Here is an 898,033-nt window from a genome sequence, read left to right as displayed (position 1 = left end):
TGTCTGCGTGCTCGAAAAAGGTTCCGAGCCCGGCGCGCACATCCTGTCGGGCGCCATCATGGACCCGATCGCGCTGAACGAGCTGATCCCGAACTGGAAGGAACTGGGCGCGCCGCTGAACCAGCCGGTCACCGAGGACAAGTTCCTGTTCCTCGACGCCAACGGTTCCAAGGGCACCCCGCTGCTGCCCGAGTGCTTCCACAACGAAGGCAACTACATCGTCAGCCTGTCGAACTTCGTGCGCTGGCTGGGCCAGCAGGCCGAGTCGCTGGGCGTGGAGATCTTCCCGGGCTTCCCGGCCGCCGAGGTGCTCTACAACGACGACGGCTCGGTCAAGGGCGTGGCCACCGGCAACATGGGCATCAACAAGGAAGGCGAGCCCACCGAGAACTTCCAGCTCGGCATGGAGCTGCATGCCAAGTACACGATCTTTGCCGAAGGCGCGCGCGGCCACCTGGGCAAGCAATTGATCGCCCGCTACAAGCTCGACGCCGGCAAGGACCCGCAGAGCTACGGCATCGGCCTGAAGGAACTGTGGGAAATCGACCCGGCCAAGCACCAGCCCGGCCTGGTGGTCCACACGGCCGGCTGGCCGCTGGACCCGGCCACCTACGGCGGCTCGTTCCTCTACCACATGGAGGACAACAAGGTGGCCGTCGGCTTTGTGGTGGGCCTGGACTACACCAACCCGTGGCTGTCGCCGTTCGAGGAATTCCAGCGTTTCAAGACCCATCCGGAAATCCGCCAGTATTTCGAAGGCGGCAAGCGTATCGGCTACGGCGCGCGCGCCATCACGGCCGGCGGCCTGCTGTCGCTGCCCAAGACGGTGTTCCCGGGCGGCGCGCTGGTCGGCTGCGACGCGGGCTACCTGAACGCATCGCGCATCAAGGGCAGCCACGCCGCGATCAAGACCGGCATGCTGGCCGCCGAGGCGGCCTTCGACGCGCTGCAGGCCGGCCGCCAGCACGACGAGCTGACCGCCTACCCGGCCGCCTTCGAGCAGAGCTGGCTGCACAAGGAACTGCTGCAGGCCAAGAACTTCAAGCAATGGTTCAAGAAGGGCCGCACCACGGCCACGCTGATGACCGGCATCGAGCAGTGGCTGCTGCCGAAGCTGGGCATCCGCAACCCGCCCTGGACCATCCACCGCGAGAAGCCGGACCACGTCTACCTGAAGCCGGCTGCCGAGTGCCAGAAGATCGAGTATCCGAAGCCGGACGGCAAGCTGACGTTCGACCGGCTGTCGTCGGTGTTCATCAGCAACACGAACCACGAGGAAAACCAACCGGCCCACCTGACGCTCAAGGACGCCAGCGTGCCGGTCGACATCAACTGGGAAAAGTACGCCGGCCCCGAGTCACGCTACTGCCCGGCGGGCGTCTACGAGTTCGTGCAGAACGGCGAAGGCAAGGAACGCCTGCAGATCAACGCGCAGAACTGCGTGCACTGCAAGACCTGCGACATCAAGGACCCCACCCAGAACATCGTCTGGGTCACGCCGGAAGGCGGTGGCGGCCCGAACTACGTAGGCATGTAAGCCGCGCGGCGCCCCGCCAGGGTGCGCCCCGACGACAAGACGCCGGCCCTTGCGCCGGCGTTTTTCTTTGGTGATCCAGCGATCCAGCGATCCAGCGATCTGGCGCGCGGGCCAGGCCGGCCGGGCTAGTTGCCCGAGACCGGCATGCAGGTCGACGCCAGCAGTTGCTCGTAGATGAAGCACTGCAGCAGCGTCAGTTCGCGCTCGCCCAGCGCGTCGAATGCCACGCCGAAGGCGGGAAACTCGTCGTCGTCCTGCGCGGGCGCGCTACGCACGGCACCGTCGACCGTGATCTCGGTGTCGAGCGATCCCGTCCGCAACTGGAAGCGCAGCCGCACACGCTGGCCCACCGCGGGCGCCGGCGACGACGTCTGCACCAGCGCGCCGCCCGTGCTCAGGTCCGACAGCAGCCCCAGCCGCGCCAGCCCTTCGCTCATCCGCGCATCGGGGCAGACCGCGGCGTCCAGCGCCAAGTCCTGCGCCACCGATTCGTCGGCGTCCGCGCCTTCCAGGTTCTCGACCAGATAGGCGGCCAGCCGCGTGGGCACCCGCGCCGCGCGCCGCACCGGCATCTGGGCGGTCTGCGCCGGCGCCGACAGCACCAGGTAGCGGAACGGGCTGCGGCAGACGGCCGTGACCGTCGACGTGAAACTGTGGATGGCGTGCCCCGAGAAGCCGCGCAGCAGCAGGTCCTCGCCGGCGTTGATCGCCAGCTCGCGGCCGCCCAGCGTGGGCCACGTCACGAACAGGCCATGTTCGATGAAGCCGATCAGCCGGCTGGCCGCGGCGCGCGTGGTATCGCCGGGCGTCTTGACGTGCAGCAGCGTGCCGACCTGCAGGCCCAGCGGGCCGGCCGCAAGCCGCGACGCCCCATGGGCGTCGGGCTCGTTGCCCGCCTCCGGCATGTCATCGGGCCGGCAGACGGTGCCGTGGCGGAACATCAGCGCCAGGTCGCGCGCGTCGGGGATGATGCTGCCGCTGCCCAGCATCAGGTTGCCCTGCCCGTCGAGCAACGACCAGGGCAACGGCTGACCCACGGGCAGGTCCTGCGGAGTCAAAGGGATCATGGCGGATGGGTCTCCATGAAGCGCCGCCCGGCGCGACGGTAATAGTGGACGGGGCTGCACAGGATCGACAGGGTGCGCAACCGGATGGGTCAGCTATCGACAGTTCCGCGTCAACCTTGACCCCTACCGAGGGGGCATCGGCGCCGCCGTACGCTGACTGTGTGCGTTATGCGCCATGACGCGGCAAATCCGCTTGACCTCAGTCAGATGACAACGCAGAATCGGCAAACCCTGGAATCTGTCAGACAGCCTGACAACCCCACCGATCTGCATGGACCGCCTGTCCCGCCCCGCCACCCTCGCCAGCCGTATCGCCCAGGCGCTGCGCGACGACATCGCCGCCGGCCGATTTGCCACGGGCGAGCGGCTACCCGCCGAGGCCGCGCTGGCCGACACTTTCGACGTGAGCCGCCCCATCGTCCGCGAAGCCATCGCGCTGCTCAAGGCCGACGGCGTGCTGGTCACGCGCAAGGGGTCTGGCGCCTATGTGTCCGAGACGCCGGGCGGCCAGGTCTGGCGGCTGGCCAGCGCCCCGGACGGCGGCCCCACGCTGGCCCAGTTGTTCGAACTGCGCCGCGTGGTGGAAACCGCCTGCGCCGAAATGGCCGCGCTGCGCCGCACCGAGGTCGACGTGGCCGCCATGCGCGACGCCCTGGCCGCGATGCAGCGCCATGCCGATGACTTCCCGAGCGCGGCGGCGGCCGACATCGCGTTCCACCATGCCATTGCCCAGGCCGGCCACAACCCGTGCTTCACCGGCCTGACCGATTTCGTCAGCCAGCAATTGCTGGTTGCCCGCCAGCACGCCTGGGAAAACACCGCCCGCCTGCGGGCCGACGGTGCCACCCCGCGCGCGGCCGACGCCGAGCACACGGCGCTGGTCGATGCCATCGTCCGGGGCGACGCCGTGGCGGCCCGCGCGGCAGCCACCGCGCACCTGGAAGCGGCGGCGGCGCGCATGGGACTGGCCTGACAGCCGACCAGACACCCACAAGACACCCACAAGACAATCAGGAGCAGACAGAGATGGAACAGGTAGATTGCGTCGTGATCGGCGCCGGGGTGGTCGGGCTGGCCGTGGCGCGCGCCATGGCGCAGCAGGGCCGCGAAGTCATCATCCTTGAAGCCGAAAACGCCTTCGGCACGATCACGAGCGCCCGCAACAGCGAAGTCATCCACGCCGGCATCTACTATCCGGCCGGTTCGCTGAAAGCCGAGCTGTGCGTGCGCGGCAAGGCCATGCTCTACGACTACTGCGCCAGCCACCACGTGACCCACCAGCGCTGCGGCAAGCTGATCGTCGCCACCAGCGAGGCCCAGGTGGCCACGCTGGCCGGTATCCGCGCCAAGGCCGAGGCCAACGGCGTGCACGACCTGCGCCTGCTCACCCGGGACGAAGCGCGCGCGCTGGAACCGCAGCTCGAATGCCACGCGGCGCTGCTGTCGCCATCAACCGGCATCATCGACAGCCACGGCCTGATGACCGCGCTGCTGGGCGATGCCGAACAGGCCGGCGCGATGCTGGCCGTGCAGTCGCCGGTGCTGTCCGGCGCGGTCACGCCCGACGGCATCCGGCTCGACATCGGCGGCGCCGAGGGCCCGACCACGCTGCTGGCGCGCACGGTAATCAATTCGGCCGGCCTGACCGCGCCCGATCTGGCGCGCCGGATCGACGGCATCCCGCCTGCCCACATCCCGCCGCAGTTCTACGCCAAGGGCTGCTATTTCACGCTGGCTGGCCGGGCGCCGTTCTCACGGCTGATCTACCCGGTGCCGGAAGCGGCCGGGCTGGGCGTCCACCTGACGCTCGATCTGGGCGGCCAGGCGCGTTTCGGCCCCAACGTACGCTGGATCGACGAGATCGAGTACAGCGTCCCGCCCCACGATGCCGACAGCTTCTACGCCGAAGTGCGCCGCTACTGGCCCGGCCTGGCCGACGGCGCGCTGCAACCGGGCTACGCGGGCATCCGCCCCAAGATCAGCGGCCCGGGCGAGACAGCCGCCGACTTCCGCATCGACGGCCCCCAGACCCATGGCGTGCCAGGGCTGGCAAACCTGTTCGGCATCGAATCGCCCGGCCTGACGTCATCGCTGGCCATCGCGGAACGGGTAGCGGGATTGTTGAAGGACTGACGGTTCTGGCTCCCCTCTCCCGCCATGCGGCAGTCGGGCGCAAACCACATCAATCCGTCCGCGCGCCCTCGCCCCGGAAACTCATCGCCGCACATACCGCCCCGACCAGCGCGGCCGCCGCCGCGAGCCCGAACGTGTGCATCGGCGCCAGCGTCTTCCACGTCCAGCCCATCGCCAGCCCGCCCAGCGTGCCGCCGAGCCCATAGGAAATTCCCGTATACAGCGCCTGCCCCCGGCCCTGCAGCGGCCCGGCGAACCAGCGCTGCAGCCGCTTCAGGCTGGCGCTGTGGTGGGCGCCGAAGGTGGCCGCGTGCAGCGTCTGGACCACGGCCATGAGCCAGACATACTCGGCCAGGTAGCCGGTCACGCCAAAGCGCAGCGCGGCCAGCACGAACGTGCCGGCCAGGGTCGTCCGCAGCGCCAGCGCGCCGAACAGCCGGCCCTGGTAGAAGAAGAACACGATCTCGGCGACCACGCCGATGGTCCACATCGCGCCGATGGCGATCTTGCTATAGCCAAGCTGCGCCAGGTACAGCGAATAGAACACGTAGAGCGCCGCGTGCGCGAACATCATCAGGAACGCCGACGCCAGGAACCACGCCACGTCGGGCCGCCGCAGCAGCGGCAGGGCCGGCGGCGGCTTGACGTGCGCGGTGTCCTCTTCCGCGTCCCGCAGGCCGAAGACCACCAGCGCGAACAGCGCCAGCATGGCGCTGGCCAGCCACGGAAACGCCTGCATCCCGAAGTGCTCGAACAGCGCCCCGCCCAGCAGCACGGCGCCGATGAAGCCCACCGAGCCGAACATGCGCACGCGGCCGTAGCGATGGTCGAAGGCGCCATGCCGCCGCAGCGTGGAGATCGTCAGCGCATCGCCCAGCGGCGACATGGCGCTGGTAATCAGGTTGAGCCCGATCATCATCGCCATCATCGCGCCGTAGCCATGCACGCCCGGCACGGCCAGGAACGCCAGCAGCGACGTGACCGCCGCCAGCCGCAGCAGCCGGACCCGCGTGTGCATGACGTCAGACAGCCAGCCCCACAGGTAGGGCCCGACGATGCGGCTGAGCTGGAAGCAGGCCATCAGCACGCCGATCTGCACCGGCGAGAAGCCCCGGTCGGCGAAGAACAGGCTGACGTACGGCGAAATCACGCCGACGTAGCCGTAGTAGCCGAGATAGAAGAGTCCGAAACGGAGATAGGTGGCCGGGTCGATCGACCCAGGCCGGTAAGCGGTGGTGCTCAGGATTTGACCTGCGCCGGGATGCGCGGGGTGTCGACCTGCACGTCGCCGCACTGGGCGCGGTGGCGCAGCGCGTGGTCCATCAGCACCAGCGCCAGCATCGCCTCGGCAATCGGCGTGGCGCGGATGCCCACGCACGGGTCGTGGCGGCCGAACGTCTCGACGCTGGCCGGCTGCCCGGCCTTGTCGATCGACTCGCGCGCCGTGCGGATGCTCGACGTCGGCTTGATCGCCAGCGACACCGTGACGTCCTGGCCGGTCGAAATACCACCGAGCACGCCGCCCGAGTGATTGGTCCGGAAGCCCTCGGGCGTCAGTTCGTCGCCATGGACCGTGCCGCGCTGGGCCACGCTGTCGAAGCCGGCGCCAATCTCCACGCCCTTGACCGCGTTGATACCCATCATGGCGTGGGCGATGTCGGCGTCGAGCTTGTCGAACAGCGGCTCGCCCAGGCCCACCGGCACGCCGCTGGCCACCACCTCGATCCGCGCGCCCACGGAATCGCCATCCTTGCGCAGCGCGTCCATATACGTTTCGAGCTCGGGCACGATGTCGGCGTTGGCCGCGAAGAACGGGTTCTCGGGTACGTGCTTCCAGTCCGTGAACGGCACCGCGATTTCGCCGAGCTGCGACATGTAGCCGCGAATCTCGGTGCCGTACTGCTCGCGCAGCCATTTCTTCGCAATCGCCGCCGCGGCCACCACGGGGGCGGTCAGGCGCGCCGACGAGCGGCCGCCGCCGCGGTAGTCGCGGATGCCGTACTTGTGCCAGTAGGTGTAGTCGGCGTGCCCCGGCCGGAAGGTTTCGACGATGTTGCCGTAGTCCTTGCTGCGCTGGTCCGTGTTGCGGATCAGCAGGCAGATCGGCGTGCCCGTGGTCTTGCCCTCGAACACCCCGGACAGGATTTCCACCTGGTCCGGCTCCTGCCGCTGCGTCACGTGGCGCGACGTGCCGGGCTTGCGGCGGTCAAGGTCGATCTGGATGTCGGCCTCGGTCAGCGACATGCCCGGCGGGCAGCCATCCACGACCGCGCCGATGGCCGGTCCGTGCGATTCGCCGAACGTGGTGACAGTGAAAAGCAGGCCGAGGGTATTGCCGGACATGATCGAAACCGCACAGGAATTGGGGACGGCCTACATTGTACGGCCATTAGGCCCCGGCGGCCGCCTCCACCGGGGCCGGCGCGCCCGATTCCGCCGCAAACACCCCCTGCCCGACAAAATCGGCATAGAACTGCCGCCGCATCCGCGCCAGATAGGCCTGCAGGTTGGCATGGGACTCGGCCGCCGCCCGGATCGGCGTGTCGAAGACCGGCGTCTGCAGGCTGGCGGCAAAGGCGAACAGCGTGGCGTCCGCGCCGCAGGGGCGCTCGCCCATCAGGTACGGCTTGTCGCCCAGGATGTCGGCGATGGCCTTCACGCCCTGCACCGCCATCGCGGTCATTTCCTCGGCGCTGTGCCGCCCCAGGCCCTGCGACCACAGCATCTGGCGCACCTTGCGCTTCACCAGCGCCTTGACCAGTCCGCGCAGCGGCGCCGGCACCATGCCGAAGAACTGCGCGGGCCCGCGCTCGAAGTTGTCGCCTTCCAGCCAGCGCACCCGCGCCACGGCCCAGTAGAGATTGTCCTCCAGCAGCTTCTCGACCGCCCAGGCCGTGCCGCGCTCGGCGGCCGACAGCCCGGCATCGAAGTCGATGTGGTACGTCTTCTCGATGTGCCAGCGGATCAGCGTGGAATCGGCCACTAGCCGGCCCATGTCGTCCAGGTACGGCAGCTTGCCCTTGGGCGCCCGGCGCAGGTTGCCGCGCCGCGTCTGGTACGGCAGGCCGGCCAGCTTCAGCAGCATCTCGGCCTTGATGACGAACGGGCTGGCATCGGGCAGGCCGAACGCCGGCCCGAACGTGTAGAGCGTGATCATGATTATTTCCAGTCGCCGCGCAGGGCCAGAACCATCTGCTGCAACCCCTCCGGCGTCGCCGCCTCGGGGGGCACGGGTTCCCCGACCACCAGTTCCAGCTTGCTCAGCAGGCCGCGCCGGAACGGCCGCGTCATCGCCGGGGCGCCCTTGCGGGAGAAGAAGCTGCCCCACAGGCCACGCAGCGCCATTGGCACCACCGGCACCGGCGTACGCTGGATGATCTGCGACACGCCCGAGCGGAACGGGTTGATCTCGCCGTCGGCCGTGATCTTGCCCTCGGGGAAGATGCAGACCAGCTCGTCGTCGGCCAGCGCCGCCGCCACCGCGTCGTACGCGCGCGCCAGCAACTCGGGGTTCTCGCGCGCCGGGGCAATCGGAATCGCCTTGGCCTGCCGGAAGAACCACGACAGCCCCGGCACCTTGAAGATGTTGTGGTCCATCACAAACCGCACCGGCCGGGGGCTGGCCGCCATCAGCACCACCGCATCGGCAAAGCTCACGTGGTTGCAGACCAGCAGCGCCGCGCCCTGCTCCGGAATCCGCTTGGCGTTGATCCGGCGCAACCGGTAGATCGTGTGCACGAGCAGCCAGGCGATGAACCGCAGCAGGAACTCGGGCACCAGCGAGTAGATATAGATGGCCACCACCGCGTTGAGCAGCCCCACCACCAGGAAAAGCTGCGGGATCGAGTAGCCGGCCTGGGTCATGAACACGCCCAGCAGCGACGCGCCGATCATGAAGAAGCTGTTCAGGATGTTGTTGGCGGCGATGATCCGGGCGCGGTGCGTGGGCGCGGACCGGCTCTGGATCAGCGCGTAGAGCGGCACGCTGTAGAAGCCGCCGAACATTGCCAGGCAGAACAGGTCGAACAGCACGCGCCAGTGTCCCGGCTGGGCCAGGAAGCCGCCCACGCCGCTCAGCGTCGCCCCGGCCGACTGCCCCTGCGTGGCGAAGTAGAGGTCCACCGCAAACACGGTCATGCCGATCGAGCCGAACGGCACCAGCCCGATTTCCACGTGGCGCCCGGACAGCCGCTCGCACAGCAGCGACCCCGTGCCGATGCCCACCGAGAACACGGCCAGCAGCAGCGTGACCACGTTCTGGTCCCCGCCCAGCACGTCCTTGGCAAAGGTGAAGAACGACGTCAGGAACGTGGCGCCCAGGAACCACAGCCACGAGATGCCCAGCAGGCTCAGGAACACCACGCGGCGCTCGCGGGCCAGCATCAGGTTGCGCCATGTCTCGGTGAACGGATTCCAGTTGATGCGCAGGTCCGGCTGCGGCGCCGGAGACAGCGGCACGCCCTGCGACACCGCCCGCCCCGCCACGGCAATCGCCACGCAGACGATGCCCACGTACAGCGGCCCGACCACCGTGCCGTCGGCGCCGGTCAGCCCGGCCATCTCTCCGCCCACCAGCGTGCCGAGCAGGATCGCCACGAAGGTGCCCATTTCCACGAGTCCGTTGCCCCCCACCAGCTCGGTCTGGTCCAGGTGTTGCGGCAGGTAGGCGAACTTGACCGGCCCGAAGACCGTGGAGTGCAGCCCCATCAGGAACGTGCCCGCGTAGAGCAGCGGGGCGCTGTGCAGGTAGAAGCCGGCCAGCCCGAGCAGCATGATCGCGATTTCGATCGTCTTGACCAGCCGGATCAGCCGCGACTTCTCGATCTTGTCGGCGATCTGGCCGCTGGTGGCGGAAAACAGCACGAACGGCGCGATGAAGATGGCCGAGATCAGGAAGGCCGCGCTATGGGCGTCGACGCCCTCGAACAGCGTGGCGTGGTAGGTGACCAGCGAGGTGAAGGCGACCTTGAAGACGTTGTCGTTCATGGCCCCGAGGAACTGCGTCCAGAAGAACGGGGCGAACCGGCGCAGGCCGAGCAGGCGAAACTGGCTTTCTTGGCTCATCGATGGCAAACAGGAAGTGGACCCCGGTGACCCGCCGGGGCATCAGTTCGCCGCCATCATGCCAGCACCGGGCATCGCCGGCTACGGCAGAAATCTCAAAATTGGGGGATGCCGGACAGGCCGGCTGGCGGTCAGCGCGCCGGCTGCCCGGGCGCCTCGGCGGCCGGCTGGGCCGGCTGCGCCTTCTCCTCGGGCCAGTCGCGGATGTACGCCTTGAGCATCCGGTTCTCGAAGCTCTGCTCCTCCACCACGGCCTTGGCCACGTCGTAGAACGAGATCACGCCCATCAGCGTGCGCTTTTCCAGCACGGGCAGGTAGCGGGTGTGGCGCTCCAGCATCATGCGGCGCACCTCGTTGACGTCGGTCTCGGGGGTGCAGGTCAGCGGCGCGTCGTCCATGACCTTGCGGATGCTGTGCGGGCCCAGCGTGCCGCGGTTGGCGGCCAGCGTCTCGATGACCTCGCGGAACGTCAGCATGCCGACGAGATCGCCGTACTCCATGACCACGAGCGAGCCGATGTCGTGCGCGGCCATGGTCTCGATGGCCTGCTCCAGCGGGGTATCCGGCGTGACGGTGTAGAGCGTGTTGCCCTTGATCTGCAGGATGTCGCTGACTTTCATGATGGTGTCTCCGGGGGTGCCCTGTCTTGCCATGTGCGTGGCGCGGGCCCGATGGCCGATCCTAGCCCAAACCGCCGTCTCAAGTAAAGCGAGCGCGGCCTCCAGGGCGCCACCCGGGCCGCCGTCCCGCCCACCGCCAGACCGCGTCCGGACGCCCCCGGCACGGCCTGCCAGGCGGCCCGCGCGGCGGGAAATACCCGGTGTTGCGCGGGGGGCCCATGGTGCTAGGATGCCGGACGACAGCCACCACTCGCGGCCCGGCGCGCCGGGCCCTTCCCGCCATGTCCACATCGTCTGGCAGCCGCTTCGACACGCTGGCCCTGCACGCCGGCGCCGCGCCGGACCCCGCCACCGGGGCCCGCGCCACACCGATCCACCTGACCACGTCATTTGTCTTCCGGGACAGCGAGCACGCCGCGTCGCTGTTCAACATGGAGCGCGCCGGCCACGTCTACTCGCGCATCAGCAACCCCACCGTGGCCGTGTTCGAGGAGCGCGTGGCCGCGCTGGAAAACGGCGCGGGCGCCATCGGCACCGCCTCGGGCCAGGCCGCGCTGCACCTGGCCGTGGCCACGCTGATGGGGGCCGGCGCCCACATCGTCGCGTCGAGCGCGCTCTACGGCGGCTCGCACAACCTGCTGCACTACACGCTGCGCCGCTTCGGCATCGAGACCACGTTCGTCAACCCGCGCGACATCGACGCCTGGCGCGCCGCCATCCGCCCGGAGACCCGGCTGCTGTTCGGCGAGACGCTCGGCAACCCGGGCCTGGACGTGCTCGACATCGAGACCGTGGCGCAGATCGGCCGGGACCACCGCATCCCGCTGCTGGTCGATTCCACGTTCACCACGCCTTACCTGCTGCGGCCGTTCGACCATGGCGCCGGCCTGCTCTACCACTCGGCCACCAAGTTCCTGGGCGGCCATGGCACCACCATCGGCGGCGTGCTGGCCGAAGGCGGCACGTTCGATTTCGAGGCGTCCGGGCGCTTTCCGGAACTGTCCGAGCCGTACGCGGGCTTCCACAACATGGTGTTCACCGAGGAAAGCACGGTGGCGCCGTTCCTGCTGCGCGCCCGCCGCGAGGGCCTGCGCGACTTTGGCGCCTGCATGAATCCGATGGCGGCCTGGCAGCTGCTGCAGGGCATCGAGACGCTGCCGCTGCGCATGGCGCGCCATGTCGACAACACGCGCCGCGTGGTGCAATTCCTGGCCGGCCATCCGATGGTCGAGTCGGTGGCCTACCCCGAACTGGAATCGCACCCCGACTACGCTTTGGCCAAACGGCTACTGCCGCGCGGCTGCGGCGCGGTGTTCAGCTTCAACCTCAAGGCCGACCGGCAGGCCGGGCAGCGCTTTATCGAAAGCCTGTCGCTGTTCTCGCACCTGGCCAACGTCGGCGACGCCCGCTCGCTGGTCATCCACCCGGCCTCGACCACCCATTTCCGCATGGACGCGGCGGCGCTTCAGGCCGCCGGCATCGGCGAGGGCACGATCCGGCTGTCGATCGGCCTGGAGGATCCGGACGACCTCGTCGACGACCTCAAGCGCGGCCTCAAGGCCGCCGAGAAGGCCATGGCGAAGGGAGGCAAGGCGTCATGAAACTGACCGTTTCCGGCCACGAGGCCTATGCCTACACCGGCGGCAAGCCGTTCGACCCGGCCCTGCCCTGCGCCGTGTTCGTGCACGGCGCGCAGAACGACCACAGCGTCTGGGCGCTGCAGACGCGCTGGTTTGCCAACCACGGGTTCTCGGTGCTGGCCGTCGACCTGCCCGGCCACAACCGCAGCGCCGGCGCGCCGCTGGACACAGTCGAGGCCATGGCCGACTGGATCGTCGCACTGCTGGCGGCAGCCGGGGTGACGGCGCCGGCGCTGGTGTTCGGCCACAGCATGGGGTCGCTGATCGCGCTCGAATGCGCGGCGCGGCATCCGCAGGCGGTGCGCGGCATCGGCCTGCTGGCCACGGCCTATCCGATGAAAGTGTCCGACGCGCTGCTCGACGCCGCGCTGCACCGCGAGGCGGACGCCATTGCCATGGTCAACCAGTGGTCGATCTCCAGCCTGGCCAGCAAGCCGTCGTCGCCCGGCCCGGGCGCGTGGATGCATGGCGGCAGCCAGCGGCTGATGGAGCGCGTGTCGGCCCGCAACCCGGACGCCCACGTCTTCCACACCGACTTCTCGGCCTGCAACGCCTACGCGCATGGCGAGGAAGCGGCCGCCGCCGTGGCCTGCCCGGCGCTGTTCGTGGTGGGCAGCAAGGACATGATGACGTCGCCCAAGGCCGCCCAGGCGCTGGCGGCCCGGATGAAGCAGGCCCGCGTGGTCACGGTGCCGGCGGGCCATGCGCTGATGGGCGAGCGGCCCGACGACGTTCTCGACGCGCTGGCCGCGTTCGCGCGCGCTGCCCGCTGAGCCCAACCCGACTCGCCCCCAAGGAGACTGCCATGGCCCAGACCCACGCCAAGGAATTCGCGCGCTTTGCCGACTTCTACCCGTTCTACCTGAACGAGCACCGCAACCGCACCTGCCGACGGCTGCATTTCGTCGGGTCGACGCTGGCGCTGGCCTGCCTGGTGGCGCTGGTCGTGACCGGAAATTTCTGGTGGCTGCTGGGCGCGCTGGTGTCGGGCTACGCGTTTGCCTGGATCGGCCATTTCGGCTTCGAGAAAAACCGCCCGGCCACGTTCCGGCACCCGTTCTACAGCCTGATGGGCGACTGAGTGATGTACGCGGACATCCTGCGCGGCAAGATCCGCTTCTGAACCGGCGCCGGCCGTCGGCTAGGCGTGGCGCGGCAGGTCGGGCTGGCGCGCCGGCTGGGCGGCGGCGTCGGCAGGGTCGGGCGCCTCGGGCGCCTCGTTGGCGGCCACGCCGGCCGTCTGCTGGCGGAACACCGCTTCGAGCGGCTGGTCGAGCTGGGGGTTGTCCAGGATGCCACGCAGCACTTCCACGCCCCGCATCTGCTGGGCCAGCGCCGTGCGCGGCAGGCGCGCCAGGTTCAGCACCAGCCGGTCGTGCAGCATCCGCAGCGTGACCTGCGCCGGATCGCACAGCAGCGCCCAGTGCGCCTGCCCGCGATCCTGCTGGAGCTTGCCGACCAGGTGCATGGCCTTGAGCTTGGCCAGCAGCCCGGCCAGGTAGTCGGCCTCCACCCGCAGCTTGCGCCCAATCTCCAGTTCGCCCATGCTGCGCGGCACCTCGTCGCGGGCGCGATAGAGCACATAGAGCACGCCCAGCGCATCGAAGAATTCGCTGCCGGCGAACGTGCGGCGCCGCCAGTGGCCCTCGCGGATCACGGGCAGGTTCGACGCGATCGTCGCGCCCAGCAGCGTGACCAGCCAGCTCACGTACATCCAGAGCAGGAACAGCGGCAGCACGGCAAACGTCCCGTAGACGGCCGTGTAGGTGGGGATATGGGTAATGAAATAGCCGAAGGCGCGCTTGGCCACCTCGAACGCCACGGCGGCCACGATGCCGGCGAAGATCGCATCGCGCCAGTCGACGTAGGCGTACGGCACGGCCATGTAGAGGAACGCAAATGCCACGGCGGTCAGCGCCACCGGCACCAGGCTGACCAGCAGCCCGAGCCCGAACGGCAGATTGCCGACGTAGCCCATCGAGATCGATATCAGGTACGAGCTGATCGACAGGCTGCCGCCGATCAGCACCGGCCCCAGCGTCAGCACGGCCCAGAACACCAGCACCCGCTGCGCGAACGGGCGCCGCCGCTTGACGCGCCAGATCGCGTTCAGCGCGTCTTCCACGGTCAGCATCGTCAGCACCGACGTCACCATCAGCCCGCCCAGGCCCAGCGCGGTCAGGCCCCGCGCGCTCTTGGCGAACTGGCCCAGGTAGCGCGACACCGAGTCGCTGATATTGCCGCCCGGGATCAGGTTCTGGAACAGGAACGCCTCGATCTGGCCGCGGAAGTCGCGGAACACCGGGAACGCGGCCAGCAGCGCAAAGGCCACCGTCAGCACCGGCACGACGGACAGGAACGTCGTGAACGTCAGGCTGGCGGCCACCTGCGGCAGGCGGTTCTCGCCGGCGCGGCGCAGCGCGTAGCGGGACAGTGCGCGCACCTTCTGCAGGTTCCATTCCCTGCGCAGGCGGGCAATGCGGGGGGCGGACATGCGGGGACGTTCTCCTCTCGAATCGATGACAGCGGCGGCCGGGCCGCCCACGCGGCACTTCCGGCAGCGCCCCAACTATAATACGCGGATCGTTCCGCGGCGCCCGCACCGCGGGCCCGCCAGCCAGCCGGCGGCCCTGCCGTACACCGTCCGCCGTCCCGCCGCCCGTCCATCCATGACCGACATCCTCGTCCTCTACTACAGCCGCCACGGCGCCACCCGCAGACTGGCCGAACTGATCGCCACCGGCATCGAGAGCGTGCCCGGCGCCCAGGCGCGCCTGCGCACCGTGCCGCCGGTATCCACGGTCTGCGAGGCCACCGCTTCCGACATCCCGCCCGAGGGCGCGCCCTATGCCGAACTGCGCGACCTTGAGGAATGCGCCGGGCTGGCGCTCGGCAGCCCCACCCGCTTCGGCAACATGGCGGCCCCGATGAAGTACTTCCTCGACGGCACCGTCGCGCAGTGGCTGGCGGGCGGGCTGTCCGGCAAGCCGGCCTGCGTGTTCACATCGACGGGCAGCCTGCATGGCGGCCAGGAAACCACGCTGCTGTCGATGATGCTGCCGCTGCTGCACCACGGCATGCTGATCGTCGGCCTGCCCTACTCCGAAGCCGGCCTGATGACGACCACGGCCGGCGGCACGCCGTACGGCCCGAGCCATCACGCGCACGTGGACAACCACGGCCCGGTCACCGACCAGGAAGCCGCGCTGGCCACCGCCATGGGCCGCCGCCTGGCCCAGACCGCCCTGAAGCTCGCCGCATGATGCCGGCCCCTTCCGACGACGCCGCGCTGCACAGCCCGCGCCTCTGGTCCCTGAGCCTGGCCAGCCTGCTGGCGCTGATCGCGCTGTGCATCGCCTGGGAATGGTTCCTGGCGCCGCTGCGGCCCGGCGGCTCGTGGCTGATCGCCAAGTTCGTGCTGCTGCTGCCGGTGCTGCGCGGCGTATGGCGGCGCAACCGCTACACGATGCAGTGGTCGTCGATGCTGATCCTGCTTTATTTCACCGAAGGCATCGTGCGCGCCACCAGCGACCGCGCCCCGTCGTCGTGGCTGGCGTGGGCGGAAGTCGCGCTGACGCTGCTGTTCTTCGTCGCCACGATCCTTTACCTGCGGCCCTACAAGCGCCGCGCCAAGGCCCTCGCCCGATCGGCCCCCTCCCCCTGAGCGCCCATGTCCGCCATGTCCACCGTGCACTCCGACTCGTTCCTCGATCTCTGCCGCGCCGCCGTCGGCCCGTCCAACGTGCTGACCGACGCGGCCGACAAGGCGCCCTACCTGACCGACTGGCGCCGCCGCTACACCGGTGACGCGCTGGCCGTGCTGCGGCCCGGCAACACCGACGAGGTGGCCGCCGTGATGCACGCCTGCCACGCGCACCGCATTGCCGTGGTGCCGCAGGGCGGCAACACGGGCCTGTGCGGCGGCGCCACGCCGGCCGGCGGCGACGCGGCCGCGCGCGGCGTGGTGGTGCTGTCGCTCCAGCGGCTGAACCGCGTGCGGCAGGTGGACCCGCTCAACAACACGATCACGGTGGAGGCCGGCGTGATCCTCCAGCAGTTGCAGGACGTGGCGCGCGAGCATGGCCGGCTGTTCCCGCTGTCGCTGGCGGCCGAGGGCAGCTGCACGATCGGCGGCAACCTGTCGACCAATGCCGGCGGCACCGCCGTGCTGCGCTATGGCAATACCCGCGAGCTGTGCCTGGGCCTGGAGGTGGTGACCGCGCGCGGCGAGGTCTGGAACGGCCTGCGCGGCCTGCGCAAGGACAACACCGGCTACGACCTGCGCGACCTGTTCATCGGCGCCGAAGGCACGCTCGGCATCATCACGGCCGCGGTCATGAAGCTGTTCCCGGCCCCGCGCGCCCGCGTGACGGCGCTGGCCGCCGTGCCAAGCCCGCGCGCCGCGCTGGCGCTGCTGGCCATCGCCCAGTCCCACGCCAGCGCCATGCTGACCGGCTTCGAGCTGATGTCGGCCATGTGCATGGAACTGGTCACGCGGCATTTTCCGCAGCTGCGCTACCCGTTTGCCGAGCACCATCCGCAGGTGGTGCTGCTGGAACTGTCCGACAGCGAGGGCGAGCAGCACGCGCGCGGCATCTTCGAGACGATGATGGAGGCCGCCCTGGACGCCGGCGTGGTCACCGACGCCGTGGTCGCCGAATCCGTCCAGCAGTCGCGCGACTTCTGGAACCTGCGCGAGCACATTCCGCTGGCCCAGGTGGAGGAAGGCAAGAACATCAAGCACGACATCGCCGTGCCGATCTCGCGCGTGGCCGATTTCATCGAGACAACCGACGCACTGGTCCAGGACGCCTTCCCGGGCGCCCGCATGGTCACCTTCGGCCATCTTGGCGACGGCAACCTGCACTACAACGTGTCGCCACCGGCCGGCGTCGACCACGACCAGTTCCTGCAGCACCAGGACGCCATCAACCTGATCGTCCACAACAGCGTCCAGGCCCACGACGGCTCGATCTCGGCCGAGCACGGCCTGGGCCAGCTCAAGGTCGAGGAAAACCGCCGCTACAAGAGCGAAGTGGAACTGGCGATGATGCGCGCCATCAAGCAGGCGCTGGACCCGCAGCACCTGATGAACCCCGGCAAGGTCGTCTAACCGGGCTGGCCGCGCGGCGGCTACTGCCAGCGCGGGCCAGCCGCCTGGGCTGCAGCCTCCTCCGCCGCGTCCACCGCATCGGCTTCGGCCGCCAGCCTGGCCTCGATCTCCGCGATGGACGGCAGACCAGGCGGCAGTTCCGGCATCAACTGGTACTCTGCAACGCCCATCGGCTGGGTCATGCCGCGCAACGCATACTCGGCCACCAGCCGGTTGTTGTCGCGGCACAGCAGCAGGCCGATGGAAGGCTGGTCGTCCGGGAGCTTGACCTGCGCGTCCACGGCGGCCAGGTAGAAGCCGAGCTGGCCGGCGTACTCGGGCCGGAACGGCGTCGCCTTGAGTTCGACGACCACGTAGCTGCGCAGCTTCAGGTGGTAGAACAGCAGGTCGACGTAGAACTCCTCGCCGCCCACGTCCAGCCGGTACTGCCGGCCCACGAACGCGAAGCCGGTGCCCAGCTCCAGCAGCAGCCGCGTCACCTGGTGCGTCAGCGCCGCCTCCACGGCGCGCTCCCGCGCGTCGTTCGCCAGGTTCACGAAGTCGAAGATGTACGGGTCCTTGAAGACGTCCCGCGCCAGGTCCGACCGCGCCGGCGGCATGCACTCGGCGAAGTTGTTGACGGCCTGGCCCTGCCGCTGGTGCAGCCGCAGGTCGATCTGCATCGCCAGCACGTTGCGTGACCACCCGTGCTGGAGCGCCATGCCGGCGTACCACTCGCGCAGCGCGGGGTCCGAAACGCGGTCCAGCAGCGTGCACAGGTGCGGCCATGGCAACTGCGCCGCCGGCTGCTCCGCCATGGCGCCCTCTGGCCAGGCCTGCGCCAGCGCGCGCATGTGCCGCAGGTTGCCCGGCGAGAACCCCTGCATGTCGGGATAGCTCGCCCGCAGGTCGCGGGCCAGTTGCTCGATCAGGCCGGGCCCCAGCCCTTCGCGCTGCTGGCTGACCAGGATCTCGTTGCCGAGATGCCAGTACAGGGCAACCAGTTCCCGGTTCACCGCCAGCAACGCCCGTTGCCGCGCGCCGTCCACGCGCTCCTTCAAGCTGTTCAGCAGCATCTGATACTCCGCGGAAAATGTTGGCACATTGCACATCCGATCCATACAAGGGTTCGATTCCGGAGAACCCATTGTGTGAGGCGGATGCGGCGGAGTCTATGAGACAACGGGACAATCTGACGCGAGCCAGATCAATGCAGCAGCGGGCCGTCCCCTGGTGCCGGTGAGTCGAACAACTGGCCGCAGATGGCTTCGCCCTCCTCGGTCAGCCGGGCCGTGCCGCGGCCGTCTTCCTCCATGGCTGTCTCGACGAGGTCGGCGTCGCCCAGCTGGGTCAGCACGCGGCGCAGCACGCTCATCTGCACGCCGGCGCGCTTGCTGAGCCGGGCCAGCGACAGGTCCTTGTCCGGCTCGGTCAGCCGGTGCTCCCACAGGGCCTGCAGGATGGCGGCCACGGTGGGGTCCAGCCCCCCGCCTTCCGCCTCCCCATCGTCCCCGCCGGGCAGGTCCTCGTCCTCGTCGGGTCCGTCCGCCCGGTCCGCATCGTCCGTCATGTCGTCTCCCTTTCTTGTAATGTCGCCACCAGCTTGCCCAGCGTGATCACCGCCGATTCCACCTCTTCGGACCACGCGCCGCTGTAGTTCAGCCGGATGCAGTTCGTGTACGTGGGCACCGGCGAGAAGATATGCCCCGGCGCCACCGTGATGCGCCGCTCCAGCGCCGCGTGGTACAGCGCCATGGCGTCCACCTCCTCGGGCAGTTCCACCCACAGCACGTAGCCGCCCGCCGGGCGCGACACGCGCGTGCCGGCCGGGAAGAAGCGCCGCACCGCGGCGGCCATGATGTTGGCCTGCTGGGCGTAGGCCTTGCGCACGCGGCGCAGGTGGTAGTCGTAGCCGTCCTTGCGCAGGAATTCGGCAATGGCGAGCTGCGGGATGGTGGACGTGGTCAGCGTGTTCAAGAACTTGAGCCGCTCCACCTTCTGGCGGTAGCGGCCCGGCAGCGCCCAGCCGATCCGGTAGGCATTGGTCAGCGTCTTCGAGAACGACGAGCAGTGCAGCACGATGCCCGCCGTGTCGTACGACTTCAGCGACGTGGGATGGGCGTCGCCGTAGTACAGCTCGCCGTAGACGTCGTTCTCGATCACCGGGATGTCGCGCGCGGTCAGCAGCGCCACCAGCGCCTGCTTGCGCTCGTCGGGCATCTGGAAGCCCAGCGGGTTCTGGAAGTTCGGCATCACCATGCAGGCCGCCACGGGCCGCTCGTCGATCAGCCGCGCCAGCGCCTGCACGTCGATGCCGGCCACCGGGTCGGTCGCCACCTCCACGGCGCGCATGCCCAGCCGTTCGATGGCGTGCAGCATCGCGTAGTAGGTGGGCGATTCCACCGCGATCGTGTCGCCGGGCCGGGCCACGGCCTGCAGGCACAGGTTGATGGCCTCGGTGGCGCCAATCGTCACCACCACCTCGTTGGGATCGACCGTATAGCCGTTTTCCAGGTAGCGGCGCGTGATCTGGCGGATCAGCTCGGGCGATCCGGGCGGCAGGTCGTCCAGCACGCTCCAGGTGTCGTAGCGCTTGCCGATGGTGTTGGCGTACTGGATGATCCGCTGCCACGGGTAGAGCTTGGGGTCCGGATAGGGCGACCCCAGCGGCACCGCGTCGTCGGCGCGGATCGAGCGCAGCGTGGACAGCACCAGCGCGCTCACGTCCACGGCCGACGGCCGCGTGGCCGGGCGCGTGGGCTGCAGGTCGATGGCCGGCTCGCCGGGCCGGGCGCGCACGAAGTAGCCCGACTGCGGGCGGCTTTCCAGGATGCCGCGCGATTCCAGCAGCAGGTAGGCCCGGATCACGGTGGTGATGCTGAGCCGGTGGTGCTGCGCGGCCTGGCGCACGGACGGGATCTTCTCGCCGGGCAGCAGCACGCCCTGCTGCACCAGCGCCTCGATATCGGCCGCGAGCTTTTCGTACAGGGTTGCCAACGGGTCTGTCGCCTTGTCTGGGGGTTATCCGGGAGACAGCCGGACACCCCAGGCGTCAGCCTGCGGCCACCGGCGGCTCCGATGCGATTACGGTTCCAGGCGAAGTGTATTCGACGAAGCCGTCCTGGCGGCAAAAGCTCAGCAGCCGCACGCCGGCCTGTTCCGCGATGCGGATGGCCAGCGACGTGGGCGCCGAGATCGTCGCCAGCATCGGAATCTGCATCCGCGCGGCCTTGCGCACCAGTTCGTAGCTGGCCCGGCTGGACAGGAACACGAAGCCCTCGCCGAACGCCTCGCGCGCGCGGGCCAGGTGGCCGATCAGCTTGTCCAGCGCGTTGTGGCGCCCCACGTCCTCGAACACGGCGCGTAGCTGGCCGTCCGGGCCGCACCACGCGGCGGCATGGACGCCGCCGGTGGCCGCCATCAGATGCTGGCGCGCGCGCAGGTCCGCGGCGGCGCGGCGGATGGCCGCCGCATCGGGTGACACCGGCTGGATGCCGGCCAGCGGCTCGGGCACCAGGTCCAGCAGGGCCAGGCTCTCGATGCCGCAGACGCCGCAGCCGGTGCGGCCGGCCAGCGTGCGGCGGCGCTGCTTGAGCGCCATGAACGCCCGCTGGCTGACTTCCAGCCGGACCTCGATGCCGTCGCAGCCCGGCTCCACCTCGACGTCGTAGATCTCGTGCACGCCGTCGACGATGCCCTCGGTCAGCGAGAACCCCGCCGCGAACGGCTCCAGGTCCAGCGGCGTGGCCATCATCACGGCGTGCGAGATGCCGTTGTAGACCAGCGCCACGGGCACTTCCTCGGCCACCTGGTCGATTTCCAGCGCCACGGCGTCGCCCTGGTGGCGCCGGATCTCGCGCGTGACGTATCCGCGTCCGGCCATGGTGCGCTCCCGCCCGGCGTCAGGCGGCGGCGCGCCGCAGCAGCACCGGGATCGACTTCGACGTCGGCGTGCCGGACCGGTCGCCGATGCTTTCCAGCGGCACCAGCGGGTTGGTCTCGGGATAGTAGGCGCCCAGGCAGCCCGCCGGGATGTCGTAGTCCACCAGCAGGAAGTCCCGCACGTCGCGCGTCACGCCGTCTTCCCAGACGCTCGTGATGTCCACCCGCTCACCTTCGGCAAACCCCAGCCGCGCGCGGTCGGCCGGGTTGATGAACACCACCCGGCGCAGGCCGAACACGCCGCGGTAGCGGTCGTCCAGCCCGTAGATCGTGGTGTTGTACTGGTCGTGCGAGCGCGTGGTCATCATCACCATCAGCGCGTCGCCATGGCGCTCGCGGGCGCGCCGGATCGGCGTGTCCTTGTCGATCGGGTGCACCAGGAACTGCGCCTTGCCCGACGCCGTGCGCCACACGCGGTTGCGCGACGCCGGCGTCAGGTGAAAGCCGCCCGGCCGGGCCACGCGCTCGTTGTAGCGCTCGAAGCCCGGAATCACCTTCTCGATGGCATCACGGATGCGCGCGTAGTCCTGCGCGAACCACAGCCAGTCCACCTTGTTCGACCCCAGCGTGGCGTCGGCCATGCGCGCCACGATCATCGTCTCCGACAACAGGTGCGGCGACGCCGGCTTGTTCATGCCGTACGAGATATGGACCATGCAGACCGAATCCTCCACCGTCACGCCCTGCGGCACGCCGTCCTGCTCGTCGATCTCGGTGCGGCCCAGCGTGGGCAGCAGCAGCGCGTCGCGGCCGATGACCAGGTGGCTGCGGTTGAGCTTGGTGGCGATGTTGACGGTCAGGTCGCACTGGCGCAGTGCCTGCCAGGTGCGCGGCGTGTCGGGCGTGGCGATCGAGAAATTGCCGCCCAGCCCCACGAACACCTTGACCTTGCCAGCCAGCATCGCGTTGATCGCGGCCACCACGTCCTGGCCATGATGGCGCGGCGGCTCGAAGCCGAACGTGGCGCCCAGGCGGTCCAGGAAGGCGTCGTCGGGCTGTTCCTCGATGCCCATCGTGCGGTCGCCCTGCACGTTCGAATGGCCGCGCACCGGCATCAGGCCCGCGCCGGGCTTGCCGATATTGCCGCGCAGCATCATCACGTTGGACAGCAGCTGGATGGTCCGCACCGACTCCTTGTGCTGCGTCAGGCCCATGCCCCAGCACATGATCGTGCGCTCGCTCTTCACGTAGACGTCGGCCAGCGCGTCGATGTCGGCGCGCGTGACGCCGGACTCGGCCACGATGTCGGCCCAGCTCTCGGCGCGCAGGTCGGCCGCGAAGGCGTCGAAGTCGGCCGTGTGCTCGCGGATGAAGTCCACGTCGACCACGCGCTGGCCGCCGGTGGCCACCGCCGCGTCGTCCAGTTCGATCACGCGCTTGCCCAGGCCCTTGAGCAGCGCGAAGTCGCCGGCCAGCCGGGGCCGCACGAACATCGACGCAATGCGGGTGCCGCCGCCGCCCAGCATCTCGGTCACGTGCTGCGGGCTGACAAAGCGCTCCAGGCCGCGCTCCTTGAGCGGGTTGATCGACACGATGGTGGCGCCGCGCCTGGACGCATCGCGCAGCTCGTTGAGCATGCGCGGATGGTTGGTGGCCGGATTCTGGCCCCAGACCATGATGGTGTCGGCCAGCTGGAAGTCGTCGAGCAGCACCGTGGCCTTGCCCACGCCCACCGTCACGAGCAGGCCGCGGCTGGTGGCCTCATGGCACATGTTCGAGCAGTCGGGGAAGTTGTTCGTGCCGTACATCCGCACGAACAGCTGGAACAGGAACGCCGCCTCGTTGCTGGCGCGGCCGGACGTGTAGAACGTGGCCGCGTCGGGGTTGTCCAGCCGGCGCAGGTGGTCCGCGACCAGGCGGAACGCCGCGTCCCATTCCACCGGCACGTACTTGTCGGTGGCCGCGTCGTAGCGCATGGGGTGCGTCAGCCGGCCGTGCTGTTCCAGCTCGTAGTCGGACTGCTGCATCAGCTCGGTCACCGTGTACCGGGCGAAGAACTCGTTGGTGACGCGCTTGCTGGTGGCCTCGGCCGCCACGGCCTTGACGCCGTTCTCGCAGAACTCGAACGTCGAGGCGTGCTGCCGGTCAGGCCAGGCGCAGCCGGGGCAGTCAAAGCCGTCCGGCTGGTTCTGCTTGAACAGCGTCTTGTATTTGCCACCGCCAACCTTTTCCTTGACGAGGTTGATGGCAACTTGCTTGAGCGCTCCCCAGCCGGCGGCCGGGTGCGTATAGGGCGCGATATGGCCCTTTTCGGGCGTGGGCGAACTCATGGGGGCGGCTTCCAGAACTAGTGCCCGAACGCCCGGCCCGGTTTTCCGTGTGCGCGGGCGCTCGCTGCGATGTTGGCAGACTAGGCCCGGAATGTGATCGGAGGGACGTACAGAACGGCTGCGAGAGAAAGAGTACAGTTTGCACCATCGCAATGCACAATGCGGGAACTGTGCTTGTCGAGGGTGTGTGAATGGCCGTGATTGGCACGCCAAACGCATCAATTGGCGCCGCCCGGGCTCCCTCTCCCGCCTGCGGGTGAGGGGCTGGGGGTGAGGGCCAGCGCGTGATGCGCGACGGATCGCAAGTTGAACCGCCGGGCTCTCTCCCCCGACCCCTCTCCCGCGATGCGGGAGAGGGGAGAAAACATGGGGCACGTGGATTGTCCGAGAAGACCAGCGTTCCGGCGGGTTTTCGCTCCCCTCTCCCGCCTGCGGGAGAGGGGCTGGGGGTGAGGGCCAGCGCGTGATGCGCGACGGATCGCAGGTTGAACCGCCGGGCCCTCTCCCCCGACCCCTCTCCCGCGCTGCGGGAGAGGGGAGAAAACATGGGGCACGTGGATTGTCCGAGAAGACCAGCGTTCCGGCAGGTTTTCGCTCCCCTCTCCCGCCTGCGGGAGAGGGGCTGGGGGTGAGGGCCAGCGCGTGATGCGCGACGGATCGCAAGTTGAACCGCCGGGCCCTCTCCCCCGACCCCTCTCCCGCGCTGCGGGAGAGGGGAGAAAACATGGGGCACGTGGATTGTCCGAGAAGACCAGCGTTCCGGCAGGTTTTCGCTCCCCTCTCCCGCCTGCGGGAGAGGGGCTGGGGGTGAGGGCCAGCGCGTGATGCGCGACGGATCGCAAGTTGAACCGCCGGGCCCTCTCCCCCGACCCCTCTCCCGCGTTGCGGGAGAGGGGAGCCAACCAAACGGGGGAAATAACTCAATCCGGCTGCTGCGGCGTTGCCTGGATGATGTCTTCGAGCTGGGCGCTCATCGGGATGCCCAGCCGTTCGCCGGTGGGCAGGCGGTTCAGGAACCACTGCTTGTACAGCCGTTCAAGCTCGCCCGACGTGATCAGGTCGCGCACGGTCTTGTCGACGATGGCGGCGAACTGGGGGTCGCCCCGGCGCAGCATGATGCCGTAGGGGTCGTAGGACAGGAATTCGCTGGTCACCAGGAACTGCCGGCCCGCGTTGTGGCGGGCCAGGAAGCCGTACAGCAGCACGTCGTCGCCGGCGTAGGCATCGGCGCCGCCGTGGCGCAGCACCTCGAAGGCGTCGGCGTGGTCGCGGGCGCGGATCAGGTTGATGCCGAGCTGGAAGCGCCTGGACAGGTCCTCGATGGTGCTGGCATTGGTGGTGCCGGCCGTGGCCACCACGGTCCGGCCCTTGAGGTCCCGGAACGTCCGGATCGGCGAATTGCGCGGCACCATCAGCTTGGTGCCGGCCACGAAGATGACCGGCGAGAACGCCACGGTGCGCAGCCGTTCGGCGTTGCGCGTGGTCGATCCGCACTCCAGGTCCGCCTTGCCGGACGTGATGGCGTCGAAGCGGTTCTCGGACGTCACCGGCACCCACTGCACGGCCACGTCGCGGCTGATCTCGGCCGCGGCCGCCTGGACGATGGCCTGGCAGATGTCGATCGCGTAGCCGATTGGCCGCCTGGCCTGGTTCAGGTACGAGAACGGCAGCGACGACTCCCGATAGCCGATCGTCAGCACGCCAGTGTCCCGCGCCTTCTTGAGCGTGCCGCTCAGCGCCACGGGCTCCTGCGCCGCAGCCAGCGCGGGCGCCAGCGCCAGCAGCACGGCCAGCATTGCGCCGATCCACCCCCTGCCCAGCCGCATCCGTCCGCGCATGGCGTCAGGCCTCCGCCGTGGTGCGTGGCTCCTCGCCCGGTATGTCTTTCTCGGTCTCCGGCACGGGCCCGGCGGCCAGTTGCCCTTCCCACTTGGCCACCACGGCCGCCGCAATCGAGTTGCCGACGGCGTTGGTGGCGGACCGACCCATGTCCAGGAACTGGTCGACCCCCATGATCAGCAGCAGCCCCGCCTCCGGAATGCCGAACTGGTTCAGCGTGGCCGCAATCACCACCAGCGACGCGCGCGGCACGCCGGCCATGCCCTTGGACGTCAGCATCAGCAACAGCAGCATCGTGATCTGCGTGCCCAGCGGCAGGTGGATGTCGTACGCCTGGGCGATGAACAGCACCGCGAACGTGCAGTACATCATCGACCCGTCCAGGTTGAACGAATACCCCAGCGGCAGCACGAAACTGGAGATCTTGCGATTCACGCCAAAGCGGTCCAGCGAATCCAGCAGCTTCGGGTAGGCGGCCTCGGAACTGGCCGTGGAAAACGACAGCAGGAACGGCTCGCGGATCAGCCGGATCAGCTCGAACACGCGCCGGCCCAGGAATGCGAAGCCGGCCAGCGTCAGCAGCCCCCAGAGCACGAACAGCGCCAGGTAGAAGCTGCCCATGAACTTGGCAAAGGTAATCAGGATGCCCAGCCCCTGCGTGGTCACGGTCGACGCGATGGCCGCGAACACGGCCACCGGGGCCAGCCACATCACCGCGCCGGTGATCTTGAGCATGATCTGCGCCAGGTCCTCGATCACGCCGGCCATGCGCTGGCCGCGCTCGCCCAGCGTGGCAATGGCGGTGCCAAAGAAGATCGAGAACACCACGATCTGCAGAATCTCGTTGTTGGCCATCGCCTCGGCCACCGACTTGGGCACCAGGTGCGAGACAAAGTCCTTCAGCGTGAACGCGTTGGTCTTGAGGTTGGTGGCGGCGCCCACGTCGGGCAGCGGCAGGCCGATGTTCACGCCCGGGTGCAGCAGCGTGGCCATGATCAGCCCCAGCGTCAGCGACACCAGCGACGCCGTGATGAACCACGCCAGCGCCTTGACGCCCACGCGGCCCACGGTGCTGGCATCCCCCATGTGGGCGATGCCGATCACGAGCGTGGAAAACACCAGCGGCGCGATGATCATCTTGATCAGCCGCAGGAACACGTCGGTGACGATGGAGATATACCCGGCGATCTCCTTGGCCACCTTGGGGTCCGGAAACGCCGTGTTGCACCCGTAGCCGACCACGGCGCCCAGAATCATCGCGATCAGGATCCAGGTCGTGATACTCGACTTCTTGCTCATGACGTCTCCTTGGGGGGCGGCCGGGCGGGCGTCCTGCGCCGGGGTCTGCACCTAACCATAGGATGCCGGGGCGCCATTGGGCAAACCCCGAAACGCTTTTTGCCGGCCCGCCGCCCCGCCTCGACGCCTACATGCGGATACAAAACCGCTTGTGCCGGCACATAAACGCGATACGCGCGGTCTGCACTATCGTCTGCACGATCAACTTCGATACGGTGCGACGACATGGAACGCAACGCAGCGACGGCAGCCCCGGCTGCCCTGGTATTTGGTGGATCCCGCGGCATTGGCGCCGCCATCGCCCGGCGGCTGGCCCGCGACGGCTTTCGCGTGGCGCTGACCTACGCCACCAGCCCCGGCAAGGCCGCCGAGGTGGTTGCAGCCATCGAGGCCGACGGCGGCCAGGCCGTGGCCATTGCCGCCGACAGCGCCGATCCGGCCGCGATCCGCGCCGCCGTGCGGCAGGCCGTGGCACGCTTTGGCGCGCTGGACGCCGCCGTGGTCAACGCCGGCCTGCTGCGGCTGGGCCGGCTGGAGCAGTTCACCGACACCGACCTCGATGCCATGCTCGACGTCAACATCCGGGGCGTGTTCGTGGCCATCCAGGCGGCGGCCGGCGCCATGCGCGACGGCGGCCGGATCATCACCATCGGCAGCAACACGGCCATCCGCACCGGCTCGGTGGGCGGGGCGGTCTACGCGATGACCAAGGCGGCCGTGGCGTCGCTGGTGCAGAACCTGGCGCTGGAACTTGCGCCGCGCGGCATCACGGTCAACAACATCCAGCCCGGCCCGACCGAGACCGACATGACATCGTCGATGGTCGAGCACCTGATCGCGCGGATCCCGCTCGGCCGGATCGGCCAGCCCGACGAAATTGCCGGCCTGGCGGCGTGGCTGGCCAGCCCGGCATCGGCCTACATGACCGGCGCCAGCCTGACCATCGACGGCGGCTACGTGCTTTGAGCGCCCCGGCCTTCGGCAAAGATGCCCATGCGGTGCTGGATGAACGCCAGCACCTCCTGCGCGGCGGCCGGCAGCGGCCGCCCGGCCTTGACCAGCAGCCGCGCCTGCGTGCCGCGGCACAGCGGGTGGTCCACCGGCACCGTCGCCAGGCTGCCGGCGGCCACCTCGCGGTAGGCGGCAAACTGGCCGATCAGCGTGACAAAGTCGTCGTAGGCCACGAACTGCTTGAGCGCGGACAGCGAGTTGGTCACCAGCGTGGGCCGGATGCGGATGTTCTCGGCAAACTCCAGCATCCGCGCCGCGTGGCCGATGCCGTACGACTCGGGCATCAGCGCCAGCGGATAGGCCATCACGTCATGAAGCGTGGCCGGCCCGCCGCGCAGCGCCAGCGGGTGGTCGTGGCGCGTCAGCAGCACGATGGGCTGCGACGCGCTGGCCCGGTACTCGATGCGCGGGTGCAGCGGCGGGTTGTAGGCCAGCCCGATGTGCGCGCGGCTTTCCGCCACCTCGTTGAGCACGTCGTCCACGGGCAGGATCTCCATGCGGATGTCGACCATCGGGTATTGCGCGCAGAACGGCGCCACCACCTCGTTGACCAGCGCGTCGACGTAGCCCTCGCTCAGCACGATCTGCACCATGCCCTGCTGCAGCCCCTGCAGCGCGTGGAGCTGGTCTTCGAGCTTTTCCTGGTGGGAGCGGTAGCCGCGCCAGAACTCCAGCAGGTGCGCCGCCGCCTCGGTGGGCCGCACGCCGCGCGCCTGGCGCTCGAACAGCGTGGTGCCCAGTTCCTCTTCAAGCAGCCGAATCTGCCGCGTGATGACCGACGGCGACGTGTTCAGGCTTTCCGCCGCGCCCCGGATCGTGCCGTGCGCCAGCACCTCCCGGAAATAGCGCAGCCGCTGCTGGTTGATTTCCCGCATATCCCGCCTCTTTGTTGCGTAAGCGTCACCCAAGCATGGTCGAAAGTGGACTGTTGCCCTGGGAAGAACGAAGTGTGAATTTTGTTGCTGTTGGTGTCAGTCTACGCGGCTGCCACTATCCAAGCCAATCCCACAACCATCACAACGCTCTGGAGACTGGCAAATGTTAGTGATGTCCAACCCCGCCGCCGTCGACGGCACCGCCGCGCTGTACCAGAAGATCAACCTGCGGCTGCTGCCGTTCCTGCTGGTCTGCTACCTGTTCGCCTACCTGGACCGCGTCAACGTCGGCTTTGCCAAGCTGCAGATGCAGGGCGACCTGGGCTTCTCAGACGCCGCCTACGGCGTGGGGGCCGGCATCTTCTTCATCGGCTACGTGCTGTTCGAGATCCCGAGCAACCTGATGCTGCCGCGCGTGGGCGCCCGCAGGACGTTCAGCCGCATCCTGGTGCTCTGGGGCATCACGTCGGCCTGCATGATGTTCGTGCGCGACGTGCCCACGTTCTACGCCATGCGCTTCCTGCTGGGCGTGTTCGAGGCCGGCTTTGCGCCGGGCATGATCTATTACCTGTCCTGCTGGTACGGCCCGCAGCGCATGGCGCGCGCCATCGCCATCGTGTTCCTGGCCGGCCCCATCGGCGGCATCATCGGCGGCCCGCTGTCCGCGTGGCTGATGACCGCGCTGGCCGGCCACGCCGGGCTGGCCGGCTGGCAATGGATGTTCCTGGTCGAAGGGCTGCCCTGCCTGGTGCTGGGCGTGCTGGCCTGGAAGCTCGTGCCCGACCGTCCCGCCGACGCCCACTGGCTGACCAGCGACGAGAAGCGGCTGCTGGAGCAGGAACTGGCCGTGCCGGCCGCGCACAAGCACTCGTTCGGCGCGGTGGCGCGCGACTGGCGCATCTACGTGCTGGCCACCGCCTACTTCTGCGTGATCGCCGCCATCTACGCACTGAGCTTCTGGCTGCCCACGCTGATCAAGGCCCAGGGCGTGACCGACACCGTGCAGCTGGGCTGGTACGCCGCCCTGCCCTACGTGGGCGGCGCCATCGGCATGCTCTACATGGGCCGCCGCTCCGACCGCAAGGGCGAACGCCGCTACCACGCCGCCATCCCCGCGCTGGCCGGTGCCGCGCTGTTGGCCGGGACGACGCTGGCCGACGGCCACCTGGCGGCCACGCTGGTGCTGCTGACGCTGGGCACCACCACGCTGTGGATGACCTACACCGTGTTCTGGGCCATGCCGTCCGAATACATCAAGGGCCCGGCCGCCGCCGGCGGCATCGCGCTGATCAACACCATCGGGCTGTCGGGCGGCTTCTGGGGCCCGGCCATCATCGGCTGGGCCAAGACCGCCACCGGCAGCCTGCATCCCGGCGTGCTGGTCATGGCGGCCATGCCGCTGGCCGCCGCGCTGATCATCCTGGCCATGCGCATGCCGGCCCGCGCGGCGCATGCCTGAGACCGGCCAATAACCACCCGACACCCCCCCACGTCCAACAAGGAGTGAACCATGCTGCTGTACTTTTCCACCTGGTCAGAAGTCGAACAGTATCTGCAACGCAGCCGCACCATCGTCGTGCCGATCGGCTCGAACGAGCAGCACGGCCCCACGGGCCTGCTGGGCACCGACTGGATGTGCCCGGAGATCATCTGCCGCCATGCCGAACAGCAGGCCGACATCCTGGTGGCGCCGACGTTCAACATCGGCATGGCCCAGCACCACCTGGGCTTTGCCGGCACGATCTCGCTGCGCCCGTCGACGTTCATCGCCGCCATCGTGGACTGGACGCGCTCGCTGGCCCGCCACGGCTTCGAGAAGATCCTGTTCCTGAACGGCCACGGCGGCAATATCGCGTCCATCGAGGCCGCGTTCTCCGAGCTCTACGCCGAGTCCAGCTTCGCGGGCCGCCGCGCCGGCTTTGCGATGAAGCTGACCAACTGGTGGGACCTGGAAGGCGTCAACGACCTGGCCAAGGAAATGTTCCCGACCGGCCACGGCGCCCACGCCACGCCGTCCGAGATCGCGGTGACGCAGTACGCCTACGCCCACGCCATCAAGCACGCCGACTACTCGCCGCGCATCGCCCCGTCCGGCCCGATCCGCGAAGCGCTGGACTTCCGCGCCCGCTTTCCCGACGGCCGCATGGGCTCCGATCCGAACCAGGCCACGCCGGAAAAGGGCCGCGCCCTGGTGGAACTGGCAGCCACCAGCCTGGTGAAGGAACTGGCGGCCTTCGGGGCGGAGAAGGTGCCGGGGTGAGCTGTTGCGCTTGAATTGCCAATGGTTGTCTCCCCTCTCCCGCAAGGCGGGAGAGGGGCCGGGGGAGAGGGCATGGCTGTGCAAGCCACGACATGTCGCATTGTGAGCCGCTGACCCTCTCCCCCAACCCCTCTCCCGCGCGCGGGAGAGGGGAGCAAACCTGGCGGGAGCGGTGAGCCAACCCGCCAACTACGCCCCGCCCTACCGCCGCCCCGCCATCGCTTCGAACACCCCATCCCGGATCACCAGCGCGTGCATCAGCGCGGCCGCCAAATGCAGCAGGACCACGGCGAACAGCGTGAGCCCGAGCCATGTGTGCAACGTCCGCAGCAGCGCGAACGCGTTGACGTTGGCGGGCAGCAGCGGCGGCAGGTGGAAGCCGCCGGCCATCGTCACCGGGTAGCCGCCCGCCGACAGCATGGCCCAGCCCACCAGCGGCATTGCCAGCATCAGCGCGTAGAGCACCACGTGCGATGCCTTGGCGACGAACCGTTGCGCGGCGGGCATGTGGGCCGGCAGCGGGGGCGCGCCGCGCCGCAGCCGCACGGCCAGCCGGACGATGACGAGCAGCAGCAGCGCGATGCCCAGCGGCCGGTGCAGCGCCACGAGCGTGTCATGCGCGCGCGACACCGTAAACACCATTCCCACGCCGACGAACAGCATCGCCAGGATCAGCACGGCCATCAGCCAGTGCAGCAGCTTTTGCGTGCCGCTGAATTGAGTCGAAGTTGCCTTCATGCCGGGTTCCTCACTGGATGGCCTTCGGTTCGCGGGCGGCGGTTGCCTCCTCGCGCGTGCGGCGCTGGTACGACACCGCGTAGGCGGCCGAGCGCGCCGCCAGCAGCGGATCGGCCGACGTGGCGATGCCGGCCGGCAGCACGGTCGGGTCGAAGTTGACGTCGCGGCACGGGCCGTCGTCCTGCGCCGTGGCGCGTTCCAGCACCAGCGTGCCGGCGTCGATCTGCGGGCGGTCGTCGGGCCAGACCTGCGTGGCGTCGTCGGTGACATCGCCGGGCGCGCCCAGCGTCAGCACCAGCCGCCAGCGCAGCGGCCCGGCCTGCAGCCGCTGCATCAGGTCCGCCGCCAGGAACGATGCCTGCCCGCGCTCGGCCGCGCTCACCGGCGCGTACGGCAGCTCGGGCTGCACCGCCCAGCGCACGGCCTGCCGCTTGCCGCCGGCATCGACCAGGTAGAACGCATTGACGCTGTAGTACGCGGCATTGGCAAAGCTGGACGAAGGCGGATGCGCCTGGATCCAGCCCTGGAACGCGGCCAGCGCCGGCGCGCCGGCGGCAAACGCCTTGAGCCTGGCGGGATCGGGCTTGTGGGTGGCGGGATCGGGCTGACTGGCCTGCAGCAACTGGTAGAACTGTTCCGGCGTGTGCACCGGAAAGCGCGGTACCGAATTCATGCCGGTGCGCCACTGCTGGCCGTCGGCCTGCGTGAACATCAGCGCCAGGCTGCGGATCGGCACGCTGCCGTCGGGCGCCAGCGGATTGCCGCCGGGCAGCGCAAAGCGCCCGGTCACCGGCGTGCGGCGGGGCGCGAACACGCCCGCGCTGGACACCTGCGCGGCCGCGCCGTTGCTGTCGAAGTAGCCGGCCACGCACACGCCCTTGGCGTGGTTGCGGCGATAGCCCGCGTGCAGGCCGTCGTTACGCTGGAACTGGTCGACGATGGCGCGCGTGGATAGCCGCTGCGGGCCGATCCAGCCGCCCGTGTAGGCAAAGCCGCCCGCCAGTACCAGCACGACGGCGCCGATGGCGCCGAGCCGGCATGGCACGCAGATGGGCTTGCCCGGGTGGGAATGTGGGGTGTTGTCGGTCAAGGGGGGCTCCCGTCGAGTGTGGACTCATCGGGTATACGCCCAAACCGGGGCGTCTATTCCCCCCGCCCGCAAAAAGCCCGGCCGGGACCGGGCGATTCGACAAATGCTTACGGCTTCTCGCGGTGAATCGACAGCGCGCTGAACGACTGCGTTACCGGCATCACTTCCAGGTAGTTGATGTTCACGCGCGCCGGCAGCGTGGCGGCCCAGAACACGGTCTCGGCGATATCGTCGGGCGTCAGCGCGTCGGCGCCTTCGTAGACCTTTTCCACGCGCGACTGGTCGCCACGGAAGCGCACGGCCGAGAACTCGGTGCCGCCCACCAGCCCCGGCGCCACGTCGGTCACGCGCACGCGCGTGCCGGTCAGGTCGGCGCGCAGGTTCAGCGAGAACTGGTGGACGAACGCCTTGGTGGCGCCGTAGACGTTGCCGCCCGGGTAGGCGTAGGCGCCCGCCACCGAGCCGATATTGACCACGTGGCCGCGATTGCGCGCCACCATGCCGGGCAGCACCGCGCGCGTCATGTAGGTCAGGCCCTTGATGTTGGTGTCGACCATGGTGTCCCACTGGTCGACGTCGGCGCGGTGCGCCGGCTCCAGCCCCAGCGCCAGCCCGGCGTTGTTCACCAGCACGTCGACGTCGGCATAGTCGGCCGGCAGGCCGGCCACGGCGGCCTCCACAGCGGCGCGGTCGCGCACGTCCAGCACCAGCGGCAGCACGTTGTCGCGGCCCAGTTCATCGACCAGTGCCTGCAGGCGGTCTTCACGGCGGCCCGCGGCGATGACGCGATGGCCGGCGCCGACAAAGCGGCGGGCGATGGCGGCGCCAAACCCCGCGGTGGCACCGGTGACGAATACGATCATGGTTAGCTCTCCAGCTTCAGACAGGTTCGGCCACGGATACTACACCGTCACCCGGGGCGACGGCAGCGGCGGCCGCGGCAATCCATGGATTTCCCGACTGCCGGCTGTGATGCCAGGGCAGCTCGCGCATCGAAGGCCGGGGGCGCTGGCTTGACGCACTGGCACGCCTGCGCGGCCCGGCTTACAGCGGCTGCCAGCCTCCGCCGGTGGCCACCATCTCCTGCTTCAGTTCCAGCGTCCCGCTGCCGCGCATCACGCGCGCCAGCACGGGAAAGGCGCCCTGCACCATCGCGTCATGCGCCCACGGCGCCGGCTCCAGCGTGTACGTGTAGCGCACGGTCGTGGCCAGCCGGGCCGGCTTGTCGGCCGTGTCGTGGGGCTTGTCCCAGCCGGTGACCCGCGCCACCCGCACGTGGCCGTAGCAGAGGTCGGGCGCGTCGGCGCCGGCCGTGCGGGCGGCCGTGCGCGGATGGGGATTGAGCTGCTGGCGGCCCTTGTCGGTCAGGTCGTACCGCAGCGCCTTGACCACCTCGTCGGTGCCGTCCTGGTGGTGCAGCGTCATCTGGGCCGGCACGTGCGCCACCAGCCCCGCGTGTTCGAGCGCCGGCATCTGGATGCCATCGCGCAGCTGCGTGGCGCCCGGGCCGTCCGGCACGTCGACCGGCCAGGCATGGCGGCCGATGCAGAGGTCGCCGTGCGCCTGCAGGTGCTGGTCCAGCGCGGCGCGGAAGCCGGCCTCGCTGGCCATGTCGGGACGGTCGCAGCCGGCCAGCAGCAGCGTGGTGGTGGCCGCCAGCGCGGCCAGGGTCAGGATCGGTTTCATTGGACTTCGGCGGTGTTGGCGGCGCCCGGCTTGCGGGCGGCGGGGTCGGCCATCGCGTTGGCGACGGTATGCGCATGCGCGCCGCTGGCGTCGGGCCCGGGCGGCGGCACGTAGCCATCGGTGAGCGTCTTCAGGAAGGCAACCAGGTCCTGCATCTCCTGGTCGGTCATCGGCGGCGGGCTGCCGGCACGGCGCTTGTCCAGCGGCATCTGGCCGTCGATATTGGCGCGGTAGCGGGCCGGCAGGTCGTTGAACTTGGCCACCCGGCCCTGCGCATCGCGCGGATACCAGTCCTGCGGCGCGGTGTCGCGCGTGTTGTAGAAGCGCACCACCTCTTCCAGCGACCTGAACACGCCGTTGTGCATGAACACGTGGCGCGTGGCGACGTTGCGCAGCACCGGCGTCTTGAACATGCCGCACGTGGCGGCGGCGCCCTTGTCGCGGCCGGGCCGGTGGTCGGTGCGCAGCGGCCCGCACAGCCCCAGGTCGAAATACCGGGGGTCGGCGTTGGCCGGGATGGCCGGATTGCGCGGCACGCCGATGGCCGAGAACGAGTAGTCGCTGGTCATGTCCTGGCTGCCGTCGTTGCCGCCGCCCAGCAGGTGGCAGGCCATGCAGTTGCCCTTGTTCGGGTCCAGGAACACGCGCAGGCCGCGCACTTCGGCATCGGTCAGCGCGCCGCCCACCTTGTTGTTGCGGTAGCGGTCGAACTTGCTGCTGTACGGGTGGAAGCTGCGGTCTTCCACCTGGAACGCCTGCAGCGCGGCGCCGACCAGCGCGAACGCCTTGTCGGTATCGTCCAGCGCGGCGGGGCCGTAGGCGGCCCGGAACGCGGCGGCGTTGGGGCCGTGGCGCACGGCGTCCACCACGGCGGCCTTGTCGCGGGCGGCCATTTCATTGGCGGCCAGCAGCGGGATGGCGGCCTGCTCGGCGATGGTGTTGGCACGGCCGTCCCAGGTCAGGCCGCCGCCGGGACCGGGCGGGCTGATCATGTCGGGGTTCTCGAACGTGTCCGAGTACGGGTTGGTGTACTCCTTGTACATCAGCGTCGGCACGGCGCGCGTGCCGGGCTGCCTGCCATCGGCGCCGCCAAGCTGCACGGCCAGGTCGTTGGCCGGGGCAAAGGCGTGCTGGGGATCGTGGCAGGTGGCGCACGACATCGTGCCCGACCCGGACAGCGACCGGTCGACGAACAGCACGGCGCCCAACTGCGCGGCGGGCGACAGCGGCGATTGGGGAGATGCCGGCGCGGATGGCGCGGACACGCGCTGCACGGCCGGCGGCGCGGCGGCGGCCCGGGGCGCCTCGGTGGCCGGCTTGCAGGCGGCCAGCGCAAGGCAAAGCATGGCCGCGGCACGGCGCGCGGCAAATCTGGAATGACGCATGGTTCAAGGGGCCGGTGGCAGCCGGCCCGCGGGCAGGGGAAGAAAGGCAACCTCCCGGTTGGGCGGCTGCCGCGACGCCATCAGGACTTGATGGCCCAGATGCTGGTCTGCGAGGCATCCGGCCCCGTGGCCGTGTTGTTGCCCGTGCCCACCGACCCGCTGCCGCTGCCGCCGGCCACGCTGCCGCCCGATTGCAGGTCGCCCGCCTTGACCACGTACTTGTGGTTCATCGGCCGCACCGAGTCGAAGTGCGTGTTGGCGCTGCCCGAGTACTCGGCCAGGTTGGCGAGGTTGTCGGCGATGTACTGCTCGGTGTACTTCGACCGGTTCATGTACGACGTGGCCACGCCCGGATCGGCCAGCCCGAACATGTCCTGCATCGTGCGCACGAACGAGAAGTGGCTGTAGGCGTCGGAGTCCACCACCTGCTTCGGCGCGCCCGGCTGGTTCGTCAGCACCGCGAAGATCGTCGGGCCGTCGCCCTTGTTGCCGCCGTTGTAGCGCGGCACGGCCGAGGTGATGCCCTCGCCCAGCGGCGCGCCGCTGGTGGCGCCGCCGCCCACGTTCCAGCCGCAGCACGACGAGCTGCCGAAGAAGCTCGACCCTTCGTCGAACAGCATGACGATGGCCGTGCGGCGGTTGGTGTTCTTCCAGACCGGCGACGCCTGGATCGCGTCCACCATGTACTTGGCGTACGCGTCGCCGCGCGCGATGTTGGTCGACGCGCACGGGCCCACGCCGTGGATGTCGTCGCACTGGTCGGGCACCACGTAGTTCAGCGCGCCGATGTCGCCGCTCTTGAGGTCGTCCTCGAACTGGTGCGTGTTCCACTTGATGCCGTTGGCCGACGCGTACGACGCGATCGACGCATCCCACTCGCCGCCGCCCATCGAGCGCGCCAGGTTCTTGAAGAAGTCCGGACGGTTGCGCACCTCGTCAAAGTTCACGGCCGGGTGGTGCTTGGTCTTGTACAGGCCGGCCGGCATGGCTTCGGTGACGCCCGACGTGGGGTTCACGCCGGTGATGGCGGCGTTGGCCACGCCGTCCTTGCGCGGGTCCTGGCCGGGGTTCATCGACTCGCTGTAGACGCGCGTGCTCATGCCGGCGTTGTACATGGCCGTGAACATGTTGCGGCGGCCCTTGAGGTTGTGCACCTTCGTGTCGGCGTTGCAGGCGTTCAGCGGCACGAACGTGTCGGTCGGCTGGTTGGCCGTGTCGCCGGCGGGCAGGCAGTTCCACGCATTGTCGTCGGCCACGCCCCAGTCGTCGGCGCTGGCCAGCGAGATGTAGTTCGGCTCGCTGGGGTTGCCGGTGGAGAAGTAGTTGGCCGCCTTGTTGCCTTCGGTGTGCAGGTACTTGTAGAAGTTCGGGTAGGCCGGGTTGTCGATCGTCTGGTTGCTGTGGTTCTCGAAGATCACCACGAACAGGTGGTCGTAGCGCGGGATGCCCTCGGGGTTGAACGCGGCCTCCTGGGCCGACTTCAGCGTGGTCACCGGGTCGGTGGCGCTGTCGCTGACGAAGCCACGGTCCAGGATCTTCGATGCCAGCGCGTAGCGGGTGGCCAGCGTGTTGTCTTCCACCAGCAGCGCGCGTGCCGCGGCGGCGTCGGCCACGGCGGACGGCTGCGCCACGACGTCGTCGGCCTTGACGGTCACGTCGGCGGTGCCGCCGGTCAGGCTCAGGCGGCCGGCGATAGCGGTGCGGGCATCGGCGTAGGTCATCGACTCCGACTCGGTCAGCCGCACCACCTCGGTCGACAGCGGGCTGATGGTCACGCTGGCGCCGTCGGCGGCCTGCGCGGCGGCGCTGCGCAGCACCATCTTGGCGGCCACCTTGGTGGCGCCGGTGGCCGGGTCGTTGTAGGTGGCGTCGGTGTCCACCACGGCCACCAGGCTCGCCGGCGGCGTGGTCAGCGTGAAGCGGCCGCTGGCATCGGTGCGCGCGCTGGCCTCGCCGGCATCGCAGACGCCATTGCCGTTGGCGTCGGCGCAGACCGTGGCGTTGGCGTACGTGACCGGCACGAACGACTGGTCGACGGCGTCGCCCGTGGTGCTCTTGGCGTAGTCGACGCCCGATGCCGACGAGCTGGCAAAGCCGGTGGGGTTCTTGACGGCTGCGCCACCCACCACGCCGCTGACGGTCTGGGTGGGGGTGTTGCCGCCGGTGTTGCCCGTGCCGCCGCTGCCGCCGGTGTTGCCGGTGGTGGTGCCGGAGGAATCGTCACCGCCGCAGGCGGCCAGCAGCGCGGCTGCCGCCAGCGCGGTGAGCAAGGGGACGAAGGTGGAGTGTTTAGGGTGCATGGATGGGGCTCGCCAGGACACGCGCGATCGTTATGGTTGGACGCGCTGGATCTAGTGGGATGCCGCACCGAAGCCGATGCCGTCGCCTTGGGGTGGCGGGTGGGGCCGCCTGCGCCGGACGCCTTCGCGGCCGGGGCCAGCGCGTACGCCCTTCCCGACCAGTGCAGCGGCCCCGATGCTAGGAATCCAATGTGACCGTTTCATGCACGCCGTCGGCCGCCTGGTTACAGGACATTTCAACCACACCGATCCTGATACAAAGTGGATACGTTGTTGCCACGCGCCCGACCGGGGCTGGATACTTGGCGCCGCGCCCGCCTGGCGGCGCCCCGTGTGACAACCGCCCATGCAAGCCCCAGCCACCCCTGCCCCGTCCTCCAACCCGCCCCGCCAGCTTGCCAAGGTCCATTTCTCGCCCGAGCTGCGCGACTGGATCGTCGATGCGCTGCGGCGCGGCGGCCCGCCGGCCGAGATCACCGCCGCGCTGGTCGGGCAGCGCTTTGACCCGGCCGTGGCCGGCCAGCTCGTGCAGGCGTTCGACCGCGTGCTGCGCGACGGGCTGCCGATGCCCGAAGGCTTCGTCACGATCGAGCGGACGCCCCCGGCGCCCGGCGCGGCCCGGCTGCCGCGCACGGCGGTGCTCGATGGCGGGGACCGTGCCGTGCACGTGCTGTCGCGCACGGACCGGCCCGTGGTGGCGGTGCTGGAAGCGGTACTGACGCCGGCCGAATGCGACGCGCTGGTGGCGGCGGCGCGCCCGCGCCTGGCGCCGTCGACGCTGGTGGACCCGCGCACCGGCGAACACGTGGTCAGCCCCGACCGCAGCAGCCAGGGCATGTTCTTCCGGCTGGCGGAGTCGCCGCTGCTGGCGACGATCGATGCGCGCGTCGCCGCGCTGATGCGGATGCCCGTGGAACACGGCGAGGGCCTGCAGGTGCTGCACTACGGCCCCGGCGCCCAGAGCCGCCCGCACTTCGACTTCCTGATGCCGGACAACCCGTCGAACCAGGCGTCCATCGCGCGCAGCGGCCAGCGCGTGAGCACGATGGTGATCTACCTGAACGACGTGCCCGAAGGCGGCGAGACCGTGTTTCCAGAGATCGGCCTGTCGGTGTTGCCGCGCAAGGGCAACGCGCTCTATTTCGAGTATTGCGACGACGGCGGCCAGCTGGACGGCCGCACGCTGCATGCGGCGGCCGCGGTGGTGCGCGGCGAGAAATGGGTGGCGACCAAGTGGATGCGGCAGCGGCGCTTCGTGTCCGCCGCCGACGACGCGCGCGCCGCGTCGATGTAGGGCTGGCACCACGCTGGCCGGCCAGCCGGCCGTGGCCGTGCCGCTTCAGCCGGGCGGCTGCGGCGCCGGGGTGCCGGGCTGCGGCGGCGCGGGTGGACAGGGCCCCGCGCCGCCCTGCCCCGTGTTCCGGAACGTGACCACCAGCCGGCTGTCCTTGGCCATCATCAGCGTGTTGCCGTAGGTCACGGTCGGCATGAACGCGATGTCGGGCGCCACGGCCACGGGCGGCTGCCGGGCCGCGTCCACGGTCAGCACCAGCTCGACGGTGTAGGTATCCACGCCCACGCCGCGCCCCTGCGGCGCCTGCGCAAACTGCTGCTGGAACGCGCACATGTCGCGCGTGATGGCGTCCAGCGCGGCCTGGATCGGCACGTTCTTGCCCGGTGGAATCGGGGCCGTGTTGCAGCCGGCCAGCCACAGCGCGGCCAGGCCGGGGACGACGGTGTGGCGCATGGGCCGGATCATCGGTGCCTCCTGTTCGCACGGCGCGTTCGATGCGAAGCACTCTAGTGCCCAATGCCCCGCCCGCTCCATTGGCCCAAAGGCCAACCCCCGCCGGCGCGCACGGCGCGGCCACGGCCTACAATGTCGCGGCGGCGGCCGGCACGTCACACGGCCCGGCGCCATTCCATCGCCACCAGAGGAGCCTCCATGACGGCTGACAAGACCCTTCTCGACGCCTTTGCGCCCACCGGCGTGCTGCGCGCGTCGATCAACCTCGGCAACCCGGTACTGGCCCACCGCAAGGACGGCGGCGCGGGCGGGGTGTCGGTGGACCTGGCCACGGCGCTGGCCGGGCAACTGGGTGTGCCGCTGGAACTGGTGGTGGTGGAGACGGCCGGCAAGTCGGTGGACGTGGTGACCAGCGGCCAGGCGGACATCGGCTTCTTCGCCATCGATCCCAAGCGCGGCGCCACCATTGCGTTCACGCCGCCGTACGTGCTGATCGAAGGCTACTACCTGGTGCGCGACGCCTCGCCGGTGCGCCACAACGCCGATGTCGACCAGCCCGGCCGGCGCGTGGTGGTCGGCCAGGGCAGCGCCTACGACCTGTACCTGACGCGCGAGCTGCAGCACGCGGAAATCGTGCGCGCGCCGTCGTCGCAGGCGGTGGTGCGGACGTTCCTCGATGGCGGCCTCGACGTGGCCGCCGGCGTCAAGCAGCAGCTCCAGGCCGATACGGCCGGCATGAGCGGCCTGCGCCTGCTGGACGAGCGCTTCATGGTGATCCGCCAGGCGATGGGCGTGAACCGGGCGCGCGGCGAGGCGGCGGCCGCGTACCTGTCGGCATTCGTGGAAGCGATGAAGGCGTCCGGCAAGGTCGCCCAGGCGCTGCAGCGGCACGGCATCGCGGGCGCCAACGTGGCGCCGGCCGGCGAGTGAGCGTGCCCGGCGCGGGCCGTCAGGCCCCGAGGTAGGCCGCCGCGCCCAGCCCGGCGGTGCGTCCGCTGGCCAGGCAGGCCGTCAGCAGGTAGCCGCCGGTGGGGGCCTCCCAGTCCAGCATCTCGCCGGCGCAGAACACGCCGGGCAGCGCGTCCAGCATCAGGCGGTCGTCCATCGCCTCGAAGCGGACGCCGCCGGCCGTGCTGATGACCTCGTCGATCGGCCGCGCGCGCAGCAGTTGCAGCGGCAGCGCCTTGATGGCCGCCGCCAGCGCCACGGGGTCGTGCATCGCTTCCTTGGACAGCACCTCGCGCAGCAGCCGCGCCTTGACGCCCGTGATGCCGAGCCGGCTCTGCAGATGGCTGGACACCGAGCGCGCGCCACGCGGCCGGGCCACTTCGGCGGCCACCTGCGCGGCCGTGCGTCCCGGCGCCAGGTCCAGCGTGATCGTCGCCAGCCCCTGCGCGTCGATCTGGTCGCGGATCGGCGCGGACAGCGCGTAGACCAGGCTGCCTTCGATGCCGGTCTCGCTGATCACGAATTCCCCTTGCCGATGCCAGACGGTGCCATCGGGCGCCGTCACGCCGATCGCCACGGCCTTGACCGGATCGCCCGCATGCTCGCTGCGGAACAGCGGGCTCCACGCCACGTCGAAGCCGCAGTTGGCCGGCCGCAGCGGCGCCACGTCGACGCCGCGCGCCGCCAGCAGCGGCATCCACGCGCCATCGGACCCCAGCCGCGCCCAGCTACCCCCGCCCAGCGCCAGCACCACGGCGCGCGCGGCCACGTGGGTCTCGCCGTCGCGCGTGGCGAAGCGCAGGCCGTGCCAGCCATCGGCGCCCGGCGTGAAGCCGGTCCAGCGGTGCCGCACATGCACGCGCACGCCGGACTCGCGCAGCCGGTGCAGCCACGCGCGCAGCAGCGGCGCGGCCTTCATCTCGGTGGGAAAGACGCGGCCCGAGCTGCCGACGAAGGTGTCGATGCCGAGGTCGTGGACCCAGGCCCGCAGCGCGTCGGCGCCAAAGTCGTCCAGCAGCGGCCCGATGCGGTCCGCGCGGGCGCCGTAGCGGGCCACGAAGGCGTCGGCCGGCTCCGAGTGGGTGATGTTCATGCCGCCCTTGCCGGCCATCAGGAACTTGCGTCCCACCGACGGCATGGCGTCGTAGACGTCCACCGCCACGCCGCGCGCGGCCAGTTGCTCGGCCGCCATGAGCCCGGCCGGCCCGCCGCCGATGACGACGGCGCCAGGCAGGCGGACAGGATCGGAAGAGGCGGCAGCGGACATGGGCAGGCGGACGGGCGATGAAAAAGGCGGACGGCCGCCCGGCAGGCGGCAAGCCGGCGCATTATATGCGCCCGCCGCCCGCCGGGTGCCGGCCAGGCCCTCTGTGCGGCACGGCGGGCGCTGGCACCGGGCCGATGCTTTCGCTGACCGTAATGGTCCGGAACGCACCTTAATTGATACCGGCGGCGCGCTTCCCTATCTTCTAGCCAACGACAAAGCGCGCGCCCGGCCCACCGCGGCGGCCAAGACAACATCCGGAGACACCATGCCCAAGCCATTCCCCCGCCGCGTGCGCCCGCACCACCACGCCCGGTAGCCCCCGGCCGGCGCCCGCCGGCCAGCCCCATCCTTTCCAACTGTCCATCGATGGCGGCAGCCGCAACGGCTGCCCTGCCAGGGAGCAGGCCATGCTGCAGCACATTGTTTCCATTTCGGTCCTCGGGCTGATGTTCGTGATCGCCACCGTCCTGCCGGTCAACATGGGGGCGCTGGCATTCGTCGGCGCCTTCCTGGTCGGCACCCTGCTCGGCGCCATGCCGGCCAAGAGCATCCTGGCGGGATTCCCGGCCGACCTGTTCCTGACGCTGGTGGGCATCACCTACCTGTTCGCGGTGGCGCAGAACAACGGCACCATCGACTGGCTGGTGCGGCAGGCCGTGCGGGCCGTGGGCGGGCGCATCGCCGCCATCCCGTGGATCATGTTCGGCATCGCGGCGGTGCTGACGTCGGTGGGCGCCGTGAGCCCCGCCGCCGTGGCCATCATCGCGCCCATCGCGCTGGGCTTTGCGGCCAAGTACAACATCAACCCGCTGATGATGGGGCTGATGGTCGTGCACGGCGCGCAGGGCGGCGGCTTCTCGCCGATCAGCATCTATGGCGGCATCACGAACAAGATCGTCGAGAAAGCCGGGCTGCCGCTCAACGAGATGGCCACGGCCTTTGCCAGCCTGGGCGTGAACCTGCTGGTGGCGCTGGGCCTGTTCGTGGCGCTGGGCGGCATGCGGCTGCTGCGCGCCCCGGCGCTGCCGCGCACGGTTGCGGCCGGCCCCGGCGTGGCCGCCATCGACCCGCCGTTCCAGGCGCGCGTGGCGACGGCCGGCATGGCAGACCCGCTGGGCCCTTCGGCCACGGCCGCGCGCGCCGAGGCCGAGCAGCCCGGCACGCCGTACCAGTACCTGACCGTGCTGGGCCTGGTGGCGCTGGCCGTGCTGACGCTGTACTTCAAGCTCGATATCGGCTTTGTGTCGCTGTCCATTGCCGTGCTGCTGACACTGGTGTCGCCCAACCTGCAGAAGGCGGCGCTGACGCAGGTGTCGTGGCCCGAGATCATGCTGATCGTGGGCGTCAGCACCTACGTGGGCGTGATGGAGAAGATGGGCACCATCGCCTTTGTCGGCCACAGCGTGGCCGGGCTGGCGTCGCCGCTGATGGCCGCGCTGCTGCTGTGCTTCGTCGGCGCCGTGGTCTCGGCGTTCGCATCGTCCACGGCCGTGTTGGGGTCGCTGATCCCGCTGGCCGTGCCGTTCCTGCAGCAGGGGTCCGATGTCAGCGCCATCGGCTTCATCGCCGCCATGGCCGTCTCGTCGACCATCGTCGACGTCAGCCCGTTCTCCACCAACGGCGCCCTGGTGCTGGCCAACGCGCAGGGCGTGGACCGGCACGCGTTCTTCCGCAAGCTGATGGTCTACGGCGCGCTGGTGACCATCGTGGCGCCAGTGGTGCTCTGGTTCGCGTTCGTGGTGGTCTGAGGCCGGGCTTCACATGCCGGACACATCGGCGCGGCAGTGTATGGCTGAATGCGAGGGGCACCCCGGCCCCCGTTGATTCGGCAACCGCTGGGTACGGCCGGTCCGCATTGGTGTCAACCCTATCTCGCGTCGCGCGTCATATTGGTATGGAATTGTCGAAGACCGCTGCATCCCGACACCCCAAGTCCACCGAGAACGACGTGCACACCTCTGCCGGCTCCATGTCGTCCGACATCTATACGCGCGACGGCACCGCCATCGCCGTGTTCCATGGATCCACCGGGCACGGCCTGCTGGCCTATGGCGGCCAGCCCGGCATGCCGGCCGGTTTTGTCGATATCGGCCCGGACGGGCACGGCACCGAGTACCAGCCATTCGAAGGCACGGTGCGCAAGGTGACCGTGACCGTGGCGCGGACCGCGCAGGCGGTGGAGATCCGGCTGGCGCGTGGCGACGATGGCCACGCACACCATGAAACGCAGCGCTGGACGCTGGGCCGCGACGCGCCAGCGCCAGACGCGCGGGCGCGGCTCGCGGGCGTCTGGCGCGGCACCGTGCATGCGCAGGGCGAGGCCGGCACGATCGACGTCAGCATTGACGAGGCGGGCCGGATCGCCACCCGCGTACCGGGCAACTGCGCCGTGTCCGGCCAGTTGTCCGATGCCGCGGCGGCACGCCAGCCGCGCGCGTACCCGCTCTCGTCTGCCGTCTCGCTGCGCGTCTCCGGCCCCCGCCACTGCCTGCCCGGCGGCAAGGCGTTGACCGGCGAATGCCTCGGCTTTGGCCCGCGCCTGCTGGCCGTCTGCCGTACCGACGCCGGCGGCATGCTGTTCCTCGGCGAGCGCACCGACGCCTGACGCCTGAGCCCGGACACCGGGCCGGCGCGCGGCCGGGTTACGCCTCCGCCGGCACGGACGCCGGCTGGCTGTCGGACGCACTGCGCAGGTGCAGCAGGAACTCGCCGGTCATCATCACCCACAGCCGCAGCATCGACGCCACGTGCGCGCGGCTGACGCCGTCGTACAGCGTCACATCCATCTCCAGCACGATCAGTTCGCCATGCGTCGCCAGCCGGGCAAAACGCTTGCCGCGATGCCAGCCATCGAGCACGTCGCGCGGCATCTCGCCGCCGGCCACGCGCAACGCGCAACTGAGCGTGAAGTCGGCGTACTGGCCGTCCGCCACGGCATTGCCCCAGAGCACCTGGAACCCCACGCCATGGCTGGCGCTGTGCAGATGGACGTGGCCGTCGCGTTCGGCGGTGGTCACCGCGCAGCCGGCGGCGCGGATTGCGTCGGCCAGCGTGTCGGCGTCGATGGCGGACAGCAGGTCCGTGGGACTGGTGGTATCGGTCATGGTCGTCATTGCGTGGAGGCGGGCACGCCCGTGGCGGCCCGCGGATCGAATCGGTTCTCGTGCAGGCGGTCGCCGTAGTCCTGCGCCGCGTTCTCCAGCCGCACGCGCATGCCGGCCGCCAGCGGCTGGCGCAGCGCCACGGCGTCGGCGATGTCAAAACGCTCGTACGCGGCCAGGATCTCCTTGCCCGTGGCCAGCAGGTTCGCGTTGCGGGTGCCGCACGCCTGGAGCTGCGCGTCGCGCTCGCGCAGCGCATCGGCGAGCTTGCCGCGTTCCTGCGTGGTCGCGGTCAGTTGCTGCTGCAACGTGCGCGCGGCCTGCTGCGATGCCTCGCGCTTCTCGTCGGCGGCCCGCGCCTGGGCGGCGGCGCCCTCTTCCACCTGGCGCTGCCGCGCGGCCAGGCCCTGCGCGCGCTGGCGCGCCGCGTCAAGATCGCCGCGCAGCCCGGCCAGTTCCTTGCGCGCGGCATCGCGGTCGGCCTCGGCCCCGCGCAGCGCGGCATGCATCGTCGATTTCTCCGCCTGGAGCTGCTGGTTCTGCGCGTTCAGCGTGCGCAGCTGCGTGCGCAGCCGGTCTTCCAGCGAGCCCTGCGCCTGCGCGAGCGCCGCCACCGGTATCGCGCAGAGCACCGCGCACCATGCCGTCTTCTGGATGGGTCCCATGATGTTCCTCAGAACTTGGCGTTCAATTCCAGCATCAGCACGTTGATGGCCAGCGGATCGCCGTAGACCTCGCGGCCGCTCAGCCAGCGGGCCTGCAGCCAGGCGTGCTTGTCGATGCCATAGGCGGCGCCCAGGAAATAGCCCTTGGCGTTGGTCCCGCCCAGGCGGAAGTCCGGGTCGGTGAAGCCATCCGGCACGGCGTCCGGCGGCAGGTACTTGTAGCCGAGCAGGAAGTTCCACTGGCCCCGCGCGGAGATCGTCTGGTTGCCGAAGATCGCGCGCAGCAGGTAGCCGTTCGGGCCGCTGCGCCACTTGTCCTTGTACTCGGCCACCGGCGTGGCCCCGTCCACGCCCTCGTAGTGGTTGGCCGGGTACGCGCGCGGGTCCTGGAACGCGCGGTCCTTGTCGTACGCCAGGTTGCGCACGTAGCTGGCCTGCAGGCTGAACGGCAGCCTGAAGACCTGGGTGTCCCACTGCGCGGTCAGGTTCAGCGGACGGAAATTCTGCGTCAGGCCAAAGAACTGCGGGTTCGACGTGTCGTCGACGTTGACCGGCACGTTGTTGCGCAGCCCGAACACCGTGTTGCCCTTCTGCATGAAAGCCGGGCGCGTGTTGTCGGTGTCGCAGGAAGGCGCCGACGTCAGGCACGGCGACGAGAACGCCCCGCGCATGCCGGTGAAGTGGTAGTAGGCGATGGCGCCCTTGACGCGGTCCGCGCCCAGCTTGCCCTCGGCGCCGGCCTGCAGCGCGAACAGCCAGCTCGCGTGGCTGTCCTTCTCCGGGCTGTTCTCCGGGAAGTTGTCGGCGCCGTAGTTGACCGGGAATACGCCGCCGGTCACGAACGCCGTGACGCCGCGATTGCCCACCGGCTTGAGCCAGCGGCCGGCGATGCCATCGAAGTTCAGGTCGTTGGCGAACAGCAGGTCCGCGTTGTCGAGCGAATAGAACGGGTTGCCGAAGCGGCCGGCCGTGACGCGGAAGGCTTCGGTGAAGCGGTAGTCCAGGTAGGCCTGGTCCAGCCAGATGCTCTTCTTGGCAAACCCGCCGCCCAGCGTCTGCGTGGTCGACACCGGCCCGTTGCTGCTGCCCGTGCCCAGCCGGATGCCCGCCGTGAGATCGTCCGAGATTGCCGCGGTCACGCCCAGCCGGGCGCGGATGCGGAACAGGTCGTTCTGGTCCTCGGTGGTGTTCAGCAGCGGCGGCAGCACACCGCTGGCGTTGTTCATGTTGACCGGGCCGTTCGCGTTGATGGCCGCGTAGTCCACGGCCGGCGCGTTGCCGCTGCCGTACAGGTTGGCCTGGTAGCGCACGCGCACGTCGCCCGATACCGTGATGCGCGACACCCAGTCCGGGAACGTGTTGGGCTGCGCCCAGTTTTCCGCCCTGGCCTGCGCGATGACTTCCTGCTTGACCTCGTCGCGGATCTCCGCGCGCACGCGGGGCGATACGTACGGCACGCGCACGTCGCCCGGTTGCGCCACCGCCGCACCGGCCACGCCCGCCACGCCACCCGCGGCCAGCGCCGTGCCGCCGCCAGTCGGCGGCTGCGCGGCGGCGCGGGCCTGGGCCAGCAGCGCGTCGCCCTCATCCCTGGTCAGCGTCCCGCGCATCACCAGGATGCGGATCAGGTTCTGCGTGACGTCGCCCGATGGCGCGCCGGCCGCGGCCTGGGCCCACGCCGGCTGGCCGCACATGGCCAGCAGCAGCGCTGCCGCCAGCGGTTGCAGTACAGGCCGGCGCACGCGCATTGCCTGGTTCATTGCTTTCTCCTCATGATCCGAATGTCCATGTCGTCAAGGGCGCCGCGCCTGCATCGCGACGCGCGCCGGAAAGGTCAGTCCCGCGGGCGGCTTCTCGTCGACCTGGCCCACGGCGCGCAACGCCGCCAGCAGGGCCTCGTCGGTCTTCGCATCGCCGCTGGAGCGCACCAGCTCCACGCGGGTGATGCGTCCGCCATCGTCGAGCCACAGGTGCAGCAGCAGTTGCGGATAGGCCAGCCGCGCGGTCGCCGGGTCGCGTTGCACCGCGCGCTGCAGCGCGTAGGCCAGGTACTGGCCGTACGTCGCGTTGCCGGCACGGCCGCCGCCGCTGCCCCCACCGCCCATGCCGCCACCGCTGCCGATCTGGATGCCCCCGGCGCCGGCCTGGGCATCCGCGTTCATCGTCACGCTCTCGGGTGCGTCGTTGGCGGGCTTGGGCGCCTCGGCCGGCTTGGCCGGCTCCATGGGCTTTGGCTCGGGCGCCTGCATGCGCTCCTTCACCTCGGGCGGCTTCTGTTCGGGCGGCGGCGGGGGCGGTGGCGGCGGGGGCGGCAGCGCCACCATCGGCGGCAGGCGCGGTGCCTCGCGGCGCGCGGCGGCCTTGTCCGCCGACCATTGCCAGACCAGCCAGCCAACCAGCGCCACCACGGCCAGTGCCAGCGCGGCCAGGGCGGCCCGGCGTCTGCGGGCGGCTGGGGACGGGTGCGAATCCATGGCCTAGTTGCTCTGCTTGCCGGTCACCAGGCCCACCTGCTGCAGTTCCAGCCGGCGCAGCAGGTCCAGCACTTCCACCACCTTGCGGTACTGCACGCCAGCGTCGCCCTTGACGATCACCGGAAAATCGGGCGTCAGCGCGCGCTGCGAGCGCAGGCGGTCTTCCAGCTCGGGCAGCGTCACGGGCATCGCGTCCAGGTAGACCTGGCCGGAATCCGACACCGTGATGGCCTTGACCTTCTGCTCGGACAGGCTGGCCGATGCGCTGGCCTTGGGCAGGTCCACCTTGATGCCCTGCACGGCGGCCGTGGTCATCAGGATGAAGATGATCAGCAGCACGAACGCCAGGTCCAGCAGCGGCGTGATGTTGATGTCGTCGTAGGGCTTGTCGTCGTCATGCGCGGCGGCCATGGCGGTTCTCCTTGGTCCGTGCGGCTCAGACGTTGCCGCGCCCGTCGGCCGGCGCGGCCGGTGACAGGCCCACGCTGCCGCCGCCGCGCTGCGCCGGCACCAGGCCCGCCTCGGCAAAGCGGCGCATCAGCTCGGCCACGAAGCGATCCATGTGCGCGCCGGCATCGGCGCCGGCCTCGGCCAGCAGCGTCTCGGGCATCGCGTGCAGCTCGGCCAGCCGCGTCACGAACTCGTCGACGAACACGTCCATGTCGGCGCTGACGTTCTTGTTGCGCGTGAGCAGGTAGTTGTAGGAAAACAGCGCCGGGATGGCGACGAACAGGCCCACCACCGTGGCCACCAGCGCGGCGGCAATGCCGGGTGCGATCGCGTTGATGTTGACCTCGCCGGCCAGCGCCACGGCCGCGAACACCAGGATGATGCCGACCACCGTGCCCAGCAGGCCCAGGTACGGGCCGCCCGAGATCGAGATCGTCAGCAGCACCAGCCCGCGGTTCAGCCGCTGGTTCTCGCGCACCCGGGTGGCGTCCATCGATGCGCGGATCGCCTCGATCGTCTCGGTGGTCACGGTCTGCGTGCCCTCCTGCTGGCGCCGGGTGCGCAGTTCGTTCACCGCCACCTGGTACAGGCGGTACAGGCTCGAATCGCGCATCGTGCGCTCCAGCGCCGCGTTGGCCGGTATCGCCTCGGCCAGCGCTTCGAGCCGGTGGCCGATCTTGCGGAACTGCTCCATGAAGGCGTCATTGGCGCGCGACACCCGGCCCACATAGGTTGCCTTGGTATAGGTCACCCACCACGACAGCACCGACATGATCGCCAGCAGGCCGATCACGACCCAGGCATCGACCGGCACGTTTGTCAGGATGAAGCCGATCTCGCCAAAGCCGCCGCCGGCCTGCTTCTCGTCGGGCCCGTAGGCCACCAGCTTCGACTCGCTGCCCTGCATGGCCGCCTCGGCGGCCAGCAGCGCCGTGGGCCGGCGCACGCGCGAGACGCGCAGTTCGTCGACGTCCGCCACCAGGGCGGGCTGGTCGCCGGACGGATCGGCGCCCACCGTGGCCGGGCCGGTCAGCGCCGGCAGCGCCGCCGCCAGCTTCGCGGTTTCCTTGCCGTTGACCAGCAGCGCGATCTCGCCGTTGCCGGCCGCGACGGCCACGTGGGTCCACTGCTGCGCGCCGATGGCCTGCTGCGCGGCGGCCTGCTGCGCCCCCAGCCGCACGTACGGCACGCCATTGGCCAGCCCCACGACCAGTGCATTGCCGGCGTCACGCCGCACGAACAGCGCGCCGCTGGCATTGGCGTCGGTGCGGATCCAGGCGCCCATCGTCAGCGCGCCGCCCGGGCCAACCTTCAGCGATTCGCTGGCAGGCAGCGCCATGCCCTGCTTGCCGTCGAGCTTCGCCGCCTGGCCGATCAGCCCCTCGCCCACCGCCACGCCGCCCTGGGCGTTGTTGTGGTACGCGGTGGCATCGGCCGGTGCCGTGCCCGACGCGCCATCGAAGTGGTAGACGGCCGTGTAGTCGGCATCGAACGGCGACGCGGCGCCACCACCCGGCGTGGCCTTCTGGTTGCCGTAGTACATCCACAGGTCCTGGCGCGCACCGCCGGCCACGGCCGGCACGTCGACCCACACCAGCGCCATGCCGAGCAGCGGGTCGAACTGTTCGACCTGGGCGGCAAGCGGCGTCTTGTCGTCGGCGGCCACGAAGCGCAGGTCGGCGCCCTTCTCGTGCACGCCGTCGAACTGGAAGTTGCCCGCATGCAGCCGCACCAGCACCGGCACGCGCCCGAGCGGTTCGGCGATGTTGGCGCCGTTCGGCGTGGTATCGACCGAAACGGGCTTGCGGTAGGACCATTCCTGTTGCCACCACGCTTGCGCCGCCTGCGGCAGCAGGCCGGCGGCGAGGGCCAGGGAGAGAAGCAGTTTACGCATGACAGGGCTCCGTCGCGCACCTTGCGGGCGCATCAGAAATTGGCGCGGACATTGAAATTGACGGTCAGGGAGCCGGCTTCGGTCCGTTGCGCGTCGCGCAGCGGCCAGCCGAAATCGAGCTTGCCGGTGACCGCGCGGTACATCCGGAAGCTGGTGCCAAAGCCCACGCCCAGCAGCGTGTAGCTGCGGCGCTGTTCGGGCAGCGGGTCTTTCAGGCGCAGCGTGGCGGCGTCCAGGAAGCCGTAGACGCGCCATTCGTCCACGCCGGCCCAGAGCCAGTCCGCGTACGACGGTGATCGCACCTCCAGCGAGCCCAGCACGCCGTTGTCGGACGTGGCCTCGGCCGAGTAATAGCCGCGCACGCTGGTGGCGCCGCCGGCCGCGAACTGCTCGCTCGATACCAGCGGCCCCGACGAGACCTGCGCCGCGCCGCGCGCGTAGAGCTGCGCGCCGCTGCCGAGCGTCTGCGTGTGCGAGCCATCGGCCTTCAGGTACATGAAATCGGGCGACGCGCGGTAGCGCTTGGCGCCAAAGTCCTGCGCGCCGCTGCCGATGCCGGTGCCCATCACCGCGGACAGCGCCAGTGCGCTCTGCGAGCGCTCGCTGAAGCGGTAGCCGTTGAACGACAGCGTCATCGGCACGTAGTGGATCGGCACGTCCGAGCTGCTGCCGCCCAGCGAGACCTTTTCCTTGAGGTCCTTGAAATCGAACCCCAGCCCGACCGAGCCGGTCCAGTCACCGGTCTGCGGCAGCGCGTAGTTGCCCTGCAGCCCCACCGCGTAGCCGTTGCCGAGCACGCTGGTGCCGCCCACCGTTGCCACGTTGCTGTCCGACGTATAGCCGGTGGCCTGCACGCTGAACGGCGAGTTCCGGAACGGCGCCAGGTAGCTGAACGACCAGACCCGCGCCTCGCTGAGCGCCTGCGGGGCGCCAAAGAACGTGACCGACGCCTGGTGGCCGCGCTGCCAGAGGTTGTCGTGGCTCAGCGTGGCCGACGCCCGCAGCGCGTGGGTATCGACGCTGTGGTCGTTGTTCAGCGACACGCTGCCGCCTAGCGGGTTGTGGTCTTCCACCTTCAGTTCGACATCGACCGTCTGCGGCAGCGACCCCGGCCGCACCATCGGCACCACCTGCCGGTTGGGCGTGGTGTTCAGGCTCGTGAGCTGCTGCTGCGCGGCGTTGAAGTCCGGCACGCCGCCTTCGGCCAGCGACGGGACGGCGTCACGCACCATGGCGGGCGAGTAATGCTCGGCACCCACCACGCGCAGCCGGCCCACGCGGGTTTCCACCACCTGCAACACCACCACGCCGCCGGTCACGCGCTGCTCGGGCAGTTCCACCACGACGGACTGGTAGCCGCGGTCCTGATAGCGCTTTTCCAGCGCGGCGCGCGCGGCCTGGACGTCGTCGACGGAACGGTCGGGGCCCAGGAACGGCTCGATCGACGTCTCGATCTCCACGGCATCGAGCACCGTGTTGCCGCGCACCACGTACTCGTTGACGTCGAAGCGGGCCGGCGCGGCCTGCGCGGCGGCGGCGCCGGCGTGCGCCAGCATGATCAGCAGCATCGCCGCACGCGACAGGCGCGAGCGCTCCCCGATCCCGTGTTGCCGGGACATTTCCATACCTGCCCTCTTTGTGGATGCGGGCGCTGTCAGCGCACGGCGGAAATCACGCTGTCCAGCGCGGCCTTGTCGATGGCGTTGGCGCCCTGCGCGCTGACCTGCTGCCGCAGGTACTGCTGGGCGGCGTCGGCCTCGTACTGCTGGCGCATGGTGGCGCGCAGCCGGTCGCGCACCTCGGCCAGCGGACGCAGGCCCGCCTCGCGCACCTCCAGCAGCTTCAGCACATGGAAGCCGTTGGGCGTGCGCACCGGATCGGACACCGCGCCCGGCTTCATGCCAGCCACCGCCGCGCGGATCTCGGGAATCATCTCGGCCTCGGATACCCAGCCGGTGTCGCCGCCGCTGGCGGCCGAGCGCGGCTCCTGCGAGCGGGCCCGGGCCAGCGCGGCAAAGTCGCCACCACGCGCCTGCCGGGCCAGGTCGTCGGCATCCTTGCGCGCCTTGGTCACGGCCGCGTCGTCGCCGGTGGCCGCCACGAAGATCTGCGCGATGTGCCACGCCTTCGGCGCCGTGAATGCCGCCTTGTTGGCGTCGTAGGCGGCCTGCAGCTCAGCGTCGGACGGGTAGCCCTGCGGCGCCTGCGAGATCGATTCCAGATAGCTGCGCACCACCACCTGCTGGCCGGCGTCGCGCGCCATGGCGGCCACGTCAGGCTTCTTCGCCCAGCCCTTGGCCTCGGCTTCGGCCAGCACGGTCTTCTGCGCCAGGCGGCCCTGCACCAGCCGCTCCAGCAGTGCCTTGTCGGCTGCAAGGCGCTGGCGCGCGGGGGCGTCCAGGCCGCGCAGGAACGTTTCCAGCTCGTCCTGGGTCACAGTGGCACTGCCGCTGCGCGCCACCACCTTGTCGGCGCCCATCGCGGACGTTGCCAGCGCGGCACACAGCACGGCGGTGCCGGCGTGGAACGCCACGCCAACGCGAATATGTCTCAACTGCAGCTTGCGCATGGCAAGGAGCCTCCGGTAGCGTTCGCTCAACGACGGTCCTGGCCTTTACCACGGAGCACAGCGTTGAAAAAACTTCTGGGATTTGCAATGGCGGCGATTCTTGCGGCGCACGGTGACGTGGTTGTTGCGGAATCTGGGCAGATTGCCGACGCGCAACACGGCGCTGCGTGCGTCAGCGTCGAAGTCAATGGACAACGCGCGCCAGCGCTCGATTGCCTGAACGAGCGGCTGGCGCGCGGGGTGCAGGCGCAGCGCCCGCCCGACGCCGCGACGCCGGGCGAGCAGGCGGCCGGCCGCCCATCGAACCAGCTCGGCCTGTTCAACTATTCGGCCACGGCCAACCGCATGGGCAACACCTTCGGCACGTCGGCGCAGGCGCAGCGGCCACCCGAACGGGTGACGTTCATGCCCGCCGTGGGGCCCCGCCGATAACGTAACAATGCCCTCCCCTTCGTCGGTGGGGACTGGTGCCACGCAACGCCAGCGCCACCGGACGCCGCCGGCAATTGGGTAATGAAAATGGCAATGAATGTCCAGATCGTGTAACGATTCCGACACGGACCTCACATAGCATCGACTGCGACCTGGCCCCTTGCACGCACCGAGCGCTTTACCGGGAGGCAGTTTGATGAAGCGCTCACGTCTCGCAAGGCGTGCACGGCCAGGGAGCGCGAGGCAGTCCATTTTTCGCGTCTGAGCCGCCATTCCAACCATACGCAGCCAACGCGCCCGCACGCTTGCAGCGGACGCGCTTTGTCACGGCTAGCCAAGCGGCCATTCCATCTTCACGGACCCCCCTTGCTCCTGCCGGTCAGCCCGGCAGTCGCCTGTTTCGTCGCAATAAAAGGGATAAATGCAAATGACGGAAAACCAATGGGTCATGAACGTGACGAAGTTCAGTTCTAACCCGTCGAGGGCCCTTGAGGCCGCGCAGGAACAGCCGGTACTGGTCATCCGGCACCAACGGCCGCACGCCTACCTGGTGTCGGCCGCATGGTGGCGGGAAGTGATGACGCTGCTGGCCGAAAGCAAGGCAAACCTGGCAGACCAGGGCACGCTGCCCGGCGACTTCGGCAGCAACTGAACGGCACGCCCCGCGCCGCCAATCCCCTGGCGGCCGTCCCCTCCCCGGCCCCGGCGGCCAACCCCCGGCACGGGGGGCAATGTCTCAGATTCCTGACATTTCTTTCGCACGCAATTGGAATATTTTGTGGCCCGGCGTTCGCGCCCGCGCCGTGCGTGATGGTTCGATGGCAAAACCTGCCCCTTTGCCGCCACGGTTGTGCCGCAGTGGGCCGATATGTTGGTGGGGTTAGCCGCCCCGACCAACCAGGAGCCCAGCGTGCCCGCATTCCGCTATGAAGCTGTCGATCTGGGGGGGAAGGTGCATCGCGGCGTGCTGGACGCCGAGGGCAGCAAGGCCGCGCGCGGCCAGTTGCGCACGCGGGGGCTGACGCCGCTCAAGGTGCTGCCGCTGGCCACGGCGGCCGGGCAGCAGATGACCCTGTTCTCGCCCCGGCTCGGCGCGCAGGAGCAGGCCCTCTTCACGCGGCAGCTGTCGAGCCTGCTGACCGCCGGGCTGCCGCTCAACGAGGCGCTGGCCGCGCTGGCCGACCAGGCCGAACGCAGCTACATGCGGCAGTTGTTGAGCGCCATCCGGGCCGACGTGGTGGGCGGCCAGTCGCTGTCCAGCGCGCTGCAGCAGCATCCGCGCGACTTCCCGGACATCTACCGCGCGCTGGTGTCCGCCGGCGAGCACAGCGGCAAGCTGCACCTGGTGCTGAACCGGCTGGCCGACTACGTGGAAAGCCGCAACGCGCTCACGCAGAAGATCAAGCTCGCCTTCACGTACCCGGCCGTGGTCACCGTGGTGGCGTTCGGCATCGTCGTGTTCCTGCTGACCTACGTGGTCCCGCAGGTGGTGGGCGTGTTCACCACCACCAGGCAGAAGCTGCCGCTGATCACCGAAATCATGCTGGCCTGCAGCGATTTCGCGCGCGAATGGGGCTGGGCCGCCGCGCTGGGCGTGGTGGCGCTGGGTTGGACCGTGCGGCGCTTCCTCGCGCAGCCCGGGCCGCGCCATCGCTGGCACGTCTGGCTGTTGACCGCCCCGCTGCTGGGCAAGCTCGTGAGCGGCTACAACACCGCGCGCTTTGCCAGCACGCTGGCCATCCTGACCAGCGCCGGCGTGCCGATCCTGCGCGCGCTGCAGGCCGCCGGCGAGACGTTGAACAACGTCGCGCTGCGCGCCACGGTCGAAGACGCCATCTCGCGCGTGCGCGAAGGCACGTCGCTGGCCCGCGCACTGGCCGTGACCAACCGGTTCCCGCCCGTGCTGATCCACCTGATCCGTTCCGGCGAGGCCACCGGCAATCTGCCCGACATGCTGGAGCGCGCCGCGCAGGGCGAAGCCAGCCAGCTTGAGCGGCGCACCATGTTCATCACCGGCCTGCTGGAACCCGCGCTGATCCTGGGCATGGGGCTGATGGTGCTGATGATCGTACTGGCCGTGCTGATGCCGATCCTCGAAATCAACCAGATGGTGCGCTAGATGGGCCGCCTGCGTAACGCCCTGACGTGGACGGCCAGCCCGGCGGGCGCGGCCACGATGCCGACGTCGGCCACCGGGAAAAGCCGCGCCCGGCGTCCGCGCGGGTTCACGCTGCTGGAACTGCTGGTGGTCATCGTGATCGTCGGCGTGGTCAGCGGCATGGTGGCCGTCAACGCCCAGCCCAGTCCCGGCCAGCTACTGGCGCAGCAAGCGCAGCGGCTGATCTGGCTGATGCAGGGCGCGCACGACGAGGCCCGGCTGCGCGGCGCGCCGATTGCCTGGGAAGCCGATGCGCGGTCGTGGCGGTTCCTGATCCGCGACGGCTCGCGCTGGCTGCCGCTGCGCGACGACACGCTCATGCCCGGTTCCTGGGGCACGCCGCTGGCCGCGCTGCAGGTGTCGCAGCCCGGTGCGCCGGTGCAGAGCGGCGGCGCCCGCATCCTGTTCGGGCGCGAGGCCGTGGAGCCGACGCTCGACATCCTGCTGCAACGCGACGGCGCAACGGTACGCATCGTCACCCTCGCGCCGGGCCGCTATGCCGTGCAATGACCGCGCCGGCTTCACGATGATCGAGGTGCTGGTGGCGCTGGTGATCGTCGCCGTGGCACTGGGCGCCTGCATGCGCGCCGCCGGCATGATGGCCGACAGCAGCGACGCGCTGCGCGCCCGCACCGTGGCCGGCTGGAGCGCCGCGAACCGGCTGGCCGAGCTGCGCCTGGCCGCCGCGCCGCCCGCGCCGGGCACGCGCCGTTTCGGCTGCGACCAGGGCCCGGTGGCGCTCGACTGCGAGGAAAGCGTGATGGCCACCAGCGACCCGCGCCTGCTGCTGGTGACCGTAACCGTCTACCGGTCCGGCGACGCCGGCACGCGGCTGGCGCAGCTTGCCCAGGTACTGCCCCGATGAAGCCGCGCGGATTCACGTTGATCGAAATGGTGATCGCCGTGGCGCTGCTGGCCATCGTGGCGCTGATGTCCTATCGCGCGCTGACCGGCATCATCCGCGGCCAGCAGGGTGTGGTCGACACGATGACCGACCTGCGCGAGGCCGACCGCCTGTTCGACCAGCTCGCCATCGACCTGGCCGATGCGGTGCCCGACGCCGACCTCGGCGCCCACGCCATCGCCTTCGACGCCACGCAACTCCGCATCGTGCGCCGCGCGGACGGCAGCGCCGATGGCGAGGGTCCGCCGCGCTGGCAGGCCGTGCGCTACCGCAGCGCCGAGGGCGTACTCTGGCGCGAACTGTCGCCGCCGCTGGCCAGCCGTGCCGAGGCACGCGCCGCCCTGTCGGCCGCGCCGGTCGAGCGGCAGGCGCTGGTCGGCCGCGCCGCCGGCATGCAGGTGCGCGGCTGGCTGTCCGATGGCGCGCGGCGCGGCTGGGCCGCCACCGATGGCGAGCGCAAGCCCCCGGCCGCCCCGCCCGGCACCGCGCCCACGCAGCCGCGCAACGCCGTGGGCGGCATCGAGGTCGTCGTCCTGGCGGGCGCGCCGCCGAGCGCCTACCGGCGCGTCATCGCGGCGGCGCAGCGCTAGGCCGGTGCCGGGGCGGGCGTCATGGCGCCGCGTCGTCCGGCTCGCGCACCCAGAGCACGCGCGTGCGCACCGCCACGCCGATGCCGCTGCGGTACAACAGCGCCTGCACGCGGCGCACGGCGCGCCCGCTGCGTACCGTTCCATGCACGATGAAGTAGTGGCTGCCCGCGTCCAGCATCAGGCCCTGGAGTTCGCCGCCCGCCGGCGTCATCGCCGCCGCCCGCAGCGACAGGTCGCTCACGCCGCGCCAGTAGGCACGATCGCGATCGGCAATCAGCGTGCTGGCCTGCGACACCGTCAGCCCCGGCACGAACGCCGCCAGCAGTTCCGGCCCGGCCGTATTGATGTTCAGCGACGTCGGCTCGGGCAGCGCCACGACGAACGGCGCCAGCCGGGCGACCGCCTGCGGCGTATAGCCCCGCACGGCGCGCAGGTCCGCGGCGCGCAGCAGCGGCAGCGGGCCGTCGGGACGCAGTGTGCGCAGGATGTAGTCCGCCGTCGGCGCCGCCAGGCTGGTGTCGAGCGACAGCGACGCCAGCAACCGCCGGTACGCCTGCACGCCCACGGCGCTCACGCCGGGCGGCTCGGACAGGCTGGCGGCCGTGACCAGCGTCATCAGGTTGAAGCGCCCCTGCGCATCCTCGATCTCGGCGCCTACCTCGATGTCCCCGGCGCCGGACAGCGTGGCATGCGATGCCGCCGCCGCGCCGATCCACGCCGCCAGCGGCGCCGGCGGCCGTGGCTCGGCCCAGCGCTGGCGCAGATGATCAATCGACGACTGCGTGCCGCTTTCCTGCACGACGGCCACCGCCCACGCCGTGATCGCGTCCTGCATGGCCTCGCCCTGCGCCCGCAGCCGGCGCGATTCCACGGCGCGCGTGGACGCCTGCTGCTGCACGAACATCGTCGTCACCAGCGTCACGCACAGCGCCACCACCAGCAGCGCCGTGACCACGGCCGCACCGCGCTGGCGCGGCATCACGATCCCCGTCCGGACAGCCACGCCCAGCACGCCTCGACATCGGCGGCCGGCATCCCGGGGCGCGGCCCGGCCAGGAAGCCCAGGTCCAGCGCTACCTCCTCCAGGTGGAACATGTGGTGCTGCGACGGCACCGTGGCCAGGCGCGGCCGGGCGTAGTACGCCTTGTAGAAGCGCGGCGCGGGGTCGCGCAGCGCCTGCACGTCCGCCACGCTGCCGGCCGATCCGTCGAACCAGAACCGCACGGAACTGCCGCCATGCCGCGTGCCGCGTTCGCCGGGCAGGAAGCCCGCCATCGCCAGTTGCAGGTACGGCACCAGCGCCGGGTGCAGCCCGGCCTGGCGCCAGAGCCCGCCCTGCTTGGCCAGTTCGGCCAGCGACAGGAAGCGCTCGACCGGCATCGATGGCAGCAGGTCGTCACGCCGCATCCGCTGCAGATGCCATTCCCAGCGCGAGACATAGGCGTGGCGCTGGGCCACCGACACGTGGACGTCCGGCGACGGGTCGATCCGCAGCCCGTCGGGCAGGTCGCCGTGCCGCACCAGCGGGCACGGCAGGCGGCAGTTCGCGCCATGGCTGAAGCGCGGGCGAATGCGGGTACTGAGCGCGCCGATCAGCAACAGCGCGCGGTGGCACAGCGGGCAGCGCGGCTGCGGGGCCTCCCCCTGCAGGGCCCGGGCGCCGTACTCGTCGAGATAGGCCTGGACCGAGATCATGCGCGCGTCTACCGGATGCAATGCGAGTTTCATGGGCGTGTGCCTGTCGAAACGTCGATGGGCCACAGCCGCTCCCCTGAGTCGAAGCCGGAATGCAGTTGTTGTGCTCGCGGGCGTCGTGGCCGGCGATGTGTGCCACGTTACAAAGCAGGATTTGCGCGGCCGTGACCGAATCTGCGAATATCGCGAAACACATCCGCCCCGCTCCGGTCATACAGGGGCCGCGCCCCCCGCATCCGGCGCACCCCGCCTTCGTCCGCCGTCCGCCTCATGCTCCGCAGGGCCGGCCGGCGCGCGTCAACATAACGAAATGGCATGAGCCAGTTTCGTCATCTCTTCACAGTGCCATCCGTGGGCTTTCATCGCTGTTGCCAAGAATGCCGTCTGCGGGCATGACGCCACAGCAGCGTCACCCGCGGCTTCACCAGTCATGCATGTCATCCATTCCATGCTTTCCACCCAACAGGGAGTTGCACTGTGAAACTGAAGCACGCACTGATCCAGGCCGCTTGCGCGGCCGCCGCTTTCTCGGCGACCGCCGTCATGGCCCAGACCGTCGTCGGTGGTGGCGCCACGCTGCCCGAATTCCTGTACAAGCAGGAAATCCAGCAGTTCCCGGCCGATTACTCGTACGCCTCCACGGGTAGCGGCGCCGGCAAGACGGCCCTGCTGACGAACAACCCGGCCGCCTTCAACACCGCCACCGGCCGCAACGACACCGTCGTGCACTTTGCCGGCAGCGACTCGGTGCTGTCGTCGACCGAAATCAGCAACTTCAACACCGCCGCCGCCGGCCCGCTGGTGCAAATGCCGTCCGTGGCCACGGCCGTCGGCATTCCGTTCAAGAACGGCCTGGCGAACCTGACGCTGAGCACCGACCAGCTTTGCGGCATCTTCTCGGGCAAGATCAACGACTGGAACGCCATCAACGCAGGCTTCCCGGCCGGCACGGCCATCAAGGTCGTGTATCGCGGCGACAGCAGCGGCACGACGGAAATCCTGACGCGCCACCTGGCTGCGGTCTGCACCACGGGCACCTCGGGCAACTCCAACGTGGCCTTCACGGCCGGCACCACGTTCGCCAACAACTTCCCGGGCGGCGTGCCGAGCAACTTCTCGGCCGCCACGGGCAGCGGCGGCGTGCGCGACGCCGTAGATTCGCTGGGCAACGCCATCGGCTACCTGAGCCCGGACTACATCAATGCCACCCTGGCCCCTTCGTCGACGGTTGCGACCAAGAACCTGCCGGCTGCGCGTCTGACCAACAAGAACAACGGCGTGTCGTACACCCCGACCGCCGCCAACACCACGGCTGGCCTGTCGACGGCCACGCTGGGCGCGAACCTGGCCCTGCCGGCAAGCTGGGCGCCGACCGTGGCGAACCCCGCCTCGGGCTACCCGATCGTCGGTTTCACGTTCCTCGACCACGTTCAGTGCTACGCCGATGCGAACGTCCGGAGCAAGATCCTGGCGTTCCTGGATGCGCACACGAACTACACGTCGGCTCAGGTCAATCGCATCAACGGCAACGGCTTCGCACCGCTGCCGACCGCGATTGTCGACGCCATCCGTGGCAACCTGCTGGCCAACAACAACTCGCTGAACCTGAACATCGGCAACGCCACCGCCTGCGCTGGCAAGGCCGGTCGCTGATGGTCTGACGGCAGGCGCCTCCGCACGGGGGCGCCTGCCAACGGCAAGAACCCCGCGCACCGCAAGGCGTGGCGGGGTTTTTCTTATCGTGTGAACCAGGGCCGGAATCGCGGCCGAAAGGCGGGTCTTTCGCCCCACCCCCGCCCCACCCCCGCCCTCCCCCGCCGTGCGGGAGAGGGCAGCCAGGCGTCAGGCGGCCATGCGCGCGACATGCAGCGCCGGCGCCTGCCACGACACCATCTGCATGACGGTGGTGATCTCGATCATGGCCGGTGCATCGCTGGCCGGCAGCGCCAGCCGGGCGTTGCCGTTCGTCCAGCGCCACGGCGTGGCGCCCTGCGTCTCCAGCGGATAGAACCCCTGCGCGAACGCATCGCCGTCCAGCGGCAGCGGTTGGCCGTTCACACGCACCTCGCTGATGCACACGCCCAGCTCGCGCCCGTCCTGCGCGTCGGCGAACAACTGTGCCAGCACGCCGCTGCGCGAGGCCAGCGCCACCTCGCCGGTGCCGGCCGGGACGACGAACCACTGGCGCTGGCCATGGCCGTGCAGTGACTGCATGCGGGCGCCTTCCACCGTCAGGTGCAGGTCCGCGTCGGTCTCGCGCCGGTAGCCAAGCGCGATGGCGCAGTCCAGCAGCATGTGGCGCACCTCCACCAGTTGCGGGCCCGCCATCACGCACGGGGCGCAGGCGTTCTCCCAGCTTTGCGGATCCAGGCGGCCGTGCAGCGCGGCGTGCTGGCCAGCATTGGCAAAGGCGTTGCGGTTGCCGTCATCGAGGTAGCTTTCGCACGGCAGGTCTTCGGCCAGCAGCACGTCGTGGGCATCGAGTTCGACGTGGTAGTAGTCCACCGTCTGCACGCTTTCCTGCACGATGGTGGCGCCGTTGAGCAGGAAGCCCGCCGGGATCAGCACGCCTTCGACATAGATCGCATGGCCGGGCGACACGACCAGGTCACGCGCCGGGCGGCCGTCGGCAAACGCATGCGCCTTGATGCGGATCGGCAAGACTTCCCAGGGGCGCGGATGGCGGGCGCAGTTCACGTGGCTGTGGCCGATCCACCGTACTTCGCGCGCCTGCCCGGCAGCCGTCAGCACGACGTCTCCTTCCTTCAGCGCTTCGACTGCAATCGTGCCACCCACCGTCGCAAGCCGGGTGCCCGCCGCAAAGCAGGGAGCAGGCGGCTCGAAAGCCGGCTGGCCTGCGTTGTCCAGCACGGTGTTGGCCGGCATGTAGCCCAGCCCGTTTTCCTCATTGACGTACATGTCATCGGTCGTCAGCAGGATGTACTCGCCAAAGTTGTTGACGAGCACGATGGCATCGGCGCTGGTCGCCACCACCCGAACGCCGGTCATCTGCAGGTAGTGTTGCGGCCCGGCCATGGGGCCGTTCAGATAGGTGGTATCGATGCTGAAGTTGTAGGTTCCGTTCCCCGCGTCAGTGATGGTGAGCGTGATGGGCCCCCGCTCGATGCCACCGGCCATCTCGCGCGGAATGTCGGCACTGTAGTCATTGCTCTGGGCCGGCAAGGTCCATGTCCCGTCGCCGTTGTCAACGGGCGGGCTGAACAGGTAGGCGTAGTTTCCCGCCTGAATCTCGACACCGTTGTACTGCATCAAATCGATCGCCACTTCAAACTCCTCGTCCGTTCATGAATGATTGAATCGCGTGCGCGCTATTGCCCGCCCTCCCCGAAACCGAGCACCTGGACCGACACGACCGACGGCATGCGTTCCTTCGCATTGGCCGTCTGCTGGCGGGCCAGGTCTTCGGCCGCCTGGTTCACCGCGCTTGCCGCGGCACTGGCCGACGTCAGCGCACCGACGTTGACGCTGGCCATGGCCGGCAGCCCGGTTGCCTTGCCCTGTACCTGGATGTTTGCCGCGTTCACCACTTGCAGCGCCGCCAGGTTGACGTTGCCCGAGACGCGGATGCCTGCCTCGCCCGCGTCGATGGTGCCCAGCGGCGCAATCAGGTCGATGTCGCCGGGCGCGATCTCCGGAATCGGATTGAGCGTGGCGATGCCGGCGCCGGTGCTGGGCACCGTGGGCGACAGCGTGACATTGCCCACGTCGTCATAGAGGCGCCGCGGCGGCGAGAACACCACCGTCGTCTTGGCCCCGCGCCCGGCGTTGATGTCGCCCGTGGCCGACCACGCCGTGATGTCGCCGCCGAACGTGGTGAAGATGCGCGACAGGCCTAGCAGGATGCTGTCGCGCGAGTACATCCGGATATCGCCGGTGCCCTGCGTCAGCAGGCCCGACGATGCCGGCGGCACCACGCCTTCCACGCCGATCACGGTCCGGCCGCCTGGCGTCAGCGTCTCGACATGGCCGCCGAAGTCCGTGCGGATGCCCGAGCCGCCGAACAGCGTGATGTCGCCGTCGTAGGCAATGGCATTGCCCCGGCCGTCCTGGGCCGGGAACAGCGTGGCGATGGCCTGGCGCCCGCGCAGGTAGCTGCCCGCGCGCCGGCCGGACGCATCCGTGTACTCGCGGCCGCTCGCGCGCAGCTCGTTGAAGTAGACCTCGCGCACGAAGATGCCCTGCTCGGCCGGCGACAGCGCCAGGAAGCGCTCGACCGCCCCGCCGGTGCCGCCCTCGCCGTAGCGGGCCGCCAGCCATGCGGCCAGTTCCTTCTCGTAGGTCCGGGCCACCCTGCCCGCGTTGGCCGGATCGTCAAGCCCGTAGGCGGCGTCGGCCGCGTTGCCGGCCGAGAAATAGCGACGCGCGAACGCGCCGTAGTCCGGGCCGCTGGCGCCCACGCCGGCCATGGCGACGATCGACGCCCCGCCCGAGCGGTTGGCCGGATCGACGTTGACGATGGCGCCCAGGCTTTCGATCGATCCCTTGTCCGCCTGGTACAGGTTGCGCCCGGCGCGCACCTCCAGCAGCCCGGGCCCCGCCACGTTGAAGCTCGACTGCACGATGTCGCGGCCCGCCGACACCACCGAGATGTCGTGCGGTGCGGCGTGGACGAACAGGTTGCCGGTGTACGTGCTGCCCGGCAGTCCGGACCCGGCCACCTGGCCCGGCCGGGTGCCAGCGCCCACGACGTCGCGGCCGGCCTGCACCCACACCGGACGGCTACCGACATACCAGGTGTCGCCGGGCGTCACCGCATTGCCGCCGAAGGACACGATCTGCCCCGTGCGCAGCCCCACCACGTCGCCATCGACGGCATAGAAGCGCAGCGGGTCGCGCGCGCCATCGTCGCCGGGGGCCTTGTAGGTGTTCGGCTGGTACGTGAAGAGCCAGTTGCGGCGGGCATTGACCGAGGCGCCGCCCGACGACGCCACGTTGGTCACGATCCCGACCGTACTGTCGCCGGACCGTGCCTCGAAGGCCGGATGGAACGGCGTCGGCAGCATGGCGGGGTCGGCCCCCGACACGTTGACCGGAAAGTCCCGCGCGCGGATATCGCCGGCCGCCAGCATTTCCAGGGTGCCCAAGCGCGTGGGCGCCAGCAGCAACGCGCGGGTTTCCGAAGCGTCGCTCTTGCCATAGAAGATGCTGCCGCTCGCGGCCTCCACACGCAGGGCGCCCGGATAGAGATAGCCGCCGTCGGTATCGAAGCCGCCCGACAGCGAGGCCGGGCCCCGCTGCATCTGGATGGGCGATACGTTCCCGCCGCTGGACGCCAGCGACAGGCCGCTGCGGTCGGTCCACAGCGAGAACCAGCTGTAGCCGCCGCCCGCAAAGGCCCGGCCCTGCGCCTGGAACGGTGTGGTGCTCGCCAGCCGGGCGCGTCCCGGGTCCAGGGCGCCGGTCAGCACCAGGTCGCCGCGCGTCGTCACGGCGACCTCTCCATCGCCCGGTGCGACGTAGATGCCGCCGCCAATCGTCGGATCGATCAGCCTGGGGGCGGTACCCTGCCAGCGCGGGTCCGAGGGATCCGTGCCGCCCGTCCCGGACACATACCCCACCGACGCCGCCGCCAGCACGGTGTTGCCGCGCAGATTGACCACCGAGCCAGACAGGTCCGGCGCATTCGTCAGGTCGCCAGCACCCTGCGACAGCGTCTGCCCCGGGTTCCAGGCCCCGCCGATGCGGACGTCGAGACGGCCCCCGCCGGTCTGCACGAGCGCGCCGTCGACCACCCGTCCGCTGCCGCCCGATACGATGTTGAGCCCGCTGCTGCGCAGGACCTCGCTGTTCCCGCGGTCGGACAGCACGCCGGCATTGCCGCCGACATCGACCCGCACATTGCCGCCGCCCAGCGCGCCGATGCCGGTAAAGCCGATGACCTGCGCGTTCCTGCCCGGCGCATCGACGCCATACGGTTGCGCATACGTGCCGAAGTTGATCCACCAGGCCGTGCGCTGGCCGATCTCGTCGCCGCCCTGCCGCCACAGCCAGTTGCCGATCAGGTTGCTCGCCACCATGCCGGCAAGCGGACCGGCATTCTGCGTCCCGATCAGGTCGCCCCGCAGGTCGCCCTGCGCGGCAACCCGCACGTCGCCGCCGCGCTGCGGATACCAGGCCTGGTAGTTGCCGTTGCCGACCAGCGCCTCGTAGCCCGCCGCCACCCCCGCGCCCAGCACCGACCCGTTGCTGGCGCCCCGCGCCAGGTTGAACGGGTCGCTGCCATTGGCGCCGATGCCGGCTGCCTGCGTGCCCGCGGTATAGACGCCGTAGGGCGTGGCCTGGAAGACGTCGCCGCCGGCCAGCATGTCCAGGTCGGCGGTGCCGGTACGGACCACGCTGAACACGGGCTGCCTGACCGTGCTCCGGATCGATGTGTAGTGATAGTCCGACAGCCGGATGCTGCCCGCGCCGCCCAGCCCGCTGGCGGCCTGCAGCGTGCGCGTGTCGGCCGAAGCCGTATCCGCGCCGCCCGCCAGCCGCATCGACCACGAGTCCGAACCCGCCGCCAGCATCGGCGCCACCGCCCACAGCCGGCCCTGGCTGCCCGCCACCGTCGGCCGCAGGTCGATGCTGGCCACTGTGCCGGTACCCGCCGCATTGGCGAATTGCAGGTTGATGCCCGGCGGCAGCTTGGTGCCGGAGGGCACCTGCACGTTGGCCGCCAGGCTGGCCGCGCCGGAGAAGATCGACAGCGGCGTGCCGGCGGGCACCGTGAACGCCTGCACCTGCAGCAGCACGGGCAGCACCGTGCCGGCGTCGAGCTGGCTGCCGCGCGTCAGGCTGGTGGCCTGCGCGATCACCGTGCCGGCCGCAAAGCGCACGCTGCCGTCTGGATTGCGCACGGCGGCGCGCAGCGTGGTGCCGGCCGGAATCGTCGCGGCCGCGTTCAGCGCCACGCGCGTGGGCACTTCCACGCCGGCCTTCAACCCCGTGGCCCGCACCGGGATGTCGAAGCCGAGCGCGCCATTGACGTTGGTGAACGATGTCACCACGCCCGACGTGGCGCCGCGCAGCGTCACGGCCACCGGCAGCACCAGCTCGCCGCGCGACGGCTCCACGCCGGCCGCGAGCTTCCAGTTGGCATCGTCGGGCGTGGCAACGGGCGGCGCAAAGCCGTCGGTGATGCTGCCGAAGATGTTCAGGTCGCCGCCCGCGCGCAGCACAAGGGCACCCGGCTCGCCGCTGCCGCGCACGCTGGTGGCGTTGGGGCCGTAGCGGTAGCCGGAAAGGTCCACGTCGCCGCTGACGGTCAGGTTGCCGTTGGCCGTGCGGCTGGCGATCTCCACGCCGGGCCGCAGGTGATAGGCCGCGCCATAGCTGCGCAGGCCGGCCAGCCGCGCCTGCAGGCCGGCGTTGCGCTGGGCGCCATCGATGAACGCCAGGCTGTCCTGGTGCAGCAAATCGAGGTACGCCTGCGTGACGATCTGGTTGGTCCGGCCGTCGAGCGTCGGCACGGGGTCCGCCGGCGCGTTGTCGTAGCGCCAGAAGCCCTGCACCGCGATGCTGGCCGCGCCATCCACGGTGATCGGCCCCGACGCTTCGATGCGCATGTCGTTGGCCGTGGCCGATCCGGCCCGGCCGGCATCGAGCACCAGCCGGCCGCGCGCCACGGCATCGGCCGAGCGCAGGTCGACGTGCGCGCCGGGCGCCAGCGTCAGCGTGCCGCCGGCCGCTGACAGCGCCACGGTGGCGCGGTTCGTCGCGTCGATGGGCTGGCCGTAGCCGTCCACGTCCAGCGTCGTCGCGTGGGCGTCCAGCAGCGCGCCGCCAGCAATCGTCAGGTTGTCGCGCGCGGCCAGCCGGATGCTGCCCGGCGACGTGCCGCTGGCGTCGACCTTGCCGTTCACGGTCAGGCTGCCGCCATCCGCCGACACCGTCACCGCATGGGCGCGCAGTTCGTCGCCAATCACGAGGTCGCCCTGCTTCACCACGAAGCTGCGCGCGCCAAACACGACGCCGTCGTTCAGGCGCCGGTTCAGGCCACCAAAGTCCGCCAGCACGCGCGCGCGGATGTCGATCGCGCCGCTGGCCGCCGGGTCCGCCCCGTTACCGGCGCCACCGTCGATGCGGCCCGCCAGGTCGACGCGCCCGGCACCTTCGCCCAGCGCCGTGACCTGGATGGTGCCGGCCGCCGCGCCCAGCGGCGCGGACACGTCGATGCGCGACCCGGCCGCCTGCGTGACGTTGCCGCTGGCGCTCTCCAGCACCAGGTCGCCGCCCGGCGTGGCGCGGGTCTGGTCGAAGTACGTCTTGTCGCGCCCCGCCAGGTCGATCTGCGCCGCGTCGGTCAGCGTGATGTCGCCGGTGGCCGTCGCCACGAGCTTGCCACTCGGCAGCGCCACGCGCGACGCCAGCGTGACGGTGCCGCCGCGCAGGCCGATCTCCGCGCCGCGCGCGCCGGCGCCGGCCGCCGCGTCCTGCTGGCCGGGCTGCTGCGCCACGGTCAGCGCCCCGCCCGCCACGTACTGCGTGACCGATCCCGCGTCGCCCATCAGCAGCGGGGTGTTCAGGTTCAGGTTGCCGCCGCTGTACTGGTAGCCCTGCCCCGGCACGTAGCTGCCCTGCGCCTGCCACGCGGACAGCGTGTTGCGGTGGTTGGCCGAGATACTGCGGGCCGCTGTCAGGTTGGCGGTGGAGAACCCGAGGATCAGGTGATCGAGATTCAGCCGGGAATCGGGCGCCGCAAAGCTGGCATAGCCCAGCACGATGTCGTCGGCCACGAGGCTCAGCGTGCCGCGTCCCGTGCCCGCGCCGCCGTCCAGCACCGCGCCCGGCCGTGCGCTCGACGGCTGCGTGGTCGTGTTGTAGGCCACGCCGTCGCTCACGCCGCTCCAGATCAGCTTGCCGGCCGTCAGCGTGGCCACGTCGCCCGCCTCGCCCCGGCCGTAGATCGCCGGCGTGGTCAGGATCAGCTCGCCCAGGCGCGATTTGCCGGTGGCGGGGTCGATGGCGCTCACGTCCACCGTGCCGAAGAAGTTGATCGCGCTGCTGGCGCCCAGCCGCAGCGACGCCAGCGCGGGCACGCCGGGCTCGTCGTTGCCGGCCAGCAGGCGGTCCAGCAGCGCCTGGTTGAACTGCAGCCCGGCCGGCAGCACGTTGTCCCGCGCCGCGGCGGCCAGCGCGCCGGCGCTGCCGATATTGATGCTGGACCCGGACAGGCTCAGCTCGCGCGCGCCGAAACGCAGCGCATCGTCCATCGTCAGCGTGCCCGCGCCCTGCAGCATCAGCGCCAGCGACCCTTCGGTGTAGAGGCGCGCCGCGCCGATGCGGATGCCGCCGCTCTGGGCCGAGACACTTTCCGTGCGCAGGTCCAGCCAGTTGTTGGACAGCGCCAGCACGGGCAGCGCATTGACGCCGTTGGCGTGGCCCGCGCGATAGACATAGCCGTCCGCCGATCGGAACGGCGTGGCGGTGCCCATGCCGAGCGTGTCCAGCCGCGCGCCCGACTCGATCGTGATGCCGCCGACGCCGGCGGTGGCGATGATCTCCGGCGCGCGCACGACGCTGCCCTCGCGGACGTTCAGCGCCCGCGTCATTGTGTTGATCGAGAAACTGCCCGGGTTCGCGGCCTCGGCAACGATCGTGCCGCCCAGCACCAGCCGCGGCGCCTGCAGCGCATTCAGGCTGCGGTCCGTGACCGACGCCATGCCGTCGGTCGCCGCCGTGCCCGCCGGACGCACCTCGACCGGGGTCGTGGCCAGCGTGGCGTCGACCGTCACGTAGCCGGGATTCCGCCCCCCGCTGGCGGCGTCGAACACCGCGCGGCCATCGAACGTGAGCGCGTCGCCGGGCGTCGCCGGCACGCCCAGCTTCAGGTTCAGCGCGTGACCATCGGAAGGCAGGGCCGCCAGCGGGTTGCCCAGCGTGCTGGCCTGCTCGCGCGCAAAGTCGGCATAGCCTGTTTCGTTGTACTGCGCGTACTTGCGCACCGTATCGGCCCCCGTGACGATCACGCGCGTGGGCTGGGCGTCGCGCACGGCGCCATTGGCCACGCCCTGCACCGCCGACACCGCGTACGACCCGTTGCGCAGGGACAGCACGCCCTGCTGGGCCAGGCTGGCCGTGCCGCCCAGTTCCACGCGGAACGCGCCGGGCATCAGCGCATAGCTGGCCGGCATCAGCGTATAGGTGCCCGCCGGCAGGCCCGGCACGCCGGACGGCACCGTGATCTGGCGCCCCACGCCGGGAGCGTTGCGCGCGGCAGCATCCACCGGCGCGTAGGCGGCCTGCATGGACGGCACGATCGCATAGACCGCGTTGCCGGCATCGCTGAACGTATTGGCCGGGCTGGCATTGGCCAGCGCCGTGTTCAGCACGTCCACCGATCCGCCGCGCCCGCTCACGAACGCCACGCCGCGCAGGTCGCCGCCGCCCGAGAGGTCGAGCAGCGCGCCCTGTTCCACGTCGATATGCTGCCCGATGACGTTGATGGCGCTGTCGGCCAGCCTGACCTCCTGCGTGGTGCCATCGGCCTTGCGGTACGTGTACGTGATGCCGTCCGTGGTGCCCCCGTACGGCAGGCTCAGGCCGGCGCCGCTGACCGAGGTGATGCTGCCCGGCAGGAACGCCACCGTGTCGGTGACAAACGGCTTGTCGCCGATGGCCTCACTGACGTTGCCCACGCCGATCTGGAGCTTGCCCAGCGGCGCGCGCAGCACGGCGCCCTGCCGCACGTCGGGCGCCTGGATCGTCAGGCTGCCGAACACCGCCAACGGTTGCGCCGGCGCGTCGGCCGTGGTCCGGCCCAGCGCGATGCGCTCGGTGGCGAACAGCGATGCCGTGGCCGAGGACACCGGGTAGATCTGTGCCGCATCCAGCGTCAGCACGCGCGATGCGCGCAGCGCGCCGGCCAGCCGGATATCGCCCTGGCTCGTGAAGTCCACGCTGCCGAAGCCGGCACGCGCCACGGCCATCTGCCTGCCGTTGGCCAGCTGGACGTCGCCCGTCATGCCGGCGAGGTCGATCGTGCCCAGGTCGATCAGGCTGGCCCGCACCGACAGCGACGCGTCGGTCTCTGCCCGCGCGCGCTGGAGCTGTGGCTTCACCACCGGATAGGCCCGGCTGTCCGTGACGGTCGACGCGCGCTGTGCCGCATCCAGCGCCACGTATGGCGCCGACAGCGTCACGTGGGTGTCCGGCACGGCCGCGCCCGCCAGCGACGCCGCGTCGATCCAGCCGGCGCCGACATGCAGGCTCTGCCGCATCGCAAGGTCGACGCTGCCCACGAATCCCACCGCGTCCACCGATACCAGCGACAGGTCGTCGAAGCGCCCGGCCGCAATGCGGTCGACGCTGATCGCGCCGCGCCCCAGCGCGTACGGGGTGGACGCCTGGTCATGCTGGCTGACCAGCAGCTCGCGCGGCACACGCGCGGCGTCGGGCAGCGCCGTGTCGCGGTACAGCGGCGATTGCAGTTCGAGCGTCAGCGCCCCGCCACGCGCGGTGGCGCCGCCGGCCGCCGCGGTCATCCGGCCGTCCAGCGTGAAGCCGCTGAAGCTGCGCACGGCGATGCGGCCGCCACCGCTCGCGGCGTCGTACACGGCCTGGAACATCGGATCGAGCCGGTTCGATACCGCGCCCGCTGCCAGGCTTGCCGACGTGCCCGATGCATCGAGCACTGCGCCGGCGCGCACGATCACGAACGCATCGGACGACACCGGCGCCCGGGTGTCGTCCACCACGCCGCCCTCGCTGCCCAGCACGATGGCGCCGCCATCGGGCACCACGCCGTAGGCGCGGCCATACTGGTCCCGCGCCGTGGCCGCGCGGGCGGCCACATCGAGCCGCGCATGGTCGTCAATCACGATGGCAAGGTCGCCCGGGGACGGATCGGCCTTGCCGCCGCCCGGCACCCGCGTATTGAGCACGGCGATGCTGCCGCCCGGCGCCACCAGCGTGCCATCCACGCGGATGCGGTCCTTGCCGTCCACGCGGATCGCGTGGCCCGCGTCCACCTGCAGCACGCTGCCCGTGCCGATGTCGATCCTGCCGCCCGACAGGTAGCCGCCCGCGTTGTCGTAGTACGCGGCCGAGCGCAGCGTCAGGTCGGCCCCGGCCCGTTGCGTCAGCACGCCCCGGGCGGCATCTTCCAGGTATGCCGGCGGCAGCCAGCGCGCCATCGCACTGGCCGGATCGGTGCCGGTGGGCGCCTGGCGCGCCGCGTCGGTCAGCCGGTAGACCGGTCGCGTGACATCGAGCCGCGTGCCGTCCGCCACGGTCAGCGCGTTGAAGCCGTTGACGTCGTACGCGCCGAAGCCGCTGGCGAACAGCGATGCCGGCAACAGCAGTTCGCCGGGCCCGGCCGCTGCCGCACCGCCGATGCGGACGGTGCCCGCCGACACCGCCAGCGTGCCGCCCGCGCCGGCTGCGTAGCCGCGTACGTCGCCATCCAGATGCAGCGTCGACGCCGGGTCGGGCGTCATGCCCGCCGCGCTGGCGCCGGGCGCGTTGGCGGCCAGCGTGACCGACCCGCCCCTGCCGCCGTGCAGCGATCCATCGGCCAGCACCGCGCCGCCGCCCGATGCGTCGACCACCGCGCCACGCGCCACGGTCACGTCGTGGGTGGAGCCGATGTCGACCGTGCCGCCATCGGCGAACGCCAGCGCCGCCGCGTCCGATCCATCGCGCAGCGCGTTGACCCACTTGCCGCGTACATCCAGCGTCACGTCCGGCCCGATCGTCGCGTACGCCTTGCCGTCGATGCCCAGCGGCGTCTCCGCAAACGTGCCGCTGCGCGCCAGCACGTTGCCCAGCCGGATGCTGCCCGCGCGGGCCGTGACGCTGGCGTTGACGTCGATATGGGGCGCCACCACCTTCAGCGCGCCGCCATCGGCCAGCGTGAGCGCACCGTCCACGCGGAACGTCGCACCCGTATAGACCTCGATGCCGCCGAGCCCGAAGCCCGAGAAGCGCGCGGCGTCCAGCCACGCGGTGCCGGTGCGCCCGGGTGCCAGCGCATCGTCGGCGGTCATGCCGCCGGTGGCCGCGGCGCCGCCGGCCGTGAAACGCACGTCCACGGCCGGCTGCGTGCGCAGCGGCGCGTCGTTCTGGAAGTGGCCAAGCACGAACTGGCCGGCCTGCGCCGCCGTGTTCTGGGCGGCCTTGTAGCCGTCGGTGACGGCCGCATCGCGCCGCGCCACCTGGCGCTCGCCCTGCAGCACGTTGGCGTGGATGTCGCCTTCCAGCACGGCCGTGGGCGCATCGACGACGAGCCTGCCCGCGTCGCGCCCGGTCACGTAACCGCGCTGCCACCGGTACGTCGGCGCCAGCGCGGTGTTGTAGAAGCGGTCGGTCACGCCCCAGCGCGCGTAGTCCACCTGGAAACCGTTGTAGAGCCCTTCGTAGAGCAGGTCGCCCGGCGCCGTGTTGGCGTCGTAGAAGCCGCCATCGCTGCCGCGCACCCAGCTCGTGCGCATGAAGCCGTCGGCGGTCACCACGGTGCCGCCCGCCAGGTTCACGCTCGATCCACGCTGCGTGACCACCTCCTTGCCTGCCAGCCGGACCGAGCCCCCCACGGCCGCCCATTCGCCGATCGTGTGGCCCGTGGTCCCCAGGTAGCCGCCCACTTCGAGCAGCCCGCCCGGCGTGTAGTAGCGGTCGGTGGCGTAGCCGCCGGTGCCGGCCGGCAGCAGCACGAGATCGCGCACGTCGACCCATACGTCCTGGCTGGTCAGCTTGCCGCTGTCGCGGCTGCCCGGCGCGTCGCGCTGCTCGTTGCCCTGCACGCTGACCTTGACGTTGTTGCCATCCATCGCCACCTTGACGGACGGCGCCCCGGCCACGTCCAGCCGCGCACCGTCGGCCACGAAGGCCCGGCCCGCCGCGCTGACCGCGATCTGGCCGCCCGTGGCCAGCGTCAGCGACTGGTTGTCGAACGTGACGTTGCCGCCCGAGACCACCTCCACGCGCGACTGGTCGCGGCGGTCCGGCGCCCGCGACAGGTTGTCGAACGCCGCTGGAATCGCCGTGCCCGCGATGCGCGCCTCGTCCTGGGTCTTCGATTCGGCGATCAGCGCGTCGCGCTGGCTGTCGAGCGCCGTGTCGGTGCTGTCCTCGATCAGCACGGCTGTCACGCTGCCCTTGCCCAGCGTCACGCGGCCCCTGGTATCGGCGGCCGAGTTCAGCAGGTGAATCGTGCCGCGCTGGCTGACCGACGTGGTGGACAGCGCCACGCCGTCCTGCCGGACGTCGTGCCCGGCCAGCGTGATGTCGCCCCGTTCGGCCTGGATCACGCCGCGGTTGACCACCGTCCCCGCCACGCTGTCCGCCGCGCGCAGCACCGCCACCTCGTTGCCGCGCGTGGTGGACACCTGGTTGCTGTCCGAGCTGTAGCCGGGGCGCAGGATGAAGCTGTCGCCAGCGGCCAGTTGCGCCTGGCCGCGCGGCGTGGCGATCGTGCCCTCGTTGCGCACCTCGCCGCCCAGCAGCAGCGCGTACCCGCCGCCCTGCGTGACCGATGCCGGCGCGCGCGTGTTCAGTTGCGCGCCCGCCTCGACGATCAGCTTGCCGCTGGCGTCGGTAAAGCTTGGCGCGAACGTGCTGCCCGCGTTTGTGCTGTACAGGCCGTTGCCGCGAAACTGCGCGTCGCTCATGCGCGCCGCGGCGGCCACGAGGTTGCCCGTATCGACCTGGCTCGATCCAGAGAAGATCACGCCATTGCGGTTCAGCACCATGACCGTGCCGGCGCCGCTGATCTGCCCCTGGATCTGGCTGGGACGCGCCTGCGGGTCGTTGACGCGGTTCAGCACGGCCCAGCTCGCCTGCTGGTCGAAATGCAGCGATGTGTTGCGCCCGACGTTGAACGTCTCCCAGTTCAGGATCGCCCGGTCGCTGGTCTGCCGCACGCCCACCAGCACGCGGCCGGTGGCGGGATCGATGGTCTGCGTGGGGCCGTCGGCGCCGCTCCAGCCGGCCGTGGCCGCGTTGGTATCGACCTTGAGCCCGCCTTCGCCCAGGCCGTCCGGCACGCCGCCGGCCGCGCGCAGCGCCGCCTCGCGCGCCTTGCGCTGGGCCTCGGCCGCCGCCGCGGCGGCCTGCGCCACCTGCCCCAGGTTGGCGATCGACAGGCGCGTCTGCGCGTTGATCTGCTGGATCTGCTGCGGCGTGAGCGTGGCGCCCCATTGCGTCATCGTGCCGATGCGCGCGGCGTCGGCCGCTGCCTGCTGGCCGGCCTGCTGGCGGATCCACGCGCCGTTGAAGGCCGGGCCCGCGGCCGTGGCCTGCGCGGACCACGCGGCCAGCACGACGGCCATCGCCTGCGCCAGCGGACGCGGCACGCCTCGCCATGCGGTGGCGCGCGCGCGGGCGCGGACTTGCGGGGTGGGCTTGAGCAGGGGATTCATCGCCGGGTACGGGGTCGCTTCAAAATCGCGGCAGCTTGCAGACCACCGGTGACGCGTTCGTGAACGGAAATAGGCAGATTTGCCGGAAGCCGCGCGCCGCAAGGGCTGGCGGCACGCGCCTGGGCGCGCGGCCGTGGCGCGCCGGCCACGCCGGCCTGCGTAGATTCTGTCGCAATCGATTCATGCAGGCGCAGCGGGCCGGGTGACGCGCGATCTACGGAGATTTCGCCATATCCGAGACGCGAAGCGTGCCTAGCATCCGACCTCGCCCCAAGGTCGGGGCCCCGCACAACTCACTTCGTCTCCATGTCATCGCGCCCGTTGCCACTGCCTGAAGCACACCACCCAGTCGCCCAGTCCAACGGGCTGCGCCGTGCCCCGGGCGTGCTGACGGCGCCGGACTTCGAGTGGCGCGCCCCCCCGCTCAGCGAGACGCGGCTGGCGCGCGACGCGGGCGCGCCCGGCTGGATCGACACGGCACTCGACGCCATGCCCGAAGCCAACGGCCACGGCGGCCACGCGCTGATCCAGGCCGTGGTCAAGGCGCGCGTGGGCGGCACGTTCTGGGGCACGGACCCCGCCGCGGCGCTGGCCGAAGCGGGGGACCGTCCGCTGGCGCTGCTGCGCCCCGGCAACCTGCGCCAGGCCGCGCAGATGCTGGCGCTGGCGCAGGGCTGGAACCTGCTGCCGTGCCTGGTGATGCCCACCACGGCGCACTGGAAGAGCACGCTGCACGCGCAGTTGCAGGCGCAGGGCGGCATCCTGCTGCACGATCCCGTGGACCCGTGGCCGCTGCTCGACCGCTGCGCGCGCGTGATCGTCGACGGCAACGACACGGTCGGCTTCCTGGCGCTGCTGGCCGGCAAGCCCGTTACCTGCGTGCAGACCGGCTACCTGTCCGGACGCGGGCTCACGCATGACGTGGGACTCACCGAGCGCAAGGCGCCGCGGTCTCTGGCGCAACTGGCCGAGGCGGTGCTGCGCGACGGCACGCGCTACATCGACCCGTTCACCGGCAAGCCGTGCGACTGCGACGCGGTCATCGAGCTGCTGCACTTCTGGCGCGCGTTCTGCCACCAGAACCGCGAGGTGGCCTGCTGCACCGGCATGGCGCTCTGGAAGCGGCGCGACATCACGCGCTTCTTTCACAATGGCGCGCGCCCGGTGCCCTTCTTTGCCGGATCGCGCCGGCCCGCGCAGTTTGCCCGGCGGCAGCGCGGCGCGGTGGCCGTGTGGGCCACGCGCGAGACGCTGGAACTGGCCGTGGAAGCCAGCGAGGCGCGCGTGCCGCTGTATCGCGTGGAAGACGGCTTCATCCGGTCGCGCGGCCTGGGCAGCGACCTGTATCCGCCGATGTCGATCGTGGTGGACCGGCGCGGCATGTACTACGACCCCACCAGCGGCAGCGACCTTGAAGTGCTGCTGGCCGAAACCACGTTCACCCCGGCGCTGCTGCGCCGCGCGCGCAACCTGCGGCGCATGCTGGTCACGCACCGCATCACCAAGTACGGCAGCGGCCATGCCGACGCCCCCCCCTGCCGCCGCTGCCGGCGGGGCGGCGTTGCGTGCTGGTGCCGGGCCAGGTGACCGACGACGCGTCGCTGCGGCTCGGCGGCGCCGGCATCGCCAGTAACCTGGAACTGCTGCGCCGCGTGCGCGCGGTGGAGCCTGACGCCTACATCGTCTTCAAGCCCCACCCCGACGTGGAGGCCGGCCACCGCCCCGGCGTGGTCAGCGACGAGGACGCGCTGCGCCATGCCGATATGGTCGCGCGTGGCACGTCCCTGGCACGCTGGCTCGATGCGGCCGACGCCGTGCACGCGCTGACGTCGCTGGCCGGCTTCGAAGCGCTGCTGCGCGGCCGCGAGGTCATCGTGCACGGCCAGCCGTTCTACGCAGGCTGGGGCCTGACGCGCGACATGGCGCCGATGGCGTGGCGCCGGCGCACGCTGACGCTCGACGAACTGGTGGCCGGCACGCTGCTGCTGTACCCGCGCTACCTCGACCCCGAGACCGGCCTGCCCTGCCCGCCCGAGGTGCTGGTGCAGCGCTTTGCCGAGCGGGGCCGCCGCAAGCACGCGCCCGTGCTGTCGCGCCTGCGCCAGTGGCAGGGCCGGCTGCGGCGCGCCATATGGGCCATGCAGGGGCGCCTGCTGGGGGCGTGGTCGTGACCGCCGGCGCGCCGCGCACCTTCCTGTTCCTGCAGGGGCCGCCCGGGGCGTTCTTCAGCCGGCTGGGCGCCGCGCTGCGGGCCGCGCGGCATGGCGTGCACCGCATCAACTTCCATGGCGGCGACGCGCTGGACTGGCGCGCCGGCCCCGCGCTGGCGTGGCGCGGGCGCGACCATCGCTGGCCGGACTGGCTGGCGGCGCAACTGGCACGGCTGGGCGTGACCGATCTGGTGCTGTTCGGCGACTGCCGTCCGTTGCATCGCGCGGCCATCGGCGTGGCGCACCGCCATGGCGCGCGCGTGCATGTGTTCGAGGAAGGCTACCTGCGTCCGGACTGGATCACGCTGGAGCGCGACGGCGTGAACGGCCATTCCACGCTGCCGCGCGACGCGGCCTGGTATCTGGCCCAGGCACGCGGCCTGCCCGCGCCGCCGCCGCATGCGCCGATCCCCGGCAACTTCGGCGCGCGCGCACGGGCGGCGCTGGGGTACTACCTGGCCGCGTACTGTTCCTGGCCCGCGTATCCGCACTACACCACGCATCGCGGCTGCCATCCGGCGCGCGAACTGGCCGGCTGGGCGCTGCGCCTGACCCGGCGCCGGCGCGCGGCACGGCAGGCGGCACAGGCCACCGCGCGGCTGGCGGGGCAGCCGTACTTCCTGTTTCCGCTGCAGCTCGACTCCGATTTCCAGTTGCGCGTGCATTCGCCGTTCGGCGGGCTGGCCGATGCGCTGGCGCGCGTCATCGACGACTTCGCGCGCCACGCGCCGGCCGGCTGCCTGCTGGCGATCAAGTCGCATCCGCTCGACAATGGCGTGACCGACTGGCACGGCGTGGCAATGCGCCAGGCCCGGCGCGCCGGCATGGATGGGCGGCTGGTCTGGATCGACGGCGGCGACCTCGACCTGCTGGCGCGCCACGCGTGCGGCATGGTCACCGTCAACAGCACCAGCGGCACGCTGGCGCTGGCCGCCGGCGTGCCCGTGCGCGTGCTGGGCACGGCTGTCTACGACCTGCCCGGCCTGACCGACCCGCAGCCGCTGGCCACGTTCTGGCAGGCGCCGTGCGCGCCCGACGCGGCGCTGTTCGATGCGTTCCGCCGCGTGCTGGGCCACCGCTGCCTGCTGCACGGCGGCTTTCACAACGCGGCGGCCATCGGCCTGTTGATCGGACCGGTATGCCGGCGGCTGCTGGGCGCCGCCGAGCCGGCCGATACCGCTGCGCCGGCGCCTGCGGCGCTTGCTGGAGCCGTCGCATGAGCCACCCCGAACTGCTGCTGGACATCACGCGGCTGATGCGCCGCGCGCGCCATGCCACGCCCACCGGCATCGACCGCGTGGAGATGGCCCATGCCGACTATCTGGGCCGCCACGCTGCCGGGCGGCTGGTCTATACCGCCATGCACCCGTGCGGCTGGCACGTGCGCCTGCCCGCCGCGGCCACGCGCCGCTTTCTCGACGACACCGCGCGCCGCTGGCGCGGCGACCCCACGGGCCCGCGCCTGGCGGCATGGCGGCTCTGGGCGGCGCTGTGCCTGTCGTGGCCGCGGCTGCCGCGCCCGTGGCCGTCGGCGCGGCGGGCCGTCTACCTGCTGCTGTCGCACACGAACCTGGAACGTCCCGCCGCCGTGGCGCGCGCGCTGGCGGCGGAACAGGCGCGGCTGGCCTGCCTGGTCCACGACGCGATTCCGCTCACGCATCCCGAATTCGCGCGTGCCGGCATGGCCGACGTGCACCGGCGGCGCATGGAGACCGTCGACGCGCTGGCCGACCTGGTCGTCTGCAACTCGCGGGCGACGCTCCAGGCCATTGCCGGGCGGCTGCCGCGGGACCCGCACGGCGCCCGGCTCATGGTCGCGCCGCTGGGTGTGGCGCCCCCGCGCGCGCCGGGCGCCGACGCCGGGCCATCACCCGGTGCGCCCTGTTTTGTGATGCTCGGCACGATCGAGCCGCGCAAGAACCACATGCTGCTGCTGCAGCTCTGGCAGCGGCTGGTGGCACAGGCCGGGCCGGCGGGGGCGCCGCGCCTGCGGATCGTGGGCCGCAGCGGCTGGGAGAACGCACATATCCTGAACCTGCTGGCACGGTCGCCGGCGCTGCGCGGCGTGGTGACGCTGACCCACGGCATGGCCGATCGCGACGTCGCCACGCTGCTGCGCGGCGCGCGGGCGCTGCTGATGCCGTCGCTGGCTGAAGGCTTTGGCCTGCCCGTGGCCGAGGCGCTGGCACTGGGCGTGCCCGTAATCGCCAGCGACCTGCCCGCCCTGCGCGAAGCTGGCGGCGACGCGCCCGAGTACCTGGACCCGCTGGACGGCCCCGCGTGGCTGCGCGCGATCCACGACTACACCGACGCGGCCGCGCCGCGCCGCCGCGCCCAGCTTGCCCGCATCGCCGCCTGGCGCGCGCCGGGCTGGGACGACCACTGCCGCATGGTGCTCGACGCCATCGACCGGCTGCCGGACACCGCCCGCCCACCGACGGAGGCCAACCTTGCCAACTGATTCGATCGCCTCGCCGCTGCGCCACGGCCTGCGCGTGCAATGCCGCGTGATCGGCGCGCTGATCCTGCGCGAACTGCATACGCGCTACGGCCGCGAGAACATCGGCTACCTGTGGCTGATTGCCGAGCCAATGCTCCTGGCCGGGTCGGTATCGCTGATCCACATCGGCGACAGCCACCATCGCGGCGGCATCCTGCCGGTGCCGTTCGCGCTGGGCGGGTACTGCGCGTTCATCATCTTCCGCTCGATCGTCACGCGGGCCGAGGGCGCGCTGCACGCCAACCAGCCGCTGCTGTACCACCGCATGGTCACCATCTTCGACATGCTGGTGGCGCGCGCGGTGCTGGAGGCCGCATCCAGCGTCGTGGCGCTGCTGTTGCTGCTGGCCGGCGCCTGCGCACTGGGCGTGGCCCAGCCGCCGGCCCGGCCGCTGGTCATGCTGGCAGCGCTGGCGCTGATGACGTGGTTCTCGTTCGGCGTGTCGATGCTGGTCTGCACGGCCACCTACCTCAGCAAGATGGCGCACCGCCTGATCCACCCGGTGGTGTACCTGGCCATGCCCATGTCGGGGGCGTTCTTCCTGCTCAAGTGGATTCCCGACCCGTACCGCACCTGGCTGTCGTGGGTGCCGCTGACGCAGATCTTCGAGCTGCTGCGCGAGGGTCAGTTCCAGAGCTTCGAGAGCCCGTACATCGACCCCTTCTACATCGTGGCGTGGTGCCTGGCGCTGACGCTGGCCGGGCTGGCCAGCCTGCGGGTCCTGCGCCGCCACGTCCACCACTGAACCACGCCACGCCATGACCGCCGATGCATCGACCGCCCCCGCCGCCGAGATACCCGCCCATCCGGCATCCCACGCCCAGGCGCCACGCCTCGCGGCGTTCTGGCACCGACACCGCGTGTTCCTGGCCGTGGTGGTACTCCCGACGCTGCTGGCCGCGCTCTACTACTTCGGCATAGCCGCCAGCCAGTACGAGTCCGAGGCGCGCTTCGTGGTGCGGTCCACGCAGTCGCAGCTGCCGCAGGGCACGGGCGGCCTGGGCCAGATGCTGGGGCTGGCCGGCGTGCTCAACGACGCGCAGGCGCAATCGTTCAGCGTGGGCGATTACCTGGAGTCGCACGACGCCGTGCGCGCGCTCCACGACAAGGTGGATCTCGTGTCGCTGTTCCGCCGCCCGGAAGCAGACGTGGTGTCGCGGCTCTGGTGGGCCGATCCGAGCCCGGAGACGCTGCTGCGCTACTACCGGCGCCAGGTGACCGTGGCTTTCAGCCAGGACACCGGCATCACGACGCTGCGCGTGCATGCGTTCCGCCCGGACGACGCGCGGGCGCTGGCAAGCTGGCTGCTGACGCTGGGCGAGTCGCGCGTCAACGCGTTCAACCAGCGTGCCGTGGAAGACGCGGTGCGCGTGGCCACGGCCGAACTCAGGGAGGCCGAGGCCCAGGTGATCGAAGCCCAGCGCGCGCTGACCACGTTCCGGCTGCAGCAGCGCGACATCGACCCGGAAAAGACCGGCGTGGGCCAGCAGACGCTGGTGGGCCGGCTGGAGGAATCGCTGGCCCAGTCGCGCGCGCAACTGGCCACCGTGCTGGCGGCCGTGGACGCCGGTAGCCCGCAGGCCGTGGCGCTGCGCGACCGCGTGGCCGGCCTGGCACAGCAACTGGCCGCCCAGCAGGCCCGGCTGACCGATGCGCAGGGCACCGCGCCGCGCATGGCCGATTACCAGCGCCTGCTGATGAAGCAGGACTTTGCCGCCAAGCGCTACGCGGGCGTGGCCACCGCGCTGGAAACCGCGCGCGAGAACGCGCTCAAGCAGCAGCTCTACATCGTGCGCGTGGTGGAGCCAAACCTGCCCGTGCGGGCGCTTTACCCGCGCAGCGCACTGATCGTGACCAGCCTGTTCGTCAGCCTGCTGGTGGCCTATGGCATCGGCTGGCTGATCGTGGCCGGCGTGCGCGAGCACGCGGCCTGACCCGGAGACCCGTTGTGAAACTGTTCAAGAAGATGTGGGCCGACCAGGACGGCGGCCAGGCCGCCGCGCTGGTGGCCACCGCCGACGCCGCGCGCGACGCGCGCGACTGGGGCACCGCCGCCGCGCACTATCGCCAGGCCCTGGACGCGCGCCCCGAACTGGCGCCGATCTGGGTGCAGTACGGCCACGCGCTCAAGGAAAGCGGCAACGTCGTGGAAGCGCGCGCCGCCTATCGGCGGGCACTGGGGCTGGCGCCCGACGTGGCCGATACCCATCTGCAGATGGGCCACGCCGCCAAGCTGGCCGGCGCTCTGGAGGAGGCCGCCGCCTGCTACGCGCAGGCGCTGACGCTGGCGCCGGGCCATGACGACGCGCTGCGCGAACTGCACGCGCTGGCGCTGCGCGGCATCCGCGTGGACATGCACGCCCTGCGCGGCACGTGGAACCGTGCACCGGCCATGGTGCCGGCCGACGACCCGGTCGCCGCGCTGTCCGTGATGCTTGACGCCGCACGCGCCGCCGCGACCCACCCGGCCAACCCGACCAACCCGGCCCATGCCGAAGCGGCCCGGCTGGCCCGCGAGCAACTGGCCAGCGCCGTCGAGATCCTGCGCCGGATCGACCGCGACGCGCTGCAGGCGACCCGGCCCGCCGGCCAGGGCGCCGCCATCGTCTTCGACGCCACCGACCTGATCCACCACTTTCGCAGTTCGCGCCTGCCCACCGGCATCCAGCGCGTGCAGCTCGAACTGATCTCCGCCGCCTGCCGCGCCACCGATCCCGCGCATCCCGCGCCGATGGTGTGCTACCTCGGCGACCAGGGCTGGCTGGAAGTGCCCGGCGCGCTGTTCGCGCAACTCTGCCGGATCTGCCTGGGCCACGGCGACGCGCCGCCGGCAGCCTGGCAGCAGACGCTGATGCAACTGGACACGCTGATGCTGGGCAGCGCGCCAATGGCGTTCCCGCGCGGCGCGTGGCTGGTCAGCCTGGGCACGTCGTGGTTTCCGGAGTACCTGCTGCACGTGCGGCTGGCCAGGCAGCGATACGGCATCCGCTACGTGCCGTTCGTCCACGACCTGATCCCCGTGGTCATGCCCGAGCATTGCGTGGACGACCTGGTCGACCGCTTTGCCGCGTGGCTGCTGGGCGCGTTTGCGCACGCCGACCGCTTCCTCGTGAATTCGGAATCGACACGGCGCGACCTGGAAGCCGCCGCCGCGCGGCTGGGCCAGCCGCTGCCGGCGGGCCACGTGGAAGTGGTGCGGCTGGATGCCGACATCCGCAAGCCCGGCCTGCGCGCGCCAGAGGCCGCCAACATGCAGGGCTGGGGCTGGAGCCGGCAGCCGTTCGTGCTGATGCTGTCGACGGTGGAGCCGCGCAAGAACCACCTGGCCGCGTTTCGCGCGTGGTGCAGCCTGATCGACCACCATGGCGCGCGGCACGTACCGCAGCTCGTCTGCGTGGGCGCCCGGGGCTGGAAGAACGAGGCCGCCCTGGCGATGCTCGACAACGATCCCGTGCTGGCGAGCCGCGTGACGATCCTGTCCGGGCTGGCCGACCCGCAGGTGGCGCTGCTGCTGGAGCGCTGCCTGTTCACGCTGTATCCAAGCCTGTACGAAGGCTGGGGGCTGCCCGTGACCGAATCGCTGTGCCACGGCAAGGTGCCGGCGGTGTCCGACGTGGCGTCGCTGCCGGAGGCCGGTGGGCTGCTGGCCGACTACTTCGATCCGCAGTCGCCGGGTGAACTGCTGCGCGTGGTGGAAAAGCTGATCTTCGACGTGCCGTACCGCCGGTCGCGCGAGCAGCGCATCGCGGCGGAGTTCCGGCCGCGCACCTGGCAGCAGTTGGGCGACCAGATCGCGCAGGCCGTGCACCGCTGGCAGGGCGGCATCGGCGATGCGCAGCGCGCCGCGCCGGCCCCGACGCTCGCGGCCGGCCGCTTCTACCCGATGGCCGCGCCGCGGCGGCTGCCGCTGGCCCAGGGCACGGTGGTCACCGAGAGCCTGCGCGCCGGCGACGGCTGGCACGGCGTGGAGGACTGGGGCTGCTGGAGCCGGCCGGGCGACAGCCGGCTGGCACTGCGGCTGGCGGACGACCTGGCCGATGCCAGGGTGCGCGTCTACCTGTGCGTGCGCGGGCTGCCGTCGCGCGCCACGCAGTACCGGCTGGAATGTGGCGACGGACCGCGCAGCGAAGGCCGGCTCGACGCCGGGCGCGAGCGCTGGATTGCCATCGACGTGGATGCCCCGCCGCCTGGCCAGCCGCTGGAACTGTCGCTTCACGCCGACGTGCACGAATCGCTCGGCGAGACCACCCAGGGCGCCGACGCGCGCGTGATCGGGCCGGCCGTGCTGGGGGTGTACGTCTGCGCGGCCGACGATACGGCCGCGCGCCTGCGTCTGGTGGAAGCCGTGACGCTGGGCAGCCTCGACGCGCTGGCGGTACCGGCCGAGACGGACCGCTTTCTGCTGGCGGCGCGCCAGACCTCGCAACTGCTGGCCGGACTCTAGGGGGGCCGTGATGGACGTCATCGACATGCCCGTGGCGCGGACCGCCGACGCCACGGCCGCCGCCACGGCGATCCTGCTGCAGCCCGTGATCCTGGCCGGCGGCGCCGGCACGCGGCTCTGGCCGCTATCGCGGGAGCAGATGCCAAAGCCGCTGATCCCGGGGCTGCTTGGCGATACCACGCTGCTGTGCGCCACGGCCGGGCGGCTTGCCGGCATCGACGCGCCGGGGCTGCAGGCGGCGCCGCAGGTCATGGTGGTCTGCGGCCACGCCCATGCCGAGGCCACGGCGCGCCAGCTGCGCGGCAGCGGCCATCGGCCCCGGCTGCTGCTGGAGCCGTGCCCGCGCAACACCGCGCCCGCGCTGACCGCGGCCGCGCTCGACATCGCCGCCACGCGCCCCGACGCCGTGATCGTGGCGATGCCGGCCGACCATGCCATGGGCGATACCGCCGCGTTCCGGCAGGCCATTGCCACGGCAGCCGGCCATGCCGCAGACGGCGCCGTCGTCACGCTGGGCGTGGTGCCGGATGCGGCGCAGACCGGCTACGGCTACATCGAACTCGGTACCGCGCTGGACGACAGCGGCACGCGGCGGCTGGCGCGCTTTGTCGAGAAGCCGTCGCACAACGTGGCCGCGCGGTACGTCGCCGCCGGCCAGCACTGGTGGAACAGCGGCATCTTCGTGGTGCGCGCCGACGTGTGGCTGGGCCTGGTGGCCCAACTGCATCCACAGACCCTGCTGGCGTGCCGGCAGGCCCACGCCTCGGCAACGCCGCTGCCCGACGGCCTGCTGCTGGACGAGGCCGCGTTTGCCGCCTGCCACGCCGATTCCATCGACTACGCCGTGATGGAGCGCCTGGGCGACACGCCGGCGGCCGTGGTACCGCTGGACGCCGGGTGGTGCGACCTGGGCGCCTGGGACGCCATCTGGCAGCGCATGCCGCGCGACGCCGCCGACAATGCCGTGCGGGGCCAGGTGCTGCTGGAAGGCGCGCACACCACGCTGGCGCACGCGGCCAGCCGGCTGGTGGTCTGCGTCGGCACCCGCAACCTGGCCGTGGTGGAAACCCCTGACGCCGTGCTGGTGGCGGACATGGCCCATGTACAGCACGTCAAGACGGCCGTGGAGAAGATCCGCGCCCAGCGCCGCACCGAGGCCAGCACGCACCGCCGCGTGGAACGCCCCTGGGGCCGCTTCGAGTCGATCGACCAGGGCGAGCGCTTCCAGGTGAAACGCCTTGTCGTCGAACCCGGCGGCCGCCTGTCGCTGCAGATGCACCACCACCGCGCCGAACACTGGATCGTCGTGCGCGGTACGGCGCGCGTGACGCGCGGCGAGGAATCGTTCCTGGTCAGCGAGAACCAGTCGACCTACATCCCGCTGGGCGTGGCGCACCGCCTGGAAAACCCCGGCAAGACCACGCTGGAGATCATCGAGGTGCAGTCGGGCAGCTATCTGGGCGAGGACGACATCGTGCGGTTCGATGACGTGTACGGGCGGGGATAGGCATGCCGGAAGCCAACGCAACCCTACAGGCCGATCTGGCGGAAGCGCAGTCGCTGGCGGAAGCGGGCCGCTTCGACGCTGCGCTGGACGCCTACCGCAGGATCCTCGACACCGAGGAAAGCTGTACGCTGGCGTGGTACCGCAAGGGGCTGCTGCACCGGCACAACGGTGAGACGCGGCTTGCCATGGTGGCATTGCGGCGCTGCATCTCGCTATCCGCGACCGACCCGTGGCCGCGATTCCAGCTGGCGCAGATGCTCTGGTCCACCGGCATCGCCCGGCGGTGGGAAGCGCTGCGGCTGTTCACGTCGGCGTTCGAACTCGATCCTCACTGCGCGGAGTTTCGGCTCAACCTCGGCAACGCGCTGGCATCGATGCAGATGCTGGGACGCGCCGCGCACATCCTCGCCCCGCTGCCCGCGTCGCTGCCAAGCTGGTGGGCCGCGGCGCGCGACAACGCGATCGCGGCCTGGCGCGCGGCCCGCCACGAGGCGCGCCAGAGACTGGCGGCCCGCCGCCACGCCGACGGCGAGCGCTCAACCCTGCCCGACACGCTGCGGCTGGCCGGCCTGCTCGGCCAGATTGGCAAGCACCGTGCCGCCGGGTCCATTGCCCGGACAGTCATGCGCCAGCATCCCCACACCTGGGGGGCATTTGCCATCCACGCCGACGTGCTCGCCCGGGATACCGGGCCGGCCGCGGCGGTCGCTTTCCTCGACAGCATCCGCCGGCTGTTCGGCGGCCAAGCCGCGTTCGAGATCGCGACGGCCCGCCTGCGGTATGAAGTGGGCGAAAACGACGTCGCGTGGCGTCTGCTGACCCCCGCACTGCGGCGCGTATCACAGGAATCCCGCGCGCTGGCAAGCTCGGTACTTCTGGCGTTGAACGAAGGCGAGTTGCTGCTCGAACACTGCCGGGAATGGATGCACGACGCCCCCGACGACACCGCGCCCTTCATGTTCGCCCTGGCGGCCCAGCACGCCAGTGGCCGGCTGCAGACCTTTCGGGAAGGCACGGGCGCGCCGCATGCGGACGGCGGCGTGCCTGCCGCGACGACGCTGGTCCAGTTCTGGGACACCCCCAGCCCGCCCCCGGAAGTCATGGATGCCATGTCGTCCTGGTCGGCCATGAACCCTGGGCTACGCCATATCGTCTTCGACGATGCATCGGCCAGGGCCTACATCCTCGACCGGTACGGCGAGGAGGCGGCGGCAAGCTACGACTGGTGCCACCATCCGGCCATGAAGTCCGATGTGTTCCGCATCGCCTATCTGGCCAGTGACGGGGGCATCTATGTGGACGCCGACGAGTACTGCCGCAGGCCGCTGGCGCCCATCCTGCACGCGCTTGCCTCGGTCGAGCTGGTTGCCGCGCGCTCCGCCGACGTGGCGCCGTACCTCTACAACGCATTCCTCGCAGCGAGGCCCCGCTCGGCCATCGTCGGGCGCGTGCTGGAACAGTTGCTTGCCCAACTGACGCGCGCCCGACGGGCCGGCGTCCGGCTGGATATCTGGCACGCGACGGGCCCCGGCATTCTGACCCGTGCAGTGAGCCATCTGCTCATGAGCGAGCCGGACGCCTGCGCACGCGTGCTGCTGCTGACCAAGGGGCAGTACGAGAGCTTCTCGGAGGAACGCGACACCATGGCCTACAAGCAATCGACCCAGGGCAACTGGCGGCTTTCGGACCGTGCCGCCCCCTGACGCCTTCTATCCTCCCCACGAAAACAGAGCAGGAAACCCTCATGAACCAGGCAAACGAAGCGCAGGCCGTCTTCACCGAGATCTATCACCGGAACCAATGGGGCAGCCCCGAATCCGTCTCGGGGTCCGGCTCCGAAATGACGCGCACTCGCCATCTGCGGACGGAGTTGCCGCATCTGCTTCGGGAGTTCAACATCCGATCGGTGCTGGACATCCCTTGCGGCGACTTCAACTGGATGCGGCACGTCGACCTGGGCGGCGTCCACTACATCGGCGCCGACATCGTGCCGGAACTCGTCGAGCACAACCGGCGGACTTACCGGGGCCCCCGCATACAGTTCGAGCACCTGGACGTGATCGCCTCGCCTTTGCCGAAAGTCGACGCGGTGCTGTGCCGCGATGGCCTGGTGCACTTTCCGCATGCCAGCATCGCGGCGGCGCTGCGCAACATCTGCAGCAGTGGTGCGCTGTATCTGCTGACCACGCACTTTTCGTTCCGCACGCCATCGGCCAACGAAGAGATCGACTTTGGACAGTGGCGCCGCCTGAACTTCGAGCTGGCGCCGTTTCACTGGCCCGCCCCACGCCGGTACATCATCGAGGGCTGCGACGAGCACGACGGGCACTTTGCCGACAAGAGCCTCGCCATCTGGCCGGTCCAGGAGATCCGTAGCCGGCTGCAGTGGCCATGACAAAGGCGGCGGGCCGCGGGCCGGCCCCCTTCCCTCACCGCTTGAAGAACTGATTCCCGGTATAGACCGGCGAGAACAGCAGGTTCAGGATCGACACGAACTTGGTAAGGCCGTTGGATTCGGCGTTGGCGATGTAGACCACGTCCTTGTCGCGCATGGCGAAGCGCTGCGCCAGGAAGTAGCTGGACGGGTTCATCAGGTCGAGCCGGTAGATCACGGGCGCGGTATCGGGCTGGTAGCGGAACACGAAGATCGCGCGCGGGTCGGCCTGCAGGTCGCCGGGGCCGCCCACCTTGGCCACGGCTTCCGCCAGGTTCACGCGCGGGGCGTCGAACGGTACCTGCGATACCTTGCCGGCCGCGCCCATGACCGAGAAGCTGCGCGGCCGGCGTTCGATCATCAGGCGGTCCTGCGGCCGCAGCGGCAGGTTGGCGTCGCTCTCGGGCGACAGGTCGGCCAGCGGCAGTTCCAGCGTGGTCTGTCCGCGTGTCAGGCGCGCGGCGACGTCGGTCATCGGATAGGCCGCGCCGCCGGCCAGCGCCACCATGTCCAGCACACGCTCGCCGCCGGGCGTCAGCGGCACCCGGCCCGGCTTGCGGACCTCGCCCATCACCATCACGCTGTTGGCCAGGTTGTCGCGCACGCTGACCACCACCTGGGGGTCTTGCGACTTGCTCCGCAGCGCGGCGCGGATGGCGTCTTCCAGTTCGCGCGGCGTGCGGCCGGCGGCCCGAATGCGGCCCGCGTAGGGCACCGGAATCGTGCCGTCGGCGGCCACCGTGACCGTCGGCATGGCCTGCCCGGCCGCGGTGGGCTGCGGGACCGCCGTCATGCCGCCGCCCATCGCCCCCAGCGTGGAGGCCGGGCCGAACAGCGTGGTGCCGACTTCGAAGATCGAGATGCCCAGCGTATCGCCGGCCCCGATGCGCTCGAAGACGGTGTCACCGCCGCGCGACACGGGCACATCGACGGGCGCGGCGGGCATGGCGTCGAGCTTGCCGATCAGGTCGGCGTCGACGTCGGCGATGCGATAGCCCAGCGCGTTGGCGGCGCTGGCCTGCGCGTCGAGGATGTCGCGCGCCGTGGGGCCGCTGCTGGGCAGGTAGGCACAGCCGCCCAGCACGGCGGCGCAGGCCAGCGCCACGGCGCGCGGCGCCAGCCAGGCCCGGGGCGCAAGGTGAGCAAGGGAAGCAAGGGAAGCGAGGGAAGCGGACGGTCGTTTCATGGTGAATCGGGAAGGGACAGCACGCGCGCGTACATCGCGCGCAGCCTGGCTTGATAGGGTTCGGGCGCAAACCGCTGCGCCTGGCGCGGGCCCAGGGCAGACAGTTGCGCGCGGAGATCGGCGTCGGCATCGAGCCGCCGGAAGCCGGCCGCGATGTCGGACACGCTGTACGGATCGACCATCAGCGCCGCGTCGCCGGCCACCTCGGGCAGCGACGCCACGTTCGACGTCAGCACCGGCGTGCCCACCGCCATGGCCTCCAGCACCGGCAGGCCAAAGCCTTCGTAGATCGACGGGAAGGCCACGGCGCGCGCCTGGCGCACCAGCGTCATCAGCCACGGACGCGGCAGGTAGTCATAGCGGCGGATGCGTTCACTGACGCCGCGCAGCGGATGCCCGCCGTCACCGTGCAGCAGCCGCGTCTCGGCCGCGCTCTTCCAGGCCCGCGCGCCGACGATGACGAGCGGCGTGTCGACCTGCGCGGCCAGGTAGCCCTCCACGAGCCGGCCAATGTTCTTCTTCGGCTCGATGGCGCCGAAGTACAGGAAGTATCCGCGCGGCGCCAGTTCGAATGCGGTTGCCAGCCGCGCGCCATCGTCGGCATCGGCCAGCGGCACGGGCATGACGGCCTGCCAGGTGTTCGTGATACGCGCTGGGTCGGCGGCGGGAAACATCCGCAGCAGGTCGGCCCGGCTGGCTTCGGACACGGTGCAGACGTGGTCGCCGTCGCGCAGGCACGCGCGCACCAGCCGGTAGTGGTAGCGCTTGTTCTCCAGCGACGTGTACGGCAGGCGCAGCGGCACCAGGTCGTGGATCGTGTAGATGTTGCGCGCGCCTTCGATCCGCACGGGCAGCGGATAGGTCCAGTGCATGATGTCCGGCGGATCGGGCACGCGCAACCGCAGAAACCTGCCGTGGCGCCGGAAATGCCGCGCCGCCGCGTCGAACAGGTCGGGACTCGTGAAGAGCCGGCTGCTGTCGGGCACGCGCGCTTCCAGGCCACGGGCGATGACGCTGTCCGTGCGCGGCACGTGTACCGCCGTGCGCCCCAGGACGTCGGCGCAGGCCGTGCCGATGGCCGCCAGCCGGTTGCGCGACACGCGGCGCGGCCGGTCCAGCGCATCGAAGAACAGCACCTCGCGCAGCGGCGCGGCGGTGCGTGCCCCGACCGCGAGGCCGTAGACCAGGTCCACGTCGTGCCCCATCCGCGCGAGCGACCACGCCAGCGTGCGGGCGTAGGTGGCCACGCCGGAGCCATTGGGCAGCGCCAGATTGAATCCATCCACACCGATGCGCATGGCTGTCCTGTCGATGTGGGAGTCAGGCGACGCCGCGCGCGGTGGCGCCGCAGACATCGGCATAGAGCGCCAGCAGCCGCTGCGCGTAACCGCGCGGGGCAAACGCGGCCACCTGCTCGAAGCCGGCGGCACGCAGGCGGCGGCACAACTGGTCGTCGCGGTCCAGCGCCCGGATGGCGCGGGCCATGGCATGCGTGTCGCGCGGGTCGACGTGCAGCGCGTGGCCGCCCCCCCCCACTTCGCGCAGCGCGCCAGCATTGCTGGTCATCACCGGCGTGCCCAGCGCCATGGCCTCCGCCACGGGCAGGCCAAAGCCCTCGGCCAGCGACGGGAACAGCATCGCGCGCGCCTGGCGGATCAGCGCCATCAGCTCCGCCTGCGGCAGCCAGGGCAGCCGGATCACGCCCGGCGAGCGCGCCAGCATCGACTCGATCTGCGGGATGTCGCGCGCGATGGGGCCGGCCACCACCAGCGCGCGGGACGTCTGCGCGGTGCGATGGGCCGCCACCAGGCGCGGCAGGTTCTTGCGCGCTTCGGGCATGCCGCAGCAGATGAAGTAGCCACCTGGCCGCAGGCCGGCCGGCAGGCCCGGATCGCGCTGCAGCGCCGCGTGCACGGCCTGCGACGTATTGGTGACGAACGCGGGCGGGCAACCGAGTACGTCGATGATCTCGGCGCGCGAGGCGTCGGAGACGGTCACCAGATGGTCCGCCTGCGCGACGATCTCGCGCAGCAGGCGCAGGTGCCGCGCGGCACCGATCGACGTCAGGCGCGGATGCGTGAGCGGGATCAGGTCATGGACGGTGTAGACGTTACGCGCGCCTTCCAGGTACAGCGGCAGCGGATAGGTCCAGTGCATGATGGCCGGCGGCGCGGCGCAGCGCACGCGCATCAGGCGCTGGTGAAGGTTGAAGTAGCTCTGGGCCTCGCGGAACAGACGGCCCCCATCGTGCACGCGATGCTGGGGTTCGGCCAGGCCCGCGTGGCGCTCGAAGACGGCCTCTCGCGTGCCGGTGCGCAGCGCGGCCAGCCATCGCGCGGGCGCGGACTCGCGTGCCGCGCCCCCCGGCGTACGCGCAGGCCGGCCGCCACCGAGCCAGTGCACCGCCACGCCGGCACGCGCCAGGCTCGCGCCGAGCGAGCGCGCATAGGTGGCCACCCCCGTGCCGGCGCCGAGGCTCCACGTGCGGGCATCGATGCCAACACCCAGGTCCACGGGCGGTTGCGCGCAAGGCAATGCAGGAATGACCACGGGCGCGTGGCGTGGCGCCACCGCATCGCGCGCCGGCCGCGATTGATCGGTACGAAGGATCGTGCTCATAATGCGGCACCGAAAACCTCCGCGCACCGCATCGGGCCACGCCAATGATTTCCTTCCAGAACGTCAGCAAGCGCTATCTCGTGGGGCATGTTCCGACCACCGTCCTTCAAAACGTTTCCTTCACCATCGGCCGTGGCACCGCGCTTGGCATCTGCGGTGCCAATGGCGCTGGAAAGTCCACGCTGATGCGCCTGGCCGCGGGCGTGGAGCTGCCCACCAGCGGCCAGGTGCAACGTACGTTCTCCGTGTCGTGGCCGCTGGGCTACAGCAGCGCGTTCCAGAGCAGCCTGACCGGGGCCGACAATGCACGCTTCATCGCGCGCGTGTACGGCAAGCCGATCGACGACACGCTCGCGTTCGTCAACGACTTTGCCGAGCTGGGCCGCTACTTCCGCATGCCGGTGCATGCCTACTCGGCCGGCATGTCGGCGCGGCTGGCGTTCGCGATCTCGCTGGCCGTGGATTTCGACTGCTACCTGATCGACGAGGTGACGGCGGCCGGCGACGCCCGCTTCCGCCAGCGTTGCCACGACGCGCTGCGCGCCCGGCTGGCCAACGCGGCGCTGATCATGGTTTCGCACGACCCGTCCACGCTGACCGATTTCTGTAACACCGGGGCCGTCCTGCACAACGGCACGCTGCGCCGCTTCGACACCATCGACGACGCGCTGTACGCCCACCATGACCTGCAACGGGCGCCAGCCTGAACGGACGGCACGACACGGGCGAAAGCGTGACCTTGCGCGATGACGCACTTGCGTCACGGATTGGGCAGATTTTGAAACGGGGGCGCCATATTCGGGCCGGGCGCGGCAGACCCCGCCCCGACGGGCGCGCGGGTCATTGGGGCAGGCGGGGCGGGCGGGACTGCTAGCGCAGCGGGATGTCGTCGAGGTCGCGCACTTCGCGGAAGCGCTCTCCCGGCGTGGGCACCTGGCCGCCGGCCGTGTCGATGGCGCGGAACGCGGACAGGTCGAGCCCGGTCATCGTCTCCAGTTGCGGCACCGGCACCACGAACTTGCGGATGCCGGCGTCCACGCCCTTGGCCGGGTGCGCGTCGCCGCGGTTGATGTCCAGCACGTCGCGCTGGTCGGCCAGCAGCGCCACGGCCTTGAGCCCGCTGGCGCCGTGCCACGCCACGAGCTTCCAGTAGGCGGACGGGATCTGCACGTCGTCGGCCCAGAGGTCGGTCTCGTCGTTGAAGACCGGTCCCTGCAGCACCGACAGCCGGGCGCCCTCGATGGTCCGCACGCCGCGCTCCAGCACGTATTGCTCGATGCCCTGCCAGAGGTTGTCGCCCTGGTTGAACAGGAAGTGCTGCGGCGTGCAGTTCGGAAAGTGGAAGGTATCGGTCTCGGCACGCGCGGCGAAATCGCCCCAGGTGGCATCGGCGCGGCGGGTCAGGTGTCCCCGGTCGAACAGCGCGCTCCAGGCCGCGTAGAACGTATCGTCGATGACGCCGGCCGGGTCCACGCGCGGGTCGCGGTACCACGCCTCGCGCTCGGGCTCGCGCGGCGCCGGGCTGCGCTTCAGCTCGATGTAGGTCGGGCCGTCGATATTGGTCGCCGTGAACAGGGCCAGCCGGCGCGCGGCATGGACGATGGCGCTGAAATTCTGGTAGTGCAGCAAGCCGGGCGTGGTGCCGTCCAGCAGCGGCAGCGTCCGGGCCTGGATGCCGCGCACAAGCTGGCCGAGATCGATGTCGAGCCCCTTGATGAAGCCGCCGTCGAAGCCGCTGCGATTGGCGTAGTCTCGATCCAGCCGCGCGCGCTCCGGCTGGCCGCTGAGCCGCAGCGCCGGGGTCGGCGCCAGAACCGGCGTCGCGGGCGGCGCGGGCGCCGGGGCGGCGGTATCGGCCAGACGGATGCTGATCTGCAGAGGCACGACCAGCGAGGCGCCGCCATCGGCCGATAACACGGGCGCCGACGTGCCGCGCGCCAGCCGCATCGATTCCGCCTGGCCGCCGGTGCGGACCGGCACCACGGCCGCAGACGGCGGCGGACGGCGTTCCAGTTGCTGCCGCGTGGCGGGCCGCGCCGCGGCGTAGCGGCTCAGCGCATCGACCAGCAGGTCTTTCTGCGGGCCAGCCGCCAGGGTCTCGGTGCGTTGCTTGAGATCGGTGTAGATCGCGCTGATCCGGATACCGACGTTGACCACGGCCTGGCGCGTGCCCGCCGCGTCTTCCTCGTTGTCGCCCTGGCCATAGTGATGCAGCGCGATCACTTCCCAGTCGTCGTTGAACGCGGGCGAGCCCGACGTGCCCGGCAGTGTGTCGGTATCGTAGATCAGGTACTGGTCGCGCCGGTCCAGCAGGAAGTTGTTGCGGATGGCGATGGTCTTCTTGCGCCCGCGCGGGTGCTGGATGATGTTGACGGCCATGCCCTTGCGGTGCTTGTCCTTGGCGTCGCTGAGCGGCACGTAGCCAAAATCGGCCAGCGCGCCGGCGCCCTGCACGCGGTGGCCCACGGCCACGACGGCGTAGTCCAGCTCGGCCTCGGGCGAGAACACCGCCAGCCGGTCGGGGTCTAGCACGAACACGGTGGGCGCCACGGGCTGGCCGGCGCCGTTGATCTCGTCGTCGAACACCAGCTCGGCGGCGCGCGCGTGGTCCACGCTGCGGATCACATGCTGGTTGGTCATGATCAGCGACGGGCTGATCAGGAACGCGGTGGCGCTCTCGGTGGCGCCGTCAAGCTCGATCTGCACACGGCAGACACAACGCCGCGCCGTGGCGCCATCGACCAGGAAGCTGACCGGCTGGAAGTCGTTGGTGCCCGACACCGACTCGGGCATGCCCATCGACACCCCGCTCTTGACCGAGAACGCGCGCCGGCGCACCGGGTCCTGCTCGGCCTGCTCGGGCCGGCCCTCCTTCAGCAACTGGCGCACGCGCCGCCGCTCGGCGGCGGTGGCCTCGACCAGCGCCTTCATCTGACTCGTGGATAGGTCGTTCAGCCAGCGCATCGTGCCTCTCCCGCAGTGGGTGTGGCCGACGAGCTTGGCGCACCGCTGCGACGGTTTTGTGACAGCGACGCCGAATATGTCAATTTCATGACAGAGAGCCGGCCTGCGCCCGGCAAAGGCATGGCTCTTGCAGCCATTCCCGCAGCGCCCTGACGGCGCCCGTCCGCAACGGCCCGGGCGCCCCAGGGCATGTAATTCCCGCGCACCGCTTGTACGAACGGCATGGTCGTTCCCCGGCGGGACGCGCGCTGCACAAGGAAAGGCGACCATGGAGAACGAACTGAAGCTGCCGACCGACCTGGCACAGCGGCCGAACGCCAGCGACCCGACGGCGCGGCCCGACCCGCACACCGACACCCGCTCGGCCACCACGGCGGCCCGGCTGACGCTGAAGCGGCGCGACACCGTGGAATCGGCGTTCTGCAAGATCCTGCACAACTGCCTGGACCAGGTGCACGCCAACGCGCCGCTGGTGGCGGCCGGCGATTCACCGGAAGGCGTGCACCAGATGCGCGTGGGGCTGCGCCGCTTCCGCTCCGCGCTGGACCTGTTCGAGGGCGTGGTGACGCTGCCGGACGGCATGGAGGAGGAAGTGAAGTGGCTGGCCGACGAACTGGGCCGCGCGCGCGACTGGCACGTGCTGGCGAATGCCACGCTGCGCCAGGTGGATGCCGGCGACGACCAGCGCGACGCGCTGCGCGAAACCAGCGCCGCCGCACTGTCGATCGAGCAAGCGCGCCAGGCCGATGCCGCCCAGGCGGTCACCTCGCCCCGCTACGCCGAGTTGATGCAGGCGCTCGACCAGTGGCTCACGACCGCCCCGTGGCGCGACGGCACTGACTCGGCCCGCGCGAAGCAGCTCGATGCCCACGCCATCGACCATGCGGACAAGGTGCTACGCAAGCGCCACCGCAAGCTGGTCCAGCGCGGACGCGGGCTGCACAAGCTCGACGCGCACCGCCGCCACCGCGCCCGGATCGCGGCCAAGAAGCTGCGCTACGCCACCGAGTTCTTCGCCGGCCTGTTCCGGCCGAAGACGCTGAAGCCCTACCGGCGCGTGCTGTCGAAGCTGCAGGACGACCTGGGCTGGGGCAACGACATGGCCGTGGCCGACGGCCTGCTCAGCCACCTGGAACTGCACCACCGCAAGGCCTCCGCTGGCGCCAGCTACGCGCGCGGCTTCCTGGCCGCCCGCGTGCAGGACGACCGCGACAACCAGCGCAAGCTGTGGAAGCGGTTCCGCGCCACCGGGCGGCCCGTGGCGGTCAGGGGTTGATGGCGGGCGCGTAATCGCCCAGCCTGTAGAGGGTCTTGTTGCTGCCTGGCAATCGGCTGTGGGTGAGTTATTCGACCTTGACGTTGGCCTTCCTGACCAGCGCCGCGTAGCGGCTGGCCTCGCTGCGGAAGAACTGGACGGCCGCCTCGGGCGTGGTGGGCTTGACCACGGTGGCCTGCTTCCGGAGCGCCTCGACCACCTCGGGGCTGGCGAACGCGGTGGCAAAGGCGTCGTGCAGGCGCTTGACGTCGGCCGGCTTCATCCCGGCCGGGCCCACCACGGCGAACCAGCCTTCCACGTCGTAGTGCGACAGCCCCTGCTCGGCGATGGTCGGGATGTCCGGCGCCACGGCCGACCGCTCGTCACCGCACAGGCCGATGGCGCGCAGCGTGCCGGCCTTGATGTGCGGCAGCGCGGCGTTCAGCGCCACCACGCCAAAGTCGACCTGGCCGCCGATCAGGTCGGTGATCATCGGGCCGGTGCCCTTGTACGGGATATGGTTGGCGCGCACGCCGGCTTCGCTCAGGAACAGTTCGCCGGCCAGGTGGATGATCGTGCCGTTGCCCGACGACGCCATGTTGTAGCCGTCCGGCCTGGACTTGAGCAGCGCCGTCATCTCCCTGACCGACCGCGCCGGCAGCTTTGGATTGGCCACCAGCACCAGTTGCGTGGCGCCGATCACGCTGATCGGCGTGATGTCCTTGACGGCGTCGAACGGCATCGACTTGAAGACGCTGGGGTTGATGACGTGGTTGTTCGACACCACGCCCAGCGTGTTGCCGTCCGGCGCGGCCTTGACCACGGCGGCCGCGCCGCTGATGCCGCCGGCGCCGGGCAGGTTCTCGATCACCACGGGCTGGCCCAGCGACTTGCCCAGCGCGGGGCCGGCCGCGCGCACGATGGCATCGACGCCGGAGCCGGCGCTGATCGGCAGCACCAGTCGCAGCGGCTTGCCGCCCTGGGCCAGGGCCGGCGGCAGCACCGATACCGTGGCCGCGGCCAGCAGCAGTTTCAGAGCCGACCGCCGGCCGGCCCGCAATGCGGGGGATGGGTACATCGTTGTCTCCGTCATGTTTTTTTGGGGTGAAGCGGTACGGCGGCGGCGGGTCAGCGCTCGCGCAGGCGCCCGAGGATTTCCTCGGTGTGCTCGCCCGGCCTTGGCAGCGGCCGCTGCACGCCGGGACGGCGCCCGCCCATCAGCAGCGGCAGCAGCACGGTGGGCGCCATCGAGCCGTCGTCGGCCTGCATCGGCACCAGCCCGCCGCTGGCCTTCAGGTGCGGGTCGTCGAGCAGCTGGTCGGGCCGGACGATTGGCGCATACGGGATGCCGGCGGCTTCGAGCTGCGGCGACAGTTCGTCGGCGCGGCGGGTGGCAAGGATCGCGCCCAGTTCCTGCAGCAGTTGCGGGCGCACCGCCACGCGCGAGGCGTTGTCGCGGTATTCGGGTCGCTCCAGCAGCGCCGGGTGGCCGAGTACGTGGCAGAGCGTGACGAACTGCTTGTCGCTGACGGCGCCGATGAAAAGCTGGGCGTCGTCGGCCAGCGTGAAGACGTCGTAGACGCTCCAGGCCGACACGCGCGACGGCATCGGCGGCGGCGCCTCGCCGGTCATCGCGAACTGCTGCATGTGCTGCGACGCCAGGAACACGCAGTTCTCGAACAGCGCGCTCTGGATCTCCTGCCCCTGGCCGGTGCGGTCGCGCTCGCGCAGCGCGGCCAGCACGCCGATGGCGCCGAACATGCCGCCCATGATGTCGTTGACCGACGTCCCCGCGCGCAACGGCCGGCCCCTGGGCCCGGTCATGTACGACAGCCCGCCCATCATCTGCACCACCTCGTCCAGCGCCAGCCGCTTTTCGTACGGGCCGGGCAGGAAGCCCTTGTGCGAGACGTAGATCAGGTGGCGATACCGGCTGGACAGCGTGGCGTAGTCGAGCCCGAGTTTTTCCATCAGCCCGGGGCGGAAGTTCTCCAGCAGCACGTCGCTCTGGCCGGCCAGTTCGGCGGCCGCGGCGCGGCCTTCGTCGGTCGTGATGTCCAGGATCACGCTCTTCTTGTTGCGGTTGAAGGCGCGGAAGAAGCCGATGCCCAGCCCGGGCAGGTTGCGCGTCTTGTCGCCGCCGGGCGGCTCCACCTTGATCACTTCGGCGCCAAGGTCGGCCAGGATCATGCCGCACGTCGGCCCCATGACCATGTGCGTGAATTCGACCACGCGGATGCCGGCCAGCGGAAGGGAGTTGTCTTGTTGCATGGTGGTCTCGCGGAAAGGGTCAGGCGGCGGCGCGGGCGGCGGCCGGCGCGAATGTCCGCGGCAGGCCGGCGCGCCAGAGCGTGCCGTGCAGCGTCTCGCCGGGCAGCATCTGCGACACCTCGCGGCGCAGGGCCAGCAGCGCGTCGATGTCGATGCCGGTGTCGATGCCCATGCTGGCGAGCATGTAGGCCAGGTCTTCGGACGCCACGTTGCCGCTGGCGCCGGGCGCGTGCGGGCAGCCGCCGATGCCGGCCAGGCAGGCGTCGAAGCGCGTGACGCCAGTATCCAGCGCGGCCAGCACGTTGGCCAGGCCCAGGCCGCGCGTGTCGTGGAAGTGGCCGCAGTGAAAGCGCTCGCCGCCGATCCGCAGCGCCCGCTCGAACAACGATCGCACCGCGCGCGGATCGGCGTAGCCGACCGTGTCGGCCAGGCTGACGCGGTCGGCCCCGGCATCCAGCAGCGCCTGCATCAGCCGCAGCACCTCGTCGGCGTCGACATGGCCCTGGATCGTGCAGCCGAAAGCCGTGCCCACGCCACCTTCGATCAGCGTCTTCGATCCGGCGGCGTCGCGCGCGGCCCGGATGCGGGCCACCTCGGCCACCACGTCGTCGGGCGTCTTGCGCAGGTTGGCCAGGCTGTGGGCGTGGCTGGCCGACAGCGGCACCAGCATCAGGTCCGCACCGCTGGCGATGGCGCTTTCGGCGCCGCGCAGGTTCGGCACCAGCACCGAGACGAACAGCCCCGGCAGCGTGCGGGCAAACGCGACCAGCTCGGCCGTGTCGGCCAGTTGCGGCAGCAGCCGGGCCGGGACGAACGAGCCCACCTCGATCTCGCGCTGGCCGGCGGCATGGGCGGCCGCGATCCACGCGATTTTCTGCGCGGTCGGCACGATGGTCTGGAGGCTCTGCAGCCCGTCGCGCAGGCCGACTTCGCGGATCACGGCGTGGCGCGGCCATGGCGCCGGCCGGGCTTGGGGATGGGATGTCATGGGTAGGAATGGGCGGAACGGAAGCGATGGAGCCACTATATGACGTGCCAGGATCGCTCTGAAGCGGTAATCCGCCACGTTATCGATTCCATTCTGGAAAGTCTCGGCGCCTGCCGCTACCATGCCGGCACCCCTTCCGGAGGCAAACCCGCCATGCGTGATCTCGACCTCACCTCCCTGCGCCTGTTCGTCGCCGTCTGCGAGACGCGGAACATGGCGCGCGCCGGCGAGCAGGAGCACATCGTCGCGTCGGCCATCAGCAAGCGGCTGGCCCAACTGGAGCAGACCGTGGGCGCCGCGCTGTTCGAGCGGCGGCGGCGCGGCGTGATTCCGACCGCGGCCGGCGAGATCCTGCTGGAGCACGCGCGGGCCATCCTGGCCGCCACCGACCGCGCCGCGCGCGACATGCGCGACCACGGCACCGGCGTGCGCGGCCAGGTGCGGCTGCTGGCAACGGTGTCGTCGATGGCCGAGTCGCTGCCCGACGACATTGCCAGCTTCCTGGTCCAGCCTGCGCACCGCGACATCCGCGTGTCGATCGAGGAAAACCTGAGCAAGGACGTGGTGCGGGCGCTGCGCGAGGGGTCGGCGCCGCTGGGCGTCTGCTGGGACGCCGCCGACCTGGAAGGCTTCGAGACCCGCCCGTACCGCACCGATTCGCTGTCGGCCGTGGTGCATCCGTCCCATCCGCTGGCCGACCGGCCGGGCTGCGCGTTCGCGCAGACGCTGGATTTCGAACACGTCGGCATGCCGGGCCAGACCGCGGTCCATACGATGCTGATGCGCCAGGCCGCGATCCTGGGCAAGCCGATGGCGTACCGCGTGGTGGTGTCGTCGTTCGACGCGTCGCTACGCTGCGTGCGCGCCAACCTGGGGCTGGCCATCGTGCCGCGCGAGGTGGTCGGCACGCTGGAGGCATCGCTGGGCGTACGCGTGGTGCCGCTGACCGACGACTGGGCGCAGCGCCGCTTTGCCATCGTGTTCCGGGCCGCGTCGAGCCTGTCGCCGGCGGCGCGGCTGCTGGTGGAACACCTGGCCGCCGCCGCTCACGCAGCCGCGCCGGTCATCGCCAGGAGGTCGTGAACGCCCGGCACGCTTCATTAAGCATTCTTAAGGAAAGATGCGGACGAGAATCATTATCATTTGGTCCTCTTCTGCCATCGCCCCGGGCCCTTGCGCGACCCGATCCGCCCCTGAATGCGCCTCAAATATCTTGCCGTCGTTGCCGGCACCCTCCTTTCCGCCGCGCCGCAGTTGCGGGCCCAGCCGTCCGGCACCGGCGATCCGCTGCCGACGGTGGTGGTGACCGGCACGCGCAGCGAGAAGACGCTGGACGAGACGCCCGTCCGTACCGAAGTGGTGGACCGCCAGGAGATCGAGCGGACCCACGCGCGCACGCTCAAGGACGCGTTGGAGAACGTGCCCGGGCTGCAACTGCGCGAGATCCACGGCAAGTCCGGCTACGAGGTGACGCTGCAGGGCATGACCAGCGACCAGGTGCTGGTGCTGATCGACGGGCTGCCAATCTCGGCCAGCACCGGCTCCACGGTCGATGTCTCGCAGTACCTGCTGACCGAGGTGGACCGCGTGGAGGTGGTCAAGGGCGCCAGTTCGGCCCAGTACGGCAGTTCGGCGATGGGCGGCGTGATCAACGTCATCACGCGGCCGATCGACAAGGGATTCTCCGGCGCGGTGACAGCCGATGCGGGCAGCTACGGCGGCCAGAACGCCGACGGATCGCCGGGCGCGCTGCATGGCAACGTGCGGCTCGAAGGCGGGACCGAGCAGTTCCGCGCGCGCATCAGCGCCGACGGGCTGGACAACAAGGGCTTTGCCGTCGAGCCAGACGGCTGGACGCGCCGCGGCGACAAGATCCGCCGCGAGCAGTACGCCGGACGGCTGGAATGGCTGCCGAGCCAGGCCGGCCGCGTCTGGTTCGACGCCAGCGCGTACCGCGAAACCGACGAGCAGCGCTACCAGTACTACGTGCCGCCGCGCTACGTGCCGCAGCGCAAGACCGAGGACATCGACCGCAACCGCTATGCGTACGGCGGCCAGTGGCGCTTTGACAATGGCGTGCGGGCGCGGCTGGCGGGCGTGCACGAGACCTACGACAGTACGTCGCGCGAGTATTCGAACGACTTCCGCACGGCCGAGCGCAAATCGGCCCAGCAGACCGACCACGTGTCGGCGCAGTTCGACCTGCCGGCGTGGTACCGCCAGCTCTGGCAGTTTGGCGGCGACTTCCATCGAGAAACGCTCGACCAGTCGGTCAACGGCACGTCGGAGCTGGCCGGCGCCGGCAGCGCGTCGCGCCAGTCGGGCGAGCTCTACCTGCAGAACGACATCCTGCTCAGCGAGACCTGGGAAGTAATTGCCGGCCTGCGCGGCCAGCACGACTCGGACTTCGGCAGCCACTTCGCGCCCAAGGTGGGCGTGCGGGCCAACCTGCTGTCCACCGATACCTGGAAGGGCGTGCTGCGCGCCAACTATGGCCAGGGCTATCGCGTGCCCAACCTGAAGGAGCGGCACTACCTGTTCGACCACAGCTCGCTGGGCTACATCGTGCTGGGCAATCCGGACCTGAAGCCCGAGTCGTCGCACAGCTTCCAGCTTGGCGGGCAACTGAGCTGGCGCGACCGCGTGACGGTGGACGCCAACCTGTTCTACAACCGCGTGACGGACCTCATCCAGACCGACATGACCAATTTCACGATGGTCAACGGCATTGCGGTCTACACGTACCGCAACGTGGCGCGGGCCCGCACGCAGGGCGCCGAGACGTCGCTGCGCTGGCGCGCCAGCAACACGCTGAACCTGACGGCCGCCTACACGTTCACCGACACCGAGGACCTGAACACCGGCGCCGAGCTGACCCGGCGGCCGCGCCACATGGGCCGGCTGGGGGCCGACTGGCGCCTGTTCCCGTCCACCGAGCTGACCACCCGCGCGCGCTTCCAGAGCAGCGAGCTGACCGATGCCGCCACGGGCGCGCGGTCGCCGGGGTGGGGCACGCTGGACCTGGTGCTGAACCAGAAGATCGGCAAGTCGGTGACGGCCTTTGTCGGCGTCAACAACCTCTTCGATCGCCAACGCGATTTTGCGAATGCCAGTGACTTCGGGCCCGTGGCGGGGCGCTTTATCTACCTGGGCGCACGGTTCCGCGTGGACGTCGCCCGCTGACAAGAACATATCGGGGAAGCATTCATCATGAACGACACTCTCGCATTGCACCGCCGCGCGCTGCGCGCGCTCGGCATCGCCTCGCTGGCGCTGGCCCTTGCCGCCTGCGGCGGTGGCGGCGACGACGGCGCCACCACCACCACGCCGGCCACCGGCGGCGGCACCAGCACGGGCGGCACCAACACCGGCGGCGGCACAACCACGCCGCCGGCATCGACATCGGCGTTCACGCAGACGGCCGAGTGGAGCTTCAAGCTGCCGGCGGCCGGTGCGTCGCTGTGCTACGACTTCAACACCAAGGCCGAGACGGCCTGCACGGGCACCGCCTGGGACCTGAAGGTCAAGACCGAGACCGACGGCCGCACGGCCAAGCTGTGGACCAACAGCGGCACCAGCGGCACCGGCAACGGCGGCGCGTTCGGCAGCCCGTTCGACCACACCTGGACCGCGCTGTCAGCCTGGAAGAACGCCACGACCGATCCGGTCAGCGGCGCCCTGCCCGCCACCGTGTTCCTGAAGGATTCGGCCAGCGGCGTGTTCTCCAGCGCCAACGCCATCGGCTCGGCCGTGTTCGAGTACGGCGTGACCGGCGCGGCCACCGACCACTCGCTGTACCCGACGTTCCGCACCTTCGTCATCACCACCAACAGCGCCGTGGCCGACGCCACGGGCGCCACGCCGGCCACGGTGTTCGCCCTGCAGGTCACCGGCTACTACGGCGGCGCCAGCGGCACGACGTCCGGCTATCCGAGCTTCCGCTTCGTCGACCGCAACGCGCCGGGCACCGTCCACACCGCGCAGGTCAATGCATCGGCCGACTGGGTCTACTACGACCTCGTGAACCGCGCCGTGACCACCGCCACCGGCACGTGGCACATCGCGTTCAACCGCTACAACGTCAAGCTGAACGGCGGCGAATCGGGCACGGGCACGGTGGCCGGCTTTGTCGGGCGCACCCCGGCCGGTTTCTACGATGCGTCGAACAAGCCGGTGGCGGCCCGGTTCACCGACACGAACAACCTGACGGCGACGCTGGCCGACCTGGCCGACGCGACGCTGGCCGTACCGGCCACGGCGACGGCCTGGGTCAAGGACGCGACGGCTTCGGTGCTGAACCCGGCCTTCACGGGTAACTTCCCGAACCCGCTGAACTATGGCTGGTTCACGTACTTCCCGACCGCCGCCGCTGCGGCCGCGAACGGGCTGCCGTCGGTGGCGCACGTGATCGCCGCCAATCCCGACGCGGGCGGCCTGATCCGCGGCGGCGAAGGCACCACGTATGCGCGCTTCCATCTGACCAAGATCGCCTACGCGGACCCGACCCTGAACACCAGCCAGCAGACCTGGACGATCAACTTCGACATCCAGCCCTGATCGGGCGCGTCGACCAACACGATGGACATGGAACCGCATCACATCGACACGCTGCGCCAGCGCCACCAGGCGCTGGTGGCAGCCCAACCGAACCTCCGCATCCGGGATCGCGCCCGGCAACTGGGCGTCACCGAAGCCGAACTGGTGGCCGCCGGGTGCGGCGTGACGGCCCGGCAGCTTGGCGGCACGCCGCAGCAACTGGTCCGCGACCTTGGCACGCTGGGGCCGGTCATGGCGCTGTCGCGCAACGACCATGCCGTGCACGAGCGGCACGGCCAGTACCAGGGCATCGAAGCCGACGGCCCCGTCGGCCTGGTGCTCGGGCCGGACATCGACCTGCGCCTGTTCTTCGGTAGCTGGCGGTATTTCTACGCCGTCACCGAGAACGGCCGCGACAGCCTGCAGTTCTTCGACAAGGCCGGCGATGCCGTGCACAAGGTCTACCGCACCGACGCGACCGACGCCGAAGCATGGCTGGCATACGTCGACCGTCACGCGCTGGACGCGCTGGCGCCGGTGACGGTGGAGCCGATCGCGGCCGTCGCCGAGGCGGCTGCCCCGGCCGACCCGGCCGCGCTGCGCACCCACTGGCGCGGGCTGCAGGACACGCACGACTTCTTTGCGATGCTGCGCCAGTTCAAGGTGTCGCGCCTGGGCGCCCTGCGCGCGGCGGGCGACGACCTGGCCCAGCAAGTGGACAACATCGCCGTGGAGACCATGCTGGGCCGGGCCGCCGAAACGGGTCTGCCGATCATGTGCTTCGTGGCCAACCGGGGCATCGTGCAGATCCACAGCGGCCCGGTGCACAAGCTGGTGCGCACCGGCCCGTGGTTCAACGTGCTGGATCCCGCGTTCAACCTGCACGTGAACACCGGCGCGGTGGCGTCGAGCTGGATCGTCAACAAACCGACCGTCGACGGCTGGGTGACGTCGCTGGAACTGTTCGATGCCGACGGCGGGCTGGTGGTGCAGTTCTTCGGCGAGCGCAAGCCGGGCCAGCCGGAACTGCCGGCCTGGCGCGCGCTGCTGCAATCGCTGTGCCCGGTCGCGCTGGCCGCCTGACCCATGTTTCACTTCACCATGACACTGCTGCGCCCCGCGCTGATGTCCCTGCTGTGCGCGGCGGGGCTGACCCAGGCCGCGCCGCCCGCCCGTGTGGTCGGGCTGGGCGGCGCGGTGACCGAGATCGTGTACGCGCTGGACGCGCAGGCGTCGCTGGTGGGCGCCGATGCGTCGAGCATCTACCCGCCGGCGGCGCTGAAGCTGCCCAAGGTTGGCTACTACCGGTCGGTATCGGTCGAAGGGCTGGCCAGCCTCAAGCCGGACCTTGTGCTGGCCGCCGACCACGCCGGCCCGCCGCAGGCGCTGGAGCAGATCCGCAGGCTCGGCACGCGGATCGTGACGCTGCCGTCGGCGTCCACGCTGGCGGCGCTGGACCAGCGCATCCTTGGCACCGCCACGGCGCTGGAGATACCGGAGCGGGGCCGCGCGCTGGTCCACCGGCTGCACGCCGAACTGCGCGACATCCGCCCGGCCGCGCAGCCGGTGCGCGTGCTGATCGTCAGCAGCCATACCGGCAGGATGCAGGGCATGGGCCAGGACACGCCGGGCCACGCGATGCTGATGCTGGCTGGCGGCACCAACGTGCTGGCCAACCAGACCGGCTTCAAGCCGTTCTCGGCCGAGGCCGCCGCGGCGCTGAAGCCGGACGTGATCGTGACCACGGCGATGTCTGTCAATGCGAGCGGCGGCCCCGAGGCATTCCTGGCGCAGCCCGGCCTGAACGCCACGCCTGCCGCGCGCCAGCGCCGCATCGTCGTGATGGACGACCTGTTGCTGCTGGGCTTTGGCCCGCGCCTGCCCGAGGCCCTGCGCCTGCTGCAGGGCGGGCTGGCCGCGCCGCAGCCGGCGGGCCGCTGATGCGCCGGCATCGACCCGCCATCTTCACCGCGCTGTGCGGGATGGTCGTGCTGGCCGCGCTGGGCACGGCGGCCAGCGGCGCGCTGTCGATCCCGCATGACCGGCTGCTGCCACTGCTGTGGTCGCCTGCAGCCCAGGGCGACGACGCGATGTGGCGCAACGTGCTGATCGAAGTGCGGCTGCCGCGCATCGTGCTGGCCGTCACCGTGGGCGCCGCGCTGGCGCTGTCCGGCGCCGTGATGCAGGCGCTGTTTCGCAATCCGCTGGCCGAACCGGGGCTGATCGGGATTTCGCTGGGCGGCGCGGCGGGCGCGGTGGCGGCCATCGTGCTTGGCGCCGACGGCTTGTCCGGCGTCGCGCCGGCCGCGTTCGCCGGCAGCCTGGCGGCGACGATGCTGGCCTACCGGCTTGGCTCGCGCCGCGCCGGCATGGCCAACCTGCTGCTGGCCGGCATCGCCATCAACGCTATCTGCGCGGCCATCGTCGGCTTCTTTACCTATCAGGCCAGCGACGTGCAACTGCGCAACCTGACGTTCTGGAACATGGGCAGCCTGGCGGGCGCCACGTGGCCGATGCTGGCGTGGCTGGTGCCGCTGGTGGCCGCGCTGAGCGCGCTGCTGCTGCGTGACTGGCGGGCGATGAACGCGCTGCTGCTGGGCGAGCGCGAGGCCCAGCACCTGGGCTTCGACCTGAAGCGGCTGCGGCGCCGGCTGATCGTGCTGACCGCGCTGCTGGTGGGCCCCATCGTCGCGGTGACCGGGACGATATCGTTCGTGGGGCTGGTCGTGCCGCATCTGGTGCGCATGCCGCTTGGCGCCGACCATCGCTGGCTGCTGCCGAACACGCTGGCCGGCGGCGCCATCGCCATGACGCTGGCCGACTGGCTGGCGCGCATGGTGGTGGTGCCCGCCGAGCTGCCAATCGGCATCGTGACGAGCCTGGTGGGCGGGCCGTTCCTGCTCTGGATGCTGACGCGGAGGGGCCGCTGATGCTGGTCGCCCGGAATCTGCAGGGCCACCGGGGACGCCGTCAGGTGCTGTCCGGCATCGACCTGCGCTTGCCGCCCGGCGAAGTGCTGGGCGTGCTGGGCGCGAACGGCGCCGGCAAGAGCACGCTGCTTGGGATGCTCGCCGGCGAGATTGCCGCGCCGGGGCATCCGGCCGACATGCTCACGCTGAACGGCCGTCCGCTGGCGGACTGGCGGGCCGATGCGCTGGCCCGCACCCGCGCCGTGCTGCCGCAGTCGCCGGGGCTGCATTTCGATCTGGACGTGACCGAGGTGGTGGCCATGGGCGGCTACCCGTTTCCGGAACTCGATCGGCCTGGGCTGGACGGTTTGATGGCGCGCGCGCTGGCGCTGGCCGACGTCTCGCATCTGGCGCGCCGCGACTACCAGAGCCTGTCCGGCGGCGAGCAACAGCGCGTGCAGTTTGCGCGCACGCTGGTGCAGGTGCTGGCGTGCAAGCCAGCCGACAGCTATCGGGCGCTGCTGCTGGACGAGCCGATTTCTAGCCTGGACCCCCGGCATCAGTTGCGGCTGCTCGACAGCGTCCGCTCGCTCGCGCGGTCCGACGGGCTGGCCGCACTGGTCGTGCTGCATGACGTGAACCTGGCCGCGCGCTGGTGCGACCGCTTGCTGCTGCTGGCCGACGGCCATGCGGCCGCCTGTGGCACGCCGGCCGAGGTGCTGACGGCGGCGAACCTGGCCCACGTCTACGGCCTGCCGGCCACGGTGATGGCGTCGCCGGTGCACGCGGGCGTGCCGTTCGTCGTGTTCGGCTGACGGCGGCGCCCCCGTCAGAGACTTGTCATGACGCCCCGCCTGCCAACCGTCCTGCACGCGCTGGGGGCGCTCAAGCCGGCCGCGCTGGCGCTGCCGGTGATCGTCGCCGGCGCCATGATGTTCGCCGAACTTGGCCATATCGGCCTGACCATCGCCGTCGGGCGCGTGGCGCTGGATCGCGCGCTGGAGCGGTTCCACGTGGACGCCGCCGCGCCGCCGGCGACCGCCGTGGTGGCCCGCCAACTGCGCACGCGGATGGCGGCGGCGTCGCACCAGTATCTCGACGACGGCGACATTCCGACGGTGGCGGTGGAGCGCTTCGCGTCGCTCGATACGATTGGCGCCGCCCCGGCGAACACCCGCCCCGCCGCGCCGGTCTGGCGCGTGACCGTGGAGATCCGGCGCGACTTCCTGACGCCGCTGCCGCGCCTGCTGGGCGTGGGCGGCAACGCGTTCCGCTACCAGTACCAGCGGCTGGTGGAAGACCCGCAGCCGCGGCCGTCGGACATGCAGCGCGGTTAGGAAAATCGGCAGGGCTTGGCGGCTGGCAAGCCGACTGCTACGTCTTCATCGCGCCCTTGACGCTGGCGCGCTCGCTCCAGTGCCGGCGGTCCAGCACCAGCGCCGCCAGCAGGCCGCCGGCTCGGGCGTTGGCGGGATGAGGCCACGCAGCCACCGACCGACGGGGGTCTTGGGGAAGGTCTCGGTCCACCACTGACGCCAGCGCTTGAGCGTGGCCCAACTGATCGCCGGCAGGCCGTCCAGGCAGGCGCCAGTGGCACGGCTCGATCGCAGTACCAGGACAATGGCCAGCCAGACACGCCGGCCGAGAAAGCGCACCGAATCGGGCGTCATGCGTTTGCGGCATCCGGCACAGCACAGGCTCAGGCGCGTATTGCAGTCCGGGTGTGCTGCCGGTGGGCATCCGCGCGGCTTACGCGGATAGTTGGCACTGTGCAGCACAGAGCCGCAATGGCAGCAGCCCCTGTCTCGCGCCACCTTCATCAAGTCTTCGTCGATCCGGCGCAACAGGGCAAAAAACGCTGGCGTTTGTAGCAAGGCATGGCACACTGCTGAGGTCTCCTTCATTGCTCGACACAATAAAGGCGACATCTTCCCTCAGGCGCGTGCATGCACGCTCCCTGAGGGAACCCCTCCAGCGTCCATCACCGTTCTTGCTCAAATCCCCACGCTTTCGGCATCACGAAAGCTGCTTATGCACACCGGGCGTAGTACTCAAGATCGGCTTGAGCCTTAGCCAGGCGCGCTGGCAGCATAGTCTCCAGCTCCTTCTCGCGCATCCGAGCATCCGACTCCGCCTTGACCTTCGCCGCCGTGCGCTCCATCTCCTGCTTGTGCTCGGCGGCGGAACGCTCCATGTCCTGGCGGTGTTCTGTGGCGCTGCGGCTTTGGGTGCGATCATGCTCCCACGTGCGCAACGGCTCGCGCGCGTAGTCGGCGAGCAGCTCGAAGGGGGCCTTCATGAAGTCGACCGCTTTCGAGAGTTTGTCTATTAGATTCATGCCTTGTCCCGTTTTGCCAGCTCGCTTTTGAGCAGGCGCTGATAGAGCGCGTCCTCTTTCGCTAGAGCGTACTGCAGTGCCTTGGCATTCTCCGAGGAGCGGTTGGCGATCTCGAGGATCGCTTCGAGCTGCGCAGAGTGAACGTTGATCAGATCGCGCAACGTCGAGGGCACATCCTGATCCTCCATCCACGGGAGGCGAGCGCGGGCGAGCTCCTGAATCAACCGATCGAAGAATGCGCGTTGCTCCGGGGTCGGGTCGGGGACGAGCTCGAACGCGGTGGCCCAATGCTTGGCAACCCACCGACCCATGTAGTGCTCGATGCAGAGCTTCATGGTCTGCGGGAAATCCTGGTGGGCGAACGCTGGCGCATAAATGTCCGGGTGCTCGCCCAGAAAGTCCTCGACCAGGCGCTCACGGCCGCGTCGCAGGATCGCTTCCGCGACCAGAAGCTTGTCGCGATCCATCGTTAGGCCGTTAGGACTGCGGCGAGTCGATCTTGGTCATCTCGGCGCGCGTGCCCTCGCGCATCTTGCCGATCGTGTCGATGACCTTGTCCTCGGCTAGGCCGCTGCTGAGGTTGAGGCTTGCGGTGTAGCTGTCGACCAACTCCTCGAGCCAGCCCGAGGCCACGTCCCCAGCCACGTCCGCGTCGCGCAGCGTCTGTGCAACCTCGCGGAGCGTCTCAGCAAAGAACTTGGCCCGCTCCTTGCGTAGGTCCTCTTGCAGCGACGCGGCGAACTTGATCTCTTCCTTGTGTTCCTTGAGCAACCCGAGGTAGTGCTTTTCGTATTCGAAGCGCACTTGGAGGGCGCTCTTCAACGATTCCGGAGCGATCGTTTTTTCCACATCCTTCGAAAGCATGTTCGCGAGGGCCATCTTCTGGTCCTCGCTGATTTCCAGCTTCAGGTCGCGGATCGCATTGAGGGTGATTTGCCTGATTTGTTCGGGTGCCATGGCTTTGCTCGGTTTCATTGGCGTTGCGCCAGCGCAGGACCACGTGCGCGCCGGCGGAGAAAATATCGGGATGACAGTGTATCGGTCCCAGCACTCCATTCTTGAGGCAATGCCCCCACCCATTGGTGGGGTGGGATCAGGGCGCGCCGAGCCGGTGGCGTCGGAGGGCGGTGCTGTGTCGCGTCATGACAGAATCAATCCGATGGTAGGCTTCGAGAACTTTGGGCGAAGCCGGCATGGGAGAGATTGGGAGCGGACTTTCGGCAAGCTGCACGGCCTCGAGCACTGCTTCGTGCTCCGCCACGATAGGCGAAAATAAGCGGTCATCAGCTTTCAAATCAACACAGCTTGATTTGCGAATGAGAAGTGGGCCTCACGGTCACGCATTCCCACAGCAAAACCGTTGGAATCGCCCATGTCCGCACCGGGCAATGCGCAGGCCGGCGCTCAGGAAGCATCGGCTTGCATCTCTCGGTCGATCGCCGTCAGCACCCCCAGCGCCGCACCTTCGATGCCCATCGAATTGAGGCCACCTCGCACCTTCCATTCGCGCGGATTAATCCGGATGAATCGTTTTGCCACGCGCTCGCCAAACCGGCGAACGGTGGGAATATCCGTTCCCGCTCCCAATTCAATTACCAGCACGTCCGTGACCTGACGGCGCCAGGCATCGAGCCGCCCGCGAGACGCCTCGGTAGAGGCTTCCAGCCAGCCGTAGTCTTCGAACATCAGGGTATTGGGGCGGGCAACGCTGCCGCACGACGGGCACGTCGGCAGCCCGTTCGTGAGCCGGCAACGGCTTTCATCGATCTCCGGCTCGAACCCATCTGCCGGCCATAGCGCCTCACAGCACGGCGTCAGGCATTGCAACCGGTGAATCGAGCCATGGCACTCGTGGACCTGCTCCGCTTTGAAACCGGCCCGCTGGAAGTGCCCGTCAACATTGCTGGTGAACACCCATGCGCCCTGCGGCATCCGATCAGCCCAGCTTCGAAGTATGTCAAACCCGGCATGAGGCTTCACGCGACGGTACATTGCCAGACGATGACCGTAGAACCCCCACGCCGTGCGCGCAAGCTCCCCCTTGAAACTACTGGGCGAGGCGATGTCGTAGAACGTCATCGCCTCGGCCCGGAGCGCCGGATAGGCGCGCCAGAACCCCTCCTCGCCCCGAAAATCTGGCAGACCGGAATCGACACCCATCCCCGCCCCTGCTGTCACGATCATGGCCTGTGCGGTCCGTACCCACTGGGCTGCGAGCTTGAGCTGGTTCTGATCGATGGGCATTCCGTATTCCTCTCCCCTTACCGGTCATGGCTCCGATACCGTCGGGGGCGTTAGTCGGGTTCGGAAAGCCTGGTTCCCCGCATCTTCGATGTGCTCGCGCGTTACCAACACGGAGCATCGGGGAAGCCACGATGTTAGCCGCCGATCTGAGCATTTCATGCGCAGATCGGCGGCCATCGTTATCATCCGAAGCCGCACGATCTCATCTGACGGCAGCGCCATGCCTAAAGCCATGCGAGACGCCTGCCGTTATTCCGTTCCGACTCGTCGTGCGCACGAAGACCTACGGCCCGGCGCATGCAATAGATCAGCACATGCCCTCACCGACCTACCGCACCTGACCAATGCTCAAGCAAGACTATCTCGAAACCGCGCTCGTCCCGGAGTTTGTTGACTACCTCGCCTCGATTCTCAGCGGCAAGGCGCCGATCGACTTTGAGTATCGCTTTCATAGCGCTCACACGCCGAGCGGGTACCGCGACGGTTTCGGACTCACGGGGACGGCACAAACGCTCGAGGACCTCTTCGACCGATACTATTGGAAGCGCGAGTACTACGCTGCGAACGCGGACAAGCTGCTGGGGTTCCAACGCCAACTGCGGTCTGCGATGGGCGGCGACCTCGTCGGAGTTCACCATGCAGTCGCGCAAATCATGGACTGGGGACTCAACCCGTCCGCGGCCCAGGCCAACAAGGCCTGGGCCGCTCAGCAAGGAGACCGGCTGCCGGCTCTGCTTGAGGCGGGCAAGCGTGCGCTCGAATCCGCCGAGCCCGACTACTCGCTTTTCCAGCAAGTACGCATGAATGCGGGCTTCACCAAGGTCTTCTCGCTGCTGTGCGACGGCATCATCATTTACGACGGCCGGGTGGGCGCCGCATTGTGCTGGCTTGTCCGGCGCTTCCTTAAACACATCGGATATGCTGGGCCTGTACCGAAGGCGCTTGCCTTCCTCTGGGCACCTGGCCGCTCGGCACAGTACCGCAACCCGAGCGGAGACGGATTCGAGTTCGATTGCCTAACCAGCGATGCCCCCGCCTGGGCCCGCGTCAACGTCGAAGCAAGTTGGCTACTCGAACGGGCGCGGGTGGCATCCGGCTCGCCGTGGTGCGCCGGCGCCTCCGGATTGCGAAACATCGAGTGCGCGCTGTTCATGCTCGGCTATTGCCTGCCTGTCGGTGAGGCCAGGTGTCGGCGTGGTCGCACCGGCGCGCCGCGCTGGAACGTTCAGGACGCTGTTCTGCCTCCCAATCACATCCGTTTTGAATACGCACCCGGTTCCTTCGACGTCGACGAACTCGAGCAATGGGTCAGGGCACTGGGACGCGGCTATGTGATCATCGGCGGCCTCAACAGGAATTTCGTCGAGCACGATCGCCCCGAATCGCTGGATTACTGGCTGCGAGTGCGATGCACCCGGCGGAATGTCAGACAAGCCACAACTGCGCTGGTGGAGCGCCTTGTCGCCACGGGGCGATTCCGCCTTGAGGTCAAGCGTTGGCCTGGTGAGAATAGGCAGCGCAAGGGGCTGGTCCTGACGAACCCTTAGCCTTATAGACAATGCAGCACAATGCAGGCCAGACGATGGCCCTGGCCTGCCCGGACGATAGCTCCCTAGTGGATCGTTTGCGACAGCATTTCCAGACTGGCGAGCAACTGTTCCGGCGTCATATCCTCCGACCATTCGCCTGACCGCTCCTGCTCCAGAATCAACGTCGCCAGTTCCGGACTGATCCAGTCATCATCCTCGTCCTGCATCTTCTGTCCTTTTAGAACGATTCCGCGCGCCTCTCCCAGTACCCGGGCTCGTCATGGTGCGCGTTTCGCATGGCCAGAGAAAGCTGCAGCACCCAGAACCGCATCTTCGGCAACCGCAGCGCGCCGCCCGGATGCTCCAGGTATTGCTCCAGCTTTATATAGGCGCCATTGTTCCTGTCGAACGGCGTCGCGATATAGATTGAACCTCGATAGCCTTCCACCATCCATTTGTCACTGGCCATTTCGCCACACTGGCGCCACTCGTACCCATTGGCGTCCAGCCAGGCGACCACCTCCTTGCGCGACGGATTTTCGTCCCATCGCTCTTGCACGCGGACTCCGGCCGGGTCGTCCAGAAACGTCAGGTACAGGACATCGCGCCCCACTTTGCGGGCGATTGCGTCGATATGTTCAATCAGTTGGGGCATGGGAATCTCCGAAACAATCACCGACGAGTACACGCGCTACCGCGATCGGGCCTGGTTTCACTGTGGAATGAAGTGGCCCGGAATGGAGTCGTACTCGCGTTTCCACGCCATCGCGCTGGTGCGACCCAGCCAACCGATGATGAACTGCAATCTGCGCATTTCGTGCGCGGTTAAAGAACCTGCATCAAGCCCTGGCCAAAGAAGACCCTCGCACGGGCAGGAGCAGAGGTCGCCGACTGTCTTGCGCGGATTCCAAACCGCAAATCTGCACGGAAGGCTGGAGCGAATCGAGGGATACGGCGTCAAGCGGCGCGCCGATTCGCGATGCCGAACGGAATGTGGACCATCGGGATGTTGCCTGCCTCCGAGTGCAGGTGGCCAATCTGGTCGTCGAAGTAAATGTGCGGCCGCAGCGCACCCAGGATGCGCGACTTCTCCATGCCTCCGAGCAGGAACGCTTGGTCGGGTATCACGCCCCAGCTCTTCAGCGTGGTCACCATTCGCTCGTGGGCCGGTGCATTGCGGGCCGTAACGATCGCCATGCGGACCATCTTCCTGTATGTGGGATCTTGCGCCAACCGTTCCTCCTCGAGTTGTCGCAGGGCGTCCAATTGCCGGAACAGGTTGGCCAGCAGGCCGGGCTGGTGCGGAATCTCGCGGCGGCTCAGTTCGTGCGCCTGGAACTCGCCTACATCGTTGTTCCGCTTGAACACTGACTCTGATTCATCGTCGGCGATTACCCCGTCAAAGTCGAACGCCACGCGCAGTTCCATGTCTAGTTCGTCGTCGGATACCGTGGAGGGCAGCACCAGCCCGGCCGGGTAGTTCGAGTCGATTGCATCGCGCACATCCGCCTCATTGGCCGTCAGGAACAGCGAGGCGTTGAAGGCAGGGATATAGGGATGCGGGGAACCGCCCGCCATGAATGCCGCTCGCGAGATGTCGAGCCCGTAGTGCTCGATGGAACGAAAGATCCGCAGCCCTGTTTCCGGAGAGTTACGCGACAGCAGCACCACCTCTACCGGCAACTGGTCGGGAAAGGCCTTGTTGATGCCGAGCAGCCGCCTGATAAACGGAAATGCCACCCCCTTGGCGAACGGAGTGTCGAGCTTGCGCTCCTGATGCAGTCGGTAGGCCTCCACCCCTTCCTGCCGATAGATATCGTCAGATTCGCTCAGATCGAACAGCGCACTAGACGCCACACCAATGACCAGCTTGTTTTCAATCGGATACGCCATGCTTCCCTTCATTTGATCCGGACTTCCACCACGCGACCCGACGTCGCCATGACAATCAGGCCGCGCGACGCCCCTGTCATCGTCAAGTACTGGCCCACTTGCGCGCGATAATGGTCGATCGTCTCAGGCGTCGGATTGACATCGCTCTTCCAGTCGACCACCACCTGCGGCTTGCCATCGGGGGAGAAGCCGACCGCATCGGCGATGCCCACTGTGGCCGACTCCCCGGTTTCCGTGACCGTCGCCGACAGCAGCGCATACTCGGGCACCAGCACCGGCCTGATCTCGGCAATCTCTGGCAAGACAAGCGTGCGGCCCACGCAACCGGCAATCTCGGCCGCCGACACCCCGCGCGCCGGATCGTCGTTGGAAACCAGTCCAAGCATGCCGATCAGCACCCCGGCACGTGCCAGCAGGCTGTCCGGATCATCCGCGACCTCCCCGTTCAGCACCTCTTCGAGCAGCTTGTGGATCAGCAGACCGCGTTCGCGACCGCCCTGCACTCGCGCCGAGCTGGCCTCTGCCGCCCCCTCGTCGAGGTTCGGCGTCACGGTGGCAGGCTCGGCCGGCGCCAGCAGCGGGCTGCCGACGCCTTCGTCGCGACTCGGTGCCAGCCAGGTGAGCTTGCGATGTGACTGGACGATGCGCGTGGCCTCTTCCTCGAATTGTGCACGGGTCTGCCGGTTGCCCGCTTCGACCGGGGCGATACCGGGCGCCTCAGGCAGTTCCGCAACGTCAAGGCCCGGCAGCTCCCGCAGCGGGAAACTCGGCAGGGCTATCCACATGTTGTCGCGCATGTCCGCGGCCAAACGCGGCAGCACCAGCAGGTCCCGCGCCCGGGTGGCCGCCACATACCAGAGCCGGATGCGCTCGCGCCCCACTTCCTCCTGCTCGGCCCGACGCGCCTTGTCCAGTCCCACCGGCGACAGGCCAAACACCGGACAGTAGACGCAGCCGCTCTGACGGTCCACCAGCGTGCTCTCTGCAGCACGGGTCTGCGTCATCGTGTTGATCGGCACCACGATTGGCCATTCCAGGCCCTTGGCGGCATGCATCGTGTAGAGTGCCACGGCCTCCTCCTGGGCATCCGGACGCCCTTCCGGCGCGCGCGATTCGTCGTCCCATGCCTCGGTCATGGCAATCGCCAGCGCCCGCAGGCCGCGCACTGCATAGGCGCTCGCCATGTTCAGGTAGAGGTCGACGTTTGCCAGCGCCCGCTCGGCCTGCCCGCGATGGCGCTGCATCAGCAACGGGCGCACGCGCATGACATCCACTGCCTGGGCGAGCAGGTCATGCGGCGTAGTGGTATTGGCCCGGCGGCGCAGCGACTGCAGCTTCTGCAGGATATCGCGCGCGTGCGGATCGACGATGTGCTGCGCGTCGCTGCCGAGGCTGAGGCGCGGGATCGCTTCCGGCGCATCGTCCGGCCGTGGCAGTGCGGCGACGATATCGAGCAGCGTCTCCTCGCTGAGCCCCACCAGCGGCCCCCTGAGCAGCGCCCCGAGCGCCAGCGTGTCGGCGGGATCGGCAAGTACCCGGGTCAACGCGATCAGGTCCTGGATCTCCTGCCGGCGATAGAGGCCTTTGCCCGCCTGCGTGGCCACCGGCACGCCGCGGCGCTCCAGCGCCTCCTCGTAGCGCCACAGCTCGCTGCCCGTGGGCGCGAGCAGGGCGATATCGCCGGGGCGGCACGCACGCGGCGACCCACTCTTGCGGTCGACGAGCATATGGCTGCCGATCAGGCGCGCGCACAGGTCCGCCACCGCCTCGGCTTCCGCGTCGCGCAATTGGTCCGATCCAGCCCCAGCCGGCACCACGTCCAGTGCCACTACGCACGGCGAATCGCTTACGGCGGCGTGAAATGGATGAAGCGCGGTGAAACCGGGCTGCCCGATCTCCGTCGACAGCAGTGCCGCGAAGCGTTCGTTCACGTAGTGCAAGATCGGAGCCTGGGAGCGGAAGTTGGTCGAGATTGCCAGGATGCTGCTGGCATCCTGCGCCGCAAATGCGTCCCGCGCCTGCACATAGGCGGCCACATCCGCACCACGGAAGCGGTAGATAGCCTGCTTCGGGTCTCCCACGAGGAACAGCGCCCCTTCGCGGATACGGTAGCAGCTCCAGTCGGATTGGTCCGCGCCGGCAGGAGGATCGCCACACAGCCGCCAGAAGATCTCCGACTGGAGCGGATCTGTGTCCTGGAACTCGTCGACAAGCACGTGCGCGTAACGCGCGGCGAGCGCCTGCCGGACCGGCTCATGGTCGCGCAGCAGATCTCGCGCGGCGTGGATCAGGTCGTCGAAGTCGAGCAGGCCGGCGTCCCGCTTGTAGGCGCGAAAGCGCTCGGTTACGGGCCCGAGCAGCGCCACCATCTCGGCAAGCACATGGGAGGCCATCTGCTGCGAGAAGTCATCCCAGGTCACGCAGCAAGCCGCGTAGTACGCCGCTGCCTGGTCGCAGAGGTTCTCGGCATCCGGCTTTGACAAACCGGCCAGCTTCGCCGCCGCTTGCCACTTGCCCTTCTTGCGGAACGCAGCAAAGCTTCCAGAGGATGTCAGCAACGCCTCGTCGGCACGCGTGAAGAGCAGCGCCGCCAGCGCGGCCGGACCATCCCGATCGAGCAGCGGCGCGAGTGCCGCAGCCATGCCGCCGAAGCATGCTGAGATCTCGACGGTCTCGGCCTCGGCCGCGTCGCCACACTCGCGCAGAAAGGCCGCGAGCGACTCGCTGGCCTGCAGAAACAGCGCGCCCGTCGCGGCCAGCGGCTTTGGCCGGCTGGCCGTGGCGTGCCGGTTGTGCCGCAGCAGCCCCAGCACCTTGTGCACCAGCGCAATTGTCTGATCGGGATCGCGCAGCGCCAGCTCGGCCAGCAGGCTGTCATCACGCGACAGGGCATCGCGCAACCAGTCGTCCGCGATCTCCTGGAAGGACAGATCGCCCTGGTCACGGTCCATCAGTGTGGCGCCGGGATCGATATCGGCCTCCACGGGATAGGGCTTGATCAGGCGCTGGCAGAAGCCGTGGATCGTCGAACAGGTCATCTCGTCGATCACGTGGTTGGCGGCAGCCAGGTTGGCCTGCTGCGCCAAATCGAGACCGTTCGGTAGCGCGGCGACCATTTCCGCAGGCGGCTGCGCCGGATTGGCCAATAGCGCGGCCACGAACTCGCGCACGCGGATCAACAGCTCGCTCGCGGCCAATTCGGTGAACGTCACGGCGGCAATCCGTTTGGGCGCGACGCCTTTGGCCAGCAGCATCACAATGCGGCCGGCCATCACGGCAGTCTTGCCCGATCCCGCGCCGGCTTCCACCAGCAACGAGCGGTCGTGCGCGGCGATCGCCACGCGGCGGGCTTCATTATCGGCAAGGATCTTTGTCATGGTGGTTGTCATAGGGCGTCCCAGACTTGGACAGCAGCGCCCAGACGCATGGTGGTGGCCTCGGTCTTGCGGCGCAGGTAAGTGGCGGAGGCATTGGCCGGCAGCGCAAAGCGCAGGTCGTCGTAGCTGCCGCCAGCATCTGGGCCGGCCAGCAGCGCGCCCTCCAGCAGGCTGCGCCGCGCGATGCGCAGGTAGCCGGCCAGATCGGCCAGCGTCTGCTCGGGATCGGCCAGTGGCAGGTCCACGCCCTCGCGCGGGAACAGCAGCGAGGCGTAGATCTCGACGTCATTGCCCAACAGTGCCTTTACCGCGAATGCGTATAGGCAGCGCTGCAACTCCTTGCCGCCGCGCAGCCGCGCATCGTCCTCCACCGCGCGGCCGGTCTTGTAGTCGGTCACGGCTGCGCGCCGGCCATCACGCGCGATGTCGATGCGGTCGATATACCCTTTGATGCGGAACCCGGTGCCGGGGATCTCGACGGGCGCCGTGGCGTCCCAGGGCACGGCGTGGCTGCCTGGCTTCGGCTCGACCCCGCCGAACGGCACTTCGCCGTAGGCGAGAGCATTGGCCAGCCGCGCGTCCCGATGCCGCAGCGCCAGCGATGCCAGCGTGCGCGCCTCGTCCAGCGTGCGGCGCCAGATCACTGCCGGCGGAACCGGCGCTTCCACTTCCCACTGCGCTGCTGCCTCCTGAACGGCCGTCGCCACGGCGGCGTCGATGGCTGCCGAACTGGCCGCAGCCAGACTCCCTCCGCCCTCCAGCGCGTGCACGGCTCTATCCAGCACCAAGTGGACCAGGTTACCGAAGCTCAGGGCATCGAGCACGATCGGCTCGCTGCCGCTTTGCGGCGCCCGCCAGCCGAATGCGTACTGCCAGACGAAACTGAGCGGATTGCGCAGCAGCCGGCTCAGCGAACTTGCCGATTGCGTGCGCGCCAGCGCCGCGGCGACTACAGGATGATTGGTGCGGACCAACCCGTCATGCGGTGTCAGCGCCGGCGTGTGCCAGTCGAGCCAACCCTGCATGGCCGACCGCGCCTGGGTTAACCCGGCAAACTCCGCGGGTCGCGAGAGGAGCCGGTCCGTTTCACTGAATGCGTGCGCCACCTCGCCATTGCGCCGCAGATAAATCTCCTCTGGCAGGCCGTGCAGCAGTGGACTCCGCCCGAGAAGCCGCCCTTCCGCATCGCGCCGAGCACGCGACAGCACCACTTCGTCCTGCGTAGTGGCAAGAATGATGGCGAAATCGCGACGATCTATGGCGCCAGGCGGCGTGGGATCGAGTTCCGCCGATGGCACGATATGGTCGGAAAGCAGACGATCCTCGCTCACACCGCGCGGCCAGCGCGATGAGTTCAGGCCAAGCAGCCGCACGTAGCGACGCGGCGCGGCCGCCAGCGACGCCGCGGGCACCCACGCCACGCTGGCGCAGGCTTCCAGCCCGTCGTCCTGCTTCAGCGTCCCCAGTGTCACGTCGACGGCTGCCGCCGGCCCGGCGAGCAATGCCCGCCTCCAGATGGCCAGCGCCCTGCTCTCGAGCAACGCCTCGCCGGCCTCATGCGCTGCCTGCACGCCCTGGCCAAGCAGGGACAGCGCCTTGGCCAGCGTCGGCCCGTGGTCCTGCTCGTCCGGCCAGTCCTGGGTCGCCTGCCGTGCCAGCCAGCGGCTCCAGGCCGCACCGGAAGTCATCGGCGCATCGGCCGGCAGCAGACGCGTCCAGCCCGACGGCAGTCCGCCGAGTAATCCCTTGCCGCCGGCGCACAGGCGGCTAAGCCGCCGCATGCGCACCTGCGAAAGGCCTCGTACGAGGATGTCGGCAAGCGCGGCCGCGGTCTGCCCCTCCCGACTGGCCAGCACCGACACGCCGTGCACGAAGTGGATATCGAGATTGGCATCGGCCCGGAGGGACAGGAAATAGCCGTCATAGTCAGCCGGCGACACCGCGGCGATGGCGATTTCCTCGGGCCGTGCGCGTCCGCTGGCCAGCAGTTCCCGCGCCCAGCGCATGGCCTCAATGGCTTCATGCTGTGCTGTCGCCGCGTTGAAGACGCTGACCGACGGTGTCCGGGCCGGCTCGGTCACGATCTGGGCGGCAGGCAGCGCCAGCCATTCGGGGACGGGGCGGGGCCCGGCGCGCCAACGCAAGTCGAGGCGCGCGGCCAGTGCCAACACCAACGGGCGCCAGCACGGTGCAACATCCGCCATGCCGACGCATTCGATCGTGCCGAATACTCGGGGCGCCAGTTCGATACGCTGCATCGCCGCGCGCAATAAATCGGGCGGGTACAGCATAGCCTTCGGGAGCCTGGCCACGACTGCCGCTTCAAGACGCGCCAGCGAGGTCAGCCGCGGATGGTCCGCCGCGCGCGCCTGCAGATCAATGCCGGCCCGCCAGGCCTTTCGCAATGTGTCCGCAGCCGCGCCGGCCATGCCCGGCAGCATTCGGATCTTGTCGAGTTCGCCGAGATCGATATCGGGTAGTACGGCCTGCAGGGTCGCCAACAGCGTGTCGTCGTCGAGCGGCTGGATGAACCCGCCTGCCAGCCGTGCCGCCACTTGGTCCATGGCGAGGACCTGCACGCCCTGCCGACCATGGCGGGCGGCGTCCAGGCGCAGCGTCTGCGCGGCGAACCGCCCCTGCGTGATGATGGTCTGTCGATGGCCTACTGTCATTGCCTGTTTACTCCTGATCGGCACTGCCCAACATTGTCGCTGACAACGGCAGCAAGGCCGACATGCTGAACGGCTCTACCCAGAGTGCCATCCCCTCGGACGAGGGATGCCTGCACGCTTCTTCGCTGTGGGGGGTCTTCGCGATGATCGACATTGAATCGCACCATCTGAGCATGCAATGCGCAGATCGCTGGCAACAATGCGCTCATGTCGTACTCATCAGGAGGACCACGCATGTACGCGATGTCGCATCTCGCCGCCGCCTCGGGCAGTCACCAGACCACAATCATCCAGCCACGCCGTCAGCAGGTGCTACTGCGTTACTGGGGATTTTCCGAGCAGGAGGCCGCTGGGCTGCTGCCCGACCTGCCTGATTTCGGCGGGCGGCTGAAATGGTCGATCGATGCGAAGGCCGCGTCCCGGCCGGACGTCGTTATTCACCTGGTCGACGCCACGCGTCTGAGCGGTGACTTCGGCGGCGCGCGCTGGAATGCAATGGGCCCCGTGGAAGCCATGCAAAAGGCATTCCGCCGCGGCGCCAGCGAGGTAGCACTGGTCTTGGGCTCGACGCATCATCTGCCCAATCGTCGGCAAGGTTGCTGGATTCTGTCTGGTGCCCGCAGCCTTGCGACATCCCTCGAGATCGTCGCACGCACGATGATCGAACCCCTGCTGGTTGCGCCGGGGGAACGGCCCTGGAGCATCCATGCATTGGCCGCTACGAACTCCTTGTGCGTGTTGTCGAAGGAGACGGGCCCGGATTGCGACACGCTGGCGCACCGCGTATTGGATGCCGTCCGCACGGCCCTGAGCTTCAGCTGTGTCACCCCCGCCCGCGTGGTGGTCGCAGCAGCGGCTCATGTCATGGACGAGGTGGTCTCGCTCAATCCTCTCATGCGTGAACGCATGCGGATGTTCCAGCGCCGCCCGTCTACGTTCGACTTGTCGGCGGAAGTCCTCGTGGCCTACCCATGGCCGACGGAGCTGGCGGACCTCGCTGGCGCTTGACTTAGCTCAGGCCACATCCACCGCGTTCGCTTCGTAGCGACCGATGGCCTGCCGCAGGGCTTCCGCGATCTCGCCCCGCAACGTGGGCGGCGACAGTACTTCGACGCGCGCGCTGCGCTCCATCAGAAGGTTGCGCAGCGCGATGGACAGCGTAACCGTGGCCTTGAGCCGAAACCCGCCGGGCTCGTCGATAATTTTCTGATCGGACGCCAGCCATTGCTCCCGAAACAGGTGTCGATACCCGTCCTCCTCGCGTACGCGAAGCTCGAGCTGGATCTGTCCTTCAGGCATAAACGAGAAAGACTGGTCGTCTCGGACGTATGCGTCCAGGTCGAAATCGGGATCGGGCACGCCGGGCGTGTCCGTGCAGGCCGCCGAGGCAAAACGATCAAGCCGCAACTGGTAGATCTTGAAAGTACGATCACGGCGCTGGCGACTGGCAACCAAGTAAAGGACGGGACCACGCTCCACCAGCCCGAGTGGCACCACCTGGTAGGAGTCTGGTGCGTCGGTATCGAGCCGCGAGTTCTGGTAGGCCACGTCGAGCACCCGCGACGTGTAGAGCGCCTTGCGAATGGCGTTCAGGATGTCACTGTGGACTGGTGGGGACACCAACGGGTAGCCGGCATGAACGCGCACGGTCTTGTTGGCCCATGCGCGGGCATCACCCAGCGAAGGGTCGGTGGGGCTTTCGCTCAGCACCCGCTCGGCGCCGGCGAAGTAAGCTTCCAACCCCTGTATGACATGGCCAGGCAGATGGTTAGGGGCGTGGCGCCGCAACGTAAGCAAGGCGATGGCCAACTCCAGCGGTGGGCGACGCGCCAACTCCGATGGCGCCTGCTTTCCAGTCCGCCACCAGACCCTGTCACGAGAGGTGCCCTGCTTGCCGACCAGCCCCCCGATCTCCAGGTTCTCGAGCGCCCGCTGGATCGTATGACGGCTGGGTGGGTTCAGAGGAAAACGGGCGCGAACGGCCGCAATGATTTGGCCAGAGGCCACCGGCTCTCCCGCCACTGTCGGCATGCAGGCCAGAATCTCCGCATCCAAACGTGGCCAGTTCTTCGAAATCGACATCCAGATTTGCTAGTGGTTTGACGGCAAATTGAAGCCCAATCCTAACGGATAGGGATCATGCGGGAAACCCGTTTAAGCCCCCACTTCTGAGGGATGCAATGCATGAACTCCCTCTCAACAAGGTCAGATGGACGGACGGAAGGGAGAAGGGGGAGGGGTCCGGTATCATCGAGAACCTCAAGACCGCCACTTGAAATCGTTTGTCAACAGCCCTCCAAATGATCGGCCGGCTTGAGTGGGAGAGTCTCTGCGCTCGGCACTACTGCCGCTAGTCTCGCAACGTCGGCAAGGGCGACCACCTTTGTCCCGCTCCAGTCGCCATTCGGCAGCAGCTCGCGAATCGGCGCTTCGGGCCCGTTGTAGGCAACTATCGCGGTGTTCCTCTCAAAGTCTATCCTGAAGAAGAGCAGATAATCAGCGCCACCTTTCCCTGGCGTGAACGCCGGGCCGGAGCGATCCTTGCCAGTCGCCTTGACTTGCACGGTCTTTCCTGTCTTGGTTAGCGCGTCTACTCCTCCCGTACGCTTGTCCGGGAACACGAGGTCGAAATGTTGCAACGCCAAAGCTTCGGCAATGTCCCCAACCAGACGGCCATCCAATGTAAACCGCAAACCAGTGTGCATGTAATGCTTTGCCAAAGCTTGTTGCGCATTCCATAGATCACGAACCGCCTCAGGCAATTGCAGTACGAGTGCTTTTTCGGACATCGTCTTGTATCCCGTCATGACGAACTATTGATCAGGCCCCAGAGGCCAGCCCTCACCACAGACATCCTTGATAGCGATCTACCTCCCCGCCACATTGCAGAGCGGACGGTCTGTGACTCCGCCAGCGCCGATGTGCAAAAAGTCCCGCACGATTGAACCGCCGCCACCGCACACCATACGGTTCCCTTATTCGCCTTGCCACTGTGAACCGCTCCCGCACGACGCGATATAGCGCTCGAAACATCCGAGCATGTCTTGCTCGTGTTTCAGTGCGAGCTTGTCGCTCCACGTTTCGTTCTCATAAATCAGCGCCATCTTCAACGAATCCAGCCTGGATTTATTGTTATTAAGGAAACGTTGACGCTTCTCATTGAATGGCAGGTTGCCGTATTCGGAGTTGATGCTGCGCGAAACGAGCGCCAGGTTGCCAAATCGATCGATCATTTTTTCGGCCCGATTGTCGTCTCGCTTGCTGGGCGTTTGCGGTGAAATATGTTCAATGGAATTTTTCGCGGTCAACCGGAAGCGCTGCCACGCTTCCGAAACTCGTTCCTGCTGGTGCCACAATACGAACTCAAGTTTGTAGAACCAATAGTGCGCGAAGCTCACGCCATCCGACTTGGTCAGCATATCCCTGTATACGAGACGCTGTCGCCGCCATGGATCTTCCATGAACGAGCGTGTGCGGACAACCAGGTGGGCGTCAGCCGCCGAGCAAAGCAGATGATTGTCTAGGTGCTGCAGGAACTGGAAATATGCCTGGGCCGTCGCGTCCGGATACCGAACCATGAACGACAGCAACGGGGTCAGCCAGTAGTGCGTTGTGTTTTCCTGTGAGTAATACAGCATGCTTTGCAGCAATGCGAAACCACGGTGGGAGTCAGCATCTCTCGATCGGTTGATGTAGCTCCGGCGCGCGTTTTTAGTCATCGAGGTGCTGGTCGTCACGCTGCTGATCAGGTGGATGTCGTCATCACCGCGATCCACCCACTTGATTACGTGAAAATCGAATAGCACCCGCACTTGCCACAGTAGGTCGATGAATTCGCGAACGTATTGCGCGCCCGGTTCGGTGCTAAAGAAATGTGCATCGAACAGCGTCAACAGCTCACGGTCCAGGATACGGGGTAAATCCTGCCGCTTGTGCCGGCATAGCCAAATACGCAGTACATGCTGCAGCAACAACGGAAACCCGACGATCGAGCGCACACGCCCCGAGACGACGACGTCTTCGTCGTCGGACGCATCGCCGGCGTCATCCAACTCGGCACCAAGGATGTCCATAAGGTCCAGCGCCTGATGGCCGCCAGTGGAATTCAGATGGCTGGCCGTGGCGGTCCGCACTGCGTTTCCGTCGCTCAGCCGCCCGCCCGCGAATAGCGCGTGGACTTCGTAGGCTGGCAAGCCGGACAGCGCCACTAGGTTTCGTTCGCAATAGTTTTCCATGTCGGCGCAGGCGTCCCAGAGCACCGCGAAGCTCGCACGTTCGTGCTCGTCCAGTGCATCCAGCATGCGCGCCTTAAGGATCTCGTGGTGCTGCAACTGAACCCCGCGGTTGTTGATTACCTCGAACAACTTGTTCAGATCAGTATCACGCGGCACCTCGGTCACCACGAAGTTCACCTTCTCGAACACAAACCGGGTTAGGCCGTCCCAATCGATCACCTGCGTCGTCCCGGCATCGGCTAGCGCCCGGGCGGAAAAAACCTGCTGCATGCACTCGACGGCCTGCCCCATGCGTTCCAGACCGGTCTCCTCCGACTCGACGAACGCGGGATCCTGACCGGCCCACGCGTCAAGCATCTGATTGACCTCCGGTCGAATGGCGAACCGCAGCCTCGGCTCCTTCGTTCGACCGGCCGGCACCGTCAGGAACGGCTCAAGAGCACGCCGCCAAGCGTGACACAGCATCCAGAGCGTCGTGAAACGCTGCTGGCCGTCGATCAGGTCGAACACGCGCGCGGGCTCCGCTCTGTCCGCGTCAAATGCGGACTGCTCCACCATCAGCACGCTGCCGAGGTAGAAGAGCGACTCGCCACGCTCGAATGCGTTGATCAGGTCGTTGAGAAGCGTTTGTACCTGATCTCCGCCCCAGACATATAGCCGCTGATAGATTGGCACGTTGAAGCGCCAATGAGGACGCTCGGCCGTGAGCGTCGCCAGGCTGTACAGCTTGGAATTCAATTGCATCGTCGTCATGCTTACCCCTTCGACAGTTGCCGCGCGACCCAATCGCCCTTCGCCGCGAGGCTGCAACCGAGCGGCTGCCCGTAGTAATCGAGAACCGCCCGCTTATACGCGGCCTGAACGCCACTCTTTTCCGCATCGATCTCTTCGCTGCGGTAACTCTCATATCGCTGGCTTTTCAGGTGGTCGATGACCTGGTCCGGACGAAAGGCGCCCGCAATCACGTCCAGCAGGTTCATCACCGGCGCATCGCGGAAGAATTTCTGCGCCGACTCCTGCCTCACCTGCTGTTTCTCGACCCGCACCGCCCCCAATGCGTGCTCAAGCCAAAGCGAGAATTCATACAGCCGTTCGCTGCCGAACTGGTCCGCATAGAACAACACGGAGAGCAGGAAAATTTCCTCGAGGAACAGCGAGTTCTTTCGCATCAACCCGTGGTACACGTCGCGAAAGCGCAGCACGTCGCGATCGCTGGTCGCGTCCCGCATCAGCCGCCTGAGCATTGCGGCATATTTGTCCGCGTAAAGGAAGAAGCCCAAGCCACGATGAATCGGCTGCCGAATCGCAAAAGGCAAGTCGGCAGCATGCGGACTCAACGATATCTCGGTCAATTGCAACGCTCCGCGACCATCCTCGGCAAGCGTCAGCGACAGGGCCCGCCGGTTGCTGCGGGCCTGATAGAGCGGTACGGTGTTATGTGCGTCGCTCGCGTGCAAGCTTTGCGACTGGAATTCATGCAGCAGAGCGTCGTGATTGCCTTCGAGTGCCCGCCTGCCCGTCCAGCGCCGGGCCCGCCACAGGAGTCGCGTGAACATCGCCTGCACCAATGCCTTTTCATGCGACAACACCGCCTTGCCATTCTGCAATTGCTCCCAACGCCTGGCGCACTGTGTCTGCAGGTTTTCCTGCTGGGCGGTTGTCGCACCGGTGACAGCCCGCAAGTGATACGCCTTCAGCAAATCGGTAGCATGCAGCGGCACGCCGCGATTGTTCTGCGTATCGAAGAACGTGAACGCAAGGTCCACCTGGTCGACCTGTACGACGGTAAACTTTACATGCTCGAACAACGTCGCGTCTGGCCTCTTCGTCGCTTGCCGGAATTGATGTGCCGCCGCACGGATCAAGCGCGCCGACGCGGGCGAATAGCGCAACGCACACTGCGGCGGCAACTTTTTGTGAAGGCAGTAGTAGAGCACGCATAACGCGGTCAACCGCTGCTGACCGTCAATCACGTAGCGCTTCCGCTTCTCGGCGCTCCGGTGGAGCAAGACCGTGCCCATGAAGTATGGGGGCTTGGAAGTCTGAATCCCCTGATAGGCGACCAGGTCATCGATCAGTTGCGCGATCTTGTCGTGGTGCCATACAAAGCCGCGCTGATAAGTATCCACTGCAAGGGGCCAGTCTTTCGAAGTAAACAGTTCGTTGAAACTGAGTACGCTGACATCGACCGGATTATCGCCCGATCCGTTCCTTTCGCCCATCTTCACCATGTTTCCGATGTAATTCCCGCATTGTCCGTTACTCCGGCGTTTGCGTTCCGATAGCGCCTGATTTTCCGGCAGTTCATTGTAGTTTAAGCCTCCTATCCAGCGGTCGAGGTGACTCGCCTATCAAGAACGGTTATTGCATATACGACAACGAAATCAGCATTCGAAACGAAATGCATGAATCCCCTCCAATGGGTGGAGATTAGTATTGCCGGACATCTGCGCATCAGATGAGCAGATGTCCACGCAGAATAGGTGAAGCAGTTGTCAACCCCCGCACTCCACGCGTGCCGGGCATGAAATGCTGAGCGAGTTCGTCGGACGCAGCGATGCAGGACTCATATACGACGATCCAGGCTTCCGGGATGAACAGGATGAGAAGTACTGAAGCTGCTGGATTGATTTGATCCAACTCTAGATCGACATGCCCGATCAACGCCCAGACCGACTATTCAGTGATAGCGTCGGCAAATCCGATTTTGGCACAACGCTGGCCCATTCCTAATGAGGAGAAGACTTACCATGAGCCAATGCAGATATTGCGGTTCCAGCAGCTACGGTGGCGGGTGTGCCTACAGCCCCCACAAGCGGCATGAGCACACCGGTGATGATAGGAAGTGCGAGTTTTGCGGATCGAGCAGCCATGGTAGAGGTTGCCCCTACAGCCCCACAAAGGCGCATAGACATGGCAGCGGCGATAAGAAATGCCGCTGGTGTGGCTCTACGTCCAACGGATCGGGATGCGCCTACAGTCCAAGCCGGACGCATGAGAAGTGACAGTATGCCGAGCCCAGGGGACACATCGCCTGAAAACTGATGGTCATCCTGGGCTTGGACCGCATACCAACGGCCGACATATCAGTGCCGTGCCGGTCCTCGCGAGGCGAATGGATATCGGCGCGGGACGGGGCTATAACCGCTCCAACAATACCGCGGCTGCCTGGTCGGACAGCACGATCACCAACTTCATGGTCGCCCGCGTGGCGCCGACAAAAAGCTTCATGACCGCCTTCTCATCCAGCGCCTCGAAATCGACTTCGGCAAGGACCACAGCCGGCGCCGCCTGTCCCTTAAAGCGATAGACGGATTCCGCCAGGATATCGCCTTGTGAGTATACTGGCTGCCCGTGTGCGTCGTAGCTGCCGGTGAAGGTACGCAGCGTGTGCGGGCCAAGCTGGTCAAAGCCTAACAGGCGCGAGCTTTCTCGGCCGCGGTAGCTGAGTAGCGCCACGTCCGCCTTGCGGAAGCCCGATGCGTGACATAGGCGAATGCCCTCTTTGACGAACTCGCGCATCTCGGCCGCGTCACGGTAGACCAGGAATTCAACCTCATCTGCTGCGATGGGCGCGGCCGCCTCAATTTCCGCCCCCAGAGGCACAATTGACTGCAGAAGCTTGACCACTGGGCGCGGGCTGCGGAAATTGCTGCTGGCGCGCAGCCTCACCCAACCGGGAAGCTCGGCGGGCGGATGGCCATAGATGTTCTGTAGTGGGTCTTCCAGCCACAGCACCCGAGCCTGCGGCTTGGCATGGCGGAGGACGAAATCACACCACTCTGGTGCGAAATCCTGGCCCTCGTCCACGATCACGGTGTCGAACAAGAAATCCGGTGCCACATGCAGGTCCAGAGCAGCGGCCACCAAATTCGCGAATGCGTCCGGCTGCGAAAAGTCCGGCGTCATCCCGGCATACCTGAGCAGCCGATCGCACAGCATGTGAAATGTGCAGACGCTGCCGCCAGCGGGTGCGATGTGCCCGAAATGATCCGCCAGCGGACGATTGAAGCAGACATACAAAGGCCGCCTTCCGCTCGCGATGGCCGCGCGATACTCTGCGAGTGCAAGCTGCGTCTTACCAGAGCCGGCAGTTCCAGTCACGCGCAGACGGAACGGCTCGATATCGAGCTGGCGCGCCCAGTGCGCCAGGCCGCCGGACACGCGTGTGACGAGCGCGCGCGCTTGCCCAACGAGCGCGCTGACATCAGTTTCGAGCTGGATGATGTCGCACAGAAAGCGGTCAATGCGCCCAGCAACGGCGTCGTGCTCCCCGACCGGGAGGATGCGCTGAATCAAGCCGCAGAGCTGGTCACGCCGCCGGGCATCGACAATGCGCTCCGGAGACAAACCCGCGGTCAGGGGCGACTGGACGATATGGTCCGGGCAATATAGTAGGTGCTCAATGAACACCCGCTGCCCGTTGAGCGCACGCATCAGCTTGCCACGCAGCCCGTCGGCCGTGCGGCCCATCTGCACCGGCACCGACTTGATCATTCCACGGTAGTTCTTCGCGAGGCCGTCGGGGGTCTCGAGGAGGAGTCCACTCTTTTGCTCGATCAGCATCAGGTGGCCAGCGCGATTCATGATGACGAAATCAATTTCGCCGTAAATCGCATGTGTGCGCTCCACATTGGTCCAGTGCACGGCGTGGTAGATCGTGTAGCCATCTGGCAAACCGGCGGCCAGCACACTGAGCGTATCGAGCTCCCGCTGAAGCGGGCCTTCTCCTTCCATGGTCTCCCAGCCATCGGGAACAACGCGGGCCATCCGATTTCTCCGTCTCGTGGAACTGCCCGAGGATACCCCAGAAGACGACGCGCGGACGGCACCGTGACCAGCGTTGAATCCCCCAGCCCCGAATGCCACCTGCATGCGACACATTCTGTCGCAGGTCCGCGGACAATTCCCTCATGATCAAGGAGACTCGCAAATTGCTGCGCCGCCGACCCCGCCCTACCCTGACGCCCGAGAACGTGCCTGCCGCCGTCCGACTTTGGCTGATGCGCCTACTCGTGCCGCTTGGCGCGCACCGGGAATTCATCCAGCGCACTGGCTTCGGCAATGATTCCCTGGCACATTTGATCGGCCTCGGCGAATACGTGGATCCCGAAGATTCGGAATTTGACCCGCATCTGGTACGAAGCCGGTTGCGCAAACTCCACCAAGACGCCGAGAGCGCGTACCAGGACGCCGACGGCAACATGCCCGTCTTCTTGGTCAGCAACATTGCCCGCCTGGCAGGCCTGGTAGGACTATCCGAACTGGATTGCAGCATCTTGGCATTCGTGGTGATGCTCAAGAACGAGCGCCTGCTCGACGATACGGCGGACTGGCTGGGGTCGCTGTCGGCCGCGAAGGTTTTCCAGGTGTTGTCCCTCTTGCTCGACTACTCCGAGGCGGAGGTGCGGGACGCCCTGAGCACGCATGGGGTGCTCGCTCAGTCGGGTCTGGTGTCCGTGGACCGCAGCTGCCGCACATCGCTTAGCGGCAAACTGGACCTGCTCTCCGACACTTTCGCCGACCACATTGTCTCGTCCGATGCCGATCCCGTCTGCCTGCTGCGCGACACCGTCGCGCCGGCCGGCCCGGCGCATTTGGGGCTGGACGACTACCGGCACGTGGAGGCCTCCTTGCAGGTGCTACAGCCCTACTTGCGGCGTGCCATGACGGAGGGGCGCAAGGGTGTGAACGTATTCATCTACGGCCCGCCCGGTACCGGCAAGAGTCAGTTGGCTAAGGTGTTAGCACGCGAACTCGGCTCCGAGATCTTCGAAGTTGCCAGTGAGAGCGGGGATGGGGATCCAATCAACGGCGAGCGGCGGCTGCGGGCCTTCCGGGCCGCCCAGAGCTTCTTCAGCCAACGCCGAGCGCTAATCCTATTCGACGAGGTGGAAGACGTCTTTAATGACGGCGATGGTCTGTTTGGGCGCAAGAGCACTGCTCAGACTCGCAAAGCCTGGATCAATCGGACACTGGAGGCCAACCCCGTGCCCACGTTTTGGCTGTCGAACTCCGCACGTGGGCTGGACGGAGCCTTTCTGCGCCGCTTCGACATGATTCTGGAATTGCCCGTGCCTCCGCGCAAACAACGCGCGAGGATCATCGAGAGCGCCTGCGCCGGACTGCTTGACGTTCGCGGCGTGCACCGCGTAGCAGAATCCGAGGTGCTTGCACCGGCCATCGTCACACGCGCGGCATCGGTAGTGCGGGCGATCCAGCAGGAGCTCGGCCCGGAGGGCGCTGCTACTGCCATGGAACTACTTATCGGCAATACCCTGGAAGCCCAGGGGCACAAGCCGATCGCAAAATCGGACCCCGGCCGTTTGCCGGAGACCTATGACCCAGCCTTCGTCCACGCGGACGCTGACCTAACCGTGCTGGCTGCCGGACTGGCCCGGACCCGAGCTGGACGGCTTTGTCTGTACGGGCCGCCGGGAACCGGCAAGACCGCCTATGGCCGCTGGCTGGCCGAGCAACTTGAGGCCCCACTCCATGAAGTTCGGGCTTCCGACCTTATTTCCAAATGGGTAGGTGAAAGCGAGCAGAACATCGCCCGCGCCTTCCGGCAAGCCGCGCAAGATGGGGCAGTTCTCTTAATTGATGAGGTTGACAGCTTCCTGCAGGACCGGCGCAGCGCCCAGCGCAGCTGGGAGGTCAGTCTTGTCAATGAAATGCTGACCCAGCTGGAGTCATTCCCCGGGGTATTTTTGGCATCGACCAACCTGATGGACGACCTGGATCAGGCGGCTCTGAGGCGCTTCGACCTGAAGGTGAAGTTCCACTACCTGAGCCCAATCCAGGCGTGGGAGCTGCTCGGCCGCCAGTGCGAGTTGCTCAGACTCCCGGCTCCCACCGCGGATCTGCAGGCACGGCTAGGCCGGCTCGAGGTGCTGACTCCCGGGGATTTCGCCGCCGTCATGCGCCAGCATGGTTTCCGGCCCTTCATGTCCTCCTCCGATTTCGTCGCCGCGCTCGAGGCTGAATGCGCGATAAAGGGCGAAATAAAGAGCGTAATCGGCTTTCTCTGATTCACATTTGCGTGGAATAATCCCGCAGCCTGCTCGCGAGAAGAAAAATGCGCTCCCTATCGAAGTCGAAGCTGATGGCCTTTCGTCAATGCCCCAAGCGACTGTGGCTGGAGATTCACCGCAGTGACCTGCGCGAGGATTCGGCCGCGACGGAAACCGCCTTCCAAGTCGGGCATCAGGTGGGGGAAGTCGCCCAGCGGCTCTATGATCCGGAGAGGACCGGCATCCTGATCGACGCACAAAAGGATGGCTATGCCCCGGCATTGGCGCGCAGCACCGAGTTGCTCCGCTTCCCGCAGCCCATCTTCGAGGCCGGGTTCGTGGCCGGCGGGGCCTTGGCCTTCGCCGACGTTATGCTCCCGATGCGCAACGGCGCCAAGCCGGCCTGGCGGATGGTAGAGGTCAAGTCCACCACCAGCGTCAAGGACTACCACCGTGACGATGTGGCTGTGCAAGCTTTCGTGGCAAGGAGCGCTGGTGTGCCACTGGCCTCGATCGCGCTGGCCCACATCGACAGTACCTGGACCTATCCGGGCACGGAGGACTATCGCGGGCTGCTGGTGGAGAACGATCTTACGGCGGACGCGTTCAATCGCGGAGAAGAAGTGAAGGGCTGGATCGCCGACGCACAGGCGATCGCCGCTCACCCCGATGAGCCGCCAGTACGCACTGGCAGACACTGCGGTGCGCCTTACGAGTGCGGCTTTCTCGTCTATTGCCAGCGCCAGGAGCCTCAGGCCGAATATCCAGTGCAATGGCTGCCCCGCGTTCGGACCAAGGCACTCAAGGCACTGATCGAGGAAGAAGGCGTCTCCGATCTGCGGGACGTGCCCGACTCGCTGCTCAACGAGCTGCAGTTCCGCGTCAAGACGCACACCTTGTCCGGACAGGCCTTTTTCGATGCCACAGGCGCGGCCGCTGAATTGGCTTGCCATAAGTTACCCGCATACTTTCTCGACTTCGAGACTATCCAGTTCGCGGTGCCAATCTGGAAAGGGACCCGCCCCTATCAGCAATTGCCCTTCCAGTTCAGCGTGCACCGCCTGTCGCGCACAGGCAAGCTGGAACAGCGATCCTTTCTGGATTTGTCGGGAGACGATCCCTCGCTGGCCTTCACCGAGGCGCTGATTGCGAGTTGCGGGGAAAATGGGCCCGTCTTCGTCTACAACGCGGCATTCGAGACCACGCGCATGCGCGAACTCGCACAACGTTTCCCCTGGCTTGAAGCCGCACTGCACGCCATCATCGCGCGCGTGGTAGATCTGCTACCCATTTCCGGGCGTCGCTACTACCATCCCAGCCAACACGGCAGTTGGAGCATTAAGCGGGTTCTTCCGGCGATCGCGCCCGATCTACGCTACGACACACTGGAAGGTGTTCAGGACGGCGGCATGGCCATGCATGCCTACCAGGAAGCCATTCACCATGGCACCACGCGCGCCCGCAAGGACCAGATAGCACAGCAACTCCTTGCCTACTGCGGCCTGGATACCTTCGCCATGGTGCGGCTTTGGCAATTCCTTGCCGGCAGAAGCGATCTGAAGCTGTAATACATGGCAAAGCGACCCGACACCTTGGAAACGGCCCTACTGGCCCTGGAACTCCTGCGCCGCATTCCCCGCAATCGCAAAATCTCCGCGAGCGAGCTGCATGAGCAGTTGAAGAATGCTGGCCACGACAGGGACTTGCGTAGCATCCAGCGCCAACTCGAAATGCTCAGCACGCATTTCGAAATCGAGCGCGATGATCGCAGCAAGCCGTATGGCTATCGCTGGAAGGATCGGGCTAGCGGACTATCGCTGCCGGTACTCAGCGAGCAGGAATCGCTCATGCTGGCGCTGGCGGAACAGCACCTCCGCAATTTGTTGCCAAGCAGTTTGATGAAGTCCATGGAAGGCTTTTTTCAACAGGCGCACACGAATCTCGTGCAACAGCCCACCGGCAAGCGCGAGCGGGAGTGGCTGTCGAAAGTAAGAGTGGTCAGCACGACCCAGCCGCTGCTGGCACCGAAGATCAAGCCTGGCGTGTTCGAGGCAGTCAGCAACGCGCTCTATGCAAACTGCTGGCTAGACGTGGACTACAAGAATGCCGCAGGCAAACGCAAGGACGCCAAGGTGATGCCGCTCGGGCTAGCCCAGCAAGGTTGCAGGCTCTATCTGGTGTGTCGCTACGAGGGATACGAAAACGAGCGCAGCCTCGCTTTGCACCGCATTTCATCTGCCCAGGCAACCACGCTCTCGTTCGAGAGGCCAAAGAACTTCGATTTGCAAAAGTACGACGCAGATGGTCGCTTTGGATTTGGAGAGGGAAAGCGAATTCGCCTTACCTTCCGAATCGACAAGGAAGCTGGCTTGCACCTACTGGAATCGCCCTTGTCAATGGATCAGGAAGTCCGTGAGCTTGGCAGTCAGTTCGAGATTCATGCGACCGTCGTCGAAACCGCACAACTCGAATGGTGGCTTCGCGGATTCGGAAACCAGGTGAGCGATGTGCGGCGCTTGGCGGCTTCGGAAGCCTGAGATGCATAAATTGATCACTCAAGTGGCACGCGCCACGCTGCCGCAAGGTCCGCGCGAAGAGCCAACCTGCCGGCGATTCAACCGGAAATGCCAGTGCAAACAAAATGCAGCTGAAAGAATGGCTGATGCGATAATTGCGCGCTCGACGCGTATGCGATGGACGGGGTTGTGAAATTCTTTCGGGAAAATAAGAGATGTTTGAACGGAATATGGCAATGGCTGGCAAGGCTCTCGCCGCCGTTGCGGTAGTGAAGAGTCTTTGGGTGTTCAGGACCCCCTTCTATCAACGCAAGTACGACCTCATTTGCTTTCGCGGCAATACGGCGATGCTCGCAGCAGCACTAGTTGAATGCCGAAGACTAGTGCGCTTCGATTGTTGCGTTCGGGCAGTTTGACAGTCTGCCATGTCATTGCTCGATCAACTGCCGCGGCTTTCCGCGTACGACCCTGGTGCAGTAGGTGAAGGGGGACTCGACCCGCTTGGGCTTGGTGCAATAGCGGATCGCATCGCGAACGTGTTAGCACCCGGGATCCGCGCCCGGATGGCCCAACCTCGCTTCGTCACGGTCTCCGCCATTGGTGCCATCGCGTACCAGACGCTGCATGAACTGACTGCGGACCAGGGAAAAACTACCGTCGACATCGCCTTTGAATGGCTTGTCGTCGAAGCGATCGTCCGTAATCCTGGAGATGGCCGCACTGAGGGGCTACCCGGCAGCCAAAAGGCCGCGCGTGCAAAGGCGGCGAATGAGCGGCTGAGTCGACGGACCTACCTCAATGGCCCTCGAGTCTTTGGCTTCACCGGTGTCTATCGGCCGTTTTCCCGCGACGTTGGCGTACTGACTTTAGATGATCTCCCCGCTGAGAACTCGGTACGGTTGGTAAGCGCCTGGGAGCGCGACTTCCAATTGCCCGGTTACGGCGATGGCGTCTCTGGCTCTCGTGGCGGGAAACTGCGCAGGGACATCACAGACGCCTGCAAGCGCACGATCGAGAAAGGAGAATGCGCTCTACCGCCGAACGGGCAACTCCTGCGTGAACTCTCAGACTACCTTGCCCCCCGGGAGGCGAGGTCAAATGAGCGGCGCGAATTACGCGAACTCATTACCACGGGCGAGCACGAGATCCGGAACGAGCTCACTGCAAAGCTGGTTGCGAGTCCTCCATCTGCCGACACGACACAGCGGGATTTGGCATTGCAACTGCTGCCGGGGTCAAGCACGCTGACGCGGGAGGCACTTCAGGCAGCCATCGACTACGAAGACGCTGCCACTGCGCTCGACAACACGTTCCGGCGGTTCCTCGCCTATACGACGCAACAGCACGGCTCGGTGATCGCCCCGGCCAATGCACTGCAGACTCCAGGGCTTGCGGAATTGGCTCCAAGGATCGGTGACCTCGTGCAGCGGGCCATCGCCTCGGTGGCGAATCTGAACGATGTGGGACTGAGCAACGACACGGCGCATGGGTTCCGACTATTTGCAAATCGACTCACGCCTCGTGAATTCCTGGACGTGCTGATCGAGCGCCACGAAGAGGTACAAGCCAGCAAGAAGAAGCTCTCTTGGCTCGAGCGGATCGAGGGCGATTGGACCGTCCGCACCCCGTACCGGAATCAGAGCGGAGATCTGAAGGACGAGATATGGGCGCACCCGATGCGTCTGGTGACGCTGGCAAACTTCCTGAGGGAGACCGCATGAAGCCGACACCGCTACTAGATTTCTGGCAGAAGCCCGCGAATGCTGGTGACCCGGTCGCGATGCTGGCCACAACGTTTGCATTCGAGCCGGACTTCTTTGAACAGAATTGCCTCGCCCGCTTCCTTGAGGTTTCCAGCGTGAACGAGGACACCGGGACCATCGACGATATCGTCGCCAGCGTCGAACTCCACGAACTGCTGCAGAACACGCGTGTGACGGTTCTGGCTGACCGCAGTGCGCCAGTTCAGCGCACGTCTTTGCTTTGGGACATGCTGAGCTGCCGGGTTAACGGTGGCCTGCTTCACGCCAAGGTCACGGTACTGCTCTGGGAAAACGCGACGCGGGTGATCCTCGGCTCCGCAAACCTCACTGCGGCTGGCTATCGCCGCCAGATCGAGCTCGGCCTTGCGGCCGATCTTGGGCCCGGATGCTTGTTTCCACCTGACGTTCTAAACGCCATTGCCGATGAGCTGGAGTCGTACCTGCGGCTGGTCCCTGGCTACGACGCCGGCGCAGCGGTATTCACACGTGCGGTAAGCACGCTGAGGCTGTTGCGGCAGCGCATCGCCCAGCAACCGGCGGAGCGGCTGGCTGTGCGCGTTGCCTTTGCCCCGACGAACATGACGGCCGGACCACTCGACCGGCTGAATGCCGTGTGGAGTGGGCCACAGCCGCTTTGCGCCACGCACCTCTCACCGTTCTGGGACTCCAAGGATCCGACGGCCTTGGCCGCCACCCGGAAACTGCTCACTGGGCGTCCCGCGGACGAGCGCTCCCAGCACGTTGCCGTCGTCCTCGGCCCGCGCGGACAGATCTCCTTTTCGCAACATCTCGCCGAAGCTGTCGACTCGGTCCGGCAGCTCAAAGCACTGGACGATGAGATTCGCACGCTTCACGCAAAGTGCTTGCTCATCGAGAGCAAGGAATGGGTCGCCGCACTCGTTGGCAGCTCCAACCATACGAAATCTGGGCTCGGCCTCGCACCGAGTGGTCGCCACCGAGAGATGAACGTCTGGCTCGGGGCGCCCCGGGGTAGCAAGGAGGGCAAGGCACTCCTCAATCTCATCGAGCTCGGCAGGGACATCCCTGCGGACGCTGAGGAGGTCGAGCCGAAGGATGAGGACGTTGCCGAATTGCCAGCGCTGCCAACTTGCTTTGGCCTGTGCAGGGTGACGCATCGCTCGGATGGCTCGGGGTGGGAGCTGCACCTCGGTATCACCGCGAATAGCGAAATGCCGGCAGCCTGGGAGATCAATCTTGCCGCTGGTGATCGACCGCTTCTTACGCGAACGCAGTGGGAGGCGAACAGCAGGCCCGAAACAGAAGTAATCGCGCTGATGCAGGAGGCGCTGCCAATGTATGTCCACGTAAAGTGTGACGGCAATGAATTGCCGTGGGCGGTGGTTGCCGACGACCGGCACGATCTACCGCCAGGGCCAGCGCTGTCAGGCCTCCGTGCGCAACACTTGCTCAATGCGCTCGCGAGCGGCCGCTCACTGGCGCAGACGTTGCGCGAGGAGTTGGAGCGCAAGGAGGCGGAAAAGAAGTCTGGGATCAACTTGGATCCGCTGAAGCGACTCGAGGTCGAAGGGTCATTGTTGCGCAAGGGGCGTGCCTTAGCCGCTTCACTCAGCGCGATGCAGCGCCGTCTCGAACAGCAGGTAATCACTGCCGACACATTGCGCGCACGCCTCGCTAGCCCGCTCGGCCCCGAGTTTGTTGCCACCAAGGTTGCCGAAGCCTACGAAGCTGGCCAGCAGACCAAGGCCGAAGCCATCTTCACCATTGCCGAGATCGCCCTCGCAGTCGGACGCGTAAATTGGGGGCACGTTCTTGAGCACATCGATCACACTGAAGGGCTTTCGCTCGTCAACGAAAGCCTCGGACGACTCGACGCTCTTCGGGCTCAGGTCGGGGAAGAACCTGCCGACCTCGCGTCCTACGCCCGCCGCGCTGTCAAGGAGACTCGTGAATGCCTGGCCATTTGACAAACCGCCTTCGCACGACGACCGAGCCCCGCTTCGAAGAAGACTGGACCCGCCAGCGTCGCACTGCCGCCGACATCCTCCGGAGACTGCAGACTCAGGAGGGAGTAATCCTGGCCGATCAGGTCGGCATGGGAAAGACGTACGTTGCCTTGGCTGTTGCAGTCAGCCGGATCCTATCCACCCCCGATCTAGGGCAAGTCGTGATCTTCGTACCGGCGGCGGTAGCCGATAAGTGGGTGCGGGAGTGGCGAAAATTCAGCGAATCGCTTCTTGAGCCAGGCAGCGGTATTCGCTGTGTCGATCAGCCCATCCGTAGCGGTGAGGAGTTCCTGAAGCAGCTCGATGACCATCCGGAAGACCGCAAACACATCATCGTAGTTACCCATACCGCGCTGACGGCGACGCTGAAGGACAACTTTATCCAACTCGCACTGCTTCACTATGCAACCCGTTATGTGCGAGAGGGCGCTGAACTTCGGCAACGCATCGCGAAGTGGTCTACGGGACGAACCGGACTGATCCGCAACCCCCAGTTCACCCCCGACCGTGTGGCCAAGCTCCTCGATACTGCGCCGTCGAAGTGGCGCGAAACATGGCGGCACCTCACCAGCCAAGTCCTGCCTGACGACCCAGTGCCGAAGGCGCTCGAAGGTGCCGCACGCAATCTCCAATTGCAAGGCCTCCGAGCTGTCATTACTGATGCGTTGCCAATCAATTCATCCGCCGGCATCAGCCAGCGCCTCGAAACGGCACGCAAGGCGCTGACTGATGTCACCCAGGACACATGGAGATGGATGCTCTCGTCCACTGATCTGGACCTGCCGCTACTTATAGTAGACGAGGCGCACCGCCTCAAGAACCCGCGGACTCAGATCAGCCAACTATTCGGGGAACGATCCGGCAACACGGATGCGGGTGCCTTTGCAGGTATCTTTCACAGGATGCTTTTTCTGACGGCGACACCGTTCGAACTCGGCCACTCGGAGCTCATCGAGGTCCTCAGTCGCATGGGATCAGTCCGGACGCTCGAACCTCCGCCTAAGCACACCTTGAAGAAGCGCTTGGATGATCTGGAAGAGGTACTCACAAAGGCGCAAGCCAATGCCATCACCTTCGACGGTGCATGGGGCCGACTGTCACCAGACGAACTGCCCATCTTCGATGCGTGGGAGCCAGAGGCGCCGTCCCCAGCCGGGATCAGTGCTTCCGCCCGCGAAGCATGGGAGCACGCCAATCTCGCCGAACAGGCCCGCCGCAGGATGCATGCGATGCTAAAGCGATGGGTTATTCGCCATGAGCGTCCACACCGGCGAGACTATCACGCCGGCGCCGCTATTATCGCAGACAGCAGCAGTGTATCAGGTGGTCTCAAGATCCCCGAGAGTGCGGCTTTACCGTTCTTGCTCGCCGCGCGTGCACAGTCAGTGGCGCTCGATGCGAAGAAAGCACGCCCACTCTACGCCTACGGCATTGCCTCCTCCTACGAGGCATTCAGACGCCTCGGGTCAGGGCACACAGACGAGGGGCGCGATAGTGACCTAGCGAAGGAAGACCGCGAAAGCGATGGTGCGCTAACACCAAGTCACGGCATGGCGTCCGACGCAGTTGGTTGGTACAGACGCGAAATCGACTTGGCATTGGAAAATGTCGATGTGCGTGACGCGCATCCCAAGGTACGAGCCACAGTCGAGAGAGCCGCGCAACTTTGGCTCGACGGCGAGAAGTGTCTCATCTTCTGCTGGTTTATCAAAACCGGAGAGGCCGTCGAGCGGGCGCTGGCGAAACACGTCGACCGCCTTATTCTTGAGCGGGCATCAGAAGCTCTCGGTACCGGCTCAGCCGAAGAGACCCGAGATGAACTCAACCGGATCTCTGACCGCCTCTTCCGACGCGACACCTCGTCGTACGAGCGCGTTCGGCAACTCCTTGTGGCTGCGCTAACTGAAGCTGCTGGCCGACACGGGGATGTCCTCGACCTCATTGTCGATGCTGCCATTCGACACTTGCGCACGCCCAGCTACCTCGTTCGCTACACGCCGCTCAGTATCAGTATCACTGACGAGGAGGTTTGGGCAGGCATCAACGGGGCCAACCCTCGCGGTATTGTCCTGCTTGATCGATGGCGTCATTTTGCCGAGCGTCTCGCGAGAGCGCGCAACCAGATCGAGGCCACCAACTCGAACGACGAGCGTGACAGCGAATTTGCGCGCGTCAACGCCGCACTGCTCGGCGCACATACCGAGGATGACCAGACCACGCGGCGCGGCGCTAGCCTCCACCCCGTCCGACGAGCGCACGGAGGAACTGAACGTGATGTCCGGGAGCGTCTCATCGCTCTGTTCAACACACCGTTCTCCCCAGACTTGCTCGTCGCAAGCTCAGTCATGGGTGAAGGCATCGACCTTCACCAGGAGTGTCGGTTTGTCATCCATCACGACCTGGACTGGAACCCCAGCGTGCTCGAGCAGCGCACGGGGCGGCTGGATCGCATCGGCGCCTTTGCCGAACGCCAGGGAAAGAATATCGAAGTGTATGAGCCATACCTCGCCGGCACTCACGATGAAAAGATGTTCCGCGTTGTAAAGGATCGCGCACAGTGGTTCGACGTCGTCATGGGGCGGTCCGCCGGTGCAGACGAACACGTCACGGATGCCGAAGAAACCCGATTACCGCTACATCCCAAGATTCGTGAGGCGCTCGCGATGGACCTGCGCAGCCCGGAGCAATAGATTTCATTCCGCGTTTGTACACAGAAAGGCAGAGATAAATGGCTCAACAATATCAAAGCCACGCAGCTGCTTCAGCCATCGGGCGGGAATTCCGCCAAGCCCGAACCGGATGCCAGCCAGTCCGCCAGCCACACATGCCGTCGTGTCCGTGTCATTCCCGAACGAGACGGCAGCCCTGACGACACCCTCGAACGTGGAGGCTTCGAGCGCGCGCCGCGCGGACCAGATTGTGTCGAGCACGTAGCCCGTGCCACGCGGCGCGCCATGCTTCGGGAAAGCGCGCAGGACGTCCAGTTCGCGGAGAAATTCACTACCTTCCCGCATGTCGGGCCATGACTTGTAGACCGCCTCGAGGCGACTGTCTGCGGATGCCCATGGCTCCGCCAGACCGTGCAGGTAGCCCGTGGCGACCAGACAATAGAATGCGCAAGCGATCTGCGAGCGCGGATGGGCGTGCGTGGGCAGCGATTGCAGGTGGGCATCGCGGACGAGTGCCGAGTCAGCCCCTGCATGCAGGAGGGCCAGGGGCAGGCAGCGCATCAGGCTGCCGTTGCCATTATCCATGACCTCAGCCCCGCCCGACTCGCGCGGCGGCACCCCGTCGCGCAGATTGTCCAGCGCGTCGGCAGTCTGGATACCGACGTCGAAGACCCGCCCGTCGACGGCCAGATAGCCATGTTCCAGCCAGCGCAGCAGCCGACCGGCGAACTCGACGAGCGAGAACTTGCCGTGTTCGACCAGGGTGGCCAGCAGGCACAGGGCCTGTGCGCCGTCGTCGGACCAGGTACCGATTGGCACCCCTGTGTGTGCGCGCGGAAATCCGGCCGGCGGCTGCATCTCGATTGCATTGCACGCCGGCAACTGCCGCGCCGAGTGAAACTCGTACGGTACGCCAAGCGCATCGCCCACCAGCAACCCCACCAGACCACCCAGCCTGCCATGGTCGAAATGCTGCTGCGTCAACCCCAAGAATCCTTCATGGCTCATTCGGTATCCTCCTCCACTGTTCTCCCAGACGGCATCCGCCAGGTCGGCGATTGCCACCCTCACACGCATGGCGCGGGCTCGCGCCCGTGCGCCCCGTTCATCGCCTTACTGTTCCCAGGGCAGGCTCAGATCCTCGCGACCGAAATGGCCGTAGGCGGCGGTCGGATAGTAGATGGGGCGCAGCAGGTCCAGGGTTTCGATGATGCCCTGCGGCCGCAGGTCGAATTCGCGCGCAAGCTCGGCGGCGATGTCGCGCCCTGGCTCGGCCTCGGTCCCATACGTCTCGACCAGGAAGCTGACTGGCTCCGCCTCGCCGATCGCATAGGCGATCTGCACCAGGGCGCGCCGCGCCCAGCCGCGCGTCACCACCTGCCTGGCGAGGTAACGCGCCATATAGGCCGCCGAGCGGTCCACCTTGGAGGGGTCCTTGCCCGAGAATGCGCCGCCGCCGTGGGGCGCCGCACCGCCATAGGTGTCGACGATGATCTTGCGGCCGGTCAACCCGGCATCCCCCTTGGGTCCCCCCGTGACGAAACGCCCCGTCGGGTTGATCAGGCAGCGCAGCCCCTTGGCGCGCAAGTGCGCCGGGATCACTGGCTCGATCACATGCTCCAGCACGGCCGCGCGCAGCGCTTCCAGCTCAATGCCCGCGTCATGCTGCGTAGAGAGCACCACGGCCTCGATTTGCGTAGGGCGGCCGTCGACGTAGCGGAAGCTCACCTGCGACTTCGTATCCGGCTGGAGCCAGGGCAAGATGCCCTGCTGCCGCAGTTCGGCCTGGCGCCGCACCAGCCGATGGGCATAGACGATCGGTGCCGGCATCAGCTCGGGCGTCTCGTCTGAGGCATAGCCAAACATCAACCCTTGGTCCCCCGCGCCCAGAACACCGTCGGCGCGATCGACACCCTGGTTGATGTCCTGCGACTGGCCATTGAAACGAATCTGGACTTCGCAGCGCTGCGGGTCGATGCCTGTTTCAGCATTGCGATAGCCGGTCTCACGCAGCACTTCGCGCACCAGGGTCTCGGCCGAGGCACGCACAGCATCGAAGTCATCCCGGCGCCGCGTCTTGAACTCGCCGGCGACAATCACGCACTGGTCCGCCAGCAGCGTCTCGCAAGCGACGCGCGAGTGAGGATCGCGTGCCAGGAAGGCGTCGAGGATACGGTCGGAAATACGGTCGGCGAGCTTGTCCGGGTGACCTGCGGAAACCGATTCCGAGGAAAAAAGGCCGTTGCGAATCGTAAGCGCTCAATTGACGACGTCTGGTATTGAAGGCTGAACGTTGGCAGGCTAGCGTCCGCAAAGACTTTGCGGACGCAAACATGATCCAAGACGAGATTGACCTATTTCCGCTGCAGGCGGTGCGAGTCCGCTCCAATGGGAAGCGCGACTACGAGCCAGCGGCCAAGCGGCGTCTGATTGAGTTCTGTCTTCAATCGGGAGCATCGGTCTCGGGCACGGCGCTCAAGGCCGGTATCAACGCTAACCAGTTGCGCAAATGGATTCGGGACTACCGAGATTCAGTGCAGGCGCGAGGTGCGTTGCCGGCATTCGTGCCGGTTGTCCAGGAGGTTCAGGATTCGCGGCCAATCGAGACACTTGCAAAGGTTGCGGTGCCGCGTCACGAAGCGGCATCAGCGACTGGCGATCCGCCACCGCGGCAAGCGCAACCGCTGGCGCTCTTGAGCGCAAAGCTGCCCAACGGTGTATCACTTGAGCTCGAATGCAGCGAGCGAGACGTTGGGCTCGTAAAGGCAATGATCGAAGCACTGAGTGGAGACCGTTGATGTTTCGGCTCGACGCTGAGCTGCGGGTGTATCTGCATCGCGACGCAGTGGACTTCCGTAAGAACATCAACGGCCTGGCACTGCTGGTCGAGCAGACGCTCGGGCTGGATCCGTTTGCATCGGCTGTATTTGTGTTCCGTAACCAGCGGGCCGATCGCATCAAGATTCTCGGGTGGGATCGCAACGGCTTCTGGCTATTGTTGAAGCGATTGGAGGCGGACCGGTTTGCCTGGCCACGCGAGGCGGCTGTGGCTACGCTGACGGTCGAACAGTTGCACTGGCTGCTCGAGGGAATCGACATCGAGGCGATGCGCCGGCACCCGCACCGAGAATACCATCGCGCTGCGTGAACGCTGTTTGGCGGCAGCGGTCTAACCCGCCATGCCATCCACGCCCGTCACCGTTACCGCCGCCGAGCTGCAACTGTTGCGAGACGCCGAGCGCGAGCTCAAGGCAATACTCGCGGAACGCGAGGCAATCAAGGGCGAACTGCGTGTGATGACGGTCCAGCGAGACCTGCTCTTGGAACAGCTCAAGGCGTTTCAGCGTAAGCTGTTCGCCGCAAAGAGCGAGGCGCGAGGCTCGGAGCAGAAGGACTTGTTCCTCAATGAGGCCGAGGCCTTGGCGACGGCGGCCGCGCAGCCGGCGCAGGAAGAAGAAGGTACGCCCGAGACCGAAGTGGCCGGACACAAACGCAAGAAGCGCGGCCGCAAGCCGCTCGACCCGGCGCTGCCCCGTGTCGAGGTTCGTCACGAACTACCCGAATCGGAACGCGTCTGCCCCCTCGATGGCCAGGCTCTGGTCGAGATTGGCGTCGAGGTCAGCGAACAGCTCGACATCGTGCCGCAGCAGGTCCGCGTGATCCAGCACCAGCGGGTCAAGTACGCCTGCCCATGCTGCGACGGCGGCATCAAGACGACGCCGGCACCGGCGCGCATTATTCCCAAGGGACTCCTTACCGAATCGGCGCTGGCCTGGTGCATCACCTCGAAGTATCAGGATGGCCTGCCGCTGTACCGCCAGGCAGCGCTGCTGCATCGCTTCGGCGGGGACCTCTCTCGCGGCACCCTGGCCGCAAGCATAGTGCGAGTAGGCCAGGCGGTGCAGCCAATCATCAACCTGCTGCGTGACCATCTGCTGGAAGCAGACGTCGTGTACGGTGACGAGACAACGGTACAGGTGCTCAAGGAGCCCGGCAGGCCTGCCCAGAGAAAGAGCTTCCTATGGGCGCAGATGAATGGCACAGGGCCGCCGGTACGGTTGTTTGCCTATAGCCCGACACGCGAGACAAAGCAGGCTACGGCTCTCTATGCCGGCATCAAGCCTGGGGCGGTGTTGATGACCGACGGCTATGCACCATACGACGACGTCGCAAACACCTATCAGTTGGTGCATCTCGGATGCTGGGCACACGCGCGCCGCTACCTGGTCGAGGCGGAGCAAGCCTTGCCCAAGGACAAACGCCCCGACCACCCGGTCACCGGATTCCTGCAGCGCATCGGCAAGCTGTTTGCCATCGAAAGCCACACGCTCAAGATGAAGCCGGAACAACGGCAGCAGGTTCGCGCCGAACAAAGCCAGCCGCTGCTGGCCGAGATCGAAACGATGCTGCTGCAACATCTGCATACCGTGCTGCCGCAAAGCCTGTTCGGCAAGGCGCTGCACTACCTGCATGGGCAGTGGCCAAAGCTCGTGCGCTACATCGAGAACGGAACCTGGCCGATCTCGAACAATCCCTGCGAGAACGCGATTAGGCCATTCGTGATCGGACGGAGAAACTTCCTCTTCTGCGACACCGTGGCCGGTGCCAACGCTAGCGCAAGTCTTTACTCGCTGGTGGAAACCTGCAAGGCCAACGACGTCGATCCGTATCAGTATCTCGTTGCCTTGTTCAAGGCGTTGCCACACGCACAGACCGCCGACGACTACGAGGCTCTGCTGCCCTGGAGGCTCAAGCCCTCAACCGTCTAGCGGATACCGCCGGCGGCCGCAAGGGGCGCCCTTAAAAGACCGCTTACTGCGAATCGTCATGGATCTCTCCTGTTTAGCCGCTTTTGACCAAGCGTCAGGGGGCGGCAAGCTGGAACAAATCCCCCCGGTCCATTTCCCGTACGGGGCGGCGGACCCACCGTTCTTCATTCAGATCTAAATCTGTCCGGACTTATCGCAGCAGGATCAATCGCGGCACGGCATCGGCGCCGGACCAGACGATGGCGTTTTGGCTAAGCTGTGCACCCAATGCCTTGGCGGCGTCCAGGGCCAGGCCGAGCACCAGGAAACTTGCCTCGCCCGGCCAGTCATTGACGGGATGCTGGCCGATGCCATCGATGTGGCGCAGGCCGCGTTGCCGCAGCGCCTCCGCCAGAGCCTGCTGCAGCTCGGCGTTGCGGGCCGGCTCCTGCTCCTCGCTGAAGGGATTGCATGCCGTGATGTAGGCGCTGCAGGCCACGCCGGCAGCCTCGTGCAAGCCCGACAATACGGGGTTGGCCTCGCCCACCTTCAAGGTGGCCGGCGCGCTGCCGTGCACGTGGTAGTGCGTCTCCAGGTAAGCCTGGATGACGTCTTGAGGAATCGCTGAGTCAGAAAACAAAAAACCCTCCGTGAAAGGAGGGTCGACGCTTTACCCGCTTGGTTGCTCCTGCAGGAGCCACATCCGCTTTCGCGATCCACCTTGCCCGGGAAGGCAGGTTGGCATGGGCGTCGACCCAATTCAAAATGCGGGCCAATTAGAGCACACGCTATCCCGGTGCGTCAAGCCATGGTCGAGTCGACAGATTAATGAAGGTGGAAGAGTCAAGTTCGCTGGTGCGCCGCATCACTGCATCGATCGACTACTCGAGTTCGGATCAAGCCGGCCACTTTTCTGTGAAAGTGGCGCAACTCCGGTTTGATCTCATTGGTGCCGACTGCAAGTCGGGAGGACTCGCAACTGAACTACCTGAGTACCGCTTCCACGTAGCGCAACCTGCGCTTTACTTGCATGGGCCCGCGCCAGCCTCGATTCGCTAGGAATCCACCTTAACGATGGAGCACGTTTTGTGGTCATATTGGTAGCGCAAAATGCTGCCGCCGACGATTAGCGGAACGGCCTGCTCGATGATCGACAGCGGCAGCAGGAACCATTCGCGCGGGCGGATCGACTTACCGAGGCGGTCCATGATCTCAATGTCCAGGCGGGCCTGGCCGAAGAAGTGGTGGACCAACCGCTCGAAGGCATTGGCATTGAGATTGATCGCCTCGTAGGTCATTACGGGCTTGACCGGCGCCATCAGGAAGGTGGGGTCGTCCGCAGCCGCGCGGATGCGTGCGTCCAGGGTCCCGGTGGTAAAGCCGATCTTGAAGAGCTGCCCGCTAAGGGCTGCGATCTCCGGCTCGGTAGAGAGGCTCCTGACCACATAGATGAGCCCCGTGACGCGCTCGCCGGGGCCGGCGGGGCGCTCGACGACTTGGGTGTCAGCGGTGCCAAATAGCGGGCCCGCGTGCGGGTCGGAGATCCGCCGCCCGTTGGGGTCCTTGTAGAGCTCAGTCGCGAGCGAGCGCAGCAGGTTGTTACCCTCGGTCCCATTGTCGAAGATCAGGCGCAGGCGCGCGTTGCGCTTGCCGTTGCGCACGTGCGGGTCGCGTACTTCGGCCACGTAGACCATCACCCCATTGAGGATGAAGAAGCTGCCGGCCTCAATGTCCTGCTCGTTGGCAAAGCGTATGCTTTTGCGAACGCCGGAGGACAGCTCAGCGGCCGTCTTGTCGAATAGGGGGCGGAACGCCTCGAAATCCTCGCACTTTGCTCTCTCCGAGACCATCTCTGCCTTGGCCGGCGACGACTTGACGTGGCGCATCTCGAAGAGGCCGCCGTTGGAATCGACGAGCAGGTCGTCGTCGAGGTCGAGGATCTCGTCGAGCGACTTGGGCTCGGGCTTGGCGTTGGCCAGTAGGCCGTGGCGGTCTCTGCCCTCGATTGCGGCATGCAGCCCTGGGTTCTCTTGGTAGGCGCGCAAGCGCGTCTGCAAGGCGCGCTCAGTGACGGTGACCTTGCGCTCCTTGGGCCCCTGCCCCGGCGCATGTCCGTAGCGGTCGACAAAGCTGTTGATCTCCTCAAACTGCTCCCGCGCCCGCGCGGCCTCGTCGTTGGTGGTCGAGAACTTAGGCTTGACGTCGAGAAGGCCAGACCCGTCGTCTTCTGATAGAAGCTCGTCGAGCGTCAGCTTCTTGGTAACCATCACGCGCCTCCGGCGGCAATGCGCTTGCGCTTGGCGTCGCGCAGCCAAGCGAGCGCCTCGGCCATGCGCCGCTCGAGTGGATTGGCCGAGCCCAGACTTGGCTCGGCCCCGCGCTCGACCAGAAAAGCCTTGATGCGGGGGTAGAGCGCGACGGCCTCCTCCTCGCTCATCGCGATCTTGGTCATGGCGATGGCACCGTGGATGGTCCGCAGCACATCCGCCGTCACCGACTTCGAGAGGATCTCGTAGGCGCGCTGAAATGGGTTGATCTGGTCGATCATGTCGATGGTGAGCTCATCGATATTGACCAGGCGCTCTGCCATGCGCACGAAGCGCGTGTCGCCCTTGTCGTCGGGGCCGGGGCCCGTGGGGCCACCTGTCCCCGCTCCACCGATTTCGACCTCCGGGCTCTTGAAGACGCCGTTGGCCACCACGGCCTGGCGTATCTCCTCAAGTTCCTCCGGGGTGAGGTCGGGATATTTCTTCTGGATCACGCGCGGAATGAAGACCTCGCTGACCACCTCGGGGGCGATCTCGTCGGGATTCATGGCGGCGCGCAGGACGGACTCGTCCTGGAAGATCGCGGCGGTCAGGTCGGCCAGGTCTGTCTCGATGATCTGGCGCGATCGCTCGGTCGAGGGCTCGGCAAAGCCCTTGATCTTGATCACGCGAGTGCCCGGGTCGCCGTCGTAGACGATGTCGACCTCCTTGGGCGAGCCGTCGATCTCGTCGCCATCGTCCTTGGTCTTGAACTTGAAGTTCGGGGCCAAAACCTGCTCCATCAGCAGCGAGCACGCGATCGCCTTGAGCATGTTATTGACCGCATCCGCCACGCGATCCTCGGCGGCGTCTGGCTCGGCGATGAGGTTGGTGAACTGGGCGTGAGTCTTGCCCGGCGCGTCGCGCGTAGCCCGGCCGATGATCTGGATCACCTCGGTGAGTGAGCCACGATAGCCGACCGTGAGGGCATGCTCGCACCAGATCCAGTCGAAGCCCTCCTTGGCCATGCCCAGGGCGATGATAATGTCGACGTCGTCGCGGTCCTTGACTTCGCGCAGGGTCGCCATCACGCGCTCGCGCTCGGCGCCGTCATCGACCAGGTCGGCGACCTTGATGATCTCGCCGCTCGGTCGGCGCACCAGGTGGAAGCCCGTGCGCTCGTCGCGCTCGACCACACTGCCGAGGTGGTCAAGGATGCGGTCGACCTCGCCGAGCTTGCCGTCGCGCGTGGCCTCGGCCGAACGCACGCTGGGGATGTGGATGATGGTCTTCTTAGTCGGGTCGAGGATCTCGTGGATGGCGTCGACATATGGGCCGCGGTAGAAGTGGTAGCCGATGCCGAGCGTCTTAAGATCCTTGTAGCCGTTGAGCTGCTCGTAGTACGTGTATGTGACGCGATTGAAGCGCGCCTCGTCCTCCGGCCGCAGGACTGGAGCTGCGTCGCCCCGGAAGTAACTGCCAGTCATAGCGACGATGTGCGCCTTGTCGCGTTCGACAAGGGCGCGAACCAACTCCCCCAGACGGCTGTTCTCATCGGCGGAGGCGTGGTGGAACTCGTCAATCGCCAGCAGGCAGTTGTCGAAGGCGGTCGAGCCGAGCTGCTCGTAGGCAAAGCGCAGCGTCGCGTGGGTGCAGATCAAGACCTTGGCGTCGCCCTCCATAAACTCGGCGAAAGCGCGTGTCTTCTGCGCGCCGCCGACCGAGGTCAGGTTCCATTGGGGATCGACCTCCCAGTCGGCGAAGAATCCGTCTTTGGAGAGCGCAGTCGATTTGAACGAAGAGCCGATCGAGCGCTCCGGCACGGCGACGATGGCCTTGCGCACACTCTGGTTGATGAGCTTGTCGAGGGCGATGAACATCAGCGCGCGCGACTTGCCGGACGCGGGCGGTGCCTTGACCAGCAGATACTGCGAATTGCGCTCATCAAAGGCGCGAGCTTGCATGGCCCGCATGCCCATCCCGTTGGTCGATTGGCTGGCACCCGATTGAGCATAGGTAACCTTGATGAAATCGGTCATATTCAAGCGACTCCCTGGAGGGTTCGCGCCTTGGCTGGCGCGGCACCGCCCTTACGCTTAAGGGCGACATATTGTTTGAACAGATACTCGAGACGTTCGGTGTCGTTACGAAACGGGCGGCCGATGCAGATCCGCTCGAAGGTTGCGTCGAGATCCTTGTGCGCCTTGAGGATGCTCGCCGGCATCGTCTCCGGGTCGTAGAGCCAAGCAATGGTCTTGCCAGCGAACGACTCGCGGGCGGCCATGATCTCCCACGCGTGGTCTTCGAGCTGCTGACGCTGCCCCTCGGAAAGCGTCGGGACCGGGAAAGTGTTGTATCCAAGCGTATTGGCATAGCGAATTCGAGTCTCAAGCTGGCCGCAAACGGTCTCGACCCAAATAGCATGCAGGCGTGTCGAGAGCAGCGCCATCACGTAAACAGGAGCGTCGTAAACTGCATAGCACGCGTTGCTCAGGATCGACGTCTCGCCCGGCGCAAAGCCAATGGTGAAATAGTCGCGGTCCTCCGAGAAGTGGATCGGCACCAAGATGGCGTCGACGCCGAAATTCTGGATCTGGCGGAATCGATGCGGGAACGCCGCATACTCCTGCGTGGTCGGCGCGGGGCTCTGCAGGCGGAAGTCGCGCACTGCGTTGAGTCGCCTCTTGATCGGCGGGATTGACGCGGCGAACTTTGCATTCTCATCGACGATCCAAAGGCAATAGCGTTCGATGCCCTTGATGAACTCTTGAGTGCCGTAGTAGCGGCGGACGAGGCGCCCCGCTTCTGGGTAGGCGCTCACGAGGTGGTCACGCTCTTCTGGGGAAAGGATAAGATTGCCATCATCTGTCGGCATGTTTCCCTTCTCCATGCGCGGCAACCCGTTGATCGGACGCGACTCCTTCTGGACGATGGTGTCGTCCATCTCAATCAGATACGGACTGATGTGCTTGACCGCGCGAGCCATCTCGCCAGCGTAGAGGGTCTTCTTCGCCGCGATTCGAGGGCGGATTCCGACGATGACGCACGTCACGCCCGCCACCTGGGCGGCGTTGTTGCGCCACTTGAACTCCTGGTGCGCAAAGCCAATCTCCATGCCACGTTGGAAGATCAGCGGCCAGAGCATCGCCACCTGTTCGCCTTGGCAAATGGAGTTGGTCGCCACGAAGGCGCAGTTAGCTTGCGTGGATTTGGCGTAGTCAGCAGCCTTCACGTACCAGGCCGCCACGTAATCAAGGTTGCGGTAGCTTTCGGCGATCGGCTCGAAAATCAAGTCCATGTCCGCCTTCTGCGCCTTGTCCTGGTTGGAACTGCCGAGGTAAGGCGGATTGCCCACGACGAAGGTCTCGGTGTCCGTCTTCGGGGGGCACACGCGCAGCCAGTCGCGGCGCAAGGCGTTGTCATGAACGATGTTGCCGCTGTCGCGCAAGGGCAGCGCCGGCGGGGCCGTGCCGAATTGCTCCTTGAACTGTTCGTTCATCTGATACTCGGCGATCCAAAGAGAGAGCTTGGCGGTCTCCGCCGCGAAGTCCGCTATCTCGACGCCGTAGAACTGGCTCAGGTGAACCCCGCTCATTGGAATCGCGCCCTTGCCCAGTTCAGCGAGACGGGCGAAAACGCGGCTCTCGAACTTGCGCAACTCACGGTAAGCGATGATCAGGAAGTTGCCCGATCCGCAAGCCGGGTCGAAGACACGGATACCGTAAATCCGCTTGAGCAGGCGCATGAGCTTGACCTCGCTGTCGCGCGCCAGCTCGAAGTCCTCTTCGAGCGAGAGCAGGAACAGCGGCTGAAGCGCCTTCATGATGTTGGGCACGGATGTGTAGTGCATGCCCAAGTCGCCGCGCATTTCGGGCTCGACGACCGCTTGGATCATCGAACCGAAGATGTCCGGGTTGATCGAGGACCAACGCAGCTCGCCGCAATCACGGAAGAGGCGGCGAGCCCGACGCGAGAACGCCGGAATGGGGACCTCTTCTTGGAAGAGGCCGCCGTTGACATAGGGGAAGCGCCGCGCGAACTCGGGCAGCGAGCCGCGCTTCGTCGGCGCCAAGGCCAGCGCCTGGAAAATCTTTGAGAGCGTGTCGGCAAAATCCGAGCCGTCGTCGATCGAGACGCTCAACGCCGTCCGGGTAAAAAGGCCGTGTTCGAAAATCGACGTGTCCTCCGCAAAGAAGCAGAAGAGCAGCCGGGTCATGAAGAGGTTGAGGCTGTGCGCGCTGGCCTCATCACGCCATTTCGGATTGGCCTCCAAAATAGCGTCATAGAGCTTAGCGACGCGCCCCGTTGCCTTGATGTCGGCTTGGCTTTCCGCGACGCCCGTGTAGCGTTCGATGTTGGCCAAAGGCAGGAAGAAGTCGAATGCATCATTCGCCTTGGCAAACTCGATGTCCAGCAGCGTGTCGAACCTCATGTCACGCGCGAGGAGTTCAACGCCGTCAGTCGCCAAAAGAAACCGCGGCGGATCTTTCGCTTTTTCCGTGGCCGCGATCATCGCGTTGAGCGTCTCGGACGCGTTGCCCTGGAGCGCAGATCGAAACAGCAGCTTGCGCTTCCAATACACCTCATCGTGCGGGACGGCCTGCTTGCCCTGCGATTGGCGCAGTTTGGTGATGGTCGCTTTGGGGGCGTCGTAGACGGCCATGAGGTCGAAGGCAAAGCTCTTGGCGTCAAAAGGCCTCTCGACCAAGTCCTTAAGCGAAGACTCGATTTCCGCGATGTTCATAAGTTTAGGTCTCTTACTCTTCGAGGGAAATTGCCACCACCAATGGAGTGGCGCCACCCATGCTGCAGCGGAGCAATCTTTTGCCACGCAAAGTTGCAAAATTGTAACAAATGGTCACCTCACCTGGGGCACCCTCGTTGGGTTGGCGTTGTAAATGCGCCCAACAGCGGGTGCCCACTTGGTACGCCACGCAGAGCAGCCCAATTTCCTACTGGGACGGTGAATCTCGCCAATGAGGCACACGCGCACGAACTTGAAGGTTTCGCAAATTCAGCAGCTGCTATTTCGCGTGCCCTGAGACCCCAGATTTTTTCAATCACATATCACGACTCTGAGCGCGGCAGGCTAATCGTCTGTCGATCACGCCGGCAGCATGTTTGAATTTTTTGCCAAGCTGCCCGTGAGAGTTCGATGTTTGCCATCTTGGTGAGCTTTTCATCTCGCTCCGTGCCTTCGTTGCTTCACCTCGGATAGCGTCAATAGCCGGAAGCCACCTACTTTCACCCTTACCTTGAGAATTTTCCCAGATGACATCCTGTCCCCAATGCGGCTCAACCAACATCAAAGCCCGCGACGTTGGCAAGAAAGCCGGCGGCGCGATCGGCGCAGCCGCCGGCGCTGCCAGTGGTGCCGCGGCAGTGCTATCCGGCGCAGAAGCAGGCGCAGCGGTCGGCGCGTTCGCCGGCCCTGCTGGCATATTGCTCGGCGGCGTGGCCGGCGCCTTGATGGGCGGGCTGCTTGGCGGCGTCACCGGTTGCGCAGCCGGTGCAGCCGTCGGCGAAGCGCTTGATGAGACCGTGCTTGGCAACGCGCAATGTCTTGACTGCCACCACACGTTCTCCCAAAGGCGTACCTGAGCATCAGACCCGCTGACATTTCCCAGCAAAGCGCTGTCTTTGCATCTTTGCGCTCTTCCGATCGCTTTATACCCCCCCTGCAGCTTTCCCCATTTCCCTACGCAAACCTGCCCGGCATTGGCCGGGCTTTATGCACTTGTCCATTCAAGAAAGGAGTTCACCATGCATCTTGTCCAATCGATGGCCTACGTCAACGCCACCCCGTGGCATGGCCTTGGCAACCAACTCACTCCCAATCAACCTCTCGAGATCTGGGCGGAGCGCGCTGGCATGAACTGGCGTATCGAGGAGTCCGAAGTCCGATTTGTCTCCGGCAACGCGGGACTGGGCGCCATCCACGCCTTCCCCGAACAGAAGGTCCTGTACCGCTCGGACACCAAAATGCCGTTGTCGGTCGTCTCGTCGCGCTATCAAGTTGTGCAGCCGGCCGAGATATTGGAGTTTTACCGCGACCTGACCGAGGTCGGTGGCTTCGAGTTGGAGACCGCCGGCGTACTCAAGGAAGGCCGCAAGCTCTGGGCGCTCGCCAAGACCGGTCAGAGTGCCACGCTCAAGGGCCGCGACAAGGTCAATGGCTACTTGCTGCTGGCCACGGCTTGCGATGGAACGCTGGCGACCACCGCGCAATTCACGTCGGTGCGGGTCGTCTGCAATAACACCCTGTCGATTGCCCTGGGCGACAGCACCGGCGCCGTCAAAGTGCCACACCGCAGCCAGTTTGATGCGCAGGCAGTCAAGCGCCAGCTCGGGATCGCCATCTCGTCCTGGGATGGCTTCATGGCCCGCATGAAGGCGCTCTCCGAATGTCGGGTCAAGGACGACGCCGCCGAAGCGTTCTTCCGGCGCGTACTGACCTATCCCACGGGGAATGTCACCGACCGGCCCACCACCAACCTCAACGACAGCGCGATCAAGACGGTGCAACAGCTCTACGTGGGGCGCGGCAAGGGAGCATTGCTGGCCTCGGCAGACGGTACGGCCTGGGGCTTGGTCAACAGCATCACCGAATATGTGGATCACCACCGCCGCGCGCGCAGCGACGACCACCGGCACGACGCGGCTTGGTTCGGTGCGGGCGCCACGCTCAAGCAGAAGGCGTGGGACGAGGCGATGAAGCTCGTTGCATGAACCTTCTTTCGCCTCTACGGCATAGCCGCCCGATCGGGATGTTCCCGCCGGGCGTTTTTTATTTTGGAGGAACGTATGTCTCAAGCGGTAATGGCCGAGCGCAGCCGGCATCGTCCGGCGCTGCGGCTGGTGGACACCAAAGGATTGAGCCGAGAGGACTGGCTCGCCGTGCGCAAAACCGGCATCGGTGGCTCGGATGCCGCGGCAGCGGTCGGACTCAACCCTTATCAGAGCCAACTGGAATTGTGGCTCGAGAAAACCGGGCGGGATGCGGGCCTGGTAAAGCCCGACCCCATGGACACCACCGAGCCGGTCTACTGGGGCTCACTGCTGGAGCCCATCGTCGCCGCGGCCTATACCCAGCAGACTGGACGGCGGGTGCGCAAGATCAATGCGGTCCTGCGCCATCCCACTGTGCCCTACATGCTTGCCAATCTCGATCGGGAAGTCATCGGCGCACCGGATGTGCAGATCTTAGAGTGCAAGACAGCTGGAGAATTCGGGGCGCGCCTGTGGCGCGAGGGTGTACCGGAGTACGTTCAATTGCAGGTTCAGCACCAGTTGGCGGTGACCGGCAAGCAGGCGGCAGATGTGGCTGTGCTGCTCAGTGGGCAGAAGCTGGAAGTGCATCGGATCGAACGGGACGACGTGCTGATCGGCCAGCTGATCCTGCTGGAATCCAAATTCTGGGGCTGTGTCACCGCCGACACCCCGCCTCCGGCCGATGGCTCGGACTCCGCCGATGCGGCCCTGCGCTGTCTGTACCCGGAGGATAGTGGCCAGACCGTGGATTTCATTGAGGACCGTCCATTGAGCGCGACATTTGCGGATTTGGTGGCCTTGCGCGCCGAGATTGCCTTGCGCGAAGAAGCCGAAGCCCGCCTCAAGCAGACCATCCAGCAGGCCATGGGCGACGCCTCGCGGGCGCAATTCGAATCCGGCGAGGTCACCTTCAAGCGCAGCAAGGATAGCTCCGGCATCGATCTGAAGCGGCTGCTGGCCGACCACCCGCCTCTCCAGACCGCCTATGCCATCACCAAGCCCGGCTCACGCCGATTCCTGATTCACCCTAACGAAGACACCCCATGCTCAAAGGCTTAAGTATCACCCCACCCGTCATTGGTCGGATTTCCATCGGCCGCGTGGTCGAGAAGAACGGTAAGCGTCTGCCCGAGAAGGACGACCAGTTCACCCTGACCAGCCAGGTCCAGGGCCGCGATGGGTGGGTATTGCACCCGCTCGACGAAACGTTGCGCAAGGCCGCCAACAGCAAACTGCGGGCGATTCCCGTGCGCCTACTCTTTAATGACCCGTACCTAAATCTGCGAGCGGAATACTCACTGTTCGATCGCGAGACGGGGCGGCCAGTCTGCGTGGGCAACGGCGAAACCTGTAAGCGGATGGACAACGACGGCTTGGCTACGCTGCCTTGCCCCTCGCCAGACGGCTGCGGCTTCGGCAAGGCTGCCGGCTGCAAGCCCTATGGGCGGCTCAACGTGGTCATCGGCGAAGACGACGAGCTAGGGTCCTTTATCTTCCGGACTACCTCCTACAACTCGATCCGGACTCTGGCTGCGCGCCTGCATTACTTTGGCGCGGTATCGGGTGGGCTGCTGGCCTGCCTGCCACTGGAACTGAAGCTGCGCGGCAAATCGACCACGCAGAGCTATCGGTCTGCCATCTACTACGTCGACCTGGGTGTGCGTGCCGGCAGTACGCTGGAGGACACCATCGCGCAAGCTCGGGAGTTGGATGCTCAGCGCAAAGCGGCCGGCTTCGATCAGGCAGCGCTGGATGAAGCCGCCCGGCTCGGGTTCAGCAATGGCGCGTTCGAGGACAGCCCAGAAGAGGCTGCTGCGGTCGTGGATGAGTTTTACCCCGAAGCCACGCATGGCGGGCCGGAATCGAACGGCGATGGATCGGCCACGGGCGCGGCACCGGCAACGACGCTGCGTGACAAGCTAGACCGGCAAGCAGCGCTGCTCGGAGGCAAGGCAGCATGATGAGCAGTCGCCGCAGTGTCCTGGTGCTGGCGGCGAGTGCGACGGCGACCGCGATCAGCCTGTCCGTGCTGGCTGGATGGCAGCGTGGCGGCTCCCTGCCGGAGCGGTTGGTGTGGGTGACCATCGGTGTGGTGCTGGTTGGCTGCGCACACCTGCTGCCGGCTCTGACCCGGGAGTCGCCCCCAGCGGTACGAGTCGTGGCCACCGCACTGTGGGCGGCCTGCCTGTTCACAACATCGTACGGTCATCTGACATTCTTCCTGCTCGCCCAGCGGCATGCGGGAGAACTGCGCGCGACTGCGCTGCCAGTTACCAAGTCGCAACCTTGCCGCAGTCTTACGGTCGTCATGGCGCAACGGGCCGACGTTACCGGACGACTCGCTGCGGCCAACGCGCAGCGCTGTACCGGCAACTACCCGACGCTGGAAGGCAGGCGCGTCGCGCTGGCCGCGACGCTCGACGCGCTGGAGGCCGAGGCCGACGAAATTCGACGCGGTCAAGTCGCGCAAGACCGGGCAGTGGAGCGGCATGACGCCTTGGTCGCCGATCCGGTCACGACGCGACTGGCGTCGTTACTCGGCACGACTGCTGCGCGTGTCGACTTGCTGTCGGGGTTGACGTTCGCGGCCGTCCTGGAAGGTGTCGCCTGCCTACTATGGACCGTCGCGCTGCGACTAGAGCTACCGTCCGCGGATGTTCCACTGGTCATACCGCCCGTCACCCCCGGTAGTACCCCAGTCGCGCCGAGCCTCAAGCCGGAGCTAGGCAGTCACGAGCCTGTGACTGCAGCCGTCACGCCGCAGTCTTCTCCAACCCCTGCCAGTCATGCCGGCAAAGTGGAGGACCTGACGCGACTGCGCCAAGCCGTCGCGGCCGGTGAACTGCGTCCGACCGTCACCGGCATCCGCCGCCATCTGGGCTGCTCCCAGGCCAAGGCATCGGCGTTGCGCCGCCAGCTTGCATCCCTGGCTAGCATTTCGTAGTCCGCCCGGCGACCCTCCCGACGCTGGACGCCTTTTCCTGGCATGCAAATGACCTCACTCGCGCATCCGGCTCGCCCGGAGGACCGCGTTCGTTCTCATGTTTCACATCCCCTGGAGATAAACCAAGCAACAGACTCACCTCGCGACCGATCGCGCCCTGCCGGCCGAAGCGGCGTGCTCGACGGTAGCCTTTACCCCTCGTTTCGCACCCGGCCACGTGCTGGCCACCCCCGCGGCCCTGGCGGCGCTCGCCCAGGCCAACGTCACTCCTCAGTCCCTGCTGCGGCGCCATTTGTGCGGCGACTGGGGTGATCTCGATGAACTGGACCGCCAGCAGAACAATTTTGCGCTCGCGATGAGTGCGCGGCTGTTGTCGAGTTACGCGCTGCCCGGAGGCGGGAAGATCTGGGTCATCACCGAGGCCGACCGCTCGGTGACAACCGTACTGCTGCCGGAGGACTATTGACATGGCGACGGCCCACCTGCCATCAAGACTGCGCACGCCTGCTCGCGTCATGCTCGGCAGCGTCTTCGTCTCGTTGGGGGCGCTCACTGCGCTGAGCGCCGCTCGCATCCCGCTTGTCCACTTCCTAATTCGCCATGCACGCGGTGATTGGGGCCAGATCAGCGACGAAGATTGGCAACGAAACGAATGCGCGCTGGCAACCGGAGATCACCTGCTGTCCAGCTATTTGCTACCGACCGGACAAAAGATCTGGGTACAGACAACAGGGGACCGGGCCGTGACGTTCGTACTGCTTCCCGTGGAGCAAATGAGCTTACCCCGCTTCTCGAGGCATGCACTGCAAGCCTAGCCCACTTTAGCGACGCGCCAGCCGCGCAGCCAGGCGTTCGACGATCTCCACCACCATGGTTCGGTCGTGATGACTCAGCTTTGAGAGTTGCCGCATTAAGTAATTGGCTTGGTCGCTGGATCGGTTGCTGGCCTCGGTCAGCAGATCAGAAGTCTCGCACTGGAAGATCTCGGCCAATTCGACAAGTCGCCCGATGGTCGGCATGACTACGCCCCGCTCAATGCGCGACACCGCTTCGTTACCGATCCCCAGTTGTTCCGCGACCTGCTCCTGCGTCAAGTTGGCGGCAACGCGTTGCCTCGCAATCGCCCGTCCCACCACGCCGGCCAGCTGATCCATGTCCACCTTGCGCATGCCCTCTCCCATTCAACCGGAATGGTTGGGCATCGCCTCATTGACATGAAGTGCTTTTTGGGTTGAATTTCAACCTATTTAGTCGTTAACAGTTTGGATGAGTTGCCGGTACGGGACCATCAACCTCCTTAGCCAGTCACCAAAAAATGAAGAAAAATCAAATGAATTCAGATATTTACGGGGTTACCCCCAAAAGCAACGAACGAAAAACAAGACTCAAGGCCATTGCCCATGCATTTGGCCTGGGCGTCGGTAGCGCCACGCTTCTGACGCTGGGTGGGTGCGGCGGCGGCGATAGCACCACCAGCCCAGCCGCGACACCCTCCAATCCCCCGGCGCAATCCACCTCGATCACCGGCAAGGCCATCGACGGCTACCTCGTCAACGCCAAAGTCTGTTTCGATGACGGCCAGGGCGGCTGCGATGCGTCGCTACCCACGACGATGACCGATGGAACTGGCAGCTACACGCTTGATGCGCCACGCGATGCGGTGGGCCGGCAGATCAACGTCATCGTGACACCGCAGACCTCGGATCTCTCGAATCCCGGCGTGCCGTTTAACTCGACCTTCACGCTGTCGGCGGTCGTAACTGGCGGGAGCCAGAACATCACGCCACTCACCACCCTGGTCGTCTCGCAGGTGAAGGCCGGCCACACTCAGGCGGAAGCTCTACAGGCAGTCCAAAACCTCACTGGGTCTACCTCGACCGATCCTGGCGCTGATTACATTGCCGTCCGTGACACGAATACGACGGCGATCGCGGCCAGCATGGTCAGTCACATGACTACGCTGAGTGGTCAAGGCCCGATCTCGTGGGCACAAGTGCAGGCCACCATGAACGCCTATGCCGCTAAAGGAAGTATCGATGGCGTCCAACAGGCGGACATCAATGCCCAGCTCGCCAACCTGGCACTCAGTACTGCGGTCGACGCAGCCACTGCATTGGCCGACCCGCTTTACACGGTCAATGGTGACCTCATGCAGCATGTCATCGGGCAGCCACCCACGTTCGGACTCTCGCCAATCCGGGAGAATTTCACGCTCTCGGGTTCTACCCTTTCCGTCGTGCAGGAGGCACAAAGCAACGGTAGCTGGTCGCCCGCAACGCCCATTGGCAGCTATGACGCCTTTTTCAGCAGTTCGTGGATTTCCCTGAGCGGGGGTGTCGGCAATTACGAGATGAAAGCAGATTGAGCTTGCCCCCGCAAAACGAATCCCTTGCTGAGGTTAAACTGAAGCAAGGAGAGATGTGATGACAAGCAAGACAAAGCGGGCGCAGTACACGCTGGAATTCAAGCTGGAAGCGGTACGGCTGGTGAAGAGCGGGCAGAGCATGGCAGTGGTTAGCGCGACCCTGGGCATCAGAGCGCAGACGCTGCATAACTGGGTCAAGGCGGAGCGGGAAGGCAAGCTGACTGGTGCGGGTATGAAGCCGGTCAGCCCGGAGCAGATGGAGCTGGCCCGGCTTCGGGCGGAGGTGGCGCGCTTGAAGATGGAGCGCGATATTTTAAAAAAAGCCGCAGCATACTTTGCGAAGGAGTCGGTGTGAGGTATGCGTTCATCGAGCGAAACCGACGTTACTGGCCGGTCTCGGTCCTGTGTGAGCTGTTAGGGGTCAGCCCCAGCGGCTATCACCAGCGCAAGCAACGCACAGTAAGCACCGACAGGCCAGATAGAGGCCGACTCAGTGACGATGCCTTGTTGGCCCACATCAAGGCGATTCACGCCGGGGTCAAGGGGGAGTACGGCTGGCCGCGCATGTGGAAGGAACTGCTGGCGCGTGGGGTGCGGGTGGGCAAGGAGCGTGTTCGCAAGCTGATGGCGCTGCACGGCATCCGTGCCCGCCACAAGCGCAAGTACATCGCGACAACCAACTCGAACCACGATTTGCCGGTGGCCCCCAATCTGCTGCAACGCGACTTTAGCCCAGCAGCACCCAATCAAGTCTGGACGAGCGACATAACCTATGTGGCGACCGCCGAAGGCTGGCTCTACCTGGTGGTCATCATCGACCTGTTCAGCCGGCAGGTGGTTGGCTGGTCGATGCAACCACACATGAAGGCCGAATTGGTCACGGACGCGCTGCGCATGGCCTGGTTCCGGCGCCGCCCGGAAGCCGGTGTGATTGTGCACACCGACCGGGGAAGCCAGTATTGCAGCCATCTGTTTCAAGACGCCCTGAAGGCGTATGGCATGCGCTCGTCAATGAGCCGCAGGGGCGATTGCTGGGACAACGCGCCGACTGAGAGTCTGTGGGGGTCGTTGAAGGTCGCTCGCCTGCACGGTCGCCAGTTCGCTACCCGCCGCGCCGCAATGGACGAGGTAATTGACTGGCTTGGCTTTTATAATGCCAGCCGACTCCACTCGACGCTGGGCTACGTCAGCCCCATGACGTTCGAGAAAAACTGGTCCGCAGCTCAGCAACACCGGGCTGCCTAATTCCCTCGGTTATGGGATTCGTGGAACAGGGGCAAGGTCAGATGGCACCTGGTCGAATTGGTTGACAGCCAGCCAGACGCATCCGTCGCTTGCGCTGTCTTCGGTGGGTTCGAAACTGATGGGTACCGACCCCAATACCGGCAACACGGTCTCAGTGTCGTACCGAACAATGGATGTGAGTGGTCAGCCGCTGTCGACCGGTCTCCAGATCGATTACCGCAATCCAGTGCGCCGCTCCATGACAGGCACATTCACGCCTGGCACCATGGCCTATCTCGCCACGATCTCTTATAGCAACGACCGTCTGGTCCTGACCAGTCAAGGCTTTGGCCTGCCTTGGATCAATGGTGACACGGACTACACCGCTAATGGCGGCAGCAGCCCTATCCAATACAGCTTGGGTGATCGTGCTCAGGCCTACACGGCCGTGGCTCAGGCGGTTGGTACACAAACCGATATCGGAGGCGGCTGTGTGTTGCTGAACATCATGGCCAATGGCTTAGTAGAAGTAGACAAGAGCAACAATGCGGGCTGCAACTACGCCAACTATCCGCTGCGCCTTCCAGTCGTTGGTAGCTGGTCCAGCTACGATCGGAACCCTTCCGTAATGACGATCAGCCTGCCGAAGTCGATTGGTGCGGCCAACGTCCCGATCAACGACGAGATCAAGAACGTCATCAATGCTGGTGGCGCTCTCGTGGTGGCGCTAAAGGATAGCAAGCTGCTGATGGGCTATATGCAACCGGCCAGCGCGCCGACCACGGTGGCGCAGTTCCGCGCTGACGTGACTGACGTCATCGCGGCATCCATGCGAGCAGCTGCTATCCGGATCGGTCAACAGCAGAACCCTTAGTAGACGCAAGGAATATTCCTAGCAGGAAAGAAGCCGGCGTCCCCTGAGGGATGCCGGCTTCTTATATCCATGGCAGCCCTGGTTTGCCTCCGGGTCCACTGCATTTCCTCAAAATTTTTGCCTTTTCAATTCCTCCATCATGAAAATTTATCGTTATCTGACTATTCTGAGTGTCGCGCCGGTGCTGGTGGTGTCAGCTTGCGGCAAGAATGAGGTCCTGGACTTCCGCAACGCCACGATCGTCAACGGCAAGGTCTATGCGGTCGGCGCAAATGAGCCTTTTTTTGGAGCGCTCACCAACGTCCCGGCTAGCGTGCTCCTGACGCAGCAGCAGGGTTTCCGGCTGACCAGTAAGCTTGCTGGCATCGCGCTTTCTGATGCCCTCTCCGCGGGCGATGACAACGCACGGTCAGTTTTTAGAGAGTCGGGAGCCGGAGCGCTGGCGTATGGGGCATTGTGCAATGCTCGGATTCGCGATGGCCTGCCTGACGGCAAAGCGGTTTGCAAGGAGCCGCAATCTGACATCGTTCGAATGGACATGTCGTTCAACGAGGGCGCGCTGGACGATTCATTGCGGCTCTATGGCGGGCAACGCGACAGCGGTCTGATCATGGACGTGACCTTCCAAAATGGGCAGCCAGATGGCACTCAGCAAGTCTATAGCTGGGCCAATCACAAACTCATTCACACCTTTCCGTGGGACAAGGGCGTCCCTTCCGGCACTGAGGATGGGTTCGACGCCAATACCGGTGCGCGTGTCAAGCGCGCAAAGTTCGTGAACGGCAAGTACGAGGGCGAAGTCCTGCATTACTCGCCCGATGGCAAGCAGCTCACGATCAAGGCGACCTACGCACAAGGCAACCTCAACGGACCGTACAAGGAATGGGACGCAAACGGGACGCTAATAGCTGACAAAACCTATGCTAACGGTATCGAAGTAGGGCCGAATGGGTCGCCCTTGGAGGACTGCGTACAGTCATGGGAAAAGGCAGCGGAGGCTATACGGTCGGCGTATGCAACGAGAGGTCTCGACCGCGGCGCGCCGGCCTTGACTCCTGCAGATCAACGACCAGCATGGGAAGCTGCCTGTCGTGAAGGGCGCCACCCGAATCCGTCAGATGCCGCCAATGCAGAGCAGGTAGCGAGCAAAGCTGAGGCAGATGCCAAGCAATGTGTATCCGTCAAGAGAGCGGCTTACGAAAGCAGTCACGGTGAGCGGGTACTCACGGACGCACAGATCATGGAGATTCGGGATGAATGCTACAGTGCGTCATCTGCGACATTACATTAGCCCTTGGCATCAGATGATGCGGTGAAGTCGATCGTGATTACGGCACGGGAAAACCAGACTTCGATCACCCGGCACGGGGCTAACCTCACGGTAGCGGCCTCAGCAGAGATCGCCGGGCGGTAGAGTGAACCCATTGCAAGGAACGGCGAACCGCTGGAATGCCACTGGCAAGTTGGTCTACGCACTTCAATATCAAGACGGCGAGTTGCTGGGTATGCACCGAGTGCGTGAATGATCGGGCTCAATCCTACTAACGCGCTCCAGTGGTCAATCGGGAGGCTGGACGCAGCGGGATGAGGGGGATGCATGATGCCGATTGGGCAAGCATGTCGTCTGAGTACAGATTCAACAGTCAACGCGGCAGCGTTCCCCTGCATGTCCGCGGACGATACTTGGGCGCTACGCGGTCGGCTGCAACCTGCAGTGCTTGTCAGCACGGTGTTGCGCGCTACCCGTTCTCCATGCGCCTCATGCCCCTCACCTCGCTTTCGGGGTGGGGGGCCAGGTCGTGGCCCATTCTTTTTGGAATTTCGCCGCCTGACCGGGTGTGCTGAGGGTCTCATAACCCTTCTCGGCCATCGACCAATAGATGAGCGAACGGCAGAGTCCGGAAGGCGCCGATCCGCTCAAGGAGCTCGGCCGGCGGCTACCGGGCCAGAAGCCGACCTTGATTTGTCGCCAGTGAATGACCGATCAAGGCTGCGATGCGAACATCTCAAGCTTGGGTCGCAGACACTACGGCTTCCGCGTGGCAATCTGAGACAGCAAGGACAGCCAGGTCATCGAAATATTCAAGCCCATAGCCCCTACGGTTACATCGGATCAATGTGCTGCGCTCTCACTCGTGAGAATGCCTTTTTGCACTGCCCAAGCGCAGATCCGTACCGCTCGCTCTCGTGGCAACACCCGCGACCACCGGTCGATGAGCTCGGGGTAGGAGCGAGCACCCTTTACCACTCGCAGCAAAGGCGCAAGCTCGACTCCATCAGCGAAGACAACCGAGTCCTCGAGGCTTGAATAGACCACAGCTCCTCGTGCCTCGATGTGATCTTCCAGAGCACACGGCATGTTCTTGATGACGACGCCAGTTGCTATGTGAGGAACGCCGAGCAGTACCAGGGCAATCTTTCCCTGATCGACCGGCGTCAGGTCCTTCGAGGTATCCAGAATAACGGACCGCTCAGAGCCCCGCATCTTCCAGAAGGCTCCCTCGGGCCAACGCCAGGCGCTCGCATAGTGCTTGCCCGTCCATGAGAGATGCCTAGTGCAGGTGTCGTTCAGTTTTGCAGAGAGAAATTCCTTTGCGACATCCTGATCGCTGGGGCTCTTGATGACTGTATTGACGGCGAGCGCGGCTTGCAAAGCGAAGCGCATGGACTTCTCCACCCCACTGGATGAGAGCGGGTCCAACCCGAGTGCACTATCGCCCAACTTCCAGTGGCCGTCTTGAAGCCAATCCTCGCAGACGTACGAGCCCGCATCGCAGCCCCCCCTCGAAGACCCCGGCATCTCCAAGTTGCCCCAGATACGCGCTCGACGCGAGCATGGCACTGAGTGCGCGTTGCGGGTCGCCAGGCCAGCGCAGATGCACTTGCCCAGGGTCGCCAAACGCAGTCACATGCAGCGCCTGCCCTGGCTGACGTGCCGCCCATACCCAGCCGTCGTCAAGGGCCTCCACAAGCATTTCGCATTCGATGCCCGCGACAACTTCAAAGCTCGCCGAAATCGCTATAAGCGAAGGACCAAGTTGCTTACGCTTGGCCGCGCGAGGGCGACCAGTCGCCTCAAGGACGTGTTTCGCCAGGACTACTCGTTCAAAGCCATCGTGCGCGTATCGGATCAGTTGCTGCTCTCCGCTCGATTCAATTGCAATCATGCGGGATGAAGGGCGAAACAGCACGCCATGCGCCAGAGCGGCTTCTGCTAGCTCCTTGTCGAAGCGATGGCGTTGTACCAGCAAGCTCGCTTCCCCGGCCTTGGGCTCCCGCGTCACGGCGTCGTGGGTGGCCCATGCTACGCGATGTCTGTGGACTAGCGTGGCGCCGGCATCTGCGAGTACGCCATCGGCTCTCAGGTATCGCAAGATATCCGCCACGCCGGGCGTCAGAGCTTCCACTCTAGAGGGGCGCGGTCGAACTCGGTGAAGCACGAGAACACTGCGGCCCAACTGGCGCAGGCGAATCGCTGCCGTCAAGCCAGCAGGTCCTGCTCCGACCACGGCAACATCGAACTTATCGGTCAAAGCGCTGCTCCCGCGGGTCTTCGAGCACATTGGCTCGACTCTGGAGCCGCCGCAATCTAGCGTACGCCTGGATGGTGTAGTGCAGCCATCCTCTGATGTACTCGCAAGCGCTTCGCCCGCGGGCGAGTACCTCGTGGTGACAGCCACCGCCGCAGAGATACCGCGCCCAGCATTGGTTGCATGGGAGTTGCTGACCGACATGGCGTTCTTGGAGCCAGATCCTGCGGCGCGCCATATCCACCCCGCCCGCGACGGATCCGAAGCCCACGTCTTTGTTACCGACGAAGCGATGACATGCGGCCAGGTCGCCATCAGCGGAGACGCCGAAGTACCCCACGCCTGCACCGCAGGGATATGGACGATGCGTCCCGCGCTCCAACTCCTCGAGGGCGTTGATCATGTTCAAAAATGGATAGCGCAGCCCCCGCAGTTCGTGCTCCTCGTAAGCCAGTCCGCAGTCGATCATCTCGGCAAGCATATGCTTCAACTCAGGGGTGTCCATTTCATTCTTGCCATTGGGCGCATGCAGCAGCGGAGAGAAGCCAACGCTGTGGAAACCGTTGGCAACGAAGTTGTCCAGCACACGCCTCAAGCCGCTGTTGAACGGCGTGACCGTCACGCGAGCGGACACCTGCATGCGCCGCTGCCTTTCAAGCAGCGGTTGAATACGCCGCATGATGAGGTCATAGGACCCTGCCCCGCCAACGAACGGACGAAGGCGGTCGTGTTCTGGCTGCAAGCCATCAAGGCTTACAGTCACCGCGAAGCCATGGTCCTCAAAAAAGTCGGCGTCTTCCTTCGTGAGCAAGGTGCCATTGGTGGTTACTGAAAACCCAATGGTCACCCCGCGTTGGGCTGCCTCGGCTGCAGCGAACAAGGTCGTCTCCTGGAGCACGCTTCGGTTGCGCAGCGGCTCGCCGCCCATGAATGCGAGGTTCACGTGATCGCCGCTGGTTGTTTCCTCAAGCAGCAAGCGAACCGAGTCCAAGCTCGTCGAAATTGGCATGTCCTTCGGAGGCTCACCAAAACCACCCTGCTCCGCGTAGCAGTAGGCGCAACCGAGGTTGCACTTCTGGGCGACTGCGAGCGACAGTGCGCGTACCGGAGGGTCGTCCGCTGGCACGGGGATTGTGGGCCAAGCCTCTACGCCAAGATCATTAAGCAACTCAGCTACCGCCGGGCTGCCGCAGCCCATCGCCTGCCGCATTTCCAAAAGTGTGGCCCCATCAAGCTCGTACAGGCGACTGCCATCAACGACAAACAGCTGACTCTGGTCGCCTTCAGACACTACGTGCACCTCGCGGTGCGACGGTCGAGAGGCCTTCAGTATCTCAAGCGTCAGGTCATTGACAAGGCGTCTGCGCTTGGTGATGTCGAGTTCCATCACTCGACATCGCGCCCGCGGACGACGAATCGCAACTGGCTCTCCCACTCTTTGAAAAGATCATCATAGGTCAGCAGTCGCGGGTCGACTCGATCGTCTGGGATGTAGGTTCCACTTCGCCCCTTGGCCATCCACGTGTCGCCGCTACTCTGTCCAGCAGCGCCAGGATCGATGTTGACGAAATCCGGGCGGCTTGCAGCCCAGTAGTAACAGGCGCACTCGCGGTAATCGTTCTGCCAGGGCGAGCACAAGCCGTGTGTCAACTCGCCGGGCTGGAGCATGTCCGAAGATATTGCTGCTGAGTCACCGACCAGGAAGTTCCGCATTTTTAGCTTCACCACCACGAATGTGTCGTCGTCCTTAGGTAGTGCCTCCTGCTTGCTCTGCTCAGCGGTGAAAATGCATTCGACGATCTGCCCCTGCTTGGCCAATATCCTTGCGACTGAGTTGGACCACTCCATGAAGGCCACCGCGTCAGGGTTCAAGCCAGTGCCAAGGGGGTTATCTCCACTTGCGGGCATCGCAGGGCCATGTGTCACCACAACCGTGTCGAGACCGTCAATCTTCAGCAACCTGTGACCAACCAGGTGTTCGAGCTTCTTGTCTTCCGCCGCAACAACGTAGTTGTTGTTTTCGAGCAGGACAATGCCTTCAAAGGTGCGCCGCCAAAGGTTGCGAAAATCCGTCTCAAGGCCTGGAAAGCAGTTTGAAATCGCAGACCGAGGGAGAACAGAGGCGGGGTTTCCAGTCCCCCGATAGTGCAGTTGGGCCGTCCGATTCGCGGCCTTAAGCTTCTCGCTCATTTTGCTCACCCTCGTGCTTGGCGGGATCAACTCTGAACATCGCTTTGGCAGCCGCGCGCGTGACGATGTCAATCTGGCGCCGCGTAAGCGTCAGCGCGCGAGCATCTGCGCCGCGCATCATCGCCGGCATCTTCCGACGCCCATTGCTCGTGAGATCACCTATCTCTTCGGGACGTCGCAGCACTTCGCCAAACCAAGCTGCTGTGCCCGAACTGAGCGTACTGAAGACACGACGGTGCAACTGTTGCAAGGCCAGGTTGTCTACAATGGCCGCTGCAGCGATTGGCTCGTAGTCGCGATGGTAGTCGTTGGCGTCCTGCGCGGACATCGTGCTCGCAACACGCTGTCGCCCATAGACCGGATTGCCATTCATGACCGTTGTATTGAGAAGACGAATGGTTTCCAATGACCGGCGAACGATGTCCTCTGCCTCGTCGATCGAGATCTCTTCTTCCTCGACCTTGGGGCCCAGCATGATCTGCTCCAGTTCGTCTGAGATGACTCTCACAGGCAAGGTGTCCGGTGCAAAGGTCGGAGGCCCCGCGCAGATGTGGCTGACTGCCACAAGGCAGGCACCATCAGCGCGCTTCAATGTCACACGGACGTAGCCGTCGCACTCGTCATCGAGATAGCCCCAGCTATGCTGGAGACCGTCAGCATCACCGTAGCCGGCATATATCGATCCGGGGTTCGTGGTAACCGGAGAGTCGGAAGGGTCGGCGTACCCTAGCCACTTGCCCTTCTTCGCGTCGTAGATGATTCGGTCCCAGCCTTCCCCGACAACAACCGGATCGGCTTCTGCCTTACCCGTCCCGGTCATCCTCGTCGGACTCGCGCCGTACACTAAACCTTTTGCAGGAGTGAACCGCAGCCTCAGATTCGGTTCCTCCTTGGTGGGGCGAATGACCTGGATATGGCCGAGGGGCAACGTGCGTCCCGCCAGCAGGTTGGGACCAGTCCCTTCGAGGGGCGTTCGAGCGTAGTTTTCTTGTAGTCGAATTGAGGCCGTGATCTTGTCGCCGACATCCTCAGTGCGCCGATAGGCCTTGTTGTTGGCGACTTCCACCTCCCAGGTCACCGCCTCCAGAGAAAGTCCTTCGGCCGCAAGAAGCTCCGGCGTCACAGGCACAAGATCTTCTGGACTGCTGTCCAGAACCGCGAACACCTCGATGAACGGAGCAACAGGATATATCCGCTTCTTGGCGTCTTTGAATCTGACGCTGTCAGGGACATAGGTCCTGACGATTTCTCCGGAATTGACGTCCACCTCAAATGTCGTGGCGGGTACTATCTGTCGATAGTCCAGCGGATCCTCTGGCGACACAACAAGGTCGTACGCGACTAAGGGTTCCTCAGCACTACCAAGGCGGCCGATGGCGAGGGGCGGGAGCAACCGGAGCTCGGTAATCATGCTGCCTCCCTGTGTGCGTGTAGCACTTTGGCAATGATTGCCTTCACCTGGTCGTCGGTATTAAGGGAAGTCCTCAGGAACAGCTTCCCGTTCTCACTGGTCACAGACTCCAACTCTTTCATCAAAGCACCCGCCGCGTTAAGCACGTCCAGATGCGCTTGCCAACGATCGGAAGCAAAGCTGGGCAGTTGAAGCGTGTAGGGCATCTGGAACGGGGGAGCCGCTGAAAGTGCACCACCATCCGCGCTCAGCGGCAGGCGCATCAGGAGATCTGAGATGGCTCGCAGGTTGTACATCTCACCAAAAGCCGCGTTAATTAGCATGCCCCGATTCGCACCATGACTGGTAGCTGCGCTGCCGCGTTCGTGAAAACTGTGCTCCAAGAGTGCGAGCAGCATGCGATACCGAAGGTTATGAAGCTGCGCCCACAACACCGCCTCGGGATACGTAATGGGAGATAGCGTCTCTTCGCCGGTGTATTCGCTGCCGGGCTCGACGTCCTCGCTCCATGAGACATATGGGTTTGTGGCCACGGGTAGCGCGTAGGAAATACCTGCCGGCGCTTTCGACATCTCTTTGTAGACCTGAACAAACCGTGTGAAATGCGAAGGTGCGGCGTCTGCCTCGGTAGCTGGCGCCTCGCCTTGCTCAGCAATCCTCTTGAGAGCCGCTATGGCCTCGGCACGCGACCATAGAGGTTTAATGATGAGGTTGGGCGTTCCGGGCGGGTTTGCGCCGCTTGCGTTTCCCCTCTTTCCAGCCTCGTAGCCACGCCCCCACTCACTAAAGTCGGCTTGATATTCGGTGGTCGCTGGTTGGAAGACGCTGTCTGGCAATGCGTCAGCGTCAGAAATACGGTCAATCAACTCGGCGAAGAGATCTCCAACCCGTCGAGGGTTCGGGACGGTTTCCTTCACGCGTGCCCTAATTTCATCTGCAAGCGGTCCGTGCCAGTCCTTTGGCGCCTCTGCGAATATGTATTTCGCCAGCGAATCCAGGGTCAGCGGTTCCAGGGCAAACGGAAATGGGTAGAAAGGCGTGCTCCAAGGATAGTCTTCTCGTTCGAAGCACATCGGCGAGCCGATCAGTCTCAGCACGTTCTGGACAGTGATGAGATGCCCCATCTCCTCCTTTGCAATGCCCAAAATGATCTCGCGCCAGGTGCGGACTTGGTCGCGCATGGCTTCCGGCACCTGCGGGCCGCCAAGCGTGTACGCGGCGTACAGGTACTGCACCATCAAACCGTGCTCAATCTGCGCGTCCATGTGCAGGAGAAAAGTCACGTAGTCGCGCGGAGAAAACTCGTGCTCGAATGGGCCCGTGGGTCTTGGCGCAGCAGCGGCGCCTGACGCTCCATCTAGGGCAGCCGCAAGAAACTTGACGTCGCTCGCCGTTCGCGACGCAAACGAAGGAAAAGAGCCGATGTGGCGGCGCAAAGAGAATCGCATCCTTCCCCCCTCGCTATTATTGTTGCTCCCCCGTCAACCCCGTCCAGTACCACGTGCATCATCTTGGCCGAGCGCTGCCCGAACACAAGTCAGCGGCTCGAATGGGGTGGCGCTACCGAGGAACCGCGTGCATTTACGGGGGGAGATTAGTACAACCGCAACTTGCAGCAACTCCACCAAAAGTTGGAGTTGATGTGCAAAGAATTTAGTTGAGATGTAAGCGGTCGCGGAGGGAAGCCGAGCAGCAAGACATCGACCTTGGGCCAAAGACTGAACGGAGAACGCGATTGGTTTCGCGCCCTTTACAAGGATTGTGGCCTTGCCGGGCTGTCTTCAGAATTCAACTTCGCGCGCTTCCGCCCCTTCGGCCTAGCCCCGACCTTGGGCGGTTGGCTTGGCCAGAACGTCCGGTGTCCATCTGGTTTGACCATCTTGCCGTAGTAGTCGACCTTCGTGATATAGGGCACGACGTCTTTCTTCAGGAAATCCAATTTATCGTGCTGACCGTACCGAATCGAGCCAATACCACGCCTCTTATACTTCCGAACATTGCAGTTACAGGCACCCCCCCCTTCCTCTTGTAATGACGCCTCGCCAATGAGCGCAGATCAGCTCCGTGATACCACCATCCCGGCGCACGATGTCACCATTCAAGAGAGCTATTACGTGGAAATGGTAGCCCTTATCCAGCCCGTATTCCAGTTTGATGGCAAATACCATGCCCTTGCATGCCCCAGGTGGCAATCGATCTTTGAGATCGCGTTTCAGGAAACGCCGTAATGCGGTGCGGTGCTCTCGCACCTCCTCGTATGACATAGCCTGCTCCCCCGATAGCTCTGGGTCACAGTAATACTGCCCATATCCCAAATCAAAGCGCAAAACGAGCACATGGTGGTTGACGCCCAGACAAGCCTCAATCAAGGACCAGAGCCTGTCCTCGTTTTCCTTGGGCTGACGCTCGATAGCTGCACGCCAGTTCTTGAATTCATCGCTGTTGCCCTCCCGACGAATCTGCTCCACGATCTCATTCGAGTATTTTACGTGGAGGGCTAAAATATCATCAGGAAAGCAATTCCTATCTTCGCCCCGTAGCCAATTTAGCCTCGCTACTGTTGCAAATGGCCCGGCTCCATTAGAGAACGCCACTTCGCGCGTCACCGCGTCGTAGTAGATACCGAAGTAGCGATTAAATTTGCCGATGCCTGGATATTTATCGATGATACGATCAAGGTCCAGCCTAAGACACCTCAGGAAACACTCCCCCCCCTTCGACAGCTTGATGGTTCTTGTATTCGGCCTGTTGGCGCGTATAGTTTTGACTGGCACGAGATCCAACAACCGGCGCTTCGTGCCAATCGCTATCTTCACAAACTTGGTAATGTAATCAACGGCGTGAGCGATGGAATCCTCGTCAGGAATAAGCGTAGGCAACACCCCTTCCTCGGTATCCGCGAATACAAGAGCCTCATATGGCTCTATTACCCACGCCCCTTCATCATCAAAATCATTACTCCCCGACACTTTATCAGCCACCGTTACCCTCCTAAATATCCAGGCCACCACTACGGCGTAAGGACCTAGTGGCCAGCTCAGTTATGCATCCTTTTAGGCGCCCTCTATATCGAGCACCCTGCTCGACGTAGCATTTAGGAGACGTGTATTTTTTTACGTTAACTCGAATTAGGAGTAACGCCATAGGGCCATCCCCGTGAGAGATGGCCCTTGATAATTGAGATCGAGATTGGTACCCAGCGCTTTCCGGCGCTTTCTAGGGCGCTCAGATGAAGCCAATCAAGTCATTACTAATGAATGGCAAACGCTAAATTGAATGGAAAAGATAAATACCAACAACGAATGATCCGGAATGGAGAATTGACAGAATCCACGAAAATGCCGATCTCTTGCAGATCGAAACCGTGCGAACTTTGGATTCTGATTTTTTTTGGCTTCGCCAAGTTAGCGTAATAGGCTTGAAGGGAAAATGACATCAGCAGGCAATTGGCAGAGCTCAAGCGGCTGCAGGACCTAGGCGGCATGCACGAGGCATAAGCGTAGCCCTCGGACGGCGAGACCACGTCTCTCCCGCACTGAGGCTGCCTCTTTTCTGTGCCCTAGCCCGTCTCAGTGATACCTGGACCAACAATGCGGTGATACACTGACCAATAGCGCGGTGAGACACTAACCAATAGCGCGGTGAGACACTAACCAATACGATACTGTGACATTGACCAATTCACGTTTTCCGGGTATCAGGACGTATCAGAACGCTGAGACTAGGGCGCATGAGCCACCCGGCCCTGGGATCGTTGGTGCATATGCACTAAAATTCCCGGCCACTGGCCACGAGTATTACGGAAGTGCGAAAGACCTGCGCAAGCAAATTAACCTGCACTTGAAGAGGCTCGCAAAAGGCGAGCACCACAGCTCCAAGGTCCAGCGATTATTCAATACGGGCGCGCCGATGGTGTTCGCGTACGTCTCGACTGAGACCCTGGAAGAAGCCCGGGCGATTACCCGCGAGCACATCGACGCGCTGCGCGGCACGCGTTTGCTTTGTAACGAGCGTACCTCCCCGCTCCAATCCCGGGCGTCTCGTGCGAAAGCGAAACTCGCTTTTCAAACCGAGGCATACAAAATAAAGGCGGGGAAATCCCGTAAGGCGCTCTGGGAGGATCCGGATTATCGGGAGCGCCTATTAACAAAACGCGCAAGTCCAGAAATCCAGGCCAAACGCGCTGCGCATTTCAGACGTATCTCGATCGACGAGGTGGTTTATCCGGGATTAACTGCGGCTGCTCGCGCCACGGGACTAAGTCGGATGACGCTTGACCGGCGTTGCAAAGATTCGGATTACCCGACATACTTCTACCTTCCGCCCTTAATGAGCAGCGCGCGAAATAGCACGTAGTACTCGAAACCTATGTCATTTCGCATGGATCCGAAGAATTGGCACTGCGCGCATAACAAATCCCAGGGCATAGCTAGCCAGCCTCCTGAGCCGAGAAGATCAGTCAATAACCAAATGGAAACTCATGGCAGGAATTTGTCGGCATGCGATTGACCTCCACCGCTTTGCGCCTCGGACTCGAAAGACTTAGAGGCCGTCCCCGGCTGACTGACGGACCTCTCTCGAATTGAGATATTTCGTTGAGCTGCAAGCCAGCCCACTACCCTATCGAATTTCCCTCGGTATCCTTCAATCCGCAGCGGGAGCAATTCCGAATACAATTCAGACAATGCCATCGGCAGCGTCACCAGCGGCCATGATTTGCTCAAAGGCGTTGAATAACAATGCCAAACTGCGGCTGGGTAGCCTCTCGGGGCGAATGCCGCAGCAATGACCGTTCTGGGAATGATTCTTGAGAATTGTTTGCGCTACTCATTGCCGAGCGCGCGCCACCTGCGCAGCCACCCAAGTCTTGATTGCCTCTTCGTCCCAGCCCACTGCACCGCCGGTCGCTCCCAACGGAAAGGAACAGGGGAAAGTGGGGTCGTAGTGCGCCGAACGCGAGTCCATGCGGTTGTAGATTGAACTACGTCCAAGCCCGGTCAATTCCATAACACGGCGCAACCGCGCAATCTTGCCTATCGGTCGACGCTCAGCGGCTGGAGAAGACTTTGCACGATAGTCCACCGCATCATCGCCTTCTAGGCCAAGCCGCCCACCCGTCTTGCTACCGACAGGCTTCTTCACCATTTTCTGCGTTGTGAGGAAGGGCCCAGTATCCCCTCCTCGAGCTTGTTCTACCTCCGGCATAGCAGCCGAGGGACGTTCGCCCCCCGGCACAGTCCGTCGTTGCGTCGCCCACATCTCCGGCCGCGCACAGTTGCCATCATGCGCGAGACCACACCGTTCTAGGTACGCGATCGCCTGCTCGCGCGGAATAAAGCTGCCCATTGCAAGCACGGGAACCGGGACATACCGGCCGTCGACGGCGGTCACGATACCAACAGCAAATTCGTCCTGTAGCGCTTTCCGGTGGCGTGCCAGCGCCATCGCCTGATCGGCCTTGCGCCGCTCAAGGTCCGCTGCCGTCAGCAGAACCGGCTCCCACGCCGGCCGCTTCTCCACACGACGATAGGCATCCAGAAATGCTGCCACCTCTTCGTCCGACATCGGGTAACGCAGGGGGGGCAACTTCGGAAGCTGGCCCTCAAGCCAGAGCCGCTCACTGTCGGTCAAGGCGAACGGCAACCACATTTCTTCAACTTTGTATTGCCAAGGGTCTACTGGAACGTACGGGACACCGCCCGTGGCTTCGTCCTGTTGGTCGGGAATCGACAACTGCTCGAGTGTGCGCCCCTCCTCGGGAATCAGCTTCGTCTCCGACCCAGCCCCAGGAAACCATCCCTGGCCATCCTGAGATGGAGGCGGTGCATAGCCGTGCTTTGCTCTCGTCCCGACAACGCATTCAATCCCCTCGATTGGTCTCTCGTCGACCGGGCAGATGGCCCGAGCTATCGCCAGACAAAAGCAAGAAAACTCGATCAAGGGATCAGAAGGCAATTCGACGCGGGCTCGCACACGTTCCTCTTGGTATTGGCGGTCAATTCCTGAGAGTATACGAGCGAACGAATTACACCGTCGCTCATACGTGCGGAAGTCCCTGGCCGGCTCAAGCTACGATCAACCAGATGGCAAACAACCTGCTAATAGCGTACTCAGAATACAAACTAGGCCCTCCGCCCCCGCCCTATGCTCGTGCAGATTGTCGTTTGGCATGCCGCTTAAGGCTGGGGCACGTCTCGACATTTTCCAGACCGATAAGGTCAGCGACCCAACCGAACTGATGCTCGCGCACCTGCATCCTGGTACGCGTCAACGCCCGAAGCACCGCATCCCTCAGTGCAGCATCACCAATTGATCTTGCCACGGCATGATGCGCGAGAATATCGAGTGTTGTAACTAGCCTTAGTGAGTCAAAGCGCTCAGTGGCGATGCGCGTTGCCTTTTTTTCATCGATTCCTGCGGAGATCTTCCTTGTCCGCGCCATCGCCAACGTTGCAGCCTCGCCATCCCCCAGCGTCGAGGCCGTATCGCCCGAGACAAGCTCCACAAACAACTCTAGCGCATCCTCATCAAGTTCCTCTACCCGCAGGGAGCCACCTGCAATAAGGTCACTCAACAACGCCTTTTCTGGATGCCCGTTCAATGCTCCCCGTTCGATTTCCACGACGACGTTGTGCGTGACAGTGATCGGGATAGACAGCGCTTGTAAAATAGCGGCCGGCTGGCCGGTGGCTAACAGGTTTATGACAACGCTGGCATCCAACACCAGCTTACGATCGTCCTCGTTAAGACAGCTTGAAAAGGTCATCTACTTCATCCTCTTCAGCTTCTGCCTCGTCAAGAAGCTCGCGCACTTTTGGCCGACCCAGCTTAAGCATTTCTGCCATTTGCCCTTCACTGATCAAATCCTTCTTCCATGCATCGATTGCAAGCAGGAAAAGACGCGACGACTGGGTGTCTTCAGCAGTGTATAAAACCTCCGCCTGCTCGCCAATCACCTGGCGCACCTGTGCATCGGTGATACCCCCATTGTCTTTAAACCACTCCCAAGTGCCCTTTTTGGTTAGCTCCAGTTCTTCGAGCCTCAACACCATCGCTTGCCTGGAGACGCCGAAGTAGTGGGCAAGCAGAATGATGTGACGGCGCGTTAGGTGACTTGACCCCGTGGTCAACTCCTTGAATTTTTCCATTACTGCCCGCGCTGGCGTCAGAAATGCCCTCCCGAATGCATTTGCATAGCGCTCCTCGCGCGAATTCTCGTATTTTTCATCTTGATAGACTTCAGGATGACGTCGAGTCGCGATGAAGTGACCGAGCTCATGCGCACCGGTTTGGTTACGCCGATCTCGCCGGTGGCTGGAGTTGATCAGAATGCAGGCACCAACTTCGTCATCATAAGCAAATAGACCCGAGACTTTTGGATCCAACTTCCGAGAGTACACTCGGAGACCAAGCTGCAGCTCCATCAAAGAAATCAAATCCTGAACCGGCCCTTCGCCAAGGCCAAGCCAGTTACGCAGACTCTGGGCATCCTGTTCGGCCTGGGCCCTTATATCCCCAGGCAAGAGCGTCTTCTCCGCCGGATAATTCCTAAGCCTATGGACCCCAAGCACATTCTCGAGCTCGACTTCTGCTCGCACGAGATCGTTTAGCACTCGTGCAGCCTCAACGATACCCTGGTCCTCGTTCTCTGGCAGAGACCGAAATCGGGGTATCAAATCTACATGAACCGCCTCCCGGCGCAGCAGCGAATTGACAGAGATTCCGTAGTGTCGGCTAAGTACTTGTAGCTCGCTGGGGCGCGCGCTCCTTTGTCCTTTTTCGATAGCAACCAGCGTCGTGCGCCCGATGCCGGCGGCTTTTGCCGCCGCATCTTGCGTCACACTGGCAGACTCCCGCGCTACGCGTAGCCTTTCTCCCAACTCTACGGGGGAAAATTCTTGAGTTGGTTTCGTCATCATGCACTACCTATCCATTTCCGCACGAACGATCCAGACCCCAGATCGCCCTTGAACGCCACCCATTCGGAAGCGTGCTGCTTTAATAATTGATCCATACCACTTGCGACCACGTCGTAGCTTTCGCCCAGTGCGCGTGCAATCGATCCGGCAGCTTGTCTCTTTAACAGCTCATACTCTCCCGAGACTTTCAGCAACGCGAGATGCTCAAAATGAAGGACACCTGCGATGGCGTACTCACGCATTGCCGCAGTAGCAAGACCGAAGTCCGCCGCAGCTCCTTCGCGAAACTCGCCAGCCCGCAAGTTCTCCCAGACGTATGTCTCGTCTTGCTCCGTCAATCCGGCCGCATGGACGCTCAGTCGGCGAAGTATGCACGCCGCACACACACCGCACTGACGATGCTTGCGCATAACCGACGTCTGCCGAGCGCCTTGCCAGCAGGAACGTGTTTCGCTCCATTTCGCGTTCCCACCGCACTGCTCGACAAAGGCGCGGAGAGTCTGCCCCTTAGTTGACCAAAGTCGCGGAAAGCGATATCGAATCTGATGTCCAAGCAGCGCCAGAACAAATTTTTCCATCCGCCGCGTAAAAAGCGGATGGTTTCTGTAGTCGGCATAACCCTGGCCGACCGGGAGCAACGCTGCACCCAGGGCCCCCTGTCCGCTCTCCGGAAGAATCACTGAGGGTGCTCCAAGCAAGTATGCCGCTACAGCAGCCACAACACTGAACTTGAACCCACGACTGCGATTACTGTTCTCCGCGTTGTCCTTGTCGAGCTTGACACTGTAAGGCAGCGCTGCGAAAGGCACGTCCAACCCGCCCTTGCTATCGAGGTCATTCTGCCGGCCTGATCCAACGCGCACGCGGACTAGTCGATGACGCAGGCGCAAGAATTCCAGACCATAGGCGGCGCGCGAATCCATGCCCTCGCTATATGCGATGACAGCTTCTGCCTCGCGTGGCAACTCTATAAGGCTCTGCGCAGGCGGCTTCGCTGCCGAACGCCGAGCACGGAAGGAAAACTGCCAAAGATCGCCAGTCAGGAAATTAAGCGCATCAGCCAGCGTTCGCGAAACCGACTGGTCAGCCCATCGCGCAGGATCGTGTACGGGAACAAAAACGCGGAATTTGCGCCCCCAGTTCACCGTTCCCCGGGCTCGACTGCGATCACAGAACTCCACTGCGGCGGCGACAACGAGCGCATCGTACACGACTGACTGCCAATTTACCGAAGCGAACGTCTGCAAAATTTCGGTGTTGAAGCAGATATGTCGATCCAGTTCGCATGCGACCGCTCCAGATCGGGCCACGTGTCCAGGTTCTACTACGTCAACGACGAGCTCTTTCAGCAAAAGCAGCTCTGAGTCGGCTTTCATAGCGGAACGCCCTCGTCGATTGCGTCCTTCTTGCGCAATACGGGTACCCGTGGATTGGCCAGGATCGAACCCAACTCCTGCGGCTTCAAAGCGGAAATGGCCCCTGCAAGCTTTTCACGCACGTCACTTGCCTTGCGCTCACTTGCCTCTCGAATGTAGTGCTCATCGATCGAACGAGCGTTGGCAAAGCAACGGGCCTTCGCAGCCAAGCCGATGGCCTCGAGGAATCCGGCCATCCCAAACTTTCCTTCGTGGACCAATTGAATGCTCCACTCAACTGCGTTCATGCCAAAGACCGAGCCACCGGCCTTGACTCGCGCGCTTTCGAGTTGCTCGAGAGCGACCTCGGGCAACGCCAAGGAGTTCTCTCGCAGACAGAACACGTTCTTTAATGCCTTAATCAACGCGTGCGAGACCTCGTTTTTCCAATCGCTGACGACGGCGCGCTTCGTTGCTTCCGCAACCTCGTCGGAGTTGTACGCAAGCTCCTCTCCGCGTTTCGCAACCATTTTCCAAACATTGCGCATTGGCAAACTTCTGTATGGTCCGTCGCTCATGTTCAGCCCCTAGCGTTTAGTCAGAATTTACAATATAAATTCAGACATTGTCAAATCACGAACATCCAGCATGAACAGACTGTTATTGACGTGCTTTATAGTCGACTTATGAGCACGCAGAACTTGAACGGCGCCATCGATCACGCAAGCGCCTCACGGGAATCAGTCTCTTCGTATGCCGAGGTTGCGCAACGTGCGCAGACCTGCCGGTCGATACTAGCCACAAAGGGTATTAAGCTGCACAATGCCAGCGCTCTAGGGCAGCTCTTTCGCAACGCCGAAAGGGTCGCTGAGGCGTGGGCGACAGGAAGTCGGGATGGAGACATCCGGCAAGTCCTGAACGCCGCGCATGCCGATCGAATCTCCCAATCGATCATTCTGCTTCAGGACGAGCTTCAGATTCTCGAGCCGCTTAAGCGGATCGCAGGCAGCGACATGAATCTGTCCCTCCGAAATCTTTCCCAGGGGAAGGACGCACTCTGGGAACTCAACCTGCTTGCCTTCCTTCGCCAGCGGCAAGTACAGGCCAACTTGATTGACCCTCCCGACATCGTTGCCGAGCTCGGCTTTGGACCATACGGCATCGCCTGCAAGAAGGTCTATTCAGAGCGAGGGGTGGAAGCCCAAATGCGCAAAGGCGCGAAACGGCTTCTACCGTTTCAAGGGCACGGCCTGATTGCCTTGAACCTCGACGATCTGGCTCCCTCCGAGACCCTACTTCGCTGCGAAAGCAAAGAGACAGCTTCGGCCTACTTGCACCAATTCAATTTGGACTTCGTTGAGCGTCATCGACGAGTTCTTCAACGGTTCGTAATGGACGGAAAATGCGATGGCATCCTGGTCTCGACGACAACACCATCGGACATTGAGCATAGTGAGACCCGACTCAATACGTTCACCCAGACAGCCCTATGGACACTGAACGAGATCAGCTTGGGCGCACGCCTTCGTATTGATACAGTTGGCCAAACGATAACGCAGCGCTAGGCATCGCCACGATTCGCCCGGCAAGGCTTACCCGTGCAAAAGATCTGACCGCCATCTGCAGAGATGGCCTGGGCAAGGAAAGAACGTGCGGCGACGTTTGATGATTCGGGACGGCTGACGCTGGCCCGCAGGGTCGCCAGAAAACGCCCGCACCTTTGAGCATTCGGCGCCCGTCAGACTGGTTGGGCACACCAGAAGCGGTCGACTTCCTAGGGCAAAGCCTCTGATGGGCTGAATGATGGGCTAGAAAAACAAAAACCCCGGAAGACCGCGATCTTCCGGGGTTTCGCCGCCATTTCTGGCGGAGACGGAGGGATTCGAACCCTCGATCCAGGTTTTGGCCCGGATGCTCCCTTAGCAGGGGAGTGCCTTCGACCTCTCGGCCACGTCTCCCAAACTTTTGTTGTGCAAGGGAGGCTGCACAACAGAGCGCGTATTCTAGCGAGGCAGTCCCGACTGGTCAACGAATTTTCGATGAACCGTGACAAAAATCGCGGCAATCGGCGCCGCAATCGTGTCGCGCCGGAACGGCCTTACCAGTCGCGGATCACGCCTGATCCAGCTCGAACACCTTGTGGAGCGCGCGCACGGCCAGCTCCATGTACTTCTCGTCGATCAGCACCGAGATCTTGATTTCCGACGTGGAAATCATCTGGATGTTGATGCCCTCTTCCGACAGCGTGCGGAACATCTTGCTGGCGATGCCGACGTGCGAGCGCATGCCCACGCCCACCACCGACACCTTCGACACCTTCGGATCGCCCGACACGCTGGCCGCGCCGATGTGGGCCTTCACGCCGTCGTTCAGGATCGTCAGCGCGCGCTGGTAGTCGGCGCGCGGCACGGTGAACGTGAAGTCGGTCTTGCCCTCGACGGACTGGTTCTGGATGATCATGTCGACGTCGATGTTGGCGTCGGCGATCGGGCCCAGGATCTGGTAGGCGATGCCCGGCTTGTCCGGCACGCCGAGCACGGTGATCTTGGCCTCGTCACGAGCGAAGGCAATGCCGGAGATGACGGCTGCTTCCATTTCAGAATCTTCCTCAAAAGTAATCAGCGTGCCCGAGTGCATTTCCTGCTCGAGCGGCATCAGGGGATCGGTCAGCGACGACAGCACGCGGGTCTTCACGCGGTACTTGCCGGCGAACTCCACCGAGCGGATCTGCAGCACCTTGGAGCCCAGGCTGGCCATTTCCAGCATTTCCTCGAAGGTGATCTGGTCGAGCCGGCGGGCGTCTTCCACCACGCGCGGGTCGGTCGTGTACACGCCGTCCACGTCGGTGTAGATCAGGCACTCGTCGGCCTCGATGGCGGCCGCGATGGCCACGGCCGAGGTGTCCGAGCCGCCGCGGCCCAGCGTGGTGATGTTGCCGTCGTCGTCGATGCCCTGGAAGCCGGTGATGACCACCACCTTGCCCGCCTCCAGGTCACCCAGGATGCGCTCGTCGTCGATCGATTCGATGCGGGCCTTGGTGTAGGCCGAATCGGTCTTCACCGGCACCTGCCAGCCCGTGTAGCTGACCGCGTCGATGCCCTCGCCATGCAGCGCGATGGCCAGCAGGGCCACGCTGGCCTGCTCGCCCGTGGACGCCAGCATGTCCAGTTCGCGCGGGTCCGGCTGCGCGGAAATTTCCTTGGCCAGGCCCAGCAGGCGATTGGTCTCGCCCGACATGGCCGAAGGCACCACGACTACGCGGTGACCGGCGCGGTGCCACTTGGCCACGCGCTTGGCGACATTCTTGATGCGTTCCGTAGAACCCATCGAAGTGCCGCCGTATTTGTGAACGATGAGAGCCATCTTCTTGTCGACGCCAGCGATTGTGCAAAGCCGATGAAATTACACGATGCGTCGCGTCCCGTAAAGGCCAGCGGGCGAAGAAAGGCCAAAAACGTGGCAAATTTGACGCTGTTTTTATGTGAACTAAATTCACATGGAGAATTCAATCTGTCCCTATTTATGAGGTAAGGTGGAGCCACCCGGCCCGCTTGCCACCGCTTCAGCGTCCGGCAACCGGCGTCGCCAGCCACTCCACGCGCCAGCGCGGCGCCCCCTCCACGGCGGCCGGCCAGCGGCGATGCATGCCCAGGCCGCCGGCCATCACAAGCTGCTGGCCACCCTCGGTCGATGCGCTCCACAGCAGCGGCAGATACAGGCGGCGCCAGGCCGGGATGCCGGCCTCCTGGTACGCCTGCTTCAGCGCCCGCGCCGGGCCGCCGGGCCGCAGGACGATGCGTTCGCCGCCGGCCCTCGCGGCCAGCCGCAGCGGTGCGCGCAGCACGGCTTCAGGCACGCCGAAGGTGTCGTCCCGCGCGAAATGCAGTTCGCCCCGCCATGCTGGCACCACGATGCGGGCTTCGCCGTGCCAGTCGAACGCGAACGGCGCCGGCGTCTCGTCGGGCACGCGTTGGCAGGCCAGCACGCGGCCACGGAACCGGCGCAGCACCAGCCCATCGTGCGCAATGGCGGGCTCTCCGCCGCCATGTTCGATCAACTGCGCGCGCATCGCCGCCAGCCGCGCGGTGCTGGGCGGCTGGGCGCCGAGGTCGCGCAGCCAGTGCCGGAGCACCGCATCGGCGTGCTCGGCCGGCAAGGCGCGCAGGCCGGCGAGGTCGAGTTCAGAAAGGGTATCGGCATCGCGCCCGGCGCAGACCAGCCGCGACAGCGCCTGCTCGGCCAGCGCATCGAGCATGCCGGCGGCCTGGCCGAAATGGGCGGCGGCCTGGGTCACATTCTCGTAAAGCGCGGGGAATGCCTGCAGCAGCCCCGGTAACTGCGCGCGCAGCGCGTTGCGGGCGAACCGTGTGTCGGCATTCGAAGGGTCGTCGATCCAGCGCAGGCCGTGCGCGTGGCAATAGGCATCGATATCGGCACGCGACACGTCGAGCCAGGGCCGCAGCAACTGCACGTCGCCGCGCGCATCGAGCGGCCGGCGCGCCGGCATCCCGGCCATGCCGGCCACGCCGGTGCCCCGGAACAGCCGCAGCAGCACGGTTTCCACCTGGTCGTCGCGATGATGGGCGAACAGCAGCAGCCGGGCGCCCTGCTCACGGCACATCCGCCCCAGGGCGTCATAGCGGGCGCGTCGCGCGGCGGCCTCGATGCCCTCGCCCGCCATCGGCCGAACGGCGACACGGGTACTGGCCGGCGGCACGTCGAGCTCGGCACAGAGCGTCGCGCAGAAGTCGTCCCATGCATCGGCCTGCGGCTGGAGCCCGTGATGGACGTGCAGCGCCACCAGCCGCGCCAGCGGCCACGTAGCGGCCAGCGCCGCGCGCGCGGCATGCAACAGCGCCACGGAATCGCGCCCGCCCGACAGCGCCACGGCCACGGTGGCGGGCGGCGTGCCGGCGGCTTCCGGGGCGCCAGAAACAACAAAGGCCGCACTGGCCTGTAGAGCCTGTGCGACCTTGTCGGTCAGACGCGCGGTCAGGTGCGTCGGGTCTTCGGTGCCCACGTCACTCCTGGGCGCCGGTTTCCTTGAACTTGCCATAGGCCATCAGGCGCTCGTGGCGGCGCGCCTGCAGTTCCTTGACGCTCATGCCCTGGAACTGGCGCAGCGATTCGGCCAGCGACCGCTTGAGCATCGTCGCCATGCCCTTCGGGTCGCGGTGGGCACCGCCAAGCGGCTCGTTGATGATCTTGTCGACCAGGCCCAGCGCCTTCAGGCGGTGCGCGGTCAGGCCCAGCGCCTCGGCGGCTTCCGGGGCCTTCTCGGCCGTCTTCCACAGGATCGACGCGCAGCCTTCCGGCGAAATCACGGCGTACGTGGCGAACTGCAGCATCTGCACGACGTCGCCCACGGCAATCGCCAGCGCGCCGCCCGAGCCGCCCTCGCCGATGATCGTGGCGATCAGGGGCACCTTCAGGCCAGCCATGACGTAGAGGTTGTGGCCGATCGCCTCCGACTGGCCGCGCTCCTCGGCGTCGATGCCCGGGAACGCGCCCGGGGTATCGACGAACGTGAAGATCGGCAGGCCGAACTTGTCGGCCAGTTCCATCAGGCGCTTGGCCTTGCGGTAGCCCTCGGGCTTGGACATGCCGAAGTTGCGCAGCGCGCGTTCCTTCGTGTCGCGGCCCTTCTGGTGGCCGATGACCATGCACGCCTGGCCGTTGAAGCGCGCCAGGCCGCCGACGATCGACAGGTCGTCGGCAAACGCACGGTCGCCGTGCAGTTCATGGAAGTCGGTGAAGATCTCGCGCACATAGTCCAGCGTGTACGGACGCTGCGGGTGGCGCGCGATCTGCGCAACCTGCCACGGGGTCAGGTTGGCATAGATATCCTTGGTCAGCTGCTGGCTCTTGCCGGCCAGCCGCGAAATCTCTTCGGAAATGTCGACAGCCGAGTCGTCCTGCACAAAGCGCAGTTCTTCGATCTTTGCCTCGAGCTCGGCAATCGGCTGCTCGAAATCCAGGAAGGTGGTTTTCATAAAAACGCGGACCTGTCTGTGAAGGGGCGCATTCTACCGGAAAAACTCCAGAAGACTGCGACCCAATATGTTGATTTCTATGCATTTTTGGCAGGCGTCAACCCCGCCGATGCCTCATGCTGCCACTTCCTGCCGCTAATACGTCACTGGCAGGGGGTCCAGGCTGCGCCACATGTACCACGTGGCCACGGTGCGCCAGGGCTCCCAGTTGGCCGCCACCTCGCGCGCCTCGCTGCGGGTGACGGGTTCGCCACTGAAATAGTTGGCCGAGATCGCGTTGATCAGGCCCACGTCATCCAGAGGCAGGACGTTCGGACGCATCAGATTGAACATCAGGAACATCTCGGCCGTCCAGCGCCCGATGCCCCGGATCTGCGTCAGCTCGGCGATCACGGCCTCGTCGTCCATGCCGGCCCAGTCGTTCACGTGGACCGTGCCGGCCTTGAAGTGGCTGGCCAGGTCGGTGATGTACTCGGCCTTGCGCTTGGACAACCCGCACCCGGCCAGTTGCTCGTTGCCCGCGCGCAGGAACTGGGCCGGCGTGACGCGCGGACACAGCGTCACCAGCCGTTCCCACACCGACTGCGCCGCCTTGACCGAGATCTGCTGGCCGACGATGGATCGCGCCAGCGTGATGAACGGGTCACCGCGCGACACCAGGTGGGCGGGCCCGTACGTCGGAATCATCTTGCGCAGGATGCGGTCGCGCTTCATCAGGTCGGCGCAGGCCTCGTCCCAGTAGGCCGGGCGCACGGCGTCGACCACGGTCTCCACCGGCAGCGGCACGGCCTGCGCCTCGGGCAGGTCGACCTTGCGGCCCTTGCCGCCGGTCCTGGTGGCGGCAGCCGCCTTCGGCTCGTCGCGCGCCGGCACCCTGGGCACCTGCCTGGCGGCGGCCTTGCCGGCAGGCTTGGGCGCGACGGTTGCGGATTTCGGCTTGCGCGCGGCAGCGTTCAAGCACGCCTCCACTCGGTGGCACCACCCGGCTTGTCTTCCAGGACCACGCCGGCCTCCAGCAACGCCGCGCGGATGCGATCCGCCTCGGCAAAGTTGCGCTCGGCCTTGGCCGCGCGGCGTGCCGCGATCTGCGCGTCGATCTGTTCGGCGCTGAGCCCGTCCACGCTGGCCCCGCCCTGCAGGAAAGTGTGCGGATCGCGCTCCAGCAGGCCCAGCGTGCCGGCCAGCGCCTTGAGCTGGTGGGCGGCCTGGAGCGAGCCGGACCGGTTCACCTCGCTGGCCAGGTCGAACAGCACCGACATGGCGATCGGCGTGTTGAAGTCGTCGCTCATCGCCTCGGCAAAGCGGCGCGCGTGCGCCTCGTCCCAGTCCACGGCACAGCCGCCCGGCTGCGTTTCCTTGAGCGCCGTGTACAGGCGCGTCAGCGCATGGCGGGCGTCGTCCAGGTGGGCGTCGCTGTAGTTCAGCGGGCTGCGGTAGTGCGCGCGCAGAATGAAGAAGCGCACGACCTCGGGGTCGTACTGCTTGAGCACTTCGCGGATCGTGAAGAAATTGCCAAGCGATTTCGACATCTTCTCGTCATTGATACGCACGAAGCCGTTGTGCATCCACATGTTGACGAACGGCTTGCCGCTGGCGCCTTCGGACTGCGCGATCTCGTTCTCGTGGTGCGGGAACTGCAGGTCGGCGCCGCCGCCGTGGATGTCGAAATGCTCGCCCAGCAACGTGCAGCTCATGGCGGAGCATTCAATATGCCAGCCCGGGCGGCCGCTGCCCCACTTCGAATCCCACTTGCTCTCGGGCGGCTCAGACTCCTTGGCCGACTTCCACAGCACGAAGTCCAGCGGGTCCTGCTTGGCGTCGTTGGCGCTCACGCGCTCGCCGGCGCGCAGGTCCTCCAGCGACTTGCCGGACAGCTTGCCGTAGCCCGGGAACTTGCGCACCGAGAAGTTCACGTCGCCATCGGCCGCCTGGTAGGCCAGGCCGCGGGCTTCGAGCTTGTCGATGATGTTGAGCATCTGCGGCACGAATTCCGTGGCGCGCGGCTCGTAGTCGGGCCGGATCACGCCCAGCGCGGCCGCGTCCTCGTGCATGAACTGGATGAAGCGCGTGGTGAGCTGGCCGATGGTCTCGCCGTTCTCGGCCGCCCGGCGGATGATCTTGTCGTCGATGTCGGTGATGTTCTGCACATACGTCACATCGTAGCCGGCGGCGCGCAGCCAGCGGCGCACCATGTCGAACACCACCATCACCCGCGCGTGGCCCACGTGGCAGTAGTCGTACACGGTCATGCCGCACACGTACATGCGGACCTTGCCGGGTTCGATTGGCACGAAAGGCTGCTTCTCACGCGCGAGCGTGTTGTAGATGTTCAGTTGCTGCATGGAGCTTGTGTGATGAGTGGCAGGGCGGCGTGCGCGGCGGGCGCGCCATGGCGCACGGGCCCCATATCTTACCGGAACCCTGCTGGGCCGGCCGGGGGACGGGTGGCGGCGCCTGGGGCGCGTCGTGCACGCCGTGCCGCTTTGCTAGAATGCCGCGGAGTATAACGGACCGCCCTTACATGAGCTTGCTTCTGCCTTTCCCGATCTCCGCGACGGCCCGCCGTGGCGCCGCCCTTTCCGTCGCGCTTCCCGTCGCGGGTGCGCTGGCGATCGCCGGGGCGCTGCTGGCCCGGCCGGCCGCCGCCCAGAACGGCCCGATGTCGATGCCCGCGGCGACGGTGACCACCGGCGGCGTGGCGTCGGCGGACCCCGGCATGGTGCCCGCGCAGAAGGCCGTCAACGACCAGCGCTACGACGACGCCATCAAGGGCTTCGACAAGGTGCTGGCCAGCAACCCGCGCAACGCCCAGGCCCGCTTCCAGCGCGCGTGGGCCATGGCCAAGGCCGGCCGCGAGGACGAAGCCATCCAGGCCTTCGCCGAGATGGCGCAGGACTTTCCCGAGTTGCCCGAGCCGCACAACAACCTGGCCCTGCTCTATGCCAAGCGCGGCGACCTGAAGCGCGCCGAGGCCGAGTTGCTGCTGGCCATCGATGCCAAGCCCGACTACGCCATCGCCTACAGCAACCTGGGCGACGTCTACCGGCGCCTGGCGGAAAAGGCGTATGGCGATGCGGTACGCCGCAACCCCGCCGACGCCCGCGCCGCCGCCAGCCTGCAGCAGCTTGGCGGCACGCCGGCCCCGGCCAGTGCGCCGGCCGCCGCGCCGCGCGTGCGCAAGGCGCCCGCCAGCGCCCCCGCGGCCCGCTGACCCCGGCACATCGCGGCGGACGGGCCCGCGCCCGGCCGCTGCCGCCCGATCTCCCTTGATTTACCTGCACTGAAAGACGGAGTTCCAGACATGACCCTTTCCCGACGCATCGTCCTGGCCGGCCTGATGGCCGCCGCCACCGCGCTGAGCCCGCTGGCCGCCATGGCCCAGGGCGCCAGCCCGGCCGCCGCCGCTCCCAAGGCCGAGCGTGTGCAGTTCGTCACCAACGCCGGCAAGTTCACGATCGAGGTCTACCCCGACGCCGCGCCCAAGACCGTGGCCAACTTCATGGAATACGTGAAAAGCGGCTTCTACAGCGGCACCATCTTCCACCGCGTGATCAACGGCTTCATGGTGCAGGGCGGCGGCTTTGACCGCGACATGAAGGAAAAGCCCACGCGCGCGCCAATCCCGCTGGAGTCGCAGAACGGCCTCAAGAACAAGGCCGGCACCGTGGCCATGGCGCGCACGTCGAACCCGAACTCGGCCACGGCCCAGTTCTTCGTCAATGTGGTGGATAATCCGAACCTCGACTACCCGCAGCCCGATGGCAACGGATATGCCGTCTTCGGCAAGGTGGTGGAAGGCATGGACACGATCGACAAGATCAAGACCACGCCGACCACGGCCTACGGCGCCATGCGCAACGTGCCGGCCGCCCCGGTCGTGATCGAGTCCGCCACCGTCGTCACCAAGTAACTCCCGGCCCGCCGCCGCGCGGGCCTCACCGTCACCAGACAGAGGTCACCCATGAGCAAGGTACAACTCCAAACGACGCAAGGCGTCATCACCATCGAACTGGACGCCGAGAAGGCCCCCAAGACGGTGGAGAACTTCCTGTCGTACGTGCGCAAGGGCCACTATGACAACACGATCTTCCACCGCGTCATCAAGAACTTCATGATCCAGGGCGGCGGCTTCGAGCCGGGCATGAAGCAAAAGGACACCGACGCGCCGATCGAGAACGAAGCCGGCAACGGCCTGAAGAACGACCGCTACACGGTGGCCATGGCCCGCACCAACGCGCCGCACTCGGCCACGGCGCAGTTCTTCATCAACGTGGTGGACAACGACTTCCTGAACTTCAGCTCGCCCACGCCGCAGGGCTTCGGCTACGCCGTGTTCGGCAAGGTCGTGGAAGGCACCGACGTCGTGGACGCCATCAAGGCCGTGCGCACGGGCAGCTCGGGCTTCCACCAGGACGTGCCGATGGACGACGTGGTGATCCAGAAGGCCACCATCGTCGAATAATCGTTCGACCGCCCTCTTCCTCCCCCACGCGGCATGCCGCTCGTGAACCGACCTTTCCGACCCGCATGACCGCAACCCTGCCCGCGCCGGCAGCCGCACCGATCGAGGTGCCGGCGCCGGCGTGGTTCATTTCCGATCTCCACCTGACGCCGGGCATACCCCGCACGCTGGCTGCCTTCCAGCACGTGCTGGACGACGCCGCGCGGCAGGCCCGCGCGCTGTTCATCCTGGGCGATTTCTTCGAGTTCTGGGTTGGCGACGAGGAGACCGATACGCCGTTCGCGGCCGGCATCGCGGCGGCGCTGCGCCGGCTGGCCGATACGGGCGTGCCGGTCTTCCTGATGCACGGCAACCGCGACTTCCTGATCGGCCAGCGCTTTGCGCGGGCGGCCGGTGCCACGCTGCTGCCGGACCCGACCGTGATTGACTGCGGCGGCGCGCGCGTGGTGCTGAGCCACGGCGACCTGCTCTGCATCGACGATCCGCGCTACAACCGCTTCCGGCACTGGACGCGCAAGGGCTGGGTGCAGCGGCTGTTCCTGGCGTTGCCGCTGAACACGCGGCTGAAGATTGCCCGGCGGCTGCGGGCCGACAGCGAGGCCGGCCGTGCGCGCCAGGCCGACGGTGCGGCGCCGCCGGACTATGGCGATGCGTCGCCGGCGGCCGTCGAGGCGCTGCTGGCATCGAGCGCGGCCCACACGCTGGTCCATGGCCACACCCATCGCCCGGCGCGCCACACGCATGCCGGCGGCGAACGCTGGGTGCTGACCGACTGGGATCTCGACGGCCGGCGCCCGCGCGCGGCCGTCCTGCAACTGGACGCCGACGGCTTCCGCCTGCTGCCGCGGGTGGACTGACCAGAGCCCCCGGCCCTGCCCCGCCGCACGCCGGCGGGCGCTATTTCATCAGCTTGCGCAGTTCGCTGGCGTCGAAGCGATCGTTCGGCGTGTTCTCCAGGTGCTCGCCCAGCCGGTCCAGCGCGGCCAGCACGGCCTCGATCCGGTCATGCTGCTTGGCCGCGTTGTCGATCAGGCTCTTCAGGGCCAGCGACACCGGATCGTCGGCATTCGGCGTGATGCCGTAGGCCGAGAACTCCTGTTTGGCGCCCTGCTGCGTGGCCGGCGCGTCCGGCATGATGATGCGGGCCGGGATGCCCACGGCCGTGGCGCCCGGCGGCACCGGCTTGAGCACCACCGCGTTCGATCCCACGCGCGCGCCGTCGCCCACCTCGAATCCGCCCAGCACCTTGGCGCCGGCGCTGACCACCACGCCCGCGCCCAGCGTCGGGTGGCGCTTCTGGCCCTTGTAGAGCGACGTGCCGCCCAGCGTGACGCCCTGGTAGATCGTGCAGTCGTCGCCAATCTCGGCTGTCTCGCCAATCACCACGCCCATGCCGTGGTCGATGAACACGCGCCGGCCCAGCCGGACGGCGGGATGGATCTCGATGCCGGTCAGCCAGCGCGACCAGTGCGAGATCCAGCGGCCCAGCCAGTGGAATCCGCCGCGCCAGCAGGCGTGGGCCACGCGATGGAACATCACCGCGTGCAGCCCCGGATAGCAGGTCAGCACTTCCAGGCGGCTGCGCGCGGCGGGGTCGCGCCGCATGATGGCATCGATATCTTCCTTCAGGCGAGTGAACATCTTCGTCGTGTCGTGTTGCCGGGCCGTGCGCGCGTCCGCACGGCATGCGGACGGCGCCGGCGCGGTCATGAGCCGGTAGGGCCTGATTCTGGTAGGGGGACGGCCTCGCGGTGGCGAGCAGGGAGTGTAAGAGATTTAAGCGCCTGCCGCCGGGCCCTGAGGCCATCAGGGCTTTTCGGGTCGCGGCGGCTTCAACATCGCGCGGGCTGGCCGGCGCAGGCGCGCGGCGTCTCACGGCCGGGGGCGGGGCCGCGGATGGCGCGCTGCATGTCGGGTGCCGGGACGCGGGTCACGGAATTCAGCCTTCCTTGTTGCCTTCGGTCTGCCTGCCGGCCAGCAGCATGCGCTTGGCGATGCCGCGCAGGATGTTCACTTCCTCGCGCTCCAGCCCGGCCCGGGCAAACATGCGCCGCAGGCGCGGCATCAGCTTGCGGGGGTTGTCGGGGTCCAGGAAGCCGATGGCCACCAGCCCGGCCTGGAAATGGTCGAACATCGATTCGACCTGCTCCGTCGTGGCCGGCTCGCCAGCATAGCCGATATTCGGTGCGCCGTCCGGCACCACGCCGGCCGCCGCGTGGGCGTCCAGCAGCGCCAGCCGCAGCTCGTAGGCCACCAGTTGCACGGCCTGGGCCAGGTTCAGCGACGCATAGGCCGGATTGGCGGGAATATGGGTCACGGCCGAGCAGCGCAGCACCGCTTCGTTGGGCAGCCCGTAGCGCTCGTTGCCGAACACCAGGGCGATCTCCGCGCCGTCGTCGGCCGCCAGCAACGCACTACCCCGGGCCGCGGCGGCGCGCGGCAGCAGGCGCGGCGGGCCGAATTCGCGCTGGCGGGCCGTCATCGCCACCGTGAAGGCCGTGCCGGCCAGCGCCGCCTCGATGTCGTCGACGATCCGCGCGCCGGCCAGCACGTCGTCGGCCCCGCTGGCCATGGCCACGGCGTCCGGATGGGCCAGCACGCCCGGCTCGCGCGGCGACACCAGCACCAGGCTGCCCGGCGCGTCGCCAAAGCCCATCGTCTTCATGGCCCGGGCCACGGACCCGACATTGCCCGGGTGGCTGGTTTCCACCAGCACCACGCGCACACGGGAAAAAATGCCGGACAAGCCACCGGCGACGGCGTCCGCGGGGGCCTGCCCCGCCTGGGAATTCAATGCGTCAGTCATCTGGGATGCCCTGGCCGCGGCGTTTGCCGTGCGCGACTCGTATGGCGGGCCGGGTTCCTATACAATGCAGCCTTCCAATTGCGGCGCGGCGCCCGAAGCTCTGGCGACGCCCCTCGTTCTTCGACAATCCGTTGTGCTGTTCGGCCCTGGCCGGACTGTCCGTGCGCCCCGTCCGCCATGATGATCCTGGCGGCAGGCCGCCATCCGGGCAGGTCCGCGGGCCCCTGGAGAGATTCATGCATCCGATGCTCAATATCGCCGTCAAGGCGGCCCGCAAGGCGGGATCCATCATCAACCGCGCGTCGATCGACGTCGACCTGGTCCGCGTCTCGCGCAAGCAGCACAACGATTTCGTGACCGAAGTCGACCGCGCCGCCGAGGCCGCGATCATCGAGGTCATCCGCACCGCCTACCCCGAGCACGCCATTCTAGCGGAAGAGTCCGGCCAGTCCTGGGCCGAGGGTGAGGAACAGGCCGAATTCACCTGGGTGATCGATCCGCTGGACGGCACCACCAACTTCATCCACGGCTTTCCGCAATACGCGGTCTCGATCGGCCTGCTGCACAAGGGCGCGCCGTCCCAGGCCGTGGTCTACGATCCCACCCGCGACGAACTGTTCACGGCCAGCAAGGGCGCCGGCGCGTTCCTGAACAACCGCCGCATCCGCGTGACCCGCCGCGACAAGCTGGCCGACTGCCTGATCGGCACCGGCTTCCCGTTCCGTGACCTCGAAGGCGTCGAGGAATACCTGGAAATGTTCGCGCTGATGACGCGCAGCTGCGCCGGCCTGCGTCGCCCGGGCGCCGCCGCGCTGGACCTGGCCTACGTGGCCTGCGGCCGCCTGGACGGCTTCTTCGAGCGCGGCCTGAAGCCGTGGGACATGGCCGCGGGCATGCTGCTGATCACCGAGGCCGGCGGCCTGGTGGGCAACTACGCCGGCGAATCGCGCCAGATGGAACAGGGCGAGGTGCTGGCCGGCAACCCCAAGGCGTTCGCCCAGATGGTGCGCCTGCTGTCGCCGTACTCGCTGGACAACGCCAAGCCCGCGCTGAAGCCCATCGAGGGCTGAAACCGGACAGCGCCGGGGCCCGCTGTGGCGCCCCCGCTGCCTTCCCGCCTGCCATCCGTGCTGCCGCCGGCGCCTGTGCCGGCCCCTCCCCGCGCAGCACGGCGGGCCGGCAGCCGACATCCTCGGCCTGGTCCGACCCAGTTTAAGAATCCTCCGCATTACAACGCACCGGCTTCCCGCTAGATTGGCGAGGCAGGCAGTAAAATGCCGCTTTGCGCCCCGGCGCGAACCGATATACCGGCGGCCCGGCCCGTGGGCCGCCCGAGAGGAATGCATGTCCGCAGAAGCCTTTTCCCAACCAGCCGAAACCACGCGCCCCGATGCCGCCCCGGACGCCGCGCCCGTGTCCGCCGAGACCCTGGCCGCCGCGGAAGGCAAGCCCCCGCGCAAGGGCCGCGCCGACAAGGCGGAGCCGGCCGACAAGGCTGACAAGCAGACGCCGATGATGCAGCAGTACCTGCGCATCAAGGCGGACCATCCGGACACGCTGCTGTTCTACCGGATGGGCGACTTCTACGAACTGTTCCACGACGACGCCGAAAAGGCCGCCCGCCTGCTCGACATCACGCTGACGTCGCGCGGGCAGTCCGGCGGCGTGCCGATCCGCATGGCCGGCATCCCGTTCCACTCGGTCGACCAGTACCTGGCGCGGCTGGTCAAGCTGGGCGAATCGGTGGCGATCTGCGAGCAGATTGGCGATCCGGCCACGAGCAAGGGGCCGGTCGAGCGCAAGGTCGTCCGCATCGTCACGCCCGGCACGCTGACCGACGCCGCGCTGCTGCCCGACAAGGTGGACAGCTACCTGATGGCCGTGCACCAGCAGACGCTGCGCCGCGGCGTGGGCAAGGTCGGGCTGGCGTGGCTGAACCTGGCCAGCGGCGAACTGCGGCTGATGGAGTGCGACGCGGCTGCCCGAATGGCATTTCGACCAGGACGCCGGCACCCGTCGCCTGCGCGAGCAGATCGGCGTGGCCAGCCTGGAGCCGTTCGGCTGCGCCGGGCTGGGTGCGGCGCTGGGGGCCGCCGGCGCGCTGCTCAACTACGCCGCCACGACGCAGGGCCAGTCGCTGCGCCACGTGCAGGGCGTGACGGTCGAACGCGAATCGGAGTTCGTCGGGCTCGACACCGCCACGCGGCGCAACCTCGAACTGACCGAGACGCTGCGCGGCGGTGAATCGCCGACGCTGTTTTCGCTGCTCGACACCTGCTCCACGACCATGGGTAGCCGGGCGCTGCGCCACTGGCTGCACCACCCGCTGCGCGACCCGGCGCTGCCGCGTGCGCGCCAGCAGGCCATCGGCGCGCTGATCGCCCAGGACCCGGACGCCGTGCGCGCGGCGCTGCGCAAGCTCTGCGACGTCGAGCGCGTGACGGCGCGGCTGGCGCTGCTGTCGGCCCGGCCGCGCGACCTGTCCGCGCTGCGCGACACGCTCAAGGCGCTGCCGACGGTGCAGGCCAGCGTCAGCGCCGCCCAGGAATCGCCCTTGCTGGCGCAGACGATGGACGAGCTGGACATCCCGGAGGCGTGCCTGTCGCTGCTGGAGCGCGCGGTGGCCGAGGAACCGTCGTCGGTCATCCGCGACGGCGGCGTGATCGCGCGCGGCTACGACGCCGAACTGGACGAACTGCGAGACATTTCGGAAAACTGCGGCCAGTTCCTGATCGAACTGGAAACCCGCGAACGCGAGCGCACGGGCATCAACAACCTGCGCGTCGAGTACAACCGCGTGCACGGCTTCTATATCGAGGTCACCAACGGCCAGGCCGACAAGGTGCCCGACGACTACCGGCGCCGCCAGACGCTCAAGAACGCCGAGCGCTACATCACCCCGGAGCTGAAGGCGTTCGAGGACAAGGCGCTGTCCGCGCAGGACCGCGCGCTGGCACGCGAAAAACAGCTCTACGACGCGCTGCTGCAGGCCCTGCTGCCCCATATCGGCCCCCTGCAGCGCGTGGCCGCCGCGCTGGCCCGGCTGGACGTGCTGGCCACGCTGGCCGAACGGGCGCGCACGCTGGACTGGAGCCAGCCCGAGCGCGTGGCCGAGAACGTCATCGACATCGCGCAGGGCCGCCATCCCGTGGTGGAAGGCCAGTTGGCGGCCGAATCGGTGGCGTTCATCGCCAATGACTGCCAGCTCAACGAGGCGCGCAAGCTGCTGCTGATCACCGGCCCGAACATGGGCGGTAAATCGACGTTCATGCGCCAGACCGCGCTGATCGTGCTGCTGGCCTGCGTGGGCGCCTGGGTGCCGGCGCAGCGCGCGGTGATCGGGCCGATCGATCGCATTTTCACGCGCATTGGCGCGGCCGACGACCTGGCCGGCGGGCGCTCGACGTTCATGGTGGAAATGACCGAGGCGGCCGGCATCCTGCACAACGCCACGCCGTCTAGCCTGGTGCTGATGGACGAGATCGGGCGCGGCACGTCGACCTTCGACGGCCTGGCGCTGGCGTGGGCGATTGCCCGCCACCTGCTGTCCCACAACCGCAGCCACACGCTGTTTGCCACCCACTACTTTGAGCTGACGCAACTGCCGCAGGAATTCCCGCAGGCGGCAAACGTCCACCTGTCCGCCGTGGAACATGGCGACGGCATCGTGTTCCTCCACGCGGTGCAGGACGGTCCGGCCAGCCAGAGCTACGGCCTGCAGGTGGCGCAACTGGCCGGCGTGCCGCAGCCCGTGATCCGCGCCGCGCGCAAGCACCTGGCCTGGCTGGAACAGCAGTCGGCGGACGCCACGCCGACGCCGCAGATGGACCTGTTCGCGGCTCCGGCCACGCCGCTCGACGACGACGAAGCCCCGGAGCTGGCCGAGGCCCTGGCCGCCGAACACGCGGCCGCGCTCGATGCGCTGGCCGAGATCGACCCGGACAGCCTGTCGCCGCGCGACGCGCTGGAGGTGCTGTACCGGCTCAAGGCGCTGGCGGCCCCGACGCGCAACGCATGACACCCACCCTCCGCCCCGCGCGCGCGGCCCGGGCCCTGGCGGCCCTGGCCTGCGGTGCCTGCCTGCTGGCGCCCGTGGCGGTCCACGCGGCGCGCGCCGGCAAGGTCGCGCCACCCGCCGCGGCGGCCGAACCGGTGACGCGCATGGCGCTGATCGCCGACGTGCCGCAGTGGCCGACGGCCGAAGCCGACACGTCCGCACTGTTCGAACAGATGGCGTCGCAGAAGGTGACGCTGATCGTCCACGCCGGCGGCATCAAGGGCGACACCGAATCGTGCGCGGACCCGGTGCTCAGCGCGCGGCTGCGGGTGCTGGACGACGCGCCGGCGCCGCTGCTGTTCGTGCCCGGCGAGACCGACTGGGCCGAATGCCACAAGCCCGTCAACGGCAAGTTCGATGCGGTGGAGCGGCTCAACCGGCTGCGCGAGCTGTACTTTCCGGCCGACACCACGCTGGGCCGCCGCACGCTGCCCGTGGTGCGCCAGTCGGACCAGGCGATGTTCCGCAGCTTCCGCGAAAACGTGCGGCTGATGATCGGCAACGTGCTGGTCGTCGGCCTCAACCTGCCCGGCGACAACAACCACTATCGCAGCGAAGGCGGCCGGAACGGCGAGTTCGAGGACCGGCGCGAAGCCAATCGCCAGTGGCTGGGCCGCGCGTTCTCGATCGCGGGCCAGCGCGACCTGGCGGGCGTGCTGGTGGTGGTGCATGCCGACCCGCAGTTCGGCAACGGCTGGGAAAAGCGCGGCAAGCCGACGCTGCTCGACGGCTTCCTGCGGCGCGGCACGCGCGATGGCTACCTCGAATTCAAGCGCCAGCTACGCGACCTGTCGGCCAAGTACGCCGGCCAGGTGCTGCTGGTGCATGCCAGCGACAGCGGCTTCAGCGTCGACAAGCCGCTGCGCGACACCGCCGGCAAGGTCGTCGGCAACTTCACGCGCGTGGCGCTGCCGATCGGCAACCCGTCGCGCTGGGTGGAACTGACCGTCACGCCCGGCACGAAGTCGGTGTTCCAGGTGGCATTGGAAGACGGGCCGCGGACGAATTGACGAGGCGGCGGACGGGCACCCCGCCGGATTTGACCTGCGTCACGCGCGCAGCAATGAAAAAAGCCGGCGGGAGCCGGCTTTTCTCGTGTTCGCGATGACCTGTCGCGTATCGCTCGACGGGTTCAGTGCAGCGTGCGCGGGCTGTTGCCCTCGCCGCCTTCTTCCTCGTCCTCGTCAACGACCTCGATGCCCGAGGCGCCATGCGCGTGGCCGTGCTCGACTTCCTCGCTCGTGGCCTCGCGGACTTCCGACACCTTGAGCCAGAAGCGCAGCGCCATGCCGGCCAGCGGATGGTTGCCGTCCAGCACCACCTTGTCTTCGGCAACGTCGGTCACCGTGTAGATGATGGAATCTTCGTCGTCGCCGTCCTCGGGCACGCCCTCGAACTGCATGCCCACTTCGAGCGGCTCGGGAAAACGGTCGCGCGGCTCCACCTTCACCAGCTCGGCGTCGTAGTCGCCGAACGCGTCTTCGGGCTCGAGCTGAAGCTCGGTCTGGAAGCCGGCGTCGTGGCCGTCCAGCGCTTCCTCGATCTTGGGGAACGTGCCATCATACCCGCCGTGCAAGTAGACCATGGGCTCATCGGATTCCTCGATGAGATTGCCCTGCGCGTCCGACAGCTTGTACACAACGGACACCACCGTGTTCTTAGCGATTTTCAATTCTTGACTCCATGAGCGATTCCGCATTATACGCGCAGGCCCTGCCTGCGGGCCCCCTTGATCCCGACGCACCGCTCACGCTGCTCGGGGGCATGACGCCCGCGGCCTTCATGCGCGACGTCTGGCACCGCAAACCGTTGCTGATTCGACAGGCCGTGCCCGGAATCGTGCCCCCTGTGTCGCGCGAAGCGCTTTTCGAACTGGCCGACCACGACGACGTGGAGTCACGCCTGGTGTCGTACTTTCGCAACCGCTGGAAGCTCGAACATGGCCCGTTCGCCGAAGACAACCTGCCGTCACGCAAGACTGGCAAGTGGACGCTGCTGGTCCAGGGCGTGAACCTGCACAGCCGGGCCGCGGCCGAGCTGATGAGCCAGTTCCGCTTCGTGCCCGATGCGCGGCTCGACGACGTGATGATCAGCTACGCCACCGACGGCGGCGGCGTGGGTCCGCACTTCGATTCGTATGACGTGTTCCTGCTGCAAGTATCGGGCCGGCGCCGCTGGCGCATTTCGTCGCAGACCAAGCTCGATTTGATCCCGGACATGCCGCTGAAAATCCTGTCGGACTTCAGCGCCGAGCAGGAGTGGGTACTGGAGCCGGGCGACATGCTGTACCTGCCGCCGCAGTACGCGCACGACGGCATCGCCGAGGGCGAATGCATGACCGCCTCCATCGGCTTCCGTGCGCCCGCCTATCGCGAGCTGGCCGGGCACTTCCTCGCGTGGTTGTCGGAGACGGTGGAACACAACGAGGGGCTCGATGGCCGCTACGCCGATGCCGGCGAGGCCGCCACGGCCACCCCGGCGCAGTTGCCGGCCGGGCTTGCCAAGACCGTGGCCGAGCGGCTGCAGTCGCTGAAGTGGAACGCGGGCATGGTGTCCGAGTTCCTGGGGTCGTACCTGTCTGAGCCCAAGCCGTCGGTGCAGTTCGACGAGGTGGCCGAAATCAGCCTGAAGCAGTACACGAAGCTGGCCAAGGCGCATGGCGTGGTCCTTGCTCCGGCTTCCATAGCGCTATACGATCGCACGCACTTCTTCCTGAACGGCGAAGCCTACGAGCCGCCCCCGCCGCTAGCAAAATGGCTGCGCAGGCTGGCTGACCACCGTCAACTGACGGCCACGGAAGTGGCCGCGTGCGCGGCGCTTCCGGATCTCATGGACACGTTCCATGACTGGGCCATGGAGGGCTGGTTGCAGTTTGCGCCGGCACGTGTGTAATTTTGCGTAACAGAATGAACCGGCATATTTTCGCTGTACACAAGGCGGGAAAACGCGGATATAATCGCCCGCTGGCTAGTACTGTGGACCACTGCACTGTCGGCACCCGGGAGAGCCTATATTTGCAGCACAAGAGCGATAATTACCGGTAATTATTCATCGCCTGTTTTCGTTTTATTAAAAGTTAAAGGACGAACAATGAAGAAGTCTCTCCTGATCGCATCCCTGCTGGCTGCTGTTGCCCTGGCCGCTTGCGGCAAGAAGGAAGAAGCTGCCGCTCCGGCCGCTGACACGGCTGCTTCGGCTCCGGCCGCTGCTGCTCCGGCTGCTGACGCATCGGCTCCGGCCGCTGCTCCGGCTGCTGACGCTTCGGCTCCGGCCGCTGACGCATCGGCCCCGGCTGCTGACGCTTCGGCTCCGGCTGCCAAGCAGTAATCGGATCTTTCCGAAAAACAAAAAGCCGACCTTCGGGTCGGCTTTTTGTTTGGGCGATTATCTGACGCCTCCACATTAGCGGCGCCGGCGGCTACGCCGATTATGCCCGCACCGGCTGCCAGCCCAGCCCTTCCTCCTGATCCGCGATCAGAATTTCCTCAGGCAAGACCCCCAGCGCCGCCGCCAGCGCGCCGGCCGCCAGTTCCCGCGTGTTGTTCTGCTTGCTCAGGTGCGCCGCCACCACGCGCGACAGCCCCGTGTGGGCAACCCGCGACAGGATGCTGCCGGCGATATCGTTCGCCAGATGGCCGAAATCGCCGCCGATCCGCCGCTTGAGCGACCACGGATAGGCCGAGTTCTGCAGCATGTCCCGGTCGTGGTTGCATTCCAGCACCAGCGCGTGCACGCCGGCCAGCCGCGCCGTCACATAGGGCGTTTCCATGCCGGCGTCGGTCAGCACGCCCAGCCGCGCGTCGCCATCGGTCAGCACGAACTGCAGCGGCTCGCGCGCATCGTGCGGCACCGTATAGGGATGGATCTGGAGCCCGCCTACGGAGAAGACATGGTCGGCGCAGCAGACGCGCACGTCGGCCTGGTCGGCGCCGCGCATATGGGACGTGGCCAGCCAGGTGCCGTGGCTCGTGTGGACGGGCAGCTTGTGGCGCGCGGCAAACGCGTAGGCCGAGCCCACGTGGTCGCCATGCTCGTGCGTGACCAGCACGGCGTCGAGGTCGTCGGGCGATACGCCCAGCCGCTCCAGCCGCCGCGACGTCTCCTTGATGCCGAAGCCGCAGTCCAGCAGCACGCGCGTCACGGAGACGCCCTCGCCAGCCTCGATCAGCAGCGCGTTACCGTCGCTGCCGCTGCCCAAAAAAGCAAAGCGCATCATCGATGCGCTCGCCGGGGGCGATGCCCGACGGCGGGCGCCGTCGGCATCAAATTGCAACAAAAAACGAACATCAATGCAGCTGTTCGTCCAGCAGCGACAGGATGCGCTTGCTGACTTCGGTGTTTTCCGGCTGGCCGGCGTCGTTCTGCACGGTGACCGTGGTGCCCGTGCCGCTGCCCTTCAGCGAGACGCGATACTTCTTCGCGGTCTTGCCGTCGTTGGCCTTGGTGAACAGCTTCGAGAAAAAGCCGCGATCGTCCACCGCCTGCTTCGGATCGACGTAGCGCACGTAGTACAGGCCCTGGGCGCGGTCGCGGTCTTCCACCGTGAAGTTCACACGGTCCAGCGACAGGCCGACCGAACGCCAGGCGCGATCGAACGGCTCCGGCAGTTGCAGCGCCGGCGTGCCATTGACCTGGCTCAGGAAAGACTTGCCTTCGGCGTCGCCGGAGGCACCCGTGGCAGCAGCCGCACCGATGCCGGTGGCGCTGGCCGACGGTGCCGGTGCCGGCGCGGCGGCGTTGCCCACCGGCGTCGGGTTCTTGGCCATCTGGGTGGCCTGCTCCTTCTGCACGCCCAGGCGCTGGGCCAGGCGCGACAGGAATTCGGCTTCCAGTTCCGGATCGGCCGGACGCGGCGTCCAGACCGTCGTCGACTTGTCCACGCCGGTCAGTTGTTCCTGCGCGCCGCGGTGGCTGATGAACACCTCCAGCTGGCCGTTCTGGGCCCGCTCCACGCGGGTGCGGAACTTGTCGCGCTCGGAGGTCGAGTACAGGCCGTCGAACACCTTGCCGATCGTGTTGCGGATGATGTCCTGCGGAATCTTGGCGCGGTTCTCGGCCCAGTCCGTTTCCATGATGCCGGTCTGCGGCGAGTCCTGCGTCAGCAGGAAGCCGTTTTCCTGCCAGAAGCCGCGCAGCGACTCCCAGAGCTGGTCGGCGCGCATGCCGTTGCTGATCACCAGCCAGCGCTGGTTGCCGTCGCGCTCCATGCGGATGCCCTGCGTGGACGGCAGCACGTTCGTCGCCGGCTCGGCCTCGCGGGTCTTGGTGGCCTGCTGGTAGTTCGACAGCGTCGACGTGCCCGCGGCGTCGGGCACGGTGTAGCGGCGATCGCCTTCGAGCTTCGTCAGGTCCGGCGGAATATCCAGCGAAGCGGTCTTCTTGCCCTGGGACTTGTAGTCGATCTTGTCGGGCTGCATTGCCTCGTTGATGCTGCTGCAGCCGGCAATCAGCGTCAGCGCCAGCATGGGCGCAACCACTGCGACACGGCGAACCTGCGTCGCGCCGCGACGGTTAAGCTTCTGTTTCATTGACACGTAATCCTGGTTTCAAGAATCGGCGAATAGCCGAACGTTCAGCCGGCGAATCTCAGCCCAGCAGGCCGGCCGCTGCCAGCGCGCGGCGCACGGTTTCGTGCTGGCCTTCCGCCAGCGGGGTCAGCGGCAGGCGGATACCGCCACCCATCTTGCCCATCTGCTGGAGCGCCCACTTCACGGGGATCGGATTGGCCTCGACGAACATCGCGCGGTTGAGGTCGATCAGTTCCATGTGCAGGCGGCGGGCCGTGACCACGTCGCCCTTCAGGGCGGCCGCGCACATCTCGTGCATCTTGCGCGGCGCCACGTTGGCGGTCACCGAGATATTGCCCTTGCCGCCAAGCAGGATCAGTGCGACGGCGGTCGGATCGTCGCCGCTGTAGACCGCGAACGACTCGGGCGCGTCCTTGATGAGCTGCGCGGCCCGGTCGATGTTGCCGGTGGCTTCCTTCACGCCCACGATGCCCGGCACCTGTGCCAGCCGCAGGATCGTCTCGTTGCTCATGTCCGCCACGGTACGGCCGGGCACATTGTAGAGCACCACCGGCAGGTCCACGGCTTCCGCGATGGTGCGGAAATGGCGGTACATCCCTTCCTGGGTCGGCTTGTTGTAGTACGGCACGACCTGCAGCGACGCATCGGCACCCACCCGCTTGGCAAAAGCGGTCAGCTCGATCGCCTCGCGCGTGGAATTGCCGCCCGTACCCGCGATGATGTGCACGCGGCCGGCCGACTGCTCCACCGCCACGCGAATCAGCTCGCAGTGTTCCTCGACGTTGACCGTCGGCGACTCGCCCGTGGTACCCACGATCACGATGCCATCGGTGCCTTCCGCCGCATGCCAGTCGATGAGGTTGCGCAGGGCCGGGTAGTCCAGGCTGCCGTCCTCATGCATCGGGGTGACGATGGCCACGATGCTGCCGGTAATCTGTGTCATATCTCAGGGAATTCGGGAAATTCGGACAACCGGGATTGTACCGGAACCGTCAGGGGCTCCGGACCCCCTATCAATGAGGGAAAACGTTAACGGGCGTAACGTGTGGCGGGGCCGTCTCGCTGACAGCGGCGCCGCCCCGCGCGGTGCGCCCCCGGCGCCTCAGCCGGGCAGCCGGTAGCGCGGCGGCGCGCCGTCGGAATGGCCGCCCGGCGCCTCCCGCACGGCACACAGCCGCTGGACGAAGGCGGTGCGGGTCGATTCCAGCGTGCCGTCCTCGTAACCCACCACGCGCAGCCGGCCGCGCACCACATCGAGCAATTCGCCCGGCCGCAGCAGGAAATCGGGCCGCGACGGCTTGCCGACCGTCTCGTTGCCGGCCGCGAAGGTCTCGTAGACCAGCACACCGCCCGGCGCCAACGCGTCCAGCAGGTGCGGCCAGAGCGGGCGATGGAGGTAGTTGGTGACCACCACGGCGTCGAACGGGCCGTCATCGGCCAGCGGCCAGGTGCCCTGCTCCAGGTCCGCCACGCGCCCCTGCACGCCGGCGGGCAGCCCCGCCACGGCGTCGGCATCGCGGTCCACGGCCAGCACCGCAAACCCCTGGCCGGCCAGCCAGGCGGCATGGCGCCCGCTGCCGCAGGCCAGGTCAAGCACCCGGCCGCCGGGCCGGATCAGGTGGGCCCAGCGGGTCAGCCAGGGGGATGGCGCGGCAAGTGGCGGATGCGTCGGGGTCATGCGCGGCGAAGAATCGGGATATGGGAAACGGCGGGCGGCGGGTATGCCGCTACTGGAGGATCATCAGCACCGGCCGCAGCATGAACTCCACCAGCGACAGCAGCGCGGTCATCACCGGCTGCATCCAGATCCGCGTGATGACGCCCGCGGCCACCAGCGCCAGCACGATGAAGATGCCATAGGGCTCGATGCGAGCCACGGCGGCGGCCATCGACTGAGGCAGGAATGCGGTCAGCACGCGGCCGCCATCGAGCGGCGGGATCGGGAACAGGTTGAACGCGGCCACCACGGCATTGACCAGGATGCCAGCCCGCGCCATCTGGGCCCAGAACGGCTCCTGCACCTGGGCCAGCGCCAGCCCCACGGCCACCAGCGCCCACAGAAACGCCTGCGCGATATTGCTGGCCGGGCCGGCCAGCGCCACCCACATGCCGTGCCAGCGCGGGTTGCGCAGGTGGCTGAACACCACCGGCACCGGCTTGGCAAAGCCGAACACGAACTGCCCGGCCGTCAGGAAATACAGCAGCAGCGGCACGGCCACGGTGCCGATCGGGTCGATATGGCGCACCGGGTTCAGGCTCACGCGGCCCAGCAGCCAGGCGGTGTTGTCGCCGAAATACTTGGCCACGTAGCCGTGGGCGGCCTCGTGCAGCGTGATGGCGAACAGCACGGGCAGCGCATATACGGCGAGGGTCTGGACGATCGAGGAATCCATGCGGGCTATTCTATCGGGCCGCCGGCGCGCAAGGCTGTCCGGCATGTCCGCGGGTGTGCGGTATGTATCAAAAATGGCGGGCCGACGGAAACATGGCGCGCCACGGCTGCGGGATCAGGTAATCAGGCGGCGGCCGTCAGGCCGAAGCGCTCGACGTCGCCCCGCCCGGCCCGCACCAGTTCGGGCTCGCCGCTGGTCAGGTCGATCACGGTGGTCGGCTGGGCCGGCGCCGGGCCGCCGCAGATCACCAGGTCGAGCTGCTTTTCCAGCCGGGCGCGGATCTCGGACGGCTCGTTCATCGGCGCCTCGTCCCCGGGCATCTGCAACGTCGCGGAAATCAGCGGCTGGCCCAGCTCGGCCACCAGCGCCAGCGGAATCGCATGTCCGGGCACGCGCACGCCGATGGTCTTGCGGGCCGGATGCGACAGCCGCCGCGGCACTTCCTTGGTGGCTTCCAGGATGAACACGTACGGCCCCGGCGTGGCGCCCTTGATCCAGCGGTACTGGCGGTTATCGACCCGGGCGAAGTTGCCGAGTTCCGACAGGTCGCTGCACATCAGCGTCAGGTGGTGTTTCTCGTCGATGCCGCGCAGCCGGCGCAGCCGCTCCACGGCCGACTTGTCGTCGAGCTGGCAGGCCAGCGCGTAGCTGGAATCGGTGGGCAGCGCGATCAGGCCGCCCTTCTGCAGGATCTGCGCGGCCTGCTTGACCAGCCGCGCCTGGGGGTTGTCGGGATGGATCTCGAAATACTGGGACATGGAAGGCGCGGAAAGTCGGGACGGATCAGCTTACCAGTCGTGCCAGACCGGCGTCACGTCCGACGGCAGCGGGGGCAGCGTGCCGATTTCCACGCGGCCTTCGCCGGGACCGTGGAAATCAGACCCGCGCGAGGCCAGCAGGCCGTAGTGGCGCGCCACGTCGGCATAGCGGCGGAACTGGTCCGGGGTATGGCTGCCGGTCACCACCTCGACGGCCCGGCCGCCGAGCTGCGTGAATTCGTCGAACAGCGCGTCGTGCTGCAGCGGCGTGTAGTTGTAGCGGCCCGGGTGGGCCATCACGGCGATGCCGCCCGCGCCGCGGATCCAGCCCACGGCCTCGGCCAGCGACGACCAGCGGTGCGGCACGAAGCCCGGCCGGCCCTCGGACAGGTACTCGCTGAACACGTCGCCGATGGTCTTGCAGCGGCCTTCGTCCACGAGCCAGCGCGCGAAGTGCGTGCGCGAGATCAGGTCCGGATTGCCGACGTAGCGCAGCGCGCCCTGGTAGGCATCGGGGATGCCCACCTTCGCCAGCGCCTCGCCGATGTCCTGCGCGCGGCGGGCCCGGCCATCGCGGGTGCGTGCCAGGCCATCGATCAGGTCGGCGTTGAACGGGTCGATCTGCAGGCCGACGATGTGGACGGTCTGCCCGGCCCAGGTGACGGAAATCTCGACGCCGGGCACGTAGCGCATGCCCAGCGCCTCGGCGGCGGCGCGCGCCTCGGTCTGGCCACCCACCTCGTCGTGGTCGGTCAGGGCCCAGAACGCCACGCCTCCGGCATGCGCCCGCGCGGCCACCTCGGACGGGGGCAGCATCCCGTCGGACACGGTGGAATGGCAGTGCAGGTCGGCGTTGACGGCGTGGGCATTTTGCATGGCTGCCATTCTACTCCCGGAAGGGTTTTTTAGCCCTGCCGCCAGCGGTGGCGTGTCCGGATTGCGGCAGCCCGCGCGGTATGATGGGGGCCTTGTTGCAACCGCCTCGACCGCCTGTTCCGCCATGTCCTCCACGCCCAGCGCCCACGCCACCCCGACCCCGGAAACCATCCAGACCGACGTGCTGATCGTCGGCGCCGGCCCCGTGGGCCTGTTCGCGGCGTTCCAGGCCGGCGTGCTCGGGCTCAGGTGCGAGCTGATCGACGTGCTGGACCGCGCCGGCGGCCAGTGCACCGAGCTCTATCCCGAAAAGCCGATCTACGACATCCCGGCCGTGCCGGGCTGCCTGGCGCAGGAACTGGTGGACCGGCTGCTCGAACAATGCGCGCCGTTTGCCCAGCCCATGCATTTCGGACAGCGCGCGCAGTCGGTCAGCGACACCACGGGCGCCGACGGCCATCCGCGGCTGCTGGTGACAACCGACGGCGGCAAGCGGTTCGACGTGGCGGCGGTGCTGATCTGCGCCGGCGCCGGGGCCTTCGCGCCGCAGCGCGTGTCGCTGCCCGAGGCGGCGGCGCTGGAAGACCGCCACGTGCACTACGCCGTGCGCGACCTGTCGCGCTTTGCCGGCAAGCGCGTGATCGTGGCCGGCGGCGGCGATTCGGCACTGGACTGGGCGCTGGCCCTGCGCGGCGTGGCCGCGCGCGTCACGCTGCTGCACCGGCGCGAGGGCTTTCGCGCGGCGGACCACACCGTGGCCGCCATGCGCGCGGCCGTGGACGCCGGCGAGATGGATTTCGTCGTCGGCATGCTCGGCAGCCTGCAGACCGACGCGTCGGGCGCGCTGACCGAGGCCGGCATCAAGACCCGCGACGGCGACCACACGGTGCCGGCCGACGAACTCGTCGCGCTGTACGGGCTGGTCTCCGAGCCCGGGCCCATCGCCCACTGGGACCTGGCCATGCGCGCCGGCCGCATCCAGATCGACGACACGACCACCTACGAAACGTCCCGCCGCGGCATCTTCGCGGCCGGCGACATCGCGGTCTATCCGAACAAGCAGAAACTGATTCTCTCCGGCTTCCACGAAGCCGCGCTGGCCCTGCGCAAGGCCTACCACTACGCCTTCCCCGACAAGGCGCTCGTGCACGTGCACACGAGCAACAACGCAGCGCTCAAGGAAAAGCTGACGCACGGGTAAGGGATTGGGTTCAGCTTTCCTCTCCCGCCGTGCGGGGAAGGGAAACAAACCTGGCGAAGATCGTACTTACGCCAGAAATTCCTCGATCAACCTCGCCACCACCGCTGGCTGGTCGTGGTGCAGCATGTGCCCGGCGTCGTCGACGAACACCTCGCGGAAGTCCGGGAAGGCGCGAAAGCGTTCCTTGAACTCCTCGATGCTCTGCTTGTGGGCGATATGGACCAGCGTGGCCGAATCGCGCGCTTCCACGTGCAGCACGGGCGCGGTGACTCGGGCCCAGATCGCCATGATCTCGTCGATGCGGTACAGCGTGGGGTTGGTCATCTTGTGGGCCGCGTCGCCCAGGATTTCCCAGCGGCCCGCGTCGTTGCGGCGCGACCAGTGCGCGGCCAGGAACGCCGCTCGGTCGTCCGGCAGGCGCGGGTTGGTCTTCTGCAACCGCGCCGCCACGGCGGCCTCGCTCTCGTAGGTCTTCAGTTCCGGCGCCGTGCGCAGTTCGTCCAGCCAGCGCGCCAGCCGGCCCGGCGCCTGCTCGGGGCGGGTGCGCGTGAGGCCGAAGCCTTCCAGGTCCACCACGCGCCGCACCCGCTCGGGCCGCACGCCGGCGTAGATGCACACCACGTTGGCGCCCATGCTGTGGCCCACCAGGTCCACCTGCCCGTCGGGCTGGTAGTGGTCCAGCAGCGCCTCCAGGTCGGCCACGTAGTCGGGGAACCAGTACGAGCGGGTGCCCGGGTAGCGCGTGGGATAGTCGGTCTCGCCAAACCCGCGCCAGTCCATCGCAATCACGTGCCAGTCGCGCGTGAAGGCGTCGACCAGGAACTGGAACGACGCGGCCACGTCCATCCAGCCGTGCAGCATGAACAGCTTGGGCGCCCCGGGTTGGCCCCAGTGGCGGACGTGCGTGCGCAGGCCGCGCAGCGTGATAAATTCGGAACGCGAAGTTTCCGTGATGGTCATGGTGTCTACCCTCTGTGCCCGGGTCTTCTGATGCGCGCGCAGCCTTGGCCACGCGGCGGCCCGGATAAAAATAGAACGATCGTTCGCTCGCCGGATTATAGCCAAACGGCTACGAAAGGCGCGCCGGACGATCGAGAACATTGGAGACAACCGCATGACCGCCCTGCCGGCCACGCGCCGTGACGACTATCACGCGCTGCATGACGCGTTCCACTGGAACGTGCCCGAGTTCTTCAACCTGGCCGAAGTCTGCTGCGGCCGCTGGGCGCGCGACCCGGCCACGGCCGACCGCATTGCCGTGTACACCGAGCACGAGGACGGGCGCCGCGCGGCATACCCCTACGCCCATATCCAGGCCGAGGCCAACCGGCTGTCCCGCGCGCTGCGCGAGTTGGGCGTCCAGCGCGGCGACCGCGTGGCCATCGTCATGCCCCAGCGCATCGAGACCGTGATCGCCGGCATGGCCGTGTACCAGCTTGGCGCCATCGCCATGCCGCTGTCGATGCTGTTCGGCCCGGAGGCGCTGTCCTACCGGATCGACCACAGCGAGACGCGCGTGGCCATTGCCGACGAGACGTCGATCGACAACCTGCTGGCCGCCCGCCCCAACTGCCCGACGCTGCAGACCATCATCGGCGTGGGCGACGCCACCGGGCGCGGCGACCTGGACTGGGATGCGCTGCTGGCCGCGCAACTGCCCGCCTTCACGGCCGAGCAGACCAAGGCCGACGAAGCGGCGGTGCTGATCTACACCAGCGGCACCACCGGGCCGCCCAAGGGGGCGCTGATCCCGCACCGCGCGCTGATCGGCAACCTGACCGGCTTTGTCTGCTCGCAGAACTGGTATCCGCAGGACGACGACGTGTTCTGGAGCCCCGCCGACTGGGCCTGGACCGGCGGCCTGTGGGATGCGCTGATGCCGGCGCTCTACTTCGGCCGGCCCATCGTCGGCTACCAGGGCCGGTTTTCGGCCGAGCGCGCGTTCGAGCTGCTGGCGCGCTACGGCGTGACCAACACGTTCCTGTTCCCCACGGCGCTCAAGCAGATGATGAAGGCATGCCCGGCGCCTTCGGAAAAATATGATCTCAAGCTGCGCGCGATCATGAGCGCCGGCGAGGCCGTGGGCGAAACCGTGTTCTCGTGGTGCCGCGACGCGCTCGGCGTGATCGTCAACGAGATGTTCGGCCAGACCGAGATCAACTACATCGTGGGCAACTGCACGGCGCAGTACGACGACGACCGGCTCGGCTGGCCGGCGCGGCCGGGATCGATGGGGCGGCCCTACCCCGGCCACCGCGTGGCCGTGATCGACGAGGACGGCCGGCCCTGCCCGCCCGGCGAGGACGGCGAGGTGGCGGTCTGCGCCACCGACATCCACGGCCATCCGGACCCGGTCTTCTTCCTGGGCTACTGGAAGAACGAGGCCGCCACGGCCGGCAAGTATTCGGAATACGACGGGCTGCGCTGGGGCCGCACGGGCGACCTGGCGCGCATCGACGCCGACGGCTACCTGTGGTACCAGGGCCGCGCCGACGACGTGTTCAAGTCGTCGGGCTACCGCATCGGCCCCAGCGAGATCGAGAACTGCCTGCTCAAGCATCCGGCCGTATCGAACTGCGCCGTGGTGCCGTCGCCGGACCCGGAGCGCGGTGCCATCGTCAAGGCGTTCATCGTGCTGACGCCGGCCGTGGCGCGGTCGTTCGACAACGACGCGGCGCTGGTGGCCGAGCTGCAGCAGCACGTGCGCGGCCAGCTGGCGCCGTACGAGTACCCCAAGGCCATCGAGTTCATCGACCAGTTGCCGATGACCACCACCGGCAAGATCCAGCGCCGCGTGCTGCGGCTGATGGAGCAGGAGCGCGCGCAGCAGGCCGCGCAGCGCGCCGGCTAGCCGGCCGAGGCTTCGAGCCAGGCCAGTTCGGCGTCGTCGAACCCGGCCGCGCGCCGGGCGTCGAGATTGAACGGGCCGCGCAGCTTGGGCGCCTGGTACTGCTCGGCCAGCCGCGCGTAGGTGGCTACCGGCTCCAGCCCGCGCCCGGCGCAGAGCCAGCGGTACCAGCGGTTGCCGATGGCGACGTGGCCCACTTCGTCGCGCAGGATGATGTCGATGATCGCGGCCGCGGCGGCGTCGCCGGCCTCGGCCAGCTTGGCACGCACCGGCGGCGAGGCATCGAGCCCGCGCGCCTCCAGCGTGCGCGGCACCAGCGCCATGCGCGCGAGCACGTCGCCGGACGTCTTGTCGGTCATCTCCCAGAGGCTGTTGTGCGCCGGAAAGTCGCCATAGGTGGCGCCCAGCGTCTGCAGGTGGTCGGCCAGCAGCGTGAAGTGGTACGCCTCCTCGTCGGCCACGCGCAGCCAGTCGCGGTAGTAGTCGTGCGGCATGCCCGCGAAGCGCCAGACGGCGTCCAGCGCGAGGTTGATGGCGTTGAACTCGATGTGGCACAGCGCGTGGATCATGTTCGCGCGGCCCGCCGTGGTGTGGATGGACCGGCGGCGCTCCACGCGCATCGGCGGCACCAGCTCCGGGCGCGCCGGCCGGCCGGGCACGGCACCGGGCGCCGCCACGAGGACTTCATCAGGATCGACTATGGTGTCCTGGCCGGCCTGCAGCCGGGCGTACAGCGCCCGCGCGGCGGCGGCCTTGGCGCGGGCATCGGTCATGCACAGCACGTCCAGCGCCTGCCGGCGTGCGGAATGTGGCGCTTCAGCGATGTCGGCGGGTGCGATCACTGGCATAGGCGTAAAATTCGGGAAGCCGCCATTGTAGAGCTTCGCCGGCACCGGTCCGGCCCCCATCGGGCTCTTTTAATCGGGGCGGCCATCCCCAATTACGCACATTCAGCAGGAGACCCCATGGCGCTTTACCAGCTCGGCGATATCGCCCCGTCCATTCACGAGGATGCCTATGTGGCGGCCGAGGCCACCATCATCGGCAACGTGACGCTCAAGGCGCGTGCCAGTGCCTGGCCGGGCGTGGTGATCCGCGGCGACAACGAGCCGATCGTCGTGGGCGAGGACACCAACATCCAGGAAGGCTCTGTGCTGCACACCGATCCGGGCCGGCCGCTGACGCTGGGCGACAAGGTGTCCGTGGGCCACCAGGCCATGCTGCACGGCTGCACGGTGGGCGAGGGCTCGCTGATCGGCATCCAGGCCGTGGTGCTGAACGGCGCCGTGATCGGCAAGGAATGCCTGGTCGGGGCCGGCGCGGTGATCACCGAGAACAAGGTGTTCCCGGACCGGTCGCTGATCCTGGGCGCGCCCGCCAAGGTGGTGCGCGAACTGACCGACGACGACGTGGCCAACCTGTACCGCAACGCCGAGACGTATGCCCGGCGCCAGGCCGTCTACAAGACACAACTGAAGCGGATCGGCTGACCCCCGCCGACCGCCACTTTCAACCGACAGACCAGAACCGTGACCGCTTCCCAGAATCCCGATACGCTCCAGAAATTCCTGTTCGACGCCGCCCCCGTGCGTGGCGAACTGGTCCGCATGGAGGCCTCGTGGCAAGAGGTATTGAACCGCCACGCCTACCCGCTGCCCGTGCGGCGCGTGCTGGGCGAGATGATGGCGGCCGCGGCGCTGCTGTCGGCCAACCTGAAGTTCAACGGCGCGCTGGTCATGCAGTTGCACGGTGACGGCCCGGTGCGGATGCTGGTGGTGGAATGCCTGTCCGACCTGTCGCTGCGCGCCACGGCCAAGCTGGCCGAGGGCGCCGAGGTGCCCGACGACGCCACGCTCAGGCAGCTTGTGAACGTGCACGGCAAGGGCCGCTTCGCCATCACGCTGGACCCGCAGGACAAGCTGCCGGGCCAGCAGCCGTACCAGGGCATCGTGCCGCTGGCCGACGAGCACGGCCCGCTGGCGACGATGACCGAGGTGCTGGAGCACTACATGAAGGCGTCCGAACAGCTCGACACGCGCCTGTGGCTGGCGTCGAACGACCAGGTAGCGGCCGGCATGCTGCTGCAGAAGCTGCCCGCCTATGGCGGCACGGCCGGCGCGGGCATCGGCGAGACCGGCAGCGCGCTGACCGACGAAGGCCAGCCGCAGGACCTGGACACCTGGGACCGCGCCTGCCAGCTTGGCGCCACGCTCAAGGAAGACGAACTGCTGGCCGAATCGCCCGACACGCTGCTGCGCCGCCTGTTCTGGGAAGAACTGCAGAACGCCGGCCTGCGCGTGTTCGAGCCGATGACGCCGCACTTCGCCTGCTCGTGCTCGCGCGACAAGGTGGCCGGCATGCTGCAGACGCTGGGCCAGGAAGAGATCGAAGGCATCATCGCCGAGCGCGGCGAGGTGGAAATCCACTGCGACTTCTGCGGCCAGCGCTATGCGTTCGACCCGGTGGACGCGGCACAACTGTTCACGTCGCCGGTGGCGACCGGTGCCGGCGACGGGGCGAAGCAGCAGCATTGACCTGGGCGGCGCCGTTTCCGCAATGCGGCAGACCGGCGCCCACCATCGGCCAGGCAGGCGCACCGTACGGAACCACACACCCGGTCCGCCGGGTCCAATGGCATGCTTGGCGATGGCAGGCCCGCTTTTCCGGCCGCCGAACGGAGTCCGACATGACTGCGATCTTTCCTTCCCTGCTGGCCGTGGCCGTCGGCGCGGCCGTGCTGGCCGGCTGCGCGGCGCCGGTGCCGCGCGATGTGAACGGCGTGCCCGCCACGGCGCGCCTGGCGCCGGGGTCCACCCCGCCCGCCCCGCTCAACGACGCCGAGCGCGAGCGGCTGGCCACGCTGAACCAGCAGATCCTGCGCGAGCAGGCCGCCGTGATGGCCAGCGAGCAGCAGGCCGCGGCATGGAGCCGCGCGGCGTACGCCTACCCGAACACGAGCATGAGTCTTTACTACGGTGGATGGGGCGGGGGCGGATGGGGGAGCGGCTGGGGCGCCGGCGTCGGATTCAGCACACCGGGCTACGGCGGCTACGGCTGGGGCGGCTACCCGTACGGCTGGTGGTAACCGGCATACCGGTTTGATGGAGGAGGCGGGGCCGGCAGCGGCCCGCCCGCTTGGTGGCCCTGGTGGCTAGTGGCCGCCGCGACCGGCGACGGAATTCGCGGGCGGCGGCAGCGGCGGCGTGGCGCTGACCTTCGGCGCCGGGGCGACGAACTGGACGAACACCTCGTCGTCCTTGACCATGCCGAGTTCGTAGCGGGCTCGTTCCTCGATGGCGCCGGTGCCGTCCTGCAGGTCCTTCACTTCCCCTTCCAGCTTGGCGTTGCGCAGCTTCAGGCCCTGGTTGTGCGTAGCCTGCTCGGTCACCTGGCGGTTCAGGTCCCAGACGCGCAGCCAGCCGCCCTTGCCCAGCCAGAGCGGGTACTGAATGGCCAGCAACAGCACGAACAGCAGCAGGGAAATCAGGCGCATCGGAGCAAAAGCCGCGAGGGAAAGGGCGTGTCAGGGCGTGTCGGACGTTTCCGATGGGCACCAATGATCCATCAAGCGGCCGAAGATTGCAAAACAAAAGACGCTACAAAGCGCAACAACGGTGCGCCGGCCGTCCGCCATCGGCACAATCGCCACAGCTTCGATGAAAAAAACGCCGCGCCGGCAATCCGGCAGCGGCGTTTTTCATGCGTGCGGGCGGCCAGGCCACCCGCGCGCCGGGGCTTAGCGCAGGTTGTAGAACGCGCTCTTGCCCGGGTACGTGGCGATGTCGCCCAGGTCTTCCTCGATGCGGATCAGCTGGTTGTACTTGGCGATCCGGTCCGAGCGCGACAGCGAGCCAGTCTTGATCTGGCCAGCGTTGGTGCCCACGGCGATGTCGGCGATGGTGCTGTCCTCGGTCTCGCCCGAGCGGTGCGAGATCACGGCGGTGTAGCCGGCGCGCTTGGCCATCTCGATGGCGGCGAACGTCTCGGTCAGCGTGCCGATCTGGTTGATCTTGATCAGGATCGAGTTGCCGATGCCCTTCTCGATGCCTTCCTTCAGGATCTTGGTGTTGGTCACGAACAGGTCGTCACCCACCAGCTGCACACGCTTGCCGAGCTTGTCGGTCAGCGTCTTCCAGCCTTCCCAGTCGCCCTCGGCCATGCCGTCCTCGATCGACACGATCGGGAACTTGTCGCACAGGTTGGCCAGGTAGTCGGCAAACTGCGTCGACGACAGCTTCAGGCCCTCGCCTTCCAGCGCGTAGGCGTCCTCGGCCTCGTGGTAGAACTCGCTCGCGGCGCAGTCCAGCGCCAGCAGCACGTCCTCGCCTGCCTTGTAGCCGGCCTTCTCGATGGCCTGGACGATCGTGTTCAGGCATTCCTCGTTCGACGAGAAGTTCGGCGCGAAGCCGCCTTCGTCGCCCACGGCCGTGGACATGCCCTTGTCGGCCAGGATCTTCTTGAGCGCGTGGAACACCTCGGCGCCGCAACGCAGGGCTTCGCGGAAGCTGGTCTGCGACACGGGCATGATCATGAATTCCTGGATGTCCAGGCTGTTGTTGGCGTGCGCGCCGCCGTTGACGATGTTCATCATCGGCACCGGCATCTGCATGGCGCCCGAACCGCCGAAGTAGCGGTACAGCGGCAGGCCGGCCTCTTCGGCGGCGGCCTTGGCCACGGCCATCGACACGGCCAGCATGGCGTTGGCGCCCAGGCGGCCCTTGTTCTCGGTGCCGTCCAGCTCGATCAGCGTGCGGTCCAGGAACGCCTGCTCGGACGCGTCCAGGCCCATGATGGCTTCGGAGATTTCGGTGTTGATGTGCTCGACGGCCTTCAGCACGCCCTTGCCCAGGTAGCGCGACTTGTCGCCGTCACGCAGTTCGATGGCTTCACGCGAGCCCGTCGATGCGCCCGACGGCACGGCCGCGCGGCCCATCACGCCCGACTCCAGCAGCACGTCGCACTCGACCGTGGGATTGCCGCGCGAGTCCAGCACCTCGCGACCGATGATATCTACGATTGCACTCATATTTCCTCTCAGGACTGTTGAATCTTCGTGAATCTTCTACGTGCAAGATGACGGGTGGAAGTCTCAGGCGCCTTCCACGACGATCATGTTCATCTTTGCCGCGTGCTCGCGGGAGCGGCGCGCCGCCAGGTATTCCTCGCTGTCGTAGAAAGCCTTGGCGGCCTCGTAGCTCTGGAACTTCAGCACGACCACGCGCGTCGGCGCCCAATCCCCCTCCAGCGGCTCGGTCCGGCCGCCGCGCACCAGCACCTCGGCGCCGTGCGCCTGCATGGCGCGCGTGGAAAGCACCTTGTATTGCTCGTACTGCTGGGGGTCGGTCACGTCGACGTACGCGATGATAAGGCCGGCGGCCATACGCTATCTCCGAATCTTTTGTATTGTCTTTCGATACCGGCGCGTCGCCGGAAGCGACACCGCCCGCGGCGGGCGCGGGCGGCGGGTACTGCAGGCTGGGTCAGGCGCAGGCCGGCCAGCCGAAGTTGTCTTCCAGGAAGCCGGCGCGCTTGACCAGGGTGTCCAGGTCCTTCAGCACGGCCAGCAGTTCCTTCATCCGCGACAGCGGCACCGCGTTCGGACCGTCCGACATCGCCTTGCTCGGGTCCGGATGGGTCTCCATGAACAGGCCCGCCACGCCGGTGGCCACGGCCGCCCGCGACAGCACCGGCACGAACTCGCGCTGGCCGCCCGAGCTGGTGCCCTGGCCGCCCGGCAACTGCACCGAGTGGGTCGCGTCGAACACCACCGGGGCGCCGGTCTCGCGCATGATCGCCAGCGAGCGCATGTCCGAGACCAGGTTGTTGTAGCCGAACGAGACCCCGCGCTCGCACGCCATGAACACGTCGTCGGCCAGGCCGGCTTCGCGCGCGGCGTCGCGGGCCTTGTCGATCACGTTCTTCATGTCGTGGGGCGCCAGGAACTGGCCCTTCTTGATGTTCACCGGCCGGCCGCTCTGCGCGCAGGCGCGGATGAAATCGGTCTGGCGGCACAGGAAGGCCGGCGTCTGCAGCACGTCCACCACGGCCGCGACGGGCTTGATCTCGTCGATCTCGTGGATGTCCGTGAGCACCGGCACGCCAATCTCGCGCTTGACCGTGGCCAGGATCTCCAGACCCTTCTCCATGCCCAGGCCGCGGAACGACTTGCCCGACGACCGGTTGGCCTTGTCGAACGACGACTTGTAGATGAACGGGATGCCCAGCTCGGCCGTGATGGCCTTCAACTGGCCGGCCGTGTCGAGTGCCATCTGCTCGGACTCGATGACACAGGGGCCGGCGATCAGGAAGAACGGCTTGTCGAGGCCGACATCGAATCCGCACAGTTTCATGGCTTCTCTCTCCTTCGTCGCGCGGCGTCAGGCGCCCTTACGTTGCTGCGCGGCCAGCGCGGCTTCCACGTACGCCTTGAACAGCGGGTGGCCGTCGCGCGGCGTCGAGGTGAATTCCGGGTGGAACTGGACGCCGACGAACCACGGGTGCATCGACGCCGGCAGCTCCATCATTTCCGGCAGGTTCTCGGTGGGGGTACGCGCCGAGATCACCATGCCGGCCGCTTCCAGCTGCGGCACGTAGTGGTTGTTGACCTCGTAGCGGTGGCGGTGGCGCTCGTTGACCTCCGCGCCGTAGATCTGCGCGGCCTTGGTGCCAGCCTGCACCGGCACGCGCTGGGCGCCCAGGCGCATCGTGCCGCCCAAGTCGGACTCGGCCGAACGCTGCTCGACCTTGCCTTCGCGGTCCACCCACTCGGTGATCAGCGCCACCACGGGGTGCTCGGTCTCCAGGTTGAACTCGGTCGAGTTGGCATCGGCCATGCTCGCCACGTGGCGGGCAAACTCGATCACGGCCAGTTGCATGCCCAGGCAGATGCCCAGGTAAGGCACCTTGTTCTCGCGGGCGTACTGGATTGCGCGGATCTTGCCTTCCGTGCCGCGCTTGCCGAAGCCGCCCGGCACCAGGATGGCGTCCAGCGGCTGCAGCACTTCCAGGTGGCCCGATTCCAGTTCCTCGGAATCGATGTATTCGATATTGACGCGCGTGGCCGTGTGCATGCCCGCGTGGCGCAGGGCCTCGATCAGCGACTTGTACGACTCGGTCAGGTCGACGTACTTGCCGACCATGCCGATCTTGATCTCGTGCTCGGGGTTTTCCTGCGCATTGACCAGCTTCTGCCACATCGACAGGTCGGCCGGCTTCGGGTCCAGGCGCAGTTCCTCGCAGATCAGGCGGTCCAGCCCCTGCTCGTTGAGCATCTGCGGGATCTTGTAGATGCTGTCGGCATCCCACACCGAGATCACGGCGTCCTGCGGAATGTTGGCGAACAGCGAGATCTTGGCGCGCTCGTCGTCCGGGATCGGGCGGTCGGCGCGGCACAGCAGCGCCGTGGGCGAGATACCGATCTCGCGCAGCTTCTGCACCGAGTGCTGGGTCGGCTTGGTCTTCAGCTCGCCCGCGCTGGCGATGAACGGCACCAGCGTCAGGTGCACGAACGCGCAGTGGTTGCGGCCCAGCCGCAGGCTCATCTGGCGCGCGGCCTCCAGGAACGGCAGCGACTCGATGTCACCGACCGTGCCGCCGATTTCCACCAGCGCCACGTCGGCCTTGCCGTCGTGCGAAGCGGCCGCGCCGCGTTCCACGAACGCCTGGATCTCGTTGGTGATGTGGGGAATGACCTGCACGGTCTTGCCCAGGTATTCGCCGCGGCGCTCCTTGCGGATCACCGACTCGTAGATCTGGCCCGTCGTGAAGTTGTTCGACTTGCGCATCTTGGCCGACACGAAGCGTTCGTAGTGGCCAAGGTCCAGGTCGGTTTCAGCGCCATCCTCGGTCACGAACACCTCGCCATGCTGGAAGGGGCTCATCGTGCCGGGGTCGACGTTGATGTAGGGATCGAGCTTGAGGAGGGTGACTTTGAGGCCGCGCGACTCGAGAATGGCCGCGAGCGAAGCAGCAGCGATGCCCTTGCCGAGAGAAGAGACGACGCCACCGGTGACGAAGACGAATTTGGTCATAAACCGAGCTTGCCGGGGAAATCGGGATTATACATGAGAGCCCGAGCGCCGCCGACCCGGAATTTGTGACAACAGGGTGTCCCGGGGGCCCTGCCCGGCCGCCTGCGGCGCATGCGCCGCCCGGCCGCGCCGCGCCGCCCTCAGCGTCCGGCCTGCCCTTCGGCCTGGCGCATTCCGCCAATCAGGTCGCGCACCACGCCGGCCGTCTCCAGCGGGCGTTCCATCGGATAAAGATGGCCGCCTTCGACAAAGCGCAGGCGCTCGCCGACGAGCCTGCGCGTGGCGCCCAGCCCCACCTGCCGCACCTCGCGCGAGCGCGTGCCGGCGACAAAGCCTACCGGCACCGGCACGCCTTGCGCCACGCGGCGGCCCAGGCTGGTCGGCAGCGTGCGGTAGATCCGGTATTCGACGTCGCGGTCGAAGCGCAGGCGCCGTTCGGCGGCGCGGCCGGTAGGCTCGGTGCCGTGTTCGGCATAGTCGCGCAGCACGTCGGGGTCCCAGACCTGGAAGTTGCGCTTGGCCTGGAAGTGAGTCCAGACCGATTCGGCATCGGGCCAGTGCGTGCGGCGCTTTTTCGTCACCGCCGCCGGGCTGGGTTTCTCGTCCAGCCCCAGCACCTGCGACGCCCGCAGCAGCGACGCCCGCCAGCCGGCGATGATCGGCGAATCGAGCATGACCACGCCGCGCACGTGCCGGGGATCGCGCAGTGCCGCCATCAGCGACAGAAAGCCGCCCAGCGAATGGCCGACCAGCCAGACCTTGCGCGGATCGTCGCCGCCGCGACGGGCCTGCGCCATCTCGCGCAGCAGTTCCTCGACGAGGTTCGGCCATTCGCGCGTGACCGGCAGGCGCGGGTCGTGGCCATAGCGCTCGACCGCGCGGATCTCGAATTCGTCTTCGAGCGCGCCGAACAGCTTGCGGTAGGTCGGCACGGGGAACCCGTTGGCATGGGAGAACAGCAGGAGGTCGCGCATGGGGGCGATGGCGTGGGGAAGATAAGGATCGCCGCAGAGTGTAATGCCGCGCCCGCGCCGTTCGGGGCCCCCGACCCGTCCGGCGCGTAGGGGAATCCTTCTACCCGCCGGGCGTCGGCCGCCGGCCGCCCTACCGCTCGCGGCGCGCGCGCACCGGCTGGCCCCAGCGGTCCACGTCGTCGCGGGCCAGCGGAAATTCGGCCGGCTGGGTGGCGTCCCACTCGGGGTTGCTGATTTCGCCAAAGACCTGCCGCAGGCGATGGCCCCAGGTGTCGCGGATCATCCGGAAGTAGGCGTTCTTCTCGTCGATGTTGACAAAGCGCGTCACGCGCAGCGAATCGGCCTCGTAGACCAGCAGGTCCAGCGGCAGGCCCACCGAGATATTCGACTTCAGCGTCGAATCCATCGAGATCAGCGCGCACTTGGCGCCCTCGCCCAGCGGCAGCGACGGCGACACCACGCGGTCGACGATCGGCTTGCCGTACTTGGCCTCGCCAATCTGGAAATAGCAGGTCTCGGGCGTGGCCTCGACGAAGTTGCCCGCCGCGTAGATGTTGAACAGCCGGTGGCGCTCGCCACGGATCTGGCCGCCAAAGATCATGCTGACGTTGAAGTCGATGCCGGCCTCGCGCAGCGCGTGGGCGTCGCGCTTGTGCACCGCGCGCACGGCGTCGCCGACGATGGAGGCGGCCTCGAACATGTCGCGGGCCGTCCAGAGCGACCGCTTCTCGTCGCGCGCCTCGGCCAGCAACTGGCGCACCGACTGGCTGATGGCCAGGTTGCCGGCCGTCATCAGCACCATCACGCGGTCGCCCGGTTCCTCGAAGACGGTCATCTTGCGGGCCGTGGAAATGGCGTCCACGCCGGCGTTAGTGCGGGAATCGGACAGGAATACCAGGCCGGCATCGAGCCGCATGGCTACGCAATACGTCATGAGTATCAATGGTTGGCGACGGCAAGCTTGCATTCTAGCCGGTCGCGGAAATGGGGAAGCCCTGGGGGTCAAGCGTTTGAACGGCGCGCGGACATTCTGCCCGGCGCCCGCCCCCCGGAGCGGGCGGAACAACCGTCAGGAAACGGGCGTGATCGAGATATCGACTTCCAGCGTCTCGCCGGCGCCGCCTTCCAGGATGCCCCGGATCGGTGCGGCCGACGCGTAGTCGCGCCCCACGGCAAGCCGCACATGGCGCGCGTCCGTCACACAACGGTGCGTGACGTCGATGCTGCACCACAGGCCCTGCGCCGCGTCCAGGCAGACGTCGGCCCAGGCGTGGCTGGCCAGTGCCGTGGCGGCCGGGTCGTAGAAGTAACCGCTGACATAGCGCGCCGGGATGCCGAGCGACCGGCAGGCCGCCACCATCACCTGGGCCTGGTCCTGGCAGACGCCGCTGCCTTCGCGGAACGCCTCGGCGGCCGACGTGCCGACATGGGTCGTATTGGCCTGGTAGCGCACCCGGTCGGCAATGCCGCCGGCCAGTGCCACCAGCGCCGGGGCGTCGTGGCCGGCCGCCAGGTACGGCGCGGCGAACGCGCGCATGTCGGCCGGCGCCTCGGTCAGTGGCGTGCCGGCCATGAAGTAGAGCGGCGACACGCGCGACTCGCCAGGCACGGGCACATCGACGAATGCGCGGTGGTCGCCACCTTCGCCCGCCGTCACATCCACCTCGCCTGACGCCGCGATGGCGATCGTATGGGCCGGGCCCGTCATCGTGAAGTTGTGGACGATGTTGCCAAAGCCGTCGCGCGCCTCGGACAGGTTGCCCGGCGCCGAAAGCTGCCACGTCTCGACCGACTGCAGCGGCCCCGAACGCGGCGCCAGCCGCAGCTCATGCACGCTGCGGCGGACCGCTTCGGTGTATCGGTAGACGGTGTTGTGGTGGATCTTGTATTTCACGTTGCGTATCGCGCACATGGCACGCCTTGCCGCCCTGCCGGCCAGCGACGTGGCGTGCCCGGCACCCGGGTCGCGCTCAGGCCGCCAGCAGCGGCACCAGGAAGTCCTGGCTGATGCCGTTGCCGAGGTCACCGATGCGTTCGAGGAAGCTGGTCAGGAAGGCGTGCAGCCCGACGGCAAAGATGTCGTCGATGCGCGCGTATTTGAGGTCGGCGTGGAGTTTACCAGCCTGGCGCTCGGTCTCGGCCGACTGCTGGTTGCGCACCAGCGCCAGGATCGCCACCACCTCGTCCAGGCTGGACACCAGCGAGCGCGGCATGTCCGGCCGCAGGATCAGCAGCTCGGCCACGCGCTGCGGCGTGATGACGGCACGGTAGATCTTGCGGTAGACCTCGAAGCCCGAGACCGACCGCAGCACGGCGGCCCAGTGGTAGAAGTCGTTCTGCTCGCGGTTCGGGTCCAGGTCGCCGTGCTCGCGCGCCGACGCCTGGAACTTGACGTCAAGAATCCGCGCCGTGTTGTCGGCCCGCTCCAGGAACGTGCCCAGCCGCATGAAGTGGAACGCGTCGTCCTTGAGCATCGTGCCGAACTGCACGCCGCGCGCCAGGTGCGAGCGGAACTTGACCCATTCGAAGAAGCGCGACGGGTCGTCGCGCAGCTCGCCATCGGCGATCATGCGCTGGACGTCCAGCCACGTGGTGTTGATGGTCTCCCAGACCTCGGTCGTCAGCGACCCGCGCACCGCCCGCGCGTTCTCGCGCGCCGCGCGCAGGCAGCTCATGATCGACGACGGGTTGGTCATGTCGCGCACCATGAAGTCGATCACGTCGTCGCGGTGCAGCAGCCCGTACTTGTGGTCGTAGGCGCGGGTCAGCTCGGAGATGTCTAGCATCGCCCACCAGCCCTGCTCGGCCACCTCGGCCGACTGCGGCAGCAGCGAGGTCTGGTAGTTGACGTCGAGCATCCGCGCGGTGTTTTCCGCGCGCTCGGTGTAGCGGGCCATCCAGAACAGGTGGTCGGCGGTGCGGCTCAGCATGGCAGGTTCTCCCGGCGGTCGGCGGTCATGGATCAGCGCTCCAGCACCCAGGTGTCCTTGGTGCCGCCGCCCTGCGACGAATTCACCACCAGCGACCCCTCGCGCAGCGCCACGCGCGTCAGGCCGCCGGGCACCATGCGTACCTCCTTGCCCGACAGCACGAACGGCCGCAGGTCGATGTGGCGCGGCGCGATGCCCGATTCCACATAGGTCGGGCACGTGGACAGCGCCAGCGTGGGTTGCGCGATGTACTGCTCGGGGCGGGCCTTCACGACTTCGCGGAACTGGGCGATCTCGGCCTTCGTGGCCGCCGGCCCCACCAGCATGCCGTAGCCGCCCGCGCCGTGCGTTTCCTTGACCACGAGGTCGGCCATGTGGTCCAGCACGTACTGCAGGTCGTCCGGCCGCCGGCACATGTAGGTCGGCACGTTGGACAGGATCGCCTCCTCGCCCAGGTAGAAGCGGATCATGTCCGGCACGTACGGATAGATCGACTTGTCGTCGGCCACGCCGGTGCCGATGGCGTTGCAGATGGTCACGTTGCCGGCCCGGTAGACCGACAGCAGCCCGGCGGCACCAAGCGCCGAGTCCGGCCGGAACACCAGCGGGTCCAGGAAGTCGTCGTCCACGCGGCGGTAGATCACGTCGATACGCTGCGGGCCCTGCGTGGTGCGCATGTACAGGTGGTCATCGTCGACGAACAGGTCGCTGCCTTCCACCAGCTCCACGCCCATCTGCTGGGCCAGGAAGGCGTGCTCGAAGTAGGCGGAGTTGTACATGCCCGGCGTGAGCACGACCACGGTGGGATCGGCGATGTTCTGCGGCGACACGCTGCGCAGCATGTCGAGCAGCAGGTCCGGGTAGTGGGCCACGGGCGCCACGCGGTTGCGCGCGAACAGTTCCGGGAACAACCGCATCATCATCTTGCGGTTTTCCAGCATGTACGACACGCCGGACGGCACGCGCAGGTTGTCCTCCAGCACGTAGAACTCGCCCTCGCCGGCGCGCACCACGTCGATGCCGGCCACATGGGCGTAGATGTCGCGCGGCACGTCGATGCCGAGCATCTCGGGCCGGTACTGGGCGTTGTTGTAGATCTGGTCCGGCGGGATCACGCCCGCGCGGATGATGTCCTGCCCGTGGTAGATGTCGTGGATGAACCGGTTCAGCGCCGCCACGCGCTGGCGCAGGCCGCGCTCCAGCGTGGCCCATTCGCTGGCCGGAAACACGCGCGGGATCACGTCGAACGGAATGGTCCGCTCGGTGCCGCTGTTGGACTCGTCCTTGTCGCCGTAGACCGCGAACGTGATGCCCACCCGGCGAAAGATCAGGTCGGCCTCGGCACGCTTGTTGTCCATCGTGGCCGCCGACTGCCGGCCCAGCCAGTCGGCAAAGCTCCGGTAATGGGGCCGCACCGCGCCCTGCGGCAACGCCTGCCCGGCCTCGATGGCCGGCACCGTGCCGTCCTCCCGCCCTTCCAGCATCTCGTCGAAAAACCGCGCCGCCATGATGGCCGCTCCTTCGTGGATGTGGGCGCCCGCCGCCCGGGCCGTGCCGCCAGCCAGCTACCGGTCCCGTCCCGCACGGCCATACCGCCAGCCGCCCTTGTTATCGATGCCTCGTCGAGTCGACGCTTGAAGCATATCCGTACCGGCCAAACCCGCAAGGGGCACGCATCTGGCAGGGTTGGGGGTACGCGGAACGGTTTAGCAAGATGCGCGCCAGGGGGTGGGGGTGGCAGGTCCTACGGCCTGGCTTGCTCCCCTCTCCCGCACGACACCGAATCCGGCGGGCACTTGGTCAGGATGTCCTGCACCAGCGCCTCGGGCGGGCGGCGGATATCCAGCACCAGCGCGTCGTGCGGTTCTTCGAGCGTGTCGAACTGGCTCTGCAGCAGCGCCGGGTTGAAGAAATGGTCCGAGCGGACCGACAGCCGGCTGCCGATCGTTGCCGCATCGCCCTTCATGAACACGAACGTCACGCCGCCGTCGGGCGGGGTCAGGCGGTCGCGGTAGGCCTGGCGCAGCGCGGAGCAGGTGAACACGTGGGTCCGGCCTTCGGCGCGGGCGGTGTCGATGGCCGCGCGCATGGCGTCCAGCCACGGCCAGCGGTCTTCGTCGGTCAGCGGCACGCCGGCGTGCATCTTGGCCTTGTTGGCCTCGCTGTGGAAGCTGTCGGCGTCATGAAAGCCGCAGTGCAGTTGCTGCGCCAGCAACTGGCCGACCGTGGTCTTGCCGCTGCCGGAAACGCCCATCAGGATATAGATCATGTCTGCTCCATCGAACATGGTGTCGGGTGGTGTTGCCACCCTTGTCGGTAGCCGCCGGCCACGTGCGGCGCGGCACGGCGGTGCCCCGGCACACACTGGCCGGGGAATACGAAGTTTCGGAAGAAAGCCGGCGCCTGACGGCGCCTATTGTGCGACGGCGGCGTCCGTTTGGACAGCCGCGTCGGCCTCGGACAGGTCCAGCGCACTGCCGCCCTCCTCGGCGATGCGGGCGTGGCGTCGGAACAGGCCGAACAACCCGCGACCCATGCTGAAGTCCGCGAACGGGTCGGCCGGTGCCGGCGCGGCCGGACGGGCCGCGAACGCCTGCTGCGCGGCGGCGTCCCCCACCAGTTCGAGCGTCCCGGCCACCGCATCGACGCGGATGATGTCGCCGTCACGCACGCGCGCCAGCGGGCCACCGGCCAGCGCCTCGGGGCCGACGTGGATCACGGCCGGCACCTTGCCGGACGCGCCGGACATGCGCCCGTCGGTCACCAGCGCCACCTTGTGGCCCGCATCCTGCAGCGCGCCCAGCGCCGGCGTCAGCCGATGCAGTTCGGGCATGCCATTGGCATTCGGCCCCTGAAAGCGCACCACGGCCACGACGTCGCGGTTCAGCTCGTCGGCCTCGAAGGCAGCCTGCAGCGCCTCTTGCGAATCGAAGACGCGCGCCGGCGCCTCGACCACGCGGTGTTCGTCGGACACGGCCGAGACCTTGATCACGCCGCGTCCGAGGTTGCCGGCCATCAGCCGTAGTCCGCCCTCGTCCGAGAACGGCGCCGACGCGGGCGCCAGCACGGCGGTATCGCCGCTCGTGGTCGGCCCGTCGCGCCAGCGCAGCTTGCCGTCGGTCATGACCGGTTCCTCGGTGTAGCGGGCCAGCCCGCGCCCGACCACGGTGTTGACGTCCTCGTGCAGCAGCCCGGCGTCCAGCAGTTGCCCGATCACGAAGGCCACGCCGCCGGCCGCGTGGAAGTGGTTCACATCGGCCGACCCGTTGGGATAGACCCGCGCCAGCAGCGGCGTCACGGCCGAGAGCTGGTCGAAGTCGTTCCAGTCGATCAGGATGCCGGCCGCCCGCGCCATGGCGACCAGGTGAATCGTATGGTTGGTCGACCCGCCCGTGGCCAGCAGGCCCACCATGGCGTTGACGATGGCGCGCTCGTCGACGATCTGCGCCAGCGGCGTGTACTCGCGCCCGCGGGCGATCAGCGCCAGCGCCCGCTGTGCCGCCGCCGTGGTCAGCGCATCGCGCAGGCCGCTGTCCGGATGCACGAACGCCGCGCCCGGCATGTGCAGGCCCATGACTTCCATCAGGAACTGGTTGCTGTTGGCGGTACCGTAGAACGTGCAGGTACCCGCGCCGTGGTAGGCCGCGCATTCGGCCTCCAGCAACGCATCCCGGCCCACCTGGCCCGTGGCGTAGAGCTGCCGCACGCGCGCCTTTTCCTTGTTCGACAGGCCCGACGCCATGGGGCCTGCCGGAACGAAGACGACCGGCAGGTGGCCGAACTGGAGCGCGCCCATCAGCAGGCCGGGCACGATCTTGTCGCAGACGCCCAGCATCAGCGCGGCATCGAACGTGTTGTGCGACAGCGCCACGGCGGTACCCATGGCGATGGCGTCGCGCGAGAACAGCGACAGCTCCATGCCGGCATTGCCCTGCGTGATGCCGTCGCACATGGCCGGCACCCCGCCCGCCACCTGCGCCACGGCGCCCACGGCACGGGCGGCCTCGCGGATCACGGCCGGGTAGCGCTCGTAGGGCTGGTGCGCCGACAGCATGTCGTTGTAGGCGGTGACGATGCCGAGGTTCGGCGCATGCTCGACGCGCAGCTTGAGCTTGTCGTCGGCCGGCAGCGCCGCATAGCCATGGGCAAGGTTGGCGCACGACATGCCGCGCAGCGGCCCGAGGTCCTGCTGCGCGCGCGCGCAGCGCGCCAGGTAGGCGGCGCGGCTGGTGCGGCTACGTTCGATGATGCGCTGGGTCACGGCCGAGATTTCGGCGCGGACATTGCCACTGGCGGCTTGGGTCATGGCGGAATGGGTCCTCGTGGGGCGATCCGGACGAGCAGTCAATGCAGGCGGCAGGCCGTCCGAATCTGTAGATTTTCTACATTATAGCCACGGCCGGGAGGCGCCCGGAAGCCTTGCCTCGGCGGCGAAATGGCGTTATACGCGCAAATTTCAGCGGAATCCGGGTAAATCCGGAGGGCGACGTCACGCAACAATGGTTCGATTTCATGATTCAAATGTGTAGAATCTCTACAAAATTCAGGGCTGCATACCGAAGCCGAGAAGCTGAAGCTCGAAGCCCGGTACAACCAGAAGCCCGGTACGACACCCACGCACGACCTCCCGTCCGACCCTCACCATGCGCGACAGAATCCTCGCCGTCTACGACACGCTACGCCCGTCCGAACGCCGGCTGGCCGACTATGTGGCCCGCCACGGCGCCAGCGTCATCCGCCTGACCATGCCGGAACTGGCCGAGCGCGCCGGCGTCTCGCAGCCCACCATCGCCCGCTTCTGCGCCGCGCTGGGCTACGACGGCTTCAAGGAATTCAAGCTCCAGTTCGCCCAGAACGTCGGCGGCGGCACGCCGTTCGTCCACCAGGACGTGGAAGCCAGCGACCGCCCGGCCGACATCGCCGGCAAGGTGTTCGACCGCACCATCGCCACGCTGATGAGCGTGCGCAACGCGCTGTCCGCCGACCAGATCGAGCACGCGATCCGCCTGCTGGCCAGCGCCCGGCGCATCGAGTTCTACGGCTGCGGCAACTCCGGCATCGTCGCGCTCGACATCCAGCACAAATTCTTCCGCCTGGGCATTCCCACCACGGCCTACTCCGATTCGCACGTCTTCAGCATGTCCGCCGCCCTGCTCCGGCCCGGCGACGTGGCCGTGCTCGTGTCCAACAGCGGCCGCACCTGGGACATGCTGGCCGCCGCCACGCTGGCCCGTGGCAGCGGCGCCAGCGTGCTGGCGCTGACCCACAGCGGGTCGCCGCTGGCCCGGCTGGCCGACGTCTGCGTGTTCTCCGACGTCGAGGAGGACAGCGAGGTCTACACGCCGATGACCTCGCGCATCTGCCACCTCGTCCTCGGCGACGTGCTGGCCGCCGGCGTGGCGCTGGAACGCGCGGAGTCTGTCGCCGCCGGCCTGCAGCGCGCCAAGGCCCACCTGCGCGAGCGCCGCATCGCCGGCGCCGAACCGGCCCCGCTGGCCGCGCAGCCCGAGGACACCGACACCCCCGCCACCACACGCGCCCCAAGGAAATCCCCCAAGCCAGCATCCAAGGCGTCCCCGGCCCCGTCCGCCCGGCGCGGCAGGACGCCCGCCAAGGTCGACTAGCCCCTCAACGCGGCGCCGGCGGCCGGTCGCGCCAGTAGCGGCGGACGTGCTGCCGATACGGCACCACCCGCAGCCCGTCGCCGTCCGTGACGATCGTGACTGCGCCGGTCTCGTCGGTCCGGTACCGTGCGATGCCGGCACGCCCGTACCGCTGCCAGACGTCCTCGCGCGGATGCCGGTAGCGGTTCGCAAATCCGAGCTGGAAGACCGCCACCGCCGGCTGGACGGCCCGCAGGAACGCCACATGCGACGACGTGCCGCTGCCATGGTGCGGTACGACCAGCACGTCGGCCCGCACCTGGGCCGGCGGCGCCCGGGCGATGAACCCCAACTCCTCGTTCACGCCGATATCGCCCGTCAGCAGCACGCTGCGGTGGGCCGTTGCCACGCGCAGGACGCAGCTTCTGGCGTTGCTCGACAGCGTCGCGCGCGTCAGGTCTTCCGCCGTGGGATGCATCACGTCGAACCGGACGCCGTCCCACACCCACCCTGCCCCGGCAACGCAAGGCACCCACGGCCGTCCCGGCAAGGTCAGGAGCCGGTGACCGGGCGCAGCGGCGGTCATGCGCGCGCTGACCGGCACCGCGCGCATGACATCGAGCACGCCGCCCGCGTGGTCCGCGTCCTCGTGGCTGACCATCAGCATGTCCAGCCAGCGCACGCCGACGGCACGCAGGTACGGCACGACGACCTGCGCGCCCGCGCTGGCGCCCGATACGTAGGACGGCCCCGCGTCATAGAGCAGCGCATGCCGGCGTGTTTCGACCAGCACGGCGGTGCCCTGCCCGACATCGAGCGCGGTGACCCGCATTTCCCCTTCCGCGATGGCGTCGCGCCCGCCGAGCAACATCGGCAGCATCAGTACCGCACCGGGCCAGCGCGGCAGGGCCCGGCCGCCCGCTTTCGCCCGCAACCGGGGCAGCCGCACCCGGCCCGGTGTCAGCAGCACCACCACACCGGCCAACGCCAGCCCGGTGACCAGCCAGCCCGGCTGTGCGGCTTCCCATACCGCCCATGACGGCGCCGCCAGCCACGCCAGCCCGTCCACCAGCGATGCCAGCAGCGCGTGGGCCACGCCGAGCAGCATCGTCGCCACGTCGGCGGGCAGTACGGCGCTGGCCAGCGCCATCGGCGTCACGAACAGGCTGACAACCGGTATCGCCACGGCATTGGCCAGGCACGAGACCACCGACACCTGCCCGAACAGCAGCAGCGTCAACGGCACGAGCCCGACGGTCACCGCCCACTGCGCCCGCGCGGCCTCGACCAGTGCCCGGACAATCCGCCGCCCGCAGCGCGCGACGAACCCGCCGAAGCCCTGGCCGATGACAGGCGCCCCGCCGCCCCGCGCTTCCTGACCCCCCGCTTCCCGCTCGCCCGACTCCGGCCGCCGCGCATGGAAGAAGATCGCCGCCACGGCGCCAAACGACAGCCAGAAGCCGGGCGACATCACGGCCCAAGGGTCGATGGCCACCGCCACCCCGGCCGCCCACGCCAGCACGACCGACACCGGCGGCGCCCGGCCGCTCCATAGCGCGACGGCCGCCACGATCAGCATCGTGACCGTCCGCAGCGCCGGAATCTGCATGCCGGCCAGCAGGCCATAGCCGAGCGCGGCCAGCACCGTCACCACCAGTCCGGCCTGCTGCGCCGGCCAGCGCAGCGGCAAGGGCCGCCGCAGCACGCCGCCCAGGCCGAACGACCGTCGCCACAGCCCGCGCGCCACCGCGCCGGCCGCCCCGGCGACCATCGTGATATGCAGGCCCGAAATGCTGACCAGATGCGAGATGCCGGTGCGCCGGAACACCTCCCAGTCGGCCTGCGCAATGCCGCGCTGGTCGCCGATCACCAATGCCACCAGCACCGGCCCGTACCGCGCATCGGCCGGCATCGCCGCGCGCAGGTGGTCGCGCACGGCCGCCCGCCACGCCGCGACGCGGACCATCCACGGCAGCGCGCCGTCGTCGCCCCCGGCTGGCTGGCCCTCCCGCACGTAGCCCGTGGCGTCGATCCCTTCGGCGAGCAGCCAGTACGCGTAGTCGAACCCATGCGGATTGGCCAGCCCGCGCGGCGGCCGCAGCCGCACCGTCAGCTGGTAGCGCTGCCCCGGCACCAGCCGTTCCGGTGGATCGCGCCACGTCAGCATGACCGACGACACGCCGGCGCGTTGCGCCCGATCGTCGTCCCAGCGCGCTACGTTGAAGCGGAACCGCGTGCCATGGCCGGCGTCGTCGGGCAGGCCCGCCACCACGCCCTCGGCAACCAGGTCGCGCGCCATCAGGTCCGGCGGCAGCCAGCGGTTCATGCGCAGCTCCGCGCGCCACGCGGCCCAGCCGAAGGCCGCCAGCGCGGCCAGAGCGATGACCAGTGCCCAGCGCGCATGACGCCAACAGGCCGGGCGGGCGCGCACCAGCAGCGCGCCCGCCAGCATGGCCGCCACGGCCCAGCCGATCCACCACGCGCGCGACGCCGGCAGTTCGGCCTGTTGCTGCAGCAGCCAGCAGCCCGCCACCAACGCCAGCAGCACCACGCGCATCGAAACCCTCCGACCGGTTGAACAACGGGCGTAGTTGTACCGCGCCGGCACACGGCAAAACGTGTCCGTCTGCTGCGGCGATGTGTCAACAGGTTAAAACGGAGGGAAAGCGGAGGAAAACGGAGGAAAGACGCGCTCAGCGCGGCGCCATCACGTCGGCAAAGGCGGCCAGCCGTGGCAGGGCCGCCACGGCGTTGCGCCACATGGCATCGGCCAGTTCGCGCTCGGGCAGGCCGCGCAGGTCGGCCATCGCGCGCGCCACGCCGGCCACCTCGCCGGGCGTGTTGCGCGCCTTGTGCTGCTCGCCGAACTGGTCGTCGGACAGCCACGCCGGGGCGATGTCGGGCGCGTCGGTTTCCAGCACGATGGCCTCGATCGGCAGTTCGCCCGCCAGCCGGCGGATCTGCCGCGCCCGCGAGAACGTGACATTGCCGCCAAAGCCGAGCTTCATGCCGTGCTCGACATAGCGGCGCGCCTGCTCGTGGCTGCCGTTGAACGCGTGGGCAATGCCCTGCCGCACGCCCACCCGCCGCAGCCCCGCGTACACCTGGTCCTGCGACTTGCGCACGTGCAGCAGCACCGGCAGGTCGAATTCGCGCGCGATCTTGAGCTGCTCGGTGTAGAGCCAGGTCTGGTGCGCGGCGTCCAGGCCGGGCACGAAGAAATCGAGTCCGATCTCGCCGATGGCGACGAGGCGCGGGTCGTCGATGGCCGCGGCCACGCGGGCGCGCAGCGCATCCAGGTCAGCCTGACCGGCGCCGGGCGTGCACAGCGGATGGATGCCCAGCGCGTAGACGCAGTGCGCGTGGCGCTGGGCCAGCCCGCTCACGGCGTCGAAGTTGGCCACCGCCACGGCCGGCAGCACGATGCCCGAGACGCCCGCCGCCGCGGCGGCCGCGATCACGGCGTCACGGTCGGCGTCGAACTCGGCCGCATCGAGGTGGCAGTGGGTATCGATCCACATGGGCCGGCCGGGTCAGCGCTCCGGATGCAGGTGGCCGTCGCGCAGGCGGAAGACGCGGTCGCAGCGGCCGGCCAAGTCCATGTCGTGGGTGACGATCACGAAGCTGGTGCCCAGCGTGCGCGACAACTCCAGCATCAGGTCGTAGACGCCGCCCGCCGTGTGGTCGTCGAGGTTGCCGGTGGGTTCGTCGGCCAGCACGCAGGCCGGCTGCCCCACCAGCGCGCGCGCGATGGCCACGCGCTGGCGCTCGCCGCCCGACAGCTCGCCGGGCCGGTGCCTGGACCGGCCGCCCAGCCCCACGCGCTCCAGCATGGCCTGGGCGGCGTCGCGGGCGGGTTGCTCGTTGAGGCCGCGGATGCGCATCGGCATCGCCACGTTGTCCAGCGCCGTGAACTCGGGCAGCAGGTGGTGGAACTGGTAGACGAAGCCCAGCGCGCGGTTGCGCACGATGTTGCGTTCCTTCTCGCGCAGCGCCGTGAACGGCTTGCCCAGCAGCGCCACGCGGCCCGCGTCGGGGTTGTCCAGGCCGCCCAGCACATGCAGCAGCGTGGACTTGCCGGAGCCGGACGCCCCGACGATGGCCACCTTCTCGCCGGCATCGATGCGGATGTCCACGCCACGCAGCACGTCCACGTCCAGCCCGCCCTGGCGGAAGCGCTTGGTCAGGCCCTCGGCCACCAGCACCGGCGTGCCGCCGGCCGGCGCCGCCCCGGCGGGCGCGGCGGCCTCCATCTCGCGGATCAGCGTCGTGTCACTCATAGCGCAGCGCCTCCGCCGGGTTCACGCGGGCGGCCCGCCAGCTTGGGTAGAGCGTGGCCAGCGTGGCCAGCACGAAGGAAATGATGCCGATGGTGGCGATGTCGTTCACGCGGGGGTCCGAAGGCAGTTCGCTGATGAAATAGATGTCCTTGGGCAGGAACTGGACGTGCAGCAGGCGTTCCATGAACGGCACGATCACGTCGATGTTGGTGGCGATCAGCGTGCCGCCCAGCACGCCCAGCACCGTGCCGATGAAGCCGATGGCCACGCCCTGGACGATGAAGATCTTCATGATCGAGCGCGGCTGGGCGCCCATCGTGCGCAGGATGGCGATGTCGGCCTGCTTGTCGGTCACGGTCATGACCAGCGTCGACACCAGGTTGAAGGCCGCCACGGCGATGATCAGCGTCAGGATGATGAACATCATGCGTTTCTCGGTCTGCACGGCCGCGAACCAGTTGCGGTTCTGGCGCGACCAGTCGCGCAGGTACAGGTCGCCGCTCATGGTGCCGGCCAGTTCCTGGGCCACCTGCGGGGCGCGCTGCATGTCCTGCAGCTTGAGCCGCACGCCGGACGGGCCGTTCTGGCGGAACAGCACCTCGGCGTCCTCCATGTTGACCAGCGCCAGCGCGCTGTCGAATTCGTAATGCCCGGACGAGAAGATGCCGACCACGGTGAACTGCTTCAGGCGCGGCAGGATGCCGGCCGGCGTGATGGTGCCCTGCGGCGCCACCAGCGTGACCTTGTCGCCCACGCGCACGCCCAGCGCGCTGGCCAGTTCGCTGCCCAGCGCGATGTCGAAGCCGCCCGGCACCAGCGCGTTCATGCTGCCCGCGCGGAACTGGCTGCCGATGTCCGACACCTTCGGCTCCTGCGCCGGGTCCACGCCGCGCAGCAGCACGCCGCGCACGGCGTCGTCGCGGGTCAGCATGGCCTGGGCGGACACGTAGGGCGCGGCGCCCACCACTTCCTTGTTGCGCTCGGCCTCGGCGGCGGTCTTCTGCCAGTCCTGCAGCGGGGCAGCGCCGATGACCTCGATGTGCGACAGCACCGACAGCATGCGGTCGCGCACCTCTTTCTGGAAGCCGTTCATGACCGACAGCACGACGATCAGCGCGGCCACGCCCAGGGCGATGCCTAGCATCGAGATCATCGAGATGAACGAAATGAACGTATTGCGGCTGGCCCGCTTGCTTGCGCGGGTATATCGCCAGCCGATCTGCCACTCGTAGGGGAAGTTCAAGAGGAGAGTCCTGTTGTTCTGGGAATGCGCCGGGCGGCAGTCTACCCTGTCACGGGTGACGGAAAACTGGCGCCAGCCAGCCGGAAGTTTACAATCTCGCGAACCATGATGACGCACCTGACCCTGATTGTGCCCTTTTCCGTCCCGCCTGGCGCCGGCGACGACGCCACGGACGACGTCGTCCCCGGCGCGCTGCTGCGCCAGTTGGAGTTGCCCGCGCTCGGAAAGTTGCTGACGCGCGCCACCCCGGGACCCCGCGAAACGCACGACGACCCGTACCTGCGATCGCTGCCGCAGGAACGCTGGCTGGCCGCCCGCGCCGGGCTGGACACGGCCCGGGTGCCGACTGCGCCCTTTATGCGGCTGGCCGACCGCGCCGCCGCCGGTCTGCCGGCCACGCCCGATGCGTCGGATGCCGCCCCGGCCGGCTGGGCCTGCCTGCAGCCGGTGCACATCCATGCCGCGCGCGACCACCTGGTGCTGCTGCATCCCGACCAGATCGCCATCCGCCCGGACGAGGCCGACGCGCTGCGCGCCGCCATTGCCGACCTGATGGCCGAGACCGACATCCCGCTGGAGGCGCCCCACCCGGCCCGCTGGTACGTGCCGGCCAACGTGTTCGGCGACCTGGAAGCCACCACGCCGGTGCGCGCCACCGGCCGCAACATCGACATCTGGATGCAGGCCGGCCCGCGCGCCCGCGACTGGCGCCGGCTGCAGAACGAGATCCAGATGACCTGGCACGCCCATCCCGTGAACGCGGCCCGCGAGGACGCCGGCGAGCTGCCGGTCAACTCGGTCTGGCTCCATGGCGGCGGCCGGGCCGGCACGGTGCGCAAGCTGGCCGACACGGTGCTGACCGACGACCCGTTCATGGCCGGCCTGGCGCTGGCTGCCGGCAGCCGGACGGGCCCGGCGCCGGCCCGCTTTGCTGCGCTGGACGCCGCCGGCGGCAGCGCGATGGTGATGCTCGACGGCGCCACGCAGGCCCATATCGCATCGGACTGGGGCCTGTGGCTGGACCAGATGCACGCGCTGGATGCCGACTGGTTCCAGCCCGTGCTCGACGCGCTGGCCGCCGGCCAGCTCCAGGCCGTCACGCTGGTGCTGGGCGGGGAAAACCACTTTGCCGAATTCACCGTCACGCGCGCCGACCTGCGCAAGTTCTGGCGCGGCATGGGTGCCCGGGGCGACTGGCGCGCGCTGCTTTCGAACCTGGCCATGGCCGCCTGACCGACTTATCCAGACATGACCCGGATCGCCATTCGCTCCCATTCCCACGAACACGCCGGCGTGCTGGCCGCGGCCGGCCTGCATCCCACGCTGGCCCGCATCCTGTCGGCGCGCGGCGTGCTGCATCCGTCCGAACTGGCCACCGACCTGCCGGAACTGGTGCCGCCGTCGCGGATGAAAGGCATCGGCCACGCGGCCACCTACCTGGCCGACGCCATCGCCGCGGGCCGCAAGCTGCTGATCGTGGCCGACTACGACTGCGACGGCGCCACCGCCTGCGCGGTGGGCGTACGCGGCCTGCGCATGCTGGGCGCGCGCGTGGACTACATCGTGCCGAACCGGTTCGAGTACGGCTACGGGCTGACGCCCGAGATCGTCGAACTGGCGGCCCGGCAGCAGCCCGACGTGATCGTCACGGTCGACAACGGCATCGCCAGCGTCGACGGCGTGGCGGCCGCCAATGCGCGCGGCATCGACGTCGTGGTGACCGATCACCACCTGCCCGGCGCGGTGCTGCCCGACGCGGCCGTGATCGTCAACCCGAACCAGCCCGGCTGCGAATTCCCGAGCAAGAACCTGGCCGGCGTGGGCGTGATGTTCTACGTGCTGCTGGCGCTGCGCGCCGAGCTGCGCCAGCGCGGCGTCTACACGAAGGACACGCAGCCGCCGCTGCAGACGCTGCTGGACCTGGTGGCGCTGGGCACCGTGGCCGACGTGGTCAAGCTGGACACGAACAACCGGATCCTGGTGGCGCAAGGGCTCAAGCGGATGCGCGCGGGGCGCATGCACCCGGGCGTGGCCGCGCTGTTCCGGGCGGCCGGCCGCGAGGCGGCACGCGCCAACACGTTCGACCTGGGCTTCGGGCTAGGCCCGCGGCTCAATGCAGCCGGGCGGCTGGCGGACATGTCGCTGGGCATCGAATGCCTGCTGACCGACGACGCCAACCGCGCGTGGGAAATCGCCCAGGAACTGGACGGGATGAACCGCGAGCGGCGCGACATCGAGGCCGGCATGCAGCAAGAGGCGCTGCAGATCCTGGAACAGCCGCTGGACGGGCTGGACCCGGCGTCGCGCTACACGGTGAGCGTGTTCCACGAGACGTGGCACCAGGGCGTGATCGGCATCGTCGCGTCGCGGCTCAAGGAGAAATACCACCGCCCGACCATCACGTTCGCGCGCGGGGACGACGACCACATCAAGGGCTCCGGCCGCTCGATCCCGGGCTTCCACCTGCGCGACGCGCTGGACCTGGTGTCCAAGCGCCATCCGGGGCTGCTGGTGAAATTCGGCGGCCATGCGATGGCGGCCGGGCTGACCGTCCGCGCCGAGCATTTCGACACGTTCGTGGCGGCCTTCGAGGCCGTCGGCCGCGAATGGCTCAACGACGACCAGCTTGCCCGCGTGATCGAGACCGACGGCGACATCGAGGACGCCTGCTTCAGCCCGGAATTCGTGACGCTGCTGGAGGGCCACGTGTGGGGCCAGGGCTTTCCGCCGCCGACGTTTTCGGGCGAATTCGAGGTGCTGCGCCAGACCGTGCTCAAGGGCAAGCACCTGAAGCTGCAGCTTGGGCGCGGCAGCCAGCGCTTCGACGCGATCTGGTTCAACCACGCCGACGCCCTGGACGGCGCCAGCGCGCTGGTCGCCTACCGGCTCGATAACAACACGTTCAACGGCGTGACGCGCGTGCAGTTGGTGGTGGAACACGCGCAGTAGGGATTACGTCCCCAACCTCAACGAAGGTCGGCCAACCCGCCTACCCCCTCGGCGGCAGATAGCTTGCCGGATTCACCGGCTTGCCGTTGCCGCGCACCTCGAAGTGCAGTTCGCTGGCGCGGCTCATGCTGCCGATGTCCTGGCCGGCTGCCACGCGGTCGTTTTCCTTGACCAGCGGGCGGTCCAGGTTGCCGTAGACGGTCAGCCAGTCGTCGTTGTGCTTGATGATGACCAGCTGGCCGTAGCCGCGCAGCGTGCCCACATGGATGGCCCAGCCCGGCGCGGCGGCGCGTACCTTGCCGCCGGCCGGTACCTCGATGCGCAGGCCCTTTTCGGCCGGGGGCGCGAAACTGCCTGTCACGCGCCCGTCAGCCGGCCATTGCAGCCGGATGGCGCTGGCGGGCGGACGGGACGGGGCCGGCTCGGACGCCGTGCCGCGCGGCGGCGTGGCCGGCGTGGCGGGCCGGTCGTTGGCCTTGGCCGCCGAAATGCCAGCGCCGGCGGGAGGCTTGACCCGGACAAGCTGGCCGACCTCGATCTGGCTGGTATCGGAAATGTTGCTCCAGCGCGCCAGTTCGGACACCGAGCGGTTGTGGCGCCGGGCGATCGAGTACAGCGTGTCGCCGCGCTCGACGCGGTAGTAGCCCTCGGGCGCCGGCTCGCTGGGCGTGGTGCCGCAGGCGGCCAGCGCGGCGGCCAGCGAGAGCGCCGCCAGGCGCCCCAGCAAACGGCGGCGGGCGCCCGGGCGATGCCGGGCGTGGGGATGGACTGCGTGGATTCCTGTCATGCGTACGGGGAAACTCCTGATCGTGGCCGCCATTGTCGCCGAAGTCACACCAAAAATCGGCAACTGCCGGCCACCAATGTCTGGCAACAGACAGTTCGCCTCCCGAACAGTTCAGCGAAAAGGTGCCGCCCATCGTGCAGGCGGCGGCGGAATTGGGCCGCCGATCCGCTATAATTCCGTGTTTTGCAAGCGCAGAATCTAGGAATCTCCATGGAAGCAGAACGCCTCAACGCCATCTCCGGTGCCATCTCCGATCTCCGTTCCCGGACGGAAGATCTACGGGGGTATCTTTGACTACGATGTCAAAGCAAACCGCCTAGACGAAGTCAACGGACTGCTGGAAGACCCGGACGTCTGGAACAACCCCAAGCGCGCCCAGGACCTGGGCAAGGAAAAGAAGGCGCTGGAAGCCGTGGTGCAGACCCTCGGCAAGCTTACCGACGACCTGAGCGGCGCCGACGAGCTGTTCGAGCTGGCGCGCGAGGAAGGTGACGACGACACGCTGGTGTCGATCGAGACCGACGTGCAGGGTTTCGAAGCCATCGTGGCCGACATGGAATTCCGCCGCATGTTCTCGGGCGAGATGGACCAGGCCAACGCGTTCATCGACATCCAGGCCGGCGCGGGCGGTACCGAGGCGTGCGACTGGGCGTCGATGCTGCTGCGCCAGTACCTGAAGTACTGCGAGCGCAAGGGCTTCAAGGCCGAGGTGCTGGAAGAGTCCGAAGGCGACGTGGCCGGCATCAAGAGCGCGACGATCAAGATCGAGGGCGACTACGCGTTCGGCTACCTGCGCACCGAGACCGGCGTGCACCGCCTGGTCCGCAAGTCGCCGTTCGATTCGTCGGGCGGGCGCCACACGTCGTTCTCGTCGGTGTTCGTCTACCCCGAGGTGGATGACTCGTTCGAGGTCGAGGTCAACCCGGCCGACCTGCGCGTGGATACGTACCGCGCGTCGGGCGCCGGCGGCCAGCACATCAACAAGACCGATTCGGCCGTGCGGATCACGCACATCCCGACCGGCATCGTCGTGCAGTGCCAGAACGACCGCTCGCAGCACCGCAACCGTGCCGAGGCCATGTCGATGCTGAAATCGCGGCTCTACGAGCACGAGATGCGCAAGCGCCAGGCCGAGGCCGACAAGCTCGAAGCCGGCAAGACCGACGTGGGCTGGGGCCACCAGATCCGCTCGTACGTGCTGGACCAGAGCCGCATCAAGGACCTGCGCACCAACGTGGAAATGTCCAACACGCAGAAGGTGCTGGACGGCGACCTCGACCCGTTCATCGAGGCCAGCCTGAAACAGGGCCTGTAACGCCGCAAGACCCCGAGCCCCGCCCGCCGGCCCCCAAGCCGGCGGAGCGGTGCGACGACAACCCAGAGTCTCCACCCCCGAAGCCGCTGTCTCATTCGAACAGGTCCTCGCCATGTCCAACGGATCGCCCCGCTCCACCCACCTCTACATCGTCACCGGCGCCTCGCGCGGCTTGGGCGCCGCGCTGGTGCGCGCGCTGCTCAAGCCGGGCAACCGCGTCATCGGCGTGGCCCGCAGCCGCAACACCGACCTGGAACGCGAAGCCGCGGCCAGCGGCGTGCCGGTGGCGTGGCACCTGCAGGACCTGTCGCAGCCCGGCCCGTCGGCCGGCTGGCTGGCGAGCGTGCTGGAGGCCGTGGACGATACCCCGGCCAGCGTGACGCTGATCCTGAACGCCGGCGTGGTCGAGCCGATCGGCCCGATCACGGCGCTGCACGAGAACACGCTGGTGCCGCACCTGCAGACCAACCTGGTCACGCCGATGACGATGACCGGCGCGTTCATCGACGCCACCGCGCGCTTCGACTGCCCGCGCAAGGTACTGGCGATCTCGTCGGGCGCGGCCCGCAACCCGGTGCAGGGCTGGAGCGCCTACTGCGCCGGCAAGGCTGGCCTGGACATGTTCATCCGCTCGGTCAACGCCGAATACGCGGGCCTGCCGGGCGACCGGGCGGTGCGCGCCGTGGCGCTGGCCCCGGGCGTGGTGGACACCGGCATGCAGGAAACCATCCGCGGCGCCGACTTTGCGCAGGTGCAGCGCTTCCGCGACCTGAAGGCCAACGAGCAGCTCGCTTCGCCGGACGACGTCGCGCAGCGCATCGCCGCCTACCTGGACCGCCCCGACTTCGGCCAGACCGAGCTCGACGACATCCGCAACCATTGAACCGACCCATCGCGCGGGGCACACGTCCCGCGCGGCCGAACCTGACATCATGACCGAACCGACCCGCACGCCCGCCGCCGACGCGCCTGCCGTAGACGAGAACAAGATCATCGCCGAGCGGCGCGAGAAGCTGCAGGCCCTGCGCGAGCAAGGCGTGGCCTTCCCGAACGATTTCCGCCCGACGCACCAGGCCGGCGCGCTGCACGCCCAGTACGGCGAGACCGACCAGGCCGCGCTGGAGGCAAGCCCCGTGGAGGTGTCGATCGCCGGGCGCATGATGCTCAAGCGCGTGATGGGCAAGGCCAGCTTTGCCACCGTGCAGGACGGCAGCGGCCAGATCCAGTTCTACATCACGCGCGACAAGGTGGGCGAGGACGTCTACGCGGCGTTCAAGCACTGGGACCTCGGCGACATCATCAGCGCGCGCGGCGAGTTGTTCCGCACCAACAAGGGCGAGCTGTCGGTGCAGGTGCGCGAGCTGCGCCTGCTGTCGAAGAGCCTGCGCCCGCTGCCGGACAAGTTCCACGGCCTGGCCGACCAGGAAATGAAGTACCGCCAGCGCTATGTCGACCTGATCGTCTCGCCGGAGACGCGCGACACGTTCCGCGCCCGCACCAAGGCCATGTCGTCGCTGCGCCGCCACATGGCCGACGCCGGCTTCATGGAAGTGGAAACGCCGATGCTGCACCCGATTCCGGGCGGCGCGGCGGCCAAGCCATTCATCACGCACCACAACGCGCTGGACATGCAGATGTTCCTGCGCATCGCGCCGGAGCTGTACCTGAAGCGGCTGATCGTCGGCGGCTTCGAGCGCGTGTTCGAGATCAACCGCAATTTCCGTAACGAGGGGGTGAGCCCGCGCCACAACCCCGAGTTCACGATGATGGAGTTCTACGCGGCCTACACGGACTACCGCTGGCTGATGGACTTCACCGAGAACCTGATCCGCGAGGCCGCCGTGGACGCCAGCGGCAGCGCCGTGCTGACGTACCAGGGCCGCGAGCTGGACCTGAGCAAGCCGTTCCACCGCCTGACGATCTGCCAGGCCATCCAGAAATACGCGCCTGAGTACACCGACGCGCAACTGGCCGACGCCGCCTTCCTGCGCGCCGAGCTGAAGGACAAGTTCAAGATCAACACCAGCGCGCCCCAGTTCCTGAACGCCGGCCTGGGCACGCTGCAACTGGTGCTGTTCGAGGAAACGGCCGAGTCGCAGCTCTGGGAACCGACCTTCATCGTCGACTACCCGGTCGAGGTCTCGCCGCTGGCGCGCGGGTCCGACACCCAGCCCGGCATCACCGAGCGCTTCGAGCTGTTCATCACGGGCCGCGAGATTGCCAATGGCTTCTCGGAGCTGAACGATCCGGAAGACCAGGCCGAACGCTTCCGCAAGCAGGTGGAGCAGAAGGACGCCGGCGACGAGGAAGCGATGTACTTCGACGCCGACTACATCCGCGCGCTCGAATACGGCATGCCCCCGACCGGCGGCTGCGGCATCGGCATCGACCGCCTGGTCATGCTGCTGACCGACAGCCCGAACATCCGCGACGTCATCCTGTTCCCGCATCTGCGGCGGGAGGATTGAGCGGGGGTGTTTGTCTTTGCTCCCCTCGCCCGCCTGCTACATCCTGCGGGGAGGGGAGCAAACCATCGCGGATTCAGTAACCACCGCCAATTGTTACGCCGCCCTCGTCGGACACCCGCCGACATCCGCCGTAACCCACTGATTCCAAAGCGATTTCCGCGCAACAAACCCTTACAAAATCGAACGGAAATCGTCCCGCTGATCGGAGAAACTTCAAGTATTGGCTGCGTCGCTGCAGCAACCTGGAGATTCGACGATGTCTGGTCCGAACACGCTTCCTTCCCTCCCCCCCTTCGCGGCGGATTCATCCGCTGGTGGCGACGGCGGCGATTGCGGTGGTGATTGCCAGCCTGACGGCCGTGGCAGCCGTGACCGGCGTGCTGCCGGTGGGCAAGGCCACCCCGAACGCCGAGCCGGCGGCATCGCAATATAGCCAGAACTACAGTCAGAACGTGAACCCGCCGGCCGGAACGCAGCCGGCGCCGGGATCGACCACGCGGCCGCCAGCCTATGACGCTGCGCCGCCGCCTCCCGCCGCCCAGCAGGCGCAGGCCGAGCCCCAGCAGGCGCCCAAGCCCAGCCACACGGCGGGCCGCGTGACGGGCGTGCAGGTGGTGGAGGCTGAAAAGCCGACCAGCGGCCTGGGTGCGCTCGGTGGCGCGGTGGTTGGCGGGCTGGTCGGCAACCAGATCGGCAGCGGCAATGGCCGGATCCTTGGCACGGTGGCCGGCGCGGCAGCCGGCGGCTTCGGCGGCAACTACGCCGAGAAGAAACTGAACAAGGACAAGAGCTACCGCGTCAGCGTGAAGATGGACGACGGCACGCGCCGCACGTTCACGTACCAGAACCCGCCGGGGGTGGAGGTGGGCGAGCGCGTCCACCTGGAGCGCGGGGTGCTGGTGCGCGGCTGATCCACCGGCGCGCGCCGGTCAAGCAAAAAAGCACGGCGATCTGCCGTGCTTTTCTTCGGGCTGGCCCGGTGCGGGCCGCAGGGCGGCGGTCAGGCCGCCTCTTCGATCCACGCCTGCTGGATCGCCTCCAGGATCTTCTCGCCGGAGCGTTCGGGCAGGTCGTCAAACCCGTCCAGTTCCAGCACCCACTGGCGCAACTGCGTGAAGCGCACCGTCAGCGGATCGACATCGGGAAACTTGTCATACAGCGCGGCGGCAACGTCGTAGGTATCGGTCCATTTCATCGGATAACTCCTCGCGCGGGCCTTAGTGGCCTTCCTTGGCGTGGTTGATCGTGTATTTCGGGATTTCGACGGTCAGGTCGGTGTCGGCGACCACGGCCTGGCACGACAGCCGCGAGTTCGGCTCCAGCCCCCACGCCTTGTCCAGCAGGTCTTCTTCCTTTTCCTCGGCATCTTCCAGCGAGTTGAACCCCTCGCGCACCACCACGTGGCACGTGGTGCAGGCGCAGGACTTCTCGCAGGCGTGCTCGATCTCGATGCCGTTGGCGAGCAGCGCGTCGCAAATGGTCGTGCCGCTACCGGCTTCGAAAACGGCGCCCTCGGGGCACAACTCTACGTGGGGCAAAACAATGATCTGTGGCATTTCTATCCTTATTCGCAGGCTTGGCGCGTGTGGTGGCGGTCTGGCGTTCAGCCCAGTTCCTGCACCTTCTTCCCGGCCAGCGCGCTCTTGATCGAGCGGTCCATGCGGCGGGCGGCAAACTCGTCGGTACCGTGCGACAACTGCTCCACGGCGGCCTTGATCGCGCGATGGTCGTCGCCGGTGGCAATCTCGGTCACGCGGGCGATCAGCGCGTCCACGGCGCCGCGCTCCTCGGCCGACAGCAGGTCGCCGTCCACCTCCAGCGCGCGCCGCGTGGCTTCCACCAGCCGCTCGGCCTCCACGCGCTCCTCGGCCAGCGCGCGGGTCTTCATGTCGTGCTCGGCCTCGCGGAAGCTGTCCTGCAGCATGCGCGCGATGTCGTCATCGGCCAGCCCGTACGACGGCTTGACCGACACCGACGCCTCCACGCCCGACAGCGTCTCGCGCGCCGACACCGACAGCAGCCCGTCGGCGTCCACCTGGTACGTCACGCGGATGCGAGCGGCGCCGGCCACCATCGGCGGGATGCCGCGCAGCTCGAAGCGCGCCAGCGAGCGGCAGTCGCTGGCCAGTTCGCGCTCGCCCTGCAGCACGTGGATCGCCATCGCGGTCTGGCCGTCCTTGAACGTCGTGAATTCCTGCGCGCGCGCCACCGGGATCGTGCTGTTGCGCGGGATGATCTTCTCGACCAGCCCGCCCATCGTCTCCACGCCCAGCGACAGCGGAATCACGTCGAGCAGCAGCCAGTCCTCGCCCGGCGCGTGGTTGCCGGCCAGCAGGTTGGCCTGCATGGCGGCGCCCAGCGCCACCACCTTGTCCGGGTCCAGGTTGGTCAGCGGCTGCTGGCCGAAATACTCGCCCACGGCCTTGCGGATCGCCGGCATGCGCGTCGCGCCGCCCACCAGCACCACGCCCTTGACGTCCTCGGGCGTCACGCCGGCATCGCGCAGCGCCTTGCGCACCGGCGCCAGCGTTTTCTGCACCAGATGGGCCGTGATGTCGATGAACGTCTGCGCGTCCAGCGGCAGGTGCACGATCTCGCCGGTGGTCAGCACCGCGTCGATGACCGTGCTGTCGCTGGCCGACAGCGCTTCCTTGGCGGCCCGCGCGCGCACCATCAGCAGCCGGGTGTCCTCGGCCGACAGCGGTTGCAGGCCGGCCTGCTCGACGATCCAGCACAGCAGGCGCTGGTCGAAGTCGTCGCCACCCAGCGCGGAATCGCCGCCGGTGGACATCACCTCGAATACGCCCTTGGTCAGCTTGAGCACCGAGATGTCGAACGTGCCGCCGCCCAGGTCGTACACGGCGTAGATGCCTTCGGCCGCGTTGTCCAGCCCGTAGGCGATGGCCGCCGCCGTCGGCTCGTTCAGCAGCCGCAGCACGTCCAGCCCGGCAAGCTGGGCCGCGTCCTTGGTGGCCTGGCGCTGCGCGTCGTCGAAGTACGCGGGCACCGTGATCACGGCGCCGACCAGATCGTCGCCCAGCGAATCCTCGGCGCGCTGGCGCAGCGTGGCCAGGATCTCGGCCGACACCTCGACCGGGCTCTTGATGCCGGCCACGGTCTTCAGTTGCACCATGCCCGGCGCGTCGACAAAGTCGTACGGGCTGTGCTCGATGTTCGAGACGTCGCGCAGCCCGCGGCCCATGAACCGCTTGGCCGACACGATCGTGTTCTTGGGGTCGCGCACCGCTTCGTCCTGCGCCTTGTAGCCGATGTGGGCGCGGCCGTCCGGCAGGTAGCGCACCACCGACGGCAGCAGCGCGCGGCCATCGTCGTCGGGCAGGACTTCGGGAATGCTGTTGCGCACGGCGGCCACCAGGGAATTGGTGGTGCCAAGGTCGATACCGACGGCCAGGCGGCGCTGGTGCGGCGCCGGCGACATGCCGGGTTCGGAAATCTGGAGCAGTGCCATGGGAATCTTCTAATCTTCGAGCCGATCGATCGCCTCGCTGGCGTCGTGCTCGATCTTCTCGATAAACATCAACTGGCGCGCGGCGGCGCCGGCGGACTCGTCGTCGCCGGCATCGAGCAGCGCGCCCAGTGCGGCGTGGCGCTCGCGCTTTTCCTGGCGCAGCTCGCGCAGCAGCGCGTCGAGCCGGTCCACGGCGCGGGCGTCCACCGCGTCCTGCAGCGCCTCGCGCCATTCCATCTGCTGCATCAGAAAGGCCGGGGCCATCGCCGTGTTGCTCTCGGCCTGGATGTCCACGCCGCGCAGGTGCAGCAGGTAGATGGCGCGCTTGAGCGGCTGGCGCAGCGTGCGGTACGCCTCGTTGGCGTGCGCGGCCCACTGCATGGCCACGCGGCGCTCGGCGTCGCCGGCATTGGCAAAGCGGTCCGGATGGGCCTGCGACTGCACCGTGCGATAGGCCGCGTCCAGCGCGGCCTCATCCACTTCATACCGGGCAGGCAGCCCGAACAGCGAGAAAAAATCGTCTTTCAAAGCACGTGGTTCCCAAACAGTCGCAACAAAAAGGAGCGGTCATGCCGCCCCTTGTCGTGTCGCCGCGCCGCGTATCGGTAGCCGATCCGCGGCGAGGCCCGGCCTTCAGACCCGGAACGACTCGCCGCAGCCGCACTCGTCCTTGACGTTCGGGTTGTTGAAGCGGAAGCCCTCGTTCAACCCTTCGCGCGCAAAGTCGAGCTCGGTGCCGTCGATGTACGGCAGGCTCTTCGGATCGACGATCACCTTGATGCCATGGGTCTCGAACACCTGGTCCTCTGGCTGCAGCTCGTCCACGTACTCGAGCTTGTAGGCCAGGCCGGAGCAGCCGGTGGTCTTCACGCCCAGGCGCAGGCCCAGGCCCTTGCCGCGGCGTTCCAGGTAACGGGCGACGTGCTTCGCCGCCTTTTCGGTCATCGTGATCATCTTTGCCTTGCTGTCGAACGCCACGCGCGCATGCTGGAGCGCGCGTGGCCACACCAAACCATCTGACGCGGCAGGCCGCTGTCAGGCAGCCTTCTGCTCGGCGCCGCCGTGCTTCTTCTTGTAGTCCTCGACCGCCGCCTTGATGGCGTCCTCGGCCAGGATCGAGCAGTGGATCTTCACCGGCGGCAGCGCCAGTTCCTCGGCGATCTGGGTGTTCTTGATCTCCAGCGCCTGGTCCACGGTCTTGCCCTTGACCCATTCGGTCACCAGCGACGACGACGCGATGGCCGAGCCGCAGCCGTACGTCTTGAACTTGGCGTCCTCGATCACGCCCGCCTCGTTCACCTTGATCTGCAGCTTCATCACGTCGCCGCAGGCCGGGGCGCCGACCATGCCGGTGCCCACCGCGTCGTCGTTCTTGTCGAACGAACCGACGTTGAGCGGATTTTCATAGTGGTCGAGAACCTTGTTGCTGTAAGACATTTTGGTTACCTCTGACGAATCTTTATGGGGTTCTTGTTGTGACGCGGGTCGCGATCAGTGCGCGGCCCACTGGATCGAATTCAGGTCGACGCCGTCCTTGAACATCTCCCACAGCGGCGACAGGTCGCGCAGCTTGCCGATCTTGCTCTTGAGCAGCTCGACGGTGTAGTCGATTTCCGATTCCGTCGTAAAACGTCCAACCGTGAAGCGGATCGAGCTGTGTGCCAGTTCGTCGTTGCGGCCCAGTGCGCGCAGCACATACGACGGCTCCAGCGACGCCGACGTGCACGCCGAACCCGACGACACGGCCACGTCCTTGATGGCCATGATCAGCGATTCACCTTCGACGAAGTTGAAGCTGACGTTCAGGTTGTGCGGCACGCGGTGTTCCATCGAACCGTTCAGGTACACCTCTTCCATCGACGACAGGCCGTTCCAGAGCCGGTCGCGCAGCATGCGGATGCGCTCGTTCTCGGTCGCCATTTCCTCGCGGGCCAGGCGGAACGCCTCGCCCATGCCGACGATCTGGTGCGTGGCCAGCGTGCCCGAGCGCATGCCGCGCTCGTGGCCGCCGCCGTGCATCTGGGCTTCGATCCGCACGCGCGGCTTGCGGCGCACGTACAGCGCGCCGATACCCTTCGGGCCATAGGTCTTGTGGGCCGAGAACGACATCAGGTCGCACTTGAGCTTGCCCAGGTCGATACCGACCTTGCCGGTGGCTTGCGCGGCGTCGCAGTGGAAGATGATGCCCTTGTCGCGGCAGATCTCGCCGATCTGCTCGACGTCCTGGATCACGCCGATCTCGTTGTTGACCAGCATCACCGACACCAGGATCGTGTCCGGGCGCAGCGCCTGCTTGAACACGTCCATGTCGATCAGGCCGTCGTCCTTGACGTCGAGGTACGTCACCTCGAAGCCCTGGCGCTCCAGCTCGCGCGTGGTGTCCAGCACGGCCTTGTGCTCGGTCTTCACGGTGATGATGTGCTTGCCCTTGCCCGAGTAGAAGTTCGCGGCGCCCTTGATGGCCAGGTTGTCCGACTCGGTTGCCCCCGACGTCCACACGATCTCGCGCGGATCGGCGCCCACCAGCGCGGCCACCTGCTCGCGCGCCTCTTCCACGGCACGCTCGGCGTCCCAGCCGTAGGCGTGGCTGCGCGAGGCCGGATTGCCGAACTGCTCGCGCAGATACGGAATCATCTTGTCCGCCACGCGCGGGTCCACCGGCGTGGTGGCCGAGTAATCCATGTAGATCGGGAAATGTGGGGTGGTGCTCATCTTATGACTGCCTTATAGGGATCGCTAATCGCGTACTGCCTACCGATAGTTTAATGCAGGTGCCGCAACCTTGCTTACGACTGTGCCAGGCTGAACACCGAATTGACCACGCGGGCGCGCGCCGGCTTTTCCTGCTTGTCCGCCTTGGAGCGCGACACCGTCACCGGCTGCTGCGCGGCGTCGTCGCGCATGTCGTGCAGCACGGCGGGCTGGCGGGCGCGTTGCTGGTCAACGAGGTTCTTCAGCGACACGGAATCCAGGTACTCCACCATCTTCTGGTTCAGCGTGGCCCACAGCTCGTGGGTCATGCAGCGGCCCGATCCGTCGTCGCCATTGCAATTGCCCTTCCCGCCGCACTGCGTGGCGTCCAGAGGCTCGTCGACGGCGATGATGATGTCCGCCACCGTCACGTCCTCGGCCTTGCGCGCCAGGCTGTAGCCGCCGCCCGGACCGCGCACGCTTTCCACTATCTCGTGACGGCGCAGCTTGCCAAAAAGCTGCTCCAGGTACGACAGGGAGATCTTCTGACGCTGACTGATGCCTGCCAGGGTGACAGGGCCCTGATCCTGGCGCATGGCCAGGTCGATCATGGCGGTTACCGCAAAACGGCCTTTGGTGGTCAGTCTCATGATGCTCGGGGAGAGGGAATACTTGAGAATTTCGGTCGAGTTTAAGATATCCCGACTAAATCAGTCAAGTTCCCTGTCCAGCAACGCACTATTCCGCCTGCGATAACGATCCGGGCAACCATACTGGCCGAACGGCCATGGAAAGCGCTCAGGCTTGATCGGGGACATGGCAGAAGTGGCGATCAGGTATCGCCAATCGGCGCGCGCCGGCGCCCGCCCGCGGGAATCCCGGCCGTCCGGGCCGGGATTCTACCGCTTCGGCAACTTGCAGCCCATCCCGCCGGGGGCTGCGCTATAGCCGTTCCGCCAGTTGCTTGCCGCGGGCAAAGCCGGCTGCCTCGGCGGCTTCGGGCGCCTTGAAGTGTTCCGATGGCGGGGACGATTCGACCAGCGTGTCGGCGGCCCGGATGTTCGTGCCCTTGCGGCACACCCGCACCGTGTAGTCCCACTCGATCGGCGACCGGGGTTTCACCAGCACCTGGATCTCGTGCGTCTCGAAAACCCTCTTCTTCCATTCACTGCTGTAGGACATCAGCGTGTCTCCTGATGTGCCGGCTGTCCGGAATCAACTCACCTCGCCGGCATCTATGGTTCGCATGGCTTCGGCCTCGGCCAGGGCGATGGCCGCCTCGGGCGTCTCCGCCGCGCCGGTTTCCACTTCGAACGTCGGCCCGCCGGGCTCGCCGAAGGCGTCCGCGATGGTCAGCACCCCGGCAAAGCCGCCGCCGGCCCGCGCAACCGCCCGGGCGACCACCGCATACCCCCCATATTCGAACTGTGTCACCACGGCACACTCCTCAGGTTCGTGATCCGGCGCGCCCCCGTTCGGGCCAACTGCCTAACCACTATAGGATGCCGTGGCGCACCGTGCCCATCGGGGCGCGCCCCGGTTGCGGCGGCCGGCAGCGCTCAGACGTGATCGCCCTCGGCGCCGGCCCCGAACACCTGGGCCCGCAGCTTGGCCAGTTGGTCCCGCACCTGGGCGGCCTTCTCGAATTCGAGGTTCTTGGCGTGGTCCAGCATCTGCTTTTCCAGCCGCTTGATCTCGCGCGCCACCTGCTTCTCGCTCATGTCCTCGTACTTGGCGCGCTCGGCCTGCGCGTTCAGCTCGGCCTTGACGTCGTTGGCATCGTAGACCCCATCGATAATGTCCTTGATCCGCTTGACCACGCCGCGCGGCACGACGCCGTTGGCCTCGTTGAACGCCATCTGCTTGGCGCGGCGGCGCTCGGTCTCGCTGATCGCGATCTTCATCGAATCGGTCATGCGGTCCGCGTAGAGGATGGCGGTGCCGTTGACGTTCCGCGCGGCGCGGCCGATGGTCTGGATCAGCGACCGCTCGGCGCGCAGGAAGCCTTCCTTGTCGGCATCGAGGATGGCCACCAGCGACACCTCCGGAATGTCCAGCCCCTCGCGCAGCAGGTTGATGCCGACCAGCACGTCGAACGTGCCCAGCCGCAGGTCGCGGATGATCTCCACGCGCTCGACCGTGTCGATGTCCGAATGCAGGTAGCGCACCTTGACGCCGTTCTCGGACAGGAACTCGGTCAACTGCTCGGCCATCCGCTTGGTCAGCGTGGTCACCAGCACGCGCTCGTTGACCTTCACCCGCTCGTGGATCTCGCCCAGCAGGTCGTCCACCTGGGTCGTGGCCGGCCGCACCTGGATCACCGGGTCGACCAGGCCCGTCGGCCGCACCACCTGCTCCACCACCTGGCCGGCATGGTCGCGCTCGTAGGCGGCCGGCGTGGCGGTGACGAAGATCGCCTGGCGCATCTTGCGCTCGTATTCGTCGAACTTGAGCGGCCGGTTATCCAGCGCCGACGGCAGCCGGAAGCCGTACTCCACCAGCGTGGTCTTGCGCGCCCGGTCGCCGTTGTACATGCCGTTCAACTGGCCGATCAGCACGTGCGACTCGTCCAGGAACATCAGCGCGTCCGGCGGCAGGTAGTCCACCAGCGTCGGCGGCGGCTCGCCCGGCTGGGCGCCGGACAGGTGGCGCGAATAGTTCTCGATGCCCTTGCAGAAGCCCAGTTCCGACAGCATCTCCAGGTCGAAGCGCGTGCGCTGCTCCAGCCGCTGGGCCTCGACCAGCCGGTTTTCCTTGTAGAAGAAGTCCAGCCGCTCGCGCAGCTCGACCTTGATGTTCTCGATGGCGCGCAGCACGGTCTCGCGCGGCGTGACGTAGTGGCTCGACGGGTAGACCGTGAAGCGCGGAATCTTCTGGCGCACGCGGCCCGTCAGCGGGTCGAAGAACTGCAGCGAATCCACCTCGTCGTCGAACAGCTCCACGCGCACGGCCATCTCGGCATGCTCGGCCGGGAAGATGTCCAGCGTGTCGCCGCGCACGCGGAACGTCCCGCGCTGAAAGTCGCTCTCGTTGCGCGTGTACTGCATGGCGATCAGCCGGGCGATGATGTCGCGCTGGCTCAGCTTGTCGCCGGTGCGCAGCGTCAGAATCATCTGGTGGTATTCGTTCGGGTTGCCGATACCGTAGATGGCCGACACCGTGGCCACGATGATCGTGTCGCGCCGCTCCAGCAGGCTCTTGGTGGCCGACAGCCGCATCTGTTCGATATGCTCGTTGATCGACGAGTCCTTCTCGATGAACAGGTCGCGTTGCGGCACGTACGCCTCAGGCTGGTAGTAGTCGTAGTAGCTGACGAAGTATTCGACCGCGTTGCGCGGGAAGAACTCGCGGAATTCCGAGTACAACTGGGCCGCCAGCGTCTTGTTTGGCGCAAATACGATGGCCGGGCGCCCCATGCGGGCGATCACGTTGGCCATCGTGAACGTCTTGCCCGACCCCGTCACGCCGAGCAGCGTCTGGAACGACAGGCCGTCCTCCACGCCTTCCACAAGCTGGCGGATGGCCTCGGGCTGGTCGCCGGCGGGCGGGAACGGCTGGTAAAGCTGGAACGGCGACCCCGCAAACGTGACGAATTTGTCTTCGTCCAGGGGCGGGGCGACTTCGGCGAGATTCGTCATAAACGTAGGGAAAAACCTGAGGAATGCGGGCGGATTACGCTAGAATCTTGGGGTTGCGCGGATCGGTTCAAGTCCAGTTTGCCTGAGGTTCCTGTCAGGTTTTGTCAGGAGAGGCAGTCATGCGGGAGCCAGTCGCCGCCGCAGCCAGCGCAGTTCGAAGCATTCTACGCCCTCCGTTTTGTTACAAAGCTGACCACGAGATCCCAAATGAGTTTGTTTTCTGCCGTCGAGATGGCCCCGCGCGACCCGATCCTGGGCCTGAATGAAGCGTTCAACGCCGATACCCGCGCCACCAAGGTGAACCTGGGCGTTGGCGTGTACTTCACCGACGAAGGGAAAATTCCGCTGCTGCGCGCCGTGCAGGAAGCCGAAAAGGCCCGCCTGGCCACCGCCACCCCGCGCGGCTACCTGCCGATCGAGGGCATCGCCGCCTATGACCAGGCCGTGCAGACGCTGCTGTTCGGCAAGGACTCGGCACTGATCACCGAAGGCCGCGTCGTGACGGCCCAGGCACTTGGCGGCACCGGCGCGCTGAAGATCGGCGCCGACTTCCTGAAGCGCCTGTACCCGGACGCCACGGTCGCCATCAGCGATCCGAGCTGGGAAAACCACCGCGCGCTGTTCGAGTCGGCCGGTTTCCCGGTGGTCAACTATGCCTATTACGACGCCCCGTCGCACGGCCTGAACTTTGCCGGCATGGTGGCGTCGCTGAAGTCGTACCCGGCCAACACGGTCGTCGTGCTGCACGCATGCTGCCACAACCCGACCGGCGTGGACCTGGACGAGGCCCAGTGGAAGCAGGTGGTGGAACTGGTCAAGGAACGCAACCTGATCCCGTTCCTGGACATGGCCTACCAGGGCTTTGCCGACGGCATCGAGCCGGACGGCGCGGCCGTGCGCCTGTTTGCCGACTCCGGCCTGCCGTTCTTCGTGTCCAGCTCGTTCTCGAAGAGCTTCTCGCTGTACGGCGAGCGCGTGGGCGCCCTGTCGATCGTCACCACGGGCAAGGAAGAAGCCCAGCGCGTGATGTCGCAGATCAAGCGCGTGATCCGCACGAACTACTCGAACCCGCCCACGCACGGCGGCACCGTGGTCGCCACCGTGCTGAACAGCCCGGAACTGCGCGCCATGTGGGAGCAGGAACTGGGCGAGATGCGCGACCGCATCAAGCTGATGCGCAACGCGCTGGTGGACAAGCTGGCCGCCAAGGGTGTGCCGGGCGACTTCTCGTTCGTCAAGGCGCAGCGCGGCATGTTCTCGTACTCGGGCCTGACCTCGGACCAGGTGGATCGCCTGCGCAACGAGCACGGCATCTATGCCGTGGGCACGGGCCGCATCTGCGTGGCCGCGCTGAACAGCCGCAACATCGACGCCGTGGTCAACGCCATCGCCGCCGTGTACTAAAAAGCAACACCTGACGCGCGCGTCGGACCCCAAAGGCGACCTGGAGGCCACTCCGGTCGCCTTTTTCTTTCCTGTCAGCCAGTGTCATCCGGAATTAGCGCCAATGTCCTATTGTCTTCGTCGGCTAAAGAAGTAACTTGAAGACATATGCTGCAGAGCACGATCGTTCGATTGCGGGCATAATCGTTGCGCGACAAGCACTCGCGACAAGAAAGGCTAGACAGGTACCGGCATGCTTTACCAACTGCATGAATTCCAGCGCTCGATGCTGAACCCGCTGACCGCGTGGGCCCAGGCGACCGCCAAGACGTTTACAAACCCCCTCAGCCCCCTTTCCCTGCTGCCGGGCGCCCCCCGCATGGCGGCGGGCTACGAGTTGCTGTACCGGCTCGGCAAGGAGTACGAGAAGCCGTCCTTCGACATCAAGGCCGTGCGCTCCAACGGGCGCGACATCCCGATCGTCGAGCAGGCCGTGCTGGAAAAGCCCTTCTGCAAGCTGATCCGCTTCAAGCGCTACGCGGACGATTCGGAGACCATCAAGCTGCTCAAGGACGAGCCGGTGGTGCTGGTCTGCGCGCCGCTGTCCGGCCACCATGCCACGCTGCTGCGCGACACCGTGCGCACGCTGCTGCAGGACCACAAGGTCTACGTGACCGACTGGGTCGATGCCCGCATGGTGCCGGTGGAAAACGGAAGCTTCCACCTGTCGGACTACATCTACTACATCCAGGAATTCATCCGCCACATCGGCGCCGAGAACCTGCACGTGATCTCGGTGTGCCAGCCGACGGTGCCGGTGCTGGCGGCCATCTCGCTGATGGCGTCGGCCGGCGAGAAGACGCCGCGCACGATGACGATGATGGGCGGCCCGATCGACGCCCGCAAGAGCCCGACGGCCGTCAATTCGCTGGCGACGAACAAGTCGTACGAGTGGTTCGAGAACAACGTCATCTACACGGTGCCGGCCAACTACCCGGGCCACGGCCGCAAGGTGTACCCGGGCTTCCTGCAGCACGCCGGCTTCGTGGCGATGAACCCGGACCGCCACCTGTCGTCGCACTATGACTACTACCTGAGCCTGGTGGAAGGCGACGCCGACGACGCCGAGGCCCACGTGCGCTTCTACGACGAGTACAACGCCGTGCTGGACATGGCCGCCGAGTACTACCTCGACACGATCCGCGAGGTGTTCCAGGAATTCCGGCTGGCCAATGGCACGTGGGAAATCGACGGCGCGCCGGTGCGCCCGCAGGACATCAAGAGCACCGCGCTGCTGACCATCGAGGGCGAGCTCGACGACATCTCGGGCGCCGGCCAGACCGCCGCGGCGCACGACCTGTGCGCAGGCATTCCGAAGGCCAAGAAGCACCACATCACCGCGCCGAAGTGCGGCCATTACGGGATTTTCTCGGGCCGCCGCTGGCGCGAGAACATCTACCCGGAGCTGCGCGACTTCATCCGCAAGGCCGAAAAAGCCTGACCGGCAGGCCCGGCAAAACAAAAACGCCCGCGACGTGGAAGTCGCGGGCGTTTTCGTTTGCGGCGGCGGGTGCCGGTCAGCGGTCGGTCAGCGGTCGGTCAGCGGTTGGTCAGGTACGACAGCAGCATGTCGGTGTGCAGCTCGGCAAAGCGCGCGTGCTCCTCTTCCGACGCCACGTCGCGCCCGATCACGGCGCTGATCGTGTACCGGTTCGACAGCACGTAGTAGCCCAGCGCCGAAATCGTCAGGTAGAACTGCGGCACGTCGATGTTGTCGCGGAACACGCCCTGGTCCTGGCCGCGCCGGATGATGTCGGCCAGCACGTCCACCACGGGGTTGATGAGCTGGTGGAGCTGCGCCGATTTCTTCAGGTGCCGCGCCTCGTGCAGGTTCTCGCTGTTCACCAGCCGGATGAACTCGGGGTGGGCGTAGTACCAGTCCCAGACAAAGCGGGCCAGCGTGCGCACGGCCGCCACGGGGTCCTCGTCGGTGATGTGCAGTTGCTCCTCGGCGGCGCGGAACTCGGCGTACTGTTTTTCCAGCACGGCCAGGAACAGCCCTTCCTTGCTGCCGTAGTAGTAATAGAGCATCCGCTCGTTGGTTTCGGCACGGCGCGCGATCTGGTCGACGCGTGCGCCGGCCAGCCCGCCCTTGGCAAATTCCTCGGTGGCGGCGGCCATGATGCGCCGGCGCGTGCCTTCTGGATCCCGCTTAATTTTTGGCTCGTTCGACATGAATATCTGATCTGTCAGTTGCGCGGATTATGGCACAGCACGCCACCTCGTCCGGGCTCCCCTCCCGAATGGGTGACGCGGCATGATCGCCTTTTCTGCACTGCCGCGAAATCGGGGATAATCCTTGCCGCGCACACGCCCGATAGAGGCATGCCCGACGCCACAGTCGTCCCCCCGAATCCCTTTGCAGTATTGCTGTCGTGACTCGTTCTTCCCCACCTGCCGCCGGCGCCCCCAGCCTGGCGGACCGCCTTGAAGCCCTGCTGCCGCAGACCCAGTGCACCAAGTGCGGGTTCGACGGCTGCCGCCCGTACGCCGAGGCCATGGCCGTGGGCGAGGCGGCCAGCAACCGCTGCCCGCCCGGCGGCGCCCAGGGCATCGTGCGGCTGTCGGCGCTGCTCGATGCGCCGCCCCAGCCGCTGGACCCCGCGCGCGGCGTGGAACAGCCGCGCGCCGTGGCCCGCATCGACGAATCGCGTTGCATCGGCTGCACGCTGTGCATCCAGGCATGCCCGGTCGACGCCATCGTCGGCGCTCCCAAGCAGATGCACACCGTGCTGCCCGACTGGTGCACCGGCTGCGACCTGTGCGTGGCGCCCTGCCCCGTCGACTGCATCGACATGATTCCCGTGACCGGCGCCAGCACCGGCTGGGCCGCGTGGTCGCAGGCCCAGGCCGACGCGGCCCATGCGCGCTACGTCGCACGCAAGGCCCGGCTGGTGCGCGAGCGCGAGGAAAACGACGCGCGGCTGGCCGCCAAGGCCGCTGCCAAGCTCGAAGCGCTGCAGGCCGAAGCCGCCGCCAGCGAAGCCGCCGCCAGCGAAGCCGAGCAGGCCGCCCAGGCGCGCAAGAAGGCGATCATCCAGGCCGCCATCGAGCGCGCGCGCCAGAAAGCCGCCGCCGTGCAGCCGCGCAACACCGACAACGTGTCGCCGGCCGTCCAGGCCCAGATCGACGCTGCCGAAGCCCGTCGCGCCAGGCTTGGCCTGGCTGGCACGCCCGACCGGAACGATACCAGCGATACCGACGATTCCCACCGATGAATCCTGCGAAGCGCCTCGCCATTTTCGAGACCTTGAGGGAGGTCAACCCCAATCCGGAGACGGAGCTCGAATACAGCTCGCCGTTCGAGCTGCTGATCGCGGTGCTGCTGTCCGCGCAGGCCACCGACGTCGGCGTGAACAAGGCCACGCGCAAGCTGTTTCCGGTCGCGCACACGCCGCAGCAGATCCTCGATCTCGGCGAAGCCGGGCTGATCGAGTACATCAAGACCATCGGCCTGTTCAAGACCAAGGCCAGGCACGTGATGAAAACCTGCCGGATCCTCGTGGCGCAGCACGGCGGCAAGGTGCCGCCCGTGCGCGAGGCGCTGGAAGCGCTGCCCGGCGTGGGCCGCAAGACGGCCAATGTGGTGCTGAACGTGGCATTCGGCCAGCCGACCATCGCGGTGGACACACACATCTTCCGCGTGGCCAACCGCACCGGGCTGGCGCCGGGCAAGAACCCCGACGCGGTGGAACAGAAGCTGCTGAAGGTGACGCCGACCGAATTCCTGCACGACGCCCACCACTGGCTGATCCTGCACGGCCGCTACGTCTGCAAGGCGCGCAAGCCCGAGTGCTGGCATTGCGCGATCGAGCCGCTCTGCGAATTCCGGCCCAAGACGCCGGCGCCGAACGTCTAGCGCTGGCCGAGCACCCGCGCCAGTTGCAGCGCGGTCTGCGCGACGGCATCCACGCCGGGCGCATGGCCGTTGCGGATCCAGTACAGCGCCACGTGCACCACGCCGCCCGCCACGCCGGCGGCCAGCATCGGGTCGACCGACGCGCCCGGCGGCGCCAGCGTGCGGGCCAGCAGCGCGCCAAAATCGCATAACGAGACGGCCAGCGCCTCGTCGACGAGCTTGCTGACGCCCCGGATCTCCACCAGGAACACGCGCGCCGAGCGCGGCTCGCACTGCAGCGCGCCAAAGTACGCGCGCAGCATGGCCAGCGCGCGATGCTCGCCGTCGCCGCCGGCCTCGTCCCCGGCGCGCGCCAGCGTCTGCAGCAGCCGGTGGGTGACCGTTTCATACGACGCCAGCAGCAGCGCCTCGGAGTTGGCGAACGATTCGTAGAAGTAGCGCTCGGTCAGCCCGGCCGCCTCGCACACGGCCTTGACCGTGGCGTTCTGGTAGCCGCGCTCGCCGTAGACCTGCACGGCGGCGGCAATGAGCTGCGCGCGCCGCTGGGCGCGGCGCTCATCGGCTTCGGCGCCGCGGTAGCGGCGGGCGGGAGAGAGCTCGGTGGTCATGGCGGCCATTATGACATTCCCTATTGTCAGATGGCGTCTGACAACCTATGTTGTCAGAATACCCACTCGCCCCCGGTACCTGCCATGCGCCCTCCCCCGCCCGAAGACGATGTCCTCGACGTGCTGATCGTCGGCGCCGGCCTGTCCGGCATTGGCGCCGCCCGGCAGTTGCAGCAGCGCTGTCCGGACAAGCGTTTCGCCATCCTGGAGGCGCGCGACGCCATCGGCGGCACCTGGGATCTGTTCCGCTACCCGGGCATCCGGTCGGACTCCGACATGTACACGCTCGGCTACCGCTTCAAGCCCTGGCGCGGCGCCAAGGCCATCGCCGACGGCCCGTCGATCCTGGCCTACATCCGCGAGACCGCCGAGGAGACGGGCATTACCCGCCACATCCGCTTCGGGCACAAGGTTGTCGCGGCGGCCTGGCACAGCGCCGAGGCGTGCTGGACCGTCGATGCCGAGCGCACCGCCGACGGCAGCCGCCAGCGCCTGCGCGCCCGCCTGCTCTACGTCTGCGCCGGCTACTACCGCTACGCCGAGGGCCACCGCCCGAGCTTCCCGGACGAGGCCGCCTTCCGTGGCCAGATGGTCCATCCGCAGTTCTGGGACCCGTCGATCGACTATGCCGGCAAGCGCGTGGTCGTGATCGGCAGCGGCGCCACGGCCGTCACGCTGGTGCCGGCGATGGCCGAGACCGCCGCGCACGTGACAATGCTGCAGCGATCGCCGACCTACATCGTCACCCGCCCCGGCGAGGACGCCATCGCCCGCAAGCTGCGCGACATGCTGCCCGAACGGCTGGCCTACCGCGCCACCCGCTGGAAGAACGTGCTGCTCGGCATGTTCTTCTTCCAGCTCGCGCGGCGCCGCCCGGCCAAGGTCAAGGCGCGGCTGGTGGAGATGGCTGCCGCGCAACTGGCGCCGGGCTTCGACGTCGCCACGCATTTCACGCCGCGCTACAACCCGTGGGACCAGCGCGTCTGCCTGGTGCCCGACGGCGACCTGTTCCGCGAACTCCGCAACGGCCGTGCCTCGGTGGTGACGGACCAGATCGAGCGCTTCACGGCCGACGGCATCGTGCTGCAATCGGGCCAGACGCTGCCGGCCGACGTGGTGGTCGTGGCCACCGGCCTGAAGCTGAACATGCTCGGCGACATCGCCCTGACCGTCGATGGCCAGCCGCGCCGCCCGTCGGAATCGCTCGCGTACAAGGGCATGATGCTTGGCAACGTGCCGAACCTGTTGCTGGCGTTCGGCTATACCAATGCGTCGTGGACGCTCAAGGCCGACCTGACCGCCGAGTACGCCTGCCGGCTGCTGCGCTTCATGGACCGCCGCGGCTACCGCATCGCCATGCCCGCGCCAGACCCAACCGTGCAGGCCGTGCCGTTCCTGGATTTCACGTCGGGCTACGTGCAGCGCGCCGCGTCGGTGCTGCCGCGCCAGGGCCACCGCAAGCCGTGGCGCGTGTATCAGAATTACCTGATGGACATGCTGACGATCCGCCATGGCCGCATCGACGACGGCGTGCTGCGCTTTGCCCGCGCGCCGGCCGCCGCCGTGCCGGCTACCGCCCCCAACGACCCACTCGCCGAGGCCCAACCTTGACCCTCCTGCCGACGCTGATCGCCGCCGTGGCCGTGCTGGCCGCCGCGCTGCTGATCCTGCTTGCCCTGCTCTACCTGTTTACACGCCACACGGTCGGCAAGATCGAGGCGGGGCTGCCGCCCACGGGCCGCTTCGTCGATGTGCCGGGCGCGCGGCTGCATGTCGTCGAACAGGGCCAGGGCCAGCCCGTGCTGCTGGTCCATGGCCTGTCGGGCCAGCTTGCCAACTTCGACTACGGGATGATCGCGCCGCTGGCGCGCGACTTCCGCGTGGTGGCGGTCGATCGGCCCGGCGCCGGCTGGTCCACGCGCGATGCCGGCGCCCCGGCCGACCTGCGCGCGCAGGCCGACACGCTGGCGGCGCTGATCGACCAGCTCGGGCTGCACCAGCCGCTCGTGGTCGGCCATTCGCTCGGCGGCGCCATCGCGCTGGCGCTGGCCGCCTACCACCCCCAGCGCGTGGGCGGCCTGGCGCTGATTGCGCCGCTGACGCACCCGCCCGAGCAGATCTCGCCGGTGTTCAAGGCCATGACGATCCCCAGCCCGGCCCTGCGCAAGCTGATCGCGTGGACGCTGCTGATTCCGATGTCGATCCGCAATCGCGCGCAGGTCATGGACATCGTGTTCGGCCCCGACGCCGTGCCGGCCGACTTTCCCGTGCGCGGCGGCGGCCTGCTGGCGCTGCGGCCGGGCCATTTCCTTGGCGCGTCCGAAGACCTGATCGGCGCCGCGCACAGCCTGCCGCCGCTGGTGGCGCAGTACGCCGACCTGCGTGTGCCGGTGAGCATCCTCTACGGCCGCGATGACCGCATCCTCGACTACCGCAAGAACGGCGAAGCATTTGTCGCCCGCGTGCCCGCCGCACAACTGACGCTGGTGCCGGGCGGGCATATGCTGCCCGTGACGGCCATCGACACCAGCGTGGATTTCGTGCGCACGGCCGCCGCCCGGCTGCGCGAGCCGGCCACCGCCTGACCCATCGCCCTCCCGCCGAAAGGACCCGTCCATGGCTACCTCCACAGGCTCCAACCCGTACCGGCGCGACCTGCCCACCGCGTTCCAGGCCATCCGCAAGCTGCTGGCCGATGGCAACGACACCGAGCAGGTGTTCCGCATCATGCGCGCGCTGAACGGGCCGTCGATGCCGCGCAACTACAGCCGCCTGCTGAGCACGCCCGACGGCCGCCGCATGGCCTACCAGCGCATCGAACTGGCCGAAAAACTATCGGACCCGGCCTATATCGCCAGCTTCGCGCCGGGCACGGTGGGCGCCGCGTACCGTGGCTTCCTGGAAGCCACCGGCTACAGCGCCGACGGACTGGCCAAGGTGTCGAACCTGAACCAGGAGCCGATCGTCGAGGACGCCTACATGTGGTTTGGCCGCCGGACGCGCGACGTGCACGACATCTGGCACGTGCTGACCGGCTACCGTGCCGACGAGAGCCTGGGCGAAGCCGCGCTCGTGGCATTCAGCTACGCGCAGACCGGCGGCAAGGGCTGGGCGTTCATCGCCATCGCCGCCTCGCTGAAAAGCTGGCGCGTGACGCGCAGCCTGGCCTTTGCGCGAGCCGTGCTGGAAGGCTACCGCCGGGGCCGCCGTGCCGGCTGGCTGCTGGGCGAGGACTACGAGAGGCTGCTGCACGAACCGCTGGACGCGGCCCGCGCGCGGCTGGGCATTGCCGATCCGGTGCGCTACCTGGCCTGCAGCCCCATGCAGGCGTGGACGGCCTGAGCAACCAATCCATCGTCCGCAGACGCAAAAAAGGCGACCCGAGGGTCGCCTTTTTCCATGGCGCGAGGGCCGGTCAGACGATGCGGCAGGCTTCGTCGAACGACAGGCGCGGCAGGCGCGGGTGCAGCTTGTCGGCATCGCCGTAGCCCAGGTTCACCAGGAAGTTGACCGACCACTTGCCGTCCGGGAAGAACGCGGCGTTGACCTTGTCGGCATCGAAACCGGCCATCGGGCCGCAGTCCAGGCCCAGCGCGCGGGCGGCCAGGATGAAGTAGGCGCCTTGCAGCGAGCTGTTCATCAGCGCGTCGCGGGCAATCTTCTCGTCGTTGCCGGCGTACCAGGCGCGGGCGTCGGCATGCGGGAACAGCTTCGGAAGCTGGTCGTGGAACGCGTTGTCGAAGGCGATGATGGCCGTCACCGGCGCCGAGCGCGTCTTTTCGACGTTGCCGGCGGACACGCACTCGACCAGGCGGGCCTTCTGCTCGGCCGACTTCACGAACACGATGCGGGCCGGCGAGCCATTGGCGGCCGTCGGGCCGAACTTCATCGCCTCGTAGACCTGCTGCAGCAGGGCATCGTCCACGTGCTTGTCCTGCCACACGTTATGGGTGCGGGCTTCGGTGAACAATTGTGCAATCACGGCCTGATCGACGGGTTTCATTGCGCGGTTTCCGGGTTTTGTGAAGGAAGAAGGCGCGATTGTACCCAAGCAGGGCGTCGCCGTAGACAGCCGGTTTGACGAAGCCGTTCAATTCCGTTCGTCGGCGGGCTCCAGCGGCGGCGTAGCACTGGCCCGCCGTGTGAGCCACAAGACACCCAGCACAATCAGCCCGCCGCCCACGGCCTGCGTCGGCCCGATGTGCTCGCCCAGCAGCAGAGCGGCCAGCACCACGGTCACCACGGGCTCCAGCGTCGACAGCATCGACGCCCGCGCCGCGCCCAGCTTCTGCAACCCGGCGAAAAACGTCAGGATGGCCAGCACCGTCGACACCAGCGCAATGGCCACCAGCGCCAGCCAGCCGCCGGCCGTGGCCGGGAACTGGGGCGGCACGCCGGCGCCGCTGCGCAGGATGCCCACCGTCACGTAGACCAGCGCGGCCGCCGTGCAGATCACCGTGGTCGTGGCGATGGCATTGACGCCGGCCGTCACCCGCGCGCCGACGACGATGTAGACCGAATAGATCACCGCCGCCGCCACGCCCAGCGCGATGCCGATCGGCTCGCCTTCGCCGCCGCCCACCGTCAGCCCCGCGCCGACCGAGCACAGCACCAGCGCGATCACGGCCGGCGTGGTCAGCGCCTCCTTCAGGAAGACCGCCGCCAGCAGCGTCACGAACAGCGGATAGAGATAGAGCAGCAGCGCCACGAGGCTGGCCTGGGCATGGTTCAGCGCGGTAAAGAAGCAGTACGACTGCCCGACGTAGCCGATGCCGCCCATCGCCGCCAGCGCCAGCACCCGGCGCCACGGCGGCAGTCGGATCCCGCGCGCGCGCATCACCAGCGCCATCGCCACCGCCGCCACCACGAACCGGACCGCCAGCAGGCCGTAGACATCGGCGCCGGCCGCATACGCAAAGCGGGCGAAGATGGCCATGGCGCCAAAGGCGCTGGCGGACAGCGCGATCAGCAGCACGCCCGCGAGCTTGTCGCGGGCCTGGCCACGGGTGGCGGCAACAGAGACGGTCATGGTGGCGGCAAGGGATCGAAACCTCGCATTCTACGCACGCGCCGGGCCCGGCCGGCAGCGCCCGGACCGCTGCACTACAATAGCGGCCATCATGTTCAATCCCTCAAGAGAAGAAGTCCGCCGGTTCTTCTGCGAAGCGTGGCAGAAGCGCGTTGCGGGCAGTGTCCTGACGCCGCTGGAGGCGATCGCGGTCGACTGGATCGACCAGCATCCCGAGTACCACGCGCAGCTTGACGACACCGAAGGCGCCCTGGCGCGCGACTACACGCCCGAGGCCGGCCAGACCAACCCGTTCCTGCACCTGGCGATGCACCTGTCGATCTCCGAACAGGTGTCGATCGACCAGCCGCCCGGCATCCGCGCCGCCTACGAGGCGCTGAGCCGCCGGCTCGACTCGCCGCACGCCGCCCAGCACGAGATCATGGAAGCGCTGGGCCAGATGCTCTGGAACGCACAGCGCACCGGCATGCCGCCCGACGGGCAGGCCTACGTCGACGATATCCAGCGCCGCGCCAAAGGCTGATTTGTCCGACGCACACTGACAAGCGGCGCGGGCGGCGCATGCTAATCTCTGCCGGTTGCCATTCCTTGCCACGCCTGCCCGTCTCGTCGGCGCCACCGGACCCCGCTCCGTGGATGCCGCGCGGCGCCGGCGTGCCGATGTCCCATGTCCTACCCTCTCTCCCCGCGCGCGGGCAGCCGCCGCGCCGCCGCGCTGTTGTCCGCGCTGACCGCCACCGCCGCGCTTGGCGCGCTGGCCATGCCGATGACCGCGCAGGCGGCCGTCTCGCTGCTGCAGCCGCCGCGCCAGATCGACGGCACCCGGCCGCTCACGCTGACGCTGCTGGCCACCGGTGACGAAGACCTGCGCCGCTACGCCGTGCCCGATACGCTCGAAGCCACGGTCTCGGGCGACCTTGCCGCGCCGGTGCGCGTCACGCTGCGGCGCGTTGGCAGCGGCCCGGCCATCCTGAACCTGCGGCGCGGCGAGAACCGCACCATCAGCTACACCGCCGAATGGCCCGCCACGCTGCGCGGCCTGGTGCGGATCGACGTCACCGGCATCGACGCCGCGCCGGTCCTGGTCACGCTGAACCGCGCGCCCGTACCGGGCGAGACCCCGGCCCGGCCGCCCGTGGTGGCGGCGGCACCGGCCGATGGCGCCACCGCGCCAGCCCCGGCGGCCAACCCGGCCGCCACGCCGGTCACGCCCATCGTCACCGCCGACGGCGGCGCCCCGCCGCCCGCCCCGGTCGACCTGCGCGACGCCCAGCGGCTGTCGTTCAACGAGCCGATGTACATCATGTTCGGCGGCCACAACGGCGCCAACGCCAAGTTCCAGATCAGCTTCAAGTACCGGATCTTCGAGGGCGAGGACCCCAAGTCAAAGTCGGTGCTGGACAACCTGTACTTCGCCTACACGCAGTTCTCGCTGTGGGACCTGGCCAGCGAATCGCGCCCGTTCAAGGACACGAACTACCGGCCCAGCCTGTACTACTACCTGTCGGACACGGGCGTGAAGAACAGCGTGATCAGCCGGATGTCGATCGCCACCGGCTTCGAGCACGAATCGAACGGCCGCGACGGCGACAACTCGCGCGCCGTCAACACGCTGTTCGTCAAGCCGACGATGTATTTCGGGGACCAGACCGACTTCCACTGGCGCGTGGCGCCCAAGCTGTACGCCTACGTGGGCAAGAGCGACAACGAGGACATCGCCCACTACCGGGGCTACATGGACCTGAACATCGCCTACGGCCGGCCCGATTCGTGGGAGGTGGCCGCCACGCTGCGCAAGGGCACGCGCAAGGGCTATGGCAGCGTCGACACGCAGCTCACCTACCCGCTGGCGCGGCTGCTGCCCGGCACGGCCGGCTACCTGATGGCCGGCTTCTTCTACGGCTACGGCGAGAGCCTGCTGTACTACAACCAGAAGACGCCGTGGCAGTTCCGCGTGGGCTACGCGCTGTCGCGCTGATCAGCCCGCCAGCGGCTTGCCCTCGGCCTTGAGCCGGGCGTTGGCCACCGCCGCCGCGAACTGGCCGTAGCCGTGCCAGCCCGTGGCGCGGCCCAGCCGCTTGCCGCGGTGGAAGAACATGAACACCGGAATGCCGTGCAGGCCGAAGCGGCGGCCCAGTTCGGGATGAGCGTAGACGTTGGTGTGCAGCCAGCGCAGGTTCAGCACGCGCAGCTTGTCCGGATCGGCCAGGATCGCCTTCTTGGCCATCTCGCAGTTGAAGCAGTCCACGCCCCAGAAGAACACGCAGACCAGGTCGTCGCCAGCGGACGCGATGGCCGGGTCGATGGTGGCCGGATCCACGGCCTGCATGGCCAGCGCGTCGAAGGCGCGGTGGTCCAGGTGCGGGGCGTCGCCCTGGGTGTCTGATGCGGTGTGCGATGCGTTGTCCGCCATGGCGGTATCTCCAGAAACGACGACGCCCGGGCAGCCTTGCGGCCCCCGGGCGTCGTACGAACCATTCACATCGTGCCGGTCAGCGCGGCGCCGAGACGGTCACCAGCGCCGGACGCAGCACGCGGTCGGCAATCGTGTAGCCCCGTTGCAGCACCGACACCACGGTGTTCGGCTCCTGCTCGGACGGCACCATCGAGATGGCCTGGTGGCGGTGCGGATCGAACTTCTCGCCCACCGGATTGACCTCGACGATCTTGCCGCGCTCGAAGGCGGCGGCCAGCTGGCGGGCGGTCAGCTCCACGCCCTCGCGCAGCTTCTTCAGGTCGCCGGTGTTGTCGGCCAGCGCGGCCTGCAGGCTGTCCATGACGGGCACGAGGTTGTCGGCAAAATTCTCGATCGCGAACTTGTGGGCCTTGGCCACTTCGTCCTGCGAGCGGCGGCGGATGTTCTCGCCTTCGGCCGTGGCGCGCAGGAACATGTCGTAGTGCTCCTTGGCCTTGGCTTCCAGCTCTGCCACCTGCTGGGTCAGGCGTGCGATCTCGTCAGCACCGGCGGCCGCAGCCTCGGGCGCCGGCGCAGCCGCGGCGGCATTGGCCGCCTGCTGCGGGTTCTGGTCTGGCGTCAGATTCTGTTCTTCCATGTCGATTCGTATCAAATAGCTAAAACCGCGGCCGCTTCAAGGCAACGACGTGGCCACGGGATGGATCGGATGCCAACCGGCAAGTCTAGCCGCAGATGGCGACACGATTCCACTTTTTCAAGGTGTGCGCGTTCAGGGACCCGGAAATACGCCGTTACAAAGGGGCGTTTCATGACATCTGGTGTTTATTGCTTTGCTGCAACGCAAACACTAAGATTCATAGCAGGAAAAATGACAAAAATAACGGGAGCAAGAAGGTGGATCATATTGGTGCATCTTTGGGACGCTTCACCATGCACAAGTTGCCGGTCGTGACGTTATGCCTGATTGCCGCGCTGTCGGCGATGACGGCCTTCATCTGCCTGTCAGAGGCGGTCGCCCCGCGCGATACCGAATATGGCAGCGGCAAGGCCGTGTTCAAGCACTACATCGTCCAGTACGTCCGCTGACCCCTCTTCATCCGCCAGCCGAGGCCAAGGGCTCCGGCTGGCCCGCCGCGTTTCCTTTCCTGCCTGATCAACTTCTGAAGTCGTCGATGCGGCGCCGGTCGCGCTTGGTCGGCCGGCCCTGCAACTGCGCGGCCGGCTCCGGCTGCAGGCGCCGCCGGTCGGCCTCCTGCTGGCGCCGGGCCTGGCTTTCGGGCGTTTCCGCGTAGGTCGTCTGGGCGATCGGCGCCGATCCGCGCGACGCCGGCACGCCCTTGACCACCACCTCCCAGCGCTGCTCGTGGGCGTCCAGCACCACCGTGTCGCCGGGCTTTACCTCGCGCGAATTCTTGACCGGCTGGCCGTTGACCGTCACCCGCCCGCGCTCCACCGCATCGGCCGCCAGCGAGCGCGTCTTGAAGAACCGCGCGCACCACAGCCACTTGTCGATCCGCATCCGCGCATCGGCGTCGAAATCCACTTGCATCGTGCTCTCCTTCCTGCCGCCGTCAGGCCGCCGCGCCGCGCGTCTGCGCCCGGGTCCGCCGTGCCTCCAGTTCATGTGGATGCGGCAGGTCCAGCGGCCAGCCCTGCAGATGCTGCAACGCGATGTCGGCCAGCCCGGCAATCCACGGCTCCGAATCATTCAGGCACGGAATGAAATGGAAATCCTGCCCGCCGGCCACGCGGAATTCGCTCTGGCCTTCCATGGCGATTTCCTCCAGCGTCTCGATGCAGTCGGCCGGAAAGCCGGGGCAGAACACGTCCACCCGCTGCGTGCCGACCTTGCCCAGTTCCACCAGCGTCGGCGCGGTATAGGGCTGCAGCCATTCGGCCTTGCCGAAACGCGACTGGAACGTCACCTGGTACTGGCCCGGCTGCAATCCCAGCGCCTCGCCCAGCAGCCGGCCCGTCTTCAGGCATTCGCAATGGTAGGGATCGCCCAGGTCCAGCAGCCTGCGCGGCAGGCCGTGGAAGGACAGGATCAGCCGGTCGCCGCGCGCAAGGTCGGGCAGGCCGTGCGCCGCCCAGTATTCCCGCACGCGGGCCGCCAGCGCCGCGATGTAGGCCGGGTGATCGTGGAAATGCTTGACCAGCCGCAGCTCCGGCTGGTTGCGCCAGCCGGCCAGCACGCGGAACAGTTCATCGAACGCGGTGGCCGTGGTCGTGCCCGAGAACTGCGGATACAGCGGCAGCACCAGCACGCGCTCGGTGCCCTGCCGGCGCAGCGCCTCCATGACCGAGTCGATCGACGGATTGCCGTAGCGCATGGCGCAGGCCACGGTCACGTCGTGGCCAAGCTTGTGCAGCAGCAACTGCAGCGCGTGGGCCTGGCGCTCGGTGTGCACCAGCAGTGGCGACCCCGTCATATGGGCCTCGCGCAGCCAGATCGACTCGTACTTCATGGCCGATGCCCGCGAGCGGAACGGCAGAATCACGCCGTGCAGAATCGGCAGCCACGCCAGCCGCGGGATTTCCACCACGCGCGGGTCGGACAGGAACGCCTTCAGGTAGCGACCCACCGCCTTGGGCGTGGGGGCGTCGGGGGTGCCGAGGTTGATCAGCAGGATTGCGGTGCGCGGCGGCTGGCCGTGCTGGTATGCCGGTTCAGGCGAAAACGTCATGGAGGTTCCGGGTCGGGTGCCGGGGCGCTGGCAACAAGTCGCATCATACGACGGGGGACGCACGCGGGCGGCCGCGAGGCGCCGCCTCGCAGGGTACAGACCCTGGCGGCGCGTCAGGAGTTCTGGCTCAGGGCGCTGGACAGCAGCCGGGCCGTGATGTCGACGATCGGGATCACCCGTTCGTAGGCCATGCGCGTGGGGCCGATCACGCCGAGCGTGCCGACGATCTGGCCATCCACCTCGTACGGCGCCGTGATCACGGCCATGTCCTCCAGCGGCACGAGCTGGCTTTCGCCGCCGATGAAGATCTGCACGCCCTGCGCGTGGCTGGATACGTCCAGCAGTTGCAGCAGGCTGGTCTTGTGCTCGAAGACATCGAACAGCCGGCGCAGCTTGTCCATGCTGGACGACAGGTCTTCCACCTCCAGCAGCCGCCGCTCGCCCGAGATGAACACCTGCTCGGTGTTGTCCTCGGCCATGGCGCTGCTGCCCGCTTCCACGGCGGCCTGCATCAGCGACGACATGTCGCGCCGCAGCGCCTGCAGCTCGCCGCGCAGGTGGTCGCGCACCGCGTCGAAGCTCATGCCCGCGTAGTGCGTGTTGAAGAAGTTGGCCGCCTCGATCAGCTGGGCCGGCGTGTAGGACAGCTCGGTCTGGATGATGCGGTTCTGGACGTCGCCCTCGGGGCTTACGATGATCAGCAGGATGCGCTTGTCCGACAACCGCATGAATTCCACCTGCCGGAACGCCTGCGCGCGCCGTGGCGTCATCACCACGCCCGCGAACCGCGACAGGTTCGACAGCGTGTGCGCCGCCGCCGTGATCATCCGCTGCGGCCCCAGTTGCTGGCTGGCCATCTGGCCCTGGATCTGGTCCTTGAGCCCGGCCAGCTCGGCGCTGAGCCCGGTCTGGCCCTCCAGCGGCCGCGCCGTGAGCATCGTGTCGACGAACAGCCGGTAGCCGCGCGGCGTGGGGATGCGGCCCGCCGACGTGTGCGGGCTGGCGATGAACCCCATCTCCTCGAGGTCGGACATCACATTGCGAATGGTCGCCGGCGACAGGTCCAGACCCGAGTACTTCGACAGGGTCCGCGAGCCCACCGGCTGCCCTTCGGCGATGTACCGCTCGATCAGGGTCTTGAGAAGGGTTTTCGAACGTTCGTCCATGATGCATCGGATTTTAATCAAAACTGGCCCGTTCGGGCGCCGGCCGCACCGATCCTGCCGATGCTGGCAATGGTCATGCCGGTATGGTCTAATCCCGCCATGTCTGCCCCCTCCAAGCCCAGCGCCACGCGCGCGCCGTTCAAGACCGTCGCCCTGGTGGGCAGGCATTCGACCGCCGGTATCGAAGGCCCGCTGGAGGAACTGGCGTCCTGCATCTCCCGCAACGGCCAGGACGTGGTGTTCGAGCGCGAGACCGCCGCGGCCACCGGCCTGACCGGCTACCCGGTGCTGACGCCCGAGGAAATCGGCCGCGAGGCCGACGTGGCCGTGGTGCTTGGCGGCGACGGCACGCTGCTGGGCCTGGCCCGCCAGCTTGCCGGCCACGACGTGCCGGTGATCGGCGTGAACCACGGCCGGCTGGGCTTCATGACCGACATCCCGCTCGAAGACGTCACCCGCACGCTGCCCGAGATGCTGGCCGGCCGCTACGAGGCCGAGACCCGCATGCTGCTGGAATCGCGCGTGATCCGCGACGATGGGGTGATTTTCTCGGCGTTGGCGTTCAACGACGTGGTCGTCAACCGGTCCGGCATCTCGGGCATGGTCGAACTGGCCGTATCGGTGGACGGCTACTTCATGTACAACCAGCGGTCCGACGGCCTGATCGTCTCCACGCCCACCGGCTCCACCGCCTACGCGCTGGCCGCCGGCGGGCCGATCCTGCATCCCACGCTGTCCGGCCTGGTGCTGGTGCCGATTGCCCCGCACGCGCTGTCCAACCGCCCGATCGTGCTGCCGCACGACGCGGAGGTGACGATCGAGGTGGCCAGCGCGCGCGATGTCAGCGTCAACTTCGACATGCAGTCGCTGGCGTCGCTGCTGCCGGGCGACCGCATCGTGGTGCGCCGCTCGGCCAAGACCGTCAACCTGCTGCATCCGGTGGGCTACAACTACTACGCCACGCTGCGCAAGAAGCTGCACTGGCACGAGTACCCCACCGAAGACAACCGGCTCTGAGCCGCCCGTATCCAATCCCTCCGCCTGACGCCCCGGTCCAAGATGCTGCGCAGCCTGTCCATCCGCGATTTCGTCATCGTCGATACGCTCGACCTCGACTTCACCGGCGGCTTCACCGTCTTCACCGGCGAGACCGGCGCGGGCAAGTCGATCCTGATCGACGCGCTGGCACTGGTGCTGGGCGAGCGCGCCGATGCCGGCGTGGTCCGTGAAGGCGCGGCCCGGGCCGGCATCAGCGCCACGTTCCACACCCATGCCGCGCTCGACGCCTGGCTGGCCGACCGCGAACTGGCCGGCGACGACGACACCGTGCTGCTGCGCCGGACCGTCGACGCGTCGGGCCGCAGCAAGGCGTTCATCAACGGCGCCGCCGCCACGCTGGCCCAGTTGCGCGAGGTGGGCGACCAGCTCGTCGACATCCACGGCCAGCACGCGCACCAGCAATTGCTGCGCCCGGACGCCCAGCGCCAGCTGTTCGACGCCCACGCCGGGCTGACCGAGCAGGCCGGCGCCGTGGCCGAGGCGTGGCGCGCGTGGCGGGCCTGCGTCAAGCAGCGCGAGGCCGTGGAGCACCAGTCGCGCGAGATGCAGCTCGAACGCGAGCGGCTGGAATGGCAGGTGGGCGAACTCGACAAGCTGGCCCCGCAGCCGGGCGAGTGGGACGAGATCCAGTCCGAATACAACCGGCTGTCGCATGCCGCCGGCCTGATCGACGGCAGCCGCGCCGCGCTGGACGCGCTGTCCGAAGCCGACGGCGCCGTGGCGTCGGTGCTGAACGGCGTGGTGCACCGGCTGCAGCAACTGGCCGATGTCGACCCGGCGCTGCGCGACGTGCTGGCGGCGCTGGAACCGGCGCTGGTGCAGGTCGAGGAAGCCGCGCATTCGCTGAACCGCTACGTCGACCGGCTCGAACTTGATCCCGAGCGGCTGCAGGCCGTGGAGGAACGGATGCAGGCGCTGCACGCCACGGCGCGCAAGTACCGCCTGCCGCCCGAGCAGCTGGCCGACGAACTGCTGGCACGCCGGCAGCAGCTCGACGACCTGCAGGCCGCGCAGGACATCAACAAGGTGCTGGCCCGCGAGGCCGCATCGCGCGCCGCCTACCTGACGCTGGCCCAGCACCTGTCGGCCGCGCGCAAGGTGGCCGCCGACGCGCTGTCGGCCGCCGTGACCGACGCCATGCAGGGCCTGTCGATGGCCGGCGGGGCGTTCGCGGTGGCGCTGCACCCGCTGGACGAAGGCCAGAGCCACGGGCTCGAACAGGTGGAATTCCTCGTGGCCGGCCATGCCGGCGTGAGCCCGCGCCCGCTGGCGCGCGTGGCCTCCGGCGGCGAACTGGCGCGGATCAGCCTGGCGATCTCGGTGATCACCAGCGAGGCCGCGCCCACGCCGACGCTGATCTTCGACGAGGTGGATACCGGCATCGGCGGCGCGGTGGCCGAGGTGGTGGGCCGCCGGCTGCAGGAACTGGGCCGGTCGCGCCAGGTGCTGTGCGTGACCCACCTGCCCCAGGTGGCCGCGCAGGCCGGCACGCACCTGCTGGTCAGCAAGGAAAGCAAGGCCGACAAGTCGGGCGCCGTGACGCGCTCCCGCATCCGCGTGCTCGACGTCGAAGGCCGCGTCAGCGAGACGGCGCGGATGCTCGGCGGCGCCACGGTGACTGCCACAACCATGCAACATGCCGAGGAGATGCTGGCCCAGGGGCTGGCCCAGGGCGCCCGCACGGCGGCCCAGGCCGCCAATGCGCCGCGCGACGGCGGCGGCCGCAAGCCGCGCCGCGCGGCGGGCTGACGCCATGCCACGGCGATCCGGAAACAGGAGTTTGAAACCGATGACACATGGCAAGCTGCCATTGCCCCGCCCCCACTGCCTGCGCCGCCTGCAGCCGCTGCACCCGGGCGTGCGCCGCGCCGCCGCCACTGTGCTGGCCGCGGTGGCGCTGACCGCGCTGAGCGCGGTGTCCGGCTGCGCGTCGGAGTCGAAATCGTTCGCGCCGCCGCGCGGCAGCATCACCGACGACCGCGCCATCGGCGACATCCTCGTCCAGTTCGCGCCGCCCGAGGTGACGGTGTCCGAGGATGCCGGCAAGCTGCTGGCCGCCATCCCCGGCCCGGTGCGCTACGTGGTCAAGCGGCCGATGTCGGGCGGCACGTGGCTGGTCACCGCCATCACGGCATCGGCCGACGTGACGCTGGACCAGGCCGTGGCAACGCTGCAGGCCGCGCCGCGCGTGACCTCGGCCACGCCGGACCGCCTGCTGCGGCCCCATCGCGACCGCCCGGTCAGCCGGGACATGCCCAAGCCGTAGACGGCGGGCTGACCTGACCGGAGGCACCAACCCGAGACATTGAGCGCCGAGAGATCGCCCAGACGAAGTCCGATTCACCGTTCGCCGTAGCAACCGCATCACCAGAACTCCACAGGAGCAGAGATGCCGCGCCCCCAGATGAATCCCCGCCACCGGTCCCGGCTGCCCGCGCTGCTGGCCGTCGTCGGCTCGTTGCTGAGCCTGGCCCCCGCCGCGCAGGCGGACACCACGCCCACCGCGCGCCCGGCGCCGGTCTACACCGGCAACTACATCGTGCGCTGGCGCGACGGCGGCCAGTCGCTCGATACCGACGCCAGCGCCACGCGCATGAAGCGGGTGGCATCGAACACGGGCCTGTCGCTGTCGGTCAAGCGGCCGATGGCCGGCACCATGGACCTCGTCACGGTCAAGGATAGCCGCGGCGAGACCCCCGACGCCGTGGCAAAACGGCTGCGCGACGACCCGCGCGTGGCCGACGCCGTGCCCGACCGCTGGCTGCGGCTGCACGACACGGTGCCCAACGACACTGAATTTGCCAACCAGGTCTATATGAATGCGCCCGCCACCGTGGTCGGCGGCGCCAACCTGCCGCGCGCGTGGGACCGCTCGCGCGGCAGCACCGGCATCGTGATCGCCGTGGTCGACACGGGCTACCTGCCGCACCCTGACCTGGCGCCCCGGCTTGTGGCCGGCTACGACTTCATCTCGACGACCACGGTTTCAGCCGATGGCGACGGCCGCGACGATAAGCCCACGGACGATGGCGACTACGTGCCGGCCGGCACGACCTGCCCGGACGGCAGCGGCGCCACCAACAGCACCTGGCATGGCACGCGCGTGGCGAGCGTGCTGGGCGCGGCGACCAACAACGTGTCGGGCATCGCCGGCGTCGACTGGAGCGCGCGGATTCAGCCGGTGCGCGTATCGGGCCGCTGCGGCGCGCTGCTGTCGGACACCGTCGACGGCATGCGCTGGGCCGGCGGCCTGGCCGTGCCGGGCGTGCCGAACAACGCCACGCCAGCGCGTGTAGTCAACGTCAGCCTGGGCGGCGGCACCTGCTCGACCATCGAGCAGCAGGCCGTCAACGACCTGAACGCGGCGGGCGTGATCGTCGTGGCCGCGGCCGGCAACTCGGCCGGCGCGGTCGAGGCCCCGGCCGACTGCTCGGGCGTGATCGCCGTGACGGCCCACGCCAACGACGGCGAGAACGCCAGCTTTGCCAACGTGGGCCCGCAGGTGGCACTGAGCGCGCCGGGCGGCGGCTGCGGCAACTCGAAGGTCATCGTCAACAACAACGTGGCCACCGGCTGCACGGGCGGCCAGTCGTCCATCCGCACGCTGACCAACGCAGGCGCCGCCAGCCCCACCACCTACGGCATCGTCGGCTCGCAGGGCACCAGCTTTGCCGCGCCGATGGTATCGGGCGTGGTGTCGCTGATGCTGTCGCTCAACCCGGCGCTGTCGCCGGCGCAGGTCACGCAGGTGCTCAAGGCCACGGCTCGACCGCATCCGGCCGGCACCTATTGCACAGCGAGCGGCAACACGGGGAAGTGCGGCGCCGGCCTGCTCGACGCCGACCAGGCACTGGCGGCGGCACCGAACCCGGCCACCGCCGGCGCAGCCCCCGGATCGACCGGGTCGTCGGCCGCCGCCGACAGCGGCGGTGACGGCGGCGGCGGCGCATTCGCGCCGTGGAGCGCGGTGCTGCTGCTGGGGATTGGCTTGGCGGGATTTGTGACGCGGCGGCGGGGGTAGTCTGGGGGGCTGCGGCGTGAACACGTCGCGGCTCGACGGCTGGCCCTCACCCCCAACCCCTCTCCCGCAAGCGGGAGAGGGGAGCAAGACCGTGGGATCGGGCAATTCCTCAAGTACAGATTGTTGTCTCCCCCTCTCCCGCATCGCGGGAGAGGGGCCGGGGGTGAGGGCCGGCGCCCCATCCCCTGTCAACGCATCAATCCCGCCGCCCCCGCTGCCCCCACCACTCCTGCAGCAGCCAGCAAGCCAGCCCCGCCACCGCCCCCGCCGCATGGGCGCTGCGCACGACGCCGAAGCCCCATGACGGGTCGAAAACGATGGCCGCGAGCCACGACTGTTCGATCCACACCTTGCCCAGCACGATCACGCACGTAACCACGCCGATCAGCCGTGACCAGCCGGGCACGGGCAGCAGCCGCAGCGCTGTCCACAGCGCCAGGCCGTGGGCGGCGCCGGACAGTCCGCCGTACCAGCCGACCGCCGGCATCCGCAGCAGCGCCACCTGCGCGGCCACGCCGCAGATCAGCAGCACCGTCACCATCTCGCGCACGCGCGTCACGCGGCCGGCCAGCAGCAGCAGCCCGGCCGTCGCGGCCACGTCGGCCAGGTAGTGTTGCCAGCCCAGGTGGACCCACATCGCCGTGACCAGCCGCCACCACTGGTGGTCCAGCCGCACGGCGTCGCGCACGTACAGGCCGTGCGCATGCATCCATGGGACGAACGAAAACAGCGCGGCCATCGCCGCCATGCCGGCCACCGTGGCCAGCATGGCCGGCCAGCCGGGCAGGCGCGCCAGCGGCAGGACGGCGGGCACAGGTTCGGGCGGTCGCTCTGGCGGCACGACGGGTGGCACGACGGGCGGCAACACGGGCACGGCGCGCGTCACCCCTGCCCGAACACGGCGTGCCAGAGCGCGCGCACCGATGCGGCCTGCTCGGCCACGCTGTCCGGCGCCACGCGCGCCTGGTCCTGGCCGTCCAGCCGCAGCTTGTGCTGGCGCGCGCGGAACAGCCGGTAGGCGTCGCCGACGGCCAGCCCCAGCCCGGCGTCGATCAGGTTCAGCACGCCAGCCATCCGCAGCAGCGCGATGTTGCCCGCGTTGCGCGTCAGCTCCGGGTGGGCGCCGCTGTGCAGCAGTACCAGGTACTGCACCGTGAACTCGATGTCGACCATGCCGCCCCGGTCGTGCTTGAGATCGAACAGCGCGGTCGGGTTCGGATGCCCCTCCGCCACCTTGGCCCGCATCTGGGCGATTTCCTCGCGCAGCGCCACGGCGTCGCGCGGCTGGCGCAGGATCTCGTCGCGCAGGTCCTCGAACCGGTTGCCGATCTCGCGGTCGCCGGCGCAGAAGCGCGCGCGTGTGAGCGCCTGGTGCTCCCAGACCCACGCCGTGTTGTCGCCCTCGCGCAGCTGGTAGCGGCGGAACGCGTCGAAGCTGGTCACCAGCAGCCCGGCCGCGCCATTGGGCCGCAGCCGCGTGTCCACGTCGAACAGCATGCCGGCCGCCGTATGGCTCGTGAGCCAGGTGATCAGCCGGCGCGCATAGGCGGCGTAGACGTCGGGCGCCCGCTCGTGGTCGTCGTCGTAGAGAAAGATCAGGTCCAGGTCCGACGCGTAGCCCAGTTCCTTGCCGCCCAGCCGGCCATAGGCGATCACCGCGAAGCGCGGCGTCTCGCAGTGGCGCGTGGCCAGCTGGCGCCAGACCGCCTGCATCGTGACTTCCAGCATCGCGTCCGCCAGGTCCGACAGGCGGTCGGCCACCTGCTCGACGGTCAGCATGCCTTGCAGGTCCTGCAGCAGAATGCGGAAGATCTCGGCATGGTGCTCGCGGCGCAGGATGTCCATCTGCGTCTCGACCTGCCCGTCCGACGCCTGCAGCCGCTCCGCCAGCCGCTGGCGGAAGCCGGGCCAGTCAGGCGCGCTGGCCAGCGCGTCGCTGTCCAGCAGTTCGTCCAGCAGTTGCGGATGGCGCGTCAGGTAGGTGGCCGCCCAGCGCGACGCGTGCAGCGTCTGCGCCACGCGGTCCATGGCCTGCGGATACTCGGACAGCAGCGACAGGTACGACGCGCGCCGGCTGATCGCATCCAGGAAGTCCAGGAAGCGGGCGATGGTGGCGTCGGCGTCGTCCTGGCGCGCGGCCAGGTCCAGCGCGCGGTTGACCAGCTGGTCGAAGCGCCCACGACTGGTTTCCGACAGCGCGCGGTAGCGCAGCGACGTGCCGATGGCGCGCAGGCGGTCGTACAGGCCGGTGCAGTCGGCAAACCCGGCGGCTTGCAGCGCCTGGCACGGCGACGACTGCGGATCGGTCTCGTCCTCGTCGCCGGGGTTGGCCTGCGTGGCGCGCGACGCCATCTCCTCGCGCACCAGCGCCGGCCAGAGCGGCTCGCTTTGCCCCGACTCGCCATCGGCGAACGGATCGGCAAAGGTGGCCTCGAACTGCTGCGCCACCGGCGCCATCAGCGCCGACATCTGCGCGGCCAGCGCGTCCCAGTCGGCGCAGCCCATCATCTCGGCCACGGCCTGGCGCTCGTCGTCGGACGTCGGCAGGTGGTGCGTCTGGGCGTCGTCGCGGTACTGCAGCCGGTGTTCCAGTTGCCGCAGGAAGCGGTAGGCATCGGCCAGTTGCTCGGCCTGGCCGGCTGGCAGCAGGTTGCGCGCCACGGCCACGTCCAGCACTTCCAGCGTGGGCCGCACGCGCAGCGCGGGGTCCTGGCCGCCGCGGATCAGCTGGAATACCTGCGCCATGAACTCGATCTCGCGGATGCCGCCGCGCCCGAGCTTGATATTGAACGAGCGCTGGTTCACGCCGTGCCCGGCCAGCCCGCCGCTGCGCTTGGCCGCTTCCGCGCGGATCTGCGCGTGCAGCGAGCGGATGGCGGCAATCACGCCATAGTCCAGGTAGCGGCGGAACACGAACGGCGTGGTCATGCGGCCCAGCAGCGCGGCGGCGCGCTGGGCGTGCGGCGTGTCGACGGCCGACACCACACGGCCCTTGATCCAGGCGTAGCGCTCCCATTCGCGGCCCTGCACCACCAGGTATTCCTCCAGCATGCCGAAGCTGCAGACCAGCGGGCCGGCATCGCCATTTGGCCGCAGCCGCATGTCCACGCGGAACACGTAGCCGTCGCCGGTGACCTCGGACAGCAGCGTGATCAGCCGCCGGCCCAGCCGGATGAAGTATTCGTGGTTCGACAGGCTGCGCGACCCGCCCTGGGTGTCGCCGTCCTCGTCATACAGAAAGATCAGGTCGATGTCGGACGACACGTTCAGCTCGCGCCCGCCGAGCTTGCCCATGCCCACCACCACCAGTTCCTGCACCTCGCCGCCCTGCGCGCCCGTGGGGCGGCCATAGGTGGCGGCCAGGTCGTCGCCCAGCACGCGCAGGCCGTACTGGATGGCCAGTTCGGCCAGGTCGGTCATCGCGCCGGTGATCTCGGCCAGCGTGGCCAGCCCGCGCAGGTCGCGCTCGATGACCGTGCACATCACCTCGGCGCGCAGCCGGCGCAGCGCCTGGCCGGCGGCGGCCTCGGCGTCGGCCGACGGCGCGTGCAGCGCCTGCAGGCGCGCTTCCATCCAGTCGCGGGTGATGGGGCCCACGGCGGCGTCCGCCACGATGGCCGGCAGCCCGGGCCGCGCGGCCAGCACGCGGCGCGCGTAATGCGAGTACGCCGCCGAGTACAATGTGTGGCCCTCGCAGTCGGCGGGGGTCAGTCCCTGCGCCGTCATCGTGGCAAAGGCCCCGTGGGCCATGTTGCCGAGCGGTCCGGCGGCGCCCGCCGAGGCTGGCAGCGAAGTGGTGCCGGCGCCATCCATCGGGTGCTGCGGGCCGGTCGATGCCGGGGCAGTGCCCGCGGCGGAACTCGTCGGATCAGGGACAGTCATTCCAGTTACGTTGCAATTGGGCAGGCGCCGGGGAACCGCCGTGGCGCTTGCACGCACCACTTTGGAGAGCGGCTAGTATTGTCGGATAATCTGCGCATGTCCAGCCGCTCCACCGCCCCCGACGACGGTTCCACAGCCCCACGCGCGGGCGGTGACCGCGCCGCGTCGGCCGCCGCTTCCGTCGCGCCCCCGGTGGCCGCTTCCCAAGTCCCGCATCCGCACGTCCCCGGCCGTGGCCGCCGGGCGCTGGCGCACGTCCGGCGCTGGCCGCGCGCCGTCTGGGACGGCCTGGGCACGCTGGCGCGGCATCCCGCCTGGCGGCGGCTCTGGCGCATGCTCGCCCGCATCGTCGCGGTGCTGGCCGCGCTGGCCGTCGTCGCCGTCCTGCTGATCCGCTTCGTGCTCTGGCCACAGGCCCATGCCGCGCGGCAGTGGCTGGAACGCCAGGGTTCGGCCGCGCTGTCGGCCCAGCTCACGATCGGCCAGCTCGACACCTACTGGGACGGCTGGCATCCCGCGTTCCGCGCCAGCAACGTGCAGGCCGTGGACGACCAGCGCCGCATGCTGCTGTCGACGGCCACGCTGGAAGGCCGGCTGTCGTGGCAGTCGGTGCCCGCGCTGGCGCTGCAGTTCGCCAGCCTGACCGCCGACCGCGCCGACGTGCTGGTGCGCCGCACGCCGGCCGGCCGGGTGCTGGTGGCCGGCATGCCGATCGAGGCGTCGCAGCAGTCAACCGACAACGACCCATTCCTGAACTGGCTGCTGTCACAGGGCCGCATCGAACTCAAGAGCGGCAACCTGCGCTGGCTCGACGAGAAAGCCGGCCTGCCACAGCTTGAAGTGGCCGACATCCACTTCCTGGCCAGCCGCCACGGCGCCCAGCACACGGTGCGGCTCGATGCCAGCAGCACGTCGCTGGCGCCCCAGCCGCTGGTATTCCAGGCCAGCCTGCGGCACGACTACCTGTACGGCGCCGGCAACTGGCAGCACTGGACCGGCCAGGCCAACTGGGCCTTCAACCAGTTGCAGCTGCCCGTGGTGCAGCGCTACCTGGCCATCTTCGATCGCGTCGACAGCGGCGTGTTCAGCACCGACGGCACCATCGACTTCCGCGGCGGCCACGTGCTGCGCAGCCAGACCCGGCTGCGCGCCAGCGGCGTGGACCTGCGGCTGACCGGCGCGCCGGAGCCGCTGAAGCTGGCCAACGCGCAGGCGCTGCTGCTGCACAAGGGCGACCGCAACGGCAACCATTCGCTGACCATCGACACGCTGCTGTGGCAGGCCGAGCCCCAGGCCGGCCCGCCGTCCGCCACCGATCCGTCGTGGCGCGAAGGCATGCGCAAGGTGACCATGGACTGGGCGCGCGACAACGACGGCCAGCTCCGCAAGTTCGCGCTGCGGGCGCCGACGTTCGACCTGAACACGGTGCGCGCGCTGGCCACGTCGCTGCCGATCGACACGGCCGTGCTGCGCCAGCTACGCGCGCTGCAGCCGGCCGGCCATATCGACAACCTCGACGTGGCATGGGCCCGCGAGCGCGCCGGGCTGCTGGCGCGCGCGCCCGGCACGCCGCACTACACGGTGCAGGGCACGCTGCGCGGCGTATCGGTCAACAGCCAACCGGCCGTGCCGGCCGTGGGCCCCGACGGCAAGCCGCACACCGGCACGCCCGGCTTTACCCGGCTGTCCGGCAATTTCAGCTTCGATGACCGCCAGGGCAGCGCGCGCGTGGACAGCACCGGCGCCACGCTGAGCTTTCCGGGCGTGTTCGACGACCCGCTGGTGCCGTTCGACGAACTGCGCGGCGAGGTGCGCTGGCGCCGCGACAACGGCAAGCTCTTGGTCACCACCGACGGCATCCGCTTTGCCAATGCCGACACGGCCGGCACCGTGCGCGGCAACTGGCGCGAGGGCGGCGACGGCCACAGCGGCATCGCCGACCTGTCCGGCGAGCTGGACCGCGCGCTGGCGCACCGCGTGCCGCGCTACCTGCCGTCGACGATGCCGGCCACGCGCCACTACCTGGAAGGCGCGCTGGTGGGCGGCGAAGCCTACAACGTCAAGTTCCTGGTCAAGGGCGACCTGTACCACTTTCCGTTCCACCCGCCGTTCGCCAAGGCCGGCGACTTCCGCGTGGAAGTGCCGATCCGCAACGTCAGCTACCAGATCGCCCCGCACGAGACCGGCCCCAACGTGGGCGGCGCGGCCAATGGCACCGGCAACGGCAACGGCAATGGCACACCCGGCATGGCGTGGCCCGATTTCACCGACATCTCCGGCACGCTGCTGTTCGAGCGCAGCACGATGTCGTTCCAGGCAAAGCAGGCCGGCGTGCGCGGCATCCCCGGCATCGTGTTGCGCGACGTCAACGGCCAGATCGACGACCTGAGCGACCACGGCCACCTGATGGTCGATGGCGGCGCCACCGGGCCCGTGCAGGGCTTCCTGCGCTACGTCGCGGCCACCCCGGTCAAGGGCTGGACCGGCAACGTCACCGAAGCCGCGCACGCGCCCGGCCAGGGCGAGCTGCGGCTCAAGCTGGACCTGCCGCTGAGCCACGCGGCGGGCGCGAAGGTCAACGGCGAGTTCCGCTTTCCCGGCAACGACGTGACGCTGATGCCCGAGCTGCCCACGCTGTTCGGCGCCACCGGCGCGGTGGCCTTCGACGAGCATGGCTTCCAGCTCCACAACGTGCGGGGCCGCTTTGTCGGCGGCGAGACGCGCATCACGGGCGGCACCCAGCCGGACGGCACGACGCGCGTGGCGATTGGCGGCACGGCCACGGCGCAGGGCCTGCGCGATGCGCTAGGCGCCGGCGCCGGCGCCGGCGGGCTGGGCGCCCGGATCGACGGCACCACGCCCTACACGGCCGTGGTGGGCGTGCGCGACAAGCGCCTGCAGGTGCAGGTGGCGTCCGACCTCAACGGGCTGGCGCTGAACCTGCCCGCCCCGCTGGGCAAGCCGGCCGGGCAGGACCTGCCGCTGCGTTTCGACCTGCGGCCATCGGCCAGCCGGCCCGCGCTGGACGACATGACGATCCAGGCCGGCAACGTCGCCAGCGTGCGCTACGTGCTGCGCCGGGGCGAGACGACCGACGTGGTGTCGGGCGGCATCGGCATCGGCCAGCCCGCGCCGCAGCCGGCCAGCGGCGTGACCGCCGCGATCACGGCCGACAAGCTCGACCTCGACGGCTGGCGCATGGTGCTCGACACGGGTTCGGGCGAGCGCAAGCCTGCCGATACGGTCGACCGCTCGTCGCCGTTCCTGCCCGAGCGCGTGGGCGTGCGCGCGCGGACGCTGGACGCGTTCGGCCGCAGCCTGGACGACGTGTCGATCGACGCCGCCCGCGAGGCCGCCGGCTGGAACCTGCAGATGGCGTCGCGCCAGATCACCGGCAACGGCCAGTGGCGCCGCGACAGCAGCAACCCGACCGGCGCGCTGACGGTGCGGCTGTCGCACCTGGACATCCCCGAGGCCACCGACGACGGCCATGCGGCCGAGGCCATCACGCGCAGCGTCGAGGAAATGCCGGCGCTGGACCTGGTGGTCGACCGCTTCGTGCTGCACGGCCGCGACTTCGGCAAGCTGGCGGTCAAGGCCCACACCAGCCACACCGACAACCAGCCGGTCTGGACGCTGGACAGCCTGAGCATCGAGCAGCCCGGCGCCACGCTGACCGGCAGCGGTAGCTGGCGCCTGCCGCGCCGGCTGCGCGAGGCCGCCGCGCAGGGCAATGTGTCGCCCACGGAAGGCCGCCGCACGCTGCTGAACTTCAAGCTCGACATCCGCAACGCCGGCGACGTGCTGGACCGCTTTGGCCTGCCGCACACCGTGCGCGACGGCAACGGCGCGCTGGAAGGCCGCATCGCGTGGCGCGGGTCGCCCATGTCGATCGACTACCCGACGCTGTCCGGCCGGCTGAACCTGAAGCTGGAAAACGGCCAGATCCTCAGCGTGGAGCCGGGCGCCGCGCGGCTGCTGGGCGTGCTGAGCCTGCAGAGCCTGCTGCGCTTTGCCACGCTGGACTTCCGGTCGCTGTCGAGCAAGGGCCTGGTGTTCGACGACATCAGCGGGTCGGGCACGATCGAGAACGGCGTGGGCAAGATCGACGAGTTCCGCTTCAAGAGCAGCCAGGTGATGGCGTCGATGACCGGCACGGCCGACCTGCTGCGCGAGACGCAGGACGTGCAGGTGGACGTGGTGCCGCGCATCAACGCCACCACCACGTCGGTGGCGGCCGCGTTCATCAACCCGGTGCTCGGCATCGGCACGCTGGCCGCGCAGTTGCTGTTCGCCGACGAGTTCTCGAAGGTGTTCACCCAGCACTACCACGTGAGCGGATCGTGGGCCGACCCCAAGGTCAGCAAAGTGGAGGACAATAAGTCGCGCCCGGCGCCGGTGCAGGACCGCTCCAGCGTGTTCCCGCGCTGATCGCCCCGCCCCCGCGCCCCCGCCCCACCCGCCGAGAAAGGAAGCCACGATGACCGCAGCCCATCCGTTCCGCGTCGCCGCCATCCAGACCGTGACGGGCACGTCGCTCGACGACAACCTCGCGCGCGCCGACGCGCTGATCGCCGATGCCGCGCGCGGCGGCGCCGAGCTGGTGCTGCTGCCCGAGTACTTCTGCATGATGGGCCGGCATGAATCGGACAAGGTGGCCATCCGCGAGCGCGACGGCGACGGGCCCGTGCAGCGCTTTCTGGCCGACGCGGCCCGCCGGCACCGGCTCTGGCTGGTGGGCGGCACGCTGCCGATGTGGTGCGGCGACGACAACCGCGTCTACAACAGTTCGCTGGCATTCGACCCGCACGGCGAGCGTGTGGCCCGCTACGACAAGATCCACCTGTTCGGCTTTACCAAGGGCGAGGAAAACTTCGACGAATCGCGCACCATCCTGGCCGGCAAGACGCCCGTGACGTTCGAGGCGCCCTGCGGCCGCGTGGCGATGTCGGTCTGCTACGACCTGCGCTTTCCCGAGCTGTACCGGGGGCTGGCGCGCGGCGCCAACGGCGTGAGCTTGATTCTGATGCCGGCCGCCTTCACCTACACCACCGGGCAGGCCCACTGGGAAATCCTGCTGCGCGCCCGCGCCATCGAGAACCAGTGTTATGTGCTGGCGGCGGCACAGGGCGGGCGGCACGAGAATGGCCGGCGCACCTGGGGCCATTCGATGCTGGTGGACCCATGGGGCGAGCTGATGGGCGTGCTGCCCGAGGGCGAGGGCGTGGTGTCGGGCCTGGTGGACCCGGCGCGGCTGGCCGAGGTGCGTCAGAACCTGCCGGCGCTGCGGCATCGCGTGCTGTAGCATGCAGGGCATTACCGTTTGCTTTTCGCCATGGCCGCGCGCCGTGGCGCTTCAAGACCAAGGACAATCATGAACGCCGGAGATCTCGGAATTCGCAACCTGGCCACGGCGCAAGAGCTGCTGCTGGCGCCCTACGGCCTGGACGAGGCGGCGCTCCAGCGCGTGCTGGCCGACGTCTTCACGCACAAGGTGGACTACGCCGACCTGTACTTCCAGCACACGCGCAACGAGGCGTGGAGCCTGGAGGAAGGCATCGTCAAGTCGGGCAGCTTCAGCATCGACCAGGGCGTGGGTGTGCGCGCCGTGTCGGGCGACCGCACCGCGTTTGCCTATTCCGACGACATCAGCCTGGCCGCGCTGTCGCAGGCCGCGGCGGCCACCCGCACGATCGGCCGCGCCGGCAGCGGGCGCGTCAAGGTGGCCAGCGCGATGGCGTCGCAGGGCGGGCGCAGCCTGTACGCCCCGAACGATCCGCTGGATTCGATGACGGCCACCGAGAAGGTGGCGCTGCTGGAAAAGATCGAGAAGATGGCCCGCGCCAAGGACCCGCGCGTGGTGCAGGTCATGGCCGGGCTGGCCGGCGAGTACGACGTGGTGCTGGTGGCGCGCAGCGACGGCATCATCGCCGCCGACGTCCGCCCGCTGGTGCGCGTGTCGGTGACGGTCATCGCCGAGCAGAACGGCCGGCGCGAGATTGGCTCGTCGGGCGGCGGCGGCCGCTACGCCTACGGCTACTTCACCGACGACCTGCTGCGCAAGTACGTGGACGAAGCCGTGGCATCGGCGCTGGTCAACCTGGAGGCGCGCCCCGCCCCGGCCGGCGCGATGACCGTGGTGCTGGGCCCGGGCTGGCCCGGCGTGCTGCTGCACGAGGCGGTGGGCCACGGCCTGGAGGGGGATTTCAACCGCAAGGGTTCGTCGGCGTTCGCCGGCCGCATGGGCGAGCGCGTGGCCGCCAAGGGCGTGACCGTGGTGGACGACGGCACGATCGAGAACCGCCGCGGATCGCTGAACCTTGACGACGAGGGCAACCCGACCCAGTGCACGACGCTGATCGAGGACGGCATCCTGACCGGCTACATCCAGGACACGCTCAACGCGCGCCTGATGAAGATGCCGGTCACCGGCAACGCCCGCCGCGAAAGCTACGCCGCGCTGCCGATGCCGCGCATGACCAACACGTACATGCTCAACGGCGACCGCGACCCGCAGGAAATCATCGCCAGCGTCAAGCGCGGCCTCTACGCCGTGAACTTCGGCGGCGGCCAGGTGGACATCACCAACGGCAAGTTCGTGTTCTCGGCCAGCGAGGCGTACATGATCGAGGACGGCAAGATCACGTACCCGGTCAAGGGGGCCACGCTGGTGGGCAACGGCCCGGAATCGCTCAAGGACGTGACGATGATCGGCAACGACATGCGCCTGGACTCGGGCGTGGGCGTCTGCGGCAAGGAAGGCCAGAGCGTACCCGTGGGCGTGGGCCAGCCGACGCTGCGCATCGAAAACATGACGGTCGGCGGCACGGCCTGATGGATGGATCGGCCAATCGACACACGATTGGTTTTCTCCCCTCTCCCGCGCGCGGGAGAGGGGCTGGGGGAGAGGGCAAGCGGTTCAAACTGCCGCCATGGCATCCTGATGCGCCGGGCCTCTCCCCCGACCCCTCTCCCGCCTTGCGGGAGAGGGGAGCCCCCCAGCACTCCCTCCCTACGGCCTCACCTCATACACCAGATTGAACGGCGTCTGCGCCGCGCGGCGAAAGCTGCCGAAGCCCCCCTGCTCGGTCACGCCGCGCATGCGGGCCTCGCCGGCCTGGGCGCCCAGGCACATCGCGCCGTCCTGCGCCCGCGATCCCGGCGTGCAGATGAACGTCGACGCCGAATAGAACACGCGGCCGACGGGATTCAGGTTGTCCTGCAGGCTGTCGTTGGCAAACGGTTCCACGATCATCCAGCAGCCGTCGGGCTTCAGCGTCTCGCGGACGTGGCGCGCCGCGCCCACGGGGTCGCCCATGTCGTGCAGGCAGTCGAACACGGCCACGAGGTCGTAGTCGCGGCCCGGGTAGTCCTTGGCCGATGCCACCTCGAACTGCACGCGGTCGGCCACGCCGGCGCGGCGGGCGGCCTCGGTGGCGTAGCGGATCGACGGCTCGTGGTAGTCGAAGCCGCGGAACGTGGCGTGCGGGAACGCCTGGGCCATGATGATGGTCGACGCGCCGTGGCCGCAGCCGACGTCGGCCACCACGGCCCCGGCCGCGAGCCGGGCCGCCATGCCTTCGAGCGCCGGAATCCATTCGCTGACCAGATGCGCGGCATAGCCGGGCCGGAAGAACCGCTCGGTGCCGTGGAACAGCGCCGGATCGTGCTCGTGCCAGCCCAGGCCGCGGCCGCTGCGGAAGATCTCGATCATGCGCGGGATGGCCCGGAACTGCGCCACCGCAATCTGGAACGCGCCCGGGATGAAGGCCGGGCTGCCTTCCTGGGCCAGCGCGAACGCCTGTTCCTCGGTCAGCGAGAACTGGTCGGTCGCCGGGTCGTACTCCACGTAGCCGCTCGCGGCCTGGGCGGACAGCCACTCGCGCACGTAGCGCCCGTCGGTCCGGGTCTTGGCGGCCAGCGTGTCGCTGGTCATCGGTTTTTCGGCCAGCGCCTTGTACAGGCCCAGCTCGTCACCCACCACCACGGTGGCCGCGTGCATCACGGCCCCGATGTCATGCACGAACTTCTCCATAAAGGCATTCAGCCTTGCTTCATCGACTGACATGATCGGCACCTCCGCCTGCTGATTATTGTTCGCCGCCCCTTCGTACCAGGGCTTGCCTTTGTAATATAGGCAGCCGGAATATCCTGCATCGGCTTAAAACTGTTGCGGTTGCCGCTTGCAAGGCCCCGGGAAAAGCGCTATAAAGATGCTTCGTTGTCGCACGGGCGGCGACCGCGCCCGCAGAATCTGCAGGCAGCGGCGCAATAAAATGCCACGCCACCCCGCGCCGCAGCATTAATTTCACGCCTCGGCGTCAAACCGACACAAGCTCGCTACAGCCAGACCGTTTCCCGCCATGTCCGCCAAGTTTTACTTTTACTTCTTTTGGCATCTCACACCGCTGGCGGATAGAGAGGGACGGCTGTAGGCAGACCCCGAATGCAAGAGAAACCGCCAGCGACCCTGGCGGTTTTTTTATGTCCGCCACGACCGCGACGCACCATCCCAACAGAATCAAGACCTCACAAGACCCGGAGCCATCATGCTGAAGAACACCGACGACCTGCGTATTCGAGAACTCAAGGAACTGCTGCCCCCGGCGCACCTGATCCGCGAGTTCGCCTGCTCGGAAGCCGCGTCCGACGTGATCTATGGCGCCCGCCAGGCCATGCACCGCATCCTGCACGGCATGGATGACCGGCTGATCGTGATCATCGGGCCGTGCTCGATCCACGACACCCGCGCGGCGCTGGAATACGCCAAGCTGCTCAAGGTGCAGCGCGAGCGGTTCGCCGGCGAGCTGGAGGTCGTGATGCGGGTCTATTTCGAAAAGCCGCGCACCACGGTGGGCTGGAAGGGCCTGATCAACGACCCGCACATGGATGGCAGCTTCAAGATCAACGACGGCCTGCGCACGGCCCGCGAACTGCTGCTGAACATCAGCGAGATGGGCGTGCCCACCGGCACCGAGTACCTGGACATGATCAGCCCGCAATACATTGCCGACCTGGTGAGCTGGGGCGCCATCGGGGCGCGCACGACCGAGTCGCAGGTGCACCGCGAGCTGGCGTCGGGGCTGTCCTGCCCGGTCGGCTTCAAGAACGGCACGGACGGCAACGTGAAGATCGCGGTCGACGCCATCAAGGCCGCGTCGCAGCCGCACCATTTCCTCTCGGTGACCAAGGGCGGCCATTCGGCCATCGTGTCGACGGCGGGCAACGAGGACTGCCACATCATCCTGCGCGGCGGCAAGGCGCCGAACTACGACGCCGCGAGCGTGCAGGAAGCCTGCGACGCCATCGCCAAGGCCGGCCTGGCCGCCCGCCTGATGATCGATGCCTCGCACGCCAACAGCAGCAAGAAGCACGAGAACCAGTTGCCGGTGTGCCAGGACATCGGCAACCAGATCGCCGGCGGCGACCAGCGCATCGTCGGCGTCATGGTGGAATCGCACCTCGTGGCCGGCCGCCAGGACCATGTGCAGGGCACGCCCGTGGAGAACCTGACCTACGGCCAGTCCGTGACCGACGCCTGCATCGGCTGGGACGATTCGATCGGGATCCTGGAAACGCTGGCCAACGCGGTCAAGCAGCGCCGGCTCGTGTCGGGCAGCGGCAACTGAGCCTGGCCCCGGACACGAAAACGCCGACCCACGGGTCGGCGTTTTTCATGGGGCTGGCGCGGCCCGCGCGCCGGCCGCCTACTTCTTCAGCACCAGGTCGCCCTTGAGCGAGCCGATATAGGCGGCGATGTCCTTGAGCTCGGCCTTGGTGAACGGGCGCGGCTTGCCGTCCTTGCCGGTCACGGCCGGGTTGCTGTTGACCTGCCCGGCCATGATGGCGTTGGTGCGGCCCACCAGCGGGTTGCCGCTGACCTGGTACGACGTCAGCGCGTGGTACAGGTAGTCCGGATGCTGGCCGGCCAGCTTCGGGTAATCGGGCGAGATCGGCGCGTTCATGTCCTTGCCGTGGCAGGCCACGCAGCCACCCTTCTCGACCAGCGCCTTGCCCGCCGCGATATCGGCGGCCTGCGCGGACAGCGTGGCGGCGCCCAGCACCGCGGCGGCCAGCGCGTACGACACAACGTTCAGCTTCTTCATGGTTTGCGGCCTTCCTACTTGAGCGTGTTGTTCTGGGTACCCGGCTTCTGCTGCGCGTAGTACGCCGCCACGGCGGCGATGTCCTTGTCGGTCAGGCTGGCCGCGATGGCGCGCATGGTCGGATGCTTGCGATCGCCCTTCTTGTAGCCGTTGAGCGCATTCTCGATGTACTTGGCGCTCTGGCCGCCCAGCATCGGTACCTCGTAGGTCTCCGGAAACGAGGCGCGATACCCGGGAATGCCATGGCAGCCGATGCACATGGCAACCTTGTCCTTGGCGGCGTCGACAGTGCCCGTGTCCTGGGCATGCGCGGCCGTTGCGGCAGCGCCCAACACTACCGTCGTGAGGAGCTTTTTCATTGTCGTAGCTGATTGGGAAGTGTTAAACCGCGTGTGACCTGCCCTCGTTTGGGGCGCCAGACGGCCGGGCGGAAATGGGGATATGGAGCGGATCGCCGCTGGGCCGGCCGGGCATTGCCGGTCGGGCCCGGGGCGCAGCCGGGGCGTGTGCTGATGTGCCGCGGTGCTCGAACACCATTCTGCAACCATCTCGCGCTGTTGCCGCCTCCCGATGCTCTGCCATGTCTCTGGTGGCAGAACTGCCGGGCTTGAGGAGGATATTGACTGGGGGCGCGTCAAACCGGCGCATTGTACCGCAGCGTGCACGCGGCGGTCCACGCCACCCGCCTTCGGGTGTGCCCCACTGAACACGAATGCCGATCTGCTCTTATACTGGCCCATTCCGGCCGGATTTCGGGTTGTCGAGGCCCGTTGTCGGCGCGCTCCGGCCCCGCCGGTTGTCGCTTCCCATTGTCATTCGACCGGCCTGCCAGGCAGGCCGGCCGCGTTCCGCCAGGTTGCCCCATGTCCACCACCGCCAACGCCAATCCGTCCCAGCAGGCCAAGTTCGAAGGCAGCGCCCAGTACGTAGCCACCGACGACCTGAAGCTCGCCGTCAACGCCGCGCGCACGCTGCAGCGGCCGCTGCTGATCAAGGGCGAGCCCGGCACCGGCAAGACCATGCTGGCCGAGGAAGTGGCCGCCGCGCTGGGCATGCCGCTGTTGCAGTGGCACATCAAGTCCACCACCAAGGCGCAGCAGGGCCTGTACGAGTACGACGCCGTGTCGCGCCTGCGCGACTCCCAGCTGGGCGACGACCGCGTGCACGACATCCGCAACTACATCGTCAAGGGCGTGCTCTGGCAGGCGTTCGAGGCCGACGCGCCCGTGGTGCTGCTGATCGACGAGATCGACAAGGCCGACATCGAATTCCCGAACGACCTGCTGCGCGAACTGGACCGCATGGAGTTCTACGTCTACGAGACGCGCGAGTTGGTCAAGGCCCGCCACCGCCCGCTCGTGATCATCACGTCGAACAACGAGAAGGAGCTGCCCGACGCCTTCCTGCGCCGCTGCTTCTTCCACTACATCAAGTTCCCGGACGCCGAGACGATGCAGCAGATCGTCGACGTCCACTACCCCGGCATCAAGCGCGAACTGGTGGCCGCGGCGCTGGAAGCGTTCTACGAGATGCGCAACCTGCCGGGCCTGAAGAAGAAGCCGAGCACGTCGGAGCTGATCGACTGGCTCAAGCTGCTGATGGCCGAGGACATCCCGGCCGAAGCGCTGCGCAGCCCGGACCGCAAGGCCGCCATCCCGCCGCTGCACGGCGCGCTGCTCAAGAACGAGCAGGACGTGCACCTGTTCGAGCGGCTGGTGTTCATGAACCGCGCCAACCGCTGAGCGGAGCCGGCACGATGACGAAGTTTGTCCAGCCCGTCACGCTGACCGGGCAACACGCCACGCTGGCGCCGCTGTCGACGGACCACCTGGCCGGCCTGCAGGCCGCCGCCGCCGATGGCGCGCTGCACCGGCTCTGGTACACCAGCGTGCCGACGCCCGAGGCGATGGCCGCCGAGATCGAGCGCCGCCTGGGCCTGCAGGCGCAGGACACGATGCAGCCGTTCACGGTGCTGGACGCCGCCGGCCGCGTGGCCGGCATGACCACGTACATGAACATCGACGGCAAGAACCGCCGCGTCGAGATTGGCTCCACCTGGTACGCGCAGCGCGTGCAGCGCACCGCGCTGAACACCGAATGCAAGCTGATGCTGCTGCGCCACGCGTTCGAGACGCTGGACTGCATCGCCGTGGAATTCCGCACGCACTGGATGAACCACCAGAGCCGCGCGGCCATCGCCCGGCTGGGCGCCAGGCAGGACGGCGTGCTGCGCAACCACCAGCGCATGCCCGACGGGTCGTTCCGCGACACGGTGGTCTTCTCGATCATCGCCAGCGAGTGGCCGGCCGTGCGCGCCCACCTGCAATTCCAGCTCGACCGCCCGCGTTGATCGGAGGCCCGCCATGCTGATCGACTTCTTCTTCTCGCTGCGCCACGCCAAGCTGCCCGTATCGGTCAAGGAATACCTGACGATGCTCGAAGCGCTGCGCGCCCAGGTGATCTCGCCGTCGATCGACGAGTTCTACTACCTGTCGCGCATGACGCTGGTCAAGGACGAGAAACATTTCGACAAGTTCGACCAGACCTTCGCCGCGTACTTCCAGGGCGTGCAGAGCCTGGTGGACGGGAAGAGCGACATCCCGCTGGACTGGCTGCAGAAGACGCTGGAACGCGAGCTGTCGGCCGAGGAGAAGGCGAAGATCGAGGCCATGGGCGGCCTGGACAAGCTCATGGAGCGGCTCAGGCAGCTACTGGACGAGCAGAAGGAAAAGCACGAGGGTGGCAACAAGTGGATCGGCACCGGGGGCACGTCGCCGTTCGGCCACGGCGGCTACAACCCCGAGGGCATCCGCATCGGCGGGCCGTCCAAGGGCAACCGCACCGCGATCAAGGTCTGGGAAAGCCGCGCCTACAAGGACTACGACGACCAGGTGGAACTGGGCACGCGCAACATCAAGGTGGCGCTGCGCCGGCTGCGCCGCTTTGCGCGCGAGGGCGCCGACACCGAGCTGGACCTGGACGACACCATCCACGCCACGGCCGCCAACGCCGGCCTGCTCGACATCAAGCTGCGGCCCGAGCGCCACAACAAGGTCAAGGTGCTGATGCTGATGGACGTGGGCGGCTCGATGGACGACCACATCAAGCGCGTGGAGGAGCTGTTCTCGGCCGCCAAGACCGAGTTCAAGCACCTGGAGTACTACTACTTCCACAACTGCCTGTACGACTACGTCTGGAAGAACAACCGGCGCCGCCACGCGGAGAAGATCGCCACGTGGGACCTGATGCACAAGTACACGCCCGACTACAAGGTGATCTTCGTCGGCGACGCGACGATGAGCCCCTACGAGATCCTGCAGCCGGGCGGATCGGTCGAGTACAACAACCCGGAGGCCGGCGCGGTCTGGCTGAACCGGATGATCGAGCAGTTCCCGCGCTTCGTCTGGCTCAACCCCGAGCCGGAGGGCCTGTGGCAGTACCGCCAGTCGATCACGGTCATCAACCAGATCATGAAGAACCGGATGTATCCGGTAACGCTGGCCGGGCTGGAAGAAGCCATGAAGGTGCTGACCAAGTAGCCGGGCACCGGGCCGCCCGCCCGGTCACGCGACGACGTCCACGCCTTCCATCACCCACTGCCGGAACGTCTGCAGCGCCGGCAGGTGCGCCTTCTGCTCCGGATAGCACAGGTAATACCCCTTGCGGGCCAGCACGCGCGCCGGATGCGCGACGATCAGCGTGCCGGTGGCCAGTTCCTCCTCGATCAGGCAGCGCGGGATCAGCGCGATGCCCAGGCCCGACATGGCCGCCTGCGTGAGCAGCGTGAACTGGTCGAAGCGCGCGCCGGCCCAGGCTTCGCGCGTAGAAATGCCCAGCGCGGCCAGCCAGTCGGGCCACGCCTCGGGCACCGTCGTATGGTGCAGCAGCGGATAGCGCAGCAGCGCCGCTGGCGTTCTGGCCACGCCGTCGGGCTCGTGCACGAGCAGGCCGGGCCGGCAGACCGGCAATACTTCGCGCCCGGTCATGTAGTCGGCCTGCGTGCCGGGCCAGACGCCGTCGCCAAAGCGGATGGCCGCGTCCAGATCGCGCTGGGAAAAGTCGTAGCCCTGCGCGTGCGGCACGAATTCCAGCGTGACCTCGGGATGCCGGGCAAAGAACTGCGGTAGCCGGGGGATCAGCCATTTGGCGCCCAGCGTGGGCATGCTGGCGATATGCAGGATGCCGCCGCGCCCCTGCCGCGCGATCAATTCCACGCTGGCCGACTCGATGGCCGCCAGGCTCGGGCCGATCCGCTCCAGGTAGCGGGCGCCGGCCTCGGTCAGCAGCAGCCGCTGGCGCACCCGCTCGAACAGCTCGACGCCCAGAAACGCCTCCAGGCTCCGTACCTGCTTGCTGACGGCGCCCTGCGTCACATGCAGCTCGCGGGCCGCCACCGTAAAACTGCTATGCCGCGCCGCCGCCTCGAAAGCCACCAGTTCGGTCATCGACGGACATAAGCGCCGCATGATGCACTCCTACTTCAATACCAAATGGAATGAGCCTGGGATTTTAAATCGTTTGCCAGCCGCGTGCTCGGGCGCGCAGAATCGAAAAGCGCTCGACACATGGATTTCCTACGATGCCGATGGGCCCGCCGGCCCGCCGCGTCCCGCGATCCATCTGGTCGCCAGGTCCGCCAGAGACCGCTCTTCCTCTCTTCTTTCAACGGAATCCCTTCGATGCAACGCCGTCCCCTGCTGAAAGTCCTTGCCGCCGCCACCGCCTTCGCGGCCGCCAGCCTGACCCTGCCCGCCTTTGCCGAGGGCTATCCGACCAAGCCGATCACGCTCGTCGTGCCGTTCCCGGCCGGCGGCACCACCGACATCGTCGCGCGCATCGTGGCCGACAAGCTCGGCCAGCAACTGGGCCAGGCCGTGGTCGTGGACAACCGCGGCGGCGCCGGCGGCAGCATCGGCACGGGCTACCTGGCCAAGGCCGCGCCGGACGGCTACACGCTCGGCATCGCCACCGCATCGACGCACGGCATCAACCCCGCCGTCTACCCGCGCCTGCAGTACGACGCCACCAAGGATTTCACGACGATCACGAACCTGGCCTCGGTGCCGAACGTGATGAGCATCAACCCGGCGGTCAAGGCCACCGACATGAAGTCGTTCATCGCGCTGGCCAAGTCCGAGCCGAACAAGCTGGCCTATGGCTCGGCCGGCAACGGCAGCGTGTCGCACATGATGGGCGAGCTGTTCAAGATGAGCAGCAAGACCGAACTGCTGCACGTGCCGTACAAGGGTGTGGGCCCGGCGCTGAACGACGCGCTGGCCGGCCAGGTCCAGATCCTGTTCGACAACCTGCCGTCGTCGCTGCCGTTCATCGAAGGCGGCAAGCTGCGCGCGCTGGCCGTGGCCGCCCCGAAGCGCGTGGCCGCCCTGCCGAACGTGCCTACCTTTGCCGAACTGGGCTTGCCCGAGGTCAATGACGCCGCCTGGTTTGGCCTGATCGCCCCGGCCAAGCTGCCGGCCGACATCCAGGCCAAGCTGAATGCGGCCGCGATCAAGGTGCTGGCCATGCCCGAGGTCAAGGCCAAGCTGGAAAAGCTCGGCGCGACCCCGGTGGGCGACACGCCGCAGCACTTCGCGCAGCAGATCACCGCCGAGGTGGCCAAGAACAAGAAGGTGGCCGCCGCCGCCAAGATCTCGCTCGACTAACCCGATCCACGACTGGCAGTCCGTATGACCGAAGCAGACCGAAAGACCGCGGAAAGCCCGTACTTCCTGCAGATGCCGGAAGGCGAGTGCGGCCCGCTCTTTCTTGATTCCCCGCATAGCTGCACCACGTACCCGGCCGATTTCCGCTTTGCGGCCAACCTGCCCCTGCCGCTGCTGCGGCAGGCGGAAGACACGTTCGTGGACGAGCTCTACGCCGGCGCGCCCGCGCGCGGCATTCCGCTGCTGGCCGCCGGCTTTCCGCGCAGCTACCTCGACGCCAACCGCGGCCTGACGGAAATCGACGAGGCGCTGCTGGACGCGCCGTGGCCGGGCCTGAAGCAGGAAACGTCCAAGACGCGACTGGGCAAGGGCCTGGTCTGGCGCGTGCTGGACACCGGCGAGCCGATCTACGACCGCAAGCTCGGCGTGGCCGAGCTGCAGGCGCGCATCGACACGTACTACCTGCCGTACTACGCCCAGCTGCAGCGGCTGTCGGACGCGGCCGTGGCGCGCCACGGGCATGTGTTCCACATCAATTGCCACTCGATGCCCAGCGAGGCCGCTAAGTTTGCGACCGAGCATCCGGGGCTGCAGCATCCGGACTTCGTCGTGGGCGACCGCGACGGCACCACCTGCGACACCCGGTTCACCGACCGCGTGGAGGCCGTGCTCAAGGAGATGGGCTACGACGTGTGGCGCAACCACCCGTACAAGGGCGTGGAGATCGTGCGCGTGGTGGGCCAGCCGCAGGCCAGCCGCCACAGCCTGCAGCTGGAGGTCAACCGCAAGCTCTACATGGACGAGGTGGGGCTGGCAAAATCGGCCGGCTTCGACAAGCTCCAGCGCGACCTCGACGCGCTGATGGACGACCTGCTGCGCTTCGCGCGCACGTTCTGACCGGCGGTCATCGACGGAACGGGCGCCGCAAGGGCGCCCGCTGCACACTCCGGGACACGCTGCATGCGTGTCTCGGGGTTCCTCTCAGTTGCAACATCCCGGACACTTCTGCTATTGCGCGCGGATAATCGCATCCAATGCGCGCAAGATGTAAGCAATTAGAACGAAGGGTAACAACATTTAGGAACTTCACGGCGGGGGATTCCTCTATCATGGCAATCCTTCACCCACCCTCCTTGCTTGCACGAGCAAAGACGTTCCCGTGATCAGACGAATTTCCGAACTGTTTGGCAGCCAGCTCCGCATGCTGACTGCCGCAGTGGCAGGCGCCATCGCGCTGGCCGGCTGCGCCACCGCGCCGACCGACGACAACGCCACGGCCGCCACGCCGGCCGCTTCGCCCACCGCCACACCCGCCACCGCACCCACCCCGGCATCGGCCGTCAAGCCGCCTCCGATCGTCAACAAGACGCCACCGCCGACCACCACGGTCACCCTGCCCGACAAGGGCCGCGTCAGCCTGGCCGAGTACCGGACCCAGATGCGCCAGCAGTTGATGAAATCGGAAAATGCCGCGGCCGATGTGGCCGACTGCGCCGCCCACGCGAGCTGGGTGGTGCCGCGATCGGCCACCTACGACGCCCTGAAGATCCCCACCGGCGCGCTGTCCGCCGGCCAGGCCATGGAAGAACGCTGGGAAGGCCGCTTCTCGCCCGGCAAGCAGGCCGTGCCGGTCAGCTCCGTGGTCACGTTCAACGCCACCGCGCACAAGCGCCGCGGCGAGGCCCAATGGCAGCCCGTGCGCGTCCGCTGCGGCTACAACGACGGCATGATGCTCGCGTACGAACTGCTGGACAGCAACGGCGACACGATCATCGAACCCGCCGCCGCACCGGCCGTGGCCACGTCGGCCACGCAGAGCAAGAAGAAAGGCAAGAGCAGCGCCAAGTCGACGACATCGAAGTCGAAGGCCAAGTCGACGTCATCGACAAAGAGCTCGGCGTCGTCGAAGACGAAGAAGAAGCAGTAGCTTTGTCGCTCCCCTCTCCCGCACGCAGGAGCGGGGCCGGGGGTGAGGCCAAGCGGCTCAAGTTGCCGACCACAGCAATCTGAAACGCCGGGCCCGCACCCCCAACCCGTCTCCCACCGTGTGGGAGGCGGGAGCAAACCATCCTGAATCTTTCCTAGCCCAGATACTCCAGCACCGCCTGCAGCATTGCCGTGCCCAGCAGCGCGCTGCGCGCGCCGTTCCAGCCCACTTCCGGGTCGGGCAGGTCGGCGTTGTCCTTGAACGGCATTTCCAGCGTCAGCGCCAGGCAGCCGAAGGTGTGGCCGATGTACTTCGAAGCCAGCTTCAGCGCGTCGGCGTTGTACTTGCTGGCCGCGTAGCCGTGCACGTCCTGGAAATCGGGCGAGACGCGCTTGAATGCATCGATGAAGCGCGACTGCTGCGCGCGCTGGGCCTCGGTGAAGCCGGGCAGCATCTCGCTGCCGGCCACGAAGTTGTAGGGCAGCGCCTCGTCCCCGTGGATGTCGAAGAACAGGTCCACGCCGGTCCGTTCGATGGCGCGGCGCACGTGGTAGACCTCGGGGCTGGTCTCCAGGCTCGGCTGCATCCATTCACGATTCAGGTTCGCGCCGGCCGCGTTGGTCCGCAGGTTGCCGCGCGACGACCCGTCCGGGTTCATGTTCGGCACGATGTGGAACACCGCGCGCTCCAGCAGCTTGCGCGCCACCGGGTCGCCGTGCCACGCGCCGGTGCCGGTCAGGCGCTGCAGCACGCCTTCGCAGAACCATTCGGCCATGCTCTCGCCCGGGTGCTGACGCGCAATCATCCAGATGGTCTTCTTGCCCGGCCCGGGCTCGCCCAGCGTCACGCAGGTCAGGTCGCGGCCGTCCACGGTGCTGCCCAGGTGCGACAGCCTGGCCACCGGCGAGCGCTGGCACGACGCCAGCAGCGCCAGGTGACGCTCATCGGAATACGGCTCGAAATAGGCAAGCCAGACGCTGTCGTGCGTTGGCGTGAAGTCGACGGTCATGGTCTGGCCGTCGTACTGGGTCGGCACGCGGAACCAGTGCGCGCGGTCGTACGACGCCACGGCGCGATAGTCGCGCCAGCCGTCCGGGTACGTGCACTCGCCCGCGTTCAGGAACCGCAGCCGGCAGGCCTGCCCGGCCGCGCCCTGCAGCCGGAAGTGGAACCACTGGCGAAAGTCGGCGTGGGAATCGGCGCGGATGCGCAGGCGGATGTCGTCGGCGCGGTCGATCGATTCGACTTCGATCGCGCCGGAATCGAACATTGACGAGATATGGAGTGCCGAGGTCATGGGGATAGGGTCCTGTTTGTCTCGGGTCAGTCTTCCAGGCGGCGGCGGAACACCCAGCGCGCGTCGTCCGAGGCGGCCTTGTCGAAGGCGTAGCCGTCCTCGTTGAAGCGCTTGAGCCGGGTGGCGTCGGTCACGCGGTGCGTGACCGCGTAGCGTGCCATCGTACCGCGCGCCCGCTTGGCATGGAACGAGATGATCTTGTAGCGGCCGCCCTTCCAGTCCTCGAACACGGGCGTGATGACCCGCGCGTCGAGCACCTTCGGACGCACCACCTTGAAATATTCCTCGGACGCCAGGTTCACCAGCGTCGGCGCGCCCTCGTGCTTGAGCGCGGCCATGTCCTTGTTGAGTAGCTGGGTGACGTCGTCGCCCCAGAACGCGTACAGGTCGCGCCCGGCGGCGTTGTCCAGCCGGGTGCCCATTTCCAGCCGGTAGGGCTGCATCCAGTCCATCGGCCGCAGCAGGCCGTACAGCCCGGACAGGATGCGCAGGTGCTTCTGCGCGAACGCCAGGTCGTCGGTGGACAGCGATTTCGCGTCCAGCCCGTCGTAGACGTCGCCGTTGAACGCCAGCACCGCCTGCTTGCTGTTGGCGGCCGTGAACTCGGGCGACCAGTCGGCGTAGCGGGTCACGTTGAGCACGGCGAGCTTGTCGGAGATGTCCATCAGCGACGCCACGTCCTGCGGCGCCAGCTTGCGCAGGCGGTCGATCAGCGTGGCCGAACGGTCGATGAAACGCGGCATCGTGTGGGTCTTGACGCGCGGCGGTGTCTCGTAGTCCAGGGATTTGGCGGGAGACAGGACGATGAGCATGGCAAAATCGCGGGCAGAAACAAAGCTGAGATTGTAGCGAATGCCCACCGAAGCCACCGCCGGCGCCCTGCCCCGCACCCCCGCGCCTGCCCCCGGCGCCACCTCCGACACCCCCGCCGGCGCGCCGCGCGTGGTGCTTGATTCCAACGTCTGGGTGGACCTGCTGGTCTTCCGGGACCCCCACGTCGAGCCGATCCGCGCCGCGCTGGCCGCGGGCGCCATCGCGCCGGTGATCCGGGCCGACTGCCGCGAGGAACTGCGCCGCGTGCTGGCCTATCCGCAGTTTGCGCGGTTCGCGGTCGACATCGACGCGGCGCTGGCCGAGGTAGACCGCCTGGCCACGCTCGAACCGCTACCGCCGGCCGCCGAGGCCGACGCCGTCCGCCTGCCGAAGTGCCGCGACACCGACGACCAGAAGTTCATCGAACTGGCCCACTTCGCGCGCGCCGTGCTGCTGGTGTCGAAGGACAAGGCCGTGCTGAAGCTCAGGAGCCGCCTGCGCCGCACCAGCGGCGTGGACGTGCTGCCGCCGCTGGCCTTTGCCGGCTGGCTCGGCGGCTGGCAGGCCAGCGGGCGGGCGCCCGCAGCCGCCGCCGGAACCCCGCTAGAATGACGCTCTGCCTGCCTGCCCGAGACCTTTTCCGCCTTCGTCCCACATGTCCGAATCGACCCTTGCCCCGCTGAATCCGCCGCTGTCCCGCCTGCCCAACGTGGGCACCACGATCTTCACCGTGATGTCGGCGCTGGCCGCCGAGAAGAACGCCGTGAACCTGGGCCAGGGTTTTCCGGACTTCGACTGCGACCCGCGCATCGTCGACGCCGTGGCCGCCGCCATGCGCGCGGGTCACAACCAGTACCCGCCGATGGCAGGCGTGCCGCGGCTGCGCCAGGCCATCGCCGCCAAGATCGCCACGTTGTACGGCCACCAGTACGACTGGAACACCGAGATCACGGTCACGGCCGGCGCCACGCAGGGCCTGCTGACGTCGATCCTGTGCGCGGTGCACCCCGGCGACGAGGTCATCGTGCTGGAGCCGTGCTACGACAGCTACCTGCCGTCGATCGAGCTGGCCGGCGCCACGGCCGTGCCCGTGCGGCTGGAGGCGCCGCTGTTCCGCATCCCGTTCGACAAGCTGGCCGCCGCGATCACGCCCAGGACGCGCATGATCATGATCAACACGCCGCACAACCCGACCGGCACGATCTGGCGCGCCGAGGACATGCAGCAGCTGGCTGATTTGCTGGCCGGCACCGACATCCTGCTGCTGTCCGACGAGGTCTACGAGCACATGGTCTACGACGGACAGCCGCACGCGTCGGTATCGCGCCACCCCGAGCTGGCGCGCCGCAGCTTCGTCGTGTCGAGCTTCGGCAAGACCTACCACGTGACGGGCTGGAAGGTTGGCTACGTGGCCGCGCCGGCCGCGCTGATGAACGAATTCCGCAAGGTGCACCAGTTCAACGTGTTCACGGTGAACACCCCGGTGCAGCACGGCCTGGCCGACTACATGGCCGATCCGGCGCCGTACCTGGACCTGGCCGCCTTCTACCAGAAGAAGCGCGACTATTTCCGCGCCGGACTGTCCGGCACGCGCTTCAAGCTGCTGCCCTCGGACGGCACGTACTTCCAGTGCGTGGACTATTCGGCCATCTCCGACATGAGCGAGGCCGATTTCTCGATGTGGCTGACGCGCGAAATCGGCGTGGCCGCGATCCCGGTCTCCGCCTTCTACTCGGCCCCGCGCGAGTCCGGCGTGGTGCGATTCTGCTTCGCCAAGAAGGAAGAGACGCTGAAGCTGGCGCTGGAGCGTCTGGCAAAGCTCTGATGGGGATTGCAACAGTGAGGGGTGTGAAGCGCTGAGGCGGTGTGAAGCGCCAAGGGTTGTAGCTCCCCTCTCCCGCCTGCGGGAGAGGGGTTGGGGGTGAGGGCCAGCGGTGCAAACTGCCACCCGTCGGCAAGCAGAACCTCAACGCCCTCACCCCCGGCCCCTCTCCCGCGTCGCGGGAGAGGGGAGCAAACCCGCAGCGGGAAACCGCTTACCGATTCCGACTCAGCATCAGCTCGGTGTTGGCCTTCCGGTCGGCATTGACCTTCTGCACGCTCGGCCGTTCGGCCATCCGCTTCAGGTAGTCCTTCACCGGCAGGCCGGCCAGCAGGTCCTCGCCGTAGATGATCTTGGTGCACGACGACACCAGCGGCAGGTGGCACACGGCGGCACAGTCGGCCAGCGTGAAGGTGTCGCCGGCGACATACGGCGAGAACTTCGCCAGCTTGCCGAACGCGGGGATGAACTTGTCCAGCAGCGCGCGCTGGCGTTCCTTCACGCGGTCGCTGACCTTGCCGCCGAAGAACGCCTCCGGGTACAGCTCGCGGGCGGTCAGCTCCAGGTACAGCTCCATGAACGTGACGAGTTCGCGCACCTTGCCGGCCTGGTACGGGTCCTTCGGCAGCAGCGGGGCCTGGATGTAGGTGGTTTCGATGTACTCGGCAATCGCCTCGGACTCGCACAGCGGGCCGGCATCGGTGATGATGTAGGGCACCTTGCCCAGCGGGGACGCCGCCAGGTCGGTCTCGCCAATCCAGGCCAGCACTTCCTCGAACGGCAGGTTCTTTTCCAGCAGGGCCAGCTTGACCTTGTTGTAGTAGTTGCTGGCGGAAAATCCGCAGAGCTTCAGCATGTGTGTGTCTCTCCAGGTAGGTGGAATCGCCGGTGTCGGCCCCAGGCCGCACCGCCGCCGTCTGCCCCGCCTTGCATGGCCGATCAGCGCACGCCGCATGCGCGGCGCCTCTGTCGCTGAAGGTGCAGAAAACGTACGATCGTGCTAATTTAGCCACAACTTTTTTGGACCGACAATGCGCAATTCCACTATCCAATCGCTCGGCATCGTTGGCACCGGCGCCATGGGCCGCGGCATCGCCCAGATCGCCGCGCAGGCGGGCCTTGCCGTCAGCCTGTTTGATACCAACGCCCAGGCCGTGGCCGCTGCGCGCCAGTACCTGCAGGATACCTTTGCCAAGCTGGCCGACAAGGGCAAGATCAGCGCCGCCGACAGCGAGGCCGCGCTGGCCCGCGTGAAGGCGTGCACCGCGCTGGAAGACCTGGCCGGCTGCGACATGGTCGTGGAAGCCATCGTGGAAAAGCTCGACGTCAAGCGCGACCTCGTGGCCCGGCTAGAGGCGATCCTGCCGGACGACGCGGTGATTGCGTCGAACACGTCGTCGCTGTCGATCACCGCCATCGCCGTGGGCGCCCGCCAGCCGGGCCGCATCGTCGGCTATCACTTCTTCAACCCGGTGCCGCTGATGAAGGTCGTGGAAGTGATCGACGGCCTCTCTGGCGACCCGGCCGTGGGCGACCGCCTGATGGAGCTGTCGCGCCGCATGGGCCATACGCCGGTGCGCTGCAAGGACATGCCGGGCTTCATCGTCAACCATGCCGGCCGCGGCATGAACATCGAGGGCCTGAAGGCCGCGCAGGAAGGCGTGGCCGAATTCGTCGACATCGACAACATCATGCGCGAGCAGGCCGGCTTCCGCATGGGCCCGTTCGAGCTGATGGACCTGACCGGGCTCGACGTGTCGCACCCGGTGATGGAGTCGATCTACAACCAGTTCTACCAGGAAGCGCGCTACCGCCCGTCGCCGATCACGCAGCTGCGCTACACCGGCGGCCTGCTGGGCCGCAAGACCGGCGCGGGCTTCTACGCCTATCCGGACGGCCAGAAGCAGGTGCCGGCCGCCCAGCCCGTGCCCGACGCCCGCCCGGCCAGCGTCTGGGTCAGCCGCGCCAACGCGCGCGGCCACGCGATGACCGTGAAGCTGCTGGGTGCGCTGGGCGCGACGGTCGAAGGCGGCAACGCCCCGTCGGCCGACGCGCTGATCGTGGTGACGCCGCTGGGCCTGGACGCCACCACCGCCGCGCTGGAGGAAGGGCTGGACGCCACGCGCGTGGTCGCCATCGACACGCTGCTGCCGTTCGAAGCCACCAAGCGCCGCACGCTGATGACCACGCCGGCCACCAGCGCCGCCGCCCGCGACGCCGCGCACGGCCTGCTGGCCAGCGACGGCGTGCCGGTGACCGTGATCCGCGACTCCGCCGGCTTCATCGCCCAGCGCATCATCGGCTGCATCGTCAACATCGCCAGCGACATCGCGCAGCAGCGCATTGCCACGCCGACCGACATCGACCTGGCCGTGAACCTGGGCCTGGGCTACCCCAAGGGCCCGCTGGCGCTGGGCGACACGATCGGCCCCGGCGTGATCCTGGAAGTGCTGCGCAACATGAACCGCCTGACCGGCGACATGCGCTACCGCCCGAGCCCGTGGCTGTGGCGCCGCGCGGGCCTGGGCCTGTCGCTGCTGACCGAAGAAGCCTGACCCCCGCACGGGCGCCCCGACGAGACACGGGGCGCCCGTTTCGTATCCCCCCGGCAATCCTTATCAGAACAGAGGCCGCCATGACCGCCCAGCTACTTTCCGAACGCGTCGACGCGACGCTCGTCCTGACCATCTCGAACCCCGAGGCGCGCAACGCGCTGCATCCGGACATCTACGCCGCCTCGCAGGAGGCGCTGGAAGTGGCCGCGCGCGATGACGCGATCCGCACCGTGGTGCTGACCGGCGCCAACGGCGTGTTCTGCGCCGGCGGCAACCTGAACCGGCTGCTCGGCAACCGCTCGCAGCCGCCGGCGGTGCAGGCCGAGAGCATCGAGACGCTGCACCACTGGATCGAATCGTTCCACGCGTTTCCCAAGCCGATCATCGCCGCCGTGGAAGGCCCGGCCGCCGGCGCCGGCTTCTCGCTGGTGCTGGCCTGCGACTTCGTGGTGGCCGCCAGCGACGCCAAGTTCGTGATGGCCTACGTCAAGGTCGGGCTGACGCCGGACGGCGGCGGCTCGTACGAGATTGCCCGCATGCTGCCGCGCCAGCTGGCCAGCGAGATCCTGATGGAAGGCAAACCGGTGGACCCGGCGCGGCTGGCACACTTCGGCATCGTCAACCGCGTGGTCCAGCCGGGCCACGCACTGACCGAGGCGCTGCGGATTGCCGACAACCTGGCCAAGGAATCGCCGAACGCCGTGCGCGGCATGAAATCGCTGATCAACCATGCCGGCACCGCCACGCTGACCGAACACCTGGCCGCCGAGCGCGACAGCTTCGTGGCCGCGCTGCACCACCGCGACGGGGGCGAGGGCATCACGGCCTTCCTGGAAAAGCGCAAGCCTAACTATCGCTGACGCCCGGGCATATCCGGCGGCGACAATTCCGACAACGACGACAAAACACATTGCGGAGAGAGACACACATGAGCAGCAGCAACGTTTCGCATTTCGAAGGCACGCGCCCCGTGGCCGACCAGCAGCGCTTTGACGTCGGCGCGCTGGAGGACTGGATGCGCCAGCACGTGGCCGGCTTTGCCGGGCCGCTGAGCGTCGAGCAGTTCAAGGGCGGCCAGTCCAATCCCACCTTCAAGCTGGTCACGCCGGGCCAGACCTACGTGATGCGCGCCAAGCCGGGCCCCAAGGCCAAGCTGCTGCCGTCGGCCCACGCCATCGAGCGCGAATACCGCGTCATGAAGGCGCTGGCCGGCACCGATGTGCCGGTCGCGCACATGTTCGCGCTCTGCGAGGACGAGGCCATCATCGGCCGCGCCTTCTACATCATGGAATTCGTCAGCGGCCGCGTGCTGTGGGACCAGTCGCTGCCGGACATGACCCCCGCTCAGCGCGGCGCGATCTACGACGAGATGAACCGTGTCATCGCCGCGCTGCACACGGTCGACTACAAGGCCATCGGGCTGGCCGACTACGGCAAGCCCGGTAACTACTTCCAGCGCCAGATCGAGCGCTGGAGCAAGCAGTACAAGCTGTCCGAGACCGAATCGATTCCGGCCATGGACCAGCTCATGGCATGGCTGCCAGATCACATTCCGCAGGAAGACGTTGACCTGACCAGCATCGTCCACGGCGACTACCGGCTCGACAACCTGATGTTCCACCCGACCGAGCCCAAGGTGCTGGCCGTGCTGGACTGGGAGCTGTCCACGCTGGGCCATCCGATGGCCGACTTTGGCTACCACTGCATGAGCTGGCACATCCAGCCCGGCCAGTTCCGCGGCATCGCCGGGCTGGACCACCAGGCGCTCGGCATCCCCGACGAAGCCGCGTACCGCCGTCTGTACGAACAACGCACCGGCCGCCAGATCACCGGCGACTGGAACTTCTACCTGGCCTTCAGCATGTTCCGCATCGCCGGCATCCTGCAGGGCATCATGAAGCGCGTGGTGGACGGCACGGCATCGTCCGCCCAGGCCCTGGACGCCGGCAAGCGCGCCCGCCCGATGGCGGAAATGGGCTGGGAGTACGCGAAGAAGTCGGGGGCGTAGGGCTGAGGTGGTGGGGCGTGACGCCGGCGAGCTGTCGTCGAGGCCACGTTGCGGCGTTGGCGGTCGATTGCCACCGATTCGCTCCCCTCTCCCGCCTGCGGGAGAGGGGTTGGGGGTGAGGGCCAAGCGTTCGCCTGCGAGGAACGCTTGTCAGTGCCGACGGCCGGCCCCTCGCCCCGGCCCCTAACGCGCGCGGCAGAAGGCAGCAAACCCAAGCTCAAGTCATCAGACAACTGAGCACGCCGATCCACATGCCTGCGCCTGCGCCGAGACATTGAACGCCCCACCCCAACGCCCGCCCCCACCCTAATGTCCCAACATTCACCCCCTCCCTTCTACGTGTTTCCCCGATAGACCCGGCCGCGATCCCAGCCTACACTCCCATCCATCGTTGTACGACGACTGATGATAAGTGTTGACTGGAGACACAGCATGACCTCTTCCCGCCGCCAATTCCTTGGCCAGCTTCCGGGCCTTGCGGCTCTCGGTGCCGTGGGCACGTCCGGCATCATTGCCCCGGCCACCTCGTGGGCGCAGGACAAATGGCCGACCAAGCCGATCCGGCTCGTGGTGCCCTACCCCGCCGGCGGATCGTCGGACATCATCGCGCGCCTGATCAGCAAGCAGTTGGGCGAAGCGCTGGGCCAGCCTATCGTGGTGGACAACCGCCCGGGCGCCAACGGCAATATCGGCGCCGCCATGGTGGCGCAGGCCGGGTCCGAGAACCACACGCTGCTGCTGTGCGACGTCGGCGCGCTGGCGATCACCCCGTCGGTCTACACCAAGCTGACGTTCAATCCGGACAAGGACCTCAAGGGCGTGGCGATGCTGGCCTACTCGCCGCACCTGCTGGTCGTGCACCCGTCGGTGCCGGCCAACAACCTCAAGGAACTGGTCGAGCTGTCGCACAAGCAGTCGCTGAACTTTGCCGTGACGGCCATCGGCAGCGCCCCGCACCTGGCCGGCGTGGCCGTGCAGCAGGCCACCAAGGCCGCGTGGCAGTACGTGCCGTACAAGGGCGGCGCGCAGGCGATTGCCGACACGGTCGGGGGTACCGCCCAGGTGCTGATGAACGGCATGCTGGCGACCTATCCGCACGTGCAGTCCGGCAAGCTGAAGCTGCTGGCCGTATCCAAGCGCACGCGCATGGCGCTGGTCGGCCAGACGCCGACGATTGCCGAAAGCGGCGTGCCGAACTTCGAATCGGGCACGTGGCAGGGCGTGATGGCGCCGGCCGGCATGCCCGACGCGCTGGTCCAGCGCATCAACACCGAGCTGGTCAAGATCATCCGCACGCCTGAAATCCGCGCCAACCTGGCCGGCCAGGGGGCGGAAGTGGTGACGATGTCGCCGGCCGAGACCAACAAGTGGTTCCAGGCCGAGGAGAAGCGCTGGGCACAAGTCGTGAAAGCGGCAGGGGTCAAGCTGGACGCCTGAGTCCAGACCAACAACATGCAGCACTGGAACGGGCGCGATCTTCGCGCCCGTTTTTTTATGCCCGCGCGCCGCCGCGATGAGCCACGGTCAGTCGCCCAGCGCCACGCCTTCGCGGCGCGGATCGGCGCCGCCGGCCCAGACGGTCTTGCCGTCCACGGTCTTACGCATGATGGCCTGCGTGCCGCTGGTCATCTCGATCTCGGCCACCTGATGGCCCTGCTGGCGCAGCGCGTCCACCAGCCGCGGCGTCACCAGTCCGCGCTCCACCTCGGTCGGGCCGTTGCGGCTGCCGAAGTTGGCCATGCCCACGGCCTGCTGCACGTCCATGTCCCAGTCGAGCAGGCCGACCAGCGTCTTCGACACGTACTCGATGATCTGCGACCCGCCCGGCGACCCCAGCGCGGCCACCAGCTTGCCGGACTGCCGGTCGAACACCAGCGTCGGCGCCATCGACGAGCGCGGCCGCTTGCCGGCCTGCACGCGGTTGGCCACGGGCTTGCCGTTCTCGGTCGGGGTGAACGAGAAATCGGTAAGCTGGTTGTTGAGCATGAAGCCGCGCACCATGATGTGCGAGCCGAAGTACGACTCGATCGTCGTCGTCATCGACAACGCCCCGCCCCGGTTGTCGACGGCCACGATCTGCGACGTGGAAATGCGCGGCGGCGAGCGGTCCGGCGCGAACGCCACCTTCACGCCGGGCGGCGTGCCGGGCTGGGCCTTGCCCATGCTCTTGTCGCCGATCAGTTGCGCGCGCTCGGCCAGGTAGTTCGGATTGACCATCGCGGCCACGTCCACGGGCACGAAGTCGGCATCGGCCACGTAGAGGCCCCGGTCGGCATAGGCCAGCCGGTCGGCCTCGGCGATGGCATGCACCGCCAGCGGGTTCGGCTCCATCAGCGACGGCAGGTCGACGCGCGACGGCTTCAGGCTGGCCAGCGCATAGCGCGGGTCGCGCTTTTCCAGCGCCTCCAGCGTGCCCAGGATCTGCGCGATGGCAATGCCGCCCGACGACGGCGGCGGCATGCCGCAGACCTTCCACTGCCGGTAGTCGGTGCAGACCGGCACGCGCACCTTGGCCTTGTAGCCCTTGAGGTCGGCCACCGAGAGGCTGCCGGGGTTCGGATGCGCGTTGACCTTGGCGGCGATGTCGCGCGCGATCGGGCCGTTGTAGAACACGTTCGGGCCGTTGCGGGCAATCTCGCGCAGCGTCTGCGCCAGTTGCGGATTGCGGATCAGCGTGCCGACCGGCTTGGCCTTGCCCTGCGCGTCAAGGAAGTACGCGGTCATCTCGGGCGAGCCGCCCATGAACTTGTCCGCCGCGACCTGCGTGTAGAGCCGCTGCGACATCGGAAAGCCCTTCTCGGCCAGCCGGATGGCGGGCTGGAACAGCCGCGCCCACGGCAGCCGGCCATGCTCGCGATGCGCCATTTCCAGCGCGCGCAGCACGCCCGGCACGCCCACCGAGCGTCCGCCGATCTGGCCTTCGGAGAACTCCATCGGCTTGCCGTCGGGCCGCATGAACAGGTTCTCGGTGGCGCCGGCCGGCGCGGTCTCGCGGCCGTCGTACGCCTGCACGCGCTTGCCGTCCCAGTACATGATGAACGCGCCGCCGCCGATGCCGGTGGCCTGCGGCTCCACCAGCGTCAGCACGGCCTGCATGGCCACGGCCGCGTCGATGGCCGAGCCGCCGGCCCGCAGGATCTCGCGCCCGGCCTCGGTGGCCAGCGGATTGGCCGCGGCCGCCATGTGCTTCTGCGCGTAGGTGGTGGTCATGCCGGGCCGGTAGCCCGACGACACCTCGGGTGCGGCCGGCATGGGCGCCTGGGCCGCCGGCGCCGAGGCCGGGCCCTGGGCGGCAGCCGGCTTGCCGGCGTCCTTGTCCGTCGTGCCGCACGCGGCAAGCAGCGCCGTCAGCGCCACGGCCAGCGTGGCGCGCCAGCGCGGCGATTGGAAACCGGAAACCTGGGAAGTTGCTGCAACGTCGTCAGTCATGCGGTGTCTCCTGGGGGAAGGCTTCGGCGATTGTAGCGGCGAACGGGGCGCCCGGACTTGCGAATAGTCTGAAAACGGCACCCCGGGCGGCCACCGCGTCTGGAGCCGCCAGTCCTGCCGCCAGTCCTGCCGCCAATCCCCAGCCAGCCCGGCCGTCACATGGCAAAACGGGAGGCCCATGCCTCCCGTCCTTGCTTTGTGTCGACTTCCGACGACCGCGTCAGCGCGTGGTGAACGACCAGTTCAGGTTCACGCCCTGCCCGTTCAGCGTGCCGCTGACGGTGACGTTGTAGCGCGTGCCGGCGGCCAGCGGCGCGCGCGGCGTGCAGATCGCCAGGCCGCGGGCGGCGCCGGACATGCCCGCGGTGCGCGCGTCCACCTTCTCGCACGGCACGCCGTTGCCGGCCGCGTCGGTGATCGTGAAGGTGTCGGCGTTAAACGCCAGATTGGTGTTCACGGCCTGCACGGTCACCGGATAGCCCATGGTCTGGCCCGCGTAGGCCGGTGCCGGGTTCGGGCTTTCGTTGTTGACCCAGCTTGCCGGCACGTCGGCCTGGCCGTTGTAGGGGTAGGCCACCATCTGGTTGTCGGCGCCGCCCTGGCTGCGATCGGCCAGGTCGATCGTCTGGTAGTAGTACGCCTGCGTGCCGCCGCTGCTGCCGGCGCCCACGCTCTCGGCAAACCCGCTGCCGGCCGAGCCGTAGCTGCCCAGCAGCGCGGCGCGATGGAACGGCGCGTCCACCAGATCCACCACAAGCTGGTCCTTCGGCGTCATCGACAGGCTGGCGCCCGACTGCGACGTCCAGCGGTTGGCGCCGGCCACCACCTCGGCCGTGGCGTTGGTCGGATAGGCGGCCTGGATGCGGTCGTTGGGCGCCGCGCCGGTGTAGCCGGTCTTGCCCGACTGCTCGTCGTGCGTGAGCGTGTTGTTGGCCAGCATGTAGGCCGTGTGGTTCTGCGCGACGGTGTTCAGCGCATCGCGCGCGGTCAGCGGCGCCAGGCCCACCTGCTCGCGGCGATAGTTGGCGTAGCACAGGCCCGCGCTGCGGGCATCGGCCAGCACGCGATAGCCGGACACGCCGGTGCCGCGCGCGGGCAGCAGCGCGACCGATCCGGTGACCGGGGCCGGCGCGCTGCCGGACACGGTGTAGCAGGTCCGGTCGGTGCCGCCGGCCGTGGGCGCGGTGGCCGTGGCGCCCGTGCCCGTCGACGGCTGCGTGCCGGTGCCCGTCGCGGGCTGCGCCGCCGATTGCGCCGGGCTGCCCGACGCCGCCGTGCTGCTGCCGCCATCGCCGCCACCGCAGGCGGCCAGCGTCAGCGCCGCGCCGGCGGCCATGGCGCCGCAGGCCAGCGGGCGCAGCTTCAGAAAGGCAAAGGGCAAGGGTTTCCCTGACATGGAATCGTCTCGGTGCATGGCAATCTAGGAATGGGGAAACTGCCCGCATGGCGGCCGCGCGGGCCGTCACAACGCAAACCAAGGCGCGGCAGCGCCGCGATGGGAGGCGTCCGGGGCAGATGGAACGGGGTGATGGTAGGGAGGCATCCCGGACCCGTCCAGCCTGCGAACATTTTCTTACGGTGTGATCCGGGCGCGCTGCACGTGGCGGCCCGGCGGGCGCTTCAGGCGGACGGAGGCGCCTCGCCGGCCACATCGGCCATGCCGTTGCCCAGCGACGTCATGACCGCCATCAACTGCTCGCGCAGCCAGCGGTTGGCGCCGTCGTTCTCGCCGCCGGCGTGCCAGTACAGGTGCAGCTCCAGCGACGGCACCTTGAACGGCAGCGACAGCAGCCGGTTGGCGTACGGCTCGTTGGCGATGCGCGCGTAGCGCAGCGGCAGCGTGGCCAGCAGATCGGTACAGCTCACCACGCGGCAGGCCGCCGCATAGTGCTGGCAGCGCAGCCGCACGCGGCGCGTCAGGCCTATCCGGTGCAGCGCCTGGTCTTCGAGCCCCGCGCCGCGCCGGCGTGACGACACGTGGACGTGCTCGGCCGCCAGGTAGCGTTCCAGCGTCAGTTCCTTCTTGACCAGCGGGTGGTCGCGCCGGGCCAGCACGACCATCGGATCGGACATGAACGCGACATGGTGGATCGCCGGCGAGACCGGCAGCAGGATGTCGATGGCGGTGTCCAGCGTGCCGGCCAGCAGTTCGGACTCCATCTCGCGCCGGTCGAAGCGGATGGCGGCGATTTCCACGTGCGGCGCCATGGCCGTCACGCGGGCCATCAGCGGCGGCAGCAGCGTGCTTTCCAGCGCGTCGCGCATGCCGATGGTGAAGCGGCGCGTGGTGTTGGCGGGGTCGAAGTGCGGCGTGTCCTGCAGCGTGCGCGCGAACGATTGCAGCGCGCCGCGCACCTCGCCGGCCAGCGAGCGCGCCAGTGGCGTGGGCGCCATGCCCTGCCCGCGCCGCTCGAACAGCGGGTCGTCGAACAGCGTGCGCAGCCGACCCAGCGCGTGGCTTACGGCCGGCTGGGTCAGGTTGAGCTGGCGGGCCGCGGCGGTGATGCTGCCTTCGCTGTAGATGGCGTCGAAGACGACGAACAGATTAAGGTCGATCCGGCTCAGTTGCATGGCACCTTCCTGCACGAACAATGGACTGGCGCGACACCCCGGCGCCGATGTCGCGCATTCTGGCACGGAATGCAGCACATTGATACTGACCAATCCAGAAAATTCATTTTTCTAATTTGAATCGTTCCGCTAGAGTAGCCACAGCCGGCACGCGCGTGCCCACCAAACCCCCGAGGAGACCTCATGCAATTCGAATACTCGCCCAAGGTCAAGGAGATGCAGGCCAGGCTGCTGGCCTTCTTCGACAAGCACATCTATCCGAACGAAAAGCGCTTCTATGCCGAAGTGCAGGCCAACCGCGAGGCCGGCAATGCGTGGGTGCCCACCAAGGTGGTGGAGGAACTGAAGCCGCTGGCACGCGAGGCCGGCCTGTGGAACCTGTTCCTGCCGCGTTCCAAGCGGGCGCCGGAGGGGTTGTCCAACCTCGAATACGCGCCGATGTGCGAGATCATGGGCCGCGTGCCCTGGTCGGCCGAGGTGTTCAACTGCGCCGCGCCGGACACCGGCAACATGGAAACGCTGGAACGCTACGCGTCCGAGGCGCTCAAGGACCAGTGGCTGGAGCCGCTGCTGCGCGGCGAGATCCGCTCGGCCTTCCTGATGACCGAGCCGGCCGTGGCGTCGTCAGATGCCACCAACATCGCCTGCCGCATCGAGCGCGACGGCGACCACTACGTGATCAACGGCACCAAGTGGTGGTCGTCGGGCGCCGGCGACCCGCGCTGCAAGGTCTACATCGTGATGGGCAAGACCGACCCCGAGGCGGGCCGCCACGAGCAGCAGTCGATGATCGTCGTGCCGGCCGACACGCCGGGCATCACGATCAAGCGCTTCCTGCCGGTGTTTGGCTATGACGACGCGCCGCACGGCCACATGGAGATCGAGCTGAAGGACGTGCGCGTGCCGGCCGAGAACATCCTGCTGGGCGAAGGCCGCGGCTTCGAGATCGCGCAGGGCCGCCTGGGCCCGGGCCGCATCCACCACTGCATGCGCAGCATCGGCGTGGCCGAGCGCGCGCTGGAACTGATGTGCAAGCGCAGCCTGGAGCGCGTGGCCTTTGGCAAGCAGATTGCCCGCCATGGCGTCACGCAGGAGCGCATCGCCGAGGCCCGCTGCGATATCGAGATGGCGCGCCTGCTGACGCTGAAGGCCGCCTACATGATGGATACCGTGGGCAACAAGGTGGCCAAGGCCGAGATCGCGATGATCAAGGTGGTGGCGCCCAACGTGGCCCTGCGCGTGATCGACTGGGCCATCCAGGTGCATGGCGCCGCCGGCGTGTCCAGCGACTTCCCGCTGGCCAACTGGTGGGCCCACCAGCGCACGCTGCGCCTGGCCGACGGTCCGGACGAGGTGCACCGCAACGCCATCGCCAAGCTGGAACTGGCCAAGCACATGAACGTCAGCGCCGACAGCATCCAGATGCCGGTCACGCGCGGTTCCTGACCTGTCCCGCCCTGCCCTGACCTGCCGCCCGGGCCGGCGCCCCCACTCCAGGGGGCCCGGCCCGGTGCGTTAGATCTCCCGTCAGCAGGGTTTTTCACTCTGTGCTGTAATGCCTCCGCCAATTCACCATGGAGCGCGTTGCAAAATGATCGACGTCTATTCGTGGGCCACCCCGAACGGCCACAAGGTCCACATCATGCTCGAGGAATGCGGTCTCGAGTACAAGGTGCATCCGATCAACATCGGCGCCGGCGACCAGTTCGGCGACGACTTCCTCAAGATCAGCCCCAACAACAAGATCCCGGCGATCGTCGACAGTGACGGCCCTGACGGCGCGCCGATCTCGCTGTTCGAATCGGGCGCGATCCTGCTCTACCTGGCCGGCAAGACCGGCAAGTTCCTGCCCGACGACGTGCGCGGCAAGTACGACGCGCTGCAATGGCTGATGTTCCAGATGGGCGGCGTGGGCCCGATGCTGGGCCAGGCGCACCATTTCCGCATCTACGCCCCGGAAAAGATCGAATACGCGGTCAACCGCTACACCAACGAGGCCCGGCGCCTGTATGGCGTGATCGACAAGCAGCTGTCCCGCCACGCCTGGCTGGCCGGCGACGGCTACACCATCGCGGACATCGCCACCTTCCCGTGGCTGCGCAGCTGGCAGAACCAGGGCGTGGAGCTGGACGACTACCCGCACCTGAAGCGCTGGTTCAACGAGATTGCCGAGCGCCCGGCCGTCAAGCGCGGCGTGGAGGTGCTGGCCAAGGAGCGCAAGCCGCTGCAATCGGACAAGGAACGCGAGATCCTGTTCGGGGCCACGCAATATCAGCGCCGCTGACCGCCGCCGGCCGTTGCCGGAATGACACATTACCGTCAACCGATGCCGGCCTCGGTTTCGGCCGGCGGGGTGTGACGGAGGTTGGCTGCGGGGTGACAAGGGGGCCGGCTGCACGGCCTTGCGGAACCTGCCAGGCAGGCCGGGTGTGCCCGGCGCCCCGGTATCCGCAATGGACGGCGTGGCGCGGTTTTCCGCCCCGCCGCCCATGCCGGGCGGGGCCGTTTTCGATGCCCCTGTGTTCGACGGACAGGCTGGCATCTGTGCCGCCATCGCGATAGTCAGCGCGCTTAGGATTGCGATCTGGCACCGATAGAACGACGAACTATAAGTTGTCGTTGTGCATAGGTCGAACCCTTAGGCTCGATCGACTTAGCGACTTAGTATCCACACAGCAGCATATGACAGCAGACCCACTCAAGCTGTTCGGGCGGCACCTGACCTGGTTGCGCAAGCAGCGCGGCTGGTCACAGGAAGCGCTGTCGCTGGAAAGCGGCCTGGCCCGATCGTACCTCAGCGGCATCGAACGCGGCACGCGCAATGTTGCGCTATACAACATATGTACCCTCGCGGATACGCTCGGTGTTGCGCCAACCGAGATGCTTGACTTTTCCAAGCATCGTGCCGAGGAGAGCCAGGACGCGCCCCGGTCGCCGTTCGACGCCGAGCAGTCGCCGTCGGTGCAGGCAACGCTGCGGTACATGGCGGAACTGAACGACGTGGACCGCGACGTCGTGGCCGGCGTGGCCCGCGCGCTGGCCCGGCGCCACACGCGCTGAAGCACCACCCCGGCGCCCAGGCCGGGCGCCCTTCGCCAGCCGCGCCGCGCGCGCTCAGACGTTCAGCATGCCCTGCTGCTCGATGAAGGCGATGACCTGGTCCAGCCCCTGCCCCGACTTCACGCTGCCCATCACGAACGGACGCTCGCCGCGCATCTTGCGCGTGTCGCTTTCCATGATTTCCAGCGACGCCCCCACGTACGGCGCCAGGTCGGTCTTGTTGACCACCAGCAGGTCTGACTTGGTGATACCCGGCCCGCCCTTGCGCGGGATCTTCTCGCCGCCGGCCACGTCGATCACGTAGATTGTCAGGTCCGACAGCTCGGGGCTGAACGTGGCGGCGAGGTTGTCGCCGCCCGATTCGATGAACACCACGTCGGCGTCGGGAAACCTCGCCAGCATGCGGTCCACCGCCTCCAGGTTGATCGACGCATCCTCGCGGATCGCCGTGTGCGGGCAGCCGCCCGTCTCCACGCCCATGATCCGCTCGGCCGGCAGCGCGCCCGAGATGGTCAGCAGGCGCTGATCTTCCTTCGTGTAGATGTCGTTGGTGATCGCCACGAGGTCATAGCGGTCGCGCATGGCCTTGCAGAGCATTTCCAGCAGCGTGGTCTTGCCGGAGCCCACCGGGCCGCCCACGCCGACGCGCAGGGGAGGATTCTTCTTGGTACGGGTCATGATCAAAAGCTTCAGGAGTTGGGCCGGCCGCCTACGAGCGGAACAGCCGGGAATACTGGGTCTCGTGCCGGGCCGACAGCAGCCCGAGCATGGGCGAGAACGTGGAGAGCTGCGGCGGCTCGGCATCGGCGCGGCGTACGGCTTCGTCGACGGTCGCGTGCACGGCGCCATGCAGCCCAAGCAGGATGCGCTGGCCGGCCACCTGCCCCAGCGGCACGGCCTTGATCGCGGCGGCCACCTGGTTCTCGGCCCAGTTGAACGCATAGGCCGCCAGGCCGTCGCGCCCGTCGATGCCCAGCGCCACGCAGGCCGCCGTGAACGCCGTGGGCAGGCACAGCGGCGACAGGTCGCGCAGCACGCCGCGCATGGCGTCGTCGCCCCAGCCCATCTGCGCGACGAGCTTCGCCAGCGACCATCCCATCTGCTCGGTCTCGAGCCGCAGCTCGGCCGTCTCGCGCGTGGCATGGAACCAGCTGTTCCAGTGCGCCACCGCGTCGTGATCGCCAGCCCGCCACGCGCGATGCAGCAGCAGCCAGACCGGCGCCTCGCACTGGGCCTGCACGTGCGACAGGTTGTCGTGAATCCACCGCTCCGCCGTGCCGGCATCGGCCACCAGCCCGCAGTCGATGGCCGCCTCCAGCCCCTGCGAATAGCTGAACCCGCCAATCGGCAGCGCCGGCGAGGCCAGGTGCAGCAGGGAGATGAGCTGTGGGAGGGTTGTCATGGGGCGCCCTGGATGCGCCGGCCCTGTCCGCCGGCGGGACGGGGGACCGCACGGTCGGTGACCGGGGACGGCGGTTCTACGAAACCGCGTGCCAGCACGGCCAGGCGGATCGATTCCAGCACGCCGTCGATCTCGTGGTCGATCTGGTTGTTCCAGAAGCGCAGGACCGTGTAGCCCTGCGCCTGCAGCCAGCGGTGGCGGGCCATGTCTGCCGGCGTGCCGTGCTGGCTGCCGTCGGCTTCGATGATGAGGTGGTGCTGCATGCAGACGAAGTCCGCGACGTAGGGTCCCAGTGGCACCTGCCGCTTGAACTTCAGCCCGAGAAACCGGTGAGCCCGGAGGAAGTACCAGAGGCGTTCTTCGGCATTGGTCTGGCGGGTGCGGAGGGACTTTGCGAACGCGTAGCGACTCAGGCGCCGGCCCTCTCCCCCGGCCCCTCTCCCGCCAGCGGGAGAGGGGAGCAAACCGGCAGCCTCGCCAGCGCTGGCGGGGGTAAGCAAACCGGCAGCCTTGCCGGTGCTGGCGGGGGCGTTGTCAGTTCCGTCGGTGGTCTCCCCTCTCCCGCTTGCGGGAGAGGGGTTGGGGGAGAGGGCCAGCCGTTCAACCATTGATCACATCCCGTCAATGCTCATGCCCACAGTGTCCCCCATGCCCATGCGAATGCCCCCGATCATGCCCATGGTGCTCGTGGAACACCGCCTGCGCCGTGGCGTAGTCTTCGGCGAACGTGGCGTCGTGGCCGTGTTTGTGGCCGCCGCCGTAGGCGCCGGCTTCGGGTTCGAAGGGGGCGTTGGCGCGGGATGCCTGGACGCCCAGGCGGGCCAGCATGTCGGCCAGCACGGGGTCGTATTCCAGCCGCAGGTAGTCGCGGCCCACTTCCACGGGGGTGTGGCGGTTGCCCAGGTGGTAGGCGGCGCGCATCAGGGCCTGGGGATCGGTGGCGCTGACTTCGAGCACCGATTCCGCGGCGGCCTGGACTTCCACGAAGGTGCCGTCCTCGGCCACCAGCAGGTCGCCGCCGCGCAGCACGGTGCCGCGCGGCAGGAACAGCGCGGCCTCGGTGCCGTTATCGAGCACCGCGCGCAGGCGGCTCTTGCTGCGGTCGCCGAATGGCAGCACCAGCTTGGGGGCGCGGCGCACCAGTACCGGTGCGATGCCATGCGGCGCGGGCAGGACTTTGTCGATCTTGATCACGGGTCAGAACAGGAAGTAGCGCTGCGCCATCGGCAGCACGGTGGCGGGCTCGCACGTCAGCAACTGGCCGTCGGCCACCACCTGGTACGTCTCGGGATCGACGGTGACGTGGGGCTGCCAGTCATTGTGCACCATGTCGCGCTTGCTGACGGTGCGGCAGCCGCGCACGGCGGCCAGCGTCTTGGCCAGCCCGTAGCGCCCGCCCACGTCGGCCGCCAGCGCGGCCTGCGAGACGAATGTCAGCGACGACCTGGGCAGCGCGCCGCCGGCCGATGCGAACATCGGGCGGTAGTGCACCGGCTGGGGCGTCGGGATCGACGCGTTGGGGTCGCCCATGGCCGCCGCGGCGATCATGCCGCCCTTGAGGATCAGGCTCGGCTTCACGCCGAAGAACGCCGGCTTCCAGAGCACCAGGTCGGCCCACTTGCCCACCTCGATCGACCCCACCTCGTGCGCGATGCCGTGCGTCAGCGCCGGGTTGATCGTGTACTTGGCGATGTAGCGTCGCACGCGGAAGTTGTCGTGCCCGCCGCGCGCGTCGTGCGGGTCGCCCGGCAGCTTGCCGCGCTGCGCCGCCATCTTGTGCGCGGTCTGCCAGGTGCGCAGGATCACCTCGCCCACGCGGCCCATGGCCTGCGAATCGCTGGAGATCATCGAGAACGCACCCAGGTCGTGCAGGATGTCCTCGGCGGCGATGGTCTCGCGCCGGATGCGCGACTCGGCAAAGGCGATGTCCTCGGCGATCGACGGGTCCAGGTGATGGCAGACCATCAGCATGTCCAGGTGCTCGTCCAGCGTGTTCACGGTGTACGGCCGCGTGGGGTTGGTCGACGACGGCAGCACGTTGGCCTCGCCGCAGACCTTGATGATGTCGGGCGCGTGGCCGCCGCCGGCGCCCTCGGTGTGGTACGTGTGGATCGTGCGGCCCTTGAACGCGGCGATGGTGGCCTCGACGAAGCCGCCCTCGTTCAGCGTGTCGGTGTGGATGGCCACCTGGGTGTCGGTGTCGTCGGCCACGGTCAGGCAGGTGTCGATGGCCTGCGGCGTGGTGCCCCAGTCCTCGTGCAGCTTCAGCCCGATGGCGCCGGCCTGCACCTGTTCGGTCAGCGGGCCGGTCTGGCTGGCGTTGCCCTTGCCCAGGAAGCCGATGTTCATCGGGTAGGCGTCGGCGGCCTGCAGCATCCGCTCCATGTACCACGGGCCGGGCGTCACGGTGGTGGCGTAGGTGCCCGTGGCCGGGCCCGTGCCGCCGCCGATCATCGTCGTCACGCCGCTCATCAGCGCCTCTTCGATCTGTTGCGGGCAGATGAAGTGGATGTGGGTGTCGATGCCGCCGGCCGTGACGATCATGCCCTCGCCGGCAATGACCTCGGTGCCGGGGCCCACGACGATGGTCACGCCCGGCTGGATGTCCGGGTTGCCGGCCTTGCCGATGCCGGCGATGCGGCCGTGCTTGAGCCCGATGTCGGCCTTGACGATGCCCCAGTGGTCGACGATCAGCGCGTTGGTGATGACCGTGTCGACGCAGTCCTGCGACATGCGCTGGCTCTGCCCCATGCCGTCGCGGATCACCTTGCCGCCGCCGAACTTGACCTCCTCGCCGTAGATCGTGAAGTCGCGCTCGACCTCGATCACCAGCCCCGTGTCGGCCAGCCGCAGGCGGTCGCCCGTGGTGGGGCCGAACATCTCGGCATACGCCTGCCGCGAAATCTTCACGCTCATCACAGCGCTCCCATGATCTTGCCGTTGAAGCCGTAGACGATGCGGTCGCCGTCCAGCGCCACGAGCTGCACCGTGCGCGACTGGCCGGGCTCGAAGCGCACGGCCGTGCCCGCCGCGATGTCCAGCCGGAAGCCGCGCGCGGCCTCGCGGTCGAACGACAGCGCCGCGTTCGTCTCGTAGAAGTGGAAGTGCGAGCCCACCTGCACCGGGCGGTCGCCCGTGTTGGCCACGGTCACGCTGACCGTCGGCCGGCCCGCGTTCAGTTCGATCTCGCCGTCCAGCGGCATCAGTTCCCCGGGAATCATCGCCTGGCTCCTTGGGATGGGTCAGGCCACCAGCAGGCCGGCGCCGTACAACGCCACGCCCGCCCCGGCCACGCGCGCGATCCAGCCCGCATGGCGGCGCAGGAACGTGCCGGCGCCGATGCCCATCACGTGCAGCGCCATCGTGCTCGCGGCAAAGCCGCCGACGTAGGCCAGCACGGCCGGCAGCGCGGCGGCCGTGGCGGGCAGTTCGGCGCCGTGCGCGTAGCCGTGGAACAGCGCGAAGCCGCCGACGATGGCCATGCCGGCCGGCGCCGACAGCCGGGCGCGCGCGGCCACCAGCAACCCAATCACGAGCAGCGAGGCGGCGATCATCGGCTCCACGGCCGGCAGCGACAGGCCCGCCAGGCCCAGCACCGCGCCCACCAGCATCATCGCCACGAACGCGAACGGCAGGCGCAGCAGCGCGCCCTTCGCATCGCCCTGCCCGAACGCGCCTTGCGGCGGCGCAGCCAGCGCGCTCCAGACGCCCACGGCGGCCATGGCCAGCAGGTGGTCGGCGCCCGTGAACGGGTGGGCCAGCCCGGCGAACAGGCTGGCGCCGACGGTGGCGGCGTCGTGGCCCGGATGGGCCAGGGCCGACGCGGCGGCCAGCGACAGCGCGGCGCCGGTGGCCACGCGCGGCGCCAGCGTACGCAGGCGGCGGCGGACGGTATCGAGGGAATGGGCGGAATGGCGCATCGGGTGGTTCCTCTTGTTGTGCATGTCGGATGGGCGGGGCTGGCGCGGCATGGGCGCGTCAGACGATCGGGTGGTGGACGGTCACGAGCTTGGTGCCGTCCGGGAAGGTGGCCTCGACCTGGATCTCGGGGATCATCTCGGCCACGCCGTCCATGACGTCCTCGCGCGCCAGCACGGTGGTGCCTTCGTGCATCAGCTCGGCCACGGTGCGGCCATCGCGCGCGCCTTCCATGATGGCGGCCGTGATCAGCGCCACGGCCTCGGGGTAGTTGAGCTTGAGCCCGCGCGCGCGGCGGCGTTCGGCCAGCAGCGCGGCGGTGAAGATCAGCAGCTTGTCTTTCTCGCGCGGTGTCAGTTCCATGTGTCGGATCCAGTTCTTCGTGGTTGTTCAGGTGGCCCAGAGCCGCAGCGGGCGGGCCGGCACGCCGTGCAGCGGCTGGCGCAGGGCCTGCCAGCCGTCGATCATCAGGTGGCGCACGGCCTCCATGTCGCGGCCCAGCACGCGCATCAGCAGCATCGGCATCGATGCCGGCCCGGCGGCGGCCAGGCAGGTCACGCCGGCGCGCAGGTCGGGCCGGTACGGCAGCGACGCAGCCAGCGCCTCGGCCAGTTCCTGCGTGGCGCCCTGCCCCACGGCCCAGAGCGTGCCGAGGATGGGCAGGCCGTCCAGGCCGGCCACGGCGCCGCGCAACGGCGACGCGGCGTCGAAATGCGACTGCTCGATCCACAGCGCGCGGCCGGCGCAGGCAATGCGCGTGTCGAGCCACAGCGATCCGCTGGCCCAGCGCTCGCCCGAGGCCAGCCGGCCCAGCACGACGGCGTCCCAGCCGATGGCGCTGCCGCCGGGCGCCACGTCGACGTCGGTGCCGATCCGCGCGCGGGCATCGTCGAACACGATGTTCTCCTGCGGCAGCCAGTCCAGCCGCGCGCCTTCGGCCACGTCGATGCGCACATGCTGCGCGGCGTCGCGGCCGAGCGACTTGTACCACTTGGTGGCGCCCGGCGTGGCCAGCACCGCATGGGCGCCCGGCGCCACGGCGATGTCGATGTCCAGCCGGTCGCCACCAGCCACGCCGGCCGGCGGGTGCAGCACCACGCCGTGGCAGATGTCGCCCTCGGGATAGAGCGGCTTCTGCACGCGCAGCGGGCCTTCGTGGCGGCGCTCGACCATGGCGGTGCGGCCCGCGCGCACGGCAAAGCGCAGGCGCAGGCTGGCGTGCCACGTGGACGGGGTGGCAAGCGACGAAGGGAAATCGGGGTGACGCATCGAAACGGATTCGGCGGGTTCAGGGGGCGCGGGGCGCGGGGGCGTTGGCGGCGATCATAGCGCGCGGCCGCCTCCACCGGAAGGCGGCACGGCGGCCGGCGCAGGCGGCGCGGCGTCAGACGGCGATCAGCTCGCGTACGCCGTCCTGCTCCATCGTCGCGCCCGCGCCCTTGGCCACCACCTCGCCGCGGCTCATCACCACGTAGTGGTCGGCCAGGTGGCGCGCGAACTCGTAGTACTGCTCCACCAGCAGCACGGTCATGCCGTACTCGTCCACCAGCAGCCGAAGCGCCCGGCCGATGTCCTGGATGATCGACGGCTGGATGCCCTCGGTGGGCTCGTCCAGGATCAGCAGGCTGGGCTCGCTCATCAGCGCGCGGCCGATGGCCAGTTGCTGCTGCTGGCCGCCCGACAGGTCGCCGCCGCGCCGCTGGCGCATGGTGCGCAGCACCGGGAACAACTGGTAGATGCGGTCCGGCACGCCGGCCGGCTTGCCGCGGCTGGCGGCGCCGATCAGCAGGTTTTCCTCGACCGTCAGGCGCGGAAAGATCTCGCGCCCCTGCGGCACATAGGCCAGCCCGGCCGATACGCGCTCGTACGGCGCCTTCTTCTCCAGCGCCTTGCCGTCCCAGCGGACCGTGCCGCTGCGCGTGGGCACCACGCCCATCAGGCACTTCAGCAGCGTGCTCTTGCCCACGCCGTTGCGGCCCAGCAGCGTGGTCAGCCGGCCCTGCGGCACGTCGAACGAGACATCGCGCAGGATGTGGCTGCCGCCGTAGAACTGGTTCAGTGCATTGACCTGCAGCATCGTTATCTTCCCAGGTAGGATTCGATCACGCGCTCGTCGCGCTTCACGGCGTCGAGCGTGCCCTCGGCCAGCAGGCTGCCTTCGGCGAGCACGGTGACCTTGCCGGCGTCGCCGGCCAGCGCGGCCACGAATTCCATGTCGTGCTCCACCACCATCATCGAGCAGGTGCCGCGCAGGCTGTTCAGCAGGCCGGCCAACTGCATCGTTTCCTCGTCGGTCATGCCGGCCACCGGCTCGTCGAGCAGCAGCAGCTGCGGCTGCTGCATCAGCAGCATGCCGATCTCCAGCCGCTGCTTCTGCCCGTGCGACAGCAGGCCCGCCGGCCGGTAGGCTTCGTCCTCCAGCCCGGTCAGCGCCAGCGTTTCCTCGATGCGGCGGTGGCCGTCGCCGGTCAGCCGCGCGCGCAGCGACGACCACCAGCGCTTGTCGGCCTTCATCGCCAGTTCCAGGTTTTCCCAGACTTCGTGCTGCTCGAAGACCGTGGGCTTCTGGAACTTGCGCCCGATGCCGGTCTGGGCGATCTTCGGCTCGGTCATGCGCATCAGGTCGATGGTCTGGCCCAGGAACACGCGGCCCGTGACGTTGGCGTTGCGCGGGCCGGTCTTGCCGGTAATCACGTCCATCATCGTCGTCTTGCCGGCGCCGTTGGGGCCGATCACGCAGCGCAGCTCGCCGTGGTCGATCGACAGCGACAGCTTGTTCAGCGCGCGAAAGCCGTCGAACTGCACGGTCAGGTCCTCGATGTAGAGGATCGGGCCGTGCGAGGTGTCGATGACGCCCGGCTCGACGATGCGGCCCAGGCCCGTGGCGTCGCCGCTTTCGGCCTGCTCCACTCCCAGTGCGGCGTTCATGCGTTGCTCCCTTGTTGCGGCGCGGCCACCGGTTCCTCGGCCGCCGCGGCGTCGATCTTCTGCGCGGCGGTGCGCCGGCCGCGCAGGCGGCGCACCAGGCCGACCACGCCGTCGGGCAGGTACAGCGTCACCAGCACGAACATCGCACCGAGCAGGAACAGCCAGTACTCGGCAAAGTAGGCCGTGAACATGGTCTTGGCACCGTTGACCAGGAACGCGCCGACGATCGGGCCAATCAGCGTGCCGCGCCCGCCCACGGCCACCCAGACGGCCATCTCGATCGAGTTGGCCGGCGACATCTCGCCCGGGTTGATGATGCCCACCTGCGGCACGTACAGCGCGCCGGCAATGCCGCACAGCACGGCCGAGAACGTCCAGACGAACAGCTTGTAGCCGAGCGGGTTGTAGCCGGAGAACATCACGCGCATCTCGGCGTCGCGCACGGCCGTGACCACGCGGCCGAGCTTGGACGTGACGATGTAGCGGCATGCGACGAACCCGCCGACCAGCGCCAGGAACGTCAGCACGAACAGCGCGGTGCGCGTCTCGGGCGCGGCCACGGCGTAGCCGGCGATGCGCTTGAAGTCCGTGAAGCCGTTGTTGCCGCCGAAGCCGGTCTCGTTGCGGAAGAACAGCAGCATCGCCGCGTAGGTCATGGCCTGCGTGATGATCGACAGGTAGACGCCCTTGATGCGCGAGCGGAACGCGAAGTACCCGAACAGCCAAGCCAGCACGCCCGGCACCAGCACCACCAGCAGCAGCGCGTACGGCAGGTGCTCGGTGCCCTGCCAGAACCAGGGCAGTTCCTTCCAGTCCAGGAACACCATGAAGTCGGGCAGGTCGCTCTTGTAGACGCCCTCGCGGCCGATGGACCGCATCAGGTACATGCCCATGGCGTAGCCACCCAGCGCGAAGAACAGCCCGTGGCCCAGGCTCAGGATGCCGCAGTAGCCCCAGACCAGGTCCAGCGCGATGGCGGCCAGCGCAAAGCACATGATCTTGCCGACCAGCGTCAGCGCGTAGGCCGACAGGTGCAGCGGATGCCCCTCGGGCAGCAGCAGCGCGCAGACCGGCACGCCGATGCCGACGATGGCGGTCAGCGCCACCAGCAGGGTCCAGACGCGGCCCGAGAACAGCGGCTGGCGCTCGGGCACGGCCAGACGGAACGTCTTGCCGGATTCAGAGGAAAAACTGCGCATGTCAGGCCTCCGCGCTGCGCCCCTTGAGCGCGAAAAGTCCCTGTGGCCGTTTCTGGATGAACAGCACGATCAGCACGAGGACGAAGATCTTGGCCAGCACCGCGCCGTAGAACGGCTCGATGAACTTGTTGATGATGCCCAGGCCGAAGGCGCCGACGATGGTCCCGGCCAGCTGGCCCACGCCGCCGAGCACCACGACCATGAACGAGTCGATGATGTACGCCTGGCCCAGGTCCGGGCCCACATTGCCGATCTGCGACAGCGCGCAGCCGCCCAGCCCGGCAATGCCGGCGCCGAACGCGAACGCGTAGCTGTCCACCTTCCAGGTGCGCACGCCCACGCAGGCGGCCATCGTGCGGTTCTGCGTCGTGGCGCGCACGAACAGGCCCAGCCGCGTGCGGTTCAGCACGGCCCAGGCCACGGCCACTACGCCCAGCGCGAACAGGATGATGACCACGCGGTTGTACGGGATCACGAGCCCGGCCATCGCAGTAAAGCCGCCGCTCATCCACGCCGGGTTGGCCACCTCCACGTTCTGCGCGCCGAAGATGGTGCGCACGGCCTGCATCAGCAGCAGGCTGATACCGAACGTGGCCAGCAGCGTTTCCAGCGGACGGCCGTACAGGTGGCGCAGCACGATGCGCTCGATCGCGAAGCCGACTAGGCCGGCGACCAGGAACGATGCCGGCAGCGCGGCCAGCAGGTACCAGCCGAACGCCTCGGGCGGCGCGTAGGCGCGGAACAGCGTCTGCACCACGTAGGTGGCATAGGCGCCGATCATCAAGAATTCGCCGTGCGCCATGTTGATGACGCCGATCAGGCTGTACGTGATGGCCAGGCCCAGCGCCGCCAGCAGCAGCACGCTGCCCAGGCTCAGGCCCGCGAACAGGTTGCCGACCACCTCGGCGCGGCGCTCGCCGCTGCGCAACTGGTCGATGGCCTGCTGGGCGGCCACGCGCACGCCCTCGTCGGGCTCGCGGTACTTGCCGGCGTCGTCCTTTTCCATCAGCGGCGCCAGCTTCTGGCGCGACTGCGGGTTGCTGTCGCTGGCCAGGATGCGGATGGCCTCGATGCGGTCGCCGCGCGCCGCGTCGGTACCCTCGGCCAGCACCGTGCTGGCCCAGATCACGTCGAGCCGGGCGCGCAGGCCGGCGTCGGCCTCGGCCTTGCGGGCTGCCTCCACCGCCGGGCGCGACGCGCTCTCGGGCTGGTCCAGCAGCGTGGCGATGGCCTGCGTGCGGACGGCGATGTCGGCCGACTGCAGCAGCAGGCTGCTGGCGGCACTGTCGACGATAGCGCGCAGGCTGTTGTTCAGCGTCAGCGATTCCAGCGAATCGGCCGGCACGGTGACCGGCTGGCCGGTGATCGCATCGAGCGTCTTGTCGCCGTCGGTGCGCACCATGCCCACGGACGGCGCGTACTGCAGCGCATCGTCCTGCAGCGCCTTCAGGATCGGCTCGGCCTGGGCGGGCGGCGCCTGCGTGATGCGGGTCAGGGCGGCGGACTTCGCATCGAAGTCGTCTTCGGCCAGCGGCTTCAGGTCCGCCTGGGTCAGCGGCGTGGCGGCCCAGAGCGGGGCGGCGGCCAGCAGCAAGGCGGCAAGCACGGCGCGCAGCCATGCCAGCCATGACGCATGTGGTCGGTGCATTCAGGAGTCTGGTGTAGCGCGATGGATCGCGTCTTTTGTTCGTTCGGATGACCTGCGGGCGCCCCCTCTCCCGCCGGGCGGGAAAGGGGATGCATGACCAAGCCGGGGCCGGCTTAGTTGACCTTGTCGGCCTTGCCTTCGTTGCCGGCGATGAACGGGCTCCACGGCTGGGCGCGGACCGGCTTGGCCGTCTTCCACACCACGTTGAACTGGCCGTCGCCCTTCACCTCGCCGATCATCACGGGCTTGTAGAGGTGGTGGTTGTCACCCATGGTCAGCGTGAAGCCGTCCGGGGCCTTGAAGGTCTGGCCGTACATGGCGGCGCGCACCTTGTCCACGTCGGTGGTGCCGGCCTTCTTGACGGCCTGGGCCCACATGTGGATGCCCACGTAGGTGGCTTCCATCGGGTCGTTGGTCACGCGCTTGTCGCCGCCGGGCAGGTTATTGGCCTTGACCCATGCCGCCCACTGCTTCTTGAACGCATCGTTCTGCGGGTTCTTGACCGACATGAAGTAGTTCCACGCGGCCAGGTGGCCCACCAGCGGCTTGGTGTCGATGCCGCGCAGTTCTTCCTCGCCCACGGAGAACGCCACCACCGGCACGTCCTTGGCCTTCAGGCCGGCGTTGCCCAGTTCCTTGTAGAACGGCACGTTGGAGTCGCCGTTGATCGTGGAGATCACGGCGGTCTTGCCGCCCTGCGAGAACTTCTTGATGTTGGCGACGATGGTCTGGTAGTCGCTGTGGCCGAACGGGGTGTAGACCTCCTCGATGTCCTTGTCGGCCACGCCCTTGCTCTTCAGGAACGCGCGCAGGATCTTGTTGGTGGTGCGCGGGTAGACGTAGTCGGTGCCCAGCAGGAAGAAGCGCTTGGCGCCGCCGCCTTCCTTGCTCATCAGGTATTCCACCGCCGGGATGGCCTGCTGGTTCGGCGCGGCGCCCGTGTAGAACACGTTCTTGGACATTTCCTCGCCCTCGTACTGCACCGGGTAGAACAGCAGCGAGTTCAGTTCCTCGTAGACCGGCAGCACGGACTTGCGCGACACCGACGTCCAGCAGCCGAACGTGACCGCGACCTTGTCCTTGGTGACGAGCTGGCGGGCCTTCTCGGCGAACAGCGGCCAGTTCGAGGCGGGGTCCACCACCACGGGCTCAAGCTTGCGGCCCAGCAGGCCGCCGCTCTTGTTGATCTCGTCGATCGTCATGAGCGCCACGTCCTTCAGCGACGTCTCGGAAATGGCCATCGTGCCGGACAGCGAGTGCAGGATGCCGACCTTGATCGGCTCCTTGGTCTGCGCCATCAGCGGGCTGGTACCGATCATCGCCGCGGCGGCCACCGCCGACAGCTTCAGCATGTCACGTCGTTTCATTGCAGCTCCCAGTTTGTCGTGTTTGGTAGGGACTACGCACCCCGGGTGATGCTTCTGCAACTAGCGTGCCATCGGGCGCATCGCCCGCAAACCGTTGCCAGGCATCGGCGACGCGACAAATCGGCGGAAAGGGAATCGCGACGCACCAGGACAGTGCGCGTGCCGCGCGGGGCAGGCGGCAGGAGGATGCACCGATGCCGTGCATCGATGCGGCACGGTGCAGGACCGTGCGCCGCCGGTGCATGGCGCACCGCGGGCAATAAAAAACGGGACCCGAAGGCCCCGTTTCGTCAGATACCGGCGATGGCGGTTACTTGCTCATCCACGGCATCATGTTCGCGTTCATGTTGTGCATGATCCAGAGCGAACCGGCCAGCACGATGAACAAGATCAGGACCGTGAACAGCAGCGCCATCACGTTCCACTTCTGGCCGTCGGAGCCGTCCAGGTGCAAGAAGTACTTCAGGTGGACGACGATCTGCACGACGGCCATGCCCAGGATGATCCAGAGCGTGGTGGCGCGGTCCATCGAGCCGTCCATCACGATCTTGAACGGGATCACGGTCAGGATCACGGCCAGCACGAAGCCGATGACGTACGACTTGACGCTGCTGTGGCCGTGCGACGCGCCGTGGGCGCTCGTAGCGTGTTGCTGTGCCATTTACATTGCTCCCATCAGGTAGACGACCGTGAACACGCCGATCCAGACCACGTCCAGGAAGTGCCAGAACAGGCTGAGGCAGTTCAGGCGCTTGGCCACCACCGGCGTCAGGCCCTTCTTCGACAACTGGTACATCAGCACCAGCATCCACACCATGCCGCTTGCCACGTGCAGGCCGTGCGTGCCGACCAGCGTGAAGAACGACGACAGGAACGCGCTGCGGCTGGGGCCGGCGCCTTCGTGGATCAGGTGGGCGAACTCGTTGATTTCCATCGCCATGAAGCCCGCGCCAAGCAGGAACGTCACGGCCAGCCAGAACATCACGCGACCACGCTGCTGGTTCTGCATCGACACCATGGCAAAGCCGTAGGTGATCGACGAGAACAGCAGGATGGCGGTTTCCACGAGCACGTAGTTGAGCTCGAACAGCTCCTTGCCCGACGGGCCGCCCGCCACTTCGCCGCGCAGGACGGCGAACGCGGCGAACAGGCACGCGAACAGGATGCAGTCGCTCATCAGGTACAGCCAGAACCCGAAGATCGTGTTCTCGCTGGTGTCGTGATGCGCGTGGTCGTGCGCCTCGTCGTGCGAGTGCGCATGCGCGGGGGCTTGCGCCCCGAAGCGGTCAAGAACTTCTGTCGACATGGTTATCAGCCCTGGGCAGCCACACGCTGCTGGTAGCGGGTTTCGATCTGCTCGACCTCGGCGGCCGGCACGTAGTAGTCGATGTGGTCATCGTTGGCGCGGCGGATGAACGCCACGACCATGCCGACCAGGCCCACGGCGGCCAGCCACCAGATGTGCCAGGTCAGCGCGAAGCCCAGCGCCAGGCTCCAGGCACCCATGTAGAAGCCGGCTGCCGTGTTCTTCGGCATGTGGATCTGCTCGAAGCCGCTGGTCGGCATCTTCTCGCCACGGGCCTTCATGTCGGCAAACGCGTCCAGGTCACGCACCACCGGGGTGTGCGCAAAGTTGTAGAACGCGGGCGGCGACGACGTGGCCCATTCCAGCGTGCGGCCACCCCACGGGTCGCCGGTCACGTCGGCCAGCTTCTTGCGGTCGCGGATCGACACGACGATCTGCAGCACCTGGAAGCCGATGCCCATCGCCACGAACACCACGCCCACCACGGCCAGGTGCAGCCACGGCGTCCATTCCGGGTTGTCGGTATGGTTCAGGCGGCGGGTCATGCCCATCAGGCCCAGCACGTACAGCGGCATGAACGCGAAGTAGAAGCCCACCAGCCAGCACCAGAAGGCGCACTTGCCCAGGCGCTCGTTCAACTTGAAGCCGAACGCCTTCGGCCACCAGTAGGTGACGCCGGCCAGGTAGCCGAACAGCACGCCGCCGATGATCACGTTGTGGAAGTGGGCAATCAGGAACAGCGAGTTGTGCAGCACGAAGTCGGCTGCCGGCACGGCCATCAGCACGCCGGTCATGCCGCCGATCACGAACGTGATCATGAAGCCCAGCGTCCACAGCACCGGCGACGTGAACTGCACGCGGCCACGGTACATCGTGAACAGCCAGTTGAAGATCTTCACGCCCGTCGGGATCGAGATGATCATCGTCGTGATGCCGAAGAACGCGTTGACGTTGGCACCGGAGCCCATCGTGAAGAAGTGGTGCAGCCACACGATGAACGACAGGACCATGATCGCGGCCGTGGCGTAGACCATGCCCTTGTAGCCGAACAGCTTCTTGCCCGAGAACGTCGAGATGATTTCCGAGAAGATGCCGAAGGCCGGCAGGATCAGGATGTACACCTCGGGGTGGCCCCAGATCCAGATCAGGTTCACGTACATCATGGCGTTACCGCCGCCATCGTTCGTGAAGAAGTGCATGTCGAAGTAGCGGTCCAGGCCCAGCAGCGCCAGCGACACGGTCAGCACCGGGAAGGCGGCCACGATCAGCACGTTGGTGCACAGGGCCGTCCAGGTGAACACCGGCATGCGCATCAGCGTCATGCCCGGGGCGCGCATCTTCAGGATCGTCACCAGGAAGTTCACGCCGGTAAGCAGCGTGCCCAACCCTGAAATCTGCAGCGACCAGAGGTAGTAGTCCACCCCCACGCCAGGGCTGTAGTCCAGGCCCGACAGCGGCGGGTAGGCCAGCCAGCCGGTGCGCGCGAACTCGCCAACGCCCAGCGACACGTTCACCAGCATCGCGCCGGCCACGAACAGCCAGAAGCTCAGCGTGTTCAGGAACGGGAATGCCACGTCGCGCGCGCCAATCTGCAGCGGCACCACGAGGTTCATCAAGCCCGTCATCAGCGGCATGGCCACGCAGAAGATCATGATCACGCCGTGGGCCGTGAACACCTGGTCGTAGTGCTCGGGCGGCAGGAAGCCGGTGGCACCGTTGGTGGCCACGGCAAGCTGGGTACGCATCATGATGGCGTCGGCAAAGCCGCGCAGCAGCATGATCAGCGCCACCAGCGAGTACATCACGCCGATGCGCTTGTGGTCGACCGAGGTAATCCACTCGGTCCACAGGTAGTCCCACTTCTTGAAATACGTGATCGCACCGAGCAGCGCCAGCCCGCCAAGGGCCACGCAGCTCAGCGTGATCATGATGATCGGCTCATGAAACGGAATCGCCGACAAACTCAATTTGCCAAACATCATTGCTCCTAGATTTGCGCGCCCACGGCCGGGGTGGCCGGCGTGGTCAGGGACACACGCTCTTCGCCGAGCGTGTTACGCGACGTGCAGACCGGACCGCCATCGAAACCTTCGCGGGCGATTGCACGGCCGTCGTGCCCCATGTACTGATGCAGGATGCCGGTGAACAGGTTGTCCTCGACCTTGCCGAAGTACGTCACCGGTTCTGCCTCGCTCGGCTTGGCCAGGACCTTGTAGTCCGCGGCGGCGAGCTGCTTGCTGGACGCGCGCACCTGCTCCACCCACTTGTCGAACTCGAAGTTCGACATGGCGATGGTCTTGAACTTCATGCCCGAGAAGCCGCCGCCGCTGTAGTTGGCGGACATGCCGTCGTACGTGCCGGCTTCATTGGCGATGAGGTGCAGCTTGGTCTCCATCCCGGCCATGGCGTACACCTGGCTGCCCAGTTGCGGGATGAAGAACGAATTCATGATCGAATCCGACGTGATCTTGAAGTTCACCGGCGTGTTCACCGGCAGCGCCAGCTGATTGACCGTGGCGATCTTCAGTTCGGGATAGATGAACAGCCATTTCCAGTTCATCGCCACGGCTTCCACCTGCACGGGCTTGACGCTGGATTCCAGCGGCTTGTACGGATCGAGGTCGTGGGAAGACTTCCACGTGATGATGCCCAGCGCGATGATGATCAGGCACGGGATCAGCCAGACCACCACTTCGATCTTCGTCGAGTGCGACCAGTCGGGGTCGTAGGTGGCCGACGTGTTGCTGGCGCGGTACTTCCACGCGAACACGAGCGTCAGGATGATGACTGGCACGACGACCAGCAGCATCAGCCAGGTGGCGATCAGGATGATGCCCTTGATGTCCACGCCGACCTGCCCTTTCGGGTTCATCAGCGCAAAGTCGCAGCCGGCCAGCAGGAGCAGGCCAAGGCAAGGCAGGTACCGCATCAGGCGCGGCATTGTTGGTGTCTTCATGTCACGACGGTCTGGTTGCGCCACGCCTGTGCACAAGCGAGGCACTGCCGCCTGCTGCACGGGGCAACGGGCTGGCTGGGCTGGGGAAAACCGGGGACGTGTCCTAAGCTGGCGCGTGCGGAAAATGGGGCGTGCAAGCGCCGGCGGACCATGCGGCCGGGCAACGCCATGAGCGCGGCTGGACAGCAACTGACGACTGCGTGCGCGAAACGCGGGGGGGGCGCCAAGCGTGCGCTGAGGTAACCGACTGCCTACTGCGATCGGTCCCGGTTCGGAGCAGCCACCGGGACAAGCGTTGTGCAACGATGCCTACGCGGTATCCGCCTGCATTTGACCGCCTCGCCAGCGCAGCGAGAACGGTCTCCGAGCGGATATCGCATTACCTAAAACATCGTTGGCCGCGAATGTACCGCAACGCAACATTGCGGGTAAACCCAAACACAACGGAAACACTGTTCTTTTAATCGGACAATGTTTCAGCTGTCGCACAAAGGAAACAGATCACGTCATGAAGCGATGGACGAAGCGAATCTGCTGGACAAAAGAAAGGGGCCGCGTTCTAGCGGCCCCGCTGGCGCTGCGCTGACGGCGCGCTCAGGAGTAGCGGCGGGTGATCGATTCTGCCACGCAGACCGGCCGGTCGCTGCCTTCCCGCTCGACCGTGACCTCCCAGGTGGACTGCGCCCCAACCAGCCCGTTGGGCGCCGGGTCCAGCCGCTCCACCTTGAGCAGTTTCACGCGCGCGCGCAGGCGGCTGCCCACCGGCACCGGGGCGGTGAATCGCACCCGGTTCAGGCCATAGTTGACGCCCATCTTGACGCCTTCCATGTGGATGGCGCTGTGCATGAACTGCGGCAGCAGCGACAGCGTCAGGAAGCCGTGCGCCACCGGGGCGCCGAACGGCGACTCGCGCCGGGCCCGCTCGACGTCCACGTGGATCCACTGGTGGTCGCCGGTCGCCTCGGCGAACAGGTTCACCTGCTGCTGGGTGATCTCGAACCAGTCGCTGACGGCCACTTCCTGGCCCTGGAGGGATTCCAGTTCTTCCAGCGATGCGATGGTGCGCATATGCGTTGTCTCCTGTCGTGCTGTGGTAGGTGCTGCTGTGGTGCTGTGTTCCTGTGGTGCTGTGTTCCTGTCGGCCGGATGCCCTGCTGCCGGCCGGTGCCTTACGCCGGGCGCCGCTTGTACATGCCCATGCCCTTGACCGTGCAGACCACCTCGCCCTTCTGGTTCGTGCCGACCCACTGGGTCATCACCACGCCCCGGTCGGGCTTGGAGCTGGACGGCCGGGCGTCCAGGATCTTCAGCGACGCGGTCAGCGTGTCGCCGGCATAGACCGGCTTGATCCAGCGGACTTCGTCCACGCCGGGCGAGCCCATGCTGGTGGAACGGTCGCCCATCGACTGTACCAGCAGCCGCATGATGATGCCGCAGGTCATCCAGCCGCTGGAGATCAGCCCGCCGTAGATGCTCTGCTCGGCGGCGGCCTTGTCGATGTGGAACGGCTGGGGGTCGTACTGCCTGGCGAACGTGACGATTTCCTCTTCGGTCACGTGGTAGCTGCCGAGCGGGATCTCGCTGCCGACGACGTAGTCTTCGAAATACATCTTGCTGGACATCGGGGGCTCCAAAGCAAAAAACCGCGCTCGGGGTGGCCGGCGCGGTTCGGGTCAATCGATGCGGTCAGGCGGCTTCCTGGAAGCCGGGCTGGCTGGCAAAGCGTCCCAGGTGGTGGTCCACGTCGCCGAAGGTCGTGTTGATCAGCGTCAGCCGCTTGAACATGTGCGCGGCCGGCAGTTCGTCGGTCACGCCCATGCCGCCGTGGATCTGCACCGCCTCCTGGCCGACCGAGCGGGCCGCCTGGCCCACGCGCGCCTTGGCGGCGGACACGTAGCGGCGGCGCTCCTCGTGCGACGCCTCCTCGAAGCGCGCCGCGGCCAGCAGCGTGATCGAGCGCGACTGCTCGGCATGGATGAACATCTCGACCATGCGGTGCTGCAGCGCCTGGAAGCGGGCGATGGGCACGCCAAACTGCTGGCGCGTCTTGGCGTATTCGAGCGTGGCGGCGTTTAGCGTATCCATCACGCCAACGGCCTCGGCGCAGAGCAGCACGGCGGCGTAGTCGGCCGTGGCCTCCAGCACGTCCCAGCCCTTGCCTTCGGCGCCCAGCAGCGTGGCGGGGGCGTCGGTGAACGTCACGTCGGCCGCGCGCAGGTTGTCGATCGTGCGGTAGTCCTTGACGCTGACGCCCGCGCCCTGCGTGTCGACCAGGAACAGCGATATGCCATCGCGGTCAGACTGGCCGCCGGCCGTACGGGCCGACACCACCAGCTTGTCAGCCTGCGCGCCGTGGATCACCACGACCTTGCGGCCGTTGAGCTTGCCGCCCTTGGCCGTCACGGTCACGTTGTTCAGCTCGTAGCGCGCCTGCGGCTCGTTGAACGCCGTGGCCAGCTTCAGTTCGCCGCCGGCCACCTGTTCCAGCAGCGCGTCCTGCCCGCCGGCCAGCTTCAGTGCCTGCATGGCCACCACGGTGGCAAAGTACGGCTCGACCACCAGGCCACGGCCCAGTTGTTCCTGCACCACCATCATGTCGACGGCCGTGCCCGAGAACCCGCCCTGCGCCTCCGGTACCGGCAGTGCCGTCAGGCCCAGTTCCACCAGGGCGCCCCAGGCCTGCTCGCCAAAGCCGGCATCGGTCTTGATGTTCTTCTTGCGCGATTCGAAGTCGTAGCTTTTCTCGACGAAGCGGCGGATGGCATCGGACAGTTGCTTCTGTTCGTCGCTGAGATTGAAGTTCATGTCGCGTGTCTCCTCACAGCCCCAGAATCATCTGGCTGATGATGTTCTTTTGGATTTCGTTGGAACCACCGTAGATCGACGTCTTGCGGTAGTTGAAGTAGTACGCGGCCAGCGGTGCGGCGTCGTCGTAGCCGGTCACGGCGTGCTCGGTCTCGCACTCCAGGTACGGCGTGTCGAACGGCTGCGCGTACGGGCCCACGGCCTCTACCATCAGTTCGGTGAGCATCTGCTGGATCTCGGTGCCCTTGATCTTGAGCATCGATGCCTCGGGGCCGGGGCCCTTGCCGGCCGCCTCGCTCGACACCACGCGCAACACGGTGATCTCCAGCGCCATCAGCTCGATCTCCAGCGCGGCCACCTTGGCGCCGAACACCGGGTCCTCCAGCAGCGGCTTGCCGTTCTTCTGCTGCTGGCGCGCCACGCGCTTCAGGAAGCCCAGCTCGCGCTTGGACGCGCCCACGCGGGCAATGCCGGTCCGCTCGTGGCCCAGCAGGTACTTGGCGTAGGTCCAGCCGCGGTTTTCCTCGCCAACGCGGTTTTCCACCGGCACCTTCACGTTGTCGAAGAAGACCTCGTTCACCTCGTGCTCTTCGTCGAGCATGATGATCGGCCGCACGGTGATGCCCGGCGTCTTCATGTCGATCAGCAGGAACGAGATGCCTTCCTGCTTCTTGGCTTCCGGATCGGTGCGCACCAGGCAGAAGATCATGTCGGCGTGCTGGCCCAGCGTGGTCCACGTCTTCTGGCCGTTCACGATGTAGTGCTTGCCGTCCGTCGTCAGTTCGGCGCGCGTTTTCAGCGACGCCAGGTCGGAACCCGAGCCCGGCTCGGAATAGCCCTGGCACCACCAGTCGGTGCAGTCGAGGATACGCGGCAGGTAGTACGACTTCTGCTCGGCATTGCCGTACTTCATGATCACCGGCGCCACCATGGCCACGCCGAACGGCAGCACGCCGGGCGCGCCGACGCGGGCGTTTTCCTCGTCCCAGATATGGCGCTGCGTGGCGTTCCAGCCCGTGCCGCCGAATTCCACCGGCCAGTGCGGCGCCGACCAGCCCTTGCCGGCCAGCGTCTTGTGCCAGCGCACGAGGTCGTCGCGGTTGGGACGGCGGTGATTGAGAACCTTGTCGCGGATATCCGCCGGCAGGTTGGCTTCGAGCCAGCTACGCACTTCCTGACGGAAGGCGTTGTCGGCCGCCGAGTAGTTGAGATCCATGCCCGTCTCCATTGGTGGTGCCGGCGGGCGCCGGCCGATTGTTTTCCCTGCGCATCGCTGCGCGGAAAAACCGGGCACAGGATGCTTGTTCAGTGGGCCGTCTGCTTCAAGGCGTCCGGCACGATGAGCGGAAAGGTGTCGATGCCCTCTTCGGCCAGCGCCTGCACGTCCTCGGGGGTGGCCGAACCGCGGATGCCGCGTTCGGGCGCCTCCTCGTAATGCATGCGCCGCGCTTCCTCGACGAAGCGCTCGCCCACGTCCTCGGTCTGCGCCAGCACCTGCCGCACGGCCTTCAGGTAGCGCGCCTGCAGCGCCTGCATCAGCTGCTGCGCCTCGGCGTTGCCTGGTTCCGCGCGGGCCTGCATCGGCGCCGGCCTGGCGGTGGCACCCGAAAGATTCAGGCGCGGCGCGCTGGGCAGGCGGCTGACCGCATGGTCGCCACAGACCGGGCATTGGACGAGGTTGCGTGACATCTGCGACTGCGCGTCTTCCGCCGAGGCAAACCAGCCCTCGAATCGATGGTCTTGCGCACAGCGCAGGTCGAGCACCTTCATGATCTTTCCAGCCCGTCGGGCAATGTTAGCCGTGAATCGAAATTTTGTGAACGGTCGTGCTAATTTTTTTCGGACCGTTTTCCACCTGGCAGGATACGCGCAAAACACAATCGCCGTGGCGGCGTAGCCAGGCTGCGCCGGACCGAGGGAAAACCCCGACCGGCGGGGAAGCAAGCTTACAGGATTGGCGTCGGATTTGACGGCGCCCGGCGGATGCTATGGGGCGCGGGGTGCCGGGGGCGGTTGCCCGTCGAGCATCGCGGCGCGTGCCGCGTCCCGGGCATCGGGAAAGTGCCGCGTCCGGATGGCGTCCGACTGGCGGCGGACTTCGTCGGCATCGAGCCCACCGTGGCTGGCAACCGCGGCCACGTCGGCGCGGTAGCTCGCGTACTTGGCGGCCCATGCGGCATCGGCGCGACGCTGGGCGTCGAACCGTTGCACGGCGTCCTCGCCGACATTGGCGCGCAGGAATTCGCGCAATGCCTCGGGGCTCGCCCCCTTGGCGCGAAGGTCCTGCAACTGCTGGGTCAGCGCCTGCGCCCGGGGCACCGGTGCCGGCTCCGGGGCGCCCTGCCCCGACCGTAGCCGGGCGAGCAACTGTTGCTCGCGATCTTCCTCGTCGCCGTACCAGAGCCGCGCAACATTGGCACCCAGATGCTCCCGCCGCAGATCGGATCGCTTGCGCAGGAATTCCGCGATGCGCGGCAGCTCGGCGGTATCGGCCAGGTTGGCATTGCGGGCAAATCCATACGTCCGCAGCATGGCGTCGTGAGCGTCCATGTAGGACACGAAACGTCTGGCCAGGTCCAGCGCCTCGTTGCGCGCGACCGGTGCGGCGGCGCCCAGCGTCTTGTTGATGTGGGCAGTCAACAGGGCAATCTGGCGCTCCCGGTTGGCCCTGGGCGCGCTGGCCAGGAAGTATTCGAACAGGTCCCGGGTCTGGCGCGTGACGCGCAACCGTCCCTTCGCATCGGTGTGGAGCCCATCCGGGGCAACGGTGTCATCGCGCGCCGCTTCGGCACCGGGATCGGGGACGTTGCCGGCCGCCTCGATCCTTGCCGGCACCCCGACACCGGCGCCTGTCGAGGGTGCGGCGTCGCCACGCGTGATCTCATCGGCACGGTAGAACGCCGCGATGGCGATGGCTGCGGCAAGCCCTACCGCACCGGCCGCCCATCTCAGCCCGGACCGATTCACAGGCCGGCCAGCTTCAGGCGGTTGGCGTGCTGCCGGATCACGGCCACGGGATCCGCCGACCAGAGCCCCCGCAGCCCGAGGATCTGGTTCACTTCATCGAAGTGGTTCCAGTCGTAGATGCCGAGCTCCTTGCCGAACCGGGCGCTGCACACCGAGACGAACCCGTCGTGGCTGCCGCCATTGCGCGACTCGATCAGCAGGCCCACCGGCACGAACACGAGGTCCGACGGGTCCAACACGTTGGTGGCGGACGCATTGCCGGTCCAGGAATACAGCAACTGGGTCTCGCCGTTGCGAACGTCCACCTCGGCGGTGGGCCCGGTGCAATCTGCGGGCAGGCCGGCGCTGGGATACATGGCGTTGTAGGCGGCGGAGCCCTCGGTCGACAGTTGCTGCTGCAACGCTGCCGCATCCTGCGGTAGCGGCTGACCCGACGTCACCCCAATGGCGTATCCCATCAGGTTCAATGCCGCGATGAGCGCCAGTTGGACAGGCACGGGCTGCTCGCCCGTGAAGTCGAACAGTTCCATGCCCTTGTGCGGCGTGCCAATGGTCGTCACGGAGGCCACGTTTTCTGGCAGTACCGTGGCCGCATAGCGCGAACTCAGCCCACCCATGCTGTGGCCGATGAGGTTGAACCGGCTGGGGCCGTTGACCACCATGAAATCCTGCATCCACTGGACGAGCTGCCCGCCGCGCCGGTCAGGCCCTTCGCCGTTCACGGCACTGAGGTGCACCACGAAGACTTCCGCGCCGTGGCTGCGCAGGTCGTCCGGAATGCCGTAGAAGTAGTCGGCCAGCCCGAGATACTGCGAAGTGCCGAGCCCGCCGTGGACCAGGATGATCGGCGCGTCGGTTTGCGCGTAGTCGGAGGGCTGGGCACGTGCCGATGCCGGCACCACCAGAACGAGCATGGCAACGGCAAGCGCGACCAGCCGGGCAATCTGGGAAACGGTCCGGATCAGCATAGGGGGCTCCTTGGATGCGCCGCGCCGACGGCGGCGGCGCGCACCGGTCTGCAGGCATTGCACCCGCAGGCCATCCCTATGCTAGGAACATAAAATTCCTGTTTCAACGTGACACTGCCCGGACAGCAACTGTCACGACCGAAGCCGGCAACCAGTCAGTCGGCCGCGCGCTTCGCCGGGAACGGCGGCTCGGACTGCTCGCCCGGCTGCCATGTGCCCGAGACGATCTTTTCGAGCCAGAACGCGCCGATGATCGTCTTGACGTCGGTGATGCGGCCCTGGCGCACCCAGTCGATCACCTGCCCCACCGGCGTGATAAAGGTTTCCAGGAATTCGCCGTCATCGAGCTTCGACGCGCCGGCCGTCAGGTCGCGGGCCAGGAACAGGTCGATGAACTCGGTCGAGTAGGAAATCACGGGATGGATGCGCGTCAGGTAGTCCCATCGCTTGGCGGTGTAACCGGTCTCCTCCAGCAGCTCGCGCTCGCCGCAGCGCTGCGCGCCCTCTTGCGGATCGAGCTTGCCGGCCGGGAATTCGAGCATGACCTCGCCCACCGGATAGCGGAACTGGCGCTCCATCAGCACGGTGCCGTCGTCGAACAGCGGAATCATCATGACCGCGCCCGGGTGCAGCACGTACTCGCGCCCGGTCTGCTTGCCGTCGGGCAGCCGCACGATGTCCTGCTTGAGCGTAAGGAACTTGCCGCGGTGGAGGGTCGCCGAGGCAACCGGCGTTTCGCGGAGATGAGTGTCCGCGTCGTCGGACGCGGGTACGGAAGTCTTGTCGGTCATGAACGCTCCGGGGGTGGCACGGGCCGGAGCAGGCAAGCCCTCAGGCCGTGCGATGTTTGACCAGGTATTGCCAGGTGAAGCCCGGGAAGGCGAACACCAGCATCATGCAGGCCGTGATGGCGTAGAACTGCCAGCCCTGCGGGAACACGTTGCCAAGGCCCGATTCCACCGCAAAGCCGGCGGCGCCAGCCACCGCGTACCAGACGACGAGTTCCACCAGGCGCAGCCACAGCGGCTTGCGGGCCCACCTGAGCCCCACCGCCGCGAACAGGCGCTGGTTGACGAACGGCAGGTTGGCACATACCAGTGCCAGCAGAATGACAAACCAACCGCCCGCCGAGGAACTCATCGCGCCACCTTGTTACGTTACGACGCCAGCGTCGCGCGGATGGCCTGGTAGCACAGGTTCATCAGCGCGGCCGGGAAGATACCCAGCAGGATCACCGCCAGGCCGTTCAGGCTCAGCACCGAGCGCAGGCCCGCTGACGCTTCCAGCGGCTCTTCGCCAGCCGGGGCATCGAAGTACATCAGCTTGACGATGCGCAGGTAGTAGAACGCGCCGATCAGCGAGAACACCACGGCCAGGATGGCCAGCCAGCTCATGCCGGCCTTCACCACGGCCGACAGCACGGCCAGCTTGGCGTAGAAGCCGACGGTCGGCGGGATGCCGGCCATCGAGAACATCATCACCAGCATCAGGAAGGCGAACCACGGATGGCGGCGCGACATGCCCTTCAGGTCGTCCAGCGTCTCGGCTTCGAAGCCCTTGCGCGTGCGGATCAGGATCAGGCCGAACGTGCCGAGCGTGGTCAGCATGTACGTGATCGAGTAGAACATCGACGCGCTGTACGCATTGGCGGCACCATCGGCCTTGCTGGCCACCACGCCGGACAGCATGCCCAGCAGGATGAAGCCCATGTGCGAGATCGTCGAGTACGCCAGCATCCGCTTCAGGTTGGTCTGGACGATGGCGGTCAGGTTGCCGATCACCAGCGACACGATCGACAGGCCCACCAGCATCACCTGCCAGTCCGACGCCAGCGGCAGCAGCCCTTCCACCAGCAGGCGCATGATCAGCGCGAATGCGGCAACCTTCGGGCCGGCTGCGATCAGCAGCGTCACCGCGGTCGGCGAACCCTGGTAGATGTCCGGGATCCACATGTGGAACGGAGCGGCGCCCAGCTTGAACGACACGCCGGCCACGATGAACACCACGCCAAAGGCCAGCATCGTCGTGTTGACGCGGCCCGACTCCACCACGCGGAAGACTTCGCCCAGGTTCAGCGAACCGGTGGCGCCGTACATCATCGACATGCCGTACAGCAGGAAGCCCGACGCCAGCGCGCCCAGCACGAAGTACTTGATGGCCGATTCCGACGTCACGCGCGAATCGCGGCGCAGCGCCACCAGCGCGTACGACGACAGCGACAGCAGTTCCAGGCCCAGGTACAGGGTCAGGAAGTTGTTGCCGGTGATCATCACAAGCTGGCCGCCCAGCGTGAACAGCGCGAGCATGTAGAACTCGCCCGCGTTCATGTCCCGGTTGCCCAGGTAGGTGCGCGTGTAGATCAGCGTCAGGAACATGCCCAGCGCGCAGAACGCCGACAGCACGTTGGCCATCGGGTCGATGACCACCAGGTTGGCGAACGCGTAGTGCGTCTGGCCGTTGGCCGCATCGATCGCGAACCAGACGGTCAGGACCAGCGTGGTCAGCAGCGAGAGCGGGTAGGCCACGCTGGTGCGGCCCTTGCCGCGCGCGAGGTCGATCCAGTTGATCGCCGCAATGGCGATCGCCAGGAAGATGATTGGCGCCACCGGGGCCAGGCTAGAGGACGATTGCATGATATTTCTCTCCCCCGCTTACAGCTTGGACTGTGCCACGTGGGACAGCAGGTTCACCACCGAGGCGTGCATCACGTCGGTGAAGGGTTTCGGGTACAGGCCCATGTACAGCGTCAGGATGGCCAGCAGGCCGAACATCAGGAATTCCCGCTTGTTCAGGTCCACCAGTTCGCGCACGTGCTGGTGCACGATCTCGCCGAAGATCACGCGCTTGACCATCCACAGCGAGTAAGCCGCGCCCAGGATCAGGGCGGTGGCGGCCAGCAGGCCGATCCAGAAGTTGAACTTGACCGACGCCAGGATGACCATGAACTCGCCGACGAAGCCCGACGTGGCCGGCAGGCCGCAGTTGGCCATGGCGAAGAACACCGAGAACGCGGCGAACTTCGGCATCACGTTCACCACGCCGCCGTAGTCGGCAATCTGGCGCGAGTGCACACGGTCGTACAGCACGCCGATGCCCAGGAACATCGCGCCCGACACGAAGCCGTGCGAGATCATCTGGATGATGCCGCCCTCGACGCCGAGGTCATTGAAGATGAAGAAGCCCAGCGTGACGAAACCCATGTGGGCGATCGACGAATACGCCACCAGCTTCTTCATGTCGGACTGCACCAGCGCCACGAGGCCGATGTAGATCACCGCGACCAGCGAGATCGTGATGATGAACGGAGCCATGTAGTGGCTGGCGTCCGGCGCGATCGGCAGCGAGAAACGCAGGAAACCGTAGGCGCCCAGCTTCAGCATGATCGCGGCCAGCACCACAGAGCCGCCGGTCGGCGCTTCCACGTGGGCGTCCGGCAGCCAGGTGTGCACCGGCCACATCGGCACCTTCACGGCGAACGCCATGAAGAACGCCACAAAGATCGCGATCTGCTCTTCGAACGTCAGCTTGGCCTGGTGCCACGACTGGATGTCGAAGGTACCGGTCTTGTTGTACAGGTACAGCAGCGCAACCAGCGTCAGCAGCGAGCCCAGCAGCGTGTAGAGGAAGAACTTGAACGCGGCGTACACGCGGTTCGGGCCGCCCCAGACGCCGATGATGATGTACATCGGGATCAGCGTGGCCTCGAAGAACACGTAGAACAGCATGCCGTCCAGCGCGCAGAACACGCCGACCATCAGGCCCGACAGGATCAGGAACGCCGCCATGTACTCGGCCACGCGCTCGGTGATCACTTCCCAGGCCGAGATCACGACGATCACGGTGATGAACGCGGTCAGCACCACGAACCACATCGAGATGCCATCGACGCCCAGGTGGTAGGCGATGTTGAAGCGCTCGATCCACGGCGCCTGTACGACGAACTGCATGGCAGCCGTCGACGTATCGAAATGGAAGACCAGCGGCAGCGTCACGACGAAGCTGGCGATGGCGCCGAACAGCGACATCCAGCGCACGAAGCCCTTGCTGTTGTCGGAGCCGAACATCAATACCAGCAGGCCGAAGAAGATAGGCAGCCAGATTGCGAGAGACAGAACCATTTGTTTGTTTTCCTTACTCGGTGCCTATCACTTGGTGCCTATCACGCCAGTGATCGTCAGCGTCAAAAGCACCAGCATGCCGATGATCATCGCGAAAGCGTAATGGTAGATGTAGCCGGACTGCAGGTAGCGGCTGGCCGCGGCGAACGACGCCACCACGCGGGCCGAACCGTTGACGAACAGGCCGTCGATGAAGCTCTGGTCGCCGCCCTTCCACAGGCCCGTACCCAGCATGCGCGCACCGCGGGCGAACACCGCCTGGTTGATCGCATCCATGTAGTACTTGTTGTCCAGCAGCTTGTAGAGGCCCGAGAAGCGTTGCTTGATGGCTTCGGGGATGTCCGGGCGCTTCATGTAGAAGAACCACGACAGCACCACGCCCGCGATGGCCAGCCACAGCACCGGCGTCGTCAGCGAGTGGATCGCCATCGGCACCCAGCCGTGGAACGCTTGCTTCAGCTCTTCCATGGCGTGGTGGTTCTCGCCGACGAAGATCACGTCCTTGAAGGCCAGGCCATGCTTGAAGAAGTCGCCAAACAGCATCGGCTCGATGGCGATGGCGCCGATCACGACCGACGGGATCGCCAGCAGCACCAGCGGCAGCGTCACCACCCACGGCGACTCGTGCGGCTTCTGGCCCGGCGCCAGGCCGTGATGATGCTCGTCGTGGCCGTCTTCCTCTTCGTGATGGTCGTCATGGTGGTCGTGCGCATGGGCCTTGCCGAAGCGCTCTTCACCGTGGAACACCAGGAAGTACATGCGGAACGAATAGAACGCGGTCACGAACACGCCGGCCAGTACCGCGAAGTACGCGAAGCCCGAACCGGCCAGGTGCGACTCGGCCACGGCCTCGATGATCGAGTCCTTCGAATAGAAGCCCGAGAAGAACGGCGTGCCGATCAGCGCCAGCGAACCCACCAGCGACGTGATCCACGTGATCGGCATGTACTTGCGCAGGCCGCCCATGTTGCGGATGTCCTGGTCGTGGTGCATGCCGATGATGACCGAGCCGGCACCCAGGAACAGCAGCGCCTTGAAGAACGCGTGCGTCATCAGGTGGAACACGGCCACCGAGTAGGCCGAAGCGCCCAGCGCCACGGTCATGTAGCCGAGCTGCGACAGCGTGGAATAGGCCACCACGCGCTTGATGTCGTTCTGGATGATGCCCAGGAAGCCCATGAACAGCGCGGTGATCGCGCCGATGACCAGCACGAACGACAGCGCGGTGTCCGACAGCTCGAACAGCGGCGACATGCGCGACACCATGAAGATGCCGGCGGTCACCATCGTGGCCGCGTGGATCAGCGCCGAGATCGGGGTCGGGCCTTCCATCGAGTCAGGCAGCCACACGTGCAGCGGGAACTGCGCCGACTTGCCCATCGCGCCGATGAACAGGCAGATGCACGCCACGGTGATCATCAGCCAGTCGGTGCCCGGGAAGATCACGGTTGCCAGTTGCTCGCGCTGCGCGAACACGTCGGTGTAGTTCATGCTGCCGCTGTAGGCCAGCAGCAGGCCGATACCGAGGATGAAGCCGAAGTCGCCGACGCGGTTGACCAGGAACGCCTTCAGGTTCGCGAAGATCGCGGTCGGGCGCGTGTACCAGAAGCCGATCAGCAGGTACGACACCAGGCCCACGGCTTCCCAGCCGAAGAACAGCTGCAGGAAGTTGTTGCTCATCACCAGCATCAGCATCGAGAAGGTGAAAAGCGAGATGTAGGCGAAGAAGCGGTTGTAGCCGGGGTCCCCTTCCATGTAGCCGACGGTGTAGATATGCACCATCAGCGACACGAAGGTCACCACGACCATCATCATCGCGGTCAGCGAATCGACCAGGAAGCCGACTTCCATCTTCAGCGAGCCGATGGCCATCCACTCGTACACGGTGCCGTTGTAGCCGGCGCCGTGCATCACGTCGAGCAGCACCATCACCGACAGGACGAACGACACGGCCACGCCGAGAATCGTCGCCGAATGGGCCACGATCCGGCCGCCGCGCGACTCCGAGGAAAACGTGCCGAAGAACTTGGTACCGAACAGACCGGCTATCGCGGCACCGGCGAGCGGTGCCAGCGCGATGGCCAGCAGCAGGTTGGGGTTGAGCGTGGTTGCCATAGGACGCTTATTGGTGTGCGGTCGGGATGCAGTCTTGGTTCATGTCGTGAGCGGTCATGTCAGCCCTTGAGGGTATCCATGTCGTCCACGTTGATCGTGTCCAGGTTACGGAACAGCACGACCAGGATTGCCAGACCGATTGCCGACTCGGCGGCGGCCACCGTAAGGATGAAGAAAACGAAAACCTGTCCGGCCAGGTCGCCCATGTAGTGCGAGAAGGCGACGAAATTGATGTTCACCGCAAGCAGCATCAGTTCCAGCGCCATCAGCAGCACGATGACGTTCTTGCGGTTCAGGAAGATGCCGACGATGCTGATCGCGAACAGGATGGCACCGAGGACGAGAAAATGGGCGAGAGACAACACAGCGGGTTCTCCGGGCTTAGTTCTTGTTGGCGGAGGCTGCGTCCGCTTGGGCCCGGCCCTCGGCCGGCATCTTCACCATGCGCACGCGCTCGTCGCGGCGCACGCGAAGCTGGGCGCCCACGTCCTGGGCCTTGACGTCCTTGCGGCGGCGCAGCGTCAGCGCCACGGCGGCGATGATCGCCACCAGCAGGATCACGCCCGCCACTTCGAAGGCGTACACGTAGTCCGTGTAGATCAGCTTGCCCAGAGCATGGGTGTTCGAGTAGTTGGGGTCCTGCGCGCCCGGCGGCAGCACCGCGTTGGTCGTGCCAATGAAGTTGCGCACGAGCACGATGGCCATTTCGGCGATGATCAGCGCACCGACGATCGACGCCATTGGCACGTAGGTCCAGAAGTCGCGGCGCAGGTGCTCGATGTCGATGTCGATCATCATCACCACGAACAGGAACAGCACCATCACGGCGCCCACGTAGACCAGCACCAGCAGGATGGCGAGGAACTCGGCCTTCAGGATCATCCAGATCGCCGCGGCGGTGAAGAACGCCAGGACGAGGAACAGTGCGGAGTGCACCGGGTTCTTTGCCGTGATGACTTTCAGTGCGGAAAGCACCAGCACCAGGGCAAAGGCATAGAAGATGGCTGTCGTGAGTTCCATGGTCCCTATCGGATCCTCTTTGAGCCGCGCTGCCGCAGGCTGCCCGGGGGCGGCCCGCCGCTGGCGCGGCATCCTTCTCTTGGTTGCGTGCCCCTGAGGGGCCACTTCAAATTCGTTGCCGGAAGCGCTGCACCGTGTGCCCCGCTTCCGTCCAGCTTGCTGCGCTCAGCGGTACTTCGCGTCGGCAGCCTTGGCCGCGGCAATCTGCGGCTCGTAGCGGTCGCCCACGGCCAGCAGCATGTCCTTGGTGAAGTACAGGTCGCCGCGCTTTTCGCCGTGGTATTCGAAGATGTGCGTCTCGACGATGGCGTCCACCGGGCAGGCTTCCTCGCAGAAGCCGCAGAAGATGCACTTGGTCAGGTCGATGTCGTAGCGCGTGGTGCGGCGCGTGCCGTCGTTACGCACGTCGGACTCGATCGTGATGGCCAGCGCCGGGCACACCGCCTCGCACAGCTTGCAGGCGATGCAGCGCTCTTCCCCGTTGGGGTAGCGGCGCAGCGCGTGCAGGCCGCGGAAACGCGGCGACATCGGCGTCTTCTCTTCGGGGAACTGGACGGTCACTTTCCGGGCGAAGAGATAACGGCCGGTCAGTGCCATGCCCTTGAAGAGTTCCTTCAGGAGCAGGCTGTTGAAGAAGTCCTTGATGGCGAGCAGCATGACGATTGCTTCCTAAGTATTTCCGCGCGGCGCGCCCTGCCCGTTCGGGCGGCGCGCCATCGCCTGGCCTCTCAGTGCCAGATGTTCCACGGCGACTTGATCCAGATCGCCACAATGATCAGCCACGCCACGGTCAGCGGAATGAAGATCTTCCAGCCCAGACGCATGATCTGGTCATAGCGGTAACGCGGGAACGAGGCGCGGATCCAGATGAACACCGACAGCAGCAGGAAAACCTTGATCACCAGCCAGAAGAAGCCCGGGATCGCGTTCGTGATGAAGCTGGAGAACGGCGGCGCCCAGCCTCCCAGGAACAGCAACGAGGTCATCGTCGAGATGATGATCATGTTGATGTACTCGGCCAGGAAGAACAGCGCGAACGTCATGCCCGAGTATTCGATCATGTGGCCGGCCACGATTTCCGATTCGCCTTCCACCACGTCGAACGGGTGGCGGTTCGTTTCCGCCACGCCCGAGATGAAGTACACGGCGAACATCGGCAGCAGCGGCAGCCAGTTCCACGACAGGATGTTGATGCCCTTGTCCGCGAAGTAGCCGACGTTCTGGCCGTTCACGATCGCCGACAGGTTCAGGCTGCCCGCCACCATCAGCACGGTGACCAGCGCGAAGCCCATGGCGATTTCGTACGACACCATCTGCGCGGCGGCACGCATGGCGCCGATGAACGCGTACTTCGAGTTCGAAGCCCAGCCTGCCAGGATCACGCCGTAGACGCCCACCGAGCTGATGGCCATCACGTACAGCAGGCCGGCGTTCACGTCCGCCATCACCACTTCGGGCTGGAACGGGATCACGGCCCACACGGCCACGGCCGGCATCAGCACCATCAGCGGCGCCACCAGGTACATGCCCTTGTTCACCTGCGACGGGAACATGACTTCCTTGAGCAGCAGCTTCAGCACGTCGGCAATCGGCTGCAGCAGGCCCAGCGGACCCACGCGGTTCGGGCCGATACGGACGTGCATCCAGCCGATCAGCTTGCGCTCCCACAGGATCAGGTAGGCCACGCACAGCAGCACCGGCACCACAATGACCACGGCACGGACCAGGATCCAGATCAGCGTCCAAGCGCTGCCGAAGATGGCCTGGCCTTGCGAGGTAATGAGATCGATCATGTTGCTATCTCGCTCTTCTTATACGGTGGCCGTCGCGGCGGCGTTCTGGCCGGCCGACAGGTCGATGGCTTTCTCAACGGTGACGTTGCCGAACAGCGGGCCCAGCGTCGCGGCGGCCACGGTGGCGGCAGGCACGCGCACGGCGTTGGCCGGCAGCGTCTTTTCCAGCGCCGCGGGCAGCACCACGCTGGCACCGTCCTGCGTCACGCGCACCGGATCGCCCGCCTGCACGCCGAGCTTGTCGAACAGCTCGGGCGACAGGCCCACCGTCATCGCGCGGCGCGCGGCGGCGGTCAGCTGCAGCGAATCGGCACGGCGCACGATCGGGTCGGCGTGATAGATCGGCACGTCGGCGATGCGCTCGATACCGCCGGCGGCAGCGGCCGTCACGCGGATCGGGGCATCGGTGGCGTTGTTCAGCTGCTCCGGCGCCAGCTTGACCAGCGCGGCATCGCGCACGGACTCGGCGGTGTCGAAGTCGAAGCCCGGCACGTCGAGCAGGTTGCCCAGCACGCGCAGCACCTTCCAGCCCGGACGCGATTCGCCCAGCGCACGGACCACGCCGTTGAAGCTCTGGGCACGGCCCTCGGCGTTCACGAACGTACCGGCGGTCTCGGTGAACGGCGTGATCGGCAGGATCACGTCGGCATACTGCATGGCCGCTTCCGAACGGAACGGCGACAGCACCACCACCGTACCGGCCTGCTGCAGCGCGGCCAGGGCCTTGCGCGCATCGGCGGTATCGAATTCGACTTCGGCGTTCAGCACGATGTAGGCCCGGCGCGGCGTGTCGAACATGGCCTGCGCGTTGGCGCCGCCTTGCTGCGGCAGCGCGCCGGCGATGTAGCCGCCGACCGTGTTGGCGGCTTCGGTCAGGAAGCCCAGCGTGGCGCCCGTTTCCGTGGCGATCCACTGTGCCAGCGCGTGCAGCGCCGAGAATTGCGGGTGGCGCACGGCCTCGTTGCCCAGGAACACGGCACGGCGCTCGCCCGACACCAGCGCGTCGGCCACGGCCTTGGCGGCATCGCCACCATCGAAGCCATCGGTGCCGGCCGGGGCGGCAACGCCCTTGGCGGCGGCCACGGCACGCGCCACACCGGCCAGTGCGGCGGTCCAGCCCGACGGGGCCACGTCGATACGGGCAGCCACCGGCATCAGCAGGTCTTCACCACCGGTGCCGATCACGGCCACGCGGGCACCCTTCTTGACAGCCTGGCGCAGGCGCGAAGCCAGCAGCGGCTGATCCTTGCGTAGCGAGGCACCGATCACCAGCGCCCGTTGCAGCGTGGTCACGTCGGCAATCGGCATGCCCAGCCACGGCGCACCCTTGAGGGCCGCCGAGAAATCGGTCTGGCGCAGGCGGAAGTCGACGTTGTCGCTGCCCAGGCCACGCACCAGGTTGCCCAGCAGGAACAGTTCTTCCAGCGTGCTGTGCGGGCTGGCGATGGCGGCGATCTGGTCGGCGCCATGCTCGCGCTTGATGCCGGCCAGGCCGTTCGCCACGTATTCCAGCGCGGTCTGCCAGTCGGTTTCGATCCACTGGCCGCCCTGCTTGAGCATCGGACGGGTCACGCGGTCGGCACTGTTCACGCCTTCGTACGAGAAGCGGTCCTTGTCCGAGATCCAGCACTCGTTGACGTCCTCGTTTTCCAGCGGCACCACGCGCATCACGCGCTGGTTCTTGGTCTGGACCACGATATTGGCGCCCACGCCGTCGTGCGGCGACACCGACTTACGGCGCGCCAGTTCCCACGTACGGGCCGAATAGCGGAACGGCTTGCTGGTCAGCGCGCCAACCGGGCACAGGTCGATCATGTTGCCGGACAGCTCCGAATCCACGGTCTGGCCGACGAACGTCGTGATTTCCGAGTGCTCGCCGCGGTTCAGCATGCCCAGCTCCATCACGCCGGCCACTTCCTGGCCAAAGCGCACGCAGCGGGTGCAGTGGATGCAGCGCGTCATCTCCTCCATGGAGATCAGCGGGCCCACGTTCTTGTGGAACACCACGCGCTTTTCTTCCTTGTAGCGCGACTCCGATGCACCGTAGCCCACCGCCAGATCCTGCAGCTGGCATTCGCCGCCCTGATCGCAGATCGGGCAGTCGAGCGGGTGGTTGATCAGCAGGAATTCCATCACGGACTTCTGGGCCTTGACGGCCTTTTCAGAGTTCGTGAAGACCTTCATGCCGGGCGTCACCGGGGTGGCGCAGGCGGGCAGCGCCTTGGGCGCCTTTTCCACTTCGACCAGGCACATGCGGCAGTTCGCCGCGATGGACAGTTTGCGGTGGTAGCAGAAGTGCGGGATGTAAGTGCCCAGCTTGCGGGCTGCTTCCATGACGAGGATGCCTTCCGCAACCTCCACCTTCTTGCCGTCGATCTCGAGTTCAACCATGTTCTGCCACGCTTCAGGAATGGGCCGGGACCATGCACTGCTTGTGTTCGACGTGATACTCGAACTCCTTCCAGTAGTGCTTGAGCATGCCGCGTACCGGCATCGCCGCGGCATCGCCGAGCGCGCAAATCGTGCGACCCATGATGTTTTCCGCGACGTTATTGAGCAGGTCCAGGTCTTCCTGGCGGCCTTCTCCGTGTTCAATACGATTCACCATGCGATAGAGCCAGCCGGTGCCTTCGCGGCACGGCGTGCACTGGCCGCACGATTCCTCAAAGTAGAAATACGACAGGCGCAGCAGCGACCGCACCATGCAGCGCGTCTCGTCCATGACGATCACGGCGCCCGAGCCCAGCATCGAGCCGGCCTTGGCGATCGAGTCGTAGTCCATGGTCGACGCCATCATCAGGTCCGCCGGCACCACCGGGGCCGACGAGCCGCCGGGGATCACCGCCTTGAGCGCCTTGCCGCCGCGCATGCCGCCCGCCAGCTCCAGCAGCGTGGAGAACGGCGTGCCCAGCGGGATTTCGTAGTTGCCCGGACGCTCGACGTCGCCCGATACCGAGAAGATCTTGGTGCCGCCGTTGTTCGGCTTGCCCATCTTCAGGTATTCCTCCGGGCCCACGGCCAGCAGGAACGGCACCGCGGCGAACGTCTCGGTGTTGTTGATCGTGGTCGGCTTGCCGTACAGGCCAAAGCTGGCCGGGAAAGGCGGCTTGAAGCGCGGCTGGCCCTTCTTGCCTTCCAGCGACTCCAGCAGCGCGGTTTCCTCGCCGCAAATGTAGGCGCCGTAGCCATGGTGCGCGTGGAGCTGGAAGCTGAAGCCCGAACCCAGGATGTTGTCACCCAGGAAACCGGCGCGGCGCGCTTCCTCCAGGGCTTCCTCGAAGATCTTGTACTCGTTCCAGATTTCGCCGTGGATGTAGTTGTACCCCACGGTGATGCCCATCGCGTACGCCCCGATGGCCATGCCTTCGATCAGCGCATGGGGGTTGTAGCGGATGATGTCGCGGTCCTTGAACGTGCCCGGCTCGCCTTCGTCCGTATTGCAGACCAGGTACTTCTGGCCCGGGAACGAACGCGGCATGAAGCTCCACTTCAGGCCGGTGGGAAAGCCCGCACCGCCGCGGCCACGCAGGCCCGACGCCTTGACGTCGGCAATCACCTGCTCGGGCGTTACCTTCTGCTCGAGGATGCGGCGCAGTTGCTGGTAGCCACCGCGCGCGACGTAGTCCTCGAGGTGCCAGTTCTTGCCGTCCAGGCCGGCCAGGATCAGCGGCTTGATGTGACGGTCGTGCAGAGAGGTCATGTTACTTGTCCCCCTTGGCGGCGGCTTCGGCCTTGAGCTCGTCGACCAGGGCGTCGAGCTTCTGGTCGCTCATGAAGCTGCACATGCGGGTGTTGTTGACGATCATCACCGGTGCATCGCCGCAGGCGCCCATGCACTCGCCTTCCTTCAGCGTGAAGCAGCCGTCGGCGGTGGTCTCGTTGTAGTCGATCCCGAGCTTGCGCTTCAGGTATTCACCGGCCCGCTCGCCGCCGGACAGCGCGCACGGCAGGTTGGTGCAGACGGTGAGCTTGTACTTGCCCACCGGCTTGGTGTCATACATGTTGTAGAACGTGGCCACCTCTTCCACCCACACGGGCGGCATTTCCAGGTAGCTGGCGACGAACTGCATGACTTCGGGGGAAACCCAGCCCACCTCGCCCTGTGCCACGGCGAGGGCCGCCATCACGGCCGACTGCTTCTGGTCGGCCGGATACTTCGCGATCGCGCGATCGATTTCCTTGAGAGCTTCTGCTGATAGCATGGTCATTGCAGTAATACGGCGGAGCCGTCGCGACTGTCGCGCGGCTCCACTGGTTTGCAGCCGTCGCTGCCATGTTCCGCCGGCCCGGAATGCTCCAGCGCATTCCTTGCCGGTCCGTCGCAGGCATCGCCTGCCGCCACCGTTACCGCCGGGGCCGGCCGAACACGCCCGGAAACGTCGTCCGGACAACGGCCTGTGACGGGATACCGCGTGCCTGCCGGTATCCCTTAGCGGTCGATCTCGCCGAACACGATGTCCTGCGTACCGATGATCGTGACCGCGTCCGCAATCATGTGGCCGCGGGCCATTTCGTCCAGCGCGGCCAGGTGGGCATACCCCGGGGCGCGGATCTTCAGGCGATACGGCTTGTTCGCCCCGTCCGAGATCGCGTAGATGCCGAACTCGCCCTTCGGGTGCTCCACCGCGGCATACGCCTCGCCCGGCGGCACGTGGATGCCTTCGGTGAAGAGCTTGAAGTGGTGGATCAGCTCTTCCATGTTCGACTTCATGTCCACGCGCGACGGCGGTGCCACCTTGTGGTTCTCGGTGATCACCGGGCCCGGGTTGCGGCGCAGCCAGTCGATGCACTGCTTGATGATGCGGTTCGACTGGCGCATTTCCTCCACCCGCACCAGGTAGCGCGAGTAGCAGTCGCCGGCCGTGCCCACCGGGATATCGAAGTCGAGCTGGTCGTACACCTCGTAGGGCTGCTTCTTGCGCAGGTCCCACTCGATGCCCGAGCCACGCAGCATCGGGCCGGTGAAGCCAAGCTGCAGGGCACGCTCCGGCGTGACCACGCCGATGTCCACAAGGCGCTGCTTCCAGATACGGTTATCGGTCAGCAGCGTCTCATATTCATCCACGTACGTCGGAAAACGGTTCGTGAAGTCCTCGATGAAGTCCAGCAGCGAGCCCGAACGGGCCTCGTTCATGACCTTGATGGCGCGCTCGTTGTGGATCTTCGACGCGCGATACTGCGGCATCGTGTCCGGCAGGTCGCGGTAGACGCCGCCCGGACGGTAGTACGCCGCGTGCATGCGCGCGCCGGACACCGCCTCGTACATGTCGAACATGTCCTCGCGCTCGCGGAACGCGTACAGGAACACGGCCATCGCCCCCACGTCCAGCGCGTGGGCGCCGATCCACATCAGGTGGTTCAGCAGGCGGGTGATCTCGTCGAACATCACGCGGATGTACTGCGCGCGGATCGGCACCTCGATGCCCAGCAGCCGCTCGATCGCCATCACGTAGGCGTGTTCGTTGGACATCATCGACACGTAGTCGAGACGGTCCATGTAGGGAACGCTCTGGATCCAGCTCTTCTGCTCGGCCAGCTTCTCGGTGGCGCGGTGCAGTAGGCCGATGTGGGGATCGGCACGCTGGATGACTTCGCCGTCCAGCTCCAGCACCAGGCGCAGCACGCCGTGGGCTGCCGGGTGTTGGGGACCGAAGTTGAGGGTGTAGTTCTTGATATCTGCCATGACGCCGTTCTCAGTGCTTCGTGCCGCCGTAGTTTTCCTCGCGAATCACGCGCGGCGTGATTTCGCGCGGCTCGATCGTCACCGGCTGGTAGATGACCCGCTTCTGCTCGGGGTCGTAGCGCATTTCCACGTAGCCTGACACCGGGAAGTCCTTGCGGAACGGATGGCCGACGAAACCGTAGTCGGTCAGGATGCGGCGCAGGTCCGGGTGGCCTTCGAACACGATGCCGTAGAAGTCGAACGCCTCGCGCTCGAACCAGTTCACCGAGTTCCAGACGTCGATCAGCGACGGCACGACCGGCATGTCGTCGTCCGGCGCGAACACGCGCAGGCGCAGGCGCCAGTTGTGCTTGATCGACAGCAGCTGGGTGACGGCGGCAAAGCGGGGACCATCCCAGGTGCCTTCGGCATAGTCGGAATAGTCGACGCCGCAGAGGTCCAGCGCTTGCTCGAAATGCAGTGAGGGGTCGTCGCGCAGCAGGCGCGCGGCGTCCAGGTAGTCGGCGGCCTTGACGATCAGCGTCAGTTCGCCGGTCGCCTCGATCAGGCTCTGCACGCGCTTGCCCAGTACTTTCTCGAGGGTGGCCTTGAGGGTGTCGAGGTTCGCCATGTCAGCCCTTGCGCGCAATGGTGTTGGTACGCTTGATCTTGTTCTGGAGCTGGATCACGCCGTAGATCAGCGCTTCCGCCGTCGGCGGGCAGCCCGGAACATAGATGTCGACCGGCACGATGCGGTCGCAGCCACGCACCACCGAATACGAGTAGTGGTAGTAGCCGCCGCCGTTGGCGCACGAGCCCATCGAGATCACCCAGCGCGGCTCGGCCATTTGGTCGTAGACCTTGCGCAGCGCGGGGGCCATCTTGTTGCACAGCGTGCCGGCCACGATCATCACGTCGGACTGACGCGGCGACGGGCGGAAGATCACGCCGAAGCGGTCCATGTCGTAACGCGCGGCGCCGGCGTGCATCATTTCCACGGCACAGCAGGCCAGACCGAACGTCATGGGCCAGAGGGAACCCGTGCGGGTCCAGTTGATCAGCTTGTCAGCGGTCGTCGTGACAAAGCCTTCGTTGAGAACGCCTTCGATTGCCATTTCACATCACTCCCAATCGAGCGCGCCCTTTTTCCAGATGTAGACGAAGCCCACGATGAATTCCAGCAGAAACACGCCCATGGCGATGAATCCCGGCCAGCCGATGTCCTTGAGGGCAACGCCCCACGGAAACAGGAAGGCAGTTTCGAGATCGAACAGGATAAACAGGATGGCGATGAGGTAGTAGCGCACGTCGAACTTCATGCGCGCGTCCTCGAATGCTTCGAAGCCGCACTCGTACGGCGACAGCTTCGCTGCGTCAGGCTTGTTGGGACCGAGAATCCTGCCGATCGACATCAGTGCCACACCGAGCACGATGCCAAACAGGATGAAGATGAGGACGGGGAAGTAGGCTTCGAGAGTCAAGGTACGGCCAGCCTTATCTGGAATGTTGTCAACAGCACCAGCTAGCGGCGACCTGTTGCCCACCCCAGGCGCCATCCCGTCTTAGCTACGGCGCCGCCTTGCGGACTGCCGGAGAGCCATGCTGCAGCCCATGCATGACAGGGATGCGTCAATGACTTCCGATCAATTGTTTGGTGCCGACGGCGAGACTCGAACTCGCACAGCTTTCGCCACTACCCCCTCAAGATAGCGTGTCTACCAATTTCACCACGTCGGCTGGGGGAGAAACAATATTGCCTTGCGCCGGGTTTTCAGGCCCTACGAAGCTTGGCGGAAGAAGTCTTTCCTCCCGCTTTTGCCCCGCGCTGGGGAATCGTTTCAAGCCCTGCATTCTAACTCATGATTCCCGAATTGTTCAATGCACAACTGCAAATTAACTCAGGAATCCGCGAACACACTGTTCGATTATTGCGCCGATCTGGCGGGTTACTTCGGCACTGCCGGGGCAGCCGGCGCAGAAGCGGCAGACGCTGCCGCGGCCGATGCTGCGGGGGCCGAAGCCGGCACCGTCTGCGGCTGCTGGGCCGCGCCCATGACGCCCACCGAAGCCAGGGGCTTGTAGTTGCCCAGCAACGTCAGGCCCAGCGTCGAGGCAAAGAACAGCGCCGCCAGCACAGCCGTCGTGCGGGACAGGAAGTTCGCCGAGCCCGAGGCACCGAACAGGCTGCCCGATGCGCCGAAGCCGAACGCCGCGCCGACGTCAGCGCCCTTGCCATGCTGCAGCAGGACGAGGCCGATCACGCCCAGCGCGGACAGGACCTGCACAATGACCAACAGAGTCTTGAAAATTGCCATTTCGTTAGATTCGTTTCGTACTTGCCTGATCAGACAGTCGCATCCGGCATTCAGGCGTTGCCGATCGCGAGGAAATCATCCGCCTTCAGCGAGGCGCCGCCAATCAGCCCCCCGTCGATATCGGACATCGAAAACAGTTCAGCCGCATTGTCCGGCTTGACGCTGCCGCCGTACAGGATGGCCACGCGCCCGGCAACGCCGGCGTCCTTGCGGGCCACCTGCGCGCGCAGCGCGGCGTGCACGGCCTGGGCCTGCTCGCTGGTCGCGGTCTTGCCGGTGCCGATGGCCCAGACGGGCTCATAGGCCAGGACAATGCGACCCAGTTGTTCAATAGACAGCGCATCGAGCACGGCCTGGAGCTGGCGACCCACCACGGCCTCGGTCTGGCCCGCCTCGCGCTCGGCCAGCGTCTCGCCGACGCAGACCACCGGCACGATGCTCGATTCCAGCGCCCGCAGCGCCTTGGCGGCCACGGTGGCATCCGTCTCGCCATGATAGGTACGGCGCTCGGAGTGTCCCACCAGCACGTAGGCGCAGCCGAATTCGGCCAGCATCGGTGCGGCGACCTCGCCGGTGAACGCACCGCGCGTCTCGGCCGAAGTGTCCTGGGCGCCCCAGGCGACCTGGGAACCGGTGAGCAGCGACTGGCACTGGGCAAGATAGGGGAACGGCGCGCAGACAGCCAGTTTCGCCTTGGCCGGCGCTGCCTTGATGGCGTCGAGCAGGCCGGCGTTCGCCGCCAGACTGCCATGCATCTTCCAGTTGCCGATGACCAGCTTTTGTCTCACAAGGGTCCCCTCTCGATCAAACCGGCTATTGTAGCGTGGTCAAGGGGGTGCCGCCAGCGCGTGACGGTCAATTGCGGACAGCCAGTGGCCGGCGGCCCACAATTGCATCGCTGCCGATGCAGTCGGGGCCGCCCGCGCGCGGCTTACCAGGTCAGCACGATCTTGCCGGTGTGCTCGCTCGATTCCATCAGACGGTGCGCGTCCGCGGCCTGCGCGGCCGGGAACACCTTGTAGATCACGGGCTTGATCTTGCCCGACGCCAGCAGCGGCCAGACATTCTGGTGCAGCGCCTGGGCGATGGCGCCCTTGAACGACGCCGGGCGCGGACGCAGCGTCGACCCGGTGATGGTGATGCGCCGGCGCAGGATGTCGCCCAGCGGGATCTCGGCCTTGGCGCCGCCCAGCAGCGCGATGATGACGATCCGGCCGTCGTCGGCGATGCAAGACAGTTCGCGCGCCAGGTACGAGCCGGCCACCATGTCCAGGATCACGTCCACGCCCTTGCCGTCGGTCAGCGCCTTCACCTCGGCCGCGAAATCCTGCGTCTTGTAGTTGATCGCCCGGTCGGCGCCCAGTTCTTCGCACGCCTTGCACTTGTCGTCGCTGCCGGCCGTCACGAAAACCTTGAAGCCCATCGCCTTGGCGATCTGGATCGCCGTGGTGCCGATGCCGCTCGACCCGCCCTGGATCAGCAGCGTCTCCGCCGCCCCGCGCGGACCCTTGCCGAGCTGGCCGCGGTCGAACACATTGCTCCAGACGGTGAAAAACGTCTCGGGCAGCGCCGCCGCCTCGATGTCGCTCAGGCCCTCGGGCACCGGCAGGCATTGCTCGATCGGCGCGGTGCACAGTTCCGCGTACCCACCGCCCTGGACCAGCGCACAAACCCGATCGCCCACCTTGAGGCCAAAGCGGTTGGCCGCGTTCGACAGGTCGCCGCCCACCACCACGCCGGCCACTTCCAGGCCGGGCAGGTCCGAAGCACCCGGCGGCACGGGATAGTTGCCCGTGCGCTGGAACACGTCGGGACGGTTGATGCCCGCCGCCGCGACACGAATCAGGATCTCACCGGCCTTCGGTTCCGGATCGGGACGCTGGGTCTCCTGCAGGACTTCAGGGCCGCCGTATTCACGGATCTCGATGGCTTTCATGATGACTCCTCATTAATGGGGGGACGCCGCGCGCCAGTGTGCTGCGCGCAGGGGGATCGAAGACTGTCCGGCAGTGTAAACAAAAAAGCGGCTGGACATTGCCAGCCGCTTTTACCGTTACTGCCTGTAGGGGCTACAGCTTACTGCTGCTGCTCCGGCGAGGCCGACGCGGGGGCATCGCCCTGCTGGACGATCGGGCTGATGCTGCCGCCCTCTTCGGCCAGCGCCGCCTTCAGCGACAGGCGCAGGCGACCCTTCTCGTCAGCCTGGATCAGCTTCACGCGCACCTGCTGGCCTTCCTTCAGCCAGTCCTTGATGTCCTTCACGCGCTCGTTGACGATCTCCGAGATATGGAGCAGACCGTCCTTGCCCGGCAGGATGTTCACGATGGCGCCAAAGTCCAGCAGCTTCAGCACGGTCCCGGCGTAGATCTTGCCCACTTCGGCTTCCGCGGTGATGCCCTCGATGCGGCGCTTGGCCTCGGCCATGCCGTCGGTCGACGTCGACGCGATCGTGATCGTGCCGTCTTCCTGGATGTCGATGGTCGTGCCCGTTTCCTTGGTCAGCGCCTGGATGGTCGAGCCGCCCTTGCCGATCACTTCGCGGATCTTGTCCGGATGGATCTTCATCGTGATCATGCGCGGTGCGTGCGCCGACAGCTCGGTGCGGGCATGGCCCATCGCTTCCTGCATCTTGCCCAGGATGTGCATGCGGCCTTCGCGGGCCTGCGCCAGCGCCACCTGCATGATTTCCTTGGTGATGCCCTGCACCTTGATGTCCATCTGCAGCGCCGTGATACCCGTGTCGGTACCGGCCACCTTGAAGTCCATGTCGCCCAGGTGATCCTCGTCGCCCAGGATGTCGGTCAGCACGGCAAACTTGTTGCCTTCCAGGATCAGGCCCATGGCCACGCCGGCCACGTGCGCCTTGACCGGAACGCCGGCGTCCATCAGTGCCAGGCAGCCGCCGCAGACCGAAGCCATCGACGACGAACCGTTCGACTCGGTGATTTCCGAGACCAGGCGGATCGTGTAGGCGAACTCGTCTTCCTTCGGCAGCACCGGGATCAGCGCGCGCTTGGCCAGGCGGCCGTGGCCGATTTCACGGCGCTTCGGGCTGCCCACGCGGCCCGTCTCGCCGGTGGCGAACGGGGGCATGTTGTAGTGGAGCATGAAGCGGTCGCGGTACTCGCCGGCCAGTGCGTCGATGATCTGCTCGTCGCTCTTGGTGCCCAGCGTGGCCACGGCCAGCGCCTGGGTCTCGCCACGCGTGAACAGCGACGAACCGTGGGCGCGCGGCAGCACCGACGAGCGGATCTCGATCGGGCGCACCGTGCGCGTGTCGCGGCCGTCGATACGCGGCTCGCCGGCCAGGATCTGGCCACGCACGATCTTGGCTTCCAGGTCGAACAGGACGTTGCCCACTTCCACCTTGTCGGCTTCCACGCCGGCTTCGGCCAGCTTGTCTTGCACCGTGGCGTAGACTTCCTTCAGCTTGGCGCTGCGGGCCGACTTCTGGCGCAGTTGATACGTTTCCTGCAGCAGCGGCAGGCCGATCTCGCTGACCTTGGCGATCAGCGCCTCGTTCCTGGCGGCCGGCGCCCAGTCCCATTCCGGCTTGCCGCCTTCACGGACCAGGTCGTGGATCGCGTTGATGGCGATCTGCATCTGCTCGTGGCCGTAGACCACGGCGCCCAGCATCACTTCTTCCGACAGCTGGTTGGCTTCCGATTCCACCATCAGCACGGCACGCTCGGTACCGGCGACCACGAGGTCCAGGTCCGACGCGGCGATCTGCGAACGGGTCGGGTTCAGCAGGTACTGGCCGTCCTTGTAACCCACGCGGGCGGCGCCCACCGGGCCGCTGAACGGGATGCCCGACACGGCCAGCGCGGCCGACGAGGCGATCAGGGCCGGGATGTCGGCCGGCACTTCCGGGTTGATCGACAGCACGTGGATCACCACCTGCACGTCGTTGTAGAAGCCTTCCGGGAAGAGCGGACGCAGCGGACGGTCGATCAGGCGCGACGTCAGCGTCTCGTTTTCCGACGGACGGCCTTCGCGCTTGAAGAAGCCGCCGGGGATCTTGCCGGCGGCGTAGGTCTTCTCGATGTAGTCGACGGTCAGCGGGAAGAAGTCCTGGCCAGCCTTCGGGCTCTTGGCCGCCACCACGGTGGCCAGCACCACGGTGTCTTCCACGTCGACGATCACGGCGCCGGATGCCTGGCGCGCGATTTCGCCGGTTTCCATGCGGACCGTGTGCTGGCCCCACTGGAATTCCTTGACGATCTTGTTGAACATGGTCATGAGCGTTCCTTGATTCATGCTTGCCCGCCGTTAACAGATTCGGCGGGCGGACGCCTGCGCTCGCAGCGGCAGGCGAACTGCCGGATGGTTCCCGGTCCGCAGTCGCAGGGAAGTGCTATGCCATTCCATCGCGCCACCGCCCGGTGCTCCCGGGCGATGCGAGGCGACAGGCGCGCCACGCGATGGAATGACACAAAACCCCGTTTCCTAGGCCGGCTCCGGTGTGTCAGAGCTACAGAAAGAGCGAGGTAACTTACCCCGTCACGCGGCGTGGCGCAACGGCGCCCGGGCCAGTTGCCCGGAACAAGTGTGAAACAGACATCACATCAACGGCTGGATCCGGCAACCGAACGCCGGACCAGAAAAGCAAAATGCCTGCCCCAGCAGTGCTGGCGCAGGCATCGCGGCCTCACGGGAAGTCGTGCCCGAACAACGCTTGCAGGACTCGTGCTGCCATCCGCAGACCTTACTTGCGCAGGCCCAGGGCTTCGATCAGGGCACGGTAACGATCGGCGTCGCTGGCCTTGAGGTAGTCCAGCAGGCGGCGACGACGGCTCACCATGCGCAGCAGACCGCGGCGGCTGTGGTGATCCTTCATGTTGGCCTTGAAGTGCGGGGTCAGTTCGTTGATGCGGGTGGTCAGCAGAGCGACCTGGACTTCGGGGCTACCCGTGTCGTTGGCACCGCGGGCGAACTTCTGGATGACTTCGGACTTGTTGATATTGGCAACTGCCATGATGATTTCCTTTCACTTGCGATCGCTGCAGCGCGGAATGCGCCGCCTGCGTCGTGCCTTGTCTTGGCATCTGCCGCCCATGGCCGGGGGCCAACGGACGACAGCCGCGCATTATAGCCGAATTCCTTCCCGCGGCGAAATCCGCGCGCCGGCCGCGCTCAATTGCGCGGCGGGCGCTCCATCCGGCACGTGGTGGGCAGCGTGGTCTGGGCGGTCTTGAGCTTCTTCACGGTGCGGAACCCGTAGCCCGACCCTTCGTTGTCGAAGCGCACCTCCCCGCCCTGCCGGGCCATCACCGACACGTACAGCGGCTGCAGGACCTGGTGGTCGTCGGCGCGCACCGTGGCCTCGTGGAAGCCGTTGGTGAACCGCATGTCCTCCAGCGCGTAGGCCACGGCGGCAGCCTCGGTGGATCCCGCCTGCTCGATGGCGCGCGCCAGCATCTCGACCATCATCTGCATGCGCAGGTGCACGTAGTCGTCGCGCGGATCGGGGTAGCGCGTGCGAAACGCCTGGTAGAACGCGTCGGACGCCGCGCCGCCCACGTTCGGGTGCCATTCGGCCACGGCCAGCACCCGGCCCACGCCGGCATCGCCCATCGCCGCCGGGGCGCCCAGGCCGTTGCCGTAGAACGTATAGAACCGGGCCTTCAGGCCGCCCTCGCGGGCCGCCTTGACCATCAGCGTCAGGTCGTTGCCCCAGTTGCCCGTGACCACGGCGTCGGCGCCGCTGGCCTTGATCTTGGCCACATAGGGCGCGAAATCCTTGATCTTGCCGATCGGATGGAATTCGTCGCCGACGATCTGGATGTCCGGCCGCTTGGCCGCCAGCATCTCGCGTGCCGAACGCGCCACCTGGTGGCCGAAGCTGTAGTCCTGGTCGATCAGGTAGACCTTGCGCACGCCGTGCTCGGCGCGGATGGCCTCGGTCAGCGCCTGCATCCGCATGTCGGCGCTGGCGTCGAACCGGAAATGCCAGAAACTACAATTCTCGTTGGTCAGCGTCGGATCGACGGCCGAGTAGTTCAGGAACAGCACGCGGGCGTCCGGCTGGCGCTGGTTCTGGCGGTTGATCGCCGCCACCAGCGCGCTGGCCACGGCCGAGCTGTTGCCCTGCAGGACGAACGGGATGCGCTTGTCCACCACGCTGCGGAACTGGATCAGGCTTTCGTCGACGTTGCCCTTGCTGTCGAACGTCACCAGTTCCAGCGGATGCGCGCCATCCGGCAGCTTGACGCCGCCGCGCGCGTTGACCCGCTCCACCGCGATCCGCAGGTTGCGCACCACGGCCTCGCCCGCGTTGGCGAACGGACCGGACAGCCCGTCGATCATGCCCAGCCGGATCGGCGCGCCCGACGGCTGCTGCGCCATGGCGCCCGTCGCCGCGCAGCACAGCGCGACAGCCAGCCAGCGCCGCACGCGGTGCATTCGGATCCCACCCATTGCCACTCCAGTCATTCCAGTCGCTGCGAAAGCCGCGATGGTACACACAGACCGCCGGCCACCGCTACACTGGCGATCAACGCACTTTCGCTGCCGTTCACCGAGAAAATGATGCTTTCCCCGAAATACCGTGCCGGCCGCTGGATGGCCGCGGCGCTGCTGGCCGCCGCCGCGCTCGCCGGCTGTGCCAGCCTGGGCCCGGCGCTGGCGCCGGTCAGCACCGGCCTGAAGCTGGTGGGCCAGCCGCAGAGCGCCGTGGAGGCCACCTTCGGCAGGCCCACCGACGTCTACCGGCTGGACGACGGCACCACGCGCTGGTTCTATTCCAAGCAGCCGCTGGGCGAATATTCCTACGCCGCCGATTTCGACCGCGACGGCCGCCTGACCAATTTCCGCCAGATGCTGACCACGACCGAGCTGTACAAGTCGCAGGTCAACGTCTGGACCAAGAAGGACGTGCTCGAACATTTCGGCGCACCGCGCGAGCCCATCGAGTACTACCCCCGCCTGCGCCAGGAAGCCTGGAGCTACCGCTTCCTGCACGAGGACCAGTGGTACTCGATGTTCAACTTCATGTTCGACGATGCCGGCGTGCTGCGCCGGACGCTGATCACGCCCGACCCGCTGCGCGACCGTCCCGACCGGCGGTAAACGACAAACCGCCCGGCCATGCGGGATACGCAACGGGCCGGGCGGTCCATGACGGCTGGCGCTTCGTGGGCGCCGGCCGTCGCATCGCAGGATTCAGGTCAGGTAAGGGTCAGATCTGCGGATTGATCTTCTGCACGGCCTTGTCGTGCAGCTTGTTCAGCGCGGCCAGGTAGGCCTTGGCCGAGGCGGCCACGATGTCCGGGTCGGTGCCCACACCGTTGACGATGCGGCCGGCCTTCGACAGCCGCACGGTCACTTCGCCCTGGGCCTGGGTGCCGGCCGTGATCGCGTTGACCGAGTACAGCACCAGTTCGGCGCCGCTCGACACGCGGCCCTCGATGGCATGGAGCGTGGCGTCGACCGGGCCATTGCCCTCGGCCTCGCCCACCTGCTCGGTGCCATCGGCGTTGAACACCACGCGGGCGTGCGGGCGCTCGCCGGTTTCCGAACGCTGCGACAGCGACACGAAGCGGTAGTGTTCGTTGGCGTGCTCCTGCTCCTCGTCGGACACGATGGCCATGATGTCCTCGTCGAAGATCTCGGCCTTCTGGTCGGCCAGCTCCTTGAAGCGGGCGAACGCGGCGTTGATCTCGGCCTCGCTCTCCAGCTCGATGCCCAGCTCCTGCAGGCGCTGCTTGAACGCGTTGCGGCCCGAGAGCTTGCCCAGCACGATCTTGTTGGCCGTCCAGCCCACGTCTTCCGCACGCATGATCTCGTAGGTGTCGCGCGCCTTGAGCACGCCGTCCTGGTGGATGCCCGAGGCATGCGCGAAGGCGTTGGCGCCCACCACGGCCTTGTTCGGCTGCACCACGAAGCCGGTCACCTGCGACACGAGCTTCGAGGCCGGCACGATCTGCGTGGTGTCGATGCCGACGTCCATGTTGAAGTAGTCGCGGCGCGTCTTCACGGCCATCACCACCTCTTCCAGGCTCGTGTTGCCGGCCCGCTCGCCCAGGCCGTTGATCGTGCATTCGATCTGGCGCGCGCCACCCAGCTTCACGGCGGCCAGCGAGTTCGCCACGGCCATGCCCAGGTCGTTATGGCAGTGGACGGACCAGACGGCCTTGTCCGAGTTCGGAATGCGCTCGCGCACCGAGCGGATCAGCTCGGCATAGCCTTCCGGCACGGCGTAGCCGACGGTGTCCGGCAGGTTGATCGTCGTCGCGCCTTCGGCAATCACGCCTTCCAGCACGCGGCACAGGAAGTCCATGTCCGAACGGCTGCCGTCTTCTGGCGAAAATTCGATGTCGTCGGTGAACTGCCGCGCAAAGCGCACGGCCAGGCGGGCCTGTTCGTAGACCTGGTCCGGCGTCATGCGGAGCTTCTTCTCCATGTGCAGCGCCGAGGTGGCGATGAACGTATGGATCCGGAACGAGTTGGCCGGCTTCAGGGCCTCGGCGGCGCGGGCGATGTCCTTGTCGTTGGCGCGGGCCAGCGAGCAGATCGTCGAATCCTTGACGACCTGGGCGATCGAGCGGATGGCCTCGAAATCGCCGTTGGAGCTGGCCGCAAAGCCGGCCTCGATCACATCGACCTTCAGGCGTTCCAGCTGACGCGCGATGCGAATCTTCTCTTCGCGGGTCATGGACGCACCGGGCGACTGCTCGCCGTCGCGCAAGGTGGTGTCGAAAATGATGAGTTTGTCAGACATTTGTGGAGCTCCTGGGCTGTGCCTTATGTGCTGTACCGCTGGCCCGCCTTCACCACGCCGGGCATTCGGATCGGAATGCAAAACGCCCCGGCGTGCATGGATGCAGGCCGGGGCGTTGAAAAATCCTTGTGATTTCCGCGCTAGGGGCGAACCGTCGATCCCTTTAGCGCGCGCGCGTCCCGACCCGATGGCCTAGTAGGCCACCTAGGGTGGTGCGGGCGATTAGGATCTGGCGCGAAATCATGTCGGCGACTATAGCCGGTTTGCCAGCGGCGCGCAACCGGCGGCAACCCGGTTATTTCGGCGGGATGCGCAGCTTCTGACCCGGGTAGATCTTGTCCGGGTGCGTCAGCATCGGCTTGTTGGCCTCGAAGATCTTGTTGTACTCGGCGCCATTGCCGTACGCCGCCTGGGAAATCGCCCACAGCGTGTCGCCTTTGACCACGGTATGCCACTGCGACGCGTCGGTCTCCACGTTGACCGACATCTTGTCCTCCACCGACGCCACGCCCTCGACGTTGCCGCAGCACAGGATGATCTTCTCGCGCGTGGCCTGGTCCGGGGCCACGCCGAACACGGTCACCTTGCCCTGCGAGCCATCCACCGTCACCGTCAGCCCGGTGGCGGAGAGCCCCATCTGGGCGATGTACGCCTCGATCGCGTCGCCGGCCGCCCGGTTGGCCGCCTCGGCCTTGTCGGCCGCGCCGGGATTGGCCGTGGCCGCATCCTGGGCCGCCTTGGCCTCGCCCTTGCCGAACAGCTTCTCTCCCGCTTCCTTGATGAAGTCGAACATGCCCATGTCATTCTCCTTGGGGTGGGTGTAACGGACTACAACGCGCGCAAAACAAAGGGCGCCACGAGGGCGCCCTTCCACAAGACGAGATCAATGGCCGTTGCCATCGCCGCTGCCGCCACCGGCTGGCCGCGACTTGCCGACGCTGCCCCGCTGCCCGTGGATGGACCGCCAGGCCCACAGCACGTAGCCGGAGATCGCATAGGCGACGAACAGCCCGAACAGCGCCACGGGCGGATCGGACGACACGATGACGAACAGCACCAGGACCAGCACCATCATGCCGAACGGCACCCGGTAGCGCACATCGAGCGCCTTGCCGCTGTAGAACGGTGCGTTGGACACCATCGACAGCCCCGCATAGAGCGTGATCGCGAACGCCACCCACGGCATCCACAACTCCTTGACCGGCAGCTTGTTGTCGATGGCCAGCCAGACAAAGCCGGCCACCAGCGCGGCCGCGGCCGGGCTCGGCAGGCCCTGGAAGAACCGCTTGTCGATCACGCCGATGTTGGCGTTGAAGCGCGCCAGCCGCAGGGCCGCGCACGTGCAGTAGACGAACGCCGCGATCCAGCCCCATTTGCCCAGGTCGTGCAGGATCCACTCGTACATGACCAGCGCCGGCGCCACGCCGAACGACGTCATGTCCGAGAGCGAATCGTACTGCTCGCCGAAGGCGCTCTGGGTGTTGGTGATGCGGGCCACGCGGCCGTCCATGCCATCGAGCACCATGGCCGCGAAGATGGCGATGGCCGCCACGTCGAAGCGCATGTTCATGGCCTGCACGATCGCGAAAAAGCCCGCGAACAGTGCCGCCGTGGTGAACGCGTTCGGCAGCAGGTAAATGCCGCGGCGGCGCGGACGCACGTACTCGATGTCGTGCTCGTCGGCATCGTCGTAGCCGGCGTCGTTGCGAAGCTGGTTGTGGCGGAACGGGCGCAGATGCGTCACATTGCCGCTGCTCACGCGCTTGTTGCGTCGGTTGAAGGCACCCATGCCAGGTCTCCTGTCGCTGACCGGTCCGGCGTCAGGGCTGCACGTCCAGCTCGGCGAGCACGGTCGACGAGGCCGACACCTTCTCGCCGATCGTCACGCGCGGACGGGCATCCACGGGCAGGTACACGTCCACGCGCGAGCCGAAGCGGATGAAACCGTAGCGCTGGCCGCGCGACAGCGTGTCGCCCACCTTGGTGTAGCAGAGAATGCGGCGCGCCACCAGGCCGGCCACCTGCACCAGCGTCACCAGCTGGCCATCGGCCGCGCGGCGGACCACCACGGCGTTGCGTTCGTTCTCCAGCGACGCCTTGTCCAGGTCCGCGTTGACGAACTTGCCCGGGAAGTATTCGAGCTTCTCTACCTTGCCGTCCAGCGACGAGCGGTTCGAGTGCACGTTGAACACGTTCATGAACACGCTGATCTTGAGCGCCTCGCGGCCGGCATAGGGGTCCTGCGTCTTCTCGACCACGACGATGCGGCCGTCGGCGGGCGCCAGGATGGCGTTGGGCGCCGCCGGGATCGGGCGCGGCGGGTCGCGGAAGAACTGCAGCACGAAAATCGTGATGATCCACAGCGGCAACGCCCACCAGAAACCCGCGCTGACATGCACCAGCAGCGAGATGATGAAAGCGCCGGCCAGGAACGGCCAGCCTTCACGGGCGATCAGCGGATGAGGATAGTTCATGCAAGCGTTGTTCTGTTGGTCGCGTAAGGTCGACAAACCCGGCGCACGATGCTGCACATGCAGGCCATGCGGGGCCGTCGAAGCGAAATATAAGAAAAAATCAGGCCTGCGCCTGAAAAAGTCCGACAAGGATAACAAAAAGCCGCCCAGTCGCCGCCGAAATGTCCCGTGCATTGCATAAGACCGGCGGCCGACTGGGCGGCCGTGGCAATCGCGGCAGGCCCGGCCGGTTGGCCAGGCGCGCCGCCGCTGCCCGTACTGCTTAGTTCTTCGACTGGTCGACCAGCTTGTTCTTGGCGATCCACGGCATCATCGCGCGCAGCTTCGCACCCACTTCCTCGATCTGGTGCTCGGCCGTCAGGCGGCGGCGCGAGATCAGCGTCGGGGCGCCGGCCTTGTTCTCCAGCAGGAAGCTCTTGGCGTACTCGCCGGTCTGGATGTCGGTCAGGCATTGCTTCATGGCCTTCTTCGTCTCTTCCGTCACGACGCGCGGGCCGGTGACGTATTCGCCATACTCGGCGTTGTTCGAGATCGAGTAGTTCATGTTGGCGATGCCGCCTTCATAGATCAGGTCGACGATCAGCTTCAGTTCGTGCAGGCACTCGAAGTAGGCCATTTCCGGCGCGTAGCCGGCTTCCACCAGCGTCTCGAAGCCGGCCTTGATCAGCTCGACGGTACCGCCGCACAGCACGGCCTGCTCGCCGAACAGGTCGGTCTCGGTTTCCTCGCGGAAGTTGGTCTCGATGATGCCGGCGCGGCCGCCGCCGTTGGCGGTGGCGTACGACAGGGCGATGTCACGGGCGGCGCCGGACTTGTTCTGGTGCACGGCGATGAGGTGCGGCACGCCGCCGCCCTGCGAGTACGTCGAGCGCACGGTGTGGCCCGGGGCCTTCGGGGCGATCATGATCACGTCCAGGTCGGCACGCGGGATCACGGCGCCGTAGTGCACGTTGAAGCCGTGGGCAAAGGCCAGCGCGGCGCCTTCCTTGATGTTGGCGTGCACTTCGTTCTTGTACACGTCGGCGATCTGCTCGTCCGGCAGCAGGATCATGACCACGTCGGCGCCCTTCACGGACTCCGCCACTTCCTTGACCTGCAGGCCGGCGTTGACGGCCTTGTTCCACGACGCGCCGCTCTTGCGCAGGCCCACCGTCACGTTCACGCCCGAATCCTTCAGGTTCAGCGCGTGGGCGTGGCCTTGCGAGCCGTAACCGATGATGGTGACATTCTTGCCCTTGATGAGGGAGAGGTCGGCGTCCTTGTCGTAAAACACTTTCATGATGGTTCCTTCAATTTCTCAGATCTTCGTATTTGGGGTGGCGGCGCAGCGACCCACGGGTGCGTGCGGGCGCCGCGCTGCTTCGGGATACTGCTGTCGGCTTGTGGCCGTGCTCTGTTGCCGGGGGCGCCGGTCAGACCTTCAGGATGCGCTCGCCGCGGCCGATGCCGGAGCCGCCCGTGCGGACGGTTTCCAGGATCGCGGTGCGGTCGATGGCATCGAGGAACGCATCCAGCTTGCCGCCGTTGCCGGTCAGCTCGATGGTGTACGTCTTTTCGGTCACGTCGATGATGCGGCCACGAAAGATGTCGGCCGTGCGCTTCATTTCCTCGCGCTCCTTGCCGACCGCGCGGACCTTGACCAGCATCAGCTCGCGCTCGATGTGCGCGCCTTCGGTCAGGTCCACCACCTTGACCACCTCCACCAGCCGGTTCAGGTGCTTCGTGATCTGTTCGATCACGTCGTCCGAGCCGGTGGTGACGATGGTCATCCGCGACAGCGACGCATCCTCGGTGGGGGCCACCGTGAGCGTCTCGATGTTGTAGCCACGGGCCGAGAACAGGCCCACCACGCGCGACAGCGCGCCAGGTTCGTTTTCCAGCAGGACCGAGATGATATGACGCATTACAGGTCCTCCACGCCGAGCAGCATTTCGGAGATGCCCTTGCCGGCCTGCACCATCGGCCACACGTTTTCCGTGGGGTCAGTCTGGAAGTCCAGGAACACGGTACGGTCCTTCAGGCGGAACGCCTCGCGCAGCGCCGGCTCGACGTCGGACGTCTTCTCGACGCGCATGCCCACGTGGCCATACGACTCCGCCAGCTTCACGAAGTCGGGCAGCGCGGTCATGTAGGAGTGCGAGTAGCGGTTGTCGTACTCGATCTCCTGCCACTGGCGCACCATGCCCAGGTAGCCGTTGTTCAGCGAGCAGATCTTGACCGGGGTGTCGTACTGCAGGCAGGTCGACAGCTCCTGGATGCACATCTGGATCGAGCCTTCGCCCGTGATCGTGACGACTTCCTTGTCCGGGAACGCCTTCTTGATGCCCATCGCGTACGGCAGGCCCACGCCCATCGTGCCCAGGCCGCCGGAGTTGATCCAGCGGCGCGGCTCGTCGAACTTGTAGAACTGCGCGGCCCACATCTGGTGCTGGCCGACGTCGGAGCAGACGAACGCGTCGCCCTTGGTCAGTTCCCAGATCTTTTCCACCACGTACTGCGGCTTGATGATCTCGGAGTTGCGGTCGTACTTCAGGCAGTCCACCGAGCGCCATTGCTCGATCTGGTCCCACCACTTCGCCAGCGCCTCGCGCTTGGGCTTGACGTCGCTGGCCTTGATCTGGGCGATCAGTTCCTGCAGCACATCCTTGACGTTGCCGACGATGGGAATGTCCACCTTGACGCGCTTCGAGATCGACGACGGGTCGATGTCGATGTGGATGATCTTGCGCGCCTGGGCCGTGAAGTGCGCCGGGTTGCCGATCACGCGGTCGTCGAAGCGGGCGCCGATGGCGATCAGCACGTCGCAGTTCTGCATGGCCATGTTGGCTTCATACGTGCCGTGCATGCCGAGCATGCCGACGAACTGCTTGTGCGTGCCCGGGAACGCGCCCAGGCCCATCAGCGTGTTGGTCACCGGGTGGCCGGTCAGCGCCGCCAGCTCGCGCAGCTCGTCGCTGGCATTGGCCAGCACCACGCCGCCGCCCGAGTAGATGTACGGGCGCTCGGCGCCCTGCAACAGCGCCACGGCCTTGCGGATCTGGCCCGAGTGGCCCTTGTTGACCGGGTTGTACGACCGCATGTCCACCGCCTTCGGGTACTCGAAGCGGCAGGCATTGCGCGACACGTCCTTCGGGATGTCCACCACCACCGGGCCGGGACGCCCCGTGGCGGCGATGAAGAACGCCTTCTTGATCGTCGCGGCCAGGTCGCGCACGTCCTTCACCAGGAAGTTGTGCTTGACGATGGGGCGCGTGATGCCGACGGTATCGCACTCCTGGAATGCGTCCTGGCCAATGGCGTGGGTCGGCACGTTGCCGGTGATCACCACCATCGGGATCGAGTCCAGGTAGGCCGTGGCGATGCCGGTCACGGCATTGGTCACGCCGGGGCCCGAGGTCACCAGGGCGACGCCGACCTTGCCGGTCGCGCGGGCATAGCCATCGGCGGCATGCACGGCGGCCTGCTCGTGGCGCACCAGGATGTGTTCGAATTTCTTTTGCTTGTGGAGCTCGTCGTAGATATAGAGCACTGCGCCGCCGGGGTAGCCCCAGACGTACTCGACGCCTTCTTCGGCAAGTGCATTGACGAGGATTTCCGCTCCGATCATTTCGCGAGCGGAGGATGAATTGCTGTCTGCGTGGGAGAATTCCGCGCTGGGCATGTTCATTTCAGTCCTTTGCAATTTTCGGCAAAAAATTGTTTGGATGCTCTCTGCCGGGCTTGTGGCTCGGGTTCAAGCGGTGCGCGTCTGCATGAGGAGACCGCCTCATAAGCGGTCTGATGAGACAACCACTGATGTCGTGAACCGCCGATGATACTGCAATGCACCAGTGCGGTAAATGAATCGCCGGAACTTTTTGCACGGCCGCACCCTGTGGGGGCAGCGGCGCTACAACGCCGGGGCGGCGGCCCGGGCCCATGTCTGCATTTGCATACAGGAGTGGCAGGAAGCGGCCGTTTTTTGCTAGCATCGCAGACATTTCCCGGCTGCCGCAGGACTGAGGCGGCACATTTGGCCTGCCCCACCACGCCCATACGCTGTTTTTGCCTGCATGGCCACCGACAAGGAACTCTCAGACTTTCTCGCCAGCGTCGAACGCCGCGCCTTCAAGCAGGCCGTTTTCGCCGTCCGTGACGACGAAGCGGCGCTGGACATCGTGCAGGACGCCATGATCAAGCTGGCGGAAAAGTACGGCGACAAGGGCCCGACGGAATTGCCGCCGCTGTTCCAGCGCATCCTGCAGAATACGATCCACGACTGGTTCCGCCGCCAGAAGGTGCGCAACACCTGGGTGACGCTGTTCTCGAACCTGCGCGACGAGCGCGACGGCGACGACAGCGACCTGCTGGACACGCTGGAGGCCGAATCGGGCACCGAAATGGCCGAAAGCAGCGCCGACAAGGTGGAGCGCGCCCAGGTCATGGCGATCATCGAACAGGAAATCCAGCGCCTGCCCACGCGTCAACGCCAGGCTTTCCTGATGCGTTACTGGGAAGATATGGACGTGGCCGAAACGGCAGCCGTGATGGGCTGTTCGGAAGGCAGCGTCAAGACGCACTGTTCCCGTGCCACGCATACGCTGGCGCAAGCCTTGCGCGCGCGGGGGGTCCGACTATGAGCAGAAACGAACGAGAAATCCAGGAACGGCGCTTTGCACGCGAGGTCCGCGTGGCACTCGATGCCTCGGCCGACGCGTTGCCGCGCGACATCGCCGAACGGCTGGCCGCCGCGCGCCGCATGGCGCTGGCCGCGAAGAAAGCCGAAGCAACCGCTCACGTCCCGCGCCTGGCGATGCCGGGCGCACCGGGCGGGTACGGCCACGACCTCGACGACGCGGACGACACGCCGCTGCACCGCGCCGGTGCGTGGCTGCGCAAGCTGGCGCTGGTCTGGACGCTCGTCGCGCTGGTCACGGGACTGGTCGGCATCTACCACTGGCAGCAGCAGAAGCGCGTCGAGGAACTGGCCGACGTGGACGCCGCGATGCTGCTGGACGACCTGCCGCCCACGGCCTACGCCGACCAGGGCTTCCACGTGTTCCTGAAGCGCGACCGCGACAATCCCTAGCATGGCGCGCGCATCTTCCCGTACCGACGTGATCCGTCGCCGGCTGGCCGCTTCCTGCGCCGCCGGCGCAACCTTTGCTGCACTTTTGTTCGGCACCGTGGCCCATGAGGCGCTCGCGCAAGGCCAGCACGATGCCGCCAGCCAGGCAGCCGCCCGGCCGATCATCAACGCCCGGCCGATGTGGAACGAGCTGTCGGCCACGCATCGCCAGATCCTGGCGCCGCTGCAGCCGCTGTGGGACACGATCCCGGAACTGAACCGCCGCAAGTGGCAGCGCATCGCCGATCTGTATCCGAAGCTCAAGCCCGAGGAACAGCAGCGGCTGCAGGAGCGCATGGCCGAGTGGGTCAAGATGACGCCCCAGCAGCGCCGCCTGGCGCGCGAGAACTACCAGATCACGCGCCAGCTGCCACCCGAGAAGAAGGCCGAGGCGTGGGACCGCTACCAGCAACTGCCTGAAGAGCAGAAGAAAAAGCTGGCCGCCGCCGAGAAAGTCCGCCGCCCCGGCGCCGTGAGCGCCCTGCCGTCGGGCAAGCGCCCGCCGGCCGATACCAGCCGCCAGATCCATCACTCGGGCAAGCACCCGGCCAGCGCCCCGGATGCCACGCCGGCGTCCTCGCCCGCCACCCAGGCCATCGCCGGCGCCTCCGCCGCCACCCCGGCGCCGATCGCCTCCGCCCCGGCCGCCTCGCCCGCGGCCGCCGCCACACCGGCCCCCGCCACACTGTCCCCGCCCGTCACGGGCGAAGCAGCCACGGATTTCAATCCGTCGGAGACGCAGCGGTAACAGGACGAGCCCCGGCCCGATGGCCGGCGTGCCCGGCGCGGCAAACCCGGCGACCATGTGCCGGGCATTTGGCATAATGGCCGCTCCCCCGACCAGCCCCGCGCCATGTCTGCCGCCACGCCCGCCGCTTCCGATCTGTCTGCTGCCGTTCCTGCTGCCGCGCCCACGCTGCGGCGCCGCCTGCTCTGCATGTTGTACGAAGGCGTGTTGCTGTTTGGCGTGCTGATGGCGGCCAGTGCGGTGCACGTGCTGGCGCGGCCGCTGCTGCGCAAGGTCGGGCTCGATCATCCCTATGCCGACCAGGCGTGGATGTTTGTCGTGCTGGGTATCTATTTCACGTGGTTCTGGCAGCGCACCGGGCAGACGCTGGCGATGCAGACCTGGCGCATCCGGCTGGTCAACGCGGCCGGGCAACCGCCACGCTGGCCACAGGCGGTGCTGCGCTATGTGCTGGCGTGGCTCTGGCTGCCGCCTGCCGCCGCCGTGGGTCATGCGATGGGGCTGACGCGGTGGCCGTTCCTGGGCGTGCTGGCGATCGCGCTGCTGCTCTGGATGTCGCTGGCGTGGCTGGATCCGCGCCGCCAGTTCCTGCATGACCGCCTGGCCGGCACCCGGCTGACCGACCTGCGCCCGCCGCGCCCATGAGCCTGTCGGCGGCCGCCCTGCGGCGCGTGGCCGTGGTCGTGCAGGCGTCTTCTGTCGCAGCGGTGGCGGCATGGCTGGCGCTGGCGCACGGCTGGTCATGGGCCGCCGCGCTGGCCGGTGGACTGGCTGCCGTGCTGGTCGGCTTCGGCATCAGCATCGCGATGGCCTTTGGCGCCACGCTGGCCGGGGTCGGCGTGCCGCGCCACGACCGCCCGTCTGTACCTGCCGATGTCCCCTCGCCCCGCCCACTCGGTGTCGGCGCCGCCCTGCGTGGCTTTCTGGCCGAATACCGCGCCGTGTTCCGGATGTTCAACTGGCTGCAGCCGTTCCGCTCGCGGCTGCGGTTCGCCGCGCCGGCGCAGCCGCTGGCCGATGCCCCGCCTGTCCTGCTGGTCCATGGCTACGGCTGCAACCACGCGATCTGGCTCGACATGGCGCCAGCGCTGGCGGACGCCGGCTATCGGTGCGAAGCGCTCGACCTGATGCCGGTGCTGGGCGACATCGACGACTACGCGCCGCAGTTGCTGGCCCGGATGCGCGATATCCAGGCGCGCACCGGCCGCGCGCCGCTGCTGGTCTGCCACAGCATGGGCGGGCTCGCCGCGCGCGCCGCGCAGGTGCTGGCCGCCCGCGCGGCGGAGCCGCCGCCCTGCGCGGGCATCGTCACGCTTGGCAGCCCGCACCATGGCTGCGCGCTGGCGCGGTTCGGCGGCGGGCGCAATGCCCGGCAGATGCGGTGGCGCAGTCCGTGGCTGGCGGCGCTGGCCGGGCTCGAAACGCCGCAGATGCGCGCGCGCATCGTCTCGGTCTTCAGCTGGCATGACTCGATTGCCGGGCCGCCCGGCACGGCGTGCCTGGATGGTGCCGGCCACATCGCGCTGGATGGCATCGGCCATGTCTCGCTGCTGCGCGACCCGCGCGCCGTGGCGGCCACGCTGGAGGCGCTGGCGATGCTGCGCCGGACGCCGGCAGCGGCCACGCCCGCCCCGCTGCGCTAACCCGCCGCCAGTGGCGCGCAAGCTTCATGTGACATTCATGTTTCCGTCACGGCTCCGTCATGCGGCGCTGGCCCAATGCAGCCATCGCCGATACCGGGGCCGCCATGGTTCAAGCCATCCGATTTGCACGCGGACGTCTGTCGAGGGTCGCGCAGCGCCTGCGCGGCAAGCCTGACACCACGCTTTCCATGACCGCCGCGTTTGCGGCCTTCATGCCCCCGCCCGCCGATCTGTCCGCCGCCCGCCACGCGCCCCTGCGCGACGCCGCCGATGCCGGCACCCGTCCCGCCGTCCCCGCCGAACCGTCCGCGCACCGCTACCGGGCGATCTGGCTGTCCGACATCCACCTGGGCACGCCGGGCTGCCAGGCCACCTACCTGCTCGACTTCCTGAAGCACAACGATTCCGACGTGCTCTACCTGGTCGGCGACATCATCGACGGCTGGCAGCTCCGCCGCGGCTGGTACTGGCCGCAGAGCCACAACGACGTGGTGCAGAAGCTGCTGCGCAAGGCGCGCAAGGGCACCGAGGTGATCTACATCCCCGGCAACCACGACGAAGGCGCGCGCCAGTTCGACGGCCTGGCCTTCGGCGACGTGACCGTGCGCGAGGACGCCGTGCACGTGACCGCCACCGGCAAGCGGCTCTGGGTGGTGCATGGCGACCTGTTCGACGGCGTGGTCCAGCATGCGAAATGGCTGGCCTACCTGGGCGACTCGGCCTACACGATGATCCTGGCGCTGAACCGGCATTTCAACCGCATCCGCGCCCGGTTGGGCTTCGACTACTGGTCGCTGTCGCAGTACCTGAAGCACCAGGTCAAGAACGCGGTCAGCTACATCAACTCGTTCGAGCACGCCATGGTCGACGAGGCGCGCCGCCGTGGCTGCGACGGCGTGGTCTGCGGCCACATCCACAAGGCCGAGATCCGCGAGGTGGACGGCCAGCTCTACTGCAACGACGGCGACTGGGTCGAAAGCCTGTCGGCGCTGGTGGAGACGATGGAGGGCGAGCTGAAGATCGTCTACTGGACGACGCTGATCGACCCGCCCGTCCCGGCCACCCGCCGGCGCCGCCGCACGGCCGAAATCGCCGCCTGACCCGACCGAGCCGGCCCCCGGGGCGCGGCCGGCCGCGGCCCGGCCCCGCGTTGGGCCCGCCCCTTCTCCGCGCCGGCTGCCGGCCCGGACCGCCATACCACTACGGCACTGCCGCCCCAAGGAGCTTCAATGAGAGTCATGATCGTTACCGACGCATGGGAACCGCAGGTCAACGGCGTGGTACGCACGCTGAAGTCGACCCGCCGCGAGCTCGAAGCCATGGGTCACACGGTGGATCTGCTCACGCCGCTGGAATTCCGCACGGTGCCGTGCCCGACCTATCCCGAGATCCGCCTGTCGATCCTGCCGTCGGCCAAGGTACGCCGGCGCATCGACGGTTTCCGCCCGGAGGCCCTGCACATCGCCACCGAAGGCCCGCTGGGCCTGGCCGCGCGCGCCTATGCCATCCGCCACCGCCTGCCGTTCACCACGGCCTACCACACGCGGTTTCCGGAGTACGTGCAGGCCCGCTTCGGTATTCCGCTGGCCTGGACCTACCGCTTCCTGCGCTGGTTCCACGGCCCGGCGCGCGCCGTGATGGCCCCGACGCCGGTCGTGCTCAAGGACCTGCAGGACTACGGCATCACGCACGGCGTGCTCTGGACGCGCGGCGTGGACCTGGACGTCTTTACCGCGCAGCGGGCCAACGTTTTAAACACCGCCCATCCGATCTTCCTGTACGTGGGCCGCGTGGCCGTGGAAAAGAACGTCGAGGCGTTCCTGCAGCTTGACCTGCCCGGCTCAAAATGGATCGTGGGCGACGGCCCGGCGCTGGCCGGGCTCAAGCAGCGCTATCCGACGGCCAACTACCTGGGCGTGCTGAAACAGCCAGATCTGGCAAAGGTGTATGCTTCGGCAGACGTTTTCGTGTTTCCGAGCAAGACCGACACGTTCGGCCTGGTCCTGCTGGAAGCGCTGGCCAGCGGCCTGCCCGTGGCGGCGTATCCGGTGACGGGTCCGATCGACGTACTAGGCGACAGCCCGGCCGGCGTGATGCACGAAGACCTGCGCGAAGCCTGCCTGGAAGCGCTGCGCATCGACCGCGCCACCGCGCGCCAGCACGCCGAGAAGTTCTCGTGGCGCGCCGCTTCCGAACAGTTCCTTGCGCATCTGCGTCCGCTGCCTGGCGCGGCGGGCGGATCCGACAACCCGGCATCTACCGTCGCACCCGATCATGGCCAAGCCCCAACCCACGCTACCGCCCGATCCGTCGCTGCACCGGCCGACCGCCACCCGGGTGGCGGCTGAAGTGGAATCCGAATACTCGATCGCCAACAATCCCCACAAGGGCAACCGCGGGCTGACGCGCGCTTGGCACGCGGCCATCAATTCGCTGTCGGGGCTGCGCTACGCGGTGCTCGAAGAGAGCGCGTTCCGCCAGGAACTGACGCTGGTGGTCATCCTCACGCCGTGCGCGTTCCTGCTGCCGGTGACGATCGTGGAACGCGTGCTGCTGCTGGGCACGCTGCTGCTGGTGCTGATCGTGGAGCTGCTCAATTCGAGCGTCGAGGCGGCGATCGACCGGATCTCGCTGGAACGCCACAGCCTGTCCAAGCGCGCCAAGGACTTCGGCAGCGCCGCCGTGATGCTGGCGCTGATCCTGTGCGGCGGCACATGGATCGCCATCGGCGGCCCGCCGGTGGTGCGGTGGATCGGGGGGTGGTGGGGATAAGGGAACGGCTGGGGTGCTCCCCTCTCCCGCCGGCGGGAGAAGGGAGAAAACCTTCGGCCAAGTCAAACGTTCAGGTCTTCTCCCGCCCGGCCTGCCACTTGTCCACACGCACGCGCGGTGCGGCGGCCAGTTGGGCGAGCAGGTCGGCGGGCGACGTCGAGACGTGGAGCATGTCGGCGTGCGCCTGCTTCAGAAAGCCCTCGCCCACGGCGTGGTTCAGGAACGCGAGCATGCCGTCGTAGAAGCCCGCCACGTTCAGCAGCCCCACGGGCTTGTCGTGGTAGCCAAGCTGGGCCCATGTGAACGTCTCGAACAGTTCCTCGAAGGTCCCCACGCCGCCGGGCATGGCGATGAACGCGTCGGCGCGGTCCGCCATCATCTGCTTGCGCTCGTGCATGTTGCGCACGACGTGGAGCTCGGTCAGGCCGCGATGGCCCACTTCCTTCTGCATCAGCGCGTCCGGAATGATGCCGATGGCCTTGCCGCCCGCAGCCATCACGCTGTCCGCCACGACACCCATCAGCCCCACCTTGCCACCGCCGTAGACCAGCGCCAGACCGCGTTCGGCCATGGCCTGGCCCAGCGCCTGCGCCATCGCCGCATACTCGGGCCGGAAGCCGGGGCTGGACCCGCAATAGACGCAGACCGATTTCACTTGCGCTCCTTTTCGGCGCGGGCGGCGTCGGCGGCGGCCTTCTGGGCCGCGTACTCGCGCGCCAGCTGGTCGAACGCCTCGCGCGCCTTGCCGCGCAGGTACGGCGCCAGGATCGAGAAAATGTGATAGCTGGACCCGTGCAGGTAGCCGCGGATCTGCTCGGGATCGTTGTACTGGCGCGGGTGCTGCACGAACTGGAACGACAGCCAGTAGGTAGCGATCACGACGATGTTGGTGCAGACCGCGTCCACCTGCTCGGGCGTGGCCTCCATGTCGCCGTCCTCCTGGAACTGGCGGCAGATCTCCATCGCAAAGCGCTTCTTCTGGTCGACGATGCGCTTGAAGTTGGTCTCCAGCATCCGGTTGCGCGCCAGCAGGTCGTTGATGTCGCGGTACAGGAAGCGGTAGTTCCACAGGAACTCCGACATGTACTGCAGGTAGCCCCAGCTCTCGCCCAGCGTGGCCTTGTGGTCCTCCGGCATCTTCAGGCGGCGCTCCATCTCCTGCTCGAAGCGCACGAAGATGGAATTGATGATGTCGTCCTTGTTGCGGAAGTGGTAGTAGAGGTTGCCAGGGCTGATTTCCATGGCCTCCGCGATGGTCGTCGTGGTGACGTTCGGCTCGCCCAGCTCGTTGAACAGGCGCAGCGACACATCGAGGATGCGGTCTCGGGTACGGCGCGGACCGGCTTGCGGTTTGGCTTCCATGGGATATCGGAAAGACTTTCGATCGGCAGGATTGGGATTATAAGCACACCGGGCGGCCCGCCCCCGCCGGGCGGCGTGCACGGCAAAGGACGGTCGCCCGGCCGTGCCCGGCGGCTAGAACCGCGATCCCGGCTGCTCCAGGAAGGCCAGTTCCTCGGCGGTGCCGGCGCGGCCCAGCACGGCGTTGCGATGCGGGAACCGGCCGAAGCGCGCGACGATATCGCGGTGCTTGATCGCCCACTCGACCACGTCGACCTGGCCGCCGGTCTCGTCGCGCAGCGCTTCGAACGCGCGCACGGAGACGTCCTGCTCGGCCAGCGACTCGGCGTGTTCGAATGGCAGGTAGCAGAACATCCGATGCCACGGCGTGGGGAGCTGGCGGTCCCAGCCGTCGGCCAGCATGCGCCGGGCCAGCGCCAGCGCCTGGCCGTCGGTGGCAAAGCTGCGGGCGTCGCCGCGGAACATGTTGCGCGGGAACTGGTCCAGCAGCACCACGCGCGCGCAGGCGCCGGCCGGGGTGACCGACCAGTCGTCCGCCGTGCCGTCGTGGGCGGCCTGCCAGGCCGGCAGGAAACGCTCGCGGATGTCGGCGTCGAAGGCGTCGGACTTGGTGAACCACTCGCGCCGCGACGTATTCCACGCGGGCGATCCCGGCAGCCCGAACCAGAAGTCGAGCACCGCGCGCGCGGCGGGGGGCACGGTGTCGCGGGGGTCAGCGCTGGACATTGCGCATCCAGTCGGCGGTCTGGAACAGCGCCTGCATCAGGCGCATCTGCACGTCCTCGGGCAGGCCCACGTCCTGCATCGCCAGCGCCATGCAGCGCATCCACTGGTCGCGCTCGCTGGTGCCGATCTCGAACGGCAGGTGGCGGGCGCGCAGGCGCGGGTGGCCAAAGCGCTCGATAAAGTAGTTCGGGCCGCCCAGCCAGCCGCAGAGGAACCAGAACAGCTTGTCGCGCGAGCCGTCCAGCGATGCCGGGTGCAGCGCGCGCAGCCCCGCAAACTCGGCCTCCAGGTCCATCAGGTCGTAGAAACGGTCGACCAGCTCGCGCACGCGCGCCTCGCCGCCGATCAGCTCGTAGGCGGTGATCTCCTCGCGCTTCTCGCCGGGCTCTTCGATATTCGTCACCATCTTCAGTTCACATCCCGCAGCGTGGCCAGCGCCGGCTGCCGCAGCACTTCGCGCAGGCCCAGCCAGCCGCCGGCAAAAGCGCACAGCATGCCAGAAACCACGCCCACCGGCACGATCCAGCCGTTGAAGCGGTACGGAAAGTCGAACACGAACTGCGACAGCCCCCAGCCCACGGCAATGGCGCCCAGGCTGGCCAGGAAGCCGGCCAGCCCGCCCACCACCAGGAACTCGGCGTACTGCGTCTGCCGGACCAGCGCCGCCGGGGCGCCCAGCGCCTTGAGCAGGCCCGCGTCGCGCTTGCGCTCGTCGCGCGCGCCGGACAGCGCCGCGTACAGCACGGTCACGCCGGCCAGCAGCGTGAAGACGAACAGGAACTCCACGGCGGCAATCACCTGGTCCAGCACGTTCTGGATCTGGCGCAGGATCAGGTCGGTATTGACCACGGTGATGTTCGGGAACGTGGCCGTCAGCCGGTTGCCGAGCGCCGCCTGCTCGGGCGGCAGGTGGAACGACGTGATGTACGTCTCCGGCAGCCCCTGCATCTTGGCCACGGGCAGGATGACGAAGAAGTTGACACGCATCGAGCCCCATTCGAGCTTGCGCAGCGACGTCACCGGCGCCTCGACGATCTGCCCGGCCACGTCGAAGCGCAGCGTATCGCCCAGCCGGATATGCAGGGTCTTGGCGATGCCCTCCTCCACCGACGCGCCGCCGTCCCACTTGCCGGCCACCACCTCGTTGCCGTCCGGCACCGTATCCATGTACGACAGGTTGAACTCGCGCTCGACCAGGTTGCGAGCGCGGCCATCGGGGTAGTCGGTGGCCTGCACCGGCCGGTCGCCGATCTGGATCAGCCGGCCGCGCACCATCGGGAACAGCAGGTCGTCGACCCCGCTCCGGGCCAGCATCTGGCGCAGCGGCTCGCGCTGGTCGGGCTGGATGTTGATGATGAACCGGTTGGGCGCGTCGGCCGGCGTGGCGTTGCGCCAGGAATCGATCAGGTCATTGCGCGTCATGCCCAGCAGCAGCAGCGCCATCAGCCCCACGGCCAGTGCCACGGTCTGCAGCACGGTCACGCCGCGGCGCCGTTCCAGCACCGCCAGCGCAAAGCGCCAGCCCACGCTGCCCCGCGCGCGGCCGCGCATGGTGCGCGACAGCGCCATCAGCAACGCCAGCGCCAGCAGCGCGAACACCACGCCGGCGCCCACGAAGCCGCCCGCCGTGGTCAGGCCCAGCTTCAGGTCGCGCGCGGCCACCATCAGCAGCGCCACGAACGCGCCCAGGCCCAGCGCGTAGGCCGTCCAGGCCGATACCGGCGGCAGCCCGATGTCCCGCCGCAGCACGCGCAGCGGCGCGATCCGCGTCAGCGCCAGCAGCGGGGGCAGCGCAAAGCCCACCAGCAGCACCAGCCCGGCCGCCACGCCCACCAGCGCCGGCACGGCCGACGGATGCGGCAGCGACACCTGCAGGATGCCGCCCAGCGACGCCAGCAGCCCGTAGTGCGCCGCGTAGCCCAGCGCCACGCCCACCAGCGCGCCGGCCAGCCCCAGCATCACGAACTCGATGCCGAACGCGGCCAGGATCTGCCCGCGCGACAGCCCCAGGCACTTGTAGACCGCCGTGGCGTCGGTGTGGCGCTGCATGTAGCGCCGCGCGGACATGGCAATGGCCACCGCGGCGATCATCGACGACAGCACCGCCACCAGCGACAGGAATCGCTCGGCCCGGTCCAGCGTGGCGCGCATCTGCGGCTGGCCCGATTCCAGCGATTCCACGCGCGTATTGCGCAGGTGGCGCCGCTCGATCTCGGCCGTTGCCCACTTGCGGTACGCCTCGCCGGGCGCGTCGGGGCCGGCCACCAGCAGGCGGTAGGTCACGCGGCTGCCCCAGCCGATCAGCCTGGTGGCCTCCAGGTCGGCCATCGGCAGCAGCACGCGCGGCGCGAAGTTCATGAAGCCGGCGCCGCGATCGAGTTCCTGCGTGATGATCCGGTCGATGCGGAACGTCTTGCTGCCCAGTTGCAGGCCGTCGCCGACGCGCAGGCCCAGCGCGATCAGCAGCGCCTCGTCCACCCAGACCGTGCCGGGCGCCGGGATGCCCTCGGCGTTGGCTTCGGGCCCGCCGGGCGCCTGCGCCACCTTGAGCCGGCCGCGCAGCGGGTAGCCGTCAGAGGCGGCCTTCAGCGCGGCCAGCTGGCTCGGCGCGTCGCCCTGCGCCGGGGCGCCCTGGGCACGCGCCGTGGCCATGCTCGGGAAGGTCACCGTCTGCGCCACCTGCAGGCCGTCGCGCCGGGCGCGGTCGGCAAAGGCGGCATCGAACGGCTGGTCGGAGATCAGCAACACATCGGCGGCGATCATCTGCCGCGCGTCGCGCTCCAGCCCCAGCCGCATGCGGTCGGCCAGAAAGCCCACGCTGGTCAGCGCGGCCACGGCCAGCACCAGTGCAAACAGCAGCAGCGTCAGTTCGCCGGCCAGCCAGTCGCGGCGGGCCATGCGCATGGCCTGGCGCCAGGCCGAGAATCGATGGGGGTGGGCTTCGGTTGGGGAGGCAGTCGACATGTCCGGCTGGCGGGTTGGCAGGCAGTTTGGGGGTGGCAATCAGGGACGATGGGGCGGATGGTCGGGCTTGCCGCGCAGGCTGGCGTGCAGCCGCCGCGCGCCGCGCCAGAGCCGGGGCACGAGCCAGGCGGCGACGATCAGGAACAGTACCAGCAGCACCAGGAACACGACCGGCAGGAAGAACGCCAGCAGCAGGCCGCCCATCGTGCCGACATCCTCGGTGAATGAGGCCACCCAGTTCGAGAAAGGTTCGGGCGACACGTTGATCAGCGCCCGCGTGCCGGCCTTGGCCGCGTGGGCGGTGCCGGCCAGCGTGCCGCCGATCAGGCCGGCGGCCACGGTCCACTGGGGGTCCATGTGGCCAAAGGCGGCGGCCGCCAGGATGGCGCCGGCGGGAATCCGGATGAAGGTCTGGATGCCGTCCCAGGCGGTGTCGAAGCCGGGCACCTTGTCGGCCACGAATTCGGCCATGGTCAGCGCGGCGGCCACCCCGATCACCCACCAGGACGACAGCACCTGCAGCCCGGACGGCAGGTCGAGCCAGCCCAGGCGGGCCAGCACGCCGGCCGTCAGCACGGCCAGGTAGAGGCGCAGGCCGCTGGCCCAGGACATGCCGGCGGCCAGCGCGGCGGTTTCCAGCATGGCAGCTCCCTCGCGTTACGGCGCGTTCAACGTCCGGTGAGTGTAACGCCAGCGGCCGGTGCGGGCGCGGGCCGGACGGCGCCGATATCGAAGTGGATCATGCGCCATACCGGGCGCAGCCTCAGGTAGCCGGCGCCGACTCCAGGCGGGGTAGCTGCGGCAGGTCCGACGCCACCTCGGCAATCATCCGGCGCAGCCACATCACGTCCGGCGCGGCGTGGCAGCGCTCGTGCCAGAGCTGGTAGAAGCGCATGCGCGGGAACGTGACCGGCGACGGCACCATGCGGATCGGCAGGTACTGCGCGTAGTGGGCGGCAAACTGGCGGCCCGTGGTGAACACCATGTCGGTCTTCATCAGCACGTACGGCACCAGCCCGAAATACGGCAGCGTGACCTGGATATTGCGCTTGTAGCCCTGCTCGGCCAGCGCCTGGTCGATCATGCTGCGCTGCATCGACGCATACGGCGCCGGCGCCAGGTGCGGCATTTCCAGGTAGTGGCGCAGCGTCAGGCCGTGGCGCGCCAGCGGGTGCTGGGCGCCGAGCATGCAGACCACCTCGTCGTCGAACAGCGGCGAGATGTGCAGGTGCTCGGGCGGTGACAGCCAGTTGCCGACCACGATATCCAGATGGCCCTGCTCCAGCGCGTCCAGAAAGTCGGTCGACTGGGTCATCGGATGCACGAACAGCTTGGCGCCCGGCGCCAGCCGGCGCACGCGCTCGACGATGTTGGGCAGGAAGAAGGCGTCCAGGTAGTCCGGCGCGCCCAGGTGGAACGTGCGCGTGGTAGTGGCCGGGTCGAACTGCTGCGGCGGCCGGGCGATGCGGTCCATCGCCGCCAGGCTCTGCTCGGCCAGCAGCAGCAGTTCCCGGCCGCGCTCGGTCGGCACCATGCCGCTCTTGCCGCGCACCAGGATGGCGTCGCCGGTGATCTCGCGCAGCCGCTTGAGCGTATTGCTGATGGCCGGCTGCGACTGGCCAAGCCGGACGGCGGTGCGGGTCACGCTCTGCTCGGTGAGCAGGGTGTGCAGTACCCGCAGCAAATAGGTATCGAGATGGTCGCGTCCGTGCATGGCAGGTGCCGCCCCGCTCTTCTGGGTGGCGTGGGTGGCGTGGGGGAAGGGAACGGCGCATAGTGTAAGACAGCCACCCCTGATACGGTCAAATACGGCGCCGCGTGCCGATGCACTACGGGAAGACCCGGAGATGCCCCGCCAGGCCGCCCCGGGGCAGGGATGGCGGCGCCGCGCCGGCCATTGGCGCGCGCCTTGATGGGGCATATCACCTGGGCCAAATATTGCAGGAAAAGACCCGGTGCTATGTTTCCGCCATCCCCGAAAGAGAGAAGATCATGGAGACGCAAACGATCCGCTTCTACCACCGCGGCCAGGTGCAGGAAGTGTCCGACGCCCCGGTGACCCGCACCGTGCTGCAGTACCTGCGCGAGGACGTGCGCTGCACCGGCACCAAGGAAGGCTGCGCCGAAGGCGACTGCGGCGCCTGCACGGTCGTGCTGGGCGAGCTCAAGCCGGACGGCGACGTCGAGTTCAAGGCCGTCAACGCCTGCATCCAGTTCCTGCCCACGCTGGACGGCAAGGCGCTCGTCACGGTGGAAGACCTGCGCCAGGCCGACGGCACGCTGCACCCGGTGCAGGAGGCGATGGTCGAATGCCACGGCTCGCAATGCGGCTTCTGCACGCCGGGCTTCGTGATGTCGCTCTGGGCGCTGTACCAGCAGCACACCCCGGGCGCCGCGCCGCCGGCCCGCCAGGAAATCTGCGACGCGCTGACCGGCAACCTGTGCCGCTGCACCGGCTACCGGCCCATCGTCGACGCCGGCCAGCGCATGATGGCCCTGCCCGCCCCGGCCGCCAGCCGCCTGAACCCGAAGCAGATTGCCGACACGCTGCGCAGCCTCAGGCGCGGCGAGACATTCCACTACAGCGCGCGCGGCCAGCATTTCTACGCGCCGCGCACGTCGGCCGAATTTGGCGCGATCAAGGCGGCCGAGCCCGGCATCCGCATCCTGGCCGGCAGCACCGACGTCGGCCTGTGGGTTACCAAGCAGTTCCGCGAGCTGGGCAACCTGCTCTACGTCGGCCAGGTGGAAGACCTGAACACCGTGGCCGAGCGCGACGGCTACGTCGAGATCGGCGCGGCCGTGACGCTGGAAAAGGCGTACGCCGCGCTCAATGCCGCCCATCCCGAGCTGGAGGAGCTGTGGAAGCGCTTTGCCTCGCTGCCGATCCGCAACGCGGGCACGCTGGGTGGCAACGTGGCCAACGGGTCCCCCATCGGCGATTCGATGCCGGCGCTGATCGCGCTGGGTACCGAGGTGGTGCTGCAGCACGGCGACGTGCGCCGCACGCTGCCGCTGGAGGACCTGTACCTGGCCTACCAGAAGACGGCCATGGCCGAGGGCGAGTTCGTCGCCGGGCTGCGCGTGCCGGTGAAGGGGCCGGGCCATTTCCGGACCTACAAGCTGTCCAAGCGTTTCGACGAGGACATCTCGGCCGTCTGCGCCGCCTTTGGCATCAGCGTCGATGACGGCATGGTGACCCACGCCCGCATCGCGTTCGGCGGCATGGCCGCCACGCCCCGGCGGGCCGCGCAGGCCGAGGCCGCGCTGGTCGGCCAGCCGTGGACCGAGGCCACCGCGCGGGCCGCGATGGCCGCGCTGGGCCAGGACTACACGCCGCTGACCGACATGCGCGCCACCGCCGCCTATCGCGCGCGCGGCGCCGCCAACCTGCTCTACCGCTTCTGGCTGGAAACCCGCGATGGCGCGCTGCCCGCCGCCATGGTCAATGTCCGCGCCCTCGGCGCCGGCGAAACGGTCAGCGCGTAAGGAACGCCCGCCATGAACAAGCAAACCGAACCCTTCCTGCTCGACGCCAGCGTGGCCGCGGAGTCCACGCCCCAGGTGGGCATCTCGCGCCCGCACGAATCGGCCCACCTGCACGTAGCCGGCACCGCCACCTATACCGACGACATTCCCGAACTGGCCGGCACGCTCCACGCGGCGCTGGGCATGAGCGCCAAGGCCCATGCGCGGCTGAAGTCCGTGGGGCTCGACCGCGTGCGCAAGGCGCCCGGCGTGGTGGCCGTGCTGACCGTCGACGACATCCCGGGCGTCAACGACTGCGGCCCGATCATCCACGACGACCCGATCCTGGCCAGGGACGTGGTGCAGTTCGTCGGCCAGCCGATCTTCGTGGTCGTGGCCACGTCGCACGACGCCGCACGCCGCGCCGCCCGCCTGGCCGACATCGACTACGAGGACCTGCCTCCGGTGCTGACGCCCGAGGCGGCCCATGCCGCCGGCAGCTACGTGCTGCCGCCGATGCACCTGACGCGCGGCGAGCCCGCCCGGCAACTGGCGGCGGCCACCCATCGCGACAGCGGCCACATCCGCCTGGGCGGCCAGGAACAGTTCTACCTGGAAGGCCAGATCGCCTATGCCGCCCCGCGCGAGAACGACGGCATGCACGTCTGGTGCTCGACCCAGCACCCGACCGAGATGCAGCACGCCGTGGCGCACATGCTGGGCTGGCACGCCCACCAGGTGCTGGTGGAATGCCGCCGCATGGGCGGGGGCTTCGGCGGCAAGGAATCGCAGTCGGCCATGTTCGCCTGCTGCGCGGCGCTGGCCGCCTGGAAGCTGCTGTGCCCGGTCAAGCTGCGTCCGGACCGCGACGACGACATGATGATCACCGGCAAGCGCCACGACTTCACGTTCGACTTCGATGTCGGCCACGACGACGAGGGCCGGCTGGAGGCCGTGCGCGTGGAGATGGTGTCGCGCGCGGGTTTCTCCGCCGACCTGTCCGGCCCGGTCATGACCCGCGCCATCTGCCACTTCGACAACGCCTACTGGCTGCCGCACGTGCAGATCGACGGCTACTGCGGCAAGACCAACACGCAGAGCAACACGGCGTTCCGGGGCTTTGGCGGCCCGCAGGGCGCGTTCGCGGTGGAGTACATCCTGGACAACGTGGCGCGCAACATCGGCAAGGATTCGCTGGACGTGCGCCGCGCCAACTTCTACGGCAAGGGCGAGCGCAACGTCACGCCGTACGGCCAGACCGTGGAGGACAACGTCATCCACGAGCTGATCGACGAACTGGTGGCGTCGTCGGGCTACCAGGCCCGCCGCGCGGCCACCCGCGCGTTCAACGCAAAGAGCCCGGTGCTGAAAAAGGGCATCGCGATCACGCCGGTCAAGTTCGGCATCTCGTTCAACGTGGCGCACTACAACCAGGCCGGCGCGCTGGTGCACGTCTACAACGACGGGTCGGTGCTGGTGAACCACGGCGGCACCGAGATGGGCCAGGGGCTGAACACCAAGGTGGCGATGGTGGTGGCGCACGAGCTGGGCATCCGCATGGAGCGCGTGCGCGTGACGGCCACCGATACCAGCAAGGTGGCCAACACGTCGGCCACGGCCGCGTCCACCGGCGCCGACCTGAACGGCAAGGCCGCCCAGGACGCCGCGCGCCAGATCCGCGAGCGGCTGGCCGACTTTGCCGCGCGCAAGGCCGGCGTGACGCCCGCCGACATCCGCTTCAACGACGACCTGGTGATTGCCGGCGAGCTGCGGCTGCCGTTCAACGAACTGGTGCGCGAGGCCTACATCGCCCGCGTGCAGCTCTGGTCGGACGGCTTCTACACCACGCCCAAGCTGTACTGGGACCAGAAGGCGCTGCACGGCCGGCCGTTCTACTACTACGCCTACGGCGCCGCGTGCTCGGAGGTGATCGTCGACACGCTGACCGGCGAATGGAAGCTGCTGCGCGCCGACGCGCTGCACGACGCCGGCAAGTCGCTGAACCCGGCCATCGACATCGGCCAGGTGGAAGGCGCGTTCGTGCAGGGCATGGGCTGGCTGACCACCGAGGAACTGTGGTGGAACCCGAACGGCAAGCTGATGACCCACGCGCCGTCGACCTACAAGATCCCGACGATCAACGACGTGCCCGAGGGCTTTCACGTGCGGCTGTTCCAGAACGCCAACGTCGAGGACAGCATCCACCGCTCGAAGGCCGTGGGCGAGCCGCCGCTGTTGCTGCCGTTCTCGGTGTTCTTCGCCATCCGCGACGCCGTCGCGGCCGTGGGCGACTACCGGGTCAACCCGCCGCTGCGCGCCCCGGCCACCAGCGAAGCCATCCTGGACGCCGTGGAGGCCGTGCAGGCCGCCGCCGGCGTGCCGGCCTGACGCGACGGAGACCTACCATGCAGGACGCCCCGCTCAAGCCGTTCCGCTTTGCCGACGCCGCCCGCTGGGTGCGCGCCGGCGTACCCGTGGCGATGGTCACCATCGTCGACGTCAAGGGCTCCGCGCCGCGCGAGGCCGGCATCCGCATGCTGGTCACGGCCGACGACCTGGTCGGCACCATCGGCGGCGGCCATCTCGAATGGCGCGGCATGGACATCGCCCGCGCGATGCTGGCCAACCGCCACGTGCGCGGCAACCCGCCGCGGCGCATCGAGCGCATCGCGCTGGGGCCGGCGCTGGGCCAGTGCTGCGGCGGCGTGGTCAAGCTGGCGTTCGAAGTACTGGACGAGGCCGACCTGCAGTGGCTGGACGCCGTGCAGGCCGCGTTCCGGGCCGGCCGGGCAATCGAGCGCGTGGTGCCGCCCGCCGGCCCGGTCGGCTTTGCGCCGAGCCGCGCCCAGTTGGCCACGGCGGCGCTGCAGGGCGACGGGACGTGGATCGACACGCTGGTGCCCGACGCCATGCACGTGGTGCTGTTTGGCGCGGGCCACGTCGGCCATGCGCTGGTAAAAGTGCTGTCCACGCTGCCCTGTCACGTGCACTGGGTGGACGAGCGCGACACGCTGTTCCCGGCCGGGCTGCCCGACACCATCGAGGCCGAGCCGACCGACACGCCCGAGGCCGTGGTCGACCAGGCGCCGCCGGGCGCGTACTTCATCGTCATGACCCACAGCCACGCGCTGGACCAGCAGCTCTGCGAGCGCATCTTCCGCCGCACGGATTTCGCCTATTTCGGGCTGATCGGTTCGCGGACCAAGCGGGCCAGGTTCGAGCACCGGATGGTGGAGCACGGCGTGGACCCGGCGCGGCTGCCGGAAATGACCTGCCCGATGGGTGTGGCGGGCATTACGGACAAGGCTCCGGCTATGATTGCGGTTGCCATCGTCGCCCAGCTACTGCAGGTGCGCGAGCAGCGCATTGCGGCGCTGCGCGCCCAGCGGCTGGAGACGGTGCTTCCGTAACAGCACAGCCGCCCGTGCGGCTGTCAGCATAGAAAAGAGGCCCCATGACCATCGATGCCGCGCTGGCGGACAAAATCCGCCGAACTCCCAAGGCCGAACTGCACGTGCATATCGAAGGCACGCTCGAACCCGAGCTGATCTTCCGGCTGGCCCAGCGCAACAACGTCAGCCTGGCCTACCCCGACGTGGAGGCGCTGCGCGCCGCCTATGCGTTCAGCGACCTGCAGTCGTTCCTGGACATCTACTACGCCGGCGCCAGCGTGCTGCTGACCGAGGAAGACTTCTTCGACATGACAATGGCCTACGTGCAGCGCGCCGTGGCCGACAACGTCCGCCATGCCGAGATCTTCTTCGACCCGCAGACCCACACCGAGCGCGGCGTGCCGATCGGCACCGTGATCGACGGCATCTCGGACGCGCTGGCACAGGCGCGCACCGAGTACGATTTTTCGAGCAGCCTGATCCTCTGCTTCCTGCGCCACCTGTCCGAGGAAGACGCGTTCGCCACGCTGGAGGCCGCGCTGCCCTACCGCGACCGCTTTGTCGGCGTGGGACTGGATTCGTCGGAGCGCGGCAACCCGCCCGAGAAGTTCGCGCGGGTGTTTGCCCGCGCCAAGGCGCTGGGCCTGCGCCTGGTGGCCCACGCGGGCGAGGAAGGCCCGGCGCAGTACGTGACCGACGCGCTGGACATCCTCAAGGTGGAGCGGATCGACCACGGCGTGCGGGCCATCGACGACGCGGCGCTGGTTGCGCGGCTGGCGCGAGAGCGCGTGGCGCTGACGGTCTGCCCGCTGTCGAACCAGAAGCTCAAGGTGTATCCAGACCTGCGCGACCACTCTCTGAAGCATCTGCTGGACGCGGGCGTGGCCGTGACGCTGCATTCGGACGACCCGGCCTACTTTGGCGGCTACATGAACGCCAACTGGGAAGCCACGTTCGACGCGCTGCCGCTGGACGCCGCCGACGCCCACAAGCTGGCGCGCAACAGTTTTGAAGCGGCCTTCCTGCCGGAGAAGCAGAAGGCCGAATTCCTGGCGGAGGTCGACCATTTCTGGTCGGCGCCGCCGATGTCCCCGCCCGCGGCGGCCCATGTGAGTTCCACGGGCTGACGCGGACGCCTATCCCAGAATGCCGGATGCCGCGCCCGCTGCCTGCCAAGGCACGGGCGGGGCGCCGGCCGCCCCGAGACAAGACGATGACGACTTCCCCCGCCCCCCCGCACCAACGGTGCCGTCACCCGCGCCATCCGCGGCCGCATCCTCCATTTCCTGCGCGATCCGCAGTTCCACGAGGACGCTTATCAGTATTGGGAAGACGGCCTGATGATCGTGACCGCCGGGCGCGTGGCCGCCGTGGGCCCGTACGCCACGCTGGCGCACGAGGTGCCGGCCGGCGCCGAGCTGGTCGACCATCGCGGCAAGCTGATCGTCCCGGGCTTCATCGACACGCACGTGCACTACCCGCAGACCGACATCATCGCGTCGCCGTCGCCGGGCCTGCTGCACTGGCTGGACACCTACACGTTCCCCGAGGAGCGCCGCTTCAGCGACGCCACCTACGCGCGCGGCGTGGCCGACTTCTTCACCGACGAACTGCTGCGCAACGGCACGACCACGGCGATGGTCTGGAGCACCGTGCACGCGCAGTCGGCCGACGCGCTGTTCGCGGCCAGCCAGGCGCGCAACCTGCGGATGATCACCGGCAAGGTGCTGATGGACCGCAACTGTCCCGATTTCCTGCAGGACACGGCCGCATCCGGCGCGCGCGAATCGGCCGACCTGATCTCGAAGTGGCACGGCAAGGACCGGCTGGCCTACGCCATCACGCCGCGCTTCGCGCCCACGTCCACCGAAGCCCAGCTTGCCGCCTGCGGCGAGCTGGCGCGCGCGCATGACGACGTCTTCATCCAGACGCACGTGGCCGAGAACCGCGACGAGGTGAAATGGGTGGCCGAGCTGTTCCCGGACGCGCGCAGCTACCTGGACGTCTACGACCGCTACGGCCTGCTGCGCCCGGGCGCGTTCTACGGCCACGCGATCTACCTGGACCCCGAGGACCGCCGCCGCCTGGCCGACAGCGGCGCGGCCGTGGCCCACTGCCCCACGTCGAACCTGTTCCTGGGCAGCGGGTTCTACGACTTCCACCAGTCCGACGCCAACCGCCTGAACGTGACGCTGGCCACCGACGTGGGCGGCGGCACGTCGTTCTCGATGTTCCGCACGATGAACGCCGCCCACAAGGTGGCGCGCATGGGCGGCTACCACCTGACGGCGCTGCGCATGTTCTACCTGGCCACGCGCGCGGCGGCCGAGGCGCTGGGCTGGCAGGACCGCATCGGCAGTTTCGAGGTGGGCTGCGAGGCCGATTTCGTGGTGCTGGACCCCGATGCCACGCCGCTGATCGCGCGCCGCAGCAGCCGCTCGGAGACGCTGGAAGAGCAACTGTTCGCGTTCGCGATGCTGGGCGACGACCGCGTCATCGACAGCGTGTACGTGATGGGCGAAGCCGCGCAGCCGGTGGCTGCCTGAGCACGCCGCCGGCGCGCCGCCCCGCCGATCAAGCGGCTCCGGCTTCGCATGGGACGCCGAAGCCCCTTTCAGACCCAATGTCTTGATCAGCATCAACACAATCGTCATCCAAGCCTTATAGCCTGTCGCATTCGTGCGCCCACGCAAATGGGCGCCCCCTGCATTCCGACTCGCTGAAGCCTTGATGACTGCCAGATCCCAGACCCTTTCCCCGACGGACGGCGGCGCGCCGCCTCCCGCCGCCGCCCCGTCCACCGCCTCCCAGCGTCGCCCGCATGCCGGCGACGTGCCACTGCCCGAGCCCATCGCGTTCGAGGCCCCGTTCCCCAACCGCAAGACCATCCGAAGCTGGCTGATCCCGCTGGGACGCCGCAGCACGTCGCGCGCGCTGCTGCTGTTCGCGTTCGACTACGCGCTGTTCTTCGCGGTGCTGGCCGGCGTGGTGCTGCTGTCGGCATGGTGGGCCAAGGTGGGCCTCGGCGTGCTGGCCGGGCTGATCATCGCGCGGCTGTTCATCATCGGTCACGACGCCTGCCACCAGAGCCTGACCGACCACCGCGGCCTGAACAAGTGGCTGGGCCGGCTGACCTTCCTGCCGTCGCTGACGCCGTACAGCCTGTGGGAAGTGGGCCACAACGTGGTGCACCACGGCTATACCAACCTCAAGGGCTTCGACTTCGTCTGGGCGCCCTACTCGCTCGACGAATTCCGCGCGCTGCCGCGCCGCCGCCGCGTGATGGAGCGCATCTACCGCAACGGCTTCGGCGCCGGCCTGTACTACCTGATCGAGATCTGGTGGTTCAAGCTGTTCTTCCCGAGCAAGCGCCAGATGGCCACGCGCCGCGCGATCTTCCTTTGGGACTGCACGCTGGTGGCCGCCTTCGGCGCGCTGTGGATCGGCGCGCTGGCATGGCTGGCCGTCGCCACGGGGCAGTCGGTGCTGCTGATGGTCGGCACCGGCTTCGTGCTGCCGTTCCTGGTCTGGAACACGACGGTTGGCTTCGTGCTCTACGTCCACCACACCCATACCAGCGTGGCGTGGTACGACACCAAGGCGATGTGGGCCAAGGCCCAGCCGTTCGTCTCGACGACCGTGCACCTGCGCTTCGGCATGGGCATCGGCGCGGCGCTGCACCACATCATGGAACACACGGCGCACCACGTGGACATGAGCGTGCCGCTGTACCGGCTGAAGCGCGCGCAGGCCCTGCTGGAGCACGCGCTGCCGGGGCGGATCATCATCGAGAAGTTCTCGTGGCGCTGGTACTTCCGTACCGCGCGGCACTGCAAGCTCTACGACTTCAAGGCCCTGTGCTGGACCGATTTCCGCGGTCGCCAGACCAGCGAGAACGCCCCCGTGCCTGCCTGAGAACCCTTCTCAATTCGATCGTAGTTCCGCCAGATCGTTGGACATTCGCCGACGGTCTGGCTACAATGCGGGCTCCATTGGGGAGTAGCCGCCCTGATCCCACCGCGCCGCGCAATGCGGCACCCGGAGGACAGGGGCGTACGTCAACAGACTTGACCGCGAAGCGGTTATGGCGTGCGCAGCCTTGGACCTTGTGTCCAGCGCCTGGCGAGACCGATGACCATACCTTTCTGGCCGGGCCGGGAAAGGTGTGTGTCATTGGCATCTCGCAAGATGCGCAGGCGGCCCGGTTTTACACCAATAACAATGGAATCATTCCTCGTCTCCACAGGTATCGTCGCGCTCGCCGAAATGGGCGACAAGACGCAGTTGCTGTCCCTCGTGCTGGCCGCGCGGTATCGCAAGCCCCTTCCCATCATCCTCGGCATCCTGATCGCCACGCTGGTCAACCACGGCTTTGCCGGCGCCCTTGGTGGCTGGATCACCCAGGTCCTGGGCGCCAACCTGCTGCGCTGGATCCTCGGTCTTGGCTTTATTGCGATGGCCGCGTGGATGCTGATTCCCGACAAGCTCGACGAGGCCGAGGAAGCGAAGCCGGTCAAGGGCGCGCTGGGCATCCTGGGCACCACGATCGTGGCCTTCTTCTTTGCCGAGATGGGCGACAAGACGCAGATCGCCACCGTGGCGCTGGCGGCCCGCTTCCATGGCGAGGTGCTGGCGGTGGTGGCAGGCACGACGTTCGGCATGATGCTGGCCAATGCACCGGCCGTGATGCTGGGCGAGAAGTTCGCGAACCGGATGCCGATTGCCCTGGTCCACAAGATCGCCGCCGCGATCTTCCTGGTGCTGGGACTGCTGGCGCTGTTCAACGTCGGACGCTGATAAAAAAACGGGGCCGAAGCCCCGTTCAAACCCTCGCCGGTCCGGTACAGCCGGCTGCCGACTGCGCAGCCTCCGGACCGTCGATCACCGATGCCCGGTCGTAATCAGTTGGTCGTCTTGGCGCCGCCCTCGAACCACTGGCCCAGCAGCGCGCGTTCGTCGTCCGTGATCTGCGTGACGTTGCCCAGCGGCATCGCCTTCTGCTGCACGGCCTGCTGGTAGATGAGCTGGGCGTGCGACTTGATGTCGTCCACGGTATCGAGCTTGATGCCCTTGGCGGCCGTCGGCATCATCTTCGGCTGCGCGGCATGGCACTGCACGCAGCGCGAGTTCATGATCTCCTGCACCTTGACGAAGCTCACCGCGTTGGCGGCGCCTTCGCCCTGCGCCACCTGCGGGCGCGGCTGCGGCGCGATCAGGAACGCCACCAGCCCCAGGCACGCCACGCCGGCGGCCGGCCACGCGATGTTGATCTTGCCCTTGTGCTTGAGGATGAAGAACTGGCGGATCAGCACGCCGGCCAGCATGACCAGGATCAGCACCACCCAGTTGTTCTTGGCCGCGTAGGTCATGCTGTAGTGGTTCGACAGCATCGCGAACAGCACCGGCAGCGTGAAGTACGTGTTGTGCACGCTGCGCTGCTTGCCGCGCTTGCCGTGGATTGGGTCCACCGGCTGGCCGGCCTTGAGCGCCGCCACCACCTTGCGCTGCCCCGGGATGATCCAGAACAGCACGTTCGCGCTCATGATCGTGGCGATCATCGCGCCGGTCAGCAGGAACGCCGCGCGGCCCGAGAAGATATGGCACGCCACGTAGGCGGCCACGCCCACGTAGATCGCCACCAGGATGCCCACCGTCCGGTCGCTCTTGCCGAAGATCCGGCAGATGGCGTCATAGACCACCCAGCCCACGATCAGGTACGACACCGCGAAGCCCACGGCCGCGCCGGGCGACATGTCGTAGACGTTCTTGTCGATCAGGAAGGTGCTGGCGTTGAACAGGTACAGCACCACCAGCAGCGCGAAGCCGCTCATCCACGTGGAGTACGACTCCCAGTAGAACCAGTGCAGGTTCTCGGGCAGCGACTTCGGCGCGGTCAGGTACTTCTGGGGGTTGTAGAACCCGCCGCCGTGCACGGCCCAGAGTTCGCCATCGACGCCCTTGTCCTTGAGCCCGGCGTCCGTGGGGCGCGTCAGGCTGTTGTCGAGCCAGACGAAGTAGAACGACGAGCCGATCCAGGCAATCGCCGTGATGACGTGCAGCCAGCGCAAGAGCAGATTGGCCCAGTCGAGAATGTAGCCTTCCATGACTTGTCTCCTTGTTCCCGTCCGCCTTGTCTCAGCTGCCGCGGTAGGTCGAGTACGACCACGGCGACACCAGCAGCGGCACGTGGTAGTGCGCGGCCGTGTCGGCAATGCCGAAGCGCAGCGTCACCACGTCGAGGAAGGCCGGTTCGGGCAGCTTGACGCCCTGGGCACGGAAGTAGTCACCGGCACCGAAGTCGAGTTCGTAGACGCCCGGTTGCAGGTCGGCGCCTTCCAGCAGCGGCTGGTCGGCACGGCCATCGTGGTTGGTCCGAATCGACTTCAGGGTCTCGCGACGATTGTCGACAATTTTATGCAGGGTAACCGACATGCCGGCACCGGGCGTCCCGGCGGCAGTGTCGAGAACGTGAGTGGTCAAGCGTCCCATCCTGTTCTTCCTTTGGAATGTGGGTTGTGAGGGGCGCCGCTGCCTTCACTAGCACCATTTGTGGGAAATGGTGCCCGCTCGGTACGTGTTTCAACGCATCCCGGCGCTGGATTGGTGCGAGGCGACAATGCGCCTGCCCTATCCGTTAGACAACTCGGTAATTACCCGTAGTTGTCGAAAACCTGGGTCGGTTTTGTTGACAATGGTGCTTGCATATCCAAATAATTGTCAACAATTTTTAGATCGGCGCAGCCAAATGATCGATATCAAAACGCTTGATGTTGGTCTGTGAACGGCTCGCTACGATCGCTGACCATCGCCTCCCCTGCATTGCGAGTGTCCAGGATGTCCAAGAATCTCAAGCTGATCGCCGCCGACGCGCTGCCCGCGTCCCTAGACAACAAGCCCGCCCGCAAGGGGTCGGTGGAAGAGCGCATGTATCACGAGATCTACGACGCGATCATGGAGCACCGCCTGCCGCCGCGCACCAAGCTCACCGAGCATTCGCTGTGCGAGATCTATGCCACCGCGCGCCACACCGTGCGCAAGGTGCTGTCCCGGCTGGCCGCCGACGGCATGGTCGACCTGGAGCCCAACCGAGGCGCCTTCATCGCCAGCCCGTCGACCGACGAGGCGCACGACATGTTCGAGCTGCGCCAGATGCTGGAGCGCGCCGTGCTGGAAAAACTGGCCGCCATGCCGAACGTGCGCGCGGTGATCGCGCCGCTGCGCAAGATGGTGGCCGACGAGCGCCAGGCGTTTCTCACGCACGAGCGGCCTACCTGGATCCGCCTGTCCGCCGAATTCCATACCGCGCTGGCCGACCTGTCCGGCAACGCGCTGCTGGTGACGATGATGCGGCGGCTGGTGTCGCGCACCACGCTGATGATCGCCAGCGTGGAGGCCCCCGGCCACAACGCGTGCTCGTTCGACGAGCACGACGACATTCTTGACGCACTGGAACAGGGCGACGCCGCCCTGGCGCAGTCGCGCATGGCGCACCACCTTGGCGCCTGCGCTGACCGCGTGCAGCCGGACGAGCCCGGCAACTTCGATCTTCGCAGCGTGCTGGGCCGCTCCACCTAGCACGGTGTTCCCGCCGCCGGGCAACAGCACACCCCTGTTGCCGATGCAGGCCCACCCGCTGCCCGCCGCATCCACGCCCGCCAGAGGCGCGGCAGGCAGCCGGACAAGAACCGCCAACAATCGCCCGTCACAAGAGGCATCGACAAAAGCGGTCACGGGCAAAACCCGGCGCGCGTTCCCATCGAAACCAATCGGAGAGGAGACACATCCATGAATTCCGCAAGCACCACGGTCCCCACGGACCAGACAAACGAGCGGCTGCCCTCCGGGCGGTTGCTGGCGCTGGGCCTGCAGCACGTGCTGGTGATGTATGCCGGTACTGTTGCCGTTCCGCTCATCGTCGGCGGGGCGCTCAAGCTGCCGAAGGACCAGCTCGCGTTCCTGATCAATGCCGACCTCTTCGCGGCCGGCCTGGCCACGCTGATCCAGGCCATCGGCTTCTGGAAGTTCGGCATCCGCATGCCCGTGATGATGGGCGTGACGTTCGCGTCGGTGGCGCCGATGATCGCCATCGGCACCGACCCCAACGTGGGCCTGCTGGGCATCTATGGCGCGGTGATTGCGTCCGGGCTCTTCGGCATCCTGATCGCGCCGATGATGGGGCGCATGCTGGGGCTGTTCCCGCCCGTGGTGACCGGCACCGTGATCACGCTGATCGGGGTGTCGCTGATGCGCGTGGGCATCAACTGGGCCGGCGGCGGCCAGCCCACCACGCGGGCGGTCATCGACGGCGTGGTCAAGGACGTGCCGAACCTGGCCTACGGCGACCTGGGCAACCTGGCCATCGCCGGCCTGACGCTGCTGGTGATCCTGCTGCTGACGCGCTACGGGCGCGGCCTGGTGGCCAACTGCGCGGTGCTGCTGGGCATCATCATCGGCACGTTCGTGGCAATGGCGTTCGGCAAGGTGTCGTTCGAGGGCCTGCACGAAGCCAGCTTCGTGGCCGTCATCACGCCGCTGCACTTCGGCATGCCGACGTTCCAGCTCACCGCGATCCTGTCGATGTGCATCGTGATGCTGATCACGCTGGTCGAGTCCACCGGCATGTTCCTGGCGCTGTCCGACATCACCGGCCGCCGGCTGAGCCCGAAGGACCTGACCGCCGGCCTGCGCGCCGACGGCCTGGGCACGGTCATCGGCGGCGTGTTCAACACGTTCCCGTACACGTCGTTCTCGCAGAACGTGGGGCTGGTCACCGTGACCGGCGTGCGCTCGCGCTACGTGGCGGCCGCCGGCGGCCTGATCCTGATCGCGTTCGGCCTGTTCCCGAAGATGGCCCACGTGGTGGCGTCGGTGCCGCAGTTCGTGCTGGGCGGCGCCGGCATCGTGATGTTCGGCATGGTCGCGGCCACCGGCATCCGCATCCTGGGCAGCTGCGATTTCAACCGCAACCGCCACAACCTGTTCATCGTGGCGATCTCCATCGGCTTCGGCATGATCCCCACGCTGGCGCCCACGCTGTTCCAGTACCTGCCCAAGTGGACCGACCCGTTCACGCACAGCGGCATCGTGCTGGGCACCATCGTGGCCGTGGTGCTGAACCTGTTCTTCAACGGCATGCAGTCGGCCGAGGAAGCCATGCGCAACGCCGCCGCGAACAGCCATGGCACGGAGTAACCCCGCCGACCATTGACCCCTGACAATCGCACGCGACAATCGGGCGCGGACAATCCGCTGCGTTCCGCTCCGCCTGCCGCGTACGTTGCCGCCTGCACCGGGCGGCCTCTGGCACGCGCTTTGCGTCATGCAGCGCGCTCCGGGACCGACCCCTGCAGGCCGCAGATTTCTCTCCTGAAGCAGACACAACAGATGACACACGATAACTATCCACGCGATCTCATCGGCTACGGCGCCCGCCCGCCGCACGCCCGCTGGCCGGGCGGCGCGCGTATCGCGCTGCAGTTCGTGCTCAATTACGAGGAAGGCGGCGAGAACTGCGTGCTGCACGGCGACGCCGCGTCCGAGCAGTTCCTGTCCGAGATCGTCGGTGCCGCGGCCTACCCCGCCCGGCACATGAGCATGGAAGGCATCTACGAATACGGGTCGCGCGCGGGCGTCTGGCGCATCCTGCGCGAGTTCGAGCAGCGCAAGCTGCCGCTGACGATCTTCGGCGTGTCGATGGCGCTGCAGCGCCATCCGGAACTGACGCGCGCCTTCGTCGAGCTGGGCCACGAGATCGCCTGCCACGGCTGGCGCTGGATCCACTACCAGGGCATCGACGAGGCCACCGAGCGCGAGCACATGCGCATCGGCATGCAGATCATCAAGGACCTGACCGGCGAGATGCCGCTGGGCTGGTACACGGGCCGCGACAGCCCCAACACGCGCCGGCTGGTGGTGGAGCACGGCGACCTGCTGTACGACTCGGACTACTACGGCGACGACCTGCCCTTCTGGACCGAGGTGGAAGTCGCCGGCGGCGAGAAGAAGCCCCACCTGGTGGTGCCCTACACGCTGGACTCCAACGACATGCGCTTTGCCACGCCGCAGGGCTTCAACACGGGCGAGCAGTTCTTCCAGTACCTGAAGGACGCGTTCGACGTGCTGTACGCCGAGGGCGACCCCAGCGGGCTGGACCAGCCCAAGATGCTGTCGATCGGCATGCACTGCCGCCTGCTGGGCCGGCCGGGCCGGTTTCGCGCGCTGCAGCGGTTCCTGGACTACGTCCAGTCGCACGACAAGGTCTGGATCACGCGGCGCGTGGACATCGCCCGCCACTGGATCGACACCCACCCGTACCGGAGCCAGGCATGAGCCAGATGCACTACACGATTACCCAGCTGAACGCGATGCCCGAGCCCGAGTTCGTCAAGGTGCTGGGCGGCATCTACGAACACTCGCCCTGGTTCGCCGAGGCCGCGGCCCGGCAGCGTCCGTTCGCCAACACGGCGGAACTGGCCGGCGCGCTGCGCGCCGCGGTGGATGCAGCGGGCCAGGACGCCCAGCTCAAGCTGGTGCGCGCCCACCCGGAGCTGGCGGGCAAGGCGGCCGTGCGCGGCGAGCTGACGGCCGAATCGACGCGCGAGCAGGCCGGCGCCGGGCTGGACCAGTGCACGCCGGAGGAATTCCAGCACCTGCAGGACCTGAACGCGGCCTACAACCGCAAGTTCGGCTTCCCGTTCATCCTGGCCGTGCGCGGCTACGACCGCCACGGGATCATCGACGCTTTTGCAAGGCGCCTCGACAACGAGCCCTCGGTCGAGTTGCAAACTTGCATCAACCAGATCCACCGCATTGCGCAGTTCCGCCTGAACGACTTAGTATCCGCCTGAAAAAAAATCCACGGCAGTCAAGAGAGAGAAATTCAGGAACGTTCGGCGACCCGCGTCGCCGTCCAACAAAGTCCCGGCCGCGCCGGTCCCCACTGCACCGTCAGACTTCCGTGCGCGGCCAAGGGACAAAGCAGAAGAAGCCCAGTCAAGGGTTCCGGCACACAACGAAAACGTTCTGAGCAGCATCACAACCACGGAGGTCTTACATGACAAAGCAGTACAAGCCGGCCATCAAGCTGGCGGCAATCGCGGCCACCCTCTTCTCCGGCGCGGCCCTGGCCCAGTCCAGCGTCACGCTGTACGGCCAGGCCGACATGTTCGTCGGCGGCATCAAGAGCCCGGGCACGGGCGAGCGCGCCTACGTGGCCAACTCGGGCGGCATGCAGACGTCGTACTGGGGCATCAAGGGTACCGAGGACCTGGGCATGGGCACCAAGGCCATCTTCGACCTGAACGGCTTCTTCCGTACCGATTCGGGCAGCTCGGGCCGCTTCAACGGCGACTCGCTGTTCAGCCGCAACGCCTACGTCGGCCTGCAGAACGACCGCTACGGCGCGCTGAAGCTGGGCCGCAACACCACGCCGTACTTTGTCTCGACGATCCTGTTCAACCCGCTGATCGACTCGTACGTCTTCAGCCCGATGATCTTCCACACGTACTTCGGCACGCCGGGTACGGGCCTCTACGATCCGGGCATCATCGGCGATTCGGGCTGGAACAACTCGATCGTCTACTCCACGCCCACGTTCGGCGGCCTGACCGCCAACCTGATCTACGGCGCGGGCGAGGCGGCGGGCAGCAACAGCAAGAACAAGTGGGGCGGCAACATGACCTACTTCTCGGGCAACCTGGCTGCCACCGTGGCGTTCCAGCAGGTCAAGTTCGACGTGGCGCCGTTCGACCCGCAGAACCCGGCCCTGGCCAACCTGGACAAGCAGTCGGCCGTGCAGGCCGGCCTGTCGTACGACTTCAAGTTCGTGAAGGCCTTCCTGCAGGGCCAGTACATCAAGACGGACTTCACGACCAGCGCCACCGGCGACATCAAGCACATCGACGGCCAGGCCGGCGTCTCGGTGCCGGTGGGCGCGGGCAACGTGCTGGCGTCGTACACGTTCGGCCGCGTGCTGAACGAAGTCACCAGCATCAAGCGCAACACGTTCGCGGTGGCCTACGACTACAACCTGTCGAAGCGCACCGACGTCTACGCGGCCTACTTCTACGACAAGGTCACGGGCGTGGAACACGGCGACAGCTTCGGCGTGGGCGTGCGCCACAAGTTCTGACGCCTGCCGCCAGTCTCGGCGCCGTCACAAAAGCCTGCCCGCGCGGCAGGCTTTTTCTTGCGCGCAACCCGGCCCGATCCGCCACAATGCTGCGCCGCAGCGCAAATTCGCGCGACTGCAGCAGGATCGGAAGCCCCTGCTTCATAGGCCGATTCAATTGGCTACCGCCCCCTCTTCTACCTAGATTGGTCTTCCGGACTGTGTGCCGGACCACGTAAACCAGGACGAGTGAGGTGACGCATGCGGCGCTATGTGAAATCCCGATCGGAACTGATGGCCATCCTGAGCCAGTGCCTGGACAACAACCCGGAATGCGGCGAGGTGGAGCTGCACGCCATGCGCGTGCATCAGCCCGACCATACCGGTTGCAACTGGAGCGCTGAGGTCGATTTTCGCCAGGACACCTTCGACGATCTGGCACAGCAGATGGCCGCGGCCCGCTCGATCATCGTGGTGATGCGGGAGCAGTACAACGTGCTGCAATAGCGGCAATGCACCGGCTAGGGCGCACGACCCGTGCGTACTGACCCGCCGACGCGCTGACACCCCGGCAGACGTGCCAGCGCACCGACAAAAAAACCGGGCCGCGAGGATTGCCCCTCGCGGCCCGGTTTCCTTTTGCGACCATCAGACCTGCACGCCGTGCAGATCAGGCCCGGCGCGGCCTTAGCGGATCGCGCCCGCCTCGGCCACGGCCACGGCCGTCATGTTGACGATGCGGCGCGTGGTGGCCTGCGGATTCAGGATGTGCACCGGCTTGGCCGCGCCCAGCAGGATCGGGCCCACGGTCACGCCCTGGCCGCCCGTCATCTTGAGCAGGTTGAACGCGATGTTGGCCGCGTCCAGCGTGGGCATGACCAGCAGGTTGGCGCTGCCCACGAGCTTGGTGTTGGGCAGGAAGTGGCGGCGCACGTCCTCGTCCAGCGCGGCGTCGCCCTGCATCTCGCCTTCCACTTCCAGCTCCGGCGCCACGCGCGCCAGGATGGCCGCTGCCTCGCGCATCTTGCGCGCCGACGGACGCGTCGACGAGCCGAACATCGAGTGCGACATCATCGCCAGCTTCGGATGCAGGCCGAAGCGCGCAATCTCCTTGGCGGCAAGCTGCGCGATGGCGGCCAGTTCCTCGGCGCTCGGGTCGTCGTTCACGAACGTGTCGGTGATGAACAGCGTGTGCTTTTCCAGCATCAGCGCGTTCATGGCGGCGAACACCTTGGCGTCCGGCGCCAGGCCGATCACGTCGCGCACGTGCTCCAGATGCGCCTCGAAACGGCCCACTGTGCCGCACAGCAGCGCGTCGGCATCGCCCATGTGCATCAGCATCGTGCCGATCAGCGTGTTCGAGCGGCGCAGCGCCACCTTGGCCATGTCCGGCGTCACGCCGTCGCGGCCGCGCAGCGCGTGGTATTCCTCGTGATAGGCGCGGTAGCGCGGATCGTCTTCCGGATTGATCAGCTCGAAGTCGACACCGGGACGCAGGCGCAGGCCGGCCTTCTCGATGCGCATCTGGATCACGTGCGGGCGGCCGATCAGGATCGGACGCGCCAGGCCCTCGTCGACCACGCCCTGCACGGCGCGCAGCACGCGCTCTTCCTCGCCCTCGGCATAGGCCACGCGCTTGGGCGCGGCCTTGGCGCCCGAGAACACCGGCTTCATGATCAGGCCGGTGTGGTAGACGTAGCTCGACAGTTGCTGGCGGTAGGCTTCCAGGTCCTTGATCGGACGCGTGGCCACGCCGGACTCCTCGGCGGCCTTGGCCACGGCCGGCGCGATCTTCTCGATCAGGCGCTGGTCGAACGGCGTCGGGATGATGTAGTCGGGGCCGAACTTCAGCTCGCGGCCACCGTAGGCGGCGGCCACGGCATCGTTCAGCTCGGCCTCGGCCAGCTCGGCGATGGCCTTCACGCAGGCCAGCTTCATTTCCTCGGTGATCTTCGTCGCGCCGCAATCGAGCGCGCCACGGAAGATGTACGGGAAGCACAGCACGTTGTTCACCTGGTTCGGATAGTCCGAACGGCCGGTGGCGATGATGCAGTCCGGGCGCGCGGCCTTGGCCACTTCCGGGCGGATTTCCGGCTCCGGGTTGGCCAGCGCCAGGATGATCGGCCGGTCGGCCATGGTCTTCACCATGTCGCCGGTCAGCACGCCCGCCGTGGAGCAGCCCAGGAAAACGTCGGCGCCCTTGACGATATCGGCCAGCGTGCGGTCCGACGTGTCCTGCGCGTAGCGGGCCTTGTTGGCTTCCATGTTGGCGTCGCGGCCCTGGAAGATCACGCCCTTCGAATCGACCACGTAGACGTTCTCGCGCTTCACGCCCAGGCTGACCATGGTGTCCAGGCAGGCAATGGCGGCGGCGCCGGCGCCCGAGACGGCCAGCTTGACCTTGCCGATTTCCTTGCCCACGACCTTCAGGCCGTTCAGCAGCGCGGCGGCCGAGATGATCGCCGTGCCGTGCTGGTCATCGTGGAAGACCGGAATGTTCATGCGCTCGCGCAGTTGCTTCTCGATGTAGAAGCACTCGGGCGCCTTGATGTCCTCCAGGTTCACGCCACCCAGCGTGGGCTCCAGCGCGGCCACGATCTCGACGATCTTGTCCGGGTCGCGGGCATCCAGCTCGATGTCGAACACGTCGATGCCGGCAAACTTCTTGAACAGGCAGCCCTTGCCTTCCATCACCGGCTTGCCGGCCAGCGGGCCGATGTCGCCCAGGCCCAGCACGGCGGTACCGTTGGTGATGACCGCCACGAGGTTGCCGCGCGAGGTGTACTCGGCGGCCATCGACGGGTCCTTGTGGATTTCCTCGCAGGCATACGCCACGCCCGGCGAATAGGCCAGCGACAGGTCGCGCTGGTTGGACAGCGCCTTCGTGGCCGTTACCTGGATCTTCCCCTTGGTCGGGCTGCGGTGGTATTCCAGCGCGGCCAGGCGCAGTTGCGCTTCGGGGCTGTTGGGGGCGTGTTGCGGTGCATCACCGCTGGTCTTGCTGCTCATTCTGCTTGTCCGGAAGAGAAGGCCAAAAAAATCGAGCAGCCATTCTAGCCCAGCCATTCCGCGCTGGCGGGGCTTTGCAGCGGTCCGGCGCGTGTTTTTGCCGTGCGGCGTTGAAAAACACCTTTTACCGCACGGCAGGGTTCAGGTCCGTCTCACCGGTGGACCAAACCGGTGGACGAATGTCGACGAATGCATGCGGGCCGAATGCTGCGGCGCGCCCGCGCTGGCTGCCCTGCCGGCCGGCTTATTTCGCTTCCTTCTCCACCTCCAGCGTCACGCGCCGCGGGCGGCCGCTGTCGCCCGGAAAGCCGGCAAACGCGCTGCGGATCATGTACGGCATCACGGCGGTCAGATTGCCGCCCTCGGTGGTGTTGCGGGCCGTCACCTGGTACACGCGCTTGCCGCTGGCGGCGTCCTTGAAGAACACGCGCAGGTTCGAGAACGTCACCGGCACGTCGCGCACCACGGTCTGCGGCGGCCAGTAGCCGGGCCCCCAGCCGTAAGGGCCCCACGGGCGGTAGTAGCCATACGGGCCCCAGTAGGGACCCCACGGGCCGTACCACGGGTCGGGATAGACCGTCTCGGCCACGCGGACAAAGCCGGGCGCTGCGTCATAGTCCATCGTCACCAGGTAGCGCGCCTGCCGGGCCGGCACCTGTTCGAAGCCGATGCCGCCCAGCGTCTGCGCCAGCCACGCTTCGTAGGTCTGCCGGTCGAGCTGGCCTTCCTGCTGCGGGGTGCGCTCGAAGGCGTAGGTATGCGGCGGGTCGTTGTTCCAGCCGGCATCGCGGAACGCCGTCACCTCGGTGGTGACGGTGCTGGCGCAGCCCGACAGCCACAAGGCGCCCAGCGCCACCAGCAACCCCATCCCGCCCCGTCTTCCCATGCTTGCCACGGCTTGCCACATCGCGATACCTCTTCTTATTGGTCCGGTCACGTTTCCTGAGACAGGGACGGACGCGCCAAATTCCCTGGGCCACTGCCGGCCCGACGCAGGCCGCATGCCCCTTGGCTACAATGGGGGCTTCAGGGCCCGGCTCCGGCCGCCACGGCCCGCCGCCCCCGGTCACCCGACGACAGGATCTCCCCATGCTGCGTACCGACACGCCCGTTACCGTCTATCGCAAGGACTATACTCCGCCCGCGTTTGCCATCGACCACGTCGACCTCGTGCTCGACCTCGATCCGCAGCGCACCATCGTCACCAGCACGCTGAAGCTGCAGCGCACCGGCGCCGCCGACGCGCCGCTGACACTGGCGGGCGAGGCGCTGGAACTGCTGGGCGTGCGGCTCGACGGGCAGCCGTTCACGGCCTACCGCGCCGACGCCGGCACGCTGACGCTGACCGGCCTGCCCGCGCAGGGCACGCTGGAGATCACCGTCGCCATCGACCCGTCGGCTAATACCACGCTGTCCGGCCTGTACGTCTCCAACGGCAACTTCTTCACCCAGTGCGAGGCCGAGGGCTTTCGCCGCATCACGTACTTCCTGGATCGCCCGGACGTGATGACCACCTACCGCGTGACGCTGCGCGCCGACCGCGCGGCTTACCCCGTGCTGCTGTCCAACGGCAACCTGCTGTCGCAGCGCGACCTGCCCGACGGCCGCCACGAGGCGGTCTGGGAAGACCCGTTCCGCAAGCCGTCGTACCTGTTCGCGCTGGTGGCGGGCAAGCTGGAGCGGATCGAGGAGACGATCGTCTCGGCCTCGGGCAAGGAAAAGCTGCTGCAGGTCTGGGTGGAGCCGCAGGACCTTGACAAGACCCGCCACGCGATGGATTCGCTGATCCACTCGATCCGCTGGGACGAGCGCCGCTTCGGGCTGGAACTGGACCTGGACCGCTTCATGATCGTTGCCGTGGGCGACTTCAACATGGGCGCGATGGAGAACAAGGGCCTCAACATCTTCAATACCAAGTACGTGCTGGCCAACGCGCAGACGGCCACCGACGTCGACTTTGCCAATATCGAGTCGGTCGTGGCGCACGAGTACTTCCACAACTGGACCGGCAACCGCGTGACCTGCCGCGACTGGTTCCAGTTGTCGCTCAAGGAGGGCCTGACCGTCTTCCGCGACCAGGAGTTCTCGGCCGACATGATGGGGTCCGAATCGGGCCGCGCCGTCAAGCGCATCGAGGACGTCCGCGTGCTGCGCCAGGTGCAGTTTCCCGAGGACGCCGGCCCGATGGCCCACCCGGTGCGCCCGGACAGCTACGAGGAAATCAACAACTTCTACACGGTCACGGTCTACGAGAAAGGCGCCGAGGTGGTGCGGATGTACCAGACCCTGCTGGGCCGCGACGGCTTCCGCAAGGGCATGGACCTGTACTTCCAGCGCCACGACGGCCAGGCCGTGACCTGCGACGACTTCCGCGCGGCCATGGCCGACGCCAACGGCCGCGACCTGAAGCAGTTCGGCCTGTGGTACAGCCAGGCCGGCACGCCGGTGGTGACGGCCCGGACCCAGTGGGATGCCGCCGCCGGCGCGCTCACGCTGACGCTGACGCAGCGCTGCCCGAAGGTCGGCATCGAGACCCGCGCCGGCAGCCCGGACAAGCAGCCGTTCCACATCCCGTTCGCGCTGGGCCTGATCGACGCCGAGGGCAACGACCTGCCGCTGCAGCTCGACGGCGAGCCGCAGCCGGCCGGCACCACGCGCGTGCTCGATTTCACGCAGGCCGAGCAGACTTTCCGCTTCGTCGGCCTGCCCAAGGGCGGCCGCGCGCCGCTGCCGTCGCTGCTGCGCAATTTCTCGGCGCCGGTCATCGTCGACTACGAATACAGCGATGCCGAGCTGACGTTCCTGCTGGCCCACGACAGCGACGCCTTCAACCGCTGGGAAGCCGGCCAGCGGCTGGCCACGAGCGCGCTGCTGCAACTGGTGGCCGACGTCCAGGCCCGGCGCGAACTGAAGCTCGACACCGGGCTGGTGGCCGCCTTCCGCACCGTGCTGACCGATGGCACGCTGAATCCGGCGTTCCGCGAACAGGCGCTGATGCTGCCGGCCGAGGCGTACCTGGCCGAGCGCATGGGCGTGGCCGACCCGGCCGCCATCCACCGCGCCCGGCTGTTCCTGCGCGAGGGTCTGGCCCGCGCGCTCAAGGCCGAATGGCTGGCCGCCTATCACGCCAACGCCACGCCGGGCACCTACAACCCCGACGCCGAATCCATGGCCAGGCGCGCGCTGCGCAACCTGGCGCTGGGCTACCTGGCCGACACCGGCGACGCCGACATGCAGGCGCTGGCCGACCAGCACTACCAGCAGAGCGACAACATGACGGACCGCTTCGCGGCGCTGTCGGCGCTGGTCAACAGCTTCGCGCCGGGCCGCGAGCACGCGCTGGCGGACTTCTACAGCCGCTTCGAGGGCGACGCGCTGGTGATCGACAAGTGGTTCTCGCTCCAGGGCATGCAGCGTGGCGACGTGGGCCCGCACGCCGGCAAGCGCACCATCGACACCGTGCGCGCGCTGATGGCGCACCCGGCGTTCAACCTGCGCAACCCGAACCGCGCCCGCTCGCTGATCTTCAGCTTCTGCTCGGGCAACCCGGCCCAGTTCCATGCCGAGGACGGCTCCGGCTACGCGTTCTGGGCCGAGCAGGTGCTGGCGCTGGACGCGATCAACCCGCAGGTGGCCGCGCGGCTGGCCCGGGTGATGGACCGCTGGCAGAAGTACGAGATCCCGCTGCGCGACCGCATGCGCGCGGCGCTGGAGCAGGTGGCGGCCGCGCCCACGCTGTCGCGCGACGTGCGCGAGATCGTCGGCAAGGCGCTGGCGAGCTGACCGTCCCCTTCGGTGCGCCGCCGCACCAGGACATGGGCCGATTAAGGCGCGCGGCGGGCCAAAACGGCCTGTCCGCAGCGCTGGCCCTGTAGAATGGCGGCCATCCAAGGAGAACCCACCATGACACGCATCAGCCTCACCCGCTATCTGGTCGAGGAGCAGCGCAAGCACAACACGATCCAGCCCGAGCTACGGCTGCTGATCGAGGTGGTTGCCCGCGCCTGCAAGGCCATTTCCAACGCCGTCAGCAAGGGCGCCCTCGCGGGCGTGCTGGGGTCGGCCGGCACCGGCAACGTCCAGGGCGAGACGCAGCAGAAGCTCGACGTGATCGCCAACGAGGTGCTGCTGGACGCCAACGAATGGGGCGGCCACCTGGCGGCCATGGCGTCCGAGGAAATGGACTCGTTCTACGAGATCCCGAACCGCTATCCGAAGGGCGAGTACCTGCTGCTGTTCGATCCGCTGGACGGCTCGTCGAACATCGACGTCAACGTGTCGATCGGCACGATCTTCTCGGTGCTGCACATGCACAAGCCGGGCGAGACCGTGACCGAGAGCGATTTCCTGCAGCCCGGCACGCACCAGGTGGCCGCCGGGTACGCGGTGTACGGCCCGCAGACCACGCTGGTGCTGACCGTGGGCAACGGCGTGCACATGTTCACGCTGGACCGCGAGGCCGGCAGCTTCGTGCTGACGCAGTCGGACGTGAAGATCCCGGAGGACACCAAGGAATTCGCGATCAACATGTCCAACATGCGCCACTGGGCCCCGCCGGTGCGCCAGTACATCGACGAATGCCTGGCGGGCGAAGACGGCCCCCGCGGCAAGAACTTCAACATGCGCTGGATTGCGTCGATGGTGGCGGACGTGCACCGCATCCTCACGCGCGGCGGCATCTTCATGTACCCGTGGGACAAGCGCGAGCCCGAGAAGCCGGGCAAGCTGCGCCTGATGTACGAAGCCAACCCGATGGCGTTCCTGGTCGAGCAAGCCGGCGGCGCGGCCACCAATGGCCAGGAGCGCATCCTGGACGTGACGCCGACCAAGCTGCACCAGCGCGTATCGGTGATCCTGGGCTCGAAGAACGAGGTGGACCGCGTGACGCGCTACCACCGCGAGGCCGACAAGGGCTGACCGGCGACCATCCCGGCAGCACGACACAGGGCGCTTCGGCGCCCTGTTTTCATTGGCGGGTCAGGCCCGTCAGGCGGCCAGCAGCCACTGCATCCGCCAGCGCGCGGTGTCACCCGGCGCCAGCGTGCGCAACCCCGTGCCTTCCCAGCCGCGCGCCGCCAGGTTGACGGCATCGGCCACGTGCGACACCGGCTCCAGGCAGAAGAACGCGCAGCCGGCCGGCGCGTGCAGCACCAGGTGGTCCAGCCCCTCGCCGGCGCGGATCGTCAGCGTGGCGCCGTCCGGCCGCTTGACCGTCGCCGTACGCTTCCAGCCGCCGTAGTAGCGGCTGAAATCGCCCTCGGGCAGGTCGCGCTCGCGCAGGAAGCGCTCGCCATCGGCCACGGCCGTGCGCCCCGTGGCCACGCCGCCCGCATCGGACGGCCAGACGTACGCGGCATCGAACTGCACGCGCAGCCCTGGCACCCGCGCCAGGAACGGATGAAAGCCGCCACCCACGGGCATGTCGGAGTCGCCATCGTTGCGGATGGCCAGCTCGGCGTCGAGCCCCGTGGCCGACAGCCGCAGCGTCTGCCACGCCGTGAGCGCCCACGGCCAGCCGCCATCGCGCCCGGCATGGGCCAGCGTCATGACGAGCTGGTCGGCGCCGGCTTCAGCCACGGTCCACGGCCGCGCGTGGCCAAGGCCGTGCATCGCATGGGCCTGCCCCGGATGGGCCGGCACCACGATGTCGCGCCCCTGCCAGCGAAAGCGCCCCTCGCGGATCCGGTTCGAGAACGGCAGCAGCGGATAGCTGCCCGCCTTGGGCCACTGATGCGCATCGAACCCCTGCGTGGCATCGAGCGGCGCCAGCCAGTCGATCACCGTGCCATCGGCCCGGGCCGTACGCAGAGTAGCCATGCGGCCGCCGAGGAACGGGGCGATGGTGAGGGTGTGGGGGGCGGCGGTGAGGGTGTGGGTGGGGCCTGGAACGAGGTTGGGCATGGTCGTGTGGTGAATCGCGGCGCGGCTTACCCAATATCGGATCGAACGTCGACGGGTTGCTCCCCTCTCCCTCCGGGAGAGGGGTTGGGGGAGAGGGCGTGGCGGTTCCATCCACGACATGTCGCGATCTGATCCGCTGGCCCTCTCCCCCCGCCCCTCTCCCGCAAGCGGGAGAGGGGAGACAACAATGGGAACGCGTACGTTCCTACTTCAGCAACGTCTCCGGCAGCCACAGCGAGAACGCCGGCACGTATGTCACCAGCAGCAGCGCCGCCAGCAGCGCGCCGTAGAACGGCCAGATCGTGCGCATGACCTGCCCCACCGAGACGCCGCCGATGGCGCAGCCGACGAACTGGGTGGTGCCCACGGGCGGGGTGTTCAGGCCCAGCGCGCAGTTGATCAGCATCAGCATGCCGAACTGAACCGGACTCATGCCGTAGTGCATGCAGATCGGCAGGAAGATCGGCGTGCAGATCAGGATCGTGGCGGCCATGTCCAGGAAGGTGCCGAGGATGAACAGCATCACGTTCACCATCAGGAAGATCACCCACGGGCTGGTGGACACCGAGCTCAGGAACTGCCCGGTCAGCTCGGCCACGCCATAGAGGCTGATCATGTAGCCGAACGTCGCCGAGATGCCGATCAGCAGCAGCACCACGCCGGTCGTCTTGACCGCCTTGGCCGCGGCCTTGATGAACTGCTCGCGGGTCAGCGAGCGGTACAGGAACACGGTCAGCGTCAGCGCGTACAGCACGGCCACGGCGGCCGACTCGGTGGCCGTGAACACGCCCGACAGGATGCCGGCCAGGATCAGCACCACCACGAACAGCCCGGGAAGCGCGGCGGCCAGCGAATGGCCCACGATCTGCCAGCCCGGGAACGTGCCCGACGGGTAGCCGCGGCTGCGCGCCACGAAGTACGCGGCGGCCAGGTTGCAGATCGTCAGGATCAGCGCCGGCAGCACGCCCGCCAGGATCAGCGCGGCGATGGACACCTTGCCGCCCGCCGCCAGCGTGTAGATGATCATGTTGTGGCTGGTCGGCATCAGCGCGCCCACCAGCGCCGCGTGGGTGGTCACGTTGACCGCGTAGTCGGCGTGGTAGCCCTCGCGCTTCATCATCGGGATCATCACCGCGCCCATTGCCGACACATCCGCCACGGGCGACCCCGACACGCCGCCGAACAGCGTGCACGCCACCACGTTGGACATGCCCAGCCCGCCGCGCACATGGCCGGCCATCGACTTGGCAAAGTTGACGATGCGGTCCGCGATGCCGCCGTACAGCATCAGTTCGCCCGCGAAGATGAAGAACGGGATGGCCAGGAACGAGAACGCGTTCATGCCCGACGTCATCTGCTGGAACACCACGGCCAGCGGCAGGCCCTCGTAGAGGATCGTGGCCACGGCCGACAGCCCGATGGCGAACGCGACCGGCACCCCGAGGATCAGGAAGCCGAAGAAGCAGACGGTGAGGATGATCAGTGCCATGCCGGCTCCACTTCCGTGCCTTTCAGCACTGCAATGATGTGTTCGATCGAGAACAGCACGATCAGCACGCCGGCGATGACCGGCGGCAGGTAGCGCCAACCTTCGGAAATGCCCAGCGTGGGCAGCTTGTAGTCGGCCACGGACATCGCCAGGATCGCGCAGTTCCAGGCCATGACCGCGCCGAACGTGCCGACCAGCGTGTGGATCAGCAGTTCAAGCTTGATGCGCAGGCGCTCGGGCAGCAGCACCAGCAGCGACTCCAGGCCGATGTGGCCCGCGTCGCGCACGCCCACCGCCGTGCCCAGCATGGTCACGTACAGCACCAGCAGCATCGCGATGGACTCGGCCCAGGTGGGCGTGTCGTTGAGCACGTAGCGCCCGAAGACCTGGTAGAGCACCGCGATCACGAGCAGCACCAGGCCGAAGACGCCCAGGCCCAGGCAGGCCCGGGCCAGCGCGGCACAGAAGCGGGTATAGGGATGGGCGTGCGCGGCCACCGCCGGGTCGGCGGGGCCATGCGCGCCCTCCGCCGGCGCGGCCGGCGTGGGGGATGGCGAAAGCATGATGGATTCCCTGCTGCGGGTACGTCGGTTACTTCGTCTCTTGCGCGCGGCGCACGAGGTCCTTCATCTGCGCGCTGGTGATGAAGCGGTCGTACACGGGCTTCATCGCGGCCTGGAACGACGCCTTGTCCACCTGGATGATCTGCACGCCCGACGCCTCCACCAGCTTGCGCGACTTTTGCTCGCGCTCATCCCACAGCTTGCGCATGTACGGCACCGAATCCTTGGCGGCCTGGCGCACCATCGCCTGGTCTTCCTTCGACAGGCGGTCCCACGCAACCTTCGAGAACAGCAGCATTTCCGGGGCCATCGAGTGCTCGGTCAGCGAGTAGTACTTGGCCACCTCGAACTGGCGCGAGCTCTCGTAGCTGGGCCAGTTGTTCTCGGCGCCGTCGACCAGGCCGGTCTTCAGCGCGGTGTAGACCTCGCCCCAGGGCATCGGCGTGGCGTTGGCGTGCATGGCTTCCAGCAGCGACACCCAGAGGTCCGACTGCTGCACGCGGATCTTCATGCCCTTGGCGTCGGCCAGCGACTTGATGGGGCGCTTGGTGGTGTACATCGAGCGCGAGCCGCTGTCGTACCAGGCCAGGCCGATGAAGCCGTTCTTCTCGCACGACTTCAGGATGTCGTCGCCCACCGGGCCGTCCAGCACGTGCCGCATGTGCTCGGTGGAGCGGAACAGGAAGGGCATCGTCGGGACGATGGTCGCCTCGCAGATGTTGTTCATCGCGGCCGAGTTCACGCGCACCATCGACAGCGCGCCGATCTTGGTCTGCTCGATGGCGTCCTTCTCGCTGCCCAGCGAGCCCTGCGCGAACACCTTGACCGACATCTTGCCGTTGGAGCGCTGCTTGAGCAGGTCGCCCAGGTGGCGCACGGCCTGGACGGTCGGGTAGTCGTCGGGATGGATGTCGGCCGAGCGGAATTCCACGGCGTGCACGGCCGTGGGCAGCGCCACGGCGGCGAGCAGCGCGGCCATCAGGGTACCCAGGCGGGTACGCGGGGAGCGGTGTTGGAACATGTGTATTGCCTCCAGAGTTATTCGTTATCAGTCGACACAGGTTCGGCCCCCTGGCCCGGCGCGGGCCCGGAGGGCGCGATGCGAAATCGGGTCAGTCGCGCAGCACGGGCTCCGCGGTGCCGCGCACGCCGGGGCGCAGCGCCACCACGGCGCCGGACAGCGGGTCGCTGTCGTCGGTGCGGATCGACGTGACGTAGAGCGTGTCCAGCCCGCTGCCACCGAACGCGCACATGGCCGGCTTGGCGAACGGCACGGCCAGGCTGCGGTCCAGGCGGCCATCCGGCGTGAAGCGGTGCACCTGGCCGGCGTCGTTGCCGCAGATCCAGTAGCCGCCGTCCTGGTCCACCGCGGCGCCGTCGGGGCGGCCCGGGTAGCGGTTCATGTCGATGAACACGCGCCCGTTGGCCGGCGTGCCGGTATCGACGTCGTAGTCGAAGGCCCAGACCGCCTGCCGCGCCGGGTGCGAATCGGACAGGTACATCGTGCGCCCGTCGGGGCTGAAGGCCAGGCCGTTGGGCGTGATCAGGTCCTCGCGGACAACGTCCAGCGCGCCGCTGCGGGCGTCGTAGCGGTAGAGCTTGCCGTCGGTGGCGGCCAGCGACATGTCCATCACCATCGTGCCGGCCCAGAAGCGGCCCTGGCGGTCGCAGCGGCCATCGTTGAAGCGCATGCCGCCGCGCGCGTGCTGCACGGCCGCCACGGGCTGCGGCGTCGGCGCCGGTTGTCCCGCCACCAGCTTGCCAATGCGGAACAGGCCGGTCTCCATCGCCAGCAGCCAGCCGCCGTCGGCCGTCATCGCCATGCAGCCCGCCATCTCGGGGATGGCCCAGTGCCTGGTGTCGCCGCTGGCCGGATCAAAGCGCCACAGCGTGCGATTGGGGATATCGGTCCAGTACAGCGCCGCCTCGCCCGCGTGCCAGACGGGGCTTTCGCCCACGCCGCAGCGCATGTCGCCGATCCGTTCGTAGGTGCCGGCCATGGCGCTCAGTCCCCGAACGGGCCGGCCTTGACGAAGGCCCCGCCCTGGTACCAGCCGGCCGGGTCGTCGGCCGGCAGCGGCGGCACCGATTCCACCTTGGCGCGGAACTGCTCGGACGACTCCACGGGCCTGAAGCCCAGGCGGGCCGCCTTGCTGTTGTCCCACCAGCTGTCGCGGTTGGCCGATGCGCCGTAGACGATCAGGAAGCCCACCTTCGGCACGAAGATGGCGCGCTTGACGAGCTGTTCCAGGTCGTCGTAGCCGAGCCACGTGACCAGCATGCGGCGGTCCTTCGCTTCGGGGAACGACGAGCCGATGCGCAGCGCGACGGTGTCGATGCCGTAGCGGTCGCTGTAGAAGCTGGCCAGCTGCTCGCCGAACGCCTTGCTGACGCCGTAGTAGCCGTCGGGCCGCGCCGGCGTATCGGCGTCCAGCACTTCGCCCTGCCGGTAGTAGCCGATGACGTGGTTCGAACTGGCGAACACGATCCGGCGCACGCCCTGGCGGCGGGCCGCCTCGTACAGGTTGTAGGTGCCCTGGATGTTGGCCGGCAGGATTTCCTCGAACGGCCGCTCCACCGATACGCCGCCCAGATGCACGACCGCGTCGACCCCTTCCAGCAGCGCGTGCACGGCCTTCGCATCGGACAGGTCGCACGGCACGACTTCTTCCTGCTCCCGGGCCTGGCCGAGGTTGGCGATATCGGACACGCGCACCACGTCGGCATAGCGCTTCAGCCGGTCACGCAGGACCTTGCCCAGATTGCCGGCGGCACCGGTCAGGAGAATGCGATGGCAACGGGTGGTGACGCCGTCGAGCGGGTCTTGGGAGGAGGTCTGAGACATGGTGTCGGGCTACAGCGGCGCGCGATCGGAAAATCGGCACACCAATGACTGGAAAGGGAGTAATTGATCTGTTGTCATACAACGCCACTGGAATCTAATCGTCTCCCCTTCTCCGGTCAAGGTGCGATTCCCTAAGTAAATTCCCTAGAAGTTTTAAGATGCAGACATCCAGACTTGGATTTCCGGCGCGTGGTTTTTCCTCACTCAAATGAGTGAGTTAGCAGGATTCCGACTGCCCAGGCCCTGCTGCGCAATGGCGCTGCAGGCCGCGCCGGGAGTCGATTTTCCATTGCTTTTAAATAACTTACGTGAAACTGACAAACGTTTGCTGCAATGCAAGCTAAGCATTTGCCTAATTCTGCAAACCCGCGTTTGAGGGTTCGCGATAATGTCGATGGAATATCGGCTCTAGTGTTGTGGATCCACCCAATGTCTCGTCGTATGTCTTGCTACGTTATTTTTCTGTAAGGTACGATGTCATAGGACATCGGATCTGTTTGCCTGCCTTTCCCAGGCCAGCCGCGCCGCATGTCCCGGCGCCGTGGAGACATCCTCGCGCGCCACCCATGCCCGCCGGTGACACATGCCCTGCCGCTTTCCAGAAGGCGGCACCCGAGGTCGACACAACAGACGCAGCACGGCATGCAGCACCGGTCTACCGCAGCAAATAACGAAACCAGAGCCAGGATGGAGACCAACATCATGAAGCGAGCCCTTGCGCCCTTCGTCACCACGGCCGCGCTGGCGGCCATCGGCGCCGCGGCACCGGCCCACGCCCAGTCGAATGTCACGCTGTACGGCATCGTCGACACCACGATCCGCTATACGACCAACGAAAGCGCCGCCGGCAACGGCAAGCTCCAGATGAGCGACGGCGTGCTGACCGGCAGCCGCTGGGGCCTGTACGGCGTGGAAGACCTGGGGCGCGGCTACCAGGCGCTGTTCGTGCTCGAATCGGGCTTCTCGCCCGACGCCGGCCAGAGCCTGCAGGGCAACCGGCTGTTCGGCCGCAAGGCGTACGTCGGGCTGCAGGGCGAATTCGGCACCGTCACGCTGGGCCGCCAGTTCACGGTGATCCACGAGGTCATCGCCAGCTACGACGCGATGGCGCTGGCCAACCTGTCCATCGTCGGCTTCCAGGGCGGCAACTACACGGGCGGCGTGCGCCAGGACAACATGATCAAGTACGCCGGCAAGTTCGGCGGCTTCACCATCGCGGCCCAGCACGCGTTCGGCGAGCAGCCGGGCAGCGTGGCGCGGTCGTCGTCGACGGGCGGCAGCCTGACCTACGCCGCAGGCCCGTTCATGGTCGCGGGCGGCTACCAGATCATGAAGGACAGCACGAGCTACTACGGCGTGACCGTCCCCACCAGCGACCAGAAGGTCTGGACGCTGGGCGGCACCTACACGGCCGGCCCCGCGACGATCTACCTCGGCTACACCAACAGCAACGTCGACAACGCCGGCTACAAGAACCAGGCCGGCTACCTGGGCGGCAAGTACCAGTTCAACCCGGCGTGGTCGCTGATCGCCATCGGCACGTACGACCACCTGAAGCACGGCGGCGATTCGGGCAACCGCTTCACCGGCGCGCTGATGCTGGACTACGCGTTCAGCAAGCGCACCGACGTCTACCTGGAAGCCGACTACACGACGCTGACCGACGCCTGGCGCACGCTCGGCGCGCAGCCGACCTTCCAGACGCCGTTCTACGGCCACGGCAGCCGCGTGGGCGTGATGGCCGGCCTGCGCCACAAGTTCTGACGCGGCACCACGCGGTCAATCGGAAACAGGGGGCGGCTTCGCCCCCTTTTCCATCCAAGCCCGCCGCGCGGCACGTGCGATCCTTACGCCTGTTGCTGCAGCGGACACATCGCCGCCAGCCACACCCGCAGCACCCGCCAGCCAGCCCGGCGCCGCCAGATCCGGTAAAAAATCTGCGCGAGGGGCTTCACAAAACTGGAAGGCGCTGATAGTATTGCGGGCTCTATCCGATTCGTTGCAGACGCCGCAAAACACCGCAGCAGCACGGATCACCGCGGTAAATCGCGACGATGGAACAGGTTTCGCAAGTCAAGGTTTCGCCGGTGTAGCTCAGTTGGTAGAGCAGCGCATTCGTAATGCGAAGGTCGTAGGTTCGACTCCTATCTCCGGCACCATTCACTTGAAGTAGGAAGGGCAACCCAGGCGGGTTGCCCTTTTTGCTTTGGGGCTTCGCAACCGGGCCGGCTGAAGTACGACGTCGAGCTGCACGCCGACGCCGCCGAGCCCCCCTCTCAAGACATCGCGCCCGGCCGATGGTGCAGTTGCCACGCGTCGGCGGCCACGCGGCGCAGCGGCACGAGGCTGTCGCTGCCGACCATCTGCATCACGGCCATCTCGATGCGTTCGATCGTCGCGGTCTTGGGCAGGCAATCCACCACGCCGCGCGACTCCAGCGCGGCCGGCACGCGCAGCCACATGTTGTCGGACAGCAGCAGGATGCGCGCGTTGGGCAGCGCCTCGGTCAGGCGCCGCAGCAGGTACCAGTTGTCGTTGACGTCCCCGGCCATGCCGTAGACCACCACGGCCGGCGCGTGGCTGGGCGCGAGTGCGACGATGTCGGCCGGGTCGATGGCATGGACAGCGCCGATGCCCGGCATGCGTTCCAGCAGGCGCTGCATGCCCAGGCGGACCAGCGGCTGGTCGTCGATCACGATGGCGGTCATGGTCTATCTCCCCGTATCTTGTATGGATGCAGGGATTCTGCAAGCGTCATGCCAGACGGTTTGTGGCCGCTGTGGAGGGTCGTGGCGCGAGCCATGGCGAACCCGCCAGCGCCCGCGGCCCCTTGGCCCGCCGGGGCTGGCCGGCCTTGGCCGACCGCGCCGGCGCACTGCCGGCCATGCCGGGCGGACCGCACGCGATGTTACGGCCGGCGTAACGTGTCACGGGGCACCGTAACGTGAGACCGTCGGATCGGCAGACCATCGAGGCTGGACCGGGCCGGCCCGCCGTTGTCAGGTCACCGTGATCCGGTCGTCGATCACGCGCACCTGCCCGCCCGTCTTGTCCTCCATGACCTTGAGCACCTTGTGCCCTACCTGCAGCGTCACGCCGCCATGGATGCGGCGGCCCACCGCGATCACGGCATCGTCGGACGGCTTGATCTGCTCGGCCAGCCGCGCGATCTCGGCGTCCAGTTCGAACAGGTCCTTGTTGATCTTGAACATCGTGGCGCGCGCCTTCTCGCGGACGTCGCCCTGGGCGCGCTCGGGATGCTTGGCGAAGAACGCCACCAGCTGCTGCAGCTTGGCCTGGTCGTCCAGCACCCTGCGCCGCCGCGCCTCCAGCTCGGCCTTCTGCTCGTCGGCAAACGGGTTCAGGCCCACCTGCACGGCCGTGGCGCTGCCGGCCGGCGCGCCCAGCGTGGCCACGCTCACCGACTGCAGCGCGCGCGTGCGGCCGCCGCTGATGCTGCCCTGCCCGGTCGGCGTGCCCACCACCACGCGCTCCCCGGCCGAGACGTCGCTCTGCCGGATGCCGCTTTCCACCACCACCTCGGTGGCGGCCTCGACGATGGCGTTCTGGATATAGCGCGCATGCACCGCACCCTTGGTGCGGACGCTGGCAATCTCGTTGGGGTCGCCGCCATGCGCGGTCTCGGCCCTGCCGATGATGCCGCCCTTGACGATGACGTCGCCGCCGGCCTCCACGTGGGCCGCCTCGATCGTGCCCTGCACCACCACGTCGCCGGTCACGCGGACCGACATGCCGGTGAGGATGTCGCCCGACACGCGCAGCGAGCCATCGAAATTGACATTGCCCGAATGCAGGTCCACCGCGTCCACGTCGACCACGGGGCTGACGATCACGCCATTGGGCAGCACGCGCGGCGACCCGGCGATGACGGCCAGCAGCAGGTTGGGGTCGTTCGGGTCCGGGGCCACGCCGGTCAGGTCCGGCGCGTAGGGGGTGTCGATGACCGGCTCGGCGGCGATCGGCTTGCCCAGCAGGTCCATGCCGTCCTTGCCGGGCCGGGCCGGCGTGCGGCGCATCAGCGCGGTGCCGGGATTCACCAGCAGCAGGCTGCCGAGGTCGCGCAGGTCCACCCGCTCGTCCTCGTTTTCCGCCTGCGCGGGCCGGCGCTGCTGCACGAGGCTGTCGAACCGGGCGGGCTCGCCCTGCACCGGCGCCACGCCGCGGGCAATCTCGCGGCCCTCGCAGCCGCCCGCTTCCAGCGCCACGCGGATGGCGGCCGAATCGAGCAGCGCCACCACGCCCATCGACGCCGCGGCGGCCGCGATGTCGGCTTCCTCGATCGGACGGCCGCCCTCGGGCGGCATCAGCGTCAGCAGCAGTTGCAGCTTGTCGCCGGTCATTTCCAGTTCGAAGGCACCGTCCAGCACATTGCCGATCACCGCGTCGATCTCGCGATCGGTGAGCTGGCACTGGGTCAGGAAGCCGGTCACGGCGCCCTGGTCCAGCCGGGCGCCTAGCCAGCCGTGCTCGGCCAGCGACGCCTCCAGCGCCGTCCGGTCCGGCGGCCGCCGCCCCGTTTCCGGCGTAAAGCAAGCCCTTACCTGATCTCCCGGCTGGTTGAGTTCCAGCCGTAATCCCACGTCCGCGTTCATGGCTCCCCGCTTTCTGGTTGCAGCGTGGTGCCCGCCGGCCGGGGTTTATGCCCCGCGCGTCCTTCCGCCAGGACGTCCGTACTTGCGCCAACCCTGCTTGTCGTATCCAGTGGTCAACGGCAGAAATGCGAGTGAGCTTTAGCCCACAAAAGTAGGGGACCGGCGTTTTCGGTAAACTGACGCCCTTTCCGAAGCGCCCGGGATCCCAGAATCCCCAAAATCCCCAGATGTCCAGCCCATACGAAGTCCGTCCCGGCCAGTCCGTCGAACTGCTCAAGGAACTCCATATCCTGACGCGCGACGGCAAGATGAACCAGGACAGCCGCCGCAAGCTCAAGCAGGTCTACCACCTGTTCCAGTTCATCGAGCCGCTGCTGCGCGAGGTGAAGGACGCGAAGGGGTCCGTGGCGCTGGTGGACCATGGCGCCGGCAAGTCCTACCTGGGCTTCATCCTCTACGACCTGTTCTTCAAGGACCTGCACGACGATTCGCACATCTTCGGCATCGAGACCCGCGAGGAACTGGTGGCCAGCTCCCAGGCGCTGGCCAGCCGGCTGGGCTTTCCGGGGATGTCGTTCCTGAACCTGTCGGTGGCGGATTCGATCACCTCGCCGGCGCTGCCCGCCACCGTGGACGTGGTCACCGCGCTGCATGCCTGCAATACGGCCACCGACGACGCCATCCGCTTCGCGCTGGCCAAGCACGCCCAGCACATCGTGCTGGTGCCGTGCTGCCAGGCCGAGGTGGCCAGCGTGCTGCGCAAGCACAAGGGCCGGCTGCTGGCCGGCAATCCGATGACGGAAATCTGGCGCCACCCGCTGCATACGCGCGAGTTCGGCAGCCAGCTGACCAACGTGCTGCGCTGCCTGCAGCTCGAAGCGCATGGCTACCAGGTCAGCGTGACCGAGCTGGTCGGCTGGGAACATTCGATGAAGAACGAGCTGATCATCGCGCAGTACAAGGACCTGCCGCGCCGGCGTCCGGCCGAGCGCCTGAAGCAGGTGCTGGAATCGGTCGGCATCGAGGAACTGGGCGAGCGCTTCTTCACGCCCGCCTGACCCCGCGCCGCCCGCCGCACCGGGCGGGGCGGCTACAGGTCGCTCTTGCCCGCCATCCACCTGAGCCAGCCGGCGTGGCCAAGCTGGCGCAGCGTTTCCATGTTGCGCTCGTAGATGTCCTCGGCCTCGGGAAAGGCTTCGGCCGCCCGCGCGATGCTGTCCTCGCGCAGCAGGTGCAGGATCGGGTACGGCGCGCGGTTCGTGTAGTTCTCGATGTCGTCGGGCCCGGTGCCGTCGAACTGGTACTGCGGGTGGAAGCTGGCAATCTGCAGCGTGCCTTCCAGCTTCAGGCTGCCGAGCAGCCGGTCCGCGAAATACAGGAAGTCGTTGTAGGCCAGGAAATCGGCCAGGCCATGCGGCACGATCAGCAGCGTGGTGTCCACCTGCGCCGGATCGGCCGCGGCCAGCAGGCGCAGTTCGCGCTCCAGGTCGTCGAACACGTCCGCGTCGTCGGATGCCTGGCTGACCACGTACCGCACCTGGTCCTTCACGTACACGCTCTTGGCGAACGGGCACAGGTTCAGGCCGATCACTGCACGCGCCAGCCAGTGCCGCACGGCCGCGATGACCTCGCCGTCTTCGGGCCGCTGGCCGCCCTGCCCGGTCGCGCTCATTGGCCGCTGGCGATCTGCAGCGCGACGGCTTCCGCCACCTCGATGCCGTCGATCGCCGCCGAATAGATGCCGCCTGCGTAGCCGGCGCCCTCGCCGGCCGGGTACAGGCCGCGCACGTTGATGCTCTGGTAGTCGTCGCGATTGCGCTCGATGCGCAGCGGCGACGACGTGCGCGTTTCCACGCCCGTCAGCACCGCGTCGTGCATCGCAAACCCGGCGATCTTGCGGTCGATCTGGGGCAGTGCCTCGCGGATCGCGTCGATCACGTAGTCAGGCAGCGACGTGCTCAGGTCCGTCGGCGTCACGCCGGGCTTGTAGGACGGCTCCACGCTGCCCAGCGATGTCGACGGCCGCCCCGCCAGGAAATCGCCAACCAGCTGGCCCGGCGCGCGATAGTCGCCGCCACCCAGCACGAACGCGCGCTCTTCCCACTTGCGCTGGAACGCGATGCCCGCCAGCGGGCCGCCCGGGTAGTCCTGCTCGGGCGTGATGCCCACCACGATGCCCGCATTGGCGTTGCGCTCGGCGCGGTAGTACTGGCTCATGCCGTTGGTCACCAGCCGCCCCGGCTCGGACGCGGCCGCCACCACCGTGCCGCCCGGACACATGCAGAAGCTGTAGACCGCCCGGCCGTTGCTGGCGTGGTGCACCACCTTGTAGTCGGCCGCGCCCAGCAGCTTGTTGCCGGCGAACTTGCCAAAGCGGCTGCGGTTGATCAGGCCCTGCGGATGCTCGATCCGGAACCCCAGCGAGAACGGCTTGGCTTCCATGAACACGCCGCGCCCGTGCAGCATCTCGAACGTGTCGCGCGCGCTGTGGCCCACGGCAAGGATCACGTGGTCGCACGGCAGGTAGTCGCCGGTGGACAGCTTCAGGCCGCGCACCTGGCCGCCGTCGATGTCGATATCGTCCACGCGGGTCTCGAAGCGGATCTCGGCCCCCAGCGCCAGCATCTCGGCGCGCATCTTCTCGACCATGCTCACGAGCCGGAACGTGCCGATGTGCGGCCGCGCCTTGAACAGGATGTCCTCGGGCGCGCCCGCGCGCACGAACTCGTCCAGCACCTTGCGCCCGTAGTGCTTCGGGTCCTTGATCTGGCTGTACAGCTTGCCGTCCGAGAACGTGCCCGCGCCGCCTTCGCCAAACTGCACGTTCGACTCCGGATTCAGCACGCTCTTGCGCCAGAGCCCGAACGTGTCCTTGGTACGTTCGCGCACTTCCTTGCCGCGTTCCAGGATGATCGGGCGGAAGCCCATCTGCGCCAGCAGCAGGCCGGCCAGCAGCCCGCACGGCCCCAGGCCGATCACCACGGGGCGGGTCTTCGGGCCGCTCTCGGAGGCACGCGCCACGAAGCGGTACGTCATGTCCGGCGTCACGCTCCAGTTCGGCTTGCGCTCCATGCGCTGGCGCGCGGCGGCCTCGTCGCGGACTTCGATGTCGATGATGTAGGTGAGCTTGATGTCGTCGCGCTTGCGGGCGTCGTGCGCGCGGCGGAAGACCTTGAATCCGACGAGGCCGTCGCCCTTGACCCCGATCTGGGCCAGGTGGCTGCGCACGGCAGCCTCTAGATCGCCCTCGGTATGGTCGAGCGGCAGTTTGACTTCACTGAGACGTAGCATGGGGTACCGATTCTTCTGCGGCCTGGATGTCTGGTGGCCGGGAGTCGCCCAGCAGGAGGCCAGAACGGCCGAAGCGGGATTTTATCAGCCGCCACAGCCCTGGGCGCGCCGCCGGCACCATGATGCGCAGCCGCGACGGCCCCTGCGCGACGATGCGGTGCCAGCCGGCCGCGTCGATCACGCAGACGCCCCCGGCGCGCAGGTCGCATGGCCACTGGAAGACCTGCCCGCCCAGCCAGCGCGGCGCATCGGACACGGCCACGCGGCCCGACACGACGTGCACCACGGCGCCGCTGCCCAGGTGCAGATTGAGGCACTGGTCGGCTGACAGGCTGACGTCCTGGACGTCTCCGGGAAAGTGATGCAGGCGGTTCATGGCGGCACTCCTTGGGCGATGGAAAATCGTGCCTCCAGCGTATCGGCCGGCCTGTTTCGCCAACAGGCACAAGGGCTCGCCGCCGCAACCGGAACAGATGCGAAACCCTGGCGCTGTTACGATACAGCGGCCGCCCATCTGTATCTGTTCCGGATCTCGCCCGCGCGCGAAGATTGCGCCATGTCCGCCACCATGCCCGACCCGCTCCACACCGCCGCCGCCCCGCTCTACCAGCGGCTGGCCGGCCACTATCGACAGGCCATCACGTCGGGCACGCTGACGCCGGGCGACCGCATGCCGTCGGTGCGCGCGCTGATGGGGCTGCACGACGTGAGTCTGTCCACGGCGCTGCAGGCGTGCCGCGAACTGGAGGCCGCCGGCCTGCTGGAAGCTCGCCCGCGCTCCGGCTACTTCGTCTGCGCGCCGGCCCGGCCCGCGCTGGCGCCCATCGAGGAACCGGCGCCGGGGCTGCCCGATCCCGCGCAGTACGTGGGCATCCACCAGCGGATCTCCGCGATCCTGGCGCGCAGCAAGCACCATCGGATCAACCTGGGCGGCGCCTGCGGGGCGCCGGAGCTGTATCCGACCGATGCGCTGCGCAACGCGGCCCAGCGCGCGCTGCGCAAGTATCCCGAGCTGTTCGGCACCTCGGTCGACGCCGACGGCCATCCGGCCTTCCGTGCCGCGCTGGCCCGGCATGCGCTGCGGTCGCACATCAACGTCTCGCCCGAGGAAATCGTCGTCACCCACGGCGCCACCGAGGCACTGACGCTGGCGCTGCGCGCCGTGGCCGGCCCGGGCGACGTGATCGCGGTGGAATCGCCCACCTATTACGGTCTGTTGCAGATCCTGGAGAGCCTGGGCATGCGCGCGCTGGAAATCCCATGCAGCCCGCAGACCGGCATCTCGCTGGAGGCGCTGGAGCTGGCCGCGCAGACCTACGCCAACATCAAGGCCGTCTGCGTGGTGCCGAACCTGCAGAACCCGCTGGGCTGCGTGATGCCCGACGCGCACAAGCAGCGGCTGGTGGCGTGGTGCGCGGCGCGGGGCATCGCCATGATCGAGGACGACTGCTGCTCGGCCACCATCGACGACGACACGCCGCTGCCGGCCGCCAAGTCGTGGGACACCACCGGCAGCGTGATCCATTGCGCGTCGCTGCACAAGGTGCTGGCGCCCGGCATGCGGCTGGGCTGGATCACCGCCGGCCGCTGGCAGGCGCGCGTGGAAATGCTGAAGTTCGGGCTGTCGCGCCCGAACGAGATGCTGACCCAGATTGCCGTGGCCGAGTACATGGGCACCGGCGCCTTCGACCGCCACCTGCGACGCCTGCGCACGCAGCTACGCGTGCAGCGCGAATGGGTGGCGCAGAAGGTGGCGGCCACGTTCCCGGCCGGCACGCGGCTGACGCTGCCGCGCGGCGGGCTGCACCTCTGGGTGGAAATGCCGGGCAACGTGTCGTCCGAAACCGTGTTCGAACAGGTGCTGGGCGACGGCATCCGCGTGATGCCCGGCGCGATGTTCTCGAACTCGAACCGCTTCAACCATTTCCTGCGGCTCAACTGCGGCAACCTCCGCACGCCCGCGCTGGAACAGGCGCTTGATACCGTGGCCGCCGCAGCGCGCCGCCTGGCGGGCTAAGGCCCGCGCGGGCGCATCGTTTTTCCCTTATTTTTCCCAAATCGGCACGGCGCTCGCCTATCCTATTGGCCTATTGCGCGGTACGCCATCCGTCACAAAAACAGGGAGAACGACTTTGGGGCACGCACCCGCGGCATCGCCGCTCGTCAACGACTATCAGACGCTGTTCCAGCTGGCGCCGGTGTCGCTGTGGCTGGAGGACTTCAGCGCGGTGCGCCTGGCGTTCGAACAGCTGCGGGCCGACGGGGTGACCGACCTGCGCCGCCATCTGCGCGACCACCCGGCCGAGGTGGCACGCTGCTCGGCGCTGATCCGCGTGCTCGACGTCAACCAGCGCACGCTGGACCTGTTCCGCGCGCGGGACGTCGACCATCTGGTCGGCAACCTCGACAGCGTGTTCCGCGACGACATGTTCGACCAGCACGTGGAGGAACTGGGCCAGCTCTGGGACGGCGGCCGGCACTTCACCAGCCAGACCGTCAACTACACGCTCGACGGCGAGCGGCTGGACATCCGGCTCGACGCCAGCATCATGCCGGGCCACGAGGACGACTGGTCGCGCGTGCTGCTGTCTATCGAGGACATCACCGCGCGCATGCGCACCGAGCGCGAACTGCGCCGCGCGCAGCAGTACGCGGTGGGATTGTTCGAACATTCGCCGGTGTCGCTGTGGGTGGAAGACTTCAGCGCCGTGAAGATGCTGCTGGACGAGGTGCGCGCCGCCGGCATCACCGATTTCCGCACGTTCCTGAACGTCCATCCAGACTTTGTGTCGCGCTGCATGCAGGAGATTCGCGTGCTCGACGTCAACCAGCAGACGCTGACGATGTTCGGCGCGCCGAGCAAGGAGATCCTGCTGTCGCGCCTGGGCGACGTCTTTCGCGACGACATGCGCATCCACTTCGCCGAACAACTCGTGGACCTGTGGCACGAGAAGCTGTGGCAGCAGCGCGAAGTCATCAACTACGCGCTGGACGGCCGCTCGGTCGACGTCTTCATGCAGTGGTCGGTGTTCCCGGGGCGCGAGGCCGACTGGGACCAGGTGCTGGTGTCGCTGACCGACATCACGGCCCGCAAGAAGGCCGAAGCGTACGTGGAATTCCTGGGCAAGCACGACGTGCTGACCAAGCTCTACAACCGCGCCTACTACGAGGATGAACTGGCCCGGCTGGGCCGCAAGGGCCCGTGGCCCGTGAGCGTGGTGGCGCTGGACCTGAACGGCCTGAAGGTCATCAACGACCAGTTCGGCCACGGCGACGGCGACGCGCTGCTGCGCCGCACCGGCGAAGTCCTGAAGAAGGCCGTGGGCGAACAGGCCTGCGTCGCCCGCATCGGCGGCGACGAGTTCATGGTCCTGCTACCGGGCCGCGACGAACGCGGCGCCGCCACCGTCGTCGAGCAGATCGAGGAAGTGGTCGGCCTGAACAACCAGTTCTACCCGGGTGCCCGCCTGTCGTTCTCGATCGGCGCCGCCACGTGCACCCAGGGCGACCGCCTGACCGACACGGTCAAGCTGGCCGACCATCGGATGTACGCGGCCAAGCGGGCGCATTACGAGGCGCTGGGGAATGAGAGGCGACGGGGGGAGCAGGTGTAGGGTTGGCGAGCCGTCTTAGCCCGCTGCGGATACACCGTTGAGGCGGCGCCAAGACCAGTCGCATCTGGCGTCGGGCTGCGGCTCATATTGTTGAGCTTGGAGGAAGTCCACCGTCTAACTACGATGGACAGCCCGGAGGACTAAAAAGCAAAAAGCCGGCACTCGGCCGGCTTTCCGCTACACAGGACTGCAAACGATCAGAGAAACACAATCAGCGCCACGCCGCCGATGATCAGCCCGAACTTGGTCACGTAGTACACGCTCTTGTTCCACGCCTTGAAGCGGCGGCGGTACTGGCCGCCGAGCCAGACGAAGCGGAACAGCTTGTTGATGGCGCCGGTCTGGTCGTTGTCGTCGTTGGGCGAGCTGGCGGCCGTCATGACCTTGCGGCCCATCCAGTGGTTGAAGGCGGCGGCCCAGCGATAGCGCATCGGGCGTTCGATGTCGCAGAACAGGATCAGGCGGTCGGTCTCGCTGCGGTTTTCGGCCCAGTGCAGATAGGTCTCGTCGAAGACCACGCCCTGGCCGTCGCGCCAGCTATGGCGCTCGCCGTCCACCTCGATGAAACAGCGGTCGTCGTTCGGCGTGGACAGGCCCAGGTGGTAGCGCAGCGAACCGGCAAACGGATCGCGGTGCGGGTTCAGCTTGCCGCCGGGCGGCAGTTCCGCGAACATCGCCGCCTTGACCGACGGCATGTCGCGCAGCAGCGCCACGGTGTTGGGACACAGCACTTCGGCCGACGGGTGCTGCGCTTCGTACCATTTCAGGTAGAAACGCTTCCAGCCGTATTTGAAGAACGAGTTGAAACCGGCGTCGTCGTTCTTGTCGGCAGCCTTGATCTTGCGCATGGCGATCAGCGCCAGGCCCTCGTCGCGGATCTGCGGCCACGCGGCGCGCAGTTTTTCCAGTTCAGGAAAGCGGTCGACCGGGATGTATGGCGTGCGGGGCACGCCGGAGAACATGTACATGAAGCAATTGACCGGGGCGACCAGTGCCGAGTGGTCCAGCATCTGGCGCATCAAGGGCAGCCTCACTTTGCCGCGGAAGTGCACATACAGGATGGCACCCAGGTAGGCCGCGACGATTATCCATTTGATCACCCGAAATCCCTCCAGGACAAACACCGCCCCGAAAGTGACCGGTACTCTCTTCGAGTGATGGGGGCGGAAAACGCGATATTTTAGCTAATCGGCGATGCCCATGCATCGTGTGATGCATGGGGCGCTTATTAGCGATACGCGTCAGGCGCCGCCGCGGGATTGGCGTGCAATGCGGTCGATCAGGACCCGCGCATCTTCCGGTTTGCCTTGGAGGGTCAGCAGCCGGGCGTTGAGGACGATGTTTTCGAGCACCAGCTTGGCGGTGGAAGCCCACAGCGTGGCAAGCAGCGCCTCCTTCGACATGCCCGAGGTTTCAAGCTCGGTCGAACGCTCGGCGATCAGCTTGCAGGCCAGGGCGCGGAGCTTGTCGTCGTCGAACGGCAGATTCGCATAGTCGATGGGATCGGCCTTCTCCACTTCCACCATCAGTTGCAGCAGCATGTCTTCGGTCATCGGCGCTCCCCAAGGTTGCATCCCATACGCGGAAATCTGCGGCTATGCTGGCACGATGTGCGGCATATGAAACCACGCTAAGGCAAGTGCAACAGCTTGTCAATTTGGGGTCGCACATAGGGCGTGGCGACCCGCGTTGCGTCGTCAAATTGCGGGGGCATCACATCCCGGATTCTCAACGGAAAATCAGACGCGAGCCTACAAAACGGTCACAACTATCCGTGTAAGCTGTGGTCTCAGTTTTGCAATGCCATCGAGAAGAGCAGATCAATGACTAAAGGATTTCTTGCCGCCATGCGTCAGTACGTATGGTTCAGGGGGGTGAAGCACCATGTCGTCCAGGGCGTCGAAGCGCTGGGCGAACTGCTGAAGTCCCCGTCTGTCGCCGCGCGTGCCGTGGCGGCGATCGTGTCCGAGACCGAACACGGTGTGCAGGTGTGGGTGTCCTATTTCGGCAAGCCGATGGACCCGCATACCAACTACGTCCTGTGGCCGACCCGCGCGCTGAAACCGGCGCGGCGCGGCGTAGCCGCCCTGCCCCAACTGCCCGGGCAGCGATAACCGTTTCGCCAGTCCTTTCTCACTTTCACAGTGTTCTTATCGTTCGACAAGGAGCCACCATGCCCGAACCGCAACATGATGAAGCACTGGTCAACAGCTTTCTGGAACGCGTGTCGGCCCTGTCCGTCAGCGCCTTCGATGGCGCCGACGTCAACCAGGAACTGACGCAGCTGATGAACGAGGCCGCGCGGGCTTGCGGCAACGGTGGCAATCTGGAAGTGCTGGCGTCGCGCTTGAAAGCGCGCGCCGAGGCCGCCGAGAAAGAGGAACAGCCGCAGGTGCGTGACACCTTCACGCGGGCCGCGTCGCTGATCAAGGGCTGAGGCGTAGTTCGTCGCGTAGTTCTTGGAACCCGCAACTCTGCCGAAGCACCCAAACAAAAAGGGCCGCACGAATGATCGTGCGGCCCTTCTTACGTATCTGGTTGCGGGGGCAGGATTTGAACCTGCGACCTTCGGGTTATGAGCCCGACGAGCTGCCAGACTGCTCCACCCCGCGTCTGAAGAAAGAGATTATGCCGCAGTCTGGCGCACGTGGCAAGCACTTCTTGCACCATTCCGGAGAATGGCCGCTATGCGCAGCGCCGCTTCCTCTGCATGGCATCGCGGTCGAGATTCTTGACCACGTCCGCGACGTAGCGATTCACGTGATCCAGCGCCTCCAGCTTGGTGTCGAACGGCTGGCGCGGAAACGGGTTGTGGCGCGACATCAGAACGGCGCCGTCCTCGCGTCGGAGGATTTCAATCATGATGGCCCACTTGTCCTTGGGCAGGACGACCACTTCGTAGACGATCTTGATACCGTCGTACTCGGGCATGGCGTACTCCTTGTTCTGCTGCAGGCGCGCACGACGGCGCGCACAACACCAGCCTAGGAGCGGGATGCCGATCCAAAAATGATCCTGGTCAAGTGGGGAACGATCAGGCCGGAAGCGGCCTGTGATATGCCATTGCGCGTCAAGCCATTGCGCGTCCCGCAATGAACCAATACGGCGACGCGCAAGGGCATGCCGTGTCAGCGCGCCGGCCCGACGAGCTTGTCGATCAACGCGTAAGCCGCCGCGAATGCCGCCACTTCAGCCGCATGGCGCGTGGCAAAGACATGGATGCCACTGCCCACGCGCTCGGTATCGCCGGCGTCGGACGGGTCCATGCCCTCCTGCGCCACGCGCACCTCGTAGCCCCAGGTCTGGGTATCGCCCACGCTGCCGGCAGTCGTGTCGTGGTGCGAGGTCACGAGTACGTAGGCATCCATCCCGCGATAGCCTTCGGTGCGCCAGTCTTCCTGCTCCATGAGTTGCCTCCGTCGATCAGGTTGCCGATGCAGGTTGGAACAGGCCGGGCCGCCCGCGTTCCGCACCCCCATGCAAACAGGATAGACACCGACAGCGCAACCAGACCAGGCGTACGACACTAGGCGCAGAACAGGAAGGAAAGGCAGAAGGAAGGCGGAAGCGCGAATGCAAAAAGGGCTTCCATTTCTGGAAGCCCTTTTCACGTATTAGGTTGGCGCGGCTGGCAGGATTCGAACCCACGACCCCTTGGTTCGTAGCCAAGTACTCTATCCAACTGAGCTACAGCCGCAACCGAGAAAAGAGATTATATAGAAGTTTTCAGTTTTGTGAAGCCCCCGCGCGCATTTTTTTCGGCCAGCGCGATGGCGGGGCGCAACTTCCTATAATTGAAGCCTCATGAAGTGATCCGGAACATGAACAAGGCTTTTGTCAAAGAGTCGTCCAACGATGACGACGACGACCTTCCCGAAGGCGCCACGCCGCTCCCCGCTGGAACCAAGAACTACATCACCGCCACTGGCTACCAGCGCCTGCGCGACGAGCTGATGCACCTGATCGACGTGGAGCGGCCCGATATCGTGCAGATCGTGTCGTGGGCGGCGTCCAATGGCGACCGCTCGGAGAATGGCGACTACCTCTACGGCAAGAAGCGCCTGCGCGAGATCGACCGCCGCATCCGCTTCCTGACCCGCCGGCTGGACAAGGCCGAGGTCGTCGACCCCTCGCTGCAGGGCGACAACGACCAGATCTTCTTCGGCGCCACGGTCACCTACGCCAACCAGGCCGGCGAGGAAACCACGATCACGATCGTCGGCATGGACGAGGTGGACCTCGACAGCAACCACGTGAGCTGGATTTCGCCGATCGCCAAGGCGCTGATCAAGGCGCGGGAAGGCGACACCGTGCCGCTGCGCACGCCGGCCGGCGTGGAACAGATCGACATCCTGGAAGTCCGGTATCCGCCGAAGGGGTCGGCGGCGCCCTAGCCGTCGTTGCGGTCGCGGAAGATCCGGATCACGTCCGGATTGCGCCGCAGCGCCCGCATGACATTGGCCAGGTGCAGGCGGTTCTGTACCTGGATCACGAACTGCATGTAAGTGGCTTCCTGATGGCCGGCCTGTTGCTGCTGCTCCATCGCCACGTGCGCCACGTTGGCGTCGGCGGCGGTCAGGTCGGCCGCCACGCGCGCCACGATACCCTTGACGTTGCGCACCATGACCTTGATCGACACGTCGAACGCCCGCGTCGTCTTCTTGGCCCACATGACCTCGATCCAGTGCTCGGGGTCCTTGCTGTGCAGGCGCTTGGCCACCTTGCAATCCTGCACGTGGATTTGCAGCCCTTCGCCCTTGCCCAGGTAGCCGACGATCGAATCGCCCGGGATCGGCCGGCAGCACGCCGAGAAGATCATCGACATGCCCTCGTCGCCGGTGATCGGCACGGCCGGCGCTTCCTCTCCGGCGAACGTCTGCACCGCGGCCAGCAGCGCGCTGTCCACGTCGCCGGACAGCTCCTGCAGCAGGATCTCCATGCGGCGCGCCACCACGGCCGGCACGCGCCGGCCCAGCGCCAGGTCCGCGAAGATGTCTTCCTTGAGCTTGTTGCCCGTCCACTGGATCATCCGCTCCCACACCGACTGCGGCACCGCCTTCAGTTCGATGCCGAGCTGGCGCGCGGCCTGGTCCAGCAGGCGCTCGCCGAGCTGGATGGCCTCGTCGAGCTTGGTGGTCTTGAGGTAGTGGCGGATCGCCGCGCGCGCCTTGCCCGTGCGCACGAACGCCAGCCACGCGGGATTCGGCTTCGAGTACGGCGCCGTCACCACCTCGACGATGTCGCCGCTCTTCAGCTCGGTCCGCAGCGGCAGCAGTTCGTTGTTGATCTTGACCGCCACGCACTGGTTGCCCAGGTCGCTGTGCACGGCATAGGCAAAGTCGAGCGCCGTGGCGCCGCGCGGCAGCGCGCGGATATGGCCCTTGGGCGTGAACACGTAGACGGCGTCCGGGAACAGGTCGATCTTGACGTGCTCCAGGAATTCCTGCGAATCGCCGGTCTGGCTCTGGATGTCCAGCAGCGACTGCAGCCACTGGTGCGCCTGCTGCTGGATATCGTTGGCATGGTCGGCCTGGTGCTTGTACATCCAGTGCGCCGCCACGCCGGCCTCGGCAATCTGGTGCATGCCGCGCGTGCGGATCTGGAACTCCACCGGCGTGCCGAACGGGCCCACCAGCGTCGTGTGCAGCGACTGGTAGCCGTTGATCTTCGGGATCGCGATGTAGTCCTTGAACTTGCCCGGCATCGGCTTGTACAGGCTGTGCAGCGCGCCCATCGCCATGTAGCAGTGCATCTGCGTTTCCACCACCACGCGGAAACCGTAGACGTCCAGCACCTGCGAGAACGACAACTGCTTGTCGTGCATCTTGCGATAGATGCTGTACAGCGTCTTCTCGCGGCCGGACAGCTCGGCCACGATGCCGGCGTCGGCCAGCGCCGCCTGCGCCGCCTCCAGGATGCGCCGCACCACCTCGCGCCGGTTGCCGCGCGCGGCCTTGACGGCCTTTTCCAGCGTGGCGTACCGGAACGGCGAGCCCACCTTGAACGACAGGTCCTGCAGCTCGCGGTAAATCGTGTTGAGACCCAGCCGGTGCGCGATCGGCGCGTAGATCTCCATGGTTTCCAGCGCGATCCGGCGCCGCTTCTCGGGCGGCACGAAATCGAGCGTGCGCATGTTGTGCGTGCGATCGGCCAGCTTGACCAGAATCACCCGCACGTCGCGCGCCATCGCCAGCAGCATCTTGCGGAAGCTTTCCGCCTGCGCCTGCTCGCGGCTCTGGAATTCGAGCTTGTCCAGCTTGGTCAGGCCATCGACGAGTTCGGCAACCTTGGGCCCGAATTTCTCGGCCAGCTCGCTCTTCGTGATGCCCTGGTCCTCCATCACGTCGTGCAGCAGCGCCGCCATGATGGACTGCACGTCGAGCTTCCAGTCCGCGCACAGCTCGGCCACCGCCACCGGGTGAGTGATGTAAGGCTCACCGCTCTGGCGGTACTGGCCCAGGTGGGCTTCGTCCGAGAACTGGAATGCCTCGCGCACCAGCGTCTGGTCGGCCGGCTTCAGGTAGGCCAGCTTCTCCATCAGCCGCGCAATCGAGATGACCTGCTGCCGCGGCGGCACCGCAGGCTGCGACGTCGGCCCGAAAAAGTGGCGATAGGACTGCGCCAGCACGGCGTCGATGAACAGGTCGCCGCCCGGCGTGGCCGGCACGGTACCGGCCACCGGCTCGGCTACCAGCTCGTTGGCCAGCGCCGCGCGGCCCTTGGCCTGCTGGATCGGCGGCACGACGGCCCGCTCGCCGACGACGTTGTCGCCGAGCGGGTCGGGAAGATTGGGAGCACCGGTACGGGCGGTCAAGGGAAGCGGTCCGGGACGCCTACGCCCGGCCGGCGCGACAGGCACCGGCGGCAGGGATGTGGAAACCGGCACGACGCCCGGCAGTGGTGCACCGGGCGCCACAGACGAAGCTGCCGCACCAACCGGTGCGGCAGTCGCCACAGCGCCAGGCAGCTTGGCCGCCGTCGGTGCGCGCGACGCCCCGGTCCCGGGGTTGCCCGGGGGAGCGACGGCGGGATCGGACGGCGACGAAGGCATGGCGGCGGCCCCTGGAATTCAACTGGATGCGCGGCTGGTTGCGTACGCACGCGAAGCATGAATGAACCACGGGCCGCCTGGGAAATCAGGTCGGAACCTTCTTCAGCATCTCGATGCCGACCTGCCCCGACGCAATCTCGCGCAGCGCCACCACGGTGGGCTTGTCCTTGGCCTCGACCTTGGGCGTGTGGCCCTGCACGAGCTGGCGTGCACGGTAGGTCGCGGCGAGGGCGAGCTCGAAGCGGTTCGGGATGTGTTTCAGACAATCTTCGACGGTAATACGCGCCATATCAAATCCACCTTGGGATAAAACCTGTTCGACAGGCCGGTATTTTACAGCACGTCGCCAGAACCTTCCGGCGACGCCCTGCGCTTCAGTGAATGCCGAGCTCGATGAACAGCTCGGCGTGACGCGCCTTTTGCGACGAAAAGCGCAAACGGGTCGCGTGAACGACGTTCTGGAGCTGCCGCAGCGCGTCCTCGAACACCTCGTTGATGATCACGTAGTCCGACTCCGACGCATGGGCCATTTCGCTACCCGCGGCCAGTAGCCGGCGCACGATCACGTTCTGCTCGTCCTGGCCGCGCTTCTTGAGCCGTTCCTCCAGCGCCGTCAGCGACGGCGGCAGGATGAAGATCTCAACCGCGTTCGAAAAGCGCTTGTGCACCTGCTGGGCGCCCTGCCAGTCGATCTCCAGCAGCACGTCGTTGCCCTGGGCCATCTGCTGCTCGATCCAGACGCGCGACGTGGCGTAGTAGTTGCCGTGCACCTCGGCCCATTCCAGGAACTCGCCGCGGTCGCGGGCGGCCCGGAACTCGTCGACCGTGGTGAAGTGGTACTCGCGCCCGTTCTGCTCGCCCGGACGCGGCTTGCGCGTGGTGTGCGAGATCGACAGGCGGATGGACTGGTCCTGCGCCAGCAGCGCGTTGACCAGCGTGGACTTGCCGGCCCCGGACGGTGCCACCACCATGAACAGGTTGCCGGGATAGGCGGTATCGATGGCGGTGTGGGTCGTTTCGCTCATGATCTTATTCGAGGTTTTGAATCTGTTCGCGCATCTGCTCGATCAGGAGCTTGAGCTCCATCGACGCATCGGCGAGTTCCTTGGCGGCGGCCTTCGAGCCCAGCGTGTTGGCCTCGCGGTTGAGCTCTTGCATCATGAAGTCCAGGCGCTTGCCCACCTGGCCGCCCTTCTTCAGGATATGCCGCGTTTCGTTCAGGTGGGCCTGCAGCCGCGACAGTTCCTCGGCAATGTCGATGCGGATGCCGTAGACGGTGGCTTCCTGGCGGATGCGCTCTGCCACTTCCTCGCGGCTCATCGACGGCATGCCGTTGGGCGCGGCCAGGTTGAATGCCTCCTGCAGGCGCTCGGTCAGCTTTTCCTGGTGATGGGCGATCAGCTGCGGGATCATCGGCGTCAGGCGCTCGACGATGGCCAGCATGGCGTCGATGCGCTCCTCCAGCGTGGCCTTGAGCGCGGCACCCTCGCGGCTGCGCGCTTCCAGCAGTTGCTTTAGCGCCTCGCGGGCGGCGCCGGTCACGGCCTCGCGCAGCGCTTCCTGCGACAGCTCGGGCTCCACCAGCACGCCGGGCCAGCGCAGCAGCTCGCCCATGCGCATGGTGCCGGCGCTGGGGAAGGTGGCGCCCACGGTCGACTCCAGCGCGCGGATCTGGTCCAGCAGCGACTGGTTCAGCGCCAGCGTGGCGCCGCCGGTGTCGGTGCGCTGCAGGTTGATGCGGCATTCGAGCTTGCCGCGCGACAGCTCGCCCATCAGCATTTCGCGCAGCGCCGGCTCGAACGCGCGGCACTCTTCGGGCGCGCGGAACAACAGGTCGAGAAAACGCGAATTGACAGTCCGGAACTCCACGGAAACCGATGCCGTGCGGCCGCTGGGTTCGCCCTGGGCGTTGGTCAGCGGTGCCTGGCGGGTGGCCAGGCCATAGCCTGTCATGCTGTGGATCATCGTCGTTAATCTCGCGAAAGAGTCGAAAATTGAAGAATTGGTACGGGGCGCGGGGCCGGGGTCCGTCGGCGGCACCGCGGCGGCGGCAAAAACGCCAGCAAAATCAAGGGAAAACCGGCAGCCGGGGGGCGCGGAGTTTTGGCAACAGTCCCTGCCAAGGATTTCTTTACAAGTGACCGATTAGACCGGAGAATCCGGGAGCAAATGAGGTCCCGAATCCTATGACAGAGTCCAAGGGCGCCAACCCACCCAAGAGCGCGCCGCTCCCGATCGGCACGCTGCTTGCCAACTACCGTATTGTAAAGAAGTTGGCCAGCGGGGGGTTCAGTTTCGTCTACCTTGCCACGGACGAGACCGGCGCCCCGGTTGCCATCAAGGAATACCTGCCGTCGTCGCTGGCGCGCCGCAGCCCGGGCGAGCTGATTCCCGTCGTGCCCGAAGAAAACGCCGCCTCGTTCCGGCTAGGCCTGAAGTATTTCTTCGAGGAAGGCCGGTCGCTGGCGCGCATTTCGCACCCGAGCGTGGTCCGCGTGGTGAATTTCTTCCGCGAGAACGCCACGGTCTACATGGTCATGAACTACGAGCTGGGCAAGACGCTGCAGGAACACATCCTGCAGGCCCGGCAGCAGGGCAAGGCCAAGGTGCTGCGCGAGCGCTTCATCCGCAAGGTGTTCCACGACCTGATGAGCGGCCTGCGCGAGGTGCACATTCACAAGCTGCTGCACCTGGACATCAAGCCCGGCAACATCTACCTGCGCGAGGACGAATCGCCGATCCTGCTCGACTTCGGCGCCGCCCGGCAGATCCTGACGATGGAAAACGCGCGCTTCCAGCCCATGTACACGCCGGGCTTCGCGGCGCCGGAGCTGTACGGCAAGCATTCCGACCTGGGCCCCTGGACCGACATCTACAGCCTGGGCGCCACGCTCTACGCCTGCATGGCCGGCATGCCGCCGCAGGAGGCCAATCAGCGCGAGAAGGACGACCGCATGGCCGATTCCTTCGCGCGGCTGCGCGCCACGTACACGAACGGCCTGGTCGACCTGGTCGAATGGTGCCTGCGGCTGACGCCGTCCGAGCGCCCGCAGAGCGTGTTCCGGCTGCAGAAAGAGCTGCGCGACCAGAGCAACGCCCTGGGCGAGCAGTCGGCCGCGGCCGCCGCCAGCAGCACGCCGGCCGGCCCGGTGACCGAGCGCATGAACGCCACCAGCCGCTTCATGACGTTGCTGCGCCGCCGCGAGGACAAGAGCCCGGACAAGCCCGACGCCGCCAATCCCGTGCACGCCGCGCAAGCCGGCCGAAGCGGCAACTAACGCACGAACCCGACACGAATTCCCGCAATGCGATTCTCCGTCTACCAGGAAAGCCGTAAGGGCGGCCGCCGGATCAACCAGGACCGCATGGGCTACTGCTTTACCCGCGACGCCCTGCTCATGGTCCTGGCCGACGGCCTGGGCGGCCATGCCTTTGGCGAAGTGGCCGCGCAACAGGCGCTGCAGACGCTGGCCCGCCAGTTCCAGACCCAGGCCCGCCCGGCCATCCGCAATCCTGCCGATTTCCTGCAGGACACGGTCATGCTGGCGCACCGCGAGATCCACCGGTACGCCGAGGCCAACAAGCTGGCCGACGTGCCGCGCACCACGGTGGTCTGCTGCCTGATCCAGAACGGCCAGATCCACTGGGCGCACGCCGGCGACTCGCGCTTCTACCTGATGCGCAAGGGCGCGCTGCTCACCCGCACGCGCGACCACTCGAAGATCGAGAACCTGCTGCAGCAGGAGCGCGTGCTGCCGATGGAGGTGGCCAACCATCCGGAACGCAACAAGCTCTACAACTGCCTGGGGTCGCCCAACCTGCCGCTGATCGACATCGGCGGCCCGGTGCGGCTGGAGCCGGGCGACGTGGCGCTGCTGTGCTCGGACGGGCTCTGGGGCGCGCTGGAGGAAAAGGTCATCGTCGACAAGGTGACGCACCTGTCGGTCGTCCACGCGATTCCCGACCTGATCGAGCAGTCGCTGGCCAACGCCGGCGAAGGTGCCGACAACACCACAGCGATCGCGATGATGTGGGAAGCCGACGCCACCGTGACCAACGAGGAGGCGGTGCTGACCGACACGCTGCCGCTGAACGCGTTCACCACGTCGATCCTGGAGCGCACGGGCTCGGACACCGACCTGCTGTCCGAGGAAGAGATCGAACGCTCGATTGCCGAGATCCGCGCGGCCATCGACAAGACCTCGAACCTGATGCGCTGACCGGCGTCCGGGGCCGCGGCCGGCGCACGACCGGCCCGGCGGCGTTAGAATCGCGGTCTCATCCGATTCCGACGAAAGATCCCCATGCGACCCAGCGGACGCGCGGCCGACGCGCTGCGACCCATCAGCCTGACCCGCCACTACACGCGCCACGCCGAAGGCGCGGTGCTGAGTGCCTTTGGCGACACCAAGGTGCTGTGCACGGCCAGCGTGCTGGCGAAGGTGCCGCCGCACAAGAAAGGCAGCGGCGAAGGCTGGGTCACGGCCGAATACGGCATGCTGCCGCGCGCCACGCACACGCGCTCCGACCGCGAGGCGGCGCGGGGCAAGCAGACCGGCCGCACGCAGGAAATCCAGCGCCTGATCGGCCGGGCCATGCGCTCGGTCTTCGACCTCTCCGCGCTGGGCGAATACACGATCCACCTCGATTGCGACGTGCTGCAGGCCGACGGCGGCACCCGCACGGCCGCCATCACCGGCGCCTTCGTGGCCGCGCACGATGCCATCGGCACCATGCTGCGCGACGGCCTGATCGCCGCCAGCCCGATCCGCGACTTCGTGGCGGCCGTGTCGGTGGGCATGGTCGACGGCGTGCCCGTGCTGGACCTGGACTACGCCGAGGACAGCAACTGCGACACCGACATGAACGTGGTGATGACCGGCAGCGGCGGCTTCGTGGAAGTCCAGGGCACCGCCGAGGGCGCCCCGTTCAGCCGCGCCGACCTGGACGCCATGACGCGCCTGGCCGAAGCCGGCATCGCCGAGCTGGTGCGCCACCAGAAGCAGGCGCTCGGCGTCTGACGCGCAGGAGGGATTGACGATGCAACGCCTGGTCCTGGCCTCCAACAACGCCGGCAAGGTGCGCGAATTCGGCGCGCTGCTGTCCCCGCTCGGCTTCGACGTCGTGCCGCAGGGCGAGCTGGGCATCCCCGAGGCCGAGGAGCCGTTTGCCACCTTCGTGGAGAACGCGCTGGCCAAGGCCCGCCACGCCAGCCGGCTCGCCGGCATGCCCGCGCTGGCCGACGACTCGGGCATCTGCGTCGACGCCCTGGACGGCGCGCCGGGCGTCTATTCGGCCCGGTATGCGCAGATGGTCGGCAAGCCCAAGACCGACGCCGCCAACAACGCGCACCTGATCTCGCAACTGGCCGGCAAACTGAACCGCCACGCGCACTACTACTGCGTGCTGGTGCTGGTGCGCCATGCCGACGACCCGCGTCCGATCATCGCCGAGGGCACGTGGGCCGGCGAGGTCGTGGATGCCCCGCGCGGCACGGGCGGCTTCGGCTACGACCCCCATTTCCTGCTGCCCAAGATCGGCAAGACGGCGGCGGAGCTGACGGCCGAGGAAAAGAACGGCATCAGCCATCGCGCGCTGGCGCTGCAGGGCCTGGTGGCCCGGCTGCAGGCCGCGAGTCTCAAGGTCGGCGCGTAGCGCCCAAGGTTTCTGCATGATCCCCATCATTCCCGCCGGCAGCGGCAAGCCGGCCGAGCCGGCGTCGACCGGTAACCCGCAACTCTGGCTCAAGCCGGGCCAGATCGCCCTGCCCGGTTCGCCGCCGCTGTCGCTCTACGTCCATATCCCGTGGTGCGTGCGCAAGTGCCCGTATTGCGATTTCAACTCGCACGCGGCGCCCGGCGGGCAGGACAGCCACGACATCCCCGAAGACCGCTACCTGGATGCGCTGCGCGCGGACCTGGAACAGTCGCTGCCGCTGGTCTGGGGCCGGCCAGTACACACGGTGTTCCTGGGCGGCGGCACGCCGAGCCTGCTGTCGGCGGCCGGCATGGACCGGCTGCTGTCGGATATCCGCGCGCTGCTGCCGCTGGACGCCGACGCCGAGATCACGATGGAAGCCAACCCCGGCACCTTCGAGGCCGAACGATTTGCCAGCTACCGCGCCAGCGGCATCAACCGGCTGTCGATCGGCATCCAGAGCTTCAACGACGCCCACCTGCAGGCGCTGGGCCGCATCCACGGCGAGAAGGAAGCGCGCGCGGCGATCGACATCGCGCTGCGGCACTTCGACAACGTCAATCTGGACCTGATGTACGCGCTGCCGGGCCAGACCATCGACGAGTGCGTGCGCGACCTGGAGTCGGCGCTGTCGTACGGCACCGCGCACCTGTCGCTCTACCACCTGACGCTCGAACCGAACACGCTGTTCGCCAAATTCCCGCCGGCGCTGCCCGACGAGGACCTGGCCTACGAGATGCAGGACATCATCGAGGCCCGCACGGCCCAGGCCGGCTACCGCCACTATGAGACGTCGGCCTACGCCCGGCCGCATCGCGAGGCGCGGCACAACCTTAATTACTGGCGTTTCGGCGATTATCTGGGTATCGGTGCCGGGGCGCACGGCAAGCTGTCGTTTCCGAACCGCATCCTGCGCCAGATGCGGCACAAGCATCCGGCCACGTACATGGATCAGGCCATGGCCGGCAACGCCGTGCAGGAGGCGCGCGAGGTTGGCGCCGATGAACTGCCATTCGAGTTCATGCTCAACGCGCTGCGGCTGACCGATGGCGTGCCGGCATCGAGCTTCCACGACTACACCGGCCTGCCGCTGCATGCCATCGGCAAGATGCTGGCCGCCGCCGAGCAGAAAGGGCTGCTGGAAGCCGACCCGACGACCATCAAGCCGACCGAACTGGGCCGGCGCTTCCTCAACGACCTCCAGGAAATGTTCCTGAAGGATTGACGACGGGCCGCCGCGACAAAGCAAAAAGCAAAACGCCACACGCGAATCACGTGTGGCGTTTTTGCTTTCCCGGTCGTCAGTCGACCGGGGTTGGTCAGTACGGCGTCGCCATGTCGTTGGCCACGCGGGCGCGGTCACCCACGCGCAGGTTGCCGATATTGCTCTGCGTCACGGTGGCCACGCGGCCATCGTCGAGCCGCACGTTGACGCGGTACACGGTCGACGTATTGCTGCCGGTCCGCTTCTCGATCTGGTTGCCTGCCACGGCACCGCCCACGGCGCCGACGATCGTCGCGGCCGTCTGGCCACGCCCGCCGCCAATCTGGTGGCCCAGCAGGCCGCCAGCCGCACCGCCGATCACGGTGCCCAGGATGCCCGAGCTGCCCTGCGTGGTCTGGATCGGCTCGATCGACTCGACGCGGCCCGTGAACACCGAGCCGGCCGGTGCCTGGTAGGTCGAGTTATTGGGTTGCTGATAGCCGGTCGGCGGCGGCGCGGTGTTGTAGTTGCCGTAACCGCCGTAGCCCGGTTGCGCGCAGCCGGCCAGTCCGGCCGCCAGCGCCAGTGCGCCGAGCCCGCCAAGGGCCAGCCACGGCCTTGCTTGATCCTTGCGTTGTTCCTGCATCGAATTCTCCTCAATTGCCTGTTTGAAAGCGCCAGCGTGCTGCGCGATGGCGGCACGCCGTCCCTTCTAGGAACCTTACCGCGCCCACATGGTTCCGCGCTGTCCGACAAACACCGACAAATGCGTCCGACGAGTCAGCATCCGCAGCCGGCCGGACCCGTCCCACTGCATCAGGAACATCACACTGTGGCCTGCCGCGTCCCTGTATAATGCGCGGCCGGGCAGCATGGATGACAACGCCAGCCTGTCCGGCACATCCCGAAGGAAGCGTGGCCGAGTGGTTTAAGGCAGCAGTCTTGAAAACTGCCGATGGGGTGACCCATCCGTGAGTTCGAATCTCACCGCTTCCGCCAGACAAAAAAATGCCGCAACACCGCTCCGGAACCGGAGGCCGTGTTGCGGCATTTTTGCTATCCGGCCGCCGGAACGCGGCGGCCAGGCCAGGGGTCAGTCCGCCTGGTACTTCGGCGAACGCGGCCCGTAGAGGATGCCGTTCGGCGTGCCGGCCGACAGCAGGCGGTAGCTCGCCGTGCCAGCCACCGGGTAGGCGGCATCGGTCATGTGGTTCACGGCCTGGTTGATGGCCGCGGTAATCAGCATGCCGATCAGGCCGCCGCCGCTGTTGCCGCTGTCGTTGGCCGCGACGGCGGTGCCGCTCCACAGTTCGTCGCCGGTCTTCAGGTCCACCAGCTTGGCGTTCGCGGCCACGCGCGTCACGCTGCTGAGCACCTGGTAGCGCGAGCCGTAGTCGGTCACGGTCACGTACAGGGCGGCGTCGGCGCCAAAGATCTCGCGCAGCTTCTTGACCGGAACGGCGTGGATGTCGCCGGGCACGGTCAGGCCGTTCTGGCGGAAGGTCTCATCGACCAGCGCCACCGGCATCACGTAGTAGCCCGATTCCGCCAGCGGAAAGGTGGCCTGCGACAGCATCGCGTAGGTCGCCTTGATGTCCGGCGACTCGTTCAGCGGCGGCAGCACGACGATCGACCGCGGCTTGGCGGCCTTGAACGCGGCGTAGTCCACCTGCTTCTGCGGCACGGCGCAGCCGGCGAACAGCATCACGGCGCCCAGGGTGGCGACATAGGTCAGGATACGGCGGATCATTTGGCGCTCCCGGCGGTCGATTCGGTCTTGGCGGCCGCCGTGGTGTCGGCCTTGGCCTGCGGCGTGGCGCCGGCGGTTACGTCCGGGCGCGCGTCGGTCTTGACGTTACGCATCAGGAAGTCCATGTACGGCGTGGACTCCGGGAACAGCGTCTTCTCGGTCTGGAATTCCTTGACCATCTGGTCGCCCTTGCCCACGTTCAGGTAGAGCATGCCCAGTTGGGCGTGGTAGCCCGGCGGCACACTGCCGCCCTTGGCCTTGATCTTCTCCAGCCCGCTTTCCAGCGCGGTGATCTGCGCCTCCTTGGACTCGCCCTTGAAGTACTCGTAGACCTGGGCCTGGTAGCCCTCCCACTGGTACATCGGCTGCGGACCCGCACAGCCGGCCAGCAGGCCGGCCGCCGACAGAAACGCCGCGTTGCGCAGCGTAACCCATTGCATCATGGTTTTTCTCGCTTTTTTATGATGAAAGATGGAGCCGAATTACTGCACCGGCTTCCAGGCACCGCTTTCGATCGCGCTGACCAGGTTGTTCACGGCCTCGCGCATGGCCAGGTCCATCACCTTGCCGTTCAGCGTCGAGTCGTAGCTGGCCGTGCCGCCAAAGCCGATGACCTCGCGGTTCGACAGCTTGTACTCGCCGGCGCCCTGCGTGGCGTAGACCACTTCGGAGGTGGTGATGTTGACCACGTTCAGGTTGACCTTGGCGTACGCCACCTGCTCGCGGCCGCGACCGAGGATGCCGAAAAGCTGCACGTCGCCCACTTCCTTGCGGCCGAACTCGGTGATGTCGCCGGTGACCACGAAGTCCGCGCCCTTGAGCTTCTGCGCCTGGTTCTTGATGGCGGCTTCACGCTTGATCTCGTCGAGATTCTCGCGTTCCAGCACGTTGAAGCGGTTGGTCTGCTGCAGGTGCGTCACCAGGCTGGTCTTGGCCTGGCCGCTCAGGCGGTCGATGCCGTCCGAGAACACGCCGCGCATGTAGTTGGAACGGTTGTCGAACTTGCCCACCGCGATCGGCGTGCGCACGCCGTGGTACGGCCGGCTGGCGCTTTCCACCTTCTGCACCGGCAGCGTGGTCGACGATTCGGTCGCGCAGCCGGCCAGACCCATGGCAGCAACGGCGCCGATCAGGCAGCAGCTCTTGAGACTCTTCAATTCATTCTCCAGACAAAAGACAAAACGGGTACGTTTATCACGCCGTGACCCAGCTCGGATTGATCCAGTTCAACCCTCTACGGTATCGGCGGCCGCAAGTCTGTCTGAAGACTCAATTAAGGGGGGCCCCACGCTGGTGGGGTCAATGGGAAACGCCGGGGGGGAGAAAAAAAGGCCGGCCCGGCCGAGGCGGCCGGGCGGAGATTGATGCAGTCCGAAACTTACTCGGCCGTGATCTTGCCCTGCTCGATCACGGTCTTCCAGCGCTTCAGTTCCTGGTTTTCGAACTCGGCGAACTGCTCGGGCGTGTTGGCGACCACTTCGAAGCCCTGCTCGTTGAGCTTCTTCTGCATGCCGGCGTCCTTGAGCGCGCCGACGATGGCGCCATGCAAGCGGGTCTTCACATCGGCCGGCAGGCCCTTGGGCGCGGCCACGCCCTGCCACGAGTAGACCTCGACGTCCTTGACGCCGCCCTCGGCCATGGTGGGCACGTTGGGCAGCACGGCCGAGCGCTTGTCAGACGTCACGGCCAGCGCCTTGAGCTTGCCCGTGCGGATGTGCTGCAGCACCGCGTTGACGTTCTGGAACGACACGTCGACCTGCCCGGCCAGCAGGTCCGAGATGGCCGGCGCGCCGCCCTTGTACGGCACGTGCAGGCCCTCGGTGCCGCTCTTCTGCCAGAACAGCGCGGCCGTCAGGTGGTCCGACGACCCCGCGCCCGAGCTGGCGAACGTGACCTTGCCCGGATTCTTCTTCATGTAGGCCACCAGTTCCGGCAGCGACTTGACCGGGAAGTTCGGGTTGGCCACCAGCACGTTCGGCGCCCGCACCGCCACGGTCAGCAGGTCGAAGTCCTTGGCCGGGTCGTACTGCAGGTTCTTCTGCAGGAACGGGTTGACCGCGAACACGCCGATCGATGCCACCAGCATCGTGTAGCCATCAGCCGGCGCGCGCTTGACGTAGGTGGCGCCGATGGCCCCGGTGGCGCCCGGCTTGTTGTCGATCACGAACGGCTGGCCGAGTTTCTCGTTGAGCGGCGCGGCCAGGTAGCGGGCGATGGTGTCGGTCGAGCCGCCGGCCGGGAACGGCACGACGACCGAGACCGGCTTCTGCGGCCACGCCGCGGTGGACGCCATGGCGGCGCCGCAGACGGTCACGCCGGCGGCCAGTGCCAGGGCCACGCCGGCCAGGCGGCGCAGCAGCGCGTTGTGGCGGGACGCGCGCGGGGCGGCGGGGGCGAAGGTGCGGGCCGCCTGCGTGGCGGCCGTGGAAGTACGGATCATGGGCTGTCTCCTGCTTGGGTTTTTAAAGCTTTTACGACGGTGCTCAGCGCACCATGCACGGCATCTTGTTGTTGAACTTCCAGTTCGGGATCAGGAACTGCATGGCGATGGCGTCGTCGCGCGCGCCCAGGCCCTTTTCCTGGTAGAGCCGATTGGCCCGCGCCAGCGCGTCCATGTCCAGCTCCACGCCCAGGCCCGGCGTCTTCGGCACCTGCACCAGCCCGCCCTCGATCTTCAGCGGGTTGCGCGTCAGGTGCTCGCCGTCCTGCCAGATCCAGTGCGTGTCGATGGCCGTGACGCGGCCCGGCGCGGCGGCGGCCACGTGCGTGAACATCGCCAGCGAGATATCGAAATGGTTGTTCGAATGCGAGCCCCACGTCAGGCCCCATTCCGAGCACATCTGCGCCACGCGCACCGACCCTTGCATGGTCCAGAAGTGCGGGTCGGCCAGCGGGATGTCGACCGATTGCAGGCGCACCGCGTGGCCCATCTGCCGCCAGTCGGTGGCGACCATGTTGGTGGCCGTCGGCAGGCCGGTGGCGGTGCGGAATTCGGCCATGATCTCGCGGCCCGAGTAGCCGTCCTCGGCACCGCAGGGGTCCTCGGCGTAGGCCAGAATGCCGTGCTTGTCGCGGCACAGGCGGATCGCGTCCTTCAGCAGCCAGCCGCCGTTCGGGTCCAGGGTGACGCGCGCCTTCGGAAAACGCTCGTGCAGCGCGATGATCGCTTCCATCTCCTCGTCGCCGCGCAGCACGCCGCCCTTGAGCTTGAAGTCGTTGAAGCCGTAGCGCTCATAGGCCGCCTCGGCCAGCCGCACCACGCCCTGGGCATCCATCGCCACTTCATTGCGGATGCGGAACCATTCGTTGTCCGCGCCGGGCTCGGTGCGGTAGTCGAGCGTGGTCTTGCTGCGGTCGCCAACGTAGAACAGGTAGCCCAGCATTTCCACGGCATCGCGCTGCTGGCCTTCGCCCAGCAGCGCCGCCACGGGCACCTGCAGGTGCTGGCCCAGCAGGTCCAGCAGCGCCGCTTCCAGCGCGGTCACGGCGTGGATGGTGATACGCAGGTCAAACGTCTGCAGGCCGCGCCCGCCGGCGTCGCGGCTGGCAAACTGCTCGCGCACGCGGTTCAGGATCGACAGGTACTGGCCGATGCCCTGCCCCACCACCAGCGGGCGGGCGTCTTCCAGCGTCTGGCGGATGCCCTCGCCGCCGGGCACCTCGCCCACGCCGGTGTTGCCGGCGCTGTCCTTGAGGATGACGATGTTGCGGGTGAAGTACGGGCCATGTGCGCCCGACAGGTTCATCAGCATGCTGTCGTGGCCCGCCACGGGCACGACGGTCAGTTCGGTCACGACGGGCGTCGCGCCCACGGGTTGGGTGTTGGCGTTCATGTGGATGGTCTCCGAGTCCTGTTGACGAGGCCGCCGGGATCGCGCTCCCCATGTCGTGGAAATGCGCCCTGCTGTCTTCTGCTCATACGCTAATATATTAGCTGACCGATTCGAACGCGCTGTCGCGCTGCCACAACGATCCCACGGCTGCAAGATCCTGTGCGTTATCGGTCGTCGTATGACTTATGACGCAGTATAATGAGCGCGTACCTGCGCGGTCAACAATGCCGCCGTCAGGGTCATCCCCACATTGTTCCTACCCCTGCACGCCCATGTCCAACGTTACGATGACTTCGCCCGCTCCCCTGCGCCGCCGTGGCCGCACGCTTGCCGAAGAAGTGGTCGGCAACCTGACCGACAGCATCCAGCAGGGCCAGATCAAGCCGGGCGACAAGCTGCCCACCGAGTCCGAAATCATGGCCACGCTGGGCGTGAGCCGTACCGTGGTGCGTGAGGCGCTGTCGCGGCTGCAGGCCAGCGGGCTGGTGGAAACGCGCCACGGCATCGGCACGTTCGTGCTGAACCGGCCGCCCGAGACGCAGTCGCCGTTCCGCATCGACCCGTCGGCGATGGTCACCGCCATGGACGTACTGGCGATGCTCGAATTCCGCGTCAGCCTGGAAGCCGAGGCGGCCAGCCTGGCGGCCACGCGCCGCAGCGACGACCAGCTACGCGCCATGCGCCGCGCGCTGGACGACATGAAGCGTAACGCGGCCGAGGGCAACGACGCGGTGGCGTCCGATTTCGAGTTCCATCTGTCGATCGCCCGCGCCACGGGCAACCGCTACTTCACGGACATCATGGGTCACCTGGGCACGATGGTGATCCCGCGCAGCCGGCTGCAGGTGAGCCAGCCAGAGCGCGAGCAGTACCTGGAGCGCGTCAGCTTCGAGCACGAGAGCATCTTCGACGCGATCGAGCGGCGCGACCCGGAAGCCGCCAAGGCGGCCATGCGGATGCACCTGACCAACAGCCGCGAGCGCCTGCGCAAGGCGTCCGCGATGGCGGCGTCGCCGGCCTGACGGCCTTGCGTCGCCCGCCGGATCACGTGACGGGCGATGCGGTTGCGGCCTGGCCGTCGATGTCATATGATGTCTTACGACGAGTTTTCCGCCCCTGCCGGGGTGCGCCACGCCATGGCGCCCGCCCCGGCTGCCGACGCCTTGCGTGACGGCGATCCGGCCCTCCTTTCCACCTTCCCGCAGGACCCAAGATCATGACGATGACTGGCGAAATGCTGATCGGCGCCACCGCCGTTCGCGGCACCGAAGACACCTTTTACGGCATCAACCCGGCCACCGGCGACAAGCTGGAGCCGGCCTACCAGACCGGCACGACGGCCGACGTGGACCGTGCCTGCGCGCTGGCCGAAGCCGCGTTCGACACCTATCGCGCCACCACGCCCGAGCAGCGCGCGACGTTCCTGGAATCGATCGCCGCCGGCCTGGAAGCGCTGGGTGACGAATTGATCCAGCGCGCCCATCTGGAAACCGCGCTGCCGATCGCCCGCCTGCAGGGCGAGCGCGGCCGCACCGCCGGCCAGCTGCGCCTGTTCGCGCGCGTGCTGCGCGATGGCCGCTGGCAAGGCGCCACGCTGGACAGCGCGCTGCCCGAGCGCACCCCGCCGCGGCCGGACCTGCGCATGCAGCGCATCGCCGTGGGGCCCGTGGCCGTGTTCGGCGCCAGCAACTTCCCGCTGGCGTTCTCGGTGGCCGGTGGCGATACCGCGTCGGCCCTGGCCGCCGGCTGCCCGGTTGTCGCCAAGGCCCACCCGGCCCATCCGGGTACGTCGGAACTGGTCGGCCGCGTGATCCAGAAGGCCGTGGCGGACGCCGGCCTGCCGGAAGGCGTGTTCTCGATGGTCCAGGGCGTCGGCAATGCCATCGGCACGGCGCTGGTGGCCCATCCGGCCATCCAGGCCGTCGGCTTCACCGGCTCGCGCGCGGGCGGCCTGGCCCTGATGAACGTGGCGAACAGCCGCCCGGTGCCGATTCCCGTCTACGCCGAAATGAGCAGCATCAACCCGGTCTACCTGCTGCCCGAGGCGCTGAACGCGCGCGGCGAGCAGATCGCCCGCGAGCTGATCGATTCGCTGGTGCTGGGCGTGGGCCAGTTCTGCACCAACCCCGGCCTGCTGCTGGCCATCGAAGGCCCGGCGCTCGATAAATTCCGCGCCACGGCCCACACCGCGCTGACCGGCAAGCCGGCCGGCACGATGCTGACGCCGGGCATCCACGCCGCGTTCGAGCGGGGCGTGGCCCAGTTGTCGGAAATCTCGGGCCTGACCCGCGCCGCCTGCGGCGTGGACGCCACGGGCCCGAACCAGGCCCGCCCGGTGTTCTTCGAAACGTCGGCCGACAAGTTCGTGGCCGACCACCGCATGCACGCCGAAGTGTTCGGCCCGTCGACGGTGCTGGTGGTCTGCAAGGACGCCGACGCGCTGGTCGAAGTCACGCGCCTGCTGGAAGGCCAGCTCACCGCCACCGTGCAGGCCGACGCCGGCGACCACGCCGTGGCCGCCAAGCTGCTGCCCGCGCTGGAGCGCAAGGTCGGCCGCATCCTGTTCAACGGCTTCCCGACCGGCGTGGAAGTCTGCTTCGCAATGGTCCACGGCGGCCCGTTCCCGGCCACGTCCGACACCCGCACGACATCGGTGGGCACCACGGCGCTGGATCGTTTCCTGCGTCCGGTCTGCTACCAGAACCTGCCGGCCGACCTGCTGCCCGAGGCGCTCAAGGACGGCAACCCGCTGAAGCTCTGGCGCCTGAAGGACGGCGAGCTGGGCCACGCTTGACCGTGGGATTGCTGGGATGAAAAAACGGCCACTGATGTGGCCGTTTTTGTTTGCGGGGTGAAGTCCGGGGGCGACATTACATCGCAAGATGATGCAATCGGCGTCGGCGGGAGGTTTGCTCCCCTCTCCCGCGGGCGGGAGAGGGGAGCAAAATCTACCTCAAGCGGCCTCGCGCTCCTTCGCCGGCGTCGGTGCCGCTGCCGGGCCGATCGTTGCCAGCGGCGAACTGGCCGGGGGCTGGATCACCGGTGCCGTGCCGCGCGAGCGGCCCGAGCTCAGGTAGTCGGCGATCGACTCCTGCGTGACTTCGCCCAGGTAGATACCGTCCCCGTCGATCACGGGCAGCCAGCTCGTGTTGTGCTGGTACATGCGCGACAGCACGATGCGCAGGTGTTCGTCGAACGCGGCCGTGGTGGTGAACTGGCGCATCACGTCGGCGCAGTTGCCGCCGCGGGCCAGCGCCGCGCGCACGTCGCGGCGCGTGACGTAGCCGATGGCACGCTGGTCCTGCACCACGGGCAGGTGGCGCACGTCGGCGTCGTCCATCACGCCGAACGCGTCGGCCAGCGTCATGTCCGGGCGGGCCGTCGGCGGCATCGTGGCCGCGTCGCCGGCGCGCACCAGCAGCAGGCGCTTGAGCGTGTTGTCGTGGCCGACAAAGGCCTGGACGAAGTCGTCGGCCGGGTGGGCCAGCAACGCGTCCGGGTGGTCGAACTGCACCAGCCGGCCGCCGCGGAACACCGCCACCTTGTCGCCCAGCTTGATCGCCTCGTCGATGTCGTGCGACACCATGATCACGGTCTTGCCAAGCTGGCGCTGCATCTGGAAGAACTCGTTCTGGATGCTCTCGCGGTTGATCGGGTCCACCGCGCCGAACGGCTCGTCCATCAGCAGCACGGGCGCGTCGGCCGCCAGCGCGCGGATCACGCCAATGCGCTGCTGCTGGCCGCCCGACAGCTCACGCGGGTAGCGCTTGAGCATCTTGTCCGGGTCCAGCTGCACCATGCGGACCAGCTCGCGCGCGCGTTCGCGGCACTGCTTCTTGTCCCACCCCAGCAGCCGGGGCACGACCATGATGTTTTCCTCGATGGTCATGTTCGGGAACAGGCCGATCTGCTGGATCACGTAGCCGATCTTGCGCCGCAGCGTCACGCCGTCGAGGCCGGCCGTGTCCTCGCCGTCGATGCGCACGGTGCCGCTGGTCGGCTGGATCAGCCGGTTGATCATCTTGAGCGTGGTGGTCTTGCCGCAGCCCGACGGGCCCAGGAACACGCAGATTTCCCCGCGCGGCACGGTCATGCTGACCTCGTTCACGGCACGCACTTCGGTGCCATCCTTCTGCGGGAAAGCCTTGGTGAGTTTGTCGAGTTCGATCATAGTCGGATTCCTTTCGGTGTCAGCGCGCGTTGCAGGGCCTGCAGCGCCACGTCGGCCAGGATGGCGAGCAGGCTGACCAGCACAGCGCCCACGGCCAGCTTGCTCATGTTGCTCTGGCTGATCGCCTGCAGGATCAGCACGCCCAGGCCGCCGGCGCCGATGATGGCGGCAATGGTGGCCACGCCGATGTTCATGACCACGGCGGTACGCACCCCGCCCAGGATCACGGGCACGGCCAGCGGCAGGTCCACCAGCCGCATGCGCTGCCAGGTGGTCAGGCCGATGCCGCGCCCGGCCTCCTGGATGCCGGGGTCGACGTTGGTCAGCGCGGTGTACGTGTTGCGCATGATCGGCAGCAGCGAGTACAGGAACACGGCGGTCACGGCCGGCACGTAGCCCAGCGCGTGGCCGAAGCGCGCGAAGATCGGAATCATCAGCCCGAACAGCGCGATGGACGGCAGCGTCAGCACCACCGTGGCCAGCGCCAGCAGCGGCGTGGCCAGGAAGCGGTGGCGCGTGATCAGGATGCCCAGCGGCACGCCGATGACGATGGCCATGCCCACGGCCGAGCCCACGAGCGCAAGATGCTCGCCGGTCAGCCGCAGCAGCGTCGGCCAGCTATGGTGAAGGTAGGTCAGCAGATCCATGCGTGGCTCCTCAGATCAGCCCGTGGCTACGCAGGAAGTCGCCGGCCACCTTGTCCACGGGTTGCTGGTCGATGTCGACCTTGTAGTTCATGTCGGTCATCGCCGCGTTGTCGAGCTTGGCGGCCAGCGCGTTGAGCAGGCCGGCCAGTTCCGGATGGGCGTCCAGCACGGCCTTGCGCACCACGGGCGCCGCGTTGTAAGGCGGGAAGTAGTGCAGGTCGTCTTCCAGCAGCACGAGGTTGAAGCCCTTGACGCGGCCGTCGGTCGTGTAGACCAGGCCCAGGTCCACCTGGTTGTTCCTGAGCGCCGTGTAGACCAGGCCCGGATCGAGCTGGATCACGTCCTTGCGCGTGAACGGCAGCTTGTAGGCCGCCTTCAGCGGCTCCAGGCCGTCCGGGCGGGCGGCGAACTCCATGTCCACGGCCAGCGGGTGCTTCACGTCCTCGCCGTCGGCGCGCATCTTCGCGGCATAGGCAGACAGCGTGCGGATATCGCCGGCGCGCTCCTTCGGCATCGCGAACGCGTAGGTGTTGTTGACCTGCGAGGCGTCGAGCCAGACCAGGCCCCGGGCCGCGTCCAGCGTCTTGACACGGCGGTAGCTCTCGGGCCCGTCGAGCTTTTCCTCGACCTTGTTGAACACGATCAGCGCCGTGCCGGTGTAGTCCCACACCACGTCTAGCTGGCCCGATTCCAGCGCCTGGCGCATCAGCGTGCTGCCCAGGCCCGACGTCAGCGTCGCGCCCAGGCCCTTGGCCTTCAGGTACTGGGTCGTCATCGACGACAGGATCAACTGCTCGGTGAAGTTCTTGCCGCCCACGCGGATCGGGGCGCCGGCGTCCTGCGCGCGCGCCGGGGCCGTCGACAGCAGCAGCGCCGCCAGCACGATGCCCACGGCGGCCCAGAGCCAGAAAACGCGGCCGTCGGCCATGCGGTTTTTCGATTTCGGTTCCATGAAACGCCTCATTGCGCCAGCCCGCGCCGGCGCAGGTAGACGTGGCCGGCAGTGGCGAACAGCGCGTCCAGCGCCAGAGCCAGCAGCGCGGTGGCGGCGGCGCCCAGCAGCAGCAACGGCTGGTTGTTCAGGTAGATGCCCGGGAAGATCAGTTCGCCCAGGCTGTTCGCGCCGATCAGGAACGACAGCGGCACGGTGCCCACGTTGATGACCAGGCTGATGCGCACTCCGGCCAGGATCACGGGCAGCGCGTTGGGCAGCTCCACGCGCACCAGCCGCTGGCACGGCGTCATGCCGATGCCGCGCGCCGCTTCCTTGAGCGCCGGCGACACGGTGCGCAGCCCTTCGTACGTATTGCGCACGATCGGCAGCAGCGACGCCAGCCACAGCGCCAGGATGGCTGGCCGCTCGCCGATGCCCAGCACGGCCAGTGCCAGCGCCAGCACCGCCAGCGACGGCACGGTGTTGCCGATGTTGAACACCTGCATGAGCTTGTCGGCCCAGCGGCGCATGCACGGGCGGCTCAGCGCGATGCCGGCCGGCACGCCGGTCAGCAGCGCCAGCGTCATCGAGATTGCCACCAGGCGCAGATGGTCGGCCACGTCGTAGAGCAGGCGCTCGCGGTACTGGTAGATGACGTCGATGCCGATCCACGCCACCAGTCCGGCCAGCGCAACGGCAACGACGCCACCCCAGGCCATGGCCTGGATGGTTCGCTTTGACATATATCCCCTTCCAACCCCGGCCTGCGGAAAACCATGAAAATGCCTGGTTCGCCACATCCCGGATGCGGAAAACAATAGGGCCGGCCATGAATGTCGATGGGGGTGCACGCCGGCGCCCGGTTTCAGATTGCATTGCCGCCATGACCGGCACGATTGCCGGCGGACGGACTTGTGGTTGTGGCGCCGGCCGAGTGGCTGGCGAAACAACCGGTTGATGGGACTCAGGCGCTGGGCCGGAATCCGCAGGAGCGGCGCAACCCGCAAGGGTTGGCCAGTGGCGGCGACTGATGTCGTGTCAAAACGCGCTTTCGGTATGGCGCCGCCGGTCAATCGGCCGTTGCCAGACAACGGTTCGCGGGGTTCGGAGAGCAGGCCGAGCCACCGCAACTATTGGCAACGGATGACAAAGAGACCGCTATTCTACACAACTTCCGGCATCCCGTCATCTTCACCGTTTCCGGGTCCGCAACGACCGGCTTCGGTCAGAATCTTCGGGCGATGTCGGCGTTGCGCTGGCGGCGCAGATGTCGATTTATTGTCCCAACGCGAAAACAATGTGTTGCCGCCCTGCCCTCTACCGCTTTGGCGCCAAACCCTTAAATTGGCGAGGTAGCCAGACGGCGCGACAACAGGGTTCGCGGCCGTCCAACCGGAGATTTCGATGACTCCCCGCATTCCGACCGTTCCGGCCACCGCCACGGAAACCGTGCAGCGCTCGCGCGCCGTGGATCGCGTGGTACGCGGCATTGCCACGTCCGACGGCGCCGGCGTCAAGCTGACCCGCGTGCTGACCCACAACCTGCAGCGGCGCCTGGACCCGTTCCTGATGCTCGACGCGTTCGGCACCGACAACAAGGACGACTACATCGGCGGCTTCCCCGATCACCCGCATCGCGGCTTCGAGACCATCACCTACATGCTGGCCGGCCGCATGCGCCATCGCGACAGCGCCGGCCACGAGGGGCTGCTGGAAAACGGCGGCGCGCAGTGGATGGTGGCCGGCTCGGGCGTGGTGCATTCGGAATTGCCCGAGCAGGAGGATGGCCGGATGGAAGGCTTCCAGCTCTGGCTGAACCTGCCGGCGGCCGACAAGATGACCACTCCGTGGTACCGCGACCTGCCGGCGGCGGCAATCCCGACCGTGGCGCTGCCGTCGGGCGGCACCGTGCGGGTGCTGGCCGGCGCGTCGCACGGGGTGGCCGGCGCCGTGACGCGGCCGGTCACCGAGCCGCTGTACCTGGACGTCCACCTGCCGGCGGGCCAGTCGTTCGCCCAGGCGCTGCCGGCCGGGCACAACGCGTTCGTCTACGTCTATCGCGGCACGGTCAAGGTGGGCGACGCGGTGCTGGATGCCCAGCGCATGGGCGTGCTCGACAACGCCGGCCAGGCCGACGGCGTGGTGGTCTCGGCCGACGAGGACGCCCGCTTCCTGCTGATCGCGGGTCAGCCGTTGAACGAGCCCATCGCGCAGTACGGCCCGTTCGTGATGAACACGCAGGAGCAGATCTACCAGACGCTGGCCGACTTCCGCGACGGCCGCTTCGCCGCGATACCTGCCAGCGCGGGCTGAACCGCGCCCTGACCGGCGTCAACCCTGACCGCCGCCCTGCCCTGACCGGCAGCGCGGCGGTTTTGCTTTGCCGGTGTGGCCGGCACGCGACTTGCAACCCTCCCGGAACCGTTATGGGGCATGGCGGCGCGGCCAAATCGGTCCGCCGTGGCCCCATGCACTTATATAATCCACCCCAAATTCCGGGCATCACGCAATCATGATGATGACAACCTGCCGCACGGCGATGCTGCGCCACGCGCCGCCGCGCATCACGTGCCTGAACAGAACGTTGCTGCCACAACAATCCGAGCCGCTTCAGTGACATCACAACTCCCTCCCAGGCTGGCGCTTGCGCATATCACCAAGCGCTATCCCGGCGTGACCGCCAATGACGACGTCAGCCTGACCGTCGCCCCCGGCGAGATCCACGCCGTCCTCGGCGAAAACGGCGCCGGCAAATCCACCTTGATGAAGATCATCTTCGGCGCGGTCCGACCCGACGCCGGCGAGATGCACTTCAACGGGGCGCCGGTATCGATCGCCAGCCCGCACGACGCCCGCAACCTGGGCATCGCGATGGTGTTCCAGCATTTCTCGCTGTTCGACACGCTGACCGTGGCCGAGAACATCGCGCTGGGCCTGCCGCCGCGGGACGCCGGCAACCTGCGCCAGCTATCCGAGCGCATCCGCGCCACGGCCGAGCGCTACGGCCTGCCGCTGGAGCCGCAGCGCCACGTCCACACGCTGTCCGTGGGCGAGCGCCAGCGCGTGGAGATCGTCCGCGCACTGCTGGCCGCGCCGCAACTGCTGATCCTGGACGAGCCCACGTCGGTGCTGACGCCGCAGGCCGTGGAGACGCTGTTCGTGACGCTGCGCCAGTTGGCCGCCGAAGGCACGAGCATCCTCTACATCAGCCACAAGCTCGACGAGATCCGCGCGCTGTGCCACCACGCCACCGTGATGCGGATGGGCCGCGTGACCGGCACCTGCGACCCGCGCCAGCAGAGCGCGGCCGAGCTGTCGCGGATGATGATCGGCGGCGAGCCGCCGCGCGAGGCCCGCGTGCAGACCGTCCGGGGGCCGGTGAAGTTGTCGGTGCGCGACCTGTCGATCCCGCGCGCGCACCAGTTCGCCACCGAGCTGCAGCGCGTGGCGCTGGACGTCCACGCGGGCGAGATCGTCGGCATCGCCGGCGTGTCCGGCAACGGCCAGCAGGAATTGCTGGCCGCGCTGTCGGGCGAGGACCCGCGCGCCAGCGGCACCGCCATCCAGCTCGAAGGCCGGCCGGTGGGCCGGCTCGACGCACGCGGCCGGCGCCGCGCCGGGCTGGCGTTCGTGCCCGAGGAACGGCTGGGGCGCGGCGCCGTGCCCGCCATGAGCCTGTCCAGCAACGTGCTGCTGTCGCACCAGGCGCCGCCGTACGTGCGCGCCGGCATGGTGTCGCCCACGGCGGCCGAGGGGCTGGCGGCCGGCATCATCAACCGCTTCCGCGTCAAGGCCAGCGGCCCGGCCGCGCTGGCGCGCAGCCTGTCGGGCGGCAACCTGCAGAAGTTCATCGTCGGCCGCGAGATCGAGGCCGGCCCCAAGGTGCTGATCGTGGCGCAGCCGACGTGGGGCGTCGACGTTGGCGCCGCCGCGCAGATCCACAACGAGATCCTGGCGCTCAAGGCCACCGGCTGCGCGATCCTCGTGGTGTCGGAGGAACTCGACGAACTGTTCGCCATCTGCGACCGCCTGCACGTGATCGCCAAGGGCCATCTGTCGCCGTCGATCCCGGTCGAATCGGCCACGCGCGAGCAGGTGGGCCTGTGGATGAGCGGCCTGTGGGACGGCGGCCCGGCCAGCCGGCATGATGACGCCACCGCGGAGGTGCCCGGCCATGCCTAAGCTGACTTCCCCGGTCGTGATGGCCCCGCGCGGCGTGCCGTCGCGGCCCATGGCCTACGCGTCGCCCGTGTTCGCCATCGTGCTGACGCTGCTGTTCGGCGCGCTGCTGTTCCTGGCGCTGGGCAAGGACCCCGTGGCGGGGCTCAAGGTGTTCCTTGTCGATCCGCTCAAGGACCAGCGCGCCATTGGCGAGGTGCTGCTCAAGACCGTGCCGCTGGTGCTGTGCGCGCTGGGGCTTTCGGTGTGCTATCGCGCCAACGTCTGGAACATCGGCGCCGACGGGCAGCTGATCGTCGGCGGCATCTTTGCCGGCGCCACGGTGCTCTGGTTCGACACGCCGGGCACCACCGCCAGCGGCTTCACGGTGCTGGTGCTGGCGTCGCTGGCCGGCTGCGTCGGCGGCATGGCGTGGGCGTCGCTGACGGCGCTGCTCAAGGACCGCTTCAACGCCAACGAGATCCTGGTGTCGCTGATGCTGACCTATATCGCCCAACAGTTGCTGCTGTGGGTGGTCAACGGCCCGCTCAAGGACCCCAACGGGATGAACTTCCCGCAATCCAAGGTGTTCGCATCGGCATTCCTGCTGCCCAACCTGCTGCCCGGGTCGCGGCTGCACGTCGGCTTTGCCGTGATGCTGGTGCTGGTGGCCATCATGACGGTGTTCGTGTTCCGCAGCTTTGCCGGCTACCGGCTGCAGGTGGGCGGCACCGCGCCGCTGGCCGCGCGCTATGCCGGGTTCTCGTCGCGCAGCGCGCTGTGGACGGCGCTGCTGATCTCGGGCGCCTTCGCCGGCCTGGCCGGCGCGTTCGAGGTAGCCGGCCCGATCGGCCAGTTGCTGCCGTCGATCTCGCCCGGCTATGGCTTCACCGCGATCATCGTCGCGTTCGTGGGCCGGCTGCATCCGGTGGGCGCCGTGTTCGGCGGCATCGTGATGTCGCTGTTCTATATCGGCGGCGAGATGGCGCAGTCGCGCCTGGGCCTGCCGTCGGCGCTGGGCTGGGTGTTCCAGGGCATGCTGCTGTTCTTCCTGCTGGCCTGCGACACGCTGATCGACAACCGCCTGCGCTGGCGCGCGCGCACCGCCTGACCGGAGCCCAACAGAACATGGAACAACTCGCTCCCCTGATCGCCACCGCGATCAACGCCGGCACCCCGCTGCTGCTGGCCGCGCTGGGCCTGCTCGTCAACGAGCGCGCCGGCGTGCTGAACCTGGGCGCCGAAGGCATGATGCTGGTGGCCGCGGCCTTCGGCTTCATGGTCGGCTACCAGACGCAATCGCCGCTGCTGGGCTTCGTGGCCGGCGCCGGTGCCGGCATGCTGATGGCCACGCTGTTTGCGTGGCTGGCGCTGGTGCTGGCTACCAACCAGGTGGCCACCGGGCTGGCGCTGTCGATCTTCGGCACCGGCCTGTCGGCGTTCATGGCCCAGCGCTTCGTGGGCTACGCGATGCCGGCCAAGTCCAGCGCCATTCCGGTGCTGGGCGACCTGCCGTTCGTCGGGCCGGCCTTCTTCCAGCATCACTGGATGGTCTATTTCAGCCTGCTGCTGTGCCTGGCGATCATGGCGTTCCTGTTCCGCACGCGGGCCGGGCTGACGCTGCGCGCCATTGGCGAATCGCCCGAGTCGGCGCACGCGCTGGGCTACCCGGTGCGCTGGATCCGCTTCGGCGCGCTGCTGTTCGGCGGCGCCTGCTGCGGGCTGGCCGGGGCCTACCTGTCGCTGGTCTATACGCCGATGTGGGTCGAGAACCTGGTGGCCGGCAGGGGCTGGATCGCGCTGGCGCTGACCACCTTCGCCACGTGGCGACCGGGCCGCGTGCTGATCGGCGCGTGGCTGTTCGGCGGCGTGACGATCCTGCAGTTCTACCTGCAGGGCGTGGGCGTGTCGGTGCCGTCGCAGTTCCTGTCGATGCTGCCGTACGCGGCCACCATCGTCGTGCTGGCGCTGATCTCGCGCAACCCGGCGTGGATCCGGCTGAACATGCCCGCGAGCCTGGGCAAGCCGTTCCGGCCCGGCAGCGCCTGAGCGCCGCCTACCAGTTACCACGCAGTATCCAGAAGTCAAACCACATCACAAAAGACGTCTTATCAAGGAGAGATCGATGATCGTGACACGCAGGACCACGCTGGCGGCCCTGGCCGCCACCGCCGTGCTGGCCCTGGCCGGCTGCGGCAAGAAGGACGCCGACAAGCCCGCCGAGACCGGCGCCGCCTCGGCCCCGGCCGCCGCTGCCAGCGAGCCGCTGAAGGTGGCGTTCGTCTACATCGGCCCGGTGGGCGATGCCGGCTGGACCTACGCCCATGACACGGGCCGCAAGGCCGTGGAAGCCAAGTTCGGCGACAAGGTCAAGACCACGTACGTCGAGAACGTGCCCGAGTCCGCCGCCGACGCCGAGCGCGTGTTCCGCGACCTCGCCAGCCAGGGCAACAAGCTGATTTTCGGCACCACGTTCGGCTACATGGAATCGATGCTGAAGGTGGCCAAGGAATTCCCGGACGTGAAGTTCGAGCACGCCACGGGCTTCAAGACCGCCGACAACCTGGCCCAGTACGACGTGCGCACCTATGAAGGCGCGTACCTGGCCGGCGTGGTGGCCGGCAAGATGAGCAAGAGCGGCAAGATGGGCGTGGTGGCATCGGTGCCGATTCCCGAGGTGATCCGCAACATCGACTCGTTCACGCTGGGCGCCCGCTCGGTCAACCCCAAGGCCACGGTCAAGGTGGTGTGGGTCAACAAGTGGTTCGATCCGGGCAAGGAACGCGAGGCCGCCACGACGCTGATCGGCCAGGGCGTGGACATGCTGATGCAGAACACCGACTCCGCCGCCGTGGTGCAGACCGCGCAGGAAAAAGGCGTCTACGCGTTCGGCTGGGACAGCGACATGAGCAAGTTCGGCGACAAGGCCCACCTGGCGGCGTCGGTGATCTCGTGGGGCGTCTACTACAACAAGGTGGTGGAGGACGTGCTGAACAAGCAGTGGAAGAACAGCACGATCTGGTGGGGCCTGAAGGAAGGCATGATCGACCTGAAGAGCTTCAACGCCGCCGTGCCTGACGACGTCAAGGCGCTGGTCGAGGAACGCAAGAAGGGCATCGTCGACGGCAGCGCCCCGATCTGGAAGGGTCCGATCAAGGACAACGCCGGCAAGGAACAGGTAGCCGCGGGCCAGGTGGCCGACGACGCCTTCCTGCACAACGTGAAGTTCTACGTCGAAGGCGTGGAAGGCAACGTGCCGGGCTGAAGCCGGCGTGGCGCGCAGGCCGCCCTGCCGCCGCCCCCTCCCGCCGGCACCCCGCCGCGCGGGAGCGGGGAAAACCCCGGCCGGCGGGCCGGGAACTTGAATCGGCCCGTACCGGCCCAAGCTTCTTGTTCATGCCCACTGCACGTGTGACCAAGGAGGCCCATCATGTGGAAGCGATTCTCTGCCCTCTGGACGCTGGTGCGGCGCGATGGCCGTCTGTTCTGGTACGCGCTGCGCCACCCCGATGCGCCGCCCTGGCTCAAACCCGCGGCGTTCGGCCTGCTGTTCTACGCGCTCTCGCCGATCGACCTCGTGCCTGACATCGTGGCCGGGCTCGGCATCGTCGACGACATGGTGATCATCCCCCTCGCGGTGCACTTCATCCTGAAGCGGTTGCCACCTCACATCCTGCGGCAGGCCCAGGTCCGGGCCACGGCCACCACGGTGCGGCCACGCTGACGGCGCCCCAAACAAAAAACCGCTGCCCAGGCAGCGGTTTTTTCTTGTGCGAAGCGGACGGCCAGCGCCTATTGCGGGTCGAAGCAGTGACGCGCCAGTTCCACGACCAGCAGTTCGGCCGTGGCCAGGTTCGTCGCGCACGGCACATTGTGCACGTCACAGGCACGTACCAGCGCGTTGATGTCCGGTTCGTGCGGCTGCGGCGTCATCGGGTCGCGCAGGAATATGACGGCCGTGATCTCGCCCACGGCCAGTTGCGCGCCGATCTGCAGGTCACCGCCCCACGGACCAGACAGCATCCGCGTCACATCGAGCCCGGTCTCGGCGGCAATCCGGCCACCCGTGGTGCCGGTGGCGACCAGGTCGCACCGCGCCAGGAAGTCGCGGTGCCGGCCGGCAAAGGCGACGATGTCGTCCTTCTTGTGATCATGCGCGATCAGCGCGATCCGTGGCCGCCGCGCCGCCTTGGCTTCCGGCTTTGCCATCAGAACGTCCCCGGATAGGCGCCGCCGTCCAGCAGCACGTTCTGGCCCGTCATGTATGCGGCCTGCTTGCTGCACAGGAACGCGCAGGTGGCGCCAAACTCGGCCGGCTCGCCGAAGCGGCGCGACGGGTTGGCGGCGGCGCGGCGCTTGGCCATTTCCTCGATGCTGATGCCGGCCTTCTGCGCGCCGCCTTCCATCGTCTTCTTCAGGCGGTCGGTGTCGAACGGCCCCGGCAGCAGGTTGTTCACGGTCACGCCATGCTGCGCCACCTCGCGCGCCAGGCCGGCCACGAAGCCGGTCAGGCCCGAGCGGGCGCCGTTGGACAGGCCCAGCACGTCGATCGGCGCCTTCACGGCCCCGCTGGTGATGTTGACGATGCGGCCCCAGCGGCGCGCGATCATGCCGTCGATGGTCGACTTGATCAGCTCGATCGGGGTCAGCATGTTGGCGTCCAGCGCGGCGATCCACTCGTCACGGCCCCAGTCGCGGAAGTTGCCCGGCGGCGGGCCGCCCGCGTTGTTCACCAGGATGTCCAGGTCGCCCAGCTTGGCCACGGCGTCCAGCGCCAGCTTGCGGCCTTCAGGCGTGGTGATGTCGGTGGCCACGGCGATCACGCGGCGCCCGTGGCGCGCACGCAGGTCGGCGGCGGCCTTTTCCAGCGCCTCGGCGCCCCGCGCCACGATCACCACGTCCACGCCCTCGGCTGCCAGCGCGTCCGCACACGCCAGACCCAGACCCTTGCTGGCGCCACACACCAGCGCATGCTTGCCGCGCAGTCCAAAATCCATGGTCTCTCCCTCCTTGGTTGATCCGGTTCGAATCGGTTATCAGCGCTTGCGGCCCGACAGCAGGTACATGCCGCCCAGCACCAGTGCGCTGCCGGCCAGCTGCACGCCGCTCACGGGTTCGCCGAGCAGCCAGTACGCCAGCGCCAGCGTGGACACCGGGCCGATCATGCCGGCCTGCGACGCCATCGGCGCGCCAATGCGTGCCACGGCCACCATCGTCAGCGACACCGGCAGCACCGTGCACAGCACCGCGTTGACCACCGACAGCCACAGCACCGGCGCCGGCTGCTGCACGATCCCGGCCAGCGGCCGGCCCAGCACGACGTACTGGATCACGCAGCACAGCGTCGACACGCACATCGCATACGCCACCAGCCGCAGCGACCCCACGCGCTTGACCAGCTCGCCGCTCAGAATCAGGTACACACCATACGACAACGCGCTGCCCAGCACCAGCGCGCCGCCCAGCCACACCTGGGCGCCGCTGACGTCCAGGTCGTGCGCGAACACCAGCACGATGCCGGCATAGGCCAGCGCCAGCGACATCCACTGGCGGGCATGGATCTGCCGGCGGAACCCCAGCGCGGTAAACAGCAGCACGAACGACGGCGTAAGGAAGAGGATCAGCCGCTCCAGCCCGGCCGTGATGTATTGCAGGCCCAGGAAATCGAGGAAGCTCGACAGGTAGTAGCCGATGAAGCCCAGGAACACCACCCGGGCGCGGTCGCCCCAGGACAGCGCCGGCAGCTTGCGGGCCTGCCACCAGCCGATGGCCATGAACAGCGGCACCGCGAACAGCATGCGCAGCGTGATGACCATCACGGCGTCCACGTTGTAGCGGTACATCAGCTTGGCGACGATGGCCTTGGCGGAAAACAGCACGGCGCCGATGGCGGCGGTGGCCAGCCCGACGCGCTGCGCGGCGGACACTTCGGCGGACGGGGACAGAGACTTCTGGGAGGCGGACACGGGGACGCTGGAATGGGGCGGCGGCCGGCGTGGCCGGCGCGCGCAACCCGGCGATTGTATGCCAAAAGGCGCCGGCGTTCCCGGCCCGGCGGCGTTGCCCGCTTTCCCGGGCCGGGCGGGCCGCGCAGGGCTGGCGGGGGCGCGCGGCCGCGCGCATCCTTTACAATCGCGCTGCATCGGGCCCGTCCGCCGCCGTTCCGCCTGGCGGCCGGGCCCTCACCGTATTCGCCGAGCCCGCCATGAAACAGGATTCCCGCTTTCCCAACCTCTTTATCCTCGATCACCCGCTGATCCAGCACAAGCTTTCGCATATGCGCGACAAGGAAACGTCCACGCGCACGTTCCGCGAGCTGCTGCGCGAGATCACGCTGCTGATGGGCTACGAGATCACCCGCAACCTGCCGCTGACCACGCGCCGCATCGACACCCCGCTGGTGGCGCTGGACGCGCCGGTCATCGCCGGCAAGAAGCTGACCATCGTGCCGGTGCTGCGCGCCGGCGTGGGCATGAGCGACGGCCTGGTGGAGCTGATTCCGTCGGCCCGCATCGGCCATATCGGCGTGTACCGCGACGAGCAGCACCGCCCGGTGGAATACCTGGTGCGCCTGCCGGACCTGGAAGACCGCTCGTTCATCCTGTGCGACCCGATGGTGGCCACCGGCTACTCGGCCGCCCATGCGGTGGACGTGCTCAAACGCCGCGGCGTGCCCGACGAAGCCATCACGTTCGTGGCGCTGGTGGCCGCGCCCGAGGGCGTCGAGGTCTTCCAGAAGGCGCATCCGGGCGTGAAGCTGTTCGTGGCGTCGCTGGACAGCCATCTGGACGAGCACGCCTACATCGTGCCGGGCCTGGGCGACGCGGGCGACCGCCTGTTCGGCACGAAGAACTGATCCGGCGTCGGACGGGCCCGGGCGCTTGATGCGCCTCAAAGTCTGTGCGGGTCGACTCTCTCACACTGGAAACAGCCGTTCGCGGCCTTTCAAGAGAAGGAGTCACCCACATGGAAGCCCTGAAAATCCTGATGACCACTTCGACCGGGCTGGCCAGCCTGGCCGTCATCGCCTTCATCATCGGCATGGCCGCGTTCTTTGCCTGCCTGTTCGCCCGCAAGGCCCGCGAGGACGCCGAAGCGGCCCGGCGCGGATCGGACTAGCGCCGGCACTGGCCCGGAAGAAAGAAAGCGCCCGCGCAGGTTTTGCGCGGGCGCTTTCTTTCTGGATGATGACCGGCAGCCGCCGCTACTTGCGCTTGCCGCCGCCAAGCAGGCTGCCCAGCACGCCGCGGATCAGTTCCCGGCCCACCTGCGAGCCCACCGTGCGCGCGGCCGACTTGGCCACCGATTCCAGGATCGAATCGCCGCGGCCGGTCTTGCCGGTGCCGCGCGTCAGCGATCCCCAGACTTCTCCCACCCAGCCGCCGCCTTCGTCGGCCTGGCCCGCCTCGGCCGGTTTCGGCGCCTTGGCATCCACCGGCGCGCCCTTGGCAGCCGCGCCGGCGTCGGCGCGCAGCTTCTCGTAGGCCGACTCGCGGTCGATCGTCTTCTCGTAGGTGCCGGCCACCAGGGACCCGGCAATCAGCGCGCGGCGCTCGTCGTCGGTGGCCGGGCCGATGCGGCTGCCCGGCGCCAGCACCCAGGCCCGCTCGGTCACGCCGGGCGTGCCCTTGGCATCGAGGCACGACACCAGCGCCTCGCCCACGCCAAGTTCGCCGATGGCCTTTTCCAGATCGAGCCCGGGATTGGCCCGCATCGTCGTGGCCGCCACCTTGACCGCCTTCTGGTCGCGCGGCGTGAAGGCGCGCAGCGCGTGCTGCACGCGGTTGCCAAGCTGGCCGAGCACCGTGTCCGGGATATCGACCGGGTTCTGCGTGACAAAGTACACGCCCACGCCCTTCGAGCGCACCAGCCGCACCACCTGCTCGATCTTGTCCAGCAGCGCCTTGGGGGCGTCGTTGAACAGCAGGTGGGCCTCGTCGAAGAAGAACACCAGCTTGGGCTTGTCCAGGTCGCCCGCCTCGGGCAGCTTTTCGAACAGCTCGGACAGCATCCACAGCAGGAACGTGGCATACAGGCGCGGCGCGTTCATCAGCTTGTCGGCCGCCAGGATGTTGATCACGCCCTGGCCTTTCTCGGTCTGGATGAAGTCCTCCAGGTTCAGCATCGGCTCGCCGAAGAACCGGTCGGCGCCCTGCGATTCCAGCGCCACCAGCCCGCGCTGAATGGCCCCGACCGAGGCCGACGAGATATTGCCGTACTCGGTGGTGAACTGGCTGGCGTTCTCGCCCACGTACTGGAGCATCGCCCGCAGGTCCTTGGCGTCCAGCAGCAGCAGGCCGTTGGCGTCTGCAATCCGGAACACCAGGTTCAGCACGCCCTGCTGGGTGTCGTTCAGCTCCAGCATGCGCGCCAGCAGCAGCGGCCCCATGTGCGACACCGTGGCGCGCACCGGATGGCCCTTTTCGCCGAAGACGTCCCACAGCGTGGTCGGGCAGGCGCCCCACACCGGCTCGGGCAGGCCGTGTTCCGCCAGGCGGGCCTTGAGCTTTTCCGATGCCTGCCCCGGCTGGGAAATGCCGGTCAGATCACCTTTGACATCGGCCATGAACACCGGCACGCCCAGCCGCGAGAACCCCTGGGCCAGCGTCTGCAGCGTGACGGTCTTGCCGGTGCCCGTGGCGCCCGTGATCAGGCCGTGGCGGTTGCCCATCTCGGGCAGCAGCACCAGTTCGCGGTCGGCATTCTTGGCGATGAGGATGGGGTCGGCCATGGCGGTCTCGTCGGTCGGCGTGGATGGGCGGGATCCGGGCAGGATCGGAATCGGGAAACACCGGCGCCGGCATGGCGGGCAGCGCACGCATGGCGCTGCGGTTCGACAGGGGCGCGTGATAAAATCCTGCGCTGATTATAGCCAGCAGATTGGCACATCAATCACATGGCGTGGCCGCCGAACCCGCAGGATTCCGGCTCCCGCCGGCGCAATGCCGCCGGGCTTGCCACGCCGCACGATACGTATTCCGCTTCGGAGAGAATCATGGCCGGTCATTCCAAATGGGCCAACATCAAACACAAGAAAGCCGCCGCGGACGCCAAGCGCGGCAAGATCTGGACCCGCCTGATCAAGGAAATCACCGTCGCGGCCAAGCTGGGCGGCGGTGACATCGACTCGAACCCGCGCCTGCGCCTGGCCATGGAAAAGGCCATGGACGCGAACATGCCCAAGGACAACATCCAGCGCGCGATCCAGCGCGGCGTGGGTGGCCTGGAAGCCGCGAACTACGAGGAAATCCGCTACGAGGGCTACGGCCTGGCCGGCGCGGCGATCATCGTCGACTGCCTGACCGACAACCGCACGCGCACCGTGGCCGAGGTGCGCCACGCGTTCTCCAAGCATGGCGGCAACATGGGCACCGAAGGCTCCGTGGCGTTCATGTTCACGCACTGCGGCCAGTTCCTGTTCGCGCCGGAAACGCCCGAGGACAAGCTGATGGACGCCGCGCTGGAAGCCGGCGCCGACGACGTGGTGACCAACGACGACGGCTCGATCGAGGTCACCTGCCCGCCCAACGACTTTGGCGCGGTCAAGGCCGCGCTGGAAGCGGCCGGCTTCAAGGCCGAGGTGGCCGACGTGGTGATGAAGCCGCAGAACGACGTCAGCTTCACCGGCGACGACGCGGTCAAGATGCAGAAGCTGCTGGACGCGCTGGAAAACCTGGACGACGCACAGGAAGTCTTCACCAACGCGGTGATCGAGGATTAACCTCCGCCGCGCCCCCCACGGCGGCAGCCAGGCCCTACGTCGGGCTGCCGCTTTTCGCATGCGTTTCTTTTCTGGCAGTGGATCATGAAAGTTTTGGTTGTCGGTTCCGGTGGGCGTGAGCACGCACTGGCCTGGAAGTTGGCCCAGTCGCCCAAGGTGCAGGTCGTCTACGTGGCGCCGGGCAACGGTGGCACGGCGCTCGACAAGCGCCTGCAGAACGTGCCGCTGACCGATCCGGAAGTGCTGGCCGCCTTCGTGGAGCGCGAGGGCGTGGCCTTCACCGTGGTCGGCCCCGAGGCCCCGCTGGCCGCCGGCATCGTCGACGTGTTCCGGGCGCGCGGCCTGCGCATCTTCGGCCCGACCCGGGCTGCCGCGCAGCTGGAATCGTCCAAGGACTTCGCCAAGGCGTTCATGCACCGCCACGGCATTCCCACCGCCTACTACCAGACGTTCTCGGACGCCGCCGGCGCCCACGCCTACATCGACGCCCAGGGCGCGCCGATCGTGATCAAGGCCGACGGCCTGGCCGCGGGCAAGGGCGTGGTCGTGGCGATGACGCTGGAAGAAGCGCACGCCGCCGTGGACATGATGCTGGCCGACAACAAGCTCGGCGATGCCGGCGCCCGCGTGGTGATCGAGGAATTCCTGGAAGGCGAGGAAGCCAGCTTCATCGTCATGGTCGACGGCAAGAACGTGCTGGCCCTGGCCACGAGCCAGGACCACAAGCGCCTGCTGGACGGCGACGCCGGCCCCAACACGGGCGGCATGGGTGCCTATTCGCCGGCCCCGGTGGTCACGCCGGCGCTGCACGCCCGCGCGCTGCGCGAGATCATCCTGCCGACCGTGCGCGGCATGGAAAAGGACGGCATCCCGTTCACGGGCTTCCTCTACGCGGGCCTGATGATCGACAAGGACGGCAACCCGAAGACGCTGGAGTTCAACTGCCGCATGGGCGATCCGGAAACGCAGCCGATCATGGCGCGCCTGAAGACCGACCTCGTGGACGTGATGGAAGCCGCCGTTGACGGCCGGCTGGACCAGGTGGAGCTGGACTGGGACCGCCGCACCGCGCTGGGCGTGGTGATGGCCGCCTACGACTACCCCGAGAACCCGCGCCGCGGCGACGTCATCACCGGCATCCCGCCCGAGACCGAGGACGCCGTGACGTTCCACGCGGGCACCACGCTGCAGGACGGCACGCTGCTGACGTCCGGCGGCCGCGTGCTGTGCGTGGTGGGCCTGGCCGATACGGTCAAGGCCGCGCAGAAGAACGCCTATGCGGCCGTGGAGCAGATCCGCTTCGACGGCATGCAGTTCCGCACCGACATCGGCTACCGCGCCATCCGGCGCTAGGCGGCCAAGGGGCCCCGGACCGCTCCCCGCGCCGGGGGGCGGGTCCAGCCGCTACAATCATGACACCGCGATGACGGCCGGCTCGCCCGGCCGTCTTGCCACCGGCTCCATCCTGACCCGCCCACCATGATCGATTCCCAGGCAGTCCGCGACTATCTGCTCGGCCTGCAAGACCGCATCACCGACGCCATCGCCGCCATCGACGGCCAGGCGTTCCAGACCGATAGCTGGGAGAAACCGCCCACCGAGCGCCTGCGCGGCAACGGCCGGACGCGGATCCTGGAGGACGGCGCGGTGATGGAGCGCGCCGGCGTGGGGTTCTCGCACGTGCGCGGCGACACGCTGCCGCCGTCGGCCAGCGCCAACCGGCCCGAGCTGGCCGGGCGCAGCTTCGAGGCCATGGGGGTGTCGCTGGTCTTCCATCCGCGCAACCCGTACGTGCCCACCGTCCACATGAACGTGCGCTGCTTCATCGCCGTGAAGCCGGACGCCGAGCCGGTCTGGTGGTTCGGCGGCGGCATGGACCTGACGCCGTACTACGGCCACGCCGACGACTGCGCGCACTTCCACCGCACCTGCCAGACCGCGCTGGCGCCGTTTGGCGACGACCTGTACCCGCGCTTCAAGCAATGGTGCGACGAGTATTTCTTCCTCAAGCACCGGGGCGAGGCGCGCGGCATCGGCGGCATCTTCTTCGACGACTTCTCGGCGCCGGGCTTCGACGCCAGCTTTGCGATGATGCAGTCGGTCGGCGACGCGTTCCTGGACGCCTACCTGCCGATCCTGACCGCCCGCAAGGACACACCCTATGGCCAGCGCGAGCGCGACTTCCAGGCGTACCGGCGCGGCCGCTACGTCGAGTTCAACCTGGTCTTCGACCGCGGCACGCTGTTCGGCCTGCAGACCGGCGGCCGGGCCGAATCGATCCTGATGTCGATGCCGCCGCAGGCCAGCTGGCGCTACGACTGGCAACCCGCACCCGGCACGCCCGAAGCGGCGCTCTACACCGATTTCCTGCCGGCGCGCGCGTGGGCCTGAGACTGATGACCGACGCGAATCCCGCCCCCGCCCGCCCTGACCGCACGCGCCCCTACCGCCTGGGTATCCTCGGCGGCACCTTCGACCCCCCGCACCGTGGCCACGCGGCGCTGGCCCAGCTCTGCATCGACCACCTGGACCTCGACGAACTGGTCTGGATCCCGACCGGCCATTCCTGGCAGAAAGGCGACCGCGTGACGCCGGCCGCCGACCGCTTCGCGATGACCGAACTGGCCGCCGCGTCGCTGGAGCCGGGACGGGCCAAGGTACGCGTGAGCCGCATGGAAGTGGACCGCGACGGCCCCAGCTATACGATCGACACGGTGCGCCAGCTGCGCGCCGAATACGGCCCCGACGCCTCGCTGGCATGGCTGATGGGTGCCGACCAGTTGCTGCGCCTGCACACCTGGCACGGCTGGGAGGCGCTGTTCGAGCACGTGCACCTGTGCATCGCCACGCGCCCGGGCTTCCACCTGGACGAACTGGAGGGCCCGGTGCTGGCCGCGATGCAGCAGCGTCTGGCGGACACGCACCTGATACAATGCACGCCCTCCGGACATATGTGGATCGACCAGACGCTGGCCGTCGACCTGTCGTCCACCGGCCTGCGCGAGCACCTGGCCGACGGCCTGTTGCCGGACCAGACGGATGACCGACTGCCGGCCGGCGTGGCACACTACATTGCGCGTCACGGGTTGTATCAGCACCCCTGAGCCGACGCGCCCCCCCCCCCTACCGAATGAAGCTGAACAAGAAAGACACCATGGATATTCGTAAACTGCAGCGCGCGATCGTCGACGGGCTCGAGGATGTGAAGGCGCAGGACATCAAGGTGTTCGACACCACTCACCTGACCGAGCTGTTCGACCGGGTGGTGATCGCCAGCGGCAATTCGAACCGCCAGACCAAGGCGCTGGCGGCGTCGGTACGGGACATGGTCAAGGACGCCGGCGGCCATATCGTGGCCGTCGAGGGCCTGGAGACCGGCGAATGGGTGCTGGTGGACTGCGGCGACGCGGTCGTCCACATCCTGCAGCCGCAGCTCCGCCAGTACTACAACCTTGAGGAAATCTGGGGCGACAAGCCGGTCCGCGTGAAGCTGGCCGCCGCCAAGGGCCTGGCCAAGGCCAGCGAGCCGCTGGACGACGACGAGGACGCCGAGCCGGCACCGCGCGCGCGCCGCGCCTCGAACCTGCGCCCGGCGCTGGCCCGCCTGCCGGAAGGCATGAAGGAGCCGTCGCCGCCGATGGGCCACGAGGATACCGATCCGGACGCGCTGGCCACCATGGGCGCGCGCGCCCGCAAGACCAGCAGCAGCGGCACCACCCGGACGACGACCGCCCGCAAGACGGCCACCGGCGCCGCCGCCAAGACCCCGGCCCGCAAGTCGGCCACCGGCACGGGCGCGAAGGCCCCGGCCCGCAAGACCGCCGCTGGCACGACCGCCAAGGCACCGGCCCGCAAGACCGCCGCGGCCAAGACCCCGGCGCGTACCGCCGCCGGGACCGGCACCAGGACCGCCGCCAAGCCGGCGACCAAGACCGCCACCAAGACCGCCGCCAAGTCGGCCCCTGCCAAGAAGGCCGCCCCGCGCAAGCGCTCGGCCTGATCGCCGGGCCGCTGATCGCCGGGCATCCCCGCCATGCAGCTCGTGATCGTGGCCGTCGGCCACAAGATGCCCGCCTGGATCGAGGCCGGCTTTGCCGAGTACGCCAAGCGCATGCCGCCCGAGCTGCGCATCGAACTACGCGAGGTCAAGCCCGAGGCCCGCTCGTCGAGCAATAACGCCGCCACGGTCATGCAGCGAGAGGCGGCACGCATCGAGGCGGTGCTCGGCTCGCTGTCGAAGCAGCTTCGGATCGTCGCGCTTGACGAACGCGGCAAGGACTGGACGACCGTGCAGTTGTCCGAGCAACTGACCGGCTGGCAGCGCGAAGGCGGCGACGTCGCCTTCCTGATCGGCGGCGCCGACGGCCTGGACCCCGCCCTCAAGGCCCGCGCCCAGACGCTGGTCCGGCTGTCCAGCCTGACCCTGCCCCACGGCATGGTGCGCGTACTGCTGGCCGAACAGCTTTATCGGGCGTGGTCGGTCACGCAGAATCATCCGTACCATCGGGCCTAGTGCTCGCACCCCTGCTCCCGTGACCTCCCATCTCTACCTTGCCTCCCAATCCCCGCGCCGCCGTGAGTTGCTGACCCAGCTTGGCGTGCAGTACGAACTGCTGCTGGCCGATGCCGGCGAGGATGCCGAGGCGCTGGAGGCCGTGCTGCCGGGCGAATCGCCCGACGCCTACGTGCAGCGGGTCTGCGCGCTGAAGGCCGATGCCGCACTGCAGCGACGCCTGCGCCGGGGCCTGCCCGATGCGCCGGTGCTGACGTCCGACACCACGGTCTGCCTGGGCGGCGACATCCTCGGCAAGCCGGCCGACGCCGACGACGCCGCGCGGATGCTGGCCGCGCTGTCCGGCACCACGCACCGGGTACTGACCGCCGTGACCGTGGTCTCGGCGCTGGGCCAGCGCCACGCGCTGTCGATCTCGCACGTCACTTTCCGCCCGATGGCGACCGACGAGATCGCGCGCTACGTCGCCAGCGGCGAGCCGTCCGGCAAGGCCGGCGCGTACGGCATCCAGGGCCGCGCGGCCGAGTTCGTGGCCCGTATCGACGGGAGCTATTCGGGTATCATGGGCCTGCCCTTGTTCGAGACGGCGGCACTGCTGCGCGAGGCCGGTCTGCGTTTCTGACCCGCCCTGTCGCGCCGTCCCACGCGAAGGGCCCAGGGGTCAGATGCCCGGTCACGCCGGGCGACAACGACAAGCGCCGGCAAACCGGCGGCATCCACCGCTATGACCGAAGACATCCTCGTCAATATCACGCCGCAGGAAACCCGCGTGGCCATCGTGCAGCAGGCGGCCGTGCAGGAACTCCATGTCGAACGCACGCTCACGCGCGGGCTGGTCGGCAACATCTATCTGGGCAAGGTCGTGCGCGTGCTGCCGGGCATGCAGTCGGCGTTCATCGACGTCGGGCTGGAGCGTGCCGCCTTCCTGCACGTGGCCGACATCTGGCACCCGCGCGACGGCAACGAGAAGAACAACCACGTCGCCATCGAAAAGACGCTGTTCGAGGGCCAGGCGCTGATGGTGCAGGTCATCAAGGACCCCATCGGCACCAAGGGCGCGCGGCTGTCCACGCAGGTCAGCATTGCCGGCCGCACGCTGGTGTACCTGCCGCAGGACCCGCACATCGGCATCTCGCAGCGCATCGAGGGCGAGGTGGACCGCGAGGCGCTGCGCACCCGCGTGCAGGGCCTGGTGCCGGCCGACGAGCGCGGCGGCTTCATCGTGCGCACCATCGCCGAGGAAGCCAGCAACGAGGAACTGAGCAACGACATCGCCTACCTGCGCAAGATCTGGGCGACGATCCGCCAGCATGCCACCACGCTGCCGGCGCCCAACCTGCTCTACCAGGACCTGAACCTGGCCCAGCGCGTGCTGCGCGACTTCATCAACGACGCCACGGGCGTGATCCAGGTGGACTCGCGCGAGAACTTCGTGAAGCTCGTGGAGTTTGCCCAGGAATACACGCCGGCGGTGCTGCCCCGGCTGTCGCACTACACCGGCGAGCGGCCCATCTTCGACCTGTTCAACATCGACGCCGAGATCGAGAAGGCGCTGTCGCGGCGGGTGGACCTGAAGTCGGGCGGCTACCTGATGATCGACCAGACCGAGGCGATGACGACGATCGATGTCAACACCGGCGGCTACGTGGGCGCGCGCAACTTCGACGACACGATCTTCAAGACCAACCTGGAAGCCGCGCACACCATCGCCCGGCAGCTCCGCCTGCGCAACCTGGGCGGCATCATCATCATCGACTTCATCGACATGGAGAACGCCGAGCACCGCGACGCGGTGCTCTCCGAGCTTAAGCGCGCGCTGTCCCGCGACCGCACGCGCATCACGGTGAACGGCTTCTCGCAGCTCGGGCTGGTGGAGATGACGCGCAAGCGCACGCGCGAGTCGCTGGCGCACGTGCTGTGCGAGCAGTGCCCGGTCTGCACCGGCAAGGGCCAGGTCAAGACCGCCCGCACGGTCTGCTACGACATCCTGCGCGAGATCATGCGCGAGTCGCGCCAGTTCAACCCGCGCGAGTTCCGCATCCTGGCGTCCCAGGAGGTCATCGACCTGTTCCTGGAGGAAGAAAGCCAGCACCTGGCGATGCTCGGGGACTTCATCGGCAAGCCGATATCCCTGCAGGTGGAATCGACGTTCCATCAGGAACAGTACGACATCATCCTGATGTGACGCCCCGGGCCTCCCGGCCCGGGCATCGGAAAACCTCTGCCTGAAGTCATCGTTCTGTCATCCACCCTCGCCAGAATGCGCAAGTCATTCAAGCAAGGGAGTCGACATGACGCATGCCATCGAAGTCCGCGGCCTGAGCAAATCGTTCCGGGCGGACCGCAAGGCGCTTGACGACGTCACGCTGCACATCGCCCCCGGCGAGATGGTTGCCCTGCTGGGCGCCTCGGGTTCGGGCAAGTCGACGCTGCTGCGCCACGTGGCCGGCTTTGTCGCCGGCGACGCCGGGTCGGGAGAGATCCTGGTCAACGGCCGCGCGGTGCAGCGCAACGGGCGCCTGGCGCGCGATGTCCGCAAGGTGCGCGCGGAAATCGGATTTGTTTTCCAGCAGTTCAACCTCGTCGGCCGCCTGCCGGTCATCACCAACGTGCTGGTCGGCATGCTGACCCGCGTGCCCGCGTGGCGCAGCCTGATCCGCTGGTTCAAGGCCGATGAAGTGCAGGCCGGGCTCGATGCCTTGGCCCAGGTTGGTATAGACGACTATGCGTTTCAGCGGGCCTCGACGCTGTCTGGCGGCCAGCAGCAGCGCGCGGCCATCGCCCGCACGCTGGTGCAGAACGCGCGCGTGATCCTGGCCGACGAGCCGATCGCGTCGCTGGATCCGGAATCGTCGCGCCGGGTGATGTCGCTGCTGGCGCAGATCAACCGCACGCGCAAGGTGGCCGTGGTTGTGTCGCTGCACCAGGTGGACGTGGCGATGCGCTACTGCCCGCGCGTGGTGGCGCTGCGCCACGGCAAGGTGGTCTACGACGGCCCGTCGGCCGCGCTGACGCCGAAGATGCTGCGCGACCTGTACGGCACCGAGGCCGACGAGCTGCTGCACGACAGCCTGCCCGACACCCCGGCCCCGGCCGACGGCATGCCCGCGCCGGCCATGGTCCGGATGGACCTGGCCACCGCCTGAGGCGCCGCCCCGCTTCCCCAACCGCCTTTCCCATCAGTCTTCCCTCTCAGTCTTTCCAACCGGAGTTTTCGATGCTTCGCAGAACCTTCCTCGCCGTGGTGGCGTCGGGTGTCGTGGCGCTGCCCGCCTTCGCCCAGGACGCCAAGACCCTGAACATCGGCTTCATCTCGACGGAGTCGTCGTCGAACCTCAAGGGCGCCTGGCAGCCCGTGATCGACGACCTGAGCAAGGCGCTGGGCGTGCCGGTCAAGCCGTTCTTTGCCTCCGACTACGCCGGCATCATCGAGGCCATGCGCTTCAACAAGGTGCAGATCGGCTGGTTCGGCAACAAGGCGGCCATGGAAGCCGTGGACCGCGCCAACGGCGAGGTGTTCGCGTCGGTGATCGACAAGGACGGCAACCCGGGCTACTGGTCGCTGCTGATCGTGCGCAAGGACAGCGACCTGAAGTCGGTGGAAGACGTGATCAAGCGCGGCAAGGACCTGTCCTACGGCGCCGGCGACCCGAACTCGACGTCGGGCACGGCCGTTCCGGGCTACTACCTGTGGGCCGCCAACAAGGTCGAGCCGAAGACGCTGTTCAAGGCCGTGCGCATCAGCAACCACGAGACCAACCTGCTGTCGGTGCTGAACAAGCAGGTGGACGTGGCCGTGAACAACACCGAGAACTTCGAGCGCTACCGCATCAACACGGGCAAGAACGCCTACGACGAGGTGCGCGTGCTGTGGAAGTCGCCGCTGATCCCGGCCGATCCGATGGTCTACCGCAAGGACCTGTCGCCCGAGCTGAAGAAGAAGATCCAGACCTTCTTCGTCAACTACGGCAAGGGCGCCGACGCCGCCCGCGAGAAGCAGATCCTGGCCACGCTGACGTACCAGGGCTTCCGCCCGTCCAGCGACGCGCAACTTGTGCCGATCCGCCAGATCGAGCTGGCCAAGGAAAAGGCCAAGATCGAGACCGACACCACGCTGGCCGCCGCCGACAAGGAAAAGAAGCTGGCCGACGTGACGCGCCGCCTGGCCGACCTGGACAAGGCCGCCGCCACCACGCAGCAGTAAGTTGCTCCCCCAAGGCCGGGGCGTCCACGTGGATGCCCCCGGCCTGCCCCGTTCCAAGCCTCTACACCCCGGATTCCCATGACCGCCACCGCCAAGCCTGGCCTGCCCCCTTCGCCCCACAGCGCCGTCCGGCCGCCGCGCACGTCCCTTTCCGTGATGCTGTTCTGGGCGATCGTGCTGGCCATGCTCGCCATGTCGTGGCAAGGCGCCGACATGCGCCCGCTGGACCTGCTGCGCGATTCCGGCAACATGGCCAAGTTCGCCGCCGATTTCTTCCCGCCCAACTTCCGCGACTGGCGCACCTACCTGGACGAGATGCTGGTGACCGTGCAGATCGCGCTGTGGGGCACCGCGCTGGCCGTCATCATGGCCGTGCCGCTGGGCCTGCTGTGCTCGGCCAACATCGTGCCGGTCTGGGTCTACCAGCCGGCGCGCCGCGTGATGGACGCCTGCCGCGCCATCAACGAGATGGTCTTCGCGATGCTGTTCATCGTGGCCGTCGGCCTGGGCCCGTTCGCGGGCGTGCTGGCGATCTGGATCCACACCACGGGCGTGCTGGCCAAGCTGTTTGCCGAAGCCGTGGAAGCCATCGACCCGCGCCCCGTGGAGGGCGTGCGCGCCACCGGCGCCGGCCCGATCGAGGAAATCGTCTACGGCGTGATCCCGCAGGTGCTGCCGCTGTGGCTGTCGTTCGCGCTCTACCGCTTCGAGTCGAACGTGCGCTCGGCGTCGGTGGTCGGCATCGTCGGCGCCGGCGGCATCGGCACCGTGCTCTGGGAGATCATCCGCAGCTTCCAGTACGCCCAGACCTGTGCCGTGATGATCATCATCATCCTGTTCGTGGTGGCCATCGACGTGATCTCGGCCCGCATCCGCAAGGTGCTGGTATGACCGCGCTGACCCTGCCCCGCATTGCCACGTTGTTCGAGGCGCACGGCACCGCGTGGTACGGCGGCGAGGCCATCAGCCAGACCGCCCACGCGCTCCAGTGCGCCCAGCTAGCCGAGCAGGCCGGCGAGCCCGAGCCGCTGGTCGTTGCCGCGCTGCTGCACGACGTGGGCCACCTGATGCTGGCCGAAAGCAGCACCACCGACATGCGCCACCAGGAAGCCGCCGCCGACGCGCTGGCGGCCCTGTTCGGCCCCGATGTCACCGAGCCGATCCGCCTGCACGTGGCCGCCAAGCGCTACCTGTGCGCGGTGGACCCGGGGTATCGCCAGACGCTGTCGCCGGCGTCGGTCCACAGCCTGCAGCTCCAGGGCGGCGTCTACGACGACGCGCAGGCGCAGGCGTTCGCGGCGCAGCCGCACGCGCTGGAGGCGGTCAGGCTGCGCCGCTATGACGATCTGGCGAAGGTGGTGGATCTGGCAACGCCGCCGCTGGGGCGCTACCTGGAGATGGCGGGGCGGTGGGTGCGGAGCGCCGCCCGTTCTTGAGTCGCCTGCCCTCACCGGGCATCACAGAATCCGCCGGTTTGCTCCCCTCTCTCGCTTGCAAGAGAGGGGCCGCGGGTGAGGGCCGGCCTGTCGCCAGCCCCAGTTCCTTCACCCCGCCACCAGCCTCGCAAACCGCTCCACCGAATCGCTCAACGCCCCGCTGTTGTCGATCTCGACCACCCGGCAGCCATCCGGCACCGCGAACGGCTGCGTGGCGCGTGCCAGGCGCCCGGCGATGGCGTCTTCCGATTCGCGTCCGCGCTGGCGCAGCCGGGCGGCCAGCACCTCGGGCCTGACGCGCACGTGTACCGCGCAGAGCTTCGGGTAGCGCGCCGCCGCGTCGGGCAGGTACTCGCGCGAGCCGTTGACGATGACCTTGAGCCCGCGCGCCAGCCACTGTTCGATCTCCACGCCCACGCCGTAGCGCAGCCCGTGGCTTTGCCAGTGCATCGCCAGGCAGCCCAGGTCGATGCGGCGATGGAATTCGTCGGCCGTCAGCGCCACGGACGCCTCGTTGGCGTCGGCCGCGCGCGTGATGTAGCGGTGGGCAATCACCACGGGCTCGGACGGCGCCAGCCGGTCGCGCAGCGCGCGCAGCAGCGAGTCCTTGCCGCTGCCCGACGGCCCCATCACATAGAACAGGCCGTGGCCGTCGGTGGGGGCGGGCGGCGTCATGCGGGCAGGTACGCCGCGCCAGCCCCGTCCCGGGTGCTGCCGTCGAAGCGATAGTGGCGCGCCGCGACAAAGTCGGCGCCGGGCGCGGGCTGGACGTAGACGCTGATGGCGTCCACCTGCAGCGGCTGCTCCAGCAGCGTGCCGCCGGCCTGCGACAGCAGCGCGAAGGCCGCGGCCTCGTCGGCCGGGTCGAGCATGCCGGTCAGCGTGATGTGGAACGTGAAGGTGTCGAACACGTAGGGGTAGCCCCACGCGTCCAGGTGCGCGCGCTGCGCCGGGGTCAGCCTGGCCGGGTCGCGGCGGGCGATCTCGGCGGCGGTGGGCGGCGCGCGGAAGCGGTCGAAATCGCGCACGCAGGCGTCGGCCAGCGCGTGCATTTGCCGCCCGCCCGGCCCGTCGGCGTCGTCCAGGCACCACGCCAGGAAGCCGCGCAGCGCGCGCAGCGTCAGCGGGGCCTGGAACGGCTGGCGCGTGGCCGCGAACGTGCGCGCGGCGGCGTCCAGCATCGCCGGATCGGTGCCGTCGGCCAGCCGGAACGGCGGCTTCAGCGTGGCGTGCAGCGCGTAGTGCGCCGGCGCCTCGACCCACTGCGCGGGCCGCCCGGCCATGACCGGCGACAGCGCCGCGCCGGTATCGGCATCCCTGCCCAGCCACTGCGCGCCGAACGTGCGGAACGGCTCGGCCGGAGCCAGGTAGATCGCGTAGCGATGCGCGGCAGCAGCGGCGGGCATCATGCGGCCAGGCTGCCCTGGTCGGCCAGGTCGATCAGCGGCAGCGCCACCGTGGTGTGGCGCAGTTCGCCGTTGACGATGGTGCCGCACACGCGCGGCAGGCCAGGCAGGCTGTCGTCGACGAGGATCGCGTCGGCACGCATGCCGGGCATCAGCAGGCCGCGGTCGCGCAGGCCCGCCGCGCGCGCCGGATTGCGCGACACAAGGTGCCACGCGTCGGGCAGGCCGCAGATGCCAAGCTGCACGAGCCGGAACGCGGCCTGCAGCGGCGCCGGGTAGTAGTAGTCCGACGCCAGCACCGTGCACAGGCCGGCCGCGATCATCTCTGTGGCGTTCGGCGCGCCGGTGTGGCTCTTGCCGCGCAGCACGTTGGGAGCGCCGAACACGGTCTCGTCGCCGATCTGGCGCGCCAGCGTGGCCACGTCCACCGTCAGCGGAAACTCGGCAATCGCGCAGCCCTGGCGATGGTAGTGCTGGCGCGTGGCCGCGTCGGGGTCGTCGTGCGACGCCACGGGCAGGTTCGCGGCCCGCGCGGCAGCCACCAGCCGGGCCACGGCGGCCGGCACGTCCTGCGCGTGGCGGCTGGCCGTGCGCAGGCGGTTGCGGAATGTCTCGATGTCGCACTCGGCGCGCTCGGCGTACTGGGCGAGCTTGCGCTCGTCGTTCATCCGGCGGGCCATGGTCGGCAGGTGGTCGTTGATCGCCAGCAGGTCGACGCGGCCATCGGCAATCCATTGCAGCGCGGTGTCCACGCCGGCAAGGTGATAAGCCTCGAAGCGCAGGTGCACCTTGTGCGACGCGCCCAGCACGGGCTGCAGTTGCGCCAGCGCCTCGAACATGCGCAGCGCGTAGGCTTCGCCACGCAGCCCGCCCTCCCAGGACAGCGTGACGCCGTGGAATTCGGTCGTGATGCCGTGGGCCAGCAACTGGCGGTCTACGTCGAGCAGCGCCGTGCCATACGGAAAGCTCACGCCGGGGCGCGGCATCACCGAGCGCTCGAACGCATCGCCGTGGACGTCGACGATGCCGGGCAGCACCAGCAGGTCGCCGGCATCGACGCACGGGCCGCTGTCGCCGGCCTGCGGCGCGATGCTGCCGTGGTCAAAGCCCAGCGTGGCCGGGCCGATGGCGCCGGCGCCGAGCACACGGCGGCCGGTCAAGCCGCGCAGCGGGGGCGAATAGGTAGAAGTTGTGGTTTGCATGAGGGAGATTCCGTGATCGGCCCTTGAGGTGCGGCGTAAGGTAGCGCCGCCAGATGACACACAGATGTCTAGACCAATATGTGACCTTCCAGCTTGACCCTGCCGCAGGCTAGACTGTGCTGCAGCGGCCCGCAGCAAATCTGTCAGTCGTTGTCGGACACCGTAAGCTGCACCCAGTCGCCGGCAAAGCGCGTCAGGCTGTACTGCACCGGCACGCCGTCGATGTCGACGTTGAGCGCCTCTACCTGCAGCACCGGCCGCGTCTTGGGCTGGTTCAGCAGCCGCGCCACCGGGGCGCTGGGCATGGCCGCCGTGATGCGCGACCACTTGCGCGTGTAGTCGGCAATGCCAAAGCCGGCCAGCGCGCGCGAGATCGACCCGGTGTCGCGCACGGCCTCCGCCATGCCGGGAAAGCGCCTGGGATCGAAATAATGCTCGGACACGTCGATGGTCCGCGCCTCGGCCTTGCCCACCATCTGCACGTGCAGGATGTCGGCATTGCGCGCCAGCCCCAGATGCTTGGCAATCTCCGGCGCGCGCAGCGTCTGGCTGTCCACCAGTTCCAGGTGCCCGCGCATGCCCTGCGCGGCCAGGTTCTGCGAGAACCGCGTGCGCCGGCCAATCGCGTAGTCGATCGCGTGTTCCTGCACGAACGTGCCGCGGCCCTGCTCGATGCGCACCAGCCCGCTCAGCTCCAGCTCGCCCATCGCGCGGCGGATGGTGTGGCGGTTCACGGCAAAGCGCGTGGCCAGTTCCGGCTCCGGCGGCAGTTGCTCGCCAGGCCCATAGAGTTTGTTGCGGATGTCCTCCGCCAGCGCCTCGCCAATCTGGCGCCAGACCGCCACGCCGGAACCGCGTTCCACTTCCCGATCAGACATCGTTCGTCCTGCCCTGTGTCATCAAGCCTTAATGGTTGCCGTGCGATTGTGCCTCAGACCCGGCGCCCGCGCGGCGTGCCCGAGCAAATCCCCGACCCGTCATGAAACGTTCACGTGCCTGTGGTCTAGTATCGCCGTGTTGTGTTAGTTTACATCTAAACGTATAGACGTATAGGGGTGATCATGCAGAATGAAACCGCCGGCCCGGCCGATGCGGCGAATACAGCGCGCGCCGCATGGCTGCGGGTGCTGGCGCTGGCCCAGTCCGATGCACTGGACGCCGCCTGCGCCCGGCTGTTCGCGGCCGCGCCCGCACCCGGCTACCGCCTGCTGCGCAAGCCGGAATCGGGCATGGCCATGGTGCGCGCCCGGGCCGGCGGCACCGGCGCCCAGTTCAACCTTGGCGAGATGTCCGTCACGCGCTGCGCCGTGGTGCTGGACACCCCGGACGCCCCGGACGCCCAGCCGGCCACCGCGGGCATTGCCTACGTGCAGGGCCGCGGCCAGCGCCATGCCGAACAGGCCGCCCTGCTCGACGCCCTGCTGCAGCGGCCCGACTGGCACCAGCGCGTGCAGGACGCCGTGATCGCCCCGCTGGCCCAGGCCATGGCCGACCGCGCTGCGCGGCAGGCCGCCACGGCGGCGCAAACCCGCGTCGAATTCTTCACGATGGCCCGCGGAGACGACTGATGCCCCCCACCGATAGCCCGATGACCGCCACGCCCCACGCCAGCGCCACGCCGTCGCTGCTGCCCGGCTTCGACAACCCGGTGGACGACGCGCAGGCCGTGTTCCGCGCCACGCTCGACGCGTTCGCGCATCCCGGCCGGCTGCAGGCCCTGCCCGCCGCCAGCGGCCAGCCCGACGGCCTGTCGCCCACGCTGACCGCCCTGCTGCTGACGCTGGCCGATCCCGACACGCCGGTCTGGCTGCCCGCCAGCGTGCCCGCAGCCGCCCGCGCGTTCCTGCGCTTCCACTGCGGCTGCCCGCTGGTCGATGCCGTGGCCAACGCCACGTTCGTCTGCGTGCCGGCCGGCCACGCCATGCCCGCGCTGGCCGACTGCGCGCAGGGCCTGCCCGACTATCCCGACCGCTCGGCCACGCTGCTCGTCGAGGTGGCGTCGCTGCACGACGGCGACGCGCTGACGCTGCGCGGCCCCGGCATCGAGACCACCCAGCCGCTGCGCGTGCGCGGCCTGCCCGACGACTTCCGCGCGGCCTGGCGTGCCAACAACGCCCGCTTTCCGCTCGGCGTGGACCTGCTGCTGGCCAGCGGGCCGCACTTCTGCGCCATGACGCGCACCACGCACGTGGAGGACTGACATGTACGTTGCCGTCAAGGGTGGCGAGCGCGCCATCCTCAATTCCTACCGGATGCTGGACACCTATCGCCGCGGCGACCCGTCCGTGCCCGACGTCACGCTGGCGCAGATCCGCGAGCAAATGCCGCTGGCCGTGGCCCGCGTGATGGCCGAGGGCTCGCTGTACGACCCGCACCTGGCCGCGCTGGCGCTGAAGCAGGCGGCCGGCGACCAGATCGAGGCCATCTTCCTGCTGCGCGCGTACCGCACCACGCTGGCGCGCTTTGGCTACACCGCGCCGCTGGACACCGGCACCATGCAGTTGCAGCGCCGCATCTCGTCGACGTTCAAGGACGTGCCCGGCGGACAGGTGCTGGGACCCACCTACGACTACACCCAGCGGCTGCTCGACTTCACGCTGGAAGCGGGCCGCGAGCCGGAGCCGCTGCCACCGTCGCCCGCGCCGCTGGCGGCCAGCATGCCGCGCGTGACCGGCCTGCTCGAAGCCGAATCGCTGGTCGAGGCCGACACGATCCCCGACGGCGACCCCGCCCCGCCCGACCTGACGCGCGAGCCGCTGTCCTTCCCGGCCGGGCGCCCGGCGCGGCTGCAGAACCTGGCCCGCGCAGACGAGGGCTTCCTGCTGTCGATGGGCTACTCCACGCAGCGTGGCTACGGCAACTCGCACCCGTTCGCGGCCGAGATCCGCTACGGAAGCTGCGAGGTCGAGATGTTCATCGAGGAGCTGGGCTTCGCGGTGACCGTGGGCGAGGTGGAGCTGACCGAGTGCCAGATGGTGAGCCAGTTCGCCGACAACGCCGACGAGGCGCCGCGCCTGACGCGCGGCTACGGGCTGGTGTTCGGCTACAACGAGCGCAAGGCCATGTCGATGGCGCTGGTGGACCGCGCGATGCGGGCCGCCGAACTGGGCGAGGCCGCCGACAACCCCGCCAACGACATCGAGTTCATGCTGTACCACAGCGACAACGTCGAGGCGTCGGGCTTCGTCCAGCACCTGAAGCTGCCGCACTACGTCGACTTCCAGGCCAACCTGGAACTGCTGCGCCGGCTGCGCGCCGCGCAGGGCGAGCCGGCGGCCCAGGCATCCCAGGCTGATCCTGGCGCCCCATCGCAACCGCAACCGTCGCCATCGCAAGAGGAGTCGCTGGCATGACCGCCGCCCACGCTACCCCCGTCACCGCCCCCGTGGCGCGCGACGACCACTACAACTTCGGCTACCTGGACGAATCGACCAAGCGCATGCTGCGCCGCGCGCTGCTCAAGGCCGTGGCCATTCCCGGCTACCAGGTGCCGTTCGGCAGCCGCGAGATGCCGCTGCCCTACGGCTGGGGCACCGGCGGCATCCAGGTGACCGCCGCCATCATCGGCCCGCAGGACGTGCTCAAGGTGATCGACCAGGGCTCCGACGACACCACGAACGCCATCAACATCCGCCGCTTCTTCGGCCGCGTGACCGGCGTGCAGACCACCGAGCGCACCGCCGAGGCGACGATCATCCAGACCCGCCACCGCATTCCCGAGACGAAGCTGCGCGCGGGCCAGACCATGGTCTACCAGGTGCCCATCCCCGAGCCGTTGCGCTGGCTGGAACCGAGCGAGACCGAAACACGCACGATGCACGCGCTGGCCGAGTATGGGTCCATGCACGTCAAGCTCTACGAGGACATCGCCCACCATGGCCATATCGCCACGACGTACGACTACCCGGTCATCGTCAACCAGCGCTACATGATGCGCCCGTCGCCGATCCCCAAGTTCGACAACCCCAAGCTGGACCGCAGCCCGGCGCTGATGCTGTTCGGCGCCGGCCGCGAGAAGCGCGTGTACGCGGTGCCGCCGTACACGTCGGTCAAGAGCCTGGACTTCGTGGACCACCCGTTCACCGTCGAGAAGTGGTCGAGCTGCTGCGCGCAGTGCGGCGCCACCGACAGCTACCTGGACGAGATCATCACCGACGATGCCGGCACGCGCATGTTCGTGTGCTCGGACACCGAGTACTGCGCCGACCGCCAGGCCGCGCAGGCCGTGCAGACCGCCGCCGGAGGCCAGCCATGAACGCCACACCGCTGCTGTCCGTCCGCAGCCTGACCCACACGTGGGACGGCACGCACGGCTGCCATGACGTCAGTTTCGACCTGTATCCCGGCGAGGTGCTCTGCGTGGTTGGCGAATCGGGCTCCGGCAAGAGCACGCTGCTGCAGGCACTGTCGATGCAGGTGCGCGCCCAGCGCGGCAGCGTGCACTACGACATGCGCGAGACCGGGCTGACCGACCTCGCGTCGCTGTCCAGCGCGCGCATGCGGCTGCTGGCCCGCACCGACTGGGGCTTCGTGCGCCAGCACGCCCGCGACGGCCTGCGCATGCAGGTCAGCGCCGGCGCCAACATCGCCGAGCGGCTGATGGCCGTGGGCCACCGCCACTATGGCGACCTGCGCGAGATTGCCGGCGCGTGGCTGGAGAAGATGGAAATCGACCTGGCCCGGCTGGACGACGTGCCGGGCACGTTCTCGGGCGGCATGCAGCAGCGGCTGCAGATTGCGCGCAACCTGGTCACCCATCCGCGCCTGGTCTTCATGGACGAGCCCACCGCGTCGCTGGACGTGTCGGTGCAGGCCCGCCTGCTGGACCTGATGCGCCGCCTGGTGACCGACCTGGGCCTGGCCGCCGTTCTGGTCACCCACGACCTGGCCGTGGCGCGGCTGCTGGCCCACCGCACGCTCGTGATGCAGGGCGGCCGCGTGGTGGAACAGGGCCTGACCGACCAGATTCTCGACGACCCGCAGCACCCGTACACCCAGCTGCTGGTTTCCTCCATCCTGCAGGGCTGACCATGATGCAAGCAGATACCGCCAAGCTGGTCGAGGTGCGCGGCCTCGGCAAGATGTTCACGTTGCACAACCAGGGCGGCATCCGGCTGCCCGTGCTGCAGGCGATCGACTTCGACGCGTCGCGCGGCGAATGCCTGGTGCTGTCCGGCCGCTCGGGCACCGGCAAGAGCACGCTGCTGCGCTGCCTCTACGGCAACTACCTGGCCACCGAAGGCACGATCCGGCTGCGCGACACCAGCGCGCCCGGCGAGCCGTGGGTGGCCCTGACCGGCGCGCCCGAGCAGCAGGTGCTGCGGCTGCGGCGCGACGTGATCGGCTACGTCTCGCAGTTCCTGCGCGCCATCCCGCGCGTGTCCGCGCTGGACGTGGTGGCCGATCCGCTGCAGCAGCGCGGCGCCAGCCACGAGGAAGCGCGCGCCCGCGCGGCCGTGCTGCTGGAACGGCTGAACCTGCCGCGCCGGCTCTGGGACCTGCCGCCCGCCACGTTCTCGGGCGGCGAGCAGCAGCGCGTGAACATCGCGCGCGGGCTGATCGGCGGGCACCCGGTGCTACTGCTGGACGAACCGACCGCCTCGCTCGACGCCGACAACCGCGCCGTGGTCATCGCCCTGATCCGCGAAGCACTGGCCGAGGGCCGCGCGCTGATCGGCATCTTCCACGACGAGGCCGTGCGCGACGCCGTGGCCACGCGCGCGCTGCCGCTGCAACCCGTGGTGGCCGCCAACGCATGAAGGCCTGGACGCCCTGAAGCCCGCCGCCGAGCCCCGCCTCGACATATCGCCCCCAACCCCCGACTCCGAACCGGACATGTCCTCCACCTACCTGACGCACGCCACGCTGGTCCTGCCCGACCGCGTGCTGCATGACAGCGCCCTGCTGATCGCCGATGGCCAGATCGCCGCCATCGAACCGGCCGCGGCCCCCGCCGGCGCGCAAGTGATCGACCTGCGCGGCCACACCGTGATGCCGGGCCTGATCGACGTCCACTGCGACGCCATCGAAAAGGAAGTGGAACCGCGCGCCAACGTGCTGTTCCCGCTCGACTTTGCCGTGGCGCAGGTGGACCGCCGCAACGCCGCGGCCGGCATCACCACGCCGTACCACGCGCTGTCGTTCGCCAGCAACCAGTTCGGCGTGCGCAACAACGACACGGCCGCTACGCTGGTGCGCACCGTGGCCGCCTACAACCGGCACGGGCTGGTCGACAACCGCATCCACTGCCGCTACGAGGTGACCGACGCGGCGGCCGTGCCGGTGCTGGAGGCGCTGATGGCCGAAGGCGTGGTGGACCTGCTGTCGGTCATGGACCACTCGCCCGGCCAGGGCCAGTTCAAGACGCTCGACGCCTATCTGTCGTACATGATGGGCAACCACGGCATGAGCCGCGACGAGGCCGCCGACGCGGCCGCGCGCAAGACCGCCGAGCTGGACGGCGCCACCGAGCGCGTGAACCGCCTGGTGGCGCAGGCCCACGCGCTGGGCATCCCGACGGCCAGCCATGACGACGATTCGCCGCAGCGCATTGCCGCCATGCAGGCGCTGGGCGTGCGCATGAGCGAGTTTCCGATCAACCTGGAGACGGCGCGCGCCGCGTCGGCGCATCGGCTGCCGACCATCCTGGGCGCGCCCAACGTGCTGCGCGGCAAGAGCCAGAGCGGGTCGATGCGGGCCATCGACGCCATCCAGGCCGGCGTGGGCAACATCCTCTGCTCGGACTACCAGCCGTCGACGCTCATTGCCGCCGCGTTTGCCGCGTCGCGGCTGGCCGGGCTGCCGCTGAACGACGCGCTGGCGCTGGTCACCGCCAATCCGGCCGACGCCTGCCTGCTGGCCGACCGCGGCCGGCTGCTGCCGGGCCAGCGCGCCGACGTGATCGCCGTGGCCAGCGTGGCCGATCAGCCGCTGGTCACGCACACGTGGTCGGCCGGGCGGCTGGTGTTCGCGGCCGGCTATCCGGCCGTCCAGCACGCCGCGCCGCGCGAAGGCGCGCTGCAGGCGGTGGCCTGAGCGCCGGCCGGGCGGGACGTGGGCCGCACGTCGCTCGAACGCGCGTTTGCGCCGCGAGCGTGGCCCGCGGGCCCGGCCGCGCCATGCAAAAGGCCGCGCATCGGCACCGGTGCGCGGCCACATCCATTGACTATAGGCGCTGGACCTTACCGGCGCACGCTAGGGCTAGTCCCCATCACATAGCGCTGGCCTTTGCCCGGCGATCCCCTACATTGAAAGCGGCGGAGGCCAGAGGGGATCGGACATGAAGTCAATACGCATGACAGTGCCAGCGATGCTGGCACTTTTTTTGTTCGCGGGCTGCGCGGACCTGCTGCCGCAGAAGGTGGACCGCTCGCCGCCGCTGGCCGGCCCCAACGTGAACACCGACACCACCTACCCGCCCGCGCCCGAGACCCGCGCCACGCCCATCGCCGCGCGCGAGATCAACATGGCCGGCGTCTGCCGGCGCACCGAGGAGGACGGCTTTCGCGAGGACGCCGTGGTCCGCGTGGCGCACAACGCGGTGCAGTCGCTGAGCTGGAAGCTCTGGGTGTCGCGCAAGGGGTCGTGCCGCTTTGACCTGGAGCAGTTCAAGCAGGTCCAGCAGACGCCGCACATCGAACTGCACGCCGTGGATGGCAGCGGCTGCAAGCTCATGGTCTGGCAGGACCCGCGCCGCATCACGCTGGCCCACGCGCGCTGCGAGAAGTACTGCACGCCCGGCATCTACGAGCAGGCGTGGCCGGTACTGTTCGACCCCAAGAGCGGAAGCTGCGCGCAGATCCGCTGAGCCCCGCCCGCCGCTACTTGCCCTTCGGCACGCGCCCGAGCAGGTAGAACGCGTCGTTGGGCCGCATGCCGATGGTGTTGGCCATGCGGTTCGACAGCCCGAAGAACGCCGTGATCGCGGCGATGTCCCAGGCATCCTCGTCGTCAAAGCCGTGCGCGCGCAGCGCCGCGAAGTCGGCCTCGTCGACCGTGTGCGACGCCTGGCAGACCTTCATCGCGAAATCGAGCATCGCGCGCTGGCGCGGCGCAATGTCGGCCTTGCGGTAGTTGACCGCCACCTGGTCCGCCACGAGCGGCTTCTTCTCGTAGATCCGCAGGATCGCGCCGTGGGCCACCACGCAGTAGAGGCATTGGTTGGCGCCCGACGTCGCCACGACGATCATCTCCCGGTCGCCCTTGGTCAGGTTGCCGGTCTCCTTGAGCATCAGCGCGTCGTGATAGGCGAAGAACGCGCGGCACTCGTCCGGCCGGTGGGCCAGCGCCAGGAACACGTTCGGGACAAAACCGGCCTTTTCCTGCACTTCCAGCACGCGCTGGCGCAGGTCGTCGGGTAGATCGGCAATGGCGGGGACGGGGTAGCGGCTGATGGGGGGCTGGGCGGTGGGCTGGGCGGGGATTTGTGCGGCCTCGGTCATGTCTGTCTCCTGTCGGGTGTCGGGTCCCCGTATCGGTACATGCGATACATGCGGTACAGCCCGGCCATGGCACCCCGCCATGGCCGTCGGATGCTGGCAGCTTACTCCGCCGCGGTGGCGAACTGGATCCGGTGCAGCCCGGCGTACAGGCCGCCCTTGGCCAGCAGCTCGCCATGGCTGCCGGATTCGGCCACGCGGCCCTGCTCCAGCACCACAATGCGGTCGGCGTTCTCGATGGTCGACAGCCGGTGGGCAATGACCAGCGTCGTGCGGCCCTGCATCAGCGTTTCCAGCGCGGCCTGGACCTGGCGCTCCGACTCGGAATCGAGCGCCGAGGTGGCTTCGTCCAGGATCAGGATCGGCGCGTCCTTGTAGATGGCACGGGCGATGGCCAGGCGCTGCCGCTGCCCGCCGGACAGCTTCATGCCGTTGTCGCCGATATTCGTCTCCAGGCCTTCCGGCAGGCCACGGACCACATCGGTCAGGTAGGCCGCCGCCAGCGCCCGCTCCACGCGCGCCAGATCGATTTGCTCGCGCGGATGTACGCCATACGCCACATTTGCGGCGATTGTATCGTTGAACAGCAGCACGTCCTGGCTGACGAATGCAATCTGGCGGCGCAGGTCGGCCAGGCCGAACTGGTCGACCGGCTTGCCGTCCAGCACGATGCGGCCTTCGGTGGGATCAAAGAAGCGCGGCAGCAGGTTGACCAGCGTGGTCTTGCCGCTACCCGACGGCCCGACCAGCGCCACCACCTCGCCCGGCGCGGCGTGGAAGCTGACGCGGTTCAGCGCGGGCCGGCCGGCATCGCCATAGCGGAAGCCGACGTTGTCGAACACGAGGTCGCCCTGCGCGCGCGCCAGCGGCAGGCCGCCGGTCTGGGCCTCGACCGGCTCGTCGATCAGGCCGAAGATCATTTCGGCGGCGGTCAGGCCGCGCTGCAGCGGCTGGTTCAGATCGGTCAGGTGCTTGAGCGGCGAGATCAGCAGCAGCATCGCCATGACAAAGCCGGTGAATCCACCGATCGTGGTCTGGTTGCCCTGCGCCTGCACCATAGCGATGGTCAGGATCACGGACAGCGCCAGCGACGCCAGGAACGCCGTCACCGGCTGGTTCAGCCCGCCCGCCACCGCCATGCGCATCGAATAGCCGCGCAGCCGCTCGGCCATCGTCGCAAAGCGCGCGGTCTCGTACGCCTCGCCGCCGTGCAGCTTGACGACCTTGTAGCCGCCGGCCGCCTCCTCCACCACGTACGCGGCCGTATTGGTCAGCGCCTGGTGCTCGCGGTTCAGCCGGCGCAGGCGGCGGTTCACCTTCGACATCACGAAGCCGATGGTCGGCAGCAGCACGGCCACCACCAGCGTCAGGCGCCAGTTCGTGTAGAACAGGTAGACCAGCAGCGCCAGCACGGTCAGCGAGTCGCGCACCAGCGTGATCAGCACGCCGGTCAGGATCTGCATGACCTGGTTGACCTCGAAGATCACGGCGTTGATCAGCGACGCGGCGGTATTGCGGTGGTAGAACAGCGCGGGGGCGTGGAGCATGCGGTCGAACATCTGCATCCGCATCTTCAGCAGCACGCGGTTCGAGATCAGCGACAGCAGGTAGCCGGACGCGAACTGCGCCACGCCGCGCACCAGCGCCACGCCCACCAGCAGCGCCGGCACGTGCCAGAGCTTGCCGGCGTAGCTGCCGCCGAAACCCTTGTCCAGCAGGTCGTTGACGACCTTGGGGATGATCCCCTCGCTGGCGGCGACCAGCGCCATGGCCAGGATGGCCAGCACGAAGTTGCGCGTCTCGGGCTTCAGGTACGCCCAGACGCGCTTGAGGGTTTCGGTTTCCTGGGGCGTTTGCTTTTTACTGTCGTTCACGTTGGCTCCACCTGCCGACCGGAGACCGCGCCGACTGCCGCTAGAATGGCGGGCGAATCCGGTCTGCGCGATGCGTCGCAAGCATGTCTATGAAAATCTCTGCCGTACTGATTACAAAGAACGAGGCCCACAACATCCGGGCGTGCCTCGAGAGTGTCTCCTGGTGCGACCGCGCGATTATAGTGGACTCCGGCAGCACGGACGGCACGCTGGAGATCGCCCGCGCCATGGGTGCCGAGGTCCACGAAACGGCCGGCTGGCCCGGCTTCGGCCCCCAGAAGAACCTGGCCCTGGACAAGGTGCGCAGCGAGTGGGTGCTGTCGATCGACGCCGACGAGCGCGTCACGCCCGCGCTGCGCGACGAGATCCTGGCCGCCATCGACTCCGGCCGCGCCGACGCCTACGACATGCCGCGCCTGTCGCGCTTCTGCGGCCGCTTCATGCGCCACAGCGGCTGGTACCCGGACCGCCTGACCCGGGTCTTCCGCACCGGCCGCGCCCGCTTCACCGACGACATCGTCCACGAGAACGTGGTCACCGACGGCCCCATCGGCCACCTGAAAACCCCGCTGCTGCACTACACGTACGACGATTTCTCGCAGGTGCTGCGCAAGATCGACCAGTACTCGACGCTGGGCGCCCAGCAGGCGTTCCAGCGCGGCAAGCGCGCCACGGTACTGAGCGCCTGGACCCACGGTAGCTGGGCGTTCCTGCGCACGTGGCTGCTGCGCCGGGGCTTTCTGGACGGCCCCCAGGGGCTGGCCGTCGCGCTGATGAACGGCCAGGCCAGCTACTACAAATACATCAAGCTTTGGCTGCTGCAGCAGCAGGCGCTGAACCCGTCCGCTGCGTCAGCCGATCCACCAGCGCGCTGAACGCCGCCGCCGTGGGGCCGAAGCCCATCTGCTCGACGTGCCGGGCGGCATGGGCCAGCAGCGCCTCGCGCAGCGCGGCATCGTGCAGGCCCCGCTCGATGGCCGCCGCCATCGCGGGTACGTCGCCCACCGGGACGAGCAGGCCGGCGCGGCCGTCGTCCAGCATCTCGCGCGGGCCCACCGGACAGTCGCTGCTGACCACGACCTGACCCACCGTCAGCGCCTCGATCAGCACGTTGCCGAGCCCTTCCATCTTGGAGCTGAAGGCCATCAGTCGGGCATTGCGCATCCAGGCAAACGGATTGGCCTGGAATCCGACGAACTTCACGCGCGCCGCGACGCCAAGCTCGCTTGCCAACGCTTCCAGCGCCGGGCGGGACGGGCCTTCCCCGACGATGACCAGGTCCTCGTCGATGCCCCGATCCGCCAGCAACGCATAGGCCCGCAGCAGCGTGGCAAAGTCCTTCTGGCTCTCTTCGAGCCGGGCCACGGACACGATGTACGGCTGCGTCGGCAAGCCCTCGGGCGTCTGCCTGGACATCGCGCGGATGCGTTCCAGGTCGAACGCGTTGTACAGCTTGACGAAGCGGTCCGCCGCCTCCGGAATCAGGCGCCGCGCATCGGCCGCCATGGTTTCGTTGAGCATGACCACCGCGTCATAGTCTTCCCGGCACTGGTGCCGCAGCTTGCGCAGCTTGCGGCCGTGCCCCGTCGCCAGATGCGCCACGCTGAAGTGCTGGTAGCCGATCATCGGCACTGGCAGCGGGCCGGTGATGCGCGACAGCGACATGTCGTAGTCGACCACGGCGTCATAGCCGCCCTGCGCCAGGATCCGCATGAAGCGGCGCCGGACGATGGGCTTGCGCACCGGCGGCAGCAGCGCCTCTTCGTAGAGCTTGCCCAGCAGCCCAAGCTTGCGCTGCTTCTTTAGCTGGCGGCAATGCGACAGCCACGGCGCTTCGGCCAGCACATGGACCTTGACGCTGGCCGGCAGGCGGGCGCGGAAATGGGACGCCAGTTCGGGCGACGGATAGGTCACCGTCAGGCCAAGCTCGAACCGGTCCTGCAGCGACGTGAGCAGCGACACCAGCGACGTCTCGATGCCGCCATGCAGGAAGTGCGTGACGTGGAACAGGATGGCGGGCTTGCTTGCCGTGCCCGCGGACTGGTCGACCATCCCCTCAGCCATAAAGCATCCGCACGCTGTCGCCGAGCGCTCCGCGCAGGCTGGCCAGCGCCTCCTCGGACGGCGTGATCTGCCACTGGTCGCCCAGCATCGCCTCGCAGCGGGCCGTGCGGTTGACGTAGCTGACGCGCACCGGCACGCCCGGCTGCTGCGCCCCATTGGCCAGGAACGGCGTCAGCAGCTCGCGCAGCCGTTCCGTGGAAGCGTTGCCGTTGAAGCCCAGGCACACGGCCTCCGCATACCGCGCCCGCGCCGCCACCATGTCCATGACCGATTCGGCCGTGAAGCGGACGCCGCCCGTGAACGTGTCGTGGCGGGCGTTGCCCTGGGCGATGATCAGCTCGTCCTCGCGGAACATGTGGCGGTTGGCGTCGTACAGCTCGCTGAAGACCGTCATCTCGATCTGGGCGGTGCCGTCGTCGATCATGACGATGATCAGCTTGCCCCGCTGCGTCATCTGCGTGCGGATGCCCATGATCACGCCGGCAATCACCTTGCCGCGGACGTCGCGGCCGTAGCCGCCGCCGTTGCCCTGCACTTCCTTTTCCAGCGCGGCCAGCGTGCCCTTGACGAACCTGCGTACTTCGTCGCGCGAGGCGTCGAACAGGTGGCCAGAGAAGTAGTAGCCCAGCGCCTGCTTTTCTTCCTGCAGCGTGCGCTTGGCCGTCCAGCGCGGTTCGTCGACCAGCAACGGCCGGTGGGCTTCGCCCGCGTCGTCCATCAGGTCGAACAGCGACACCTGGTTGGCGGACTCGGCCTTCTGCTCGGCCGCTTCCATGGCGATCGACACCGATGCCAGCAACTGCGCGCGGTTGTCGTTGAGGCTGTCGAACGCGCCGGCGCGGATCAGCGCCTCGATGGTCCGGCGGTTGACCTGTCGACGGTCGACGCGCTCGCAGAAGTCGAACAGGTCCGCAAACGGCTTCTCCTCGCGCGCGCGCAGGATGTCCTCGATGGCGCCCTGGCCCGAGCCCTTGATGCCGCCCAGGCCATAGCGGATGGTTTTGGCATCGGTCGGCGCGAAGCGGTACTCGCTGGCATTGACGTCCGGCGGCAGCACCGCGATGCCGTTCAGGCGGCAATCCTCGTAGAGGATCTTGACCTTGTCGGTGTCGTCCATGGCCAGCGACATGTTGGCTGCCAGGAATTCCGCCGGATGGTGCGCCTTGAGCCAGGCCGTGTAGTAGGCCAGCAGCGCGTAGGCGGCCGCGTGCGACTTGTTGAAGCCGTAGCCCGCGAACTTCTCCATCAGGTCGAAGATGTCGTCGGCCTGCTGGGCGCTCAGGCCGTTCTTGTCGGCGCCCTCGCGGAACAGCTCGCGGTGCTTGGCCATTTCCTCGGGCTTCTTCTTGCCCATGGCGCGGCGCAGCAGGTCGGCGCCCCCGAGCGAGTAGCCGCCGATGATCTGCGCCATCTGCATCACCTGCTCCTGGTAGACCATGATGCCGTAGGTCTCCTTGAGCACCGGCTCCACGCGCGGATCGGGATACTCGACCTTCTCCCGGCCGTGCTTGCGTGCGCAGAAGCTGGGGATCAGGTCCATCGGGCCCGGCCGGTAGAGCGCCACCAGCGCGATGATGTCCTCGAAGCGGTCGGGCTTGGCGTCCTTGAGCATGCCCTGCATGCCGCGGCTTTCAAGCTGGAACACGGCGACCGTGTTGGCCGTCTTGAGGATGTCGAACGCGGGGCCGTCGTCGAGCGGGATCTGGCTGCAGTTCCAGTCGGCCTTGCTTGGGTCCAGGCGCCGGATGTAGCGCTCGGCCCAGTCCAGGATCGTCAGCGTGGTCAGGCCCAGAAAGTCGAACTTGACCAGGCCGGCCGCTTCCACGTCGTCCTTGTCGTACTGGCTGACGACGCCGCTCATGCCGTCGGTGCCCTGCGTGTAGAGCGGGCAGAAATCGGTCAGCCGGCCCGGGGCGATCAGCACCCCGCCGGCGTGCATGCCGACGTTTCGCGTCATGCCCTCCACCCGCTGCGCCAGTTCCAGCAACTGGCGGACTTCTTCCTCGTTGCGCTCGCGCTCGGCCAGCGCCGGTTCTTCCTTCTTCGCTTCCTCCAGCGTCACGAGCTTGCCGGGCTTGAACGGAATCAGCTTGGCGACGCTGTCGACAAAGCCGTAGCCCAGGTCCAGCACGCGGCCCACGTCGCGCACGGCGGCCTTGGCGGCCATCGTGCCGAACGTGGCAATCTGCGACACGGCGTCCTTGCCGTACTTCTCCTTGACGTACGTGATTACGCGGTCACGGCCGTGCTGGCAGAAGTCGATGTCGAAGTCGGGCATCGACACCCGCTCCGGGTTCAGGAAGCGCTCGAACAGCAGCGCGTACTTGAGCGGGTCGAGGTCGGTAATGCCCAGCGCGTAGGCCACCAGCGAGCCGGCGCCCGAGCCCCGGCCCGGGCCCACCGGCACGCCGTTGTTCTTGGCCCAGTTGATGAAGTCCGCCACGATCAGGAAGTAGCCGGGGAAGCCCATCTTGATAATGGTGCCGGTCTCGAATTCCAGCCGGGCGTAATACTCGGGCCGCTTGCGCTCGCGCTCCGCGTCGTCGGGGAACAGCACGGCCAGCCGCTTTTCCAGGCCGTCCTTGGCCATGAAGACCAGGTAGTCGTCCAGCGACATGCCGTCGGGCGTCGGGAACAGCGGCAGCCGTGGCTTGCCCAGTTCCAGCGTCAGGTTGCAGCGCTTGGCGATTTCCACCGAATTCTGCAGCGCGCTCGGGATGTCGGCGAACAGCGCGCACATCTCGTCCTGCGTCTTGAAATACTGGTCGGTCGTGAAGCGGCGGGTGCGGCGCGGGTTGGCGAGCAGCTCGCCCTCGGCGATGCAGACGCGCGCCTCGTGCGCCGTGAAATCGTCGGGCGACATGAACTGCACCGGATGCGTCGCCACCACGGGCAACTGCATGGCGGCCGCCAACGGCACGGCCTGCTGGATGTAGGCGTCGGTGCCGGGATGCCCGGCCCGTTGCAGTTCGATATAGAAGCGGCCCGGGAACACGCTGGCCCAATGGGCCGCCGCGCGCCGCGCGCCGTCTTCGTTGCCGTTGGCCAGCGCCTGGCCGATATCGCCGCCCATGGCGCCGGACAGCGCGATCATGCCCGTGGCCAGCGGCAGCCCTTCCTCGCCCGGTTCCTGGAACCAGCCCGGCTCGAACTCGGCGCGGCCGCGATACTGGTTACCCAGCCAGGCGCGGGACAGCAGCGTGCAGAGGTTCAGGTAGCCGATGCGGTCCTGGACCAGCAACTGCATGCGCGCGGGCTTGTCGCGGTCGTCGGCGTTGGTCAGCCAGACGTCGGCGCCGACGATCGGCTTGACGCCGCCGCCGCGGGCTTCCTTGTAGAAGCGGATCAGGCCGAACGCGTTGGCCAGGTCGGTCAGCGCAAGCGCGCCCATGCCGTCCTTGGCGGCGGCCTTGACGGCGTCTTCCAGGCGGACGATGCCGTCCACGACCGAATATTCGGAATGCAGGCGAAGGTGTACGAAGCGAGGTGCAGACATAGGGCGCCATTGTACCGGCTCGCCCCCGGTGGAAACCTGAGAGTTTTCGCAAAATGGGGGGCTGCGGGGCTTGCGGCGCGCGGTGTGCGGCGTGCGCGCGACGCCCGCGCCGCCGCTTCGGGACGGGTATCGGCGGGGCCGATCAGCGGCTATAATATCGCCTTTCCAATCAGGCAGTTACCGGCGCGTCCAGCGCCGGCAAGGCAGCGTCGCTCCATGCAGATCGTCAACATTTCGGCTTACAAGTTCGTCACGCTCGACGATATCGAGACCCTGCGCCCCGCCATGCGCGAGCGCTGCGAGGCGGCCGGCCTGAAAGGCACGATCCTGCTCGCGCCGGAGGGCATCAACATGTTCCTGGCCGGCACCCGCGCGCAGATCGACGGCTTCATGGCGTGGCTGCACGCCGACGCGCGGTTTGCGGACATCGCGCCCAAGGAGAGCCTGTCCGAGAACCAGCCGTTCAAGCGCATGCTGGTGCGCGCCAAGAAGGAAATCATCACGATGAAGATGCCGCTGATCCGCCCCGAGGCGGGTCGGGCGCCGGCGGTGCGGCCGGTGGACCTCAAGCGCTGGCTGGACCAGGGTCATGACGACGAAGGGCGGCCCGTGGTGATGCTGGACACGCGCAATGACTTTGAAGTGGCGGTGGGGACCTTCGACGGGGCCGTCGAGTACAACCTGTCGAAATTCAGCGAATTCCCGCCCGCGGTGGCCGAGCACAAGGCGGCGCTGGCAGGCAAGACCGTGGTGTCGTTCTGTACGGGCGGCATCCGCTGCGAAAAGGCCGCCATCCACATGCAGGAAGTGGGGATCGAGCGCGTCTACCAGCTCGAAGGCGGCATCCTGAAGTATTTCGAGGAGGTCGGCGGCAGCCACTACCGCGGCGACTGCTTCGTGTTCGACTACCGGACCGCGCTGAATCCGAACCTGGAACCGGCTGGCCCGGTGCAGTGCTTCGCCTGCCGTGCCGTGGTGACGCCCGAAGAGCAGCAGGGTCCGGCCTACGTGGTGGGCAAGAGCTGCCCGCATTGCGCGGACGCGACCGCCGCCGCGTGAAGCCGTGCGCCAGCCTCAGGCCGCCAGCAGGTGGTATAGGTTGCGCAGCATCCCGGCCGTCGCGCCCCAGATGAAGCGGTGGCCGCCGCCTTCGCGCGGATAGGGCATCGCATAGAACTGACGCTCGCCGCCTTCCCATCGGAACAGCCGGCGCTCGTGGCGCGACGGGTCCATCAGGAACGCCAGCGGCACCTCGAAGATATCGGCCACCTCGCCGGCATCGGCCTGCAACGTGAAGCCGGAACGGACCAGGCCGACGATCGGGCTGACGTGGTAGCCGGTGCCGGTAATGTAGTCCGGCAGCGATCCCAGCACCTCGATGAAGTCGCGCTGCAGGCCGATTTCTTCCTCAGTCTCGCGCAGCGCGGTGGCGATGCGGTCGGCATCGTAGGTTTCCTGGCGCCCGCCCGGAAAGCTGATCTGACCCGCGTGTGACGAAAGATTCGCATTGCGCTCGGTCAGCAGCACGGTCAGGCCGTCGCGGCGCTCAACCAGCGGCACCAGCACCGCGGCTTCGCGCAAGCCGCGCGTCTTGTCGTAGATCCGCGACTCGTCGGTCAGCTCTGGCTCCCAGGCCGGCGGGGAGAGCAGCCGGTGCCGGATGAAATCGGGTTGCATGCGCGGCGCGGTGAGCGGCGCGCGGCGACTGTCGGTCTCGATAACGGGCAGTGCCTCGGGGTCGAATTTGGGGCGCATAACGGCGTCAAGTATGACAGAACGGCAATTGTTGCATCGCAGCATCAGGTGGTGCCGCGCGGCGTTTCAATGCAAAAAGGACACCCGAGGGTGTCCTTCGCAATGCCGGAGCGGCGCCGGTTTCCCGGCACCCGCTGGAACAGCTTACTCGGCGGCGGCGGCCGTCTTGGCCTTCGTCACCAGCTTTTCCTTGATACGTGCCGACTTGCCCGAACGCTCGCGCAGGTAGTACAGCTTCGCGCGACGGACGTCACCGCGACGCTTGACTTCGATGCCGGCGATCAGCGGCGAGTACAGCTGGAACGTACGTTCCACGCCTTCACCCGACGAGATCTTGCGCACGATGAAGGAGCTGTTCAGACCACGGTTACGCTTGGCGATCACCACGCCTTCGTAAGCCTGCACGCGCTTGCGGTTACCTTCCACCACGTTCACGTTGACGATCACGGTGTCGCCAGGTGCGAATGCGGGGATGGTCTTGTTCGCGGTCAGACGCGCGATCTCGTCCTTCTCGATTTGCTCGATGAGATTCATCGTTTTCTCCATAACCATCGTACCGGCGTTATATACCCGTAACCGGGCCCCGGCAGAGGATGGGGTTTTCACTTGGCAGGAGCGAACTCCTGCCCTGCTTTCGCCGCCAGGGTCGACAGGTACTTCTCGTCGGCCTTGGACAACAATCCTTGCTCGCGCGCGGCCTCGATCAGGTCGGGACGCTTGCGGGCGGTATTGGCCAGCGCCTGCTGGCGCCGCCACTTCTCGATCTCGGCGTGATGGCCCCCGAGCAACACATCGGGCACCCGCACGCCTTCGTATTCTTCCGGCCGCGTGTAGTGCGGACAGTCGAGCAGGCCATTGACAAAGCTGTCCTGCACCGCCGACTGCGCATCGCCCAGCACGCCGGGCAGATGCCGCACCACCGCGTCGATCAGCGCCATGGCCGGCAGTTCGCCGCCCGACAGCACGAAATCGCCGAGGCTGATTTCCTCGTCCACGCGACGGTCGATCAACCGCTGGTCGATCGCCTCGTAGCGCCCGCACAGCAGCACCAGCCCGGGCCGCTGCGCCAGCTCCATGACCTTGGCGTGCGTGAGCGTGGCGCCCTGGGGCGACATCAGCACCACGTGCGGCCGTGCCACGCCCGCGTCCGACTGCGCCGCACCGGCGGCATCGATCGCATCCTCAAGCGGCTTGGCCAGCATCACCATGCCGGGGCCGCCACCGTAGGGCCGATCGTCGATCGTCCGGTAGTTGTCGACCGTGAAGTCACGGGGATTCCAGGCGCGCAACGCGTAGCGCTGCTGCTTGGCTGCCCGGCTGGTAATGCCCCAGTCGGTCAGCGCACGAAACATCTCGGGAAACAGCGTGATTACATCGAACTGCATCAGCGCCTCCCTCGACGGCAATTCAGGTACTTCAGTAGTCCAGCCCCCAGTCGACCACGATGCGCCGGGCCGACGTATCGACCGTGCGCAGGAACGCATCGACAAACGGGATCAGCCGCTCGGCGGCCTTGCCGTCCGGCAGCTGGTAGGCCACCTGGAGAATCTGGTGCGCGCCATTGTCGATCAGGCCGGTCACGTCGCCGAGCGTTTCGCCCTGCTCGTTGACCACGGCGCAACCGATCAGGTCCACCCAGTAGAACTCACCTTCTTCCGGCGCGGGAAAATCCGCACGCCGGATCCAGACGCGGCGACCCTTGAGCATTTCTGCCACATTGCGATCCGAAACGCCGGTGGCTTGCGCCACCACGGTACCGCTGTGCTCCCGCGACTGGGAAATCTTGACGCTAACGGCGTCCGCCGCTTCGGCGGATGCAGTCACCACGCCGGCCGGCGGCGCGCGCAGCAGCCACCAGCGCCGGGCATGAAGCAATGCGGAGGCGTCGTCCGCATGCGGCTGGACCTTGATCCAGCCCCGGATGCCGTAGGCCGCGCCCACGTAGCCAACCTCGACGAGATCGTCGGGCAGGCTGTCCGTGAACAGCAGCGATGCGGGCAGCCTGGCCTGCTTGCCCGCCGCACCACCTTGCGTGGTGGCGTTCGACAGGTTCAGCGGCTTGCGGCCGGTGGCGGTGCCAGTCACGTGTGCCGGGCGTATTCTTGATGCATCAGTGCGCACCGGTAACGGCGCGCCTGTACAACGATCAGGCTGCAGCCTTGGTGGCGGCTTGCTTGACCAGGCGGGCAACGGTCGGCGACAGTTGGGCGCCAACGCCTTGCCAGTAGGCCAGACGGTCCTGCACCACGCGCAGGCCTTCTTCCTTGTCGGAAGCCAGCGGGTTGTAGAAGCCAACGCGCTCGATGAAACGGCCATCGCGACGGTTGCGCGAATCGGTAGCAACGATATTGAAGAACGGGCGCTTCTTGCTGCCGCCGCGAGCCAGACGGATTACGACCATGTTAATTCCTCGAAAAAACGGGGTGTGCGAACACGAAACGCAAGAGTATAGCCCACTTCCCGAGTCCAAACAAACACTTAGGGCTTTCCAGCACGCGGGCGGCCCGCGCAGGCGATGCCGACGCAACACCGGGCCGGGCATGCCGTGGCGAAAACCGCGAACCGGGTCAGCGTCATATGGATGAATCGGCACTTTCCGAAATGGCGAAACACTAGCCGATGCCACCTTCATTCCAACGATGCGACGCACATCGGCAGCATCCGAGAACACCTTCTAATCCCCGCCAAACCCACAGTATCGCGGCACTGCGGCCGACCCGCCAAAGCTGCCAAAAATGACGAAACACTCCGTTACACCGGTAACGGGTTTCGCATAGGTCGCCAGACCCTCCGTGCGTACCATGAACCCACGCCTGACTCATCACCTGCTACAGGACATTGGGATTGCACATGCTTACCCGCCCCCACCTGCGCCATCTGGTGGCTGGTACCGTGGCCGTCATCGGCCTGGTTGGCACCATCGCCACCAGCCACGCTCAAGTTGCCTTCTGGCAGCGCGCCTTCGCCGAACACCCGGTGCGGATGGGCCGTGCGGGCCCCGGCTGGGACATCGCGAGTGTACGCGCCGAAAACCGCGACCACGTGCAGGCACAGATCGACCGGATGGAACAGCGCGCGCGCAATGACGACCGCCTCAGCGGCCGTCCGCCCGGACCCGGCCACGCCGGCGACGACCGTGGCGGCCGGCAGTCCGGCGGCGTCGACCGCAACAACCCCGGCGACACGGCGATGCGCGGCACCGAGATGCGCCCCGCCAATGTCGGCCCCGGCTGGCAGGCGCGCGGACGCGACGGCGGCCGCTGACCGCGGCGAGCCCGCCTCACACCACCCCAACGGCCGGAACTTCCGGCCGTTTTCCATTGTCACTTCAGAGTGCGTGCCACAAAACGCCGCACAGGCTGCCGCCCGGCGATGTCCGGGGCCGTCCAGCGTGCCGCTGTTGCGCAGACGGCAATCGAACTGACCTGCCTCTGCCCGGCACCCACTGCCCGGGCCCCGGAGGCCGGGCGCGGCCTCCACAAGAACGACTTGTCGAGGTTCATCATGTCTCCCCTGCTTCACGACCTGGCCCGACACGCGGGCCAGTTGTCGTTGTCGATACTGTTCATGCTGTTGCTGACCGTCATCCTGTACAGCGAGACGCACGTCTCGGCGCTGGTCTCCGGCGCGCTGGCGTGGATGTGGCCGTCCTGACGCCCGCCTGACGCTACAATGGGCGCCGATGCCGCCGGCATCGCCTGGAATCCCCTGGAATCCCCTTCGCACCGCCCTGCCCCACGATGCCAGCCGCCAGCCCGTCCGCCCCCATTTCCCGTGATCCCAGCCGCGCACCCGGCACGCCGCGTGGCAAGTCCAAGCTGGCCACCGTTGCGCTGGCCTTCCTGCTGGGCAGCCTTGGCGCCCATCGTTTCTACCTGAAGGGTGCGCGCGACCTGGCGGGCTGGGCGCATCTGCTGGCCACCACGGCTGGCGCGCTCGGCGTGGCGTCGCTGATCCTGGGCGTAGGCAGCACGCCGCTGAACTGGACGTTCGCGGTAGCGGGCGGCGCGTCGGTCATCGGCGCGTTTCTGACGGCCATCGTGTTCGGCCTGCGGCCGGACGACAAATGGGACCAGCGCTACAACGCCCATGGGCAGCCCACGCGCTCGGGCTGGCCGGTGGTCATCCTCGTGATCCTGTCGCTGATGATCGGCACCGGCCTGCTGATGGCGGGGCTGGCCATCAGCTTCCAGACCTTCTTCGAGTCGCAGGTGGAAGCCGCCAAGGCCCTGTCACAGGAATAGCGGCACCCGCGCATCACACCGTCGTGACAACTTCGTAACGATCGCGCCGTGCGCGCGTGGATCGCCCATACTGCTTAGGTTCAGGTTCGACGCCGGCTCCCGGCGTCACGAATAGGAGGGCAGATGGAACATCCAAGCTACGAAGAGGGACGCCTCGCGGCGATCGCTGTCCGGCTGGCCATGTCGTCTGGCTTGCCGCCAGTCAATGCCAAGGCCGCGCTGGAACTGGCCTGCCGCATGATCGACGACAATCTCAACACGCCCGCTGCGGGCCGCAAGGAAGCTCAGAAGAGCGAGCCCTGCCTGTCACCCCCGTCGCATGGCCGGATCGGCCTGGGTGGTGGCGTGAACCGCGAGCTATCGAGTTCGAAACGGTTATAGCGAAACCCGAGACGATCGGCGGCCTTGTAGAAGCGCTGCCGGATCAGATCGGCCCAGATTCCCGTGCCGCGCATGCGCGAGGCGAAATCGGCGTCATAGTCCTTGCCGCCACGCATCTCGCGCACGCGGTTCATGACCCGCTCGGCACGGCCCGGGAAATGCGCCTGCAGCCACTCCTGGAACAGCGGGCGCACTTCCCACGGCAATCTCAGCACGATGTAGTTCGCATAGACGGCGCCAGCCTCGCGCGCCGCTTCCAGAATCCTTTCCAGATCCGGTTCCGTGATGAACGGGATGACCGGCGCCACGCTCACGCCCACCGGGATGCCCGCGTCGGTCAGCTCGCGGATCGTGCGCAGCCGCCGCGCCGGCGTGGCGGCCCGGGGCTCCAGCGTGCGGGCCAGGTCGGCGTCGAGCGTGGTGATCGTGACGGCCGCCACGGCCAGCCGCTGCGCCGCCATGGGGGCCAGCAGGTCGATATCGCGCTCGATCAGCGACGACTTGGTGATCAGCGCCACCGGGTGACGGGTTTCATGCAGCACTTCTAGAATGCCGCGCGTGATGCGCTGCGTGCGTTCGATGGGCTGGTAGGCGTCGGTGTTGACACCCAGCGCAATGGTTTCGCAGCGATACGATGGTCGCGACAGCGTCTCGCGCAGCCGCTCGGCGGCATTGGCCTTGGCGTAGAGTTTTGTCTCGAAATCGAGACCCGGCGACAGGTCCAGGTAGGCATGCGTCGGCCGCGCAAAGCAGTAGATGCAGCCGTGCTCGCAGCCGCGATAGGGATTCAGCGAAACATCGAACGGGATGTCGGGCGACGCGTTGCGCGTCAGGATCGACCTGGCCTGCTCCAGGCTGACCTGCGTGACGATCCGGGGCGGTGCCGACGCTGCCGGCTCGGCCGATTCCGCAGCCAGGTCGGCCCCGGCGGGCCGCCAGCCATCATCGAACTCGTCGCGCGCATCGCGTGCAAAGCGACCCTGGAGGTTGCTGACCGCGCCCCGACCCTTGGTGGGAAGCGCGGCCGGGGGGCGATTGGGGGGCATGGAATTTCGTCGCGAACCGAACCGGATACTGTATGAATATACAGTATCGCCACGCATCCCCCAACCGCTTTGTCAGGCCGTGGCGGCGGCGCCGCTTTCCTTGCCGTCCACCGCAATCGCCAGTGTCTCCTTGATCTCTTCCATCACGACATAGCTTTTCGACTGCGCCGCGCCGGGCAGTTGCAGCAGGATGTCGCCCAGCAGCCGCCGGTACTCGCCGATTTCACGGATGCGCGCCTTGATCAGGTAGTCGAAGTCGCCCGACACCAGATGGCATTCCAGCACCTCGGGAATCCGCAGCACCTCGCGCCGGAACTGCTCGAACATGTTCCCCGACTTGTTGTTCAGCGAGATCTCGACGAAGACCAGCAGGGCGCTGCCCAGCGCCGCGGGGTTCAGCCGCGCGTAGTAGCCCATGATCACGCCGTCGCGCTCCAGCCGTTTCACACGCTCGATGCATGGCGTGATGGTCAATCCGACCTGCTCGGCCAGGTCCTTCATCGAGATGCGGCCGTCGGCCTGCAGCATCGCCAGGATCTTGCGATCCAGCCGGTCCAGCGCGCGCACGGGCGGGCGGGTCGTTCTCATGATTTTTTCCTGTTTTCCCGAAAATTTCACGAACTATGCCTACTTCGAAGTCAATAGTATAGAAGCGAATTCTTCATCAGCCCCCTTTGGCAGTACGGAGCCCCCGAAAATGCGCGTTCTTGTTCTTGGCAGTGGCGTGATTGGCGTCACGAGTGCGTGGTATCTGGCCCGGGCCGGTCACGAAGTGACCGTCGTGGACCGGGAAAGCGGGCCCGCGCTGGGCACCAGCTTTGCCAATGCCGGCCAGATCTCGCCGGGCTACGCGTCGCCGTGGGCGGCGCCGGGCGTGCCGCTCAAGGCCATCAAGTGGATGTTCCAGGAACACGCGCCGCTGTCGATCAAACCCGATGGCACGCTGTTCCAGCTCCAGTGGATGTGGCAGATGCTGCAGAACTGCACGGCCGACCGCTATGCGGTGAACAAGGAGCGCATGGTGCGGCTGGCCGAGTACAGCCGCGACTGCATCCGCGCGCTGCGTGCCGAGACGGGCATCGCCTACGAGGGCCGCCAGCAGGGCACGCTGCAGGTCTTTCGTACCCAGGCCCAGCTCGACGCCGCCGCGCGCGACATCGCCGTGCTGGAAGACGCCGGTGTGCCTTACGAATTGCTTTCGCGCGACGATCTCGGCGCGAGCGAACCGGCGCTCGCCGCTGCCGGCCAGAAGCTGGCTGGCGGCCTGCGCCTGCCGAACGATGAAACCGGGGATTGCCAGCTGTTTACCGAGCGGCTGGCAGCCATGGCCGTGTCGATCGGCGTGCAGTTCCTCTACGACCGGTCGATCGACGGCCTGCTGACGACCGGCGATGCCGTGACCGGCGCGCTGGTCGACGGCAAGCCGATGACGGCCGATGCCGTGGTGGTGGCGCTGGGCAGTTGGTCCACGCCGTTCGTGAAGCCGGTGCTGCGCGGGCTGTCGAACCTGCCGGTCTATCCGCTCAAGGGCTTCTCGATCACAGTGCCACTGGTGGACGCGGCCAGGAGCCCGGTGTCGACCGTGCTCGACGAGACCTACAAGGTTGCCATCACGCGTTTCGACGACCGCATCCGCGTGGGCGGCATGGCGCAGATCGTCGGCTACGACCGCTCGCTGGACCCGAACAAGCGCCGCACGCTGGAGCACGTGGTCAACGACCTGTTCCCCGGCGCCGGCGACGTCAGCCGCGCCACGTTCTGGACCGGCCTGCGTCCGATGACGCCCGACGGCACGCCGGTGGTCGGCCCGGCCGGCATCCGCGGCCTGTGGCTCAACACCGGCCACGGCACGCTGGGCTGGACGATGGCCTGCGGCTCGGGCCAGTTGCTGTCCGACCTGGTCTCCGGCACCCGCCCGGCCATCCGCGCCGACGACCTCTCGGTGGACCGCTACCGCAAGACGCCGCCCGCGCGGCACGTGCCGCGGCCGGCCACGGCGTAATGAAAAAGGCGACCTCCGGGTCGCCTTTTTGCTGGAGCTGTCTGTCCGCCAGCTTGCTCAGAACTGTTCGGCCGACATCGCCTTGACCGGCTCGGCCCCGTCGACGATGGCCGCGCGCAGCCCCGACGCCTGCGACAGGATGTGCTGGCCGAAGAAATGCGCGGTGGCGATCTTGGCGTCGTGGAAGGCCGGGTCTTCGGCGCGTCTGGCGTCGGCCGCCAGCATCGCGCGCGCCAGTTGCCAGCCCGACAGCACGATGCCGCAGAGCTTCAGGTACGGCACGCTGCCCGCGAACACCGCATTCGGATTGCCCTTGGCGTTATCGACCACGAACTGGACCACCGCCTCCAGCGCCTCGCGGCCCTGCCTGAGCTGGGCCTGCACGGCCAGGAACGGTGCGCCGCCATGCTCGCCCAGCCGGTTCTCGGTCTCGGCGATGCTCGCGCAGATCGCGCGCGCCACGGCACCGCCGTCGCGCACGGTCTTGCGGCCGACCAGATCGTTGGCCTGGATGGCCGTCGTGCCTTCGTAGATCGGCAGGATACGGGCGTCGCGGTAGTGCTGCGCGGCGCCGGTTTCCTCGATGAACCCCATGCCGCCGTGCACCTGCACCCCCAGGCTGGTGACGTCGATCGACAGCTCCGTGCTCCAGCCCTTGACCACCGGCACCAGGAACTCGTACAGCGCCATGTTCTGGCGGCGTACGAACTCGTCCGGATGCTGGTGCGCCACGTCGCTGGCCGCAGCCGCCACGTAGGCCACGCTGCGCGCGCCTTCGATCAGCGCGCGCATCGTCATCAGCATGCGCTTGACGTCGGGATGGTGAATGATCGTCACGCCTTCGCGCGCCGAGCCATCGACCGGACGGCTCTGCACCCGCTCGCGCGCGTAGGCCACGGCCTGCTGGTAGGCGCGTTCGGAGACGGCGATGCCCTGCATGCCGACCGAGAAGCGCGCCGCGTTCATCATGATGAACATGTATTCCAGGCCGCGGTTTTCCTCGCCGACCAGCGTGCCGATGGCGCCGCCGTGGTCGCCAAACTGCAGCACTGCCGTGGGGCTGGCCTTGATGCCGAGCTTGTGCTCGATCGACACGCACTCCACGTCGTTGCGCGCGCCCAGCGACCCGTCCGCGTTCACCAGGAACTTCGGCACGATGAACAGCGAGATGCCCTTGACCCCTTCGGGCGCGTCGGGCGTGCGGGCCAGCACCAGGTGGACGATGTTGTCCGCCATGTCGTGCTCGCCGTAGGTAATGAAGATTTTCGTGCCGAACACCTTGTACGTGCCGTCGCCCTGCGGCTCGGCGCGCGTGCGCACCGCGGCCAGGTCCGACCCGGCCTGCGGCTCGGTCAGGTTCATCGTGCCGGTCCATTCGCCCGAGATCAGCCGGGGCAGGAACAGCGACTTCTGCGCGTCGGTGCCGGCCGTCAGCAGCGCCTCGATGGCGCCGTCGGTCAGCAGCGGGCACAGCGCGAACGACAGGTTCGCCGTGTTCAGCATTTCGTTGCACGGCGTGGCGACGAGCTTGGGCAGGCCCTGCCCGCCGAAGTCCGCCGGATGCAGCACGCCCTGCCAGCCACCTTCGCCAAACTGGCGGAACGCGTCGCGAAAGCCCGGCGTGGTCGTGACAACACCGTCCTTCCAGCTACTCGGCTGGATGTCGCCAGCGCGGTTCAGCGGCGCCACCACCTGTTCGTTGAACTTGGCGGCCTCCTCCAGCACAGCCTGCGCCGTGTCCGGCGTGGCGTCCTCGTAGCCCGGCAACTGGCTGATCTGTGCCAGCCCGGCCAGTTCGTTCATGACGAACAGCATGTCCTTGAGCGGTGCGCGGTAGGTCATCGTATGTCTCCACGATCTCGTAAAAAAGCCGCTCGCGGGATAACCCGGAACGGCTTCGACATTCTTGCTGCTTGTGGCCGGTTCAATGCGTTGTCGAACCGGCCGTTCGGGCCTGTCAGCCCAGCGCGGCCACCAGTTCCGGCACCACGGTGTTCAGGTCGCCCACCAGGCCGTAGTCCGCCACCGAGAAGATCGGGGCTTCGGCGTCCTTGTTGATCGCGACGATCACCTTGGAGTCCTTCATGCCGGCCAGATGCTGGATCGCGCCCGAGATACCGACGGCGATGTACAGCTGCGGGGCGACGATCTTGCCGGTCTGGCCCACCTGGTAGTCGTTCGGGACGAAGCCGGCATCGACTGCGGCACGCGAGGCACCCAGCGCCGCGCCGAGCTTGTCGGCCAGCGGGGTCAGCACCTTGGTGTAGTTCTCGCCCGAACCCACGCCACGGCCACCCGAGACGATGATCTTGGCGGCGGTCAGTTCCGGACGGTCGCTCTTGGTCACTTCACGCGACACGAATTGCGAGATGCCCGCGTCGGCAACGGCCGGCAGCGTGTCCAGCGTGGCCGAGCCACCTTCCGCCGCGGCCGGGTCGAACGCCGTGCCACGCACGGTGATCACCTTGATCTTGTCTTCCGACTTGACCGTGGCAATCGCGTTGCCGGCGTAGATCGGACGCTCGAACGTGTCGGGCGAATCGACCTTGGTGATGTCCGACAGCTGCGCCACGTCCAGCTTGGCGGCCACGCGCGGCAGGATGTTCTTGCCCGAGGCCGTGGCCGGGGCAACGATGTGCGAGTAGTCGCTGGCAATGGCCAGGATCTGTTCGCCCACGTTCTCGGCAAGGCCGTCGGCAAAGTGCGGTGCGTCGGCCAGCAGGACCTTCGCCACGCCCGCAATCTTCGCGGCGGCGTCGGCGGCGGCCTTGGCGTTGGAACCGGCCACCAGCACGTGGACGTCGCCGCCGCACTGGGCGGCTGCCGTCACGGCGTTCAGCGTGGCGGCCTTGATCGATTGGTTGTCGTGTTCAGCAATGACAAGTGCAGTCATGTTCTCTCTCCCCGCGCTCAGATAACCTTGGCTTCCGACTTCAGCTTTTGCACCAGCGTGGCCACATCAGGGACCATCACGCCAGCACTGCGCTTGGCCGGCTCCACGACCTTCACGGTCTGCAGGCGCGGCTTGACGTCGACGCCGAGATCTTCCGGCTTCACGGTTTCCAGCGGCTTCTTCTTGGCCTTCATGATGTTCGGCAGCGTCACGTAGCGCGGCTCGTTCAGGCGCAGGTCCGTGGTCACCACGGCCGGCAGCTTCACCGACACGGTTTCCAGGCCGCCATCCACCTCGCGCGTCACCGACGCCTTGCCATCGGCCACCACCACCTTCGAGGCGAAGGTGGCTTGCGGCAGGCCGGCCAGCGCGGCCACCATCTGGCCGGTCTGGTTGGAGTCGTCGTCGATGGCCTGCTTGCCCAGGATCACCAGGCTCGGCTGTTCCTTGTCGATCAGTGCCTTGAGCACCTTGGCCACGGCCAGGGGCTGCAGGTCTTCACCGGATTCCACCAGGATGCCGCGGTCGGCGCCAATGGCCATCGCGGTACGCAGGGTTTCCTGGCACTGGGCCACGCCGCACGACACGGCAACCACCTCGGTGACGACGCCAGCTTCCTTCAGGCGCACGGCCTCTTCCACGGCGATTTCGTCGAACGGGTTCATGCTCATCTTGACGTTGGCCAGGTCGACGCCCGTGCCATCCGACTTCACGCGGACCTTGACGTTGTAGTCCACCACCCGCTTGACTGCGACGAGTACTTTCATGCGCTCACTCCACTGATAGCTGATAGTTCCAAAGTTTGAATCGCTCGCCATTATAACCACCGGGGTGGCGCAGCTTTAGTTTTTCGAACGATCGTACTATTTTATCGACAAAGAATTGCCGGGCATAGCCGGCAACTCGCAGAATCTTTAGATATTGTGCCGCAGGATGCCCCGGCGGCCCAGTGTCTGGATGAAAACCCCTAGAAATTACCAGGCGGTGATCACAGATTCCTTAAAAGTGCTTTGCACGTACTGTTTGATCTCGGGCGAGTGGTACGCCTTGACCAGCTTGGCCACCCACGGCTTGTCCTTGTCGGCCGCGCGGATCGCGATCAGGTTGGCGTACGGACCCTTCGGACCCTCCATGGCGATGGCATCGCGCGTGGGCGACAGGCCGGCCGACTCGGCGTAGTTGCCGTTGATGGCGGCGGCGTCCAGGTCGTCGAGCGAGCGCGGCAGCTGGGCGGCGTCCAGTTCGACGATCTTGATCTTCTTCGGGTTCTCGACGATATCCAGCGGCGTGGCCTTCAGGCCGGCATCGGCACGCAGCTTGATCACACCCTTCGACTGCAGCAGCAGCAGGCCGCGGCCGCCGTTGGTCGGATCGTTCGGCACGCCCACGCGGGCGCCCTGCTTCAACTGGTCCAGCGACTTGATCTTCTTCGAGTAGACGCCCATCGGGAACGTCACGGTAAAGCCCGCGTGCGTGAACTTGTAGCCGCGGTCCTTGATCTGGGCTTCCAGGTACGGCAGGTGCTGGTAGCTGTTGGCGTCGAGGTCGCCAGCGGCCAGCGCGGCGTTCGGCTGGATGTAGTCGCTGAACTCCACCACCTGGATGTTCAGGCCGTCCTTGGCCGCCACCTTCTTCACCTGCTCCATGATCTGCGCGTGCGGGCCACCGGTCACGCCCACCTTGATCGGCTTGTCCTGCGCGAGCACGCCAGCCGACACCACCACACCCAGCGCCAGCACGGCGCCCTTCAGCACGTTACGACGTTGCATTTCGATTTACCCCAAGTTTCCCTGTCAAGAACTAGTATTTCAACGATGGCTGATCCGACGGACCAGCCAGTCGCCGAAGCTCTGTACCGCCTGCACGAACACGATCAGGATCAGCACGACGGCGACCATGATCTCGGTGATGTAGCGCTGGTAGCCGTAGCGGATGCCCAGGTCGCCCAGCCCGCCGCCGCCAATCGCGCCGGCCATGGCCGAATAGCCAACCAGGCTCACGAAAGTGATGGTCAGCCCGGCCACGATGCCGGGCATGGCCTCGGGCAGCAGCACCTTCCAGACGATCTGCCGGGTGGTGGCGCCCATCGACTGCGCCGCCTCGACCAAACCCTTGTCGACCTCGCGCAGCGCCGCTTCCACGAGTCGCGCGATGAACGGGATGGCCGCGATCGTCAGCGGCACGATGGCCGCCGTGGTGCCAATGGACGACCCGACGATGAAGCGCGTGAACGGAATGACCACCACCAGCAGGATGATGAACGGGATCGAGCGTACCGCGTTGACCACCACGCCGATGGTCCGGTTGAACAGCGGGTGCGACAGCACGCCGCCCCGGTTGGTCAGGTGCAGCAGCACGCCCAGCGGCACGCCCAGCAGCCCGCCGACCACGCCGGAGATGCACACCATCAGCAGCGTCTCGTAGAACGACGTCAGGAACAGGTCGAGCATTTCAGACCACATGGTCGATCTCCTCCACGACGACGCCTTGCGCCTGCAGATAGTCCATGGCCGCGCGCACGCTGGCCGGGTCGCCCGTGGCCATGATCGCCAGCGAGCCGAACGCCTGGCCCTGGATCTCGTCGATATGGCCATGCAGGATGTTGAAGTCCAGCCGGTGCTGGCGGATTGCCTGCGCCAGCACCGGCTGGTCGACGTTCTCGCCCGTGAAGGCCAGCCGGTAGACGTGGTCGCGGCCGTTGCCGAGCCGGCTTTCCACGCGCTTGAGCACGCTGGCCGGCAGTTCCTGGGCAATCACGTCGCCGATCATGGCGCGCGTCACCTCGTGCTGCGGACGCAGGAAAACGTCGATCACGCGGCCCGTCTCCACCACCTGGCCAGCCTCCAGCACGGCCACGCGGTCGCAGACCTGTTTGATCACTTCCATCTGGTGCGTGATCATGACGATGGTCAGGCCCAGTTCCTTGTTGATGCGCTTGAGCAGTTCCAGGATCGAGCGCGTGGTCTCGGGGTCCAGCGCCGAGGTGGCTTCGTCCGACAGCAGCACCTTCGGCTTGCTGGCCAGCGCCCGGGCGATCCCCACCCGCTGCTTCTGGCCGCCGCTGATCTGCGCGGGATGGCGGTCGCGCAACGCCGACAGGCCGACCAGTTCCAGCAGCGGCTCGACGGTCGCCGCGATCTCCTGCTTCGACTTGCCCGCCAGCTCCAGCGGCAGCGCCACGTTGTCATAGACCGTACGCGACGACAGCAGGTTGAAATGCTGGAAGATCATGCCGATCTCGCGGCGCGCCTCGCGCAGCGCGCCGTTGCCCAGCGCGGTGAGATCCTGGCCGTCGACGACCACGCGGCCGCTGGTGGGCCGGTTCAGCAGGTTGATGGCACGCACCAGCGTGCTCTTGCCGGCGCCGCTTCGGCCGATGATGCCGAAGATCTCGCCGGCGGCGATGGTGAGGCTGACGTCGCGCAGCGCATGCACCTCCCCCGACCCGCCGGGGAACCGCTGCGAGAGTCCTTGCAGTTCGATCATGGAACGAGAAAAGAAAACGGCAACAGCGCGGGGGTCTCCTGCGTTGTTGCCGCACTTATTTTTATGAAGCCCGCATTTTATGCGATCCGCTTCATACCGCAAACGAGATTTTTCTGAAAGCCTTATGCGCTGGCGTCATATAGACGGCCCGGAAGCGCCTTTTTAGTCATATTGCGGCAGGCTTACGCCTCCATCAGCACCTTCAGATGGGCGAACACGCTGCGGGCCAGCGCGCTGAGGTTGTAGCCGCCCTCCAGGCAACTGACGATGCGGCCCTGGGCGTGGGTCTTGGCCACCTGCACCAGTTGCTCGGTGATCCACGTGTAGTCCTGCTCCACGAGCCCCATCTGCCCCAGGTCGTCCTCGCGGTGGGCGTCAAAGCCGGCCGAGATGAACAGCATCTCGGGCTTGAATTCGTGCAGGCGCGGCAGCCAGATCGTTTCCACCACCTCCCGGACGGCCATGCCGTTCGTGTACGCCGGCAGCGGGATGTTCGACATGTTCGTCGCCACGTGCTCGGTGCCGCTGTACGGGTAGAACGGGTGCTGGAAGAAGCTGCACATCAGCACCTGCGGATCGTCGCGGAACGCCGCCTCGGTGCCGTTGCCGTGGTGGACGTCGAAATCGATCACGGCCACGCGCCGCAGCCCGTGCACGGCCAGCGCGTGCCGGGCGGCAATCGCCACGTTGTTGAAGAAGCAGAAGCCCATCGCATGGTCGGGCTCGGCGTGGTGGCCGGGCGGGCGCACGCAGCAGAACGCGTTCTCCACCTGGCCCGCCATCACGGCGTCGGTGGCCGCCACGGCCGCGCCGGCCGCGTGCGTGGCGGCGGTCAGCGTGTGGCGGTTCATGGAGGTGTCGGGATCGATCGCGAAATAGCCGGTCGACGGGCTGTTGGCGGCCAGGCTGGCAACGTAGTCGGGCCGGTGCACGCGCTCGATCTGCGCTTCGGTGGCGGCCGGGGCATCGCGCCGGTCGAGCAGGCCGTCCATCCCGTGCGAAATCAGGTGGTCCTCGATGGCCTGCAGCCGTTCAGGGCATTCGGGATGGAAGAACCCCATCTCGTGCAACTGGAACGACGGATGCGTGTAGTAACCCGTTGGCATTTTCGATTTGGGTCAAGTTTGTCTCCAGCCGTTACGTTAGCACAGGACGTGCCCGGCTTCCGCCGGCGGAACTTCGTAACCAAATGCCCTGCAACGGGGCGTCGCGTGTATCGCATCCGCTATACTCGGTGCGACTTGCAAAGGACATCATGACCGACCAACAGCGCTCCCTGCGCCGCCCGCTGCTGGGCGCCGCACTCACCGCTGCCGCATTGGGCCTGTGCGGCGTTTCTCCCGGGCTCGTGGCCGCCGGACGCCGCCGCGTCAGTGTCCGGGAAGAAGAAATCGAACCGGGCCGCTATCAGAACCACCCCCAGGCACGCGCGTTCATCGACGAGATGGTGGCGCGCAACGGCTTGCCCCGCGCCGAGCTGGAATCGTATTTCAGCCAGGCCGTGTACTCGGCAACCGTGTCGCGCCTGATCATGCCGCCGACCACGCCGGGCAAGAAAAGCTGGCGCGCCTACCGGTCGCGGTTCATCGAGCCGATCCGCATCAACGCCGGCGTCCGCTTCTGGCAACAGAACCGCGAGACGCTGCGCCGCGCCGAAGCCGAGTTTGGCGTGCCGGCGTCGGTCATCGTCGGGATCATCGGCGTGGAAACGATCTACGGCCGCGACATGGGCACGTTCCGCGTGATCGACTCGCTGTCGACGCTGGCGTTCGACTACCCCGACACGCCCAACCGCGACGCCCGCACCAAACTGTTCCGCAACCAGCTGGCCGACTACCTGCTCTGGTGCCGCGACACGAAGACCGACGTGTTCTCGGTGCTCGGCTCGTACGCCGGGGCCGTGGGCATCCCGCAGTTCATGCCGACGAGCCTGCGCGAATACGCCGTGGACTACGACGGCGACAGCCACGTGGACCTGCGCAACAGCCCCACCGACGCCATCGGCAGCGTCGGCCGCTTTCTGCAGTTGCACGGCTGGGAACAGAACCGGCCCGTGGTGTGGCGCATCGGCGCCGATGCCGGCAGCCTGGGCGTGGCGACGGCCGCCGCCGATGGCGAACCGTGGCCCACGCGGACGCTGAACCAGTTGACCAAGGCCGGGCTGCGCGTGGACGAGCCGATCGACCTGCAGCGCGAGGCGGAAACCGGCGTACTGGTGGTGGACCTGCCCACTCCGGATCAGCCGACCGAGTACATGATCGGCCTGCGCAATTTTTACGTCCTCACGCGCTACAACCGCAGCTTCTTTTACGCGCTGGCGGTCTACCAGCTGGGCGAGGCGGTGAAGGCGGCCATGGCCTGACCGGCCGCGCCGCGGTCAGCAACAAAAAAGCCCCGCAGGCTTCCGCCGCGGGGCTTTTTCATGGGCGCCGGCGTGGCCGGCGTGACTGGCGTAGTGACGGTCAGGCCGGGAACACACCCGTCGACAGGTAGCGGTCGCCACGGTCGCAGACCACGAAGACGATCGTCGCGTTTTCCACTTCCTCGGCGATCCGCAGCGCCACGCACAGCGCGCCGGCGGCCGAGATGCCGCAGAAGATGCCCTCTTCGCGCGCCATGCGGCGGGCCATGTGCTCGGCGTCGGCCTGCGTGACCGGTTCCTGGCGGTCGATGAACTTCGGATCGTAGATCTTCGGCAGGTACGCTTCGGGCCACTTGCGGATGCCCGGGATGCGCGAGCCTTCGGCCGGCTGGGCGCCGATGATCTGGATGGCCGGGTTCTTTTCCTTGAGGTAGCGCGACACGCCCGTGATCGTGCCGGTGGTGCCCATCGCCGAGACAAAGTGGGTGATCCGGCCCTCGGTGTCCTGCCACAGTTCGGGGCCCGTGGTCTCGTAGTGCGCCAGCGGGTTGTCCGGGTTGGCGAACTGGTCCAGGATCACGCCCTTGCCTTCGCGCTCCATGGCGTCGGCCAGGTCGCGCGCGTACTCCATGCCGCCCTTGACCGGCGTGAGGATGATCTCGGCGCCGTACGCCGCCATGCTCTGGCGACGCTCCAGGCTCAGGTCCTCGGGCATGATCAGCACCATGCGATACCCGCGGATGGCGGCGGCCATGGCCAGCGCGATGCCGGTATTGCCCGACGTGGCCTCGATCAGCGTGTCGCCCGGCTTGATGCGGCCCCGTTCCTCGGCGCGGCGGATCATCGACAGCGCGGGCCGGTCCTTGACCGAGCCGGCCGGGTTGTTGCCTTCGAGCTTGCCGAGAATCACGTTGCCGCGTGCTTCGATGGCGGCGCCCGGAATGCGCTGCAGTCGTACCAGCGGCGTGTTGCCGATGGTGTCTTCAATCGTCTTGTAGGCCATGGGGGAGGAGCGGATCAGTCGCGGGTGAGTCGGTTTTTTCGTGGCTCATTGTAATGCACCGACCTTACCCGCAACGGCCGGCGGGCCATTCCGGCCCGCCGCTGGCGCGGCGCCTAGTGCGCCAGGCCCTGGTCCTCTGGGTGCCGGCTGCCCAGCAGGTGGTACAGCAGAATGGCGCCGAACGTGGCGGTGCCGATGCCACCCAGCGTCATGCCGCCAAACTTCAGCGTCAAGTCCCCGGCGGCCACGGTCAGCGTGGCGCCCACCGTGATCAGGTTGCGCGAACTGGAGAAGTCCACGTGGTTCTGCACCCAGATGCGGCCGGCCGTGGCCGAGATCAGGCCGAACACGACGATCGTCAGGCCGCCGATCACCGGACCCGGGATCGTCAGGATCAGCGCGCCGAACTTCGGGGAGAAGCCGAGCAGGATCGCAACGGCCGCCGCGACGACGAAGATCAGCGTCGAGTAGATCCGCGTCACGGCCATCACGCCCATGTTCTCGGCGTAGGTGGTCACGCCCGTGCCGCCGCCGGACGCCGACAGCATCGTGGCCACGCCATCGCCGATAAAGGCCCGGCCGATGTACGGGTCGAGATTGCGGCCCGTCATCACGCCGATGGCCTTGATGTGGCCCAGGTTCTCGGCCACGAGCACGATGGCCACGGGGGCAATCAGCAGCATGGCGCTGGGTTCGAACACCGGCGCGGTGAACGCGGGCATACCGAACCAGCTTGCCGCCGCCACGCCCGAGAAGTCGATGGCCTTGCCCATGCCCATCACGTTGGTGGCCACAAAGTAGGCAAGGTAGCCAGCCAGGCCGCCCAGCAGCACCGGCAGGCGTCCGAGCATGCCGGGAGCGCGCACCGCAATCAGCCCCACGGCCAGCACCGTCAGCAGGCCCACCCAGGTGTCCAGCGGCGCGCCGCTGACCGCCTTGACCGCCACGGGCGCCAGGTTCAGGCCGATGGCCGCGACGATGGCACCGGTCACCACCGGCGGCATCAGCCTTTCCACCCAGGCGTAGCCGATCATCTGCACGACCAGCCCGATGACCGTATAGAGCGCCCCGGCGGCGATGATGCCGCCCAGCGCCACCGGAATGTTCGCGTTCGGGCCGCTACCGCCGTAGCCCGTGGCCGCGATGACCACCGCGATGAACGCGAAGCTGGAACCCAGGTAACTGGGCACGCGGCCGCGCACGCAGAAGAAGAACAGCAGCGTGCCGATGCCCGAGAACAGGATGGCGATATTGGGCGGGAAGCCCATCAGGATCGGCGCGATGGCCGTCGAGCCGAACATCGCCACCACGTGCTGGATGCCCGCGAGCAGCGTCTGCCCGGCCGGCAGCCGCTCGTCGGGCGCGATCACGCCCGTTGTCTTGAGGCGCCATTTCGGCAGGAATCCGCCGTCGTCCGTACTGTCCTGGCCATTCGCCATGTTGTGCTCTCCCTGTCAGCCGTCTTTGTTTCAGTCGTTGAATGCTTGTGGTTGCGCGGTGCCCGGGCACCCGCTGCAACGGCGATGCGCATGATACCCCGCACCCCGCATGGTGCAAATCGGCAGCGTTCCGGCACGCCGTGCCGGTCAAGCACAACGCATACCAGCGGCCGTCTGTTGACGCGGGGTGCGGGGCTGGGGCTAGCGCGCGGCTTTCGGGGCGGGCTTGGCGTCCTTGCGGGCTGCCGCGGCGGCCGGGGCCGGCTTGCCAAAGGTCAGCCCGGCCTCCTGCAGGTTGGCGGCCGATTTCGGCCCCACGCCCGCCACGCGGTCGGCCAGGTCGGCGGCGTCCTTGTACGCGCCGTTGCGCTCGCGCTCTTCCAGGATGCGTTTGGCGGTGGCCGGGCCGATGCCCTTCACGGAAGTCAGCGCGGCCTCGTCCGCGCCGTTGACGTCGACGTTGGCGAACGCCGGCGCCGCGCCGAGCATGGCCAGCGCGCAGGCCACTGCCAGGCCGCCGCGGCGCCAGGCGGACAGCGCGGCGCGGGACAGGTCGGACAGATTGAACAGGGCGGACAGGGAACGGCCGGACCGGCGGTCCGTCGTGGATGACTCGATCATTCGGAAAACTCCTTCCTTGTGGTTGAACGCCCGCGCCGGGTGGCGGCGGGAGTCGTCAGGATAGGAGTCCGAAAGCGCGTAAGAAGCGGCTGGACACACAAGTTCACATCATCGGCGCGGTTGTGTGTCCGACTGCGACATTACTGTTGCAATGCCGGATTTCTACGAGATTTAAAGCGGTGCGACGTCGCGCTGGCGCGACAGCCGATCAGCTCCGTTCCATCAGCCACTTGCAGTAGCGGCCCACGCCTTCCTGCACGGTCAGGAACGGCGCCTCATAGCCCGCCGCGCGCAGGCGCGACACGTCGGACTGCGTGAAGCACTGGTATTTGCCGCGCAGCGCGTCGGGGAACTTGATGTACTCGACCAGCCCCTCCTGCACCATTTCCTCCAGCGACAGCGGCGGCTTGTCCTCGGCCTCGCGCAGCGCGTTGACCACCGAGACGGCGATGTCGTTGAACGGCTGCGAGCGGCCGGTGCCAAGGTTGAAGATGCCGGACTTTTCCGGATGATCGAGGAAGTACAGGTTGACCTTGACCACGTCCTCCACGGACACGAAGTCGCGGCTCTGCGTGCCCGGCGCGTAGCCGTTGTACTCGCCGAACAGCTTGACCGTGCCCTCGGCGCGGAACTGGTTGAAGTGGTGGAACGCCACCGACGCCATGCGGCCCTTGTGGTACTCGCGCGGGCCGTACACGTTGAAGTAGCGGAAGCCGACGATCTGCGAGTGCGGATGCGACGACGCCATCCGGCGCCGCACCACCTGGTCGAACAGGAACTTCGAGTAGCCGTAGACGTTCAGCGGCTTTTCGTACTCGCGATCCTCCCGGAACATCGTAGAAGCGCCATACGTGGCGGCCGACGACGCGTACAGGAACTGCGTGCCCTGCTCCAGGCAGGCTTCCATCAGCGCCAGCGTGTACCGGTAGTTGTTCTCCATCATGTAGCGGCCGTCGGTCTCCATCGTGTCGGAGCAGGCACCCTCGTGGAACACCGCGCGCACGTTGCCAAAATCGCCCCGCTTGAACCGCTCGACGAACTCGCCCTTGTCCAGGTAGTCGGCAATCTCGCAGTCCACGAGGTTGCTGAATTTCTCGGCGCGCGTCAGGTTGTCCACGGCGACGATGTTCGTCTCGCCGCGGTCGTTCAGGCCCTTGACGATGTTGCTGCCGATAAAGCCGGCAGCGCCGGTCACGATGATGGTCATGGCGAATTCTGGTCGGGGGGCGCGCCTCAGGAGGCGCCAAACAGTTCGGGATAGGTCACAACGGCGGTGCCCAGCTTGCCGACGACGATGCTGCCGGCACGGTTGGCATGCTGGACGGCTTCCTTGAGCGGCACGCCGGCGCCGAGCATGGTGGCCAGGGTGGCAATTACTGTGTCGCCAGCCCCTGATACATCATAGACTTCGCGCGCCTGGGCGGACACGTGCAGGACCTCGGCCTCGGTGTAGAGCGTCATGCCCTCTTCGGACCGTGTGAGCAGCAGCGCCTCAAGATGCAGGTCGCGGCGCAGGTTCTGGGCGCGGATGGTCAGGTCGGCCTCGGTCTTCCAGGCGCCCACCACGGCGCGCATCTCGGCACGGTTCGGCGTGATCAGCGTGGCGCCGCGGTAGCGCGAGTAGTCGTCGCCCTTCGGATCGATCAGCACCATGCGGCCGGCGGCGCGGCCGGCCTCGACCATGCGCGCCACGTGGGTCAGGCCGCCCTTGCCGTAGTCGGACAGCACCAGCACCTGGTAGTCGCCGATCAGCGTCTGGTAGCGGTCCTGTACCGAAGCCAGCACTTCGCTGGCCGGCGCGTTCTCGAAATCCACGCGCAGCAGTTGCTGCTGGTGCGCCACCACCCGCAGCTTGATCGTGGTGTTCAGCGTCGGATCGCGGTGCAGGTATGGCTCCACCTGGCTGGCGGCCAGCAGCGATTCCAGCGTACGGCCGGGCTCGTCGTCGCCAACCACGCCCAGCATGCCGACCTTGGCGCCCAGCGCGGCCGCGTTGCGGGCCACGTTGGCCGCGCCGCCCAGCCGCTCGTCGCTGCGCTTGATCTGCACCACCGGCACGGGGGCTTCCGGCGAAATACGATTGACGTCGCCGAACCAGTAGCGGTCCAGCATCATGTCGCCCACCACCAGCACTTGCGATTGCCGGATCTGGTCCTGCGGAATGATGGTCTTGCTCATGAACTCTCCTTGCGGCGATGCCGTGCCCGCCTGGGGCGCGGCGGCCGGTCTGGATACACGGATGGTTGGGAAAATCAGTGCGTCGCGTTGGAACGCCCGATCGCGTGGTATTCGATGCCGGCCTGCGCCATGGCATCGGGTTCATAAAGATTGCGGCCGTCGATGATGACGGGCGTCTTGAGCATAGCGCGGATCTGCGAGAAATCGGGGCTGCGGAAGACCTTCCACTCGGTAACGATGACCAGCGCGTCGGCGCCGGCCAGCACGTCCATCTGGGCGGGGCAGAACGTCACGCGGTCCATCGCGCCGGGAATGCCGGCCAGGTCCATCCCGATCACGCGGCGGGCCTCTTCCATTGCCACGGGGTCGTGCACGCGCAGCGACGCCCCGCGCGACACCAACTCGCGCGCCAGCACGCGCGACGGCGCCTCGCGCATGTCGTCGGTATTGGGCTTGAACGCCAGGCCCCAGACGCCGAACGTCTTGCCTGTCAGATTCTCGCCAAATCGCTTGACCACCTTGCGGCCCAGCACCTGCTTCTGGTCGTCGTTGACCGATTCCACGGCCTCGAGCACGCGCATCGGCTTGCCGTAGGCGCTGGCGGTACGCATCAGCGCCTGCACGTCCTTGGGAAAGCACGATCCGCCGTAGCCCGCGCCAGCGTACAGGAAGCTGTAGCCGATGCGCGGGTCTGAGCCGATGCCCAGCCGTACCAGTTCGATATCGGCGCCCACCTCGTCGGCCAGGTTGGCCAACTCGTTCATGAACGAGATGCGGGTGGCCAGCATCGAATTGGCCGCGTACTTCGTGAACTCGGCCGAGCGGACATCCATATAGAACGTGCGCTCGTGGTTGCGGTTGAACGGCGAGTACAACTGGCGCATGATGGCCTGCGCGTGGCGGCCGGCCACGTCGGCGGCGCAGCCCAGCACGATGCGGTCCGGGCGCATGAAGTCCTCGACGGCGGCGCCTTCCTTCAGGAACTCGGGGTTCGAGACCACCGAGTACTGCAGGTCCTCCAGCCCGCGCGCGGCCAGTTCCTCGCGGATCACCGCCGCCACGCGGTCGCCGGTGCCCACGGGCACGGTCGACTTGTCCACCACCACCTTGAAGCCGGTCATGTGACGGCCGATGTTGCGGGCGGCGGCCAGCACGTACTGCAGGTCGGCCGAGCCGTCCTCGTCCGGCGGCGTGCCCACGGCGATGAACTGCACGTCGGCGTGCTCGACGCTGGCGGCCACGTCGGTCGAGAACGTCAGCCGGCCCGCCGCGCGGTTGCGGTCGATCAGTTCCTTGAGCCCGGGCTCGTAGATTGGCACGCCGCCGCTGTTCAGCAGCGCAATCTTCTTTTCATCGACATCGAGGCAGAACACGGCGTTGCCCAGTTCCGCCAGGCAGGCGCCGGTCACCAGGCCAACATAGCCGCTGCCGATAATCGTAACTTTCATTGCGGAAGCTCCACGGAATTCGAATTCGCTTGAGATGACTTAGCCAAGCGCTTCGGAGCGGCGCGGCGCATACGTTTCCCAGCGGTTGCAGCCAGGGCATTGCCAGTAGAACAGCCGGGCCCGGAAGCCGCATTCGCGGCAGGTATAGCGGGCCAGGTTACGCGTGCGAAGTTGCAGAAGATCGCGGATGGCGGCGGTTTCTTTCGCCTGGTCGTCGAGCGTGCCGGCATCGCCCGGGGCAGCCTCGCCGGCCGTGGCCGTCTGCAGCGCCTCGGTTTCGGCGGCCTGGGCCTCGAAGTACCGGGTCAGCGCCAGCAGCGTGGGCTGGCGGCGCAACTGCTCGCGCATCAGCGCGGCGGCGGCCACCGGGCCGTTCACTTCCAGTTCGGTCCGATAGGCGGTATCGAGCAGTTCGGGCGCCAGGTTGCTCTTGAGCAGTTCGCGCAGCCATTGCACGGCCTTGCCCTGCTCGCCCAGCGTGGCGTAGGCCTTGACGATGCGGTCGGCCACCAGCGGCAGGTAGGCCGCGTCCTGCGTCTCGATGCCCAGCCAGTGCTGCAGCGCGCCGGGCAGGTCGCCGGCGGCGGCGGCCACGTCGCCAAGCAGGATCGGCGCCCGGACGTTGGCCGGATTCTCCTGCCGGGCGCGGCCGAGCCATTCGATGGCATCTTCGGGACGCTTCTTTTGCAGCGCGTCCTGCGCCAGTTCGCAGCAGAACTGGGCGATCTGCACGCGGTAGTCTTTCTGGTCCAGGGTCCGGAGTTCGCGGGCGGCGTCAATCGCCTTGGCCCACTCTTTCTCGACCTCGTAGAGCTCCAGCAGCACGCGCTTGGCCGACGCGGCATACGGGCCCGACATCAGCCGGCGCAGCGATTCCTCGGCGCGGTCCAGCAGGCCGGCGCGCAGGAAGTCCTGGCCCAGCTCGTAAAGTGCGTGCTCGCGTTCGGGCTCGGGCAGGTCCGGGCGGTTGGCCAGGTTCTGATGGACGCGGATCGCGCGCTCGGTTTCGCCGCGGCGGCGGAACAGCGCGCCCAGCGCAAAGTGCAGCTCGGTGGTTTCGGGGTCCAGCCGCGCCACTTCCACGAAGGCGTCGATTGCCTTGTCGGGTTGTTCGTTCAGCAGGAAATTGAGGCCCTTGAAATAGGAGCGGGGCAAGGCGCCCTGCTCGCTCATGAGCTGCCGCAGGTCGAACCGGGCAGCCATCCAGCCAAGGCCAAAGACAAGTGGCAGCGCCAGCAGCCACCAGGTTTCAAACATCATGGGTCAGACTTTCGGACCGACTACGTTATAAGGTACGCCCGGCTTGGCCTCGGGCGGCACGGCATCCACGGGGGCTGCCGCGGCCCGCACCTCGCCCAGCGCGCGGCGCAGGCGGGCTGCCTCCATGCGCTGCCGCATCAGCCCCGGCGCCACCGAGGCCAGCGCGGCCACGATGCCGAGCCCAAAGGCCGCCAGCAGGATCAGGATCAGCGGGGCATGCCAGACGGCGCCGAAGAACAGTTGCAGATCGGCGTCGCCAGTGTTGCGCAGCGCCAGCACGAACAGCAGCACGAACAGGACGATACGGAAGATCCAGGTGACGAGTTTCATGCGAGGAAGGTCATCGGAACGTGAGTGCTTACCCGGTCACGCGGGGGCGCGTCGGGCGTTGCCCGGCCAAGATTCCCGGCATTGTAGCGGAATCACTTCTCGGAAACGGTAACGATTGGTCGCATCGCTGCGCCGGCTCCCGCGCACCCGGGCGCCCGCGCGCGGAAACGCCCAAAGAAAAAGCGCTCCCGGGGGAGCGCTTTCCTGAAGACTTGCCAGTGATGCAAGAGCCGCGTTACGAGCGAACCAGATTGAGCTGGCCATCCTCGTGCAGCCCGGCCGAAGCCGACTGCGAGGGCGCCAGCGACTGCCCGGCCTTGCCGTGCGACACCTGGCCATTGACGGCCACGATGCCGGACGGCGGCGATGCCGGACGGTCCACCCGCTCGCGCAATTCCTTGCCCGCCTTGAAGTGCGGCACCCGTTTTTCAGGGACCAGCACCCGTTCGCCGGACTTGGGGTTGCGCCCCACGCGAGGGGGCCGCCGGTTCAGACCAAAGCTGCCGAACCCGCGGATCTCGATGCGATGGCCATCGGCCAGGGCTTCGGACATCGCGTCGAGGATCGTTTTCACCGAGATGTCCGCATCCCGCAGCAGCAACTGCGGAAAGCGGGCAGCCAGTTTTTCGACGAGCTCGGACTTGGTCATGGGCGGTCTCGCTTGAGTGCGCGGCGCTCTATATTACTGGTTGTCCTGGCCCAGCTTGGCCTTCAGCAGTGCACCGAGGTTGGTCGTGCCAGCCGCGCCGGTGTCAGCCTGGAACTTCTGCATCGCTTCCTGCTGCTCTGCGGAGTCCTTGGCCTTGATCGACAGGTTGATGTTGCGCGACTTGCGGTCGACGTTCACCACCAGGGCGGTGATCTGCTCGCCTTCCTTCAGCACGTTGCGGGCGTCTTCCACGCGGTCCGCGGAGATTTCCGAGGCACGCAGGTAGCCTTCCACGTCGTCAGCCAGCTGCACCACGGCGCCCTTGGCGTCAACGGCCTTGATCGTACCGTTGACGAGCGAGCCCTTGTCGTTGGCCGAGATGAAGTTGTTGAACGGATCGCCCGACAGTTGCTTGATGCCCAGCGAGATGCGTTCCTTGTCGACGTCGATGCCCAGGACGACAGCTTCCACTTCGTCGCCCTTCTTGTACTTGCGCACGGCTTCTTCGCCCGACTCTTGCCACGACAGGTCCGACAGGTGCACCAGGCCGTCGATGCCGCCCGGCAGGCCGATGAACACGCCGAAATCGGTGATCGACTTGATCTGGCCCGACAGCTTGTCGCCCTTCTTGTGGTTGCGGCTGAAATCGTCCCACGGGTTGGCCTTGCACTGCTTCATGCCCAGGCTGATACGACGCTTGTCTTCGTCGATATCCAGGACCATGACCTCGACTTCGTCGCCCAGTTGGACAACCTTCGACGGGGCCACGTTCTTGTTGGTCCAGTCCATTTCCGACACGTGGACCAGGCCTTCGATACCCGCTTCGATCTCGACGAACGCGCCGTAGTCGGTCAGGTTCGTGACCTTGCCGAACAGGCGGGTGCCTTGCGGGTAGCGGCGCGAGATGCCCACCCACGGATCTTCGCCCAGTTGCTTCACGCCCAGCGAGACGCGGTTCTTTTCCTGGTCGAACTTCAGGATCTTGGCGGTGATTTCCTGGCCAACCGACAGCACTTCGCTCGGGTGGCGGACACGGCGCCATGCCAGGTCGGTGATGTGCAGCAGGCCGTCGATACCACCCAGGTCCACGAACGCGCCGTAGTCGGTGATGTTCTTGACGATACCGTTGACGATCGCGCCTTCCTTCAGCGTTTCCATCAGCTTCTGGCGCTCTTCGCCCAGCGTGGCTTCCACCACGGCACGGCGCGACAGCACGACGTTGTTGCGCTTGCGGTCGAGCTTGATGACCTTGAATTCGAGGGTCTTGCCTTCGTACGGCGTGGTGTCCTTGATCGGACGCACGTCGACGAGCGAACCGGGCAGGAAGGCGCGGATGCCATTGACCATGACGGTCAGGCCGCCCTTGACCTTGCCGGTCACGGTACCCGAGATGATCTCGCCGTCTTCCAGCGCCTTCTCGAGGTTCAGCCACGATGCCAGGCGCTTGGCCTTGTCACGGGACAGGATGGTGTCGCCATAGCCGTTCTCGAGCGCGTCGATGGCCACGGAGACGTAGTCGCCGGCCTGCACTTCGAGTTCGCCCTGGTCGTTCAGGAACTCCTCCACCGGCACAAAGGCTTCGGACTTGAGGCCGGCGTTGACGACCACGAAATTGTGGTCGATGCGCACGACTTCAGCGGAAATCACTTCGCCAGCCTTCATGTTGGAGCGGGCGATCGATTCCTCGAACAGTGCGGCAAAGGATTCGTTGGTTTGCAGGTCGGACATAAACGTAGGTTTGCAATCCGCAGTACGTTGGCCGGCGCGACGGTCGCGCACAGTCTGCCTCACGCAGCGGGGTCAGGTTGATCACCCGAACCGGACGGGTTGGGTTCCGGCACGGGCCCAGGCGGTGCCTCGTGGTTTGAATCACCGCACCGCGGCGAACCACTCCAGCACCTGCGCCACCGCCTCGTCCACCGTCATTTCGGAGGTGTCCAGGCGTTGCGCGTCTTCCGCGGGACGCAGTGGCGCGGCGGCACGGGAACGATCCCGCGCGTCGCGCGCCTCGAGGTCACGCAAAAGGTCTTCGATATTAGCAGAAATTCCCTTATCAATCAATTGTTTATAGCGCCTCCGCGCGCGCGCCTCGACACTCGCGGTCAGGAACACCTTCAGGCGGGCCTCCGGGAAGATCACGGTGCCCATGTCGCGCCCGTCGGCCACCAGCCCAGGCAGCTTGCGAAAGCCGCGCTGAAGTGCGGTCAGCGCATCACGCACCGGCTGGTGCACGGCCAGCGCCGAGGCCCGGTTGCCGATGGCCTCCTGGCGGATCAGCTGGCTGACCTCCTCGCCTTCCAGCCAGACGCGGTCCGGGCCGAACTTCACGTCCAGCCGCAGGGCGATGCGGGCCAGGGTGTCGACGTCGGCGACGTCCACGCCGGCGCGGTCACTGGCCAGGGCCACCAGGCGATAGAGCGCGCCGCTGTCGAGCAGATGGAAGCCCAGCGCGTCCGCCACCTTGTGGGCGACGGTGCCCTTGCCCGATGCGGTTGGCCCATCTATCGTGATGACATCGATGATAGTCATTCTTAATTGATATGCTAGAAACTATTGATTTTCGTTCTTAATTGAGAATCGTTATCATTCGATCCATGGTTGCGTGGCAGCAACGCTCCCGGTCCCCACAAGACGCTGCGCAACCATTCCGACTTTCATGCGAGGCAAACGATCATGGCCAAGACCCTGACCTTCGGCATCATGCACCTGGGCATCGCGTTCAGCGTGACCTACGCGCTGACCGGCAGCCTGGCCATCAGCGGTGCCATCACGTTCATCGAGCCGGCCGTCAACACGGTGGCGCACTATTTCTTCGACCGATACTGGGAACGCAGGGCGCGCCGCGCGGACGGCGGCACGCCGCGCCATGCGTCCGCCGCGCTGGCCCGCCACCGGCTGGCTGCCGCCTGACACCCGCCATTGAACCGGAGCGAGCGCTTACCGCGCTACCCCGGCAAATACCGAGAAGTACTCCGGGAACGTCTTTGCCACGCAGCCCGGATCGTTGATCCGCACCGGCAGCGGGCCGAACGCGGCCAGCGAGAAGCACATGGCCATCCGGTGATCATCATAGGTGCCGATGCCGTCGGCCGGCGTCCGCCATGCGTCGACAGATGCCGGCGGCGTCACCTTCAGGTAGTCGGCGCCCTCTTCCACCCCGGCCCCGAGCTTGCGCAACTCGGCGGCCATGGCGGCGATGCGGTCGGTTTCCTTCACGCGCCAGCTTGCGATGTTGGTCAGCGTGGTCGGGCCTTCGGCGAACAGCGCCGCCACCGCCAGCGTCATCGCCGCATCGGGAATGTGGTTGCAATCGAGTTCGATGCCGTTGAGGCGGCCGTCGTCACGCTCGGTGCCGCGCACCTCGATCCAGTTGTCGCCGGCCATCACGTTGGCGCCCATCCGGTTCAGCGCGTCGGCAAACCGCACGTCGCCCTGGATGCTCGACAGCCCCACGCCCTCCACCCGCACCGGCCCGCCGCCGATGGCACCGGCGGCCAGGAAGTACGACGCGGTGGACGCGTCGCCCTCGACGTAGATCTCGCCCGGCGACCGGTATTGCGCCCGGGCCGGCAGCACAAAGCGCTCCCAGCCGTGGCGCTCCACCTCGATGCCGAAGCGCGCCAGCAGGTTCAGCGTGATGTCGATGTACGGCTTGGAAATCAGCTCGCCCACCACCTCGATCTCGATGCGCCCGGACGGCGCCGCCGCCATCGGCAGCGTCATCAGCAGCGCGGTCAGGAACTGGCTGGACACATCGCCGCGCACGCGGATCGGCGCGTCGATCTGGATGTCGGCCGGGCGAATGCGCAGCGGCGGATAGCCGGGCGTGCCAAGGTAGTCGATCGCCGCGCCCACCTGCAGCAGGCCGTCGACGAGATCGCCGATGGGCCGCTCGTGCATGCGCGGCACGCCGCTCACCGCGTAGGTGCCGCCCTGCAGCGCCAGCGCGGCGGTCAGCGGGCGGATCGCGGTGCCCGCGTTGCCCATGAACAGGTCGGCCGCCTTGTTCGCAAAATTCCCACCCACGCCGGTCACGATGCAGTCGCCACCCTCGCGGCGCCAGGCCACGCCCAGCACCTTGAGCGCGTCGAGCATCACGCGCGTGTCGTCCGAATCCAACAGGTCGCGCACGCGCGTTTCGCCCTGTGCCAGCGCGGCCAGCAGCAGCACGCGGTTGGAGATGCTCTTGGAGCCGGGCAGGCGGACCGTGCCCGATGCGCGGGTCAGGGGGCCGAGGGTCAGATGTTCCATGGTCTTGGCTGCTTGAGCCGCCGCCCTGGGGCGACGCGCTTCACGGTTCGATGTTATGGGCGCCGGCACTGGCCACGCCCCACTTCTGGCGCGTCTCGCTGGCGCGCTGGAACACCCGCTCCAGCGCGGCACCGTCGCCGGACTTGATCTGCGCCTTCAGGTGGGCCAGCATCGCCTCGTACGTGCCGATCTCGCGCAGCAGCGCCTCCCTGTTGGCCAGGCAGATATCGCGCCACATCTCGGGCGACGACGCGGCAATGCGCGTGAAATCGCGGAACCCACCGCCGGCAAAGCCCAGCTTCAGCGCGGCGTCCTCGGCATTGGCGACCTGCGCCACCAGCGCGAACGACAGCACGTGCGGCAGGTGGCTGACCGATGCGAACACGGCGTCGTGCTGCACGGCGGACATCACGTGCACATCGGCGCCGGCCGCTTCCCACATGGCCCGCACCGCGGCCACATCAGCGCGGCTGTTTTCCTGCAGCGGGCACATCACCACCTTCTTTTCGCGGTAGAGGTCGTTCAGCGCCGCCTCCACGCCATGCTGCTCGCGCCCGGCGATGGGATGGGCCGGCACGAACTGGGCCACCTTGTCGCCCAGCGCGGTCTTGGCGGCCATGATCACGTCGGACTTGGTGCTGCCGGCATCGGTCACGATGGTGCCCGGCTGCAGGTGCGGCTCCAGCGCGTGCAGCAGCGCGAAGTTCTGGGCCACGGGCGCGCACAGCACGATCAGGCTGGCGCCGCGCGCGGCCTCGGCCAGCGACGTGGCCGCTTCGTCGATCACGCCCAGCGCCAGCGCCTTGTCCAGCGACGCGCCGGAGCGGCCCACGCCCACCACGGTGCCCACCACGCCGGCACGCTTGAGCGACAACGCCAGCGATCCGCCAATCAGGCCGACGCCAACAATCACAACACGGGAAAAATGCAGAGCGGTCACGGCTTCCGGTCGCCTCGAATTCACTTCAGCGCCTGTTCGAGCGCGGCGATGCACGCGGCGCTCTCGTCAGGCAGTCCAATGGTTATGCGCAGCCACTGCGGCAGGCCATAGTTGGCCACGGGCCGCACGATCACGCCCTGTTTCAGCATGGCCAGGTTGACCCGCGCCCCGGCGCCGTCGTCGGTGCCCACGCGCACCATGACGAAGTTGCCGGACGACTTCACGTATTCCAGCCCCATGCGCTCGAACGCCGCCACCAGCTGCGCCTTGCCGGCGCGGTTCAGCTCGGCGCTCTCACGCAGGAAGCCGGCGTCGCCCAGCGCCGCCACGGCCGCGGCCTGCGCCAGGCTGTTCACGTTGAACGGCTGGCGCACGCGGTTCAGCAGGTCGGTCAGCGGCGGCTGCGCCACGCCATAGCCCACGCGCAGACCGGCCAGCCCGTACGCCTTCGAGAACGTGCGCGACACCATCAGGTTCGGATACTGCCGCACCCACGCCAACGACTCGTACTGCTGGTCCGGGTCGAGGTACTCGTTGTACGCCTCGTCGAGCACGACCACCACGTGGGGTGGCACTTTCGCCAGAAACGCCGCGATCTGGTCGGCCGTGACGAAGGTCCCGGTCGGATTGTTCGGATTGGCGATGAAGACGAGCTTGGTGTCCGGCGCTATCGCCGCGGCCATCGCGTCCAGGTCATGGCCGTAGTCGCGCGACTTGACCTCGATGGCCCGCGCGCCCACTTCCTGGGTCGCCAGCGCGTAGACGGCGAACGAATACTCGGCATAGACGATCGACTCACCGGCCCGCACCAGCGCGTGCGCGGCCAGTTCCAGGATGTCGTTGCTGCCGTTGCCCAGGGTCAGCCACTCGGCCGGGACATCGTACTTTTCCGAAAGCGCGGCCTTCAGCGCGAAGCCGTTGCTGTCCGGGTAGCGTCCCAGGTCGCCGGCGGCGGCCGCGATGGCCTTCTGCGCCGATGCCGGCATCCCGAGCGGATTCTCGTTCGAGGCCAGCTTGACGATGCGCGCCTCGTCGAGCCCGAATTCGCGCGCGACTTCCGAAATTGGCTTTCCTGCGATGTACGGCGAAATCTTGCGGACGTAGGTCGGCCCGAAGTAGTCCGCCACGTGGGCGTTGTCCTGCTGTGCCATGGTGTCTCCTTGCTGCCGGGCTTACTTGCTGGACGGGTAGGACCCGAGCACCTTCAGGTACGCGGCGTTGGCGCGCAGCGTCTGGATCGCGCGCGCCACGGCCGGCTCGTGCTGGTGGCCCTCCACGTCGACGTAGAAGTAGTACTCCCAGGCACCGCTGCGGGCCGGGCGCGATTCGAAGCGGCACATCGACACGCCGTTCTCGGCCAGCGGGGCCAGCAACTGGTAGACCGCGCCGGCCTTGTTCGGCACCGACAGGATCATCGACGTCTGGTCGCTGCCCGACGGCTCCGTCTCATAGCGGCCGATCACGGCAAAGCGCGTGCGGTTGTGCGGATCGTCCTGGATATTGGCGCGGACGATGTGCAGGTGGTAGCGGTTGGCGGCGGTCTCGCCGGCGATGGCGGCTACGGTGGGGTCCAGGCTCGCCATGCGGGCCGCTTCGGCGTTGCTGGACACCGCCTGGCGCTCCAGGTGCGGGTAGTTGGCCGTGAGCCAGTGCTGGCACTGCGCCAGCGCCTGCGCATGGGCGCGCACCACGGTCACGCCCTGCATGTCCGGCGACGACGCCATCAGGTTGTGATGCACCTTCAGCGCAATCTCGCCGCTGATCTTCAGCGACGTCTGCAGGAACAGGTCCAGCGTGCGCGACACGGCGCCCTCGGTGGAATTCTCCACGGGCACCACGCCATATTCGACCGTGCCGGCTTCCACGGCGCGGAAGACCTCGTCGATGCTCGGCACCGGCACCCCGTGGACCTCATGCCCGAAGTGGGCATACAGCGCCTGCTCGGAAAACGTGCCGGCCGGGCCCAGGAACGCGATCTCCAGCGGCTTCTCCAGGCCGCGGCAGGCCGACATCACCTCGCGCCAGATCGACGCGACGCTCTCGCCCAGCAGCGGGCCCGGATTGGCGCCCTGCACCTTGCGGATCACCTGCAGCTCGCGCTCGGGGCGGAACACCGGCGCGCCGTACTTCTTCTTGACCTCGCCCACGTCCAGCGCAAGCTGGGCGCGGCGGTTCAGCAGCGCCAGCAGTTCGCGGTCCACGGCGTCGATCTGGTCGCGCAGCGGCGCCAGGTCTGCCGAGAGGGCCTGCTCCTGCGGGCTCGGGGCGGCGTTGTCGGTGTCCGGGGCCTGCGCGCCGGACTTGTCTTGCTCTGTCATAGGCCTATGGGCCGCGCATGGCACGGCCTCGGAAAGTCTGGGCTGTTGCCGGACCCGCGTGGCGCGCGCCCGGCAGAAAGCACCGCCATCAGGCGGCGGTGCGCTCGAATTCGCGCATGAATTCAATCAGCGCGGTCACACCTTCGAGTGGCATCGCGTTGTAGATGCTGGCGCGCATGCCGCCCACGGACTTGTGGCCCTTGAGCTGTACCAGGCCGTTCGCGCGCGCCTGGGTCAGGAACGCTTCGTTGCGCGATTCGTCGCGCAGGAAGAACGGTACGTTCATGCGCGAGCGGCTGCCGGGATCGATTTCGTTGCGGTAGAAGTCGCTCTGGTCCAGGAAGTCGTACAGCGCGCGCGCCTTGGCGATGTTGCGCTGCTCGATCGCGGCCACGCCGCCCTGGGCCTTGAGCCACTGGAACACCAGCCCCGCCACGTAGATCGCGTAGGTGGGTGGGGTGTTGTACATCGAGTCGTGCTCGTCCACCAGGCGCCAGTTGAACGCCGACGGGCAGAGCGGGTGGGCAAAGCCGATCAGGTCTTCGCGCACGATGACGATCGTCACGCCGGCCGGACCGATGTTCTTCTGCGCGCCGCCGTAGACCACCTGCACGCGCGACCAGTCGATCGGGCGCGAAAGGATGTGGCTCGACGCGTCGGCCACGACGATGCGGCCCTTGTCATGGGTGCCGGTCTGGCCGATGTCCGGAATCTCCTGGAACTCCACGCCGACGATGGTCTCGTTCGTGCACAGGTGCACGTAGGCCGCGTCGTCGGACAGCTTCCAGGTGCTGGCATCGGGAATCTTGTGCCACTTCTGGTCCTTGCTGGACGCGGCGATGTTGACTTCGCCATAGCGGCGCGCTTCCTGCTCGGTCTTGACCGACCACGTGCCGGTGACCACGAAATCGGTCTTCGGCCGCGACGCATCGACGCGATTCGCCAGGTTCAGCGGCACGATGCCGTTCTCGCCGATGGCGCCACCCTGCAGGAACAGGATGCGGAAATTCTTCGGCACGTGCAGCAGTTCGCGCAGGTCCGCCAGCGCCTGCTGGTGGATGCTTTCGAATTCCTTGCTGCGGTGACTCATCTCCATCACCGACACCCCGGTGCCCCGCCACGACAGCATTTCCGCGGCGGCCTGCTGCAGGACTTCGGTCGGCAGCGCGGCCGGGCCCGGCGAGAAATTGAAGACGCGCTCGGCCAGCGATCGTTGCAGGCCGTCGAGGGCGGGATTCTGGGGATCGTTCATGGAGGGGGAAAAGAAAAATGGCTGCCGGATTGCACCAGGCAGCCATTATCGCCCAAAACCCGCGCCCCTTGGACACCAGGGCGTCCGGCGCGGACCCGGGCGGGTCGGCCTCTCCGTGCCAGGGCCCGGAGAGGCCAGCCGTCGATCACTTCGCGGCGGCGGCGATTTCCTTCTCGGCGGCGTCGCGCATCGACTTGCCAACCTGCGGACCGTACTTCTGCATCATCGAGCCCCAGATTTCCTGCGTGGCCTTGCCCTGGTTCTGCATGAACTTCTGGCCCGTCGGCGACTTCAGGAACGTGGTCAGGTCCTTGATTTCCTGCGTCGTGTAGTACTTGCCGAAGGCATCGTAGTGCGCCTTGATCGCGTCCTGGCGGAAGCCGTCGGTGTTGAACGCGGTGCCCGCGCCGTCCACCATGCGCTGCACGGCGCCGTTCTTCTTGAGCTTCTCGACGGCGGCCTGCTTCTTCTTGTCGTCCATCGTCTTGTTCTCGACCAGGACCTGCTCCAGCACCAGCGGCGCTTCCTGCTTGGCGCCCTGCTGCCAGTTCTCGGCCTGACCCTTGACGGCCTGGTCGGCCTGCATGACGGACAGCAGCTCCTTGATGGCCGCGGTCTTGTCCTTGTCTTCCTGAGCGTGCGCACCTTGCGCCAGCATCATCATCGGAGCGAAAGCAGCCAGAACAGCGATACGTCGATAGGTTTTGAGCATCATGACTCCCTGGTAAATACGTCCGGTTTAGTCCGAACGGCCGTCTGGCGAGTTCCGGCCGTCGTCCCGTTGTTGCAACAATTTACGAATTGGCGTCCGCGTCGGTGGCGCCCGCGCCGGTATCGCTGCCCGTGGCGGCGTCACTCGCGGCGTCCTGGGCCAGCTCGTCGTCCTCGCCGTTGCCGTTGCTGTCGGCATCGCTCTCGACGATGCGCTGCAGCCCCGACAGCTTGGTGCCTTCGTCCACGTTGATCAGCGTCACGCCCTGGGTGGCGCGGCCCATCTCGCGGATTTCCGCCACGCGGGTGCGGATCAGCACGCCGCCCGTGGTGATCAGCATGATCTCGTCCTCGGGCGACACCAGGGCGGCGGCCACCACGCGGCCGTTGCGCTCGCTCGTCTGGATCGCAATCATGCCCTTGGTGCCGCGGCCATGTCGAGTGTATTCCGAGATCGGCGTGCGCTTGCCGTAGCCATTCTCGGTGGCGGTCAGCACGCTGCCGATGGCCGGCACGCCGTCGGCAGTTTCAGCATCGGCAGTCTCTGCCGGCGCCACGAGCATGGCGATGACGGCCTGCCCTTCGTCGAGGTTCATGCCGCGCACGCCGCGGGCTTGACGGCCCATCGGACGCACGTCGTTCTCGTCGAACCGCACGGCCTTGCCGGCGTCCGAGAACAGCATCACGTCATGCTGGCCGTCGGTGATGGCGGCACCGATCAGGAAGTCGCCCTCGTCCAGGTCCACGGCGATGATGCCGGCCTTGCGCGGGTTCGAGAAATCGGTCAGCACCGTCTTCTTGACCGTGCCGCGCGCGGTGGCCATGAACACGAAATGCTCGGCGTCGAACTGGCGCACCGGCAGGATCACATTGATCTTCTCGCCGTCGGCCAGCGGGAACATGTTGACGATCGGCCGGCCGCGCGAGTTGCGCGAGCCCTGCGGCACCTCGTAGACCTTCAGCCAGTACAGCCGGCCGCGGTTCGAGAAGCACAGGATGTAGTCGTGGGTGTTGGCCACGAACAGCGTGTCGATCCAGTCGTCTTCCTTGGTCGCCGTGGCCAGCTTGCCGCGGCCGCCACGCTTCTGCGCACGGTACTCGGAAATCGGCTGGCTCTTCATGTAGCCCGAGTGGGACAGCGTGACCACCATGTCCTGCGGGGTGATCAGGTCCTCCATGTCGAGCTCGGTGGCGTTCAGTTCGATCTGCGAGCGGCGGGCGTCGCCAAACTCGGCGCGGATGGCGCCCAGTTCCTCGGTGATGATCGTCGTGATGCGCTCCGGGCGCGCCAGGATGTCCAGCAGGTCCGCGATCAGGCCCATGACCTCGCGGTACTCCTGCACGATCTTGTCCTGCTCCAGCCCCGTGAGGCGCTGGAGTCGCATTTGCAGGATTTCCTGCGCCTGCCCGTCCGACAGCCGGTACAGGCCATCCGGCTGCATGCCGAACACCGCCGGCAGGCCATCGGGACGGTAAGACGCACGGCCGCCCGCGGTGTCGCTTTCGGCACGCGACAGCATCTCGCGGACCAGGCCCGAATCCCACGGCTTGGCCATCAGTTCCTGCTTGGCCAGCGGCGGCGTCGGCGCGGCCTTGATGATCGCGATGAACTCGTCGATGTTGGCCAGCGCCACGGCCAGGCCTTCCAGCACGTGGCCGCGCTCGCGGGCCTTGCGCAGTTCGAACACCGTGCGGCGCGTCACCACTTCGCGGCGATGCGACAGGAAGGCGTCCAGCATCTGCTTCAGGTTCAGCAGGCGCGGCTGGCCGTCGACCAGCGCCACCATGTTCATGCCGAACGTGTCCTGCAGCTGGGTGTTCTTATATAGGTTGTTCAGCACAACCTCGGGCACCTCGTTGCGCTTCAGCTCGATCACCACGCGCATACCTGACTTGTCAGATTCGTCGCGGATGTCCGAGATGCCCTCGATCTTCTTCTCAGTGACCAGCTCCGCGATCCGCTCCAGCAGCGTCCGCTTGTTCACCTGGTACGGCAGTTCGTCGACGATGATCGCCTGGCGCTGGCCGCGGTCGATATCCTCGAAGTGCGTGCGCGCGCGCATGACCACCCGGCCGCGGCCGGTGCGGTAGCCCTCGCGCACACCCTGGATGCCATAGATAATGCCGGCGGTCGGAAAATCGGGCGCCGGCACCAGTTCGATCAGCTCGTCGACCGTCGCCTCGGGATTACCAAGCAGATGCAGGCAGGCGTCGACGACTTCATTGAGGTTATGCGGCGGGATATTCGTGGCCATACCCACGGCAATACCCGACGAACCATTGATCAGCAAATTCGGAATACGCGCCGGCAAAATACCCGGCTCTTTCTCCGAACCGTCATAGTTCGGTTCGAAATCGACAGTTTCCTTGTCGATATCGTGAAGCATTTCATGGGCGATCTTCGCCAGGCGGATTTCGGTATAACGCATCGCCGCGGCGTTATCCCCGTCCACCGAGCCGAAGTTACCCTGGCCGTCGACCAGCATATAACGCAGCGAGAAGTTCTGCGCCATGCGGACGATGGTGACGTACACGGCCGTATCGCCGTGCGGGTGGTACTTACCAATCACATCACCGACGATACGGGCCGATTTCTTGTAGGCCCGGTTCCAGTCGTTGTTCAGCTCATGCATCGCAAAGAGCACGCGCCGGTGCACCGGCTTCAGGCCGTCCCGGACATCGGGCAGCGCGCGCCCCACGATCACGCTCATCGCGTAATCGAGGTATGAACGGCGCATTTCCTCTTCCAGCGAGACCGGAAGAGTTTCTTTGGCGAATTGATCCATTGCGGCGTGGTTTATGCGGCGGGTTTAAGCAAATAGCCCGGCATCCGGCGGCGCGGGAAGGCCCCTGCCGGCGACGGGCGAACATGGCATTCTAACACGCGCGGAACCCCTCTCCGCCCCCGTCCGAACCGCCCCCCTGCGGGGCCCGCCCGACGCGCGGCGCGCCACCCCCCGACGCCCTGCAACCCATACAGGACAAGGGTTTGCAGGCACCGCAAGAGCGATGTTGCACAAACACCACAGGCCCAAAACCACGTGGTTGAATCGAATATATTTACTTCTTAGGAAACGAGCCTTGTGGCACAATTCCCCAGCGAAGAGCCAGACATTGTTCGAAGTGGAGCATCCACCACATCGAGAATGTTATACTCCGAAGAATGTATGACTTGTTTTCGTCCATTTGCTCGCAGTAACCCTGCGGTGATCTCATCCTGAGAGGAGAAATATGAAAAAATTTGCCAAGCTCGCGCTCGTTGCAGCTACCGCAGTAATGGCTGCATCCGCTCAAGCCCAGTCCGTCCCCTACGAAAAGAAGGCCGTGAACGATAACTGGGGCAACGGTACGAGCGAGTACGTGTGGAAGAATGGCACGAACGAGCTCTGCTGGCGCGACAGCTCCTGGACCCCGGCAACGGCAAACGCCCTGTGCGATGGCGCACTGGCTCCGGCCGCTGCACCGGCTCCGGCACCGACTCCGGTTGCTCCGCCGGTTGTCTCGAGCGAGAAGGTCACTTTCGCAGCTGACACCCTGTTCGACTTCGACAAGGCTGTTCTGAAGCCCGAAGGCAAGGCCAAGCTGGACGACCTGGTCTCGAAGCTGCAAGGCATCACGCTGGAAGTCATCATCGCCGTTGGCCACACCGACTCGTTCGGTTCGGACAAGTACAACGATCGCCTGTCGATCCGTCGTGCTGAATCGGTCAAGGCTTACCTGGTGAGCAAGGGCGTCGAAGCCAACCGTGTGTACACCGAAGGCAAGGGCAAGCGCCAGCTGAAGGTCGATCCGAAGTCGTGCAAGGGCAACCGCACCGCGCAGATCGCCTGCCAGCAGCCGAACCGCCGCGTGGAAGTCGAAGTGGTCGGCACCCGCAGCGCACGTTAATCGGATCCTCTCCGATGCAGAAAAGCCCAGCGCAAGCTGGGCTTTTTTTTCGCCCGTCACCAGCCGCCGGGCGGGCGGCCGCATTCGGCGCGGGCCGGTTTTTTTGGTACAGTTGCCGCAGCCTTCTCATACGACCCGCCGCGAAGACCGGCGCATACGATGTCGCTTTCCACCTCCCTGACCTCTCCCGCCCCTACGGGCCGCAACGCCGATCCCAAAGAGATCGACAAGTTCAGCGAACTGGCGCACCGCTGGTGGGACCCGAACAGCGAATTCAAGCCGCTGCACGACCTGAACCCGCTGCGGCTGGGTTGGATCGACGGCATCGCGCGGCTGGCCGGCAAGCAGGTGATTGACGTCGGCTGCGGCGGCGGCATCCTGTCCGAAAGCATGGCGCGCCTGGGCGCGACGGTGCGGGGCATCGACCTGTCCACCAAGGCGCTGAAGGTGGCCGACCTGCACAGCCTGGAATCGGGCGTGGCCGTCACCTACGAGGAAATCGCCGTGGAAGACCTGGCCGCGCGCGCGCCGGCCAGCGTGGACGTGGTGACCTGCATGGAAATGCTCGAGCACGTGCCGGACCCGCAGTCGATCGTCCGCGCCTGCACGACGCTGGTCAAACCCGGCGGCTACGTGTTCTTCTCGACGATCAACCGCAACCTGAAGGCGTACCTGCTGGCCATCGTCGGCGCGGAATACATGCTCAACATGCTGCCGCGCGGCACGCATGACTACGACAAGTTCATCACGCCTTCCGAAATGGCCCGCTTTGCCCGCAACGCGCGGCTGGACCTGGTCGAGATGCGCGGCATGACCTACAACCCTTTGACGCAGATCTATTCGCTGAGCCGCGACACCGACGTCAACTACATGATGGCGTTCCGGAAGGTGGCTTGACGATGGCGAAGTTCGACGCGGTTTTCTTTGACCTCGATGGCACGCTGGCCGACACGGCCCCCGACCTGGCAGCAGCCGCCAACCGGCTCGTCGTCGAGCACGGCATGGCGCCGGTTGCCTACGAGAAGCTGCGCCCCGTGGCATCGCACGGCGCCCGCGGGCTGATTGGCGCGGCGTTCGGCAAGCGGCCCGAGGACCCCGAATTCCCGGCCCTGCGCGATACGTTCCTGAACTACTACGAGGCCGATATCGCCGTGCATACGCGGCTGTTCGACGGCATGGACGACGTGCTGGCGAAGCTGGAGGCGGCCGGCGTGCCATGGGGCATCGTCACGAACAAGATCGCCCGGTTCACGGTGCCGCTGGTCGCCGCCATCGGCCTGGCGCCGCGCGCCGCCGCGGTGGTCAGCGGCGACACCACGCCGCACGCCAAGCCCCACCCTGCGCCGCTGCTCCATGCGGCCGAACTGAGCGGCGTGGCGCCCGGGCGCTGCCTGTACGTCGGCGACGACCTGCGCGACATCCAGGCCGGCAAGGCCGCCGGCATGGCCACGGTATCGGCGGCCTACGGCTACTGCGGCGACGCCGAGCCGCCCGATACCTGGGGCGCCGACTACCTGATCCATCACCCCTCGGAACTGCTTGCATTGCTGGCCTGAGCCCCCAGTTCAGGTCAGGGAACCCCGGCGCGCCAGCGGCGTCGAAACCGGGTACAATCCGTTTTCTTTCGCGTTTGACTACGCACTTGGGGCCGACCTGGTTTCGACGTGGGTTGCAAAGCAGTGGAGGGCATACCGAGGACCCGTCACCTCGTTAATCAATGGGAATGCAATAACTGCTAACGACGAACGTTACGCACTGGCAGCCTAAGGGCCGCCGTCCTCGCACTGGCTCGCTGACGGGCTAGGGTTCGCAAGAACCAGCGAGGTCATTTACGTCAGATAAGCCCCGTCGGTGTCACGACTGCGGGGACGAAAACCAAGTGACTCGCCGTAACAGAGCGTGTTCGTCCGCGATGGTGCGGTTAAATCAAATGACAGAACTAAGTATGTAGAACTCTCTGTGGAGGGCTTGCGGACGCGGGTTCGATTCCCGCCGGCTCCACCAACAAATACCTCGCAGGCATTCGTAAATGTCCGCTAACCCGCGATGGCTCAAGGCCTCGCGGGTTTTTTCTTTTCGCCGTCGTTTATAATCGTTCGCGAGAATTCGGGGGTACTTGGGGGTATGCTTAGGGGTATCTGAGGTACCCCCGCCCTTCGATACCCCCAACCGCGGACGAGGCAACATGCCACTGACAGACGTCGAAGTTCGGAAGACCCAGCCTACCGAGAAGCAGTTTCGCCTTGCGGACGGTGGGGGGATGTACTTGGAAGTCAAACCAAGCGGGGCCAAATACTGGCGCCTCAAGTACCGGTTCGCCGGCAAAGAGAAGGTCCTCGCCCTTGGCGTCTACCCGACTGTTTCCCTGAAAGACGCCCGAGCAAAGAGAGACGCGGCTAAAAAGTTGCTTGCCGACGGAGTGGATCCCGGCGCGGCAAAGCAGGCCGAAAAACGAACGCTGCGACTTAACGCCGAGAATTCTTTTGAGGCGATCGCTAGGGAATGGCACGCTAAGTTTTCGCCCGACCTCTCGGAGTCGCATGCCAAGCGAAACCTCCGACGCCTGGAGGGCCACGTGTTTCCCTGGGCCGGCGGCCGCCCTATCATCGATATCGAGCCACCAGAAATTCTGGACATCCTGCAGCGCATCGAACGCAAGGGCACGATTGAAACAGCTCACCGCGTACGCGTCCTGATTGGGCAAGTCATGCGCTATGCAGTGGCCACAGGTCGAGCTCGCAGGGACGTCACGGCAGATCTACGCGGCGCTCTCCCCCCGCCGAAGGTAAAACACCATGCCGCGGTCACCGATCCCAAACAGATCGGCGCCCTCCTCCGCGCGATCGAGGCATATGAAGGCACCGCAGTCGTAACGGCTGCGCTGCGCCTGGCACCTCTTCTCTTTCAGCGCCCAGGAGAACTTCGCCAAGCCGAGTGGGTGGAGTTTGACCTTGAGGCTGCCCTGTGGACGGTCCCCGCATCTCGCATGAAGCGTAAGAGAGCCGGCAAGGAATTTGGCCCGGACCACCTGGTGCCGCTATCAACCCAGGCCATTGCCATCCTGCGCGACCTGCATGCATTGACCGGTCGCGGCAAATACGCTTTGCCGAGCCTGCGAGGACCGCAGCGCCCAATGAGTGATATGGCTCTCAGCGCCGCGTTCAAGCGCATGGGGTTCGACTCGGACACTGCCCTGCCCCACGGATGGCGGGCTACTGCACGAACCTTGGCTGTAGAAGTCCTTGGCGTGCCAGCGGAGATCGTCGAGCTGCAGCTTTCCCATGAGGTGCGCGACAGCTTGGGCCGCGCTTACAACCGCACGCAGTGGATCGATCAGCGGCGCCAGCTCATGCAGCGCTGGGCTGACTATTTGGACTGCCTAAAGGCAGGCACAGCGGCGTAGGATCAGCGCGCCTCGCGCACCCGGCGAGGGCGTTCACGGCAAACCTGGCAACTGGACACGAAGGTTGGGTCATGGAAAGAGCAATTCTGGCCACGACCGGCGCTCTGGCGATGGGCGGAGATAGAGGATCAACTACTGGCTCCATGGTCGGCAGCTAGATTGCGCCATCAACGTGCTGGGCATGCCGACCTGCGAGCGCGCTGTCGCAGCCCCGAGAAAGCCGAAGCACTCGCCTCTGTCCGAAGCCGCACCAAGGCCGGCACCCGCTGCGCAGGCCTAGGCGTGGCAGCCAATCGAGCGCCCAAGGATGGCACCGCCGTGCTGGCGGTCCTGCTGGACTCTGACATCCCCTACACCGCCCCTCTTCGACGCTGAATGCGGCAACCGCCGTCATTGCGGGGACAACTAGCGGACTGCGTAACCTGGACGCTTTGCCGCAGGGAAGTCATTGATGCCGGCACTCAGCGCATAGCGCGCGGCGGAGATGACCGCGATCGCCGCAGATGGTGCGGAAAATGGCCGGTACGACCGGGCTATTGCCCGCGCCGTCGCCGCTCACGGACGCGAATGGCCGAGCGGCTGACGTCCGGAGTCATATTCTACGAGGGCGAGCGGATCACGAAGGCCGAGTTCATGGCGGAGGTCGGCCAATGATCCGCCGCGAGTAGAACAGCTTCGGTTTCTGCTGCGGCCTGGGCGGCGGCGCCAAGGGCTTCAAGAAGACCGTCTCCCGCGTCGGCAACATGATCGGCACGTGGAAGTGCATCGGCGGCATCGACAACGACCCGCCGCCGCGCGCGACTTCGAGACGCTGGTGGGCGTTCCGTGCACGGGTCATGGACCTGTTCACCCGGGAGCAGTACACCGCCTTCCACGGCGCCGAGCCGCCGGCGGGCTGGCGCGAGGCCACGCCCAACGACATCGTGCGTGCAGCGGGCCACCAGCACCCGCACTGCGTGTTCATCAGCAGCCCGTGCAAGGGCGCATCCGGCCTGCTGTCCGAGACGTTGAGCCGCACCCCCAAGTACCAGGCCCTCAACTAGCTGACGCTGCGCTGCGTCTGGCTGATGTGTGAGGCCTGGAAGGATGACCCGGTCGAGCTGATCGTCTTCGAGAACGTGCCACGGCTGGCCACGCGCGGCCGGCACCTTCTAGACCAGATCGGCCAGATCCTGCCGCACTACGGCTACGCCGTGAACGAGACGACGCACGACTGCGGCGTCATCGGCGGGCTGGCGCAAAGCCGGAAGCGCTTCTTGCTGGTCGCGCGGCACATCGCAAAGGTGCCGGCCTTCCTGTACGAGCCGCCCGTGCGGCGCCTGCAGGGCGCCGGCACCGTGCTGGGGCCGGATGCCCCTGCCTGGCGACGCCGCCGGTGGGCCGATGCATCGCGTCCCGGCCCTGCAGCGGAAGACGTGGGTGCGGCTGGCCTTCGTCGAGGCCGGCAGCGACTGGCGCAGCCTGAACAAGCTGGCCGTGCAGGACGGGCACCTGCGTGACTATCTGATCCTGCCCGATCGCCGCGGTGGCCATCTGGGCGTGGTGGACTGGCACGAGCCGGCCGGTACCGTGGCCGGCGAGTCCCTGCCGATGAACGGCGCGTTCTCGGTCGCTGACCCACGCGGCCCGGCCGAAGCCGCCCAGTACCAGCAATACGGCGTGCCGCGCTGGGGGGAGCCGTCCGGCGCCATCATCGGCGTGAAGTCGCCCGGCCAAGGCACCTTCAGCGTGGCGGACCCGCGGCACGCCGGCCCGGCCAAGCACAACAATGAATACCGGATCGTGCCATGGTCCGACGCGGCCGGCGCCGTCACCAGCGCCCACGGCACCGGCCAATGCGTTGCCGACCCGCGCCGCGACGGCCCAACGTTCGGCAAGTACGCGATGACGCCCTGGAACGAGGCGACCGGCACGGTGATCGCCGGCAGTACCACGGGTCAGGGGGCCTTCGCTGTGGCGGATCCGCGCCCGGGCATGCGTCGCGAGCGCGGCGACAACTACCTGACGGGCGGCCACTACGGCGTGGTCGGCTGGGATCAGCCCAGCGGAGCGGTGTCGGCAGCTGCTGGCCACGACAACGGCCGATGGTCGGTGGCCGACCCGCGGTTGCCGGCCGCCAACGAGAAGGTCGTGGCGATCATCCGGGCGCTCGACGGCACGTGGCACCACCCGTTCACCACGTTGGAATTGGCCGCGCTGCAGTCGCTAATCGAGCCGGAGGATTACCTGGAGTTGGACGGCCTGAGCGATGAGGCCTGGCGCGAGCGCCTCGGCAATGCCGTGCCGCCGGAGGCGGCCGTGGCCATTGCGGAGGTGATGGGCACCACGTTGATGCTTGCCGAGACGGGCGAGACGTTCATGCTGTCGTCGACGCCGGTGTGGGTGCGGCCGGTGGCCATTGCGCTGACTGTGGCACAGCAGTCGGAGTCCGCTTGATGTCAGCAAACGTTCTTCACCTCCCTGGCGATCTTGCCTCGAATCTCATCGACGGCTTCATGCATCTTTTTCAGCGCCTTGAAGAAGGCATCGAACTGCGCAGCGTCCATGCTGCTATGAAGCTTCAACGCCGCTTCGACCTGTTCCCTCAGTTGACGAGTCAGCGAGCCCAGCATGATGACAAACGTCACGAGGTTTGCCGTGTTCAGCTCGTGCAAGGGGATTGTCGATACGGCCCCATCAATCTGCGTGAGGATCTGTTGATCGAAGTGCTTTTTGCCTTGAGCAATGTCGCATACGGCTTGGCGATCTGGGATTTCTTCGATGACGTGCGCAACCGTGTCTTGGGCGGCTTCTGCGATTTTCTGAACCGCCTCCCCAAGCGTCTTGCGGGAATGCTGACGGTCTGCCCTCTGCAGCCTGACGCTCGTGTGCCCTGCCCACCAGATGGCAATCACCGATGCCACCGCCTGGACCCAGCCGGCCAATGCCGGATGAGCTTCGACCCACTTCAGGATGCAATCCATGCGTGAACTCCCGATTTTGTTTTCCGGCGCCATGGTACGTGCCATTCTCGACGGCCGGAAGACGCAGACGCGTCGCGTCATGAACGAGCGCCACCGCTACCATTTCATCAAAGACTGCGGCGATCTGGCGCTATGCCCGTACGGACAGCCCGGTGACCGCCTGTGGGTACGCGAGACGTGGGCCCAGCCTGCCGTCCTGGACCCGGGCCCCACCGTCTACCGCGCCGACTACCCCGGATGCGTGCCGCCCGGCTTCGAGAACATCCCGCCCGCGGACGCTATCACGTGGAAGCCGAGCATTCACATGCCGCGCAATCTCGCGCGCATCCTCCTGGAGATCACCGGCGTACGCGTCGAGCGGCTGAACAACTGCAGCGAAGCCGATGCGATCGCCGAGGGCGTCGAGAAAACGCCGCACGGTTTCTCGAGTCTTTACGGGCAGGCGGACGCAGATGGCACGTTCTCTCCTAGCGCCTCGTACCCCGCAGTGGGACAGCATCAACGGTGCGGGCGCATGGGATAAGGACCCGTGGGTCTGGGTCGTCGAGTTTCGGAGGGTGCCGCATGGTGATGTGCCCATGCTGGCCGACTCGACCGAGAAATTGCTGGTGATGGCACACCTGCAGTACGCAACCACTCCTGCAGTTTTTCCTGACTCCTGCAGATTTCTCTTGCACCTGCAGAGATTTGTAGTTATCGTTGCGTCGAACAGGAGATTGATATGTCCGATGCACATAAGATTTTTGAAACTTACGCGAAGGTGGTCGAGGAAGGCTTCAAGCTTGATAAGAAGCCCCGGTATCGTTCCTACTCGGTTTCTACCCTGCGAGGCGGAGTCGGCAAGTCAACTTTGTCGTTCAACTTGGCATACGAAATGTCGAGGGAAGTTTCGGTTCTAGTGGGCGATCTGTGTCCCCAACGAAATCTCACCGAAAGCTTGATGCGCGGCGTGGAGCAGGAGGTTACCGTCTTTCAGGCTTTGCAGCCAAAGATCCTTGGTGAGGCTTTCGGTAGCCATCTTAGCGATATTTCGTATCGCATCAGCAAGTATTGCGACGCTTTCAAAGGGGGACGCCCGGCATATTTTGTCCCCGGCGACCCTGAAATGTTCGCGTTCCCGAGCACGCTGTATCAACAACTGCAAATCGCAAATGCCCGCAACAATGCGAACGCAGTTCGCAGCCTACTCCACGCACTGAGCACGGTCTTAGAAGAGGAGCGTCAGGATAAAAATTGCGACACGATTCTCCTGGACACTAGCCCCTTCTATGCTGGCGGAACGCATCTCGCATGGTGCGCATCTGAGGCGATCATAATTCCGGTACGTGTTGACGAGCACTCGATCGAGTCTCTGTCGTTGACTCTGGATATGCTGTCGAATCCGGGCAAAGATTTTATGATGTGGAACGAGCGCGCTGGCGGCCTCGCATCCCCACGCGTTGCTGCCATCGTGATGACGATGGCAGGCGCTCGCAGCGCAACGAAGTCTGTGCTGGATGGCGCATCTCAGATGTATATTCAGCGCGCAATGAAGCTGGCAGAGAAACACGCAAAGCTCTTCGACGGGGATCCGAGCGATTCATTTGCAATCACGGACGATTTCGTTTCAGCCGGCCGGATCAGCGGCGCACAGAGTATCCCCATTTCCCAACTGAAAGTGGGCAAATTCCACACTGTTGAAGGAAAGCGCCTCCAGGTCAATCAGTCGGTAATCCGCTACCAACATGAACTGGCGTACCTGACGTCCATCATCTGAAAAGGAAAACGGTCCAAAGGTGCTTCCAACACCGATGGACCGCTGGCGAAGGGGGGTTCGAGAGTGGCCTCTTCCCAATTCGCGCACTGGACAAGCACTTTCAGTGTAGCACAGCAGCTTCTCCATGCTGTGTCGCGGGTTTTTCACAACTGCCCTCGTCTCACTGGAGAAACGCTATGCAAACCAGCGATTCCGAACAGGTTATCTACCGGATGACCATTACCGTTAAGGGCCGAGTCATCCGCCGCCCCGACGGCAAGCCGTTCCGTATCGTGCTGCGAAACAAACAGCCGAAACAGTAACGTCGATTCCACGCCTCTCGATTGAGAGGCGTGCTTCCAACACATTCTTCCATGAGGGAAAAATGAAAAACGGAAACGGCAGAACGGTCTTTCGCCGCGACGATGGATCATGGGCGAACAAGCGCAATGACGCCAGTCGCCCCGGGAGCGTTCACGAAACTCAACGCGCTGCGGAGCAATCAGCGCGGAAAATGCTCTCGAATCAGGGTGGTGGAGAACTGACGACCAAGGGGGAGAACGGTCGCATCAGGAGCAAGGACACTATTGCCCCTGGCAACGACCCTCGAAGCATCAAGGACAAGGAACACTAGCCCCCCCACTAGGTTCTATCACCCTACCTCCACCCCGCCATGTGCGGGGTTTTCTGCGTCCAAACGCGAAAAGTTCATGGAGCAAGCGTTACCACGGCATCGTAGGAACGCTCGCAGGCCATCCCCGCTACCTTGAGCTGGTCGGCGTAGTCATCCTGAATTCCCGAATTGGGGCCCGTCGAGCACCCCGAGGGTCGTTGACCCGTTCGGGGGATTCACACTGGAGTCGGCCCGTGACATTCTCTGGCTGCCGAGCGATCGGCAACCTTTGCATTCAGCCACGACCCACCCCGGCCGTGGCTTTTTTTCGGCCCCTGCCTACAAATCGGAAGCATGCCGCCGATAACAAGGGCTCGCTGCTGAAAGAGCCCACAGCGTTCACGCGGCAAGGCGGCGCCCCGCACGCCTCGCCGTTCTTTTCGGCTACCGAGGCCACGCCTCGACTGTCTTCCGGTGCTTGGCCGCGCATTCGCCCATCGCCTTCAGCACGTCCCCCATCACCCATTCCTGCCAGGCGTCATAGTCGGCGGCCGCCGGCGCGTCCGGGATCCGGCACGGCGCGGCCAGCGCACTATCGAGCGGCGGCGGCTTGCTTGGCCGCGTCGACGGCGTCGGACAGCTTGCGCACCCGGAAATCGTCAGGGCGGCAATCCACAGGCAGAGGCTTCTTCGCATTTCGAAATTCCTTCACGGCCTGATCGACCTTGACGGCCAGCGTGGCCTGGCTGGCGTTGAACTCGTCGGCCTTGGACCGGATGGTTTGGCTGGCCGCGCCCAGGTCCTCGATCGCCTTGTTGGCGCCAGCGAGGTCGGCCTGAGCGCTGGCCGTCTTCATCCGGTCGATCTCGGCGTCCTTGCGCCAGCCGTTGGCCACCCAGCCGGCGGAGAAGATGGCTGCGGCCACCAGCGCGGCGCCGATCGCGCGCCAAGGCAACGTCTTGAGCAGCATCAGCACGCTCTGCCCTCCGGAAAAGCGACCATCGGAACCGTCTGGCCGGCCAGCTCATGCGTGCAGTCGGACAGAAACTGGATGTGGCCATCGGTCACGAAGGTGTGGCAGATGCCACAGGCAAAGTCGCGCGGCTCGTCCGGGTTCTCCTGGTAGTAGGTGCACCAGCACGAACCGTTCTCGTGGCCCGGCACGTAGTGACCGCTGCGCACCAGCACGCTGGGCGTGAACGTCGGGCGCTCTGCATTGCCGTTCCAGCCCCAGCGCGGGCCGGCGCCCTCACCGTGGAGGATGGAATGGGTGTCCTTACAGCCAGGGCACCAGAAAGAAAGCATGCCCGGCGCGGTCTCCCGCAGGACTTGGGACAAGTTGGTCATGGCGTTGCCGCGCAGCGCGCGTAGAGATCCGCCGTCACGCGGATGTGTTCGAGCATGTCGGCGCGCGTGGCGCCGGGCTTCAGGGTGGGCAGGGTGTCGCAGTGGCGCGACTGATGCGCCGGCGCGGCAGGCAGCTCGGCCGCGGCGCAGCCGGCCAGCAACAGGCAGAGCAACAGGATCCTCATTTCCGGGCCTCCCTCACCTTCCGGTTCGCCGCCTCGATGTCGCGGTTCACGTCCTGCCGCTCCGCCTCGGTGAGGGGGCGCGGAGCGGTGGACGCCGGCGCGGTAGCCGGTCGGACCGCGCGCTTCACGGATTTCGCTGCTTCCTCCGACGCCTCCGCCGCCTTGGCGGCCGCGCCGGCGGCCGCGGCAACGTTAGGTGTCAGCACCTCCAGCGTCTTGGAGTAGACGCCCTGCAGCCGCCCGATCTCAGCCTGATGGTCGTCCCGCTGCTGCGCCATCAGGTCGCGGAACTGCCACTGGCAGAGCGCGTACCCTGCCCCCATCCCGCCGCCGACCATCAGGATCATCACGGTGAACGCCTCGAGCAGATGCCCGAGCCGCACCAGCAGCGCCCGGTAGCGCGCCAGCAAATCACGTAGCCTTGCCATCGAACCTCTCCCGCATCATCTGGATCTGCATCTCGAGCGCGGAAATCTTCGCCTCCAGCCTGCCGATCGCCTGATAGGCATCGTTGCGTTCCTTGTAGGCGAGGTCGGCCCGCTGCTCGGCCAAGGTCACCCGTTCATTGGCGCGGTCAAGCTGCGCCTCGAGCCGCGCGATGATGTCGATGTGCGCCTGGCTCTGGACCCCCTCGATCCGGTCCTTTCGCCAGGCGCCGCGGATGAACCACAGCGCCCCCACGATCGCGGCCACCACGAAGCCCAGCGCCCCGCCCGTGCCCCCCGGCACAGTCATCACAGATAGGTCCATCACGGCTCCGTTGTGCGTGCTGCTCTGCGGGCAGTTCACGGTTGGTCGGTCGGCTGCTGTTCGTCCGGTTTGATGGACTGCTGGGCGACGTAGCGCAGCGCGCCGATCAGCACGGCCAGCGCCAGCGTGATCTGCGCAAACAGCTTGGGCTCCAGCACCGCCTGCAGGGACGGCAGCACCAGCTGCGCGGCCGACAGCATGGCCAGCAGCGCCGACAGCAGCACGGTGGTGCTCTTCCACAACTTGTTCCAGTTCTCGACGATCTGCATCACACGACTCCCAGTGCGCGCTTGGCGCGTTCCCAACGCTGCTGCCGGTCGGCCAGGCCGTTGGTGCCGCCGTTGATCCGGCGGGTGAGCGTTACAAAGTCGCCGGCGTCCGCCAGCGCATTCAGGTTCTTGCGCTGCCAGAACCAGCATGCGGAGCGCGCGGCGAGCGCATCGCCCTGCAACAGCGTCGGGTCCGCCTCGAGATCCACGCCCAGCGCCGCGCCGCACGCTCTGTAGTTGGCGCGGCCGGTGACCTGGATCAGCCCACGGCCCATGAAACGCTTGCCATCGCCCGGCTGCGTGTTGCCGAGGTCGGCGCGGCCTTCGTATCGCAGCTGCGCGGGCGTCGGCCCCCACAACTCGCGCGTGTAGATGAAGCCGCCCGACTCGTGGCCGATCTGGGCGAGCCAGGCCGCCTGCCGCGCGGGCGAGTCGATCCCGTACTCGCCCCACGCGGCGGTGACATGGGGGTGCCAGCGATCGGCCATTGCCTGCGTCAGGCCGGCGGCCAGCCTGAAGGTCTGCTTGTCCATGACCTCTCCAGAAACGAAAAAGCCACCCGAAGGTGGCTGTGGTGTTCAGCGCGCCGCGACGCGGAGCGGAAACGTTCGTCGATCGGTCCGGCCGGCCGACGTGGTGACCTGGCAGGACACGTCGTGGAACGTTTCCACCGTACCGCCGCCGAGCCAGAAGACCACCTTGCCGCCGTCGACCTGCGTCTGCTTCCCGGCCGGGTTGACCGTCATACCCGGCGCCGCAATGACCGGCGTGCCGGCAATCGTCTCGCCCTGGGCGAGCCAGGCCGACCAGTCGACCTCGTAATCGAGGACGGCCGCCGGGTCCTTCGGGGGAAATGCGTTCGTCATGCTGGAATCTCCAGAACTCTCGTTTCAGGATCCACGCGCACCACGCGTGGCTCTGCGGAAACCGCAACGGATGTCTCCGCCCGCGACGCGACGCCGCGTCGGCGCTCAACTGCCAGAACGATCGCCCGCTGCTCAGGCGCAACGACGACGCGCGCGGGCGCGACCGGGCCGGCGGCCGCTGCTACCACCAGGCCAGCACCCTGCATCGCCACAGGGCCCAGGGCAGCCGAAAGCGTGCCGCCGAACGTCTGCCGTCCCAGTATTGCCGCCACCGTCGCGCCCAGCGCGGCGGCCAGCGTGCCGGCGATGCCATCTGCCACCATGCCGGTCAGGTCCGCATGCACTGGCGCCAGCCCGGCGGCCACGCTGCCGGAGACTGTCTGCGACCCGCCGACGGCCGCCACCGGCCCGCCGACTGTCGACGCCAATACTCCCGAGAAGGTCTGACGCCCGCTCCAGGACGCAGAGGCAGCCTCCAGAGTGGCCGCGATGGCGCCGCCCGCCGAATCCAGCGCCAGGCCGTCGAGCGAGGCCGTCACCGCTCCCAGATGGGCGGCGACTGCCCCGGTAAGCAGCTGCGCACCGACAAGGGCGCCGGCGGCGCCGGCCAGCGACACCGCTATGGCACCCGAAACCGTTTGAGCGCCCGCCATCGCGGCGGTGCTGCCCGCGAGTGGCGCGGCCAGCGAACCCGACAGGGACTGGTTGCTGCTGATCGACCCCGAAGCCCCGCCGAGCTGGCCGGCGAGCGTCCCGCTGAAGGTCTGGACCCCGGCGACGGCAGGCGCTACGCCTCCGAGGGGCCGCGCCAGGCTGCCCACAAACGTCTGGGTACCGCCCGCGGCGAGCGTGGCGGCGGCCGGGGCACCCGCGATCGCGCCTACGAACTGCAAATTGCCCGATAGCGCCGCGGTCGCCCCGCCAACCGTGGCCGCGAGGGTGCCGGTGTTGCCGGCCGCCGTGTAGGTGATCCGGATCTGGCCAGCACCCCCGATGCCGCCGAGATTGCTGCCGCTGGCGCCTCCAGCCCCGCCGCCACCTCCGCCGGGCAGCCCGCCGGCGCCGCCGGTTTCGGGCGACCCATTGCCGCCGCCCGCCCCGCCCCCGCCGCCGGTTACGTTGGCCGTGCCGGCCGCGCCGGCGTTGGCGCTGGCCGCGCCGCCAGCACCCCCGGAACCGTTGTTGCCGGCTCCCCCGGCCCCGCCGGCGGCCACCGTGGCGTTTGCCCCCGCAATGCCGGCTCCGGCGGGGCCTGCCGCGCCGCCGCCGCCGGCGCCAGAGCCGAATGGGCTCCCGGCGCCAGACCCGCCAGCGCCGCCCGCGAACTTGGTGGTGCCGACGCCGGCCGTCGTCCCGCCCGCTCCGCCCACGCCGTTGCTGGCGCCCGTGCCGCCCGAACCGCCCTTCGCGCTGCAGCTCGCGCCAGCGAGCGTCGTGCCGTTGAGCCAGCTGTCGCCGCCGGCACCGCCGTTACCATCCGCCGCGGCACCAGCGGTACCGGCCGCGCCGATGCGGATCGAAACCGACGCCCCGGCCGTGAGCGTCAGATTCGTGATCCTGGAGTAAGCGCCGCCACCGCCGCCGCCCGCCGCGTGGGCGCTCGATGCGTTGGCTCCACCGCCGCCGCCGCCGGCGCCCCAGACCTCGACCGTGTTCGCCGCCGAGTTCCAGTCGGACGGTACGGTCCAGGTTGTGCCTGTCGTGAGGACTATGGTTGGCACAGCCGTCCTCCCGGTTCAGATCAGGGGTTCGCTTCGGTCAGCGTCGCCCCGGTGATGGCCACGGCCGCGCCGGCGGAGATCACGTTGGAGTTCATGTTCAGGTCCGCCCCGCTGGTCCCCACGTCCATGTCCATCACGAACGTGTTGTCGGACTTGACCAGGCGCGCCCACGTTGCCGTACCGCTGGCGTCGGCCGAGGTGTCGCTCGTGATCGCATTGAGCGTCAGCACGCCCCCGGATGCCGCCGGCGCCAGCGTCGCGCCGCAGGTCAGCTCCGCCAGCAGCGTCGTCGCGGCGCCGCCGGTCGCCGGCCGCGTGCCGCTGTACAGCCGCAGCTTGGCGTTTGCGCCGGCTGCCGTGGTAATTGCATCGAGGCGCGCGTTGCGCAGCGCGGCGGACATGCCGATGGTCATGATCTGGCTCCAGAAAGGAAAATGGCCGCCCTGTGGCGGCCGTGGTCAGGCGGCAGCGCGCGGCTACGCCGGCTTCACCGGCCAGTTGATGGCGCGCGGGAATCCTGCCTGCGACGTGACGGCCCGCAGCGCCTTCCGGTATTGGCTGAGCGCCTTCAGCCGGGCCTCGTCCTCCGAGGTCAGCTCGTCCAGCACGAAGCCGTCCATCAGCGGTGCGATCAGCTGGTCGGCCTCGGCCAGCCGCGAATCGCGCTCCGCGGTGGCGGCCGCCACGAGCTGCGAGGTCTCCAGCGCCTCGTCCAGCGCCCATTCATCGCTCAGCCATACGTGCGCCGGCGACGGCCGCGGCTCGTCCGTCAGGAAGGGCGGCAGGTCTCCCAGCCCGTTGTACTCGGCCCCGAGGTAGAACGCCGATCCGTCAAGGGTCCGGTACAGGGGCACGGCGCGATAGTCGGGCGCCAAGGTCCAGGCCCCGTTCGGCCAGTTCTGCGGCGGCACGCCGTTCGCGTCCCGGTAGACGGCCACCCTGCCCTGCGGTGCTTCCGGCGGCGGCTCGGGCGTGGCGTAGCCCGGAATGATCGGATCATTTGCGTCGAGGGGGTTCTCGTCGGCAATTCCGGTACTGAGCAGTTCGCCGGTGATAGGCTGATAGTTGAAAATTTCCATGGAGCGGTCCTCAGATTTTGATGCAGGCGAGCAACGCGACGTTCCGCGGCCGTGTCTCCGAGCCGCCGTAGAAACTGGTGGAATAAGTGTTGCCGGTCACGAGACTGCCATTTGCGCCGGGGGCGAACTGAATAGCCGTCCCGCCGTACAAGTGGTTGTGACTCTCGACGGAAAAGCCCTGCCCGGAGCCAAAGGCACGACCCGAATCGACCCCACGCGAGTCGTCCCAGCCGCGGATAAACTCCGCGCGGAGATCGGGGACGTTGAACGTCGTCGATCCGTCACCGGCACCAAAGGTCGTTCCAATCTCGCTGAAAAGCTCACCGAACGTAGTGCGGGAGATCGCCGCTCCATTGCACTTCAGAAAGCCGCTCGGAGCCACGCTCTTTGTGTGGAACATGATCATCCCGGCCTTGGTCAAGCCGAAGTAGGGATCCATCCGCGCCAAACTGATCCAAATGGTGTTGTCAGCGCTTCGCATCTTCAGTACGCCCGTGGTTGCATCAGCCCATAGCTGATACGGAAAGGGCGTCGTGGGCTGAGATGGCCCCGAATTCGTGCTTGCCAAGGCCTTCAATGCATCGTTCAGATCGGCGCGGAAGGACGCCCCGGCTTGATTCGCGATTTCCATGTCGTGTTGTGACATGCTTTTCTCTCCGAGTTAGTACGCAACAGCATCCCAGTCGAAACGTCTCGACACGGGCGTGCTGGATGCGTTGAAGAAGGTGATGGTGAAGCTGGTGGCCGTCTTGCTCGGGGCCGGGATCGTGAAGTAATCGCCCTGAGCCATGTTCTGGGCAGTAATGCCGAGCACCGGAGGCACGCGGAATGGCTTGTCGAACGTGATGACAGTGGCTCCTACTGACGAAACGACGTCCCTTCCCGATTCGCGCCGGTCCGGCATATCGACGCCGACCGTCAGCCCGGTCACCACGATGTTGTGCGTGGACGACCCGCTCTCGAGTTCGACTTTCCACTGGAAGGCCCGCGCCTCGTAGTCGCCCATCGAGAACCGCTGCCACGCAGTCCACGTCGGCGTGCCCGCCGGGTCATCGTTCGTCGTGCGCACAAACAGCATCACCGCGGTGTCGTTGATACGCCCACCGTCGATTGATTCCCAACTGTCGATCAGGTCATACCGGAAGTCGATCAGGTCTCCCGTATCGAACGACAACGCGTCGATGGTCGCGGTCAACCGCGATTTCTCGACTGAGCCCAGATCGAACGTGTTGGCGAACTGGTAGCTGCCGTTCGCCACGATGCCGCCTAGCGAATCGATCAGCCCCCATCCACCGGTACCGACCACTGTATCGATGGGGCCAAGGCTGTCGACGACACCTTGATCGTCCCAGACGCCAGTCGCATCGGACAAGCCTTGAGAGTCAATCAGCCCGCTACCAATCAGTTTGATGCCATTGAGGGCAGGATCCCGCACGACGTTCGACTTGGCTCCAGCGAACGCAGGGTGCTCAGCGACAGTCGCAACAATATTCAGCGTAGCCAGCGACGGCGCCGTGGTGATCACCATGGCCGCCTGGGGTGACTCGTGTCCGGTCGAATCGATCCATTTCGCCAGGTAGACGCCCTCCAGGAGCGGCAACTGCGCCGAGTTCGCGGCACCCGACACGAAGCCTCCGATGTCGATGGCGCTGGCCCAGCTCGGCTGGATGGTGTCGGTCGTATGCCGGATGCGTGCCTGTCCGCCGTTACGCACGTCGAGGTCGGTGGCCGCATCCCACGTCAGGTTGGCGAAACCGTTCAGCACGGTCAGTGACAAACCGGTCAAGTTCTTCGGGGGCGCCAGCTTGCCGACGACCATGTGAACCGCGGAATACGTCCACTGCGGGCTGCGCACGCCCAGCGCCGAGACGAACCTCGCGCGAACCTGGTAGAGCTTCCCGTCGTCCACCGGAGACACATACAGCATCGTCGTGTCGGCGGAGATCAGTGGCAACGTCAACCAGTCCGCCTGGTCGGCACGCTTGTACTGCATCTCCGTCCGCCCGGTCTGTCGTACCGACAGCTCGCGCGGCTGCGGCCAGGTGACGAAGATGCGAGACGTCACCACGCCGCTGGCCGAAAGCACCAGGTGAGCCTCGCCCGAATCCAGGTTGATCGGCCCGACGTTCTCCACGACGTATGGACTGGGCAGATTGGTGTCCGGCGCCGGGTCATACGTGGTCGCGTTCCCTGCGTTCCAGTCGTAGACCGCTGCCGCTTCCTCGTTCAGCACCAGATCGACGCCACCGTCCTCGCTGAGCTTCCACGACATGACCCGAAAGACCTTCTCGCTCCACCCGAACTTCGCCAGCGACAGCTTGACGGTGCTGTACGCCGACAGCCGGAAAGCGCTCAGCTTCGCCGGGAACTCGACGACGATCCCCTGCCTCGATCGCTCCAGGATGATCTTGGCCAGGCGCTGCGCCATCGTGGCGTCGGTCGTGAACGGCAGCTCGATGTCCCGTTCGATGACCTCGCCGTCCTGCGCGGCATACAGCGGATTGCTCACCGGCGGAAAGTCACTCGGCTGCCAGTTCTTCGCGGGATCGATGAACGTGCCCTTCACCACGTTGAACAGATCCTTGCGTGACGTCCGTGGCCTGACCTTCACTGGGCCGCGAAGGTCCGACTCGGTGAGGGTGATGGTCGGGATGTCGTAGGCCCCCGCGAACATCCGGAAGATGCCGCCGGCGATGACTACAGTCCCGCCGCCGGCCGACACCATCTCCGCCAGGTTGTCGCGCGGCGACTTGTCGGTCATCACGACGCCGTTGCACCGGTACCGCAGCTGCGTGCCGCCGTTGGCCAGTTGGACGGCCTCGTCGCAGATGTTGCCCGCCGCCCCGAACGCCTCCATGTCGATGTCGCGCGGATCGCAGCCGAACCCCCGCTCGTCGGTGAGATAGTCGTAGACGCACATGGCCCAGTTGTCGGTCCAGTATCGCGTCCCATAGAAGGGGTTGTAGAGCACCTTTCCGCGCACCATGGCCTTGATGTTGGGAAGGCCGTTCGGGAAGATGTCCGAGTCAAACTCGAGACGCACATAGATGTACGTCACGCCCTGAAGCCGGTGATCCCACGTCCATCCGGGTACCTCCGCCACCATATCGGCATCGGCGGTCTGATCTGGCGAGCCAAGGTGTCGCTTCACACGCACGTAGGCGTGGGTGTTCTGGATCTCGTACGTAACCTTGAGCTCATACGTGTACGGCAGCAGGCCGTTCACCGTGACGGTCGGCAGTCCTGGAGTCCACGAGACGTCCGTCACCGTGTAGGTGTTTCCATCGGGGCTCTGGAGGTTCGGCGCCACGTTGGCCACGATCGAAGGCAGGCTGTACAGGTTGCCGTCCGGTACCGAGAAGGTCATCGACGTGGCGCCCTCCGGCACTGCCACCGTCATCGCCGAAGACGTGCCCCAAATCTTCAGGAACTTGCCGGTCGTGGGGTAGACATTGCTCTCCGGGATGCCGGCCGGGTCCTCGCCCAGGTAGATCTCCTCGATGCCGTCGCACTGGTGGTCAGCCAGGGCGATCACCAGGTGCATGAACTGGTTCTTCTTGTCGCCATCGGTGCTCGCCGCGTAAATGAGCGGACCTGAGGTCATGGCGCGGCCATAGATCAGGTTGCGGGGCTGGACGTTGGAGCGCACAACCTGCGTGCGACCTTGGGCCTCTGTTGAGAAGCCGTTGCTCGATCTCGGCTTGAAGACCGCCCCCATTAGCGAGCCAATCGCGAATGAGATAGCCAATGAAACCACTGCGTACGTCACCCCGTATGCAATCGTGGCTGCGGCCACGGCCGCGACACCGGCTGCGACACCACCTGCAGTCGCGAAAGCTGCTGAGGCAACTGCTGCTGCCGCTGCTGCTGGCATGCGCGTCTCCTAAATCTTCCAGGCGGCCTTCGCCGCGCCAATCGGGTGGAATTCGATACCGTGCTCGCCCTGCGCGGCAATCACGTTCCCGGCGTGCAGAGCAAGGGCTTCACCGGCCGGTGTGTCGATCAGCACGACGTCGCCGCGTCCGGCCATCGCGGTCACCACGGGGGGGCCGAAGGCAAGAGCTGCCAACCCACGCACGCCGCCGTTGTCTCGCATCAGCCGGCGGGCAGCCTTCTCGCTGGTGTAGAGACCACGCCAGCGGGCGGCCGGATCGTGCCCGGTAAGTGCCTCGACCCCGTCGCATACGAAGAGGCAGCAGTCTGCCTCGCCCCATGAAAAAGCCCGCTCCAGGTGGGCTTCGATGAACGCGGCAAGCCGCGTCGGCCAATCCTCGAACCGCTGCATCACCTGCCCCACGAGAGATTCTTCTCCACCATCTGTGCAACAAACTCGAAGCCGCGATCGCCCGGGTACCGGCTCTGCTGATCCTCGTTGTTGTAACGCCTTACCTTGGCGCGCTCCCACGACACCATCCGAGACTCAACCGCCACGGTGATGGTCGCCGTGTCGCCGACCTCGATGTCCGGGACGTCCATCCGGCCGCTGAACACGCGAACCGGATCGCTCAGCAGTTGCATGTCCTCTCGCAGCGGAGCCAGCCACACCTGGCACGGTTTCCCTTGGTACTGTTCCGCCAGAGTGATCTCGATGACGTCCGTTGGCACCCCGGACAACGTCAACCGCAGGCCGATCGCTTCCAGACTCGCCTGCTCCTGGATGGCGTCGATGGAGCCAAGCATGCCGAGGCCCAGCCATGTCAGGCCGTTCCACTGCATGTCGTAACCGGCGCTGCAAACGCACAGCGCCGCCGACGGAAAGTCCATCTTCACGAAGTAGACGTATGGCACGTGCCAGGCCGTGACCGCACTGGCAGTGATCGCATCCATGCTGCGATTCATAGGAACACCTCGACGGCGCTAATCACTACCGCGTCGGAGATACGGCCAGGCAAGACCGAGATCGAGTACTCATCGCTTGCCAGCATCATCGTGGCGCGCGGCCGGTCCGTTGTGATCGGCGCAAGGTTCCCCGGCTGCTTGCGGAACGGCGGCGAAACCGGGATCGTGGCAAGGCCGATCGCATTGGTCGCCACATCGGCCGTCACAATCTTCAGCTCGCCGCCGGCAGCGATGTAGTCCCCTGCCCGCAGGACAACCGCGTTCGGGGCCCAATTGAACGAAGGGAGCATGCGGAAGTCCGTCAGGTTCCCGTTGACCATCGGGCTATACAGCGAGTTACCCGGCCGCTGGTGCGGCCACACGGTGAACCTGCCCGCCATCCCTCCAAGCGACGCCAGGAACGCCTCCAGCAAGCCACGCTCGAAATCGTTCTTCGGTGGGAACTCCCACGACGCCTTCCACCGCGCGCCGGGCCGCTCGACGGTCTGCACCGAGCGGTTCAGCGGCGACGTGAACGCCTCCGTATTCGACTGAAGGCCCCACGTCGACTTCGCCGGCACAAGGCTCAATGGCCAATCGATCGTTGGCATCCGCTATCTCCTTGCCATTTGCTGCAGGTCGCCGCCGCGTGCCAGGTTAGACCGTACCTCGGCCACAGCAGCGTCCTTGGCTGCCTTCATGGCCTGCACAATCGACGCTTGATCGGACCTGCTATCAACGTTGATGTGCTGGATGATCGTCACGTTGCCACCACCCGCAGCGCCCGCGCTAAGCGCGCTGTTGGGCACGATGCTCCCCGACGCCGGCGGAACGAACAGTTCGGGCCCCACCTCGCCGACGATGTACGGCTGCCCGGCACTCACCGGGCCGCCGGCCGCGCGCAACTCGATCCCCTGCACCGACGACATGTCGACCGGCGACGTGCTCGAGATGCCAGCCGTTCCGGTATCCGCGCCCGCCGCGCCGCCGGCCGCCCCCATGATGAGGCCACCCAGCTGCGTGAAGAGCCCCGACAGCGCCGCGCGCGCCTGGATGCGAATCAGGTCCGCGATCACCGCCTGCGCGAAATCGCCGAAGTTGAACTTGCCGGTAGTGGCGAACGCCACGATGCCGTCCTCCATCCGCTTGAACGCGTTGGTGGCGGCGTTGCTCGCCTGCGCCATGGCATTGCGCGACGAATCCGCATAATTGGCCATGGCCTCGGTCGCGCCGTTGACCCAGTCCGCCTGCTTCTCCTTCAGCGTCGCGTAGTAGGTGTCGTAGTCCTGAAGCGACTTGTCGAGGCCGTCGCGGATGTCCTGCTGCGCCTTCAGGTACGCCTCGGAACCGCGCGCGGCCTCCGGCGTTGCCTTTTCCAGCTGCAACTGCAGGTTCTGGTACTGGGTGTAGATCGACTTGACCTGCTCCGCCTGCCGCTGCGCATCGCTGCCCCGACCCATGGCATCGAGCTGGCGCTGGTACTGCTCAGCCTGCGACTTCTGGTAGTTGCCGATCTGCGCGTTCACCGCGGCGGACCGGTCTTCCAGCTTGGCGATCTCTTCCTTGTACTTCAGCGCCCGCTCGTGCTCTACGTTCTGGGCGAGCTGCGCCTTGATGGCGTCCTGGTTGGCCAGCAGGCTCTTCTGGTCCGCCGTCAGGATGTCCTTGCCCTTCAGGTCGGCGATCTTCTGCAGGAATTCGGCCTGCTGCTTCTCAGCGCCGGTCAGCTTCTCGGACGAGTCCAGCGCCGCGCGCGCGGCGGCATCCTGGTCGCGCAGCTGCTGCAGAAACCGGGTGGCTGCGTCGTCCTGGTACGCCTTTTCCTTCTTCGGCTTGGCGACCTTCGGGTCCTTGTACTTGGAGTTGATGCCGGCTACCAGGTTGGCATAGTCCTCGTCCGAGAACTTGCCGCCCGCCGCCAGAATGTCCTGGCGGTCCTTCTGCAGCTTCTCCAGCTCCTTCTGGCGCCGCTGGGCGTTCGACATGACCGTGTCGGCCATCTTGTCGATGCGCTGCTGTGCGGCAATGGCCGCCTCCTGCCGACGCGCGTTGGCCGCCGAGGTTTCAGCGGCGCGCTGCTCCATCCGCTGCTGCTCCTGCAGCAGCGCGACCTGCTGGTCGATCTGGGCGACACGGCCAGACGCCAGCGGGTTGTGCTGGATACCGCCGCGCTCACCCATCAGCGTGTCGATGCGGTCCTGCAGCGTCGGCCCGGTCGATAGACCCTTCTTCGTCTCTTCCCAGAATCGGGAGACCGTCTGCGTCAGGTCGCGCCACGCCTGGCCCGCCACGGAAAGGTTCTTCACCGAGGCGTTGGCCACCTGCGCCGTCGCAGCCTCGATCACAGCCTGAATCGCGGCGTGCTTGTCGCCCGCCTCCTGCAGCGCCGTGATGTGCTGATAGGTCGCCACGTCCATGAAGTGCATGGACTGGTTGTGCTCTGCCGCCCACTTCGCAGGATCCTCGGCCAGCTTCGCGTAATCCTTGCTGACGTTCTCCAGGGATTCGCCGCTCAGCTGCGAAGTCCGGATGATGACGTTACCGAGGCCCTCGATCTCGCTGGCGGTGTAGCGCCCACTCTTCGAGAGGTCCATCAGCACTTCTCGTGCATCGCCGAACGACGAGTTGGCGTCGACGGAGACCTGTTGCGCAAGCGCCTGGAACGACGAGGCCGTCTGGCCGGCATAGTTGCCCGTCAGCACCAGGGTGTTGTTGAACTCCTTGGCTTCCTTGTTCCCCGCGTAGAAGGCATAGCCGAGCGCGGCTGCCGCCGCGGCGGTCAGCGTGAACGGATTGACCAGGCCGGCGACATACGTGCCGAGCGCCCGCACGGCCGGCACAATCCCGCCGAACATGTCCTTCAGCTGTCCGCCCTGTTGGGTTAGGATCAGCAGCGGGCTCTGGCCGCCGGCCAGCTGCGTGACGATGTCGGTCATTTGCGCTGGCACTGATCGCATTGCTGCGTTCATGGCAGCCGCAGACATTCCTACGCGATCCTTGCCTGATTCGATCTGCGCGATGTACTTCTCGGCTGCCTCGGAGACGCCCAACTCAGCAGCGCGCAGGCGCATGAGTTCTTCGCGAGTCTTTCCCGCTTCACTCGCCTGCCGCTGAAGTTGCGTCAGCCACTTTTCAGCGGTCCGGGAGGACTTGTTGAACGCGGAAAGTGCCTCGTCGCCTTGCGCCTTGAGAGCCTGACGAGCTGCATCGACGGCCGCGACCGAGTTCGTCAACCGCTGGCGAATGGTGTCTTGGCTGCTCGCAAAGTCCACAGCGCTCTTCCGCGCTTTCTCTATCGCAGAGATGTAACCATCCGCATCCGCTGTGACACGAACGACTGTTTCATCGGCCATTCGTCAACTCCTTCACCTTCTCGTGGATCACCGATTGCACGGCCTTCACAGCGTCCCGCTTTCTAGCCTCATAGCCGGGCCGAAGGAACGGCTTCGCTGCCATCTTCGATGTGCCATGCTCGAGAAAGCGCCCATAGAACGCCTCTTTACTCCAAGTCACCAGATACGTCGCCCGCAAGCCATCCGCCGATCGTTCCTTGTCGTACGCGATCAGGATGTTGTCCCGCAGGAAGCCTGCTGGATGCTTGCCACTCTTTCCTTCGTATATTCCGAGATCGACAGGCGCACGAAGCTTGACCTCCGCGTGAATAACGCGGGCGCCAGCTACTGCAGCCTGTCGGAGAACCGACTCGCTTGCTACTGCCTCGAGCGATCTCAAAGCAGATGTCAAGCCTTCCGGATTCTCGATGCGCAGATGTGATGCCATCACGTCCTCGGGGGAAACATCGTTCGTGAGATCAGGTCCGACTGCGCGTCAGCGTCGTCGAGCAGGATCGGCTCAGCAGCGCGTCGTTCGCGCGAATACTCGTTCCAAGGGGTGAAGTCGAGTTCGGAGAATGGCTCCGGATGGCGCTTTCTATCCCGGTGAACATTTCCGATGACTGAAGCTATTGCGCCCGCCCGGAGATCGTCGTAGTGACCGCCTCGCTGGTCGAGCTGATAGGACGCCATGTACTCGACAAACTCCGCGCTGGTGACACGCTGCTGAAGCTCTCTTACTGGGATACCGAAGTCGATGCTGAGGCGGATCCAGAATCGCCGCTCTGGGCGGCTCCGGAGTTTTTTACCTCATCCTCCACCGCGTCAGCGCCGATCTTGTTCAGGCGCATAGCCACGTCCACGACGCGGTCAATGGCCGCCTTGCTACGTTGCCTCAGCGGCTCCACGTCTTCCGGACCGAACACCAAAGCCCCGCTGTCGTCGACAACGCACGAGACCAACAAGCGCGCCTGGAACAGGCTCACAGGCGTCTTCTTCTCCCCACCCTCCGCCTGTAGCTCCATGAACCGATCCCGCGCTGTGCCGGTCATTACCGAAACACGCACGGTCCCACCCCACTCGGGGACCTCGACGTCTTCAGTCTTGAGGTCCACCGCTTCGAGAATCGCTGCCTTCGATAGGAGTGCCATGTTATGCGTCCACCACGTCGCCAGTGATGCGCAGCGTCACGCCCGAGGTCTTCAGCACCTGGTCGACGCCGCCTTCGAGCGGGCTGTTCTTGACGTAGGCGTTGAACGTCTTCGTCTTCAAGTTCGGCAGCGTCAGCTTGAACGAACGCTGGGCCCCCGCGCGCTTCGCAGCATCGACAGCCTGCTGGCCCGCATCGTTGAAGTCGCGGTTCACGTCGAAGCTGAAGGTGCCCCAGTCCTGCAGGCCCAGCATGAATTCCTTGGCCGTCGAGTCGAGGTCGGTGACGTCCAGTTCGCTGGCCTGGCCGTCGAAGCCGTTGAACGAGATCAGGTTCTCGATCTTCGTCCAGTTCAGCGGCGTGGCCGAGCCGGCGGCCGTGATCGTTTTGCCCCCCGTGTTGATGTCCACGGCGAACGTGTTGGTGGTGACGTTCTTGATCGCCACGGTTTGGCCGTTCAGCGTCGCGGCATCGGCGCCAGTCAGGCCGGCCAGGGTCACGACGTCACCGTTGGTCAGGCCGTGGGCAGCGGACGTCAGAATCGTCGGAAAGCCCAACGCGATGGCGGTGAGCGTCTTTGCCGAGCCTGCGGTGCTGGAGATTTCCAGTTTCGAGCCCTGCGCGGAAATTGCGGTAGATGGCATGTTGACCTCTTCGGAATGAAAAAGCCCGCGCAGGGCGGGCGAGGGAAAATCGGTTGTGGGGACTGCTCAGGGTCGATACCAGATGCTGAAGTCGAGCCGGCTACCGTACAGCTTGGTGTCTTCCTCGTATTGGCTGACGGCCGCGCCAATCGGCAGGCCACCGGCAGCCACCAGCGCCGTACGGGCGGCGCGCATGGTGTCCACCGTATCTGCGCGCTTGAGAGACCACACCGTGATCTGCACGCGCTGGTTCTCCAGGTCGGCGGGCCCGTCCAGCCCGTTCACGTCCTGCCCGCCGACGGCCTGGTAGGTGACGTATGGCCCCGCCGTTCCGGTGGGCGCCACGTCGGGGAATACCTTCAGATCGACGATGGTCTTCAGCGCCTCCACGACCACCTTTTCAGCGGAGTTAGCCATCTGCCGCCCCTGTCTCGCACACCAGATCCACGAACTGGCGCTTCACGCGGTCCGGCAGGATCGCCTTGATCCCGTACGCCGTGCCGTCGGCACACAGGACGCGCATGGCCGTGGTCACGCCGTCGGCCGCCAGCCACGGAATGCGAACGCTGGCCTGCACGATCGATGCCGGCGCATCGGCGCGGATGGCCTCGATGCCGGACCTGTGCAGGATGTTGGCCCACACCGGCCGCACGGTCACCCAACCTACCGTCGGCTGGCCCAGATCGTCCTGGCCGTCCGCCGGCCGCTGGATCTCGACGCGCTCGCTGCGCTGGCCGGCCCTCATACGCCCAGCCCCACACGGTACGGCTGCAGCAGATCGCGCGCGCCCCGCGGCAACTCGTCGACCGTTGCGCCGACCACCACGTCCTCGCGGTTGCTGTACAGGTGGCCGACCGTCAGCAGGACGGCCGCCTGGACCTCGGCGTTGGCCACCATCGGATCGTCGCCGGCCGTGCCGGCCAGCACCGCGGCGTCCAAGGTTGACTGGTCCGGGTAGACCTTCCGGTTCAGGAACGACACCGCAGCGCCTTCACCGGCGGCCAGGTACAGGCCGATCAGCTGATCCTCGTCCGGCCACGTGACCCGCAGGTGCGACTTCACCATGTCGAGAGCGAGGATCGGCATGTCAGGCTCCCTTCGACTTGCCCTTGGGCTTCGTCTCGGCGGCCGGCTTCTCGTCCGCAGCCGAGACAGGCTCGACTCGGGGCTCGGCCGCCGGCTCGCTGTCCGGCTGGACGACCGGCGCGCCACCAGGCGCCTTCACCAACTCGCGCACCTTGGCTTCATCGTCATCGGTGAACAGTCCCTTGAAGTGCGACCGCATGGCACCGACCACGTAGTCCGGATCGTCGTTTTCACCCGGCAGGCTGGCCAGCGCCTTGTCGAGTTCGGCGCGCGCCACGGTCGAGCGGTATTCGTCCTCTTTCACCAGCACGGCAGCGCCCGTGTCGATGAAATGCTGCGCGCGGCTGCTGTCCAACTGGACGACCGCGCCAGCGCGCGGATCCGGCGCCTTGAACTTGATCTTCATGATGATCTCCAGGAGGTGACAGAAGCCCGCCGAAGCGGGCCCGGCTGAGCGGCTGGCGCCGATCAGGTCACGTTGCCGAAGTCGCCGTAAATGAAGGCCTCCGGCCGGTACACGGCCAGCGCCAGGCGCTCTTCGGCCAGGATGGTGACCAGGTTCTTCACGAAGTCGTCTTCGTTCTCGGTGGCCACCTCGACGCGGGCTTCCCAGCGATCGAACACCTGCGCGCCGAGCTTGAACGCCCCGGTCAGAAACTTGTCGACCGAGATTGCCTGCGTGGCCACCACCGGCTGCCCCCAGAGCGTCGGCTGCGCCACACCCTGCGGGTTGCCGATGATGTAGCGGCCCGTCGTGTCCTTCAGCAACTCGATTCGCGCCCAGTCGCTCGGGTGCATCACAATGCCCGTGGCCGGGAACTCGGCGAGCGCGGCTTGCAACATGGCAAGACGGATGTTGTCGATGTTCGTCTCGGTACCGGCCGGGTCGAACGGCGCCACGAACGCAGAGGCCTGCGGGATGATGCCCAGGAGGTTCTGGCCCGTGCCATCGCCATTCAGCAACTGCTGTTCTTCCTTGAACGCGAGGCCGTAGCGCAGGCGTCCATCGATGTAGCTCGCGAGTTGCGAGGCATCGCTCAGGATCTGGCGGGACGCCTTCACGAAGTGCGCGATGACCTTGGCCGAGGTGGTCACCATGTCGAACTTCAGGGTCGACTCGGGTTTCTTGGCCGTCTCGGCGACCATCCCTGCGTTGTTCGTGAGCCCCGTTTCCTTCACGTATTCGAGCACCTGACCGTCCATACGGCCCGGGGTGATCAGGTCGCGCACGGTCATGCGACGATCAGGCGGAGCAATGACGCCCGGCAGGCGCGTCGCCGTCACCAGATCACCGGCTGAGCCGTCCGCATCCGTGGTCAGCGTCGTGATCGCGGCATGGAAAGTCATGTCGACGCGGCCGCGCGGCGTGGTCTTGCCAGCAAAGGCCTTGAAATCGTCGCTGTTCACGAAACGCTGACCGAACGATTCGTGTTGCACGTCGCCGCCAGCACCGTTCGCCTCGAGCTTGGCCAGCGCTTGCTGAGTGGCCTGCAGATTGGCCTGCAGTTCACCTTGCGTCACCAGCAGCTTGTCGACCTCGGCTTTTGTTTCCTCCGACAGCTTGCCGGCGGCCTTGGCCTCGGCCAGCGCCTTTTCGCCGGCCGCCTTCACGTCGCCGCTGATCTTGTCGAGGGATGCCTTGATCTCCTTGACGTCATCGTCGCCGAACGCAAGCACCATGCCGGTGCGCTTCATGTAGCGAAACAGGACGCCGTAGGCCGTCTCGCCGAGCGCCATCAGAATGGCGGTGGCGGTCTTCTTCAGGTGAATCGGTTTCATGGATTGTCCTCGTGGGATGGTGTGAAAGATCGATCTACAGGGAGAACGCGTGCAGCGTTTCCAGGAACGACTTCGCTGCTACAGCAGGCGGATCACCCGCGCTGCGTCCGGTGGGATCACCCGCACCGCCGCCGGCAGGATCACCCTGACCGGACTTGAATTCGCTGATGAGGCGCATGGCCTCGGACTTCGGCATGCCGCTCGACCGCAGCGCGGCCTCGATGCGGCGGATGGCCGAAGCATTGGCCTTGCCCTCCCCCTTCTTGACCTGGTCGGACGGCAGGAAGTCGTCCGCGAATCCGTCGTCGATGGCGGCCTGCCCGCCGATCCACGTCTCGGCGTCCATGAGCTTGGCCATGGCCTTGATGTCCTGGCCGGTGCGCGCCGCGTAGATGCTGGCCATCGCATCATCGAAGGGCTGCAGCGTGGCCGCCACCTCGATCAGGTCATTCCGGTTGCCGATGGCCATCACCCAGGCGTTGTGGATCATCAGGAAACCAGCGCGCGCAATCTGCACCTTATCGCCGGCCATCGTGATGATCGACGCAGCCGACGCGGCAAGCCCGAGCACCTTCACCGTGACCTCGCCGTCGTGCTCGCGCAGCAGGTTGTAGATGGCCAGGCCCTCGAACATGTCGCCGCCAGGGGAATTGACGTTGACCGTCACCGGACCGGCGCCCATGCCGCGCAGCGCGCCAGCAATGCGCTTGGCGGTCACGCCGTCGCCGGACCAGTAGTCGTAGCCGATGACGTCGTAGACGCTGATCGTGCGCTCGGCGTCGTCGTCAGAGGCGGCGCGCACGTTGGCATGCCAGCGGTCGAGCGCGCGCGGTTGCAGCTGGCTCGAAATTCCGGCGCAGGGGCGCCCCTCCGGCGCACCCGGAAGCGTCTTCTTGCTCATGGGATTAGTCCCTCTTCTGGTCGTCTTGGAGGCCGAGGAAGGCGCGGAACGCCGCCCTCGCGTTGTTGGCGCCGCTGGCATCGGCGGTGCCGAGCCCGTCGAGCGTGGTCATGGCCGACTGGACGGTCAGCACCGCGGCGTTTCCGCCCATCGGCTCGCGGTCTTCGAGCTCGCGCACCTCGTCGCGCGTCAGGATGCCGTTGTTCACCATCGCGGCGTAGAAAGCAGCGCGCGCGGCACTATCCGCACGCAGCAACCCTTCGACGGAGAACTTCGGGTAGTAGCGCGCACGCTCGCCGGGACGGAGCAGGTCCTTGCTGATCGCCTGCTCGATCCTCTTCAGCCAAGGTGCCAGCGTGAACGTCAGGAAACCGATCATCTGCTGTTCGATGCCGGTGCCCCAGCTGGTGGATTTCTCTGTATGCCCCACCATCCACGGCGGCACGCGGAACCACCGGCAGATCGCCTCCACCGAGTAGCCGCGCGACTCCAGCAGCTGCGCGTCGGATGGCTTGATGCCAATGGTTCCGACATCCGTCCCGCCCTCCAGCAACGGCGTCTCGCCGCGTTCGACCGAGCCCTGCAGATTGGCCTTGAACTCCGCGCGCTGCTTGGGGTTCAAGAACGCCGCCATCTTGTAGTAGACGGTCTGGAGCAGCCCCGACTTGAACGTCTGAGCGGCGGCCTTGTCCGCCGCCATCGCGTTGCCAAACACCTTGGCACCGTAGGCGATCACCGAGACGCCATTGATGCCGTCGAGCGTGAAGCCCGGAATGGTCCAGATTCGGGACTCAGGGATCTCCCGCAGCGTGCCGTTGGGACGCGGATACGTAAATTTCCTGCGGCCGGTGTTGTAGTCCCGCGTGCAGGTGAGCTTGTCCGGGTCCAGGTACGACAGGCCGACCAGCTGTTCGCCCACGTAAAGCTTCTCCGCCCGCCCGGCGCCGCGCAGCAGCATCGCCGCCACCATGGCCTCCCAGAACACCGATGCTGTCGAATCCGCGTTCGGCTGGTCGTGGATGACGAAGTGCAGCGGATGCTGCGGCGCCACGCGTTTGCCGGCGGAGGTCCGCTCGTACATCGCCAGCGGCAAGGTCGCAATCGTCTCGGAGATCAGCCGGACGCAGCTCCACACCGCATCCAGCTGCATCACAGCCTTGGGCGTGACTTCGACGCCTGCCTCAATCGCCGCGGTGCGCGTGTACAGCTCCGGATCGGTCAGATCGAACGAGCGGACGAAGCCGTCGATGGCCGCGCGGACGCCGTGCGCAACACGTGTGAGGTTGAATTTCATTATGCGTGGCCCGCCACAATCGGATTCGACAGCCAGTCGTCCAGACCGCCCATCGATTCAGGGTTTAGCGACAGCAGCGCGACGGCGTTGAACAGCGCCATCAGCGGGTCGATCTTGGCCGTGCCGCTGGCCTGTTTGGTAATCAGAATCGCGTTGCCGCGCTGCTCCACCTTGGCGTTGCCGACGCACCAGTTCATCAGGTCCGTGCCGCCATGCCACAGCGTGCCTTCGGCGAGCTTGCGCTCCGCGGTCTTGATCGTGCCGTTGAGCTTGTAGCCCTGCGTGATGCCGACGATCATGTCCTCGCCTTTTGCGTTCTTCTCCGGGATGCCGGCTGCGGACAGTGCGTCCAGCACTGCGCCGATGCCGCTCGGGTCGACGCCGATCTTGTCCAGCAGCCCGGCTTCGTAGATTTTCAGGACGTCCTGCGCCAGTTCCTCGACGTCATCGCCAATCGCGTCGACGATCACCAGATCGCCGGCCGCAGCCAGGTCTAGCAGCTTGGCGGCCTCGGACTTTCGGCGCTCCAGCACGATCGGATGCGCCCAGGCCTTGCACCACGCGAGCCAGTCCCCCGTTTCTCGGCATCGGCCCACGGCAGCCAGCCCGAGCAAGTCGTCCAAGCCGCCGCCGTCCACGCCCACGTCGATCACTTCGCATCGGCGCAGCAACGCAGGCAGGGTGCAGCGCTTCGGCGCCGCCTGGTTCTCCCACTGCTCGGCGCCGGCCCAGCTGTCAGACCGCAGCGCCAGACCGATCTCGACGTTCAAGTGCTGCGACGCCCACGCGCGCAGCTCTTCCTCGCCGGTGTTGCGGGCGGTCTCGAACTCTTCCTGCAACCGAGCTACCGTGATGGACTTGCCGTTGTTCGGCGTAACCATGGGCCAGTTCGCCGGGTTCTGCCACTGCGACGGGTCCTTCTGCATCGCCGGGGGGAACTCGTACAGCACCGGCAGCATGGCGCCGCGCTGGCGGCCGTCCCGAATCGCCCGGGCTTTCATCAGCTCGGCCTTGAAGACGCCCACCGGCGCTTCTTCGCTCTGCGTGGTGATGAACGCCATGAACGCCTCCGGAAACGGAAGCATCCCGCCGCGCAGCTGCCGGATGGCGCTGGCGGCCTTGCTCATCTTGGCCACCACGTGCAATTCGTCGATCAGAACCGCCACCGGCTTCTGGCCAGTCAGCGCGGACGGGTCGAACGACATGATCTCGAGCTCGGCCTTCGTCTCCCGGTGGACGATCTTCTTCAGGTGCTCGCGCACGTGCAGCTTCTTCTGCAGCACCGGGTCGAGTTCGATCGCACCGTGCGCCGCGTCGAACGCCAGGGTCGCGACGTCCTGCACGGGCGCCGTCATGATCATGGACGCGTGCGGCCGGCGGTTCAGCAGCAGCGCCGTCAGCATCAGCAGCGCGCCGTTCGTCGTCTTGCTGTTCTTCTTTGGCACCAGCAGGAACAGTTCGCGGATGCGCCGCGCCTGCGTGATCGGGTCAAGCGAGCCGAACAGCGCCCTGGTGGGGTCGCGGAACCAGTCGCCCGTGGCGTCTGCCAGCGTCGGCGTGCCCGGCACGTCCGCGAGCCGCAGCTTGTTCAGCACAGCCACCGCCCGATCGCCCTCCGCCTGGTTGAGCGGGAGATCCGGCACCAGCGGCCGGCCGGTGCGCAGGCGGTCTTCCCAGTCGGGACAGGACAGATCCCACGTCATTGCAGCGCCGCCGAGCCCGGCAGCAGGTCCTGCCAGTCGGTACCGGCCTGGGCCGTCAGCGCTTCAGCCTGCGCCTGCTCCTTCTTGCCCTTGGCCGGGGCCTTCGGCTTCGGCGCGCCCGCTTCGTCAGGCGGCAGCGGCGTCGCAGCGGCGCGCGGCATGGGCATCGCGGTGTACGCCTTCTGCGCGGCCACGTTGCCCTTCTTCGCAGCGGCGTGCATTGCCACCAGGACTTCGAGCCGCTTGGCGTACGCGCCGTGCGACAGCTCCGCCTCGAAATGCTTCTCCAGCGTGTTGCGGGAAATGCCCAAGCCGATGGCGATTTCCTCGTGCGACATGCCTGCGCCGGCGGCAATAGCGACCTTCCGCCGCGTCGCCACGGTCGGTTTGTATGTCGGTCTCGCCATATTTCGAATTCTGCGCAATAACCCGGCCGGGCTGAAATTCCGGCCGGAGGAAAAAAACCTCTGCGTGGGGGAACGGGCGGTCTAGGCCCGGCGAACCCGCCAGACTTCCGCCCCACCCTCCCTTTTGGCCTTCCGCATGGCTCAAACACCACATTCCGGGCCGCTTGGCCGAACCCACGAGTCGACCGGGCGTGACGCATGCCCCAATCGCACCAACGCGGTGCGCTAGAACCCTCGCCCTGCTTTCGGTTCTTGTTCTTATGTCGTTAAAGCGCGGAGTGGAGCCGGACAAGGACCGTGCCAGCTACGGCTCTGTGCCTGCCGTGACAGAGATTGCGACAGGCGGATGGCCATTCCCGAAGACGGACAGCCGAATCGGCACGCCGGCCAGGATGTTGGCGATGTCCTGCTCGGTTGGCTGGTACCACGAGAGCCAGACGCCCTGCTGCTGGTCATGGTGCACGGGCAAGCCAAGGCACTCGCCATGCACTGCCGGGTCCCAGTCCACTGGGGCGCCCAGCATGGCGTTGGTGTGGCTGGTCTTCAGGGGCGGCATCATGGTGCGTTCTCCTGCCCTGCGGGTGCGCCTATCTGCACCACATACTCTGGGCGTGGCATCCGTCGGCGGGCCGGGCCGCATCGCGCACGCTCGGAACACAGCGCTTCTTCGGGGGCGATACCCCGCGCAAGCCGTCCCATGATCGTCCAGCGCGCCAAGCCGAGGTGCCTTGACCAGTCGGACACGCACATCGTCATACCATGCGCGGTCAGCAGTCGACCGTTCGCCTTCTTGGCCTGCCGCATCTTGGGCAGACCGCGGGCGATGTTGCACCTCATGCAAGATGGAACGAGATTGCCTGGACGATTGTCCAGTTGCTGCTCATTCAGGTGATCGACATGCAGGCATGTCCAATCGACACCCGCGCCACACCAGTGGCATTGATGCGGACCAGCGCCAATCGCGTCGTAGAGCACGCGCCGGTGCTGATAGACACGGCCTTCAGCATCAGCAAGCGGGTGGGAAGCTCTGCGCTCCATGACATACCCGTTCGTGTGCACCCGGCCATCGCCGAGCGCTGTATGATTTCTTCCAGCCAAAGCCAACTCCTTACAGTTGGTGGAAAGCAAGAAGCCCCGGCAGCGCGCTAACGCTGTCGGGGCTTCGTCATTTCTGTGGGCTCAGCGCCCTAGAGTCTCTTGCCGCTGCTTGTCTCTGCTGTGGTGGGTCTGACAAAGCACTTGCCAGTTCGCCTTATCCCAGAACAGCGTCTGATCGCCCCGGTGCGGCCGAATGTGGTCGACCACGTTGCCATAGGGCAGCGGGATACCGCGCGCCGCACAGTCCACGATCACCTCGGCCACCGCCTCGGCCGCGATCCGCCGCTCCCGCAGGCAGTACACACAGAACGGATGCTCGCGCAGGAAGGCCGCCCGTGCCTGCTGCCACCGGTAGCCGTAGCCCCGCTGGGCGCTGGTCAGCGCGCTGGTGCGCCACGAGCCTGGCTGCATGGTGGGCGTGCGGGTGCTGGCCTGCGCCACCCTGGCGCCCAGGGTTGGTAGGCGCCCGCGCTTGGTCATTACCAGAGCCCCATGACGTAGGTCCCGGCGGCAACAGCACACACCGCGCCGATGCCGATCCAGCTGGCAGCCGCAGGAATGATTGCAGTCTGGCCTCGAAGGGGTTGGGGCTGAGGAATGACGGGGCGGCCGAGTTGCGCATCAATCCCGGCGACTGCAGCATCCTTCGCCCGCCGCATCGCTTGAGCAATGGCAACGGCATCGGTGCCGGGCGCCAGGTTGATGTGCTGGACCACCGTGACAGCACCGCCGGGATCCTCATCAACGAACGCTTCCGCCGGGTCACCCGCCGTGACGGCGCTGGCCGGCACGAGCTTGTACTCGGCCAGCAACGGACGAGCGTCGAAGGCTTCCACGCCGTCGGCTTGAGGCATGTAGGTGCACTGGACGGTGACGGCCTGACCCACTTCGCACCGGAGCACGAACGACCTGGTGTGCTTCGGCAGACCAAGCGCGTCCATCAGCGCCAGCACGAAGGGGTTGCCCTGGGCGGACATGACTTTCGATGGCATGGGAATGATCCGACGTGGAAAACGGCGCCTTGGGGTGTCGAGACCGACTCGGTGAATTCGATACACTGCGGGATCTAGTCCATGGATATGCTCCAAATGCCCAAATCCCGTAAGCGTTCTAGGCCTTCGCCAAAACGAAACAATCGGAATAAGCCCGCGGCGATGATCGGCCAGGCAAACAAGTCAGACTACTTTGTCCGGAATGGAGATGGTCAACCGGTCACGGACCGCTCCAGCATCTTTCCAATAATTGCCCAACTGAGCGACTCGGAAATTCGGTTTATTGGAACGGGTTTTTTCATCACTATGAATGGCGTTTTTGTGACGGCTGGTCACGTGGCCAAAGAGATAGCGGACCTCAAATGCCCCGCAGCGGTCATTCAATTCACCGCTGGGGGTACCTTTGTTGAACGGCCCATTCATAAGTTCTATGTGCACAACGGTGCCGATATCGCCGTCGGAGTGACATATCAGATGGCCAACGATAGTGGCGAAGCGTTGACAAACACGGTCCTGACACTCTCCGACCGGATGCCATCAATAGGAGAGCGGCTCCACACCTATGCGTACCCCAACAGCACCATCGAACTTCGAACAGAGGATGGTGGCAAGCACAAGGCCTTTTTCAATCCCGCATTTTATGCAGGTGAAGTCGAAGAAATTTATCCTAATGGCCGGGATAGCTCGATGATGCCCGGGCCGTGCTTCCAGACGTCGATTCATCTCCACGGTGGATCGAGCGGCGGTCCGGTCTTTGATGTCAGCGGGAAAGTCGTGGGGATTAATTCGAGCAGCCTTAATATTGCGACGGACGTGTCCTTTATCTCCTGCTCGCAACAAATACTGGACCTGGTACTTGATGACGTTGTTCTTCCACCGAATCCACCGCAGCGGCTTTCCATCCGCGAACTTGCCCGTCTCAACCACGTGGTCGTGAAATGAAAAAGCCCCGCCGGGAGTGATCCGGGCGGGTCTATACCTTCAGCTTTCGTACAGCCCTGGCTGACTCTGCCGGATTTCCTGAATCGTGCGCTCTCCCCAATACCGCCGAGGATTGCCGCACATCCAACAGCTGCACCGCGTGGCGGTATGCAGCAGCAAACCAACATCCCGTTCGCCCCGCGCAGCGTTGCGGTAGCGCCGTCGCTTCGCCTTCAGTCGCGCCGCCTGGGCGCGCCGATACGCTCGTCCCTTTTCCATCTCGATTCCTTTTCGTAGGCCGGATGTGCGAAAGCCCGCTCGCGGCGGGCTTTGGACGTGACTCTGCAATTTGGGAAAATTCTAGGGTCGCTGTCACACCCTGTCAAGCTGCACTTTCTTCCGGCTCGACCAGGCCGGTGCGCTCGAAGTACGGTGCCAACCTGCCGACTGCAACGCGCTCCAGCTCCGTCAGATGCGCCCGCACCTTCCGGTAAGCCCGCGCATAGGTCATGCGGCTTCCGCCAAACGCCGCCTCCATATCCCGGAAGCTAATGGCCAGCTTTTCGCCATCGGCATACACCCGGGCAGTCAGCATGTCGCGTGCCAGACCGCTGACCGTACACAGGGTAGCGGGCAGCCAGCTGGACAGGTGCTGTATGGACTCGACTCGCTCGCGCGAATAGAAGAACCGCTTTCCCCGCGACTCGCCCTCACGGATGTCCTCGAATTCGACCGGGATGAACCGGGCGCGCACCGCCCATTGCTCCGGGGCCGGAAGTTTGGAGTTCACCGCAGAGATCACCGCCGAGCACTGGGCGCGTACCTCGTCGCTGGACAAGCCGCTAAAGTTGACAGTGCTCTCGTTGGGCGTGCCGCGCAACTGGTTGAGCCATGCCGCCTGAACACCAGTCAGGTGATCCTGACTCTCCATCGCCTGGATCAGCGCCTTGCGAAACGGCGCCGGCTGCCGCGGCTCAAGAGTCGCGACCATGTAGGCCATCGCCAGCGCCTGCCGCGTATCCATGAAAACTGCTTCCATCACTCCCCCGTCCAAATAAATGCGATGGCGTGGCAATTGCTACAGCCATCGCTTCCGCTTGCGCGTTCCGCTCAACGTCGATAGCTTTGCCAGTCGAACAGCACCATCTTTCCGCCACCCTCCCGAAGTCGATCTATGACGCGCTCACCGAGGAACTGCACCAGCGAGTCCTTGGCAAGATTGCTCACCACAACAGTGGGTCGGAAATGTTCATAGCGGCCGTTGATGATCTCGAACAAGATCAGCTTCTCCGTGTCGCTACCGAACTGGACGCCGACCTCGTCGAGAATCAGTAGGTCAGGCGATACGAAGTCAGCGATGACCTCCGCTTCTGAGCGCTCAGCGTCGCGGCGATAGGTATCTTTCACTGCGCGCACCGCGGCCATGACAGACGTGTAGATCGCGGGGCGGTCACGGGCAAGGACCGCGTGCGCTATGCCAACGGCCAAGTGCGTTTTTCCAGTACCGACGCCGCCGCAGAGGATAAGGCTCGCACCGGACTCGAGCGCTTCGTCGAAGCCGTTCGCATACTCCGTGATTGCCGCAAGCGCGCGCTTCGCCGTATCGCACGTCGGTCGGTAGTTCGATAGCCGCCGATCGGCAAACCGCGGCGGCAGGTTCGCCACCTCGAGCAGCTTTGCTGCACGTGATGCCCGCCGAGCGAACTCACGCTCTGCGGCTTCGCGCTCGCGCTCGGTTCGTTCAACTTCCTCGGCTTGCAGCTGACATTGCTTGCAACCTGTCCAGATGCCGAACCGCAGCAGGCGTCGGGACTCGTATTCGCCGTGCTGTGCGCAGAGGGACGTCTTGGTCTCAGAAACTTCCATCGGCGCCAACCCCCGCGTGGTAGTCCTGGGATTCGAGGTTGCCGTGTCGGCTCGCCGGCTTTGCATGTTGCCCTTTCAGTTCGAAGAGCCCCGTGTAGCCGCGCTCGATGCTCTGGTCGATGACGGCGGTGGGGTCATGCCCGGCTTCGCGGAGTTTCGTCAACGTGCGCAGCGACAAGCTGCGAGCGTCCCCGGTCCACGCCTTTGCGCTCTTCCGCTTCCGGAAGGCTTCCCAACGTTCCCACGAATCCGGCGGCAGCCAAGGCGGCAAGCTCGCAAGTGCGGCCTTGGGATTGGCCTTCGCCTGCGCTCCCTTGAGCTCGGCGTCCGCGCATAGCCTTGCGGCTGGTTGCCGATCCCCCTCCCCTGCGCCAGCAGGGGGTAGGGGGTTAAGGTTTCTATCTCCTTCTCCTTCTCCTTCTCCTTCTCCTTCTCTATTGCGATCGCGCCCCGATTCTGGGGGCGATGCATTTGAAGATCGGGGGGCGATAGTTTTTTCGTCGGGGGGGGATTCGGGGGGCGACTCGCGTTGCGATCCCACCACGACATTGCGAACCTGCGTTTTGCGGAGGATTTCGGATTGGGGGTCGATCGCCTGAAGACGTCGCACGGCATCCACGATCTGCCCCTTAACGGCGTCGGTATCAACTTCTATGCCCCAGCGCTTGGCATTGCCAGACGCGCCAGCCAGGCTGCTCAGCAGCTTGCCGATCCAGCCTTCGAGCGCTTTCTCGGCGACGGTGGGGTGATACAGCCGGCCGTCAGCGCACGCCACCCAATTGCGCAGTACGTGAGCCTTGACCCTCTTCCAGGTCCTGCACTGCGAGAGATGGGCCAGCATGCGATCGTTGTTAGGCAGGCTGGCGGCAGGAACCTGATGCCAACTCTCCGCCCACAGGGCGAGCGCCGCGGCACGCTCGTCGCCCGTGCCGAGGATCCACGTTTCAGAGGTGAGCAGCCGCCTCACTTCAAGTGGCATGAATGGGTACTCGCGCAGGTCGCAGTCGACCGGCGTCAAGGGTTCAGGGAGTTCAGCCATGACCCACCTCATCGAGTGGGATACCCGCGGTGGCCGCAACGGCGCGCACAAGCGTCTCTGCGTCACCGGCGGACATGCCGAACTGCTGCACTGCCATTTCGACAAAAGCGTGAAGGGAGGGCGGAGAACCATGCAGATTGCAGTCAGCCGGTGTCAAAGCGCTCTGGGCGGACAACGATGGGGATGCATTGCCCCATATATCCGGCCGAAGTTCGGAGAGCGTGAATGGCCCGCCAACGTCAATCAGCCGCCGACACAAAGCAGGACCAGGCAATCGCTCGCCGCGCGAGCACAGATACAGATAGTTGCTTGACGTACCTGCCGCCCGTGCGAGCGCCTCGCGGTCCGCAGGTTTGGTCGTTTTGAAGTAGGTTCTTAGGTCCATGCGTGCAATCTATAGCATTTTGCCTAATCTTTCAATCATAACGATTGATATGAGGTATCTGCTACACTTCATCAAAATGATTGCAACGAGAAGCCTAAGTCATGCAAACCATCAACGAGATCCGCAAAGAAAACCTCCGCCTTCTGATGACGGCTCACGCCCTTAACGCGTCTGGCATCGCACGCTGGCTCGAAGTCACCCCGCAGTCCGTCAGTCAAGTACTCACCGGCACAAGGAACATCGGCGATCGCCTCGCCAGGAAGATCGAAAAACAGTTCGGTAAGGCGGAGGGGTGGCTGGATCGCGAGCACAGTCTCTACGGAGATGCCCCTGAGCTTCTAATTGCCAGTAAGCCAAGATCTGAGCCGAACGAGCCAGCGCAGAGTGTGCCCCCGGAATTCCTGCTGATACCGCAACTGAGCCTTACACCGGGGAAAGGCGAGTTGCAGCAGCCTTGGCACGTGGATGAAAGCGCCCCTAGAGAAGCTATACGAAGGTCATGGGCTGAGCGGCGCGGCTTGCTTCGCACCAGTTTGGCCAGCTTCACGGCTGAGGGAAGCGGAATGTTTCCACGGATTGCAGATGGAGACACACTGGTCGTAGACCTGCAGGACACGCAAGTCTCAAGCGGAAAGATCTATGCGCTAATGATCGGTGACGAACTCACCGTGAAACGGCTATTTCATATCCCAGGAGGAGGCCTGCGAGTCGCCGCCGATCACACTGACAAGACGCGATTCCCAGACTGGGATCTCACCGCCGAACAGACTGCAGCTGTCCAGATTGTGGGCAGAGTGGCAATCGTGATCGGGATAGTTTGAAAGCATTTTGCTTGACTACTGCTGAGCGAGGAATTACAGTCAAAACGCTTTCAATCGTGTGCCACCGCTGAGGCTCGCAGCCTTTCGCTGAAACGCACGTTCAGAAAAGCAAAAGGGCCACATCAGTTGCACCTGATGCGGCCCTCGGAGCGCCGACGTTGCACCGCCGGCATCTCAAACTCTCAGCACTGGACTTGCAACATGCTAAAAGACACTTCCCCTACGGAAGTGGTGGGCACCCCCACCGCTCAAACTGTAGCAAAGCAACACTCCAATTTCAATGATCGCCGCAATAGCGACACCATTGGAAACGCCCCCCGTCCTGCAGGCGACAACGATGTCCTCGAGCATTGCGCCGGCCGTCTGTCCTGCGCGCACGAGCTCGCAGAGCGGCTCCGACCGATCCTGCTTGCCATCGAGCGCCTGGCTGACACGGACCACACGATCGCCGGACTAGCGAGCATTGGTAGCGAAACGCTCGAAGCTCTAGTAGCTGACATCTGCGGCACTCGCGATGACCTCAATGAGCAGGTCCGCATCGCTCAGCGCAGCGCCTTCTGCGACTTCGTCGAGCGGAGCACGTCATGATCGAGTGCAACGTAGTCCCGACCGACATCGGCGCAATCGGCGGGAAGATCAACACCGTCTCGTGCATGCTCGGCATCCTTCTGTGGGCCGCAGAGAAGTGCGAAAACTCCCACGATTTTGAGCAGTTCCACTGCCTTGCCCTTGATCTCGGTCCGCGCATTGGAGCCACGCTCGATCGAGCTGTTAAGGAAGCCGGACTCTCGCATACCGGTCTATTCGACACGACGGAGGTCCACCATGACTGAGCTCTCGACAACCTACAGCTTCTTCTCGGACGAAGCTTTCGAGACTGTCAGCAGCGGCAGACTTGCTCCCGTCTATGTCTCGGAGATGATGAAGGCACTGGACACCGTGCGTAGTGTGGCGGCCGGCACGGCGCTCGTTCTGCGCATGGGCATCAACATCGATGTAGCGAGCGGCAGCGACGAAGCGCCGGCACTAAACAGATGCGACATCAGCATCCTGAAGACCCTTTGCCTGGTCACCCAGGAAATGATCGAGGAACGAGCCATGAAGTTGATCGATGACATCAACCTTGCTGCGTCGAAACCGGAGGCATCGCGATGAAATGGGTATCAGAGGTGATGTTCTACGGCGTCAGCGCTGCGTTTGAAGGCGGCACCACTGAAGTGAGGACCGTCTTCGCATCGGAGAAGCCGGCTTCAGTGGCCAGCACGAAGGCCGCACAACTTCATGCACTGCTGACGCGCTGCCACGGCGAAGGATTCGATTCCTTCAATCGCAGCGACGACAGCATCAAGGAAAGCCTAATGTGGCTTGCGTCGGATCTCGCCAACCAGGTGCGCACGCTGTGCGAATTGGCCACGGAGGTGTCAAACCATGACTGATCAACCACGCCGTCTCATCAAGCTGCCGGAGGTGTGCTCGGCTGTCGCTCTCCGACCGACGGCGATCTACCAACGCATCAAAGACGGCACCTTCCCGGCGCCCATTAAACTCGGCCGGACGAGTGGATGGATCGAGGCCGAGGTCCAGGAATGGATCTCCGCGCAGATTGCAGCATCGCGCGACGCGACGTAGCCTACTGATCGGCTGAACCAGCTCACGGCGAGCGCAATGCCGTCTGCGCCGTGAGCCATGCATTTATGTCTTCCTCAAGCCAGGCCACTCGGCCAGGCATCAGATCAAAAGGCTTCGGGAAATTTCCCTTGGCGATCAAGGCGTAGATGGTGGACTGCGAAAGTGACACCTTCTCGACGACCTGCTTGATCTTGATCGCTTTCGGGCCCGGGGCGCGGCTGACAGCCTTACTGACTTGCAAGCCACGCACCATGCCGACAGCACGGGCCGACAGCGCCATGTCGAGACCAAGTTGTTGCAATCGCCTGGTCACGGGGTTTAAGCCGTCAGCAACAGCCCGGGCCCACTCGGCCCACGCTGTCAGGGCTGCATGATCGGCACCCCCATCCCCAGCGGATATCACCACCGACTCGACGTAGGCACGGATGTCGACTGCCTCACGCCATGCTGCCGCTTCCCTGTACAGATCTTCCAGGAACGCATCGTCAACCGCTCGCGTACGTTGCCCCTCCGCCTCCGACCGCAGTCGTTCAGACTCGACACCCTTTGTCGCGGCAACCTTCTCTGCTCGCGTGGCCCGCGTTTTCTCTGCATTGATTTCGCGCTGCTCTGCATCGGCCAACGTGGCGTCGATCTTCTCAACCAAGCTCGGTAGCAGTTCCTCCACCTGCGCCTCCTCGGTGTCCTTCACAAGATGAAAGCCACCATAGCTATTGGCGACAGAAACCTTAAGCCGCCCCGTGGCCGCCCAGCCTTTCGGTGCGTACTGTGGCCAAATCGGCGAACGCGCCGCCTGCTCGGATATCTGCAGTCCTAGGACCCGCCCAGCACGAGCCACAACCGTGGCCTTGCCCTCAACACGTACCTGAATCCGTTGTTTGCCGAGTAGCCGTATAAGGGTGTCCAGAAGTTTGAGCGCTCGCTCTCGCGCCGCAGTACTGACAGCGACGTCCGCCACCCCGCGACCAGGGCGGATGATTCCGCCGTTGCGAATGAAGTCTCGTGGGTAGTCCCATATTAACTGCACTACTGGCTCTCCGCGGCTTGCACGCTCTTGCCGGTCAATCACATCTTGTCGATAGACGGCAATCTGCTTGTCGAGCTGCTGCAGCGCTCGACGCGTCTTCCCGACCAACGGATGTTCGCTTGACATGGAGTACCTCCGCCTTTAGACCTGGGCCCCGAGGTGATTGGCTGCTCGGCTCCGCCCTTGAAAGCAAAGTGTGCTCCACGGGACGAAAGCAGCGGCGCTCGGCGCGACTGTGAGCTCGGTGAAACGCAGATTGCGACCAGACTCGTCGCATAGCTAAAATGGGTGGATAGCAGTGGAATTCGTAAAGCGAGCGAGCGGTCAGGTGGATTCTCCGGCAGTCAGTTGTATCTGTTCCGCGGTCACGCTTGATGCCCATTGGCGAAGCGACGCCGGAGCCAGCGCGCCAGCCACGAGCGCCCGCCACTCGGATATGACTTTTCTCCAGAGAGCTTCTTCCTCCGGCAGCCCGGCAACCATCCGGTCAACTTCCGACAGATAGTGCTCTCGGCCTTCCTCGATCAACTCGTCGACTGTGTTTCTGGCGACAGTGCGAAGGTGTTCGGCGAAGGTCTCCCACCAGGCATGGTCTGCGCGCTTCTCCAGTTCGGGCCCAAAGTGAGCCACCACGGTCAGGACCTTGGAGGCCGGTATGCTGGGATCGATGTCCCCGCCGCTCAGCAGCCAGTTTGTGATCTCGGTGGGCCTGGGAATGCCCGAATTACCCGGCATCCCCGCATAGACCTTCAACGGCACGAGAGTGGCCAACAAGACGTGTGAAACATCCTGCGGGAGCCCGGAAATCCAATTGGCGAGCAAGGAAGCTGGGGAAAGCGAAGGGGACATATGAACTCCTTGGCGGGCTGGCAAACGAACGTAGGGGTACATTTGGGGGTATCAATCTGCCAATGGACATTAAATTCATTGCTGATGAAGGCTCCGGCGTCTAAACAAAGGTTGACGCCGGCTCCACCAAACACACGCTGAACAAACGGGCCCTTGCGGCCCGTTTTTCTTTGGTCGATGCGCGGCCGGCGGCGCCGGTCAGTGCACCGCCGCGCCGTCCATCGGCATGCTCTGCAGCCGGGCGGCGTAGTAGCGGTCTACCGGCAGGCTCACGCCCAGGTGGCCGTACAGGTGCCGCGCGTTGTCGACCGAGCCGATCATGCCCGGCATCCACAGCCGCTGCAGGCGCGCGTGCGGCTCGCCCGAGTGGGTGGCAAATGCATCAACGCCGTATTCCTGGATTGCCTTGAACAGCACCAGGCCCACCAGGTACATGTCGCCCGTATCGAGGGCGATTTCCGCCTGCGCGGTCCAGCGCGCGGCGCGATCTTCGATTTTGTCCGCTTCGGCAAAGCGTTCCGTCATGGTCGGCATGAACGCATCGCCGGGCGGGAGAAAGGTAAAGCTCATCAGACGGCTCCTGACCCCGTGTCTGAACAATGACGGCATTTTTCGCCGAAAACTGTAGAAATCGGAACCGATCCCTGCAGCTTCCGGCGAAAAAACAACACTTAGCGAATCACACGCCACAATGCCGGCGTCACGGCAGGGCTCCATCCTGCACCGCGCCACGCCGTATGGCGTTGCAGGCAGACGTAGCGCCGGCCCTGATAGGTCACGGCCTGACCGATTTCATAGGTTGGGCCTTCGCGCCACGTGTCCAGCGCGCGGCCGTCGACCTGGCCCGTGGCCGCCTGTCCGCCACCGCCCGACCGGCCGCTGGCGCTGGGCGCTTCCTTGTCGATCTCGAAGCGGTAACCCGGGTAGGACTTGCCCAGATACACACGGTTCGCCGTGGCCGACTGCAGCGGCACGATGTTCGAGACCCCGTTGCGCGCCTGCAGTTCGCCGATGCGGAAGATCTGCGACTCCGCGTTCACCTTCTGGGCTAGCTGATAGGCCCAGGTGCGTGCCCGGGCATTGCTCGCGGTGATGGTGAGCACATGCTTGCCAGCGTCGCGGCCGGCGCTGTCGAGCGCGCGGAACGTCAACTTGGTACCGGCCACGAGGTCGCCCATCGCGGCCAGCGGGCCTTGGTCTTCCCAGCCGATCTCGCGCACCGGCAGGCCGTCGCCCGGGAACCGCACGTCGGCACAGGCGTAGAACGCTTCCGGGCTGTCGCTACGCTGCCAGATGCTGTAGATCACGTGGCTGCCTTTCTTGCCCTTGGGGAGCTGCACGTTCATCCGGTAGCGGCCGCCCTCCTCGGTGGCCTGCGCGCCGGTGACCGTCGCAAATTCCTCAAGATCCTGCCAGCGCAGCGGCACGCCCGGGTCCCAGTCGTCGCGGGTGATGTAGTACTTGAAGTACTGGGTGGCGTGGCGGGCCGTGGCGCGCCAGACGAACGTGTAGTCGCCGGACGCCGTCGGGACGATGGACGTCTGCGGCCAGTCCAGCCGGGCGAGGTCCAGCCCGCGGAAGCTGGCCGATCCGCCCGAGCACAGCTCGCCATCGGCGACGAATGCCTTGTGGTTGCCGGCGGCGCTGCCCTGCCGGACGCCGTTCCAGTCGTAGAACTGCTGCGCGCCGCCCACGGCCCGGGCGGCCTGGCAGGCGCCGGACTTGGGCTGTTCGGCGCCTTCGCTGTAGCAGGTCAGCACGCGGCTGGCCGGGAGTTCCATCGTGCCGTGCGCGAATGCGGTCAGCGGCGTGGCCATCGCGGCGGCTGTCGCCAGCCCCGCCAATACGGCTCTGTTGAATTGCATGGTGTTTTCCTTGGTTCTGCGGGTCGGGATGCCGTGCAGAAGACGGCCGCGCGATTTGAACCGCTCGCCCATGCGCGAGGAATCGGATTTTTCTGAAACCGCCCGGTGCCATGCGGGCGGTCAATCCGATGACAATCCGAATCCATCGCGGCGTGCTGGTGACTGGGCGCTACAATAGGCCCGTCGTTCTCACCTTCCCGCCTTCATGTCCGAACACCCCCGCTTCACCGTCAACCGGTCCATGGTCATGCTGCTGCCCGAGCAGCCGTTCCTGGACTGGATCCAGGCCGTGGATCCCGAACCCGTGCCGACGCTGACGCTCGACGACGTGCGGGACGATGCCAGCGTCTTCCTGCTGCCCGACGAGGTGGCCGACACGTCCGAGAACGCCCTGCGCTGGGTCGAGAAGCGCTGGCAGTACTTCTTCGAATTCATGCTCGGCGAGTGGTTCGACGACTCGGTGTGGCCCGAGACCCTGACGCTCGACATGTTCCGCGAATGGTTCACCATCCGCTTCCATTCGATGGTCTGGGACATGGCGCCCGAATCGTCGATCGAGTACGAGGACTGGGACGGCGAGGACGACGACGACGCCCCGTCCGTCCTGCACTGAGCGCCCGCACGCTCCAGAAAAAACGGCACGCCCAGGCGTGCCGTTTTCGTTGGCCAGGCTGCCCTGGCTGATGCGGTCGTCCGACCGGCGGTCAGAGAAACCGGTCCAGGATCTTGCGGCTGGGCTTGTCCAGCGCAAGCTGGTCGCGGATCAGGTAGTGGATGCCGTGGCTGTCCGAGATCAGCAGGCAGGTACCGGTGAGCCGGCGGATGTCCTCCTCGCCGCGCAACACGAGGTCGGTCTGGCCGCGGTCCGTCTGCACGGTCCACGTGCTCGGCGTCGCATAGGTCGACACGCCCAGAATCTTCTGAATCTCGGGCATGAACTCGCGCGATGCCAGTTCTTCCTCGATCAGCTGGCGCGTCGGGCCCGGCAAGGCGTCGAGCCGGGGAATCCAGGCCAGTTCGTGGCCGTCGGTGCTCATCATGCCGACGCCGTCGTCGGCCGCCGAGATCGGGAAGGCGCGCACCGGCACCACGCCCTCGTGCGGCGTGCCATCGGCCGTGGTCAGCACCAGCTTGCCGAGGCGGTTGCGGGTCAGGGTGAAATCGGGCGTCTGCATAGCCGTTTGCTCAAATGATCGATTACTGGGCACTGACCGGCTCCGCCGTCTCGGCGCGCTCGCCCGTGCCGGGCTCGTCCGCTTCCGCGTCGACGTTGCGCGCCTGCGCCTGATACAGCTTGTAGTAGGCGCCTTCACGCGCCAGCAGTTCGTCGTGGCTGCCCACTTCGACGATCTGGCCGCGGTCCATCACCACCAGCCGGTCGGCCTTGCGCAGCGTGGACAGCCGGTGCGCGATGGCAATCGTGGTGCGGCCCTGTACGAGGTTGTCCAGCGCCTTCTGGATTTCCTTCTCCGTGGTGGTGTCCACCGACGACGTCGCCTCGTCCATGATCAGGATGCGCGGGTCGATCAGCAGCGCCCGGGCGATCGAGATACGCTGGCGCTCGCCGCCGGACAGCGCCTGGCCGCGTTCGCCGACCAGCGAGTCATAGCCATGCGGCAGCCGCAGGATGAATTCATGGGCATGCGCCGCGCGGGCCGCCGCGATGATTTCCTCGCGCGTGGCGTCCGGCTTGCCGTAGGCGATGTTGTCCGCGATGGTGCCGAAGAACAGGAACGGCTCCTGCAGCACCAGCCCGATATTGCGACGGAACTCGGACACCGGCAGCGAGCGGATATCAACGCCGTCCACCCGGATCGCCCCCTCGGAAACGTCGTAGAAGCGGCAGATCAGGTTGACCAGCGTGCTCTTGCCCGATCCGCTGTGGCCCACCAGCCCGATCATCTCGCCGGGCGCAATTGTCAGGTCCAGGCCGCGAATCACGGCGCGGTTGCCATAGCGGAAGCCAAGGTCGCGCATTTCGATGGCGCCTCGTACATTCTCCAGATGCACGGGCTTCTGCGGCTCGGGCACGCTGGACACATGGTCGAGGATGTCGAAGATCCGCTTGGCGCCGGCCGCCGCCTTCTGCGTGACCGACACGATGCGGCTCATCGAGTCCAGCCGCGTGTAGAAGCGGCTGATATAGGTCAGGAACGCCACCAGCACGCCCACCGTGATCGCATTGTGGCTGACCTGCCAGATACCGAAAATCCACACCACCAGCAGGCCCACCTCGGTCAGCAGCGTGACGGTGGGCGTGAACAGCGACCACACCGCGTTGACACGGTCGTTGATGGCCAGATTGTGGCGATTGGCCTCGCGGAACCGCACGACCTCGCGCTTTTCCTGCGCGAACGCCTTGACGACGCGGATGCCCGGGATGGTGTCGGCCAGCACGTTGGTGATTTCGGACCAGATGCGGTCGATCTTCTCGAAGCCGTGGCGCAGGCGGTCGCGCACCAGATGGATCATCCACGCGATGAACGGCAGCGGCACCAGGGTGACCAGCGCCAGCCACGGGTTGATGGAGATCAGGATGATGGATGTCATCGCAATCATCAGCACGTCGGTGGCGAAATCGAGCAGGTGCAACGACAGGAACACGCTGATGCGGTCGCTCTCGGAGCCGATCCGCGCCATCAGGTCGCCCGTGCGCTTGCCGCCGAAGTATTCGAGCGACAGCTTCAGCAGGTGCTCGTAGGTGGTGGTGCGCAGGTCGGCGCTGATGCGCTCGGACACGCGCGCCAGCAGGTAGGTGCGGGCCCACCCCAGCGCCCAGGCCACCAGCGAGGCGCCGAGCAGGCCGGCCAGGTACAGCTTGACGAGGTCGTAGTCGATCGGCAGGCCGTTCTGATAAGGGATCAGAACCTTGTCCATCAGCGGCATGGTCAGGTACGGCGGCACCAGCGTGGCGGCCGTGCCCAGCAACAGCAGCATGAAGCCGCCGGCCAGTTGCCAGCGGTACGGGCGGGCAAAGCGCCACAGCCGCAGCAGCGCCCACGTCGACGGCGGGGTCTCCAGCTCGCGGCTGCATTGCGGGCACTGTTCCTCGCCCGGCGGAATCGGCGCCTTGCAGGTGGGACAGACATCGGCATCGGGCACGGCGGCATGGCCCGTGGCGAGCGTGTCGCGGCGCGCGTCGAACTGGTCGGCCAGCCGCAATGCGTCGGGATTGTAACCAAGCGTGTAGCGCCAGCTTGCCAGCCGGATCGGGCCGTCGGCCAGCTCCAGCGTGCCCACGCCGGCGTGGTCGCCATGGGTCAGGGTCAGGCCGGGGCCGATTTCCCAGCTTCGCAGGTCTTTTTCACCCGGGGCGCGAGAGATCAGACGGCGATCCGTCACAACCAGCCACCCTTGGGTAAAATGCAGCCTTGCGTCCAGGTCCAGCATCAGCCCGGCCAGGACGGTTTCCCCGGGCAGCAGGCCGGCGCCGAGTTCGGCAGCCCAGGGACCATGCGGGCCGGGGTGGGTGGAAGCAGACGGGGAGGACTGGGTCATTGTTGGCGCAAAAAGCGATAAAAGCGCGTCCGCAAGCCCAAAAATGGATCAAATACGGACATAACTTGAAACAATTTAAGCGGTCAGCCAGGCTGGCGGCCCGCAATTTTGCCCGCAAGTATACATAACGCAAACAAGCGGGCGTCTTGGTGCGCTGCACAATGCGTTACCAGTCTCAAAAGGGATAACCGAGGGTCAACCCTGAGGCTACAGTAACGTTATTGAAAGGTTAGGCTTCCATTTCTCGGGCACTCGCCCACTGCCTCAAGCAAATGCAATGAAAAAGAAGGACATTGAAATTTTCGATGTCATGTCGCTGCGCGGCCCGAATATGTGGACATATCGGCCGGTGCTGGAGGCATGGGTCGACATCGGCGAACTGGAGGACTTTCCGTCCAACAAGATTCCCGGTTTCTACGAACGCCTGTCGGCCTGGCTGCCCACGCTGATCGAGCACCGCTGCAGCCCTGGCGTGCGCGGCGGCTTCCTGATGCGGCTGAAGGAAGGCACCTGGCCGGGCCACATCCTGGAACACGTCACGCTCGAACTGCAAAACCTGGCCGGCATGCCCGGCGGGTTCGGCAAGGCGCGCGAGACCCCGGTACGCGGCGTCTACAAGGTCATTGTGCGGGCCTGGCATGAAGAGGTCACGCGCGCGGCGCTGTTCACCGCGCGCGACCTGGTCATGGCCGCCATCGAGGACCGGCCGTTCGACGTCCCCGCGGCCGTGGACCACCTGCGCCGCCTGGTCGACGAACACTGCCTGGGCCCCAGCACGGCCTGCATCGTCGACGCCGCCGACGACCGCGACATCCCGTCGATCCGCCTGTCCGACGGCAACCTGGTGCAGCTTGGCTACGGCGCGCGCCAGCGCCGCATCTGGACGGCCGAGACCGACCGCACGAGCGCCATCGCCGAATCGATCTCGCGCGACAAGGACCTGACCAAGACGCTGCTGGAATCGTGCGGCGTGCCGGTGCCGGAAGGCCGCATGGTCGAAAGCCCCGAGGACGCCTGGGACGCCGCCGAAAGCATCGGCGTGCCCGTGGTGGTCAAGCCCTACGACGGCAACCACGGCCGCGGCGTATTCACGAACCTGATGACGCGCGAGGAAGTGGAAACCGCCTACGGCGTGGCCATCGAGGAAGGCAACGGCGTGATCGTCGAGCGCTTCGTGCCCGGCAACGAGCACCGCCTGCTGATCGTCGGCGGCCGCATGGTCGCCTGCGCGATGGGCGAGACCGCGTCGGTCGTGGGTGACGGCCGCCAGACCATCGACGAGCTGATCGAATCGCAGATCAACTCCGATCCGCGCCGTGGCAGTACCGAGGACCACCCGCTGAACCGCGTGCGGCTGGATTCGGCCGCGCGGCTGGAACTGAAGCGCCAGGGCTATGCCGATGGCAGCGCCGTGCCGCCCGAGGGCCGCACCGTGCTGATCCAGCGCAATGGCAACGTGGCATTCGACGTGACCGACCGCGTGCACCCCAGCGTGGCCGCGCATGCGGCGCTGGCCGCCCGCATCGTCGGGCTGGACATCGCCGGCGTGGACCTGGTGGCCGAGGACATCTCGCGTCCGCTGGCCGACCAGCGCGGCGCCATCGTCGAGGTCAACGCCGGCCCCGGCCTGCTGATGCACATCAAGCCCGCCGACGGCGAGCCGCGCCCCGTGGGCCGCGCCATCGTCGACCACCTGTTCCCGTCGCGCAACGGCGTGGACGATGACGGCCGCATCCCCGTGGTGGGCATCACCGGCACCAACGGCAAGACCGTGGTGGCCAAGCTCGTGGCGCGGCTGCTGCAGCTATCGGGCAAGCACACCGGCCTGGCCTGCAGCGACGGCCTGTTCCTGGACCGCCGCCAGGTGGAGAAAGGCGACCTGGGCGAGCGCGCGAGCTGGGAAGCCGGTCATCGCATCCTGATGAACCGCGCGGTGGAAGCCGCGGTGTTCGAGAACGACAGCGGCATGATCCTGTCGCAGGGCCTGCCCTACGACCGCTGCCAGGTGGGCGTGGTGACCAACTTCGGCCAGCCCGACCACCTGGGCGACTACTACGTCGAGGACGCGGACCGCATGTACAGCGTGCTGCGTACCCAGGTGGACGTGGTGCTGAAGACCGGCGCCGCCGTGCTGAACGCCGCCGACGCGCGCCTGGTCGAGATGGCCGAGCTGTGCGATGGCGACGTGATCTTCTTCGGCCTGTCCGCCGACCTGCCCGCCATCGTCGCCCATCGCGCCGCCGGCAAGCGCGCCGTGTTCGTGCGCGAAGGCAAGGTGGTCATGGCCACCGGCGGCAGCGAGACCGCGCTGACCGACGTGTCGGCCATTCCGCTGACCTACGCCGGCCGCGTCGCGTTCCAGATCGACAACGTGCTGGCCGCCGTGGCCACGGGCTGGGCGCTCGGCATCTCCAACGACCTCATCCGCGCCGGCATCGTCACGTTCGACGTGGGCCAGGTGGACGTGCCGGGCCGCTTCACGATGTTCGAGCGCCAGGGCGCCATGGTGATCGTCGACGACGCCCACAACGCCCCGGCGCTGGAAGCACTGGCCGCCGCGCTGGACCGCTTTCCGGCCGAGCGCCGCATGCTGGTGTTCGGCGCCGGCGTGCAGCGCCGCGACGAGGACCTGGTGCAGCAGGGCAAGGTCATCGGCAAGTCGTTCGATCGTGTGTTCCTGTGCGAGGACCATAGCGTGCGCCGCGACCTGCCCGACGCCGAGGCCCGCGCGCTGGTCAAGAAGGGCCTCTACGAAGGCCGCCGCGTGACCAAGATCATCGACGAAGGCGCGCGCCGCGCCGCGGTGGAAGCCGCGCTGTCGCAGCTTGTGGCGGGCGACCTGCTGGTCCTGCAGTGCGACGAGGGCTCCCCGGAGTCCACCGTCGAGCAGGTGCACCAGTGGATGGGCCGCAGCGGACGCCGCGCCTGATCCCGGCCCGAAGAATAACGGACAAACGATTCTATGGAAGTCTCTCGTATCCGGGCTCTGCGTGGCCCGAATCTCTGGTGCCGGCATACCGCCATCGAAGCCATCGTGGCCTGTTCGGACCAATCGCACCTGCTGGCCGAACTGCCCGGCTTCGAGGATCGCCTGCGGGCGCGCTTTCCGGCCATTCCGCCGATGCGCCCCGACGACGAAGCCGGCTCGCCCTCGATGGCCCACGCGCTGGAAGCCGCCGCGCTGGGCCTGCAGGCCGCCGCCGGCTGCCCGGTAACGTTCAGCCACGCCGCGCCGACGCTGGAACCGGGCACCTACCAGGTGGTGGTGCAGTACAGCGAGGAAGAAGTGGGCCGGCTGGCCTTCGAGCTGGCCGAGCAGCTTTGCCTGGCCGCGCGCGACGACAAGCCGTTCGACCTGGACGATGCGCTGCACCGCCTGCGCGAGCTGGACGAGGACGTGCGCCTGGGCCCCAGCACCGGCTCTATCGTCTACGCCGCCGTGGCGCGCGGCATCCCGTACCGGCGCCTGACGCAGGGCTCGATGGTCCAGTTTGGCTGGGGCAGCAAGCAGCGCCGCATCCAGGCCGCCGAGACCGACATGACCAGCGCGGTCTCGGAATCGATCGCGCAGGACAAGGAACTGACCAAGAGCCTGCTGCACGCGGCCGGCGTGCCGGTGCCACTGGGCCGGTCGGTGACCAGCGCAGAGGAAGCCTGGGCCGCCGCGCAGGAAATCAACGGCCCGGTGGTGGTCAAGCCGCGCGACGGCAACCAGGGCAAGGGCGTGGCGGTGCGCATCCGCACCCGAGAGGAAGTGATGACGGCCTATGAAGTGGCGGCCGACATCTCGTCGGACGTGCTGGTCGAGCGCTACATCCCCGGCCACGACTTCCGGCTGCTGGTCGTCGGCAAGCACCTGGTGGCCGCGGCCCGCCGCGACCCGCCGCAGGTGATTGGCGATGGTACGCACACGGTGCGCCAGCTCGTGGAGGAAGTGAACCGCGACCCGCGCCGGGGCGAGGGCCATGCCACGTCGCTGACCAAGATCCGCTTCGACGACATCGCGCTGGCCACGCTGGCCAAGCAGGGCCTGTCCGCCGACGCCGTGCCGGCCAAGGGCGTGCGCGTGGTGCTGCGGAACAACGCCAACCTGTCGACGGGCGGCAGCGCCACCGACGTGACCGACGACGTCCACCCGGACATCGCCGCGCGCGCCGTGGCGGCGGCCCAGATGGTGGGGCTGGACATCTGCGGCGTGGACGCCGTGTGCGAGACGATGCTCAAGCCGTTCGAGGAACAGGCCGGCGGCATCGTCGAGGTGAACGCCGCGCCGGGGCTGCGCATGCACCTGCAGCCGTCGTACGGCAAGGGCCGCGCCGTGGGCGAGGCCATCATCTCGACCATGTTTGCCGATGGCGACGATGGCCGCATCCCCGTGGTGGCCGTCTCGGGCACCAACGGCAAGACCACGACCGTGCGGCTGATCACCCATATCCTGGCCTCCAACGGCCTGCGCATGGGCATGACCGGCACCGACGGCGTGTACATCCAGGGCCAGCGCATCGACACCGGCGACTGCAGCGGCCCGCGCAGCGCCCGCAACGTGCTGCTGCATCCCGACGTGGACGCCGCCGTGTTCGAGACGGCCCGTGGCGGCCTGCTGCGCGAGGGCCTGGCCTTCGACCGCTGCGACGTGGCCGTGGTGACCAACGTGGGCGAAGGCGACCACCTGGGCCTGTCGTTCATCAGCACCGTCGAGGACCTGGCCGTGCTGAAGAGCGTGATCGTCCAGAACGTGGCGCCGCACGGCATGGCCGTGCTGAACGCCGCCGACCCGATGGTCGCCCGCATGGCCGACGCCTGCCCGGGGTCAGTCACGTTCTTCGCCCATGACGCCGGCCTGCCGACGATGGCGCTGCACCGCGCCCAGGGCAAGCGCGTGGTGTTCGTGGAAGGCGCCGAGATCGTGGCCACCGAAGGCGAGACCAGCGTGCGGTTTGCGCTGGCCGACATTCCGCTCACGCGCAATGGCTCGATCGGCTTCCAGGTGGAAAACGCGATGTCGTCGATCGCCGCCGCCTGGGCACTGGGCATCGACTGGAACGTGATCCGCCGCGCGCTGGCCACGTTCGTGAGCGACGCCGCCACGGCGCCGGGCCGCTTCAACGTGTTCGACTACAAGGGCGCCACGCTGATTGCCGACTACGGCCACAACCCCGACGCGATCCAGGCGCTGTGCAACGCCGTGCAGACCATGCGCTCGAACAAGCGCGTGGTGGTGATCAGCGGCGCCGGCGACCGCCGCGACGAGGACATCCGCAAGCAGACGCAGATCCTGGGCGGCGTGTTCGACGAGGTCGTGCTGTACCAGGACCAGTGCCAGCGCGGCCGCGAGGACGGCGAAGTGCTGGCGCTGCTGCGCGAGGGGCTGGTGGGCGCGCAACGCACCCGCCACACCGAGGAAATCCGCGGCGAGTACCTGGCCATCGACACGGCCCTGTCCCGCCTGCAGCCCGGCGACCTGTGCCTGATCCTGATCGACCAGGTGGAAGACGCGCTGGACCACATCGCCAGGCGCATCGCGGAAACGTCGCAGGCCTGAGGACGTTCGCTACCTCTGGTCTACGCCCCTCTCCCGCCCGCGGGAGAGGGGCCGTGGAAGCGCGCCAGCGCACCAAATCGCGCGCCAAACCCCGCATCCCCCCGGTATCACCCCCTCCCCCACACCCCCCGCCAAGCGCATAATAGGCGCCACCTTCCACGCAGGGAGACGCCTCCATGACCACCCCGCAGACCATCGTCGTCACCTATATCGCCGCCACGCCGGAACAGGTCTGGCAGGCGCTGACCGATCCGGCCCAGAGCGTGCGCTACTTCTTTGGGCGCCGCGTGGAATCGGACTGGCAGCCGGGCAGCCCGTTCGTGCTGCGGATGGAGGACGGCAAGGTGGATTCGCAGGGCGTGGTGCTGGCCGCCGAGCCGCCCTACCGGCTGTCGGTGACGTGGCGTGTGGAATGGCTGGAGGCGTTCCGCCAGCTACCCGAGGTCGTGGTCACATGGCAGGTCGACGCGCTGGGCGACGAGGCGGTGCGGCTGACGGTCAGCGAGCTGCATCAGGAGCCCGTGGACGCGCAGATCCTGCAAGGCGGCCGCAACGGCTGGCCGCTGATCCTGGCCGGGCTCAAGACGCTGCTCGAAACGGGCCGCCCGCTCAACGTCGAGGCGCCCAAGCCGCCGCCCGCGCCCCAGCCCGCTCAGTGACGCGACGGCAGCGACAGGCGCCGCTCCATCACGTGCTGCACGGCCGATAGCGCCGTGCTCAGGATCCAGTAGATCGCGGCGGCCGCCAGGTACAGCGGCAGCGGCTGGTAGGTCGCGGCGATGATTTCCTGCGAGGTCCGCAGCAGTTCCGTCACCGTGATCACCGACACCAGCGACGTGTCCTTGATCAGGCTGATCAGGCTGTTCGACAGGCTCGGCACCGCCAGCCGCAGCGCCTGCGGACCCACCACGAGGCGCAGCGTCTGCACGGGCGTCATCCCCAGGCTGTAGGCGGCCAGCCACTGGCCGCGCGCCACGCCCAGGATGGCGCCGCGCATGCTTTCCGACAGATACGCCCCCACGTTGAGGCTCAGCGTCAGCACGCCGGCCGGCGTGGGCTCCAGCGCGATGCCGATGCCCGGCAGCCCGTAGTAGACGACGAAGATCTGCACCAGCAGCGGCGTGCCACGCATGATGCTGACGTACACCCAGGCAATCCCTTTCAGAATCCTCTGATGGCCAATGCCCATCAGCGCGACCACCATACCGATCGGGAGACCGAACGCCATCGACAGCACGGCAAACTTCAGCGTGAGCAGCGTGCCCTGCAGCAAGACGGGCAGCGAATCGATGACGAGTTGGAGCGCGGACATGGGGCGGTTCGAATTCGACTGGGCGTGGAATGCCGCGATCATACGTGATCGGGAGCGCGGGCGGCGACGCGGAGATAGCGCGGGGACGGGCGCAGGAAGGGGGTGATGGGCAGGCTGTGGGAAAAACATTGGCCGGGACGCGCCCGGCCATCGGGCCAGACGCGGCCGGACGACGGTCCGGCGGCCCTGGCCAGGGAGGAAACGACGCGCCAGACGCCCCAGAGGCGCCGGACGCGCTTGAGCGTGTTACTTGGCCGGCTTGGTCACGTCCGAGCCGAACCACTTGTTCGACAGCTTGGCCAGCGTGCCGTCGCGGCGCAGGTCGTCCAGCGCCTTGTCGATCGCGGCGGCGAACTTGGGGTTGTCCTTGCGGAACGGGATGGCGACCTCGCTGTTGGCGCCCGGCAGCACCGCGCCCGGGCGCAGCGGCAGGTTGGCCTGCTTGATCAGGTAGTTGACCATCAGGCGGTCGTTCAGCGCCGCGTCCACGCGCTGGGCGGCCAGGTCGCGCAGGTACTCGGGGGCACCCGGGTAGGTCTTGACGTCGATGCCGGGCACCGACTTGGCGAGGTCGTTGTAGTTGCTGCCCAGGCTGACGCCGAGCTTGTGGCCCTTCAGCGCGTCCAGCGACGCGAATTCGCGCTTGTCGTCCTTGCGCTGGATAAGCTGGGCGGCCGAGTAGACGTACGGCGTCGAGAAGTCCAGCACCTGCTTGCGCTGCGGGGTGACCGACACCTGGTTGACGATGATGTCGAACTTGCCGGCCTGCAGCCCGGCGATGATCGCGCTCCATTCGGTGGTCACGAACTCGGGCTTCACGCCGAGCTTGCCGGCCACGGCGCGGGCCACGTCGACGTCAAAGCCGTCCAGCTCGTTGTTGGCGCCGCGATAGCCGAACGGCGGGTAGGTTCCTTCGAGCCCGACCTTGAGCACGCCGGCCTGCTTGACAGTGTCCAGCAGGTCAGCGGCATGGGCGGCCGTGGCGGCCATGCCGGTGGCGCCGGCCACCAGTGCGGTAGCCAGCAGGGACTTGAACCAACCCGATCGAATCGTTCGCATATCTTCTCCAGTGGAATGCGGTGGCGTTGCCGGTGCCCCTTTTGAGGGATTGCCGGCGGCTCTAGGAGCCTATAACGGGCTCAAAGGTACCGCAAATACTATCGAGGGCGAAATAACGATTGGATATGGTTATATAACTGGTTCTGCACTGCAGCCGCCGCCCGCTGGCAGGCGGAGGACGGCCGCAGGCTCAGGGACAGCGGCTTACTGGAACGCCTTGTCGTTCGGCTCGGCGAACAGTTGCTTCATTTCCGGCGACAGCGCGTAGTTCATGTTGATATTGCGCGGCGGAATCGGCTGCAGGAACCACTTGGTGTACAGCTTCTCGGCCCGGCCGCTCTTCTGGATGTCGGCCACCACGCCGTCCACGAGTTGCTTGAACGACGGATCGTCCTTGCGGAACATGCAGGCATAGTTCTCGGTCTGCAGCGGCGTGCCCGCCACCACCCAGTCGCCGGCGTTCTTGGCCTTGGTGCGCTCGCCGTACAGCAGCGGCTCGTCCATCACGAACGCGGCGGCGCGGCCCGATTCCAGGATCAGGAACGCCTGGCCATGGTCCTTGGCGCTGGTCAGGTTCATGTTCCAGCCCTCGCCGTTCATCTTCACCAGCAGGCGCTCGCCGGTGGTGCCGGCCGTGGTGACCACGTTCTTGCCTTTGAGCTGCGGGAAGTCCGTCACGCCCGAGTCCTTCTTGGTTAGCATGCGGATGCCGTAGATGAACAGGCTGTTGGAGAACGCCACCTGCTTCTGGCGCTCGGTGTTGTTGGTGGTGCTGCCGCACTCGATGTCGAGCGTGCCGTTCTGCATCAGCGGGATGCGGTTCTGCGACGTGATCGGCGTCATCTTGACCTGCAGGTTCGGCATGTTCAGCGTCGACTTCACCTTGTCGACGATGGCCAGCAGGTAGTCGTGGGAATAGCCCATGACCTGGTTGCCGTCCGAGTACGAGAACGGGATCGACGATTCGCGGTAGCCCAGCGAAATCACGCCGCTGTCCTTGATCTTCTTGAGCGTGTCGCCATCGGCGGCGTGGGCGCCGGCGGCCGCGCCAGCCAGCAGGGCTGCGGCGGCCAGGCGATGGAGGGGGGTTGAACGGACAGACAGTGACTTCATGGTTCGCTCCTTCAAGGGGCTTGGTTTAATAGATATTGATATCGAGGCAATCTCACTACCCAACGTACTGCGCACTTCCAGCACAACCCGTATTGCGCCGGCCCGGTCAGGCCGACACTGCACTGAAATCTTCCGTCCCGATGGCCGGCGTGCGGCCCGCCAGCCGGTCGGCCAGCAGGCCCGCGCTGCCCATGGCCAACGTGAACCCCAGCGCGCCGTGGCCCAGGTTCAGCCAGAGCCCCGGCAGCCGCGACGGGCCGATCATCGGCAGCCCGGTCGGCGTGGCGGGGCGCAGGCCGGCCCAGGGCTGCAGCGCGTCCAGACCGGCGCCGTTCGTCACGTTGCCGAACACGGCCCGCGTCTGCGTGACCAGCGTCTGGGCGCGCTCGCGGTCCACCACGGCCCCGCCGCGCACGATGTCGGCCATGCCCGCCACGCGCAGCGTGTTGCCGATGCGGGCGTAGACGATCTTGTTCGCGAAGTCCGTCACGCTGATGTGCGGCGCCCGCGCCCCGTCGGCAATCGGCACCGTGATGCTGTAGCCCTTGAGCGGCCACAGCATCGGCCGGATGCCGGCGGGCCGCAGCAACGGCACGCTGCCGATGCCGCCGGAGACGATCACCACGTCGGCCGCGACATCGCCCTGGTCGGTGCGCAGGCCGGTCACGCGCTCGCCCTGCCGCCTCAGCGCCGTCACCCGAGTGCCGAACCGCAGCGTCACGGCCCGGTTGCCTTGCAACAGGTGGGCCAGCGACACGCAGAAGCGATGGCAATCGCCCACTTCCTCGCTTGGCGTGTAGATCGCGCCGGCGATGTCGTCGCGGATGCCGGCCAGCGCCGGCTCCAGCGCCACCGTCGCGTCGCGGTCCAGCGCCTGCTGCTCGCAGCCCAGGCTCGCCTGGTAGTCCAGCAAGCGGCATGCCGAGTCGTAGGCCGCCGCGTCGCGGTGCACCACCAGCTTGCCGCGCCGCGCGAAATCAAAGCCGCCGCCCTCCTCGCGCGCCTCGGGGCGGTTCATGAAAGCCTGCATCAGGTCCCGCGAATAGAACGCCAGCCGCAGCAGCTTGCGCGTGGTGGCTTCGCTCGTCGTGGCATTGCACGCCAGCATGAACGCCATCAGCCAGCGCCACTGCCCGGCGTCCATCGACGGGCGGAAGCGCATCGGCGAGTCGCGGTCCAGCAGCCAGCCCGGCACCTTCGACAGCACACCCGGCCCGGCCAGCGGCGCCACGTAGCTGTAGCTGAGCTGCCCGCCGTTGGCGAAACTGGTTTCCTCCCCCGGGCCGTCGTGACGCTCCACCACCGTCACCTCATGGCCGTCGTTGGCCAACCGCCACGCGGTAGTCATGCCGACCACGCCGGCGCCCACGATCGCTACCCGCATCTGACTTGCCTTGCCTTCCCCTTTCGACGATGGGCCAGAGCGTAGAGCACCGGGCGCGGCTTGCCCAATGCCAATACGTGCCAGAATATGTCCCCAGGCTATGGGCGCCGCCACCCGGGTCTACCCGTAGTGCAGAGCACCATTTTTTCGCCCCGTCCCCGCCCCCTTCTGCACCACAACGATGCGCCTGCGCCAGATCGAGGTTTTCCGTGCCGTCATGCTGACCGGCACCGTCAGCGAGGCCGCCCGCCTGCTCCACGTCTCCCAGCCGGTGGTGACGCGCGTGCTGCAGCACGCCGAGGCGTCGCTCGGCTTTCGCCTGTTCGACCGCCAGCGCGGCAGGCTGCAGCCCACGCCCGAGGCGCAGGCGCTCTATGGCGATGTCGAAAGGCTATATGGCGAGATCGAGCGCGTGCGGCGCGTGTCCGAAAGCCTGCGCCACAAGGGCGCGGGACGGCTGCGCGTGGCCGCCACGCCCAGCCTGGCCAACCCGCTGCTGGTGCCCGCGGTGCGCCGCTTCTGCGCGCGCCATCCCGAGACGCAGGTGCAGGTGCTGACGCACCACACCAACGAGATCATGGCGGCGCTGCTGGCCAACCAGATCGACGTCGGATTCGCGTTTTCGCCGCCGCGCCACGAGGCAATCACCAGTGCGCCGGTGGCCGCCGGCCGGATGCTGCTGGCCGTGCCGCGCACCCAGCCGCTGCCCTCGGGCGGCCGGCGCGGCACGGTGGCCATCCGCAAAGTTCTGGAGCGGCCGTTCATTGGCTATGACGACGACAGCTCGCTGGGGCTGCTGGTGCGCCAGACGCTGGCGCGCCACGCGCTGGAGCCGCAGTCGACGCTGGAGGTGCAGACCTACTCGCTGGCGCTGGCGCTGGTCGATGCCGGGCTGGGCCTGACGCTGCTGGACCAGTACACGGCGCTCAGCGCCAACCCGGCGCACGTGGCGCTGCACGACCTGCAGCCGGAACTGGCGTTCGAGATCCACATGCTGCGGGCCAGCCATCGCGGGGCGTCGAGCCTGGTCGACGACATGCAGGCCCAGTTCGCCGCCGCCGCGGCGGCGCTGGCCGCCACGCTTGGCGACCGCCTGGAGGTGCCGGCCGTGCAGTTCGAGCCGGCGCCGCGCTGATCCGCCCGGCGGCAGGCCCGGCGTTGCGCAGACAATTGACAGCCCACCACGCTGTGCACCATCATCGACACGCCCCGACCGGCGCGTGAGCTTCTTTATGTTCGTCCTGACCCTAGTTCTCCTGGTGCTGGCGAGCGCGTTCTTCTCGATCTCCGAGATCGCCCTGACCGCGGCCCGGCGCACCAAGCTCCAAGTCCTCTCCGAACGCGGCGACCGCCGCGCCACCAAGGTATTGCTGCTCAAGGAAGAGCCCGGCAATTTCTTCACCGTCGTCCAGATCGGCGTGAACAGCGTGGCGATCCTGGCCGGTATCCTCGGCGAGAAACACGTCTCCGACCTGCTGTTCGACGCCCTGCTGCCCTGGCTGAGCCCCGACGTGGCCCAGCGGACGGCCAACATCGGCTCGTTCCTGGTCGTGACGCTGCTGTTCATCCAGTTCGCCGACCTGATTCCCAAGCGGGTGGCGATGACCTTCCCGGAAGCGTGCGCGGTCAACGTGATCGGTCCGATGCTGACGCTGCTGAAGGTCTTCAAGCCGGTGGTGTGGGTGTTCAACGCGGCGGCCGACGCGATGCTGAAGCTGCTGGGCATCCCGACCAAGCCCGTGGACCAGATCACCACCGAGGACATTGCCGCGATGGTCGACGCCGGCGCCGAGGCCGGCGTGCTGCACAAGCACGAGCTGCACCTGATCGAGAACGTGTTCGAACTGGATTCCAAGCCGATCACCGCGATCATGGCACCGCGCGACGACGTGGTGTTCCTGACGCTCGACGAGTCCGCCGACAGCGTGCGGCGCAAGCTGGTCAACCAGCCCCACGCGCAGTACCCGGTCTGCGGCAAGACCATCGACGACGTGCTGGGCTACATGGATTCGAAAGACATCCTGCAGTTGCTGCTGGCCAACGAGAATGCGTCGGTGCTGGGCGACATCGGCAAGCACTACGACAAGAACGTGCTGGTGATTCCGGACACGCTGACGCTGTCGGAGTCACTGACACGCTTCCGCGAGATGCACGAGAGCTTTGCGGTGGTGATGAACGAGTACGGGCTGGTGGTGGGCATCGTCACGCTGGACGACATCGTCGGGGCGCTGATGGGCGACATCCTGTACTCGGCCGAGGACGAGCAGATCGTGCGGCGCGACGCCACGTCGTGGCTGGTCGACGGCCTGACGCCGCTGGTGGACCTGAAGAAGGCGCTGGAACTGGACACGATCCCCGGCGACGACTACGTCGACACGGCCGCCGGGCTGGTCATCTACGCACTGAAGCGGATTCCGAAGAAATCGGAGTCGATCACCGTGGCAGGCTTTCGCTTCGAGGTGCTGGACATCGACCACCACAAGATCGACCAGTTGCTGGTGTCGCGCCTGGAGCCGGCCGGCACGGGAACGGCAGGTGGGGCGTGAGCCTTTGAATCCGTAAGCCCGCCAGCCGGGCGACGCCCAAAACAAAACCGACGCCTGTTTTCACAGTGCGTCGGTTCGAGTTTTACTACGCTGATTTTTTATCCGCCGGTGGTCGAATCAATCGGCAGCTTTTTGTTTTGGCGGAGAGGGTGCCTTTCGAACCTCTTCCGTCCATTCTGAACCCTTCCGCTTAGCTTCTTCCTCTGCGAGTACGGCGAACGCCTCGCCCGGGTCAATACCCGCTTCCCGCGCCATCTTCCACGCCGTGTAGAAGTCCGGAAGGCGGTCCTTCGTGTACCGGTCCAGCGTCGGCTGCGGGATGCCCCAGTCCTTGGCTGCACGGTTGACACTCCGTCCCTTTAGTGCACGCGCTATCAACTCTTGGTAGCTCATTTGGAACTCCTATTGCTACTGCTACTCCGTTTGCAGTAGTCTTTGCGCTACTTCAAACGGAGTAACTACAGATGTGGTTACAGTCGAAGTGTAGGGCGTAAACAACGGTCCGTAAACCGGACCCTCGGTAACCAAATCCCGCCGGACGTCCCATTCCCGGCACAACGGAGAAAGAAATGTCGCAAAAGCACCTGGTCCACATCCACGCTGTGACTGTCCGTGAGGGTGTCGCACGCAAGACGGGTAACCACTACCACATCGAAGAAGGCGCGTGCATCGCTACCGCTGAGTACTGGGACGGGAATGGCGAGCTCAAAAAAGACACTACGGCTGGCCTCCTCAATCTTCCCGATCATCTGCGTGGTCTGGCGCCAGGCGCTTACGAGCCCGTGTTCTCGTTCTCGAATTTCGAAGGCAAAGTGGTCGTTCGGATCGTAGATCTGCAGCCAGCGGGTTCGAGGCGAGCCGCTCCGCTCCCCGACAAGAAGGCAGCGTAGTTCTGATCAAGCCCGGTCTTCCGGGCTCTGTATCGTGCGCGCAGAAATTAGCAAGGGGGGGGTCATGACCTGTAGCGCCGGGGAGTTGGAGTTCCTGATTCAGGAGTTAGACGGTCGCATCGACTAACAGGAAATCAGAGATAGCTACTAGTTTTTCGTGCGTAGGGGTTCCGAACAAACCGCTGCGCTTCTTCAACCCTAACTGCTAAGGGGGTCATATGTTCAAGAAGACTATCGCAGCAAAAACGCTGGTTCTCGGTGCGTTCGCAACATGCGCAACGTCGGTGATGGCCGCAGTCCCGAAGGAGGTCACGGACGCGCTGGCAGCTTCAAAAGCTGACGCGGTGGTGGTTGCCGCCGCCGCGCTTGTCATCATCGTGGCCATCGTCGGCTTCAAGTACATGCGACGCGCGCTGTGACACATGAAAGGCGCGCTGGTAGGCGGGCGGTGCTTCGCTAGCCAGGAATCTGCGGCCGATGTGTTCTATAGCTCGGCTGCCCCTTCACAGACTCCAGGTGCTATCACGTATCTCTCGGAGTTTGTGAAGGTGTCGGGAAGCTGGAGGCTTCGGCGCTATCAGGTGGATGCAAACGGCAAAGTCGCCGTGCTATCCGACGCGACGCTGCCGGCCAAGAGCTTCCCGCCTTGCGATCCGGCTGAGTCCTTCAAAGACGGCATGGCAGTCGGGTGGGGCGTTGTTGCGGCGATGCTGCTCGCATGGTGTGTTGTCGTGACTCGGAGAGGTCTGTGATGCTTGCTATCGATTTCTGGCTTTGGGCCGGATTCTTACTGCCGGTGATGCCGGCAGTAGTCATTTTTAAGGTGCTGTAATGCTGAGCCGCATAGTCGTTTCGACATGCGCGGCGCTCCTGGGGTGGTTCTGCGCATGGGTTGGGGAAGTGCACGCGGCGAATGTCCCGCTAAGAACAGGCGCGGGTGTAGCACGATCCGCTGCATCCAGTACGTCCTATGTGACGACAGCCGGCGCTGCCTGGTCTGGAGCGGCATTCAACTCCGGCATGACAACGACGATTGGCGGGCGCATGGTGACAGTCCCTGCGAAGTGGCGCCTCTCCGCCAATGCTGGGCAGATCGCGTTGAACGCAATCAGAGTGAATCCCGCTGGAGCTGCTGCGTCTGCGGCGTTGTCGATTCTGATCGGATGACCTTGCCCCTGTTCCACGAATCCCATAACCGAGGGAATTAGGCAGCCCGGTGTTGCTGAGCTGCGGACCAGTTTTTCTCGAACGTCATGGGGCTGACGTAGCCCAGCGTCGAGTGGAGTCGGCTGGCATTATAAAAGCCAAGCCAGTCAATTACCTCGTCCATTGCGGCGCGGCGGGTAGCGAACTGGCGACCGTGCAGGCGAGCGACCTTCAACGACCCCCACAGACTCTCAGTCGGCGCGTTGTCCCAGCAATCGCCCCTGCGGCTCATTGACGAGCGCATGCCATACGCCTTCAGGGCGTCTTGAAACAGATGGCTGCAATACTGGCTTCCCCGGTCGGTGTGCACAATCACACCGGCTTCCGGGCGGCGCCGGAACCAGGCCATGCGCAGCGCGTCCGTGACCAATTCGGCCTTCATGTGTGGTTGCATCGACCAGCCAACCACCTGCCGGCTGAACAGGTCGATGATGACCACCAGGTAGAGCCAGCCTTCGGCGGTCGCCACATAGGTTATGTCGCTCGTCCAGACTTGATTGGGTGCTGCTGGGCTAAAGTCGCGTTGCAGCAGATTGGGGGCCACCGGCAAATCGTGGTTCGAGTTGGTTGTCGCGATGTACTTGCGCTTGTGGCGGGCACGGATGCCGTGCAGCGCCATCAGCTTGCGAACACGCTCCTTGCCCACCCGCACCCCACGCGCCAGCAGTTCCTTCCACATGCGCGGCCAGCCGTACTCCCCCTTGACCCCGGCGTGAATCGCCTTGATGTGGGCCAACAAGGCATCGTCACTGAGTCGGCCTCTATCTGGCCTGTCGGTGCTTACTGTGCGTTGCTTGCGCTGGTGATAGCCGCTGGGGCTGACCCCTAACAGCTCACACAGGACCGAGACCGGCCAGTAACGTCGGTTTCGCTCGATGAACGCATACCTCACACCGACTCCTTCGCAAAGTATGCTGCGGCTTTTTTTAAAATATCGCGCTCCATCTTCAAGCGCGCCACCTCCGCCCGAAGCCGGGCCAGCTCCATCTGCTCCGGGCTGACCGGCTTCATACCCGCACCAGTCAGCTTGCCTTCCCGCTCCGCCTTGACCCAGTTATGCAGCGTCTGCGCTCTGATGCCCAGGGTCGCGCTAACCACTGCCATGCTCTGCCCGCTCTTCACCAGCCGTACCGCTTCCAGCTTGAATTCCAGCGTGTACTGCGCCCGCTTTGTCTTGCTTGTCATCACATCTCTCCTTGCTTCAGTTTAACCTCAGCAAGGGATTCGTTTTGCGGGGGCAAGCTCAGGATACGGCATTGAGAAATGCGCGGACGGCACCATTGAATGGTGCCGTACTGCGCCTGTCGATAATCCTGCCGATATGCCGTATCCCGCCTCGGGATCATGGTTCGCGCCGGGAAACTATCCGTTGGTCTACTTCGGGACTCCTGAAGAAGCCTGCATGAAAACGCCTGGGCCGGAGCGAGGGCAAGTGTTTGTTGGACTTATCCCGAGTTCCAACTACTTCTACTGCTCATTCAAAATGCCCGATGGGTCGGAGCCCGCTTACGGCGGCACGTGGGGGCCTGTCATTCAGACGAGCGGTTGCCTCTCTGGTCATACAGCGCGAAACGGAATTTGCTATCCCCCGGGCTGGAAGGATGGGGACCAACAGCCCGCAACTGATAGCGATTGGTCAAAGGTCCAGCCCGACGCTCTGACGGGCAATGACAACGTCCTGAACGGGCTGGGCCGTGACGGCGTGCCCCTCGATGTTCAGCCGCAGTTTTCTCCAGATCCGCAAATTGTCCCCTTGTCAGACCCGTACGTGGACCCGGTTACGGGCAAGCGTATGCAGGACATTGCAACGGTACAGCCGAATCCGGATGGCAAGACTGCAACTGTCCAGGTAGCAAAGCGAGAAGTGGATACAAACGGGAATCCCGTGAAGGACGATTCCGGTGCTGATGCGGCTCCGCAAAAGCAAGAAGATCCCTGCGTGGGAAATGAGGACCGATTGGGTTGCATGCCAGCGGGCGATATCCCTGCCCCCCAGGAGCTTCCACTAGATGAAAGGACGATACGTATCGCACCAGATTCAGGTTGGGGTGCCGACTCGATGGCGTGCCCTGCTGACGTCGTGGTGGCGTTGCGGAGTAACGGCGGATCGCCGCTCTCGTTCTCCTTCAAGCCTGTATGCGATGGCGCGGATATGCTGCGTCCGCTGGTGATTGGGTTCGCATGGATATCCGCTGTGCTCATTGCCCTGGGCGGGACGCGGAGGGGCGAATAATGGGTGGATTCGCTGGTCTTCTGATGGCTTTAGCCGGACCGCTAGCGCGTCAGGTTCTTATATCGCTAGGTATTGGTCTGATTACGTACGTTGGTGTCGATGCGGCTGTAGCAGGTGCCTTGTCCGCTGCCAAAGCAACGCTGGGGCAATTGTCGGCTTCGGTTGCTGCCGTTCTCGCAAGAGCTGGAATGTTCACCGCGCTATCAATTCTTGCCGGGGGCCTCACCGCAAGAGTGTCGATGCTGGCTCTCAAACGCATGGGACGTGTGACATGAGCGCGACGCACCCGATCACTTTGATCACCGCAACGCCAGGCGGTGGCAAGACGGCTCTTGCGGTCATGCTGATAAAAGAGGCTGCCGACAAAGGGCGCCCAGTTTTTCAGTTGGGGATACCTGAGCTGAAGCTTCCCTACATTCCTACACCGCCAGTAAAGGATTGGACGGAACTGCGCGTCGATCCTGACGACCCCGACAAGAACGAACTGCCCTACTTCACGTTTCCTGAGAACTCGTTGATCGTGCTCGATGAGGCGCAACGAATCTTTCGTGTGCGTACACCGGCCTCAAAGATTCCCGATCATGTGGCTGCGTTCGAAACCGTGCGGCATACCGGTGTCACCTTCCTACTGATGACGCAAAATCCAACGTTCATCGACACGCATATCCGCAAGCTGGTCGGTCGACACATCCATCTGCGCGATGTTGGACTGTTGGGACGTTGGTACTACGAATGGCCGGAATGTGCTGATCCCGAACGGTTTGCTACAGCGCCGATCAAGAAGAAATGGACTTTGCCGAGAGAGTCCTTCGGGCTATACAAGTCATCAAGCTTGCACATCAAACGCAAGTACAGCGTTCCACCAGCACTGGTATTGGTCGTAGCCTGCGTACTGCTCGCGCTTTTCCTCGGCTGGCGCGTCTATGAAAGATTGTCTACCAGCGAGCGAAGGGACGTTTCGCAGGAAATGAATGCGGCCGATAAGCGGACATCTAACGACGATCTGGCTCCCGCTCGGACTCCCTCGGCTCATGGCGTGCAGAGCATTGACGGCGCTGAGTATTTGGCCGCGTTCGTTCCCGCTGCGCCAGGTCATCCCGAATCGGCACCTGCGTATGCTCAAGTCCGCCAGGTGAAGACGATGCCGATAATCGTCGGTGGTGCGTGTAGCAAGACGCGCTGCCGATGTTACAACCAGCAAGGCAAGGATGCCGGACTGGACGACATGCAGTGCCGACAGTGGGTCAGAAATCCGCCGTTTGATCCCTATCGCGATGCCGCAGCCGTGCCGGCCAAACCGGTGCTACCAGCAGAACTCGTGTCGGCTCAGTCTGCGGACCTTGGGTCTTAGCGGTTCTGCTTTGACTTGAGGCGCTCGGCAATCGGCAGCAGTCCCCGCAAGATGGCGCCGTCATAGTCCATGACGCGGGCCACCAGCTGACGGATGGTGCGGCAAACGAATTGCTTGCCATCGGGGCGAGTCCATACGAAGTGTGTAGCGTTGCGAATGAGCTTGCGGATTGGCAGTTTGAGCGCGAGCTGGACGAACGGCTGGAACGCGATCTTGCTGCGAGCCACGCGGCGGCGACACGGAAGCGCGAACCACAACGGAGCGTTGCACATTCCACCAGTGAGCGAGAGAGTGAGTTGGTTCATGGTTTCTGCCTTTCAGGTCATCGGGCCGCTAGATTCTGAGTCCCGGCGTCTTCGCCTCCGGGAAGCTTGCCGAAGCGGCTTCGGCATCAGTCCGCTGAGTTCGTCGTCCCGCGAACATGAGAGGCCGCTCCCTTCGGAACGTGGAATAAATGGAGGGGACCCATTTCCGGCTTTATCGGAAATGGGGGGCGAGCCGTTTATGCCGCGAAAGTCCGAAGGGAGTGGACTATGTTCGGAGAAGGGACGACGGACTCGGCGGACTGATGACGCTCTCCAGGCTGACCGGAGGGGCCGCGCGGCGAGCGCCCCTTGCGCGAAGCGCTCTACTTAGTTTGTTGCCTTGGGAGTCGCAACCGCATGCCGTGTCGCGGCATCGTGGCGCTCAGCGTCCCTACGCAGATCTATCTGCGCTGGTGAGCCGCTCGCGCCGATGCGCCGCCCCCCCGGGGCACGGGGCGAGCGAAGCGAGCCATAGACTTGTATCACTAACACTTACCAACGGAGCCTCAATCCTGCGCGACTTCGAGGGCGCCTGAGGGACAGCAGAAAAGGAAAACCCCGGCAGGGACGGCAATCCCCCCGGGGCAGGGCACAAGCAGTCAGGCTAAGGACATTGCTCATGCTGGACACAATTATAGATAGCAGCTATGACGCCTCGCAACCCGATTTCGTTGCGAAGCAAATTGATTTCCATCGCCGCATGGCCTGGGAAGAAGTCGAGCGGGACGAGTGGGCGCAACGCCCCAACGTGCAGACGCAGACGATTGTTCGGGCTGTGCACTTTCCGGATGGGCAATCTGAGGTAGTTGGCTACCAGGTCAACGTTCATAAGCACTTGGCCGATGTGCGCGATCTTCCCAGGGCTGCACGGGGGAAATCCTCGGATCGAGAGAAGAGTATTGAGGTGGCGTGCCAGCGTGCGCGGAAGATGGTCAGACTGAAGCTGAAAGCCATCCGTGCAGACCATCTGCTTACGCTGAACTATCGCGAGAACATGCAGGACCTGGAGCGCGCGCAGAAGGACCTGCAGAAGTTTGTAAGGCGAGTGGCGGCGCTCACGAGCAACGCGATACGTGGCTTTAAATATGTGCTCGTGATCGAGTACCAGAAACGTGGAGCCATACACTTCCATATCGGTGTGCACGGCAGACAGAACGTCAAAATGCTGCGCGCTATCTGGTATGAAATCGTCGGGCGTGCCCAGGGACAGATCGATGTTCAGGGGCCGGAGTCGAAGGGCGGATACCGCGTCAAGGGTGTCCATCAGCTTGCGCAGTACTTGTGCAAGTACATCACGAAAGAGGCGGAAGGCTCAACGCTCAACAAAAAACGATATTGGTGCTCCAAAGGCATTGAGGTGCCGGAGCGCGAGACTGTTGATGTACGTTGGTCCGACTCGGTTGACTGTGCATTCCGGGATGTTTTCGAGTCGCTATGCGGAACGCACAACCTGCAGGGAATGAAAGTCTATTTTTCGCACGGTCGCGACTGCTTCTGGATCGCTACGGCTGATCGATGGTACAAGCCGACTATTGATCTGTAGGCCGTTCCCCGAAGCGGCATAGCCTGAGATAAGCGGCGAGCTTGCCCGGCGTTTCCGCAAGCGCGTGGAACAGACTTGAGTGTGGTTGCGAAGCTATTGCGCACTCAACTGTTGCGCAAGCGTTAGCGGCCTAAGACAACGGGCGCTGTAAGTAGCGAGCTAAAATCGCGACACTAACAACATAGCCTCCGGGGGTCGCGTATGAAGCCTTTGTTTGGTGTCGCTCTGCTGTTCATTGTGTTGGTAGCAGTCTTGGGTGCGTTGAAAAGGACCAAAGGCGGGAGGACCGCCCAGGGATTTCGATTCGCACCCAAGTCTCCGTTTCTGCGGAGCGACGAGATCCACTTGCTCCAACGCTTGAGCGTTGCGCTCAAAGACGCTCATGTGTTTCCACAGGTAGCGATGTCTGCATTTGTTCAACACAAGGGGAGGACGAAGGCGGCGCGTAATCTGTTTTCGCAGAAGTATGTCGATTACCTGGTCTGTGAGCGAACGTCGATGCGCCCCCTCTACGTGATCGAGCTAGACGGGGCGTCCCATCGGAGTGCAGAGGCAAAGAAGCGTGATGCGCAGAAGAATGAGGTTCTTGCCTCGGCGGGCATACCGATTAAGCGGTACACATCGAAGGACGTCGATTTCGTCGTGATACTGCAAGACTATCGCTCTGTCGTTTCGCCTACGCCGCCTCAAAAAGCTTCGGCTGCACTCGTTCGTGATGTCGCTTGATGGCTCGTTTGATGCTGGATATGTGCGTGCCGTACATTGCTGCTAAGGCGGTCTTGGTGTGACCGCCAGCGAACCACAGTCGTAATGCTTCTGCTTCATCGCTCTCGCTCATTGCGGTAGGTCTCCCCATTTTCACGCCGCGTCGAGCTGCAGCAGCCATGCCTACGCGTGTGCGCTCTCGGATCAGCTCCCGCTCGAATTCGGCGAAGGCCCCTACGATCTGGAAGATCATCCGTCCCGCCGGTGACCTGGTGTCGATGTGCTCGGTGAGGCTTCGAAACTGTGCGCCAGCTGCTTCGATGCGCTCGATGATGATGAGGAGGTCTTTCAGCGATCGCGCGATGCGGTCGAGCTTGTAGACCACTACGGTGTCGCCCTTCCCTATGGTGCTCAACATTTCTTCCAGCACCGGCCTCTTAGAGGCACTGCCTCCTGATCGCTTCTCGGAAAAAATAAAACCGACGCCTGCTGCTCGCAGTGCGTCGGCTTGTGCGTGTGTTTCTTGCTCTTGCGTGCTGACCCTTGCGTATCCGACTAGCATGCTGCTTCTGACAGTTCCGATATGTGAAGCAGTTTCCTCGCGATAGGCCTGAAAAGTCTTTGTCGAATCTCAGCGACTGATGCCGATGCAGCGATCATCCGGAGTGCCAAAAAAACAAAACCGACGCATGCTTGCGCAGGCGTCGGCTTGAGTTGTACTGCAACATCTTTTTGTCTGCCAGCGGTCGAATACGTCAGCAGCTTCTTGTATGGCGGAGAGGGTGGGATTCGAACCCACGGTACCGTTGCCGGTACGCCTGATTTCGAGTCAGGTACATTCGACCACTCTGCCACCTCTCCGGTAACTGGGTCGTTGCGTAAGCAGCGAAACCAAGATTATAGGGACACTGCCACGCCGAGCGCAAGCCCCTTTTCGGAAAATTTTTATGCTTCCGGTTCCAGGCGCTCGATGCCGCCCATGTACGGCTGCAGCGCCTTGGGCACGGTCACGGAGCCGTCGGCATTCTGGTAGTTCTCCAGGATCGCCACCAGCGTCCGGCCCACGGCCAGGCCCGAGCCGTTCAGCGTATGCACCAGTTCCGGCTTGCCCTGCCCGGCCCGCGCGCGGGCCTGCATGCGGCGCGCCTGGAAATCGCCCATGTTCGAGCACGAGCTGATCTCGCGGTACGTGTTCTGGGCCGGGATCCACACCTCGATGTCGTAGGTCTTGGTGCTGCCAAAGCCCATGTCGCCCGTGCACAGCACGACGGTGCGGAACGGCAGCTCCAGCTTTTTCAGGATGGCCTCGGCGTGGCCGGTCATCTGCTCCAGCGCGTCCATCGACTGCTCGGCCGGCACCACCTGCACCATCTCGACCTTGTCGAACTGGTGCTGGCGGATCATGCCGCGCGTGTCCTTGCCGTACGAGCCGGCTTCCGAGCGGAAGCACGGCGTATGGGCCACGAAGCGCAGCGGCAGCTTCTCGGCCGCGACAATCGCGTCGCGCACCATGTTCGTCAGCGGCACCTCGGCGGTCGGGATCAGGTAGAAGTTTTCGATCGTGTCCTGGCCGTCGTCGCCACCCACCTTGCGCGGCACCTTGAACAGGTCGTCCTCGAACTTCGGCAACTGGCCAGTGCCCCGCATCGACGCGGCATTGACGATGTATGGCACGTACATCTCGGTGTAGCCGTGCTCCAGCGTGTGCGTATCGACCATGAGCTGCACCAGCGCGCGGTGCATCCGCGCCACGCCGCCGCGCAGGAACGCAAAGCGCGACCCGGTGACCTTGGACGCCGTCTCGAAGTCCAGCCCCAGTCGGGCGCCGACGTCGACATGGTCCTTGACCTCGAAATCGAACGCCCGCGGCGTGCCCACACGGCGCACCTCGACGTTCTGGGTCTCGTCCTTGCCCACTGGCACGCTCTCGTGCGGCAGGTTCGGGATCGACATCATCGCGTCGCCAAGCTGGCCCTGGATCTGCGCCAGCCGCTCCGCCGACGCCTTCAGCGTATCGCCAATCCCGGCCACCTCGGCCATCGGCGCCGAAGCGTCCTCGCCCTTGCCCTTGAGCATGCCGATCTGCTTGCTGAGCGCATTGCGGCGCGCCTGCAGGTCCTCGGTCTGCGTCTGCAGTTGCTTGCGTTCGGCCTCCAGGGCCTGGAACGTGGCCACGTCGAGTTGAAAGCCGCGCGTAGCCAGGCGCTGGGCCACGGCGTCGATGTCTTTGCGGAACAGCTGGATGTCGAGCATGTTGCTTGGGAGTCGTGTGCAGTACCGGCGACATGCCGGCGAACGCGACATTTTACTGCACCGGCATGACCCCACGGGACCGAATCTGGCGGGATTTCGGGGTCTTGTTCCGGGGAGATCGGCCTTCGTCAGCCGCCGGCGGGTCGGGGAGGCACTTCGGCATTGTCCCCCGCGGGTTCCGGGTCTTCCTGCTGCACAACGAATAGCCAGTCCGCCCAATCCTCATCCGACATATACGAACGCGTCCGTCCCCGCCACGTCTCCAGGAATTGCCGCTTCTCGACCGGACTCAGGCTTTTCCAGTACGGATCCCAGACATAAGCAACCCAGAATTCGGGATTGCCTTGGGTATAGGGAACCGGCCCCACGTCATACCAGACCACCCAGGGCGGAGGCGGACCGAGTTTCGCCACGGCCAGTGCCTTGATCAACGAAAAGTCATTGGTCAGCAGGCGAATATTCCTGCCGCCGAACTCATCGTCATGCGCGAAGAAGGTATGGGCGCCGTCCCTCTCGTAGCGATAGGGCAAGATCTCCGTCCGCCCCTGCCTGATCAGATTGACACAACGGGGAAAGGCGTCGATCTCGATATGCAGTGTCACGAGGAAAGCTTCGAGCCCGTGGCTGCGCAGCAATTCCACCATCGGATAATCGACAAAGGAATTACCGACGGGCTGCCGGAATAGGCCCTTCAGGGTGTCCACCGGAACCCCGAACACGCGAGAAAGCGCCTCCAGCCGCCCTTTCTCGTAGTCCGACAGAAACCGAGCCTCCCGCCTTTCCCTCGCGATTTTCTCGATGGCACGCATCAACGAGAACATGGACCGGAATAGAGAAACGCGACAGTTATCACGGCAGCGCCAGCCCCGCCAGTCGGCAGGGACTTTGTTATTCATCCGGTTGCGTTGGATTAAAAATCGGCTCGGGCAGCACCTTATTTCCCCCCCGCCTCCTCGTCCCACTTCCGCAGCAAGGCGAGTTTCTCCCCGATCTTGAGCTCCAGCCCACGGGGCACCGGTTGATACCAGTTCGGCGCGGTCATGCCGTCCGGGAGATAGGTTTCCCCGGCGGCGTAGGCATTGGGCTCGTCATGCGCATATCGGTAGGCATGGCCATAGCCCAGTTCCTTCATGAGCTTGGTCGGTGCGTTCCGGAGATGGACTGGAACCGCCCGGCTCTTGTCCTGCTTGACGAACGCGCGCGCCTGGTTATAGGCGTTATAACCAGCGTTGCTCTTGGGGGCGACGGCCAGATAGATCACCGCCTGACCCAGCGCCAGTTCGCCCTCCGGGCTGCCCAGCCGCTCGTAGGTCAGGGCTGCGTCGTTGGCGATCTGCATGGCTCGCGGATCGGCGAGGCCGATATCCTCCCAGGCCATGCGGACGATGCGCCGGGCCAGATACCGGGGGTCGGCGCCTCCGTCCAGCATGCGCGTCAACCAGTAGAGGGCGGCGTCCGGATGCGACCCCCGCACCGACTTGTGCAACGCGCTGATCTGGTCATAAAACGCGTCGCCGCCCTTGTCGAAGCGGCGCAGGTTCTCGGACAGCGCGCTGCCCAGCAGGGCCGTGTCGATGGTTGCCACGCCGGCATTGCGGGCGGCGCGCACCACGATCTCGATGTTGTTGAGCAGCTTGCGGCCGTCGCCGTCGGCCGAGCCGACGATCAGGCCCAGGGCCTCGTCGTCCCACTGCACGCCGCCCAGTTCCTCGCTGGCGCGCAGCACGAGCTGCCGCAGTTCGGCCTCGTCCAGGCTCTTGAGCACGTACACCGCCGCGCGCGACAGGAGCGCGCCGTTGACCTCGAACGACGGGTTCTCCGTGGTGGCGCCGATGAACACGAACAGCCCGCTTTCCACGTGCGGCAGGAAGGCGTCCTGCTGGCTCTTGTTGAACCGGTGCACCTCGTCCACGAACACCAGCGTGCGGCGGCCATGGGCGCGGTACTGCTCGGCGCGCTCCACGGCCTCGCGGATGTCCTTGACGCCCGACAGCACGGCCGACAGCGCGATGAACTCGGCATCGAACGCGCTGGCCATCAGCCGGGCCAGCGTGGTCTTGCCCACGCCGGGCGGGCCCCAGAGGATCATCGAATGGGGTTCGCCCGATTCGAATGCCACGCGCAGCGGCTTGCCGGCGCCCAGCAGGTGCTGCTGGCCGATAACTTCGTCGATATTGCGCGGGCGCAGGCGCTCCGCCAGCGGTTGCCGGGAACGTTCGGGAGGGTCGGAGAACAACGAATCCGCCACGGTCTGGAGCCTTTCAGTCTGGTTGCGGCCGCCGCAGCGGCGCGGAACGCCACAGTGTAGACCATTGGCCGGCGGTCACTTTTTTTGGCGAGCGGCCCTAAAGCCGGCTCCGGTTGCGCCGATAACGTCCAATGGCCCGCGTTTCATGCCCGCGGGAAGCGTCGACGCCGGCACCACGACCGGCGGCCCACTTCAGAACCATTGTTTGCGAATTTCGGGGATTTGTATGCTGCGATACCGCATGCTGATGTTCAAGCTGAACCGGCTGGCGAGCAAGAACAAGCTCAACGGCGTGGAGGAAATCTCGCTGGCCGGGCAGTTTGCCGAACTGATTGCATCGCAGGAGGAGGCCGACCAGGTCATCACCGACCTGTTCGAGCACGAGAACCCGCACGTGCGCCGTATCGGCCTGGCCGCCATCCGCCGCACGCGCCGCTACGGCGGCCGGCTACTCCAGCCCGCGCTGCTGCGCCGGATGATGGACGTGGAAGGCTGGATCCGCCACGACGCCGTCTGGATCGTCCAGGAGGCGGACCTCGACGGCGCCGAAGTGCGCGCCGCGCTGCGCCGCATTGCCGCCAACGTGCGGCTGCCGCAGGACGCCGTGCGCGCCAAGCAGAACCCGGCCGACGGCATGCTCCACGCCGCCGTGCGCGCCCGCCAGTATCTGGACGTGCTGATCGCCCGCTCGGCCGCGGCCCACAACGCCGCGCTGGCCGCCGGTGGCGGGCTGGCCGGCGCCACCGACGGCAAGCCGTACGCGCAGGATTCCGTCGGCCATATCCGGGCCGTCCATCGGCAACTCCAGCGCAAGCTGGCCGGGCGCAAGCTCAAGAGCAGCACCAAGCTGAAGTTCCGCAAGGTGGAGCCGCGCTATGCGGAGAACGACAACCGGCGCTTCCTGCTCTGAGCCGGCGCTCGATACGTCACATAAAGTGACGCGCGCCGCACTGCACCCTGCAACGCTTTGCGGTGCGATATGAATTCTTTCGGAATCGGGGCAACCGGGCGGCCGGCGCGCCGTACCATGGCTGACGGCCGGCGCTGGTGCCGGCCTGCTACCAGAGGAGCGTCACTGCCATGGCCATCACGACCCGGATGCGGAAGAAGAAGCAGTACAAGAAAGCCGTGCTGAAACTGCGCACCGCCATCAAGCGCGGCGATGCGGAAGCGATCCGCATCCGGCGCGAGAAGTTGCAGGCGCTACCCAAGCCGCGCCAGCGCTACGCGCGCGAGTCGCTGGCGTCGTCTTAACGCCACGGGCCGGGCCTGCGGGCCCGGCATGACTCAGCCCTTGGCGCGATCGGTCAGCGTCTGCATCGCATCGGCCGGCAACGGGCCGTGACAGCTGCGGTCGCCATTGGGCTGGCCCACAATCAGCCAGACCTTGTCCGGCGTGGCCTTGGGATGCAGGATCCAGGCCGGGCCGCGCGTCGTGTTGCTGGCCGGCAGGTCTTCTAGCACGCCGTTGTGTGGCGATTGCAGCAGCGTCGCGCACTCGTTCTGCGCCAGCCGGGTTGCCTTCAGGAAGTCGGTGTTGCCCAGCACCTCGGGCAGCGCCGTGTCGGAGCCACGCAGGAACGCGTCGACATCGAAGCGGGCCGCGTGGTTGTGCGCGCAGGCGGACAGCACCAGCGCGGCAGCCGGCGCCCCGCCCGGCGCGGCGGCACGGCGCAGCGCGCGCAGCGCGCGCAGGGTGGGCATGGCGGAAATGGCGGAAATACGGTGGAAAGCGGGGGCGTCTTTCATGGCGTGGGCGTCGGTGTCTTATTGCTTCATCACGTCGGCGCCCTTGGGCACCGTGAAGCGGAAAGCGTCCGCCGGCAGCGACGGGTTCTTCTGGATCCCCGTGAACGTCAGCAGCGTCGTGTTGCCAAACGCGTCGCGCAGCTCCATGGCCTCCAGGTTACCGCCCTTGAAGCCGATGCCGATGCGCTCGAACTGCGTGTCCTTCGACTTGGGCGTCAGTTCCAGCCATTCCACGCCATCGCGCGTGGCGCCGTTCTTCACGTCGAAGTTCTTCGACAGGTCGTTGCTGCCGAACAGGATGGCCGCCGGGCTGGAACCCAGCGCGTTGTCCAGCTTGCGCTCGGTCACCTGGTTCAGGTCCTTGTCGTAGATGTACAGCGTCTGGCCGTCGGCCTGGAGCAACTGGTCGTAGGGCTTGACGTAGCGCCACGTGAACTTGCCAGGCCGCGAGAACGCGAACGTGCCGCTGGACGTGCCGGCCACCTTGGCGTCCCCGCCCTGCCCCTTGATCTGCTTCTGCGTGAATTCGCCGCGCGCGGTCTTCACGCTGGTCACGAAGGTCTGCAACTGGTCGGTGGCGGCGGCGTGCGCGGCCGGCACGGCGGCCAGCAGCGCCAGCGACGCGCACAGCGGCGCGAGAATGCGATGTCGCATGGAATCGATCCTTGTTTTTGGCGAATATCTGATTAGAGCCGACGGCCTGCCGCCAATTCCGCGACAGGCTGTGACCGGCGTAACGGTATATTACCCGTCACTTCCGGCCGCGCGCGAGGGGGTCGCGCGCGTCAGTCGTCGGCCGTGGCGCTGCTGCCGGCCGGCACCAGGATGTCGCGGTTGCCGTTGCCCGACATCGCCGAGACCAGCCCGGCCTTTTCCATGTCCTCCAGCAGCCGCGCCGCGCGGTTGTAGCCGATTCGCAGGTGCCGCTGCACCAGCGAGATCGACGCCCGGCGGTTCTTGACCACCACCTCCACGGCCTGGTCGTAGAGCGGATCGGCCTCGCCGCCGCCCCCGCCGATGCCGGCACCGCCGCCCAGGCTGTCGCCGGCGCCGTCGCCATCCACCAGCCCGCCTTCGAGGATGCCCTCGATGTAGTTGGCCTCGCCGCCCTCCTTGAGCTTCTCGACCACCCGGTGCACCTCGTCGTCAGACACGAACGCGCCATGCACGCGCACCGGCAGCCCGGTGCCGGGCGCCAGGTAGAGCATGTCGCCCATGCCCAGCAGCGCCTCGGCGCCCTGCTGGTCCAGGATCGTGCGGGAATCGATCTTGCTGCTCACCTGGAACGCAATCCGCGTCGGCACGTTGGCCTTGATCAGGCCCGTGATGACGTCGACCGACGGCCGCTGCGTGGCCAGCACCAGGTGCAGGCCGGCGGCACGCGCCTTCTGCGCGATCCGGGCGATCAGTTCCTCGACCTTCTTGCCCACCACCATCATCAGGTCGGCCAGTTCGTCGATCACGATCACGATCGTCGGCAGCTTTTCCAGCGGCTCGGGCGCGTCGGGCGTCAGGCTGAACGGGTTCGGGATCTTTTCCTCGCGGGCGGCGGCCTCGTCGATCTTCTTGTTGTAGCCGGCCAGGTTGCGCACGCCCAGCTTGCTCATGAGCTTGTAGCGCCGCTCCATCTCGCCCACGGCCCAGTTCAGCGCGTTGCCCGCCTGGCGCATGTCCGTCACCACCGGGCACAGCAGGTGCGGGATGCCCTCGTAGACGCTCATTTCCAGCATCTTCGGGTCGATCAGGATCAGCCGTACCTGATCCGCCTTGGCCTTGTAGAGCAGCGACAGGATCATCGCGTTGATGCCCACCGACTTGCCCGAGCCCGTGGTGCCGGCCACCATGCAGTGCGGCATCTTGGCCAGGTCGGCCACCATCGGCTTGCCGGCGATGTCCTTGCCCAGCGCCATGGTCAGGCTGGACGCGCTCTCGTTGTAGACGTGCGAGCCCAGGATCTCGCCCAGCCGCACCGTCTGGCGCTTCGGGTTCGGCAGCTCCAGGCCCATGTAGTTCTTGCCGGGGATGGTCTCCACCACCCGGATCGACACCAGCGACAGGCTGCGCGCCAGGTCGCGCGCCAGGTTCACCACCTGGCTGCCCTTGACGCCGGTGGCCGGCTCGATCTCGTAGCGCGTGATCACGGGGCCCGGGTAGGCGGCCACCACCTTGACCTCGACGCCGAAGTCCTTGAGCTTCTTCTCGATCAGGCGCGACGTGTATTCGAGCGTCTCGGCGCTGACCGTTTCCTGGTGGGCCGGCACGGGGTCCAGCAGCGACAGCGGGGGCAGGTCGGAATCCTGGATATCGGCAAACAGCGGCTGCTGCTTCTCGCGCTCCACGCGCTCGTGCTTGGGCACGGCCTGCGGGCGCACGATCTGCACCGGCGCGGCTTCTTCCTGCTTCACGCGCTGGACCTCGACGGTCTCGGTGCGCTCCACCTTGGCCGCCGCGCCGATGATGCGATCCTGCTTCTTCTCGCGGCGGGCCTTGAAGCCCATGAACAGCGTCTCGACGAAGCCGCCGACATGCTCGGCCACCGACAGCCACGAGAAATGGAAGAACAGCGACAGGCCGATGGCGAACATCAGCAGCAACAGCAGCGTGGCGCCCGAGAACCCAAGCGCCACCTGGAGCCAGCCGCCGAGCAGGTCGCCCAGCACGCCGCCCGGCGCCCGGGGCAGCGCGGCGCGCAGCGGGTACATCCGCACCGCTTCCAGCCCCATGCTGGACACCAGCGTCAGCGCAAAGCCGATCCAGCTCACCGCGGTGCTGTGCTGGGGGTCCGGCACGCGCTCGGGCAGCTCGGCGGTCAGCACGCGCCAGCCGCGCCAGCAGCGGCGCATCAGCAGCACGCTCCACCAGTACGCGGAAAAGCCGAAGACGAAGAACAGCACGTCCGCCACCCAGGCGCCCACGCGGCCGCCAAGATTATGGATATCGGACACCTGGCTGGCATGCGACCAGCCCGGGTCGGCCTTGCTGTAGCTGGCCAGCACGCACAGGAAGCCGAGCGTCACGGCAAGCAGCAGGAACCAGCGTACCTCGCCAAGCAGCTTGCCGATGCGCGATGGAAGTGCCGAGGGGTCGGTCCGGGTAGTCGTGGTTGCGCGAGCCATGCGTCAGGGTCTGTACGATCGTGCGGAGTGGACGATGGCGGCCATTTTAACCTCGCCGGCCCCTATCGCCTCCATTGGAATTTGCAACAGTCGGCAAACGCCGCGCCACATATAATGGCGGTTTCGCATGACGCCGGCACGAATACCGCGCCGGGTCATTTGCTGCCTACAGGAACGCATCATGTCTGCAAAACACGCAAAAGTGCTGATTCTCGGGTCCGGCCCGGCCGGCTACACCGCCGCCGTCTACGCCGCGCGCGCCAACCTGAACCCGGTGCTGATCACCGGGCTGGCCCAGGGCGGCCAGCTCATGACCACGACCGACGTGGAGAACTGGCCCGCCGATCCTAACGGCGTGCAGGGCCCGGACTTGATGCAGCGTTTCCTGGCGCATGCCGAGCGGTTCAACACCGAAATCATCTTCGATCACATCCACACGGCCAAGCTGACCGAAAAGCCGATCCGGCTGGTGGGCGACGCGGGCGAGTACACCTGCGACGCGCTGATCATCGCCACCGGCGCCTCGGCCCAGTACCTGGGCCTGCCGTCGGAGGAGAGCTTCATGGGCCGCGGCGTGTCGGCCTGCGCTACTTGCGACGGCTTCTTCTACAAGAACCAGGAAGTGGCCGTGATCGGCGGCGGCAACACGGCCGTGGAAGAAGCGTTGTACCTGTCGCACATCGCCAGCAAGGTCACCGTGATCCACCGCCGCGACAAGTTCCGCGCCGAGCCGATCCTGGTGGACCGCCTGCTCCAGCGCGTCAAGGAAGGCCGCGTGGAACTGCGCTACGACCATACGCTGGACGAGGTGCTGGGCGACCAGTCGGGCGTGACCGGCCTGCGCATCCGCAGCACCAAGGACACGGCACAGACCGAGGACCTGAAGGTCTCCGGCGTGTTCGTGGCCATCGGCCACAAACCGAACACGGACCTGTTCGTCGGCCAACTGGAGATGAACAACGGCTATATCGTCACCAAGAGCGGCCTGACGGGCGACGCCACGGCCACCAATATCCCGGGCGTGTTCGCCGCCGGCGACGTGCAGGACCACGTCTACCGCCAGGCCATCACCAGCGCCGGCACGGGCTGCATGGCCGCGCTGGACGCCCAGCGCTACGTGGAAGCGTTGCAGTAAGCCTGTCGACCACTGCCGGCCGGCACTGTTGCCGGCCCGGTACGCCGTACCCATCGGGGACGCCCGCCTTGACCAGCGGCCGTCCCCGATTTCCTTATAATCAAGCCGAGCGTTTTTTGAGGTTTTTGCCATGCCGCACGGCGCCAAGCCCCCTTCCAAGCGATTCGGCCTGCACGACCTGGCCACGCTGCGTGACGACCTGAAGGCCGACGCCGAGCGCCGCGAGGCTGAGCGCGTGGCCGCCGAGGCCGCCGCCCGGCGTGCCGAGGAAGAAGCCAACGTGTTCCGCGCCAGCATCGGCACGGTCAGCACCCTGCGCGACCGCAACCGCGTGCAGCCCCCGGCCAAGCGCCCGGCACCCGTCGCCATCCAGACCCAGCTCAACGACAAGGCTGTGCTGGAGGCATCGCTGTCCGACGAATTCGACGTCGAGAACCTGCTCGACATCGACGAGACCATGTCGTTCCGCCGGCCTGGCATTGGCGAGGATGTGATCAAGAAACTGCGCCGCGGCGAATGGGTGCCGCAGGACAAGGTGGACCTGCACGGCCTGCGCAGCGACGAGGCCCGCGAGGCGCTGGCCACCTTCCTGCGCCGGTCGGTGCGCAACGGGGTGCGCTGCGTGCGGGTGATCCACGGCAAGGGCATCGGCTCGCCCGACAAGTTGCCCGTGCTCAAGGGCAAGGTCCGCAGCTGGCTGGTACAGAAAGAGGAAGTGATTGCCTTCGTCCAGGCCCGCGAGTCGCAAGGCGGCGCGGGCGCCCTGATGGTGCTGCTGCGCCAGCCCAAACCTTGAACCCATGCACCTGCCGTTCGATCTGCTGATGGGGCGGCTGCCCCTGATCCTCCATGTCATGGAGATCACCGGGGTCCTTGCCTTTGCCGTGTCGGGCGTGGTGGACGCGCGCAAGCAACGGCTGGACGCGGTGGGCACGTTCATCGTCGCCTTTGCCACCGCGTTTGGCGGCGGCACCGTCCGCGACGTGCTGCTGGACCGCCGCCCGTTCTACTGGGTCGAGCACGAGTACTACGTGCTGCTGATCTTTGCGATGTCGATCGGCGCGGCCATCGTGTTCCGCGTGGTCAGCACGGTCGCCTCGGACCGCGCCATGCTGGTGGCCGACGCCATCGGCCTGGGCCTGTTCTCCGTCACCGGCACCTCGCTGGCGCTGGTCGCGCAGATGACGCCCACCGTGGCGGTCATGATGGGCATCATCTCGGCCGTGTTCGGCGGCGTGCTGCGCGACGTGCTCTGCAACGAGCTGCCGATGATCCTGCGCGACCGCTCGCCCTACGCCACCTGCTCGTTCGTCGGCTGCTGGGTCTACGTGGGCCTGACGTGGCTGCGCGCCGACCAGGAAGTAGCCCTGCTGTCCGGCGCCCTGGTCACGATGGGCATGCGGCTGCTGTCGGTGCAGTTTGGATGGAAGTTGCCAAGCTGAGTCCGGATGGCGGCCGGCGTAAAAACAAGAAAACCGGCCCGCAGGCCGGTTTTTTCTCTGAAGCCACCACTTACACCGCCGCTTCGTCCTGCTCGCCGGTGCGGATGCGGATGACGCGTTCGATCTCGGTGACGAAGATCTTGCCGTCGCCGATCTTGCCCGTGTGGGCGGCCTTGACGATGGCGTCGAGCACGGTGTCGAGCTGGTTCTCGGCCACCACAACCTCGATCTTGATCTTCGGCAGGAAGTCGACCACGTACTCGGCGCCGCGGTACAGCTCGGTGTGACCCTTCTGGCGGCCAAACCCCTTTACCTCGGTCACCGTCAGACCGGTCACGCCCACGTCGGCCAGTGCTTCGCGCACTTCGTCGAGCTTGAACGGTTTGATGATGGCGGTAATCTGCTTCATGGCTGGCCTCTGTCTCTAAAGGTGTCGGAAGATGTCAGATTCTAGCCCGAAACACCACATGCCAGTCAGCCGGCCTCGTCCGGAATGCGGTCCAGGTCGCGCATCCAGACCGCCGATTCGCCGTCGCTGGGCGCCCGCCAGTCGCCGCGCGGCGACAGCGATCCGCCCGATCCCACCTTTGGTGCGTTGGGGATGCACGACCGCTTGAACTGGCTGGTGCGGAAGAACCGGTCGACAAAGATCCCGAGGATGCGCTTGATTTCCGGCAGTTGGTAGCTGTTGCGGGCCACATGGGGCCCGTTGGGCCACGTGCCGCGCGCCACGTCGCCCCAGGCGTGCAGCGCCAGGAACGCCACCTTGGACGGCGTGTAGCCGTAGCGCAGCGTGTAGTACAGGTTGAAATCCTGCAGCTCGTACGGGCCGATGATCTGCTCGGTCTTCTGCCCGGGGGCCTCGTCCTGCCCATCCTCGGCCGTGCCGGCCGGCACCAGTTCGGGGCTGATATCGGTGTCCAGCACCGCCAGCAGCACATCCTTGCCGGTGTCCAGCACCTGGCCCGTGTCGGCCACCCAGCGCACCAGATGGCTGATCAGCGTCTTGGGCACGCTGGCGTTGACGTTGTAGTGGGACATATGGTCGCCCACGCCGTACGTGCACCAGCCCAGCGCCAGTTCGCTGAGGTCGCCGGTGCCGATCACGATGGCGCCGTTGTGGTTGGCCAGCCGGAACAGATGGTTCGTGCGCTCGCCGGCCTGCACGTTCTCGAACGTCACGTCGTAGACCGGCTCGCCGCGCGCGTAGGGGTGGTCCAGGTCCTTGAGCATCGCCAGGCAGCTCGGCCGGATGTCGATCTCGCGCGCCGTGCACCCCACCACCTCCATCAGCTCGCGCGCCTGCTTCAGCGTGCGGTCGCTGGTGGCAAAGCCCGGCATCGTGTAGGCCAGGATGTTGGCGCGCGGCAGGCCCAGGCGGTCCATCGCCTTGGCGCAGACCAGCAGCGCGTGGGTGGAATCGAGCCCGCCCGACACGCCGATCACCACCTTCTGGATCCGGCTCGACGACAGCCGCTGCACCAGCGCCTGGACCTGGATGTTGTAGACCTCCATGCAACGCTCGTCGCGGCGGCGCGGGTCGGCCGGCACGTACGGGAAGCGCTCGACCTTGCGCTCCAGCGGCAGGTCCTGCCCGGTCGGCAGCTCCATGCGGAACGCGACCACGTCGAACTTTTCCACCTCGTCCTTGTGGCGGCGGACCGACTGGCCGAACGACGTCTGGTGCATGCGCTCGCGCGACAGGCGCTCCAGGTCCACGTCGGCGAACAGCAGGTGCGACGTATCGGCAAACCGCTCCGATTCGCCCAGCAGCTCGCCGTTCTCGTAGATCAGCGCCTGGCCGTCCCAGGCCAGGTCGGTCGTCGACTCGCCCTTGCCTGCCGACGTGTACAGGTAGGCCGCCAGGCACCGCGCAGACTGCTGCGAGACAAGCTGGTGCCGGTATCCCGACTTGCCGATGACGATGTTCGACGCCGACAGGTTCACCAGCACCGTGGCCCCGGCCAGCGCCGCGAACGACGACGGCGGGATCGGCACCCACACGTCCTCGCAGATTTCCGCATGGAAGCGGAAGAACGGAATGTTCTCGATGTCGAACAGCAGGTTGGCCCCGAACGGCACCTCGGCGCCCAGCAGCGACACCGTGTCGACGGCCGCGCAGTCGCCGCTGCTGAACTGGCGGGCTTCGTAGAATTCCCAATAGTTCGGCAGGTAGGACTTCGGCACCACGCCCTGCACCACGCCGTTGGCCACCACTACGGCGCAGTTGAACAACTGGTGCTCCACCAGCACCGGCATGCCGACCAGGATCGCGGCCCGGATACCCGTGGATGCCTCCACAATCCGCTGCAGCGCCAGCTCGCACTCGCGCAGCAGCGCGCGCTGGTGGAACAGGTCGTCGCAGGTATAGGCCGGCAGGCCCAGTTCGGGAAAGACCACCAGCACCGCGCCGCGATCGGCGGCCTGGCGGGCCAGTTCGATGGTCTGCGTGGCGTTGTAGGCGGGATCGGCCACGCGGCACTCGGGCACGCCAACGGCCACGCGCGCAAAGCCGTGGGAATAGAGATTGTGAAAGGGGTGCGTCATGTCGGGGGCCGCGGGGGCGGCAGTGGACATCGGGAAACGGATAGGCGCATTCTACGACGCCCCGCCGCGACCCGGCGTCCGCGTCACGCTGACAACGCCAGCATCACAATGCCAATTCCGGTAGACTCGCCCGGCACCCAAGCCAACCCGTTTATGAGCGATCCGCGCCCCCCATACCGCACGGACATCGTGCTGGACCTTGCCGACATCGACGCCGCCGACTGGGATGCCCTGCTGGCCGCCCAGCCCGAGCCCACCCCGTTCCTGCGCCACGCCTTCCTGCACGCGCTGCACGCCAGCGGCAGCGCCACCGAAGACACGGGCTGGATGCCCCGCTTCCTGACGCTCTGGGTGCCCGACGGCCACGGCCCCGGCCGCGACCGGCTGGCGGCGGCCATGCCGCTCTACGCCAAGACCCACTCCTACGGCGAATACGTGTTCGACTGGGCCTGGGCCGACGCCTATCGGCAGCACGGGCTCGATTACTACCCGAAGTGGCTCGCGGCCGTGCCGTTCACGCCGGTGCGCGGCACGCGGCTGCTGGCCGAGGACGATGCCGCGCGCGCCGTGCTGCTGCGCGTGGCGCTGGCGCTGGCGGCCGAGAGCGAGCTGTCGTCGCTGCACATCCTGTTTCCGTCCGATCACGAGGCAGACCTGATGCAGGCGGCCGGCATGATGATGCGGCACGGCGTGCAGTTCCACTGGACCAACCCCGGCTACGCCAGCTTCGACGCGTTCCTGGCCACGCTGTCCCAGAAGAAGCGCAAGAACATCCGCGCCGAACGCCGCCGCGTGGCCGAGGGCGGCATCACGTTCCGCCAGCTCAAGGGCCCGGCTATCGACGACGACGCCTGGAAGTTCTTCAACCGCTGCTACCGGCAGACGTACCGCGAGCATCATTCGTCGCCGTACCTGAATCTGGACTTCTTCCGCCGCATCGGCCAGGCGATGCCCGACAACCTGCTGCTGGTGGTGGCCACGCGCGACGGCCGGGACATCGCCAGCTCGCTGCTGGTCTACGACGCCACCCCCGGCGTCAGCACGCTCTACGGCCGCCACTGGGGCGCGCTGGAGCACCACCCCTGCCTGCATTTCGAGACGGCCTACTACCAGCCGCTGGAGTTCTGCATCGCCGAGGGCATTGCCACGTTCGAAGGCGGCGCCCAGGGCGAGCACAAGATGGCGCGCGGCTTTCTGCCCGTGGCCACGCGCTCGGCGCACTGGCTCGCCCACCCGTCCTTTGCCGATGCCGTGGAGCGCTTTCTGGAGCGCGAGCGCCACGGCATGGACGCCTATCTCGACGAACTCAACGACCGCAACCCGTTCGCCCGCACAGCGGAATAACCCGGCTCAGCGCCGTGGCAGGATCCGGCGCAGCGTGTTGTCGCCCAGCATGTAGTGGTGGAACAGCGCCGCCATGGCGTGTAGGCCGATTACCAGGTAGAACGCCTTGCCGACCATCTCGTGGATGCCGGCCAGCACGTCGCGCAGCGCCGGGTCCGGCCCGATCAGCGGCGGCACGCCGAAATGGAGCCCCGGCAGCGTCACCACGCGCCCGGCGGCATTCGACATCAGCAGGCCCAGGATCGGCTGGGCGAACAGGAACAGGTACAGCAGCCCGTGCACGGCCGCGCCGGCAAGCTGGCCGGCACGCGGGCCGGGCTCGGGCGGCGGCGCGCCCATGATCAGGCGCCACAGCACCCGGGGAATCGCCAGCAGCAGCACCAGCACGCCCGACCACTTGTGCAGCTCCATGACGATCATCCGCGCCGCCGTGCCGCGCTCGGCAAAGCCGCGCAGCTCGATCGTGGCGTAGGCCACGGCGACCAGCACGAACATCAGCCAGTGGAACAGGATGGCGGTGGATTCGTAGCGGGCAAAGGCGGCCGGCGCCTGCCCGGCCGCCGGCAGGACGGCGGCGCGCGGTGGAACGGACATCGGAACTCCAGGTGGGTGGGGAACGGCGCACAGCTTACCGGCGGCGCCCGCCGGCCGGCCTTGCCGGAGATCATTGGCGCCAATAAAAAACCCCGCCGGGCGGCGGGGCTTGCGGGTCCGCGGCAGCGGCGCGATTACTTCTTGAAGTTCGCCACGCCGTCGGTGATTTCCTTGTGGGCTTCCTCGATGCCGGCCCAGCCCTCCACCTTGACCCACTTGCCTGCTTCGAGTGCCTTGTAGTTCTCAAAGAAGTGCTTGATCTGGTCCAGCAGATTCTGCGGCACGTCGGACAGGCCCTTCATGTGCGCGGTGGCCGGGCACAGCTTGTCCACGGGCACGGCCACCAGCTTGGCGTCCACGCCCGACTCGTCGGTCATCTTCAGCATGCCGAGCGCACGGCAGCGCACCACGGCGCCGGCCAGGATCGGGAACGGCGTCAGCACCAGCACGTCCACCGGGTCGCCGTCGCCCGACAGCGTCTGCGGGATGAAGCCGTAGTTGGCCGGATAGCGCATGCCGGTGCCGATGAAACGGTCGACGAACAGCAGGCCGGTTTCCTTGTCGGCCTCGTACTTCACCGGATCGCTCTGGGCGGAGATCTCGATGATGACGTTGAAATCGTTGGGCAGATCCTTGCCCGGGGAGACGAGGTTGAAGCTCATGCGAGTTCTCCGAATACCTGTAGGAATGGGATGGCCGGCATTATAGCGGGTCGGCCCTGACCCCGGCCTGACAAACGGCGTGGCGCCGTGTGCCGTGCAATGCCTTGCGCGCGCGGCGGGCTGGGCGATAATGCGGCATTCCCGATTTCAGCATTTGCTCCATAACCGGAGCCGTGGAGACCCGCATGCATGCCCAGCACTTCGTGGCCAACCGCCTGATCGCGCCGGATTCCGGCCTGCGCATCAAGGTGTTCGATCCGTCCAGCGGCGAGCCGTTCGCCGAGATCGCCCGCGGCAATGCCACCGACGTCAGCGTGGCCGTGCGCGCCGCGCGCCAGGCCTTCGAGGGCGAATGGGGCGCCATGGCCCCCGCCAGCCGCGTGCGCCTGCTGAATCGCTTGGCGCTCAAGCTGATCGAGCACGAGGACGAGCTGGCCGCGCTGGAAGCGCGCGACACCGGCAAGCCGCTGCGCCAGGCCCGCGCCGACGCACGCGCCGTGGCCCGCTATTTCGAGTTCTACGCCGGCGCGGCCGACAAGCTGCACGGCGAGACCATCCCCTACCAGACCGGCTACACCGTGCTGACCGTGCGCGAGCCGCACGGCGTGACCGGCCACATCATCCCCTGGAACTACCCGCTGCAGATCTTCGGCCGCAGCGTGGGCGCGGCGCTGGCCACCGGCAACGCCTGCGTGGTCAAGCCGGCCGAGGACGCCTGCCTGTCGATCCTGCGCGTGGCCGAGCTGGCCGCCGAGGTGGGGCTGCCCGAAGGCGCCCTGAACATCGTCACCGGCTATGGCCACGAGGCCGGCGCCGCGCTGGCACGGCACCCCGGCATCAACCACGTGTCGTTCACGGGCTCGCCGCAGACCGGCAAGCTCGTGGCGCAGTTGGCCGCCGAGAACCACGTGCCCGTGACGCTGGAACTGGGCGGCAAGTCGCCGCAGGTGGTCTTTGCCGATGCCGACCTGGACGCGCTGCTGCCGGTCATCGTCAACGGCATCGTCCAGAACGCGGGCCAGACCTGCTCGGCCGGCAGCCGGCTGCTGGTGGAGCGCCCGGTCTACGAGGCGCTGCTGGACCGCCTGTCGGGCGTGTTCGAGGCGCTGCGCGTGGGCCCGTCGGAACTCGATCTCGAATGTGGCCCGCTGATCAGCCGCAAGCAGCAGCAGCGCGTCTGGGACTTCGTGTCCGACGCCCAGCACGCCGGCATCGCGGTGATGGCGCAGGGCCAGATCGTCGGCGAGGCGCCGGAGTCCGGCTACTACCAGGTGCCGATGCTGTTCCGCGACGTGCCGCCCCAGCACCGGCTGGCGCAGGAAGAAGTCTTCGGCCCGCTGCTGGCCGCCATGCCGTTCGACGACGAGGACGAGGCCGTGCGCCTGGCCAACGGCACGCCGTACGGCCTGGTGGCGGGCGTGTGGACGCGCGACGGGGGCCGCCAGATGCGGCTGGCGCGCAAGCTGCGCGCGGGCCAGGTGTTCATCAACAACTACGGCGCCGGCGGCGGCGTAGAGCTGCCGTTCGGCGGCACCGGCCAGTCGGGTCATGGCCGCGAGAAGGGCTTCGAGGCCCTGTACGGATTCACCACTCTGAAAACCATCGCCATTCAACATGGGTAGCATCAACTTTCTCTCGGTCGCCTTCGCGATCTTCTTTTTCTGGATGGCGTGGCATGTGCGGCACAAGCGCGCGACCAACCCGTCGGGCATGCCCCGGCTGCAGGTGTTCAAGCGCAAGTGGGGCGACACCGTGGGCGACCGCGTGCACTGGTGCCTGTACGTGGCGCTGCCGTTCCTGCTCGGGATCATGATGGTTGCCAACGCGCTGCAGAACAAGGGCCCCTTCCACTGACAAGCAGTTCCGACGTTCCGCCCGCAGCGCGGCAACGAGACCGCGCCGGGCCTCACCAACAGGAGACAGGCAATGACCAGGCTGGCTGGCAAGGTAGCGGTAGTCACGGGCGGCGGCTCGGGCTTTGGCGAAGGCATCGCGCAGACGTTTGCGCGCGAGGGCGCCGCCGTGATGGTGGCGGACCTGAACGCTGACGCCGCCGAGCGCGTGGCGGCGGCCATCCGCGACGCGGGCGGCAAGGCGGCGGCGGTGCGCGCCGACGTGTCGCGCGGCGACGACGTGGCGGCCATGCGCGACGCCACGCTGGCCGCGTTCGGCGACGTCCACTGCGTGGTCAACAACGCCGGCACCACCCATCGCAACAAGCCCATCCTCGACATCACCGAGGACGAGTTTGACCGCGTCTACGCGGTCAACGTCAAGAGCATCTACTGGGCGGCCCACCACTTCATCCCGCACTTCCGCCAGCGCGGCGGCGGCAACTTCGTCAACATCGCGTCCACCGCCGGCATCCGGCCCCGCCCGGGGCTGGTCTGGTACAACGGCAGCAAGGGCGCGGTCATCGTCGCCAGCAAGGCCATGGCGGCCGAGCTGGGCCCGGACAACATCCGCGTCAACTGCGTGAACCCGGTGATCGGCGCCACGGGGCTGCTGGAGCAGTTCATGGGCGTGCCCGACACACCCGAGAACCGCGCCCGCTTCCTGGCGACCATCCCGATGGGCCGCATGTCCACGCCTCAGGACGTGGCCAACGCCTGCCTGTACCTGGCGTCCGACGAGGCCGCGTTCATCACCGGCACCTGCATCGAGGTGGACGGCGGACGCTGCGTCTGACCCGCCCTGGCGCGTGCCCCCGGGCGTGCGCCCCCCCCTGCAGTACCACAACGACAACCATCCCAATGAGGAGACACCGATGACTTCCACCGCGGTCAACGCCGGCGCACGCGACGCCGGCTTCGAGGACGCCGTCTACCGCAAGGTCAGTTGGCGCCTGGTGCCGTTCCTGCTGCTGTGCTACGTCGTGGCCTACCTGGACCGCGTGAACGTGGGCTTTGCCAAGCTGCAGATGCTCAACGACCTGCAGTTCAGCGAGACCGTCTACGGCCTGGGCGCCGGCATCTTCTTTATCGGCTACTTCCTGTTCGAGGTGCCGAGCAACGTCATCCTGCACAAGGTGGGCGCCCGCATCTGGATCGCCCGCATCATGATCACCTGGGGCCTGATCTCGGCGGCGATGATGTTCGTCACCACGCCGACCATGTTCTACGTGCTGCGCTTCCTGCTGGGCATTGCGGAAGCCGGCTTCTTCCCGGGCATCATCCTGTACCTGACCTACTGGTACCCGGCCAGCCGGCGCGGGCGCACCACCACGTTCTTCATGACGGCCATCGCGCTGTCGGGGGTGATCGGCGGGCCGCTGTCGGGCTGGATCATGCAGTCGTTCGACGGCCACAACGGCTGGGCCGGCTGGCAGTGGATGTTCCTGATCGAAGGCATTCCGTCGATCCTCGTCGGCATCTGGGTGCTGCTGTACCTGGACGACCGCATCGCCCACGCCAAATGGCTGACCCCCGACGAACGCGCGCTGCTGGCGCGCAACATCGAGGCCGAGGACCAGCACAAGGAAGACCCGCCCGTGCGGCAGGTGCTGTCCAGCCCGCGCGTCTGGCTGATGAGCGCGATCTACTTCAGCTTCGTCATGGGGCTGTACGGCGTGAGCTTCTGGCTGCCGACGATCATCAAGCAGACCGGCGTCAAGGGCACGCTGGAGGTGGGGATGCTGACGGCCATCCCCTACGGCTGCGCCGTGATCGGCATGATCCTGTTCGCCCACAGCGCCGACCGCCGCGGCGAGCGCCGCTGGCACATCGCCGTGCCCGCGCTGCTGGGCGCGCTGGGCCTGGTGTTGTCCGTGCAGTGGCACGCCGACACGACGCTGGCAATGATCGCGCTGACGCTGGCCACCATCGGCATCCTGACCACGCTGCCACTGTTCTGGAGCCTGCCCACCGCCTTCCTGGCCGGCACGGGCGCGGCCGCCGGCATCGCGCTGATCAACTCGCTGGGCAACCTGGCGGGATTCATCAGCCCCTACGCGGTCGGCTGGCTCAAGGACCTGACCCAGAGCACCGACTCGGGCATGTACCTGCTGGCAGCCTGCATGGTGGTGGGCGCGGCGCTGGCACTGTCGGTGCCAGCGAAGATGGTGAGTCGGCAGGGCTAGCGGGAGAGGGGAGCGAAAACCTGTCGGTGCGCTGGCCCTTTGGGACCATCCACATGCCCCATGTTTCTCCCCTCTCCCGCAGCGCGGGAGAGGGGAGCGAAAACCTGCCGGAACGCTGGCCCTTTGGACCATCCACATGCCCCATGTTTTCTCCCCTCTCCCGCAACGCGGAGAGGGGTCGGGGAAGGGCCCGGCGGTTCAACCTGCGACCCGTCGCGCATCACGCGCCTGCCCTCACCCCCAGCCCCTCTCCCGCAGGCGGGAGAGGGGAGCAAAACCTACCGGTGCGCTGGCCCTCTGGGACCATCCACATGCCCCATGTTTTTCTCCCCTCTCCCGCAGTCCGGGAGAGGGGTCGGGGGAGAGGGCCCGGCGGTTCAATTTGCGATCCGTCGCGCATCACGCGCTGGCCCTCACCCCCCAGCCCCTCTCCCGCAGGCGGGAGAGGGAGCAAGCCTGCCGGAACGCTGGTCTTCTCCGGACTATCCACGTGCCCCATGTTTTCTCCCCTCTCCCGCAGCGCGGGAGAGGGGGTCGGGGTGAGGGCCCGGCGGTTCAACTTGCGATCCGTCGCGCATCACGCGCCTGCCCTCACCCCCAGCCCCTCTCCCGCAGGCGGGAGGGGGAGCAAAACCTGCCGGAACGCTGGTCTTCTCGGACCATCCACATGCCCCATGTTTTCTCCCCTCTCCCGCAACGCGGGAGAGGGGAGCGAAAGCCGGGGTCTACCCCTCCCCCAGCATCTGCGCCACTGATCCGGCGGTGCCGGCGGCTTTATCGCCGATCAGTTGCTGCAGTGTGCGCAGCAGTTCGTCCTCGTTGAATGGCTTGCCCAGGTACACGTTGACGCCGATCTCGGCGGCGTAGCGGCGGTGTTTTTCCGCTGTGCGCGACGTGATCATGACCAGCGGCATGCGGCTGGTGCGGGCGTCGGCGCGGACGTTGCGGGTCAGGTCGAAGCCGTCCATGTTCGGCATCTCGATGTCGACCAGCATCGCGTCGGGCATCACTTCCTGCAGTTGCCGCAGCGCGTCCACGCCGTCGCGGGCCAGCACCACCTGGTAGCCGGCGCGGGTCAGCAGGCGCTGGCTGGCCTTGCGCACCGTCAGCGAGTCGTCCACCACCATCACGGTCGGCTGCGTCATCAGGCCGGGCACCGGCACCGGCGCGCCGGCGTCGACGAACTCGGCCACCGCGCCCACCTGTCCGGCCGGCTGCGGGGCCGGCAGCGCCGGTGCGGCCGTGCCGCGCTCGCGCACCCAGCGCTGCGCCAGCACCACGGGGTTGTAGATCAGCACGATTTCCCCGTCGCCCAGCGTGGTAGCGCCGGCAATGCCTTCCAGGCGGGCCAGGTGCGGGCCGATGTGCTTGACCACCACTTCGCGGTTGCCCTGCACCTCGTCCACGTGCACGGCCACGCGCTCGGCGCCCGAGCGCACCACCACCACCGGCGAATACTTGCGGCCCGACGCCATCCCGGCCGTTTCCTCCAGCAGCGCGCCGAAGTAGTAGAACGGCACCTCGGCGCCCGCCGCCGCGAAGCGGCCCGAGTTGTACGCCTCCAGCAGCGGCTTCTCGCGCAGCTGGTGGACCTGGTCGATCATGCCGCTCGGCATGGCGAACAGGCGCCCGCCCAGCGATACCAGCAGCACCTGCGTGATGGCCGTGGTCAGCGGCAGGTGCACCGTGAAGCTGGTGCCCCGGCCCGGCTCGGTCGACAGGGTGATCCGGCCGCCCAGCGCCACGGTCTCGGCGCGCACCACGTCCATGCCCACGCCGCGCCCGGCCAGTTCCGACACCGCGTCCGCCGTCGAGAAGCCCGGCGCGAAGATCATCTCGGTCAGCCGTGCGTCGCTGGCGTCCTCATCGGGCGCCATCAACTGGCGCGCCACGGCGCGTTCGCGGATGCGCTGCAGGTTCAGCCCGCCGCCGTCGTCAAAGAACGTCAGCACCACCTCGTTGCCTTCCTGCTGCACTTCCAGCGTCAGCGCGCCCGTGGCCGACTTGCCCGCCGCGCGCCGCACGTCCGCCGGCTCGATGCCGTGCACCACGGCGTTGCGGATCAGGTGCTCGATCGGGCCGGCCATGCGGTCCAGCACCGAGCGGTCGATTTCCACCGTGCCGCCCTTGATCAGCAGCCGCACTTCCTTGCCGGTCTCGGTGGCCGACTGGCGCGCCACGCGGTACAGCCGCTCGGCCAGCGCGTCGAACTGCACCATGCGCGCCTGCATCAGCCCGCGCTGCAGCCCGCGCGTCAGCCGCGCCTGCGCCGCGAGGTCGCCCGACGCGCGGTCGAAGCCGCGCTGCAGGTTCTGCTCGACGGTCGCCACGTCGTTGACCGACTCCGCCATCATCCGCGTCAGTTCCTGAAAGCGCGTGAAGCGGTCGAATTCCAGCGGATCGAATTCCTGGTTGTGCTGCTGGTCGGCAATGCGCGACGCCATCTGCGTCTCGGCCTGGATCTCGATCTCGCGCAGCTGCATGCGCAGACGCGCGACGTTGTCGTTCAGTTCGCCCAGGTAGCTGCGCAGCGCGTCCAGCTCGCTGTCCAGCCGCGCGCGCGTGGCGCTGACTTCGCCCGCGTCGTTGATCAGCGTGTCCAGCGTGCGGGCCTGCACGCGCACCAGCGCGCGCTGGCGCTCGGCGTCGGTCGGCAGCGCGGCGGGGGCGGCCGGCATCAGCGGCGCCGACGGCACCAGCGCCTGGCCCGGTGTGTCCGGCGTCGCCAGCGCGGCGGTGCCGGGTGCTGCCGCATCGCGCGGCAACGCCGGGGCGGCCGGGGCGGCCACCAGCCCGTTAACGACGTCCGCGTCGTCCAGCGGCAGCAGGCCACCGTTCTGCAGCGCGTCCACGTGCGCCAGGATGCGGTCGTACCAGGCGTACAGCCGGCCGAACAGCTCTGGCGTCACGCGCTGGCCGCGCACGCTCGATTCCAGCAGCGTTTCCATCTCGTGCGCCGCCTGGCCCAGCGCCATCGCGCCGGCCATCCGCGCACTGCCCTTGAGCGTGTGCAGCCCGCGCAGGATCAGGCCGCCGTGCTGCGCCTCGTCGGGCGCCGCCTCCCACGTCCGCACCAGCTTGCCGATATCGGGCAGCGCGCCGTGTGCCTCTTCCAGAAAAATCTCGACCAGCGCCGGATCGAGCGACGATGCGTCGGTCGACACGGCCTCCGGCACGTCTTCCGGATCGGGCGCGCCGGGCACGACGTGCGCCACGGCGATGCCATCGTGGCGAGCAGGCGTCGGCAGCGAGATGACCACCGCGTCGTGCACCGGCGTGACCGGCGTCAGCACCGGGCCGGCCGGCGCCGACACCGGCGGCAGCGACGTGATCGGCGTCAGCTTCACGGGCGGCAGCGCCGCCGGCGGCGGCTGCACGCCATCGTCGATGTCGGGCAGCGGCTCGGCCGCCTGGGCCTGGGTGCCGAAGAGCTGCGACACCGAGCCTTCCTGGCCCGCCGACTGCCCGGCCGGCACCACGGCGCGCGGACGCACCAGCGCCCGTTCGCCAAACGCGTTCAGTTCGCGGCACAGCGCTGCGTCGCCATCGGGCCAGATGCCGGCGGCAAACTGGTGCAGCATCGCGCGCAGCCGGTCCACGGCCTGGTCCAGCAGCTTGAAATCGGCCGGATGCATGACCACCGGATGGCGGCCGAGCAGCAACAGCAAATGTTCCAGCGCCTCGGCAATCTCGCGCACCGGCTCCAGCCCCACCGTCGACGCGCTGCCCTGCAGCGTGTGCGCCACGCGCAGCGCCAGTTCGCTCGGGCACGGATGGTTCTCGTGCTTCCACTCCGACAGGTCGGTGGCAAACTGCCGCAGCAGGTCGTCGGCCTCCTGCAGGTAGACGTTGTAGAGCGCCAGCCCGATGCGGACCGGGCCGATCACCTTGTAGCCCTCGTCCTCGTCGGCCAGCCCGCCGGCCAGCCGGAACGGCAGCACGTTGCTTTCGTCGTCCGGGGCGGCGTCGGCTTCGGCCACGGGTGCCGCCACGGCTTCCACCGCTTCCGGCGCCGCCGCCTGCGCCAGCAGCGCGTCGAGCGGATCGACCTCGGTCGCCGCTACCACCCCGCCCGGATCGCGCACCGCCTGGGCGGCGGCCATCAGCGGCGCGATGTCGCGCAGCGTCGACGGGTCGTCGCGCAGCGCCAGCGCCCATTCGCGCAGCAGGTCGTGCGCCTGCCCCAGCAGCGCCGGCAGTTCCGGCACCGGCGCGCGGCCCTCGGCGATCCACAGGTTCATCACCTGTTCCACGGCCCAGGCGGCCTCGCCGTAGCGGTTCAGGCCGACCATGCGGCTCGACCCCTTGAGCGTGTGGAACCCGCGCCGCATGCGGCTCAGCACGTCGGCGTCGGCCAGCGCGTCCAGCCCGCCGGACAGGTCGGTGGCGATATTGCCGAGCACTTCCTCGGCCTCGGACAGGAAGATGTCGAGCAGTTCGGCGTCGATGGCGGCGGCATCGGCCGGCATCGGCGCGGCGGACGGCACGGTGGCCGGCATGGCCACCGGCATCGGCTCGGCCAGCGCCACGACCATGCGCTCGGCGGCGGATTCGCTACCAGCCAGCCACGCGTGCAGCTGCGTGGTGGCCTCGCTGGCCTGCCGGCGCAGCCCGGCGTCGTCGTCGATGGCGGCCTGGTCCGACACAGCCTGCAGCGCGGCGCGCAGCCGCTGGATCTCGGGCGAATCGGCGGTGGCGGCCACGCGGATGGCGTCCATCGCGGCGCTGCGCGCCAGGCCCAGCGCGCCTTGCGGCGCCGCGTCGTGGCGGCCGGCGTCGGTCGCGTACGGGTCTTCGCTGGCCACGTCGCGCGCCTTGCGGCCGAATTCGAGCAGGTCTGCAAACGCATGCACGGCGCCCAGTTCGGCGGCGATATCGGACAGGTGCGCGATGCGCGCGCCATGGTCGGCCGTCTCGCGCAGCACGCCCAGCCGCGCCAGCACCGCGCGGACGGCGGCCAGTGCCGCGTCGGTCTCGCGCTCCAGGCCCTCGGGCAGCGCGGGGCTGCCGTGTACCCGTTCGATGGTGGCCAGCAGCGCGCCAAACGCCTGCGCGGCATCGTCCAGCGCGGCGCCGGCATCGGCCCGCGCCGCGTTGCGGTCATAGGTGTCCAGCCACGATTCGCCGCTATCCAGGTGCGCGCGGAGCTGCGTGACGGCCTCGGCGCGCTGCGCCTGGGCGCCCGCCGACTGGACCATTTCGGCCAGCCAGCCCGGCGCGGCGGCGTCGGGGTCCGCCACGGCGGCGGCCAGCGTCTCGCATCGCCCGGCAAACGCTGCCGCCGAGGCATGGCCCGAGCGGCCGTGCACGCGCCACGGCATGGCCAGCGCGCGCGACAGGAACAGCGCCACGCCGCCCCGGCCCAGCGCGTCACTGGGCGGCCGCTGGCCCGCGTAGGCCGCGGCGGCGGTCAGGCACTGCTGCAAGGCGGGCTGCGCCAGCGGCATCGCCGCCTCGGCCAGCGACGCCAGCGCCAGTTCCCAGCCGGCCTGGTCGTCGGCGGCTGCCCGCTCGATGGCGGTGGCGGCGTGCTGGAGGTTGCGGGTATCGATCGGATCGAGCCAGCCGTAGTAGCGCTGGCGATAGTCGGCGCGCGCGACGATGTGCGCGGCATCCACGCGGTAAGCCTGCAGCGTGCGCGCGATATCCACGCGCAGCACCTGCACGGCGGCCTGCGTGGCCGGCGGCAGCGTCGCGTCGGCATCGGCGGTCAGCCCGGTGCTGACCAGCAAAAAGACGGCGTCGTTCAGCAGCGCCTGCGGCACGCGCACCTGCCCTTGCAGGTACTGGCGCACCAGCAGGTGGGCGCGCGCGGCAAAGCGCTTGGCCAGCAGGTCGGACGGCAGCAGCCCGTGCGCCAGCGCGCGGAACACCATGGCCAGCGTGTGCCAGATGCCGCGGTCGGGCGTGTCGGCGGTGCGGCGCGCGTCCTGCTCGTGGTTGCGGACTTCGTCCAGCGCCACCTGCAGCGGCAGCCATGCCTCGCGCAGCAGCGACGCATCGGTGCACGGCGTGGGCAGGCGCAGCGCCTTCAGCAGCGCGGCCTCGAAGCGCTGGCGCGCGCGCGTGACGGCCGTGGCCGAGCGCGTCGGCAGCACGATGCCGGGCAGCATCTGCAGCTCGTCGAGCCACAGGTCGGCCGGGTGTACGCGCTCCTCCTTCATCAGCGCCAGCGCGGCGGCATAGGGCTGGAACAGGCGCAGCGGGTCTTCGGCGTCGCCGGCCATCAGGTCGTCGACATATTCGGCCAGCGCCTGCACGCCGGTGCGGAACACGGCCAGCGCGGGCGCGTCGGCGGCGACGGTGCCGGCGTCGATGGCCTCCAGCAGCCGGCGCAGTGCCTGGCAGTAGGCGTCCACGCCGCGCAGCCCGACGATGTGCACGGCCCCGGCGGCCTGGTGCAGGTGCTGCCCCGCCAGGCGCAGCGACGTGGTGTCGCGCGCGCCCAGCGCCTCCGGGGTCTGGCGGATTTCGTCGACGTAGTGGCCCAGTTCGGCCGCGGCGTCGTCCAGCGCGGTGCGCAGGCTCGGCGCCAGCCAGGCCAGCACGGACAGGTCGCGCTGCGGCGCGGCCGGTACGTCGGGCGCGGCCGCTTCCGGCGTGGCATGCGTGGGCGGCGCGGCCGGATCGGCCTCGTCGCTGGTGAGGATGGAATTCAGGGACATGACCAGTTCCGGTGCAGCCGTCAACGTCGGGCCGGGCGTCAGGCGATCTTGAATCGCGACACCGAGTTACGCAGTTCCTCGGTCAGCGCGGTCAGCTGGCGCACCGACGTGGCCGTCTGGCGCGTACCGGCCGTGGTCTGCGCGGTGACCTGCAGGATGCCTTCGATGTGGTGCGCCACGTTGGTGGCCAGCCCCGCCTCGTGCGACGTCGTCTGCGCGATCTGCTCGATCAGTTCGGCAAGCTGGCGCGACACGCGGCCGATCTCGACCAGTGCCGTACCGGCGTTGTCCGACAGCCGCGCGCCTTCCACCACGCCCGCCGTGCTCTGCTCCATGGCGTGCACGGCGTCCTGGGTATCGGTCTGGATCGTGCGGATCAGCGCGCCGATCTGCTTGGTGGCCTCGCCCGAGCGTTCGGCCAGGCGCTGCACTTCTTCCGCCACCACCGAGAAGCCCCGGCCCGCCTCGCCAGCCGACGCGGCCTGGATGGCGGCGTTCAGTGCCAGCACGTTGGTCTGCTCGGTAATGTCCGAGATCAGCTCGACGATTTCGCCAATCTCCTGCGACGACTCGCCCAGCCGCTTGATCCGCTTGGACGTTTCCTGGATCTGGTCGCGGATGTCGTTCATGCCCGCGATGGCGTTCTGCACGGCCTGCTGGCCCTGCTCGGCCGCCGCCAGCGACGCGCGCGCCACGTTGGCCGACTCCGCCGCACCGCGCGACACCTGGGTGATGCGGTCTGCCATCTCCACCACCGACTCACCGGTCTGGCGGATCTGGCGCGACTGCTCCTCGGTGGTCGACGCCAGTTGCACCGACGTGTCCTGCACCTGCGACGACGCCTGCTGCACCTGCCCGGCGGTCTGCTGCACGCGGCCCACCAGTTCCTTCAGTTCTTCCACGGTGTAGTTCACCGAGTCGGCGATGGCGCCGGTGATGTCCTCGGTCACGGTGGCCTGGCGCGTCAGGTCGCCATCGGCGATGTCCTGCAGCTCGTTCATCAACTGCAGAATGGCCTTCTGGGTGGCGTCGTTGTTGCGCTTTTCCTCCAGCCGGCGCGCCTCGGCCTCGCGCTCGCGCGCCTCGGCTTCCAGCGCCCGCACGCGGGAATCGCGCAGGTACAGCGCCGCCAGCCCGGCCAGGCACAGCAGCGTGGCGATGGCCGACACGACCATGGCGCCGAACGTCCACGGGCGGTAGCGCGCGCCGTCGGCGTACATGCCCTGTAGCTGCTCCAGCTCGCCGCGCAGCGCCTCGTTGTCGTTGAAGATCTGCTGCTGGGCGCGCTTGGCGGCGATCAGGCCGGGCAGGTTCTGCAGGATCGTCTGCGTGGTCTTCTGCACCGCCTCGAAGCGCTGCGACAGCTGCTGCAGGTAGCTGCGCGTCTCGGCGTCGGACGCCGGCGCCAGGCGCAGCGCCTCGGAACCGTTGGTCAGGCCGTCCAGCGTCTCGCGGAAGGTGTTGGTGTCCTTGCCCAGCAGGAACGCGGTCTCGGGGTTCACGCCCTCGCCGGACAGGAACTCGTTCAGGTTCTTGCCCAGCCGCTGCGTCAGCATCACCAGCTGCGCGGACGCCGCCACCTCGCGGGTGTTCGATCCCGCCTGCAGCTTGATCGCCGCCACCTGTTCGGCCGCTTCGAGCAGTTCCGGGTTCGACGCGTTGAAGATCTGCAGCGTCTGGCCGATGGTGGTCAGAATGGGCTGCTGGGCCAGCACGTCGGCCGCGCTCTTCTCCGACCGCTTCCACGACGCGAACGCCTTTTCCAGCAGCGGCTGCGCGGCGCCCGTGGTGGCGCGCACGTGCATCTCGTCGCTGCCGTTCTGCAGCGCCAGCATGTCGGCGGTGAGCTGTTCCTTGGACTGCCGGAGCTGCGTGAACGCCTGCGCGTTGCCCAGCAGCGCCACCGGCACCGCCTTGCCCAGGCGCTGCGAGTGCATCAGCATGCTGCCGGCGATCTCGATCTGCGCCGCGCCGTTGTTGGCCTGCCGGTTATCCAGGTAGACCGAGACCAGCAGCGCCAGCAGCGACACCACCACGCCGCCGGTCAGCGCCCGCTGCTGCGCCGCGAACGGCATGCGCGCGAGCCAGCCCGTCATGCGTTCCGCCGGCGCCCGGGCGGGACCGTTGCCCGCGCCGCGTCCGAAGAGCGACGCGCGCGGCGCGGCCGCATCGGCCGTGGCGCCGGCCGTGGCGGGGCGACGGCCCAGGCTGATCTTCTTGATACCCATAGCAACCCTCTGTTCGTTTCGTTGTTCTGTATGGTTGGCGTGGCGCCGCTCAGGCGCCGCCGCGGCCGGCCTGCAGGAATGCCGGGGCGTCCAGCAACTGGCGGATGTCCAGCACCTGCCAGTCGCGCCCCTCCCGGTCCGCAAAGCCGGCGCCGCGCCAGCCCTCGGGCTCGGCGCCGCCGGCCGGCGTCAGGTCCACCGCGTGGCGCAGACCCACCACGCGCGTGGCGATGATCCCGCACGCCCGTTCCACCTGGCGCGACAGCACCACGATCTTGCTGCCCGGCTGCACCGGCGTCGGGCCGTCGCCGCAGAACATGCCGAAGTCGATCACGCCGATCAGGTTGCCGCGCGCGTTGACCAGGCCGCGGTACCACGGCTGCGTCAGCGGCACGGCGGCGGGCGGGCGCATCTCCAGCACCTCGCCCGTTTCCATCAGCGGCAGCAGCCAGCCGCGCTGGCCCACCAGCACCCCCAGGTAACTGTCGACGGCGGGCAGGTTGCGCGCCTCGCGCAGGCGACGGGCCAGCATGGCCTGGTAGTCATGCAGGCGGGTCTGGCGGGCTCGGATGTCTTGGCGCGGCGCGTTCATGTTCGGATACCAGTGAAACGTGAAACCTGTGATGTCAGCCTCTGCGGGCCGTGCGCGGGCGCCGCCGGCGTGTTGCCGCCCGCGGCGTCCACGGCGCGCCCCGTGGCGCGGCGCCCGGCGCTCAATGCGCCAGCGCGGCGATCTTCGACAGCAGTTCCTCGCCGTCCACCGGCTTGACGATGTAGTCCGAGGCGCCCTGGCGGATGCCCCAGATGCGGTCCGTCTCCAGGCCCTTGCTGGTGCACATGATCACGGGGATGTCCTTGAAGCGGTCGTCGCGCTTGATGGCGCGGGTGGCCTGGTAGCCGTTCTGGCCCGGCATCACCACGTCCATCAGGATCAGGTCGAAGGCTTCGGCGTCGAGCCGGGCCATGGCCTGCTCGCTGTTGCCGGCCACGGAGACCTTGAAGCCCTTCTTGCCGAGCAGGTCGGACATGAACAGGGCTTCGGTGGGCGAATCGTCGACGATTAGGATTTTGCTGATGGTCATTGTGTGGTTCCTGGATACTTCGGCGGCCCGGTCAGGCCGCCACGGCCGCGCCGGCCTCGTGCGCGCAGCCGGCCATGCAGGCGTGCACCGCCTGCAGCAGCGCTTCGCGCGAGAACGGCTTGGCCAGATGGTCATGGGCGCCGACGAGCTTGCCGCGCGACCGGTCGAACACGCCGTCGCGGGACGACAGCATGATCACGGGGATGGCGTGGAAGCGCGGGCTTTTCTTGATCAGGGAACAGGTCTGGTAGCCGTCGAGCCGCGGCATGAGGATGTCGCAGAAGATCACGTCGGGATGGAGGTCGCCCACCTTGGCAAGCGCCTCGAAGCCGTCCTCGGCCAGCATGACCTGGAATCCGGCCTGCGCGAGGAAGATCTCCGCCGTGCGGCGGATGGTGCTGGAGTCGTCGATCACGAGCACCTTCACCGCGGCCGTGGCCGCCGTGGATGCCCCGCTGGCACCGGCGTGGCCGCCGGCGTTGACCCCATCGACAGACGTGTCTTGTTCTGTTTGAGTGACCCGCATCTTGTTCCCGCGACCCACGTCCTGCGTGACACAACAGGCGTCGGCATTCACTTGAGAACTTCCGCACGGCGCCGCGCATGGCGGACCGGCGGCCCCCGATTTCCTATTCCCAGTCAAAAAAATCCCGGCTACCCAAGCCGGCGGCGGCGCGCTTCTGTTTGCACGCCTGCCGTTCTACTGCCTACTGCCAGTGCCGCGGCACCCCGTCTTCGGCGCGCCTGCCTTGGGCGGCGCGGCCGGACGGATGTTCAGTTTTGCCGCAGAGTGTGACAACTCGTGGGGGGGCCGTCAATCCGCAGACCCCGGCGCCACCGGCCGGTCTGTCGCTTTGGCGCGACGGGCGGCCGTTTTCCGAGGATGGACTCAGATCGCCACCATCTCGAAATCTTCCTTGCGTGCCCCGCATTCCGGGCAGGTCCAGTTGATGGGCACGTCCTCCCATTTGGTACCCGGGGCGATGCCGTCTTCCGGCGCGCCGGTGGCCTCGTCGTAGATCCAGCCACAAATCAGGCACATCCAAGTCTTGTATTCCATATGCAGGCTCTTGCCAGTCTCCATTAAAATCCAGCGCATGATGGTACCCAATCGGCGCCGATGACGCCACCCATGGGCCGGCACGAACGGCCCAATATCGCCGCGTTCGTGCAATTTGGCGTGCAGATGCCGTCCGAACGGCACGCTTTCGGTCGCGATTGCCCGGTTTTCCGGCAACCGTGGCCGCCCGGGCCCCGCCAGCGCCCCCGCACCGGACGCCTGTCTCCTCCCCGACCCTCTTTTTGGCCAGATTCCCATGTCCCGTAACCAGCAGCTCTTCGACCGCGCCCAGCAGACCATTCCCGGCGGCGTCAACTCGCCCGTGCGCGCCTTCCGTTCCGTCGGCGGCACGCCGCGCTTCATCACCCGGGCCGAGGGCGCGTACATGTGGGACGCCGACGGCCAGCAGTACATCGACTACATCGGCTCCTGGGGCCCGATGATCGTCGGCCACGCCCACCCGGACGTGGTACGCGCCGTGCAGGAAACCGCCGCGCACAGCTTTTCGTTCGGCGCCCCGACCGAGGCCGAGATCGTGATGGCCGAGGAAATCTGCAAGCTCGTGCCGTCGATCGAGCAGGTGCGGCTGGTGTCGTCGGGTACCGAGGCCACCATGAGCGCGCTGCGGCTGGCGCGCGGCTTCACGGGCCGGGACCTGATCATCAAGTTCGAGGGCTGCTACCACGGCCACGCCGACAGCCTGCTGGTCAAGGCCGGCTCGGGCCTGCTCACCTTTGCCGATACCACGCAGAACGCGCCGTCGTCGGCCGGCGTGCCCGCCGACGTCACGCGCCACACGATGGTGCTGGAGTACAACAACGTCGCCCAGCTCGAAGAAGCGTTCGCGCGCCACAAGGGCGAGATCGCGGCGGTCATCGTCGAGGTCGTGGCCGGCAACATGAACCTGGTGCGCGCCAGCCAGGCGTTCCTGCAGACCATGCGCAACCTGTGCAGCGAGCACGGCAGCGTGCTGATCTTTGACGAAGTGATGACCGGCTTCCGCGTGGCGCTGGGCGGCGCGCAGGCGCACTACGGCATCCGCCCGGACATGACCTGCCTGGGCAAGGTGATTGGCGGCGGCATGCCGGCGGCGGCGTTCGGCGGCCGGCGCGACATCATGGCCAAGCTGGCGCCGCTGGGCGGCGTCTACCAGGCTGGCACGCTGTCCGGCAACCCGCTGGCCGTGGCCGCCGGCCTGGCCACGCTGAAGCTGATCCAGGCGCCGGGCTTCTACGACCGGCTGGCCGCCCAGACCCGCAAGCTGGCCGACGGCCTGACCGCCGCCGCCCGCGCGGCCGGCGTGCCGTTCTGCGCCGACGCCATCGGCGGCATGTTCGGCCTGTACTTCACCCACGACGTGCCGGCCAGCTTTGCCGAGGTCACCCAGGCCGACGTCGGCCGCTTCAACCGCTTCTTCCACGCCATGCTGGCCGAAGGCGTCTACCTGGCCCCGTCGGCATTCGAGGCCGGCTTTGTCTCGGCCTGCCACGACGACGCGATCATCGACCAGACGATCCGGGCAGCCGAGACGGCATTCCGCGCCGGGTGACGGTTGCGCCCTCCCCGCGCGTTCCTAATATGCGCGAGGGAGGGCCCGCCGCGCCGGCCGCCCCCGGGCCGGTCAACCCGCCCGCACTTTGCCCGGCAGGCGGACGACGCTGCGCTACACTCCAGCCTTGTGATGCCGGAGACCGAGGAGCCCCTTGATGCGCACCATTCCTACCCCCGCCCTGTTCCGCTGGTTCGTGCTCGCCCTGCTGGCCAGCCTGCTTTCCGCCTGCGGCTACAACGACTTCCAGAAAAAGGACGAGGCCGTCAAGGCGGCCTGGGGCGAGGTGGTCAACCAGTACCAGCGCCGCGCGGACCTGATTCCGAACCTGGTGGCGACGGTCAAGGGCTACGCCAGCCACGAGCGCGAGACGCTGGAGGCGGTGACCAAGGCCCGGGCGCAGGCCACCAGCATCCAGGTCACGCCCGAGACGCTCAACGATCCGGAGGCGTTCGCGCGCTTCCAGCAGGCGCAGGGCCAGTTGACCAGCGCGCTGTCGCGGCTGCTGGCGGTGGCCGAAAACTATCCGAACCTCAAGGCCGACGCGGCGTTCCGTGACCTCCAGTCGCAACTGGAAGGCACCGAGAACCGCATCACGGTGGCCCGCCAGCGCTACATCGCGGCGGTGCAGGACTACAACGTGCTGGCGCGCAGCTTTCCGACCAACCTGACCGCGATGGTGTTCAAGTACCCGGTCAAGCCGTCGTTCACGGTGGAGAACGAGAAGGCGATCTCCACGCCGCCGGCCGTGAAGTTCTGATCGACCGGCCGCACGGGGACGCCACCATGCGCAGGCTCGCCACGCTCTGGTTCCTGGCCATCGCCCTGGCGCTGCCGGCGTGGGCGGCCGATGGCTTCGTGGCCGTGCCGCCGCTCAACGCGCGCGTGACCGACCTGACCGGCACGCTGAGCGCCGACCAGCGCAACGCGCTGGAAAACGTGCTGGCCGACTACGAGCAGCAGCGCGGCAGCCAGATCTTCGTGCTGATGGTGCCCACCACGGAGCCCGAGACCATCGACGCCTACAGCATCCGAGTGGCCGACGCCTGGCGCGCCGGCCGCAAGGGCGTGGACGACGGCGTGATCGTGCTGATCGCCAAGGACAACCCGCCAGGGCTGCGCAAGATGCGGCTGGAGGTGGGGCGCGGGGTGCAGGGGTCGCTGACCGACGCCATGTCGGCCCGCATCCTGCGCGACGTCATGGCGCCGCACTTTCGCCAGAACGACTTCTACGGCGGGCTGGCGGCCGGCATCTCGGCCATCCAGGCAACCATCGACAAGGAAGGACTGGCCGCGCCCGACCGGCGGCGCCAGGGCAATGTGGCGATGGACGACTGGCTGCCCGTGCTGTTGCCGCTGGCGATCATCGTGTTCTTCTTCCTGTCGGCAATGATGCGGCGCGGCGGACGGCCGCATGTCGTGACCACGCGGCGCGGCTGGCCCACGGGGACGGCGGGCGGGCTCGGCGGCATGACCGGCTACGAGATCGGGCGACGCTGGGGCGGCGGTGGCGGCTTTGGCGGCGGCGGTTTCGGGGGCGGTGGCGGTGGCGGATTCGGCGGCGGCGGCGGGGGTGGCTTCGACGGCGGCGGCGCCTCGGGCAACTGGTAAGGGGGACAGCAATGCACAAACCGAAGCCTGCCCGACCGGCCCTGAACCATGCGATCCAGCGCGCGCTGCGCCACCTGGGCACCGGCCCCAGCCTGGCGCGCCGGGCGTTTCCCGACGCCGCGCGCCACCAGATCCAGGTGGCCGTGCACAAGGGCGAGCAGCATCACCGGGGCGAGGTGCGCGTGGTTATCGAAGCCAGCCTGCCGCTGGGCTTGGCGTGGCGCGGCGTGACCCCGCGCGAGCGCGCCCGCGCGCTGTTCGGCGCGCTGGAGGTCTGGAACACCGAGGACCATTCCGGCGTACTGCTCTATATCAACCTGGCCGACCACGCCGTGGAGCTGCTGGCCGACCGGGGCATCGACGCCTGCGTCAGCCCGCAAGCATGGCAGGCGCTGTGCGAGCAACTGACCCACGGGCTGAAGAAGGACCTGTCGGTCAAACCCGTGCTCGACGCCATCGCGCAGATCCACGGCCTGCTGACCGAGCACTTTCCGGCCGAAGCGGGCCGCAATCCGAACGAACTCGACGACCGGCCGATCATCCTGTGACGCGGCGTGGCCGCGCACCCGCTCAGCGCCCCGCCGGCTCCGGCTCCCGCTTCTCCATCAGGTACCAGACCGCAGCCAGCACCTGCACCACGACCAGCGCGCCCCAGACCCACAGATGGGCCGCCACGGGGTAGTGGCCGTCCACGGCCGGGAAGAAGTCGAGCACGAAGCCGATGCCGATCTGGAACAGGAACGTGGCCAGGAACACGGTCAGCGTCATGGCCGTGGTGGCGCGGCCAATCAGCGCGTCCGGGAACCGGCGGGCCAGCAGCGCGTAGGTCAGGATGCCGCTGGAGCCGAACACGCCGTAGGCCGCCCACAGCACGCCCAGCGGCACGAACGGCAGGTGGGCCATCAGCAGGAGCTGGACGACGATGAACGCCATCATGCCGAACCCGGCGAAGGCGTAGAGGCTGATGCCGCGCCGCTCCAAATGGCGGGCGGCCCAGCCGGCGCCCACGCAGCCGGCCATCATCGCGATACCGATCACCGACACGAGCCGCGCGCCTTCGCCGGCGGACAGGCCCTGCACGTCGCGCATGAAGGCGCTGACCCACAGCGTCTGCACGGCCAGGAAGATGCCCTGGTTCAGCAGCGTCAGCGGCACCACGCGCCAGAAGCGCTCGCTGCTCAGGATCAGCCGCGTGCCGCGCAACTGCTCGGCAAAGCTTTCCTTGCCGGCGCGCCGCGCGTCGGGCACGCCAAACCAGAGCAGCACGGCCATGCCGAACGAGATGGCGGCCAGCCCGGCGCTGACCGTGCGCCAGTCCGTCCACGACAGCAGCCACGACAGCGGCGCCCCCACCACCACCGCGCCCAGCCCGCCGATGGCCATCACCAGCCCGTTCAGCAGCGGCATGCGCGACAGCGGAAACCACATCGACAGGGCCTGGATGGCGGCGCCCAGGCAGACCGAGACGCCCACGCCGATCATCGCGCGCCCGGCGGCCAGCCCGATCATGCCCGGCGCCCACGCAAAGATCAGCGATCCGGCCACGGCCAGCATCAGCAGCGCCGCCTCGGTCCGGCGCGGGCCAAAGCGGTCCAGCAGGATGCCGGCCGGCAGTTGCGCGCAGGCAAACCCCAGGAAGTAGAAGCTCGTGAGCAGGCCCAGGTCGCCGGCGGTCAGGCCCAGTTCGCGCGTCAGGTACGGCGCAAAGCCCAGGTTGACGCCACGGAAGATGTACGAGACCAGGAAGCCGAGCGAGAAAAACGCCAGCACGCGCCAGCGGGCGGGCGAGGCATGGGGCGAAGCGGGGCGCAGCGCATCGGCGGCGGGGGCCCGCCCGGTATCGGCAGTGGAAGAGTTCATGCCTGCCATTGTGATCACCACCATGGTGCAAGGCCAGTGAAAGATACCCGCGTCAATTGTGAGTAGAATTTGACGACTTTCCGCCCCCGCCATGGTCACCAACCGCCCCCCTCACCTGCCCCCGCTCCAGGCCCTGCGCGCCCTCGAAGCCGCCGCGCGGCACCGCAGCTTCTCGCGCGCCGCCGAGGAACTGGCGCTCACGCACAGCGCCATCAGCCACCATATCCGCGGGCTGGAAGACAACCTCGGCACCAAGCTGTTCCGGCGCACGGGGCTGACCATGACGCCGACCAGCGCCGGCGCCCGGCTGGCCGAACAGGTGCGTGGCGCACTGGACCAGCTCGAAGCAGCGCTGCGCGAGGCCAGCGACGTGGCCGGCGACGTGGCCAGCCCGCCCGTCGTCCGGCTCCAGGTCAGCGTCATGGCCGACCTGGCCAATGCATGGCTGATCCAGCGGCTGCCGAGCCTGCACGCGCAGGCGCCGGAACTGGACCTGCACCTGCGGCTGCATGCCGAAATCTCGCCGCCCGACCCCTATTCGGTCGACGTCGGCATCTGGCACCAGCGCGTGGACCTGCCCGGCTTTGAATGCCACAACCTCATCGAGGACCACGTGATCGCCGTGGCCAGCCCGGCATTGCTGGCGCGCTACCCCGGTTTCACGGTGGCGGACCTGCCCCGGCTGCCGATGCTCCGCTTTGCGCTGCGGCCCTGGCGCGACTGGCTGCTGCTGGCCGGCCTGCCGCCGGTGGAGCCCGAGCGCGGGCCGATCTTCCAGGACGCCGGGCTGATGCTGCAGTCGGCCGTGGCCGGGCTGGGCGTGGCCACGGCGCGCGCGCAACTGGCGCACGACTATCTGGCCAGCGGCCAGCTTGTGCAGATCGGCACGACGCGCATTCCGTCGAGCCTGCACTACTGGGTCACGTGGCGCGAAGGCAACCCGCGCGAGAAAGCCATCGTGCGCTTTCATGCCTGGCTGCGCGAGCAGGTGGAAGAATCTGCATGGCCGTCTCCCGGCTGAAACACTTCTCGTTTCGACGCTCCGTTGTGTGGCCCAACGTACGCTTCATACACGTAACAACATCGATAACATTCCGCCAGAGGTTTCAGAAACGAAACACTTTGGCCGCAGGCCGTCCACGCGGCCATGACGACCCCAGCCTCGTACTTCAGGACGAGGGCCAGGTGCCCCAGACGATCCTTTCCGCGCTGGCGTCGGCCGAACGGATGAGCCACGGATCGTACAGAGTGCGCGCCGGCACCCCTCGCCCGCGAGCCGGCGCGTTTTGCGCCACATAGCCGTTCGGCGTAGCCCCACCACCCCTGCGCGCTGTCTACACCGCCTACCTTCGATTACATGGCGTATCAGGCGCTTCATGATTGATACGTTTTTGGTCGCCAAGCCAGTCTTCGCGCTTTCCCGCAGCGTGCGCCGCTTACAAGACTTCCGTGTGCGTTTGAAGCGTCGCTGTCCGCACCTTCCGTTGTAATTCCTTAATGTTCGCGAAATTTGTGAAGTATCCGGCCTGCACAGTTTTCGAAACATCCGGTTACAACGTCTCGCAAACGACGCAGCGGCCAACACCCACTCCTTTGTAAATCAACGACTTGCGTCCAGTGGCACGCTCGTCGCTCCATGTCTCGCAACCACGGCAGGTTCGCAGGCTTCGCAACAGACGATGCCAGGACCACAGACCAACACAGTGGGACGGGGGGCCGAAAGGTCCGAAACAGGGAGCGAACAGGGCCGGCACGCTGCAGTGCCGCCCGGGTGGGCAAGGCCGATCAACAGGCCGGACCGCCGCAGGTTTTGCAGCAATTCAGGCGCGAGACGATCCCTGGAGAGCAGTAAGGATCGGCTCGCGGCGCCCTCCCCCAGGATGCCGGTGCCGCGTCAGGCGGCCAGGCAACAGGGTGACCGGGCCGCGCCGGATGTTTCCGGCGCGGCCCGGACTGAGCCAGGTGGAATCGTACGGACGCCACGTCAGTGATGGCCTTGCGGTTTGGCCTCGGCCGGCAGTATCGGCCGAAACCTTGTGCCCGATCTCCAGCGGGCGCTTTTTTCCACAAACCATGACGTCAAAGGAGAAGGACATGACCTCCATGTTCGAAGGTTTCAAGCGTTTTGTTCGTGAAGAAGACGGCGCAGCGGGCGTGGAGTATGCCCTTCTGCTGGCCTTCGTGGCGCTGGTGATGGTCACGTACGGCACGACCGTCAAGACCGCCGTCGGCACCATCTGGAACTCGATCGCGACGGCCCTTTCCGCCGCCTGATCGACATGCTGCAAGCGGACCGGCGACGTTGCGCCAGCGGCGCCGGTTCGATTGCAGCGCAACACCACTCGAATTCGGACGGCTGCGCCGGGCCACGCGCCCCGCGCAACCGGCGCCCACCGCCACCGGACACTGCCATGACCACCACGATTACCGCGCTCGCCAACCTGAGCCTGGCCGCCATGGTCACAGTGGCCGCCATCGGCGACGCCCGCACGCGCCGCATCCCGAACTGGCTGGTTGCCAGCGGGATGGTCCTGGCCCTGGCGGCGCAGATCGCCACGCTGGGCCCGCGCGACGGCAGCCTGCAATGGCTGGCCGGGCTGGCCACCGGCATGGGCATCTTTCTGGCCGTGTACCTGCTGGGCGGCATGGGTGCGGGCGACGTGAAGCTGATGGGTGCGGTGGGTGCGTTCATGGGGCCGCTGGGCGGCGCGCACGTGGCCGTGGTCAGCTTTCTGGTGGGTGGCGTGCTGGCCCTGGCGGCGATGGCGCTCCATCGCGAGTCGCGCCGCACGCTTGCCAGCCTGTCGGGCCTGCTGCTGGCGCTGCCGTTCGGGCGGCTGGCCGCGGCGGCGGCACGGCGCGGCCCGGCAGCGGATGACGCCACCGCGCAACAGGACAAGGCCGAAGGCGCCGAGCACGCCGCGCCGGCATCGCAGACATCAACGGGCAAGGCGGCCAGGTTGCCGTATGCCGTCGCCATCGCGGCCGGCACCTTGCTCGTGAAATGGGAAGTGCTCTGACGGCGGCGGCGTCACCTTCGCCACGCCGGTCAGACGGGGTCCGCGCAGCCACGTGCTGCGCCTGAGAAAGCAGGCAGTTCGAAGCAAACGGCCGAAACCGCCCGCAGGGGCTGGCGAACGGTCAGGAACGGGGGAGACGGCCATGCACGCAAGCAGCCGCACACACGCGCAACCGGGCACACGGCCCAGCGCCGCGCCACATCGCCACAGCAGCACGCCCGCGCACGGCGTGCACCACGCAACCCGTACCCGCCGGCGCACCGGTGGCGACGTCCGGCACGCCGGCGGCGCCGCGCGCCCCGTGGCCTGCCCCATCGTGCGGGCGCGCCGGCCGTACCTCTTCTGATCGCGGAGACCGAGATGAAAAACCTGCGCATCCTCTTCATGTTGCTGGTGGCAACGATTGCGGGCCTGACGGCCGTGGTGCTGGCGTCGCGCTGGCTCATGCAGCAAGGCACCAGCGGCATCACCAAGGTGGCCGTGGCCAGTGCCGACATCGACCTGGGCCAGCAGCTCACGCCCGACGCCATCAAGCTCGTGGACTGGCCGTCCGCCAGCCTGCCGCCGGGCGTGGCCAGCGACGTCCAGTCGCTCGATGGCCGCGTCACCAAGGCCAGCCTGGCGCGCGGCGAGCCGATCCTGGACTCCAAGCTGACGCCGGTGGGCACCAAGGGCGGTCTGTCGGCGGTGATTGCCAGCGGCAAGCGCGCGATCACGGTGCGCGTGAACGACGTGGTGGGCGTGGCCGGCTTTGCGCTGCCGGGCAGCTTCGTCGACATCATCGTCAACACGCAGCGCGACAAGGACGGCAAGCCCGGCACCGCCGCGGCGGACCGCAACGACCAGTCGATCTCGAAGATCGTGCTGGAGAAGATTCTGGTGCTGGCCGTGGCGCAGGAGGTGAACCGCGACGAGACCAAGCCCAAGGTGGTGAACGCCGTGACGCTGGAGGTCTCGCCCGAGGAAGCCGAGAAGATCGACCTGGCACGCAGCGTGGGCACGCTCTCGCTGGTGCTGCGCAACCAGGTGGACCCGCGCCCGGTGGACACCGCCGGCGCCACCAAGGATTCGCTGCTCAAGGTACCCGTGATCGCCGCCGCCGCGCCGGTGGTCAAGACCGTGCAGGTGGTGAGGCAAGTGGCCCAGCGCCAGGCGCCCGCCGACTGCATCGGCGTCATCAGCGGCAACCAGCAACGGCAAGAGTGCTTCTGACACATCGGTGCCCGCCAGCCGGCAAGAAGCAGGCCGCAAGGTAACTGCTCCAGCAGGCGGGCCAACCATCCGGGGGAACATCATGGAACGTCATCAACAGCCACGCGGCGCCGCGCGCCGCACCAGCAGCCTTGCCACGCAGCTCCGGGCACCGGCCCTCACGCTCGCGGTCATGGCCGCGCTCTGGAGCAGCCACGCCAACAGCCAGGCCGGCGTGGAAGCGGCCATCGCCACGTCGGGCGCCGCCACCCAGGCCCGCCCGCTGCAACTGGCCGGTCCGGTCCAGCCCGGCGGCGCAGCGGGTGCCGCCGCGCAGCGCGACGCGCAGATCCAGACCCAGACCGTGCGCGGGCCCAACTGCACCGGCACCGTGCGCGAACGCCGCGAGGTGGCCGTGCCGGTGGGCAAGTCGACGATGATCGACATGCCCGAGCCCGTGCGCAGCCGCACGCTGGGCAACCCGAACGTGGCCCAGGCGATGCTGGTGTCGCCGCAGACGCTCTATGTGCTGGGCCAGGAAGTGGGCTCGACCAACATGATCGTGCAGGGCCGCAGCGGCTCCTGCAGCGTGATCGACCTGACGGTCGGCGCCGATCCGGGCGGACTGCAGTCGGCGCTGCGCGAGCTGGTGCCGGAGGCGCGCCGCGTGCGCGTGTCGTCGGCGGCCGACAGCCTCGTGCTGACCGGCAGCGTGGCCGACGCCGTGCAGGCGCAGAAGATCCTCGACATCGCCAACGCGTTCGTGATCCGCCAGACGCGCGGCCCGGCGCAGGCCGCCAATGGCCAGGCCACCCAGGCCCCGCAGCAGCAGCAGACCAGCATGACGCAGCTCACCAACCCGGCCACGGCCGGCATGCCGGTGCGCAGCCCGCGCATCATCAACATGATGGTGGTGGAGGCGCCGCAGCAGGTGATGCTGGAGGTCAAGGTGGCCGAGGTGTCCAAGACGCTGATCGACCAGATGGGCTCCGCCGTGAACCTGCAGGGCGCGTTCGGCAGCTGGAGCTTCGGCCTGCTGGCCAACTTCCTGTCGTCGGGCGCCAGCGACCTGCTCAGCTTCAGCAAGGCCGACAACCTGCCGCTGAAGTTCGCGCTCGACGCCCAGCGCGGCGACGGCCTGGTCAAGATCCTGGCCGAGCCGAACCTGATGGCCATCAGCGGCCAGGAGGCCAGCTTCCTGGCCGGCGGCAAGGTGTTCATCCCGGTGCCGCAGAGCTTTGGCGGCAACACCACGACGATCATCCTGCAGGAGGAAACGTTCGGCGTCGGCCTGCGCTTCACGCCGACGGTGATGGAGAACGGCCGCATCAACCTCAAGGTGGCGCCCGAGGTGTCCGAGCTGTCGCCCACCGGGGTGGCGCTGACCGCGCCGAACGTGTCCGGCGCGACGATCCTGCCGCTGATCAACACGCGCCGCGCGTCCACCACGCTGCAGGTCTACGACGGCCAGAGCTTCGCCATCGGCGGCTTGATCAAGAACAACATCACGGGCAGCCTCAAGGCGCTGCCGGGCGTGGGCGAACTGCCGGTGGTGGGCGCGCTGATGCGCAGCACCAACTTCCAGCAGGACCGCACCGAGCTGCTGTTCGTGGTGACGCCGCGCCTGGTCAAGCCGCTGCCGGCCACCTATCCGCTGCCCACCGACAGCTTCGGCACGGTCAATCGCGGCGAGGTCTACGCCACCGGCAACATGGAAGGCCGCCCGCAGCCGCCGGCGCCGATGCCCGGCGTACAGCCGGCCGCGATGCCGAATGCCGCGCCCGCCACGGCCCCGGCCGCCCCGGCCGCGCCGATGCCCGTGCCCGGCAGCGCCCCGGCGCCCGTGACCGCCATCCCGGTACCGGCCGCGACCGCGCTGGCCGCCGCGGATGCCCCGGCCCCGGCCCAACAGTAAGCCCCGTCGCCCGGATCAAGGAGCCCATCATGTCCCAAGCCTTCGTGCCGGCGCCGCTGCGCCGCCCCCTCCTCCTCGCCGCCGTGCTGGCCATGGCGGCCGGCCTCACCGGCTGCATGTCGACGTCACCGGTCTACGACCAGCACTTCGGCGAATCGGTGCGCATCGTGCGGGCGATGCAGACGCTGAACCCCGACGCGCCGAACAACGCCGACCCCGGCATCAACGTCAACGCCCGGGCGTCCACGGCCGCGATGGACCGCTTCAACGGCCTGTACCAGGCGCCGCCGTCGGACGGCAATGCCTTCCGCATCGGCGTGGGTGCCGCGCAGGGCGGCGGCCTGTCCAACATGGGCCGCTAGCGCGCCGCCCCCAAACGTCAGCCTTCAGGAGCCGGCCATGGCCAAGATCGTCGCAGTCTCCGCCGATGACTCGCAACTGCAGCACGTTGCCGGGTTGATCGCCCAAAGCGCCAGCCACGTGGTGCAGCGCACGCTGGCCGCGCCCGGCGTGGCGCTGTCACAGCCGGGCCTGACGCTCGGCACCGACCTGCTGATCGTGGCCGCGCCCGACTTCAGCGCCGACGACATCGCGCAGCTTCGCCGCCTGCGCACCGAGGCGCCGGACACGCTCTGCATGCTGCTGACCGGCAACCCGTCGGCGGACCTGCTGATGCGCGCGATGCGGGCCGGCGTGCAGTGCGTGCTGCCGTGGCCGCCCGACGCGGCCGAGTTCCGCGACGAGCTGCAGCGCTGCACCAGCCACGCGCTCAGCGGTGGGCGCGCCGAGGGCCAGGTGCTGTCGTTCGTGTCGTGCAAGGGCGGCAGCGGCACCACGTTCCTGGCGGCCAACACGGCGCACATGCTGGCCACCCAGCACCGCAAGCACGTGCTGCTGCTGGACCTGAACCAGCAGTACGGCGACGCCGCGTTCGTGCTGACCGACCAGACGCCGCCCGCCACGCTGACCGACGTGTGCCGCCAGATCGACCGGCTCGACGCCGCGCTGCTCGATGCCTGCGTGACCCACGTGGGCCCCGGCTTCGACGTGGTGCCGGCCGCCGGCGACCCGGTCAAGGCCGGCGAGATCAAGGCCGCGCAGATCGAGCGGCTGCTTGACGTGGCGCGCCAGCAGTACGACGTGGTGGTGCTCGACGTGGGGCAGGACATCAACCCGATGTCGCTCGTCGTTCTGGACCACAGCAACCTGATCTACCCGGTGCTGCAGCCCAGCCTGTCGCACCTGCGCGCGGGGCGCCGGCTGCTGGACCTGTGCCATTCGCTCGGCTACCACACCGACCGCCTGCGCCTGGTGCTGAACCGGCAGGACAAGCACGCGCCGATCGACCCGCGCACGATGGAGAACGCCTTCGGCATGCGGTTCGCGCACCTGCTGCCCAACGACACGGCGCCCGTGCGCGAGGCCAGCAGCCAGGGGCTGCCGCTGCTGCAGGTGGCGCCCAAGGGCGCGCTGACGCGCGCGCTGCTGGCGCTGGCGGCCGACATCTATCCCGGGGCCGCGCCGCAGCGCGACGGCCTGTTGCGCAAGCTGTTCGGCCACGGCACGCAGGTGCCGGCCGCGGCGCGCGCCTGACCCGCACGCACGGAGACCATCATGTCCTTGCGAGAACAACTCTTCCAGCAGGCCGGCGAGGCCATGCCGCAGCGCGTGGCGCGTGCCAACGGCAACGGCGCGGTCAGCCCGGCCTACCAGCAACTGGCCATGGAGATCCACCAGACCATCGTCGACCGCGTGGAACTGAGCCGCCTGCAGCAGATGACGCCCGAGCAGGTGCGGCGCGAACTGGCCCAGGTGGTCGAGCGCATCGTCGACGAAGGCAACCATCCGCTCAACGAGGCCGAACGGCGCCGGCTGGTGTCCGACGTCCAGGACGAGATGCTGGGCTACGGCCCGCTGGAACCGCTGCTGGCCGACCCGACGATCTCCGACATCCTGGTCAACACGGCCCGGCGCGTCTACGTGGAGCGGCGCGGCAAGCTGGAGCTGACCGACATCACGTTCCTCGACGACGCCCACCTGCTGCGCGTGATCGAGAAGATGGTGTCGCGCATGGGCCGGCGCATCGACGAGTCGAGCCCGATGGTGGACGCCCGGCTGCCCGACGGCTCGCGCATCAACGCGATCATCCCGCCGTCGGCCATCGACGGCCCGCTGCTGTCGATCCGCCGCTTCGCGGTCAATCCGCTGCAGGTGAAGGACCTGGTGGAGCTGTCGACGCTGACCCCGCAGATGGCCCAGCTGCTGGAGGCCATGGTGCAGGCCAAGCTCAACGTGCTGATCTCCGGCGGCACGGGCAGCGGCAAGACCACGCTGCTGAACATCCTGTCCGGCTACATCCCGGCCGACGAGCGCATCGTGACCATCGAGGACGCCGCCGAGCTGCAGCTGCGCCAGGCCCACGTGCTGCGGCTGGAAACCCGGCCGCCCAACATCGAGGGCCGTGGCGAGATCACGCAGCGCGCGCTGGTCAAGAACGCGCTGCGGATGCGCCCGGACCGCATCATCCTGGGCGAAGTGCGCGGCGCCGAGGCGCTGGACATGCTCCACGCGATGAACACGGGCCACGAGGGCTCGCTGGCGACGATCCACGCCAACACGCCGCGCGACGCGCTGACGCGGCTGGAAAACATGATCAGCACGGCCGGGCTGAACCTGCCGATCCGCACCATGCGCCAGCAGATCACGTCGGCGCTGTCGGTGGTGGTGCAGGTGACGCGCCTGACCGACGGCCGGCGCAAGCTGGTCAGCGTCAGCGAGATCACCGGCATGGAGGGCGAGGTCGTCAACATGCAGGAAATCTTCACGTTCCGCCGCAAGGGCGTGGACCGCGACGGCCGCATCCGGGGCCACTTCTGCGCCACGGGCGTGCGCCCGAAGTTCTGCGAGCGCCTGCAGGCGTTCGGCATCCACCTGCCCGAGACGCTGTTCGATCCCTCGGCGATGCACGAGGTCTAGCGCGGCGGGGCCGGCACAAGAACAAGGAATCGGGGATACGGGGATACCGAGATACGGGGGAGCACATCATGAACGGGACGATGATCGGATTCGCGGTGTCGGTGTTCCTGGCCTGCGTGCTGGGCGCCGCCGGCGCGTGGCAGTGGTGGCACCAGACGCGCAGCCAGCGCGCGCGGCGCTTCAGCCATCGCGTGGAGGCGGCCATGCTCAACAGCGCCAGCCACGCGGCGGATGCCAGCATCCTCAAGCAGCGGGTGCTCAGCGATTCCCCGGAGATGGCGCAGCTGCTGCGCCGGCTGCCGCGCGTGGACAAGCTCGACCTGATGCTGCTGCAGTCGGGCCTGAACTGGTCTGTGGGCCGCCTGCTGGCGCTCTGCGCGATGGCCGGGCTGCTGGCCGTGGCGGGGCTGGTGCCGTTCCACCCGCCGTGGTTCGCGCTGGTGCCGCTGACCGCGTGCGCGGCGGCGCTGCCGCTGCTGTACCTGCTGCGCCGCCGCGCCCGGCGGCTGGCCACGCTGGAGGCCCAGCTACCCGAGGCGGCGGACCTGCTGGCGCGCGCGCTGCGGGCCGGCCACTCGCTGCCCAGCGCGCTGGACATGGCCGGGCAGGAGCTGCCCACGCCCATCGGCACGGAACTGGCGCTGGTGTTCGGCGAGATCAACTACGGCATCCCGCTGGCCGACGCGCTGGCCGGGCTGAACGACCGCGTGCCGCTGGAAGACCTGCGCTACCTGGTCATCGCGATCCTGATCCAGCGCGAATCGGGCGGCAACCTGGCCGAGATCCTGGACAACGTCGGCAGCCTGATCCGCAAGCGGCTGCAGCTCATGGACAAGATCCGCGTGCTGTCGGCCGAAGGGCGGCTTGGCGGCTGGATCCTGACCGCGCTGCCGGTCATCGTCGGCGGCATCGTGTACCAGATCAACCCGGACCTGATGGCCACGCTCTGGACCGACCCGGCCGGCATCAAGATGCTCTGGTACGCCGTGGCGATGACGTGCGTGGGCATCGTCTGGATGCGCCAGATCGTGCGCATCCACGTCTGACGCCCTTCACCCCAAGCGAGGCCCATCATGCCTACATCCACGATCCTCCTGCTGGCCGCCACGTTCGTCATCGTGTTCGGCGTGTCCTGCGTGGCGATGGTGCTGCTGCGGCCCGGCGCCGTGGACCGGCGCGTCAGCCAGATCCGCCGCGAAACCCCGGGCGTGGCCGAGCCCGACGACGCCCGCGCATGGCTGCGCCAGGTGGAGCGGCTGGCCAAGCCGCTCGCGCGGCTGTCGGTGCCGCGCGAGGGCTGGGAAAACTCCGCGCTGCGCACGCGCTTCATCCACGCCGGCTGGCGCCAGGCCGAAGCCATCCCGCTCTACTTCGCGATCAAGACCGTGCTCGCGTTCGGGCTGCCGCTGGCGCTCTGGCTCGCGCTGTCCGGCCAGCTCGACGCCGAGGCCCACGCCCGGCTGCCGGTGCTGCTGTTCCTGGTGGCGCTGACCGGCTTCTACCTGCCCGACGTGGTGCTGCGCCAGAAGGTGAAGCGCCGCCAGCGCGAGATCTTCGAATCGTTCCCGGACAGCCTGGACCTGATCATGGTCTGCGTGGAAGCGGGCCTGGGGCTGGACGCCGCGATCCTGCGCGTGGTGGAGGAAATGCGCAACGCGCGCCCGGCCATGGCCGAGGAATACGAACTGCTGACGCTGGAACTGCGCGCCGGGCTGCCGCGCGAGAAAGCCATGCGCAACCTGGCCGCCCGCACCGGCGTGGACGACGTGAGCATGCTGGTGGCGATGCTGATCCAGTCGGACCGCTTTGGCACCAGCGTGGCCGATTCGCTGCGCGTGCATTCGGACATGCTCCGCACCAAGCGCCACATGCTGGCCGAGGAGCGCGCGGCCAAGATCGGCACCAAGATCCTGTTCCCGCTGATCTTCTGCATCTTCCCGTCGCTGTTCGTGGTGCTGCTGGGCCCGGCGGCCATCCAGGTCGTGGCGGCGCTGCAGAGCGTGGCCAACAACTAGCCCTTCCGAGGAGACCATCATGCGCGCACGTCCTGCCCCTTCCCGCTGCCGCCGCCCGCGCCGCGCGGCCGGCACCGCCGCGGTGGAGTTCGCCCTTGTCTTCCCGCTGCTGATGTTCATCGTGTTCGGCGTGATCGAGTTCGGCACCGCCCTCTACGACAAGGCCGTGATTACCAACGCCAGCCGCGAGGCCGCGCGCGCCGGCGTGGTGCTGAAGTCCCCGCCCATGACCAGCACGCAGATCAAGGCCGTGGCCGCCAGCTACTGCCAGAACAAGCTGGTCACCTACGGCGCGGCGGCCACGTGCACCTACCCCGGCACGGTCACCGCCTGCGCCACGAGCGGCAACCCGCTGACGGTGCAGGTTTCCTACACGTTCAACGGCCTGCTGCTGGGGGCGATCATCCGCCCGTTCACGGGGCCGCTGACGATCAACGCGTCCACGACGATGCTGTGCGAATAGCCCGGAGGCATGCCATGAGACTTCACCGCCCCGATCCCCGCCGCCAGCGCGGCGCCGTCGGCATCATGATGCCGATGCTGATGATCTCGATCCTGTCCGTCGGCGCCGTCGCCATCGACGTGGCCCAGCTTGTGGTGGCGCGCAACGAGATCCAGAACGCCGCCGACGCCGCCGCGCTGGCCGGCGCCGCGGGCCTGTACCCGGCCAACCCCACGCCGCAGTGGTCGGCCGGCGTCACCAAGGGCACCAACGCGATCTCGCTGAACAAGGTGGGCGGCACCACCCTGGCCAACGGCACGGTACAGGCCGGCTACTGGAACCTGACCGGCACGCCGGCCGGGCTGCAGGCGCAGACCATCACGCCCGGCAGCAACGACGTGGCCGCCGTGCAGGTGACGATCACGCGCGGCCCCGGCAACAACGGCGGCCCGGTCACGATGCTGCTGGCGCAGGTCTTTGGCGGCACCGCGGCCAGCACGTCGGCCACGGCCGTGGCGGTCATCGCCGCGCCGGGCACGGTCAACAACGGCGGGCTGTTCCCGGTGGCGCTGAGCCAGTGCCTGTACGACTACTACTGGGACAAGGCGACCAACCTGCCGAAGATCGACCCGGCCACCGGCAAGGCGTACGTGTTCCGCATCGGGTCGGCATACCACTACGGCGTGTGCGAATCGGGCCAGTGGACGACGTTCACGTCGACCGACAACAGCGCCACGGCCACGCGCGACCTGATCGAGGGCGGCAACCCGGCGCCGGTGTCGATCGGGGACCAGATCTGGATGCAGGACGGCACCAAGACGTCGAACTACGGCTATGTTGGCGTCGGCCAGGACTACGTGATGCCGGTGACCTCGAACCTGTCGCCGGGGCAGCTGGGGCCGGTCACGGCATTCGCCGGCTTCCACATCACGGCCTCGGTGGGCGGCAGCGGCAAGTACATCGAGGGCTACTTCATCCCCAACGTCAAGGTGACGGCCGGCGGCGGGGGCGTGGGGCCGTACTACGGGGCCTACGTTCCACCAAGGCTGGCCAGGTAACCCCCGTTTGGAGCCAATGGCCGATCCAGGCGCTCCCCAGGGGCGCGTACGCTCGCCAAGGCGTGATTGGCCCCTCGCGGCACGTTTCCATGACGGGTCGGCGAGGTCCCCCTTGGCTCCTTTTAGCGGCCCGGTCTTGACCGGGCCGTCTTTTTTTCGAAGAATCGACCGCAGTCCATCCCACCCCACGGGGGCCCAATGAAGCTGCGCATCCTCAGCGACATCCACCTGGAACACAACACGCCCGACGCGGTGCCCGGCTGCGACGCCGACGTCGTCATCCTGGCCGGCGACATCGCCAACGGGCGCGACGGCATCGACTGGGCCGCCCGCACGTTCGACGTGCCCGTGCTGTACGTGCCCGGCAACCACGAGTACTACGAAAGCGCGTTCGACCCGGTCGACCGGCTGATGGCCGAGGGCGCCGCGGCGTCTGGCAACGTGACGCTGCTCAACGGCGCGGTGGCCGAGTTCAGCGGCGCGCAGGGCGGGCCGGTGCGCGTGATCGGCACCACGTGGTGGACCGACTACGCGCTGTACGGCGAGAACCGCATCGACGAGGCCATGGCGGCCTGCGCGAAGGTCATGGTCGACCACCGGCTGATCGCCACCGCCGGCGACGACGGCCAGCCGCGCCCGTTCACCCCCCGCCGACGCGCTGGCCCGCCATCGCGCCGCCACCGCGTGGCTGGCCGAGGAACTGGCCCGCCCGTTCGACGGCAAGACCGTGATCGTCACCCACCACGGCCCCGACCTGGGTAGCCTCGACGCGCGCTACGCCCACGACATCGTGTCCGCCGGCTTCCTGTCACGCCGCCCGGACCTCGTGGCCCAGGCCGACCTCTGGGTCCACGGCCACACCCACACGAGCTTCGACTACTGGATCGACGACACCCGCGTGGTCTGCAACCCGCGCGGCTACATCTCGCGCCGCCGCAGCCAGCCGGAGAACCCGGTGTTCGACTGGGGGAAGGTGGCGGTGGTTTGACGTGCATTTCCTGCTCCCCTCTCCCGCCGAACGGGAGCGGGGAGCCAACCAGCAGGCAAATAATCTCCGCCAAAAACCAAAAACCCCCAAGGGCTCGCACCCTTGGGGGTTTCCTGACAGTCAGGCCGTCGGGCCTGGCAGTCCGGCGCGATTTACATCATGCCGTCCATGCCGCCCATGCCGCCCATGCCGCCCGGCATTGCCGGAGCCGACTCTTCCTTCGGCGTTTCGGCCACGGCGCAGTCGGTCGTCAGCATCAGCGACGCCACCGAAGCGGCGTTCTGCAGCGCGGTGCGGGTCACCTTGGTCGGGTCCAGCACGCCCATTTCCACCAGGTCGCCGTACTCGCCCGAAGCAGCGTTGTAACCGTAGTTACCCTTGCCTTCGATGACCTTGGCCACCACGACCGAAGCCTCTTCACCGGCGTTCAGCACGATCTGGCGCAGCGGCTCTTCCATGGCGCGCAGCACGATCTTGATACCGGCGTTCTGGTCGGCGTTGTCGCCTTGCAGACCCGAGATGGCGGCGCGGGCGCGCAGCAGGGCCACACCACCGCCGGGGACGATACCCTCTTCCACGGCAGCGCGGGTGGCGTGCAGCGCGTCTTCCACGCGTGCCTTCTTTTCCTTCATTTCGACTTCGGTGGCAGCGCCAACCTTGATCACGGCAACACCGCCGGCCAGCTTGGCCACGCGCTCTTGCAGCTTCTCGCGGTCGTAGTCCGAGGTGGCTTCCTCGATCTGGGCGCGGATCTGCTTGACGCGGCCTTCAATCGCCGAAGCGTCGCCGGCGCCGTCGATGATGATGGTGTTTTCCTTGCCGATCTCGATGCGCTTGGCCTGGCCCAGGTCCTGCAGCGTGGCCTTTTCCAGCGTCAGGCCCACTTCCTCGGCGATCACCGTGCCGCCCGTCAGGATGGCGATGTCTTCCAGCATGGCCTTGCGGCGGTCGCCGAAGCCCGGAGCCTTGACGGCGGCGGTCTTCAGGATGCCACGGATGTTGTTCACCACCAGCGTGGCCAGGGCTTCGCCTTCCACGTCTTCAGCGATGATCAGCAGCGGGCGGCCGGCCTTGGCCACTTGCTCCAGCACCGGCAGCAGGTCGCGGATGTTGCTGACCTTCTTGTCGAACAGCAGGACGAACGGGTTGTCCAGGGCAACAACCTGCTTTTCCGGGTTGTTGATGAAGTACGGCGACAGGTAGCCGCGGTCGAACTGCATGCCTTCCACGACTTCCAGCTCGTCGGCCAGCGACTTGCCGTCTTCCACGGTGATCACGCCTTCCTTGCCGACCTTGTCCATGGCTTCGGCAATGCGCTCGCCGATCGAGGCGTCGCTGTTGGCCGAGATGGCGCCAACCTGGGCGATTTCCTTGCTGGTCGTGGTCGGCTTGCTCAGCTTCTTCAGCTCTTCCACGGCCGAGGCCACGGCCTTGTCGATACCGCGCTTCAGGTCCATCGGGTTCATGCCGGCGGCCACGAACTTCATGCCTTCGCGGACGATCGACTGGGCCAGCACGGTTGCGGTGGTGGTACCGTCACCGGCGTTGTCGCTGGTCTTGGAAGCCACTTCCTTGACCATCTGGGCGCCCATGTTCTGCAGCTTGTCCTTCAGCTCGATTTCCTTGGCCACGGACACGCCGTCCTTGGTCACGGTCGGGCCGCCGAAGCTGCGCTCCAGCACCACGTTGCGGCCCTTCGGGCCCAGGGTCACCTTGACTGCGTTGGCGAGGATGTTCACGCCTTCGACCATCTTGGCACGTGCGGCGTCGCCGAACACTACGTCTTTTGCTGCCATGTTCTCAATCTCCGAATCTGGGATGACCGTCCCGCGGTCATGGTGGGGACGGTCAGGGAATCTGGTGTGTTGCGGTCAGGCGGGTCGTCTTACTTGTTGACGACGGCCATGATGTCTTCTTCGCGCATGACCAGCAGTTCCTGGCCATCCACCTTCACGCCCTGGCCGGCATACTTGCCGAACAGCACGCGGTCACCCACCTTCACGTCGAGGGCAATGTTGTTGCCCTTGTCATCCTTCTTGCCCGGGCCGATGGCGAGCACTTCGCCTTGGTCCGGCTTTTCGGCTGCATTGTCGGGAATCACGATGCCGGACGCGGTCTTGGTTTCGTTGTCCAGACGCTTCACGATCACACGGTCGTGCAGAGGACGCAGGTTCATACGGACTCCTAGATACAAAAAGTGAGTTTCTAATCACAAATGGCCGTTGTCGGCAACGGCCAGGGGTTGGTACCGCAGGGGATGCTAACAGGTTGTTAGCACTCTCCCCCAGCGAGTGCTAATTATAGGGACGGGGTATTTCGATTTCAAGACGAGGGCTGAATGGGGGTTTTCCCGAAGGGCGATGGCGGGAGCCCTGGGCCGGCAAGGGGAAAGGGGCGGCTAGTTCAGGCCGCTGCGGTCCACGTAGTCCAGCGCCTCGCGCACGGCCCGGCGGGCCTTGAGCACGTAGCAGACCTCACGGTCGCGGATGGCCAGCGCCAGCACCTCGGCCTGCACCATTTCCTGGAAATGATGGGCCGCGCGGCGCAGCGTGACGCCCGATGCCTTGGCCAGCACCACGGCCGGCAGGCCGTCGTCGCCTGCCTCCAGCAGCGCGCGGCAGATGGCGGCACGGGCCGGCACCGTCAGCAGTGCGAGGGTCAGGGTGCTTTCCTGCGTTTCCATGGTGTCCGCCTGATAGAGATGGGGCTGGCCGATCATGCCAGCGGCCATCGTACGCTGAAACGGCCGTGCGCTGCCGCACGACCCGGCGCGAGAAAACCCTAGCATCGCACGGCGCGGCACGCGGCATAGAATCTGCGAGTCGGCCGGACCCCCCGGCCCCACGGAGGGACCCCGCATGCGCTCCCCGTTCGACACCCGGGTGCTGCCCCATCTGGATGCCGCCTATAACTATGCGCGCTGGCTGTGCGGCAGCGACGCCGACGCCGCGCGCGTCACCGAGGCCGCCGTGCTGGCCGCCCGGCCCCTGGCCGACAGCCTGCCACCGGGCGATGCCCGCGCCTGGCTGCTGGCGATCGTGCGCCGCACCTGGTCGCAGGACGCCCCGGCATCGCCCGACACCCTGCCCGCCCCGCCCGACCGCCGCGCCACGTGGCCGGCGGGCGACATCGCCGGCATCGACGCCGCGCTGGCCCGGTTGCCCGTCGGCTATCGGGAAGTGCTGGTGCTGCGCGACGTGGAGGCGCTGCATTACCGCGACATCGCCCAGATCGCCGGCATCGCCCCGGCCACGGTCATGACCCGGCTGGAGGCCGCCCGGCAAATGCTGGCAACCACGGTGGCCATGCTCGGCAAGGAGGCAGCATGAACTGCAAGGAAGCGATGACCCTGCTGGAAGCCACGGCCGACGGCGAAGTGGGCGGCGCGGACAGCGTCCGGCTGGAGCGGCACCTGGAGGATTGCGACACCTGCCTGGCCGCGCTGGGCCAGCTGCAGGCCGTCCACACCGCGGTCCGGCGCGGCGCGACGTACTACACGGCGCCGGCAGCGCTGCGGGAGCGGATCACGGGGATGGTTGGGGAGGGGTGAAGGGCGCGCGACTTGCGGCCCTGCTGCCATGCCCTAGCGCTGTCAGACCGACACCCGCCACGGGTTGCTCCCCTCTCCCGCCCGGCGGGAGAGGGGCCGGGGGTGAGGGCGTTGAGGTTCAAGCTGCGACATGTCGCAATTTGCACCGCCGGCCCTCACCCCTAACCCCTCTCCCGCGCGCGGGAGAGGGGAATCTCACGGTGCCGCTCAACCCACCACAAACGGCAACTGCCGCTGGCGCTTGCCCGTCAGGCGGAACAGCGCGTTGGCCACGGCCGGGGCGATGGTTGGCGTGCCCGGTTCGCCCAGCCCGGTGGGGTTGTCGTTGGACGGCACGAAGAACACGTCGACGACCGGTGCGTCTGGCATGCGCGGCGGCGGGTAGTCGGGGAAGTTGCTGTTCTTGACCACGCCGTTTTCCATCTCGATGGCAAAGCCCGGCCGGGTCATCGACAGCCCGAACACGCAGCCGCCCTGGATCTGCGCCTCGGCGGTCAGCGGGTTGACCACGCGGTTGGCGTGCACGCCGGCCGTCACGCGGTGCACGCGCGGCTCGCCCTTCACCACCGACACGTCCACCACGTACGCCACCACCGAGCCGAACGACTCGTGCACGGCCACGCCCCAGGCATGGCCCCTGGGCAGCTTCTTCCTGCCGTAGCCCGACTTGTCGACGGCCAGTTGCAGCGCGGCGCGGTGGCGCGCGTGCTTCTTCTCGTCGAGCCGTGCCAGGCGCCAGGCCACCGGGTCCTGCTTTGCCGCCACCGCCATCTCGTCGGCCAGCGTCTCCTTGACGAACGCGGTGTGCGTATTGCCGACCGAGCGCCACCAGAGCACCGGCACGTCCACCTTGGGATGGTGCACGTGCAGTTGCAGCGGCAGGTCGTAGTCGTTCTCGACGATGCCTTCGGTCATCGTGGCGTCCACGCCGTTCTTGACCATCATCGGCTCGAACGGCGTGCCGCTGATGATCGACTGGCCGACGATGGTGTGCTGCCAGCCCACCACCTTGCCCTGGGCGTCCACGCCGATGCGCGCGCGATGCACGTGCAGCGGACGGTAGTAGCCGCCCTTGATGTCGTCCTCGCGGCTCCAGATCACCTTGAGCGGCCCGGTATGGCCCTTGGCCACCCAGGCGCGCAGCACGTTGGCCGCTTCCACCAGGTAGTCGGCGGTGGGCACCGCGCGGCGGCCAAACCCGCCGCCCGCCATCATCGTGTTCAGCGTGACCTTCTCCGGCGCCAGCTGCAGCGTGCGCGCGATGGCGGCCTGGTCGATGGTCTGGAATTGCGAGCCCACCCACACCTTGACGGCCGACACCTTGCCGCCCGACACCTCGGGCTGCAGCGTGCAGTTCAGCGGCTCCATCGGCGCGTGGGCCAGGTACGGCACGCGGTACTCGGCCTCGATCACCTTTGCCGCGCCCGACAGCGCCGTGTCGATGCTGCCGCCTTCGAGCGGCCGGGCGACGATGCCGGGCTGGGCAGCCAGTTTGCTGTACTGGTCGAACAGCGCGGCCGTGCTGACCGTGGAACCGGTGTCTTCCCAGACGATCTCCAGCGCCTCGCGCGCGGTCTTGGCCGGCCAGTAGCCGTTGGCCACCACGGCCACGCCGGAGCCGCCGCGATCCACGTCCACCTGCATCACCTCGGCCACGCCCTTCACCTGGCGGGCCTTGTCGGCATTGAACGACTTGACCTTGCCGCCAAAGCGCGGCGGACGGGCCACCACGGCCACGGCCATGCCCTTCAGCTGGACGTCCATGCCGAACACCGGGTCGCCGTGCAGCTTCGACGCGGCGTCCAGCCGCGGCGTGGGCTTGCCGACGATGCGGAACTGGGCCGGGTCCTTGAGCCGCACCTGCGCCGGCACGGGCTGGCTCATCGCCGCCTGCGCCAGTTCGCCATAGGTGGCGCGGTGGCTGCCCGACGTGACCACGCCCATCGACGCGCTGCAGCTTGCCGGATCCACTTCCCACTGGCGCGCCGCCGCCGCGATCAGCATGGCACGCGCCCGCGCGCCCAGTTCGCGGTACTGCTCGAACGAATGGTTCAGCGCCGTGGAGCCGCCGGTCATCTGGATGCCGAACGCCGGGTCCTTGTACGCGTCGCCGGCCGGCGCCAGGATCGCGCGCACGTTCTTCCAGTCGACGTCCAGCTCCTCGGCCAGCGCCATCGGCAGCGCCGTCTGCACGCCCTGGCCGAATTCCAGCCGGTTCACGGCGATGGTCACCGTGTTGTCCGGCGCGATGGTCAGGAACGCCTGCGGCGGCGACGCCGGCCGGGCGGCCTGCTGTGCCTGCGCGGCGTCCACGCCGGCAATGCCCAGCGCAAACCCGCCGCCGGCCAGGCCGGACAGCTTCAGGAACCCGCGCCGGCTCAGTGTGCCCGGTGCGTCCGCTTGTGCCACGGGCGCGCCGCTGCCGCCCGCCAGGGCCTCGATGCCTCGAATTCGCATGACAGCCCCCTCAAGCCTTGACGGCGATGGTGCGCGCGGCATCGTGGATGGCCGCGCGGATCCGTTGATAGGTGCCGCAGCGGCAGACGTTGCCGGCCATGGCCTGGTCGATGTCGGCATCGGTCGGCCGCGGCTTGCTGCGCAGCAGCCCCACGGCGCTCATGACCTGCCCGTTCTGGCAGTAGCCGCACTGCGCCACGTCATGCTTGAGCCAGGCCGCGAGCACAGCCTTGCCGACCTTGTCGTTGCCCATGTTCTCGATCGTGTCGATCTTGCTGCCGGCCGTGGCCGAGATCGGCATCACGCAGCTCCGCGTAGCGGTGCCGTTGATGTGGACGGTGCAGGCGCCGCACGCGGCCATGCCGCAGCCGAACTTGGTACCGGTCATGCCGAGGTTGTCGCGCAAGGCCCACAGCAGTGGCGTGGACGGATCGGCGTCCACCTCCACGGTCTTGCCGTTGAGGGTGAGGGTGGTCATGTTGGGGGACTCCTTGGGTGCTTGGCCCATTGATTGTTCGCGTGTCGCGCCGGGCTGATGGCGGCAAACGGTCCCTGGCCACCCGGCGAACCCGGGGAGCATAGTAGAAATCTGAAAACTTTGCGCAGCCGCGCTCACACGGGCCGCGCGCACCAGGAGGGGGATTATTTCTGGGTGAGGAACAGATAGAGCGCCTGCAGGTCGGTGTCGTTCATCTTGGCGAAAGCGCTGAACGGCATCACGCGGCTGACGTCGGTGCCATCGGGCCGCTTGCCGGTGCGCATCATGGTCACGAACTGGCCGGCCTGCGGGTACGCCTTCATGGCGCCGCCCGGCTGCAGGTTGGCCGCCGACGGCCAGTCCGGCGGCGCGCCGGGGATATGGCCGCCGCGCAGGTCCGCGCCGTGGCAGCCCTTGCACGAATTGGCCACGTAGGCGCCGTATTGGGTGGTCACCGCCGCGGCCACCGGCGCGGCCGGCGGCAGGGTGTGGTCGATCTTCTGCGCCGCGTCCTGAATCACGCCCGCGCCGTACATGCCCTGCAGGTACCACGGGAAATGCACCTCGCCGCGCCGGCCCGGGCCGGGCGGCAGGCTCTGGACATAGGCCACCAGCGCGGCAAAGTCGTCGTTGGACAGCCGGTTGTAGTCCTCGCTGGGCATCACCAGCAGCGGCCGGCCCGACGGCGCCACGCCGTGCCGGATGGCGCGGTCCCAGTCAGCCGGCTGGTAGGCCGCCATGTCCGGATTGGCGCGGGTCAGGTCCGGGGCGAACACCCGGAAACCGTTGGCCTCGTCGAACACCTGCTTGCCCGTGCCCCGCGCGCCGTGGCAGTCGGCGCAGCCGCGCGACTCATAGAGATAGCGGCCATGGGCGATGGCGCCCGCGTCGGTCGGTATCGGCACCGGCTGCACCGCCACGTCCACCTTGCGCACGAGCTTGCGCCCGCCCCACCAGTACGTACTGCCCACGGCCAGCACCACGAAGATGATGAAGGCGGCCAGCGCCGAGCTGGCAATGCGGAAGAATCGCCTGACGTCCATGAGTGCCCTCCGGGGAGCGTCGAACCAGGATGCGCAAACCGCGCCGCCCGATTGAATCGGCCCGGCGCCCTGCCTTCCGTGCGCGATCGTACAGAACCTGGGGCCGCCCGGCCACTTCCAGCGCGGCCCACCGCGTTCCCATACCAGATTGCCGCGCCCGGCGCCAGCCCCAACAGAGCCATGCAGTCGCCCCTATCTCCCCGGTCGGATTCCGCCTGGCGCGACTAAAGTGCCACCCACGCTGGGCACGGTGCGGCCATCGCATCCGCGCCGGCATGGCATTCGGCGCCCCACGCGCCAAGGGAATCCCGAAACAGATGACGCCTGACACGGCCGCACCCGTCCTACCCTCCCCGCCCCCCGGCTACCGGCCGCGGGCGCCCGCTGCTGCTGGCGGCGGCGGGTTACTTCGTCCTGGCCCTGGTCGGCCTGTGGCTGGCCCGCATCCCCGGTCACGCCGCCGCCGTGTGGACGGCCAACGCGTTCGGCCTGGGCCTGCTGCTGCACCGCCCCCGCCGCGAGGCCCCCGCGCTGCTGGGGGGTCATGCTGGCCGCCAACATCGCGGCGGACATGCTGGGCGCCGGCCACCCGCCGGGCGCCGCGCTGCTGCTGTCCATCGCCAACCTTGCCGAGCTGGCCGGTTCGGCGCTGCTGGTGCGCAGCATGGTCGGCCACCATGCGATGGCGCGCTCGGGCCAGCTGGCCACGTTCGCGCTGACGCTGGGCATCGCGTCCACGGTGGGCCCGGCGCTGAGCGGCCTGCTGGGCGCCTGGGTGATCTCGGCGCAGTACGGCACGGCGTTCCCCAAGGTCTGGTGGAACTGGTGGAACGCGGGCGCCATCGGCATGGTGCTGCTGTTGCCGCTGATGGTGTCGATCTCGCGCGAGCGCGTGCGCGCCACCCGCCAGCGGCCGATGCTGGCGCGGCTGACCGGGCTCTACACGCTGTGCGTGGCCATTGGCGCCGGCGCGCTGCAGGCCGGGCACGACCCGTTCGTGGTGATGTCGCTGCCGCTGGTGATCGTCGCGCTGGCCAGCAACCCGTTTGCCACGGCGCTGCTGACGCTGCTGGCCGCCGTGGCCGCCGAATGCATCGGGCTGGTGTCGGGCATGGAATTCCTGGCGTCGCGGTCGGTGCCGCTGTCGGGCGCGCTGGTGATGGTCTTTCCGGTCTGCATCGCGTTCATGACCGAACAGAACCGCAAGGGCCGGCTGGAACTGCGCAGCAGCGAGCGGCGCTTCCGGCAGGCGCTGGAGCACTCGGCCATCGGCATGGCGCTGGTGGGCATGGACGGCCGCTGGCTCGTGGTCAACCACGCGCTGACCGACCAGCTTGGCTACACCGCCGACGAACTGCGCGACCTGCCGTTCCAGCTCATGACCCACCCCGACGACCTGGCCGCCGACCTGCGCAAGGTGGAGCAGCTGCTGGCCGGCGAGATCGATTCGTACCGGATGGAAAAGCGCTACCGGCACAAGGACGGCCACTACCGCTGGACGCTGCTGGCCGTGTCGCTGGACCGCGACGACGACACGGGCCGCCCCAACCACTTCATCGCCCAGGTGGAAGACATCCACGCCCGCAAGCTGGCGCAGGAACAGCTCGAACAGCTCACGCGCCGCACCCAGCTTGCCGTGGAGGCAGGTGGCGTGGGCATCTGGGAATGGGATTTCTCGCAGGCGGCCATCACCTGGGACACCCGTATGCACGCGCTGCACGGCACCCCGCCGGAACTGGGCCCGCCCACGCTGGCGCAGTGGATCGCGATGGTCCACCCCGAGGACGTGAGCCGCGTGAGCACCGAGATGCGCCAGGCCATCCGCGGCGTGCGGCGCTTTGACACCGAATACCGCGTGGTGCGGCCCACGGGCGAGATCCGCCACGTGCGCGCCATGGCCACCATCTCGCGCCACGAGGACGACACCACGCGCGCGCTGGTGGGCACCAACTGGGACATCACCGAGCAGCGCAGCCTGCACCGCGCGCTGTTCGAGGAAAAGGAACGGCTGCACATCACGCTGCGCTCCATCGGCGACGCCGTGATCTGCACGGACCGCGTCATGCGCGTGACGTTCATGAACCCGATCGCCGAGCAGCTGACCGGCTGGAGCATGGACGCCGCGATGGGCCAGCCGCTGGAACAGGTGTTCCGCATCGTCGACGAGGACACCGACCTGACCATCCCGAGCCCGGTGGAGCAGTGCCTGGAAACGCTGCGCCCGGCCTACCTGCAGGAAGGCGCCGTGCTGCAGAGCCTGACCGGCGAGCGCCACGACGTGCAGGATTCGGCCGCGCCGGTGCTGGCCAACGACGGCAGCGTGCTGGGCGCGGTGCTGGTGTTCCAGGACATCACCACGTCGCGCGCGCTGCAGCGCGAACTGGCCCACTCGGCCACGCACGACGCGCTGACCGGCCTGCCCAACCGCGCCTGGTTCGAGAAGCGGCTGCGCGAGTCGTGCGAGCAGGCGCGCGCGCAGGGCCATCGCGCGGCGCTCTGCTTCATCGACCTGGACCGCTTCAAGATCGTCAACGACACGGCCGGCCACGGCGCCGGCGACGTGCTGCTGCGCGAGCTGGGCTACGTGATCCGCCACCAGGTACGGCCCGACGACCTGCTGGCGCGGCTGGGCGGCGACGAATTCGCGCTGCTGCTCAAGGACTGCAGCGTCGACCACGCCGAGCAGGTCTGCCAGAAGGTCATCGACGCCGTGCGCGAGCGCCGCTTTCCGTGGGACGGCCGCGTCTACGACGTGGGCGCCAGCATCGGCATCGCGGCCATCGACGCCGACGTGCCGCCCGTGAGTGAACTGATGAGCCGCGCCGACGTGGCCTGCTACGCCGCCAAGGCGGCCGGCCGCAACCGCGTGTCGGTCTATCGCCGCGACGAGAGCGACGCCCGGCGCCACCACCGCGAGCTGGAAGTGGCCGCCGGCATCCACTCGGCGCTGGAAGCCAACCGCTTCCGGCTCTACGCGCAGGAAATCCGCTCGCTGCGCCCGGGCCAGGACGACTCGCGCCACGTGGAGATCCTGGTGCGCATGGTCGACGAGCAGGGCACGCTGATCATGCCCGGCGCGTTCATCCCGGCCGCCGAGCGCTACGACCTGATGGGCCACATCGACCGCTGGGTGATCCGCAACGTGCTGCAGCAGTACGGCACCCGGCTGGCCGGCGTGCCGGGGCTGTCGGTGTCGATCAACCTGTCGGCCAACTCGCTGGGCGAGCCGTTCCTGCTGCCGTTCCTGCACGCCGCGCTGGAAGACTCGGCGCTGCCGGCCAGCCGCATCCGCCTGGAAATCACCGAGACGGCGCTGATCAACAACATGACCGCCGCCGCCCGCGTGGTGGCCGACATGCGCAGCGCCGGCTGCACCGTGGCGCTGGACGACTTCGGCTCCGGGCTGTCGTCGTTCTCGTACCTGAAGCAGTTTCCGGTCGACTACCTCAAGATCGACGGCAGCTTCATCCGCAACCTGGCCCGCAACGCCGTGGACCGCGAGATCGTCAGCTCGATCAACGACATCGGCCACCGCCTGGGCGTGCGCACCGTGGCCGAATGGGTGGAAGACGAAGGCACGCTGCACACGCTGCGCGCCATCGGCGTGGACTACGCCCAGGGCTACGCCATCGGCAAGCCGATGCCGCTGGAGGCATTCCTGGATACCTGCGAGAGCGCGGAGGCGTAGTTCGTCGGCCCGCCGGGGGTTGCTCCGCTCTGCCGCAACGCGGGAGGCGGAGCAAACCGACGGAAGCCCAAGCGCCTGCCCCATCTCCCCGCCCTCCCCGCCCGTTCGGATTCCCGAACACCCCTTCCCCGCCCCGGTTCGGCTTCCCGAACACCCCGTCCGCCGCACCCCAGAAAATCCCTTTGTATTCACGGCCTTACACCTGTATCCAGGCGCGAACAGGCTGGCACGGGACGTGCACACATGGCGCCGCCCCATGGGCAAGGCCGCCGGGACGTTGCCATAAGTGACGCCCGGTGCGCGTACAGGACAAAGGAGGAAGAACCCACGATGACAAAACGACTGCCAACCCTGATCTTCGTAGCGATGCTGCTTGGCGTGCTGGCCGGCACGGCCGCGCACAACATGGCGCCAGACGCGGCCGCCGCGAAGGCGATTGCCGACAAGCTGTCGATCCTGACCGACGTGTTCCTGCGGATGATCAAGATGATCATCGGCCCGCTGGTGTTCGCCACGCTGGTGTCCGGCATTGCCAGCATGGGCGACGGCAAGACCGTTGGCCGGATCGGCCTGAAGGCGATGGCGTGGTTCATGGCGGCGTCCATCACGTCGCTGCTGCTGGGCCTGGCGATGGCCAACCTGCTGGCCCCGGGCCACGGCATGAACCTGCCGCTGCCGGCCGCCGACGCCGCGTCGAACCTGAAGACCGGCGCGCTGAACCTGCGCGACTTCGTGGCGCACATGTTCCCGAAGAGCTTCGTCGAGGCCATGGCCACCAACGAGGTGCTGCAGATCGTGGTGTTCTCGCTGTTCTTCGGCTTTGCGCTGGGCACGCTCAAGGACGGCGTGGGCAAGCCCGTGCTGGCCGGCATCGACGGCCTGGGCCACATCATGCTCAAGGTGACCAACTACGTGATGGCGTTCGCCCCGGTGGGCGTGTTCGGCGCCGTGGCGGCCGTGATCACGTCGCAGGGCCTGGGCGTGCTGGTGGTCTACGCCAAGCTGCTGGGCAGCGTGTATGCCGCGCTGGCGCTGCTGTGGATCGCGCTGATCGCCGGGGGCTACTACTTCCTGGGCCGCGACATCTTCAAGCTGATCCGCCAGCTGCGCGCGCCGCTGATGATCGGCTTTGCCACGGCCAGCAGCGAATCGGCCTACCCGAAGGTGATCGACCAGTTGAGCCGCTTTGGCGTCAAGAGCCGCATCACCAATTTCGTGCTGCCGCTGGGCTACTCGTTCAACCTGGACGGGTCGATCATGTACACGTCGTTCGCCGCGCTGTTCGTGGCGCAGGTGTACGGCATCGAGCTGTCGCTGTCGCAGCAGATCACGATGCTGCTGGTGCTGCTGGTGACCAGCAAGGGCATTGCCGGCGTGCCGCGCGCATCGCTGGTGGTGGTGGCCGCCGTGCTGCCGATGTTCGGCCTGCCCGAGGCCGGCATCCTGCTGGTGCTGGGCATCGACCACGTCCTGGACATGGGCCGCACCGTGACCAATGTCCTGGGCAATGCCATTGCCACGACCGTTGTCGCCAAAAGCGAGAACGCGATTGGCGCGCCGGAGCTGGCGGACGAGGATGACACCTCGGCCGCCGATACCGGCCTGACACCCGTTCAGGCCATGGCCAGCAAGTAAGCTGACCCAGGCGTGCCAGGGGCCCGGCTGCCGATCAGGCTGCCGGGCCTTTTTGCGTCTGGCGCGCGCGGACGGGGCCGCGCACCGCACCACCCGAACGGGGGAGCCGCCGGGCCCGGTTTGGGGTGGCCGCAGGCGCGGCTGTGGTAAAACGTCGCCTTGCCGATGGCGTCGGCGGCCCGCGATGGCAATTTCGACCACGCGAACTGCCTGATACGCCACCTCGCAGCCTCCGCATTCCCGAATCCGCATGATTTTGTCCCCCTCCGACGGTCTCCAGGCGTCTCCGGCCACGTCCGCGTGGCGCCGCGCCGCGCCCCTCATCGCCCTGCTGATGCTGGCCGTGCTGGTGGCGGTGGCCGGCTGGCTGGGCTACCGCTACACCTACGACGCCGCGCTGGCCCGCCAGGCCGAGCGCGGCCAGGTGCAGATGCGCCTGTACGCGCAGGCGCTGGAGAGCGAACTGGCGCGCTACGACTACGTGCCGAGCCTGCTGTCGCTGGACGCCCGCATCGACGCCCTGCTGCGCCAGCCGGCGTCCGCCACGCGCGTGGCCGATGCCAACGCCTACCTGGCCGCGCTGAACGGCCGCGCCGGCACGCGGGTCATCTACCTGCTCGACGCCCGCGGCAAGGTGCTGGCCACCAGCAACTACCAGCGCCCGGACAGCTACCTGGGCGAGGACCTGAGCTTCCGGCCCTACTTCCGCGCCGCCATCGAGGGCCAGCTTGGCCGCTTCTACGGCGTGGGCACCACGCGCAGCGAATCGGGCTACTACCTGTCGGCGCCGCTGGGCGACCGCGACCGCCCGGTGGGCGTGGCCGTGGTCAAGATCGGCCTGGAGCCGCTGGAAAACCGCTGGCAGGGCAACGACAGCCAGATGCTGCTGGCCGACGAGAACGGCGTGGTGATCCTGGCGTCCGACCCGTCGTGGAAGCTGGCCGCGCTGCGGCCGCTCAGCAGCGACCAGCGCAGCCGGCTGGACCGCAGCCTGCAGTACAACCGCGCGCCGCTGCCGCAACTGGCGCTGACCACCGTGCGGCCGCTGGCCAACGGCCCCGCGCAGGGCGGCGACGCACTGGTGCGGCTGCGCCAGGGTCCGCCGATGCTGGCCCAGCACCTGGCGCTGCCGGGCACCGACTGGGACCTGACGCTGCTGACCAATACGTCGCAGGCGCGCGTGGCGGCGCTGAACAGTGCCGCGCTGGCCGGCGTGCTCACCGCCTTCGTGCTGCTGCTGGGCGCCGCGTGGAACGTGCGGCGCCGGATCATCGGCGAACGGCTGGCCGCGCGCGCCGCGCTGGAGGCCGCCAACAGCGAACTGGAACGCAAGGTGGCCGAGCGCACCGCCGATCTTTCCGCCACCAACCAGCAACTGCAGGCCGAAGTGGCCGAACGCATCCGCACGGAGGCCAACCTGCGCCAGGCGCAGGACGGGCTGCTGCAGGCCGGCAAGCTCGCCGCGGTGGGCCAGATGTCGGCCGGCATCGCGCACGAACTGAACCAGCCGCTGGCCGCGCTGCGCACGCTGTCCGGCAACGCGGGCAAGTTCATCGCGCACGGCGACTACGCCACCGCGCAGGGCAACCTTGAACGGATCATCAGCCTGGTCGAGCGCATGGGCCGCATTACCGGCGCGCTGAAGTCGTTCGCGCGCAATCCGGCGCCGGCGCAGCGCCAGTCGGCCCGGCTGGTGGAGGCCGTGGACAACGCGCTGTTCCTGCTGGAAACGCGCGTGGCGGCCGTGGCGCCGCGCATCGAGCGCGACATCGACCCGCACCTGGCCGTGGCCTGCGACCCGAACCGGCTGGAGCAGGTGCTGGTGAACCTGATCGGCAACGCGCTGGACGCGATGAAGGACAGCGCCAGCCCGGCGCTGTGGCTGCATGCGTATGCGTCGGGCGGCATGGTCCACCTGACCGTGCGCGACAACGGCCCGGGACTGTCCGAGGCGGCGTTCGCCAAACTGTTCGAGCCGTTCTTCACGACCAAGCCGGCTGGCGAGGGGCTGGGGCTGGGGCTGACGCTGTCGGCCGGCATCCTGAGCGAGAACGGCGGCGCGCTGACCGCCAGCAATCATCCCGACGGCGGCGCCTGCTTCACGGTGGCGCTGCCGCACGCACGCGAGGAGCGCCGCCATGTCGGCTGAACCGATCGACACGCTGGACGCCGCCGGCACGCCGGCCCCGCTGACGGTGCTGATCGTCGAGGACGACGCCGACGTGCGGCTGGGCTGCGAACAGGCGCTGCGGCTCGAAGGCATCGCCACGCTCGCCGTTGCCAGCGCCGAGGCCGCGCTGCGCGCGGTGCAGGCCGGCTTTGCGGGCATCGTGGTCAGCGACATCCACCTGCCCGGCGCCGATGGCATGGCGCTCTTGCGCGAGCTGGGCACGCGCGACGCGGCGCTGCCCGTGATCATGATCACCGGCCATGGCGACGTCACGCTGGCGGTGCAGGCGATGAAGCAGGGCGCCTACGATTTCCTGGAGAAGCCGTTCTCGCCCGAGCGGCTGGTGGCCACGTGCCGCCGCGCGCTGGACAAGCGCCGGCTGGCGCTGGAAGTGGCGGAACTGCGTGCCCGCCTGGCGGGGCGCGAGGGGCTGGCGGCGCGGCTGATCGGCCATTCGCCGGCCATCGAGCGGCTGCGCCAGATGATTGCCGGCATTGGCGACACCGCCGCCAACGTGCTAATCCACGGCGAGACCGGCACCGGCAAGGAACTGGTGGCGCGCTGCCTGCACGAGGCCAGCGGCCGGCGCGCGCGGCATTTCGTGCCGATCAACTGCGGCGGCCTGCCCGAGCAGTTGTTCGAATCGGAAATCTTCGGCCACGAGGCCGGCGCGTTCACGGGCGCGGCCAAGCGCCGCATCGGCAAGATCGAGCATGCGGAAGGCGGCACGCTGTTCCTGGACGAGATCGAGAGCATGCCGATGCCGATGCAGATCAAGCTGCTGCGCGTGCTGCAGGAGCGCGTGGTGGAGCGGCTGGGGTCCAACCAGCCGGTGCCGGTCAACACGCGCGTGGTGGCGGCCACCAAGGCCGACCTGCGCGCGCTGGCCGACGCGGGCCAGTTCCGCGCCGACCTGTACTACCGGCTCAACGTGGTCACGCTGGAGCTGCCGCCGCTGCGCGAGCGCCGCGAGGACGTGCCGCTGCTGTTCGAACACTTCGTGGCGCAGGCCGCGCTGCGGTTCGAGCGCGAGGCGCTGCCGGCCTCGTCCGCGGAAATGGCGTCGCTAGTGGCCTACCCGTGGCCCGGCAACGTGCGCGAGCTGCGCAACGTGGCCGAGCGCCACGTGCTGGGGCTGGGGTGCGATCCCGCCAACGGCGTCACGGCACCGGCCGCGCTGCCCCTGGCGCAGGCCGTGGAGCAGTTCGAGCGCGCGCTGGTGGCCGATGCGCTGCGCCGCCACGCCGGCAGCCTCACGCGCGCGGCCGAGGCACTGGGCGTGGCCAAGACCACGCTGTTCGACAAGGTGCGCAAGTACGGCCTGGCGGCGGGGTGATCGGCGGGGTGATGATGGGCACGCGGCACGTGTGCAAGTGCAATACCCCGCATGCAAATGTGTCAAATGTATATGACGCGGGAACCGGCACGCGAGGCGCAGGGTCTGTGATCGGGTACAAGACGCGGGCGGCATTCATGTCGGGCGTCATGGAACAAGTCGGACAGAGGGCGCCCGTTGTCTACCGAATCGCATCGATGTTCGTTAAACAACAAAAGTGTGACGCCAATCATTGCTTTCCCTCTGGCAACGAATCATCTTGAAGCCATACTATTGGCATTCGGCAAGCGGGGAGTGTGTGGGAGGCCCGCCCAGCCGGATGCAGCAAGCGGGCACGGCAACCTGAAGCCGTTGCTACGTCAACGCACAACAAAGCAACAAAGACCGGCCGGGGAGCGGGTCGCAAGCATCAGGGTCAGGAAAAACAGCAGCCCGGTCAATGACCGACGTGGCGTGTCCGAGGACGCCCGTGCAGTACGCCAGTCGTGCTGTGCTGCTGAACGACACTACGGGTGATTGGATGAAACTGGATCCAGAACTGGCTGAAAAGCCATACTACAGCACGCGAACCGCGGCAAAACTGCTCAACGTATCGCTCGGCACCGTGCAGAAAATGGTGGAACGCGGCGAACTTGGCGCGTGGAAGACCAATGGCGGCCACCGTCGCATCCACAAGGAGACCGTGCACCGGCTGCTGGCTGACCGCGCCATCCCGGACACCGCCGTCGAGCACAACCTCGACCTCGTGGTCTTCCATCCCAACCATACCGAGGCGCAGCGCATCAGCGCGCAACTGGGCAAGTGGTCCCTGCCGCTGAAGACGCAGGTGCTGGAAGACGTGGTGGACACCGTCATCACGTCGGTCGACGCCCGCCCCCGCGTGGTGCTTTACTACGTGGAGGAACTCAACGACGCCGAATCGGCGACGATCGAGAAGCTGCAGAACTTCTTTGCCCGCCAGCGCGTGATCTTTGCGGTGATTACCAACCGCCAGGCCTACGACGGCGTGGCCGATGCCCTGCAGCAGTGGGGGATCATGGTGTTCCTGAAGACGCCGTCGCTGGAGGAGATCAAGGGCTTCCTGCGCGCCCAGTTGATGATGGGACGCGGCGGCGCTTAATGTTTCGTTAATGTCTGATATTGAAACGGCCCGGCACTTGTCCGGGCCGTTTTGTTTTTGGGGCGAGGCATCAGGTCGGGGCCGCCTCGACCTGCACCACCGCCTCGGCGGGTGACCCCATCATCCACCCATACAGGTCACGCGGGTCGGGCGGCATGGCCACCAGCTCGACGTCGCGGCCGGCGTGGTGCGCCTGTGCGGCCGCGTGCAGCCAGCGCAGCGCCGCGTAGTCTTCCAGCGCAAAGCCGACCGAATCGAACACCGTCACCTCGTCGGCGCTGGCGCGGCCCGGCGCCCGGCCGGCCAGCACTTCCCAGAGTTCGCTGACCGGGGCCTCGGGCCATTGCTGGATCTCGCCCTCGATGCGCGACTGCGGCGCGTACTCGACCACGATGCGCGCCTGCCGCAGGATATCGACGTGCAGTTCGGTCTTGCCCGGGCAGTCGCCGCCTACCGCGTTCAGGTGCATGCCGGGCCGGACCATGTCCGGCGTGAGGATCGTGGCGCGCGTCTTGTCGGCCGTGACCGTGGTGACGATGTCGGCCCCGGCCAGCGCCTCGCGCACCGACCGCGCCGGCACGATGGCCAGCCCGGGCACGTCCGCAAGGTTGTGCATGAGCCGCGCGGTGGCGGCCGGGTCGATGTCGAACGCGTGGATCGTGGTGATGCCGGCCATCGCATGAAACGCCAGCGCCTGGAATTCGGCCTGGGCGCCGTTGCCGATCAGCGCCATGGTGTGCGCCCCGCCGCGCGCCATCGCCTGCGCGGCCAGCGCCGACGTGGCCGCCGTGCGCAGCGCCGTGGCCAGCGTCAGGTCGGCCAGCAGCAGCGGAAAGCCGGTGCGCACCTCGGCCAGCATCCCGCAGGCCATGACCGTCGGCAGCGCCAGCCGCGCGTTGCGGGGATGGCCGTTGACGTACTTGAACGCGAAGTGGTGGCCGTCGCTGACGGGCATCAGCTCGATCACCCCCACGGGCGAATGGCTGGCCAGCCGCGCCGATTTTTCGAAGTCGGCCCAGCGCAGGAAGTCCTCGCAGACGCAATCGGCCACGGCCACGATGGCCTGCCGCACGCCGATGCCGCGCACCAGCCCGGCCACGTCGCCCGCATCCAGGAAGCGCGTGCGGCGCGCGCCGGGCGAGGCGTGCTTCACGGCGGCGTTCGTCGAAGTCATGGCGCCCCTCCCCTCAGGCTGCCGCGGCGCGCCGCACGGGCGTGCTGGCGCGGTCCAGCCGCAGCGTCATGCAATAGGCGCCGCCGCCCGACATCATGTACGGCGACAGGTCCACCTCATGCAGCCGATAGCCGCGCCGGCCCAGTTCATGGCGTAAATGCGATGTGGTGCGCGTCATCACCACGTGGTCGTCCAGATTGACCGCGTTGACGCTGAAGTGGCGCAGGTCGTCCTCGGTGGCCTCGATGCGCTGCGCCACCGGCACGCGGGCACGCAACGCACCGAGCGCGGCGTCGGTGAATGCCGGCGGGTAGTACAGCACCTCGCCGCCGGACAGCGGGCAGAAGCAGACATCGAGGTGATAGCTCTGCTCGGTGGCCAGTTCCAGCGCCACCACTTCCTGGCCAAACTGGCGCGCCATCGCGCTGGCCGCCTCGTGCGACGAGCGCGGGCCGAAGCCGGCCCAGAAATGGCCGCGCCGCGCATCCCAGATACAGTCGCCCGCGCCTTCCTGGTAGCAGCCCTCGGGCAGCCGTTCCACCGTATCGATCAGGCCGCGTTCGCGGAGTTGCGCGAAGATCGCCGCGAACGGCTGTTCCTCGCCGCGCCGCTGCGGATGCCGAAAGCGCGCCAGCACGGCCTTGCCGTCGAGCACCACGGCCGCGTTGGCCGGGAACACCATGTCGGGCTGGCCCGGCGCGCCGTCGGCCACTTCGACGGCAAACCCGGCGCGGTCCAGCGCGTCGCGCAGCGCATCGAACGCGGCCAGCGCGCGGCGGTGCATGCCGCTCGGGTCGCGGGCCCATGCCGCGGGGTCCATCCACGGATTGATGGCGTACGAAACGTCGTAGAACGTAGGGGCAACCAGCAGGATGGTCGGACGGTCGAGCACGGCAATCTCCTTGTCAGTGGCGCCCGGCGTGTCGGGCGTCCCTGATGTGGATTGTGGGTCGCGTGCGCGTCAGCGAACAGTCAACAAACGGACAAATTGCTATGGACGCCTAACAATTCGCCAGACTTCGCTGGCGAAATGCAACGCCGGCCGTACCGCACCAGGGAGCGCGCCATGGATGCCACCGATCGACAACTGCTGGGACTGCTGCGCGACAACGCGCGCACGCCGGTCACGGCGCTGGCCAAGGCGCTGCGCGTGTCGCGCGCCACGGTGCAGAACCGCATCGAGAAACTGGAGAAGGAAGGCCAGATCGTCGGCTACACGGTGCGGCTCAAGCCCGAGGCCGAGCCGCATCGCATCCGCGCGTGGATGACGGTGGCCGTGGAAGGCAACAAGGCGCGCCAGGTGCTGCAGGCATTGCGCGGCGACCCGAACGTGCAGACGCTGCACACGACCAACGGCCGCTGGGACATCATCGCCGAGCTGCGCGCCGATACGCTGGAGCAGTTCGACCGGACGCTCGACCGCATCCGGCTGGTCGATGGCATTTCCGCCACCGAGACCAGCATCCTGCTGTCGAGCTACAAGCTCTGACCGGCGACGGCCTGCGGCCGGCCGCGCAGCCGCTCGCGGTGCGTTTCCTCGTGCAGCGCGTGTTCGCTGGGCGACAGCAGGTCGCGCAGCGAGACGATGCCGACCGGCCGCATCGATTCCAGGCTGTCGACCACGGGCAGGCGCGCCACGCTCAGCGCCGCCATGCGCCCGGCCGCGGCCCGGCCGGTCTGTGATGCCAGCAGCACCGGCGGCGTGCGGGGGTCGCCATCGCCCTGCCCGGCCACAAGGTCGCCGCAGCGCAGCCCGGTGTCGTGACCGGCACAAGCTGCCTCGATGGCGCTGCGATGCAGCATCCCCACCACGCGGCCCTGCGCCACCACCGGATAGGCGCGATGCGCGGCATGCGGGCCGAAATGGCGGGCCAGCGCATCGGCCACCGGCAGGTCGGCGTCCAGCGTCACCACATCGCGCGTCATCAGGTCTTCCACGTGCGTCCGTTCCAGCGGATCGACGCCATACTCGCGGTAGATGTGCAGCCCGCGCCGTGCGATCTTCTCGGTCATGATGCCGCGCTTCATCGTCAGCACCGAGAACCCGTAGGCCACGGCCGTGGTCAGCAGCAGCGGCAGCAGCGCCTCGCTGTCGTGGGTCAGGCCGAACGCGAACACGATGGCCGTCAGCGGCGCGCCCAGCACGCTGCCCAGCACGCCGGCCATGCAGACCAGCGCCCACAGCGCCGGCGATCCGCCCGGCAGCAGCGGGGCCAGCACCACGCCCAGCCCGGCGCCGAGCATCAGCAGCGGCGCCAGCACGCCACCCGACGTGCCCGAGCCCAGCGCGGCAATCCAGATCACCGCCTTGACCGCCAGCAGCGCCACGGCCACCTCCAGCGCCAGCCGGTTGTTGAGCAGGTCGCCGATCACGTCGTAGCCCACGCCCAGCGCGCGCGGCTCGAAGTACCCGCCGATGCCGACCACCAGGCCGCCGATGGCCGGCCACCACATCCAGTGCAGCGGCAGCCGGGCAAAGGCATCCTCCGTGCGATAGAGCGCCAGCGTGAGCCCCGCGCCCAGCACGCCGCACAGCAGCCCGGCGAACACGCAGGACCCCAACGCCACGGTGCCGGCCGGCACGGTGTGCAGCGGAAACAGCGGGCCGGCCTCGAACAGGAACGGCCGCAGGAAGCCGGCCACCGCGCAGGCCAGCGCCACCGGCAGCAGGCTGCGCGGGCGCAGTTCGAACAGCAGCAGTTCCACGGCCAGCAGCACCGCCGCCACCGGCGTGCCGAAGATCGCCGTCATGCCCGCGCACGCGCCGGCCACCAGCAGCGTCTTGCGCTCGGCGGCGGTCAGGTGCAGGTACTGGGCCAGCAGCGACGCGATGGACCCACCGGTCATGATGATCGGCCCCTCGGCGCCGAACGGCCCACCGCTGCCAATCACGATGCCCGACGACAGCGGCTTGAGCACCGCCACCTTGGGCGACATCCGGCTCTTGCCGAACAGCACGGCCTCGATGGCCTCGGGGATGCCATGGCCGCGGATCTTGTCGCTGCCGTAGCGCGCCATCAGCCCCACGATCAGCCCGCCGATGGCCGGCACGGCAATCACCCACGGCCCCAGCGCATGGTGCGCCGGCGAGCGCTCGGCAAACGACAGCGTCTGGAAGAAGAACAGGTTGGTGAAGAAGCGGATCAGGTTCACGAGCACGAACGCCGCGCCGGTGCTGACCGCGCCGATCAGCAGCGCGATGCCGGCCAGCATGGGCAGGCGGCCGTTGACGGCGTAATCGCGCTTGGGGGAATGGTGCGATGCGGGATGACTGGACATGGACATGGGGCGGGGCGAGTGGGATCATGCGCGGGTACGCAGCCGCCGAAATATATCATGCTGTGATACATTCACGAGTCCGGCCAATGCGCCGTGGCGCCCCCGACACTTCTAAAGCCGCCCCCGCTTTCGATGCCCGCTGGATTCGACCCGACCTCCTCCGTCGCAGAGGCCCGTGCCTGGCTGCGCACTTTCGTCCCCATGCCGGTGGCCGCCAGCCGGCACGAGCGCCTCAAAAGCTGTCTTGGCGCGCTGCTGGGCCTGGCGATCACAGAATGGATCTGCCGCCAGTTCCTGCTCGGCTTCAACCCCTGGTTTGTCGCGCCGATGGGTGCGTCGGCCGTGCTGCTGTTCGGCGTGCCGGCCAGTCCGCTGGCGCAGCCGTGGTCGATCATCGGCGGCAACCTCGTGGCCGCGACCGTCGGGGTGGCCTGCGCGAAGTTCATCCCCGACCCGGGGCTGGCGGCCGGCGTGGCCGTGGCCGGCGCCATCGCGCTGATGTTCCAGTTGCGCTGCGTGCACCCGCCCAGCGGCGCGGTGGCGGTGACGGCCGTGTTCGGCGGCCCGGCCGTGCAGGCGCTGGGGTTCGGCTTCGTGGTGATTCCGGTGGCCATCAACTCGGCGCTGCTGCTGCTGACGGCGCTGGCGTTCAACAACTTCACGCGGCGCCGCTATCCGCACCGGCCGCCCGAGCCGGCGGCCCAGCATGACACCAAGGATGCGCCGCCCAGCCGCCGCACCGGCTTCACGCGCGCGGACCTGGATGCGGTACTGGCCGCACGCGGCGAATTCCTGGACATCGAGGAAGACGATCTGGAAGCCATCCTGGTGGCGGCCGAGCTGCGCGCCTATTCGCGGCGCTTTGGCGGCGCGCGCTGCGTGGACATCATGTCGCGCGACGTGATCTCGGTGCGCCCCGGCCAGATGGCCGCCGACGCCGCCGCGCTGCTGGCGCGCCACCGCATCAAGGCGCTGCCCGTGCTGGACCGCCAGCGGCGGCTGCTGGGCATCCTGACGCAGAGCGATTTCTTCCGCGCCTATCGCGCCAACTCGCGGCGCGTCAACGGCACCGTGCGCGACCTGATGACCCGCAGCGTGATCTCGGCCCGCACCGACCAGCCCATCGTCGAGCTGGCGCAGGGCTTCTCCGACGGCGGCCTGCACCACGTGCCCGTGCTAGACGCCGAGCGGCGCGTGGTGGGCATCGTCACGCAGTCCGACCTCGTGGCCGCGCTGCTGCGCCAGGGCGGCGCCGCGGAGCCGCCCGCCGCCTGACCCGCCGCGCCCGGCCGGACGGGCAAGGGAAAACCCGGAACGGCAGGCGAATTCCGCTATGCTTACGGCGTTCTTGCCACATGGACGCCGGTCAGGCGCGCGACGATGAGTTCCGGACAACTGATTGAGAAGCTTGCCGCCGTATTCGCGCTGATCGTCCTGATAGGCGGGTCGCTGCTGGTGCTGGCCCCGTTTGCCACCGCGCTGGTCTGGGGCGCGATCCTGGCCTATAGCTCCTGGTACCCCTATACCGTGCTATCGCGCTGGTTCGGCAACCGGCGCGGGCTGGCCGCGCTGGTCTGCGTGCTGATCGCCACCGTCATCGTGCTGGGCCCGTTCGTCTACGCGGGCGCCAGCTTTTCCGCCCATCTGGACCAGCTCACCGAACTCGTCAACCGCTACGCCGAGCGCGGCCTGCCGCAGTTGCCCGAATGGCTCAGCAGCCTGCCCTACGTGGGCCCGCAGCTGCAGGCCAGCTACGACCAGATCATCCACGCCGATTCCGAGATGGTGGCCAACCTGCGCAAGCTGATCGCGCCGGTGGGCCATGCGCTGCTGGGCGCGGGCCTGTCGATTGGCGGCGGGCTGGGCCAGCTTGCGCTGTCGATCATCCTGGCGTTCTTCTTCTATACCGGCGGCGAACTGGCCGTGGACTGGCTGCGCGGCGGCATGCGCCGCGTGGCGGGCGAGCGCGCCGACCACCTGATGGCGCTGGCCGGCGGCACGATCAAGGGCGTGGTCTACGGCGTGCTGGGCACGGCGTTCGTGCAGGCGGTGCTGGCCGCCATCGGCTTCTGGATCGCCGGCGTGCCCGGCGCCGCCATCCTTGGCCTGATCACGTTCTTCCTGTCGGTGATCCCGATGGGCCCGCCGCTGGTGTGGATTCCGGCCGCGCTGTGGCTGTACCACGGCGGCGAGACCGGCTGGGCCATCTTCATGGTGGTCTGGGGCGGCGTGGTAGTGGGCATGGCCGACAACGTGATCAAGCCGCTGCTGATCAGCAAGGGCACCGGGCTGCCGCTGATCTGGATCATGATGGGCGTGCTGGGCGGGGCGCTGGCGTTCGGCTTCCTGGGCGTGTTCCTGGGCCCGACCGTGCTGGCCGTGGCCTACGCGCTGCTGCGCGACTGGACCATCGGCACGCAGGAGCGGCCCGCGGTGACCGACGTCACGCCGGCGCCGCCGTCGCAACTGACGCCCGACGCATGACCGCACCGCGCGACACGCCGCCCACGGCCCCGCCGCCGGCCGCGCTGCACCGGCTGGTGGCCTGCGAGTACTGCGACGCGCTCTACGAACGCACGGCGCTGGCGCCCGGCGAGCGCGCCACGTGCCTGCGCTGCGGCGGCATGCTGTACCGCGAGAGCACGCGCGCATACCGCCGGCTGCTGCCGCTGGTGGTCACCGCGCTGATCCTGTTCCTGGTATCGAACACGTATCCCATCGTCGAGATGGACCTCAAGGGCGTGCGCACCGAGACCACGCTCTGGGGCGCCGTGATGGCGCTGCATGCCGACCACATGACGCTGGTGGCGCTGCTGGTGTTCGGCACCACCATCCTGTTCCCGCTGTCCGAGATGCTGATGATGTGCTACCTGCTGGTGCCGATGGCCCGCCATCGCATGCCGGCCGGCTTCGAGCGCATCGTGCGCGGCATCCGCCAGACGCGGCCGTGGGGCATGATCGAGGTGTTCATGATCGGCGTGCTGGTGACCGTGGTGAAGCTGTCGACGATGGCGCAGGTGATACCGGGCGTGGCGCTCTGGTCGTTCGGCGCGCTGGTCGTGGTGCTGGCCGCGATGCTGTCGTTCGATCCGCGCGACCTCTGGCACTACCTGGAGCCGCCCGGCGCCGACGAGGTGCCGCCCGCCGGAGACGCGCGATGACCGCGCCGCAGCGTCCCACCCCGCCCCGGCCGAACCGCGCGGCGCAGGCCCGCGAGCAACTGGCCCGTTCGCGCCGCGTGGCGGCCGGCGTGGTGGCCGAGCTGACCGACGACGACGAACGCACGCCGGTGGCGCAGGTGCCCACGGCGGCGTCGCGCGGGCTGCTGTCGTGCCACGCGTGCGACCTCGTCAGCCCCATCGCGCTCGAAGGCCAGCCGTGCCCGCGCTGCGGCGCCGCGCTGCACCACCGCAAGCCGGCCAGCCTGGCGCGCACCTGGGCCTTCCTGCTGTCGGCGTTCATCCTCTACATCCCGGCCAACCTGCTGCCGGTCATGGTCACCGAGTCGATCCTGGGCACCCAGCGCGACACCATCATGTCCGGCGTGATCTACCTGTGGCTGTCCGGCTCGCACCTGCTGGCCGGCGTGGTGCTGATTGCCAGCATCATCGTGCCGCTGCTGAAGATGCTGATCCTGACGCTGCTGCTGGCGTCGGTGCACTTCCGGTCCACGTGGCGGATCCGGCAGCAGACGCGGCTCTACGGGCTGGTCGAGATCATCGGCCGCTGGTCGATGCTCGACATCTTCGTGGTGGCCCTGCTCGCGGCGCTGGTGCGCGCCGGCGCGCTGGCCACGATCATTCCCGGGGGCGGGGCGCTGGCCTTTGCCTCCGTGGTCGTGCTGACCATGCTGGCGTCGCTGTCGTTCGACCCGCGCCTGCTGTGGGACGCCATGGACGCCCGCCCCTCATCGAACCTGCCGGAATCCGACAATGGCCGATCCTGACCTCTCCCCTCCTCCGTCCGGTCCCGCCGGCCCGCCCGGCCTGCCGCAGCCGGCCCGCCGGCGCCGCGCGCGCTGGCTGCCGTCGCTGGTCTGGCTGATCCCGATCGTGGCCGCCGTGGTCGGCATCTCGCTGCTGGTCAACACGCTGGCGTCGCGCGGGCCCGAGATCACGGTCACGTTCAGCACTGCCGAGGGCCTGACGCCGGGCAAGACCGCCGTGCGCTACAAGGACGTCGACATCGGGCTGGTCAAGTCCGTGCGGCTGGCGTCCGACCGCTCGCATGTGATGGCGACGATCGAACTTACCAAGGACGCCGAGAACTTCGCGGTCAAGGACACGCGCTTCTGGGTGGTGCGCCCGCGCTTTGCCATCAGCGGCGTGTCGGGGCTGGAAACACTGCTGTCGGGCGCCTACATCGGCGTGGATGCCGGCAAGTCGGCCGAGCCCACGCGCAGCTTCACGGGCCTGGAGGTGCCGCCCGTGGTGACCACCGACGCGTCCGGCCGCCAGTTCGTGCTGCGCGCGCAGGACCTGGGCTCGCTCGACATCGGCTCGCCGGTCTACTACCGCCGCGTGCAGGTGGGCCAGGTGGTGGCCTACCAGCTGGAGCCGAACGGCCGCGACATCACGATGCGCGTGTTCGTCAACAAGCCGTACGACAAGCTCGTGACCGCCGACACGCGCTTCTGGCACGCCAGCGGCGTGGACCTGAAGCTCGACGCCAGCGGGCTGAAGCTGTCGACCCAGTCGCTGGTCACGGTGCTGCTGGGCGGCGTGGCGTTCCAGGCCCCGGACAACTCGTCGGCCCAGGCCGCCGCCGCCGAGAACACCCAGTTCCTGCTGGCCGGCGACCAGGCCGAGGCCATGAAGGAGCCCGAGGAACTGGCGCCCACGCTGGCCGTGCTGAACTTCGACCAGTCGGTGCGCGGGCTGTCGCCGGGCGCGCCGGTGGACTTCCGCGGCGTGATCGTGGGCCAGGTGCGGTCGATCGGCATCGAGTACCAGCGCGAGCGCAAGGCGTTCCGGATGCCCGTGGTGGTGGAGCTATATCCGTCGCGCATGGGCTTCCGCGAGCGCGACGTGGCCGACGAGGCGCGCAAGCGCACGATCGTCCAGGCGCTGGTCAAGCGCGGCATGCGCGCGCAGTTGCGCACCGGCAACCTGCTGACCGGGCAGCTCTACGTGGCGCTGGACTTCTTCCCGAAGGCGCCGCCGGCCAAGGACATCGACCTCGACGCGCCGATGCCGGAATTCCCCACCACGCCGGGCACGTTCGACGAACTGCAGGCCAAGCTGGGCGACATCGTCAACAAGATCGACAAGGTGCCGTTCGACCAGATCGGCCAGGAGGCGCGGACCGCGATGGTGTCGATGAACCGGATGCTGGAGTCGGCCGACAAGCTCGTGGCGCAGCTGAACGGCGACGTGGCGCCACAGGTGCTGGCCGCGCTGCAGGACGCCCGCCGCACGCTGACGGCCGCCAACGGCACGCTGGCATCCGACGCGCCGCTGCAGCAGGACACGCGCCGCATGCTGCAGGAACTGACGCGCACGGCCGTGTCGCTGCGCGCGCTGACCGATTACCTGGAACGCCACCCCGAAGCGCTGCTGCGCGGCAAGACGGAGGACAAGCAATGAAACGCACGCTGATTGCCGGCGCGATGGCGCTGGCCGTGGCCGGGCTGGGCGGCTGCGCGTCGCCCGAGCCGCGCTACTACTCGCTGGCGGCTGGCACGCCGGCGGCTACCCCATCGCCCGCATCCCCCTCATCACCGTCCACGGCCGCGGCGCAGCCGGTCTGGATCGAGGTGGCGCCGGTGCGCGTGCCCGAGCGGCTGAACCGCGCGCAGCTCGTGATGAGCGACGCCAACGGCAACGTGCGGCTGCTGGACCAGTCGCGCTGGTCGGCGCCGCTGCCCGACGAACTGCGCGACGCGCTGTCGCAGCAGCTCCAGGCCAACCTGGGCGCGGTGGATACCTACCAGCAGGGTCTGGCCGAAGTCGGCACGATCTTCCGCATCACGACCGAAGTGGTGCGGCTGGAAGGCGAGCCGGGCCAGCGGGCCGGCGCGACCATCGCCTGGACCGTGCGGCGCCTGCCCGACGGCAACGTGCTGAGCGGACGCACCGAGGCCGAGGTGCCGGTATCGGGACAGGTTGAGGATGTGGTGGGCGCCTACCGCCAGATCGTGGCGACGGCGGCGTCCGACATCGCCACGGGCGTGCGATCGCTGCGCGTGCAGGCCGGCACGGCTGGCGCGCCCGGACCCACGGCCACCACCGCGCCGCTGCCGGTGCGCTAGTCCTCGGCGTCGTTGCCGGCCGCCGCCTGCGCCCGCCGCGCGGCGCGGCGCCGGTCCGCCTCGGACATCGCCTTCAGGCACGCTTCGGCGTCGCCGCTCACCAGCCGCACGCTGCACGCCAGCATCAGGTTCATCGGCAGGCCGAAGTCCTCCACCACGTAGCCCCGCGCGTCCAGCGCGCTGCCATCGGCGTCGGCATGGTGGCGCACGCGGTCCAGCAGCGTGCCGGCATCGGCTGCGTAGCCCCAGACCGGCTTCTGCAGCGCCACGGCGAATCCCACTTCGAAGGCGGTGCCGCTGTCGGGCTCGCCCGGGCCGCGAAAGTCGTCCAGGTTGGCCATCACGACGTCCGCCTGCCGCAGCAGCGCGATATTGGCCTCGTAGATCCACTGTGCCGCCGCCGGGCCGGACAGCCCGGCGGGCACCGCCTTGTCCAGCGGATAGAGGCCCGTGTAGCCATGCCGCGCGCACAGCGCCTTCAGGTGGGCGCCCCACGCAAGCGCGTCCTTGCGGAATACGTCGAAGCCGGCGAGGTAGAGGGTCTTCATGGGGTGTCCTTGGGCGGAATGCGCATGAGAATAACGCAGCCCCGGCGCCGTTTCCATGGATATATCGCGATGCCCGCGACTGCAGTGTCCGTTAATCGATCAGAATTATTCGGATTATTCTTAGCGATTATCAGAAAATCCTCGCTATTAGGCTCATAGAAAATCCTATCGGGAATCATGACAAATGCGTCATAAATAAATCCCGCCCCGAAAATTCGAGATTTTCCGATATTTCCGCCCGCTTTACCTCGTTAGTCTTCGGCCCTGTCATCGGCGCCGCATCACGTTGCGGCCGCGCCCAATGCACGCGCCATGCACGCATTGCATGCACGGCCAAAGTGACGATGACACCCCTCCATTCAAATGAAGACGCGAGAATTCAAGTGAAAAGCATCCATACCAAAGCGCTGGCCGCTTCCGTCCTGTTCGCCGCCATGTCGGCACCGGCAATGGCCTCCGACGGCACGATTACCTTTACCGGGCGCGTGACGGGCCAGACCTGCACGCTGTCGGGCAACGGCGGCGCCGCCAATTTCACGGTGCCGATGCCCACCGTCGCCGCGGGCGCGCTGAACCGGCAGGGCGCCGTGGCCGGCCGCACGCCGTTCAATATCCGCCTGACCGGCTGCACGCCGAACACCGGCAACGTGGGCGTCTACTTCGAGCCGGGCGCCACGGTGGACAACACCTCGGGCCGCCTGGTCAACACGGCCGTGGCCTCGGCGGCCACCGAAACCACGCCGGCGGTCACCCCCGCCACCAACGTGCAGGTCGGCCTGCTGAACGACGCGCTGGACAACATCGTGCTGGGCGCCGCCTACGCCGCGCAGAACTCGCAGCAGGTGGCACTGGCCGACGGCGCCGCCACGCTGCAGTACTACGCGCAATACGTGGCCACGGGCGCCGCCACCGCTGGCGATGTCCTGACGACCGTCACGTACTCGGTGGTCTACCCCTAAGCGGGGCCACCGTGACTGTGCGCCGGCATGGCAGGTCCATGCCGGCGGTTATCCATTTGTATTTCCAGCCTTCGGCCTTGTCGCCGGAGCCCAAGCCGAACGTTCTCATGTCCCGAATCTCACACTGGCGGGTGGCACTGGCCGCCTGCCTCGCCATCGTGGCGACGTCGGCCGCCCACGCCTCCGTGGTGCTGGCCGGGACGCGCGTCATCTATCCCGAAACCGAACGCGAAGTCACGCTGCGGCTCACCAACGAGGGCACCGCGCCCGCGCTGGTGCAGGCCTGGATCGACGACGGCGATGCCAATGCCGCGCCCGACGACACCCACGCGCCGTTCACACTGGCCCCGCCCCTGTTCCGGCTGGACCCGCGCAAGGGACAGGCGCTGCGCATCATCTACCTGCAACAGCCGCTGCCCACGGACCGGGAGTCGCTGTTCTGGCTTAACGTGCTCGAAGTGCCGCCGATGGCGGCGGACGGCGCCGCGCAGCGCAACGAGCTGCAGTTCGCGTTCCGTACCCGCATCAAGCTGATGTTCCGGCCGCGCGGCCTGCCCGGCAGCGCCGACGCCGCGCCCGCCAGCGTGCGCTGGCGCCTGCTGCGCAAGGCCGATGGCCAGCAGGTGCTGTCGGCCACCAATCCCACGCCCTACCACGTGACCTTCACCGTGGTCGAGGCCGGCGTGGGGAGCGCGGTCCATCGCAACGACGCCGGCGCCATGGCCGCGCCGGGCGCGACCGTGGAATTCCCGCTCGGCGACGCCGTGCGCGGCAGCGTCGATGCCGGCGAGGTGCGCCACGTCACGATCAACGACTTCGGGGCGGCCGTCGAAGGCGTATCCCGGATTGCGACAGCGCCAACGGACTGACATGCGGACCCGATCGCCACGCCGCCTGGCCGCGCGCTGCCTGGTGGCCTCCACAGTGCTGCCGGCGCCGGTGCTGGCGGAGGTGCTGGCGGAGACGCCGGCCACCGAGACGCTGGCGCAGGTGCGTTTCAACGCGCAGTTCCTGCGGCGGGCCGATGGTTCCAGCGTGGACGTCAGCCGCTTCGACAAGGGCAACCCCGTCGCGCCGGGCAGCTACCCGGTCGACATCTACCTGAACGACACGTGGATTGCGCGCGAGACGGTGCGCTTTGCCGGGCCGGACGACGCGGCGGCGCCCTGCCTGGACCCGGCCACGCTGTCGCGGCTGAACCTGAACGAGGAAGCGCTGCCGCCGGCCGGCCGCACCGCCATTGCCGATGCCGCCGCCAGCGCCGCGGCCGGTGCGGCGGACGGCGCCTGCCTGCATCCGGCCGCCATTTCCGACGACGTGACGTGGTCGTTCAGCGTCAACGACATGCGGCTGAACTTCACGGTGGCGCAGGCGCTGATGCGCCGCCGCGCGGCCGGCACGGTGCCGCACGAACTGCTGGACAGCGGCGTGCCGTCGGCCACGCTCGGCTACCAGCTCAACACGTTCGGCATGAACGGGGCGCAGCACAGCACCAACACCTACCTTGGCATCGATGCCGGGCTGAACGTGGCCGGCTGGCACCTGCGCCAGCGCTCGTCGATGTCGTGGCAGTCGGTGGGCGAGCGCTACGCGTACCAGAACATCGCCACGTACGTGCAGCGCGACCTGCCCAAATGGCGCAGCCAGCTCACGCTCGGCGACGCCTTCACCGACGGCGCCGTGTTCGACAGCTTCTCGGTGCGCGGCGTGAACCTGACCACCGACGACCGCATGCTGCCGGACTCCACGCGCGGCTACGCGCCGCTGGTGCGCGGCGTGGCGCGGACCAACGCGCGCGTGTCGGTCTCGCAGGACGGCAACAAGATCTACGAAACCACGGTGGCGCCGGGCCCGTTCGAGATCGACGACCTCCATGCCACCGGCTACGGCGGTAACCTGCTGGTCACCGTCACCGAGGCCGACGGCAGCCAGAGCAGCTTCACGGTGCCCTACGCGTCGGTCGTCCAGCTTATCCGGCCGGGCCTCACGCGCTACTCGGCCACGGTTGGCGAGTACCGCAGCGGCTCGCACACCACCCCGTCGCGCGAGAAGCTCGTGCAGGGCACGGTCCAGCACGGGTTCAGCAACCTCACCACCGGCTACGCGGGCGCGGTGCTGTCCGAGGGCTACCAGGCCGCGCTGATCGGCGCCGCCTTCAACCTGCCCATCGGCGCGTTCGCGCTCGACGCCACGCACGCGCGCGCGAAGATTCCGGGCGCCAACGACGCCAGCGGCCAGAGCTTCCGCATCAGCTACAGCAAGTACGTGCCGACCACCAGCACCAACCTGACGGTGGCCGCCTACCGCTACGCGACCAAGGGCTTCTGGTCGATGCGCGACGCGTTTGCGGCGCGCGACGGCTCCTACAACGGCGACGGCGTGGCGCGCCAGCGCAGCCAGCTTCAGCTCACGCTGAACCAGAACCTGGGCGGCCGGCTGGGCACGCTGTACGCCACCGGCACGTCCACGGCCTACTGGAACCGCCGCGACACCGCGCTGATGTTCCAGGCCGGCTACAGCAACACGCTGCGGCTGTTCGGCACCAACATGACGTTCAACGTGTCGGCGTCGCGGCTGCGCGATGCCTACACCGGCCGCTACACGACCCAGGTCTTCGCCAACCTGACCGCTCCGCTGGGGCGCAGCGCCCACGCGCCGCTGGTGTCGTTCGGCACGACGCACGACAACGGCGGCGGATCGTCGCAGCAGTTGATGCTCAGCGGCACCGCGCTGGAGGACAACGCGGTCTCCTACGGCCTGAACGTGAACCGGGCGGCCGGCAGCAAGGTGTCCGGCGGCGGCAACGTCCAGTACCGCAGCCCGTACACGACCGTGTCGGCCTCCGCCAGCGGCGGCAACGGCTACACGCAGTACTCGGCCGGCCTGCAGGGTGCGCTGGTGGCCCATGCGGGCGGCGTGACGCTGGCCAACTTCCTGGGCGACACCATCGGAATCGTCGAGGCCAAGGGCGCCAGTGGCGCGCGCGTGGCCAATGCGCCCGGCGTGCGGATCGACCGGTTCGGCTACGCCATCGTGCCGTACCTGCACCCCTACAGCATGAACACGATCCAGCTCGATCCCAAGGGCCTGCCGCTCGATGTCTCGCTCGACGCCACGAGCACGCAGGTGGCGCCGCGCGCCAACGCGGCGGTCAAGATCCGCTTTGCCGCGGTCACGGGCCGGTCGGCCATCGTGTCGGCCACGCGGCCCGACGGCGGCAAGCTGCCGTTCGGCGCCCAGGTCACCAACGGCGCCGGCGCCGAAGTGGGCGTGGTGGGCCAAAGCGGCATCATCTTTGCGCGCGGGCTGGACAACATCGACCGGCTCTATGTGACGTGGGGCGCCGGCGGCGCGCAGCGCTGCGCGATCGACGTCAACCTGCCCGACAGCACCCGCCACGCCACGGCCTACGCGCAGATCCGCGCGGTATGCCAGCCCGATGCGAAGGAGACCCCGTGATGCCATCCATCTTCCTGCGCGCCGCAACCCTGGCGCTTGCGCTGGGCGGCCTGGCCGCGCTGCCGGCCGCTGCGCAGAGCGTGCAGCATTGCACCATCGAGGCGCAGCCGTCTGCGCTGTCGTCGCAGATATCCTACCCGGTGGAAGGCGCCCCGATCGGTACGGCGCTGACGCCAGACCTGGCCACGACCGTGTCGTTCCGCTGCCCGCGCAGCCGGCAGGGGTACGGCATCGTGATTTCGCCAACCGGCTTCTCGGCGGCGGGCTCGCGTTTCAACTATCCCGCGTTCTGGGACGCCAACACCTACGGCATGGGCATGCGCGTGGCCATCAGCCCGGGCGGCTACACCGTATCGGGCGCCGACCGGACCGATCCCGTGAGCAGGCGCATCATCCGCTACATCTCGTCGGCGGGCCAGACCGGATCGTTCGTGCTCACCAACCGGCTGGTCAAGCTGTTCGAGCGGATCAACGTGCCGGACCGCAGCGACCGCGTCGACATGGGCGTGATCTACCAGTTGTACAGCTATGACAACGCGACCCGGACGATGTCGCCGCCGCTGGCGTCGATCTCGTTCAACAACGGCATCCCCGAGCGGCCCACCTGCACGGTGGCCACCCGCAGCGTGACGGTGGACCTGCCGGTCGTGGCGTCGAGCAGCCTGCGGGGCGACGGCGTGAACGCCGGCCGGACGCCGTTCACGATCACGCTGAACTGCCGCCGCACCGACGTGCCGGTCTACATCACGATGACGGACGCCACGACGCCGGGCAACCGGTCTGACGTGCTGACGCTGACGCCGGCCTCGACGGCCACGGGCGTGGGCATCCGCATCCTGAACCCGGCCAGCGCGCCGGTCTTCTTCGGCCCCGATTCGGCCGAGCGCGGCACGGTGAACCAGTGGCGGGTGGGCCATTCCGAGCCGCTGATGCAGATTCCGCTGAGCGCCGAGTACGTGACGACCGGCGTGGTCGGCCCCGGCACGGTGGGCGCGCTGGCGACCTTCACCATGAGCTACCAGTAGCGCGCGGCGCCGGGCTACGGGTTGATGGCCGGGTGCTTGAGCGCGTGGGCGGTTTCGGCCATGTGCTGGCGGTACTGGGCGGCGTCGCGTGGCAGGCCCAGGCCGCCGTCGCGATAGGCCATCGCCAGCGCCTGGATCGACGCCGGATGCTCGCGCTCGGCGGCGGCTTCGTACCAGGCGACGGCGCGGGCGTCGTCGCGGGCCACGCCCTCGCCTTCGCGGTAGGCATTGGCCAGCATGAACATCGCGTGCGCCACGCCGCCGTCGGCGGCCACGCGGAACCAGCGCGCCGCGGCGGCCGGGTCGGGCGTGCGGCCGTAGCCGCCGCGATACAGCAGGCCCAGGTAGTAGGCGGCGCCGATGTCGCCGGCGCGCGCCGCCGCGTCGAGCTGTTGCCAGGCCAGCGGCAGGTCGGCGCGGCCGGTTGCCAGGGTACCGAGCATCGCCGCCTTGCCGAGCAGGAACTGCGCGCGGACCTGGCCACCTTCGGCAGCCATGCGCAGCCAGCGCTCGCCGTCGGCACGCGTGGCGGCGTCGGGCCGCGCCATCAGCGTTTCGCCAAGCGCGGCACGCGCGGCAGCCTCGCCAGACCCGGCGGCCTGCTGCAGGCGGTCCAGCGCCGCCGCGTCGCCGGCGGACGTCGCCAGGACCTGCCACTGGGCGATTTCGGCCTGGCGCGCGTCGGACTGGTGGCGCCACACGGCCGCACCGGCCACGCCGGCGGTAGCCACGGCCACGGCCAGCGTGGCCGCCACGAACAGCGGATGGATGCGCGGCAGGCGACGGGGCAGCGCGTGGAGGGTCGGGGCGGCGGCGGTGGCAGGCATCGGCATATCGGGCAAGGTGGCCGGGTGGTCGGCGGCGTGACGGTTACTGGTTGAGGTCGATGCGGTACTTCGACAGGTTCTTGTTGCTGCCGTCGTCGGCGGCCACCAGCGTCACGCCCGCCACGCCACCGGCGGCGGCCTGCGCCAGCATGCCGGCGGCCGAGCTGAACACCACGTCGCCGCTGGTCGCCACTTTCGTGAAGCGCCAGCTACGAGCGCTGCCATTGGCGGCGCGGGTCACGTTGGCCACGGACTTGATGTAGCTGATCAGCACGTCGCGGTTGGCGTCCGGCGAGGCGTAGACGGTCTTGGTGCCGTCGAGGCCCGGGAAGTTGCCGCCGCCGCTGGCGCGGTAGTTGTTCGTTGCCACGATGAAGTCCATCGCCGCGGTCACGGCCGCGCCCTTGTACGTCAGGTTCTTGATGCGGCTGCCCACGGGCTGCGTGACGTCGATCTCGTACTGCATGTCGGCGTCGGTGAACATGTCGAAGTTGTAGCCCGGGAAGGTGCTGATCAGTTGCTGCTCGGTGGTCAGCGCCGGGTTGATCTGGTTGAAGCGCTTGGCGGCCGTCTCCAGCCACGCCTTGACCTCGGCGCCGTTGACCTTCACCGCGTAGACCGTGTTCGGGTACAGGTACAGGTCGGCCGCGTTGTTGATGGCCAGGCTGCCCATCGCCACGTCGGTGTAGTCGCTGCCGCCGCCAAAGCCGCTCTTGAACGGGGCCGAGACCGACAGCACCGGCAGCGATGCCAGCGCCGGCAGGTTGGCCGCGAGGTAGTCCTTCACATACTTGGCCTGGGCCTGGTTGACGATCTGGATCGCGCCCGGGTCGCCCACGTCGGCAAAGTAGCTCGTCATGCGGTAGTCGGTGCTGCCGATGGGCGTCTTCACGTACTGGATGGTCGCCTGGTGCTCGGTGTCGATGGCGGCGGCCACGCTGGCGTCGGGGGCCACGTAGGTCTTGTCGGGGTTCTGGATCGAGCGCGCCTCGACCTTGGTGTTGGCGCGGTCCACGCTCCACGCCTTGCCGTCGTAGGCCAGCGCCAGGTTGACCACGCCCAGATGCTTGCCCCAGTAGTTGGCCATCACGGTCGGCACGCCGTTGACGGTGCCCTTGACCTTGTCCACGCCCGGCGGGTTGAACTGGCCAACCGTGCTGGCCGCGTCCGGGAAGACCTGGTGCGAGTGGCCGATCAGCATGGCGTCCACGCCCGCCACCTTCGACAGGTGGTAGCTGCCGTTTTCCATCGTCGGCGAGTACGCCGAGTTGTCCAGCCCGCCGTGCGAGATCACGACGATCAGGTCGGCGCCCTTGGCGCGCATCTCGGGGATGTACTTCTGCGCGGTCTCGACCACGCCTTCGGTGTAGACCTTGCCGTCCAGCCAGCGCTTGTCCCAGCTCAGGATGGCCGGCGGCGCAAAGCCGATGATGCCGACCTTGATCGGCGCCGACACCGTCTTGCCGTCGGGGCCGGTGGCCGTCAGCGTCTTCGACAGGATCGCGTACGGCTGGAACAGCGGCTGGCGCGTCTTGACGCTGTACACGTTGGCCAGCACCTGCGGAAACTTGGGCCCGGCGCAGGTCTGCTGCGCCGACGGGTCTGGCAGGCCGTCCACGTTGAAGCGGTTGCCGGTGACCTGGCTCAGGTACTGCAGGCCGTAGTTGAACTCGTGGTTGCCGATGCCGCCGCCGTCAAAGCCGGCCGCGTTCATGACCTTGTACATCGCCAGCGTCTCGCCGCACGTGACCGGCTTGACCAGCGCCTGGTAGTCGGACAGCGCCGTGCCCTGGATGGTGTCGCCGTTGTCCAGCAGCATCGTGTTCGGGAATTCGGCGCGGGCGGCCTTGATCAGCGTCGACACGCGCTCGAAGCCCAACGACTTGTCCTCGGCCAGCTTGAAGTAGTCATAGCTGAGCACGTTGGTGTGCAGGTCGGTCGTCTCCAGCAGGGCCAGCGTGGATCTGGTGCCGGCCGGCACGGTGGCGGTGCCGCCGCCGGTCTGGCCGCCATTCTGGCCGCCGTTGCCGTTACCGGCGCCGTTGTCGTCGTCGGAGCCGCAGGCGGCCAGGGTGCTGGCTACCATGGCCGCCAGCAAGGCGGCCCGGATGCGATGGAGTTGCATGGTCTCGGATTCCCCTGTGATTGTGTTTCTTCTGTGGGGGGAAATTGTGCGAACCGGCGATGGCAGCCAAGTGGCGATATCGCGTCATTCTCGTGACAATCGCTCAAAATATGACAAAAACGCCATATCGCTCAACCAGCGCCGCCAGCGGGACTATTTCAACCGGCTGAAGATGGTTATCCGTCGGCGCGATTGACGCCCCGTTATATAGCCGCTTATATTGCGGATGCCAACGATCCGGCACACCCTCCCTCTCCCCGACTCTTCTGCCATGAGCCTCCTGCCCTTCGCCCGCCGCGCCGCCCTGGTCGCGCTGACCCTTGCCGCGCCGTCGGCCTTTGCCGCGGACCTCGTGGTGTCCGCCGCCGCCAGCCTGACCAACGCCTTCAGGCAGCTTGGCGACCAATTCGAGCGCGCCCATCCCGATACCAAGGTGGTGCTGAACTTTGGCGCGTCGGACGTACTGATGCAGCAGATCGTCAAGGGCGCCCCGGCCGACGTGTTCGCGTCGGCCGACCAGAGCGCGATGGACAAGGCGGTGGCCGAGAAGGTCGTCCAGCCGGCCACGCGCAAGGATTTCGCGGCCAACGCGATCGTGCTGATCGTGCCGCACGACAGCAGGCTCGGCATCGGCGCCCCGGCCGACCTGTCCCGCGCCGACGTCAGGCGCGTGGCGTACGGCAACCCGTCGTCGGTGCCGGTGGGCCGCTACACGCGCGGCGCGCTGGAATCGCAGGGGCTGTGGACGGCCGTCGAGGCCAAGGGCGTGCCCGCGCAGAACGTGCGCCAGGCGCTGGACTACGTGGCGCGCGGCGAGGTGGACGCCGGCTTTGTCTTTGCCACCGACGCGGCCGTGATGCCGGACAAGGTCAAGGTCGCCGCCCGCGTGCCGACCCCCACGCCGGTCACCTACCCCATCGCCGTCACCGCGCAGGCCCGCCAGGCCCAGCAGGCCAACGCCTTCGTCCAGTACGTGCTGTCGCCCGAGGGCCAGGCCACGCTGGCGAAGTTCGGCTTCCAGAAGCCCTGACCGCCGGTTCCCGGTTCGCATCGCCGCCATGGACGCCGTCTGGATTCCGCTGCTGCTGTCGCTGAAGGTGGCGGGCTGGGCCACGCTGCTCAACGCGATCCTGGGCGTGGCCGCGGCCTACGCGCTGGCCCGCTGGCGCTCGCGGGCACGCGACGTCGTCGACGCCATCCTGACGCTGCCGCTGGTGCTGCCGCCTACCGTGCTGGGCTACTACCTGCTGGTGCTGGTAGGCCGGCGCGGCGTGTTTGGCGCGTGGCTGGAACGGCTGGGCATCGAACTGGTCTTCACGTGGCAAGGCGCGGTGCTGGCGTCGACCGTGGTGGCGTTTCCGCTGGCGCTGAAGTCGGCGCGGGCCGCGTTCGAGGGTGTCGACCACCAACTTGAGAACGCCGCGCGCGTGCTCGGCATCTCCGAGGCGGCCATCTTCTTCCGCGTGACGCTGCCGATGGCGCTGCCCGGCATCGTGGCCGGCGTGCTGCTGGCCTTTGCGCGGGCGCTGGGCGAGTTCGGCGCCACGCTGATGGTGGCCGGCAACCTGCCCGGCCGCACGCAGACGCTGTCCGTGGCGATCTACGAGGCGGTGCAGGCCGGCAACGACGACACCGCCAACCTGCTGGTGCTGGTCACGTCGGTCACCTGCATCGTGCTGCTCGTGGTGGCGGCGCGGCTGGTGCCGCCCGCGCAGCGCGGCACGGCCAACCTGTTCGAGCGGCGCCGCTTCACGCGCGCGCCTGTGGGCAAGTGAGGCCGCCATGAGCATGGAAATCACCGTCCGCAAGCGCATGGCGTCGGAAGACCGCCATTTCGCGCTGGACATCGCGTTCGCGTCCGACAGCCGGCGCGTGGCGCTGTTCGGCCCGTCCGGCGCCGGCAAGAGCCTGACGCTGCGGGCCATCGCCGGGCTGATGGCGCCCGACAGCGGCCGCATCGTGCTGAATGGCCGCACGCTGTTCGACAGCGACGCCGGCGTCGACCTGCGGCCGCAGGACCGCCGCGTGGCCTACCTGTTCCAGGACTACGCGCTGTTTCCGCACCTGACCGTCGCGCAGAACATTGCGTTCGGGCTGCGTCGCGGCTGGCGCAACCCCGCGCGGCGCGCGCTGCCGCCCGAGGCGGCGCGCTGGGTCGATGCGTTTGGCCTGCGCGACATCATCGGCCAGTATCCGGCGCAGATTTCGGGCGGGCAGAAGCAGCGCGTGGCGCTGGCCCGCGCGCTGGCGGCCCGGCCTGACATCCTGCTGCTGGACGAACCGTTTTCCGCGCTGGACCCGGCCCTGCGCATCCGCATGCGCCAGGAACTGCGCGCGCTGCAGGAAAGCCTGGACGTGCCGATGCTGATGATTTCGCACGACCCCGAGGATGTCGACGTGCTGGGCGACCACGTGCTGGAAATCCGCGAGGGCCGCATCCACGCCAGCGGACGCGCCCCCCGGCACCCGCCGGTCTACGCGCCCGAGACCTCGCCGGTCATCTAGCCAGCCGGCCGGGCGCCAGCGCGGGCCGTTGCTCAGCCCATCGTGCCAAGGATCACGCTCGACGCCTTGAAGATGGCCAGCGCGCGCGTGCCGGCCTGCAGCGCCAGGTCGGCCACTGCCGCCTGCGTGACGATTGCCGCCACGGTGCCGCCGCCATCAAGCTCCAGCACGACCTCCGCATTGACCGCGCCGGGCACCACCCGGGCCACCGTGCCGGGCAACTGGTTGCGCGCCGACAGCCGCGCCGCCGGATCGGCCAGGCCGATCAGCACCGACGACGCCTTGACCAGCGCGAACGCTTCGGCGCCGGGCACCAGGCCCAGCGTCTCGACGCTCTCGTGGGTAATCGTGGCGACGATCCGCTGCCCGCCCGGCAGCGCCAGCGTGACTTCGTCGTTGACGGCGCCGGCGCGTACGGTTTCCACGCGGCCGAAAAGCTTGTTGCGGGCACTGGTCTGGATCATCATGCGGCGGATCAGGTGAAGGTCTTCGGGATGCGCGTCGGCCATGGCGCCCGCGCGTTCAAGCTGGGCGATGAAGCGCGCGTGCTCGGCCTCCATCGCCCGGTAGGTGGCAATCAGCCGCTCGGCGCGCGCGGTCAGCCGCGTACCGCCGCCGCCCTTGCCGCCGGCCGCGCGCAGCACCAGCGGCTCGCCGGCGCTGTTGTTCATCGCGTCGATGGCGTCCCACGCACCCTTGTAGCTGATGCCCACCGCGCGCGCGGCGGCCGTGATCGAGCCGTGCTCGCCAATGGCGGCCAGCAGCGCGATGCGGTCCTTGCCGCCCCAGTCCTGCTGGCCGGCGCGGAACCAGATGGCGCCCTGGAGTTCAAGCATTGCGCAAAGCCTGTCTGTGGTGTCGGATGGCCCGTATGGTACCGCCAACGCCGGACGCCCGGCGTGGACGTCAGCTCTGGTGGGCGGGGATGTACCAGCGCATGACGCTGCCGGCAAAGTACTGCTTGTCGAACCGTCGCAGCAGGTGCCAGCAGGTGAACGGGTCGACCGCCAGATCCACCCAGGCCCACGGGTGGTTGGGGTCGCCGTCGCGCACGATCTCCACGGAGTTGACCCGGGCATGGGTCTGGAGCTTGTCGCGCAGCATTTCCTCGGTCACATCACGATGTAGCCCGCGGATCAGTACCTGCATTGCAGCCTCTCCCTGTTGGAAGTGGTGATGCATGTATTCTAGGCCGCGTGCCGCGGCCCGGCGCCCAACGATGCGGCTATCGCACGTTTCACGCCATGATGTGCACGCCGCCGTCCACGTACACCGTATTGCCCGACACGCGGCGCGCATAAGGCGTGGCCAGGTAGGCGGTGGCAAAGCCCACGTCCATGATGTCGACCAGCTCGCCCAGCGGCGCGCGGCCGGCGGCTTCGGCCAGCAGCACGTCGAAATCCTTGAGCCCGGACGCCGCGCGCGTCTTCAGCGGCCCCGGCGAGATCGCATGCACGCGGATGCCGCGCGGGCCCAGTTCGTAGGCCAGGTAGCGGCAGGTGGCCTCCAGCGCGGCCTTCACGGGCCCCATCAGGTCGTAGTTCGGCACCACGCGGTTGGCGCCGTCGTAGCTCATCGCGAACAGCGTGCCGCCTTTGTCCATCAGCGGCACGGCCCGGCGTGCCATGCGGATGAACGAGTGGCACGACACGTCCATGGCCCGCGCGAAGCCCGCCGCCGATGAGTTCAGCAGCCCGCCCTGCAAATCCGCCTTGGGCGCGAACGCCACCGAATGCACGACCGCGTCGAGCCGGCCCCAGGTCCTGGCGATGTGGTCGAACAGGGCGTCCATCTGCGCGTCGTCCTCCACGTTCAGCGGCATCAGGATCGGCGCATCCACCCGCTCGGCCAGCGGCGCGACGTGCGGGTAAGCCTTGTCGTTCAGGTACGTCAGCGCAATCTCGGCGCCGAGCTCGCGGAACGCCCGCGCACAACCCCAGGCAATCGAATCCTCGTTGGCAACGCCGACGATCAGCACGCGTTGCCCGGACAGCGGCGGAGTGGGAACGTGGACCATGGTGGGGGCTCCGGGTTGGGGTGGGTCTTTGCTTTCCTGTCTGGCTTGCGGGACAGGGGCTGGGGGGTGAGGGCCGGAGCTTCAAGCTGCGGCAACAGTCGAATACATCGCCATCTTTGCTCCCCTCTCCCGTTTGCGGGAGAGGGGCTGGTGGTGAGGGCCGGCGGTTCCAATGCCGCATGCCGCATCTTGAACGGCTTGCCCTCTCCCCCGACCCCTCTCCCGCGTTGCGGGAGAGGGAGACAACCGGACGCGGAAGGCCAGGCCCCCGTCGACTATTCCGCTTGTGCTTCCTGGGTTGCCTTGCCGTTGCCGTGGTCGGTGCCGAAGGCTTCGGCGACTTCGCGGTAGCGGGCCAGCCAATCGGCGTCCAGCGGGCCGCCGACGGTCAGGACGCGGTGGGCCAGCACCATGATGCGGCGGCGTTCGCGCATGTCGGGCACCAGGGCCGGCAGCGCCGCGATGGCGGCCTCGGGGTCCAGGCTGACGATATAGCTCTGCCGTCGCACGGCGTCCTTGAACTGGGCCAGCGTAATGCGCTTCTCGGGCGGGTTCTCGCGTGCGAGCTTGCGCAGCAGGTTGAACGGCCGCTCCTCGATGGCCGAGCGGCCCTGCGTCACGTACGACAGCACGCGCAGGAAGGCGTCGAGCGCGGTGCCCGCGCCGATCTCGCGCTCGGCCTCGCGGCGGCGCAGTTCGGCCACCTCCTTGCGCAGCGCGGTCACGGCCGGCGACTCGGGCCGCTTTGGCGTGGTCGTCATGCCCAGCATGGCCGGCAGCCACGGCGCGGCGTAGATCGATTCGAACATGCGCTCCTGCCAGGCGTCGCGCGCGTCGCGGTACTGGTCCAGCGAGCGCACGATCTGGTCGGACATGGCCTGCTGCATCGCCAGGAACGGGTTGTCCGGCGACACCGGCTGGCGCGCGTCGCGCACGGCCGGGGCCATCATGGCGACCCATTGCATCCACGGGTTGCCGTCGGCGAACAGCGAGCGCTCCAGCCGCGACGGGTGCATCGCGCGGATCGCCTCGGCCGTGGGCTCGTTCGCCATCGCGCGCACCACGGGCGACGCGAACGTGTCGTAGACGTGCTGGTTGATCTCGGCCACGCGCCGCACCACCTCGAACGGCTGCTCGTCGGCCCGGCCGTCGTCCAGCGCCAGGATGTCGTCGATGGTCCGCCGCTCGAAGCGCACCAGGTAGCGGCCTTCGATCAGCTCGCTGTGCGGCGCGTCGGGCGCGAAGTCCTCGATGCGGGCCTCGTACAGGCCCGGCGGCAGCACGTCGATCAGGTCCAGCGCGCAGAACAGTTCAGAGTGCTCCTTGTTGGCCACGCTGCCCGACACGAAGATGCCCAGGTGCCCGATCGACGGATGCAGGCAATAGACGATGGTCTGGTCGTTGGCGACAATCTCGTCGACGCTCGCGTACAGGTCCGGAATCCAGTTCAGCGCCTGCTGCGGCGGCGTGATGTTGTCGCCCCAGGACGCAAACACGATCACCGGCGAGCGCAGGTTGCGCAGGTCGACCACGGACTGGCCGTCGTTGCTGCGCACGTCGCCGGCCGTCAGGTGGTTGCCGACGAACAGGTTCTGCACGATCCAGTCGATCTCGGCGCGGTTCATCAGGAAGTGCCCGCCCCACCAGCGCTCGAACTCCAGGAAGCGCGGCCCTTCGGTATCCACCTTGGCGTAGACGTTGTAGAGCTTTTCCCAGAGCGTGTTCGAAGGGTTCAGCTTCTCGAAGTTCTGCACCAGCCAGGCACCGTCGAAGCGCCCGTTGCCCAGGTCCGCCGCCAGCGACGACAGCCACGTGCCGCCCAGCAGCCCGCCGGCATAGCGCATCGGGTTCTTGCCGCGCACGCCCGACCAGTAGGCCACGGGCGCGCCGGCCAGCAGGATGGGGCCGGTCACGTCGGGCGCGGCGGCGGCCAGCATCAGCAGCGCCCAGCCGGCCTGACAGTTGCCGATCACGAACGGGCGGCCCGGCGCGTCGGGGTGCCGCTCGGCCACGGCGCGCAGGAAGCGGGCCTCGGTGCGCGCCACGTCCTCGATGGTCTGGCCCGGGCACGGGTCGCGGTAGAACGTGATGAAGTAGCACGGATGGCCGGTGCGGATGGCGTTGCCGATCTCGCTGTCGGCCTTGAAGCCGCCGATGCCGGGGCCGTGGCCGGCGCGCGGGTCCATCACCACGAACGCGCGCTTGGTCATGTCGGTGGGGTGCGCGGCGGGCGGCACGATGCGCAGCAGCGCGTAGTTCACCGGCCGGGGCAGGTCGCGCCCGTCGATCAGCACCTCGTAGTCGAACACCAGCACGGGCGGCATGCCGCCTTTCTCGTGCGTGGCCGTCTCGTTGCCGCGCTGGCGAAGGACGTCGAGGAACAGGATGGATCGCTGCCACGCGTCGATCCCGTATTCCCAGGCGGCCTGGGCCAACGGGTGCAGCGGGAGCGGGGGATATGCCGGGGACGGCGCGGAGGGCGAGTCGGGCGAGTCAGGCGTTGAGGGCGATGAGGACGTTGAGGGCGAGGCGGAGGCGCCCTGTCCGGGCGCGCGGCCCGTCACAGGTTGGCGTGCATTCATTTCCGTTTCTCCTTGGGGATAGGCGGAGTCCGATGGCGTGCAGCGGGGGCCGATGCGGGCGTGGTGCGGGCGTCGCTTGCTGCGATGCAACAGCAAAAATCTACCAGCCTCGGCCCGGCATGACAACCGTTACCAAAGGCCAATCCCGCTGACGGCGCCGTATATGACAAGCGCAAGACATTCCAATGGCACGGGTGCGTCGCCTATACTGCGTCGAGACGTTTGCGCAACGCAGCATCCGCCTTCGCTGTCGCGGCTGCTGCCCAGCCGGAGCCCGTACGCCCATGCCGACCCCGCCGTCCGACGACAAGTACGCCAGGCTGCTCGCCCGCTGCGAGGGCCTGCCGCCCATTCCCACCGCCGTGGCCCACCCCTGCGACGCGTCGTCGCTGGACGGGGCGCTCGAAGCGGCCCGGCTGGGGCTGATCGTGCCGATCCTGTGCGGGCCGGCCGCCCGCATCCGCGCCGTGGCCCAGGAGCAGGGGCTGGCGCTGGACAACGTGGAGATCATCGACGCGCCGCACAGCCACGCGTCCGCCGAAAGTGCGGTCGAGGCCGTGCGCACCGGCCGCGCCGAGCTGCTGATGAAAGGCAGCCTGCACAGCGACGAGATCCTGCACGCCGTGGCGCGCAGCGCCAGCGGCCTGCGCACCGGGCGGCGCCTGTCGCACGTCTTTGCCATGGACGTGCCGAACTACCACAAGCCGCTGTTCATCACCGACGCGGCGGTCAACATCTTTCCCACGCTGATCGAGAAGGCCGACATCGTGCGCAACGCGATCGACCTCGTGCGCGTGCTGGGCGTGGAGCGGCCCAAGGTGGCCATCCTGTCGGCCGTGGAAACCGTGACCGACAAGATCCCGTCGACCATCGAGGCCGCGGCGCTGTGCAAGATGAGCGAGCGCGGCCAGATCGAGGGCGGGCTGCTGGACGGCCCGCTGGCGTTCGACAACGCCATCAGCAAGGCCGCGGCCGAGACCAAGGGCATCCGCTCCGAGGTGGCCGGCGACCCGGACATCCTGCTGGTGCCCGACCTGGAAGCCGGCAACATGCTGGCCAAGCAGTTGACCTTCCTGGCCGGCGCCGAGGCGGCCGGCATCGTGCTGGGCGCCCGCGTGCCGATCATCCTGACCAGCCGCGCCGACAGCGTGCGCGCGCGCATCGGCAGTTGCGCCATCGCGGTGCTGCTGGCCCATTCGCGCCGCACCGCCCAGGTTGCGGTGCCCGCCTGAGGAGCGATCCGCGTGAGCACACCCCATCCCGTCATCCTCGTCGTCAACGCCGGTTCGTCCAGCGTCAAGGTATCGATCTACGCGGTGCCCGAGGCCGCGCACGACAACATCGACATCCAGCCCACGCTGGCCGCGCACGGCCAGATCGAAGGCATCGGCGTGGCGCCGCGCCTGGTGGCGCGCATGGCCGACGGCCGCGAAGTGACCGACCAGCAATTTCCCGTGGAGCAGGTGGCGGACCACGACGCCGCGTTCCGGCTGATCCGGCTGACGCTGAGCGTGGCGCTGCGCGACACGCCGCCGGTGGCCATCGGCCATCGCGTGGTGCATGGCGGCAGCGAGTTTGCCGATGCCGTGCGCATCGACGACGACGTGATCGCCCGGCTGGAGGCGCTGGTGCCGCTGGCGCCGCTGCACCAGCCGCACAACCTGACCGCGATCCGCGCCATCCGTGGCGCCGTGCCTGACCTGCTGCAGGTGGCCTGCTTCGACACCGCGTTCCACGCCGGGCGCGATCCGCTGACGCAGCTCATGGCGCTGCCGTACGCCTACTACGAGCAGGGCGTGCGGCGCTATGGCTTTCACGGGCTGTCGTACGCCTATATCGCGCGGCGCCTGCGGCAGGTGGCGCCGGACCTGGCCGACGGCCGCGTGGTCGTGGCGCACCTGGGCAATGGCGCCAGCCTGTGCGCCATGCGCGGCGGCCGGAGCATGGATTCGACGATGGGACTGACCGCGCTGGACGGCATGCCGATGGGCACGCGCTGCGGGTCGATCGATCCCGGCGCGGTGCTGTACCTGGCCGCGCAGGGCATGGCGCCCGACGCGATCCAGGCCATGCTGTACGGGCAATCGGGCCTGAAGGGCATCTCCGGCATCAGCAGCGACATGCGTGCCCTGCTGGCCAGCGACACGCCGCGCGCCAGGCTGGCGGTGGACTTCTACGCGTGGCGCGCCGCGCAGGAAGTCGGCAAGCTGGCGGTCACGCTGGGCGGGCTGGACGCGCTGGTCTTCACGGCCGGCATCGGCGCCAACGCGCCGGACGTGCGCGCCCGCATCTGCGCGCACCTGGCCGAACTGTTCGGCATCGCGCTCGACCCCGCGGCCAATGGCGACAACTGCCAGCGCATCAGCCACGACACCAGCCGCGTGCCGGTGCTGGTGCTGCCGACCGACGAGGAAGGCATGATCGCGCTGTCGACGGCCCGCATCCTGCGCGAGACTGGCGGGCTATGACGCCAGGTAGTGGCCGCGCAGGCGGTCCACGTCGACGCGCAGGTCGTCGGCCAGGAACCGCTCGACGCTGCCGTAGGTCTGCCTGATCGCATCCATCGACGCCTCGATGTACTCGGGGCGCACTTCCAGCAGCGGCAGCATCGCGTCGGGCGAGACCCCGAGCTGGCTGGCGCCGGCCAGCAGCTTCTCGTTGAAGCGCTGGTTCCAGTGGTTCGATTCCAGGTAGTTGGCGACGATGTCGTCTTGGGCCACGCCCAGCGCGCTCAGCAGCAGCAGCGATGCAAAGCCGGTGCGGTCCTTGCCGGCGGTGCAGTGGTAGAAGAGCGTCTTGCCGGCCTCGGCGTGGCGCAGGAACGTGCCGAACGCATCGCGGTAGCGCACCGGAAAGTCGCGGTAGACGTCGAGCATGAAGCCGTGCATCTGCGTCGCGTTGCTGGCGCGCAGGCGCGGCATCAGCACGTCCATCGCCATGGTGCCGTCCAGCACGGGTACCGCGAGCCACTGGAAGCGCTCGCCGAACGTGGCCTCGGCCGGCGACTTCTCGCCCGGCGAGCGGAAGTCGACCACGATGTCGAGCCGCAACGCGTGCAGCTTGTCAATATCGGCCGCGCAGGCCAGCGCCGGGTTGGCGCTGCGGTACAGGCGGTTCTGGACCACGCGCCGGCCCGCATGGCCGGTCAGGCCGCCAAGGTCGCGCGCGTTGCTGATCGACTCCAGGTCCAGGCAAGGCCGCAGCGCGGCCGCGATCAGCGTTTCGGAAGGGTTCTGCATATCGGTCCTGGCGCGCCCATGCGGCACGCTTTCGAAATGTTCAGCATTGGCGTCAATTATTTCAGATCGACGCACTGGGGGACATCCCGCTGGCAACGATACCCCGGGAACCGTTGCGGGTGCTGCAACGGGCCATTTCGCTTGACTGTTTCTGACTTAACAGCGATTTGATCTGCCGCAATTTCAAAGGCCGAGTCGGCTTGGCGACGCCCGCCCGGCTTCACATAATGAGTCCATGTCGAACGCCGCGACCTGCGCGTCCCGACGGGTTCGACAGGCTGCTCCTTACCAAGGATTCACCATGCCTGATCCGCAAGTCTCTCCTGCCGGCCCTGGCGGTCCCACCGCCACGGCTGCCACGCCTGCCGCCCCCAAGTTGCGCATTCACTGGGGCCTCTACCTCGCCGTCGCCGTCCTGCTCCTGCTGGTGGCCTTGCCCATGCCGCCCGACCTGCCCGTGGCGGGCCAGCGCATGCTGGCCATCCTGGCATTCGCCGTGGTGGTCTGGATTACCGAGGCCGTCACGTACGAAACCAGCGCCATCATGATCACGTCGCTGATGGCGGGGCTGATCGGCTTTGCGCCGATGGTCAACGATCCCAACACCCTCTACGGCACGTCGCGGGCCCTGGGCATGGCGCTGGCCGGGTTCTCGAACACCGCGCTGGCGCTGGTGGCCGCCGCGCTGTTCATATCGGCCGCGATGACCGTGACCGGGCTGGACCGGCGCATCGCGCTGGTCACGCTGTCGGCCATCGGCACCAGCACCCGGCGCATCCTGCTGGGCACCATCGCCGTGACCATCCTGCTGAGCCTGGTGGTGCCCAGCGCCACCGCGCGCAGCGCCTGTACCGTGCCGATCATGATGGGCGTGATCGCGGCCTTCGGCGTCGACAAGAAGTCGAACATCGCCGCCGGCATCATGATCATGGTGGCCCAGGCCACCAGCGTCTGGAACGTCGGCATCCAGACCGCCGCCGCGCAGAACCTGCTGACGGCCGGCTTCATGGACAAGCTGCTGGGCGAGCGCGTGACGTGGCTGCAATGGCTGGTGGCCGGCGCCCCGTGGGCCATCGTCATGTCGGCCGTGCTGTACTTCCTGGTGCGCTGGCTGCTGCCGCCCGAGACCGACGCCATCGCCGGCGGCAAGGAAGCCGTGCAGCGCGAGCTGGCCGCGCTGGGGCCGATGACGGGTCCGCAGAAGCGCCTGGCCGCCGTGGCCATCGGCCTGCTGCTGTTCTGGGCCACCGAGGGCAAGCTGCATGCGTTCGATACCGCCACCATCACGTTCGTAGGGCTGGTGATCCTGATGATGCCGCGCATCGGCGTGATGGACTGGAAGACGATGCAGCAGCGCACGCCGTGGGGCACGCTGATCGTGTTCGGCGTGGGTATCAGCCTGGGCAGCGCGCTGCTGACCACGCAAGCCGGCCAGTGGCTGGGCCGGTTCGTGGTCGAGCATTCGGGCCTGGCCGAGCACGGCACGCTGATGATCTTTGCCGTGCTGGCCGGGTTCCTGATCCTGATCCACCTGGGCTTTGCCAGCGCCACGGCGCTGACGGCGGCCCTGCTGCCGATTCTGATCTCGGTGCTGCAGCAGCTGCCGGGCGACATCAACCGCGTGGGCATGACGATGCTGCTCGGCTTTACGGTCAGCTTCGGCTTCATCCTGCCGATCAACGCGCCGCAGAACATGGTGTGCCTGGGTACCGATACCTTCAACGGCAAGCAGTTCGCCCGTGTCGGCATCCCGGTCACGATCATCGGCTACCTGCTGATGCTGCTGTTCGCCAGCACGTACTGGCGCTGGCTGGGCTGGGTCTGACACCCCGCGCCCGCGCCCCCGGATCGCCAACACGCCAATCACTCACTGACAACCAAGCGTCCCCATCATGAAACTGTCCCTGGAGGCCGCGCGCGCCTTTGCGCGCAATATTCTGACTGCACAGAATGTGCCGATCGACATCGCTGACGATGTCGCCGAGCACCTTGTCGAAGCCGACCGCAGCGGCTACACGAGCCACGGCATCTCGATCCTGCCGAACTACCGGCGGGCCATCGACGGCCAGAGCGTCAACCCGGCCGGCCGCGCCGAATGCGTGCTGGATCGCGGCACGCTGATGGTCTTCGACGGCCACGGCGGCTTTGGCCAGCACGTGGGCAAGACCGTGATGCAGCAGGCCATCGACCGCGTGCGCGAGCACGGCCACTGCATCGTCACGCTGCGCAAGTCGCACCACCTGGGCCGCATGGGCCACTACGGCGAAATGGTCGCCGCGGCCGGCCTGGTGCTGCTGAGCTTCACCAACGTCATCAACCGGCCGCCAGTGGTGGCACCGTACGGCGGCCGCGTGGCGCGGCTGACCACCAACCCGCTCTGCTTTGCCGGACCGATGCCCAACGGGCGGCCGCCGCTGGTGGTGGACATCGCCACCAGCGCCATCGCCATCAACAAGGCCCGCGTGCTGGCCGAGAAAGGCGAGCCGGCGCCCGAGCACAGCATCATCGACGCGGATGGCAACCCCACCACCGACGCGTCGGCGATGTTCGGCGAGCGGCCGGGAGCGCTGCTGCCGTTCGGCCAGCACAAGGGCTACGCGCTGGGCGTGGTGGCCGAGCTGCTGGCCGGCGTGCTGTCGGGCGGCGGCACCATCCAGCCCGAAAACCCGCGCGGCGGCGTGGCCACGAACAACCTGTTCGCCGTGCTGCTCAACCCCGAGTTCGACCTGGGCCTGAACTGGGAACGCGGCGAGGTGGAAGCGTTCATCCAGTACCTGCACGACACCCCCACGGCGCCAGGCCACGCGCAGGTGCAGTACCCGGGCGAATACGAAGCCGCCTGCCGCGCGGCCGCGGATGGGTACCTGGAGATCAATCCGAATATCTGGCGGAATCTGGAGGGGCTGGCGCGGGAGTTGGGGGTGGGGGTGGCGGCGTAGCCAGGATCACTGGCTACGCTGCTCCCCTCTCCCACCTGTGGGAGAGGGGTTGGGGGAGAGGGCGAGGCGGTACTGCTTGCCGACCTGTCGCGATTTGACCGTCCGGCCCTCTCCCCCGGCCCCTCTCCCGCCGTGCGGGAGAGGGGAGCAAACCTTGCCCCCCGAGGGCATCCAGACACACCAATGGCACAATACGCGCCATGCAACGTCTCTGGTCCGCCTTCGTCAAGTTCGTGCTGCTCGCCGTGGTGGGTGGCGCTTTGCTGGTTGCGTTTGCCGTGTTGATGGCCAACCGGCAGCTACCCTCGCTGGACGCGCTGATGGCGTTCCGGCACAGCGCCGGCTACGTGCGGCTGGCCGATTTTCCCCACACGCTGCCCGAGGCGGTGGTCGCCATCGAGGACGACCGCTTCTACCTGCACGATGGCGTGGACTACGTGGGCGTGATGCGCGCCGGCATCGCCAACCTGTCCGACGAGCTGTCGCAGGGCGCGTCGACGATCACGATGCAGGTGGCCCGCAACTTCTTCCTGTCTCGCCAGAAGACCTACACGCGCAAGCTCTACGAGATCCTGCTGGCCTACCGGATCGAGCGCGCGCTGAGCAAGGACGAGATCCTGGAGCTCTACCTGAACAAGATCTACCTGGGCCAGGGCGCCTACGGCTTTGGCGAGGCCGCGCAGACCTACTTCGGCACGCCGGTGGACCAGCTGACGCTGGCCGAATGCGCGATGCTGGCCGGGCTGCCCAAGGCGCCGTCGGCCAACAATCCCGTGGTCAACCCGCGCCGCGCGCGCCAGCGCCAGACCTACATCCTGCTGCGGATGATGGAACTGGGCCGCATCACGCGCGCCCAGTACGACGCCGCGCTGCTGGAGCCGCTGCGGCTGCGCTGAGCGCCCGCTGTCAGCGGACGCCCGATGGCGCCGCCCCGCCCTGCCGTGCTAGCCTCCGACGACCAGAAAACCGACAAGAGGACACTGCCATGGAAGGAGTCTGGGGAGAAATCTACAGCACGCTGCGTTCGGAATTTGCCGACGTGCCCGACGTCAAGGAACTGACGCGCATCCTGCTGCGCCTGACGCTGGCCGTGCTGCTGGGCGGCCTGATCGGCTACGAGCGCGAGGCGGCCGGCAAGCCCGCGGGGCTGCGCACGCACATGATGGTGGCGATGGGGTCGGCGCTGTTCGTGCTGGTGCCGCTGCAGGCCGGCATGCCGCTGAACGACATGAGCCGCGTGCTGCAGGGCCTGATGTCCGGCATCGGCTTCCTGGGCGCCGGGGCCATCATCAAGCACAACGCCAGCGAGGAAGACATCCGCGGCCTGACCACGGCGGCCAGCATCTGGACCGTGGCCGCCATCGGCGTGGCCTGCGGCATGGGCCGCGAGATGACGGCCGTGATCGCCACCGTGTTCGGGCTGGCGATCCTGCAACTGCTCTACCGGCTCAAGAAGTAGCTCAGGCGGCGGTGGCCGCCAGCGTGACCTCGAAGCGGTCGCGGTGGTGCGCCACCGCTTCCAGCACGATCGGGTCCACGCCCTCGCCGCCGGCGTCCACGTGCGCCAGGAACGCCCGTTTCATGCGCGGCTCCCAGAACTTCTTCACGTGCCCGGCGATATCCGCCAGCGCTTCCTCGCGGTCCGGCATCGCCTCGAAGAAGCTGCCGATCTGGTTGGCCATCTTGACCAGGTTCTCGATATGCATCGCTGAGCCTTCTCGCTTTACTCGGATTGGATTCGTTGGGGGTGGGCGTAGACCACCATGGTGCCGCCACGCACAAAGCCGGCCAGCGTCAGCCCGGCCGTCTCGGCCAGCCGCACCGCCATGGCCGTGGGGCCCGACACCGCCGCCAGCACGCCGGCCCCGATGGCGGCGGTCTTCTGCACCATCTCGTAGCTGGCCCGGCTGGTGACGATGACCGCGCCCCGGGCGATGTCTTCTTGCCCGCCGCGCGCCAGCGCCCCGGCCAGCTTGTCCAGCGCGTTGTGGCGGCCCACGTCCTCGCGCACCAGCGCCAGCTCGCCATCGGCGCGCATCCAGGCCGCGGCGTGCGTGGCGCCGGTATCGCGCAGCAGCGCCTGGCGCTTGTGCAGCGCGGCAAACGCATGCTCGAACACGCGCGGATCGAACGTGGCCGCGCTGCGCACGGGCTGCGGCATCCGCATCACCTCGTCGAGCGATTCGGTGCCGCAGAGCCCGCAGCCGGTGCGCCCGGCCAGCGCGCGGCGCCGCCCCTTCAGCTCGACAAAGGCCCCGGTGGCAATCTCCACCTTGACCGTGATGCCCTGCTCGCCCGCTTCCACGTCGATGCCGTAGATGTCAGCGGCCTTGCCGACGATGCCCTCGCTCAGGCTGAAGCCGATGGCAAAGTCCTCCAGGTCGGCCGGGGTGGCCAGCATCACCGCGTGCGAGATGCCGTTGTACTCCAGCGCCACGGGCACTTCCTCGGCCAGGTGGTCCACCTCCGGCGTCATCACGCCGTGGCGCCAGCGCCGCACCGCGAACGTGCGCTGCGCCGGCACCGCGTCGGTGCCGGCGGCGCTGTCGGGGGATGGCACGTCGCGTTTCATCGCCCGCCCCGCGTCAGCCTGCCTGCGCCGTCTCGCCTGCCGCCCGCAGGTGCGCAAGCTGTTCCTCGTTGAACGCCTGGTAGTTGCGCTGCCACGTGGACGGCTGCGCCACCGGCATCACCTGCACCGCGGTCACCTTGTACTCGGGGCAGTTGGTGGCCCAGTCCGAGTTGTCGGTGGTGATCACGTTGGCGCCAGACTCGGGGAAGTGGAACGTGGTGTACACCACGCCCGGCTGCATGCGCTGGCTGACGATGGCGCGCAGCACGGTCTCGCCCGCGCGGCTCTGCACGCCCACCCAGTCGCCGTCCTTGATGCCGCGCTCCTCGGCATCGTGCGGATGCAGCTCCAGCCGGTCCTCGTCGTGCCAGTGCACGTTGTGCGTGCGCCGCGTCTGCGCGCCCACGTTGTACTGCGACAGGATGCGCCCCGTGGTCAGCAGCAGCGGGTACTTCCTGGTCACCTTCTCGTCGGTCGGCACGTACTTGGTGATGATGAACTTGCCCTTGCCGCGCACGAAGCCGTCGACGTGCATGGTCGGGGTGCCGTGCGGCGCCTCGGCGTTGCACGGCCACTGGATGCTGCCCAGTTCGTCGAGCTTCTGGTAGCTCACGCCCGAGAACGTCGGCGTCAGCCGCGCAATCTCGTCCATGATCTCGGACGGATGCGTGTAGTGCATCGGGTAGCCCAGCGCGTTCGACAGCAGGATCGTCGCCTCCCAGTCGGCGTAGCCGGCCTGCGGCGGCATGACCTTGCGCACGCGCGAGATGCGGCGCTCCGCGTTGGTGAACGTGCCGTCCTTTTCCAGGAACGACGAACCCGGCAGGAACACGTGCGCGTACTTGGCCGTCTCGTTCAGGAAGATGTCCTGCACAACGATGCATTCCATCGACGACAACGCCTCGGACACGTGCTGGGTGTTCGGGTCGGACTGGACGATGTCCTCGCCCTGGCAGTACAGGCCCTTGAACGAGCCCGTCAGCGCTGCCTCGAACATGTTCGGGATGCGCAGGCCCGGCTCCGGGTTGATCTCCACGCCCCAGGCCGACTCGAAGCTGCTGCGCACCGTCGAATCGGACACATGGCGGTAGCCCGGCAGCTCGTGCGGGAACGAGCCGATATCGCACGACCCCTGCACGTTGTTCTGGCCGCGCAGCGGGTTCACGCCCACGCCTTCGCGGCCGACGTTGCCGGTGGCCATGGCCAGGTTGGCGATGCCCATCACCGTGGTGGAACCCTGCGCATGCTCGGTCACGCCCAGGCCGTAGTAGATGGCCGCGTTGCCGCCGGTGGCGTAGAGCCGGGCCGCGCCGCGCAGCAGGTCGGCCGGCACGCCGGTGGACGCTTCCAGCGCCTCGGGCGAGTTCTCCGGCAGCGCCACGAAATCGCGCCATTGCTGGAACGCGCGGTCCTCGCAGCGTTCGGCGATGAACTGCTCGGCCAGCAGGCCCTCGGTGACAATCACGTGCGCCAGCGACGTGACCACGGCCACGTTGGTGCCCGGGCGCAGCTGCAGGTGGTAGTCGGCGCGGATGTGCGGCGAATCGACCAGGTCGATCTGGCGCGGGTCGATGACGATCAGCTTGGCCCCCGCGCGCAGGCGGCGCTTCATGCGCGAGGCAAACACCGGGTGGCCGTCGGTCGGGTTGGCGCCGATGACCATGATCACGTCGGCCTTGGCCACCGAGCGGAACGTCTGCGTGCCGGCCGATTCGCCAAGCGTGGTCTTCAGGCCGTAGCCCGTGGGCGAGTGGCAAACCCGCGCGCAGGTGTCGACGTTGTTGTTGCCGAACGCGGCGCGCACCAGCTTCTGGACCAGGTAGCCTTCCTCGTTCGTGCAGCGCGACGACACGATGCCGCCGATGGAATCGCGGCCGTGCTCGGCCTGGATGCGGCGGAACTGCGACGCCGCGTAGCCAATGGCTTCCTCCCACGACACCTCGCGCCACGGGTCGGTGATCCTGGCGCGGATCATCGGCTTCAGGATGCGGTCCTTGTGCGTGGCATAGCCCCAGGCAAAGCGGCCCTTCACGCAGGCGTGGCCCTCGTTGGCGGCGCCGTCCTTGTACGGCACCATGCGGACCACCTCGTTGCCCTTCATCTCGGCCTTGAACGAGCAGCCCACGCCGCAGTACGCGCACGTGGTGACCACGCTGTGGGACGGCTGGCCAAGCTGGATGACCGACGTTTCGGTCAGCGTGGCGGTCGGGCACGCCTGCACGCAGGCGCCGCACGACACGCAGTCAGACTCCATGAACGGCTGGCTGGTGCCGGCCGCCACGCGCGAGTCGAAGCCGCGGCCGCTGATCGTCAGCGCGAACGTGCCCTGCGTTTCCTCGCAGGCGCGCACGCAGCGGTTGCAGACGATGCACTTGGACGGGTCGTACGTGAAGTACGGGTTCGACTCGTCCTTCTTCATCTGGGTGTGCGTGGCAATCGGCGCGGCCCCGCCGGCGCCGTCGGCATAGCGCACCTCGCGCAGGCCGACCACGCCGGCCATGTCCTGCAGCTCGCAGTTGCCGTTGGTCGGGCAGGTCAGGCAGTCCAGCGGGTGGTCCGAGATGTACAGCTCCATCACGCCGCGGCGCAGGTCGCCGAGCTTGCCGCTCTGCGTGCGCACCTTCATGCCCGCTTCCACGGGCGTGGTGCACGATGCCGGATAGCCGCGCCGGCCCTCGATCTCCACCAGGCACAGCCGGCAGGAGCCGAACGGTTCGAGCGAGTCGGTGGCGCAGAGCTTGGGCACGCCGATGCCGGCTTCGGCGGCGGCGCGCATGACGGAGGTGCCGGCTGGCACGGTGACGGCTACCCCATCGATTTCCAGCGTGACCTGGAGGTCGTTGTCGATGGCCGGGGTACCGTAGTCGAAATCGTCGCGAGCGTTCAAGGGACGTCTCCCGTAATGCACTGCTTTGTAGGGATGCGCGCCCCTGAGAGGCGCGTCATTCTGGTTGGGTGGCCGTGAGGCGGCGGCCGGCGGTCAGGCGGCCCGGGCGGGCTTTGGCGCCAGGCCAAAGTCCTCCGGGAATTCGTCGAGCGCGGACAGCACCGGGTACGGCGTCATGCCGCCCATCGCGCACAGCGACCCGGCCAGCATGGTGTCGCACAGGTCGCGCACCAGCGCCACGTGCTTCACCGGCTGGTCGCCCGCCAGGATGCGGTCGATCACCTCCACGCCGCGCGTGGAGCCGATCCGGCACGGCGTGCACTTGCCGCACGACTCGATCGCGCAGAACTCCATCGCGTACCGGGCCATCCTGGCCATGTCCACCGTCTCGTCGAACACCACGATGCCGCCGTGCCCCACCACCGCGCCGAACGCGGCGTAGGCCTCGTAGTCCAGCGGCGTGTCGAAGCGCGATTCCGGCAGGTACGCGCCCAGCGGGCCGCCCACCTGCACGGCGCGGATGGCCCGGCCGCTGCGCGTGCCGCCGCCGAAGTCGAACATCAGCTCGCGCAGCGTCACGCCGAATGCCTTCTCCACCAGCCCGCCCTGCCGGATGTTGCCGGCCAGCTGGAACGGCAGCGTGCCGCGCGAGCGGCCCATGCCGAAGTCGCGGTAATGCTGCGCGCCGCGCGACAGGATCACCGGCACCGTGGCCAGCGAGATCACGTTATTGATGACCGTCGGCTGGCCGAACAGGCCCTTGAGCGCCGGCAGCGGCGGCTTGGCGCGCACCACGCCGCGCTTGCCTTCCAGGCTTTCGAGCAGCGCGGTTTCCTCGCCGCACACGTAGGCGCCGGCGCCCTTGCGCACTTCGAGCGTGAAGCGCCGGCCGCTGCCGCGGATGTTGTCGCCCAGCCAGCCCGCCTGCGTGGCGATGGCGATGGCGGCCTCGGTGGCGGCAATCGCGTGCGGGTATTCGGAACGGGTGTAGATGTAGCCGGACTCTGCGCCGACGGCCAGGCCGGCGATGGTCATGCCCTCGATCAGCATGAACGGGTCGTCCTCCATGACCATGCGGTCCGAGAACGTGCCCGAGTCGCCCTCGTCGGCGTTGCAGACGATGTACTTGACCGGCGACTGCGCGGCCAGCACCGTCTTCCACTTGATGCCGGTGGGGAACGCCGCGCCACCCCGGCCGCGCAGGCCGGAGTCCAGCACCTCCTGCACGATCTGCTCGGGCGTCATCGACAGCGCGCGCGTCAGGCCGGCGTAGCCCTCGTGGGCGATGTAGTCGTCCAGCGACAGCGGGTCGGTGATGCCGACGCGGGCAAACGTCAGGCGCTCCTGGTGCTTCAGGAACGGGATTTCGTCGGTCGGGCCGTGCGCCAGCGCGTGGGCGCCGCCCGCCAGGAAGCCGGCGTCGAACAGCGCGCCAACATCGTCCTCGGTCACCGGGCCGTAGGCCACGCGGCCGGCTGGGGTCTGCACCTCGACCAGCGGCTCCAGCCAGAACATGCCGCGCGAGCCGTTGCGCACGATGCGAACGTCGGCGCCGCGCCGGGCGGCCTCGGCGGCGATGGCCTGGGCCACCTCGTCGGCGCCCAGCGCCAGCGCGGTGGAGTCGCGGGGGACAAAGACGGTGGTGGTCATGCGCGGACCTCCTCGTCTTCGCGGATGGCGTCCACGAGCCGGTCGAAGCGCCGGGCATCCACGCGGCCGTGCAGCCGCTCGCCGATCATCATCGACGGGCCGGTGGCGCACTGGCCCAGGCAGTAGACCGGCTCCAGCGTGAACTGGCCGTCGGCCGTGGTCTCATGGAAATCGCAGCCCAGCTTGCGGCAGGCGTGCTCGGCCAGCGCATCGGCGCCCACCGACTGGCAGGCCTCAGCGCGGCAGACCTGCACCACGTGGCGGCCGGCCGGCTGCTGGCGGAAATGGTGGTAGAACGTGATCACGCCATGCACCTCGGCGCGCGACAGGTTCAGTGCCTTGGCAATGACCGGCACCGCGTCGGCCGGGATAAAGCCCTGGCTGTCCTGGATGTCGTGCAGGATCGGCAGCAGCGCGCCAGGCATGTCACGCCGGGCCGCGACGATGCGCGCAATCTCGGATGCGGGTACGGGGGTGCCACTGCCGGCTGGCGCCGTGGGGATGGCGGTGTCTGGCATGCTGTCTCCATTCTGTTCTGTCGATCCCGATATCGGCTTTCTTATTCATATTCGGGCACATCACAACGGGCGCTTCGGCCTCTTTGTGCCACTATATGACCGTGTTTTGCCCCGTTCAATATGCTATTTTCCGCATATGCTACGCATCTCGATCCTTCCCCACCTGCAGATCCGCGACGATACCACCCCGGCGCCCGCGCCAGCGCTGGATGTGTCCCGACTGGTGGCCCTGCTGGGCCTGATCGAATCGACCGGAAACATCGCGCAATCGGCCGAGGCCATGGCGTTGTCATATCGCTACGCCTGGGGCATCCTGCGTGACGCCGAAACCCTGTTCGGCGGGGCGCTGATCGCCAAGACACGCGGCCGGGGGTCCACGCTGACCCCGCTGGCCCAGCAGCTCGTGTGGGCCAGCAAGCGCATTGCGGCGCGGCTGACGCCCACGCTGGACAGCCTGGCGTCCGAGCTGGAGATCGAACTCAAGAAGCTGATGGCGGCCAGCGACCCGGCCGTGCGCATCCACGCCAGCCACGGATTCGCCGTGGCCGCACTCAGGGATTTCCTTGACGAGCAGAAGGTCCGCCACGACCTGAAGTACTGCGGCAGCCTGGAGGCGGCCGCCGCGCTGTCCGAGGGCGCCTGCGACATTGCCGGCTTCCACGTGCCGATGGGCGAGTTCGAGGAAGAGACGCTGCGCGGCTTCACGCGCTGGCTGCACCCCGGCAAGCATTGCCTGATCCACCTGGCCACGCGCCAGCAGGGGCTGTTCGTGCGCCCCGGCAATCCGCTGCAGATCCACTCGCTGGAAGATCTGACGCGCGCCGACGTGCGGTTTGTCAACCGCCAGCCCGGCTCGGGCACGCGGCTGCTGCTGGACCTGATGCTGGCGCGGCGCGGCATCGACAGCAACGCCATCGAGGGCTTCAGCAACGGGGAATTCACCCATGCCGCGGTGGCCGCCTACATCGGCAGCGGCATGGCCGACGTGGGGTTCGGCGTGGAAACGGCCGCCCGGCGCTTCAACCTGGAGTTCGTGCCGGTGCTCAAGGAGCGCTATTTCTTCGCGCTGGAGACCGAGGCGCTGGACAGCCCCGCGCTGGTCGGGGCCGTGGCCGCCATGAAGAGCGGCAGCTTCCGCGAGCGCGTCAACGCCCTGCCCGGCTACGACGGCGCGCTGACCGGCACGGTCCAGAGCTTTGCCGAAGCATTCCCGGCCGTGCGGCTCTAGCGGCCGCCGCTGACTGGCGCCCGGACCTGCCCGGGCGCCCCTTTCCGACGACTCAGTAGACCACCACCGACAGCGACACGCCGGCCGGCACGCGCACCTTGTCGGTGTACACGCCGCTGGTGTTCGGGCTGCGCGGCGCGATGTAGCTGGCGTTGCCCTGCAGCATTGACGGCGCGGTGGCCGGCAGCCGGCGCAGCGCCAGGTAGCCCGCCGCCGACGGGTCGATCGCGGGCAGCGTGAGCGTGCCGTCGGTCCATGCGGGATAGCCGTAGCTGCCCGGCGTGCGGCCCAGCGGCATGTTGCTGTTGGTGGTGGCGCGCCAGTTGACCATCGCCTGGTCGAAGCCCCACTCGGGCCGGGACGCGCGAATCGCCTCGTCCAGCACCTGGCGCGAGTTCGCCGTGGGCCGTGCCAGCAGGTCGCGGAAGAACCCCACGCCAAGCTGGCGGTTCAGGAAGCCGCCCAGGCTGCCCGACACCGCGTAGCTCTCGCAGGTGGCGCCGAAGCCGGTGAAGACCGTCACGTCGCAGTTGTAGTCGCTGTAGCGGTAGTAGTCGGCCAGGCGGACGTCCCGGATGGGGTTGTAGCTGGTGCTGATGGCGGCGCTGACGAAGTCTTCCATCTGCATGGCCGTCATTTCCTCCAGCCACGTGTCGTAGGCGTAGGTGGCGCCCATGCTCACCTGACGGCGGTAGAAGTTCTGCATGTGCGTGCCTTCGTGCGCCATGGTGGTCTTGACCGACCGCATGCCGTCGGCGCCGGCCGCCATCGTCTCGCTGTCCAGGTACAGCGAGATCGCCTCGTTGCTGTTCGCTTCCTTGCTCTTCAGGAAGTTGTGCACGCCCCAGAAATAGCCCACGGTGCCGAACGGCTTGCCGTCGCGGTTGAAGTTCAGCACGACGATATCGACCGGCATGCCGGCCGGCAGCATCGACGTGGTGAACGCGTTGGCGCCCCAGAGCTTGCCGCCCAGGCCCACCAGCCGGTCGTAGACCATGCCGCCGCCCGCGAACGCGCCGCCCAATTCTGCCACCATGGCATCACTCACATTGGCCGCCTCGGCGGTCTCGACCCACAGGTTGACCCGGGTGCCGTCGCTGGCGGCAAGCTGCTTGCGCAGCGTGGCCGGGCGCTGGGTGCCGTCGATGTGGTACCAGTTGCGCGTGGCGCCCTCGCCCATCGCCGTGGTGCCCAGCGACGCCGCGAGCGGTGCCGGCGCCGCCAGCGTGCTGCGCATCGGCTCGCCAGCCGGGCGGGCGGCATCGGCCCAGCCACTGCGGTTGAATTCGCCGATGGCACGGTGCATGGCCTCTTCGTCCGACGTCTCGGTCAGCGCCTGCGGCGAGATCATCTCGGCGGCCACGCGCGACGACAGCCCGCTGGGCATCGCCACCGCGGCGGCGGCCGTGTTGTAGAGCTGGAGCCAGACCGACTTGCCGGCCACGCCCGAGATCGCGTACTGGACGTCGACCGCCGCGCCGCTGCCGTTGGGGTATCCCCAGACGCCGACGTCGGTGCCCGCATAGCTGCTCGATGTGGCCGCGCCGCAGGCGGCACACGCCTGGGACAGGCCGTTGACCAGCAGCGGCTCGGCCGCCGTGGGCGAGGTGGGCGCCGGGGCGGCAGACGCCTGGCTGGTCGCGGCGCTGCCGCCGGCATCGTCGCCACCGCCTCCGCCGCAGCCGGCCAGGGCAAGCGCGGCCAGCGCCGCCATACCGGTCAATCCGGCGGAGAATCGGGCGCGTGCACCGGCACGCAGGGTATTGCGACGCATCTTGGGGACTCCAGAAACAAAGCGACCTCCGGGTCGGGCGCAGGCTCGCGTCCGGCGGAGGGCTCTCCCAATAACGACGCAGATGGCGTCAGATTGAGCGGCCGTTAGATCGCTTTGGGCAATCTTTCGATGCAACGGCCGTTTCAATCTGTCGTGAAACGCACGCAGGCTGGCGTGCGTGGGCGGGGGTCAGTAGACCTCGGGGATGTACATGTTGTCGGGCACCGGCTGCCGCGTGTAGTCGGCATGGCGCTCGCGCTGGGGCAGCACGATGCTCGCCTGCGCGGGCTCCACGTAGGGCATCTGCTGGAGCAGGTGGTGGATGCAGTTCAGCCGCGCGCGCTTCTTGTCGACGGCCTGCACGACCCACCAGGGCGCCTCGGGGATGTGGGTCCGCTCCAGCATGACCTCCTTGGCGCGCGTGTAGTCTTCCCAGCGGCGGCGCGACTCCAGGTCCATCGGGCTCAGCTTCCACTGCTTGAGCGGGTCGTGGATGCGGCTCAGGAAGCGCATGTGCTGCTCGTCGTCGGTGATCGAGAACCAGTACTTGATGACCTGGATGCCCGAGCGCACCAGCATGCGCTCGAACTCCGGCACCGAGCGGAAGAATTCCTCGTACTGCTCGTCGGTGCAGAAGCCCATTACGTGCTCCACGCCGGCGCGGTTGTACCAGCTACGGTCGAACAGCACCATCTCGCCGGCCGCCGGCAGGTGCGACACATAGCGCTGGAAGTACCACTGCGTGCGTTCCCGGTCGTTCGGGGCGGGCAGCGCCGCCACGCGGCACACGCGCGGGTTGAGCCGTTGCGTGATGCGCTTGATGACCCCGCCCTTGCCGGCCGCGTCGCGGCCCTCGAACAGGATCACCACCTTGTGGCCCGTGGCCACCACCCAGCTCTGCAGCTTGACCAGTTCGCCCTGCAGGCGGAACAGCTCGCGGAAGTAGCGATGACGCTCGGCGCGCTCGGCCTCGTCGCCGTTGAGGTTGCTGTTGTCGCCGGGGCCGCCCGATTCGCCGGCCAGCACGCTCTGCACCAGCGTCGGGTCGCGGTCTTCCAGTTCGAGTTCCAGTTCCTCGTCGTAGTAGTCCGCCACCTCGCGGTGGATGCGGCGGATCAGTTCCTCGTCGTTGTAGTTCATGGCTATCCTCCATTGCACGCGCCGGACGGCGGGCGCCTTGGTGACCGATCGTACGCCCGCCCCGTGGCAATTCGATGAACTGTCATAGAGGCACGATGCATCACATCATGCCGCCTTCCTGCTTGCGGAACGCCCAACGCCCCGCCAGCACCGTGAAACTGGCCACCAGCACCACCAGCACCCAGAAGCCGTGCGGGTGTTCGGCCAGCGGGATGCCGCCGACGTTCATGCCGAAGAAGCCTGCCACGATGTTGATCGGCAGCGCCAGCACCGTGACCAGCGTCAGCGTGAACAGCGTGCGGTTGGTCTGCTCGTTGAGCTTGGCGGCGATTTCTTCCTGCAGCAGCTTGATCCGCTCCACCAGCGCGGCCAGGTCGCTGAGCACCAGCGAGAACTCCTCGGTCGACTCCCGCAGCTCCTGCAGGTCGCTTTCCTGCAGCCACGCGGGCGGCCGGTTCAGCAGCCGGAACAGCGCGCCGGGCTCGGGCGCCAGCAGCCGCTGCAGCCGCACCAGCCCGCGCCGCATCGACCCCAGGTCCGCCCGGTTCGACTGCAGCCGCTGCGACAGCAACTGGTCCTCGATCTGGTCCACGTTGACGCCGGTCTCACGCACGATCTGCACCAGCACGTCGGCCTGGTCCTGCAGCAGGTGCACCACCAGTTTCAGCGGCGAGCCGAACATCTCGCCCCGGCGCACGGCGGCGCGCAGGCGGTCTACCGAGCGCAGCGGGCGGGCCCGGGCGGTGACCACCAGCCGGGAGTCGGCATGGGCCCAGAGTGTCGAAATGTCGGTCGACGTCACCCCAAAGTTGTAGATCACGTCGTTGACCACGGCCAGCAGCGCGTCGTCCTGGCGCTCGATCCGGGTGGAGCGCGAGCCCTGCCGCAATGCCTCGAAATAGTCCTCGGGCAACGCCAGCTGGGCCCGCATCCAGCGCTCGCAGGCGCTGTGCGACAGGTTGAAATGCAGCCAGACGAACGGGCGTTCGCCCTGCGTCGCATCGTCCGGCCCGGCCGCGGGATGGCCGCGCAGCCACGCGGCGGCGGCGTTGGAATCGATCTCGCGCCCGGGCCGCCCCGGCTCGAACAGGAAACCGCTGACCAGCCCGACCGGATCGGAACCATAGCCGGTCTCGACAATGCCCGATTGCATGCATCCTCCCTTCACGTTGCCTCGCGCGACGGTATCACGCCGCCGTGTCGGTTCGTACGGTCAGCCCGCCCCGCGCGCGGCGGCCAGCTTCTTGTAGAACGCGGCGCGGCTGATGCCCACGCGCGCGGCGGCCTCGGCCACGCGGCCGCCACAGGCATCCAGCGCCTGCGCCAGGAACGTGGCCTCGAATTGCGCCATGGCATCGGCGTAGGACAGCGGCGGCGCGGAGGCGGGTGCGGCTGGCGGGACCTCGGCAGCCACGGCGGCCACGGGTGCCAGCGCCGGGACCACCTCGCCCGGTCCGGCCGGCGCCGGCTCCGGTGCCAGCGCCGCCATGGCGGGCCGCCGGGCGCCCAGCAGCGGCGCCAGCGCGGTGGCGTCGACCGAATCCTCGTCGCAAAGCATCACCGCGCGCTCCAGCACGTTGCGCAGCTCGCGCACGTTGCCGGGCCAGTCGTAGTCGGCCAGCAGCCGCAGCGCATCGTCCTGCAGGCCAATCGGATGGCGCTCGGCCTTGATGCTCAGTTCCTCGACGATGGCCGACACCAGCGGCAGCAGGTCCGCCCGGCGCGCGCGCAGCGGCGGCAGCTCGATCGTCAGCACGTTGAGCCGGTAATAGAGATCGGCGCGAAAACGGCCGTCCGCCACCAGCGCCGGCAGGTCGGCCGAGGTGGCGGCGATGATCCGCACGTCGCTGCGCACGATCCGGTTCGACCCCAGCGGCTCGAACTCGCGGTCCTGCAGCGCGCGCAGCAGCTTGCTCTGCAGCGCCAGCGGCATGTCGCCAATCTCGTCCAGGAACAGCGTGCCGCCGTCGGCCAGCTCGAACTTGCCAACCCGGCCCTTGCGGTCGACGCCCGTGTAGGCGCCCGGCGCCGCGCCGAAGAATTCGACCTCCAGCAGCGTCTCGGGGATGGCGGCCACGTTGACGGTCACCAGCGGCCGTTCGGCGCGCGCCGAGCCGGCGTGGATGCCGTGGGCCAGCAGTTCCTTGCCCGTGCCGGTCTCGCCCAGCAGCAGCACCGGCGACTCCACCAGCGCCGCGCGCCGCGCCTGGCGCTTGACCTCCTGCGCGGCCGGGCTGGCGCCGACAAAGCTGGCGAACGTGTACTTGGCGCGGCGGGCATGGTCCAGCGAGCGCCGCGCGGCCGCCAGTTCGGCCTGCACGCGCGAGTAGTGCGCAAAGATCGGCGTCAGCGCCTTCAGTTCGTCGAACAGCGCAAAACCCACCGCGCCGATGGTGCGGCCGCTGTCGTCCTTGATCGGCAGCCGCGTCACGATCATCGGCTCGCGGTCGGTTTCCAGCAGGTCCAGCAGGATCGGCTTGCCGGTGGTCACCACCTCGCGCATCAGGCTGTTCGGAATCACCTGCTCGCAGTCGAGCCCGATGGCGTCCTGCGGGTTCGTGAACCCGAAGCGCGCCGCGTAGCGCTTGTTGATCCAGACCACGTGCGCGTGCTCGTCCACCACGAACGTGCCCTCGCTGAAGTTCTCGAACGTGCGGAACAGCGATTCCATGGCCCGCCGGGCCACGTAGTCGTAGTCCAGCAGCAGGGCGCCACCGGGCTCGGCGATCTTTTGCATCGGGTGTGGGTGTCTCGAAGTGAAGACGCGCAGTGTCTCACAACGGAGACACGGGTGGTTCGCCACCGCTTGCGTTGTCTCAATGTCGAGACAAAAGGGCGTGGGATACACTTCCAGCGCCTTTTCGACAAACGTTTTTGGTGTGGCACAGAGCCTGCTACTGAAGCGGCCCCTTGTCATCTGCGCGAGGGAATATCGCATTCGACGGCACGGCCAGGCATCCGCGCTGCTCGACCGCATTCAAGAACAAGCGATGGAGACCCCATGTCCTTTGTAGTAGTGCTCGCCGCACTGGCGTTCCTGATGTTCGCCGCCTACCGCGGCTACAGCGTGATCCTGTTTGCCCCGCTGGCCGCCCTGGGCGCCGTGCTGCTGACCGACCCGTCGGCCGTGGCGCCCGTGTTCTCCGGCATCTTCATGGAGAAGATGGTCGGCTTCGTGAAGCTCTATTTCCCGGTGTTCATGCTCGGCGCCGTGTTCGGCAAGGTCATCGAGCTGTCCGGCTTTTCCGAATCGATCGTCGCCGCCGCCATCCGCTACATTGGCCGCTCGCGCGCCAACGCGGTCATCGTGGCGGTCTGCGCGCTGCTGACCTACGGCGGCGTCTCGCTGTTCGTGGTCGTGTTCGCGGTCTACCCGTTCGCGGCCGAGCTCTACCGCCAGAGCAACATCCCCAAGCGCCTGATGCCGGGCGCCATCGCGCTGGGCGCGTTCTCGTTCACGATGGATTCGCTGCCGGGCACGCCGCAGATCCAGAACATCATCCCGACCACGTTCTTCAACACCACGTCCTGGGCCGCCCCGGTGCTGGGCGTGGCCGGGTCGCTGTTCATCATCATCGTGGGCCTGTCGTACCTGGAATGGCGCCGCCGCGCCGCCGCCGCGCGCGGCGAGGGCTACGGCACCAGCCTCGTCAACGAGCCGCAGCGCATGGAAGGCGGCAAGCTGCCGCCGCCGCTGCTGGCCATCCTGCCGCTGATCGTGGTGGGCGTGTCGAACTTCTGGCTCACGCGGATGATCCCGCTCTGGTACGGCCAGGCCAACAGCGTGTCGCTGCCGGGCCTGTCTAAGCCGGTGGAAACCAAGATCGCCAGCGTGACGGCCATCTGGGCCGTCGAGGGCGCCCTGCTGCTGGGCATCGTCGTGGTGCTGGCCACCGCGTTCGGCGCCGTCAAGGCGCGCTTTGCCGAAGGCACCAAGAGCGCCGTGTCGGGCGCGCTGCTGGCATCGATGAACACCGCCTCGGAATACGGCTTCGGCGGCGTCATCGCCGCGCTGCCGGGCTTCCTGGTGGTCAGCGACGCGCTGCGCAGCATCCCCAACCCGCTGGTCAACGCGGCCGTGTCGGTGAGCACGCTGGCCGGCATCACCGGCTCGGCCTCGGGCGGCATGAGCATCGCGCTGGCGGCCATGTCCGACGTCTTCATCCAGGGCGCGCAGGCCGCGCAGATTCCGCTGGAAGTGCTGCACCGCGTGGTGTCGATGGCCAGCGGCGGCATGGACACCCTGCCGCACAACGGCGCCGTCATCACGCTGCTGGCCGTCACCGGCCTCACGCACCGCGAGTCGTACCGCGACATCTTCGCCATCACGCTGATCAAGACGCTGGCCGTGTTCTTCGTGATCCTGGTGTTCTACCTGACCGGCCTGGTCTGACAAGCAAGGAGGCATCATGGTCAATCTGCAAGGCAAGACCGCGCTGGTCACCGGCTCCACGAGCGGCATCGGGCTGGGCATCGCCCAGTCGCTGGCCCAGGCCGGCGCCAACATCGTCCTGAACGGCTTTGGCGACGTGGACGCCGCGCTGGCGGCCATCGCCGCCACGGGCGCCCAGGCCGTGCACCACCCGGCCGACATGCGCCGCGCCGACGAGATCGAGGCAATGTTCGCGCTGGCGCAGGCGCGCTTTGGCGGCGTGGACATCCTGGTCAACAACGCCAGCATCCAGCACGTGTCGCCCGTGGAGGACTTCCCGGTCCAGAAGTGGGACGACATCATCGCCATCAACCTCAGCTCGGGCTTTCACACCACGCGGCTGGCGCTGCCGGCGATGCGCGCGGCCAACTGGGGCCGGATCGTCAACATCGCGTCGGTCCACGGGCTGGTCGGCTCGGCCGGCAAGTCGGCCTACGTGGCCGCCAAGCACGGGCTGGTGGGCCTGACCAAGGTCACCGCGCTGGAGACAGCCGCCACCGGCATCACCTGCAACGCCATCTGCCCCGGCTTCGTGCTGACGCCGCTGGTGGCCGCTCAGATCGACGCCATCGCACAGCGCGAGAACATCCCGCGCGACGCCGCACAGGCCCGGCTGCTGTCCGACAAGCAGCCGTCCGGCCAGTTCGTCACCCCCGAACAGCTCGGCGGCCTGGTGCTGATGCTGTGCTCGCCCGCCGGCGAGCAGGTGCGCGGCGCGGCATGGGCCATGGACGGCGGCTGGACGGCACAGTAAGCCGCCTGGCACGACCCGATCGGTTCAGGAGCCCCGGCGTTGCCGGGGCTTTTTGCTTGTTGTCGGTCAAGGGCGCAGCATCATCCTGAGCAAAGTCGGAAGTATCTGGATCTATGTTTTCCTTTTCGCCAAGCAGGACCGCGAGAACATCGACGATGCCGAACTCAAGGAATTTCGGAAACTTGCCAAGCTCTATAACGCGATGAAAGCCGCAGACATGGACCGATTGCTGCAATCAAGAGAGCTCGTGGAGATCTGCAATGGGTAAGACGCGCTATAGAAGCGACGCGTTCGAGGCGATTCACAGCGCCGCAAAAGGGCTGCACGACGCCCGGATCATCGACAAGAAGACCATGCGGGAGTTCGACGCATCCTGCATCGAGAAGCCTCCCGAGTTCACGGCCAGGGACATTGCCCGGCTTCGGCAGACATTCAACGTCAGCCAGAGCGTTTTCGCGGTGTACCTGAACACCAGCACCTCCACGGTGCAGCAATGGGAACGCGGTGACAAGAAGCCCAGCGGCATGGCGGCCAGGCTCCTGCAAATCATAGACAAGCACGGGCTGGGCATCTTCAGCTAACGCCCCCCCAAACCGCTCACCCCCTCATACCTAAGCATCGCGCCGGCGATACGCAGGTGTAATGGCTTGACGCCTCCGGGCCTTCCAGAATGAATCCGGGCCGCGATGGGCTGCCGTCATCGGGACGGCGGCGTCGCGGCGCGGCATTGTTATGGAGGCCATGCCATGGACGTCCAGACCATCCGGGAGCGCGCGTATGCCACGCCGCTGTGCAGCCCGGCCTACCCGATGGGACCGTACCGGTTCCTGCAGCGGGAATACCTTGTCATTTCGTACCGCACCGATCCGGACCTGTTGCGCGCGGTGGTGCCCGAGCCGCTGGCGGTGGCCGAGCCCGTCGTCCACTACGAATTCATCCGCATGCCCGATTCCACGGGCTTTGGCGACTACACCGAGTCCGGCCAGGTGATTCCGGTGACCTACCAGGGACGGCCGGGCAACTACACGCACGCGATGTTCCTGGACGACCATCCGCCGCTGGCGGGCGGCCGCGAAATCTGGGGGTTTCCGAAGAAGCTGGCGAGCCCGCGCCTGTCAGTGGAAAAGGACACGCTGGTGGGCACGCTCGACTACGGCCCGGTGCGCGTGGCGACCGGGACGATGGGCTACAAGCACCATTGCATCGCGCCCGACCCGGTGCGCGACGCCCTGGCCGACACGCCAAACTACCTGCTCAAGATCCTGCCCCATGTCGACGGCACGGCACGCGTGTGCGAGCTGGTCTGTTTCTTCCTCAAGGACGTGGCCGTGCGGGGCGCCTGGACCGGCCCCGCCGCCCTGTCGCTCTTTCCCCACGCGCTGGCCCCGGTGGCGTCGCTGCCGGTGCTGGAGGTGCTGGGCGCCAGGCACTACGTGGCCGACCTGACGCTGGGCCTCGGCGAGGTCGTGTTCGACTACCTGCAACAGTAAGCCAACCCGTTATCCGGAGAACATCATGAAGCTTCAAGGCAAATCGGCCATCGTCACGGGCGCCGCCAGCGGCATCGGCAAGGCCATCGCGGAACTGCTGGCCCGGGAGGGCGCGGCCGTGGCCGTGGCCGATCTCAACGAGGAGGCGGCCGTCAAGGTGGCCCGCGGGATCGAGGCTGCGGGCGGCCTGGCCATGGGCGTGGCGATGGACGTGACCGACGAGCAGGCCGTGGACCGCGCCACCGATGCGGTGGCGGACCGCTTTGGCGGCGTGGACATCCTGGTCTCGAACGCCGGCATCCAGATCGTCAACCCGATCCACGAGTACAGCTTTGCGGACTGGAAGCGCATGCAGGCCATCCACGTGGACGGCGCCTTCCTGACCACGCGCGCGGCGCTGCGCCATATGTACCGCGACAATCGCGGCGGCACGGTGATCTACATGGGCTCCGTGCACTCGCACGAAGCCTCGCCGCTCAAGTGCGCCTACGTGGCCGCCAAGCACGGGCTGCTGGGCCTGGCGCGCGTGCTGGCCAAGGAAGGCGGCGAGCACAACGTGCGCTCGCACGTGATCTGCCCGGGCTTTGTCCGCACGCCGCTGGTCGACAAGCAGATTCCCGAGCAGGCCCGGGAGCTGGGCATCAGCGAGGAAGAAGTGGTGCGCCGCGTGATGCTGGGCGGCACCGTCGACGGCGTCTTCACCACCGTCGACGACGTGGCGCAGACCGCCCTCTTCCTGTGCGCGTTTCCGTCGGCCGCGCTCACGGGCCAGTCGTTCGTCGTCAGCCACGGCTGGTACATGCAATAACGCAGGCGGGCCGCCCGCCCCGGCCCCGGCCGCCGCGCGGGCGCGCCCCCGTCAGAGCAGGAACACAGATCATGTTTCAAGAGAGACAGGACTTGCAGGGCAGCTCGGGCGCGGCAACCGCGCACACGGCCGTGGACGACCGCTACGCGGTCAAGGCGCTGGTGCTGCAGGGCGGCGGCGCGCTGGGGTCGTACCAGGCCGGCGTGTACCAAGGGCTGGCCGAGGCCGGCATCACCCCGAACTGGGTGGCGGGCATCTCCATCGGCGCGCTCAACGCGGCCATCATCGCCGGCAACCCGCCGGCCCGGCGCGTGGACCAGCTACGCGCGTTCTGGCAGCACATCTGCCGCCAGCCGTGGCTGCCAAGCCTGGTGCCGTACGACCTGATCGCCGACAGCGCGCAGCACTGGCCAGACACGATGCGGGTCTGGTTCGACGCCATCGAGGCCGCGCGGGCACTCGTGGAAGGCCAGAACGGCTTTTTCTCGCCCCGGCTGTGGCCCACCGGCTTCGTGCAGCCAGCGGGCGCACACACCGCCAGCTATTACGACACCGGGCCGCTGAAGGCCACGCTGGAACGCTTTGCCGATTTCGACCGCATCAACCGCCCGGACGAACTGCGCGTCTCGGTGGGCGCCGTCAACGTGCGCAACGGCAACTTCGCCTACTTCGACAACACCCGGACGCGGCTGCGCGCCGAGCATTTCATGGCGTCGGGCGCGCTACCGCCGGGCTTTCCGGCCGTGGAGATCGACGGCGAGTACTACTGGGACGGCGGGCTGGTCTCCAACACGCCGCTGCAGGCCATCCTGCGCGAGCACCCGCGCCGCAACGCGCTGATCTTCCAGGTGGACCTGTGGAGCGCGCGCGGGCCGCTGCCGCATACGCTCGAAGCGGTGGCCACGCGCCAGAAGGACATCCAGTATTCGAGCCGCACGCGCAACATCACGGACCACATGAGCGAGCAGCAGAACTTCCGCCGCCTGCTGGCCGACGTGCTGGCGCTGGTGCCGCCGGCCCGCAGGCAGAGCGAGGCGTACCAGCGCGCCGCGGCGGATGCCTGCGACGTCCGCCGCAACGTGATCCAGCTCATCTACCGCGACAAGCCGTTCGAAGGCAGCGCCAAGGACTTCCAGTTCGGCCCGCTGACGATGCGCGAGCACTGGAACAGCGGGCTGGACGATATCCGCGGCACGCTGGCGCATCCCGAATGGCTGGCGATGCCGCCGCACGACGACCCGTTCGTCACGCACGACATCCACCGCCACCGCAACGCGGGCGGTCAATAGGCGGTCAGTAGGCCGGCATCGGCGGCGCCGCGCGCATGGCCGGGCGCGGCGCCGGCCCCATCGCCACGGCCGGGGCCGCCAGCGCTTCCGTGGCCAGCGGCGCCATGGCGTTCTGGCCGAGCGTGGGCAGCTCCAGCTCGATGGCCATCTTCACCAGGTCCGCGAACGTGCGCGCGGCCATCTTGCGCATGGCGCGGCTGCGGTGGATCTTGATCGTGACCTCGCTGATGCCGATGCGCCCGGCAATCTGCTTGTTCATCAGCCCCGACACCGCCAGCGCCATCACCTCGCGCTCGCGGGCGCTCAGCGTGGCGTAGCGGGCGCGCAGGTCGTCGCAGCATTGCAGCGCCTGGCGCTTGCAGCGGTCCACGTCGATGGCGCCTGTCACGGCGTCCAGAAAGTCCTGGTCGCGGAACGGCTTGGGCAGGAAGTCGAGCGCGCCGGCCTTCATCGCGCGCACCGTCATCTCGATGTCGCCGTGCCCGGTGATGAACACCACCGGCAGGCCGATGCCGCGCCGGACCATCTCGCGCTGTACCTCCAGCCCGTTGGCGCCGCGCAGCCGCACGTCCAGCACCACGCAGCCGGGCACCGGTTCGATCTGCGCGGCCAGGAACGCGTCGGCCGACAGGAACGACCGCGAGCGGATGCCGACCGAGGCCAGCAGGTCGGCCAGCGCGTGGTTCAGGCCGGGGTCGTCGTCGACGATGTAGACGACCGGTTCGACGGCTTCGCGGCCGCGCGGGGGCTTGGGTGTCATGGCGTGCACGATGGACTCCGGATAACGCTGCAGGCAGGGATGGAACGATGGTGCAACCAGTCTAGAAACCACGCGGCACCGCAACAAGACGCCGCCGGGGGAGGCCGCGTTTCCGTGCGCGCACCAATCGGCAGGGCCGGTGGCAGCCCCGCGCGGCACGGAAAAAAGGCCGACGCCCCCGGAGGCGGAAGGCGTCGGCCAACGGGACCGAACAAGGTCGCTACATGAAGACGGGGGCAGGCATCGGGATGTGGCCGCCGCGCGGGGCGGCGGGCACGGGATGCGCGCGGCAGGGCCCCGCCTGGGGCCTGCCGGCGTGGGATGGCTTACTGGACCGGCGTCAGGATCGGCGCGCCCTGCTTCTTGATCAGGAACACGACGAACTTGGCCGGCTTGCTCTTGCTGGCGTTGCGACCCACGGTGTGGACGTCGTCCGGGCCTTCGTAGAACGTCTGGCCGGCCTTGAGCGTGACTTCCTTGCCGCCCTTCACGCCCATGACGATGGTGCCTTCCAGCACGTAGATGAAGCCGTGCGCGTCGTGGCGATGCACGGGGTCGTAGCCGCCCGGCGGGTACTCCACGACGATCATCTCGACTTCCTTGCCCGGGTAGTCGGCCAGCGCCTGGCGGGTCAGTTCCGTGACCTTGGCGTCGGTGGGCCCGGCCAGCGCGGGCTGCGCGAAGGCCAGCCCGGCCGCGGCAACCAGCGCCGCGAGCGATGCAAGCGATGCAAGCGATGCAAAGCGCCTCATGGCATCACTCCAGGCCGGCCTTGTCCAGGCCGAACATCTTGTCGGCCGATCCCGGCACGGTCTGGAACGCCACGTTGAGGCGGTTCCAGGTGTTGATCACGCCGATCTGGAACGTCAGGTCCGACAGTTCCTTTTCCGAGAACTGCGTGCGCACGCGCTCGTACAGGTCGTCGGGCACGCCGTGCGCGGGCAGCTGGGTCAGCGCCTCGGTCCAGGCCAGCGCGGCGCGCTCGCGCGGGGCGAACAGCGTGGATTCGCGCCAGATGGCCACGTGGTGCAGGCGCAGCTCGCGCTCGCCGTGGATCTTGGCCTGCTTGATGTGCATGTCGACGCAGAACGCGCAGCCGTTCAGTTGCGAGGCGCGAATTTCCACGAGTTCGCGGATGTGCTGCTCGATCGTCGTCTTCTGGAACAGCCCGCCCAGTTCCACGAGCTTCTTCGACAGTTCCGGGGATTGCTGAAAGTAGTTCAAACGTTGCGACATGTGTCTCTCCTGCAGGTGGATGGGAATGTTGCTCGCCGGGCCCCTTTGCACGATCGCGCCAAGGTGGGCACTGCTTGCATCGAATCGTAGTGCGCCCCGTGGGGCGCGGGTAGTGCCGTGTCGGTGCCCAGTCTGTTGCCCTGGGAACACCAATCGGCGGGCGGGTCAGTCGATGACGCAGACAATGCTGTGCATGCCCTCGCGCGCCAGCTTGGCGTACGGGCACAGCCGCTCGGTGTTGCGCACCAGTTCCTCGGCCACGGGCCGCGCCACGCCCGGCATGCGGATGCGGATCTCGGCCACCAGCGCGTAGCCGCCATCCACCGGATCGCGGCCGAACGACACCTGCGCGGCCACCGTCGCCGGCGTCATGTCGATGCCGGCGCGCCTGGCCAGCAGGCTCAGCGCGCCGTGGAAGCAGGCGGCGTAGCCGGCCGCGAAGAGCTGTTCCGGATTGGTGCCGCTGCCGGGCCCGCCCAGCGCGGTGGGCAGCCGCAGTTCAAGGATCAGGTTGCCGTCGTCGGAGCGCGCCACGCCCGACGCGCGGCCATGCGCGGCCTGGCCGCCGGTCACGGTGACCGTCGTCGTGTACAGCGCGGTGAATCCCTGACCCAGGTAGCGGTCGAGCAACGTCAATGGCGGGGGCTGTAGCCCCTCGTTCTCCATGGAAGTGTCTCCTGGCGGCTATTTCTGCTGGGTGCGGATCCAGTCCTCGTAGCGGATGGTGCCCAGGCGCGCGTCGCCCTCGGGCACGAGCGTGCCTTCCTGCAGCACGGCGCCGAAGTAAGGCGCCGCCGGGTCGCCGCTGACCGTGAGCGGGTTGCCGGTATCGGCCAGGTAGCGCCGCACGATCTCGTGCATGCGAAAGCGCTCGGGGCCGGCGGTCTCGACGATGCCGTTGACGGGCGGCGCCAGCGCGGCGTCGGCCACGGCCTGCGCCACGTCGTCGGAGGCCATCGGCTGGATGTAGGCGGTGGTGATGCGCAGCGTGTCGGCGCCGCCGGCGGACTGCGCGATGGCGCCCAGGAATTCCAGGAACTGGGTGGCGCGCACGATGGTGTACGGCACGCCCGCGCCGCGGATCAGCGCTTCCTGGGCGTTCTTGGCGCGGAAGTAGCCGCTCTGTTCGAGCTTGTCGGTGCCCACCACGGACAGCGCCACGTGATGCGACACGCCGGCCACCTTCTCGGCCGCCGCCAGGTTGCGGCCGGACGCCTCGAAGAATTCCAGCACCGCCTTGTCCTCGAACGACGGCGAGTTCGCCACGTCGACCACCACCTGGGCGCCGTTCAGCGCCTGCGCCAGCCCTTCGCCGGTCACCGCGTTGACGCCGCTGGCCGGCGACGCCGCCAGCACCTGGTGCCCCTGCGCCTGCAGGCGCGCCACCACTTTCTTGCCGATCAGGCCCGCGCCGCCAATCACTACGATGTTCATGATGTCTCTCTCCATGCTGGGGTGGACCGCGTCCACATACCGGCATGCTAGGTGGCGCCGCCGCGCCGCGCCAGACTGGCGCCGGACGCACCATGTTTCCCAAAAAGCATCAATCGGATCGCGGGCCGGCCGGGGCCGGCGCTAGCGGTTGATCTTGAGACGGTACTCGCTCGGCGACAGCCCGAAGTGGCGCTGGAACGTCACGCGCATCCGTTCCTCGCTGCCAAAGCCGCAGTCGCGGGCGATCACCTCGATGGGCCGGTCCAGGTCCTGCAGCTGGCGCCGCGCCGCTTCCACGCGAAAGTGCTCCACGCCCTTGGCCGGCGTCCGTCCGGTCTTTTCCTTGTAGACCCGGGCGAAGTTGCGCGGACTCATGCCGACGTGCTCGGCCAGTTGCTCCACGGACAGCTCCGCGCGCGACAGGTTCTGCATGATCCACAGGTGCAGCGACTCGAACACCGGCACCTGGCGGCTCTGCGAGATCAGGATCTCGCTGATCTGTGGCTGGGCGCCGGGCCGCTTCATGTACACGGCCAGTTCCTTGGCCGAGTTCAGCGCCACCTCGTGGCCGTAGTCGGCCTCCACCATCGCCAGCGCCAGGTCGATGCCGGTGGTCACGCCCGCCGACGTCCACAGGTTCTGCTGCCGCACGAAGATGGCATCCGGGTCCAGGTCGACGGTCGGAAACAGTTCGCGAAAGCGGCCCAGCATGGCCCAGTGCGTGGTGGCGCGCTTGCCGTCGAGCAGGCCCGCGAAGGCCAGCAGGAACGCCCCGCTGCACACCGACGCCATGTTGCGCACCGTGCCGGCCGCGCCGGCCAGCCAGCCGATCAGCGCAGTCTCGGTGCGGGCCACTTCGAGGATGGTTGGCGACCCCGGCACGATCACCGTGTCGACCATGCGCAGGTCGAACGACGCCAGCGAGACCGAATCGAGCGTGGTGCCCTCCACGGTTGCCACGGGGCCGCCCGCATAGCTGGCCGTATGGCAGCGGTATCCGGCCATGCCCCGCGCCCGCGCGTAGTTCGACGCGGCCCAGAACACGGTCTGGGGTCCGGCAAGGTCGAGCAGGCTGACGTCGGGGTATGCCACGAACAGGACGTTGCGCGGCATGTCTTCAATGTTTCCCGGGGCGGGGGGCGGCTGGTTCGGAAGCATGGCAGGTAAGGCGGTGGACGGTGGATGCTATGACAGCGGGGCAGTCCCGCGCAAGCTTGCGCGCGGTGCGTGACACGGCCGGGGCGGGGCGGCCCCGCCGCGACGCGGCAAACGGTTGGAGAGGCCGCGTGGGCACGGGCAGGGTTGTCATCGTTTTGGGCTCCCGTCTGTCAGGTCCGGTGGCGTCGCACGACGGACGGGCATGGGCCGGGCGTCCCCGCGGCACGTGGCGGGTTGTCGGTGCGACAGGGCAAATCGGGGAGCGAGTCTAGTGAGCGGCGGGCCCGGTCACAAGCGGCCGGCGCGAGCCACGCCGTTTCCACTTTTGCACCAATCGGCGACGAAATCGCACTGAAGTGCCGCGCCCGGCTGGCCGTCTGGCAGGAAACACGGGAACGCTGTCATTTACGGCATATTAAGCGCTTATTAACATCGAACGCACCGGTCCATACGGGTGTTCGGGGTGTGCGGGAAGGTGTCCTGCCGAGCCGGCGGCGTGACCGAAATCAGCGAGAGAAGCAATGAATGACGCAGTTCGCGTGGCGGTGGTGGACCCCAGCGCCTCCGCGCCGGCGCCCCCGGCTGCCGATGCCGAGGGCCGCCGCGCGCTGCATGCCGATCGCCTGGCCGTGCTGGGCCGCAGCGTGGCGATGATCGTGCACGACGTGGTGCAGCCGGTGGCGTCCGTCGCCACGCGCGGACAGGGCGCGCTGCGCTGGCTACGCCAGGATCCGCCCGACGTGGCCCGCGCCATTGCCTCGCTCGAATCGCTGGTGGCCGATGCCGGACGCGCCGGCACCGTGCTGGCGGACTTGCGCGCGCTGGCGTGCCCGCAGGCGCGGCCGCCGCAGCCGGTGCCGCTGGATGGCGTGCTGCGCGACACGCTGCGCTGGCTCGACGACGACCTGCGCCGCCACGGCGTGACGGCGGCGCTGGACCTGCCGGCCGCGCCGCTGCCCGTGCTGGGCGAGCGCGCGGCGCTGCAGCAGCTCTTCGTCAACCTCGTGGTCAACGCGATCGAGGCCATGGCCGGCACCGACGCCGCGCCACGCGCCGCGCGCCCGTTGACCGTCACACTGCGTGCCGACGGCCGCGCGGCCGTGGCGACCATCAGCGACCGGGGCTGCGGCCTTGCCGCAGACGCCCTGCCCCGGCTGTTCGAGCCGTTCCAGACGACCAAGGCGGATGGCATGGGCGTGGGGCTGTCGATCTGCCGGCGCATCGTGGCCGACCACGGCGGCACCATCGACGCCATGGCGCGGCCCGGCGGCGGGGCAACCTTCGTGGTGCGCCTGCCCTGCGCCGCCGCGTAGCAGCCCGGCCGCACACACGCCGCCAAGCCGCGGGCCACGCCCGCAAGACTCGCTTACAGGGCATTGCCGCGACGGACGGCGCCCGATTGCATCAGGGGAAGGAATATGGGATCGACACACACCACACCACCGGAATCACAGGACTTACCGGATTCACCGGAGGCAGCGGAACCGGCGCCGTCGCCTGACGCGGCGGACCGCAGTTTCCGGCTCAGCCTGCCGAACCACGCCGACGCGCTGTCGACCAGTTTCGCCGCCAGCTACGCCGGCATCATGGCGTTCATGGCCGTGGCCAGCGAGGGCAGCTTTGCCAAGGCCGGCGAGCGGCTCGGCATCGGCCGCTCGGCCGTCAGCCGCAACGTGCAGAAGCTGGAAACCCAGCTCAGCACACGGCTGTTCCTGCGCACCACGCGCAGCACGCAGCTCACGCGCGAGGGCCAGCGCTTCTTCGACAACTGCCACCAGGGCGTAACGCACATCGTCGAGGCGATGAACGACATGCTGGAGCTGCGCCAGGGCCCGCCGCGCGGGCTGGTGCGCATCAGCTCGACGGTGGGCTTCGGCCGCAAGGTGGTGGCGCCGCTGCTGGACAAGTTCGTCAAGGTCTACCCGGACATCGCCATCGACCTGCTGCTCGACGACCGGCCCACCGACTTTGCGTCCGAGCAGATCGACGTGGCGTTCCGCAACGGCCGCATCGAGGACTCCAGCATCATCGCCAAGCAGCTGATACCGATGCAGATGGCGCTGTGCGCGGCGCCGTCGTACGTGGCCACCCACGGGCTGCCGCAGACGCTGGACGAACTGGCGCAGCACGAATGCATCAACTTCCGCTTCTCCAGCGGGCGCATCTTCGAATGGGAGTTCAAGGTGGACGGCGTGGTGCGCAAGTACATGCCCCGGGCGCGGATGACGTTCAACGACGCCGACCTGGTGCTGCACGCGGTGCTGGAAGGCTGGGGCATCGCCCAGATGGCCGGCTACCAGATCTGCCAGCCGCTGGCGGACCAACAGCTCGTGGTGGCGCTGCGCCGGCACGCGCCCGACGACCGCGGCCACTACATCTGCTACCTGAGCCGCCAGCACCTGCCCACGCGCATCCGCGTGTTCATCGACTTCATGACCGACCACATCCGCGCCATGCGGCTGAACTGCCTGACCGATTTCAACCTGCTGGCCGACGAAGACACGGCCGCCCCCGGAGTACTCGCATGACCCTGGCCGCATGGCTCGGCGCCGCTGGCGCCATCGTTCTCTGGGCGTCGTTCGCGACGCTGGTGTCCCGCGCGCCCGACGTGCCGCCGCTGCTGCTGACCGGCCTGGCCCTGTGCGCGGGCAGCCTCACCTGCGTGCACCGCCTGCGCGACTGGCGCGTGCCGCTGCGCACGCTGGCCTTCGGCGTGGCGTGCCTGTTCGTCTACAACGCGGGGCTGGTGATGGCGTTCCGGCTGGCGCCGATCGCCGAGGCCAACCTGATCAACTACCTGTGGCCGCTGATCCTGGTGCTGCTCGGCACGCCGGTCTGGCGCGGCGCCGATGGCGTGGCGAAGATCGCCGGTGCGCTGCTGGGGTTCGGCGGCTGCATCGTGGCGATCCTGTCCGGGCCGGGCGGCGTCGCGTTCAGCCCCGCGTACGCGGCCGGCTACGCGATGGCGCTGCTGGCCGCCGTGGTCTGGGCCGTCTACTCGCTGGGCGCCCGCTGGCTGCCGCCGTTCTCGTCGTGGGCCGTCGGCGGCTTCTGCCTGGGCGCCGGGCTGCTGGCCATCGCCAGCCATCTGGTGCTGGAACCGCCGGCCGCCCTGCCGCTGGCAAGCCTGGGCTGGGTGCTGGCCATCGGCCTGGGCCCGCTCGGCATCGCGTTCGTGCTGTGGGACTACGCCATGCGGCACGGCAACGCGGCGCAGATCGGCGTCCTGGGCTACGGCACCCCGGTACTGTCGATGCTGGGCCTGGCGCTGGCCGGCCACGTCAGGGACCGCGACTGGTCGATGGTCTTCCTGGCCTGCACGCTGATCGTGGCCGGCGTGGCGCTGGCGTCGACGGGCGCGGTGGCGTGGCGGCGGCGGTTGCGGCAGGTGTCCTGAGGGGCGGATCGGCGGGGCTGCGCAATGCAAAAAGCCCCGGCTGGCCGGGGCTTTCGTGCTGGGCTACAGGTTCGCTCAGGCGAAGTTCTTCGCGGCGAAGTCCCAGTTCACGACGTTCCAGAATGCCTCGACGTACTTCGGGCGGGCATTGCGGTAGTCGATGTAGTAGGCGTGTTCCCACACGTCGCAGGTCAGCAGGGCCTTGGCGTCGGTGGTCAGCGGGGTGGCGGCGTTCGAGGTGGACACCAGGTCCAGCGAGCCGTCGGCCTTCTTGACCAGCCAGGCCCAGCCCGAACCGAAGGTGCCCACGGCCACCTTCGTGAATTCTTCCTTGAACTTGTCGAACGAACCCCACTTGGCGTTGATCGCGTCGGCCAGGGCGCCGGTCGGCTGGCCGCCGCCGTTCGGCTTCATCGATTCCCAGTAGAACGTGTGGTTCCACACCTGGGCCGCGTTGTTGAAGATGCCGCCCGACGACTTCTTGACGATCTCTTCCAGCGACGCGTTCTCGAACTCGGTGCCCTTGATCAGGTTGTTCAGGTTCGTGACGTAGGTCTGGTGATGCTTGTCATGATGGAACTCCAGGGTCTCCTTGGAGATGTGCGGAGCCAGGGCATCATGCGCGTACGGGAGCGGGGGGAGCTTGTGTTCCATTGTTCTGTCTCGGTTTTGGGTGGGGAGAACGGACGATTGTAGGTGACTTGCCAGACCCGCGCAAACGGCCCCGGAAAGCCCCCTGCCCTCATGTTAGTTTCCCCGGCAGCGGGCCGGGGAAGCGCCTGGGGTCGACTGAGAATCAGTCGCAGCGGGGCGCGTCGCGGGGCATCAGAATGTCGCCAGCTTGGCCTGCACGCCGGCGATTTCCACGTCGGCGGTACCGTCTGCCAGATGGGCCTCGACGATGCTGCCCGGGCGCAGTTCGTGCGGCGAGCGCAGCGCCCGGCCGCGCGCATCGAGCAGCACGGCGTAGCCGCGTTCCAGCGTGCGCTGGGGCGCCAGCAGCTCCAGCGCGCCGGCCGCGCGCGCCAGCCGCTGGGTGTCGCGCTCGTGGCGCCGCTCCAGCGCCATGTCCATGCGCGCGGCAAGGCGGTCCAGCGTCTGCTGTTGCAGGGCGGCGTCCGGCTTGCAGGCGCGCCAGCGCATCGCCAGCACGTCGTGGCGGTGGCGCTGCGCCGACACCGTGTCGCGCAATGCCGCCCGCAGGTGTCGCGCCAGATTGTCGACGTGCGCCCGGCGCTCCTGCAACTGGGCCTGCGGGCTGCGCAACTGGCGCGTCAGCCATTGCAGGTGCTGCGCGCGGCGGGCGAGCTGGCGGTCCATGCATTGCGCCAGCGCGTCGCGGGCGCGGCGGGCGGCCTGCAGCAGGTGGTCGCGGTCGGGGCTGACCAGCTCGGCGGCACCGGTGGGCGTCGGCGCGCGCACGTCGGCCACGAAATCGGCAATCGTCACATCGGTCTCGTGGCCCACGCCGGCCACCACGGGCACACGGCTGCGGGCGATGGCGTGGGCCACCACTTCCTCGTTGAACGACCACAGGTCCTCTATGCTGCCGCCGCCGCGGCACAGGATCAGCACGTCGCATTCGGCCCGCTCGCTGGCCACGTCGAGCATCGCCGCGATCTTGTCGGCGGCACCGGCGCCCTGCACCGGCACCGGATAGACGATGACCGGCACGTGCGGCGCGCGCCGCCGCAGCGTGGTCAGCACGTCGCGCATGGCCGCCGCCTGCAGCGACGTGACCACGCCGATCGTGCGCGGATGGCGCGGAATCGGCCGCTTGCGTGCGCTATCGAACAGACCGGCCTGCGCGAGTTTGTCCTTGAGCCGCAGGAACGCCTCGTAGAGGTTGCCCAGGCCGGCGCGGCGCATGGCTTCCACGCCAAGCTGCAACTCGCCGCGCGCCTCGTACATCGACACCACGGCGCGCACCTCCACGGCCTCGCCCTCGCGCGGCGTGAAGTCGACATGCTGGTTGCGGCCGCGGAACATCACGCAGCGGATTTGTGCGCGGGCGTCTTTCAGCGAGAAATACCAGTGGCCACTGGCCGCGCGCGTGAAGTTCGAGATTTCGCCCCGCACCCACGCCAGCGGAAAGCTGCGTTCGAGCACGCCGGCGATGGCATGGTTCAGTTCGCTGACCGGGATCACGTCGCGCGTGCGCGAAGGCGCCTGGGACGGCGCAAAACGCGAAAGGTTCTCGTTCTCTGGCATGGGGCACGGCCGCGCAGGCGGCGTGGGATGGACATGTCCACAGCATAACCGCTATGTCAAGAGGCATCGCGCGGTGCACACGGCCGGCCCCGGAATCCGCATGAATCCGTACAAGCCTTTGATTCTGTTGAAGATTCGCCCCGGTCCAAAAAACAGGCAATGTAAGAGAAAACCTTACGCGTCAACGACTTACCAAAATCCGGGGACGCTTGTTCACAAAGTTATCCACAGAAGCTTTGGATAATGGATTTGTCAAGCGTCGGATCTGTGGACAACGTATACGTGACAGGCCAGAGCCGGCTGTGGTAACGGCCAGTGGCCCCCGATTGTCGACCGCGACGCACAAGGCACGTGAGCCCACGTTTGCACAAAATTTAGGCAGAAACGTATACGTCGTTATGGATCAACGGGTTAGCCCGCTTCTCCCCGGTTTATCCACAACCGATCCACAATTCTTTCCTGCCCCGGTGTGGAAAGCGTCGCCCCGCCAGCAGGCTGTCTGGCACCCGGATCGCGGCGTGCGGTTGCACAATAATTAGGCACGGAACAGCTTTTCCTTTCGGATCAACGGTTTACGTGCAGTCTTCAAAGGCTTTCCACAGCCCGTCCACAGCCGTGTCCCGTGCGGATGTGGAAAGCTGCCCCGCCAAGGGGCCGGGAGCGCCCGCAGGGCGTACGCAAACCCTGTTCGGCAAGGAAAGCGGGCGCCACATGGCCGCTTTGCCCTGCTTGCCCAAAAAACAGGCAATCGACCCGAGGCCCTTTGCAATCAACGGTTTACGCGACCTTTCCGAAGGCTGTCCACAACCGGTCCACAATCCTGTCCCGGTTATGTGTGGAAAGCCGCAGACAGCGGCCGGTGTGCGTGGCTTGCCGCGCTGGCGGCGGGCGGGTTAGAGTGGCGCCTGCAATTTTTCGAGCATCGCCGGTGCGGCGCGCGTTGGGCGCGACCCGCATCAAAGGCTGCCGCGTCGTTCGTGCTTCAAGCCGTCCATTTCGGGTCTGTCGTCTACGTAGAATTTCGGGGGTCCACGTGTTTTCCATCATTCAAGCGGCCGGCTGGCCGATCTGGCCGCTGCTGCTGGCCTCGGTCATCGCGCTGGCGCTGATCGTCGAACGCTTCATCTCCCTCAAGCGCAGCAAGATCCTGCCGCCGCGGCTGTACGAGGAGGCGCTTTCCGCCGCCCAGCAGCGCAAGGCCACGCCCGAGGTGGTCAACACGCTCGAAAAGAATTCACCGCTGGGCCGCGTGCTGGCCGCCGGCCTGCGCCACGTGGTGCTGCAGCCGCAGACGTCGCGCGACGCCGCCAAGGATGTGGTGGAAGAAGCCGGCCGGGTGGTGGCGCACGACCTGGAGCGCTACCTGAACGCGCTGGGCACGATCGCGTCGGTGGCGCCGCTGATGGGCCTGCTGGGCACCGTGATCGGCATGATCGAGATCTTCGGCAGCCAGGGCGGCACCGGCGCCAACCCCGAACAGCTGGCGCACGGCATCTCGGTGGCGCTCTACAACACGGCCTTCGGCCTGATCGTGGCGATTCCGGCCCTGATCTTCTGGCGCTACTTCCGCCGGCTCGTGGACGACTACGTGGCCGAGCTGGAATTCCGCGCCACCGCGTTCCTGGACGCCATCCTGCCGCAGCGGCGGGCCTGACGCGGCCGGGAGCACGCCATGCGTTTCCGTTCCCGCCAGCGGCGCGAGGAGCCCGAGATCAACCTGATCCCGCTCATCGACGTGCTGCTCGTGATCCTGATCTTCCTGATGATCACGACCACGTACTCGCGCTTCACCGAGCTGCAGATCCAGCTACCCACCGCCGATGCCGACCGCGCGCAGCAGCATCCGACCGAGATCGTCGTCTCGGTATCGGCGCGCGGCGTCTATTCCGTCAACAAGCAGGTGCTGGAGCAGAAGGACGTGACCAGCCTGGCCGACCAGCTGCGCAGCGCCGCCGGCCCGGCCGGCAGCGGCCAGCAGCCCGTGGTGATCGTCAATGCCGACGCCCAGGCCACCCACCAGGCCGTGATCAACGTGATGGAGGCCGCGCGCGTGGCCGGCCTGTCGCGGCTGACCTTCGCCACGCAGAGTTCACAGCCGCGCTAGCCGGCGGCCAGGGCCGGCGCCACGCTTGGGCGCGTGCGCCGCGCCATGCATAATGTCCGCATTCGGCCGGCGCCGCCCATCCAGCCCTGGACGGCGGCCCGGCCTGCTTCCCTCCCTTTCATGCCCGCACCCCGACACGCCCTTGCCGACTTCGTCACCGCCCAGTGGCAGCGCCGCGGCTGGTTTGCCTGGCTGATGTGGCCGCTGTCGCTGCTGTTCGGCCTAATGGCGCGCATCCGCCGCCATGGCTACCAGCGCGGCTGGTTCCAGTCCACGCGGCTGCCGATGCCGGTGATCGTCGTCGGCAACGTCACCGTGGGCGGCACCGGCAAGACGCCCGCCGTCATCGCGCTGGCCCATGCGCTGTCGGAAGCGGGCCTGCGCCCGGGCGTGGTCTCGCGCGGCTACGGGGTGACGCTCACGCATCCGCGCCGGGTCAAGCCGACGTCCAAGGCGGCCGACGTGGGCGACGAGCCGCTGCTGATAGCGCGCGCCACCGACGTGCCGGTCTGGGTCTTTCCGGACCGGGCGCTGTGCGCGCAGACCATGCTGGTGTCGCATCCGGGCGTCAACGTGCTGCTGCTCGACGATGGATTGCAGCACTACCGGCTGCAGCGCGACTTCGAGATCGTCATGTTCGACGCGCGCATGGGCGGCAACGGCATGCTGCTGCCGGCCGGGCCGCTGCGCGAGCCGCTGGACCGCCCGCGCGACGCCACGCTGATCAACGACCCGCACTTCCGCGCCACGCCCGACAAGCCCGACGTCTACGGCATGCGGCTGGAACTGGCCGATGCCTGGCAGCTTGCCGACCCCACGATGGCACGCCCGGTGGCGCGGTTCGCGGGCCAGCGCGTGCTGGCCGCGGCCGGCATCGGCAATCCGGAACGCTTCTTCGCCAGCCTGCGCGCGGCGGGCCTGACGTCGATCGCCACGCTGCCGCTGCCGGACCACTACGACTTTGCCGCCGACCCGTTCGCGGACAACGACGCCGCGCTGCATGCCGACGTGATCCTGATCACCGAGAAGGATGCCGTAAAATGCGAGCGCTTTGACGACCCGAGGATCTGGGTCGTCCCCACCACGCCCGTGATCGACGCGGGCCTGATCGATAAAATCCGCCGCGCCGTGCTGGCGCGCAACCCGGCCGTCGCCACGCCCGTCACCACGGGACAATCCGCCGCCAGCGGCACGACGACCGGCCTCGACAAGGAACACCAGGATGGACAACCGGCTGCTTGAAATCCTCGTCTGCCCGCTCTGCAAGGGCAAGCTGGAATACGACCGCGCCGCCCAGGAACTGATCTGCCACGCCGACAAGCTGGCCTATCCGATCCGCGACGGCATTCCGGTCATGCTGGCCGACGAGGCCCGCCAGTCGGTGCCCGGCCGCGTGGTGCCCGTGGAGCCGTCCGGCAACTGAGCCCGCGCCCCCCGCCCCTTCCGTCTTCCGCCCTCCCGCGCATCATGAGCATTCCCGCATTCACCGTCGTCATTCCGGCGCGGCTGGCCTCCACGCGGCTGCCGAACAAGCCGCTGGCCGACATCGGCGGCCATCCGATGGTCGTCCGCGTGGCCGAGCGGGCGCACGCGTCGTCGGCCCGGCGCACCGTGGTGGCCACCGACGCCCCCGAGGTGGCCGCGGCCTGCGCGGCGCATGCCGTCGAGGCCGTCATCACGCGGGCCGATCACCCCTCGGGCACCGATCGCCTGTCGGAAGTTGCCACGCTGCTCGGGCTCGATGACGACGCCATCGTGGTCAACGTGCAGGGCGACGAGCCGCTGATCGATCCGAACCTGATCGACGCCGTGGCGCTGCACCTGGCCGCGCACCCGGACTGCGCCATCGCCACCGCCGCGCATCCGCTGGACGACGTGGCCGAGGTCTTCAATCCCAACGTGGTGAAGGTGGTGTGCGACAACGCGGGCCGGGCGCTGTATTTCTCGCGCGCGCCGATCCCGTGGGCGCGCGACGCCTGGTCGGCGGTGCCCACGCAGCCGGCCGCGTCGGCCAGCGTGCCGCTGCCGGACATGCCCGTGCTGCGCCATATCGGCCTGTACGCCTACCGCGCGGGCTTCCTGCGCCGCTTCCCGACGCTGGCGATCTCGCCGGTGGAACAGGTGGAGGCGCTGGAACAGCTGCGCGCGATGTGGCATGGCGAGCGCATCGGCGTGATGGTCACCGCCGCCGCCCCGGCACCGGGCGTGGACACCCCGGCCGACCTGGAACGCGTGCGCGCGCTATGGACGCAGGGCATGGCGCAGGAAGGCCCCTGACGGCGGCTGCCGTAGACCCCGGTTTCACGCCGGGGTTCATACTGCTGCAACCTGGACGAAGGCCGAACCGGCATCGCCCGTGGCATAATGCCTGCCGATACAGAGCCCGCAGACCGTGAGAGGCACGGCTGCAAAGGCTCGGTGGGGAGATAGAGAGATCGAGCCAGCCCGGATGCGCGTTGCCGCCGCGCCGGGCGCCGCATGAGCGGACGCCGGCACATGCCTGGGCACGCGCCCTACGGCACGCACCGCGTAAGTCCCGCGTCAAGTTGCGGCGGTACCCTCCTTCCATACCCCCCGCCAGACCGAATTCAAATACCTTGAGGACCCGTAAATGCGTTTGATCCTGTTGGGCGCGCCTGGCGCCGGCAAAGGCACGCAAGCCAAGTTCATCTGCGAGAAGTTCGGTATTCCGCAGATCTCCACCGGCGACATGCTGCGCGCCGCTGTGAAGGCCGGCACGCCGCTGGGCATCGAAGCCAAGAAAGTGATGGACGCGGGCGGTCTGGTGTCCGATGACATCATTATCGGCCTGGTGAAGGACCGCCTTAAGCAGCCCGACTGCGAAAAGGGCTACCTGTTCGACGGCTTTCCGCGCACGATCCCGCAGGCCGAGGCCATGAAGGAAGCCGGCGTGGCCATCGACTACGTGCTGGAGATCGACGTGCCGTTCGACGCGATCATCGAGCGCATGAGCGGCCGCCGCGTGCATGTGGCGTCGGGCCGCACGTACCACGTCCGCTACAACCCGCCCAAGGTGGAAAACGTCGACGACGAGACCGGCGAGCCGCTGATCCAGCGCGACGACGACAAGGAAGAGACCGTGCGCAAGCGCCTGGACGTCTACTCGCAGCAGACGCGCCCGCTGGTGGACTACTACTCGGGCTGGGCCGCCAAGGGCGACGCCTCGGCCAAGGTGGCGCCGCCGCAGTACCGCAAGATCTCGGGCGTCGGCGACGTCGACAAGATCACCGCCAGCGTGTTCGAGGCGCTGAAGTAATCCCGGCGCATCCCCGCCCGTGACAAACGGCTCAGCTTCGGCTGGGCCGTTTTGCTTTCCGGCCGGGCTCCGTATCGATGCGGGTTCCGCCGCCCGGCGATTTACGTTAACGTAAACGGCATGCGATGCGGAACCCCCACAGCACGCAACAACGAACAAGGAGACGGACGGATGGACATCCAGGGCAACGTATTCATCGTGACCGGTGGCGCCTCGGGGCTGGGCGAAGGCACGGCGCGGATGCTGGCCAAGGCCGGCGGCAAGGTGGTCATCGCCGACCTGAACGAGGCGGCCGGCACGGCGCTGGCGCAGGAACTGGGCGGCCAGTTCGTCCGGTGCGATGTCAGCGCCGAGGCCGACGGCCAGGCGGCAGTGGACGCGGCCGTGAAGCTGGGCCGGCTGGCCGGGCTGGTCAATTGCGCGGGCATTGCCGTGGCGTCGAAGACGGTGGGCAAGAACGGCCCGCACCCGCTGGACGCGTTCGAGAAGACGATCCGCGTGAACCTGATCGGCACGTTCAACATGATCCGGCTGGCGGCGGCGGCCATGGTGCAGAACACGCCCGACGCCGAGGGCGAGCGCGGCGTGATCATCAATACCGCGTCGGTGGCTGCGTTCGATGGGCAGATCGGCCAGGCCGCCTATGCGGCGTCGAAAGGTGGCGTGGTCGGCATGACGCTGGCCATCGCCCGCGACCTGGCCCGCGACGGCGTGCGCTGCATGACCATCGCGCCGGGCCTGTTCGAGACGCCGATGCTGCTGGGCATGCCGCCCGAAGTGCAGGACGCGCTGGGCAAGATGGTGCCGTTCCCGCCGCGCCTGGGCCGCCCGGCCGAGTTTGCGCGGCTGGCGCAGGCCATCATCGGCAATACGATGATGAACGGCGAGGTCATCCGCCTGGACGGCGCGATCCGGATGCAGCCGAAGTAAGCCTGGATACCGCCGGGAACGGGCTGATCAGCCCGCCGCCTCGGCGGGGATCGGCAGGTTCCGGACCAGCTCCCAGACCGCCGCGGCGGCCGGCGACAGCGAGCGGTCCTCGCGGCGGACCATGACGATGCTGCGCTCCTCGCGCGGCGTCAGCGGGCGGGGCACCAGCGGCGACGCTTCCGGCAGCGGCAGCGAGAACGACGGCAGCACCGACGCCCCGATGCCCGCCTCCACCATGCCGAACACGCTGGCCGAGTGGCCCAGCTCCTGCACCACCTGCGGCGCCACGCCGTGGCGCGCCAGAATCCGGTCGATCAGCGGCCGGCTGCCCGACGCAAAGTCCAGCAGCACCAGCCGCTCGCCATGCAGCGCGCTCCACGGCACCGATTCGGCCTGCGCCAGCGGATGGTCGCGCCGGCAGACGAAGCAGAACGGATCGGTCGCCAGCGGCGCGATGGTCAGCCCCTCGCGCGCCAGCGGATCGATCAGCACCCCGAAGTCCACCGCGCCGGCCCGGATCTGCTCCAGGCCGTCGGCCTGGACGTTGTCGCGCACGAACAGCCGGATCTCCGGGTACTGGCTGGCGCAGGCCGACACGTACAGCGGCATCAGCCGCGCCGAGATCGTCGGCGCACTGGCTATCACCACCCTCCCCCGATAGCGCTCGCCTAATTGGCGGGTTTCTTCGAGCGTGTCATCGAGCTGGCCCAAAAGTCGCTCCAGTGCCGGAACGAGCGCGGTGCCGGCATCGGTCAGCACCACCTCGCGGGTCGTGCGATCGAGCAGCCGGACGCCCAGCGCGTCTTCCAGCTCAGCCACACCACGGCTCACGGCCGGCTGGGTGAGTCCCACGGCATCCGCCGCCCGGCTGAAGCTGCCGTGCGCCGCCACCGCCAGGAAGACCCTTAATTGCCGCAGTGTGTAATTCATGCAACGAAGCGATAGATGGATGCAATAAATGAATTTGCATTCTAAGCAAGACAAGCGTCCAATACCAAGCGGAAACCCTTAAGCACTATCCCCGATGTCTGCCCTCCTAGCTCCTTTCAAGAAAGCCTACGACCTGATCGACGGGTTCGTTCTGATCATGCTGTGCGCCATCGCCGTGGCGCTGCTCGCGCCCGAGATCGGCGCCGGCGACGGCCCGCTCCACCTCGGCATCGTCACCAACCTGGGTGTCGCGCTGGTCTTCTTCCTGCACGGCGCCGCGCTGTCGCGCGAAAAGCTGGTGGCCGGGGCCAAGCACTGGCGGCTGCACACGTTCGTGCAGGCGTTCACCTATGTGGTGTTCCCGATCGTGGGTGCACTGCTGATGCTGTCGCTGCGCAACACGCTGCCGCCGGAGTTGCTGCTGGGCGTGTTCTACCTGTGCGCGCTGCCGTCCACGGTGTCGTCGTCGGTCGCCATGACGTCGATGGCGCGCGGCAATGTGCCCGGCGCCATCTTCAACGCCACCATCTCGGGCCTGATCGGCATGGCGCTGACTCCGCTGCTGATGGGCCTGGTGATCAGCGCCAGCGGCGCGTCGATGCCGCTGGGCCGCGCGCTGATGGGCGTGGCGCTGCAACTGCTGCTGCCGTTCGCGCTGGGCCAGGCGTTCCGGCCGCTGATCGGCAACTGGCTGGCCAGGAAGAAGCAGATCACCAACAAGATCGACCGCGGCGTGATCGTGCTGATCGTGTATTCGTCGTTTTGCGATGCCACCGCTGCCGGCCTGTGGCATCAGTATTCGTGGCAGACCATTGGCGCCGTGATGGGCATCGCCGCCATCCTGCTGTTCGTGATCCTGGGCACGACCACGTTCACGGCGCGCCGGCTGGGCTTCTCGGTGGAAGACGAGATCACGGCGGTGTTCTGCGGCTCCAAGAAGAGCCTGGCCAACGGCATCCCGATGGCCAAGATCCTGTTCGCCGGCCACCCGGCGCTGGGCCTGCTGGTGCTGCCGCTGATGGTCTACCACCAGCTCCAGCTGATCGTCTGCTCGGTGCTGGCCGCCCGCTACGCCAGCCGCGACGACGTGAAGGAAGCCCGCAACACGGTACGGGCCTGAGCGGTCCTGCCCATGAAAAAACCGGCGCCCAGGCGCCGGTTTTTGTTTGGTGGTGCGGGTGTTGTGGCGCCGCCTACACCGACGGATTCCGCGACAGCGGCGGGTTCTTGGCGAAGTACGCCTTGATGCCGCGCAGGATGGCGTTGGCCAGTTGCTCCTGGTGGGCGTCGTCGTTGAGCTTGCGCTCTTCCTCGGGGTTCGAGATGAAGGCGGTCTCGATCAGGATCGACGGAATGTCCGGCGCCTTGAGCACCGCAAACCCGGCCTGTTCGACGCTGCCCTTGTGCAGCTTGTTGATACCGCCGATCTCGGCCAGCACCGACTTGCCCACCTGCATGCTGTCGTTGATCTGGGCCGTGGTCGACAGGTCCAGCAGCACGCGCGACACCTGGGCGTCCTTGTTGCCCATGTTGGTGCCGCCGATCAGGTCGGCGTTGTTTTCCTTGTTGGCCAGCCAGCGCGCGGCGGAGCTCGACGCGCCGCGCTCGGACAGCGCGAAGACCGACGCCCCGCGCGCCTCGGGCGAGACGAATGCGTCGGCGTGGATCGACACGAACAGGTCCGCCTGCACGCGCCGGGCCTTCTGCACGCGCACGTTCAGCGGCACGAAGAAGTCCGAGTCGCGCGTCATCATCGCGCGCATGTTCGGTTCGTTGTCGATCTTCTTGCGCAGCCGGGTGGCAATCTGCAGCACCACGTCCTTCTCGCGCGATCCGGCCGCGCCGATGGCGCCGGGGTCCTCGCCGCCGTGGCCGGGGTCCAGCGCCACGGTCAGCAGCCGGCGCATCTTGAACTGGCTGGGCGGCGGCACGTTGGTCTGGGCCAGCGGCGGCGGCGCGGGCGGCGCGGACGGCTTGTCCGGTGCCGACGGCTTCGGCCTCACGGTCGCCACCACGGGCGGCGGCGCGGTGGTGGCCGGGGGCAACTGGTCGCGGTCCTCGAACTTGCGCACGATGGCGCCGATGGCATCTTCCTCGGCCCCGGCGGGCGCGCCCGCGATGGCGGCGTCGGTGCCCGCGGGCGGCGGATTCGACGCAAAGCGGCGCTGCTTGTCCTCGGTGTCGCGCACGAGCTTCCAGAGCGGGTCGGGCGGATTCACCGGATACAGGTCGAACACGAGCCGGTTCTTGTACTCGGCGATCGGCAGCAGCGTGAACACCTGCGGCGAGACGTCTTCCTTCAGGTCGAACACCATCCGCACCACGCGCGGCCGGTTCTGGCCCACGCGCACCGACTGGATGTATGGGTCGTTCGGCGTGATCTTGGCCACCAGCTCGCGCAGCGTTGGCGACAGGTCGAGCCCGTCGATGTCGACCACCAGCCGGTCCGGGTTGCGGATCATCTGGTGCACGGCCACGAGCTTCTCGTCGGACTCGATGGTGACCCGGGTGTAGTCCTCGGCCGGCCAGACGCGCACGGCCACGATGCCGGCGCCGAACGCGATCTGCGGGCCCGCGAGCGACAGGACGACCGTTCCGGCGCCCACCTTCAGGGCCTGCGCCATCCATTTCCGGCGGGCCTGCAGCAGGCCGTCGGGTCCATCGGGTCGGTCAGTGGCAAGTCGCTTGATCAGCATGCGTTCAGCAGGATAAGTCCAGTGGGAGTATAGGCGCGCAACGTCGCCGTGCGGCGATCCGCGTCGTCATCGGCACCGTTATCGGCACGATTGTCGCCAGAATGCAGCACGCGGCTGTCCGGTTGGAGCCACACGTGCAGGTCCGGTTCCCCGAGCAGGCGCCCGGCCTTCTCGGGCCATTCCACCAGGTTGAAGGCCGGCTCGGCAAAACAGTCCCGGAAACCGGCGTCGATCCACTCCTCGGGATCGGCAAAGCGGTACAGGTCGAAGTGGTAGACGGTCAGCGCCGAGCCATCGGCGCGCTGCACCGGATACGGCTCGCACAGCGTGTAGGTGGGGCTGCGGACCTTGCCGGCGTGGCCCAGCGCGCGCAGCACGGCCCGGGACAGCGTGGTCTTGCCGGCGCCCAGGTCGCCGGAAAGCTGCACGTGCACCGTGCGCGGCGGCATGGCGCGCACGGCCCCGGCCAGCGCGGCGCCCAGCCGGCCGGTGGCAGCTTCGTCGGGCAGCGGGAGGATGCGTTCTTCAAGCAGGGGCATTGCGTACAATTCAGGGATGATCGACCGTGCAGTGCCCGCCCCCACCCCGCCGAGCCGCGGGAATCCGCCCGCGCAAGACGCCGTCCCGACGCCCGCCGCCACCGCCCCCGTCATCGGGCAGGCGGCGCTTGACTCGCTCGCGGTGGCGTTGCGCGGGTGGGGACGCGAGCTGGGTTTCGACGAGATCCGGGTGGCCGACGTCGACCTGCGGCACGCCGAGGCGGGCCTGCTCGCGTGGTTGCAGGCGGGCTGCCACGGCGACATGGATTATATGGCGAACCACGGCACACGGCGCGCGCGGCCGCATGAACTGGTGCCGGGCACGGTGCGCGCCATCGTCGCACGGATGCCCTATCTGCCGGCCGACGGCCCCGCCGACTGGCGGCGCCACGAGCTGGCCCGGCTGGACGATCCGGCCACGGCCGTCGTCTCGCTGTACGCGCGCGGCCGGGACTACCACAAGGTGCTGCGCAACCGGCTGCAGCAACTGGCGGCCCGCATCGAGACCGAGATCGGCAGGTTCGGGTATCGCGTGTTCACCGACTCGGCGCCGGTGATGGAGGTGGCGCTGGCCAGCCAGGGCGGGCTGGGCTGGCGCGGCAAGCATACGCTGCTGCTGGACCGCGACGGCGGGTCGATGTTCTTCCTGGGCGAGATCCTGGTCGATATCCCGCTGCCGGCGGACCCGGCCGAAGCCCCGCACTGCGGAAGCTGCCGCCGCTGCATCGATATCTGCCCCACCGGCGCCATCCTGGAGCCATACCGGCTGGACGCGCGCCGCTGCATCTCGTACCTGACCATCGAGCACAAGGGGCCGATTCCCGAGCCGCTGCGCGCGCCGATGGGCAACCGCGTCTATGGCTGCGACGACTGCCAGCTGGCCTGCCCGTGGAACAAGTTCGCGCACCGTGCCACGCTGCCCGATTTCGACGTGCGCAACGGCTTTGACGCGCCGGACATGGTCGACCTGTTCGGCTGGACGGAAGCCGAGTTCAACCAGCGGCTGGAAGGCAGCCCGATCCGGCGCATCGGCCACGAACGCTGGCTGCGCAACCTGGCCGTGGGGCTGGGCAACAGCCTGCGGCGGGCGGCGGCGGACGATCCGGCGCTGGCCGCGCGCATCCGCGCCGCGCTGCGGGCCTGCCAGGACACGGCCACGCCGCTGGTGCGCGAGCATGTCGACTGGGCGCTGGCCCAGGACCCCGCCGCAGACTGATCGACTAGCTGACCAGCGAGAGCCAGACCGGCGTGGTAACCACGGCCGCGACGGTCATCGCCGAGATGGTGGCCGCCACCATCGGCCCGTTGCCGCCCATGCGCACGGCCAGGATGTAGGCGCTGGACGCGGTCGGCAGCGCGGCGTAGACCACCACGATCTCGTACTGCAGCGTGGTCAGCGGCAGGTGGCGCCCGGCCAGCCAGGCGAAGCACGGCATGGCCAGCAGCTTGACGGCCGTCCACCACGCCATCGGCCCCACTGCCCCCGTGGCGCCGCTCAGTTGCAGCCCGGCGCCCACCGTCATCAGGCCCAGCGCCGTGGACGCCGAGCCCAGCCGGCCCAGCGTCATGCCGACCACCTCGGGCGGATGCAGGCCCAGCAGGTTGGTCGCCAGCCCGATGGCCGTGGCAAGGATCAGCGGGTTGCGCGCCAGTTCGCGCAGCAGCCGGGCCTCGCCCTGCCGGGCCAGCGCCCAGACCGCCGCCACGTTGCAGATGGGCACGGTGATGCCGACCACCAGCGCCATTAGCGCCAGCCCCTCGCCACCGCCGATGCGGGACGCCAGCGCCAGGCCGATATAGGAATTGAAACGGAAGGCGGTCTGGAAGCCCGAGGCGAAGTCCACGGGGTCAGGCCGCAGGACAAACCGGACCAGGAAGCCGGTGACCATACCGAAGGCCATCGTGGCCAGCGCCAGGCCCAGCATGGCCGAGGTGGAGGAGAAATCGAACCGCGCACTGTTGGTCGACTGCAACAGCAGCGCGGGAAACAGGACGAAATAGACCAGGCGCTCGACGCCAGCCCAGAACGTGCGGTCAAACGGGGTATATCGGACCAGCAGCCAGCCGATCAGGATCAGGCTGAAGTCCGGCACGAGCAGCAGGGCGGCAGACATGTCTCGAATGTTGTCGTTATCGTCCGGCCCGACGGCAGGCTTCGTCAAAAGTGAAGCCTAGGGCAGATACGGATGGGTATTTTTTCAGATTTCATGCACGATGGCACGCTGAATTTGCCTTGCCCTCGGTTTTGCACCGCCCGCCGCAACCGCCTGTCGCACCATGAAGTCCGAGCCGTCTTCGTCCCGCCGCGCCCTGCTTTCCCGCCGCCTTGCCGTCTCGCTGTGCGCGTCGCTGGCGTTCGGCCTGCTGCTGCCGGCGGCATCGGCCATGGAGATCGAGGGCGTGCGGTTCGACGACATGGCGCGCCTGGGCGGCAAGCAGTTGCCGCTGAACGGCACCGGGCTGCGGCAGGTGTTCGTGATCAAGGGCTACGCGGCGGCGCTGTACCTGCCCGAGCGGGCGCGCAACGCCACGGTGGCGCTGGGGTCCCCCGGGCCGAAGCGGCTACAGATCCGGCCGCTGCGCGAGGTGGAATCGGCCCAGTTCGTGAAGGCCCTCAACGAAGGGCTGCGCGAGAACCATTCCGAGCTGCAGTTGCAGCTTCTGTCAGACCGGGTGCTGCTGCTGGAACGCACGATGACCCAGTTGGGCACGGCGCAGCGCGGCGACATCATCAATTTCGACTTCACCCCCGATGGCGGCACCGCGGTCACGCTGAACGGCATTCCGCGCGGCCAGGCCATCCCGGGCGATGATTTCTATCAGGCCGTGCTGCGGATCTTCCTGGGCGAACACCCGGTGGACCGCAACCTGAAGCGCGGCCTGCTGGGCGGCTGATCCAAGCACGCCGGCGCCTCACGCCATCCGTGGCGCCGGTGATTCATGACCTCCCCGGGCGACCTGCCCGGCTTTTACGACGGGAGACCCTCATCCATGCAAGCTGTAAAGACCGCACTGACCCTGGCCATCGCGGCCACCGCGTCCGTGGCATCGATTGCGCACGCGCAGAGCAACTACCCTAGCAAGCCCATCCGCCTGATCATCCCGTTCGCGCCGGGCGGCACGACCGACATCGTCGGCCGCGGCGTGGCCGACCAGATGAGCCGCATCCTGGGCCAGCCGGTGGTGGTGGAAAACCGCGCCGGCGGGGGCGGCTCGATTGGCGCCGACGCCATCGCCAAGTCGGCCCCGGACGGCTACACGATCGGCATCTCCACGGTGTCGACCATGGCCGTCAACCCGGCCTGCAACCCCAAGCTGTCGTACGACCCGATCAAGGACTTCAAGCCCATCGCCAACGTGGCGAACGTGGCCAACGTGATCGCGGTGAACCCGAGCTTCCCGGCCAAGGACTACAAGGAATTCCTGGCCGTGCTGAAGGCCAATCCGGGCAAGTACTCGTACGCGTCGTCGGGCACCTGCGGCTTCGGCCACATGCTGGGCGAGCAGTTCAAGGTGTCGACCAAGACCTTCATGGTCCACATTCCGTACCGTGGCGCGGGCCCGGCGCTGAACGACGTGCTGGCCGGCCAGGTGCCGATCATGGTCGACAACCTGCCGTCGTCGATGCCGTACATCAAGGCCGGCAAGCTGCGCCCGATCGTGGTGGCCTGGAACAAGCGCGTGGAGGGCCTGCCCAACGTGCCGACCTTTGGCGAAATGGGCCTGAAGGAGCCGAACGACCCGGCCTGGTACGGCCTGGTGGCCCCGGCCGGCACGCCTGACGACGTGATCGCCAAGCTGAACGGCGCCGTGGTCAAGGCGCTGCAGGACAAGGGCTTTGTCGACCGCCTGCAGGCTGCCGGCGCCGAGCCGTCGGGCAACACCCCGGCCCAGCACGCCGCCGAGATCAAGAAGGAATTCGACAAGATGAAGAACCTGGTCAAGGTGCAGAACATCAAGCTGGAGCAGTAAGCCAGCGGCGGATGCACCCGCCCGCCGACGACAAAAACCACCGCGTGCCGGTGGTTTTTCTTTTCCGGGCGGCGGGCTGGCGGCGAGGGTCCTGGCGCCGGCCCGCCAGAATCGGCATAAAATCGGGGCCTCGCCTTCGTTCCTGCCCCGCCGCCATGCCACGTCCCTTCGATGCCGTCCTGCCCGCGCCCTTCGGCAAGGTCGGCGTGCGCGTCGAGGGCGGGCAGGTGCAGGAAATCGTCTACCTGCCCGAATCGTTCGCCGACATCGCCCCGGCCGACGCGCTGACCCGCCAGGTTGCCGCCCAGCTAAACGCCTACTACGCCAACCCTGACGTCGTGTTTGACCTGCCGCTGGCCACGCGCGGCACCGACTTCCAGCGCAAGGTCTGGCAGGCGATCAGCGCCATCCCGCGCGGCGGGCTGACCACCTACGGCACCATCGCGCGCGGGCTGCAGAGCATGCCGCGCGCCGTGGGCCAGGCGTGCGGCCAGAACTGGTTTCCGATCGTGATCCCGTGCCACCGCGTGGTGGCCGCCAACGGGCTGGGCGGCTTTGCCCACCATGGCGAGGAAGGCTTCCACCTGGGCGTCAAGCGCTGGCTGCTGCGGCACGAAGGGGCGATGCTGCTATGAGCGCCACGCTGGACGAGGACCTGGCGCTGATCGACCGGTTCTGCGACGCCCTGTGGCTGGAAGACGGCCTGTCGCGCAACACCATCGACGCCTACCGCCGCGACCTGGCGCTGCTGGCGCGCTGGCTGCACGAGACCGGCACCTGCGCGCTGCTGGCCGTGGACGATACGGCGCTGTCGGGCTACTTCTCGGCGCGCCATACGGAAACGCGCGCGTCGTCGGCCAACCGGCGGCTCACCGTATTCCGCCGCTTCTACCAGTGGGCGCTGCGCGAGCACATGATCGAGGCCGACCCCTGCCTGCTGCTGCGGCCGGCCAAGCAGCCGCCGCGCTTTCCGAAGACGCTGTCCGAGGCGCAGGTGGAAGCCCTGCTCGAAGCGCCCGACACCGGCACGCCGCTGGGCCTGCGCGACCGCACGATGCTGGAGCTGATGTACGCGAGCGGCCTGCGAGTCTCCGAACTCACCGGCATGAAGACGATCGAGATCGGCCTGAACGAGGGCGTGGCGCGCGTGGTGGGCGGCAAGGGCAACAAGGAGCGGCTGGTGCCGTTCGGCGCCCAGGCTGGCGACTGGCTGCGCCAGTACCTGGCCGAGGGCCGTCCGGCGCTGCTGGCCGGCCGCGCCAGCGACGCGCTGTTCGTGACCCAGCGCGGCGAGGGCATGACGCGCCAGGCGTTCTGGCACCTCATCAAGAAGCACGCGCGCGACGCCGGCATCCATGCGCCGCTGTCGCCGCACACGCTGCGGCACGCGTTTGCCACGCACCTGCTCAACCACGGCGCCGACCTGCGCGTGGTGCAGCTGCTGCTGGGCCACGCCGACATCTCCACGACGCAGATCTACACGCACGTGGCGCGCGAGCGCCTGCGAGAGCTGCACCTGCACCACCATCCGCGCGGCTGACGCCAGCGCGGGCTTGCATCCCATGAGCAAACAGAAACACGTCTCCGAGACCCCGGCCACGCAGTTGCTGCGCAAGCGCGGCGTGGCCTTCGGCGAGCATCCCTACGACTATGTCGACCACGGCGGCACCGGCGAATCGGCGCGCCAGCTTGGCGTGCCCGAGCACAACGTGGTCAAGACGCTGGTCATGGAGGACGAGGCCGCCCGGCCGCTGATCGTGCTGATGCACGGCGACTGCTCGGTGTCGACCAAGAACCTGGCGCGCCAGATCGGCGCCAAGAGCGTTCAGCCGTGCAAGCCCGAGGTGGCGCAGCGGCACAGCGGCTACCTGGTGGGCGGCACGTCGCCGTTCGGCACGAAGAAGCGGATGCCGGTGTACGTGGAAGGCAGCGTGCTGGCGCTGGAGACGATCTATATCAATGGCGGGCGGCGCGGCTATCTGGTCAGCATCGCGCCGGCCGTGCTGACCGACGTGCTGGAAGCCAGCCCGGTGGCCTGCGCGCTGCCGGACTGAGCCCGATGGCCGGCCCGTGGCCCGTGGGGTAACCCCGGAGTCCACGGCCACGCTGCCGCGCTACAATCGCGCCAGCCTGAAATTCCTTGTCTTCATCACCCAACAATGGTCAACCTGATTTCTGCCGTCATCGCCTACCTGATCGGATCGGTGTCGTTCGCCGTCGTGGTCAGCAAGGTCATGGGCCTGCCCGACCCGCACAGCTACGGCTCGGGCAACCCCGGCGCCACCAATGTCCTGCGCACCGGCAACAAGAAGGCCGCCATCCTGACGCTGCTGGGCGACGGCCTGAAGGGCTACGTGGCGGTCATGCTGGCCCGGTACGTCGGCGCGCGCTACGGCATCGACGACACCGGCATCGCGCTGGCGGCACTGGCCGTGTTCCTGGGCCACCTGTTCCCGGTCTTCCACCGCTTCGCGGGCGGCAAGGGCGTGGCCACGGCGGCCGGCATCCTGTTCGCCATCGACCCGATCCTGGGCGCGGGCACGCTGGCCACGTGGCTGATCATCGCGTTCTTCTTCCGCTATTCGTCGCTGGCCGCGCTGGTGGCCGCGATCTTCGCGCCGTTCTTCTACGTGCTGACGTCCGGCGTGGACGTCATCGCCGGCGCCGTGCTGGTCATCAGCATCTTGCTGATCGCCCGCCACCGCGCCAACATCGCCAAGCTGCTGGCCGGCAAGGAAAGCCGGATCGGGGAGAAGAAGAAGGCTTGAGGGGACGGCCAGTCGCTGACTGGACGGCCGGCCCTCTCCTCCGACCCCTCTCCCGCGTGCGGGAGAGGGGCGCAAACCAGCGCAACATCTACGCGGCCTAGGCGGCCTGGGCCAGTGCCGTGAACGGGAACACCATTTCCACGCGCAGGCCGCCTTCCTCGCGGTTGCTGATGGTCAGGCGGCCGCCGCCCTGGCGGACCAGCCGGTCGACAATCGCCAGGCCCAGCCCCGAGTGGGCGTTGCCGCCACGGGCCGGGTCCAGCCGGACGAACGGCATGGTCACGCGCTCGATGGCTTCCGCCGGGATGCCCGGCCCCTGGTCTTCCACGGTCAGCCGCCAGCCCTCCTGGGTACGGGCCGTCGCCACGCACACGGGCGGCGCGCCGTACGCGTAGGCGTTGTCCACGAGGTTGCCGATGATGCGGTCCAGTTGCGTGGCGATCATCCGGAAACCGTCGCCGGCGGCCAGTTCCAGCACCACCTGACGGTCCTGCTCCTGCAGCGACGCGGCCAACTCACCGATGCGCTTGTCCACCGGCACCGGCCGGGCGGTGGGCTCGCTGCTCTGGGCGAAGCTCAGGAACTGCTCGACGATGGCCGACATCGAGTCGACGTCGCGCGTCACCCCGGCCGCCGCCTTGGGATCGGACAGCATCTCGGCGCGCAGCCGCAGCCGGGCCAGCGGGGTCTTCAGGTCGTGGGCGATGCCCGCCAGCATCGTGTTGCGTTCCTGGTCGATGCGGAACAGGTCGGCCACCATGCGATTGAAACGCTCGATCAACTGGCGCAGCTCGTGCGGCCCGCGCTCGCGCAGCGGCGGCACCACCTGCTGGCGCGACACCTTCTCGGCCGCCTCGGCCATGTCGCGCACCGGGCGCTGGATCTGCCACGCCACGAACAGCGCGAACACGATGGCCACGCCCACCACCAGCACCACGCCCGGCATCAGCCGGTTGTCGGGCGGCGGGTTGTGCACGAACAGGATCGGCATGGCGATCCAGCGGCTGCGGTTCGGCAGCTTGATCCAGAGCCGGGGCGTGGACAGCTCGTCCTCCAGCCGCACCTCGGACCCCGGCGGCAGGCGGCCCGTGAACTGCTCCACCAGCCGGCGCGGGCGGCCGGCCTTGGCCGGACCGGCGTGCTCGTCGGCGGCGGCCGTGTCCGCCACCTCCACCAGGCTGGGCAGCGGCACCGGCGGCCTGGCGTCCAGCGCGCGCTGGATGCTGTCGAGCTGGAACAGCATCTGTTCCACCGAATAGTCGATCTGCTGCTGGCGCCGGTCCATGCGCAGGATGGCCAGCCACGAGAAATGGCTGATCACCAGCACGGCGGCAATCAGCAGCGCCATCCGCCCGAACAGGGTATCGATTCTCAGCTTCATGCCAGGAAGTTATTGCGGGACGCTGTCTTCGGCCTCGTCCGGCACGAAGGTGTAGCCGCGGCCACGGACGGTCTGGATATAGCGCGGGCGCTGCGCGTCCTCGTCCAGCAGGCGGCGCAGGCGCCAGATCTGCACGTCGATGCCACGGTCGCTGATGCCGTTGGCGGTGCCGTACATCAGCTCCACGATCCGCTCGCGCGACAGCACCTCCAGCGGATGCATCAGCAGCAGCTTCAGCAGCGCGAACTCGGTGTCGCTGATGTTGACGGCCTGCCCGCTGCGTTCCAGCGAGCGCTGGCGGAAGTTCACGCGGAACGGGCCGAAGGCCACCGATTCGCGGTCCTCGGGCGCGGCGGCGGGCCGGGCCAGCTTGCGGCGCAGCACCGCGTTGATCCGCGCCAGCAGCTCGCGCGGCGAGAACGGCTTGCCCAGGTAGTCGTCGGCGCCAATCTCCAGCCCGACGATCCGGTCGATCTCGTCGCTCCGGGCGGTCAGCAGGATCACGGGGATGTCGTCGTTCTTGGCACGCAGGTTGCGAAGGGCCGTGAGGCCGTCGACCTTGGGCATCATCAGGTCCAGCACGATCAGGGCGGGGCGCTCGCGCTCCAGCCGGGCCTGCAGGCCGTCGCCGTCGTGCAGCACCGACACGGCAAAGCCTTGCGATGTCAGGTACTCGCGCAGCAGGTCGCGCAGTTCGGGGTCGTCGTCGACGACAAGGATCTGGGTGGGCTGGTTTGTACGCATAGGCACATGATAGTCAGGACCGGCATGCAACTTTGCAAACCGCGCCGGGCGTTTTGTTTCTGGAGGTTACACCCGCGCCGCCCGTAACCCGGTGTAATAAAAGCGGGAAGGCGCGAAATACGGGGGCTGACGGCTGCACATTATCCTTCAACCCGTGTCGCGCCCATGCCGGGCGCCATCCCATCCGACGGCGGGTCGCCCTGCCCCCGCGATGCGGCATACTTCTGCCACTTCGCCGTCACAACCGCTGTGCGATACGTTTGGCACGCGCCCCCTTTTTTCGTCGTGCCGGTTCCCAGGATTCCGTTCATGTCCAACCCACAACAAGGTCAGCCTCTCCCCCCCCACCCCGCCGCGCGGTCCGTCGCGCCCGCGCCGCCGCACCTGGATTGCCGCCGCCGTGATCGTCGTGCTGGCGGGTGCCGCCTGGTACTGGTACGGCCACCGCGCGGACACCCCGGCAGCCGGGGCCGCCGCCGGGGGCGCCAGTGGCGCGCCGGGCATGGGCGCGAGCCGGCGGGGGCCGGGCGGGGCGAACGCGATGCCGCGCTCGCCGGTGGTGGTCAGCACGGTCACCCGGCGCAACATGGACGTGGTGCTGAACGGGCTGGGCAACGTCACGCCGGTGGCCAACGTCACGGTGCGGGCTCAGGTGTCGGGACCGCTGCTCAAGGTGCTGTTCAAGGAAGGCCAGATGGTCAAGGCCGGCGACGTGCTGGCCGAGATCGATCCGCGCCCGTTCCAGGCCGCGCTGGACCAGGCCGTGGGCCAGCTTGCGCGCGACCAGGCGCTGCTGCAGAACGCCCGGCTGGACCAGCAGCGCTACAAGACGCTGCTGGCGCAGGATTCGATCTCGAAGCAGCAGGTGGACACCCAGGACGCGCTGGTGCGCCAGTACGAGGGCGCGGTCAAGACCGACCAGGGCAACGTCGACAACGCGCGGCTGAACCTGGGCTACACGCGGATCGTGGCGCCCACGTCGGGCCGCATCGGCCTGCGCCAGGTGGATCCGGGCAACATCGTCAACACCGGCGACACCAACGGCATCGCGCTGATCACGCAGATCCAGCCGATCACCGTGCTCTACACGATCCCCGAGGACAACCTGCCGTCGGTGCTCAGGAAGCTCAACGCCGGCGAGAAGCTGGCCGTCCAGGCCTGGGACCGCCAGATGCGCAACCAGCTTGCCGAAGGCACGCTGCTGACGACCGACAACCAGATCGACACCACCACCGGCACGGTCAAGCTCAAGGCGATCTTCCAGAACACCGACGGGATGCTGTTCCCGAACCAGTTCGTCAACGTGCGCACGCGCGTGGACACCATGGAGGACGCCACCGTGATCCCCGTGGCCGCCATCCAGCGTGGCCAGCAGGGCACCTTCGTCTACGTGGTGGGCGACGACAGCGCCGTGAAGGTCCAGGTGGTGACGCTGGGACCGACCGACGGCACCCGCACCGTCGTGCTGAAGGGCCTGGAGCCGGGCCAGCGCGTGGTCGTGGACGGCGCCGACCGGCTCAAGGAAGGCATGGTCGTGGAGGCGGTAGACCCGGCCGCCCGGGCCGCGCAGTTGCAGCCGTCCAGCGCGCCGCGCGCGCGGGGCCGGCGCGGCAACTGGGGCGGCGCCAGCGGTGCGCACGGGGCCAGCGCGGCGCATGGCGCGGCCAGCGATGCCGCCGGGCTGCCCGGCGAGCGCCGCCTGCGCGACGCCGACACCAATCCCAACCCGACCACGAACTCGCCGGCCAACCCGGGCGCCAGCGTCGGTCAGCGGCCGCAGCAGTAAGCGCAGGACGGGCAAGGCATGAATCCTTCACGCATCTTCATCGAGCGGCCAGTCGCCACGGCGCTGCTGATGCTGGCCATCCTGCTGTCGGGGCTGGTCGCATTCAAGCTGCTGCCGCTTTCCGCGCTGCCTGAGGTCGACTACCCGACCATCCAGGTGACCACGCTCTACCCCGGCGCCAGCCCCGACGTGATGACGTCGTCGGTCACCGCACCGCTGGAGCGCCAGTTCGGCCAGATGCCGGGCCTGAAGCAGATGTCGTCGTCGTCCTCGGGCGGCGCGTCGGTGATCACGCTGCAGTTCGAGCTGTCGCTGTCGCTCGACGTGGCCGAGCAGGAGGTGCAGGCCGCCATCAACGCCGGCGGCAACCTGCTGCCGGCCGACCTGCCGATGCCGCCCGTCTACAGCAAGGTCAACCCGGCCGACGCGCCGATCATGACGCTGGCGATGACGTCCGACACGCTGCCGCTGCCCAAGCTGCAGGACATGGTGGACACCCGCGTGGCGGCCAAGATCTCGCAGATCCAGGGCGTGGGGCTGGTGACGATCAGCGGCGGCCAGCGCCCGGCCGTGCGCATCCAGGCCAACCCGACGGCGCTGGCCAACCTGGGCATGTCGATCGACGACCTGCGCACGGCCATCGGCAGCGCCAACGTGAACGGCGCCAAGGGCAGCTTCGACGGCCCGTCGCGCGCGTCCACCATCGACGCCAACGACCAGCTCAAGTCCGCCGACGAGTACCGGCAGATCATCATCGGCTACCAGAACGGCGCGCCGATCCGCATCACCGACGTGGCCGAGATCGTCGACGGCCCCGAGAACAGCCGCCTGGCCGCCTGGGCCAACGCCAGGCCGGCCATCGTCGTGAACATCCAGCGCCAGCCCGGCGCCAACGTGATCGAGGTGGTGGACCGCATCAAGACACTGCTGCCGCAGTTGCAGGCGGCGCTGCCGGCGTCGGTCCACGTGCAGCTGCTGACCGACCGCACCACCACCATCCGGGCCTCGGTGCGCGACGTGGAGTTCGAGCTGCTGCTGGCCATCGCGCTGGTGGTGATGGTGATCTTCATCTTCCTGCGCAACGTGTCGGCCACGATCATCCCGGGCGTGGCGGTGCCGCTGTCGCTGGTGGGCACGTTCGGCGTGATGTACCTGGCCGGCTTCTCGATCAACAACCTCACGCTGATGGCGCTGACCATCGCCACGGGCTTCGTGGTGGACGACGCCATCGTGATGATCGAGAACATCATGCGCTACATCGAGGAAGGCGATTCCCCGATGGCGGCCGCGCTAAAGGGGTCCAAGCAGATCGGCTTCACGATCATCTCGCTGACGTTCTCGCTGGTGGCCGTGCTGATCCCGCTGCTGTTCATGGGCGACGTGGTGGGCCGGCTGTTCCGCGAGTTCGCCATCACGCTGGCGGTCTCCATCCTGATCTCGGCCGTGGTGTCGCTGACACTGACGCCGATGATGTGCGCGCGGCTGCTGCGCCACGTGCCCGAGTCCGAACAATCGCGCTTCCACCTGGCCACGGGCCGCTTCTTCGACAACGTGATCGCCAGGTACGGCCGGGCGCTGGAATGGGTGCTGGCGCGGCAGACCGCCACGCTGGTGGTGGCCGTCGGCACGCTGGTGCTGACCGGCCTGCTCTACCTGCTGGTGCCCAAGGGCTTCTTCCCGGTGCAGGACACCGGCGTGATCCAGGCCATCACCGAGGCCGCGCAGACCAGTTCGTTCCAGTCGATGGGCCGCAAGCAGGAAGCGGTGCAGAAGGTGATCCTGGAGGACCCGGCCGTGGCCAGCGTCTCGTCGTTCATCGGCGTGGACGGCACCAACCAGACCATCAACGCCGGCCGCATGCTGATCAACCTCAAGCCCAAGGACGAGCGCGACAGCATGGCGGTGGTGACCGACCGCCTGCAGGCGGCCGTGCAGAAGCTGGGCGGCGTGGCGCTCTACATGCAGCCGGTGCAGGACCTGACGATCGAGGACCGCGTCGCGCGCACGCAGTACCAGTTCACGGTGGAGGACCCCGATCCGAACGTGCTGGCCGAATGGGTGCCGAAGCTGGTGGAACGCCTGCAGCGCGAGCCCGAGCTGCGCGACGTGGCCAGCGACCAGCAGAACAACGGCCTGCGTGCGTTCGTCGAGATCGACCGCGACGCCGCCGCCCGCTTCGGCATCACTACGGCCGTGATCGACAGCGCGCTCTACAGCGCCTTCGGCCAGCGGCTGATCTCCACGATCTTCACGCAAGCCAGCCAGTACCGCGTGGTGCTGGAGACCATGCCGGAATTCCGCACCAGCCCGGCGTCGCTGGCCGAGCTGCGGCTGCCGTCGTCGTCGGGCGGACAGGTGCCGCTGGGGTCGATCGCGCGTATTTCCGAGCGTACCGGGCCGCTCGTCATCAACCACCAGGGCCAGTTCCCGGCCGCGACGATCTCGTTCAACCTGGCGCCGGGCGAGTCGCTGGGCGCCGCCGTCGACAAGATCACGAAGGTGGAGCAGGAAATCGGCCTGCCGATCTCGATGGCCACCGAATTCCAGGGCGCCGCGCTGGCGTTCCGGGCGTCGCTGTCGAACACGCTCTGGCTGATCCTGGCCGCCGTGGTGACGATGTACATCGTGCTGGGCGTGCTGTACGAGAGCACCATCCACCCGGTGACCATCCTGTCGACGCTGCCGTCGGCCGGCGTGGGCGCGCTGCTGGCGCTGCTGCTGTTCCGGCAGGACCTGGGCATCATCGCCATCATCGGCATCATCCTGCTGATCGGCATCGTCAAGAAGAACGCGATCATGATGATCGACTTCGCGCTGGAAGCCGAACGCGAGCACGGCATGAAGCCGTACGACGCGATCTTCCAGGCGTGCCTGCTGCGCTTCCGGCCGATCCTGATGACCACGATGGCCGCGCTGCTGGCGGCGCTGCCGATGATGCTGGGCTCGGGCATCGGGTCCGAGCTGCGCCGGCCGCTGGGCATCACGATGGTGGGCGGCCTGCTGGTCAGCCAGGTGCTGACGCTGTTCACCACGCCGGTGATCTACCTGGCGTTTGACCGGGTGGCGTACCGGCTCAAGGGCTGGCGCAAGCGCCGCTTCGGCGACCCGGACGAGGGTGGCGATGACGGCACGGGCGGCACGGGCGGCACGGGCAACGCTGGCGACGACAGCGGTGACGGCGGCGTGGCGCCGCGCCATCCGCAGGAGCCGACCCTGCGATGAACCTGTCGGCCGCCTTCATCCATCGCCCGGTTGCCACCGCGCTGCTGACCATCGGCATCCTGCTGGCGGGGCTGGCCGCGTTCCGGCTGCTACCGGTATCGCCGCTGCCGCAGGTGGACTTTCCGACGATCTCGGTCTCGGCGTCGCTGCCCGGCGCCAGCCCGGAGACCATGGCCGCCACCGTGGCCACGCCGCTGGAGCGCGCGCTTGGCGCGATTGCCGGGGTCACCGAGATCACGTCGAGCAGCTCGCTGGGCTCCACGCGCGTGACGCTGCAGTTCGACCTGTCGCGCGACATCGACGGCGCAGCGCGCGACGTGCAGGCCGCCATCAACGCGTCCCGCGCCACGCTGCCCACGAGCCTGCCGAACAATCCCACCTACCGCAAGGTCAACCCGGCCGACGCGCCGATCATGATCATCGCGCTGACGTCGCCCACCATGTCGCGCGGCCAGCTCTACGACGCGGCGTCCACCATCCTCTCGCAGAAGCTGTCGCAGGTGGAGGGCGTGGGCCAGGTGACGATTGGCGGCTCGTCGCTGCCGGCCGTGCGCGTGGAGCTGAATCCCACGGCGCTGAACCAGTACGGCATCTCGCTGGAGGATGTGCGCAACACGATCAGCGCCACCAACGCCAACCGGCCGCTGGGCATCCTGGACAACGCCAGCACGGCGTGGCAGGTGTATGCCAACGACCAGGCGATGGCGGCCAAGGACTACATGCCGCTGATCATCCGCTACGCCACGCCGGGCACGTATTCGTCGACCTCGGCCGGCGCGCTGATCGCCAGCACGGCCAACGCGGCCGCCGGCGGCAACGTCAGCACCAAGACCGTCAACGGCGTCACCACGACCACCATCACCACCAGCAGCGGCACGCAGACCATCAGCACCGGCGCCACGGGCGGCAACACGGCCAACCCGGGCCCCAACTCGTTCGCGGTGCCGGTGCGGCTGCAGGACGTGGCCAATGTGGTGGATTCGGTGCAGGACATCCGCAATGCGGGGTCGGCCAACGGCAAGCCGTCGGTGCTGCTGGTGCTGAACCGGTCGCCCGGCGCCAACATCATCGAGACGGTGGACCGCGTCAACGCGATGCTGCCGACGCTGCGCAAGATGATCCCGGCCACGATCTCGATGGACGTGATGATGGACCGCACGCCCACCATCCGCGCGTCGCTGCGCGAGGTGGAGCACACGCTGATGATCTCGGTGGCGCTGGTGATCATGGTGGTGTTCGTGTTCCTGCGCAACGTGCGCGCCACGCTGATCCCCAGCGTGGCCGTGCCGGTGTCGCTGGTGGGTACGTTCTCGGTCATGTACCTGGCCGGTTTCTCGCTGAACAACCTCTCGCTGATGGCGCTGACGATTGCCACGGGGTTCGTGGTCGACGACGCCATCGTGGTGCTGGAGAACATCTCGCGCCACATCGAGGAAGGCATGAAGCCGCTGGCCGCCGCGCTGCGCGGCGCGCGCGAGGTGGGCTTCACGGTGCTGTCGATGAGCCTGTCGCTGATCGCCGTGTTCATCCCGCTGCTGCTGATGGGCGGCATCGTCGGCCGGCTGTTCCAGGAGTTCGCCATCACGCTGTCGGTGGCCATCCTGGTGTCGCTGGTGGTGTCGCTGACCACCACGCCGATGATGTGCGCGCGGCTGCTGCGCACGCCCCGCCCGGACGTGCCGCAGGGCCGCTTCTACCGCGCCAGCGAGCGCGTCTTCACCTGGATGCAGGACGCCTACGGCCGCACGCTGGGCGTGGCGCTGCGGCACGGCCCGGTCGTCTGGATCGTGCTGCTGCTGACCATCGCGCTGAACGTGTACCTGTACGTGATCGTGCCCAAGGGGTTCTTTCCGCAGCAGGACACGGGCCGGCTGATCGGCTTCATCCGCGCGGACCAGGCCACGTCGTTCCAGCTGATGCGGACCAAGCTCGACAGCTTCATCAAGATCGTCCAGTCCGATCCGGCCGTGGTCAACGTCACCGGCTTCACGGGCGGCTCCCAGCGCAACACGGGCCAGATGTTCGTGACGCTAAAGCCGCTGTCCGAGCGCACCGAGACGGCCGACCAGATCGTCGCCCGGCTGCGCGTGAAGCTGGCCAGGGAGCCCGGCGCAAGCCTGTTCCTGACGCCGGTGCAGGACATCCGCGTGGGCGGCCGGCAGAGCAGTTCGGCCTATCAGTTCACGCTGCAGTCCGATGACCTGGAGGTGCTGCGCGCCTGGGAACCCAAGGTGCGCGCGGCCATCTCGAACATCAAGGGGCTGGAGGACGTGGACACCGACACCAACGACAAGGGCCTGCAGACGTCGGTCATCATCGACCGCGACACGGCGTCCAAGCTCGGCGTGACGGCCCAGCAGGTGGACGCCATCCTGAACGATGCCTTCGGCCAGCGGCTGGTGTCGACGATCTACCACCCGCTGAACCAGTACCGCGTGGTCATGGAACTGAGCCCCGAGTACCTGCAGGGGCCGCACGCGCTGCAGGACATCTACGTGGTCACCGGCAACGGCAACCGCGTGCCGCTGTCGGCCTTTGCCCGCGTGGTGCCCACCAGCACGCCGCTGGGCGTGAACCACCAGGGCCAGTTCGCGGCGTCGACCATCTCGTTCAACCTGGCCGAAGGTTATTCGCTGTCGCAGGCCACCGACGCCATCAAGCTGGCGATGGCCCAGATCGGCGCGCCCGAGACGCTGCAGGCCAACTTCGCCGGCGGTGCCAAGGCGTTCCAGGACTCGCTCAAGAGCCAGCCGCTACTGATCCTGGCGGCCATCATCACGATCTACATCGTGCTGGGCATTCTGTACGAAAGCTACGTGCACCCGCTGACGATCCTGTCGACGCTGCCGTCGGCCGGCGTGGGCGCGCTGCTGGCGCTGCTGCTGTTCAAGACCGAGTTCAGCATCATCGCGCTGATCGGCGTGATCCTGCTGATCGGGATCGTTAAGAAGAACGCGATCATGATGATCGACTTCGCCATCGACGCCGAACGCCGCGACGGCCTGAGCCCGCGCGACGCCATCTTCCGCGCCTGCCTGCTGCGCTTCCGGCCGATCATGATGACCACGGCGGCGGCGCTGCTGGGCGCCATCCCGCTGGCCATCGGCCGCGGCGACGGCGCCGAGCTGCGCGCCCCGCTGGGCATCTCCATCGTCGGCGGCCTGGTGGTCAGCCAGTTGCTCACGCTCTACACGACGCCAGTGGTCTACCTGACGCTCGACCGCTGGCGCCTGAAAGTCAACGCCTGGCGCGCCCGCCGCCAGCGCGGCCGTGGCGATGGCGCCGCGCCGCACCTTGAACACTGATGAAAGCTCCCGCAATGTTCCGCCGCCATTTTCCGATCCCGGCCTCGTTCTCCGCCGTTGCCCTGGCCTGCGCCCTGCTGGCCGGCTGCGCGGTGGGCCCCGACTACCAGCGCCCCGACGCCCCCGTGCCCAAGGCGTTCAAGGAAGCCGGCGACGCGATGCCCGCCTGGACCGGCGACTGGAAGACCGCCGAGCCGCAGGACACGATGGCCCGCCCCGACTGGTGGCGCGCGTTCGACGATCCGGTGCTCGACGGCCTGATGTCGCAGGTCCAGGTATCGAACCAGAACATCAAGGCCGCCGAGGCCGTCTACCGCCAGGCCACCGCCGCGCTGGCGGCCGCGCGCGCCGGCTATTTCCCGACGGTGGGCGCCAACGCGGGCGTGTCGCGCGGCGCGTCCAGCTCGGGCGGCCGCATCACCAACGGCCAGAACGCGACGCTGTCCGCCACATGGGAGATCGACGTCTGGGGCCGCATCCGCCGGCAGGTGGAAAGCGCCCAGGCCGGCGCGCAGGCCAGCGAGGCCGACCTGGCATCGACGCTGCTGTCCACGCAGGCCACGCTGGCGCAGAGCTACTTCCTGCTGCGCGTGGCCGATGCCCAGCGCGCGCTGCTGGAACGCACCGTGGCCGACTACCAGCGCTCGCTGCAACTGGTGCAGAACCAGTACCAGGCCGGCACGGCGCAGCGCTCCGACGTGCTGCAGTCCGAGACCCAGCTCAAGTCCGCCCAGGCCCAGTTGATCGACATCCGGATCACGCGCGCCCAGTACGAACACGCGCTGGCCGTGCTCGTCGGCAAGCCGCCGGCCGACCTGGCGCTGGCCGTGGCCGATGCCGACGTCACGCTGCCGCGCGTGCCCGTGGCGGTGCCGTCGACGCTGCTCGAACGCCGCCCGGACATCGCCGCCGCCGAACGCCGCATGGCATCGGCCAACGCCGACATCGGCGTGGCGCAGGCCGCGTACTACCCGACGCTCTCGCTGTCCGCATCGGGCGGGCTGACAGCCAGCACGCTCGCGCGCTGGCTGTCGCTGCCGGACCGCGTATGGTCGGTCGGCGCCGGCCTGGCCGGCACCGTGTTCGACGGCGGCCTGCGCAGCGCCGCCAAGGCCCAGGCCGTGGCCGCCTACGACCAGACCGTCGCCAACTATCGCCAGACCGTGCTGGAAGCCTTCCAGGAAGTCGAGGACAACCTCGCCGCCGCCCGCCTGCTGGACGAGGAAGCGCAGGTCCAGTACGACGCCCTGCGCTCGGCCCGCGAGGCGCTGGCGCTGGTCAACAACCGCTACAAGGCCGGCACCGCCGGCCTGCTGGACGTGCTGACCGCCCAGACCGCCGCCTACACCGCCGAACGCACGGCGCTATCGATCACGGGCCGCCAGTACACGGCGGCCGTGACGCTGATCAAGGCATTGGGGGGTGGGTGGCATGGCCCGACCGCCGACGGCGCACCACAGGCCACCCAGCCGGCACAGCCCGCCCCGCAGCAGGGGGCCGCGGGCGGGGCGTCGTGACATTGGGAAAGGCGGCCGGCGGCATGACGGCAAATTCGTAGAAGTGCGAGAGACAACGGACCGGGGCTGCGTTAGCGTGTCGCGCTATCTATCGTCGTCACGCATCGACAGGAGCGCTGACGAACGACCCGTAATCCCCATCACTCATGTCCGAGAAAACCTGGGTCCGGCTACGGACCTTCTCCCTGCTGTGCCTGCTTCTGGCAGGCACCGTTGCCATCTATGCCCTCCGCCTGGACCCTCGTCCCTGGGATTGTGGGTCGGCCGAAAGAACGCTCGCCGGCGCGGGTTATGTTCTGGAGGTTTGCAGCCTTCCTGACGGCCCGGCCGGCCATCCGCATGAGGCCCGCCTTCGCGTCTACGACCGGCTGGGGAGACTGTTGGCGCATCGCAGCTATCACTTCGCGCCCTGGTCACCCGCAAACAAATTCGACGTTGGCGACAACGAGATTCGATATACCGACGCCGCGCAGCCTGTCCGGGGCGGGACGTTCGAGCTCCACACGTTGACGTTCCCGCCCACCTCGGCGGATCGGCGTGCCGCCAATTTCGTGCGCTGGTTTCTCGACCGGTAACCCACGGCATCCCCCCTAGCGCCCCGCCGGCACCGGCAGCGCCTGCTGGCTGACCCGCTCGCGCAGCCATGTGGCGGCCTTGCCCAGCGGGCGCTGCTTGTGCCAGACCAGTTCCATCGCCACGGGCCAGTCCTGGTCCTGGAAGGTCACCTGCGGCGATACCAGGCCGGCGGCGGCCGGGGAGTTGGCGGCCACGTGCCAGGGGACGAAGGCCCAGCCCAGGCGGCGCTTGACCAGTTCGACGATGACCCACTGGCTTTCCACCCACCAGACCTCGGCGGCCACGCGCAGCCGTTTCTTTTCCTCGCTGTCGCTGCGCGTGGCGACCATCAGTTGGCGGTAGCGCTTCAGGTCCTCGAAGTCGACGCGGGGATGCGCCGCGAGCGGGTGGTCGGGCGCGCAGATGATCGGCATCGGCACCCAGCCCAGCGCGTGGAAGCCCAGTTCCGGCGGCAGGATTTCCTGGCGCCACATGATGCCCAGGTCCGCGCACTGGCTCAGCACCAGCCGGCTCACGTCCTCCATCAGCGGGAACAGGACTTCCAGCTCGACGGACGGAAAGCGCTCGGAAAACTCGGTCAGCAGCTCGCCCAGCGTTTCCTCGGGATACAGCTCGTCGACGGCCAGCGTGAGCCGCGACTCCACGCCCTCGCCCAGGCTCTTGGCGACGCCCCGGAAATGCTCGCAGCGCTCCAGGATCACGCGCGCCTCCAGCAGCAGCCGCTCGCCGGCCGGCGTCAGCACGGGGTAGCGCGCGCTGCGGTCGAACAGCGCGGTGTCCAGGTCGACTTCCAGATTGGCCACTGCCGCGCTGATGACCGACTGGGCCTTGCCCAGGCGCCGGGCGGCGGCGGAGAAAGAGCCGGTCTCGGCGGCGGCGGCGAAGGCCTGCAGTTGGTCCAGGGACAGGCTCATGGGACGGGTCACTCCGCGATCTATCGGTTTGGCAGATGGTATCCAACTTGCGACCCGCTGTCTGGCCGATAGAATGGCGCCCATCGTCGCCCGATACCCGGGCATCTGGAGAATCACATGCGTACCACTGCGGACCGTATCCGTCACACCGTCGGGTTTGAGGTCATCGGTCTGATCGTCTTTGCCCCGCTGGCCAGCCTGGTCTTTGGCTACGACCTGCACCAGATGGGCATCGTCGGCGCGGTCGCCGCGCTGATCGCCGCCACGTGGAACTACGTCTACAACATCCTGTTCGACCGGGCCATGCTGCGGTTCACGGGCCAGCTCAAGAAGTCCACGCCGATCCGCGTGCTCCATGCGGTCATGTTCGAAGGTGGGCTGTTGATCGTGTTCCTGCCATCGGTGGCGTGGTACCTGAACATCGGCCTCGTGGACGCCTTCATCATGGACATTGCCGTGGCCGGCTACTACATGGTCTACGCGTTCTTCTACAACTGGGCGTACGACGCGGTCTTCCCGATCCCGAACGCCACGCCCAACGCCGCCCCGCCCTCCGCCACGCGCGACTGCCAGTCGGCCAACGGCTGACCGGCGGACGCGGCCCCGCCACGCGGCGCGGGGTCGACCTCGCGCGGGAATTGCGGCCGGAAACGGTCGCATGACGTCATCCGGGCTGCATGGACCATGCGTTAACATGCTCGCCATGCCCAACCGCCCGCCCCTGCTCCGCCGCAGCCTGTCGCCCGCCATCGTCGCGGCCACGCTGCTCATCCTCGGCCTGTCCGGAGCCCAGGCCAAGCCCTCGAAGAACACCAAGGCCGCGCGCGCCGCCACGGCGGCGGCCACCGCTGCCGCCACCGCCGGCGTGGCACGCGCCAGGGCCGAGCCGGCCGATCCCGCCGCCGCGCGGTCGGGCCTGCCCGCCACGGTGACCACGGCCCTGCGCCGCGCGCAGGTGCCGCTGTCGGCCGCCAGTTTCTACGTCGTCAAGGTGGGCGCGCCGCAGGCCCGCGTGAGCTGGAATGCGGAAACGCCGATGAATCCGGCGTCGACGATGAAGGTGGTCACCACGTTCGCCGGCCTGCAACTGCTGGGGCCCGACTTCCGCTGGCTGACGTCGCTCTACGCCGACGCCCAGCCCGCCCCCGACGGCACGATCCACGGCAACGTCTACCTGCGCGGCCGCGGCGATCCCAAGCTGGTGCCCGAGGAAATGGCCAAGCTCGTGGCCACGGCCCGGTCCACCGGCGCCGCCACCATCGACGGCGACGTGGTGCTGGACCGCAGCTTCTTTGCCGACGGCGCCGAAGCCGGCTACACGATCGACGGCGAGACGCAGCGCGCCTACAACGTGAATCCGGACGCCCTGCTCTACGCCTTCAAGACGCTTTCGTTCACGATCACGCCCGACGCGGCCAATCGCACCGTCGGCGTTGCAGTTACCCCGGCGCTGGCGCAGTTGCGCGTGGACAACCGGCTGACGCTGGCCAACGGCCGCTGCGGCGACTGGAAGTCACGCGCCACGCCGGCGATCATGCCGCAGCCGGACGGCACGGTCGTCGCATCGTTCGACGGCAGTTATTCGGCCGATTGCGGCGAGCACATCGTCAACCTGGCCACGCTGAGCCATAGCGATTTCATCTGGGGCGGATTCGTCGCCGAATGGCAGAACGCCGGCGGCCGCTTTGCACGCACGCCGGGGCTGCGCAGCGGCGCCGTGCCGCGCGGCGCCTTCCTGCTGGCGCGCCACTACGGCCAGCCGCTTGGCGACATCGTGCGCGACATCAACAAGTATTCGAACAACGTGATGGCCCGCCAGCTATTCCTGACGATCGGCGCGGAAATGGACCGCAAGGGCCCGGCCAGCACCGACAAGTCGTCGCGCGTGATCCACCAGTGGCTGGCCAGGCAGGGGCTGGACATGCCGGGGCTGGTGATGGAAAACGGCTCGGGGCTGTCGCGCGAGGAACGCATCAGCGCCTACGACATGGCCCGCCTGCTGCAACAGGCGCTGGCCAGCAACGTCGGCCCGACGCTGGTCGACTCGCTGCCGATCCTGGGCGTCGACGGCACGCTCCGCAACCGCCTGACGCGCGCCACGGCCGCCGGCAACGCCTACCTGAAAACCGGCACCCTGGCCGACGTCCGCGCGCTGGCCGGCTACGTCGACGCACTCAACGGCGACCGCTACGTGGTGGTGGCCTACATCAACCACCCCAACGCCTCGGCCGCGCAGGAAGCGCACGACGCGCTGATGCAGTGGGTGTACAAGGGGGCGCAGTAAGGCTGGGCGATGGATGTCCCGCGGTGCCTGGCGTACCGCAGCGTGCGGGAGAGGGAGAAAACACTGGGTCAAGTCCAGGTCTTCACTGGTTTCTTGCTCCTCTCCCGCATGCGGGAGAGGAGTTGGGGGTGAGGGCGTTGAGGGTCTGCTCGCCGACCTCGCGGATTTTGACCGCTGGCCCTCACCCCCGGCCCCTCTCCCGCGTTGCGGGCGAGGGGAGAAAGCCAAGAGCTAATCGAATCTATTGTTCCTCGAATGCCGCGGCTGCGCGGCCCAGGCGGTCGCGGACGCCGTCCCATTCGTGGGTTGCCGGGACTGGTTCGAAAACCAGCCGCTGGTAGCCTTCCTTGTCGAGCCGGCGCAGCAGACCGTAGAGCGCCTGGGCGTAGGCGTCCGGCGTGGCCGGGGCCTGGACGTACACGCAGCGTGGGTCCGCGCTGGCCGGTTTCTGGCCGACGTACGCGAGCCGGCCGCCTTCGGGCAACGCTTCCAGATAGGCTGGCAGCCCGTCGGCCGTGGCCAGCGTCAGGGTGGTGCGTGGCGCGTAGTGGGCCTTGAGCGTGCCCGAGGCGCGTGGCGCGGCGGCGTCGGGGGGCAGCGGCACCGTGCCGAGCACGTCGGCCATCATCTGGGCCGTGATCGCGCCGGGGCGCAGCAGCACCGGGCCGGCCGTGTCCAGCCGTGACAGGTCGACGATCGACGATTCGATGCCGACGTCTACGCCATCGCCTTCCAGCACATAGACATCGCCGCCGAATTCGTCGCGCACGTGTTCGGCCGTGGTCGGGCTGACCTGGCCGAACTTGTTGGCCGATGGCGCCGCGATGCCGCCGCGGCCGCGCTTGAAGCGGGCCAGCAGCGCCTGGGCCACCGGGTGCGACGGGCAGCGCAGGCCGATGCTGTCCTGCCCGCCGGCCACGTCGGCCGGGATATGCGCGGCGCGCTTGAGGATGATCGTCAGCGGGCCGGGCCAGAAGGCGTCGATCAGCTTGCTGGCCGCCTCGGGCACCTCGTCGGTCCAGTAGCTGACGTCGCCGCCGTCCACCACGTGCACGATCACCGGATGGTTCGACGGCCGGCCCTTGGCGGCGAAGATGCGCGCCACGGCGGCCGGGTTCTCGGCGTCGGCGCCCAGGCCGTAGACCGTCTCGGTCGGAAAGGCCACGAGCTGGCCCGCTTCCAGGAGTCTGACCGCCTCGTCAAGCTCGGCGGCCGTGGGCATGCGTGCGGACATCGGCGGTCAGAGCGGGATATGCAGCGCCGTGGCCGCGGCGTCGAACGACGTGGACGCCGCCTCGGCATGCTCGCCCACGCAGTTCACGTGGCCCATCTTGCGCGACGGCCGCGCGTCGTTCTTGCCGTACAGGTGCAGCTTGGCGCCGGGCAGGCCCAGCACCTCGTCCCAGGCCGGCGTGCGCTCCAGCCCGAACTCGAACCAGCAGTCGCCCAGCAGGTTCAGCATCTTGCCGGCCGAATGCTGTCGCGTGCTGCCCAGCGGCAGCCGGGCCATCGCCCTCACCTGCTGCTCGAACTGGCTCGTCTCGCAGGCATCCATCGTGATATGGCCGGAATTGTGCGGGCGCGGCGCCATCTCGTTGGCCACCAGCGTGCCGTCGGTCAGCACGAAGAATTCGATGCAGAGCACGCCGACGTAGCCCATTTCCGACGCGATGGCGGCCGCCGCTGCGCGGGCGCGCGTGGCGATGTCGTCGGACACGCTCGTCGACGGCATCGTCGTCGAGAACAGGATGCCGTCGCGGTGCACGTTCTCGGCCAGCGGCCACGTGGCGGTGCTGCCGTCGGCGGCGCGGGCGGCCAGCACGGACACCTCGTAGGCCAGCGGCAGCATCTGCTCCAGCACGCACGGCACGTGCTGCATCGCCTTCCAGGCGGCGCGCACGTCGTCGCGCGTCTTCACGCGCGCCTGGCCCTTGCCGTCGTAGCCCATGCGCGCGGTCTTGAGGATGCCCGGCAGCACGGTGTCGGGCACGTTGTCCACGTCGGCGTCGTGCTGGATCACCCAGTGCGGGGCCGGCGGCACGCCGGTGCGCTCGGCGCATGCCGCGAAGAACTTCTTCTCACCGATGCGGTTCTGGGCAATCGACACGCAGTAGCCGCGCGGCGCCACGAACACGCCGGCCTGCTCCAGGCGGTCCAGCGAGATCGACGGCACGTTCTCGAACTCGGTGCTCACGGCCTGGCACAGCTTCGACAGCTCAGCCAGCGCGGCCTCGTCGGTGTAGCTGGCGCAGATGTGGCGGTCGGCCACGTTGCCGGCCGGGCTGTCCTGGTCGGGGTCGAGCACGCAGACGCGATAGCCCATCGACTGCGCCGCGTGCGTGAACATGCGGCCAAGCTGGCCGCCGCCGAGCATGCCAAGCCACGCGCCGGGCAGGATGGGCGCGCCAGGCGCGTCCACGCCGAATTCGGCGCGCGACTCCGGCGTGTGGGCTTCGGACAGGTAGGGATGGATATCGGTCGGCATGGCTCAGGCTTGGGTCACTACGGATTCTGGAACGGAGGGTGGCGTCACACCGGCAACTGCATCGCGCGCGCGGCCTCGGTCTGCTTGGCCCGGAACGCGTCCAGCGCGGCGGCCAGTGCGTCGTCGGTGCTGGCTAGCGTGGCAATGGCGTGCAGCGCCGCGTTGGCCGCGCCGGCCTCGCCGATCGCGAACGTCGCCACCGGCACGCCTTTGGGCATCTGCACGATCGACAGCAGCGAATCCTCGCCGCGCAGGTACTTGGACGGCACCGGCACGCCGAACACCGGCACGATCGTCTTGGCGGCGATCATGCCCGGCAGGTGCGCCGCGCCGCCGGCCCCGGCGATGATCGCGCGGAGGCCACGGCCGCGCGCCGTCTCGGCGTAGCGGAACATGTCGTCGGCCATGCGGTGGGCCGACACCACCTGTGCCTCGAAGGGCACATTGAAATCCTTGAGCATGGCCACGGCGTGCTGCATCACGTCCCAGTCCGAGCTGCTGCCCATCACCACGCCCACTACGGGCTTTGCTGCTTGCGTCATCGTTCGCGCCCTTCGCCTTACTGCAGTTGCTCGCCGGTCAGGCGGGTCAGTGCTTCCTTGTACTTGTCCGCCGTCTTCTGCACCACGTCGTCGGGCAGTTGGGGGGCCGGGGCGGTCTTGGGCCACGGCTTGCCGTCGATGCGCACGGCCTCCAGCCAGTCGCGCACGAACTGCTTGTCGAACGACGGCGGGTTGGTGCCCACCTGGTACGAATCGGCCGGCCAGAAGCGCGACGAATCGGCGGTCAGCACCTCGTCCATCAGCGTCAGCGTGCCGTCGGCGTCCAGGCCGAACTCGAACTTGGTGTCGGCGATGATGATGCCGCGCGTGGCCGCGTATTCCGACGCTTCCTTGTACAGCCGGATCGAGATGTCGCGCATCTTTGCGGCCAGGTCCTTGCCGATGCGCTGCTCGACTTCCTCGAACGAGATGTTCTCGTCATGCTCGCCCATCTCGGCCTTGGCCGCCGGCGTGAAGATCGGCTCGGGCAGCTTCTGCGCGTTCTGCAGGCCGGCCGGCAGCGCGATGCCGCAGACCTTGCCGGTGGCCTGGTAGTCCTTCCAGCCGCTGCCGGCCAGGTAGCCGCGCACCACCGCTTCCACCAGGATCGGCTTCAGGCGCTTGACCACCACGGCACGGCCCTGCACCTGCGCCACTTCCTCGGGCGCCACCACGCTCTCGGCGGTCACGCCGGTCTCGTGGTTCGGCACGATGTGGGCCAGCCGGCGGAACCAGAAGTTGGCCATCTGGTTCAGCACGCGACCCTTGGCCGGAATCGGCTCGCCCATGACCACGTCGAACGCCGACAGGCGATCGGTCGTCACGATCAGCAGCTTGTCCTCGCCAACGGCGTAGTTGTCGCGGACCTTGCCCTTGCCGAGCAGCGGCAGGGACTGGATGGAGGATTCGTAGAGGGCGTCAGGCATGGTTGGTAAGCGGGTGCGGCGGAAAACAGGCGGGGCTTCGCGCGCAAGCCGAAGCCCCATCAAACGGTAGCGCCCCGGGCGCCCCGCCCGTCATCGGGCGGCCACGCGGCGGGGCGGCGGGGACGGCAGGTTACTGCACGACCTGGGCAAGCTTGCCCGACTTGTACTGGCCGGCGATGTCGGTCAGCGACACGGCCTTGATCTTGCTGGCCTGGCCTTCGCAGCCAAACGCCACGTAGCGGTCCTTGCAGACCAGCTTGGCGGCTTCGCGGGCCGGCTTCAGGTACTCGCGCGGGTCGAACTTGCTCGGGTTCTCGGCAAAGAAGCGGCGGATCGCGCCGGTCATGGCCAGGCGGATGTCGGTGTCGATGTTGATCTTGCGCACGCCGTACTTGATCGCTTCCTGGATTTCCTCGACCGGCACGCCGTACGTTTCCTTCATGTCGCCGCCGAACTTGCGAATTTCCTCCAGCAGCTCCTGCGGCACCGACGACGAGCCGTGCATCACCAGGTGGGTGTTCGGGATGCGGGCGTGGATTTCCTTGATCCGGCTGATCGCCAGGATGTCGCCCGTGGGCTTGCGCGTGAACTTGTAGGCGCCGTGCGAGGTGCCGATGGCGATGGCCAGCGCGTCGAGCTGGGTGGCCTTGACGAAGTCGGCGGCCTGCTCCGGGTCCGTCAGCAGCATCGAGTGGTCGAGCTTGCCCTCGGCGCCGATGCCGTCTTCCTCGCCCGCCTCGCCGGTTTCCAGCGAGCCCAGGCAGCCCAGTTCGCCTTCCACGGTCACGCCCACGGCGTGGGCAAGCTGCACCACCTTGCGGGTCACGTCCACGTTGTACTCGTAATCCGACGGGGTCTTGCCGTCTTCCTTGAGCGAGCCGTCCATCATCACCGACGAGAAGCCCAGGTCGATGGCGCCCTGGCAGATGGCCGGCGACTGGCCGTGATCCTGGTGCATCACCACGGGGATGTGCGGGTAGGCTTCCACGGCCGCTTCGATCAGGTGGCGCAGGAAATGCTCGCCAGCGTACTTGCGCGCCCCGGCGGAGGCCTGCATGATCACCGGCGCGTTCACTTCGTCGGCGGCCTGCATGATGGCCTGCACCTGCTCAAGGTTGTTCACGTTGAAGGCCGGCAGGCCGTAGCCGTTCTCGGCGGCGTGGTCCAGCAACTGGCGCATGGATACGAGTGGCATGTCTTGCTCCTGAATGAAAGGTTTGGGTATCTCGGTGTTCTTGTCGATGCTGCGCCGGGCAGGTTCGCGCATCCGTGGCGGGCCGTCGGTGCACCACGCCACATCGGACGTCATGGGCTACTTGAACTTGCTGCCGACCCGCACGATCTTCAGCGTGTTCGTGCCGCCGGCCTGGCCCATCGGCTCGCCAATCGTCAGCACGATGAAATCGCCGTGCTGGACGGCCCCCTGGGCCAGCAGCAGTTCCTCGGCCTGCTCCAGCGCCTCGTCGCGGTCCGTGCTCGACTGCAGCGGCAGCGGCACCACATTGCGGTAGAGCTGCATCTTGCGCTGCGACGCCAGGTTGGGCGTCATGGCGTAGATCGGCACGTGAATCCGGTGGCGGCTCATCCACAGGGCCGTGGCGCCGGAATCGGTCAGCGCGGCAATCGCCTTCACGCCTAGATGATAGGCCGTGAACAGCGCCCCCATGGCGATCGACTGGTCGATGCGCGAGAAGGTCTGGTTCAGGAAATCGGTGTCAAGCTGCACCACCTCGGACTTCTCGGCCTCCAGGCAGATCGCGGCCATGGCCTCCACCGTTTCCACGGGATACCGGCCGGCGGCGGTCTCGGCCGACGTCATCACCGCGTCGGTGCCGTCCAGCACAGCGTTGGCCACGTCCGACACCTCGGCGCGCGTCGGCACCGGGTTGACGATCATGCTTTCCATCATCTGCGTGGCCGTGATCGTCAGCTTGTTGGCCTCGCGGGCCAGCCGGATCATGCGCTTCTGCAGCGCCGGCACGGCGGCGTTGCCCACCTCCACGGCCAGGTCGCCGCGCGCCACCATGATGCCGTCCGACGCGCCGAGGATTTCCTCCAGCACGCCGGGGCGGATGGCTTCGGCCCGCTCGATCTTGGCGATCATCCGCGCCTTGCGGTTATGGGGCTGGCCGGCCACGTTGGCAAGCTGGCGCGCCATTTCCATGTCGGTGGCGTTCTTCGGGAAGCTCACGGCCACGTAGTCGGCGCCCAGGGCCATGGCGGTCTTGATGTCCTCCATGTCCTTGGCGGTCAGCGCCGGCGCCGACAGCCCTCCGCCCTGGCGGTTGATGCCCTTGTTGTTCGACAGGTCGCCGCCCACGCGCACGGTGGTGAAGATCTCGCGGCCGATCACGCGGTCCACGACCAGCACGATCAGGCCGTCGTTGAGCAGCAGCACGTCGCCGGGGCCCACGTCGCGCGGCAGGTCCTTGTAGTCCAGCCCCACGCGCTCCTGGTTGCCCAGCTCGCAGGCCGAATCCAGCACGAACGGGTCGCCGGCCTTCAGCGTGACCTTGCCCTGTTCGAACTTGCCCACGCGGATCTTGGGGCCCTGCAGGTCGGCCATGATCGCCACTTCGCGGCCGCACGCGGCGGCGGCGTCGCGCACAAGCTGGGCGCGGTCGATATGGTCCTGCGCGGTGCCGTGCGAGAAATTCAGGCGCACCACGTCAACCCCGGCCGCGATCATGCGGGTCAGCATGTCCAGCGAGCTGGACGCGGGGCCAATCGTGGCGACGATCTTGGTGGAGCGAGTCATTCGGGCGGGTTCCTGTTCGGGGGCTTCAGGGGACGATGGGTCGGCGGACCGGCCGGCAAACCCGCCGGCCCGGTCCGGGGCGATCGGATCAGCCTGCGGCGCGCTGCTCCAGCACCTCGAAGGCGGGCAGCGTCTTGCCTTCCAGGAATTCCAGGAAGGCGCCGCCGCCGGTGGAGATGTAGCCGATGCGGTCCGCAATGCCGTACTTGGCGATGGCGGCCAGCGTGTCGCCGCCGCCGGCGATCGAGAACGCCTTCGACGACGCGATGGCCTCGGCCAGGACCTTGGTGCCGTTGCCGAACTGGTCGAACTCGAACACGCCGACCGGGCCGTTCCAGACCACGGTGCCGGCGGCCTTGAGCTGCTCGGCCAGCATGGCGGCCGTCTTCGGGCCGATGTCCAGGATCATGTCGTCGTCGGCCACGTCCTTGACGTCCTTGACCGTGGCGGCGGCCGTGGCGCTGAATTCCTTGGCGCAGACCACGTCCACCGGGATCGGCACCGACGCGCCGCGCGCGGCCATGATGTCGATGATGGCGCGGGCGTCGCCCACCAGGTCGGCCTCGGCCAGCGACTTGCCGATCTTCAGGCCGGCGGCCAGCATGAACGTGTTGGCAATGCCGCCGCCTACCACGAGGTTGTCCACCTTGTCGGCCAACGCCTTGAGGATCGTCAGCTTGGTCGACACCTTGGAGCCGGCCACGATGGCCACCAGCGGGCGGGCCGGCTGGCCCAGCGCGCGGCCCAGCGCGTCGATCTCGGCGGCCAGCAGCGGGCCGGCGCAGGCCACCGGGGCGAACTTGGCGATGCCGTGAGTGGTGGCTTCGGCGCGGTGGGCGGTGCCGAAGGCGTCGTTCACGTAGACGTCGCACAGCCTGGCCATCTTCTGCGCCAGTTCGTCGCTGTTCTTCTTCTCGCCCTTGTTGACGCGGCAGTTTTCCAGCAGCACCACCTGGCCTGGCGCCACTTCCACGCCGTCGACCCAGTTCTGCACCAGCTTCACGGGCTTGCCTAGCAGCTCGGACAGGCGCGTGGCGATGGGCGCCAGCGAATCCTCGGGCTTGAACTCGCCCTCGGTCGGGCGGCCCAGGTGTGACGTCACCATCACAGCCGCGCCGGCGTCCAGGCAGGCCTGGATGGCCGGCACCGAGGCGCGGATCCGCGTGTCTTCGGTGATGTTGCCGGCGTCGTCTTGGGGCACGTTCAGGTCGGCGCGGATGAACACACGCTTGCCGGAGAGGTTGCCTTGGGAAATGAGATCGGAAAGACGCAGGACAGAGGTCATGGCGGTAAGCGCGGGGACGTGGACGGCATACATCCGTCCACAGAAGTCGGGGAAGCCGGCATTTTACCTGATCGTGGTGGCCAATTTGCGGCCATCCGGGCCCTGGGCGTGGCGCGGCAGGCCCCGGCGGCGCAGACCCCCCTGAAGTAGGGCGTGTTTCGCGACCCGGCGCACGGTCGCTTCGGTTAATGTACGGTTAATGTACTAAACGTATGCATTGTCAGACACTCGAACCACTTTTGATAATTTTGGTACATGATGTCGGCAGCCGGCCACAGATCGGCGCCCAACCATTCCCCGGACGTGCGCGACGGACACGCGGGAAGGATTGAAGTAGCTAAATGCAAGGGGGTAGTCAGATGGAGCAGTCCGCCATCCACGGCGCCATCCGTGGATTGTATGAAGGCGTTCTCGATCCGGCCGCGTGGCACCAGAGCCTGCGCACGCTGACCGAGATCGCGGATAGCGCCCATGCGTCGATGATGGTGTGGGACACCGTGCGCGACCAGGTGACCGTCAACGAGGTGATCAACCCGGTGGTCGAACTGTTCACCACCTACGAGAACGAATTCCAGGCCATCGACCCGGCCAAGGACTTCGCGCCCCGGCTGGTGCCGGGCGCCTGGTACATCGACGCGCGCGACCTGGGCCCGCAGGCCATGGCGCGCCACCCGTTCTATCGCGATTTCTTCAACCGCTTCGAGCTGCGATCGTACGTGGCCTGCCTGGTGGAGCGCCAGCCGCACTACGAGGTCTATTTCTCGATGCAGCGCGCGCTGACGCAGGACACGTTCTCCGGCGAGGACACGCGCCGGCTGGACTGGATCATCCCGCACATGCGCAGCGCCGTGGCCATGCGCGACCGCACGCTGGCGCTGTCGACGATGGCGTCGCTGTCGGCGCGGCTGCTCGAACGGATGGACTTTGCCGTGGCCGTCTACACGCCCGACCGGCACCTGCTGCTGGCCAACATGGCCGGCGAACGCTGGGCGCGCCGGCTCGATCCGGCCGGCAAGACGGCCAGCTGGCAGCTTTCGCGCCCGTTTCCGGAAATGGTGCAGGCCGCCTGCGACCCGGCCAACCCGCTGGGCGCCCAGGCCGCCCGCGCCACCGACGCCAGCGGCAACGTGGCCGACGTGCTGGTGCTGCCGCTGCCCGCCACGCACGCCTTTGCCTCGGCCTGGCAACACCCCGCGGCGCTGGTCGTCGTGCACGAGGCCGGCGCCCCGTCGGTCCTGCTGGACACCGTGCTCCGCAACCTGTTCTCCCTGACCCCCGCCGAGACCCGCCTGGCATCGCGCCTGGCCACCGGCGAAGGTCTTCCCGATGCCGCCCGGCACATGCGCATCCGCCATGAAACCGCCCGCACCCAGCTCAAGTCGATCTTCCAGAAGACCGGCTGCACCAGCCAGGCGCAGTTCACCCACCTCCTGACCAGGCTCGCCACCACGCTTCACGGCGCCTAGCGGCCCGCCATTGGGCGGCCATTGTCAACACTGTCAGCGACGGACAGCGCCACGCGAGCGACAGCCGGCGTGCGTGCGCTCGTTTCATCACACAAAAAAGCTAGAAGAAAGGATTTCTGCATGACCGAAGGTGACATGCACGAGACCATCCGCGGTCTCTACCAGGGGGTGCTCGATCCCCTGGCATGGCAACGCAGTCTCTACGCGCTGTGCAAGTGGAGCGGCAGCATCCAGGCGTCCCTGCTGGTGCTCGATACCCGGCACCAGACCGTCCACGTGCGCCATCTGGTCAATCGCGCGCCGGACAACCTGGCCATCCTGCCGCCGCCGTACCGCGTGCACGGCGGCATGCCGTTCGCCGGCGTGCTGCCGGTGGGCGGCTGGCAGATCGACCGGCGCGACCTGCCTGGCATGGAGACCGGCCACGCGCCGCTGCGCGGCCAGGCGCTCGACGACGTCGCGCTGACGTCGGTCATGGCCTGCCTGGTCGACCGCCGGCCCACGCACGGGATCTACCTGGCGCTGCAGCGGCCGGCCGGCGAGGAAGGCTATGCGGAAGCCGACGCCCGCGCGCTGGACTGGGCCATCCCGCACCTGCGCGAGGCGCTGGCGCTGCGCGACCGCACCCACGCCGCGGCCCAGCAGGGCCATGTGTCGGCCGACCTGCTCAACCGGCTGCCGTTCGGCGTGCTGGTGTTCGCCGAATCGGGCCGGCTGCTGCTGTCCAACGCGGCGGGGCTGCCCTGGGCGCGGCGGCTGCTGCCGGGCGAGAGCTCGGAGGTGCCCGGCGCGGCTGACGGCCCGGACCATGGGAATATCGGCGGAAATATCGGCGGGCATGGCAACGGAAATGGCAACGGCCACGCCTGGCGGCTGTCGCGCTCGTTTGCCGATGTGATGCGCGCGCTATGCGACCCCGGCTCGCTGCAGCCGGCGCAGGCCATCCAGGCCACCGGCGCCGACGGCCGCGGCGCGCAGATCGTGGCCGTGGCGCTGTCGCCGTCGCTCTCGCTGCCGTCGCAATGGGAGGGCCAGCCGGTACTGGTGGCCATCCACGAAAGCCAGGGGCCGCCCCGCGCGGTGCCGGCCGTGCTGCGCGACCTTTATGGCTTGACGCCGGCCGAGAACCGGCTGGCGATGCTGCTGACCACCGGCATCGGCCTGCCCGACGCCTGCCTGCAGCTCGGCATCAAGCGCGAGACCGGGCGCTCGCAGCTGAAGGCCATCTTCACCAAGACCAGCACCAGCACGCAGGCGCAGCTGGCGCACCTGCTCACGCGGCTGGCCAGCATCCTGGCCGAGCCGGGCGGCCGCACGCGCGACGCGGCCTAGCCCAGCAGCCGCAGCGCGGTGTAGACGACCATGCCCACCACGATCATGCCGACCATGCGCTTCGTGAACACGTAGCACAGCGTGGCGGCGATGCCGGCCATGAGCTTGTCGTTGCCCGGCGCGATCGTGAAATGCCCCTCGAAGGTCAGCAGGTCCGGCAGGATGATGGCCGCCAGCGCGGCGGCCGGTGCGTAGCGCAGCGCGCGCTGGATGCGGTCCGGCACCGTCACGCGCTCGCCGGCCATCAGGAACAGCGCGCGGGACAGCACCGTCACCACGGTCATGCCGACGATGGCCACCCAGGTCTCCACATGGCTCATGCCTGGTCTCCGGTCGGCTGCTCGCGCCGGCGCGCGCGGATGCCGCGCAGCGTGGCCCGCGCGGCCATCTCGTCGCTGGCCATGCCGGCGGCAATCGCGGCCACCACGGCCAGCACCAGCGCCAGCCGGTACGGCAGGTCGAAGCAGAGCAGCGCCACCACCGCCGACACCACCACCGCCATCAGCGTCGAGCGCGAGTTGATCGTGGCGATCATCACCGGGATCAGCGCCAGCGTGCCGGCCAGCGCCAGGCCCCAGCTATCGGGGAACAGGCTGGCCAGCAGGATGCCGATGATCGACGACACCTGCCACGTGGCGCAGTTGATCAGCGCCATGCCCCAGAAATAGCCTTCCTTGCCCGGCACGTGGCCCGGCTCGGTATAGCGCTGCATGAAATAGACGAAGTGCAGGTCGCCGTTGAAGAAGCCCAGCAGCGTGCGGCGCCATCCCGGCAGGTAGTTGAAATGCGGCTGCAGCGCGGCGCTGAAGATCACGAAGCGCAGGTTCACCACGGCCGCCGTCAGCCAGACCGTCCAGATCGGCATGCCGGCCGCGAACAGCGGCAGCACCGCCAGCTGCGCGGAGCCGGCATAGACCAGCAGCGACATGCCGATGGCCTCCGGCACGGTCAGCGCCGACTTGCTCATGGCCACCCCGGTGACCAGGCCCCACGAGAACACGGCGGGCAGGGAAGGCGCGAAGAACCGCGCGCCCGCGAGAAAGGCAGTGCGCTCCACCTCGGCAAACCGATGCCAAAGGCGCAACCACACCGGGGACGACGTTCGGGGTGTCATGGCGAGATGAGAAGAGAGGCACGGCAGGCCGTCTGGCGCGGCATTGCCGTCAGGAAAGACCATCGGCCACGCACGCGCGTGGCCGATGGCGGAGCAGCCATTATAGGCCTGCGACCGCCGCTGGTAAGCAGCAGCTTAAAAGTGTCCGGGCAACTGTTGTATCGAGGTCAAACGGCCGCGGTCCGCCCCTCGCCGGACGGGTCCCGGCGGCCATTCAGGCCAGCTTGCCGGCCGGCGCGCCCGACGCCACGGCCGGCTGCCGGGCCGCCTCGGGGTCGTGGTCGTCGCCGCCGCCGGCCTGGTTCAGGTCGATGCCCGACGTCTCCGGCAGCAGCGCGGCCGACACCATCACCAGCGCGTAGCCCACCCCGGCCACCATGGCGATGGCCAGCGCCAGCGACGTGCGCCCGCTGTTGAGCCAGCCCACGGCCAGCGGGAAGAACGATCCGATCACCCGGCCCAGGTTGTACGACACGCCGTAGCCGGTGGCGCGCACGCTGCTCGGGTACGACTCAGAGATCGTCGCCCCGATGCCCGAGAACACGCCCTGCATCAGCACCCCGAGCGGAAAGCCCAGGAACAGCATCGACGTGTTCGAGACCGGGATCACCATGTAGATCATCGCCATCACGAACGCGCCGGCCGCGAACGCGATGTAGGTCAGCCGCCGGCCCCAGCGGTCCGTGGCATAGGCGCCGGCCACGTAGCCGACCAGCGACCCCAGGATCGTCACGGCCAGGTAGGAACTGGTGCCGAACACCGACAGCCCGCGCTCGGTCTTCAGAAACGTGGGCAGCCACGTGGCGATGGCGTAGTAGGCGCCCAGCATCCCGCCCGACAGCAGGCTGCACAGCACGGTCTTGCGCAGCAGCGGCTTGCGGAACACACGCGCCAGGTCGGCGCCCGGCGACACCGCGCCGCGCTCGGCCCGGCTCTTCAGGAACACCTCGGGCTCCTGCAGGTTGCGGCGCAGGTAGACCACCACCAGCGCCGGCAGGATACCCAGGAAGAAGCACACGCGCCACGCCACTTCCGGCTCGAACAGGCTGAACGTGATGGCATACGCGATGGCCGCCCCGCCCCAGCCGAACGAATAGCTGCTGGCCGTGAAGCCCGAATACTTGCCGCGGTGCGCCGGGTTGCGGATCAGTTCGGTCACCAGCACCATGCACAGCGACGATTCGCCGCCAAAGCCCAGCCCCTGCAGCATCCGGAACACCATCAGTTGTTCCGGCGAATTGGCGATGCCGCACAGGAAGCACGAGACCGCGAAGACCAGGATGGTCCAGCGCAGCACCCGCACCCGCCCGAAGCGGTCGGCCAGCAGCCCGGCGCCCACCGCGCCCACCAGCGACGACACCAGCGTCCACGTCACGATGGCGCCCGCCATCGACTTGCTCATGCCCCACTGCGCCAGCAGCGTGGAGATCAGGAACGAATAGATCATGAAGTCGAATACGTCGACCGCATGCCCCAGGAACGCCCCGTAGAACCCCTTGCGCTCCGCGCGCGACAACTCCCTGAACCAGTCCAGCATGATCGCCCTCCCCTTTTGTAGCGATGATCTTCAGATGCGCGGCGCGCGGAACGCGAAGCCCGCGTCCTCCAGCAACTGTGCAAACCGCAGCGCCGTGAGGTCGTGGTAGCGGCCCGCCACCACCTGCACGCCCACGGGCAGCCCGTCGCTGGCTGGCCCGATCGGCGCCACCGTCGACGGCAGCCCGCACAGGCCCGAATGGCCCGCCCAGAACAGTTGCGACGTCAGCGGCCACGGCCGGCCGTTGACCGTGATCGACCGCTGCCACGGCTCGCCCTGCTCGTCGAGCGGAAAGGCGGTGGTGGACGCGGCCGGACACAGCAGCACGTCGTAGTCGCCGAAGAAGCGGTGCCAGGCGCGGGCAAAGCGCTCGCGCGCGGGCTGCAGCCGCAGCCAGTGGCGGTGGCTCAGCGCGGCGCCGGTGAACTGCAGCGTGGCGTAGTCGGCATCGTCGCCGTCGGGCTGCCCGGCACGCGCCAGGGCGTCGGCAAACGCGGCGTCGTCCATGTAAAGCGAGGTCGTGGCGCGCAGCAGCAGCACGTAGACGCGCCACAGCTCGGCCGGATCGAAATCGGGCCGCACGTGCCACGCCACTTGCGCGCCCGCCGCCTCCAGCCAGTGGCCCAGCCGTTCGATGGCGCCGCTGACGGCGGCGTCGGCCTCGGCCAGCGGGTGGGTTGGCAGCACGGCCACGCGAAAGCCGTCGAGCCGGGCGATGTCGCACGGCGGCAGGTCGAGCCGCCACGCGGCGCCCTCGGCGGCGTCGGGTCCGGCGATGGCCCGCAGCACCAGTTCCAGGTCACGCGCGCTGCGCGCCACCGGGCCAGCCACGTTGATGTCCTGGGCGGCAAACCCCGCCTGGGCATTGCCATGACCGCGCAACGGCACGATGCCGTGGCTGCTCTTGTGCGAGAACACGCCGCAGTAGTGGGCCGGGTTGCGCAGCGACGAGCCGATATCGGACCCGATATCGAAATAGCTCATCCCGGCGCAGACCGCCGCCGCGCTGCCGCCCGACGACCCGCCCGGCGTACGCGACAGGTCGTGCGGATTGCGCGTGGTGCCGTAGACGGCGTTGTAGGTCTGCCAGTCGCGCAGGCCCAGCGGCACGTTGGTCTTGCCAAGCAGCACCGCGCCATGCGCGCGCAGGCGCTCGACGACCACGGCATCGGCGGCGGCACGATGGGTGGCCCGCGCCGGCGCACCGCAGGTGGTGGGCCAGCCGGCCACGTCGAACGATTCCTTGACCGAGAACGGCACGCCATCGAGCGGCCCGCGCGTCCGCCCGGCCTGCCGCCGCGCATCGCTGCCCGCCGCCGCCTCGCGCGCCGCCTCGAAATCGGCCAGCACCATCGCATTGACCGCCGCATGCCGCGCCTGCCAGGCCGCGTGACAGGCATCCACCAACGCAACCGCCGTGGTCTCGCCGCGCGCCAGTTGCGCGGCGGCGACATGGGCAGGCAGCCAGCATGCATCGGACGGATTGGCGGCAGTCGGGGGCGGCAGGGTCACGGGGGCTCCGTTTTTGGGCTTGGGCCAGGTCGGCTGGCTTGCGGGGGTTTCGGTATACTATATTCAGGTTTCGGAGAATCACAAGGCAGTATTTATGCCAGGGTGGTGTACGCTGTGGCAGCCCGGCCAGCGGGTGGGTGCTTCCCGCTCCCGCCCAGCGGGACAGGCGTGCGGGGGTGAGGGCCGGAGTTTACGACTGCCATCCACGCCCGTTCCCAAGCACCACAATGACGCCGCAGTTGTATACCGTTTGGTGCACCGCGATCAGATTTGGCGCGGCCGGCCCTCTCCCCAACCCCCTCTCCCGCAGGCGGGAGAGGGGAGCAAACCGGCGGGAGATTTGGGGTAGTCGAACGCTGGCGAATCACCACAAACCAGTCCCCTCTCCCGCCTGCGGGAGAGGGTTAGGGAGAGGGCCGGGCGGTTGCAACCACGACTTGTCCCGCATCCCACCGCCTGCCCCCAAACCCCTACCGCCGCAGCAAACCCACCAGTTCATCCACATCCAGCAGCGCCGCCTCGCGGCCGGTGGCTTCGTCGGCGGTGGCGTCCAGCACGCCCTCGGCCAGCGCGCGTTTCCCTTGATGCAGGTCGACGATGCGTTCCTCGATGGTGCCGGCCGTGATCAGGCGGTAGACGGTGACCGGCCGTTGCTGGCCGATGCGGTGGGCGCGGCCCATGGCCTGGTCTTCGGCGGCGGGGTTCCACCAGGGGTCGGCGATGACCACGTAGTCGGCGGCCGTCAGGTTCAGGCCGAAGCCGCCGGCCTTCAGGCTGATCAGAAAGACGTCGCCCTCGCCCGCCTGGAATGCCGCCACGCGGCGCGTGCGTTCAGCGGCGGGCGTGGCGCCGTCCAGGTACTGGCAGGCCAGCCCGGCCTCGTCCAGCGGCTGGCGAAGCAACTGCAGGAAGTCGACGAACTGGCTGAAGACCAGCGTGCGATGGCCGTTGGCGGCCAGCGTGGCGGCCAGTTCGGCAAAGGCGCGGACCTTGGCGCCGGGATGCCCGGTTTCCGGCGTCGCCAGCCGGGGATCGCAGGCGGCGCGGCGCATCCGCATCAGTTGCGCCAGCACGTGGATGCGGGCGTCGGGCTCGGGCGGCGTGGCGCGCGCCCTGGCCGGCTTGCGTGGCCGCAGCAGTGCGCGTTCGGCCTCGGACAGCGCCTGGCGGCGCAGCGCCTCGTAATGGGCCGCCTCGGCCGGCTCGGGCGTGACGCGGATGACCAGTTCCGTGCGCGGCGGCAGTTCGTCCAGCACCTGCGCCTTGGTCCGCCGCAGCACGAATGGCGCGATCATCCGGCGCAGCCGCGCGCGGCGCTCGCGGGCGCCGTTGCGTTCGATGGGGTTGGCGAAATGCTCGTTGAAGCGGGCCAGCGACCCGAGCAGCCCCGGGTTGCAGAACCGCATCACGGCCCACAGTTCCGCCAGGCGGTTTTCCACGGGCGTGCCGGACAGCGCCACGCGGCAGTCGGCCGGCACCGCGAACATCGCCTGCGCGCGCCGCGACGACGGGTTCTTGAACGACTGCGCCTCGTCGGCCACCACGGTGTGCCAGCCCCGCGCGCAGAAATCGCGGCGCGCCTGTTGCAGCAGGTTGTACGACACGATGACCAGATCCCCGGCGCCAGCCGCGCCGACGATGGCCGTGCGGTCGCCCTCGGCGTAGACATGGACGGTCAGCGTGGGCGCGAACCGGCGCGCCTCGGCCGCCCAGTTGCCGCAGACCGACGTGGGCGCCACCACCAGCGCGGGCCCGCCGGGCGCGCGCGCCACCAGCAGCGCCAGCGCCTGCAGCGTCTTGCCCAGCCCCATGTCGTCGGCCAGGCAGGCGCCGAAGCCGGCCTCGGCCAGCGACATCATCCAGCGATAGCCTTCCAGCTGGTACGGCCGCAGCTCGGCCGCCAGCGCGGGCGGCGCCGGGGCGTCGTGCGCGCGCGCCGCGTGCAGCCGCTTCACCCGCGTGCGGAAGTGCGCGTCGGGATCGACGCCGGCACCGGCCAGCACGTCGTCGAGCCACGGCGTGGCCACCAGCGGCACGCGGATGCCGTCGCGCACGCCATCGCCCACGGCGGCCAGGTCGCGCAGCCGGTCGCGCAACTGGGCCGTCAGCGCCACGTACACGCCGTGGTCCATCGGGATGAAGCGGCCCGCGTGGCCGTGCGCCCACGCCACGAGCTTTTCCAGCGACAGCACCAGCCCCTCGGCCACGTGCAGTTCGCCGACCAGCTTGAACCATTCGCTGCCCGATTCCACGCTGACCGCCAGTTGCGGCAGGTCGGCCGGCAGCACGCGCAGTTCGCGGCCGCGCGGCCATTCCAGGTCGATCACGCCCGGCAGGCCGGGCAGCGTTTCGATGGCCGTCAGCGCGTCCTCGGGATCGTCGAGCGTCCAGGCCAGCTCGCCGCTGGCCGGCGCCAGCTGCACCAGCCGGGGCAGCGCGTCGAAGACCTCGGCCACGTGCGCGAGTTCGGCGTCGAGCTGGCGATCGGTGACCAGCGTCTCGCCGCCCAGCGTCGCCATCAGCTTCGCCCGGCCGTGGCCCGGCGCCAGGCGCGGCCCGAGCGGCCCCAGCGGCGTGACCACCAGCCGCAGGCTGATGCCCCGCCCCACCGGCGCCACCTCGGCGCGCAGCCGCGTTTCGGGCTCGCGCTCGCGGGCCTCGCCCGAGCTGTCGGCATGGATCTGGAAGTGCCCGGCCAGCGCCCGCAGCGTGCTGTCGAGCCGGGCCTGCGCGGTGGCGGGCACGGCCAGCCCGCCGGCCATCAGCGTGGCGGCCTCGGCCTGGGCGGCGGTGAAGCGGTACACGCGCAGCCGGCGGGCGCCGTCCTGCAGCACGGTGATGTGGCGCAGCGCCTCGGCCTCCTGCCGGGCAGCGGCGGGCAGGAAATCCTCCATCGACTTCGCGGCGCGCAGCGGCGGCACGATGCGCAGCAGGTAGCGGTCGCCCTCGCGCACGGCTTCCAGCGCGGGCGTCGCTTCGAGCACTTCCATCGGGATCGTCGGCGCGTGGGCCAGCACCACGGCCGGGTGGCCGACCAGCGCCAGCGCCGCGGCGGCGCGGTCCAGCACGTGGCGGCGGTTGCGGGAGGTATCGCGCCGGATGGCCCGGGCCAAGCGGGCATCCCACGGCGGCAGGGCGTCATCGGCGGCCACGCGCGCCAGTGGCACGGGGCGCGGCCGGCTCCAGCCGCGCGCGCTCCACGCCTGCTCCATCGGCTCGATGGCGTCCACCTCGCCATCGGCGCCCAGCGTCAGCGCCCAGACCAGCCGGCGCGCGGCGCCTGGCTCCGGGGCGGGCGCGCCGCCGGCCAGCGCCTCCAGCGCCCCCAGCGCGTCGCGCCAGCGGTCGTCGCCGTCCGGCATGTCGGAGTCGGGGGGCTGGGCGGGGAACGGGACACGAACGGCGCGGATGGTCGGGACAGGGAACGTGCGATTGTAGAACGGCGCGCACGCCACCCCGCGTTGGCACACAAGGCCCCCCCGGCTTACAATGGCGCCTTTACGACTTTTGTTGGTGACGGGGAGACGACCATGTCGATGGCAGATCGCGACGGCAAGATCTGGATGGACGGCAAGCTGATTGAATGGCGCGACGCCAAGATTCATGTGCTGACGCACACCCTGCACTACGGCATGGGCGTATTCGAGGGCGTACGTGCCTACAAGACCCCGGACGGCACCGCGATTTTCCGCCTGAAGGAGCACACGCGCCGCCTGTTCAATTCGGCCAAGATCTTCCAGATGGCGATGCCGTTCGACGAGGCCACGCTCGAAGCCGCCCAGCGCGAGGTGGTGCGCGCCAACAACCTGGAGTCGTGCTACATCCGCCCGCTGGTCTGGATCGGCTCGGAAAAGCTGGGCGTCTCGGCCAAGGGCAACACGATCCACGTGGCCATTGCCGCCTGGCCCTGGGGCGCCTACCTGGGCGAGGAAGGGCTGGAGCGCGGCATCCGCGTCAAGACGTCGTCGTTCACGCGCCACCACGTCAACGTGTCGCTGGTGCGCGCCAAGGCCAGCGGCTACTACATCAACTCGATCCTGGCCAACCAGGAAGCCACCAGCCTGGGCTACGACGAGGCGCTGCTGCTGGACACCGATGGCTACGTGAGCGAAGGCTCCGGCGAGAACGTGTTCATCGTGCGCAACGGCGTGATCTACACGCCGGACCTGGCCTCGTGCCTGGACGGCATCACGCGCGACGCCACGCTGACGATTGCCCGCGACCTGGGCATCGAGGTGCGCGAGAAGCGCATCACGCGCGACGAGATGTACTGCGCCGACGAGGCGTTCTTCACCGGCACCGCCGCCGAGGTGACGCCGATCCGCGAACTGGACGACCGCGTCATCGGCGAAGGCCGTCGCGGCCCGGTGACCAAGCGCGTCCAGGACGCGTTCTTCGCGGCCGTGGGCGGCACCGACGAGAAGTACAAGAAGTGGCTGACGCTGGTCTGATCCGGCGCCATCCATCCCGAATTCCCCGCAAGACAACCGTAACACCATGACGCAAACCGCAACCGTCGTCGAGATCGGCGCCGAAGACATTCCGCTGCACTGCCCCACCGGCAACACGCCGGCCTGGAACTACCATCCCCGCGTCTTCCTGGACGTGGTGGATACCGGCGAGGTCAAGTGCCCGTACTGCGGCACCGTGTACAAGCTCAAGCCGGGCACCGTGCTCAAGGGCCACCACTGACCGCGGCGCCGCGACGCCAATGCTTCCCCACGCCCCGGGCCGCGCACGCGCCCCGGGGCGTTGACATGCCCGGGCACCCCGCACAAGAAAAGGGCCGCGTACCACCCACTCCATGAGAAAAGCCCTCGTTATCGCCCCCAACTGGATCGGCGACGCCCTGATGGCGCAGCCGCTGTTCGCCCTGCTCAAGTCGCGCCACCCGCGCCTGGTCATCGACGCCCTGGCACCCAAATGGGTGGCGCCGGTGCTGGCCCGCATGCCCGAGATCGGCAAGGTATTCCCCAGCGACCTCGCGCACGGCAAGCTCCAGCTGAGCGCGCGGCTGATGTTCGCGCAGCAGCTCAAGCACGAAGGCTACGACGTGGCCTACGTGCTGCCGAATTCGCTGAAGTCGTCGCTGATCCCGTTCCTGGCCGGCATTCCGCTGCGCATCGGCTACCGGGGCGAGGCGCGCTTCGGCATGCTGAACATCCGCCACAAGAACCCGCCGCGCGACCGGCGCCCGCCGATGGTGGAACACTACGCCCGGCTGGCGCTGAAGCCCGGCGCCCGGCTGCCCGAGTCGGTTCCCGATCCGCAACTCAAGGTCGATCCGGCGCGCATGGCCGCCACGGCCGGACGCTTCGGCATTGCCCCCGGCACCCGCGTGATCGCGTTCTGCCCCGGCGCCGAGTTCGGCCCGGCCAAGCGCTGGCCGGCCGCGCACTTTGCCGCGCTGGCGCAGATGCTGCGCCGGTCGTACCCGTACGCGCAGATCGTCACGCTGGGGTCGGCCAAGGATGCCGAGATTGCCGAGGCCATCGTCCAGGGCGCGCCGTTCGTGCGCAACCTGTGCGGCCAGACGTCGCTGGACGACGCGGTGGACCTGCTGGCCCTGTCCGAGGCCGCCGTCTGCAACGACTCGGGCCTGATGCACGTGACCGCCGCGCTGAACCGGCCGCAGGTGGCCGTCTACGGGTCGAGCGACCCCCGCCATACGCCCCCGCTGTCACAGGCAGCGAGTATCATGTGGCTTCAACTCGAGTGCAGCCCCTGCTTCAAGCGCGAGTGCCCGCTGGGCCACCTGCGCTGCCTGAAGGAAATCGAGCCCGAAATGGTGTTCGTCGAGTTGCGCAAGCTCCTGCACCGTCCCTGATCCAACCAACATGCCCCGTTTCGCCCGCCTGTTCGATTCCGCCGAAGACATCGTCGATGCCTTCCGTGAAGCCATGAAATTGCGCGACGCCGATGGCGCGCTGCGGCTCTGGCTGGACGAAGACTCGATCACGTGCATCATGCCCGACGGCCAGCGTCTGATCGGCCATGACAGCCTGCGCCAGGCGTTTGCCCAGCTGCTGGAAGAGCAGCCGGTGCTGATCGACGCCATCGAGACCAGCAGCCATGCGTCGCTGGGCGTGTCGATCTTCGACGTCACCGAGGCGCTGCGCTTTGGCGAAGGCCGCGTGGAAGCCGACCTGTTCGTGCACACCACGTACGTGCTGATGCAGAACCACGAGGGCTGGCGCCTGGCCCACATCCACTGCAGCCCGGCCAACGCGGTGCAGGTGGCCGCCGTGGCCGCCGCGCCGGGACAGGCCCTGCACTGACGCCCATGCGGGCCATGCCGTTCGGCGACACGTTCCACACGCCCTGGTGGCTGCGCGGCGGCCACGCGCAGACCATCCTGCCGGCCCGCTTTACCCGCTACCGCCGCATCGGCTTCCGGCGCGAACGCTGGAACACGCCCGACGGCGACTTTATCGACCTTGACTGGACCACCCACCCCGCCGCGCCGGACGCGCCGCTGGTGGTGATGTTCCACGGCCTGGAGGGCGATTCCAACAGCCACTACGCCCAGACGCTGATGACCGCGCTGCGCGAGCGCGGCTGGCAGGGCGTGATCCCGCACTTCCGCGGCTGCTCCGGCGAGCTGAACCAGGCGCCTCGCTTCTACCATTCGGGCGATTCGGCCGAGATCCGCTGGGTGCTGCACCGGCTGCGGGACCAGTTGCGCGGCCAACCGCGCAGCGGGCCCGACCGGCCGATGCTGGCCGTCGGCATCTCGCTGGGCGGCAACGCGCTGCTGCGCTTTCTGGGCGAGGACGGCCGCGATGCCGGCTTCCTGCGCGCGGCGGCGGCCATCTCGGCCCCGCTGGACCTGGCAGCGGGTGGCGCGGCGCTGTCCAGCGGCTTCAACATGCTCTACACGCGGATGTTCCTGCAGACGCTCAAGCGCAAGTCGCTGGCCAAGCTGGACCAGTTCCCGGGCCTGTTCGACCGCGACGCGATGCTGCGCAGCCGCGACCTGTACGCGTTCGACAACATCGTCACCGCGCCGCTGCACGGCTTCAAGGACACCGACGACTACTGGGCGCGCGCGGCCAGCAAGCCGATCCTGGGCGAGATCCGCATTCCGACGCTGGTGCTGAACGCCCGCAACGACCCGTTCCTGCCGGGCCGGCACCTGCCCGGGCCGGCCGACGTCAGCGCCGACGTGCTGCTGGAGCAGCCCGAACACGGCGGCCACGTGGGCTTCATGACACCGCGCGGCGGCCTGCTGGGCCAGTTGCCGCTGCTGCCGTTGGCCGGGCACATCGACTGGCTGCCGGGGCGCATCCTGGGCTTCTTCGACAGCGTCGGCATACAGGGGGAGACATCATGGACGAGGTAGTCAAGCAGGCCATGGCCCGCTGGCCCAACGTGCCGAACTGCTTCGGCTGGCTGGCGCTGGACCGGCGCGGCCAATGGCGCATGCGCAACGAGTTCGCGCAGCAGCACGGGCTGTCGGGCGACCCGATCCGCCACGCGGCGCTGATCGGCTTCATCGAGCGCAACTACACGCGCGACACCCACGGCGCGTGGTACTTCCAGAACGGACCGCAGCGCGTGTTCGTGTCGCTGGCCTACACGCCGTGGGTGGCGCGGCTGCACAACGGCGCGCTAGCCACATCGACGGGACAGGCGTTCACGCCGTCGTCATGCTTCGTCGACGAGCACGGCAACGTGGTGCTGGGCGGCACCGTGGACGGCGTGCCGGGCGAACAGGCCGCCGTGCTGCACGACCACGACCTAGACGCCTTCAGCACCACCAGCGACTGGCACGGCGAAGCCTGCGGCGCCGCGCTCGGCGTCTTCCACCACGACGGCCGCGACATCGACATCGAACCCATCGTCGAGGCCGAGGTGCCGAAGCGGTTCGGGTTCGTCAGGGAGCCGGTGGCGGGGTAGGTTGGTGAGCCGGGGGTGAATTGTAGGTCTGCTCCCCTCTCCCGCACGCGGGAGAGGGGTTGGGGGAGAGGGCGTTGAGGTTCAAATTGCGACGGATTGCAACTTGAGCCGCCGGCCCTCACCCCCAGCCCCTCTCCCGCAAGCGGGAGCGGGGAGCGAAGCATCAAAGGGCGAGGGCATCGCCGCCTCCACCGCCGGCTAGTTCGGCATCCCCTTGCTGTCCTGGCGGTCTTCCTTGTACTGCAGTTGTAGCTGGTGCAGCCGCGCGTCGACCTCGGACAGCGTGTAGAAGTCGCCGTCGCCGGCCTTGCGGGCGATCTGGAGCTGTTCGATGGCGGCCTGGTACGAGCCGTCCATCGCGTATTTTTCGGCCAGTGCCTGATGCTGCTGCAGGCGCTTGCCTTGGGCAGCATAGGCGCGCGCCAGCATCTCCCACCATTCCGAACGGCCGGATTCCTCGCGCGTGCGCGAGCGCAGGAACGCCACGGCGTCGTCGAGCCGGTTGGCGGCCAGCAGCGTGTCCGCGTAGGTCACGGCGGCCGCGTGCGACAGCGGGAACGCCCTGAGCGTGGCCGATGCCTGCGTCAGCGCGTCCTGCGAGCGGCCCTCGCCGCGCGCCAGTTCCACCGCCATCACGTCCAGCATCGGCGTGCCCGACGTGGCGCCGGGAATCGTGCCGTAGAGGCGGCGGGCCTCGGCCAGCGCCTTGTCGGCGTCCGCAAAGCGGCCCAGCTTCTGGCTGGCGAACGCGATGCCGTAGTACACCGCCGGCAGCCGCATGGCCGGCGCGCCCGGCACCTGGGCGCGGAAGTTGGCCAGCAGGTTGCGCAGGTCGTTGGGCGTGGGCGATTGCAGCACCGCGGCCCGCACGCGGGCAAATTCGTAGTCGGGCGTGTTGCCGACCTTGCGCGCCGACACATGGCGCACGCGGTCCTGCATGTCGGCGATCCGCTCGGACGTCAGCGGGTGGGTGCGCACGTAGGCCGGCACCGAGTTGTCCGAGATCCCCATCACGCGCTGCAGCCGCTGGAAGAAATCGGGCATGCCCTGCGGGTCGAAGCCGGCCGCCGTCATGATCTGGAAGCCCACGCGGTCCGCCTCGCGCTCGGCGCCGCGCGAGAACGACAACTGGTTGGCAACGGCCGCGCCCTGCCCGCCCAGCGCCAGCGCCGCCGCGGCGTCGCCGCTCTTGGTGGCGGCCAGGCCCGCCAGCACCATCGACGCCAGCGCAATCCACATCGACTGGTCCTGGCTCGTGATGCCGCGCGCGATGTGCCGCTGCATCACGTGGCCGATTTCGTGGCCCAGCACCGAGGCCAGTTCCGACTCGGTATCGGACTGCACCAGCAGCCCCGTATGCACGCCGATATAGCCGCCCGGCATGGCGAACGCGTTGATCGACCGGTCGCGCACGCCGAACATCTCGAAACCCGTGGCGAAGGTGCCCGAACCGTTCGACCCGGCCACGTTCAGGCGCCGCGCAGCCTGCACCAGCCGGTAGCCGAGCGCGTTCAGGTAATCGTTGAGCAGGGGGTCCGACACGTAGTCGGGGTCGCGCCGGATGCTGCGCATGATGCGGTCGCCGAGCCGCTTTTCCATGTCCGGCGACAGCGAGGCCGTGGACGGATCGCCCAAATCCGGCAACTGCAGTCCGGCGCTTTCCACCACGGTATTGCCGCTGCGCAGGCCGAATTCCGATTTCTGGCCGGCCCGGACGCTGCGGTTGAGGTTGTCGTAGACCTGGTCGCTGACGCCGCCATCGACCTGGCCATTCAGCGCGTTGTTCAGCTTGGGCGCCGGCAGCGGCGCGCCACCCTGCGCCGGCGACACTCCGGCGGCAGCCAGCCGCGCATTGGCGGCCGCCGCCGCGCCGGGCCGGGCCGGCTGCGGCGCCGACGCCGCGCCCTGCGGCCAGGCCGGCGCCGACATCGTCAGCACGAGCGCAGCCGCCAGCGCGCGCGTCGGATGTGACGCACGCATGGCTGGCACGGCGGGAGAGACGGCCCGGGCGCTCGACCGGTCGGGCAGGCGGCGAGGCCATGAAATCTTTGGCATGTTGCTATGATAGCGGCCTCCGGGTGGCGTTCCCATCGGGCAAGTCCCGGCGTGGCCCACGGCACCCGGCCGGCGTTTTCGGCCCCTTTTTCGGCCCCCGTTTCCGATCCGATTCCGGCCCCCTTTTCCGATCCGATCTCGGCCCCCTTTTCCCTGCTTGCGTCCTACGCGCCTCGCCCATGAGTCAGCTTACCCATTTCGACAACGCCGGCCAGGCCCACATGGTCGACGTCGGCAACAAGGCCAACACCCACCGCGTGGCTGTGGCCACCGGCACCATCACGATGCTGCCGGACACCTTCGCGCTGGTCCGCGACGGCACGGCCAAGAAGGGCGACGTCCTGGGCATCGCCCGCGTGGCCGCCATCATGGCCACCAAGCGCACCGCCGACCTGATCCCGCTCTGCCACCCCATCGGCCTGACCCGCGTGGCCGTCGACTTCGCGCTGGACGCACCCAGCGCCACCATCGCCTGCATCGTCCGCACCGAAACCCACGGCCAGACCGGCGTGGAAATGGAAGCGCTGACGGGCGTACAGGTGGCCCTGCTGACGATCTACGACATGTGCAAGGCGGTGGATCGGGGCATGGTCATCGGCAACGTGAAGCTGCTGGAGAAGCATGGGGGGAAGTCGGGGGATTGGGTGGCGGCATAGCATTTCCGCCAGATTCCTGGCGTCCATCGCGCCAGACATCCGTCCCACCCCCCCCCCCCGACACAACCTCGCAACAGCAGAAATTTCCCCAAGGTTTTTCGGCCGTTTCTGCATGCAAATTCGGACCCTTCGGTATCCGCACCGTCTGCCAGACTTCTAAGCTCTGGCCTGTCGTTCACTCTGCGAGATCCGATATGCCGAATGCCCTCGTTATCGATCCCCACGCCGCCATCCGCGAGGCCGTCCATGGCGCGCTGACGGCGCAGGCCGGGTTCCGGGAAGTCCGCCTGGCCCCTGGCGGGTCCACTGCCCTGCTGGCGCTGCGCGAGCGTGCCGCCGACCTTGTGGTCACGGACCTCCAGCTTGACGATGTGCCCGGCGACGCCGTGCTGGAGGAAGTGGTATCGAGCTGGCCGGAAACCCGCGTGCTGGTGGTTTCCGCGCAGCGGCGGGCGGCCGAGCGGGCGCTGCTGGCGGGCGCGCATGGCTTCATCGACAAGAACAACGGGCTGGACGGGCTGGTCGATGCGGTGCGGGCGCTGATGGGCGGGTACGCCGCCTTTCCGCTGAAGGCGCTGCCCACGTTCCGGCGCGCGGCCACGAATCCGGCCGATCCGCGCACGCTGCTGAGCCGGCGCGAGCTGACGGTGCTGCGGTTCCTGGCGGCCGGGCACTCGAACAAGTCGGTGTCGATGGTGCTGAACATCAGCAACAAGACCGTCAGTTCGCACAAGGCCAGCATCATGGCCAAGCTGGGGCTCAGTTCGCTGATCGACCTGGCCGAGTTTGCGCGGATCCACCGGCTGGCGCCGCCCGAGGTAGTGCCGCCGCCGCTGCCGCGCGTGCGGGGCCACGGCGGGCTGGCGCCCTAGCGGCAACAGGCCGGGGCGGGTGTGACGGCCGGCCGCCGGCCTTATCCGGCATAATCCAGCCACATCCGAGCCGCACCGGGCGCGGCACGGAACTGACTGGGCATTGCAAATGAAGGCGCCGCAGACGGAAACGTCAGACAACCCCAAAGACCCATCCCGGCAGGCCGACTGCCCGCTGCACTGGTTCGACGCCGACCGGGGCGCGTTCGAGGACCTTGAGCGGCGCATTGCCGACCATCCGGCCGAATTCTTCGCCAGCGCGGACTTCGATCCCGTGGGCGCCTGCGCCACGCGCGAGGCCCGGTTCGCGTCGGTGGACCTGCCCGAGGACCCCACCGCGCCGCAGGCGCATGCCGACCATCTGCTTCACGATGTGTTCCGCCACGTCATGCCCGTGGCGGCGCCGACATTTGTTGGCCATATGACGTCGTCGCTACCGTCGTTCATGCCGTCGCTGGCCAAGATCGTGGCGGCGCTGAACCAGAACGTGGTGAAGCTGGAGACGTCGGGCGCGCTCACGGGGCTGGAGCGGCAGGTCATCGGCATGATGCACAAGCTCGTCTTCGGGCAGGACGCCGGCTTTTACGGCCGATGGCTGCACGACCCCGAGCACTCGCTGGGCGCGTTCGGCGCGGGCGGCACCACGGCCAACCTGGCCGCGCTCTGGGCCAGCCGTAACCAGGTGCTGCGCGCGCGGGACGGTTTTGCCGGCATCCATCGCGCGGGGCTGGCGGCGGCGCTGCGCCACTATGGTTATGACGGGCTGGCGATCGTGGTATCGGAACGGGGCCATTATTCGCTGCGCAAGGCGGCCGACGTGCTCGGCATCGGCCGCGACAACCTTGTGCCGGTGGCGGTGGACGCCGACGGGCGCATGCGCGTCGATGCGCTGCGCGCCACGCTGCGCGACCTTCAGCAGCGCAATATCCAGCCGATGACCATCGTCGGCATCGCCGGGACGACCGAGACCGGCGCGGTGGACCCGCTCGACGCCCTCGCCGATGTCGCGCAGGAGGCCGGCTGCCATTTCCACGTCGATGCCGCCTGGGGGGGCGCCACGCTGCTGTCGGCGCGCGAGCGCTGGCGGTTTGCCGGCATCGAGCGTGCCGATTCGGTCGTCATCGACGCGCACAAGCAGTTCTACGTGCCGACGGGCGCCGGCATGGTGCTGTTCCGCGACCCGGCGTGGACGCAGGAAATCGTACAGCACGCCAACTACATCGTGCGGAAGGGTTCGGTTGACCTGGGGCGCCATACGCTCGAAGGGTCGCGCGGCGCGGCGGCGGTGATGCTCTATGCGAACCTGCACCTGCTCGGGCGCAAGGGGCTGGCCCGGCTGATCGACACCGGCATCGACAATGCCCGGTTCTTCGCGGACCTGATCGGCCGGCAGCCGGACTTCGAGCTCGACAGCCGGCCGCAGCTCTGCATCCTGACCTACCGCTACGTGCCCGCGCCGGTGCGCGCCGCGCTGGCATCGGCAGCCACGCCGGCGGCGCAGCGCGAGCGCATCCAGGCGGCGCTGGACGCGTTGACCATCAGCATCCAGGAAATGCAGCGCGATGCGGGCCGGTCGTTCGTGTCGCGGACGCAGCTCACGTCGTCGCAGTGGGACGGGCGGGCCATCGCGGTGTTCCGCGTGGTGCTGGCCAACCCGGACACCACGCACGCGATCCTGCAGGACATTCTGGACGAGCAACGCGCGCTGGCCGCGCGCAGCCCGATGCTGGCGCCGCTGATGGCCCTGCTCTGAGGACCGTTGCCCAGGGCCGCCCCGCCGTTGCGGCGGGGCCTGGCGCGGCCGAAGCCGGCGCTACAAAGCAAAACGCCGCAGACCCGTGAAGGACTGCGGCGTTTTCATATAGATGGTGGCGAATCAGGGACTCGAACCCCGGACCTGCGGATTATGATTCCGTCGCTCTAACCGACTGAGCTAATTCGCCAACGAAGACCGCAATTATACCTACGCTTTCCGGGCTGTCAACACCTTTGTGACAGCTTTCTGCAAGCTTCGGCGGGTTGCCCAAAAAAATGGCAGACCATGGGGTCTGCCAGGAAGGAGCGGCTGGCCGGTAGGCCAGCCATCCTGAGCGCGGTTACCGGCGGCCCGCCGCCGGCGCATGCGTTGCCACGGCCGTTCAGTCGTTGGCGTAGATGTCGATGTCCTTGGTCTCGCGGATGAACAGCGCACCCAGCACGAAGGTCATCGCGGCGATCACGATCGGGTACCACAGGCCGTAGTAGATGTTGCCGTTCTGGGCCACCAGCGCGAACGAGATGGTTGGCAGCAGGCCGCCGAACCAGCCGTTGCCGATGTGGTACGGCAGGGACATCGACGAGTAGCGGATGCGGGTCGGGAACATCTCGACCAGCATGGCCGCGATCGGGCCGTAGACCATCGTCACGTAGATCACCAGGATGACCAGGATCACCAGCACCATGATCGTGTTCATCTGTGCCGGGTCGGCCTTGGTCGGGTAGCCGTGCGATGTCATCTCGGCACCCACCGCCTTCTTGAAGTCGGCAATCTGCTTCTTGCTGGCGTCGTCGAAGGCGCCCTTGGCCACGTTGGCGTCGAAGGCCTTGATCTCCTTGTCGCCGATCTTGACCGAGGCCACCGTGCCGGCCGGCGCGTTCACCACCTCGTAGCTGGCCGATGCCTGGGCCAGCGTGCGCTTGACGATGTCGCACGAGCTGCGGAAGTCGATCTCGCGGGCAATCGGGCTGCCCTGGAACGAGCAGGTGGCCGGGTCGGCCGTGACCACGATCTGGGCCGACTGCTGGGCACGTTCGAGCGCCGGGTTGGCGTAGTGCGTCAGCGCCTTGAACAGCGGGAAGTAGGTCAGCACGGCCAGCGCGCAGCCCACCATGATGATCCACTTGCGGCCGATCTTGTCCGACAGCGAGCCGAAGAAGATGAAGAACGGCGTGCCGATCACCAGCGCGCCGGCGATCAGCAGGTTGGCCGTCTTGGCGTCCACCTTCAGCACCTGCGTGAGGAAGAACAGCGAGTAGAACTGGCCCGTGTACCAGACCACGGCCTGGCCGGCGGTCAGGCCCACCAGCGCCAGGATCACGATCTTCAGGTTGCGCCATTGGCCGAATGCCTCGGTCAGCGGCGCCTTCGACGTCTTGCCCTCGGCCTTCATCTTCTGGAACGCCGGCGATTCGCTCATCGACAGGCGGATGTACACCGACATGGCCAGCAGCAGGATCGACAGCAGGAACGGAATGCGCCAGCCCCACACGTCGAAGTTCGGGCCCGTGGCCTCGCGCACCAGCAGGATCACGATCAGCGACAGGAACAGGCCCATCGTGGCCGTGGTCTGGATCCACGCCGTGTAGGCGCCGCGCTTGCCGTGCGGCGCGTGCTCGGCCACGTAGGTGGCCGCGCCGCCGTACTCGCCGCCCAGCGCCAGGCCCTGCAGCATGCGCAGCAGGATCAGGATGATCGGCGCGGCCCAGCCGATGGTGGCGTAGCCGGGCAGCAGGCCGACGATGAACGTCGACAGGCCCATGATCAGGATGGTGACCAGGAACGTGTACTTGCGCCCGATCATGTCACCGAGCCGGCCAAACACCAGCGCGCCGAACGGCCGCACGATGAAGCCCGCGGCGAACGCCAGCAGCGCGAAGATGAATGCCGAGGTCGGGTCCAGGCCCGCGAAGAACTGCTTGGCGATGACCGCCGCCAGCGAACCGTACAGGTAAAAGTCGTACCACTCGAACACCGTGCCGAGGGAAGAGGCCAGGATCACCTTCTTCTCTTCCTTCGTCATCGGCGCATTGTGGGCGGCCGGTACCGACCCCACGTTTTGCGCGTTTGCCATTTGTTGTCTCCTCCGTTTCCGTTCTTCCGTCGAAAATCTTCAAGGGTCCCTGTCCCCGGGGCCGCCGTGTGCACGGACCGGCCCATTACGGCAAGGTTGCAACGATTGTGGGAGGCGAAACTTACTGCGTTCTGACAGATCCACGCCGGCGCGGCCGGTTTCGGTCGGGGTATACGCTAGCCGGCGCAGGGCACGGGACGGCACCTGCCATGGTGCGCCGCGGCGCGCCCGGCCAGGATGGCGCATGGCGCAAGGGTTGCGCGGTTGTTGCACAGCAGCAATCAGACGCGGCCGGCGGCGGCCGAGAGGAAACCCTTAGATGGTGCCCGGACCGGGCGGATGCGCCGGCCTGTCAGGTTCGACGGCGGGCTGGGCGCCTGCACCGGCCAGCGCCTGTTCGGCCGCGTGGGCCTCGTCGTCGGCGCGGTTCATGCGCCAGGCGTAGAGCGCGGCGATTGCGACATAGAGGATCAGCGAGCCCTGCGCGGCCATCCAGAACGAGAACGGCCAGCCCAGGAAATCGAACCGCAGCTCGCGGGCGAACCAGCTTACGCCGAACGTCGCCAGGAACCACACGGCCAGCAGCCCGCCGATCCAGCGCACGTTGTGATACCAGGCGCGCCGCTCCTGCGGCGTCATGCGGTCACGCGGGGTGCGCTTCATGCGTCACCTTCCGCGGGCGTGCGGCGCAGCGTGATGCGAAAGCGCGCGCCGGCCATGCGCGGCGACGTCTGGTAGACGTTGTCGTCGATCGACACCTCGCCGCCATGCTGCTGCACGATCTCGCGCACGATGGCCAGCCCCAGCCCGCTGCCTTCCGTATTGGTGCCCAGCACGCGATAGAAGCGCTCCATCACCCGCTCGCGGTCGGCCGGCGCGATGCCGGGGCCGGTGTCCTCGACGTCCAGGTACGCGAACGGCTCGAACGCATCGGTCCCCACCCGCACCGTGGCATGGCCGCCGGCCGGCGTATAGCGGATGGCGTTGTCGACGAGGTTGTTCAGCATCTCGGTCAGCATCAGCCGGTTGCCGGTGATCAGCACGGGATGCTCGTCGGCTTCCAGCCCCAGGTCGATATGCCGCGCCCACGCCTGCGGCAGCCAGTCCTTGACCACGTCGCGCGCCAGCGCGCACAGGTCCAGCGGCACCATGCCGCCCGCGCCGGCCAGGTTCTCCATGCGCGCCAGCGACAGCAGCTGCGTCACCAGGTGCGCCGTGCGCTCCGAGCTGCCGGCGATCTGCGCCAGCGAGCGCCGCAACTCCTCCGGCGACTGCTCGCGCTGCGCCAGCTCGGCCTGCATGCGCAGCCCGGCCAGCGGCGTCTTCATCTGGTGCGCGGCGTCGGCAATGAAGCGCTTCTGCGTCTGCACCGACTGGTCGAGCTGCGCCAGCAGCCCGTTGAACGACGCCACCAGCGGCGTGATTTCCTGCGGCGCCGCGCGCTCGTCGATCGGACTCGTATCGCCGGGATTGCGGGCGCGGATGCGCTGCTGGATGGCCGTGAGCGGCGCCAGCCCGCGCGTCAGGCCGAACCAGACCAGCACCACGGCCAGCGGCAGGATCACGAACTGCGGCAGGATCACGCCCTTGATGATCTCGTTGGCCAGCCGCGCGCGCTTGTCCAGCGTCTCGGCCACCTGCACCAGCACCGGCTGGTTGCCGCCCACGTTCTTCAGGTCGACGTAGGTGTAGGCCACGCGCACGTCGTTGCCGGCCACGCGGTCGTCGCGCATCGACACCAGCCCTGCATGGCCCTGCTCTTCCTCGGACGGCAGCGGCAGGTCGTGGTCGCCGGCCACGTATTCGCCGCGCCGCCCCACCACCTGGTAATAGATATTGTCGGTCTCGTCGGCGCGCAGGATCTCGCGGGCCGACAGCGGCAGTTGCAGCGTCACGCGCCCGTTCACCTCGCGCACCTGCTGGGACAGCACGATGGCGCTGGCCTCCAGCGCGCGGTCGAACGGCCCGTTGGCGATGGATTTGGCCACCAGGTACGTGACCGCGATGCTCATCGGCCACAGGAGCAGCAGCGGCGCCAGCATCCAGTCCAGGATCTCGCCGAACAGCGAGCGCGGGGCGGGATGGGCGGAGGATTCTTCCAGGTGGGGCAGCGCGTCGGCCAGCGCCGTGTCCTCGGCCGCGGCATCGGCCAGCGTGGGCCGCGCGGTGTCGGGACGGGCGGCGCCCGGCGTGGCGGGGCGTCGCCAGGGCAGGCGCAGCAGGCTCATCGGCGGGGCACGGCGTGCGGCACGGCGTCAGCCATGGGTGGCCATGGCCGGCTGGAACTTCTCCAGGCAGTAGCCCAGCCCGCGCACCGTGGCAATGCGGATGCCGCCCACCTCGATCTTCTTGCGCAGCCGGTGCACGTACACCTCGATCGCGTTGTTGCTGACTTCCTCGCCCCATTCGCACAGGTGGTCCACCAGTTGCTCCTTGGACACCAGCCGGCCGCTGCGCGTGAGCAGAATCTCAAGCAGGCCGATCTCGCGGGCGGAAAGGTCCAGCATCTGGTCGTTCAGGAAGGCGATGCGGCCCACCTGGTCGAACGCCAGCGGGCCATGGCGCATCAGCGTGGCGCCGCCGCCCGCGCCGCGCCGCACCAGCGCCCGCACGCGGGCTTCCAGTTCGGACAGCGCGAATGGCTTGGCCATGTAGTCGTCGGCACCCAGGTCCAGCCCCTTGACGCGCTCGTCGACGCCGTCGGCCGCGGTCAGGATCAGCACGGGCAGCATCGCGCCGCGCGCGCGCAGCCGCTTGAGCACTTCCAGCCCGGGCATGCGCGGCAGGCCCAGGTCCAGGATCAGCAGGTCGAAGGTCTGCGTGGACAGCGCCGAATCGGCTTCCACGCCATTGGCGACGTGGTCGACGGCATAGCCCGACTGGCGCAGCGACCGTGTCAGGCCGTCTGCCAGCACGTCGTCATCTTCGGCGATCAGAATCCGCATGGTTGTCTCCACCCTTGTCCAGCTTTTTTCGTGGCCGGCATCGCCATCGCGCCGGTTGCGGTACCGGTGGGGCTTGCCAAGCATACTGTTTTTTTATACAGTACCCGTCATTCCGCGCGAGTGGTCCCGCAAGGTGCCTGCGCAGGGGTCGGGCCAGGCGCCGAAGCCTCCGAAATCCATCGGAAAAGGCTTAAAAACGGGGCGCCGCGCCGCATGCGGCCTATTTATACACCAATTGCCATCAATTGAACCGAAGGACGACCATGGACGACAAGAAGGCCGGCGCCGGCGTGAGCGCTGAGAAGCAGAAGGCGCTTGCCGCCGCGCTCTCCCAGATCGAAAAGCAGTTCGGCAAGGGCTCGATCATGCGCCTGGGCGATGGCGACGTGGAACAGGATATCCAGGTGGTGTCCACCGGCTCGCTGGGGCTGGACATCGCGCTGGGCGTCGGCGGCCTGCCCCGCGGCCGCGTGGTCGAGATCTACGGCCCGGAATCGTCGGGCAAGACCACGCTGACGCTGCAGGTCGTTGCCGAGATGCAGAAGCTGGGCGGCACCTGCGCGTTCATCGACGCGGAACACGCGCTGGACGTGCAGTACGCCAGCAAGCTGGGCGTGGACGTGGGCAACCTGCTGATCTCGCAGCCGGACACGGGCGAGCAGGCGCTGGAGATTACCGACGCGCTGGTGCGCTCGGGCTCGATCGACATGATCGTGATCGACTCGGTGGCCGCGCTGGTGCCGAAGGCCGAAATCGAAGGCGAGATGGGCGATTCCCTGCCCGGCCTGCAGGCCCGCCTGATGAGCCAGGCGCTGCGCAAGCTGACCGGCACGATCAAGCGCACCAACTGCCTGGTCATCTTCATCAACCAGATCCGCATGAAGATCGGCGTGATGTTTGGATCACCCGAAACGACGACCGGCGGCAACGCGCTGAAGTTCTACGCGTCGGTGCGCCTGGACATTCGCCGCATCGGCTCGATCAAGAAGGGCGACGAGGTGGTCGGCAACGAGACCAAGGTCAAGGTGGTCAAGAACAAGGTCTCGCCGCCGTTCCGCGAGGCGTTCTTCGACATCCTCTACGGCCAGGGCATCTCGCGCCAGGGCGAGATCATCGACCTCGGCGTGGATGCCAAGATCGTCGAGAAGTCGGGCGCCTGGTACAGCTACAACGGCGAGAAGATCGGCCAGGGCAAGGACAACGCCCGCGAATTCCTGCGCGAGAACCCGGACATCGCCTCGGAAATCGAGAACAAGGTCCGTGCCGCGCTGGGCGTGGCGCTGACCAACCCGGTGCTGGCCGCACCGGCTGAAGTCGACAACTGATCGCCACGCGGGTCCGGTAGCCGAAGCCGTCGCAGCCCCTGCGGCGGCTTTGTCGTTTCTGACGGTCGATCGGTCCATCGGTTAATGGGTTAATCGGTCTATCGGTTAATCGGTCCATCGCACCGTACCTGTCGACACCGGCCCTCGCTGGCTCCCCCCACCCCCCAGTCCGGCCCATGCCCCGCCCTCCCCTGTCCCTCAAGGCCCGCGCCGTCGGCTATCTGTCGCGACGCGAGCACAGCCGCGTCGAACTGGCGCGCAAGCTGGCGCCGCATGCCGAATCGCCCGAGCAACTGGAGGCGCTGCTCGACGCGCTGGAGCGCGAGAACTGGCTGTCCAACGAACGCTTTGTCGACAGCCTCGTTCATCGCCGGGCCAGCCGCTACGGCGCGGCCCGCGTGATGCAGGAAGCCAAGACCCACCAGCTAGGCAACGACCAGTTGCGCGACCTGCAGGAAAAGCTGCGCGACAGCGAACTGGCGCGCGCGACGGAAGTCTGGCGCAAGCGCTTTGGCACGCCGCCCGATTCGCCCGAGGCGCGGGCCAAGCAGATCCGGTTCATGGTCGCGCGCGGCTTCTCGCGCGCCGTCGTCGGCAAGATCATCCGCGGCGCCGAGGACGAGGCGTAGCCGGCTGCATACCACCGTACGCATAAGGGGTATTGGGCGCGCCGTCAACCCAGTTGTCGTACCACTGATGCAACGCAGCGGCGCACTGTTCGATTTGCCGCCAGCCCTTGTCCGGCGCGGCTTGGCCGCCGATGCCCCTGCAACAATCCCCGGCCGACAAGGCGTTCGGCAGGATGTTCCCGGTCAAAGCATCGCGGCATGTTAAACTCCACGGGTTCTCCGGCCCAGGCGGCCGTCCGGCACGGTCCGGACTGTCGGCAGATCAGCGGGCGCGGAGGGCGCGTCGAGCCTTGCCCCCGAATACCGCCACACATCAGCCTGCCGCCTCAGCCCCGCCGTCATGCCGCTTTCCCCGCCCGTCAACCGCGCCTTGCGTCATCGCCGTGCCATCACGGCCGAGGCCTATTTGCGGGAAGACGGCCTCTGGGACATCGAGGCGCGCCTGACGGACACCAAGCCGCGCGACATCGAGCTGGCCGGCAACCGCATCCGTCCGGAAGGCCAGCCGCTGCACGACCTGTGGCTGCGTGTGACGATCGACCTGCGGCTCAACATCGTCGATGCCGAGGCGTGCTCGGACTGGGTGCCCTATCCGACACACTGCGACACGATCGGCCCGGCCTACCGCCAGTTGATCGGGCTGAACCTGATGCGCGGCTTCCGCAAAGCCGTGCGCGACCGGCTTGGCAGCGTGGCCGGCTGCAGCCATCTGACCGAACTGGCCGGCGTGCTGCCGACCACCGCCATCCAGGCCTTCGCGGGCGACGTGTTCAAGATCCGCGACGGCGCCGACGACCCCAATCCCGAACCGCCGATGCAGCTTCATGGCTGCCACGCCCTGCACTTCGAGGGCGAGGTGGTTCGCCAGTTTTACCCGCGCTGGTATGGTCACCAGCCGAAACCGAGAGCCGGCGCCGCGGCGTCGCCCCCCCCCAGCCCGCGTCACGCGCCGATGCTCCGGCATCAGGTGGCGAGGACACCCTGGCCCACCGGCCCAACGGTACGTCGGGCTGACCGTCACGGTCGGCCCAGGAACAGGCGAAAGCCCTTCGATTCCACCTTTTTTCCCATCCCTTTACGCCTACCCGAAAGGAAACACGCATGAATATCCATGAGTACCAAGGCAAGGAAATCCTGCGCAAATACAATGTGCCGGTTCCGCGCGGCATCCCGGCTTTCTCGGTCGAAGAGGCCCTGAAGGCGGCTGAACAGCTCGGCGGCCCGGTGTGGGTCGTCAAGGCACAGATCCACGCAGGCGGCCGCGGCAAGGGCGGCGGCGTGAAGGTGGCCAAGAGCATCGAGGACGTCAAGACCTACGCCACGAACATCCTGGGCATGACGCTCGTCACGCACCAGACCGGTCCGGAAGGCAAGAAGGTCAACCGCCTGCTGATCGAGGAAGGCGCCGACATCAAGAAGGAACTGTACGTATCGCTGGTGGTGGACCGCGTGTCGCAGAAGGTGGCGCTGATGGCGTCGAGCGAAGGCGGCATGGACATCGAGGAAGTCGCTGCCCACACCCCGGAAAAGATCCACACGCTGCTGGTCGACCCGGCCGAGGGCCTGAAGGATTCGGACGCCGATGACATCGCCCGCAAGATCGGCGTGCCGGACGCCAGCATCGCCCAGGCCCGCCAGGCGCTGCAGGGCCTGTACAAGGCGTTCTGGGAAACCGACGCCTCGCTGGCCGAAATCAACCCGCTGATCCTGACCGGCGACGGCAAGGTCATCGCGCTGGACGCCAAGTTCAACTTCGATTCCAACGCCCTGTTCCGCCACCCGGAAATCGTCGCGTACCGTGACCTGGACGAGGAAGACGCCAACGAGATCGAAGCCTCGAAGTTCGACCTGGCCTACATCTCGCTGGACGGCAACATCGGCTGCCTGGTGAACGGCGCCGGCCTGGCCATGGCCACGATGGACACGATCAAGCTGTTCGGCGGCGAGCCGGCCAACTTCCTGGACGTGGGCGGCGGTGCCACCACCGAGAAGGTGACCGAAGCCTTCAAGCTGATGCTGAAGAACCCGAACGTGGAAGCCATCCTGGTGAACATCTTCGGCGGCATCATGCGCTGCGACGTGATCGCCGAAGGCGTGATCTCGGCGTCGAAGGCCGTGCAGCTGGGCGTGCCGCTGGTCGCCCGCATGAAGGGCACGAACGAGGACCTGGGCAAGAAGATGCTGGCCGAATCCGGTCTGCCGATCATTTCGGCCGACACGATGGAAGAAGCTGCCCAGAAGGTCGTGGCCGCTGCCGCCGGCAAGTAAGGACAACTGCGTTGCCGCCAGGCCGACGTGAGCGACGGGCCGGGCGGGACGACTAAAAGGACTAGCAAATGAGCATTCTGATCAACAAGGACACGAAGGTCATCACCCAGGGCATCACCGGCAAGACGGGCCAGTTCCACACCCGTGGCTGCCGCGACTATGCCAACGGCAAGAACGCGTTTGTTGCCGGCGTGAACCCGAAGAAGGCCGGCGAGGACTTCGAAGGCATTCCCATCTACGCCAGCGTCAAGGACGCCAAGGAACAGACCGGCGCCACCGTGTCGGTGATCTACGTGCCGCCCGCCGGCGCCGCTGCCGCGATCTGGGAAGCCGTCGACGCCGACCTGGACCTGGTGGTCTGCATTACCGAAGGCATCCCCGTCCGCGACATGATGGAAGTCAAGGACAAGATGCGTAAGCAGAACAAGAAGACGCTGCTGCTGGGACCGAACTGCCCGGGCCTGATCACGCCGGACGAAATCAAGATCGGCATCATGCCGGGCCATATCCACAAGAAGGGCCGCATCGGCGTGGTGTCGCGCTCGGGCACGCTGACGTACGAAGCCGTGGGCCAGCTGACCGCGCTGGGCCTGGGCCAGTCGTCGGCCGTCGGCATCGGTGGCGACCCGATCAACGGCCTGAAGCACATCGACGTGATGAAGATGTTCAACGACGATCCGGATACGGACGCCGTGGTCATGATCGGCGAGATCGGCGGTCCGGACGAGGCCAACGCGGCCTACTGGATCAAGGAAAACATGAAGAAGCCGGTGGTGGGCTTCATCGCTGGCGTGACCGCGCCTCCGGGCAAGCGCATGGGCCACGCCGGCGCGCTGATCTCGGGCGGTGCCGACACGGCCCAGGCCAAGCTGGAAATCATGGAATCCTGCGGTATCAAGGTGACCAAGAACCCGTCGGAAATGGGCCGCCTGCTGAAGGGCATGCTGTAAGCAGCACCCAGCAGCCATGTGGGGGCCCGCCCGGCGGGCGTCCCGCGTGGCAATGCAGTCCTCGCGGCTTCTGGCCGCTGCGCATTGCCCCCGTCTTCACCGGCGGGGGCAATGTCGTTCTGGCGATGCACCGCCTAGGGTATATCCGGAGGGCGGCGGCGCCACGTTGAAACCGAATCGTAAGGTTTCTGCGATAAATCTCATGTCTGGTCGTTCAGACATCCGAAAGTCCGCAGTTGGCAACACGCAGCGGGCCCGGAACATAACTTTGAATTTCGAGGAGTCTTGCCGTGGAATTGTTGTCCAGCAGCACGTTCTGGATTGCGCTGGGGTCGATCATCCTGACGAACATCGTCCTGTCGGGCGATAACGCCGTGGTGATCGCGCTCGCATCGCGCAACCTGCCCCCCGCCCAGCAGAAGAAGGCCATTTTCTGGGGCAGCGCCGCCGCCATCATCATGCGCGTGGTGCTGACCGTGGCCGCCGTGAAGCTGCTGAGCCTGCCGTACCTGAAGATCGTGGGCGCCATCCTGCTGGTCTACATCGGCGTGCAACTGCTGACGGGCGACGACGGCGAGGAAGGGCATGACGCCAAGGACAACATCTGGGCCGCGATCCGCACGATCCTGATTGCCGACCTGGTCATGTCGCTGGACAACGTGGTGGCCGTGGCCGCCGCCGCGCAGAAGGGCCCCGAGGGCAGCCAGCTCATGCTGCTGATCATCGGCCTGGGCCTGTCGATTCCGCTGATCGTCTTCGGCAGCACGCTGCTGTTGAAGGTGATGGAGCGCTTCCCGATCATCATCGTGCTGGGCGCCGCCCTGCTGGGCTACCTGGCCGGCGAGATGCTGATCAGCGATCCGGTGGACGCCGAATGGTTCCAGGTGCACGTGCCGCACGCCCACCTGATCTTCGGCATCGCCGGTGCCGCGCTGGTGGTGCTGGTGGGCAAGCTGCTGCAGAAACGGGGCGCCGCCAAGACCGCCTGAGTCTCGCCGCGCACCGCATCACGCCTGAACGGGCGACCCACGACGGGTCGCCCGTTTTGTTTTTACAACACCCGTGCCGCGGCATGCCCGCCACGGAATCCTGCGGATTTCCAAACAATTCCCACAAGCCTGTGGGAATTGTCCGAGGTCATTGGGCCTCCACCCCCGTTCTTCCGATCATGACCCCGCGACGCCACGCACGCCCCGACGGCATGCCGCGCGCCGCAGCACTTTCCATCCAGAACGTCAACGAAAGGGGTCACCATGCAAACCAGTTCCAACGCAGTCCACAGCCACGTCCACCGCCACGTCCAGGGCCGGGGCCGCCGCCATGCCGCGCAGCGCGGCTTCTCGCTGATCGAGCTCATGATCGTCGTGGCGATCATCGGCATCCTGGCCGGCATCGCCATTCCGCAGTACCAGGACTACGTGGCGCGCTCGCAGTTCTCCGAAGGCATCAACCTCGCGTCCGGCCAGAAGGCGGCCGTCACCGAGGCGTTCTCGTACGCGGGGAGCTGTCCCAACAACGCCAGCGGCGCCGTGGACGGCATTCCCGGTGCCACGTCGATCTCCGGCAGCTACGTCAAGAACGTCCAGGTGGGCGGCACGGCCACCGAGGCCGGCGGCTGCACGATCACGGCCAACTTCAAGGACGACGGCATCGCCAGGGGGCTCACGGGCCGGCACGTGAAGCTGACGATGGGCAACGCGGACAAGGGCTCGGTCACGTGGAAGTGCGAGTCGTCGGCCGACAAGAAGTACCTGCCCAAGGCATGCACGCAACTCTCGCAGGCGCGCGGCAAGTGACGACGGGCCACTAGCCCGGCAACGCGGCGGATCAGCATTGTCTGATCCGCCGCCTCGGAACGGGACGAGGGGCGGGATTGCAGCAGCCATGGCGTACTTACACGCGATTGCGACATTGGCAGCCGAGTTGCCGTGCATCAATTTCGTCCCGCCCCCGCCCCGCTCAAGATGGCGGCTCACATAAACAACGTCGTCAAGGGGTCACCATGCCAATGCACCGAATCCAAACCCGTATGCGCCAGGCCGGCTTCACGCTGATCGAACTGATGATCGTCGTGGCGATCGTCGGCATCCTCGCGGCCATCGCAATTCCGCAGTACCAGGACTACATCGCCCGGGCGCAGGTCTCCGAGGCGCTCAACCTGGCAGCGGGCCAGAAGGCGGCCGTCACCGAAACGTTTTCGCAGGGCGGGATCTGTCCCGATAACGCCGAGCAGGCTTCCCATGGCATCCCGGCGGCCAACAACATCCCGGGCAAGTACGTGGCACGCGTGACCGTGGGCGGCACGCCGAACGACAAGGGCAACTGCACGATCGTCAGCACCTTCCGGACCACCGACGTGTCCAAAGCCATCGCCGGCCACACGCTGACGCTGCGGATGGACAACGCCGACCAGGGCGCCATCACGTGGAACTGCACGTCGAGCGCCGAGCAGCGCTTCCTGCCGCAGAGCTGCTCGTACGTGTCCGCCGGCCGGTGATCCCCGGGGGAGCCGGCGAAGGCGCCCCGCCAGGCCGCCTGGCCAGGCGGGGCTGACGCCCGGGCGCTGGCTGCCACGCTATCATGGCGCCTTCGCCCTTTTCGAGCCCCCGTGCGCATGCCGGTCCACAGAGCCACGCTCCCGGCGACGGCCATCGTCGTCGCCTTCACGCTTCCCCTGCTGATCTCCCGGCATACGCTGCCCCTGGCCACCTTCTTCGGCGAATGGACGGCCGGCGCGCTTGGCGTGGCGCTTGTCGCCGTGCTGGCGCTGCGATCTGCCGATGCTCCGGGTGCCATGCCGGCCCGGGCCTTCCCCTGGGTGGCGGCCTTCCCGGGCTGGCTGCTGCTGACCACGCTGCTGCAGGCCGCGTCCGGCATGCCGGACGTCACCGGCAGCCGCCTGACCACGCAACTGGTGCTGGCGCTCGGCGTGGCCGTGATGATCGGGGCGTGGCGGACCGGCCGGTCGATGTCCGCCGACCGGCGCGCGAGCATTGTCGATGCGCTGGCCATCGCCTTCATCGTCGCCGGGCTGCTTGGCACGCTGGCGCAGTGGATCCAGGTCTTCCATCTGGAGGACCAGACGCTGGGGCTGGTGTCCGAATACTTCTACGATGCGAATCGCCGCCTCTGGGGCAACCTCAACCAGCCGAACCACCAGGCCACGGTCAACGGACTGGCGCTGGCCGCGGCCATCTGGCTCGCCACGCGCGGCTGGCTGCAGTTTCCCGCGTGGCTGACCGCGACGCTGCTGCTCGAAAGCGGCATCGTGCTGTCGGGCTCGCGTACGGGGCTGATCGTTCACGTGGGGCTGGCGGCGCTGTACGCGCTGCTGGCGGCCGCGATGGCGCGCGGTACGCCGCGTGGCGCCAGCCCGATGCACCGGACGCCGGGGCTTGTGGCGGCCGCGGTCATCCTCGTCGTCGGCATCGTGGCGATGGAGCCGGGCATCAAGCTGGCCGGCAAGGCGTTCGACTGGCGCCTGTTCGACACCGTCTCGCAACTGCAGTCCGGCAACCAGATGTCGTACCGGGGCGCGCTCTGGAGCCAGGCGCTGGCGATGTTCCGCGCGCATCCGTGGCTGGGCGTCGGCTATGGCGAATTTGGCTGGGCGCAGTTCCAGCAGGCGGCGCAGGTGCAGGTGGTGGCCGAGATGTCGCTGCATGCCCACAACGCGCTGCTGGACCTGATGGCCAAGGCTGGCGGCGTGGGCGCCGTCGGCGTCGTCGTCATACTGGCCGCGTGGCTCTGGCGCGTGGTGCGCGACCGGCTCTGGCGCGGCGCCACGGTGGAACGGGGTGCGACGACGCTGCTGCTGGTCTGGCTGGCGATGCTGGCCGCCCACTCGATGCTCGAATACCCGCTGCACTACCTCTATTTCTTCCTGCCGTTCTGCTTTCTGCTGGCGTGGCTGGAACCGGCCGGGGTCGGCCGGCCGTGGCCGCGCGGCGTGGCCACGGTGGCCTGCGTGGCATTCGTGATCGTGTCCGCGGGCGTGCTGGCCACGCTCTGGCAGGACTACAAGCGCGTGGAGGCGCGCGAGTACGCCAGCGACGAGCACCGCGTGTCGCTGCCGCTGCCGCGCTTCTGGTTCCGTCAACATGCGGCAGCCGACATCGCCGAGCACACGACAATCACGCCCGACAGCGCCGCGAGCCTGCTGCCGGCGCATCTGGACGCGCTGCACCTGCTGCCGACGCCGAACCTGATCCGGCGCAGCGCCTGGCTGCTGGCACTGACTGGCGATCAGGCCCGCGCGCGGCTCTGGATGGAGCGTCTGCGCTTCTACTACCAGGGCGACGAGGCGGCACAGTTTGCGGCGCTATCGCGCGACTGCGAGGCGCTGGGTGCCGACCGCCGGCCGCGCGATTTCTGCACGTGGGTCCGCGTGCGCGAGCAGCGCGGCCACGGCCGGGCCGCGCCGGGCAGCTACTAGCGCGTATAGCCGGGCGGCGGGGGCGGCGGGTAGTAAGGCTGATAGTTGGCCGGCGGCACCGCCGCGCGCACGGGCGGCTGCGAGGTGACCATCTGGCCGTACACGGGCACGCGGTTGCCGCTCGCATACATGCACTGGACGTAGGCGGCGTCGTACGCGCGCTGCGAGCCATAGCCGGCGTTGTACGAATTACCGGCCCCAACGGCGGAGCCGGTCAGCAGGCCGACGCCCGCGCCCACGGCGGCACCCTCGCCGCCACCGAACGCCGCACCGGCCGCCGCGCCCAGCGCGGTACCGATTGCGGCACTTCCGACGGCCGCCGCGTTGGCGTTCTGCTGCGGCGACGTGCCGCCGATCTGCGCGAACGCGTATTGCCGGCAGTTGTAGTCGTCGCCGCGGAACTGGTCGAACGACTTGTTGGTGCCGGGCAGCGCCATCACGCTCGGCCCGGAAGGCATCACCGCGCAGGCGCCCAGGCCCAGCGATGCGGCCGCAAGCAGGCAGATCGATCGCGTTCTCATGATGTGACTCCAGGCGTGGCCGGAACGGCCGAAGACGGGGCGCGCGGCTGCTCGCGCTGCCAGCCGCCCGGGCATTCGCGCACGTACGGGTAGTAGCCCTCGGGCTGCGTGCAGTGGTACCACCAGGCGTTGGGCGACGATCCGTCGGTCAGCGTCGGATTGCCGTCGCTGCCCTGTTCGATGTACTGCGGCGGATTGGGCGCCGGCACGGCCACCACGGCGGGCGCCGGGTAGTAGCCGGGGTAGTAGTACGGACCATACGGATACCAGCCGGGACCCCACCCCGGCCCCCAGCCCGGGCCGTAGCCCCAGCCGGGCCCGACGTAGACCCCGACCCCCACGCGCGCGCGGGTGTGGTGGTATCCGCCGGCCAGCGACGTCGTGCTGTACCCCGCCGCGCTCACCGCGGCCAATGCCAGAACGATCTGGCAGAGCTTGCGCCCTTTCATGATCTGCATCCCAAGTTGCTGCCTGTCTTTCAACGCCCGATCGGCGCGTCCGGCTGACCGGCCGACGCCCGTGGCTGCCTTGTATTGAATATCAAACCGTGCGAACGAGGGGCCTTTCGGGTCATTCCGAAATGCAGCGTTACCTTTATTACGGGCGGATGCCTTCAGACTAACAAGCGAATGACAATCGTGAAATCCTTAAAAATTTGGACACGATTTGATCTACGTTACGGTATGCGCACCTTTTGCGTGCCAAGATGATCTTCGTGCGCCACCCGCGCCCGTTGTCTTTCCAAGGAGATTGCGCCATGCCCTCGACGTCCAATATCGTGCTTGCCACCGACGGTTCTGCCTTCAGCGATGCCGCGGCACGCTTTCTCGCGGACGGCAAGCTGCTGCAGACCGGATTCACCGTGCACGTGGTGCACGTATCGCCCGACGTGACCGGGCAGGTGCGCGCGTTCGTGAGCAAGGAAACGATCGACGCCTGGCACAACGAAGCCAGCGAAAAGGCGATGGCGTCGGTCTGCGCGATCCTGCAGGCCGCCAACGTGCCGTTCGAGCGCCACGCGCTGCACGGCTATCCGCCCGAGAAGATCCTCGGTTACGCCAAGTCGGTGAATGCGGGCGCCATCGTCATGGGCACCCACGGCCGGGGCACGTTCTTCGATGCGGTGCTGGGGTCGGTGGCCGGCCGGGTCTTGGCGCAGGCCAATTGCCCGGTAGTGATGGTGAAGGCGGAGACGCCGGCCGCCTGACGCGGCCATTGCCAGAGGGCCCCGGGCCAGCCGGGGTCAGGCCGACCAGAGCGGCGGTTCGTCCATCAGCGCGATCTGCTCGCGCAGTTCGAGAATGCGGTCCTGCCAGTAGCGGGCGGTGCCGAACCACGGAAACGCCGCCGGAAACGCCGGATCGCGCCAGCGGCTGGCCAGCCAGGCGCTGTAGTGCAGCAGCCGCAGCGTGCGCAGCGCTTCCACCAGCCACAGTTCGCGCGTGTCGAACTCGGCGAAATCCTCGTAACCCGCCACGATGTCGGCCAGCTGGTCGCACATCGCGGCGCGGTCCCCTTCCAGCAACATCCAGATGTCCTGCACGGCCGGGCCCATGCGGCTGTCGTCGAAGTCGACGAAATGCGGCCCCGGCGTGCCCCGGCCGCGCGCGTCGGCCTCGTCGATCCACAGCACGTTGCCGCGATGGCAATCGCCATGCAGGCGCAGCCGCCGCACGTCGCCGGCCCGCTCGTAGCAGCGGCGCACGGCATCCAGCGCCAGGTCCACGGCGGCGCGCCACGGCGCCAGCAGTTCGGCCGGAATGCAATCGTGCTCGATCAGGTAGTTGCGCGACGCCACGCCGAAGGTGTCGATGTCCAGCGCCGGGCGCGCCTGGTACGACGTGGCGGCGCCGCAGGCGTGGATGCGGCCGATGAAACGGCCAAGCCAGGTGCGCGCGGCCGCCTGGTCCAGCGGCGGCTCGCGGCCGCCACAGCGCGGGAACACCGCGAAGCGGAACCCCGCGTGCGACAGCAGCGTGCTGGCCGGCTGCCCGGCCACGCTGGCGGCCAGCGCCGGCACCGCCGGGATTTCGGCGTCAGCCAGTTGCTGGACGAACGCGTGTTCCTCCAGGATCGCCGCGTCGCTCCAGCGGCCGGGCCGGTAGAACTTGACGACGACCGGCGAGGCGTCCTCGATGCCGACTTGCCAGACCCGGTTCTCGTAGCTGTTCAGCGCCAGCAGCCGGCCATCGGGATAGAACCCCGCCGACTCCAGCGCGTCCAGGATGCACTCGGGCGTCAGCCCGGCGTACGGCACGTCATCGGCGGGGGACCGGGGGGCCGGTGCGGTCATCGGCAATTCGCCTTGTCGTGCGACTCAGGGCGCCGGCTTGCGGCTGCCGCCGAGCAGCGCCGCCTGCGGCGCGGGACGGCGATTGCGGGCCTGCGGTGCGCCAGCGGCGTCCTGCGCGGGGCGCGCCTGTTGCGGACGTTGCTGCTGGCCGCGCGGTTCCTGCGGACGCTGGCCGGCCGGCTTGCCGGCACCGTTGCCACCGTTGCCACCGGCATTGCGCGCGCCACCACGGGCGCCGCCTTTGCCGTTGCCGTTGCCATTACCACCATTGCCACCATTCGCACCATTGCCGCCGCCGTTCGCGCCCTGGCGCGCCGGTTGGGCAGCCTGCGGCTGGCGTTGTCCGTCGCGGCCCTGCGGCGCACGCGGCGCGCGGCGCTCACCGGCGCCAGCGTTGCCACCGGCATTGCCGCGCGGCTGGGCGCCCCGGCCCTGGCTCTGGCCCTGGCCGGCGCCGCCCCGTTGCTGGCGGCCCTTCTGGATCGGCTCGGCCGCGATCGACGGGTCCACTTCAAACCCGGGCAGCACCACCTGCTCGATCTGGCGCTTGATCAGGCGCTCGATGTCGCGCAGCAGCGCGTGCTCGTCGACGCAGACCAGCGAGATCGCCTCGCCCTCGGCGCCCGCGCGGCCCGTGCGGCCGATGCGGTGCACGTAGTCCTCGGGCACGTTCGGCAGGTCGAAATTCACCACGTGCGGCAGTTGGTCGATGTCGATGCCGCGCGCGGCGATGTCGGTGGCCACCAGCAGCCGCAGCGTGCCGGCCTTGAACTCGCTCAGCGCGCGCGTGCGGGCCGACTGGCTCTTGTTGCCGTGGATCGCCAGCGCGGACAGGCCGTCCTTGGTGAGCTGTTCCGCCAGGCGGTTGGCGCCGTGCTTGGTGCGCGTGAAGACCAGCACCTGGTGCCAGTCGTGCTGGCGCACCAGGTGGGCCAGCAGTTCGCGCTTGCGTTCGCGGTCCACCGGGAACACGCGCTGCGCCACGGTCTCGGCCGTGGTGTTGCGGCGGGCCACCTCGATCGACGCCGGGTTGTTCAGCAGGCGGTCGGCCAGCGCGCGGATATCGTCCGAGAACGTGGCCGAGAACAGCAGGTTCTGACGCTTGGCCGGCAGCACGTTCAGGATCTTGCGGATGTCGTGGATGAAGCCCATGTCGAGCATGCGGTCGGCTTCATCGAGCACCAGCAGTTCCACGTGCGCGAGGTCGATCGTGCGCTGGGCCACGTGGTCCAGCAGGCGGCCGGGGGTGGCCACCACGATGTCCACGCCGCGCTTGAGCGCGTCGATCTGCGGATTGATGCCGACGCCGCCGAACATCACCATCGAGCGCAGCTTCAGGTATTTGCCATAGTTGCGCACGCTTTCCTCGACCTGGGCGGCCAGTTCGCGCGTGGGCGTCAGCACCAGCGCGCGCACCTGGGGGCGGGCGCCGCGCGGGGCCGGATTGCGGGCCGCGGAATCGGCCAGCAACTGCAGCATCGGCAGCGTGAAGCCGGCCGTCTTGCCGGTGCCGGTCTGTGCGCCGGCAAGGAGATCGCCACCTTTCAGGATTGCGGGAATGGCTTGCGCCTGGATCGGGGTCGGCGTGGTGTAGCCCTGTTCGGCCACGGCACGCACCAGCTTGTCGGACAAGCCGAGTTCGGAAAAAGACATGAAAAGACGCTTCGGCCGCCCTTCGCGCAGCAGGTGTGCGCCAATCGTGGAGCGGCTCGGGTAGATGACCGTGCCTGGGAACCAGGCCGGCGGGATGGGTCGATTGCCCCCGTTCCCGGGCTAGGAAAGGCCCGTAGTGTACCAGTCTGTGGAATCCGGCGCCCTGCCATCGGTGGCCGGGTGGCGCTGCGCTATCATGCGGCCACCCGGTGCCGGCGCGCCCCAGCCCCTCCCCATCGCCATGCGGTTCCGTTTCATCGAAGACCAGGAAGTCACCCTTTTTGCGGCCATTCCGGTCGGCCTGCTGGCGGGCATCGTGACCACGCTGTTCAAGGACGCGCTGGAAGCCAGCGGGCTGGTGATGTTCGGCAAGGACGCCGACATCGTGCTGGTCTTTGCCGGGCTGGCCGTGGCGTGGCGCGTGCTGATTCCCGCCGTGGGCGGCGCGCTGGCCGGCGCGCTGCTGGTGGCCGCGCAGCATTTCGCGCGCACCGAGACGCTGCCCAGCGAATACATGGAAGCCGTGGCGCGCGGCACCGGTCGGCTGCCGGTGCGGATCACGCTGCTGCGCGCGCTGTCGTCGTTCTGCTCGATCGTCTCGGGCAGCTCGGTCGGCAAGGAAGGCGCGATGATCCAGCTTGCCGCGCTGACCGGGTCGGTCTTTCCGTCCGGGCGCGCCGACCAGGCCACCGGCGACAGCAACATGCGCCGCATGCTGACGGCCTGCGGAGCCGCCGCCGGGCTGGCCACCGCCTATCACACCCCGCTTTCCGCCGCCGTGTTCGTCGCCGAAGTGGTGTTCGGCGCACTGGCGGTACAGCGCCTGATGCCGCTGCTGCTGGCATCGGTGGCCGGCACGATGGTCAGCCAGTGGCACGGCGGGCTGGAACCGCTCTACACGGGCCTGCATATCGGGCCAGACCTGCTCCAGCAGCCGCACCTGCTGCTGGCGGCGGCCGGCATCGGCCTGATCGCGGGTGTGTCCGGTGCCGTCTTCATGCGGGCCAATACGCTGGCCCGCAACGGCTTCCAACACGTGCCGGGCGGCCCCGCGGCGCGGCTGGCGCTGGGCGGGCTGCTGGTGGGGCTGCTGGCGGTGGTGGTACCCGAGGTGGTCGACAACGGTTATTACACGATCCAGACCATCCTGCGCAACGAGCCGCTGTCCGTGGCGGTCTGGGGCGTGCTGCTGGCCAAGCTCGTCGCCACCGTGGTCAGCATGGGCTCCGGCGCGGTGGGCGGGGTGTTCACGCCGTCGATGTTCGTCGGCGCGGCGCTGGGGCAGCTTGTGGCGCTGGCGGTGCCGGGCGGCACGGCCACGCCGGTGCTGCCGCTGGTCGGCATGACCGCGTTCCTGGCCGCCACCAGCCAGGCGCCGCTGATGTCGATACTGATGGTCTTCGAGATGACGCTGGCGCCCACCCTGCTGCTGCCGCTGATGATCGGCGCGGTGGCGGCCTACTACACGGCGTCGCGCTGCCAGACGCTGTCGCTCTACAGCGTGGTGGTGGAGCGCGCGCAGGCGTCGGCCGCCGTCGAGCGCGCCCGGGGGCTGCGGCTGGCCGGGCTCTGCGACCCCACGCATACCGTGATCGACCCGGCCGCCACCGTGGCCCAGGCGGCCGACAAGTTCGCCGAGACCGGCACGCGCTACCTTTATCTCGTCGATGCCACCGGCCGGCTGCTTGGCGCGATCTCGATCCACGCCGTCCAGCGCGCCCAGCGCGAGGCACCCGACGCCACGCTGCTGTCGCTGGGCGACCTCGCCTTCCCGTCGCTCACGCCGGACTCGCGGCTGCGCGATGCGCTGGCCATCTTCTCGGAGCACGGCATCAACCGCATCCCGCTGGTGCGCGACGCGGCCAGCCGCGAACTGATGGGTACCGTGTCGAAGCAGCGCGTGCTGCAGGAAGCGTCCTGCCTGTTCTGATTCCGGCGCGGCCGATGTACGGTACACGCCACATTGACGCGCTGCGCCGTTCCCCAGCGCGCGGCGCAAACGGGTAAAATCGCGGGCTACCCTGCCTGCGCGATGGGCTGCAAGCGTGATGGCGTCCGGCGCCGGCGGTATTCCAATAAAAGAGATCGCTGTTTTTCTTGTCGGGAGCTTTCATGTCCAAGCCATATTCGCGTGCGCCGCGCCTGGCGTGCATCGCCGCGCTGCTGCTGTCCGCCATCCCTGCCCTGGCGCAGGAAGTCCAGACCACGGCCCCGCCGGTGCCAGGCCAGATGCCCGGCGCGCCGGTGCGCGTGATCCCGGCGGATGCCCCGCTGGCGCGCATGGAACTGGCCCCGCCGTCGGCCACCGAGCCGATGCGTGCCAGGCTGGACGGCAAGACCGTCGGCGTGGCGCCCGGCCTGCGGATCTTCAGCACCGACACCGTGCTGCTGAACGCCGGCGCGGTGGCGGGCAGGAAGCTCAATGTGCGATACAAGCTCGACCTCTACGGCCAGCTTCTGACCGCGTGGATCCTGACCGACGCCGAGGTGAAGGCGTGGAAGGCCGCGCACTGACCCCTTTTCGAATCGACCTGTCGTGCCCCCGATGCCCCCAGGTATAACACTGAGACCGGCACCATGAAGAAGGTATTTGTCAAAACGTACGGCTGCCAGATGAACGAGTACGACTCGGACAAGATGGTGGACGTGCTGAACGCCACGCAGGGCATGGAGCCCACGGACAACGTCGAGGACGCCGACGTCATCCTGTTCAACACCTGCTCGATCCGCGAGAAGGCCCAGGAGAAGGTGTTCTCCGAACTGGGCCGCATGAAGGCCCTGAAGGCCGCCAAGCCCGGCCTGGTGATCGGCGTGGGCGGCTGCGTGGCCAGCCAGGAAGGCGCCGCTATCGTCTCGCGCGCGCCGTACGTCGATGTGGTGTTCGGCCCGCAGACGCTGCACCGACTGCCCGACCTGATCCACCGCCGCCAGTCCACCGGCCTGTCGCAGGTCGACATCTCGTTCCCCGAGATCGAGAAGTTCGACCACCTGCCGCCGGCCCGCGTGGACGGCCCCAGCGCGTTCGTGTCGATCATGGAAGGCTGCTCGAAGTACTGCAGCTACTGCGTGGTGCCCTACACGCGCGGCGAGGAAGTGTCGCGCCCGTTCGAGGACGTGCTGGCCGAGGTGGCCGGGCTGGCCGACCAGGGCGTGCGTGAGGTGACGCTGCTGGGCCAGAACGTGAACGCCTACCGCGGCACGATGGGCGGCACCAGCGAGATTGCGGACTTCGCGCTGCTGATCGAATACGTGGCCGAGATTCCCGGCATCGAGCGCATCCGCTACACGACCAGCCACCCGAAGGAATTCACCTCGCGGCTGGTGGATCTGTACGCGCGCTGCGACAAGCTCGTGAACCACCTGCACCTGCCCGTGCAGCATGCGTCGGACCGCGTGCTGATGGCGATGAAGCGCGGCTACAGCGTGCTCGAATACAAGAGCATCATCCGCCGCCTGCGCACGATCCGGCCCGACATGTCGATGTCGTCGGACTTCATCGTCGGCTTTCCCGGCGAGACCGATGCGGACTTCGACAAGCTGATGGCGATGGTCCACGAGATCGGCTACGACACGTCGTTCTCGTTCATCTTCAGCCCCCGGCCCGGCACGCCCGCCGCCAACCTGCACGACGACACGCCGCACGACGTCAAGCTGCGCCGCCTGCAGGTGCTGCAGGCTGCCATCGAGGAAAACGTCGTGCGCATCAGCCAGGGCATGGTCGGCACGGTGCAGCGCATCCTCGTGGAAGGCCCCGCGCGCAAGGACCCCACCGAGCTCCACGGCCGCACCGAGAACAACCGGGTGGTCAACTTCGCGCTGCCGGGCGTGCCCCAGGCCCAGCGCGACCGCCTGGTCGGCCAGATGGTCGACGTGAACATCACGCAGGCGTTCCCGCACTCGCTGCGCGGCGACATCGTCGTGCGCCAATAAGCAACCATGAAGATCCCTTCCGCGGAATTCGTCGCCCCCAAGGACGACAACACGCGCCTGCAGAACCTGTGCGGGCCGCTCGATGAAAACCTGCGCCAGATCGAACAGGCGCTCGACGTGACGATCCAGCGCCGCGGCCATCGCATGACCGTGCGCGGCGAGCGCGCGCAGGACGCCGCGCTGGCGCTGGAGCGGTTCTACAACAATGCCCGGGTCGCGCTGTCGGTGGACGACGTGCAACTCGGCCTGGTGGAATCGCGCCAGGTGTCGGCCCATGGCGCCTACCTGCCCGGCAACGGCGACACGGGCCCGGAGAGCCCCGAGGACGATTCCCCGGTGCTGCACACGCGGCGCACGGGGCTGCAGGGCCGCACGGCCACGCAGCGCGAATACCTGCGCGCGATCCTGTCGCACGACCTGACGCTCGGCATCGGCCCGGCCGGCACCGGCAAGACCTACCTGGCCGTGGCCTGCGCCGTGGACGCGCTGGAGCGCGACGTGGTCAAGCGGATCGTGCTGACCCGCCCGGCCGTGGAGGCCGGCGAGCGGCTGGGCTTCCTGCCCGGCGATCTGGCGCAGAAGGTGGACCCGTACCTGCGCCCGCTCTACGACGCGCTCTACGACCTGCTCGGCTTTGACCGCACGCAGAAGATGTTCGAGCGCCAGATGATCGAGATCGCCCCGCTGGCCTACATGCGCGGCCGCACGCTGAACCACGCGTTCATCATCCTGGACGAGGCCCAGAACACCACGCCGGAGCAGATGAAGATGTTCCTTACGCGGATCGGCTTCGGCTCCAAGGCCGTGATCACCGGCGACACGACGCAGATCGACCTGCCGCGCGGCCAGAAGAGCGGCCTGGTGGAGTCGCAGCACGTGCTGCGCGACGTGCGCGGCGTGGCCTTTACCCGATTCACCAGCGTCGACGTGGTGCGCCATCCGCTGGTGGCGCGCATCGTCGAGGCCTACGACGAATATCACGCCCAGCACAAGGACGCCTGAACTTGACCAAGAAGTCTCCCGCTACCCGCCCCTCCGACGCCACGCGCGTCGTCCTGTTCGACGCCGACGGCCGCGCCCGCAAGGCATCTGCCCACGCGCTGCGCCTGCAGCTTGCCGATGGCCGCAGCCTGACGCTGGACCTGTCGCAGGCCCACGACGGCGTGGTCGCGCTGCTGGCCGAGCACACCGACCCGCGCCAGCAGGCCGGCCTGCTGGTCCGGCCCGACAACGCCGACGCGCTGTCGGTGGCCGTCACCGCCACGCCGCTGGTCACCACCACCGGCACGCCCGCCACGCCGCCCGAGGTGGAATTGGACATCCAGTTCGGCGACGGCACGCGCCAGCGCGCCGGCGTGCCCGGCCGCAAGCCGATCGAAAAGTGGGTGAAATCGGCGCTCTACGCCGACGCCGCGCTGACCGTCCGCTTCGTCGACGAGGAAGAAGGCCGCGCGCTGAACCGCACCTATCGCGGCAAGGACTACGCCACCAACGTGCTGACCTTCGCCTACGCGGAAACCGACGACGATCCGGTCACCGGCGACATCGTGCTGTGCTGCCCCGTCGTCGAGGCCGAGGCCCGCCAGCAGAAGAAGCCGCTGCAGGCCCACTACGCCCACCTGATCGTCCACGGCGTGCTCCACGCCCAGGGCTACGAGCACGAGGACGACGCCGAAGCCGAGGAAATGGAAGCCATCGAGACCGAGACGCTGCAGGCGCTGGGTTTCGACAACCCGTACGAACCGGTCCGGGAAATCTGAGGCAGGGCGGCGGGCTGGGGCCGAGGCGTCAGCCCTTGACCGCCTGGCGCAGTTTCCTGAGAGCCGTCAGGTCCGCCGGTCGCACGGGCAGGCAGAGCGCCGCCCCCGCCACCCGTCATCCCCCGTCACGGGGCTGCAAGCCTTTTAGTGTATGCTTCAGACGATCTCCACCACGCGCTCGCCGCGACATGAACGACCCCTATCCCAGTTCGAAGGCTGCCCACTTCAAGCAGCCGGATCGGCCCCGATCCCTTCTCGAACGCCTTTCGGATTTCATCTCTCCCGAGCCGGACACCCGCGCCGAACTTCTCGAAGTGCTGCAGGACGCGCATGAGCGCAACCTGATCGATGCCGATTCGCTCTCGATGATCGAGGGCGTGTTCCAGGTGTCGGAGCTGACCGCGCGCGACATCATGGTGCCCCGGGCCCAGATGGACGCGGTCAACATCGCCGATGCGCCAGAAACGTTCATCCCGTTCATGCAGCAGACCGCGCACTCGCGGTTTCCGGTGTACGAGGGCAACCGCGACAACATCATCGGCATCCTGCTGGCCAAGGACCTGCTGCGCTACTACACCGACGCGGAGTTCGACCTGCGCGAGACGCTGCGGCCGGCCGTATTCATCCCCGAGTCGAAGCGGCTGAACATCCTGCTGCGTGAATTCCGGATCAATCGCAACCATATTGCGATCGTCGTGGACGAGTACGGCGGCGTGGCCGGGCTGGTGACGATCGAGGACGTGCTGGAGCAGATCGTTGGCGACATCGAGGACGAGTTCGACCTCGACGAGGACCAGGACATGATCCTGCCCACCAGCGACGGCGCCTGGCGCGTGCGCGGGCTGACCGAGATCGAGCATTTCAACGAGGCATTCGGCACGGCGTTCTCGAACGAGGACGTCGATACCGTGGGCGGCCTGCTGACCAACCACGTGGGCCACGTGCCGCATCGTGGCGAAATCATCACATTGCCGCCGATCCGGTTCGAGGTGCTGCGGGCCGACGCGCGGCAGGTACACCTGCTGCAGGTGCGCCGCGAGGCCCCGGCAGAGACCGACGGCGTGACCGACGCATGAAGCGCGCCGGCGCGCCCGACGCCGTGGGTACCCATCGCGCCGATCCGACGATCGGCAATCCTGCTTCCCCTTCTTCCATGCCTGCCGGCGCCCGGCCCGCCGTGGCCCGCGGCGCGCTGTCGCGCCTGCTGCTGGCCGCCGTGCTGGGCGTGGCGCATACCCAGGCGTTCGCCCCGCATGACTGGTGGTGGCTGCAGATCCTGTCGCTGGCCGGGCTGGTGGCGCTGGTTGCCGATGCACCGCGCCCCCGCGCGGCGGCGGCGACGGCCTACGCGTTCGGCATGGGCTGGTTCCTGTCCGGCATCTGGTGGCTCTACATCAGCATGCACGTCTACGGCGAGATGCCGGCATGGATGGCCGCGCTGGCCGTGGTGCTGTTCGCCGGCTATCTGTCGATCTGGCCCGCGCTGGCGGCCGGCACCTGGCACTGGCTGACCCGGCGCGGCCGCGATGGCGTGCTGGCGGCGCTGGCGTTTGGCGCGGCGTGGGCGCTGTCGGAATGGCTGCGCGGCGTCGTGTTCACGGGCTTCCCGTGGCTCGGCAGCGGCTATCCCCACACCGATGGCCCGCTGGCGGGCTTCGCACCGGTGATCGGCGTCTATGGCATCGCATTCCTGGCCGCTTCGGCGGCGGCCCTGCTGGTGGCGGCCGTCCGGGCAGCGCTGCGGCGGTCGGCACCCGGCGCGACGCGCACGGTGGCGTGGGCGGCCGGGCTGGTCGTCGTGACGCTCGGCGGCGGCCTGGCGCTGTCGCGCGTGGCTTATACGACACCCATCGGCCAGCCGATCAGTGTCCGGCTGCTGCAGGGCAATGTGGCGCAGGACATCAAGTTCGAGCCGGTCGGCATCCAGCGCTCGCTGGAGCTGTACCGCGACATGATCACCGCCGCGCCGGCCGACCTCGTGGTCACGCCGGAAACCGCGTTCCCGGTGATCCTGCAGGACCTGCCGCTGGACATCGCCAAGGCGGTCCGCACCTATATGGAGCAGACCGGCACGACCGTGGTGTTTGGCGCGGCCGGCGCCGATTCGCCGGTGGATTTCACCAACAGCGTGTTCGCCATCGGCCCCGAGCAGCACGAGCTGTACCGCTACAACAAGCACCATCTGGTGCCGTTCGGCGAGTTCATCCCGTTCGGATTCCGCTGGTTCGTGGACATGATGAAGATGCCGCTCGGCGACTTCCGGCGCGGCACGCTGGACCAGCCCGCCGTGCCGGTGCGCGGCATCCACGTGGCGCCCAACATCTGCTACGAGGATCTGTTCGGCGAGGAAATCGCCACCACGCTGCGGCAACAGGCCACGCCGGCCAACCTGCTGGCGAACGTGACCAACCTGGCCTGGTTCGGCGACACGATCGCGCTGGACCAGCACCTGCAGATCTCGCGCATGCGCGCGCTGGAAATGCGCAGGCCGATGCTGCGGGCGACCAATACGGGCATGACGGCCGTGGTGCGGCCGGACGGCACGGTCCAGGCGAGGTTGCCGACGTTCGAAGCGGGCACGCTTGCGGCCGACGTGCAGGGCATGCAGGGCCTGACGCCGTATATCCGCTGGGGCAACGTGCCGGCACTGGCCGGCAGCGTGCTGGTGCTGCTGCTGGCGCTGCGGGCGCAGCGCCGGCGCGGGGCCTAGCCGACCAGCGAGGTAGCCATCGACACGGCGGCGGCGGCCGCCATCACGGCGATGGCGACGAGGTAAGGTTTGCGAGAAAGCAGCGACATGACCAATCCCCTTGAAGTTGTTGTTTCGAGCCCGTCCCGCCTGGCCCGCTGAAGCGTTGCGGGGCACCCGGTCCGGCCTGGCAGTCATCTGGTTTGTATTGCGGTGACTGCGTGCGACCACTGTATACAAAAACGGTATCGGCAACTATCAGACGGTTCTGAATCCCCTGTCAGGATTTACCCGACCCGTTGCGCCCGCCCGACATGGCCATCCCATGCACGATCCGTGCCGTCCGGCCTGCTTTTCCTGCCCCGGCCCGGCGGAACGGGGGCAAAAACCCGATAGAATCCAAGGTTTGGCAAACCCCGCGCGAGACGGTTCGCGCACTTGCCCGCCGGCTTTCCTTTTCGTATTCCTATGCTGACCTTCCAACAAATGATTCTCACCCTGCAGGCCTACTGGGACCGGCAGGGTTGCGCGTTGCTGCAACCGATCGATCTGGAGGTCGGCGCCGGCACGTCGCACGTGCACACGTTCCTGCGCGCGATCGGCCCGGAGCCGTGGCGCGCCGCCTACGTGCAGCCGTCGCGCCGCCCCAAGGACGGCCGTTATGGCGAGAATCCGAACCGGCTGCAGCACTACTACCAGTACCAGGTGGTGCTCAAGCCCGCGCCCGAGAACATCCTGGAGCTCTACCTGGGCTCGCTGGAGGCGCTGGGCCTGGACCTGAAGCAGAACGACATCCGCTTTGTCGAGGACGACTGGGAAAACCCCACGCTCGGCGCCTGGGGCCTGGGCTGGGAAGTCTGGCTCAACGGCATGGAAGTGACCCAGTTCACCTACTTCCAGCAGGTGGGCGGCATCGACTGCAAGCCGATCACGGGCGAGATCACCTACGGCATCGAGCGCCTGGCGATGTACCTGCAGAAGGTGGAAAACGTCTACGACCTGGTCTGGACCGAGTGGGAAGAGAACGGCGTCACGCGCCGCCTGACCTACGGCGACGTCTACCACCAGAACGAGGTGGAACAGTCCACCTACAACTTCGAGCACAGCAACACCGACATCCTGTTCCGCCACTTCGCCGAGCACGAGAGCGAGGCCCGGCGGCTGATGGGCGATACCGGCGAGAAGAACGACGACGGCACGCCGAAGACCACCGACACCCGCCTGGCGCTGCCGGCCTACGAGCAGGTGCTCAAGGCCGCCCACACGTTCAACCTGCTGGACGCGCGCGGCGCGATCTCGGTGACCGAGCGGGCCGCCTACATCGGCCGCATCCGCAACCTGTCGCGCGCCGTGGCGCAGGCGTATTTCGATTCGCGCCAGGCGCTGGGCTTCCCGATGTGCAACAACGGGGCCCGCGCATGACGGCCCGCGTGCGCGGCGCCCTGGTGCTGGCCGCGTTCGCCCTGCCGGTGGCGCTGTCGCCCACCGGCGCCGTGGCCGCCGCCCGCGCCGTCCCCGCGCCCTCCCCGCAGGCCCTGTACCTGCCGGCGGAGCTGGCCAATATCTGCGAGGCCGACGCCCAGGCGCTGCAGCAGGCCATCACGCGGCACTGGCGGCCGTCGCTGACGTCGATCGACCAGTGGACGCAGCTCGTGCGCTCGTTCTCGTGCGACCTCTCGGGCTCGCGCGACCTCGGCTGGCACCGCGTGCCGCTGCGCGCCTACGAGAGCGCCATCCGCTACCCGCTGCAGTGGGTGGAATGGGAAGAGCGTGCCGGCCGCTCGCGCCGCACCGTGCGCACCTACTACTCGGCCACCCAGCTCCCGGCGAAGATCGACTTCTGGGTGGGCGGGCGCATCGACGAGATCCGCTACGACCGCCGCTCGCACCGCATCGACGCGCGCTTTCCGGCGGCCGGCGCGCGCGGCGCGTCCGGCGTGGCCGCGCAATGCGCCTACACCACGCTGCAATTCCGCCAGCAGAACGGCCTGTGGCTGCTGTCTGGCGTGGAACCCAATCTCGCGCCGCGCTGCTGACGCGCGCGCCCATACCTGTTGGATAGATTCATGTCGCAACCCATGACCGATTCGCTGCTGATCGAACTGTTCACCGAAGAACTGCCGCCGAAGGCGCTGGCCCGCCTGGGCGACGCCTTCGCCCAGGGCCTGTTCGACGGCCTCGGCGCGCGGGACCTGCTCGAAGCCGGCGCCGCCGTGACGCCGTTTGCCACGCCCCGCCGCCTGGCCGCGCTGGTGACCGGCGTGCGCCGCACCGCGCCGGACCGCGAGCAGCGCGAAAAGGTGCTGCCGCTGACCGTGGCGCTGGACGCCAATGGCGCCCCCACCGCCCCGCTGGGCAAGAAACTGGCTGCGCTGGCCAAGTCCGTCGGCGTGGCCGAGATCGACTGGCAGACGCTGGAGCGCGCATCCGACGGCAAGGCCGAGGCGTTCTTCTATCGCTACACCGCCAAGGGCGCGGTGCTGGCCGACGGCCTGCAGGCCGCGCTGGACGACACGCTGGGCAAGCTGCCGATCCCGAAGGTGATGAGCTACCAGCGCCCGGACGGCGAGACCGTGCATTTCGTGCGCCCGGCGCACAGCCTGATCGCGCTGTACGGTGCCGAAGTGGTGCCGGTGTCGGTGCTGGGCCTGCCGGCCGGCAACGTGACGCAGGGCCACCGCTTCCTGTCGCAGGGCACGATCGAGATTCCGCACGCCGCCGAGTACGCCGGCCTGCTGGAATCGCGCGGCCGCGTGGTGGCCGGCTATGCCGACCGCCGCGAGCGCATCCGCACCGCGCTGCTCACGGAAGCGGGCGCCGACCAGGTGGTGATGCCCGATGCGCTGCTCGACGAGGTCAACTCGCTGGTCGAATGGCCCGTGGTCTACCCGTGCCACTTCGAGCAGGCGTTCCTGGCCGTGCCGCAGGAGTGCCTGATCCTGACGATGCAGACCAACCAGAAGTACTTTGCGCTGACCGACGCCGCCGGGCACCTGCGCAACCGCTTCCTGATCGTGTCGAACCTGGCCACCGACACGCCGGAGTCGATCATCTCGGGCAACGAGCGCGTGGTGCGCCCGCGCCTGGCCGACGCCAAGTTCTTCTTCGACCAGGACCGCAAGAAGTCGCTGGCGTCGCGCGTGCCGCAGCTGGCCAACGTGGTCTACCACAACAAGATCGGCAGCCAGCTCGACCGCGTGCAGCGGCTGCAGCAGATTGCCGGCCACGTGGCCGACGCCATGAACGCCGCCGGGGCCAGCGTCGACAAGGCCGCCGCCATGCGCGGCGCCGAGCTGGCGAAGGCCGACCTGCTGACCGACATGGTTGGCGAGTTTCCCGAGCTGCAGGGCACGATGGGCACCTACTACGCCCGCCACGACGACGAGGCCGAGGACGTGGCGCTGGCGTGCTCCGAACACTACCGACCGCGCTTTGCCGGCGACGCGCTGCCCGCGGGCAACGTCAGCACGGCCGTGGCGCTGGCCGACAAGCTCGAAACGCTGGTGGGCATCTGGGGCATCGGCCTGCAGCCGACCGGCGAGAAAGACCCCTTCGCGCTGCGCCGCCACGCGCTGGGCATCCTGCGCATGCTGATCGAAAAGCCGCTGGCGGTGCCGCTGGACACGCTGCTGGCGCTGACCGAGCAGGCGTTCGGGGGCATCGCCGCCGTCAAGCCGGCGCGCGACGCGATTGCCGACTTCCTCTATGACCGCGTGCGCGGCTACCTGAAGGACAAGGGCTACACCACGAACGAGGTGGAAGCCGTGGTCAGCCTGCGCCCGCAGGCGCTGCACGACGTGCTGGCCCGCATGGAGGCCGTGCGCACGTTTGCCGCGCTGCCCGAGGCCGAGGCGCTGGCCGCCGCCAACAAGCGCATCACGAACATCCTGAAGAAGACCGACGAGGCGATCGGCTCCGTCGACACGGCGCTGTTCCAGGAGCCCGCCGAGGGCGCGCTGCACGCCGCCATCGAGCGCGTGCGCCCGGGCGTGGAAGCCGCATTCGCAGGCGGCGATTTCACGGCCGCGCTGCGCGACCTGGCGCAACTGCGCGACGCCGTCGACCGCTTCTTCAACGACGTGATGGTGATGGCCGACGACGCGAAGCTGCGCGCCAACCGCCTGGCGCTGCTGGCCACGCTGCACGGCCTGGCCAATCGCGTGGCGGACATTTCCAAGCTGGCGGCGTAAGCCGCGGCCGGCACGCATCGGAGAGCAGCCATGCCACAGTCCCTGCCCAAGTTCGTGATCCTGGACCGCGACGGCGTGGTCAACCTGGACAGCGACCAGTTCATCAAGACGCCCGACGAATGGGTGCCGATCGCCGGCAGCCTGGAAGCCATCGCCATGCTGAACCAGGCCGGCTACCGCGTGGTGATCGCCAGCAACCAGTCCGGCATCGGGCGGGGGCTGTTCGAGATGAGCGCGCTGAACGCGATGCACGAGAAGATGTACAAGGCGCTGGCCAACCTTGGCGGCCGGGTGGAGGCGGTGTTCTTCTGCCCGCACACGGCGGCCGACAACTGCGACTGCCGCAAGCCGAAGTCCGGCCTGTACGAGCAGATTGGCGAGCGCTTTGGCATCGAACTGCGCCACGTGCCGACCGTCGGCGATTCGCTGCGCGACCTGGAAGCCGGCGTGGCCGTGGGCTGCGTGCCGCACCTGGTGCGCACCGGCAAGGGCCTGCGCACGCTGGAAAAGGGCGGCCTGCCGGCCGGCACCCGCGTGCACGACGACCTGGCGGCGTTTGCCCGCTGGCTGATCGCCGAAGGCACCCACAAGACCGTGGCGCACGCATCGCCCGCCCCCTGACATCACGACCCATCGTCGCCCCCCCCCCGATGACCTTTATCCGCTCCCTGCTGTTCGCGCTGTACCTGATCGTCCTGACGCCGCCCTACGCGTGCGCCTGCTTCATCGTCTTCCCGTTCATGAACGCGGAAAACCGCTTCCGCTTCGTGCGCGGCTGGCCGCGCCTGGTGATCGGCGCCGCGCGGCTGATCTGTGGCATCGACTACCGCATCGAGGGCATGGACAAGATGCTGGCGATGCTGGACAAGCCCGTGGTGCTGCTGTCCAAGCACCAGTCGGCCTGGGAAACGGTGGCCTACGTGGCGCTGATGCCCAAGCCGCTGTGCTTCGTGTTCAAGCGCGAGCTGCTGTTCGTGCCGTTCTTCGGCTGGGCGCTGGGCATGCTCAAGATGGTCCACATCAACCGCAAGGACGGCTCGCGCGCGTTTGCGTCGGCCGCCCGGCAGGGCCGCGAGCGGCTCAACGAGGGCGCCTGGATCATCATGTTCCCGGAGGGCACCCGCACGCCGTCCGGCATGGAGCATCCGCGCTACAAGAGCGGCGGCGCCCGGCTGGCCGTGGAAACCGGCGCGTGGGTGTTCCCGATGGCGGTCAATTCGGGCCGCCACTGGCCGCGCAACGCATTCCTGAAGCATCCGGGCACCGTGACGATTTCGATCGGCGACGCGATCCCGTCGGCCAACAAGACGGCCGACCAGTTGAACCAGGAGGTGCAGGCCTGGATCGAGACCGAGATGCGCCGCATCGACCCGGAAAGCTACCGCCGCGCAGGGAGCCAGGCCACCGCATGAAGCTGCTGCGACCCACCGCTGACCCCGGCGCCCAGCTGGAACTGCCGCTGGCCGATGCCACGCCGCCAGCGGCCGCCGTGCCCCCGGTACCGGTGGATGGCCTGGCGCCCGCGCCCGACGCGGCCCCGCCGGCCGAGCCGTGGCCGCCCGCGCTGCCCAACGGCCGCCGGCTCCAGGTGGGGGAACGCACGCTGCACTATTCGCTCAAGCGCTCGTCGCGGCGGACCATCGGCTTCACCGTAGATGACCGCGGCCTGTCGATCACGGCGCCGCGCTGGGTGACGCAGGCCGACGTCGAGGCCGCCATCTTCGAGAAACAGCGCTGGATCTTCACCAAGCTAGGCGAATGGCGCCATCGCGAGACGCGGCGCGTGCTGCCGACCGTGCAGTGGCGCGACGGCGCCGAGCTGCCGTTCCTGGGCCAGCCGCTGACGCTGCGGCTGGAATCGCCGGCCGGCGTGCTGATGTTCGACGCGGACACCCGCGTGCTGCACCTGGCCCTGCCCGCCCACGCCGACGAGCAGCAGGTCAAGGACCGCGTGCAGGGCTGGCTGCAGAACCAGGCGCGCCGGCTGCTGGCGCAGCGGCTGGACATCTACGCCGACAAGCTCGGCGTGCGCCATACCGGCTTTGCGCTGACGTCCGCCGCCACGCGGTGGGGTAGCTGCACCGCCGACGGCAAGATCCGGCTGAACTGGCGGCTCATGCATTTTCCGCTGTCGATGATCGACTACGTGGCCGCGCACGAGCTGGCCCACCTCAAGGAGATGAACCACGGCCCGCGTTTCTGGGAAACCGTGGCATCGATCTTCCCCGAGTTCCGCGACGCCCGCGCCCAACTGCGCGCGCATCCGCCCGAACTGCTGCCGACGTTCTGAGGCGGGGCGCCCTGCCCCGCCCACCCCTTCCAGCCCTTCCACCCCTCCCGCCCCTCACCACGCATACCGCGCGCCCAGCCGCAGCGCGTACTGCCGGTAGCCCTGGCTGCCCCATTGCCCGCCCACGTTGCCCCAGCTGGTCCAGCCGCGCCCCATCCGGGCGGCCAGGCCGAGCTTGACCTCGTAGCGGTCGCGCGGGAACAGCTGCCCGAGCACCGTGTCGCTGAACCCGATCGACGTACTCGCGCGGTCGTGCCACCAGTTCAGCGTGGCATATGGCTGCAGCCGGCCGCCATCGTCGCGCTCCAGCGTGCGGAAGACCCGCATGCCAAGCCGCGTCACCACGCCCTTGGTATCGCCGCCCGTCACCTGCGTGCCGCCCGGTTCGTTCACGCTGACGCCGCGATGGCGCACCCACACCGCCTGGGCCTGGGGCTCCACGCGCCATGGCGTGGCGCCCAGCGGCAGCGCCCAGCCCGCTTCGACCGACGCATTCCACGCCTGGCTGCGGTAGTCCACCTTCGGCAGCTGCTCGCCCCGGACGTTGCTGTCGAACCACGCGTACTGGAACCACGTGTCGACGTACGGGCCCAGGTCCGTCGTCGCCTGGCCGAACCACGTGGCATAGAGGCCCACGCCGTAGCCGTTCACCTCGCCCTTGGCCCGCGCGCTGTTGCCGGCGGCAAGGCCGTCGGTCTGCACGTGTCCGTAGCCCAGCATGGCGCCCAGGTGCAGGCGGTCCGCCGCGCCGAACAACGACCCGCGCGCGATGTCGCCGCCGCCCTGCAGCACGACGGTATCGGCCCGCGCGCTGTAGTCGTGGCCCCGGCTGCCGCTCTCGCCGGTCTTCCCGGCCAGCCTGAGCCAGGCGGCCGGCGCGCCCGAGAACTGCAACTGCCCCATGCGGTCGTGCAGGCTGTGCTGGAACAGCGTGGCGGCGGCGTGTTCGTTGGCGATGTAGGCCGGCACTTCGGGCCGGTAGAGCGGCCGTGGCGGATCGGGCGGCGCGGGGGGCGACGGCGGGATCGGCGGGACGGGCGGATCGGGTGGCGTGGGCGGGTCCGGCATCTGCTGCGAGCGCAGGTACCAGTTGCCGTCGTCGGGCTGCCGCACGCCGCCACGATAGAGCCGGTACTCGTAGGGTCCGGCCACCGCGCGCCCGGCTAGCGCGAACGTGCCGGCCGGCGCGCTGCCGCCGCCGGTCACTTCCACGACGCGGATGCCTTCGCTGGTCAGCGCCCCGGCGCCGCCGGCGTTGACCACGCGCAGCGCCGTGGCGCCGCTGGCCGTGCCGCCATTTACCACCAGCCGGTTCGCGGGCGAGCCGTCGCCACCCAGCGCGGCCGACAGCACCAGCGTGCCGCCGCTGCCGACGTAGTCGCGCACGGTCAGCGTCGGGAAGATGCCGTCGACCGGCGGGGTGAACGCCACGGTGCTGTCCACGTTGTCCAGCCGGGTCAGCCGCGAGTGGCCGGTCACCCACCAGGTGGAGCGGTCGCGCAGCGTGACATTCGACGTGGTGGGCAGCACCCCCTCGATGCCATCGATCAGGATGGCCGTGCCACGTAGCGTGGACCGGCTGGCCGTCACGTCGGCGCGCGTCTCGAACTGCCGGTCGCCCTCCACATCGAGCCAGATCTGCGCGCCCGAGACCGTGGCGTCCGTCAGCGTGATCACGCCATTGCCACCACTGACCGTGAGGGCCGGGCCCAGCAGCGTGCTCAGCCGCGTGTTGGACAGCGTGACGGTCTGCGTGGTGGGCGCGTTGATGCCCAGCGCCACCACGCCGACGCCATAGAGCCCAGTGGCTTCGATCGCGCCGTTGGACAGCGTGAACGTGCTGCCGTCGCGCACGCGGATGCCGTAGGCGTAGAGGCCGCTCACGGTGACCGTGGTGCCGTCGGCGTCGACGCGGCTGCCCGGGCCGAGCACCGAGATGCCGTCGGCCACCGCCGCGGTCGCCGCCACGCTGCCGCCCACCAGCCGCGCGCTGGCGCCGTCCAGCACTTCCACCGCGCTGGCAATCCGGCCCAGCGACTGCACGGTGGTGTTTTCCGTGGTCACGCTGGCCCCGACGCCCGAGGCAAACAGCCCGTACGAGCGATCGTTCTCGGACAACACGTCGACGTTGCGCAAATGGACGTTGCCGGGCGACAGCACCGCCACGCCCGGCGCTTCGCGGCCCGTGGTGCGGATGCTCGCCCGGCCCGCCTGTCCATCGACCAGGACCGAGCCGAGCGTGCCGGTCTGGACCACGCCCGGCGCGGCCAGCCCCGTGGTGGTGATGGCGCTGGCGCCGAGCAGTTCGACGCGCCCGGATGAGACGGCGATGCCGGCCGCGTCCGGGCCCTGCGTCGCCAGCACCGAATCGCGCAACTGCACAAGGCCGCCGTCGGTGGCCAGCGCCGCGTGGGCACTGGCGCCGGTGGTGGTGATGGCGGCCTGGCCCGAGACCACGGCGCCCGTGCCCGACGCATGCACGCCGCGCGCATCGGCGCCCGACAAGCTCAGCGTGCTGCCGGGCGCGTCGAGGCGGATGGCGCCGCCCGCGCTGGCATACGCGCCCGTCGCGCCGTCGCCGCCGGCGCGCAGCGTCACCGGGGCCGTGGTCGTGATGCTGCCGTTGTTGACCGCCTGGAATACCAGCGCGTTGGCCGTGGCGCCGGTGTCGAATGTTCCGCCGGCGACGGTGCCGTCGCAGCCATCCGCGACATACGACGTGGCGCCGGACGCCGGGGGCGGACACGCCGCCGCGTGCGCTTCGCCGGCGGCGCAGACTGCGAGCATGCAGATTCGCGCCTTGAAGGCGCTGCGTCGGAAACATCGCGTCATACAGTGTCTCTCCTGTCAGGGAAAGTCGCTGCCGCGATCTTCGGCGCTGCCGCGCCGTCAAGACGGCGTAGGCGACCCCGCACATGCGGTGCAGGTAGCTTCACTGTAGCAACTTGCCGGCCCCGGCCCCCGCCGCGGCGTCCTGAAATTTGTCGCAAGGGGAATTTAGCGTCCTCGGCGGATGTCGGCCGACGGGACTAAAATGGCGGATTCCGCAGCCATAACAACCCAAGGCCCCCTATGCGACTCCTTCACACCATGCTGCGCGTTGGCGACTACCAGCGCTCGATCGACTTCTACACGCGCGTGCTGGGCATGCAGCTGCTGCGCGAAAGCGACAACCCCGAGTACAAGTACCGCCTGGCCTTTGTCGGCTACGGCCCCGAGAGCGAGACCGCGGTGCTGGAGCTGACCTACAACTACGGCGTGGATCAGTACGACCTGGGCACGGCCTACGGCCATATTGCGCTGGAGACCCCGAACGCCGCCGAGGCGTGCGAGCGTATCCGCGCCGCCGGCGGCAAGGTCACGCGCGAGGCCGGCCCGGTCAAGGGCGGCACCACCGTGATCGCGTTCGTGGAAGACCCGGACGGCTACAAGATCGAGTTGATCGAGCGCAACTCCACGCGCGACGCGGCGCGCCCGTAAGCGGCGGACGCCACGCCGCGATGGGTACACAAACGATAACAAGGCGCCCGCTGGACAGCACGGCCATCGGCCTGATGGTGCTGCTGTGCGCCGCATGGGGACTCCAGCAGGTGGTGATCAAGGTCACCGCCCCCTTGATGGGCGCCGTGCTGCAGGCCGGCGTCCGCTCCGCCATCGCCGCGCTGCTGGTCTTTGCGTTCGCCGCCTGGCGCGGCACCCCGCTTTGGGAGCGCGACGGCACGCTGCGCGCGGGCATCGGCGCCGGGCTGCTGTTCGGCGCCGAGTTCTTCTGCATCTTCGTCGGGCTGGGACACACCACCGCGTCGCGCATGGCGGTGTTCCTGTACACCGCGCCGATCTTCACGGCGCTGGGCCTGCACCTGTTCGTCGCCGGCGAGCACCTGCAGCGCGCCCAGTGGGCCGGCGTGGTGCTGGCCTTCGTCGGCATGGTGCTGGCATTTGCCGATGGCATCGTCTCGCCGTCGGCGCAGGGCGGCACGCTGCTCGGCGACGCGCTGGGCGTGCTGGCCGGCGCGCTCTGGGCCGCCACGACGATCCTCGTGCGCGGCAGCAAGCTGTCCCACGCGCCGGCCAGCAAGACGCTGCTGTACCAGCTGGCGGTGTCGGCGGTACTGCTGCTGGCGATGGCGCTGGCGGCCGGGCAGGTCCACCGCGTGGAAGTCACCGGCTTCGTGGTGGCCAGCCTGTTCTACCAGTCTGTGCTGATCGCCTTTGCCAGCTACCTGATCTGGTTCTGGCTGCTGCGCCAGTACCTGGCGTCGCGGCTGTCGGTCTTCTCGTTCCTGACGCCGCTGTTCGGCGTGGCATTCGGCGTGCTGCTGATGCACGACCAGGTCGGCCTGCGCTTCGCCGTGGCGGCGGTGCTGGTGCTGGCGGGAATCGTGCTGGTGAACCGGCGGGGCTGACGCCCGCGGCTGGGAGGGGGTGGCCGGCCCCTCCGCCAGGCGGCGGAGGGACGGTAACGGACGGGTTTAGCGCGGGAACGAGAACATGCCCAGCGCGCCGCGCACTTCGTCCAGCGTCTGCTGGGTCAGTTCGCGGCTGACCTCGGTACCCTTGCGCAGGATGTCGAACACGTAGCCCGGGTCCTTCGCCAGCGCCTCGCGGCGCTCGCGGATCGGGCGCAGCATTTCCTGCAGGATGCCTTCCACCCGGCGCTTGAGCACCATGTCGCCCAGGCCGCCGCGCTGGTAGTGGTCCTTGAGCGCCTGCACTTCCTCGACGTTGGGATCGAACGCATCCAGGTACGTGAACACGACGTTGCCCTCCACCTGGCCGGGGTCCGACACCTTCAGGTGGTTCGGGTCGGTGTACATCTTGTGCACGGCCTCGCGGATCTGGTCCGGCGACGCCCCCAGCGGGATGGCGTTGCCCTGCGACTTGCTCATCTTCGCCTTGCCGTCGACGCCCGGCAGGCGGCCGTGCTTGGGAATCAGCGCGGCGGCCTCGGGCAGCACGTCGCGGCCCACCTGGTGGTTGATGCGGCGCACGATCTCGTTGGTCTGCTCGATCAGCGGCGCCTGGTCCTCGCCCACCGGCACCAGCACGGCCTTGAAGCCGGTGATGTCGGCGGCCTGCGACGCCGGGTAGCACAGGAAGCCGGCCGGGATGTCACGGCCAAAGCCGCGCGCCTGGATCTCTTCCTTGATCGTCGGGTTGCGCTCCAGGCGCGACACCGTGACGAAGTTCAGGTACATCAGCGTCAGCTCGGCCAGCGCCGGCAGGTGCGACTGCACCGTGATCGTGGTCTTGGCCGGGTCGATGCCGACGGCCAGGTAGTCCAGCGCCACTTCCAGCACGTTGCGGCGCACCTTGTCCGGATCGTGGGCGTTGTCGGTCATCGCCTGCGTGTCGGCCAGCAGCACGTACTGGCGATGCGTTTCCTGCAGGGCCACGCGGCTCTTCAGGGAGCCCACGTAGTGGCCCAGGTGCAGCGGGCCGGTCGGGCGGTCGCCGGTCAGGATGACGGGACGCGGGTCGGTCTTGGTCGGTTCGGTCATGAGCGTCGCGAAAGCTTCGGGAATGTTCGGGGGTTCTGGGAATGCTGTGGGCGGCGGCCGGCCTCAGGCCACGCCGCGGGCGGGCGGCGCCGCGCCCTTGCCGACGATGCGCGCCAGCTCGACGTACTCGGCCACCGGCACTTCCTCGGCGCGGCGGCCCAGGTCGAAGCCGAGCGCGTCGAAGTCGACCTGGTCGCGCAGGAACGACAGCGTGTTGCGCAGCACCTTGCGGCGCTGCGAGAACGCCGCCGTCACCACGTCGCCAAGCACTTCGGGGTCGCAGGCCGGGTACGGCGATTGCAGCGCGCCGTCCTCGCCGCGCGGCCACGGGATCATGCGCACCACGGCCGAATCGACCTTGGGCGGCGGGTTGAACGACGCGGGCGGCACGTCGAGCACGTGTTCCATGTGGTAGCGCACCTGCAGCATGATCGACAGCCGGCCAAACGCCTTGCTGCCGGGCTCGGCCACCATGCGCTCGACCACCTCCTTCTGCAGCATGAAGTGCTGGTCGCGCACCACATCGGCAAAATCCATCAGGTGGAACAGCAGCGGGCTGGAGATGTTGTACGGCAGGTTGCCGACGATGCGCAGCGCGCGGCCGGGCTGCTTGAGCTGCCCGAAATCGAATGCCAGCGCGTCGCCGGCATGGACGGTCAGGCGGTCGGTGTAGCGGTTGCGCAGGCGCTCGACGAGGTCGCGGTCGAGTTCCACCACCTGCATGGCGGGCAGGCGTTCGAGCAGCGGGTTGGTCAGCGCGCCCAGGCCCGGGCCGATCTCGACGACGACGTCGTCCGGCTGCGGGTCGATCGCGTTGACGATGCCGTAGATGATGCCGTCGTCGACCAGGAAGTTCTGCCCGAATCGTTTGCGGGCCACATGGCCCTGGTGCACGTTTGAACGCATAGGTCAGTGGCGGCCGTTGGCGGACGCGCCGTTGCCGTGGCGTCCGCTGGCGTGGCCAGCCATCAAAGTGGCGCACCGGATGGCCTCGATCATGCTGCCGTGCTCGGCCCGGCCGCTGCCGGCCAGGTCGAGCGCGGTGCCGTGGTCCACCGATGTGCGGATAAAGGGCAGGCCCAGCGTGACATTGACGCCGTGGCCGAAGGTGCCGTACTTGAGCGGCGCCAGTCCCTGGTCATGGTACATCGCCAGCACGCAGTCGGCATCGCGCAGGTGGCGCGGCTGGAACAGCGTGTCGGCGGGATAGGGGCCGCGCGCGTCGATGCCGGCGTCGACGGCCAGCGCCAGCGCGGGCGAGATGATGTCGATTTCCTCGCGGCCCATGTGGCCGGACTCGCCGGCATGCGGGTTGAGCCCGGTCACCAGGATGCGCGGCCGCGCGATGCCGAAGTGGCGCCGCAGGTCGTGGTCGACGATGGTCAGCGTTTCCAGCAGCATCGGCACGGCCAGCGCGTCGGGCACCGCGCGCAGCGGCAGGTGCGTGGTGGCCAGCGCCACGCGCAGCATCGCGTTGTCATGCGCGGGCTGCGGGCCGGCCAGCATCATCACCACGCGCGGCACGGCGGCCCGCTCGGCCAGGTATTCGGTATGGCCCGTGAACGGCACGCCGGCGTCGTTGATCGTGCTCTTCTGCACCGGCGCGGTGACCATGGCGGCATAGCGGCCGTCGCGCAGCCCGTCGATGGCGGCATCGAGCAGCGCCAGCACGTAGCGGCCGTTGCGCGCGTCGAGCTGGCCGGGCGCGCAGGGCACGCCCAGCGCGACGTCTTCCACCACCACCTGGCCGTCGGCGATGCGCCGCTGCCACGCGTGCGCCACGCCCAGCGCCTGGGCGCGCTGCGCCAGCAGGCGCGCGTCCCCGATCACATGGAACCGGTAGTGCCCCTGCCCCATGCCGTTGCCGGTGCCCACGAGCTGCAGCAGGGCACCGATCGTGATGTCGGGGCCAATGCCGGCGGGTTCGCCGGTCGTGATGGCTAGCGCGAGGGGAGCGGGTGCAGGGTCGGGCATGGCAGGCTGGCCGGCGCGTCAGCGCTGGCGGTTGATCCGGTATTCCACGTAGGCCGCGCTGCGGAGCTGGCGCACCCAGTCATCATAGGCGGCGCGCAGCTTCTGCTCGCGGACTTCCTGGCGGGCGAAGTCGCGCTGCTTCTCGGCCGATACCTCGGTCTCGCGGCGGTTTTCCACCTGGATCAGGTGCACGCCGAACTGCGTGACCACGGGCTCGGAGATCTCGCCCGGACGCAGGCGGTTCATGGCCTGCTCGAACTCGGGCACCAGTTCGCCTGGCGACACCCAGCCCAGCTCGCCGCCCTGCTGGGACGAGCCGTCCTGCGAGTAGCGCCGCGCCGCATCGGCGAAATCGGTGCCGTGGGTCAGGCGGTCGCGCAGCGTGGTCATCTGCCGGCGGGCTTCGGCCTCGGGCATGTTCGGGCCGGTGCGGATCAGGATGTGACGCACCTGCGTCTGCGTGATGCGGTCGCTGGCGGCCTGCTGGGCCGGCGCGCCGGTGCGCTTGGCGGCCAGCTTCAGCACGTGGAAGCCGTTGGCCGATTCCACCACGTCCGGCACCACGCCGCCCGGCTGCAGGTCGACGATGGCGTTGGCGAACAGCGCCGGCAGGCGGCCAATTTCGCGGAAGCCGATCGCGCCGCCCTGCGCCGCCTCGGGCGCGTCGGAATTCGACCGCGCCAGCTCGGCAAAGTCGGCACCGCCCTGCGCCTGCTTGAGCAGGCCCTGGGCCTTGGCCTTCAACTGGGCCTTCTGGGCTTCGGAGGCGTCCTCCGGCACGCGCACCAGGATCTGCTGCACGTTGTACTCGGTGGGCCCCGTGGCGGCCGACTGCCCGCTGCGGGCGGCCAGGTAGTTGTCGATCTCGCCGTCGTAGACCTGCACCTTCGAATCGACCTCGCGCTCGCGCAGGCGGATCACCTGCACCTGCTTGCGCAGTTCGTCGCGGTACTTGGACCACGTCATGCCGCTGGCTTCCACGCGGCGGCGCAGCTCGGTGGCGGACATCTTGTTCTGCTGCGCGACCGATTCGATCGCGCGATCCACTTCCTGGTCGGTCACCTTGATGCCGGCGTCCTGGGCGGCCTGCGTCTGCACGCGGTCCATCACCAGCCGCTCCAGCACCTCGCCCAGCAGGTCGGGCCGCTCGGGCACCGGACGGTTGGACGCGCGGAGCTGGCTCTCGACCTCGTCGGCCCGGTCAAGCAGCTCGCGCCGCGTGATCACGCTGTTGTTGACGATGGCCACCACCTCGTCCACCAACTGCGAGCGCTTCTGCGCCGGCTGCGGCACGCCGAGCTGCGGCTGGCTCGGCGCCACCGTGGACGACGACGGCGACCCGCCCGGCATGAAGATGCCCTGCGTGCGGCCGGACCCCGGGGCGCGGAGCTGCGCGGCGGCCGGTGCGGCCAGCGTGACCAGCACCGCGGAGAGCAGCAGTTGCTGCCACGAGTTCAGGCGGAACATTACCGAAAAAGCTTGACGTTTCATCTTGGTCCGTCATTCATAGTGATCGTACGGGGACGTGGGCACCGGCCGCGCGGTCACGGGCTCGTAGCCCGGCACGTTCAGGCGCAGCATGTCCAGCGGATTCGAGCCAACCTTCGACAGGCCGCGGAATTCCACCTGCAGGAACACCCGTCCGGTATAGCCGTTGGTCGTGTTGCGGAAGCGCTGGTAGACGAAGCGGCCCACCCAGCAGTCCGCCGCGTATTCGAAGCCGGCCAGCGCGTCCACAAGCTGGCTGGCCGACTGGTCGTACGCCACGCGGCCGATACCGTAGACGCGCTGCGTGATCGGCCACTGGCCCGAGACCTCGAACTGGTCGATGGCCGTGTTGTCGGTGACCGACGTCGGACGGCGGTAGCGATAGCCCATGTTGAGCAGCTTGCGCGAGTCCGGCCGCCACTGGAACGCCACGTTCGAGTAGTTGACGCGGTTTTCGTCGGGATTCCACTGGATGCCCGCGTCCAGGTAGTAGCCGCGGAAAAGCTGGATCGTCGTGGCCGCCAGCAGGTCGGAATACGACGGCTTGGTGTCGTTCAGCGTGCCGCTGATCTGCACGCGCTGGCCGGTGAAGTCCACGCGCTGCGCGATCGTGCCGCGGAAGCGCTCCACGCCGGTCTCGGACTCGATCAGGCGCGTGGTCAGGCCCGCGGTCAGCTTGTTGTTGTCGGCAATCCGGTCCGCGCCGCTGAACGGGTTTTCCGTGAAAATCTGGCCGTAGCTGAAGTCGGACTGCGCCGTATCGAACAGCGGGAACTGGCTCTGGTCGCGGAACGGCGTGTAGACGTAGAACAGGCGCGGCTCCAGCGTCTGCGTGTAGTTCACGCCGAACAGCCGGCTGATGCCGGGCGCCTCGCGCTCGAAGGTCATGCCCGAATCCAGGCTGACCGTCGGGATCGTGCGGCTCAGCGTGTTGGGCGCCCCGGCCGTGTTCGTGCCGGCGTCCATGTTGTACTGGGCCGCGTTGAAGATGACCTTCGGCGTCACATACCAGCCCGGCCGGATGATCGGGTAGCTGATGGTCGGCTGGAAGTACGCGCGGTTGCCTTCCGGCTGCTGGAACCCCGTGGACGTCAGCGGGATCTTGAAGCGCGTGTAGTCGGTGTCGATGGCGATGTCGAAGCCGCCTACGTCGTACTTCGTGTACTTCGCATTGAGCTGCGGCTCGCGCTCGTACGAGGGCTCGCTGGGCCGCAGCGTCTGGAATTTCAGGACCTGCGCCAGGAACGTGAAGTCGCCCCAGTTGTAGGTCACCCCGCCCTGCTGCGTGTACTGGCGCAGCGTGGACTGCGAGACGCTGCGCGTCAGGTCGTCCGGATACTGGTCGTCCGACACCTTGCTGACGTTGGCGAACGCCGTCATGCCGGGGATGATCCGCTGCGTGTGCTGGATCGAGTAGGCCCAGCGGTCGCGGTCGGCCTTCTTGTCGTCGGGCAGGATTTCCGCCCGGATGCGGCCGCTGTAGCCGTCGCCCAGGTACCGGTAGTCGCCGCCGAGCTGCAGGCCGCGCGACGACAGGATGCGCGGGAACAGCGTCAGGTCGCGGTTCGGTGCCAGGTTGAAGTAGTACGGCACCGTGATGTCGGCGCCGGACTTGGAACTGTAGCCAAACAGCGGCGGCAGCACGCCGCTGCGGCGCTCGCTGTTCAGCGGGAACGAGAACGCCGGCGCGCCGGCCACGGGCACGCCGAAGAAGTGCAGCACGCCGCCATAGGCGACGCCCACTTCGCGGTCGCTGTCCAGGTCGAGCTTGCGGGCGCTGAAGTACCAGTCCGCGTTGTCGGGCGAGCAGGTCGTATAGCTCGCCTTCTTGAGCGTGCTGCGGTCGGGATCGATGAAGTCGATCCGCTCCGCACTGCCCGAGCCGCCGGTCTGCTGGAAATAGTAGTCCGGCGACAGCATGTAGCCTTCGTTGGCCTGCACGCGCAGCTTGGCCTCGGGGCCCACCGCCAGCGTGCCGCTCTTGGACATCCGCACATTGCCCGTGGCATGGGCCTCGTCGGTGTCCTGGTCATAGGTCAGCTTGTCGCCCTTGACCACGCCGCCGTCGCGGCGCAGTTCGGCGTTGCCTTCCAGTTCGACGCCCTTCTCGTTGTAGCCCGTCATGCGGTCGCCCGACACGTAGGCCGGCGCATTCGGGTTCGACGGCGTCGACGCGGGCGCCACGCCCAGCGTGTTGCTGCTGGCGGTACCTGGCCGGCGCGGCGGCTCGGTCAGGCTTGGTACCAGTTCGCCCGCCTCGGGCGGCGGGGGCGGAGGCTCGACCACCTCGGTGACGACGGGCTCCACCATCTCGATGTTGGGAATCGCCGACGCGCCGCCGTACTGGGCGTGCGCGTTGACCGAGAGGCCGGCCATGGCCAGCACGAGCGGCCGCAAGGCCGAGGCATGCGCAAGGGCGCGCCGGGGCTGGCCCTGGCGCGCAGGCGGTCGGGTGGCCGTTGAATGCGGCGATCGTCGTTGTTGTTCGGTCATGCAAACGGTTGTCGGTCGGCTCGGCGGCGGGCGCGGCGCGGGACGCCGCATGGCGGCTCCCAACGGCCCCCAGCCCAATGCCAGAGCGGGCTGCGGGGCGACAAAGGCCCCTCCCGGGGGCCACCCGGCGCCCGGGTCTGGTCGGGTATTATACGGGGCATCGTATTCTCCCTTTCCGGCATGGCAGCACTCAATGACGACCCGGGCCACGACCCGCGTATCGAACAACTGAAATCGTGGGTAGCCGGGCTCGGCGCGGCGTGGTCGATCGACCCGTCTTCCTGCGCGCCGGCTTCGGCCGACGCCAGCTTCCGCCGCTACTTCCGCGTGCGCACCGGCCATCCGGCCCATCCGACCGCCATCGTGATGGACGCCCCGCCCGCGCACGAGGACTGCCGCCCGTTCATCCACGTGGCCCGGCTGTTCGGCGATGCCGGCGTGACGGTGCCCACCGTGCTGGCGCAGGACCTCGACCAGGGGTTCCTGCTGCTGGCCGACCTGGGCAGCCAGACCTACCTGTCGCGCCTGGACGAGGCCTCCGCCCGCCCGCTGTACGAGGACGCCGCCGCCGCGCTGGTCCGCATCCAGCTCGCCACGCGCCCCGGCGAGCTGCCGGCCTACGACCGCGCGCTGCTGCAGCGCGAGCTGGACCTGTTCCCGCAGTGGTACGTGGCCCGCCATCTGGGCGCCACGCTGGACGACCGCCAGCAGGCCGACCTGCGCGAAGTCTTCGACACCATCCTGGCCAACAACCTGGCCCAGCCCCAGGTCTACGTTCACCGCGACTATCACTCGCGCAACCTGATGGTCCTGCCCGAAGGCGCCAGCGTGGGCGCCAACCCCGGCATCCTGGACTTCCAGGACGCCGTGATCGGGCCGATCACCTACGACGCCGTGTCGCTGTGGCGCGACGCCTATATCGAGTGGGAAGAAGAGCAGCAGCTCGACTGGCTGATACGCTACTGGGAACGCGCCCGCAAGGCCGGCCTGCCCGTGGCGGCCGATTTTGGCGATTTCTACCGCGATTTCGAGTGGATGGGCCTGCAACGCCACCTGAAGGTGCTTGGCATCTTCGCGCGGCTGTACCACCGCGACGGCAAGGACGGCTACCTGGCCAACCTGCCGCTGGTGCTCAAGTACACGCGCAGCGTGGCCGGCCGCTATTCCGAAATGCGCAAGCTGGTGCGGCTGCTGGACGCGCTGGAAGGCACCGAGCGCCCCACCGGCCTCACGTTCTGAACCGTGCCGACGCCCCCTGACTCCGCCGCAGACCCCGCCATCACCCGCCGTGGCGAGTGGTGGGCCGGCGTGCGCGCGCTGGCGCCGATGCTGCTCGGCGTGGTGCCGTTCGGCCTGATCTATGGCGTGCTGGCGGTCAACGCCGGCATGCCGGCCTGGCTGGCCTGCGCGATGAGCGCCATCGTCTTCGGCGGCGCGTCGCAGATGATCCTGACCCAGCTCTGGTCGGCCGGCACGCCGGCGCTGGTCATCGCGTTCACCGTGGCGATGGTCAACCTGCGGCACGCGCTCTATTCGGCCACGATCGCGCCGTCGCTGGCGCCGCTGGAAGGCGCTGGTGGCCTACCTGCTGACCGACGAGGCCTTCGCCGCCATGACGCGCCGGCTGGGCGATACCGGCCCCCGCGCGCGCTATCGCCACTGGTTCTACTTCGGCGCCGGCGTCTCGCTGTGGACGAGCTGGCAGGTGTCGACGCTGGCCGGCGTGCTGGTGGGCGCCCAGGTGCCGCGCGACTGGCCGCTCGACTTCTTCCTGCCGCTGACGTTCGTCGCGATCATCGTGCCCAACCTCAAGCATCGCGCCCACGTGGCCGCCGCGCTGGTGGCCACGGCGCTGGCCGTGGTGTGCTACGCCATGCCGCACAAGCTCGGGATCATGGTGGCGGCGCTGGGCGGCATCGCGGCGGGCATGCTGCTGCTGCGGGGGCACCCCCGTGGCGGCCAGCGAGCGCCCCGCGCCGACGGCAAGGAGCACGCGGCATGAGTTCCCTGACCTTGCTCTGGGTGTTCCTGGGCGCGGGCCTGGCCACCTACCTGATCCGCCTGTCGTTCATCGCCGTCGAAGGCCGCGTGCACCTGCCGCCGTGGTTCCGCACGGCGTTGCAGTTCGTGCCGGCCGCGATGCTGTCCGCGCTGATCGCGCCGGACCTGCTGATGCGCGACGGCGCGGTGTACCTGAGCCCCTACAACGCGCGGCTGGTGGCCGGCCTGGTCGCCATCGTGATCGCCGCGCGCACGCGCAGCGTCGGCTGGACCATTGCCGGCGGCATGGCCACGCTGATCGCCCTGGAGTCCCTGCTTTGAAAGCGATGATCTTTGCCGCCGGGCGCGGCGACCGCATGCGCCCGCTGACCGACACCACGCCCAAGCCGCTGCTGGCCGTGGGCGGCAAGCCTCTGATCGTCTGGCAGATCGAGGCGCTGGCCCGCGCGGGGCTGTCCGATATCGTCATCAACCATGCGTGGCTGGGCGACCGGCTCGAAGCGGCGCTGGGCGACGGCCGCCAGTTTGGCGTGCGCCTGCACTGGTCGGCGGAAGGCACGGCGCTGGAGACGGCGGGCGGCATCGCGCAGGCGCTGCCGCTGCTGACCGCCGGCGCGGGCGACGACGTCTTCCTGGCCGTATCCGGCGACATCTTCTGCGATTTCGACTACGCGTCGCTGCTGCCGCGCGCGCGCAGGATGGCCGGCGCGGCGCGGCCGCAGATGCACCTCGTGATGGTGCCGAATCCCGACTTCCACCCGCGCGGCGACTTCGTGCTCGGCGACGACGGCCAGCTGCACCTGCCCGACGCCAGCCAGCCGGGCCAGGCGCTGACGTTCGGCAACATCGGCCTCTACGACACGCGGCTGTTCCGCGACATCGCGCCGGGGCAGAAGGTGGCCATGTCGCCGTACTACCGCGCTGCGATCGGGGCCGGCACCGCCACCGGCGAGCGCTTCGACGGCCGCTGGGAAAACGTCGGCACGCCGGCCCAGCTGGCCGCGCTGGACCGCGCCCTGCGGGCCTGACGCCCGCGCCCGCCGCCCCGCCAAGCGGCCTACTGTGCGCCCGTTGCGGCGCATGGCGTGCCCGCACCGCCGGCCGGCGGGTTTAGAATCGGCACATTCCCCTCACCGGCCTGCCTCATGTCCGCACCCGATTCCGCTCTCCTTGGCGCGTGCCGCGACCGCCGTGCCCGCGTGCTGCAACAGTTGCGCGCCACCGGCGGTGGCGTGGCGATCGTGCCCACCGCGCCGGAAGCCATGCGCAACCGCGACAGCGACTACCCGTACCGGCACGACAGCTATTTCTATTACCTGACCGGCTTCACTGAACCCGAGGCCGTGCTGGTGCTCGTGGCCGGCGCGCCGGGCGAAGGCGGCGACCGCAGCATCCTGTTCTGCCGCCCCAGGCACGAGGAACGCGAGATCTGGGACGGCTTCCGCTTCGGCCCCGAAGGCGCCCGCGCGACGTTCGGCTTCGACGAGGCCCATTCCGTCGAGGACATCGACAAGCTGCTGCCCCCGCTGCTGGCCAACTGCGCCCAGCTGGCCTACCCGCTGGCCGCCACCGCCACCATCGACGCCGACGTGCGCCGCTGGATCGATGGCGTGCGCATGCAGGGCCGCGCCGGCGTCTCGTCGCCGTCGGTGGCGATGGACGTGCGCACGCTGCTCGACGAAATGCGGCTGTTCAAGGACGCCGGCGAGCTGGCGACGATGCGCCGCGCGGCCGAGATCTCGGCGCAGGCCCACGTGCGCGCCATGCGCGCGACGCGCGCCGGGCTGCGCGAGTACCACCTGGAAGCCGAACTGCTGTACGAATTCCGCCGCCATGGCGCCCAGAGCGTGGCCTATAACTCGATCGTGGCCGGCGGGGCCAATGCCTGCGTGCTGCACTACCGCGCCGGCCCCGGCGAACTGCGCGACGGCGACCTGTGCCTGATCGACGCCGGCTGCGAGCTGGACGGCTATGCGTCTGACATCACGCGCACGTTCCCGGTCTCGGGCCGCTTCTCGCCGGCCCAGCGCGAGCTGTACGACCTGGTGCTGGCCGCGCAGGACGCCGCCATCGCCGAGACCCGCGCCGGCGTGCCGTACAACGTGCCGCACGACGCCGCGGTGAAGGTGCTGGCGCAGGGCATGCTCGACACGGGCCTGCTGGACCGCAACAAGGAAGGCACGCTCGACGACGTGCTGGCCAGCGGCAGCTACCGCCGCTTCTACATGCACCGCACCGGCCACTGGCTTGGCATGGACGTGCACGACGTGGGCGAATACCGCGTGCCCGGCCCGCTGCCGGCCGGCCACGAGGGCGAGCGCCCGTGGCGGCCGCTGGAACCCGGCATGGTGCTGACGATCGAGCCGGGCATCTACGTGCGGCCGGCCGAAGACGTGCCCGAGCGCTACTGGCATATCGGCATCCGCATCGAGGATGACGCCGTGGTGAGCGCGGGCGAATGCGAACTGATCACGCGCGGCGTGCCTGTGAAGGCCGACGAGATCGAGGCACTGATGCGCGGCAACGGAGGAGCGGCGCGATGAAGGCGTTGTTGAGCAAGCTGTTTGGCGTGGGCGTGCCGAAGCACCGGAGCACGGTGCATCCCGTGGATCCGAACCAGCCGTTCGTGGTGAATCTCCATGACGACCGCCTGGTCGTGCATCGCCCGGACGGCCAGCGCGAAGAACTGGCGTGGGACGCGCTGGAGCGCGTGGTGGTGCGCGTGTCCGACCGCGCGCCATGGACCGGCACGCCGTGGCTGATCCTGGCCGGCGACGCGCAGAGCCAGCAGGGCTGCGTGGTGCCGATGACCGCCGCCAACCACGACGCGCTGCTGCGGCGCCTGCAGGCGCTGCCGGGCTTCCACCAGCAGAAGCTCGACAACGCGATGCGCGACGCGGCCGCGGGCAAGGCCCGCACCGACGCCAACCTCTGGAAGCGCGGCGAAGCCCCGGCGGCCGACGCCGCCCCGGCGCACGAGGAGCCCGACCATGACACAGCCGGCCAACGCTGACACCCTCGGTACCCTGGGCACCCCTGGCACCAGCCACGGCGAGCCGCACGACGTGGCCATCGTCGGCGGCGGCCCGGTGGGGCTGGCGCTGGCCTGCCAGTTGCTGCGCACCACGCCATGGCGCATCGTGCTCATCGATGCCGCCACGCCGGCCCGCGCCGCGCGCGACCCGCGCGCCATCGCGCTGTCGCACGGCAGCCGCCAGTTGCTGGAGCAGATTGGCGCGTGGCCCGTGCCGGCGCAGCCGATCGAGCACATCCACGTGTCGCAGCGCGGCCGCTTTGGCCATGTGAAGCTTCATCACGACGACTACGGCGTGCCCGCGCTGGGCCACGTGGTCAAGTACGGCGACCTGTGCCTGGCGCTGGAACGCGCGCTGGCGCGGGCGGCCGACGCCGCGCCCGGCCGGCTGGAACGCGCGTTCGAGACCCGCATCGACGATCTCGACCAGGGCAGCGGCGACGATGCGCGCGCACGCCAGCCCGGCGCCGTGGTCCGGCTGACCGGCGTGTCGCACGCCGACCATGAGGGCCTGCCCGTGGCCTTTGCGGCCCGCATCGCCGTGCAGGCCGAAGGCGGGCTGTTCCACCAGCAGGCGCAGCGCCTGTCGCGCGGCACCGATCCGGCGCGCCGCCGCGACTACGGCCAGACGGCGATCATCGGCCACGTCACGTGCACGCAACCGCTGCCGGGCTGGGCCTGGGAACGGTTCACCGACGAGGGCCCGCTGGCGCTGCTGCCGCACGAGGACCATGGTGTCACCGGCTACGCGCTGGTCTGGTGCTGCGCGCCGGAGCAGGCGCAGCGGCGGCTGGCACTGCCGGACGATCTGTTTGCCGATGAACTGGGCCGCGCCTTCGGCACGCGCATGGGCCGCTTCACGCTGGTGGGCAAGCGCCACGGGTTTCCGCTGGGCCTGAACGCGGCACCGGTCACGGTGCAGCACCGGGTGGTGGCCGTCGGCAATGCGGCGCAGACGCTACATCCGGTGGCCGGCCAGGGCCTGAACCTGGGCCTGCGCGACGCCTTCGCGCTGGCCGATTCCCTGCGCGCCGGCTGCACGCCGCAGGCGTTGCAGGCCTTTGCGGGCCGCCACCGCCTGGACCGCGCGATGACGATCGGCATCACCGACCTGCTGCCGCGCGTGTTTGGCGTGGGCGGGCCGCTGGCGGCCCATGCGCGCGGGGCGTCGCTGGCGGCGCTGGCCTGCGTGGCGCCGCTCAAGCACGCGCTGGCGCGGCAGATGATGTTCGGCGCCCGGCGCTAGCCGGCCGGATCAAGGTGCCGGGGCGTGCCGCCGCCCCCGCTCCATGATATTTGCTCATTTATTGGGCAACCGTACCGGTTTGGCGGTAAAATCCCGGCCTCGCATACGACCCCCGGCGCCGTTTGCCGGATTGCCGGCACCAGCCGGGCTTTCCTTTTTCGCTTCTTTCGCAACGCGCCGCCACCGTGCAGATCGGTCCCCACACGCTCCGCAACAACCTCTTTGTCGCCCCGATGGCCGGGGTGACGGACCGCCCGTTCCGCCAGCTCTGCAAGCAGCTCGGCGCCGGCTACGCAGTGTCCGAGATGGTCGCGTCGAACGCCCAGCTGTGGAAAAGCGAAAAGACCATGCGGCGTGCCAATCACACGGGCGAGGTCGAGCCGATCTCGGTACAGATTGCCGGCGCCGAGCCGTCGATGATGGCCGAGGCGGCGCGCTACAACGTCGACCGCGGCGCGCAGATCATCGACATCAACATGGGCTGCCCGGCCAAGAAGGTCTGCAACGTGGCGGCCGGGTCGGCGCTGCTGCAGAACGAACCGCTCGTGGTGCGGATCGTCGAGGCCGTGGTGGGCGCCGTGGGCGACCGCGTGCCCGTGACGCTGAAGATCCGCACCGGCTGGGACCGCGAGCACAAGAACGCGCTGCGCGTGGCGCGCATGGCCCAGGACGCCGGCATCAGCATGCTGACGATCCACGGCCGCACCCGCGCCGACCTGTACCACGGCGAGGCCGAGTACGAGACCATTGCCGCGGTCAAGGCGGCGCTGCGCATCCCCGTGGTGGCCAACGGCGACATCACGTCGCCGCAGAAGGCGCGCCACGTGCTGCAGGTGACCGGCGCCGACGCCATCATGATCGGCCGCGCCGCCCAGGGGCGCCCGTGGCTGTTCCGCGAAATCGAGCACTTCCTGAAGACGGGCGAGCTGCTGCCGTCGCCCGAGGTGGCCGAGATCCGCGCGATCATGAACCACCACCTGGCCGACCACTACGCGTTCTACGGCGAGTTCACCGGCGTGCGCACCGCGCGCAAGCACATCGCCTGGTACACGCGTGGGCTCAAGGGCGCGAACCTGTTCCGCCACCGGATGAACACGCTGGAAACCACGGACGCGCAGCTTGAGGCCGTGAATGCGTTCTTCGACGAGCAGGCGGCCATCTCGGACCGCCTGGTCTACGTCGACGACGCCGCGCCGGACGCACAAGACAACATCGACAACAACAAGAAACGGGAACTGCTTGCCGCATGAGCCGCAACGCCATCGACCAATGTATCCGGGACAGCCTGGATACCTACTTTCGCGACCTGGACGGCGAAGTGCCGTCCAACATGTACAACATGGTGCTGGAGGCCGTGGAGCGGCCGCTGCTGGAAGCCGTGATGGTGCGCGCCGAGCGCAACCAGTCGCTGGCGGCCGCGTACCTGGGCATCAACCGCAACACCCTTCGCAAGAAGCTGCAGCAACACGGATTACTTTGACGCGTTCCCCCAAGCCATGATCAAGCAAGCACTCCTTTCCGTCTCCGACAAGACCGGCATCGTCGACTTCGCGCGCGAACTGAACGCGCTCGGCGTGACGCTGCTTTCCACCGGCGGCACCGCCAAACTGCTGGCCGACGCCGGGCTGCCGGTCACGGAAGTGGCCGACTACACCGGCTTTCCCGAAATGCTGGACGGCCGCGTCAAGACGCTGCACCCGAAGGTGCACGGCGGCATCCTGGCCCGCCGCGACCTGCCCGAGCACATGGCCGCGCTGGCCGAGCACAAGATCCCGACGATCGACCTGCTGGTGGTCAACCTGTACCCGTTCCAGCAGACCGTGGCCAAGGACGACTGCACGCTGCCCGACGCCATCGAGAACATCGACATCGGCGGCCCCACCATGCTGCGCTCGGCGGCCAAGAACCACCGCGACGTGACCGTGATCGTCGATCCGGCCGACTACGCCGTGGTGCTGGACGAAATGCGCGCCAACGGCAACGCCGTGGGCTACGACACGAACTTCCGCCTGGCGACCAAGGTCTTCGCGCACACGGCCCAGTACGACGGCGCGATCACCAACTACCTGACCAGCCTGGGCAGCGACAAGTCGCACCAGGGCCGCAGCAGCTACCCGCAGACGCTGAACCTGGCCTTCGAGAAGGTGCAGGAAATGCGCTACGGCGAGAACCCGCACCAGTCGGCCGCGTTCTACCGCGACCTGAAGGCCGTGGACGGCGCGCTGGCCAACTACGTGCAACTGCAGGGCAAGGAACTGTCGTACAACAACATCGCCGACGCCGATGCGGCCTGGGAGTGCGTGAAGTCGTTCGAGGCGGCAGCCGGCGCGGCCTGCGTGATCATCAAGCACGCCAACCCGTGCGGCGTGGCGGTGGGCGCCAACGCGCTGGAAGCGTACGAAAAGGCGTTCAAGACCGACTCGACCTCGGCCTTCGGCGGCATCATCGCGTTCAACGTCGAGCTGGACGAGGCGGCCGCCCAGGCCGTGGCGAAGCAGTTTGTCGAAGTGCTGATTGCCCCGTCGTTCAGCACCGCCGCGCGCAACGTGTTCGCGGCCAAGCAGAACGTGCGCCTGCTGGAGATTCCGCTGGGCGGCGGCGTGAACCAGTTCGACCTGAAGCGCGTGGGCGGCGGCCTGCTGGTGCAGGGCCCGGACGCGCGCAACGTGCAGCCGTCCGAGCTGCGCGTGGTGACGCGCCGCCACCCGACGCCCAAGGAAATGGACGACCTGATGTTCGCGTGGCGCGTGGCCAAGTTCGTCAAGTCGAACGCCATCGTGTTCTGCGGCAACGGCATGACGCTGGGCGTGGGCGCGGGCCAGATGAGCCGCGTGGATTCGGCCCGCATCGCCAGCATCAAGGCCCAGAACGCCGGGCTGTCGCTGGCCGGCTCGGCCGTGGCGTCGGACGCGTTCTTCCCGTTCCGTGACGGCCTGGACGTGGTGGTGGACGCCGGCGCCACGGTCGTGATCCAGCCGGGCGGCTCGATGCGCGACGACGAGGTGATTGCCGCGGCCGACGAGCGCGGCATCGCCATGGTGCTGACCGGAACGCGGCACTTCCGGCATTAAGCCGGCGCCCGCCGCTTCATGCGCATCCTCGGCATCGACCCCGGCCTGCGGACCACCGGCTTTGGCGTGCTGGAGAAGCACGGCAGCAAGCTGGCGTACGTGGCGTCGGGCACCATCCGCAGCAATGGCGACGAAAGCCTGCCACAGCGGCTGAAGACGCTTTACGACGGCATTGCCGAGGTGGCGCGCACCTACGCGCCCGACTGCGCGGCCATCGAGAAGGTGTTCGTCAACGTCAACCCGCAGTCCACGCTGATGCTGGGCCAGGCGCGCGGCGCCGCCATCTGCGGCCTGGTGGGCCAGGGGCTGACGGTGCACGAGTACACCGCGCTGCAGCTCAAGGTGGCCGTGGTCGGCTACGGCCGGGCCAACAAGGAACAGGTGCAGGAGATGGTGATGCGGCTGCTGTCGCTGTCCGGCCGCCCCAGCTCCGACGCGGCCGACGCGCTGGGCGTGGCAATCTGCCACGCCAACGGCGGCGACACGCTCGGCACGCTCGCCGGCATGGCGCCGGACCTGGCCCGCAAGGGGCTGCGCGTCCGGCGCGGCCGCCTGATCGGCTGATCGGCTGATCGGCCAATGCGCTTCGGCGGACCGCCCGTCCGCCGCCCTCTCCTCCCCCGCCCGGCTCGCTTAGAATTTGCGTTCGAGATCCCGCCAGGAACGCCCCCGATGCCGCACGCCCTTGCCCGCCGTCTTTCCCTTGCCGCCGCCACTGCCACGCTGATCGCGGGCTGCGCCACGCCGCCGCGCGCGCCGGTGGCTCCGGCGCCGCCGGCCGCGCAGGCCCCGGCGCCGGCCGCGACGGCCCGCCCGCCGGCCCCGCCCGCGCTGGTCATCGGCCACCGGGGCGCCAGCGCGCTGCGGCCCGAGCACACGCTGGCGTCGTACCAGAAGGCCATCGACGACGGCGCCGACATCATCGAGCCCGACCTGGTGGCCACGCGCGACGGCGTGCTCGTGGCGCGGCACGAGAACAATATCACCGGCACCACCAACGTGGCCGAGGTGCCCGAGTTTGCGGGCCGGCGCCGCATCAAGGTCATCGACGGCGAACGCATCGACGGCTGGTTCACCGAGGACTTCACGCTGGCCGAGCTGAAGACGCTGCGCGCCCGCGAGCGCATTCCGAACCTGCGGCCCTACAACGCCAAGCTGAACGACCAGTTCGAGATTCCCACGCTCGACGAGATCCTGAAGCTGGCCGAACAGGCGTCTGCCCGGCGCGGCAGCCGCGTCGGCATCTATCCCGAACTGAAGCACCCGAGCTACTTCCGCGGCATCGGCCTGCCGCTGGAGGAAAAGCTGGCCGCCGCGCTGCAGCACAGCAGCTACGCCCGCACCGCGCCCGTCTACGTGCAGTCGTTCGAGGTGGGCCCGCTGCGCACGATGAAGCGGCTGCTGGGCGCGTCGATGCCCAACGTGCGGATCGTGCAGTTGCTGGGCAGCGCCCAGGGCCGCCCCGCCGACTGGCGCCTGGCCGGCGACAGCCGCACCTATGCGTCGATGCTGACCCCGCTGGGCCTGCGCGAGGTGGCCACCTACGCCAACGGCATTGGCCCCGAGAAAAGCCTGGTGATCCCGCGCGACCATGCCGGCGGCCTGGGCGCGCCCACGGCGCTGGTGGCCAACGCCCACGCGGCCGGGCTGACCGTCCATCCGTACACGTTCCGCCCCGAGAACAGCTTCCTGCCCCGGCCGCTGCGCGCGCCGGGCGGCGACGCCACGCGCAGCCCGGACGGCATGGTGCGCGAGGTGCAGGCGTTCATCGCGGCCGGCGTGGATGGCTTCTTCACCGACGACCCGGCCCTGGGCCGCCGCGCGGTGGACGGGCGCTGACCGGGCCATTGCGGCGCCCTGCGTTGCACGCGGCCGCGCTACACTGGCGCGCAATTCATCCTTCGCACCCATCATGATCGGACGCATCGCCGGCACCCTGCTCGAAAAGAACCCTCCGCACCTGCTCGTGGACTGCCACGGCGTGGGCTACGAGATCGCTGTGCCGATGAGCACGTTCTACAACCTGCCGGCCGTGGGCCATCCCGTGACGCTGCTCACGCAGCAGATCGTCCGCGAGGACGCCCACCTGCTGTTCGGCTTCGGCAGCGCCACCGAGCGCAACACGTTCCGCGAGCTGATCAAGATCACCGGCATCGGCGCGCGGATGGCGCTGGCGGTGCTGTCCGGGCTGTCCGTGGCGGAACTGGCGCAGGCCGTGACGATGCAGGAAGCGGGCCGGCTGACCAAGATCCCCGGCATCGGCAAGAAAACGGCCGAGCGGCTGCTGCTGGAGCTGAAGGGCAAGCTGGGCGCCGAGCTGGGCCACGCGCCGGGCACCACACCGGCGCCGGACAGCGCCGACATCCTGAACGCGCTGCTGGCGCTGGGCTACTCCGAGAAGGAAGCCACGCTTGCCATCAAGCAGGTGCCGGCCGGCACCGGCGTGTCCGAGGGCATCAAGCTGGCGCTCAAGGCGCTGTCGAAGGGCTAGGACGCGGCCCATGGCGGGTAGAATGGCACCATCCCGCCTGTGACCCGCCATGATAGAAACCGACAAGCTGACTGGTGACCGCCCGCCCGAGCGCGTCATCGCCGCCACGCCCGCCTCCACCCAGGAGGAAGCCTTCGAACGCGCGCTGCGGCCCAAGCTGCTGGACGAGTACGTGGGCCAGGAAAAGGTGCGCGGCCAGCTCGACATCTTCATGCACGCGGCCCGCAAGCGCCGCGAGGCGCTGGACCACGTGCTGCTGTTCGGGCCGCCCGGCCTGGGCAAGACCACGCTGGCGCACATCATCGCGCGCGAGATGGGCGTGAACCTGCGCCAGACGTCCGGCCCGGTGCTGGAACGGCCCGGCGACCTGGCCGCGCTGCTGACCAACCTCGAAGCCAACGACGTCCTGTTCATCGACGAGATCCACCGGCTGTCGCCCGTGGTCGAGGAAATCCTGTACCCGGCGCTGGAGGACTACCAGATCGACATCATGATCGGCGAAGGCCCGGCGGCCCGCTCGGTCAAGCTGGACCTGCAGCCGTTCACGCTGGTGGGGGCCACCACGCGCGCCGGCATGCTGACCAACCCGCTGCGCGACCGGTTCGGCATCGTGGCGCGGCTGGAGTTCTACACGCCCGACGAACTGGCGCGCATCGTGGCGCGGTCTGCGCACCTGCTCAACGCGGCCATCGACCCGGCCGGCGCGCTGGAGATTGCCCGCCGGGCGCGCGGCACGCCCCGGATTGCCAACCGGCTGCTGCGCCGCGTGCGCGACTACGCCGAGGTCAAGGGCGACGGCACCATCACGCGCGATCTGGCCGACAAGGCGCTGGCGATGCTGGATGTCGACACGGTCGGCTTCGACCTGATGGACCGCAAGCTGCTGGAGGCCGTGCTGCACAAGTTCGACGGCGGCCCGGTGGGCGTGGACAACCTGGCGGCCGCCATTGGCGAGGCGCGCGACACGATCGAGGACGTGCTGGAGCCTTATTTGATCCAGCAGGGTTACCTGCAGCGCACCCCGCGCGGGCGCGTGGCCACGGCCGCCGCGTACCGTCATTTCGGCCTGGCCACGCCCCGGTCGGACGCCGGCGGCGACATGTTCGACGCCCCCTAGCCCGCCATCGCGGGCCGTCAATTAAACGTTTTCTCAGGGCCTGCAAATTTTTTCGAAGTGGATTGCCCGCCTATGGCGGGTTGTCCACAATGGCTGCATCCTTTTTACAAAACGCGCCTACGCGCCTTAAGGACTGCCATGAAACTGCGAGCCAGAACCGCCCTTTCCGCCGCCGCCTGCCTGATGTTCGTCTGGGCCGGCGCCGCCCATGCGCAAAAGCCGTCGACGCCCGCGCCGATCGGCGTGGCCGAAGAGGCCGTGGTCAGCGGCAAGGTGGTCGACATCGACGCCTCGACCAACGCGGTGCTGGTGCAGGGCCCGCGCGGCAACCTGGTGGAGATCGTGGCCGGCGACGAGGCCAAGAACATCGGCAACGTCCGGAAGGGCGACATCGTCACGCTGACGCGCGGCGCCGCCATCGTGGCCGCGCTGGAGCCGATCGGCAGCAAGGACACGGCGCTGATGGAACAGGTGGAGCGCGTGTCGCGCGCGCCCGAGGGCGGCAAGCCCGGCGTGATGCGCGAGATCACCACGACCATCACCGCGCAGATCACCAACGTCGACACGGCCCGCCGCACCGTCACGTTCCGCGGCCCGCGCGAGACGCTGCGCACCGTCAAGGTCCAGGACCCGAACATCGACCTGGCATCGATCAAGAAGGGCCAGATGGCCAAGTTCGTGATCAAGGAAGTGGTGGCGATCACGGTCAAGGCGCCGGCCGCCGGCTGAGCCGCCTCCCCCCTCCCTCTGACGCAGCACCTATTCCAGGAGACGACAAATGGATCGACGTCAGTTCGTGACCCGCGTGGCCGGGTCGGGCCTGCTGGTGGCCACGGCCGCCTTTGCGGCCGGCTGTACGACCACCGGCACGGGCGCCGGCACCGATGCGGCGGCCAAGCGCAAGGAAATCGACGCCGGCGCGGACGGCGCGCTGAACCGGCTCTATGCGTCGGTGAAGAACGCCCAGGAACTGGGCAACCGCGCGCAGGGCATCCTGATTTTCCCGCGCGTGCTGTCCGGCGGGCTGGTGGTGGGTGGCGAGTACGGCGACGGGGCGCTGCGCAGCAAGGGCGCCACGCAGGGCTACTACCGGACCATCGCCGGGTCGATCGGCCTGACCGCCGGCGGCCAGTCGCGCTCGGTCATCATCATGTTCATGACGCCCGACGCGTACAACAAGTTCGTGCAGTCCAAGGGCTGGACCGTGGGCGCCGACGCCAGCGTGGCGCTGGCCAAGGTGGGCGCCAACGGCATGGTCGACACGGTCACGGCCCAGCAGCCGGTGATCGCCTTCGTGCAGACCAACGCCGGCCTGATGGTCGATGTGTCGCTGAACGGCGCCAAGATCAGCAAGCTGGACCTGTAGCGGTTCGATGGTGCCGCCCCGCCGCCGGGGTGGCAGATGGACGATGCCCGGCTCCGGCCGGGCTTTTTTTCGTCCGTGCGACGCATCCGCCGCGCCGCTGGCATAATCGCCCGGAACCTGTCCCCGCCCCCGGATCTCCCCATGCCCGACCCGCTTGCCGCCCCCGCCCCCTCCGGCCACACCGGGCGCGTCTATCGCTACTACGACCTCGTGATGGTGGCGTTCGTCACGGTGCTGCTGTGCTCGAACCTGATCGGCGCGGCCAAGGCGGCGCAGGTGACGCTGCCGGTCATCGGCCCGGTCACCTTCGGCGCCGGGGTGCTGTTCTTCCCGGTCTCGTACATCTTTGGCGACGTGCTGACCGAGGTCTACGGCTACGGGCGCGACCGCCGCGTGGTGTGGGCCGGCTTTGCGGCGCTGGCGTTTGCCACGTTCATGGCCTTCGTGGTGCTGCGCATGCCGGTGGCGCCTTTCATGCACGACTACCAGAAGAGCCTGGAAGACGTGTTCGGCAACACCTGGCGGATCGCGCTGGGATCGCTGATCGCGTTCTGCTGTGGCAGTTTCGCCAACAGCTACACGCTGGCCAAGATGAAGCTGTGGACTGGCGGGCGCTGGCTGTGGACGCGCACGATCGGCTCGACGCTGGCCGGGGAGCTGGTCGATTCGTCGCTGTTCTACGTGATTGCGTTCTACGGGATCTGGCCGCTGGAAAAGGTCATCCAGGTAGCCATCGCACAGTACGTGCTGAAGACCGGCTGGGAGGTCGTGATGACCCCCGTCACCTACAAGGTGGTGGCGTTCCTGAAGCGTGCCGAGAACGAGGACTGGTACGACCGCGACACGAACTTCACGCCGTTCCGGCTGCGCGTCTGAGGGCCGGGCCGGAGTTCAAGGAACCCGGCGGTCGACCTCGTCGAGCGTCAGCGCTTCCAGGTGGCTGACATCGCCCCATTGCAGCAGCGTCAGGTTGGCGCTGTCGCAGCGCAGCCGGTTGACGCTGGCGTTGAGCAGTTCATGCGTGCGCGGCGCCTCCAGCGTCATGCCGGTGGCCTCGCGATACAGGCAGTCGAGCACGCCGCCGTGGGCCACCAGCGCGATCCGCTCGCCCGGATGGCGGCGCGACAGCGACAGCGCCACCTCCACCGCCCGCTCGTGGAATTCGCGCAGCGACTCGCCGCCGGGCGGCGCGTAGTCGGGCACGCGGGCCTGCCAGCGCGCGAAATCCTCGGGACGCTTTTCCGCCACCTCGGCATAGGTCATGCCTTCCAGGTCGCCATAGCAGCGCTCGCGCAGCCGCGGCTCGGCGCGCACCGTCAGACCCAGCGCCTGGGCCAGCGGCGTCGCCGTTTCGCGGGCACGGCCCAGGTCGCTGGTGTACACCGCGTCGATCGGCTCGCCGGTCAGCGCCTCGGCCAGCGCGCGGGCCTGCGCCCGGCCCGTGTCGTTGAGCGGGATGTCGATCTGGCCCTGGAGCCGCCGTTCGCGGTTCCAGGCCGTCTCGCCATGGCGGATCACGATCAGGTGGGTGTAGGCCAGCGACTGCGGGCCGGAGCTTTGCAACATGCCGGTTCCTTGGGGGCGACGGATTCGGTTCGGGCGCCAGCTTGCCTACTGGCCCGCCTGCTGCAGGAGCCGGGGGTTGAGCGTGTAGGTGCCGGTGTAGCTGGCTTCGGCCAGCACGTGGCCTTCGATCGCGCGGCGCACGTCGGCCCCGGTGAAATGGCCTTCCACGGGTACGCGGTCGATATCCAGCGCGTACACCGTGAAGATGTAGCGGTGCGGGATGGCATCGTTCCACGGCGGGCACGGGCCGTCATAGCCGAAGTAGTGGCCCTTCATGTCCTCGTCGCCGGCAAACCAGCCCGTGTAGTCGTTCACACCATGGCGCAGGCCGCCCGCGGTGGCCGTGCCCACCAGCGCCTCGGGGCCGGGCTTGCCACGCGCGATCACGCCGTCGCTGTGCGTGGCGGCCGAGATCGTGTTCAGGCCGGGCGGAATGTCGATCAGCACCCAGTGGAAGAAGTCCACGCGCGGCAGCGACGCCGGCACCTCGCGGCCTTCCTGGTTCACGTCGTCGCCCCGGCTCGGGACGTCGGGATCGTGCGCCAGCAGCACGAACGACCGCGTGCCGGCCGGCACGTCGTCCCAGTGCAGGTCCGGGTTGCGGTTGGCCGACAGCGTGACATGGGCCGCGGCATCCGGCACGCAGAACGCGAACTCGCCGGGGATCGGCGCGTTGTCCGCAAAGGCGTTGCTCCACAGTTTCATGGCAATCTCCTTCGATATGTCAGGCGGCGCCCGTCAGGCCGTGCCGGCCGGCGGCACGCGCAGCCAGAACGTGACGGGACCATCGTTGGTGAGGCTGACCTGCATCATGGCGCCGAATTCCCCGGTCTGGACCGTCGGATGCGCGGCGCGGGCGCGGGCCACGAAGTGATCATAGAGCCGGCGGCCGTCCTCGGGCGACGCCGCCGGGGTAAAGCTGGGGCGCGTGCCGCTGTTGGTATCGGCCGCGAGCGTGAACTGGGACACCACGAGCAGCCCGCCCGCCGTGCCGTTGCCGTCGATGTTCTGCACCGGCAGGTTCATCCGGCCCTCGGCATCGGCAAACACGCGGTACGACAGCAGCTTGGCCAGCAGCCGCTCGGCCTGGGCCTCGGTGTCGCCGCGCTCGGCGCAGACCAGCGCCAGCAGGCCGGCGCCGATCTCGCCGGTGGTCCGGCCGCCGACGGTCACGCGGGCCTGCGATACGCGCTGGATCAGGGCGATCATCGCGGGCTCAGGCCAGCGTCACGCGCGCAAAGCGGCGCTTGCCCACCTGGACCACGTAGGTGCCGGCGGCGATCTTCACCGCCTTGTCGCTGACGGTCTCGCCATCGATCTTCACGCCGCCCTGCTCGATGTTGCGGTTGGCTTCCGACGTCGACGGCACCAGATTGGCCTGCTTGAGCAGTTGCGCGATGCCCAGCGGCGCGCCGGCCAGGCTGACCGCCGGGATGTCGTCGGGAATGCCGCCGCGGGCGCGGTGGTTGAACGCCTCCAGCGCCGCCTCGGCATCGGCCTGGCTGTGGAAGCGCGCCACAATCTCTTGCGCCAGCGCCACCTTGCAGTCGCGCGGGTTGCGGCCCATCGCGATCTCCTGCTTCATCAGGTCGATCTCGCTCATCGGCCGGAACGACAGCAGCGTGAAGTACTGCCACATCAGGTCGTCCGAGATGCTCATCAGCTTGCCGAACATGTCGTTCGGGGCCTCGGTCACGCCGATGTAGTTGTGCTTGGACTTCGACATCTTCTCGACGCCGTCCAGGCCCACCAGCAGCGGCATGGTCAGGATGCACTGCGACTCCTGGCCGTATTCCTTCTGCAGCTCGCGGCCCACCAGCAGGTTGAACTTCTGGTCGGTGCCGCCCAGCTCCAGGTCGGACTTCAGCGCGACCGAATCGTAGCCCTGCATGAGCGGATAAAGGAACTCATGGACCGAAATGGGAATCCCAGACCGGAACCGCTTGGTGAAGTCGTCGCGCTCCATCATGCGGGCCACGGTGTACTTTGCGGCAAGCTGGATCATGCCGCGCGCGCCGAGCGGATCGCACCACTCGCTGTTGTAGCGGATCTCGGTGCGGGCCGGGTCCAGCACCAGGCTGGCCTGCCGGTAGTAGGTCTGGGCGTTGGCCTCGATCTGCTCGCGGGTCAGCGGCGGGCGCGTGCTGTTGCGGCCCGACGGATCGCCGATCGTCGACGTGAAATCGCCGATCAGGAAGATCACCTGGTGACCCAGGTCCTGCAACTGGCGCAGCTTGTTGAGCACGACCGTGTGGCCGAGGTGAATGTCGGGCGCGGTCGGGTCCAGGCCCAGCTTGATGCGCAGCGGCACGCCGGTGGCCTCGCTGCGCGCGAGCTTCTGGAGCCACTCGGATTCGACCAGAAGCTCGTCGCAGCCGCGCTTGGTGATCTCCAGTGCGCGCATCACCGACGGCGTAAGTGGATATTGGGGCGCGGCGGCCGAGGACACTTCACTCATGACGTAAGTCTTTGAAATCTATAAAGAAATTGCGACGGACGGCCAGCATTGTTCTGGTATAATCCGCGCTTCGTGCCTGACGGACCCGATCCGTCGGCCGGCCGCCAAGCAGGCGGCACACAGACAACGCCCGCACCGCACCTCGGGGGAGGAAGGCAGACGAGACATATCGTCGCGGCAGCGGCCTGGCAATACCGAAAGCTTGAATTCTACGTGATGTGGTCTAGTCTCCGCGAAGTTTTCGCGCGTGAGCTGGTGGTCCTTGTCGACCCTACGAATCCCCAGCATGCGCGCCGCCGCAAGCAGTTGACCGTTGCCGTCGGCACGGTCTTCACGCTCGGCATGGCGGCCGCGATGGGCGTTGCCCCCCGCAACGCCTTCGACGATCCGCTCGCCCCGCGCGTGCAGCAGCCCCTGCGCATGCCCGACGTCAGCGAGCAGCTTGCCCAGTTGACCGAAGCCGACGGCGGCAGCGTCTACGTGCGCCAGGAGCGCATGCAGCGCGGCGACACCATCGCCACGCTGCTGCGCCGGCTTGGCGTCGAGGACCCGGACGCCCAGGCGTTCATCCTCAAGAATCCCACCGCCCGCGGGCTGTTCAGCCTGAACCCGGGCCAGACCGTGCAGGCCGAGATCGACGACAGCAACCTGCTGGTGTCGCTGCAGGCCAACATGGGCGGCGACGCCACGGCGTCGCGCGAACTGGTGATCGAGCGCGTGGCGCCGAAGAAGGACGGCGGCGACTACACGTACAAGGCGCGCATCGCGTCGGTCGACAACGACGTGCACTACGAGATGGCGTCGGGCGCGATCGACGCCGCCGGCTTCTTCAAGTCAATGGACGCCGCCAACGTGCCCGACGAAGTGGTCAGCCAGATGATCTCGATCTTCTCGGGCGTGATCGACTTCCACCATGACATCGCCCGCGGCGACCGCTTCCGCATCGTCTACGAGGCCGGCTTCCGCGACGGCGCGTTCGTGCGCAACGGCCGCGTGGTGGCCATCGAGCTGATCAACCGCAACACGCTGTACCAGGCGCTCTGGTATTCGCCCGAGGACGGCGAGCCCGGCGCGTACTACACGTTCGATGGCCGGAGCATGAAGCGGCCGTTCCTGCGGTCGCCGGTCGAGTATTCGCGGATGTCGTCGGGCTTTGGCGGCCGCGACCATCCGCTGCACCACCAGTGGGCCCAGCACAAGGGCGTGGACTTTGCCGCGCCGCAGGGCACCAAGGTCTTTGCCACCGGCGATGCCACCGTGGAGTTCGTCGGCCAGCAGAACGGCTACGGCAACATCATCGTGCTGCAGCACGCGGGCGGCTATTCCACGTACTACGCCCACCTGTCCGGCTTTGCAGGCATCCGCGAGGGCCAGCACGTGAACCAGGGCCAGGTGATTGGCTATGTGGGGTCGACGGGCTGGGCGACCGGGCCGCACCTGCACTACGAATTCCGCTACAACGACGTGCCGCAGAACCCGCTGACCACGACGCTGATGGAAGCGCCGACGCTGACGGGCAAGTCGCGCGCGGAATTCCTTTCCTATACGAGCGCCATGCTGAGCCGCATCAACATGCTGCGCACCTACAACGTCCTGACCGCCAGCAACTGATCCATGTCCGTCTCGTCCAGCGAGTGTTATGTCGGCCTGATGTCGGGCACCAGCATGGACGGGGCGGATGGCGTGCTCGTCGACTTCTCGGGGCCGCAGCCGGTGGTGCTGGCGGCGGCCCACACCCCCTTTCCCGATAACCTGCGCGCCGCGTTCGGCGCGCTCCAGCAGCCTGGCGAGGATGAGATCCACCGCGAGGCCGTGGCCGCCAACGCACTGGCGCGCGTCTATGCCGACTGCGTGGCCGAACTGCTGAAGGTGGCGGGCCGCGATCCGGCCGAGGTGGCCGCCATCGGCGCGCACGGGCAGACGATCCGGCACCGGCCCGGCCTGTACGACGGCATCGGCTACACGCGGCAGTCGCAGCATCCGGCGCTGCTGGCCGAGCTGACCGATATCGACGTGGTGGCGGATTTCCGCAGCCGAGACATCGCCGCGGGCGGCCAGGGCGCGCCGCTGGTGCCGGCCGTGCACGCCGCGCTGTTCGGCGCCCGCGACGAAACGCGCGTGGTCTGCAATATCGGCGGTATCTCCAATATCAGCATCCTGCCGGCGGCCAGCACAGGCCGGCCGGTGACGGGCTTCGACTGCGGCCCGGGCAATGCGCTGCTCGATGCGTGGATCCATCGACATCGCGGCGTGGCCTTCGACGATGGCGGCGCCTGGGGCGCGAGTGGCCAGGTGCATGCCGAGTTGTTGGCCCGGCTGCTGGCCGAGCCCTACTTCCGCGCGCCGCCGCCCAAGAGCACCGGGCGGGACCTGTTTCATCCGGGCTGGCTACAGGACGTGCTCGATGGCCTGCCCACGCCGCCCGATCCGGCCGACGTCCAGGCGACGCTGGCCACGCTGACGGCTACGGCCATCGCGCGCGACGTCCAGTCGCACGCCCCGAACGCGCACCGGCTGATCGTCTGCGGCGGCGGCGCGCGCAACGCGCACGTGATGGCGATGCTGGGGCAGTTGCTGCCCGGCGTGACCGTCCAGACCACCGACGACTTCGGCGTGCCGGTCTCTCAGGTGGAGGCGCTGGCCTTTGCCTGGCTGGCGCGGCAATGCGTGCGCCGCGCGCCGGGCAACGTGCCGACCGTCACGGGCGCGGCCGGGCCGCGTGTGCTGGGGGCGGTCTACCCGCGCTGAAACCATCGGCCCGCGGCAATAAAAAAAGCGCACCGGGTGGTGCGCTTTTTTCTGGCAAGGCCGTCGGGCCTGGCGTCAGACCGAGAACGACGAGCCGCAACCGCAGGTGGTCGAGGCATTCGGGTTCTTGATCACGAACTGGGCGCCGTTGATGTCTTCCTTGTAGTCGATCTCGGCGCCAACCAGGTACTGGTAGCTCATCGAGTCGATCAGCAGGGTGACGCCGTTCTTGACCAACGTGGTGTCGTCTTCGTTGACGTCTTCATCGAACGTGAAGCCATACTGGAAGCCGGAGCAACCGCCGCCCTGCACGAACACGCGCAGCTTCAGTTCGGCATTGCCCTCTTCCTCGATCAGTTGCTTGACCTTGTCGGCCGCGCTGTCGGTAAAGACGAACGGTGCCGGCACGTCCTCGGTAACGGGTGCCTCTGCGACTGCGTTCATGGGGATTCTCCTGGTTAGATACGCCCGTATTCTAAGCGCTACTCACAAATCGTGCCGAAACCCTTTGTTTTCAAGGGGCTCTGGACGTTTTCGCCACTCAGGCCGGCACCTTGGCATCGGCCGGGGCCTTGTCGCCGTCGTCGGCCGGCTCGGCCGTGGCAGCGGGTTCTTCGTTGACCTCGGCAGGCGGCATATGGTTCGGCAAGGCCTTGATCTCGCCCTGGACCAATGGCACCAGGCGGCCTTCGACGATGGCGCCTTGATGCATTTCAAGTGCCGCATAGCGCACCTCGCCATAGACGCGCGCGTTGGCCTGCAGCTCCAGCAGTTCGGCGGCATGCACCGGCCCGGTCACGGTGCCGTTCAGGATCAGATGGTCGACGCGGACTTCACCCTCGACCACGCCCTTCTCGCTGATCACGAGCATGCTGGGCTTGCCGTCTGCCGCCAGCACGTTGCCGCGTACGCGGCCGTCGAGCCGCAAGCCCCCGGAAAAGGTCACATCGCCCTCGATGGCGGCGTCCTGGCCTACCAGCGTGTCGATGGACAAACCCTTCTTCTTCGAAAACAGCATGTTCAACCCCCCTCGTGTCGCAGACCCGGCCGCAGCGTCCGGTATGTCGTCCCCTGGCGGCAACCGCGCCAAATGGTCGCCAGCGATCGTCTATTCCTGTGTTCTGCAGGCCCGTGATTGTATCGCCACGCGATCCCCACGCTGATGAAAAGTGTAAGAAATGGCAAGCATGCGCCAAACCGTGATGGCGCCCGCGCAACGGACGAAAAAAAACCGCACGACGAAGCGTGCGGTTTTCTGGGTGCCGGATCCGCCCGAAGGCCGGACCCTGCAGGAAGCGGATTAACGCTTCGAGAATTGCTTGCGGCGGCGGGCCTTGTGCAGACCGACCTTCTTACGCTCGACTTCACGGGCGTCACGGGTGACGTAGCCAGCCTTCGACAGGGCCGACTTCAGCGTGGCGTCGTAGTCGATCAGGGCGCGCGTGATGCCGTGGCGCACGGCACCGGCCTGGCCGGTTTCGCCACCGCCGGTCACGTTGACCTTGATGTCGAACGTTTCGGCGTGAGCGGTCAGCTCCAGCGGCTGGCGCACGATCATCAGCGAGGTTTCGCGAGCGAAGTACTCGTTGATGGGCTTGCCGTTGACGACGATCTCGCCCTTGCCCGACTTGATGAAGACACGAGCCACAGCGCTCTTGCGGCGGCCAGTACCGTAATTCCAGTTACCGATCATGGATTGGCCCCCTTAGATTTCCAGCACCTTGGGCTGCTGTGCGCCATGCGGATGCTCGCCTTCGGCATAAACCTTCAGCTTCTTGATCATCGCGTAGCCCAGCGGACCCTTCGGCAGCATGCCCTTGACAGCCTTTTCCAGGGCACGGCCCGGGAAGCGCTGCTGCATCTTGCCAAAAGTGGTTTCGTAGATACCGCCCGGGTAGCCCGAATGGCGGTAGTACTTCTTGTCCTGTTCCTTGGTACCCGTCACGCGCAGCTTGGCTGCATTGACGATGATGATGAAATCACCGGTGTCGACGTGAGGAGTGAATTCCGGCTTGTGCTTGCCGCGCAGTCGGCGTGCCACTTCGCTGGCAACACGGCCGAGGACCTTGTCCGTCGCGTCAATCACGTACCAGTCGCGCTTTACCTCTGCAGGCTTGGCGGAAAAGGTCTTCATGATTTTTCCTGAATTTTGAAAACTGCCCGAGATGACGGTCGCCGTTTTAGCGTCCTGTCGAACGGCCGGCCCTTTGGACCTGACCTTCCTGCTTGTATCTGCAGGCTCTCCCTGAATCTCTTCCGGGGGCAATGACCGGAAAGCCGACGATTATACTGTCCGCGGCGCCGATCGCACAAGCAAAGATGTGGCTTTTCGTCAAGATGTCGCCGGGACGCCCGGGAAGCGCCGCCAGCGCCACAGCGCGCGCTGTGCCGGGCCTTGCAATCGGCGAAAAAAAACCCAAGTCGGTTTGGACTTGGGTTTGAATCCACCAAAGGAGGAGGGTGGAGGAGACACCAGGCGATCGACGGGGCCGGTCATGGCGGGCGGTGCGAGGGGCGATGGGGTCTGAAACCGGCTTCGCTTTCGCACTCTGGCGCGCTCTCGTGCGCCGTCGTTCGATGGAATGGATTATACATACGGGTCCGGTGGATGCAAGAAAATTTGCAGTGTGAAATGGCATATCATTATGCGAAATGATGAATCCAGCGCAGACGAATGCCATAAATCTATAAAAATCAAAAACTTAAGTTAAAACTTGACGTGCTGCGCGGATGCCACACTAGAGGAAACCTTCAGAATCTTAGGGGTAATCCCGTAGCCGGGACGGCCATCGCGATTGGCCTATACTCGCGGAAAGCAAGATGCGCCTGCGCGCTGGCGTGAGCGAAAAGAACCAAACAGGAACCGAGGAACGAAAAAATGGAATGCAAAGTGACATGGTCGGGTCCGGAGGGCATGAGCTTCATCGCCCAGACCGGCAGCGGGCACCTTGTGGCGATGGATGGCGCTCCGGACGGCGGCGGCAACAACCTGGCGCCGCGCCCGATGGAAATGGTGCTGCTTGGCACCGGCGGCTGCACGGCCTATGACGTGGTGCTGATCCTCAAGCGCGGGCGGCAGGACATCCGCGGCTGCTCGGTCAAGCTGGAAGCCGAGCGCGCCGACACCGATCCGAAGGTGTTCACCAGGATCAACTTCCACTTCACGGTGACGGGCAAGAATCTCGATCCGGCCAAGGTGGAACGCGCCATCGAGCTGTCGCACGAGAAATACTGCTCGGCGTCGATCATGCTGGCCAAGACGGCCCAGATCACGCACACGACGGAGATCGTCGAGGGCTGAACCCCCGACGCAGGCCGCCAAAAGAAAAACGCCCGGCCAGTGCCGGGCGTTTCCATATCCGAAGAAGCAAAGACAGGCCGATAAGCCGGATTCTGTGCACACCGCGCACCCTTGCGGGCAGGCGGCGCGTGACAACCATTCCTCTAGGCCGCCCGTTACCTGACGGCTCCAGCTCCCTACCCGCAGACTCGGCGGGCCGCTTCATCGTCTGCCTATTTGGGATTGCTCCAGGTGGAGGTTACCGCGTTTCACCCTTCCCGCCGACCGAAGCCGGCGGCAAGACTCGTCTCTGTGGCCCTATTCCGCACGTTGCCGTGGATGGCTGTTAGCCAACACCCTGCCCTGTGGAGTCCGGACTTTCCTCCCCTTGCCCCTTGCGAGACAAGCAGCGATTGTCTGGCCTGCTTTGCGGGCCGCAGTCTAACACCGATGGCCGGCCCGGTCAGCCCGCAGCGGCGCCGCGGCGTCCGGGGCGGAATACGGCGGTGTCGTCGTAGAAGCCAGGCGCGGCGTTTTCGTCGCACCAGCTAGGGATGCCCATGACCGGCAGCGGCCAGAAGCTGCGGCCGCCGGCCAGCCCGCCCGCGCCTGCCGCGGCGGCCAGCGTGTCGGCCAGACGGCCGTCCAGGGCTTCGGGCGCGATGCCTGGCGCCGCGCGCACCCACCACGCATGGCCCGTCACGGACTTGTACGGCTGCACGAGCTTTTCGAGCAGCGCATGACCGAACGGGATGGCCGTGCACTGGTCGTGCCACGCGTCGCGGCGGGCGACGAACAGCTCGCGCCAGGCAAACCCGCGCAGGGCGTCGGCCAGCGGCGGCACCTCGGAGATGAAGATCACGGCGTTTTCGTCGAACAGCGTTGCGGCATCGCGCACGCCGCCGCGCACCTGCCCTATCCCGTCGCGGGCGATGGCCTCGGCCTGCAGCCGGTTCAGCAGCCGCTTGGTCTGCGGAAAGTGCAGCCAGATCAACCCGTTGAAGGCGTCGTGCAGGTTGTCGCGCGTGGGCACCCGGCCGGTGGCGGCAATGTGCGATTCATAGGCGACGCCCGCCGGCAGGTCGGCCTGCGGCACGAACCGCAGCGGCAGGCCGCTGGCGTTGCGCAGCGACCCGGCGCGGGCATTGAGCGCCTGGCGCAGGTCGCCATGGTCGAAGACCGGGGCCGACGCCGCGAACGGCCGGAACCACGGCCGCGTCCAGTCGATGTCGGCCAGCAACGCCTTAGCTGGCCTTCCAGCGCAGCGTTTCGCCGGCGCGCAGCGGCACCAGCGTGGTATCGCCGTACGGCAGCTCGGCCGGCAGTTGCCAGTCCTCGCGCGTCAGCGTCAGCGTGCCGGTGTTGCGCGGCAGGCCGTAGAAGGCCGGGCCGTTGAAGCTGGCAAACGCTTCGAGCTTGTCCAGCGCGCCGGCGGTATCGAAGGCCTCGGCGTACAGCTCCGTCGCGTGCAGCGCCGTGTAGCAGCCGGCACATCCGCAGGCGTGCTCCTTCAGGCCGCGGGCGTGCGGCGCGCTGTCGGTGCCCAGGAAGAACCGCGCGCTGCCCGACGTGGCCGCCTTGACCAGCGCATCGCGGTGCACTTCGCGCTTGAGCACGGGCAGGCAGTAGTAATGGGGCCGGATGCCGCCCGTGAAGATCGCGTTGCGGTTGTACAGCAGGTGGTGCGCGGTGATCGTGGCGCCGATCGGGCCTTCGGCCTCGGCCACGTACTGGGCCGCGTCGCGCGTGGTGATGTGTTCGAACACCACCTTGAGCTCCGGAAAATCACGGCGCAGCGGCTGCATCACGCGCTCGATGAACACGGCTTCGCGGTCGAAGATGTCGATGTCGCCGTCCGTCACCTCGCCGTGCACCAGCAGCGGCAGGCCCTCGCGCTGCATCGCCTCCAGCGTGGCGGCGCAGCGGCGGATGTCGGTCACGCCCGCGTCGCTGTTCGTCGTGGCGCCGGCCGGGTACAGCTTCACCGCGTGGATGAAGCCGCTGGCCTTGGCCGCGACGATTTCCTCGGGCGGCAGGTTGTCGGTCAGGTACAGCGTCATCAGCGGCTCGAACGCCATGCCGGCGGGCAGCGCGGCCAGGATTCGGTCGCGGTAGGCGCTGGCCAGGGCCACCGTGGTCACGGGCGGCTTCAGGTTCGGCATGATGATCGCCCGCGCGAACTGGCGCGCGGTATCGGGCAGCACCGCCGACAGCGCGGCGCCGTCGCGCACGTGCAGGTGCCAGTCGTCGGGACGGGTAATCGTTAGCTTCTGGGTCATGGGGACAAACACTACTTAGAGAATCAGGATGGCGCGGTAATCGTTGACGTTGGTGCGCGTGGGGCCGGTCACCACGAGGTCGCCGATGGCATCAAAGAAGCCCCAGGCGTCGTGGGCGTCGAGCTGGTGCCGGGCGGACACGCTGGCCGCTTCGGCCCGCGCCAGCGAATCGGGCGCCAGCAACGCGCCGGCGTTGTCTTCCGAGCCGTCGATGCCGTCCGTATCGGCCGCGATGGCGTGGATGTCGGCCGCGCCGCCCAGCTCGATCGCCAGCGACAGCAGGAATTCCGAACAGCGCCCGCCGCGCGCCTGCTGCGCGCCGCCGCTGGGCAATGTGACGGTGCATTCACCCCCGGAGATCAGCACCACCGGCGCGGAGAACGGCGCATTGTACTGGCGAATCTCGCGCACCAGCGCCGCGTACACGCGCGCCACTTCCTGCGCCTCGCCGGTCACGGTGTCGCCCAGCACCACGGGCTGGATGCCCTGGCGGCGGAACAGCGCGGCGGCCGCCTCCAGGCTGCCGTGGGCCGTGGCGATCATGCGATTGTCGACGCGGGCGAACAGGGGATCGCCCGGTTTTGGCGTTTCGGCGATCTCGCCGCGCGCGCCGCGTTCAAGGTGCGACTGGACGCTGGCCGGCACCGTCGCGCCATAGCGCTTGAGGATCGCCAGCGCATCGGCATAGGTGCTGGGGTCCGGCACGGTGGGGCCCGAGGCGATGGCGCTGGGGTCGTCGCCGGCCACGTCGGAGACGATCAGCGTGGTCACCGGCGCCCGGCTGGCCTGCGCGAGCCGCCCGCCCTGGATGCGCGAGACATGCTTGCGCACGATGTTCATGTCGGTGATCGGCGCGCCGCAGCGCAGCAGTTCGCGCGTGGTGGCCTTCAGGTCGGCCATCGGGATGCCTTCGGCCGGCAGCGACAGCAGGCTCGACCCGCCGCCCGATACCAGCACGATGAGCCGGTCGTCGGGGCCCAGCGACTGCACCTGGGCCAGGATATCGGCGGCAGCCTGTTCGCCGGCCTCGTCGGGCACCGGGTGCCCGGCCTCGATCACGCGGATGTGCTGCGTCGGCAGGCCGTGCGCGTAGCGCGTGACGACCACGCCTTCGAGCGTGGCCTTGCCTTCGTAGGCGCGCTCGACGGCCAGCGCCATCGACGCGGCCGCCTTGCCGGCGCCCACCACCAGGGTGCGCCCGCCCGCGTGGGGCGGCGGCAGGTGGCCGGCGACGATTTCCAGCGGGTCCGCGGCGGCCACGGCGGCGCGAAAGCTTTCGAGCAGCAAGGTGCGGGGGCAGCCCTGGAATGTCATAGCGCCTCCGCGATGGCCTGGCCCAGGTCGGCCGTGGACGCCGTGCCGCCAATGTCGCGCGTCAGCGGCGCGTGGCCCGGGCCGGCGGCCAGCACCTGCTCGATGGCCTGCAGCACGGCCGCGCCGGCATCGGCATGGCCCAGGTGCTCCAGCATCATCGCGCCGCACCAGATCTGGCCGATCGGGTTGGCGATGCCCTTGCCCGCGATGTCGGGCGCCGAGCCGTGCACCGGCTCGAACAGGCTCGGGTACACGCGGTCCGGGTTGATGTTGCCCGACGGCGCCACGCCGATCGTGCCCGTGCAGGCCGGGCCGAGGTCTGACAGGATGTCGCCGAACAGGTTGCTGGCCACCACCACGTCGAACCAGTCCGGATGCTGCACGAAATGGGCGGTCAGGATGTCGATGTGGTACTTGTCCACCTTCAGGCCGGGATAGTTGGCCGCCATGGCCTCCACGCGCTCGTCCCAGTACGGCATCGTGATCGAGATGCCGTTGGACTTGGTGGCCGACGTGAGATGCTGCTTCGGCCGTTTCCGGACCAGTTCGAACGCGAACTTGAGGATGCGGTCCACGCCGTGCCGGCTCATCACGGTCTCCTGCACCACGATTTCGCGCTCGGTGTTCGGGAACATCCGCCCGCCAATGCTGGAATACTCGCCCTCGGTGTTCTCGCGCACCACGTAGAAGTCGATGTCGCCGGGCTTGCGGTCGGCCAGCGGGCTCTTGATGCCGGGCATCAGCCGCACGGGCCGCAGGTTCACGTACTGGTCGAACGACCGCCGGAACTGCAGCAGCGAGCCCCACAGCGACACGTGGTCGGGCATCTTCTGCGGCCAGCCCACCGCGCCAAAGTAGATCGCGTCGTACTTGACCAGCGTGTCGAACCAGTCGTCCGGCAGCATCTTGCCGTGGCGCTCGAAGTAGGCGTAGCTGGAAAAGTCGAAATGGTCCCACTGGAAGTCGACGCCAAAGCGGCGCGCGGCGGCGTCCATGACGCGGATGCCTTCCGGCATCACTTCCGTTCCAATTCCGTCTCCGGGAATGACAGCGATCTTGTATTGACTCATGGCTGGGAAGGGGCGAGGTGGCGGGGCGCGGCACCCGGCTTGGCAGCACCGGGCACGCGCAGGATAATGTCTGCATTCTATTGCAAAGCGGCAGCCCCCTGCCGCACGGTGCCCTTGCCATGTGCCAGCTTCTAGGCATGAATTGCGCCACGCCCACCGACGTGACGTTTTCCTTTACCGGCTTTGCCGCCCGCGGCGGCGTCACGGACCATCACGCCGACGGTTTCGGCGTGGCGTTCTTCGAGGACAAGGCCTGCCGGCTGTTCATCGACAATCAGTCGGCCGGCACCTCGCCCGTGGCCGACCTGATCAAGCGCTACCCGATCAAGTCTAAAAACGTCATCTCGCACATCCGCAAGGCCACCCAGGGCACGGTGCTGCTGGAGAACTGCCACCCGTTCATGCGCGAGCTGTGGGGCCGGCACTGGATCTTCGCCCACAACGGCGACCTGCACGGGTTCACGCCGTTCCTGTCCGGCGTCTACCAGCCGGTGGGCGATACCGACAGCGAACTGGCGTTCTGCACGCTGATGCAGGGCCTGCGCAAGCGCTTTCCGGGCTCGCAGCCGCCGCTGAACGAGCTGGGCCACGCGCTGGCGGACATCACGCGGGACATCACGCTGCACGGCGTTTTCAACTTTTTGCTATGTAATGGACAGGCGCTGTTTGCGCACTGCTCGACACGGCTGTACTACATCGTGCGGCAGTGGCCGTTTTCGAAGGCGCACCTGATCGACGCGGACCTGTCGATCGATTTCGCGCAGGTCACCACGCCCGACGACCGCGTGGCCGTCATCGCCACCGCCCCGCTGACCGACAACGAGACCTGGACGCAGTTCGCGCCCGGCGAGCTGATCATGTTCGAGGCCGGGCGGCCGACCATGACGTGGACCGTGCCCATTCCGCCCGAAGTCCAGGCGAAGAATGCGGCGAATACGGCCTGTACCTGAGGGTTGGGGAGGCTCCCCCTCCCGCACGGCGGGAGAGGGAAGCCAGGCACCGGCTTAGTGGTGCAGGATCTTGGACAGGAACTGGCGGGCGCGCTCCGAGCGGGCGTCGATGTTGCCGAAGAACTCTTCCTTGGCGCAGTCCTCGACGATCTTGCCGGCGTCCATGAAGATCACGCGGTTGGCCACCTTGCGGGCGAAGCCCATCTCGTGGGTCACGCACATCATGGTCATGCCTTCCTGGGCGAGCTGCACCATCACGTCCAGCACCTCGTTGACCATCTCGGGGTCCAGCGCCGAGGTGGGCTCGTCGAACAGCATGCAGATCGGGTCCATCGACAGCGCACGGGCAATGGCCACGCGCTGCTGCTGGCCGCCCGAAAGCTGACCGGGGTACTTGGCCGCCTGGTTCTTCAGGCCCACGCGGTCCAGGTACTTCAGGCCCTTGGCCATGGCTTCCTCCTTCGAGCGGCCCAGCACCTTCATCTGCGCGATGGTCAGGTTCTCGGTGATCGACAGGTGCGGGAACAGCTCGAAGTTCTGGAACACCATGCCCACGCGCGAGCGCAGCCGGGGCAGGTTGGTCTTCGCGTCGCCGACCGAGGTGCCGTCCACCAGGATGTCGCCCTTCTGGAACGGCTCCAGCGCGTTGACCGTCTTGATCAGCGTCGACTTGCCCGAGCCCGACGGGCCGCACACCACCACCACTTCACCCTTGGCCACGCGGGTCGTGCAATCGGTCAGCACCTGGAACGTGCCGTACCACTTGGAAACGTTATTAATCTCGATCATACGGCCACCTTTTTCTGATAACGCTTGACCAGCAGTGAAGCGGAGAAACAAATGAGGAAGTACACCAGGCCCGCGAACAGCAGCATCTCCACGATGCGGCCGTCACGCTCGCCAATGCCGTAGGCCTGGCCGAAGAAGTCCGCCAGCGCGCTCACGTACACCAGCGACGTGTCCTGGAACAGGATGATCCCCTGCGTCAGCAGCAGCGGCACCATGTTGCGGAACGCCTGCGGCAGGATCACCAGCCGCATGGTCTGGCCATAGGTCATGCCCAGCGCCTGCGCGGCGAACATCTGCCCGCGCGACACGCTCTGGATACCGGCGCGGATGATTTCCGAGTAGTACGCGGCCTCGAACAGCGAGAACGCGATCAGCGCGGACGTCATGCGCAGGTCGGACGCGGCCGACAGGTTGAACACCTTCTGCAGCAGCTGCGGGATGATCAGGAAGAACCACAGCAGCACCATCACCAGCGGGATGGACCGGAAGACCGTCACGTACGCCTGGGCGAACCAGTTCAGCGGCCGGAACGACGACAGGCGCATCATCGCCAGGATCGTGCCCCACACGATGCCCACGATCACGGCCGTGACCGTGATCTTGAGCGACACCGCCATGCCCTCGCCGAGCACGTGGATGGTCGACGCATTGATCGAGCTGAAATCGAATTCGTATGCCATGTTCCAGCTCCTTACTTGCTGCCGATGAAGCCCGGCACGCGGGTGCGGCGTTCCACCCAGCGCATCAGCAGCATCACCGTCACGTTGATGGCGGCGTACAGCAGCGTCACCGCGATGAACGACTCATACGGCCGCGCCGTGTAGTCCACGAGCTGGCGGCCCTGCGCGGCCAGTTCCAGCAGGCCGATCGTCGACGCCACGGCCGAGTTCTTGAAGATGTTCAGGAATTCGGACGTGAGCGGCGGCACGATGACGCGGAACGCCATCGGCAGCAGCACGTGGCGGTACGTCTGGGCCAGCGTGAAACCCATGGCCAGCCCGGCGTTCTTCTGGCCGCGCGGCAGCGAATTGATACCCGAGCGCACCTGTTCGCAGACCCGGGCGGCGGTAAACGTGCCCAGGCACAGCATGGCGGCCAGGAACTGCTGGGTGAACGGGTTCATCTGCTTGATCGCCTCGCCGCCCGGCAGCAGCTCGGGGCCCACGAAGTACCAGATGAAAAGCTGCACCAGCAGCGGAATGTTCCGGAAGATCTCGACGTAGGTGGCCGCGAAACCCGACAGCCACTTGTTCGGCACGGTGCGCAGCACGCCCAGCACGGAGCCGATGATCAGGGCGATGACCCACGACGACAGGCCCAGCGCGATCGTGACCTTGAGACCGGAGATCATCCAGTCCAGGTACGTCTCGTTGGAGGCGGCCTGCTCGAGGAACACTCCCCAGTGAAAGATGTAATCCATAGTGCGTCCTCAAAAAGAAACGGAAGGACTGCTCCTTCCGTTTCGCACTGCTCCGATCGTGCAGATCAGTCGAGTGCCTTGTCGTTCGGGTTCTTGAAGAGCGCCTTCATGTCTTCGGACAGCGGGAAGTCCAGGTTCAGGCCCTTCGGCGGGACCGGCTGCTGGAACCACTTCGTGTACATGGCGTTGATCGAGCCATCCTTCATCAGGCCGGTGATGACCTGGTCGGACAGCTTCTTGAACGGCGCGTCGTCCTTGCGGATCATGCAGCCATACGACTCACGCGACTGCGGCTTGCCCACGACGATCCAGTCGTTCGGGTTCTTGGCCTTGGCGCGCTCGCCGTAGAGCAGCGCGTCGTCCATCATGAACGCCACGGCACGGCCCGATTCCAGCGTCAGGAACGACTGGCCATGGTCCTTGGTGCTGATGATGTTCATGCCCAGCTTCTGGTCGTCGTTCATCTTGCGCAGCAGGCGCTCGGACGTCGTACCGGCCGTGGTGACCACGTTCTTGCCCTTCAGGTCGGCCCAGTCCTTGATGCCGCCGTCCTTCTTCACCATGATGCGCGTGCCGATGATGAAGATGCTGGTGGTGAACGATGCCTGCTTCTGGCGTTCGAGGTTGTTCGTCGTCGAGCCGCACTCGATGTCGATCGTGCCGTTCTGCAGCAGCGTGATGCGGTTCTGCGAGGTGATCGGGATTTCCTTGACCTGCAGGTTCGGCAGCTTGAGCTGGTCCTTGATGGCTTCCACGATCTTCATGTTGATATCGTAGGAATAGCCCACCTGGCGCACGCCGCCCAGGTTGTAGTTGAACGGAATCGAAGAGTCCCGCACACCCAGCGTGATGACACCCGTATCCTTGATCTTCTGCAGCGTACCCGTCAGCGGCTCGGCTGCCTGCGCGCTCGCGCACAGCATGCCTGCCGCAATCATCAGGCCAGCCAACTTGGCAACATTCATAACATCTCCTTGACCATGAAGAGAAAGGCGGGACTGTATCAGACAGTCCTGCCGGCGAAACAGTATTGCTTAGCAATTGACCCAAGACAACGGGTTTTTCCCCTAAGTGGTGCCATTGCGGGCATGGTTTCGCGGCGATGCGCCAAAATGAGACACATCTGCAAACGCCCGCTTGCCAGTTCCGCCAAACCCCCGGCCAATAAAAAAAGCGGCAGCCGGAAAATCCGGCCGCCGCTTTTCAGTGGATGCTGAGAACCGGAGGATTTGCTGCATTGCAGCAGCGCCAGCCCTCCGGCATCAGAACCGCCTGCATCAGGGGTACAGACCGCGCATCTCGCGCGCCTGCAGGATCCGCGAGCACGCCACGATAAACGCGGCCGTCCGCAGCGTGACCTTGTTGTCCTGGGCAACCTGCCAGATCGCCCGGAAGGCTTCTTGCATAATCCGTACCAGGCGCTCGTTGATCTCCTCCTCGGTCCAGAAGAAGCTGGAGAAATCCTGCACCCATTCGAAGTAGGACACGGTCACGCCGCCGGCGTTGGCGATCACGTCCGGGCAGACCAGGATGTTGCGCTCGCGCAGGATGTCGTCAGCCTGCGGGGTGGTCGGGCCGTTGGCGCCCTCGATGACCAGCCGGGCCGTGATCTTCGGCGCGTTCTCGGCCGTGATCTGGCCTTCCAGCGCGGCCGGGATCAGGATGTCGCAGTCCACTTCCCAGAACTGATCGCCGCGCAGCACCTCGGCCTGGAAGCCGTCGATGGTGCCGCTGTGGGACGCGTATTCCATCATGGCCGGCACGTCCAGGCCGGCCGGCTTGTACAGCGTGGTGCGGTGGTCCTGCACGGCCACCACGCGGGCGCCGGCCTCGTGGAACAGCTTGGCGGCCACGGCGCCGACGTTGCCGAAGCCCTGCACGGCCACGCGCGCGCCCTTGATGTCCAGCCCCAGGTTGCGGGCCGCTTCCGAGCCCACGACGAACACGCCGCGGCCGGTGGCCTCGTGGCGGCCCAGCGAGCCGCCCAGCGAGATCGGCTTGCCGGTCACCACGCCGGTGGCCGTGCTGCCCGAGTTCATCGAGTAGGTGTCCATCATCCAGGCCATGACCTGGGCATTGGTGTTGACGTCGGGCGCCGGGATGTCCTTGCTGGGCCCGATGATGATGTTGATTTCACTGGTGTAGCGGCGCGTCAGCCGTTCCAGCTCGCCCTGCGACAGCGTGCGCGGATCCACGCGGATGCCGCCCTTGGCGCCGCCGTACGGCACGTTCACGGCCGCGTTCTTGACCGACATCCACGCCGACAGCGCCATCACCTCGGACAGCGTCACGTCCTGGTGAAAGCGCACGCCGCCCTTGCCCGGGCCGCGCGACAGGTTGTGCTGCACCCGGTAGCCCTCGAAGTGGGCGATGGTGCCGTTGTCCATCTCGATCGGTACGTCGACGATCAGCGCGCGCTTGGGGCGCTTCAGCGTTTCCACCCAGCGTGCCAGCGAGCCCAGGTAGGGCGTGACACGGTCGACTTGCTGCAGGTAGATGCCCCACGGGCCGAGGTGGTCGGCGTTCAGGTACGAAGGCAGGGCGTGAGCATTGGAGACGTTTTGCGTCGGTGCTGCGGAAGACATCGTTGGGTTCCGAGTGAAGGTGACACGCAGCATATCGGCGCCCCCCTGCCGGAATCCAATGCCGATTGGTCATCCGCCCCGGCGCCATTATGCAAGGCACGCATAACGTTGCACCGGCCCCTCCAGCCCGGCTCAGCCGCCCGCCGATCCCGTTGACGGCGCAACCAGCGTCGCCCAGATCTTGTCCACCAGCTGGCGCTTGCGGCGCAGCGGCCCGGCGCGCCGGTCGCCGCCGTTCTCGGCCGGCCGCTCGCGGTAGAGCCGGATCTCCATGTCGATCGACTGGGGCAGCCCGCGCGCGGCCTCGGCGCGCACCAGCAGCCCGGCCGCCACGTCCTCGCGCACGGTGCTCTCGGGCAGGAACGCCATGCCGTGCCCGGCCAGCGCCATGACCTTGAGCGCCTCGGCCATATCGGTCTCGTAGCATTTGTCCAGCTTGAGCGTATCGGCCGACTCGGCCAGCAGCATGTCCACCATGCGGCCCAGGAACGCATTGGGCGTATAGCTCAGGAACGGCACCGGCTTCTTGTCGGTGCCGGGCAGCCGGAACAGCGGCCGGCCGCCGGCGTCGGGCACGCTGTACGGCGACAGCCGCTCGGTGCCCAGCACCAGCATGTCGTAATGGGCCGGATCGAGCTGGATGGCCTGGCGCGGATGGTGATAGACCATGACGAGGTCGCAGCCGCCTTCCACCAGCATCAGCACGGCGTCGTGCACGTTGAGCGCCCGCAGCCGGCACGGCAGCGTGCCGAGCTGGCTTTCCACGCCCTTGAGCCATTCGGGGAAGAACGTCAGCGACAGCGTGTGCGGCACGGCAAATTCCAGCACCTGGGCGTTGGCCGACCGCTGCCCGCGCATCAGCGCACGGGTCTCGCTGACCTGCGCCAGCATCGCCAGCGCCTGCTCGTAGAACACCTTCCCGGCCGCCGTCAGGCTGGTGGGATAGCTGGACCGGTCGATCAGCTCGGTGCCCACCCACGCCTCCAGCGACTGGATGCGGCGCGAGAACGCCGGCTGCGTGACGTGCCGCAGCTCGGCCGAGCGCGAGAAGCTGTGCGTCTCGGCCAGGCTGACAAAGTCTTCAAGCCATTTGATTTCCATGGCGCGGATTATCGCCCGGCCGGTGCCGGATGGCGTGGCGGGCAATAATTTTCCGGTTCTCGCCCAGAATGGAGAATGGGATTACCATTCCACCGTCTTTCCCACCATATCTTGCAGGTTTCTGCTCGGAGCGGGCTTTTAACATGGATGCCATTGCGATCCCCCCACAATCAGCGCGCCATGCCAGCCACGTCCGTCCCGGCCAACCTGTCCGACCTGCCGTTCCCGCCCGTCCCGCCCTCCCCGTTCGCCCGGCTGGCCGCCGGCATGGAGGCGACGCTGGCCCAGAGCGCGCGCATGGTGGCTGCCCACGTGGCGGCCGGCATGGACGATATCGACACGCTGCTGGCCGCCCTGCCGCCCGGCGCGCTGGACGGCAGCCCCGACCACTACACGCGCCACCTGGTGCACGCCGACCCCTTCGAGCGGTTCTCCGTCATGGTGCTGGTCTGGCGCCCCGGCCAGCACAGCCCCGTGCATGGCCATCGCACATGGTGTGCGTACCGCGTGCTGCGCGGCACGCTGTCCGAGCGCCACTACCGGTGGAATCCGGCCAGCCGCACGGCCGAGCAGACCGGCGCCGTGCCGCGCGCCGTGGGCGACACGTTCAGCGTGCCGGCCGGCCTGCGCCATATCCACGCGCTCGGCAACGACGGCGACACGGTGGCCGTGTCGCTGCACATCTACGGCGTGGAGCAGGACCGCATCGCCACCGGCGTGAACCTGCTGGTGGATACCATCGTCAGCTAGCACCGGCCGCGCGGGGACGGCCGGCGCCGGCCGACCTACCCCTTCGAGACGCCCATGGACCGCTATGACCGCCAGATCCTGAACATCCTGCAGGAGGATGCCGCCGTGCCCGTCGCCGAGATCGGCGAGCGCGTGGGGCTGACTTCCACGCCGTGCTGGCGCCGCGTGCAGAAGCTGGAGGCGTCCGGCATCATCCGCAAGCGCGTGGCGCTGCTGGACGCCGCCCGGCTCAACGTGGGCGTCACGGTCTTCGTGTCGATCCGCACCAGCCAGCACAACGTGAAGTGGCTGAAGGCGTTCCACGACCTCGTGGCCTCGATTCCCGAAGTCACCGAGTTCTACCGCATGGCCGGCGATACCGACTACCTGCTGCGCGTGGTGGTGCCCGACATCGCCGCCTACGACGCGGTCTACAAGAAGCTGATCCAGGGCGCCGAGCTGGCCGACGTGAGTTCCAGCTTTGCGATGGAGCAGATCAAGTACACCACCGCGCTGCCGCTCGACTACGCCTGAGCCCGGCGCCGCCCGGTCAGCCGCGGTGCGCCCAGCCGGTCATGCGCTTTTCCACCACGGCGAACAGCTCGTACATGCCCATCGCCATGACCGCGATGACGACCAGCCCGGCAAACGCCAGCGGCATCTTCATCGCCGAGCCGGCCGACACCAGCAGGTAGCCGATGCCCTCGTTGGCCGCGTTCATCTCCGACACCGTCGTGCCGACGAAGGCCAGCGTGATGGCCACCTTCAGCGACGCGAAGAAGAACGGCATCGCGCGCGGCAGGCCCACCTTGAGCAGCACGTCGCGCCGCCGCGCACCCAGCACCCGCAGCACGTCTTCCAGTTCCGGCTCCAGCGTAGCCAGCCCGGTGGCGATGTTCACCATGATCGGGAAGAACGAGATCAGGAACGCGGTGAGGATGGCCGGGCCGGCGCCCAGGCCGCACCAGACCACCAGGATCGGCACGAACGCCGCCTTGGGCAGCGCGTTGAACGCGGTCATCAGCGGATAGGTGGCGGCATAGGCCAGCCGCGACGATCCCATCAGCATGCCCAGCACCACGCCCACCACGATGGCCAGGCCAAAGCCGACCATCGTGGTCCAGAATGTGCGCCAGGCGTGGCCGGCGATCACGCCGCCGTATTCCGCCAGCGAGGCGACGATGGCCGACGGGCTCGGCAGGATGAAGTCCGACACGTCGAACACCAGGCAGGCGCCCTGCCACAGCAGCAGGCAGGCGCCAAGAAGAATCCAGGGGGCGACGCGCTGGACGCGCTTCGCCTGGGCAGCGGACATGGTTGCCATGATCATGATTGCCTGACGTGGCCGATTTTCTCGCGCAGCAGGTGCACGCGTTCGGCAAAGGGTTCGGTATAGGTGATGTCCAGCGGGCGCGGGCGCGGCAGGTCGATCTCCTTGCGCAGCAGGATGCGGCCCGGCCGGGCGCTCATCACGTAGACGGTGTCCGCCAGGAAGACCGCCTCGCGCAGGTCGTGCGTGACCAGGATCACGTTGAAGCGCTGCGCCTGCCAGAGGTCGCGCAGCACGCACCAGAGTTCCTCGCGCGTGAAGGCGTCCAGCGCGCCGAACGGCTCGTCCAGCAGCAGCATGCGCGGCTGGTGGATCAGCGCCCGGCAGATCGACGCCCGCTGCTGCATGCCGCCAGAGAGCTGCCACGGGTACTTGTCCTCGTAGCCGGCCAGCCCGACGGTCTTCAGCAGCGCGCGCGCCCGTTCCTCGTACTCGGCCCGCCGCCGGCGCATCGTCGACCGGTACGGCTCGACGATCTCCAGCGGCAGCATCACGTTGGCCAGCGTCGTGCGCCACGGCAACAGCGTGGGCGCCTGGAACGCCATGCCCACCTGCTTGAGCGGCCCGGTCACGCGCTCGCCGTCGATGGTCACCACGCCGCGCGTGGCCGGGCGCAGGCCGGTGGCCAGCTTCATGAACGTAGACTTGCCGCAGCCGGACGGGCCGACGATGGCGATGAACTCGCCCGGCGCCGCCTGCAGCGAGATATCCTCGACCGCGAATTCGCCCCGGCGCGCCAGGTCGTCGTCGTAGGCCAGCCAGACGCGGTTGAAGTCGACGAACGGCTTGCCGCCGACGTCGGTGCCCGCGCCGCCTGCCGCGGGCATCTGTGCCTGCCTTGCCATCATCGCAGCACGTCCAGTTCGGCGGCCGACGGCAGGTAGGCGTCGGTCCACACGGCATCGGCGTCAATGCGGCCCTTGGTGCCGAACGCGTCGGCCACCTGCGACGCCATCAGCGACAGGCGCGGCTTGCTGACGCGGCCAAACCCTTCGGCCTTTGCATCGGGCGACTTGACCACGCTGTCCAGCGCGATCTTCAGCCGGCGCACCTCCAGCTTCTCGTCGATGATGCCGTCGCGCGCCTTCACGGCCTTGATGCCCTCTTCCGGCCGCGCGATGACGTCGCGCGCCGACTTGGCAAACGCGCGCAGGAACGCCTTGACGGCCTCGGGATGGGCCTTGAGGAACTGCTCGGACGCGATGATGGCGTTGCCGTAGAGCTTCACGCCGTACTGCGGGTACGGCAGCACGACGATGTCCTCGTCCTTCACGCCGCGCGCGTTCAGGTTCAGGATCGACGTGAACGAGAAGCCGGTGATGGCGTCAAGGTCGCCGCGCGCCAGCATCGTCTCGCGCAGCGTCGGGTCCATCGCCTGCCAGTTGAACGACGCGGCCTGCAGGCCGTTGGCCTTGGCGAAGATCGGGAACGCGCGGCGGCCGGCGTCGAACACCGGCGCGCCCAGCTTCTTGCCGGTCAGGTCCCTGGGCGCCTTGATGCCGGACTTCTTCAGCGCCAGGATGGCGGCCGGCGTGTTGTTGTAGACCATCATCACGGCCACCGGCTTGTTGCGCGCGTCGGGGTTGTTGCCGTAGAACTCCATCACCGACGCCAGGTCGGCAAAGCCCATGTCGTACGTGCCCGATGCCACGCGGTTCACCACGTTGCCCGACCCGTTGCCGGCGTCGATCGACACGTCGAGCTTCTCGGCCTTGAAGTAGCCCTTCTGCTCGCCCAGCAGGAACAGGGCGGACGGCCCTTCGAAGCGCCAGTCGAGCTGAAAGCGCACCTTGGTCGCGGCCTGCGCCTGGGCGGTGCCCGCGCAGAGTGTCGACAGCACCATCGTGGTGCCCAGGGCGGTGCACAGCTTCAGCAGATGACGGCGCACGGGGGATTGCGGCATGGACCTTCTCCAGTTGTTGATCTCTCTGGAGCAGGCTTTCCGCAAGGGGCGTGCCAGCCTTTCACCGGGTTGTCATGCACCGGCGCGAGGCGTGGCCGCTGTGCATTGACGACCCACGATTGTGCGCGGGCCGGTGTCGGCGGGCGTTGCCGCCCTCCATTGTCGACAATCGTCAGGCGTCCTGCGTCGCGTCGCCCACCTCGATGTCGCGCGCATCGTCGCCGTCGGGCACGCCCTTGGCCGCGTTGCGCGCCTGGATCTGCCACATCTCTGCGTAGCGGCCGTTGGCGCGCATCAGCTCGGCGTGCGTGCCGCGCTCGACGATGCGGCCGTGGTCCATCACCAGGATCTGGTCGGCATGGACCACCGTGGACAGCCGGTGCGCGATTAGCAGCGTGGTGCGGTTCTGCGCCAGCCGCATCAGCTCGGCCTGGATGGCCTGCTCGGTGCGCGAATCCAGCGCCGAGGTGGCTTCGTCGAACACCAGGATCGGCGGGTTCTTGAGCAGCGTCCGGGCAATGGCCACGCGCTGCTTCTCGCCGCCCGACAGCTTCAGCCCGCGCTCGCCCACCGGCGTGTCGTACCCCTGCGGCAGTTCGCTGATGAAGTGGTCGATCTGCGCGGCCCGCGCGGCGGCGATCACTTCCTCGCGCGTGGCCTCGGGCCGCCCGTAGGCGATGTTGTAGTAGATGCTGTCGTTGAACAGCACGGTGTCCTGCGGCACGATGCCGATCGACGCGCGCAGCGTGGACTGGCGCACCGCGCGGATGTCCTGCCCGTCCACCTCGATCGCGCCCTGCGACACGTCGTAGAAGCGGAACAGCAGCCGGGCGAGCGTCGACTTGCCCGAGCCGCTGTGGCCGACCACGGCCGTGGTGGTGCCGGCGGCGATCGTGAAGTCCACGTCGTGCAGGATCACGCGGTTGGGCTCGTACCCGAACCCGACATGCCGGAAGCGGACCGCCGCGCCGTTGACGCGCAGCGGCGGCGCGTCGGGGGCATCGGCCACCTCCTGGTTGGTGCCCAGCAGCACGAACATCCGGTCCATGTCGGTCGTGGACTGCTTGATCTCGCGGTAGATCACGCCGAGGAAGTTCAGCGGGATGTAGAGCTGGATCATCAGCGTGTTGACCAGCACCAGGTCGCCCAGCGTGAGCTTGCCGGCCGCCACGCCTACCGTGGCGCGCCAGAGGATCAGGATCAGCCCCGTGGCGATGATGGCCTGCTGGCCGAAGTTCAGGAACGACAGCGAGTTCTGCGAGCGGATTGCCGCCGCGCGGTAGGTGCGCAGGTTCTCGTCATAGCGCCGCGCCTCGTATTCCTCGTTGCCGAAGTACTTGACGGTCTCGAAGTTCAGCAGCGAGTCGATGGCCTTCTGGTTGGCGCGCGAATCCAGCTCGTTCATCCGGCGCCGGAAGTGCGTGCGCCACTCGGTCACGACGATCGTGAAGACGATATAGCCCACCAGCGCGCACAGTGTGATGGCCGCGAACCAGATGTCGTAGTGCAGGAAAAAGAAGCCGATGACCAGCGACATTTCCACCAGCGTGGGCAGGATGCTGTACAGCGAGTACGAGATCAGCGACTGGATGCCGCGCGTGCCCCGCTCGATGTCGCGGCTCATGCCGCCGGTCTGCCGCTCCAGGTGAAAGCGCAGCGACAGCGCGTGCAGATGGCGGAACACCTGCAGCGCGATCTCGCGCACGGCGCTCTGCGTCACCTTCGAAAAGAGGATCTCGCGCAACTCGGTGAAGAGCGAGCCGGACAGCCGCAGCAGCCCGTAGGCGACGATCAGGCCGACGGGCACCACCAGCAGCGCGGTGGCGTCGCCGGCCTTGATGTCCATGCTGTCGACCAGCTTCTTCATCAGCACCGGCACGCCCAGGTTGGCCACCTTGGCGGCCACCAGGCAGGCCAGCGCCAGCATCACGCGCCACTTGTAGTGCCAGACGTAAGGCAGCAGGTTGCGGACGGTCTGCCAGTCGCTGCGCGGGGCGCCAGCGCCCTGGAACAGGGGATTGGCCGGCTCGGCGGGGGCGGGCTCGGCGGTCGTGGAATAGCGGCGCATACGTTAGAATTCGTGCCAATGCCGCGATTGTCGCAGAGATCGCCACGTCCGGCAGGCCACTGCCCCACTGCCCATGAACGCCCCGTATTTCCCGCTCTCCTCGGTCCCCGACATGTCCACATCCGCCCCCGTCTCCGAACTGCCGCCCGGCAAGAACCCCGCCCTGCGTGTGGTGCCGATGCCCGCCGACGCCAACGTCCACGGCGACGTGTTCGGCGGCTGGATCATGGCGCAGGTCGACATCGCCGGCTCCATCCCGGCCGTGGAACGCGCCCAGGGCCGCGTGGCCACGGTGGCGGTGAATTCGTTCCTGTTCAAGCACCCCGTGTTCGTGGGCGACCTGGTCAGCTTCTACGCGGATATCGTCAAGACGGGGCGCACCTCGATCACGGTTTCCGTGGAGGTCTACGCGCAACGCATGCGCCACAGCCACGAGATCGTCAAGGTCACGGAAGCCACGCTGACGTACGTGGCGACGGATGAAAGCCGGATGCCGAGGGTGTTGCCGACGGCTTGACCGGCGTCCTCCCTTGCTCTGGGTTCCCTCTTCCGCATGGCTGAAGAGGGGTCAGGGGCGAGGGCCGGTCGGTTCTGACACGACAGGTCGTCGATTGGCCGCCGGCGCCCTGCTCAATCGAACTTCGAAAAATCCGGCTTGCGCTTTTCGAAGAACGCCGTGAAAGCCTCCTTGGCTTCGGGCGCCACCAGCATGCGGCGGAAGACCTCGCCCTCCTCGGCCATTTTCTTCTCCACGGCCGCCACGTCGCCCCCCTTCATCAGCCGCTTGGTCTCGCGCAGCGACGACGCGGGCAACGCCGCCAGCTTGGCGGCCTGCTGGCGCACGAAATCGGGCAGCTCGGCCAGGGGCAGCACCTTCGTCACCAGCCCGATCGAGAATGCCTCCTGCGCGCTGAACGCCTCGCCGAGCAGCAGCTTTTCCGCCGCACGCTGGTAGCCCACCAGGCGCGGCAGCAGCAGGCTGGACGCCGCTTCCGGGCACAGGCCCAGCTGCGCGAACGGCAGCGACAGCCTGGCGGTGTCCGACGCGTAGACCAGGTCGCAGTGCAGCAGCAGCGTGGTGCCGATGCCCACGGCCGCCCCGCTGACCGATGCCACCACGGGCTTGCTGGCGTGGCTGATCGCGTGCAGGAACTGGAACACCGGCGGCTCGGCGCCGTCGCTGCCCTGCGTGGGCGGGCGCTTCATGAAGTCTTCCAGGTCGTTGCCGGCCGTGAAGATCTCGGGCTTGCCCTCGATCACGATCACGCGCACGGCGTTGTCGGTCTCGGCGGCGCGCAGCGCATCGGCCATGGTCTGGTACATGGCGGCGGTGATGGCGTTCTTCTTGTCGATGCGATCGAAACCAATGGTCAGGACGCCCTGGTCGATGCGGGTAGCAATGCTCATGTCTTCCTCGTCTCGGTCGTAATGGTCGCCGCTCACACGAACGGTGGCGGCACTTCGGAAAGATAACTCAGGCCGAACGCGCCCGCGCCCACGTTCAGCGCGACGGTCAGGCTCATCGGCGCCAGCATGAGCTGCACGTCGTAGCGGCGCGCCGTATCGGCCAGCGACTGCCACGCGGGCCAGGCCGCCACATCGTCCAGGTCGCCCGCGTAGGCCGCGGCCACGGCCGGGGTCAGCAGGCAGCGGGCCCGGATGCAGGCTTCCGCATGGCCCAGCAGGCGGCGGATGCCCTCGTCGGTGCCGCGCACCTTGGCGATGGCCTCGGTCTCGCCCTGGTGCATGCGGATGACCGGCCGGATATTGAACGCGCTGCCCAGCATGTAACGGCCCCACGTGATGCTGTTCTCGCCCTTGTGCTTCGCGCGCGTGTACATGTACAGCAGCTCGTCCGGAATCAGGAACATGTGTGCGGCATCGCGCAGGCGATGCTCCACGGCGTCCACCACCTGCGCCGCGCTGGCGCCGTCAGCCAGCATGCGCGCGGCCTCGCGCACGATCAGCGCCTGGCCCGGCCCGATGGCGCCCGTGTCGATCACGGTCAGGTCGAACAGCCCGCTGCGCCCGGCGTCCTTGCGCAGCTTGAAACTGCGCGCCACCGTGCCCACCACGGCGCCCGTGGCATTGGCGTAGAGCTTGCTGCGGCTGCTGGCAATCGTCAGCAGGATGGCGCGGTCGCAGCCGGCCACCACGTGCCTGAGCAGGTGGTCTTCCAGCTCGCGCTCAAGCAGCGGGATCGATTCGGCGTAGTGGTCCTGCTTGCCCACCAGGTACTGCTGGTAGAGGTCGGGCAGCGCCGCTTCGTCGCGGGTGTCGACCACGAAGCGGTCGCCGGCGCGAATGCGGAACGGGATGGTTCGCACGCCAAGTGCGTCCATCATCGTGCGCGGCATGTCGCACGCCGCGTCGGCCAGAATGGCTGTCTCCTGCATATTGTTGTTCTCCTCCGTATCAGTGCGTCAACGTGTTGGCATCTCCGTGTCCATACATTTCCTCATCTGATCGAAGGTCGGGACAGCCCTCGCCGGGCTGTCCCTGTGCGGCGCGTTTGGTCGATGCTTATACGCGCTCGAAGATGCCGGCGGCGCCCATGCCCGTGCCCACGCACATGGTCACCATGCCGTACTTGAGATTGTGGCGACGCAGCGCGTGCACCACGGTGGCCGAGCGGATCGCGCCCGTGGCGCCCAGCGGATGGCCCAGCGCAATCGCGCCGCCCATGCGGTTCACCTTGCCCGGGTCCAGCTCCAGGTCGCGCATCACCGCCAGCGACTGCGCGGCGAATGCCTCGTTCAGCTCGATCCAGTCGATCTGGTCCTGCGTCAGGCCGGCCGCCTTCAACGCGGCCGGAATGGCCGCCTTCGGGCCAATCCCCATGATCTCGGGCGGCACGCCGCGCACCGCGAACGACACGAAGCGGGCCAGCGGCACGAGGTTGAACTGCTTGAGGATCTTCTCCGAGACCAGGATCAACGCGCCGGCGCCGTCCGACGTCTGCGAGCTGTTGCCGGCCGTCACGCTGCCCTTGTTGGCAAACACCGCCCGCAGCTTGGCCAGCCCTTCGACCGACGTGTCCGGGCGCGGGCCTTCGTCCAGCGCCACGGTGCGCGTCTTGACGCCCACCTGCCCCGTGGCCAGGTCCGGGAATTTCTCGACGACCTCGATCGGGGTGATCTCGTCCTGGAACTCGCCGGCCTGCTGCGCGGCGATGGCCTTCTGGTGCGACGCCAGCGAGAACGCGTCCTGGTCCTCGCGGCTGACCTGCCACTGCGTGGCCACCTTCTCGGCGGTCAGGCCCATGCCGTAGGCAATGCCGACGTTCTCGTCACGCTCGAAGATCGACGGCGACATCGACGGCGAGTTGCCCATCATCGGCACCATGCTCATCGATTCCACGCCGGCCGCGATCATCACGTCCGACTCACCCACGCGGATGCGGTCCGCCGCCATCGCCACGGCCGACAGGCCCGACGCGCAGAAGCGGTTCACGGTAATGCCGCCCACCGTGTTCGGCAGGCCGGCCAGCAGCGCGCCGATGCGCGCCACGTTCAGGCCCTGCTGGGCCTCGGGGATGGCGCAGCCGACGATGGCGTCCTCGATCAGCGCCGGGTCCAGGCCCGGCACCTGGGCCACGGCGGCCTTCAGGATCGTGGCCAGCAGGTCGTCGGGACGGGTGTTCCGGAACGCGCCCTTGGGCGCCTTGCCGATCGGCGAACGGGTAGCCGCAACGATGTAGGCGTCTTGCAGTTGTTTCATGATGTCGGTTCCTCGTTGGCGGATTAGTTGCGCACCGGCTTGCCCGTCTGCAGCATGCCCATGATGCGCTCCTGCGTCTTGCCCGTGCCGAGCAGGTCGATGAACGCCTTGCGTTCCAGCGCCAGCAGCCATTCCTCGCTGACCAGCGAGCCGGCCTCGACGTCGCCGCCGCAGACCACTTCCGCGATGCGCGACGCGATCAGGAAGTCGTGCGCCGAGATGAAGTTGCCGTCGCGCATGTTCACGAGCGACGCCTGGATCGTGGCGATGCCCGAGCGGCCGGCCACCGGGATCAACTGGCCCGGCAGCGGCGCGCGGTAGCCGGCGTTGGCCAGCGCGCGCACTTCGCTCTGCGCCACGTACAGCAGTTCGTGGACGTTGTAGACGATGGTGTCGGTCGGCTGCACGTAGCCGATCTTCTGCGCGTCCAGCGCCGACGTCGACACCTTGGCCATCGCCGCCGCCTGGAAGCGGTTGGTCAGGAAATTCAGGTAGTTGGTGCTGCCCGCGGCCTGGGCCGCACGGGCCGCCGCAATGGCCGCCTCCTTGAGGCCGCCGCCGGCCGGCACCAGGCCCACGCCCACTTCGACCAGGCCGACGTAGCTTTCCAGCGCCACCACGCGCCTGGCCGACTGCAGCATCAGCTCGCAGCCGCCGCCCAGCGCGATGCCGGACACGGCCGGCACCACCGGCACCGCCGCGTACTTCACGCGCATCATCGTGTCCTGGAACTTCTTGACGAACGGCTCGATGCCCTTGGCGCCGCCCATCATGAAGGCCGGCATCGCCGCCTCCAGGTTGGCCCCGGCCGAGAACGGGCCGCCCGGCGCGCCCAGTTGCAGCGACGTCGGCTGCCAGACGACCAGGCCCTTGTAGCCGGCCTCGGCCAGTTCCACGGCGCGCACCACCGTGTCGAGCACGTCCGGCCCGAGCGTGTTCATCTTGCTCTTGAACGAGATGATCAACACGTCATCGGCGCCATCGCTGGTCCAGATGCGGGCGCCGTCGTTCTCCTCGATGGTCTTGCCGGCCTTGCGCGGGTCGGCGGCGTCGGTGCCCTTGAGCGCGGCGCGGAACACCTGGCGCTCGTACACGGGCAGCGCGGCGCGCTTGACGAAGCTGTTCGTCGACGGCGACCACGAGCCCTGCGCGCCGTGCACGCCACCGTTGCCGGGCACCGCGCCATCGAACACCCAGGCGGGCAGCGGCACGTTGGCCAGCGCCTTGCCGGCGTCGATGTCTTCCTTGACCCACTGCGCCACCTGCGTCCAGCCGGCGGCCTGCCAGTCCTCGAACGGACCCGAGTTCCAGCCAAAGCCCCAGCGGATCGCCAGGTCCACGTCGGCCGCCGAACCGGCGATCTGCTCCAGGTAGACCGCGATGTACTGGAACACGTCGCGGAACACGCTCCACAGGAACTGCGCCTGCGGGTTGGTCGATTCGCGCAGCAGCCTGATGCGCTCTGCCGGGTCCTTCTTCAGCATGCGCACGACGATCTCGTCGGCCTTCTTGCCCGCGTCGACGTACTGGCCCGTCTTGCCGTCCAGCACCTTGATGGCCTTGCCTTCCTTCTTGTAGAAGCCGGCGCCGGTCTTCTGGCCCAGCGCGCCGGCATCGACCAGCCCCTTGAGCACGGCCGGCGTCTGGTAGACCGGCGCGAACGGGTCGCCGCCCAGGCCGTCCTGCATCGTCTTGATCACGTGCGCCATCGTGTCCAGGCCGACCACGTCGGCGGTGCGGAACGTGGCGGACTTGGCGCGGCCCAGCTTGGTGCCGGTCAGGTCATCGACGACATCGAACGGGATGCCGAACTTCTCGGCCTCGGCAAACACGGCCAGGATCGAGAAGATGCCGACGCGGTTGGCGATGAAGTTGGGCGTGTCCTTGGCACGCACCACACCCTTGCCGAGCGTGGTGGTCAGGAAGGCTTCGAGCCGGTCCAGGATCTCGGGCTGCGTGGCGGCCGTCGGGATCAGCTCCACCAGGTGCATGTAGCGCGGCGGGTTGAAGAAGTGCACGCCGCAGAAACGCGCCTTGAGCTCGGCGTCGAAGCCGTCGGACAGCGACGTGATCGACAGGCCCGAGGTGTTCGTGGCAAAGATCGCATGCGGCGCCAGGTGCGGCGCCACCTTCTTGTAGAGGTCGTGCTTCCAGTCCATGCGCTCTGCGATCGCCTCGATCACCACGTCGCAGTCTTTGAGCAGCGCGATATCGTCCTCGTAGTTGGCGGCGCGGATCAGGCCGGCCTCGTCCTTGATGCCCAGCGGCGCGGGCGACAGCTTCTTGAGATTCTCGATGGCGCGGGCGGCAATGCCGCTCTTCGGGCCTTCCTTGGCGGGCAGGTCGAACAGCACCACGGGCACGCGGGCATTGACCAGATGGGCGGCAATCTGCGCCCCCATGACGCCGGCACCCAGCACGGCGACCTGCTTGACGATGAAATTGGACATGCGCGCTCCTAGAGTCGTGAGCGTTTGTGGAGAAGATAGGTCTGCCGAAGTCTGACTCCCCTCTCCCGCACGGCGGGAGAGGGGTTGGGGGAGAGGGCCAGCCTCTCAAGATGCGACGGTCGCAACTGGATCCGCCATGCCCTCACCCCCGGCCCCTCTCCCGTGAGACGGGAGAGGGGAGCAAACCCTCAGCGGGTCAGGACAATCAGAACAAATCCGCGTCCAGCGCCATCAGCGTGGCCGAGCCGGCGCGGGCCTTGCGGATTTCGGCGGCGGTCTCGGGCAGCAGCTTGGCGAAGTAGAAGCGTGCCGTGGCCAGCTTGCTCACGTAGAACTTGTCGCCGCTGTCCTGCTTTTCCAGCGCGATCTTGGCCATGCGGGCCCAGAAGTACGAAAAGACCAGGTGGCCCACCACGCGCAGGTACGGCACGGCGGCCGCGCCCACTTCGTCGGGGTTGCCCATCGCCTTCATGCCGATTTCCATCGTCAGCTTCTGGACCTTGTCGCCAATGTCGGCCAGCGGGTTCACGAACTCCTGCATCGCCTCGTTCGTGCCCTCTTCCTCCACGAACTGCTGCACGATCTTGCCGAACGCCTTGAGCTTGGCGCCCATGTCGCCCAGGATCTTGCGGCCCAGCAGGTCCAGCGACTGGATGGTGTTGGTGCCTTCGTAGATCATGTTGATGCGGGCGTCGCGCACGTACTGCTCCATGCCCCACTCGGAGATGTAGCCGTGGCCGCCGAACACCTGCATGCCCTCGTTGGTCGAGGTGAACGCATTGTCGGTCAGGAACGCCTTGATCACCGGCGTCAGCAGCGCCACCAGGTCGGCGGCTTCCTTGCGCACGGCTTCGTCCGGGTGCGACAGCTCGCGGTCGATCTGCAGCGCCGTCCAGTAGCTGAACGCGCGGCCGCCCTCGGCGTACGCCTTCTGCGTCAGCAGCATGCGGCGCACGTCCGGGTGGACGATGATCGGGTCGGCGGCCTTGTCCGGCGCCTTCGGGCCGGTCAGCGCGCGCATCTGCAGGCGGTCCTTGGCGTAGGCCAGCGAGTTCTGGTAGGCCACTTCGGTCAGGCCTAGGCCCTGCGCGCCCACGCCCAGGCGGGCGGCGTTCATCATCACGAACATGGCGTTCAGGCCCTTGTTGGCCTCGCCCACCAGCCAGCCGCGCGCGCCGTCCAGGTTCATCACGCAGGTGGCGTTGCCGTGGATGCCCATCTTGTGCTCGATCGAGCCGCACTTGATGCCGTTGCGCTCGCCCGGGTTGCCGCTGGCGTCGGGGATGAACTTCGGCACCACGAACAGCGAGATGCCCTTGGTGCCCTGCGGTGCGTCCGGCAGGCGCGCCAGCACCAGGTGGATGATGTTCTCGGCCAGGTCGTGCTCGCCGGCCGAGATGAAGATCTTGGTGCCCGTGATGGCGTACGAGCCATCGGCCTGCGGCTCGGCCTTCGTGCGCAGGATGCCCAGGTCGGTGCCGCAGTGCGGCTCGGTCAGGCACATCGTGCCGGTCCACACGCCCGACACCAGCTTCGGCAGGTAGGCCTGCTTCAGTTCCGGCGTGCCGTGTGCGTGCAGCGCCTCGTACGCGCCGTGGGACAGGCCCGGGTACATCGTCCACGCCTGGCCGGCCGAGTTCAGCATCTCGTACAGCGCGTTGTTGACGACGATCGGCAGGCCCTGGCCGCCGAATTCGGGGTCGCACGCCAGGGCGGGCCAGCCGGCCTCGACGTACTGCTGGTAGGCTTCCTTGAAGCCCTTGGGCGCGCGCACCACGCCGTCGCCCACGTAGGTGCAGCCTTCGCGGTCGCCGGGCTGGTTCAGCGGGAACACCACGTCCGCGCAGAACTTGCCGGCTTCCTCGATAACCTGGTTGATGGTGTCCGCGTCGATGTCCGCGTGCTTGGGCATCGCCTTGAGTTCGGCTTCTGCGCCGAGCAGTTCATGGAGCACGAACTGCATGTCGCGCAACGGTGCGGTGTACTGGCCCATCAAAGACTCCTTGGAGGTTTTCAATGCCGCCACACACGCATGCCGCACGCCCCCGCGGGGGCGCGTGCGACCGTTGCCGGGGGCGGCTCAGGTACGGTAAGACTGAATCAGCTTGTTGAGGGCGACCATGGCAAGCTCGGCACTGTCCGGCAGGCGCAGAAAGCGGGCGTCGTGATGCAAGCCTAGTTCAAGGCTGTACATCTCGAACAGCATCAGGCGCGGATCGCAGTCCGCGCGCAAGTGCCCCTCTTCCCGGGCCTGGTCGATCGCACGCATCAGCGCGGCCCGCCAGATCGTGACGCTCTTGACCAGTTCGTCACGTACCGGGCTTTCCGCGCGATCGTCGTACTCGACGGCCCCGCTGATGTAGATGCAACCCGTGGTCACTTCCTGGATGCGCTTTTCCATCCAGCGCCGCACCATCGACCACAGGCGAGGCAGCCCGCGCGGTTCCTGCAGCGAGGGGTAGAACACCTCCTGCTCGAACCGCCGGTGATACTCGCGCACCACTTCCACCTGCAGGTCCTCGCGCGAACCGAAATGCGCGAACACGCCGCTCTTGCTCATCTGCATGCGTTCCGCGAGCAGGCCGATGGTCAGCCCTTCCAGCCCGTCGCGGGACGACAGTTCCAGTGCGGCATCGAGAATCGCCACGCGCGTCATCTCGCCCTTGCGCAAGGGCGCGGGCGCGGCGGCGGATTCAAGACGAACTGACTGGTGTCGCATGGTTTCTCTCCGTTCTCTGCAGCACCCCGAAGGCTGCTGTTCCTGGCCTGACACTGCGTTCGGCAGGCACTGTCGACAGCGAGATTGCCGTCGTAAATGCACGAAGTCTAAGCCAAAAAAGAACGGTCGTTCAGATTATTCTGGCGAGGCCGACTGGCATCAAGTTTTTAATTAGACCGGTGTTTCTAAACACCCGGCGCGCCGCAGCGCAATGCAGCAAAGGCTGAAAAGCGCGCCGATCCGGCGGGTGACGCGGGGGCGCCATGGCCGAGCTGCGGCAGGGCAACATGTTACCGTGAGGCGCCTCAGTAGCGCCCCGCCACACCCGCGATGACGACGCCGAGACGCAACACGTAGTAGGCCGCCCAATTGGCAAATCGCCGCAAACGCGGCAGTCCGGCGTGGGCTTCGGGCATGACCCGCGCGCTGCGCTGGGCCATCGCCGCCTCCAGCCGCGTGCGCAGCGTGCCGGCAAAGGCGGGGTCGTAGACGGCCACGTTGGCCTCGCGGGCCAGCAGCAGGCTGAACGGGTCCATGTTGCTCGATCCCACGGTCGCCCAGATGTCGTCGACCACCGCCACCTTGGCGTGCAGGAAGCTTTCCTCGTACTCGTAGATCTCGACGCCGGCCTCCAGTAGCCGCGCATACAGCGCGTGGGTGGCGTAATGCTGCAGCCGGTATTCGACCATGCCCTGCAGCAGCAGCCGCACGCGCACCCCGCGCTCGCGGCAGGCCAGCAGCGCTCGGCGCATCTTGTGGCCGGGCAGAAAGTAGGCGTTGGCCAGGATCACGTCGTGCCGCGCGGCGCCCAGCGCGTACAGGTATTCGCGTTCGATGGTGCGACGGTTGCGCAGGTTGTCACGCAGCAGCAGGCTGGCCGGCACCCCGCCCGGCTGCACGTCGGACCGCGCCTGGCGCGCGCCGCGCGTCAGCGTTTCTACTTCGGCAAAGGCACTGGCAGTCTCGCGCAGGCCCCGGCGTTGTGCGATGCGGAACCAGAGCCGCGCCGACGCCAGCGCAATCTGCGCCACCAGCGGGCCCCGCACGCGCACCGCGAAGTCGAAGCGCGGGCCGATCTCGGGCAGATCCACCGGGCCGTGGTTGTGGTCGTCGATGATGTTGATGCCGCCGACAAAGGCGACCTTGCCGTCGATGACGGCGATCTTGCGGTGCAGCCGCCGCAGATGGCGGCGCGCGAACTTGAAGCCGCGCAGCGGGCGGTAGATCTCCAGCACCACGCCGCCGTCGCGCAGCCGCGCCTGCAGGGCGGCCGGCAGGTCGCCGGCGCCAAAACCGTCCACCACCAGCCGGACGTCCACGCCGCGCTGCGCCGCCGCGATCAGCGCATCGCCGACGCGGGCGCCGATGGCGTCGTCGGCATAGATATAGGTCTCCACCACGACGTGCACCCGCGCCGCGTCGATGGCCTCGATCAGCGCCGGAAAGAACGCCTGGCCGTTGCAGAGCAGGTCGACATGGTTGCCCGGCACCGGGCTGCCGCGGCGGCGCATCCAGTGCAGCACGCGGGCCCGGGCACGGGCGCTGGCGGTGCCCAGGTCCGGCACCGATGCGGGCATCCCCGCCTTGGGCGCGGTGGCCGGCGGCTGGGGGTCTGGCGGTGTGTTGCGGTCGTAGATCCCTGACATGGCTCGATTATCGGCCAACGGGCGGCTCCTGCACATCGCCCGGACCAACTCTGCTATTGTCAGGGCATTCTGACGCCCAACAGGGAAAGCATTGTGAAGGTATTCGGCATTGCCGGTTCCTCTGGCAGCGGCAAGACGACGCTGCTGGACCAGTTGATCCCCCGCTTCGTGGCCGACGGCCTGCGCGTGGCCGGCATCAAGCACACGCACCACGGCTTCGACCCCGACACGCCGGGCAAGGATTCCTGGCGGATGCGCCAGGGCGGGTGCGAAAACGTGGTGCTGGTCGGCGCGCGGCACCTGACGCTGATGCGCCACTACCCCGAGGACAAGCCGTCGCCCGAGATTGGCGAGGCGCTGGCCGTGCTGCCGCGCGACACCGACCTCGTGATGGTCGAAGGCTACAAGTGGAGCGATTTCCCGAAGCTGGAAATCTACCGGCCCGCCCACGGCAAGCCGCCGCTCTGGACCGAGGTGCCGGGCATCGTCGCCGTCGCGACGGACGCCGTGGACGAAGTGGCCACCAACACCGCGCTGCCAGTCATCGACCTGGCCGACGTCGACGCCATCTACGGCTGGATCCGCGACTACCTGGCGTCGGCCTGACGCCCAGGCCCGGTCAAGCCTCGGGAATCGCCACGCGGTGGGCCAGTTCGGCCATCAGCGGCACGTGGTCCGAGCGCTCCGCCCATTCGCGGCCCGTCAGCGCCTGCGTCCGCTCGATGTCGAAGCCGCGCACGTAGATGCGGTCGAGCTGCCACCACGGCATGTGGCTCGGAAAGGTATGAATCCGGCCGTTCTTGGCATGGGCCGATTCCACCGCATTGAGCGTGTTGCAGATCTTGCTGTCGAGCTTGTGGTTCCAGTCGTTGAAATCCCCGGCGATGACCAGCGGCGCGCCGTCCGGCACCACTGAGCGCACGCGCTCCACCAGCGCCGTGGCCTGCCGCACGCGGCTGCGCGCGAACAGCCCGAAGTGCACGCAGATCAGGTGCGCCTCCACGCCGTGGATGTCCGCCACCGCGTGCAGCAGCCCGCGCTGCTCGAAACGGTGATCGGAAATATCCAGGTTCTCGGACATCAGGATCGGATGGCGCGACAGGATCGCGTTGCCATGGTGGCCGTGCTCGTACACCGCGTTGCGGCCGTAGACCGAGTGCGGATAGGCGTCCGTGGCCAGGTAGTTGAGCTGGGTATGGTCCGGGTCGAACAGCTCGGCGGCGACCAGGCGGTCGTTGCGGTCCTGCACTTCCTGCAGGAACACGATGTCGGCGTCCATCGCCTGCAGCCCGGTCCGCACGCTCTGGATGCGCGGCTTGCCGCTGAACCCCTTCACCCCCTTGTGGATGTTGTAGGTGACGACGCGCAGCTTCATCGTGCCACCTCCCCGGCATCCTCCCGCGCCGCCGCGCGCCACGCCAGCTGGCGTACCGCCTCGGCATTGCTGCGCGAAAAGCAGCGCGCCGCGGCGTCCTGCCAGGGCAGCCACGCGTACTGCAGGTGCTCGCGCGGCGCCAGCGTCACGGGCAGCGGCTCGGGCACGCACAGGCCGAACCAGTGTTCGGTATTGCGCGTGATGCCGGGCGCATAGCGGTGGCGCCACTGCGGGTAGATCTCGTAGTCGATCGTGTGCTGCCAGTCGGTCAACTGGTGCTGGCTGGCGACGATGCCGGTTTCCTCGGCCACCTCGCGGGCGGCGGTGGCCGCCAGCGGCTCGTCTTCGGCATCGAGGCTGCCGGTGACCGATTGCCAGAAGCCCGGCCGGTCGGCTCGCTCGATCAACAGGACTTGCAGGTCTGGCGTGTGAATCACGACCAGTACCGATTCGGGAATCTTGTAGCGCATGGGGCGGTGAAGGCGACAGAACCCAAGCATAGCGCAGCCGCGCGGGCTTGGGCGTCCTCCGCTGTCCGATTACCGCGATGTGGAATCAGGCGATCGTCCGCTCGCCAGGATGGCGCGGCGTCAGGAAATGGCCGCCGTCGGGGCCCGGCGCGGCCATGCCGTCCGGGGTGGCGCCGGGCATGCTGCGCAGCCAGGTATCGAACACCTCCGGCGAATCGCCATGGCCCCAGGCCGCGCGCAGTTGCTGCATCAGCGGCGCCAGCGCCTGCGTGTAGCGCTGCGACGCCACATGGGCATGCTCGGCCAGCGCGTCGGTGCTTTCCTGCACCTGGGTGGCCAGTTCGGCCCGTTCCTGGGCGATATCCTTCTCGCGCGTGCCGAGCTGGTTGTACTTCTGGATCAGGAAGCGCTGGTAGTCGCCGGCTTCCACGCCCTGGGCGGCCTGGGCGTTGACCTGCTCGAAGCGCATGACGATGCTGGCGGTTTCCTGCTCGACGTGCGCCGCCTCCGCGCTGAGCTGCTGCAGCGCCTCCTGCAGCCGCAGCGCCTCGCGCCGGTGGGTCTGCAGCCGCGACGCCTCGTCGTCGAACGTGCGCTGGGCGGTCAGGTACGCCTGCACCACCGGCTGCGGCGCCACCACGAGCAGCGGATCGGCGCCACCGGAGCGGCGGCCCGACAGCAGCGCATCCTCGGGCAGCCGCAGGTTGCCGACATCTTCAAGCCAGCGGCCCCGGGCCATCACCGTCGCCACCGTGTCCAGCGCCAGCTTGCGCAGCGCCTCGGCGCGCTGCGCCGCCACGGGCTCCGGCCCCTGGGCGGCGGCGCCGTAGTCCACCACCGGCTGGGCGCCCTGCGCCGCGTGGGCGATGTCAGGCACGCAGGCAGCCACCGTGGTGGCCACCGATTCGGACATGGCCTGCGCCGACTTGCGCACCGCGCGGCGCAGCTCGAAGCGCGCCAGCAGCATCATCAGCAGGCCGGCCACGAGCCAGGTCAGTATGGTTTCGGCATGGGCCAGCAGGAAGGCCCGGATCGTTTCCGCATCGAGTTGCAGCATGGTGGTTTGTCCTCCCGCGTCACGGCCGGCCTTTCGGGTGGGCAAGCATCGCGCGCATCAGGCAGAAAGACATCATGCGGCGCCGCTTCGTTCCGGGTGGTAACAAATGGAAACGCATCCTTGCGCCGAAAACAAGAAAGCCGCGCTTTCGCGCGGCTTTCGATGCCGGAACCGGAATGATCCGGTTTGGCGACGCCGGTCAGGCGGTCGTCTTGGGCTCCTGCGCGCGCAGGCGGATATGCAGTTCGCGCAGTTGCTTCTCGTCGACGGCGCTCGGGGCCTGGGTCAGCAGGTCCTGGGCGCGCTGTGTCTTCGGGAAGGCGATCACGTCGCGGATCGAGTCGGCGCCGGCCATCATCGTCACGATGCGGTCCAGGCCGAACGCCAGGCCGCCGTGCGGCGGCGCGCCGTACTGCAGCGCGTCCAGCAGGTAGCCGAACTTGGCCCGTGCCTCCTCGTCGCCGATCTTCAGCGCGCGGAAGACCTTGCTCTGCACGTCCTCGCGGTAGATCCGCACCGAGCCGCCGCCCATTTCCCAGCCGTTCAGCACCATGTCGTACGCCTTGGCGATGCACTTGCCCGGGTCGGTTTCCAGGTACTGCAGGTGCTCGTCCTTGGGGCTCGTGAACGGGTGGTGCATCGCCACCCAGCGGGCGTCTTCCTCGTCGTACTCGAACATCGGGAAGTCGATCACCCACAGCGGCTTCCAGGTGTCCTCGAATAGGCCGGTGCTCTTGCCGAACTCCGAATGGCCGATCTTCAGGCGCAGGGCGCCGATGGCGTCGTTCACGACCTTGGCCTTGTCGGCGCCGAAGAAGATGATGTCGCCGTCCTGGGCTTCGGTGCGCTTCAGAATCTCGGCAATCGCCGCGTCGTGCAGGTTCTTGACGATCGGCGACTGCAGGCCGTCACGGCCCTTCGCCACCTCGTTGACCTTGATCCAGGCCAGGCCCTTGGCGCCGTAGATGGCCACGAACTGCGTGTAGGCGTCGATCTCGCCGCGCGAGATGGCATGGCCGCCCGGCACGCGCAGGCCGACCACGCGGCCGTTCTCGCTGTTGGCCGGGCTCGAGAACACCTTGAAGTCGACGTCCTTCATCACGTCGGTCAGCTCGGTGAATTCCAGCTTGACGCGCAGGTCGGGCTTGTCCGAGCCAAAGCGCGCCATGGCCTCGCGGAACTCCATGACCGGGAACTTGGCGTCCAGGTCCACGTCGATCGCGTTCTTGAACACGGTGCGCATCATGTCCTCGAACAGGTCGCGAATCTCCTGCTCGGTCAGGAACGACGTCTCGCAGTCGATCTGCGTGAATTCGGGCTGGCGGTCGGCACGCAGGTCCTCGTCGCGGAAGCACTTGGTGATCTGGTAGTAGCGGTCGAAGCCCGAGACCATCAGCATCTGCTTGAAGATCTGCGGCGACTGCGGCAGCGCGAAGAAGTGGCCCGGGTTCACGCGGGAAGGCACCAGGTAGTCGCGCGCGCCCTCGGGCGTGCTCTTGCCCAGCATCGGCGTCTCGATGTCGATGAAGCCCTGGGCGTCCAGGTACTTGCGCACTTCCATCGCCACCTTGTAGCGCAGGCGCAGGTTGTACTGCATCTGCGGGCGGCGCAGGTCCAGCACGCGGTGCGTGAGGCGCGTGGTTTCCGACAGGTTGTCGTCGTCGAGCTGGAACGGCGGCGTGACCGACGGATTCAGCACGGTCAGCTCGTGGCACAGCACCTCGATCTTGCCCGACGTCAGGTTGGCGTTCTCGGTGCCGGCCGGGCGCGGACGCACCTTGCCCACCACGCGGATGCAGAACTCGTTGCGGATTTCCTCGGCCGCCTTGAACATCTCCGGGCGGTCCGGATCGCACACCACCTGCACCAGGCCCTCGCGGTCGCGCAGGTCGACGAAGATCACGCCACCATGGTCGCGGCGGCGCTGCACCCAGCCCGTCAGGGCCACTTCCTGGCCGGTCAGTTGTTCGGTCACCAGACCGCAGTAGTGTGTACGCATGGAAGACATAGGAGAGAGTCCCTGTAAGACGCGGCACGCCGGGCGCGCCGCGCGAGAATCAGTTGGTATGGGTGTCGGCAACTTCGTCGGCGGCGGTCACGGCGTCGGCCGGGCGGCCCTCGCCGTTCCTGCGCGGCAGCTCCGTGGGCGCCACGACGCCCATCGACACGATGTACTTGAGCGCCGCGTCGACGCTCATGTCCAGCTCGATGGTGTCGGCCTTCGGCATCATCAGGAAGAAGCCGGAAGTCGGGTTCGGCGTGGTCGGCACGTACACGCTGACGTATTCGCCTTGCAGGTGATTCTGCACGTCTCCGCCCGGTCGCCCGGTCAGAAATGCAATGGTCCACGATCCCTCGCGCGGATACTGCACCAGCAGCGCCTTGCGGAATGCGTTGCCGGACGACGACAGCAGCGTGTCCGACACCTGCTTGACACTGGTGTAGATCGGCCCGACCACCGGGATATGGCCCAGCAGCGCCTCCCACCAGCGCACCAGCCGCTGCCCGATGAAGTTGTGCGTCAGCACGCCCACCAGCAGGATGAACAGCAGCGTCAGGATGGCGCCCAGCCCGGGGATGCGGCGCCCGAACAGGTTTTCGGGCTGCCACGCCAGCGGCAGCAGGGCCATGCTCTGGTCCATCGTGCCGATGATCAGGTTCAGCACCCACAGCGTGATGCCCAGCGGCACCAGGACGAGCAGCCCGGTCAGGAACCAGGTCTTGATGGCGGACGTTTTCTTGGTAGCCACGGTGTGCCCGGCGCTCAGTGGCTGGCGCTCGAGCCGGCGCCGCCGCCGGACGGGGCGGCCGATGCCGTAGAGGAAGCCGGGGCGGTGCCCGCCGACGCGGCCGGGGCGGCCGACGCGCCGTCAGCGGCCGGGGCGTTGCCCGAGGCCGTGGCGCTCGTGCCGCCGCTGCCGCCGCGGAAATCCGTCACGTACCAGCCCGAGCCCTTGAGCTGGAAGCCGGCCGCGGTCAGTTGCTTCTTGAAGGTCCCGGCGGCGCCGCAGGATGGGCAGTCCGTGAGCGGAGCATCGCTCATCTTCTGCAGCACATCGCGCCCGTGGCCGCAGGCGTCGCAACGGTAGGCATAGATCGGCATGGTTCTTTCGTGGAATCTGAACGTAAAGCGGGTAGATGGCAGCGCCGCCCCGGTTCGATAAGGGTGCGGACCCAAAAAAACGGCGTGCGCGGCGATGCAAAGCCTCGGATTATAAACCGTCGGCGGGGCGTCTACCGGGAGGAAATGGAGGCTTTCGGGGGCGTAATCGTCGCGATGCCGCCCCGCCGCTTAAAAGTTAAGCAATATGCACTTCGCGGACCTGCGGCCGGTCGCTGATCCACTGCGGCAGCAGCGACCCGAACACCATGCCGCCGATGGAGAACAGCAGGCCCACCATCTGCGGCGGCACCGTCGCGTCGGCAAAGGCAACCTCGCAGGTCAGCCACGACGTCAGCCCCAGGATGATGGCCAGCAGGCCGCCCTGCCGCGTGGCCGGCTTCCAGAACAGCCCGAACGCCAGCGGCACGAACGCCGACACCAGCGTTACCTTGTAGGCGTTCTCGACCATGTGGAAGATCGACAGGTGCGAATTCAGCGCGAACAGCGTCACCAGCGTCGTGAACACCAGCACCACCGCCTGCATCACGCGCAGGAACTGCTTGTCGCTCAAATGGCGGAAATACGGCCGCAGGATGTTCTCCGCGAACGTCACCGACGGCGCCAGCAGCGTGGCCGATGCGCAGCTCTTGATGGCCGACAGCAGCGCGCCGAAGAACATGACCTGCGCGAACATCGGCGCGTGGGTCAGGATCAACTGCGGCAGGATCAACTGGGAATCGGAATTGATGTATTTCTCGACCATCTGCGGGTCGATCATCGTGGCCGAATAGGCCAGGAACATCGGAATGAACGCGAAGAAGAAGTACAGCACGCCGCCCAGCACCGACGCGCGCCCGGCGATCTGCTCGGTCTTCGACGACGTGACGCGCTGGAACACGTCCTGCTGCGGGATCGACCCCAGCATCATCGTGAACAGCGCCGCCGCAAACCCGATGATCTGCACCAGGTCCAGCGACGGCAGGAACTCGAACTTGCCCGCCGCGGCCGCGTGGGACACCACGGCCGACACGCCGCCGGCCTGGCCGCTCACCTCGTAGCCGATATAGAGCAGGCCGATCACGATGATGATCATCTGGATGAAATCGGTCACCGCCACCGACCACATGCCGCCGAACAGCGTATAGACCAGCACGCTGGCCGCGCCGATCATCATGCCGGCGTCCTGCGACAGCGCGCCGTCGGACACCGTATAGAACACCAGCCCCAGCGCCTTGATCTGGGCGGCCACCCAGCCCAGGTACGACACCACGATGCACAGCGTGGTCAGCACTTCGGCCAGGCGCCCGTAGCGGTTGTGATAGTAGTCGCCAATCGTCAGCAGGTTCATCCGGTACAGCGGCCGGGCGAAGAACAGGCCCACGAGGATCAGGCAGAGCGAGGAGCCGAACGGGTCCGAGACCACGCCGGACAGCCCTTCCTTGAGGAACACGGCCGGGATGCCCAGCACGGTCTCAGAGCCGAACCATGTGGCAAACACCGTGGCGGTGACGATGTAGAACGGCAGACTGCGGCCGGCCACGGCAAAGTCGGCGGTGCCCTTGACGCGCAGCGCCGCCCACAGGCCGATGCCAACCGAGATAACCCAATAGGTGATGACGAACCAGATCAGCATGCCGCTGCCCTATCCCAATGTGCCAGAGATGCCCTGGAGGCGAAAAACCGAATGCCGGCCGGTGGCCTGGGATGTCCCGGGCCGACTCCGCCCGGAGTCCAATTCATCGGTCGGGGCCGCGGGCGCCCGGGAACGGGCAGAGGCGGTCGTAGCCGAATCAAAACGCGGATTATAGCGACGGAGACTTT

823 protein-coding genes, 8 tRNA genes, 2 other RNA genes, 5 pseudogenes and 2 riboswitches (1 of these 840 cut by a window edge) are annotated in these 898,033 nt (G+C 67.7%); of the genes and pseudogenes, 380 read left to right on the top strand and 458 right to left on the bottom strand.

The window, feature by feature from the left end:
* Positions 1–1,537: the 3' portion of a 4Fe-4S dicluster domain-containing protein gene (locus tag EPAKOI_RS06005; protein WP_423193256.1), read on the top strand. 143 nt of this gene lie to the left of the window's left edge; only the last 1,537 of its 1,680 coding nucleotides appear in the window; its start codon lies off the left edge, out of view; its stop codon occupies positions 1,535–1,537.
* Positions 1,538–1,662: 125 nt separating this feature from the next.
* On the opposite strand, the gene EPAKOI_RS06000 is transcribed toward EPAKOI_RS06005, so the two are convergent.
* Positions 1,663–2,604 (bottom strand): flagellar brake protein, encoded by a 942-nt coding sequence (locus tag EPAKOI_RS06000; RefSeq protein WP_423193255.1) that lies wholly within the window; start codon positions 2,602–2,604, stop codon positions 1,663–1,665.
* A 271-nt stretch (positions 2,605–2,875) separates the two neighbouring features.
* Between EPAKOI_RS06000 and EPAKOI_RS05995 the strand changes: the two genes are divergently transcribed.
* Positions 2,876–3,577 (top strand): FadR/GntR family transcriptional regulator, encoded by a 702-nt coding sequence (locus EPAKOI_RS05995; protein ID WP_423193254.1) that lies wholly within the window; start codon positions 2,876–2,878, stop codon positions 3,575–3,577.
* Positions 3,578–3,630: 53 nt separating this feature from the next.
* Positions 3,631–4,737 (top strand): NAD(P)/FAD-dependent oxidoreductase, encoded by a 1,107-nt coding sequence (locus EPAKOI_RS05990; protein WP_423193253.1) that lies wholly within the window; start codon positions 3,631–3,633, stop codon positions 4,735–4,737.
* Between the two features lie 49 nt (positions 4,738–4,786).
* On the opposite strand, the gene EPAKOI_RS05985 is transcribed toward EPAKOI_RS05990, so the two are convergent.
* From EPAKOI_RS05985 to EPAKOI_RS05965, 5 genes are all read right to left on the bottom strand, one after another.
* The gene (locus tag EPAKOI_RS05985) at positions 4,787–5,887 is read right to left on the bottom strand and encodes an MFS transporter (RefSeq protein ID WP_423193252.1); all 1,101 of its coding nucleotides are present in this window, start codon (positions 5,885–5,887) and stop codon (positions 4,787–4,789) included.
* A gap of 89 nt (positions 5,888–5,976) precedes the next feature.
* Positions 5,977–7,080 carry a chorismate synthase gene (gene aroC / locus EPAKOI_RS05980; RefSeq protein ID WP_124684545.1) on the bottom strand — a complete coding sequence of 368 codons (1,104 nt, stop codon included), beginning with the start codon at positions 7,078–7,080 and terminating at the stop codon, positions 5,977–5,979.
* A 46-nt stretch (positions 7,081–7,126) separates the two neighbouring features.
* On the bottom strand, positions 7,127–7,894 hold the full coding sequence (locus EPAKOI_RS05975) for a glutathione S-transferase family protein (RefSeq protein WP_423193251.1): 768 nt from the start codon (positions 7,892–7,894) through the stop codon (positions 7,127–7,129).
* A 2-nt stretch (positions 7,895–7,896) separates the two neighbouring features.
* Positions 7,897–9,801: an MFS transporter gene (locus EPAKOI_RS05970; RefSeq protein WP_423193250.1), complete on the bottom strand. Its 1,905-nt coding sequence runs from the start codon at positions 9,799–9,801 to the stop codon at positions 7,897–7,899.
* A gap of 131 nt (positions 9,802–9,932) precedes the next feature.
* A complete protein-coding gene (locus EPAKOI_RS05965; protein WP_124684548.1) occupies positions 9,933–10,421 on the bottom strand; it encodes a CBS domain-containing protein in 489 nt (162 codons plus the stop codon).
* Between the two features lie 281 nt (positions 10,422–10,702).
* Between EPAKOI_RS05965 and EPAKOI_RS05960 the strand changes: the two genes are divergently transcribed.
* From EPAKOI_RS05960 to EPAKOI_RS05950, 3 genes are read left to right on the top strand one after another with little or no spacing between them, the layout of a single operon-like run.
* Entirely contained in the window at positions 10,703–12,022 is a 1,320-nt protein-coding gene (locus EPAKOI_RS05960) for an O-acetylhomoserine aminocarboxypropyltransferase (RefSeq protein WP_124684549.1), read from the top strand.
* Positions 12,019–12,834, top strand: a complete 816-nt coding sequence (locus EPAKOI_RS05955; protein ID WP_124684550.1) for an alpha/beta fold hydrolase — start codon at positions 12,019–12,021, stop codon at positions 12,832–12,834. The genes EPAKOI_RS05960 and EPAKOI_RS05955 overlap by 4 nt, the downstream gene beginning before the upstream one ends.
* A 32-nt stretch (positions 12,835–12,866) precedes the next feature.
* Entirely contained in the window at positions 12,867–13,142 is a 276-nt protein-coding gene (locus EPAKOI_RS05950; RefSeq protein ID WP_423193249.1) for an Mpo1-like protein, read from the top strand.
* A 60-nt stretch (positions 13,143–13,202) separates the two neighbouring features.
* On the opposite strand, the gene EPAKOI_RS05945 is transcribed toward EPAKOI_RS05950, so the two are convergent.
* Positions 13,203–14,555: a YihY family inner membrane protein gene (locus EPAKOI_RS05945; protein WP_253699884.1), complete on the bottom strand. Its 1,353-nt coding sequence runs from the start codon at positions 14,553–14,555 to the stop codon at positions 13,203–13,205.
* Positions 14,556–14,730: 175 nt separating this feature from the next.
* Between EPAKOI_RS05945 and wrbA the strand changes: the two genes are divergently transcribed.
* From wrbA to EPAKOI_RS05930, 3 genes are read left to right on the top strand one after another with little or no spacing between them, the layout of a single operon-like run.
* Entirely contained in the window at positions 14,731–15,324 is a 594-nt protein-coding gene (gene wrbA / locus EPAKOI_RS05940) for an NAD(P)H:quinone oxidoreductase (RefSeq protein ID WP_124684552.1), read from the top strand.
* Positions 15,321–15,725, top strand: a complete 405-nt coding sequence (locus EPAKOI_RS05935) for a DUF2069 domain-containing protein (RefSeq protein ID WP_423193248.1) — start codon at positions 15,321–15,323, stop codon at positions 15,723–15,725. The genes wrbA and EPAKOI_RS05935 overlap by 4 nt, the downstream gene beginning before the upstream one ends.
* 24 nt (positions 15,726–15,749) lie before the next feature.
* On the top strand, positions 15,750–17,174 hold the full coding sequence (locus EPAKOI_RS05930; RefSeq protein WP_313839943.1) for an FAD-binding oxidoreductase: 1,425 nt from the start codon (positions 15,750–15,752) through the stop codon (positions 17,172–17,174).
* A gap of 20 nt (positions 17,175–17,194) precedes the next feature.
* On the opposite strand, the gene EPAKOI_RS05925 is transcribed toward EPAKOI_RS05930, so the two are convergent.
* The 7 genes from EPAKOI_RS05925 to EPAKOI_RS05895 all read right to left on the bottom strand — a co-directional run bounded on the left by EPAKOI_RS05925 (position 17,195) and on the right by EPAKOI_RS05895 (position 26,503).
* Positions 17,195–18,229: a PDDEXK nuclease domain-containing protein gene (locus tag EPAKOI_RS05925; RefSeq protein WP_423193247.1), complete on the bottom strand. Its 1,035-nt coding sequence runs from the start codon at positions 18,227–18,229 to the stop codon at positions 17,195–17,197.
* A gap of 131 nt (positions 18,230–18,360) precedes the next feature.
* Positions 18,361–18,723 (bottom strand): ArsR family transcriptional regulator, encoded by a 363-nt coding sequence (locus EPAKOI_RS05920; RefSeq protein ID WP_253699888.1) that lies wholly within the window; start codon positions 18,721–18,723, stop codon positions 18,361–18,363.
* Positions 18,720–20,150: a PLP-dependent aminotransferase family protein gene (locus tag EPAKOI_RS05915; protein ID WP_124684555.1), complete on the bottom strand. Its 1,431-nt coding sequence runs from the start codon at positions 20,148–20,150 to the stop codon at positions 18,720–18,722. Before EPAKOI_RS05915 ends, EPAKOI_RS05920 begins: the two co-directional genes overlap by 4 nt.
* 55 nt (positions 20,151–20,205) lie before the next feature.
* A complete protein-coding gene (fdhD, locus tag EPAKOI_RS05910) occupies positions 20,206–21,036 on the bottom strand; it encodes a formate dehydrogenase accessory sulfurtransferase FdhD (RefSeq protein ID WP_124684556.1) in 831 nt (276 codons plus the stop codon).
* A gap of 19 nt (positions 21,037–21,055) precedes the next feature.
* Positions 21,056–23,365, bottom strand: a complete 2,310-nt coding sequence (locus tag EPAKOI_RS05905) for an FdhF/YdeP family oxidoreductase (RefSeq protein WP_423193246.1) — start codon at positions 23,363–23,365, stop codon at positions 21,056–21,058.
* 920 nt (positions 23,366–24,285) lie between these two features.
* A complete protein-coding gene (locus EPAKOI_RS05900) occupies positions 24,286–25,203 on the bottom strand; it encodes an amino acid ABC transporter substrate-binding protein (protein ID WP_423193245.1) in 918 nt (305 codons plus the stop codon).
* 4 nt (positions 25,204–25,207) lie between these two features.
* A complete protein-coding gene (locus tag EPAKOI_RS05895; RefSeq protein WP_124684558.1) occupies positions 25,208–26,503 on the bottom strand; it encodes a dicarboxylate/amino acid:cation symporter in 1,296 nt (431 codons plus the stop codon).
* A 225-nt stretch (positions 26,504–26,728) separates the two neighbouring features.
* On the opposite strand from EPAKOI_RS05895, the gene EPAKOI_RS05890 reads away from it, so the two are divergent.
* Complete coding sequence (locus EPAKOI_RS05890) at positions 26,729–27,469, top strand: 3-oxoacyl-ACP reductase family protein (RefSeq protein ID WP_172966066.1); 741 nt, start codon at positions 26,729–26,731, stop codon at positions 27,467–27,469.
* Here EPAKOI_RS05890 and EPAKOI_RS05885 read toward each other — a convergent pair.
* Positions 27,457–28,389 (bottom strand): LysR family transcriptional regulator, encoded by a 933-nt coding sequence (locus EPAKOI_RS05885; protein ID WP_124684559.1) that lies wholly within the window; start codon positions 28,387–28,389, stop codon positions 27,457–27,459. The two genes, EPAKOI_RS05890 and EPAKOI_RS05885, sit on opposite strands and share 13 nt — an antisense overlap.
* A gap of 163 nt (positions 28,390–28,552) precedes the next feature.
* On the opposite strand from EPAKOI_RS05885, the gene EPAKOI_RS05880 reads away from it, so the two are divergent.
* Positions 28,553–29,848: an MFS transporter gene (locus EPAKOI_RS05880; protein ID WP_423193244.1), complete on the top strand. Its 1,296-nt coding sequence runs from the start codon at positions 28,553–28,555 to the stop codon at positions 29,846–29,848.
* Positions 29,849–29,899: 51 nt separating this feature from the next.
* Entirely contained in the window at positions 29,900–30,649 is a 750-nt protein-coding gene (locus EPAKOI_RS05875) for a creatininase family protein (protein ID WP_124684561.1), read from the top strand.
* Positions 30,650–30,850: 201 nt separating this feature from the next.
* On the opposite strand, the gene EPAKOI_RS05870 is transcribed toward EPAKOI_RS05875, so the two are convergent.
* From EPAKOI_RS05870 to EPAKOI_RS05845, 6 genes are all read right to left on the bottom strand, one after another.
* A complete protein-coding gene (locus tag EPAKOI_RS05870; protein ID WP_423193243.1) occupies positions 30,851–31,387 on the bottom strand; it encodes a cytochrome b in 537 nt (178 codons plus the stop codon).
* A gap of 10 nt (positions 31,388–31,397) precedes the next feature.
* Entirely contained in the window at positions 31,398–32,477 is a 1,080-nt protein-coding gene (locus tag EPAKOI_RS05865) for a catalase family peroxidase (RefSeq protein WP_423193242.1), read from the bottom strand.
* Positions 32,478–32,584: 107 nt separating this feature from the next.
* The gene (gene ydfG, locus EPAKOI_RS05860) at positions 32,585–33,340 is read right to left on the bottom strand and encodes a bifunctional NADP-dependent 3-hydroxy acid dehydrogenase/3-hydroxypropionate dehydrogenase YdfG (RefSeq protein WP_124684563.1); all 756 of its coding nucleotides are present in this window, start codon (positions 33,338–33,340) and stop codon (positions 32,585–32,587) included.
* 181 nt (positions 33,341–33,521) lie between these two features.
* A complete protein-coding gene (locus tag EPAKOI_RS05855; protein WP_124684564.1) occupies positions 33,522–34,163 on the bottom strand; it encodes a hypothetical protein in 642 nt (213 codons plus the stop codon).
* Complete coding sequence (locus EPAKOI_RS05850) at positions 34,160–35,548, bottom strand: cytochrome-c peroxidase (protein ID WP_423193241.1); 1,389 nt, start codon at positions 35,546–35,548, stop codon at positions 34,160–34,162. Before EPAKOI_RS05850 ends, EPAKOI_RS05855 begins: the two co-directional genes overlap by 4 nt.
* Before the next feature lie 80 nt (positions 35,549–35,628).
* Positions 35,629–37,848 carry an alkaline phosphatase family protein gene (locus tag EPAKOI_RS05845; RefSeq protein ID WP_423193240.1) on the bottom strand — a complete coding sequence of 740 codons (2,220 nt, stop codon included), beginning with the start codon at positions 37,846–37,848 and terminating at the stop codon, positions 35,629–35,631.
* Between the two features lie 346 nt (positions 37,849–38,194).
* Between EPAKOI_RS05845 and EPAKOI_RS05840 the strand changes: the two genes are divergently transcribed.
* Complete coding sequence (locus tag EPAKOI_RS05840; protein ID WP_124684566.1) at positions 38,195–39,142, top strand: 2OG-Fe(II) oxygenase; 948 nt, start codon at positions 38,195–38,197, stop codon at positions 39,140–39,142.
* Positions 39,143–39,187: 45 nt separating this feature from the next.
* On the opposite strand, the gene EPAKOI_RS05835 is transcribed toward EPAKOI_RS05840, so the two are convergent.
* Positions 39,188–39,607 (bottom strand): hypothetical protein, encoded by a 420-nt coding sequence (locus tag EPAKOI_RS05835; protein WP_423193239.1) that lies wholly within the window; start codon positions 39,605–39,607, stop codon positions 39,188–39,190.
* Between the two features lie 186 nt (positions 39,608–39,793).
* Between EPAKOI_RS05835 and EPAKOI_RS05830 the strand changes: the two genes are divergently transcribed.
* Complete coding sequence (locus tag EPAKOI_RS05830; RefSeq protein ID WP_423193238.1) at positions 39,794–40,525, top strand: ABC transporter substrate-binding protein; 732 nt, start codon at positions 39,794–39,796, stop codon at positions 40,523–40,525.
* A 19-nt stretch (positions 40,526–40,544) separates the two neighbouring features.
* Here EPAKOI_RS05830 and EPAKOI_RS05825 read toward each other — a convergent pair whose 3' ends face one another.
* Positions 40,545–41,810 carry a TIGR03862 family flavoprotein gene (locus EPAKOI_RS05825; protein ID WP_423193237.1) on the bottom strand — a complete coding sequence of 422 codons (1,266 nt, stop codon included), beginning with the start codon at positions 41,808–41,810 and terminating at the stop codon, positions 40,545–40,547.
* Between the two features lie 407 nt (positions 41,811–42,217).
* On the opposite strand from EPAKOI_RS05825, the gene EPAKOI_RS05820 reads away from it, so the two are divergent.
* Positions 42,218–43,558: an SLC13 family permease gene (locus EPAKOI_RS05820; RefSeq protein WP_124684569.1), complete on the top strand. Its 1,341-nt coding sequence runs from the start codon at positions 42,218–42,220 to the stop codon at positions 43,556–43,558.
* A gap of 200 nt (positions 43,559–43,758) precedes the next feature.
* Entirely contained in the window at positions 43,759–44,415 is a 657-nt protein-coding gene (locus EPAKOI_RS05815) for a hypothetical protein (protein ID WP_423193236.1), read from the top strand.
* 37 nt (positions 44,416–44,452) lie between these two features.
* Here EPAKOI_RS05815 and EPAKOI_RS05810 read toward each other — a convergent pair whose 3' ends face one another.
* From EPAKOI_RS05810 to EPAKOI_RS05775, 8 genes are read right to left on the bottom strand one after another with little or no spacing between them, the layout of a single operon-like run.
* Positions 44,453–44,914, bottom strand: a complete 462-nt coding sequence (locus EPAKOI_RS05810; RefSeq protein ID WP_124685144.1) for a YbjN domain-containing protein — start codon at positions 44,912–44,914, stop codon at positions 44,453–44,455.
* Positions 44,915–44,919: 5 nt separating this feature from the next.
* Positions 44,920–45,576, bottom strand: a complete 657-nt coding sequence (locus EPAKOI_RS05805) for a DNA repair protein (RefSeq protein WP_423193235.1) — start codon at positions 45,574–45,576, stop codon at positions 44,920–44,922.
* Positions 45,577–45,584: 8 nt separating this feature from the next.
* A complete protein-coding gene (locus tag EPAKOI_RS05800) occupies positions 45,585–47,336 on the bottom strand; it encodes a putative porin (protein WP_423193234.1) in 1,752 nt (583 codons plus the stop codon).
* Between the two features lie 33 nt (positions 47,337–47,369).
* Positions 47,370–48,050, bottom strand: coding sequence for an energy transducer TonB (locus EPAKOI_RS05795; protein WP_124684573.1), 681 nt, complete (start codon positions 48,048–48,050; stop codon positions 47,370–47,372).
* Positions 48,051–48,053: 3 nt separating this feature from the next.
* Positions 48,054–48,461, bottom strand: coding sequence for an ExbD/TolR family protein (locus EPAKOI_RS05790; RefSeq protein WP_124684574.1), 408 nt, complete (start codon positions 48,459–48,461; stop codon positions 48,054–48,056).
* A gap of 25 nt (positions 48,462–48,486) precedes the next feature.
* The gene (locus EPAKOI_RS05785; RefSeq protein ID WP_423193233.1) at positions 48,487–50,394 is read right to left on the bottom strand and encodes a DUF2341 domain-containing protein; all 1,908 of its coding nucleotides are present in this window, start codon (positions 50,392–50,394) and stop codon (positions 48,487–48,489) included.
* Positions 50,395–50,426: 32 nt separating this feature from the next.
* A complete protein-coding gene (locus tag EPAKOI_RS05780; protein WP_313839919.1) occupies positions 50,427–52,013 on the bottom strand; it encodes a ShlB/FhaC/HecB family hemolysin secretion/activation protein in 1,587 nt (528 codons plus the stop codon).
* Between the two features lie 35 nt (positions 52,014–52,048).
* A complete protein-coding gene (locus EPAKOI_RS05775; protein ID WP_423193232.1) occupies positions 52,049–52,963 on the bottom strand; it encodes a peptidylprolyl isomerase in 915 nt (304 codons plus the stop codon).
* A gap of 87 nt (positions 52,964–53,050) precedes the next feature.
* On the opposite strand from EPAKOI_RS05775, the gene EPAKOI_RS05770 reads away from it, so the two are divergent.
* From EPAKOI_RS05770 to EPAKOI_RS05745, 6 genes are all read left to right on the top strand, one after another.
* Positions 53,051–53,395, top strand: coding sequence for a hypothetical protein (locus EPAKOI_RS05770; RefSeq protein ID WP_423193231.1), 345 nt, complete (start codon positions 53,051–53,053; stop codon positions 53,393–53,395).
* 427 nt (positions 53,396–53,822) lie between these two features.
* Positions 53,823–54,047: a hypothetical protein gene (locus tag EPAKOI_RS05765; protein ID WP_172966067.1), complete on the top strand. Its 225-nt coding sequence runs from the start codon at positions 53,823–53,825 to the stop codon at positions 54,045–54,047.
* 258 nt (positions 54,048–54,305) lie between these two features.
* Positions 54,306–55,514: a type II secretion system inner membrane protein GspF gene (gspF, locus tag EPAKOI_RS05760; protein WP_423193230.1), complete on the top strand. Its 1,209-nt coding sequence runs from the start codon at positions 54,306–54,308 to the stop codon at positions 55,512–55,514.
* Entirely contained in the window at positions 55,515–56,063 is a 549-nt protein-coding gene (locus EPAKOI_RS05755) for a GspH/FimT family pseudopilin (RefSeq protein ID WP_423193229.1), read from the top strand.
* Positions 56,050–56,418: a type II secretion system minor pseudopilin GspI gene (gene gspI, locus EPAKOI_RS05750; protein ID WP_423193228.1), complete on the top strand. Its 369-nt coding sequence runs from the start codon at positions 56,050–56,052 to the stop codon at positions 56,416–56,418. Before EPAKOI_RS05755 ends, gspI begins: the two co-directional genes overlap by 14 nt.
* Positions 56,415–57,047 carry a PulJ/GspJ family protein gene (locus EPAKOI_RS05745; RefSeq protein ID WP_423193227.1) on the top strand — a complete coding sequence of 211 codons (633 nt, stop codon included), beginning with the start codon at positions 56,415–56,417 and terminating at the stop codon, positions 57,045–57,047. Before gspI ends, EPAKOI_RS05745 begins: the two co-directional genes overlap by 4 nt.
* A 19-nt stretch (positions 57,048–57,066) precedes the next feature.
* On the opposite strand, the gene gspK is transcribed toward EPAKOI_RS05745, so the two are convergent.
* Positions 57,067–58,050: a type II secretion system minor pseudopilin GspK gene (gspK, locus tag EPAKOI_RS05740; RefSeq protein ID WP_423193226.1), complete on the bottom strand. Its 984-nt coding sequence runs from the start codon at positions 58,048–58,050 to the stop codon at positions 57,067–57,069.
* On the bottom strand, positions 58,026–58,775 hold the full coding sequence (locus EPAKOI_RS05735; RefSeq protein ID WP_423193225.1) for a hypothetical protein: 750 nt from the start codon (positions 58,773–58,775) through the stop codon (positions 58,026–58,028). The genes gspK and EPAKOI_RS05735 overlap by 25 nt, the downstream gene beginning before the upstream one ends.
* Before the next feature lie 444 nt (positions 58,776–59,219).
* Between EPAKOI_RS05735 and EPAKOI_RS05730 the strand changes: the two genes are divergently transcribed.
* On the top strand, positions 59,220–60,395 hold the full coding sequence (locus EPAKOI_RS05730; protein WP_124684586.1) for a substrate-binding domain-containing protein: 1,176 nt from the start codon (positions 59,220–59,222) through the stop codon (positions 60,393–60,395).
* Positions 60,396–60,584: 189 nt separating this feature from the next.
* On the opposite strand, the gene EPAKOI_RS05725 is transcribed toward EPAKOI_RS05730, so the two are convergent.
* A complete protein-coding gene (locus tag EPAKOI_RS05725; RefSeq protein WP_423193224.1) occupies positions 60,585–62,027 on the bottom strand; it encodes a Hint domain-containing protein in 1,443 nt (480 codons plus the stop codon).
* Between the two features lie 44 nt (positions 62,028–62,071).
* Entirely contained in the window at positions 62,072–74,104 is a 12,033-nt protein-coding gene (locus tag EPAKOI_RS05720; protein ID WP_423193223.1) for a filamentous haemagglutinin family protein, read from the bottom strand.
* Between the two features lie 321 nt (positions 74,105–74,425).
* On the opposite strand from EPAKOI_RS05720, the gene EPAKOI_RS05715 reads away from it, so the two are divergent.
* Genes EPAKOI_RS05715 through EPAKOI_RS05670 form a run of 10 tightly spaced genes read left to right on the top strand, consistent with a single transcriptional unit; the run spans position 74,426 to position 87,160 of the window.
* Positions 74,426–75,691 carry a hypothetical protein gene (locus EPAKOI_RS05715; protein ID WP_423193222.1) on the top strand — a complete coding sequence of 422 codons (1,266 nt, stop codon included), beginning with the start codon at positions 74,426–74,428 and terminating at the stop codon, positions 75,689–75,691.
* Positions 75,670–76,275: a hypothetical protein gene (locus EPAKOI_RS05710; RefSeq protein ID WP_423193221.1), complete on the top strand. Its 606-nt coding sequence runs from the start codon at positions 75,670–75,672 to the stop codon at positions 76,273–76,275. Before EPAKOI_RS05715 ends, EPAKOI_RS05710 begins: the two co-directional genes overlap by 22 nt.
* Complete coding sequence (locus EPAKOI_RS05705) at positions 76,236–77,534, top strand: capsule biosynthesis protein (RefSeq protein ID WP_423193220.1); 1,299 nt, start codon at positions 76,236–76,238, stop codon at positions 77,532–77,534. The genes EPAKOI_RS05710 and EPAKOI_RS05705 overlap by 40 nt, the downstream gene beginning before the upstream one ends.
* Positions 77,531–78,775: a glycosyltransferase family 4 protein gene (locus tag EPAKOI_RS05700; RefSeq protein ID WP_423193219.1), complete on the top strand. Its 1,245-nt coding sequence runs from the start codon at positions 77,531–77,533 to the stop codon at positions 78,773–78,775. Before EPAKOI_RS05705 ends, EPAKOI_RS05700 begins: the two co-directional genes overlap by 4 nt.
* The gene (locus EPAKOI_RS05695; RefSeq protein WP_124684591.1) at positions 78,765–79,559 is read left to right on the top strand and encodes an ABC transporter permease; all 795 of its coding nucleotides are present in this window, start codon (positions 78,765–78,767) and stop codon (positions 79,557–79,559) included. Before EPAKOI_RS05700 ends, EPAKOI_RS05695 begins: the two co-directional genes overlap by 11 nt.
* A gap of 13 nt (positions 79,560–79,572) precedes the next feature.
* Positions 79,573–80,748, top strand: a complete 1,176-nt coding sequence (locus tag EPAKOI_RS05690; protein ID WP_313837907.1) for a hypothetical protein — start codon at positions 79,573–79,575, stop codon at positions 80,746–80,748.
* A 14-nt stretch (positions 80,749–80,762) separates the two neighbouring features.
* Complete coding sequence (locus EPAKOI_RS05685) at positions 80,763–83,258, top strand: glycosyltransferase (RefSeq protein WP_423193218.1); 2,496 nt, start codon at positions 80,763–80,765, stop codon at positions 83,256–83,258.
* Positions 83,259–83,268: 10 nt separating this feature from the next.
* Positions 83,269–84,765 carry a mannose-1-phosphate guanylyltransferase/mannose-6-phosphate isomerase gene (locus EPAKOI_RS05680; protein ID WP_423193217.1) on the top strand — a complete coding sequence of 499 codons (1,497 nt, stop codon included), beginning with the start codon at positions 83,269–83,271 and terminating at the stop codon, positions 84,763–84,765.
* 2 nt (positions 84,766–84,767) lie between these two features.
* Entirely contained in the window at positions 84,768–86,468 is a 1,701-nt protein-coding gene (locus EPAKOI_RS05675; RefSeq protein ID WP_423193216.1) for a glycosyltransferase, read from the top strand.
* A gap of 41 nt (positions 86,469–86,509) precedes the next feature.
* Positions 86,510–87,160, top strand: a complete 651-nt coding sequence (locus tag EPAKOI_RS05670) for a class I SAM-dependent methyltransferase (RefSeq protein WP_423193215.1) — start codon at positions 86,510–86,512, stop codon at positions 87,158–87,160.
* Positions 87,161–87,194: 34 nt separating this feature from the next.
* Here the strand turns inward: EPAKOI_RS05670 and EPAKOI_RS05665 are convergent, their stop codons facing one another.
* Genes EPAKOI_RS05665 through EPAKOI_RS05655 form a run of 3 tightly spaced genes read right to left on the bottom strand, consistent with a single transcriptional unit; the run spans position 87,195 to position 91,004 of the window.
* On the bottom strand, positions 87,195–88,385 hold the full coding sequence (locus tag EPAKOI_RS05665; RefSeq protein WP_423193214.1) for a polysaccharide biosynthesis/export family protein: 1,191 nt from the start codon (positions 88,383–88,385) through the stop codon (positions 87,195–87,197).
* Positions 88,382–89,683 (bottom strand): glycosyltransferase family 4 protein, encoded by a 1,302-nt coding sequence (locus EPAKOI_RS05660; protein WP_124684598.1) that lies wholly within the window; start codon positions 89,681–89,683, stop codon positions 88,382–88,384. Before EPAKOI_RS05660 ends, EPAKOI_RS05665 begins: the two co-directional genes overlap by 4 nt.
* A gap of 22 nt (positions 89,684–89,705) precedes the next feature.
* Positions 89,706–91,004, bottom strand: a complete 1,299-nt coding sequence (locus tag EPAKOI_RS05655; RefSeq protein ID WP_423193213.1) for a glycosyltransferase family 4 protein — start codon at positions 91,002–91,004, stop codon at positions 89,706–89,708.
* Between the two features lie 44 nt (positions 91,005–91,048).
* On the opposite strand from EPAKOI_RS05655, the gene EPAKOI_RS05650 reads away from it, so the two are divergent.
* Positions 91,049–91,711: an ABC transporter ATP-binding protein gene (locus EPAKOI_RS05650; RefSeq protein ID WP_423193212.1), complete on the top strand. Its 663-nt coding sequence runs from the start codon at positions 91,049–91,051 to the stop codon at positions 91,709–91,711.
* A 163-nt stretch (positions 91,712–91,874) separates the two neighbouring features.
* Here EPAKOI_RS05650 and EPAKOI_RS05645 read toward each other — a convergent pair whose 3' ends face one another.
* A complete protein-coding gene (locus EPAKOI_RS05645; RefSeq protein WP_423193211.1) occupies positions 91,875–93,968 on the bottom strand; it encodes a DNA/RNA non-specific endonuclease in 2,094 nt (697 codons plus the stop codon).
* A 268-nt stretch (positions 93,969–94,236) separates the two neighbouring features.
* Between EPAKOI_RS05645 and EPAKOI_RS05640 the strand changes: the two genes are divergently transcribed.
* Positions 94,237–95,244: a CHAD domain-containing protein gene (locus EPAKOI_RS05640; protein WP_423193210.1), complete on the top strand. Its 1,008-nt coding sequence runs from the start codon at positions 94,237–94,239 to the stop codon at positions 95,242–95,244.
* 67 nt (positions 95,245–95,311) lie between these two features.
* Here the strand turns inward: EPAKOI_RS05640 and EPAKOI_RS05635 are convergent, their stop codons facing one another.
* From EPAKOI_RS05635 to EPAKOI_RS05625, 3 genes are read right to left on the bottom strand one after another with little or no spacing between them, the layout of a single operon-like run.
* Positions 95,312–96,301 carry a tripartite tricarboxylate transporter substrate binding protein gene (locus tag EPAKOI_RS05635; protein WP_423193209.1) on the bottom strand — a complete coding sequence of 330 codons (990 nt, stop codon included), beginning with the start codon at positions 96,299–96,301 and terminating at the stop codon, positions 95,312–95,314.
* A 50-nt stretch (positions 96,302–96,351) separates the two neighbouring features.
* The gene (locus tag EPAKOI_RS05630) at positions 96,352–97,494 is read right to left on the bottom strand and encodes a CaiB/BaiF CoA transferase family protein (protein WP_423193208.1); all 1,143 of its coding nucleotides are present in this window, start codon (positions 97,492–97,494) and stop codon (positions 96,352–96,354) included.
* Positions 97,495–97,513: 19 nt separating this feature from the next.
* Complete coding sequence (locus EPAKOI_RS05625; RefSeq protein WP_423193207.1) at positions 97,514–98,482, bottom strand: hydroxymethylglutaryl-CoA lyase; 969 nt, start codon at positions 98,480–98,482, stop codon at positions 97,514–97,516.
* A 153-nt stretch (positions 98,483–98,635) separates the two neighbouring features.
* Here EPAKOI_RS05625 and EPAKOI_RS05620 point away from each other — a divergent pair, with 153 nt between their 5' ends.
* The 8 genes from EPAKOI_RS05620 to EPAKOI_RS05585 all read left to right on the top strand — a co-directional run bounded on the left by EPAKOI_RS05620 (position 98,636) and on the right by EPAKOI_RS05585 (position 107,264).
* Positions 98,636–99,565, top strand: coding sequence for a LysR family transcriptional regulator (locus tag EPAKOI_RS05620; protein WP_423193206.1), 930 nt, complete (start codon positions 98,636–98,638; stop codon positions 99,563–99,565).
* 114 nt (positions 99,566–99,679) lie between these two features.
* Positions 99,680–101,665 (top strand): TonB-dependent receptor plug domain-containing protein, encoded by a 1,986-nt coding sequence (locus tag EPAKOI_RS05615; protein ID WP_423193205.1) that lies wholly within the window; start codon positions 99,680–99,682, stop codon positions 101,663–101,665.
* A 27-nt stretch (positions 101,666–101,692) separates the two neighbouring features.
* Entirely contained in the window at positions 101,693–103,039 is a 1,347-nt protein-coding gene (locus tag EPAKOI_RS05610) for an HmuY family protein (protein WP_423193204.1), read from the top strand.
* A 21-nt stretch (positions 103,040–103,060) separates the two neighbouring features.
* Complete coding sequence (locus EPAKOI_RS05605) at positions 103,061–104,101, top strand: hemin-degrading factor (protein ID WP_423193203.1); 1,041 nt, start codon at positions 103,061–103,063, stop codon at positions 104,099–104,101.
* Positions 104,102–104,104: 3 nt separating this feature from the next.
* The gene (locus EPAKOI_RS05600; RefSeq protein ID WP_423193202.1) at positions 104,105–104,959 is read left to right on the top strand and encodes a heme/hemin ABC transporter substrate-binding protein; all 855 of its coding nucleotides are present in this window, start codon (positions 104,105–104,107) and stop codon (positions 104,957–104,959) included.
* Complete coding sequence (locus tag EPAKOI_RS05595; protein WP_423193201.1) at positions 104,959–105,948, top strand: FecCD family ABC transporter permease; 990 nt, start codon at positions 104,959–104,961, stop codon at positions 105,946–105,948. Before EPAKOI_RS05600 ends, EPAKOI_RS05595 begins: the two co-directional genes overlap by 1 nt.
* Positions 105,948–106,742, top strand: coding sequence for a heme ABC transporter ATP-binding protein (locus tag EPAKOI_RS05590; RefSeq protein WP_313837944.1), 795 nt, complete (start codon positions 105,948–105,950; stop codon positions 106,740–106,742). Before EPAKOI_RS05595 ends, EPAKOI_RS05590 begins: the two co-directional genes overlap by 1 nt.
* Positions 106,743–106,769: 27 nt before the next feature.
* Positions 106,770–107,264 (top strand): hypothetical protein, encoded by a 495-nt coding sequence (locus EPAKOI_RS05585; RefSeq protein ID WP_423193200.1) that lies wholly within the window; start codon positions 106,770–106,772, stop codon positions 107,262–107,264.
* A 692-nt stretch (positions 107,265–107,956) separates the two neighbouring features.
* Here the strand turns inward: EPAKOI_RS05585 and EPAKOI_RS05580 are convergent.
* The 4 genes from EPAKOI_RS05580 to EPAKOI_RS05565 form a co-directional block, all read right to left on the bottom strand.
* A complete protein-coding gene (locus EPAKOI_RS05580; RefSeq protein ID WP_423193199.1) occupies positions 107,957–108,265 on the bottom strand; it encodes a hypothetical protein in 309 nt (102 codons plus the stop codon).
* On the bottom strand, positions 108,262–108,732 hold the full coding sequence (locus EPAKOI_RS05575; protein ID WP_423193198.1) for a hypothetical protein: 471 nt from the start codon (positions 108,730–108,732) through the stop codon (positions 108,262–108,264). Before EPAKOI_RS05575 ends, EPAKOI_RS05580 begins: the two co-directional genes overlap by 4 nt.
* Before the next feature lie 10 nt (positions 108,733–108,742).
* The gene (locus tag EPAKOI_RS05570) at positions 108,743–109,222 is read right to left on the bottom strand and encodes a hypothetical protein (protein WP_423193197.1); all 480 of its coding nucleotides are present in this window, start codon (positions 109,220–109,222) and stop codon (positions 108,743–108,745) included.
* A gap of 447 nt (positions 109,223–109,669) precedes the next feature.
* A complete protein-coding gene (locus tag EPAKOI_RS05565; protein ID WP_423193196.1) occupies positions 109,670–110,509 on the bottom strand; it encodes an SIR2 family NAD-dependent protein deacylase in 840 nt (279 codons plus the stop codon).
* Positions 110,510–110,853: 344 nt separating this feature from the next.
* Between EPAKOI_RS05565 and EPAKOI_RS05560 the strand changes: the two genes are divergently transcribed.
* Positions 110,854–112,056 (top strand): hypothetical protein, encoded by a 1,203-nt coding sequence (locus tag EPAKOI_RS05560; RefSeq protein WP_423193195.1) that lies wholly within the window; start codon positions 110,854–110,856, stop codon positions 112,054–112,056.
* A gap of 65 nt (positions 112,057–112,121) precedes the next feature.
* Here EPAKOI_RS05560 and EPAKOI_RS05555 read toward each other — a convergent pair whose 3' ends face one another.
* The 5 genes from EPAKOI_RS05555 to EPAKOI_RS05535 all read right to left on the bottom strand — a co-directional run bounded on the left by EPAKOI_RS05555 (position 112,122) and on the right by EPAKOI_RS05535 (position 119,980).
* The gene (locus tag EPAKOI_RS05555) at positions 112,122–112,265 is read right to left on the bottom strand and encodes a hypothetical protein (RefSeq protein ID WP_423193194.1); all 144 of its coding nucleotides are present in this window, start codon (positions 112,263–112,265) and stop codon (positions 112,122–112,124) included.
* Positions 112,266–112,276: 11 nt separating this feature from the next.
* On the bottom strand, positions 112,277–112,693 hold the full coding sequence (locus tag EPAKOI_RS05550) for a hypothetical protein (RefSeq protein WP_423193193.1): 417 nt from the start codon (positions 112,691–112,693) through the stop codon (positions 112,277–112,279).
* Positions 112,694–112,995: 302 nt separating this feature from the next.
* Positions 112,996–113,931, bottom strand: a complete 936-nt coding sequence (locus tag EPAKOI_RS05545; RefSeq protein WP_423193192.1) for a 5'-nucleotidase — start codon at positions 113,929–113,931, stop codon at positions 112,996–112,998.
* Positions 113,932–113,939: 8 nt separating this feature from the next.
* Positions 113,940–117,308: a UvrD-helicase domain-containing protein gene (locus EPAKOI_RS05540; RefSeq protein WP_423193191.1), complete on the bottom strand. Its 3,369-nt coding sequence runs from the start codon at positions 117,306–117,308 to the stop codon at positions 113,940–113,942.
* Positions 117,309–117,316: 8 nt separating this feature from the next.
* A complete protein-coding gene (locus EPAKOI_RS05535; RefSeq protein WP_423193190.1) occupies positions 117,317–119,980 on the bottom strand; it encodes a PD-(D/E)XK nuclease family protein in 2,664 nt (887 codons plus the stop codon).
* A gap of 234 nt (positions 119,981–120,214) precedes the next feature.
* Between EPAKOI_RS05535 and EPAKOI_RS05530 the strand changes: the two genes are divergently transcribed.
* On the top strand, positions 120,215–120,988 hold the full coding sequence (locus EPAKOI_RS05530; RefSeq protein ID WP_423193189.1) for a hypothetical protein: 774 nt from the start codon (positions 120,215–120,217) through the stop codon (positions 120,986–120,988).
* Positions 120,989–120,994: 6 nt separating this feature from the next.
* On the opposite strand, the gene EPAKOI_RS05525 is transcribed toward EPAKOI_RS05530, so the two are convergent.
* The 5 genes from EPAKOI_RS05525 to EPAKOI_RS05505 all read right to left on the bottom strand — a co-directional run bounded on the left by EPAKOI_RS05525 (position 120,995) and on the right by EPAKOI_RS05505 (position 128,985).
* Complete coding sequence (locus tag EPAKOI_RS05525; RefSeq protein WP_423193188.1) at positions 120,995–122,062, bottom strand: helix-turn-helix transcriptional regulator; 1,068 nt, start codon at positions 122,060–122,062, stop codon at positions 120,995–120,997.
* Between the two features lie 203 nt (positions 122,063–122,265).
* A complete protein-coding gene (locus tag EPAKOI_RS05520) occupies positions 122,266–122,769 on the bottom strand; it encodes a DUF6998 domain-containing protein (RefSeq protein ID WP_423193187.1) in 504 nt (167 codons plus the stop codon).
* Positions 122,770–122,955: 186 nt separating this feature from the next.
* The gene (locus EPAKOI_RS05515; protein ID WP_423193186.1) at positions 122,956–124,968 is read right to left on the bottom strand and encodes a DUF262 domain-containing protein; all 2,013 of its coding nucleotides are present in this window, start codon (positions 124,966–124,968) and stop codon (positions 122,956–122,958) included.
* A gap of 2 nt (positions 124,969–124,970) precedes the next feature.
* Positions 124,971–126,446 carry a DUF262 domain-containing protein gene (locus tag EPAKOI_RS05510; RefSeq protein ID WP_423193185.1) on the bottom strand — a complete coding sequence of 492 codons (1,476 nt, stop codon included), beginning with the start codon at positions 126,444–126,446 and terminating at the stop codon, positions 124,971–124,973.
* 907 nt (positions 126,447–127,353) lie between these two features.
* Complete coding sequence (locus tag EPAKOI_RS05505; protein WP_423193184.1) at positions 127,354–128,985, bottom strand: ATP-binding domain-containing protein; 1,632 nt, start codon at positions 128,983–128,985, stop codon at positions 127,354–127,356.
* A 143-nt stretch (positions 128,986–129,128) separates the two neighbouring features.
* Between EPAKOI_RS05505 and EPAKOI_RS05500 the strand changes: the two genes are divergently transcribed.
* The 6 genes from EPAKOI_RS05500 to EPAKOI_RS05475 all read left to right on the top strand — a co-directional run bounded on the left by EPAKOI_RS05500 (position 129,129) and on the right by EPAKOI_RS05475 (position 140,182).
* On the top strand, positions 129,129–131,246 hold the full coding sequence (locus tag EPAKOI_RS05500; RefSeq protein WP_423193183.1) for an AAA family ATPase: 2,118 nt from the start codon (positions 129,129–129,131) through the stop codon (positions 131,244–131,246).
* A 47-nt stretch (positions 131,247–131,293) separates the two neighbouring features.
* On the top strand, positions 131,294–132,796 hold the full coding sequence (locus EPAKOI_RS05495; RefSeq protein WP_423193182.1) for a DUF2779 domain-containing protein: 1,503 nt from the start codon (positions 131,294–131,296) through the stop codon (positions 132,794–132,796).
* 3 nt (positions 132,797–132,799) lie between these two features.
* The gene (locus EPAKOI_RS05490) at positions 132,800–133,765 is read left to right on the top strand and encodes a helix-turn-helix transcriptional regulator (RefSeq protein ID WP_423193181.1); all 966 of its coding nucleotides are present in this window, start codon (positions 132,800–132,802) and stop codon (positions 133,763–133,765) included.
* Between the two features lie 404 nt (positions 133,766–134,169).
* Positions 134,170–135,465: a hypothetical protein gene (locus tag EPAKOI_RS05485; RefSeq protein WP_423193180.1), complete on the top strand. Its 1,296-nt coding sequence runs from the start codon at positions 134,170–134,172 to the stop codon at positions 135,463–135,465.
* A complete protein-coding gene (locus EPAKOI_RS05480; RefSeq protein ID WP_423193179.1) occupies positions 135,462–137,453 on the top strand; it encodes a hypothetical protein in 1,992 nt (663 codons plus the stop codon). The genes EPAKOI_RS05485 and EPAKOI_RS05480 overlap by 4 nt, the downstream gene beginning before the upstream one ends.
* The gene (locus EPAKOI_RS05475; RefSeq protein WP_423193178.1) at positions 137,438–140,182 is read left to right on the top strand and encodes a helicase-related protein; all 2,745 of its coding nucleotides are present in this window, start codon (positions 137,438–137,440) and stop codon (positions 140,180–140,182) included. Before EPAKOI_RS05480 ends, EPAKOI_RS05475 begins: the two co-directional genes overlap by 16 nt.
* Before the next feature lie 3 nt (positions 140,183–140,185).
* Here EPAKOI_RS05475 and EPAKOI_RS05470 read toward each other — a convergent pair whose 3' ends face one another.
* A complete protein-coding gene (locus tag EPAKOI_RS05470; RefSeq protein WP_423193177.1) occupies positions 140,186–141,169 on the bottom strand; it encodes an ADP-ribosylglycohydrolase family protein in 984 nt (327 codons plus the stop codon).
* A gap of 105 nt (positions 141,170–141,274) precedes the next feature.
* A complete protein-coding gene (gene metK / locus EPAKOI_RS05465; RefSeq protein ID WP_423193484.1) occupies positions 141,275–142,411 on the bottom strand; it encodes a methionine adenosyltransferase in 1,137 nt (378 codons plus the stop codon).
* Between the two features lie 83 nt (positions 142,412–142,494).
* Between metK and tnpA the strand changes: the two genes are divergently transcribed.
* From tnpA to tnpC, 3 genes are read left to right on the top strand one after another with little or no spacing between them, the layout of a single operon-like run.
* Positions 142,495–142,959 (top strand): IS66-like element accessory protein TnpA, encoded by a 465-nt coding sequence (gene tnpA, locus EPAKOI_RS05460; protein ID WP_008652244.1) that lies wholly within the window; start codon positions 142,495–142,497, stop codon positions 142,957–142,959.
* Positions 142,959–143,309 (top strand): IS66 family insertion sequence element accessory protein TnpB, encoded by a 351-nt coding sequence (gene tnpB, locus EPAKOI_RS05455; protein ID WP_008652247.1) that lies wholly within the window; start codon positions 142,959–142,961, stop codon positions 143,307–143,309. The genes tnpA and tnpB overlap by 1 nt, the downstream gene beginning before the upstream one ends.
* A gap of 31 nt (positions 143,310–143,340) precedes the next feature.
* Positions 143,341–144,930, top strand: coding sequence for an IS66 family transposase (tnpC, locus tag EPAKOI_RS05450; RefSeq protein ID WP_008652249.1), 1,590 nt, complete (start codon positions 143,341–143,343; stop codon positions 144,928–144,930).
* A gap of 190 nt (positions 144,931–145,120) precedes the next feature.
* On the opposite strand, the gene EPAKOI_RS05445 is transcribed toward tnpC, so the two are convergent.
* From EPAKOI_RS05445 to EPAKOI_RS05430, 4 genes are all read right to left on the bottom strand, one after another.
* A complete protein-coding gene (locus EPAKOI_RS05445) occupies positions 145,121–145,549 on the bottom strand; it encodes a DUF3293 domain-containing protein (RefSeq protein WP_423193176.1) in 429 nt (142 codons plus the stop codon).
* A gap of 28 nt (positions 145,550–145,577) precedes the next feature.
* A riboswitch (SAM-I-IV-variant riboswitch) is annotated at positions 145,578–145,683 on the bottom strand.
* Between the two features lie 281 nt (positions 145,684–145,964).
* The gene (locus EPAKOI_RS05440) at positions 145,965–147,176 is read right to left on the bottom strand and encodes a GIY-YIG nuclease family protein (protein ID WP_423193175.1); all 1,212 of its coding nucleotides are present in this window, start codon (positions 147,174–147,176) and stop codon (positions 145,965–145,967) included.
* Positions 147,176–149,194 (bottom strand): DEAD/DEAH box helicase, encoded by a 2,019-nt coding sequence (locus tag EPAKOI_RS05435; protein WP_423193174.1) that lies wholly within the window; start codon positions 149,192–149,194, stop codon positions 147,176–147,178. The genes EPAKOI_RS05440 and EPAKOI_RS05435 overlap by 1 nt, the downstream gene beginning before the upstream one ends.
* A gap of 2 nt (positions 149,195–149,196) precedes the next feature.
* The gene (locus EPAKOI_RS05430) at positions 149,197–151,899 is read right to left on the bottom strand and encodes a class I SAM-dependent DNA methyltransferase (protein ID WP_423193173.1); all 2,703 of its coding nucleotides are present in this window, start codon (positions 151,897–151,899) and stop codon (positions 149,197–149,199) included.
* A 527-nt stretch (positions 151,900–152,426) separates the two neighbouring features.
* On the opposite strand from EPAKOI_RS05430, the gene EPAKOI_RS05425 reads away from it, so the two are divergent.
* The 7 genes from EPAKOI_RS05425 (at position 152,427) to EPAKOI_RS05395 (ending at position 157,685) form a co-directional block, all read left to right on the top strand.
* Positions 152,427–152,756 (top strand): hypothetical protein, encoded by a 330-nt coding sequence (locus EPAKOI_RS05425; protein ID WP_423193172.1) that lies wholly within the window; start codon positions 152,427–152,429, stop codon positions 152,754–152,756.
* Positions 152,757–152,918: 162 nt separating this feature from the next.
* Positions 152,919–153,884: a DUF932 domain-containing protein gene (locus tag EPAKOI_RS05420; protein ID WP_423193171.1), complete on the top strand. Its 966-nt coding sequence runs from the start codon at positions 152,919–152,921 to the stop codon at positions 153,882–153,884.
* 75 nt (positions 153,885–153,959) lie between these two features.
* A complete protein-coding gene (locus EPAKOI_RS05415; RefSeq protein ID WP_423193170.1) occupies positions 153,960–154,985 on the top strand; it encodes a YqaJ viral recombinase family protein in 1,026 nt (341 codons plus the stop codon).
* Positions 154,970–155,887, top strand: coding sequence for a hydrolase or metal-binding protein (locus tag EPAKOI_RS05410; protein ID WP_423193169.1), 918 nt, complete (start codon positions 154,970–154,972; stop codon positions 155,885–155,887). Before EPAKOI_RS05415 ends, EPAKOI_RS05410 begins: the two co-directional genes overlap by 16 nt.
* Positions 155,887–156,870: a hypothetical protein gene (locus EPAKOI_RS05405; protein ID WP_423193483.1), complete on the top strand. Its 984-nt coding sequence runs from the start codon at positions 155,887–155,889 to the stop codon at positions 156,868–156,870. Before EPAKOI_RS05410 ends, EPAKOI_RS05405 begins: the two co-directional genes overlap by 1 nt.
* Before the next feature lie 217 nt (positions 156,871–157,087).
* On the top strand, positions 157,088–157,336 hold the full coding sequence (locus EPAKOI_RS05400; protein ID WP_423193168.1) for a hypothetical protein: 249 nt from the start codon (positions 157,088–157,090) through the stop codon (positions 157,334–157,336).
* Between the two features lies 1 nt (position 157,337).
* Entirely contained in the window at positions 157,338–157,685 is a 348-nt protein-coding gene (locus EPAKOI_RS05395; protein WP_423193167.1) for a hypothetical protein, read from the top strand.
* 6 nt (positions 157,686–157,691) lie between these two features.
* Here the strand turns inward: EPAKOI_RS05395 and EPAKOI_RS05390 are convergent, their stop codons facing one another.
* Complete coding sequence (locus EPAKOI_RS05390; RefSeq protein WP_423193166.1) at positions 157,692–158,039, bottom strand: helix-turn-helix domain-containing protein; 348 nt, start codon at positions 158,037–158,039, stop codon at positions 157,692–157,694.
* A 146-nt stretch (positions 158,040–158,185) separates the two neighbouring features.
* Here EPAKOI_RS05390 and EPAKOI_RS05385 point away from each other — a divergent pair, with 146 nt between their 5' ends.
* The 4 genes from EPAKOI_RS05385 (at position 158,186) to EPAKOI_RS05370 (ending at position 162,624) form a co-directional block, all read left to right on the top strand.
* Positions 158,186–159,235: a hypothetical protein gene (locus tag EPAKOI_RS05385; RefSeq protein ID WP_423193165.1), complete on the top strand. Its 1,050-nt coding sequence runs from the start codon at positions 158,186–158,188 to the stop codon at positions 159,233–159,235.
* A gap of 58 nt (positions 159,236–159,293) precedes the next feature.
* Positions 159,294–160,480, top strand: a protein-coding gene (locus EPAKOI_RS05380; RefSeq protein ID WP_085960481.1) for an IS3-like element ISRme13 family transposase whose coding sequence is annotated in 2 segments (ribosomal slippage) — positions 159,294–159,549 and positions 159,549–160,480 — 1,188 coding nt in all. Because the reading frame shifts where the segments join, the coding sequence is not laid out codon by codon here.
* A 61-nt stretch (positions 160,481–160,541) separates the two neighbouring features.
* Positions 160,542–161,333 (top strand): hypothetical protein, encoded by a 792-nt coding sequence (locus EPAKOI_RS05375; RefSeq protein WP_423193164.1) that lies wholly within the window; start codon positions 160,542–160,544, stop codon positions 161,331–161,333.
* A 139-nt stretch (positions 161,334–161,472) separates the two neighbouring features.
* The gene (locus EPAKOI_RS05370) at positions 161,473–162,624 is read left to right on the top strand and encodes a toxin-antitoxin system YwqK family antitoxin (protein ID WP_423193163.1); all 1,152 of its coding nucleotides are present in this window, start codon (positions 161,473–161,475) and stop codon (positions 162,622–162,624) included.
* Between the two features lie 822 nt (positions 162,625–163,446).
* Here the strand turns inward: EPAKOI_RS05370 and EPAKOI_RS05365 are convergent.
* The 7 genes from EPAKOI_RS05365 to EPAKOI_RS05335 form a co-directional block, all read right to left on the bottom strand.
* A complete protein-coding gene (locus EPAKOI_RS05365; RefSeq protein ID WP_423193162.1) occupies positions 163,447–163,998 on the bottom strand; it encodes a hypothetical protein in 552 nt (183 codons plus the stop codon).
* Between the two features lie 46 nt (positions 163,999–164,044).
* Positions 164,045–164,896: an FAD-dependent monooxygenase gene (locus EPAKOI_RS05360; protein ID WP_423193161.1), complete on the bottom strand. Its 852-nt coding sequence runs from the start codon at positions 164,894–164,896 to the stop codon at positions 164,045–164,047.
* Complete coding sequence (locus EPAKOI_RS05355) at positions 164,856–166,250, bottom strand: radical SAM protein (protein WP_423193160.1); 1,395 nt, start codon at positions 166,248–166,250, stop codon at positions 164,856–164,858. Before EPAKOI_RS05355 ends, EPAKOI_RS05360 begins: the two co-directional genes overlap by 41 nt.
* Positions 166,250–167,053 (bottom strand): hypothetical protein, encoded by an 804-nt coding sequence (locus EPAKOI_RS05350; protein WP_423193159.1) that lies wholly within the window; start codon positions 167,051–167,053, stop codon positions 166,250–166,252. The genes EPAKOI_RS05355 and EPAKOI_RS05350 overlap by 1 nt, the downstream gene beginning before the upstream one ends.
* On the bottom strand, positions 167,037–168,464 hold the full coding sequence (locus EPAKOI_RS05345; RefSeq protein ID WP_423193158.1) for a hypothetical protein: 1,428 nt from the start codon (positions 168,462–168,464) through the stop codon (positions 167,037–167,039). Before EPAKOI_RS05345 ends, EPAKOI_RS05350 begins: the two co-directional genes overlap by 17 nt.
* Entirely contained in the window at positions 168,461–169,747 is a 1,287-nt protein-coding gene (locus tag EPAKOI_RS05340; RefSeq protein WP_423193157.1) for a ferritin-like domain-containing protein, read from the bottom strand. Before EPAKOI_RS05340 ends, EPAKOI_RS05345 begins: the two co-directional genes overlap by 4 nt.
* A 720-nt stretch (positions 169,748–170,467) precedes the next feature.
* Positions 170,468–171,445 carry a hypothetical protein gene (locus EPAKOI_RS05335; RefSeq protein ID WP_423193156.1) on the bottom strand — a complete coding sequence of 326 codons (978 nt, stop codon included), beginning with the start codon at positions 171,443–171,445 and terminating at the stop codon, positions 170,468–170,470.
* Positions 171,446–172,136: 691 nt separating this feature from the next.
* On the opposite strand from EPAKOI_RS05335, the gene EPAKOI_RS05330 reads away from it, so the two are divergent.
* Complete coding sequence (locus EPAKOI_RS05330; RefSeq protein WP_423193155.1) at positions 172,137–172,820, top strand: hypothetical protein; 684 nt, start codon at positions 172,137–172,139, stop codon at positions 172,818–172,820.
* A 471-nt stretch (positions 172,821–173,291) separates the two neighbouring features.
* On the opposite strand, the gene EPAKOI_RS05325 is transcribed toward EPAKOI_RS05330, so the two are convergent.
* The 5 genes from EPAKOI_RS05325 to EPAKOI_RS05305 all read right to left on the bottom strand — a co-directional run bounded on the left by EPAKOI_RS05325 (position 173,292) and on the right by EPAKOI_RS05305 (position 178,316).
* On the bottom strand, positions 173,292–174,197 hold the full coding sequence (locus EPAKOI_RS05325) for an AlpA family phage regulatory protein (RefSeq protein WP_423193154.1): 906 nt from the start codon (positions 174,195–174,197) through the stop codon (positions 173,292–173,294).
* A gap of 409 nt (positions 174,198–174,606) precedes the next feature.
* A complete protein-coding gene (locus EPAKOI_RS05320; RefSeq protein WP_423193153.1) occupies positions 174,607–175,230 on the bottom strand; it encodes a hypothetical protein in 624 nt (207 codons plus the stop codon).
* Positions 175,208–176,383, bottom strand: a complete 1,176-nt coding sequence (locus EPAKOI_RS05315; RefSeq protein ID WP_423193152.1) for an ImmA/IrrE family metallo-endopeptidase — start codon at positions 176,381–176,383, stop codon at positions 175,208–175,210. Before EPAKOI_RS05315 ends, EPAKOI_RS05320 begins: the two co-directional genes overlap by 23 nt.
* Positions 176,380–177,759: a 7-cyano-7-deazaguanine synthase gene (locus EPAKOI_RS05310; protein WP_423193151.1), complete on the bottom strand. Its 1,380-nt coding sequence runs from the start codon at positions 177,757–177,759 to the stop codon at positions 176,380–176,382. Before EPAKOI_RS05310 ends, EPAKOI_RS05315 begins: the two co-directional genes overlap by 4 nt.
* The gene (locus EPAKOI_RS05305) at positions 177,756–178,316 is read right to left on the bottom strand and encodes a hypothetical protein (RefSeq protein WP_423193150.1); all 561 of its coding nucleotides are present in this window, start codon (positions 178,314–178,316) and stop codon (positions 177,756–177,758) included. Before EPAKOI_RS05305 ends, EPAKOI_RS05310 begins: the two co-directional genes overlap by 4 nt.
* Before the next feature lie 108 nt (positions 178,317–178,424).
* Here EPAKOI_RS05305 and EPAKOI_RS05300 point away from each other — a divergent pair, with 108 nt between their 5' ends.
* On the top strand, positions 178,425–179,303 hold the full coding sequence (locus EPAKOI_RS05300) for a hypothetical protein (protein ID WP_423193149.1): 879 nt from the start codon (positions 178,425–178,427) through the stop codon (positions 179,301–179,303).
* A 299-nt stretch (positions 179,304–179,602) separates the two neighbouring features.
* On the opposite strand, the gene EPAKOI_RS05295 is transcribed toward EPAKOI_RS05300, so the two are convergent.
* The 6 genes from EPAKOI_RS05295 to cysS form a co-directional block, all read right to left on the bottom strand.
* Positions 179,603–179,696 (bottom strand) — tRNA-Ser (locus tag EPAKOI_RS05295).
* A 154-nt stretch (positions 179,697–179,850) separates the two neighbouring features.
* Positions 179,851–181,101 carry an aspartate kinase gene (locus tag EPAKOI_RS05290; RefSeq protein WP_124684645.1) on the bottom strand — a complete coding sequence of 417 codons (1,251 nt, stop codon included), beginning with the start codon at positions 181,099–181,101 and terminating at the stop codon, positions 179,851–179,853.
* A 199-nt stretch (positions 181,102–181,300) separates the two neighbouring features.
* Positions 181,301–182,794: a tRNA lysidine(34) synthetase TilS gene (gene tilS / locus EPAKOI_RS05285; protein ID WP_423193148.1), complete on the bottom strand. Its 1,494-nt coding sequence runs from the start codon at positions 182,792–182,794 to the stop codon at positions 181,301–181,303.
* Complete coding sequence (locus EPAKOI_RS05280) at positions 182,760–183,731, bottom strand: acetyl-CoA carboxylase carboxyltransferase subunit alpha (protein WP_124684646.1); 972 nt, start codon at positions 183,729–183,731, stop codon at positions 182,760–182,762. The genes tilS and EPAKOI_RS05280 overlap by 35 nt, the downstream gene beginning before the upstream one ends.
* A gap of 135 nt (positions 183,732–183,866) precedes the next feature.
* Positions 183,867–184,688, bottom strand: a complete 822-nt coding sequence (locus EPAKOI_RS05275; protein ID WP_423193147.1) for a DNA-3-methyladenine glycosylase family protein — start codon at positions 184,686–184,688, stop codon at positions 183,867–183,869.
* Entirely contained in the window at positions 184,685–186,073 is a 1,389-nt protein-coding gene (gene cysS, locus EPAKOI_RS05270) for a cysteine--tRNA ligase (RefSeq protein ID WP_423193146.1), read from the bottom strand. The genes EPAKOI_RS05275 and cysS overlap by 4 nt, the downstream gene beginning before the upstream one ends.
* Before the next feature lie 179 nt (positions 186,074–186,252).
* Here cysS and EPAKOI_RS05265 point away from each other — a divergent pair, with 179 nt between their 5' ends.
* From EPAKOI_RS05265 to EPAKOI_RS05250, 4 genes are all read left to right on the top strand, one after another.
* On the top strand, positions 186,253–186,942 hold the full coding sequence (locus EPAKOI_RS05265; RefSeq protein ID WP_124684649.1) for a tetratricopeptide repeat protein: 690 nt from the start codon (positions 186,253–186,255) through the stop codon (positions 186,940–186,942).
* 90 nt (positions 186,943–187,032) lie between these two features.
* Positions 187,033–187,641, top strand: a complete 609-nt coding sequence (locus EPAKOI_RS05260; protein WP_423193145.1) for a peptidylprolyl isomerase — start codon at positions 187,033–187,035, stop codon at positions 187,639–187,641.
* Between the two features lie 51 nt (positions 187,642–187,692).
* Positions 187,693–188,193: a peptidylprolyl isomerase gene (locus tag EPAKOI_RS05255; protein ID WP_124684651.1), complete on the top strand. Its 501-nt coding sequence runs from the start codon at positions 187,693–187,695 to the stop codon at positions 188,191–188,193.
* Positions 188,194–188,258: 65 nt separating this feature from the next.
* Entirely contained in the window at positions 188,259–189,050 is a 792-nt protein-coding gene (locus EPAKOI_RS05250; RefSeq protein ID WP_423193144.1) for a UDP-2,3-diacylglucosamine diphosphatase, read from the top strand.
* A gap of 40 nt (positions 189,051–189,090) precedes the next feature.
* Here the strand turns inward: EPAKOI_RS05250 and cysE are convergent, their stop codons facing one another.
* Both cysE and EPAKOI_RS05240 read right to left on the bottom strand, forming a co-directional pair.
* Positions 189,091–189,834 carry a serine O-acetyltransferase gene (cysE, locus tag EPAKOI_RS05245; protein ID WP_124684653.1) on the bottom strand — a complete coding sequence of 248 codons (744 nt, stop codon included), beginning with the start codon at positions 189,832–189,834 and terminating at the stop codon, positions 189,091–189,093.
* A gap of 298 nt (positions 189,835–190,132) precedes the next feature.
* The gene (locus tag EPAKOI_RS05240; protein WP_423193143.1) at positions 190,133–190,999 is read right to left on the bottom strand and encodes an RNA methyltransferase; all 867 of its coding nucleotides are present in this window, start codon (positions 190,997–190,999) and stop codon (positions 190,133–190,135) included.
* A 236-nt stretch (positions 191,000–191,235) separates the two neighbouring features.
* Between EPAKOI_RS05240 and EPAKOI_RS05235 the strand changes: the two genes are divergently transcribed.
* The 3 genes and pseudogenes from EPAKOI_RS05235 (at position 191,236) to EPAKOI_RS05225 (ending at position 196,066) form a co-directional block, all read left to right on the top strand.
* Positions 191,236–192,069 (top strand): inositol monophosphatase family protein, encoded by an 834-nt coding sequence (locus tag EPAKOI_RS05235; protein ID WP_124684655.1) that lies wholly within the window; start codon positions 191,236–191,238, stop codon positions 192,067–192,069.
* A gap of 442 nt (positions 192,070–192,511) precedes the next feature.
* A pseudogene (gene mutS / locus EPAKOI_RS05230) lies at positions 192,512–195,017 on the top strand (DNA mismatch repair protein MutS).
* Positions 195,014–196,066 (top strand): hypothetical protein, encoded by a 1,053-nt coding sequence (locus EPAKOI_RS05225; RefSeq protein WP_423193142.1) that lies wholly within the window; start codon positions 195,014–195,016, stop codon positions 196,064–196,066. Before mutS ends, EPAKOI_RS05225 begins: the two are co-directional and overlap by 4 nt.
* Before the next feature lie 122 nt (positions 196,067–196,188).
* Here EPAKOI_RS05225 and EPAKOI_RS05220 read toward each other — a convergent pair whose 3' ends face one another.
* Complete coding sequence (locus tag EPAKOI_RS05220; protein ID WP_124684737.1) at positions 196,189–196,728, bottom strand: FKBP-type peptidyl-prolyl cis-trans isomerase; 540 nt, start codon at positions 196,726–196,728, stop codon at positions 196,189–196,191.
* Between the two features lie 11 nt (positions 196,729–196,739).
* Between EPAKOI_RS05220 and EPAKOI_RS05215 the strand changes: the two genes are divergently transcribed.
* Together EPAKOI_RS05215 and EPAKOI_RS05210 are read left to right on the top strand one after the other, a co-directional pair.
* Entirely contained in the window at positions 196,740–197,948 is a 1,209-nt protein-coding gene (locus EPAKOI_RS05215; RefSeq protein ID WP_423193141.1) for a JmjC domain-containing protein, read from the top strand.
* 198 nt (positions 197,949–198,146) lie between these two features.
* Entirely contained in the window at positions 198,147–198,383 is a 237-nt protein-coding gene (locus tag EPAKOI_RS05210; RefSeq protein WP_084003951.1) for a hypothetical protein, read from the top strand.
* 100 nt (positions 198,384–198,483) lie between these two features.
* Here the strand turns inward: EPAKOI_RS05210 and EPAKOI_RS05205 are convergent, their stop codons facing one another.
* From EPAKOI_RS05205 to EPAKOI_RS05175, 7 genes are all read right to left on the bottom strand, one after another.
* On the bottom strand, positions 198,484–199,272 hold the full coding sequence (locus EPAKOI_RS05205; protein WP_423193140.1) for an MBL fold metallo-hydrolase: 789 nt from the start codon (positions 199,270–199,272) through the stop codon (positions 198,484–198,486).
* Positions 199,273–199,342: 70 nt separating this feature from the next.
* The gene (bamC, locus tag EPAKOI_RS05200) at positions 199,343–200,584 is read right to left on the bottom strand and encodes an outer membrane protein assembly factor BamC (RefSeq protein ID WP_313838142.1); all 1,242 of its coding nucleotides are present in this window, start codon (positions 200,582–200,584) and stop codon (positions 199,343–199,345) included.
* A gap of 58 nt (positions 200,585–200,642) precedes the next feature.
* Entirely contained in the window at positions 200,643–201,527 is an 885-nt protein-coding gene (gene dapA / locus EPAKOI_RS05195) for a 4-hydroxy-tetrahydrodipicolinate synthase (RefSeq protein WP_124684741.1), read from the bottom strand.
* 159 nt (positions 201,528–201,686) lie between these two features.
* Positions 201,687–202,262 (bottom strand): class I SAM-dependent methyltransferase, encoded by a 576-nt coding sequence (locus EPAKOI_RS05190; RefSeq protein WP_423193139.1) that lies wholly within the window; start codon positions 202,260–202,262, stop codon positions 201,687–201,689.
* A 49-nt stretch (positions 202,263–202,311) separates the two neighbouring features.
* Positions 202,312–202,977, bottom strand: a complete 666-nt coding sequence (locus EPAKOI_RS05185) for a site-2 protease family protein (protein WP_124684743.1) — start codon at positions 202,975–202,977, stop codon at positions 202,312–202,314.
* Positions 202,978–203,099: 122 nt separating this feature from the next.
* On the bottom strand, positions 203,100–203,735 hold the full coding sequence (locus EPAKOI_RS05180) for an L-threonylcarbamoyladenylate synthase (protein ID WP_313838148.1): 636 nt from the start codon (positions 203,733–203,735) through the stop codon (positions 203,100–203,102).
* A 30-nt stretch (positions 203,736–203,765) separates the two neighbouring features.
* A complete protein-coding gene (locus tag EPAKOI_RS05175; protein ID WP_124684745.1) occupies positions 203,766–204,611 on the bottom strand; it encodes a 3',5'-nucleoside bisphosphate phosphatase in 846 nt (281 codons plus the stop codon).
* 124 nt (positions 204,612–204,735) lie between these two features.
* On the opposite strand from EPAKOI_RS05175, the gene EPAKOI_RS05170 reads away from it, so the two are divergent.
* Positions 204,736–205,812: an NAD(P)/FAD-dependent oxidoreductase gene (locus tag EPAKOI_RS05170; RefSeq protein ID WP_124684746.1), complete on the top strand. Its 1,077-nt coding sequence runs from the start codon at positions 204,736–204,738 to the stop codon at positions 205,810–205,812.
* Between the two features lie 66 nt (positions 205,813–205,878).
* On the opposite strand, the gene EPAKOI_RS05165 is transcribed toward EPAKOI_RS05170, so the two are convergent.
* Positions 205,879–206,772 (bottom strand): alpha/beta fold hydrolase, encoded by an 894-nt coding sequence (locus EPAKOI_RS05165; RefSeq protein WP_423193138.1) that lies wholly within the window; start codon positions 206,770–206,772, stop codon positions 205,879–205,881.
* Between the two features lie 154 nt (positions 206,773–206,926).
* On the opposite strand from EPAKOI_RS05165, the gene EPAKOI_RS05160 reads away from it, so the two are divergent.
* Entirely contained in the window at positions 206,927–208,663 is a 1,737-nt protein-coding gene (locus tag EPAKOI_RS05160) for an acyl-CoA synthetase (protein WP_423193137.1), read from the top strand.
* Here the strand turns inward: EPAKOI_RS05160 and EPAKOI_RS05155 are convergent.
* Entirely contained in the window at positions 208,660–209,508 is an 849-nt protein-coding gene (locus EPAKOI_RS05155) for a ferritin-like domain-containing protein (protein ID WP_423193136.1), read from the bottom strand. The two genes, EPAKOI_RS05160 and EPAKOI_RS05155, sit on opposite strands and share 4 nt — an antisense overlap.
* 117 nt (positions 209,509–209,625) lie before the next feature.
* Here EPAKOI_RS05155 and EPAKOI_RS05150 point away from each other — a divergent pair, with 117 nt between their 5' ends.
* The 3 genes from EPAKOI_RS05150 to EPAKOI_RS05140 all read left to right on the top strand — a co-directional run bounded on the left by EPAKOI_RS05150 (position 209,626) and on the right by EPAKOI_RS05140 (position 211,745).
* The gene (locus EPAKOI_RS05150; protein ID WP_124684750.1) at positions 209,626–210,150 is read left to right on the top strand and encodes a gamma carbonic anhydrase family protein; all 525 of its coding nucleotides are present in this window, start codon (positions 209,626–209,628) and stop codon (positions 210,148–210,150) included.
* A 39-nt stretch (positions 210,151–210,189) separates the two neighbouring features.
* Positions 210,190–211,194: an Hsp33 family molecular chaperone HslO gene (locus EPAKOI_RS05145; protein ID WP_423193135.1), complete on the top strand. Its 1,005-nt coding sequence runs from the start codon at positions 210,190–210,192 to the stop codon at positions 211,192–211,194.
* A gap of 152 nt (positions 211,195–211,346) precedes the next feature.
* Positions 211,347–211,745 (top strand): hypothetical protein, encoded by a 399-nt coding sequence (locus tag EPAKOI_RS05140; protein WP_124684752.1) that lies wholly within the window; start codon positions 211,347–211,349, stop codon positions 211,743–211,745.
* Positions 211,746–211,811: 66 nt separating this feature from the next.
* Here EPAKOI_RS05140 and ftsB read toward each other — a convergent pair whose 3' ends face one another.
* The 12 genes from ftsB to edd form a co-directional block, all read right to left on the bottom strand.
* Positions 211,812–212,153, bottom strand: a complete 342-nt coding sequence (ftsB, locus tag EPAKOI_RS05135) for a cell division protein FtsB (protein ID WP_124684753.1) — start codon at positions 212,151–212,153, stop codon at positions 211,812–211,814.
* Positions 212,154–212,396: 243 nt separating this feature from the next.
* Positions 212,397–213,686, bottom strand: a complete 1,290-nt coding sequence (eno, locus tag EPAKOI_RS05130) for a phosphopyruvate hydratase (RefSeq protein WP_124684754.1) — start codon at positions 213,684–213,686, stop codon at positions 212,397–212,399.
* Positions 213,687–213,749: 63 nt separating this feature from the next.
* Entirely contained in the window at positions 213,750–214,040 is a 291-nt protein-coding gene (locus tag EPAKOI_RS05125; RefSeq protein WP_124684755.1) for a DUF1330 domain-containing protein, read from the bottom strand.
* Between the two features lie 100 nt (positions 214,041–214,140).
* Positions 214,141–215,010, bottom strand: a complete 870-nt coding sequence (gene kdsA / locus EPAKOI_RS05120; protein ID WP_124684756.1) for a 3-deoxy-8-phosphooctulonate synthase — start codon at positions 215,008–215,010, stop codon at positions 214,141–214,143.
* 27 nt (positions 215,011–215,037) lie between these two features.
* Entirely contained in the window at positions 215,038–216,690 is a 1,653-nt protein-coding gene (locus EPAKOI_RS05115; protein WP_124684757.1) for a CTP synthase, read from the bottom strand.
* A gap of 140 nt (positions 216,691–216,830) precedes the next feature.
* Positions 216,831–217,664: an alpha/beta fold hydrolase gene (locus EPAKOI_RS05110; protein WP_423193134.1), complete on the bottom strand. Its 834-nt coding sequence runs from the start codon at positions 217,662–217,664 to the stop codon at positions 216,831–216,833.
* 130 nt (positions 217,665–217,794) lie between these two features.
* The gene (locus EPAKOI_RS05105; RefSeq protein ID WP_423193133.1) at positions 217,795–218,598 is read right to left on the bottom strand and encodes a peptidase; all 804 of its coding nucleotides are present in this window, start codon (positions 218,596–218,598) and stop codon (positions 217,795–217,797) included.
* Positions 218,599–218,733: 135 nt separating this feature from the next.
* Positions 218,734–219,558, bottom strand: a complete 825-nt coding sequence (locus EPAKOI_RS05100; RefSeq protein ID WP_423193132.1) for a transglutaminase family protein — start codon at positions 219,556–219,558, stop codon at positions 218,734–218,736.
* A gap of 76 nt (positions 219,559–219,634) precedes the next feature.
* Positions 219,635–220,594 (bottom strand): alpha-E domain-containing protein, encoded by a 960-nt coding sequence (locus EPAKOI_RS05095; protein ID WP_124684761.1) that lies wholly within the window; start codon positions 220,592–220,594, stop codon positions 219,635–219,637.
* A gap of 32 nt (positions 220,595–220,626) precedes the next feature.
* On the bottom strand, positions 220,627–222,102 hold the full coding sequence (locus EPAKOI_RS05090) for a circularly permuted type 2 ATP-grasp protein (RefSeq protein WP_423193131.1): 1,476 nt from the start codon (positions 222,100–222,102) through the stop codon (positions 220,627–220,629).
* Positions 222,103–222,338: 236 nt separating this feature from the next.
* A complete protein-coding gene (locus EPAKOI_RS05085) occupies positions 222,339–222,863 on the bottom strand; it encodes a gluconokinase (protein WP_423193130.1) in 525 nt (174 codons plus the stop codon).
* A gap of 144 nt (positions 222,864–223,007) precedes the next feature.
* Complete coding sequence (gene edd, locus EPAKOI_RS05080; protein ID WP_423193129.1) at positions 223,008–224,900, bottom strand: phosphogluconate dehydratase; 1,893 nt, start codon at positions 224,898–224,900, stop codon at positions 223,008–223,010.
* A gap of 337 nt (positions 224,901–225,237) precedes the next feature.
* On the opposite strand from edd, the gene EPAKOI_RS05075 reads away from it, so the two are divergent.
* Positions 225,238–226,218: a MurR/RpiR family transcriptional regulator gene (locus tag EPAKOI_RS05075; RefSeq protein ID WP_423193128.1), complete on the top strand. Its 981-nt coding sequence runs from the start codon at positions 225,238–225,240 to the stop codon at positions 226,216–226,218.
* Between the two features lie 4 nt (positions 226,219–226,222).
* On the opposite strand, the gene EPAKOI_RS05070 is transcribed toward EPAKOI_RS05075, so the two are convergent.
* The 4 genes from EPAKOI_RS05070 to EPAKOI_RS05055 all read right to left on the bottom strand — a co-directional run bounded on the left by EPAKOI_RS05070 (position 226,223) and on the right by EPAKOI_RS05055 (position 231,720).
* Entirely contained in the window at positions 226,223–228,754 is a 2,532-nt protein-coding gene (locus EPAKOI_RS05070) for a DNA internalization-related competence protein ComEC/Rec2 (RefSeq protein ID WP_423193127.1), read from the bottom strand.
* A 136-nt stretch (positions 228,755–228,890) separates the two neighbouring features.
* On the bottom strand, positions 228,891–229,718 hold the full coding sequence (locus tag EPAKOI_RS05065) for a TatD family hydrolase (protein ID WP_423193126.1): 828 nt from the start codon (positions 229,716–229,718) through the stop codon (positions 228,891–228,893).
* A 12-nt stretch (positions 229,719–229,730) separates the two neighbouring features.
* Complete coding sequence (gene lolD / locus EPAKOI_RS05060; protein ID WP_253700121.1) at positions 229,731–230,450, bottom strand: lipoprotein-releasing ABC transporter ATP-binding protein LolD; 720 nt, start codon at positions 230,448–230,450, stop codon at positions 229,731–229,733.
* 19 nt (positions 230,451–230,469) lie between these two features.
* Positions 230,470–231,720 (bottom strand): lipoprotein-releasing ABC transporter permease subunit, encoded by a 1,251-nt coding sequence (locus EPAKOI_RS05055; RefSeq protein ID WP_313838172.1) that lies wholly within the window; start codon positions 231,718–231,720, stop codon positions 230,470–230,472.
* A gap of 105 nt (positions 231,721–231,825) precedes the next feature.
* On the opposite strand from EPAKOI_RS05055, the gene EPAKOI_RS05050 reads away from it, so the two are divergent.
* On the top strand, positions 231,826–232,953 hold the full coding sequence (locus tag EPAKOI_RS05050) for a hypothetical protein (RefSeq protein WP_423193125.1): 1,128 nt from the start codon (positions 231,826–231,828) through the stop codon (positions 232,951–232,953).
* A gap of 15 nt (positions 232,954–232,968) precedes the next feature.
* The gene (recJ, locus tag EPAKOI_RS05045; RefSeq protein ID WP_124684771.1) at positions 232,969–234,669 is read left to right on the top strand and encodes a single-stranded-DNA-specific exonuclease RecJ; all 1,701 of its coding nucleotides are present in this window, start codon (positions 232,969–232,971) and stop codon (positions 234,667–234,669) included.
* Between the two features lie 40 nt (positions 234,670–234,709).
* Here the strand turns inward: recJ and EPAKOI_RS05040 are convergent, their stop codons facing one another.
* Complete coding sequence (locus EPAKOI_RS05040) at positions 234,710–235,456, bottom strand: peptidoglycan DD-metalloendopeptidase family protein (RefSeq protein ID WP_423193124.1); 747 nt, start codon at positions 235,454–235,456, stop codon at positions 234,710–234,712.
* 210 nt (positions 235,457–235,666) lie between these two features.
* Here EPAKOI_RS05040 and prfB point away from each other — a divergent pair.
* The 4 genes from prfB (at position 235,667) to EPAKOI_RS05020 (ending at position 240,150) form a co-directional block, all read left to right on the top strand.
* A protein-coding gene (gene prfB, locus EPAKOI_RS05035; protein ID WP_124684773.1) for a peptide chain release factor 2 occupies positions 235,667–236,771 on the top strand; the annotation gives its coding sequence in 2 pieces (ribosomal slippage) (positions 235,667–235,747 and positions 235,749–236,771; 1,104 coding nt in all).
* A gap of 112 nt (positions 236,772–236,883) precedes the next feature.
* Positions 236,884–237,654: an SDR family oxidoreductase gene (locus EPAKOI_RS05030; RefSeq protein WP_124684774.1), complete on the top strand. Its 771-nt coding sequence runs from the start codon at positions 236,884–236,886 to the stop codon at positions 237,652–237,654.
* A 49-nt stretch (positions 237,655–237,703) separates the two neighbouring features.
* Positions 237,704–239,239 (top strand): lysine--tRNA ligase, encoded by a 1,536-nt coding sequence (gene lysS / locus EPAKOI_RS05025; protein ID WP_124684775.1) that lies wholly within the window; start codon positions 237,704–237,706, stop codon positions 239,237–239,239.
* Between the two features lie 314 nt (positions 239,240–239,553).
* A complete protein-coding gene (locus tag EPAKOI_RS05020) occupies positions 239,554–240,150 on the top strand; it encodes a glycine zipper 2TM domain-containing protein (RefSeq protein ID WP_423193123.1) in 597 nt (198 codons plus the stop codon).
* Between the two features lie 89 nt (positions 240,151–240,239).
* Here EPAKOI_RS05020 and iscX read toward each other — a convergent pair whose 3' ends face one another.
* The 11 genes from iscX to uvrB form a co-directional block, all read right to left on the bottom strand.
* Positions 240,240–240,434, bottom strand: coding sequence for a Fe-S cluster assembly protein IscX (gene iscX / locus EPAKOI_RS05015; protein WP_124684777.1), 195 nt, complete (start codon positions 240,432–240,434; stop codon positions 240,240–240,242).
* Between the two features lie 22 nt (positions 240,435–240,456).
* Positions 240,457–240,795, bottom strand: coding sequence for an ISC system 2Fe-2S type ferredoxin (gene fdx / locus EPAKOI_RS05010; RefSeq protein ID WP_124684778.1), 339 nt, complete (start codon positions 240,793–240,795; stop codon positions 240,457–240,459).
* A gap of 47 nt (positions 240,796–240,842) precedes the next feature.
* Positions 240,843–242,708 (bottom strand): Fe-S protein assembly chaperone HscA, encoded by a 1,866-nt coding sequence (hscA, locus tag EPAKOI_RS05005; protein ID WP_124684779.1) that lies wholly within the window; start codon positions 242,706–242,708, stop codon positions 240,843–240,845.
* 9 nt (positions 242,709–242,717) lie between these two features.
* Positions 242,718–243,236: a Fe-S protein assembly co-chaperone HscB gene (hscB, locus tag EPAKOI_RS05000; RefSeq protein WP_124684780.1), complete on the bottom strand. Its 519-nt coding sequence runs from the start codon at positions 243,234–243,236 to the stop codon at positions 242,718–242,720.
* 105 nt (positions 243,237–243,341) lie between these two features.
* Entirely contained in the window at positions 243,342–243,662 is a 321-nt protein-coding gene (iscA, locus tag EPAKOI_RS04995) for an iron-sulfur cluster assembly protein IscA (protein ID WP_124685157.1), read from the bottom strand.
* An 81-nt stretch (positions 243,663–243,743) separates the two neighbouring features.
* On the bottom strand, positions 243,744–244,145 hold the full coding sequence (gene iscU, locus EPAKOI_RS04990) for a Fe-S cluster assembly scaffold IscU (RefSeq protein ID WP_423193122.1): 402 nt from the start codon (positions 244,143–244,145) through the stop codon (positions 243,744–243,746).
* Between the two features lie 54 nt (positions 244,146–244,199).
* On the bottom strand, positions 244,200–245,420 hold the full coding sequence (locus EPAKOI_RS04985; protein ID WP_124684781.1) for an IscS subfamily cysteine desulfurase: 1,221 nt from the start codon (positions 245,418–245,420) through the stop codon (positions 244,200–244,202).
* A 74-nt stretch (positions 245,421–245,494) separates the two neighbouring features.
* Positions 245,495–246,049 (bottom strand): Fe-S cluster assembly transcriptional regulator IscR, encoded by a 555-nt coding sequence (gene iscR, locus EPAKOI_RS04980; protein WP_124684782.1) that lies wholly within the window; start codon positions 246,047–246,049, stop codon positions 245,495–245,497.
* Between the two features lie 292 nt (positions 246,050–246,341).
* The gene (locus EPAKOI_RS04975; protein ID WP_124684783.1) at positions 246,342–246,581 is read right to left on the bottom strand and encodes a hypothetical protein; all 240 of its coding nucleotides are present in this window, start codon (positions 246,579–246,581) and stop codon (positions 246,342–246,344) included.
* Positions 246,582–246,614: 33 nt separating this feature from the next.
* Positions 246,615–246,836 (bottom strand): hypothetical protein, encoded by a 222-nt coding sequence (locus tag EPAKOI_RS04970; protein ID WP_124684784.1) that lies wholly within the window; start codon positions 246,834–246,836, stop codon positions 246,615–246,617.
* A 122-nt stretch (positions 246,837–246,958) separates the two neighbouring features.
* Positions 246,959–249,037, bottom strand: a complete 2,079-nt coding sequence (gene uvrB, locus EPAKOI_RS04965; RefSeq protein ID WP_423193121.1) for an excinuclease ABC subunit UvrB — start codon at positions 249,035–249,037, stop codon at positions 246,959–246,961.
* A 207-nt stretch (positions 249,038–249,244) separates the two neighbouring features.
* On the opposite strand from uvrB, the gene EPAKOI_RS04960 reads away from it, so the two are divergent.
* Positions 249,245–250,441 carry an amino acid aminotransferase gene (locus EPAKOI_RS04960; RefSeq protein WP_423193120.1) on the top strand — a complete coding sequence of 399 codons (1,197 nt, stop codon included), beginning with the start codon at positions 249,245–249,247 and terminating at the stop codon, positions 250,439–250,441.
* 232 nt (positions 250,442–250,673) lie between these two features.
* Complete coding sequence (locus EPAKOI_RS04955) at positions 250,674–251,921, top strand: polyhydroxyalkanoate depolymerase (RefSeq protein WP_124684787.1); 1,248 nt, start codon at positions 250,674–250,676, stop codon at positions 251,919–251,921.
* Positions 251,922–252,019: 98 nt separating this feature from the next.
* On the opposite strand, the gene EPAKOI_RS04950 is transcribed toward EPAKOI_RS04955, so the two are convergent.
* Positions 252,020–252,655: a TetR/AcrR family transcriptional regulator gene (locus EPAKOI_RS04950; RefSeq protein WP_423193119.1), complete on the bottom strand. Its 636-nt coding sequence runs from the start codon at positions 252,653–252,655 to the stop codon at positions 252,020–252,022.
* Positions 252,656–252,855: 200 nt separating this feature from the next.
* Between EPAKOI_RS04950 and rsxB the strand changes: the two genes are divergently transcribed.
* Positions 252,856–253,698, top strand: a complete 843-nt coding sequence (rsxB, locus tag EPAKOI_RS04945; RefSeq protein ID WP_423193118.1) for an electron transport complex subunit RsxB — start codon at positions 252,856–252,858, stop codon at positions 253,696–253,698.
* Complete coding sequence (gene nth / locus EPAKOI_RS04940; RefSeq protein WP_423193117.1) at positions 253,695–254,339, top strand: endonuclease III; 645 nt, start codon at positions 253,695–253,697, stop codon at positions 254,337–254,339. The genes rsxB and nth overlap by 4 nt, the downstream gene beginning before the upstream one ends.
* Here the strand turns inward: nth and EPAKOI_RS04935 are convergent.
* Positions 254,336–254,956 (bottom strand): TetR/AcrR family transcriptional regulator, encoded by a 621-nt coding sequence (locus EPAKOI_RS04935; RefSeq protein WP_423193116.1) that lies wholly within the window; start codon positions 254,954–254,956, stop codon positions 254,336–254,338. The genes nth and EPAKOI_RS04935 overlap by 4 nt on opposite strands.
* A 75-nt stretch (positions 254,957–255,031) precedes the next feature.
* Here EPAKOI_RS04935 and EPAKOI_RS04930 point away from each other — a divergent pair, with 75 nt between their 5' ends.
* The 3 genes from EPAKOI_RS04930 to EPAKOI_RS04920 are packed head-to-tail and all read left to right on the top strand — an operon-like array spanning position 255,032 to position 258,289.
* A complete protein-coding gene (locus tag EPAKOI_RS04930; RefSeq protein WP_423193115.1) occupies positions 255,032–256,558 on the top strand; it encodes a flavin-containing monooxygenase in 1,527 nt (508 codons plus the stop codon).
* Between the two features lie 5 nt (positions 256,559–256,563).
* A complete protein-coding gene (locus tag EPAKOI_RS04925; RefSeq protein WP_313838222.1) occupies positions 256,564–257,532 on the top strand; it encodes an alpha/beta fold hydrolase in 969 nt (322 codons plus the stop codon).
* A 31-nt stretch (positions 257,533–257,563) separates the two neighbouring features.
* Entirely contained in the window at positions 257,564–258,289 is a 726-nt protein-coding gene (locus tag EPAKOI_RS04920) for a Coq4 family protein (RefSeq protein WP_423193114.1), read from the top strand.
* A gap of 73 nt (positions 258,290–258,362) precedes the next feature.
* Here EPAKOI_RS04920 and EPAKOI_RS04915 read toward each other — a convergent pair whose 3' ends face one another.
* Positions 258,363–258,950, bottom strand: a complete 588-nt coding sequence (locus tag EPAKOI_RS04915; RefSeq protein WP_124684794.1) for a malonic semialdehyde reductase — start codon at positions 258,948–258,950, stop codon at positions 258,363–258,365.
* A gap of 87 nt (positions 258,951–259,037) precedes the next feature.
* Positions 259,038–259,976 (bottom strand): DMT family transporter, encoded by a 939-nt coding sequence (locus EPAKOI_RS04910; RefSeq protein ID WP_423193113.1) that lies wholly within the window; start codon positions 259,974–259,976, stop codon positions 259,038–259,040.
* 91 nt (positions 259,977–260,067) lie between these two features.
* Between EPAKOI_RS04910 and EPAKOI_RS04905 the strand changes: the two genes are divergently transcribed.
* Positions 260,068–260,499, top strand: a complete 432-nt coding sequence (locus EPAKOI_RS04905; protein WP_423193112.1) for a DUF1841 family protein — start codon at positions 260,068–260,070, stop codon at positions 260,497–260,499.
* Positions 260,500–260,643: 144 nt separating this feature from the next.
* On the top strand, positions 260,644–261,954 hold the full coding sequence (locus EPAKOI_RS04900; protein WP_423193111.1) for a phospholipase A: 1,311 nt from the start codon (positions 260,644–260,646) through the stop codon (positions 261,952–261,954).
* Here EPAKOI_RS04900 and EPAKOI_RS04895 read toward each other — a convergent pair whose 3' ends face one another.
* Together EPAKOI_RS04895 and grpE are read right to left on the bottom strand one after the other, a co-directional pair.
* The gene (locus tag EPAKOI_RS04895; protein ID WP_124684798.1) at positions 261,955–262,389 is read right to left on the bottom strand and encodes a thioredoxin family protein; all 435 of its coding nucleotides are present in this window, start codon (positions 262,387–262,389) and stop codon (positions 261,955–261,957) included.
* 79 nt (positions 262,390–262,468) lie between these two features.
* Positions 262,469–263,029 carry a nucleotide exchange factor GrpE gene (grpE, locus tag EPAKOI_RS04890; protein WP_124684799.1) on the bottom strand — a complete coding sequence of 187 codons (561 nt, stop codon included), beginning with the start codon at positions 263,027–263,029 and terminating at the stop codon, positions 262,469–262,471.
* Between the two features lie 95 nt (positions 263,030–263,124).
* Between grpE and EPAKOI_RS04885 the strand changes: the two genes are divergently transcribed.
* Positions 263,125–263,478 (top strand): hypothetical protein, encoded by a 354-nt coding sequence (locus EPAKOI_RS04885; protein ID WP_423193536.1) that lies wholly within the window; start codon positions 263,125–263,127, stop codon positions 263,476–263,478.
* Between the two features lie 67 nt (positions 263,479–263,545).
* Here EPAKOI_RS04885 and EPAKOI_RS04880 read toward each other — a convergent pair whose 3' ends face one another.
* The 3 genes from EPAKOI_RS04880 to hrcA all read right to left on the bottom strand — a co-directional run bounded on the left by EPAKOI_RS04880 (position 263,546) and on the right by hrcA (position 266,245).
* The gene (locus EPAKOI_RS04880) at positions 263,546–263,941 is read right to left on the bottom strand and encodes an RNA-binding S4 domain-containing protein (protein ID WP_124684800.1); all 396 of its coding nucleotides are present in this window, start codon (positions 263,939–263,941) and stop codon (positions 263,546–263,548) included.
* Positions 263,942–263,963: 22 nt separating this feature from the next.
* Entirely contained in the window at positions 263,964–265,079 is a 1,116-nt protein-coding gene (gene hemH / locus EPAKOI_RS04875; protein WP_423193110.1) for a ferrochelatase, read from the bottom strand.
* Positions 265,080–265,192: 113 nt separating this feature from the next.
* Positions 265,193–266,245 (bottom strand): heat-inducible transcriptional repressor HrcA, encoded by a 1,053-nt coding sequence (hrcA, locus tag EPAKOI_RS04870; RefSeq protein WP_124684802.1) that lies wholly within the window; start codon positions 266,243–266,245, stop codon positions 265,193–265,195.
* A gap of 99 nt (positions 266,246–266,344) precedes the next feature.
* Here hrcA and EPAKOI_RS04865 point away from each other — a divergent pair, with 99 nt between their 5' ends.
* From EPAKOI_RS04865 to mprA, 4 genes are all read left to right on the top strand, one after another.
* On the top strand, positions 266,345–267,262 hold the full coding sequence (locus EPAKOI_RS04865) for an NAD kinase (protein WP_124684803.1): 918 nt from the start codon (positions 266,345–266,347) through the stop codon (positions 267,260–267,262).
* Positions 267,263–267,304: 42 nt separating this feature from the next.
* Entirely contained in the window at positions 267,305–269,053 is a 1,749-nt protein-coding gene (recN, locus tag EPAKOI_RS04860) for a DNA repair protein RecN (protein ID WP_423193109.1), read from the top strand.
* A 40-nt stretch (positions 269,054–269,093) separates the two neighbouring features.
* Positions 269,094–269,570 (top strand): hypothetical protein, encoded by a 477-nt coding sequence (locus tag EPAKOI_RS04855; RefSeq protein ID WP_423193108.1) that lies wholly within the window; start codon positions 269,094–269,096, stop codon positions 269,568–269,570.
* Positions 269,571–269,693: 123 nt separating this feature from the next.
* Entirely contained in the window at positions 269,694–271,325 is a 1,632-nt protein-coding gene (gene mprA, locus EPAKOI_RS04850; RefSeq protein ID WP_423193107.1) for an MprA protease, GlyGly-CTERM protein-sorting domain-containing form, read from the top strand.
* Positions 271,326–271,521: 196 nt separating this feature from the next.
* On the opposite strand, the gene rrtA is transcribed toward mprA, so the two are convergent.
* Positions 271,522–272,094 carry a rhombosortase gene (gene rrtA / locus EPAKOI_RS04845; RefSeq protein ID WP_423193482.1) on the bottom strand — a complete coding sequence of 191 codons (573 nt, stop codon included), beginning with the start codon at positions 272,092–272,094 and terminating at the stop codon, positions 271,522–271,524.
* Between the two features lie 113 nt (positions 272,095–272,207).
* Positions 272,208–275,207 (bottom strand): bifunctional [glutamate--ammonia ligase]-adenylyl-L-tyrosine phosphorylase/[glutamate--ammonia-ligase] adenylyltransferase, encoded by a 3,000-nt coding sequence (glnE, locus tag EPAKOI_RS04840; RefSeq protein WP_423193106.1) that lies wholly within the window; start codon positions 275,205–275,207, stop codon positions 272,208–272,210.
* A gap of 96 nt (positions 275,208–275,303) precedes the next feature.
* Between glnE and EPAKOI_RS04835 the strand changes: the two genes are divergently transcribed.
* The 3 genes from EPAKOI_RS04835 to tldD all read left to right on the top strand — a co-directional run bounded on the left by EPAKOI_RS04835 (position 275,304) and on the right by tldD (position 282,042).
* The gene (locus EPAKOI_RS04835) at positions 275,304–279,638 is read left to right on the top strand and encodes a YhdP family protein (protein ID WP_423193105.1); all 4,335 of its coding nucleotides are present in this window, start codon (positions 275,304–275,306) and stop codon (positions 279,636–279,638) included.
* A 49-nt stretch (positions 279,639–279,687) separates the two neighbouring features.
* Positions 279,688–280,512, top strand: coding sequence for a carbon-nitrogen hydrolase family protein (locus EPAKOI_RS04830; RefSeq protein WP_124684807.1), 825 nt, complete (start codon positions 279,688–279,690; stop codon positions 280,510–280,512).
* A gap of 69 nt (positions 280,513–280,581) precedes the next feature.
* Complete coding sequence (gene tldD, locus EPAKOI_RS04825) at positions 280,582–282,042, top strand: metalloprotease TldD (protein ID WP_124684808.1); 1,461 nt, start codon at positions 280,582–280,584, stop codon at positions 282,040–282,042.
* A gap of 177 nt (positions 282,043–282,219) precedes the next feature.
* Here tldD and EPAKOI_RS04820 read toward each other — a convergent pair whose 3' ends face one another.
* On the bottom strand, positions 282,220–283,275 hold the full coding sequence (locus EPAKOI_RS04820; RefSeq protein WP_423193104.1) for a class I SAM-dependent methyltransferase: 1,056 nt from the start codon (positions 283,273–283,275) through the stop codon (positions 282,220–282,222).
* Between the two features lie 481 nt (positions 283,276–283,756).
* Between EPAKOI_RS04820 and aroG the strand changes: the two genes are divergently transcribed.
* Positions 283,757–284,836: a 3-deoxy-7-phosphoheptulonate synthase AroG gene (gene aroG, locus EPAKOI_RS04815; protein ID WP_172966084.1), complete on the top strand. Its 1,080-nt coding sequence runs from the start codon at positions 283,757–283,759 to the stop codon at positions 284,834–284,836.
* Positions 284,837–284,914: 78 nt separating this feature from the next.
* Here aroG and EPAKOI_RS04810 read toward each other — a convergent pair whose 3' ends face one another.
* Together EPAKOI_RS04810 and EPAKOI_RS04805 are read right to left on the bottom strand one after the other, a co-directional pair.
* Positions 284,915–285,313 carry a c-type cytochrome gene (locus EPAKOI_RS04810; RefSeq protein ID WP_423193103.1) on the bottom strand — a complete coding sequence of 133 codons (399 nt, stop codon included), beginning with the start codon at positions 285,311–285,313 and terminating at the stop codon, positions 284,915–284,917.
* Between the two features lie 14 nt (positions 285,314–285,327).
* Positions 285,328–285,672, bottom strand: coding sequence for a c-type cytochrome (locus tag EPAKOI_RS04805; RefSeq protein ID WP_124684813.1), 345 nt, complete (start codon positions 285,670–285,672; stop codon positions 285,328–285,330).
* A gap of 504 nt (positions 285,673–286,176) precedes the next feature.
* Here EPAKOI_RS04805 and EPAKOI_RS04800 point away from each other — a divergent pair.
* The 3 genes from EPAKOI_RS04800 to EPAKOI_RS04790 are packed head-to-tail and all read left to right on the top strand — an operon-like array spanning position 286,177 to position 288,852.
* Positions 286,177–287,055 (top strand): AAA family ATPase, encoded by an 879-nt coding sequence (locus EPAKOI_RS04800; protein WP_423193102.1) that lies wholly within the window; start codon positions 286,177–286,179, stop codon positions 287,053–287,055.
* 14 nt (positions 287,056–287,069) lie between these two features.
* Positions 287,070–287,663: a GNAT family N-acetyltransferase gene (locus tag EPAKOI_RS04795; protein ID WP_423193101.1), complete on the top strand. Its 594-nt coding sequence runs from the start codon at positions 287,070–287,072 to the stop codon at positions 287,661–287,663.
* A 13-nt stretch (positions 287,664–287,676) separates the two neighbouring features.
* Positions 287,677–288,852, top strand: a complete 1,176-nt coding sequence (locus EPAKOI_RS04790; protein WP_124684816.1) for a vWA domain-containing protein — start codon at positions 287,677–287,679, stop codon at positions 288,850–288,852.
* Positions 288,853–288,876: 24 nt separating this feature from the next.
* On the opposite strand, the gene EPAKOI_RS04785 is transcribed toward EPAKOI_RS04790, so the two are convergent.
* On the bottom strand, positions 288,877–289,779 hold the full coding sequence (locus EPAKOI_RS04785; RefSeq protein WP_423193100.1) for a LysR family transcriptional regulator: 903 nt from the start codon (positions 289,777–289,779) through the stop codon (positions 288,877–288,879).
* Positions 289,780–289,992: 213 nt separating this feature from the next.
* On the opposite strand from EPAKOI_RS04785, the gene EPAKOI_RS04780 reads away from it, so the two are divergent.
* The 3 genes from EPAKOI_RS04780 to EPAKOI_RS04770 all read left to right on the top strand — a co-directional run bounded on the left by EPAKOI_RS04780 (position 289,993) and on the right by EPAKOI_RS04770 (position 292,903).
* A complete protein-coding gene (locus EPAKOI_RS04780; RefSeq protein WP_124684818.1) occupies positions 289,993–290,976 on the top strand; it encodes a tripartite tricarboxylate transporter substrate binding protein BugE in 984 nt (327 codons plus the stop codon).
* Positions 290,977–291,000: 24 nt separating this feature from the next.
* Complete coding sequence (locus tag EPAKOI_RS04775; RefSeq protein WP_423193099.1) at positions 291,001–291,873, top strand: N-formylglutamate amidohydrolase; 873 nt, start codon at positions 291,001–291,003, stop codon at positions 291,871–291,873.
* Positions 291,874–292,135: 262 nt separating this feature from the next.
* Positions 292,136–292,903 carry a BspC domain-containing protein gene (locus EPAKOI_RS04770; RefSeq protein ID WP_423193098.1) on the top strand — a complete coding sequence of 256 codons (768 nt, stop codon included), beginning with the start codon at positions 292,136–292,138 and terminating at the stop codon, positions 292,901–292,903.
* A 154-nt stretch (positions 292,904–293,057) separates the two neighbouring features.
* Here the strand turns inward: EPAKOI_RS04770 and EPAKOI_RS04765 are convergent, their stop codons facing one another.
* Positions 293,058–294,200, bottom strand: coding sequence for a M14 family metallopeptidase (locus tag EPAKOI_RS04765; protein WP_423193097.1), 1,143 nt, complete (start codon positions 294,198–294,200; stop codon positions 293,058–293,060).
* Between the two features lie 26 nt (positions 294,201–294,226).
* Positions 294,227–295,012, bottom strand: coding sequence for a peroxide stress protein YaaA (gene yaaA / locus EPAKOI_RS04760; RefSeq protein ID WP_124684822.1), 786 nt, complete (start codon positions 295,010–295,012; stop codon positions 294,227–294,229).
* A 40-nt stretch (positions 295,013–295,052) separates the two neighbouring features.
* Between yaaA and EPAKOI_RS04755 the strand changes: the two genes are divergently transcribed.
* Together EPAKOI_RS04755 and EPAKOI_RS04750 are read left to right on the top strand one after the other, a co-directional pair.
* Positions 295,053–295,625, top strand: a complete 573-nt coding sequence (locus EPAKOI_RS04755) for a putative toxin-antitoxin system toxin component, PIN family (RefSeq protein WP_313835860.1) — start codon at positions 295,053–295,055, stop codon at positions 295,623–295,625.
* Between the two features lie 43 nt (positions 295,626–295,668).
* A complete protein-coding gene (locus EPAKOI_RS04750) occupies positions 295,669–296,838 on the top strand; it encodes a pyridoxal phosphate-dependent aminotransferase (protein ID WP_423193096.1) in 1,170 nt (389 codons plus the stop codon).
* A gap of 211 nt (positions 296,839–297,049) precedes the next feature.
* On the opposite strand, the gene EPAKOI_RS04745 is transcribed toward EPAKOI_RS04750, so the two are convergent.
* Positions 297,050–297,691, bottom strand: a complete 642-nt coding sequence (locus EPAKOI_RS04745; protein WP_124684825.1) for a glutathione S-transferase — start codon at positions 297,689–297,691, stop codon at positions 297,050–297,052.
* A gap of 175 nt (positions 297,692–297,866) precedes the next feature.
* Between EPAKOI_RS04745 and EPAKOI_RS04740 the strand changes: the two genes are divergently transcribed.
* The 4 genes from EPAKOI_RS04740 (at position 297,867) to EPAKOI_RS04725 (ending at position 302,835) form a co-directional block, all read left to right on the top strand.
* Positions 297,867–299,390 carry a 3-hydroxyacyl-CoA dehydrogenase gene (locus EPAKOI_RS04740; protein ID WP_423193095.1) on the top strand — a complete coding sequence of 508 codons (1,524 nt, stop codon included), beginning with the start codon at positions 297,867–297,869 and terminating at the stop codon, positions 299,388–299,390.
* Between the two features lie 80 nt (positions 299,391–299,470).
* Entirely contained in the window at positions 299,471–300,250 is a 780-nt protein-coding gene (locus EPAKOI_RS04735) for an oxepin-CoA hydrolase, alternative type (RefSeq protein WP_124684827.1), read from the top strand.
* Between the two features lie 68 nt (positions 300,251–300,318).
* Complete coding sequence (locus tag EPAKOI_RS04730) at positions 300,319–301,398, top strand: phosphotransferase (RefSeq protein WP_423193094.1); 1,080 nt, start codon at positions 300,319–300,321, stop codon at positions 301,396–301,398.
* Positions 301,399–301,830: 432 nt separating this feature from the next.
* On the top strand, positions 301,831–302,835 hold the full coding sequence (locus tag EPAKOI_RS04725; RefSeq protein ID WP_124684829.1) for a Bug family tripartite tricarboxylate transporter substrate binding protein: 1,005 nt from the start codon (positions 301,831–301,833) through the stop codon (positions 302,833–302,835).
* Positions 302,836–302,922: 87 nt separating this feature from the next.
* Here EPAKOI_RS04725 and ggt read toward each other — a convergent pair whose 3' ends face one another.
* From ggt to EPAKOI_RS04710, 3 genes are all read right to left on the bottom strand, one after another.
* Positions 302,923–304,827 (bottom strand): gamma-glutamyltransferase, encoded by a 1,905-nt coding sequence (gene ggt / locus EPAKOI_RS04720; RefSeq protein WP_423193093.1) that lies wholly within the window; start codon positions 304,825–304,827, stop codon positions 302,923–302,925.
* A 220-nt stretch (positions 304,828–305,047) separates the two neighbouring features.
* On the bottom strand, positions 305,048–306,223 hold the full coding sequence (locus EPAKOI_RS04715; RefSeq protein ID WP_423193092.1) for a CAP domain-containing protein: 1,176 nt from the start codon (positions 306,221–306,223) through the stop codon (positions 305,048–305,050).
* Positions 306,224–306,447: 224 nt separating this feature from the next.
* Positions 306,448–307,398, bottom strand: a complete 951-nt coding sequence (locus EPAKOI_RS04710) for a LysR family transcriptional regulator (protein WP_423193091.1) — start codon at positions 307,396–307,398, stop codon at positions 306,448–306,450.
* Positions 307,399–307,581: 183 nt separating this feature from the next.
* Between EPAKOI_RS04710 and EPAKOI_RS04705 the strand changes: the two genes are divergently transcribed.
* The 3 genes from EPAKOI_RS04705 (at position 307,582) to EPAKOI_RS04695 (ending at position 310,458) form a co-directional block, all read left to right on the top strand.
* Positions 307,582–308,844, top strand: a complete 1,263-nt coding sequence (locus EPAKOI_RS04705) for an acyl-CoA dehydrogenase family protein (RefSeq protein ID WP_124684833.1) — start codon at positions 307,582–307,584, stop codon at positions 308,842–308,844.
* A gap of 145 nt (positions 308,845–308,989) precedes the next feature.
* Positions 308,990–309,682, top strand: coding sequence for a glutathione binding-like protein (locus EPAKOI_RS04700; protein WP_124684834.1), 693 nt, complete (start codon positions 308,990–308,992; stop codon positions 309,680–309,682).
* Positions 309,683–310,080: 398 nt separating this feature from the next.
* The gene (locus EPAKOI_RS04695) at positions 310,081–310,458 is read left to right on the top strand and encodes a helix-turn-helix domain-containing protein (protein WP_124684835.1); all 378 of its coding nucleotides are present in this window, start codon (positions 310,081–310,083) and stop codon (positions 310,456–310,458) included.
* Positions 310,459–310,512: 54 nt separating this feature from the next.
* Here EPAKOI_RS04695 and ureG read toward each other — a convergent pair whose 3' ends face one another.
* The 48 genes from ureG to EPAKOI_RS04455 all read right to left on the bottom strand — a co-directional run bounded on the left by ureG (position 310,513) and on the right by EPAKOI_RS04455 (position 357,365).
* On the bottom strand, positions 310,513–311,142 hold the full coding sequence (gene ureG, locus EPAKOI_RS04690; RefSeq protein WP_423193090.1) for an urease accessory protein UreG: 630 nt from the start codon (positions 311,140–311,142) through the stop codon (positions 310,513–310,515).
* A 25-nt stretch (positions 311,143–311,167) separates the two neighbouring features.
* Entirely contained in the window at positions 311,168–311,860 is a 693-nt protein-coding gene (locus tag EPAKOI_RS04685; RefSeq protein ID WP_423193089.1) for an urease accessory protein UreF, read from the bottom strand.
* Positions 311,857–312,468: an endonuclease domain-containing protein gene (locus EPAKOI_RS04680; protein ID WP_423193088.1), complete on the bottom strand. Its 612-nt coding sequence runs from the start codon at positions 312,466–312,468 to the stop codon at positions 311,857–311,859. Before EPAKOI_RS04680 ends, EPAKOI_RS04685 begins: the two co-directional genes overlap by 4 nt.
* Before the next feature lie 13 nt (positions 312,469–312,481).
* Positions 312,482–313,054: an urease accessory protein UreE gene (gene ureE / locus EPAKOI_RS04675; protein WP_423193087.1), complete on the bottom strand. Its 573-nt coding sequence runs from the start codon at positions 313,052–313,054 to the stop codon at positions 312,482–312,484.
* A gap of 3 nt (positions 313,055–313,057) precedes the next feature.
* Positions 313,058–314,776 carry an urease subunit alpha gene (gene ureC, locus EPAKOI_RS04670; RefSeq protein ID WP_124684840.1) on the bottom strand — a complete coding sequence of 573 codons (1,719 nt, stop codon included), beginning with the start codon at positions 314,774–314,776 and terminating at the stop codon, positions 313,058–313,060.
* Positions 314,776–315,081 carry an urease subunit beta gene (locus tag EPAKOI_RS04665; RefSeq protein ID WP_124684841.1) on the bottom strand — a complete coding sequence of 102 codons (306 nt, stop codon included), beginning with the start codon at positions 315,079–315,081 and terminating at the stop codon, positions 314,776–314,778. The genes ureC and EPAKOI_RS04665 overlap by 1 nt, the downstream gene beginning before the upstream one ends.
* A gap of 21 nt (positions 315,082–315,102) precedes the next feature.
* A complete protein-coding gene (locus EPAKOI_RS04660) occupies positions 315,103–315,780 on the bottom strand; it encodes a HupE/UreJ family protein (protein ID WP_423193086.1) in 678 nt (225 codons plus the stop codon).
* Positions 315,781–315,838: 58 nt separating this feature from the next.
* On the bottom strand, positions 315,839–316,141 hold the full coding sequence (locus tag EPAKOI_RS04655; protein ID WP_011515766.1) for an urease subunit gamma: 303 nt from the start codon (positions 316,139–316,141) through the stop codon (positions 315,839–315,841).
* A gap of 27 nt (positions 316,142–316,168) precedes the next feature.
* Positions 316,169–317,047: an urease accessory protein UreD gene (locus EPAKOI_RS04650; RefSeq protein WP_423193085.1), complete on the bottom strand. Its 879-nt coding sequence runs from the start codon at positions 317,045–317,047 to the stop codon at positions 316,169–316,171.
* Positions 317,048–317,162: 115 nt separating this feature from the next.
* Positions 317,163–317,855, bottom strand: coding sequence for an urea ABC transporter ATP-binding subunit UrtE (gene urtE / locus EPAKOI_RS04645; protein WP_423193084.1), 693 nt, complete (start codon positions 317,853–317,855; stop codon positions 317,163–317,165).
* A 2-nt stretch (positions 317,856–317,857) separates the two neighbouring features.
* Positions 317,858–318,706 carry an urea ABC transporter ATP-binding protein UrtD gene (gene urtD / locus EPAKOI_RS04640; RefSeq protein WP_423193083.1) on the bottom strand — a complete coding sequence of 283 codons (849 nt, stop codon included), beginning with the start codon at positions 318,704–318,706 and terminating at the stop codon, positions 317,858–317,860.
* Positions 318,703–319,905, bottom strand: a complete 1,203-nt coding sequence (gene urtC, locus EPAKOI_RS04635) for an urea ABC transporter permease subunit UrtC (RefSeq protein ID WP_423193082.1) — start codon at positions 319,903–319,905, stop codon at positions 318,703–318,705. Before urtC ends, urtD begins: the two co-directional genes overlap by 4 nt.
* Position 319,906: 1 nt before the next feature.
* Positions 319,907–321,553, bottom strand: coding sequence for an urea ABC transporter permease subunit UrtB (gene urtB / locus EPAKOI_RS04630; protein ID WP_423193081.1), 1,647 nt, complete (start codon positions 321,551–321,553; stop codon positions 319,907–319,909).
* Positions 321,554–321,666: 113 nt separating this feature from the next.
* On the bottom strand, positions 321,667–322,920 hold the full coding sequence (gene urtA / locus EPAKOI_RS04625; protein WP_124684849.1) for an urea ABC transporter substrate-binding protein: 1,254 nt from the start codon (positions 322,918–322,920) through the stop codon (positions 321,667–321,669).
* A gap of 310 nt (positions 322,921–323,230) precedes the next feature.
* Positions 323,231–323,581 carry a cytochrome o ubiquinol oxidase subunit IV gene (cyoD, locus tag EPAKOI_RS04620; protein WP_124684850.1) on the bottom strand — a complete coding sequence of 117 codons (351 nt, stop codon included), beginning with the start codon at positions 323,579–323,581 and terminating at the stop codon, positions 323,231–323,233.
* The gene (cyoC, locus tag EPAKOI_RS04615) at positions 323,582–324,226 is read right to left on the bottom strand and encodes a cytochrome o ubiquinol oxidase subunit III (RefSeq protein WP_124684851.1); all 645 of its coding nucleotides are present in this window, start codon (positions 324,224–324,226) and stop codon (positions 323,582–323,584) included.
* Between the two features lie 5 nt (positions 324,227–324,231).
* Entirely contained in the window at positions 324,232–326,205 is a 1,974-nt protein-coding gene (gene cyoB, locus EPAKOI_RS04610; RefSeq protein WP_423193481.1) for a cytochrome o ubiquinol oxidase subunit I, read from the bottom strand.
* An 8-nt stretch (positions 326,206–326,213) separates the two neighbouring features.
* On the bottom strand, positions 326,214–327,182 hold the full coding sequence (gene cyoA / locus EPAKOI_RS04605; RefSeq protein ID WP_124684852.1) for a ubiquinol oxidase subunit II: 969 nt from the start codon (positions 327,180–327,182) through the stop codon (positions 326,214–326,216).
* A 594-nt stretch (positions 327,183–327,776) separates the two neighbouring features.
* On the bottom strand, positions 327,777–328,250 hold the full coding sequence (locus tag EPAKOI_RS04600; RefSeq protein ID WP_124684853.1) for a MaoC family dehydratase: 474 nt from the start codon (positions 328,248–328,250) through the stop codon (positions 327,777–327,779).
* A 101-nt stretch (positions 328,251–328,351) separates the two neighbouring features.
* Positions 328,352–328,804, bottom strand: a complete 453-nt coding sequence (locus EPAKOI_RS04595) for a MaoC family dehydratase (protein WP_423193080.1) — start codon at positions 328,802–328,804, stop codon at positions 328,352–328,354.
* 64 nt (positions 328,805–328,868) lie between these two features.
* Positions 328,869–329,987: an acyl-CoA dehydrogenase family protein gene (locus EPAKOI_RS04590; protein ID WP_423193079.1), complete on the bottom strand. Its 1,119-nt coding sequence runs from the start codon at positions 329,985–329,987 to the stop codon at positions 328,869–328,871.
* Between the two features lie 13 nt (positions 329,988–330,000).
* Positions 330,001–331,203 (bottom strand): acyl-CoA dehydrogenase family protein, encoded by a 1,203-nt coding sequence (locus EPAKOI_RS04585; RefSeq protein WP_313835823.1) that lies wholly within the window; start codon positions 331,201–331,203, stop codon positions 330,001–330,003.
* 89 nt (positions 331,204–331,292) lie between these two features.
* Positions 331,293–331,757: a DUF1178 family protein gene (locus tag EPAKOI_RS04580; protein WP_423193078.1), complete on the bottom strand. Its 465-nt coding sequence runs from the start codon at positions 331,755–331,757 to the stop codon at positions 331,293–331,295.
* Between the two features lie 216 nt (positions 331,758–331,973).
* Positions 331,974–332,954: a lipase secretion chaperone gene (locus tag EPAKOI_RS04575; RefSeq protein ID WP_423193077.1), complete on the bottom strand. Its 981-nt coding sequence runs from the start codon at positions 332,952–332,954 to the stop codon at positions 331,974–331,976.
* On the bottom strand, positions 332,951–333,922 hold the full coding sequence (locus EPAKOI_RS04570; RefSeq protein ID WP_423193076.1) for an esterase/lipase family protein: 972 nt from the start codon (positions 333,920–333,922) through the stop codon (positions 332,951–332,953). The genes EPAKOI_RS04575 and EPAKOI_RS04570 overlap by 4 nt, the downstream gene beginning before the upstream one ends.
* 155 nt (positions 333,923–334,077) lie before the next feature.
* Complete coding sequence (locus EPAKOI_RS04565) at positions 334,078–334,713, bottom strand: NUDIX domain-containing protein (RefSeq protein ID WP_423193075.1); 636 nt, start codon at positions 334,711–334,713, stop codon at positions 334,078–334,080.
* Positions 334,714–334,753: 40 nt separating this feature from the next.
* A complete protein-coding gene (locus tag EPAKOI_RS04560; RefSeq protein ID WP_124684861.1) occupies positions 334,754–335,062 on the bottom strand; it encodes a DUF2818 family protein in 309 nt (102 codons plus the stop codon).
* Positions 335,063–335,079: 17 nt separating this feature from the next.
* Positions 335,080–336,555, bottom strand: a complete 1,476-nt coding sequence (nuoN, locus tag EPAKOI_RS04555; RefSeq protein ID WP_124684862.1) for an NADH-quinone oxidoreductase subunit NuoN — start codon at positions 336,553–336,555, stop codon at positions 335,080–335,082.
* A gap of 18 nt (positions 336,556–336,573) precedes the next feature.
* Positions 336,574–338,040 carry an NADH-quinone oxidoreductase subunit M gene (locus EPAKOI_RS04550; RefSeq protein ID WP_124684863.1) on the bottom strand — a complete coding sequence of 489 codons (1,467 nt, stop codon included), beginning with the start codon at positions 338,038–338,040 and terminating at the stop codon, positions 336,574–336,576.
* A 27-nt stretch (positions 338,041–338,067) separates the two neighbouring features.
* Positions 338,068–340,155 (bottom strand): NADH-quinone oxidoreductase subunit L, encoded by a 2,088-nt coding sequence (gene nuoL / locus EPAKOI_RS04545; RefSeq protein WP_124684864.1) that lies wholly within the window; start codon positions 340,153–340,155, stop codon positions 338,068–338,070.
* A 59-nt stretch (positions 340,156–340,214) separates the two neighbouring features.
* On the bottom strand, positions 340,215–340,520 hold the full coding sequence (gene nuoK / locus EPAKOI_RS04540; protein ID WP_092138821.1) for an NADH-quinone oxidoreductase subunit NuoK: 306 nt from the start codon (positions 340,518–340,520) through the stop codon (positions 340,215–340,217).
* A gap of 16 nt (positions 340,521–340,536) precedes the next feature.
* A complete protein-coding gene (locus tag EPAKOI_RS04535; protein WP_124684865.1) occupies positions 340,537–341,175 on the bottom strand; it encodes an NADH-quinone oxidoreductase subunit J in 639 nt (212 codons plus the stop codon).
* A 165-nt stretch (positions 341,176–341,340) separates the two neighbouring features.
* A complete protein-coding gene (gene nuoI, locus EPAKOI_RS04530) occupies positions 341,341–341,832 on the bottom strand; it encodes an NADH-quinone oxidoreductase subunit NuoI (RefSeq protein WP_124684866.1) in 492 nt (163 codons plus the stop codon).
* 71 nt (positions 341,833–341,903) lie between these two features.
* Positions 341,904–342,968 carry an NADH-quinone oxidoreductase subunit NuoH gene (gene nuoH / locus EPAKOI_RS04525; protein WP_124684867.1) on the bottom strand — a complete coding sequence of 355 codons (1,065 nt, stop codon included), beginning with the start codon at positions 342,966–342,968 and terminating at the stop codon, positions 341,904–341,906.
* 18 nt (positions 342,969–342,986) lie between these two features.
* Positions 342,987–345,359 (bottom strand): NADH-quinone oxidoreductase subunit NuoG, encoded by a 2,373-nt coding sequence (gene nuoG / locus EPAKOI_RS04520; RefSeq protein ID WP_423193074.1) that lies wholly within the window; start codon positions 345,357–345,359, stop codon positions 342,987–342,989.
* Positions 345,360–345,372: 13 nt separating this feature from the next.
* Positions 345,373–346,668: an NADH-quinone oxidoreductase subunit NuoF gene (gene nuoF / locus EPAKOI_RS04515; protein ID WP_313835799.1), complete on the bottom strand. Its 1,296-nt coding sequence runs from the start codon at positions 346,666–346,668 to the stop codon at positions 345,373–345,375.
* A gap of 1 nt (position 346,669) precedes the next feature.
* Entirely contained in the window at positions 346,670–347,170 is a 501-nt protein-coding gene (gene nuoE, locus EPAKOI_RS04510; RefSeq protein WP_061957852.1) for an NADH-quinone oxidoreductase subunit NuoE, read from the bottom strand.
* Between the two features lie 227 nt (positions 347,171–347,397).
* Positions 347,398–348,651 (bottom strand): NADH-quinone oxidoreductase subunit D, encoded by a 1,254-nt coding sequence (locus tag EPAKOI_RS04505; RefSeq protein ID WP_124684870.1) that lies wholly within the window; start codon positions 348,649–348,651, stop codon positions 347,398–347,400.
* A gap of 10 nt (positions 348,652–348,661) precedes the next feature.
* On the bottom strand, positions 348,662–349,261 hold the full coding sequence (locus tag EPAKOI_RS04500; protein WP_423193073.1) for an NADH-quinone oxidoreductase subunit C: 600 nt from the start codon (positions 349,259–349,261) through the stop codon (positions 348,662–348,664).
* 1 nt (position 349,262) lies between these two features.
* Positions 349,263–349,745 carry a NuoB/complex I 20 kDa subunit family protein gene (locus EPAKOI_RS04495; RefSeq protein WP_008643342.1) on the bottom strand — a complete coding sequence of 161 codons (483 nt, stop codon included), beginning with the start codon at positions 349,743–349,745 and terminating at the stop codon, positions 349,263–349,265.
* A gap of 6 nt (positions 349,746–349,751) precedes the next feature.
* Positions 349,752–350,111: an NADH-quinone oxidoreductase subunit A gene (locus EPAKOI_RS04490; protein ID WP_124684872.1), complete on the bottom strand. Its 360-nt coding sequence runs from the start codon at positions 350,109–350,111 to the stop codon at positions 349,752–349,754.
* 171 nt (positions 350,112–350,282) lie between these two features.
* Positions 350,283–350,367: transfer RNA gene (locus EPAKOI_RS04485), tRNA-Leu, on the bottom strand.
* A gap of 209 nt (positions 350,368–350,576) precedes the next feature.
* Complete coding sequence (secG, locus tag EPAKOI_RS04480; protein WP_423193072.1) at positions 350,577–350,945, bottom strand: preprotein translocase subunit SecG; 369 nt, start codon at positions 350,943–350,945, stop codon at positions 350,577–350,579.
* 50 nt (positions 350,946–350,995) lie between these two features.
* A complete protein-coding gene (gene tpiA, locus EPAKOI_RS04475) occupies positions 350,996–351,733 on the bottom strand; it encodes a triose-phosphate isomerase (protein ID WP_423193071.1) in 738 nt (245 codons plus the stop codon).
* A 143-nt stretch (positions 351,734–351,876) separates the two neighbouring features.
* Positions 351,877–352,881, bottom strand: a complete 1,005-nt coding sequence (locus EPAKOI_RS04470; RefSeq protein WP_124684875.1) for an NAD(P)H-quinone oxidoreductase — start codon at positions 352,879–352,881, stop codon at positions 351,877–351,879.
* 140 nt (positions 352,882–353,021) lie between these two features.
* The gene (gene pnp, locus EPAKOI_RS04465) at positions 353,022–355,187 is read right to left on the bottom strand and encodes a polyribonucleotide nucleotidyltransferase (RefSeq protein WP_124684876.1); all 2,166 of its coding nucleotides are present in this window, start codon (positions 355,185–355,187) and stop codon (positions 353,022–353,024) included.
* Between the two features lie 466 nt (positions 355,188–355,653).
* On the bottom strand, positions 355,654–355,923 hold the full coding sequence (rpsO, locus tag EPAKOI_RS04460) for a 30S ribosomal protein S15 (RefSeq protein ID WP_124684877.1): 270 nt from the start codon (positions 355,921–355,923) through the stop codon (positions 355,654–355,656).
* Positions 355,924–356,081: 158 nt separating this feature from the next.
* On the bottom strand, positions 356,082–357,365 hold the full coding sequence (locus tag EPAKOI_RS04455; protein WP_423193070.1) for a branched-chain amino acid ABC transporter substrate-binding protein: 1,284 nt from the start codon (positions 357,363–357,365) through the stop codon (positions 356,082–356,084).
* Positions 357,366–357,473: 108 nt separating this feature from the next.
* Between EPAKOI_RS04455 and EPAKOI_RS04450 the strand changes: the two genes are divergently transcribed.
* Positions 357,474–358,016, top strand: a complete 543-nt coding sequence (locus EPAKOI_RS04450; protein ID WP_423193069.1) for a hypothetical protein — start codon at positions 357,474–357,476, stop codon at positions 358,014–358,016.
* A gap of 109 nt (positions 358,017–358,125) precedes the next feature.
* On the opposite strand, the gene EPAKOI_RS04445 is transcribed toward EPAKOI_RS04450, so the two are convergent.
* From EPAKOI_RS04445 to EPAKOI_RS04415, 7 genes are all read right to left on the bottom strand, one after another.
* Positions 358,126–359,667 (bottom strand): 2-isopropylmalate synthase, encoded by a 1,542-nt coding sequence (locus EPAKOI_RS04445; RefSeq protein WP_124684878.1) that lies wholly within the window; start codon positions 359,665–359,667, stop codon positions 358,126–358,128.
* A 295-nt stretch (positions 359,668–359,962) separates the two neighbouring features.
* Entirely contained in the window at positions 359,963–360,466 is a 504-nt protein-coding gene (gene lysM, locus EPAKOI_RS04440) for a peptidoglycan-binding protein LysM (protein ID WP_313835786.1), read from the bottom strand.
* A gap of 84 nt (positions 360,467–360,550) precedes the next feature.
* Positions 360,551–361,456, bottom strand: coding sequence for a CDP-diacylglycerol--serine O-phosphatidyltransferase (pssA, locus tag EPAKOI_RS04435; protein WP_124684880.1), 906 nt, complete (start codon positions 361,454–361,456; stop codon positions 360,551–360,553).
* A gap of 31 nt (positions 361,457–361,487) precedes the next feature.
* On the bottom strand, positions 361,488–362,141 hold the full coding sequence (locus EPAKOI_RS04430; protein WP_423193068.1) for a phosphatidylserine decarboxylase: 654 nt from the start codon (positions 362,139–362,141) through the stop codon (positions 361,488–361,490).
* 262 nt (positions 362,142–362,403) lie between these two features.
* Entirely contained in the window at positions 362,404–363,420 is a 1,017-nt protein-coding gene (ilvC, locus tag EPAKOI_RS04425; protein ID WP_124684882.1) for a ketol-acid reductoisomerase, read from the bottom strand.
* A 133-nt stretch (positions 363,421–363,553) separates the two neighbouring features.
* Positions 363,554–364,045 (bottom strand): acetolactate synthase small subunit, encoded by a 492-nt coding sequence (ilvN, locus tag EPAKOI_RS04420; protein ID WP_008643328.1) that lies wholly within the window; start codon positions 364,043–364,045, stop codon positions 363,554–363,556.
* Complete coding sequence (locus EPAKOI_RS04415) at positions 364,045–365,808, bottom strand: acetolactate synthase 3 catalytic subunit (protein ID WP_124684883.1); 1,764 nt, start codon at positions 365,806–365,808, stop codon at positions 364,045–364,047. The genes ilvN and EPAKOI_RS04415 overlap by 1 nt, the downstream gene beginning before the upstream one ends.
* Before the next feature lie 385 nt (positions 365,809–366,193).
* Here EPAKOI_RS04415 and EPAKOI_RS04410 point away from each other — a divergent pair, with 385 nt between their 5' ends.
* The 8 genes from EPAKOI_RS04410 to EPAKOI_RS04375 all read left to right on the top strand — a co-directional run bounded on the left by EPAKOI_RS04410 (position 366,194) and on the right by EPAKOI_RS04375 (position 372,411).
* Positions 366,194–366,760 (top strand): RNA polymerase sigma factor, encoded by a 567-nt coding sequence (locus EPAKOI_RS04410; protein WP_124684884.1) that lies wholly within the window; start codon positions 366,194–366,196, stop codon positions 366,758–366,760.
* Positions 366,757–367,209: a DUF3619 family protein gene (locus EPAKOI_RS04405; RefSeq protein ID WP_313835780.1), complete on the top strand. Its 453-nt coding sequence runs from the start codon at positions 366,757–366,759 to the stop codon at positions 367,207–367,209. The genes EPAKOI_RS04410 and EPAKOI_RS04405 overlap by 4 nt, the downstream gene beginning before the upstream one ends.
* 1 nt (position 367,210) lies before the next feature.
* Positions 367,211–367,996, top strand: coding sequence for a DUF3106 domain-containing protein (locus EPAKOI_RS04400; RefSeq protein WP_423193067.1), 786 nt, complete (start codon positions 367,211–367,213; stop codon positions 367,994–367,996).
* A 105-nt stretch (positions 367,997–368,101) separates the two neighbouring features.
* Positions 368,102–368,641, top strand: coding sequence for an RDD family protein (locus tag EPAKOI_RS04395; protein ID WP_124684887.1), 540 nt, complete (start codon positions 368,102–368,104; stop codon positions 368,639–368,641).
* Positions 368,638–369,639 carry an esterase/lipase family protein gene (locus EPAKOI_RS04390; protein WP_423193066.1) on the top strand — a complete coding sequence of 334 codons (1,002 nt, stop codon included), beginning with the start codon at positions 368,638–368,640 and terminating at the stop codon, positions 369,637–369,639. The genes EPAKOI_RS04395 and EPAKOI_RS04390 overlap by 4 nt, the downstream gene beginning before the upstream one ends.
* 104 nt (positions 369,640–369,743) lie before the next feature.
* Positions 369,744–370,739 carry a UDP-2,3-diacylglucosamine diphosphatase gene (locus EPAKOI_RS04385; protein ID WP_313835775.1) on the top strand — a complete coding sequence of 332 codons (996 nt, stop codon included), beginning with the start codon at positions 369,744–369,746 and terminating at the stop codon, positions 370,737–370,739.
* Positions 370,740–370,868: 129 nt separating this feature from the next.
* The gene (locus EPAKOI_RS04380; RefSeq protein ID WP_124684890.1) at positions 370,869–371,987 is read left to right on the top strand and encodes a glycosyltransferase family 4 protein; all 1,119 of its coding nucleotides are present in this window, start codon (positions 370,869–370,871) and stop codon (positions 371,985–371,987) included.
* Positions 371,914–372,411 (top strand): diacylglycerol kinase, encoded by a 498-nt coding sequence (locus EPAKOI_RS04375; protein ID WP_124684891.1) that lies wholly within the window; start codon positions 371,914–371,916, stop codon positions 372,409–372,411. The genes EPAKOI_RS04380 and EPAKOI_RS04375 overlap by 74 nt, the downstream gene beginning before the upstream one ends.
* Before the next feature lie 70 nt (positions 372,412–372,481).
* Here the strand turns inward: EPAKOI_RS04375 and EPAKOI_RS04370 are convergent, their stop codons facing one another.
* From EPAKOI_RS04370 to EPAKOI_RS04340, 7 genes are all read right to left on the bottom strand, one after another.
* Complete coding sequence (locus tag EPAKOI_RS04370) at positions 372,482–373,066, bottom strand: TIGR00730 family Rossman fold protein (protein WP_124684892.1); 585 nt, start codon at positions 373,064–373,066, stop codon at positions 372,482–372,484.
* Entirely contained in the window at positions 373,063–373,773 is a 711-nt protein-coding gene (locus tag EPAKOI_RS04365) for a TetR/AcrR family transcriptional regulator (protein WP_313835770.1), read from the bottom strand. The genes EPAKOI_RS04370 and EPAKOI_RS04365 overlap by 4 nt, the downstream gene beginning before the upstream one ends.
* A gap of 114 nt (positions 373,774–373,887) precedes the next feature.
* A complete protein-coding gene (locus EPAKOI_RS04360; RefSeq protein WP_423193065.1) occupies positions 373,888–374,499 on the bottom strand; it encodes a DUF924 family protein in 612 nt (203 codons plus the stop codon).
* Complete coding sequence (locus EPAKOI_RS04355) at positions 374,486–374,905, bottom strand: group II truncated hemoglobin (protein WP_423193064.1); 420 nt, start codon at positions 374,903–374,905, stop codon at positions 374,486–374,488. The genes EPAKOI_RS04360 and EPAKOI_RS04355 overlap by 14 nt, the downstream gene beginning before the upstream one ends.
* Positions 374,906–374,907: 2 nt before the next feature.
* On the bottom strand, positions 374,908–377,463 hold the full coding sequence (locus EPAKOI_RS04350) for an ABC transporter permease (protein WP_423193063.1): 2,556 nt from the start codon (positions 377,461–377,463) through the stop codon (positions 374,908–374,910).
* 39 nt (positions 377,464–377,502) lie between these two features.
* Complete coding sequence (locus EPAKOI_RS04345; protein ID WP_313835766.1) at positions 377,503–378,105, bottom strand: DUF4126 domain-containing protein; 603 nt, start codon at positions 378,103–378,105, stop codon at positions 377,503–377,505.
* Between the two features lie 121 nt (positions 378,106–378,226).
* Positions 378,227–379,177: a LysR substrate-binding domain-containing protein gene (locus tag EPAKOI_RS04340; protein WP_124684898.1), complete on the bottom strand. Its 951-nt coding sequence runs from the start codon at positions 379,175–379,177 to the stop codon at positions 378,227–378,229.
* A gap of 278 nt (positions 379,178–379,455) precedes the next feature.
* Here EPAKOI_RS04340 and xdhA point away from each other — a divergent pair, with 278 nt between their 5' ends.
* The 7 genes from xdhA (at position 379,456) to EPAKOI_RS04305 (ending at position 389,120) form a co-directional block, all read left to right on the top strand.
* Complete coding sequence (gene xdhA / locus EPAKOI_RS04335) at positions 379,456–380,952, top strand: xanthine dehydrogenase small subunit (RefSeq protein WP_423193062.1); 1,497 nt, start codon at positions 379,456–379,458, stop codon at positions 380,950–380,952.
* A gap of 12 nt (positions 380,953–380,964) precedes the next feature.
* Positions 380,965–383,319 carry a xanthine dehydrogenase molybdopterin binding subunit gene (gene xdhB, locus EPAKOI_RS04330; protein WP_423193061.1) on the top strand — a complete coding sequence of 785 codons (2,355 nt, stop codon included), beginning with the start codon at positions 380,965–380,967 and terminating at the stop codon, positions 383,317–383,319.
* Positions 383,320–383,336: 17 nt separating this feature from the next.
* Positions 383,337–384,341 carry a xanthine dehydrogenase accessory protein XdhC gene (gene xdhC, locus EPAKOI_RS04325; protein WP_423193060.1) on the top strand — a complete coding sequence of 335 codons (1,005 nt, stop codon included), beginning with the start codon at positions 383,337–383,339 and terminating at the stop codon, positions 384,339–384,341.
* Positions 384,342–384,385: 44 nt separating this feature from the next.
* Positions 384,386–385,450, top strand: coding sequence for an adenosine deaminase (locus tag EPAKOI_RS04320; RefSeq protein ID WP_423193059.1), 1,065 nt, complete (start codon positions 384,386–384,388; stop codon positions 385,448–385,450).
* Positions 385,451–385,585: 135 nt separating this feature from the next.
* Positions 385,586–386,869 (top strand): guanine deaminase, encoded by a 1,284-nt coding sequence (guaD, locus tag EPAKOI_RS04315; protein ID WP_423193480.1) that lies wholly within the window; start codon positions 385,586–385,588, stop codon positions 386,867–386,869.
* A gap of 184 nt (positions 386,870–387,053) precedes the next feature.
* Positions 387,054–388,238, top strand: coding sequence for a fatty acid desaturase (locus tag EPAKOI_RS04310; protein WP_124684904.1), 1,185 nt, complete (start codon positions 387,054–387,056; stop codon positions 388,236–388,238).
* A gap of 75 nt (positions 388,239–388,313) precedes the next feature.
* Positions 388,314–388,488, top strand: a riboswitch (yybP-ykoY riboswitch).
* A gap of 56 nt (positions 388,489–388,544) precedes the next feature.
* Positions 388,545–389,120, top strand: a complete 576-nt coding sequence (locus EPAKOI_RS04305; RefSeq protein WP_124684905.1) for a TMEM165/GDT1 family protein — start codon at positions 388,545–388,547, stop codon at positions 389,118–389,120.
* A gap of 104 nt (positions 389,121–389,224) precedes the next feature.
* On the opposite strand, the gene EPAKOI_RS04300 is transcribed toward EPAKOI_RS04305, so the two are convergent.
* Positions 389,225–390,427 carry a urate hydroxylase PuuD gene (locus tag EPAKOI_RS04300; protein WP_124684906.1) on the bottom strand — a complete coding sequence of 401 codons (1,203 nt, stop codon included), beginning with the start codon at positions 390,425–390,427 and terminating at the stop codon, positions 389,225–389,227.
* A 31-nt stretch (positions 390,428–390,458) separates the two neighbouring features.
* A complete protein-coding gene (gene uraH, locus EPAKOI_RS04295; RefSeq protein WP_124684907.1) occupies positions 390,459–390,812 on the bottom strand; it encodes a hydroxyisourate hydrolase in 354 nt (117 codons plus the stop codon).
* 345 nt (positions 390,813–391,157) lie between these two features.
* Here uraH and EPAKOI_RS04290 point away from each other — a divergent pair, with 345 nt between their 5' ends.
* The 6 genes from EPAKOI_RS04290 to EPAKOI_RS04265 all read left to right on the top strand — a co-directional run bounded on the left by EPAKOI_RS04290 (position 391,158) and on the right by EPAKOI_RS04265 (position 396,939).
* Positions 391,158–391,898: a GntR family transcriptional regulator gene (locus EPAKOI_RS04290; protein WP_124684908.1), complete on the top strand. Its 741-nt coding sequence runs from the start codon at positions 391,158–391,160 to the stop codon at positions 391,896–391,898.
* Between the two features lie 210 nt (positions 391,899–392,108).
* Positions 392,109–393,515, top strand: coding sequence for a nucleobase:cation symporter-2 family protein (locus EPAKOI_RS04285; protein ID WP_124684909.1), 1,407 nt, complete (start codon positions 392,109–392,111; stop codon positions 393,513–393,515).
* Between the two features lie 192 nt (positions 393,516–393,707).
* Positions 393,708–394,652 (top strand): allantoinase PuuE, encoded by a 945-nt coding sequence (gene puuE / locus EPAKOI_RS04280; protein WP_423193058.1) that lies wholly within the window; start codon positions 393,708–393,710, stop codon positions 394,650–394,652.
* Complete coding sequence (uraD, locus tag EPAKOI_RS04275) at positions 394,649–395,170, top strand: 2-oxo-4-hydroxy-4-carboxy-5-ureidoimidazoline decarboxylase (protein WP_423193057.1); 522 nt, start codon at positions 394,649–394,651, stop codon at positions 395,168–395,170. Before puuE ends, uraD begins: the two co-directional genes overlap by 4 nt.
* 206 nt (positions 395,171–395,376) lie before the next feature.
* Positions 395,377–396,453: a porin gene (locus EPAKOI_RS04270; protein ID WP_124684912.1), complete on the top strand. Its 1,077-nt coding sequence runs from the start codon at positions 395,377–395,379 to the stop codon at positions 396,451–396,453.
* Between the two features lie 240 nt (positions 396,454–396,693).
* Positions 396,694–396,939: a hypothetical protein gene (locus EPAKOI_RS04265; protein ID WP_019448091.1), complete on the top strand. Its 246-nt coding sequence runs from the start codon at positions 396,694–396,696 to the stop codon at positions 396,937–396,939.
* Positions 396,940–397,119: 180 nt separating this feature from the next.
* On the opposite strand, the gene EPAKOI_RS04260 is transcribed toward EPAKOI_RS04265, so the two are convergent.
* Together EPAKOI_RS04260 and EPAKOI_RS04255 are read right to left on the bottom strand one after the other, a co-directional pair.
* Positions 397,120–399,441 carry an NADP-dependent malic enzyme gene (locus EPAKOI_RS04260; protein WP_423193056.1) on the bottom strand — a complete coding sequence of 774 codons (2,322 nt, stop codon included), beginning with the start codon at positions 399,439–399,441 and terminating at the stop codon, positions 397,120–397,122.
* A 244-nt stretch (positions 399,442–399,685) separates the two neighbouring features.
* The gene (locus EPAKOI_RS04255; protein WP_253699924.1) at positions 399,686–400,327 is read right to left on the bottom strand and encodes a DUF4136 domain-containing protein; all 642 of its coding nucleotides are present in this window, start codon (positions 400,325–400,327) and stop codon (positions 399,686–399,688) included.
* 203 nt (positions 400,328–400,530) lie between these two features.
* On the opposite strand from EPAKOI_RS04255, the gene pepN reads away from it, so the two are divergent.
* Positions 400,531–403,224 (top strand): aminopeptidase N, encoded by a 2,694-nt coding sequence (gene pepN / locus EPAKOI_RS04250; protein WP_423193055.1) that lies wholly within the window; start codon positions 400,531–400,533, stop codon positions 403,222–403,224.
* Between the two features lie 120 nt (positions 403,225–403,344).
* A complete protein-coding gene (locus EPAKOI_RS04245) occupies positions 403,345–404,358 on the top strand; it encodes a class 1 fructose-bisphosphatase (RefSeq protein ID WP_124684915.1) in 1,014 nt (337 codons plus the stop codon).
* Positions 404,359–404,427: 69 nt separating this feature from the next.
* Here EPAKOI_RS04245 and EPAKOI_RS04240 read toward each other — a convergent pair whose 3' ends face one another.
* From EPAKOI_RS04240 to EPAKOI_RS04215, 6 genes are all read right to left on the bottom strand, one after another.
* Positions 404,428–405,258 (bottom strand): aldose 1-epimerase, encoded by an 831-nt coding sequence (locus EPAKOI_RS04240; protein ID WP_423193054.1) that lies wholly within the window; start codon positions 405,256–405,258, stop codon positions 404,428–404,430.
* 289 nt (positions 405,259–405,547) lie between these two features.
* Positions 405,548–406,831 carry a TRAP transporter large permease gene (locus tag EPAKOI_RS04235; RefSeq protein WP_124684917.1) on the bottom strand — a complete coding sequence of 428 codons (1,284 nt, stop codon included), beginning with the start codon at positions 406,829–406,831 and terminating at the stop codon, positions 405,548–405,550.
* Complete coding sequence (locus EPAKOI_RS04230; protein ID WP_423193053.1) at positions 406,822–407,394, bottom strand: TRAP transporter small permease; 573 nt, start codon at positions 407,392–407,394, stop codon at positions 406,822–406,824. The genes EPAKOI_RS04235 and EPAKOI_RS04230 overlap by 10 nt, the downstream gene beginning before the upstream one ends.
* Positions 407,395–407,422: 28 nt before the next feature.
* Positions 407,423–408,373 (bottom strand): TRAP transporter substrate-binding protein, encoded by a 951-nt coding sequence (locus EPAKOI_RS04225; RefSeq protein WP_124685166.1) that lies wholly within the window; start codon positions 408,371–408,373, stop codon positions 407,423–407,425.
* Between the two features lie 133 nt (positions 408,374–408,506).
* Positions 408,507–409,394 (bottom strand): SMP-30/gluconolactonase/LRE family protein, encoded by an 888-nt coding sequence (locus EPAKOI_RS04220; protein WP_124684919.1) that lies wholly within the window; start codon positions 409,392–409,394, stop codon positions 408,507–408,509.
* Positions 409,395–409,399: 5 nt separating this feature from the next.
* Positions 409,400–410,239, bottom strand: a complete 840-nt coding sequence (locus EPAKOI_RS04215; protein ID WP_423193052.1) for an NAD-dependent epimerase/dehydratase family protein — start codon at positions 410,237–410,239, stop codon at positions 409,400–409,402.
* 702 nt (positions 410,240–410,941) lie between these two features.
* Between EPAKOI_RS04215 and EPAKOI_RS04210 the strand changes: the two genes are divergently transcribed.
* On the top strand, positions 410,942–412,003 hold the full coding sequence (locus EPAKOI_RS04210) for a porin (RefSeq protein WP_313835735.1): 1,062 nt from the start codon (positions 410,942–410,944) through the stop codon (positions 412,001–412,003).
* A 319-nt stretch (positions 412,004–412,322) separates the two neighbouring features.
* Positions 412,323–412,398, top strand: a tRNA-Thr gene (locus EPAKOI_RS04205).
* A gap of 117 nt (positions 412,399–412,515) precedes the next feature.
* Here the strand turns inward: EPAKOI_RS04205 and EPAKOI_RS04200 are convergent.
* Positions 412,516–412,947, bottom strand: coding sequence for a DNA-binding response regulator (locus tag EPAKOI_RS04200; protein WP_313835734.1), 432 nt, complete (start codon positions 412,945–412,947; stop codon positions 412,516–412,518).
* Positions 412,948–413,238: 291 nt separating this feature from the next.
* The gene (locus EPAKOI_RS04195; protein WP_423193051.1) at positions 413,239–414,852 is read right to left on the bottom strand and encodes a DUF342 domain-containing protein; all 1,614 of its coding nucleotides are present in this window, start codon (positions 414,850–414,852) and stop codon (positions 413,239–413,241) included.
* A 227-nt stretch (positions 414,853–415,079) separates the two neighbouring features.
* Here EPAKOI_RS04195 and EPAKOI_RS04190 point away from each other — a divergent pair, with 227 nt between their 5' ends.
* A complete protein-coding gene (locus EPAKOI_RS04190) occupies positions 415,080–415,910 on the top strand; it encodes a class I SAM-dependent methyltransferase (RefSeq protein ID WP_124684924.1) in 831 nt (276 codons plus the stop codon).
* A gap of 32 nt (positions 415,911–415,942) precedes the next feature.
* Here EPAKOI_RS04190 and EPAKOI_RS04185 read toward each other — a convergent pair whose 3' ends face one another.
* Genes EPAKOI_RS04185 through EPAKOI_RS04175 form a run of 3 tightly spaced genes read right to left on the bottom strand, consistent with a single transcriptional unit; the run spans position 415,943 to position 418,519 of the window.
* Positions 415,943–416,524 carry a DUF1415 domain-containing protein gene (locus tag EPAKOI_RS04185; protein WP_423193050.1) on the bottom strand — a complete coding sequence of 194 codons (582 nt, stop codon included), beginning with the start codon at positions 416,522–416,524 and terminating at the stop codon, positions 415,943–415,945.
* Positions 416,521–418,143: an NAD(P)/FAD-dependent oxidoreductase gene (locus EPAKOI_RS04180; RefSeq protein WP_423193049.1), complete on the bottom strand. Its 1,623-nt coding sequence runs from the start codon at positions 418,141–418,143 to the stop codon at positions 416,521–416,523. The genes EPAKOI_RS04185 and EPAKOI_RS04180 overlap by 4 nt, the downstream gene beginning before the upstream one ends.
* Positions 418,127–418,519, bottom strand: coding sequence for a hypothetical protein (locus tag EPAKOI_RS04175; protein ID WP_423193048.1), 393 nt, complete (start codon positions 418,517–418,519; stop codon positions 418,127–418,129). Before EPAKOI_RS04175 ends, EPAKOI_RS04180 begins: the two co-directional genes overlap by 17 nt.
* A gap of 180 nt (positions 418,520–418,699) precedes the next feature.
* On the opposite strand from EPAKOI_RS04175, the gene EPAKOI_RS04170 reads away from it, so the two are divergent.
* The gene (locus tag EPAKOI_RS04170) at positions 418,700–420,160 is read left to right on the top strand and encodes a PLP-dependent aminotransferase family protein (protein WP_423193047.1); all 1,461 of its coding nucleotides are present in this window, start codon (positions 418,700–418,702) and stop codon (positions 420,158–420,160) included.
* A gap of 115 nt (positions 420,161–420,275) precedes the next feature.
* Positions 420,276–421,757, top strand: coding sequence for a sensor domain-containing diguanylate cyclase (locus EPAKOI_RS04165; RefSeq protein WP_313835720.1), 1,482 nt, complete (start codon positions 420,276–420,278; stop codon positions 421,755–421,757).
* 197 nt (positions 421,758–421,954) lie between these two features.
* On the opposite strand, the gene lpxO is transcribed toward EPAKOI_RS04165, so the two are convergent.
* Positions 421,955–422,857, bottom strand: coding sequence for a lipid A hydroxylase LpxO (gene lpxO / locus EPAKOI_RS04160; RefSeq protein ID WP_124684930.1), 903 nt, complete (start codon positions 422,855–422,857; stop codon positions 421,955–421,957).
* Between the two features lie 141 nt (positions 422,858–422,998).
* Positions 422,999–423,310 (bottom strand): hypothetical protein, encoded by a 312-nt coding sequence (locus EPAKOI_RS04155; RefSeq protein ID WP_124684931.1) that lies wholly within the window; start codon positions 423,308–423,310, stop codon positions 422,999–423,001.
* 270 nt (positions 423,311–423,580) lie between these two features.
* Between EPAKOI_RS04155 and EPAKOI_RS04150 the strand changes: the two genes are divergently transcribed.
* Together EPAKOI_RS04150 and EPAKOI_RS04145 are read left to right on the top strand one after the other, a co-directional pair.
* On the top strand, positions 423,581–423,871 hold the full coding sequence (locus tag EPAKOI_RS04150; RefSeq protein WP_124684932.1) for a hypothetical protein: 291 nt from the start codon (positions 423,581–423,583) through the stop codon (positions 423,869–423,871).
* Positions 423,872–423,930: 59 nt separating this feature from the next.
* Positions 423,931–424,194: a hypothetical protein gene (locus EPAKOI_RS04145; protein ID WP_124684933.1), complete on the top strand. Its 264-nt coding sequence runs from the start codon at positions 423,931–423,933 to the stop codon at positions 424,192–424,194.
* 98 nt (positions 424,195–424,292) lie between these two features.
* Here EPAKOI_RS04145 and EPAKOI_RS04140 read toward each other — a convergent pair.
* The 4 genes from EPAKOI_RS04140 to EPAKOI_RS04125 form a co-directional block, all read right to left on the bottom strand.
* Positions 424,293–424,369: transfer RNA gene (locus tag EPAKOI_RS04140), tRNA-Met, on the bottom strand.
* A gap of 73 nt (positions 424,370–424,442) precedes the next feature.
* Positions 424,443–424,688: a hypothetical protein gene (locus tag EPAKOI_RS04135; protein WP_313835714.1), complete on the bottom strand. Its 246-nt coding sequence runs from the start codon at positions 424,686–424,688 to the stop codon at positions 424,443–424,445.
* Positions 424,689–424,885: 197 nt separating this feature from the next.
* Positions 424,886–425,164 (bottom strand): hypothetical protein, encoded by a 279-nt coding sequence (locus tag EPAKOI_RS04130; protein WP_423193046.1) that lies wholly within the window; start codon positions 425,162–425,164, stop codon positions 424,886–424,888.
* Between the two features lie 213 nt (positions 425,165–425,377).
* A tRNA-Arg gene (locus EPAKOI_RS04125) sits at positions 425,378–425,454 on the bottom strand.
* A gap of 124 nt (positions 425,455–425,578) precedes the next feature.
* Here EPAKOI_RS04125 and greB point away from each other — a divergent pair.
* Positions 425,579–426,151: a transcription elongation factor GreB gene (greB, locus tag EPAKOI_RS04120; protein ID WP_313835711.1), complete on the top strand. Its 573-nt coding sequence runs from the start codon at positions 425,579–425,581 to the stop codon at positions 426,149–426,151.
* Here greB and EPAKOI_RS04115 read toward each other — a convergent pair.
* From EPAKOI_RS04115 to EPAKOI_RS04100, 4 genes are all read right to left on the bottom strand, one after another.
* On the bottom strand, positions 426,148–428,571 hold the full coding sequence (locus EPAKOI_RS04115; protein WP_124684937.1) for a RelA/SpoT family protein: 2,424 nt from the start codon (positions 428,569–428,571) through the stop codon (positions 426,148–426,150). The genes greB and EPAKOI_RS04115 overlap by 4 nt on opposite strands.
* A gap of 322 nt (positions 428,572–428,893) precedes the next feature.
* On the bottom strand, positions 428,894–429,097 hold the full coding sequence (gene rpoZ, locus EPAKOI_RS04110; RefSeq protein WP_006578656.1) for a DNA-directed RNA polymerase subunit omega: 204 nt from the start codon (positions 429,095–429,097) through the stop codon (positions 428,894–428,896).
* An 85-nt stretch (positions 429,098–429,182) separates the two neighbouring features.
* Entirely contained in the window at positions 429,183–429,833 is a 651-nt protein-coding gene (gene gmk / locus EPAKOI_RS04105) for a guanylate kinase (RefSeq protein WP_124684938.1), read from the bottom strand.
* Between the two features lie 4 nt (positions 429,834–429,837).
* On the bottom strand, positions 429,838–430,773 hold the full coding sequence (locus EPAKOI_RS04100) for a YicC/YloC family endoribonuclease (RefSeq protein WP_124684939.1): 936 nt from the start codon (positions 430,771–430,773) through the stop codon (positions 429,838–429,840).
* Here EPAKOI_RS04100 and EPAKOI_RS04095 point away from each other — a divergent pair.
* The 6 genes from EPAKOI_RS04095 (at position 430,760) to hemW (ending at position 435,730) form a co-directional block, all read left to right on the top strand.
* Positions 430,760–430,957, top strand: coding sequence for a hypothetical protein (locus tag EPAKOI_RS04095; protein ID WP_423193045.1), 198 nt, complete (start codon positions 430,760–430,762; stop codon positions 430,955–430,957). The genes EPAKOI_RS04100 and EPAKOI_RS04095 overlap by 14 nt on opposite strands.
* Before the next feature lie 37 nt (positions 430,958–430,994).
* Complete coding sequence (locus EPAKOI_RS04090; protein ID WP_423193044.1) at positions 430,995–432,086, top strand: serine/threonine protein kinase; 1,092 nt, start codon at positions 430,995–430,997, stop codon at positions 432,084–432,086.
* A gap of 27 nt (positions 432,087–432,113) precedes the next feature.
* Positions 432,114–433,028 (top strand): PP2C family protein-serine/threonine phosphatase, encoded by a 915-nt coding sequence (locus tag EPAKOI_RS04085; protein ID WP_124684941.1) that lies wholly within the window; start codon positions 432,114–432,116, stop codon positions 433,026–433,028.
* An 84-nt stretch (positions 433,029–433,112) separates the two neighbouring features.
* Entirely contained in the window at positions 433,113–433,829 is a 717-nt protein-coding gene (rph, locus tag EPAKOI_RS04080) for a ribonuclease PH (RefSeq protein WP_313835702.1), read from the top strand.
* 19 nt (positions 433,830–433,848) lie between these two features.
* Positions 433,849–434,463 carry an RdgB/HAM1 family non-canonical purine NTP pyrophosphatase gene (gene rdgB, locus EPAKOI_RS04075; RefSeq protein WP_423193043.1) on the top strand — a complete coding sequence of 205 codons (615 nt, stop codon included), beginning with the start codon at positions 433,849–433,851 and terminating at the stop codon, positions 434,461–434,463.
* A 16-nt stretch (positions 434,464–434,479) separates the two neighbouring features.
* Positions 434,480–435,730 carry a radical SAM family heme chaperone HemW gene (gene hemW, locus EPAKOI_RS04070; RefSeq protein WP_124684944.1) on the top strand — a complete coding sequence of 417 codons (1,251 nt, stop codon included), beginning with the start codon at positions 434,480–434,482 and terminating at the stop codon, positions 435,728–435,730.
* A 94-nt stretch (positions 435,731–435,824) separates the two neighbouring features.
* Here hemW and EPAKOI_RS04065 read toward each other — a convergent pair whose 3' ends face one another.
* Positions 435,825–436,355, bottom strand: coding sequence for a glycine zipper 2TM domain-containing protein (locus tag EPAKOI_RS04065; RefSeq protein ID WP_124684945.1), 531 nt, complete (start codon positions 436,353–436,355; stop codon positions 435,825–435,827).
* 263 nt (positions 436,356–436,618) lie between these two features.
* Here EPAKOI_RS04065 and EPAKOI_RS04060 point away from each other — a divergent pair.
* Positions 436,619–436,708, top strand: a tRNA-Ser gene (locus tag EPAKOI_RS04060).
* Between the two features lie 94 nt (positions 436,709–436,802).
* Here EPAKOI_RS04060 and EPAKOI_RS04055 read toward each other — a convergent pair.
* The 5 genes from EPAKOI_RS04055 to gudD all read right to left on the bottom strand — a co-directional run bounded on the left by EPAKOI_RS04055 (position 436,803) and on the right by gudD (position 441,292).
* Positions 436,803–437,459 (bottom strand): DUF799 domain-containing protein, encoded by a 657-nt coding sequence (locus EPAKOI_RS04055; protein WP_124684946.1) that lies wholly within the window; start codon positions 437,457–437,459, stop codon positions 436,803–436,805.
* Positions 437,456–437,902: a DUF4810 domain-containing protein gene (locus tag EPAKOI_RS04050; protein WP_423193042.1), complete on the bottom strand. Its 447-nt coding sequence runs from the start codon at positions 437,900–437,902 to the stop codon at positions 437,456–437,458. Before EPAKOI_RS04050 ends, EPAKOI_RS04055 begins: the two co-directional genes overlap by 4 nt.
* Positions 437,903–437,941: 39 nt before the next feature.
* On the bottom strand, positions 437,942–438,571 hold the full coding sequence (locus EPAKOI_RS04045; protein ID WP_423193479.1) for a CsgG/HfaB family protein: 630 nt from the start codon (positions 438,569–438,571) through the stop codon (positions 437,942–437,944).
* 266 nt (positions 438,572–438,837) lie between these two features.
* Positions 438,838–439,752 (bottom strand): Bug family tripartite tricarboxylate transporter substrate binding protein, encoded by a 915-nt coding sequence (locus tag EPAKOI_RS04040; protein WP_253700129.1) that lies wholly within the window; start codon positions 439,750–439,752, stop codon positions 438,838–438,840.
* A 190-nt stretch (positions 439,753–439,942) separates the two neighbouring features.
* Positions 439,943–441,292: a glucarate dehydratase gene (gudD, locus tag EPAKOI_RS04035; RefSeq protein ID WP_423193041.1), complete on the bottom strand. Its 1,350-nt coding sequence runs from the start codon at positions 441,290–441,292 to the stop codon at positions 439,943–439,945.
* A 272-nt stretch (positions 441,293–441,564) separates the two neighbouring features.
* On the opposite strand from gudD, the gene EPAKOI_RS04030 reads away from it, so the two are divergent.
* Both EPAKOI_RS04030 and EPAKOI_RS04025 read left to right on the top strand, forming a co-directional pair.
* On the top strand, positions 441,565–442,314 hold the full coding sequence (locus EPAKOI_RS04030) for a FadR/GntR family transcriptional regulator (RefSeq protein ID WP_124684950.1): 750 nt from the start codon (positions 441,565–441,567) through the stop codon (positions 442,312–442,314).
* A 194-nt stretch (positions 442,315–442,508) separates the two neighbouring features.
* On the top strand, positions 442,509–444,086 hold the full coding sequence (locus EPAKOI_RS04025; RefSeq protein WP_313835689.1) for an aldehyde dehydrogenase (NADP(+)): 1,578 nt from the start codon (positions 442,509–442,511) through the stop codon (positions 444,084–444,086).
* Positions 444,087–444,245: 159 nt separating this feature from the next.
* Here EPAKOI_RS04025 and EPAKOI_RS04020 read toward each other — a convergent pair whose 3' ends face one another.
* Genes EPAKOI_RS04020 through EPAKOI_RS04005 form a run of 4 tightly spaced genes read right to left on the bottom strand, consistent with a single transcriptional unit; the run spans position 444,246 to position 447,787 of the window.
* Complete coding sequence (locus EPAKOI_RS04020) at positions 444,246–445,463, bottom strand: betaine/proline/choline family ABC transporter ATP-binding protein (RefSeq protein WP_423193040.1); 1,218 nt, start codon at positions 445,461–445,463, stop codon at positions 444,246–444,248.
* On the bottom strand, positions 445,460–446,110 hold the full coding sequence (locus EPAKOI_RS04015; RefSeq protein WP_423193039.1) for an ABC transporter permease: 651 nt from the start codon (positions 446,108–446,110) through the stop codon (positions 445,460–445,462). Before EPAKOI_RS04015 ends, EPAKOI_RS04020 begins: the two co-directional genes overlap by 4 nt.
* Before the next feature lie 10 nt (positions 446,111–446,120).
* On the bottom strand, positions 446,121–447,062 hold the full coding sequence (locus tag EPAKOI_RS04010; protein ID WP_423193038.1) for a glycine betaine ABC transporter substrate-binding protein: 942 nt from the start codon (positions 447,060–447,062) through the stop codon (positions 446,121–446,123).
* A gap of 8 nt (positions 447,063–447,070) precedes the next feature.
* On the bottom strand, positions 447,071–447,787 hold the full coding sequence (locus EPAKOI_RS04005) for an ABC transporter permease (RefSeq protein ID WP_423193037.1): 717 nt from the start codon (positions 447,785–447,787) through the stop codon (positions 447,071–447,073).
* Positions 447,788–448,448: 661 nt separating this feature from the next.
* Between EPAKOI_RS04005 and EPAKOI_RS04000 the strand changes: the two genes are divergently transcribed.
* From EPAKOI_RS04000 to EPAKOI_RS03975, 6 genes are all read left to right on the top strand, one after another.
* Positions 448,449–449,357, top strand: a complete 909-nt coding sequence (locus EPAKOI_RS04000) for a pirin family protein (protein ID WP_423193036.1) — start codon at positions 448,449–448,451, stop codon at positions 449,355–449,357.
* Between the two features lie 300 nt (positions 449,358–449,657).
* Positions 449,658–451,226, top strand: a complete 1,569-nt coding sequence (locus tag EPAKOI_RS03995; protein WP_423193035.1) for an ABC transporter ATP-binding protein — start codon at positions 449,658–449,660, stop codon at positions 451,224–451,226.
* Positions 451,219–452,313: an ABC transporter permease gene (locus EPAKOI_RS03990; RefSeq protein ID WP_124684958.1), complete on the top strand. Its 1,095-nt coding sequence runs from the start codon at positions 451,219–451,221 to the stop codon at positions 452,311–452,313. Before EPAKOI_RS03995 ends, EPAKOI_RS03990 begins: the two co-directional genes overlap by 8 nt.
* Before the next feature lie 17 nt (positions 452,314–452,330).
* Entirely contained in the window at positions 452,331–453,251 is a 921-nt protein-coding gene (locus EPAKOI_RS03985; protein WP_124684959.1) for an ABC transporter permease, read from the top strand.
* A gap of 76 nt (positions 453,252–453,327) precedes the next feature.
* Positions 453,328–454,467: a BMP family ABC transporter substrate-binding protein gene (locus EPAKOI_RS03980; protein WP_124684960.1), complete on the top strand. Its 1,140-nt coding sequence runs from the start codon at positions 453,328–453,330 to the stop codon at positions 454,465–454,467.
* A gap of 165 nt (positions 454,468–454,632) precedes the next feature.
* Complete coding sequence (locus EPAKOI_RS03975) at positions 454,633–454,926, top strand: YkvA family protein (protein WP_124684961.1); 294 nt, start codon at positions 454,633–454,635, stop codon at positions 454,924–454,926.
* Between the two features lie 68 nt (positions 454,927–454,994).
* Here EPAKOI_RS03975 and EPAKOI_RS03970 read toward each other — a convergent pair whose 3' ends face one another.
* The 3 genes from EPAKOI_RS03970 to EPAKOI_RS03960 are packed head-to-tail and all read right to left on the bottom strand — an operon-like array spanning position 454,995 to position 457,129.
* On the bottom strand, positions 454,995–455,411 hold the full coding sequence (locus EPAKOI_RS03970) for a methylglyoxal synthase (RefSeq protein ID WP_124684962.1): 417 nt from the start codon (positions 455,409–455,411) through the stop codon (positions 454,995–454,997).
* Complete coding sequence (locus EPAKOI_RS03965) at positions 455,411–456,199, bottom strand: SDR family oxidoreductase (RefSeq protein ID WP_124682133.1); 789 nt, start codon at positions 456,197–456,199, stop codon at positions 455,411–455,413. Before EPAKOI_RS03965 ends, EPAKOI_RS03970 begins: the two co-directional genes overlap by 1 nt.
* Before the next feature lie 39 nt (positions 456,200–456,238).
* Entirely contained in the window at positions 456,239–457,129 is an 891-nt protein-coding gene (locus tag EPAKOI_RS03960; protein WP_313835875.1) for a DMT family transporter, read from the bottom strand.
* Positions 457,130–457,407: 278 nt separating this feature from the next.
* Between EPAKOI_RS03960 and upp the strand changes: the two genes are divergently transcribed.
* Positions 457,408–458,058: a uracil phosphoribosyltransferase gene (gene upp / locus EPAKOI_RS03955; RefSeq protein ID WP_124682134.1), complete on the top strand. Its 651-nt coding sequence runs from the start codon at positions 457,408–457,410 to the stop codon at positions 458,056–458,058.
* A 110-nt stretch (positions 458,059–458,168) separates the two neighbouring features.
* On the top strand, positions 458,169–458,321 hold the full coding sequence (locus EPAKOI_RS03950; protein ID WP_124682135.1) for a DUF3149 domain-containing protein: 153 nt from the start codon (positions 458,169–458,171) through the stop codon (positions 458,319–458,321).
* An 85-nt stretch (positions 458,322–458,406) separates the two neighbouring features.
* Here the strand turns inward: EPAKOI_RS03950 and EPAKOI_RS03945 are convergent, their stop codons facing one another.
* The gene (locus EPAKOI_RS03945) at positions 458,407–459,933 is read right to left on the bottom strand and encodes a helicase HerA-like C-terminal domain-containing protein (protein ID WP_423193034.1); all 1,527 of its coding nucleotides are present in this window, start codon (positions 459,931–459,933) and stop codon (positions 458,407–458,409) included.
* 264 nt (positions 459,934–460,197) lie between these two features.
* Here EPAKOI_RS03945 and EPAKOI_RS03940 point away from each other — a divergent pair, with 264 nt between their 5' ends.
* The 12 genes from EPAKOI_RS03940 to EPAKOI_RS03885 all read left to right on the top strand — a co-directional run bounded on the left by EPAKOI_RS03940 (position 460,198) and on the right by EPAKOI_RS03885 (position 471,076).
* Positions 460,198–460,923, top strand: a complete 726-nt coding sequence (locus EPAKOI_RS03940; protein WP_423193033.1) for a YebC/PmpR family DNA-binding transcriptional regulator — start codon at positions 460,198–460,200, stop codon at positions 460,921–460,923.
* 84 nt (positions 460,924–461,007) lie between these two features.
* On the top strand, positions 461,008–462,276 hold the full coding sequence (gene purD / locus EPAKOI_RS03935; protein WP_124682138.1) for a phosphoribosylamine--glycine ligase: 1,269 nt from the start codon (positions 461,008–461,010) through the stop codon (positions 462,274–462,276).
* Positions 462,277–462,402: 126 nt separating this feature from the next.
* Positions 462,403–463,314 carry an oxygen-dependent coproporphyrinogen oxidase gene (gene hemF, locus EPAKOI_RS03930; protein WP_124682139.1) on the top strand — a complete coding sequence of 304 codons (912 nt, stop codon included), beginning with the start codon at positions 462,403–462,405 and terminating at the stop codon, positions 463,312–463,314.
* A 5-nt stretch (positions 463,315–463,319) separates the two neighbouring features.
* Complete coding sequence (locus EPAKOI_RS03925) at positions 463,320–464,027, top strand: nicotinate-nucleotide adenylyltransferase (protein WP_124682140.1); 708 nt, start codon at positions 463,320–463,322, stop codon at positions 464,025–464,027.
* 50 nt (positions 464,028–464,077) lie between these two features.
* Complete coding sequence (rsfS, locus tag EPAKOI_RS03920; protein WP_313835665.1) at positions 464,078–464,923, top strand: ribosome silencing factor; 846 nt, start codon at positions 464,078–464,080, stop codon at positions 464,921–464,923.
* Between the two features lie 33 nt (positions 464,924–464,956).
* Complete coding sequence (gene rlmH, locus EPAKOI_RS03915) at positions 464,957–465,436, top strand: 23S rRNA (pseudouridine(1915)-N(3))-methyltransferase RlmH (protein ID WP_124682142.1); 480 nt, start codon at positions 464,957–464,959, stop codon at positions 465,434–465,436.
* Between the two features lie 19 nt (positions 465,437–465,455).
* Positions 465,456–466,058, top strand: coding sequence for a Maf family protein (locus EPAKOI_RS03910; RefSeq protein ID WP_313835663.1), 603 nt, complete (start codon positions 465,456–465,458; stop codon positions 466,056–466,058).
* 102 nt (positions 466,059–466,160) lie between these two features.
* A complete protein-coding gene (gene rng, locus EPAKOI_RS03905; RefSeq protein WP_124682144.1) occupies positions 466,161–467,621 on the top strand; it encodes a ribonuclease G in 1,461 nt (486 codons plus the stop codon).
* A 106-nt stretch (positions 467,622–467,727) separates the two neighbouring features.
* Positions 467,728–468,582 carry a phosphonate ABC transporter ATP-binding protein gene (phnC, locus tag EPAKOI_RS03900; protein ID WP_124682145.1) on the top strand — a complete coding sequence of 285 codons (855 nt, stop codon included), beginning with the start codon at positions 467,728–467,730 and terminating at the stop codon, positions 468,580–468,582.
* Positions 468,583–468,653: 71 nt separating this feature from the next.
* Positions 468,654–469,640 carry a phosphonate ABC transporter substrate-binding protein gene (phnD, locus tag EPAKOI_RS03895; RefSeq protein WP_313835658.1) on the top strand — a complete coding sequence of 329 codons (987 nt, stop codon included), beginning with the start codon at positions 468,654–468,656 and terminating at the stop codon, positions 469,638–469,640.
* Between the two features lie 78 nt (positions 469,641–469,718).
* Positions 469,719–470,531: a phosphonate ABC transporter, permease protein PhnE gene (gene phnE, locus EPAKOI_RS03890; protein WP_423193032.1), complete on the top strand. Its 813-nt coding sequence runs from the start codon at positions 469,719–469,721 to the stop codon at positions 470,529–470,531.
* Entirely contained in the window at positions 470,528–471,076 is a 549-nt protein-coding gene (locus tag EPAKOI_RS03885; protein WP_423193031.1) for a phosphonate degradation HD-domain oxygenase, read from the top strand. Before phnE ends, EPAKOI_RS03885 begins: the two co-directional genes overlap by 4 nt.
* Before the next feature lie 108 nt (positions 471,077–471,184).
* Here EPAKOI_RS03885 and phnN read toward each other — a convergent pair whose 3' ends face one another.
* The 4 genes from phnN to phnF all read right to left on the bottom strand — a co-directional run bounded on the left by phnN (position 471,185) and on the right by phnF (position 474,562).
* Positions 471,185–471,751, bottom strand: a complete 567-nt coding sequence (gene phnN / locus EPAKOI_RS03880; protein ID WP_423193030.1) for a phosphonate metabolism protein/1,5-bisphosphokinase (PRPP-forming) PhnN — start codon at positions 471,749–471,751, stop codon at positions 471,185–471,187.
* Complete coding sequence (locus EPAKOI_RS03875) at positions 471,748–472,485, bottom strand: DUF1045 domain-containing protein (RefSeq protein WP_423193029.1); 738 nt, start codon at positions 472,483–472,485, stop codon at positions 471,748–471,750. Before EPAKOI_RS03875 ends, phnN begins: the two co-directional genes overlap by 4 nt.
* Positions 472,482–473,684, bottom strand: coding sequence for an alpha-D-ribose 1-methylphosphonate 5-triphosphate diphosphatase (locus EPAKOI_RS03870; RefSeq protein WP_423193028.1), 1,203 nt, complete (start codon positions 473,682–473,684; stop codon positions 472,482–472,484). Before EPAKOI_RS03870 ends, EPAKOI_RS03875 begins: the two co-directional genes overlap by 4 nt.
* Positions 473,685–473,827: 143 nt before the next feature.
* Positions 473,828–474,562 (bottom strand): phosphonate metabolism transcriptional regulator PhnF, encoded by a 735-nt coding sequence (phnF, locus tag EPAKOI_RS03865; RefSeq protein WP_124682151.1) that lies wholly within the window; start codon positions 474,560–474,562, stop codon positions 473,828–473,830.
* Between the two features lie 183 nt (positions 474,563–474,745).
* On the opposite strand from phnF, the gene phnG reads away from it, so the two are divergent.
* The 8 genes from phnG to EPAKOI_RS03825 all read left to right on the top strand — a co-directional run bounded on the left by phnG (position 474,746) and on the right by EPAKOI_RS03825 (position 481,491).
* Positions 474,746–475,252: a phosphonate C-P lyase system protein PhnG gene (gene phnG, locus EPAKOI_RS03860; protein WP_423193027.1), complete on the top strand. Its 507-nt coding sequence runs from the start codon at positions 474,746–474,748 to the stop codon at positions 475,250–475,252.
* Entirely contained in the window at positions 475,252–475,884 is a 633-nt protein-coding gene (gene phnH, locus EPAKOI_RS03855) for a phosphonate C-P lyase system protein PhnH (protein WP_423193026.1), read from the top strand. The genes phnG and phnH overlap by 1 nt, the downstream gene beginning before the upstream one ends.
* A gap of 1 nt (position 475,885) precedes the next feature.
* Positions 475,886–477,037, top strand: a complete 1,152-nt coding sequence (locus EPAKOI_RS03850) for a carbon-phosphorus lyase complex subunit PhnI (RefSeq protein WP_423193025.1) — start codon at positions 475,886–475,888, stop codon at positions 477,035–477,037.
* A complete protein-coding gene (locus EPAKOI_RS03845) occupies positions 477,034–477,939 on the top strand; it encodes an alpha-D-ribose 1-methylphosphonate 5-phosphate C-P-lyase PhnJ (protein ID WP_423193024.1) in 906 nt (301 codons plus the stop codon). The genes EPAKOI_RS03850 and EPAKOI_RS03845 overlap by 4 nt, the downstream gene beginning before the upstream one ends.
* Positions 477,936–478,712, top strand: coding sequence for a phosphonate C-P lyase system protein PhnK (gene phnK, locus EPAKOI_RS03840; RefSeq protein ID WP_124682155.1), 777 nt, complete (start codon positions 477,936–477,938; stop codon positions 478,710–478,712). Before EPAKOI_RS03845 ends, phnK begins: the two co-directional genes overlap by 4 nt.
* Positions 478,713–478,714: 2 nt before the next feature.
* Entirely contained in the window at positions 478,715–479,443 is a 729-nt protein-coding gene (gene phnL, locus EPAKOI_RS03835; protein ID WP_313835641.1) for a phosphonate C-P lyase system protein PhnL, read from the top strand.
* 76 nt (positions 479,444–479,519) lie between these two features.
* Positions 479,520–480,719, top strand: a complete 1,200-nt coding sequence (locus EPAKOI_RS03830; RefSeq protein WP_423193023.1) for an alpha-D-ribose 1-methylphosphonate 5-triphosphate diphosphatase — start codon at positions 479,520–479,522, stop codon at positions 480,717–480,719.
* 259 nt (positions 480,720–480,978) lie between these two features.
* Positions 480,979–481,491, top strand: a complete 513-nt coding sequence (locus tag EPAKOI_RS03825; protein WP_313835637.1) for a hypothetical protein — start codon at positions 480,979–480,981, stop codon at positions 481,489–481,491.
* A gap of 13 nt (positions 481,492–481,504) precedes the next feature.
* Here EPAKOI_RS03825 and EPAKOI_RS03820 read toward each other — a convergent pair whose 3' ends face one another.
* Together EPAKOI_RS03820 and msbA are read right to left on the bottom strand one after the other, a co-directional pair.
* The gene (locus EPAKOI_RS03820; protein WP_124682159.1) at positions 481,505–482,125 is read right to left on the bottom strand and encodes a peroxidase-related enzyme; all 621 of its coding nucleotides are present in this window, start codon (positions 482,123–482,125) and stop codon (positions 481,505–481,507) included.
* 101 nt (positions 482,126–482,226) lie between these two features.
* Positions 482,227–483,996: a lipid A export permease/ATP-binding protein MsbA gene (gene msbA / locus EPAKOI_RS03815; RefSeq protein ID WP_423193022.1), complete on the bottom strand. Its 1,770-nt coding sequence runs from the start codon at positions 483,994–483,996 to the stop codon at positions 482,227–482,229.
* An 89-nt stretch (positions 483,997–484,085) separates the two neighbouring features.
* Between msbA and EPAKOI_RS03810 the strand changes: the two genes are divergently transcribed.
* Entirely contained in the window at positions 484,086–484,871 is a 786-nt protein-coding gene (locus tag EPAKOI_RS03810; RefSeq protein WP_313835874.1) for a glycosyltransferase family 2 protein, read from the top strand.
* On the opposite strand, the gene EPAKOI_RS03805 is transcribed toward EPAKOI_RS03810, so the two are convergent.
* Entirely contained in the window at positions 484,801–486,048 is a 1,248-nt protein-coding gene (locus EPAKOI_RS03805) for a glycosyltransferase (RefSeq protein ID WP_423193021.1), read from the bottom strand. The genes EPAKOI_RS03810 and EPAKOI_RS03805 overlap by 71 nt on opposite strands.
* Positions 486,049–486,052: 4 nt before the next feature.
* Positions 486,053–489,556 (bottom strand): DNA polymerase III subunit alpha, encoded by a 3,504-nt coding sequence (gene dnaE, locus EPAKOI_RS03800; RefSeq protein ID WP_423193020.1) that lies wholly within the window; start codon positions 489,554–489,556, stop codon positions 486,053–486,055.
* A gap of 216 nt (positions 489,557–489,772) precedes the next feature.
* On the opposite strand from dnaE, the gene EPAKOI_RS03795 reads away from it, so the two are divergent.
* Positions 489,773–490,615, top strand: coding sequence for a sulfurtransferase (locus EPAKOI_RS03795; RefSeq protein ID WP_423193019.1), 843 nt, complete (start codon positions 489,773–489,775; stop codon positions 490,613–490,615).
* Positions 490,616–490,630: 15 nt separating this feature from the next.
* On the opposite strand, the gene EPAKOI_RS03790 is transcribed toward EPAKOI_RS03795, so the two are convergent.
* From EPAKOI_RS03790 to rpsP, 5 genes are all read right to left on the bottom strand, one after another.
* The gene (locus EPAKOI_RS03790) at positions 490,631–491,311 is read right to left on the bottom strand and encodes a CoA pyrophosphatase (protein WP_313835627.1); all 681 of its coding nucleotides are present in this window, start codon (positions 491,309–491,311) and stop codon (positions 490,631–490,633) included.
* 144 nt (positions 491,312–491,455) lie between these two features.
* Complete coding sequence (gene rplS, locus EPAKOI_RS03785; RefSeq protein WP_124682165.1) at positions 491,456–491,845, bottom strand: 50S ribosomal protein L19; 390 nt, start codon at positions 491,843–491,845, stop codon at positions 491,456–491,458.
* Positions 491,846–491,913: 68 nt separating this feature from the next.
* Positions 491,914–492,696, bottom strand: coding sequence for a tRNA (guanosine(37)-N1)-methyltransferase TrmD (gene trmD / locus EPAKOI_RS03780; protein ID WP_124682166.1), 783 nt, complete (start codon positions 492,694–492,696; stop codon positions 491,914–491,916).
* Positions 492,697–492,727: 31 nt separating this feature from the next.
* Entirely contained in the window at positions 492,728–493,396 is a 669-nt protein-coding gene (rimM, locus tag EPAKOI_RS03775) for a ribosome maturation factor RimM (protein WP_423193018.1), read from the bottom strand.
* A 61-nt stretch (positions 493,397–493,457) separates the two neighbouring features.
* Positions 493,458–493,712, bottom strand: a complete 255-nt coding sequence (rpsP, locus tag EPAKOI_RS03770) for a 30S ribosomal protein S16 (RefSeq protein WP_124682168.1) — start codon at positions 493,710–493,712, stop codon at positions 493,458–493,460.
* A 449-nt stretch (positions 493,713–494,161) separates the two neighbouring features.
* Between rpsP and EPAKOI_RS03765 the strand changes: the two genes are divergently transcribed.
* From EPAKOI_RS03765 to EPAKOI_RS03755, 3 genes are all read left to right on the top strand, one after another.
* Complete coding sequence (locus EPAKOI_RS03765; RefSeq protein WP_313835621.1) at positions 494,162–494,575, top strand: hypothetical protein; 414 nt, start codon at positions 494,162–494,164, stop codon at positions 494,573–494,575.
* Positions 494,576–494,815: 240 nt separating this feature from the next.
* A complete protein-coding gene (locus EPAKOI_RS03760; protein ID WP_172965993.1) occupies positions 494,816–494,965 on the top strand; it encodes a hypothetical protein in 150 nt (49 codons plus the stop codon).
* A gap of 86 nt (positions 494,966–495,051) precedes the next feature.
* A complete protein-coding gene (locus tag EPAKOI_RS03755) occupies positions 495,052–495,555 on the top strand; it encodes a TM2 domain-containing protein (RefSeq protein ID WP_313835620.1) in 504 nt (167 codons plus the stop codon).
* 284 nt (positions 495,556–495,839) lie between these two features.
* Here the strand turns inward: EPAKOI_RS03755 and EPAKOI_RS03750 are convergent, their stop codons facing one another.
* Both EPAKOI_RS03750 and EPAKOI_RS03745 read right to left on the bottom strand, forming a co-directional pair.
* The gene (locus EPAKOI_RS03750) at positions 495,840–496,982 is read right to left on the bottom strand and encodes a PA0069 family radical SAM protein (RefSeq protein ID WP_423193017.1); all 1,143 of its coding nucleotides are present in this window, start codon (positions 496,980–496,982) and stop codon (positions 495,840–495,842) included.
* 72 nt (positions 496,983–497,054) lie between these two features.
* A complete protein-coding gene (locus tag EPAKOI_RS03745; RefSeq protein ID WP_423193016.1) occupies positions 497,055–497,570 on the bottom strand; it encodes an Lrp/AsnC ligand binding domain-containing protein in 516 nt (171 codons plus the stop codon).
* A 109-nt stretch (positions 497,571–497,679) separates the two neighbouring features.
* Between EPAKOI_RS03745 and EPAKOI_RS03740 the strand changes: the two genes are divergently transcribed.
* On the top strand, positions 497,680–498,984 hold the full coding sequence (locus EPAKOI_RS03740; protein ID WP_423193015.1) for a D-amino acid dehydrogenase: 1,305 nt from the start codon (positions 497,680–497,682) through the stop codon (positions 498,982–498,984).
* A gap of 57 nt (positions 498,985–499,041) precedes the next feature.
* Here EPAKOI_RS03740 and EPAKOI_RS03735 read toward each other — a convergent pair whose 3' ends face one another.
* From EPAKOI_RS03735 to EPAKOI_RS03705, 7 genes are all read right to left on the bottom strand, one after another.
* Positions 499,042–500,826, bottom strand: a complete 1,785-nt coding sequence (locus tag EPAKOI_RS03735; protein ID WP_423193014.1) for an acyl-CoA dehydrogenase — start codon at positions 500,824–500,826, stop codon at positions 499,042–499,044.
* Positions 500,827–500,941: 115 nt separating this feature from the next.
* Positions 500,942–501,877, bottom strand: coding sequence for an electron transfer flavoprotein subunit alpha/FixB family protein (locus EPAKOI_RS03730; RefSeq protein WP_423193013.1), 936 nt, complete (start codon positions 501,875–501,877; stop codon positions 500,942–500,944).
* Between the two features lie 17 nt (positions 501,878–501,894).
* Positions 501,895–502,644, bottom strand: a complete 750-nt coding sequence (locus EPAKOI_RS03725; protein WP_124682176.1) for an electron transfer flavoprotein subunit beta/FixA family protein — start codon at positions 502,642–502,644, stop codon at positions 501,895–501,897.
* A 207-nt stretch (positions 502,645–502,851) separates the two neighbouring features.
* A complete protein-coding gene (locus EPAKOI_RS03720; RefSeq protein WP_124682177.1) occupies positions 502,852–503,646 on the bottom strand; it encodes a MetQ/NlpA family ABC transporter substrate-binding protein in 795 nt (264 codons plus the stop codon).
* Positions 503,647–503,685: 39 nt separating this feature from the next.
* Positions 503,686–504,339, bottom strand: coding sequence for a methionine ABC transporter permease (locus tag EPAKOI_RS03715; RefSeq protein ID WP_423193012.1), 654 nt, complete (start codon positions 504,337–504,339; stop codon positions 503,686–503,688).
* A complete protein-coding gene (locus EPAKOI_RS03710; protein WP_423193011.1) occupies positions 504,329–505,363 on the bottom strand; it encodes a methionine ABC transporter ATP-binding protein in 1,035 nt (344 codons plus the stop codon). The genes EPAKOI_RS03715 and EPAKOI_RS03710 overlap by 11 nt, the downstream gene beginning before the upstream one ends.
* A 182-nt stretch (positions 505,364–505,545) precedes the next feature.
* On the bottom strand, positions 505,546–506,469 hold the full coding sequence (locus tag EPAKOI_RS03705) for a histone deacetylase family protein (RefSeq protein ID WP_423193010.1): 924 nt from the start codon (positions 506,467–506,469) through the stop codon (positions 505,546–505,548).
* 149 nt (positions 506,470–506,618) lie between these two features.
* Here EPAKOI_RS03705 and mltB point away from each other — a divergent pair, with 149 nt between their 5' ends.
* Positions 506,619–507,725 carry a lytic murein transglycosylase B gene (gene mltB, locus EPAKOI_RS03700; protein WP_124682181.1) on the top strand — a complete coding sequence of 369 codons (1,107 nt, stop codon included), beginning with the start codon at positions 506,619–506,621 and terminating at the stop codon, positions 507,723–507,725.
* A gap of 100 nt (positions 507,726–507,825) precedes the next feature.
* On the opposite strand, the gene cysM is transcribed toward mltB, so the two are convergent.
* The 11 genes from cysM to cmk form a co-directional block, all read right to left on the bottom strand.
* On the bottom strand, positions 507,826–508,728 hold the full coding sequence (cysM, locus tag EPAKOI_RS03695; RefSeq protein ID WP_423193009.1) for a cysteine synthase CysM: 903 nt from the start codon (positions 508,726–508,728) through the stop codon (positions 507,826–507,828).
* Between the two features lie 113 nt (positions 508,729–508,841).
* On the bottom strand, positions 508,842–510,167 hold the full coding sequence (locus EPAKOI_RS03690) for a solute carrier family 23 protein (protein ID WP_423193008.1): 1,326 nt from the start codon (positions 510,165–510,167) through the stop codon (positions 508,842–508,844).
* Between the two features lie 201 nt (positions 510,168–510,368).
* Positions 510,369–510,788, bottom strand: coding sequence for a ComEA family DNA-binding protein (locus EPAKOI_RS03685; protein WP_423193007.1), 420 nt, complete (start codon positions 510,786–510,788; stop codon positions 510,369–510,371).
* 208 nt (positions 510,789–510,996) lie between these two features.
* On the bottom strand, positions 510,997–511,995 hold the full coding sequence (rfaD, locus tag EPAKOI_RS03680) for an ADP-glyceromanno-heptose 6-epimerase (RefSeq protein WP_313835601.1): 999 nt from the start codon (positions 511,993–511,995) through the stop codon (positions 510,997–510,999).
* 26 nt (positions 511,996–512,021) lie between these two features.
* Positions 512,022–512,966 (bottom strand): D-glycero-beta-D-manno-heptose-7-phosphate kinase, encoded by a 945-nt coding sequence (rfaE1, locus tag EPAKOI_RS03675; protein ID WP_124682185.1) that lies wholly within the window; start codon positions 512,964–512,966, stop codon positions 512,022–512,024.
* Positions 512,967–513,040: 74 nt separating this feature from the next.
* Positions 513,041–514,414, bottom strand: a complete 1,374-nt coding sequence (locus EPAKOI_RS03670) for a UDP-glucose dehydrogenase family protein (protein ID WP_124682186.1) — start codon at positions 514,412–514,414, stop codon at positions 513,041–513,043.
* Between the two features lie 39 nt (positions 514,415–514,453).
* Positions 514,454–515,674 (bottom strand): lipopolysaccharide assembly protein LapB, encoded by a 1,221-nt coding sequence (lapB, locus tag EPAKOI_RS03665; protein WP_423193006.1) that lies wholly within the window; start codon positions 515,672–515,674, stop codon positions 514,454–514,456.
* A 3-nt stretch (positions 515,675–515,677) separates the two neighbouring features.
* Positions 515,678–516,004 carry a lipopolysaccharide assembly protein LapA domain-containing protein gene (locus EPAKOI_RS03660; protein WP_124682188.1) on the bottom strand — a complete coding sequence of 109 codons (327 nt, stop codon included), beginning with the start codon at positions 516,002–516,004 and terminating at the stop codon, positions 515,678–515,680.
* Positions 516,005–516,239: 235 nt separating this feature from the next.
* Positions 516,240–516,653 (bottom strand): integration host factor subunit beta, encoded by a 414-nt coding sequence (locus EPAKOI_RS03655; RefSeq protein WP_124682189.1) that lies wholly within the window; start codon positions 516,651–516,653, stop codon positions 516,240–516,242.
* 33 nt (positions 516,654–516,686) lie between these two features.
* Complete coding sequence (rpsA, locus tag EPAKOI_RS03650; protein ID WP_313835873.1) at positions 516,687–518,432, bottom strand: 30S ribosomal protein S1; 1,746 nt, start codon at positions 518,430–518,432, stop codon at positions 516,687–516,689.
* Between the two features lie 90 nt (positions 518,433–518,522).
* On the bottom strand, positions 518,523–519,182 hold the full coding sequence (cmk, locus tag EPAKOI_RS03645) for a (d)CMP kinase (protein WP_124682191.1): 660 nt from the start codon (positions 519,180–519,182) through the stop codon (positions 518,523–518,525).
* A gap of 144 nt (positions 519,183–519,326) precedes the next feature.
* On the opposite strand from cmk, the gene EPAKOI_RS03640 reads away from it, so the two are divergent.
* The gene (locus EPAKOI_RS03640) at positions 519,327–519,563 is read left to right on the top strand and encodes a DUF2061 domain-containing protein (RefSeq protein WP_253699936.1); all 237 of its coding nucleotides are present in this window, start codon (positions 519,327–519,329) and stop codon (positions 519,561–519,563) included.
* Positions 519,564–519,590: 27 nt separating this feature from the next.
* Here the strand turns inward: EPAKOI_RS03640 and aroA are convergent, their stop codons facing one another.
* The 7 genes from aroA to gyrA form a co-directional block, all read right to left on the bottom strand.
* Complete coding sequence (aroA, locus tag EPAKOI_RS03635) at positions 519,591–520,904, bottom strand: 3-phosphoshikimate 1-carboxyvinyltransferase (RefSeq protein WP_423193005.1); 1,314 nt, start codon at positions 520,902–520,904, stop codon at positions 519,591–519,593.
* Positions 520,905–520,944: 40 nt separating this feature from the next.
* Positions 520,945–521,844, bottom strand: coding sequence for a prephenate dehydrogenase (locus EPAKOI_RS03630; RefSeq protein WP_124682193.1), 900 nt, complete (start codon positions 521,842–521,844; stop codon positions 520,945–520,947).
* Between the two features lie 20 nt (positions 521,845–521,864).
* Positions 521,865–522,995: a histidinol-phosphate transaminase gene (gene hisC, locus EPAKOI_RS03625; protein WP_423193004.1), complete on the bottom strand. Its 1,131-nt coding sequence runs from the start codon at positions 522,993–522,995 to the stop codon at positions 521,865–521,867.
* A 21-nt stretch (positions 522,996–523,016) separates the two neighbouring features.
* On the bottom strand, positions 523,017–524,162 hold the full coding sequence (gene pheA, locus EPAKOI_RS03620; RefSeq protein ID WP_124682194.1) for a prephenate dehydratase: 1,146 nt from the start codon (positions 524,160–524,162) through the stop codon (positions 523,017–523,019).
* A gap of 88 nt (positions 524,163–524,250) precedes the next feature.
* Positions 524,251–525,414 (bottom strand): 3-phosphoserine/phosphohydroxythreonine transaminase, encoded by a 1,164-nt coding sequence (serC, locus tag EPAKOI_RS03615; RefSeq protein WP_313835590.1) that lies wholly within the window; start codon positions 525,412–525,414, stop codon positions 524,251–524,253.
* Between the two features lie 145 nt (positions 525,415–525,559).
* Positions 525,560–526,126, bottom strand: coding sequence for a DUF2059 domain-containing protein (locus EPAKOI_RS03610; protein WP_124682196.1), 567 nt, complete (start codon positions 526,124–526,126; stop codon positions 525,560–525,562).
* Positions 526,127–526,208: 82 nt separating this feature from the next.
* Positions 526,209–528,911 (bottom strand): DNA gyrase subunit A, encoded by a 2,703-nt coding sequence (gene gyrA / locus EPAKOI_RS03605; RefSeq protein ID WP_423193003.1) that lies wholly within the window; start codon positions 528,909–528,911, stop codon positions 526,209–526,211.
* Positions 528,912–529,356: 445 nt separating this feature from the next.
* Here gyrA and ompA point away from each other — a divergent pair, with 445 nt between their 5' ends.
* The 6 genes and pseudogenes from ompA to EPAKOI_RS03575 all read left to right on the top strand — a co-directional run bounded on the left by ompA (position 529,357) and on the right by EPAKOI_RS03575 (position 535,852).
* Positions 529,357–530,013 (top strand): outer membrane protein OmpA, encoded by a 657-nt coding sequence (gene ompA, locus EPAKOI_RS03600; RefSeq protein ID WP_066739225.1) that lies wholly within the window; start codon positions 529,357–529,359, stop codon positions 530,011–530,013.
* Between the two features lie 159 nt (positions 530,014–530,172).
* A complete protein-coding gene (gene ubiG / locus EPAKOI_RS03595) occupies positions 530,173–530,910 on the top strand; it encodes a bifunctional 2-polyprenyl-6-hydroxyphenol methylase/3-demethylubiquinol 3-O-methyltransferase UbiG (protein WP_124682198.1) in 738 nt (245 codons plus the stop codon).
* A 2-nt stretch (positions 530,911–530,912) separates the two neighbouring features.
* A complete protein-coding gene (gene gph, locus EPAKOI_RS03590; RefSeq protein WP_124682199.1) occupies positions 530,913–531,569 on the top strand; it encodes a phosphoglycolate phosphatase in 657 nt (218 codons plus the stop codon).
* 88 nt (positions 531,570–531,657) lie between these two features.
* Positions 531,658–532,017: a transfer-messenger RNA gene (ssrA, locus tag EPAKOI_RS03585) on the top strand.
* A gap of 181 nt (positions 532,018–532,198) precedes the next feature.
* On the top strand, positions 532,199–533,416 hold the full coding sequence (locus EPAKOI_RS03580) for a tyrosine-type recombinase/integrase (protein ID WP_423193002.1): 1,218 nt from the start codon (positions 532,199–532,201) through the stop codon (positions 533,414–533,416).
* Between the two features lie 692 nt (positions 533,417–534,108).
* Positions 534,109–535,852: pseudogene (locus EPAKOI_RS03575) on the top strand (DNA cytosine methyltransferase).
* A 2-nt stretch (positions 535,853–535,854) separates the two neighbouring features.
* On the opposite strand, the gene EPAKOI_RS03570 reads toward EPAKOI_RS03575, so the two are convergent.
* Positions 535,855–536,379: a hypothetical protein gene (locus tag EPAKOI_RS03570; RefSeq protein WP_423193001.1), complete on the bottom strand. Its 525-nt coding sequence runs from the start codon at positions 536,377–536,379 to the stop codon at positions 535,855–535,857.
* Here EPAKOI_RS03570 and EPAKOI_RS03565 point away from each other — a divergent pair.
* The 4 genes from EPAKOI_RS03565 (at position 536,378) to EPAKOI_RS03550 (ending at position 538,748) form a co-directional block, all read left to right on the top strand.
* The gene (locus EPAKOI_RS03565; protein ID WP_423193000.1) at positions 536,378–536,902 is read left to right on the top strand and encodes a hypothetical protein; all 525 of its coding nucleotides are present in this window, start codon (positions 536,378–536,380) and stop codon (positions 536,900–536,902) included. The genes EPAKOI_RS03570 and EPAKOI_RS03565 overlap by 2 nt on opposite strands.
* Positions 536,903–537,100: 198 nt before the next feature.
* Positions 537,101–538,135, top strand: a complete 1,035-nt coding sequence (locus EPAKOI_RS03560; RefSeq protein ID WP_423192999.1) for a ParA family protein — start codon at positions 537,101–537,103, stop codon at positions 538,133–538,135.
* A gap of 176 nt (positions 538,136–538,311) precedes the next feature.
* Positions 538,312–538,437, top strand: a complete 126-nt coding sequence (locus EPAKOI_RS03555; protein ID WP_423192998.1) for a hypothetical protein — start codon at positions 538,312–538,314, stop codon at positions 538,435–538,437.
* 62 nt (positions 538,438–538,499) lie between these two features.
* Entirely contained in the window at positions 538,500–538,748 is a 249-nt protein-coding gene (locus EPAKOI_RS03550) for a DUF2188 domain-containing protein (protein ID WP_423192997.1), read from the top strand.
* Positions 538,749–539,319: 571 nt separating this feature from the next.
* Here EPAKOI_RS03550 and EPAKOI_RS03545 read toward each other — a convergent pair.
* The 31 genes from EPAKOI_RS03545 to EPAKOI_RS03395 form a co-directional block, all read right to left on the bottom strand.
* Positions 539,320–539,697, bottom strand: a complete 378-nt coding sequence (locus EPAKOI_RS03545) for a hypothetical protein (protein WP_423193478.1) — start codon at positions 539,695–539,697, stop codon at positions 539,320–539,322.
* Positions 539,697–540,074 (bottom strand): DUF6527 family protein, encoded by a 378-nt coding sequence (locus EPAKOI_RS03540; protein ID WP_423192996.1) that lies wholly within the window; start codon positions 540,072–540,074, stop codon positions 539,697–539,699. Before EPAKOI_RS03540 ends, EPAKOI_RS03545 begins: the two co-directional genes overlap by 1 nt.
* Positions 540,071–540,259 (bottom strand): hypothetical protein, encoded by a 189-nt coding sequence (locus EPAKOI_RS03535; protein WP_423192995.1) that lies wholly within the window; start codon positions 540,257–540,259, stop codon positions 540,071–540,073. The genes EPAKOI_RS03540 and EPAKOI_RS03535 overlap by 4 nt, the downstream gene beginning before the upstream one ends.
* Positions 540,256–540,687: a hypothetical protein gene (locus tag EPAKOI_RS03530; RefSeq protein ID WP_423192994.1), complete on the bottom strand. Its 432-nt coding sequence runs from the start codon at positions 540,685–540,687 to the stop codon at positions 540,256–540,258. The genes EPAKOI_RS03535 and EPAKOI_RS03530 overlap by 4 nt, the downstream gene beginning before the upstream one ends.
* The gene (locus tag EPAKOI_RS03525; RefSeq protein WP_423192993.1) at positions 540,671–541,009 is read right to left on the bottom strand and encodes a hypothetical protein; all 339 of its coding nucleotides are present in this window, start codon (positions 541,007–541,009) and stop codon (positions 540,671–540,673) included. The genes EPAKOI_RS03530 and EPAKOI_RS03525 overlap by 17 nt, the downstream gene beginning before the upstream one ends.
* 35 nt (positions 541,010–541,044) lie before the next feature.
* Positions 541,045–541,278 (bottom strand): hypothetical protein, encoded by a 234-nt coding sequence (locus EPAKOI_RS03520; RefSeq protein WP_423192992.1) that lies wholly within the window; start codon positions 541,276–541,278, stop codon positions 541,045–541,047.
* Positions 541,278–541,811, bottom strand: coding sequence for a glycoside hydrolase family 19 protein (locus EPAKOI_RS03515; RefSeq protein WP_423192991.1), 534 nt, complete (start codon positions 541,809–541,811; stop codon positions 541,278–541,280). Before EPAKOI_RS03515 ends, EPAKOI_RS03520 begins: the two co-directional genes overlap by 1 nt.
* Positions 541,812–541,856: 45 nt before the next feature.
* Positions 541,857–542,144, bottom strand: coding sequence for a hypothetical protein (locus EPAKOI_RS03510; RefSeq protein ID WP_423192990.1), 288 nt, complete (start codon positions 542,142–542,144; stop codon positions 541,857–541,859).
* Positions 542,141–543,865, bottom strand: a complete 1,725-nt coding sequence (locus EPAKOI_RS03505; protein WP_423192989.1) for a hypothetical protein — start codon at positions 543,863–543,865, stop codon at positions 542,141–542,143. Before EPAKOI_RS03505 ends, EPAKOI_RS03510 begins: the two co-directional genes overlap by 4 nt.
* Positions 543,866–543,885: 20 nt before the next feature.
* Positions 543,886–544,278, bottom strand: a complete 393-nt coding sequence (locus EPAKOI_RS03500; RefSeq protein ID WP_423192988.1) for a hypothetical protein — start codon at positions 544,276–544,278, stop codon at positions 543,886–543,888.
* Positions 544,279–544,341: 63 nt separating this feature from the next.
* On the bottom strand, positions 544,342–544,944 hold the full coding sequence (locus tag EPAKOI_RS03495; RefSeq protein ID WP_423192987.1) for a tail fiber assembly protein: 603 nt from the start codon (positions 544,942–544,944) through the stop codon (positions 544,342–544,344).
* A gap of 10 nt (positions 544,945–544,954) precedes the next feature.
* Positions 544,955–545,590, bottom strand: a complete 636-nt coding sequence (locus EPAKOI_RS03490; RefSeq protein ID WP_423192986.1) for a phage tail protein — start codon at positions 545,588–545,590, stop codon at positions 544,955–544,957.
* Between the two features lie 15 nt (positions 545,591–545,605).
* On the bottom strand, positions 545,606–548,818 hold the full coding sequence (locus tag EPAKOI_RS03485; protein ID WP_423192985.1) for a phage tail protein: 3,213 nt from the start codon (positions 548,816–548,818) through the stop codon (positions 545,606–545,608).
* A gap of 9 nt (positions 548,819–548,827) precedes the next feature.
* A complete protein-coding gene (locus EPAKOI_RS03480; RefSeq protein ID WP_423192984.1) occupies positions 548,828–549,229 on the bottom strand; it encodes a DUF6950 family protein in 402 nt (133 codons plus the stop codon).
* On the bottom strand, positions 549,229–549,783 hold the full coding sequence (locus EPAKOI_RS03475) for a hypothetical protein (RefSeq protein WP_423192983.1): 555 nt from the start codon (positions 549,781–549,783) through the stop codon (positions 549,229–549,231). The genes EPAKOI_RS03480 and EPAKOI_RS03475 overlap by 1 nt, the downstream gene beginning before the upstream one ends.
* Positions 549,780–550,373 (bottom strand): hypothetical protein, encoded by a 594-nt coding sequence (locus tag EPAKOI_RS03470; protein WP_423192982.1) that lies wholly within the window; start codon positions 550,371–550,373, stop codon positions 549,780–549,782. The genes EPAKOI_RS03475 and EPAKOI_RS03470 overlap by 4 nt, the downstream gene beginning before the upstream one ends.
* A 3-nt stretch (positions 550,374–550,376) precedes the next feature.
* On the bottom strand, positions 550,377–553,115 hold the full coding sequence (locus EPAKOI_RS03465) for a phage tail tape measure protein (protein ID WP_423192981.1): 2,739 nt from the start codon (positions 553,113–553,115) through the stop codon (positions 550,377–550,379).
* A complete protein-coding gene (locus tag EPAKOI_RS03460; RefSeq protein ID WP_423192980.1) occupies positions 553,105–553,542 on the bottom strand; it encodes an HK97-gp10 family putative phage morphogenesis protein in 438 nt (145 codons plus the stop codon). Before EPAKOI_RS03460 ends, EPAKOI_RS03465 begins: the two co-directional genes overlap by 11 nt.
* Complete coding sequence (locus EPAKOI_RS03455; protein WP_423193477.1) at positions 553,542–553,841, bottom strand: phage tail assembly protein T; 300 nt, start codon at positions 553,839–553,841, stop codon at positions 553,542–553,544. Before EPAKOI_RS03455 ends, EPAKOI_RS03460 begins: the two co-directional genes overlap by 1 nt.
* A complete protein-coding gene (locus EPAKOI_RS03450; protein WP_423192979.1) occupies positions 553,832–554,245 on the bottom strand; it encodes a hypothetical protein in 414 nt (137 codons plus the stop codon). Before EPAKOI_RS03450 ends, EPAKOI_RS03455 begins: the two co-directional genes overlap by 10 nt.
* Before the next feature lies 1 nt (position 554,246).
* Positions 554,247–554,888 carry a phage tail tube protein gene (locus EPAKOI_RS03445; protein ID WP_423192978.1) on the bottom strand — a complete coding sequence of 214 codons (642 nt, stop codon included), beginning with the start codon at positions 554,886–554,888 and terminating at the stop codon, positions 554,247–554,249.
* Between the two features lie 66 nt (positions 554,889–554,954).
* A complete protein-coding gene (locus EPAKOI_RS03440) occupies positions 554,955–555,305 on the bottom strand; it encodes a DUF3168 domain-containing protein (RefSeq protein WP_423192977.1) in 351 nt (116 codons plus the stop codon).
* Positions 555,298–555,633, bottom strand: a complete 336-nt coding sequence (locus EPAKOI_RS03435; RefSeq protein WP_423192976.1) for a phage head closure protein — start codon at positions 555,631–555,633, stop codon at positions 555,298–555,300. The genes EPAKOI_RS03440 and EPAKOI_RS03435 overlap by 8 nt, the downstream gene beginning before the upstream one ends.
* Positions 555,630–555,974: a head-tail connector protein gene (locus tag EPAKOI_RS03430; protein ID WP_423192975.1), complete on the bottom strand. Its 345-nt coding sequence runs from the start codon at positions 555,972–555,974 to the stop codon at positions 555,630–555,632. Before EPAKOI_RS03430 ends, EPAKOI_RS03435 begins: the two co-directional genes overlap by 4 nt.
* 1 nt (position 555,975) lies before the next feature.
* On the bottom strand, positions 555,976–556,380 hold the full coding sequence (locus EPAKOI_RS03425; RefSeq protein ID WP_423192974.1) for a hypothetical protein: 405 nt from the start codon (positions 556,378–556,380) through the stop codon (positions 555,976–555,978).
* Positions 556,381–556,442: 62 nt separating this feature from the next.
* A complete protein-coding gene (locus EPAKOI_RS03420) occupies positions 556,443–557,753 on the bottom strand; it encodes a phage major capsid protein (protein ID WP_423192973.1) in 1,311 nt (436 codons plus the stop codon).
* Between the two features lie 34 nt (positions 557,754–557,787).
* Complete coding sequence (locus EPAKOI_RS03415) at positions 557,788–558,654, bottom strand: head maturation protease, ClpP-related (protein WP_423192972.1); 867 nt, start codon at positions 558,652–558,654, stop codon at positions 557,788–557,790.
* Between the two features lie 4 nt (positions 558,655–558,658).
* On the bottom strand, positions 558,659–559,948 hold the full coding sequence (locus EPAKOI_RS03410) for a phage portal protein (protein ID WP_423192971.1): 1,290 nt from the start codon (positions 559,946–559,948) through the stop codon (positions 558,659–558,661).
* A complete protein-coding gene (locus tag EPAKOI_RS03405; protein ID WP_423192970.1) occupies positions 559,948–561,651 on the bottom strand; it encodes a terminase large subunit domain-containing protein in 1,704 nt (567 codons plus the stop codon). Before EPAKOI_RS03405 ends, EPAKOI_RS03410 begins: the two co-directional genes overlap by 1 nt.
* Entirely contained in the window at positions 561,648–561,989 is a 342-nt protein-coding gene (locus tag EPAKOI_RS03400; protein WP_291453478.1) for a hypothetical protein, read from the bottom strand. Before EPAKOI_RS03400 ends, EPAKOI_RS03405 begins: the two co-directional genes overlap by 4 nt.
* Positions 561,990–562,362: 373 nt before the next feature.
* Positions 562,363–562,617, bottom strand: a complete 255-nt coding sequence (locus EPAKOI_RS03395) for a hypothetical protein (protein ID WP_423192969.1) — start codon at positions 562,615–562,617, stop codon at positions 562,363–562,365.
* 200 nt (positions 562,618–562,817) lie between these two features.
* Here EPAKOI_RS03395 and EPAKOI_RS03390 point away from each other — a divergent pair, with 200 nt between their 5' ends.
* Complete coding sequence (locus EPAKOI_RS03390; protein ID WP_423192968.1) at positions 562,818–563,207, top strand: hypothetical protein; 390 nt, start codon at positions 562,818–562,820, stop codon at positions 563,205–563,207.
* A 30-nt stretch (positions 563,208–563,237) separates the two neighbouring features.
* Here the strand turns inward: EPAKOI_RS03390 and EPAKOI_RS03385 are convergent, their stop codons facing one another.
* Both EPAKOI_RS03385 and EPAKOI_RS03380 read right to left on the bottom strand, forming a co-directional pair.
* Positions 563,238–563,636 (bottom strand): HNH endonuclease signature motif containing protein, encoded by a 399-nt coding sequence (locus EPAKOI_RS03385; protein ID WP_423192967.1) that lies wholly within the window; start codon positions 563,634–563,636, stop codon positions 563,238–563,240.
* A complete protein-coding gene (locus tag EPAKOI_RS03380; RefSeq protein ID WP_423192966.1) occupies positions 563,636–564,148 on the bottom strand; it encodes a hypothetical protein in 513 nt (170 codons plus the stop codon). Before EPAKOI_RS03380 ends, EPAKOI_RS03385 begins: the two co-directional genes overlap by 1 nt.
* 81 nt (positions 564,149–564,229) lie before the next feature.
* Here EPAKOI_RS03380 and EPAKOI_RS03375 point away from each other — a divergent pair, with 81 nt between their 5' ends.
* On the top strand, positions 564,230–565,090 hold the full coding sequence (locus EPAKOI_RS03375; protein ID WP_423192965.1) for a S1 family peptidase: 861 nt from the start codon (positions 564,230–564,232) through the stop codon (positions 565,088–565,090).
* 361 nt (positions 565,091–565,451) lie between these two features.
* On the opposite strand, the gene EPAKOI_RS03370 is transcribed toward EPAKOI_RS03375, so the two are convergent.
* The 3 genes from EPAKOI_RS03370 to EPAKOI_RS03360 form a co-directional block, all read right to left on the bottom strand.
* On the bottom strand, positions 565,452–566,108 hold the full coding sequence (locus tag EPAKOI_RS03370; RefSeq protein ID WP_423192964.1) for a hypothetical protein: 657 nt from the start codon (positions 566,106–566,108) through the stop codon (positions 565,452–565,454).
* Between the two features lie 71 nt (positions 566,109–566,179).
* Positions 566,180–566,935 (bottom strand): ATP-binding protein, encoded by a 756-nt coding sequence (locus EPAKOI_RS03365; protein ID WP_423192963.1) that lies wholly within the window; start codon positions 566,933–566,935, stop codon positions 566,180–566,182.
* Positions 566,922–567,974 carry a DUF1376 domain-containing protein gene (locus EPAKOI_RS03360; protein ID WP_423192962.1) on the bottom strand — a complete coding sequence of 351 codons (1,053 nt, stop codon included), beginning with the start codon at positions 567,972–567,974 and terminating at the stop codon, positions 566,922–566,924. Before EPAKOI_RS03360 ends, EPAKOI_RS03365 begins: the two co-directional genes overlap by 14 nt.
* On the opposite strand from EPAKOI_RS03360, the gene EPAKOI_RS03355 reads away from it, so the two are divergent.
* The 7 genes from EPAKOI_RS03355 (at position 567,973) to EPAKOI_RS03325 (ending at position 570,809) form a co-directional block, all read left to right on the top strand.
* Positions 567,973–568,287 (top strand): hypothetical protein, encoded by a 315-nt coding sequence (locus tag EPAKOI_RS03355; protein WP_423192961.1) that lies wholly within the window; start codon positions 567,973–567,975, stop codon positions 568,285–568,287. The two genes, EPAKOI_RS03360 and EPAKOI_RS03355, sit on opposite strands and share 2 nt — an antisense overlap.
* Before the next feature lie 173 nt (positions 568,288–568,460).
* Positions 568,461–569,180, top strand: a complete 720-nt coding sequence (locus tag EPAKOI_RS03350; protein WP_423192960.1) for a S24 family peptidase — start codon at positions 568,461–568,463, stop codon at positions 569,178–569,180.
* A gap of 201 nt (positions 569,181–569,381) precedes the next feature.
* Positions 569,382–569,768: a hypothetical protein gene (locus tag EPAKOI_RS03345; protein WP_423192959.1), complete on the top strand. Its 387-nt coding sequence runs from the start codon at positions 569,382–569,384 to the stop codon at positions 569,766–569,768.
* Positions 569,765–570,013: a hypothetical protein gene (locus EPAKOI_RS03340; protein WP_423192958.1), complete on the top strand. Its 249-nt coding sequence runs from the start codon at positions 569,765–569,767 to the stop codon at positions 570,011–570,013. Before EPAKOI_RS03345 ends, EPAKOI_RS03340 begins: the two co-directional genes overlap by 4 nt.
* Entirely contained in the window at positions 570,006–570,335 is a 330-nt protein-coding gene (locus EPAKOI_RS03335; RefSeq protein WP_423192957.1) for a hypothetical protein, read from the top strand. The genes EPAKOI_RS03340 and EPAKOI_RS03335 overlap by 8 nt, the downstream gene beginning before the upstream one ends.
* The gene (locus tag EPAKOI_RS03330; RefSeq protein ID WP_423192956.1) at positions 570,332–570,616 is read left to right on the top strand and encodes a hypothetical protein; all 285 of its coding nucleotides are present in this window, start codon (positions 570,332–570,334) and stop codon (positions 570,614–570,616) included. The genes EPAKOI_RS03335 and EPAKOI_RS03330 overlap by 4 nt, the downstream gene beginning before the upstream one ends.
* Positions 570,609–570,809: a helix-turn-helix transcriptional regulator gene (locus tag EPAKOI_RS03325; RefSeq protein ID WP_423192955.1), complete on the top strand. Its 201-nt coding sequence runs from the start codon at positions 570,609–570,611 to the stop codon at positions 570,807–570,809. Before EPAKOI_RS03330 ends, EPAKOI_RS03325 begins: the two co-directional genes overlap by 8 nt.
* Positions 570,810–570,831: 22 nt before the next feature.
* On the opposite strand, the gene EPAKOI_RS03320 is transcribed toward EPAKOI_RS03325, so the two are convergent.
* The 4 genes from EPAKOI_RS03320 to EPAKOI_RS03305 all read right to left on the bottom strand — a co-directional run bounded on the left by EPAKOI_RS03320 (position 570,832) and on the right by EPAKOI_RS03305 (position 574,550).
* Positions 570,832–571,962, bottom strand: coding sequence for a helix-turn-helix transcriptional regulator (locus tag EPAKOI_RS03320; protein ID WP_423192954.1), 1,131 nt, complete (start codon positions 571,960–571,962; stop codon positions 570,832–570,834).
* Between the two features lie 198 nt (positions 571,963–572,160).
* On the bottom strand, positions 572,161–572,685 hold the full coding sequence (locus tag EPAKOI_RS03315) for a hypothetical protein (protein ID WP_423192953.1): 525 nt from the start codon (positions 572,683–572,685) through the stop codon (positions 572,161–572,163).
* Positions 572,686–572,883: 198 nt separating this feature from the next.
* Positions 572,884–573,255: a hypothetical protein gene (locus EPAKOI_RS03310; RefSeq protein ID WP_124682200.1), complete on the bottom strand. Its 372-nt coding sequence runs from the start codon at positions 573,253–573,255 to the stop codon at positions 572,884–572,886.
* 101 nt (positions 573,256–573,356) lie between these two features.
* On the bottom strand, positions 573,357–574,550 hold the full coding sequence (locus tag EPAKOI_RS03305) for a lytic polysaccharide monooxygenase (protein WP_313835582.1): 1,194 nt from the start codon (positions 574,548–574,550) through the stop codon (positions 573,357–573,359).
* A 205-nt stretch (positions 574,551–574,755) separates the two neighbouring features.
* Between EPAKOI_RS03305 and EPAKOI_RS03300 the strand changes: the two genes are divergently transcribed.
* Complete coding sequence (locus EPAKOI_RS03300) at positions 574,756–575,163, top strand: hypothetical protein (RefSeq protein ID WP_124682202.1); 408 nt, start codon at positions 574,756–574,758, stop codon at positions 575,161–575,163.
* Positions 575,164–575,254: 91 nt separating this feature from the next.
* Here the strand turns inward: EPAKOI_RS03300 and EPAKOI_RS03295 are convergent, their stop codons facing one another.
* Both EPAKOI_RS03295 and EPAKOI_RS03290 read right to left on the bottom strand, forming a co-directional pair.
* The gene (locus EPAKOI_RS03295; RefSeq protein WP_124682203.1) at positions 575,255–575,725 is read right to left on the bottom strand and encodes a DUF1854 domain-containing protein; all 471 of its coding nucleotides are present in this window, start codon (positions 575,723–575,725) and stop codon (positions 575,255–575,257) included.
* Positions 575,726–575,747: 22 nt separating this feature from the next.
* Entirely contained in the window at positions 575,748–578,048 is a 2,301-nt protein-coding gene (locus EPAKOI_RS03290; protein ID WP_313835579.1) for an ABC transporter ATP-binding protein, read from the bottom strand.
* A 277-nt stretch (positions 578,049–578,325) separates the two neighbouring features.
* On the opposite strand from EPAKOI_RS03290, the gene cphA (EPAKOI_RS03285) reads away from it, so the two are divergent.
* From cphA (EPAKOI_RS03285) to EPAKOI_RS03275, 3 genes are all read left to right on the top strand, one after another.
* Positions 578,326–580,977 (top strand): cyanophycin synthetase, encoded by a 2,652-nt coding sequence (gene cphA, locus EPAKOI_RS03285; protein WP_124682205.1) that lies wholly within the window; start codon positions 578,326–578,328, stop codon positions 580,975–580,977.
* A gap of 33 nt (positions 580,978–581,010) precedes the next feature.
* A complete protein-coding gene (gene cphA / locus EPAKOI_RS03280; protein ID WP_423192952.1) occupies positions 581,011–583,590 on the top strand; it encodes a cyanophycin synthetase in 2,580 nt (859 codons plus the stop codon).
* Positions 583,591–583,766: 176 nt separating this feature from the next.
* Positions 583,767–584,249, top strand: coding sequence for an SRPBCC family protein (locus tag EPAKOI_RS03275; RefSeq protein WP_124682207.1), 483 nt, complete (start codon positions 583,767–583,769; stop codon positions 584,247–584,249).
* On the opposite strand, the gene EPAKOI_RS03270 is transcribed toward EPAKOI_RS03275, so the two are convergent.
* The 4 genes from EPAKOI_RS03270 to EPAKOI_RS03255 form a co-directional block, all read right to left on the bottom strand.
* Entirely contained in the window at positions 584,243–584,902 is a 660-nt protein-coding gene (locus EPAKOI_RS03270; protein WP_124682208.1) for an amino acid ABC transporter permease, read from the bottom strand. The two genes, EPAKOI_RS03275 and EPAKOI_RS03270, sit on opposite strands and share 7 nt — an antisense overlap.
* A gap of 246 nt (positions 584,903–585,148) precedes the next feature.
* Complete coding sequence (locus tag EPAKOI_RS03265) at positions 585,149–585,961, bottom strand: transporter substrate-binding domain-containing protein (RefSeq protein ID WP_124682209.1); 813 nt, start codon at positions 585,959–585,961, stop codon at positions 585,149–585,151.
* 204 nt (positions 585,962–586,165) lie between these two features.
* Complete coding sequence (locus EPAKOI_RS03260) at positions 586,166–587,074, bottom strand: glutamate/aspartate ABC transporter substrate-binding protein (protein WP_124682210.1); 909 nt, start codon at positions 587,072–587,074, stop codon at positions 586,166–586,168.
* Between the two features lie 106 nt (positions 587,075–587,180).
* Positions 587,181–588,458, bottom strand: a complete 1,278-nt coding sequence (locus EPAKOI_RS03255) for a D-amino acid dehydrogenase (protein ID WP_423192951.1) — start codon at positions 588,456–588,458, stop codon at positions 587,181–587,183.
* Between the two features lie 181 nt (positions 588,459–588,639).
* On the opposite strand from EPAKOI_RS03255, the gene EPAKOI_RS03250 reads away from it, so the two are divergent.
* Both EPAKOI_RS03250 and EPAKOI_RS03245 read left to right on the top strand, forming a co-directional pair.
* The gene (locus EPAKOI_RS03250) at positions 588,640–589,593 is read left to right on the top strand and encodes a LysR substrate-binding domain-containing protein (protein ID WP_423192950.1); all 954 of its coding nucleotides are present in this window, start codon (positions 588,640–588,642) and stop codon (positions 589,591–589,593) included.
* 97 nt (positions 589,594–589,690) lie between these two features.
* Entirely contained in the window at positions 589,691–591,004 is a 1,314-nt protein-coding gene (locus EPAKOI_RS03245; protein WP_423192949.1) for a hemolysin family protein, read from the top strand.
* Between the two features lie 117 nt (positions 591,005–591,121).
* On the opposite strand, the gene EPAKOI_RS03240 is transcribed toward EPAKOI_RS03245, so the two are convergent.
* Positions 591,122–591,397, bottom strand: coding sequence for a hypothetical protein (locus EPAKOI_RS03240; protein ID WP_423192948.1), 276 nt, complete (start codon positions 591,395–591,397; stop codon positions 591,122–591,124).
* A 176-nt stretch (positions 591,398–591,573) separates the two neighbouring features.
* Here EPAKOI_RS03240 and EPAKOI_RS03235 point away from each other — a divergent pair, with 176 nt between their 5' ends.
* Complete coding sequence (locus EPAKOI_RS03235; protein WP_423192947.1) at positions 591,574–591,894, top strand: hypothetical protein; 321 nt, start codon at positions 591,574–591,576, stop codon at positions 591,892–591,894.
* A 218-nt stretch (positions 591,895–592,112) separates the two neighbouring features.
* Entirely contained in the window at positions 592,113–592,313 is a 201-nt protein-coding gene (locus EPAKOI_RS03230; protein WP_423192946.1) for a major capsid protein, read from the top strand.
* Positions 592,314–593,098: 785 nt separating this feature from the next.
* Here the strand turns inward: EPAKOI_RS03230 and EPAKOI_RS03225 are convergent.
* Positions 593,099–594,285, bottom strand: a protein-coding gene (locus tag EPAKOI_RS03225) for an IS3-like element ISRme13 family transposase (RefSeq protein WP_085960481.1) whose coding sequence is annotated in 2 segments (ribosomal slippage) — positions 593,099–594,030 and positions 594,030–594,285 — 1,188 coding nt in all. Because the reading frame shifts where the segments join, the coding sequence is not laid out codon by codon here.
* 217 nt (positions 594,286–594,502) lie between these two features.
* Between EPAKOI_RS03225 and EPAKOI_RS03220 the strand changes: the two genes are divergently transcribed.
* From EPAKOI_RS03220 to EPAKOI_RS03210, 3 genes are read left to right on the top strand one after another with little or no spacing between them, the layout of a single operon-like run.
* Positions 594,503–595,333, top strand: coding sequence for a virulence factor TspB C-terminal domain-related protein (locus tag EPAKOI_RS03220; RefSeq protein WP_423192945.1), 831 nt, complete (start codon positions 594,503–594,505; stop codon positions 595,331–595,333).
* A complete protein-coding gene (locus EPAKOI_RS03215; RefSeq protein ID WP_423192944.1) occupies positions 595,237–595,608 on the top strand; it encodes a DUF2523 family protein in 372 nt (123 codons plus the stop codon). Before EPAKOI_RS03220 ends, EPAKOI_RS03215 begins: the two co-directional genes overlap by 97 nt.
* Positions 595,605–596,684, top strand: coding sequence for a zonular occludens toxin domain-containing protein (locus EPAKOI_RS03210; RefSeq protein ID WP_423192943.1), 1,080 nt, complete (start codon positions 595,605–595,607; stop codon positions 596,682–596,684). The genes EPAKOI_RS03215 and EPAKOI_RS03210 overlap by 4 nt, the downstream gene beginning before the upstream one ends.
* Here the strand turns inward: EPAKOI_RS03210 and EPAKOI_RS03205 are convergent.
* The gene (locus tag EPAKOI_RS03205) at positions 596,681–596,989 is read right to left on the bottom strand and encodes a hypothetical protein (protein ID WP_423192942.1); all 309 of its coding nucleotides are present in this window, start codon (positions 596,987–596,989) and stop codon (positions 596,681–596,683) included. The genes EPAKOI_RS03210 and EPAKOI_RS03205 overlap by 4 nt on opposite strands.
* 619 nt (positions 596,990–597,608) lie before the next feature.
* Between EPAKOI_RS03205 and EPAKOI_RS03200 the strand changes: the two genes are divergently transcribed.
* Both EPAKOI_RS03200 and EPAKOI_RS03195 read left to right on the top strand, forming a co-directional pair.
* Positions 597,609–598,532 carry a rolling circle replication-associated protein gene (locus tag EPAKOI_RS03200; RefSeq protein WP_423192941.1) on the top strand — a complete coding sequence of 308 codons (924 nt, stop codon included), beginning with the start codon at positions 597,609–597,611 and terminating at the stop codon, positions 598,530–598,532.
* 201 nt (positions 598,533–598,733) lie between these two features.
* A complete protein-coding gene (locus tag EPAKOI_RS03195) occupies positions 598,734–599,258 on the top strand; it encodes a DUF2726 domain-containing protein (RefSeq protein ID WP_423192940.1) in 525 nt (174 codons plus the stop codon).
* Here EPAKOI_RS03195 and EPAKOI_RS03190 read toward each other — a convergent pair.
* The 5 genes from EPAKOI_RS03190 to EPAKOI_RS03170 all read right to left on the bottom strand — a co-directional run bounded on the left by EPAKOI_RS03190 (position 599,209) and on the right by EPAKOI_RS03170 (position 603,738).
* Positions 599,209–599,799 carry a recombinase family protein gene (locus EPAKOI_RS03190; protein WP_423192939.1) on the bottom strand — a complete coding sequence of 197 codons (591 nt, stop codon included), beginning with the start codon at positions 599,797–599,799 and terminating at the stop codon, positions 599,209–599,211. The two genes, EPAKOI_RS03195 and EPAKOI_RS03190, sit on opposite strands and share 50 nt — an antisense overlap.
* Positions 599,800–600,008: 209 nt before the next feature.
* Positions 600,009–600,098: transfer RNA gene (locus EPAKOI_RS03185), tRNA-Ser, on the bottom strand.
* Positions 600,099–600,182: 84 nt separating this feature from the next.
* The gene (gene serS, locus EPAKOI_RS03180) at positions 600,183–601,490 is read right to left on the bottom strand and encodes a serine--tRNA ligase (RefSeq protein ID WP_313835569.1); all 1,308 of its coding nucleotides are present in this window, start codon (positions 601,488–601,490) and stop codon (positions 600,183–600,185) included.
* Positions 601,491–601,618: 128 nt separating this feature from the next.
* Entirely contained in the window at positions 601,619–602,386 is a 768-nt protein-coding gene (locus EPAKOI_RS03175; protein ID WP_423192938.1) for a hypothetical protein, read from the bottom strand.
* Positions 602,387–602,424: 38 nt separating this feature from the next.
* Positions 602,425–603,738, bottom strand: a complete 1,314-nt coding sequence (locus EPAKOI_RS03170) for a replication-associated recombination protein A (protein ID WP_124682218.1) — start codon at positions 603,736–603,738, stop codon at positions 602,425–602,427.
* A 226-nt stretch (positions 603,739–603,964) separates the two neighbouring features.
* Between EPAKOI_RS03170 and EPAKOI_RS03165 the strand changes: the two genes are divergently transcribed.
* Both EPAKOI_RS03165 and EPAKOI_RS03160 read left to right on the top strand, forming a co-directional pair.
* Entirely contained in the window at positions 603,965–604,648 is a 684-nt protein-coding gene (locus tag EPAKOI_RS03165) for a hypothetical protein (protein ID WP_124682219.1), read from the top strand.
* Between the two features lie 170 nt (positions 604,649–604,818).
* Positions 604,819–604,992 carry a hypothetical protein gene (locus EPAKOI_RS03160; RefSeq protein WP_172965997.1) on the top strand — a complete coding sequence of 58 codons (174 nt, stop codon included), beginning with the start codon at positions 604,819–604,821 and terminating at the stop codon, positions 604,990–604,992.
* A gap of 33 nt (positions 604,993–605,025) precedes the next feature.
* Here EPAKOI_RS03160 and EPAKOI_RS03155 read toward each other — a convergent pair whose 3' ends face one another.
* The 3 genes from EPAKOI_RS03155 to EPAKOI_RS03145 all read right to left on the bottom strand — a co-directional run bounded on the left by EPAKOI_RS03155 (position 605,026) and on the right by EPAKOI_RS03145 (position 608,603).
* Entirely contained in the window at positions 605,026–605,442 is a 417-nt protein-coding gene (locus EPAKOI_RS03155; RefSeq protein WP_423193476.1) for a hypothetical protein, read from the bottom strand.
* Positions 605,443–605,505: 63 nt separating this feature from the next.
* The gene (gene lolA / locus EPAKOI_RS03150; RefSeq protein WP_124682220.1) at positions 605,506–606,141 is read right to left on the bottom strand and encodes an outer membrane lipoprotein chaperone LolA; all 636 of its coding nucleotides are present in this window, start codon (positions 606,139–606,141) and stop codon (positions 605,506–605,508) included.
* A 131-nt stretch (positions 606,142–606,272) separates the two neighbouring features.
* A complete protein-coding gene (locus tag EPAKOI_RS03145) occupies positions 606,273–608,603 on the bottom strand; it encodes a DNA translocase FtsK (protein ID WP_313835561.1) in 2,331 nt (776 codons plus the stop codon).
* A 181-nt stretch (positions 608,604–608,784) separates the two neighbouring features.
* On the opposite strand from EPAKOI_RS03145, the gene trxB reads away from it, so the two are divergent.
* From trxB to EPAKOI_RS03130, 3 genes are all read left to right on the top strand, one after another.
* Positions 608,785–609,738 carry a thioredoxin-disulfide reductase gene (gene trxB, locus EPAKOI_RS03140; RefSeq protein ID WP_423192937.1) on the top strand — a complete coding sequence of 318 codons (954 nt, stop codon included), beginning with the start codon at positions 608,785–608,787 and terminating at the stop codon, positions 609,736–609,738.
* Between the two features lie 130 nt (positions 609,739–609,868).
* On the top strand, positions 609,869–610,534 hold the full coding sequence (locus tag EPAKOI_RS03135) for a Smr/MutS family protein (RefSeq protein WP_423192936.1): 666 nt from the start codon (positions 609,869–609,871) through the stop codon (positions 610,532–610,534).
* A 4-nt stretch (positions 610,535–610,538) separates the two neighbouring features.
* Entirely contained in the window at positions 610,539–611,180 is a 642-nt protein-coding gene (locus EPAKOI_RS03130) for a trimeric intracellular cation channel family protein (RefSeq protein ID WP_124682224.1), read from the top strand.
* 70 nt (positions 611,181–611,250) lie between these two features.
* Here the strand turns inward: EPAKOI_RS03130 and glnK are convergent, their stop codons facing one another.
* On the bottom strand, positions 611,251–611,589 hold the full coding sequence (glnK, locus tag EPAKOI_RS03125) for a P-II family nitrogen regulator (protein ID WP_006162803.1): 339 nt from the start codon (positions 611,587–611,589) through the stop codon (positions 611,251–611,253).
* A 65-nt stretch (positions 611,590–611,654) separates the two neighbouring features.
* On the bottom strand, positions 611,655–613,727 hold the full coding sequence (locus tag EPAKOI_RS03120) for an NAD(+) synthase (RefSeq protein ID WP_423192935.1): 2,073 nt from the start codon (positions 613,725–613,727) through the stop codon (positions 611,655–611,657).
* A 153-nt stretch (positions 613,728–613,880) separates the two neighbouring features.
* Here EPAKOI_RS03120 and EPAKOI_RS03115 point away from each other — a divergent pair, with 153 nt between their 5' ends.
* On the top strand, positions 613,881–615,071 hold the full coding sequence (locus tag EPAKOI_RS03115) for a GNAT family N-acetyltransferase (RefSeq protein WP_423192934.1): 1,191 nt from the start codon (positions 613,881–613,883) through the stop codon (positions 615,069–615,071).
* Between the two features lie 6 nt (positions 615,072–615,077).
* Here EPAKOI_RS03115 and EPAKOI_RS03110 read toward each other — a convergent pair whose 3' ends face one another.
* Positions 615,078–615,665 carry a cytochrome b gene (locus tag EPAKOI_RS03110; RefSeq protein ID WP_124682227.1) on the bottom strand — a complete coding sequence of 196 codons (588 nt, stop codon included), beginning with the start codon at positions 615,663–615,665 and terminating at the stop codon, positions 615,078–615,080.
* 134 nt (positions 615,666–615,799) lie between these two features.
* Positions 615,800–616,327, bottom strand: a complete 528-nt coding sequence (ppa, locus tag EPAKOI_RS03105; RefSeq protein WP_124682228.1) for an inorganic diphosphatase — start codon at positions 616,325–616,327, stop codon at positions 615,800–615,802.
* Positions 616,328–616,512: 185 nt separating this feature from the next.
* Between ppa and EPAKOI_RS03100 the strand changes: the two genes are divergently transcribed.
* The 4 genes from EPAKOI_RS03100 (at position 616,513) to EPAKOI_RS03085 (ending at position 620,405) form a co-directional block, all read left to right on the top strand.
* Positions 616,513–617,949: an aldehyde dehydrogenase family protein gene (locus EPAKOI_RS03100; RefSeq protein WP_313835552.1), complete on the top strand. Its 1,437-nt coding sequence runs from the start codon at positions 616,513–616,515 to the stop codon at positions 617,947–617,949.
* Complete coding sequence (locus EPAKOI_RS03095; protein ID WP_124682230.1) at positions 617,942–618,181, top strand: hypothetical protein; 240 nt, start codon at positions 617,942–617,944, stop codon at positions 618,179–618,181. The genes EPAKOI_RS03100 and EPAKOI_RS03095 overlap by 8 nt, the downstream gene beginning before the upstream one ends.
* A gap of 72 nt (positions 618,182–618,253) precedes the next feature.
* The gene (locus EPAKOI_RS03090; protein ID WP_423192933.1) at positions 618,254–619,015 is read left to right on the top strand and encodes an SDR family oxidoreductase; all 762 of its coding nucleotides are present in this window, start codon (positions 618,254–618,256) and stop codon (positions 619,013–619,015) included.
* A 79-nt stretch (positions 619,016–619,094) separates the two neighbouring features.
* Complete coding sequence (locus EPAKOI_RS03085; protein ID WP_313835549.1) at positions 619,095–620,405, top strand: MFS transporter; 1,311 nt, start codon at positions 619,095–619,097, stop codon at positions 620,403–620,405.
* 725 nt (positions 620,406–621,130) lie between these two features.
* Here the strand turns inward: EPAKOI_RS03085 and EPAKOI_RS03080 are convergent.
* The 6 genes from EPAKOI_RS03080 to EPAKOI_RS03055 form a co-directional block, all read right to left on the bottom strand.
* Positions 621,131–627,070: an Hpt domain-containing protein gene (locus tag EPAKOI_RS03080; RefSeq protein WP_423192932.1), complete on the bottom strand. Its 5,940-nt coding sequence runs from the start codon at positions 627,068–627,070 to the stop codon at positions 621,131–621,133.
* Positions 627,071–627,108: 38 nt separating this feature from the next.
* Complete coding sequence (locus EPAKOI_RS03075; protein ID WP_423192931.1) at positions 627,109–629,298, bottom strand: methyl-accepting chemotaxis protein; 2,190 nt, start codon at positions 629,296–629,298, stop codon at positions 627,109–627,111.
* 49 nt (positions 629,299–629,347) lie between these two features.
* The gene (locus EPAKOI_RS03070; protein ID WP_124682235.1) at positions 629,348–629,890 is read right to left on the bottom strand and encodes a chemotaxis protein CheW; all 543 of its coding nucleotides are present in this window, start codon (positions 629,888–629,890) and stop codon (positions 629,348–629,350) included.
* A 121-nt stretch (positions 629,891–630,011) separates the two neighbouring features.
* A complete protein-coding gene (locus tag EPAKOI_RS03065; RefSeq protein ID WP_124682236.1) occupies positions 630,012–630,380 on the bottom strand; it encodes a response regulator in 369 nt (122 codons plus the stop codon).
* 31 nt (positions 630,381–630,411) lie between these two features.
* A complete protein-coding gene (locus tag EPAKOI_RS03060; protein WP_124682237.1) occupies positions 630,412–630,906 on the bottom strand; it encodes a response regulator in 495 nt (164 codons plus the stop codon).
* A 363-nt stretch (positions 630,907–631,269) separates the two neighbouring features.
* Positions 631,270–631,440 carry a rubredoxin gene (locus EPAKOI_RS03055; RefSeq protein WP_011298773.1) on the bottom strand — a complete coding sequence of 57 codons (171 nt, stop codon included), beginning with the start codon at positions 631,438–631,440 and terminating at the stop codon, positions 631,270–631,272.
* A 256-nt stretch (positions 631,441–631,696) separates the two neighbouring features.
* On the opposite strand from EPAKOI_RS03055, the gene hemL reads away from it, so the two are divergent.
* The 4 genes from hemL (at position 631,697) to EPAKOI_RS03035 (ending at position 635,148) form a co-directional block, all read left to right on the top strand.
* Entirely contained in the window at positions 631,697–632,989 is a 1,293-nt protein-coding gene (gene hemL / locus EPAKOI_RS03050; RefSeq protein ID WP_423192930.1) for a glutamate-1-semialdehyde 2,1-aminomutase, read from the top strand.
* A 157-nt stretch (positions 632,990–633,146) separates the two neighbouring features.
* Complete coding sequence (locus EPAKOI_RS03045) at positions 633,147–633,749, top strand: LemA family protein (protein WP_124682239.1); 603 nt, start codon at positions 633,147–633,149, stop codon at positions 633,747–633,749.
* A gap of 26 nt (positions 633,750–633,775) precedes the next feature.
* Complete coding sequence (locus EPAKOI_RS03040; protein ID WP_423192929.1) at positions 633,776–634,600, top strand: TPM domain-containing protein; 825 nt, start codon at positions 633,776–633,778, stop codon at positions 634,598–634,600.
* Positions 634,601–634,611: 11 nt separating this feature from the next.
* On the top strand, positions 634,612–635,148 hold the full coding sequence (locus EPAKOI_RS03035) for a TPM domain-containing protein (RefSeq protein ID WP_423192928.1): 537 nt from the start codon (positions 634,612–634,614) through the stop codon (positions 635,146–635,148).
* Positions 635,149–635,170: 22 nt separating this feature from the next.
* Here the strand turns inward: EPAKOI_RS03035 and EPAKOI_RS03030 are convergent, their stop codons facing one another.
* On the bottom strand, positions 635,171–636,460 hold the full coding sequence (locus EPAKOI_RS03030) for an MFS transporter (RefSeq protein WP_423192927.1): 1,290 nt from the start codon (positions 636,458–636,460) through the stop codon (positions 635,171–635,173).
* A 91-nt stretch (positions 636,461–636,551) separates the two neighbouring features.
* Between EPAKOI_RS03030 and EPAKOI_RS03025 the strand changes: the two genes are divergently transcribed.
* The 14 genes and pseudogenes from EPAKOI_RS03025 to EPAKOI_RS02960 all read left to right on the top strand — a co-directional run bounded on the left by EPAKOI_RS03025 (position 636,552) and on the right by EPAKOI_RS02960 (position 650,065).
* Positions 636,552–637,481, top strand: coding sequence for a LysR substrate-binding domain-containing protein (locus EPAKOI_RS03025; RefSeq protein WP_124682242.1), 930 nt, complete (start codon positions 636,552–636,554; stop codon positions 637,479–637,481).
* Between the two features lie 1,073 nt (positions 637,482–638,554).
* A complete protein-coding gene (locus EPAKOI_RS03020) occupies positions 638,555–638,734 on the top strand; it encodes a Flp family type IVb pilin (RefSeq protein ID WP_172965998.1) in 180 nt (59 codons plus the stop codon).
* A gap of 137 nt (positions 638,735–638,871) precedes the next feature.
* Positions 638,872–639,480 carry an A24 family peptidase gene (locus EPAKOI_RS03015; protein ID WP_423192926.1) on the top strand — a complete coding sequence of 203 codons (609 nt, stop codon included), beginning with the start codon at positions 638,872–638,874 and terminating at the stop codon, positions 639,478–639,480.
* A gap of 142 nt (positions 639,481–639,622) precedes the next feature.
* Entirely contained in the window at positions 639,623–639,826 is a 204-nt protein-coding gene (locus tag EPAKOI_RS03010; RefSeq protein WP_423192925.1) for a hypothetical protein, read from the top strand.
* A 14-nt stretch (positions 639,827–639,840) separates the two neighbouring features.
* Positions 639,841–640,692, top strand: a complete 852-nt coding sequence (gene cpaB / locus EPAKOI_RS03005; RefSeq protein WP_124682245.1) for a Flp pilus assembly protein CpaB — start codon at positions 639,841–639,843, stop codon at positions 640,690–640,692.
* A gap of 82 nt (positions 640,693–640,774) precedes the next feature.
* Positions 640,775–642,586: a type II and III secretion system protein family protein gene (locus EPAKOI_RS03000; protein WP_423192924.1), complete on the top strand. Its 1,812-nt coding sequence runs from the start codon at positions 640,775–640,777 to the stop codon at positions 642,584–642,586.
* A gap of 29 nt (positions 642,587–642,615) precedes the next feature.
* The gene (locus EPAKOI_RS02995; protein ID WP_253699942.1) at positions 642,616–642,948 is read left to right on the top strand and encodes a hypothetical protein; all 333 of its coding nucleotides are present in this window, start codon (positions 642,616–642,618) and stop codon (positions 642,946–642,948) included.
* A gap of 37 nt (positions 642,949–642,985) precedes the next feature.
* Positions 642,986–644,179 (top strand): AAA family ATPase, encoded by a 1,194-nt coding sequence (locus EPAKOI_RS02990; protein WP_124682247.1) that lies wholly within the window; start codon positions 642,986–642,988, stop codon positions 644,177–644,179.
* A 21-nt stretch (positions 644,180–644,200) separates the two neighbouring features.
* On the top strand, positions 644,201–645,562 hold the full coding sequence (locus tag EPAKOI_RS02985; RefSeq protein WP_124682248.1) for a CpaF family protein: 1,362 nt from the start codon (positions 644,201–644,203) through the stop codon (positions 645,560–645,562).
* A gap of 68 nt (positions 645,563–645,630) precedes the next feature.
* On the top strand, positions 645,631–646,608 hold the full coding sequence (locus EPAKOI_RS02980) for a type II secretion system F family protein (RefSeq protein ID WP_423192923.1): 978 nt from the start codon (positions 645,631–645,633) through the stop codon (positions 646,606–646,608).
* A gap of 27 nt (positions 646,609–646,635) precedes the next feature.
* The gene (locus tag EPAKOI_RS02975; protein ID WP_124682250.1) at positions 646,636–647,577 is read left to right on the top strand and encodes a type II secretion system F family protein; all 942 of its coding nucleotides are present in this window, start codon (positions 646,636–646,638) and stop codon (positions 647,575–647,577) included.
* A 19-nt stretch (positions 647,578–647,596) separates the two neighbouring features.
* Complete coding sequence (locus EPAKOI_RS02970) at positions 647,597–648,040, top strand: TadE/TadG family type IV pilus assembly protein (RefSeq protein ID WP_313835527.1); 444 nt, start codon at positions 647,597–647,599, stop codon at positions 648,038–648,040.
* Positions 648,041–648,054: 14 nt separating this feature from the next.
* On the top strand, positions 648,055–649,077 hold the full coding sequence (locus tag EPAKOI_RS02965) for a TadG family pilus assembly protein (protein WP_124682252.1): 1,023 nt from the start codon (positions 648,055–648,057) through the stop codon (positions 649,075–649,077).
* Positions 649,078–649,275: 198 nt separating this feature from the next.
* Positions 649,276–650,065: pseudogene (locus EPAKOI_RS02960) on the top strand (metallophosphoesterase).
* 152 nt (positions 650,066–650,217) lie between these two features.
* Here the strand turns inward: EPAKOI_RS02960 and groL are convergent.
* From groL to EPAKOI_RS02945, 3 genes are all read right to left on the bottom strand, one after another.
* Positions 650,218–651,861 (bottom strand): chaperonin GroEL, encoded by a 1,644-nt coding sequence (groL, locus tag EPAKOI_RS02955; RefSeq protein ID WP_124682254.1) that lies wholly within the window; start codon positions 651,859–651,861, stop codon positions 650,218–650,220.
* 89 nt (positions 651,862–651,950) lie between these two features.
* Complete coding sequence (gene groES / locus EPAKOI_RS02950; RefSeq protein WP_008644494.1) at positions 651,951–652,241, bottom strand: co-chaperone GroES; 291 nt, start codon at positions 652,239–652,241, stop codon at positions 651,951–651,953.
* A 222-nt stretch (positions 652,242–652,463) separates the two neighbouring features.
* Positions 652,464–652,748: an ArsR family transcriptional regulator gene (locus tag EPAKOI_RS02945; protein ID WP_124682255.1), complete on the bottom strand. Its 285-nt coding sequence runs from the start codon at positions 652,746–652,748 to the stop codon at positions 652,464–652,466.
* A 175-nt stretch (positions 652,749–652,923) separates the two neighbouring features.
* Here EPAKOI_RS02945 and EPAKOI_RS02940 point away from each other — a divergent pair, with 175 nt between their 5' ends.
* Together EPAKOI_RS02940 and EPAKOI_RS02935 are read left to right on the top strand one after the other, a co-directional pair.
* A complete protein-coding gene (locus EPAKOI_RS02940; RefSeq protein WP_423192922.1) occupies positions 652,924–653,394 on the top strand; it encodes a sigma factor-like helix-turn-helix DNA-binding protein in 471 nt (156 codons plus the stop codon).
* Positions 653,391–653,615 (top strand): zf-HC2 domain-containing protein, encoded by a 225-nt coding sequence (locus EPAKOI_RS02935; protein ID WP_313835492.1) that lies wholly within the window; start codon positions 653,391–653,393, stop codon positions 653,613–653,615. Before EPAKOI_RS02940 ends, EPAKOI_RS02935 begins: the two co-directional genes overlap by 4 nt.
* Positions 653,616–653,822: 207 nt before the next feature.
* Here EPAKOI_RS02935 and EPAKOI_RS02930 read toward each other — a convergent pair whose 3' ends face one another.
* The 3 genes from EPAKOI_RS02930 to EPAKOI_RS02920 form a co-directional block, all read right to left on the bottom strand.
* The gene (locus tag EPAKOI_RS02930; protein ID WP_124682258.1) at positions 653,823–656,072 is read right to left on the bottom strand and encodes a xanthine dehydrogenase family protein molybdopterin-binding subunit; all 2,250 of its coding nucleotides are present in this window, start codon (positions 656,070–656,072) and stop codon (positions 653,823–653,825) included.
* Positions 656,073–656,082: 10 nt separating this feature from the next.
* The gene (locus tag EPAKOI_RS02925) at positions 656,083–656,550 is read right to left on the bottom strand and encodes a (2Fe-2S)-binding protein (protein ID WP_124682259.1); all 468 of its coding nucleotides are present in this window, start codon (positions 656,548–656,550) and stop codon (positions 656,083–656,085) included.
* Positions 656,551–656,714: 164 nt separating this feature from the next.
* A complete protein-coding gene (locus EPAKOI_RS02920) occupies positions 656,715–657,593 on the bottom strand; it encodes a c-type cytochrome (protein WP_124682260.1) in 879 nt (292 codons plus the stop codon).
* Between the two features lie 544 nt (positions 657,594–658,137).
* On the opposite strand from EPAKOI_RS02920, the gene EPAKOI_RS02915 reads away from it, so the two are divergent.
* From EPAKOI_RS02915 to EPAKOI_RS02895, 5 genes are all read left to right on the top strand, one after another.
* Entirely contained in the window at positions 658,138–661,281 is a 3,144-nt protein-coding gene (locus tag EPAKOI_RS02915) for a diguanylate cyclase (protein ID WP_423192921.1), read from the top strand.
* 330 nt (positions 661,282–661,611) lie between these two features.
* Positions 661,612–662,916, top strand: coding sequence for a dicarboxylate/amino acid:cation symporter (locus EPAKOI_RS02910; protein ID WP_124682262.1), 1,305 nt, complete (start codon positions 661,612–661,614; stop codon positions 662,914–662,916).
* Between the two features lie 250 nt (positions 662,917–663,166).
* Complete coding sequence (locus EPAKOI_RS02905; protein ID WP_124682263.1) at positions 663,167–665,065, top strand: sensor histidine kinase; 1,899 nt, start codon at positions 663,167–663,169, stop codon at positions 665,063–665,065.
* Complete coding sequence (locus tag EPAKOI_RS02900; protein ID WP_423192920.1) at positions 665,055–666,422, top strand: sigma-54-dependent transcriptional regulator; 1,368 nt, start codon at positions 665,055–665,057, stop codon at positions 666,420–666,422. Before EPAKOI_RS02905 ends, EPAKOI_RS02900 begins: the two co-directional genes overlap by 11 nt.
* A gap of 520 nt (positions 666,423–666,942) precedes the next feature.
* On the top strand, positions 666,943–667,542 hold the full coding sequence (locus tag EPAKOI_RS02895) for a helix-turn-helix domain-containing protein (protein ID WP_124682265.1): 600 nt from the start codon (positions 666,943–666,945) through the stop codon (positions 667,540–667,542).
* Between the two features lie 70 nt (positions 667,543–667,612).
* Here the strand turns inward: EPAKOI_RS02895 and EPAKOI_RS02890 are convergent, their stop codons facing one another.
* Positions 667,613–668,716: an ornithine cyclodeaminase gene (locus tag EPAKOI_RS02890; RefSeq protein WP_423192919.1), complete on the bottom strand. Its 1,104-nt coding sequence runs from the start codon at positions 668,714–668,716 to the stop codon at positions 667,613–667,615.
* 13 nt (positions 668,717–668,729) lie between these two features.
* Positions 668,730–669,608: a dimethylarginine dimethylaminohydrolase family protein gene (locus tag EPAKOI_RS02885; protein WP_313835477.1), complete on the bottom strand. Its 879-nt coding sequence runs from the start codon at positions 669,606–669,608 to the stop codon at positions 668,730–668,732.
* Positions 669,609–669,782: 174 nt separating this feature from the next.
* On the opposite strand from EPAKOI_RS02885, the gene EPAKOI_RS02880 reads away from it, so the two are divergent.
* The gene (locus tag EPAKOI_RS02880) at positions 669,783–670,205 is read left to right on the top strand and encodes an Lrp/AsnC family transcriptional regulator (protein ID WP_124682268.1); all 423 of its coding nucleotides are present in this window, start codon (positions 669,783–669,785) and stop codon (positions 670,203–670,205) included.
* Here the strand turns inward: EPAKOI_RS02880 and EPAKOI_RS02875 are convergent.
* On the bottom strand, positions 670,193–671,995 hold the full coding sequence (locus tag EPAKOI_RS02875; protein WP_423192918.1) for a chloride channel protein: 1,803 nt from the start codon (positions 671,993–671,995) through the stop codon (positions 670,193–670,195). The genes EPAKOI_RS02880 and EPAKOI_RS02875 overlap by 13 nt on opposite strands.
* A 132-nt stretch (positions 671,996–672,127) precedes the next feature.
* On the opposite strand from EPAKOI_RS02875, the gene EPAKOI_RS02870 reads away from it, so the two are divergent.
* The 6 genes from EPAKOI_RS02870 (at position 672,128) to EPAKOI_RS02845 (ending at position 678,245) form a co-directional block, all read left to right on the top strand.
* Positions 672,128–673,270, top strand: a complete 1,143-nt coding sequence (locus EPAKOI_RS02870) for an HPP family protein (protein WP_313835473.1) — start codon at positions 672,128–672,130, stop codon at positions 673,268–673,270.
* A 105-nt stretch (positions 673,271–673,375) separates the two neighbouring features.
* Complete coding sequence (locus EPAKOI_RS02865) at positions 673,376–674,479, top strand: AI-2E family transporter (RefSeq protein ID WP_124682271.1); 1,104 nt, start codon at positions 673,376–673,378, stop codon at positions 674,477–674,479.
* Complete coding sequence (locus EPAKOI_RS02860) at positions 674,476–675,156, top strand: paraquat-inducible protein A (RefSeq protein ID WP_313835472.1); 681 nt, start codon at positions 674,476–674,478, stop codon at positions 675,154–675,156. Before EPAKOI_RS02865 ends, EPAKOI_RS02860 begins: the two co-directional genes overlap by 4 nt.
* On the top strand, positions 675,153–675,941 hold the full coding sequence (locus EPAKOI_RS02855) for a paraquat-inducible protein A (RefSeq protein ID WP_423192917.1): 789 nt from the start codon (positions 675,153–675,155) through the stop codon (positions 675,939–675,941). The genes EPAKOI_RS02860 and EPAKOI_RS02855 overlap by 4 nt, the downstream gene beginning before the upstream one ends.
* Complete coding sequence (locus EPAKOI_RS02850; protein ID WP_124682274.1) at positions 675,928–677,580, top strand: intermembrane transport protein PqiB; 1,653 nt, start codon at positions 675,928–675,930, stop codon at positions 677,578–677,580. The genes EPAKOI_RS02855 and EPAKOI_RS02850 overlap by 14 nt, the downstream gene beginning before the upstream one ends.
* Positions 677,577–678,245 (top strand): PqiC family protein, encoded by a 669-nt coding sequence (locus EPAKOI_RS02845; protein WP_423192916.1) that lies wholly within the window; start codon positions 677,577–677,579, stop codon positions 678,243–678,245. The genes EPAKOI_RS02850 and EPAKOI_RS02845 overlap by 4 nt, the downstream gene beginning before the upstream one ends.
* Here EPAKOI_RS02845 and EPAKOI_RS02840 read toward each other — a convergent pair.
* Complete coding sequence (locus EPAKOI_RS02840; RefSeq protein ID WP_313835468.1) at positions 678,242–678,793, bottom strand: nucleoside 2-deoxyribosyltransferase; 552 nt, start codon at positions 678,791–678,793, stop codon at positions 678,242–678,244. The genes EPAKOI_RS02845 and EPAKOI_RS02840 overlap by 4 nt on opposite strands.
* A 344-nt stretch (positions 678,794–679,137) precedes the next feature.
* On the opposite strand from EPAKOI_RS02840, the gene EPAKOI_RS02835 reads away from it, so the two are divergent.
* The 4 genes from EPAKOI_RS02835 (at position 679,138) to EPAKOI_RS02820 (ending at position 684,236) form a co-directional block, all read left to right on the top strand.
* The gene (locus tag EPAKOI_RS02835) at positions 679,138–679,752 is read left to right on the top strand and encodes a fimbrial protein (protein WP_423192915.1); all 615 of its coding nucleotides are present in this window, start codon (positions 679,138–679,140) and stop codon (positions 679,750–679,752) included.
* Between the two features lie 107 nt (positions 679,753–679,859).
* Positions 679,860–680,621, top strand: coding sequence for a fimbrial biogenesis chaperone (locus tag EPAKOI_RS02830; protein ID WP_423192914.1), 762 nt, complete (start codon positions 679,860–679,862; stop codon positions 680,619–680,621).
* Position 680,622: 1 nt separating this feature from the next.
* A complete protein-coding gene (locus EPAKOI_RS02825) occupies positions 680,623–683,211 on the top strand; it encodes a fimbria/pilus outer membrane usher protein (RefSeq protein ID WP_423192913.1) in 2,589 nt (862 codons plus the stop codon).
* Positions 683,211–684,236 carry a fimbrial protein gene (locus tag EPAKOI_RS02820; RefSeq protein ID WP_423192912.1) on the top strand — a complete coding sequence of 342 codons (1,026 nt, stop codon included), beginning with the start codon at positions 683,211–683,213 and terminating at the stop codon, positions 684,234–684,236. The genes EPAKOI_RS02825 and EPAKOI_RS02820 overlap by 1 nt, the downstream gene beginning before the upstream one ends.
* Before the next feature lie 14 nt (positions 684,237–684,250).
* On the opposite strand, the gene EPAKOI_RS02815 is transcribed toward EPAKOI_RS02820, so the two are convergent.
* Together EPAKOI_RS02815 and EPAKOI_RS02810 are read right to left on the bottom strand one after the other, a co-directional pair.
* Positions 684,251–685,063 (bottom strand): tetratricopeptide repeat protein, encoded by an 813-nt coding sequence (locus EPAKOI_RS02815; RefSeq protein WP_423192911.1) that lies wholly within the window; start codon positions 685,061–685,063, stop codon positions 684,251–684,253.
* A 43-nt stretch (positions 685,064–685,106) separates the two neighbouring features.
* On the bottom strand, positions 685,107–687,188 hold the full coding sequence (locus EPAKOI_RS02810) for a bifunctional 2',3'-cyclic-nucleotide 2'-phosphodiesterase/3'-nucleotidase (RefSeq protein WP_423192910.1): 2,082 nt from the start codon (positions 687,186–687,188) through the stop codon (positions 685,107–685,109).
* Here EPAKOI_RS02810 and EPAKOI_RS02805 point away from each other — a divergent pair.
* The 4 genes from EPAKOI_RS02805 (at position 687,187) to EPAKOI_RS02790 (ending at position 689,693) form a co-directional block, all read left to right on the top strand.
* Positions 687,187–687,384 carry a hypothetical protein gene (locus EPAKOI_RS02805; protein WP_423192909.1) on the top strand — a complete coding sequence of 66 codons (198 nt, stop codon included), beginning with the start codon at positions 687,187–687,189 and terminating at the stop codon, positions 687,382–687,384. The genes EPAKOI_RS02810 and EPAKOI_RS02805 overlap by 2 nt on opposite strands.
* Positions 687,385–687,459: 75 nt before the next feature.
* Positions 687,460–688,218 (top strand): molybdate ABC transporter substrate-binding protein, encoded by a 759-nt coding sequence (gene modA / locus EPAKOI_RS02800; protein ID WP_423192908.1) that lies wholly within the window; start codon positions 687,460–687,462, stop codon positions 688,216–688,218.
* A 28-nt stretch (positions 688,219–688,246) separates the two neighbouring features.
* Complete coding sequence (modB, locus tag EPAKOI_RS02795) at positions 688,247–688,963, top strand: molybdate ABC transporter permease subunit (protein WP_423192907.1); 717 nt, start codon at positions 688,247–688,249, stop codon at positions 688,961–688,963.
* Positions 688,964–688,970: 7 nt separating this feature from the next.
* The gene (locus tag EPAKOI_RS02790) at positions 688,971–689,693 is read left to right on the top strand and encodes an ATP-binding cassette domain-containing protein (protein ID WP_423192906.1); all 723 of its coding nucleotides are present in this window, start codon (positions 688,971–688,973) and stop codon (positions 689,691–689,693) included.
* Between the two features lie 32 nt (positions 689,694–689,725).
* On the opposite strand, the gene EPAKOI_RS02785 is transcribed toward EPAKOI_RS02790, so the two are convergent.
* The 4 genes from EPAKOI_RS02785 to EPAKOI_RS02770 form a co-directional block, all read right to left on the bottom strand.
* Positions 689,726–690,529 (bottom strand): TOBE domain-containing protein, encoded by an 804-nt coding sequence (locus EPAKOI_RS02785; protein ID WP_423192905.1) that lies wholly within the window; start codon positions 690,527–690,529, stop codon positions 689,726–689,728.
* Between the two features lie 70 nt (positions 690,530–690,599).
* Positions 690,600–690,842, bottom strand: a complete 243-nt coding sequence (locus EPAKOI_RS02780) for an RNA recognition motif domain-containing protein (protein ID WP_124682288.1) — start codon at positions 690,840–690,842, stop codon at positions 690,600–690,602.
* A gap of 88 nt (positions 690,843–690,930) precedes the next feature.
* Entirely contained in the window at positions 690,931–691,710 is a 780-nt protein-coding gene (gene fabI / locus EPAKOI_RS02775; RefSeq protein WP_313835436.1) for an enoyl-ACP reductase FabI, read from the bottom strand.
* 275 nt (positions 691,711–691,985) lie between these two features.
* Positions 691,986–694,292, bottom strand: a complete 2,307-nt coding sequence (locus EPAKOI_RS02770) for a DUF3141 domain-containing protein (protein WP_423192904.1) — start codon at positions 694,290–694,292, stop codon at positions 691,986–691,988.
* Positions 694,293–694,576: 284 nt separating this feature from the next.
* On the opposite strand from EPAKOI_RS02770, the gene EPAKOI_RS02765 reads away from it, so the two are divergent.
* Both EPAKOI_RS02765 and EPAKOI_RS02760 read left to right on the top strand, forming a co-directional pair.
* Positions 694,577–695,524, top strand: a complete 948-nt coding sequence (locus EPAKOI_RS02765; RefSeq protein WP_124682291.1) for a bifunctional enoyl-CoA hydratase/phosphate acetyltransferase — start codon at positions 694,577–694,579, stop codon at positions 695,522–695,524.
* 12 nt (positions 695,525–695,536) lie between these two features.
* Positions 695,537–696,760, top strand: coding sequence for an acetate/propionate family kinase (locus EPAKOI_RS02760; RefSeq protein WP_423192903.1), 1,224 nt, complete (start codon positions 695,537–695,539; stop codon positions 696,758–696,760).
* Here EPAKOI_RS02760 and EPAKOI_RS02755 read toward each other — a convergent pair.
* On the bottom strand, positions 696,755–697,531 hold the full coding sequence (locus EPAKOI_RS02755) for a tyrosine-protein phosphatase (RefSeq protein WP_423192902.1): 777 nt from the start codon (positions 697,529–697,531) through the stop codon (positions 696,755–696,757). The two genes, EPAKOI_RS02760 and EPAKOI_RS02755, sit on opposite strands and share 6 nt — an antisense overlap.
* Positions 697,532–697,832: 301 nt before the next feature.
* Here EPAKOI_RS02755 and EPAKOI_RS02750 point away from each other — a divergent pair, with 301 nt between their 5' ends.
* From EPAKOI_RS02750 to EPAKOI_RS02735, 4 genes are all read left to right on the top strand, one after another.
* Positions 697,833–699,356, top strand: coding sequence for a DASS family sodium-coupled anion symporter (locus EPAKOI_RS02750; protein ID WP_124682294.1), 1,524 nt, complete (start codon positions 697,833–697,835; stop codon positions 699,354–699,356).
* 67 nt (positions 699,357–699,423) lie between these two features.
* On the top strand, positions 699,424–700,470 hold the full coding sequence (locus EPAKOI_RS02745; protein ID WP_423192901.1) for an Ldh family oxidoreductase: 1,047 nt from the start codon (positions 699,424–699,426) through the stop codon (positions 700,468–700,470).
* A gap of 200 nt (positions 700,471–700,670) precedes the next feature.
* Positions 700,671–701,366 carry a transglycosylase domain-containing protein gene (locus tag EPAKOI_RS02740; protein WP_423192900.1) on the top strand — a complete coding sequence of 232 codons (696 nt, stop codon included), beginning with the start codon at positions 700,671–700,673 and terminating at the stop codon, positions 701,364–701,366.
* Between the two features lie 89 nt (positions 701,367–701,455).
* Positions 701,456–701,929 (top strand): MgtC/SapB family protein, encoded by a 474-nt coding sequence (locus EPAKOI_RS02735; protein ID WP_124682297.1) that lies wholly within the window; start codon positions 701,456–701,458, stop codon positions 701,927–701,929.
* Between the two features lies 1 nt (position 701,930).
* Here EPAKOI_RS02735 and EPAKOI_RS02730 read toward each other — a convergent pair whose 3' ends face one another.
* The 5 genes from EPAKOI_RS02730 to EPAKOI_RS02710 form a co-directional block, all read right to left on the bottom strand.
* The gene (locus tag EPAKOI_RS02730) at positions 701,931–702,176 is read right to left on the bottom strand and encodes a formate dehydrogenase subunit delta (RefSeq protein WP_124682298.1); all 246 of its coding nucleotides are present in this window, start codon (positions 702,174–702,176) and stop codon (positions 701,931–701,933) included.
* Between the two features lie 17 nt (positions 702,177–702,193).
* The gene (gene fdhD / locus EPAKOI_RS02725) at positions 702,194–703,042 is read right to left on the bottom strand and encodes a formate dehydrogenase accessory sulfurtransferase FdhD (RefSeq protein ID WP_423192899.1); all 849 of its coding nucleotides are present in this window, start codon (positions 703,040–703,042) and stop codon (positions 702,194–702,196) included.
* A 13-nt stretch (positions 703,043–703,055) separates the two neighbouring features.
* A complete protein-coding gene (gene fdhF, locus EPAKOI_RS02720) occupies positions 703,056–705,929 on the bottom strand; it encodes a formate dehydrogenase subunit alpha (RefSeq protein WP_313835430.1) in 2,874 nt (957 codons plus the stop codon).
* Positions 705,930–706,022: 93 nt separating this feature from the next.
* Positions 706,023–707,579 carry a formate dehydrogenase beta subunit gene (locus EPAKOI_RS02715; protein ID WP_423192898.1) on the bottom strand — a complete coding sequence of 519 codons (1,557 nt, stop codon included), beginning with the start codon at positions 707,577–707,579 and terminating at the stop codon, positions 706,023–706,025.
* Positions 707,576–708,097 carry a formate dehydrogenase subunit gamma gene (locus EPAKOI_RS02710; RefSeq protein WP_124682302.1) on the bottom strand — a complete coding sequence of 174 codons (522 nt, stop codon included), beginning with the start codon at positions 708,095–708,097 and terminating at the stop codon, positions 707,576–707,578. The genes EPAKOI_RS02715 and EPAKOI_RS02710 overlap by 4 nt, the downstream gene beginning before the upstream one ends.
* A gap of 136 nt (positions 708,098–708,233) precedes the next feature.
* Between EPAKOI_RS02710 and EPAKOI_RS02705 the strand changes: the two genes are divergently transcribed.
* A complete protein-coding gene (locus EPAKOI_RS02705; protein ID WP_423192897.1) occupies positions 708,234–709,325 on the top strand; it encodes a substrate-binding domain-containing protein in 1,092 nt (363 codons plus the stop codon).
* A gap of 52 nt (positions 709,326–709,377) precedes the next feature.
* Here EPAKOI_RS02705 and EPAKOI_RS02700 read toward each other — a convergent pair whose 3' ends face one another.
* The 4 genes from EPAKOI_RS02700 to EPAKOI_RS02685 form a co-directional block, all read right to left on the bottom strand.
* The gene (locus tag EPAKOI_RS02700; RefSeq protein ID WP_423192896.1) at positions 709,378–711,099 is read right to left on the bottom strand and encodes a M30 family zinc metallopeptidase; all 1,722 of its coding nucleotides are present in this window, start codon (positions 711,097–711,099) and stop codon (positions 709,378–709,380) included.
* Positions 711,100–711,288: 189 nt separating this feature from the next.
* The gene (gene ppk2, locus EPAKOI_RS02695) at positions 711,289–712,239 is read right to left on the bottom strand and encodes a polyphosphate kinase 2 (protein WP_124682305.1); all 951 of its coding nucleotides are present in this window, start codon (positions 712,237–712,239) and stop codon (positions 711,289–711,291) included.
* Between the two features lie 100 nt (positions 712,240–712,339).
* Positions 712,340–713,392 (bottom strand): transporter, encoded by a 1,053-nt coding sequence (locus EPAKOI_RS02690; RefSeq protein ID WP_313835426.1) that lies wholly within the window; start codon positions 713,390–713,392, stop codon positions 712,340–712,342.
* A 60-nt stretch (positions 713,393–713,452) separates the two neighbouring features.
* Positions 713,453–714,976 (bottom strand): sigma-54 interaction domain-containing protein, encoded by a 1,524-nt coding sequence (locus EPAKOI_RS02685; RefSeq protein ID WP_423192895.1) that lies wholly within the window; start codon positions 714,974–714,976, stop codon positions 713,453–713,455.
* Between the two features lie 264 nt (positions 714,977–715,240).
* Here EPAKOI_RS02685 and EPAKOI_RS02680 point away from each other — a divergent pair, with 264 nt between their 5' ends.
* From EPAKOI_RS02680 to EPAKOI_RS02650, 7 genes are all read left to right on the top strand, one after another.
* Positions 715,241–716,632 carry a GntP family permease gene (locus EPAKOI_RS02680; RefSeq protein WP_313835424.1) on the top strand — a complete coding sequence of 464 codons (1,392 nt, stop codon included), beginning with the start codon at positions 715,241–715,243 and terminating at the stop codon, positions 716,630–716,632.
* A 16-nt stretch (positions 716,633–716,648) separates the two neighbouring features.
* Positions 716,649–717,425 (top strand): 3-hydroxybutyrate dehydrogenase, encoded by a 777-nt coding sequence (locus EPAKOI_RS02675; protein WP_423192894.1) that lies wholly within the window; start codon positions 716,649–716,651, stop codon positions 717,423–717,425.
* A gap of 52 nt (positions 717,426–717,477) precedes the next feature.
* The gene (locus tag EPAKOI_RS02670) at positions 717,478–717,693 is read left to right on the top strand and encodes a type II toxin-antitoxin system RelE/ParE family toxin (RefSeq protein WP_423192893.1); all 216 of its coding nucleotides are present in this window, start codon (positions 717,478–717,480) and stop codon (positions 717,691–717,693) included.
* A complete protein-coding gene (locus EPAKOI_RS02665) occupies positions 717,686–718,006 on the top strand; it encodes a helix-turn-helix domain-containing protein (RefSeq protein ID WP_423192892.1) in 321 nt (106 codons plus the stop codon). Before EPAKOI_RS02670 ends, EPAKOI_RS02665 begins: the two co-directional genes overlap by 8 nt.
* Before the next feature lie 165 nt (positions 718,007–718,171).
* Positions 718,172–718,915 (top strand): acetoacetate decarboxylase, encoded by a 744-nt coding sequence (locus EPAKOI_RS02660; RefSeq protein ID WP_423192891.1) that lies wholly within the window; start codon positions 718,172–718,174, stop codon positions 718,913–718,915.
* A gap of 25 nt (positions 718,916–718,940) precedes the next feature.
* Positions 718,941–719,723, top strand: a complete 783-nt coding sequence (locus tag EPAKOI_RS02655) for a 3-hydroxybutyrate dehydrogenase (protein ID WP_124682311.1) — start codon at positions 718,941–718,943, stop codon at positions 719,721–719,723.
* Positions 719,724–719,794: 71 nt separating this feature from the next.
* Positions 719,795–721,012, top strand: a complete 1,218-nt coding sequence (locus EPAKOI_RS02650; RefSeq protein ID WP_124682312.1) for a DUF3734 domain-containing protein — start codon at positions 719,795–719,797, stop codon at positions 721,010–721,012.
* 4 nt (positions 721,013–721,016) lie between these two features.
* Here the strand turns inward: EPAKOI_RS02650 and EPAKOI_RS02645 are convergent, their stop codons facing one another.
* The 6 genes from EPAKOI_RS02645 to EPAKOI_RS02620 form a co-directional block, all read right to left on the bottom strand.
* Positions 721,017–721,772 (bottom strand): response regulator transcription factor, encoded by a 756-nt coding sequence (locus EPAKOI_RS02645; protein WP_423192890.1) that lies wholly within the window; start codon positions 721,770–721,772, stop codon positions 721,017–721,019.
* Positions 721,773–722,098: 326 nt separating this feature from the next.
* Positions 722,099–722,524, bottom strand: coding sequence for a cupin domain-containing protein (locus EPAKOI_RS02640; protein ID WP_423192889.1), 426 nt, complete (start codon positions 722,522–722,524; stop codon positions 722,099–722,101).
* Positions 722,525–722,528: 4 nt separating this feature from the next.
* On the bottom strand, positions 722,529–723,008 hold the full coding sequence (locus EPAKOI_RS02635; protein ID WP_124682315.1) for a carboxymuconolactone decarboxylase family protein: 480 nt from the start codon (positions 723,006–723,008) through the stop codon (positions 722,529–722,531).
* Between the two features lie 165 nt (positions 723,009–723,173).
* Positions 723,174–723,674 (bottom strand): Ohr family peroxiredoxin, encoded by a 501-nt coding sequence (locus EPAKOI_RS02630; RefSeq protein WP_423192888.1) that lies wholly within the window; start codon positions 723,672–723,674, stop codon positions 723,174–723,176.
* Positions 723,675–723,692: 18 nt separating this feature from the next.
* Complete coding sequence (locus EPAKOI_RS02625) at positions 723,693–724,442, bottom strand: SDR family oxidoreductase (protein WP_423192887.1); 750 nt, start codon at positions 724,440–724,442, stop codon at positions 723,693–723,695.
* Between the two features lie 141 nt (positions 724,443–724,583).
* Positions 724,584–725,555, bottom strand: a complete 972-nt coding sequence (locus EPAKOI_RS02620) for a GlxA family transcriptional regulator (RefSeq protein WP_253699945.1) — start codon at positions 725,553–725,555, stop codon at positions 724,584–724,586.
* 566 nt (positions 725,556–726,121) lie between these two features.
* Here EPAKOI_RS02620 and EPAKOI_RS02615 point away from each other — a divergent pair.
* The 3 genes from EPAKOI_RS02615 (at position 726,122) to EPAKOI_RS02605 (ending at position 728,997) form a co-directional block, all read left to right on the top strand.
* Positions 726,122–726,913, top strand: coding sequence for a sensor histidine kinase (locus tag EPAKOI_RS02615; protein WP_423192886.1), 792 nt, complete (start codon positions 726,122–726,124; stop codon positions 726,911–726,913).
* A 105-nt stretch (positions 726,914–727,018) separates the two neighbouring features.
* Positions 727,019–728,128, top strand: coding sequence for a LysR family transcriptional regulator (locus EPAKOI_RS02610; protein WP_423192885.1), 1,110 nt, complete (start codon positions 727,019–727,021; stop codon positions 728,126–728,128).
* Complete coding sequence (locus EPAKOI_RS02605; protein WP_124682321.1) at positions 728,125–728,997, top strand: DMT family transporter; 873 nt, start codon at positions 728,125–728,127, stop codon at positions 728,995–728,997. Before EPAKOI_RS02610 ends, EPAKOI_RS02605 begins: the two co-directional genes overlap by 4 nt.
* A gap of 75 nt (positions 728,998–729,072) precedes the next feature.
* Here EPAKOI_RS02605 and sodB read toward each other — a convergent pair whose 3' ends face one another.
* Together sodB and xseA are read right to left on the bottom strand one after the other, a co-directional pair.
* On the bottom strand, positions 729,073–729,651 hold the full coding sequence (gene sodB / locus EPAKOI_RS02600) for a superoxide dismutase [Fe] (protein WP_124682322.1): 579 nt from the start codon (positions 729,649–729,651) through the stop codon (positions 729,073–729,075).
* Between the two features lie 171 nt (positions 729,652–729,822).
* Positions 729,823–731,208 (bottom strand): exodeoxyribonuclease VII large subunit, encoded by a 1,386-nt coding sequence (gene xseA / locus EPAKOI_RS02595; RefSeq protein ID WP_124682323.1) that lies wholly within the window; start codon positions 731,206–731,208, stop codon positions 729,823–729,825.
* 1,033 nt (positions 731,209–732,241) lie between these two features.
* On the opposite strand from xseA, the gene EPAKOI_RS02590 reads away from it, so the two are divergent.
* The 7 genes from EPAKOI_RS02590 (at position 732,242) to EPAKOI_RS02560 (ending at position 737,519) form a co-directional block, all read left to right on the top strand.
* The gene (locus EPAKOI_RS02590; RefSeq protein ID WP_124682324.1) at positions 732,242–732,862 is read left to right on the top strand and encodes a MotA/TolQ/ExbB proton channel family protein; all 621 of its coding nucleotides are present in this window, start codon (positions 732,242–732,244) and stop codon (positions 732,860–732,862) included.
* An 18-nt stretch (positions 732,863–732,880) separates the two neighbouring features.
* Positions 732,881–733,312, top strand: coding sequence for an ExbD/TolR family protein (locus EPAKOI_RS02585; protein ID WP_124682325.1), 432 nt, complete (start codon positions 732,881–732,883; stop codon positions 733,310–733,312).
* 120 nt (positions 733,313–733,432) lie between these two features.
* A complete protein-coding gene (lpxK, locus tag EPAKOI_RS02580; RefSeq protein ID WP_423192884.1) occupies positions 733,433–734,554 on the top strand; it encodes a tetraacyldisaccharide 4'-kinase in 1,122 nt (373 codons plus the stop codon).
* Positions 734,535–734,735, top strand: coding sequence for a Trm112 family protein (locus EPAKOI_RS02575; RefSeq protein WP_101680194.1), 201 nt, complete (start codon positions 734,535–734,537; stop codon positions 734,733–734,735). The genes lpxK and EPAKOI_RS02575 overlap by 20 nt, the downstream gene beginning before the upstream one ends.
* A gap of 44 nt (positions 734,736–734,779) precedes the next feature.
* Positions 734,780–735,589, top strand: coding sequence for a 3-deoxy-manno-octulosonate cytidylyltransferase (gene kdsB / locus EPAKOI_RS02570; RefSeq protein WP_313835413.1), 810 nt, complete (start codon positions 734,780–734,782; stop codon positions 735,587–735,589).
* A 334-nt stretch (positions 735,590–735,923) separates the two neighbouring features.
* On the top strand, positions 735,924–736,589 hold the full coding sequence (adk, locus tag EPAKOI_RS02565) for an adenylate kinase (protein ID WP_124682328.1): 666 nt from the start codon (positions 735,924–735,926) through the stop codon (positions 736,587–736,589).
* A 171-nt stretch (positions 736,590–736,760) separates the two neighbouring features.
* Positions 736,761–737,519 (top strand): 3-hydroxyacyl-CoA dehydrogenase, encoded by a 759-nt coding sequence (locus EPAKOI_RS02560; RefSeq protein ID WP_124682329.1) that lies wholly within the window; start codon positions 736,761–736,763, stop codon positions 737,517–737,519.
* A 27-nt stretch (positions 737,520–737,546) separates the two neighbouring features.
* Here the strand turns inward: EPAKOI_RS02560 and EPAKOI_RS02555 are convergent, their stop codons facing one another.
* A complete protein-coding gene (locus tag EPAKOI_RS02555; protein ID WP_423192883.1) occupies positions 737,547–738,449 on the bottom strand; it encodes a LysR family transcriptional regulator in 903 nt (300 codons plus the stop codon).
* Between the two features lie 94 nt (positions 738,450–738,543).
* On the opposite strand from EPAKOI_RS02555, the gene EPAKOI_RS02550 reads away from it, so the two are divergent.
* Positions 738,544–739,569, top strand: a complete 1,026-nt coding sequence (locus EPAKOI_RS02550) for a bile acid:sodium symporter family protein (RefSeq protein WP_313835412.1) — start codon at positions 738,544–738,546, stop codon at positions 739,567–739,569.
* Positions 739,570–739,642: 73 nt separating this feature from the next.
* Here EPAKOI_RS02550 and EPAKOI_RS02545 read toward each other — a convergent pair whose 3' ends face one another.
* The gene (locus EPAKOI_RS02545; RefSeq protein WP_124682332.1) at positions 739,643–741,145 is read right to left on the bottom strand and encodes an N-acetylmuramoyl-L-alanine amidase; all 1,503 of its coding nucleotides are present in this window, start codon (positions 741,143–741,145) and stop codon (positions 739,643–739,645) included.
* Positions 741,139–741,684 carry a tRNA (adenosine(37)-N6)-threonylcarbamoyltransferase complex ATPase subunit type 1 TsaE gene (gene tsaE / locus EPAKOI_RS02540; RefSeq protein ID WP_423192882.1) on the bottom strand — a complete coding sequence of 182 codons (546 nt, stop codon included), beginning with the start codon at positions 741,682–741,684 and terminating at the stop codon, positions 741,139–741,141. The genes EPAKOI_RS02545 and tsaE overlap by 7 nt, the downstream gene beginning before the upstream one ends.
* 16 nt (positions 741,685–741,700) lie before the next feature.
* On the opposite strand from tsaE, the gene queG reads away from it, so the two are divergent.
* The gene (queG, locus tag EPAKOI_RS02535; RefSeq protein WP_423192881.1) at positions 741,701–742,900 is read left to right on the top strand and encodes a tRNA epoxyqueuosine(34) reductase QueG; all 1,200 of its coding nucleotides are present in this window, start codon (positions 741,701–741,703) and stop codon (positions 742,898–742,900) included.
* A gap of 4 nt (positions 742,901–742,904) precedes the next feature.
* On the opposite strand, the gene EPAKOI_RS02530 is transcribed toward queG, so the two are convergent.
* Positions 742,905–743,798, bottom strand: a complete 894-nt coding sequence (locus tag EPAKOI_RS02530) for an AEC family transporter (RefSeq protein WP_423192880.1) — start codon at positions 743,796–743,798, stop codon at positions 742,905–742,907.
* A 163-nt stretch (positions 743,799–743,961) separates the two neighbouring features.
* On the opposite strand from EPAKOI_RS02530, the gene EPAKOI_RS02525 reads away from it, so the two are divergent.
* The 6 genes from EPAKOI_RS02525 to plsY all read left to right on the top strand — a co-directional run bounded on the left by EPAKOI_RS02525 (position 743,962) and on the right by plsY (position 748,424).
* Positions 743,962–744,579, top strand: coding sequence for a chalcone isomerase family protein (locus EPAKOI_RS02525; RefSeq protein ID WP_423192879.1), 618 nt, complete (start codon positions 743,962–743,964; stop codon positions 744,577–744,579).
* Positions 744,580–744,675: 96 nt separating this feature from the next.
* A complete protein-coding gene (locus EPAKOI_RS02520; RefSeq protein WP_124682337.1) occupies positions 744,676–745,656 on the top strand; it encodes a tripartite tricarboxylate transporter substrate binding protein BugE in 981 nt (326 codons plus the stop codon).
* A 155-nt stretch (positions 745,657–745,811) separates the two neighbouring features.
* The gene (locus tag EPAKOI_RS02515) at positions 745,812–746,291 is read left to right on the top strand and encodes a methylated-DNA--[protein]-cysteine S-methyltransferase (protein WP_423192878.1); all 480 of its coding nucleotides are present in this window, start codon (positions 745,812–745,814) and stop codon (positions 746,289–746,291) included.
* Positions 746,288–747,196: a site-specific tyrosine recombinase XerD gene (xerD, locus tag EPAKOI_RS02510; protein WP_423192877.1), complete on the top strand. Its 909-nt coding sequence runs from the start codon at positions 746,288–746,290 to the stop codon at positions 747,194–747,196. The genes EPAKOI_RS02515 and xerD overlap by 4 nt, the downstream gene beginning before the upstream one ends.
* 22 nt (positions 747,197–747,218) lie before the next feature.
* Positions 747,219–747,710, top strand: coding sequence for a Cys-tRNA(Pro) deacylase (ybaK, locus tag EPAKOI_RS02505; protein WP_313835406.1), 492 nt, complete (start codon positions 747,219–747,221; stop codon positions 747,708–747,710).
* Positions 747,711–747,815: 105 nt separating this feature from the next.
* The gene (gene plsY / locus EPAKOI_RS02500; protein WP_423192876.1) at positions 747,816–748,424 is read left to right on the top strand and encodes a glycerol-3-phosphate 1-O-acyltransferase PlsY; all 609 of its coding nucleotides are present in this window, start codon (positions 747,816–747,818) and stop codon (positions 748,422–748,424) included.
* 97 nt (positions 748,425–748,521) lie between these two features.
* Here the strand turns inward: plsY and EPAKOI_RS02495 are convergent, their stop codons facing one another.
* The gene (locus tag EPAKOI_RS02495) at positions 748,522–749,805 is read right to left on the bottom strand and encodes an ATP-binding protein (protein WP_124682342.1); all 1,284 of its coding nucleotides are present in this window, start codon (positions 749,803–749,805) and stop codon (positions 748,522–748,524) included.
* Between the two features lie 9 nt (positions 749,806–749,814).
* Positions 749,815–750,549 (bottom strand): response regulator, encoded by a 735-nt coding sequence (locus tag EPAKOI_RS02490; protein WP_124682343.1) that lies wholly within the window; start codon positions 750,547–750,549, stop codon positions 749,815–749,817.
* 400 nt (positions 750,550–750,949) lie between these two features.
* Here EPAKOI_RS02490 and EPAKOI_RS02485 point away from each other — a divergent pair, with 400 nt between their 5' ends.
* From EPAKOI_RS02485 to EPAKOI_RS02465, 5 genes are all read left to right on the top strand, one after another.
* Positions 750,950–752,335: an MdtA/MuxA family multidrug efflux RND transporter periplasmic adaptor subunit gene (locus EPAKOI_RS02485; protein WP_423192875.1), complete on the top strand. Its 1,386-nt coding sequence runs from the start codon at positions 750,950–750,952 to the stop codon at positions 752,333–752,335.
* A gap of 18 nt (positions 752,336–752,353) precedes the next feature.
* Positions 752,354–755,557: an MdtB/MuxB family multidrug efflux RND transporter permease subunit gene (locus tag EPAKOI_RS02480; RefSeq protein ID WP_423192874.1), complete on the top strand. Its 3,204-nt coding sequence runs from the start codon at positions 752,354–752,356 to the stop codon at positions 755,555–755,557.
* Complete coding sequence (locus tag EPAKOI_RS02475; RefSeq protein ID WP_124682346.1) at positions 755,554–758,862, top strand: efflux RND transporter permease subunit; 3,309 nt, start codon at positions 755,554–755,556, stop codon at positions 758,860–758,862. Before EPAKOI_RS02480 ends, EPAKOI_RS02475 begins: the two co-directional genes overlap by 4 nt.
* On the top strand, positions 758,862–760,379 hold the full coding sequence (locus EPAKOI_RS02470) for an efflux transporter outer membrane subunit (RefSeq protein ID WP_423192873.1): 1,518 nt from the start codon (positions 758,862–758,864) through the stop codon (positions 760,377–760,379). Before EPAKOI_RS02475 ends, EPAKOI_RS02470 begins: the two co-directional genes overlap by 1 nt.
* Before the next feature lie 146 nt (positions 760,380–760,525).
* A complete protein-coding gene (locus EPAKOI_RS02465) occupies positions 760,526–760,954 on the top strand; it encodes a hypothetical protein (RefSeq protein ID WP_124682348.1) in 429 nt (142 codons plus the stop codon).
* Between the two features lie 15 nt (positions 760,955–760,969).
* Here EPAKOI_RS02465 and EPAKOI_RS02460 read toward each other — a convergent pair whose 3' ends face one another.
* Positions 760,970–761,869, bottom strand: a complete 900-nt coding sequence (locus tag EPAKOI_RS02460) for a LysR family transcriptional regulator (protein ID WP_313835401.1) — start codon at positions 761,867–761,869, stop codon at positions 760,970–760,972.
* A 117-nt stretch (positions 761,870–761,986) separates the two neighbouring features.
* Between EPAKOI_RS02460 and EPAKOI_RS02455 the strand changes: the two genes are divergently transcribed.
* Together EPAKOI_RS02455 and dacB are read left to right on the top strand one after the other, a co-directional pair.
* Positions 761,987–762,457: a PACE efflux transporter gene (locus tag EPAKOI_RS02455; protein ID WP_124682350.1), complete on the top strand. Its 471-nt coding sequence runs from the start codon at positions 761,987–761,989 to the stop codon at positions 762,455–762,457.
* A 106-nt stretch (positions 762,458–762,563) separates the two neighbouring features.
* Positions 762,564–764,153, top strand: coding sequence for a D-alanyl-D-alanine carboxypeptidase/D-alanyl-D-alanine endopeptidase (gene dacB / locus EPAKOI_RS02450; protein WP_423192872.1), 1,590 nt, complete (start codon positions 762,564–762,566; stop codon positions 764,151–764,153).
* Positions 764,154–764,394: 241 nt separating this feature from the next.
* Here dacB and EPAKOI_RS02445 read toward each other — a convergent pair whose 3' ends face one another.
* From EPAKOI_RS02445 to EPAKOI_RS02415, 7 genes are all read right to left on the bottom strand, one after another.
* Positions 764,395–765,387: an L-threonylcarbamoyladenylate synthase gene (locus tag EPAKOI_RS02445; RefSeq protein WP_423192871.1), complete on the bottom strand. Its 993-nt coding sequence runs from the start codon at positions 765,385–765,387 to the stop codon at positions 764,395–764,397.
* A gap of 6 nt (positions 765,388–765,393) precedes the next feature.
* A complete protein-coding gene (locus tag EPAKOI_RS02440; protein ID WP_423192870.1) occupies positions 765,394–766,638 on the bottom strand; it encodes a 5-(carboxyamino)imidazole ribonucleotide synthase in 1,245 nt (414 codons plus the stop codon).
* 44 nt (positions 766,639–766,682) lie between these two features.
* On the bottom strand, positions 766,683–767,180 hold the full coding sequence (gene purE, locus EPAKOI_RS02435) for a 5-(carboxyamino)imidazole ribonucleotide mutase (RefSeq protein ID WP_423192869.1): 498 nt from the start codon (positions 767,178–767,180) through the stop codon (positions 766,683–766,685).
* 17 nt (positions 767,181–767,197) lie between these two features.
* Positions 767,198–768,106: a phosphoribosylaminoimidazolesuccinocarboxamide synthase gene (locus EPAKOI_RS02430; protein ID WP_313837756.1), complete on the bottom strand. Its 909-nt coding sequence runs from the start codon at positions 768,104–768,106 to the stop codon at positions 767,198–767,200.
* 130 nt (positions 768,107–768,236) lie between these two features.
* Entirely contained in the window at positions 768,237–769,301 is a 1,065-nt protein-coding gene (gene fba / locus EPAKOI_RS02425; protein ID WP_124682356.1) for a class II fructose-bisphosphate aldolase, read from the bottom strand.
* 117 nt (positions 769,302–769,418) lie between these two features.
* Entirely contained in the window at positions 769,419–770,864 is a 1,446-nt protein-coding gene (gene pyk, locus EPAKOI_RS02420; protein ID WP_313837754.1) for a pyruvate kinase, read from the bottom strand.
* Between the two features lie 88 nt (positions 770,865–770,952).
* A complete protein-coding gene (locus EPAKOI_RS02415; RefSeq protein WP_313837753.1) occupies positions 770,953–772,149 on the bottom strand; it encodes a phosphoglycerate kinase in 1,197 nt (398 codons plus the stop codon).
* Between the two features lie 359 nt (positions 772,150–772,508).
* Here EPAKOI_RS02415 and EPAKOI_RS02410 point away from each other — a divergent pair, with 359 nt between their 5' ends.
* Together EPAKOI_RS02410 and EPAKOI_RS02405 are read left to right on the top strand one after the other, a co-directional pair.
* A complete protein-coding gene (locus tag EPAKOI_RS02410) occupies positions 772,509–773,615 on the top strand; it encodes a helix-turn-helix transcriptional regulator (protein WP_423192868.1) in 1,107 nt (368 codons plus the stop codon).
* Between the two features lie 120 nt (positions 773,616–773,735).
* Complete coding sequence (locus EPAKOI_RS02405) at positions 773,736–774,947, top strand: helix-turn-helix transcriptional regulator (protein ID WP_423192867.1); 1,212 nt, start codon at positions 773,736–773,738, stop codon at positions 774,945–774,947.
* On the opposite strand, the gene EPAKOI_RS02400 is transcribed toward EPAKOI_RS02405, so the two are convergent.
* The 5 genes from EPAKOI_RS02400 to EPAKOI_RS02380 form a co-directional block, all read right to left on the bottom strand.
* Complete coding sequence (locus EPAKOI_RS02400; RefSeq protein WP_423192866.1) at positions 774,944–775,267, bottom strand: AzlD domain-containing protein; 324 nt, start codon at positions 775,265–775,267, stop codon at positions 774,944–774,946. The two genes, EPAKOI_RS02405 and EPAKOI_RS02400, sit on opposite strands and share 4 nt — an antisense overlap.
* Positions 775,264–776,061, bottom strand: a complete 798-nt coding sequence (locus EPAKOI_RS02395; RefSeq protein ID WP_423192865.1) for an AzlC family ABC transporter permease — start codon at positions 776,059–776,061, stop codon at positions 775,264–775,266. The genes EPAKOI_RS02400 and EPAKOI_RS02395 overlap by 4 nt, the downstream gene beginning before the upstream one ends.
* A gap of 214 nt (positions 776,062–776,275) precedes the next feature.
* Positions 776,276–777,598, bottom strand: coding sequence for an MFS transporter (locus EPAKOI_RS02390; RefSeq protein WP_124682362.1), 1,323 nt, complete (start codon positions 777,596–777,598; stop codon positions 776,276–776,278).
* A 30-nt stretch (positions 777,599–777,628) separates the two neighbouring features.
* Positions 777,629–779,104 carry an amidase gene (locus EPAKOI_RS02385; RefSeq protein WP_423193475.1) on the bottom strand — a complete coding sequence of 492 codons (1,476 nt, stop codon included), beginning with the start codon at positions 779,102–779,104 and terminating at the stop codon, positions 777,629–777,631.
* 476 nt (positions 779,105–779,580) lie between these two features.
* The gene (locus EPAKOI_RS02380; RefSeq protein ID WP_423192864.1) at positions 779,581–782,472 is read right to left on the bottom strand and encodes a DEAD/DEAH box helicase; all 2,892 of its coding nucleotides are present in this window, start codon (positions 782,470–782,472) and stop codon (positions 779,581–779,583) included.
* Positions 782,473–782,640: 168 nt separating this feature from the next.
* Between EPAKOI_RS02380 and EPAKOI_RS02375 the strand changes: the two genes are divergently transcribed.
* The 6 genes from EPAKOI_RS02375 (at position 782,641) to EPAKOI_RS02350 (ending at position 787,009) form a co-directional block, all read left to right on the top strand.
* Positions 782,641–783,561: a branched-chain amino acid transaminase gene (locus tag EPAKOI_RS02375; protein ID WP_124682365.1), complete on the top strand. Its 921-nt coding sequence runs from the start codon at positions 782,641–782,643 to the stop codon at positions 783,559–783,561.
* Positions 783,562–783,607: 46 nt separating this feature from the next.
* On the top strand, positions 783,608–783,802 hold the full coding sequence (locus tag EPAKOI_RS02370) for a zinc-finger domain-containing protein (RefSeq protein ID WP_029051276.1): 195 nt from the start codon (positions 783,608–783,610) through the stop codon (positions 783,800–783,802).
* A 112-nt stretch (positions 783,803–783,914) separates the two neighbouring features.
* Positions 783,915–784,937, top strand: a complete 1,023-nt coding sequence (gene waaF / locus EPAKOI_RS02365) for a lipopolysaccharide heptosyltransferase II (protein ID WP_423192863.1) — start codon at positions 783,915–783,917, stop codon at positions 784,935–784,937.
* Between the two features lie 10 nt (positions 784,938–784,947).
* A complete protein-coding gene (locus EPAKOI_RS02360; protein WP_124682367.1) occupies positions 784,948–785,388 on the top strand; it encodes a YybH family protein in 441 nt (146 codons plus the stop codon).
* Between the two features lie 14 nt (positions 785,389–785,402).
* Positions 785,403–786,452 carry a YheT family hydrolase gene (locus tag EPAKOI_RS02355; RefSeq protein WP_124682368.1) on the top strand — a complete coding sequence of 350 codons (1,050 nt, stop codon included), beginning with the start codon at positions 785,403–785,405 and terminating at the stop codon, positions 786,450–786,452.
* Positions 786,440–787,009 (top strand): DUF2946 family protein, encoded by a 570-nt coding sequence (locus tag EPAKOI_RS02350; RefSeq protein ID WP_423192862.1) that lies wholly within the window; start codon positions 786,440–786,442, stop codon positions 787,007–787,009. The genes EPAKOI_RS02355 and EPAKOI_RS02350 overlap by 13 nt, the downstream gene beginning before the upstream one ends.
* A gap of 198 nt (positions 787,010–787,207) precedes the next feature.
* Here EPAKOI_RS02350 and EPAKOI_RS02345 read toward each other — a convergent pair whose 3' ends face one another.
* Entirely contained in the window at positions 787,208–789,064 is a 1,857-nt protein-coding gene (locus tag EPAKOI_RS02345) for a M48 family metalloprotease (RefSeq protein ID WP_423192861.1), read from the bottom strand.
* A 179-nt stretch (positions 789,065–789,243) separates the two neighbouring features.
* Here EPAKOI_RS02345 and moaC point away from each other — a divergent pair, with 179 nt between their 5' ends.
* The 3 genes from moaC to panP all read left to right on the top strand — a co-directional run bounded on the left by moaC (position 789,244) and on the right by panP (position 792,345).
* Positions 789,244–789,720 (top strand): cyclic pyranopterin monophosphate synthase MoaC, encoded by a 477-nt coding sequence (gene moaC, locus EPAKOI_RS02340; RefSeq protein WP_124682371.1) that lies wholly within the window; start codon positions 789,244–789,246, stop codon positions 789,718–789,720.
* A gap of 194 nt (positions 789,721–789,914) precedes the next feature.
* Complete coding sequence (locus EPAKOI_RS02335) at positions 789,915–790,592, top strand: response regulator transcription factor (protein WP_124682372.1); 678 nt, start codon at positions 789,915–789,917, stop codon at positions 790,590–790,592.
* 109 nt (positions 790,593–790,701) lie between these two features.
* Positions 790,702–792,345, top strand: a complete 1,644-nt coding sequence (panP, locus tag EPAKOI_RS02330; RefSeq protein WP_423192860.1) for a pyridoxal-dependent aspartate 1-decarboxylase PanP — start codon at positions 790,702–790,704, stop codon at positions 792,343–792,345.
* Positions 792,346–792,458: 113 nt separating this feature from the next.
* On the opposite strand, the gene EPAKOI_RS02325 is transcribed toward panP, so the two are convergent.
* The 5 genes from EPAKOI_RS02325 to EPAKOI_RS02305 form a co-directional block, all read right to left on the bottom strand.
* A tRNA-Met gene (locus EPAKOI_RS02325) sits at positions 792,459–792,535 on the bottom strand.
* Between the two features lie 195 nt (positions 792,536–792,730).
* Positions 792,731–794,422 (bottom strand): MFS transporter, encoded by a 1,692-nt coding sequence (locus EPAKOI_RS02320; RefSeq protein WP_124682374.1) that lies wholly within the window; start codon positions 794,420–794,422, stop codon positions 792,731–792,733.
* A gap of 315 nt (positions 794,423–794,737) precedes the next feature.
* Positions 794,738–795,085, bottom strand: a complete 348-nt coding sequence (locus EPAKOI_RS02315) for a DUF4212 domain-containing protein (RefSeq protein ID WP_423192859.1) — start codon at positions 795,083–795,085, stop codon at positions 794,738–794,740.
* Entirely contained in the window at positions 795,082–796,650 is a 1,569-nt protein-coding gene (locus EPAKOI_RS02310; RefSeq protein WP_423192858.1) for a sensor histidine kinase N-terminal domain-containing protein, read from the bottom strand. Before EPAKOI_RS02310 ends, EPAKOI_RS02315 begins: the two co-directional genes overlap by 4 nt.
* 27 nt (positions 796,651–796,677) lie before the next feature.
* Positions 796,678–797,367 (bottom strand): response regulator, encoded by a 690-nt coding sequence (locus tag EPAKOI_RS02305; RefSeq protein WP_124682377.1) that lies wholly within the window; start codon positions 797,365–797,367, stop codon positions 796,678–796,680.
* A gap of 263 nt (positions 797,368–797,630) precedes the next feature.
* On the opposite strand from EPAKOI_RS02305, the gene recA reads away from it, so the two are divergent.
* From recA to EPAKOI_RS02260, 9 genes and pseudogenes are all read left to right on the top strand, one after another.
* On the top strand, positions 797,631–798,692 hold the full coding sequence (gene recA / locus EPAKOI_RS02300) for a recombinase RecA (RefSeq protein WP_313837743.1): 1,062 nt from the start codon (positions 797,631–797,633) through the stop codon (positions 798,690–798,692).
* A gap of 176 nt (positions 798,693–798,868) precedes the next feature.
* Complete coding sequence (gene recX, locus EPAKOI_RS02295) at positions 798,869–799,321, top strand: recombination regulator RecX (RefSeq protein ID WP_313837742.1); 453 nt, start codon at positions 798,869–798,871, stop codon at positions 799,319–799,321.
* Between the two features lie 340 nt (positions 799,322–799,661).
* Positions 799,662–800,335, top strand: a pseudogene (locus EPAKOI_RS02290) (DUF2889 domain-containing protein).
* An 87-nt stretch (positions 800,336–800,422) separates the two neighbouring features.
* Positions 800,423–801,589 carry an ADP-forming succinate--CoA ligase subunit beta gene (gene sucC / locus EPAKOI_RS02285; protein WP_423192857.1) on the top strand — a complete coding sequence of 389 codons (1,167 nt, stop codon included), beginning with the start codon at positions 800,423–800,425 and terminating at the stop codon, positions 801,587–801,589.
* A 68-nt stretch (positions 801,590–801,657) separates the two neighbouring features.
* The gene (gene sucD, locus EPAKOI_RS02280) at positions 801,658–802,539 is read left to right on the top strand and encodes a succinate--CoA ligase subunit alpha (RefSeq protein WP_124682382.1); all 882 of its coding nucleotides are present in this window, start codon (positions 801,658–801,660) and stop codon (positions 802,537–802,539) included.
* A 290-nt stretch (positions 802,540–802,829) separates the two neighbouring features.
* Positions 802,830–803,528, top strand: a complete 699-nt coding sequence (locus tag EPAKOI_RS02275; RefSeq protein WP_124682383.1) for a TerC family protein — start codon at positions 802,830–802,832, stop codon at positions 803,526–803,528.
* 264 nt (positions 803,529–803,792) lie between these two features.
* Entirely contained in the window at positions 803,793–804,335 is a 543-nt protein-coding gene (locus EPAKOI_RS02270; RefSeq protein ID WP_423192856.1) for a pilin, read from the top strand.
* 233 nt (positions 804,336–804,568) lie between these two features.
* Entirely contained in the window at positions 804,569–805,036 is a 468-nt protein-coding gene (locus EPAKOI_RS02265) for a pilin (protein WP_423193474.1), read from the top strand.
* A 117-nt stretch (positions 805,037–805,153) separates the two neighbouring features.
* The gene (locus EPAKOI_RS02260; protein WP_423192855.1) at positions 805,154–806,974 is read left to right on the top strand and encodes a PglL family O-oligosaccharyltransferase; all 1,821 of its coding nucleotides are present in this window, start codon (positions 805,154–805,156) and stop codon (positions 806,972–806,974) included.
* Here the strand turns inward: EPAKOI_RS02260 and EPAKOI_RS02255 are convergent.
* Positions 806,971–807,495, bottom strand: a complete 525-nt coding sequence (locus tag EPAKOI_RS02255; protein WP_124682386.1) for a glycine zipper family protein — start codon at positions 807,493–807,495, stop codon at positions 806,971–806,973. The genes EPAKOI_RS02260 and EPAKOI_RS02255 overlap by 4 nt on opposite strands.
* On the bottom strand, positions 807,492–807,944 hold the full coding sequence (locus EPAKOI_RS02250) for a hypothetical protein (RefSeq protein WP_124684975.1): 453 nt from the start codon (positions 807,942–807,944) through the stop codon (positions 807,492–807,494). Before EPAKOI_RS02250 ends, EPAKOI_RS02255 begins: the two co-directional genes overlap by 4 nt.
* Before the next feature lie 308 nt (positions 807,945–808,252).
* On the opposite strand from EPAKOI_RS02250, the gene EPAKOI_RS02245 reads away from it, so the two are divergent.
* Positions 808,253–808,702: a universal stress protein gene (locus EPAKOI_RS02245; RefSeq protein WP_124682387.1), complete on the top strand. Its 450-nt coding sequence runs from the start codon at positions 808,253–808,255 to the stop codon at positions 808,700–808,702.
* Positions 808,703–808,738: 36 nt separating this feature from the next.
* On the opposite strand, the gene EPAKOI_RS02240 is transcribed toward EPAKOI_RS02245, so the two are convergent.
* A complete protein-coding gene (locus EPAKOI_RS02240; RefSeq protein ID WP_124682388.1) occupies positions 808,739–809,788 on the bottom strand; it encodes a serine/threonine protein kinase in 1,050 nt (349 codons plus the stop codon).
* Between the two features lie 24 nt (positions 809,789–809,812).
* Positions 809,813–811,441 carry a DEAD/DEAH box helicase gene (locus EPAKOI_RS02235; RefSeq protein WP_423192854.1) on the bottom strand — a complete coding sequence of 543 codons (1,629 nt, stop codon included), beginning with the start codon at positions 811,439–811,441 and terminating at the stop codon, positions 809,813–809,815.
* Between the two features lie 241 nt (positions 811,442–811,682).
* Between EPAKOI_RS02235 and EPAKOI_RS02230 the strand changes: the two genes are divergently transcribed.
* The 13 genes from EPAKOI_RS02230 (at position 811,683) to EPAKOI_RS02170 (ending at position 826,300) form a co-directional block, all read left to right on the top strand.
* On the top strand, positions 811,683–813,371 hold the full coding sequence (locus tag EPAKOI_RS02230; protein WP_423192853.1) for a ClcB-like voltage-gated chloride channel protein: 1,689 nt from the start codon (positions 811,683–811,685) through the stop codon (positions 813,369–813,371).
* A 182-nt stretch (positions 813,372–813,553) separates the two neighbouring features.
* Positions 813,554–813,955, top strand: coding sequence for a hypothetical protein (locus tag EPAKOI_RS02225; RefSeq protein ID WP_423192852.1), 402 nt, complete (start codon positions 813,554–813,556; stop codon positions 813,953–813,955).
* 63 nt (positions 813,956–814,018) lie between these two features.
* Entirely contained in the window at positions 814,019–815,371 is a 1,353-nt protein-coding gene (gene miaB, locus EPAKOI_RS02220; protein WP_124682392.1) for a tRNA (N6-isopentenyl adenosine(37)-C2)-methylthiotransferase MiaB, read from the top strand.
* Between the two features lie 6 nt (positions 815,372–815,377).
* Positions 815,378–816,373 (top strand): PhoH family protein, encoded by a 996-nt coding sequence (locus EPAKOI_RS02215; protein ID WP_423192851.1) that lies wholly within the window; start codon positions 815,378–815,380, stop codon positions 816,371–816,373.
* 2 nt (positions 816,374–816,375) lie between these two features.
* Positions 816,376–817,131 carry an rRNA maturation RNase YbeY gene (ybeY, locus tag EPAKOI_RS02210; RefSeq protein WP_124682394.1) on the top strand — a complete coding sequence of 252 codons (756 nt, stop codon included), beginning with the start codon at positions 816,376–816,378 and terminating at the stop codon, positions 817,129–817,131.
* A 188-nt stretch (positions 817,132–817,319) separates the two neighbouring features.
* On the top strand, positions 817,320–818,207 hold the full coding sequence (locus EPAKOI_RS02205; RefSeq protein WP_423192850.1) for an HlyC/CorC family transporter: 888 nt from the start codon (positions 817,320–817,322) through the stop codon (positions 818,205–818,207).
* Positions 818,204–819,841 (top strand): apolipoprotein N-acyltransferase, encoded by a 1,638-nt coding sequence (gene lnt, locus EPAKOI_RS02200; RefSeq protein ID WP_423192849.1) that lies wholly within the window; start codon positions 818,204–818,206, stop codon positions 819,839–819,841. The genes EPAKOI_RS02205 and lnt overlap by 4 nt, the downstream gene beginning before the upstream one ends.
* 447 nt (positions 819,842–820,288) lie before the next feature.
* Positions 820,289–821,242, top strand: coding sequence for a glycine--tRNA ligase subunit alpha (gene glyQ / locus EPAKOI_RS02195; RefSeq protein WP_124682397.1), 954 nt, complete (start codon positions 820,289–820,291; stop codon positions 821,240–821,242).
* Positions 821,239–821,856, top strand: a complete 618-nt coding sequence (locus EPAKOI_RS02190; RefSeq protein ID WP_423192848.1) for a hypothetical protein — start codon at positions 821,239–821,241, stop codon at positions 821,854–821,856. Before glyQ ends, EPAKOI_RS02190 begins: the two co-directional genes overlap by 4 nt.
* Positions 821,857–821,886: 30 nt before the next feature.
* Positions 821,887–824,010: a glycine--tRNA ligase subunit beta gene (gene glyS / locus EPAKOI_RS02185; RefSeq protein WP_423192847.1), complete on the top strand. Its 2,124-nt coding sequence runs from the start codon at positions 821,887–821,889 to the stop codon at positions 824,008–824,010.
* Between the two features lie 30 nt (positions 824,011–824,040).
* Positions 824,041–824,631 (top strand): D-glycero-beta-D-manno-heptose 1,7-bisphosphate 7-phosphatase, encoded by a 591-nt coding sequence (gmhB, locus tag EPAKOI_RS02180; protein ID WP_124682400.1) that lies wholly within the window; start codon positions 824,041–824,043, stop codon positions 824,629–824,631.
* A 29-nt stretch (positions 824,632–824,660) separates the two neighbouring features.
* Entirely contained in the window at positions 824,661–825,422 is a 762-nt protein-coding gene (locus EPAKOI_RS02175) for a lysophospholipid acyltransferase family protein (protein ID WP_423192846.1), read from the top strand.
* Positions 825,419–826,300, top strand: coding sequence for a SprT family zinc-dependent metalloprotease (locus EPAKOI_RS02170; protein WP_313837730.1), 882 nt, complete (start codon positions 825,419–825,421; stop codon positions 826,298–826,300). Before EPAKOI_RS02175 ends, EPAKOI_RS02170 begins: the two co-directional genes overlap by 4 nt.
* Before the next feature lie 54 nt (positions 826,301–826,354).
* On the opposite strand, the gene EPAKOI_RS02165 is transcribed toward EPAKOI_RS02170, so the two are convergent.
* The gene (locus EPAKOI_RS02165) at positions 826,355–829,087 is read right to left on the bottom strand and encodes an autotransporter outer membrane beta-barrel domain-containing protein (RefSeq protein ID WP_423192845.1); all 2,733 of its coding nucleotides are present in this window, start codon (positions 829,085–829,087) and stop codon (positions 826,355–826,357) included.
* A gap of 285 nt (positions 829,088–829,372) precedes the next feature.
* Here EPAKOI_RS02165 and gloA point away from each other — a divergent pair, with 285 nt between their 5' ends.
* Positions 829,373–829,780 (top strand): lactoylglutathione lyase, encoded by a 408-nt coding sequence (gloA, locus tag EPAKOI_RS02160; RefSeq protein ID WP_124682404.1) that lies wholly within the window; start codon positions 829,373–829,375, stop codon positions 829,778–829,780.
* A gap of 20 nt (positions 829,781–829,800) precedes the next feature.
* On the top strand, positions 829,801–830,706 hold the full coding sequence (locus tag EPAKOI_RS02155; protein WP_423192844.1) for a DMT family transporter: 906 nt from the start codon (positions 829,801–829,803) through the stop codon (positions 830,704–830,706).
* A 66-nt stretch (positions 830,707–830,772) separates the two neighbouring features.
* Here EPAKOI_RS02155 and trpS read toward each other — a convergent pair whose 3' ends face one another.
* The 5 genes from trpS to EPAKOI_RS02130 form a co-directional block, all read right to left on the bottom strand.
* Entirely contained in the window at positions 830,773–831,801 is a 1,029-nt protein-coding gene (trpS, locus tag EPAKOI_RS02150) for a tryptophan--tRNA ligase (RefSeq protein ID WP_124682406.1), read from the bottom strand.
* Positions 831,802–831,864: 63 nt separating this feature from the next.
* Positions 831,865–832,707: a 16S rRNA (adenine(1518)-N(6)/adenine(1519)-N(6))-dimethyltransferase RsmA gene (rsmA, locus tag EPAKOI_RS02145; protein WP_423192843.1), complete on the bottom strand. Its 843-nt coding sequence runs from the start codon at positions 832,705–832,707 to the stop codon at positions 831,865–831,867.
* A 3-nt stretch (positions 832,708–832,710) separates the two neighbouring features.
* Positions 832,711–833,775: a 4-hydroxythreonine-4-phosphate dehydrogenase PdxA gene (gene pdxA, locus EPAKOI_RS02140; protein WP_124682408.1), complete on the bottom strand. Its 1,065-nt coding sequence runs from the start codon at positions 833,773–833,775 to the stop codon at positions 832,711–832,713.
* An 18-nt stretch (positions 833,776–833,793) separates the two neighbouring features.
* Positions 833,794–835,266, bottom strand: coding sequence for a peptidylprolyl isomerase (locus tag EPAKOI_RS02135; protein ID WP_423192842.1), 1,473 nt, complete (start codon positions 835,264–835,266; stop codon positions 833,794–833,796).
* Positions 835,267–835,275: 9 nt separating this feature from the next.
* A complete protein-coding gene (locus EPAKOI_RS02130) occupies positions 835,276–837,756 on the bottom strand; it encodes an LPS-assembly protein LptD (RefSeq protein WP_423192841.1) in 2,481 nt (826 codons plus the stop codon).
* Positions 837,757–837,936: 180 nt separating this feature from the next.
* On the opposite strand from EPAKOI_RS02130, the gene EPAKOI_RS02125 reads away from it, so the two are divergent.
* The 17 genes and pseudogenes from EPAKOI_RS02125 (at position 837,937) to EPAKOI_RS02045 (ending at position 852,958) form a co-directional block, all read left to right on the top strand.
* Entirely contained in the window at positions 837,937–838,995 is a 1,059-nt protein-coding gene (locus EPAKOI_RS02125) for an aminoglycoside phosphotransferase family protein (protein WP_313837725.1), read from the top strand.
* Between the two features lie 87 nt (positions 838,996–839,082).
* A pseudogene (locus tag EPAKOI_RS02120) lies at positions 839,083–839,758 on the top strand (AzlC family ABC transporter permease).
* Positions 839,755–840,078 carry an AzlD domain-containing protein gene (locus EPAKOI_RS02115; protein WP_423192840.1) on the top strand — a complete coding sequence of 108 codons (324 nt, stop codon included), beginning with the start codon at positions 839,755–839,757 and terminating at the stop codon, positions 840,076–840,078. The pseudogene EPAKOI_RS02120 and the gene EPAKOI_RS02115 overlap by 4 nt, the downstream one beginning before the upstream one ends.
* Positions 840,075–840,785, top strand: coding sequence for an N-acetylmuramate alpha-1-phosphate uridylyltransferase MurU (murU, locus tag EPAKOI_RS02110; RefSeq protein WP_423192839.1), 711 nt, complete (start codon positions 840,075–840,077; stop codon positions 840,783–840,785). The genes EPAKOI_RS02115 and murU overlap by 4 nt, the downstream gene beginning before the upstream one ends.
* A gap of 117 nt (positions 840,786–840,902) precedes the next feature.
* The gene (locus EPAKOI_RS02105; protein ID WP_423192838.1) at positions 840,903–842,300 is read left to right on the top strand and encodes an aminopeptidase P N-terminal domain-containing protein; all 1,398 of its coding nucleotides are present in this window, start codon (positions 840,903–840,905) and stop codon (positions 842,298–842,300) included.
* Positions 842,297–842,770: a hypothetical protein gene (locus EPAKOI_RS02100; protein ID WP_313837722.1), complete on the top strand. Its 474-nt coding sequence runs from the start codon at positions 842,297–842,299 to the stop codon at positions 842,768–842,770. Before EPAKOI_RS02105 ends, EPAKOI_RS02100 begins: the two co-directional genes overlap by 4 nt.
* Positions 842,748–844,037 carry a UbiH/UbiF/VisC/COQ6 family ubiquinone biosynthesis hydroxylase gene (locus EPAKOI_RS02095; protein WP_423192837.1) on the top strand — a complete coding sequence of 430 codons (1,290 nt, stop codon included), beginning with the start codon at positions 842,748–842,750 and terminating at the stop codon, positions 844,035–844,037. Before EPAKOI_RS02100 ends, EPAKOI_RS02095 begins: the two co-directional genes overlap by 23 nt.
* Before the next feature lie 185 nt (positions 844,038–844,222).
* A complete protein-coding gene (gene dusB, locus EPAKOI_RS02090; RefSeq protein WP_423192836.1) occupies positions 844,223–845,287 on the top strand; it encodes a tRNA dihydrouridine synthase DusB in 1,065 nt (354 codons plus the stop codon).
* Complete coding sequence (locus EPAKOI_RS02085; RefSeq protein ID WP_061954782.1) at positions 845,284–845,517, top strand: Fis family transcriptional regulator; 234 nt, start codon at positions 845,284–845,286, stop codon at positions 845,515–845,517. The genes dusB and EPAKOI_RS02085 overlap by 4 nt, the downstream gene beginning before the upstream one ends.
* 16 nt (positions 845,518–845,533) lie before the next feature.
* Complete coding sequence (gene purH / locus EPAKOI_RS02080; RefSeq protein WP_124682419.1) at positions 845,534–847,108, top strand: bifunctional phosphoribosylaminoimidazolecarboxamide formyltransferase/IMP cyclohydrolase; 1,575 nt, start codon at positions 845,534–845,536, stop codon at positions 847,106–847,108.
* Positions 847,109–847,126: 18 nt separating this feature from the next.
* Entirely contained in the window at positions 847,127–847,672 is a 546-nt protein-coding gene (gene ruvC / locus EPAKOI_RS02075; protein ID WP_124682420.1) for a crossover junction endodeoxyribonuclease RuvC, read from the top strand.
* A gap of 108 nt (positions 847,673–847,780) precedes the next feature.
* On the top strand, positions 847,781–848,947 hold the full coding sequence (locus EPAKOI_RS02070; protein WP_124682421.1) for a glycerophosphodiester phosphodiesterase: 1,167 nt from the start codon (positions 847,781–847,783) through the stop codon (positions 848,945–848,947).
* 73 nt (positions 848,948–849,020) lie between these two features.
* Positions 849,021–849,599 carry a Holliday junction branch migration protein RuvA gene (gene ruvA, locus EPAKOI_RS02065; protein ID WP_313837720.1) on the top strand — a complete coding sequence of 193 codons (579 nt, stop codon included), beginning with the start codon at positions 849,021–849,023 and terminating at the stop codon, positions 849,597–849,599.
* A 49-nt stretch (positions 849,600–849,648) separates the two neighbouring features.
* Positions 849,649–850,716, top strand: coding sequence for a Holliday junction branch migration DNA helicase RuvB (gene ruvB / locus EPAKOI_RS02060; protein ID WP_313837719.1), 1,068 nt, complete (start codon positions 849,649–849,651; stop codon positions 850,714–850,716).
* A 138-nt stretch (positions 850,717–850,854) separates the two neighbouring features.
* A complete protein-coding gene (locus tag EPAKOI_RS02055) occupies positions 850,855–851,445 on the top strand; it encodes a hypothetical protein (protein ID WP_423192835.1) in 591 nt (196 codons plus the stop codon).
* A 49-nt stretch (positions 851,446–851,494) separates the two neighbouring features.
* A complete protein-coding gene (locus EPAKOI_RS02050; protein WP_124682425.1) occupies positions 851,495–852,082 on the top strand; it encodes a BPSL1445 family SYLF domain-containing lipoprotein in 588 nt (195 codons plus the stop codon).
* Positions 852,083–852,223: 141 nt separating this feature from the next.
* Positions 852,224–852,958, top strand: coding sequence for a queuosine precursor transporter (locus EPAKOI_RS02045; RefSeq protein WP_124682426.1), 735 nt, complete (start codon positions 852,224–852,226; stop codon positions 852,956–852,958).
* 15 nt (positions 852,959–852,973) lie between these two features.
* Here the strand turns inward: EPAKOI_RS02045 and EPAKOI_RS02040 are convergent, their stop codons facing one another.
* Genes EPAKOI_RS02040 through tyrS form a run of 4 tightly spaced genes read right to left on the bottom strand, consistent with a single transcriptional unit; the run spans position 852,974 to position 856,106 of the window.
* Entirely contained in the window at positions 852,974–853,648 is a 675-nt protein-coding gene (locus EPAKOI_RS02040; protein WP_124682427.1) for a histidine phosphatase family protein, read from the bottom strand.
* A gap of 45 nt (positions 853,649–853,693) precedes the next feature.
* Complete coding sequence (locus tag EPAKOI_RS02035; protein ID WP_124682428.1) at positions 853,694–854,353, bottom strand: YbhB/YbcL family Raf kinase inhibitor-like protein; 660 nt, start codon at positions 854,351–854,353, stop codon at positions 853,694–853,696.
* Positions 854,354–854,386: 33 nt separating this feature from the next.
* The gene (dtd, locus tag EPAKOI_RS02030) at positions 854,387–854,857 is read right to left on the bottom strand and encodes a D-aminoacyl-tRNA deacylase (RefSeq protein WP_124682429.1); all 471 of its coding nucleotides are present in this window, start codon (positions 854,855–854,857) and stop codon (positions 854,387–854,389) included.
* Between the two features lie 7 nt (positions 854,858–854,864).
* Positions 854,865–856,106, bottom strand: a complete 1,242-nt coding sequence (gene tyrS / locus EPAKOI_RS02025) for a tyrosine--tRNA ligase (protein WP_423192834.1) — start codon at positions 856,104–856,106, stop codon at positions 854,865–854,867.
* A 216-nt stretch (positions 856,107–856,322) separates the two neighbouring features.
* Between tyrS and EPAKOI_RS02020 the strand changes: the two genes are divergently transcribed.
* Together EPAKOI_RS02020 and EPAKOI_RS02015 are read left to right on the top strand one after the other, a co-directional pair.
* A complete protein-coding gene (locus tag EPAKOI_RS02020) occupies positions 856,323–857,717 on the top strand; it encodes a M23 family metallopeptidase (RefSeq protein WP_423192833.1) in 1,395 nt (464 codons plus the stop codon).
* A 3-nt stretch (positions 857,718–857,720) separates the two neighbouring features.
* Positions 857,721–858,854 (top strand): anhydro-N-acetylmuramic acid kinase, encoded by a 1,134-nt coding sequence (locus EPAKOI_RS02015; protein WP_423192832.1) that lies wholly within the window; start codon positions 857,721–857,723, stop codon positions 858,852–858,854.
* 75 nt (positions 858,855–858,929) lie between these two features.
* Here the strand turns inward: EPAKOI_RS02015 and erpA are convergent, their stop codons facing one another.
* From erpA to rplM, 4 genes are all read right to left on the bottom strand, one after another.
* Positions 858,930–859,298: an iron-sulfur cluster insertion protein ErpA gene (gene erpA, locus EPAKOI_RS02010; protein WP_315594340.1), complete on the bottom strand. Its 369-nt coding sequence runs from the start codon at positions 859,296–859,298 to the stop codon at positions 858,930–858,932.
* A 97-nt stretch (positions 859,299–859,395) separates the two neighbouring features.
* Complete coding sequence (locus EPAKOI_RS02005; RefSeq protein ID WP_124682433.1) at positions 859,396–859,872, bottom strand: bactofilin family protein; 477 nt, start codon at positions 859,870–859,872, stop codon at positions 859,396–859,398.
* Between the two features lie 282 nt (positions 859,873–860,154).
* Entirely contained in the window at positions 860,155–860,547 is a 393-nt protein-coding gene (gene rpsI / locus EPAKOI_RS02000) for a 30S ribosomal protein S9 (protein WP_124682434.1), read from the bottom strand.
* Positions 860,548–860,559: 12 nt separating this feature from the next.
* Positions 860,560–860,988 (bottom strand): 50S ribosomal protein L13, encoded by a 429-nt coding sequence (rplM, locus tag EPAKOI_RS01995; RefSeq protein WP_124682435.1) that lies wholly within the window; start codon positions 860,986–860,988, stop codon positions 860,560–860,562.
* Positions 860,989–861,732: 744 nt separating this feature from the next.
* Between rplM and EPAKOI_RS01990 the strand changes: the two genes are divergently transcribed.
* A complete protein-coding gene (locus EPAKOI_RS01990; protein WP_423192831.1) occupies positions 861,733–862,155 on the top strand; it encodes an OsmC family protein in 423 nt (140 codons plus the stop codon).
* A 64-nt stretch (positions 862,156–862,219) separates the two neighbouring features.
* On the opposite strand, the gene rnpB is transcribed toward EPAKOI_RS01990, so the two are convergent.
* The 5 genes from rnpB to EPAKOI_RS01965 form a co-directional block, all read right to left on the bottom strand.
* Positions 862,220–862,563, bottom strand: an RNA gene (rnpB, locus tag EPAKOI_RS01985) — RNase P RNA component class A.
* A 34-nt stretch (positions 862,564–862,597) separates the two neighbouring features.
* Positions 862,598–863,374, bottom strand: coding sequence for a DUF3025 domain-containing protein (locus EPAKOI_RS01980; protein WP_423192830.1), 777 nt, complete (start codon positions 863,372–863,374; stop codon positions 862,598–862,600).
* Between the two features lie 4 nt (positions 863,375–863,378).
* Entirely contained in the window at positions 863,379–864,413 is a 1,035-nt protein-coding gene (gene pyrC / locus EPAKOI_RS01975) for a dihydroorotase (RefSeq protein WP_423192829.1), read from the bottom strand.
* A 15-nt stretch (positions 864,414–864,428) separates the two neighbouring features.
* The gene (locus EPAKOI_RS01970) at positions 864,429–865,727 is read right to left on the bottom strand and encodes a glycerate kinase type-2 family protein (RefSeq protein ID WP_423192828.1); all 1,299 of its coding nucleotides are present in this window, start codon (positions 865,725–865,727) and stop codon (positions 864,429–864,431) included.
* The gene (locus EPAKOI_RS01965; RefSeq protein WP_423192827.1) at positions 865,724–866,797 is read right to left on the bottom strand and encodes a tartrate dehydrogenase; all 1,074 of its coding nucleotides are present in this window, start codon (positions 866,795–866,797) and stop codon (positions 865,724–865,726) included. The genes EPAKOI_RS01970 and EPAKOI_RS01965 overlap by 4 nt, the downstream gene beginning before the upstream one ends.
* A 119-nt stretch (positions 866,798–866,916) precedes the next feature.
* Here EPAKOI_RS01965 and EPAKOI_RS01960 point away from each other — a divergent pair, with 119 nt between their 5' ends.
* Entirely contained in the window at positions 866,917–867,747 is an 831-nt protein-coding gene (locus EPAKOI_RS01960) for a class II glutamine amidotransferase (RefSeq protein ID WP_124682441.1), read from the top strand.
* Between the two features lie 54 nt (positions 867,748–867,801).
* Here the strand turns inward: EPAKOI_RS01960 and EPAKOI_RS01955 are convergent, their stop codons facing one another.
* The 6 genes from EPAKOI_RS01955 to EPAKOI_RS01930 form a co-directional block, all read right to left on the bottom strand.
* The gene (locus tag EPAKOI_RS01955) at positions 867,802–868,536 is read right to left on the bottom strand and encodes an amino acid ABC transporter ATP-binding protein (RefSeq protein ID WP_313837705.1); all 735 of its coding nucleotides are present in this window, start codon (positions 868,534–868,536) and stop codon (positions 867,802–867,804) included.
* A complete protein-coding gene (gene gltK / locus EPAKOI_RS01950) occupies positions 868,533–869,216 on the bottom strand; it encodes a glutamate/aspartate ABC transporter permease GltK (RefSeq protein ID WP_124682443.1) in 684 nt (227 codons plus the stop codon). Before gltK ends, EPAKOI_RS01955 begins: the two co-directional genes overlap by 4 nt.
* A gap of 11 nt (positions 869,217–869,227) precedes the next feature.
* Complete coding sequence (locus EPAKOI_RS01945; RefSeq protein ID WP_124682444.1) at positions 869,228–869,956, bottom strand: amino acid ABC transporter permease; 729 nt, start codon at positions 869,954–869,956, stop codon at positions 869,228–869,230.
* 65 nt (positions 869,957–870,021) lie between these two features.
* The gene (locus tag EPAKOI_RS01940; protein ID WP_124682445.1) at positions 870,022–870,921 is read right to left on the bottom strand and encodes a glutamate/aspartate ABC transporter substrate-binding protein; all 900 of its coding nucleotides are present in this window, start codon (positions 870,919–870,921) and stop codon (positions 870,022–870,024) included.
* Between the two features lie 312 nt (positions 870,922–871,233).
* Positions 871,234–872,541: a Glu/Leu/Phe/Val family dehydrogenase gene (locus tag EPAKOI_RS01935; RefSeq protein ID WP_423192826.1), complete on the bottom strand. Its 1,308-nt coding sequence runs from the start codon at positions 872,539–872,541 to the stop codon at positions 871,234–871,236.
* Positions 872,542–872,673: 132 nt separating this feature from the next.
* On the bottom strand, positions 872,674–873,642 hold the full coding sequence (locus EPAKOI_RS01930) for a LysR family transcriptional regulator (RefSeq protein WP_423192825.1): 969 nt from the start codon (positions 873,640–873,642) through the stop codon (positions 872,674–872,676).
* A gap of 180 nt (positions 873,643–873,822) precedes the next feature.
* Between EPAKOI_RS01930 and EPAKOI_RS01925 the strand changes: the two genes are divergently transcribed.
* Positions 873,823–874,392: a cysteine dioxygenase gene (locus EPAKOI_RS01925; RefSeq protein WP_423192824.1), complete on the top strand. Its 570-nt coding sequence runs from the start codon at positions 873,823–873,825 to the stop codon at positions 874,390–874,392.
* Between the two features lie 54 nt (positions 874,393–874,446).
* On the top strand, positions 874,447–874,905 hold the full coding sequence (locus EPAKOI_RS01920; RefSeq protein WP_124682449.1) for an Lrp/AsnC family transcriptional regulator: 459 nt from the start codon (positions 874,447–874,449) through the stop codon (positions 874,903–874,905).
* Between the two features lie 16 nt (positions 874,906–874,921).
* On the opposite strand, the gene EPAKOI_RS01915 is transcribed toward EPAKOI_RS01920, so the two are convergent.
* The 4 genes from EPAKOI_RS01915 to EPAKOI_RS01900 form a co-directional block, all read right to left on the bottom strand.
* Positions 874,922–875,701 carry an ABC transporter permease gene (locus EPAKOI_RS01915; protein ID WP_423192823.1) on the bottom strand — a complete coding sequence of 260 codons (780 nt, stop codon included), beginning with the start codon at positions 875,699–875,701 and terminating at the stop codon, positions 874,922–874,924.
* Positions 875,698–876,549, bottom strand: a complete 852-nt coding sequence (locus EPAKOI_RS01910) for an ABC transporter ATP-binding protein (RefSeq protein ID WP_423192822.1) — start codon at positions 876,547–876,549, stop codon at positions 875,698–875,700. The genes EPAKOI_RS01915 and EPAKOI_RS01910 overlap by 4 nt, the downstream gene beginning before the upstream one ends.
* Positions 876,546–877,604, bottom strand: a complete 1,059-nt coding sequence (locus tag EPAKOI_RS01905; RefSeq protein ID WP_124682452.1) for an ABC transporter substrate-binding protein — start codon at positions 877,602–877,604, stop codon at positions 876,546–876,548. Before EPAKOI_RS01905 ends, EPAKOI_RS01910 begins: the two co-directional genes overlap by 4 nt.
* A 172-nt stretch (positions 877,605–877,776) precedes the next feature.
* Complete coding sequence (locus tag EPAKOI_RS01900) at positions 877,777–879,672, bottom strand: ABCB family ABC transporter ATP-binding protein/permease (RefSeq protein WP_423192821.1); 1,896 nt, start codon at positions 879,670–879,672, stop codon at positions 877,777–877,779.
* 112 nt (positions 879,673–879,784) lie between these two features.
* Between EPAKOI_RS01900 and EPAKOI_RS01895 the strand changes: the two genes are divergently transcribed.
* Positions 879,785–880,189 (top strand): acyl-CoA thioesterase, encoded by a 405-nt coding sequence (locus EPAKOI_RS01895; protein WP_423192820.1) that lies wholly within the window; start codon positions 879,785–879,787, stop codon positions 880,187–880,189.
* A 113-nt stretch (positions 880,190–880,302) separates the two neighbouring features.
* Here the strand turns inward: EPAKOI_RS01895 and EPAKOI_RS01890 are convergent, their stop codons facing one another.
* The 7 genes from EPAKOI_RS01890 to clsB all read right to left on the bottom strand — a co-directional run bounded on the left by EPAKOI_RS01890 (position 880,303) and on the right by clsB (position 890,138).
* Entirely contained in the window at positions 880,303–881,079 is a 777-nt protein-coding gene (locus EPAKOI_RS01890) for an enoyl-CoA hydratase (protein ID WP_124682455.1), read from the bottom strand.
* 32 nt (positions 881,080–881,111) lie between these two features.
* Positions 881,112–882,068, bottom strand: coding sequence for a DegV family protein (locus tag EPAKOI_RS01885; RefSeq protein ID WP_423192819.1), 957 nt, complete (start codon positions 882,066–882,068; stop codon positions 881,112–881,114).
* Between the two features lie 127 nt (positions 882,069–882,195).
* On the bottom strand, positions 882,196–883,395 hold the full coding sequence (locus tag EPAKOI_RS01880; RefSeq protein WP_423193473.1) for an acetyl-CoA C-acyltransferase: 1,200 nt from the start codon (positions 883,393–883,395) through the stop codon (positions 882,196–882,198).
* Positions 883,396–883,415: 20 nt separating this feature from the next.
* Positions 883,416–885,842, bottom strand: coding sequence for a 3-hydroxyacyl-CoA dehydrogenase/enoyl-CoA hydratase family protein (locus tag EPAKOI_RS01875; RefSeq protein ID WP_423192818.1), 2,427 nt, complete (start codon positions 885,840–885,842; stop codon positions 883,416–883,418).
* Between the two features lie 205 nt (positions 885,843–886,047).
* Positions 886,048–887,835: an acyl-CoA dehydrogenase C-terminal domain-containing protein gene (locus EPAKOI_RS01870; RefSeq protein ID WP_124682458.1), complete on the bottom strand. Its 1,788-nt coding sequence runs from the start codon at positions 887,833–887,835 to the stop codon at positions 886,048–886,050.
* Positions 887,836–887,922: 87 nt separating this feature from the next.
* Positions 887,923–888,513, bottom strand: a complete 591-nt coding sequence (locus tag EPAKOI_RS01865; RefSeq protein ID WP_026035162.1) for a TetR/AcrR family transcriptional regulator — start codon at positions 888,511–888,513, stop codon at positions 887,923–887,925.
* Between the two features lie 353 nt (positions 888,514–888,866).
* Positions 888,867–890,138, bottom strand: coding sequence for a cardiolipin synthase ClsB (gene clsB / locus EPAKOI_RS01860; RefSeq protein ID WP_423193472.1), 1,272 nt, complete (start codon positions 890,136–890,138; stop codon positions 888,867–888,869).
* Between the two features lie 162 nt (positions 890,139–890,300).
* On the opposite strand from clsB, the gene mobB reads away from it, so the two are divergent.
* Positions 890,301–890,813, top strand: coding sequence for a molybdopterin-guanine dinucleotide biosynthesis protein B (gene mobB, locus EPAKOI_RS01855; protein WP_313837683.1), 513 nt, complete (start codon positions 890,301–890,303; stop codon positions 890,811–890,813).
* A 13-nt stretch (positions 890,814–890,826) separates the two neighbouring features.
* Here the strand turns inward: mobB and EPAKOI_RS01850 are convergent, their stop codons facing one another.
* The 7 genes from EPAKOI_RS01850 to EPAKOI_RS01820 form a co-directional block, all read right to left on the bottom strand.
* Entirely contained in the window at positions 890,827–891,582 is a 756-nt protein-coding gene (locus tag EPAKOI_RS01850) for an endonuclease/exonuclease/phosphatase family protein (protein WP_313837682.1), read from the bottom strand.
* Positions 891,579–892,052, bottom strand: a complete 474-nt coding sequence (gene nudB / locus EPAKOI_RS01845) for a dihydroneopterin triphosphate diphosphatase (protein WP_124682462.1) — start codon at positions 892,050–892,052, stop codon at positions 891,579–891,581. Before nudB ends, EPAKOI_RS01850 begins: the two co-directional genes overlap by 4 nt.
* A gap of 85 nt (positions 892,053–892,137) precedes the next feature.
* Positions 892,138–893,109: a hypothetical protein gene (locus tag EPAKOI_RS01840; protein WP_409559020.1), complete on the bottom strand. Its 972-nt coding sequence runs from the start codon at positions 893,107–893,109 to the stop codon at positions 892,138–892,140.
* Between the two features lie 199 nt (positions 893,110–893,308).
* Positions 893,309–895,117, bottom strand: a complete 1,809-nt coding sequence (gene aspS, locus EPAKOI_RS01835) for an aspartate--tRNA ligase (protein WP_423192817.1) — start codon at positions 895,115–895,117, stop codon at positions 893,309–893,311.
* Positions 895,118–895,166: 49 nt separating this feature from the next.
* A complete protein-coding gene (locus EPAKOI_RS01830) occupies positions 895,167–895,859 on the bottom strand; it encodes a DUF502 domain-containing protein (RefSeq protein WP_124682464.1) in 693 nt (230 codons plus the stop codon).
* Between the two features lie 14 nt (positions 895,860–895,873).
* A complete protein-coding gene (locus tag EPAKOI_RS01825) occupies positions 895,874–896,212 on the bottom strand; it encodes an FmdB family zinc ribbon protein (protein WP_124682465.1) in 339 nt (112 codons plus the stop codon).
* A gap of 196 nt (positions 896,213–896,408) precedes the next feature.
* Positions 896,409–897,845 (bottom strand): sodium:solute symporter family protein, encoded by a 1,437-nt coding sequence (locus tag EPAKOI_RS01820; RefSeq protein WP_124682466.1) that lies wholly within the window; start codon positions 897,843–897,845, stop codon positions 896,409–896,411.
* Between the last annotated feature and the right edge of the window lie 188 nt (positions 897,846–898,033).

The sequence above is a fragment of the Cupriavidus sp. H18C2 genome (genome assembly GCF_049393795.1).
GTDB classification, from domain to species: domain Bacteria; phylum Pseudomonadota; class Gammaproteobacteria; order Burkholderiales; family Burkholderiaceae; genus Cupriavidus; species Cupriavidus pauculus_C.
The sequence above is the reverse complement of the archived record's forward strand: the minus strand, read 5'-3'. Positions and strand labels throughout refer to the sequence as shown.

Bases quoted from the DNA above. Each gene is read 5' to 3' on its own strand.
- EPAKOI_RS05600 (WP_423193202.1), top strand. From the start codon at position 104,105: ATGTTTCACTTCACCATGACACTGCTGCGCCCCGCGCTGATGTCCCTG.
- EPAKOI_RS03420 (WP_423192973.1), bottom strand. From the start codon at position 557,753: ATGAAACCGATTCACCTGAAGAAGACCGCCACCGCCATTCTGATGGCG.
- EPAKOI_RS05720 (WP_423193223.1), bottom strand. From the start codon at position 74,104: ATGAATCCCCTGCTCAAGCCCACCCCGCAAGTCCGCGCCCGCGCGCGC.
- EPAKOI_RS02515 (WP_423192878.1), top strand. From the start codon at position 745,812: ATGCCACGTCCCTTCGATGCCGTCCTGCCCGCGCCCTTCGGCAAGGTC.
- urtD (WP_423193083.1), bottom strand. From the start codon at position 318,706: ATGAACGCCGCACTGGGAGTGGAGCAGGCCGAAAGCGGCGACGCCACG.
- EPAKOI_RS04580 (WP_423193078.1), bottom strand. From the start codon at position 331,757: ATGAAGGTGCTCGACCTGCGCTGTGCGCAAGACCATCGATTCGAGGGC.
- EPAKOI_RS02890 (WP_423192919.1), bottom strand. From the start codon at position 668,716: ATGACTTCGACGAACGCCGCCGTGAAGCACGCCTCGCCCGGCGCGCGC.
- EPAKOI_RS05920 (WP_253699888.1), bottom strand. From the start codon at position 18,723: ATGACGGACGATGCGGACCGGGCGGACGGACCCGACGAGGACGAGGAC.
- EPAKOI_RS05440 (WP_423193175.1), bottom strand. From the start codon at position 147,176: ATGGTTACCAAGAAGCTGACGCTCGACGAGCTTCTATCAGAAGACGAC.
- EPAKOI_RS03990 (WP_124684958.1), top strand. From the start codon at position 451,219: ATGCCTAAGCTGACTTCCCCGGTCGTGATGGCCCCGCGCGGCGTGCCG.
- EPAKOI_RS05650 (WP_423193212.1), top strand. From the start codon at position 91,049: ATGATTTCCTTCCAGAACGTCAGCAAGCGCTATCTCGTGGGGCATGTT.
- EPAKOI_RS05565 (WP_423193196.1), bottom strand. From the start codon at position 110,509: ATGCCCATCGATCAGAACCAGCTCAAGCTCGCAGCCCAGTGGGTACGG.
- EPAKOI_RS03210 (WP_423192943.1), top strand. From the start codon at position 595,605: ATGAGCGCGACGCACCCGATCACTTTGATCACCGCAACGCCAGGCGGT.
- EPAKOI_RS04150 (WP_124684932.1), top strand. From the start codon at position 423,581: ATGACTAAAGGATTTCTTGCCGCCATGCGTCAGTACGTATGGTTCAGG.
- EPAKOI_RS03830 (WP_423193023.1), top strand. From the start codon at position 479,520: ATGTCCTCCACCTACCTGACGCACGCCACGCTGGTCCTGCCCGACCGC.
- EPAKOI_RS03120 (WP_423192935.1), bottom strand. From the start codon at position 613,727: ATGACGCACCCCTTTCACAATCTCTATTCCCACGGCTTTGCGCGCGTG.
- EPAKOI_RS05550 (WP_423193193.1), bottom strand. From the start codon at position 112,693: ATGCCCCAACTGATTGAACATATCGACGCAATCGCCCGCAAAGTGGGG.
- EPAKOI_RS04000 (WP_423193036.1), top strand. From the start codon at position 448,449: ATGACTCCCCGCATTCCGACCGTTCCGGCCACCGCCACGGAAACCGTG.
- EPAKOI_RS03240 (WP_423192948.1), bottom strand. From the start codon at position 591,397: ATGAGCTACCAAGAGTTGATAGCGCGTGCACTAAAGGGACGGAGTGTC.
- EPAKOI_RS03670 (WP_124682186.1), bottom strand. From the start codon at position 514,414: ATGAAAGTTACGATTATCGGCAGCGGCTATGTTGGCCTGGTGACCGGC.
- adk (WP_124682328.1), top strand. From the start codon at position 735,924: ATGCGTTTGATCCTGTTGGGCGCGCCTGGCGCCGGCAAAGGCACGCAA.
- EPAKOI_RS04560 (WP_124684861.1), bottom strand. From the start codon at position 335,062: ATGAGTTCCTCGGCGGGCGGTTGGTTTGTCATTCTGCTGGCACTGGTA.
- EPAKOI_RS04655 (WP_011515766.1), bottom strand. From the start codon at position 316,141: ATGGAACTGACACCGCGCGAGAAAGACAAGCTGCTGATCTTCACCGCC.
- EPAKOI_RS04415 (WP_124684883.1), bottom strand. From the start codon at position 365,808: ATGAACATGCCCAGCGCGGAATTCTCCCACGCAGACAGCAATTCATCC.
- EPAKOI_RS05900 (WP_423193245.1), bottom strand. From the start codon at position 25,203: ATGCGCGGACGGATGCGGCTGGGCAGGGGGTGGATCGGCGCAATGCTG.
- glnE (WP_423193106.1), bottom strand. From the start codon at position 275,207: ATGACTGTCCCTGATCCGACGAGTTCCGCCGCGGGCACTGCCCCGGCA.
- EPAKOI_RS03200 (WP_423192941.1), top strand. From the start codon at position 597,609: ATGCTGGACACAATTATAGATAGCAGCTATGACGCCTCGCAACCCGAT.
- EPAKOI_RS04340 (WP_124684898.1), bottom strand. From the start codon at position 379,177: ATGCACGGACGCGACCATCTCGATACCTATTTGCTGCGGGTACTGCAC.
- lnt (WP_423192849.1), top strand. From the start codon at position 818,204: ATGAAGCGCGCCGGCGCGCCCGACGCCGTGGGTACCCATCGCGCCGAT.
- EPAKOI_RS05535 (WP_423193190.1), bottom strand. From the start codon at position 119,980: ATGACAGTAGGCCATCGACAGACCATCATCACGCAGGGGCGGTTCGCC.
- EPAKOI_RS02270 (WP_423192856.1), top strand. From the start codon at position 803,793: ATGCAAACCAGTTCCAACGCAGTCCACAGCCACGTCCACCGCCACGTC.
- EPAKOI_RS02405 (WP_423192867.1), top strand. From the start codon at position 773,736: ATGACCGAAGGTGACATGCACGAGACCATCCGCGGTCTCTACCAGGGG.
- plsY (WP_423192876.1), top strand. From the start codon at position 747,816: ATGGTCAACCTGATTTCTGCCGTCATCGCCTACCTGATCGGATCGGTG.
- pssA (WP_124684880.1), bottom strand. From the start codon at position 361,456: ATGGGTGCCTTCAACCGACGCAACAAGCGCGTGAGCAGCGGCAATGTG.
- EPAKOI_RS04755 (WP_313835860.1), top strand. From the start codon at position 295,053: ATGCCCACCGAAGCCACCGCCGGCGCCCTGCCCCGCACCCCCGCGCCT.
- EPAKOI_RS03135 (WP_423192936.1), top strand. From the start codon at position 609,869: ATGCCGCACGGCGCCAAGCCCCCTTCCAAGCGATTCGGCCTGCACGAC.
- EPAKOI_RS03070 (WP_124682235.1), bottom strand. From the start codon at position 629,890: ATGAACGCGCCGCGCCAAGACATCCGAGCCCGCCAGACCCGCCTGCAT.
- fabI (WP_313835436.1), bottom strand. From the start codon at position 691,710: ATGGTCCACGTTCCCACTCCGCCGCTGTCCGGGCAACGCGTGCTGATC.
- EPAKOI_RS05390 (WP_423193166.1), bottom strand. From the start codon at position 158,039: ATGCGCAAGGTGGACATGGATCAGCTGGCCGGCGTGGTGGGACGGGCG.
- tnpC (WP_008652249.1), top strand. From the start codon at position 143,341: ATGCCATCCACGCCCGTCACCGTTACCGCCGCCGAGCTGCAACTGTTG.
- sucC (WP_423192857.1), top strand. From the start codon at position 800,423: ATGAATATCCATGAGTACCAAGGCAAGGAAATCCTGCGCAAATACAAT.
- groL (WP_124682254.1), bottom strand. From the start codon at position 651,861: ATGGCAGCAAAAGACGTAGTGTTCGGCGACGCCGCACGTGCCAAGATG.
- EPAKOI_RS03415 (WP_423192972.1), bottom strand. From the start codon at position 558,654: ATGAGCAAGAAGACGCTTCCGGGTGCGCCGGAGGGGCGCCCCTGCGCC.
- EPAKOI_RS05945 (WP_253699884.1), bottom strand. From the start codon at position 14,555: ATGTCCGCCCCCCGCATTGCCCGCCTGCGCAGGGAATGGAACCTGCAG.
- EPAKOI_RS01840 (WP_409559020.1), bottom strand. From the start codon at position 893,109: ATGCTGCAACTCGATGCGGAAACGATCCGGGCCTTCCTGCTGGCCCAT.
- EPAKOI_RS05225 (WP_423193142.1), top strand. From the start codon at position 195,014: ATGACACCCACCCTCCGCCCCGCGCGCGCGGCCCGGGCCCTGGCGGCC.
- EPAKOI_RS03145 (WP_313835561.1), bottom strand. From the start codon at position 608,603: ATGGCTCGCGCAACCACGACTACCCGGACCGACCCCTCGGCACTTCCA.
- EPAKOI_RS04680 (WP_423193088.1), bottom strand. From the start codon at position 312,468: ATGGTTGAACGGCTGGCCCTCTCCCCCAACCCCTCTCCCGCAAGCGGG.
- EPAKOI_RS02170 (WP_313837730.1), top strand. From the start codon at position 825,419: ATGAAGCTGCTGCGACCCACCGCTGACCCCGGCGCCCAGCTGGAACTG.
- EPAKOI_RS02650 (WP_124682312.1), top strand. From the start codon at position 719,795: ATGTTTCAAGAGAGACAGGACTTGCAGGGCAGCTCGGGCGCGGCAACC.
- EPAKOI_RS03290 (WP_313835579.1), bottom strand. From the start codon at position 578,048: ATGACCCAGTCCTCCCCGTCTGCTTCCACCCACCCCGGCCCGCATGGT.
- EPAKOI_RS03305 (WP_313835582.1), bottom strand. From the start codon at position 574,550: ATGCAATTCAACAGAGCCGTATTGGCGGGGCTGGCGACAGCCGCCGCG.
- EPAKOI_RS05370 (WP_423193163.1), top strand. From the start codon at position 161,473: ATGAAAATTTATCGTTATCTGACTATTCTGAGTGTCGCGCCGGTGCTG.
- yaaA (WP_124684822.1), bottom strand. From the start codon at position 295,012: ATGCTCATCGTCCTGTCTCCCGCCAAATCCCTGGACTACGAGACACCG.
- EPAKOI_RS03360 (WP_423192962.1), bottom strand. From the start codon at position 567,974: ATGGCTGAACTCCCTGAACCCTTGACGCCGGTCGACTGCGACCTGCGC.
- EPAKOI_RS04240 (WP_423193054.1), bottom strand. From the start codon at position 405,258: ATGGCTACTCTGCGTACGGCCCGGGCCGATGGCACGGTGATCGACTGG.
- EPAKOI_RS03810 (WP_313835874.1), top strand. From the start codon at position 484,086: ATGAAAATCTCTGCCGTACTGATTACAAAGAACGAGGCCCACAACATC.
- EPAKOI_RS03265 (WP_124682209.1), bottom strand. From the start codon at position 585,961: ATGCGAACGATTCGATCGGGTTGGTTCAAGTCCCTGCTGGCTACCGCA.
- EPAKOI_RS05990 (WP_423193253.1), top strand. From the start codon at position 3,631: ATGGAACAGGTAGATTGCGTCGTGATCGGCGCCGGGGTGGTCGGGCTG.
- EPAKOI_RS03945 (WP_423193034.1), bottom strand. From the start codon at position 459,933: ATGGCCGACCCCATCCTCATCGCCAAGAATGCCGACCGCGAACTGGTG.
- cyoB (WP_423193481.1), bottom strand. From the start codon at position 326,205: ATGTTTGGCAAATTGAGTTTGTCGGCGATTCCGTTTCATGAGCCGATC.
- lolD (WP_253700121.1), bottom strand. From the start codon at position 230,450: ATGGAGGCCGCCGCGCCCGCCGGGGCGGCGCCGGCCGGCGGCACGCCG.
- EPAKOI_RS03310 (WP_124682200.1), bottom strand. From the start codon at position 573,255: ATGAGCTTTACCTTTCTCCCGCCCGGCGATGCGTTCATGCCGACCATG.
- EPAKOI_RS05050 (WP_423193125.1), top strand. From the start codon at position 231,826: ATGATGACGCACCTGACCCTGATTGTGCCCTTTTCCGTCCCGCCTGGC.
- hscA (WP_124684779.1), bottom strand. From the start codon at position 242,708: ATGGCACTGCTCCAGATTTCCGAACCCGGCATGTCGCCGGCGCCGCAC.
- EPAKOI_RS04445 (WP_124684878.1), bottom strand. From the start codon at position 359,667: ATGTCTGACAAACTCATCATTTTCGACACCACCTTGCGCGACGGCGAG.
- EPAKOI_RS05485 (WP_423193180.1), top strand. From the start codon at position 134,170: ATGTCATTGCTCGATCAACTGCCGCGGCTTTCCGCGTACGACCCTGGT.
- EPAKOI_RS05250 (WP_423193144.1), top strand. From the start codon at position 188,259: ATGACCGCAACCCTGCCCGCGCCGGCAGCCGCACCGATCGAGGTGCCG.
- urtC (WP_423193082.1), bottom strand. From the start codon at position 319,905: ATGCGCAGTTTTTCCTCTGAATCCGGCAAGACGTTCCGTCTGGCCGTG.
- EPAKOI_RS05430 (WP_423193173.1), bottom strand. From the start codon at position 151,899: ATGAACATCGCGGAAATCGAGTCTTCGCTTAAGGACTTGGTCGAGAGG.
- EPAKOI_RS04715 (WP_423193092.1), bottom strand. From the start codon at position 306,223: ATGTCAGGGAAACCCTTGCCCTTTGCCTTTCTGAAGCTGCGCCCGCTG.
- EPAKOI_RS05620 (WP_423193206.1), top strand. From the start codon at position 98,636: ATGCGTGATCTCGACCTCACCTCCCTGCGCCTGTTCGTCGCCGTCTGC.
- EPAKOI_RS05970 (WP_423193250.1), bottom strand. From the start codon at position 9,801: ATGAGCCAAGAAAGCCAGTTTCGCCTGCTCGGCCTGCGCCGGTTCGCC.
- EPAKOI_RS03795 (WP_423193019.1), top strand. From the start codon at position 489,773: ATGCAGATCGTCAACATTTCGGCTTACAAGTTCGTCACGCTCGACGAT.
- aroG (WP_172966084.1), top strand. From the start codon at position 283,757: ATGCTGAAGAACACCGACGACCTGCGTATTCGAGAACTCAAGGAACTG.
- ppk2 (WP_124682305.1), bottom strand. From the start codon at position 712,239: ATGAACTACAACGACGAGGAACTGATCCGCCGCATCCACCGCGAGGTG.
- EPAKOI_RS03530 (WP_423192994.1), bottom strand. From the start codon at position 540,687: ATGGCAAGGCTACGTGATTTGCTGGCGCGCTACCGGGCGCTGCTGGTG.
- EPAKOI_RS04430 (WP_423193068.1), bottom strand. From the start codon at position 362,141: ATGAACTATCCTCATCCGCTGATCGCCCGTGAAGGCTGGCCGTTCCTG.
- EPAKOI_RS04745 (WP_124684825.1), bottom strand. From the start codon at position 297,691: ATGCTGAAGCTCTGCGGATTTTCCGCCAGCAACTACTACAACAAGGTC.
- EPAKOI_RS05795 (WP_124684573.1), bottom strand. From the start codon at position 48,050: ATGGATTCGCACCCGTCCCCAGCCGCCCGCAGACGCCGGGCCGCCCTG.
- EPAKOI_RS01930 (WP_423192825.1), bottom strand. From the start codon at position 873,642: ATGGAAATCAAATGGCTTGAAGACTTTGTCAGCCTGGCCGAGACGCAC.
- EPAKOI_RS02400 (WP_423192866.1), bottom strand. From the start codon at position 775,267: ATGAGCCATGTGGAGACCTGGGTGGCCATCGTCGGCATGACCGTGGTG.
- EPAKOI_RS02105 (WP_423192838.1), top strand. From the start codon at position 840,903: ATGTCCGCACCCGATTCCGCTCTCCTTGGCGCGTGCCGCGACCGCCGT.
- EPAKOI_RS03490 (WP_423192986.1), bottom strand. From the start codon at position 545,590: ATGTCACAACACGACATGGAAATCGCGAATCAAGCCGGGGCGTCCTTC.
- EPAKOI_RS02925 (WP_124682259.1), bottom strand. From the start codon at position 656,550: ATGACCACCCTCACCCTCAACGGCAAGACCGTGGAGGTGGACGCCGAT.
- EPAKOI_RS04700 (WP_124684834.1), top strand. From the start codon at position 308,990: ATGATCGACGTCTATTCGTGGGCCACCCCGAACGGCCACAAGGTCCAC.
- EPAKOI_RS05925 (WP_423193247.1), bottom strand. From the start codon at position 18,229: ATGCTGCTGAACAGCTTGAAGGAGCGCGTGGACGGCGCGCGGCAACGG.
- EPAKOI_RS04405 (WP_313835780.1), top strand. From the start codon at position 366,757: ATGAGCAGAAACGAACGAGAAATCCAGGAACGGCGCTTTGCACGCGAG.
- EPAKOI_RS03450 (WP_423192979.1), bottom strand. From the start codon at position 554,245: ATGGCACTCCTATCGAAGGCAGCGATTCTCGAAGCGGTGGACCTCAAG.
- EPAKOI_RS05800 (WP_423193234.1), bottom strand. From the start codon at position 47,336: ATGAACCAGGCAATGCGCGTGCGCCGGCCTGTACTGCAACCGCTGGCG.
- nuoN (WP_124684862.1), bottom strand. From the start codon at position 336,555: ATGCAATCGTCCTCTAGCCTGGCCCCGGTGGCGCCAATCATCTTCCTG.
- EPAKOI_RS02905 (WP_124682263.1), top strand. From the start codon at position 663,167: ATGATTTTGTCCCCCTCCGACGGTCTCCAGGCGTCTCCGGCCACGTCC.
- EPAKOI_RS04805 (WP_124684813.1), bottom strand. From the start codon at position 285,672: ATGAAAAAGCTCCTCACGACGGTAGTGTTGGGCGCTGCCGCAACGGCC.
- EPAKOI_RS05615 (WP_423193205.1), top strand. From the start codon at position 99,680: ATGCGCCTCAAATATCTTGCCGTCGTTGCCGGCACCCTCCTTTCCGCC.
- gspI (WP_423193228.1), top strand. From the start codon at position 56,050: ATGCCGTGCAATGACCGCGCCGGCTTCACGATGATCGAGGTGCTGGTG.
- EPAKOI_RS02175 (WP_423192846.1), top strand. From the start codon at position 824,661: ATGACCTTTATCCGCTCCCTGCTGTTCGCGCTGTACCTGATCGTCCTG.
- EPAKOI_RS03820 (WP_124682159.1), bottom strand. From the start codon at position 482,125: ATGACCGAGGCCGCACAAATCCCCGCCCAGCCCACCGCCCAGCCCCCC.
- EPAKOI_RS02990 (WP_124682247.1), top strand. From the start codon at position 642,986: ATGGCCAAGATCGTCGCAGTCTCCGCCGATGACTCGCAACTGCAGCAC.
- EPAKOI_RS05580 (WP_423193199.1), bottom strand. From the start codon at position 108,265: ATGAATCTAATAGACAAACTCTCGAAAGCGGTCGACTTCATGAAGGCC.
- EPAKOI_RS02940 (WP_423192922.1), top strand. From the start codon at position 652,924: ATGCGCTCCCCGTTCGACACCCGGGTGCTGCCCCATCTGGATGCCGCC.
- phnE (WP_423193032.1), top strand. From the start codon at position 469,719: ATGACCGCCACCGCCAAGCCTGGCCTGCCCCCTTCGCCCCACAGCGCC.
- EPAKOI_RS03405 (WP_423192970.1), bottom strand. From the start codon at position 561,651: ATGACGTGGGATCTGTCCTGTCCCGACTGGGAAGACCGCCTGCGCACC.
- pyrC (WP_423192829.1), bottom strand. From the start codon at position 864,413: ATGACCCAGAAGCTAACGATTACCCGTCCCGACGACTGGCACCTGCAC.
- EPAKOI_RS04215 (WP_423193052.1), bottom strand. From the start codon at position 410,239: ATGTCTCAGACCTCCTCCCAAGACCCGCTCGACGGCGTCACCACCCGT.
- lysS (WP_124684775.1), top strand. From the start codon at position 237,704: ATGACCGAACCGACCCGCACGCCCGCCGCCGACGCGCCTGCCGTAGAC.
- EPAKOI_RS05560 (WP_423193195.1), top strand. From the start codon at position 110,854: ATGCTCAAGCAAGACTATCTCGAAACCGCGCTCGTCCCGGAGTTTGTT.
- EPAKOI_RS05260 (WP_423193145.1), top strand. From the start codon at position 187,033: ATGACCCTTTCCCGACGCATCGTCCTGGCCGGCCTGATGGCCGCCGCC.
- EPAKOI_RS02100 (WP_313837722.1), top strand. From the start codon at position 842,297: ATGAAGGCGTTGTTGAGCAAGCTGTTTGGCGTGGGCGTGCCGAAGCAC.
- EPAKOI_RS04775 (WP_423193099.1), top strand. From the start codon at position 291,001: ATGACCGAAGCAGACCGAAAGACCGCGGAAAGCCCGTACTTCCTGCAG.
- EPAKOI_RS02135 (WP_423192842.1), bottom strand. From the start codon at position 835,266: ATGAAACGTCAAGCTTTTTCGGTAATGTTCCGCCTGAACTCGTGGCAG.
- EPAKOI_RS01820 (WP_124682466.1), bottom strand. From the start codon at position 897,845: ATGCTGATCTGGTTCGTCATCACCTATTGGGTTATCTCGGTTGGCATC.
- EPAKOI_RS02805 (WP_423192909.1), top strand. From the start codon at position 687,187: ATGGTCTCGGATTCCCCTGTGATTGTGTTTCTTCTGTGGGGGGAAATT.
- EPAKOI_RS02525 (WP_423192879.1), top strand. From the start codon at position 743,962: ATGAAGTCCGAGCCGTCTTCGTCCCGCCGCGCCCTGCTTTCCCGCCGC.
- urtB (WP_423193081.1), bottom strand. From the start codon at position 321,553: ATGCACCGACCACATGCGTCATGGCTGGCATGGCTGCGCGCCGTGCTT.
- EPAKOI_RS03390 (WP_423192968.1), top strand. From the start codon at position 562,818: ATGCGCGGTCAGCAGTCGACCGTTCGCCTTCTTGGCCTGCCGCATCTT.
- EPAKOI_RS03970 (WP_124684962.1), bottom strand. From the start codon at position 455,411: ATGGCAAAGCCGGAAGCCAAGGCGGCGCGGCGGCCACGGATCGCGCTG.
- EPAKOI_RS05790 (WP_124684574.1), bottom strand. From the start codon at position 48,461: ATGGCCGCCGCGCATGACGACGACAAGCCCTACGACGACATCAACATC.
- cphA (WP_124682205.1), top strand. From the start codon at position 578,326: ATGAAAAAGAAGGACATTGAAATTTTCGATGTCATGTCGCTGCGCGGC.
- EPAKOI_RS04300 (WP_124684906.1), bottom strand. From the start codon at position 390,427: ATGGAAGGCTACATTCTCGACTGGGCCAATCTGCTCTTGCGCTGGCTG.
- EPAKOI_RS05310 (WP_423193151.1), bottom strand. From the start codon at position 177,759: ATGAAAGCCGACTCAGAGCTGCTTTTGCTGAAAGAGCTCGTCGTTGAC.
- EPAKOI_RS02790 (WP_423192906.1), top strand. From the start codon at position 688,971: ATGAGCATGGAAATCACCGTCCGCAAGCGCATGGCGTCGGAAGACCGC.
- gloA (WP_124682404.1), top strand. From the start codon at position 829,373: ATGCGACTCCTTCACACCATGCTGCGCGTTGGCGACTACCAGCGCTCG.
- EPAKOI_RS03735 (WP_423193014.1), bottom strand. From the start codon at position 500,826: ATGACCTACCGCGCACCGCTCAAGGACATGCTGTTCGTCATGAACGAA.
- gyrA (WP_423193003.1), bottom strand. From the start codon at position 528,911: ATGGATCAATTCGCCAAAGAAACTCTTCCGGTCTCGCTGGAAGAGGAA.
- nuoF (WP_313835799.1), bottom strand. From the start codon at position 346,668: ATGACCTCTCTGCACGACCGTCACATCAAGCCGCTGATCCTGGCCGGC.
- pdxA (WP_124682408.1), bottom strand. From the start codon at position 833,775: ATGCCCGACCCTGCACCCGCTCCCCTCGCGCTAGCCATCACGACCGGC.
- EPAKOI_RS03330 (WP_423192956.1), top strand. From the start codon at position 570,332: ATGAAATGGGTATCAGAGGTGATGTTCTACGGCGTCAGCGCTGCGTTT.
- EPAKOI_RS04175 (WP_423193048.1), bottom strand. From the start codon at position 418,519: ATGAACCGCCTGCATCACTTTCCCGGAGACGTCCAGGACGTCAGCCTG.
- urtE (WP_423193084.1), bottom strand. From the start codon at position 317,855: ATGCTGCAGGTCAATGCACTGAACCAGTTCTACGGCGGCAGCCACATC.
- EPAKOI_RS02370 (WP_029051276.1), top strand. From the start codon at position 783,608: ATGACGCAAACCGCAACCGTCGTCGAGATCGGCGCCGAAGACATTCCG.
- EPAKOI_RS01915 (WP_423192823.1), bottom strand. From the start codon at position 875,701: ATGATCATGGCAACCATGTCCGCTGCCCAGGCGAAGCGCGTCCAGCGC.
- EPAKOI_RS02395 (WP_423192865.1), bottom strand. From the start codon at position 776,061: ATGACACCCCGAACGTCGTCCCCGGTGTGGTTGCGCCTTTGGCATCGG.
- EPAKOI_RS04455 (WP_423193070.1), bottom strand. From the start codon at position 357,365: ATGGGTGGGATCCGAATGCACCGCGTGCGGCGCTGGCTGGCTGTCGCG.
- lysM (WP_313835786.1), bottom strand. From the start codon at position 360,466: ATGGGCATGTTCGACTTCATCAAGGAAGCGGGAGAGAAGCTGTTCGGC.
- EPAKOI_RS05350 (WP_423193159.1), bottom strand. From the start codon at position 167,053: ATGAGCGAGAAGCTTAAGGCCGCGAATCGGACGGCCCAACTGCACTAT.
- EPAKOI_RS05505 (WP_423193184.1), bottom strand. From the start codon at position 128,985: ATGGCCCGCGTTGTTCCCGATGGCTGGGAGACCATGGAAGGAGAAGGC.
- ruvC (WP_124682420.1), top strand. From the start codon at position 847,127: ATGCGCATCCTCGGCATCGACCCCGGCCTGCGGACCACCGGCTTTGGC.
- cysM (WP_423193009.1), bottom strand. From the start codon at position 508,728: ATGGCCTACAAGACGATTGAAGACACCATCGGCAACACGCCGCTGGTA.
- EPAKOI_RS03000 (WP_423192924.1), top strand. From the start codon at position 640,775: ATGGAACGTCATCAACAGCCACGCGGCGCCGCGCGCCGCACCAGCAGC.
- EPAKOI_RS02390 (WP_124682362.1), bottom strand. From the start codon at position 777,598: ATGCTGGACTGGTTCAGGGAGTTGTCGCGCGCGGAGCGCAAGGGGTTC.
- ybaK (WP_313835406.1), top strand. From the start codon at position 747,219: ATGAGCAAACAGAAACACGTCTCCGAGACCCCGGCCACGCAGTTGCTG.
- EPAKOI_RS05575 (WP_423193198.1), bottom strand. From the start codon at position 108,732: ATGGATCGCGACAAGCTTCTGGTCGCGGAAGCGATCCTGCGACGCGGC.
- EPAKOI_RS04365 (WP_313835770.1), bottom strand. From the start codon at position 373,773: ATGGAAGCCAAACCGCAAGCCGGTCCGCGCCGTACCCGAGACCGCATC.
- EPAKOI_RS04190 (WP_124684924.1), top strand. From the start codon at position 415,080: ATGTCCAGCCCATACGAAGTCCGTCCCGGCCAGTCCGTCGAACTGCTC.
- EPAKOI_RS03580 (WP_423193002.1), top strand. From the start codon at position 532,199: ATGCCACTGACAGACGTCGAAGTTCGGAAGACCCAGCCTACCGAGAAG.
- EPAKOI_RS02615 (WP_423192886.1), top strand. From the start codon at position 726,122: ATGAATGACGCAGTTCGCGTGGCGGTGGTGGACCCCAGCGCCTCCGCG.
- EPAKOI_RS05525 (WP_423193188.1), bottom strand. From the start codon at position 122,062: ATGTCGATTTCGAAGAACTGGCCACGTTTGGATGCGGAGATTCTGGCC.
- lolA (WP_124682220.1), bottom strand. From the start codon at position 606,141: ATGCGACATCGCATTCTCGCGCCGCTGTGCGCGTCGCTGGCGCTGCTG.
- EPAKOI_RS04235 (WP_124684917.1), bottom strand. From the start codon at position 406,831: ATGGCACTGATCATCCTCACCGTCTGCTTCTTCGGCTTCCTGATCCTC.
- EPAKOI_RS04705 (WP_124684833.1), top strand. From the start codon at position 307,582: ATGCAATTCGAATACTCGCCCAAGGTCAAGGAGATGCAGGCCAGGCTG.
- uraD (WP_423193057.1), top strand. From the start codon at position 394,649: ATGAGCCAGATGCACTACACGATTACCCAGCTGAACGCGATGCCCGAG.
- rlmH (WP_124682142.1), top strand. From the start codon at position 464,957: ATGCAGCTCGTGATCGTGGCCGTCGGCCACAAGATGCCCGCCTGGATC.
- EPAKOI_RS03400 (WP_291453478.1), bottom strand. From the start codon at position 561,989: ATGTCGCACGAGGAAATCGCCATCGGCTTGGGCATTTCCCGCAACACG.
- phnN (WP_423193030.1), bottom strand. From the start codon at position 471,751: ATGACGCCGCCCGCCCCCACCGACGGCCACGGCCTGTTCTATGTGATG.
- EPAKOI_RS05255 (WP_124684651.1), top strand. From the start codon at position 187,693: ATGAGCAAGGTACAACTCCAAACGACGCAAGGCGTCATCACCATCGAA.
- EPAKOI_RS01965 (WP_423192827.1), bottom strand. From the start codon at position 866,797: ATGAGTCAATACAAGATCGCTGTCATTCCCGGAGACGGAATTGGAACG.
- EPAKOI_RS03230 (WP_423192946.1), top strand. From the start codon at position 592,113: ATGTTCAAGAAGACTATCGCAGCAAAAACGCTGGTTCTCGGTGCGTTC.
- phnK (WP_124682155.1), top strand. From the start codon at position 477,936: ATGAACGCCACACCGCTGCTGTCCGTCCGCAGCCTGACCCACACGTGG.
- EPAKOI_RS03090 (WP_423192933.1), top strand. From the start codon at position 618,254: ATGACCAGGCTGGCTGGCAAGGTAGCGGTAGTCACGGGCGGCGGCTCG.
- EPAKOI_RS03115 (WP_423192934.1), top strand. From the start codon at position 613,881: ATGAGCGATCCGCGCCCCCCATACCGCACGGACATCGTGCTGGACCTT.
- EPAKOI_RS02920 (WP_124682260.1), bottom strand. From the start codon at position 657,593: ATGGACGTCAGGCGATTCTTCCGCATTGCCAGCTCGGCGCTGGCCGCC.
- EPAKOI_RS03020 (WP_172965998.1), top strand. From the start codon at position 638,555: ATGACCTCCATGTTCGAAGGTTTCAAGCGTTTTGTTCGTGAAGAAGAC.
- trxB (WP_423192937.1), top strand. From the start codon at position 608,785: ATGTCTGCAAAACACGCAAAAGTGCTGATTCTCGGGTCCGGCCCGGCC.
- EPAKOI_RS04345 (WP_313835766.1), bottom strand. From the start codon at position 378,105: ATGCTGGAAACCGCCGCGCTGGCCGCCGGCATGTCCTGGGCCAGCGGC.
- EPAKOI_RS05835 (WP_423193239.1), bottom strand. From the start codon at position 39,607: ATGATCCGGCCCATGCGCCACACCGTCGTCCCCGGCCTGGCCGCGCTG.
- EPAKOI_RS05825 (WP_423193237.1), bottom strand. From the start codon at position 41,810: ATGTCCGCTGCCGCCTCTTCCGATCCTGTCCGCCTGCCTGGCGCCGTC.
- tilS (WP_423193148.1), bottom strand. From the start codon at position 182,794: ATGGCAAGTTCAAGGAAACCGGCGCCCAGGAGTGACGTGGGCACCGAA.
- wrbA (WP_124684552.1), top strand. From the start codon at position 14,731: ATGACCGACATCCTCGTCCTCTACTACAGCCGCCACGGCGCCACCCGC.
- iscX (WP_124684777.1), bottom strand. From the start codon at position 240,434: ATGAAATGGACCGATACCTACGACGTTGCCGCCGCGCTGTATGACAAG.
- EPAKOI_RS05240 (WP_423193143.1), bottom strand. From the start codon at position 190,999: ATGACTGACGCATTGAATTCCCAGGCGGGGCAGGCCCCCGCGGACGCC.
- EPAKOI_RS05665 (WP_423193214.1), bottom strand. From the start codon at position 88,385: ATGAAACGACCGTCCGCTTCCCTCGCTTCCCTTGCTTCCCTTGCTCAC.
- EPAKOI_RS05150 (WP_124684750.1), top strand. From the start codon at position 209,626: ATGGCGCTTTACCAGCTCGGCGATATCGCCCCGTCCATTCACGAGGAT.
- EPAKOI_RS05360 (WP_423193161.1), bottom strand. From the start codon at position 164,896: ATGTGCTCGAAGACCCGCGGGAGCAGCGCTTTGACCGATAAGTTCGAT.
- EPAKOI_RS05570 (WP_423193197.1), bottom strand. From the start codon at position 109,222: ATGGCACCCGAACAAATCAGGCAAATCACCCTCAATGCGATCCGCGAC.
- trpS (WP_124682406.1), bottom strand. From the start codon at position 831,801: ATGACCGAACCGACCAAGACCGACCCGCGTCCCGTCATCCTGACCGGC.
- hemF (WP_124682139.1), top strand. From the start codon at position 462,403: ATGATCGATTCCCAGGCAGTCCGCGACTATCTGCTCGGCCTGCAAGAC.
- purE (WP_423192869.1), bottom strand. From the start codon at position 767,180: ATGACGCAAGCAGCAAAGCCCGTAGTGGGCGTGGTGATGGGCAGCAGC.
- EPAKOI_RS02490 (WP_124682343.1), bottom strand. From the start codon at position 750,549: ATGCGTACAAACCAGCCCACCCAGATCCTTGTCGTCGACGACGACCCC.
- EPAKOI_RS03545 (WP_423193478.1), bottom strand. From the start codon at position 539,697: ATGCTGCTCAAGACGTTGCCTTGGCGCGCGATCGGCGCCGCGCTGGTG.
- EPAKOI_RS03805 (WP_423193021.1), bottom strand. From the start codon at position 486,048: ATGGTCGACCAGTCCGCGGGCACGGCAAGCAAGCCCGCCATCCTGTTC.
- EPAKOI_RS03925 (WP_124682140.1), top strand. From the start codon at position 463,320: ATGACCGACGCGAATCCCGCCCCCGCCCGCCCTGACCGCACGCGCCCC.
- rpsI (WP_124682434.1), bottom strand. From the start codon at position 860,547: ATGATCGGTAACTGGAATTACGGTACTGGCCGCCGCAAGAGCGCTGTG.
- EPAKOI_RS04225 (WP_124685166.1), bottom strand. From the start codon at position 408,373: ATGGCCGCGCTGCTCGCCGCCGTGGCGCTGCCCACGGCCGTGCACGCC.
- EPAKOI_RS01990 (WP_423192831.1), top strand. From the start codon at position 861,733: ATGGAATGCAAAGTGACATGGTCGGGTCCGGAGGGCATGAGCTTCATC.
- EPAKOI_RS04895 (WP_124684798.1), bottom strand. From the start codon at position 262,389: ATGGCGGACAACGCATCGCACACCGCATCAGACACCCAGGGCGACGCC.
- EPAKOI_RS03030 (WP_423192927.1), bottom strand. From the start codon at position 636,460: ATGAACTCTTCCACTGCCGATACCGGGCGGGCCCCCGCCGCCGATGCG.
- EPAKOI_RS03685 (WP_423193007.1), bottom strand. From the start codon at position 510,788: ATGATCGAGTCATCCACGACGGACCGCCGGTCCGGCCGTTCCCTGTCC.
- EPAKOI_RS05500 (WP_423193183.1), top strand. From the start codon at position 129,129: ATGATCAAGGAGACTCGCAAATTGCTGCGCCGCCGACCCCGCCCTACC.
- mltB (WP_124682181.1), top strand. From the start codon at position 506,619: ATGACCGACCAACAGCGCTCCCTGCGCCGCCCGCTGCTGGGCGCCGCA.
- EPAKOI_RS03525 (WP_423192993.1), bottom strand. From the start codon at position 541,009: ATGGACCTATCTGTGATGACTGTGCCGGGGGGCACGGGCGGGGCGCTG.
- EPAKOI_RS02560 (WP_124682329.1), top strand. From the start codon at position 736,761: ATGGACATCCAGGGCAACGTATTCATCGTGACCGGTGGCGCCTCGGGG.
- cysE (WP_124684653.1), bottom strand. From the start codon at position 189,834: ATGTTCACTCGCCTGAAGGAAGATATCGATGCCATCATGCGGCGCGAC.
- EPAKOI_RS04505 (WP_124684870.1), bottom strand. From the start codon at position 348,651: ATGGCAGATATCAAGAACTACACCCTCAACTTCGGTCCCCAACACCCG.
- EPAKOI_RS02835 (WP_423192915.1), top strand. From the start codon at position 679,138: ATGACACCCCTCCATTCAAATGAAGACGCGAGAATTCAAGTGAAAAGC.
- EPAKOI_RS04210 (WP_313835735.1), top strand. From the start codon at position 410,942: ATGAAGCGAGCCCTTGCGCCCTTCGTCACCACGGCCGCGCTGGCGGCC.
- EPAKOI_RS04885 (WP_423193536.1), top strand. From the start codon at position 263,125: ATGGCGACACGATTCCACTTTTTCAAGGTGTGCGCGTTCAGGGACCCG.
- EPAKOI_RS02495 (WP_124682342.1), bottom strand. From the start codon at position 749,805: ATGAAGCTGAGAATCGATACCCTGTTCGGGCGGATGGCGCTGCTGATT.
- rpoZ (WP_006578656.1), bottom strand. From the start codon at position 429,097: ATGGCGCGTATTACCGTCGAAGATTGTCTGAAACACATCCCGAACCGC.
- EPAKOI_RS02230 (WP_423192853.1), top strand. From the start codon at position 811,683: ATGCGGTTCCGTTTCATCGAAGACCAGGAAGTCACCCTTTTTGCGGCC.
- EPAKOI_RS01920 (WP_124682449.1), top strand. From the start codon at position 874,447: ATGGACCGCTATGACCGCCAGATCCTGAACATCCTGCAGGAGGATGCC.
- EPAKOI_RS02410 (WP_423192868.1), top strand. From the start codon at position 772,509: ATGGAGCAGTCCGCCATCCACGGCGCCATCCGTGGATTGTATGAAGGC.
- EPAKOI_RS02910 (WP_124682262.1), top strand. From the start codon at position 661,612: ATGACAAAACGACTGCCAACCCTGATCTTCGTAGCGATGCTGCTTGGC.
- purD (WP_124682138.1), top strand. From the start codon at position 461,008: ATGAAAGTTTTGGTTGTCGGTTCCGGTGGGCGTGAGCACGCACTGGCC.
- EPAKOI_RS05895 (WP_124684558.1), bottom strand. From the start codon at position 26,503: ATGAGCAAGAAGTCGAGTATCACGACCTGGATCCTGATCGCGATGATT.
- EPAKOI_RS05965 (WP_124684548.1), bottom strand. From the start codon at position 10,421: ATGAAAGTCAGCGACATCCTGCAGATCAAGGGCAACACGCTCTACACC.
- lapB (WP_423193006.1), bottom strand. From the start codon at position 515,674: ATGATGTTTGAAACCTGGTGGCTGCTGGCGCTGCCACTTGTCTTTGGC.
- EPAKOI_RS02115 (WP_423192840.1), top strand. From the start codon at position 839,755: ATGAGTTCCCTGACCTTGCTCTGGGTGTTCCTGGGCGCGGGCCTGGCC.
- EPAKOI_RS02555 (WP_423192883.1), bottom strand. From the start codon at position 738,449: ATGAATTACACACTGCGGCAATTAAGGGTCTTCCTGGCGGTGGCGGCG.
- panP (WP_423192860.1), top strand. From the start codon at position 790,702: ATGAAGGCGCCGCAGACGGAAACGTCAGACAACCCCAAAGACCCATCC.
- EPAKOI_RS05405 (WP_423193483.1), top strand. From the start codon at position 155,887: ATGAGCAGTCGCCGCAGTGTCCTGGTGCTGGCGGCGAGTGCGACGGCG.
- EPAKOI_RS03175 (WP_423192938.1), bottom strand. From the start codon at position 602,386: ATGAATAACAAAGTCCCTGCCGACTGGCGGGGCTGGCGCTGCCGTGAT.
- EPAKOI_RS04695 (WP_124684835.1), top strand. From the start codon at position 310,081: ATGACAGCAGACCCACTCAAGCTGTTCGGGCGGCACCTGACCTGGTTG.
- dacB (WP_423192872.1), top strand. From the start codon at position 762,564: ATGCTCGCCATGCCCAACCGCCCGCCCCTGCTCCGCCGCAGCCTGTCG.
- xdhC (WP_423193060.1), top strand. From the start codon at position 383,337: ATGCAGGACGCCCCGCTCAAGCCGTTCCGCTTTGCCGACGCCGCCCGC.
- EPAKOI_RS05585 (WP_423193200.1), top strand. From the start codon at position 106,770: ATGACGCCCCGCCTGCCAACCGTCCTGCACGCGCTGGGGGCGCTCAAG.
- EPAKOI_RS05545 (WP_423193192.1), bottom strand. From the start codon at position 113,931: ATGGCGTATCCGATTGAAAACAAGCTGGTCATTGGTGTGGCGTCTAGT.
- EPAKOI_RS02730 (WP_124682298.1), bottom strand. From the start codon at position 702,176: ATGCATATCGAGAACCTGGTCAAGATGGCCAACCAGATCGGCAGCTTC.
- EPAKOI_RS04935 (WP_423193116.1), bottom strand. From the start codon at position 254,956: ATGGCCGCCATGACCACCGAGCTCTCTCCCGCCCGCCGCTACCGCGGC.
- EPAKOI_RS02235 (WP_423192854.1), bottom strand. From the start codon at position 811,441: ATGTCTTTTTCCGAACTCGGCTTGTCCGACAAGCTGGTGCGTGCCGTG.
- EPAKOI_RS05065 (WP_423193126.1), bottom strand. From the start codon at position 229,718: ATGTGGATCGATACCCACTGCCACCTCGATGCGGCCGAGTTCGACGCC.
- EPAKOI_RS04780 (WP_124684818.1), top strand. From the start codon at position 289,993: ATGCAACGCCGTCCCCTGCTGAAAGTCCTTGCCGCCGCCACCGCCTTC.
- EPAKOI_RS02005 (WP_124682433.1), bottom strand. From the start codon at position 859,872: ATGCTGTTTTCGAAGAAGAAGGGTTTGTCCATCGACACGCTGGTAGGC.
- EPAKOI_RS04740 (WP_423193095.1), top strand. From the start codon at position 297,867: ATGCGCAATTCCACTATCCAATCGCTCGGCATCGTTGGCACCGGCGCC.
- EPAKOI_RS04245 (WP_124684915.1), top strand. From the start codon at position 403,345: ATGACACGCATCAGCCTCACCCGCTATCTGGTCGAGGAGCAGCGCAAG.
- EPAKOI_RS02260 (WP_423192855.1), top strand. From the start codon at position 805,154: ATGCCGGTCCACAGAGCCACGCTCCCGGCGACGGCCATCGTCGTCGCC.
- EPAKOI_RS01895 (WP_423192820.1), top strand. From the start codon at position 879,785: ATGTCCACATCCGCCCCCGTCTCCGAACTGCCGCCCGGCAAGAACCCC.
- EPAKOI_RS03705 (WP_423193010.1), bottom strand. From the start codon at position 506,469: ATGCCAACGGGTTACTACACGCATCCGTCGTTCCAGTTGCACGAGATG.
- EPAKOI_RS02765 (WP_124682291.1), top strand. From the start codon at position 694,577: ATGCCGACCCCGCCGTCCGACGACAAGTACGCCAGGCTGCTCGCCCGC.
- EPAKOI_RS02355 (WP_124682368.1), top strand. From the start codon at position 785,403: ATGCCGTTCGGCGACACGTTCCACACGCCCTGGTGGCTGCGCGGCGGC.
- EPAKOI_RS03315 (WP_423192953.1), bottom strand. From the start codon at position 572,685: ATGTCCCCTTCGCTTTCCCCAGCTTCCTTGCTCGCCAATTGGATTTCC.
- EPAKOI_RS02660 (WP_423192891.1), top strand. From the start codon at position 718,172: ATGGACGTCCAGACCATCCGGGAGCGCGCGTATGCCACGCCGCTGTGC.
- EPAKOI_RS05530 (WP_423193189.1), top strand. From the start codon at position 120,215: ATGTACGCGATGTCGCATCTCGCCGCCGCCTCGGGCAGTCACCAGACC.
- EPAKOI_RS04045 (WP_423193479.1), bottom strand. From the start codon at position 438,571: ATGGGTCTGGCCGGCTGCGCGACCGAATCGTCGACCACGCTGCCGGTG.
- EPAKOI_RS05840 (WP_124684566.1), top strand. From the start codon at position 38,195: ATGCAAGCCCCAGCCACCCCTGCCCCGTCCTCCAACCCGCCCCGCCAG.
- EPAKOI_RS05855 (WP_124684564.1), bottom strand. From the start codon at position 34,163: ATGAAACCGATCCTGACCCTGGCCGCGCTGGCGGCCACCACCACGCTG.
- EPAKOI_RS05030 (WP_124684774.1), top strand. From the start codon at position 236,884: ATGTCCAACGGATCGCCCCGCTCCACCCACCTCTACATCGTCACCGGC.
- EPAKOI_RS03015 (WP_423192926.1), top strand. From the start codon at position 638,872: ATGACCACCACGATTACCGCGCTCGCCAACCTGAGCCTGGCCGCCATG.
- modB (WP_423192907.1), top strand. From the start codon at position 688,247: ATGGACGCCGTCTGGATTCCGCTGCTGCTGTCGCTGAAGGTGGCGGGC.
- EPAKOI_RS05880 (WP_423193244.1), top strand. From the start codon at position 28,553: ATGTTAGTGATGTCCAACCCCGCCGCCGTCGACGGCACCGCCGCGCTG.
- EPAKOI_RS05655 (WP_423193213.1), bottom strand. From the start codon at position 91,004: ATGAGCACGATCCTTCGTACCGATCAATCGCGGCCGGCGCGCGATGCG.
- grpE (WP_124684799.1), bottom strand. From the start codon at position 263,029: ATGGAAGAACAGAATCTGACGCCAGACCAGAACCCGCAGCAGGCGGCC.
- EPAKOI_RS02020 (WP_423192833.1), top strand. From the start codon at position 856,323: ATGTGGTCTAGTCTCCGCGAAGTTTTCGCGCGTGAGCTGGTGGTCCTT.
- EPAKOI_RS05345 (WP_423193158.1), bottom strand. From the start codon at position 168,464: ATGATTACCGAGCTCCGGTTGCTCCCGCCCCTCGCCATCGGCCGCCTT.
- kdsA (WP_124684756.1), bottom strand. From the start codon at position 215,010: ATGAAACTGTGCGGATTCGATGTCGGCCTCGACAAGCCGTTCTTCCTG.
- EPAKOI_RS05110 (WP_423193134.1), bottom strand. From the start codon at position 217,664: ATGCGCGACCTCCTGCTGTTCTCCCATGCCAACGGGTTCCCCGTGCCG.
- EPAKOI_RS03275 (WP_124682207.1), top strand. From the start codon at position 583,767: ATGACCACCCCGCAGACCATCGTCGTCACCTATATCGCCGCCACGCCG.
- EPAKOI_RS05810 (WP_124685144.1), bottom strand. From the start codon at position 44,914: ATGACCGATACCACCAGTCCCACGGACCTGCTGTCCGCCATCGACGCC.
- EPAKOI_RS04350 (WP_423193063.1), bottom strand. From the start codon at position 377,463: ATGTCGACTGCCTCCCCAACCGAAGCCCACCCCCATCGATTCTCGGCC.
- EPAKOI_RS03640 (WP_253699936.1), top strand. From the start codon at position 519,327: ATGGCCAAGACCCTGACCTTCGGCATCATGCACCTGGGCATCGCGTTC.
- nudB (WP_124682462.1), bottom strand. From the start codon at position 892,052: ATGCGCTACAAGATTCCCGAATCGGTACTGGTCGTGATTCACACGCCA.
- ftsB (WP_124684753.1), bottom strand. From the start codon at position 212,153: ATGCGCCTGATTTCCCTGCTGCTGTTCGTGCTGTTGCTGGCCATTCAG.
- modA (WP_423192908.1), top strand. From the start codon at position 687,460: ATGAGCCTCCTGCCCTTCGCCCGCCGCGCCGCCCTGGTCGCGCTGACC.
- rph (WP_313835702.1), top strand. From the start codon at position 433,113: ATGCGACCCAGCGGACGCGCGGCCGACGCGCTGCGACCCATCAGCCTG.
- ilvC (WP_124684882.1), bottom strand. From the start codon at position 363,420: ATGAAAGTGTTTTACGACAAGGACGCCGACCTCTCCCTCATCAAGGGC.
- EPAKOI_RS04390 (WP_423193066.1), top strand. From the start codon at position 368,638: ATGAGCCTGTCGGCGGCCGCCCTGCGGCGCGTGGCCGTGGTCGTGCAG.
- EPAKOI_RS02055 (WP_423192835.1), top strand. From the start codon at position 850,855: ATGAAACTGCGAGCCAGAACCGCCCTTTCCGCCGCCGCCTGCCTGATG.
- EPAKOI_RS04660 (WP_423193086.1), bottom strand. From the start codon at position 315,780: ATGCGCCATTCCGCCCATTCCCTCGATACCGTCCGCCGCCGCCTGCGT.
- rrtA (WP_423193482.1), bottom strand. From the start codon at position 272,094: ATGCTGGCCACGGTGGCCGGCATGGCGGCGATGGCCGCGCTGTTTTCG.
- EPAKOI_RS03465 (WP_423192981.1), bottom strand. From the start codon at position 553,115: ATGGCCGATGAAACAGTCGTTCGTGTCACAGCGGATGCGGATGGTTAC.
- EPAKOI_RS03325 (WP_423192955.1), top strand. From the start codon at position 570,609: ATGACTGATCAACCACGCCGTCTCATCAAGCTGCCGGAGGTGTGCTCG.
- EPAKOI_RS05905 (WP_423193246.1), bottom strand. From the start codon at position 23,365: ATGAGTTCGCCCACGCCCGAAAAGGGCCATATCGCGCCCTATACGCAC.
- EPAKOI_RS03440 (WP_423192977.1), bottom strand. From the start codon at position 555,305: ATGGCTAACTCCGCTGAAAAGGTGGTCGTGGAGGCGCTGAAGACCATC.
- EPAKOI_RS02865 (WP_124682271.1), top strand. From the start codon at position 673,376: ATGAGTTCCGGACAACTGATTGAGAAGCTTGCCGCCGTATTCGCGCTG.
- EPAKOI_RS03320 (WP_423192954.1), bottom strand. From the start codon at position 571,962: ATGTCAAGCGAACATCCGTTGGTCGGGAAGACGCGTCGAGCGCTGCAG.
- EPAKOI_RS03250 (WP_423192950.1), top strand. From the start codon at position 588,640: ATGCGCCTGCGCCAGATCGAGGTTTTCCGTGCCGTCATGCTGACCGGC.
- EPAKOI_RS02315 (WP_423192859.1), bottom strand. From the start codon at position 795,085: ATGAAGCGCACCCCGCGTGACCGCATGACGCCGCAGGAGCGGCGCGCC.
- EPAKOI_RS05070 (WP_423193127.1), bottom strand. From the start codon at position 228,754: ATGCGCGTGGTGCTGCTGGCGTTGGTGGCGGGCTGCTGGCTGCTGCAG.
- tnpB (WP_008652247.1), top strand. From the start codon at position 142,959: ATGTTTCGGCTCGACGCTGAGCTGCGGGTGTATCTGCATCGCGACGCA.
- EPAKOI_RS02935 (WP_313835492.1), top strand. From the start codon at position 653,391: ATGAACTGCAAGGAAGCGATGACCCTGCTGGAAGCCACGGCCGACGGC.
- pepN (WP_423193055.1), top strand. From the start codon at position 400,531: ATGCTGCGTACCGACACGCCCGTTACCGTCTATCGCAAGGACTATACT.
- EPAKOI_RS05850 (WP_423193241.1), bottom strand. From the start codon at position 35,548: ATGCGTCATTCCAGATTTGCCGCGCGCCGTGCCGCGGCCATGCTTTGC.
- purH (WP_124682419.1), top strand. From the start codon at position 845,534: ATGATCAAGCAAGCACTCCTTTCCGTCTCCGACAAGACCGGCATCGTC.
- EPAKOI_RS04005 (WP_423193037.1), bottom strand. From the start codon at position 447,787: ATGTCAAAGCGAACCATCCAGGCCATGGCCTGGGGTGGCGTCGTTGCC.
- dtd (WP_124682429.1), bottom strand. From the start codon at position 854,857: ATGATCGCCCTGATCCAGCGCGTATCGCAGGCCCGCGTGACCGTCGGC.
- EPAKOI_RS02310 (WP_423192858.1), bottom strand. From the start codon at position 796,650: ATGAGCCTGCTGCGCCTGCCCTGGCGACGCCCCGCCACGCCGGGCGCC.
- cyoA (WP_124684852.1), bottom strand. From the start codon at position 327,182: ATGAAGACACCAACAATGCCGCGCCTGATGCGGTACCTGCCTTGCCTT.
- EPAKOI_RS03300 (WP_124682202.1), top strand. From the start codon at position 574,756: ATGTCCGAACACCCCCGCTTCACCGTCAACCGGTCCATGGTCATGCTG.
- EPAKOI_RS05095 (WP_124684761.1), bottom strand. From the start codon at position 220,594: ATGCTGAGCCGCACCGCCGACCACCTGTTCTGGATGGCCCGCTACACC.
- recX (WP_313837742.1), top strand. From the start codon at position 798,869: ATGCCCCGCCCTCCCCTGTCCCTCAAGGCCCGCGCCGTCGGCTATCTG.
- EPAKOI_RS02710 (WP_124682302.1), bottom strand. From the start codon at position 708,097: ATGCCAGACACCGCCATCCCCACGGCGCCAGCCGGCAGTGGCACCCCC.
- ppa (WP_124682228.1), bottom strand. From the start codon at position 616,327: ATGAGCTTCAACCTCGTCTCCCCGGGCAAGGATCTGCCCAACGATTTC.
- EPAKOI_RS03025 (WP_124682242.1), top strand. From the start codon at position 636,552: ATGGTCACCAACCGCCCCCCTCACCTGCCCCCGCTCCAGGCCCTGCGC.
- EPAKOI_RS01900 (WP_423192821.1), bottom strand. From the start codon at position 879,672: ATGCGCCGCTATTCCACGACCGCCGAGCCCGCCCCCGCCGAGCCGGCC.
- EPAKOI_RS02740 (WP_423192900.1), top strand. From the start codon at position 700,671: ATGCAACGTCTCTGGTCCGCCTTCGTCAAGTTCGTGCTGCTCGCCGTG.
- EPAKOI_RS05875 (WP_124684561.1), top strand. From the start codon at position 29,900: ATGCTGCTGTACTTTTCCACCTGGTCAGAAGTCGAACAGTATCTGCAA.
- recJ (WP_124684771.1), top strand. From the start codon at position 232,969: ATGACCCGGATCGCCATTCGCTCCCATTCCCACGAACACGCCGGCGTG.
- EPAKOI_RS03500 (WP_423192988.1), bottom strand. From the start codon at position 544,278: ATGACCATCGGCATGTCCGCCGCGCTGCGCAACGCGCGCCTCGATGCA.
- EPAKOI_RS03160 (WP_172965997.1), top strand. From the start codon at position 604,819: ATGGCCATCACGACCCGGATGCGGAAGAAGAAGCAGTACAAGAAAGCC.
- EPAKOI_RS03520 (WP_423192992.1), bottom strand. From the start codon at position 541,278: ATGCAGATCGTCGAGAACTGGAACAAGTTGTGGAAGAGCACCACCGTG.
- EPAKOI_RS05495 (WP_423193182.1), top strand. From the start codon at position 131,294: ATGCGCTCCCTATCGAAGTCGAAGCTGATGGCCTTTCGTCAATGCCCC.
- pnp (WP_124684876.1), bottom strand. From the start codon at position 355,187: ATGACCATGTTCAACAAGATCGTCAAGGAATTCCAGTGGGGCCAGCAC.
- EPAKOI_RS01940 (WP_124682445.1), bottom strand. From the start codon at position 870,921: ATGAATGTTGCCAAGTTGGCTGGCCTGATGATTGCGGCAGGCATGCTG.
- EPAKOI_RS03470 (WP_423192982.1), bottom strand. From the start codon at position 550,373: ATGCCAACGATCGATTGGCCATTGAGCCTTGTGCCGGCGAAGTCGACG.
- EPAKOI_RS04270 (WP_124684912.1), top strand. From the start codon at position 395,377: ATGACAAAGCAGTACAAGCCGGCCATCAAGCTGGCGGCAATCGCGGCC.
- EPAKOI_RS05540 (WP_423193191.1), bottom strand. From the start codon at position 117,308: ATGACAAAGATCCTTGCCGATAATGAAGCCCGCCGCGTGGCGATCGCC.
- EPAKOI_RS03335 (WP_423192957.1), top strand. From the start codon at position 570,006: ATGACTGAGCTCTCGACAACCTACAGCTTCTTCTCGGACGAAGCTTTC.
- EPAKOI_RS02095 (WP_423192837.1), top strand. From the start codon at position 842,748: ATGACACAGCCGGCCAACGCTGACACCCTCGGTACCCTGGGCACCCCT.
- EPAKOI_RS03975 (WP_124684961.1), top strand. From the start codon at position 454,633: ATGTGGAAGCGATTCTCTGCCCTCTGGACGCTGGTGCGGCGCGATGGC.
- EPAKOI_RS02360 (WP_124682367.1), top strand. From the start codon at position 784,948: ATGCCCCGTTTCGCCCGCCTGTTCGATTCCGCCGAAGACATCGTCGAT.
- EPAKOI_RS02820 (WP_423192912.1), top strand. From the start codon at position 683,211: ATGCCATCCATCTTCCTGCGCGCCGCAACCCTGGCGCTTGCGCTGGGC.
- hrcA (WP_124684802.1), bottom strand. From the start codon at position 266,245: ATGGACGAACGTTCGAAAACCCTTCTCAAGACCCTGATCGAGCGGTAC.
- EPAKOI_RS03395 (WP_423192969.1), bottom strand. From the start codon at position 562,617: ATGATGCCGCCCCTGAAGACCAGCCACACCAACGCCATGCTGGGCGCC.
- cmk (WP_124682191.1), bottom strand. From the start codon at position 519,182: ATGACTATCATCGATGTCATCACGATAGATGGGCCAACCGCATCGGGC.
- EPAKOI_RS04665 (WP_124684841.1), bottom strand. From the start codon at position 315,081: ATGATTCCCGGGGAACTGATGCCGCTGGACGGCGAGATCGAACTGAAC.
- EPAKOI_RS03495 (WP_423192987.1), bottom strand. From the start codon at position 544,944: ATGGAAATTTTCAACTATCAGCCTATCACCGGCGAACTGCTCAGTACC.
- ggt (WP_423193093.1), bottom strand. From the start codon at position 304,827: ATGACTGACGACGTTGCAGCAACTTCCCAGGTTTCCGGTTTCCAATCG.
- EPAKOI_RS04820 (WP_423193104.1), bottom strand. From the start codon at position 283,275: ATGTCAGTCGATGAAGCAAGGCTGAATGCCTTTATGGAGAAGTTCGTG.
- EPAKOI_RS03870 (WP_423193028.1), bottom strand. From the start codon at position 473,684: ATGCAAACCACAACTTCTACCTATTCGCCCCCGCTGCGCGGCTTGACC.
- tsaE (WP_423192882.1), bottom strand. From the start codon at position 741,684: ATGCCCCTGCTTGAAGAACGCATCCTCCCGCTGCCCGACGAAGCTGCC.
- EPAKOI_RS03270 (WP_124682208.1), bottom strand. From the start codon at position 584,902: ATGTCCGCGCTCCAACTCGTCATCGATTCGCTGCCCGTCTTGCTGCAG.
- EPAKOI_RS01970 (WP_423192828.1), bottom strand. From the start codon at position 865,727: ATGACATTCCAGGGCTGCCCCCGCACCTTGCTGCTCGAAAGCTTTCGC.
- nuoG (WP_423193074.1), bottom strand. From the start codon at position 345,359: ATGGTTGAACTCGAGATCGACGGCAAGAAGGTGGAGGTTGCGGAAGGC.
- EPAKOI_RS05385 (WP_423193165.1), top strand. From the start codon at position 158,186: ATGAAGAAAAATCAAATGAATTCAGATATTTACGGGGTTACCCCCAAA.
- EPAKOI_RS03345 (WP_423192959.1), top strand. From the start codon at position 569,382: ATGCTAAAAGACACTTCCCCTACGGAAGTGGTGGGCACCCCCACCGCT.
- sodB (WP_124682322.1), bottom strand. From the start codon at position 729,651: ATGGAACACAAGCTCCCCCCGCTCCCGTACGCGCATGATGCCCTGGCT.
- EPAKOI_RS03100 (WP_313835552.1), top strand. From the start codon at position 616,513: ATGCATGCCCAGCACTTCGTGGCCAACCGCCTGATCGCGCCGGATTCC.
- cyoC (WP_124684851.1), bottom strand. From the start codon at position 324,226: ATGTCGACAGAAGTTCTTGACCGCTTCGGGGCGCAAGCCCCCGCGCAT.
- EPAKOI_RS05410 (WP_423193169.1), top strand. From the start codon at position 154,970: ATGCTCAAAGGCTTAAGTATCACCCCACCCGTCATTGGTCGGATTTCC.
- ilvN (WP_008643328.1), bottom strand. From the start codon at position 364,045: ATGCGTCATATCATCTCGGTCCTGCTGGAAAACGAACCTGGCGCGCTG.
- EPAKOI_RS04955 (WP_124684787.1), top strand. From the start codon at position 250,674: ATGCTTTACCAACTGCATGAATTCCAGCGCTCGATGCTGAACCCGCTG.
- EPAKOI_RS02770 (WP_423192904.1), bottom strand. From the start codon at position 694,292: ATGAATGCACGCCAACCTGTGACGGGCCGCGCGCCCGGACAGGGCGCC.
- EPAKOI_RS05950 (WP_423193249.1), top strand. From the start codon at position 12,867: ATGGCCCAGACCCACGCCAAGGAATTCGCGCGCTTTGCCGACTTCTAC.
- EPAKOI_RS04470 (WP_124684875.1), bottom strand. From the start codon at position 352,881: ATGAAAGCCATCGAGATCCGTGAATACGGCGGCCCTGAAGTCCTGCAG.
- EPAKOI_RS03065 (WP_124682236.1), bottom strand. From the start codon at position 630,380: ATGACCATCAGCAAAATCCTAATCGTCGACGATTCGCCCACCGAAGCC.
- EPAKOI_RS05590 (WP_313837944.1), top strand. From the start codon at position 105,948: ATGCTGGTCGCCCGGAATCTGCAGGGCCACCGGGGACGCCGTCAGGTG.
- mprA (WP_423193107.1), top strand. From the start codon at position 269,694: ATGCCGCGCCCCCAGATGAATCCCCGCCACCGGTCCCGGCTGCCCGCG.
- EPAKOI_RS01945 (WP_124682444.1), bottom strand. From the start codon at position 869,956: ATGGATTACATCTTTCACTGGGGAGTGTTCCTCGAGCAGGCCGCCTCC.
- EPAKOI_RS01955 (WP_313837705.1), bottom strand. From the start codon at position 868,536: ATGATCGAGATTAATAACGTTTCCAAGTGGTACGGCACGTTCCAGGTG.
- EPAKOI_RS04930 (WP_423193115.1), top strand. From the start codon at position 255,032: ATGCGCCCTCCCCCGCCCGAAGACGATGTCCTCGACGTGCTGATCGTC.
- EPAKOI_RS05820 (WP_124684569.1), top strand. From the start codon at position 42,218: ATGCTGCAGCACATTGTTTCCATTTCGGTCCTCGGGCTGATGTTCGTG.
- EPAKOI_RS03540 (WP_423192996.1), bottom strand. From the start codon at position 540,074: ATGACCAACTTGTCCCAAGTCCTGCGGGAGACCGCGCCGGGCATGCTT.
- lpxK (WP_423192884.1), top strand. From the start codon at position 733,433: ATGCCCGCACCCCGACACGCCCTTGCCGACTTCGTCACCGCCCAGTGG.
- sucD (WP_124682382.1), top strand. From the start codon at position 801,658: ATGAGCATTCTGATCAACAAGGACACGAAGGTCATCACCCAGGGCATC.
- EPAKOI_RS02735 (WP_124682297.1), top strand. From the start codon at position 701,456: ATGGAAGGAGTCTGGGGAGAAATCTACAGCACGCTGCGTTCGGAATTT.
- EPAKOI_RS04590 (WP_423193079.1), bottom strand. From the start codon at position 329,987: ATGAACTTCAATCTCAGCGACGAACAGAAGCAACTGTCCGATGCCATC.
- EPAKOI_RS04985 (WP_124684781.1), bottom strand. From the start codon at position 245,420: ATGAGCACCACCCCACATTTCCCGATCTACATGGATTACTCGGCCACC.
- glyQ (WP_124682397.1), top strand. From the start codon at position 820,289: ATGCTGACCTTCCAACAAATGATTCTCACCCTGCAGGCCTACTGGGAC.
- EPAKOI_RS04790 (WP_124684816.1), top strand. From the start codon at position 287,677: ATGCTGATCGACTTCTTCTTCTCGCTGCGCCACGCCAAGCTGCCCGTA.
- EPAKOI_RS04100 (WP_124684939.1), bottom strand. From the start codon at position 430,773: ATGATCCACAGCATGACAGGCTATGGCCTGGCCACCCGCCAGGCACCG.
- edd (WP_423193129.1), bottom strand. From the start codon at position 224,900: ATGACCCAAGCCGCCAGTGGCAATGTCCGCGCCGAAATCTCGGCCGTG.
- EPAKOI_RS02825 (WP_423192913.1), top strand. From the start codon at position 680,623: ATGCGGACCCGATCGCCACGCCGCCTGGCCGCGCGCTGCCTGGTGGCC.
- EPAKOI_RS04835 (WP_423193105.1), top strand. From the start codon at position 275,304: ATGTCCAGCCGCTCCACCGCCCCCGACGACGGTTCCACAGCCCCACGC.
- iscR (WP_124684782.1), bottom strand. From the start codon at position 246,049: ATGAGACTGACCACCAAAGGCCGTTTTGCGGTAACCGCCATGATCGAC.
- EPAKOI_RS05170 (WP_124684746.1), top strand. From the start codon at position 204,736: ATGTCCTCCACGCCCAGCGCCCACGCCACCCCGACCCCGGAAACCATC.
- EPAKOI_RS02130 (WP_423192841.1), bottom strand. From the start codon at position 837,756: ATGACCGAACAACAACGACGATCGCCGCATTCAACGGCCACCCGACCG.
- EPAKOI_RS05180 (WP_313838148.1), bottom strand. From the start codon at position 203,735: ATGTCCCAGTATTTCGAGATCCATCCCGACAACCCCCAGGCGCGGCTG.
- dnaE (WP_423193020.1), bottom strand. From the start codon at position 489,556: ATGTCTGCACCTCGCTTCGTACACCTTCGCCTGCATTCCGAATATTCG.
- EPAKOI_RS04905 (WP_423193112.1), top strand. From the start codon at position 260,068: ATGTTCAATCCCTCAAGAGAAGAAGTCCGCCGGTTCTTCTGCGAAGCG.
- gmhB (WP_124682400.1), top strand. From the start codon at position 824,041: ATGCCACAGTCCCTGCCCAAGTTCGTGATCCTGGACCGCGACGGCGTG.
- EPAKOI_RS05300 (WP_423193149.1), top strand. From the start codon at position 178,425: ATGAGCACGCAGAACTTGAACGGCGCCATCGATCACGCAAGCGCCTCA.
- EPAKOI_RS02620 (WP_253699945.1), bottom strand. From the start codon at position 725,555: ATGCCGCGCAACGTCCTGTTCGTGGCATACCCCGACGTCAGCCTGCTC.
- EPAKOI_RS03515 (WP_423192991.1), bottom strand. From the start codon at position 541,811: ATGGACAAGCAGACCTTCAGGCTGGCCGCCGGCCTGACGCAGGCAATG.
- EPAKOI_RS04920 (WP_423193114.1), top strand. From the start codon at position 257,564: ATGGCTACCTCCACAGGCTCCAACCCGTACCGGCGCGACCTGCCCACC.
- rdgB (WP_423193043.1), top strand. From the start codon at position 433,849: ATGCAACGCCTGGTCCTGGCCTCCAACAACGCCGGCAAGGTGCGCGAA.
- EPAKOI_RS02035 (WP_124682428.1), bottom strand. From the start codon at position 854,353: ATGAAACTGTGGAGCAACGCCTTTGCGGACAACGCGCCGATCCCCGGC.
- EPAKOI_RS02875 (WP_423192918.1), bottom strand. From the start codon at position 671,995: ATGTCCAGTCATCCCGCATCGCACCATTCCCCCAAGCGCGATTACGCC.
- EPAKOI_RS02465 (WP_124682348.1), top strand. From the start codon at position 760,526: ATGTCCGAGAAAACCTGGGTCCGGCTACGGACCTTCTCCCTGCTGTGC.
- EPAKOI_RS04145 (WP_124684933.1), top strand. From the start codon at position 423,931: ATGCCCGAACCGCAACATGATGAAGCACTGGTCAACAGCTTTCTGGAA.
- EPAKOI_RS03190 (WP_423192939.1), bottom strand. From the start codon at position 599,799: ATGCTAGTCGGATACGCAAGGGTCAGCACGCAAGAGCAAGAAACACAC.
- EPAKOI_RS03475 (WP_423192983.1), bottom strand. From the start codon at position 549,783: ATGAATCGCAGCATGGATGCGATCACTGCCAGTGCGGTCACGGCCTGG.
- EPAKOI_RS03435 (WP_423192976.1), bottom strand. From the start codon at position 555,633: ATGAGGGCCGGCCAGCGCAGCGAGCGCGTCGAGATCCAGCGGCCGGCG.
- EPAKOI_RS05830 (WP_423193238.1), top strand. From the start codon at position 39,794: ATGACGGCTGACAAGACCCTTCTCGACGCCTTTGCGCCCACCGGCGTG.
- pheA (WP_124682194.1), bottom strand. From the start codon at position 524,162: ATGACAGAGCAAGACAAGTCCGGCGCGCAGGCCCCGGACACCGACAAC.
- groES (WP_008644494.1), bottom strand. From the start codon at position 652,241: ATGAACCTGCGTCCTCTGCACGACCGTGTGATCGTGAAGCGTCTGGAC.
- EPAKOI_RS02550 (WP_313835412.1), top strand. From the start codon at position 738,544: ATGTCTGCCCTCCTAGCTCCTTTCAAGAAAGCCTACGACCTGATCGAC.
- EPAKOI_RS04910 (WP_423193113.1), bottom strand. From the start codon at position 259,976: ATGACCGTCTCTGTTGCCGCCACCCGTGGCCAGGCCCGCGACAAGCTC.
- EPAKOI_RS04025 (WP_313835689.1), top strand. From the start codon at position 442,509: ATGACGATGACTGGCGAAATGCTGATCGGCGCCACCGCCGTTCGCGGC.
- EPAKOI_RS04085 (WP_124684941.1), top strand. From the start codon at position 432,114: ATGCGATTCTCCGTCTACCAGGAAAGCCGTAAGGGCGGCCGCCGGATC.
- EPAKOI_RS05515 (WP_423193186.1), bottom strand. From the start codon at position 124,968: ATGACGACGATGCAATTGAATTCCAAGCTGTACAGCCTGGCGACGCTC.
- phnD (WP_313835658.1), top strand. From the start codon at position 468,654: ATGCTTCGCAGAACCTTCCTCGCCGTGGTGGCGTCGGGTGTCGTGGCG.
- EPAKOI_RS04185 (WP_423193050.1), bottom strand. From the start codon at position 416,524: ATGAGCGCGACCGGGCAGGGCGGCCAGCGGCCCGAAGACGGCGAGGTC.
- EPAKOI_RS03235 (WP_423192947.1), top strand. From the start codon at position 591,574: ATGTCGCAAAAGCACCTGGTCCACATCCACGCTGTGACTGTCCGTGAG.
- tnpA (WP_008652244.1), top strand. From the start codon at position 142,495: ATGATCCAAGACGAGATTGACCTATTTCCGCTGCAGGCGGTGCGAGTC.
- EPAKOI_RS04810 (WP_423193103.1), bottom strand. From the start codon at position 285,313: ATGAAGAAGCTGAACGTTGTGTCGTACGCGCTGGCCGCCGCGGTGCTG.
- EPAKOI_RS03075 (WP_423192931.1), bottom strand. From the start codon at position 629,298: ATGGGTATCAAGAAGATCAGCCTGGGCCGTCGCCCCGCCACGGCCGGC.
- EPAKOI_RS06000 (WP_423193255.1), bottom strand. From the start codon at position 2,604: ATGATCCCTTTGACTCCGCAGGACCTGCCCGTGGGTCAGCCGTTGCCC.
- rplM (WP_124682435.1), bottom strand. From the start codon at position 860,988: ATGAAGACCTTTTCCGCCAAGCCTGCAGAGGTAAAGCGCGACTGGTAC.
- EPAKOI_RS02380 (WP_423192864.1), bottom strand. From the start codon at position 782,472: ATGCCGGACGGCGACGACCGCTGGCGCGACGCGCTGGGGGCGCTGGAG.
- rng (WP_124682144.1), top strand. From the start codon at position 466,161: ATGACCGAAGACATCCTCGTCAATATCACGCCGCAGGAAACCCGCGTG.
- rfaD (WP_313835601.1), bottom strand. From the start codon at position 511,995: ATGACCATCATCGTGACCGGCGCTGCCGGCTTTATCGGCAGCAACATC.
- EPAKOI_RS01910 (WP_423192822.1), bottom strand. From the start codon at position 876,549: ATGATGGCAAGGCAGGCACAGATGCCCGCGGCAGGCGGCGCGGGCACC.
- EPAKOI_RS02630 (WP_423192888.1), bottom strand. From the start codon at position 723,674: ATGGAGAACGAGGGGCTACAGCCCCCGCCATTGACGTTGCTCGACCGC.
- EPAKOI_RS04135 (WP_313835714.1), bottom strand. From the start codon at position 424,688: ATGCCCGAGTACGACGGTATCAAGATCGTCTACGAAGTGGTCGTCCTG.
- EPAKOI_RS05040 (WP_423193124.1), bottom strand. From the start codon at position 235,456: ATGACAGGAATCCACGCAGTCCATCCCCACGCCCGGCATCGCCCGGGC.
- EPAKOI_RS02815 (WP_423192911.1), bottom strand. From the start codon at position 685,063: ATGCCTGCCACCGCCGCCGCCCCGACCCTCCACGCGCTGCCCCGTCGC.
- EPAKOI_RS02345 (WP_423192861.1), bottom strand. From the start codon at position 789,064: ATGCCAAAGATTTCATGGCCTCGCCGCCTGCCCGACCGGTCGAGCGCC.
- EPAKOI_RS01890 (WP_124682455.1), bottom strand. From the start codon at position 881,079: ATGAGCATTGCTACCCGCATCGACCAGGGCGTCCTGACCATTGGTTTC.
- EPAKOI_RS05765 (WP_172966067.1), top strand. From the start codon at position 53,823: ATGACGGAAAACCAATGGGTCATGAACGTGACGAAGTTCAGTTCTAAC.
- aspS (WP_423192817.1), bottom strand. From the start codon at position 895,117: ATGTCTTCCATGCGTACACACTACTGCGGTCTGGTGACCGAACAACTG.
- EPAKOI_RS03155 (WP_423193476.1), bottom strand. From the start codon at position 605,442: ATGCCCACCCTGCGCGCGCTGCGCGCGCTGCGCCGTGCCGCCGCGCCG.
- EPAKOI_RS02785 (WP_423192905.1), bottom strand. From the start codon at position 690,529: ATGCTTGAACTCCAGGGCGCCATCTGGTTCCGCGCCGGCCAGCAGGAC.
- phnL (WP_313835641.1), top strand. From the start codon at position 478,715: ATGATGCAAGCAGATACCGCCAAGCTGGTCGAGGTGCGCGGCCTCGGC.
- EPAKOI_RS02895 (WP_124682265.1), top strand. From the start codon at position 666,943: ATGAAACTGGATCCAGAACTGGCTGAAAAGCCATACTACAGCACGCGA.
- EPAKOI_RS03845 (WP_423193024.1), top strand. From the start codon at position 477,034: ATGACCGCCGCCCACGCTACCCCCGTCACCGCCCCCGTGGCGCGCGAC.
- EPAKOI_RS04385 (WP_313835775.1), top strand. From the start codon at position 369,744: ATGGTTCAAGCCATCCGATTTGCACGCGGACGTCTGTCGAGGGTCGCG.
- EPAKOI_RS04155 (WP_124684931.1), bottom strand. From the start codon at position 423,310: ATGACCGAAGACATGCTGCTGCAACTGATGGTGGAAGTGGAGAAGGCC.
- phnC (WP_124682145.1), top strand. From the start codon at position 467,728: ATGACGCATGCCATCGAAGTCCGCGGCCTGAGCAAATCGTTCCGGGCG.
- EPAKOI_RS03375 (WP_423192965.1), top strand. From the start codon at position 564,230: ATGGATATGCTCCAAATGCCCAAATCCCGTAAGCGTTCTAGGCCTTCG.
- EPAKOI_RS04570 (WP_423193076.1), bottom strand. From the start codon at position 333,922: ATGCTGATCCGGACCGTTTCCCAGATTGCCCGGCTGGTCGCGCTTGCC.
- uraH (WP_124684907.1), bottom strand. From the start codon at position 390,812: ATGGGACGCTTGACCACTCACGTTCTCGACACTGCCGCCGGGACGCCC.
- EPAKOI_RS04725 (WP_124684829.1), top strand. From the start codon at position 301,831: ATGACCTCTTCCCGCCGCCAATTCCTTGGCCAGCTTCCGGGCCTTGCG.
- EPAKOI_RS02850 (WP_124682274.1), top strand. From the start codon at position 675,928: ATGGCCGATCCTGACCTCTCCCCTCCTCCGTCCGGTCCCGCCGGCCCG.
- EPAKOI_RS04550 (WP_124684863.1), bottom strand. From the start codon at position 338,040: ATGGTTCTGTCTCTCGCAATCTGGCTGCCTATCTTCTTCGGCCTGCTG.
- EPAKOI_RS03745 (WP_423193016.1), bottom strand. From the start codon at position 497,570: ATGAGAACGACCCGCCCGCCCGTGCGCGCGCTGGACCGGCTGGATCGC.
- EPAKOI_RS03460 (WP_423192980.1), bottom strand. From the start codon at position 553,542: ATGGCATCACATCTGCGCATCGAGAATCCGGAAGGCTTGACATCTGCT.
- EPAKOI_RS02985 (WP_124682248.1), top strand. From the start codon at position 644,201: ATGTCCTTGCGAGAACAACTCTTCCAGCAGGCCGGCGAGGCCATGCCG.
- EPAKOI_RS02320 (WP_124682374.1), bottom strand. From the start codon at position 794,422: ATGGCAAACGCGCAAAACGTGGGGTCGGTACCGGCCGCCCACAATGCG.
- eno (WP_124684754.1), bottom strand. From the start codon at position 213,686: ATGAGTGCAATCGTAGATATCATCGGTCGCGAGGTGCTGGACTCGCGC.
- EPAKOI_RS02240 (WP_124682388.1), bottom strand. From the start codon at position 809,788: ATGACCGCACCGGCCCCCCGGTCCCCCGCCGATGACGTGCCGTACGCC.
- EPAKOI_RS02050 (WP_124682425.1), top strand. From the start codon at position 851,495: ATGGATCGACGTCAGTTCGTGACCCGCGTGGCCGGGTCGGGCCTGCTG.
- EPAKOI_RS04015 (WP_423193039.1), bottom strand. From the start codon at position 446,110: ATGGATCTGCTGACCTACCTTCACCATAGCTGGCCGACGCTGCTGCGG.
- EPAKOI_RS02705 (WP_423192897.1), top strand. From the start codon at position 708,234: ATGCTACGCATCTCGATCCTTCCCCACCTGCAGATCCGCGACGATACC.
- rpsP (WP_124682168.1), bottom strand. From the start codon at position 493,712: ATGGTCGTAATCCGTCTGGCTCGCGGCGGCAGCAAGAAGCGCCCGTTC.
- upp (WP_124682134.1), top strand. From the start codon at position 457,408: ATGAAACAGGATTCCCGCTTTCCCAACCTCTTTATCCTCGATCACCCG.
- EPAKOI_RS05630 (WP_423193208.1), bottom strand. From the start codon at position 97,494: ATGCAACAAGACAACTCCCTTCCGCTGGCCGGCATCCGCGTGGTCGAA.
- EPAKOI_RS04600 (WP_124684853.1), bottom strand. From the start codon at position 328,250: ATGCGCACCATCGCATCGCTGGAAGAACTGGAATCCCTCCAGGGCCAG.
- EPAKOI_RS05490 (WP_423193181.1), top strand. From the start codon at position 132,800: ATGGCAAAGCGACCCGACACCTTGGAAACGGCCCTACTGGCCCTGGAA.
- EPAKOI_RS02305 (WP_124682377.1), bottom strand. From the start codon at position 797,367: ATGCGGATTCTGATCGCCGAAGATGACGACGTGCTGGCAGACGGCCTG.
- phnG (WP_423193027.1), top strand. From the start codon at position 474,746: ATGCAGAATGAAACCGCCGGCCCGGCCGATGCGGCGAATACAGCGCGC.
- EPAKOI_RS02165 (WP_423192845.1), bottom strand. From the start codon at position 829,087: ATGCTCGCAGTCTGCGCCGCCGGCGAAGCGCACGCGGCGGCGTGTCCG.
- EPAKOI_RS03535 (WP_423192995.1), bottom strand. From the start codon at position 540,259: ATGAGGATCCTGTTGCTCTGCCTGTTGCTGGCCGGCTGCGCCGCGGCC.
- EPAKOI_RS04915 (WP_124684794.1), bottom strand. From the start codon at position 258,950: ATGAAACCCGTCGATCAGGCCGTGATTGCACAATTGTTCACCGAAGCC.
- EPAKOI_RS04050 (WP_423193042.1), bottom strand. From the start codon at position 437,902: ATGATGCAATGGGTTACGCTGCGCAACGCGGCGTTTCTGTCGGCGGCC.
- EPAKOI_RS03740 (WP_423193015.1), top strand. From the start codon at position 497,680: ATGCGCGTTCTTGTTCTTGGCAGTGGCGTGATTGGCGTCACGAGTGCG.
- cyoD (WP_124684850.1), bottom strand. From the start codon at position 323,581: ATGGCACAGCAACACGCTACGAGCGCCCACGGCGCGTCGCACGGCCAC.
- EPAKOI_RS02870 (WP_313835473.1), top strand. From the start codon at position 672,128: ATGCCCGCTGGATTCGACCCGACCTCCTCCGTCGCAGAGGCCCGTGCC.
- nuoE (WP_061957852.1), bottom strand. From the start codon at position 347,170: ATGCTATCAGCAGAAGCTCTCAAGGAAATCGATCGCGCGATCGCGAAG.
- nuoL (WP_124684864.1), bottom strand. From the start codon at position 340,155: ATGGCAACCACGCTCAACCCCAACCTGCTGCTGGCCATCGCGCTGGCA.
- fdx (WP_124684778.1), bottom strand. From the start codon at position 240,795: ATGCCACAGATCATTGTTTTGCCCCACGTAGAGTTGTGCCCCGAGGGC.
- EPAKOI_RS04200 (WP_313835734.1), bottom strand. From the start codon at position 412,947: ATGACCGCCATCGTGATCGACGACCAGCCGCTGGTCCGCCTGGGCATG.
- secG (WP_423193072.1), bottom strand. From the start codon at position 350,945: ATGGCAATTTTCAAGACTCTGTTGGTCATTGTGCAGGTCCTGTCCGCG.
- EPAKOI_RS03295 (WP_124682203.1), bottom strand. From the start codon at position 575,725: ATGCAGACGCCCGATTTCACCCTGACCCGCAACCGCCTCGGCAAGCTG.
- EPAKOI_RS03875 (WP_423193029.1), bottom strand. From the start codon at position 472,485: ATGATGCCCGCCGCTGCTGCCGCGCATCGCTACGCGATCTACCTGGCT.
- EPAKOI_RS05355 (WP_423193160.1), bottom strand. From the start codon at position 166,250: ATGGAACTCGACATCACCAAGCGCAGACGCCTTGTCAATGACCTGACG.
- EPAKOI_RS05595 (WP_423193201.1), top strand. From the start codon at position 104,959: ATGCGCCGGCATCGACCCGCCATCTTCACCGCGCTGTGCGGGATGGTC.
- EPAKOI_RS02700 (WP_423192896.1), bottom strand. From the start codon at position 711,099: ATGCGTCGCAATACCCTGCGTGCCGGTGCACGCGCCCGATTCTCCGCC.
- EPAKOI_RS04450 (WP_423193069.1), top strand. From the start codon at position 357,474: ATGATGCTTTCCCCGAAATACCGTGCCGGCCGCTGGATGGCCGCGGCG.
- nuoH (WP_124684867.1), bottom strand. From the start codon at position 342,968: ATGATCGATCTCATTACCTCGCAAGGCCAGGCCATCTTCGGCAGCGCT.
- EPAKOI_RS03215 (WP_423192944.1), top strand. From the start codon at position 595,237: ATGCGATGGCGCGGATATGCTGCGTCCGCTGGTGATTGGGTTCGCATG.
- EPAKOI_RS05805 (WP_423193235.1), bottom strand. From the start codon at position 45,576: ATGGGACCCATCCAGAAGACGGCATGGTGCGCGGTGCTCTGCGCGATA.
- recN (WP_423193109.1), top strand. From the start codon at position 267,305: ATGCTGCGCAGCCTGTCCATCCGCGATTTCGTCATCGTCGATACGCTC.
- EPAKOI_RS03570 (WP_423193001.1), bottom strand. From the start codon at position 536,379: ATGGATTGCATCCTGAAGTGGGTCGAAGCTCATCCGGCATTGGCCGGC.
- gltK (WP_124682443.1), bottom strand. From the start codon at position 869,216: ATGGCATACGAATTCGATTTCAGCTCGATCAATGCGTCGACCATCCAC.
- cphA (WP_423192952.1), top strand. From the start codon at position 581,011: ATGGAAGTCTCTCGTATCCGGGCTCTGCGTGGCCCGAATCTCTGGTGC.
- EPAKOI_RS03410 (WP_423192971.1), bottom strand. From the start codon at position 559,948: ATGAAATTCAACCTCACACGTGTTGCGCACGGCGTCCGCGCGGCCATC.
- EPAKOI_RS01935 (WP_423192826.1), bottom strand. From the start codon at position 872,541: ATGTCTTCCGCAGCACCGACGCAAAACGTCTCCAATGCTCACGCCCTG.
- trmD (WP_124682166.1), bottom strand. From the start codon at position 492,696: ATGCAGTTCGATGTAATCACGCTGTTTCCCGAGATGTTTCGTGCGCTG.
- EPAKOI_RS04040 (WP_253700129.1), bottom strand. From the start codon at position 439,752: ATGGCGTCCACCGCGGCGTGGCCGCAGAAGCCGGTCTCGGTCGTCGTG.
- EPAKOI_RS04795 (WP_423193101.1), top strand. From the start codon at position 287,070: ATGACGAAGTTTGTCCAGCCCGTCACGCTGACCGGGCAACACGCCACG.
- EPAKOI_RS05705 (WP_423193220.1), top strand. From the start codon at position 76,236: ATGGGCCATGCAGGGGCGCCTGCTGGGGGCGTGGTCGTGACCGCCGGC.
- EPAKOI_RS05155 (WP_423193136.1), bottom strand. From the start codon at position 209,508: ATGCCAGTGATCGCACCCGCCGACATCGCTGAAGCGCCACATTCCGCA.
- xerD (WP_423192877.1), top strand. From the start codon at position 746,288: ATGAGCGCCACGCTGGACGAGGACCTGGCGCTGATCGACCGGTTCTGC.
- EPAKOI_RS02520 (WP_124682337.1), top strand. From the start codon at position 744,676: ATGCAAGCTGTAAAGACCGCACTGACCCTGGCCATCGCGGCCACCGCG.
- EPAKOI_RS05775 (WP_423193232.1), bottom strand. From the start codon at position 52,963: ATGCGCAAGCTGCAGTTGAGACATATTCGCGTTGGCGTGGCGTTCCAC.
- EPAKOI_RS05085 (WP_423193130.1), bottom strand. From the start codon at position 222,863: ATGATCTATATCCTGATGGGCGTTTCCGGCAGCGGCAAGACCACGGTC.
- ompA (WP_066739225.1), top strand. From the start codon at position 529,357: ATGAAAAAATTTGCCAAGCTCGCGCTCGTTGCAGCTACCGCAGTAATG.
- EPAKOI_RS02375 (WP_124682365.1), top strand. From the start codon at position 782,641: ATGTCGATGGCAGATCGCGACGGCAAGATCTGGATGGACGGCAAGCTG.
- EPAKOI_RS04230 (WP_423193053.1), bottom strand. From the start codon at position 407,394: ATGCTTTCGCCATCCCCCACGCCGGCCGCGCCGGCGGAGGGCGCGCAT.
- EPAKOI_RS02980 (WP_423192923.1), top strand. From the start codon at position 645,631: ATGAACGGGACGATGATCGGATTCGCGGTGTCGGTGTTCCTGGCCTGC.
- EPAKOI_RS01925 (WP_423192824.1), top strand. From the start codon at position 873,823: ATGCCAGCCACGTCCGTCCCGGCCAACCTGTCCGACCTGCCGTTCCCG.
- EPAKOI_RS02745 (WP_423192901.1), top strand. From the start codon at position 699,424: ATGAAACTGTCCCTGGAGGCCGCGCGCGCCTTTGCGCGCAATATTCTG.
- EPAKOI_RS04195 (WP_423193051.1), bottom strand. From the start codon at position 414,852: ATGAACGCGGACGTGGGATTACGGCTGGAACTCAACCAGCCGGGAGAT.
- EPAKOI_RS04535 (WP_124684865.1), bottom strand. From the start codon at position 341,175: ATGGAACTCACGACAGCCATCTTCTATGCCTTTGCCCTGGTGCTGGTG.
- EPAKOI_RS03245 (WP_423192949.1), top strand. From the start codon at position 589,691: ATGTTCGTCCTGACCCTAGTTCTCCTGGTGCTGGCGAGCGCGTTCTTC.
- EPAKOI_RS04395 (WP_124684887.1), top strand. From the start codon at position 368,102: ATGTCTGCCGCCACGCCCGCCGCTTCCGATCTGTCTGCTGCCGTTCCT.
- EPAKOI_RS05280 (WP_124684646.1), bottom strand. From the start codon at position 183,731: ATGAAAACCACCTTCCTGGATTTCGAGCAGCCGATTGCCGAGCTCGAG.
- fba (WP_124682356.1), bottom strand. From the start codon at position 769,301: ATGCCACTCGTATCCATGCGCCAGTTGCTGGACCACGCCGCCGAGAAC.
- EPAKOI_RS04950 (WP_423193119.1), bottom strand. From the start codon at position 252,655: ATGTCGAACGAGCCAAAAATTAAGCGGGATCCAGAAGGCACGCGCCGG.
- hemW (WP_124684944.1), top strand. From the start codon at position 434,480: ATGATCCCCATCATTCCCGCCGGCAGCGGCAAGCCGGCCGAGCCGGCG.
- EPAKOI_RS04900 (WP_423193111.1), top strand. From the start codon at position 260,644: ATGTCCTACCCTCTCTCCCCGCGCGCGGGCAGCCGCCGCGCCGCCGCG.
- EPAKOI_RS03690 (WP_423193008.1), bottom strand. From the start codon at position 510,167: ATGGCGAATGGCCAGGACAGTACGGACGACGGCGGATTCCTGCCGAAA.
- tldD (WP_124684808.1), top strand. From the start codon at position 280,582: ATGAACGCCGGAGATCTCGGAATTCGCAACCTGGCCACGGCGCAAGAG.
- EPAKOI_RS04285 (WP_124684909.1), top strand. From the start codon at position 392,109: ATGAATTCCGCAAGCACCACGGTCCCCACGGACCAGACAAACGAGCGG.
- EPAKOI_RS04800 (WP_423193102.1), top strand. From the start codon at position 286,177: ATGTCCACCACCGCCAACGCCAATCCGTCCCAGCAGGCCAAGTTCGAA.
- EPAKOI_RS04735 (WP_124684827.1), top strand. From the start codon at position 299,471: ATGACCGCCCAGCTACTTTCCGAACGCGTCGACGCGACGCTCGTCCTG.
- EPAKOI_RS02460 (WP_313835401.1), bottom strand. From the start codon at position 761,869: ATGAGCCTGTCCCTGGACCAACTGCAGGCCTTCGCCGCCGCCGCCGAG.
- ubiG (WP_124682198.1), top strand. From the start codon at position 530,173: ATGTCGCTTTCCACCTCCCTGACCTCTCCCGCCCCTACGGGCCGCAAC.
- EPAKOI_RS02415 (WP_313837753.1), bottom strand. From the start codon at position 772,149: ATGACCTCTGTCCTGCGTCTTTCCGATCTCATTTCCCAAGGCAACCTC.
- EPAKOI_RS03380 (WP_423192966.1), bottom strand. From the start codon at position 564,148: ATGCCATCGAAAGTCATGTCCGCCCAGGGCAACCCCTTCGTGCTGGCG.
- EPAKOI_RS05975 (WP_423193251.1), bottom strand. From the start codon at position 7,894: ATGATCACGCTCTACACGTTCGGGCCGGCGTTCGGCCTGCCCGATGCC.
- glyS (WP_423192847.1), top strand. From the start codon at position 821,887: ATGTCGCAACCCATGACCGATTCGCTGCTGATCGAACTGTTCACCGAA.
- EPAKOI_RS02335 (WP_124682372.1), top strand. From the start codon at position 789,915: ATGCCGAATGCCCTCGTTATCGATCCCCACGCCGCCATCCGCGAGGCC.
- EPAKOI_RS03205 (WP_423192942.1), bottom strand. From the start codon at position 596,989: ATGAACCAACTCACTCTCTCGCTCACTGGTGGAATGTGCAACGCTCCG.
- iscA (WP_124685157.1), bottom strand. From the start codon at position 243,662: ATGATCACGATGACCGAAAAGGCGGCGAAGCACGTCGCCCGTTACCTG.
- EPAKOI_RS02040 (WP_124682427.1), bottom strand. From the start codon at position 853,648: ATGTTGCAAAGCTCCGGCCCGCAGTCGCTGGCCTACACCCACCTGATC.
- EPAKOI_RS03560 (WP_423192999.1), top strand. From the start codon at position 537,101: ATGTCCGATGCACATAAGATTTTTGAAACTTACGCGAAGGTGGTCGAG.
- EPAKOI_RS05305 (WP_423193150.1), bottom strand. From the start codon at position 178,316: ATGAGCGACGGACCATACAGAAGTTTGCCAATGCGCAATGTTTGGAAA.
- EPAKOI_RS03035 (WP_423192928.1), top strand. From the start codon at position 634,612: ATGCACAAACCGAAGCCTGCCCGACCGGCCCTGAACCATGCGATCCAG.
- EPAKOI_RS03555 (WP_423192998.1), top strand. From the start codon at position 538,312: ATGCAAACCAGCGATTCCGAACAGGTTATCTACCGGATGACCATTACC.
- EPAKOI_RS02575 (WP_101680194.1), top strand. From the start codon at position 734,535: ATGGACAACCGGCTGCTTGAAATCCTCGTCTGCCCGCTCTGCAAGGGC.
- EPAKOI_RS03850 (WP_423193025.1), top strand. From the start codon at position 475,886: ATGTACGTTGCCGTCAAGGGTGGCGAGCGCGCCATCCTCAATTCCTAC.
- EPAKOI_RS03950 (WP_124682135.1), top strand. From the start codon at position 458,169: ATGGAAGCCCTGAAAATCCTGATGACCACTTCGACCGGGCTGGCCAGC.
- EPAKOI_RS05870 (WP_423193243.1), bottom strand. From the start codon at position 31,387: ATGAAGGCAACTTCGACTCAATTCAGCGGCACGCAAAAGCTGCTGCAC.
- EPAKOI_RS02470 (WP_423192873.1), top strand. From the start codon at position 758,862: ATGAAAGCTCCCGCAATGTTCCGCCGCCATTTTCCGATCCCGGCCTCG.
- EPAKOI_RS02645 (WP_423192890.1), bottom strand. From the start codon at position 721,772: ATGACACCCAAGCCCCCGCGCGGCCGCGAAGCCGTCGAACCGGTCGTC.
- EPAKOI_RS05105 (WP_423193133.1), bottom strand. From the start codon at position 218,598: ATGACGTATTGCGTAGCCATGCGGCTCGATGCCGGCCTGGTATTCCTG.
- EPAKOI_RS05625 (WP_423193207.1), bottom strand. From the start codon at position 98,482: ATGACATCCCATCCCCAAGCCCGGCCGGCGCCATGGCCGCGCCACGCC.
- EPAKOI_RS03045 (WP_124682239.1), top strand. From the start codon at position 633,147: ATGCGCACCATTCCTACCCCCGCCCTGTTCCGCTGGTTCGTGCTCGCC.
- EPAKOI_RS02715 (WP_423192898.1), bottom strand. From the start codon at position 707,579: ATGACCACCACCGTCTTTGTCCCCCGCGACTCCACCGCGCTGGCGCTG.
- EPAKOI_RS03040 (WP_423192929.1), top strand. From the start codon at position 633,776: ATGCGCAGGCTCGCCACGCTCTGGTTCCTGGCCATCGCCCTGGCGCTG.
- EPAKOI_RS03385 (WP_423192967.1), bottom strand. From the start codon at position 563,636: ATGACCAAGCGCGGGCGCCTACCAACCCTGGGCGCCAGGGTGGCGCAG.
- EPAKOI_RS05210 (WP_084003951.1), top strand. From the start codon at position 198,147: ATGAAGAAGTCTCTCCTGATCGCATCCCTGCTGGCTGCTGTTGCCCTG.
- ruvB (WP_313837719.1), top strand. From the start codon at position 849,649: ATGATAGAAACCGACAAGCTGACTGGTGACCGCCCGCCCGAGCGCGTC.
- EPAKOI_RS05845 (WP_423193240.1), bottom strand. From the start codon at position 37,848: ATGCACCCTAAACACTCCACCTTCGTCCCCTTGCTCACCGCGCTGGCG.
- serS (WP_313835569.1), bottom strand. From the start codon at position 601,490: ATGCTCGACATCCAGCTGTTCCGCAAAGACATCGACGCCGTGGCCCAG.
- EPAKOI_RS05365 (WP_423193162.1), bottom strand. From the start codon at position 163,998: ATGCGCTTCGCTTTGCAAGCCGCGCTCGCCGTCAATACAGTCATCAAG.
- EPAKOI_RS03485 (WP_423192985.1), bottom strand. From the start codon at position 548,818: ATGCCAGCAGCAGCGGCAGCAGCAGTTGCCTCAGCAGCTTTCGCGACT.
- EPAKOI_RS05125 (WP_124684755.1), bottom strand. From the start codon at position 214,040: ATGGCCGCCGGCCTTATCATCGCGTACGTCGACGTGACCGACCCCCAG.
- EPAKOI_RS01905 (WP_124682452.1), bottom strand. From the start codon at position 877,604: ATGCCGCAATCCCCCGTGCGCCGTCATCTGCTGAAGCTGTGCACCGCC.
- EPAKOI_RS05885 (WP_124684559.1), bottom strand. From the start codon at position 28,389: ATGCGGGAAATCAACCAGCAGCGGCTGCGCTATTTCCGGGAGGTGCTG.
- EPAKOI_RS05265 (WP_124684649.1), top strand. From the start codon at position 186,253: ATGAGCTTGCTTCTGCCTTTCCCGATCTCCGCGACGGCCCGCCGTGGC.
- EPAKOI_RS03095 (WP_124682230.1), top strand. From the start codon at position 617,942: ATGGGTAGCATCAACTTTCTCTCGGTCGCCTTCGCGATCTTCTTTTTC.
- EPAKOI_RS04180 (WP_423193049.1), bottom strand. From the start codon at position 418,143: ATGCTACGTCTCAGTGAAGTCAAACTGCCGCTCGACCATACCGAGGGC.
- EPAKOI_RS05075 (WP_423193128.1), top strand. From the start codon at position 225,238: ATGCGCGACAGAATCCTCGCCGTCTACGACACGCTACGCCCGTCCGAA.
- EPAKOI_RS03085 (WP_313835549.1), top strand. From the start codon at position 619,095: ATGACTTCCACCGCGGTCAACGCCGGCGCACGCGACGCCGGCTTCGAG.
- EPAKOI_RS03350 (WP_423192960.1), top strand. From the start codon at position 568,461: ATGCAAACCATCAACGAGATCCGCAAAGAAAACCTCCGCCTTCTGATG.
- EPAKOI_RS05605 (WP_423193203.1), top strand. From the start codon at position 103,061: ATGGACATGGAACCGCATCACATCGACACGCTGCGCCAGCGCCACCAG.
- EPAKOI_RS02845 (WP_423192916.1), top strand. From the start codon at position 677,577: ATGAAACGCACGCTGATTGCCGGCGCGATGGCGCTGGCCGTGGCCGGG.
- EPAKOI_RS03760 (WP_172965993.1), top strand. From the start codon at position 494,816: ATGTCTCCCCTGCTTCACGACCTGGCCCGACACGCGGGCCAGTTGTCG.
- rplS (WP_124682165.1), bottom strand. From the start codon at position 491,845: ATGAATCTCATCGAGCAAATCGAGAAGGACGAGATCGCGCGTCTGACC.
- EPAKOI_RS02455 (WP_124682350.1), top strand. From the start codon at position 761,987: ATGCGTACCACTGCGGACCGTATCCGTCACACCGTCGGGTTTGAGGTC.
- EPAKOI_RS02750 (WP_124682294.1), top strand. From the start codon at position 697,833: ATGCCTGATCCGCAAGTCTCTCCTGCCGGCCCTGGCGGTCCCACCGCC.
- EPAKOI_RS04320 (WP_423193059.1), top strand. From the start codon at position 384,386: ATGACCATCGATGCCGCGCTGGCGGACAAAATCCGCCGAACTCCCAAG.
- EPAKOI_RS04830 (WP_124684807.1), top strand. From the start codon at position 279,688: ATGACCGCAGCCCATCCGTTCCGCGTCGCCGCCATCCAGACCGTGACG.
- EPAKOI_RS03765 (WP_313835621.1), top strand. From the start codon at position 494,162: ATGCTTACCCGCCCCCACCTGCGCCATCTGGTGGCTGGTACCGTGGCC.
- xseA (WP_124682323.1), bottom strand. From the start codon at position 731,208: ATGCCAGAGAACGAGAACCTTTCGCGTTTTGCGCCGTCCCAGGCGCCT.
- EPAKOI_RS05955 (WP_124684550.1), top strand. From the start codon at position 12,019: ATGAAACTGACCGTTTCCGGCCACGAGGCCTATGCCTACACCGGCGGC.
- EPAKOI_RS02045 (WP_124682426.1), top strand. From the start codon at position 852,224: ATGCCCGACCCGCTTGCCGCCCCCGCCCCCTCCGGCCACACCGGGCGC.
- EPAKOI_RS02655 (WP_124682311.1), top strand. From the start codon at position 718,941: ATGAAGCTTCAAGGCAAATCGGCCATCGTCACGGGCGCCGCCAGCGGC.
- EPAKOI_RS04290 (WP_124684908.1), top strand. From the start codon at position 391,158: ATGTCCAAGAATCTCAAGCTGATCGCCGCCGACGCGCTGCCCGCGTCC.
- EPAKOI_RS02205 (WP_423192850.1), top strand. From the start codon at position 817,320: ATGAACGACCCCTATCCCAGTTCGAAGGCTGCCCACTTCAAGCAGCCG.
- EPAKOI_RS03355 (WP_423192961.1), top strand. From the start codon at position 567,973: ATGACCCACCTCATCGAGTGGGATACCCGCGGTGGCCGCAACGGCGCG.
- EPAKOI_RS03825 (WP_313835637.1), top strand. From the start codon at position 480,979: ATGACAGTGCCAGCGATGCTGGCACTTTTTTTGTTCGCGGGCTGCGCG.
- EPAKOI_RS04785 (WP_423193100.1), bottom strand. From the start codon at position 289,779: ATGCGGCGCTTATGTCCGTCGATGACCGAACTGGTGGCTTTCGAGGCG.
- EPAKOI_RS03965 (WP_124682133.1), bottom strand. From the start codon at position 456,199: ATGGATTTTGGACTGCGCGGCAAGCATGCGCTGGTGTGTGGCGCCAGC.
- queG (WP_423192881.1), top strand. From the start codon at position 741,701: ATGATCGACCGTGCAGTGCCCGCCCCCACCCCGCCGAGCCGCGGGAAT.
- EPAKOI_RS02545 (WP_124682332.1), bottom strand. From the start codon at position 741,145: ATGCTGATCAAGCGACTTGCCACTGACCGACCCGATGGACCCGACGGC.
- EPAKOI_RS04375 (WP_124684891.1), top strand. From the start codon at position 371,914: ATGGCCAAGCCCCAACCCACGCTACCGCCCGATCCGTCGCTGCACCGG.
- EPAKOI_RS03750 (WP_423193017.1), bottom strand. From the start codon at position 496,982: ATGCCCCCCAATCGCCCCCCGGCCGCGCTTCCCACCAAGGGTCGGGGC.
- EPAKOI_RS04880 (WP_124684800.1), bottom strand. From the start codon at position 263,941: ATGCAAGTGGATTTCGACGCCGATGCGCGGATGCGGATCGACAAGTGG.
- EPAKOI_RS04685 (WP_423193089.1), bottom strand. From the start codon at position 311,860: ATGACAACCCTCCCACAGCTCATCTCCCTGCTGCACCTGGCCTCGCCG.
- EPAKOI_RS03480 (WP_423192984.1), bottom strand. From the start codon at position 549,229: ATGCAGCGGTTCGAGGATTGGCCGACGCGGCTTGCCGCGTTCATCGAA.
- EPAKOI_RS05205 (WP_423193140.1), bottom strand. From the start codon at position 199,272: ATGATGCGCTTTGCTTTTTTGGGCAGCGGCAGCGACGGTAACGCGCTG.
- EPAKOI_RS03365 (WP_423192963.1), bottom strand. From the start codon at position 566,935: ATGGAAGTTTCTGAGACCAAGACGTCCCTCTGCGCACAGCACGGCGAA.
- aroA (WP_423193005.1), bottom strand. From the start codon at position 520,904: ATGGAACATCTGACCCTCGGCCCCCTGACCCGCGCATCGGGCACGGTC.
- EPAKOI_RS04065 (WP_124684945.1), bottom strand. From the start codon at position 436,355: ATGCAGGAACAACGCAAGGATCAAGCAAGGCCGTGGCTGGCCCTTGGC.
- EPAKOI_RS03720 (WP_124682177.1), bottom strand. From the start codon at position 503,646: ATGCAACGTCGTAACGTGCTGAAGGGCGCCGTGCTGGCGCTGGGTGTG.
- EPAKOI_RS04400 (WP_423193067.1), top strand. From the start codon at position 367,211: ATGGCGCGCGCATCTTCCCGTACCGACGTGATCCGTCGCCGGCTGGCC.
- EPAKOI_RS04710 (WP_423193091.1), bottom strand. From the start codon at position 307,398: ATGCAACTGAGCCGGATCGACCTTAATCTGTTCGTCGTCTTCGACGCC.
- EPAKOI_RS02250 (WP_124684975.1), bottom strand. From the start codon at position 807,944: ATGAAAGGGCGCAAGCTCTGCCAGATCGTTCTGGCATTGGCCGCGGTG.
- bamC (WP_313838142.1), bottom strand. From the start codon at position 200,584: ATGAAACAGAAGCTTAACCGTCGCGGCGCGACGCAGGTTCGCCGTGTC.
- miaB (WP_124682392.1), top strand. From the start codon at position 814,019: ATGAAGAAGGTATTTGTCAAAACGTACGGCTGCCAGATGAACGAGTAC.
- EPAKOI_RS03220 (WP_423192945.1), top strand. From the start codon at position 594,503: ATGAAAACGCCTGGGCCGGAGCGAGGGCAAGTGTTTGTTGGACTTATC.
- EPAKOI_RS05215 (WP_423193141.1), top strand. From the start codon at position 196,740: ATGAGCGATTCCGCATTATACGCGCAGGCCCTGCCTGCGGGCCCCCTT.
- EPAKOI_RS04650 (WP_423193085.1), bottom strand. From the start codon at position 317,047: ATGCGTCACCCCGATTTCCCTTCGTCGCTTGCCACCCCGTCCACGTGG.
- EPAKOI_RS05675 (WP_423193216.1), top strand. From the start codon at position 84,768: ATGCCGGAAGCCAACGCAACCCTACAGGCCGATCTGGCGGAAGCGCAG.
- EPAKOI_RS02975 (WP_124682250.1), top strand. From the start codon at position 646,636: ATGCCTACATCCACGATCCTCCTGCTGGCCGCCACGTTCGTCATCGTG.
- rpsO (WP_124684877.1), bottom strand. From the start codon at position 355,923: ATGGCAGTTGCCAATATCAACAAGTCCGAAGTCATCCAGAAGTTCGCC.
- EPAKOI_RS05745 (WP_423193227.1), top strand. From the start codon at position 56,415: ATGAAGCCGCGCGGATTCACGTTGATCGAAATGGTGATCGCCGTGGCG.
- EPAKOI_RS03730 (WP_423193013.1), bottom strand. From the start codon at position 501,877: ATGACTGCACTTGTCATTGCTGAACACGACAACCAATCGATCAAGGCC.
- EPAKOI_RS02635 (WP_124682315.1), bottom strand. From the start codon at position 723,008: ATGTCGCAACGTTTGAACTACTTTCAGCAATCCCCGGAACTGTCGAAG.
- EPAKOI_RS02610 (WP_423192885.1), top strand. From the start codon at position 727,019: ATGGGATCGACACACACCACACCACCGGAATCACAGGACTTACCGGAT.
- EPAKOI_RS03260 (WP_124682210.1), bottom strand. From the start codon at position 587,074: ATGAAGTCACTGTCTGTCCGTTCAACCCCCCTCCATCGCCTGGCCGCC.
- EPAKOI_RS02245 (WP_124682387.1), top strand. From the start codon at position 808,253: ATGCCCTCGACGTCCAATATCGTGCTTGCCACCGACGGTTCTGCCTTC.
- EPAKOI_RS03550 (WP_423192997.1), top strand. From the start codon at position 538,500: ATGAAAAACGGAAACGGCAGAACGGTCTTTCGCCGCGACGATGGATCA.
- EPAKOI_RS05690 (WP_313837907.1), top strand. From the start codon at position 79,573: ATGACCGCCGATGCATCGACCGCCCCCGCCGCCGAGATACCCGCCCAT.
- EPAKOI_RS03655 (WP_124682189.1), bottom strand. From the start codon at position 516,653: ATGACCAAGTCCGAGCTCGTCGAAAAACTGGCTGCCCGCTTTCCGCAG.
- cysS (WP_423193146.1), bottom strand. From the start codon at position 186,073: ATGCAGCAACTGAACATCTACAACACGCTCGCGCGTGAGAAGCAGCCT.
- EPAKOI_RS04305 (WP_124684905.1), top strand. From the start codon at position 388,545: ATGGAATCATTCCTCGTCTCCACAGGTATCGTCGCGCTCGCCGAAATG.
- EPAKOI_RS03790 (WP_313835627.1), bottom strand. From the start codon at position 491,311: ATGCGCCCCAAATTCGACCCCGAGGCACTGCCCGTTATCGAGACCGAC.
- EPAKOI_RS05660 (WP_124684598.1), bottom strand. From the start codon at position 89,683: ATGCGCATCGGTGTGGATGGATTCAATCTGGCGCTGCCCAATGGCTCC.
- EPAKOI_RS02970 (WP_313835527.1), top strand. From the start codon at position 647,597: ATGCGCGCACGTCCTGCCCCTTCCCGCTGCCGCCGCCCGCGCCGCGCG.
- EPAKOI_RS05510 (WP_423193185.1), bottom strand. From the start codon at position 126,446: ATGGTGAAGATGGGCGAAAGGAACGGATCGGGCGATAATCCGGTCGAT.
- EPAKOI_RS04730 (WP_423193094.1), top strand. From the start codon at position 300,319: ATGAGCAGCAGCAACGTTTCGCATTTCGAAGGCACGCGCCCCGTGGCC.
- EPAKOI_RS03980 (WP_124684960.1), top strand. From the start codon at position 453,328: ATGATCGTGACACGCAGGACCACGCTGGCGGCCCTGGCCGCCACCGCC.
- EPAKOI_RS02860 (WP_313835472.1), top strand. From the start codon at position 674,476: ATGACCGCACCGCGCGACACGCCGCCCACGGCCCCGCCGCCGGCCGCG.
- EPAKOI_RS04030 (WP_124684950.1), top strand. From the start codon at position 441,565: ATGTCCAACGTTACGATGACTTCGCCCGCTCCCCTGCGCCGCCGTGGC.
- EPAKOI_RS05395 (WP_423193167.1), top strand. From the start codon at position 157,338: ATGGCGACGGCCCACCTGCCATCAAGACTGCGCACGCCTGCTCGCGTC.
- EPAKOI_RS05185 (WP_124684743.1), bottom strand. From the start codon at position 202,977: ATGGATTCCTCGATCGTCCAGACCCTCGCCGTATATGCGCTGCCCGTG.
- EPAKOI_RS03425 (WP_423192974.1), bottom strand. From the start codon at position 556,380: ATGAAGATCAAGTTCAAGGCGCCGGATCCGCGCGCTGGCGCGGTCGTC.
- EPAKOI_RS02810 (WP_423192910.1), bottom strand. From the start codon at position 687,188: ATGCAACTCCATCGCATCCGGGCCGCCTTGCTGGCGGCCATGGTAGCC.
- EPAKOI_RS04500 (WP_423193073.1), bottom strand. From the start codon at position 349,261: ATGGCGAACCTCGACACCCTCAAGGCCACCCTCGAGAAAGTACTGGGC.
- nth (WP_423193117.1), top strand. From the start codon at position 253,695: ATGAATCCTGCGAAGCGCCTCGCCATTTTCGAGACCTTGAGGGAGGTC.
- EPAKOI_RS05435 (WP_423193174.1), bottom strand. From the start codon at position 149,194: ATGACCGATTTCATCAAGGTTACCTATGCTCAATCGGGTGCCAGCCAA.
- rfaE1 (WP_124682185.1), bottom strand. From the start codon at position 512,966: ATGAGCAAGACCATCATTCCGCAGGACCAGATCCGGCAATCGCAAGTG.
- fdhD (WP_124684556.1), bottom strand. From the start codon at position 21,036: ATGGCCGGACGCGGATACGTCACGCGCGAGATCCGGCGCCACCAGGGC.
- iscU (WP_423193122.1), bottom strand. From the start codon at position 244,145: ATGTCTTACAGCAACAAGGTTCTCGACCACTATGAAAATCCGCTCAAC.
- hemL (WP_423192930.1), top strand. From the start codon at position 631,697: ATGTCCCGTAACCAGCAGCTCTTCGACCGCGCCCAGCAGACCATTCCC.
- EPAKOI_RS04565 (WP_423193075.1), bottom strand. From the start codon at position 334,713: ATGACCGACAAGACTTCCGTACCCGCGTCCGACGACGCGGACACTCAT.
- phnF (WP_124682151.1), bottom strand. From the start codon at position 474,562: ATGTCTGATCGGGAAGTGGAACGCGGTTCCGGCGTGGCGGTCTGGCGC.
- xdhB (WP_423193061.1), top strand. From the start codon at position 380,965: ATGAACAAGCAAACCGAACCCTTCCTGCTCGACGCCAGCGTGGCCGCG.
- EPAKOI_RS04495 (WP_008643342.1), bottom strand. From the start codon at position 349,745: ATGGCAATCGAAGGCGTTCTCAACGAAGGCTTTGTCACGACGACCGCT.
- EPAKOI_RS04055 (WP_124684946.1), bottom strand. From the start codon at position 437,459: ATGATCCGCCGTATCCTGACCTATGTCGCCACCCTGGGCGCCGTGATG.
- EPAKOI_RS02755 (WP_423192902.1), bottom strand. From the start codon at position 697,531: ATGCAGAACCCTTCCGAAACGCTGATCGCGGCCGCGCTGCGGCCTTGC.
- EPAKOI_RS04595 (WP_423193080.1), bottom strand. From the start codon at position 328,804: ATGTCCAGCAAGATGTATTTCGAAGACTACGTCGTCGGCAGCGAGATC.
- EPAKOI_RS03710 (WP_423193011.1), bottom strand. From the start codon at position 505,363: ATGATCGAACTGCAAGGACTCTCGCAGCGGTTCCCCGGCGGGTCGGGG.
- EPAKOI_RS02350 (WP_423192862.1), top strand. From the start codon at position 786,440: ATGGACGAGGTAGTCAAGCAGGCCATGGCCCGCTGGCCCAACGTGCCG.
- EPAKOI_RS05785 (WP_423193233.1), bottom strand. From the start codon at position 50,394: ATGCGTAAACTGCTTCTCTCCCTGGCCCTCGCCGCCGGCCTGCTGCCG.
- dapA (WP_124684741.1), bottom strand. From the start codon at position 201,527: ATGACACAGATTACCGGCAGCATCGTGGCCATCGTCACCCCGATGCAT.
- aroC (WP_124684545.1), bottom strand. From the start codon at position 7,080: ATGTCCGGCAATACCCTCGGCCTGCTTTTCACTGTCACCACGTTCGGC.
- EPAKOI_RS05315 (WP_423193152.1), bottom strand. From the start codon at position 176,383: ATGATGACGAAACCAACTCAAGAATTTTCCCCCGTAGAGTTGGGAGAA.
- EPAKOI_RS04220 (WP_124684919.1), bottom strand. From the start codon at position 409,394: ATGGCCGGCACCTACGAACGGATCGGCGACATGCGCTGCGGCGTGGGC.
- EPAKOI_RS04960 (WP_423193120.1), top strand. From the start codon at position 249,245: ATGAGTTTGTTTTCTGCCGTCGAGATGGCCCCGCGCGACCCGATCCTG.
- EPAKOI_RS02915 (WP_423192921.1), top strand. From the start codon at position 658,138: ATGCTGGCCGCCAACATCGCGGCGGACATGCTGGGCGCCGGCCACCCG.
- xdhA (WP_423193062.1), top strand. From the start codon at position 379,456: ATGGAGACGCAAACGATCCGCTTCTACCACCGCGGCCAGGTGCAGGAA.
- EPAKOI_RS02430 (WP_313837756.1), bottom strand. From the start codon at position 768,106: ATGCCTGACGCCCTCTACGAATCCTCCATCCAGTCCCTGCCGCTGCTC.
- EPAKOI_RS03755 (WP_313835620.1), top strand. From the start codon at position 495,052: ATGCCAGCCGCCAGCCCGTCCGCCCCCATTTCCCGTGATCCCAGCCGC.
- EPAKOI_RS05165 (WP_423193138.1), bottom strand. From the start codon at position 206,772: ATGACCATCACGGAAACTTCGCGTTCCGAATTTATCACGCTGCGCGGC.
- EPAKOI_RS04095 (WP_423193045.1), top strand. From the start codon at position 430,760: ATGCTGTGGATCATCGTCGTTAATCTCGCGAAAGAGTCGAAAATTGAA.
- EPAKOI_RS02685 (WP_423192895.1), bottom strand. From the start codon at position 714,976: ATGCAAAAGATCGCCGAGCCCGGTGGCGCCCTGCTGCTGGACTACGAC.
- EPAKOI_RS02475 (WP_124682346.1), top strand. From the start codon at position 755,554: ATGAACCTGTCGGCCGCCTTCATCCATCGCCCGGTTGCCACCGCGCTG.
- EPAKOI_RS05425 (WP_423193172.1), top strand. From the start codon at position 152,427: ATGACATCCTGTCCCCAATGCGGCTCAACCAACATCAAAGCCCGCGAC.
- EPAKOI_RS02070 (WP_124682421.1), top strand. From the start codon at position 847,781: ATGCCGCACGCCCTTGCCCGCCGTCTTTCCCTTGCCGCCGCCACTGCC.
- EPAKOI_RS02640 (WP_423192889.1), bottom strand. From the start codon at position 722,524: ATGAGGCGCTTTGCATCGCTTGCATCGCTTGCATCGCTCGCGGCGCTG.
- EPAKOI_RS05995 (WP_423193254.1), top strand. From the start codon at position 2,876: ATGGACCGCCTGTCCCGCCCCGCCACCCTCGCCAGCCGTATCGCCCAG.
- pyk (WP_313837754.1), bottom strand. From the start codon at position 770,864: ATGACTCGCTCCACCAAGATCGTCGCCACGATTGGCCCCGCGTCCAGC.
- EPAKOI_RS03445 (WP_423192978.1), bottom strand. From the start codon at position 554,888: ATGCCATCTACCGCAATTTCCGCGCAGGGCTCGAAACTGGAAATCTCC.
- EPAKOI_RS02125 (WP_313837725.1), top strand. From the start codon at position 837,937: ATGGCAGCACTCAATGACGACCCGGGCCACGACCCGCGTATCGAACAA.
- EPAKOI_RS03660 (WP_124682188.1), bottom strand. From the start codon at position 516,004: ATGAAACTCGTCACCTGGATCTTCCGTATCGTCCTGTTCGTGCTGCTG.
- EPAKOI_RS04865 (WP_124684803.1), top strand. From the start codon at position 266,345: ATGTCTGCCCCCTCCAAGCCCAGCGCCACGCGCGCGCCGTTCAAGACC.
- glnK (WP_006162803.1), bottom strand. From the start codon at position 611,589: ATGAAGCAGATTACCGCCATCATCAAACCGTTCAAGCTCGACGAAGTG.
- hisC (WP_423193004.1), bottom strand. From the start codon at position 522,995: ATGGCACAGCAGGACAACGCCCACGTGGCGGACTACTTCGGGCCGACC.
- EPAKOI_RS02830 (WP_423192914.1), top strand. From the start codon at position 679,860: ATGTCCCGAATCTCACACTGGCGGGTGGCACTGGCCGCCTGCCTCGCC.
- gph (WP_124682199.1), top strand. From the start codon at position 530,913: ATGGCGAAGTTCGACGCGGTTTTCTTTGACCTCGATGGCACGCTGGCC.
- EPAKOI_RS02155 (WP_423192844.1), top strand. From the start codon at position 829,801: ATGGGTACACAAACGATAACAAGGCGCCCGCTGGACAGCACGGCCATC.
- EPAKOI_RS05960 (WP_124684549.1), top strand. From the start codon at position 10,703: ATGTCCACATCGTCTGGCAGCCGCTTCGACACGCTGGCCCTGCACGCC.
- EPAKOI_RS05160 (WP_423193137.1), top strand. From the start codon at position 206,927: ATGACCGCCCTGCCGGCCACGCGCCGTGACGACTATCACGCGCTGCAT.
- EPAKOI_RS05680 (WP_423193217.1), top strand. From the start codon at position 83,269: ATGGACGTCATCGACATGCCCGTGGCGCGGACCGCCGACGCCACGGCC.
- cpaB (WP_124682245.1), top strand. From the start codon at position 639,841: ATGAAAAACCTGCGCATCCTCTTCATGTTGCTGGTGGCAACGATTGCG.
- EPAKOI_RS04380 (WP_124684890.1), top strand. From the start codon at position 370,869: ATGAGAGTCATGATCGTTACCGACGCATGGGAACCGCAGGTCAACGGC.
- EPAKOI_RS05635 (WP_423193209.1), bottom strand. From the start codon at position 96,301: ATGTACCCATCCCCCGCATTGCGGGCCGGCCGGCGGTCGGCTCTGAAA.
- EPAKOI_RS05320 (WP_423193153.1), bottom strand. From the start codon at position 175,230: ATGACCTTTTCAAGCTGTCTTAACGAGGACGATCGTAAGCTGGTGTTG.
- gmk (WP_124684938.1), bottom strand. From the start codon at position 429,833: ATGAGCGAAACGACCCACACCGCCATCGATACCGCCTATCCCGGCAAC.
- EPAKOI_RS02445 (WP_423192871.1), bottom strand. From the start codon at position 765,387: ATGTCCGCACGCATGCCCACGGCCGCCGAGCTTGACGAGGCGGTCAGA.
- EPAKOI_RS03885 (WP_423193031.1), top strand. From the start codon at position 470,528: ATGACCGCGCTGACCCTGCCCCGCATTGCCACGTTGTTCGAGGCGCAC.
- EPAKOI_RS05090 (WP_423193131.1), bottom strand. From the start codon at position 222,102: ATGGCGGCGCGGTTTTTCGACGAGATGCTGGAAGGGCGGGAGGACGGC.
- EPAKOI_RS02265 (WP_423193474.1), top strand. From the start codon at position 804,569: ATGCGCCAGGCCGGCTTCACGCTGATCGAACTGATGATCGTCGTGGCG.
- EPAKOI_RS03370 (WP_423192964.1), bottom strand. From the start codon at position 566,108: ATGGAAGCAGTTTTCATGGATACGCGGCAGGCGCTGGCGATGGCCTAC.
- EPAKOI_RS01885 (WP_423192819.1), bottom strand. From the start codon at position 882,068: ATGCAGGAGACAGCCATTCTGGCCGACGCGGCGTGCGACATGCCGCGC.
- greB (WP_313835711.1), top strand. From the start codon at position 425,579: ATGAACAAGGCTTTTGTCAAAGAGTCGTCCAACGATGACGACGACGAC.
- EPAKOI_RS05480 (WP_423193179.1), top strand. From the start codon at position 135,462: ATGAAGCCGACACCGCTACTAGATTTCTGGCAGAAGCCCGCGAATGCT.
- phnH (WP_423193026.1), top strand. From the start codon at position 475,252: ATGCCCCCCACCGATAGCCCGATGACCGCCACGCCCCACGCCAGCGCC.
- EPAKOI_RS02480 (WP_423192874.1), top strand. From the start codon at position 752,354: ATGAATCCTTCACGCATCTTCATCGAGCGGCCAGTCGCCACGGCGCTG.
- fdhD (WP_423192899.1), bottom strand. From the start codon at position 703,042: ATGAAACGCGACGTGCCATCCCCCGACAGCGCCGCCGGCACCGACGCG.
- EPAKOI_RS05190 (WP_423193139.1), bottom strand. From the start codon at position 202,262: ATGACCCCGACGCATCCGCCACTTGCCGCGCCATCCCCCTGGCTGACC.
- EPAKOI_RS04765 (WP_423193097.1), bottom strand. From the start codon at position 294,200: ATGACCTCGGCACTCCATATCTCGTCAATGTTCGATTCCGGCGCGATC.
- EPAKOI_RS05235 (WP_124684655.1), top strand. From the start codon at position 191,236: ATGCATCCGATGCTCAATATCGCCGTCAAGGCGGCCCGCAAGGCGGGA.
- EPAKOI_RS02585 (WP_124682325.1), top strand. From the start codon at position 732,881: ATGCGTTTCCGTTCCCGCCAGCGGCGCGAGGAGCCCGAGATCAACCTG.
- EPAKOI_RS05290 (WP_124684645.1), bottom strand. From the start codon at position 181,101: ATGGCTCTCATCGTTCACAAATACGGCGGCACTTCGATGGGTTCTACG.
- EPAKOI_RS03430 (WP_423192975.1), bottom strand. From the start codon at position 555,974: ATGCCGATCCTCGCTCTCGACATGGTGAAGTCGCACCTGCGGGTCACG.
- EPAKOI_RS05520 (WP_423193187.1), bottom strand. From the start codon at position 122,769: ATGTCCGAAAAAGCACTCGTACTGCAATTGCCTGAGGCGGTTCGTGAT.
- EPAKOI_RS05115 (WP_124684757.1), bottom strand. From the start codon at position 216,690: ATGACCAAATTCGTCTTCGTCACCGGTGGCGTCGTCTCTTCTCTCGGC.
- EPAKOI_RS05640 (WP_423193210.1), top strand. From the start codon at position 94,237: ATGGAGAACGAACTGAAGCTGCCGACCGACCTGGCACAGCGGCCGAAC.
- tyrS (WP_423192834.1), bottom strand. From the start codon at position 856,106: ATGAGTGAAGTGTCCTCGGCCGCCGCGCCCCAATATCCACTTACGCCG.
- EPAKOI_RS03255 (WP_423192951.1), bottom strand. From the start codon at position 588,458: ATGCGGGTAGCGATCGTGGGCGCCGGCGTGGTCGGCATGACTACCGCG.
- EPAKOI_RS03340 (WP_423192958.1), top strand. From the start codon at position 569,765: ATGATCGAGTGCAACGTAGTCCCGACCGACATCGGCGCAATCGGCGGG.
- EPAKOI_RS04020 (WP_423193040.1), bottom strand. From the start codon at position 445,463: ATGATCGAACTCGACAAACTCACCAAGGCTTTCCCGCAGAAGGATGGC.
- nuoI (WP_124684866.1), bottom strand. From the start codon at position 341,832: ATGCTGCTCGCCATCAAGGACTTCTTCAACAGCCTGCTCCTGAAGGAA.
- uvrB (WP_423193121.1), bottom strand. From the start codon at position 249,037: ATGACGAATCTCGCCGAAGTCGCCCCGCCCCTGGACGAAGACAAATTC.
- EPAKOI_RS02440 (WP_423192870.1), bottom strand. From the start codon at position 766,638: ATGCCGACCGATATCCATCCCTACCTGTCCGAAGCCCACACGCCGGAG.
- EPAKOI_RS05670 (WP_423193215.1), top strand. From the start codon at position 86,510: ATGAACCAGGCAAACGAAGCGCAGGCCGTCTTCACCGAGATCTATCAC.
- EPAKOI_RS04260 (WP_423193056.1), bottom strand. From the start codon at position 399,441: ATGAGCAGCAAGACCAGCGGTGATGCACCGCAACACGCCCCCAACAGC.
- EPAKOI_RS03195 (WP_423192940.1), top strand. From the start codon at position 598,734: ATGAAGCCTTTGTTTGGTGTCGCTCTGCTGTTCATTGTGTTGGTAGCA.
- waaF (WP_423192863.1), top strand. From the start codon at position 783,915: ATGAGAAAAGCCCTCGTTATCGCCCCCAACTGGATCGGCGACGCCCTG.
- clsB (WP_423193472.1), bottom strand. From the start codon at position 890,138: ATGCCCGCATCGGTGCCGGACCTGGGCACCGCCAGCGCCCGTGCCCGG.
- EPAKOI_RS03165 (WP_124682219.1), top strand. From the start codon at position 603,965: ATGCTGCGATACCGCATGCTGATGTTCAAGCTGAACCGGCTGGCGAGC.
- EPAKOI_RS04360 (WP_423193065.1), bottom strand. From the start codon at position 374,499: ATGTCCAGCGCTGACCCCCGCGACACCGTGCCCCCCGCCGCGCGCGCG.
- EPAKOI_RS02965 (WP_124682252.1), top strand. From the start codon at position 648,055: ATGAGACTTCACCGCCCCGATCCCCGCCGCCAGCGCGGCGCCGTCGGC.
- ruvA (WP_313837720.1), top strand. From the start codon at position 849,021: ATGATCGGACGCATCGCCGGCACCCTGCTCGAAAAGAACCCTCCGCAC.
- EPAKOI_RS03725 (WP_124682176.1), bottom strand. From the start codon at position 502,644: ATGAAAGTACTCGTCGCAGTCAAGCGGGTGGTGGACTACAACGTCAAG.
- EPAKOI_RS01875 (WP_423192818.1), bottom strand. From the start codon at position 885,842: ATGTCCAATTTCATCGTCAAGCAGGTCGCCGTGCTGGGTGCCGGCGTC.
- EPAKOI_RS02675 (WP_423192894.1), top strand. From the start codon at position 716,649: ATGGTCAATCTGCAAGGCAAGACCGCGCTGGTCACCGGCTCCACGAGC.
- EPAKOI_RS04090 (WP_423193044.1), top strand. From the start codon at position 430,995: ATGACAGAGTCCAAGGGCGCCAACCCACCCAAGAGCGCGCCGCTCCCG.
- EPAKOI_RS04855 (WP_423193108.1), top strand. From the start codon at position 269,094: ATGACACATGGCAAGCTGCCATTGCCCCGCCCCCACTGCCTGCGCCGC.
- EPAKOI_RS05470 (WP_423193177.1), bottom strand. From the start codon at position 141,169: ATGAGCCATGAAGGATTCTTGGGGTTGACGCAGCAGCATTTCGACCAT.
- EPAKOI_RS02625 (WP_423192887.1), bottom strand. From the start codon at position 724,442: ATGAACATCGTAGTGATTGGCGGCGCGGGCCTGATCGGCAAGAAAGTG.
- EPAKOI_RS02690 (WP_313835426.1), bottom strand. From the start codon at position 713,392: ATGCAATCGGGCATTGTCGAGACCGGCTATGGTTCCGATCCGGTCGGG.
- EPAKOI_RS03610 (WP_124682196.1), bottom strand. From the start codon at position 526,126: ATGCTCAAAACCTATCGACGTATCGCTGTTCTGGCTGCTTTCGCTCCG.
- EPAKOI_RS04355 (WP_423193064.1), bottom strand. From the start codon at position 374,905: ATGGTGACGAATATCGAAGAGCCCGGCGAGAAGCGCGAGGAGATCACC.
- urtA (WP_124684849.1), bottom strand. From the start codon at position 322,920: ATGAAACGACGTGACATGCTGAAGCTGTCGGCGGTGGCCGCCGCGGCG.
- EPAKOI_RS03080 (WP_423192932.1), bottom strand. From the start codon at position 627,070: ATGTCCCTGAATTCCATCCTCACCAGCGACGAGGCCGATCCGGCCGCG.
- EPAKOI_RS05140 (WP_124684752.1), top strand. From the start codon at position 211,347: ATGACTGCGATCTTTCCTTCCCTGCTGGCCGTGGCCGTCGGCGCGGCC.
- EPAKOI_RS05935 (WP_423193248.1), top strand. From the start codon at position 15,321: ATGATGCCGGCCCCTTCCGACGACGCCGCGCTGCACAGCCCGCGCCTC.
- EPAKOI_RS02995 (WP_253699942.1), top strand. From the start codon at position 642,616: ATGTCCCAAGCCTTCGTGCCGGCGCCGCTGCGCCGCCCCCTCCTCCTC.
- EPAKOI_RS04975 (WP_124684783.1), bottom strand. From the start codon at position 246,581: ATGTCCTACAGCAGTGAATGGAAGAAGAGGGTTTTCGAGACGCACGAG.
- EPAKOI_RS04410 (WP_124684884.1), top strand. From the start codon at position 366,194: ATGGCCACCGACAAGGAACTCTCAGACTTTCTCGCCAGCGTCGAACGC.
- gudD (WP_423193041.1), bottom strand. From the start codon at position 441,292: ATGAACGCCAACACCCAACCCGTGGGCGCGACGCCCGTCGTGACCGAA.
- EPAKOI_RS02780 (WP_124682288.1), bottom strand. From the start codon at position 690,842: ATGCAGGTACTGATCCGCGGGCTACATCGTGATGTGACCGAGGAAATG.
- serC (WP_313835590.1), bottom strand. From the start codon at position 525,414: ATGAACGATCCCCAGAATCCCGCCCTCGACGGCCTGCAACGATCGCTG.
- EPAKOI_RS01850 (WP_313837682.1), bottom strand. From the start codon at position 891,582: ATGAAGCTGCGCGTCGTCACCTACAACATCCACAAGGGGGTGAAGGGG.
- hemH (WP_423193110.1), bottom strand. From the start codon at position 265,079: ATGACGTTTTCGCCTGAACCGGCATACCAGCACGGCCAGCCGCCGCGC.
- EPAKOI_RS05645 (WP_423193211.1), bottom strand. From the start codon at position 93,968: ATGCGCTGGCTGAACGACCTATCCACGAGTCAGATGAAGGCGCTGGTC.
- erpA (WP_315594340.1), bottom strand. From the start codon at position 859,298: ATGAACGCAGTCGCAGAGGCACCCGTTACCGAGGACGTGCCGGCACCG.
- EPAKOI_RS02840 (WP_313835468.1), bottom strand. From the start codon at position 678,793: ATGAAGACCCTCTACCTCGCCGGCTTCGACGTATTCCGCAAGGACGCG.
- rsfS (WP_313835665.1), top strand. From the start codon at position 464,078: ATGGATATTCGTAAACTGCAGCGCGCGATCGTCGACGGGCTCGAGGAT.
- ydfG (WP_124684563.1), bottom strand. From the start codon at position 33,340: ATGATCGTATTCGTCACCGGTGCCACCGCGGGGTTTGGCGCCGCCATC.
- EPAKOI_RS02930 (WP_124682258.1), bottom strand. From the start codon at position 656,072: ATGCGAATTCGAGGCATCGAGGCCCTGGCGGGCGGCAGCGGCGCGCCC.
- EPAKOI_RS04750 (WP_423193096.1), top strand. From the start codon at position 295,669: ATGTCCGAATCGACCCTTGCCCCGCTGAATCCGCCGCTGTCCCGCCTG.
- recA (WP_313837743.1), top strand. From the start codon at position 797,631: ATGGACGACAAGAAGGCCGGCGCCGGCGTGAGCGCTGAGAAGCAGAAG.
- EPAKOI_RS05700 (WP_423193219.1), top strand. From the start codon at position 77,531: ATGAGCCACCCCGAACTGCTGCTGGACATCACGCGGCTGATGCGCCGC.
- EPAKOI_RS05415 (WP_423193170.1), top strand. From the start codon at position 153,960: ATGTCTCAAGCGGTAATGGCCGAGCGCAGCCGGCATCGTCCGGCGCTG.
- EPAKOI_RS03565 (WP_423193000.1), top strand. From the start codon at position 536,378: ATGCGTGAACTCCCGATTTTGTTTTCCGGCGCCATGGTACGTGCCATT.
- puuE (WP_423193058.1), top strand. From the start codon at position 393,708: ATGACACACGATAACTATCCACGCGATCTCATCGGCTACGGCGCCCGC.
- EPAKOI_RS03940 (WP_423193033.1), top strand. From the start codon at position 460,198: ATGGCCGGTCATTCCAAATGGGCCAACATCAAACACAAGAAAGCCGCC.
- EPAKOI_RS02680 (WP_313835424.1), top strand. From the start codon at position 715,241: ATGTCCTTTGTAGTAGTGCTCGCCGCACTGGCGTTCCTGATGTTCGCC.
- EPAKOI_RS02225 (WP_423192852.1), top strand. From the start codon at position 813,554: ATGTCCAAGCCATATTCGCGTGCGCCGCGCCTGGCGTGCATCGCCGCG.
- EPAKOI_RS04265 (WP_019448091.1), top strand. From the start codon at position 396,694: ATGCGGCGCTATGTGAAATCCCGATCGGAACTGATGGCCATCCTGAGC.
- EPAKOI_RS02255 (WP_124682386.1), bottom strand. From the start codon at position 807,495: ATGAGAACGCGATCGATCTGCCTGCTTGCGGCCGCATCGCTGGGCCTG.
- EPAKOI_RS03010 (WP_423192925.1), top strand. From the start codon at position 639,623: ATGCACGCAAGCAGCCGCACACACGCGCAACCGGGCACACGGCCCAGC.
- EPAKOI_RS02530 (WP_423192880.1), bottom strand. From the start codon at position 743,798: ATGTCTGCCGCCCTGCTGCTCGTGCCGGACTTCAGCCTGATCCTGATC.
- EPAKOI_RS05890 (WP_172966066.1), top strand. From the start codon at position 26,729: ATGGAACGCAACGCAGCGACGGCAGCCCCGGCTGCCCTGGTATTTGGT.
- EPAKOI_RS02900 (WP_423192920.1), top strand. From the start codon at position 665,055: ATGTCGGCTGAACCGATCGACACGCTGGACGCCGCCGGCACGCCGGCC.
- EPAKOI_RS05755 (WP_423193229.1), top strand. From the start codon at position 55,515: ATGGGCCGCCTGCGTAACGCCCTGACGTGGACGGCCAGCCCGGCGGGC.
- EPAKOI_RS02215 (WP_423192851.1), top strand. From the start codon at position 815,378: ATGAAGATCCCTTCCGCGGAATTCGTCGCCCCCAAGGACGACAACACG.
- EPAKOI_RS02015 (WP_423192832.1), top strand. From the start codon at position 857,721: ATGTCCGTCTCGTCCAGCGAGTGTTATGTCGGCCTGATGTCGGGCACC.
- EPAKOI_RS04170 (WP_423193047.1), top strand. From the start codon at position 418,700: ATGTCCGCCACCATGCCCGACCCGCTCCACACCGCCGCCGCCCCGCTC.
- EPAKOI_RS05610 (WP_423193204.1), top strand. From the start codon at position 101,693: ATGAACGACACTCTCGCATTGCACCGCCGCGCGCTGCGCGCGCTCGGC.
- moaC (WP_124682371.1), top strand. From the start codon at position 789,244: ATGAGTCAGCTTACCCATTTCGACAACGCCGGCCAGGCCCACATGGTC.
- EPAKOI_RS05175 (WP_124684745.1), bottom strand. From the start codon at position 204,611: ATGCAAAATGCCCACGCCGTCAACGCCGACCTGCACTGCCATTCCACC.
- EPAKOI_RS01960 (WP_124682441.1), top strand. From the start codon at position 866,917: ATGTGCCAGCTTCTAGGCATGAATTGCGCCACGCCCACCGACGTGACG.
- EPAKOI_RS02945 (WP_124682255.1), bottom strand. From the start codon at position 652,748: ATGGAAACGCAGGAAAGCACCCTGACCCTCGCACTGCTGACGGTGCCG.
- EPAKOI_RS05475 (WP_423193178.1), top strand. From the start codon at position 137,438: ATGCCTGGCCATTTGACAAACCGCCTTCGCACGACGACCGAGCCCCGC.
- EPAKOI_RS03130 (WP_124682224.1), top strand. From the start codon at position 610,539: ATGCACCTGCCGTTCGATCTGCTGATGGGGCGGCTGCCCCTGATCCTC.
- EPAKOI_RS01870 (WP_124682458.1), bottom strand. From the start codon at position 887,835: ATGGGCCAGTACACCGCACCGTTGCGCGACATGCAGTTCGTGCTCCAT.
- EPAKOI_RS03985 (WP_124684959.1), top strand. From the start codon at position 452,331: ATGGAACAACTCGCTCCCCTGATCGCCACCGCGATCAACGCCGGCACC.
- EPAKOI_RS04130 (WP_423193046.1), bottom strand. From the start codon at position 425,164: ATGGAGCAGGAAGACTGGCGCACCGAAGGCTATCGCGGGATGGATGCC.
- EPAKOI_RS03055 (WP_011298773.1), bottom strand. From the start codon at position 631,440: ATGGAATACAAGACTTGGATGTGCCTGATTTGTGGCTGGATCTACGAC.
- EPAKOI_RS03110 (WP_124682227.1), bottom strand. From the start codon at position 615,665: ATGTCCGTTCCACCGCGCGCCGCCGTCCTGCCGGCGGCCGGGCAGGCG.
- rsmA (WP_423192843.1), bottom strand. From the start codon at position 832,707: ATGCGTTCAAACGTGCACCAGGGCCATGTGGCCCGCAAACGATTCGGG.
- EPAKOI_RS02085 (WP_061954782.1), top strand. From the start codon at position 845,284: ATGAGCCGCAACGCCATCGACCAATGTATCCGGGACAGCCTGGATACC.
- EPAKOI_RS05780 (WP_313839919.1), bottom strand. From the start codon at position 52,013: ATGTCCCGGCAACACGGGATCGGGGAGCGCTCGCGCCTGTCGCGTGCG.
- EPAKOI_RS02855 (WP_423192917.1), top strand. From the start codon at position 675,153: ATGACCGCGCCGCAGCGTCCCACCCCGCCCCGGCCGAACCGCGCGGCG.
- EPAKOI_RS02880 (WP_124682268.1), top strand. From the start codon at position 669,783: ATGGATGCCACCGATCGACAACTGCTGGGACTGCTGCGCGACAACGCG.
- EPAKOI_RS01825 (WP_124682465.1), bottom strand. From the start codon at position 896,212: ATGCCGATCTATGCCTACCGTTGCGACGCCTGCGGCCACGGGCGCGAT.
- EPAKOI_RS02605 (WP_124682321.1), top strand. From the start codon at position 728,125: ATGACCCTGGCCGCATGGCTCGGCGCCGCTGGCGCCATCGTTCTCTGG.
- EPAKOI_RS05735 (WP_423193225.1), bottom strand. From the start codon at position 58,775: ATGAAACTCGCATTGCATCCGGTAGACGCGCGCATGATCTCGGTCCAG.
- EPAKOI_RS03060 (WP_124682237.1), bottom strand. From the start codon at position 630,906: ATGCGGGTCACTCAAACAGAACAAGACACGTCTGTCGATGGGGTCAAC.
- EPAKOI_RS04585 (WP_313835823.1), bottom strand. From the start codon at position 331,203: ATGGATCTCAACTACTCGGCGGCCGACAACGCCTTCCGTCAGGAAGTG.
- EPAKOI_RS04310 (WP_124684904.1), top strand. From the start codon at position 387,054: ATGACTGCCAGATCCCAGACCCTTTCCCCGACGGACGGCGGCGCGCCG.
- ureC (WP_124684840.1), bottom strand. From the start codon at position 314,776: ATGAGCGTGAAGATTTCGCGGCAGGCGTATGCCGAGATGTTCGGCCCC.
- kdsB (WP_313835413.1), top strand. From the start codon at position 734,780: ATGAGCATTCCCGCATTCACCGTCGTCATTCCGGCGCGGCTGGCCTCC.
- EPAKOI_RS05555 (WP_423193194.1), bottom strand. From the start codon at position 112,265: ATGCAGGACGAGGATGATGACTGGATCAGTCCGGAACTGGCGACGTTG.
- EPAKOI_RS02665 (WP_423192892.1), top strand. From the start codon at position 717,686: ATGGGTAAGACGCGCTATAGAAGCGACGCGTTCGAGGCGATTCACAGC.
- EPAKOI_RS05770 (WP_423193231.1), top strand. From the start codon at position 53,051: ATGGCGGCGATTCTTGCGGCGCACGGTGACGTGGTTGTTGCGGAATCT.
- EPAKOI_RS04010 (WP_423193038.1), bottom strand. From the start codon at position 447,062: ATGGAACCGAAATCGAAAAACCGCATGGCCGACGGCCGCGTTTTCTGG.
- EPAKOI_RS04255 (WP_253699924.1), bottom strand. From the start codon at position 400,327: ATGGGAAGACGGGGCGGGATGGGGTTGCTGGTGGCGCTGGGCGCCTTG.
- EPAKOI_RS03510 (WP_423192990.1), bottom strand. From the start codon at position 542,144: ATGACGAACGCATTTCCCCCGAAGGACCCGGCGGCCGTCCTCGATTAC.
- EPAKOI_RS02190 (WP_423192848.1), top strand. From the start codon at position 821,239: ATGACGGCCCGCGTGCGCGGCGCCCTGGTGCTGGCCGCGTTCGCCCTG.
- EPAKOI_RS05420 (WP_423193171.1), top strand. From the start codon at position 152,919: ATGCATCTTGTCCAATCGATGGCCTACGTCAACGCCACCCCGTGGCAT.
- EPAKOI_RS03715 (WP_423193012.1), bottom strand. From the start codon at position 504,339: ATGTGGTCTGAAATGCTCGACCTGTTCCTGACGTCGTTCTACGAGACG.